The organism is Polynucleobacter sp. JS-JIR-5-A7 (assembly GCF_018687935.1).
In the GTDB taxonomy this organism is placed as follows: Bacteria; Pseudomonadota; Gammaproteobacteria; order Burkholderiales; family Burkholderiaceae; genus Polynucleobacter.
On record NZ_CP061308.1, the window covers coordinates 519559 to 1442304 of the forward strand.

At 45.4% G+C, this 922746-nt stretch carries 917 protein-coding genes, 23 tRNA genes, 2 other RNA genes, 4 pseudogenes and 3 riboswitches (2 of these 949 cut by a window edge); of the genes and pseudogenes, 485 read left to right on the top strand and 461 right to left on the bottom strand.

Annotated features, from left to right (window positions below):
- From gcl to AOC29_RS02760, 5 genes are all read left to right on the top strand, one after another.
- Positions 1 to 440 carry the final stretch of a glyoxylate carboligase gene (gene gcl, locus AOC29_RS02740; protein ID WP_215296519.1) on the top strand. 1351 nt of this gene lie to the left of the window's left edge, so 440 of the gene's 1791 nt are visible here — the last part of the coding sequence; the start codon falls outside the window, past its left edge; it ends in the stop codon at positions 438 to 440.
- 27 nt (positions 441 to 467) lie between these two features.
- Positions 468 to 1271, top strand: a complete 804-nt coding sequence (hyi, locus tag AOC29_RS02745) for a hydroxypyruvate isomerase (RefSeq protein ID WP_215296520.1) — start codon at positions 468 to 470, stop codon at positions 1269 to 1271.
- A gap of 274 nt (positions 1272 to 1545) precedes the next feature.
- Positions 1546 to 2673, top strand: coding sequence for an NAD(P)-dependent oxidoreductase (locus AOC29_RS02750; protein WP_215296521.1), 1128 nt, complete (start codon positions 1546 to 1548; stop codon positions 2671 to 2673).
- A gap of 27 nt (positions 2674 to 2700) precedes the next feature.
- Positions 2701 to 3588, top strand: coding sequence for a hypothetical protein (locus AOC29_RS02755; RefSeq protein WP_215296522.1), 888 nt, complete (start codon positions 2701 to 2703; stop codon positions 3586 to 3588).
- A complete protein-coding gene (locus AOC29_RS02760; protein WP_215296523.1) occupies positions 3575 to 4084 on the top strand; it encodes an NUDIX hydrolase in 510 nt (169 codons plus the stop codon). The genes AOC29_RS02755 and AOC29_RS02760 overlap by 14 nt, the downstream gene beginning before the upstream one ends.
- Here the strand turns inward: AOC29_RS02760 and AOC29_RS02765 are convergent.
- Positions 4073 to 6670 carry a [protein-PII] uridylyltransferase gene (locus tag AOC29_RS02765; protein WP_215296524.1) on the bottom strand — a complete coding sequence of 866 codons (2598 nt, stop codon included), beginning with the start codon at positions 6668 to 6670 and terminating at the stop codon, positions 4073 to 4075. The two genes, AOC29_RS02760 and AOC29_RS02765, sit on opposite strands and share 12 nt — an antisense overlap.
- 4 nt (positions 6671 to 6674) lie before the next feature.
- Positions 6675 to 7511, bottom strand: a complete 837-nt coding sequence (gene map / locus AOC29_RS02770) for a type I methionyl aminopeptidase (protein ID WP_215296525.1) — start codon at positions 7509 to 7511, stop codon at positions 6675 to 6677.
- Positions 7512 to 7779: 268 nt separating this feature from the next.
- Between map and rpsB the strand changes: the two genes are divergently transcribed.
- The 16 genes from rpsB to AOC29_RS02850 all read left to right on the top strand — a co-directional run bounded on the left by rpsB (position 7780) and on the right by AOC29_RS02850 (position 22759).
- Positions 7780 to 8529 carry a 30S ribosomal protein S2 gene (rpsB, locus tag AOC29_RS02775; protein WP_071467757.1) on the top strand — a complete coding sequence of 250 codons (750 nt, stop codon included), beginning with the start codon at positions 7780 to 7782 and terminating at the stop codon, positions 8527 to 8529.
- Positions 8529 to 9413, top strand: a complete 885-nt coding sequence (tsf, locus tag AOC29_RS02780) for a translation elongation factor Ts (protein WP_215296526.1) — start codon at positions 8529 to 8531, stop codon at positions 9411 to 9413. The genes rpsB and tsf overlap by 1 nt, the downstream gene beginning before the upstream one ends.
- A 186-nt stretch (positions 9414 to 9599) precedes the next feature.
- Positions 9600 to 10310 (top strand): UMP kinase, encoded by a 711-nt coding sequence (gene pyrH / locus AOC29_RS02785; RefSeq protein ID WP_215296527.1) that lies wholly within the window; start codon positions 9600 to 9602, stop codon positions 10308 to 10310.
- A gap of 11 nt (positions 10311 to 10321) precedes the next feature.
- Complete coding sequence (gene frr, locus AOC29_RS02790; RefSeq protein WP_215296528.1) at positions 10322 to 10882, top strand: ribosome recycling factor; 561 nt, start codon at positions 10322 to 10324, stop codon at positions 10880 to 10882.
- Between the two features lie 24 nt (positions 10883 to 10906).
- Positions 10907 to 11680: a polyprenyl diphosphate synthase gene (uppS, locus tag AOC29_RS02795; protein WP_215296529.1), complete on the top strand. Its 774-nt coding sequence runs from the start codon at positions 10907 to 10909 to the stop codon at positions 11678 to 11680.
- 18 nt (positions 11681 to 11698) lie between these two features.
- Positions 11699 to 12526 carry a phosphatidate cytidylyltransferase gene (locus tag AOC29_RS02800; protein WP_215296530.1) on the top strand — a complete coding sequence of 276 codons (828 nt, stop codon included), beginning with the start codon at positions 11699 to 11701 and terminating at the stop codon, positions 12524 to 12526.
- Complete coding sequence (ispC, locus tag AOC29_RS02805) at positions 12526 to 13713, top strand: 1-deoxy-D-xylulose-5-phosphate reductoisomerase (protein WP_215296531.1); 1188 nt, start codon at positions 12526 to 12528, stop codon at positions 13711 to 13713. Before AOC29_RS02800 ends, ispC begins: the two co-directional genes overlap by 1 nt.
- Positions 13714 to 13735: 22 nt before the next feature.
- On the top strand, positions 13736 to 14863 hold the full coding sequence (locus AOC29_RS02810) for an RIP metalloprotease (RefSeq protein WP_215296532.1): 1128 nt from the start codon (positions 13736 to 13738) through the stop codon (positions 14861 to 14863).
- Positions 14860 to 17208, top strand: a complete 2349-nt coding sequence (gene bamA / locus AOC29_RS02815; protein WP_215296533.1) for an outer membrane protein assembly factor BamA — start codon at positions 14860 to 14862, stop codon at positions 17206 to 17208. Before AOC29_RS02810 ends, bamA begins: the two co-directional genes overlap by 4 nt.
- An 18-nt stretch (positions 17209 to 17226) precedes the next feature.
- Positions 17227 to 17754, top strand: a complete 528-nt coding sequence (locus AOC29_RS02820; RefSeq protein ID WP_215296534.1) for an OmpH family outer membrane protein — start codon at positions 17227 to 17229, stop codon at positions 17752 to 17754.
- A gap of 5 nt (positions 17755 to 17759) precedes the next feature.
- Positions 17760 to 18827 carry a UDP-3-O-(3-hydroxymyristoyl)glucosamine N-acyltransferase gene (gene lpxD / locus AOC29_RS02825; RefSeq protein ID WP_215296535.1) on the top strand — a complete coding sequence of 356 codons (1068 nt, stop codon included), beginning with the start codon at positions 17760 to 17762 and terminating at the stop codon, positions 18825 to 18827.
- A 45-nt stretch (positions 18828 to 18872) separates the two neighbouring features.
- Positions 18873 to 19322 carry a 3-hydroxyacyl-ACP dehydratase FabZ gene (gene fabZ, locus AOC29_RS02830; RefSeq protein WP_215296536.1) on the top strand — a complete coding sequence of 150 codons (450 nt, stop codon included), beginning with the start codon at positions 18873 to 18875 and terminating at the stop codon, positions 19320 to 19322.
- Complete coding sequence (lpxA, locus tag AOC29_RS02835) at positions 19322 to 20119, top strand: acyl-ACP--UDP-N-acetylglucosamine O-acyltransferase (protein WP_215297311.1); 798 nt, start codon at positions 19322 to 19324, stop codon at positions 20117 to 20119. The genes fabZ and lpxA overlap by 1 nt, the downstream gene beginning before the upstream one ends.
- Positions 20079 to 21338 carry a lipid-A-disaccharide synthase gene (gene lpxB, locus AOC29_RS02840; protein WP_251370053.1) on the top strand — a complete coding sequence of 420 codons (1260 nt, stop codon included), beginning with the start codon at positions 20079 to 20081 and terminating at the stop codon, positions 21336 to 21338. The genes lpxA and lpxB overlap by 41 nt, the downstream gene beginning before the upstream one ends.
- The gene (gene rnhB, locus AOC29_RS02845; RefSeq protein ID WP_215296537.1) at positions 21335 to 21928 is read left to right on the top strand and encodes a ribonuclease HII; all 594 of its coding nucleotides are present in this window, start codon (positions 21335 to 21337) and stop codon (positions 21926 to 21928) included. The genes lpxB and rnhB overlap by 4 nt, the downstream gene beginning before the upstream one ends.
- A gap of 6 nt (positions 21929 to 21934) precedes the next feature.
- Positions 21935 to 22759 carry an RNA methyltransferase gene (locus AOC29_RS02850; protein WP_215296538.1) on the top strand — a complete coding sequence of 275 codons (825 nt, stop codon included), beginning with the start codon at positions 21935 to 21937 and terminating at the stop codon, positions 22757 to 22759.
- A gap of 11 nt (positions 22760 to 22770) precedes the next feature.
- Here the strand turns inward: AOC29_RS02850 and AOC29_RS02855 are convergent, their stop codons facing one another.
- Positions 22771 to 23598 carry a pyruvate, water dikinase regulatory protein gene (locus AOC29_RS02855; RefSeq protein WP_215296539.1) on the bottom strand — a complete coding sequence of 276 codons (828 nt, stop codon included), beginning with the start codon at positions 23596 to 23598 and terminating at the stop codon, positions 22771 to 22773.
- Between the two features lie 107 nt (positions 23599 to 23705).
- On the opposite strand from AOC29_RS02855, the gene ppsA reads away from it, so the two are divergent.
- The 4 genes from ppsA (at position 23706) to AOC29_RS02875 (ending at position 28807) form a co-directional block, all read left to right on the top strand.
- Positions 23706 to 26102, top strand: a complete 2397-nt coding sequence (gene ppsA / locus AOC29_RS02860) for a phosphoenolpyruvate synthase (RefSeq protein WP_251370054.1) — start codon at positions 23706 to 23708, stop codon at positions 26100 to 26102.
- A gap of 130 nt (positions 26103 to 26232) precedes the next feature.
- Positions 26233 to 27426, top strand: a complete 1194-nt coding sequence (locus AOC29_RS02865; RefSeq protein WP_215296540.1) for a CaiB/BaiF CoA-transferase family protein — start codon at positions 26233 to 26235, stop codon at positions 27424 to 27426.
- A gap of 36 nt (positions 27427 to 27462) precedes the next feature.
- On the top strand, positions 27463 to 28392 hold the full coding sequence (locus AOC29_RS02870; RefSeq protein WP_215296541.1) for a hydroxymethylglutaryl-CoA lyase: 930 nt from the start codon (positions 27463 to 27465) through the stop codon (positions 28390 to 28392).
- A 16-nt stretch (positions 28393 to 28408) separates the two neighbouring features.
- On the top strand, positions 28409 to 28807 hold the full coding sequence (locus tag AOC29_RS02875) for a VOC family protein (protein WP_215296542.1): 399 nt from the start codon (positions 28409 to 28411) through the stop codon (positions 28805 to 28807).
- A 10-nt stretch (positions 28808 to 28817) separates the two neighbouring features.
- Here AOC29_RS02875 and AOC29_RS02880 read toward each other — a convergent pair whose 3' ends face one another.
- The 5 genes from AOC29_RS02880 to smpB form a co-directional block, all read right to left on the bottom strand.
- Positions 28818 to 29705, bottom strand: coding sequence for a peptidase (locus AOC29_RS02880; RefSeq protein WP_215296543.1), 888 nt, complete (start codon positions 29703 to 29705; stop codon positions 28818 to 28820).
- Between the two features lie 56 nt (positions 29706 to 29761).
- Entirely contained in the window at positions 29762 to 30559 is a 798-nt protein-coding gene (locus AOC29_RS02885) for a transglutaminase family protein (RefSeq protein WP_215296544.1), read from the bottom strand.
- A gap of 17 nt (positions 30560 to 30576) precedes the next feature.
- Positions 30577 to 31554, bottom strand: coding sequence for an alpha-E domain-containing protein (locus AOC29_RS02890; protein WP_215296545.1), 978 nt, complete (start codon positions 31552 to 31554; stop codon positions 30577 to 30579).
- A gap of 15 nt (positions 31555 to 31569) precedes the next feature.
- Complete coding sequence (locus AOC29_RS02895) at positions 31570 to 32982, bottom strand: circularly permuted type 2 ATP-grasp protein (protein ID WP_215296546.1); 1413 nt, start codon at positions 32980 to 32982, stop codon at positions 31570 to 31572.
- Positions 32983 to 33114: 132 nt separating this feature from the next.
- Positions 33115 to 33567, bottom strand: a complete 453-nt coding sequence (gene smpB, locus AOC29_RS02900) for an SsrA-binding protein SmpB (RefSeq protein ID WP_071465370.1) — start codon at positions 33565 to 33567, stop codon at positions 33115 to 33117.
- Positions 33568 to 33592: 25 nt separating this feature from the next.
- Between smpB and AOC29_RS02905 the strand changes: the two genes are divergently transcribed.
- The 6 genes from AOC29_RS02905 (at position 33593) to AOC29_RS02930 (ending at position 38609) form a co-directional block, all read left to right on the top strand.
- Positions 33593 to 34024 (top strand): type II toxin-antitoxin system RatA family toxin, encoded by a 432-nt coding sequence (locus AOC29_RS02905; protein WP_215296547.1) that lies wholly within the window; start codon positions 33593 to 33595, stop codon positions 34022 to 34024.
- Positions 34017 to 34367: an RnfH family protein gene (locus tag AOC29_RS02910; RefSeq protein WP_215296548.1), complete on the top strand. Its 351-nt coding sequence runs from the start codon at positions 34017 to 34019 to the stop codon at positions 34365 to 34367. Before AOC29_RS02905 ends, AOC29_RS02910 begins: the two co-directional genes overlap by 8 nt.
- A 26-nt stretch (positions 34368 to 34393) precedes the next feature.
- On the top strand, positions 34394 to 35857 hold the full coding sequence (gene guaB / locus AOC29_RS02915) for an IMP dehydrogenase (protein ID WP_215296549.1): 1464 nt from the start codon (positions 34394 to 34396) through the stop codon (positions 35855 to 35857).
- 49 nt (positions 35858 to 35906) lie between these two features.
- Positions 35907 to 37514 (top strand): glutamine-hydrolyzing GMP synthase, encoded by a 1608-nt coding sequence (gene guaA / locus AOC29_RS02920; protein ID WP_215296550.1) that lies wholly within the window; start codon positions 35907 to 35909, stop codon positions 37512 to 37514.
- A 97-nt stretch (positions 37515 to 37611) separates the two neighbouring features.
- Positions 37612 to 38277 (top strand): AzlC family ABC transporter permease, encoded by a 666-nt coding sequence (locus tag AOC29_RS02925; protein WP_251370092.1) that lies wholly within the window; start codon positions 37612 to 37614, stop codon positions 38275 to 38277.
- Positions 38274 to 38609 (top strand): AzlD domain-containing protein, encoded by a 336-nt coding sequence (locus AOC29_RS02930; RefSeq protein ID WP_215296552.1) that lies wholly within the window; start codon positions 38274 to 38276, stop codon positions 38607 to 38609. The genes AOC29_RS02925 and AOC29_RS02930 overlap by 4 nt, the downstream gene beginning before the upstream one ends.
- Here AOC29_RS02930 and AOC29_RS02935 read toward each other — a convergent pair.
- Positions 38606 to 39223, bottom strand: a complete 618-nt coding sequence (locus tag AOC29_RS02935; RefSeq protein ID WP_215296553.1) for a response regulator transcription factor — start codon at positions 39221 to 39223, stop codon at positions 38606 to 38608. The two genes, AOC29_RS02930 and AOC29_RS02935, sit on opposite strands and share 4 nt — an antisense overlap.
- A gap of 186 nt (positions 39224 to 39409) precedes the next feature.
- Here AOC29_RS02935 and AOC29_RS02940 point away from each other — a divergent pair, with 186 nt between their 5' ends.
- The 18 genes from AOC29_RS02940 (at position 39410) to AOC29_RS03025 (ending at position 55945) form a co-directional block, all read left to right on the top strand.
- Entirely contained in the window at positions 39410 to 40858 is a 1449-nt protein-coding gene (locus AOC29_RS02940; protein ID WP_215296554.1) for a sensor histidine kinase, read from the top strand.
- Positions 40859 to 40925: 67 nt separating this feature from the next.
- On the top strand, positions 40926 to 41240 hold the full coding sequence (locus tag AOC29_RS02945; RefSeq protein WP_215296555.1) for a RodZ family helix-turn-helix domain-containing protein: 315 nt from the start codon (positions 40926 to 40928) through the stop codon (positions 41238 to 41240).
- Between the two features lie 726 nt (positions 41241 to 41966).
- The gene (locus AOC29_RS02950; RefSeq protein WP_215296556.1) at positions 41967 to 42950 is read left to right on the top strand and encodes a tripartite tricarboxylate transporter substrate binding protein; all 984 of its coding nucleotides are present in this window, start codon (positions 41967 to 41969) and stop codon (positions 42948 to 42950) included.
- 1 nt (position 42951) lies between these two features.
- The gene (gene mdcA, locus AOC29_RS02955) at positions 42952 to 44607 is read left to right on the top strand and encodes a malonate decarboxylase subunit alpha (protein ID WP_215296557.1); all 1656 of its coding nucleotides are present in this window, start codon (positions 42952 to 42954) and stop codon (positions 44605 to 44607) included.
- 2 nt (positions 44608 to 44609) lie between these two features.
- Positions 44610 to 44936 carry a malonate decarboxylase acyl carrier protein gene (gene mdcC, locus AOC29_RS02960; RefSeq protein WP_215296558.1) on the top strand — a complete coding sequence of 109 codons (327 nt, stop codon included), beginning with the start codon at positions 44610 to 44612 and terminating at the stop codon, positions 44934 to 44936.
- A complete protein-coding gene (locus tag AOC29_RS02965) occupies positions 44926 to 45822 on the top strand; it encodes a biotin-independent malonate decarboxylase subunit beta (RefSeq protein WP_215296559.1) in 897 nt (298 codons plus the stop codon). Before mdcC ends, AOC29_RS02965 begins: the two co-directional genes overlap by 11 nt.
- Positions 45815 to 46516, top strand: a complete 702-nt coding sequence (locus tag AOC29_RS02970; protein ID WP_215296560.1) for a biotin-independent malonate decarboxylase subunit gamma — start codon at positions 45815 to 45817, stop codon at positions 46514 to 46516. Before AOC29_RS02965 ends, AOC29_RS02970 begins: the two co-directional genes overlap by 8 nt.
- A 12-nt stretch (positions 46517 to 46528) precedes the next feature.
- Positions 46529 to 47206 carry a malonate decarboxylase holo-[acyl-carrier-protein] synthase gene (gene mdcG, locus AOC29_RS02975; protein ID WP_215296561.1) on the top strand — a complete coding sequence of 226 codons (678 nt, stop codon included), beginning with the start codon at positions 46529 to 46531 and terminating at the stop codon, positions 47204 to 47206.
- The gene (gene mdcB, locus AOC29_RS02980; RefSeq protein ID WP_215296562.1) at positions 47196 to 48074 is read left to right on the top strand and encodes a triphosphoribosyl-dephospho-CoA synthase MdcB; all 879 of its coding nucleotides are present in this window, start codon (positions 47196 to 47198) and stop codon (positions 48072 to 48074) included. Before mdcG ends, mdcB begins: the two co-directional genes overlap by 11 nt.
- Positions 48067 to 48993: an ACP S-malonyltransferase gene (locus tag AOC29_RS02985; protein ID WP_215296563.1), complete on the top strand. Its 927-nt coding sequence runs from the start codon at positions 48067 to 48069 to the stop codon at positions 48991 to 48993. Before mdcB ends, AOC29_RS02985 begins: the two co-directional genes overlap by 8 nt.
- 137 nt (positions 48994 to 49130) lie before the next feature.
- A complete protein-coding gene (locus tag AOC29_RS02990; RefSeq protein ID WP_215297316.1) occupies positions 49131 to 49946 on the top strand; it encodes a sterol desaturase family protein in 816 nt (271 codons plus the stop codon).
- Positions 49947 to 49966: 20 nt separating this feature from the next.
- On the top strand, positions 49967 to 50536 hold the full coding sequence (locus AOC29_RS02995) for an antibiotic biosynthesis monooxygenase (RefSeq protein WP_215296564.1): 570 nt from the start codon (positions 49967 to 49969) through the stop codon (positions 50534 to 50536).
- A gap of 5 nt (positions 50537 to 50541) precedes the next feature.
- Positions 50542 to 51231 carry a GntR family transcriptional regulator gene (locus AOC29_RS03000; protein WP_215296565.1) on the top strand — a complete coding sequence of 230 codons (690 nt, stop codon included), beginning with the start codon at positions 50542 to 50544 and terminating at the stop codon, positions 51229 to 51231.
- A 53-nt stretch (positions 51232 to 51284) separates the two neighbouring features.
- Positions 51285 to 52580, top strand: a complete 1296-nt coding sequence (locus tag AOC29_RS03005) for an ABC transporter substrate-binding protein (protein WP_215296566.1) — start codon at positions 51285 to 51287, stop codon at positions 52578 to 52580.
- A gap of 54 nt (positions 52581 to 52634) precedes the next feature.
- Entirely contained in the window at positions 52635 to 53519 is an 885-nt protein-coding gene (locus AOC29_RS03010) for a branched-chain amino acid ABC transporter permease (RefSeq protein ID WP_215296567.1), read from the top strand.
- On the top strand, positions 53516 to 54484 hold the full coding sequence (locus tag AOC29_RS03015; protein ID WP_215296568.1) for a branched-chain amino acid ABC transporter permease: 969 nt from the start codon (positions 53516 to 53518) through the stop codon (positions 54482 to 54484). Before AOC29_RS03010 ends, AOC29_RS03015 begins: the two co-directional genes overlap by 4 nt.
- Complete coding sequence (locus AOC29_RS03020) at positions 54481 to 55245, top strand: ABC transporter ATP-binding protein (protein WP_215296569.1); 765 nt, start codon at positions 54481 to 54483, stop codon at positions 55243 to 55245. The genes AOC29_RS03015 and AOC29_RS03020 overlap by 4 nt, the downstream gene beginning before the upstream one ends.
- A complete protein-coding gene (locus AOC29_RS03025) occupies positions 55238 to 55945 on the top strand; it encodes an ABC transporter ATP-binding protein (RefSeq protein WP_215296570.1) in 708 nt (235 codons plus the stop codon). The genes AOC29_RS03020 and AOC29_RS03025 overlap by 8 nt, the downstream gene beginning before the upstream one ends.
- On the opposite strand, the gene AOC29_RS03030 is transcribed toward AOC29_RS03025, so the two are convergent.
- A complete protein-coding gene (locus AOC29_RS03030; RefSeq protein WP_251370055.1) occupies positions 55942 to 56991 on the bottom strand; it encodes an alpha/beta fold hydrolase in 1050 nt (349 codons plus the stop codon). The genes AOC29_RS03025 and AOC29_RS03030 overlap by 4 nt on opposite strands.
- A 79-nt stretch (positions 56992 to 57070) precedes the next feature.
- Between AOC29_RS03030 and AOC29_RS03035 the strand changes: the two genes are divergently transcribed.
- On the top strand, positions 57071 to 57934 hold the full coding sequence (locus AOC29_RS03035) for a phytanoyl-CoA dioxygenase family protein (protein ID WP_215296572.1): 864 nt from the start codon (positions 57071 to 57073) through the stop codon (positions 57932 to 57934).
- Complete coding sequence (locus AOC29_RS03040) at positions 57931 to 59031, top strand: Zn-dependent alcohol dehydrogenase (RefSeq protein WP_215296573.1); 1101 nt, start codon at positions 57931 to 57933, stop codon at positions 59029 to 59031. Before AOC29_RS03035 ends, AOC29_RS03040 begins: the two co-directional genes overlap by 4 nt.
- On the opposite strand, the gene AOC29_RS03045 is transcribed toward AOC29_RS03040, so the two are convergent.
- Positions 59028 to 59645 (bottom strand): cysteine dioxygenase, encoded by a 618-nt coding sequence (locus AOC29_RS03045; protein WP_215296574.1) that lies wholly within the window; start codon positions 59643 to 59645, stop codon positions 59028 to 59030. The two genes, AOC29_RS03040 and AOC29_RS03045, sit on opposite strands and share 4 nt — an antisense overlap.
- Positions 59646 to 60005: 360 nt before the next feature.
- Here AOC29_RS03045 and AOC29_RS03050 point away from each other — a divergent pair, with 360 nt between their 5' ends.
- From AOC29_RS03050 to AOC29_RS03060, 3 genes are read left to right on the top strand one after another with little or no spacing between them, the layout of a single operon-like run.
- A complete protein-coding gene (locus AOC29_RS03050; protein ID WP_215296575.1) occupies positions 60006 to 60980 on the top strand; it encodes a tripartite tricarboxylate transporter substrate binding protein in 975 nt (324 codons plus the stop codon).
- A gap of 27 nt (positions 60981 to 61007) precedes the next feature.
- Positions 61008 to 62141, top strand: a complete 1134-nt coding sequence (locus AOC29_RS03055; protein WP_215296576.1) for a mandelate racemase/muconate lactonizing enzyme family protein — start codon at positions 61008 to 61010, stop codon at positions 62139 to 62141.
- A 12-nt stretch (positions 62142 to 62153) separates the two neighbouring features.
- The gene (locus tag AOC29_RS03060) at positions 62154 to 62873 is read left to right on the top strand and encodes a transporter substrate-binding domain-containing protein (protein ID WP_215296577.1); all 720 of its coding nucleotides are present in this window, start codon (positions 62154 to 62156) and stop codon (positions 62871 to 62873) included.
- Between the two features lie 43 nt (positions 62874 to 62916).
- Here the strand turns inward: AOC29_RS03060 and AOC29_RS03065 are convergent.
- From AOC29_RS03065 to tsaE, 3 genes are all read right to left on the bottom strand, one after another.
- Positions 62917 to 62992 (bottom strand) — tRNA-Lys (locus AOC29_RS03065).
- A gap of 87 nt (positions 62993 to 63079) precedes the next feature.
- Positions 63080 to 64423, bottom strand: coding sequence for an N-acetylmuramoyl-L-alanine amidase (locus AOC29_RS03070; RefSeq protein WP_215296578.1), 1344 nt, complete (start codon positions 64421 to 64423; stop codon positions 63080 to 63082).
- Positions 64424 to 64963, bottom strand: coding sequence for a tRNA (adenosine(37)-N6)-threonylcarbamoyltransferase complex ATPase subunit type 1 TsaE (gene tsaE / locus AOC29_RS03075; protein WP_215296579.1), 540 nt, complete (start codon positions 64961 to 64963; stop codon positions 64424 to 64426). It abuts the gene before it with no gap.
- 42 nt (positions 64964 to 65005) lie between these two features.
- Between tsaE and queG the strand changes: the two genes are divergently transcribed.
- From queG to AOC29_RS03090, 3 genes are read left to right on the top strand one after another with little or no spacing between them, the layout of a single operon-like run.
- Positions 65006 to 66106 carry a tRNA epoxyqueuosine(34) reductase QueG gene (queG, locus tag AOC29_RS03080; RefSeq protein WP_215296580.1) on the top strand — a complete coding sequence of 367 codons (1101 nt, stop codon included), beginning with the start codon at positions 65006 to 65008 and terminating at the stop codon, positions 66104 to 66106.
- 43 nt (positions 66107 to 66149) lie between these two features.
- Complete coding sequence (locus tag AOC29_RS03085) at positions 66150 to 66935, top strand: AzlC family ABC transporter permease (RefSeq protein WP_215296581.1); 786 nt, start codon at positions 66150 to 66152, stop codon at positions 66933 to 66935.
- Complete coding sequence (locus AOC29_RS03090) at positions 66935 to 67294, top strand: AzlD domain-containing protein (RefSeq protein ID WP_215296582.1); 360 nt, start codon at positions 66935 to 66937, stop codon at positions 67292 to 67294. The genes AOC29_RS03085 and AOC29_RS03090 overlap by 1 nt, the downstream gene beginning before the upstream one ends.
- Before the next feature lie 5 nt (positions 67295 to 67299).
- Here the strand turns inward: AOC29_RS03090 and AOC29_RS03095 are convergent, their stop codons facing one another.
- Complete coding sequence (locus AOC29_RS03095) at positions 67300 to 70371, bottom strand: FAD-binding and (Fe-S)-binding domain-containing protein (protein ID WP_215296583.1); 3072 nt, start codon at positions 70369 to 70371, stop codon at positions 67300 to 67302.
- Entirely contained in the window at positions 70368 to 71054 is a 687-nt protein-coding gene (locus tag AOC29_RS03100) for a GntR family transcriptional regulator (protein ID WP_215296584.1), read from the bottom strand. The genes AOC29_RS03095 and AOC29_RS03100 overlap by 4 nt, the downstream gene beginning before the upstream one ends.
- A gap of 221 nt (positions 71055 to 71275) precedes the next feature.
- On the opposite strand from AOC29_RS03100, the gene AOC29_RS03105 reads away from it, so the two are divergent.
- The 3 genes from AOC29_RS03105 to AOC29_RS03115 all read left to right on the top strand — a co-directional run bounded on the left by AOC29_RS03105 (position 71276) and on the right by AOC29_RS03115 (position 74482).
- On the top strand, positions 71276 to 72460 hold the full coding sequence (locus AOC29_RS03105; protein WP_215296585.1) for an alanine--glyoxylate aminotransferase family protein: 1185 nt from the start codon (positions 71276 to 71278) through the stop codon (positions 72458 to 72460).
- A gap of 177 nt (positions 72461 to 72637) precedes the next feature.
- The gene (locus AOC29_RS03110) at positions 72638 to 73042 is read left to right on the top strand and encodes a heme-binding protein (RefSeq protein ID WP_215297317.1); all 405 of its coding nucleotides are present in this window, start codon (positions 72638 to 72640) and stop codon (positions 73040 to 73042) included.
- Between the two features lie 6 nt (positions 73043 to 73048).
- Entirely contained in the window at positions 73049 to 74482 is a 1434-nt protein-coding gene (locus tag AOC29_RS03115) for a DEAD/DEAH box helicase (RefSeq protein WP_215296586.1), read from the top strand.
- On the opposite strand, the gene gluQRS is transcribed toward AOC29_RS03115, so the two are convergent.
- Complete coding sequence (gluQRS, locus tag AOC29_RS03120; protein ID WP_215296587.1) at positions 74483 to 75430, bottom strand: tRNA glutamyl-Q(34) synthetase GluQRS; 948 nt, start codon at positions 75428 to 75430, stop codon at positions 74483 to 74485.
- Positions 75431 to 75433: 3 nt separating this feature from the next.
- Here gluQRS and dnaE point away from each other — a divergent pair, with 3 nt between their 5' ends.
- Entirely contained in the window at positions 75434 to 79048 is a 3615-nt protein-coding gene (gene dnaE / locus AOC29_RS03125; protein ID WP_215296588.1) for a DNA polymerase III subunit alpha, read from the top strand.
- A 3-nt stretch (positions 79049 to 79051) separates the two neighbouring features.
- Here dnaE and AOC29_RS03130 read toward each other — a convergent pair whose 3' ends face one another.
- From AOC29_RS03130 to AOC29_RS03140, 3 genes are read right to left on the bottom strand one after another with little or no spacing between them, the layout of a single operon-like run.
- Positions 79052 to 80191 carry a glycosyltransferase family 9 protein gene (locus AOC29_RS03130; RefSeq protein WP_215296589.1) on the bottom strand — a complete coding sequence of 380 codons (1140 nt, stop codon included), beginning with the start codon at positions 80189 to 80191 and terminating at the stop codon, positions 79052 to 79054.
- Positions 80192 to 80202: 11 nt separating this feature from the next.
- Positions 80203 to 80982, bottom strand: a complete 780-nt coding sequence (locus tag AOC29_RS03135; protein WP_215296590.1) for a glycosyltransferase family 2 protein — start codon at positions 80980 to 80982, stop codon at positions 80203 to 80205.
- A complete protein-coding gene (locus AOC29_RS03140; protein ID WP_215296591.1) occupies positions 80979 to 81740 on the bottom strand; it encodes a glycosyltransferase family 2 protein in 762 nt (253 codons plus the stop codon). Before AOC29_RS03140 ends, AOC29_RS03135 begins: the two co-directional genes overlap by 4 nt.
- A gap of 10 nt (positions 81741 to 81750) precedes the next feature.
- Between AOC29_RS03140 and msbA the strand changes: the two genes are divergently transcribed.
- Positions 81751 to 83514 carry a lipid A export permease/ATP-binding protein MsbA gene (msbA, locus tag AOC29_RS03145; RefSeq protein WP_215296592.1) on the top strand — a complete coding sequence of 588 codons (1764 nt, stop codon included), beginning with the start codon at positions 81751 to 81753 and terminating at the stop codon, positions 83512 to 83514.
- A gap of 23 nt (positions 83515 to 83537) precedes the next feature.
- Here msbA and rng read toward each other — a convergent pair whose 3' ends face one another.
- The 8 genes and pseudogenes from rng to AOC29_RS03185 all read right to left on the bottom strand — a co-directional run bounded on the left by rng (position 83538) and on the right by AOC29_RS03185 (position 90182).
- A complete protein-coding gene (gene rng, locus AOC29_RS03150) occupies positions 83538 to 85001 on the bottom strand; it encodes a ribonuclease G (RefSeq protein WP_215296593.1) in 1464 nt (487 codons plus the stop codon).
- Complete coding sequence (locus tag AOC29_RS03155) at positions 84998 to 85633, bottom strand: nucleoside triphosphate pyrophosphatase (protein WP_371819549.1); 636 nt, start codon at positions 85631 to 85633, stop codon at positions 84998 to 85000. Before AOC29_RS03155 ends, rng begins: the two co-directional genes overlap by 4 nt.
- The gene (gene rlmH / locus AOC29_RS03160) at positions 85626 to 86069 is read right to left on the bottom strand and encodes a 23S rRNA (pseudouridine(1915)-N(3))-methyltransferase RlmH (RefSeq protein WP_215296595.1); all 444 of its coding nucleotides are present in this window, start codon (positions 86067 to 86069) and stop codon (positions 85626 to 85628) included. The genes AOC29_RS03155 and rlmH overlap by 8 nt, the downstream gene beginning before the upstream one ends.
- Positions 86070 to 86097: 28 nt before the next feature.
- Positions 86098 to 86484: pseudogene (rsfS, locus tag AOC29_RS03165) on the bottom strand (ribosome silencing factor); the annotation flags it as partial.
- Between the two features lie 46 nt (positions 86485 to 86530).
- Positions 86531 to 87220 (bottom strand): nicotinate-nucleotide adenylyltransferase, encoded by a 690-nt coding sequence (locus AOC29_RS03170; protein WP_215296597.1) that lies wholly within the window; start codon positions 87218 to 87220, stop codon positions 86531 to 86533.
- Positions 87217 to 88068: an oxygen-dependent coproporphyrinogen oxidase gene (gene hemF / locus AOC29_RS03175; RefSeq protein ID WP_251370094.1), complete on the bottom strand. Its 852-nt coding sequence runs from the start codon at positions 88066 to 88068 to the stop codon at positions 87217 to 87219. The genes AOC29_RS03170 and hemF overlap by 4 nt, the downstream gene beginning before the upstream one ends.
- A gap of 95 nt (positions 88069 to 88163) precedes the next feature.
- A complete protein-coding gene (gene purD, locus AOC29_RS03180; protein WP_215296599.1) occupies positions 88164 to 89441 on the bottom strand; it encodes a phosphoribosylamine--glycine ligase in 1278 nt (425 codons plus the stop codon).
- Between the two features lie 21 nt (positions 89442 to 89462).
- Entirely contained in the window at positions 89463 to 90182 is a 720-nt protein-coding gene (locus AOC29_RS03185; RefSeq protein ID WP_215296600.1) for a YebC/PmpR family DNA-binding transcriptional regulator, read from the bottom strand.
- Between the two features lie 152 nt (positions 90183 to 90334).
- Between AOC29_RS03185 and AOC29_RS03190 the strand changes: the two genes are divergently transcribed.
- Positions 90335 to 90419: transfer RNA gene (locus AOC29_RS03190), tRNA-Leu, on the top strand.
- Positions 90420 to 90456: 37 nt separating this feature from the next.
- On the opposite strand, the gene AOC29_RS03195 is transcribed toward AOC29_RS03190, so the two are convergent.
- From AOC29_RS03195 to lptF, 3 genes are all read right to left on the bottom strand, one after another.
- Positions 90457 to 91398 (bottom strand): CysB family HTH-type transcriptional regulator, encoded by a 942-nt coding sequence (locus AOC29_RS03195; RefSeq protein WP_215296601.1) that lies wholly within the window; start codon positions 91396 to 91398, stop codon positions 90457 to 90459.
- A gap of 63 nt (positions 91399 to 91461) precedes the next feature.
- A complete protein-coding gene (gene lptG, locus AOC29_RS03200) occupies positions 91462 to 92616 on the bottom strand; it encodes an LPS export ABC transporter permease LptG (protein WP_215296602.1) in 1155 nt (384 codons plus the stop codon).
- Positions 92613 to 93728 carry an LPS export ABC transporter permease LptF gene (lptF, locus tag AOC29_RS03205; RefSeq protein ID WP_215296603.1) on the bottom strand — a complete coding sequence of 372 codons (1116 nt, stop codon included), beginning with the start codon at positions 93726 to 93728 and terminating at the stop codon, positions 92613 to 92615. The genes lptG and lptF overlap by 4 nt, the downstream gene beginning before the upstream one ends.
- A gap of 174 nt (positions 93729 to 93902) precedes the next feature.
- On the opposite strand from lptF, the gene AOC29_RS03210 reads away from it, so the two are divergent.
- From AOC29_RS03210 to AOC29_RS03235, 6 genes are all read left to right on the top strand, one after another.
- The gene (locus tag AOC29_RS03210; RefSeq protein ID WP_371819550.1) at positions 93903 to 95507 is read left to right on the top strand and encodes a leucyl aminopeptidase; all 1605 of its coding nucleotides are present in this window, start codon (positions 93903 to 93905) and stop codon (positions 95505 to 95507) included.
- A 14-nt stretch (positions 95508 to 95521) separates the two neighbouring features.
- The gene (locus AOC29_RS03215; protein ID WP_215296604.1) at positions 95522 to 95986 is read left to right on the top strand and encodes a DNA polymerase III subunit chi; all 465 of its coding nucleotides are present in this window, start codon (positions 95522 to 95524) and stop codon (positions 95984 to 95986) included.
- A 12-nt stretch (positions 95987 to 95998) separates the two neighbouring features.
- Positions 95999 to 96790 (top strand): prolipoprotein diacylglyceryl transferase, encoded by a 792-nt coding sequence (gene lgt, locus AOC29_RS03220; RefSeq protein ID WP_215296605.1) that lies wholly within the window; start codon positions 95999 to 96001, stop codon positions 96788 to 96790.
- 137 nt (positions 96791 to 96927) lie between these two features.
- Positions 96928 to 98232: a malonyl-CoA decarboxylase domain-containing protein gene (locus AOC29_RS03225; protein WP_215296606.1), complete on the top strand. Its 1305-nt coding sequence runs from the start codon at positions 96928 to 96930 to the stop codon at positions 98230 to 98232.
- 174 nt (positions 98233 to 98406) lie between these two features.
- Positions 98407 to 99387 (top strand): tripartite tricarboxylate transporter substrate binding protein, encoded by a 981-nt coding sequence (locus tag AOC29_RS03230; RefSeq protein WP_215297321.1) that lies wholly within the window; start codon positions 98407 to 98409, stop codon positions 99385 to 99387.
- A 39-nt stretch (positions 99388 to 99426) separates the two neighbouring features.
- Positions 99427 to 100950, top strand: a complete 1524-nt coding sequence (locus AOC29_RS03235; protein WP_215296607.1) for a malonyl-CoA synthase — start codon at positions 99427 to 99429, stop codon at positions 100948 to 100950.
- Here the strand turns inward: AOC29_RS03235 and AOC29_RS03240 are convergent, their stop codons facing one another.
- From AOC29_RS03240 to AOC29_RS03260, 5 genes and pseudogenes are all read right to left on the bottom strand, one after another.
- On the bottom strand, positions 100951 to 101769 hold the full coding sequence (locus AOC29_RS03240) for a sulfite exporter TauE/SafE family protein (protein ID WP_215296608.1): 819 nt from the start codon (positions 101767 to 101769) through the stop codon (positions 100951 to 100953).
- A non-coding RNA gene (gene ssrS, locus AOC29_RS03245) (6S RNA) lies at positions 101770 to 101988 on the bottom strand.
- Positions 101989 to 102087: 99 nt separating this feature from the next.
- Positions 102088 to 102303 (bottom strand): annotated as a pseudogene (locus AOC29_RS11405) (cell division protein ZapA); the annotation flags it as partial.
- A complete protein-coding gene (locus AOC29_RS03255; protein WP_215296609.1) occupies positions 102284 to 102565 on the bottom strand; it encodes a hypothetical protein in 282 nt (93 codons plus the stop codon). The pseudogene AOC29_RS11405 and the gene AOC29_RS03255, both read right to left, overlap by 20 nt.
- A 121-nt stretch (positions 102566 to 102686) precedes the next feature.
- Positions 102687 to 104693, bottom strand: coding sequence for a TonB-dependent receptor domain-containing protein (locus tag AOC29_RS03260; protein WP_215296610.1), 2007 nt, complete (start codon positions 104691 to 104693; stop codon positions 102687 to 102689).
- A gap of 140 nt (positions 104694 to 104833) precedes the next feature.
- Positions 104834 to 105050, bottom strand: a riboswitch (cobalamin riboswitch).
- A gap of 82 nt (positions 105051 to 105132) precedes the next feature.
- Here AOC29_RS03260 and AOC29_RS03265 point away from each other — a divergent pair.
- The 6 genes from AOC29_RS03265 to AOC29_RS03290 all read left to right on the top strand — a co-directional run bounded on the left by AOC29_RS03265 (position 105133) and on the right by AOC29_RS03290 (position 111681).
- Positions 105133 to 105750: a Crp/Fnr family transcriptional regulator gene (locus AOC29_RS03265; RefSeq protein WP_215296611.1), complete on the top strand. Its 618-nt coding sequence runs from the start codon at positions 105133 to 105135 to the stop codon at positions 105748 to 105750.
- A 213-nt stretch (positions 105751 to 105963) separates the two neighbouring features.
- On the top strand, positions 105964 to 107673 hold the full coding sequence (gene oxc / locus AOC29_RS03270) for an oxalyl-CoA decarboxylase (RefSeq protein ID WP_215296612.1): 1710 nt from the start codon (positions 105964 to 105966) through the stop codon (positions 107671 to 107673).
- 91 nt (positions 107674 to 107764) lie between these two features.
- Complete coding sequence (frc, locus tag AOC29_RS03275; RefSeq protein ID WP_215296613.1) at positions 107765 to 109015, top strand: formyl-CoA transferase; 1251 nt, start codon at positions 107765 to 107767, stop codon at positions 109013 to 109015.
- Between the two features lie 239 nt (positions 109016 to 109254).
- Positions 109255 to 110502 (top strand): formyl-CoA transferase, encoded by a 1248-nt coding sequence (gene frc / locus AOC29_RS03280; protein WP_215296614.1) that lies wholly within the window; start codon positions 109255 to 109257, stop codon positions 110500 to 110502.
- 1 nt (position 110503) lies between these two features.
- Positions 110504 to 111436 carry a methionyl-tRNA formyltransferase gene (locus AOC29_RS03285; RefSeq protein ID WP_215296615.1) on the top strand — a complete coding sequence of 311 codons (933 nt, stop codon included), beginning with the start codon at positions 110504 to 110506 and terminating at the stop codon, positions 111434 to 111436.
- 32 nt (positions 111437 to 111468) lie between these two features.
- Entirely contained in the window at positions 111469 to 111681 is a 213-nt protein-coding gene (locus AOC29_RS03290; protein ID WP_215296616.1) for a hypothetical protein, read from the top strand.
- A gap of 20 nt (positions 111682 to 111701) precedes the next feature.
- On the opposite strand, the gene panC is transcribed toward AOC29_RS03290, so the two are convergent.
- The 4 genes from panC to metG all read right to left on the bottom strand — a co-directional run bounded on the left by panC (position 111702) and on the right by metG (position 115381).
- Positions 111702 to 112553 carry a pantoate--beta-alanine ligase gene (gene panC, locus AOC29_RS03295; RefSeq protein ID WP_215296617.1) on the bottom strand — a complete coding sequence of 284 codons (852 nt, stop codon included), beginning with the start codon at positions 112551 to 112553 and terminating at the stop codon, positions 111702 to 111704.
- Positions 112550 to 113425, bottom strand: a complete 876-nt coding sequence (locus AOC29_RS03300; RefSeq protein WP_215296618.1) for a ScpA family protein — start codon at positions 113423 to 113425, stop codon at positions 112550 to 112552. Before AOC29_RS03300 ends, panC begins: the two co-directional genes overlap by 4 nt.
- Entirely contained in the window at positions 113418 to 113606 is a 189-nt protein-coding gene (locus AOC29_RS03305) for a DUF3460 family protein (protein WP_215296619.1), read from the bottom strand. Before AOC29_RS03305 ends, AOC29_RS03300 begins: the two co-directional genes overlap by 8 nt.
- A gap of 104 nt (positions 113607 to 113710) precedes the next feature.
- Positions 113711 to 115381, bottom strand: coding sequence for a methionine--tRNA ligase (gene metG / locus AOC29_RS03310; protein WP_215296620.1), 1671 nt, complete (start codon positions 115379 to 115381; stop codon positions 113711 to 113713).
- 150 nt (positions 115382 to 115531) lie between these two features.
- On the opposite strand from metG, the gene AOC29_RS03315 reads away from it, so the two are divergent.
- Genes AOC29_RS03315 through AOC29_RS03325 form a run of 3 tightly spaced genes read left to right on the top strand, consistent with a single transcriptional unit; the run spans position 115532 to position 119301 of the window.
- Positions 115532 to 116383, top strand: coding sequence for a formate dehydrogenase accessory sulfurtransferase FdhD (locus tag AOC29_RS03315; protein WP_215296621.1), 852 nt, complete (start codon positions 115532 to 115534; stop codon positions 116381 to 116383).
- Between the two features lie 39 nt (positions 116384 to 116422).
- Positions 116423 to 116989 (top strand): dCTP deaminase, encoded by a 567-nt coding sequence (gene dcd, locus AOC29_RS03320; protein WP_215296622.1) that lies wholly within the window; start codon positions 116423 to 116425, stop codon positions 116987 to 116989.
- A gap of 44 nt (positions 116990 to 117033) precedes the next feature.
- Entirely contained in the window at positions 117034 to 119301 is a 2268-nt protein-coding gene (locus AOC29_RS03325) for an arginine/lysine/ornithine decarboxylase (RefSeq protein ID WP_215296623.1), read from the top strand.
- Positions 119302 to 119346: 45 nt separating this feature from the next.
- Here the strand turns inward: AOC29_RS03325 and AOC29_RS03330 are convergent, their stop codons facing one another.
- The 3 genes from AOC29_RS03330 to argH are packed head-to-tail and all read right to left on the bottom strand — an operon-like array spanning position 119347 to position 122848.
- Positions 119347 to 120876, bottom strand: a complete 1530-nt coding sequence (locus AOC29_RS03330) for a TRAP transporter large permease subunit (protein ID WP_215296624.1) — start codon at positions 120874 to 120876, stop codon at positions 119347 to 119349.
- Positions 120873 to 121424 carry a TRAP transporter small permease subunit gene (locus tag AOC29_RS03335; RefSeq protein ID WP_215296625.1) on the bottom strand — a complete coding sequence of 184 codons (552 nt, stop codon included), beginning with the start codon at positions 121422 to 121424 and terminating at the stop codon, positions 120873 to 120875. Before AOC29_RS03335 ends, AOC29_RS03330 begins: the two co-directional genes overlap by 4 nt.
- A gap of 5 nt (positions 121425 to 121429) precedes the next feature.
- Positions 121430 to 122848 (bottom strand): argininosuccinate lyase, encoded by a 1419-nt coding sequence (gene argH / locus AOC29_RS03340; protein ID WP_215296626.1) that lies wholly within the window; start codon positions 122846 to 122848, stop codon positions 121430 to 121432.
- A gap of 43 nt (positions 122849 to 122891) precedes the next feature.
- On the opposite strand from argH, the gene hemC reads away from it, so the two are divergent.
- Positions 122892 to 123869 (top strand): hydroxymethylbilane synthase, encoded by a 978-nt coding sequence (gene hemC / locus AOC29_RS03345; protein ID WP_251370057.1) that lies wholly within the window; start codon positions 122892 to 122894, stop codon positions 123867 to 123869.
- Positions 123870 to 123888: 19 nt separating this feature from the next.
- Complete coding sequence (locus tag AOC29_RS03350) at positions 123889 to 124716, top strand: uroporphyrinogen-III synthase (protein ID WP_215296627.1); 828 nt, start codon at positions 123889 to 123891, stop codon at positions 124714 to 124716.
- Here the strand turns inward: AOC29_RS03350 and AOC29_RS03355 are convergent.
- Positions 124703 to 125281, bottom strand: coding sequence for a chorismate lyase (locus tag AOC29_RS03355; RefSeq protein WP_215296628.1), 579 nt, complete (start codon positions 125279 to 125281; stop codon positions 124703 to 124705). The genes AOC29_RS03350 and AOC29_RS03355 overlap by 14 nt on opposite strands.
- A 2-nt stretch (positions 125282 to 125283) precedes the next feature.
- The gene (locus AOC29_RS03360; RefSeq protein WP_215296629.1) at positions 125284 to 126786 is read right to left on the bottom strand and encodes a DEAD/DEAH box helicase; all 1503 of its coding nucleotides are present in this window, start codon (positions 126784 to 126786) and stop codon (positions 125284 to 125286) included.
- A gap of 252 nt (positions 126787 to 127038) precedes the next feature.
- Between AOC29_RS03360 and leuE the strand changes: the two genes are divergently transcribed.
- On the top strand, positions 127039 to 127716 hold the full coding sequence (leuE, locus tag AOC29_RS03365; RefSeq protein ID WP_215296630.1) for a leucine efflux protein LeuE: 678 nt from the start codon (positions 127039 to 127041) through the stop codon (positions 127714 to 127716).
- On the opposite strand, the gene AOC29_RS03370 is transcribed toward leuE, so the two are convergent.
- Positions 127717 to 129114, bottom strand: coding sequence for an aldehyde dehydrogenase family protein (locus tag AOC29_RS03370; RefSeq protein WP_215296631.1), 1398 nt, complete (start codon positions 129112 to 129114; stop codon positions 127717 to 127719). It abuts the gene before it with no gap.
- A gap of 49 nt (positions 129115 to 129163) precedes the next feature.
- On the opposite strand from AOC29_RS03370, the gene msrA reads away from it, so the two are divergent.
- The gene (gene msrA, locus AOC29_RS03375) at positions 129164 to 129736 is read left to right on the top strand and encodes a peptide-methionine (S)-S-oxide reductase MsrA (protein WP_215296632.1); all 573 of its coding nucleotides are present in this window, start codon (positions 129164 to 129166) and stop codon (positions 129734 to 129736) included.
- Positions 129737 to 129748: 12 nt separating this feature from the next.
- On the opposite strand, the gene pdxH is transcribed toward msrA, so the two are convergent.
- Positions 129749 to 130384 carry a pyridoxamine 5'-phosphate oxidase gene (pdxH, locus tag AOC29_RS03380; RefSeq protein WP_215296633.1) on the bottom strand — a complete coding sequence of 212 codons (636 nt, stop codon included), beginning with the start codon at positions 130382 to 130384 and terminating at the stop codon, positions 129749 to 129751.
- Positions 130385 to 130406: 22 nt separating this feature from the next.
- Between pdxH and AOC29_RS03385 the strand changes: the two genes are divergently transcribed.
- From AOC29_RS03385 to pepN, 5 genes are all read left to right on the top strand, one after another.
- Entirely contained in the window at positions 130407 to 131174 is a 768-nt protein-coding gene (locus AOC29_RS03385; protein ID WP_215296634.1) for a ThiF family adenylyltransferase, read from the top strand.
- 317 nt (positions 131175 to 131491) lie between these two features.
- Positions 131492 to 132817, top strand: a complete 1326-nt coding sequence (locus AOC29_RS03390) for an amino acid permease (protein WP_305848924.1) — start codon at positions 131492 to 131494, stop codon at positions 132815 to 132817.
- A gap of 12 nt (positions 132818 to 132829) precedes the next feature.
- Positions 132830 to 133948: an alanine dehydrogenase gene (gene ald / locus AOC29_RS03395; protein WP_215296636.1), complete on the top strand. Its 1119-nt coding sequence runs from the start codon at positions 132830 to 132832 to the stop codon at positions 133946 to 133948.
- A 54-nt stretch (positions 133949 to 134002) separates the two neighbouring features.
- Positions 134003 to 134578, top strand: coding sequence for a TMEM165/GDT1 family protein (locus AOC29_RS03400; protein ID WP_215296637.1), 576 nt, complete (start codon positions 134003 to 134005; stop codon positions 134576 to 134578).
- 43 nt (positions 134579 to 134621) lie between these two features.
- Positions 134622 to 137231 carry an aminopeptidase N gene (gene pepN / locus AOC29_RS03405; RefSeq protein WP_215296638.1) on the top strand — a complete coding sequence of 870 codons (2610 nt, stop codon included), beginning with the start codon at positions 134622 to 134624 and terminating at the stop codon, positions 137229 to 137231.
- A 401-nt stretch (positions 137232 to 137632) separates the two neighbouring features.
- Here the strand turns inward: pepN and AOC29_RS03410 are convergent, their stop codons facing one another.
- Positions 137633 to 137836: a type II toxin-antitoxin system VapB family antitoxin gene (locus AOC29_RS03410; RefSeq protein ID WP_215296639.1), complete on the bottom strand. Its 204-nt coding sequence runs from the start codon at positions 137834 to 137836 to the stop codon at positions 137633 to 137635.
- Positions 137837 to 138012: 176 nt separating this feature from the next.
- Here AOC29_RS03410 and AOC29_RS03415 point away from each other — a divergent pair, with 176 nt between their 5' ends.
- Entirely contained in the window at positions 138013 to 139011 is a 999-nt protein-coding gene (locus tag AOC29_RS03415; protein WP_215296640.1) for a class 1 fructose-bisphosphatase, read from the top strand.
- A 14-nt stretch (positions 139012 to 139025) separates the two neighbouring features.
- On the opposite strand, the gene AOC29_RS03420 is transcribed toward AOC29_RS03415, so the two are convergent.
- The 4 genes and pseudogenes from AOC29_RS03420 to cphA (AOC29_RS03435) all read right to left on the bottom strand — a co-directional run.
- Positions 139026 to 139418, bottom strand: coding sequence for a type II toxin-antitoxin system VapC family toxin (locus tag AOC29_RS03420; RefSeq protein WP_251370058.1), 393 nt, complete (start codon positions 139416 to 139418; stop codon positions 139026 to 139028).
- Positions 139415 to 139648, bottom strand: coding sequence for an antitoxin (locus tag AOC29_RS03425; RefSeq protein ID WP_215296641.1), 234 nt, complete (start codon positions 139646 to 139648; stop codon positions 139415 to 139417). The genes AOC29_RS03420 and AOC29_RS03425 overlap by 4 nt, the downstream gene beginning before the upstream one ends.
- A gap of 152 nt (positions 139649 to 139800) precedes the next feature.
- Complete coding sequence (gene cphA / locus AOC29_RS03430; RefSeq protein ID WP_215296642.1) at positions 139801 to 142371, bottom strand: cyanophycin synthetase; 2571 nt, start codon at positions 142369 to 142371, stop codon at positions 139801 to 139803.
- Positions 142372 to 142383: 12 nt separating this feature from the next.
- Positions 142384 to 144564, bottom strand: a pseudogene (gene cphA, locus AOC29_RS03435) (cyanophycin synthetase); the annotation flags it as partial.
- A 204-nt stretch (positions 144565 to 144768) separates the two neighbouring features.
- On the opposite strand from cphA (AOC29_RS03435), the gene AOC29_RS03440 reads away from it, so the two are divergent.
- The 12 genes from AOC29_RS03440 (at position 144769) to AOC29_RS03495 (ending at position 156576) form a co-directional block, all read left to right on the top strand.
- Positions 144769 to 147138 (top strand): ABC transporter ATP-binding protein, encoded by a 2370-nt coding sequence (locus AOC29_RS03440; protein WP_215296644.1) that lies wholly within the window; start codon positions 144769 to 144771, stop codon positions 147136 to 147138.
- Positions 147135 to 147614, top strand: coding sequence for a DUF1854 domain-containing protein (locus tag AOC29_RS03445; RefSeq protein WP_215296645.1), 480 nt, complete (start codon positions 147135 to 147137; stop codon positions 147612 to 147614). The genes AOC29_RS03440 and AOC29_RS03445 overlap by 4 nt, the downstream gene beginning before the upstream one ends.
- Before the next feature lie 15 nt (positions 147615 to 147629).
- Positions 147630 to 147705 (top strand) — tRNA-Thr (locus AOC29_RS03450).
- 324 nt (positions 147706 to 148029) lie between these two features.
- On the top strand, positions 148030 to 149028 hold the full coding sequence (locus tag AOC29_RS03455) for a tripartite tricarboxylate transporter substrate binding protein (RefSeq protein WP_215297326.1): 999 nt from the start codon (positions 148030 to 148032) through the stop codon (positions 149026 to 149028).
- An 82-nt stretch (positions 149029 to 149110) separates the two neighbouring features.
- Positions 149111 to 149638 carry a tripartite tricarboxylate transporter TctB family protein gene (locus AOC29_RS03460; RefSeq protein ID WP_215296646.1) on the top strand — a complete coding sequence of 176 codons (528 nt, stop codon included), beginning with the start codon at positions 149111 to 149113 and terminating at the stop codon, positions 149636 to 149638.
- A gap of 44 nt (positions 149639 to 149682) precedes the next feature.
- Entirely contained in the window at positions 149683 to 151182 is a 1500-nt protein-coding gene (locus AOC29_RS03465) for a tripartite tricarboxylate transporter permease (protein WP_215296647.1), read from the top strand.
- Positions 151183 to 151277: 95 nt separating this feature from the next.
- On the top strand, positions 151278 to 151649 hold the full coding sequence (locus AOC29_RS03470; RefSeq protein ID WP_215296648.1) for a DUF2946 family protein: 372 nt from the start codon (positions 151278 to 151280) through the stop codon (positions 151647 to 151649).
- A gap of 120 nt (positions 151650 to 151769) precedes the next feature.
- Positions 151770 to 153878, top strand: a complete 2109-nt coding sequence (locus AOC29_RS03475; RefSeq protein ID WP_215296649.1) for a TonB-dependent receptor — start codon at positions 151770 to 151772, stop codon at positions 153876 to 153878.
- A complete protein-coding gene (locus tag AOC29_RS03480; protein WP_215296650.1) occupies positions 153878 to 155131 on the top strand; it encodes a sialidase family protein in 1254 nt (417 codons plus the stop codon). Before AOC29_RS03475 ends, AOC29_RS03480 begins: the two co-directional genes overlap by 1 nt.
- Positions 155128 to 155604 carry a thioredoxin-like domain-containing protein gene (locus AOC29_RS03485; RefSeq protein WP_215296651.1) on the top strand — a complete coding sequence of 159 codons (477 nt, stop codon included), beginning with the start codon at positions 155128 to 155130 and terminating at the stop codon, positions 155602 to 155604. The genes AOC29_RS03480 and AOC29_RS03485 overlap by 4 nt, the downstream gene beginning before the upstream one ends.
- Before the next feature lie 39 nt (positions 155605 to 155643).
- A complete protein-coding gene (locus tag AOC29_RS03490; RefSeq protein WP_215296652.1) occupies positions 155644 to 156078 on the top strand; it encodes a DUF2244 domain-containing protein in 435 nt (144 codons plus the stop codon).
- A 39-nt stretch (positions 156079 to 156117) separates the two neighbouring features.
- Positions 156118 to 156576 (top strand): copper chaperone PCu(A)C, encoded by a 459-nt coding sequence (locus AOC29_RS03495; RefSeq protein WP_215296653.1) that lies wholly within the window; start codon positions 156118 to 156120, stop codon positions 156574 to 156576.
- A 78-nt stretch (positions 156577 to 156654) separates the two neighbouring features.
- Here the strand turns inward: AOC29_RS03495 and ilvD are convergent, their stop codons facing one another.
- Positions 156655 to 158349, bottom strand: coding sequence for a dihydroxy-acid dehydratase (gene ilvD / locus AOC29_RS03500; protein WP_215296654.1), 1695 nt, complete (start codon positions 158347 to 158349; stop codon positions 156655 to 156657).
- 294 nt (positions 158350 to 158643) lie between these two features.
- Between ilvD and AOC29_RS03505 the strand changes: the two genes are divergently transcribed.
- Complete coding sequence (locus tag AOC29_RS03505; protein ID WP_215296655.1) at positions 158644 to 159639, top strand: RodZ family helix-turn-helix domain-containing protein; 996 nt, start codon at positions 158644 to 158646, stop codon at positions 159637 to 159639.
- A 44-nt stretch (positions 159640 to 159683) separates the two neighbouring features.
- On the opposite strand, the gene AOC29_RS03510 is transcribed toward AOC29_RS03505, so the two are convergent.
- From AOC29_RS03510 to ppa, 3 genes are all read right to left on the bottom strand, one after another.
- The gene (locus AOC29_RS03510; protein WP_215296656.1) at positions 159684 to 160022 is read right to left on the bottom strand and encodes a P-II family nitrogen regulator; all 339 of its coding nucleotides are present in this window, start codon (positions 160020 to 160022) and stop codon (positions 159684 to 159686) included.
- Positions 160023 to 160092: 70 nt separating this feature from the next.
- Complete coding sequence (locus AOC29_RS03515) at positions 160093 to 161712, bottom strand: NAD+ synthase (protein WP_215296657.1); 1620 nt, start codon at positions 161710 to 161712, stop codon at positions 160093 to 160095.
- A gap of 43 nt (positions 161713 to 161755) precedes the next feature.
- Positions 161756 to 162292 carry an inorganic diphosphatase gene (gene ppa / locus AOC29_RS03520; RefSeq protein WP_215296658.1) on the bottom strand — a complete coding sequence of 179 codons (537 nt, stop codon included), beginning with the start codon at positions 162290 to 162292 and terminating at the stop codon, positions 161756 to 161758.
- A gap of 171 nt (positions 162293 to 162463) precedes the next feature.
- Between ppa and AOC29_RS03525 the strand changes: the two genes are divergently transcribed.
- Positions 162464 to 164524, top strand: a complete 2061-nt coding sequence (locus tag AOC29_RS03525; RefSeq protein WP_215296659.1) for a sodium-translocating pyrophosphatase — start codon at positions 162464 to 162466, stop codon at positions 164522 to 164524.
- A 95-nt stretch (positions 164525 to 164619) separates the two neighbouring features.
- On the opposite strand, the gene trxB is transcribed toward AOC29_RS03525, so the two are convergent.
- Positions 164620 to 165576 carry a thioredoxin-disulfide reductase gene (gene trxB, locus AOC29_RS03530; protein ID WP_215296660.1) on the bottom strand — a complete coding sequence of 319 codons (957 nt, stop codon included), beginning with the start codon at positions 165574 to 165576 and terminating at the stop codon, positions 164620 to 164622.
- 39 nt (positions 165577 to 165615) lie between these two features.
- On the opposite strand from trxB, the gene AOC29_RS03535 reads away from it, so the two are divergent.
- From AOC29_RS03535 to serS, 3 genes are read left to right on the top strand one after another with little or no spacing between them, the layout of a single operon-like run.
- Entirely contained in the window at positions 165616 to 167919 is a 2304-nt protein-coding gene (locus tag AOC29_RS03535; protein WP_215296661.1) for a DNA translocase FtsK, read from the top strand.
- 9 nt (positions 167920 to 167928) lie between these two features.
- Positions 167929 to 168624: an outer membrane lipoprotein carrier protein LolA gene (locus AOC29_RS03540; RefSeq protein WP_215296662.1), complete on the top strand. Its 696-nt coding sequence runs from the start codon at positions 167929 to 167931 to the stop codon at positions 168622 to 168624.
- A gap of 40 nt (positions 168625 to 168664) precedes the next feature.
- Complete coding sequence (gene serS / locus AOC29_RS03545; protein WP_215296663.1) at positions 168665 to 169975, top strand: serine--tRNA ligase; 1311 nt, start codon at positions 168665 to 168667, stop codon at positions 169973 to 169975.
- Here serS and AOC29_RS03550 read toward each other — a convergent pair whose 3' ends face one another.
- The gene (locus AOC29_RS03550; protein WP_215296664.1) at positions 169976 to 170401 is read right to left on the bottom strand and encodes a type II toxin-antitoxin system VapC family toxin; all 426 of its coding nucleotides are present in this window, start codon (positions 170399 to 170401) and stop codon (positions 169976 to 169978) included.
- The gene (locus AOC29_RS03555; protein ID WP_215296665.1) at positions 170401 to 170646 is read right to left on the bottom strand and encodes an AbrB/MazE/SpoVT family DNA-binding domain-containing protein; all 246 of its coding nucleotides are present in this window, start codon (positions 170644 to 170646) and stop codon (positions 170401 to 170403) included. Before AOC29_RS03555 ends, AOC29_RS03550 begins: the two co-directional genes overlap by 1 nt.
- A 137-nt stretch (positions 170647 to 170783) precedes the next feature.
- Here AOC29_RS03555 and AOC29_RS03560 point away from each other — a divergent pair.
- From AOC29_RS03560 to AOC29_RS03570, 3 genes are all read left to right on the top strand, one after another.
- Positions 170784 to 170873, top strand: a tRNA-Ser gene (locus AOC29_RS03560).
- 82 nt (positions 170874 to 170955) lie between these two features.
- Positions 170956 to 172458 carry an amidohydrolase family protein gene (locus AOC29_RS03565; protein ID WP_215296666.1) on the top strand — a complete coding sequence of 501 codons (1503 nt, stop codon included), beginning with the start codon at positions 170956 to 170958 and terminating at the stop codon, positions 172456 to 172458.
- A 51-nt stretch (positions 172459 to 172509) separates the two neighbouring features.
- Positions 172510 to 172764 (top strand): hypothetical protein, encoded by a 255-nt coding sequence (locus AOC29_RS03570; RefSeq protein WP_251370060.1) that lies wholly within the window; start codon positions 172510 to 172512, stop codon positions 172762 to 172764.
- Between the two features lie 26 nt (positions 172765 to 172790).
- Here AOC29_RS03570 and AOC29_RS03575 read toward each other — a convergent pair whose 3' ends face one another.
- A complete protein-coding gene (locus AOC29_RS03575) occupies positions 172791 to 173618 on the bottom strand; it encodes a hypothetical protein (protein WP_215296667.1) in 828 nt (275 codons plus the stop codon).
- A gap of 225 nt (positions 173619 to 173843) precedes the next feature.
- Between AOC29_RS03575 and AOC29_RS03580 the strand changes: the two genes are divergently transcribed.
- Together AOC29_RS03580 and AOC29_RS03585 are read left to right on the top strand one after the other, a co-directional pair.
- The gene (locus tag AOC29_RS03580) at positions 173844 to 174062 is read left to right on the top strand and encodes a YdcH family protein (protein ID WP_215296668.1); all 219 of its coding nucleotides are present in this window, start codon (positions 173844 to 173846) and stop codon (positions 174060 to 174062) included.
- Between the two features lie 178 nt (positions 174063 to 174240).
- Complete coding sequence (locus tag AOC29_RS03585) at positions 174241 to 176073, top strand: AsmA family protein (RefSeq protein ID WP_215296669.1); 1833 nt, start codon at positions 174241 to 174243, stop codon at positions 176071 to 176073.
- Here the strand turns inward: AOC29_RS03585 and AOC29_RS03590 are convergent, their stop codons facing one another.
- Genes AOC29_RS03590 through AOC29_RS03600 form a run of 3 tightly spaced genes read right to left on the bottom strand, consistent with a single transcriptional unit; the run spans position 176074 to position 176913 of the window.
- Positions 176074 to 176424, bottom strand: coding sequence for a phage holin family protein (locus tag AOC29_RS03590; RefSeq protein WP_215297330.1), 351 nt, complete (start codon positions 176422 to 176424; stop codon positions 176074 to 176076).
- A gap of 56 nt (positions 176425 to 176480) precedes the next feature.
- The gene (locus AOC29_RS03595; protein ID WP_215296670.1) at positions 176481 to 176681 is read right to left on the bottom strand and encodes a SlyX family protein; all 201 of its coding nucleotides are present in this window, start codon (positions 176679 to 176681) and stop codon (positions 176481 to 176483) included.
- A 10-nt stretch (positions 176682 to 176691) separates the two neighbouring features.
- Positions 176692 to 176913 (bottom strand): hypothetical protein, encoded by a 222-nt coding sequence (locus AOC29_RS03600; protein WP_215296671.1) that lies wholly within the window; start codon positions 176911 to 176913, stop codon positions 176692 to 176694.
- A 29-nt stretch (positions 176914 to 176942) separates the two neighbouring features.
- Here AOC29_RS03600 and AOC29_RS03605 point away from each other — a divergent pair, with 29 nt between their 5' ends.
- Positions 176943 to 177941 carry an LLM class flavin-dependent oxidoreductase gene (locus tag AOC29_RS03605; protein ID WP_215296672.1) on the top strand — a complete coding sequence of 333 codons (999 nt, stop codon included), beginning with the start codon at positions 176943 to 176945 and terminating at the stop codon, positions 177939 to 177941.
- 5 nt (positions 177942 to 177946) lie between these two features.
- Here AOC29_RS03605 and AOC29_RS03610 read toward each other — a convergent pair whose 3' ends face one another.
- Positions 177947 to 178363: a putative toxin-antitoxin system toxin component, PIN family gene (locus AOC29_RS03610; protein ID WP_215296673.1), complete on the bottom strand. Its 417-nt coding sequence runs from the start codon at positions 178361 to 178363 to the stop codon at positions 177947 to 177949.
- 5 nt (positions 178364 to 178368) lie between these two features.
- Positions 178369 to 178917, bottom strand: coding sequence for a YaeQ family protein (locus AOC29_RS03615; RefSeq protein WP_215296674.1), 549 nt, complete (start codon positions 178915 to 178917; stop codon positions 178369 to 178371).
- 91 nt (positions 178918 to 179008) lie between these two features.
- Here AOC29_RS03615 and AOC29_RS03620 point away from each other — a divergent pair, with 91 nt between their 5' ends.
- Complete coding sequence (locus AOC29_RS03620) at positions 179009 to 180619, top strand: NAD(P)/FAD-dependent oxidoreductase (protein ID WP_215296675.1); 1611 nt, start codon at positions 179009 to 179011, stop codon at positions 180617 to 180619.
- A gap of 6 nt (positions 180620 to 180625) precedes the next feature.
- Here the strand turns inward: AOC29_RS03620 and AOC29_RS03625 are convergent, their stop codons facing one another.
- Positions 180626 to 181225: an ATP-binding protein gene (locus AOC29_RS03625; protein ID WP_215296676.1), complete on the bottom strand. Its 600-nt coding sequence runs from the start codon at positions 181223 to 181225 to the stop codon at positions 180626 to 180628.
- A gap of 76 nt (positions 181226 to 181301) precedes the next feature.
- On the opposite strand from AOC29_RS03625, the gene AOC29_RS03630 reads away from it, so the two are divergent.
- Positions 181302 to 183230 (top strand): ATP-binding cassette domain-containing protein, encoded by a 1929-nt coding sequence (locus tag AOC29_RS03630; protein WP_215296677.1) that lies wholly within the window; start codon positions 181302 to 181304, stop codon positions 183228 to 183230.
- Positions 183231 to 183242: 12 nt separating this feature from the next.
- Here AOC29_RS03630 and AOC29_RS03635 read toward each other — a convergent pair whose 3' ends face one another.
- From AOC29_RS03635 to AOC29_RS03650, 4 genes are read right to left on the bottom strand one after another with little or no spacing between them, the layout of a single operon-like run.
- Entirely contained in the window at positions 183243 to 183563 is a 321-nt protein-coding gene (locus AOC29_RS03635; protein WP_215296678.1) for a chaperone modulator CbpM, read from the bottom strand.
- Positions 183564 to 183567: 4 nt separating this feature from the next.
- Positions 183568 to 184557, bottom strand: a complete 990-nt coding sequence (locus tag AOC29_RS03640; protein WP_215296679.1) for a DnaJ C-terminal domain-containing protein — start codon at positions 184555 to 184557, stop codon at positions 183568 to 183570.
- Between the two features lie 48 nt (positions 184558 to 184605).
- Positions 184606 to 186153, bottom strand: coding sequence for a UxaA family hydrolase (locus AOC29_RS03645; protein WP_215296680.1), 1548 nt, complete (start codon positions 186151 to 186153; stop codon positions 184606 to 184608).
- 26 nt (positions 186154 to 186179) lie between these two features.
- Entirely contained in the window at positions 186180 to 187142 is a 963-nt protein-coding gene (locus AOC29_RS03650) for a tripartite tricarboxylate transporter substrate binding protein (RefSeq protein WP_215296681.1), read from the bottom strand.
- Between the two features lie 64 nt (positions 187143 to 187206).
- Between AOC29_RS03650 and AOC29_RS03655 the strand changes: the two genes are divergently transcribed.
- Positions 187207 to 188352 (top strand): mandelate racemase/muconate lactonizing enzyme family protein, encoded by a 1146-nt coding sequence (locus AOC29_RS03655; RefSeq protein ID WP_215296682.1) that lies wholly within the window; start codon positions 187207 to 187209, stop codon positions 188350 to 188352.
- Here AOC29_RS03655 and AOC29_RS03660 read toward each other — a convergent pair.
- Positions 188339 to 189274 carry a 3-hydroxyacyl-CoA dehydrogenase family protein gene (locus tag AOC29_RS03660; protein WP_215296683.1) on the bottom strand — a complete coding sequence of 312 codons (936 nt, stop codon included), beginning with the start codon at positions 189272 to 189274 and terminating at the stop codon, positions 188339 to 188341. The genes AOC29_RS03655 and AOC29_RS03660 overlap by 14 nt on opposite strands.
- Before the next feature lie 142 nt (positions 189275 to 189416).
- Here AOC29_RS03660 and AOC29_RS03665 point away from each other — a divergent pair, with 142 nt between their 5' ends.
- The 4 genes from AOC29_RS03665 to AOC29_RS03680 are packed head-to-tail and all read left to right on the top strand — an operon-like array spanning position 189417 to position 193143.
- Positions 189417 to 190349 (top strand): SMP-30/gluconolactonase/LRE family protein, encoded by a 933-nt coding sequence (locus tag AOC29_RS03665; protein WP_251370061.1) that lies wholly within the window; start codon positions 189417 to 189419, stop codon positions 190347 to 190349.
- Entirely contained in the window at positions 190350 to 191084 is a 735-nt protein-coding gene (locus AOC29_RS03670; protein WP_215296684.1) for a GntR family transcriptional regulator, read from the top strand.
- A 6-nt stretch (positions 191085 to 191090) separates the two neighbouring features.
- Complete coding sequence (locus tag AOC29_RS03675; RefSeq protein WP_215296685.1) at positions 191091 to 192140, top strand: Ldh family oxidoreductase; 1050 nt, start codon at positions 191091 to 191093, stop codon at positions 192138 to 192140.
- 19 nt (positions 192141 to 192159) lie between these two features.
- Positions 192160 to 193143, top strand: a complete 984-nt coding sequence (locus tag AOC29_RS03680; RefSeq protein WP_215296686.1) for a tripartite tricarboxylate transporter substrate binding protein — start codon at positions 192160 to 192162, stop codon at positions 193141 to 193143.
- Positions 193144 to 193165: 22 nt separating this feature from the next.
- On the opposite strand, the gene AOC29_RS03685 is transcribed toward AOC29_RS03680, so the two are convergent.
- Complete coding sequence (locus AOC29_RS03685; RefSeq protein WP_215296687.1) at positions 193166 to 193867, bottom strand: pirin family protein; 702 nt, start codon at positions 193865 to 193867, stop codon at positions 193166 to 193168.
- A gap of 79 nt (positions 193868 to 193946) precedes the next feature.
- Between AOC29_RS03685 and AOC29_RS03690 the strand changes: the two genes are divergently transcribed.
- Entirely contained in the window at positions 193947 to 195389 is a 1443-nt protein-coding gene (locus tag AOC29_RS03690; RefSeq protein ID WP_215296688.1) for a TAXI family TRAP transporter solute-binding subunit, read from the top strand.
- 1 nt (position 195390) lies between these two features.
- On the opposite strand, the gene AOC29_RS03695 is transcribed toward AOC29_RS03690, so the two are convergent.
- Genes AOC29_RS03695 through AOC29_RS03705 form a run of 3 tightly spaced genes read right to left on the bottom strand, consistent with a single transcriptional unit; the run spans position 195391 to position 197523 of the window.
- Complete coding sequence (locus AOC29_RS03695; protein WP_216860801.1) at positions 195391 to 195843, bottom strand: phosphate-starvation-inducible protein PsiE; 453 nt, start codon at positions 195841 to 195843, stop codon at positions 195391 to 195393.
- A 60-nt stretch (positions 195844 to 195903) separates the two neighbouring features.
- Entirely contained in the window at positions 195904 to 197178 is a 1275-nt protein-coding gene (locus tag AOC29_RS03700; protein ID WP_215296689.1) for an NAD(P)/FAD-dependent oxidoreductase, read from the bottom strand.
- Positions 197179 to 197190: 12 nt separating this feature from the next.
- Entirely contained in the window at positions 197191 to 197523 is a 333-nt protein-coding gene (locus AOC29_RS03705; protein WP_215296690.1) for a c-type cytochrome, read from the bottom strand.
- A 190-nt stretch (positions 197524 to 197713) separates the two neighbouring features.
- Here AOC29_RS03705 and AOC29_RS03710 point away from each other — a divergent pair, with 190 nt between their 5' ends.
- Genes AOC29_RS03710 through AOC29_RS03720 form a run of 3 tightly spaced genes read left to right on the top strand, consistent with a single transcriptional unit; the run spans position 197714 to position 201317 of the window.
- A complete protein-coding gene (locus AOC29_RS03710) occupies positions 197714 to 199435 on the top strand; it encodes a glycosyltransferase family 39 protein (RefSeq protein WP_215296691.1) in 1722 nt (573 codons plus the stop codon).
- The gene (locus AOC29_RS03715; protein ID WP_215296692.1) at positions 199432 to 200697 is read left to right on the top strand and encodes an exo-alpha-sialidase; all 1266 of its coding nucleotides are present in this window, start codon (positions 199432 to 199434) and stop codon (positions 200695 to 200697) included. The genes AOC29_RS03710 and AOC29_RS03715 overlap by 4 nt, the downstream gene beginning before the upstream one ends.
- Positions 200697 to 201317 (top strand): hypothetical protein, encoded by a 621-nt coding sequence (locus AOC29_RS03720; RefSeq protein ID WP_215296693.1) that lies wholly within the window; start codon positions 200697 to 200699, stop codon positions 201315 to 201317. The genes AOC29_RS03715 and AOC29_RS03720 overlap by 1 nt, the downstream gene beginning before the upstream one ends.
- A 55-nt stretch (positions 201318 to 201372) precedes the next feature.
- Here the strand turns inward: AOC29_RS03720 and AOC29_RS03725 are convergent, their stop codons facing one another.
- From AOC29_RS03725 to fabI, 6 genes are all read right to left on the bottom strand, one after another.
- Complete coding sequence (locus tag AOC29_RS03725; protein WP_215296694.1) at positions 201373 to 202362, bottom strand: tripartite tricarboxylate transporter substrate binding protein BugD; 990 nt, start codon at positions 202360 to 202362, stop codon at positions 201373 to 201375.
- Between the two features lie 96 nt (positions 202363 to 202458).
- Entirely contained in the window at positions 202459 to 203304 is an 846-nt protein-coding gene (locus AOC29_RS03730; protein WP_215296695.1) for a CoA ester lyase, read from the bottom strand.
- A 19-nt stretch (positions 203305 to 203323) separates the two neighbouring features.
- Positions 203324 to 204700 carry an MmgE/PrpD family protein gene (locus AOC29_RS03735; protein WP_215296696.1) on the bottom strand — a complete coding sequence of 459 codons (1377 nt, stop codon included), beginning with the start codon at positions 204698 to 204700 and terminating at the stop codon, positions 203324 to 203326.
- Between the two features lie 44 nt (positions 204701 to 204744).
- Positions 204745 to 205620: a MaoC family dehydratase N-terminal domain-containing protein gene (locus AOC29_RS03740; RefSeq protein WP_215296697.1), complete on the bottom strand. Its 876-nt coding sequence runs from the start codon at positions 205618 to 205620 to the stop codon at positions 204745 to 204747.
- 32 nt (positions 205621 to 205652) lie between these two features.
- Positions 205653 to 206984: a chromate efflux transporter gene (gene chrA, locus AOC29_RS03745; RefSeq protein WP_215296698.1), complete on the bottom strand. Its 1332-nt coding sequence runs from the start codon at positions 206982 to 206984 to the stop codon at positions 205653 to 205655.
- The gene (gene fabI, locus AOC29_RS03750) at positions 206981 to 207766 is read right to left on the bottom strand and encodes an enoyl-ACP reductase FabI (RefSeq protein WP_215296699.1); all 786 of its coding nucleotides are present in this window, start codon (positions 207764 to 207766) and stop codon (positions 206981 to 206983) included. The genes chrA and fabI overlap by 4 nt, the downstream gene beginning before the upstream one ends.
- Before the next feature lie 50 nt (positions 207767 to 207816).
- On the opposite strand from fabI, the gene AOC29_RS03755 reads away from it, so the two are divergent.
- The 5 genes from AOC29_RS03755 to AOC29_RS03775 all read left to right on the top strand — a co-directional run bounded on the left by AOC29_RS03755 (position 207817) and on the right by AOC29_RS03775 (position 214216).
- A complete protein-coding gene (locus AOC29_RS03755) occupies positions 207817 to 209685 on the top strand; it encodes an extracellular solute-binding protein (RefSeq protein ID WP_215296700.1) in 1869 nt (622 codons plus the stop codon).
- A gap of 11 nt (positions 209686 to 209696) precedes the next feature.
- Positions 209697 to 210761, top strand: coding sequence for a microcin C ABC transporter permease YejB (locus AOC29_RS03760; RefSeq protein WP_215297336.1), 1065 nt, complete (start codon positions 209697 to 209699; stop codon positions 210759 to 210761).
- On the top strand, positions 210758 to 211783 hold the full coding sequence (locus AOC29_RS03765) for an ABC transporter permease (protein ID WP_215296701.1): 1026 nt from the start codon (positions 210758 to 210760) through the stop codon (positions 211781 to 211783). The genes AOC29_RS03760 and AOC29_RS03765 overlap by 4 nt, the downstream gene beginning before the upstream one ends.
- Positions 211780 to 213414 carry an ABC transporter ATP-binding protein gene (locus tag AOC29_RS03770; RefSeq protein ID WP_215296702.1) on the top strand — a complete coding sequence of 545 codons (1635 nt, stop codon included), beginning with the start codon at positions 211780 to 211782 and terminating at the stop codon, positions 213412 to 213414. The genes AOC29_RS03765 and AOC29_RS03770 overlap by 4 nt, the downstream gene beginning before the upstream one ends.
- A gap of 148 nt (positions 213415 to 213562) precedes the next feature.
- On the top strand, positions 213563 to 214216 hold the full coding sequence (locus AOC29_RS03775) for a C40 family peptidase (RefSeq protein WP_215296703.1): 654 nt from the start codon (positions 213563 to 213565) through the stop codon (positions 214214 to 214216).
- Positions 214217 to 214243: 27 nt separating this feature from the next.
- Here AOC29_RS03775 and AOC29_RS03780 read toward each other — a convergent pair whose 3' ends face one another.
- Positions 214244 to 215146: a patatin-like phospholipase family protein gene (locus AOC29_RS03780; protein WP_215296704.1), complete on the bottom strand. Its 903-nt coding sequence runs from the start codon at positions 215144 to 215146 to the stop codon at positions 214244 to 214246.
- Between the two features lie 191 nt (positions 215147 to 215337).
- Here AOC29_RS03780 and scpB (AOC29_RS03785) point away from each other — a divergent pair, with 191 nt between their 5' ends.
- From scpB (AOC29_RS03785) to scpB (AOC29_RS03830), 10 genes are all read left to right on the top strand, one after another.
- On the top strand, positions 215338 to 216021 hold the full coding sequence (gene scpB / locus AOC29_RS03785) for an SMC-Scp complex subunit ScpB (RefSeq protein ID WP_215296705.1): 684 nt from the start codon (positions 215338 to 215340) through the stop codon (positions 216019 to 216021).
- Between the two features lie 6 nt (positions 216022 to 216027).
- Complete coding sequence (locus AOC29_RS03790) at positions 216028 to 217803, top strand: pseudouridine synthase (protein WP_215296706.1); 1776 nt, start codon at positions 216028 to 216030, stop codon at positions 217801 to 217803.
- Between the two features lie 173 nt (positions 217804 to 217976).
- Complete coding sequence (gene rimP / locus AOC29_RS03795) at positions 217977 to 218468, top strand: ribosome maturation factor RimP (RefSeq protein WP_215296707.1); 492 nt, start codon at positions 217977 to 217979, stop codon at positions 218466 to 218468.
- The gene (gene nusA, locus AOC29_RS03800; RefSeq protein WP_071465019.1) at positions 218465 to 219946 is read left to right on the top strand and encodes a transcription termination factor NusA; all 1482 of its coding nucleotides are present in this window, start codon (positions 218465 to 218467) and stop codon (positions 219944 to 219946) included. Before rimP ends, nusA begins: the two co-directional genes overlap by 4 nt.
- Positions 219947 to 219959: 13 nt before the next feature.
- Positions 219960 to 222698, top strand: a complete 2739-nt coding sequence (gene infB, locus AOC29_RS03805; RefSeq protein ID WP_215296708.1) for a translation initiation factor IF-2 — start codon at positions 219960 to 219962, stop codon at positions 222696 to 222698.
- A 10-nt stretch (positions 222699 to 222708) separates the two neighbouring features.
- Positions 222709 to 223077, top strand: a complete 369-nt coding sequence (gene rbfA / locus AOC29_RS03810; RefSeq protein ID WP_215296709.1) for a 30S ribosome-binding factor RbfA — start codon at positions 222709 to 222711, stop codon at positions 223075 to 223077.
- Between the two features lie 2 nt (positions 223078 to 223079).
- Positions 223080 to 223991, top strand: a complete 912-nt coding sequence (gene truB / locus AOC29_RS03815) for a tRNA pseudouridine(55) synthase TruB (protein WP_215296710.1) — start codon at positions 223080 to 223082, stop codon at positions 223989 to 223991.
- Between the two features lie 34 nt (positions 223992 to 224025).
- Positions 224026 to 225843 (top strand): translational GTPase TypA, encoded by a 1818-nt coding sequence (typA, locus tag AOC29_RS03820; protein WP_215296711.1) that lies wholly within the window; start codon positions 224026 to 224028, stop codon positions 225841 to 225843.
- A gap of 255 nt (positions 225844 to 226098) precedes the next feature.
- Positions 226099 to 226314, top strand: a complete 216-nt coding sequence (locus AOC29_RS03825) for a hypothetical protein (protein ID WP_215296712.1) — start codon at positions 226099 to 226101, stop codon at positions 226312 to 226314.
- Between the two features lie 26 nt (positions 226315 to 226340).
- Positions 226341 to 227129, top strand: a complete 789-nt coding sequence (scpB, locus tag AOC29_RS03830; protein WP_215296713.1) for a methylmalonyl-CoA decarboxylase — start codon at positions 226341 to 226343, stop codon at positions 227127 to 227129.
- A 22-nt stretch (positions 227130 to 227151) separates the two neighbouring features.
- Here the strand turns inward: scpB (AOC29_RS03830) and AOC29_RS03835 are convergent, their stop codons facing one another.
- The gene (locus AOC29_RS03835; protein WP_215296714.1) at positions 227152 to 228771 is read right to left on the bottom strand and encodes an FMN-binding glutamate synthase family protein; all 1620 of its coding nucleotides are present in this window, start codon (positions 228769 to 228771) and stop codon (positions 227152 to 227154) included.
- A gap of 114 nt (positions 228772 to 228885) precedes the next feature.
- Here AOC29_RS03835 and AOC29_RS03840 point away from each other — a divergent pair, with 114 nt between their 5' ends.
- The 3 genes from AOC29_RS03840 (at position 228886) to AOC29_RS03850 (ending at position 231350) form a co-directional block, all read left to right on the top strand.
- On the top strand, positions 228886 to 229800 hold the full coding sequence (locus tag AOC29_RS03840; RefSeq protein WP_215296715.1) for a pseudouridine synthase: 915 nt from the start codon (positions 228886 to 228888) through the stop codon (positions 229798 to 229800).
- A gap of 173 nt (positions 229801 to 229973) precedes the next feature.
- Complete coding sequence (locus tag AOC29_RS03845) at positions 229974 to 230876, top strand: AAA family ATPase (RefSeq protein ID WP_215296716.1); 903 nt, start codon at positions 229974 to 229976, stop codon at positions 230874 to 230876.
- 9 nt (positions 230877 to 230885) lie between these two features.
- Entirely contained in the window at positions 230886 to 231350 is a 465-nt protein-coding gene (locus tag AOC29_RS03850) for a polymer-forming cytoskeletal protein (protein WP_215296717.1), read from the top strand.
- Here AOC29_RS03850 and AOC29_RS03855 read toward each other — a convergent pair.
- Positions 231347 to 232318 carry a M23 family metallopeptidase gene (locus AOC29_RS03855; RefSeq protein WP_215296718.1) on the bottom strand — a complete coding sequence of 324 codons (972 nt, stop codon included), beginning with the start codon at positions 232316 to 232318 and terminating at the stop codon, positions 231347 to 231349. The genes AOC29_RS03850 and AOC29_RS03855 overlap by 4 nt on opposite strands.
- Before the next feature lie 12 nt (positions 232319 to 232330).
- A complete protein-coding gene (locus AOC29_RS03860; protein ID WP_215296719.1) occupies positions 232331 to 233149 on the bottom strand; it encodes an SPOR domain-containing protein in 819 nt (272 codons plus the stop codon).
- Between the two features lie 282 nt (positions 233150 to 233431).
- Between AOC29_RS03860 and AOC29_RS03865 the strand changes: the two genes are divergently transcribed.
- The 14 genes from AOC29_RS03865 (at position 233432) to AOC29_RS03930 (ending at position 244664) form a co-directional block, all read left to right on the top strand.
- Complete coding sequence (locus AOC29_RS03865) at positions 233432 to 234481, top strand: tetratricopeptide repeat protein (protein ID WP_215296720.1); 1050 nt, start codon at positions 233432 to 233434, stop codon at positions 234479 to 234481.
- The gene (locus tag AOC29_RS03870; RefSeq protein WP_215296721.1) at positions 234465 to 235535 is read left to right on the top strand and encodes a murein L,D-transpeptidase family protein; all 1071 of its coding nucleotides are present in this window, start codon (positions 234465 to 234467) and stop codon (positions 235533 to 235535) included. The genes AOC29_RS03865 and AOC29_RS03870 overlap by 17 nt, the downstream gene beginning before the upstream one ends.
- 341 nt (positions 235536 to 235876) lie before the next feature.
- A complete protein-coding gene (locus AOC29_RS03875; RefSeq protein ID WP_215296722.1) occupies positions 235877 to 236332 on the top strand; it encodes a CBS domain-containing protein in 456 nt (151 codons plus the stop codon).
- Positions 236333 to 236384: 52 nt separating this feature from the next.
- Complete coding sequence (locus AOC29_RS03880) at positions 236385 to 238001, top strand: EAL and HDOD domain-containing protein (protein ID WP_215296723.1); 1617 nt, start codon at positions 236385 to 236387, stop codon at positions 237999 to 238001.
- Between the two features lie 130 nt (positions 238002 to 238131).
- Complete coding sequence (locus tag AOC29_RS03885; RefSeq protein ID WP_251370062.1) at positions 238132 to 239178, top strand: fumarylacetoacetate hydrolase family protein; 1047 nt, start codon at positions 238132 to 238134, stop codon at positions 239176 to 239178.
- Positions 239179 to 239247: 69 nt separating this feature from the next.
- Entirely contained in the window at positions 239248 to 239598 is a 351-nt protein-coding gene (locus AOC29_RS03890) for a hypothetical protein (RefSeq protein ID WP_088524989.1), read from the top strand.
- A gap of 25 nt (positions 239599 to 239623) precedes the next feature.
- The gene (locus AOC29_RS03895; RefSeq protein WP_088524988.1) at positions 239624 to 239830 is read left to right on the top strand and encodes a hypothetical protein; all 207 of its coding nucleotides are present in this window, start codon (positions 239624 to 239626) and stop codon (positions 239828 to 239830) included.
- A gap of 183 nt (positions 239831 to 240013) precedes the next feature.
- Positions 240014 to 240400 carry a hypothetical protein gene (locus AOC29_RS03900; RefSeq protein WP_215296724.1) on the top strand — a complete coding sequence of 129 codons (387 nt, stop codon included), beginning with the start codon at positions 240014 to 240016 and terminating at the stop codon, positions 240398 to 240400.
- A 176-nt stretch (positions 240401 to 240576) separates the two neighbouring features.
- The gene (locus AOC29_RS03905; RefSeq protein WP_215296725.1) at positions 240577 to 241878 is read left to right on the top strand and encodes an EAL and HDOD domain-containing protein; all 1302 of its coding nucleotides are present in this window, start codon (positions 240577 to 240579) and stop codon (positions 241876 to 241878) included.
- 78 nt (positions 241879 to 241956) lie between these two features.
- On the top strand, positions 241957 to 242607 hold the full coding sequence (locus AOC29_RS03910) for a response regulator transcription factor (protein ID WP_215296726.1): 651 nt from the start codon (positions 241957 to 241959) through the stop codon (positions 242605 to 242607).
- Between the two features lie 172 nt (positions 242608 to 242779).
- Complete coding sequence (locus tag AOC29_RS03915; protein WP_215296727.1) at positions 242780 to 243079, top strand: flagellar protein FliT; 300 nt, start codon at positions 242780 to 242782, stop codon at positions 243077 to 243079.
- An 11-nt stretch (positions 243080 to 243090) separates the two neighbouring features.
- On the top strand, positions 243091 to 243996 hold the full coding sequence (locus AOC29_RS03920; protein ID WP_215296728.1) for a flagellar hook-length control protein FliK: 906 nt from the start codon (positions 243091 to 243093) through the stop codon (positions 243994 to 243996).
- Positions 243989 to 244255: an EscU/YscU/HrcU family type III secretion system export apparatus switch protein gene (locus tag AOC29_RS03925; protein ID WP_088524982.1), complete on the top strand. Its 267-nt coding sequence runs from the start codon at positions 243989 to 243991 to the stop codon at positions 244253 to 244255. The genes AOC29_RS03920 and AOC29_RS03925 overlap by 8 nt, the downstream gene beginning before the upstream one ends.
- Positions 244256 to 244349: 94 nt before the next feature.
- A complete protein-coding gene (locus AOC29_RS03930) occupies positions 244350 to 244664 on the top strand; it encodes a hypothetical protein (protein ID WP_088524981.1) in 315 nt (104 codons plus the stop codon).
- A gap of 28 nt (positions 244665 to 244692) precedes the next feature.
- Here the strand turns inward: AOC29_RS03930 and fliE are convergent, their stop codons facing one another.
- On the bottom strand, positions 244693 to 245073 hold the full coding sequence (fliE, locus tag AOC29_RS03935) for a flagellar hook-basal body complex protein FliE (protein ID WP_215296729.1): 381 nt from the start codon (positions 245071 to 245073) through the stop codon (positions 244693 to 244695).
- 252 nt (positions 245074 to 245325) lie between these two features.
- Here fliE and fliF point away from each other — a divergent pair, with 252 nt between their 5' ends.
- The 21 genes from fliF to AOC29_RS04040 all read left to right on the top strand — a co-directional run bounded on the left by fliF (position 245326) and on the right by AOC29_RS04040 (position 261089).
- Positions 245326 to 246948 (top strand): flagellar basal-body MS-ring/collar protein FliF, encoded by a 1623-nt coding sequence (fliF, locus tag AOC29_RS03940; RefSeq protein WP_215296730.1) that lies wholly within the window; start codon positions 245326 to 245328, stop codon positions 246946 to 246948.
- A complete protein-coding gene (gene fliG, locus AOC29_RS03945; protein WP_088524978.1) occupies positions 246948 to 247958 on the top strand; it encodes a flagellar motor switch protein FliG in 1011 nt (336 codons plus the stop codon). Before fliF ends, fliG begins: the two co-directional genes overlap by 1 nt.
- Position 247959: 1 nt before the next feature.
- The gene (locus AOC29_RS03950; RefSeq protein WP_215296731.1) at positions 247960 to 248607 is read left to right on the top strand and encodes a FliH/SctL family protein; all 648 of its coding nucleotides are present in this window, start codon (positions 247960 to 247962) and stop codon (positions 248605 to 248607) included.
- The gene (fliI, locus tag AOC29_RS03955; protein ID WP_215296732.1) at positions 248604 to 250061 is read left to right on the top strand and encodes a flagellar protein export ATPase FliI; all 1458 of its coding nucleotides are present in this window, start codon (positions 248604 to 248606) and stop codon (positions 250059 to 250061) included. The genes AOC29_RS03950 and fliI overlap by 4 nt, the downstream gene beginning before the upstream one ends.
- A gap of 2 nt (positions 250062 to 250063) precedes the next feature.
- Complete coding sequence (gene fliJ / locus AOC29_RS03960) at positions 250064 to 250525, top strand: flagellar export protein FliJ (protein WP_215296733.1); 462 nt, start codon at positions 250064 to 250066, stop codon at positions 250523 to 250525.
- A gap of 11 nt (positions 250526 to 250536) precedes the next feature.
- Entirely contained in the window at positions 250537 to 251697 is a 1161-nt protein-coding gene (locus tag AOC29_RS03965; RefSeq protein ID WP_215296734.1) for a flagellar hook-length control protein FliK, read from the top strand.
- Between the two features lie 5 nt (positions 251698 to 251702).
- Positions 251703 to 252053 carry a BLUF domain-containing protein gene (locus AOC29_RS03970; protein ID WP_088524973.1) on the top strand — a complete coding sequence of 117 codons (351 nt, stop codon included), beginning with the start codon at positions 251703 to 251705 and terminating at the stop codon, positions 252051 to 252053.
- 113 nt (positions 252054 to 252166) lie between these two features.
- Positions 252167 to 252589 carry a hypothetical protein gene (locus tag AOC29_RS03975; RefSeq protein WP_215296735.1) on the top strand — a complete coding sequence of 141 codons (423 nt, stop codon included), beginning with the start codon at positions 252167 to 252169 and terminating at the stop codon, positions 252587 to 252589.
- Between the two features lie 171 nt (positions 252590 to 252760).
- Positions 252761 to 253246 carry a flagellar basal body-associated protein FliL gene (gene fliL / locus AOC29_RS03980; protein WP_215296736.1) on the top strand — a complete coding sequence of 162 codons (486 nt, stop codon included), beginning with the start codon at positions 252761 to 252763 and terminating at the stop codon, positions 253244 to 253246.
- A gap of 13 nt (positions 253247 to 253259) precedes the next feature.
- Positions 253260 to 254279, top strand: a complete 1020-nt coding sequence (gene fliM / locus AOC29_RS03985) for a flagellar motor switch protein FliM (protein WP_215296737.1) — start codon at positions 253260 to 253262, stop codon at positions 254277 to 254279.
- On the top strand, positions 254266 to 254616 hold the full coding sequence (gene fliN, locus AOC29_RS03990; RefSeq protein WP_088524969.1) for a flagellar motor switch protein FliN: 351 nt from the start codon (positions 254266 to 254268) through the stop codon (positions 254614 to 254616). The genes fliM and fliN overlap by 14 nt, the downstream gene beginning before the upstream one ends.
- Positions 254617 to 254666: 50 nt before the next feature.
- Positions 254667 to 255284 (top strand): flagellar biosynthetic protein FliO, encoded by a 618-nt coding sequence (fliO, locus tag AOC29_RS03995; protein WP_215296738.1) that lies wholly within the window; start codon positions 254667 to 254669, stop codon positions 255282 to 255284.
- Between the two features lie 10 nt (positions 255285 to 255294).
- Positions 255295 to 256074, top strand: a complete 780-nt coding sequence (fliP, locus tag AOC29_RS04000) for a flagellar type III secretion system pore protein FliP (protein ID WP_215297340.1) — start codon at positions 255295 to 255297, stop codon at positions 256072 to 256074.
- 75 nt (positions 256075 to 256149) lie between these two features.
- Complete coding sequence (gene fliQ / locus AOC29_RS04005) at positions 256150 to 256419, top strand: flagellar biosynthesis protein FliQ (protein ID WP_088524967.1); 270 nt, start codon at positions 256150 to 256152, stop codon at positions 256417 to 256419.
- Between the two features lie 18 nt (positions 256420 to 256437).
- Entirely contained in the window at positions 256438 to 257214 is a 777-nt protein-coding gene (fliR, locus tag AOC29_RS04010; protein WP_215296739.1) for a flagellar biosynthetic protein FliR, read from the top strand.
- Between the two features lie 139 nt (positions 257215 to 257353).
- Positions 257354 to 257857, top strand: a complete 504-nt coding sequence (locus tag AOC29_RS04015; protein ID WP_215296740.1) for a DUF4423 domain-containing protein — start codon at positions 257354 to 257356, stop codon at positions 257855 to 257857.
- Positions 257850 to 258578, top strand: a complete 729-nt coding sequence (locus AOC29_RS04020; RefSeq protein WP_215296741.1) for a Fic family protein — start codon at positions 257850 to 257852, stop codon at positions 258576 to 258578. The genes AOC29_RS04015 and AOC29_RS04020 overlap by 8 nt, the downstream gene beginning before the upstream one ends.
- A gap of 28 nt (positions 258579 to 258606) precedes the next feature.
- Positions 258607 to 258798 (top strand): hypothetical protein, encoded by a 192-nt coding sequence (locus AOC29_RS04025; RefSeq protein WP_215296742.1) that lies wholly within the window; start codon positions 258607 to 258609, stop codon positions 258796 to 258798.
- Between the two features lie 10 nt (positions 258799 to 258808).
- Positions 258809 to 259189: a hypothetical protein gene (locus AOC29_RS04030; RefSeq protein WP_215296743.1), complete on the top strand. Its 381-nt coding sequence runs from the start codon at positions 258809 to 258811 to the stop codon at positions 259187 to 259189.
- Positions 259189 to 259464 (top strand): hypothetical protein, encoded by a 276-nt coding sequence (locus AOC29_RS04035; RefSeq protein ID WP_215296744.1) that lies wholly within the window; start codon positions 259189 to 259191, stop codon positions 259462 to 259464. Before AOC29_RS04030 ends, AOC29_RS04035 begins: the two co-directional genes overlap by 1 nt.
- 29 nt (positions 259465 to 259493) lie before the next feature.
- Positions 259494 to 261089: a tetratricopeptide repeat protein gene (locus AOC29_RS04040; protein ID WP_215296745.1), complete on the top strand. Its 1596-nt coding sequence runs from the start codon at positions 259494 to 259496 to the stop codon at positions 261087 to 261089.
- An 87-nt stretch (positions 261090 to 261176) separates the two neighbouring features.
- On the opposite strand, the gene AOC29_RS04045 is transcribed toward AOC29_RS04040, so the two are convergent.
- From AOC29_RS04045 to AOC29_RS04055, 3 genes are all read right to left on the bottom strand, one after another.
- Positions 261177 to 261590 carry a hypothetical protein gene (locus tag AOC29_RS04045; protein WP_088526022.1) on the bottom strand — a complete coding sequence of 138 codons (414 nt, stop codon included), beginning with the start codon at positions 261588 to 261590 and terminating at the stop codon, positions 261177 to 261179.
- Between the two features lie 126 nt (positions 261591 to 261716).
- Positions 261717 to 264047, bottom strand: a complete 2331-nt coding sequence (locus AOC29_RS04050; protein WP_215296746.1) for a flagellin — start codon at positions 264045 to 264047, stop codon at positions 261717 to 261719.
- Positions 264048 to 264237: 190 nt separating this feature from the next.
- A complete protein-coding gene (locus AOC29_RS04055) occupies positions 264238 to 265845 on the bottom strand; it encodes a hypothetical protein (protein ID WP_215296747.1) in 1608 nt (535 codons plus the stop codon).
- A 480-nt stretch (positions 265846 to 266325) separates the two neighbouring features.
- Between AOC29_RS04055 and AOC29_RS04060 the strand changes: the two genes are divergently transcribed.
- Complete coding sequence (locus AOC29_RS04060) at positions 266326 to 268719, top strand: tetratricopeptide repeat protein (RefSeq protein ID WP_371819551.1); 2394 nt, start codon at positions 266326 to 266328, stop codon at positions 268717 to 268719.
- A 151-nt stretch (positions 268720 to 268870) separates the two neighbouring features.
- Here the strand turns inward: AOC29_RS04060 and AOC29_RS04065 are convergent, their stop codons facing one another.
- From AOC29_RS04065 to flgA, 3 genes are all read right to left on the bottom strand, one after another.
- A complete protein-coding gene (locus AOC29_RS04065; protein WP_215296749.1) occupies positions 268871 to 269704 on the bottom strand; it encodes a hypothetical protein in 834 nt (277 codons plus the stop codon).
- Between the two features lie 87 nt (positions 269705 to 269791).
- A complete protein-coding gene (gene flgM, locus AOC29_RS04070) occupies positions 269792 to 270097 on the bottom strand; it encodes a flagellar biosynthesis anti-sigma factor FlgM (RefSeq protein ID WP_215296750.1) in 306 nt (101 codons plus the stop codon).
- Between the two features lie 192 nt (positions 270098 to 270289).
- A complete protein-coding gene (gene flgA / locus AOC29_RS04075; protein ID WP_215296751.1) occupies positions 270290 to 271138 on the bottom strand; it encodes a flagellar basal body P-ring formation chaperone FlgA in 849 nt (282 codons plus the stop codon).
- 216 nt (positions 271139 to 271354) lie between these two features.
- Here flgA and flgB point away from each other — a divergent pair, with 216 nt between their 5' ends.
- The 9 genes from flgB to flgJ all read left to right on the top strand — a co-directional run bounded on the left by flgB (position 271355) and on the right by flgJ (position 279124).
- Positions 271355 to 271795, top strand: coding sequence for a flagellar basal body rod protein FlgB (gene flgB, locus AOC29_RS04080; protein ID WP_215296752.1), 441 nt, complete (start codon positions 271355 to 271357; stop codon positions 271793 to 271795).
- A 27-nt stretch (positions 271796 to 271822) separates the two neighbouring features.
- Positions 271823 to 272233: a flagellar basal body rod protein FlgC gene (gene flgC, locus AOC29_RS04085; protein ID WP_088526015.1), complete on the top strand. Its 411-nt coding sequence runs from the start codon at positions 271823 to 271825 to the stop codon at positions 272231 to 272233.
- A gap of 12 nt (positions 272234 to 272245) precedes the next feature.
- Positions 272246 to 272962, top strand: a complete 717-nt coding sequence (locus AOC29_RS04090; protein WP_215296754.1) for a flagellar hook assembly protein FlgD — start codon at positions 272246 to 272248, stop codon at positions 272960 to 272962.
- Positions 272963 to 273015: 53 nt separating this feature from the next.
- A complete protein-coding gene (locus AOC29_RS04095; RefSeq protein ID WP_215296755.1) occupies positions 273016 to 274596 on the top strand; it encodes a flagellar hook-basal body complex protein in 1581 nt (526 codons plus the stop codon).
- Between the two features lie 46 nt (positions 274597 to 274642).
- A complete protein-coding gene (flgF, locus tag AOC29_RS04100; protein ID WP_215296757.1) occupies positions 274643 to 275383 on the top strand; it encodes a flagellar basal-body rod protein FlgF in 741 nt (246 codons plus the stop codon).
- Positions 275384 to 275424: 41 nt separating this feature from the next.
- On the top strand, positions 275425 to 276213 hold the full coding sequence (gene flgG / locus AOC29_RS04105) for a flagellar basal-body rod protein FlgG (protein WP_088526011.1): 789 nt from the start codon (positions 275425 to 275427) through the stop codon (positions 276211 to 276213).
- A 5-nt stretch (positions 276214 to 276218) separates the two neighbouring features.
- A complete protein-coding gene (locus AOC29_RS04110; protein ID WP_215296759.1) occupies positions 276219 to 276896 on the top strand; it encodes a flagellar basal body L-ring protein FlgH in 678 nt (225 codons plus the stop codon).
- Positions 276897 to 277016: 120 nt separating this feature from the next.
- Positions 277017 to 278093: a flagellar basal body P-ring protein FlgI gene (locus tag AOC29_RS04115; RefSeq protein WP_240553885.1), complete on the top strand. Its 1077-nt coding sequence runs from the start codon at positions 277017 to 277019 to the stop codon at positions 278091 to 278093.
- Positions 278094 to 278104: 11 nt separating this feature from the next.
- On the top strand, positions 278105 to 279124 hold the full coding sequence (gene flgJ, locus AOC29_RS04120; protein WP_215296761.1) for a flagellar assembly peptidoglycan hydrolase FlgJ: 1020 nt from the start codon (positions 278105 to 278107) through the stop codon (positions 279122 to 279124).
- Positions 279125 to 279156: 32 nt separating this feature from the next.
- Here flgJ and AOC29_RS04125 read toward each other — a convergent pair whose 3' ends face one another.
- On the bottom strand, positions 279157 to 279516 hold the full coding sequence (locus AOC29_RS04125; protein WP_215296763.1) for a hypothetical protein: 360 nt from the start codon (positions 279514 to 279516) through the stop codon (positions 279157 to 279159).
- A 107-nt stretch (positions 279517 to 279623) separates the two neighbouring features.
- Here AOC29_RS04125 and AOC29_RS04130 point away from each other — a divergent pair, with 107 nt between their 5' ends.
- The 3 genes from AOC29_RS04130 (at position 279624) to AOC29_RS04140 (ending at position 281774) form a co-directional block, all read left to right on the top strand.
- Positions 279624 to 279950 carry a hypothetical protein gene (locus AOC29_RS04130; RefSeq protein ID WP_215296765.1) on the top strand — a complete coding sequence of 109 codons (327 nt, stop codon included), beginning with the start codon at positions 279624 to 279626 and terminating at the stop codon, positions 279948 to 279950.
- Between the two features lie 276 nt (positions 279951 to 280226).
- The gene (locus AOC29_RS04135; protein WP_088526006.1) at positions 280227 to 280478 is read left to right on the top strand and encodes a helix-turn-helix transcriptional regulator; all 252 of its coding nucleotides are present in this window, start codon (positions 280227 to 280229) and stop codon (positions 280476 to 280478) included.
- Complete coding sequence (locus AOC29_RS04140) at positions 280479 to 281774, top strand: type II toxin-antitoxin system HipA family toxin (RefSeq protein ID WP_215296767.1); 1296 nt, start codon at positions 280479 to 280481, stop codon at positions 281772 to 281774. It begins immediately after the preceding gene.
- A 102-nt stretch (positions 281775 to 281876) separates the two neighbouring features.
- On the opposite strand, the gene AOC29_RS04145 is transcribed toward AOC29_RS04140, so the two are convergent.
- The 12 genes from AOC29_RS04145 to AOC29_RS04200 form a co-directional block, all read right to left on the bottom strand.
- Positions 281877 to 282167 carry a hypothetical protein gene (locus AOC29_RS04145; RefSeq protein WP_088526004.1) on the bottom strand — a complete coding sequence of 97 codons (291 nt, stop codon included), beginning with the start codon at positions 282165 to 282167 and terminating at the stop codon, positions 281877 to 281879.
- Between the two features lie 60 nt (positions 282168 to 282227).
- Positions 282228 to 283130, bottom strand: a complete 903-nt coding sequence (locus AOC29_RS04150; protein ID WP_215297341.1) for a flagellar motor protein MotB — start codon at positions 283128 to 283130, stop codon at positions 282228 to 282230.
- Positions 283114 to 283854, bottom strand: coding sequence for a flagellar motor protein (locus AOC29_RS04155; protein WP_088526002.1), 741 nt, complete (start codon positions 283852 to 283854; stop codon positions 283114 to 283116). Before AOC29_RS04155 ends, AOC29_RS04150 begins: the two co-directional genes overlap by 17 nt.
- Positions 283836 to 284570, bottom strand: coding sequence for an RNA polymerase sigma factor FliA (locus tag AOC29_RS04160; RefSeq protein ID WP_088526001.1), 735 nt, complete (start codon positions 284568 to 284570; stop codon positions 283836 to 283838). The genes AOC29_RS04155 and AOC29_RS04160 overlap by 19 nt, the downstream gene beginning before the upstream one ends.
- A 4-nt stretch (positions 284571 to 284574) precedes the next feature.
- Positions 284575 to 285111: a hypothetical protein gene (locus AOC29_RS04165; protein ID WP_215296768.1), complete on the bottom strand. Its 537-nt coding sequence runs from the start codon at positions 285109 to 285111 to the stop codon at positions 284575 to 284577.
- Positions 285104 to 286411 (bottom strand): flagellar biosynthesis protein FlhF, encoded by a 1308-nt coding sequence (gene flhF, locus AOC29_RS04170; protein ID WP_215296770.1) that lies wholly within the window; start codon positions 286409 to 286411, stop codon positions 285104 to 285106. Before flhF ends, AOC29_RS04165 begins: the two co-directional genes overlap by 8 nt.
- Positions 286408 to 288486 (bottom strand): flagellar biosynthesis protein FlhA, encoded by a 2079-nt coding sequence (gene flhA, locus AOC29_RS04175; protein WP_088525998.1) that lies wholly within the window; start codon positions 288484 to 288486, stop codon positions 286408 to 286410. The genes flhF and flhA overlap by 4 nt, the downstream gene beginning before the upstream one ends.
- Entirely contained in the window at positions 288483 to 289643 is a 1161-nt protein-coding gene (gene flhB, locus AOC29_RS04180) for a flagellar biosynthesis protein FlhB (protein WP_215296772.1), read from the bottom strand. The genes flhA and flhB overlap by 4 nt, the downstream gene beginning before the upstream one ends.
- A 189-nt stretch (positions 289644 to 289832) precedes the next feature.
- On the bottom strand, positions 289833 to 291752 hold the full coding sequence (locus AOC29_RS04185; RefSeq protein ID WP_215296774.1) for a Tar ligand binding domain-containing protein: 1920 nt from the start codon (positions 291750 to 291752) through the stop codon (positions 289833 to 289835).
- A 74-nt stretch (positions 291753 to 291826) separates the two neighbouring features.
- Positions 291827 to 292780 carry a flagellar motor protein MotB gene (motB, locus tag AOC29_RS04190; protein ID WP_215296776.1) on the bottom strand — a complete coding sequence of 318 codons (954 nt, stop codon included), beginning with the start codon at positions 292778 to 292780 and terminating at the stop codon, positions 291827 to 291829.
- Between the two features lie 3 nt (positions 292781 to 292783).
- A complete protein-coding gene (gene motA, locus AOC29_RS04195) occupies positions 292784 to 293647 on the bottom strand; it encodes a flagellar motor stator protein MotA (protein WP_215296778.1) in 864 nt (287 codons plus the stop codon).
- A gap of 94 nt (positions 293648 to 293741) precedes the next feature.
- Positions 293742 to 294554 carry a bifunctional 2-polyprenyl-6-hydroxyphenol methylase/3-demethylubiquinol 3-O-methyltransferase UbiG gene (locus tag AOC29_RS04200; RefSeq protein WP_215296780.1) on the bottom strand — a complete coding sequence of 271 codons (813 nt, stop codon included), beginning with the start codon at positions 294552 to 294554 and terminating at the stop codon, positions 293742 to 293744.
- Positions 294555 to 294729: 175 nt separating this feature from the next.
- Here AOC29_RS04200 and AOC29_RS04205 point away from each other — a divergent pair, with 175 nt between their 5' ends.
- The 3 genes from AOC29_RS04205 to AOC29_RS04215 are packed head-to-tail and all read left to right on the top strand — an operon-like array spanning position 294730 to position 296290.
- Positions 294730 to 294984 (top strand): hypothetical protein, encoded by a 255-nt coding sequence (locus AOC29_RS04205; protein WP_088525991.1) that lies wholly within the window; start codon positions 294730 to 294732, stop codon positions 294982 to 294984.
- Complete coding sequence (locus AOC29_RS04210; protein ID WP_215296781.1) at positions 294981 to 295640, top strand: FlgO family outer membrane protein; 660 nt, start codon at positions 294981 to 294983, stop codon at positions 295638 to 295640. The genes AOC29_RS04205 and AOC29_RS04210 overlap by 4 nt, the downstream gene beginning before the upstream one ends.
- A gap of 53 nt (positions 295641 to 295693) precedes the next feature.
- On the top strand, positions 295694 to 296290 hold the full coding sequence (locus tag AOC29_RS04215; RefSeq protein WP_215296782.1) for a FlgO family outer membrane protein: 597 nt from the start codon (positions 295694 to 295696) through the stop codon (positions 296288 to 296290).
- Positions 296291 to 296294: 4 nt separating this feature from the next.
- Here the strand turns inward: AOC29_RS04215 and AOC29_RS04220 are convergent, their stop codons facing one another.
- A complete protein-coding gene (locus AOC29_RS04220; RefSeq protein ID WP_088525988.1) occupies positions 296295 to 297554 on the bottom strand; it encodes a response regulator in 1260 nt (419 codons plus the stop codon).
- Between the two features lie 399 nt (positions 297555 to 297953).
- Here AOC29_RS04220 and flhD point away from each other — a divergent pair, with 399 nt between their 5' ends.
- The 3 genes from flhD to AOC29_RS04235 all read left to right on the top strand — a co-directional run bounded on the left by flhD (position 297954) and on the right by AOC29_RS04235 (position 303040).
- Positions 297954 to 298286 (top strand): flagellar transcriptional regulator FlhD, encoded by a 333-nt coding sequence (gene flhD / locus AOC29_RS04225; protein ID WP_088525987.1) that lies wholly within the window; start codon positions 297954 to 297956, stop codon positions 298284 to 298286.
- Between the two features lie 37 nt (positions 298287 to 298323).
- A complete protein-coding gene (gene flhC / locus AOC29_RS04230) occupies positions 298324 to 298887 on the top strand; it encodes a flagellar transcriptional regulator FlhC (protein ID WP_215296784.1) in 564 nt (187 codons plus the stop codon).
- 184 nt (positions 298888 to 299071) lie between these two features.
- Positions 299072 to 303040 (top strand): hypothetical protein, encoded by a 3969-nt coding sequence (locus AOC29_RS04235; protein WP_215296785.1) that lies wholly within the window; start codon positions 299072 to 299074, stop codon positions 303038 to 303040.
- A gap of 42 nt (positions 303041 to 303082) precedes the next feature.
- Here the strand turns inward: AOC29_RS04235 and AOC29_RS04240 are convergent, their stop codons facing one another.
- Positions 303083 to 303346, bottom strand: coding sequence for a hypothetical protein (locus AOC29_RS04240; protein WP_215296786.1), 264 nt, complete (start codon positions 303344 to 303346; stop codon positions 303083 to 303085).
- A 2-nt stretch (positions 303347 to 303348) separates the two neighbouring features.
- Complete coding sequence (locus AOC29_RS04245; protein WP_215296787.1) at positions 303349 to 303588, bottom strand: DUF1902 domain-containing protein; 240 nt, start codon at positions 303586 to 303588, stop codon at positions 303349 to 303351.
- A 130-nt stretch (positions 303589 to 303718) separates the two neighbouring features.
- Here AOC29_RS04245 and AOC29_RS04250 point away from each other — a divergent pair, with 130 nt between their 5' ends.
- The 5 genes from AOC29_RS04250 to AOC29_RS04270 all read left to right on the top strand — a co-directional run bounded on the left by AOC29_RS04250 (position 303719) and on the right by AOC29_RS04270 (position 309279).
- Complete coding sequence (locus AOC29_RS04250) at positions 303719 to 304828, top strand: response regulator (RefSeq protein ID WP_215296789.1); 1110 nt, start codon at positions 303719 to 303721, stop codon at positions 304826 to 304828.
- A gap of 35 nt (positions 304829 to 304863) precedes the next feature.
- Positions 304864 to 305358 (top strand): GAF domain-containing protein, encoded by a 495-nt coding sequence (locus tag AOC29_RS04255; protein WP_215296790.1) that lies wholly within the window; start codon positions 304864 to 304866, stop codon positions 305356 to 305358.
- An 11-nt stretch (positions 305359 to 305369) separates the two neighbouring features.
- Positions 305370 to 307250 (top strand): ATP-binding protein, encoded by a 1881-nt coding sequence (locus AOC29_RS04260; protein ID WP_215296791.1) that lies wholly within the window; start codon positions 305370 to 305372, stop codon positions 307248 to 307250.
- Positions 307247 to 307621, top strand: coding sequence for a response regulator (locus tag AOC29_RS04265; protein WP_215296792.1), 375 nt, complete (start codon positions 307247 to 307249; stop codon positions 307619 to 307621). Before AOC29_RS04260 ends, AOC29_RS04265 begins: the two co-directional genes overlap by 4 nt.
- A gap of 80 nt (positions 307622 to 307701) precedes the next feature.
- Complete coding sequence (locus tag AOC29_RS04270; protein ID WP_215296793.1) at positions 307702 to 309279, top strand: PAS domain-containing protein; 1578 nt, start codon at positions 307702 to 307704, stop codon at positions 309277 to 309279.
- Between the two features lie 25 nt (positions 309280 to 309304).
- Here AOC29_RS04270 and AOC29_RS04275 read toward each other — a convergent pair whose 3' ends face one another.
- Positions 309305 to 309694, bottom strand: a complete 390-nt coding sequence (locus AOC29_RS04275) for a surface-adhesin E family protein (protein WP_215296795.1) — start codon at positions 309692 to 309694, stop codon at positions 309305 to 309307.
- A 244-nt stretch (positions 309695 to 309938) separates the two neighbouring features.
- Here AOC29_RS04275 and AOC29_RS04280 point away from each other — a divergent pair, with 244 nt between their 5' ends.
- The 9 genes from AOC29_RS04280 (at position 309939) to AOC29_RS04320 (ending at position 317941) form a co-directional block, all read left to right on the top strand.
- Positions 309939 to 311546 (top strand): EAL and HDOD domain-containing protein, encoded by a 1608-nt coding sequence (locus AOC29_RS04280; RefSeq protein ID WP_215296796.1) that lies wholly within the window; start codon positions 309939 to 309941, stop codon positions 311544 to 311546.
- 252 nt (positions 311547 to 311798) lie between these two features.
- On the top strand, positions 311799 to 312329 hold the full coding sequence (locus AOC29_RS04285) for a helix-turn-helix domain-containing protein (protein WP_215296798.1): 531 nt from the start codon (positions 311799 to 311801) through the stop codon (positions 312327 to 312329).
- Positions 312330 to 312391: 62 nt separating this feature from the next.
- On the top strand, positions 312392 to 312784 hold the full coding sequence (locus AOC29_RS04290) for a surface-adhesin E family protein (protein ID WP_215296800.1): 393 nt from the start codon (positions 312392 to 312394) through the stop codon (positions 312782 to 312784).
- A gap of 86 nt (positions 312785 to 312870) precedes the next feature.
- Entirely contained in the window at positions 312871 to 314469 is a 1599-nt protein-coding gene (locus tag AOC29_RS04295) for a hypothetical protein (protein ID WP_215296802.1), read from the top strand.
- A gap of 41 nt (positions 314470 to 314510) precedes the next feature.
- Positions 314511 to 315350 (top strand): OmpA family protein, encoded by an 840-nt coding sequence (locus tag AOC29_RS04300; RefSeq protein ID WP_215296804.1) that lies wholly within the window; start codon positions 314511 to 314513, stop codon positions 315348 to 315350.
- A complete protein-coding gene (locus tag AOC29_RS04305) occupies positions 315347 to 316243 on the top strand; it encodes an EH signature domain-containing protein (protein WP_215296806.1) in 897 nt (298 codons plus the stop codon). The genes AOC29_RS04300 and AOC29_RS04305 overlap by 4 nt, the downstream gene beginning before the upstream one ends.
- Before the next feature lie 122 nt (positions 316244 to 316365).
- Positions 316366 to 316635: a hypothetical protein gene (locus tag AOC29_RS04310; protein ID WP_215296808.1), complete on the top strand. Its 270-nt coding sequence runs from the start codon at positions 316366 to 316368 to the stop codon at positions 316633 to 316635.
- 93 nt (positions 316636 to 316728) lie between these two features.
- A complete protein-coding gene (gene dusA / locus AOC29_RS04315) occupies positions 316729 to 317811 on the top strand; it encodes a tRNA dihydrouridine(20/20a) synthase DusA (protein ID WP_215296810.1) in 1083 nt (360 codons plus the stop codon).
- A 54-nt stretch (positions 317812 to 317865) separates the two neighbouring features.
- Positions 317866 to 317941: transfer RNA gene (locus AOC29_RS04320), tRNA-His, on the top strand.
- 139 nt (positions 317942 to 318080) lie between these two features.
- On the opposite strand, the gene AOC29_RS04325 is transcribed toward AOC29_RS04320, so the two are convergent.
- A complete protein-coding gene (locus AOC29_RS04325) occupies positions 318081 to 319142 on the bottom strand; it encodes a response regulator (RefSeq protein ID WP_215296812.1) in 1062 nt (353 codons plus the stop codon).
- Between the two features lie 31 nt (positions 319143 to 319173).
- The gene (locus tag AOC29_RS04330) at positions 319174 to 320103 is read right to left on the bottom strand and encodes a diguanylate cyclase (RefSeq protein WP_215296814.1); all 930 of its coding nucleotides are present in this window, start codon (positions 320101 to 320103) and stop codon (positions 319174 to 319176) included.
- A 297-nt stretch (positions 320104 to 320400) separates the two neighbouring features.
- Here AOC29_RS04330 and AOC29_RS04335 point away from each other — a divergent pair, with 297 nt between their 5' ends.
- The 3 genes from AOC29_RS04335 (at position 320401) to AOC29_RS04345 (ending at position 324093) form a co-directional block, all read left to right on the top strand.
- Complete coding sequence (locus AOC29_RS04335; RefSeq protein ID WP_251370065.1) at positions 320401 to 321702, top strand: glycosyltransferase family 2 protein; 1302 nt, start codon at positions 320401 to 320403, stop codon at positions 321700 to 321702.
- Positions 321699 to 322646 (top strand): hypothetical protein, encoded by a 948-nt coding sequence (locus tag AOC29_RS04340; RefSeq protein ID WP_215296816.1) that lies wholly within the window; start codon positions 321699 to 321701, stop codon positions 322644 to 322646. The genes AOC29_RS04335 and AOC29_RS04340 overlap by 4 nt, the downstream gene beginning before the upstream one ends.
- A gap of 220 nt (positions 322647 to 322866) precedes the next feature.
- Positions 322867 to 324093, top strand: a complete 1227-nt coding sequence (locus tag AOC29_RS04345; RefSeq protein ID WP_215296818.1) for an HD-GYP domain-containing protein — start codon at positions 322867 to 322869, stop codon at positions 324091 to 324093.
- Between the two features lie 82 nt (positions 324094 to 324175).
- On the opposite strand, the gene AOC29_RS04350 is transcribed toward AOC29_RS04345, so the two are convergent.
- From AOC29_RS04350 to AOC29_RS04365, 4 genes are all read right to left on the bottom strand, one after another.
- Positions 324176 to 325651: an RNB domain-containing ribonuclease gene (locus AOC29_RS04350; protein WP_215296820.1), complete on the bottom strand. Its 1476-nt coding sequence runs from the start codon at positions 325649 to 325651 to the stop codon at positions 324176 to 324178.
- 25 nt (positions 325652 to 325676) lie between these two features.
- Positions 325677 to 326501 carry a GGDEF domain-containing protein gene (locus AOC29_RS04355; RefSeq protein WP_215296822.1) on the bottom strand — a complete coding sequence of 275 codons (825 nt, stop codon included), beginning with the start codon at positions 326499 to 326501 and terminating at the stop codon, positions 325677 to 325679.
- A gap of 182 nt (positions 326502 to 326683) precedes the next feature.
- Positions 326684 to 327496 carry a Crp/Fnr family transcriptional regulator gene (locus AOC29_RS04360; protein ID WP_215296824.1) on the bottom strand — a complete coding sequence of 271 codons (813 nt, stop codon included), beginning with the start codon at positions 327494 to 327496 and terminating at the stop codon, positions 326684 to 326686.
- Positions 327497 to 327537: 41 nt separating this feature from the next.
- Entirely contained in the window at positions 327538 to 328734 is a 1197-nt protein-coding gene (locus AOC29_RS04365) for a diguanylate phosphodiesterase (protein ID WP_215296826.1), read from the bottom strand.
- A gap of 245 nt (positions 328735 to 328979) precedes the next feature.
- Here AOC29_RS04365 and AOC29_RS04370 point away from each other — a divergent pair, with 245 nt between their 5' ends.
- The 8 genes from AOC29_RS04370 to AOC29_RS04405 all read left to right on the top strand — a co-directional run bounded on the left by AOC29_RS04370 (position 328980) and on the right by AOC29_RS04405 (position 333268).
- Positions 328980 to 329366 (top strand): translational machinery protein, encoded by a 387-nt coding sequence (locus tag AOC29_RS04370; protein ID WP_215296828.1) that lies wholly within the window; start codon positions 328980 to 328982, stop codon positions 329364 to 329366.
- A gap of 13 nt (positions 329367 to 329379) precedes the next feature.
- Positions 329380 to 329601 carry a hypothetical protein gene (locus AOC29_RS04375; protein WP_215296830.1) on the top strand — a complete coding sequence of 74 codons (222 nt, stop codon included), beginning with the start codon at positions 329380 to 329382 and terminating at the stop codon, positions 329599 to 329601.
- Between the two features lie 51 nt (positions 329602 to 329652).
- A complete protein-coding gene (locus tag AOC29_RS04380) occupies positions 329653 to 330078 on the top strand; it encodes a universal stress protein (RefSeq protein WP_215296831.1) in 426 nt (141 codons plus the stop codon).
- A gap of 91 nt (positions 330079 to 330169) precedes the next feature.
- Entirely contained in the window at positions 330170 to 330352 is a 183-nt protein-coding gene (locus tag AOC29_RS04385) for a diguanylate cyclase domain-containing protein (RefSeq protein WP_215296832.1), read from the top strand.
- 117 nt (positions 330353 to 330469) lie between these two features.
- On the top strand, positions 330470 to 331252 hold the full coding sequence (locus AOC29_RS04390; protein WP_215296834.1) for an SUMF1/EgtB/PvdO family nonheme iron enzyme: 783 nt from the start codon (positions 330470 to 330472) through the stop codon (positions 331250 to 331252).
- A gap of 3 nt (positions 331253 to 331255) precedes the next feature.
- Positions 331256 to 332584, top strand: a complete 1329-nt coding sequence (locus tag AOC29_RS11400; protein ID WP_215296836.1) for an ATP-dependent RecD-like DNA helicase — start codon at positions 331256 to 331258, stop codon at positions 332582 to 332584.
- A gap of 55 nt (positions 332585 to 332639) precedes the next feature.
- Positions 332640 to 332942 (top strand): AbrB/MazE/SpoVT family DNA-binding domain-containing protein, encoded by a 303-nt coding sequence (locus AOC29_RS04400; protein WP_215296838.1) that lies wholly within the window; start codon positions 332640 to 332642, stop codon positions 332940 to 332942.
- A 5-nt stretch (positions 332943 to 332947) separates the two neighbouring features.
- Complete coding sequence (locus AOC29_RS04405) at positions 332948 to 333268, top strand: type II toxin-antitoxin system PemK/MazF family toxin (protein WP_215297345.1); 321 nt, start codon at positions 332948 to 332950, stop codon at positions 333266 to 333268.
- A gap of 7 nt (positions 333269 to 333275) precedes the next feature.
- Here the strand turns inward: AOC29_RS04405 and AOC29_RS04410 are convergent, their stop codons facing one another.
- On the bottom strand, positions 333276 to 334865 hold the full coding sequence (locus AOC29_RS04410) for a gamma-glutamyltransferase family protein (RefSeq protein WP_215296840.1): 1590 nt from the start codon (positions 334863 to 334865) through the stop codon (positions 333276 to 333278).
- A 24-nt stretch (positions 334866 to 334889) separates the two neighbouring features.
- Positions 334890 to 335870, bottom strand: a complete 981-nt coding sequence (locus tag AOC29_RS04415; protein ID WP_215296842.1) for a tripartite tricarboxylate transporter substrate binding protein — start codon at positions 335868 to 335870, stop codon at positions 334890 to 334892.
- A gap of 89 nt (positions 335871 to 335959) precedes the next feature.
- Between AOC29_RS04415 and AOC29_RS04420 the strand changes: the two genes are divergently transcribed.
- The 9 genes from AOC29_RS04420 to soxA (AOC29_RS04460) all read left to right on the top strand — a co-directional run bounded on the left by AOC29_RS04420 (position 335960) and on the right by soxA (AOC29_RS04460) (position 344239).
- Complete coding sequence (locus tag AOC29_RS04420; protein ID WP_215296844.1) at positions 335960 to 337312, top strand: aminotransferase class III-fold pyridoxal phosphate-dependent enzyme; 1353 nt, start codon at positions 335960 to 335962, stop codon at positions 337310 to 337312.
- A gap of 42 nt (positions 337313 to 337354) precedes the next feature.
- The gene (locus AOC29_RS04425; protein ID WP_215296845.1) at positions 337355 to 338230 is read left to right on the top strand and encodes an oxaloacetate decarboxylase; all 876 of its coding nucleotides are present in this window, start codon (positions 337355 to 337357) and stop codon (positions 338228 to 338230) included.
- 19 nt (positions 338231 to 338249) lie between these two features.
- Positions 338250 to 339227 carry a tripartite tricarboxylate transporter substrate binding protein gene (locus AOC29_RS04430; protein WP_215296847.1) on the top strand — a complete coding sequence of 326 codons (978 nt, stop codon included), beginning with the start codon at positions 338250 to 338252 and terminating at the stop codon, positions 339225 to 339227.
- 274 nt (positions 339228 to 339501) lie between these two features.
- Complete coding sequence (locus AOC29_RS04435; protein WP_215296849.1) at positions 339502 to 339951, top strand: (2Fe-2S)-binding protein; 450 nt, start codon at positions 339502 to 339504, stop codon at positions 339949 to 339951.
- A gap of 9 nt (positions 339952 to 339960) precedes the next feature.
- A complete protein-coding gene (locus AOC29_RS04440) occupies positions 339961 to 342177 on the top strand; it encodes a xanthine dehydrogenase family protein molybdopterin-binding subunit (RefSeq protein WP_215296851.1) in 2217 nt (738 codons plus the stop codon).
- A 48-nt stretch (positions 342178 to 342225) separates the two neighbouring features.
- Positions 342226 to 342645 (top strand): sulfur oxidation c-type cytochrome SoxX, encoded by a 420-nt coding sequence (gene soxX, locus AOC29_RS04445; protein WP_251370066.1) that lies wholly within the window; start codon positions 342226 to 342228, stop codon positions 342643 to 342645.
- A complete protein-coding gene (locus AOC29_RS04450; RefSeq protein ID WP_215296855.1) occupies positions 342642 to 343127 on the top strand; it encodes a SoxY-related AACIE arm protein in 486 nt (161 codons plus the stop codon). Before soxX (AOC29_RS04445) ends, AOC29_RS04450 begins: the two co-directional genes overlap by 4 nt.
- A 9-nt stretch (positions 343128 to 343136) precedes the next feature.
- Entirely contained in the window at positions 343137 to 343466 is a 330-nt protein-coding gene (locus tag AOC29_RS04455) for a thiosulfate oxidation carrier complex protein SoxZ (RefSeq protein WP_215296856.1), read from the top strand.
- Positions 343463 to 344239, top strand: coding sequence for a sulfur oxidation c-type cytochrome SoxA (gene soxA, locus AOC29_RS04460; protein ID WP_215296858.1), 777 nt, complete (start codon positions 343463 to 343465; stop codon positions 344237 to 344239). Before AOC29_RS04455 ends, soxA (AOC29_RS04460) begins: the two co-directional genes overlap by 4 nt.
- Here soxA (AOC29_RS04460) and purU read toward each other — a convergent pair whose 3' ends face one another.
- The 4 genes from purU to AOC29_RS04480 all read right to left on the bottom strand — a co-directional run bounded on the left by purU (position 344240) and on the right by AOC29_RS04480 (position 348472).
- Positions 344240 to 345094 (bottom strand): formyltetrahydrofolate deformylase, encoded by an 855-nt coding sequence (gene purU, locus AOC29_RS04465; protein ID WP_215296860.1) that lies wholly within the window; start codon positions 345092 to 345094, stop codon positions 344240 to 344242. It abuts the gene before it with no gap.
- Between the two features lie 70 nt (positions 345095 to 345164).
- Entirely contained in the window at positions 345165 to 345527 is a 363-nt protein-coding gene (locus AOC29_RS04470; protein WP_215296862.1) for a hypothetical protein, read from the bottom strand.
- 11 nt (positions 345528 to 345538) lie between these two features.
- Positions 345539 to 345946, bottom strand: coding sequence for a surface-adhesin E family protein (locus AOC29_RS04475; protein WP_215296864.1), 408 nt, complete (start codon positions 345944 to 345946; stop codon positions 345539 to 345541).
- 66 nt (positions 345947 to 346012) lie between these two features.
- Complete coding sequence (locus tag AOC29_RS04480) at positions 346013 to 348472, bottom strand: penicillin acylase family protein (protein ID WP_215296866.1); 2460 nt, start codon at positions 348470 to 348472, stop codon at positions 346013 to 346015.
- Positions 348473 to 348607: 135 nt separating this feature from the next.
- On the opposite strand from AOC29_RS04480, the gene AOC29_RS04485 reads away from it, so the two are divergent.
- Positions 348608 to 348696: transfer RNA gene (locus AOC29_RS04485), tRNA-Leu, on the top strand.
- Between the two features lie 38 nt (positions 348697 to 348734).
- A complete protein-coding gene (locus AOC29_RS04490; RefSeq protein ID WP_251370067.1) occupies positions 348735 to 349262 on the top strand; it encodes a hypothetical protein in 528 nt (175 codons plus the stop codon).
- A gap of 14 nt (positions 349263 to 349276) precedes the next feature.
- Here the strand turns inward: AOC29_RS04490 and AOC29_RS04495 are convergent, their stop codons facing one another.
- Genes AOC29_RS04495 through AOC29_RS04515 form a run of 5 tightly spaced genes read right to left on the bottom strand, consistent with a single transcriptional unit; the run spans position 349277 to position 353451 of the window.
- A complete protein-coding gene (locus AOC29_RS04495; protein WP_215296868.1) occupies positions 349277 to 349690 on the bottom strand; it encodes a biopolymer transporter ExbD in 414 nt (137 codons plus the stop codon).
- 2 nt (positions 349691 to 349692) lie between these two features.
- A complete protein-coding gene (locus tag AOC29_RS04500; protein ID WP_215296870.1) occupies positions 349693 to 350385 on the bottom strand; it encodes a MotA/TolQ/ExbB proton channel family protein in 693 nt (230 codons plus the stop codon).
- Between the two features lie 5 nt (positions 350386 to 350390).
- Positions 350391 to 351077: an energy transducer TonB gene (locus tag AOC29_RS04505; RefSeq protein WP_215296872.1), complete on the bottom strand. Its 687-nt coding sequence runs from the start codon at positions 351075 to 351077 to the stop codon at positions 350391 to 350393.
- The gene (murI, locus tag AOC29_RS04510; RefSeq protein ID WP_215296874.1) at positions 351074 to 351898 is read right to left on the bottom strand and encodes a glutamate racemase; all 825 of its coding nucleotides are present in this window, start codon (positions 351896 to 351898) and stop codon (positions 351074 to 351076) included. Before murI ends, AOC29_RS04505 begins: the two co-directional genes overlap by 4 nt.
- Positions 351899 to 351927: 29 nt before the next feature.
- A complete protein-coding gene (locus AOC29_RS04515; RefSeq protein WP_215296875.1) occupies positions 351928 to 353451 on the bottom strand; it encodes a fumarate hydratase in 1524 nt (507 codons plus the stop codon).
- A gap of 185 nt (positions 353452 to 353636) precedes the next feature.
- Here AOC29_RS04515 and acs point away from each other — a divergent pair, with 185 nt between their 5' ends.
- The 5 genes from acs to AOC29_RS04540 all read left to right on the top strand — a co-directional run bounded on the left by acs (position 353637) and on the right by AOC29_RS04540 (position 356937).
- On the top strand, positions 353637 to 355610 hold the full coding sequence (acs, locus tag AOC29_RS04520; RefSeq protein WP_215296877.1) for an acetate--CoA ligase: 1974 nt from the start codon (positions 353637 to 353639) through the stop codon (positions 355608 to 355610).
- A 59-nt stretch (positions 355611 to 355669) separates the two neighbouring features.
- Positions 355670 to 355760 (top strand) — tRNA-Ser (locus AOC29_RS04525).
- Between the two features lie 109 nt (positions 355761 to 355869).
- On the top strand, positions 355870 to 356172 hold the full coding sequence (locus tag AOC29_RS04530) for a YciI family protein (RefSeq protein WP_215296879.1): 303 nt from the start codon (positions 355870 to 355872) through the stop codon (positions 356170 to 356172).
- 64 nt (positions 356173 to 356236) lie between these two features.
- Positions 356237 to 356593: a DUF6516 family protein gene (locus AOC29_RS04535; RefSeq protein ID WP_215296881.1), complete on the top strand. Its 357-nt coding sequence runs from the start codon at positions 356237 to 356239 to the stop codon at positions 356591 to 356593.
- Positions 356590 to 356937 (top strand): winged helix DNA-binding protein, encoded by a 348-nt coding sequence (locus AOC29_RS04540; RefSeq protein WP_215296882.1) that lies wholly within the window; start codon positions 356590 to 356592, stop codon positions 356935 to 356937. Before AOC29_RS04535 ends, AOC29_RS04540 begins: the two co-directional genes overlap by 4 nt.
- A gap of 3 nt (positions 356938 to 356940) precedes the next feature.
- On the opposite strand, the gene AOC29_RS04545 is transcribed toward AOC29_RS04540, so the two are convergent.
- A complete protein-coding gene (locus tag AOC29_RS04545) occupies positions 356941 to 357534 on the bottom strand; it encodes a DUF1080 domain-containing protein (RefSeq protein ID WP_215296884.1) in 594 nt (197 codons plus the stop codon).
- Positions 357535 to 357690: 156 nt separating this feature from the next.
- On the opposite strand from AOC29_RS04545, the gene AOC29_RS04550 reads away from it, so the two are divergent.
- The 4 genes from AOC29_RS04550 to nadB all read left to right on the top strand — a co-directional run bounded on the left by AOC29_RS04550 (position 357691) and on the right by nadB (position 364535).
- A complete protein-coding gene (locus tag AOC29_RS04550; RefSeq protein WP_215296886.1) occupies positions 357691 to 357915 on the top strand; it encodes a hypothetical protein in 225 nt (74 codons plus the stop codon).
- 144 nt (positions 357916 to 358059) lie between these two features.
- Positions 358060 to 359862, top strand: coding sequence for an NAD(P)H-dependent oxidoreductase subunit E (locus tag AOC29_RS04555; protein ID WP_215296888.1), 1803 nt, complete (start codon positions 358060 to 358062; stop codon positions 359860 to 359862).
- A 21-nt stretch (positions 359863 to 359883) separates the two neighbouring features.
- On the top strand, positions 359884 to 362778 hold the full coding sequence (gene fdhF, locus AOC29_RS04560; protein WP_215296890.1) for a formate dehydrogenase subunit alpha: 2895 nt from the start codon (positions 359884 to 359886) through the stop codon (positions 362776 to 362778).
- Positions 362779 to 362879: 101 nt separating this feature from the next.
- Complete coding sequence (nadB, locus tag AOC29_RS04565) at positions 362880 to 364535, top strand: L-aspartate oxidase (protein WP_215296892.1); 1656 nt, start codon at positions 362880 to 362882, stop codon at positions 364533 to 364535.
- A gap of 5 nt (positions 364536 to 364540) precedes the next feature.
- Here nadB and AOC29_RS04570 read toward each other — a convergent pair whose 3' ends face one another.
- The 6 genes from AOC29_RS04570 to pgi form a co-directional block, all read right to left on the bottom strand.
- Positions 364541 to 364813 carry a BrnA antitoxin family protein gene (locus AOC29_RS04570; protein ID WP_215296894.1) on the bottom strand — a complete coding sequence of 91 codons (273 nt, stop codon included), beginning with the start codon at positions 364811 to 364813 and terminating at the stop codon, positions 364541 to 364543.
- Positions 364773 to 364985 carry a BrnT family toxin gene (locus tag AOC29_RS04575; protein ID WP_251370098.1) on the bottom strand — a complete coding sequence of 71 codons (213 nt, stop codon included), beginning with the start codon at positions 364983 to 364985 and terminating at the stop codon, positions 364773 to 364775. The genes AOC29_RS04570 and AOC29_RS04575 overlap by 41 nt, the downstream gene beginning before the upstream one ends.
- A gap of 226 nt (positions 364986 to 365211) precedes the next feature.
- Positions 365212 to 366066, bottom strand: a complete 855-nt coding sequence (gene nadC, locus AOC29_RS04580; RefSeq protein WP_215296898.1) for a carboxylating nicotinate-nucleotide diphosphorylase — start codon at positions 366064 to 366066, stop codon at positions 365212 to 365214.
- Between the two features lie 38 nt (positions 366067 to 366104).
- On the bottom strand, positions 366105 to 367232 hold the full coding sequence (gene nadA / locus AOC29_RS04585; RefSeq protein WP_215296900.1) for a quinolinate synthase NadA: 1128 nt from the start codon (positions 367230 to 367232) through the stop codon (positions 366105 to 366107).
- Positions 367233 to 367271: 39 nt separating this feature from the next.
- On the bottom strand, positions 367272 to 368669 hold the full coding sequence (locus AOC29_RS04590) for a phosphomannomutase/phosphoglucomutase (protein ID WP_215296902.1): 1398 nt from the start codon (positions 368667 to 368669) through the stop codon (positions 367272 to 367274).
- 50 nt (positions 368670 to 368719) lie between these two features.
- Positions 368720 to 370252: a glucose-6-phosphate isomerase gene (gene pgi, locus AOC29_RS04595; RefSeq protein ID WP_215296904.1), complete on the bottom strand. Its 1533-nt coding sequence runs from the start codon at positions 370250 to 370252 to the stop codon at positions 368720 to 368722.
- A 150-nt stretch (positions 370253 to 370402) separates the two neighbouring features.
- Between pgi and AOC29_RS04600 the strand changes: the two genes are divergently transcribed.
- Both AOC29_RS04600 and AOC29_RS04605 read left to right on the top strand, forming a co-directional pair.
- Positions 370403 to 371548, top strand: a complete 1146-nt coding sequence (locus AOC29_RS04600) for an NAD(P)/FAD-dependent oxidoreductase (RefSeq protein WP_215296906.1) — start codon at positions 370403 to 370405, stop codon at positions 371546 to 371548.
- 34 nt (positions 371549 to 371582) lie between these two features.
- A tRNA-Ser gene (locus AOC29_RS04605) sits at positions 371583 to 371672 on the top strand.
- Positions 371673 to 371712: 40 nt separating this feature from the next.
- Here the strand turns inward: AOC29_RS04605 and AOC29_RS04610 are convergent.
- Positions 371713 to 372651 carry a hypothetical protein gene (locus tag AOC29_RS04610; RefSeq protein ID WP_251370068.1) on the bottom strand — a complete coding sequence of 313 codons (939 nt, stop codon included), beginning with the start codon at positions 372649 to 372651 and terminating at the stop codon, positions 371713 to 371715.
- Positions 372652 to 372678: 27 nt separating this feature from the next.
- The gene (locus AOC29_RS04615) at positions 372679 to 373905 is read right to left on the bottom strand and encodes a CaiB/BaiF CoA-transferase family protein (RefSeq protein ID WP_215296908.1); all 1227 of its coding nucleotides are present in this window, start codon (positions 373903 to 373905) and stop codon (positions 372679 to 372681) included.
- Between the two features lie 75 nt (positions 373906 to 373980).
- On the opposite strand from AOC29_RS04615, the gene AOC29_RS04620 reads away from it, so the two are divergent.
- On the top strand, positions 373981 to 374964 hold the full coding sequence (locus AOC29_RS04620; RefSeq protein ID WP_215296910.1) for a tripartite tricarboxylate transporter substrate binding protein: 984 nt from the start codon (positions 373981 to 373983) through the stop codon (positions 374962 to 374964).
- A 9-nt stretch (positions 374965 to 374973) separates the two neighbouring features.
- Positions 374974 to 375771 carry an enoyl-CoA hydratase/isomerase family protein gene (locus tag AOC29_RS04625; RefSeq protein ID WP_215296911.1) on the top strand — a complete coding sequence of 266 codons (798 nt, stop codon included), beginning with the start codon at positions 374974 to 374976 and terminating at the stop codon, positions 375769 to 375771.
- A gap of 30 nt (positions 375772 to 375801) precedes the next feature.
- On the opposite strand, the gene hemW is transcribed toward AOC29_RS04625, so the two are convergent.
- From hemW to rph, 3 genes are read right to left on the bottom strand one after another with little or no spacing between them, the layout of a single operon-like run.
- Positions 375802 to 376992, bottom strand: coding sequence for a radical SAM family heme chaperone HemW (hemW, locus tag AOC29_RS04630; protein ID WP_215296913.1), 1191 nt, complete (start codon positions 376990 to 376992; stop codon positions 375802 to 375804).
- Positions 376985 to 377584, bottom strand: coding sequence for an RdgB/HAM1 family non-canonical purine NTP pyrophosphatase (gene rdgB, locus AOC29_RS04635; RefSeq protein WP_215297350.1), 600 nt, complete (start codon positions 377582 to 377584; stop codon positions 376985 to 376987). Before rdgB ends, hemW begins: the two co-directional genes overlap by 8 nt.
- A 20-nt stretch (positions 377585 to 377604) precedes the next feature.
- The gene (rph, locus tag AOC29_RS04640; protein WP_215296915.1) at positions 377605 to 378345 is read right to left on the bottom strand and encodes a ribonuclease PH; all 741 of its coding nucleotides are present in this window, start codon (positions 378343 to 378345) and stop codon (positions 377605 to 377607) included.
- A gap of 42 nt (positions 378346 to 378387) precedes the next feature.
- Between rph and AOC29_RS04645 the strand changes: the two genes are divergently transcribed.
- The 4 genes from AOC29_RS04645 (at position 378388) to AOC29_RS04660 (ending at position 382664) form a co-directional block, all read left to right on the top strand.
- A complete protein-coding gene (locus tag AOC29_RS04645) occupies positions 378388 to 379317 on the top strand; it encodes a YicC/YloC family endoribonuclease (protein WP_215296917.1) in 930 nt (309 codons plus the stop codon).
- A gap of 30 nt (positions 379318 to 379347) precedes the next feature.
- Positions 379348 to 379986, top strand: a complete 639-nt coding sequence (gene gmk / locus AOC29_RS04650) for a guanylate kinase (RefSeq protein ID WP_215296919.1) — start codon at positions 379348 to 379350, stop codon at positions 379984 to 379986.
- Positions 379987 to 380030: 44 nt separating this feature from the next.
- A complete protein-coding gene (gene rpoZ / locus AOC29_RS04655; protein ID WP_011902918.1) occupies positions 380031 to 380234 on the top strand; it encodes a DNA-directed RNA polymerase subunit omega in 204 nt (67 codons plus the stop codon).
- A gap of 126 nt (positions 380235 to 380360) precedes the next feature.
- On the top strand, positions 380361 to 382664 hold the full coding sequence (locus tag AOC29_RS04660) for a bifunctional (p)ppGpp synthetase/guanosine-3',5'-bis(diphosphate) 3'-pyrophosphohydrolase (protein ID WP_251370099.1): 2304 nt from the start codon (positions 380361 to 380363) through the stop codon (positions 382662 to 382664).
- Between the two features lie 9 nt (positions 382665 to 382673).
- Here the strand turns inward: AOC29_RS04660 and greB are convergent, their stop codons facing one another.
- Positions 382674 to 383174, bottom strand: a complete 501-nt coding sequence (greB, locus tag AOC29_RS04665) for a transcription elongation factor GreB (RefSeq protein ID WP_215296923.1) — start codon at positions 383172 to 383174, stop codon at positions 382674 to 382676.
- An 18-nt stretch (positions 383175 to 383192) separates the two neighbouring features.
- Between greB and AOC29_RS04670 the strand changes: the two genes are divergently transcribed.
- The 8 genes from AOC29_RS04670 (at position 383193) to AOC29_RS04705 (ending at position 391202) form a co-directional block, all read left to right on the top strand.
- A tRNA-Arg gene (locus tag AOC29_RS04670) sits at positions 383193 to 383269 on the top strand.
- Between the two features lie 90 nt (positions 383270 to 383359).
- Positions 383360 to 384550, top strand: a complete 1191-nt coding sequence (locus tag AOC29_RS04675; RefSeq protein WP_215296924.1) for an ABC transporter permease — start codon at positions 383360 to 383362, stop codon at positions 384548 to 384550.
- Entirely contained in the window at positions 384550 to 385335 is a 786-nt protein-coding gene (locus tag AOC29_RS04680) for an ABC transporter ATP-binding protein (RefSeq protein ID WP_215296926.1), read from the top strand. The genes AOC29_RS04675 and AOC29_RS04680 overlap by 1 nt, the downstream gene beginning before the upstream one ends.
- Positions 385332 to 386264, top strand: a complete 933-nt coding sequence (locus AOC29_RS04685; RefSeq protein WP_215296928.1) for an MlaD family protein — start codon at positions 385332 to 385334, stop codon at positions 386262 to 386264. Before AOC29_RS04680 ends, AOC29_RS04685 begins: the two co-directional genes overlap by 4 nt.
- Entirely contained in the window at positions 386261 to 386887 is a 627-nt protein-coding gene (locus tag AOC29_RS04690; protein ID WP_215296929.1) for a membrane integrity-associated transporter subunit PqiC, read from the top strand. The genes AOC29_RS04685 and AOC29_RS04690 overlap by 4 nt, the downstream gene beginning before the upstream one ends.
- A gap of 4 nt (positions 386888 to 386891) precedes the next feature.
- Positions 386892 to 387881, top strand: a complete 990-nt coding sequence (locus tag AOC29_RS04695) for a tripartite tricarboxylate transporter substrate binding protein BugE (RefSeq protein WP_251370069.1) — start codon at positions 386892 to 386894, stop codon at positions 387879 to 387881.
- 55 nt (positions 387882 to 387936) lie between these two features.
- The gene (locus AOC29_RS04700; protein ID WP_215296931.1) at positions 387937 to 388722 is read left to right on the top strand and encodes an SDR family oxidoreductase; all 786 of its coding nucleotides are present in this window, start codon (positions 387937 to 387939) and stop codon (positions 388720 to 388722) included.
- Between the two features lie 8 nt (positions 388723 to 388730).
- Complete coding sequence (locus AOC29_RS04705) at positions 388731 to 391202, top strand: ABC transporter permease (RefSeq protein ID WP_251370070.1); 2472 nt, start codon at positions 388731 to 388733, stop codon at positions 391200 to 391202.
- A gap of 6 nt (positions 391203 to 391208) precedes the next feature.
- Here AOC29_RS04705 and AOC29_RS04710 read toward each other — a convergent pair whose 3' ends face one another.
- The 4 genes from AOC29_RS04710 to AOC29_RS04725 are packed head-to-tail and all read right to left on the bottom strand — an operon-like array spanning position 391209 to position 393426.
- Entirely contained in the window at positions 391209 to 391745 is a 537-nt protein-coding gene (locus AOC29_RS04710; RefSeq protein WP_215296935.1) for an RDD family protein, read from the bottom strand.
- Positions 391746 to 391759: 14 nt separating this feature from the next.
- Complete coding sequence (locus AOC29_RS04715) at positions 391760 to 392374, bottom strand: DUF3106 domain-containing protein (RefSeq protein ID WP_215296937.1); 615 nt, start codon at positions 392372 to 392374, stop codon at positions 391760 to 391762.
- A 24-nt stretch (positions 392375 to 392398) separates the two neighbouring features.
- On the bottom strand, positions 392399 to 392860 hold the full coding sequence (locus tag AOC29_RS04720; RefSeq protein WP_215296939.1) for a DUF3619 family protein: 462 nt from the start codon (positions 392858 to 392860) through the stop codon (positions 392399 to 392401).
- On the bottom strand, positions 392857 to 393426 hold the full coding sequence (locus tag AOC29_RS04725; RefSeq protein WP_215296941.1) for an RNA polymerase sigma factor: 570 nt from the start codon (positions 393424 to 393426) through the stop codon (positions 392857 to 392859). The genes AOC29_RS04720 and AOC29_RS04725 overlap by 4 nt, the downstream gene beginning before the upstream one ends.
- A gap of 192 nt (positions 393427 to 393618) precedes the next feature.
- Between AOC29_RS04725 and AOC29_RS04730 the strand changes: the two genes are divergently transcribed.
- The 6 genes from AOC29_RS04730 to AOC29_RS04755 all read left to right on the top strand — a co-directional run bounded on the left by AOC29_RS04730 (position 393619) and on the right by AOC29_RS04755 (position 400336).
- The gene (locus AOC29_RS04730) at positions 393619 to 395406 is read left to right on the top strand and encodes an acetolactate synthase 3 catalytic subunit (protein WP_215296943.1); all 1788 of its coding nucleotides are present in this window, start codon (positions 393619 to 393621) and stop codon (positions 395404 to 395406) included.
- Complete coding sequence (gene ilvN, locus AOC29_RS04735; protein ID WP_215296945.1) at positions 395406 to 395897, top strand: acetolactate synthase small subunit; 492 nt, start codon at positions 395406 to 395408, stop codon at positions 395895 to 395897. Before AOC29_RS04730 ends, ilvN begins: the two co-directional genes overlap by 1 nt.
- Before the next feature lie 56 nt (positions 395898 to 395953).
- The gene (gene ilvC, locus AOC29_RS04740; RefSeq protein ID WP_215296947.1) at positions 395954 to 396970 is read left to right on the top strand and encodes a ketol-acid reductoisomerase; all 1017 of its coding nucleotides are present in this window, start codon (positions 395954 to 395956) and stop codon (positions 396968 to 396970) included.
- 53 nt (positions 396971 to 397023) lie between these two features.
- Positions 397024 to 397671 (top strand): phosphatidylserine decarboxylase, encoded by a 648-nt coding sequence (locus AOC29_RS04745; RefSeq protein WP_215296948.1) that lies wholly within the window; start codon positions 397024 to 397026, stop codon positions 397669 to 397671.
- A 25-nt stretch (positions 397672 to 397696) separates the two neighbouring features.
- Positions 397697 to 398557 (top strand): CDP-diacylglycerol--serine O-phosphatidyltransferase, encoded by an 861-nt coding sequence (gene pssA, locus AOC29_RS04750; protein ID WP_215296950.1) that lies wholly within the window; start codon positions 397697 to 397699, stop codon positions 398555 to 398557.
- Between the two features lie 231 nt (positions 398558 to 398788).
- Positions 398789 to 400336, top strand: coding sequence for a 2-isopropylmalate synthase (locus AOC29_RS04755; RefSeq protein WP_215296952.1), 1548 nt, complete (start codon positions 398789 to 398791; stop codon positions 400334 to 400336).
- A 21-nt stretch (positions 400337 to 400357) separates the two neighbouring features.
- On the opposite strand, the gene AOC29_RS04760 is transcribed toward AOC29_RS04755, so the two are convergent.
- From AOC29_RS04760 to AOC29_RS04775, 4 genes are read right to left on the bottom strand one after another with little or no spacing between them, the layout of a single operon-like run.
- Positions 400358 to 400948, bottom strand: coding sequence for a YSC84-related protein (locus tag AOC29_RS04760; protein WP_215296954.1), 591 nt, complete (start codon positions 400946 to 400948; stop codon positions 400358 to 400360).
- Between the two features lie 29 nt (positions 400949 to 400977).
- Complete coding sequence (locus tag AOC29_RS04765) at positions 400978 to 402366, bottom strand: efflux transporter outer membrane subunit (RefSeq protein WP_215296956.1); 1389 nt, start codon at positions 402364 to 402366, stop codon at positions 400978 to 400980.
- 23 nt (positions 402367 to 402389) lie between these two features.
- Positions 402390 to 403346: an HlyD family secretion protein gene (locus tag AOC29_RS04770; RefSeq protein ID WP_215296958.1), complete on the bottom strand. Its 957-nt coding sequence runs from the start codon at positions 403344 to 403346 to the stop codon at positions 402390 to 402392.
- A 2-nt stretch (positions 403347 to 403348) separates the two neighbouring features.
- Positions 403349 to 403738 carry a DUF3302 domain-containing protein gene (locus tag AOC29_RS04775; RefSeq protein WP_215296960.1) on the bottom strand — a complete coding sequence of 130 codons (390 nt, stop codon included), beginning with the start codon at positions 403736 to 403738 and terminating at the stop codon, positions 403349 to 403351.
- 283 nt (positions 403739 to 404021) lie between these two features.
- Here AOC29_RS04775 and rpsO point away from each other — a divergent pair, with 283 nt between their 5' ends.
- From rpsO to AOC29_RS04885, 22 genes are all read left to right on the top strand, one after another.
- A complete protein-coding gene (gene rpsO, locus AOC29_RS04780; RefSeq protein WP_068948469.1) occupies positions 404022 to 404291 on the top strand; it encodes a 30S ribosomal protein S15 in 270 nt (89 codons plus the stop codon).
- A gap of 267 nt (positions 404292 to 404558) precedes the next feature.
- Positions 404559 to 406715, top strand: coding sequence for a polyribonucleotide nucleotidyltransferase (gene pnp, locus AOC29_RS04785; protein WP_215296962.1), 2157 nt, complete (start codon positions 404559 to 404561; stop codon positions 406713 to 406715).
- Positions 406716 to 406738: 23 nt separating this feature from the next.
- Entirely contained in the window at positions 406739 to 407737 is a 999-nt protein-coding gene (locus AOC29_RS04790) for an NAD(P)H-quinone oxidoreductase (RefSeq protein WP_215296964.1), read from the top strand.
- 13 nt (positions 407738 to 407750) lie between these two features.
- Positions 407751 to 408509: a triose-phosphate isomerase gene (gene tpiA / locus AOC29_RS04795; RefSeq protein ID WP_215296966.1), complete on the top strand. Its 759-nt coding sequence runs from the start codon at positions 407751 to 407753 to the stop codon at positions 408507 to 408509.
- 22 nt (positions 408510 to 408531) lie between these two features.
- Positions 408532 to 408876 (top strand): preprotein translocase subunit SecG, encoded by a 345-nt coding sequence (gene secG / locus AOC29_RS04800; protein WP_215296968.1) that lies wholly within the window; start codon positions 408532 to 408534, stop codon positions 408874 to 408876.
- Positions 408877 to 408962: 86 nt separating this feature from the next.
- Positions 408963 to 409047, top strand: a tRNA-Leu gene (locus AOC29_RS04805).
- A 109-nt stretch (positions 409048 to 409156) separates the two neighbouring features.
- Positions 409157 to 409516, top strand: a complete 360-nt coding sequence (locus AOC29_RS04810) for an NADH-quinone oxidoreductase subunit A (protein ID WP_068948474.1) — start codon at positions 409157 to 409159, stop codon at positions 409514 to 409516.
- 5 nt (positions 409517 to 409521) lie between these two features.
- Complete coding sequence (locus AOC29_RS04815; protein WP_215296970.1) at positions 409522 to 410004, top strand: NADH-quinone oxidoreductase subunit B family protein; 483 nt, start codon at positions 409522 to 409524, stop codon at positions 410002 to 410004.
- 3 nt (positions 410005 to 410007) lie between these two features.
- Complete coding sequence (locus AOC29_RS04820; protein ID WP_215296972.1) at positions 410008 to 410607, top strand: NADH-quinone oxidoreductase subunit C; 600 nt, start codon at positions 410008 to 410010, stop codon at positions 410605 to 410607.
- 3 nt (positions 410608 to 410610) lie between these two features.
- Complete coding sequence (locus AOC29_RS04825) at positions 410611 to 411864, top strand: NADH-quinone oxidoreductase subunit D (RefSeq protein WP_215296974.1); 1254 nt, start codon at positions 410611 to 410613, stop codon at positions 411862 to 411864.
- 23 nt (positions 411865 to 411887) lie between these two features.
- The gene (gene nuoE / locus AOC29_RS04830) at positions 411888 to 412394 is read left to right on the top strand and encodes an NADH-quinone oxidoreductase subunit NuoE (protein WP_215296976.1); all 507 of its coding nucleotides are present in this window, start codon (positions 411888 to 411890) and stop codon (positions 412392 to 412394) included.
- The gene (nuoF, locus tag AOC29_RS04835; RefSeq protein WP_215296978.1) at positions 412391 to 413689 is read left to right on the top strand and encodes an NADH-quinone oxidoreductase subunit NuoF; all 1299 of its coding nucleotides are present in this window, start codon (positions 412391 to 412393) and stop codon (positions 413687 to 413689) included. Before nuoE ends, nuoF begins: the two co-directional genes overlap by 4 nt.
- Positions 413690 to 413720: 31 nt before the next feature.
- On the top strand, positions 413721 to 416036 hold the full coding sequence (gene nuoG, locus AOC29_RS04840) for an NADH-quinone oxidoreductase subunit NuoG (protein ID WP_215296980.1): 2316 nt from the start codon (positions 413721 to 413723) through the stop codon (positions 416034 to 416036).
- A 9-nt stretch (positions 416037 to 416045) separates the two neighbouring features.
- The gene (nuoH, locus tag AOC29_RS04845) at positions 416046 to 417119 is read left to right on the top strand and encodes an NADH-quinone oxidoreductase subunit NuoH (protein ID WP_215296982.1); all 1074 of its coding nucleotides are present in this window, start codon (positions 416046 to 416048) and stop codon (positions 417117 to 417119) included.
- An 11-nt stretch (positions 417120 to 417130) separates the two neighbouring features.
- Entirely contained in the window at positions 417131 to 417622 is a 492-nt protein-coding gene (nuoI, locus tag AOC29_RS04850; RefSeq protein ID WP_215296983.1) for an NADH-quinone oxidoreductase subunit NuoI, read from the top strand.
- A 21-nt stretch (positions 417623 to 417643) separates the two neighbouring features.
- Positions 417644 to 418288 carry an NADH-quinone oxidoreductase subunit J gene (locus AOC29_RS04855; protein WP_215296985.1) on the top strand — a complete coding sequence of 215 codons (645 nt, stop codon included), beginning with the start codon at positions 417644 to 417646 and terminating at the stop codon, positions 418286 to 418288.
- Complete coding sequence (nuoK, locus tag AOC29_RS04860) at positions 418288 to 418596, top strand: NADH-quinone oxidoreductase subunit NuoK (RefSeq protein WP_215291988.1); 309 nt, start codon at positions 418288 to 418290, stop codon at positions 418594 to 418596. The genes AOC29_RS04855 and nuoK overlap by 1 nt, the downstream gene beginning before the upstream one ends.
- 2 nt (positions 418597 to 418598) lie before the next feature.
- Positions 418599 to 420653, top strand: coding sequence for an NADH-quinone oxidoreductase subunit L (nuoL, locus tag AOC29_RS04865; protein ID WP_215296987.1), 2055 nt, complete (start codon positions 418599 to 418601; stop codon positions 420651 to 420653).
- Between the two features lie 24 nt (positions 420654 to 420677).
- The gene (locus tag AOC29_RS04870; RefSeq protein ID WP_215296989.1) at positions 420678 to 422144 is read left to right on the top strand and encodes an NADH-quinone oxidoreductase subunit M; all 1467 of its coding nucleotides are present in this window, start codon (positions 420678 to 420680) and stop codon (positions 422142 to 422144) included.
- Between the two features lie 10 nt (positions 422145 to 422154).
- The gene (nuoN, locus tag AOC29_RS04875; RefSeq protein WP_215296990.1) at positions 422155 to 423654 is read left to right on the top strand and encodes an NADH-quinone oxidoreductase subunit NuoN; all 1500 of its coding nucleotides are present in this window, start codon (positions 422155 to 422157) and stop codon (positions 423652 to 423654) included.
- A gap of 134 nt (positions 423655 to 423788) precedes the next feature.
- Positions 423789 to 424388, top strand: a complete 600-nt coding sequence (locus AOC29_RS04880; protein ID WP_215296992.1) for an NUDIX domain-containing protein — start codon at positions 423789 to 423791, stop codon at positions 424386 to 424388.
- Positions 424389 to 424454: 66 nt separating this feature from the next.
- Complete coding sequence (locus tag AOC29_RS04885; RefSeq protein ID WP_215296993.1) at positions 424455 to 424940, top strand: DUF1178 family protein; 486 nt, start codon at positions 424455 to 424457, stop codon at positions 424938 to 424940.
- 66 nt (positions 424941 to 425006) lie between these two features.
- On the opposite strand, the gene AOC29_RS04890 is transcribed toward AOC29_RS04885, so the two are convergent.
- On the bottom strand, positions 425007 to 426527 hold the full coding sequence (locus AOC29_RS04890) for a CoA-acylating methylmalonate-semialdehyde dehydrogenase (protein WP_215296995.1): 1521 nt from the start codon (positions 426525 to 426527) through the stop codon (positions 425007 to 425009).
- A gap of 161 nt (positions 426528 to 426688) precedes the next feature.
- Here AOC29_RS04890 and AOC29_RS04895 point away from each other — a divergent pair, with 161 nt between their 5' ends.
- The 4 genes from AOC29_RS04895 to AOC29_RS04910 all read left to right on the top strand — a co-directional run bounded on the left by AOC29_RS04895 (position 426689) and on the right by AOC29_RS04910 (position 430815).
- A complete protein-coding gene (locus tag AOC29_RS04895; protein WP_215296997.1) occupies positions 426689 to 427810 on the top strand; it encodes an NADH:flavin oxidoreductase/NADH oxidase in 1122 nt (373 codons plus the stop codon).
- 78 nt (positions 427811 to 427888) lie between these two features.
- On the top strand, positions 427889 to 428818 hold the full coding sequence (locus AOC29_RS04900) for a tripartite tricarboxylate transporter substrate binding protein (protein ID WP_251370100.1): 930 nt from the start codon (positions 427889 to 427891) through the stop codon (positions 428816 to 428818).
- A 167-nt stretch (positions 428819 to 428985) separates the two neighbouring features.
- Positions 428986 to 429648 (top strand): SprT family zinc-dependent metalloprotease, encoded by a 663-nt coding sequence (locus tag AOC29_RS04905; protein ID WP_215297001.1) that lies wholly within the window; start codon positions 428986 to 428988, stop codon positions 429646 to 429648.
- A gap of 75 nt (positions 429649 to 429723) precedes the next feature.
- Entirely contained in the window at positions 429724 to 430815 is a 1092-nt protein-coding gene (locus tag AOC29_RS04910) for a tartrate dehydrogenase (RefSeq protein ID WP_305848921.1), read from the top strand.
- Positions 430816 to 430822: 7 nt separating this feature from the next.
- On the opposite strand, the gene dnaQ is transcribed toward AOC29_RS04910, so the two are convergent.
- The 5 genes from dnaQ to AOC29_RS04935 form a co-directional block, all read right to left on the bottom strand.
- The gene (dnaQ, locus tag AOC29_RS04915) at positions 430823 to 431533 is read right to left on the bottom strand and encodes a DNA polymerase III subunit epsilon (protein ID WP_215297003.1); all 711 of its coding nucleotides are present in this window, start codon (positions 431531 to 431533) and stop codon (positions 430823 to 430825) included.
- Positions 431533 to 434631, bottom strand: coding sequence for an efflux RND transporter permease subunit (locus AOC29_RS04920; RefSeq protein ID WP_215297005.1), 3099 nt, complete (start codon positions 434629 to 434631; stop codon positions 431533 to 431535). The genes dnaQ and AOC29_RS04920 overlap by 1 nt, the downstream gene beginning before the upstream one ends.
- A complete protein-coding gene (locus tag AOC29_RS04925; protein WP_215297007.1) occupies positions 434628 to 435935 on the bottom strand; it encodes an efflux RND transporter periplasmic adaptor subunit in 1308 nt (435 codons plus the stop codon). Before AOC29_RS04925 ends, AOC29_RS04920 begins: the two co-directional genes overlap by 4 nt.
- A 111-nt stretch (positions 435936 to 436046) precedes the next feature.
- Entirely contained in the window at positions 436047 to 436511 is a 465-nt protein-coding gene (gene rnhA / locus AOC29_RS04930) for a ribonuclease HI (RefSeq protein ID WP_215297009.1), read from the bottom strand.
- 9 nt (positions 436512 to 436520) lie between these two features.
- Positions 436521 to 437339 (bottom strand): class I SAM-dependent methyltransferase, encoded by an 819-nt coding sequence (locus AOC29_RS04935; RefSeq protein WP_215297010.1) that lies wholly within the window; start codon positions 437337 to 437339, stop codon positions 436521 to 436523.
- A gap of 6 nt (positions 437340 to 437345) precedes the next feature.
- Here AOC29_RS04935 and gloB point away from each other — a divergent pair, with 6 nt between their 5' ends.
- From gloB to AOC29_RS04970, 7 genes are all read left to right on the top strand, one after another.
- On the top strand, positions 437346 to 438155 hold the full coding sequence (gene gloB / locus AOC29_RS04940) for a hydroxyacylglutathione hydrolase (RefSeq protein ID WP_215297012.1): 810 nt from the start codon (positions 437346 to 437348) through the stop codon (positions 438153 to 438155).
- Complete coding sequence (locus AOC29_RS04945; protein ID WP_215297013.1) at positions 438155 to 439588, top strand: transglycosylase SLT domain-containing protein; 1434 nt, start codon at positions 438155 to 438157, stop codon at positions 439586 to 439588. The genes gloB and AOC29_RS04945 overlap by 1 nt, the downstream gene beginning before the upstream one ends.
- A gap of 28 nt (positions 439589 to 439616) precedes the next feature.
- Positions 439617 to 441500: a propionate--CoA ligase gene (locus tag AOC29_RS04950; RefSeq protein WP_215297015.1), complete on the top strand. Its 1884-nt coding sequence runs from the start codon at positions 439617 to 439619 to the stop codon at positions 441498 to 441500.
- 250 nt (positions 441501 to 441750) lie between these two features.
- On the top strand, positions 441751 to 442938 hold the full coding sequence (gene carA / locus AOC29_RS04955) for a glutamine-hydrolyzing carbamoyl-phosphate synthase small subunit (protein WP_215297356.1): 1188 nt from the start codon (positions 441751 to 441753) through the stop codon (positions 442936 to 442938).
- Complete coding sequence (carB, locus tag AOC29_RS04960; RefSeq protein WP_215297017.1) at positions 442938 to 446201, top strand: carbamoyl-phosphate synthase large subunit; 3264 nt, start codon at positions 442938 to 442940, stop codon at positions 446199 to 446201. Before carA ends, carB begins: the two co-directional genes overlap by 1 nt.
- A gap of 56 nt (positions 446202 to 446257) precedes the next feature.
- On the top strand, positions 446258 to 446734 hold the full coding sequence (gene greA / locus AOC29_RS04965) for a transcription elongation factor GreA (protein WP_215297019.1): 477 nt from the start codon (positions 446258 to 446260) through the stop codon (positions 446732 to 446734).
- A gap of 8 nt (positions 446735 to 446742) precedes the next feature.
- Positions 446743 to 447234 carry a DUF4149 domain-containing protein gene (locus tag AOC29_RS04970; RefSeq protein WP_215297020.1) on the top strand — a complete coding sequence of 164 codons (492 nt, stop codon included), beginning with the start codon at positions 446743 to 446745 and terminating at the stop codon, positions 447232 to 447234.
- Between the two features lie 52 nt (positions 447235 to 447286).
- Here AOC29_RS04970 and AOC29_RS04975 read toward each other — a convergent pair whose 3' ends face one another.
- The gene (locus AOC29_RS04975; protein ID WP_215297021.1) at positions 447287 to 447913 is read right to left on the bottom strand and encodes a YhbY family RNA-binding protein; all 627 of its coding nucleotides are present in this window, start codon (positions 447911 to 447913) and stop codon (positions 447287 to 447289) included.
- Between the two features lie 126 nt (positions 447914 to 448039).
- On the opposite strand from AOC29_RS04975, the gene AOC29_RS04980 reads away from it, so the two are divergent.
- From AOC29_RS04980 to phoR, 11 genes are all read left to right on the top strand, one after another.
- Positions 448040 to 448714, top strand: a complete 675-nt coding sequence (locus tag AOC29_RS04980; protein WP_215297023.1) for an RlmE family RNA methyltransferase — start codon at positions 448040 to 448042, stop codon at positions 448712 to 448714.
- 158 nt (positions 448715 to 448872) lie between these two features.
- Positions 448873 to 450750, top strand: coding sequence for an ATP-dependent zinc metalloprotease FtsH (ftsH, locus tag AOC29_RS04985; RefSeq protein ID WP_215297025.1), 1878 nt, complete (start codon positions 448873 to 448875; stop codon positions 450748 to 450750).
- Between the two features lie 29 nt (positions 450751 to 450779).
- A complete protein-coding gene (folP, locus tag AOC29_RS04990; RefSeq protein WP_371819538.1) occupies positions 450780 to 451649 on the top strand; it encodes a dihydropteroate synthase in 870 nt (289 codons plus the stop codon).
- A 39-nt stretch (positions 451650 to 451688) separates the two neighbouring features.
- On the top strand, positions 451689 to 453032 hold the full coding sequence (glmM, locus tag AOC29_RS04995; RefSeq protein ID WP_215297027.1) for a phosphoglucosamine mutase: 1344 nt from the start codon (positions 451689 to 451691) through the stop codon (positions 453030 to 453032).
- Between the two features lie 161 nt (positions 453033 to 453193).
- On the top strand, positions 453194 to 454216 hold the full coding sequence (gene pstS / locus AOC29_RS05000) for a phosphate ABC transporter substrate-binding protein PstS (RefSeq protein ID WP_215297029.1): 1023 nt from the start codon (positions 453194 to 453196) through the stop codon (positions 454214 to 454216).
- Positions 454217 to 454305: 89 nt separating this feature from the next.
- Positions 454306 to 455292, top strand: a complete 987-nt coding sequence (pstC, locus tag AOC29_RS05005) for a phosphate ABC transporter permease subunit PstC (RefSeq protein WP_215297031.1) — start codon at positions 454306 to 454308, stop codon at positions 455290 to 455292.
- Positions 455289 to 456155, top strand: coding sequence for a phosphate ABC transporter permease PstA (gene pstA, locus AOC29_RS05010; protein ID WP_215297033.1), 867 nt, complete (start codon positions 455289 to 455291; stop codon positions 456153 to 456155). The genes pstC and pstA overlap by 4 nt, the downstream gene beginning before the upstream one ends.
- Before the next feature lie 8 nt (positions 456156 to 456163).
- A complete protein-coding gene (pstB, locus tag AOC29_RS05015) occupies positions 456164 to 457000 on the top strand; it encodes a phosphate ABC transporter ATP-binding protein PstB (RefSeq protein WP_251370071.1) in 837 nt (278 codons plus the stop codon).
- A 13-nt stretch (positions 457001 to 457013) separates the two neighbouring features.
- Positions 457014 to 457724, top strand: coding sequence for a phosphate signaling complex protein PhoU (gene phoU, locus AOC29_RS05020; protein WP_215297037.1), 711 nt, complete (start codon positions 457014 to 457016; stop codon positions 457722 to 457724).
- A gap of 17 nt (positions 457725 to 457741) precedes the next feature.
- Positions 457742 to 458455, top strand: coding sequence for a phosphate regulon transcriptional regulator PhoB (gene phoB, locus AOC29_RS05025; RefSeq protein WP_215297039.1), 714 nt, complete (start codon positions 457742 to 457744; stop codon positions 458453 to 458455).
- 64 nt (positions 458456 to 458519) lie between these two features.
- Entirely contained in the window at positions 458520 to 459818 is a 1299-nt protein-coding gene (phoR, locus tag AOC29_RS05030) for a phosphate regulon sensor histidine kinase PhoR (RefSeq protein ID WP_215297041.1), read from the top strand.
- A 16-nt stretch (positions 459819 to 459834) separates the two neighbouring features.
- Here phoR and AOC29_RS05035 read toward each other — a convergent pair whose 3' ends face one another.
- Together AOC29_RS05035 and AOC29_RS05040 are read right to left on the bottom strand one after the other, a co-directional pair.
- Positions 459835 to 460035 (bottom strand): hypothetical protein, encoded by a 201-nt coding sequence (locus tag AOC29_RS05035; RefSeq protein WP_215297043.1) that lies wholly within the window; start codon positions 460033 to 460035, stop codon positions 459835 to 459837.
- 84 nt (positions 460036 to 460119) lie between these two features.
- Positions 460120 to 460593 (bottom strand): MgtC/SapB family protein, encoded by a 474-nt coding sequence (locus tag AOC29_RS05040; RefSeq protein WP_251370072.1) that lies wholly within the window; start codon positions 460591 to 460593, stop codon positions 460120 to 460122.
- A gap of 149 nt (positions 460594 to 460742) precedes the next feature.
- Here AOC29_RS05040 and AOC29_RS05045 point away from each other — a divergent pair, with 149 nt between their 5' ends.
- The 4 genes from AOC29_RS05045 to ppx all read left to right on the top strand — a co-directional run bounded on the left by AOC29_RS05045 (position 460743) and on the right by ppx (position 466008).
- Entirely contained in the window at positions 460743 to 462185 is a 1443-nt protein-coding gene (locus tag AOC29_RS05045; RefSeq protein WP_215297046.1) for a DUF2252 domain-containing protein, read from the top strand.
- 82 nt (positions 462186 to 462267) lie between these two features.
- A complete protein-coding gene (locus AOC29_RS05050; protein WP_215297047.1) occupies positions 462268 to 464013 on the top strand; it encodes an alkaline phosphatase in 1746 nt (581 codons plus the stop codon).
- A gap of 107 nt (positions 464014 to 464120) precedes the next feature.
- On the top strand, positions 464121 to 464333 hold the full coding sequence (locus AOC29_RS05055; RefSeq protein WP_215297049.1) for a GDCCVxC domain-containing (seleno)protein: 213 nt from the start codon (positions 464121 to 464123) through the stop codon (positions 464331 to 464333).
- Between the two features lie 112 nt (positions 464334 to 464445).
- Positions 464446 to 466008 (top strand): exopolyphosphatase, encoded by a 1563-nt coding sequence (gene ppx, locus AOC29_RS05060; RefSeq protein ID WP_215297051.1) that lies wholly within the window; start codon positions 464446 to 464448, stop codon positions 466006 to 466008.
- Between the two features lie 70 nt (positions 466009 to 466078).
- Here the strand turns inward: ppx and AOC29_RS05065 are convergent, their stop codons facing one another.
- From AOC29_RS05065 to AOC29_RS05080, 4 genes are read right to left on the bottom strand one after another with little or no spacing between them, the layout of a single operon-like run.
- On the bottom strand, positions 466079 to 467005 hold the full coding sequence (locus tag AOC29_RS05065; protein WP_371819539.1) for a GNAT family N-acetyltransferase: 927 nt from the start codon (positions 467003 to 467005) through the stop codon (positions 466079 to 466081).
- Positions 467006 to 467048: 43 nt separating this feature from the next.
- Positions 467049 to 467453: a diacylglycerol kinase gene (locus AOC29_RS05070; RefSeq protein ID WP_215297053.1), complete on the bottom strand. Its 405-nt coding sequence runs from the start codon at positions 467451 to 467453 to the stop codon at positions 467049 to 467051.
- A gap of 12 nt (positions 467454 to 467465) precedes the next feature.
- Positions 467466 to 468494 carry a glycosyltransferase family 1 protein gene (locus AOC29_RS05075; RefSeq protein ID WP_215297055.1) on the bottom strand — a complete coding sequence of 343 codons (1029 nt, stop codon included), beginning with the start codon at positions 468492 to 468494 and terminating at the stop codon, positions 467466 to 467468.
- A complete protein-coding gene (locus AOC29_RS05080; RefSeq protein WP_371819540.1) occupies positions 468491 to 469300 on the bottom strand; it encodes a UDP-2,3-diacylglucosamine diphosphatase in 810 nt (269 codons plus the stop codon). The genes AOC29_RS05075 and AOC29_RS05080 overlap by 4 nt, the downstream gene beginning before the upstream one ends.
- Positions 469301 to 469393: 93 nt before the next feature.
- Between AOC29_RS05080 and AOC29_RS05085 the strand changes: the two genes are divergently transcribed.
- Genes AOC29_RS05085 through AOC29_RS05105 form a run of 5 tightly spaced genes read left to right on the top strand, consistent with a single transcriptional unit; the run spans position 469394 to position 473107 of the window.
- Entirely contained in the window at positions 469394 to 470185 is a 792-nt protein-coding gene (locus AOC29_RS05085; RefSeq protein ID WP_215297057.1) for a 1-acyl-sn-glycerol-3-phosphate acyltransferase, read from the top strand.
- 59 nt (positions 470186 to 470244) lie between these two features.
- Positions 470245 to 471150, top strand: coding sequence for a polyphosphate kinase 2 (gene ppk2 / locus AOC29_RS05090; protein WP_215297058.1), 906 nt, complete (start codon positions 470245 to 470247; stop codon positions 471148 to 471150).
- Between the two features lie 24 nt (positions 471151 to 471174).
- A complete protein-coding gene (locus AOC29_RS05095) occupies positions 471175 to 472023 on the top strand; it encodes a hypothetical protein (protein WP_215297060.1) in 849 nt (282 codons plus the stop codon).
- Positions 472020 to 472586 carry a chromate transporter gene (locus tag AOC29_RS05100; RefSeq protein ID WP_215297062.1) on the top strand — a complete coding sequence of 189 codons (567 nt, stop codon included), beginning with the start codon at positions 472020 to 472022 and terminating at the stop codon, positions 472584 to 472586. The genes AOC29_RS05095 and AOC29_RS05100 overlap by 4 nt, the downstream gene beginning before the upstream one ends.
- On the top strand, positions 472583 to 473107 hold the full coding sequence (locus tag AOC29_RS05105) for a chromate transporter (protein WP_215297064.1): 525 nt from the start codon (positions 472583 to 472585) through the stop codon (positions 473105 to 473107). Before AOC29_RS05100 ends, AOC29_RS05105 begins: the two co-directional genes overlap by 4 nt.
- Positions 473108 to 473113: 6 nt before the next feature.
- On the opposite strand, the gene AOC29_RS05110 is transcribed toward AOC29_RS05105, so the two are convergent.
- Together AOC29_RS05110 and AOC29_RS05115 are read right to left on the bottom strand one after the other, a co-directional pair.
- Positions 473114 to 475201, bottom strand: coding sequence for a TonB-dependent receptor (locus AOC29_RS05110; RefSeq protein WP_215297066.1), 2088 nt, complete (start codon positions 475199 to 475201; stop codon positions 473114 to 473116).
- Between the two features lie 74 nt (positions 475202 to 475275).
- The gene (locus AOC29_RS05115) at positions 475276 to 475644 is read right to left on the bottom strand and encodes a hypothetical protein (protein WP_215297068.1); all 369 of its coding nucleotides are present in this window, start codon (positions 475642 to 475644) and stop codon (positions 475276 to 475278) included.
- 60 nt (positions 475645 to 475704) lie between these two features.
- Here AOC29_RS05115 and AOC29_RS05120 point away from each other — a divergent pair.
- The 14 genes from AOC29_RS05120 (at position 475705) to AOC29_RS05185 (ending at position 486768) form a co-directional block, all read left to right on the top strand.
- Positions 475705 to 475781, top strand: a tRNA-Pro gene (locus tag AOC29_RS05120).
- A 36-nt stretch (positions 475782 to 475817) separates the two neighbouring features.
- Positions 475818 to 475894, top strand: a tRNA-Arg gene (locus AOC29_RS05125).
- Between the two features lie 287 nt (positions 475895 to 476181).
- On the top strand, positions 476182 to 476976 hold the full coding sequence (locus AOC29_RS05130) for a hypothetical protein (protein ID WP_215297070.1): 795 nt from the start codon (positions 476182 to 476184) through the stop codon (positions 476974 to 476976).
- A gap of 18 nt (positions 476977 to 476994) precedes the next feature.
- Complete coding sequence (locus tag AOC29_RS05135) at positions 476995 to 477825, top strand: hypothetical protein (RefSeq protein WP_215297071.1); 831 nt, start codon at positions 476995 to 476997, stop codon at positions 477823 to 477825.
- Between the two features lie 47 nt (positions 477826 to 477872).
- Positions 477873 to 478994 (top strand): choloylglycine hydrolase family protein, encoded by a 1122-nt coding sequence (locus AOC29_RS05140; protein WP_215297074.1) that lies wholly within the window; start codon positions 477873 to 477875, stop codon positions 478992 to 478994.
- Positions 478995 to 479093: 99 nt separating this feature from the next.
- A complete protein-coding gene (locus tag AOC29_RS05145; protein ID WP_215297083.1) occupies positions 479094 to 480782 on the top strand; it encodes an amidohydrolase in 1689 nt (562 codons plus the stop codon).
- A 453-nt stretch (positions 480783 to 481235) separates the two neighbouring features.
- A complete protein-coding gene (locus tag AOC29_RS05150) occupies positions 481236 to 482144 on the top strand; it encodes an amino acid ABC transporter substrate-binding protein (RefSeq protein WP_215297085.1) in 909 nt (302 codons plus the stop codon).
- A gap of 54 nt (positions 482145 to 482198) precedes the next feature.
- Positions 482199 to 482981 (top strand): amino acid ABC transporter permease, encoded by a 783-nt coding sequence (locus AOC29_RS05155; RefSeq protein WP_215297087.1) that lies wholly within the window; start codon positions 482199 to 482201, stop codon positions 482979 to 482981.
- 32 nt (positions 482982 to 483013) lie between these two features.
- Complete coding sequence (locus tag AOC29_RS05160; protein ID WP_215297089.1) at positions 483014 to 483682, top strand: amino acid ABC transporter permease; 669 nt, start codon at positions 483014 to 483016, stop codon at positions 483680 to 483682.
- A gap of 53 nt (positions 483683 to 483735) precedes the next feature.
- Positions 483736 to 484470, top strand: coding sequence for an amino acid ABC transporter ATP-binding protein (locus tag AOC29_RS05165; RefSeq protein ID WP_215297091.1), 735 nt, complete (start codon positions 483736 to 483738; stop codon positions 484468 to 484470).
- A gap of 17 nt (positions 484471 to 484487) precedes the next feature.
- Positions 484488 to 484883, top strand: a complete 396-nt coding sequence (locus AOC29_RS05170) for a hypothetical protein (RefSeq protein ID WP_251370073.1) — start codon at positions 484488 to 484490, stop codon at positions 484881 to 484883.
- 23 nt (positions 484884 to 484906) lie between these two features.
- Positions 484907 to 485590 carry a DUF3313 domain-containing protein gene (locus AOC29_RS05175; protein ID WP_215297092.1) on the top strand — a complete coding sequence of 228 codons (684 nt, stop codon included), beginning with the start codon at positions 484907 to 484909 and terminating at the stop codon, positions 485588 to 485590.
- Between the two features lie 9 nt (positions 485591 to 485599).
- Positions 485600 to 485860 carry an EF-hand domain-containing protein gene (locus AOC29_RS05180; RefSeq protein WP_215297094.1) on the top strand — a complete coding sequence of 87 codons (261 nt, stop codon included), beginning with the start codon at positions 485600 to 485602 and terminating at the stop codon, positions 485858 to 485860.
- Positions 485861 to 485871: 11 nt separating this feature from the next.
- The gene (locus AOC29_RS05185) at positions 485872 to 486768 is read left to right on the top strand and encodes an alpha/beta fold hydrolase (protein ID WP_215297096.1); all 897 of its coding nucleotides are present in this window, start codon (positions 485872 to 485874) and stop codon (positions 486766 to 486768) included.
- 51 nt (positions 486769 to 486819) lie between these two features.
- Here AOC29_RS05185 and ppk2 (AOC29_RS05190) read toward each other — a convergent pair whose 3' ends face one another.
- The gene (gene ppk2, locus AOC29_RS05190) at positions 486820 to 487590 is read right to left on the bottom strand and encodes a polyphosphate kinase 2 (protein ID WP_215297098.1); all 771 of its coding nucleotides are present in this window, start codon (positions 487588 to 487590) and stop codon (positions 486820 to 486822) included.
- A gap of 3 nt (positions 487591 to 487593) precedes the next feature.
- The gene (locus AOC29_RS05195) at positions 487594 to 487869 is read right to left on the bottom strand and encodes a serine/threonine protein kinase (RefSeq protein ID WP_215297100.1); all 276 of its coding nucleotides are present in this window, start codon (positions 487867 to 487869) and stop codon (positions 487594 to 487596) included.
- Between the two features lie 132 nt (positions 487870 to 488001).
- Here AOC29_RS05195 and AOC29_RS05200 point away from each other — a divergent pair, with 132 nt between their 5' ends.
- Complete coding sequence (locus tag AOC29_RS05200) at positions 488002 to 489183, top strand: MFS transporter (RefSeq protein ID WP_215297102.1); 1182 nt, start codon at positions 488002 to 488004, stop codon at positions 489181 to 489183.
- A 38-nt stretch (positions 489184 to 489221) separates the two neighbouring features.
- Here AOC29_RS05200 and AOC29_RS05205 read toward each other — a convergent pair whose 3' ends face one another.
- The 4 genes from AOC29_RS05205 to wrbA all read right to left on the bottom strand — a co-directional run bounded on the left by AOC29_RS05205 (position 489222) and on the right by wrbA (position 491911).
- Positions 489222 to 489407, bottom strand: a complete 186-nt coding sequence (locus AOC29_RS05205) for a hypothetical protein (RefSeq protein WP_215297104.1) — start codon at positions 489405 to 489407, stop codon at positions 489222 to 489224.
- 87 nt (positions 489408 to 489494) lie between these two features.
- Complete coding sequence (locus AOC29_RS05210; protein WP_215297106.1) at positions 489495 to 490910, bottom strand: FAD-binding oxidoreductase; 1416 nt, start codon at positions 490908 to 490910, stop codon at positions 489495 to 489497.
- Positions 490907 to 491305 (bottom strand): DUF2069 domain-containing protein, encoded by a 399-nt coding sequence (locus AOC29_RS05215; protein ID WP_251370074.1) that lies wholly within the window; start codon positions 491303 to 491305, stop codon positions 490907 to 490909. The genes AOC29_RS05210 and AOC29_RS05215 overlap by 4 nt, the downstream gene beginning before the upstream one ends.
- A 3-nt stretch (positions 491306 to 491308) precedes the next feature.
- The gene (wrbA, locus tag AOC29_RS05220; RefSeq protein WP_215297107.1) at positions 491309 to 491911 is read right to left on the bottom strand and encodes an NAD(P)H:quinone oxidoreductase; all 603 of its coding nucleotides are present in this window, start codon (positions 491909 to 491911) and stop codon (positions 491309 to 491311) included.
- Between the two features lie 19 nt (positions 491912 to 491930).
- Here wrbA and AOC29_RS05225 point away from each other — a divergent pair, with 19 nt between their 5' ends.
- From AOC29_RS05225 to AOC29_RS05240, 4 genes are all read left to right on the top strand, one after another.
- Entirely contained in the window at positions 491931 to 492779 is an 849-nt protein-coding gene (locus AOC29_RS05225; RefSeq protein ID WP_215297109.1) for a YhjD/YihY/BrkB family envelope integrity protein, read from the top strand.
- Between the two features lie 75 nt (positions 492780 to 492854).
- Positions 492855 to 493310: a CBS domain-containing protein gene (locus tag AOC29_RS05230; protein WP_215297111.1), complete on the top strand. Its 456-nt coding sequence runs from the start codon at positions 492855 to 492857 to the stop codon at positions 493308 to 493310.
- 43 nt (positions 493311 to 493353) lie between these two features.
- Positions 493354 to 494469 carry a chorismate synthase gene (gene aroC / locus AOC29_RS05235; RefSeq protein WP_215297113.1) on the top strand — a complete coding sequence of 372 codons (1116 nt, stop codon included), beginning with the start codon at positions 493354 to 493356 and terminating at the stop codon, positions 494467 to 494469.
- Positions 494470 to 494483: 14 nt separating this feature from the next.
- Positions 494484 to 495653 carry an MFS transporter gene (locus AOC29_RS05240; protein WP_215297115.1) on the top strand — a complete coding sequence of 390 codons (1170 nt, stop codon included), beginning with the start codon at positions 494484 to 494486 and terminating at the stop codon, positions 495651 to 495653.
- 28 nt (positions 495654 to 495681) lie between these two features.
- Here the strand turns inward: AOC29_RS05240 and AOC29_RS05245 are convergent, their stop codons facing one another.
- Genes AOC29_RS05245 through AOC29_RS05265 form a run of 5 tightly spaced genes read right to left on the bottom strand, consistent with a single transcriptional unit; the run spans position 495682 to position 499306 of the window.
- Entirely contained in the window at positions 495682 to 496473 is a 792-nt protein-coding gene (locus AOC29_RS05245; protein ID WP_215297116.1) for a peptidylprolyl isomerase, read from the bottom strand.
- Between the two features lie 46 nt (positions 496474 to 496519).
- Complete coding sequence (locus AOC29_RS05250) at positions 496520 to 496804, bottom strand: BolA family transcriptional regulator (protein ID WP_215297118.1); 285 nt, start codon at positions 496802 to 496804, stop codon at positions 496520 to 496522.
- The gene (locus AOC29_RS05255) at positions 496801 to 497349 is read right to left on the bottom strand and encodes a septation protein A (protein ID WP_215297120.1); all 549 of its coding nucleotides are present in this window, start codon (positions 497347 to 497349) and stop codon (positions 496801 to 496803) included. The genes AOC29_RS05250 and AOC29_RS05255 overlap by 4 nt, the downstream gene beginning before the upstream one ends.
- Positions 497350 to 497394: 45 nt before the next feature.
- Positions 497395 to 497805 (bottom strand): peptide-methionine (R)-S-oxide reductase MsrB, encoded by a 411-nt coding sequence (gene msrB, locus AOC29_RS05260; protein WP_215297121.1) that lies wholly within the window; start codon positions 497803 to 497805, stop codon positions 497395 to 497397.
- 34 nt (positions 497806 to 497839) lie between these two features.
- A complete protein-coding gene (locus AOC29_RS05265; protein WP_215297123.1) occupies positions 497840 to 499306 on the bottom strand; it encodes a YdiU family protein in 1467 nt (488 codons plus the stop codon).
- A 55-nt stretch (positions 499307 to 499361) separates the two neighbouring features.
- Here AOC29_RS05265 and AOC29_RS05270 point away from each other — a divergent pair, with 55 nt between their 5' ends.
- Positions 499362 to 499844: a PaaI family thioesterase gene (locus AOC29_RS05270; protein ID WP_215297125.1), complete on the top strand. Its 483-nt coding sequence runs from the start codon at positions 499362 to 499364 to the stop codon at positions 499842 to 499844.
- Positions 499845 to 499857: 13 nt separating this feature from the next.
- Here the strand turns inward: AOC29_RS05270 and AOC29_RS05275 are convergent, their stop codons facing one another.
- Together AOC29_RS05275 and AOC29_RS05280 are read right to left on the bottom strand one after the other, a co-directional pair.
- Positions 499858 to 500715, bottom strand: a complete 858-nt coding sequence (locus AOC29_RS05275) for an NRDE family protein (protein WP_215297127.1) — start codon at positions 500713 to 500715, stop codon at positions 499858 to 499860.
- Between the two features lie 18 nt (positions 500716 to 500733).
- Entirely contained in the window at positions 500734 to 501732 is a 999-nt protein-coding gene (locus AOC29_RS05280) for a folate-binding protein YgfZ (RefSeq protein ID WP_215297129.1), read from the bottom strand.
- A gap of 19 nt (positions 501733 to 501751) precedes the next feature.
- Here AOC29_RS05280 and mltG point away from each other — a divergent pair, with 19 nt between their 5' ends.
- The 6 genes from mltG to AOC29_RS05310 all read left to right on the top strand — a co-directional run bounded on the left by mltG (position 501752) and on the right by AOC29_RS05310 (position 506728).
- Complete coding sequence (gene mltG / locus AOC29_RS05285; protein WP_215297131.1) at positions 501752 to 502819, top strand: endolytic transglycosylase MltG; 1068 nt, start codon at positions 501752 to 501754, stop codon at positions 502817 to 502819.
- Between the two features lies 1 nt (position 502820).
- Positions 502821 to 503459: a dTMP kinase gene (tmk, locus tag AOC29_RS05290; protein WP_215297133.1), complete on the top strand. Its 639-nt coding sequence runs from the start codon at positions 502821 to 502823 to the stop codon at positions 503457 to 503459.
- Positions 503460 to 504605: a DNA polymerase III subunit delta' gene (locus AOC29_RS05295; protein ID WP_251370075.1), complete on the top strand. Its 1146-nt coding sequence runs from the start codon at positions 503460 to 503462 to the stop codon at positions 504603 to 504605. It begins immediately after the preceding gene.
- A gap of 27 nt (positions 504606 to 504632) precedes the next feature.
- Positions 504633 to 505424, top strand: a complete 792-nt coding sequence (locus AOC29_RS05300) for a TatD family hydrolase (RefSeq protein WP_215297135.1) — start codon at positions 504633 to 504635, stop codon at positions 505422 to 505424.
- A complete protein-coding gene (locus AOC29_RS05305) occupies positions 505424 to 506128 on the top strand; it encodes an ankyrin repeat domain-containing protein (RefSeq protein ID WP_215297137.1) in 705 nt (234 codons plus the stop codon). The genes AOC29_RS05300 and AOC29_RS05305 overlap by 1 nt, the downstream gene beginning before the upstream one ends.
- Positions 506129 to 506200: 72 nt before the next feature.
- Positions 506201 to 506728 (top strand): ion channel, encoded by a 528-nt coding sequence (locus AOC29_RS05310; protein WP_215297139.1) that lies wholly within the window; start codon positions 506201 to 506203, stop codon positions 506726 to 506728.
- On the opposite strand, the gene AOC29_RS05315 is transcribed toward AOC29_RS05310, so the two are convergent.
- From AOC29_RS05315 to hyi (AOC29_RS05335), 5 genes are all read right to left on the bottom strand, one after another.
- Positions 506725 to 507612 (bottom strand): DUF3108 domain-containing protein, encoded by an 888-nt coding sequence (locus tag AOC29_RS05315; RefSeq protein ID WP_215297141.1) that lies wholly within the window; start codon positions 507610 to 507612, stop codon positions 506725 to 506727. The two genes, AOC29_RS05310 and AOC29_RS05315, sit on opposite strands and share 4 nt — an antisense overlap.
- 113 nt (positions 507613 to 507725) lie before the next feature.
- Complete coding sequence (locus AOC29_RS05320; protein WP_371819542.1) at positions 507726 to 508295, bottom strand: HNH endonuclease; 570 nt, start codon at positions 508293 to 508295, stop codon at positions 507726 to 507728.
- Between the two features lie 85 nt (positions 508296 to 508380).
- A complete protein-coding gene (locus AOC29_RS05325; protein WP_215297143.1) occupies positions 508381 to 508971 on the bottom strand; it encodes a YqiA/YcfP family alpha/beta fold hydrolase in 591 nt (196 codons plus the stop codon).
- A gap of 5 nt (positions 508972 to 508976) precedes the next feature.
- Positions 508977 to 509876, bottom strand: a complete 900-nt coding sequence (gene glxR, locus AOC29_RS05330; protein WP_215297144.1) for a 2-hydroxy-3-oxopropionate reductase — start codon at positions 509874 to 509876, stop codon at positions 508977 to 508979.
- Between the two features lie 24 nt (positions 509877 to 509900).
- Positions 509901 to 510680, bottom strand: a complete 780-nt coding sequence (hyi, locus tag AOC29_RS05335) for a hydroxypyruvate isomerase (RefSeq protein ID WP_215297146.1) — start codon at positions 510678 to 510680, stop codon at positions 509901 to 509903.
- Between the two features lie 150 nt (positions 510681 to 510830).
- Here hyi (AOC29_RS05335) and AOC29_RS05340 point away from each other — a divergent pair, with 150 nt between their 5' ends.
- From AOC29_RS05340 to AOC29_RS05350, 3 genes are read left to right on the top strand one after another with little or no spacing between them, the layout of a single operon-like run.
- The gene (locus AOC29_RS05340; RefSeq protein ID WP_215297148.1) at positions 510831 to 511292 is read left to right on the top strand and encodes a hypothetical protein; all 462 of its coding nucleotides are present in this window, start codon (positions 510831 to 510833) and stop codon (positions 511290 to 511292) included.
- Positions 511293 to 511439 carry a hypothetical protein gene (locus AOC29_RS05345; RefSeq protein WP_215297150.1) on the top strand — a complete coding sequence of 49 codons (147 nt, stop codon included), beginning with the start codon at positions 511293 to 511295 and terminating at the stop codon, positions 511437 to 511439.
- A 9-nt stretch (positions 511440 to 511448) separates the two neighbouring features.
- Positions 511449 to 512279, top strand: a complete 831-nt coding sequence (locus AOC29_RS05350) for a M48 family metallopeptidase (RefSeq protein ID WP_215297151.1) — start codon at positions 511449 to 511451, stop codon at positions 512277 to 512279.
- A gap of 20 nt (positions 512280 to 512299) precedes the next feature.
- Here AOC29_RS05350 and AOC29_RS05355 read toward each other — a convergent pair whose 3' ends face one another.
- Positions 512300 to 512767, bottom strand: coding sequence for a DUF4118 domain-containing protein (locus AOC29_RS05355; RefSeq protein ID WP_215297153.1), 468 nt, complete (start codon positions 512765 to 512767; stop codon positions 512300 to 512302).
- A 95-nt stretch (positions 512768 to 512862) separates the two neighbouring features.
- Here AOC29_RS05355 and AOC29_RS05360 point away from each other — a divergent pair, with 95 nt between their 5' ends.
- The gene (locus AOC29_RS05360; RefSeq protein ID WP_215297155.1) at positions 512863 to 513687 is read left to right on the top strand and encodes a carboxylesterase; all 825 of its coding nucleotides are present in this window, start codon (positions 512863 to 512865) and stop codon (positions 513685 to 513687) included.
- A 46-nt stretch (positions 513688 to 513733) separates the two neighbouring features.
- Here AOC29_RS05360 and AOC29_RS05365 read toward each other — a convergent pair.
- The 4 genes from AOC29_RS05365 to gltX all read right to left on the bottom strand — a co-directional run bounded on the left by AOC29_RS05365 (position 513734) and on the right by gltX (position 515515).
- A tRNA-Asp gene (locus AOC29_RS05365) sits at positions 513734 to 513810 on the bottom strand.
- Positions 513811 to 513853: 43 nt separating this feature from the next.
- Positions 513854 to 513929: transfer RNA gene (locus AOC29_RS05370), tRNA-Glu, on the bottom strand.
- A gap of 34 nt (positions 513930 to 513963) precedes the next feature.
- A tRNA-Ala gene (locus AOC29_RS05375) sits at positions 513964 to 514039 on the bottom strand.
- Positions 514040 to 514117: 78 nt separating this feature from the next.
- Positions 514118 to 515515 carry a glutamate--tRNA ligase gene (gene gltX, locus AOC29_RS05380; RefSeq protein ID WP_215297157.1) on the bottom strand — a complete coding sequence of 466 codons (1398 nt, stop codon included), beginning with the start codon at positions 515513 to 515515 and terminating at the stop codon, positions 514118 to 514120.
- Between the two features lie 64 nt (positions 515516 to 515579).
- On the opposite strand from gltX, the gene AOC29_RS05385 reads away from it, so the two are divergent.
- Positions 515580 to 516545 carry an Hsp33 family molecular chaperone HslO gene (locus AOC29_RS05385; RefSeq protein ID WP_215297160.1) on the top strand — a complete coding sequence of 322 codons (966 nt, stop codon included), beginning with the start codon at positions 515580 to 515582 and terminating at the stop codon, positions 516543 to 516545.
- Between the two features lie 4 nt (positions 516546 to 516549).
- Here AOC29_RS05385 and ftsB read toward each other — a convergent pair whose 3' ends face one another.
- From ftsB to AOC29_RS05405, 4 genes are read right to left on the bottom strand one after another with little or no spacing between them, the layout of a single operon-like run.
- On the bottom strand, positions 516550 to 516855 hold the full coding sequence (gene ftsB / locus AOC29_RS05390; RefSeq protein ID WP_215297162.1) for a cell division protein FtsB: 306 nt from the start codon (positions 516853 to 516855) through the stop codon (positions 516550 to 516552).
- 13 nt (positions 516856 to 516868) lie between these two features.
- The gene (eno, locus tag AOC29_RS05395) at positions 516869 to 518155 is read right to left on the bottom strand and encodes a phosphopyruvate hydratase (RefSeq protein ID WP_215297164.1); all 1287 of its coding nucleotides are present in this window, start codon (positions 518153 to 518155) and stop codon (positions 516869 to 516871) included.
- 51 nt (positions 518156 to 518206) lie between these two features.
- Entirely contained in the window at positions 518207 to 519070 is an 864-nt protein-coding gene (gene kdsA, locus AOC29_RS05400) for a 3-deoxy-8-phosphooctulonate synthase (protein ID WP_215297165.1), read from the bottom strand.
- Positions 519071 to 519079: 9 nt separating this feature from the next.
- The gene (locus AOC29_RS05405; RefSeq protein WP_215297167.1) at positions 519080 to 520741 is read right to left on the bottom strand and encodes a CTP synthase; all 1662 of its coding nucleotides are present in this window, start codon (positions 520739 to 520741) and stop codon (positions 519080 to 519082) included.
- An 85-nt stretch (positions 520742 to 520826) separates the two neighbouring features.
- Here AOC29_RS05405 and AOC29_RS05410 point away from each other — a divergent pair, with 85 nt between their 5' ends.
- The 3 genes from AOC29_RS05410 (at position 520827) to AOC29_RS05420 (ending at position 524196) form a co-directional block, all read left to right on the top strand.
- A complete protein-coding gene (locus tag AOC29_RS05410; RefSeq protein WP_215297168.1) occupies positions 520827 to 521273 on the top strand; it encodes a DUF2147 domain-containing protein in 447 nt (148 codons plus the stop codon).
- A 29-nt stretch (positions 521274 to 521302) separates the two neighbouring features.
- Positions 521303 to 521467 carry a superinfection immunity protein gene (locus AOC29_RS05415; protein ID WP_251370103.1) on the top strand — a complete coding sequence of 55 codons (165 nt, stop codon included), beginning with the start codon at positions 521303 to 521305 and terminating at the stop codon, positions 521465 to 521467.
- 143 nt (positions 521468 to 521610) lie between these two features.
- The gene (locus AOC29_RS05420) at positions 521611 to 524196 is read left to right on the top strand and encodes a bifunctional aconitate hydratase 2/2-methylisocitrate dehydratase (RefSeq protein WP_215297172.1); all 2586 of its coding nucleotides are present in this window, start codon (positions 521611 to 521613) and stop codon (positions 524194 to 524196) included.
- Positions 524197 to 524279: 83 nt separating this feature from the next.
- Here the strand turns inward: AOC29_RS05420 and AOC29_RS05425 are convergent, their stop codons facing one another.
- The 3 genes from AOC29_RS05425 to AOC29_RS05435 are packed head-to-tail and all read right to left on the bottom strand — an operon-like array spanning position 524280 to position 529791.
- Positions 524280 to 525044: a spermidine synthase gene (locus AOC29_RS05425; RefSeq protein ID WP_251370076.1), complete on the bottom strand. Its 765-nt coding sequence runs from the start codon at positions 525042 to 525044 to the stop codon at positions 524280 to 524282.
- Positions 525045 to 525054: 10 nt separating this feature from the next.
- Positions 525055 to 529101 (bottom strand): phosphoribosylformylglycinamidine synthase, encoded by a 4047-nt coding sequence (purL, locus tag AOC29_RS05430; RefSeq protein ID WP_215297173.1) that lies wholly within the window; start codon positions 529099 to 529101, stop codon positions 525055 to 525057.
- Positions 529102 to 529122: 21 nt separating this feature from the next.
- Positions 529123 to 529791, bottom strand: coding sequence for an ABC transporter ATP-binding protein (locus AOC29_RS05435; protein WP_371819553.1), 669 nt, complete (start codon positions 529789 to 529791; stop codon positions 529123 to 529125).
- Positions 529792 to 529799: 8 nt separating this feature from the next.
- On the opposite strand from AOC29_RS05435, the gene AOC29_RS05440 reads away from it, so the two are divergent.
- Positions 529800 to 530459, top strand: a complete 660-nt coding sequence (locus AOC29_RS05440; RefSeq protein ID WP_215297177.1) for an arylesterase — start codon at positions 529800 to 529802, stop codon at positions 530457 to 530459.
- Positions 530460 to 530506: 47 nt separating this feature from the next.
- Here the strand turns inward: AOC29_RS05440 and AOC29_RS05445 are convergent, their stop codons facing one another.
- The 10 genes from AOC29_RS05445 to ispD all read right to left on the bottom strand — a co-directional run bounded on the left by AOC29_RS05445 (position 530507) and on the right by ispD (position 540436).
- Positions 530507 to 531970, bottom strand: coding sequence for a peptidylprolyl isomerase (locus AOC29_RS05445; RefSeq protein ID WP_215297179.1), 1464 nt, complete (start codon positions 531968 to 531970; stop codon positions 530507 to 530509).
- Between the two features lie 109 nt (positions 531971 to 532079).
- Positions 532080 to 532155: transfer RNA gene (locus AOC29_RS05450), tRNA-Val, on the bottom strand.
- Between the two features lie 115 nt (positions 532156 to 532270).
- Complete coding sequence (lon, locus tag AOC29_RS05455) at positions 532271 to 534703, bottom strand: endopeptidase La (RefSeq protein ID WP_215297181.1); 2433 nt, start codon at positions 534701 to 534703, stop codon at positions 532271 to 532273.
- 189 nt (positions 534704 to 534892) lie between these two features.
- Positions 534893 to 536254, bottom strand: coding sequence for an ATP-dependent Clp protease ATP-binding subunit ClpX (clpX, locus tag AOC29_RS05460; RefSeq protein ID WP_215297183.1), 1362 nt, complete (start codon positions 536252 to 536254; stop codon positions 534893 to 534895).
- A gap of 35 nt (positions 536255 to 536289) precedes the next feature.
- On the bottom strand, positions 536290 to 536919 hold the full coding sequence (clpP, locus tag AOC29_RS05465; RefSeq protein ID WP_215297184.1) for an ATP-dependent Clp endopeptidase proteolytic subunit ClpP: 630 nt from the start codon (positions 536917 to 536919) through the stop codon (positions 536290 to 536292).
- Between the two features lie 31 nt (positions 536920 to 536950).
- Positions 536951 to 538288: a trigger factor gene (tig, locus tag AOC29_RS05470; protein ID WP_215297186.1), complete on the bottom strand. Its 1338-nt coding sequence runs from the start codon at positions 538286 to 538288 to the stop codon at positions 536951 to 536953.
- Between the two features lie 57 nt (positions 538289 to 538345).
- Positions 538346 to 538432, bottom strand: a tRNA-Leu gene (locus tag AOC29_RS05475).
- 67 nt (positions 538433 to 538499) lie between these two features.
- Positions 538500 to 539090, bottom strand: a complete 591-nt coding sequence (locus AOC29_RS05480; RefSeq protein ID WP_215297188.1) for a malonic semialdehyde reductase — start codon at positions 539088 to 539090, stop codon at positions 538500 to 538502.
- A gap of 28 nt (positions 539091 to 539118) precedes the next feature.
- Positions 539119 to 539622 (bottom strand): 2-C-methyl-D-erythritol 2,4-cyclodiphosphate synthase, encoded by a 504-nt coding sequence (gene ispF, locus AOC29_RS05485; protein WP_215297190.1) that lies wholly within the window; start codon positions 539620 to 539622, stop codon positions 539119 to 539121.
- A gap of 10 nt (positions 539623 to 539632) precedes the next feature.
- A complete protein-coding gene (gene ispD, locus AOC29_RS05490) occupies positions 539633 to 540436 on the bottom strand; it encodes a 2-C-methyl-D-erythritol 4-phosphate cytidylyltransferase (RefSeq protein WP_251370077.1) in 804 nt (267 codons plus the stop codon).
- Between ispD and mfd the strand changes: the two genes are divergently transcribed.
- The gene (mfd, locus tag AOC29_RS05495) at positions 540424 to 543960 is read left to right on the top strand and encodes a transcription-repair coupling factor (RefSeq protein WP_215297193.1); all 3537 of its coding nucleotides are present in this window, start codon (positions 540424 to 540426) and stop codon (positions 543958 to 543960) included. The genes ispD and mfd overlap by 13 nt on opposite strands.
- 2 nt (positions 543961 to 543962) lie before the next feature.
- Positions 543963 to 544862 carry a phosphoserine phosphatase SerB gene (serB, locus tag AOC29_RS05500; RefSeq protein ID WP_251370078.1) on the top strand — a complete coding sequence of 300 codons (900 nt, stop codon included), beginning with the start codon at positions 543963 to 543965 and terminating at the stop codon, positions 544860 to 544862.
- A 15-nt stretch (positions 544863 to 544877) separates the two neighbouring features.
- Here the strand turns inward: serB and AOC29_RS05505 are convergent, their stop codons facing one another.
- The 7 genes from AOC29_RS05505 to AOC29_RS05535 all read right to left on the bottom strand — a co-directional run bounded on the left by AOC29_RS05505 (position 544878) and on the right by AOC29_RS05535 (position 552507).
- On the bottom strand, positions 544878 to 546062 hold the full coding sequence (locus tag AOC29_RS05505) for an acetyl-CoA C-acyltransferase family protein (protein WP_215297196.1): 1185 nt from the start codon (positions 546060 to 546062) through the stop codon (positions 544878 to 544880).
- A gap of 79 nt (positions 546063 to 546141) precedes the next feature.
- On the bottom strand, positions 546142 to 547500 hold the full coding sequence (gene rimO / locus AOC29_RS05510) for a 30S ribosomal protein S12 methylthiotransferase RimO (protein ID WP_215297198.1): 1359 nt from the start codon (positions 547498 to 547500) through the stop codon (positions 546142 to 546144).
- 2 nt (positions 547501 to 547502) lie between these two features.
- Positions 547503 to 548063: a polyhydroxyalkanoate synthesis repressor PhaR gene (gene phaR, locus AOC29_RS05515; protein ID WP_215297200.1), complete on the bottom strand. Its 561-nt coding sequence runs from the start codon at positions 548061 to 548063 to the stop codon at positions 547503 to 547505.
- 108 nt (positions 548064 to 548171) lie between these two features.
- A complete protein-coding gene (locus AOC29_RS05520; protein WP_215297202.1) occupies positions 548172 to 548912 on the bottom strand; it encodes a 3-ketoacyl-ACP reductase in 741 nt (246 codons plus the stop codon).
- A 49-nt stretch (positions 548913 to 548961) separates the two neighbouring features.
- A complete protein-coding gene (gene phaC, locus AOC29_RS05525; protein WP_215297204.1) occupies positions 548962 to 550584 on the bottom strand; it encodes a class I poly(R)-hydroxyalkanoic acid synthase in 1623 nt (540 codons plus the stop codon).
- 122 nt (positions 550585 to 550706) lie between these two features.
- Complete coding sequence (pgeF, locus tag AOC29_RS05530; RefSeq protein WP_215297206.1) at positions 550707 to 551471, bottom strand: peptidoglycan editing factor PgeF; 765 nt, start codon at positions 551469 to 551471, stop codon at positions 550707 to 550709.
- Entirely contained in the window at positions 551464 to 552507 is a 1044-nt protein-coding gene (locus AOC29_RS05535) for an RluA family pseudouridine synthase (protein WP_251370079.1), read from the bottom strand. Before AOC29_RS05535 ends, pgeF begins: the two co-directional genes overlap by 8 nt.
- Before the next feature lie 20 nt (positions 552508 to 552527).
- On the opposite strand from AOC29_RS05535, the gene AOC29_RS05540 reads away from it, so the two are divergent.
- On the top strand, positions 552528 to 553415 hold the full coding sequence (locus AOC29_RS05540; protein WP_215297207.1) for an outer membrane protein assembly factor BamD: 888 nt from the start codon (positions 552528 to 552530) through the stop codon (positions 553413 to 553415).
- 61 nt (positions 553416 to 553476) lie between these two features.
- Here AOC29_RS05540 and alr read toward each other — a convergent pair whose 3' ends face one another.
- Positions 553477 to 554577, bottom strand: coding sequence for an alanine racemase (gene alr / locus AOC29_RS05545; protein WP_215297380.1), 1101 nt, complete (start codon positions 554575 to 554577; stop codon positions 553477 to 553479).
- A gap of 74 nt (positions 554578 to 554651) precedes the next feature.
- On the opposite strand from alr, the gene lplT reads away from it, so the two are divergent.
- Positions 554652 to 555971 carry a lysophospholipid transporter LplT gene (lplT, locus tag AOC29_RS05550; protein WP_215297209.1) on the top strand — a complete coding sequence of 440 codons (1320 nt, stop codon included), beginning with the start codon at positions 554652 to 554654 and terminating at the stop codon, positions 555969 to 555971.
- Positions 555972 to 555983: 12 nt separating this feature from the next.
- Here the strand turns inward: lplT and AOC29_RS05555 are convergent, their stop codons facing one another.
- From AOC29_RS05555 to scpA, 8 genes are read right to left on the bottom strand one after another with little or no spacing between them, the layout of a single operon-like run.
- Positions 555984 to 556505 (bottom strand): DNA polymerase III subunit psi, encoded by a 522-nt coding sequence (locus tag AOC29_RS05555; RefSeq protein ID WP_215297211.1) that lies wholly within the window; start codon positions 556503 to 556505, stop codon positions 555984 to 555986.
- Entirely contained in the window at positions 556502 to 557029 is a 528-nt protein-coding gene (rimI, locus tag AOC29_RS05560; protein ID WP_215297213.1) for a ribosomal protein S18-alanine N-acetyltransferase, read from the bottom strand. The genes AOC29_RS05555 and rimI overlap by 4 nt, the downstream gene beginning before the upstream one ends.
- On the bottom strand, positions 557029 to 557760 hold the full coding sequence (gene tsaB, locus AOC29_RS05565) for a tRNA (adenosine(37)-N6)-threonylcarbamoyltransferase complex dimerization subunit type 1 TsaB (RefSeq protein WP_251370080.1): 732 nt from the start codon (positions 557758 to 557760) through the stop codon (positions 557029 to 557031). The genes rimI and tsaB overlap by 1 nt, the downstream gene beginning before the upstream one ends.
- Before the next feature lie 40 nt (positions 557761 to 557800).
- Positions 557801 to 558268: a VOC family protein gene (locus AOC29_RS05570; RefSeq protein ID WP_215297215.1), complete on the bottom strand. Its 468-nt coding sequence runs from the start codon at positions 558266 to 558268 to the stop codon at positions 557801 to 557803.
- Positions 558269 to 558283: 15 nt separating this feature from the next.
- Positions 558284 to 560308, bottom strand: a complete 2025-nt coding sequence (accC, locus tag AOC29_RS05575) for an acetyl-CoA carboxylase biotin carboxylase subunit (protein WP_215297384.1) — start codon at positions 560306 to 560308, stop codon at positions 558284 to 558286.
- 27 nt (positions 560309 to 560335) lie between these two features.
- Positions 560336 to 561868, bottom strand: coding sequence for an acyl-CoA carboxylase subunit beta (locus AOC29_RS05580; protein ID WP_215297217.1), 1533 nt, complete (start codon positions 561866 to 561868; stop codon positions 560336 to 560338).
- 11 nt (positions 561869 to 561879) lie between these two features.
- On the bottom strand, positions 561880 to 562905 hold the full coding sequence (gene meaB, locus AOC29_RS05585) for a methylmalonyl Co-A mutase-associated GTPase MeaB (protein ID WP_215294611.1): 1026 nt from the start codon (positions 562903 to 562905) through the stop codon (positions 561880 to 561882).
- Between the two features lie 24 nt (positions 562906 to 562929).
- Positions 562930 to 565056, bottom strand: a complete 2127-nt coding sequence (gene scpA, locus AOC29_RS05590; protein WP_371819554.1) for a methylmalonyl-CoA mutase — start codon at positions 565054 to 565056, stop codon at positions 562930 to 562932.
- 151 nt (positions 565057 to 565207) lie between these two features.
- Between scpA and AOC29_RS05595 the strand changes: the two genes are divergently transcribed.
- Complete coding sequence (locus AOC29_RS05595; protein ID WP_215294614.1) at positions 565208 to 565846, top strand: GntR family transcriptional regulator; 639 nt, start codon at positions 565208 to 565210, stop codon at positions 565844 to 565846.
- Positions 565847 to 565931: 85 nt separating this feature from the next.
- Here AOC29_RS05595 and AOC29_RS05600 read toward each other — a convergent pair whose 3' ends face one another.
- On the bottom strand, positions 565932 to 566285 hold the full coding sequence (locus AOC29_RS05600; protein ID WP_215294616.1) for a cytochrome c: 354 nt from the start codon (positions 566283 to 566285) through the stop codon (positions 565932 to 565934).
- Between the two features lie 13 nt (positions 566286 to 566298).
- On the bottom strand, positions 566299 to 566664 hold the full coding sequence (locus AOC29_RS05605; protein ID WP_215294618.1) for a cytochrome c: 366 nt from the start codon (positions 566662 to 566664) through the stop codon (positions 566299 to 566301).
- 173 nt (positions 566665 to 566837) lie between these two features.
- On the opposite strand from AOC29_RS05605, the gene AOC29_RS05610 reads away from it, so the two are divergent.
- Genes AOC29_RS05610 through AOC29_RS05620 form a run of 3 tightly spaced genes read left to right on the top strand, consistent with a single transcriptional unit; the run spans position 566838 to position 569422 of the window.
- A complete protein-coding gene (locus tag AOC29_RS05610; RefSeq protein ID WP_215294621.1) occupies positions 566838 to 567719 on the top strand; it encodes a MoxR family ATPase in 882 nt (293 codons plus the stop codon).
- Positions 567720 to 567738: 19 nt separating this feature from the next.
- Complete coding sequence (locus AOC29_RS05615) at positions 567739 to 568914, top strand: VWA domain-containing protein (RefSeq protein WP_215294622.1); 1176 nt, start codon at positions 567739 to 567741, stop codon at positions 568912 to 568914.
- A 52-nt stretch (positions 568915 to 568966) separates the two neighbouring features.
- Entirely contained in the window at positions 568967 to 569422 is a 456-nt protein-coding gene (locus AOC29_RS05620) for a RidA family protein (RefSeq protein ID WP_215294624.1), read from the top strand.
- Between the two features lie 7 nt (positions 569423 to 569429).
- Here AOC29_RS05620 and AOC29_RS05625 read toward each other — a convergent pair whose 3' ends face one another.
- Positions 569430 to 570071 (bottom strand): NTP transferase domain-containing protein, encoded by a 642-nt coding sequence (locus tag AOC29_RS05625; protein ID WP_251369928.1) that lies wholly within the window; start codon positions 570069 to 570071, stop codon positions 569430 to 569432.
- 46 nt (positions 570072 to 570117) lie between these two features.
- Here AOC29_RS05625 and AOC29_RS05630 point away from each other — a divergent pair, with 46 nt between their 5' ends.
- A complete protein-coding gene (locus tag AOC29_RS05630; RefSeq protein WP_215294626.1) occupies positions 570118 to 571077 on the top strand; it encodes an XdhC family protein in 960 nt (319 codons plus the stop codon).
- Positions 571078 to 571086: 9 nt separating this feature from the next.
- Here AOC29_RS05630 and parC read toward each other — a convergent pair whose 3' ends face one another.
- Both parC and AOC29_RS05640 read right to left on the bottom strand, forming a co-directional pair.
- Positions 571087 to 573381 (bottom strand): DNA topoisomerase IV subunit A, encoded by a 2295-nt coding sequence (gene parC, locus AOC29_RS05635; protein ID WP_215297388.1) that lies wholly within the window; start codon positions 573379 to 573381, stop codon positions 571087 to 571089.
- A gap of 164 nt (positions 573382 to 573545) precedes the next feature.
- Entirely contained in the window at positions 573546 to 575534 is a 1989-nt protein-coding gene (locus tag AOC29_RS05640; protein ID WP_215294628.1) for a DNA topoisomerase IV subunit B, read from the bottom strand.
- A gap of 79 nt (positions 575535 to 575613) precedes the next feature.
- Between AOC29_RS05640 and AOC29_RS05645 the strand changes: the two genes are divergently transcribed.
- From AOC29_RS05645 to AOC29_RS05685, 9 genes are all read left to right on the top strand, one after another.
- On the top strand, positions 575614 to 576834 hold the full coding sequence (locus AOC29_RS05645) for a CaiB/BaiF CoA-transferase family protein (RefSeq protein ID WP_215294630.1): 1221 nt from the start codon (positions 575614 to 575616) through the stop codon (positions 576832 to 576834).
- A gap of 8 nt (positions 576835 to 576842) precedes the next feature.
- Entirely contained in the window at positions 576843 to 578063 is a 1221-nt protein-coding gene (locus AOC29_RS05650) for an MFS transporter (RefSeq protein ID WP_371819555.1), read from the top strand.
- 232 nt (positions 578064 to 578295) lie between these two features.
- Positions 578296 to 578370: transfer RNA gene (locus AOC29_RS05655), tRNA-Arg, on the top strand.
- 216 nt (positions 578371 to 578586) lie between these two features.
- Positions 578587 to 579420, top strand: a complete 834-nt coding sequence (locus AOC29_RS05660; RefSeq protein WP_215294634.1) for an NUDIX hydrolase family protein — start codon at positions 578587 to 578589, stop codon at positions 579418 to 579420.
- A gap of 75 nt (positions 579421 to 579495) precedes the next feature.
- Positions 579496 to 579603, top strand: a riboswitch (TPP riboswitch).
- Positions 579604 to 579640: 37 nt separating this feature from the next.
- Complete coding sequence (thiC, locus tag AOC29_RS05665; RefSeq protein ID WP_251369929.1) at positions 579641 to 581581, top strand: phosphomethylpyrimidine synthase ThiC; 1941 nt, start codon at positions 579641 to 579643, stop codon at positions 581579 to 581581.
- Positions 581582 to 581586: 5 nt separating this feature from the next.
- Positions 581587 to 582732, top strand: coding sequence for an FAD-dependent oxidoreductase (locus tag AOC29_RS05670; protein ID WP_215294635.1), 1146 nt, complete (start codon positions 581587 to 581589; stop codon positions 582730 to 582732).
- Complete coding sequence (thiS, locus tag AOC29_RS05675) at positions 582723 to 582920, top strand: sulfur carrier protein ThiS (protein ID WP_215294637.1); 198 nt, start codon at positions 582723 to 582725, stop codon at positions 582918 to 582920. The genes AOC29_RS05670 and thiS overlap by 10 nt, the downstream gene beginning before the upstream one ends.
- 20 nt (positions 582921 to 582940) lie before the next feature.
- Positions 582941 to 583759, top strand: coding sequence for a thiazole synthase (locus tag AOC29_RS05680; protein WP_215294639.1), 819 nt, complete (start codon positions 582941 to 582943; stop codon positions 583757 to 583759).
- 10 nt (positions 583760 to 583769) lie between these two features.
- Entirely contained in the window at positions 583770 to 584696 is a 927-nt protein-coding gene (locus AOC29_RS05685) for a thiamine phosphate synthase (RefSeq protein ID WP_215294641.1), read from the top strand.
- Here the strand turns inward: AOC29_RS05685 and AOC29_RS05690 are convergent.
- From AOC29_RS05690 to thiD, 3 genes are all read right to left on the bottom strand, one after another.
- Entirely contained in the window at positions 584693 to 585022 is a 330-nt protein-coding gene (locus AOC29_RS05690) for a hypothetical protein (RefSeq protein ID WP_215294643.1), read from the bottom strand. The two genes, AOC29_RS05685 and AOC29_RS05690, sit on opposite strands and share 4 nt — an antisense overlap.
- Positions 585019 to 585336: a hypothetical protein gene (locus AOC29_RS05695; RefSeq protein ID WP_215294645.1), complete on the bottom strand. Its 318-nt coding sequence runs from the start codon at positions 585334 to 585336 to the stop codon at positions 585019 to 585021. The genes AOC29_RS05690 and AOC29_RS05695 overlap by 4 nt, the downstream gene beginning before the upstream one ends.
- A gap of 157 nt (positions 585337 to 585493) precedes the next feature.
- Positions 585494 to 586375: a bifunctional hydroxymethylpyrimidine kinase/phosphomethylpyrimidine kinase gene (gene thiD, locus AOC29_RS05700; protein WP_215294647.1), complete on the bottom strand. Its 882-nt coding sequence runs from the start codon at positions 586373 to 586375 to the stop codon at positions 585494 to 585496.
- A 21-nt stretch (positions 586376 to 586396) separates the two neighbouring features.
- Between thiD and AOC29_RS05705 the strand changes: the two genes are divergently transcribed.
- The 5 genes from AOC29_RS05705 to AOC29_RS05725 all read left to right on the top strand — a co-directional run bounded on the left by AOC29_RS05705 (position 586397) and on the right by AOC29_RS05725 (position 588826).
- Positions 586397 to 586472 (top strand) — tRNA-Asn (locus AOC29_RS05705).
- 82 nt (positions 586473 to 586554) lie between these two features.
- Positions 586555 to 587565: a site-specific integrase gene (locus tag AOC29_RS05710; RefSeq protein WP_215294649.1), complete on the top strand. Its 1011-nt coding sequence runs from the start codon at positions 586555 to 586557 to the stop codon at positions 587563 to 587565.
- On the top strand, positions 587562 to 588032 hold the full coding sequence (locus AOC29_RS05715) for a helix-turn-helix domain-containing protein (RefSeq protein ID WP_215294651.1): 471 nt from the start codon (positions 587562 to 587564) through the stop codon (positions 588030 to 588032). The genes AOC29_RS05710 and AOC29_RS05715 overlap by 4 nt, the downstream gene beginning before the upstream one ends.
- A gap of 112 nt (positions 588033 to 588144) precedes the next feature.
- Positions 588145 to 588390, top strand: coding sequence for a hypothetical protein (locus tag AOC29_RS05720; protein WP_215294653.1), 246 nt, complete (start codon positions 588145 to 588147; stop codon positions 588388 to 588390).
- A 1-nt stretch (position 588391) separates the two neighbouring features.
- The gene (locus tag AOC29_RS05725) at positions 588392 to 588826 is read left to right on the top strand and encodes a hypothetical protein (RefSeq protein WP_215294655.1); all 435 of its coding nucleotides are present in this window, start codon (positions 588392 to 588394) and stop codon (positions 588824 to 588826) included.
- A gap of 591 nt (positions 588827 to 589417) precedes the next feature.
- Here AOC29_RS05725 and AOC29_RS05730 read toward each other — a convergent pair.
- Positions 589418 to 590365 carry a hypothetical protein gene (locus AOC29_RS05730; RefSeq protein ID WP_215294657.1) on the bottom strand — a complete coding sequence of 316 codons (948 nt, stop codon included), beginning with the start codon at positions 590363 to 590365 and terminating at the stop codon, positions 589418 to 589420.
- 267 nt (positions 590366 to 590632) lie between these two features.
- Here AOC29_RS05730 and AOC29_RS05735 point away from each other — a divergent pair, with 267 nt between their 5' ends.
- A complete protein-coding gene (locus AOC29_RS05735) occupies positions 590633 to 591661 on the top strand; it encodes a tripartite tricarboxylate transporter substrate binding protein (RefSeq protein ID WP_251369930.1) in 1029 nt (342 codons plus the stop codon).
- 5 nt (positions 591662 to 591666) lie between these two features.
- Here the strand turns inward: AOC29_RS05735 and AOC29_RS05740 are convergent, their stop codons facing one another.
- Positions 591667 to 593325: a thiamine pyrophosphate-binding protein gene (locus tag AOC29_RS05740; RefSeq protein WP_215294659.1), complete on the bottom strand. Its 1659-nt coding sequence runs from the start codon at positions 593323 to 593325 to the stop codon at positions 591667 to 591669.
- A gap of 177 nt (positions 593326 to 593502) precedes the next feature.
- On the opposite strand from AOC29_RS05740, the gene AOC29_RS05745 reads away from it, so the two are divergent.
- The 5 genes from AOC29_RS05745 (at position 593503) to AOC29_RS05765 (ending at position 599072) form a co-directional block, all read left to right on the top strand.
- The gene (locus AOC29_RS05745; RefSeq protein ID WP_215294661.1) at positions 593503 to 594372 is read left to right on the top strand and encodes a fumarylacetoacetate hydrolase family protein; all 870 of its coding nucleotides are present in this window, start codon (positions 593503 to 593505) and stop codon (positions 594370 to 594372) included.
- A gap of 101 nt (positions 594373 to 594473) precedes the next feature.
- Positions 594474 to 595793 (top strand): U32 family peptidase, encoded by a 1320-nt coding sequence (locus AOC29_RS05750; RefSeq protein ID WP_215294663.1) that lies wholly within the window; start codon positions 594474 to 594476, stop codon positions 595791 to 595793.
- 23 nt (positions 595794 to 595816) lie between these two features.
- A complete protein-coding gene (locus tag AOC29_RS05755) occupies positions 595817 to 596356 on the top strand; it encodes a hypothetical protein (RefSeq protein WP_215294665.1) in 540 nt (179 codons plus the stop codon).
- A gap of 133 nt (positions 596357 to 596489) precedes the next feature.
- On the top strand, positions 596490 to 597257 hold the full coding sequence (locus tag AOC29_RS05760) for a transporter (RefSeq protein ID WP_215294667.1): 768 nt from the start codon (positions 596490 to 596492) through the stop codon (positions 597255 to 597257).
- Positions 597258 to 597323: 66 nt separating this feature from the next.
- Complete coding sequence (locus tag AOC29_RS05765) at positions 597324 to 599072, top strand: IlvD/Edd family dehydratase (protein ID WP_215294669.1); 1749 nt, start codon at positions 597324 to 597326, stop codon at positions 599070 to 599072.
- 6 nt (positions 599073 to 599078) lie between these two features.
- Here the strand turns inward: AOC29_RS05765 and AOC29_RS05770 are convergent, their stop codons facing one another.
- Positions 599079 to 600749 (bottom strand): AMP-binding protein, encoded by a 1671-nt coding sequence (locus AOC29_RS05770; RefSeq protein ID WP_215294671.1) that lies wholly within the window; start codon positions 600747 to 600749, stop codon positions 599079 to 599081.
- Positions 600750 to 600768: 19 nt separating this feature from the next.
- Entirely contained in the window at positions 600769 to 601335 is a 567-nt protein-coding gene (locus AOC29_RS05775) for a 5'-methylthioadenosine nucleosidase (RefSeq protein WP_371819519.1), read from the bottom strand.
- Positions 601336 to 601337: 2 nt separating this feature from the next.
- Here AOC29_RS05775 and AOC29_RS05780 point away from each other — a divergent pair, with 2 nt between their 5' ends.
- On the top strand, positions 601338 to 601856 hold the full coding sequence (locus tag AOC29_RS05780) for an adenine phosphoribosyltransferase (RefSeq protein ID WP_215294672.1): 519 nt from the start codon (positions 601338 to 601340) through the stop codon (positions 601854 to 601856).
- A gap of 8 nt (positions 601857 to 601864) precedes the next feature.
- Here AOC29_RS05780 and AOC29_RS05785 read toward each other — a convergent pair whose 3' ends face one another.
- Genes AOC29_RS05785 through AOC29_RS05800 form a run of 4 tightly spaced genes read right to left on the bottom strand, consistent with a single transcriptional unit; the run spans position 601865 to position 603354 of the window.
- Positions 601865 to 602146 (bottom strand): YqjK-like family protein, encoded by a 282-nt coding sequence (locus AOC29_RS05785; protein WP_215294674.1) that lies wholly within the window; start codon positions 602144 to 602146, stop codon positions 601865 to 601867.
- A 3-nt stretch (positions 602147 to 602149) separates the two neighbouring features.
- Entirely contained in the window at positions 602150 to 602518 is a 369-nt protein-coding gene (locus AOC29_RS05790) for a phage holin family protein (protein WP_215294676.1), read from the bottom strand.
- A gap of 6 nt (positions 602519 to 602524) precedes the next feature.
- Positions 602525 to 602866, bottom strand: coding sequence for a YqjD family protein (locus tag AOC29_RS05795; protein ID WP_215294678.1), 342 nt, complete (start codon positions 602864 to 602866; stop codon positions 602525 to 602527).
- Positions 602867 to 602892: 26 nt separating this feature from the next.
- Positions 602893 to 603354, bottom strand: a complete 462-nt coding sequence (locus AOC29_RS05800; protein ID WP_215294680.1) for a Smr/MutS family protein — start codon at positions 603352 to 603354, stop codon at positions 602893 to 602895.
- Positions 603355 to 603398: 44 nt separating this feature from the next.
- Between AOC29_RS05800 and AOC29_RS05805 the strand changes: the two genes are divergently transcribed.
- Positions 603399 to 604493: an alpha/beta fold hydrolase gene (locus tag AOC29_RS05805; protein ID WP_215294682.1), complete on the top strand. Its 1095-nt coding sequence runs from the start codon at positions 603399 to 603401 to the stop codon at positions 604491 to 604493.
- A 69-nt stretch (positions 604494 to 604562) separates the two neighbouring features.
- On the opposite strand, the gene AOC29_RS05810 is transcribed toward AOC29_RS05805, so the two are convergent.
- The gene (locus tag AOC29_RS05810; protein ID WP_215294684.1) at positions 604563 to 604859 is read right to left on the bottom strand and encodes a hypothetical protein; all 297 of its coding nucleotides are present in this window, start codon (positions 604857 to 604859) and stop codon (positions 604563 to 604565) included.
- Between the two features lie 380 nt (positions 604860 to 605239).
- Between AOC29_RS05810 and AOC29_RS05815 the strand changes: the two genes are divergently transcribed.
- Positions 605240 to 605776: a hypothetical protein gene (locus tag AOC29_RS05815; RefSeq protein WP_215294686.1), complete on the top strand. Its 537-nt coding sequence runs from the start codon at positions 605240 to 605242 to the stop codon at positions 605774 to 605776.
- Positions 605777 to 605875: 99 nt separating this feature from the next.
- On the opposite strand, the gene AOC29_RS05820 is transcribed toward AOC29_RS05815, so the two are convergent.
- From AOC29_RS05820 to cysS, 7 genes are all read right to left on the bottom strand, one after another.
- Positions 605876 to 606448, bottom strand: coding sequence for a phasin family protein (locus tag AOC29_RS05820; RefSeq protein WP_215294687.1), 573 nt, complete (start codon positions 606446 to 606448; stop codon positions 605876 to 605878).
- A 201-nt stretch (positions 606449 to 606649) separates the two neighbouring features.
- Positions 606650 to 606744 (bottom strand) — tRNA-Ser (locus AOC29_RS05825).
- Positions 606745 to 606832: 88 nt separating this feature from the next.
- Entirely contained in the window at positions 606833 to 608083 is a 1251-nt protein-coding gene (locus AOC29_RS05830; protein WP_215294689.1) for an aspartate kinase, read from the bottom strand.
- An 81-nt stretch (positions 608084 to 608164) separates the two neighbouring features.
- The gene (tilS, locus tag AOC29_RS05835) at positions 608165 to 609460 is read right to left on the bottom strand and encodes a tRNA lysidine(34) synthetase TilS (RefSeq protein ID WP_215294691.1); all 1296 of its coding nucleotides are present in this window, start codon (positions 609458 to 609460) and stop codon (positions 608165 to 608167) included.
- Positions 609426 to 610397 carry an acetyl-CoA carboxylase carboxyltransferase subunit alpha gene (locus tag AOC29_RS05840; protein ID WP_215294693.1) on the bottom strand — a complete coding sequence of 324 codons (972 nt, stop codon included), beginning with the start codon at positions 610395 to 610397 and terminating at the stop codon, positions 609426 to 609428. Before AOC29_RS05840 ends, tilS begins: the two co-directional genes overlap by 35 nt.
- A 9-nt stretch (positions 610398 to 610406) precedes the next feature.
- Positions 610407 to 611063: a DNA-3-methyladenine glycosylase gene (locus AOC29_RS05845; RefSeq protein ID WP_215294694.1), complete on the bottom strand. Its 657-nt coding sequence runs from the start codon at positions 611061 to 611063 to the stop codon at positions 610407 to 610409.
- On the bottom strand, positions 611063 to 612484 hold the full coding sequence (gene cysS / locus AOC29_RS05850) for a cysteine--tRNA ligase (protein WP_215294696.1): 1422 nt from the start codon (positions 612482 to 612484) through the stop codon (positions 611063 to 611065). The genes AOC29_RS05845 and cysS overlap by 1 nt, the downstream gene beginning before the upstream one ends.
- A gap of 60 nt (positions 612485 to 612544) precedes the next feature.
- Between cysS and AOC29_RS05855 the strand changes: the two genes are divergently transcribed.
- The 3 genes from AOC29_RS05855 to AOC29_RS05865 are packed head-to-tail and all read left to right on the top strand — an operon-like array spanning position 612545 to position 614689.
- The gene (locus AOC29_RS05855; RefSeq protein ID WP_251369931.1) at positions 612545 to 613396 is read left to right on the top strand and encodes a tetratricopeptide repeat protein; all 852 of its coding nucleotides are present in this window, start codon (positions 612545 to 612547) and stop codon (positions 613394 to 613396) included.
- Between the two features lie 4 nt (positions 613397 to 613400).
- On the top strand, positions 613401 to 613904 hold the full coding sequence (locus AOC29_RS05860; protein ID WP_215294698.1) for a peptidylprolyl isomerase: 504 nt from the start codon (positions 613401 to 613403) through the stop codon (positions 613902 to 613904).
- Positions 613901 to 614689: a UDP-2,3-diacylglucosamine diphosphatase gene (locus tag AOC29_RS05865; RefSeq protein ID WP_215294700.1), complete on the top strand. Its 789-nt coding sequence runs from the start codon at positions 613901 to 613903 to the stop codon at positions 614687 to 614689. Before AOC29_RS05860 ends, AOC29_RS05865 begins: the two co-directional genes overlap by 4 nt.
- Here AOC29_RS05865 and AOC29_RS05870 read toward each other — a convergent pair.
- Positions 614686 to 615474 (bottom strand): inositol monophosphatase family protein, encoded by a 789-nt coding sequence (locus AOC29_RS05870; protein WP_215294702.1) that lies wholly within the window; start codon positions 615472 to 615474, stop codon positions 614686 to 614688. The two genes, AOC29_RS05865 and AOC29_RS05870, sit on opposite strands and share 4 nt — an antisense overlap.
- Positions 615475 to 615605: 131 nt before the next feature.
- Here AOC29_RS05870 and AOC29_RS05875 point away from each other — a divergent pair, with 131 nt between their 5' ends.
- Both AOC29_RS05875 and cysE read left to right on the top strand, forming a co-directional pair.
- Positions 615606 to 616352: an RNA methyltransferase gene (locus tag AOC29_RS05875; protein ID WP_215294704.1), complete on the top strand. Its 747-nt coding sequence runs from the start codon at positions 615606 to 615608 to the stop codon at positions 616350 to 616352.
- Positions 616353 to 616375: 23 nt separating this feature from the next.
- Entirely contained in the window at positions 616376 to 617134 is a 759-nt protein-coding gene (cysE, locus tag AOC29_RS05880) for a serine O-acetyltransferase (RefSeq protein WP_215294706.1), read from the top strand.
- Between the two features lie 16 nt (positions 617135 to 617150).
- Here cysE and AOC29_RS05885 read toward each other — a convergent pair whose 3' ends face one another.
- Positions 617151 to 617771, bottom strand: coding sequence for a peptidylprolyl isomerase (locus tag AOC29_RS05885; RefSeq protein ID WP_215297397.1), 621 nt, complete (start codon positions 617769 to 617771; stop codon positions 617151 to 617153).
- 54 nt (positions 617772 to 617825) lie between these two features.
- Between AOC29_RS05885 and AOC29_RS05890 the strand changes: the two genes are divergently transcribed.
- Entirely contained in the window at positions 617826 to 619058 is a 1233-nt protein-coding gene (locus AOC29_RS05890) for a cupin domain-containing protein (RefSeq protein WP_215294708.1), read from the top strand.
- A 108-nt stretch (positions 619059 to 619166) separates the two neighbouring features.
- Positions 619167 to 619358, top strand: a complete 192-nt coding sequence (locus AOC29_RS05895; RefSeq protein WP_215294709.1) for a hypothetical protein — start codon at positions 619167 to 619169, stop codon at positions 619356 to 619358.
- An 87-nt stretch (positions 619359 to 619445) separates the two neighbouring features.
- Here AOC29_RS05895 and bamC read toward each other — a convergent pair whose 3' ends face one another.
- The 9 genes from bamC to AOC29_RS05940 all read right to left on the bottom strand — a co-directional run bounded on the left by bamC (position 619446) and on the right by AOC29_RS05940 (position 630849).
- Positions 619446 to 620591 (bottom strand): outer membrane protein assembly factor BamC, encoded by a 1146-nt coding sequence (gene bamC, locus AOC29_RS05900; protein ID WP_215294711.1) that lies wholly within the window; start codon positions 620589 to 620591, stop codon positions 619446 to 619448.
- A complete protein-coding gene (gene dapA / locus AOC29_RS05905; protein ID WP_215294713.1) occupies positions 620588 to 621460 on the bottom strand; it encodes a 4-hydroxy-tetrahydrodipicolinate synthase in 873 nt (290 codons plus the stop codon). The genes bamC and dapA overlap by 4 nt, the downstream gene beginning before the upstream one ends.
- A 110-nt stretch (positions 621461 to 621570) precedes the next feature.
- Positions 621571 to 622101, bottom strand: a complete 531-nt coding sequence (locus tag AOC29_RS05910) for a bifunctional 2-polyprenyl-6-hydroxyphenol methylase/3-demethylubiquinol 3-O-methyltransferase UbiG (protein ID WP_251369933.1) — start codon at positions 622099 to 622101, stop codon at positions 621571 to 621573.
- Positions 622102 to 622109: 8 nt separating this feature from the next.
- Positions 622110 to 623312 (bottom strand): tryptophan--tRNA ligase, encoded by a 1203-nt coding sequence (locus AOC29_RS05915; RefSeq protein ID WP_215294715.1) that lies wholly within the window; start codon positions 623310 to 623312, stop codon positions 622110 to 622112.
- Positions 623313 to 623343: 31 nt separating this feature from the next.
- A complete protein-coding gene (locus AOC29_RS05920) occupies positions 623344 to 624192 on the bottom strand; it encodes a 3',5'-nucleoside bisphosphate phosphatase (protein ID WP_215294716.1) in 849 nt (282 codons plus the stop codon).
- A gap of 9 nt (positions 624193 to 624201) precedes the next feature.
- Complete coding sequence (zapE, locus tag AOC29_RS05925; protein WP_215294718.1) at positions 624202 to 625305, bottom strand: cell division protein ZapE; 1104 nt, start codon at positions 625303 to 625305, stop codon at positions 624202 to 624204.
- Positions 625306 to 626742, bottom strand: a complete 1437-nt coding sequence (lpdA, locus tag AOC29_RS05930; protein ID WP_215294720.1) for a dihydrolipoyl dehydrogenase — start codon at positions 626740 to 626742, stop codon at positions 625306 to 625308.
- 12 nt (positions 626743 to 626754) lie between these two features.
- Positions 626755 to 627954 carry a 2-oxoglutarate dehydrogenase complex dihydrolipoyllysine-residue succinyltransferase gene (gene odhB, locus AOC29_RS05935; protein ID WP_215294722.1) on the bottom strand — a complete coding sequence of 400 codons (1200 nt, stop codon included), beginning with the start codon at positions 627952 to 627954 and terminating at the stop codon, positions 626755 to 626757.
- A 39-nt stretch (positions 627955 to 627993) separates the two neighbouring features.
- On the bottom strand, positions 627994 to 630849 hold the full coding sequence (locus AOC29_RS05940) for a 2-oxoglutarate dehydrogenase E1 component (RefSeq protein ID WP_215294724.1): 2856 nt from the start codon (positions 630847 to 630849) through the stop codon (positions 627994 to 627996).
- Positions 630850 to 631148: 299 nt separating this feature from the next.
- Here AOC29_RS05940 and AOC29_RS05945 point away from each other — a divergent pair, with 299 nt between their 5' ends.
- Positions 631149 to 631847 carry a helix-turn-helix domain-containing protein gene (locus tag AOC29_RS05945; RefSeq protein ID WP_215294725.1) on the top strand — a complete coding sequence of 233 codons (699 nt, stop codon included), beginning with the start codon at positions 631149 to 631151 and terminating at the stop codon, positions 631845 to 631847.
- Positions 631848 to 631923: 76 nt separating this feature from the next.
- Here the strand turns inward: AOC29_RS05945 and AOC29_RS05950 are convergent, their stop codons facing one another.
- The 16 genes from AOC29_RS05950 to AOC29_RS06025 all read right to left on the bottom strand — a co-directional run bounded on the left by AOC29_RS05950 (position 631924) and on the right by AOC29_RS06025 (position 646005).
- Complete coding sequence (locus AOC29_RS05950) at positions 631924 to 632208, bottom strand: H-NS family nucleoid-associated regulatory protein (protein ID WP_215294726.1); 285 nt, start codon at positions 632206 to 632208, stop codon at positions 631924 to 631926.
- Between the two features lie 200 nt (positions 632209 to 632408).
- Positions 632409 to 632774: a PaaI family thioesterase gene (locus tag AOC29_RS05955; protein ID WP_251369934.1), complete on the bottom strand. Its 366-nt coding sequence runs from the start codon at positions 632772 to 632774 to the stop codon at positions 632409 to 632411.
- A gap of 86 nt (positions 632775 to 632860) precedes the next feature.
- Positions 632861 to 632937: transfer RNA gene (locus AOC29_RS05960), tRNA-Pro, on the bottom strand.
- Between the two features lie 25 nt (positions 632938 to 632962).
- The gene (locus AOC29_RS05965) at positions 632963 to 633313 is read right to left on the bottom strand and encodes a MerR family transcriptional regulator (RefSeq protein ID WP_215294728.1); all 351 of its coding nucleotides are present in this window, start codon (positions 633311 to 633313) and stop codon (positions 632963 to 632965) included.
- Positions 633291 to 633614: an integration host factor subunit alpha gene (locus AOC29_RS05970; RefSeq protein ID WP_215294729.1), complete on the bottom strand. Its 324-nt coding sequence runs from the start codon at positions 633612 to 633614 to the stop codon at positions 633291 to 633293. Before AOC29_RS05970 ends, AOC29_RS05965 begins: the two co-directional genes overlap by 23 nt.
- 60 nt (positions 633615 to 633674) lie before the next feature.
- Complete coding sequence (gene pheT / locus AOC29_RS05975; protein WP_215294730.1) at positions 633675 to 636131, bottom strand: phenylalanine--tRNA ligase subunit beta; 2457 nt, start codon at positions 636129 to 636131, stop codon at positions 633675 to 633677.
- Positions 636132 to 636154: 23 nt separating this feature from the next.
- Complete coding sequence (pheS, locus tag AOC29_RS05980) at positions 636155 to 637201, bottom strand: phenylalanine--tRNA ligase subunit alpha (protein WP_215294731.1); 1047 nt, start codon at positions 637199 to 637201, stop codon at positions 636155 to 636157.
- Between the two features lie 27 nt (positions 637202 to 637228).
- Positions 637229 to 637594 carry a 50S ribosomal protein L20 gene (rplT, locus tag AOC29_RS05985; protein WP_215294733.1) on the bottom strand — a complete coding sequence of 122 codons (366 nt, stop codon included), beginning with the start codon at positions 637592 to 637594 and terminating at the stop codon, positions 637229 to 637231.
- Positions 637595 to 637619: 25 nt separating this feature from the next.
- Complete coding sequence (gene rpmI, locus AOC29_RS05990) at positions 637620 to 637817, bottom strand: 50S ribosomal protein L35 (RefSeq protein ID WP_011902674.1); 198 nt, start codon at positions 637815 to 637817, stop codon at positions 637620 to 637622.
- A gap of 138 nt (positions 637818 to 637955) precedes the next feature.
- Complete coding sequence (gene infC, locus AOC29_RS05995; RefSeq protein ID WP_191904683.1) at positions 637956 to 638480, bottom strand: translation initiation factor IF-3; 525 nt, start codon at positions 638478 to 638480, stop codon at positions 637956 to 637958.
- A 55-nt stretch (positions 638481 to 638535) separates the two neighbouring features.
- Positions 638536 to 640458: a threonine--tRNA ligase gene (gene thrS / locus AOC29_RS06000; RefSeq protein WP_215294735.1), complete on the bottom strand. Its 1923-nt coding sequence runs from the start codon at positions 640456 to 640458 to the stop codon at positions 638536 to 638538.
- Positions 640459 to 640558: 100 nt separating this feature from the next.
- Positions 640559 to 640635: transfer RNA gene (locus AOC29_RS06005), tRNA-Val, on the bottom strand.
- A gap of 18 nt (positions 640636 to 640653) precedes the next feature.
- Positions 640654 to 642690 (bottom strand): bifunctional (p)ppGpp synthetase/guanosine-3',5'-bis(diphosphate) 3'-pyrophosphohydrolase, encoded by a 2037-nt coding sequence (locus tag AOC29_RS06010; RefSeq protein WP_215294737.1) that lies wholly within the window; start codon positions 642688 to 642690, stop codon positions 640654 to 640656.
- Between the two features lie 24 nt (positions 642691 to 642714).
- Entirely contained in the window at positions 642715 to 644577 is a 1863-nt protein-coding gene (locus tag AOC29_RS11410) for an alpha/beta fold hydrolase (RefSeq protein ID WP_215294739.1), read from the bottom strand.
- A 35-nt stretch (positions 644578 to 644612) separates the two neighbouring features.
- The gene (locus tag AOC29_RS06020; RefSeq protein WP_215294741.1) at positions 644613 to 645263 is read right to left on the bottom strand and encodes a CoA transferase subunit B; all 651 of its coding nucleotides are present in this window, start codon (positions 645261 to 645263) and stop codon (positions 644613 to 644615) included.
- Between the two features lie 40 nt (positions 645264 to 645303).
- A complete protein-coding gene (locus tag AOC29_RS06025) occupies positions 645304 to 646005 on the bottom strand; it encodes a CoA transferase subunit A (RefSeq protein ID WP_215294743.1) in 702 nt (233 codons plus the stop codon).
- A 157-nt stretch (positions 646006 to 646162) separates the two neighbouring features.
- On the opposite strand from AOC29_RS06025, the gene AOC29_RS06030 reads away from it, so the two are divergent.
- From AOC29_RS06030 to AOC29_RS06045, 4 genes are read left to right on the top strand one after another with little or no spacing between them, the layout of a single operon-like run.
- The gene (locus tag AOC29_RS06030) at positions 646163 to 647833 is read left to right on the top strand and encodes an electron transfer flavoprotein-ubiquinone oxidoreductase (protein ID WP_215294745.1); all 1671 of its coding nucleotides are present in this window, start codon (positions 646163 to 646165) and stop codon (positions 647831 to 647833) included.
- 3 nt (positions 647834 to 647836) lie between these two features.
- The gene (gene gloA, locus AOC29_RS06035) at positions 647837 to 648223 is read left to right on the top strand and encodes a lactoylglutathione lyase (RefSeq protein WP_215294747.1); all 387 of its coding nucleotides are present in this window, start codon (positions 647837 to 647839) and stop codon (positions 648221 to 648223) included.
- A gap of 2 nt (positions 648224 to 648225) precedes the next feature.
- Positions 648226 to 649398: a GNAT family N-acetyltransferase gene (locus AOC29_RS06040; RefSeq protein ID WP_215294749.1), complete on the top strand. Its 1173-nt coding sequence runs from the start codon at positions 648226 to 648228 to the stop codon at positions 649396 to 649398.
- Positions 649395 to 649667, top strand: coding sequence for a DUF1289 domain-containing protein (locus tag AOC29_RS06045; protein WP_215294750.1), 273 nt, complete (start codon positions 649395 to 649397; stop codon positions 649665 to 649667). Before AOC29_RS06040 ends, AOC29_RS06045 begins: the two co-directional genes overlap by 4 nt.
- A gap of 48 nt (positions 649668 to 649715) precedes the next feature.
- On the opposite strand, the gene AOC29_RS06050 is transcribed toward AOC29_RS06045, so the two are convergent.
- Both AOC29_RS06050 and AOC29_RS06055 read right to left on the bottom strand, forming a co-directional pair.
- Positions 649716 to 651323 carry an ABC-F family ATPase gene (locus AOC29_RS06050; protein ID WP_215294752.1) on the bottom strand — a complete coding sequence of 536 codons (1608 nt, stop codon included), beginning with the start codon at positions 651321 to 651323 and terminating at the stop codon, positions 649716 to 649718.
- Positions 651324 to 651433: 110 nt separating this feature from the next.
- Positions 651434 to 652144: a queuosine precursor transporter gene (locus AOC29_RS06055; RefSeq protein ID WP_215294754.1), complete on the bottom strand. Its 711-nt coding sequence runs from the start codon at positions 652142 to 652144 to the stop codon at positions 651434 to 651436.
- Positions 652145 to 652239: 95 nt separating this feature from the next.
- On the opposite strand from AOC29_RS06055, the gene AOC29_RS06060 reads away from it, so the two are divergent.
- Entirely contained in the window at positions 652240 to 653418 is a 1179-nt protein-coding gene (locus tag AOC29_RS06060) for an acyl-CoA dehydrogenase (RefSeq protein ID WP_215294756.1), read from the top strand.
- Here the strand turns inward: AOC29_RS06060 and mnmH are convergent.
- The 17 genes from mnmH to AOC29_RS06145 form a co-directional block, all read right to left on the bottom strand.
- Entirely contained in the window at positions 653415 to 654491 is a 1077-nt protein-coding gene (gene mnmH, locus AOC29_RS06065; protein WP_215294758.1) for a tRNA 2-selenouridine(34) synthase MnmH, read from the bottom strand. The two genes, AOC29_RS06060 and mnmH, sit on opposite strands and share 4 nt — an antisense overlap.
- 9 nt (positions 654492 to 654500) lie before the next feature.
- On the bottom strand, positions 654501 to 654920 hold the full coding sequence (locus AOC29_RS06070) for a thioesterase family protein (RefSeq protein ID WP_215294760.1): 420 nt from the start codon (positions 654918 to 654920) through the stop codon (positions 654501 to 654503).
- A 20-nt stretch (positions 654921 to 654940) separates the two neighbouring features.
- A complete protein-coding gene (locus AOC29_RS06075) occupies positions 654941 to 655285 on the bottom strand; it encodes a TIGR01244 family sulfur transferase (protein WP_215294762.1) in 345 nt (114 codons plus the stop codon).
- A gap of 60 nt (positions 655286 to 655345) precedes the next feature.
- A complete protein-coding gene (locus AOC29_RS06080; protein ID WP_215294764.1) occupies positions 655346 to 655783 on the bottom strand; it encodes a DUF6691 family protein in 438 nt (145 codons plus the stop codon).
- 1 nt (position 655784) lies between these two features.
- Positions 655785 to 656222 (bottom strand): YeeE/YedE family protein, encoded by a 438-nt coding sequence (locus tag AOC29_RS06085; protein WP_215294766.1) that lies wholly within the window; start codon positions 656220 to 656222, stop codon positions 655785 to 655787.
- Between the two features lie 18 nt (positions 656223 to 656240).
- Complete coding sequence (locus AOC29_RS06090) at positions 656241 to 657362, bottom strand: YeeE/YedE family protein (RefSeq protein ID WP_215294768.1); 1122 nt, start codon at positions 657360 to 657362, stop codon at positions 656241 to 656243.
- Positions 657363 to 657379: 17 nt separating this feature from the next.
- Positions 657380 to 657697, bottom strand: coding sequence for a hypothetical protein (locus tag AOC29_RS06095; RefSeq protein WP_215294770.1), 318 nt, complete (start codon positions 657695 to 657697; stop codon positions 657380 to 657382).
- A gap of 58 nt (positions 657698 to 657755) precedes the next feature.
- Positions 657756 to 658733, bottom strand: a complete 978-nt coding sequence (locus tag AOC29_RS06100; RefSeq protein ID WP_215294771.1) for an MBL fold metallo-hydrolase — start codon at positions 658731 to 658733, stop codon at positions 657756 to 657758.
- A gap of 5 nt (positions 658734 to 658738) precedes the next feature.
- Complete coding sequence (locus tag AOC29_RS06105) at positions 658739 to 659176, bottom strand: DsrE family protein (RefSeq protein ID WP_215294773.1); 438 nt, start codon at positions 659174 to 659176, stop codon at positions 658739 to 658741.
- A 21-nt stretch (positions 659177 to 659197) separates the two neighbouring features.
- Positions 659198 to 660928, bottom strand: coding sequence for a thiosulfohydrolase SoxB (gene soxB, locus AOC29_RS06110; RefSeq protein ID WP_215294775.1), 1731 nt, complete (start codon positions 660926 to 660928; stop codon positions 659198 to 659200).
- Positions 660929 to 660984: 56 nt separating this feature from the next.
- On the bottom strand, positions 660985 to 661623 hold the full coding sequence (soxX, locus tag AOC29_RS06115; RefSeq protein WP_215294777.1) for a sulfur oxidation c-type cytochrome SoxX: 639 nt from the start codon (positions 661621 to 661623) through the stop codon (positions 660985 to 660987).
- A gap of 19 nt (positions 661624 to 661642) precedes the next feature.
- Entirely contained in the window at positions 661643 to 662455 is an 813-nt protein-coding gene (gene soxA, locus AOC29_RS06120; RefSeq protein ID WP_215294779.1) for a sulfur oxidation c-type cytochrome SoxA, read from the bottom strand.
- 44 nt (positions 662456 to 662499) lie between these two features.
- Positions 662500 to 662808, bottom strand: coding sequence for a thiosulfate oxidation carrier complex protein SoxZ (soxZ, locus tag AOC29_RS06125; protein WP_087909856.1), 309 nt, complete (start codon positions 662806 to 662808; stop codon positions 662500 to 662502).
- A gap of 68 nt (positions 662809 to 662876) precedes the next feature.
- On the bottom strand, positions 662877 to 663329 hold the full coding sequence (gene soxY / locus AOC29_RS06130) for a thiosulfate oxidation carrier protein SoxY (RefSeq protein WP_215294781.1): 453 nt from the start codon (positions 663327 to 663329) through the stop codon (positions 662877 to 662879).
- Between the two features lie 67 nt (positions 663330 to 663396).
- Complete coding sequence (locus tag AOC29_RS06135) at positions 663397 to 664485, bottom strand: c-type cytochrome (RefSeq protein WP_215294783.1); 1089 nt, start codon at positions 664483 to 664485, stop codon at positions 663397 to 663399.
- On the bottom strand, positions 664469 to 665824 hold the full coding sequence (soxC, locus tag AOC29_RS06140) for a sulfite dehydrogenase (protein ID WP_371819556.1): 1356 nt from the start codon (positions 665822 to 665824) through the stop codon (positions 664469 to 664471). The genes AOC29_RS06135 and soxC overlap by 17 nt, the downstream gene beginning before the upstream one ends.
- Before the next feature lie 62 nt (positions 665825 to 665886).
- Positions 665887 to 666222 carry a metalloregulator ArsR/SmtB family transcription factor gene (locus tag AOC29_RS06145; protein ID WP_215294787.1) on the bottom strand — a complete coding sequence of 112 codons (336 nt, stop codon included), beginning with the start codon at positions 666220 to 666222 and terminating at the stop codon, positions 665887 to 665889.
- A gap of 107 nt (positions 666223 to 666329) precedes the next feature.
- Between AOC29_RS06145 and modB the strand changes: the two genes are divergently transcribed.
- Together modB and AOC29_RS06155 are read left to right on the top strand one after the other, a co-directional pair.
- Positions 666330 to 666983 (top strand): molybdate ABC transporter permease subunit, encoded by a 654-nt coding sequence (modB, locus tag AOC29_RS06150; RefSeq protein ID WP_215294789.1) that lies wholly within the window; start codon positions 666330 to 666332, stop codon positions 666981 to 666983.
- Entirely contained in the window at positions 666983 to 668089 is a 1107-nt protein-coding gene (locus tag AOC29_RS06155; protein WP_215294791.1) for an ABC transporter ATP-binding protein, read from the top strand. Before modB ends, AOC29_RS06155 begins: the two co-directional genes overlap by 1 nt.
- 6 nt (positions 668090 to 668095) lie before the next feature.
- Here the strand turns inward: AOC29_RS06155 and AOC29_RS06160 are convergent, their stop codons facing one another.
- The 24 genes from AOC29_RS06160 to AOC29_RS06275 all read right to left on the bottom strand — a co-directional run bounded on the left by AOC29_RS06160 (position 668096) and on the right by AOC29_RS06275 (position 690567).
- Positions 668096 to 668719, bottom strand: a complete 624-nt coding sequence (locus AOC29_RS06160; RefSeq protein ID WP_215294793.1) for a bifunctional 2-polyprenyl-6-hydroxyphenol methylase/3-demethylubiquinol 3-O-methyltransferase UbiG — start codon at positions 668717 to 668719, stop codon at positions 668096 to 668098.
- A 14-nt stretch (positions 668720 to 668733) separates the two neighbouring features.
- Positions 668734 to 669942: an O-succinylhomoserine sulfhydrylase gene (locus AOC29_RS06165; RefSeq protein ID WP_215294795.1), complete on the bottom strand. Its 1209-nt coding sequence runs from the start codon at positions 669940 to 669942 to the stop codon at positions 668734 to 668736.
- Positions 669943 to 670001: 59 nt separating this feature from the next.
- Positions 670002 to 671540, bottom strand: a complete 1539-nt coding sequence (purF, locus tag AOC29_RS06170; protein WP_215294796.1) for an amidophosphoribosyltransferase — start codon at positions 671538 to 671540, stop codon at positions 670002 to 670004.
- Between the two features lie 4 nt (positions 671541 to 671544).
- Positions 671545 to 672111, bottom strand: coding sequence for a CvpA family protein (locus AOC29_RS06175; RefSeq protein ID WP_215294798.1), 567 nt, complete (start codon positions 672109 to 672111; stop codon positions 671545 to 671547).
- On the bottom strand, positions 672111 to 672923 hold the full coding sequence (locus tag AOC29_RS06180) for an SPOR domain-containing protein (RefSeq protein ID WP_215294800.1): 813 nt from the start codon (positions 672921 to 672923) through the stop codon (positions 672111 to 672113). The genes AOC29_RS06175 and AOC29_RS06180 overlap by 1 nt, the downstream gene beginning before the upstream one ends.
- A 3-nt stretch (positions 672924 to 672926) precedes the next feature.
- Positions 672927 to 674252, bottom strand: a complete 1326-nt coding sequence (gene folC, locus AOC29_RS06185) for a bifunctional tetrahydrofolate synthase/dihydrofolate synthase (RefSeq protein WP_215294802.1) — start codon at positions 674250 to 674252, stop codon at positions 672927 to 672929.
- Between the two features lie 4 nt (positions 674253 to 674256).
- Complete coding sequence (gene accD, locus AOC29_RS06190; RefSeq protein WP_215294804.1) at positions 674257 to 675144, bottom strand: acetyl-CoA carboxylase, carboxyltransferase subunit beta; 888 nt, start codon at positions 675142 to 675144, stop codon at positions 674257 to 674259.
- On the bottom strand, positions 675144 to 675947 hold the full coding sequence (gene trpA / locus AOC29_RS06195) for a tryptophan synthase subunit alpha (protein ID WP_215294805.1): 804 nt from the start codon (positions 675945 to 675947) through the stop codon (positions 675144 to 675146). The genes accD and trpA overlap by 1 nt, the downstream gene beginning before the upstream one ends.
- A 12-nt stretch (positions 675948 to 675959) precedes the next feature.
- Entirely contained in the window at positions 675960 to 677153 is a 1194-nt protein-coding gene (gene trpB, locus AOC29_RS06200) for a tryptophan synthase subunit beta (protein ID WP_215294807.1), read from the bottom strand.
- A gap of 30 nt (positions 677154 to 677183) precedes the next feature.
- Positions 677184 to 677861 (bottom strand): phosphoribosylanthranilate isomerase, encoded by a 678-nt coding sequence (locus tag AOC29_RS06205; protein ID WP_215294809.1) that lies wholly within the window; start codon positions 677859 to 677861, stop codon positions 677184 to 677186.
- 26 nt (positions 677862 to 677887) lie between these two features.
- Positions 677888 to 678715 (bottom strand): tRNA pseudouridine(38-40) synthase TruA, encoded by an 828-nt coding sequence (truA, locus tag AOC29_RS06210; RefSeq protein ID WP_215294811.1) that lies wholly within the window; start codon positions 678713 to 678715, stop codon positions 677888 to 677890.
- 9 nt (positions 678716 to 678724) lie between these two features.
- Positions 678725 to 680104, bottom strand: a complete 1380-nt coding sequence (locus tag AOC29_RS06215; protein ID WP_215294813.1) for a FimV/HubP family polar landmark protein — start codon at positions 680102 to 680104, stop codon at positions 678725 to 678727.
- A gap of 8 nt (positions 680105 to 680112) precedes the next feature.
- Positions 680113 to 681270: an aspartate-semialdehyde dehydrogenase gene (gene asd, locus AOC29_RS06220; protein ID WP_215294815.1), complete on the bottom strand. Its 1158-nt coding sequence runs from the start codon at positions 681268 to 681270 to the stop codon at positions 680113 to 680115.
- 32 nt (positions 681271 to 681302) lie between these two features.
- Positions 681303 to 682376: a 3-isopropylmalate dehydrogenase gene (gene leuB / locus AOC29_RS06225; protein ID WP_215294817.1), complete on the bottom strand. Its 1074-nt coding sequence runs from the start codon at positions 682374 to 682376 to the stop codon at positions 681303 to 681305.
- Between the two features lie 22 nt (positions 682377 to 682398).
- Positions 682399 to 683046, bottom strand: a complete 648-nt coding sequence (leuD, locus tag AOC29_RS06230; protein ID WP_215294819.1) for a 3-isopropylmalate dehydratase small subunit — start codon at positions 683044 to 683046, stop codon at positions 682399 to 682401.
- A gap of 27 nt (positions 683047 to 683073) precedes the next feature.
- Positions 683074 to 683283, bottom strand: a complete 210-nt coding sequence (locus AOC29_RS06235) for a hypothetical protein (protein WP_215294821.1) — start codon at positions 683281 to 683283, stop codon at positions 683074 to 683076.
- An 11-nt stretch (positions 683284 to 683294) separates the two neighbouring features.
- Positions 683295 to 684704: a 3-isopropylmalate dehydratase large subunit gene (gene leuC, locus AOC29_RS06240; protein WP_215294823.1), complete on the bottom strand. Its 1410-nt coding sequence runs from the start codon at positions 684702 to 684704 to the stop codon at positions 683295 to 683297.
- Positions 684705 to 684721: 17 nt separating this feature from the next.
- Positions 684722 to 686035 carry a citrate synthase gene (gene gltA, locus AOC29_RS06245; protein WP_215294825.1) on the bottom strand — a complete coding sequence of 438 codons (1314 nt, stop codon included), beginning with the start codon at positions 686033 to 686035 and terminating at the stop codon, positions 684722 to 684724.
- Positions 686036 to 686118: 83 nt separating this feature from the next.
- Entirely contained in the window at positions 686119 to 686388 is a 270-nt protein-coding gene (locus tag AOC29_RS06250; protein ID WP_215294827.1) for a succinate dehydrogenase assembly factor 2, read from the bottom strand.
- Positions 686385 to 687089, bottom strand: coding sequence for a succinate dehydrogenase iron-sulfur subunit (locus AOC29_RS06255; protein WP_215294049.1), 705 nt, complete (start codon positions 687087 to 687089; stop codon positions 686385 to 686387). The genes AOC29_RS06250 and AOC29_RS06255 overlap by 4 nt, the downstream gene beginning before the upstream one ends.
- 16 nt (positions 687090 to 687105) lie before the next feature.
- Positions 687106 to 688884: a succinate dehydrogenase flavoprotein subunit gene (sdhA, locus tag AOC29_RS06260; protein WP_215294829.1), complete on the bottom strand. Its 1779-nt coding sequence runs from the start codon at positions 688882 to 688884 to the stop codon at positions 687106 to 687108.
- Between the two features lie 4 nt (positions 688885 to 688888).
- Positions 688889 to 689254, bottom strand: a complete 366-nt coding sequence (gene sdhD, locus AOC29_RS06265; protein WP_215294831.1) for a succinate dehydrogenase, hydrophobic membrane anchor protein — start codon at positions 689252 to 689254, stop codon at positions 688889 to 688891.
- Between the two features lie 24 nt (positions 689255 to 689278).
- Positions 689279 to 689698, bottom strand: coding sequence for a succinate dehydrogenase, cytochrome b556 subunit (sdhC, locus tag AOC29_RS06270; RefSeq protein ID WP_215294833.1), 420 nt, complete (start codon positions 689696 to 689698; stop codon positions 689279 to 689281).
- Positions 689699 to 689829: 131 nt separating this feature from the next.
- On the bottom strand, positions 689830 to 690567 hold the full coding sequence (locus tag AOC29_RS06275) for a GntR family transcriptional regulator (protein ID WP_215294834.1): 738 nt from the start codon (positions 690565 to 690567) through the stop codon (positions 689830 to 689832).
- Positions 690568 to 690723: 156 nt separating this feature from the next.
- On the opposite strand from AOC29_RS06275, the gene AOC29_RS06280 reads away from it, so the two are divergent.
- The gene (locus tag AOC29_RS06280; protein ID WP_215294837.1) at positions 690724 to 691713 is read left to right on the top strand and encodes a malate dehydrogenase; all 990 of its coding nucleotides are present in this window, start codon (positions 690724 to 690726) and stop codon (positions 691711 to 691713) included.
- Positions 691714 to 691730: 17 nt separating this feature from the next.
- Positions 691731 to 692105, top strand: coding sequence for a hypothetical protein (locus AOC29_RS06285; protein ID WP_215294839.1), 375 nt, complete (start codon positions 691731 to 691733; stop codon positions 692103 to 692105).
- A 91-nt stretch (positions 692106 to 692196) separates the two neighbouring features.
- On the opposite strand, the gene AOC29_RS06290 is transcribed toward AOC29_RS06285, so the two are convergent.
- Entirely contained in the window at positions 692197 to 693408 is a 1212-nt protein-coding gene (locus AOC29_RS06290) for a DUF2863 family protein (RefSeq protein ID WP_215294840.1), read from the bottom strand.
- Positions 693408 to 694184 (bottom strand): peroxide stress protein YaaA, encoded by a 777-nt coding sequence (gene yaaA / locus AOC29_RS06295; protein WP_215294841.1) that lies wholly within the window; start codon positions 694182 to 694184, stop codon positions 693408 to 693410. The genes AOC29_RS06290 and yaaA overlap by 1 nt, the downstream gene beginning before the upstream one ends.
- A 98-nt stretch (positions 694185 to 694282) precedes the next feature.
- On the opposite strand from yaaA, the gene AOC29_RS06300 reads away from it, so the two are divergent.
- From AOC29_RS06300 to AOC29_RS06360, 13 genes are all read left to right on the top strand, one after another.
- Entirely contained in the window at positions 694283 to 695491 is a 1209-nt protein-coding gene (locus AOC29_RS06300) for a pyridoxal phosphate-dependent aminotransferase (RefSeq protein ID WP_215294842.1), read from the top strand.
- A gap of 17 nt (positions 695492 to 695508) precedes the next feature.
- Positions 695509 to 696249, top strand: coding sequence for a glutathione binding-like protein (locus tag AOC29_RS06305; protein ID WP_215294843.1), 741 nt, complete (start codon positions 695509 to 695511; stop codon positions 696247 to 696249).
- 1 nt (position 696250) lies between these two features.
- Complete coding sequence (locus AOC29_RS06310) at positions 696251 to 697105, top strand: 3-hydroxybutyryl-CoA dehydrogenase (RefSeq protein ID WP_215294844.1); 855 nt, start codon at positions 696251 to 696253, stop codon at positions 697103 to 697105.
- Positions 697106 to 697159: 54 nt separating this feature from the next.
- On the top strand, positions 697160 to 697651 hold the full coding sequence (locus AOC29_RS06315; RefSeq protein ID WP_251369936.1) for a DUF3429 domain-containing protein: 492 nt from the start codon (positions 697160 to 697162) through the stop codon (positions 697649 to 697651).
- Between the two features lie 4 nt (positions 697652 to 697655).
- Entirely contained in the window at positions 697656 to 698969 is a 1314-nt protein-coding gene (locus AOC29_RS06320) for a replication-associated recombination protein A (RefSeq protein ID WP_215294845.1), read from the top strand.
- Between the two features lie 21 nt (positions 698970 to 698990).
- Positions 698991 to 699620, top strand: a complete 630-nt coding sequence (locus AOC29_RS06325; RefSeq protein WP_215294847.1) for a 2-hydroxychromene-2-carboxylate isomerase — start codon at positions 698991 to 698993, stop codon at positions 699618 to 699620.
- A gap of 72 nt (positions 699621 to 699692) precedes the next feature.
- Entirely contained in the window at positions 699693 to 700268 is a 576-nt protein-coding gene (locus tag AOC29_RS06330) for a peptidylprolyl isomerase (RefSeq protein WP_215294848.1), read from the top strand.
- Between the two features lie 14 nt (positions 700269 to 700282).
- Positions 700283 to 702106 carry a bifunctional chorismate-binding protein/class IV aminotransferase gene (locus AOC29_RS06335; protein WP_215294850.1) on the top strand — a complete coding sequence of 608 codons (1824 nt, stop codon included), beginning with the start codon at positions 700283 to 700285 and terminating at the stop codon, positions 702104 to 702106.
- Positions 702107 to 702115: 9 nt separating this feature from the next.
- On the top strand, positions 702116 to 702670 hold the full coding sequence (locus AOC29_RS06340; RefSeq protein WP_215294852.1) for an NUDIX hydrolase: 555 nt from the start codon (positions 702116 to 702118) through the stop codon (positions 702668 to 702670).
- A 9-nt stretch (positions 702671 to 702679) separates the two neighbouring features.
- Entirely contained in the window at positions 702680 to 703417 is a 738-nt protein-coding gene (aat, locus tag AOC29_RS06345; RefSeq protein WP_215294854.1) for a leucyl/phenylalanyl-tRNA--protein transferase, read from the top strand.
- Positions 703414 to 704160 carry an arginyltransferase gene (locus tag AOC29_RS06350; protein ID WP_215294855.1) on the top strand — a complete coding sequence of 249 codons (747 nt, stop codon included), beginning with the start codon at positions 703414 to 703416 and terminating at the stop codon, positions 704158 to 704160. The genes aat and AOC29_RS06350 overlap by 4 nt, the downstream gene beginning before the upstream one ends.
- A gap of 9 nt (positions 704161 to 704169) precedes the next feature.
- A complete protein-coding gene (locus AOC29_RS06355; protein WP_215294856.1) occupies positions 704170 to 705204 on the top strand; it encodes a quinone-dependent dihydroorotate dehydrogenase in 1035 nt (344 codons plus the stop codon).
- A gap of 110 nt (positions 705205 to 705314) precedes the next feature.
- The gene (locus AOC29_RS06360; protein WP_215294857.1) at positions 705315 to 706139 is read left to right on the top strand and encodes an IclR family transcriptional regulator; all 825 of its coding nucleotides are present in this window, start codon (positions 705315 to 705317) and stop codon (positions 706137 to 706139) included.
- A gap of 10 nt (positions 706140 to 706149) precedes the next feature.
- Here the strand turns inward: AOC29_RS06360 and AOC29_RS06365 are convergent, their stop codons facing one another.
- Together AOC29_RS06365 and AOC29_RS06370 are read right to left on the bottom strand one after the other, a co-directional pair.
- Positions 706150 to 707196 carry a serine hydrolase gene (locus AOC29_RS06365; protein ID WP_251369937.1) on the bottom strand — a complete coding sequence of 349 codons (1047 nt, stop codon included), beginning with the start codon at positions 707194 to 707196 and terminating at the stop codon, positions 706150 to 706152.
- An 84-nt stretch (positions 707197 to 707280) separates the two neighbouring features.
- Positions 707281 to 708168: a DMT family transporter gene (locus AOC29_RS06370; RefSeq protein ID WP_215294858.1), complete on the bottom strand. Its 888-nt coding sequence runs from the start codon at positions 708166 to 708168 to the stop codon at positions 707281 to 707283.
- 208 nt (positions 708169 to 708376) lie between these two features.
- Between AOC29_RS06370 and AOC29_RS06375 the strand changes: the two genes are divergently transcribed.
- Positions 708377 to 708931 carry a phasin family protein gene (locus AOC29_RS06375; RefSeq protein WP_215294859.1) on the top strand — a complete coding sequence of 185 codons (555 nt, stop codon included), beginning with the start codon at positions 708377 to 708379 and terminating at the stop codon, positions 708929 to 708931.
- Positions 708932 to 708992: 61 nt separating this feature from the next.
- Here AOC29_RS06375 and AOC29_RS06380 read toward each other — a convergent pair whose 3' ends face one another.
- The 8 genes from AOC29_RS06380 to AOC29_RS06415 are packed head-to-tail and all read right to left on the bottom strand — an operon-like array spanning position 708993 to position 715941.
- On the bottom strand, positions 708993 to 709976 hold the full coding sequence (locus AOC29_RS06380; RefSeq protein ID WP_215294860.1) for a tripartite tricarboxylate transporter substrate binding protein: 984 nt from the start codon (positions 709974 to 709976) through the stop codon (positions 708993 to 708995).
- Between the two features lie 7 nt (positions 709977 to 709983).
- A complete protein-coding gene (locus tag AOC29_RS06385) occupies positions 709984 to 710658 on the bottom strand; it encodes an RraA family protein (RefSeq protein WP_215294862.1) in 675 nt (224 codons plus the stop codon).
- A gap of 8 nt (positions 710659 to 710666) precedes the next feature.
- A complete protein-coding gene (locus tag AOC29_RS06390; protein ID WP_215294864.1) occupies positions 710667 to 711686 on the bottom strand; it encodes an amidohydrolase family protein in 1020 nt (339 codons plus the stop codon).
- Positions 711687 to 711717: 31 nt separating this feature from the next.
- On the bottom strand, positions 711718 to 712497 hold the full coding sequence (locus AOC29_RS06395; RefSeq protein ID WP_215294866.1) for a transporter substrate-binding domain-containing protein: 780 nt from the start codon (positions 712495 to 712497) through the stop codon (positions 711718 to 711720).
- 14 nt (positions 712498 to 712511) lie between these two features.
- Complete coding sequence (locus AOC29_RS06400) at positions 712512 to 713477, bottom strand: tripartite tricarboxylate transporter substrate binding protein (RefSeq protein WP_251369938.1); 966 nt, start codon at positions 713475 to 713477, stop codon at positions 712512 to 712514.
- A 5-nt stretch (positions 713478 to 713482) separates the two neighbouring features.
- Positions 713483 to 714433: a tripartite tricarboxylate transporter substrate binding protein gene (locus AOC29_RS06405; RefSeq protein ID WP_215294870.1), complete on the bottom strand. Its 951-nt coding sequence runs from the start codon at positions 714431 to 714433 to the stop codon at positions 713483 to 713485.
- Complete coding sequence (locus tag AOC29_RS06410) at positions 714430 to 715095, bottom strand: RraA family protein (RefSeq protein ID WP_215294872.1); 666 nt, start codon at positions 715093 to 715095, stop codon at positions 714430 to 714432. The genes AOC29_RS06405 and AOC29_RS06410 overlap by 4 nt, the downstream gene beginning before the upstream one ends.
- Positions 715096 to 715116: 21 nt before the next feature.
- Positions 715117 to 715941, bottom strand: a complete 825-nt coding sequence (locus tag AOC29_RS06415) for a tripartite tricarboxylate transporter substrate binding protein (RefSeq protein ID WP_251370106.1) — start codon at positions 715939 to 715941, stop codon at positions 715117 to 715119.
- A gap of 264 nt (positions 715942 to 716205) precedes the next feature.
- Between AOC29_RS06415 and AOC29_RS06420 the strand changes: the two genes are divergently transcribed.
- Positions 716206 to 716580 (top strand): hypothetical protein, encoded by a 375-nt coding sequence (locus tag AOC29_RS06420; protein WP_251369939.1) that lies wholly within the window; start codon positions 716206 to 716208, stop codon positions 716578 to 716580.
- 84 nt (positions 716581 to 716664) lie between these two features.
- Here AOC29_RS06420 and lpdA (AOC29_RS06425) read toward each other — a convergent pair whose 3' ends face one another.
- Genes lpdA (AOC29_RS06425) through aceE form a run of 3 tightly spaced genes read right to left on the bottom strand, consistent with a single transcriptional unit; the run spans position 716665 to position 722795 of the window.
- Entirely contained in the window at positions 716665 to 718449 is a 1785-nt protein-coding gene (gene lpdA, locus AOC29_RS06425) for a dihydrolipoyl dehydrogenase (protein WP_215294875.1), read from the bottom strand.
- Positions 718450 to 718458: 9 nt separating this feature from the next.
- Positions 718459 to 720084, bottom strand: a complete 1626-nt coding sequence (gene aceF, locus AOC29_RS06430; RefSeq protein ID WP_215294877.1) for a dihydrolipoyllysine-residue acetyltransferase — start codon at positions 720082 to 720084, stop codon at positions 718459 to 718461.
- Positions 720085 to 720098: 14 nt separating this feature from the next.
- Positions 720099 to 722795, bottom strand: coding sequence for a pyruvate dehydrogenase (acetyl-transferring), homodimeric type (aceE, locus tag AOC29_RS06435; protein ID WP_215294879.1), 2697 nt, complete (start codon positions 722793 to 722795; stop codon positions 720099 to 720101).
- Positions 722796 to 723018: 223 nt separating this feature from the next.
- Here aceE and AOC29_RS06440 point away from each other — a divergent pair, with 223 nt between their 5' ends.
- The 4 genes from AOC29_RS06440 to AOC29_RS06455 are packed head-to-tail and all read left to right on the top strand — an operon-like array spanning position 723019 to position 729251.
- Positions 723019 to 725535, top strand: coding sequence for a PAS domain-containing sensor histidine kinase (locus tag AOC29_RS06440; protein WP_215294881.1), 2517 nt, complete (start codon positions 723019 to 723021; stop codon positions 725533 to 725535).
- A gap of 36 nt (positions 725536 to 725571) precedes the next feature.
- Positions 725572 to 726219, top strand: a complete 648-nt coding sequence (locus AOC29_RS06445; protein WP_215294883.1) for a response regulator transcription factor — start codon at positions 725572 to 725574, stop codon at positions 726217 to 726219.
- A gap of 32 nt (positions 726220 to 726251) precedes the next feature.
- Complete coding sequence (gene folD / locus AOC29_RS06450) at positions 726252 to 727106, top strand: bifunctional methylenetetrahydrofolate dehydrogenase/methenyltetrahydrofolate cyclohydrolase FolD (RefSeq protein ID WP_215294884.1); 855 nt, start codon at positions 726252 to 726254, stop codon at positions 727104 to 727106.
- Between the two features lie 18 nt (positions 727107 to 727124).
- Positions 727125 to 729251, top strand: coding sequence for a M3 family metallopeptidase (locus AOC29_RS06455; protein WP_215294886.1), 2127 nt, complete (start codon positions 727125 to 727127; stop codon positions 729249 to 729251).
- A gap of 76 nt (positions 729252 to 729327) precedes the next feature.
- On the opposite strand, the gene AOC29_RS06460 is transcribed toward AOC29_RS06455, so the two are convergent.
- The 12 genes from AOC29_RS06460 to hrpA all read right to left on the bottom strand — a co-directional run bounded on the left by AOC29_RS06460 (position 729328) and on the right by hrpA (position 745074).
- On the bottom strand, positions 729328 to 730635 hold the full coding sequence (locus tag AOC29_RS06460) for a lipase family protein (RefSeq protein ID WP_215294888.1): 1308 nt from the start codon (positions 730633 to 730635) through the stop codon (positions 729328 to 729330).
- A 71-nt stretch (positions 730636 to 730706) separates the two neighbouring features.
- Complete coding sequence (locus tag AOC29_RS06465) at positions 730707 to 731339, bottom strand: glutathione S-transferase (protein WP_215294890.1); 633 nt, start codon at positions 731337 to 731339, stop codon at positions 730707 to 730709.
- Positions 731340 to 731385: 46 nt separating this feature from the next.
- Positions 731386 to 732234, bottom strand: a complete 849-nt coding sequence (gene xth / locus AOC29_RS06470; RefSeq protein WP_251369941.1) for an exodeoxyribonuclease III — start codon at positions 732232 to 732234, stop codon at positions 731386 to 731388.
- Positions 732227 to 733678 (bottom strand): nitrogen regulation protein NR(I), encoded by a 1452-nt coding sequence (ntrC, locus tag AOC29_RS06475; RefSeq protein ID WP_215294892.1) that lies wholly within the window; start codon positions 733676 to 733678, stop codon positions 732227 to 732229. Before ntrC ends, xth begins: the two co-directional genes overlap by 8 nt.
- Positions 733675 to 734796 (bottom strand): nitrogen regulation protein NR(II), encoded by a 1122-nt coding sequence (gene glnL / locus AOC29_RS06480; RefSeq protein ID WP_370624045.1) that lies wholly within the window; start codon positions 734794 to 734796, stop codon positions 733675 to 733677. Before glnL ends, ntrC begins: the two co-directional genes overlap by 4 nt.
- A gap of 26 nt (positions 734797 to 734822) precedes the next feature.
- A complete protein-coding gene (gene glnA, locus AOC29_RS06485; RefSeq protein ID WP_215294896.1) occupies positions 734823 to 736238 on the bottom strand; it encodes a type I glutamate--ammonia ligase in 1416 nt (471 codons plus the stop codon).
- A gap of 205 nt (positions 736239 to 736443) precedes the next feature.
- Positions 736444 to 737301 (bottom strand): molybdopterin-binding protein, encoded by an 858-nt coding sequence (locus tag AOC29_RS06490; RefSeq protein ID WP_215294898.1) that lies wholly within the window; start codon positions 737299 to 737301, stop codon positions 736444 to 736446.
- A complete protein-coding gene (locus tag AOC29_RS06495) occupies positions 737294 to 738163 on the bottom strand; it encodes an EI24 domain-containing protein (RefSeq protein WP_215294900.1) in 870 nt (289 codons plus the stop codon). The genes AOC29_RS06490 and AOC29_RS06495 overlap by 8 nt, the downstream gene beginning before the upstream one ends.
- A 29-nt stretch (positions 738164 to 738192) precedes the next feature.
- Positions 738193 to 739164 (bottom strand): sterol desaturase family protein, encoded by a 972-nt coding sequence (locus AOC29_RS06500; protein ID WP_215294902.1) that lies wholly within the window; start codon positions 739162 to 739164, stop codon positions 738193 to 738195.
- 3 nt (positions 739165 to 739167) lie between these two features.
- Complete coding sequence (locus AOC29_RS06505) at positions 739168 to 739968, bottom strand: polysaccharide deacetylase family protein (RefSeq protein WP_215294904.1); 801 nt, start codon at positions 739966 to 739968, stop codon at positions 739168 to 739170.
- A 13-nt stretch (positions 739969 to 739981) separates the two neighbouring features.
- On the bottom strand, positions 739982 to 740926 hold the full coding sequence (locus AOC29_RS06510) for a cytochrome D1 domain-containing protein (RefSeq protein ID WP_251370108.1): 945 nt from the start codon (positions 740924 to 740926) through the stop codon (positions 739982 to 739984).
- Positions 740927 to 741072: 146 nt separating this feature from the next.
- The gene (gene hrpA / locus AOC29_RS06515; protein ID WP_215297408.1) at positions 741073 to 745074 is read right to left on the bottom strand and encodes an ATP-dependent RNA helicase HrpA; all 4002 of its coding nucleotides are present in this window, start codon (positions 745072 to 745074) and stop codon (positions 741073 to 741075) included.
- 65 nt (positions 745075 to 745139) lie between these two features.
- Between hrpA and argA the strand changes: the two genes are divergently transcribed.
- Positions 745140 to 746504, top strand: coding sequence for an amino-acid N-acetyltransferase (gene argA / locus AOC29_RS06520; protein ID WP_215294908.1), 1365 nt, complete (start codon positions 745140 to 745142; stop codon positions 746502 to 746504).
- 32 nt (positions 746505 to 746536) lie between these two features.
- Positions 746537 to 746809, top strand: coding sequence for an oxidative damage protection protein (locus AOC29_RS06525; RefSeq protein WP_215294910.1), 273 nt, complete (start codon positions 746537 to 746539; stop codon positions 746807 to 746809).
- 257 nt (positions 746810 to 747066) lie between these two features.
- Here the strand turns inward: AOC29_RS06525 and rpiA are convergent, their stop codons facing one another.
- Positions 747067 to 747777: a ribose-5-phosphate isomerase RpiA gene (gene rpiA, locus AOC29_RS06530; protein ID WP_215294912.1), complete on the bottom strand. Its 711-nt coding sequence runs from the start codon at positions 747775 to 747777 to the stop codon at positions 747067 to 747069.
- A gap of 105 nt (positions 747778 to 747882) precedes the next feature.
- Between rpiA and tal the strand changes: the two genes are divergently transcribed.
- Positions 747883 to 748860, top strand: a complete 978-nt coding sequence (tal, locus tag AOC29_RS06535; protein ID WP_215294913.1) for a transaldolase — start codon at positions 747883 to 747885, stop codon at positions 748858 to 748860.
- 31 nt (positions 748861 to 748891) lie between these two features.
- On the opposite strand, the gene AOC29_RS06540 is transcribed toward tal, so the two are convergent.
- The 3 genes from AOC29_RS06540 to rnr are packed head-to-tail and all read right to left on the bottom strand — an operon-like array spanning position 748892 to position 752284.
- Positions 748892 to 749077: a DUF2892 domain-containing protein gene (locus tag AOC29_RS06540; RefSeq protein WP_215294914.1), complete on the bottom strand. Its 186-nt coding sequence runs from the start codon at positions 749075 to 749077 to the stop codon at positions 748892 to 748894.
- A 28-nt stretch (positions 749078 to 749105) separates the two neighbouring features.
- Complete coding sequence (gene rlmB, locus AOC29_RS06545) at positions 749106 to 749873, bottom strand: 23S rRNA (guanosine(2251)-2'-O)-methyltransferase RlmB (protein WP_215294915.1); 768 nt, start codon at positions 749871 to 749873, stop codon at positions 749106 to 749108.
- Between the two features lie 26 nt (positions 749874 to 749899).
- Complete coding sequence (gene rnr / locus AOC29_RS06550; RefSeq protein ID WP_215294916.1) at positions 749900 to 752284, bottom strand: ribonuclease R; 2385 nt, start codon at positions 752282 to 752284, stop codon at positions 749900 to 749902.
- A 156-nt stretch (positions 752285 to 752440) separates the two neighbouring features.
- Between rnr and AOC29_RS06555 the strand changes: the two genes are divergently transcribed.
- Positions 752441 to 752527: transfer RNA gene (locus tag AOC29_RS06555), tRNA-Leu, on the top strand.
- Between the two features lie 62 nt (positions 752528 to 752589).
- Here AOC29_RS06555 and AOC29_RS06560 read toward each other — a convergent pair.
- Genes AOC29_RS06560 through AOC29_RS06570 form a run of 3 tightly spaced genes read right to left on the bottom strand, consistent with a single transcriptional unit; the run spans position 752590 to position 755084 of the window.
- Positions 752590 to 753087: a hypothetical protein gene (locus AOC29_RS06560; protein WP_215294917.1), complete on the bottom strand. Its 498-nt coding sequence runs from the start codon at positions 753085 to 753087 to the stop codon at positions 752590 to 752592.
- A 38-nt stretch (positions 753088 to 753125) separates the two neighbouring features.
- On the bottom strand, positions 753126 to 753809 hold the full coding sequence (locus AOC29_RS06565) for a dienelactone hydrolase family protein (protein WP_215294918.1): 684 nt from the start codon (positions 753807 to 753809) through the stop codon (positions 753126 to 753128).
- A gap of 36 nt (positions 753810 to 753845) precedes the next feature.
- The gene (locus AOC29_RS06570; RefSeq protein WP_215294919.1) at positions 753846 to 755084 is read right to left on the bottom strand and encodes an MFS transporter; all 1239 of its coding nucleotides are present in this window, start codon (positions 755082 to 755084) and stop codon (positions 753846 to 753848) included.
- An 80-nt stretch (positions 755085 to 755164) separates the two neighbouring features.
- Here AOC29_RS06570 and AOC29_RS06575 point away from each other — a divergent pair, with 80 nt between their 5' ends.
- A complete protein-coding gene (locus AOC29_RS06575) occupies positions 755165 to 755680 on the top strand; it encodes a hypothetical protein (RefSeq protein ID WP_215294921.1) in 516 nt (171 codons plus the stop codon).
- On the opposite strand, the gene AOC29_RS06580 is transcribed toward AOC29_RS06575, so the two are convergent.
- From AOC29_RS06580 to ndk, 15 genes are all read right to left on the bottom strand, one after another.
- Positions 755667 to 756170, bottom strand: coding sequence for a hypothetical protein (locus AOC29_RS06580; RefSeq protein WP_215294923.1), 504 nt, complete (start codon positions 756168 to 756170; stop codon positions 755667 to 755669). The genes AOC29_RS06575 and AOC29_RS06580 overlap by 14 nt on opposite strands.
- Before the next feature lie 77 nt (positions 756171 to 756247).
- The gene (locus tag AOC29_RS06585; RefSeq protein WP_215297410.1) at positions 756248 to 758464 is read right to left on the bottom strand and encodes a malate synthase G; all 2217 of its coding nucleotides are present in this window, start codon (positions 758462 to 758464) and stop codon (positions 756248 to 756250) included.
- Between the two features lie 101 nt (positions 758465 to 758565).
- A complete protein-coding gene (locus AOC29_RS06590; protein WP_215294925.1) occupies positions 758566 to 759906 on the bottom strand; it encodes an adenylosuccinate synthase in 1341 nt (446 codons plus the stop codon).
- 72 nt (positions 759907 to 759978) lie between these two features.
- Positions 759979 to 761139, bottom strand: coding sequence for an ATP phosphoribosyltransferase regulatory subunit (locus AOC29_RS06595; RefSeq protein ID WP_215294927.1), 1161 nt, complete (start codon positions 761137 to 761139; stop codon positions 759979 to 759981).
- Positions 761140 to 761159: 20 nt separating this feature from the next.
- Entirely contained in the window at positions 761160 to 762029 is an 870-nt protein-coding gene (hflC, locus tag AOC29_RS06600; RefSeq protein WP_215294929.1) for a protease modulator HflC, read from the bottom strand.
- Positions 762029 to 763528 (bottom strand): FtsH protease activity modulator HflK, encoded by a 1500-nt coding sequence (hflK, locus tag AOC29_RS06605; RefSeq protein WP_215294931.1) that lies wholly within the window; start codon positions 763526 to 763528, stop codon positions 762029 to 762031. Before hflK ends, hflC begins: the two co-directional genes overlap by 1 nt.
- Positions 763518 to 764759, bottom strand: coding sequence for a GTPase HflX (hflX, locus tag AOC29_RS06610; RefSeq protein ID WP_256441766.1), 1242 nt, complete (start codon positions 764757 to 764759; stop codon positions 763518 to 763520). Before hflX ends, hflK begins: the two co-directional genes overlap by 11 nt.
- Positions 764752 to 765003 carry an RNA chaperone Hfq gene (hfq, locus tag AOC29_RS06615; RefSeq protein WP_215294932.1) on the bottom strand — a complete coding sequence of 84 codons (252 nt, stop codon included), beginning with the start codon at positions 765001 to 765003 and terminating at the stop codon, positions 764752 to 764754. Before hfq ends, hflX begins: the two co-directional genes overlap by 8 nt.
- A gap of 168 nt (positions 765004 to 765171) precedes the next feature.
- Positions 765172 to 766536, bottom strand: a complete 1365-nt coding sequence (gene der, locus AOC29_RS06620; RefSeq protein ID WP_215294934.1) for a ribosome biogenesis GTPase Der — start codon at positions 766534 to 766536, stop codon at positions 765172 to 765174.
- The gene (bamB, locus tag AOC29_RS06625) at positions 766533 to 767699 is read right to left on the bottom strand and encodes an outer membrane protein assembly factor BamB (protein ID WP_251369943.1); all 1167 of its coding nucleotides are present in this window, start codon (positions 767697 to 767699) and stop codon (positions 766533 to 766535) included. The genes der and bamB overlap by 4 nt, the downstream gene beginning before the upstream one ends.
- Positions 767699 to 768358: a tetratricopeptide repeat protein gene (locus AOC29_RS06630; RefSeq protein ID WP_215294936.1), complete on the bottom strand. Its 660-nt coding sequence runs from the start codon at positions 768356 to 768358 to the stop codon at positions 767699 to 767701. Before AOC29_RS06630 ends, bamB begins: the two co-directional genes overlap by 1 nt.
- A gap of 72 nt (positions 768359 to 768430) precedes the next feature.
- Entirely contained in the window at positions 768431 to 769771 is a 1341-nt protein-coding gene (gene hisS / locus AOC29_RS06635) for a histidine--tRNA ligase (RefSeq protein WP_215294937.1), read from the bottom strand.
- 30 nt (positions 769772 to 769801) lie between these two features.
- Complete coding sequence (gene ispG, locus AOC29_RS06640) at positions 769802 to 771079, bottom strand: flavodoxin-dependent (E)-4-hydroxy-3-methylbut-2-enyl-diphosphate synthase (RefSeq protein WP_215294939.1); 1278 nt, start codon at positions 771077 to 771079, stop codon at positions 769802 to 769804.
- A 13-nt stretch (positions 771080 to 771092) separates the two neighbouring features.
- Positions 771093 to 772268: a 23S rRNA (adenine(2503)-C(2))-methyltransferase RlmN gene (rlmN, locus tag AOC29_RS06645; protein ID WP_251370109.1), complete on the bottom strand. Its 1176-nt coding sequence runs from the start codon at positions 772266 to 772268 to the stop codon at positions 771093 to 771095.
- Between the two features lie 75 nt (positions 772269 to 772343).
- Complete coding sequence (ndk, locus tag AOC29_RS06650; RefSeq protein WP_215294943.1) at positions 772344 to 772769, bottom strand: nucleoside-diphosphate kinase; 426 nt, start codon at positions 772767 to 772769, stop codon at positions 772344 to 772346.
- A gap of 283 nt (positions 772770 to 773052) precedes the next feature.
- Here ndk and AOC29_RS06655 point away from each other — a divergent pair, with 283 nt between their 5' ends.
- Positions 773053 to 773754, top strand: coding sequence for a Bax inhibitor-1 family protein (locus AOC29_RS06655; RefSeq protein WP_215294945.1), 702 nt, complete (start codon positions 773053 to 773055; stop codon positions 773752 to 773754).
- A 321-nt stretch (positions 773755 to 774075) separates the two neighbouring features.
- Here the strand turns inward: AOC29_RS06655 and rlmD are convergent, their stop codons facing one another.
- From rlmD to dnaX, 15 genes and pseudogenes are all read right to left on the bottom strand, one after another.
- Positions 774076 to 775512: a 23S rRNA (uracil(1939)-C(5))-methyltransferase RlmD gene (gene rlmD, locus AOC29_RS06660; RefSeq protein WP_215294947.1), complete on the bottom strand. Its 1437-nt coding sequence runs from the start codon at positions 775510 to 775512 to the stop codon at positions 774076 to 774078.
- On the bottom strand, positions 775505 to 776326 hold the full coding sequence (locus tag AOC29_RS06665) for a 3'-5' exonuclease (RefSeq protein ID WP_215294949.1): 822 nt from the start codon (positions 776324 to 776326) through the stop codon (positions 775505 to 775507). Before AOC29_RS06665 ends, rlmD begins: the two co-directional genes overlap by 8 nt.
- A gap of 25 nt (positions 776327 to 776351) precedes the next feature.
- On the bottom strand, positions 776352 to 777137 hold the full coding sequence (locus AOC29_RS06670) for a peptidoglycan DD-metalloendopeptidase family protein (RefSeq protein WP_215294951.1): 786 nt from the start codon (positions 777135 to 777137) through the stop codon (positions 776352 to 776354).
- Positions 777134 to 777757, bottom strand: a pseudogene (locus tag AOC29_RS06675) (protein-L-isoaspartate(D-aspartate) O-methyltransferase); the annotation flags it as partial. The gene AOC29_RS06670 and the pseudogene AOC29_RS06675, both read right to left, overlap by 4 nt.
- A 29-nt stretch (positions 777758 to 777786) precedes the next feature.
- A complete protein-coding gene (gene surE, locus AOC29_RS06680; RefSeq protein WP_215294957.1) occupies positions 777787 to 778575 on the bottom strand; it encodes a 5'/3'-nucleotidase SurE in 789 nt (262 codons plus the stop codon).
- Between the two features lie 41 nt (positions 778576 to 778616).
- Positions 778617 to 781694: an efflux RND transporter permease subunit gene (locus tag AOC29_RS06685; RefSeq protein ID WP_215294958.1), complete on the bottom strand. Its 3078-nt coding sequence runs from the start codon at positions 781692 to 781694 to the stop codon at positions 778617 to 778619.
- Complete coding sequence (locus AOC29_RS06690; RefSeq protein ID WP_215294960.1) at positions 781695 to 782966, bottom strand: efflux RND transporter periplasmic adaptor subunit; 1272 nt, start codon at positions 782964 to 782966, stop codon at positions 781695 to 781697.
- 9 nt (positions 782967 to 782975) lie between these two features.
- On the bottom strand, positions 782976 to 784544 hold the full coding sequence (locus tag AOC29_RS06695; protein ID WP_251369944.1) for a TolC family protein: 1569 nt from the start codon (positions 784542 to 784544) through the stop codon (positions 782976 to 782978).
- A 186-nt stretch (positions 784545 to 784730) separates the two neighbouring features.
- Positions 784731 to 786146, bottom strand: a complete 1416-nt coding sequence (locus AOC29_RS06700; RefSeq protein WP_215294962.1) for a carbohydrate porin — start codon at positions 786144 to 786146, stop codon at positions 784731 to 784733.
- A 186-nt stretch (positions 786147 to 786332) separates the two neighbouring features.
- Positions 786333 to 787316 (bottom strand): DUF6282 family protein, encoded by a 984-nt coding sequence (locus AOC29_RS06705; protein ID WP_215294964.1) that lies wholly within the window; start codon positions 787314 to 787316, stop codon positions 786333 to 786335.
- A 163-nt stretch (positions 787317 to 787479) separates the two neighbouring features.
- Positions 787480 to 787752 carry a type II toxin-antitoxin system RelE/ParE family toxin gene (locus AOC29_RS06710; RefSeq protein WP_215294966.1) on the bottom strand — a complete coding sequence of 91 codons (273 nt, stop codon included), beginning with the start codon at positions 787750 to 787752 and terminating at the stop codon, positions 787480 to 787482.
- Positions 787749 to 787967, bottom strand: coding sequence for a ParD-like family protein (locus AOC29_RS06715; protein WP_215294968.1), 219 nt, complete (start codon positions 787965 to 787967; stop codon positions 787749 to 787751). Before AOC29_RS06715 ends, AOC29_RS06710 begins: the two co-directional genes overlap by 4 nt.
- A gap of 90 nt (positions 787968 to 788057) precedes the next feature.
- Positions 788058 to 788672: a recombination mediator RecR gene (gene recR, locus AOC29_RS06720; RefSeq protein WP_215294970.1), complete on the bottom strand. Its 615-nt coding sequence runs from the start codon at positions 788670 to 788672 to the stop codon at positions 788058 to 788060.
- A gap of 37 nt (positions 788673 to 788709) precedes the next feature.
- On the bottom strand, positions 788710 to 789033 hold the full coding sequence (locus AOC29_RS06725) for a YbaB/EbfC family nucleoid-associated protein (protein WP_215294972.1): 324 nt from the start codon (positions 789031 to 789033) through the stop codon (positions 788710 to 788712).
- A 107-nt stretch (positions 789034 to 789140) separates the two neighbouring features.
- Positions 789141 to 790847: a DNA polymerase III subunit gamma/tau gene (dnaX, locus tag AOC29_RS06730; protein ID WP_215294974.1), complete on the bottom strand. Its 1707-nt coding sequence runs from the start codon at positions 790845 to 790847 to the stop codon at positions 789141 to 789143.
- A 32-nt stretch (positions 790848 to 790879) separates the two neighbouring features.
- Here dnaX and ffs point away from each other — a divergent pair.
- Positions 790880 to 790978, top strand: an RNA gene (gene ffs, locus AOC29_RS06735) — signal recognition particle sRNA small type.
- 45 nt (positions 790979 to 791023) lie between these two features.
- On the opposite strand, the gene AOC29_RS06740 is transcribed toward ffs, so the two are convergent.
- The 3 genes from AOC29_RS06740 to AOC29_RS06750 all read right to left on the bottom strand — a co-directional run bounded on the left by AOC29_RS06740 (position 791024) and on the right by AOC29_RS06750 (position 795401).
- Positions 791024 to 792157 (bottom strand): linear amide C-N hydrolase, encoded by a 1134-nt coding sequence (locus AOC29_RS06740; protein ID WP_215294975.1) that lies wholly within the window; start codon positions 792155 to 792157, stop codon positions 791024 to 791026.
- Between the two features lie 430 nt (positions 792158 to 792587).
- Positions 792588 to 794489, bottom strand: coding sequence for a molecular chaperone HtpG (gene htpG / locus AOC29_RS06745; RefSeq protein ID WP_215294977.1), 1902 nt, complete (start codon positions 794487 to 794489; stop codon positions 792588 to 792590).
- A gap of 78 nt (positions 794490 to 794567) precedes the next feature.
- Positions 794568 to 795401: a TauD/TfdA family dioxygenase gene (locus AOC29_RS06750; RefSeq protein ID WP_215294979.1), complete on the bottom strand. Its 834-nt coding sequence runs from the start codon at positions 795399 to 795401 to the stop codon at positions 794568 to 794570.
- Positions 795402 to 795528: 127 nt separating this feature from the next.
- On the opposite strand from AOC29_RS06750, the gene AOC29_RS06755 reads away from it, so the two are divergent.
- Complete coding sequence (locus AOC29_RS06755) at positions 795529 to 796509, top strand: tripartite tricarboxylate transporter substrate binding protein (RefSeq protein WP_215294981.1); 981 nt, start codon at positions 795529 to 795531, stop codon at positions 796507 to 796509.
- A gap of 25 nt (positions 796510 to 796534) precedes the next feature.
- Here AOC29_RS06755 and AOC29_RS06760 read toward each other — a convergent pair whose 3' ends face one another.
- Entirely contained in the window at positions 796535 to 796693 is a 159-nt protein-coding gene (locus AOC29_RS06760) for a hypothetical protein (RefSeq protein ID WP_215294983.1), read from the bottom strand.
- Positions 796694 to 796735: 42 nt separating this feature from the next.
- On the opposite strand from AOC29_RS06760, the gene AOC29_RS06765 reads away from it, so the two are divergent.
- Positions 796736 to 798043 carry a Rieske 2Fe-2S domain-containing protein gene (locus tag AOC29_RS06765; RefSeq protein ID WP_215294985.1) on the top strand — a complete coding sequence of 436 codons (1308 nt, stop codon included), beginning with the start codon at positions 796736 to 796738 and terminating at the stop codon, positions 798041 to 798043.
- On the top strand, positions 798027 to 799007 hold the full coding sequence (locus AOC29_RS06770; RefSeq protein ID WP_215294987.1) for a tripartite tricarboxylate transporter substrate binding protein: 981 nt from the start codon (positions 798027 to 798029) through the stop codon (positions 799005 to 799007). Before AOC29_RS06765 ends, AOC29_RS06770 begins: the two co-directional genes overlap by 17 nt.
- A gap of 13 nt (positions 799008 to 799020) precedes the next feature.
- Here the strand turns inward: AOC29_RS06770 and AOC29_RS06775 are convergent, their stop codons facing one another.
- The 3 genes from AOC29_RS06775 to AOC29_RS06785 are packed head-to-tail and all read right to left on the bottom strand — an operon-like array spanning position 799021 to position 801519.
- The gene (locus AOC29_RS06775) at positions 799021 to 800013 is read right to left on the bottom strand and encodes a tripartite tricarboxylate transporter substrate binding protein (RefSeq protein ID WP_215294989.1); all 993 of its coding nucleotides are present in this window, start codon (positions 800011 to 800013) and stop codon (positions 799021 to 799023) included.
- Between the two features lie 9 nt (positions 800014 to 800022).
- Positions 800023 to 800511, bottom strand: coding sequence for a heme-binding protein (locus AOC29_RS06780; protein WP_215294991.1), 489 nt, complete (start codon positions 800509 to 800511; stop codon positions 800023 to 800025).
- An 18-nt stretch (positions 800512 to 800529) separates the two neighbouring features.
- Positions 800530 to 801519: a sulfurtransferase gene (locus AOC29_RS06785; RefSeq protein ID WP_215294993.1), complete on the bottom strand. Its 990-nt coding sequence runs from the start codon at positions 801517 to 801519 to the stop codon at positions 800530 to 800532.
- A gap of 278 nt (positions 801520 to 801797) precedes the next feature.
- Here AOC29_RS06785 and AOC29_RS06790 point away from each other — a divergent pair, with 278 nt between their 5' ends.
- Positions 801798 to 802073 (top strand): type II toxin-antitoxin system RelE/ParE family toxin, encoded by a 276-nt coding sequence (locus AOC29_RS06790; RefSeq protein WP_215294995.1) that lies wholly within the window; start codon positions 801798 to 801800, stop codon positions 802071 to 802073.
- Between the two features lie 4 nt (positions 802074 to 802077).
- On the top strand, positions 802078 to 802380 hold the full coding sequence (locus AOC29_RS06795) for a HigA family addiction module antitoxin (RefSeq protein WP_215294997.1): 303 nt from the start codon (positions 802078 to 802080) through the stop codon (positions 802378 to 802380).
- Here the strand turns inward: AOC29_RS06795 and AOC29_RS06800 are convergent.
- The 11 genes from AOC29_RS06800 to araD form a co-directional block, all read right to left on the bottom strand.
- Complete coding sequence (locus AOC29_RS06800; protein WP_215294999.1) at positions 802358 to 802831, bottom strand: hypothetical protein; 474 nt, start codon at positions 802829 to 802831, stop codon at positions 802358 to 802360. The two genes, AOC29_RS06795 and AOC29_RS06800, sit on opposite strands and share 23 nt — an antisense overlap.
- Positions 802832 to 802877: 46 nt before the next feature.
- A complete protein-coding gene (locus tag AOC29_RS06805) occupies positions 802878 to 803240 on the bottom strand; it encodes a hypothetical protein (RefSeq protein ID WP_215295000.1) in 363 nt (120 codons plus the stop codon).
- A gap of 122 nt (positions 803241 to 803362) precedes the next feature.
- Positions 803363 to 803475, bottom strand: a riboswitch (SAM-I-IV-variant riboswitch).
- A gap of 38 nt (positions 803476 to 803513) precedes the next feature.
- Positions 803514 to 804020: an HPP family protein gene (locus AOC29_RS06810; RefSeq protein WP_215295002.1), complete on the bottom strand. Its 507-nt coding sequence runs from the start codon at positions 804018 to 804020 to the stop codon at positions 803514 to 803516.
- Positions 804021 to 804070: 50 nt separating this feature from the next.
- A complete protein-coding gene (locus AOC29_RS06815; protein ID WP_215295004.1) occupies positions 804071 to 805360 on the bottom strand; it encodes an amidase in 1290 nt (429 codons plus the stop codon).
- 2 nt (positions 805361 to 805362) lie between these two features.
- On the bottom strand, positions 805363 to 806508 hold the full coding sequence (locus AOC29_RS06820) for a M20 family metallopeptidase (RefSeq protein ID WP_215295006.1): 1146 nt from the start codon (positions 806506 to 806508) through the stop codon (positions 805363 to 805365).
- A gap of 36 nt (positions 806509 to 806544) precedes the next feature.
- Complete coding sequence (locus tag AOC29_RS06825) at positions 806545 to 807252, bottom strand: ABC transporter ATP-binding protein (RefSeq protein ID WP_215295008.1); 708 nt, start codon at positions 807250 to 807252, stop codon at positions 806545 to 806547.
- Positions 807253 to 807254: 2 nt separating this feature from the next.
- Entirely contained in the window at positions 807255 to 808046 is a 792-nt protein-coding gene (locus tag AOC29_RS06830; RefSeq protein ID WP_251369945.1) for an ABC transporter ATP-binding protein, read from the bottom strand.
- Positions 808043 to 809185, bottom strand: coding sequence for a branched-chain amino acid ABC transporter permease (locus AOC29_RS06835; RefSeq protein WP_215295010.1), 1143 nt, complete (start codon positions 809183 to 809185; stop codon positions 808043 to 808045). The genes AOC29_RS06830 and AOC29_RS06835 overlap by 4 nt, the downstream gene beginning before the upstream one ends.
- Positions 809186 to 809187: 2 nt before the next feature.
- A complete protein-coding gene (locus tag AOC29_RS06840; protein ID WP_215295012.1) occupies positions 809188 to 810120 on the bottom strand; it encodes a branched-chain amino acid ABC transporter permease in 933 nt (310 codons plus the stop codon).
- 42 nt (positions 810121 to 810162) lie between these two features.
- The gene (locus tag AOC29_RS06845; RefSeq protein WP_215295014.1) at positions 810163 to 811314 is read right to left on the bottom strand and encodes a branched-chain amino acid ABC transporter substrate-binding protein; all 1152 of its coding nucleotides are present in this window, start codon (positions 811312 to 811314) and stop codon (positions 810163 to 810165) included.
- Between the two features lie 213 nt (positions 811315 to 811527).
- Positions 811528 to 813267 (bottom strand): L-arabinonate dehydratase, encoded by a 1740-nt coding sequence (gene araD / locus AOC29_RS06850; protein WP_215295016.1) that lies wholly within the window; start codon positions 813265 to 813267, stop codon positions 811528 to 811530.
- Positions 813268 to 813407: 140 nt separating this feature from the next.
- Between araD and AOC29_RS06855 the strand changes: the two genes are divergently transcribed.
- Positions 813408 to 814445: a tripartite tricarboxylate transporter substrate binding protein gene (locus tag AOC29_RS06855; protein WP_251369946.1), complete on the top strand. Its 1038-nt coding sequence runs from the start codon at positions 813408 to 813410 to the stop codon at positions 814443 to 814445.
- 21 nt (positions 814446 to 814466) lie between these two features.
- On the opposite strand, the gene AOC29_RS06860 is transcribed toward AOC29_RS06855, so the two are convergent.
- From AOC29_RS06860 to AOC29_RS06875, 4 genes are read right to left on the bottom strand one after another with little or no spacing between them, the layout of a single operon-like run.
- On the bottom strand, positions 814467 to 815438 hold the full coding sequence (locus AOC29_RS06860) for a tripartite tricarboxylate transporter substrate binding protein (RefSeq protein WP_215295018.1): 972 nt from the start codon (positions 815436 to 815438) through the stop codon (positions 814467 to 814469).
- Between the two features lies 1 nt (position 815439).
- On the bottom strand, positions 815440 to 816168 hold the full coding sequence (locus AOC29_RS06865; protein ID WP_215295020.1) for a hypothetical protein: 729 nt from the start codon (positions 816166 to 816168) through the stop codon (positions 815440 to 815442).
- Positions 816169 to 816174: 6 nt separating this feature from the next.
- Positions 816175 to 817149, bottom strand: a complete 975-nt coding sequence (locus tag AOC29_RS06870; protein ID WP_215295022.1) for a tripartite tricarboxylate transporter substrate binding protein — start codon at positions 817147 to 817149, stop codon at positions 816175 to 816177.
- A gap of 27 nt (positions 817150 to 817176) precedes the next feature.
- Positions 817177 to 818037: an oxaloacetate decarboxylase gene (locus AOC29_RS06875; RefSeq protein WP_215297421.1), complete on the bottom strand. Its 861-nt coding sequence runs from the start codon at positions 818035 to 818037 to the stop codon at positions 817177 to 817179.
- A gap of 66 nt (positions 818038 to 818103) precedes the next feature.
- On the opposite strand from AOC29_RS06875, the gene AOC29_RS06880 reads away from it, so the two are divergent.
- Together AOC29_RS06880 and AOC29_RS06885 are read left to right on the top strand one after the other, a co-directional pair.
- A complete protein-coding gene (locus AOC29_RS06880) occupies positions 818104 to 818931 on the top strand; it encodes an amidohydrolase (RefSeq protein ID WP_215295024.1) in 828 nt (275 codons plus the stop codon).
- Between the two features lie 14 nt (positions 818932 to 818945).
- The gene (locus AOC29_RS06885) at positions 818946 to 819908 is read left to right on the top strand and encodes a tripartite tricarboxylate transporter substrate binding protein (protein ID WP_215295026.1); all 963 of its coding nucleotides are present in this window, start codon (positions 818946 to 818948) and stop codon (positions 819906 to 819908) included.
- Here the strand turns inward: AOC29_RS06885 and AOC29_RS06890 are convergent.
- A complete protein-coding gene (locus AOC29_RS06890) occupies positions 819905 to 820267 on the bottom strand; it encodes a YkgJ family cysteine cluster protein (protein ID WP_215295028.1) in 363 nt (120 codons plus the stop codon). The genes AOC29_RS06885 and AOC29_RS06890 overlap by 4 nt on opposite strands.
- 219 nt (positions 820268 to 820486) lie before the next feature.
- Between AOC29_RS06890 and AOC29_RS06895 the strand changes: the two genes are divergently transcribed.
- The 3 genes from AOC29_RS06895 (at position 820487) to AOC29_RS06905 (ending at position 821427) form a co-directional block, all read left to right on the top strand.
- Positions 820487 to 820657, top strand: a complete 171-nt coding sequence (locus tag AOC29_RS06895) for a hypothetical protein (protein ID WP_215295030.1) — start codon at positions 820487 to 820489, stop codon at positions 820655 to 820657.
- 138 nt (positions 820658 to 820795) lie between these two features.
- Complete coding sequence (locus tag AOC29_RS06900; RefSeq protein ID WP_215295032.1) at positions 820796 to 821143, top strand: type II toxin-antitoxin system RelE/ParE family toxin; 348 nt, start codon at positions 820796 to 820798, stop codon at positions 821141 to 821143.
- Positions 821140 to 821427, top strand: coding sequence for an XRE family transcriptional regulator (locus AOC29_RS06905; RefSeq protein WP_215295034.1), 288 nt, complete (start codon positions 821140 to 821142; stop codon positions 821425 to 821427). Before AOC29_RS06900 ends, AOC29_RS06905 begins: the two co-directional genes overlap by 4 nt.
- Before the next feature lie 66 nt (positions 821428 to 821493).
- Here AOC29_RS06905 and AOC29_RS06910 read toward each other — a convergent pair whose 3' ends face one another.
- From AOC29_RS06910 to AOC29_RS06920, 3 genes are all read right to left on the bottom strand, one after another.
- A complete protein-coding gene (locus AOC29_RS06910) occupies positions 821494 to 821637 on the bottom strand; it encodes a hypothetical protein (protein ID WP_215295036.1) in 144 nt (47 codons plus the stop codon).
- Between the two features lie 119 nt (positions 821638 to 821756).
- The gene (locus AOC29_RS06915) at positions 821757 to 823067 is read right to left on the bottom strand and encodes a Y-family DNA polymerase (protein ID WP_215295038.1); all 1311 of its coding nucleotides are present in this window, start codon (positions 823065 to 823067) and stop codon (positions 821757 to 821759) included.
- The gene (locus AOC29_RS06920; protein WP_251369948.1) at positions 823064 to 823567 is read right to left on the bottom strand and encodes a LexA family transcriptional regulator; all 504 of its coding nucleotides are present in this window, start codon (positions 823565 to 823567) and stop codon (positions 823064 to 823066) included. Before AOC29_RS06920 ends, AOC29_RS06915 begins: the two co-directional genes overlap by 4 nt.
- 205 nt (positions 823568 to 823772) lie before the next feature.
- Between AOC29_RS06920 and AOC29_RS06925 the strand changes: the two genes are divergently transcribed.
- Positions 823773 to 824840: a tartrate dehydrogenase gene (locus AOC29_RS06925; RefSeq protein ID WP_215295040.1), complete on the top strand. Its 1068-nt coding sequence runs from the start codon at positions 823773 to 823775 to the stop codon at positions 824838 to 824840.
- The gene (locus tag AOC29_RS06930; RefSeq protein WP_215295041.1) at positions 824837 to 825787 is read left to right on the top strand and encodes a tripartite tricarboxylate transporter substrate binding protein; all 951 of its coding nucleotides are present in this window, start codon (positions 824837 to 824839) and stop codon (positions 825785 to 825787) included. The genes AOC29_RS06925 and AOC29_RS06930 overlap by 4 nt, the downstream gene beginning before the upstream one ends.
- A 95-nt stretch (positions 825788 to 825882) precedes the next feature.
- On the opposite strand, the gene AOC29_RS06935 is transcribed toward AOC29_RS06930, so the two are convergent.
- Complete coding sequence (locus tag AOC29_RS06935; protein ID WP_215295043.1) at positions 825883 to 826704, bottom strand: M48 family metallopeptidase; 822 nt, start codon at positions 826702 to 826704, stop codon at positions 825883 to 825885.
- A 168-nt stretch (positions 826705 to 826872) separates the two neighbouring features.
- Here AOC29_RS06935 and AOC29_RS06940 point away from each other — a divergent pair, with 168 nt between their 5' ends.
- Complete coding sequence (locus AOC29_RS06940; RefSeq protein ID WP_215295045.1) at positions 826873 to 827196, top strand: type II toxin-antitoxin system RelE/ParE family toxin; 324 nt, start codon at positions 826873 to 826875, stop codon at positions 827194 to 827196.
- A complete protein-coding gene (locus AOC29_RS06945; RefSeq protein ID WP_215295047.1) occupies positions 827193 to 827501 on the top strand; it encodes a helix-turn-helix domain-containing protein in 309 nt (102 codons plus the stop codon). The genes AOC29_RS06940 and AOC29_RS06945 overlap by 4 nt, the downstream gene beginning before the upstream one ends.
- A gap of 194 nt (positions 827502 to 827695) precedes the next feature.
- Here AOC29_RS06945 and AOC29_RS06950 read toward each other — a convergent pair whose 3' ends face one another.
- Both AOC29_RS06950 and AOC29_RS06955 read right to left on the bottom strand, forming a co-directional pair.
- Entirely contained in the window at positions 827696 to 831259 is a 3564-nt protein-coding gene (locus AOC29_RS06950) for an exodeoxyribonuclease V subunit beta (protein ID WP_251369949.1), read from the bottom strand.
- Entirely contained in the window at positions 831256 to 834240 is a 2985-nt protein-coding gene (locus tag AOC29_RS06955; RefSeq protein ID WP_215295049.1) for a PD-(D/E)XK nuclease family protein, read from the bottom strand. Before AOC29_RS06955 ends, AOC29_RS06950 begins: the two co-directional genes overlap by 4 nt.
- A 122-nt stretch (positions 834241 to 834362) precedes the next feature.
- Here AOC29_RS06955 and trxA point away from each other — a divergent pair, with 122 nt between their 5' ends.
- From trxA to AOC29_RS06980, 5 genes are all read left to right on the top strand, one after another.
- Entirely contained in the window at positions 834363 to 834689 is a 327-nt protein-coding gene (trxA, locus tag AOC29_RS06960) for a thioredoxin TrxA (protein WP_068948270.1), read from the top strand.
- A 262-nt stretch (positions 834690 to 834951) separates the two neighbouring features.
- Positions 834952 to 836214 (top strand): transcription termination factor Rho, encoded by a 1263-nt coding sequence (gene rho, locus AOC29_RS06965; protein ID WP_011903147.1) that lies wholly within the window; start codon positions 834952 to 834954, stop codon positions 836212 to 836214.
- A gap of 176 nt (positions 836215 to 836390) precedes the next feature.
- Complete coding sequence (locus tag AOC29_RS06970) at positions 836391 to 836738, top strand: type B 50S ribosomal protein L31 (RefSeq protein WP_215295051.1); 348 nt, start codon at positions 836391 to 836393, stop codon at positions 836736 to 836738.
- Between the two features lie 102 nt (positions 836739 to 836840).
- On the top strand, positions 836841 to 838559 hold the full coding sequence (locus AOC29_RS06975; RefSeq protein ID WP_215295053.1) for a glycosyltransferase family 39 protein: 1719 nt from the start codon (positions 836841 to 836843) through the stop codon (positions 838557 to 838559).
- Positions 838560 to 838562: 3 nt separating this feature from the next.
- Positions 838563 to 839954 (top strand): MATE family efflux transporter, encoded by a 1392-nt coding sequence (locus tag AOC29_RS06980; protein WP_215295055.1) that lies wholly within the window; start codon positions 838563 to 838565, stop codon positions 839952 to 839954.
- A 14-nt stretch (positions 839955 to 839968) separates the two neighbouring features.
- Here the strand turns inward: AOC29_RS06980 and AOC29_RS06985 are convergent, their stop codons facing one another.
- The 8 genes from AOC29_RS06985 to AOC29_RS07020 form a co-directional block, all read right to left on the bottom strand.
- Positions 839969 to 840430, bottom strand: coding sequence for a glycine zipper family protein (locus AOC29_RS06985; protein ID WP_215295057.1), 462 nt, complete (start codon positions 840428 to 840430; stop codon positions 839969 to 839971).
- 44 nt (positions 840431 to 840474) lie between these two features.
- Positions 840475 to 840930, bottom strand: a complete 456-nt coding sequence (locus AOC29_RS06990; RefSeq protein ID WP_251369950.1) for a hypothetical protein — start codon at positions 840928 to 840930, stop codon at positions 840475 to 840477.
- A 161-nt stretch (positions 840931 to 841091) separates the two neighbouring features.
- Entirely contained in the window at positions 841092 to 842102 is a 1011-nt protein-coding gene (locus tag AOC29_RS06995; RefSeq protein ID WP_251369951.1) for a tripartite tricarboxylate transporter substrate binding protein, read from the bottom strand.
- A 30-nt stretch (positions 842103 to 842132) separates the two neighbouring features.
- Complete coding sequence (locus tag AOC29_RS07000; protein WP_215295059.1) at positions 842133 to 842696, bottom strand: disulfide bond formation protein B; 564 nt, start codon at positions 842694 to 842696, stop codon at positions 842133 to 842135.
- 5 nt (positions 842697 to 842701) lie between these two features.
- Positions 842702 to 842860 (bottom strand): DUF5993 family protein, encoded by a 159-nt coding sequence (locus AOC29_RS07005; RefSeq protein WP_215295061.1) that lies wholly within the window; start codon positions 842858 to 842860, stop codon positions 842702 to 842704.
- A gap of 124 nt (positions 842861 to 842984) precedes the next feature.
- Positions 842985 to 844043, bottom strand: a complete 1059-nt coding sequence (locus tag AOC29_RS07010) for an alpha/beta fold hydrolase (protein WP_215295063.1) — start codon at positions 844041 to 844043, stop codon at positions 842985 to 842987.
- A gap of 48 nt (positions 844044 to 844091) precedes the next feature.
- On the bottom strand, positions 844092 to 844784 hold the full coding sequence (locus tag AOC29_RS07015) for a fumarylacetoacetate hydrolase family protein (RefSeq protein ID WP_215295065.1): 693 nt from the start codon (positions 844782 to 844784) through the stop codon (positions 844092 to 844094).
- Positions 844785 to 844822: 38 nt separating this feature from the next.
- Positions 844823 to 845095 (bottom strand): SemiSWEET transporter, encoded by a 273-nt coding sequence (locus AOC29_RS07020; RefSeq protein WP_215295067.1) that lies wholly within the window; start codon positions 845093 to 845095, stop codon positions 844823 to 844825.
- Between the two features lie 106 nt (positions 845096 to 845201).
- Here AOC29_RS07020 and AOC29_RS07025 point away from each other — a divergent pair, with 106 nt between their 5' ends.
- Positions 845202 to 846200, top strand: coding sequence for a tripartite tricarboxylate transporter substrate binding protein (locus AOC29_RS07025; protein ID WP_215295069.1), 999 nt, complete (start codon positions 845202 to 845204; stop codon positions 846198 to 846200).
- 82 nt (positions 846201 to 846282) lie between these two features.
- Here AOC29_RS07025 and AOC29_RS07030 read toward each other — a convergent pair whose 3' ends face one another.
- The 4 genes from AOC29_RS07030 to AOC29_RS07045 all read right to left on the bottom strand — a co-directional run bounded on the left by AOC29_RS07030 (position 846283) and on the right by AOC29_RS07045 (position 849584).
- A complete protein-coding gene (locus AOC29_RS07030) occupies positions 846283 to 847272 on the bottom strand; it encodes a tripartite tricarboxylate transporter substrate binding protein (RefSeq protein ID WP_215295071.1) in 990 nt (329 codons plus the stop codon).
- Between the two features lie 70 nt (positions 847273 to 847342).
- A complete protein-coding gene (locus AOC29_RS07035) occupies positions 847343 to 847744 on the bottom strand; it encodes a cytochrome c5 family protein (RefSeq protein WP_215295072.1) in 402 nt (133 codons plus the stop codon).
- Positions 847745 to 847800: 56 nt separating this feature from the next.
- Entirely contained in the window at positions 847801 to 848598 is a 798-nt protein-coding gene (locus AOC29_RS07040) for a class II aldolase/adducin family protein (protein ID WP_215295074.1), read from the bottom strand.
- Positions 848598 to 849584 carry a tripartite tricarboxylate transporter substrate binding protein gene (locus AOC29_RS07045; protein ID WP_215295076.1) on the bottom strand — a complete coding sequence of 329 codons (987 nt, stop codon included), beginning with the start codon at positions 849582 to 849584 and terminating at the stop codon, positions 848598 to 848600. Before AOC29_RS07045 ends, AOC29_RS07040 begins: the two co-directional genes overlap by 1 nt.
- 111 nt (positions 849585 to 849695) lie before the next feature.
- On the opposite strand from AOC29_RS07045, the gene AOC29_RS07050 reads away from it, so the two are divergent.
- Entirely contained in the window at positions 849696 to 850583 is an 888-nt protein-coding gene (locus tag AOC29_RS07050) for a fumarylacetoacetate hydrolase family protein (RefSeq protein WP_215295078.1), read from the top strand.
- Positions 850584 to 850662: 79 nt separating this feature from the next.
- On the opposite strand, the gene AOC29_RS07055 is transcribed toward AOC29_RS07050, so the two are convergent.
- The 5 genes from AOC29_RS07055 to AOC29_RS07075 form a co-directional block, all read right to left on the bottom strand.
- Positions 850663 to 851706 (bottom strand): fumarylacetoacetate hydrolase family protein, encoded by a 1044-nt coding sequence (locus tag AOC29_RS07055; RefSeq protein ID WP_215295080.1) that lies wholly within the window; start codon positions 851704 to 851706, stop codon positions 850663 to 850665.
- A gap of 113 nt (positions 851707 to 851819) precedes the next feature.
- Positions 851820 to 853733, bottom strand: a complete 1914-nt coding sequence (locus AOC29_RS07060) for a ferrous iron transporter B (protein ID WP_215295082.1) — start codon at positions 853731 to 853733, stop codon at positions 851820 to 851822.
- Entirely contained in the window at positions 853726 to 853971 is a 246-nt protein-coding gene (locus AOC29_RS07065) for a FeoA family protein (RefSeq protein WP_215295084.1), read from the bottom strand. Before AOC29_RS07065 ends, AOC29_RS07060 begins: the two co-directional genes overlap by 8 nt.
- Positions 853972 to 854161: 190 nt before the next feature.
- The gene (modA, locus tag AOC29_RS07070; RefSeq protein WP_215295086.1) at positions 854162 to 854929 is read right to left on the bottom strand and encodes a molybdate ABC transporter substrate-binding protein; all 768 of its coding nucleotides are present in this window, start codon (positions 854927 to 854929) and stop codon (positions 854162 to 854164) included.
- A gap of 34 nt (positions 854930 to 854963) precedes the next feature.
- Complete coding sequence (locus AOC29_RS07075; protein ID WP_215295088.1) at positions 854964 to 855980, bottom strand: substrate-binding domain-containing protein; 1017 nt, start codon at positions 855978 to 855980, stop codon at positions 854964 to 854966.
- A 75-nt stretch (positions 855981 to 856055) separates the two neighbouring features.
- On the opposite strand from AOC29_RS07075, the gene AOC29_RS07080 reads away from it, so the two are divergent.
- A complete protein-coding gene (locus AOC29_RS07080) occupies positions 856056 to 856880 on the top strand; it encodes a substrate-binding domain-containing protein (RefSeq protein WP_215295090.1) in 825 nt (274 codons plus the stop codon).
- Positions 856881 to 856960: 80 nt separating this feature from the next.
- Here the strand turns inward: AOC29_RS07080 and AOC29_RS07085 are convergent, their stop codons facing one another.
- The 3 genes from AOC29_RS07085 to AOC29_RS07095 form a co-directional block, all read right to left on the bottom strand.
- Positions 856961 to 857410 (bottom strand): thioesterase family protein, encoded by a 450-nt coding sequence (locus tag AOC29_RS07085; protein WP_215295092.1) that lies wholly within the window; start codon positions 857408 to 857410, stop codon positions 856961 to 856963.
- The gene (locus AOC29_RS07090) at positions 857407 to 858555 is read right to left on the bottom strand and encodes an iron-containing alcohol dehydrogenase (protein WP_215295094.1); all 1149 of its coding nucleotides are present in this window, start codon (positions 858553 to 858555) and stop codon (positions 857407 to 857409) included. Before AOC29_RS07090 ends, AOC29_RS07085 begins: the two co-directional genes overlap by 4 nt.
- A 150-nt stretch (positions 858556 to 858705) precedes the next feature.
- Complete coding sequence (locus AOC29_RS07095) at positions 858706 to 859287, bottom strand: hypothetical protein (RefSeq protein WP_251369952.1); 582 nt, start codon at positions 859285 to 859287, stop codon at positions 858706 to 858708.
- Positions 859288 to 859432: 145 nt separating this feature from the next.
- Between AOC29_RS07095 and AOC29_RS07100 the strand changes: the two genes are divergently transcribed.
- From AOC29_RS07100 to selD, 5 genes are all read left to right on the top strand, one after another.
- The gene (locus AOC29_RS07100) at positions 859433 to 859873 is read left to right on the top strand and encodes a GNAT family N-acetyltransferase (protein WP_215295096.1); all 441 of its coding nucleotides are present in this window, start codon (positions 859433 to 859435) and stop codon (positions 859871 to 859873) included.
- Positions 859874 to 859894: 21 nt separating this feature from the next.
- Positions 859895 to 860317: a YbgC/FadM family acyl-CoA thioesterase gene (locus AOC29_RS07105; RefSeq protein WP_215295098.1), complete on the top strand. Its 423-nt coding sequence runs from the start codon at positions 859895 to 859897 to the stop codon at positions 860315 to 860317.
- Between the two features lie 10 nt (positions 860318 to 860327).
- Entirely contained in the window at positions 860328 to 860906 is a 579-nt protein-coding gene (locus tag AOC29_RS07110; RefSeq protein ID WP_215295100.1) for a hypothetical protein, read from the top strand.
- A gap of 142 nt (positions 860907 to 861048) precedes the next feature.
- The gene (locus AOC29_RS07115) at positions 861049 to 862329 is read left to right on the top strand and encodes a DEAD/DEAH box helicase (RefSeq protein ID WP_215295102.1); all 1281 of its coding nucleotides are present in this window, start codon (positions 861049 to 861051) and stop codon (positions 862327 to 862329) included.
- Between the two features lie 25 nt (positions 862330 to 862354).
- Positions 862355 to 863422: a selenide, water dikinase SelD gene (selD, locus tag AOC29_RS07120; RefSeq protein ID WP_215295103.1), complete on the top strand. Its 1068-nt coding sequence runs from the start codon at positions 862355 to 862357 to the stop codon at positions 863420 to 863422.
- A 7-nt stretch (positions 863423 to 863429) separates the two neighbouring features.
- Here selD and AOC29_RS07125 read toward each other — a convergent pair whose 3' ends face one another.
- A complete protein-coding gene (locus tag AOC29_RS07125; RefSeq protein WP_215295105.1) occupies positions 863430 to 863705 on the bottom strand; it encodes a cupin in 276 nt (91 codons plus the stop codon).
- A gap of 64 nt (positions 863706 to 863769) precedes the next feature.
- Between AOC29_RS07125 and AOC29_RS07130 the strand changes: the two genes are divergently transcribed.
- Entirely contained in the window at positions 863770 to 864063 is a 294-nt protein-coding gene (locus AOC29_RS07130; RefSeq protein WP_215295107.1) for a DUF1330 domain-containing protein, read from the top strand.
- Positions 864064 to 864116: 53 nt separating this feature from the next.
- Here AOC29_RS07130 and AOC29_RS07135 read toward each other — a convergent pair whose 3' ends face one another.
- Positions 864117 to 864305, bottom strand: a complete 189-nt coding sequence (locus AOC29_RS07135; protein ID WP_087909716.1) for a hypothetical protein — start codon at positions 864303 to 864305, stop codon at positions 864117 to 864119.
- 159 nt (positions 864306 to 864464) lie between these two features.
- Here AOC29_RS07135 and AOC29_RS07140 point away from each other — a divergent pair, with 159 nt between their 5' ends.
- Both AOC29_RS07140 and AOC29_RS07145 read left to right on the top strand, forming a co-directional pair.
- Positions 864465 to 865448 carry a tripartite tricarboxylate transporter substrate binding protein gene (locus tag AOC29_RS07140; RefSeq protein WP_215295109.1) on the top strand — a complete coding sequence of 328 codons (984 nt, stop codon included), beginning with the start codon at positions 864465 to 864467 and terminating at the stop codon, positions 865446 to 865448.
- Positions 865449 to 865467: 19 nt separating this feature from the next.
- On the top strand, positions 865468 to 867057 hold the full coding sequence (locus AOC29_RS07145) for a rhodanese homology domain-containing protein (protein ID WP_215295110.1): 1590 nt from the start codon (positions 865468 to 865470) through the stop codon (positions 867055 to 867057).
- A gap of 7 nt (positions 867058 to 867064) precedes the next feature.
- Here the strand turns inward: AOC29_RS07145 and AOC29_RS07150 are convergent, their stop codons facing one another.
- Positions 867065 to 867865, bottom strand: a complete 801-nt coding sequence (locus AOC29_RS07150) for a fumarylacetoacetate hydrolase family protein (RefSeq protein WP_251369953.1) — start codon at positions 867863 to 867865, stop codon at positions 867065 to 867067.
- Between the two features lie 85 nt (positions 867866 to 867950).
- Here AOC29_RS07150 and AOC29_RS07155 point away from each other — a divergent pair, with 85 nt between their 5' ends.
- Positions 867951 to 868262: a hypothetical protein gene (locus AOC29_RS07155; RefSeq protein ID WP_215295112.1), complete on the top strand. Its 312-nt coding sequence runs from the start codon at positions 867951 to 867953 to the stop codon at positions 868260 to 868262.
- Between the two features lie 12 nt (positions 868263 to 868274).
- The gene (locus tag AOC29_RS07160; protein WP_215295114.1) at positions 868275 to 868496 is read left to right on the top strand and encodes a TIGR02450 family Trp-rich protein; all 222 of its coding nucleotides are present in this window, start codon (positions 868275 to 868277) and stop codon (positions 868494 to 868496) included.
- 49 nt (positions 868497 to 868545) lie between these two features.
- Here AOC29_RS07160 and AOC29_RS07165 read toward each other — a convergent pair whose 3' ends face one another.
- Positions 868546 to 869073, bottom strand: a complete 528-nt coding sequence (locus tag AOC29_RS07165; RefSeq protein ID WP_215295116.1) for a hypothetical protein — start codon at positions 869071 to 869073, stop codon at positions 868546 to 868548.
- Positions 869074 to 869182: 109 nt separating this feature from the next.
- Between AOC29_RS07165 and AOC29_RS07170 the strand changes: the two genes are divergently transcribed.
- Positions 869183 to 869569, top strand: coding sequence for a group II truncated hemoglobin (locus AOC29_RS07170; RefSeq protein WP_215295118.1), 387 nt, complete (start codon positions 869183 to 869185; stop codon positions 869567 to 869569).
- Positions 869570 to 869575: 6 nt separating this feature from the next.
- Here the strand turns inward: AOC29_RS07170 and AOC29_RS07175 are convergent, their stop codons facing one another.
- Positions 869576 to 870553 carry a tripartite tricarboxylate transporter substrate binding protein gene (locus tag AOC29_RS07175; RefSeq protein ID WP_215295120.1) on the bottom strand — a complete coding sequence of 326 codons (978 nt, stop codon included), beginning with the start codon at positions 870551 to 870553 and terminating at the stop codon, positions 869576 to 869578.
- 63 nt (positions 870554 to 870616) lie between these two features.
- Here AOC29_RS07175 and AOC29_RS07180 point away from each other — a divergent pair, with 63 nt between their 5' ends.
- Positions 870617 to 871384 (top strand): TerC family protein, encoded by a 768-nt coding sequence (locus tag AOC29_RS07180; protein ID WP_215295122.1) that lies wholly within the window; start codon positions 870617 to 870619, stop codon positions 871382 to 871384.
- A gap of 12 nt (positions 871385 to 871396) precedes the next feature.
- Here AOC29_RS07180 and AOC29_RS07185 read toward each other — a convergent pair whose 3' ends face one another.
- The 3 genes from AOC29_RS07185 to AOC29_RS07195 are packed head-to-tail and all read right to left on the bottom strand — an operon-like array spanning position 871397 to position 874037.
- Positions 871397 to 872614, bottom strand: a complete 1218-nt coding sequence (locus AOC29_RS07185) for an NAD(P)/FAD-dependent oxidoreductase (RefSeq protein ID WP_215295123.1) — start codon at positions 872612 to 872614, stop codon at positions 871397 to 871399.
- 3 nt (positions 872615 to 872617) lie between these two features.
- Positions 872618 to 873130 carry a hypothetical protein gene (locus AOC29_RS07190; protein WP_215295125.1) on the bottom strand — a complete coding sequence of 171 codons (513 nt, stop codon included), beginning with the start codon at positions 873128 to 873130 and terminating at the stop codon, positions 872618 to 872620.
- A gap of 49 nt (positions 873131 to 873179) precedes the next feature.
- A complete protein-coding gene (locus tag AOC29_RS07195; protein WP_215295127.1) occupies positions 873180 to 874037 on the bottom strand; it encodes an LOG family protein in 858 nt (285 codons plus the stop codon).
- A 179-nt stretch (positions 874038 to 874216) separates the two neighbouring features.
- On the opposite strand from AOC29_RS07195, the gene AOC29_RS07200 reads away from it, so the two are divergent.
- The 4 genes from AOC29_RS07200 (at position 874217) to AOC29_RS07215 (ending at position 877245) form a co-directional block, all read left to right on the top strand.
- Positions 874217 to 874420, top strand: coding sequence for a hypothetical protein (locus tag AOC29_RS07200; protein ID WP_215295129.1), 204 nt, complete (start codon positions 874217 to 874219; stop codon positions 874418 to 874420).
- Between the two features lie 54 nt (positions 874421 to 874474).
- Entirely contained in the window at positions 874475 to 875296 is an 822-nt protein-coding gene (locus AOC29_RS07205; protein WP_251369954.1) for an ABC transporter substrate-binding protein, read from the top strand.
- Between the two features lie 62 nt (positions 875297 to 875358).
- Positions 875359 to 876261, top strand: a complete 903-nt coding sequence (locus AOC29_RS07210; protein WP_215295131.1) for an NAD(P)H-hydrate dehydratase — start codon at positions 875359 to 875361, stop codon at positions 876259 to 876261.
- A gap of 6 nt (positions 876262 to 876267) precedes the next feature.
- Entirely contained in the window at positions 876268 to 877245 is a 978-nt protein-coding gene (locus AOC29_RS07215) for a DMT family transporter (RefSeq protein ID WP_215295132.1), read from the top strand.
- Positions 877246 to 877259: 14 nt separating this feature from the next.
- Here the strand turns inward: AOC29_RS07215 and AOC29_RS07220 are convergent, their stop codons facing one another.
- The 4 genes from AOC29_RS07220 to AOC29_RS07235 all read right to left on the bottom strand — a co-directional run bounded on the left by AOC29_RS07220 (position 877260) and on the right by AOC29_RS07235 (position 880669).
- A complete protein-coding gene (locus tag AOC29_RS07220; protein WP_215295134.1) occupies positions 877260 to 877508 on the bottom strand; it encodes a protein tyrosine phosphatase in 249 nt (82 codons plus the stop codon).
- 74 nt (positions 877509 to 877582) lie between these two features.
- Positions 877583 to 878731: an aminotransferase class V-fold PLP-dependent enzyme gene (locus tag AOC29_RS07225; RefSeq protein WP_215295136.1), complete on the bottom strand. Its 1149-nt coding sequence runs from the start codon at positions 878729 to 878731 to the stop codon at positions 877583 to 877585.
- A 54-nt stretch (positions 878732 to 878785) separates the two neighbouring features.
- A complete protein-coding gene (locus tag AOC29_RS07230; protein WP_215295138.1) occupies positions 878786 to 879733 on the bottom strand; it encodes a tripartite tricarboxylate transporter substrate binding protein in 948 nt (315 codons plus the stop codon).
- 6 nt (positions 879734 to 879739) lie between these two features.
- On the bottom strand, positions 879740 to 880669 hold the full coding sequence (locus AOC29_RS07235) for a fumarylacetoacetate hydrolase family protein (RefSeq protein ID WP_215295140.1): 930 nt from the start codon (positions 880667 to 880669) through the stop codon (positions 879740 to 879742).
- Between the two features lie 82 nt (positions 880670 to 880751).
- On the opposite strand from AOC29_RS07235, the gene AOC29_RS07240 reads away from it, so the two are divergent.
- Positions 880752 to 881720: a tripartite tricarboxylate transporter substrate binding protein gene (locus AOC29_RS07240; RefSeq protein ID WP_215295142.1), complete on the top strand. Its 969-nt coding sequence runs from the start codon at positions 880752 to 880754 to the stop codon at positions 881718 to 881720.
- An 11-nt stretch (positions 881721 to 881731) separates the two neighbouring features.
- Here the strand turns inward: AOC29_RS07240 and AOC29_RS07245 are convergent, their stop codons facing one another.
- Genes AOC29_RS07245 through tcuA form a run of 3 tightly spaced genes read right to left on the bottom strand, consistent with a single transcriptional unit; the run spans position 881732 to position 885278 of the window.
- Entirely contained in the window at positions 881732 to 882706 is a 975-nt protein-coding gene (locus AOC29_RS07245) for a tripartite tricarboxylate transporter substrate binding protein (protein WP_215295144.1), read from the bottom strand.
- Between the two features lie 38 nt (positions 882707 to 882744).
- Entirely contained in the window at positions 882745 to 883887 is a 1143-nt protein-coding gene (tcuB, locus tag AOC29_RS07250; protein ID WP_215295146.1) for a tricarballylate utilization 4Fe-4S protein TcuB, read from the bottom strand.
- Positions 883875 to 885278, bottom strand: coding sequence for an FAD-dependent tricarballylate dehydrogenase TcuA (gene tcuA, locus AOC29_RS07255; protein ID WP_215295148.1), 1404 nt, complete (start codon positions 885276 to 885278; stop codon positions 883875 to 883877). Before tcuA ends, tcuB begins: the two co-directional genes overlap by 13 nt.
- 112 nt (positions 885279 to 885390) lie before the next feature.
- On the opposite strand from tcuA, the gene AOC29_RS07260 reads away from it, so the two are divergent.
- Positions 885391 to 886344, top strand: a complete 954-nt coding sequence (locus AOC29_RS07260; protein ID WP_215295150.1) for a dihydrodipicolinate synthase family protein — start codon at positions 885391 to 885393, stop codon at positions 886342 to 886344.
- On the opposite strand, the gene AOC29_RS07265 is transcribed toward AOC29_RS07260, so the two are convergent.
- Positions 886341 to 887261 carry a DMT family transporter gene (locus AOC29_RS07265; RefSeq protein WP_215295152.1) on the bottom strand — a complete coding sequence of 307 codons (921 nt, stop codon included), beginning with the start codon at positions 887259 to 887261 and terminating at the stop codon, positions 886341 to 886343. The two genes, AOC29_RS07260 and AOC29_RS07265, sit on opposite strands and share 4 nt — an antisense overlap.
- A gap of 141 nt (positions 887262 to 887402) precedes the next feature.
- On the opposite strand from AOC29_RS07265, the gene AOC29_RS07270 reads away from it, so the two are divergent.
- The 5 genes from AOC29_RS07270 (at position 887403) to AOC29_RS07290 (ending at position 890397) form a co-directional block, all read left to right on the top strand.
- Complete coding sequence (locus AOC29_RS07270) at positions 887403 to 888548, top strand: alpha-hydroxy acid oxidase (RefSeq protein ID WP_215295154.1); 1146 nt, start codon at positions 887403 to 887405, stop codon at positions 888546 to 888548.
- Between the two features lie 192 nt (positions 888549 to 888740).
- A complete protein-coding gene (locus tag AOC29_RS07275) occupies positions 888741 to 889349 on the top strand; it encodes a hypothetical protein (protein ID WP_251369955.1) in 609 nt (202 codons plus the stop codon).
- Positions 889350 to 889374: 25 nt separating this feature from the next.
- Positions 889375 to 889563: a hypothetical protein gene (locus AOC29_RS07280; protein ID WP_215295156.1), complete on the top strand. Its 189-nt coding sequence runs from the start codon at positions 889375 to 889377 to the stop codon at positions 889561 to 889563.
- A 102-nt stretch (positions 889564 to 889665) separates the two neighbouring features.
- Positions 889666 to 890208, top strand: coding sequence for a cytochrome b (locus AOC29_RS07285; RefSeq protein ID WP_215295158.1), 543 nt, complete (start codon positions 889666 to 889668; stop codon positions 890206 to 890208).
- A 12-nt stretch (positions 890209 to 890220) separates the two neighbouring features.
- Positions 890221 to 890397 (top strand): hypothetical protein, encoded by a 177-nt coding sequence (locus AOC29_RS07290; protein WP_215295160.1) that lies wholly within the window; start codon positions 890221 to 890223, stop codon positions 890395 to 890397.
- A gap of 57 nt (positions 890398 to 890454) precedes the next feature.
- On the opposite strand, the gene AOC29_RS07295 is transcribed toward AOC29_RS07290, so the two are convergent.
- On the bottom strand, positions 890455 to 891555 hold the full coding sequence (locus AOC29_RS07295) for an alkene reductase (RefSeq protein WP_215295162.1): 1101 nt from the start codon (positions 891553 to 891555) through the stop codon (positions 890455 to 890457).
- A 70-nt stretch (positions 891556 to 891625) separates the two neighbouring features.
- Entirely contained in the window at positions 891626 to 892546 is a 921-nt protein-coding gene (locus AOC29_RS07300) for a hydrogen peroxide-inducible genes activator (RefSeq protein WP_215295164.1), read from the bottom strand.
- A gap of 150 nt (positions 892547 to 892696) precedes the next feature.
- Between AOC29_RS07300 and AOC29_RS07305 the strand changes: the two genes are divergently transcribed.
- Positions 892697 to 892861: a rubredoxin gene (locus AOC29_RS07305; RefSeq protein WP_215295166.1), complete on the top strand. Its 165-nt coding sequence runs from the start codon at positions 892697 to 892699 to the stop codon at positions 892859 to 892861.
- 67 nt (positions 892862 to 892928) lie between these two features.
- A complete protein-coding gene (locus tag AOC29_RS07310) occupies positions 892929 to 894098 on the top strand; it encodes an NAD(P)/FAD-dependent oxidoreductase (protein ID WP_215295167.1) in 1170 nt (389 codons plus the stop codon).
- 77 nt (positions 894099 to 894175) lie between these two features.
- Here AOC29_RS07310 and AOC29_RS07315 read toward each other — a convergent pair whose 3' ends face one another.
- The gene (locus tag AOC29_RS07315; protein ID WP_215295169.1) at positions 894176 to 894769 is read right to left on the bottom strand and encodes a urate hydroxylase PuuD; all 594 of its coding nucleotides are present in this window, start codon (positions 894767 to 894769) and stop codon (positions 894176 to 894178) included.
- Between the two features lie 169 nt (positions 894770 to 894938).
- On the opposite strand from AOC29_RS07315, the gene AOC29_RS07320 reads away from it, so the two are divergent.
- Positions 894939 to 895919 carry a tripartite tricarboxylate transporter substrate binding protein gene (locus AOC29_RS07320; RefSeq protein ID WP_215295171.1) on the top strand — a complete coding sequence of 327 codons (981 nt, stop codon included), beginning with the start codon at positions 894939 to 894941 and terminating at the stop codon, positions 895917 to 895919.
- Between the two features lie 44 nt (positions 895920 to 895963).
- Here the strand turns inward: AOC29_RS07320 and AOC29_RS07325 are convergent, their stop codons facing one another.
- From AOC29_RS07325 to AOC29_RS07345, 5 genes are all read right to left on the bottom strand, one after another.
- The gene (locus tag AOC29_RS07325; protein WP_215295173.1) at positions 895964 to 896740 is read right to left on the bottom strand and encodes a 3-hydroxybutyrate dehydrogenase; all 777 of its coding nucleotides are present in this window, start codon (positions 896738 to 896740) and stop codon (positions 895964 to 895966) included.
- Between the two features lie 129 nt (positions 896741 to 896869).
- Positions 896870 to 899266, bottom strand: coding sequence for a xanthine dehydrogenase family protein molybdopterin-binding subunit (locus tag AOC29_RS07330; protein ID WP_215295175.1), 2397 nt, complete (start codon positions 899264 to 899266; stop codon positions 896870 to 896872).
- A 19-nt stretch (positions 899267 to 899285) separates the two neighbouring features.
- Entirely contained in the window at positions 899286 to 899795 is a 510-nt protein-coding gene (locus AOC29_RS07335) for a (2Fe-2S)-binding protein (protein ID WP_215295177.1), read from the bottom strand.
- Between the two features lie 27 nt (positions 899796 to 899822).
- Entirely contained in the window at positions 899823 to 900677 is an 855-nt protein-coding gene (locus tag AOC29_RS07340) for a xanthine dehydrogenase family protein subunit M (protein ID WP_215295179.1), read from the bottom strand.
- Between the two features lie 89 nt (positions 900678 to 900766).
- Positions 900767 to 901243, bottom strand: a complete 477-nt coding sequence (locus AOC29_RS07345) for a CoxG family protein (protein WP_215295181.1) — start codon at positions 901241 to 901243, stop codon at positions 900767 to 900769.
- Between the two features lie 112 nt (positions 901244 to 901355).
- Here AOC29_RS07345 and AOC29_RS07350 point away from each other — a divergent pair, with 112 nt between their 5' ends.
- The 8 genes from AOC29_RS07350 (at position 901356) to AOC29_RS07385 (ending at position 908497) form a co-directional block, all read left to right on the top strand.
- Positions 901356 to 902048 carry a TetR/AcrR family transcriptional regulator gene (locus AOC29_RS07350; protein WP_215295183.1) on the top strand — a complete coding sequence of 231 codons (693 nt, stop codon included), beginning with the start codon at positions 901356 to 901358 and terminating at the stop codon, positions 902046 to 902048.
- A gap of 14 nt (positions 902049 to 902062) precedes the next feature.
- Positions 902063 to 902521: a glyoxalase gene (locus AOC29_RS07355; protein ID WP_215295185.1), complete on the top strand. Its 459-nt coding sequence runs from the start codon at positions 902063 to 902065 to the stop codon at positions 902519 to 902521.
- Positions 902522 to 902531: 10 nt separating this feature from the next.
- Positions 902532 to 903773 (top strand): FAD binding domain-containing protein, encoded by a 1242-nt coding sequence (locus AOC29_RS07360; protein WP_215295187.1) that lies wholly within the window; start codon positions 902532 to 902534, stop codon positions 903771 to 903773.
- A 74-nt stretch (positions 903774 to 903847) separates the two neighbouring features.
- Entirely contained in the window at positions 903848 to 905083 is a 1236-nt protein-coding gene (locus AOC29_RS07365; RefSeq protein ID WP_251369956.1) for an ABC transporter substrate-binding protein, read from the top strand.
- 116 nt (positions 905084 to 905199) lie between these two features.
- Positions 905200 to 906054: a branched-chain amino acid ABC transporter permease gene (locus AOC29_RS07370; RefSeq protein WP_251369957.1), complete on the top strand. Its 855-nt coding sequence runs from the start codon at positions 905200 to 905202 to the stop codon at positions 906052 to 906054.
- 13 nt (positions 906055 to 906067) lie between these two features.
- The gene (locus AOC29_RS07375; RefSeq protein WP_215295189.1) at positions 906068 to 907027 is read left to right on the top strand and encodes a branched-chain amino acid ABC transporter permease; all 960 of its coding nucleotides are present in this window, start codon (positions 906068 to 906070) and stop codon (positions 907025 to 907027) included.
- Complete coding sequence (locus tag AOC29_RS07380) at positions 907027 to 907779, top strand: ABC transporter ATP-binding protein (RefSeq protein WP_215295190.1); 753 nt, start codon at positions 907027 to 907029, stop codon at positions 907777 to 907779. Before AOC29_RS07375 ends, AOC29_RS07380 begins: the two co-directional genes overlap by 1 nt.
- A gap of 13 nt (positions 907780 to 907792) precedes the next feature.
- Positions 907793 to 908497, top strand: a complete 705-nt coding sequence (locus tag AOC29_RS07385; protein ID WP_215295192.1) for an ABC transporter ATP-binding protein — start codon at positions 907793 to 907795, stop codon at positions 908495 to 908497.
- Between the two features lie 43 nt (positions 908498 to 908540).
- Here AOC29_RS07385 and AOC29_RS07390 read toward each other — a convergent pair whose 3' ends face one another.
- Positions 908541 to 909044, bottom strand: a complete 504-nt coding sequence (locus tag AOC29_RS07390) for a YqaA family protein (RefSeq protein WP_215295194.1) — start codon at positions 909042 to 909044, stop codon at positions 908541 to 908543.
- Between the two features lie 155 nt (positions 909045 to 909199).
- Here AOC29_RS07390 and AOC29_RS07395 point away from each other — a divergent pair, with 155 nt between their 5' ends.
- Positions 909200 to 910369, top strand: a complete 1170-nt coding sequence (locus AOC29_RS07395) for an acyl-CoA dehydrogenase family protein (protein ID WP_215295195.1) — start codon at positions 909200 to 909202, stop codon at positions 910367 to 910369.
- A gap of 21 nt (positions 910370 to 910390) precedes the next feature.
- Positions 910391 to 911575 carry a CaiB/BaiF CoA-transferase family protein gene (locus tag AOC29_RS07400; protein ID WP_215295197.1) on the top strand — a complete coding sequence of 395 codons (1185 nt, stop codon included), beginning with the start codon at positions 910391 to 910393 and terminating at the stop codon, positions 911573 to 911575.
- On the opposite strand, the gene cls is transcribed toward AOC29_RS07400, so the two are convergent.
- The 3 genes from cls to AOC29_RS07415 are packed head-to-tail and all read right to left on the bottom strand — an operon-like array spanning position 911572 to position 913999.
- Entirely contained in the window at positions 911572 to 913050 is a 1479-nt protein-coding gene (gene cls / locus AOC29_RS07405) for a cardiolipin synthase (protein WP_215295199.1), read from the bottom strand. The two genes, AOC29_RS07400 and cls, sit on opposite strands and share 4 nt — an antisense overlap.
- A complete protein-coding gene (locus tag AOC29_RS07410; RefSeq protein WP_215295201.1) occupies positions 913047 to 913799 on the bottom strand; it encodes an endonuclease/exonuclease/phosphatase family protein in 753 nt (250 codons plus the stop codon). Before AOC29_RS07410 ends, cls begins: the two co-directional genes overlap by 4 nt.
- The gene (locus tag AOC29_RS07415; RefSeq protein WP_215295203.1) at positions 913796 to 913999 is read right to left on the bottom strand and encodes a hypothetical protein; all 204 of its coding nucleotides are present in this window, start codon (positions 913997 to 913999) and stop codon (positions 913796 to 913798) included. The genes AOC29_RS07410 and AOC29_RS07415 overlap by 4 nt, the downstream gene beginning before the upstream one ends.
- Positions 914000 to 914066: 67 nt before the next feature.
- Between AOC29_RS07415 and AOC29_RS07420 the strand changes: the two genes are divergently transcribed.
- Positions 914067 to 914762, top strand: a complete 696-nt coding sequence (locus AOC29_RS07420; protein ID WP_215295205.1) for an ABC transporter permease — start codon at positions 914067 to 914069, stop codon at positions 914760 to 914762.
- Positions 914755 to 915462 carry an ATP-binding cassette domain-containing protein gene (locus tag AOC29_RS07425; RefSeq protein ID WP_215295207.1) on the top strand — a complete coding sequence of 236 codons (708 nt, stop codon included), beginning with the start codon at positions 914755 to 914757 and terminating at the stop codon, positions 915460 to 915462. The genes AOC29_RS07420 and AOC29_RS07425 overlap by 8 nt, the downstream gene beginning before the upstream one ends.
- Positions 915463 to 915473: 11 nt before the next feature.
- Here the strand turns inward: AOC29_RS07425 and AOC29_RS07430 are convergent, their stop codons facing one another.
- The 8 genes from AOC29_RS07430 to AOC29_RS07465 all read right to left on the bottom strand — a co-directional run.
- On the bottom strand, positions 915474 to 915764 hold the full coding sequence (locus AOC29_RS07430; protein WP_215295209.1) for a hypothetical protein: 291 nt from the start codon (positions 915762 to 915764) through the stop codon (positions 915474 to 915476).
- 10 nt (positions 915765 to 915774) lie between these two features.
- Positions 915775 to 916830: a formate dehydrogenase subunit gamma gene (locus AOC29_RS07435; RefSeq protein ID WP_215295211.1), complete on the bottom strand. Its 1056-nt coding sequence runs from the start codon at positions 916828 to 916830 to the stop codon at positions 915775 to 915777.
- A 47-nt stretch (positions 916831 to 916877) separates the two neighbouring features.
- Positions 916878 to 917114 carry a hypothetical protein gene (locus AOC29_RS07440; RefSeq protein ID WP_215295213.1) on the bottom strand — a complete coding sequence of 79 codons (237 nt, stop codon included), beginning with the start codon at positions 917112 to 917114 and terminating at the stop codon, positions 916878 to 916880.
- Complete coding sequence (fdh3B, locus tag AOC29_RS07445) at positions 917114 to 917770, bottom strand: formate dehydrogenase FDH3 subunit beta (protein ID WP_215295215.1); 657 nt, start codon at positions 917768 to 917770, stop codon at positions 917114 to 917116. The genes AOC29_RS07440 and fdh3B overlap by 1 nt, the downstream gene beginning before the upstream one ends.
- Before the next feature lie 27 nt (positions 917771 to 917797).
- Positions 917798 to 920776 carry a formate dehydrogenase subunit alpha gene (locus AOC29_RS07450; protein WP_215295217.1) on the bottom strand — a complete coding sequence of 993 codons (2979 nt, stop codon included), beginning with the start codon at positions 920774 to 920776 and terminating at the stop codon, positions 917798 to 917800.
- 65 nt (positions 920777 to 920841) lie between these two features.
- Positions 920842 to 921063: a hypothetical protein gene (locus tag AOC29_RS07455; protein ID WP_215295218.1), complete on the bottom strand. Its 222-nt coding sequence runs from the start codon at positions 921061 to 921063 to the stop codon at positions 920842 to 920844.
- Positions 921064 to 921179: 116 nt separating this feature from the next.
- A complete protein-coding gene (locus tag AOC29_RS07460; RefSeq protein ID WP_215295220.1) occupies positions 921180 to 921812 on the bottom strand; it encodes a molecular chaperone in 633 nt (210 codons plus the stop codon).
- Positions 921809 to 922746: the final stretch of a 4Fe-4S binding protein gene (locus AOC29_RS07465; protein WP_215295222.1), read on the bottom strand. The gene runs 1153 nt beyond the window's last position; the window shows 938 of its 2091 coding nt (coding positions 1154–2091); the start codon falls outside the window, past its right edge; it ends in the stop codon at positions 921809 to 921811. The genes AOC29_RS07460 and AOC29_RS07465 overlap by 4 nt, the downstream gene beginning before the upstream one ends.

The window sequence follows — 922746 nt, forward strand, 5'->3', positions numbered from 1 at the left end:
TCCAGTTCATGATTGAAGAGTTGGCTGTCGGCGCACAGTTTAAGTTGCCATTCATCCAAATTTTAGTTAACAACAGTTATCTTGGATTAATCCGACAAGCACAACGTGGCTTTGAGATGGATTACTGTGTGCAATTGGCTTTCGATAACGTCAATATTCCGGAAAGCGCTGGTATTGTGAAGGGCTATGGCGTCGATCACGTGAAGGTTGTTGAGGGACTTGGCTGTAAGGCCATCAGAGTAGAGCGTGAAGACCAATTGGCTCCTGCAATTGCTCAAGCCGAGGCATGGATTGCTGAATTTAGAGTACCAGTCGTAGTTGAAGTGATTCTAGAGCGAGTCACTAACATTGCGATGGGGACAGAAATCGATAGCGTTAATGAGTTTGAGCCTGTTGCTAAATCTATTGAAGATGCTCCAGTAGCAGTTCTTCAGTCCTAGTTTGTCATTCAGAAAAGAGAATATTCAATGCCTCGTTTTGCCGCCAATTTGTCCATGCTCTTTACAGAAGATGCATTCTTAAATCGCTTTGCGCTTGCTCGAGTTGGTGGTTTTAAGGCTGTAGAATTTTTATTTCCTTATGCATTTTCTAAGGATGAAATTAAGTCTTGTTTGGATACTTATGCGTTGAAATTGGTTTTGCATAACCTGCCTGCAGGCGATTGGGAGGCTGGCGAGCGAGGTATTGCTTGCAACCCTGATCGCGTTGCAGAGTTTCGTGCTGGGGTAGATAAAGCGATTGAATATGCCACTTTTTTAAATGTTAAGCAGTTAAATTGTTTAGCAGGCAAGGCGCCTGCCGGGGTTGATCCTAAAGTGCTACGCGATACTTTTGTTGGTAACTTAGGCTACGCAGCAGAGCAGTTAAGCAAAGCAAAACTCAATCTCTTAATTGAGCCTATCAATACTTATGATATTCCAGGGTTCTACTTATCAAGAACTCAGCAAGCGATTGAAATCATGGATGAGGTAGGTGCTGATAACTTGTATTTGCAATATGACATCTATCATGCTCAGCGCATGGAAGGTGAGTTAGCAAATACGATTCAAAAATATCTCCCTAGAATTGGGCATATTCAGTTAGCAGACAATCCTGGACGTAATGAGCCTGGTACTGGCGAAATTAACTATGACTTCTTATTTGGCTTCCTGGATAAGATTGGATATAAGGGCTGGATTGGTTGTGAATACAAGCCTCTCAAGAACACTGCTGCAGGCCTTGCATGGATGGAGAAGTATGAGCATTCTCATCATGAGTCTGCTTTTGCATAATAGCTTACTAGAATTTAAGCTAAATCCTTAACTCCTCAAGTGGTTTCATCCTAAGCAATGGATTCTGCTTAGGGCTAATCTGCTTTATTGCAGTTGAGGTACGGCATATACCTATTCGTAGCACAGCCCTCACTCCAGCCTCATACCCCCACTTTTAAAGTTAAGATATTCATCCAATTAAAAGCAATTTTTTAGATGTCAGTAATTTCTTACTAAAAAATCAGGTGGTGATTTTTAGAGGCTCTCGTTACGATTATCCGTTTGAGAGTCTTCTATGCAAAAATTTTCTGGATTTTTTGGCGCCATCATTGACCCCGCTAGATATAAAAACATAGATAGTGTTCTGGTTGTAATGCATGCAAATGTAGAGTTCGTTAATTTTCTAGCTGCATTGGGTAGCGTCATTAGAATAGCGGGAGTTATACCCAAAGCAAGCTCTAAAAAATTTGCAAATCTAAATGCCTTACAGCAGTGCTATCCAGTATTTGATATTGATCGAAGCTCGATATTAGCAAGCCCATCTGAATTTATTAAAAAAATTGATTGCCTAATAAAAAATGAGCGGTTCGCAATTATAGATATGGGAGGATATTTTTCTCATGTTGCATTGGATCTGGTTAAAAAATTTGATAATCAAATTATTGGGATTGTGGAGGATACAGAGAACGGTCATCAGCGATATGAGTCTCTACTTAGGCAAAAGGATTCTTCCGAGACTCTTGTCCCGGTAATTTCAGTCGCACGAAGCCCTCTTAAGGAGCCCGAAGATTCCTTAGTTGGACAAGCTATTGTTTTTTCCGCTGAGGCAATCATGCGCTCTCATGGATTGATTCTGCTTGGAAAGCGTGTTGGAGTCATTGGATTTGGGAAGATTGGAAGATCAATCGCTTTTTCTCTTTTATCGAGAGGCTCTAGAGTAGATGTTTTTGACTCAAACCCGATTCTTCTAGCTTCTGCTTTATCGCTTGGTTTTCATACATCTTCTAGACCTGAGTTTCTAAGATCGGCAGATATTTTATTTTGCGCTACTGGGAATAAGTCTCTATCGATTGCTGATGAGATTTATTTTAAAGACAGACTCCATATATTTTGTGCAACCTCGTCTGATGACGAGCTATCAGCATGTATCCGATATAAGATTGACTCTTCCCTTTTATCGACAAGAAAGCATACCTCCAAAATTTCTATGGGTGGTAAGTCTATTTATATACATAACGAAGGTAACTCAGTTAATTTTGTACATGGTGCAGTCGTTGATAGTTTTATTGAGTTGGTGCAGGGTGAAATTATTTATTCAATTGGAAGTCTGCAGGATGCGCCTCAAAACACAATTTCTTATCTTCCAGATTCTGATAAAAAATTTATTGCTGATAAATGGATATCGCATCATCAGCATGCGTAGAGGGGGTATTTAGTGGTACATGAGTCCTTGACAGTGTTGGCCTCTGTAATATCCTCATTTAGTCGCGCAGGACTTAATGTTGTTGATCGAAAGCAATTTCGACAAGAAGAAGTTTGCCCTTTGGTAATTGGCTATTGGAATAATCTTTTGCCAGTTTTATTCATATCCCCAATTATTTTCTTCACCCCAGCATCTAATTATTATCTTAGTGACCTTTTTTCTTTGGAAATTATTTTTCTTGCAGCCTTGATTCAGTGCGTAGCCTACTCTTTTTCTTTTGCATTTAAAAAACTAAGAGTTACGGATATAGCAGTTTTAACAAAAACTGCTGACATAACAGTTCCGCTAGCATTGGTATTTTTGGGCTTGTATTTGATTCCCTATAGCTTCTTTTTGCTACTGCCGATAATATCGATAATTTTTATTTACTCTGCTGGACTTAATATTGTTAAGAAGACCTACAAATCGTCATTAGTTCTAGTATTAGCACTTACTGCTCAAGGAGTATATGCATATGTTGTAGGTTCTACTGTGTATTTCAATAGAGGTTTTTGGAGTCTACTTTCTGTTGCATTTTCAGTGCTAGTTTGGAGATTTATATTTTCAGGTACTCTTATGCTTTATCGCCAGCGCATCTCTCGCCTCTATTATTTCCCTATACAATTTCTAACTAGGACTGGATTTTATATTCGAGGAATCTTAACTGTATTAACACAGGTGACATTTATCTTTGCAATTACAGCAAAGAATTTGCTGGTTGTTTGGCCAATACTAAATGCAACTGGTTTTTTAGGTGCAGTGTTTGCGTATTTCTTTCTTGGTGAAAAATTAGCCCCAAGAGATTTTTTATTTCTTTTATTTGCATTTTTAATCAGTGGGGTAGCAGTTTTTGCTCTTAATTATGAAAAGCTTTAATGTAAACGCCATTCCAAATTTTGATATTAGCAAATCAATTGCCCTGTTTGGCCGTCGCGTGCATTCAGTCTTGAATTATGAAAATCCATTCAGTAGGTCAAATCAGATTGGACATGTCACTGCAAGTGGTTTGTTAGTACATGAAAACAAAGCATTACTGATCTTTCATCCATATATTAAAGCTTGGTTTCAGCCTGGTGGCCATATTGATGATGGTGAATCACCTATTGAGGCGGCTATTCGCGAGGTATACGAAGAAACTGGCTTCATATGCGCATTGGAATCGGGAGGTCTTGAGCCAGTTGATGTTGATGTTCATGAAATTCCTGCAAATCCTCAGAAGGGTGAAGGGGTTCATTTGCATATTGACTTACTTTATAGGCTGAAAGTTTTAAGACAGGATAAATCGTCAGAAGATATTTTGTATGACTGGTTTTCTTTTGACCAAATTAAAAGTACTCGCATTCGCCGAGTTCTGTCCAACCTAAGTGCCTAAAGCCTCAAGTAACTCGGTCTCTAATTGAATCTGTAGCTTTGGATTTTTGCCCAAGTTGGCGGCATCCAGCAGTAATACGTCTTCTACTCGTTCACCAAGAGTATTGATACGCGCGGTATGAATCGATACTTGATGTTTAGCTAGCACTCTAGAGATGGTGTAGAGCAGTCCAGTCCGATCGCTTGCAGAGAGTGCAAGTGTGTAATAGCGCCCGCGATCATCTGGAGCCATATAAACCCGGGGCTTAATGGGGAAGGTGCGAGATTGTCTAGAGAGGCGACCCATGCTTGGAGTGGGTAAGGGATCTGCATTGCTTAATGCAGCAGTAAGCTCAAACTCTACCAGTTGAATGATGTCGCGGTAGCTACTGCCCTCATCTACTAGGGTGCTACCAGAAATTTGGAAAGTATCTAAAGCGTAACCATGGCGAGTGGTATGAATGCGCGCATCCCAGATAGAGAAACCATGCTTTTCAAAGTACGCGCAGATTCTGGCAAATAGATCTTCTTGATCTTTGATATACACCGCGACCTGCAAACCTTCGCCAATGGGCGACAACCTTGCGCGCACAATAGGCTGGTCGTTATTCACCTTGTTATAAAGATGACGCGTTAACCAAGCTATATCAGATGAGTCCTGGCGAAGGAAGAAGGCAACATCTAATTGTTTCCATAGTTCTTCATAAGCCTCGTCATTGATGCCATACAGGCGTAATTTAGCCTTGGACTCTTCTTGGTGTTGCGCCAATTCTGAAGAGGCATCTGGCTTGGCTCCACCTAAGACTCTGAGAGTGGCGCGATAGAGATCTTCAAGCAGTTTGCCTTTCCAGGCATTCCAGACTTTAGGGCTGGTGCCACGGACATCAGCTACGGTTAAGAGGTACAAAGCGGTGAGATGACGTTCATCACCCATCTTCTTGGCAAAAGCCCGTACTACATCTGGATCTGTGATGTCTTGCTTTTGAGCTACCTGGCTCATATTGAGATGTTCTGCAACTAACCAGATCAAGAGCTCAGTATCTTTTTTATCAAGACCATGGTCTTTGGCAAACTTGCGCATATCGGCTTTGCCAAGTTGCGAATGATCCCCGCCACGTCCTTTGGCAATGTCGTGGAAAAGTGCGGCAATCACTAGTAACCAGGGCTTTTCAAAATGGGCAATTAAGCTGCTACAAAATGGAAACTCATGGGTATGTTCAACGACCATGAAGCGGCGCACATTACGCAACACCATCAAAATGTGCTGATCAACGGTGTAGACATGAAACAAGTCATGCTGCATCTGCCCAACAATTTTTCTGAAGGCAGGCAGGTATCGACCGAGAACACTACTACGGTTCATTAAATGGAATGCTCGACTTACACCTTCGGGCTGCTTGAGAATCTCGATAAAGAGGGCTCGATTAATAGGGTTGGCTCGCCACTTAGCATCCATTTTTTGGCGGGCGTTATACAGTGCTCGAAAAATAGTTGCTGAAAGGCTTTTGACGTTAGCTGTTTGCGAAAATACCAGGAAGGTTCGCAAAATTTGTTCAGGATGATTCTGAAACAATTGTGGGTCAGTAATATCGAGTACACCTTGCCGCTCAATGAAATACTCATTACCTTCGCCTGGAATAGGGCGAGTGGTTTTAGATTCTTGCGGAAAGAGGAGTGCTTCAATGTTTTGTAAAAGAACATCGTTTAATTGCGTGACCGCTTTAGCAGCCCAGTAGTAGCGACGCATAATCGCTTCACTGGCTTGGCGTGAAGAATCGGTTTCAATGCCCATTGATTTCGCCAGTGGTGCCTGTAAGTCAAAAGCAATCACATCTTGGCGACGTCCTGCGAGCAGATGCAAATTGACCCTCAGGGTGTCCAGAAAGCGTTGATTACGATTCAGTTCCGTTAGCTCGCGCTGGGTGACTAAGCCGGCTTCATTTAAGTCTTTAAAGGTATTGCCCAATAATGCCGCCTTACTGACCCAAGAGATGACCTGCAGATCACGTAAGCCACCGGGACTCTCTTTACAGTTAGGCTCAAGCGAGTACGGTGTATTTTGATATTTGTAGTGACGTTGTATTTGCTCTGCTTGTTTAGCTTGAAAGAAGCTCTTTGGATCCATTGCACCTTCATAAGCGGCGGCAAATTCTTTAAAGAGTTGTTTTTTCCCGCAGATCAAGCGCGCTTCAAGAAGTGAAGTGCGAACCGTGATGTCCTGCTCTGACTCTGAAATGCACTCTGCAACGGTTCTTACTGAGGAGGCAATTTCAAGGCCAGTATCCCAACACCTTGCAACAAATTGCTCTACTTTTTTTGATACAGCATCAACCATAGTTGTGTTGGGTGGAAGCAATATCAGAATGTCAATATCAGAATAGGGGAAGAGGGCGCCTCTTCCATATCCGCCAACAGCCACCAGGGTTGCTTCGCTGTTCAAGTCATAGTCATTCCACAAGTGAGCGAGTAGTTGATCAGTCAGTTTGCTCAGTTGTTTAGTGAGCTTGCCGGCAGCCTGTGTTTTTTTAAACTCTGTATAAGCAACTTCACGAGCGACACGCAGACCTGCCGCATCAGTAATCTTATTGACTGTCTGCGACTTAGTCATGTGATTACGCGCTAGCTGTTAAAGGCCTGAATGCAAGACCTTTAACGCAGTCCGGCGGAGGATTGCTGCCCTCTGACCAGGTTAATACCTCAACGCCAGTTTGCGTCACCAAAAGTGTATGTTCCCACTGCGCAGACAAGCTACGATCTTTGGTTTTGACAGTCCACTGATCTGGCATGGTTCTAATTTCACGACGACCTGCGTTGATCATCGGCTCAATGGTGAAAGTCATGCCAGCTTCTAATTTCTCACCAGTGCCTGGGCGACCATAGTGAAGGATTTGCGGGTCTTGATGAAACACTTTACCGATGCCGTGCCCGCAGTACTCACGCACAACGGAATAGCCTGCTTTTTCAGCATGTGTTTGAATCACGTGACCAATGTCACCGAGTGATGCACCTGGTTTCACTTGAGCAATGCCCAGCCACATGCATTCAAAAGTAATTTGCGTCAGACGCTTGGCCAGCAGAGAAACTTCACCAACCATGAACATCCGACTGGTGTCACCGTAATAACCATCGGGAGTAATGACGGTGATATCTAAGTTAACCACATCACCAATTTTGAGAACTTTGTCCCCAGGAATGCCATGGCAAATCACATCATTGACCGAGGTGCAAATGGACGCCGGAAATGGTGGGTAACCTGGGGGTTGGTAGTTCAGTGGCGCAGGAATAGTTTTTTGCACGTCCCGCATGTACTCGTGGCAAATGCGATCGAGTTCGCCAGTGGTAACGCCAGCCTTAATATGGGGAGCTACATGATCCAAAACTTCACTCGCTAAGCGACCAGCCTCACGCATCCCAAGGATGTCTTTTTCTGCGGTAAATACACTATTCATTCCTTGATTATCAACGACTTGGACAGTCTTGGCTTACCAATACTGCCTAAAAAATAGGCGGTAACCCAGTTTTTAGGGTAGTTAGAGCCAGTTTTATCGCGCTGGGTCTTGGGGCAGACTTGGCTAAGACTAGCTAGAGCCTTGATAGTTAAGCTATAATTTTGGTCTCAGGTCTATTTTGGACTTGAAATCGCGAGTTGAGCCCTCCAGGGTGGCGTTTTTTAGCGCAGCTAGGACTCAACTTTAGAACTAACCCTTAGGAGATGTTATGTCAGTAACAATGCGTCAAATGCTGGAAGCCGGTTGCCATTTTGGTCACCAAACACGCTTCTGGTCCCCAAAGATGGCCCCATTTATTTTCGGTCATCGTAATAAGATCCACATCATCAACTTGGAAAAAACATTGCCAATGTTTCAGGACGCCCTGAAATTTGCAAAACAAGTTGCTGCTAATCGTGGCACGATTTTGTTTGTTGGTACTAAGCGTCAATCACGTGAGATCATTGCTGAAGAAGCTGCTCGTGCTGGTATGCCTTATATCGATAGCCGTTGGCTGGGTGGCACACTCACCAACTTCAAAACAGTTAAAGGTTCCCTCAAGCGCTTGAAGGACATGGAAGTTGCTAAAGAAGCTGGCGACTGGGAAAAGCTTTCCAAGAAAGAAGCTTTGACGAATGACCGTGATCTCGACAAACTACAAAAAGCCCTTGGCGGTATTAAAGATTTGAACGGCGTTCCTGATGCGATTTTCGTAGTGGACGTTGGTTATCACAAGATTGCGATTACTGAAGCGAACAAGCTCGGTATTCCAGTGATCGCTGTGGTGGATACTAACCACTCACCAGAAGGCGTTGATTACATCATCCCTGGTAACGATGACTCAAGCAAAGCTGTAACCCTCTATGCACGTGGTATTGCTGACGCAATCCTCGAAGGCAAAGCGAACTCTGTTCAAGAAATCTTGACAGCCGTTAAAGAAGGTGAAGAAGAGTTTGTTGAAGAAGGGAAAGCTGAATAATGGCCGCTATTACCGCTGCAATGGTTGGCGAATTACGCGCCAAAACTGATGCTCCGATGATGGAGTGCAAAAAAGCTTTGACAGAGGCTGATGGTGATATGGCTCGTGCAGAAGAAATACTGCGTGTAAAGCTGGGTAGCAAAGCTGGTAAAGCGGCTTCACGCGTTACTGCTGAAGGTATCGTGGCCGTTTCTATCAATGGCACTAACGGTGCTTTGTTAGAGGTGAATTGCGAAACTGACTTCGTTTCTAAGAATGATGACTTCTTGGCATTTGCAAATGACTGCGTCAAGTTGGTTGCTGAAAAGAACCCAGCTGATGTTGCTGCATTGCTCGCACTGCCTTTAAACGGATCTACGGTGGATACAGTGCGTAGCGCATTGATTGGCAAAATTGGTGAGAACATCATGCCACGTCGCTTCAAGCGTTTTACTGGTAGCAATAAGTTGGTTTCTTACCTCCATGGCACCCGCATTGGTGTTGTGGTTGAGTTTGAAGGCGACGACACTGCTGCTAAAGATGTTGCGATGCACGTTGCTGCCATGAAGCCAGTTGCTTTGTCTACGGCTGACGTTCCTGCTGAGTCGATTGCGATTGAGCGTAGCGTCGCGGTTCAAAAGGCTGCTGAATCTGGTAAACCACCTGAAATCGTTGAGAAGATGGTGGAAGGTTCCATTCAGAAGTACCTCAAAGAAGTTTCTTTACTGAATCAGACTTTTGTAAAGAACGATAAGCAAACCGTTGAGCAAATGCTCAAAGCTGCCAACACAAACGTCAAAGGTTTTACGATGTTTGTTGTGGGTGAAGGCATTGAGAAGCGTCAAGACGACTTTGCGGCTGAAGTGGCTGCTCAGGTAGCTGCCGCCTCTAAAGCTACTGCGTAATTAGCCAGCTCTGGGCTTGCCCCAGTAGGTCAGTAATACCCAAAAGGGCATAGAAACTCAGGTTTCTGTGCCCTTTTGTTTGATCTTTCCCAAGCCCTTTATAATTTGGCGGAGATATTAAAAAAGTACTTAAAGATCAATAAGCTAAGTATGCAAAGTACTTGGCAAATTACGGAAAATAAAATCATGCCAGGCTACAAACGCGTCCTCCTCAAATTATCTGGTGAAGCCCTGATGGGGGATGATGCTTTTGGCATCAATCCGATCACTATTGATTCCATGGTTTCTGAAATCGCCCAAGTGGTCAATAGTGGTGTTGAGCTCGCCATCGTCATTGGTGGGGGGAATATTTTCCGCGGCGTTGCTGGCGGCGCTGCTGGTATGGATCGTGCAACTGCTGACTATATGGGCATGTTGGCGACCATGATGAACTCTCTCGCATTACAAGATGCTTTGCGTCAAAAAGGGGTTGAAGCGCGCGTGCAATCCGCCCTGAGAATGGACCAAGTGGTTGAGCCTTACATACGCCCACGTGCCATTCGCGCGATGAGCGAAGGCAAAGTAGTGATCTTTGCAGCCGGTACAGGTAACCCGTTCTTTACAACCGATACTGCCGCCGCCTTGCGTGGCGCTGAAATGGGTGTGGAAGTGATGCTGAAAGCTACTAAGGTGGATGGCATCTATAGCGCCGATCCAGTCAAGGATCCTACTGCGACTCTTTATAAGACCATCACCTTTGATGAGGCATTAATTAAGAACTTACAAGTTATGGACGCTACTGCATTTGCATTGTGTCGTGACCGCAAATTACCAATCAAAGTATTTTCGATCCTCAAGCCAGGCGCATTAATGCGTGTAGTGCAGGGTGAATCTGAAGGTACTTTGGTGCACGTTTAATAGGAGGCCTGATGTCTGCAGCAGAAATTAAAACCAATACCAATCAAAAGATGGAAAAGTCTCTTGAGGCTTTGAAAACGAATTTGGCGAAGATTCGTTCTGGGCGTGCCAATCCAGGAATACTGGAACATATTCAAGTGGAGTATTACGGTAATCCAACACCACTAAGTCAAGTGGCGAGTTTGGGCCTAGCAGATGCTCGCACGATTAATGTTCAGCCATTTGAAAAGACCATGGTTGCTGCTGTGGAGAAGGCGATTCGAGATTCGGATTTGGGTTTGAATCCTGCCTCACAAGGTACTGTGATTCGCGTGCCAATGCCCGCATTGACTGAAGAGCGTCGTCGCGAGCTCACTAAAGTCGTCAAGAGCGAGGGTGAAGATACTAAGATTGCAGTGCGTAATTTACGTCGCGATGCCAATGAACATCTCAAGCGCTTAACTAAAGATAAAGAGATTTCTGAAGATGAAGAGCGTCGTGCCACTGATGAGATTCAGAAGATGACCGATAAAGCAGTTGTAGATATCGACAAGATCATTACTGAAAAAGAAAAAGAGATCATGACGGTTTAAGGCCGGATTGAGTTTGATTCTTTTATGACCCAACACCTCAGTTCTACTCAAGCCATTCCAGAGGTAAGCGCTATTCCTCGCCATGTTGCGATCATCATGGATGGTAATGGGCGTTGGGCGAGTAAACGTATGATGCCTCGAGTGACAGGCCATACTGAAGGCTTAGCTGCGGTTCGGAAAATCGTTCAAGAGTGCCGTCGTACCGGCGTTGAGTATTTGACGATATTTGCTTTTAGTTCTGAGAACTGGCGTCGCCCACCAGAAGAGGTGGGTTTCTTAATGAAGCTCTTTCTAAAATCGCTCAAGGCGGAAGTTTCTCGTCTTGCAGAAAATGATATTTGTTTGCGTGTGATTGGCGATCTCAGTCGCTTTGATAAGGCAATTCAGGAAATGGTTCATTTCTCAGCAGAAAAGACTGCTGGATGTAAGGCGCTGACAATTACTGTCGCTGCAAACTATGGCGGACGCTGGGATATCTTGCAGGCGATGAGTCGTTGCTTGGCTGCCAATCCAAATTTGAAGCCGGAAGACGTCAGTGAGGATTTATTGCAACCCCATTTTTCGATGGCTTATGCCCCAGAGCCAGATTTATTTATCCGCACTGGTGGTGAACAACGCATCAGTAACTTTTTATTATGGCAGTTAGCTTATACAGAGTTATATTTCACAGATGTTTTATGGCCAGACTTTGATGAAGCTGAGCTCCATAAGGCGTTTGATTGGTTTAGTCAGCGCGAACGTCGTTTCGGGCGAACCAGCGCTCAGCTTGCATCGCAAGTGATGAGTGATGCAGTTTAATTATCTAAACCACTCCACATGTTAAAAACCCGCGTGATTACTGCCCTTGTTTTACTGGCAGTTCTATTGCCAATCTTATTTTTACTGCCATCCGTGTATGTTGGCGCATTCTTTTTGGCGACTCTACTTGCTGCTGCTTGGGAGTGGAGTCGTTTGCTTGCGCCTGAAGCAGGGCGGGCAGCCTGGCTTTACGCTCTATTTTGCTTAATGATTATTTTATTTTTGCTAGGGATGAAAAACGTCGATTGGCAATTTGCTCTATTGCTCTTAGCAGTCTTCTTTTGGTTTTTTATCGCCCCATTGATGCTTGCTAAAGGCATGAATCTCTCTTTGCAAAAGTTGCGTCCTTTTTACGGAGTACTCGGACTCATTTTGCTGCCAGCAACTTGGTTCGCTTTGGTTTTCTTGCGAGAGTTAGGGCTCGTATTTTTGTTAACCACGATTGCTTTGGTGTGGGTAGCCGATATTGGCGCCTACTTTGTTGGTAAGGCGTTTGGAAAACACAAATTAGCCATCCAAATTAGCCCGGGGAAATCAGTTGAGGGTGCAATAGGCGGTCTGGCTCTCTGTTACACATACGCATTTTTGTGCGTGTTTTACTTACCCTTCGAAGCTACTTTATTTGGGGCATGGGCGATACGCTTTGGTTGGGTCGCCATGTTTCTGATGGTGACAGTATTAACAGCCTTCAGTATTTTTGGTGACCTCTTTGAGTCCCAATTAAAGCGTTTGGCTGGCGTGAAAGATAGCAGTCATTTTTTGCCAGGGCATGGTGGGGTATTGGATCGTGTTGATGCATTGATACCTACTATGCCAATTGCAGCTTTACTTGCGGGGCTGGTGTAATGAAGAGACTTATTACCGTTCTGGGCTCTACTGGCTCTATTGGTGTGAATACGTTGGATGTGATTCGGGCGCATCCTGATCGCTTTCAGGTGGCAGCACTTACTGCGGGTAAGCAAGTTGATCGCTTGGCAGAGCAGTGTATTGAATTTAAGCCTGCTATTGCTGTTGTCTCAGAAGCCAGCGATGCTGTGCGCTTAGAAAAATTATTGCTTGAGAGCAATATTAAGACTCAAGTGTTGTATGGTCCTCAAGCCTTAGTAACGGCGGTGACAGATTCTGGATGTGACACAGTGATGGCTGCCATTGTCGGAGCAGCGGGCTTAGTGCCAACCCTTGCGGCAGCCAAAGCTGGCAAACGTGTTCTGCTTGCAAATAAAGAAGCGCTGGTGATGTCTGGTAATTTGTTTATGCAAGCCATGAAAGATGGAGGCGGGGAATTACTTCCAATTGATAGTGAGCACAATGCCATTTTTCAATGCTTGCCAAATGAATTTACTAAAGCCCCACATTCTAATCATGGCGTGGAAGAATTGTGGCTTACTGCATCAGGTGGGCCTTTTAGAAATACGCCATTGGATCAATTAGCGAGTATTACTCCAGATCAGGCCTGTGCTCATCCGAATTGGGTCATGGGTAGAAAGATATCTGTGGATTCTGCAACCATGATGAATAAGGGGCTTGAAGTCATTGAGGCCTTCTGGTTATTTGGTTTGCCGCTTGAAAAAATTAAGGTGTTGATTCATCCTCAAAGCGTAGTGCATTCAATGGTGCGCTATCGTGATGGCTCAGTATTGGCACAGTTAGGTCAACCGGATATGCGCACCCCCATTGCTTATGGTTTGGCCTGGCCAGAGCGTATTGAGGCTGGAGTAGCGCCCTTAAACTTAACTCAACTGGCTAGTCTCCATTTTTCAGAGCCAGAGCTTGCTCGCTTCCCGTGTCTTGCTTTGGCTTTTGCTGCAGCCAAAGCAGGTGGTACAGCGCCTACAGTACTGAATGCTGCCAATGAAGTTGCTGTCGCTGCGTTTTTAGGCGCGGGCTTGCCTTATCTCCAAATCCCCGCAGTAGTGGAGAAGACCTTGAACGCTATTGCTCTGACTAATGCAGATTCATTGGAGGATATTTTGAGTATGGATGCACAGGCCAGAAAAGTGGCGCGTGAGTTTATCCAAGTTTTACAAAAGTAATTAAGGTGATTAAGGATTCTCTTTGCAAGCATTGATTACCCTTGGGGCATTTTTACTGACTCTTGGTGTATTGGTGAGCTTTCATGAGTTTGGCCATTTTTTAGCAGCTCGTGCATGCGGCGTAAAAGTCCTGCGCTTTGCAGTCGGTTTCGGAAAACCACTCTTCACTTATCACGCAAAAAACAAAACTGAATGGGTGCTTGCTTCAATACCTTTAGGTGGCTACGTCAAATTATTAGATGGTCGAGATCGTTCTCAAGATATTGCGGTGGAGGATGAGATGCAGGCTTTTGATCAAAAGCCTCTTTGGCAGCGCTCTATGATTGTGGCGGCAGGACCATTTGCAAATTTCTTCTTAGCGGTTGCACTATTTTCCGTCATCTATATTTCTGGTGTGCCACAACTTCCAGCTGTCTTACAAAGCCCCCCAGAAAATTCAGTTGCTGCAAAATTCGGTGTAAGTGCGGGAGACAGAGTAACTGGATGGCAGACTCTCGATTCAGGTGCTGCGCCCATTTCTGGGGAATTTGACTCCATTCCAAGTTGGAACGCTTTGCGCTGGAATCTCATGGATGCTCTAACCGGAGAGTCTGGGTTCGCGCTGGAGCTGCAGGATTCAAACGGTAGTCGTTTTATCAAAGCCTTTAAGGCTGATGATTTACCAAAAATTACTCCAGAAGGTGATCCCATGAAAAGTCTGGGTTTACTGCCTCAAGTAACCCCTTTGGCTCAATGGGATGAGCTCAAATTGAACCCCCTTCAGGCCTGGGGATTTGCAAGCCACCGAGTTTGGTTAATCAGCAAGGTATCTCTCAGGCTTATGGCGGGAATGTTTACCGGTCAAACCTCCATCAAGCAGTTGGGAGGCCCCTTAAGTATTGCTGACATGGCTGGTAAGTCTGCCCAGATTGGCTGGCAACCCTTTTTGGCATTTTTGGCATTAATTAGCATCAGTATTGGGCTCCTCAATTTACTCCCTTTTCCCATGCTTGACGGGGGTCAGCTCCTGTATGATGCATGGGAGTTGGTCGCTGGAAAACGGATTTCGATTTCGATGCAGGAACAGTTCCAAAAAGTGGGCTTTCTGTTGCTGATTTCGCTATCCCTACTGGCTTTGTTTAACGATTTACAACGCTATTTGTCACCTTGAATTTTCTAACACTACCCCATTCTCTTTTTGGTCGTTTTTTAGCGAGATTGCTACTGATTGTGGCTATTGGGCTTAGCTTTAATGTTTCTGCGGCAGATTCTTTCGTTGTGAAAGATATTCGGGTTGAAGGATTGCAGCGCGTAGAACCTGGCACAGTATTTAGTTATTTATCCGTTCAGGTGGGCGAAACATTTACTGAAGAAAAGGGCGCGGAAGCAATTAAGACCTTATATAGTACTGGATTTTTTAGAGATGTACAAATTCAGGCTCAGGGCGATGTTCTGATTGTGATTGTTGAGGAGCGCCCAACGATTTCTCGGATTGAATTTACGGGAATGAAAGAGTTTGATAATGAAATTGTTCGTAAATCCTTAAAGACTGTCGGTGTTGCTGAAGCGCGTTTTTACGATAAAGCTTTAATTGATAAAGCTGAGCAAGAATTAAAGCGTCAATATGTGGGTAAAGGGATGTTTGCAGCCGAAGTGGTTGCCACTGTTACTCCGGTTGAACGCAATCAAGTCGCTGTTTATTTCAATATCGATGAAGGCCCTGTTGCCAAAATCCAAGAGATTAATTTTATTGGTACTGAGGCTTTCAGCGAAAATACTCTAAAAGGTGAAATGCAACTCAAGACTGGTGGCTGGTTGTCTTGGTATAGTAAAGACAATCTCTACTCCAAGCAAAAGCTTACCGCTGATTTAGAGACCATTCGCTCCTACTATTTAAATCGTGGTTATCTCGAGTTTGTGATTGACTCCACTCAGGTTTCGATTACGCCCGATAAAAAAGGAATTTACTTAACCGTCAGCATTCGTGAGGGTAAGAAATTTACTGTCAAAGACGTGCGTTTGGCTGGTGAGTTGTTGGGTAAAGAGGATGAGTTTAAGCAGTTGATTGTCCTAAAGCCTGGCGATACTTTTTCATCCGCTCGCTTAACGGAGAGCACTAAGGCTATTGCAGAGGTATTGGGTTCTTATGGTTATGCGTTTGCAACCATTAATCCCCAGCCAGATATTCGCCGTGAATTATCTGAAGTTGACCTTACTTTGGTAATAGATCCGGGGCGTCGTATCTATGTTCGTAAAGTAGAAATTTCAGGTAATGCAAAAACTCGCGATATGGTGATTCGTCGCGAGATGCGTCAATTTGAAAGCTCTTGGTTTGATAGCGATAAAATTGATTTATCTAAAAAGCGCTTAGGTAGGCTGGGGTACTTCACTGAGACTGACATAACTACACAAGATGTGCCTGGATCGCCTGATCAGGTGGATGTCAATGTGAAGGTTACAGAAAAACCCACAGGAGCAGTTACGATTGGTGCTGGTTTTTCTTCTACTGAAAAACTGATCTTATCTGCTGGTATCAATCAGGATAATGCTTTTGGTACTGGAACTTCGGTTGGCTTGAATGCCTCTGTTGGTAAGATTAATCAAAGCTTGACGTTGTCAAATTATGACCCCTACTTTACAGAGGATGGCATTAGTCGCTACTCCGATTTGTACTATCGTTCATCTAGGCCTTTGTACTATGTAGGTGATCCTGATTACCAAATTAAATCAGTAGGCTCAAATATTAAATTTGGAGTCCCATATACCGAGGTTGATCGAGTATTTTTTGGAAGTGGTATTGAGGCCTTTCAGATAAAGACAACGGCTAACACTCCTATACCCTATTTAAATTATGCCCAGAGTTATGGCATTGCGGCCCCTGGTTACCCCGCAACTTTGACCACGTATAATGTGCCGTTGACTGTGGGCTGGTCGCGCGATGGCCGTGATAGTGCCTTAATACCTTCTGATGGTTCTTTGCAGCAACTCTCTGCCGAGGCAGGGACGCCTGTAGGAAATATGACTTTCTATCGATTGTTTGGTCAGTACCAAAAATATCATTCTTTCTCCAAGGGTAATATCCTATCGTTCAATGGCGAGGTGGGTTATGGGGATGCATATGGTAGCAATCCCTTTCCAATTACTAAGAATTATTATGTTGGTGGCATTGGTTCGGTCCGTGGCTATTCCCCTGGTTCTCTAGGACCACAGTACTACAACTCAACCTATGGCATTTATCAGCCTACTGGTGGACAGTCCAAGATTGTAAGTAATGTGGAATATACCGTTCCGGTCCCAGGCTCTGGCGTTGATAAGACCTTGCGAGTATTTACCTTCGTAGATGGTGGCAATGCTTTTGGACAGAATATTAACCTAGTCTTAAAATACTCGTATGGATTGGGTTTATCATGGATATCACCGCTTGGGCCGCTTAAGTTTAGCTACGGAATCCCATATAAAGCAGTGCCTACAGATAATGTACAGCGTTTACAGTTTCAAATGGGCACGGCTTTTTAACTGTTTAAGGAAAGTTTTATGAAGCATTATCAATTTTCTAAATATATTCAATTTGGCTTAGCCGCTGTAGCAATTGCTTTTGGAATTCAACTGTCATTTGCGCAAGATGCAGGAACACGTGTTGCGGTAGTGAACTCAGAAAAAGTATTTAACGAGTCTAATCTCGCAAAAGCGATGCAAACTCGCCTACAAAACGAATTCACTAAGCGTCAGAATGATTTGCGTGACAGCGCACAAAAAATTCAGACTGCTGCAGAGAAGTTGGACCGGGATGGTGCGGTAATGGCTGAGGCTGAACGAGTTCGTCGCCAACGTGAATTGGCCGATCAGGATCGCGAGTTGCAACGTAAACAACGTGAATTTACCGAAGATCTCAATCAGCGTACATTTGAAGAGCGTGCAAAAATTGCTGAAAAAGCAAACGCAGTTCTGCGTCAAATCGCCGAGCAAAGAAAATTAGATGTCATCGTTCAGGAAGCGGCTTTCGTTAGTCCAAAAGCTGATATCACCGATGATGTCATCAAGGCTTTAAATAGTCAGAAGTAAGTTTTATGCCTACCGCCATTGAGCTGGCCGATCAGTTTCAAGCAAGCTTGGTGGGGGAGGCCTCCAGCGAATTTATTGGCCTCGCTCCACTAGAGCTCGCCCAAAAAAATCAAATATCGTTTCTGTCAAACCCGCTCTATCGCAAACAGGCTTCTGATAGCAGGGCCGGCGCTCTCATTGTTAGTAAAGCAGATTTGGATTTTCTACAAGCAAATCCTGGCGAAAATACTCTACAGCGTGCGTACTTTGTTTCTAAGAGCCCCTATGCTACTTTTGCCAGAATGGCGCAATTTTTTGTAAAACAAAGTTCGTCAACTTATGCGATAGGGACTCACCCGAGTGCGGCGATAGATCCGACAGCCCATATTCCAAGCTCATGCCATATTGGACCTTTTGTCCAAATTGAGGCTGGCGTAAAACTGGGAGAACGCGTTTCTATCTTGGGCAATACAACGGTTGCTAGAAATAGTGTCATCAATAGCGATACTCTGATTTACCCGTCTGTATCTATTTATCAAGGTACTCAAATTGGGGAGCGTTGCATTATTCATAGCGGTGCCGTGATTGGTGCTGATGGTTTTGGATTTGCACCCGACTTCTCTGCGACCGGTGGGGAGTGGGTCAAAATTCCGCAAACGGGTAATGTGGTAATTGGTGATGATGTTGAAATTGGCGCCTCTACTACGATTGATCGCGGCGCGATGAGCGATACCGTAATTGGTTCGGGCACTAAGATTGATAACCAAGTGCAGATTGCTCACAATGTAGTTATAGGCAGTTGTTGCGTCGTTGCTGGTTGTGCTGCTATCTCGGGAAGTACAAAAATAGGTAATTTCTGCATCATTGGAGGAGCTGCAAATTTTGCTGGTCATCTCAACATCGCTGACAGGACAACAGTCTCTGGTAATACCTCGATTATTCGTTCAATTACTGAGCCAGGACAGCATTTCACGGGGGTTTACCCCTCGATGCTGCATAGCGCTTGGGAGAAAAACGCTGCAATCTTGCGTGGTCTAGATAAAATACGTCAACGCTTGCGTTTATTAGACAAAAATAAGAATTCTGAGTCTTAGGACTTTTTAGTAGATCAATTTCATTCACTTCTTAGTAGGTCATTTATGAGCACACCAATTGCGATCGATATCCATAAGATTCTCCAGTTGTTGCCACATCGCTATCCATTCTTACTGGTAGACCGTGTCTTGGAAATCACTCCACGCGAGACAATCACTGCATTGAAGAATGTGACCATGAATGAACCTTTCTTTCAAGGACACTTTCCGGACTTTCCGGTAATGCCTGGTGTACTGATCATTGAAGCTTTGGCGCAAACTGCGGCTTTACTGACCTTTTCTGAAGAGCGTGCTGAAGACGCAGTCTATTACTTTGCTGGCATTGATGGCGCTCGCTTTAAAAAGCCAGTATTACCAGGAGATCAACTCATTATGACTGCAAAGTTGGAGCGCGGTCGTGCTGGTATTTATAAGTTTGCAGTCCAGGCAACTGTAGATGGTGAGATAGCTGCTGAGGCCAATATCACCTGTGCGGTTCGTTCGAAAGGCGCATGATGACCCAGATTCATTCATCTGCTGTAGTGGACAGCAAAGCAGAGGTTGCCAGTGATGTCGAGATTGGTCCCTATTCTGTAATTGGTCCTCACGTCAAAATTGGCTCTGGCACTAAGATTGGATCGCATACTGTGATCGAGGGTCACACCACGATTGGCAAGGATAATAACTTTGCTCACTTTACTGCTATTGGTGGACCGCCCCAAGATATGAAATATCGTGGTGAGCCAACTCAACTCATGATTGGTGATCGTAATACGATTCGCGAGTTCACTACCATTCATACAGGCACTTCTCAGGATGAAGGTATTACCCGTATAGGTAATGACAACTGGATCATGGCTTATGTCCACATTGCGCATGATTGCCAAGTTGGTAATCACACCATTTTCTCAAGTAATGCGCAAATTGCAGGTCATGTGCATGTGCATGATTGGGCCATTATGGGTGGCATGTCTGGTGTTCATCAATTTGTGCGCATTGGGCAACATGCGATGTTGGGTGGTGCTTCAGCGCTGGTGCAGGATATTCCGCCATTTGTAATTGCAGCTGGTGATAAAGCCTCACCTCATGGTATTAACGTAGAAGGCTTAAAGCGTCGCGGTTTTTCTAGTGAAACGATTTCTGCATTGCGTCAGGCTTATAAGGTTCTCTACAAAGATGGTCTCAGTTTTGAAGATGCTAAAGTAGAAATTCAGAAAATGATTTCTGCAAGTGCGGCTGATGCAGCTACTGTAGAAAAGCTGACGGAGTTCCATGACTTTATTGCCGCCTCTACTCGCGGCATTATTCGGTAACGATAGGAATACTTTGCCAAAGTTAGCTTGTGTAGCTGGCGAACCCTCTGGCGATTTACTCGCTGCGCCAGTTCTGAGTGCATTAAATCAAATTCCGGATATGGCTGGTCTAGAGGTATATGGCATTGGTGGACCACGCATGCAAGCTGAAGGTATGCGCTCAGATTGGCCCATGGAAACCTTAAGTGTGCGTGGCTATGTTGAGGCTATCAAACAACTTCCGGCTATTCTGAAACTTCGCAAAGAACTGATTAATCATCTATTGGGCGTAGGTCGTCCCGACGTCTATTTAGGGATTGATGCTCCGGATTTCAACTTGGGGGTTGAACTGCAATTGCGTAAAGCTGGTATTCCGACGTTGCATCTAGTTTCCCCCTCTATTTGGGCATGGAGAGCTGGGCGCATTAAAAAGATTGCACAAGCAGTTGACCGAATGCTCTGCATTTTCCCTTTTGAAACTGAAATCTATGATCGTGCAGGTATAGCTTCTACCTATGTTGGGCATCCATTAGCCAGTGAAATTCCTTTGACTCCAGATGTTCCTCAGGCTCGCAAAAAAATCATTGAGACTTTAAAGCTGTCAACAACTGCACTGGATGGAATAGTCGTTGCAGTATTGCCTGGAAGTCGTGGCTCTGAAATTGAGCTGATTGCTCCCGTCTTTTTTGAAACGATGCAATTATTGACCGAGCGTTTCAAGGGTCAAAAAATTCATTTTTTAATTCCAGTGGCAACGCCGCGATTGCGTGATCCACTAGAGCAGCTATTGCTGAAAACTAAGAATATCAATCCCGACATTCAGATTCATTTACTTGATGGGATGGCAGATGAGGTATTGGAAGCCTCTGACGTAGTCCTCATAGCTAGTGGCACCGCTACCCTGCAGGCTGCCTTGTGGAAAAAGCCGATGGTGATTTCTTATAAGGTACCTTGGCTCACAGCCCAGATTATGAAGCGTCAGGGTTATCTGCCTTATGTAGGTTTACCTAATATTTTGTGCGGTGAATTTGTAGTGCCAGAGTTATTGCAAGATGATGCCACTCCTCAAAAGTTAGCTAATGCATTGCAAGAATGGCTAGATCATCCTAATCAGGTCGCAGAGTTAAAAGCACGCTTTGTGCAGATGCATGAAACACTGCGCCGACCAACGGGCTTGCTTGTTGCGCAAGCAGTTGTACAAACGATTACCAATAGTCGCAAGAGCCAGGTGGCCCAATGAGTATTGTGTGGATCTGTGGCGTAGATGAAGCAGGGCGAGGCCCGCTTGTTGGTGCTGTTGTTGCGGGTGCAGTCGTGCTAGATCCCTATAATTCTATTAATGGCCTTAAGGACTCAAAAAAACTGACTGCGGCACGCCGTGAGTTTTTGTATCAACAAATTATGGAAAAGGCTAAGGCCTGGGGAATAGGCGAAGCTAGCCCTGCAGAAATTGATGAGATCAACATTTTGCAAGCAACTATGTTGGCGATGCGACGGGCCGTTGAGGATTTGAGCTCACGTTTAGGGCAATGGCCTGATAAGGCTTTAATCGATGGCAATCGTTGTCCAGAGCTACCCATTGCTGCAGAAGCCATTATTAAAGGGGATGCTAAAGAGCCAGCAATATCAGCAGCCTCTATCTTGGCTAAAGTGACTCGTGACCGTCAAATGCAAATCTTGCATGAGCGTCACCCAGAATATGGTTTTGCTCAGCATATGGGTTATCCGACCGAGGCTCATTTTGCTGCGTTAAAGCAGTATGGCGCTTGTGAGCAGCACCGTAGAAGTTTTTCTCCAGTCAGAAAAGTACTTGAGATGAATGTAAGCTAACTCTATATGAATTTTGATCTCATCACTTCTAAAGAGAATCCGCTTTTCAAAGAGATTCGTCTTTTGCAGGCTGCTGGATCCAAAGGTCAGAAGGCTAGAATCGCCAGAGGTCAAGTCTTACTGGAAGGCATTCATTTAGTTCAGACTTGGGTGGGAGACTCATCCTTAAGGATCTTACTTACCTCGGAAGTGGGTTTTCAAAATCCCGAAATTTCTGAAGCGGTCTACTCTCATATTGAAATCTGTCCCGATACAAAAGTTTTCCAGTTGGATAGCGCTCTCTGGGATTTGCTGAGTGAGTTAGTCAATGCACCTCATATTGCAGGCTTGCTCGATCTTCCTCAATCTTGCTTAACGCCCCCACAGTCAATTAGCACATTAGCTGGCGATGTCCTGATATTAGATCGCATACAAGATGCTGGTAATGTTGGCTCGATCTTACGTACTGCAGCAGCAGCGGGCTTTACTCAGGTAATTACTTTATCGGGATGCGCCCATTTATGGTCAAGCAAAGTCTTGCGAGCGGGCATGGGGGCCCATCGCTTATTAGATCTTTATGAGGGTTGGTCCAATCAACAAGTATTGAGTGCTGTTACCGCCCCCATGTTTGCTGCTACAGCAGATGCAGAATACGAACTCTTTGCGCTACAAAAAGAATTACAGCATCCTGTTGCTTGGGTGATGGGTAGCGAAGGTCAGGGAGTGTCTGAAGATCTTTTAGCGCAAGCAAAAGGCGTTGCAATACCAATCGACCCGCGAGTAGAGTCCTTGAATGTTTCTACTGCCGCTGCCGTTTGCCTGTTTGAAACAATGCGCGTTAGGCGTAGTTAAGTTAAACCAATCTACCCTAAAATCGTCTTATCAGACTTCATGGCTTGCAAGACAGTGGTAGCTATCTCTTCGATAGATTTGCTAGTAGTCATCACCCATGGAATGGATTGCTTCTTCATCATCGCAGTCGCCTCGTTAATTTCATAACGACAATTTTCTAGTTTTGCGTAGTTACTACCGGGACGACGCTCATTGCGTATCTCTGAGAGGCGTTCAGCATCAATCATCAAGCCAAAAATCTTCTGGCGATAAGGTACTAAATCCTTTGGTAGTTGCCCCCGTTCAAAATCTTCCGGAATTAGAGGGTAATTGGCTGCCTTCAATCCATACTGCATGGCTAGATAGAGACTGGTTGGGGTTTTACCGACTCGGGAGATGCCAATCAAAATGACGTCGGCCTCGATCAAGTTCTGGTTTGACTGCCCGTCATCATGTGCTAACGAATAGTTAATGGCCTCAATACGGTTCTTATAGGCTTCAGTATCCGCATTGTGGTGCAAGCGGTTCATGGCATGCGTAGACTTCATGCCTAAGGCCGCTTCAAGTGGTGCCACGAAGGTCTGGAACATATCCAAAATGAGTCCATTGGCTTTGCTGACAATGCTATTGAGTTCAGCATTCACCAAGGTGGTGAAAACAATCGGCTGGACACCATATTTACTAGCTGCTTGATTGATGCTGTTGACTGCATCATGGGCCTTATCTACGCTGTCTACAAAAGGCACCCGAACCTGCTTAAAAGTGGCCTCAAATTGGGCCAAAATCGATTGGCTGAAGTTCTCGGCGGTGATGCCGGTTCCATCAGAAACAATAAAAACAATACGGGTTTCGGTAGACATGGATTTGGCCTAAAAGTGGGGGGTCAGCACTACAATAGCGTCATATTAGAGTAAGTCGCATTTTAGGCGACAGCTAGACCGCTTTCCTTATCTTTAGAGAGTATTTTATGTCCAACCAACAGCAGCAAAATAGCAGTATGGCAGATGCCTATGTCTTGCCTTTTGAGCAACTTCGCATGACAGATGTTGAGTCAGTCGGCGGTAAGAATGCCTCCTTAGGCGAAATGATTTCTCAATTGGCCTCAACTGGAGTGCGTGTTCCAACAGGTTTTGCTACTACTGCATTAGCATTCCGCGATTTTCTAAAACATAACAACCTCACCGAGCGTATTCAAAAGCGCTTAGAGAATCTCAATATTGATGATGTCCGCGCCTTAGCAGAAGCTGGCGCTGAAATCCGCAATTGGATTGAGACCGCGCCATTTCAGCCTAAGCTGGAAGAAGAGATTCGTAAAGCATTTGCAGTTCTCGATGACTCTGGCAAAGGTTCGTTTGCAGTGCGCTCTTCGGCTACTGCCGAAGACTTGCCGGATGCCTCTTTTGCAGGTCAGCAAGAAACTTTCTTGAACGTCGAGGGTATTGATGATGTTCTCAAAAAAATCCGCGAAGTATTTGCCTCTCTTTACAACGATCGTGCCATTTCTTACCGTGTACACAAAGGCTTTGCCCATGCAGAAGTAGCATTGTCTGCTGGTATTCAGCGGATGGTGCGCTCTGACCTAGGCGCTGCTGGTGTGATGTTTACCTTAGATACTGAGTCTGGTTTTGAGGATGTCGTCTTTATTACCTCTAGCTATGGTTTAGGAGAGACTGTAGTACAGGGTGCAGTAAATCCGGATGAGTTCTATGTATTTAAGACAACCTTGGCGCAGAACAAAAAAGCGATCATTCGTCGCTCCCTAGGCTCCAAGCTGATACAGATGCAATTTGCCCCTAAAGGTTCTGCTGAGAAGGTACAAACAGTAGACGTCACCCCAGAAAAACGCAATCGCTTTTCTTTGGAAGATACTGACATTACTGAGTTGGCAAAGTACGCCGTCATTATTGAAAAACACTACGGTCGTCCTATGGATATCGAGTGGGGCAAAGATGGACAAGATGGCCGTATCTATATTTTGCAAGCTCGCCCTGAGACCGTGAAGAGTCAAGCAGCTGGCCAGGTAGAGATGCGCTACAAGCTTAAAGGCAGCTCAAAGGTATTAGCAAAAGGCCGCGCCATTGGTCAGAAGATTGGTGCCGGTCCAGTGCGTATTATTCGTGACCCTAGCGAGATGGATCGGGTTCAGCCAGGCGATGTATTGGTTGCTGATATGACAGACCCTAACTGGGAGCCAGTCATGAAGCGTGCTGCTGCGATTGTGACCAATCGTGGTGGTCGTACCTGTCACGCTGCGATTATTGCGCGTGAGTTGGGTGTCCCTGCAGTAGTCGGTTGTGGTGATGCGACTGAGCTATTACAAGACGGCATGATGGTTACCGTCTCTTGCGCTGAGGGCGATGAAGGTCATATCTATGATGGCTTGATCGAAACGGAAGTCTCTGAAATTTCTCGTGGTGTATTACCAGAGATTCCGGTGAAGATCACTATGAACATTGGCAATCCTCAGTTGGCATTTGATTTCTGCCAAATTCCTAATGCAGGCGTTGGTCTTGCGCGTCTCGAGTTCATCATCAATAACTATATTGGCGTGCATCCCCGTGCAGTTCTTGAGTATCCTAATATCGATCCGGATCTCAAGCGTGCTGTAGAAAGTGTTGCTCGTGGTTATGCAAGTCCACGTCAGTTCTATGAGGATAAATTGGTTGAAGGTGTGGCAACCATTGCAGCCGCTTTCTATCCGAAACCCGTTATTGTGCGCTTATCTGATTTCAAGTCCAATGAGTACAAAAAGTTGATTGGCGGTTCACGCTATGAGCCTGATGAAGAAAATCCCATGCTCGGCTTCCGCGGCGCATCACGTTATGTCTCTGAAGACTTTGGTGAAGCATTTGCTCTAGAGTGCGCAGCAATGAAGCGCGTTCGTGAAGAGATGGGTCTTGATAACGTCGAGATCATGGTGCCATTTGTGCGTACCATTAATCAGGCTAAACGCGTGATCGATATGATGGAGAAGTTTGGTCTCAAAAGGGGAGTCAATGGTTTGCGCCTGATTATGATGTGTGAGATTCCATCCAATGCGATTCTGGCAGATCAATTCCTTGAATATTTTGATGGCTTCTCAATTGGTTCAAACGATATGACTCAGTTAACACTTGGGCTGGATCGTGACTCCGGTATGGAGCTGCTCGCGATTGACTTCGATGAGCGTGATCCAGCGGTGGAATTTATGATCGCCCGTTCAATCGATGCTTGTCGCAAGCAAAATAAATATGTTGGTATTTGCGGTCAAGGACCTTCAGACCATCCAGACTTTGCCCGTTGGCTGGTAGAAAAAGGTATCACCTCCATCTCACTGAACCCAGATAGCGTAGTAGAGACCTGGGAAATGTTGGGTAAGAAATAGGGGTAAATTTAGGCCCAAAACTACAATAAGGCGCAATTGAGTTGCGCCTTATTGTTTTGGTGAGTCTGAGAAGTTGATTGCATAATTAGGGTGCCTTGAGCTTATTTTTGGAGTTATAGAGGGTTGTCTTATGGAGCCGTTATCGGGTTTAAAAGTGATTGAGATGGGTCAGCTGATTGCTGGGCCATTTGCTGCTAAAACATTGGCTGACTTCGGCGCTGATGTAGTCAAGATTGAGCCACCCAAACTTGGGGATGCTTTGCGTAAGTGGCGTTTGTTAAAAGATGGCACCTCAATTTGGTGGCAAGTCCAATCTCGTAATAAGCGTTCTCTTTCCTTGGATTTAAAGCAGACAGAAGCGCAAGAGATTGTGAGAGCTCTGGTCAAAGAGTCCGATGTTCTCATCGAAAATTTTCGTCCTGGCACTTTAGAGGGCTGGGGCCTTGATCCGCAAGATTTGCTCAAAATTAATCCGCGCTTAATTGTTCTACGTATTAGTGGTTATGGCCAGACTGGTCCATATCGGGATAAGCCTGGCTTTGGTGTCGTTGCAGAAGCCATGGGTGGCTTACGTCATTTAACTGCTGAACCAGGTAGAGTCCCAGTGCGTGTTGGCATTAGCATTGGCGATACCTTGGCCTCTTTGCATGGTGTTATCGGAATTCTGTTAGCACTGCAAGAGCGCCATCAAAGTGGTGAAGGCCAAGTGATTGATATTGCTCTTTACGAGGCCGTCTTTAATTGTATGGAAAGCTTGCTGCCTGAATATAGTGCGTTTGGAGAGGTTAGGCAGGCTGCTGGTAGCGCATTGCCTGGGATTGCGCCCACTAACGCTTATCTTTGTGCGGACGGTGGTTATGTATTGGTTGCAGGCAATGGCGATAGTATCTTTAAAAGACTCATGAAGTTGATTGGTCGGGATGATTTAGGTAATGATCCGCAATTAGAAAATAATGAAGGTCGAGTTAAGCGGGTTGTAGAGCTTGACCAGGCGATTGGTGAATGGGCCAAAACCTTAACGACTGATAAAGCATTAGAAGCCCTAGATGCTGTAGCAGTGCCTGCCGGCAGAATTTATACCGTCGCCGATATTGCACAAGATCCACACTATAAAGCCCGTGGAAATATTGAAACTATTCAGATGCATGATGGTACTAAGGTTGACGTTCCAGGAGTCATTCCAAAGCTTTCTCGTACGCCAGGTTCTATCAGAACACTGGCACCAGATATCGGTCAAAATACCGATGAGATATTACAGGGCATTGGATTAAGTGATGCACAAATTGCTTCACTGAAAGAGCGTGGCGTCGCCTTCACTAAATAAATGCAAAACAAGCACAGAGAATAAATACAGATAACGATGACTAGAATTTACTTTAATGACGTAGTGACACGCGATGGCTTTCAGATAGAGCCCAACTTCATTCCGACTGATGACAAAGTTCGCTTAATCGATGAGCTTAGTCAATGTGGCTTTGCCAAAATCGAAGTGACTTCGTTTACTTCTCCTAAAGCGATTCCAATGCTCAGAGATGCCGAAGAGGTGATGGGTAGAATTAAGAGAGTTCCTAGTGTTGAGTACACAGTGCTCGTACCTAACCTTCGAGGTGCTGAGCGCGCCTTTGAATCAAAGGCTGACGAATTTAACCTAGTGATGTCTACCTCTGAGACCCATAACCTAGCCAATTTGCGTATGACACGCGAAAAGAGTTTTGCTGGCTTAGCTGAGGTGATCAAATATGTCGATGGTAGAACGCCGATCAACGTTTCTTTATCCACATCCTTTGGTTGCCCTATGGAGGGTGATGTGCCGCAGAAGGTTGTTGAAGGATTTGCGCAGCGCTTTGCTGATCTTGGCGTCCGTGGCCTCACGATTTGCGATACCACTGGTATGGCCAACCCTGCTCAAGTGATCAGTATGTCGGAGTCTATGCAAAAGTTATTCCCAGAGATGCAGGTCACGATGCATTTTCATAATACGAGAGGTATGGGCTTAGCCAATGTGCTGGCAGCAGTGCAATCAGGTATTACCAGATTTGATGGCTCGCTTGGTGGTCTTGGGGGTTGCCCATATGCACCTGGGGCTAGCGGCAATATATCAAGTGAAGATGCGATTCATATGCTAGATGCGATGGGTTATGACACCGGCATGAATATTCCAAACTTGTTAGCGATCGCTCGGGAGTTGCCTGCTATTGTTGGCCACACTGTTCCTGGACAAGTTGCTAAAGCAGGGCGTACTTGTGATTTGCATCAAGCGCCAGAGTATGTCAAAGAGCTGCGTCAGTAATAGATGTGGAGGGAAGATGATTGATCATTTAGACCATTTAGTTCTGACCACAGCAAATGAAACTGCTTGCATTGACTTCTATACCCGCGTGATGGGGATGACACTCGAATCTTTCATCGGCGGCACTCCGCCAGTTGAGCGTAAGGCTTTTAAATTCGGCAATCAAAAAATTAATTTGCACATCAAAGGCAAAGAGTTCGAGCCTAAAGCCAATATTCCAACTCCAGGAGCATTAGACCTTTGTTTTATTGCTGAGCGATCCTTAGGCGAGGTCATTGCAAAGCTTGAAAAAGAAGCTTGGCCCATTGTTGAAGGTCCTGTGATGCGTACGGGTGCCATTTCAAAAATCCATTCCATATATGTACGCGATCCCGATCTCAATCTCATTGAGATCAGTGAAATCTACTCAGGCTAAAGCTAAAGGATTACGACTTCTTCGTAGGCTTTCCTTTAGCGCTTGAAGTTTTCTTGGAGTTGCTCGTTGGTTTAGCTGAGGATTTCGCTAGTTTTGCTTTTGGTGGTTGATGATTGATAGGTACTGCACCCATTTTCTTGGCGGGCGCTGAGATAGCGCTCGATTTATGGGCACCGCTCCAACTGGGTTCTGATATCGAGTTGAAGGCAGCGCGTAATTTTTCGCCCCAGAGCTGATGAATCATTTGGAAGTAGGGGTTTGATTCATCCATCGTTACCAGTTTGCTGGCTTTGAGAGAGTTCTTCTCGTATACCAAAAGATCTAGAGGTAAACCAACAGAAATATTACTATTCAGAGTTGAGTCCATTGAAATTAAGGCGCACTTTGTTGCTAAATTAAGCGGAGTAGAAAAATTCAGGACTCTATCGAGAATGGGTTTACCGTATTTGGATTCGCCAATCTGGAAGTAGCAAGTTTCTGGGGTGGCTTCAATAAAATTACCAGCAGAATAAATATTAAAGAGACGCGGCCTCTCTCCTTTGACTTGACCGCCAAAAATGAGGTTGCAGTTGAAGTCAATGCCTGCTTTTTCAAGGGCTACATGATCACGTTCATACACCTGTTTGATGGCATCGCCAATCACTGCTGCTGCATCATGCGTATTTTCAGCAGTCCAAAGATTTTTGCCATTCAGCAGTTGACCTTGCAGGAGTATTTCTTTGACGGCTTGGGTAATTGCAAGATTGCCAGCACTCATTAAGGCAAAGAAACGATCATTGTCCTTTTGGAACAAAGTCATTTTCCTGAATGTACCAATTTGATCTACCCCAGCATTGGTGCGGGTGTCGGATAAAAAGACTAGACCATCTTTGAGGCAAAGCCCAACGCAATATGTCATATACCCATATCCTCTTAATAATTATCTAGGATTATCTCTTAAATATCGATCAGGATTTAGGGTAGCTGCTGAATCGAGATGTTTGCGCTGAGCTCCTCGCCGCCCCCACCGGTACGAACACCTTTGACTGGTGCTGCGGAATAATAGTCGCGACCAATCGCTAGGCGTATATGGCGCGCATCAATCAGGCAGGCGTGGGTAATATCGACACTAGTCCAGATCCCTTTTTCAATATCGCTGCAAAAATCGATCCAAGCATGGCTAGCCAAATTGGGGGATTCTTCGGCAAAGAAGTAGCCACTGACGTATCTCGCAGGAATCTGCGCAGCCCTGCATAGGCTCAGCATGACATGAGCATGATCTTGGCAAACGCCGGATTTTAGGGCAAAGGATTGGGCAGCAGTAGTGGCAAAGGTCGTTTGACCTGGAACATACCCAATTGCTTGTTGAACCGCAGTAGCCAATTTTAAAACCTCATCCACCGAATTTTTCTTGGGCAGACTTGATGCAAAGTAGCCCAGCATTTCATCTGTGGGTTCAGTGAGATTGGTTTGCTGCAGCAGATAATAAGGGGAGACCGCTCTTGCATCATCCTTAAACTCAAAGGCATCTTGGGTATGCACTTCACCCTCCGCTTCAATCATCATGGACGTATAAGGCGATTCCTGCACAAATACACTATAGAAGTTGCCAAAGGTATCGATGGAGCTTGATGCCTTAATGGGCGTACTGATTTTCCACTTATCGATTTGCTGGCCTGAAGTCGTCGGGGGTGTCAGACGCAGCTCTTGAATGGAATAGCGCACTGGTGTTTCATAGCGATACTCAGTGCGATGACGAATTTTCAGATGCATATATTCTTTACGAAGTCTTAGGCAACAGCCAATGGGATGAGATAAGCGTTGCTAAACTCATCGGCAATATGGTTGATGCGCTCAAGGAAGACTTCAATAAACTCTTCAAGACCTTGTTCAAAGACTTCATCAATGTCTGAGTAATCTAAGCTTGCTTTGAGTTTACCCAGTAAGCGTTCAATTTCTTTGGATTGTTGATTCTTCACTTCAGAAACTAAAGGAATTAATTCATTAACACAGCAAACTAATGAACGTGGCATTTGTTTATTAAAAATCAAGAGTTGAGCAACTTGCTTTGGAGTAACTTGATCAGAATAGATCTGACGGTAGATCTCAAATGCAGAGACTGAGCGCAGTAGAGCGGCCCAATGATAAAAATCAAAGAATGCACCATCTGAACTATCATCGGGATTCTTTTGAGTGCTCAATACTTTGAGGGTGGCCTGATCCTCATATTTGGTTTCTAGAATACGACCAGTATTATCAGCGCGCTCTAGCAGAGTGCCAACGTTAATAAAGTAGAAAGCTTCATTCTTGAGCATCGTGCCGTGCATCACGCCTCTAAAAAGGTGGCAGCGATGTTTTACCCACTCTAATAATCTGCTGGGGTCGGCTTGATGTCTTGCCTCTAAGATGCGTTGGAGCTCAAGCCAGGTAGTATTTTGGGTTTCCCAAACTTCAGAAGTAATTTTGCCGCGAATCACACGAGCATTTTCACGAGCAGCGTATAAACAAGAAACAATGCTAGAAGGATTGCTGGTTTCATAAATCATGAAATCCAAAACATTTTCACGATTGACGACATCATATTTACTTAAGAAAGCATCTTCTAGCTTAGAGATGGTGAGCAACTTCTTCCAACTTTGCTCTAGAAATTCTGCTGGCTGTGGCAGTAGAGAAGTTTGGTGATTCACATCCAACATGCGAGCAGTATTTTCTGCGCGCTCTGTATAACGCGCCATCCAATATAAGCAGTCTGCAGTACGACTTAACATTTTTTGCTATCCCTCTTATTCTTCTAAGACCCAGGTATCTTTAGTGCCACCACCTTGGGAGGAGTTCACTACCAAAGAACCTTCTTTGAGGGCGACCCTAGTGAGGCCGCCCGGGACCATCTTGATCGTCTTTCCAGAGAGTACAAAAGGGCGTAAATCAATATGTCTGGGAGCAACACCCGATTCCACAAAGGTGGGGCAAGTAGAAAGTGCCAGCGTAGGTTGAGCAATGTATTTATCTGGATTAGCGATGAGATGGGTTCTAAATGCTTCAATCTCTGCTTTGGTAGAAGCTGGGCCAACTAACATGCCATAGCCACCAGCACCATGAGTCAGTTTGACTACTAACTTTTCCAAGTTGGCTAAGGTATACGCTAAATCATCTGTCTTGCGGCACTGGAAGGTAGGCACGTTATTCAGAATAGGTTTTTCACCGAGATAAAACTCAATCATTTCTGGAACGTATGGATAAATTGATTTGTCATCGGCAATACCGGTACCAATAGCGTTAGCTAAAGTGACATTGCCAGCGCGGTACGCAGACAGTAATCCTGCAACCCCAAGGGTCGAATCTGAGCGGAAGGCTAATGGATCTAAGAAGTCATCATCAACGCGCCGATAGATCACATCTACCCGCTCAGGTCCTTGAGTGGTGCGCATGAAGACTTGCTCATTCTTCACAAACAGGTCCTTACCTTCGACGAGTTCTACCCCCATTTGTTGGGCGAGATAGCTATGCTCAAAGTAAGCAGAGTTATACATGCCAGGGGTTAGTAGCACGACATTTGGTTTCTTAACATCATCCGGCTTAACAGACTTGAGGCATTCCAATAAGAGGTCGGGGTAGTGCTCTACGGGAGCAATACGATATTTTTGGAATAGGTCCGGGAAAAGACGCATCATCATCTTGCGATCTTCAACCATATAAGAAACGCCAGAAGGCACGCGCAAGTTATCTTCTAAAACGTAGAACTCACCTTCGCCTGCGCGCACGATATCAATACCAGCAATTTGTGCATAGATATCCCGTGGCACACTGACGTTACGCATCTCTGGGCGATATTGCGCATTATTAAAAATTTGCTCAGCGGGAACGATGCCAGCTTTGATGATGTCTTCATCGTGATAGACGTCATAAATAAAGCGATTGAGCGCTTTGACGCGTTGACGTAAACCTGCCTCAAGCTGATGCCATTCTTTGGCAGTGAAAATTCGGGGGATTTGATCAAATGGAATGGTTCTTTCAGAACCTAGATCATCTCCGTAGACGGCGAATGTGATGCCCACGCGCCTAAAGATCAGGTCAGCTTCAGCACGCTTAAGACCCATGAGCGTGTCGCTCTGTTGCTTTAACCAGTTATGAAAAACTTGGTAGTGAGGCCGTGCTTTGCCTGCGGCATCCAGCATTTCGTCAAAAGGCAATTTCATAGTTACCAAACTAATGCCTTTAAGAGTTATAAGCTTTGGGGTTTGAAGCAGCTTGGTGCTGTATTGCACTATATAAGTGCATGAAAGCGCGGATATTTGCCTTGAGGCCGTTCTACCCCAGTTTTTGGGCTTTTAAGCGTTTAAATCGCCTCTCGCGATTCGGCCTTTTTGAACTTCCCACTCTCGTTCCTTGGTAGCAGCACGCTTGTCATGTTGCTTTTTACCCCTAGCCAGACCGATTTCGCACTTCACATTGCCTTTGGAAAAGTGCAGATTGAGTGGTACGAGGGTATAACCCTTTTGCTCAACCTTACCGATCAATTTGCGGATCTCAATGGCATTTAGCAGAAGCTTTCGGGTGCGGGTGCTGTCTGGAACGATATGGGTAGAGGCTGATAGCAGGGGGGTAATGTGGCAACCAATCAGAAAAAGCTCCGCCTTGCGAATGACGACATAGGCTTCTTTGACGTGCACGCGACCAGCTCGGATGGCTTTTACTTCCCAGCCCTCTAGCACTAGCCCTGCCTCAAAGCGCTCCTCGATAAAATAATCAAAGAAGGCTTTTTTGTTATCGACGATACTCATATTTATTTAGCTTCCAAGATCGATTATGGCAGACGTCTACAAGACCGTTTTAATTGGCCAATCAGCCGACCGAATGTATGGTTTGGTGACTGATGTAGCGCGTTACCCAGAGTTTTTACCTTGGTGTGGTGGGGTAGAAATTTTTGAGCAAACCGAAACTGTTTTGGATGCCAAAATCAATATCAATTTCAAGGGCATTAATCAGTACTTTCATACTCGCAATGTGAACCATCGCCCCGAGACCATTGATATGGTTTTTGTGGATGGGCCATTCAAACATTTTTCAGGACAGTGGAATTTCATTCCTTTGCGAGAAGATGCTTGTAAGGTGGAATTTAAGCTCCATTGGGAATTTAAGAGCGTGATTCTGGATAAGATCATTGGACCTGTGTTTGGACACATTGCAGGGACATTTGTGGATTGTTTTGTAAAGCGCGCAGAAGAGCTGTATGGCTAATCGCACGATGGAGATCTGGATTTGTGATGCTAGGCAAGGCAATCCGATACTCAGTCCTTTTCAACTGGTCCTCACCCCTACTGAAACCCCGACAGTGGGCTTGGCACTCCTAAAAGCTGGCTTAGTGGTGGATCAAGCAGACCCGGCTTTTGCTAGAAAGGGCTGTTACGGCGTTTTTGGAAAACGTAAGGAGTGGGATAGCCCAATTTATGCCGGAGATCGCTTAGAGCTCTACTCCCCCTTATTAATTGACCCTAAGGCGGTCCGGCGCAAAAAGGCAAACCAGAACCAGGACGCCAAATTCCAGGCAGCGGCAGCCAAAAGGAAGGCTAGGAGGCTATAATCTGTTTTTGTGACTAGGGGTTTTGCATGCGACTCATTCAAAAAGCACTCACTTTTGACGATGTGCTCCTCGTACCGGCCTATTCTGCGGTGCTCCCTCGAGATGCCAGCTTGGCAAGCAAGTTAACTCGGGATATTTCACTTAATACACCATTGGTGTCCGCTGCGATGGATACCGTCACAGAAGGTCGTTTAGCGATTGCCATGGCCAGTGAAGGTGGTATCGGCATTATTCATAAAAACCTCAAGCCTGCAGAACAGGCGCGTGAAGTGGCAAAAGTGAAGCGCTATGAATCTGGTGTTCTTCGGGATCCCATCACGATTGGTCCTGATGTCACTCTGCGTCAAGTGATTCAGCTTTCACGCGAACATGGTTTCTCTGGATTTCCTGTCTTGACCGGTAAAGAAGTGGTTGGAATCATTACCAACCGCGACTTACGGTTTGAAGAAGATTTGGATGCCCCTGTCAAAACCAAGATGACTCCGCGTGAGCGTTTGGTGACTGTTAAAGAAGGTTGCACACTCGAAGAAGCTAAGCGCTTGATGAGTCAGCATCGCCTAGAGCGTGTTTTAGTAGTCAATGATCAATTTGAATTACGCGGCTTGATCACAGTGAAAGATATTTTGAAAGCCACCGAGCATCCTAATGCGTGTAAGGATGGCGAGGGTAAGTTGCGGGTTGGTGCAGCCGTAGGGGTAGGTCCTGATAACGACGAGCGTATTGAGCTCTTAGTGCGCGCTGGTGTCGATGTCATTGTGGTGGATACTGCTCATGGCCATAGCCAAGGTGTTTTGGATCGTGTCAAATGGGTTAAGAAAAATTACCCCCATGTACAAGTAATCGGCGGCAATATTGCTACCGGTGAAGCTGCTAAAGCATTGGCCGATCATGGTGCTGATGGCGTGAAAGTTGGTATTGGTCCTGGCTCCATTTGTACGACACGGATTGTTGCGGGTGTAGGCGTTCCTCAAATTACAGCGATTGTGAATGTGGCTACTGCATTAAAAGGTACGGGCATTCCTTTGATTGCTGACGGCGGCGTCCGTTACTCTGGTGATGTGGCTAAAGCGTTAGCAGCTGGCGCCAGTTCTGTGATGATGGGCGGTATGTTTGCCGGTACTGAAGAAGCTCCTGGCGAAGTATTTCTGTACCAAGGACGTTCCTACAAGAGTTATCGTGGCATGGGTTCTTTGGGTGCAATGGCCGATGGCTCTGCTGATCGATACTTCCAGAGTGATATTGTTGCCAATGCTGAGAAGCTCGTACCTGAAGGTATTGAAGGCCAAGTGCCGTATAAGGGGAGTGTGCTTGCAATCTTGCATCAGCTCACTGGCGGTATTCGTTCTTCCATGGGTTACCTTGGGTGCAAGACGATTGCCGAGCTTCATGAAAAAGCCAATTTTGTGGAAATTACATCAGCTGGTGTGCGCGAGTCACACGTACATGATGTGAAGATCACCAAGGAAGCACCAAATTACCACATTGATTAATAACTAAATAAAAGCTGAAATTAAGGCTGAATTAAAGACTGATTCTTTCGTGCACGACAAAATACTGATTCTCGACTTTGGTTCACAAGTAACTCAATTAATTGCTAGGCGTGTGCGTGATGCCCGCGTGTATTCAGAGATTCACCCCTACGATTGCGATCCAGAATTCATTCGCAAATTTATTCAAGAGCAGGGTGGCAAAGGCATCATTCTCTCTGGCGGTCCTAGCTCAGTGACCGAAGATGGTAGTCCGCGTGCTCCACAAATCGTATTTGAATTAGGCGTTCCCGTTTTAGGGATTTGCTATGGCATGCAGACCATGGCAACCCAATTGGGAGGTGCAGTTGCTTCAGCTGAGTCATTGGGTAAGGCACGTGAGTTTGGTTACTCAGAAGTGCGCGCTCATGGCCACACTAACTTACTCAAGGGCATTCAGGATTTTTCTACCAGTGAAGGCCATGGCATTCTCAAGGTGTGGATGAGTCATGGTGATTCAGTAACCAACATGCCGCCATCTTTTCAATTGATGGCTTCCACTGAATCTTGCCCGATTGCGGGCATGGCTGATGAAGAGCGCCGCTTCTATGCATTTCAGTTTCACCCAGAAGTGACCCATACCATTCAAGGTGCCGCTATTCTTGAGCGCTTCGTGCATGAGATCTGCCAGTGCAAGCCTGATTGGGTCATGGGTGACTATATTGCCGAGGCGGTTGAGAATATTCGCAAGCAAGTGGGTAATGAAGAAGTTATCCTCGGTCTGTCTGGTGGTGTTGACTCGAGTGTTGCTGCCGCTTTAATCCATCGTGCTATTGGCGATCAACTGACTTGCGTGTTTGTTGATCACGGCCTGCTTCGTTTGAACGAAGGTGACATGGTCATGGAAATGTTTGCGCGTAACCTGGGTGTTAAAGTCATTCGTGTCGATGCAAAAAATACTTTTATGGCTAAGTTAGCAGGTGTTTCTGATCCAGAAGCGAAGCGAAAAATCATCGGTAAAGAATTCGTTGAAATCTTCCAGACTGAGTCCGGCAAGATCAAAAATGCTCAGTGGTTAGCTCAGGGAACTATTTATCCGGACGTGATTGAGTCTGCCGGTAAAGGTAAGAAGGGCGCGCATACGATTAAGAGTCACCATAACGTTGGCGGCCTGCCTGAAGATATGCATCTCAAATTACTAGAGCCATTGCGTGAGTTATTTAAAGATGAGGTACGAGAGCTGGGCGTTGCTTTAGGTCTGCCACGTGAGATGGTCTATCGTCACCCTTTCCCGGGACCAGGTTTGGGTGTGCGCATTTTGGGTGAAGTCAAAGCAGAGTTTGCAGACTTGCTGCAACGCGCTGATGCGATCTTCATAGAAGAATTGCGCAGCACGATTGATGAAGCTAGCCAGAAGTCCTGGTATGACCTGACCAGCCAGGCTTTCGCCGTCTTCTTGCCGGTGAAATCGGTTGGTGTCATGGGTGATGGCAGAACTTATGAATATGTTGTGGCACTTCGAGCAGTGCAAACGCAAGACTTTATGACGGCCCATTGGGCTCACTTGCCACATGAGTTACTAGGCAAAGTTTCCAATCGCATCATCAATGAAGTGCGTGGCATCAATCGCGTTGTCTACGATATCAGCGGCAAACCACCGGCAACGATTGAGTGGGAATAGAAACTCACGATTGAGTCACTATCCAATCCGCTAAATACAGTATTTAACTTCCTTGAAATTTTTCCAACGACCCCCTTTTGTTCAGGGTTTAAAAGTGATGCTCGAATCATCTCCGGGGATTATTGCTTGGTCCTTGGTCACGAGCATTAGTTTGCTGGGCGCGGGACTGAGCCCGGTAAATACATTTTGGTTCAACATCCTCGTCTATGCAGGATCTTCGCAATTGGCGGTGATGCCATTGATCGCTGGAGATTATCCCTTTTGGACTGTTTGGCTGACTGCATTGATTGTGATGTCGCGTTTTGTTATTTTTAGCGCAGTCCTTCAACCTCACTTTAAACATTATTCTTTCTGGCAAAGACTGGGTATTGGGAGCTTAAACACCGATATGAGTTTCGCAAAATTTGTAGAAAAGTTTCCTTCGCCAGATAACCTTCAAGGGAGCCAAGTTGAGCTGCTCTATTTCATGGGAATGGTCCTAGCGCATTGGTTTTTTTGGCAGATAGGTGCATTAATTGCCATTTTTTTTGGGTCTTATATTCCGATCTCTTGGGGCCTTGGCTTTGCTGGACCGCTAGCATTGCTAGCCTTGATCATTCCTGCCATTAAACATAAAACTGCTGTTATCTCAGCATTAGCAGCTGCTGGCACTTGTATCTTAACTATCAATCTGCCGTATCGCTTAACGATTGTTTGCTCAGTGATTGCTGGTGTGATGGCTGCGGTATTGGTAGACAAACAATCTCAAAAGAGGAATGTATGAATACAGTGGACTTATGGATTGCTTTTTTTGGCTTGATGCTAGTGAGCATACTGAGTAGGGGCTCTATTCTTTTAGTGGGCTCAAAATTTCCCATTCCCAGAAGTATTCATGAGTTTTTGCGCTATGCACCTACTGCAGCTCTCATTGCCATTGTTCTTCCAGATGTGCTATTTGCAAAAGATCCGGCAACCCAACTATTTGAATTAAACCTGTATTCACCCCAACTATTTGGTGCAATTGGCGGAGTGATTGGGTTTTTAGTAACCAACAGCATCTTGGCAACCATATTATTGGGAATGACTTTTTTTACTCTTGCCAGATTTTTTATCTAAGCATTAACTAAATCTGCCTCAAGATACATTCTCACTAGGGCTTGTATAGAGTCCGCATGCATTTTCTCCATCACTCTTGCCTTGTGCACTTTGATCGTGGCATCAACCGTGCCTAGCTCAACAGCAATTTCTTTGTTTAATAAGCCTCTAACCAATAAAGAGCAAACCTCTTTTTCCCTTGGCGTTAGAGTGAGAAAACATTGTTTGATATCTAACTCTTTGGATAATTGAACCAGTTGTTGCTTATCTAGCTCAAGCGCCTTGCTCAAGGCAATTAATAGATCTTCGAGTTTGACTGGTTTAAATAAAAAATCTATCGCACCATTTTTAAGACTAGAAACAATTTGATGGGGATGACTTTGTCCGCTAATAAAAATAATAGGTGTTCTGCGACCCAGGGCTAACAATTGCTGCTGCAGTTCAACTCCAGACATATCAGGCATTTGCATATCCAAAAGAATCACTGCTGGAGAGATTGGGAGAGATTCTTTTAAAAAATTGATGCCAGATTGGTAATGATCTACGGTGTAGCCTACCTCGCTCAACATTCTGGAGAGTGAAATGCGCATTGAGTCATCGTCATCGATTATGAAAATGTGGCCAGATTTAGTCATAAAGAGAGGGTTTATATTTAGCTAATTAGGTCAATTTAAATCAAAGTATAGGCTGAGGATATTAGCCCTATAGCTAATCAGATCTCATCTTCTATGCCTTTGTTACAACAGCCCTTCATTGCAAGGATCCTCAAGCGGGGCCCCTTTTTAAGCGACATTTCAGTCTGCTATCTGTAATATTCAGTGATGGAAGTCGCTAATCAAATCTTTTTTATTGTTTTTTCGCTCATTGGCCTGGGATTATTTTTAAGCGCCTTGTATCAATATCGTGCCAATGAAAAAGGTGATTTCAGCATCTATTGGCCAATGAGTGTCGGCCTTTTTTCACTCTCTTCCTTTTGTTTTGGAATTGCCTTGTGGTTTCATCAGTTTTTTCTCACAATTGCAAATAGCTCATTTATTGTTTCAGTTCTCCTCCTGATATTTTTATATCGTTCATGGAATAAACGGCCTTTTACTAAGTTTCAAGCTTTGCTTGTATCAATTATTTCGATCTTTATTTTCTTTTTCTATGATTACTTGCGGGTAATTCCAGATACCTTTAAGCATCGCGTTGCCTTAATTACTATTACTCAAGAGCTATTTTTAATCTGGCAAATATGGGAGTTGAGGGAGTATTACAAAAAAGACCGAACAGTGGTTGTAAAGTGGCTTATTTTTTTATCAGTATTAACCTTATTCGGAGAAATTGTCAGAACTCTTTGGGTATTAATTGGTAGTACTCATACCAATTTCTTTTTATATGCCCAAGATGCAGTGGCTTTAACGCTTTTATGGATTGGCTATGGCAGTACGATATTGGTATATGTGGCTCTAGGCAGTTTTTATTTAGAAAAACAAATCACAAAAGAAAATCAAATTGCTAATACGCTTGAGAAAACAAGAGAAGAAAACGAGAAAATCATCGAGCTCTTAAAAGAAAAAGAGCGTTTGATTTATGGGTTGATGAAAGCCAATAAAACGGCCGCTACTGGTGCCTTATCGGCATCAATTGCTCATGAACTCAATCAACCTCTTGCAGCATCTAATCTGAATATCCAGTTTCTCAAAATGAAATTAGAAAAAGGAGTCCTCAATCCGGAGTTGGGTAAAGAAATTTTAGATTCCTTGGAAGAGGATAACAAGCGAGCCGCTACGATTGTCAAATCTTTAAGGTCAATATTTACTGAGGGTGATTTGAATGCTCAGGATGTTCAATTAGGCGATTCCATTTCTAAGGTACTAGATATTGTGAGGCCAGAGCTAAAGTCAAAGAATATCCAAATTCAGTTAAAGGTAGATGATGACTTAGCAGTGAAGGTTAACCCAGCTGAAATTGAGCAAGTGATATTGAATCTTGTGAACAATGCCACGCAGGCTTTGGCTAATTCAGGAACACTCCAGCGTCGTATTGCTATAGAGGCCATGAGATCTGGCCATTCCGTCAAATTAAGCATTTCTGATAATGGCGGGGGCGTACCTACTGAATTTAAACCTCAACTATTTGAGCTGTTAAGTACCACCAAGCAGACTGGAATGGGTCTAGGCCTATGGCTTTGCAAGCACATTATCACTAGATATCGAGGTTCTATTCATTATGAGGATGCCTTTGGTAGCGGCGCACGATTCATTGTGGAGCTACCTCTCTCTCATTAGCCTCAGGGCTAATTGACTAGGACTACAGCGAGGGCGAACATAAGAGCCTACATTTGTATGGGTTTTTATGAACTTAGCAGAAATTCAATCCTTTAAGCAGATTGGCAGGCATCTTCGCAGTGTACGGGAGATACGGGGCCTGACATTGTCTGCAGCGGCCAGCACTTGTGGATTAAAAATTTTTGAGATCGTTCGCATAGAAAATGGAGAACTGTTGGGGTACCAGCAAGTGCCAGAGAATACCTTATCCAACGCCCAAATTTATGCTAAAGCCTTAGATATTGAATTGAGTGATTACAAGGAGCAACCTTGTGTTGAGCAAGCAAAAGTAAACGCCAATGTTTATGAAGGCGATATTCCCGTCTTTTTAAGAAAAAAATAATAATTCGGCATACCCGATCCTTACGGGTTTAACCACTTTGAGTGAAAACTTAAGGTGGTTTTTTATTTGAGCCACATTATTAATGATGGAAATAGTTATTGCTTATCTAAAATGCTAGCCCCGTGCCAAACAAGAGCTAAAAAGAGAAAGGCTTCAAAAGTATTTCGCCTTTAAAGCCCTCTACATCTTGGTGGGTCGGGCGATATTGACTGCGCCAAAAATTCGTTTTCAAACTCGCGCCTAACGGATTTAAAGACGTGAAATCGCTCTAAAACAGTAATTTAGACATTGGTCTAAACCTACCTAGAAAGTGACGTGAGATAAGTAGTAGAAAAACTCCTCTTTGGAAAGCTTAGCTAGTGAACCTAATATAACTTCAGTATGTTCACCAGCAATTGGTGAGGGCGAATCGTAATTACTAGGAGTGTTGCTAAATTTAATGGGAAATCCTGGAGCCGATGCGCTAACTGTGGATTTGGATAGCCGGTTGGTTAAGACTGAAATCATCTTTTGCTCTTGTAATTGTTTCCATTTTTGGCTCGTTTATTCTTTATGGGTTGAGTGATTGAGTGCCTCATAAATGGGGCTTTAATTGATGGTCCCTTTTAGATTGAGGGCTTATGGACATCCAAATTTTCTTCCTAAGAGGACTTGGCAAATAGACTGGTGGCCTGTCATTTTTCTTGTATATTAGAAACATATCAGATAAAAAATATGGAGATAGTAATGGCAATAAAAAGACGAGGTGCGCTTAAGCTTATATTGGGCTTTCTAGCAGGGTTTAGTTCTTTGCCATCTTGGAGTCAGGTTTGGCCGGATCGCTCAATAAAGTTTATTTTGGGGTATACGACTGGGGGCTCTAGCGATGCAACAGCTAGAATTATTGGCAGGCCGCTTGAGCAATTGATTAAGCAATCTGTCATTATTGATTACAAGCCTGGCGCAGGCGCATCAATTGGAGCGGAGTATGTTGCTAAAGCTTCACCGGATGGGTATACGATTGGATTGGAGGATACGGGTCCTCTTTGTATTGCGCCAAATTTACGTAAAGTCGCTTATGACCCACTAACTGATTTCACGCCCTTATCTTATGTTTGTACTACGGGCTTAGTATTAATTGTTAATCCAGACTTAGATGTGAAAAACGTTCAGGAACTCATTGTTTTAGCCAAAGCTAAGCCAGGTCAATTAAGCTATGCTAGCTCAGGGGTAGCCTCAGTACATCACCTTGCTGGCGAGCTATTTAAGTTTAAAGCTGGGATATCACTTTTGCATGTTCCATATAAAGGTGCTGGACCAGCAATGACTGACTTAATTGGCGGGCAGGTGCCGATTATGTTTGCGACGATTGGACCAGCATTGCAGATGATTGCTGCAGGAAAAGCGCGTCCATTGGGGGTTACTTCAATAACGCGTTCAGCATCAATACCAAATGTGCCAACAATTGCTGAGCAGGGCTTGAAAGGTTATGAGGCAGTACTCCGATTCATGGTAATGGGTCCCGCCAAGATGCCGCCTGCGATTACAAGCAAATTACAGGCAGACTATAAAACAGTCATTAGCGATTCAACTGTAGTCACCGAGCTGAAAAAACTTGGTAATGACGAAATTATGTACAAAACACCTACAGAAATTTTGACGCTCATTCAAGATGATTACCGCAAGTGGGGAGCATTGATTCGTGAAGCTAAGATAACGTTGGATAGCTAAAATGTCAGTAGAGGAGAAGTTATGGGACATACTCCTACGAAATAAGCGTAGTCGACTCGAACGCGCAAGTCATATTACCTCATCAAAAATTATTCCTCATGTTGACATAGTACGTTTATTTGAGGCCGTAATTGAGTCGGGAGATAAGATTTGCATTGAAGGGAATAATCAAAAGCATGCTGATTTTCTCTCTGAACAGCTTACTCTCATCGATCCAAAGAAGATCAATGGCTTACATATAGTGCAATCTAATATTGCACTATCTTCTCACTTGGATATTTTTGAAAAAGGAATAGCAAAAAAATTAGATTTTTGCTATTCAGGTGAGCAGGGTGTCCGACTTGGCAGACTTATCAAGGAGCATATCGTTGAGGTAGGTGCAATTCATACATATCTTGAGTTGTATAGCCGATATTTCGTAGACCTTACACCTAGGGTTTCAATGATTGCGGCACAAAGTGCTGATAAGCATGGCAATGTATACACTGGATTTAATACTGAGGATACGCCCCCTATTGTTGAAGCAACAGCTTTTAAAAATGGGCTAGTGATTGTTCAAGTAAATGAGCTAGTTGAAGAAGTTCCGAGGATTGATATTCCAAGTGATTGGATTTCTTTTGTTGTTAAGGCGCCTAGACCTCACTATATAGAACCAATATTCACCCGGGATCCTGCTTTGATTACCGAGGTTCAAATTCTGATGGCTATGATGGTTATCAAAGGCATCTATGAGCCCTATGGAATTAATCGCCTAAATCATGGCATTGGTTTTGATACTGCAGCAATTGAACTGATACTGCCAACTTATGGTGAATCACTTGGTCTTAGAGGTAAGATTTGTGAGTATATGAGCGTGAATCCTTGCCCCACCTTAATTCCGGCTATTGAGTCAGGATTCGTTAAGAATATACATTGTGCTGGCTCGGAATTGGGGATGGAAGATTACATTACAGCTCGTCCCGACATTTTCTTTAACGGTCCCGATGGTTCAATGCGATCGAACCGAGCTTTTTGTCAGCTGGCAGGTCACTATGCCGATTTATTTATTGGCTCAACCTTACAGATTGATGTAGAAGGTAATTCATCCACTGCAACATTGAATCGAATTGCTGGTTTTGGAGGCGCTCCTAATTTTGGCTCCGATTCAAGAGCAAGGCGACATTCTAGTAAAGCCTGGTTAATGGCCGGTAAAGAAAGTATGAAGCCAGAGAACTCAACGATGCCTCGTGGTAGGAAATTAGTAGTGCAAATCGTGGAGACATTCAAAGAAAAAATGCAACCTACTTTTGTAGAGCGACTAGATGCTTGGCAGCTCATGGATGATTTTCAATTAGACTTGCCGCCTGTTATGGTTTATGGTGATGACATTACACATCTCGTGACCGAGGAGGGTATTGCACATCTTCATAAGTGTAAAAATCTGCAAGAAAGAGAGCAGGCAATTCGGGGTGTCGCTGGATACACTCCAGTTGGTTTAAAGCGCAATGAAAGCCAAGTAGGGGCATTGATTGCCAGAGGCATTATTCAGCGCCCTCAAGAGTTAGGAATTGATCCACGCATGGCTACTCGAAATTTATTAGCTGCTCGTTCAATTAAAGATTTGGTGAATTGGTCTGACGGCCTCTATAGACCCCCTAAACGATTTAGGAATTGGTAAATATGGAACTATTAAATTATGAATTTGGCCCCTGGGAGATCGTTAGAACCCCAAAAAATAAGACCTCAATTATTGTTGGCGTTGTAGGGTCAGGCAACTTAGAGGTTTTATTGGAGGTTGCCGAAATCAATGGAAAAAGTAAGGTTTGTGTTGAAACCTCAGTCAATGGATTTTCTGAAACATGGCAAGCTGTCCTACGGGATTTTACAAATCAATATCAATTCTCCAATACTTTAATCACGATTAATGATGGTGGCGCAACACCGGCGGTAGTTCAGCTGAGATTGATGCAAGCAGCACAGCAGTGGAGAAGCCATTATGAAGATTGAAAATACTATTGGTATCAGGGAATCCACTGCTCGTCAGCGAGTACTTTCAATATTAGATAACGATACATTCAAAGAGTATTTACCTCCATCCGACAGGGTATTTAGTCCGCACTTAAAGAGTTTGGGTATGCCAGTTTCATTTGATGATGGAGTCATCATTGGAGAGGGGACTATTGGCGGTCAAACTATCTATATTGCCGCCCAAGAGCCAGGTTTTATGGGTGGTGCAGTGGGCGAAGTACATGGCGCCAAGTTAACGGGGTTGCTTGAGAGATCTGCAATTCGGAAGCCAGCTGCTGTTGTATTGCTATTTGATACAGGCGGCGTGCGTTTACATGAGGCGAATGCAGGATTGATAGCGATTTCTGAAATTCAAAGAGCGATGTTTAATGCTCGTAAAGCCGGAGTGCCCCTGATTGTTGTTTCAGCTGGAGCAAATGGTGTATACGGTGGCATTGGGATTATTTCTCGCTGTTGTGACTATATTGTGATAACCGAAGAGGGGCGTCTCTCTGTTTCTGGCCCTGAAGTGATTGAGTCGCAAAAAGGTGTGGAAGAGTTTGACGCTAGAGACCGTGCGCTAGTTTGGCGGACTATGGGTGGTAAACACCGCTATCTAATAGATGAGGCGCAAACTTTTGTAAAGGATAGTGTTGAGGATATTCGGAATGCTTTGTTGCCATATTTTAAGAAGCCTATTCCAATCAATCTTGACTCTGTGATAGATGAGCATCAACAGTTAGGTGAGCGCTTAAGAAAATATGGCAAGGCCAATGATGCCCTAGATATTTGGAAAGATATGGGTATCGCCAATCCTGCGAGTATTCCTTCTTTGGATTTTGATGCTTTTATGAAAATTGCAAATCAAGTGCGAGAAAATGGATAAGATCGATCAAGTTTGTAGCAAAGTATTTCCTTTGGGTTATAAGATCTCTATCCATGGCGACTTGGTATCGGGCAGAGCCAATACATCCAAGGAAGAGGTTGCACTCATTGGAACCTTAAATCAGGCGGCCATAGGGGTTGATTTAGCTTTTGAATTAGCAGGCAAAGTCTTGGATGTAGTTAAGCACCACCCCAGAATGCCCATCATTATTTTGGTAGATACTCAAGGGCAGAAATTGTCGCGACGCGATGAATTGCTTGGTAATGCTGGGTATCTTTCTCATCTTTCAAAATGTTTTGAGGTAGCAAGAGATCGCAGCCATAGAATCATTAGTATTATCTACAACGAGGCGGTTAGCGGGGGGTATCTTGCGCTAGGAATGATTGCTGATCAGTCCTTTGCACTCTCGGATGCTCAGATTCGGGTGATGGCGTTACCAGCAATGTCGCGGATTACGCAAATTCCTTTGGAGAGATTGGAGGAGTTGTGTAAAAGCTCCTCTATTTTTGGCCCTGGTGTTGAAAACTATGTTGCACTGGGAGCTCTTGAGAAGATTGACGATGCCCATTTGGCATCTTTAATTGAGGTTGCAATCAGCAATCAATCGAACTCTGATGACAGAGCTAAACTGGGGCATGAAAGAGGCGGAAGAAATAAGGCCTATACCGTGATTGAATCAATCATTCAGACTTGATGCTCGGTTGGAATGAATAAGCTCATACGCTGGCGGCATCGTCGAATTTGGGTTGAGCCTAGTAGCATCGGTTCAATCAGGGGTCTTAGTGAACTTCCTATCGATGAGCGTCAATTTCTTGAGAACTGGATCATATCTGGCAAGCCTTTAGTAGGAAGGGCTATAAACCCCTGTGATGAGACTGGTAAAAATCTCTTACCGCTGGGCTTAATGCTGCATCTTGCGGGATCATCAAAAAAGCGTCTTAATCTTCAGATAGATTCCTCATTGATTCTAAAAGTGGATGAACCCTTAAGCATTAAAACGGTAATGGAGGCCCTTCCATTAAATATCGCGGTAAAGGTAAATAGTATGCTTAGTGGGTTGGCAGACTACCCAATTCAGATTAAGGTATTTGGTTCTGTATTTTGGAGTTACGAAGGTAAGCAGAATTACATGACTGAAAATTCAGATATTGATCTCTTAATTTCATTTACTCAAAACTGTAATCTCTCTACATTATCAAAAACATTATGTCACCTATCTAATGAAATTGACTTACGTTTGGATGGTGAGTTCGAATTCATTAATGGAAATTCTGTAAGCTGGCGAGAGTTTGCGAGCAAGGCAACTGAGTTGCTTGTGAAAACAGACTCAGGTCCCAAACTCATGGCTAGACATCGGATGATGGAGGAATTCAATGTTCTCTAGTAATGTTGATAGTCTTATTGAAAGCAAACGGCTACCCTCAGAGCAGGATACTTTGCATTTTCTTAGAAGAATTCGTAACTGTGCAGTGAAATCACTATGGTATGAGCTGATTACTTATCCTAAACCTGGCCTTGTTAGTTTGGTGGATTCTGGTAGCCACCAAGATATGGATGCGAGTACTTTTTATTCGAGCATCGTGTCTTTACGCCATTATTTTTTCCATATCGCCAGCCTGGGTTTGGAGGGCGCCAATTTTGAATTACTGCGTTCATCTGGTTTGGCTGCTGAATCTAGGATGTTGGATGCAACTGGTGGAGTGAATACCCATCGCGGAGCAATCTTTAATTTAGGAATGCTGGCTGCAGCAGCTGCATATCGATATATGTATTCCGATACGTGCCGTAGCTTAGGTGAAATTACAGTGCAAACTTGGGGTAAGGAGCTTGCCTTGCATCATCGTAAGGCAGGTAGTCATGGGGACAGAGTGGCATCAATGTATCACGTTGGTGGTGCAATTGAGGAAGCGTTATCTGGCTACCCATCAGTCTATCAGTTAGGCCTGCCTGTATATCGCAATATTCTTGCGCAGACTTCAAGTCACGAACTAGCTTGCATACAAACTTTCTTTACGCTCCTTGCGAACGTGCAAGATACTAACCTACTTCATAGGGGTGGATGGGATGGCTTAAAAAAAGCCCAAGACTTATCTGAGGCCTTCTTGGATATCGGTGGTATCTATGCGAATGACTGGGATATGAGGGCATTGAGCGTCCATCAAAAATTGATAGAATTAAATTTAAGCCCAGGCGGTAGTGCAGATTTATTAAGTGCCTGCCTCTTTATTCATAACATTGAAGCCGATGAATAAGTTTGCCATCGTTTGCTCTGGCCAAGGTTCTTTAGATTCAGGAGTGTTTGCATTTTCTAGACAAGCTCCTCAGGTTGATGAGGTCATTGATGCCTTCTCTAATGAATTTCATTGGGACATGCTCTCTATAGAGGATGGCAAATTGAACTTAACATCGAATCAATTTTCACAACCTCTGACGATCGCTACAGCCTTGGCCAATTGGGAGGCAATTAGAGATGGTCTACCTAGGCCAAGTTATGTTGCCGGCTATAGTGCTGGAGAGGTAAGCGCCTTAGGTTGTTCCGGGGCAATTGATCTTAAGTCCGTAGCAAAGCTATGTAGATTACGTTGTGAAGCAATGCAAAACTTTGCTCCTGTTGATAGTGGAATGTTGGCTGTGAGAGGAATCTCAAAATTAGCATTGTTGAAGCATCTTAACAACTCAAATTCTTATATTGCAATTTATAACGAGGATGATCACTTTGTTATCGCTGGATCCTTTAAGGAGATGGAGTTCTATGAGAAATTGCTAGGAGAGTCTGGGGTCTGGGTTAAAAGGCTCCTTGTTTCAATACCTTCCCATACACCACACATGCTAAAAGCTACGGCGCAACTCCGGATGGAAGTAGCTGCTCTAAATTTGGGTGATCAAAAGATGAGTATTCCAGTGGTTCAAGGGATTAATGGTTTGATTACCAATGACTTGACCTCAGGAGTAGATTCTATGGCTAGAGCTGTTTCAGAACCTGTCCAGTGGCAGCAATGTATGCAGACCCTGGTAGATTCTGGGGTGTCTGTTGTACTGGAGTTGGGCCCTGGAGGTAGCCTGTCTAAGATGATTTCAGGGATTTATCCTGCGATTTCAGCACGCTCAGTCTTTGATTTTCGTACCCCCCAAGGTCTTCAAAGCTGGGTTTTTCGTGAACTCGAGGCTTGAGCGCTTGGAATTAGGGAAACCCCCATCATTTGCTCTCGATAAAGTCTGACATTTCTCTAGTATATTAGTGACATATATGTTTCACAAAGGCTTTATTTAAGCAGGAGATGGCTATGAGTATTGCATTCCAAGAAATGGTGATGACGGAGCGACAAAAGAAGTTTCGTAACAAATATGTTAACGAAATAAGCCCTTTTTATAATGGCCTTGTGCACATTGGTGTGATGTATGCGGTTGGAATTAGTCTCATTTATTATTGCGCTTCTAATCTACATGACGTTACTTGGGAGTGGATGGTAATCATTCCTGTAGCCATTGCTGGAAATTTTGTTGAGTGGGCGATGCATAAATATGTCATGCACCGTTTAATTGATGTCTTTGCGCTGCGCGCAATCTATGATCGCCATACACGCCAGCATCATCAATACTTCACCGATACTGACTACACGATTGATACCACCAAGGAATTTAGAATTGTTTTCTTCCCTTGGCGCGTACTGATTGTCTTAGGTGTATTTGGAACGCTCTTGGGTTATGTAGCCAGCCAAATCTTCAATCCTAATGTTGGGTATTTTGTATTTATGACCATGGTTGGGCACTACTTGATTTATGAAACCTTTCACTATTGCTGTCATATTAAAGAGAATTGGTTCGTTCGAAATATGCCATTTGTAAATACGATTAGACGTCACCATGCAGCACATCACAACCTTGGCATCATGATGCATAAAAATATGAATCTGAGCTTTCCGCTAGCAGATTGGGTTATGGGCACATCTGATTTAAAACGTGGCTTATTAGGAACCTTATTGAATGGATTTAATCAGGTACATGTAGACCCTGATTTAAAGCCTATTATTGAGAAGTTTAAGAACGGTAAGATACAAGAAGAAAAAGTCACTCTCGAAGGTCCAATTTTGACTTCTGAAGAAGCAAAAGCCTTAGAGAAATAATTGATAACACTACTTATCTCATGACCTACGCTGTTTTCTTTGATGTTCTGCCAAAAAAAGGTTTTACAGACGCCTATTTTGGAATGGCGGCTGGCTTAAAGCCTATTGTAGAAAAGAATCCTGGATTTATTTCAGTGGAGCGCTTTGAAAATTTAGGCCAAGCTGGCTGGTATCTATCCTATTCGCAGTGGGTGGATGAGAATGCGCTAGGCTCATGGCGCTGTCAACATGATCATCATGGCGCCCAAGTTTGTGGCAGAAATTTAGTCTTGGAAGATTATCGATTGAGGGTGGGTAGTGAGCAAAGTAGTAGCTCAGATAAATCTTGCATCCTAGCTTTAGTCGGTGATTTTTCTGCTGTACAGACAGCTACTGAGAGTGCCACAAAATCCTTTGTGAATGCTGCAAGATTATTTAAGGGTGTAATCAATCCAGCGCGAGGTATTGCTTTATTCGATTGTGATTTTGACAGTGCCTTAAAAGCAAAGGACTCTTTAGCTGTTCAGAAGTCATTTGATTTTGGTTTCTACGAAGTTCAGCGGGATTATGGAATGTTTGATCGAGCGCAAGCACCCAGCGTTTTTGCTTAAAGAACATGGCAACCAAAAAAACTACTAAAGCCTCAATCGTTGTTCCCGTTGAATTAGTATCCCTATCAGATAAAGCTTATGAGCAATTGGAAGAGCTTATCGTTACGATGAAGTTGGCTCCCGGTACCCCAGTCTCAGAAAGTCAACTCTCCACCATGCTTGGCATCGGTAGAACTCCTATAAGAGAAGCTATTCAGCGTTTGAGTCATGAACACCTTGTATCTGTCATGCCTAAACGGGGTATTTTTATTTCTGATCTCAATCCACAAAAACAACTCAAAGTATTAGAGACTCGTCGTGAGTTGGAGAGATTGATTTGCAAAAAGTCAGCAAAGAGATGCAATCTAGAAGAGCGCAAACAGTTTGAGAGAATGGCCAAAGACTTTAAAAAAGCTGCAAAAGAGAAAAATGAAAAGCTTTTTCTGAAGGTGGATAAAGAATTAAATGATTTAACCATCATCGCATCTAAAAATGAATATGCATCAAAGGCGCTATCAATGTTGCATGGTATGTCCAGAAGATTTTGGTTTGGTAATTTTCATCAGATCGGGGATATTACAGTTGCGGCTATGCTGCATGCTGATATAGCGGATGCTATTTGTGAAGGCAATGAAAAAGAAGCTGGTTTAGCGGTAGATAAGTTGCTTGATTACATAGAAGAATTTACCCGTAAGACAGTAATGTCAAATGAGTAATGGTGTTAGTTGTAGTTGATGTCTTGTTAAATTGAGATTTATAGGAGACTGAAATGAAAAAGCAGAAAATAAATAATCATGGTCGTCGTGAAGTAATTAAGGGAATAGGGGCCCTTTCAGCGCTAGCGGCCAGTGGCTGGGGATTCCCAGCGATTGCACAAAACACCCCAATTAAGATCGGCATCTTGGCGCCTCGAGCTGGTATTGCTGGCACGATCGGTGAATGCGGTCTGCGTGGCGCAATGTTTGCAGCTGATAAAATAAATAAGACGGGTGGTATCGGCGGTCGTAAAGTTGAACTAGTCATTGAAGAAGAGACTAATGCCAAAGATACAACTGAGCGTTATCGCAAGCTAGTTCTCCAGGACAAAGTAGATTGTGTTCAGGGCTTAGTATCCTCTGGCGTTTCCTTGGCTCTTGGACCTACAGTTGAAGAGATGCAAACAGTCACCATTTATTGGGACGGTACTACGCAAGATGGCGTGAAAGAAACAATTCCAAAGCCGAAATATCTTTTCCGCTCAACAGATAACGAGTGTGAAGCAGTGATGGCCTCACTGATTGCAATTAAGCAATACAAAGGTAAGTTTGCAACCATTGCCGGAATCAATCCAGACTATTCCTATGGTAGAAATAACTGGGCAGCATTCCAGGCGCTCTTAAAACGTTTCAATATTGAGCACAAAGTTGTTGCAGAGCAGTGGCCTAAAGTTGGCACTATGGAGCTATCAGGACAAATTGCTGCTTTAAAAGCCGCCAAACCTGATCTCATCTTCTCTTCGCTCTTGTTTGCTGATTTACCAGTGTTTATGCAGAACGCTAGTGCAGCTGGATTAGGTAATGGCGATGTGAAATTTGTTCTGCCAGCTGCCGGCTTTCAGCACACACTAATGAAGAAAGAGTTCACACCAGAGGGTATGGTATTTGGGCACAACACGATGTACTTTGATTTACCAAATGCTACTCCTTTGCAAAAAGAATTCGTAGCGCTCTACTACGATAAATATAAAGACTATCCAAACTGGGAAGCCGACAGAGCATACTTTGCAATGCAGGTCTATAAGGCTGGCATTGAAAAGGCACTTAAAGCCAATGGTGGTAAGTGGCCGGATAAAGATCAAATTGCTTCCGCCATGGAAGGCGTTCAAGTCCAATCATTGGGTGGTCCAGGCATGATGCGTAAAGATCATATTGCTGAGCAAACTTTCTATCAGGGTCTGACAACGCATAAGAATAAGTATGACTTTGTCACAATTAATCCAGTAGATAAAAAGTTTAGTGATCAACTCCAAAAACCTCCAGGAATGGATTTCTGGCAGTGGATTGACACAGCCAATATCACTCTTTAATAGTTAGTGCCGCTGAGCAGCCTTTGGGCTGCTCAGCTTTTTTGAATGTGAAAAATGACAGCATTTATTGACATTATTCTTAGCGGGCTTTTTCATGCTGCAGTTTTATTTTTACTAGCTGGCGGTTTGCAGCTTGTCTTTGGCGTTCAAAAAATTGTGAATTTAGCTTGCGGTGCTTTCTATGCCCTAGGTGCTTATTTCGGAATTACCCTCGTTTCATTAGCTATTAAATTTGGCATACCTGCCTATAGCTTGATTTTGGTACTCATTGTTGCAGGACTACTGATGGGTCTGGTCGGCCCGATCATTGAGCGCTTATTACGCTTGGTGTATGACCGCGAAGAGGGCTTTCAGCTTTTGCTTACCTTTGCCATTATGTTGCTCTTAGAGGATCTGATCAGAATGATCTGGGGTGCAACCCCAATGACTCTAGGTAATTTATCGATGACCTATGGTCAACTCAATTTCGCATCCACTTCGATCCCAACTTATAAGATTTTGGTGATTGGTGCGAGCATTATCTTGGCGCTTGGTTTGGGTTGGATGCTGCAAAAGACAGATTTTGGACGGATTGTTAGAGCTACTGCAGAAAACCGTCGCATGAGTGAGGCGATGGGTGTCAATGTGGTATGGATTAATGTAGCAATTTTTACTATGGGAACCATTTTGGGAACGATTGGCGGAGCCTTAGTTGTTCCAACTGCTGCGGCATCTTTGGAAATGATTTCCGAGGTGGTTGTTGAGGCTTTTGCGGTAGTGGTGATTGGTGGTCTCGGTAGTATGCGTGGCGCATTAGTTGGAGCGCTGATTGTTGGTATTATGCGAGCCTTTGCCGTTTCAATCTACGCAGAGATAGATCTTCTCTTAATTTATTTGATTGTGATTGCAATCTTAATCTTCAAGCCGGCTGGATTATTTGGTAAGGCGGTGGAGTCATGAATCTGCGTACCAAACTAACCCTACTGGTTTGCTTGGCCATCTTATGTGCTGCTCCATTCTTCCTGAGTCCTTATCACACGACTTTATTGCTACCAGCAATTGCCTATAGCATTATTTTGCTCGGGTTCAATCTTCTATTTGGCTATACGGGGCTGCTTTCATTTGGCCATGCATTGTTTGTGGCGGTTGGAGCCTATACAGTAGCTATTCTGACAAGTCGATTAGGTATTAAAAATATGGAAATCATATTTTTATGTGCTATTGCTGCAAGTGTTGTGGTTGCTGTACCGGTCGGCCTGATCTGCGTTCGATATGTACGCATTTTCTTTGGTATGTTAACCCTTGCATTTGGAATGCTGTTTCATTCCATCTTGTTTAAGTTTTATGATTTATCGGGCGGAGATTCTGGTATTCAGGTAGTAAGACCATTCTTATTTGGTCAAGACTTGAGTAGCATGGATAAAACGAGCTTTTTAGTTGGACCATTTTTCTATTACTCCATCATTATTTTGATTCTACTGGGAGCGCTGATGTGGCGAATTGTGCATTCTCCTATGGGCATGCACTTTCGTGCCATTCGTGACAATCCTAGAAAAGCTGAGTATCTCGGTATCCAGGTGCATCGCTTTCGTTTGATAGCATTTGTTATTTCTGCAGTCTATGGCGCCATTGGTGGAGCTCTATTAGTTGTGCCTGTGGGTCTTGCTGATCCAGAGCTTGCCTACTGGACGCATTCAGGAAATATTGTATTCATGACGATCTTGGGTGGCTTTAATAATTTCTTTGGCCCAATCGTAGGCGCCTTTGCTTTTATTGGCCTCAAAGATCAGCTCGTTGGCTTAACACAATATTGGCGCTTTGCGTTGGGCGTAGTCTTAGTCTTACTGGTCTTGTTATTACCTAATGGAATTATGGGCTTATTACAAGCTAGAAAAAGAATGGTTTCTCAGGAGAAAGCACAATGACCCCAATACTTGAGGCCAAAAATGTTTCTAAAAACTATGGTGTCTATCAAGCTTTAAAAAATGTGAGCTTGAAATTCTTCGAGGGAGAGACGATCTCTATCGTTGGACCAAATGGTGCTGGTAAGACTACTTTTGTTAATGTGCTTACTGGTTTATTAAAGCCTACTGATGGTGATGTCGATTTTTATGGTAAGTCTATTGCAGGAGTGGGTCCCGTTAAGCTTTCTCAGTACGGAATGGCCAGAGCTTTTCAGCTGGTACAAATTTTTCCGCTAATGACAGTACAAGAAACGATTATTTCTGCAGTCATTTCGCAAACTGGCTCTCAATATAATTTCTGGTCTAGTGCATCTGCACAAAAACGTTTAATAGATAAGGCTTATGAGGTTGCCAAAATATTTAATCTCGATAAAAAAATGTCCTGGCAAGCTTCATATCTTTCTCAAGGCGAAAAGAAGCTTCTCGATATTGCTAGTGCATTTGCACTAGATCCTAAGGTAATCTTGCTCGATGAGCCTACTAGCGGCATCTCTACCGCAGATAAGCGCGGCATTATGGATACCTTGATGGAGGCTGCAAAGATCTCAGGCATCAAGACTATCTTGCTAGTTGAGCACGATATGGAATTAGTGGCTGAGTATTCAACGCGCATTGTTGCGTTGGCTGAAGGGCAGTTATTGGCTGATTTACCGCCAAAAGAGTTCTTTGCCAATGCTGAACTAGAAGCGCAGATTATTGGAAAGCGGGTTTCTCATGCTTGAGATTAAATCTTTGGCAGTTGATATTCAGAATAGCCCGATATTGCGCAACATTAATATCGATGTGAACCCTGGTGAGTTGGTATGTCTTGTTGGTAGAAATGGCGCTGGCAAAACAACGACTTTAAAAAGTCTCATGGGGTATTTGAAACCTAAGGGTGGCGATATTCTGTGGAAAGGCAAGTCTTTAGTTGGTATGAAGACTTTCGATATTGCTAGAGCAGGTATTGGGTTCTCCCCAGAAGAGAGTGAAGTGTTTGGTGATCTAACTGTGGCTGAAAATATTGAGATGCCGACTTGGACCATTCAAACCAAACTATCCAAAGATGAGCGCATTGCGTTAGCTTACAAAATCTTTCCTAAGTTAGAGCGCTATCGAGATAGGGGCGGTCACCATTTATCTGGTGGTGAGCGCAAAATGCTCTCGATTGCTAGAGCACTTGCCTTAGATCCTGAGATGCTGATCTTAGATGAACCATTTGAAGGACTTTCTCCAGCTATTATTCCGGTGATTAGTGATGGCTTATCTTCGATACGAGGTCTCGGCAGAGCTATTTTGATGGCAGAGTCAAATGCCTTCCATATTCCAGACTATGCAGATCGGGTTTATATCATTGAGCGTGGAGAGATTATTTTTTCTGGCTCAGTTGAAGAAGCTAAGCGGGTTGCTCAATCCCAACTATCTATCGCCGCTAAGAATTAGAGTCCAGTCAAACTATCAATCGCCTTTGAAATGGCTTCAGTAGACGAGGCATCAAGAGCGCTAGTAGCCATATGCCCCCAGTTTGTATCTAGTTTCACCAATAAACAATTGGGAATCAAACTTGCTGAATGAATAGCCTGTTCAATTGGATTAAATAGGTCAAGACTGGGAACGCTGATGAGGCATTTAGCTCTAATGGATCTAAGAGCTTTTGCTAAGTCACCATTAAACGAAGCTGTCTGACTCACATCATGTGCATCGTATGCGATTGATTGGTAAATCCAGTCTAGGGGGTGGAAATTCATCCCCTTCCACCATTGCAGCCTTTGTTCATACCAGTCTTGTATTTGGGTAACATCTATAAATTGTTCATCACACTGATTGGGTGTACGCATTGCCAGCATCTGCATTATTGGCAACCATGCTAACCAAGCTTTATCAGGGTCATACGAGCCATTCATCTCGATATGGGAGGCTAGACACTCGCGAGCTGCCCTGGTCATTGATGATGCCCATGCAGTCGTTTTAGACATGGGTGTCAGTGCAATGATGTAGTCCATGAAGTCTGGGTAGGAGACAGCCCATTGCAGGGCTTGCATGCCACCCATAGAGGCCCCAATGATCGCATTGACATGAGTAATACCCAGTTGATCAAGCAACTTCTTCTGGCTTTCAACCATATCTCGAATTGTAAATTTAGGAAACTGAAAGTAAGGCTGTTCTTTTGAATTGGATGGAGAGCTGCTGAAACCATTCCCAAGTGCATCAATCGCAATGATGCGAGTATTTTTGATATCCAGTGTGTGAGATTGATTGATTAAAAAATCAAGACGATGATGAATGCTGCCAATGGCGCATAAGAAAATGACTAGTGGCTTTGAATGATCACCAAGTTCACCATGAACTACATAGCTGACTAGGCAATTTTTGATTTGCTCACCCAATTCGAGAGAAAGGTCCCCGATGCTCAATAAATGATGCGGCGCATCAATCCAATCGCCTTGTAGGGCTGGATGAGTATTTAGAGAGCTTATATCTATTGACACGGCGAGCATCCTTCAATAAAGTTTTCTGTAATGTACAACTTATATATTAGTTGATCAATCGAATGAAAGCGAGACAAAAATGCCTAAGTTTTTAACGGAAGCTCAGGTCCAGCAATTTAAGGATTTGGGCTATGTTTCCAAACTTAGGGTAATGAATGCTCAGCAGACGCAGGCTATTCGAGATCTATTAGAAGATTTTGAACGGCGCCAAGGGTCTCCTTTGCATGGTTCTCAAAGACATAAAACGCACTTATTATTTCCTTGGTTAAATGATTTAGTCCGAGATACCAAAATTGTGGATGCAATCGAAGATTTGTACGGTAACAATATTTTGTGTTGGACAAGTAATTTCTTTATTAAAGAAGCGCATGATCCTGGATTTGTATCGTGGCATCAGGATTCTACATACTGGGGCTTGTCATCACCTGATGTTGTGACTGCATGGATTGCCTTATCTTCTAGTAATACAAGTAATGGGGCTATGGCGGTGATTCCGGGTACCCATGCGATGGAGCAAATCCCACATCGAGATACTTACTCTAAAAATAATCTACTCACCCGCGGGCAAGAAGTTGCTGTTGAGGTTGATGAGAGTAAGGGTGTGACTTTAGAACTAGAGCCTGGTGAGATGTCTTTACATCATGTACGTATCATTCATGGATCACCTCCTAACAATTCAAATTCAAGACGGATTGGGTTTGCAATTCGTTACATCCCAACCCATGTAAAACAAATTGAGGGCGATGATTCCGCAACGCTAGTAAGAGGTGAGGATACATTTAAAACCTTTGCTCATGAACCCAGACCTAGTCAAGAGATGGAGCCTGATTTTGTGAAGCTGCATCAAGAGATCACAGAGAAAAGTGCAAAGATTCTTTATAAGGGTACTAAGGTTGAGAGTTACGACGCCTCATTAGCTGATCCAAGGGTGCGCTCTGCATGAATTTTTCCGGAGCGGTACTCAGAGAGCTTGGCCGCCCCTTGCAAATTGAGACTTTGTCTCTAAAGGGTCTATTGGCTAAAGATGTGGTTGTCAGAATTAAGGCCACTAGCCTGTGTCACACGGATCTTGAAGCGGTAGAGGGTGCCCTGGGAACGCCGGTTCCATTTATTCCTGGTCATGAAGCTGCTGGTATTGTTGAATCCATAGGCAAAGACGTTGCGCATCTCAAACCAGGGGATCATGTTGTTATCTCTTGGAACCCTTATTGTGGCACTTGTTACTTTTGCCAACGTAAACAAAGAATCATTTGTAGTCAGTATCGCGCCAACGCTACTAAGTCATTTCATTTTGATGGCGCACCTAGAATTTACGCAAAGGATAAGCCCGTTCATCAGTTGATGTATGCAGGGAGTTTTTCTGAGGTTGTTGTAGTGACCGAAGAGTGTGCAGTGAAAGTGCCCAAAGAATTGCCTTTTGAGGTTGCTTGCTTGATTGGCTGCGGGGTCATGACTGGGGTTGGAGCTGTTCTTAACATTGCCGAGCTAGAGCAAGGTGGAACCGTGGCAGTCATTGGATGTGGAGCAGTTGGACTATCTGCAATCCAAGGGGCTAAGCTGGCAAATGCCGGAAAGATCTTGGCGATTGATCGGGATCCGGTAAAGCTACAAATAGCCAAACAGTTTGGCGCTACTGATATCTTACTTGCCGATGAAAACGTAATTCAAGCTTGTATGCAGATGACCCATCAAATTGGATTTGACTGTGTTGTCGAATCTGCAGGTAATGAAGCAGCATTTCAGCTAAGTGTAGAGATCGTCAGGCCAGGTGGGAAAACAGTTTGGTTGGGCAAAGTACCGGTCAATCAAAAAGTCTCATTTCGTTGGGGCTCCCTCATGGGTGAAAAGCGCATTCATCGCTCTAGTTATGGCGGTACTAGACCAGAAATTGATTTCCCTTTTTTGGCGGAAGCCTATTTCTCAGGAAAATTACTGCTCGATCAGTACATTACCAGCAGAATAGGTTTGGCAGATGTGAATGAGGGGCTCGCTCGTCTAAAGCAAGGCAAAGAAATCCGCTCAGTGATCTTATTAGATTAAAGGCTTGCTCGAATTTCAGCAGAGCGATCCCATAGATTGGGAACTTGCTTTGAGGAGTAGCCAGAAACGAAATTCTTAGGACTGCCGGTGGCAGGATCATAGGTGTGACGTTTGACTGCACCAATATTAGCGCCATATACATGAATGCTGATCGATGTTTTATCAGCAACAGCATTACTCACTACATGAATATCGCCAATAGCAGGGCTAACCGCCTCAATATCGCCTTGGTGCAAAAGAGTTTCAGCACCATCAATCACTAATTCACCTGATGGTAATTGCTTGTAGCGCTGACCTTTTTCCATTCCTCTAAGCATGCCAATCAGACCCCAGATGCAGTGATCATGTATTGGTGTCTTTTGACCCGGACCCCATACAAAACTCACTACAGAAAATCTTCCCAATGGGTCCGCGTGTAGTAAATACTGCTGATAAAAATCAGGGTGGGGAACAGTACAAAATTCTGGAAGCCAAGCATCAGTTTGAATCAATAATTTGAGCAATTCAGAACCCTGGTTAATCAGCTTTTGCTCCTCATGCTCATGAGAAACCAAATTCGTCATGCTAACGACGAATTCTCGTAAGGGTGCAATGGTATCCAATTGATTACTCATATCCTAAGTCTCCACATGTATTAAAGAGTATCAAACTATCTAAAATTTTAGTAATGATAATAATGTTTTTCTTAACGATCGGGTGAGATAGGCGCTTACTCGTAACCAACGAATTAAAAAACGTGAAATTTCTCTAAAACAGTAATTTAGACATTGGTCTAAAACTACCCAGAAAGTGGCGTGAGATAAGCAGTAGATTCTGTGATGTCGATTGGGGTGAGGTGGATTTTGGGTCGTATCAACACTGTTTTGTTGGGTAAACCGACAAAACTATCCTGAGCCCGATGTTGACTTGTAAAGATTGAAATTTTCGATTTATGGCTCATAATCTAGAGCAATCATTTAGATACTGGAGCCTACATGTTACGACTATTATTGTGTGTCTCAACCTCATTGTTATTGAGTTTTAACGTTTACGCTCAATCAGCAAGTAGTTACCCTAACAAACAAGTTACCTTCATTTTGACCCAGGCTCCAGGCGGAGCTAACGATATCACTGGGAGGGCAATTGCGCAGAAATTGACCGATATGCTTAAGGTTCCCTTCATTGTTGACAACCGACCTGGCGCCGGCGGAAATATTGCAGCCCAATATGTTGCTAAGGCACCTAAAGACGGCTACACACTTTTGCTTGCTTTAGGAAATACCATCGTTATTAATCCATATCTTTATAAAAATACTGGATTTGATGCACAAAAAGATTTTGAGCCGGTAGCGCCCATAGTAAGGGCCCCATATGTTCTGGTTACCAATCCATTGTTCCCACCCAAAACAGTTAAAGAGTTAATTACCTATGCTCAGGCCAGACCTGGTGAGCTTTTTTATGGGTCAGCTGGAAATGGCACGCCTAACCATTTATTGTTTGACTTGTTTAAGTACCTCACCAAGACAAATATTGTTCATGTCCCTTACAAGGGGGCGGCTGCCTCAGCAATGGATACAGTATCGGGCCAAGTACCAATGAATTTTTCAAGTCTGCCGCTGGCATTACCCCTGATTAAGGATGGCAGATTACGCGCTCTTGGAATTACTTCTGTAACAAGATCTCCACTAGCTCCAGAAATTCCTCCTATTGCTGATACTGTGCCGGGGTTCAATCCTGATATGTGGGTTGGAATTTTGGCTCCAGCTGGAACGCCTAAAGATGTTATTACTAAGTTGCATAGCGACATTCAAAAGGCGCTCAATAGTAAAGATTTTCGTGACAATATGACTGAGAAAGGTCTGGACATTGCACCGACCGCATCACCTGCAGAATTTACCAAAATGATAGCCGCAGAATCTGTGCGCTGGAAAAAAATTATCGCCGAATCTGGCGCTTCTATTGATGAATAATGCTTCTCTTTAATTAAAAATTTGATTATGAAAATTACACGTCTTGAAGTCTTCACTCTTAAAGCCCCTCAATCAGGTAGACCGCATTGGGTAAGTCACTTTATCGTTCCAACTGCCAATGAAATCCTAGTGCGTATTTATACGGATGAGGGTATTGATGGCTTTGGGTTGGCTACAAGCTATACCCCCATTGATTTTGCCGTCAAAGCATTTAAGTCTGGTATTGGAGATTTAATTATTGGCGAAGATCCCTTAGCGCCCGAGCGTGTTTACAAAAAATTATTTTCTTTAACTACAAGCAGAATGGCAAGTGAAAAGGGCTGGTCTAGGGAGGCGGTCATCAGAATTTCCTCAGCAATTGATATTGCACTTTGGGATATTGTTGGCAAGACTGCGGGTTTGCCTTTGTATAGAATTTTTGGCGGCTTTCGTAGTGAAGTACCCGCCTATGTCACCTGTGGTTATTATCGCGATGGAAAAGATGATGCTGAGCTACGCGATGAGATACAAAAACTAGTTGAGCAGGGCCATACTGGGTTTAAGGCAAAGGTTGGTGGCTTGCCGCTAGAAAGAGACATTGAGCGTATGGCGCTCATTAGAGAGGTCATTGGAGATAAAAAAGACCTCATGATTGACGTAAATCGCGCCTGGGATTTAGAGACTGCAATTAAAGGCGCCCAATTACTGGAGCCTCTAAACCCTCGATGGCTAGAAGAGCCAGTGAGATGGGAAGATGATCGTAGGGCTCTGAAACTCCTATCCAATAAAACACGTATTCCCCTGTCTGGTGGGGAGAGTGAAGTCACTAGCTATGGTTGCCGTGCGATGATTGAAGAGCAAGCAATTCAGATACTACAATTTGATTGCACCATGTTTGGAGGCTTTACTGAAGGACGCAAAATGGCTGGTCTGTGCGAGTTAAATCATGTTCAAGTTGCACCACATCATGATTGCTTCATACATGCACATATTGTTGCGGGCAGTCCAGCAGGCTGCATCGTTGAAGCCTTTACTGATCCGGAGCGTGATCCATTACAGGCAGAGTTATTTGAAGAGCCGCCAGTGATTAAAAATGGCGTGATGCAATTAAAAGAGCAGCCTGGATTGGGTTTGACCCTATCTGAGGCTGCAATGAAAAAATTTAGTGAGCGAATTATCTGATTGATAGGCCACATGAATAACGAAGTCATTAACCAGCTTGCCCCCAATGGAGCCTTAAAAGCGGGTATTTATTTGGGTAATTTTTTACTTGTGACCAGTAAAGATAATCAGGGAAATCCAGAAGGCGTTTCACCTGACTTAGCGTATGCAATTGCTAAATCATTGAATGTGAAAATTCAATTGATACCTTTTGATACTCAAGGTGAGTTAGTCGAAGCAGTAGCAAAAGGAATTTGTGGGATTGGTTTAGTAGGATCTGATCCTGATCGCGCACAAAAGATTACTTTCGCACCAGCTTATGTTGAGATTGAGGCCACTTATTTGGTTCCGCCCAACTCGCCACTTAATGCAATTGAGGACGTTGATACACCTGGGGTCCGCATCGCCTCATTTAAGAAGAGCGCCTATGACCTGTGGCTCGTTCGTAATATTAAAAATGCATCCTTAGTTCATGCCGATACCCTAGAGGCAAGTGTAGATTTATTTTTTAATGAAAAGCTTGATGCGCTGGCAGGGCTTAAGACGGGTTTAATTAAGGATTCCAAAAGATTGCCTGGATCTGCAGTATTGGATGGGCAATTCATGGCCGTGCAACAAGGTGTAGCAACGGCCAAAGAAAATCTTCAGTCGATTGAGTTCTTATCTAGATTTGTGCAAGATGCTAAACAATCCGGCTTAATTGCCTCTTTCATTAAAAAGCATAAGGTCAACGGCTTATCAGTCGCTGCCTAAGTGGAAAATGAAAAAGCCCCGCAGAGCGAGGCATAGTAATGCTTGGTGGGTCGGGCGAGATTCGAACTCGCGACCAACGGATTAAAAGTCCGCTGCTCTACCGACTGAGCTACCGACCCAGTTAAGCCATAAATTATAGCAAGAAGTTTGTAGGCGATCCCTTGGTCTGCGGTGTCTGCCCGTAAGCCCTTGTAGTTACAAGTAGCTTATGAGTTCGCTCTTCTGGCGACTGGTGGATTTTTGGAAAAATAATCCTTAATCCCCTTCAGAATAGCCTCAGCAATGCGGTCCTGGTAGCCATCATCATTCAGTCTGACTTCTTCTTGAGGATTACTAATAAAGGCAGTTTCTACCAAGATAGAAGGGATGTCTGGTGCCTTTAAAACAGCAAAGCTGGCTTGCTCTACCTTTCCTTTATGTAAGGGCGCAAAACCACTAATTTGCTTCAGAATAGAGTTTCCAACCTGCAGCGAGTCTTTAATCTGAGCAGTGGTTGACATATCTAGGAGTAGATTAGCTACCTGTCGATCTTGGGTCTTGATATTGATGCCACCAATCAAGTCTGAAGCATTTTCTTTATTGGCCATCCAGCGTGCCATTGAGCTACTAGCACCCATTTGCGAAAGTGCAAATACGGAAGCACCTTTGGCGTGTGGCTGAATAAATGCATCCGCATGAATAGAAACAAAAAGATCCGCCTCAACTCGTCTGGCTTTTTGTACTCTCACATGCAGAGGTACAAAATAATCACCATCTCTAGTTAAAAAAGGGCGCATATAGGCTTCACCCTCTATCTTGTCTTTGAGTCGCTTTGCAATCGAGAGAGCTACATGCTTTTCTCTAGAACCTAATGAACCGATTGCACCCGGATCTTCGCCACCATGACCAGGATCAATGGCAATGGTGATCAGGCGTTTGTACTTAGCAGCTGCCGGAGCTTCTTTAGCCTCTGGTATGGCTTGTGCCACTGGCGACTTTGGCGCTTCCTTTTTAGTAGCAAACTGCGCAATAAAATCTACTTCTTCATTTGATTTAGCTAGAGCACTTTCTTTACGAGCGCTGCTTTTTACTAACTCCATCAAGGGATCAGGTGGAGTGGTAGGGTACAAATCAAAGACCATGCGGTAGTTGTATTCACCGACGGGGTCTAATGTGAAGAGTTGAGGTTTGATCGGTTCTTTTAAGTCGAATACCAAGCGCACTACTCCTGGCTGAAACTGACCTACTCTTACTTGCGCAATATAAGGATCATTAGGCTTGACCTTGGCTACTAAATCTCTCAAAGTGGGGTTGAGCTCCAAGCCTTGCACATCAACTACCAGGCGATCAGGATTGGTGAGGATCTGCTGGCTAATAGGCAATGGTGTATCGGATTCCAGAGTGATGCGGGTGTAGTCCTCTGATGGCCAGACACGTACACCCAATATCTTGGCGCCCCAAGCAATCTCCACTTCTGTAAAAAGCAGTGCAAAGCTCAAGAACTTGGCTGAAGTTTTGAGATGCTGCCTTCGCGCAAGATTCGTTTGTCGAATAGTTTTTTTAATACCCATTTACTTGCTTAAATTCTGTATTACATGATTCAGAACATGGTGGCCATCATTCAGGAGTGCTGTTATCGTCACTGATCTCTCATTCTCATCTACGCCCGGGAGTAATTCAATTTGTAGATCGAATGGTGGTAGAGTGCCTACAGCTTTTTCTGGCCACTCAATTAAACAAAAGCCAGGAATGTCAAAATATTCTCCAAAACCAGCTTCTTGCCATTCCAGAGGATCACGCATTCGGTAGAGGTCAAAATGATGCGCGGTAAATTCACCGCTATTGGTTTTGAGTGTGTAAGGCTCGCACAAGGTATAGGTTGGACTTTTGACCTTGCCCGCATAAGCCATTGATTGGATCAAATATCGTGCGAAGGTGGTCTTGCCTGCCCCTAAATTGCCAACTAGGGAGATATTGAGGTGTCCCTGTGGATTTTGTTCCATAAAACCAGTAATGCTGACGGCAAGTTGTCTGGCTAGGCTAGCGGTATCTGCTTCCTGCCTACAATGTTGCTTGATTATTGCTAATGGTGTTTCTGGGGTTTGAGCCATTGTTCTAGTTTATTCAATTATTGCGCTACATTCTCTATTCATATGCCTTTATCTGCCCATTCCTCTGCTCTAGACGAGTCTAAGTTACGTGCTTGGCTTGGAGAAAAGGCTATAGAGTTGGGATTCGATGGTTTGCGCATTACTGATACCCACCTGGGCTTGGCAAGCAAGCGTTTGCAGGAGTGGTTGGCAGATGGGCGTCATGGCCAGATGGAATACATGCAACGCCATGCGGATCTGCGTGCTGATCCACAGCGATTAGTGCCAGGTACTGTACGCGTCATTTGCGTCATCATGAACTATCTGCCACCCGATATCAATCTTGATACAGAGTGGCAACGCTTAGAGGATCCCTCTCAAGCAGTGGTCTCAATGTATGCCAGAGGTCGCGACTATCACAAGGTTTTGCGTCATCGCTTGCAAGAATTTGCCAACGCCATCGAAGAAAAAATTGGCACTTTTGGATATCGTGTATTTACGGATTCAGCCCCTTTAATGGAAGTTGAGCTTGCTCGTAAAGCAGGTTTAGGTTGGCGTGGAAAACATACGCTCTTACTCAATCGTGAATCTGGCTCTACCTTTTTCTTGGGTGAGATCTTGGTCGATGTACCACTCCCAATCGATGAAGCACAAGACGAACATTGTGGCACTTGTCAGTCGTGTATCGATGTTTGTCCAACACAAGCCATTACTGCGCCATATCAATTAGATGCACGCCGCTGTATCTCCTATCTCACCATTGAGAACCCTCAGGCGATTCCAATGGAGTTTCGCAGAGCAATGGGTAATCGCGTTTATGGTTGCGATGATTGTCAGTTGATTTGTCCATGGAATAAGTTTGCTAAGCGCACACAGTTGCCAGACTTTGCACAGCGTCATGGTTTGGGACAGGCTAGTCTTTTGCATTTGTGGTCATGGACTGAAGCAGAGTTTGAAGAGCGCCATGAAGGCAGTGCGATTCGACGCATTGGTTATAGCCGCTGGCGCCGTAATCTCGCGGTCGCAATGGGTAATGCCCTAGCCAATCCAGTAGTAGCTAATGCAGATAAGGAAGCCATTCAAAAAGCCTTGAGTGAAGGTCTCTCATCAGCAGATGCACTCGTTGCGGAACATATTGAGTGGGCTCTCAATCCCATTCCTTAGGCAAGCTTAGACAATAATGGAGCCTAGCTCTTACAATTAGCCTATGTCATCAGCCGACCAACCTTATATTGATCCTAGCGAAATTGCATTAGAGGGTTCGGCAGCGGAGCGCTTTAAAAGCCCTCGCGATGCATTCTGGGTGGGGATGCGTGATGCAGCTGGAGCGCCTGCCATGGTGCTCTTTGCTGGCATGGTGGGTTTTGGAGCCATGGGCAAAACCAATGGCTTTGATGTTTGGATCACGACCTCTACTACATTTTTTATGTTTGCCTTGCCAGGGCAGGTGGTCTTATTAGAAATGGCAATCACTGGTTCATCCGTCATCGCAATTGCTTTGGCAGTGACTTTAACCTCGACCCGCTTCATCACGATGACGTTGACACTCTTTCCGCAGTTTCATCAGAAGGATCGCAATCGGAGCTTATATGCTTCCGTTCATTTATTGGCCATGACGGCATGGGCAATTTCGATGCGTGAGTTTCATGCGATAGAGACCAAGCACCGCTTGGCCTATTTTGTAGGCCTTGGTTTACTCTGTTGGTTAATTTCGATTCCTGGAACGATCTTGGGTTTCTATTTGGCTGGCATGGTGCCGCCTGCTGTAACGCTGGGGCTGGTATTTATTAATCCACTCTTCTTCTTATTAACGTTTACTGAAGTCAAGCCTTGGGTTAATCGCATTGCTCTTTGCATGGGTTGTATTTTTGGCCCTATCTTCTTTCTAATTGATCGCGATACCAGCTTACTGACAGCAGGTCTTGTAGGTGGGACTCTGGCTTACTTTATTGATCGCAAGTTCTTGCGTAAGAAAGCCGGAGTGGTAGGGTAATGAGTCCAATGGATACGATGACAAACGCGCTCTCGGGATGGGGTTTGTGGATTGCTCTAGTAGGCGCCTGTATTGGTACTTATTTCTGCAGAGCGATTGGTGTCATGCTTTCTCAAAGCATTAATCAAGAAAGCGAAATCTTTCGTTGGTTAGCGGCGGTGACCTACACCATGGTTGCTGCCTTGACGATTCGCCTGATCGTCATGCCTTTGGGTTTAATGGCTACCGTGCCTTTGTGGATTCGGATTTTGATTTGTGCCTTAGCGATTGGCGTGATGGTTTCTAAACCTTCTAAGCGTTTGGTTCCAGCCTTATTGACTGGAACCTTGCTGATGGTGGGGTATGGCGTGATTCGCTAAGCTTTTCATTCAACTGAAAGATGTGCCGCTAATATTCTGGCGATATGTACCGCTTCACGTTGCGTGCCGTCAGCAATTTGATGACGGCAACTAGTGCCATCCGCTACTACCCAACTATCGGGTGATTTACGAATGCTCGGTAATAGGCTCGCTTCAGCCATTTGCTTAGATACCTCGATATGCTCGGCTTCATAGCCAAAGCTACCGGCCATGCCGCAGCAAGATGATTCAATTAACTGAGGCTCTGCGTTAGGAATGAGTTTAAGTAGTTCCATGGCGGGTGTCACAGCTGCAAAGGACTTCTGATGGCAATGTCCATGAAAAAGGACCGGCTTACTGGCGGCTTTGAGTTGCAGGTTGAGTTTGCCTGCTTTCGCTTTGCTGGCTAAAAACTCTTCTAAGAGTTGCGCTTGCTGCGATACGGTCACGGCCCGCTCACCAAAACCCATCACTAAAGCCTCATCTTTTAGGGTAAAGAGACAAGAGGGCTCAAGACCAATAATTGGAATATTCTTTTGCGCGTAGGGCGCGAGATGATCGATGAGTTCACCGAGTGTTTCCTTGGCTTTATCCACCATGCCAGCTGCAAGGTAAGTTCTGCCGCAGCAAAATTCTTTGGAGCAAGTGTTTTGTTCTTTATTTTTAGCCTTGTGCTGACTCTTGTGCGGAATATGAATACGATAGCCAGCAGCAGTAAGAACGGTTATTGCCGCCTGCAGATTTTCATCTTCGAAGTAAGCATTAAAGGTATCGGCTAATAGCACTACCCCTGGTTGATTTGATAAGGCCTCAGGACTAAATTGATAGGGTGCGATTGCTTTTGGCTTACTCCAGAAAGTATTACCTTTCCAAATTGGCAAACTTCTTTGGGCGGAGATACCCATGATCCATTCTTGTAGCTTGGCAATCGGTGCAATGTGATTGCGCAGATTGAGGATCACTGGCAAGAGTGGAATACTGCTAATCGTGCCGGCATACTTGGGAAGATACGCCACTGCTAGATCACGTAAAGAATGGCCAACCCGTTTCTTATAGGCTGATAGAAACTCAATTTTCATCTTGGCCATATCAACGCCAGTAGGACATTCACGCCGACAGGCTTTGCAACTCACACACAATTCCATCACCTCTTTAATGGCATCGCTGCCAAGTGGTGAAGTCTCGTCTTTGATATCGAGTTGATTGGAGAGTGCTAAGCGTAAGGTATTTGCTCTGCCGCGGGTCAGGTGTTTCTCATCCCGAGTCACACGATAACTGGGACACATCACCTCCGCATCAAACTTACGGCAGTGGCCATTGTTATTGCACATCTCTACCGCTTTAGCTAAGCCCATTGCAGGATCACCACCCGTGCCGGGCGCGGTAGTTTCTTCAGTAACAGGATTATTTTGTACGTTCCAGGCTGACCAATCTAATGCAGGCTGTAATGGAATCACTTGATAACTTGGCGAAAATCGAAAGTTACTCGCATCATCCATCTTTGGTGGATTAATAATCTTGCCTGGATTAAATAGTCCCTGAGGATCAAAGGCATGCTTGATTTCTGCAAGGGCTTCAGTGATCTTGGGGCCAAATTGCCATGAGATCCATTCACCACGACACAGGCCATCACCATGTTCACCACTGTAAGCACCTTTGTATTTACGTACCAAGGCAGATGCTTCTTCGGCAACAGCACGCATCTTTTGGGCGCCATCTCTGCGCATATCAAGAATGGGTCGGACATGCAAAGTACCAACTGAAGCATGGGCATACCAAGTGCCGCGTGAACCGTATTTAGAAAAGACATCCGTTAAGGCTTGGGTGTAATCTGCCAGACTCTCTAGCGGAACTGCGCAGTCCTCAATAAAGCTCACTGGCTTGCCATCACCTTTTAAGCTCATCATGATATTTAGCCCCGCTTTACGCACCTCCCATAAATTCTTTTGCAAGGAAGCGTCTGGCATAGATACCACTGAACCGGGTAAGCCTAAGTCACCCATGAGCTCTTGTAATGCCATGATTTTTTCAAGCAAGGGAGCATGCGCTTCCCCTGAAAACTCTACCAACAGAATCGCTTCTGGAGTTTGCGCAGTATGGTCAATCAGTGCAGTCTCAATCGTCTTCTTAAAACTGGGATTACTGCGTGCTAGATCAATCATGGTGCGATCGACTAACTCTACTGCAGTAGGTCCAAGTTTCACAATGTGTTGAGCACTATCCATGGCTTTGTAAAAGCTCGCAAAGTTCACAATGCCAAGCACCTTATGTTTCGGTAGTGGTGCAAGTTTGAGTTTGAGAGATTTAAAGTAAGCCAGCGTACCTTCGCTACCCACTAAAAGATGTGAGAGATTCACGCTGCCATCTTGCGTATAAGGTAGTTCACTTTGAGGGTGAAAGATATCGAGGTTGTAACCAGCGACTCGTCTGAGTACTTTCGGAAAGTGAGCTTCGATCTCTGGTTGAAGTGTGTTTGCTAAACCTTTTACAAAGTCACCTAACTGCTTAGCAACACCAGAGCTATTGGCGTAATTACCAAACTCGGCAATTTGACCATTCGCCAGCCAAGCATTGATACCCAAGACGTTATGCACCATATTGCCGTAAGCAATAGAGCGGCTTCCACAAGAGTTATTACCTGCCATGCCGCCAATCGTGGCCTGCCCAGCAGTGGATACATCTACTGGATACCAAAGACCATGTTGCTTGAGGGAGCCATTGAGATGGTCCAGCACAATACCTGGCTCAACTTCCACGTAGCCTTGATTGAGATTGAGATCAAGAACATTTCTGAAGTATTTGCTGTTATCAATCACTAGTGCAGCGCCAGTAGTCTGGCCACACTGACTGGTGCCACCACCCCTTGGTAATACTGGTACACCAAGCTCAGCCGCAATCTGAATGGCTGTAGCAATATCTTCTGCGGTCTTGGGGACAAACACTGCCACTGGCATGGCTTGATAAATAGAGGCATCGGTAGCGTAGCGACCACGACTTGCGCTATCGGTCATCACTTCGCCAGACGTTTCTTGGCGTAGGCGCTTTGCTAAGGTCGCTTGATCAATCATGACTTCTTTGAGGTCTAAGGGCTTATTCATTTAGCCATCTCCAGGCTGCTTGTTTCTGCTTTCAGAAGTTGCACGACAACATCGCGCTTGTTCTGTACGTGCTGAATCATGATCTTGCGCATTCTCTGGCTATCACGTGCTTTTAAGGCATCGAGCATCTCTTGATGTTCTTCAACTGCCTTTTCCCATTTGACGCCGTCTTGGTTGGAGCGAAAGCGTAGCGCCTCGATACGCGTATTTACTTGAGTAAAGAGGCGAGAGAGTACAGGGTTGTTCGCCGCTTGATTAATTAAATGATGGATACGTAGATTAAGTTTGTAATAACTCGATAAATCACGACGCGCATACGAAGCCATCATTTCATACTGGAGTGCCTCTAATTCAGAGAGGCTGGCATCATTAATATGATTTGCAGCCAGCTCTCCAGAGAGGCCCTCTAAGTCGGCAATCACATCAAAGGTGTGAATGACATCTTCCAAACTCAATTGCACAGCAATCGCTCCACGATTGGCGATCAACTCTACTAGGCCATCGGCAGCCAAGCGACGAATCGCTTCCCGAATCGGTGTGCGAGAAACGTTCAGGCTTTCAGCTAATTCACGCTCATTCAGTTTGCTGCCTGGTGCAATCTTTCCCTCTACTAAGAGTGATCTGAGTTTTTGGAAGATTGCCTCATGCAGATTCTGGGAATTTGGCTGCTCTGTGACCGTCATATTGAGAACCTATAATTTGTATACAAAAATATCAATAAGCCATGATAAAGCATAAATTATGGCTTTAAATGCTTAAATTAAGGTTTATTTTTAGATTAAATGAAAATAAATTGTATACAAAATGGAAAATTGCCAAAATTTGTCATACACTAGCGGCTGAAACGAGTTCCCAGAATTCACCCCCATTTAATTACCTAAACCCATCCATAGCGAGACAAAGCATGTTGAAACTTGATAACCACGCATCAGGACGCCATTTTTTACATATTCCTGGCCCAAGCCCAGTACCTCCTCGCGTATTACGCGCCATTAGTTATCAAACTATTGATCATCGTGGTCCTGAGTTTGGTGCGTTTGGCTTAAAGGTTTTGGATGGTATCAAGAAGATTTTCAAAACAGAGCAGCCGGTGATCATTTATTCCGCTTCCGGAACGGGATCATGGGAAGGCGCTTTAGTGAATGTGCTCAATCCTGGCGACACAGTCTTGTTTTATGAAACTGGTCAGTTCGCCAATTTATGGCGCGCACTTGGACAACGCCTCGGTCTGAAGGTCGAGGTCGTTGGTAAATCTGGACAAGATTCTTGGCGTTGGGGTGTAGATGCTGCAGTGATTGAAGAGCGTTTGCGTAAAGACACTCAGCATGAAATCAAAGCTGTATGCGTAGTGCATAACGAAACATCGACTGGCGTTACTTCAAACATCGCCGCAGTACGTAAAGCGATCGACTCCTTAAAGCACCCCGCTTTGTTGTTGGTTGATAGCGTCTCTGGCCTTGGATCTGCAGACTACGAGCATGACAAGTGGGGCGCGGACGTGACTATTTCTGGTTCGCAAAAAGGTTTGATGTTGCCTCCAGGTATTGGCTTTAATGCCTTGTCAGCAAGAGCCATTGAAGTGAGCAAGCAAAACAAAATGCATAAAGCGTATTGGGCATGGGATGAAATATTGGAGTCCAATAAAAATGGTTACTGGCCAACTACACCTAGCACGAATTTAATGTACGGTTTGCATGAAGCGATGGACATGATGATGGCTGAAGGTTTAGACACAATCTTTGCGCGTCATCAGCGTTTGGCTGCCGCTTGTCGTGAAGCTGTTCATGCTTGGGGGCTTGAAATTCAATGTCAGGATAAGGATTGCTACTCTCCAGTGTTAACTTGTATCGCTACACCTGAAGGTATGGATGCTGACAAATTACGCAAACATGCTTTGGAGAAATTCAATCTCTCCTTGGGAACGGGCCTTGGAAAAATTAAGGGCAAAGCATTCCGCATTGGTCATTTGGGTGACTGTAATGAGCTCAATTTGATGGCTGCTTTAAGTGGGGTTGAAATGAGCTTGGGTGCTATGGGCTTTACGCCTAGGGCTAGCGGTGTAGTAGCTGCTCAAGAATTCCTCAAATAATCACCATTTAGACCCTTTCGGTTGCGTATAGGGCAAAGGCAGGGTGCAGATCGTCCGGGGTCAGACTTAAAGGGCTGAGCCTGGCTGCAGCCTTTATAATTCAGGCACTTGTATTGATGGTACTTTCATCACATAAAACATATTCGAGACAATAGTATTTAAAAAGGATTCAACATGTTGGCAACTAAACCTTATTTAACTCAAGCGGATGCTCAAAAGATTCTGGATGCAGCCAACAAGCATGCCGCTGAAAATAATTGGGCAGTCACGATCGCTGTTTGTGATGATGGTGGACATGTACTAGGTTTGACCCGTCGTGACGGATGCGCACCAGTATCTGCTTACATTGCTCAAGAAAAAGCACGCACTGCTGCCATGGGTAAACGTGAAAGCCGCGTATATGAAGAAATTATTAATAATGGTCGCACCTCTTTTTTATCTGCCCCACATATTTCGGGCATGTTAGAGGGTGGGGTCAATATCGAGGTAAATGGGTTTACCATCGGCGCAGTCGGCGTTTCCGGCGTTAAATCGACCGAGGATGCCGAAACCGCTAAGGCCGGCATTGCGGCCATCCTGTAAGTTACCTTGATCAATACTGCTACTGAAATAAATTCACCTACAGGGCTTGGCGACTCAGTCGTTCCTAGCGCCGCCCCTAGTATCACCCCTCCAGCAACAATTACTTTTGCTGATTTTGGTTTAGACCCGCTGATTCAAAAAGCGGTTGCTGAACAAGGCTATAACACTCCTACTCCGATTCAAGCGCAATCAATTCCGCATGTTTTAGCAGGGAGCGATTTAATGGGTGCTGCACAAACTGGCACTGGTAAAACAGCAGCCTTTGTGTTGCCAATCATTCAAAAGATTTTGCGCCATGCTAGCAATAGCGCCTCACCCGCACGTCATCCGATTCGCGCCTTAGTCTTAACTCCAACCAGAGAGTTGGCGGTGCAGGTAGCTGAGAATGCAGCAAACTACTCGAAGCATACTGATCTGCGTGCTGCTGTGGTCTATGGTGGCGTGGATATGAAAGAGCAAGTTGCTATCTTGCGTAACGGTATTGAGATCTTGATTGCCACACCAGGTCGCTTACTTGATCACATTGGGTCTAAAGTAGCTAATTTGTCTCAGGTCGAGATTCTGGTGCTAGATGAAGCCGATCGTATGCTCGATATGGGTTTCTTACCTGATCTACAACGCATCATTAATTTGATTCCTGCGCAAAGACAGACCCTGTTGTTTTCGGCAACCTTCTCACCAGAGATTAAGAAGCTCGCGCAGAGTTATTTGCGTACACCGGTAACGGTAGAAGTAGCTCGTCAAAATGCTGCGGCCGACACGGTTAAGCAAGTCATTCATATGGTGTCAGCAAGCGATAAGCAGCGTGCAATTGTCCAAGTCTTAGAAAACCGTACGCGTCAAGGTTTATCGCGTCAGTGCATCATCTTCACCAATAGTCGTTTAGGTTGTGCCAAGTTAGCACGGGCCTTAGAGCGTGATGGTATTAAAGCAGGTGCGATTCATGGCGATAAGAGTCAGGGTGAGCGTACCTTAACTTTGGATGCATTCAAGTCTGGCGCGATTGAAGTGTTGGTGGCGACTGATGTGGCAGCGCGGGGTTTGGATATTCCAGATATGCCTTGCGTGATTAATCATGAGTTGCCTTATAACGCTGAAGACTTTATTCACCGCATCGGTCGAACAGGTCGTGCTGGTAGTACAGGGGATGCGATTGCTTTAGTAGATGCCAGTGAAAAGCGTTTATTAGACGATATTGAAAAGCTAATGAAGCGTAAGTTAGATATCCAGCCTTTGCCTGAGGGTACTCCTGCTTATGCCAAGCCATCTACTAGTAGTAGTGCCCCAGCAAAAATGTCAGACCCATTTTTCTATAAACCTTATGAGCCTAGCGCCGCACCACAGTCATCCGATGTAGTAAAGCCAGAAGTGAAAAAAGTGGGTATTGTGGCCGCTAAGCCAGCAGTTGGCGCCTTATTGGGCGGTTTCAAAAAGAAGTAATTAGCTCCAGGCATGAGTAGCTGCCAAGAGCCACTCTGCAATGGTGATCCTCTCACCATCAGGTAACCCAACCAATCCTAAATGTGTTGCAGCCTTGCGAAGCTCTGCAAGAGAATGTGTTTGATCTTGTGTATTAATTTGGGTTGCTAAGGTTTGCTTACTCAATTTTGCGCCGTGTTCATCTAATACCAAGGGGAGATGTTTGTAATGCGGCGTTGTGTATCCCAAAAGAGTTTGTAAATATATTTGCCTAGCGGTGTTGCTTAGCAAATCTTCGCCACGCACGATATGGGTAATACCTTGCTCTGCATCGTCTACAACTACGGCGAGTTGGTAAGTAAAGAGACCATCATTTCTGCGCAGGATAAAATCCCCGACTTGATGATTGAGATTCTGACTTTGAGTGCCGAGGGCTAAATCCTCAAAATCAATCTGGCAATTTGGGGATAGCGCAACTCGCCAAGCCGCCTTCAGGTCTGAAATTTCAGAACTTGTATGGCTCTCTAGTTGACTTGGTCTGCACGTTCCCGGATAAACCATCTCTTGATTGCGTGGCGTTTGAACTCCAAGCTCTGCTAGGGTGTTGGTAATTGTTTGCCGAGAACAGATGCAGGAATAGAGGCATTTAAGCTCATTGAGGCGTTCTAAAGCTTTTTGGTAGCGATCCTGATGTTTTGACTGAAAGGTGGGGGCTTCATCCCAGAAAAGGCCACATGCGAGCAATTGGGACTGAATGAGCTGATCAGCCCCAAGGATGCATCTAGGGGTATCCAAGTCTTCTATCCTGAGCAGCCATTTACCACCATTTTTACGGGCATCTAACCAGCTTCCTAGGGCCGCAACCAGCGATCCCGCATGGAGTGGTCCAGTAGGCGAGGGGGCAAATCGCCCGCGATAGCCGTCGGCTGGGGATGAAGGGTTTTTGAGCTTGGACACAGCTAAAATCATCTCATGGCTTTACCCCGTTTTGTACATCTCCGCATTCATTCCGAGTTTTCGATTACGGATGGAGTCGTGCGCATTGATGATGCAGTAGCTGCAGCTGCCAAAGATGAAATGGGTGCCTTGGCTCTCACCGATTTAAGTAATTTATTTGGCCTAGTGCGGTTTTATACAGCCGCTCGCTCTGGTGGTATTAAGCCGATTGCCGGCGCAGATGTTTGGGTGAGCAATTCCCAAGACCCCGATCAGCCTCATCGACTGTTATTGCTAGTACAAAACCATTCTGGCTACCTCAATCTTTGTGAGTTACTCAGTAGAGCCTCTTTGGATAATCAATCACGTGGTCGTGCTGAAGTCGATTCAGCTTGGTTTAGCGAGCCTGCTGCAAAAGCGGAAGATAAGAAAGCCAATAGAACACTCTCTTACGGATTAATTGCGCTGTCAGGTGCGCGTATGGGTGAGCTTGGTGCCGCATTGTTAGCAGGCCAAGAAGATCAAGCTCAAAGCGTGGCGAGACGTTATGAAAAACTCTTCCCCCAATCGTTTTACATTGAAGTGCAACGCGGTGGTCATCCGCAAGATGAAAAGCAGCTTCAGCTAGCATGTCATTTAGCTAGTGAGTTAGATCTACCAGTAGTAGCGACACACCCAGTGCAGTTTATGCAAAAGAGCGACTTTACGGCGCATGAGGCGCGCGTTTGTATTGCTGAGGGTGAACTGCTGGGTAACCCGCGGCGTCAAAAGAAATTTAACGATCAGCAGTATTTTTTGACGCAAGCAGAGATGGAAAAGCGCTTCGCAGATTTACCAGCAGCTTTGGCGAACTCAGTTGAGATTGCGAAGCGTTGCAACTTATCTCTGGTTCTAGGTCAGCCACGCTTGCCAGATTTTCCGACGCCACCAGGCATCACGTTGGATGAGTATCTTTTAGCGCAATCTGAAGTTGGTCTCAAGCGTCATATGGAGCGCAACTTTCCAGACCCAGAAGAGCGCACTAAGGAGATGTCTCGTTATCACGAGCGCTTAGTGTTTGAGGTCAAGACGATTTCTCAAATGGGCTTTCCTGGTTACTTCTTGATTGTTGCAGACTTTATTAACTGGGCTAAAAACAATGGCGTCCCTGTAGGTCCAGGTCGCGGCTCAGGTGCCGGTTCTTTAGTGGCTTACTCTCTCGGCATTACCGATCTCGATCCACTCCGTTACAACTTACTCTTTGAGCGTTTCTTGAACCCAGAGCGGGTATCGATGCCCGACTTTGATATCGACTTTTGTCAGCACGGTCGTGACCGTGTGATTCAGTACGTGAAAGATAAATACGGTAAGGATGCTGTCAGCCAAATTGCGACTTTTGGCACGATGGCTGCCAGAGCAGCGATTCGTGACGTGGGCCGGGTTTTAGAGCAGGGCTATAACTTTGTTGACGGGATTGCGAAGCTTGTTCCCAATAAGCCAGGTCAATACATGACCATTGAAATAGCGAAAAAGGAAGAGAAGCAATTAGCCGAGCGTGAAAAGAATGAAGACGAGGTCCGTCAATTACTCTCATTGGCGCAGCAACTCGAGGGTATGACGCGTAACGTTGGCATGCATGCTGGTGGTGTTTTGATTGCCCCAGGTCGACTGACAGATTTTTGTCCGCTCTATACCCAAGAGAGCAAAGATCAAGATAGTAGCTCTGTGATTAGCCAATTTGATAAAGACGATGTTGAGGCCATTGGCTTGGTGAAGTTTGACTTCTTAGGTCTTACGACGCTCACTATCTTGGCAGCAGCAGAGCGCTGGATTAAAGCGCTGCATGCTGATCGTAAGGATTGGAGTATTAGCGATATTCAACTCGATGATGAGCGAGCTTTCGACGTATTGAAGCGGGCAAATACGGTTGCCGTATTCCAGCTAGAAAGTCGCGGCATGCAAGGCATGCTGCGCGATGCTAAGCCTGACCGCTTTGAAGACATTATCGCGCTAGTGGCCCTATATCGTCCTGGTCCGATGGATTTGATTCCAGACTTTATTGAGCGTAAGCACGGTCGTCAAAAAGTAGAGTATCCAGATCCGCGTATTGAACCCGTTCTGCGTGAAACCTACGGCATCATGGTGTATCAAGAGCAGGTGATGCAGATGGCACAGATGATCGGCGGCTACTCACTTGGTGGTGCCGATATGCTTCGCCGTGCCATGGGCAAGAAAAAGCCAGAAGAAATGGCACAGCATCGCAAAATTTTTAGTGATGGTGCAAAAGCAGGCGGTATCTCCGAGGGAAAGGCCAACGAGATCTATGACTTGATGGAGCGTTTTGCAGGGTATGGATTTAATAAATCTCATGCTGCTGCCTATGCTCTCTTAGCTTATCAAACTGCTTGGCTCAAAGCCTATTACCCTGCTGAATTCATGGCGGCCAACTTATCGCTCGCGATGGATGACACCGATAAGGTGAAGATTTTGTATGACGATTGTTTGGCAAACCAAATTCGGGTGTTCTCGCCCGATATCAATACGGGTGTCTATGAGTTCACGCCCTTGCGAGCACCCGATGCTGAGCCTGATGCGCCGATCAGTCATATTCGTTATGGCTTAGGAGCGGTTAGGGGTACTGGTGAGGCAGCGATTGAAGCCATTGTCAAAGCACGCGAATCCGATGGACCATTCAAGGACCTGTTTGATTTCTGCGCTCGCGTAGATCGCAGACAAGTGAATCGGCGTGCCATAGAAGCACTGATGCGTGCAGGTGCGTTTGATAGCCTCTATAAGGACTCCCAAGCAGCTGGCGGCAATCTCTATGATGTTCGCTCTACCTTGTTGGCTTCTTTGGCAAGAGCGATTGAAGCGGCTGAACAGGCAGAAGCTTCGATTCATCAGGTAAGCTTATTTGAGGTTGCTGGTGAGGATCATCAACATCAGCCTGAGCTGGTACGCGAGCCTATTTGGTCTGAGAAAAAACGTCTCCAAGAAGAAAAAACGGCTTTAGGACTGTGTTTGACTGGTCATATGTTTGATGCCTACCGCGAAGAGACCTCTCATTTCATTCGCCAACCATTAGCGAAAATTACCGAAGGCAAAGATCAACTGATTGCCGGCATTGTGACATCAGCACGCATGTTGACAGGTCAACGCGGCCGCATGATGATTGCGACGATTGATGATGGTACTGCCGCGCTAGAGGTCACTTTGTATAGCGAGGTCTATGAGCCCAATCGTTCCTGGCTAAAAGAAGATGAGCTCCTGATTGCTAAAGTAAATGTGACGCCAGATAAGTTCTCTGGTGGCATGCGAATTGTGTCTGAGGCGGTCATGGATATTACTGGGGCGCGGATGCGCTTTGCGCGCAATGTGCATGTATACCTGGATTCAGCGGTAGACATCAGAATGCTGCGTAGTCAAATTGGACCTTACCTCATGGCCAATCGCACCCGAGACCCGAAGCTTGGTGCGCCTGTGCCAAGCCCCAATACAAATGATGGAGTAAAAGGTTTGATGTTGACGGCAGCTGTGACTACAAGTGGCGGTGCTTGCTTAATGCAGTTCCCAGAAGAGATGCGCATTTATCCGGATGACGCCTGCTTGCATAGTCTCAATCAATTGCTGACTTCAAAACAAAAAGATCCTGTGCAAGTTCAGTACCACTAGCCTTTATTTTCTTTCTAAGATCTTTTCTACTGCCTCAATGACTTGAGCGGGTTCTAGTAGGTCCAAGCATTCGCTATTGCTATCTGCTCTATCTAAACAACCAGCCTTACGACAGGGTACGCATTCCCCGGGACCTTGCAAGATAGTGATGTTGCCAACCGTTTGTGTGCGAGCACGTAATTGATAAGGTTGCGCACCAATAAAACCATTTGGCCATGGTCCAAAATTGGTGGGCGGTGTAGCGCCAAATAAAGCAATGGTTGGCGTATTACAGGCTGCTGCTAAATGGGTGATGGAAGTATCTACTCCAATATACAAACTAGCTGCACGCAATAAAGATCCTGCTTGAGGGATAGATAGCTTGCCCGCAGTATCAATCACCTTTTGGCGAACCTTGGGTTCTAACAAGGATAGGATGTCATGGTTTAGTTGTAAGTCTTGTTTTGCTGGTGAAGCGCTTAGCACCACCTGAAAGCCGCGATTAACTATATAAGTAATGAGCTTCTGCCAATGGCCAAGAGGCCAGCGTTTGTAGGCTGTCAGAGGGCCTGGATGAATCACGACATAAGCATGAGTCAGTTCGCTGGCAATGACTGGTGTCAAAGGCTCGCCAATAGGTGGTGTGACATTAATCGGGTTTGCAAATAAATCGCTAGGGTTTCTGAAGAATACTTCCAGAAGGCGCAGTTTTTCAGTAATGACATGCTGTGTAAAGTAATCTACCTCAACGGTATGCATTGAAATGAATTTTTTCCAAGCATTTTGCTTATTTGCATTACTTTGCTTGCCTTGAGGATGTCCACCCAAAACGCCTACTCTATGAAATGCAGCAACCAAGCCATATAAGTAAGCACGATCGCTTGGCTGAGTCACAAAGGCGAGGTCATAGCGTTGAAAGAGTTGGTTAAATAATGAGAGGTATTCGCCAAACCCAGGTCGGTCAGAGGTTTCAATAATCTGGTCAATATCTGGATTACCCTTGAGCATATCGAGCTTGCCCTTGTATCCCAGAAAATGAAATTCAGCATCGGGCCACAGTTCACGTGCTTTGCTAATTAAAGGTGTTGTGACCAGTACATCGCCAATTTGCCGAGTCGCAATGAATAATACTTTTTTGGGCTTTAGGGTGGAGAAGTTGGTCATATGTGGATCGCTTACATTGCCTTTGCCAAAATCTTTTCACGCACACGCCGCGCATTTTCAGCAGCATTGCTCTGATCATGAATTTGATGAAAGAGATGCAATACTTCGGTAGACCATGATCCTGATTTGCGCTTGATATGATGCCGCTGTAAACGAAAGACAAAGTCAGCATCCTCGTGACCCCAGCCGGTCATGGTCTCGTCAAAGCCATCAATTGCTTGCGCATCGGTTTTCCAGCAAGCCATGTTGCAACCCTTAATACGCCGCCAAACAAATTTTTTATAGTCGCGCCAAGAACCATTGCCGAGTTTGATTTTGAGTGGCCAGTATTTATTGATGCCACCATTGAGGCGGTACTCCAAAAGCTTGGAGATAAATAGCTTAAAGTCCCAGCGGGAAGTGGCTAGCAACTCTTGTGTTAGTTTTTCATTGAGTAGGACTCGGCTGCCAGTAACGAGAAAGCCCTTTTGTGCAAGCTCGCGATGGCGAGCAACAAAATCCGGCTGAACCAGGCAGTCTCCGTCTAAAAAGATGAGGTAATCACCTTTAGCTGCTTCAATTGCTTGGTTGAGAATTTTGGTTTTTCGGAAACCTTGATCTTCTTGCCAAAGGTGCGTTATTGAAAGTGAATGTGTTGATTGAAAGGCACCAATGATTTGTTTAGTGCTCTCAGTAGACCCATCATCGGCGATGATGATTTCAAAATGATGGTCTGTTTGGGTAGCTAGCGATTCCAGGCAGAGCTTCAGGGCTTGCGGCCAGTTATATGTAGCCAGCAAAATCGAAATCATTTACGCGCTTCCTGATGGAGATGCCAGAGCTTGATGTAGCGGTAATATGTTCCCTGACCATTGGAGATGGCTAAGGCAAATCCTTGACCCCCATCCAAAAATCCAGCGCGAATAATATAAGTGCGTATAAATGCCCAGACACCATGCAAAACTGCTTTTAAGGGGCTACTTGTTTTGCCTTGGGCAAACGCTTGCTCAGCAGAGGCTGTGGAATAACGATCCAGTTTTTGCAGCACCTGAGAGTAGTTCATGAAACTGTAGTGCAGCATGGGGTTTTCTAGCTTTGCGACAGCGCCATTGGGAATGAGTCGCTCATGAACTAAATCATCTGAGAAGCGGGCAGTGCCTCGCTTAAAGAGCCGGTCTACGTAATCTGGGCTCCACCCAGAGTGGCGAATGAAGCGGCCGCAGTACCAAGACAGTCTGGGAATGGCAAAACAATTGATCTGGGGGCTATGGTGAACTGCTGTCACAATTTCTGACCTGAGTGCAGGGGTGAGTCTTTCATCGGCGTCTAGGGATAAAACCCAGTCACCCGAGGCCAAGTCCAAAGCGTGGTTCTTTTGGGGGCCAAAACCGGGCCAATCTGAGGGTTGAGCAATCGTCGCGCCATACTTTTGGGCGATTTCTAGGGTGCGGTCAGCGCTGTTGGTGTCGACCACCACAATCTGCTGGGCAATGCCTTCCAGAGAGGCCAGACAGTCGTCTAAATTGGCCTCTTCATTGCGGGTGATGAGTATGACTGATAAGGTGGGCATAATTCATTATATGAATGCTCAAGACCGGACCGCTCTAAATCGCTTAATTACCTATCTTAAGCCCCATATTGGGCTGATTATTGGTTCTTTAGTCGCCATGGCCTTTGTGGCTGCAGCGGAGACCTCGATTCCTGCTTTGATGAAGCCTTTATTGGACCGCGGCTTTACTGGTGGGCTTAATGACAAGCTATGGCAGATACCCGTCTTTTTGGTTGGATTGGCGCTAGTACGTAGCCTAGCTCAGTTTCTATCGAATTATTTGCTTACTCGAGTCATCAATGCAGTCCTTCTCAAACTGCGTGAGCAAATGTTCCAAACCTTATTGCATGCAAGTACTGCTTTCTTTCAAAAAAACTCAGCCTCCAATTTAATTAATGCCGTTGTTTTTGAGGTGAATAATGTGCTGTCAATTATGGGCGGCATGCTCATTAGCCTGGTGCGCGACTCACTAACTGTGCTGGGATTGATGGGCTACTTGATTTATCTCAATTGGAAACTCACCTTAGTTGTACTCATCATTTTCCCGGTCATTGCTTTGATCATGAGCAAAATTAATCGACGCTTGAGGTCGCTTAATCGCGAGCAACAAAACTTGACGAGTGAGTTGGCCTACATTGTTGAGGAATCTGCTGCCGGCTACAAGATTGTGAAGGTGCATGGTGCCCAAGAATATGAAATGAATCGCTTTTTGCAAAAAGCAGAGCGTTTACGCCAATTTGCTTTGAAGTCGGCCGTAGCGGGTGGTTTAAATCAACCCATTACACAGTTAATTGCTTCAATGGCGCTATCGATTGTGCTGGTGATTGCATTGATGCAGTCTTCTACTGAAGGCACTACAGTAGGCGGTTTTGCGGCGTTTATTACCGCAATGATGTTAGTGATTTCTCCTTTAAAGCATTTAGCTGATATCAATCAGCCTTTACAACGCGGTCTCACTGCGGCAGAAATGATTTTTGGCTTAATGGACCAGCCTTTTGAAGAGGCTGAAGATCGCAAACAGAACATGAAGCCTTTGGATAAAGCCAAAGGTGCAATCCGATTTGAGAAGGTGGGTTTCTCATACCAGCAAGAGGCGGGGCGTAAAGATGCATTGACCAATATTGATCTCACGATCAAGCCTGGCGAAATTGTTGCGTTTGTTGGACCTTCTGGTGGTGGCAAGTCAACCTTAGTCAACTTACTGCCCCGGTTCTTTAAGCCAACCAGTGGCCATATTTACTTAGACGACTTGCCCTTAGAAGATATTGTGCTGGCGGATGTTCGCAAGCAACTTGCCTTTGTAAGTCAGGATGTCATTTTATTTAATGACACGATTGCTGCCAACGTAGCGTATGGCGCGGCCAGTGAAGAGGGTATTGATCGTGGTCGGGTGATCGAGGCTTTAGAGGCGGCCAACTTGAGTGCCATGATTCGTGAGCTTCCCGAGGGGATTGATTCGATGGTGGGTGATAACGGCAACCGCTTATCTGGCGGCCAACGTCAGCGTTTGGCAATTGCTCGAGCTATCTATAAAAATGCGCCGATTCTGATTTTGGACGAGGCTACTTCCGCCTTGGATTCTGAATCAGAGCGTCAAGTGCAAGATGCTTTAGAAAGATTAATGGCTGGCAGAACTACCTTGGTGATTGCGCATCGTCTCTCCACGATTGAACATGCAGACCGAATTGTCGTTTTAGAGCACGGCAAGATTGTGGAAAACGGCTCACATGAAGAGTTGATCAAGCAAGATGGCCTGTATGCCAACTTACATCGCATTCAATTCTCTAATGCGTAATCTTGCTTAAATAGTCTGGATCCTTAGCTCAGAACGATATCGTATTGTTCTTGGCGGAAGCTACCTTCTGCCTGGAGCGTAATCGGTTTGCCAATGAAATCGCCCAACTGCGCCAAGAATTGATTTTCTTCCTCAAGAAAGAGGTCAATCACGTCTGGTGCCGCTACGATCCGAAATTCTCGCGGATTAAATTGACGATGCTCACGCACAATCTCACGCAAGATCTCATAGCAAATCGTTTGTGCCGTTTTGATTTCACCTTTACCCATACAGGTAGTACATGGCTCACAAGTAATATGAGCCAGCGATTCACGAGTGCGCTTGCGAGTCATTTCTACCAAGCCTAATGCTGAAAATTCACTTACAGATGTACGAGCGTGATCACGCTCCAAATTCCGCTTCAGTTCATGCAATACTGATTCTTGATGATCTTTGCCTATCATGTCGATAAAATCAATAATGATGATGCCGCCTAGGTTGCGTAAGCGCAGTTGCCGAGCAATGGCCTGAGCTGCCTCAAGATTAGTTTTAAATACCGTGTCATCCAAATTACGGGCGCCTACATAGCTACCAGTGTTGACATCAATCGTTGTCATTGACTCTGTTTGGTCGATCATCAGGTAGCCACCGGATTTCAGATCAACACGTCGACCTAAGGCTTTATTAATTTCGGCATCGACATCAAATAAATCAAATAGGGCACGTTCGCCACGATGCAAAGTGAGCTTGCCTAATAAGTTAGGCATATATAGATTGGCGAAGCCTTTGAGCTTCTCAAAATTCTCTGCCGAGTCGACCCGAATTTGAATTGTTTCTTCGCCAGCAACATCGCGCAATACTCGCTCAGCCAAGCTCAGGTCTTGGTAAAGTAGGCTAGGCGCAGCTTTGTGCTTCATTGCTTCACGAATACTTTCCCAAGTCGTTCTGAGATAGCGCATGTCATGTTGCAATTCGGTATCTGAAGCATCTTGGGCGCTGGTACGCACGATGATGCCGCCTTTTTCATCTTCAGCCATGAGTCCAGCCAGACGAGTTTTAATTGCTTCACGCTCTTCTGGTTGATCAATTCGTTGGGAGACGCCGATATATTTTTCGGTAGCGGTATCGGTTCCTGCGGGAGGTAAGTAAACTAAGTTACGCCCTGCAATACTGAGTTGGGTCGTCAGACGTGCGCCCTTAGTGCCTAAGGGGTCCTTCAAGACTTGGACTAATAAAGTCTGACCTTCAAATAGTAATTTTTCAATCTGGGGCTGCGGATTGCTTTGGGTGATGTCAGCAACGTGCATAAACGCAGTACGCTCCAAACCAATTTCAATGAAAGCAGACTGCATACCCGGTAATACGCGCACAACTTTTGCAAGGTAGATATTTCCAACAATTCCACGTTGACGAGTTCTCTCAATTTGCAGTTCCTGAACCGCACCTTGCTGTATTAAAGCAACCCGCGTCTCTTGCGGAGTGATATTGATGAGTATCTCTTCATTCATATACAGTTAATTTGAGCGCGTTTGAGTAGTTGAGCAGTTTCATAAAGGGGAAGTCCCATGATACCGCTATAGCTACCCTTGATCGAGGGGATAAAGGCGCTTCCGCCACCTTGAATACCGTAGGCGCCAGCCTTACCAAAAGGTTCTCCGCTTCCAATATAGGCGTTGATTTGTGATTCCGACAGGACGGCAAACTGAACCTCAGATACTTGCAATAAAAATACCGGTGATTCTTCAGGCGTGATCGTCAGTGCCACCCCAGTGAATACCTCATGAGTTTTACCACTCAACATTCCCAGAATACGAGTAGCATCGGCAACATCAGAGGGTTTTCCGAGAATTTCACCATCGGGATGATTGGGAAGACTAACCGTGGTGTCTGCACACAAAATTGGCGCCCAAGGTAAGCCACTCTTTTTCCAGCGCTCTAGTGCAACAGCGCTTTTCGCTAAGGTCACTCGCTCTACATAAGCAAGTGCTTTTTCATGGGGGAGGGGTATTTCAATGCTTTCAACATCTTCACCCACTTGAGGAAGGAGCATTTCAAAGTGCACCCCTATTTGTTTTAAGAGCTCTTGACGGCGTGGACTTTGAGAGGCGAGATAAACAAAAGAATACACAGCATTACTCACGGTGATAGGGATGACCTTGAAGAATAGTCCAGGCGCGATAGAGTTGCTCAACCAGTAACACTCTAGCCATCGCATGTGGCATTGTGAGGCTAGAGAGACGCCACATCGCTTGTGCATGCGTTTTGAGCTTGGCATCTAGACCATCGGCTCCACCAATTAAAAAGGTAATGTCAAAACCTTCTTGACGCCAGCTTGCTAGCTGAGTAGCTAGATTCTGGGTGGTTTGATCTTTACCGCGCTCATCTAGGGCAATGACGCGTGAGCCCTTTGGAATAGCTGCCAGGATTTTGACTGCTTCTTTTGCTGGAGTGAGATCAGGCTTGATTTCTTTAATCTCAATACTGCAATCCGCTGGCATGCGTTTGATGTAGTCTTGAGTTGCTGTTACAACCCAATCGGGCATCTTGTGACCAACTGAAACAATGGTTAAGCGCATCGGCTAAATGGCGTGAATAAAAAAATTACTCGTCGTCTTCAGATTCGCTTGCTTTAGCTAGGCCTTTGGCACCAGCCAATTTGACGCGCACCGGTTTGGCACCCCACATACCTTCCAGTTGATAGTAAGAGCGCAACATCGGCTGCAAAATATGAACCACAATATCACCGCAGTCTACGAGCACCCATTCACCAGTCTCTAAGCCTTCGATAGAGATCACTTCACCACCTTTGGCATTGACCTCTTCTTTGACAGACATGGCTAAAGACCGTGTTTGGCGATTGCTGGACCCTGTAGCAATAATCACGCGATCGAATAACTCGCTGAGTTTGGTGGTGTCATAAACGCGAATATCCTGCGCCTTAACATCTTCTAGGGCATCAATAATGACGCGTTGTAATTTACGTAAGTCCATGGTGTCTATGCAATATCTTTTAGTGTTGAGCTTGATCTTAGCTTGATTACTGGTACAAGCCCAGATTTGTAATGATTTCTAGTGTTTGTGATGGAATTTGCTCAGACTCAATAGAGCTTCGAGCAGGTGACTGAAGGCGACTTCTGAGGTCGGTAGAGGAGAGGTCTACTGCAAGACCTTCATCAATGTAGATGAGGCCAGCCGCTTGATTTTCAAGAGCTGCTGGATCAAAAGTTTGGCGGGTATCGAGTAATTCTTGAATTTCAGGGCTCATCTCAGCCATGAGATCATAGTTTGGTCGGCTGGCTACTGCGAAATGCATGTACTGAAACAACTCGCGCCAAGCAACCCAAGTTGGTAGGTGAATCAACGAGTCCACTCCAGTCAACCAAATTAAGCTAGCTTGGGAGCCAAAGCGTTCACGTAAGGATTTAGCAGTATCAATACTGTAACTCGGACCAGCACGCTCAATCTCTATGCGATCAATACCGACTTGTGTGGGTATCTTTAGATATGAAAGTGCCCTGGCTAAATCAATACCGGCAGCCTCAGTGAGTTGATAACGAATTTCAGCGGCTGTAATGTTCGAGCCCTTCTGCCATGGTTCACCACTGGGTATGAGAAGTAGCTCATCTAAGTGCAACTTGTTTGCAAAATGACTCGCTAATCTGAGATGTCCTATATGGGGCGGATCAAAGGTACCACCCAGGATGCCAATTTTTTTACGAGCGCTCAAGCTAACCAATCACGTGGTTTGAGATAATAGTCATACAGCTTAGCTTCTGGTGTCCCGGGCTTGGGCTGATAGTTGTACCACCACTGCACTACTGGGGGCATGGACATCAAGATGGATTCGGTGCGACCACCCGAGTGCAAGCCAAAGATCGTACCGCGATCAAAGATGAGGTTGTATTCCACATAGCGACCACGTCGGTACTCTTGGAATGCTTTTTCTTCAGCGGTAAAGGTATCTTGATAGCGGCGTTCAACGATTGGCAGGTAAGCATTAATAAAGGCATCACCTACTGCACGGGTCATTGCAAAACTTTTCTCAAAGCCCAGTTCGTTGAAATCATCAAAGAAAACGCCACCAATGCCACGGGGTTCTTCACGATGCTTCAAGTAAAAATACTCGTCACACCACTTTTTAAGGCGAGGGTAGAGCTCTGCTCCGAATGGATCAAGAGCATCTTTTGCAGTTTGATGAAAGTGTTTGCAATCCTCATCAACGCCGTAGTAGGGTGTGAGATCAAAGCCGCCGCCAAACCACCAGACGGGTTCTTGATCTGGGGCTTGCGCAATAAAGCAGCGCACATTCATATGGGTAGTCGGAACTTTGGGATTATTAGGGTGGAAGACTACTGATACTCCCATCGCTTCAAAGCTACGACCGGCTACTTCGGGACGGTGATGCGAAGCTGAGGGTGGCATTTGATCACCTCGAACATGAGAGAAGCCAACCCCACCCTTTTCGAGGATATTGCCACCATCTAGAGTGCAGGTGCGACCATAACCTTTGAGCTTGCTATCTTCAGGTTTATGCCATTCGTCTGCAGCGAAGGCTTTGCCATCTAATGCACTCATGGCATTGGTGATGCGATCTTGTAGCCCTAAGAAATAATCTTTTAAGACTGCGATATCAATTTGAGTATGTTGAGTTGACAAAGGTGCTCTTACTTTCATTTAAGTGCGCGATAGCCAATATCTTTGCGATATTGCATGCCATCAAATTCGATTTGATTAATTGCATCGTAAGCTTTTTGTTGGGCGCCGCGAACAGTATCTGCCAAGCCGACCACGCAGAGTACCCGTCCACCAGAAGTCACTACTTTGCCATCTTGTAGTTTGGTGCCAGCGTGGAACGTGATTTGATCTTCGGTGTCAACCGGAATACCGGTAATGACATCGCCGTTACGAGGCGTGTCTGGATAGTTATGGGCAGCAAGCACTACCCCTAAAGCAGTGCGACGATCCCACTCAAGTTCGATTTCATTCAACTTGCCATCTACTGCGTGATCAAGAGCATTTACGAGATTACTACGTAAGCGCGCCATGATGGGTTGAGTTTCTGGATCACCCATGCGGCAATTGAATTCCAGTGTTTTGATTTTGCCATCTGGAGTAATCATCAGGCCTGCATAAAGAAAGCCTGTGTAAGGCAAGCCATCCGCCTCCATACCTTTAACAGTAGGCATGATCACTTCACGCAATGCCCGTGCATGAATTTCTGGGGTCACAACAGGCGCAGGAGAGTAAGCACCCATGCCGCCAGTATTGGGGCCTTGGTCACCATCTAATAAGCGCTTGTGATCTTGACTGGTTGCCAGCGCAAGAACATGTTTACCATCTACGAGAACGATAAAGCTGGCTTCTTCACCGGTGAGGAATTCTTCAATGACAACGCGGGCACCAGCATTGCCGAGTTTGTTATCGGCGAGCATCATCTCCACTGCAGCATGAGCCTCTTCTAAGCTCATGGCTACTACAACACCTTTGCCAGCAGCCAAGCCATCAGCTTTAATCACAATCGGTGCACCCTTAGCGTCAATGTAAGCATGAGCTTCTAGAGTGCTAGAAAATGTTTGGTAATCAGCCGTGGGAATGCCGTGACGTTTCATGAATGCTTTAGAAAAGTCTTTAGAGGATTCCAATTGAGCGGCCAGTTGAGTTGGTCCAAAAATACGTAAGCCATGATTGCGGAAGACATCCACAATTCCTGCGGCTAATGGGGCTTCAGGGCCAACAACCGTCAGGTGAATCTTTTCACGTTTCGCAAAATCAGCCAGCTCTTCTAATCCGGTAATCGGTAAATTCTCAATGCCAACAGCGGTTTGCTTGGCGGTTGCAGTACCACCATTACCTGGCGCCACATACACTTTTTGCACTCGAGGAGATTGCGCCAGTTTCCAGGCTAAGGCGTGTTCGCGTCCACCAGATCCAACGAGAAGAATTTTCATAATAGAAGAGTTAGTAAGAGTTTAAAGAGCAGCGTTGGTAAAGACTTCTTGTACGTCATCTAAGTTTTCAAGTGCATCCAGCAATTTTTGCATGCTCTCCGCTTGATCACCTTCAAGCGCAATCTCTGTTTCTGGTCTCATGGCAACAGTCGCTAATTCGGCTTTTAATCCTGCTTGAGAAAGTGCATCTTGCACTTTAGGAAAATCTGGCACGGGAGTTAATACCTCAAGTGATCCATCATCGTGAGTGATCACATCATCAGCACCCGCATCTAAGGCAACTTCCATCAGTTGATCTTCGCTAGTGCCGGGGGCGAATAACATTTGACCGCAGTGCTTAAATAGAAAGGCAACTGAACCTTCAGTTCCCATATTGCCGCCATTTTTATTGAAAGCATGGCGCACTTCAGCAACGGTGCGAGTACGGTTATCGGTGAGGCAATCAACAATCACTGCTGCGCCGTTCATGCCGTAACCCTCATAACGAATCTCTTCGTAGCTCACTCCCTCTAAAGAGCCGGTGCCGCGCTGAATAGCTCGTTGCACATTGTCATTCGGCATGTTGGAATCTTTAGCCTTGTCGATCGCTAAACGTAAGCGAGGGTTAGCTGTCAGATCGCCGCCGCCTAATTTGGCAGCAACAGTAATTTCCTTAATGAGTTTGGTCCAAATCTTGCCGCGTTTTTCGTCTTGACGACCTTTGCGGTGCTGAATATTGGCCCACTTCGAGTGGCCGGCCATACGGGTAATTCCTTTTAATAATTTGGCTATAAGTCTCTATTTTAAGGGGTTCTATACCCAAGGTAGGCGGCAACTAGGCAATTTTTGTTACACTCTCATGTCTTAGCAGTAACAAAGCATCAAATTGCGCAGAATTTCCACTGCAAACACCTGCCTCGGTGATGGAATTGGTAGACGTGCCGGACTCAAAATCCGGTGCCGCAAGGCGTGGCGGTTCGAGTCCGCCCCGAGGCACCATTTAACGGTCAATCAAGCCGTCAAATTTCTCCAAATACTATATTTCGTAAGTTTCGGCTTTCTCGCTCATTGCTTGCTCAACAATTTTCTTGGTGAGCGTGGGCGAGAAGAGTTCAATGAAGGTGTACACAAAAGATCTTAGGTATGCGCCTTGTTTAACTCCAATGTGCGTGACGTTGTTGCCAAACAAATGACCTACGGGAATCACTTTGAGGTTGCGATCTCTTTCAGAGTCGTAGGCATGACCAGCAACAATGCCAATACCCATACCGGCTTCAACATAAGTTTTAATCACGTCAGCATCAATTGCTTCTAAGATGATGTCGGGTGTAATACTGCGTTGAGCAAAGGCCGCATCAATTTTGCTGCGACCTGCAAATGCTTTGTCGTAAGTAATGATCGGATATTTCGCAATCTCTTCTAAAGTGACTGTTGCTTGATTTAGTAGCGGGTGACTCAATGGCACCATAACGACGTGCTGCCATTGGTAACCCGGTAGAGCGAGGACGCCAGGTGTATTGGCTATTCCTTCAGTAGCAATGGCGATATCAGCACGGTCATGACTTAGTAGCTCCGCAATCTGCCCAGGGCTACCTTGTTGAATACTGACGCGTACTTTTGGAAAGCGCTTAGTAAATTCAGTCAGCACTTTAGGGAGTGCATAACGAGCCTGGGTATGGGTGGTGGCAATCACAAAGTTACCTTGGTCTTGACTGGCAAAATCCTCGCCAACTCGCTTTAGTGTTTCAACTTCATCGAGGATTCGTTCTACCGAGCTTAGAATACGCTTGCCAGGCTCAGTTAGTGAGCGAATACGCTTGCCGTGGCGACGAAAGATCTCCACACCCAATTCATCTTCTAGTTCGATGATGGCCTTCGATACGCCAGGCTGAGAAGTGAAGAGTGCTTTGGCAGCAGTGGTGAGATTGAAGTTTTGCCTAACCGCTTCGCGGACAAAACGAAATTGATGAAGGTTCATATAAGACTCCTATCTATATATCTAAAGAGATATAGGAATCTGATTCTATATGAATTTTTGGTCTTAGGCTTTAGAAACCCAACCTAAAGCAAGGAGCGCTAAAAGAAAGTAGAACATCGGTGGGACTAAGGCCGTCAAGAAGGTCGGCCATGCGCTTAACAAACCGACGTTGGAGAAAAGAGAATTAAATAACTGGAAGCTCATCCCCAGCATGATTCCACCAAACACTTTAATACCAACGCTGCCTGCACGTACTTTTAAGTAAGCAAACGGGAGGGCTAGAGCCAGCATCACAAAAATGGTGAATGGGTAAACCACTTTTTTCCAAAAGGCAATGGCGTGACGTTGTATATCTTGTTTGTTATCTTGCAGATGAATAATGAAACGACCTAAACTGACAATCGACATTTTTTCAGGGCTGATCAAGAGTACGTTCAAAATTTGTGGCGTGACTTCAGACTCTAAGGTCAGAGTAGGATGGGTAAATGTCCTCGAGGAAAAAACGGGGTTGAGTGGATCGGTCTGTTTGATTTCTTTGAAGCGTGTTTCGGTCACATCTTTTAATACCCAAATTCCAGCTTCATCGAAATGACCCGATGGGGCGCTCCGAATCGATAGCAGATTGTAGTTATCGTTAAATTCATACATTCGAATATCACGAATCTCATTGTCTTTATCGACCTTACCCACATTCACATAGCGTACACCTGGTCGAACGGGACCGCTACCGTCCTCATCTCTGAGGCGATCTTTCACCCAAACGCCAGTCTTAAATTGCGCTGAGTAGCTAGTGCCTAAGGCCTTCATGCGAATTTGTTCTGACTTGCTTTCTGCATAAGGGCCGGCCCACTCACTCATGATGAGGGTTAGGAGCACCAGGGGTAATGAAATTTTGGTAAGCGTAATGAGGCCACGCTTGACATCAAGTCCTGCGATACGCAAGATGGTGAACTCAGATTGACTGGCTAGCATGGCAAATACATAAATACTGCCAATCAAACCTGCAATTGGAATAATTTCAGAAATGCGGCTCGGCGCCTTCAGCAATACATGGAGCAATGCGATTGGTAGGGTATAGCCACCTTGCACTGAGCCTAGCTCGCTCAAGATGTCAAAGAATAAGAAGAGGGCAACTAAGGCAAACAAGATAAAGCCAAAGGCCGCATAGATCTGCTTAGCTAAATAACGCTCATAAATATACGGAAAGAGCAGTTTCATTTGTGAGAAAAGGATGCGGGAAGTTGACGACGCCACCACCGAATGGATGGATTGATGCGATTACGTATCAGTACATATGCAATCAAAAATGCTAAAAGATGAATAGGCCAAATTCCGACAAACACACTGAACTTCCCTTGGGCAACAAAGTTTTGCGTGAGATTCAGTAGGTTGCTATAAATCAAATAAATAAGGACCGCATAAAACATCGCAGTGTAATTGCCTAAGCGGGGATTGACATACGCTAGTGGGATGGCAATCAGAACCAAGCCCAGAGCCATCAGTGGCAAACCTAGGCGCCAAAGGAGCTCTGCGCGATTGGCATTAAATGCTGTTGGATTATTGTCGTTCAGTAACTCGGAAACCGTTTTTTCTCGATCACGTGGGGCTGGCGCCAATGCTTCTTTGCTTCGGATCTTAGTGGTGTAATCATTGAACTCTAGGATTCTAAAATCTGGTGCAGTAGGCTGCCCTTCATAGCGCCGCCCATTATGTAAAACAATGGATTTTTCTCCGCCTTCGGCGTTTTGAATATAGCCAGTGGAAGCGACTGCAATACTGAGGCGCCCATTTTTATGGTCAGCTACGAATATATTTTTCACTTCACTTTTATCAACATCAAGCTCTTCAATAAAAAAGACGCGTTCTGCTCTGGCAGATTCTTTAAATTGGCCAGAAGTCACCATCGATACATCATCACGTTGCTGAAAGCGCTGGCTAATAAGGGTGGTTTCTCGATTAGCCCAAGGCCACACAAAAAGAGCCAGCAAGGCAATAATGATGATGAGTGGAGTAGCAAATTGCAAAATAGGGCGGATCAAGTTACTGATGCTTAATCCACTAGCAAACCAAACGATCATTTCAGAATCTTTGTACCAGCGCACCAAAACAATCAGTATGGCAACAAAGAGTGATACGGTTAATAAAACGGCAAGATAGCCTAGGGTAGCCAAAGAAATGAGAACGATGGCATCTTCAGGATTAACGGAACCATTGGCTGCATATCCCAAAATTCGAATCACCAAAGTGGTGACCATGATGGTGACCAAGACCAAAAAGACTCCGCCTGTAGTAAAGCTAAGTTCGCGGCGAAGGGCTTCTTTAAAAATCATGAATGGTGATGGATGGGTCTGAACGTAGTTCTGGGGGTATATGAAAAGCCAAAAGGACTTATTTTGATGTGGGAAAAATAGGTTAATCTCATGTCGGAGGATAATGGATAAACATCCTAGATTTCTATCTTTCGCCCTTGAATCGACCTAAAAATACTGCAATAGATTATGACAATTCAATTTAGCACCAAAATTTTCCCCCAAGCTGACCTGCAGAGTGCAAAACTGCTCAAACCGAGCCTCAAAACAATGCTGGCTCAAACTACAGATTGCCTCGTTTTGGGTTATTCCAAAGCTGACTTTGAAAGATTTGCGGGTAGTAAAGGTGCCAAGACTAAGGCCGGCGTTTTGGCGGAGTTAGATCTGCTCTTGGGCGGTTCAGTAAGTCACGCCAACGTTTTGGGTGATTTAGATAGCAAACAAGCCTCAGTTTGTTTATTGAGAGCGGATAAATCTTGGTCTGCGAATGCAGTCAAAGCTAAGCGGGTGCTATTACTCAGCATGGGTGATCTGCGCTTAACCGCCGATCAAAGTTTGACGGCTTATTCCAAAGTGGCACGTGCAGGATTAAAGGCATTGAGCGGTGGCTCAATTGAAAATGCAATTTGGTTTGCTCCGAGTTTTACGCTATCTAAAACATCTGAGAAGATTGCGCAAGAAGTGCGGCTCACTATTCAATATGCTGGCGATCAGGCTTATCGTTTTGGTGTGCGTCAACCGGCGATGAAATTTAAGGCGAAAGATAAGGCTGATACTTTTAAGCATTTGATCTTTGCAGGCAACAATGCTTGCGCCAAAGAATTAAAACTAGCGATTGAGCAGGGTGGTGCGATGGTTGAGGGGATGAATCTCGCCAAGGACTTGGGCAACCTTCCTCCTAATATTTGCACCCCAACTTATTTAGGTAAGACTGCACAGGGCTTGGCTAAAAAGACCGCCCTGAAGGTTGAAGTGTTAGGACTCAAACAAATTGAAGCTTTGGGCATGGGTTCATTTTTATCTGTTGCTAAGGGTTCTGAAACCCCGCCGCAATTTATCGTGATGCGTCACCAAGGAGGCAAAACTGGAGAGGCTCCAATTGTCTTGGTTGGTAAAGGCATTACCTTTGATACGGGCGGCATTTCTCTGAAGCCTGGCGAAGCGATGGATGAGATGAAGTACGACATGTGTGGTGCCGCATCGGTTATTGGCACCTTGTATTCCGCCGCACTGATGAAGCTCAAGAAGAATGTGATTGGCGTAGTGCCTACCTGTGAAAATATGCCATCCGGTAGAGCAACACGTCCAGGAGATATTGTGAAGAGCATGTCAGGTCAAACCATTGAGATTCTCAATACTGATGCTGAAGGCCGTTTGATATTGTGTGATGCACTAACTTATGTGGAGCGTTTTAAACCTAAGGCTGTAATTGATGTAGCAACCTTAACAGGCGCCTGCGTCATTGCGTTGGGACATGTGCATAGCGGCGTGTTTTCTGATGATGAAGTCTTGGTAGATGCTCTGACTAAAGCGGGTAAAGATTCCTTAGATACGGTATGGCGCTTACCTTTAGATGCTGCTTATCATGAGCAACTCAAATCCAATTTTGCGGATGTTGCTAATATTGGTGGACGCCCTGCAGGAAGTGTCACCGCAGCCTGCTTCTTATCGCGCTTTACTGAGAAGTACAAATGGGCTCACTTGGATATCGCTGGAACCGCATGGAAGAGTGGTGCTGCCAAAGGTTCAACCGGTCGTCCAGTTCCTCTCTTGGTGAATTTCTTGCTTGAGCAAAAGTAAGTTAGCCAATTTATATGGCGCGCATTGATTTTCATAGCAATGTAAGTGACAAGCTGGAATATGCCTGTCGCTTGACCCGCAAAATCTGGAGCGCCACACCAGAGGGCCAGCCGGTTCGACAGATTGTGATTGTCGGTGAAAAAGGGGATCTACAGAAGTTGGATGATTTGCTTTGGACTTTCAGTAGTACTGACTTTATGCCGCATTGTTATATTGACGATGAAGCTGCGGCAGAGACACCCATCATTCTCACAGATAACTTTGCTTCACCTTATCTAAGCACTATTCCCCATGCTGACGTGATGATTCATTTGGGTATGCGCATGCCGCAAGATGTGCCGGCTTTAGTAGAGCGCTTTCCGCGGATTGTGGAAGTCGTAACAGTGAATGAAGCGGAGCGCTTAGCAGGGCGCGAGCGCTTCAAGGCCTATCGTGAATTAGGTCATGAGCTCCATAACTTTGATCAATCCAAGAGTTAATTTCCATTTTTCATGTTGATCCATCCACAGTTTGATCCGGCAGCACTGCGTATTGGATCCTTTGCGATTCACTGGTATGGCTTGATGTATCTCATGGCCTTTGCGCAATTTCTGTTGCTAGGTCGTTTACGCATTCGTACTCCTCGTTATCAGGCTTTGGGCTGGACCTATAAAGACCTAGAAGATTTATTATTTGCAGGTGTATTGGGTGTAGTGCTTGGAGGTCGCTTGGGTTATACCCTTTTTTACATGCCGAGCTTTTACCTTGCCAACCCATTGAGTATTTTGAAAATCTGGGAAGGTGGCATGTCTTTCCATGGCGGTCTCTTGGGTGTTCTGGTGGCCCTATGGTGGTTTGCAAAGAAACGCCAGACGACTTTTTTTGTAGTGAGTGATTTGGTGGCGCCTTTGGTTCCCTTTGGATTGGCATTTGGGCGCTTAGGTAATTTTATTAATGGCGAGTTGTGGGGTAGGCCAACCGATCTTCCTTGGGCAATGGTTTTCCCCCTAGTGGATTCCATTCCACGTCATCCATCACAAATTTATCAATTGCTGGGTGAAGGTGTTTTACTCGGAATCATTCTTTGGATGTATGCAAGTAAGCCTCGCCGGATTGGACAGATATCCGGATTATTTTTACTAGGCTATGGAGTCTGTCGTTTCTTGGCTGAGTATGCTCGTGAGCCCGATGCTTTCTTGGGGCTCTTGGGCCTTGGCCTATCGATGGGTCAGTGGCTCTGCATACCAATGATGATCTTCGGCACCTACTTGCTGCGCCGTCATTCGGCCCCCCTTATTTCTTAAAGGCTTCATCATATTAAGAATCCCTTTATCATTATTAGAAATTTAATGAAAATGCAGTTGATTTAATTGATTCATCCAGTAAGTAGTACTACATGGTTTATTGGATTTATTCACTGTTTTAATAGAGATAGGCTCCCATGCTAGAAAAGTTAGCAAAAGCGCGTTATTTTTCGCGTGTCACTGGCGCAGTAAACCGCCTCATTTCTGAGAGAGGCGAGTCTAATGCTGTAAGCATGGCGGATGATGTCATCAATAACTATCGAAAGCTTTCCAAAGATCAGCATTTGAAGTTTTTCACTTTCTTATTTGAAAAACTCAACCCAGATCCTGCTGCGGTGATGAGTGCAGCGCAAAACTTTTCTGCTGAAGCTAGCGCGCGTAATTACATCAAACTGCAGCGTGTTACTGAGCCTCCAAGGCAAGAATTATTTCGTCGCCTCAATCGCGCAAGCAATGGCACTGCAGCATTGGTAGGCATGCGGCGTGATTTATTGCAGCTACTAGAAAAGCAACCTGAACTCACAGCAGTTGATTTCGATTTACGCCACTTACTGTCTTCCTGGTTCAATCCTGGCTTTTTGAAGATGCATCGAGTGGATTGGAAATCACCTGCTGAAGTCTTGGAGAAATTAATTCAACATGAAGCAGTGCATGCCATTGATGGTTGGGATGATCTACGTAGACGTTTGCAGCCTGATCGCCGTTGCTTTGCCTTTTTTCATCCGCAATTACCTAATGAGCCGCTGATTTTTGTTGAAGTAGCTTTGCTGCCTGAGATTCCCGCAGTGATTACTCCCCTAGTTGATAAGAAGGCGGAGACTGTTCATCAAAACTCCCAATACAAAGTCGCTGCGTTTTATTCTATTAGTAACTGCGAGCCTGGCCTGCGTGGCGTTTCGATGGGTAACTTTTTGATCAAGCGTGTTGCTGAGCAGCTGCATGCAGAGTTTCCTGGTCTGAAGACTTTTGTGACTCTCTCTCCCATTCCTGGATTTATTGATTGGGTTGCTGCAGGTGCAGATATCGGTGGCGACAAAACAGGAGTGCAATTAAAGCCAGCTATTCGTACTGCTCGGGAGCAAGCCCTGAATACGATGGGTCTTGCTAATCAGTCTTGGACTGAACGACTAGGTGCGGGATGGCATCCCGATAATGCGAGTGAAAAAGAAAAATCAGCCTTGCTTTGTCTGGCAAGTATTTATCTTGGCCTAGGGTCTGCTGGCAGAAATGGTAACCCAGTAGCCAAGTTTCATTTGGGAAATGGTGCGAAGTTGCATCAAATTAACTGGGCAGCTGATCTTTCTCGTAAGGGATTACGACAGTCAGCAGCCCTGATGGTGAATTATTTGTACGATTTATCCTCAGTTGAGGAGAATCATGAGCGATTTACGCAGGGTGAGATTGATTACTCCCGTGCAGTAGGTCGTTTAATGCAGCCTTAGATAGTGATAAATGCAGGATTTTGGAGTAGAAGCTCTAAAGCAGAATTTAGCGAGCATTCCCTTTAGAATGGGAAGAAACTGGACAGTAGTAAGGCTCAGCAAAGCATTCAGTAGTGAATAAATGACGTAAATAACTTACAAACAATAGCCAAATAGGCTTGTGGAGGAGACATGATGATTCAGCAAACATTAAAGGGTTTTTTCAGAAAAGCTCTATTTGTCGTTTGTTTTGCACCATTAGCTGTAATGGCTCAAGAGTGGCCTAATAAACCCATTACATTTGTGGTTCCATTTCCAGCCGGCGGTGGAACAGATGCATTTGCAAGACCTTTGGCTGCTCAGCTTACTAAGCAGTTGGGCAAGCAAATCGTGATTGATAACCGTGGTGGCGCAGGTGGTACATTGGGCGCATCCATTGCAGCAAAAGCGGCACCAGATGGCTACACATTTTTTATGGGCGCTGCTCATCACGCCATCGCTCCAGCAATGTATCCCAACCTAGACTACGACATTGAAAAGAGCTTTATTCCAGTAGCGATGGTTGCAAATCCACCACAAGTGATTGTGGTGAACCCAAAGAACGTGCAAGTGAAAGATCTTAAAGAGTTCATTGCGCTTCTTAAAAAGAATCCTGGCAAGTTTAACTATGCGAGTGCTGGTAATGGCTCTTCACACCACCTTGCTGGCGAGCAATTCAAAATGCTAACCAAGACTTTTATTACCCATATTCCTTATCGTGGTGCTGGACCAGCAATGCAAGACCTGATTGCCGGTCAAGTGGATGTTGAATTTGATGGACTGGGTTCTTCTGCTGCACAGATCAAGAATGGTTCGATTGTGGCTTTAGCGGTAGCATCACAAAAGCGCGCACCTGGCTTTCCAACCATCCCTACGGCAGCTGAAGCTGGCTTGGTGGGTTATGAGGTTTCTACTTGGTATGGTTTGTTTGCTCCCAAGGGAACGCCACAGCCTATCGTTGACAAAATGATTGCAGAAGTACAAAAGGCTATTAATACACCGGACATGAAGACGATCTGGACTAATAATGGTTCTGATACGCCTAATTTATCCGGCGATACTTTTGGAAAATTTGTTAATGCCGATATAAAGCGTTGGGCAGCTGTTGCTAAAGCTTCTGGCGCTAAATTGGATTAAGACTGCTTCCCTAAAATGTTTGTTTGATCAGAGGTTCTAATGAATTTGTATTCAGTATTGGAAAAAGGTTTTCCAAAAGATAAAAAAGCCTGCGCTATCGAAACGCATGATGGCCTTTACTACTCTTGGGGAGACCTAGAGCGCGCTACTGCGAAGATGGCTAATCTGCTGAAGAGTTTGCAGTTACCAGCCGGTTCGCGCATAGCAGTTCAGGTTGAAAAATCTCCTGAAGCACTTTTTCTATATTTGGCTACGATTCGTGCCGGTTATGTGTATTTGCCTCTGAATACAGCTTATCAAGCTGCTGAGATGCAGTACTTCATTGAGAATGCTGAGCCTGCAGTAGTGGTTTGCAGCGGAAAAAATTTCTCTTGGGTATCTCAGGTTGCTTTTAAGGCTGGAACCAAACAAGTATTTACTTTAAATGAAGATCGTTCTGGAACATTGTTGGAGCGTGCTGGTAGCTTAAGCGACACCTTCAAGACGGTTGCCACGAAAGATGATGATTTGGCTGCAATCTTGTATACCTCCGGTACTACTGGTCGTAGTAAGGGCGCGATGCTAACCCATCAGAATTTATATAGCAATGCACAGGTCTTGCAAAAGTTTTGGGGTTGGGTAAAAGGCGACGTACTCTTGCACGCATTACCCATCTTCCATGTGCACGGTTTGTTTGTAGCAGCTCATGGCGCATTAATTAATGGCAGCAAGATGATTTGGTTGCCGCGTTTGGATGTTACACAGCTCATTCATCATATGCCTCAATCGACTGTGATGATGGGCGTACCGACTTTCTATGTACGCTTGCTTGCTGATAAAGGCTTCACCAAGAAAGTGGCGCGCAATATGCGCTTATTTATTTCTGGTTCCGCCCCATTGCTTACGGAGACATTTAATACCTTCAAGGATGTCATTGGCCAGCCTATCTTGGAGCGCTATGGCATGAGTGAGACCGTGATGTTGGTTTCCAATCCATATAAAGGTGCCCGCGTAGGGGGTTCTGTTGGTTTGCCATTGCCTGGCGTTAAAGTACGTGTGGTAAATGAAGACAATAAATCTTGTGGTGTTGATGAGATCGGTAGCATTCAAGTTAAAGGTCCGAATGTATTTAAGGGTTACTGGCGCATGCCTGAGAAAACTGCCGAAGAATTTACTAAGGATGGCTGGTTCAAAACTGGTGACGTTGGTCGTTGGGGTGGTGATGCCAATGGCGGTAAAGCACCTAAGGATTACTTATGTATTGTTGGCCGCAGCAAAGATTTGATTATTTCCGGTGGCTATAACGTTTATCCAAAAGAGATCGAAAGTTTTATAGATGATATGGATGGCGTTGATGAGAGCGCAGTGATTGGTATTCCGCATCCTGACTTTGGTGAAGCTGTCATGGCTGTGGTGGTAGCCAAGCCTGGAGCTAAGTTAAATGCTGAAGCGATGATTGCCACCTTGAAAACCCAAATTGCTAATTTCAAGATACCAAAGCGTTTAGAAATTGTTTCTGACTTGCCACGTAACGCTATGGGTAAAGTGCAAAAGAATATTCTGCGTCAGCAATACACTGCATAATTAAAAGCCAAATGCCTTGCGGCTTTCATTAAACATGAAGACTGCAAGCATTAATAGCATCACACCAAAGATGCGTTTGAGTTGAGCAACATTCAACTTACGCGCCATCTTTGCTCCAAGTGGAGCAGTGAAAATACTGATCGCCACAATACAGGCCACTGCTGGGACATATACAAAACCCAGAGATCCTGAGGGCAGGTTAGGGTGATCCCAGCTGCCATACATATAGCCAATAGTGGCGGCTGCAGCGATTGGAAATCCTAAGCCAGAAGAGGTGGCCATAGCGGTGTGGGGTTTAACATTGCACCACAGCATAAATGGCACGGTGATAAATGCACCTCCTGCACCAACTAAGCTGGCTAAGCTACCCGCAAATGCCCCAAAAGAAAATAAACCTAGACTGCCTGGCAACTCTCGTCCTGCGCTTGGTTTTTTATTCAGAATCATCTGAATAGAGCTATACACAATAAAGATGGCAAAGAAGAGTGATAACCAAGAGGTGTTGAGTGCTTCAAAGATTTCACTGCCGCCAATCAAACTGCCAATCACTAAACCTGGGCTCAAGGCGGCAACAAGTTTCCAGTCAATCGAACCGTGTTTGTGATGCGCCCAAATAGCTGATGTGGTGGTAAATAGAATGGTCGCCATGCCAGTGGCGATGGCCATGTGCACAATCACTTCTTGGTTAAAGCCTAGGTGATTAAAAACTAAGATCATGAACGGCACCAAAATCATGCCGCCACCAATTCCGAGAAGTCCTGCTAAAAATCCAGAGATACTGCCACACAGTATCAGCATCAGGATATCGCTTAGTAACATGAATTCCCCGCCTTGGCCGCTAGGCCGTCATCCTGAACCCAAAGGTTCAAGGTGGAACGGCTACTCTGCTTCGGGTGCATTAAGAGGTTCAGGGAGTGACCAAGTCTGAGTTGGCACTGTGAACTTGCAAAACGCTCACGCCCACAAGGTAAAGATCGTTCCGGATGCTTGCGCATCGGTTCAAGGAACTATTGGCCTTGGCGAACCAGGCAGGGAAAGGGTTTGCAACAAAGTGTCTACTTGTTCTTCAAGTCCGCGAATTTCCGCTTGAAGACGAGCTACTTCATGAGAGCTCACATTTGAAGAAGAGCTTTGTTGTGATTGATTTTTCTGCAATGTAATGAAGTCACCTGCAATCTTGAGTGCGGCCATCATGCTGGCTCGTTCAATGCTGCGGTTACCACCACTAATGGCCAGTTGAATTTGTTCATCGACCAAAACGCAGGCGGCACGAAGCAGTGGTTCGTGTTCAGTGCTGGTTGCTAGAGTGATCTTTTGACCGGCAAGAGTTACTTCAATGCGTTGTTGGCTCACTGTCGTCCTCTGGATTGGTTGGTGGAATTGCTTCGCCAAGTAAGTTTAGTTGACGACCATCACTTTGTTCTGGCAAGCGACTCAAAATGCGCTGTACCCGTTTTTGAGCATCCTCGATTTTGCCCTCAAGCAGCACATGACTTTGATTGAGATTGCGCACAGCTTCTTGAATTAGTGAAATCTTCTCAGACAGGCGCTGAATGGATGCGCTCAGGGCACCCAGATTTGCATCGCCAGTGAAATGAGAGATAGGCTCGTTCATATTGGCATTGTAGCCTCGACTTAGATCAAAAGCCCAACACCTTATTTTTAGGCCATTTGGTCGCTAAGGAGGGTAACCCTTTCCGCTAAGTCAATAATTACTTCTTTAATATTTAATATTTCTAACGGTACGAGTAGCTAACTCCGGCAAAAATATTCGACCCCATATTGTTATATCCATAAACAGTCTGATATTGAACGTTTGTTACGTTATTCCATCTTGCAAAAGCTTTCCAGTGCAGATCTATTTCATAGCTTCCATATAAGCTAAGCAAAGTGTATGGGCTGTTTGTGTACAAAGAAGAATTATAGAGAGTGTCATATGTCTGACCAGTGTAGGTCACATTTGTTCCTAGATTTACTTTTCCCATGCGATATTCAAGGGCCAGGTTAGAAGTTAATTTTGCCCGTCTTGGCAAGTAAAGATCAGTGTTTTGATCTACCGCATGCAAATAGTCTACTGTGCCTCTTAATATCAAGTTACCGATGTAATTAGTTGAGCCCCCTGATAAGCCCTTGATCATTGCGGACCCAATATTGATTGGCATGCAGGAGCTTAATGTACACGGATTAGCGGGATTGCTTAAATTGGGTTCTATATAGTTAGTAATCTTATTTTGGTAAGCAACAATTTTGTTGCTGCTCGTTTTTGTTTCATAAGTTAAGCCAACTTCTGCATTCTGACTTGTCTCGGGAACTAAGTTGGGATTTGCTTGTCCTGGATAGTACATATCGTTGAAGGTCGGTACTCGATAACCAGTGCTGTAGTTCAAATTGCCACGCCACTGAGGTGTAAAAAAGTATCCATAAGCTGCGCCACCAGTAGTCTTCGGATTGAAGCCAGTGATGCTATCGTTACGCAGAGAAAAGGTTGCCAAATGATTGCCACGCTTTAGATCGTATGATCCAGCGATCGAATTGGTAAAGCGTTTTTGATTGACTATGCAATTGGTGGTGGAGCTGTCGCAGCCAGTTATGTTATAGGAGTTGCTTGAATATACATACTGATTTCGACGTTCAACTAGGATCTGCAGCGTGTCTGCTCCAACCTTAATATTGTTTTGCCATAGAAAATCATATTCAGGCATATCTATTTTGTCATTTGCAGAATTTGGGCCAACGTTAGACCACAGCACTTGCTGAGAATTAGAAATAGCACTCATCTGAAAATTGCTTTCCCAAATTTCATTTATTTTATTTTTGCTATAGCCAGTGATAGTTGAGAAGCGATTTACTTGTTGTCCATAGAAGGGCTCATAACCAGCGCCAATATATTGCTGGTATGTAGATTGAGATGTGCTGTTAGGGTATTGATAATTATTTGATGTTGCAAAAACTTTGATGCCAAGCTCTTGTCCAGGTTGCCACTCTTGTGAGAGTTGCGCTGTAGTGCCTAGGCGGGTATAACCAGTTGCACTAATTGGAAACAGACACCCCCATACTTGATTTTGAGAGGAGCATGGATTATTGCTGGCAACAGTATTAAATCCAGCGGAATGCTCCTGACTAAATCCAAGGGAATATTTTGTCTTATTGGCATCCCCAAGCGAGCCTGTAATCGCAGCATTGTTGATGCTGGTCCCGTAAGAGCCATAACCAGAGGAAGCGGTAAATTGGGTGGGGCCACCACCATTTTTGGTAAACACTTGAATAACACCACCAATCGCATTTGCGCCATAAAGCGTGCTTTGGGCGCCAAAAACAATTTCGATGTGATCAATTAAGGCCAGAGGAATTTGATTGAGTATTGGTCCTCCTGCAGCTGATGAATCTACGCGCACCCCATCTATCAGCAATAAACTTTGGCTATTGCTCGTTCCACGAAGATTGATATTGGTTAAATTACCATTGCCACCATAGCCTGAGATTTGAATACCTCTTTGTTGTTGTAATAAGTCAGCCAGACTCGTTTGGGCTGCTTGCGCAATTTCTTCAGGCCCAATGTAAACAAAGTCTGCTAGAACGTCTTCAGCTTTTGTGGGCGTTCTTGTGGCTGTAACAATGATCGGATTTAATGTCGAGGGCGTTGCGTTAACTGAAACATTATCTTGTGAAAATGCGTTAGGGCTAATAAAAATAGCCAGACCACAAAGTAGGGCCGCTTTTTTTCTACTGAACTGCTGTGTCATTTTTGACTTTCTGTTATCAACTGCCTAGCTCACTTCCCCGTAAGCTGGGTCGAACAGAATTTCTCGTGCAGGAGATTGGCGTCAATTTGGCGGCAGGGTTGGACCGAGCGCTGTCATCGGCGCGCGAAGGTCCCCGTCCGCGAAATTCCACCTGTCTTGGCCGGTATCCGGGCTAGTAAATCTCAGAATCTGGCCTTCCCATGCGATTGACGCGCACAGTGGCGTATTTCAGATTCCTGACCTCCAAAATGATTATTTCGGAGACATTTACTTACCGTTGCGGGGGCAGCACACGTTTAGTGTTTCCCGTTTAACTCTATTGCATTGCAACAAAGCACCACGACTGTTCAATTCTAGCCTACTTAGATGCTGGGTTAGGGTTTTTATCTAGTTATTGGGATAAAAAAGCCTACAATATGAGACCCAGGATGAAGGAATCATGACCGTATTAGATAAGCACCCCGAAAAAAACTTGATTCGGCTTCAGCTGAGGCAAAACTCAGTTCTCAAAAGCCTCAATGAAACTGTGATGGCCGAATTAGAGCGCCATTTAGAGGTCTCTGATCTCAAAAAATCAGAAATACTCTTGCATCAAGGCGATCACCAGATGGAGCAGTATTTTGTTCTGGATGGCATTCTCAAGCGGATTGTTTCCAGTGCAGATGCTAAGGAAATGATTTTGCGTTTTGCGATTGAAAAAGATATTGAAACGAGCTATGCAGCATGGCGCCTAAAGACCGCAGCCCCCTACAGTATTGCCTGTGTAACCAAGGCTCGTGTGGCTCGGATGCCCCTTAAAAAGTGGGCTGAGTTTCTAGATGAACATAAGTCGCTGAAGGAAAGTTTTGAATTTGAGGTCATGCGCTTGATGAGTGAGATCATGGCTCATACCATTACCTTGCATATGCTCGATGCCCCTGGCCGAGTAGAGCGCTTTTTACGCAAATATGAAGATCTCTTTGAGCTTCTCCCCAAAAAAGAGCTGGCCGCCTACCTGAATCTCTCCCCGGAGACTTTGAGTCGCCTCAAAACTAAGCATAAAGAGCTTTTTATATAAGCCTTCTGAAGCCTCACATCTCTTCGGATATTGAGGATTTAGGGGGAAATTGACCGAAGTCAATGATGAACCCCCGCCCCAAGCCTAATATTCACCTCAGCCTAAGCGGGGGCAATACCCGTGGTGCGATTAATAACTTTATTGGAGACAGTAGCGCAAGCTAGATTGCATTAGCTCTCATTCGGGGCTATCCGTAATTCACATAAAAATTCTATGACAACAGATAACCAAAACACCCAATTAACTGATGGCTTTCACCTCGTGATCGATGCACTGAAAGCAAACGACCTCGATACGATTTTTGGTCTTGTTGGTATTCCAATTACTGACTTATGTCGTTTGGCTCAAGCTGAAGGTTTACGTTTTATTGGCTTCCGTCATGAGCAACATGCTGGTAATGCTGCAGCGATTGCAGGTTACATGACGCAAAAGCCGGGTATCTGCATGACTGTTTCTGCGCCAGGTTTCTTGAACGGTTTAACAGCATTGGCTAACGCTACTGTGAACTGCTTCCCAATGATTCTGATTTCTGGTTCAAGCGAACGTGAAATCGTTGACTTGCAACAAGGCGATTACGAAGAGATGGATCAGCTCAATGCTGCTAAGCCTTATTGCAAGGCTGCTTATCGTATTAATCACATTGAAGATATCGGCATCGGTTTTGCTCGCGCGATTCGTGCAGCAGTTTCTGGTCGTCCAGGTGGCGTGTATTTAGATTTGCCAGCTCAGTTGCTTGCTCAAACCATGCCGGTTGAAGAAGCTAAAAAATCGATCTTCAAAGTAATCGATCCAGTTCCACGTCAGATCCCAGCTGCTGATGCAGTTGCGCGCGCATTAGATGTTCTTAAAGGTGCCAAGCGTCCATTGATTCTCTTGGGCAAAGGCGCTGCATATGCACAAGCTGACAAAGAAATTCGTGACTTAATCGAAAAATCGGGCATCCCTTATTTGCCAATGTCCATGGCGAAAGGCTTGTTACCAGATAACCATCCACAATCAGCATCTGCAGCACGTTCATTTGTGTTGGCTGAAGCTGATGCAGTAATGTTGGTTGGTGCACGCTTGAACTGGTTGCTTGCCCACGGTAAAGGCAAGACATGGGGTAAAGATCCTAAGAAATTTATTCAAATCGATATTCAGGCGAACGAAGTGGATAGCAATGTACAAATCGCTGCGCCATTAATTGGTGATATTGGTTCGTGCGTCAGTGAACTTTTGAAGGGTATTGCTTCAGTACCTAAGCCAAGTGCTGAGTGGATCAATGCCATCAATGAGAAAAAAGATAAGAACATGGCAAAGATGGCTGAAACTTTGGCCAAAGAAGCTACGCCGATGAACTTCCACGGCGCATTGCGAGTGATTCGTGATGTGATCAAGAAGAATCCAGATGTGAACTTGGTAAACGAAGGTGCCAACACACTCGACTATTGCCGCGCGATTGTGGATATGTATAAACCTCGTAAACGTTTTGACTCTGGTACTTGGGGCATTATGGGTATTGGCATGGGCTATGCGATTGGCGCTGCAGTTACTAGTGGTTTGCCAACGGTTGCAATTGAAGGTGATAGCGCGTTTGGTTTTAGCGGTATGGAATTGGAAACGGTTTGCCGTTACAACCTGCCAATCACAACGGTTGTATTTAATAACAACGGTGTTTACCGTGGTACTGATGTAAACCCAACAGGCGGAGCTGATGTGGCGCCAACTGTGTTCGTGAAAGATGCCCGTTACGACAAGATGATTGAAGCATTTGGTGGCGTTGGTTACTACGTCACCACCCCAGCAGAATTAGAAGCAGCGTTAACGGAAGCGATTGCTGCCGGTAAACCAGCCCTCATCAATGCTGTTATTGATGAAACTGCAGGTACTGAGAGTGGACGTTTAACGAACTTGAACCCATCCACAGCAAGTGCTAAGAAATAAGCTTCGATTGGGAATTCAACACGGTAATAAAAAGTTAATATTTCGAGATTAAATTTAGAAGTAAACAAGAAACATTTAAGGAGAAACAAACATGACTAAACCATTAGACGGTATTCGCATCATTGACTTCACCCACGTTCAAGCGGGTCCTGCATGTACTCAGCTGTTGGCTTGGTATGGTGCAGACGTTATCAAAGTAGAGCGTCCAGGCTCTGGTGACGTAACGCGTAGCCAATTACGTGACATTCCAGGTGCAGATGCTTTGTACTTCACGATGCTCAACGGTAACAAGCGTTCTTTGACGCTCGACACGAAGACCCAAGAGGGTAAAGAAGTGTTGGAAAAAATGATCAAGACTTCTGATGTGATGGTTGAGAACTTCGGTCCCGGTGCTTTGGATCGTATGGGATTTTCTTGGAAGCGTATTCAAGAATTAAACCCAAAGATGATCATGGCTTCTGTAAAAGGCTTTAGCGATGGCCATTCATACGAAGACTTAAAAGTGTATGAGAACGTTGCTCAGTGTGCTGGTGGCGCTGCTTCTACTACTGGTTTCTGGGATGGTCCTCCTACAGTTTCTGCAGCAGCATTAGGTGACTCTAATACTGGTATGCACTTGGCAATTGGTATTTTGACTGCTTTGATGCAACGTGAAAAAACAGGCCGTGGTCAAAAAGTTTCTTGCTCAATGCAAGACGCTGTATTGAACTTATGCCGCGTGAAGTTGCGCGATCAACAGCGTTTAGACAAAGTGGGTTACTTGGAAGAGTATCCACAGTACCCACACGGCTCATTCACTGACGTAGTGCCACGTGGCGGTAACGCTGGTGGTGGCGGTCAGCCAGGTTGGGTGTTGAAGTGTAAGGGCTGGGAGACTGATCCAAACGCATACATCTACTTCACCATTCAAGGTCATGCTTGGGAGCCAATTACTAAAGCTTTGGGCAAACCAGAGTGGGCAACTGATCCTGCATACATGACTGCCGAAGCTCGTCAAGACAAGATTTTTGATATCTTTGCAACCATTGAAGATTGGCTCAAAGACAAGACTAAGTACGAAGCTGTGGATATCCTCCGCAAGTTCGATATTCCATGTGCTCCAGTGCTTTCCATGAAAGAATTGGCTGCATCACCAGACTTGCGTAAGAGCGGTTCGATCGTTGAAGTTGACCACAAAGTACGTGGTAAATATTTGACTATCGGCAGCCCAATCAAGTTCTCTGATTTGGAAATTGAAGTGAAGCCATCTCCTGTGTTGGGTGAGCACACTGATGAAGTGTTATCTGACCTTGGTTACAGTACGGATGACATCGCTAAGTTGCACGCAGCTAAAGCGGTTTAATAACAATCACAATTGCTGTTCATTTGAAGGCGCTCCTCGTGAGCGCCTTTTTTATTCCCTAGGCAGGATCTGTTAAAGCGCCTTTTGAGCTTGAAAACTCACTGCCATGGCTCCATATGCCCCTAATAAAGGCTTGGTCGTGCTATTTGCTTAAAAATTAGGCATCTATTATTCATCCTGATTTCTCGCTGGTAAAATTGAGTCAATTCAAAATTTTCATTCTTATTAGGACTTAAATCATGGCAAAAGCACTAGAAGGGGTCAAAATCCTCGACTTTACGCACGTTCAATCGGGCCCAACTTGCACTCAGCTGCTGGCTTGGTTTGGTGCAGATGTAATCAAGGTAGAAAAATCAGGCGAAGGGGATGCTACTCGCGGTCAGCTACGTGATATTCCGGATGCGGATAGCTTGTATTTCACAATGCTCAACCACAATAAGCGTTCGATCACTGTCAATACAAAAACCCTAAAGGGCAAAGAAATTCTTGAACGCCTCATTAAAGAGTGTGACGTATTAGTTGAGAACTTTGCCCCAGGTGCACTCGACCGCATGGGCTTTTCTTGGGAGCGTATTCAAGAGCTCAATCCAATGATGATCATGGCTTCTGTAAAAGGCTTTGGTCCTGGTCCATACGAAGATTGCAAGGTCTATGAAAACGTGGCGCAATGTGCTGGCGGTTCTGCATCGACAACCGGTTTTGATGATGGCCCTCCTATGGTGACTGGCGCACAAATTGGTGACAGCGGAACGGGTTTGCATTTAGCTTTAGGTATTGTGACTGCCCTTTATCAGCGCACTCACTCTGGCCGTGGTCAAAAAGTATTGGCAGCGATGCAAGATGCGGTGTTGAATCTGTGCCGCGTGAAGTTGCGTGATCAACAGCGCCTCGAGCGAGTGGGTTTAATGCAAGAGTATCCACAATTCCCGAACGGTGAGTTTGGCGATGCTGTACCTCGCGCTGGTAATGCCTCTGGTGGTGGTCAGCCAGGCTGGATTGTGAAATGTAAAGGTTGGGAAACTGATCCCAATGCTTACATGTACGTTATAGTGCAAGCCCCAGTTTGGGAGGCGGTCTGTAAAGTCATTGGTCGCGAAGATTGGATTACCGATGTGAGATTTGCTTCGCCAATGGCACGCTTGCCCCATTTGATGGAGATCTTTGGTGAGATTGAAAAGTGGACCATGACTATGACCAAATTTGAAGTCATGGATGTATTGAATCAATACGACATCCCATGCGGTCCAATCTTGTCTATGAAAGAAATCGCTGAAGAGCCTGCACTACGTGCTACTGGTACTGTGGTTGAAGTTGATCATCCTATTCGTGGCAAATACCTCACGGTTGGTAACCCAATTAAGATGTCGGACAGTCCAACTGAAGTTACACGTTCACCTTTATTGGGCGAGCATACCGATGAGATTCTGAGTGAATTAGGTTATTCCACTGATGAATTAATTTCATTACGCCACGATAAGGTGATCTAAGATGCGGGTTGCGTTAATTGGGAGTGCCGATTTTGGTAAAGCTGCCTTAGAGGCTTTTTTAGATCGTGGCGATGAGGTTGTTGCCGTTTTTTGTCCGCCCGACAATCCCAAGTCAACTAAACCAGAGGTACTTAAAGAGGCTGCCTTAGCAAGAGGTTTGAGCCCCCTGCAATTCGCCTCTCTCAAAGGTCCCGAGGCTGCTCAAGCCATGATTGATAGTCAAGCTGATATCTGTGTCATGGCTTATGTATTACAGTTTGTGCCGCAAGAACTTTGCAAGATTCCGAAGCACGGCACGATTCAATACCACCCCTCACTTCTACCAAAATATCGTGGACCAAGCGCTATTAACTGGGCAATTGCTTTGGGCGAAGAAAAAACTGGTCTAACCATTTTCCGTCCATCCGATGGTTTAGATGAAGGTGAAGTCATTCTGCAAAAAGAGGTACCTATCGGCCCTGATGACACATTAGGTAAGATCTACTTTGACCATCTTTTCCCGATTGGTGTGAAGGCATTGCTAGAGACGGCTGATTTGGTAGTTGCAGGCAAACATCAAGAGTTGGTCCAAGATGAATCGCACGCTAACTACGAAGGTTGGTTTGATGCCAATGCTGCCCAAATTCATTGGGCGACACATATTAGTCAAATCTATAACTTGATTCGGGCATGCAATCCAGCCCCTGGCGCATGGACCAAGTTTGGTGAGCAAAAGGTACAGCTCTACGATTGCCACAAGCATGTCGCGGCTACTTTTAGTGCCGTCAAAGGAAAACCTGGCGAAGTAACGCAAATCACTTTAGATTCTTTCTTCGTCGCCTGTCATGGCGGACAAATTGAAGTGCTCAAAGCTAAGGGTGCGGCAGGGAAAGTCACTGGTGCCGAGTTGGCTAAAGAGTTAAATTTACAAGTAGGGCAGTTCTTTACGCTTTAAATCTTTTTCTTGAGCGCTTGCTTAATCAAGTTATGACCAAAGAATCAACAATAGAGTCTGCAGCAGAGGTAAGCCCTCAAATTTCTCCCTCTAAGTCAGGGGTGATTAAGCAAGAGCAAGGTGAGAATCTTGCTGACCATGAACATTCGACCTATCAGAGATCTGCTAATGCAAGAAGGGCAGGTCTTAGTAAGCGTGAAATCATGGAAGAGTTATCTCGCGAAAGATTCCCCTGGGATGAGTAAATCACGGACAAGTCTAGAGATTAAACCTCTAGATTATCAATCAAGCGGGTTTTACCAAGCTTAGCAGCCGTGAGAATCACGAGTGGCTCACCAGCTTGCAAACTTTCATTGGAGGCGGGTGCTAAATCACTTTGTTGGCGGATGGCGATGTAATCTGGTTTCCAGCCGCGCCCCGTAAGAGTGGCAACAGCTTTCATTTCAATTTCGGAGAGTGAATGGGTGTTCTGTTCTTTCGATTGAAGTACTTGCTCGCGAACTTCTTTGAGTACTCTTTGTAATTCAGGCGCTTCTGCACGTTCTTCTTTGGAGAGGAAGCTATTACGAGAGGAGAGAGCAAGACCATCATCAGCACGAATGGTCTCCCCTGCAACAATTTCAACTGGTAAAGCAAATTGCCTTGCCATTTGCCGAATAATCATCAGTTGCTGATAATCTTTTTTTCCAAACACGGCTACTTTAGGTTGCACACAGGAAAAGAGTTTGAGTACGACCGTACAAACACCCTTAAAAAATCCAGGACGGAACTCGCCTTCGAGGATGTCGCCGAGTTGTTGAGGTGGATCAACACGGTACTCTTGGGGTTGCGGGTAGAGGTCACGCTCAGTCGGTGCAAATAGGATGTACACACCTTCTTTTTCAAGCTTTTCGATATCCGCTTGCATCGTGCGTGGATAGCTATCGAAATCCTCATTCGGCCCAAACTGCAAGCGATTTACAAAGATACTGGCAACTACTGGATCCCCATGTTGCCTAGCTAAGCGCATAAGCGAGAGGTGGCCTTCATGCAGGTTACCCATGGTTGGTACGAAAGAAGCACGATTTTGTCCGCGCAGGTGATCGCGCAGCTCTTGAATGTCACTAATAATTTTCATGCAACAGGCGTATAGGCGAGGCGCACATAGATTGGCGCGTATGGCTCAGCTTGGGTAATTTCAATTAAGGCTTCACGAGAGAGTTCCAGCATGGCAATAAAGTTCACAATCACTATTGGAATGCCATTGCCAGATTTGATAGCGTCTTCAAATAATTCACCAAACTCAACAAATTTCGTATTTTGTAAGCGACGTAAAATGCGAGTCATGAAGTCGCGAACAGAGAGTTCTTCACGAGTAATCGTGTGATGCTGATTAAGTTTTGCGCGGTGTAGAACATCACGCCAAGCCATTTGTAAATCTTCTAAATTCACTTCTGGCCATGTGATGGCAACAGTAGTGTCAACAAAGCCATGGGCTACTTGGAAGTCACGACCTTGCTGGGGAATCTGATCTAGTTCTTGTGCAGCCAGTTTCATGCGCTCGTATTCTAAGAGGCGGCGTACTAGTTCTGCGCGGGGATCATCTACCTCTTCTTCGCTATCTGCTTTCTTCATTGGCAGCAACATGCGGGATTTAATTTCAATCAACATCGCCGCCATTAACAAATACTCAGCAGCAAGTTCAAGATTATGGTGACGAATTTGGTCTATATAACTCAGGTACTGTTGAGTAACCTGCGCCATCGGAATATCGAGAACGTTGAAGTTCTGTTTACGAATTAAATACAGCAAAAGGTCGAGTGGCCCTTCAAATGCCTCTAGAAATACTTCAAGTGCATCTGGCGGAATATAAAGATCAGTAGGGAGCTTAAATAGAGGCTCGCCATAAAGCTTGGCGAATGCTTCTGACATTCCATCGGTTACTGATGGAGTGCTATCTAGTAAATCGGATATTGGCTGAGTACTTGGCTCATTGCCTGCATTAGTCATTCGAGTAAACGTAGGCGCGTTGTTTTAATTTGGCGACTTTAGCGCGACGCTGATCTTCAACGGAAAGTGGCTCTTTGTCCCACAAGAGGGCGCGTCCAGCTTGCTGATCTGCCTCGAGGTGTGGTTTCTCAGTTTTGAGTTCACTTAAGAACTGGGTGAATTCAGATTGATATCTTGCCATCGTATTTCCTAAAATACTCAATAAATTCAATAACTTATGGTATTTAATTCCAAAAGTTATCTGGGGACTACGACCACCATTATAGGTGCTTTTTAGCCCCCGTTTTACAAGTTTGCTGCCAGCAAAGCCTCAATTTGAGGGGCTTCAACTCGAGTCATGAGGTGCTTATAGGTCTTGATTGGGTTCTTGCTGGAAAGCGGGGTATTGATATCGCTCCAGGATTGCGGAGCTAGAGAGAGAAATTCTTCTACTCCAATAGCTACCTGCGGAATGACAGGTTTGAGATAAAGACTCAGCATGCGGAAGGCTTCCAGGGTCACACTACAAACACGCTGTAAATCTGCTTCACGCTCTGGAGCTTTAGCGATTTCCCATGGTTTATTTTCATCCACGAAACCGTTGACCTTATCTGCGAGCTCCATGATTGTGCGTAAGGCTTTTGCATATTCGCGTGCTTCATAAAGCGCAGCAATTTTTTCACTGGCCGCAGCAATTTCTTTCAGTAATGGGTTGCTCATGGCTTCATCAGAAACGATGCCACCAAATCGTTTTACTAAGAAGCCGGCACTGCGACTTGCAATATTGATGTACTTGCCTAACAAATCGCTGTTCACACGTGCAACGAAATCTTGAAGATTTAAATCCAAATCTTCCATGCTGTCATTTAATTTAGTAGCAAAGTAATAGCGGAACCACTCAGGATTGAAGCCACACTCGATCACACTGCTTGCAGAAATCAATGTGCCGCGTGACTTACTCATCTTCTCGCCATCAACGGTTAAGAAGCCGTGAGCAAATACATTGGTTGGCGTGCGATAGCCTGCAAATTGCAAAGTAGCTGGCCAAAATAAAGTGTGGAAATACAGAATATCTTTGCCGATGAAATGGTATTGCTCTGTCGTTGTGTCTGGCTTCACCCATTCATCAAAATTGAGACCTTTAGCTTGGCAGTAATTGAGGAAGCTGGCGTAGTAGCCAATGGGGGCATCCAACCAGACATAGAAGTATTTGCCAGGCGCATCAGGGATTTCAAAGCCGAAATACGGGGCGTCTCTGGAGATATCCCAGTCACCCAACTTGTTATCTCCAGGCTCACCCACCCATTCCTTCATCTTGTTGCGAGCTTCAGTTTGGAGCGGAGTTTTAACTTGGGTCCACTCGCGTAAGAATGCTTCGCAACGTGGATCAGATAACTTAAAGAAGTAGTGATCGGAAATCTTTTTGATTGGGGTTGCACCACTCACTACTGAGAACGGATTTTTTAAATCCGTTGGTGAATAGGTGGCACCACATTTTTCACAGTTGTCACCATACTGATCTTTGGCGCCGCACTTGGGGCACTCACCTTTAATAAAGCGATCTGGTAAAAACATCTCTTTCACAGGATCGTAAGCTTGCTCAATGGCGCGCTTTTCAATGAAGCCTGCATCGCGTAACTTGAGATAAATGCTTTGCGCTAACTTTTCATTCTCAGGGCTATCAGTGGTGTAGTAGTTGTCGAATGAAATTAAAAAGTCATCGAAATCACGCTTATGTTCTTTCCAAACATTGGCGATGAGTTCTTTTGGCGTGATACCTTCTTTTTCAGCGCGCAACATGATCGGGGTGCCGTGGGTATCATCGGCCCCTACGTAATGAACCTCGTGACCACGCATCCGTTGAAAGCGAACCCAGATATCAGTCTGTATATATTCCACCAAATGGCCGATATGGATCTGACCATTGGCATACGGTAAGGCGGAAGTGACAAGAAGGCGACGCTGGGGGCTGCTCATGTAAAGCGGTCTTAAATAAGAAGTAACAAGGTTAAATTAGGGCTTAATCCACAATTATGCGGGCTTGAGCAGTAATTTTAGTCTGCGGTTAAAGTAAAACCCCGATTAGTCTCGATAAAATACGTTTGTACCCTATTTAGAAGGCGCCCAATGTCAGTAGTAGCAGCAAAACCGAACATTCAGATGTCTAATGCCTCCGTGCCTTTGGTGCACGAGGTAGAGATCATGGATGAGGCGGGGCGGGCTAAGCTTGCTCATATCCCTGGGGAGCGCCCACTGACTATCTACTTAGATAAACGCGAGGTGGTCACCTTGATGACCTTGGGTAGCGCCCCTGAGGCTCTAGTTTTAGGTTATCTAAGAAACCAGCGCCTAGTGGAGTCACCTGATGACATCGAAAGCATCCAAGTTGATTGGGAGACAGACTCTGCTGCAGTCAAGACACGCCGAAGCACGGTGGATATTGATGCTCTCACCAGCAAGCGCGTAGTGACCACGGGTTGTGGCCAGGGCACTATGTTTGGCGGTCTTATGGAGGAGATGTCAGAGATTCGCTTGCCCGATGGACCCAACTTGTCCCAAGAAGCAATTGTTACATTGGTGGATCACATCCGAGTACATGATTCCATCTATAAAAAATCAGGTTCAGTCCATGCCTGCGCCGTGTTTGAGAGGGCGGAAGATGGAGGCGTCAAACTCCTCCACTTTATTGAGGATGTTGGTCGTCACAATGCGGTCGACTCCATTTCTGGCTTAATGTGGTTGGCCAATAAACCTGGCAAAGATTTGATCTTCTTTACAACGGGACGCCTCACCTCAGAAATGGTGATTAAAGGCGCTCAAATGGGCGTTCCTTTCTTGCTCACAAGGTCGGGGGTCACCCTCATGGGCTTAGAGCTGGCCCGCAAAACCAATCTGACCATCCTATCCCGCTGTTCCGGTAAACACTTCGAGATCTACAACGCCCCAGAGCGGGTGGTTTTTACCCAAAAACCCCAATAAATTGCTGGGCGGGTGAGGTGAAGGTTTTACAATTCGCCCATGACTATTAAATCTGACCACTGGATCCGCCGCATGGGCGAGCAAGGCATGATCAGCCCATTTGAACCTGGGCAGATCCGCCAAGACGCTGCAGGCAACAAAATCGTTAGTTATGGCACATCAAGTTATGGCTATGACATTCGTTGCGCAGACGAATTTAAGATCTTTACTAACATCAACAGCACGATTGTTGATCCCAAAAATTTCGATGAGCAATCGTTCGTAGATTTCAAGGGTGAGGTTTGCATCATTCCTCCCAATTCATTTGCTTTGGCAAGAACGGTGGAGTACTTCAAGATCCCGCGTAGCGTCTTAACAGTTTGCGTAGGTAAGAGCACCTATGCACGTTGCGGCATCATCGTGAACGTCACACCATTTGAACCTGAGTGGGAAGGTTATGTCACTTTAGAGTTTTCAAATACCACACCATTACCTGCCAAAATTTATGCAGGCGAAGGTTGTGCACAAGTGCTCTTCTTTGAGAGTGATGAAGTGTGTGGCACATCTTATAAAGATCGCGGTGGTAAGTATCAAGGTCAGCGGGGCGTGACCCTGCCTAAGACTTAAATTTTTCTGTCATAAATTCGAGTTCGTAAACCTAAAGGGTTGCCATGAAATTTCGTTTCCCAATCATCATTATTGATGAGGATTTTCGTTCCGAAAATATTTCGGGTTCTGGTATTCGCGATCTTGCTGAGGCAATCGAAAGCGAAGGCATGGAGGTTATTGGCTTAACCAGTTATGGTGACCTAACTTCATTTGCTCAGCAAGCCTCCCGCGCTTCTTCATTTATCGTCTCGATCGATGATGAAGAGTTTGTTTCTGATTCTGAAGACCATGATCTTCCAGCGCTCAATAATCTCCGCGCATTTATTACTGAGGTCCGTAAACGTAACGAAGATATTCCGATCTTCTTATATGGCGAGACTCGTACCTCACGCCATATGCCTAACGATATTCTGCGTGAGCTTCATGGTTTCATTCATATGAATGAAGACACCCCAGAATTCGTGGCGCGTCACATTATTCGTGAAGCTAAGGTTTATCTTGATTCTTTAGCGCCCCCTTTCTTTCGCGCGCTCACGAACTACGCTTCAGAAGGCTCTTACTCCTGGCATTGCCCAGGGCACTCAGGTGGCGTAGCTTTCCTTAAGAGCCCAGTAGGCCGGATGTTTCATCAATTCTTTGGTGAGAACATGCTGCGTGCTGACGTTTGCAATGCCGTAGAAGAATTAGGTCAGCTCTTAGACCATACCGGACCAGTCTTGCAGAGTGAGCGCAATGCAGCCCGCATTTTCAATGCTGACCATTTGTTCTTTGTCACTAATGGCACCTCTACATCTAACAAGATTGTTTGGCATTCGACAGTAGCTCCTGGCGATGTCGTCTTAGTAGACCGTAACTGCCATAAGTCTGTGATTCACTCCATCACGATGATGGGTGCAATCCCAATTTTCTTAATGCCAACGCGCAATCATTTAGGCATTATTGGACCGATTCCAAAAGAAGAATTTGAGTGGACCAATATCAAGAAAAAAATTGATGCCAATCCATTCATTAAGAATAAGAATGTTGTCCCTCGTGTGATGACGCTTACTCAGAGCACCTATGATGGCATTGTCTATAACGTCGAGATGATCAAAGAGATGCTTGACGGTAAAGTCGATTCACTGCACTTTGATGAAGCTTGGTTGCCGCATGCTGCCTTCCATCCCTTCTATAAGGATATGCATGCGATTGGCTCTGATCGAAAGCGCACCAAGAAGAGTTTGATGTTTGCCACCCAATCAACCCATAAGTTATTGGCTGGTCTCTCACAGGCCTCGCAAGTCTTGGTCCAAGATGCAGAAGATACGAAGTTAGACCGTGATTGCTTCAACGAAGCCTACTTGATGCACACCTCCACTAGTCCACAGTATGCGATTATTGCGTCTTGTGACGTATCTGCTGCCATGATGGAATCTCCAGGTGGCACTACCTTGGTTGAGGAATCGATTGCAGAAGCCATGGACTTCCGTCGCGCGATGCGTGAAGTGGATGATAAATTTGGCGCTGATTGGTGGTTTAAGGTTTGGGGCCCAGATCATTTGGCGGAAGAGGGTATTGGCGAGCGCTCTGACTGGGTATTGGAGCCCAATGCAAGCTGGCATGACTTTGGCAAACTCGCTAAAGGCTTCAATATGCTTGATCCCATTAAGGCTACTGTTGTGACCCCTGGCTTGGATATCGAAGGTAACTTTGGTTCTATGGGCATTCCAGCGAGCATCGTGACTAAATATCTTGCAGAGCATGGTGTGATCGTGGAGAAGTGTGGCCTTTACTCCTTCTTCATTATGTTTACCATCGGCATCACTAAAGGGCGTTGGAATACGCTTGTAACCGAATTGCAGCAGTTCAAAGATCATTTTGATAAAAATGCACCTCTCTGGAAAGTCTTGCCTGAGTTTGTAGCAAAACACCCACGCTATGAGCGCGTTGGTCTAAAAGATATCTGCCAACAGATTCATGAGTTCTATAAGAGTCGCAATGTAGCGCGTATGACGACAGAGATGTATACCTCTGATATGGAGCCAGCGATGATGCCTTCAGAAGCTTGGGCCAAGATGGCGCATAAAGAAGTGGATCGTGTACCACTGGATAAATTAGATGGTCGTGTCACAGCGATGTTAGTTACTCCATATCCGCCAGGCATTCCCCTCTTGATTCCAGGTGAGCGCTTTAACAAACGAATCGTGGACTATCTCTACTTTGCGCGTGACTTTAATGAAAAGTTCCCAGGCTTTGAGACTGATATCCATGGCTTAGTGAAAGCTGATCTAGATGGACGCAGTGAATACTACGTGGATTGCGTCAGGCAAGAGCGCGATATCACGCTTTAAGTCTGCTTGAGGATAAGGGCCATGCCCTGCTTCTGTGAGATCTTCTTATTTAACTGACTTATCTAGCTGGAAGCTTACTGGCGCATCTTCATCGACTTTGCTCGTCGAGTTATCTGATTTATTTTCTTCGCCAGTGAAATTGAAATCCTGACTTTGTACGATTGCGGCAGGTTTATCTAAGAGAGTAGTGACTAGCGCTGGGAAAGCCATCACTACGACAACCATCATGAGTTGCAGTCCCACCCATGGCAATGCACCCCAATAAATATCACTACTTTTTACCTCTTTTGGTGCTACACCTCTGAGATAGAAGAGCGCAAAGCCAAAAGGAGGGTGCATAAAAGAAGTTTGCATATTCACGCACAGCATCACACCAAACCAAACTAGAGCTGCACTTGCTGCGGCTTGTGGATTCCCATTCATTGAGTCGAGCAATACGGGTGAGAGCAACTTGACTGCTACCGGGGCAAGCAAGGGCACCACAATAAAGGCGATTTCGAAGAAGTCTAGGAAGAACGCTAAGAAAAACACAAAAAGGTTTACAACAATCAGAAAGCCAATCCAGCCACCGGGCAGACTTGAAAAAAGTTCCTCAACCCAGCGACCCCCATCGACCCCTTGAAAGACTACTGAGAAACAAGTCGAGCCAATCAAAATGAAGACCACCATCGCTGTAATCCGCATGGTGTTTTGATAGGCCTCTTGAATGAGCCCTTTGAGATTGGGAATATTTGCGCGTCGTATCCAGGCGAGTAACAATGCACCCATCGCACCCATAGCGCCTGATTCTGTAGGAGTAGCAATCCCAGTCATGATGGTGCCAAGCACCAAGAAGATGAGTACTGCTGAAGGAATGATGCCCAAGAGGCATTTTTTCCAGAGAGACCAGCCCTTAAGCGTCAACTCACCCTCAGGGGCGGGTGGCAAATCACCTGGACGAATGCGTGCCAAGAAAAAAGTGTAAAGAGCAAATAAGGCAATTTGTAAAAGCGAAGGCCCCCATGCACCTAGATACATACTGCCCACATCTGCACTACCGCTTTGGGTTTTGAGTTGATCGGCTAAAACAATCAGAACTAGCGACGGGGGAACAAGTTGGGTAATCGTTCCAGAAGCCGCTAAAACACCCGTAGCGTAGCGCATGTTGTATCCGTAACGCATCATCACTGGCAAAGAGATCATCGCCATAGCGATCACCTGAGCCGCTACAGTGCCCGTAATTGCTCCCAAAATAAAGCCGACAATGATCACGGAATATCCTAGGCCTCCACGTACTCTGCCAAAGAGCTGCCCCATCGAGTCCAGCATTTCTTCGGCGAGGCCACAGCGTTCAAGGATCGCACCCATAAAGGTAAAGAAGGGGATTGCTAGAAGAAGATCATTGGCTAGAACACTGCCGAAGATACGCTGAGGAATAGCTTGTAAAAAAGCCATACCAAAAAAGCCTTCGCTCATGGCGATGAGGGAGAAGAATAAACCAGCCGCCATTAATGAGAATGCCACCGGAAAGCCAATCAACATAAAGATGACTAGACCGCCAAACATCAAGGGAGGCATCCATTCTAGGGAGATCATTGCATGGGCTTGTCGTAATGGAGATCTTCAACTGGCAAGATCATCTTCCCCCTGAGTGCACCGATGCGTTTGATCATTTCAGATAAGCCTTGCAGGCTCAACATAAAAAAACCAAAGGGCACAATCAATTTAATGGGGTAACGCGCAAGACCACCGGAGTTCATCGAATGTTCCATCACTAACCAGGATGGATAGAAGAGGGTAGTCCACGAGAGCCAAGTAAATAGCAGGCAGGCAGGCATTAAAAAAAACGTCAAACCAAAAAGATCTACCCAGAGTCGACCCCGATCTGAGAGTTGGGAGTAAATCAGATCAACCCGGACATGCTCATTACGCTTCAAGGTGTATGAAGTACCCAACATGACTGCAGCAGCAAACAAGTACCACTGTAATTCGAGTGGCCAGTTATTGCTGATATCAAGACCATAGCGGAGTAATGCGTTTGCCGCGGAGACTACACAAGACAATAGAATCATGATGCTAGCGGCCTTGCCTAGCAATTGATTAACGCGATCAATACCCGAAGAGAGTTTGGACCAAAACCCCATGTGATCTAGAGATCTGCACGGCCTCGCTTAATGGCAGCGAGTACTTGTGTGGGTGCCGTACCACCAGCATGCTGGCGAGATTGCACAGAGCCATCAACAGTGAGCAATGCAAAGACATCATCGCCAATGAGCTCTGGGCGATTATCTAAGCCACAAGCAAAGCGCAGTTCAGACAAGCTCAGATCAGTCAGCATGCAGTTTCTGCCAACGCAAGCTTTCACGGCGTGTGCAACAGCTTCATGGGCATCGCGGAAGGCTAAGCCTTTCTTCACCAAGTAGTCAGCTAAGTCGGTAGCAGTTGCAAAACCTTCTTCAGCAGCAGCTTTCATCACATCAGCCTTGACTTCAATATGGGGAACCATATCAGCAAAGATGCGTAAGGTATCTTGCACAGTGTCAACTGCATCAAATAAAGGCTCTTTGTCTTCCTGATTGTCTTTGTTATATGCCAAAGGCTGACTCTTCATTAGCGTCAATAAAGAAATCAAGTCACCATAGACGCGACCCGTTTTACCCCGTGCTAATTCTGGAACATCAGGGTTTTTCTTTTGCGGCATGATTGAGCTTCCTGTGCAGAAGCGATCTGGTAAATCGATAAAGCCAAAGCGTGGGCTCAGCCAAAGCACAAGCTCCTCTGATAGGCGAGAAACATGCATCATTAAAATAGATGCAAAAGCACAGAACTCAATCGCAAAGTCACGATCTGACACCGCATCTAAAGAGTTATTGCAGATACCGTCAAAACCGAGAGTCTTGGCAACTTGCTCGCGATCAATCGGATAGGTAGTGCCAGCTAATGCAGCGGCACCGAGAGGTAAGCGGTTAAAGCGAGCGCGTAAATCTGCCAGGCGACTTGCATCACGACTAAACATTTCGTAATAAGCCATCAAGTGATGACCAAAGGTAATGGGCTGGGCTACTTGAAGATGAGTATGACCCGGCATGATGGTGCCAGCATGCTTTTCTGCAAGATCCAATAGGGCGGTACGCAAGGTTTTTAAAGTGGCAGCAATCTCATCTACACTGCCACGCAACCACAAGCGCAAATCAGTAGCTACTTGATCGTTCCGCGAGCGACCGGTATGCAGGCGCTTACCTGCATCACCGACAAGCTCCGTTAGGCGGGCTTCAATATTAAGGTGGACATCTTCTAGGGCCAATTGCCAGTGAAATTCACCGGCCTCAATCTCACTTTTAATCTGAGCCATCCCTTTTTGAATGTCAGCTAAATCCTGGGCGCTGATGATCTTTTGGGCTGCTAGCATTTGGGCGTGAGCCAAGGAACCTGCGATATCGACCATCGCAAAGCGTTGATCAAAGCCAATAGAGGCTGTATAACGTTGAACAAGTTCGTCAACCGGTTCAGCAAAACGGGCCGACCAAGCTTGGGCTTTGTTGGCTAGGGAATTTTTGGATGAGCTCATAAACACAGTATATTGGTGTAGGTCTTTAATTATTTTAAATGTTATGTCCCAAAACTTAAATTCTGTATCCCCTTCAAGTGCTCTGGAAGCCCCAAAGCGTCTAGTTATCGCCTCCCGTGAAAGTCGTCTGGCTATGTGGCAAGCCGAACACGTGCGAGATTGCCTCAAAAAGCTCTATCCTGGCTGCGACGTGCAGATTCTGGGGATGACCACTCGGGGAGACCAAATTTTGGATCGAGCCCTCTCTAAAGTGGGTGGCAAGGGCCTTTTCGTCAAAGAATTAGAAACTGCCCTCGAAGATGGAAGAGCAGATTTAGCGGTACATTCCCTCAAAGATGTACCGATGGTGATGCCTGAGGGATTCGATCTATCTTGTGTGATGGCTAGAGAAGATGCCCGTGATGCCTTCGTATCGAATGATTATGCAAGCCTGGAAGATCTTCCAAAAGGTGCTGTTGTAGGCACCTCGAGTTTACGTCGCGAATCCGTACTCCGCGCTAAATTTCCTGATTTAGAAATTCAACCTTTACGTGGCAACTTAGATACGCGTATGAGTAAGTTGGATCGTGGCGAGTATCAAGCCATTATTTTGGCTGCAGCAGGATTAAAGCGCTTAGGTCTAGAAAATCGTATTCGTGCTTGTCTTCCGTACGATCCCTACACACCAGCCGCTGGGCAAGGTGCTTTAGGAATTGAGACGCTAAGTAGTCATCCTAATATCAAGCAATGGTTGTCGCCACTCAATGACCTGCCAACCCTATATGCTGTCTCAGCAGAACGCATGGTCTCGCGTCAGTTAGGCGGTTCTTGTGAAGTACCCTTGGCAGCGCATGCCGTATGGGATCAGAACCAAATGCAAATTCGGTCTTTTGTCGCCAGCACCGATGGCAAAGCAATTTGTTTGGCCAATGGCAATGCATCGGTTCAGTCAGTGGAAGATGCCGAAGCTTTGGGGCTTGCGGTTGCAAAAGATTTACTCGCTCAGGGCGCTGCTGATTTAATTCCAAACATCCCAAAATAAAATTCGATCAATAGTTGCGATGAGCACAAAAACGATTGTGATCACCAGGCCGAGCGGTCAAGCTCGCCAGTTGATCGAAGTGCTCACCCAAACTATCGAGAAGAGCGGGATTGCTAAGCGAAGTCTGCCAGAAATCGTTGCACTTCCTTTGTTAACGATTGTTCCTAAGGATGATGAGCAGCTTGCTGACCACATCGCTAGCACCTTAAAAGATGCTGACTTGGCAATCTTTGTTAGCCCTAATGCCGTTGAATCTGTCATGCGTTTGCTTGAGCGGGACTGGCAAGACTTTTCTAAGAAGATTATTCCGATTGGCGTCATGGGTGGAAGTAGTGCTTTAGCCCTCAGGAACCATGGCATTGGGTCAGAAGCAAATCCGACCCCTGTGTTGATGCCGAAAAATAATGAGCAATGGGATTCAGAAGGATTGTGGCAAGAACTGCAAGGGCTGCAGTGGGATTGGTCCAACAAGAAGGTTGTGATTTTTAAGGGTGAGGGTGGCCGCGATTGGCTGGCAGAGACCCTCAAAAAGTCTGGCGCAAGAGTAGAAGCCATCTCTACATACACTCGTGTGCCCTTGGATACTCATAATCCCGCATGGCACGCCATACAGCAAATGGACGTTTCTAAATCTCTTTGGCTGTTAACCTCATCTGAGGCAGTACGTTATCTTGGCCAAGTGATGAAGGATCAATTGGTGCAGGGCTTGCAAAGTGCTAGCGCCTTATGTCCGCATCACAATATCGCTGATGCAGCCAAAGCCATTGGCTTTGGTGAAGTGTTAACTACCGAGTCAGGCGATGAAGCCTTAATTAAGGCCACATTAGCATGGATCACGATTTCGTAGTTGAGTAGTTGAGCAGGGCTGGTAAGAAAATTTCGTTCACCAAAATTGGGTGACCCTTTAAACGATAAAGGGTACGCCGTGCCCACAACGGTGAGCTCAGACCAACATGACTCTTCGAGCATTTTTTCCATAGAGCACTGCTTTTATCTAAGCGAGCAATATCGCGAGCAGGCTTTACTTTCGAGTGCATGCGCGTTTTCGCAAAGAGCACTGCACCTAATGGCTTTGTTCCTAAGCGCAATACTGCATGATTGCTACCACTCGCACTGAAAGTAGGGATGATGCTATGCGCCATGACGAGAGGAATATTATTCACGCAGAGTAAAACCTCACGAACGCGACAGCGTCTGATTTTGAAATGAAAATAGCGACTCTCATCGCTATTTAAGGTTTGAGGACAATCACGCAAAACCTGAACTTGCAGTTTTTGACCAATCGCATCCTCAATTTTTTGGGTTAGAGACCCAGTGTCCCTTAGCCATGGTTGCCACTTTCGTGGCGCCCGATGAATTTGACCGGAACCGACTCGATTCCATGCAGAACGGAGACGATTGCGGTCAGTCATATTTAGCTACCGCTAAAGTTACGACGTTGGCCGCCAGACTTTGGTTTGGCAAAGCGTGGGCCGGCCGGACGTGCAGGACGGGAATCCGCAGCACGTGCAGGACGTGAATCCGCTGGGCGAGCTGGACGGGAGTCACCTGAGCGGCTTCCACTTGTATTACCGCCGCCACCGCCACCAAAGCGTGACTCAGAACGAGCGCCGGAGCCATAGCGACCACCGCCGCCTGAGCGATTACCGCCAAAGCCGCCGCCTGAGCGATTACCACCAGGGCGGCCACCGCCACCACCAAAGCTAGGCTTGGCTTGTGGCTCAAGACCTGCGATGACTGAAGCAACAATATCTTGTTGAGTAAAGCGTTCGATATTACGAATCTTGGCGCGATCGCGATGTTCAACCAAAGTGATTGCAACGCCATTACGACCAGCGCGACCTGTACGACCAATGCGGTGTGTATAGTCTTCAGGCTTCATTGGCAGACCAAAGTTAATTACGTGACTAATGCGTGGCACATCAATACCACGAGCCGCTACGTCGGTTGCTACCAAAATCTTGGTATGACCTTTACGAAGTGATTCGAGACGACGCATCCGCACAGCTTGAGGCATTGCACCGTGCAGGGCTGTAGCTTCGTAGCCATTAGCGCGCAAGGTATCAGCGATCTTTTCACTTTCTACTTGAGTGCTTGCAAACACAACCGCTTGATCCAAAGAGGCGTCAGCTAAAATATGCTCAAGGAGTTTGTGCTTGTGCGACATGCTGTCAGCCCAGTGCAACTTCTGCTCAATGTTGGCGTGCTTTTCACCGGCGTGAGCAAGTTCGATACGCTTAGCATCTGTAGTCAACTCGTTTGCTAAAGACATAATCTTAGGCGCAAAAGTTGCAGAGAACATCAAGGTTTGGTTGCGACCAGCACAACGTTTATCAATCGCTTCTAGATCATCAGCAAATCCCATGTCGAGCATGCGATCAGCTTCGTCAATCACGAGCTGCTTAACATCATCTAAACGAATTGCTTTGCTATCGCACAAGTCGAGCAAACGACCTGGGGTTGCAACAACTAGCAATGCACCTTTTAATGCTTGGATTTGTTTGCCGTAAGGCATACCACCCATGACAGTAGCGATGCGGATGCCTTTCATGCCACGAACTAAGTTCACTGCATCGGCGGCAACCTGTTGCGCTAACTCACGAGTAGGGCAGAGCACTAATACTTTAGGTTGTGCACGACCGGGTACAGGTGAATTATTTGGGTTGCTTTCAATCAGTTGATTAATTAAAGGCAATAAAAAGGCTGCGGTTTTACCGCTACCGGTTTGGCTGCTGACCAATAAGTCACCACCGGCTAAAGCAGCAGGGATAACCTGAGCTTGCACAGCAGTAGCTTGGGTGAAACCCAGTTCAGCAACGTTTTTAAGAAGTGGCGCCGCTAAGGCGAAATTCTGGAATTCAGTTCCAGTGCTCTTTGAGTCATTCGACTCAGGTTTAGTTTCTTTAGAAAAAGTCATGCTATTACACATCCCCTTAAAGGGATGTCTCCGTATGTTGCACCCATGGTTTTTTATAGGGTGCGATGGTCAAAGGCATCGACCATCAGACAAGCGGCAGCGCGTTTTTTTAACTTCGGTGTTTATAACTTCTAAACGATACGCTGAAATAGAGCTGGGGGGCGATGAATCATATTGCTTGAAAAAGCCTCTCATTATGGCAGTTTGAGACTGTGATTACAAGGGTTTTCCCGAATTAATTATGATGTTGTGATGGAATGGTTCGCATTAAGCCTCTTATCACCCTCAAATGCAGGAATCGTGGACTTCTCAAGTTATTTGCTTGGGACACTGCTCATCATCTTGCTACCTGGCCCTAATTCGCTTTATGTATTAACGATTGCAACGCAAAAGGGTTGGCGTGCTGGCGCTTGGGGTGCGCTTGGAATATTCATCGGCGATTTGGTGTTGATGAGCGCTGTGGCGCTAGGAGCCGCCTCACTCTTGATGTCTTCACCTTTACTGTTTCAGTGTGTACGCATCATCGGGGCAATCTATTTGGTTTGGTTGGGAATAGGTTTGCTACGAAGCGGGCAACAGCGCTGGACGACGCAATCGCATTCAAAAGTATTTGAGATTCAAGCGCGCTTAATGCAATTACATCCACTACTCGCTGCACTCTCACTTTCTTTAACAAACCCTAAAGCAATCTTTTTCTTTATCGCTTTCTTCTCGCAATTTATTCGGCCAGATTTTGCACATCCAGCCCTGACTTTTATTTACCTTGCAACGGTTCTGCAGATGATGAGCATGACCCATCTAACAGGGCTGATCTTTATTGGGCAATTTTTCTCAAAGTATTTCAAGCATCACTACCGCTTTACTGCGGCAGTATGGATGCTTGCAGGCATCCTATTTATTGGATTTGCAATTCGTTTAATGGTTGACTGACTACTTTAAGCGACGCAACAACTGCTCCACTTTTTTTCCATGAGGCGGACGCACAGCTTGAGTACCTTTTAAGAGGCTTGTGCCAAACAGCCCACGCACTTGAAGAATTGGTTTTTGGTGACTAAAGGTATCAAAGCCTGCTTTACCGTGATAGCTGCCCATGCCGCTAGCCCCCACGCCTCCAAAAGGTAAGGAATCAACGGTGGCATGCAAGAAGACATCGTTAATAGTGATGCCACCAGAGCGCGTATTCTCTATCATTTGCTGCAAATGCTTTTTGTTTTTACCAAACCAGTACAAGGCTAAAGGGTTCGGTGTGCTATTGACATAAGCGATAGCTGCTACAGTATCGGCTACAGTGATGATTGGCAAAATCGGGCCAAAAATTTCTTCGTGCAGTACCCGAGCATCATGAGGAACATCAATTAAAGCAAGGGGTTCAAAGCGTCTTCCACCTGCAGCGGGATTATTTAATAGCGGGATGACTTTTGCGCCACGCTCCACGGCATCACTAACAAGGTGCTGCCAACGCTCTAGCTGGGCATCATCAATCGGGCCAGTCAGCTCTTCTGGGTTACTAAATTGAGTCTGTGCTGCTGCTTGCAGTTCTTGAATGAACTCAGCCTGACTGCTACTTTCAATGAGAACATAGTCGGGCGCAATACAAGTTTGACCGCTATTGAGCAACTTGCCATAAGCAATCGCTGCAGCAGTGTCCTTAAGTTTTGCAGAGGTATCAACAATGGCAGGAGTCTTGCCGCCAAGTTCTAGTGTCACTGGTGTTAGGTTTTCTGCAGCTGCGCGCATCACTTTTTTGCCTATAGCCTCTGATCCGGTAAACAATAAATGGGCAAATGGTAGAGCGGCAAATGGTTCCGCTACATCAGAACCGCCAGTGCTGACGCAAAATTCACTAGGGTGAAAGTATTCTTGAATTAAGCCTGCCAAAAATCCAGAGGTACGTGAGCTCCGTTCGGAGGGCTTTAGCCAAACGCGATTACCAGCAGCTAATGCAGCAATAGCGGGAAGAAGAGCTAACTGTATTGGGTAGTTCCAAGGGCTCATAATGCCAACAACGCCAATCGATTGGTTTTCTAGCCAAGCCTCTGAAGAGCCCATATACCAGGGTGTTTCCATGGGTACTGGTCTCATCCAGTGTTTTAGATGCTTGCGACTGTATTTACAGGCTTGATACACCATCTGAAATTCAGCTAGGCGAGTTTCGATCGGATGGCGAACGCCAAAATCAGCGATCAAGGCCTTGCATAGCTTTTCTTCATTGGCCGCAATCATTTTTTCAATTCGACCAATGCGCTCGAGCCTCACTTCTAGGGTGGGGTTAGGTTCAGCTGCGTAGGCTGCTTTGATTTCATCAAACTGGATAGTGAAGCGATTCATAGCGGATTAATAGTTGGCAAACATGTAAATAAGGTATTAGGATAAAGCCATGACTGAAATTACTGATAAAAACCCACCTTCCTTAGAGCGAGCAACCCTGGGCGGAGGATGTTTTTGGTGTCTTGAGGCTGTTTACCAGCAGATTCAAGGCGTGAACAGTGTCGTCTCGGGCTACGCTGGGGGCGCTAGACCCAACCCCTCTTATGAATCCATTTGCACAGGTGTCACAGGCCATGCAGAAATTGTTGATATTCAATTTGATCCCCAGGTAATCTCTTTCAGAGATCTACTGGAAATCTTCTTTGTGATTCACGACCCTACCACCTTGAACTATCAAGGTAATGATCGTGGGACGCAATATCGTTCGGTGATTTTTACCCATAGTGACGAGCAGACCAAGATTTCTCATGAGGTCGTGCAAGAGTTGGAGAATTCTAAAGTTTATGCGGATCCGGTCGTGACGCAAATTGATGATGCGCCAACAATTTACCCGGCTGAAGATTATCACCAGAACTATTTCCAGCAACATCCCCATCAAGGGTATTGTGCTGCTGTGGTTGCACCAAAGTTGGCGAAATTTAGAGCGAAATTTAAATCACTGATTGCGCCAAAGTATGCTTAATCGCTAAGGTGCTTAAGGCGCAAGGCGATTGATTTTCCAATTGCTGCCATCGCGCTTGTAATGAATGCGATCGTGCAGCCTAGAAGGACGCCCTTGCCAAAATTCAATCTCGGTTGGGTTTAGGCGATAACCACCCCAGTGCTCAGGGCGTGGAGGTTTATCACCAAATTCAGACTTGAAGCGTTTTTCAGCTTCTTCTAAAAACTCTCGGTTTGGAATAGCGGTGCTTTGGGGGGAAGCCCAGGCACCAATCCGAGATGCTGGAGGGCGAGAATGGAAATACTGATCACTTTCCTCTGGGCTAACGCGCTCGACAACTCCCTGAATGCGGACTTGGCGTTCTAACTCATGCCAATGAAAGAGGAGTGCGGCTTGAGGGCGTACAGCAAGCTCTTTACCCTTTTGGCTTTCATAATTAGTAAAAAAGGTAAAGCCATTTTCGTCGGCACCTTTTAGTAAGACAATACGGGCAGAGGGATTTCCGGCTTTATCGGCGGTAGCTAAGGTCATGGAATTGGGTTCAGGACACTCTGCTGTGATGGCCTGGTTAAACCAAAGCTGAAACAGCGGCAAAGGATTGCGTGGAACCTCAGATTCTGAAAGCTGACCAAAGGTGTAGTTTTTACGGAGTTGAGCAATAGAGTCCATTTATTCAGTATAAAGAGAAGCTATGGCAGAAGACAAGATTGAAAACGTGGATGAAGGTAGTGTTGAAGAGCGCCGCTTCGGAGGGGTTTCTAGACTCTATGGATCTGAGTTGCGTGTCCGCTTTCAGAATGCCACTGTTGTAGTAGCGGGCCTTGGTGGCGTGGGATCTTGGGCCGCAGAAGCGCTGGCACGAACTGGCATTGGCCATTTAGTACTGGTCGATTTTGATCATATTGCAGAGAGTAATACCAATCGTCAGTTACATGCATTCGATGGTCAGTATGGCAAGGCTAAAGTCGAAGCAATGACCCAACGTATTTTGCAAATCAATCCTGAAATTCAACTAACTGCCTGTGATGAATTTTTAGAGCCAGAGAATCTCGACCGCATTATTCCTTTGAATGCTTATGTTTTGGATGCTACTGATTCAGTGCAAACCAAAATTGCACTCTCAGTTTGGGCTCGAAAAAATCAGCGCGCTTTAGTCATGTGTGGTGCAGCAGGCGGCAAAACTGATCCTACTTCGGTACGCTGTGATGATTTATCCCGCACTGAACAAGATGCTTTGCTAGCCAAAGTACGCCAAGGCTTACGGCAGGACCATGGTTTCTCTAGAAACCTAAAACACCAGATTGGTATTCGAGCCATCTACTCTCATGAACCTCGTGCTGGTGCTAGTACCGGCGGATTGGCTTGTTCTGGTTACGGCTCAACTGTCATGGTTACGGCCGCTTGCGGTTTAGCTGCCGCTGCAGAGATCCTAAATCTGATCGGTCAACATCAAAATTAATGGCATTGACCAGTTAGTTCAGAAAAATTCCTATAAATCCTTAAGGGGATTCCCTGTAGGAAATTACTGATTCTGTTGCAGTCATATCCAGCAAACGAATCTGATGCCTCATGATTTAAAAGCAATTTATATTTGCTGAGTATTTACTTTTGATCATTTAGTCACTTTAGTTATTTTTATCCCCTAGTGCAGATGACAAGTCCTCCCTAGACTTTGCTTCGTTGGTAAACCGCCAACGACAAATCGAAAGGAGGTCTCTTTTGCAGACTGAACAAACCGGCTTGAAACGCCACCTTAAAGTAAGGCACATTCGTTTAATGGCCTTGGGTTCAACGATTGGCGTTGGATTATTTCTGGGATCTGCGAGTGCAATACAAATCGCTGGACCCTCCATTCTCTTGGGATATCTACTTGCCGGAATCGTGGCATTCATCGTATTGCGCACTCTGGGTGAGATGGCGGTGCATGAACCTGTGGCAGGCTCTTTTGCTGCTTACGCCAATAACTATGTTGGACCACTAGCGGGGTATATGGTGGGTTGGGGTTATTGGACCTACTGGATTGTGGTCGGAATCGCCGAGGTCACAGCAGTTGGGATCTATATGGGGATCTGGTTTCCAGAGATACCTCAATGGGTTTGGGCGTTATCGTCGATCGTCATGATGGGTCTGATCAATCTCATTGCCGTAAAAATATTTGGTGAGTTTGAGTTTTGGTTTGCGCTCATTAAGGTGGTAGCCATTGTGGCGATGATCACATTGGGTGGATCAGTCATTCTCTTTGGCTTTACGAATGATTGGCAGCCAATCGGCCTGAGTAATCTTTGGCAGCATGGTGGTTTCTTCCCTAATGGCATTAGCGGTATGCTGCTCTCTTTGCAAATGGTCTTATTTGCATACGTTGGCATCGAGATGATTGGTCTTTCTGCTGGAGAGGCGGAGAATCCGAAGAAAACGATACCCATGGCGATTGACTCTTTAGCTTGGCGCATCCTCATTTTCTATATGGGTGCGATCTTGGTTATCTTAGCGATCTTTCCATGGAATGAGGTAGGTCAGCAGGGCAGTCCATTTGTGGTGATGTTTGAGCGGATCGGCTTACGCGAGGCAGCCGGATTGATCAACTTCGTAGTGATCACTGCGGCTCTCTCATCATGCAATGCTGGCATCTTCAGCGGTGGTCGCCTTTTGTATGCTTTGTCTTCAAACGGCTATGCCCCAGCGTCTTTTGCCAAGCTCTCAAAGTATGGTGTGCCGCATCGTGCGGTGATAGTAACTGTGGCAGTTTGTATGTCAGGCGTAGTACTGAACTACTTTGTGCCTGATAAGGCCTTCCAATACATCATGGCAGCGGTCACCTTTGTGGGCTTGATGGTATGGATTGCCATCTTGTTTACCCAAATGAAGTTCCGTCGCTCTTTAAGCAAAGCGCAAGTAGCTGAATTGGGTTACCGCGCACCTTGGTGGCCTTATTCCTCATGGTTTGCTCTGGCATTTATTTTCTTAGTAGTAGTGCTGATGGGCTTTCATGAAGATGCGCGCATGGCCTTGATATTAGGTCCATGTCTATTAGGGGTGTATCTCGCGATGTTTTACATCGTTGGCTTGCACCGTAAAACAAAAAATAGTCGTCAATTTAAATAACAGGAGATAACAATGATTATTGGCGTTCCACAAGAAGTAAAAAATAATGAATTTAGGGTGGGCCTCACACCAGGTAATGTCAGTGGCTTATGTAAGCAAGGGCATTCGGTATTGATTCAAAGAGGTGCTGGGATGCAAATTGGTTTGAGTGATGAGTCCTATCGTATTGCAGGTGCTACTTTGATCAACAGTGCAGCAGAAGTATTTCAGAAGGCAGAGATGATTGTGAAGGTGAAAGAGCCCCAGCCACAAGAATGTGCCATGCTGCGTGAGGATCAAATTTTATTTACCTATTTACATCTCGCGCCAGATCCAGCCCAAACCAAAGCCTTATTAGCATCCGGCGCGACATGTATTGCTTATGAGACGGTTACCGCCATGAATGGTGCTTTGCCTTTACTTGCTCCCATGAGTGAAGTAGCAGGACGAATGTCGATTCAGGCTGCAGCTTCCCATTTAGAAAAAACCCATGGTGGTTTGGGAGTATTGATGGCAGGTGTACCTGGTGTCTCGCCGGCTAAGATTGTGATTTTGGGTGGTGGAGTAGTCGGTCGCAATGCTTTACAAATGGCAGTAGGTATGGGCGCAGATGTCTGCATCTTCGATCGCGATATTGATCGCCTGCGTCAGATTGATATGTTCTATGGCAATCGCGTACGCACTTTTTATTCTGATAGTTTGTTAATTGAACAAGAAGTGTGTGAGGCTGATGTGGTGATTGGCGCCGTTCTTTTGCCAGGTGCTGCTGCACCTAAACTGGTGACACGAGAGATGGTCAAGAAAATGAAAGCAGGTGCGGTGATTGTGGATGTTGCGATTGACCAGGGCGGTTGCTTTGAAACATCGAAACCGACCACTCATGCAGATCCGACCTTCCTGGTGGATGGAGTACTGCATTACTGCGTAGCCAATATGCCAGGTGCAGTCGCAAGGACATCTACCTTTGCATTAACCAATGCAACCTATCCTTTTGTAGAGGCGTTAGCTAATCGTGGGGTGGTGAAGGCATTATCGATTGACCATCACCTACGCAATGGCTTGAGTGTTCATAAAGGTGTTTTGACTTCTCAGCCTGTCGCACAGGCTCAGGGTCTTGACTTTGCTCTTGCGGAGGAGCTCTTTGTAGTCTAGTCACCTGAAGGATTTACACTGGCTAGATACTTACTCATTAAAGCCACAAGATCCATGGATGTTTCAGCCTTAACCCTCTCCGCTGGTGTAGTTGCATTAGCGGAGATGGGTGACAAAACCCAATTACTTTCTTTAATGCTTGCTGCTCGCTACCCTAGGCAAGCACTAGCCATCATTGCAGGTATTTGTATTGCCACGATTGCAAACCATGCCTGTGCTGCCTTACTTGGACACTGGCTGATGACTCTGGTTTCTCCAGATGTGATGCGTTGGATTTTGGGCGCCAGTTTTTTAGGGATTGGTTTATGGCTTTTGGTTCCCGATCATATTGATGATGCGGCAGATTCTAAAGTGGCCGATCGTGCGCTTCAGGTATTGATGCTGACGGTTGTCCTATTCTTCTTGGCTGAGATGGGAGATAAGACGCAAATTGCAACTATTGCTTTGGGTGCTCGATATGAGGATGTGGTTTCGGTAACGATCGGCACTACATTGGGGATGATGTTGGCTAATGCCCCAGCGGTATGGATTGGTCAGAAATTTACCCAACGTATGCCAATCAAATGGGTGCATGCTGTTGCAGCAATCACGTTTATTGCTATTGGTGTGGCCACTCTGGCATGGAGTTAAGCTAATCCTCTACATTGGGGGCCTCTCGACTTAAAATAGTCAGATGAAAACTGATCTGTCTCAGAGCTTTCGTCGGCTCGAATATCTTCCCCCCGTATATACCTTTGACCAAGTTGAGTTGGATATTGCTTTAGATCCCGCCCGCACGATCGTGAAAAGCAAAATCGAAGTATTACCAGGCAAAAGTTTTGAACCTGGCGTACCTTTAGTGTTGGTTGGTCAGGAGTTGGAGTTTGTGAGTTTGCGGATCAATGGCACAGCGCATCGCCATTTTGAACTCACCCCAGAAACTTTGAGCATTCATTCTTTGCCAAATGAAGGTAAAGATAAATTCATTGTTGAAATTATTTCAGTGTGTGTTCCCAATAAGAACACCAGCCTCATGGGACTATATGTTTCGAATGGGAACTTCTTTACGCAATGTGAAGCAGAAGGCTTTCGGAAGATTACTTATTTCTTAGATCGCCCTGATGTGATGGCGCGTTATCGTGTGACTCTGCGAGCGCGTGAAGCTGAATGCCCTGTACTCCTTTCAAATGGCAATTTATTAAAAGAAGAGAAGTTACCCAACGGTTGGCATAGCGCAAGCTGGGAAGATCCATTTCCAAAACCCTCTTATTTATTTGCCTTAGTTGCTGGCAAGTTGGAGTGCATCGAAGAAACCATCACTACTAGCAGTGGTGCCAGAAAGTTATTACAGATCTGGGTTGAACCGCATGATCTGAAGAAGACCCGTCATGCAATGGATTCATTGATTGCCTCGATTCATTGGGATGAAAAGCGCTTTGGTTTGGAGTTAGATCTTGAGCGTTTCATGATTGTTGCAGTAGGTGACTTCAATATGGGTGCGATGGAGAACAAGGGCTTGAATATCTTCAATACCAAGTTTGTTCTAGCTCAAGCTGAAACTGCAACAGACGCTGACTTTGCCAATATTGAAAGCGTTGTAGCCCATGAGTATTTTCATAACTGGACCGGTAATCGGGTGACCTGCCAAGACTGGTTTCAACTTTCCCTCAAAGAAGGCTTAACTGTCTTTAGAGATCAAGAGTTCTCGGCAGATCAAATGGGTACTGAGTCTGGTAGGGCGGTTAAACGTATCGAAGACGTGAGATTGCTACGTCAATTGCAATTTCCAGAGGATGCGGGTCCGATGGCTCATCCCATTCGCCCAGACGAGTATCAGGAGATTAATAACTTCTATACCGTTACCGTATATGAAAAGGGTTCAGAGGTTGTCCGAATGTATCAGACCTTGCTGGGCAGAGAAGGTTTTCGCAAGGGTATGGATTTGTATTTCAAGCGCCATGATGGACAGGCGGTCACTTGTGATGATTTCTTAGCGGCGATGGCTGATGCTAACGGCAAAGACCTCACTCAGTTCAGAAACTGGTATAGCCAAGCAGGTACGCCACGGGTGAAAGTGGCAGAGCACTATGATGCGGTCAATCATCAGTATCAACTCACTCTGACGCAAAGCTGTGCTCCAAGCCCTGGTCAGAATGAGAAAAAGCCATTTCATATTCCACTAAAGATCCGCTTGATTAATGCTGCCAATGATCAAACAGAGCAATTACTAGAGCTTACTGAACCAACTCAGTCGTGGACCTTTGACAATCTCACTGAGCGTCCCGTTCTATCTATTAATCGTAATTTCTCTGCGCCAATTAACATCGATTTTGAGCAAAGCGAGGTAGATCTCTTAACCTTATTCTCTGGCGATGATGATCCTTTTAATCGCTGGGAGGCGGGTCAAAAACTAGCCATGCAAATGATTTTGAACAAGCGCTTGCCTGATGCTGGTCTGATTGATGCTTACCGCAATCTATTGCTCGATCCCAATTTAGATCCTGCATTTAAAGAGCTTGCTTTGACCCTGCCTGCAGAGTCTTATTTATATGAACAGTGCGCTAGTGTAGATCCCCAAAAAATCTTTACTGCACGTCGTGCATTCCGAAGAGAAATTGCTAAGCAGTTGCAACTAGAGTGGGCTGCACTTTATCAGCAGAACCAAACGCCTGGATCATTTAAGTCTGATGCTCTTGATTCAGGAAAGCGTGCGCTCAAAAATCTCGCTCTCACTATGTTGCTTGAGGCCGATCCAAAGATTTGGGCGCCAATGGCAGCAAATCAATATCAAATTGCTGACAATATGACTGATCGTTATGCCGCATTGGCGACATTAGTCATTCATGGTGCTACGCCTGCCAATGATTGTTTGCATGATTTCTTTAGTCGCTTTGTAAACGATGCTCTGGTAATTGATAAGTGGTTTGCATTGCAATCGAGCCGTCCACCGGTTGATGGACTTGAGCAAACTCTTACTGATGTCAAACGTTTGCGTGAGCACCCAGCATTCAAGCTGAACAATCCAAATCGTGCACGTAGTGTGATTCATGCTTTTTGTGCCAACAATCCAGCAAGCTTTCATCAAGCCGATGGCAGTGGCTACGCTTTTTGGGTTGAAAGTGTCTTAGCTCTAGATCCCATCAATCCACAAGTTGCTGCGCGCCTCGCTAGAGCATTGGATCGCTGGCGCTTGTTTGCAGAGCCTTATCAAGGCAAGATGAAGACTGCCTTAGAGCGGGTGGCTGCATGCCCAACCCTCTCGCCAGATGTGCGCGAGGTCATTGGTAAGGCTTTGGGGGACTGATTTCTTATGACTTCGTTAGTGAAGTTGTTGGTTATAAGAAATACCAAGTTGGATCGCTAGTGACTCAAGGTGTTTATCAAGAGTCCAAATGAGTGCATTTTCTGATAGAAGAGTGGAGGCAAGCAGAGAGATGTCAATTGCACCGCATCCGGATTCATGAAGTTTATGCGTTTCAATAAACTGTAATATTTCTTCGGTAGTGGCTACAGTAGCTTGCTGCAGTTTTTTTAAATAATCTAGAGTTCTAGAGCGTGGCGACGGAGGAGATCCGCATGAAAGCTCAATCAAAATTAGAGGGTGGCATAGAATTCGATCATTTACTAACAAAGACGTAAATGATGGATTCAATTTTCTGAAGTGAGATACCCACACTGAGGTATCCGCTAAAACCATCGTCATGTTTATTGAGCACCATTGGATTTGCGCCGAGGAATGTTTTTCATTTGGGGCGCCTTACCCCCTAACGCAGCAAGTCGTTTAGCGATTTGTACCCGTACAAATACATTCATGGCTTCACGGAAAAGGTCTGCCTTATCCATGCCAGGATCAGCAAGATCTAGCCCGCTTTGATATAGGTCGTCATCAATGGTTACTGTAGTTCTCATGATTATTCTCATCAAATTTGATGTAAAACAACATCAATTTAGTCATCATATACGATGATTTTAGTCTTGAAAAGAGGAAAATTAGATCGAAAGCAAATAAGAACCTTCTTTTAGGTAAAACTTTCATTACAGGGCAAAATAGACCCTAATCTCAATAGCACCTTGGAGAAATCGCTTTGTCTTCCAGTACCCATACAAATTTCAAGCAATATCTAGCAACAACTAAATCTCAGGGCGTAGCAATTCCCGTTGGACTACAAGATTTGCTGGTTGCTGTTGTTAATACTTGTTCTACCTTAAGTCATGAAGTCGCTCAAGGAGCTTTAATTGGTTTATTAGGATCCGCAGGCACTGGTAATGTGCAAGGTGAAGTTCAGCAAAAGCTAGACATCATTGCCAACGATTTATTAATTGAGGGCGTTAAAGCTTGTAAGTCACTTGCTGGGCTGGCGTCTGAAGAAATGGAATTACCAGTGCCAGTGCAAGGTACCGGCGACTATCTTTTATTGTTTGATCCATTAGATGGCTCTTCCAACATCGATGTGAATGTGTCTATCGGCACGATCTTTTCAATTCTTAAAAAGCAAGATCCACAAGCGCCATTACAAACTACTGACTTTCTATTATCGGGTCGTCACCAAGTAGCGGCGGGTTATGTGGTGTATGGCCCTCAAACAACGATGGCTTTAACTTTGGGTGATGGCGTAGTGATGTTTACCTTAAATAAAGTGACCGGTGAGTTCTTGTTGATTAAAGATGCTGTCACGATTTCGCACTCTACTAAAGAATTTGCTATCAATATGTCTAATATGCGCCATTGGGCTGACCCAGTGCGCCGCTATGTAGAAGAGTGTTTAGCTGGTGTAGGTGGTGCGCGTGAAAAAGATTTTAATATGCGCTGGATTGCATCGATGGTGGCTGATGTGCATCGTGTTTTATCCCGTGGCGGTGTTTTTATGTACCCTTGGGATCAACGTGAGCCCCATAAACCTGGAAAATTGCGCTTAATGTATGAAGCTAATCCAATGAGCTTCTTGGTTGAACAAGCAGGTGGTGCGTCTACAAATGGTAAAGATCTGATTATGGATTTACAACCTACTGATTTGCATGAGCGTGTCTCCGTCATGCTGGGGTCTAAAGAAGAGATTGATCGCTTACAGCATTACCATGCATAAAGTGAATTAAAAAATCAAACCCAGTTTTCTAGCTTTAAGCCAGAAACTCTTGAAAACTCTTTGAGATTATTAGTGACTAGCGGTAAGTCTAATGCTAGCGCTTGTGCTGCAATCATCGTATCTAGCGAACCAATGGGCTGCCCTTGTTTCTCTAACTGAGCGCGCAATGTAGCATAGGTCCAAATGCAGTTGGTATCAAAAGGAACAATAGTCATTGGTGCTAGAAATAAATTGAGTGCCTGTTTATTTCTGATTGAATTTGTTTTTTCTACACCATAAGCGAGCTCCGCAGCGACAATGGTGGATACGCCAATCTCGCCAGACTGAAATGATTTGAAACGCTCTAGAACGCTAGGTGGTTTTTGATTGATGATGTAGATACAAATATTGGTGTCTAGCAAAATCAAGGGGCAATCTCCACCCGATCTTGTTGCTCTGGTTGGTCACGAGTTAATTGCAGTCCTGGCTCAAAACTGTCTAAAGATGCGCAAATTGCTGTAAATAAACCATTTTTTGGCAAGAGGAGGACGCCGCCAGCAAAGTGCTGCACAGTGACTTCGGAATCTGTAAAACGATATTCCTTGGGAAGTCGCACCGCTTGGCTACGACCGGTTTTGAAGATTTGGGCTATGTCCATGATTTCCCCTCTTTTGATATGTATCAGTGATATATACTTTAATGAGATTCAATCTTTTTAGCAAGCCTATTTTTCAGTAGGATTGAGAATGCAAAAGGCCCAATCATAAGACTGGGCCTTTTGAATAGGGTTTACCATTTTTACTTCATTGATTATGGCTTTACCTTTTCCTTTAGGTAGGCCAAAGACTCTTCTACTTGGTCAATCAGAATCAAGCAAACATCGCCTTCAGCAACTTCATTCAAGGCAGTATCAATTGCTTTGAATTCTCCATGGATCTCTTTCACTTGTTTGGCTTTCGTAGTGCCAACTAAGCCCTCTTGTAAAAGCTTTAAGACTTCGCCATCTTCACGACCACGTTGGCAAGCATCTTGATAGAGGATGACGTTATCAAAAGCGTTGCCCAAGATGCGCGTGAGATCCCGAATGTCTTCATCGCGACGATCTCCGGCACCACTAATAACCACGTGACTTTTCTTGGGCTTCATAGATTCAACGGCACTTGCTAAAGCACGCATCGCATCAGGGTTGTGACCATAGTCAGCAATTACCGTAGCTCCCTTGTGTTTGAATTGATTAAAGCGCCCTGGTACAGCGTTGGCAGTACTCTCAAAGCTATTTAAGCCACGCGCAATCTTCTCAGCATCAAGGCCTAAGGCCCAAGCAGCGCCTATGGCTGCCATAGCATTTTCAATCTGAAAACCAAGTACGCCATTTTGGGTGAGGGGGATTTCGCTTACAGGGAAGCGATACATTACGCGCGATCCTTTGGAGGCAACAATGTAAGTGCCATCAAAGAAGATAACTTTCTTATTCTTGGCGCGATGCGCAGTGATGACGGGGTGATGTTGATTTTGGGCAAAGAAGATGACCCGTCCAGAGCACTTATCACCCATCTTGGCAACCATAGGATCTGCTCCATTGAGAACAGCCGCACCAGTTGGCGCTACGTTTTGCACAATCACCCGTTTTAGGATCGCTAAATCTTCTACGCTAGAGATATAGTTCAATCCTAAGTGGTCGCCTTCACCAATATTGGTTACTACGGCGACTTCACAACGATCAAAGCCCAAGCCCTCACGCAATAAACCGCCGCGAGCAGTTTCTAGAACAGCAGCATCGACATCGGGATGCATTAATACGTTGCGCGCACTTTTAGGACCACTGCAATCACCGGTATCAATCAGGCGATGATTGATATATACGCCATCAGTGCCAGTCATGCCGACCCTCAGACCAGTTTCGGTGAGGAGGTGGGATATTAAACGGACTGTGGTTGTTTTGCCGTTAGTTCCCGTCACAGCAACTACTGGAATGCGACCGTCTTCGCCTGGTGGGAACATCGTATTAATAATGTCTTCTCCTACAGGGCGGCCTTTGCCGTAGGAGGGCTTTAAATGCATGCGCAATCCTGGGGCAGCATTGACTTCAACAATGCCGCCACCTTGTTGTTCTAAAGGTTTGTAAATGGATTCGCAAAGGATATCTACGCCGGCGATATCTAAACCAATCATCTGGGCGGCCGCTATAGCACTAGCAGCGACGTCAGGATGAACATCATCGGTAACATCGGTAGCAGTGCCGCCGGTACTGAGGTTGGCATTATTGCGTAATAACACGCGCTCACCAGTTTTAGGAACGTATTGTGGTGTGAGTCCAGAGCTTGCTAGATGAGCTAATGCAATATCGTCAAAGCGAATCTTGGTTAATGCTGTTGCATGTCCATCGCCCCGCAATGGATTTTGATTTTCTTTTTCAACCAGCTCTGCAACAGTGTGTTTGCCATCGCCAACTACTTGAGCAGGCTCACGACGGGCTGCAGCAGACAAACGATTGCCAACGACGAGTAAGCGATAGTCAGCACCAGGAAGATAACGCTCTACGATCGTCTCGCGTCCAAAGCCTTGGGTAACTTCAAAGCCTGCACGGACTTCTTCTTCGGTTTGGATATTGGCAACTACGCCTTTTCCTTGATTGCCATCTTTTGGTTTGAGCACAATCGGGCCACCAATCTTTTGGGCAGCACGCCATGCATCATCTACATTAGTCACAACTTCACCAATCGGCACAGATACTCCAGCCGCAGCCAAGAGATTTTTGGTAAGTTCCTTATCTTGTGCAATGGCTTCAGCAATAGCGCTGGTGTCACTGGTCTCTGCTGCCTGAATTCGTTTTTGTTTGCTGCCCCAGCCAAATTGCACCATGCTGCCTTCGGTCATACGGCGGAAGGGAATGTTACGCTGAAGTGCTGCATCAACGATTGAGCCAGTGCTTGGTCCAAGGCGGACATCTTCGTACAAAGCTTCTAACTCTGAGAGAGCCGCAGCTAAATCAAAAGGAGCATCGTTTAGGGTTGCTTGAATCAATGCAAAACCAAAATCAAAGGCCATGCGGCCAACAACTTCTTCGATGTATTCCACGACTACTTGATATACGCCGTCATCTATTGTTTGAACAGTACGACTGAAAGTCACAGGACAACCTGCTTGAGCTTGTAATCCCAGAGCAGCATGTTCTAGCGCATGCGCTAATGAGAGGGGCTCAGTTAAACCACCACGACGCATGCTTCCTAGTTGTGGAAAGCGTTCACGAATCTTCGTTTCAAATTGGGGAATAGCATCAATCGAGCGCTCAGAAGGATCGCAAGTAACGATGGCTTCTAGGGCAGTGTGGCGGCTCCATAAATTGGGGCCACGTAGCATGCGAATACGGGTGATTTCCAATTAAGCCCCTATTGCAGTTGTAGCATCTGGTATATAAGTTTCTGCACCAGCTTCAATCACGTTAAACGGAATGTCTAATGCCCAAGCAGCAGCAATCGCAGCGCCGAGATTCATAGTCTTCCATGGCACGGCGCTATTAGATTCAGAGTGGCGCGGCACGGGGATTGATTTTTGATCCAGCTTTCCAGACTTCAAGGTAATTTGTTGTTTGCCAACTAGTACGACGCGACCACCATTGAGTAGATGGTTTTTAATCACTTCTGAATCTGAATGCTCGCTAAAGAAAATCACCTCACCATCACATAGCTCAGCCATCTGCAGACACATTGGATCATCGGCGTTTAGAACCCCCACACCGGTTGGTAGAACTACATCAATTTGAGTGCGCACAATACTAAAGACCTGATCTTCATCATAGATAGCGTACTGTGGGAAGTTGGCTTTAGGATCAACATTGAGTACGACGCCAACTTGGCAGCGATCATAGGCCAATCCTTCGATCAGCATAGATAGGTGGTTATTTTCAATCACCGCTGCTTCTACGGCACGATTCAGGAGGGTGCGACGTGCGTTTTCCCAATTGGATGCATTGGTATTTGGAATCGAGCGACTGCCAAAAAATAAACCTTTACTACAAGACAAGCCAACATAGACGTTTGTGAGGCGCAGGAAATGAGCAATCATTTCAGCAACGGGTGTTTTGCCACTCTCACCACAAATACCTACCAATGGAATGCGGAAATCTGTGCCCTGAGGAAATAAGTGGTTTGCAATCTCTTTACCAACGGGTTGAGGTTTGCCGCTAGCAGGCTTGAGATGCATTAAGAGACCTGGGCCAGCATTGACTTCTACGATGGCAGCGTTTTGCTCAGCAAGCGGGCGGCTAATATCTTGGGCTACCAAATCAACGCCTGCAATTTCTAAACCAACCACACGTGCTGCTAGGGCTACTTGACTAGCAACATCAGGATGAACTAAATCGGTGACATCAAATGCTACATTGCCGTTACTCTGAATCAATACCTTTTGGTCTGTTGCTGGAATGCTAGTGCCAGTTAATTGTTGGCGAGCAAGTTCGAGTTCTACTGCAGAATCAATACGTACTGGATTGAGTGGATGTTCTTCTGCGGTGCCGCGACGGGGATCAGAATTAATCTGAATCTGAATCAGTTCTTGAACAGTATGTTTGCCATCGCCAGTGACCCATACAGTTTCCCCTTTTGCCGCAGCGACAACTTTGTTACCAACTACGAGTAAGCGATGTTCATCGCCAACAATATGACGCTCCACCAATACTTCGCTACCCTCATCAATGGCTACTGCGTAAGCAGCTTCAATTTCTTGTTGGGTATACAGATTAATAAACACACCTCGACCATGATTACCGTCGATGGGTTTGACAACCACTGGCAATCCAATATCCTGTGCGGCCTCCCAGGCATCATCAGGACTAGTAACAGTTCGGCCTTCTGGGGTTGGTACGCCAGCGCTGCGTAGCAAACTCTTCGTTAAATCTTTATCACGGGAAATTGTTTCAGCGATTGCGCTAGTTTGATCTGTTTCAGCAGTCCAGATGCGCCGCTGTTTTGCGCCGTAACCCAATTGAACTAAATTGCCTGCCGATAGACGGATAGAAGGAATGCCACGCTCTTCAGCCGCATTAACGATGCAAGCAGTGCTAGGTCCTAGTAATAAATCATCACCAATGTCACGCAGACTCTCAATAATATTTTGAACTTCAGCAACACAATCTTTATTGTCTTGCGCAAGAGCAAGAAAGAGGTCGCGTGCGTACTTGAGGGCAGTGAGGGTGACTTCCTCATTGATCGCGCTTACCATCACTTTGTAGACACCACGGCGATCACCGTCACGCGCTTTACCAAAGCCACCTGGAATACCTGCTAGGTTTTGCAACTCGAGCGTCAGGTGCTCCATGATGTGAGCAGGCCAAGTGCCTTCTTCGACGCGCTTGAGAAAGCCACCGGTTTCTCCGTAGCTGCAACGATGTTCAACTAAGCTGGGCAGTGCTTGAACCAGGCGGTCATAAAAGCCAGGAATCAGATTAGAGGGATAGTCTTCAAGATCCCCGATATCAATCCAAACCTCAATCACGGGATGGTAAGTCCACATATTGGGGCCACGGAGATGCTTAACACTCAGGATCTCGATGGATTTATTTAGTAATTGGGGCATGTATGGTGTTGCAAAAGGATTGGCGCCTGGATTTAGCAGGTGGCGCTGTTCACTGTCTCTCTGTTTATAGTTTTATTGAAAATCTACAAAAATAGCAAAAATACATAAAAAGGACTACTTGCCTAATTTAACGGTTTTCTACCCCCGAAAGTTGACAGGACCGATAAATCTAAAAAATCTAGCTCCACTATACTTTTAGGGTTAATGAAGCCAGAAATCCTTCCTTTTGCCCCTGTGCTACCAAGTGATTGGCTGAGCGTTCTTGAGGGTGAGAATTCCCCCATTCAAAGCCTAGAGGCAGCACTGGCTTGGGTCGAGCTTGATTTGGGTGCTGACTTGCACTTTGAAAGAAGTCTACTTTTGCTCACTGAAGAAGGCTTATTTTGGACCGATGGTGCAAAGTTTGAATCTTGGCCCGCTAGCTCAAGAGAGCATCTCGTTCATGGCGATCATGCTGGTGTGGGTCATTTAAAGCTCGAAACAGCGGATGCGCTGCAAAGAATTTGGTATTTCACCTTGGCAGTCAATCCTCAGGTTTTGCGTTTGCAGTCCAGCTTCAGAAAACTGACCCATGGCGCTGAGCAGGGTCGGGACGATGTGAGTGAGTATGACAGGCAGGTTTGTCCTGTTTGCTTGAGCCCTAAACCGGCTAACTCTGATGGTTGTCCAACTTGCGATCCTGAAGATGACAAACCGCCATCAACTTGGACCTTGTTCAAATTATGGCGTTTTGCTAAGCCTTATAAAAATCAACTGTTACTCGGTTTTGTGCTGACACTGCTATCAACTGGCGCAACTCTGATTCCACCGTATTTAACGATGCCCCTGATGGATCATGTCTTGATTCCTTATGAGCGTGGTAATCCCATTGATTTTCAGTTAGCAAGCATGTATTTGTTTGCGCTATTTGGTGCGGCCATCATTGCTTGGGGATTGGGTTGGTGGAAAACTTATCTACTGGCTTTAGTAAGTGAACGTATTGGCGCAGATTTACGTAATACGACTTTCGAGCACTTACTCAAACTCTCGCTTGAGTACTTCGGTGGTAAGCGCACTGGTGACTTGATTGCACGTATTGGCGCAGAGACTGATCGCATCTGCGTCTTCTTGTCGCTATATGCATTGGACTTTGCGACTGATGTCCTCATGATTACGATGACCGCCGCTATCTTGTTCTCGATTGATCCTTTGCTGGCGCTAGTGACCTTAGCGCCATTGCCATTCATTGTGTGGATGATTCATGTTGTGCGCGATCGTTTGCGTTTTGGCTTTGAGAAGATTGATCGTATCTGGTCTGAAGTCACAAACATTTTGGCAGATACGATCCCAGGCATTCGGGTAGTCAAAGCGTTTGCGCAAGAAGATCGCGAGTTAAAGCGTTTTGTAGATTCTAATAAACACAATCTTCAAATTAACGATCGTGTAAATCGTGTTTGGGGTTTGTTCTCGCCAACCGTCACGCTCTTAACCGAGACTGGTTTATTAGTGGTGTGGGGTTTCGGTATCTGGCAAGTGGCACATCAGAAAGTCACCGTTGGTGTCTTGATTGCGTTTCTTGCATACATCGGCCGTTTTTATGTACGACTTGATTCAATGAGTCGTATTGTGTCGCACACCCAAAAAGCAGCTGCGGGTGCCAAGCGTATCTTTGATATTTTGGATCATGTCTCGAGCGTTCCTGAACCGATTAATCCCGCACCTCTGGGGCCTGTCAGTGGACGCATCTCGATGCGCGGCGTGGGTTTTCGCTATGGCAATCGTGCGGTAACTAAAGGTATTGATTTAGATATTGCTCCAGGTGAGATGATTGGTTTAGTAGGTCATAGCGGTTCAGGCAAGAGTACCTTGGTCAATTTGATTTGCCGTTTCTATGACGTGAGCTCTGGCTCTATATCCTTAGATGGGCGCGATATTCGTAGCATTGGTATTGCCGATTATCGCAAGTGTATTGGCCTGGTATTGCAAGAGCCATTCCTATTCTTTGGCACGATTGCAGAGAACATTGCTTACGGCAAGCCTGATGCTACTCGTGAAGAAATCATTGAAGCGGCACGTGCTGCCCATGCCCATGAATTTATTCTGCGCTTACCACTAGGCTATGACTCACTAGTGGGTGAGCGCGGTCAATCTTTATCTGGTGGTGAGCGTCAACGCATCTCGATTGCCCGTGCGCTCCTGATTAATCCAAGCATCTTGATTTTGGATGAGGCAACTTCATCCGTTGACACCACTACAGAAAAAGAAATTCAGCGCGCTTTAGATAACCTTGTTAAAGGTCGCACAACCATTGCGATTGCACATCGCTTATCAACACTCAGAAAGGCAGATCGCCTCGTGGTATTAGATAAGGGTGAGATTGTGGAGATCGGATCACACGAACATCTAATGGAAGCCCAAGGGGCTTACTACACTTTGTATCAAGCGCAGTTGCGTCATGCTGCAGAGTTAGTCGAGGGCGGCGCCATTGGAGAGAGTTTGGAAGAAAGCTCAGAAGAGAGTAAACGAGATAAGCAGGAAGAAAAACGAGAAGAGAAACTACAAGAGATTGCGAAAAATATTGGGGGCGGGGTATGACGCAAGCCAATCAATCTGCACATCAACTAAAGCGGGATTCTCTGGGTCGTATGATCTTCGTAGATGCTAAGGGCAATACGCATATTGGCGTGCATCCTGTAAGAGCATTTCCAATCACTGCTCCAGGTGCTGGAGTAGGCATCATGGATCAGTCTGGTAAAGAAGTATTTTGGTATCCCGATGTTGCTGCCATTCCAAGGGATGAGCTTGCTGTGATTGAAGGAGAATTGGCTGCGCGCGAATTTATGCCAGTGATTGAGAGAATTACCAAAGTCTCTACTTTTGCTACGCCCAGTATTTGGGATATTGATACAGACCGAGGCCCAACTCGCATTCGCCTGAAGGGTGAAGAAGATATTCGCAGAATTGCTGGTAATACTTTGTTAATTGCAGACTCCAATGGCCTGCAGTTTTTAATCAAAGACTCTACCCAGCTAGACAAGCTTAGCAAAAAGCTTTTAGACCGTTTCCGCTAGAATTTATTTCGGTAAGCCGCTTTAGCTCAGTTGGTAGAGCAGTTCATTCGTAATGAAAAGGTCGCCAGTTCGATTCCGGCAAGCGGCACCAATCCTCATTTAATTTAGGGTAAACCCTATAAGACTCACCAAGCCCATATTGCAATTCCCGCTGCAATCAATAGACTTATTTTTTGTACGTTTTTTGTGCATTAAATGCCATTAGTAACATGCAGTGTAAGTACACTAAGCCTAGCCTTTGGCTTTATTTATCAGGGTTTCCACTATGTTAAGGTTGCCCATGTGTAAGGATTTTGAAATTATTGATGGTAGTCAAGTTCAACATGCACATCTTGTTTAAAAATCACACACAAATTAAATAAGTAAATAAGCCAAATTAAATTGGTAAACATTTTTGGAGACATACTTAATGAAGATGAAGTTTAAGAGAGCATTGATTTCCACCACCTTAGCCCTCGGTGTAGTTGGTGTTTCACCTGCATTTGCAGCATGGGAGCCAAACAAGCCAGTTGAATTCATTATTCCTGCTGGTCCTGGTGGTGGTGCTGACCAAATGGCTCGCATGATCCAAGGAATCATCACCAAAAATAATTTAATGAAGCAAGCAGTGATTCCAGTGAATAAGGGTGCTGGTGCTGGTGCTGAAGGTTTCTTGGCAATGAAAGAAGCCAAAGGTGATCCCAATAAGATTGTGATCACACTTTCTAATTTATTTACAACGCCATTAGCAACCGGTGTTCCATTTAATTGGCAAGACATTACTCCGGTAGCAATGTTGGCGTTAGATCAGTTTGTGTTGTGGGACAACGCAGAAAAGCCTTATAAGACAGCCAAAGAATACATTGACGCTGCTAAAGCTGCTGGTCCGGGTAAATTCAAAATGGGCGGAACCGGTTCTAAGCAAGAAGATCAAATCATTACCGTAGCCATTGAAAAAGCAACAGGCGCTAAATTTACCTACATTCCTTTCAAAGGGGGTGGCGATGTTGCTGTTCAGCTGGTTGGTAACCACGTTGATTCATCCGTGAACAACCCAATCGAGGCGGTAGCGCAGTGGCGTGCTAACAAATTACGTGCATTGTGCGTATTTGATGACACCCGCATGCCATACAAAGAAAAAATTACCGATACTCAATCATGGTACGACGTGCCGACTTGTAAAGAGGCAGGTGTAACAACTGACTACACCATGTTACGCGGTATTTTCATGGCTCCAGGTGTCACTCAAGAGCAGGTTGATTTTTATATCGATTTATTTAAAAAGGTACGTGCTACACCAGAGTGGAAAAAGTTCATGGCTGATGGGGCATTTAATCAGACATTTATGACGGGTAAAGAGTTTAGAAACTGGCTGACATTAAACGAAGCATTGCATAAGCAATTAATGACTGAAGCTGGCTTCTTGGCTAAGTAATTTGTGGAAATCTGATAGGGCCTCCATTGGGGGTCCTATTTTTTGAGTAAGTGCATTAATTAACCTTAATAAAAATATAAAAATGTCCGAACATACAAATAATACAAATCAAGACTCAGTTATTAGCATAAGAGCAATGGATGTGATTACCTCTATCTTGTTTCTTGCTGTAGGCTTGACAGTGATGATTGGCAGCCTTAAGTTGGGTGCTAGTTGGGGCGCTGATGGCCCGGAGGCTGGTTACTTTCCTTTCTATATCAGCTTGATCATCATGCTTTCTAGCACGGTTACTTTGTATCAAGCCGCCATCGTGAATAAGAAAAAGAAAACAGAAACGTTTGTTGAAAAAGAGCCGTTCAAGCAAGTCATGGCGGTGTTACTACCAGCGATTGTTTTTGTTCTAGGTGTGCAATTGATTGGTATCTATGTTTCTTCCGCTATCTATATTGCAATCTTTATGGTGTGGTTAGGAAAATACCCAATTTGGAAGGCGGTTGCTGTATCGATTGGAGTAAGTGCAGCCCTTTACCTCATGTTTGAATTCTGGTTCCAAGTTCCATTGCCACATGGCTCCTGGATTAATCCACTCGAGTTCGTAGGCGTGCAATAAAAAAGAATAACTATTAAAAAAGATTAGAAAAGAAGGAGTCCAAGTTGGAAGAAATTAATGCTCTATTCAACGGCTTTGCCGTTGCAATGACGCCCTTTAACTTATTGTTGATGCTCGTTGGCGTAACGCTCGGTGTGATCATCGGTGTGTTGCCAGGTTTGGGTGGCGCAAACGGAATTGCGATTCTGTTGCCATTGACTTTCACTATGCCGCCAACCTCTGCAATCATCATGCTTTCCTGTATTTATTGGGGCGCATTATTCGGCGGTGCAATTACATCGGTTCTATTTAATATTCCTGGCGAACCATGGTCGGTTGCGACAACCTTTGATGGTTATCCAATGGCTCGTAATGGTAAAGCTGGCGAGGCGCTGACTGCTGCATTCACATCTTCATTTGTAGGCGCTTTCTTTGCAATTGTGATGATTACTTTCTTGGCGCCGTTGGTAGCGAAGTTTGCGCTCCAATTTGGTCCGCCAGAATTCTTCTCGGTCTATCTGCTCACCTTCTGTAGTTTCGTAGGCATGAACAAAGGTTCGCCGTTTAAGACTATTTCTGCCATGATGCTCGGCTTCGCTCTGGCAACTGTTGGTATGGATACCGTTACCGGTCAATTGCGTTTGACGTTCGGTAATCCTGAGTTGATGCGTGGCTTTGACTTCTTGATCGCGGTGATTGGTTTGTTTGGTATTGGTGAGATTCTCCTCTCCATGGAAGAGGGCTTAGCATTCCAAGGTGCTGCAGCGAAGATTCGTGGCAAGGTTGTGCTCGAGACATGGAAGCAATTGCCTAAGTACTGGGCTACTTCATTACGCAGCTGTCTGATTGGTTGCTGGATGGGCATTACTCCAGGCGGCGCTACTCCTGCATCCTTCATGGCTTACGGCGTAGCCAAGCGCGTATCTAAAGACGGTGATAAGTTTGGTACTGGCAAGATGGAAGGTATTGTTGCGCCAGAAACAGCAGCTCACGCTGCAGGAACAGCAGCGCTCCTCCCAATGTTGTCCTTAGGCATTCCAGGTTCACCAACCGCAGCAGTGTTGCTTGGTGGTCTATTGATCTGGGGTCTACAACCTGGTCCATTACTCTTCGTTGAGAAACCAGACTTTGTTTGGGGATTGATAGCCAGTATGTACTTAGGTAACTTGGCTGGCTTGTTTGTGGTGTTAACTTGTGTGCCTTTGTTTGCCTCTATCTTGAGAATTCCATTCTCCATCATTGCACCAGTCATTATTGTGATTTGTGCGGTAGGTGCCTACACTGTTCACAATGCAATGTTTGACGTTTGGTTGATGCTCGGCTTTGGTGTGGTTGGTTATGTCTTTAAGAAATTAGACTACCCAATGGCGCCAATGGTTTTGGCCTTGGTATTGGGTGATCGCGCAGAAGACTCTTTCCGTCAGTCGATGTTGTTCTCACAGGGAAGCTTAGATATTTTCTTCTCTAACGCATTGGTGGGCGGCATTACATCCCTTGCATTAGTGCTTCTCTTCTGGCCATTGATTGGCAAGGTGATTGGCAAGAAAAAGGCTGCAGCAGCTTAAGAAGAAATACGCTAGAAAAAGCGATTTCCAGTAGAAAAGGGGCGCAAGCCCCTTTTTTCATGCAAAAGTCATAAATCCGATAAAATCCTACCAACATGAATTTCCGCAAAAACCACCTCATTCACTGGATTGCTGCAAGCGCAATCGCGATGAGTGCACTTGCCCCAGCCGTTTCACAAGCAGTATCGCTGGCAAAGCATGGTCAAGGTCTTACGATGGAGATTTGCTCTACTAGTGGCGCCAAGATGGAAATCAAGGTGCAGACAGATGACCAAGAGGTCGCTGATCAAGCGCAGCCCTGTCCATATTGTGTATCTCAGAACAGCATCGCCCCAGCTTTTAATACCAGCCTCACATTTGCAGCGCCAACATCAGTTGCGTTGCTTCCTCAGCTTTTCTATCAATCACCTAAGCCACTCGCAGTTTGGGTAACGCCTCCCTCAGCAGCACCTCCAGTACAAGCCTAAATACTTTTTAGGGCATAGCCTAGCTATGTAGTTGGCAACATAGTCGTAACTAAGTTGCCGTCATATTGTGTGGAGAAGTAAACCTTGTTGTACACAAAGAAAATCAGTGCATGCATTGTCATGTTATGGGCTTCAATCGTCATTAGTGCCCAGGCACAAGCACAGTTTGCTCCGCCGCCTAACTATGATCAAAAGTTGGCTGATATGGTTGTTACTGCAACAAAATCAGGAACCCTTCTGCGTGATATGACTCAGAACACCACAGTTTTGACTAAGGAAGAGTTAGAGATTTCACCCGATCAAACCATTGACCAAGTATTAAAGAACCAATCAAGCGTATTTTTGAATGATCAACCTTTTTATGAAAAGGATCCTACTGGTCAAAGTATTAACGTTCGTGGATTGGGAAATGCTAGAACATTGGTTTTGATTGACGGCGTTCCTGCCAATGATGCTATGTATGGAACTGTGCAATGGAATTTAGTTCCCATGTCAGCCATTCAAGATGTTGAATTTATCCGTGGCGGCGTTTCTAGTTTGTATGGAAATATGGGTATGGGTGGCGTGATTAATATTACAACCAAGCCTATTAGCGAAAATAAGGGGGAGATATCGGGAAGTATTGGTTCTTATGCCACTGGAACTGTAGCAGTGTCAAAAGAGTTGGCAATGAGTGACTCATTTAAATTGCGAGCTTCAGCTGATTATTTCAGTACCGAGGGATATCAGAATATTGCAACCATTTCTCCTTCTTCGCGGAGTGCGTTAAAGACGGGCATGGGTAATGAAAGTGCTGAAAATGCAAATTACAGATTGCAAGGGTCAGCAAAGCTCAGTCCAGATACAGATAGCTTTTTTAATCTTGGTCTGCATTCAATGTCAAACCTACCAACGGGCGGTTATAGTTTTGCAAGAAAATCCACTAACGAGATGACGCTTTCTGGAGGCTCAACCACAAGACTAAATTCTAGCGAGCAGGTTCAAGTAAATGCCTATTATGAGAACACCACATTGCAACAGCAAAATGTGAGCTCAAGCAATCCTTATATTAATGCTACGTTTCATAATCCCTATTATCAAGTTGGTGGATCGGGTCAATATACAAAAAATCTTCAGGATCAGGCAATTGATCAAGTGATTATGAGTGTGGATGCGAAGCAGTTATCGGCATCTAATTTTCAGAATAACTATGCCTCACCTGGTGCCGCAAATTACCAAACCAGTAAATTAGGGGCGCTGACCTCGCAGGTTGTTGCACAGGGCACCCAAAATTTTGCAGGTCTTTTAGGTCAAGTGAAATCAAATCTCAATACCATTCCTCTGCAGGCAACTTTATCGGCTAGGGTAGATAACTGGACTAGTCAGATCCCGACGAACTATACGCAAGCTGTTGGTGGCGCACAAGTCAGCACTGCTGTACCCAATCAATCCAAAACAAAACTAAGCCCAAATCTGGGTTTGTTATACCGCGTATCTAAGGAGTTGGATTTTAGGGCTGCAGCTTATCAGGCATTTCATGCTCCTGGTCTCAATAACTCTATCCGAAGTTATGGATCGGGCTCGAGCTATGTTGGTAATAATCCGTTCTTAACTCCAGAAAATATGACTGGATATGAGCTTGGATCTGACTATCGATGGAAGTCAGGATTTATTCAAGTTACTGGGTTTAATGCAAATGTTACTAATGCAATTGCTACCTACACCCTTTCAAGCAGTCAAATTGCTAGTACCTGTTCTCCAGTATGTAGTAGTGGCGCTAAATCGTATAGCAATGATCAATCACTTCGTAGTACTGGATTGGAGATGCAGGCACATTGGGATGTCAGCTCAAAATGGGCTACCGATCTTAGCTATACCTTAACCAAGGCAGTTTTAACTTCTACTTATGGAGCAATTGATACAGTCTTAAATCCTACGGGCGTGCAGATCGCTGGTACGCCTAGAAATATGGCAAGTGCAAATATCACTTACTATCCTATTTCAAAAACAAGCTTGACGACTTCAGTGCGCTATATTGGAAATTCTTGGTATGACACAGCCCATACTCTGCCAATTCCGGCGTATGCAGTATTGGGAGCGAGGGTGAACCATGAGTTGACTCCCAATACATCAGTTTATTTAAGTGCGGTAAATCTGTTGAATCGTAATTACATTACCTTTGGCTCTGGTTCTCAATATATTGCTGGTCAGCCTCAGACAATTACCGTTGGCGCACGTATCATCTTTTAATGATGAAATCCTATTTTTTTCTTTCGGCATGGTTAACTACATTAAGAGCCTTCTTAATAGGAGTGCTTTGTGTATGTGGTCGAGCAGAGGCCCAAATCGATCATTCATCTCCTATGGCGGCAGCAAAGATAAGCAATACTTGCCAAGGAGTTGGTTTGGAGTGCGCCAATGCAGCCACTCCATTTTTCGCTCTTGATGGCAAATTACTCCTGGCGTGGACTGCAAATGGAGTTGTATCAGTAGGGCAGTCATCTGATCTCGGAAAAACATGGATAGCGACTGTCAAAATTGTAGAGCATGGTAAGTCATTAGATACTGGTAGCGATGCCCGCCCCCAAATAGTGGCTGATAAACAGGACAATATATTTTTAGCCTATGCTTTTTTCAAAGACTCCCATTGGAATGCACAAATTAATACGGCTAGATCTACTGATGGCGGTAAATCTTTTACTGTTCCGGTATCCTTGGTTCAGGATAGTTCTAGTCAACGTTTCCCATCGGTATTGATCAGGCCGGATGACTCTATTTTTATTTCTTGGATAGATAAGCGCCTAGTAGTATCTGCCAAGCAGGGTGGTTCTAAACGTTTAGGCGGTTCAATTGCTTATTCATTTTCAAGTGATAGCGGAAAAACATTTAAAGCTGAGCAATTTGCGAATGAGAGTAGTTGTGAATGTTGTCGCATTGGTAGCGGTCTAGATCCACAAAACCAACCCGTGATTGTGTATCGAGCTATATTCCCAGGGGGTATTCGGGATCAAGCAAGCCAAGTTATTGCTACCAAAGGTGCTGAGCCAATTCGTCGAGTCGCAGATGATGATTGGAAGACCGATGCTTGTCCGCATCACGGTCCATCGATTGCAGTTTCTGGATCTGGCAAATTGCATGTCGCTTGGTATACCCAGGGAAATAAGCGCTCTGGTGTTTTTTATGCCAACTCTAGCAATCAAGGATTGAGTTATTCTGCGCCCGTCAGAATTGGAGCAGAAGGAGCGAACGTTTCTAGGCCTTATCTCTTAGCTTTGGGGCAACAGGTATGGTTAGTATGGAAAGAATTTGATGGAACCCACGCTTTGGTTTACATGAAACAATCTACTGATGATGGTAAAACGTGGAGTACTCCACAGATGATTTCTAAAACAAATGGGTATAGCGACCACCCCTTATTGATCAATCAAGGAGATACGGTATTTTTATCTTGGCTGACAAGAGTCGACGGGTATCAATTGATTCAGCTTGGACAAAAACAATGAGAAGATATTTATTCGCCTTAATCATTACTATTGGGTCGATAAACCTTGCCTTTGCTGATAAGGCAACCCTGAAGCCTTATCAAAGTGGTGAATGGTCTAATTTAGTGAAGAGTGCTAATGGCGCACCCATCGCCATTCATTTTTGGGGGGTTACCTGCCCGTCTTGTGTCAAGGAGATGCCGCAGTGGGGGCTGTTCGTGAAGAGTCATCCGAATGCAAAAATAATTTTTATTCAGGTTGATGATGTTTCACAAGACGCAATGAAAAAAATGCTGAGCAAAGCGGGCTTGGATAAAGTGAATAATTATTATGTCGCTGCGCCTTTTGATGAGCGCTTGCGTTATGAGATCGATCCTAAGTGGCATGGCGAGACGCCAACAACAATCTTGATAGATAAAAATGGGAAGGCTTCCCGTAAAACAGGTTTGATTAATTTTCAGCAACTACAGTCCAAGCTGGTTACTGGCGACTAGAACAATCAATTAACCGATAGAAATTAGGCTTCAGCAAATATGCGTACCTGGTTAATGAAACGAAATTGCTCATTGACACCCAAACAAGTGGGGTGGTTCTATGCGTCTATCTGCGCTTTTTCTTTCTTAATTGCAGGATTCTTTTTGGCTCTTGGTATTTGGATGGTAGTCATTTTTACCTCCCTAGATATCTTGGCTTTAACATTCGCTCTTTATATCTACACCCGTCATGCGCTAGATTATGAAAAAATTTCTATTGACGACAAAGTCTTGGTTGTTGAGCAAAGTTGGGGTGGCAAATTAAAAACCCATGTATTTAATACCTTGTGGACTCGGTTAGAACGCGAGGGCTTTAAGGGCAGGCGTTTGGCATTAAAAAGCTCAGATCATTCTCTGCCCATTGGACTATTTGTCCGTCAAGACCAGTTTGAGGTCTTTGAGCAGGAGTTGAAAGCGCATTTAGGTAATCGTTAGAAAAAATTTAAAACTGTTTTAAAGAAGAGGGATGTCAATATGAAATCAAAATTACTCGTAACCATGTGTGCGGCAATGGGAATTGCTTTAAGCGGTACTGCTATTGCGCAAAACGCTTCAGTGGGCTCTATTAAGATTGAGAATGGCTATACCCGCGCTACTGCCCCTGGGCAACAAGTTGCTGGCGGCTTTCTGAAGATTGAAAATAAAGGGGCTGCTGATCAATTGATATCGGCTAGCTCACCGGCTGCAGGTGAAGTACAGTTACATGAAATGGCCATGGATGGCAATGTGATGAGGATGCGTCAAGTAAAGGATATCGCTTTACCCGCTAATGGCGCTGTTGAGCTAAAACCCGGTGGCCTGCATTTAATGTTCATGAACATCAAAGCACCTTTGACTGCAGGTGAAGCTGTTCCAGTCAAACTGAAGTTTGCCAAAGCAGGTGAAGTCGAAGTGAAGCTACCAGTCAATGCTACAGCTCCAATGAAGCATTGATAGTAGCTGAGCAGTAGAAATTAAAAGGTCCCTGAATCAAATCAGGGGCTTTTTTACTAGACTGCTGATTCAGTTTGCTTAAGTAAGATCTAAATCCAAATCTGTCACCGCACCTTTGCTAGCACTGCTAGCAAGGCTTGCATACTTTGCCAAGAGGCCGCGGGTATAGCGTGGCTTAGGTTGTTTCCAAGCTGCGCGGCGTTTAGCAATCTCTTCATCACTCACATTGAGTTGAATGAGGAGCTTGTGAGCGTCGATGGTTACAGAGTCACCTTCATGGATGAGGGCAATGACGCCCCCCACATAAGCTTCTGGAGCTACGTGACCAACGACCATGCCCCAAGTTCCACCAGAGAATCGACCATCAGTAATAAGGCCTACAGACTCACCTAAGCCTTGACCTACTAAGGCAGAGGTCGGGGAAAGCATCTCGCGCATTCCGGGGCCACCTTTGGGGCCCTCATAGCGAATGATCACGATGTCACCATCTTTGATCTTTTGCGCCATGATGGCTGCCATAGCATCGTCTTCAGAATCAAATACACGCGCTGGGCCAGTAATCGATGGGTTCTTAAGACCCGTAATCTTGGCTACGCAACCCTCTGGAGAGATATTGCCCTTCAGAATGGCTAAGTGGCCTTGTTTGTACAAAGGATTGTCTAAAGTGCGAATCACTTTTTGATCAGCACGCGGCACTGAAGGGATATCTTTCAACACTTCTGCAATCGTTTTGCCAGTAATGGTCATGCAATCGCCATGTAGCAAGCCACCATCAAGCAAAATTTTCATTACTTGTGGAATGCCGCCAGCCTGGTGCAAGTCGGTTGCCAAATAAGTGCCGGATGGTTTCATATCCACAATGACAGGAACGCGCTTACGAATACGTTCAAAGTCATCAATCGTCCAATCGATTTCAGCCGCACTAGTAATGGCGAGGAAATGCAATACCGCATTGGTAGACCCGCCGACTGCCATGATGACGCTGACTGCGTTCTCAATCGATTTCTTGGTAATGATGTCGCGTGGACGTAGATTGTTCTTGATAGCTTCTACTAAAACGCGGGCAGATTCAGCGGCGCTTGCGACTTTTTCCGCATCTTCGTTGGCCATCGTAGAAGAGTAGGGCAGACTCATACCGAGGGCTTCAAAGGAGGAGCTCATCGTATTGGCTGTGTACATACCGCCACAAGAGCCGCTTCCTGGACAGGCATGTTGTTCCACACCCTTCAGATCTTCTTCGTTCATGCGGCCGGAAGTAAATTCACCAACAGCTTCAAATGCAGAAACGATATTCAGGTCTTTGCCTTTGTAGTGACCTGGCTTAATCGTCCCACCGTATACATAAATGGCAGGAACATTGGTGCGGGCAATAGCCATCATGCCGCCGGGCATATTCTTATCGCAACCCCCGATCACTACTACACCGTCTTGCCATAAACCATTGACACAAGTTTCAATACTGTCAGCAATGACTTCGCGAGACACGAGCGAGTATTTCATGCCTTCAGTGCCCATGCCAATCCCATCAGAAACCGTGGGCGTACCAAATGTTTGTGCTTTTGCGCCTGCTTCTTCAAGTGCAGTTACAGCCGCATCAGTTAATTTTTGCAGACCACTATTACAAGGAGTAATCGTCGAGTGGCCATTCGCAACGCCAACCATTGGCTTGGAGAAATCCTTTTCTTGATAACCCATGGCGTAATACATCGAGCGATTAGGTGCGCGAGCGACTCCCTCGGTGACCATACGTGAGCGTTCGTTGAGGCGTTTCATGCTTATTACTCCAGAAAAGGTTTGTTTTGAAAGGCTCTATTGTGCCGTGAGATGGGCTAAAGGGTGTGCTGCACGAAGGGGTAATGCATACCCATCTTAATGTTGCACTGCAATACTAAAAAAAACGAGCCTCGTTCTCTCAGGTAAGTTTGACTAGAAAAGCCGCTTCCTTCGGATTTTCAGGGGCTGAAAAATGTCGTGCTGATATTTCTGCGTAAGGCCAATGTTCAATAAAGTATTATATTTATCAATGCATTAGAATTACTACGATAAAAATAGTGAGACAGTTCCGCCATGGACAATCCTGCAAAACTTCCGGAGATACGAAAAGAGGCTTTTTCTAAGGCCAGGGAGAGTCTTGGTTTAAGCGCTAAGGATTTATCGGTTATGGCCTGTCTTTCTGTTCGCCAAATTGAGCAAATTGAAAATGGCGAATCCAGTTCTTTCTATGGTCTTCAAATTAAGGTCACTGCAGCAAAAAAAGTTGCCGCATTATTAAAACTCAATTTAGAAGATGCTTTTGACTTTGGTGAGGCGCCGATGGCGAAGAAAGCTGAAGTTGAAAAGGTAGCAGAAGAAAAGAAAGAAATTCCTGCTGTAATCACTCCACCGGTAGAAAAAAAAGTATCACCTGTAAAGCCTGAAACAGCTAAGCCGCTAGAGAAAATAAAAGAACTCGTCACTATTTCATCGAATTCATCAGGCCAAGAAAAAAATCCTCAGAAAAAATTATTGATTCTTCTAGGCATCGCGGTAACTTTAATCTTTGCAGTTGTAAATCTACGCCCACTATTTTTCCCAGAGCCAGTTAAGCAAGAGATTGTGATTTTGGAAGAAGTTGCTCCAGCAAATCCACCTGCAGAGCCGGTAGCTGAAGCCAAGCCAGAGGAAAAGCCTGTTGCGACTGTGCTTGCTGTTGCTCCTCCTGCACCAGCGCCCGCTCCAGCAATTTCCTTGGAGTGCCCGCCTGCAGATTCGTCAGTAGTGAGCTACAAAACGGATGCGCCCAAAAAGTCTGGGGATGTTGTATTTTTTCAATCTAAAACTGCGCAAACAGTCTGTGTTGTTGACGCTAGTGGCAAGACGCAAAACAAAACTCTAGAGCCTGGAGTGGGAGCTAGTATTTTGGGAAAACCACCTTTAAAGGTTTTAACTTCTGGCTTAGCTCAAGTAGATATGTATTACCAAGGAATGAAAGTTCGTCTTTCCAATCCCACTGCCAAGACTATTATTTTGGAGCAGGCTGAAATTATTCAGCCTTCCGCTCCATTAGATTCTCAGTTACGTTAACGTTGTTGAGTGGTTAAGCTGAGCCTGTCAATCGACAGTCTTGATTAAACCGCCGATTCGTTTGTTTCGCCTGTACGAATACGAATCACTTGCTCAACCGCGGTAACGAAAATTTTCCCATCACCAATTTTCCCTGTGCGCGCAGCTTTGGTGATTGCCTCAAGTGCTACCTCAACGCGATCACTGGCAACCACAGCCTCAACCTTTACTTTAGGCAAAAAGTCGACCACATACTCAGCGCCACGATAGAGTTCGGTATGACCCTTTTGACGGCCAAAGCCTTTTACTTCAGTCACAGTTAAGCCAGTAACTCCTACTTCGGCCAATGCTTCACGAACTTCATCGAGTTTGAACGGTTTAATGATTGATGTAATGAGTTTCATGTATTCCCCCTAATGCAGTAATCATACCTAGAACTGGAAAAAAGTGCCAAATTCGGACTTTCCTGACAGACTAGGCTCTAAATTGAGAAGTAATCGGATAGCGCCAATCGCGGCCAAAGGCACGCGTTGTCACGCGCACCCCTGGAGGAGCCTGGCGGCGCTTGTACTCGTTTAATTTGATCAGGCGCGTTACTTTTTCAACACTCTCTGGATCAAAGCCGGCAGCAATGATTTGCTCAATGGATTGGTTTTGCTCCATATACCGCTCAACGATGCCATCTAAAACCTCGTAGGTTGGCAGGCTGTCTTGGTCTTTTTGATCTGGGCGCAATTCAGCAGAAGGAGCGCGCGTCAAAATGCGCTCCGGAATGACGGGAGCGATGCTATTGCGATAAGCGCATAAACGATAGACCAAAGTTTTAGCAATATCTTTAATCACTGCAAAGCCACCAGCCATGTCGCCATACAAAGTGCAATAACCCACTGCCATTTCACTCTTATTACCGGTAGTCAGAACGAGTCGCCCCGTTTTATTCGAGAGCGCCATCAACATCGTGCCACGCACACGCGCTTGAATGTTTTCTTCTGTGGCATCAACCTGCATGCCTTTGAACTGCTCAGCTAAGGCTTGCTCGAGAGCGTCAACGGGACCACTAATTGGGATCTCATCGTATTGAACATTCAGATTCTGGGCTAATTCACGGGCATCAATCCAAGAGATATCAGCGGTATAGCGTGATGCCATCATCACAGCACGTACTTTGTCTGCACCAAGGGCATCGACTGCAATCGCCAACACAAGAGCGGAATCTACGCCGCCTGATAAGCCAATAATCACACCAGGAAAGCGGTTCTTGTTCACATAGTCGCGCACACCCAGTACTAAGGCTTGATAAGCCTGAGCCTCAACACTTTGGGGTGGGGAGATTGAGCCTTTTTCGAGCTCACCTCCGGAACTGACATTTACAACACCTAGTCCAGTTTCAAACTGGGGCATAGACATAACCACTTCGCCATGGCTATTTAATGCAAAAGACCCGCCGTCAAACACCAATTCATCTTGACCACCAACGGCGTTGACATAGACTAAAGGCATTTTGGTTTGCTCAATGTGAGCACGCAATACATCGATACGCAGCGCCTCTTTTTTCAGGTGATAGGGCGATGCATTCGGGACGAGTAAAACGTGTGCGCCAGCCGCATGGACTTGTTTCGCTGGCCCTGGATGCCATGCATCTTCACAGAGAATCAGGCCATACTGAATGCCTGCGCAGTCAAATACACAAGCTTGCTTACCGGGCACAAAGTAACGCACCTCATCAAAGACTTCGTGATTAGGTAGCTCTTGTTTGGCATAGCCTGCAATGACCTTGCCATTCCGTAAAACGGAAGCATAGTTTTGTAGACCTGCTGACGTTAATTTTGGGTGACCTACTACGACCGTCAGATCTGGATATTGGGATAGATCTTGTACCAAAGAATCAAGCTGCTTTTGCGCAGCCTCAATGAAGGCAGGCCGGAGCAATAAATCTTCTGGGGGGTAGCCGGTCAGAGAAAGCTCAGGAGTAACAACAAGCTTGGCGCCTTGAGAAAAGGCCTCTTGAGCTGCTTTGTGAATCAGTTGCGCGTTACCAGCCAGATCACCCAGCAGCGGGTTCATTTGGGCTAAGGCAATTTTCTGTGCGCTCACTCCGAATCACAAAGCCTTTACTATCAATTGAATCAACACTAAGTTAAGCGTGCTCTTTGTTGTAACGATCGATGCCCTCAAGAATCTCTGTATGAGCATCGGCAACGCCACCCCAGCCTTTTACTTTCACCCACTTGCCTGGCTCGAGATCTTTATAGTGCTCGAAGAAGTGCTGAATTTGGTTTAAGCGCAATGGGTTGATATCTTCTGGTTTTTGCCAGTGTGTGTAGATTGGCAAAATCTTATCTTCTGGGACGGCCAACAATTTAGCGTCTTGCCCACCTTCATCTTCCATTTGCAAAACACCAAGTGCGCGGCAAGCAACCACGACACCCGGAATCAGTGGAAATGGAGTAATCACGAGAACGTCAACAGGGTCACCATCGCCAGCAATGGTTTTATTGATGTAGCCATAATTGCAGGGATAGTGCATGGCAGTACCCATAAAACGGTCTACGAAAATGGCGCCACTTTCCTTGTCAACTTCATATTTGATTGGATCCGCATTCATGGGGATTTCAATGATGACGTTGAAGCTTTCAGGGATCTTTTTACCTGGCTTGACGTTGTCGAGACTCATAAATACTCCGAATAATGATTAGTAAATACCCTGATCCTGTGGAGGGGGCGCAGGGGTGATTCTGTTACATACTGTTACGGCTTAAAGACATAGTTTAAAGCTTTCAGAAACCGGGTCGACCTAAGCGCAAGTAGCAAAAAACAATAAAGATTAAATTTAGGGAGTTCAAGCATGAGTAATGTCACTTTAGGCTTGTATTTTGCCTTGGTATGCGGAGTCATAGCCGTGATTTACGGTTTTGTGATGCGTAGCTGGATTTTGAAGCAAAGTACGGGCAACGCCAAAATGCAAGAGATTGCGGAAGCGATCCAGCAGGGTGCGGCGGCCTACTTATCACGCCAATATAAAACGATTGCGATCGTTGGAGTGATTCTCACCATTCTGATGGCGCTCTTTTTGGATTTTGCGACAGCGATTGGCTTTGTCGTGGGCGCGGTTCTCTCAGGCGCATGTGGTTTCATTGGTATGAATGTGTCAGTCCGCGCAAACGTGCGCACCGCTGAGGCTGCAACCAAGGGTATGAATGAAGCTCTCAACGTTGCCTTTAAGGGTGGCGCGATTACCGGTATGTTGGTAGTGGGTCTTGGACTCTTGGGTGTTGGTCTGTTCTTTATGTTCCTCGTTTCCATTGGCGCAGGACAAGACCTCTCCGCAGTATTGCATCCCCTCATTGGCTTGGCATTTGGCTCTTCATTGATTTCGATCTTTGCACGTTTAGGTGGCGGTATCTTTACTAAAGGTGCAGACGTTGGTGCTGACTTAGTAGGTAAAGTGGAAGCAGGCATTCCGGAAGATGATCCACGCAATCCAGCAGTGATTGCCGATAACGTCGGTGATAACGTTGGCGACTGCGCTGGTATGGCAGCTGACTTGTTTGAAACGTATGCTGTGACATTGATTGCAACCATGGTGCTGGGTTCATTGATGGTCGCTGGTGCTCCCGTAGCAGCCATCATCTATCCATTGGTGCTAGGTGGCGTATCGATTATTGCTTCGATCGTTGGCTGTTCATTTGTTAAAGCAACCCCTGGTATGAAGAATGTGATGCCTGCTTTGTATAAAGGTCTGATCATTGCGGGCGGCTTATCACTGGTTGCCTTTTACTTTGTCACCAACTTCATCATGCCTGATGATGCGCTGGGTATTCCGGGTAGTCAGTGGCGTTTATTTGGCGCAACTATTGTTGGCCTCTTGCTTACTGCTGCTTTGGTATGGATTACCGAGTACTACACTGGTACTCAGTTCAAGCCAGTACAGCATATTGCTGAAGCATCAACTAAAGGTCATGGCACAAACATCATTGCTGGCTTAGGCATCTCAATGAAGTCAACTGCTTATCCAGTCTTGTTTGTTTGCGCAGCGATTTATGCAGCATATTGGTTGGCTGGTTTATATGGCATTGCGATTGCCGCTACCTCGATGTTGTCGATGGCCGGTATCGTTGTGGCTCTAGACGCATACGGACCGATTACCGATAACGCAGGTGGTATTGCGGAGATGGCAGGTTTGCCACAAGCAGTGCGTGATATTACTGATCCATTGGATGCAGTGGGCAATACAACTAAAGCAGTTACTAAGGGTTACGCCATCGGTTCTGCTGGTTTGGCTTCATTAGTCCTCTTTGCCGATTACACCCATGCTTTAGAAGGTATCGGCCAGCAAGTCTCCTTTGATCTGTCAAACCACATGGTGATCATTGGTCTCTTTATTGGGGGCATGATTCCTTACTTGTTTGGGGCGATGGCGATGGAAGCAGTAGGCCGTTGTGCTGGTGCAGTTGTTGAGGAAGTGCGTCGTCAGTTCCGCGATATTCCAGGGATCATGGAAGGTACCGCTAAGCCTGAGTACGGTAAAGCGGTAGACATGCTCACTTCTGCGGCGATTAAAGAGATGATCGTTCCTTCATTGTTGCCAGTGGTTGCTCCAATCGTAGTTGGTCTCTTGCTAGGACCTGCTGCATTGGGGGGTTTGCTCATGGGCACAATCGTGACAGGTTTGTTCGTGGCAATCTCGATGTGTACTGGTGGCGGCGCTTGGGACAATGCCAAGAAATATATCGAGGAAGGTAACTTCGGTGGCAAAGGTTCTGAGGCGCACAAAGCTGCTGTGACTGGTGACACTGTAGGCGACCCCTACAAAGACACTGCAGGTCCTGCAGTCAACCCACTGATTAAGATCATCAACATTGTGGCATTGCTCATCGTGCCACTTTTGCCAGTGATCTCACGCTAAGTAATGCTTAGTAAGTAATATGCATTAGTAGCCAAAGTATCAAATAAAAAACGCCTAGCATTGCTAGGCGTTTTTTATTATTCAGCCTCTAAAAACTAATCTAAAGTTTCTAAGTAACGTTGCGCATCTAGAGCGGCCATACAACCGGTGCCGGCACTAGTAATCGCTTGACGGTAGATGTGGTCCTGAACATCGCCAGCAGCAAACACGCCCGGAATATTGGTAGCTGTCGCATTGCCCTCCAATCCTGAGTGAGTTTTGATGTAGCCATTATTCATTTCTAGCTGACCAATAAAGAGCTCGGTATTGGGTTTGTGACCAATCGCGATAAATGCACCAGTAACGGCGATATCTTCCGTGCCGCCATCTTGTTTCTTGATGCGCACACCAGTCACACCTTTTTCATCACCGAGCACTTCATCTAATGTGGCATTCAATTTCAGCTCTACCTTGCCTTCGGCAACTTTGGCCATCAAGCGATCATTCAAAATAGGTTCGGCACGGAATTTATCGCGACGGTGAATCACGGTCACTTTTTTGGCAATACCTGTGAGATAGAGCGCTTCTTCCACCGCAGTATTGCCACCACCTACCACGCATACATCTTGATTGCGATAGAAAAACCCATCGCAAGTTGCACAACCAGATACGCCGCGCCCCATAAACGCTTCTTCACTTGGAAGGCCAATGTATTGAGCGGAAGCACCGGTGCTAATAATCAAAGCATCACAGGTATAGGTTCCAGAGTCACCCACTAAGCGAATCGGCTTCTCTTTGAGAGCCGCTGTATGAATGTGGTCAAAAATGATCTCGGTATTGAAATGCTCCGCATGCTTCAAAAAGCGGTCCATGAGCTCTGGGCCTTGCACGCCTTCTGGGTCGGCGGGCCAGTTTTCAACGTCAGTGGTGGTCATTAATTGACCCCCTTGAGCCAAGCCAGTAATGAGGGTAGGCTGTAAATTGGCTCGGGCGGCATAGACTGCAGCGGTATAGCCGGCAGGACCAGATCCGAGGATGAGAACTTTTGAGTGTTTTGGGGTATTTGTAGTCATACCCAAATTATAGGTTTGCTTGTTTACAATCGGTAGAACATGGCGAGAACCGTATACCCGAAATCCCAATTGCCCCAGTCCCCAGAAAAAGGCGGGCCGGATCGGATGCCCCGCCTGCTCCTAGAGGCCCGTTGGTTTATTTCCCTAGGCTTATGCCTTGGACTATTTGCCATTTTGATTACCTATTCCAAGGCTGACCCAGCCTGGTCACATGCCAGTTTTCAGGCTCCCAAGAACCTAGGTGGCCGTTTTGGGGCTTATTTAGCGGATTTGATGCTCTACATCTTTGGGATTTCTGCTTTTTGGTGGGTTGTGCTATTCGGGCGTCGGGTTCTAAATGGCTGGAGGGAGCTTTGGAGTATCCCTTTGCCCCCAGATCCAGAAGCTAAACCCGACTCTCTCTTAATGCGTTGGTTGGGCTTTGGCTTAACTTTGGCGTGCAGTATGGGGCTGGAGTCTATTCGTTTGCATACTCTGTCCTGGCAGCTTCCTAGACCTCCTGGTGGTATTTTGGGAGAGTTAATCGGCGACCCTTTGCAAATGTCCTTGGGTTTTACAGGTGCAACCTTAGTACTTCTATTTGGACTTTGTGCCGGCCTTTCTTTATTCCTGCATTTCTCTTGGCTAGATATTGCTGAAAAAGTAGGGCGAATTTTGGAAGTATCTTTTCATCGCATACGCGAGCGTCGCGATAGTGAAGAAGATCGTAAGCTAGGTGAAGCTGCTGCTGAAGAGCGAGAAGAGTTTGTGGAAGAGATTCGGGGGCGTGTTGAAGTGGCAGCGCCAGTACAGATTGTGCGTGCACCCATAGAGATCGCAAAGAGCGCTCGTGTAGAGCGTGAAAAACAACAACCACTATTCGTTGATATCCCTGATTCTGAATTGCCACCACTGGCATTGTTAGATCCAGTTCCTGAAGTAAAAGAAACCATCTCCGCTGATGTCTTGGAATTTACGTCTCGTTTAATTGAGCGGAAGTTAGCTGAGTTCAATGTTCAGGTTACCGTGATTGCCGCTTACCCTGGTCCCGTAGTAACGCGTTACGAGATTGATCCGGCGATCGGCGTGAAGGGTAGTCAGATCGTTAATCTCTCCCGTGACTTAGCACGCTCACTGGGTGTTGTCAGTATGCGTGTAGTAGAAACCATTCCAGGTAAAACTTGTATGGCTTTGGAGTTGCCAAACCCAAGGCGCCAATCGGTTTACTTGTCTGAGATTCTGACTTCACAGGTATATAACGACAATCATTCTTTATTGACTCTCGCTTTAGGTAAGGATATTTCAGGCAGTCCCATGGTGGCTGACTTAGCGAAGATGCCGCACTGTTTGGTAGCGGGTACAACGGGTGCCGGTAAGTCGGTTGGTATCAATGCCATGATTCTTTCGCTGCTCTTTAAAGCGAAGCCGGATGAAGTGCGGCTGATCATGATTGATCCAAAGATGCTTGAGATGGCAATGTACGACAAGATCCCACATCTGCTTTGCCCAGTAGTGACTGATATGAAGCAAGCGTACAACGCATTGAACTGGGCGGTAAACGAGATGGAGCGTCGTTACAAGCTCATGAGTAAGTTTGGCGTGCGTAACTTAGCTGGCTTTAATAAGAAGATTCTAGAGGCTGAGGAAAAGGGTGAGAAGCTCACTAATCCATTTAGCTTGACGCCAGAAGATCCAGAGCCAATCTACAAGGCACCAGTTATTGTGATCGTCATTGATGAGTTAGCTGACTTGATGATGGTCTCTGGCAAGAAGATTGAAGAACTCATTGCCCGTATTGCGCAAAAAGCGCGTGCTGCAGGGATTCACTTGGTATTGGCAACACAGCGCCCTAGCGTAGATGTGATTACGGGCTTAATCAAAGCGAACGTGCCAACCCGTATCTCTTTTCAAGTCAGCAGCAAGATCGATAGCCGCACGATTTTGGATCAGCAAGGTGCTGAGGCACTTCTCGGTATGGGTGACATGCTATATATGGCCCCAGGTACTGGCCTGCCGGTTCGGGTACATGGCGCATTCGTATCAGATGATGAAGTACATCGTGTGGTGGAATGGCTTAAAGAGAAGGGCGAAGCTAACTACATTGATGGTGTACTCGAAGGCGCAGATGAATCCAACATCGATGCCTTAACAGGTGAGAGCGGTGGCGAGTCTGATCCACTGTACGATCAAGCAGTCGCGATTGTTCTAGAAAACAAACGCCCATCCATCTCATTAGTGCAACGTCATCTACGTATTGGCTACAACCGTGCTGCTCGCCTCTTAGAAGATATGGAAAAAGCCGGTCTTGTATCCAAGATGGGCAATGGCGGCAATCGCGAGATTTTGCATCGTTCCTCCGAGTAAGGTTTGATTTTGCAAAGATTCTTATCCGCATTGGCGATTCAAATCTCCATCGGTATTGCGACGATTCTTTTTTCAGGTGTAGCGATCTCGCAAAGTGAGAGCGGCTCAGACCAATTACGCCAGTTTGTGCGTAATTCCAAAACGGCAGAAGGTGATTTTGTACAACAGCAGTTGCGCGCGCCGAAAGCGAATGAGCCGCAAGACAAAGGTCTCAAAGTCGTACGTCAGACGCAAGGCCATTTTGTCTTTCAGCGCCCGGGTCGTTTTGTGTGGGATACCCAAAAACCATATGAGCAAAAACTGATTGCAAATGGCAATCAACTCATCTTATGGGATAAGGATTTAAATCAAGCCACTTTTCGTCCAGCAGGACAAGCGTTGGCATCAACACCAGCAGCTATTTTGTTTGGTGAAAACTCATTAGATCAACATTTTGAATTGATCGAAGGTGAAGAGCGCTTGGGAATGAAATGGGTTACCTTGGTTCCTAAAAGTGACCCCAATGCTAAGAAACAAGGTGACCTACCATATACCAAGATCTCGATTGGTATGGTTAATGGACTGCCCAAAGCGCTGGAGTTAATGGATGGCCTGGGAAGTGTGGTTTTAGTCACCCTCGATAAAATCCAACTCAATGTCAATTTGTCTGCCAACCGGTTTAATTTCATGCCTCCTGCAGGAGCTGAAGTCTTACGCTTAAACTAGAGTCTAAATAAACAAGCACACCTAATCTATAGAGCATTAAATGATTGATCCGCAATTACTCCGCAAAGATATCGCCGCTGTTGCAGCGCGTTTAGCTACTCGCAAATTCCAGCTAGATGTTGAGAGGTTCATCATCCTTGAGTCTGAGCGTAAGTCTTTACAAACCAGCACTGAAGAATTACAAGCCAAACGCAATCAGTTATCTAAAGCGATCGGCATGAAGAAAGGCAAAGGCGAGGATGCCTCTGCTGAGATGGCTGAAGTTGCTCAAGTAAATACTGATATGGAAGCCGGCGCATCCAGATTAAGTACGCTACAAGTCGAGATTTCTGATTTCTTGATGGGTATTCCCAATCTGCCAGATGATTCTGTGCCAATAGGTAAAGACGAAACTGAAAATAAAGAAATCAAGCGGTGGGGTACAGAACCTATATTTGATTTTGAGATCAAAGATCACGTAGATCTAGGCGGTCCATTAGGATTGGATTTTGAAGTAGCTGCCAAGATTAGCGGTTCTCGCTTCGTGGTTCTCAAAGGGCCGATTGCAAGATTACATCGTGCCTTAGCGCAATTCATGATCGATACCCATGCAAGTAATCATGGTTACCAAGAAGTCTATGCACCTTATATGGTGAACGCTGCCTCAATGCGTGGTACTGGCCAATTACCGAAGTTTGAAGAAGACCTCTTTAAGGTTCCTCGTCAAATGGGTGGGGAGGATGGTAACGGAGAGTCAAAAACGGAAAACTTCTACCTCATTCCAACGGCTGAAGTTCCGGTAACTAATTTAGTAAGAGATGAGATCGTTAGTGCCGATAATCTCCCCCTAAAGTTTGTTGCTCATACCCCATGCTTTCGCTCTGAAGCCGGTAGTTATGGTCGTGATGTCCGCGGCATGATTCGTCAACATCAGTTTGACAAAGTCGAGTTAGTACAAATCACTAAACCAGAAAACTCCATGCAAGCCCTCGAAGATTTAACGGGTCATGCTGAGAAGATTTTAGAGTTGCTCGAATTGCCATATAGAAAAGTATTACTCTGCACTGGTGATATGGGATTTGGTAGCACCAAGACTTACGACTTAGAGGTATGGGTGCCTTCACAAAAGGCATACAGAGAAATTAGTTCTTGCTCCAGCATGGGTGACTTCCAAGCAAGACGAATGCAGGCTAGATTTAAGGAGGGGCAAGGCAAGCCAGAACTCCTACATACATTAAATGGTTCTGGACTTGCAGTGGGCAGGACATTGGTCGCGTTAATTGAAAACAAGCAACAAGTAGACGGCAGCATTGCGATTCCAAAAGCGTTGCAACTCTATTTGGGTGGCTTAGAAGTGCTCAAGCCAATCTAACTAAAGCGTCAAAGTTTTAATCTTCAGTCGAGTAGCATTCTCCTCAAGTATCTTGTCGAGTGTAACGAGTAGCTTTACTTTAAAATGTTTAGCAGCCGCAAGATGAAGTGCATCCCCGGAACGCAATTTAGAAGAACTATCTAGTACTAAAAGCCCTGCTGAATAAAAGACTTTATTATCAATTGGTAGCAATTCAATATCGTTATTGCATATAGCTTCAAAAATCTTCCAAGCGCTCTTGCTCTCCTTTGAAGTAATTTGCCCTGTTCTTTCTTTTATACCTAAGGCACTCGCAAACTCTGTAAAAGTCCAAGCCGAAGAAATTAATTTTGACTGTTTTACGCCGTCATACCATTTCTCAATAGCTTTACTTTTTGCTTCTTCTGTACACATAGCTACTAATACACATGAATCTACATATACCATTAATAGGGACCTTCAGAGCGTACTTCATCCATGACTGATTTGCCCATTTTCATTGAACTCCTTAACTCTTTAGCCATCTTCGCTAAGGTTTTACGATCTAGCTTTTTCGGTTTAATAATCAGGGATCCATCGAGAGACAGGGTTGCCTCAACTTTGTCACCCTCTTTAAGGTGAATTTGTTTGATGAGTGATGCCGGAATACGCATTGCAAGACTGTTGCCCCACTTTGAAATTTGAATATTCATGCTATTTCTCCTCACAATGGATATACATTAATGTATATCCATAGTAACGTAATTAATTTATCCATGCAAACAATTTTCAATAACCAACATTGAGCAAGTGACTTTATTACACGATGGCTATAATTGCCCTTCGGTTCGGAGAGGTGGCAGAGTGGTCGAATGTACCTGACTCGAAATCAGGCGTACTGTCAAAGGTACCGAGGGTTCGAATCCCTCCCTCTCCGCCAAATTGTCAAAAAAGTGCTTAAATCTATCAACGATATTATTTTTAGTGAGTAAGATCTCGAACGGTTAAAGGAAGCTCATGTCATGATGACGCCCAATGAGATAGAAAAATTAATACCTGCAGAAACTGCTAAATTTCGCTCACCCATTCCTACTCAAGCGATATCAAGCGATGAGTTTATGCCGTCTATACAAACTCCTAAGCAAAAAGAGCTAGAGAAGCGTATTAAAGAACTTGGCTCAAGACTTGCAAAGCATCAAGGAGTCTCTCGCCGGAGATTCTTTCAAGGTGCCGCAGGAATGGCAGCAGCCTTTGTTGCCATGAATGAAACCTTTGGCCCGCTTTATGGGGTTAGTCACGCTGAAGCAGCAACACCAGAACTGGCAAACGAACGCGCTGCATCCCTCAAAAGTCAATTCATCATGGATATGCATACTCACTATCTGCGAGATGACACTCGTTTAGAGGGATTTGTCAGATCACGCGAGGCAGTGGGGAAGGCAGCTTGGAATCCCGCCCTTGCAGGCAAGCCACAAACTTTAGATGATTTGAAATTTGCAAATTATTTCAAAGAGGTCTTCTTAGATAGTGATACTAAAGTCGCCTTAATTTCTGGATCAGGCTCTGAAGATCCGCGGGATTGGTTTTTAACCAATGAAATGAAGGCGCAGGCCCGTAAAACAGTAAACCAAGAGGCTGGTACTAAGCGCATGTTCTCACATGCAATTTTCATGCCCGGAACGCCTGGATGGCTAGAAAAAGCAGAAGCGGATTATGAAAACCTCAAGCCAGATTCATTTAAAGGCTACACCATTGGCGATAACACCAATAAACAACTTTCTACACATCCTTGGCGGCTTGATGATGAGAAGTTGCTGTATCCCTTTTATGAAAAGCTGGCAAAGTGGAGTAAGACGCAGCCAAGTCTTGCGAACGTTTGTGTACATAAAGGTTTATATCCACCGTCTGTAACACAGCAGTACCCACATCTATTACCCTATGCAAAAGTTGATGACGTCGCCAAGGCAGCAAAAGATTGGCCACAATTAAATTTCGTAATTTATCACTCCGCCTTTCGCTATACAGGTGGCACTTGGGATGAGGGTTGGCAGCAGTTCAGGCGCACAGGCCGAATAGACTGGGTAACTGACTTGGCACAGATTCCTCAAAAAGCCGGTGTCAATAATGTCTATGGTGATTTAGGGCAAATCTTTGCTCAGAGTACTATTGCTGAACCAAGACTCTGTGCTGCGATGTTAGGTCAGCTTATTCAGGGCCTTGGTTCTGATCACGTTGTCTGGGGAACCGATGCCATCTGGACAGGATCACCGCAATGGCAGATTGAAGCCTTACGCCGTCTTGAGATCCCAGAGGATATGCAAAAGAAGTATGGTTTTAGCCCTTTAGGTTCTGCTGATGGACCAGTCAAACGCGCTATCTTTGGCGATAACTCAGCGCGACTCTATCACTTTACTCAAGCACAACGCAGTGCGCTTGCAGGGGATAAGGTGGCTCTGGCTAAATTTAGTTATGACGAGTTTGGTGATGGTAGAACCAATCTGCGATATGGCTATATGCAAGCATAGATTGGGGTAATTTAATTGCAAGGTAAAAACATGGCTAGTTTTACAGCTGTATTGAGTCGGCTTTTCTTGGTATGTATGGGCGTCGTCTTGCTTGCCTGCTCAACACCACCGAGCAGATTTGGTGTTTATCAGCAGTCTGATGGAACTATTGGCGTGCATTCTCCAAAGGATGCCAAGGAAGAAGAAGCTCAGGAAATGGCGGTAGCAGAGTGCAAGAAGCTCGGAAAACGAACTGCGACGATTGTCGATAGTCGGAAAACGGTCAATGACCGCTTTCCGATGACGTACAACTATTTGTGTAGATGAATCTTAAATTAAGTGAGATGAAGTGCTTAGCTAAGCAACCATTTCTTAATAGACTTATTGACACACATAGCATCTAAGGCAAGACCAAAGAACTCAGAGCCATTCGTGACCATGCTTTCAATGGCTTCTACTTTGCCTGACTTGATGCCGCGTAGATAAGTCGCTGCACGATAACGCAGGAAGTGCTCAGTTTCACCTTCTTCATTCTCCGTTGAGCAAAGTTCTAGATTGCCATAGCGGGTTTCAGGATTGATATTGAGGATGGATAAGCTTAATGCACCAACTAATTTCTCTGGTACTGGGATTGGTACATAGGAGTAAAGCGAAATCAACATCTCTTCTTCATCTACTTCAATGATGTGATCAATATCCAAAACATCTTGTTCAGTTAACTCAGTCTCACCTGAATCGCCACCACCAAAAGTAGACTCAAACTGCAACATTGCCGTATTGCTGCCTTTGGAGATTTCGATCATGTCAGGGTAGCCAAGCAAACCTTTCCACCAATACATGAGAGAGAAAGTGCAGGGCTTTACCTCTACCAACCCTTTGTTAGTCGATTTAGCGAAGTAGAGACCATAAAACTCATCATCTTTTTCTAGACCATATTGATCAACCTTAGATGATTTGGCAACAGGTTTAGTGCTAGCCTTTTTGCTAACTTTCTTCGCTGCTGGTTTCTTAGTGGGCTTCTTAGCTGCCGCTTTTTTAGCAGCAGGTTTCATTACCTTTTTTACCGTCTTTTTAGAGGCTACTTTTTTAGCAGCTACCTTCTTAACAGCTTTCTTTGTAGGGGCTTTTTTTACCACCTTGGTCGCTACTTTCTTTTTTGCTGGTGACTTTTTTGTAGCCATGGTCTATTACCCTTCATTTTTGGTAGTTAATGTGCATCAGCACTGGTAGATATTACTGCAAATTAATTGCAATAAATACTAAGCCTATATGGGGTTTTTCCTGCTAAATATATTACGTGGGGCAGAATAAAAATATTGCCTAGCTTATTGTTCTCTTGGGTAGGCATTGATACACTGAAACTACGCATTATGAATAAACCCAGTCACTTTTGAATGAGGGAATCTATGTTTCCAGAATATCGCGAATTAATCACCAAGCTAAAGACAACAGACCGTCACTTTTCCCATCTGTTTGATAAACACAATAACCTGGATACCAAGATTCTGCGGATGGAAGACCATAAAGAGCCGAGTACGCCAGAGGAAATTGAAACTCTAAAGAAAGAAAAGTTGCTGCTAAAAGACCAGATTTACGCAGTGCTTAAGAAAGCCAGCGCCCAATAGAAGGGTAATCTTTCTTGAGGAGGCAGGCTTTGAGCAACTGATTGCCTGCTTCTGTTGTGCGCCCACCTCATGGCTACATTGGCCACAAACATCGTTATCCGCATCAAAGTAGCTAACCTCTTCTTGACAGGCGTGGCATTTAGATAAGTTATCTGCGCCCATTTAAAATGAAGATGTAATGAACAAATCTCTCAAACTCTTCTTACTCTTTTTGGCATCTATTGTTGCTATCGCCACTTTAGGCATTTGGTATGCAGCATCGTCGATCAACCCAGCTCAGTTAACGCAATTGCTGAGTTCCTCCGTGAAATCCGCCACCGGCCGTGATTTGAAGATTGCTGGACCTGTTAGCCTGAAATTATTTCCCTCACTAGGGATTGTTGCGCAGAAAGTTTCATTGAGTAATGCATCGTGGGCTGGTAACACTGATATGTTGACGGTCAAGCATGTGGAGTTAGATATCGAATTACTCCCCTTGTTAAGAAAAGAGGTTGCATTCAATGCGATTAATCTGAATGGTGTAGAGGCACAATTACAGACCAATAAAGCCGGCGACGGTAACTGGGATTTCTCGCCACCAGTTTCATCTGGAGTTAAGGTGAGCAATGCGACTCAGTCACCCTCGAATAGTTCTGTAGCTGCATCAAGTTCGACCTCAGACCAAGTCGACCCTGTCAGGATTAAAAATTTCAGCATTACAGATGCACATTTGAGTTATGAAGGTTTTGGCGCTGAACCTAAATCTATTCTGCTGTCTAAGTTATCGCTAGTGGGTAGTAGCAATAAAACAGAGATAGTGGGTCAAGCGCAGTACGCCAACTATCAATTACTGATTAAAGGCAGGACTAGTAATTTGCATGATGCTTTAGACAACTGGGATCTGAGCCCCGTCAAACTGCCCTTGGATTTTGATCTCACAGTGAATGGTAAAACCTTGGCCATCAATGGCGAAGTAGATAAAAAGCCTAAGAGCTTGCCAAACTTTAATATTAATCTGAGCTCTAAAGCTTTTGAGTTTGCTCCCTTAGCTGGCTCAGTAGTCCTCGCTGGTGCTAGTGGTGCTAAAAGTTCTCCCTCTTCAAAACCACGTGGAAAGTTTTTCTTTAGTGATGAAGCCTTGCCATTCGATATGCTGCCCTATGCTAGTGGAAAGCTTGCTATCAATATTCAAGAGCTGAGTATTCCAGGTCATGTGCCGCTGACGGATTTAAAAGGAATCTTTGTTTTTAATGGCCCTAAGATCGATGTCAATGATCTCTCTTTTGGTCTTGGTAAAGGTGTTGCTCAAGTGCGCGCTAGCCTTGCTGAATTTCAAGGTCCTAATCCGCTCATTTCAATGAAAGGTATGGCAAAGGGATTTACTCTAGAGCAGCTGATGGATGCAGTTGATTCCAATACCAAGGTCAAGGGTGGAGATACAGAGCTTGCCTTTAATCTTCGCAGTACTGGAATTTCGATGCATCAATTAGCGAGTCGGGCAAATGGCGCAGCGCAAGTTTCAATTGGTAAAGGTAGCCTAGATTCTCGCTTTATCGATGGTGGTGGTGATCTCCTCATCACGATTGTGAATGCCGTGAATCCAATGCGTAAGCAAACTGATCAAACCCTGTTAGAGTGCGCAGTTGTCTATCTACCAGTCGGTAATGGCCAGGTCACCTTGAATGATTCTATTGGGGTGGTAACAGATCGTTTGGATATGGTGCTATCTGGCTCAGTAGATTTAAAAACAGAGGCTTTAAATATCAAGATTGATCCTAGAGAAAAATCTGGACTGACAACGGGTGTCAATTTAGCGGGCTTAGTGAAGCTTCAGGGAACCTTGCTCAATCCTCAGGCAGGCGTCAATAAAGAAGGCGTAGTGAATAGCGCTATATCGATTGGCTTAGGAATTCTGACGGGTGGGGCAACGATCTTGGCTGAGAACGCTAAATCTATCGCTACCAAGAATGCGGTCCAGCCTTGTAAAGCAGCGCTACATTCTTGGTCAGATATTTATCCAGGTGCTAACTAGTTAAAAAACTAAGCCGCTCACAAATAGGCTAAACAAAGAAATAAAGATGCTGGCAAAGAATGCGGTCCAGAAGCTAGAGATCGTAAAGCCACTCACTACTGCTGATACCAGCATTAACACCAAGGCATTCACTACCAATAAGAAGAGACCCAAGGTCAACACGGTCAATGGCAATGTTAGCAATATCAGCAGAGGCTTCACGATGGCATTAGCAAAGCCGAGAAGCAGGGCGGCGATTAATAGCGAGCCGCCATCAGCAAATCGCAGTCCGCTAAAGATATAACTAGCCACCCATAGAGACAAGGAAGTTAAGCCCCATTGAATTAGAAATGGCATTAAGTTGCCCATAATTTATCCCTTTAATTATTTTTAATAATTGGTCTAGCGTTTATATAGTATCAGCCGATCTAATAATGCGGCGGAATATCATCTTTTAAGCTACCACTACTTGCACCACCACTGCTAGCTTGCTCTTTAATGGCTTTGAGTTCGCGATACAGAAATTCAATTTGCTGTTGTTGTTTATAGACAGTCTCATTGAGTTTCTCAATAAGGTCCTCAGTAAAACTGAGTTTGATTTCGAGGTTGGTAATTCTGTCATCAGTCATTGGCGGCGCCTTATTTAGTAACAAGCTCAAATCGACCATCTTCCATTTCAGCTTTGGGTCTAATCCAAAAATCGTGCGATTGGAGTGATTCATAGACATAAGCTGGCTCTAGAGTGGCTTCAATATTTGCTAGAAAAGCGACCTTATAAAATCCACCGGTCTTTACATGTCTCAACTTTGCTCCAGGTTTAAAAAGTCCATCATCAGGATCAGCCATTTTGGGTTTACTCATAAAACGCACTTTCTAGGTATGATTTGGTGATGGCAAATTCCATCCCCTACTCCATTCTAGATATATCTCCCATTCCACAGGGGTTTACTGCCGCCGATGCGCTGCGAAACTCCTTGGATGTGGCGCAGCATGCTGAGAGGTGGGGCTATACCCGCTATTGGGTAGCAGAGCATCACAATATGACTGGTAATGCTAGCTCTGCAACGGCTGTATTGCTTGGATACTTGGCAGCGGGTACGTCTCATATCAAAGTAGGCTCTGGTGGCGTGATGCTCCCCAATCATGCCCCTCTAGTGATTGCAGAACAATTTGGCACTCTAGAATCTCTATATCCTGGCCGTATTGAGTTGGGCTTAGGCCGAGCACCTGGAACCGATCAAATGACAGCGCGTGCATTGCGTCGTGATTTACTAGGCAGTGATGATCGCTTCCCCCAAGACGTGCGCGAACTACAGCATTACTTTGGACCTATTCAGGAGGGGCAGTCTGTAAAAGCGATTCCAGGAGCCGATACTAATGTGCCGATTTGGATCTTAGGCTCTAGTCTCTATGGCGCTCAATTGGCCGCTCATTTTGGTTTACCGTATGCCTTTGCATCTCATTTTGCGCCTGAGCAGCTATTAGAGGCGATGTCGATTTATCGTGAACTCTTTAAACCATCTGCGCAACAAGCGACACCTTATTCTGCATTTGTCATGAATGTGGTAGCTGCCGATACCGATGAAGAGGCGCAGTATCTGTTTACAAGCTTGCAACAAAATGTAGTGCGCATGCGTCGCAATACTCGTGGTCAACTACCCCCGCCAATTGCTGATCTGGATGGGTTTTGTGAACCCCATGAAAAAGCAGCGGCAGCACACACTTTGCAATGTTCTTTGGTGGGTTCAATCGAGACGATTAAAAAAGGAATACGTACTTGGTTAGATCGCACCGGTGCAAATGAAATCTTATTTACTGGCCAGATCTTTGATCATCAAGCGCGTCTCAAATCATTTGAGATAGCGGCGAAGGCTACTCAAAGTCTATAAAGCGTTCACTCCAAAATAGCGTTGTAGTCAGAGGTGATGTAAACACCTTCCTTTGTGGCTTTATTCGCTAGCCTGAGGACTTCATTGTCTTTGCTGATCAACATACAGGGCTTTGCCGTATAAGCAATGTTTAAAAAGACTTGATCATCTGGATCACGACATTGCCATGGTGCGTTAATCAAGATTTCATCATCTATGGTTCTAGCTAAACTGCGCCACTCAGTAAGTATATTTTCTTGATGAATTTGTTCAAGACAGAAGAGGGGGCGACTAACAACATCAGCAAGCTCTTCAAAAGTTTTTGGGCTTGCTAAAGCATGAATCTGCCCATTAATAAGTGCCTGCTTGAGATGAATTGCTCTGAAGTCATTAAATACAAAGATATCTAATAAGACATTGGTATCAAAGACAACGGACTTCATTTAGTCTAGCTTTGATTGGAGCGCCAGATTTCTGGGGTGATGGTCACCTGGCCTTGATCGGACGAAATATAGGCTTCACCATCTTGAATATTGACGTGGATGACCATGCTGCGCTCAACCAGCTTATTGAGCTCTTTAGCCTGTTCTGCGGGAATGGAAATGACTTGTAGATTGCGAGCACGATTTAGTTTGTTGGCAATGCCATCCCACCAGATTTTGCTAGTATGTCCACCATAGCAATACACAACGACTTCGTCTGCCCTTCCACAAGCTTTGAGAATGCGCCGTTCATCGGGTTGACCAATTTCAATCCAGAGCTTAATAGCATCTGTCAGATCTTTAATCCATAAATCAGGTTCATCGGTATCGCTCAAGCCTTTAGTGAAGACGAGGTCTTCATGGGCCTGTAATGCAAAAGCGATGATTCTGACCATCATTCGTTCCTCAGTTTCAGAGGGGTGCTTTGCGATGGTTAGAGAATGACTACCATAGTAGTGGCGGTCTGAATCTGCGACATGAAGGTCGACTTTATGAATAGTTGCGCGGAGAGCCATACGGCATTATCGCCTTTTATGCCCAAGTGAACCCTGACAACCAGTATTATTTGTCTCAAGATCCCCAAATGACTATGTACCGTAGAGCCCCATGATCCGTATCACCGAACTGCGTTTACCCATTGCTAATGCTCCAGATGATCTTGAGCTGGCGATTCTGAAGCGTCTGAATTTATCGTCAAAAGATTTAATTTCTTTTGCAATCTTTAAGCGTAGCTATGATGCGCGTAAGAATGTTGCTCTAGCCTTCATTTATACAGTAGATCTTTCAGTCAGAAATGAAGCAGCGGTACTCAAGCAGTTTGCTAACGACACTCATGTCAGACCATCGCCGGACACTAGTTACCATTTCGTAGCTAAAGCACCTGAAACTATAAGCGCTGGCAAAGTATTGCGACCTGTAGTGATTGGCTTTGGCCCTTGTGGCATCTTTGCTGCTTTGACCTTGGCACAAATGGGATTTAAGCCCATCGTGCTTGAGCGCGGCAAGCGAGTTCGAGAGCGCACTCAAGATACTTGGGGTTTGTGGCGCAAAAATATTTTGAATCCTGAGTCTAATGTCCAGTTTGGTGAGGGTGGTGCTGGAACGTTTTCCGATGGCAAGCTCTATAGTCAAATTAAAGATCCGAAATTCTATGGACGTAAGGTGATTAAGGAGTTTGTTAAAGCAGGTGCACCAGCAGAAATTCAATACGTGGCAAAACCCCATATTGGCACTTTCCGTCTAGTTGGCGTAGTTGAAAAAATGCGTCAAGAAATTATTGATCTGGGTGGTGAAATTCGTTTTTCTCAAAAAGTGATTGGCTTTGATATTGAGAACGAGCAAATTACTGGAGTCAAAATCGAAGGGCAGCCTGATTTGCAGACTAAGCACGTAGTGTTGGCTTTGGGACATAGTGCACGTGATACTTTTAAGGCTCTGCATGATGCAGGCGTGTTCATGGAAGCCAAGCCCTTCTCGGTGGGATTTCGTATTGAGCATCCTCAATCCTTGATTGATAAGGCGCGTTTAGGACCCCATGCAGGTAATGAATTAATTGGCGCTGCAGATTACAAGTTAGTACACCACGCCAAGAACGGACGAGCCGTTTATAGTTTTTGTATGTGCCCCGGTGGAACCGTAGTCGCTGCAACCTCAGAACCCAATCGCGTTGTTACTAATGGGATGAGTCAATATTCTCGTAACGAGCGCAATGCAAATGCTGGCATCGTTGTTGGCATTACTCCAGAAGACTATCCAGGCGGACCGCTTGCTGGACTTGAGTTTCAGCGTCAACTGGAGTCAAAAGCATTTGAGCTTGGTGGCGGTACATATGAGGCTCCAGGGCAATTAGTGGGAGATTTTTTAGAGGGCAAGGCTTCAACTGAGTTTCGAAGCGTATTGCCATCCTATAAGCCAGGTGTTCATTTGACTGACTTGGCACAAGCCTTGCCTGCTTATGCGATTGAAGCTATTCGTGAGGCCTTGCCTGAATTTGAAAAGCAAATCAAAGGTTTTTCAATGAAGGATGCTGTTCTCACGGGCGTTGAGACTAGAACTTCATCACCTTTGCGCATTACTCGAGGATCAAACTTTCAGAGCTTGAATATTAAAGGTCTCTACCCAGCAGGTGAGGGGGCTGGATATGCCGGTGGCATCTTATCTGCTGGAGTAGATGGGATTAAAGTGGCAGAAGCAGTAGCGCTGGACTATTTTTCTTGAGCCACTTTATTGCTTGATTAATTTGCCAATCAGTTTTTCAAAGTTGGCTTCATCGAAGTGGAGATTATCAAAGCGCATGATCGAAAGATGCTGAGGCGGATCAATTCTACGTTGGGCATATTGATCCCAGTGTGCTAACTTCCATTTATCTCTAGCGTCACCACGCTTTTGCATACGAACCTTTGCTTCATTCTCATCGAGATCAATCCACGCAATGGATATGCTGGTCTGGAGTGGAATTCCCAATGCTTCTGGATTCAGCATCCTGCCGCTGTGTATTTCTTTCGAAAAGGGACCCACCAAAATCACGTTTACTCCAAGTAATAAGTTTTCTCTGGCGATATCTAGTAAGCCTTGATATTCCCAGTCACGCAGATTCTCAAGATAGTAGGGGCTATCGCGATCATTGGGGTTCTGGGTGGTAAGTTGCATCACATGGGCGCTATAAGCTCCATAGACCGTATCTTTATCCAAGAAGAAAAAGTCCTCCCCTGTTTTCTCAATAATGAGGGGAAGTGCCTTTTTGGCTAAAGTGGACTTGCCAGTCCCTGCGTGCCCTGCAAAGAGGATCAGGCGGGGTGCGTTAGGGGTGAGTTTGCAGATCATTTGTTACTAGTCTCGCAGAAATGAGGGGTAAGAGTGGAAATATCTCCTATTTTTCTGAAGTGACGATAATGTCGTCATGGCTTTAATCGTACTGACTGATGCAAAACTGGCTTTTGGCCATGTTGACCTCCTCGCAAATACCGCTTTTTCACTCGAATCTGGTGAACGTGTTGGCCTCATTGGCCGCAATGGCACAGGTAAATCGTCTTTATTGAAGATTTTGGCTGGTATTGAAAAAATGGATGATGGCTTGTTGCAATATCAACAAGGCTTGCGAATTTCTTACGTACCTCAAGAGCCGATCTTTGATGCTGAAGAAACCGTGTTTGAAGCAGTTTCAAAGGGTGTAGCTGAGGCTAAAGCCCTGCGCGAAGAGTACGAAGCCCTGAGCGTGGGCGAGTGGGATGACGCCGCTCACCATCGTTTAGACGAGGTGCAATCTAAGCTTGAGGCTTTGAGTGGCTGGAACTGGGAGCAGCGTGTTCATGAAACCTTAGACCGCTTGCATTTAGATGCCGAAGTCAAGATCAGCACTCTTTCTGGTGGCACAAAGAAGCGGGTGGCTCTAGCGCGTGCTTTAGTAGAGGTGCCTGATGTGCTGTTATTGGATGAGCCCACCAACCACTTGGATTTAGATTCGATTGCCTGGCTAGAAGAGCTCCTGAAAGAATATCAAGGCTCTGTCATTTTGATTACCCATGATCGTGCTTTCTTGGATAACGTTTGCACTCAAATTGTTGAGCTTGATCGCGGTATTTTAAGGAGCTACCCTGGTAATTTCACGCAATACGAAGTTCTTAAGGATCAAGAGCTAAATGCAGAATCCCTCGCTAATGCTCGTGCAGATAAATTACTAGCTCAAGAAGAAGTCTGGATTCGGAAAGGGGTCGAGGCGCGCCGCACACGCAGTGTGGCCCGAATCGCTCGCTTAGAAAAGTTACGCTCTAGTCGTGCGGAGCGCAGAGATGCGATCGGTCAAGTCAAGCTTGCAGTATCTGCTGGAGATCGCAGCGGCAAGATCGTTGCAGAACTAGAAAACGTGAGTAAATCTTACGGCAGACCGATTGTGAAAGATTTCACGGCAACCATCTTGCGTGGTGATAAGGTTGGATTACTTGGACCTAATGGCGCAGGCAAAACCACTTTGCTAAAACTCATTTTGGGCACGATTGCACCCGATTCTGGAACGGCAACGATGGGTACTCGTATTGAAGTGGCTTATTTTGACCAGATGCGGGAAGGTCTTGATCTCAATGCTTCTCTAGAGGATTACATTAGTCCGGGGAGCGAGTGGATTGAAATTAACGGCAATAAAAAACATGTCAAGAGTTATTTGAGCGATTTCTTATTCGCACCTGAGAGAACCAATTCCCCTGTCAGCACCTTATCTGGTGGTGAGCGTAACCGTCTTTTACTCGCACGTTTGTTTGCTCGCCCAGCCAACGTCTTGGTCTTGGATGAACCAACCAATGACTTAGATATCGATACCCTTGATTTGCTGGAGCAATTGTTACAAGACTATAAGGGTACGGTTTTCTTGGTGAGTCATGATCGTTATTTCTTGGATAACGTAGTGACCAGCATTATTGCTAATGAGGGTGATGGCTTCTGGCGTGAGTATGAAGGTGGCTATGAAGACTGGAAAATTCAAAAGGCGCGCTCTGACAAAATTCGTGCTGCAAACTCTAATCAAAAGTCTACCCCGAAGGCAGAAGTCAAGTCTGAGCCTATAGTAGAAGTAAAGTCAGTGGCTAAGCCAGCAGCCAAGAGTGGGGTGCAAAAACTCAATGGCAAAGAGCGTCAAGAGCTAGAGACCTTGCCTTTGGAAATTGAGCAATTCGAAATAGAGCAAGCCGATATTGGCATTGCCATGAGCAATCCTGATTTATATAAGAATGAACCAGAGTTAGCCGCCAGTATGCAAGCGCGCTTAAGTGAAATTACTGAGCAGTTAGAGCAAAAGTTACAGCGTTGGGAGCAACTCTTAAGTCGCTCTGAGTCCTAATTGCTGATGGGATCAATCGCCCCGTTTCAGGCGAGCCCGTAACTCAGCAATTTCATCAAGAAGATTCAAAGCCAGAGCAACGCCAGGAACATTGAGTTCTAAGTCATGACTCAGGTGCGCTGCGGTCTTAGCTCTTCTCAAAGAGTCACCACCAAAACGCCAATCCTCCGGGGAAGAGCCGGTAGGACTTAAAACTCCTTCTGTGACCCACGACATGATCATGTCCTCAGGTGTACGTGAAGCGTGTGAGAGCTCCACAATGCTCATATGTACTTCGTTTTCAACCACGCTACCTTCAATCCAAGTGATATTTGTAGTGTTTATTTGCGTCATCGCATCATCCCTTCAAATGGGTTCTGGGGTTGAAATCAAAAGCCTTTTCAAAAGCTTGATAAGCCTCTTTGTGGGCGTCACTATCTGCAGGTGGTAGTGCAATGGTTGGGACAACAAACAGATCACCCGGTTCAGCACTTGGAATACCTTTACCTTTAAGGCGCATCTTGCGGCCAGCCACAGTGCCTGCAGGAATCTTCAGTTCTAAGGTAGAGCCTGCAGGAGTGGGGATATTCACTGTTGTGCCTAAGGCGGCTTCCCATGGTGCTAAAGGAATATCGATGAATACATCTTTTCCATCCACGCGATAGATCGGGCTTTGGTGGAATTCAATTTCGAGATAGAGATCACCCGCTGGCCCTTCGCCAATTCCAGGTCCACCTTGGCCGGAGAGCCTGAGGTTTTGCCCAGCTTTAATTCCCTTCGGAATGCTGACATCGAGTTTGCGTTCTTGCGTAGTGACATGCCCACTCGCATCTTGGGTCGGCATGTGTAAGGCAATCGTCCGCTTGGCGCCGTTATAGGCGTCAGCAAGATCAATCAAAATTTTGGCGTGATGATCTTGACCTTTGAAATTCATGCCTTGGCGTGGATTACCGCTGTTACTGCCTCGTCCACCTTGGCGATGCTTGCCTCTACCAAAAAGAGATTCAAAGAATTCACTTTGATCACCCTCGAAGCCGCCACCATAGCCAGGGTGACCGCCACCATAGTCGGTATCAGAATATTCAAAGCCTTCATTCCAATTTGGGGGAGGCGTGAAGTCTTGACCGTTTTTCCAGTTAGCACCAAAGCGATCATAGGCAGCACGCTTCTCGGTATCTTTTAAGACTGCGTAAGCTTCGCCAATTTCTTTGAACTGCTCTTCAGCACCAGCCTCTTTATTCACATCTGGGTGATATTTGCGAGCTAACTTTCGGTAAGCTGTTTTGATTTCTGCCTCGGTGGCCGTCCGTGCAACACCGAGGGTTTCGTAGTAATCCCTAAATTTCATAAGCCAGTATTAATCCTAAATACGTAGTGGATTAATTCTACAGGCGTATTAGCTCATGACACCAATTTGCCAGGGGACAAACTCATAATCTCCTAAGCCTAAAAGCTCGCTCTTGGAGGGTTCGCCTGAGGCAGTTCTGAGGAACAATTCAAAAATGCGTTGACCCATCTCCTGAACCGAGACCGTGCCATCCAATATTTCCCCGCAATTAATGTCCATGTCTTCGGTAAGTCGCTGATACATTGGGGTATTCGTAGCCAGTTTGATACAAGGAGCGGGCTTAGAACCGAACATCGATCCACGACCAGTCGTGAAAGCGATGAGATTAGCGCCGCCGGCAATTTGTCCGGTAGCAGAAACTGGATCAAATCCAGGAGTATCCATAAAGACAAACCCCTTAGTCGTAACTGGTTCTGCGTATCGGTAGACTTCCATGAGTGGGCCAGTGCCACCCTTCATAGAGGAACCTAGAGACTTCTCAAAAATATTGGCGAGACCACCAATTTGATTGCCTGGGCTCACTTGACCATTAATTTGTACATCGCGACCTACTGAGTACTCATCTTTCCACCAACGAATCCGTTTGATGAGTTTTTCGCCAACCGATTGATTTGCTGCGCGGCGGGTGAGGGTATGTTCAACACCATAGATCTCTGGCGTCTCAGACAAAATTCCAGTACCTCCATGACGAGACAAAATATCAATCGCTGCTCCTAATGCTGGATTGGCAGTAATCGAAGAAAAGCCATCGGAACCGCCGCATTGCAAGCCAACAGTCAGATGACTGGCGGAAACAGTTTCTCGTTTGGCTTTATTGGCTTCTGGTAATAGAGCCTTCACTGCCTCGATACCCGCTTCAATTGTTTTGCGAGTGCCACCAGACTCTTGCATGATGAAGGTATGTAAGTTTGTTCCTGCCTTGAGGTCTTCCTGTTCCATCAAGCCTTTGAGTTGATTGCGCTCACAACCTAAACCGACGATGAGTGCAGCAGCGAGGTTAGGGTGGCGTGCATAACCAGCAATCGTGCGGCGTAGCAATTGCATGGGCTCACCACTCATTTCCATACCGCAACCGATATCATGGCTAAATGCCACCACACCATCTACATTCGGAAACTCTTTTAATCTTTCGGGTGTAAACCAATCCGCAATTTTGTTCACAACCGTTGCAGAGCAGTTTACGGTTGACAGGATGCCTATGAAATTGCGGGTGCCTACTTGACCATTCGGTCTGACGTAGCCTTGGAAAGTGGCACGCTCTGACTCAGGCAACATTTGTGTAGGCTTGAATTCGCTTGCATAGGCATAGTCACGATCAAATTCACGGAACTCTGTATTGTGGCTATGAACCATGGTGCCAGGTTCAATATCGACGTTAGCGAAACCTACAGTGACGTTGTATTTCAGAATGGGCTCGCCCTTGAGAATCTTTTTGGCAGCTATCTTGTAACCTGCAGGCACTTGGCTACGACTTGTAAAGCCCTCGCTCGGCACTTCAGCACCAATGCCGATGTCAATTCGTGCCACGACTATGTTGTCGTTTGGGTGTAAGCGAATGATCGGGCCGATCAGGCGTTTTTCGGAAATTTCAATCATGGATTTCTTTCAATGAGATAGTTTGATTATTCAGCAGTCGCGCCAGATTTCTTCACAATCGGACCCCACTTAGCAACCTCAGACTTAATGTATTCGCCTAATTGATTGGGTGTGCTGGTGATGATTTCAAATCCTTTGCCATTGATTTGGCCTTTGATTTCTGGATTATTCAGAACGCTAATGAGTTGAGAGTTGAGTTTGTCAACTACTGATTTTGGTGTATTTGCTGGTGCTACGATTGCATACACGAGCTCTACTTCAAATTTTGGTAAGTATTCTGAAATCGCTGGAATCTCAGGAGCGCTAGGGGAGCGTTTTAGGCTCGTAATGCCTAGAGGAATTAATTTTCCAGAGCGAACATAGGGGAGTGCAGCTGGAGTACCTACCAGCGCAGTCTCAATTTGACCGCCAAGCACATCTGTTAATGCCGGTGCAGCACCTTTGTAAGGCACGTGCAGAATATCAGTGCCTGCCTGAGTATTAAAGAGCTCGCCACCAAGGTGAAGCGGTGTGCCAGCTCCCGATGAACCAAAGCTCACCTTATTTGGGTTAGCTTTAGCGTAAGTAATCAATTCAGGAATAGTCTTGAAAGGTGCGGAAGGGTTTGCTACAAATAGTAAAGATGAAGAAGCGACTAGGCTTACTGGTGCAAAGTCTTTAATCAGGTTGTAATTTAACTTTTTGTATAAAGTTTCGTTAATCGCTTGTGTACCTACCATCATGAGAAAGAGGGTGTATCCATCTGGTTTGGCGTTAGCAACATATTCGGCTGCTAGGTTAGCGCCAGCACCTGGTTTGTTTTCAATAATGATGGGCTGACCAAGATTGTCACCCAGCTTAGGTGCAAAACCTCTTGCCAAAACATCTGAAGGACCGCCAGCAGCAAATGGAATGATCAATTTGATGGGTTGAGTAGGGTAGCTCTGTGCCTGTGAGCTTATGGCAAAGCTCATAGTGACCAGCGACAATGCTAAAAAGATTTTTCTCATGTAATGTTCTCCGTGTTCTTAATGTGTATTCTTATTCAATCTTGATTTAAATGCATTGTAAAAAATGAAAATTACTCAGGCGACAATCTTTCCGCTGTCAATACCGCTGATAGAGCCCATCAAAATGGCCAAAGAGCTGATTGTGGATGCCAAAACCGTATTAATTTGTTTAACGGATGATGAGGGGCGCCAAGGCTGGGGTGAGGCTTCTGTTGCACCACTCATGACTGGGGAGACTCTCGATAGTCTATTGGCTAGCGTCAAGTATCTGGTAGAAAGCGCCCGCGCTATCGACTGGAGTGACCCAGCGCTGTTCTCCACATCTTGTGATGCGATCCTGTATGGCAATCCATCTGCCAAGTCTTGTCTAGAGATGGCATTACTTGATCTATATACACAAAAGAAATCTATTTCTTTATGGAAATATTTGCACACATTAAATAGTGATGCTCTTACATCGGCGCCGGCCGATCTTCCATTGCTTCGGATGCTAGGCGGTTCGCTAGAAAAAGAGATGGCTGATGCCAAATCATTTCGCGAAGCTGGATTTAAGCATTGGAAAATTAAGATAGGCTCGCTATCACTTGAAGAAGACTTACATCGCGTAAAGCTACTCTCTGAGCTACTCGAAGGTGATGTTATCTCGGTAGATGCTAACGGTGCTATGTCCTTAGATAATGCAATTCGTTTTTGTGAATCCACGCAAGCAAGCAAATTATCTTTTGCAGAACAGCTCATCCATGCAGATTCTCCCTTGGCAGATTTTGTATTGCTCAAGCAGCGCTCGCCAATTCCAATTGGCCTAGATGAGTCTATCCATGGCTCTAATGAAATTGAGGAATTCAGGAAGGCGAATGCGCTTGATGGCGCAAGCCTCAAGTTAATTAAGACGGGCGGAGTATTAGAGGCATGGAAATGCGCGCAGCTCTTGCGAAGCAATAATCTCAAGCTCAATCTTGCCTGCAAAGTAGCCGAAACATCCTTATCAGGTGCTGCAACGGCAGCTGTTGGTTTTGCGATCGGTGAAGCGCCTTGGGGATTTAGCATGTCAAATCAATATCTACGTTTTGATATTTGCGATCAAGCATTAATAGCAAAGCATGGTCATCTTGATGTTCATCAACTGAACAGTACAGGAGTTGGAATTACTCCCAACCTGGATCGCGTTAAAGATACTGTAGCCCAAGCCTATTCCATCATTCAATATTAAGAACATCAAAAGCAGCTTTTAATCTCTTGGAGTAGGAGTCTGAAACGGTTTTAATTTCTTCTGGGGTCCACTTCCTAAAGCCTTCGCCTGCTTTCATGCCCGTTTTTCCATCGGCCATGAGTTGAACAACTTTAGGTGGCAAGGTGGTGATATTAGAAAGTGATGGGTAAATCTCTTTAGCGGCATTAGCCATGCCATCCCAACCTGAAATTTCTTTTTGTGTCATGGGTCCAACGGCAGCATAGCGGAAACCAAAGCTATATCTCACTGCATCATCAATATCTTCCGGTGTCGCGATACCCTCCTGAACTAGCGAGAGGGCCTCTCTCATTAATGCATGTTGAATACGATTGGCTAAAAATCCGGGGATATCTTTTTTGACCAAGACAGGCTTCTTGCCTATGGCCTTATAAAGCTCGCAAGCTTGCTCCGCAAATTGGATGGCAGTCTTTTGTCCCATGACGATTTCAACTAAAGGTACGACTTCTGCTGGCATGAAATAGTGAGCACCCATCATGCGCTTGGCAGTCTTGAGTCCCTCTGCAATTTTGCTGATGGGGAAGCCAGAGCTATTGCTACCAATCGGAATATTTTCTGGCACCACTTGATCAAGATATTGGAATATCTGTTGCTTGAGTTCTAAGTTCTCAGCCACGGTCTCAATCACCCAAGAAAAGTTGCCCCAATCTTGCCATTCCTCTAAGACTCCAACGAATTGCTGCTTCTTCATGTCAGCTTCATCTTTGGTGGCATTGTCTCCATCCACGCCAATTTTTTTTGCCAGAGCGATGGCTTTATCCAAGCAAGCATCAGCCTTGTCTTTTGATCTACCTAAAATAACCACTGGGATATTTTTGGCAATAAAGCCGGCTGCAATGCCAGCACCCATTATTCCGGTTCCGATAACAGCTACAGATTTCATAGTTTTAAACCTATACGGTTAAGTAATAAATGATTGCTGATCACTTCAGATCAATAAGTGCTTAAGGTTATCATTAATTATGGTTTAATAGTTCAATAATAAAACTTACTTGTCCGTATAACTTATCTAAGGAGCCTCCTTCATGACGATGCATAACCCCTTCCAGCCGGTTGAGAAGATCAAAACAGAAGTTTTTTCTACGATGCCTGAGAAATTCAGAAAGAAATCACGCACAGGTTGGTCCGATCCAAATCGTCAAGGCGCTGAAGTAGAGTGCTTTTTAGAGGGGCCCTCCTTTGATCGTGAAGGCAATTTATGGTTTGTCGATATTCCTTTCGGTCGCGTTTTCCGCATCGATACCAAGGGTGAATGGGAGCTTATTACTCAATACGACGGATGGCCTAATGGCTTGAAGTTTCATAAAGACGGACGCGCATTTATTTGCGACTACAAAGCAGGCTTGCTTGCACTTGATCCAAAGACTGGGAAAATCGAAACAATCTTGGGTTCGATGTACAGCGAAAACTTCAAAGGTTTAAATGATTTGCATTTTGCCTCCAATGGCGATTTATATTTCACTGATCAAGGGCAGACAGGTATTGCTGATCCAACAGGGCGCGTATTTAGATTGCGCGCCAATGGTCAATTAGATCGCTTAGCGCTCAACGTACCAAGTCCTAACGGCATCACTTTGAATACACAAGAAAAGCATGTATTCGTAGCTGCTACTAGGTCCCAGCAAATCTGGAGACTACCTTTGATGGCTGACGGCTCTGTGTCTAAAACAGGCGTGGCAGTTCAACTTACTGGCGGCGTAGCAGGTCCTGACGGGATTGAGATGGATTCAGAAAATGGCTTGTTGGTATGTCATCTTGGGATTGGTATCTGGAGATTTGATAACAATATGTTGCCAACTCACTTGATCTATTCTGAGAACCCACATCACCATCATTTGGCCAATATGTGTTTTGGTGGTGCGGATGGTAAAGATCTCTACATCACCGAGTCTTTATCTGGCGACATTCTGAAAGCACGCGTACCAGTTGCTGGTAAAAAAATGTTTGGGCTTTCTTAATTGGCTGAGCGATTACCGTTATATAAGTCTCTAGCAAATACGCTAGAGCAGCGTATTTATAACGGTGATTGGTCTGTGGGATCTGTCTTGCCTGCCGAGGCGGACCTCTGTCGCGATTTTCAATCCAGTCGGCACACCTTGCGGCATGCCCTGCAAATTCTGGAAACGAATGGCTTGATTTATCGTCATCAGGGCGCCCCTACTAAAGTGGTATCACGGCAGCGCTTACGGCGCTTTACACAAAGCTTTAATTCTCCAATCGATATCTTGAGTTATTCACGAGATACTTATCGTGAGAATCTAGTTGAAGAATATATCGAGCTCAATGAGCGCCTCAGTCAAATTGTTGGGGCGCCGCTGGGATCATCTTGGTACCACATTGGCGGGATTCGTAAACGTCAACAAGCCGAAGAAGTTATTGCTTGGACTGATATTTATATCTTGCCTCGGTTTGCCTCGCTGACAAAAGATCCCGAACATACTCAGGTGATGGTTTATGAGCAGATCGAGAAAAAGTATGGTGCTCGAATTGAGCGGGCTGAAGTCGATGTGTACGCCGCTTTGGCGCCACCTGAGGTTGCAGTAAAGCTCAACATCAAGCCTAACACCTCATGCTTGGTCATTATTCGTCGCTACTTCGACGATCAAGATAAGTTGTTTGAGGTAACAGTAACGCATCACCCAGAAAATAAGTATGTCTACAGCATGGAATTTAAAGCGAGCTCAGAGGTTTAGGTCACGATGAAATATTTAGCTATCGCTGACGCTGAAGCATTCATTTCAAAAGCACTGCAGTCGCAAAAAGTTCCTGCGGCTGATGCCGATACGATTGCAAATCTCATGGTGCAGTCTGATCTGGTTGGGGCTGATGGTCATGGCATTTTTCGTTTACCCGCTTATCTCAAAAGAATTCAGGCTGGGGGCGTGAATCTCAAGCCGAACATTTATATAGAGCGTGAGCAGGGTGCTACAGCGCTGATTAATGGTGATAACGCTTTAGGTCATTTAGTGATGGACAAAGCCGTTCAACTTGCCATTGAAAAGGTAAAGCAACATAGTGTCTGCTGGATTGGTAGTCATTACGGCAATCATTCAGGCGCCGCCTCAGTCTATGTTCGCAAGATAGCAGAGCAAGGCTATATTGGAATTTATATGGCAGTTGGTAATGCAAACCATATGGCGCCCTGGGGAGGAATTGACTTATTACTCTCTACTAACCCTATCGCTATTGCAGTGCCAGCGGGTGATGGCCCTATGGTACTGCTGGATATTGCGACGACTGTAGCGGCTTATGGCAAGGTGAAAGTCGCGGCACAAAAAGGCGAGACTATTCCGGATGATTGGATGATTGACCGTCAAGGTAAGCCCATTACAGATCCTAAAAAATCGGCTGAGGGTTCACTATTGCCCATTGGTGGCTATAAGGGCTATGGCTTAGCAGTGATGATTGGCTTGCTTGCGGGCGCCCTGAATAATGCGGCAGTTGGTAAAGGTACGATTGATTTCAATGCACATCACGACTTAGTAACCAACACTGGGCAAACGATTATTGCAGTTGATCCAAGCGCTTTTGGAGATCAGGAAGCTTTTATTGGTAGAGTGATTGCATTGGTAGAGGACTTAAAAAATTCTGCCACACTACCTGGTGTTAAAGCAGTTCGTGTTCCAGGTGAAGGCTCAGCCAAGACTATGGCCGAGAGAAATCGAATGGGTATCCCGGTTTCCCCGGAGCTGCTCGATGCATTAAACACTTGCGCTCAGGAGTGCGGTATTACAGCTTTAGATTTATAACATGACTGGAGGAGACAATATGTTCAAAAAATTTATTAAAAACATAGTAATCAGTGCAGCAGTGATACCAGCAGTTGTTCCAGTCCTGATGGGTTCAGCGTTTGCTGCTTACCCAGATAAACCGATCAAGATGATGATCGGCTATGCTCCCGGAAGCTCTACTGACATTGTTGGCAGGATGATTGCCAATGATCTCAGTCTTGCTTTAAAGCAGCCCATCATTGTAGAAAATCGTGGCGGGGCTGCTGGTAGCTTAGCTGCAGACGCAGTTGCAAAAAGTAGCTCAGATGGCTACACCATTTTATTTGCGCAAAATGGTTTAGCAATTAATGTAGCAGCCAATCCAAAGCTACCATTTAATGGACAAAAAGATTTACTTCCAGTGGTCGGTGTTGCAGCGACTCCTCATATTTTGATCGTCAATAACAATTCTCCAGCTAAGACAGTGGCCGATTTAATTGGGATGCTCAAAGCCGATCCCGGTAAGTTAAGTTTTGGTTCTTCTGGAATCGGTAATTCAGATCATATGGCAGGCGAATTATTTTTAGCTACTACTGGATTGCAAGCGATTCATATTCCGTACAAAGGTGGGTCACCTGCCGCAACTGATTTAGTTGGTGGTCAAATTGATTTTTACTTTGCTGGCATGCCAGTTGGTCTACCTCTATATAAGGGCGATAAGGTCAAGGCCTTGGCAGTGACTAGTAAGAATCGCTTTAGTGGCGCTCCAGAATTGGTTACTATTCAAGAGGCGGGTGTGAAGGGTTATGAAATGGCTTTGTGGCAGGGTATGTTTGTGCCAGCTGGCACGTCACCAGCCATTATTAAAGAGCTGAACAATTCTGTTTTGAAGATTTTAGAAACACCTGAAATGAAAGATCGCTTTCAAAAGGCCGGTGTACAAATTTCGCCAATGAATACACAGCAATTTTCAGACCTTTATTTCTCCGATATTGCTCGGTGGAAAGTCGTCATAGAGAAAGCCAAGATCAAGCTAGATTAGCTCTTCATTTCTCTAAACATCATTAAGCGCTGAGGTCGAATACTAAGACTTCAGCGCTTTTTCCATGAGAGATAGCCAATTGATTTTCATCCTGAATCATGAGGGCGTCTCCACCATGCAACACTTGACCGTTCACCTGCAGTGAGCCACGAATCAGGTGAACGTAGGCTTTGCGGCTCGGGTCCAATGTAAGCGAAGTGGATTGATCGTCATTAAATAGGCCCGCGTACATCTTCGCATCCGCAGAAATCGATACCGAGCCATCTTGAGCATCTGGTGATGCGACCAAGCGGAGAGTGCCTTCTTTGCTTGCTGGTGGAATGGTCTTCTGCTCATAGCCAGGTGCAATTTCTAAAACATTAGGCTCAATCCAGATTTGTAGGAAATGAGTCGTTTGATCTTTTGCGTGATTAAACTCGCTATGGGTGACACCGCTACCTGCGCTCATGCGTTGGATATCTCCCGGAGGAATACCTTTGACGTTTCCCATACTGTCTTGATGTGCCAATTCACCGGATAGTACATAGCTGATGATTTCCATATTGCGATGACCGTGCTTACCAAAGCCCATTCCTGGCGCAACGCGGTCTTCATTAATGACTCTGAGATTCCCCCAACCCATAAACTTCGGGTCCTGGTATCCCGCAAAGGAAAATGAGTGGAAGCTTTTGAGCCAGCCATGATCTGCATAGCCCCTATCTTCAGATTTTCTGAGAAATAACATGTTGACCGCCGTTTATTTTGATGAAATTGGGATAAGGACATTATCATTAGCTTTTAGAATATTTGCTGATCGGTAGCGTATGGCAAGCTTTAAAGACAATACTAAGGAAACCTTTTTAGGTCTCATTGAGAGCGCTCAGGAATGGTGGGCAGACTTTACTCAATTCTTGCAAGAGACTTGGCCGCTTTTGATATTGCTCCTAGCTATTCTCATGGGTATCTGGTGGTACGCAGATCCACCTCCACCTCGCCATGTATTAATGGCAACCGGATCTCCCGGTAGTTCTAATGAGCTTTTAGGCAAACGTTACGCTGAATTTTTTGCTAAAAAAGGAATTACTCTAGAGCTAGTGGCTACCAATGGCGCACAGGAAAATATTGATCGCTTAGCAGACCGTAAAGATGATCTCCAAGCTGCTTTTGTTCAGGCAGGCGTTGTCCATACATCAGGAGTGACTGGTGTCGAGTCCTTAGGCGTCATTGCTTATGACCCTGTTTGGTTTTTCTATCGGGGCTCAGAACTGAAGGAGAAAGATTTTCAAGGTTTTGATAGCAAGTTTCAGTATTTCTTAAGCAAAAAAATCTCCATTGGCATAGAGGGTAGCGGTACTTACGCACAGGCCACGAAAATTCTCAAACTTTCAGGCTATGAGCCAGGACCCAGTTTTCTAAAACTTCCACCAGATCAGGCTATTCAGGCAATTCAAAAAGGAGAGATTGATGGAGTTTTTATTGTAGATACCTATTACTCTCCAAATGTACAAGCCTTATTGAATGATCCTAATTTACAAATTGGTACGTTTAGAAGGGCGGAGGCCTATGTCAAACTGATTCCATATCTGCGCATACTGAATGTACCCGAAGGTGCATTTGATTTAAAACGTAATTTCCCCAGTAGTGATATGAAACTTCTTGCCACTACTACCAATCTGCTGATTGATGATCGCATGCATCCGGCAATACAATTTTTATTTCTAGAAGCCGCAAAAGAAATTAATGGCAAGGCATCTTTTTTTGCTGCTAGAGGTGAGTTCCCCTCATTTAAAAATACGATGCTTCCAGAAAGCTCAGTTGCGATTCATTACGAAAAGAATAGCTATCCATTTTTAGTGGCCTATTTACCATTCTGGCTTGCAGAATTAGTCAATCGACTGGTTTTTATTTTGCTGCCATTCCTGGTGATTTCTTATCCCTTGTTGCAAGCACTGCCTGGCTATAGAACAAGACGGATGCAAAACAAAATTAATCGCTTGTATTCGGACTTAAAAGGTTTTGAGCAAGAGTTGTTGACTAATTTTGATTTAAGTCTTCGGGATGAGTACCTGAAAAGATTAGACGTCCTCGAATATCAAGCGCTCACCATTCAGGTTTCTAGGCGTCTAGCAAGCGATTGCTATGCTTTGCGCACTAGCATTGACTATGTGCGTAACTGTCTCAATCGAGGGGTTCAACCTTATCAGATTAACGAGACATCAGTCGCACTTGCAACACAAGTAATTAATAAGATGGAGCCACCTGTATAACTTATTCACTTTCCCCGGATCTGCTGGGGAATTTAAAGGAAGCGTAACGCACAATCGCATTTGCGATGGCCAAGATGAGAATAGTTAACCCCATGAGAAGAATTGCCATATCTGCTTCATGCTTGGTGTTGACTAAATCAATAATGAGGCGAGTGACCGCAGTAATGGCAACATAGATCAAGAAGCGCACGGGCATATGGTTGGTCTTGAAATAAATACCAACCATCGCGCCAATTTCTAAGTAGATAAATAGAAGTAGCAAGTCTTCAATCGATGCAACCCCTTTACCTACCATTCCCATGAAGGCGACTGCTGCAGACCAAACAGTAGCAGCACCAATGCCAAACAAGGCAATGCGATGAAAGAGCGAGACAAATAGATTGCCAATAGGCACTGTCCATTTTTCTACGATAGCCTCAATCTTGTTCGCGTCTTTTGGGGAAGTCGGGGTCATATTTATAAGGCCTCTATCGTTTTATCAATGAGTTTCTGTGTATTTCTCAAATGGGCAAAATTAACCAAGGGTGTCAGCCCAGATATTGTGAGCCCAGCCCCAGGCATAAACACCTTCTAGGGTGGTTGGGCCAGGTGAGACTCCTCCAGAACCAGGGACTGGCTTAAAGGTCTTTTCAGCGGTGATGTATTGATGAACGCTCGCTACGTGTACCACTTCTTTGGCATTGACAAAGCTGTAGCAAGTATTGGTCAACACAGGGGCGGGATTCATTTCCCAGCCGCTGAGTTCGGCCACAATGGCTGCGGCTGCAACTTTAGCGTGCTGGTTAGCCATGTGTCCGGATTTAGGCATAGCAAAGGCCACTTGAATCGAATCGCCCAATACGTGGATATCTTTTTGAGCAGTCGATTCAAAATTGATGAAGTTCACATTCACCCAGCGTCCATTCGAATTCGCAAGTCCAGTTTTGACAGCGATGTCACCAGCGCTCATGGCTGGCAATAAGTTCAAAACATCCGCTTTGAGATCATCTTGTATTTCAAACTTAATCGTTTTAGTTTTAGCATCTACAGCAGTCACATTATGTTTTGGCAGATACTCGATCATGCCGGCGTATTGTTCAGCCCATACCTTCTTAAATAAGGCACCCTTAGAAGTGACATCTTGATTAGCGTCGAGGATGAGCACCTTTGACTTTGGCTTGTTCTGTTTGAAGTAGCTCGCTACTTGGCAGGCGCGTTCATAAGGACCAGGAGGGCAACGATAAGGGGCTTCTGGAATGCTCAGGGCATAAGTCCCACCATCGCGCATGGAGGCGAGTTGTTTATGGAGTGCAACAGTCTCAGCTCCAGCCTTCCATGCTTGGAGGGTGACGCCCGCTTTGTTGGCTTGCGCAAGCCCTTCAATGCTATTCATCATTAAGGAAACACCGGGCGAAACAATGACTTTGTCATAAGGAAGTGTTTTTCCGGATACAAGCTTCGCAGTCTTCTTATCTGGGTCGATACTCGCCACGCTGTCCTGAATAATCTTGATGCCATGACGTTTGCTCAAATTGTCATATGGACTAGTAAGCTCTGCTAGCTTACGTGAGCCGCCAATCACTAAATTCGAGAGTGGGCAAGAAACAAACGAAGCATTGGGCTCAATTAAGGTTACCTTAGCGGTGTTGTTTGAAAAGAGGCGCAGATACTTAGCGGCGGTAGCACCACCATAGCCGCCACCAATAACGAGGATTTCTGCTTTTTGTAAGTTTGCGCGTGCTTGACCAGAGAAGCCAGCAAGTAATCCCAGTGTTGCTGCACTGTGGCCAATAAAGTGACGACGATCCATGATGTGCTCCTATTATTTCTTGCCGAGTTGAATGGCGATGATTTCGAGTTGCTCGTCAGAGTAGCCTTTGGCTAACTGCGGCATGATGGTGCCTTCACGCGCTCCAGATTTAAATGCCTTGAGTTGGGTCAGCATTTGCTCGCTGCTCAATTGATTGATGAGTGGCATGCCACCATCAACCACACCCTTACCATCAGTTCCATGGCAGTTAGCGCAAGTCGCAGCTAATCCACGGTGATATAACTTAGTAGCGTCGGCACTTTGTGCATGGCTGATACCAGTCAATGCATAAAAGTGAACAAGGGCGCCCATCAATAGGGCAGACTTTATTTGTTTCGCTTGCATAGGAAGCAATCTCCGTTCTGATGAATATGCGCCAAAAGTAAGCGGTCGCATAAAAGTTTCTAGCCCTATCTTAAACAAGAAATCCCTGATTAGGGGTATATGACTCATAGGGATTTTTCATAAGCTCATTCAATAAAGTGTATATGTCAGCTTTTCATTGGCAAGGGGCTTAAGCCTATAAACTATAGGTATGCGTGGTTCCTTTCCCCTTCGATATGCACTCCTTACCCTCGTTTTAGTGGTAATTACCTATCTTTATGGCTTGGACAGTCGCTTTGCCCCTAAAAATGGGGACGAGTATCCCTATATGCATATTGTTCGGATGACAGCTGATACTGGTCATTGGTTGCCACTCCAATCTCAAATGGACGGGATTAAAAATACCAAGCCCCCATTGATTTTTTGGCAAGGCATTGTGAGTACCAGTTGGGCAAGTCAATGGAGTCTCGAAAACTTACGTTTGCCTAGCGTTCTCTATACAGGGCTCACTGCTTTTTTTCTCTTTTTAGCAGTACGTCGATTTACCGGTAATACCCAAACTGGATTCTTGGCAGCCTTCGTTTGGTTATCTTTTTTTGCAACTTATCGTTATGGGCGCCCATTTCTCACGGACTCTCCAGAAGTGCTGTGGCTAAGCTTGCCATTCTTGGCGCTTTTATATTGGGGGAAGAGCGCCTTTGAGTCCAAACTCTTATTCCCACTATTGGCAGGCCTGAGTTTTGGTTTAGCACTCTTTGCAAAATCATTTGCGTATATTGTTCCTGCTTCCTTAGCGCTCGGCTTGTATTACTGGTACTGGCGAAAATGGAATATTTCTCAAACACTCATTCGAGATCTCTATAAATTAATCCTCATTGGCCTGTTGGCCTTGGGCGTTTTCGGTTTATGGTTTGCTCTTGATCCTCAGCCAGATGCAGTTTGGAAAGAATTTGTGCTGGGTGAGAATGCCGGTAAGTTTGCCGCACGTAGCTCTAACTACTTGCTAGATTTGGTTCGCGGTGGCGATAGCATCTGGATGTTAATCGTCACGACGATCGCTAATGCTGGCTTATTTACATTTGTACTTCTATCTACATTAATTCAATGTTGGCGTGAACGTCGTCTTTTGTCGACAGAAGAAATTTTATTGTTCTTGCTAATTGCTACATTCTTGCTGGTGTTCAGCTTACCAAGTCAACGCTCTGGTCGTTATCTCTTGCCCGTGATGCCTGCTTTTGCAGTACTGATTGCTTTGCGCTGGGAACATTTGCCTTTATGGGGCTTTCGCATTAGCTTGGTATTGCAGGGTATGGTGCTAGCGACTTTGTTCTGGCTTGGGTTCCATTTACAAGGCTCTCACTTTGCTGGTAGTTCAGAGTCGTGGATGTATCATCCGCTGCACTGGCTATTGATGGGCACCTCTTTCATCATTGTTTTACTTGGCCTGATCAAGAGAGGTCAATGTAAGACTTTGGCACTCATCGGATGCTTTTTCATTTACTGTGCACTTACGAGTAGTCTTAGTCCATTAGAGGGGCATTTGGGTCGCTTTTCTGCAGCGACGATTGCACAAGTCAATGGTAAAGATGTTTGGATTCCCTGTGACTATCGGGCAAAGGATGAGGAATATCGCTTGCTATTACCGGGTGCTCAATTGCATGGTTATCTTGCGAAAGAGGCAGGTAATGTTGAGGGTCTTATCAAAACCTATCCTTTAGTTGTGGTGCAGTCTCCATTGGGCCTTGCGCCTAGCATTTGTAGCTCATGTCAGATCATTGGCCAAAGAATGGAAATGAGGGCGCGTCACTCTGATGAAGAGATTAAAGCCATGTTACTTGGCAAGGTTGGCGAACATCTTTTTGTTACTGAGTACTTAATAGCAACCCCGGTCTCTAATGCAGAGTTGTTGAATGTAAAGGATGTTTGTAGATGAGTCGTGTGATCGCCCTTTGTTTTTTGTTGCTAGCTGCTGTCATTGGATTTCTCCATATTGATAGTCGCCCTGCTTGGGCGCCATTTTCAGGAAATGAAGTGATTGCACAAGAAGCAGATGAAACAAATCAAGCGCAGCCAGAAGGTAAAGTAACCGCCAAGACAAAAGTACCTTCACAACCTTCTATCGCTAGCCCGCGTACTGATTGGCTGCCCGATACCGGTGCACCGTCTGTGCATGCTGCTTCACTGATTGCATTAAAAGATGGTGCTATCAGAGCGTTTTGGTTTGCAGGTAGCCGCGAAGGCGCTCCTGATGTGGTGATTAATACAGCCGTATTCGATCCCAAAACAAACGCTTGGGCGGCGCCTACAGTGGTGATCGATCGAGTGGGTGCCGAAAAAGGCTTATCACGCTATATCGCCAAATTAGGCAACCCCGTTCCTGCGCGTTTGCCAGATGGCCGCTTGCAATTATTTTTTGTGACGGTCTCGATTGGGGGCTGGGCTGGAAGTTCAATCTCTACCATGTTGTCGGATGATGATGGTTTGACTTGGGGTCGTCCTCAACGTTTAATCACTTCTCCATTCATTAATCTAAGCACCTTAGTGAAGTCGCCTGCAGTGCAAATGACCGATGGACGCTTGGGACTGCCGGCTTATCATGAATGGATCGGCCGCTTTGGTGAGTTTTTGAGGTTAGATACAACTCAAGTCATTGATAAGCGGCGTATGAGTTCGGGTCGTAGCGCAATTCAGCCGGCTGTGTTTGTGAATGAAGCCCAAGATGCTACTGCATATTTCAGACAAACTAGAAGCGCTGGGCAAGCAAAGCGCATTCCGGTGAGTCTCACGCGAAATGCGGGCCAATCATGGCAATCTGCTACCGATCTGGAAATTGAGAATCCTAATTCTGCGGTAGCCGGATTAACTCTGAAGAACGGCGCCCATCTATTAGTGCTGAATAATATTGAGGCAGGGCGCTATCGCTTGGTATTGATGATGAGCAATCCCAAGTCGGGACAATGGCAAGTTGTTGAGGTGCTAGAAAATGATGAAGCGTTACCAGACCAAGAGCGCAAAGAGTTTTCTTATCCCTACCTAATTAGCGCCAGTGGTAGCGATGCGCACTTAGTCTATACCTGGGACCGTAAAAAGATTCGGCATCTGTATTTCTCCAGCGCATGGCTTGAGCGTGCTTATAGTCAGTTGCAGGTGCAGAGCAATGCGGGATCGAGTATCGAAGTGAAGGAGGCACAATAATGAATGATCTGATACAAACCTTTGCTTTGATAGAGATGTCTATCACTTGCTCTTTAGTCCTCATGTTAGGAATTCAAAAGTTCTCTCAACTGAAATTTCCATTAGCAGCAAAACTCCTCTTGTTATTCGTACTGACCAACCTCTTTTTTTGGCGACTAGGGATGTTTATGGAGCTTCCATTAGCGGCTTATGTGCGTGGGGTGGTCGGTGATTTAAGTATCGTGAGCACTTTGCTGTTATGGAGCACCTTGCTGCCTAGTCATAAGGGTGCGCCCCTAGCATTTAAGTGGAGTATTGCCATCATTGCACTCTGTTTTTATCCTTTTGCATTAGGTCTGAGCATGATTGATCCTTATGCATGGGGTTACGGCTCGAATATTTTCTTGCTTGCCGTACTTCTATCGGCTGTCATTTGTGCGCTTGCCAATTGGACTAAGGGAACTTGGATCATTGGCCTAGCTATCATTGCTTGGGTCATTCATTGGCATGAGTCTGCTAATCTTTGGGATTACCTATTGGATCCACTCTTGGTAATCTGGTCAATCTTTGCGCTAGTGAGTTTGTTTCTTCAAAAGCGCAAAGAGAAGTTCCGCTCTGGTTATTTATTTAGACCGGGTTGAGATCAAAAATAAAGCCAGCGTGTAGCTGGCTTTATTCATAGACAGAGTGAACTGCTTAGTCTGCGTAAGCTCCAGCCTTACGAATCACAGGACCCCATTTATTGATTTCAGCATCGAGATGATCTTGCAATCCTTTTGGAGTTCTCTTTGCTGGTGAAACGATTTCAATGTTGGACTCCGCTAAGCGGGCTTTGACTTCTGGATCGTTCAGAGCAACGTTCAGTGCCTTGTTAATCTTATTAACAACCGCAGGAGGCGTGCCCTTGGAGACATACATACCATGCCAAACTTTTACTTCGAACCCTTTAAGGCCCTGTTCATCCAAAGTAGGGATGTTCGACAGAGCTGGCAGACGCTTTGGTGTTGTCACACCATAAGCTTTAACCAAGCCATCTTTAATGTAAGGAACAGTCTGTGTAGTCTGATCACAAAGGAGGTCTACTTGCCCACCCAGTAAATCTGTTAGAGCAGGACCAGTTCCCTTGTAAGGTACGGTGGTTAATTCAACACCTTCACGTGACATGAATAAGAGGCCGCATAACTGAGACACTGCACCAGGACCGGCATTTGCCAAAGTGACTTTATCTTTATTAGCCTTAATGTAAGCCTCTAACTCTTTAAAGTTATTCGGTGGGAAATTCTTACGACCTAAGAGCACCATGGGTACATCTACTACTTGGCCGATGTATTCAAAATCCTTCATTGGATCAAAGTTTAATTTTTTGTACAAAGCTGGTGCGGTTGCCATACCCATGTGGTGAATAAACACGGTGTAACCATCTGGAGCAGAACGTGCCACCCGGGTTGCAGCAATCGTGCCGCCAGCACCAACGGTATTTTCAACAATGACCGTTTGTCCCAATTCTTTGCCCATTGGTACGGCAATCAGACGCGCAACGGCGTCAGTTGGACCACCAGCAGAAAAGGGTACAACAAGCGTAATCGGTTTATTTGGGTAAACATCTGCACTCAATGCATTGCCAGCGAGTAGTGCTGAAGCAGCCATTGCGCAGAAACCAGTGAAAAGTGATTTACGTAATTTCATAGTTAGTCTCTAGTGTTAGTGATTAAAACGTTGGGGTGCAGATTTGTTAAAAGCTATTTTGCCAGTTTTTTTGATAAAAATGAGTTTTGCTGGGGATTAGTGTTTACCAGCAAGCGCCAGCGTTCTTTGGGCCAATAGGACCACTGGGCGATCAATCATTCTGCCATCCAGCTTTACAGCACCCCCTTTTGAGGCATGATCTGCTTCGATCACTCTCTGGGCCCATCGAATTTCTTCTTCAGTGGGCATAAACGCAGTCTGAACAATAGCCACTTGCTTAGGATGGATACACAGTTTTGCGCCAAAGCCCATGCGTTTCGCTCTTTCAGCATCGTCAGTGATACGAGGTAGATCATCGGTTGAGGGTGTCACCCCATCAATTGGAGGGGCAATTTGGGCCAAGCGGGAAGCTAAAACGATTTGATAGCGAGCCGTTTGCAGTTCGGTTTCTTGGGGATCACAGATCATGCCCAAGTCAGCCTGTAAATCAAGATTGCCTAGGGCAAGACGGAGCACTTGATTGGCGGTGGATATTTCTTGGAGTCGGTCTAAGCCAATCGCTGTTTCAATCATGGGAATGATGGCGGTGTTCGGTAGTACTAGGGCTGCACCGTTGATTTGATCAACGGACTCGCTCTTGGGAATCAGTAAGCAGGCTACTTGTAATTCTTGGGCCAGAATCAAATCAGCGGAATAAAACTTGGTTCCCGGAGAGTTGGTGCGAATCACAAGACGCTTCTTTTGTTCAGCTGAAAACTGCGGCCAAGCAGTGCGGATTGCATTACGAGCCGTCTCTTTATCTTCTTCTGCTACAGCATCTTCTAGATCCAAGATAACCCCATGAGCACCGCTATCCAGGGCTTTGATAAAGCGCTCGGGGCGAGTGCCTGGCACAAATAAAAAGTCACAGCTAAAGCCTAGCGGGGTATCAAGTGGATTCATGAAAGTCTAAATTGAGGATTTAATTGTTAGGAAGTAAAGAACCCATCTTGGCCTGTTTGCGGATATTCCACAAGAGATCAATCGCTTTACTCATCTCAGTTGGATGAGCTCCACCACTAAAGGCAGCTAAGCGCATTGCCTTATCGGTGATTTCAGCGCGTGAAAGGGTATTGCCAGGATCGCCCTTGGGTTCATCAACGCGACCATCAAGAACTTGACCATTATTTAAGTGGACTTTGACTTTGCCAATCCAACGTTGGGGATAAGCGCTATCCACTTCGGGATCGAGCGTCATCGTGACGCGATCTCTAAACAAGCAAATCGCTTCATCATGGAAGTGTTCATCGAATTCTTGTAAGCCAGCAAACTGATAGTGTGCAATGAGTGCTAATACAGTGCCCATAGAAAACTTTGATTGATGCACTGTTGCAGGATCGGTCACTGGACCCAAGACATCAATTGCACCTTGGTGTACTAAAGTTTCCACTTTAGCGATATCACTAGGTTTGAGTTTGTTGGCAAGCATGACTTGCAGAAGAGCATCAGCAGCAGGATGGGTATGGCGACAAGAGGCATGATATTTAAAACTCGTTTCTGCTAAAGTCCAACGACTACCTAAGCGGTCCACTAATTTACTAGGGTCTGCATCGCTAGACATGCCAGCGGCTAAACCTTGCTTGCCTTCTAGGATATGCTGTGCGCCAGTAAAACCAGCTTGTGCAATATAGGCCGACATTAAGCCAGTGGCGGCAGCGTGTGCCGTGTGCAATTGCTTAGAGTCTGCGGCATCGCGTAAAAATTCCCAAAGACCTGCCGATTGAGTGCCTGCAGAACCAAAAGCATTAAGCATTTTTTCAGGGTTGAGTTGGAGTAAACGACCGACAGTAGCAGCTGCTGCAAGCGTACCTGCAGTACCTGTAGTGTGAAAAACTTTGTAGTGTGAGCGGCCTAAAAATTCTCCAACCCGAATGCCTACTTCATATCCTGCTACTGCGGCAACCAGCATATCTTCACCAGAGGCCCCAATCGCTTGCGCACAGGCTAAGGCTGGAGGAAAAACTACGGTAGCCGGATGAAAGACTGAGCCATTGTGAACATCATCTTGCTCTGCTACATGTGAGGCCGCAGCATTCGCCATCGCTGCTAAGAATGGGCTCGAGGTTTTACGATTGATCAGGATTTCAGAAGGGCCAGTATGAGTAGCATCAAAACCACCCATATTTTGGGCGAACTGGGTAAGCGTTTCTACAGGGCGCGAACCCTTACCCGCAATTGCAGATCCAAACCAGTCTACTAAAAGATCCTCTGCGCGACTAATCACATCGTTAGGAATATCAGCAATTTTTAGATTGCTAGCAAAGCTTGCTAATTCACGAGATAAATGTTCATTACTCATCGGGGTGCGGCCTCTAATTTTTCTTTTTTTAAACCACTGACTGATTACTTAAGAACAGCGGTAGCTTGCATCGTGAGCCAGCCTTCGTGGTCTTGCGCCCATATTGCAAGTGTTTTGCCAGAAGGATCTTTTTCTAGATCAGGCTTAGCGCTAACTTTAAAGAGATTGATATCAAAGGTAGGGCGTATCGCGCGGAACTCAAAGCTCTTTAACTTGCAACCAGGAATACTCTGACGCACAAGATCAACCAAGAGTGTCGCAATCAACGGGCCATGAACGATCAAGCCTGGATAGCCTTCCACTTCAGTAACGTATTGACGGTCGTAATGAATACGGTGCCCATTAAAAGTTAATGCTGAGTAACGAAATAAGAGAACATCATCGGGAGTAATCGTTTTGCTCCACTTGGCATCGGTAGGCGCTGGTGTTGGTGCCACCGGTTTGTCATCAGGACCAGGCGCATCACGATAGACGATGTCATGTTCTTCAATGATGGCTAAGCCTTGTTGATTTGAGACTTCATGTTTCACCAAAACAAAAATTAAATCACCAGTGCGACCTGCTTTATGGGTAACGGATTCAATTTTCGAAATGCGCTGAATCTCATCACCGACGCTAATAGGCTCTAGCCATTGAATACGACTACCAGCCCACATCCGACGTGGCAGAGGAACGGGTGGTAAGAAGCCGCCACGCTTGGGGTGGCCATCAGGACCAATTTCAGACTGTCGTGCATGAGGTAAAAAATAGAGCCAATGCCATAGTTCAGGTAGGAAACTGCCCTTACTGGGTTCGGGATCAGGCCTGTCTAGGGTTGCTGATAAAGCGCGCACTGGCGCGGCAGTGACGGTGTCAGAGAGAGACTCCGTTTTACCGAGCCACTCTTGAAGATGGGTGATGGTTTGATGTTCGATTCGCATAACTTCTATTATGCCAATCTTAGGAAAGAATCTTAGTGGATCAAAATAGCGGAAAAGTGGATCAAAAGGCCCGCTAAGGCCGAGCCACCCAATACGGTCATCACCCCTTTTTGGAATTTAAACAGGGCTATCGCTGCCAAGCCACAAATTAGCATAGAGATCCAGGAAATGGCGCCACCTAGACCATGGGGTAAAAATACGTGATAAGCAAAAAAGAGACCAAGATTGACGATCACGCCAACCACTGCTGCTGTAATCGCCGTGAGAGGTGCTGTAAAGCTCATCTTGCCATGGGTTGATTCCACCAAGGGTCCACCAACCAAGATGAAGAAGAAGGATGGCAAGAAGGTAAACCAAGTAGCCACAACTGCCCCTAATGCACCAAACCAAAATGGACTGCTATTGCCAATGAGGTACTGAATATGTCCAGCGAGGTAACCAACAAAAGCAACGACCATGATCAGTGGTCCCGGCGTCGTTTCACCAAGAGCCAAACCATCAATCATTTGGTTGGCACTTAACCAATGAAATTGATCTACTGCACCTTGGTAGACATATGGCAACACGGCATAAGCGCCACCAAAAGTCAGAAAGGCTGCCTTTGTAAAGAACCAAGCAAGATTGGGAAAGAGCGTTTTCCAATCAAAGATAGCTATTAAGACGCTCATCGGAAGTATCCAGCAAGCAAAGGCAATGGCGCTATGAACTAAAGTTTTTTGATAATGAAATTGAGCATGCGCTGGGGTAGGGGTGTCATCATCAATGATGGCCTTGCCGTAGCTTTTCACTGCTTTGTTGTTATGACCGCTTTGCTGAAAGTATTCTGGGTAACGCTTGCCGCCCCAGTAACCAATAGCGGCAGCAAGCAAAACAATGATAGGGAACGATAAGTTCAAAATAAAGATTGCTAAGAATGAACCCAATGCAATCCATTGCAACGCTTGATTGTGAATCGTACGTTTGCCAATACGCACTGCTGCATGCAAAACAATAGCAGTGACCGCCGGTTTGATGCCAAAGAAAATCGCAGCGATCCAAGGCACTTGTCCATAGGTGAGATATACCCAAGACAGACCAATCAAAATCAATAGTGAGGGCAATACAAATAGGGTGCCAGCCAGAATGCCGCCCCAACTACGATGCATTAACCACCCAATATAGGTAACTAGTTGCTGGGCTTCGGGGCCAGGTAAGACCATGCAATAATTCAGCGCATGTAAAAAGCGCCGCTCAGAAATCCAGCGACGTTTCTCTACTAACTCTTGATGTAGGACAGCGATTTGTCCTGCGGGCCCTCCAAAACTAATAAAGCCTAACTTAGCCCAGAATTTGAGGGCTTCGCCTAATGAAACCGAACTACTCAAGCGTCTTCCATTCCACCAACGACTTGGCTAAAGCCGTTATCAACATAGATGATTTCAGCGGTAATGCCGTTGGCTAAATCCGATAACAAGAAAGCAGCAGTATTGCCAACATCATCAATCGTGACGTTGCGACGCAGTGGTGCAGTTTGTTCAACCGCTTCTAAAATTTTGCTGAAACCTTTAATGCCAGAAGCAGCCAAGGTTTTGATCGGGCCAGCAGAAATACCATTCGCACGGATACCCTTAGGACCAACGGAGCCAGCGAGGTAACGCACGGAAGCTTCGAGGGATGCTTTGGCTAAACCCATGGTGTTGTAGTTGGGAACATTCTTCATTGACCCAAGGTAGGTCAATGTTAGCAATGAAGATTTATCGCGCAGCATTGGCAATGCTTCCTTAGCCATTGCTGGGAAACTGTAAGCAGAAATATCATGAGCAATCTTGAAGCCCTCGCGCGAGAGGCCCTCCAAAAAGTCACCAGCAATCGCTTCACGTGGGGCAAAGCCAATCGCATGGACAAAGCCATCAAATTGAGGCCAGGATTTGGCTAGATCTTTAAAGAGGGCAGAAATTTGCGCATCGCTACCAACATCACAGTCAAAAATGAGTTCGGTATTGAATTCTTTTGCAAAATCGACAATTCGGTCCTTAAAGCGCTCACCCACGTAAGTCAGGGCAAGTTCAGCGCCTTCGCGATGGCAGGCCTTGGCAATACCATAGGCAATAGAGCGGTTGGAGAGGAGGCCGGTAATGAGGATTTTTTTGCCGGAGAGAAAGCCCATGATGTGTCCTTTACTTCAAATATGATTTGCTATCTACAATTGTTGCATATATGTCAGCTCAAACCCCTTTTCGCCAAATTGCTCATTTCTTGCTGTTAGCCCTGCTAGTTGGGGTTGGCAGCAATATTGCGCAAGCGGCGCAAGGTATAGCGCAGTACGGTAAGCCGAAGTACGCAGATGGATTTGCCCATTTTGACTATGTCAATCCCAATGCCCCCAGAGGCGGCACTCTGACTTTGCCAAATCCTGGGCAAAGAACCAGTTTTGATAAGTTCAATCCATTCACCTTGCGGGGTGTCACGGCCCCAGGAATAGATTTGATGTTTGAATCCCTCGCCGAGGGTAGTGCGGATGAGGTATCTAGTATTTACGGCCTACTTGCTGATGATATTGAGATAGCTAAGGATCGTCAGTCAGTCACGTTTCGTATTCGTCCAGAAGCCAAATTTTCAGATGGCAGTCCAGTATTAGCGGCAGATGTAAAACATAGTTTTGACACCTTGATGAGTGGCCTTGCACATCCTCGCTATAAAACGACGTTTGCTGATGTGAAACAAGCAGTCGTCATCTCAGATCGAGTAGTACGGTTTGACTTTAAGAACAACAATACTGAATTGCCGATTATGGTAGGAACGCTGCCCATTTTTTCTCGTAACTGGGGAAGGCGTCCTGATGGCAGCATGATTGCTTTTGATAAGCTAGCCTTTGACGCACCGATTGGCAGTGGCCCCTATCTGATTGAGTCCTTTAAGGCGGGGAAATCAATTGTCTTTAAAAGAAACCCGCAGTATTGGGCTGATCAACTTGCAAAGCCATTAAATGTGCGGGTGGGTTTCTATAACTTTGATCGCGTGCTCTACAAACTTTATAGTGACGATGCTGTGCGACTCGAGGCATTCAAAGCAGGGGAGTTTGATGCTTTAGTGGAATATCGCGCCAAGATTTGGGCGAAGGGTTATGTCGGTTCTAAATTTGACAATGGCACACTCTTAAAGAAGGCCTTCATTAACCATAATGGCGCAGGTATGCAGGGCTTTGCCATGAATGTACGTAAACCGATTTTTCAAGATCCTCGCGTGCGGCAAGCATTAGGCTTAGCTTTGGATTTCGAGTGGTTGAATCGCCAAATATTTTTTGATCAGTACGGTCGTATTAATAGCTTCTTCACTAATAGTGATTTAAGCGCAAACTTCGATGGGCCCCGTAAACCCACAGAAGCAGAACTCAAATTACTCAAACCGCTCAAGGCGAAATATCCACAATGGGTGCCAGATGCGGTGTTTGGTCCGATGCCATTACCACCATCAACCAAGTCACCGGGTAGTCTTCGTCAAAATCTGCGTCAAGCTCGTGAATTACTCATGCACGCTGGCTGGCAGTATCGTGACGGTGCTTTGCGCAATGAAAAGGGTGAACCGTTTCGTATGGAGATGGTGGAGAACGGCGGTTTTTTCTTGAGAATCCTCTCTGCTTATGGTCGCAACTTAGAAAAGTTGGGTATTCAGCTTGATATTCGTACGAGCGATTTTGCCTTGTATCAAAAACGCATGAATGAATATGACTTCGATGTGACAACCACTCGCTTCCCAGATTCTCAGAATCCTGGTAATGAATTGTGGGATCGTTTTGGTAGCCAGGCTGCCAAAGAAAAGGGTTCAGACAATATCATCGGCGTTCAATCGCCAGTCGTAGACGCTTTAATCGAAGAAATTACTAAGGCGCAGAATCGCGAAGAGTTGCGTGCTGCTTGCAGAGCGCTCGATCGTATACTGTGGAATAGCTATTACGTGATACCGCAATGGTACAACCCCACTCACCGAGTTGCCTTCCGCAATGAGATGCGCTACCCAGAGCCTCCTTTGTATTACCAGGCAGAACCTTGGATCATGCAAAACTGGTGGAAAGAGGGGGCTAAATAATGCAAGGACAAATGCGCGCCTATATTTTTAAGCGTTTGTTACTCATGATTCCAACTTTGTTGGGTGTCTTGACCTTAACCTTTGCAGTGGTTCAGTTTGTGCCGGGTGGTCCAGTTGAGCAAATGGTGTTGGAGCTCAAGGGCAAAGGTGATGCAGCGGTTGGGGGTACAGAATCTTCTGGTGCTGGAGCGACCTATCGCGGACGTCAAGGCATTGATGCGCAACGCTTAGAAGAAGTCAAAGCCTTATATGGTTTTGATAAGCCACCACTCGAGCGTTACTTCATGATGTTGGGTCGCTTTGCTAGATTTGATTTAGGCGACAGTTATTATCAACATGAGAGTGTTTGGCGTTTAGTAATTTCTAAGTTGCCCGTATCAATCAGCATTGGTTTGTGGACATTCTTTATTACCTATTTAGTTTCTATTCCATTGGGAATAGCCAAAGCAGTGCGTGATGGTTCTCGTTTTGATGCGGTGACTAGTACCATGATCTTAGTAGGCTATGCCATTCCAGGTTTTGTCTTAGGCGTTCTATTATTGGTGATCTTTGGTGGCGGTAGTTTTCTGCAAATCTTTCCCTTACGAGGGCTGACCTCCGATAACTGGAGTGATCTGAGCTTGATTGGTAAGGTGATGGATTATTTGTGGCACCTAGTGTTACCAATTACCGCTTCGGTATTGGGTAGCTTTGCAGTAGTGACGATGTTGACCAAGAACTCTTTTTTGGAAGAAATTCGTAAACAGTATGTATTGACCGCAAGAGCCAAAGGCCTCACGGAAAAGCAAGTGCTTTGGAAACATGTGTTTCGCAATGCGATGTTGCCCTTAGTCACCGGTTTTCCAGCAGCCTTCATTGGCGCCTTCTTTACGGGATCCCTCTTGATCGAAACCTTGTTCTCGCTAGATGGTCTTGGTTTGCTCTCTTATGAATCCGTGATGCGCCGTGATTATCCAGTGGTCTTTGGCACTTTGTATCTCTTTACCTTGATTGGCTTATTTACGAAGTTGATCTCTGATCTTTGCTACGTCTATGTTGATCCTCGCATTCAATTTGGTGCTGGAGGCGGGTCATGAGCCGTTGGCAGCGTTTTAGAAGTAACCGCAGAGGTTATGCCAGCCTGTGGATCTTTCTAGTTCTCTTTGGTCTTTCTCTGGGTGCCGAGCTCATTGCGAATGACAAGCCTCTATTAGTGCGTTATGACGGCCACTTTTATTTTCCAATAGCAAAGAATCAGGCTGAGACTGTCTTTGGTGGAGACTTTGCGACGCCAACGGATTTCTTGGATCCTGATATTCGTCGCAATATTACAAGTGATGGCAATTGGGCGATCTATCCACCGATTACTTATAGCTACGAGACGCTGAATTATTTTTCTCAAGTTCCTAACCCAGCGCCACCGTCTTGGCAAAACTGGTTAGGCACCGATGATCGTGGACGCGATGTACTCTCACGTCTCATTTATGGTTTCCGACTATCAATTCTGTTTGGTTTAGCACTCACGATTGTGGGCGTGAGCGTCGGCATCATTACTGGTTCTCTAATGGGTTTTTTCGGCGGTAAGTTTGACTTAATATCCCAGCGTTTGATTGAGATTTGGTCGGCAATGCCTGAGTTATATCTGCTGATCATCTTCGCCTCAATCTTTAATCCCAGCGTTTCGCTACTCATCATTTTGTTAGCGGCATTTGGTTGGATGGGCTTATCTGATTACGTCCGTGCAGAGTTCTTTCGTAATCGAGCCCTAGAGTATGTGCGGGCTGCGCGGGCATTGGGCCTCACGAATCTACAAATTATGTGGCGCCATATTCTGCCCAATAGTTTGACACCGGTGATCACCTTTTTGCCATTCCGAATGAGTGCCGCCATTTTGTCGCTGACGAGTTTAGATTTTCTTGGTCTGGGTGTTCCTCCGGGAACGCCTAGCTTGGGTGAGTTACTGTCACAGGGCAAGGGTAATTTGGATGCATGGTGGATTTCGCTCTCCACTTTTATTGTCTTGGTGGCGACATTACTGTTGCTGACCTTTATGGGTGAAGCGCTGCGTGATGCGTATGACTCTCGCAAAGCTGGCCTGATGAGTGGAGGCCGCTCATGAGTTTGCTGCGCTATGAAGACCTTTGTATTTCTTTTGGCGCTGGGCGCCGTGAAAAGTTTGCCGTTAATCATCTCAACTTAGAAATTGGCATTGGTGAGAGAGTAGCCTTAGTGGGCGAGTCTGGCTCAGGAAAAACCTTAACTGCGCTTGCCCCTTTGCGGCTAGAGCCTGAGGGCGCTAAAGTCTCTGGAAAAATTCTGTGGAATCAAAAAGACGAAGGGATAGTCGATTTGTTGTCCTTGCCCATAGAAGATATTCGTGAGATCCGTGGTCGTGAAATTGCCATGGTGTTTCAGGAGCCGATGACGGCACTGAATCCTTTATTTACCATCGGCAATCAAATTATTGAAGCAGTACAGATTGATCAGCCCCTCATTTCTAAGTCTGACTGCATAGATGCAGCAATTGATCTCCTTAAAAAGACGGGCATCCCGGAACCCGAGCGCCGCTTTCATTCCTACCCACATCAACTATCTGGCGGTCAACGTCAACGTGCCATGATTGCGATGGCATTGGCTTGTAAGCCACGCCTGTTGATTGCAGACGAACCAACTACTGCGTTAGATGTCAGTTTGCGTTTGCAAATTTTAGATTTGCTGAAAGAGTTGCAAGAAGAATCTAAAGAAGATGGTGGCATGGGAATTTTATTGATTACCCATGACCTCAATCTTGTAAAGCACTTTGCTGGACGTGTGGCCGTCTTGAATCAAGGCAACTTGATGGAGTCTGGGCCAACTAAACAAGTGTTTAATCATCCGACCGATCCTTACACGCGCGCTTTAGTGAATAGCGAGCCTGTTCGCGAACTCGCACCGGTGATGCCATTGGCGCCCGTACTATTAAAGACAGAAGAGTTATCTGTCGCATACCCAAGTTCAGAGTCGACGTCTTGGTTTAAAAAAGCACCTCCCCATAAGGTCTTGAAAAAAGTCAGCTTTCATTTGAAGCAAGGCCAGACCATTGGCGTCATTGGTGAGTCGGGTTCAGGTAAGACTACTTTAGGTATGGCTGTGCTTGGTCTCTTAGGAGATTCTGCAGCGCAAGTAACAGGTGATGTCGATGTGCTTGGTAAAGATTGGCAAACACTGAAGCCGGTAGATCGACGTGCGATGCGTTCTAGCCTGCAAGTGATATTTCAAGATCCCTTTGGTTCGCTTTCACCGCGGATGAATGTGATGCAAATTATTGCGGAGGGTTTGGATGTTCACCATCCGAACTTATCGCCAGCCGAGCGTGAATCTCGTGTGGTCGATATGCTCAAAGAAGTGGGCTTGGATCGCTCAGCGTTAACTCGCTATCCGCATGAGTTCTCTGGAGGTCAACGGCAGCGTATTGCGATTGCCCGCGCTTTGATTTTGCGGCCGCAGATATTGGTCTTGGATGAACCTACATCCGCATTAGATGTTTCGATTCAGAAACAAGTGCTCGCCTTGCTTTCAGAATTGCAGAAGAAGTACAACTTGGCTTATTTGATGATTAGTCATGACTTAGCAGTCATCCGCGCCATGTCTCATGAGGTGATCGTGCTCAAAGAGGGTAAGGTGGTTGATTTTGGCGACACTGAGACCTTGATCAAGCACCCCAAACAGGTTTACACCAGAGAATTATTTGCGGCTGCCGAACTGACTTAGTTAGAGCCTAAAACCCTATTCTATGGGCTATTTTGGTGCATTAGATCCGCATTCATGCACCAAGTTCTGAAAAATCACCCATGTAAACAAAGACTTAAGACTATAGTCAAGACTTGGTTAAATAAGGGTTCTTTGTTAAACTGGTTCGATGTCACTAAAAAAAGCGCTGCTTTCACAAATCTTGGGTCTAGCCCTGGGTTTGACTATCTCTGTATCTGCAAATGCCGCAGATACCGTGGTGGTAGCTGACGCACCAACTGAAGCAGTTGTTCCAAAAGAAAGTATGTTTCAAGCTGGTAGGGCTTATATCTCTCGAGTGTCTGACCGATTAGCGGATACCGTGACTGGAAAATCTGAAGAGATGATTAATCGCGCCATGGAAGTGATTGGTGTGCGTTATCGCTGGGATGCTGAATTACCTCAGTCTGGTTTGGACGGTAGTAGTTTTGTTGGTTATGTATTCAAAGACAAGTTGGGCTTCTTGTTGCCACGCAAGTCAACGCAAATGAGTCGGGTTGGTAAACCGATTAGTCGCGATGAGCTGCAACCAGGCGACCTTGTATTTTTCAACACGATGCGTTTAACTTTTTCTCATGTGGGTATTTATGTTGGTGACAATAAATTTATTCACTCACCATCCAAAGGCACCAGTGTTCGTGTCGACGATCTAGGTAGCCTGTATTGGGATAAACGTTTTGATGGCGCCCGTCGTCTAGATGGCAGTGATAACCTCAATGATGCCGAGCGTCAAGAGTTGTTAAACGAAGTCAAGAATCTCAAGCGTAAGTCACGCAGTCTCTAAAGTCCTCCCTTTCGGGGCTTTACCTACTTAGCCTTTCAGCTTTTCCTTGATCAAAGCCATTTGTTCTTGGCTTGCGACTTCGCCAGCCAAGATGGCTGCATTTCTGGACTTGAAATCGCCACTACTCATTTGCTTCAGTTGCGGAGTAATCACGATATCAGCACTCTTGAGTTCATATTGATTAATGCTTCTTTGCATAATCGAAATGGTTTGTTGTAACACTCCAAAGGTGCCACTGGCATCTTGATGGACTGGCTCTGAAGAGATGTTCACTGCAATCACTAGAGTAGCTCCCATTTGTCGGGCATAACTTACGGGCACGGGGGCTACCAGACCGCCATCCAGATATTCCTTGCCGCCAATCAGAGTGGGTTGGAAGACGCCAGGTACGCTGCACGATGCGCGCACTGCTTGGCCAGTATTGCCTGTACGAAATAAAACACCTTTGCCTGATTGCAATTCAGTGGCGACAATTCCTAATGGAATACGCATCTGTTCAATGGCCTTGTTTTGTACTTCTCGATTTACCATGTTTTGCAGGGCATCACCTTTAATCAGTCCGCCAAAACGTCCCGCAAATGGTAGCCCCCAGTCTGCAATCGTGGCTTCATCGAGATTGAGGGCTAGGCGATTGAGATCATTACCGGTAGCGCCAGAGGCAAGCAGGGCAGCAATGACGCTACCGGCACTGCTACCGACCACAATATCGGGGCGGATGCCTTGAGCCTCTAGGGCCTTAATTACCCCAATGTGGGCAAATCCTCTTGCTGCACCGGCACCTAAAGCCAAGCCAACTACTGGCTTTCTTGTTCCCATGAGGCCGCACGAGCTGAGGGCTCCAGCACTGAATAGGGCGCCCATACTGATGCCAAGGCCCAATAAGTGTCGTCGTTCAGGAGAAACTAGGCGTTTTGATGAAATATTGTGCATATGGCTATTGTATTGAGCCTACCTTATAATAGGTTCACGGTGAACGAAAAGGACTTCGTTGCAGCGCGGGCATATTCCCTAACTAGAAATTATGAGATGGATTGTCCGTAGTCGCTAGAAAACACCAAAACCCATTACTGAAATACATTTTTTAAAGCCCACTCAGGATTACTCCTGACAGCCCGACTTTTATGGACGATCACAACAAGCGCGTTATTGAAACAGCCCTCCTGTGCGCGCAGGAGCCACTCACGGTTGCTGACCTGTCTCGTCTATTTGTCGAGGACATCACCACTGCTGATATTGATGAGACATTGCTTGAGTTGCAGCGCGCTTGGGACAATAAAGGCATGGAGCTGGTGCATATTGCAACTGGCTGGCGCTTCCAGAGTCGTTTATCGATGCGTGAGTATCTTGATCGCTTAACGCCTGAGAAGCCACCGAAGTACTCCCGTGCAGTGATGGAGACCTTGGCAATTATTGCCTATCGTCAACCAGTCACTCGTGGTGAGATTGAAGAAATTCGTGGTGTTGCTGTGAGTAGCAACGTGATGAAGCAATTAGAAGACCGTGGTTGGGTGGAAGTGATTGGCCATAAAGATACGATTGGCCGCCCTGGTTTGTATGCCACCACTAAACAATTTTTAGACGACTTGAGTCTGACTAATCTTCAAAGCCTGCCTATGTTGGAAGATGCAGCGCCGATGGCTGCTGCTGAACAATTAGGTCAGGTTGTCATGGAATTTGATCCTACTGCCACAGTAGAAACCGTTGTGATTGAAGAGTCTGAAGAAGTGGTAGTTGAAGAAAGCTCCGAAATCATCGCTGAAGAAGTTACCCCCGAGTCTGAAAACCCATCAGACGAAACAAAATAATTATTAATGACAAGTTCTAACGAAAACGATTCAACTCCAGTAGTACCTGCAGCAACGCCATCACATACTGATACAGGTTCTTCTCATGCAGAAGGCTCTCAGGGTGAGGGAGGTGAACGCCCGACACGAGATGATCGTGGCCCACGTCATCCCCGTCGCGCTGGAACAGGTAAGCACCCTTTTAATAAGAAGCGCCCCTTTAATAAGGACAAGCCTCGTCGTGAAGGTGAGACCTCGCAAGGTCCGCGTGAAGGTGGTGGCAATCATGCGGCTAAGTTAGCCCCAAATCCTGCAGACGTTGAAGCATTGTTTGCTTCGGTGGTGTCTGGTGAGTTTGATGCAGCCCTTGATGCGCCAGAAGCATTAGAGGTTAAAAATTCAGATGGCTTCAATGAGAATGAAATCTCTCATCAAACAGGTGCCGAGCGTCGCGCACAACGCGCACATGGTGCTCGCGAGGATGAAGATCCAGATGCGCCTACTGAAGAAGAGATGAGCAGTTTGCAGTTTACAAACATCGATGAATTGCCTCTCAGTTTGCGTGATGAAGTATGGTCTGACCTCGATGGTTTAGATGATGATGCTGATGACGAAGATACCGTCAAGCTCCATAAAGTGTTAGCAGATGCTGGCATGGGCTCACGCCGTGACATGGAAGATTTGATTGTGCAAGGGCGCGTATCAGTTAATAGTTTGCCTGCACATATCGGCCAACGTATTGGACCTACAGATCAGGTGCGCATTAATGGCAAGCAAGTGCATCGTAAGATTCAGACTAAGCCACCACGCGTCATTTTGTATCACAAGCCTGCTGGCGAAATCGTAAGCCAATCTGATCCAGAGGGTCGTCCAACCGTATTTGATCGCCTGCCAAAGCCTCGTCAAGGTCGCTGGATCGCAGTTGGTCGCTTGGACTTTAATACTGAAGGCTTGTTATTGTTCACCACCTCTGGTGAATTGGCTAATCGTTTAATGCATCCGCGTTATGGTGTGGAGCGAGAATACGCAGTGCGTATTTTGGGTGAGCTAAGTCAAGACAACACTGCACAATTAAAGAGTGGTATCAAGCTCGATGATGGTCAAGCACGTTTTTTACGGTTATCAATGGGTGGTGGCGATGGTGCAAACCGTTGGTATCACGTTGCTTTAACAGAAGGTCGTAATCGTGAAGTGCGTCGCATGTTTGAAGCAGTAGGTCACACGGTTTCTCGTTTGATTCGGACACGTTATGGCATGTTCCTTTTACCTCCACGTTTAAGGCGGGGAAAATGGGAGGAAGTTGAGGCCGGTGGCATCTATAACTTGATGAAGTCTGCTGGCTTAAAAATGCCACAGCCGCAAGATAAGAGTCGCAATCCAAATGCTGGTGGACAAAGTTGTAATCCTGCTAGCGCAGATTTCCAACCCGATCCAATGCAAACCTCGGTTTCTTATTGGGGCTCACGCGATGCTTTAACCCTAGCGAGTGGTCATAACGGTTTGACTCACCAAGGTAGGGGCGGCAAACCTGGCGGCAGTGGGTCTGGCGAAGGACGCGGTCCTTTCCGGGGTCGCACCCAAGGCGGTCGACCTGGTCAAGGCGGTGGTCAAGGCGGCCAAGGTGGCCAGGGTGGAAATGGCCAAGGCCGCAATAAAGGTAAAAAAGTACACCATGGTCAATCTGCATTTGTGACCGCCAACCCCCAAAGCCCTGGAAATGGGCCTAAGCGCGGCGCACCAAAAGGCCGAAAACCTTTTAATAAGGGCCCTAGAAAGCCCCGAAATCCTGGCGAAAGCTTCTGATTTCTAACAGTTTTCTCTAAAAATAAGCTATAATTTTGGTCTTGCAGCACAAACATGCTGCAAGTGTTGTTACCGACTGATGTTGCGATCAACGTAAGTCGGCCTGTTCTGAATTTCGAGAATATGGGCTTTGAAGCCCATTTTTTTTTGCCGTTTTGGTTTGAAGGGAAGTTGTGAGGGATCAGAAGATCATCTCTGCAGAGTTGGAGAACTTGGGCTACACGCTAGTCGATATTGAGCGTGAAGCTGGAGGATTACTGCGCGTCACAATTGAAAACCCGGATTACGAGCGTTTGATTACTGTTTTGGATTGCGAGAAGGTAAGTCATCAATTGAGTTACACCTTGCCGGTAGAAAACATTCCTTACGAGCGTTTGGAAATTTCTTCCCCAGGCCTGGATCGTCCCGTTAAGACAGCAGTTGATTTTGAGCGCTTCACTGGAATGGAAGTAGATTTGAAGTTGCGTGTTGCTGTTGGTAGTCGTAAGAATTTTCGTGGTGTATTGCAAGGTTTGCTGAGTGGTGAATTGAATTCACTGGATGCGAAATTTGGTTTGGTATTTGAGGGTGCTGATGGTCAGCCCTCTCAATTGGAGTTTTCTTTGGCCGAGGTCGATAAGACTCGGTTGGTCCCTGTTATTGATTTCAAAGGAAGAAAGTCATGAGCCGAGAAGTTCTCATGTTGGCAGACGCCCTAGCGCGTGAAAAGAACGTTGATCAAGCCATTGTGTTTGAGGCGCTTGAAATGGCGTTGGCATCAGCCACTAAGAAGCGTTACGCAACTGAAGATGTGGATATTCGTGTATCTATCGACCGTGAGTCTGGTGAATACGAAACCTTCCGCCGTTGGTTGGTGGTTCCTGATGAAGCCGGTTTGCAAGAGCCAGATAAAGAGATATTGCAATTTGAAGCCAAAGAGCAAATTCCAGATATGGAAGTAGGCGACTATATTGAAGAGCAAATCGAATCTTTAGCTTTCGGTCGTATCGGTGCACAGGCTGCTAAGCAAGTCATCTTGCAACGTATTCGTGATGCTGAGCGTGAACAGATTTTGAATGATTACCTCGAGCGTGGCGAAAAAGTCATGACGGGTACCGTTAAGCGTGCTGACAAGAATGGTTTGATTATTGAATCTGGCCGTGTTGAGGCATTGCTGCGTCGTGATCAAATGATTCCTAAAGAGAATTTGCGTTCTGGTGATCGCGTACGTGCATACATCCTCAAAGTGGATCGTGAAGCCCGTGGCCCACAGATCGAACTATCCCGTACTTGCCCAGACTTCTTGATCAAGTTGTTTGAGAACGAAGTTCCAGAGATGGAGCAGGGCTTGCTAGAGATTAAGGGTGCCGCCCGTGATCCTGGCATCCGCGCAAAGATTGCGGTGGTGACTTATGACAAGCGTATTGACCCAATCGGAACATGCGTTGGTGTGCGTGGCACACGCGTTACTGCAGTGCGTAATGAAGTGGCTGGCGAAGCGGTTGATATCGTATTGTGGTCGGAAGACCCAGCGCAGTTTGTGATTGGTGCTTTGGCACCAGCACAAGTATCTTCAATCGTGGTGGACGAAGAGCGTCACGCCATGGACGTGGTGGTGGATGAAGAGAACTTGGCAATCGCCATTGGCCGTAGCGGACAAAACGTTCGTTTGGCAAGTGATTTGACTGGTTGGCAAATCAACATCATGACTCCTGAAGAGTCTGCTGAGAAAACTGAAAAAGAGGCTTCTTCCGTACGCCAATTGTTTATGGACAAATTGGACGTAGACCAAGAGGTGGCTGATATTTTGATTGAGGAAGGTTTCAATACATTGGAAGAAGTGGCTTATGTGCCATTGTCTGAAATGTTAGAAATTGATTCATTCGATGAAGATACTGTGAATGAGTTGCGTACCCGCGCACGTGATTCCTTGTTGACGATGGAGTTAGCAAAAGAGGAGCGTATTGGCGAGGTGTCACAAGACCTACGTTCCCTAGAAGGAATGACCACAGAATTGATTGCCAAGCTTGCTGACAATCAAGTACATACCCGTGACGACCTTGCTGAACTGGCTGTTGATGAGCTAGTTGAGGCGACACAAATTGACGAAGAAACTGCGAAAACGCTCATCATGAAAGCGCGCGAACATTGGTTTACTTCATGAGAGGAAGTAGTGCATGGCAACAACAACAGTAAAAGTACTCGCTAAGGAACTGAAAAGAACTGCGGCTGACCTCTTGGATCAATTGAAGGCAGCCGGGATCGATAAAGGTTCTGAGGATGACAGCATTACCGATAAGGACAAAACTGCCTTGCTCGAGTATTTGCAAAAAGCACATGGCAATACTGAAGCAGGGGCTCGTAAGAAGATCACTTTGATCAAGCGCGAGAACTCTGAGATTCGTCAAGCAGACTCTGCTGGACGTACTCGTACTGTGCAGGTTGAAGTTCGTAAAAAACGTGTGCTAGTAAAAGCAGGAGATAAAGCACCTGTAGCTGAGGAAGCTCCAGCAAAATCAGCTAAAGCAGCTTCGCCAACTAAACCAATTTTGTCAGAAGAGGAATTGGAAAAACGCGCCGCTGAAGCCACACGTCAAGCCGAGCTATTAGCTCGTCAAGAAGCAGAGATGAAGGCGGCTGAAGAAGCGCGTCAAAAAGAAGCTGCTGCTCCTGCTGAGGATGACAGCAAAGCTTCTGACGCTGCAGCTGTTGAGAAAAAAGCAAAGGCAGATAAAGCTGCAAAAGAATTAGCTGCCAGCAAAGAAAAAGAGTTGGCGGATATTCGTTCACGTCGTGCAACTGCTGAGGCAGAAGCCTTAGCCATTCGTGACATGATGAGTGCGCCTGCTCGTGTCCTGAAGGCTCCAAGCGAGATTGCTGCTGAAGATGCGAAAAAAGGGACTTTACATAAGCCTGCTAAAGCTGAAGGTGCTGAAGATAAGAAAAAATCACCCGCTAAAGTTGGTGGCAAAACGATTAAGTCTTCCGAGACTTCATCTACTTGGCAAGAAGAGGGCGCTAAAAAACCAGGCGGTCTGAAGACCCGTGGCGATACCTCTGGTGGTGTGGGTGGTTGGCGTTCAGGTGGCGGTCGTAAGAAGCAGCGTCAAATCGCTGAAGCGAACGTCGATACCAACTTCCAAGTGCCAACTGAGCCAGTAGTGCGTGATGTGCATGTTCCAGAAACGATTACCGTGGCTGAGCTTGCTCACGCTATGGCAGTCAAGAGCGCAGAAGTCATTAAGTTATTGATGGGTATGGGCCAAATGGTTACCATCAATCAAGTGCTGGACCAAGATACCGCGATGATCATTGTTGAAGAGATGGGTCATAAAGCCCACGCTGCAAAATTAGATGATCCGGATTTAGATATCGGTACTGACGGTCATGATGCTGAATTGTTGCCGCGCCCTCCAGTGGTGACTGTGATGGGTCACGTTGACCACGGTAAAACTTCTTTGCTCGACAAGATTCGCTTAGCAAAAGTCGCCTCTGGTGAAGCTGGTGGTATTACTCAGCATATCGGCGCATACCACGTAGAAACTCCGCGCGGCATGATTACTTTCCTAGATACTCCGGGTCACGAAGCGTTTACCGCAATGCGTGCACGTGGTGCTAAGGCAACTGATATTGTGATCTTGGTAGTAGCTGCAGATGACGGTGTCATGCCGCAAACTAAGGAAGCGATTCACCATGCGATTGCTGCTGGCGTACCTTTAGTGGTTGCCATCAACAAGATCGATAAACCAGAAGCCAATTCAGAGCGTGTGAAGACTGAGTTAGTGGCTGAACAAGTGGTTCCTGAGGAATACGGTGGCGATGTGCCATTTATTCCGGTATCTGCCAAAACGGGCGAAGGTATTGATGCCTTGTTAGAAAACGTTCTTTTACAAGCCGAAATCTTGGAACTCAAGGCGCCTAAAGATGCTCCTGCACAAGGCCTTGTCATTGAAGCGCGTTTGGATAAAGGTAAAGGTCCGGTTGCAACGGTATTGGTTCAATCGGGCACACTTAAGCGTGGTGATATGTTGTTAGCGGGTTCTACCTTTGGTCGTGTGCGTGCCATGTTGGATGAAAACGGCAAACCCTGTAATGAAGCTGGCCCCTCTATTCCAGTGGAGATTCAAGGTTTATCCGAAGTTCCAGCTGCTGGCGAGTCAGTTCAAGTGGTTCCTGATGAACGTAAGGCGCGCGAAATTGCACTCTTCCGTCAAGGTAAGTTCCGTGATGTGAAGTTAGCTAAACAACAAGCATTCAAGCTCGAAACCATGATGGAAAACATGGAAGAGGGCGCGATTGAGGCGAAGTTGTTGCCATTGATCATCAAAGCTGACGTACAAGGCTCTCAAGAAGCTTTGTCACAGTCCTTAATGAAACTTTCTACACCAGAAGTCAAGGTACAAATCGTCCATGCTGCTGTGGGTGGTATTACTGAAACTGATGTGAACTTAGCGGTTGCCTCTAAAGCGGTCATCATTGGCTTTAACTCCCGTGCCGATGCAGCAGCCCGTAAGCTAGCTGAGAATAATGGTGTCGATATTCGTTATCACAACATTATTTATGATGCAGTGGATGAAGTAAAACTCGCCTTGAGCGGTATGTTGACTCCAGATAAGAAAGAAGAAATCACTGGCTTAGTTGAAATTCGTCAGGTCTTCTTGGTATCTAAGGTTGGCGCTATTGCAGGTTGCTTAGTTGTTGACGGTATCGTTAAACGTACATCAAGTGTGCGCCTCTTGCGTGAGAATGTCGTGATCTGGTCTGGCGAATTAGATTCGCTCAAACGCTTTAAAGATGACGCAAAAGAAGTTCGTGCTGGTGTTGAGTGTGGCTTGTCATTAAAAGGCTATAACGACATTAAAGAAGGCGATCAACTAGAAGTATTTGAAGTGACTGAAGTCGCTCGTTCACTCTAATTGATTCACTATGCATAAGACGAGCCCGCATCGTAACCAGCGTCTTGCTGATCAGATTCAGCGAGACCTGGCCGAGTTAATTCCTCGCGAGTTACGCAGCCCAAGTCTAGGTTTAATTACTTTGCAAAGTATTGAACTCTCGCCTGATTTGGCACATGCCAAAGTCTTCTTCACAGTGTTAGGTGCAGAACCAGAACATGCTCTGAAGGCTTTGCAAGAAAAAGCGGGTTACTTACATTCTTTATTGTTTAAGCGTTTGCATATTCACACTGTGCCAACTTTGCACTTTCACTATGACAGCTCAGTAGAGCATGGCATAGAAATGTCTCGATTGATCGACCAAGCTCTAGAGAGCGATCATCAAGACGAGAATAAATAAACATGTCCACGCGTATCGACGGCGTTGTATTGCTAGATAAACCCGCAGGCATGAGCTCTCAGGGTGCGGTAACCGCCGTCAAACGCGCATTCAACGCAGAGAAAGCAGGTCATACCGGTACCTTAGATCCCATGGCTACCGGATTGCTACCGATTTGCTTGGGTGAAGCCACCAAATATTCTCAAGACTTACTGGAAGCAGACAAAACATATATCGCTCAAGTGAAGTTCGGTTCTCGCACCGACACCGGTGATGCTGAAGGCTTAGTCATAGAAGAATTGCCATTACCTACTTTTGAAAATGAAGCGGCGATTCAAAACACATTAGATGGATTGCTAGCAAAATTTACTGGCCTCATCACACAAATACCGCCGATGTATTCTGCGTTAAAACGTGATGGTAAGCCTTTATATGAATATGCTCGTGCTGGTGTTGAGCTAGAGCGCACTGCGCGTGAGATTACGATTCACAAGATTCGCTGGACTAATATTCAATGGCCGGAAGCTACTTTAGAGGTCTCTTGCAGCAAGGGTACTTATATTCGTGTGCTCGCTGAAGATCTTGGTAACACTTTAGGTTGTGGCGCTCATTTAGTAGGGCTACGCAGAACGGAAGTAGGTCACTTAAGTCTTGAGCAATCCTTTACGATTGAATCTATTCAACAGGCTTTGCACGATAGCTCTAACTACATCCTCCCAGTGGATGCGCTCTTGCAGACTTTGCCCCATCTGACGGTAGATGAGCAACAAGCTAAACGTTTAGAAATGGGCCAGCGGGTTCCATTAAACCTGGCTTCCATTGAAGCTTTAGTTCGTATTTATCGCACTACAGCTGCACCCCATAACTTTATTGGCACTGCTGATTGGCGCTCTGGAGTATTGCATCCTAAGCGTTTGATTTCGCAGGCAACTTAACCTTTTTACTGATCTTTAACCTTAGAAGCTTCACATGACTAAACGCGCACTTCGTAACATTGCCATCATCGCCCACGTTGACCACGGTAAAACTACTTTGGTTGACCAACTCTTGCGTCAATCTGGCACATTCCGCTCTAATGAAAAAATGACCGAACGCGTCATGGATTCAAATGATCTTGAAAAAGAGCGCGGCATTACTATTTTGTCCAAGAACTGTGCAGTTGAATATGACGGCACACATATCAACATCGTCGATACCCCTGGACACGCAGACTTTGGTGGTGAAGTTGAGCGCGTACTCTCGATGGTGGATGGCGTGTTACTCTTGGTGGATGCGGTTGAAGGTCCAATGCCACAAACCCGTTTTGTCACCAAGAAAGCCTTGGCTTTGGGATTAAAGCCTATCGTGGTGATCAACAAGGTTGACCGCCCAGGCGCACGTTGTGATTATGTTATCAACGCAACCTTTGAGTTGTTTGACAAATTAGGCGCAACTGAAGAGCAGCTGGACTTCCCAGTCGTATTTGCATCTGGTTTGAATGGTTATGCCGGTTTGACTGATGATGTCCGCGAAGGGGATATGCGCCCATTATTCGATACCGTACTCAAACATGTTCCAGTGCGCGATGACAATCCTGAAGGTCCTTTGCAACTACAAATCACCTCTATTGAATACAGTACTTACGTCGGTAAGATCGGTGTGGGTCGTGTAAACCGTGGAACAGTGAAGCCATTGATGGACGTAGTCTTTATGGATGGCCCTGATGGCACTCAGCGTAAGGGGCGCATCAATCAAGTATTGAAGTTCCGTGGCTTAGAGCGTGAATTAGTAGATGAAGCGCAAGCGGGCGATATCGTATTGGTTAATGGTATCGAAGACTTGGCTATTGGTACAACCATTTGCGCACCAGACGTGCCAGAAGCGTTGCCAATGCTCAAGATTGACGAGCCTACCCTGACCATGAACTTCATGGTCAACACTAGCCCATTAGCTGGTCGTGAAGGCAAGTTTGTAACAAGCCGTCAGATTCGTGAGCGTTTAGACCGCGAATTAAAATCCAACATGGCATTGCGTGTTAAAGATACTGATGATGACACGGTATTTGAAGTGTCTGGTCGCGGTGAATTGCACCTCACCATCTTGGTAGAGACGATGCGCCGTGAAGGTTACGAGTTGGCTGTTTCCCGTCCTCGCGTGGTGTTCCATGAAGAAGACGGCGTCAAGATGGAACCATACGAAAACTTAACAGTCGACCTTGAAGACACCACACAAGGTGCTGTCATGGAAGACTTAGGTAAGCGTAAAGGTGAATTACTCGATATGGTGAGTGATGGCAAAGGTCGTACTCGTCTTGAGTACCGTATTCCTGCACGGGGCTTGATTGGCTTCCAAGGCGACTTCATGACCATGACCCGTGGTAACGGTTTGATGAGCCACACTTTTGACTCTTATGCTCCGGCAAAAGAAGGTATCTTGGGTGAGCGCCATAACGGCGTATTGATTAGTCAAGATGACGGCGAAGCCGTTGCTTATGCTTTGTGGAAGTTGCAAGACCGCGGCCGTATGTTTGTGAGCCCTGGCGATCCTTTATATGAAGGTATGGTGATTGGTATTCATAGCCGTGATAATGATTTGGTTGTGAATCCCATCAAAGGCAAGCAATTAACTAACGTTCGCGCCTCTGGTACCGACGAAGCAGTGCGCTTAGTTACTCCAATTGCTATGAACTTAGAGTACGCAGTAGAGTTTATCGATGATGATGAATTGGTTGAAGTCACGCCTAAGAGTATTCGGATTCGTAAGCGCTACCTCAAGGAGCATGAGCGTAAAAAAGCATCACGCGAATAAGCTCGCTCAAATGAAGTAACAAAAGCCACCTGCGGGTGGCTTTTTTCATTAACTTAGAACTTCTCTCAAAGGTAGATTATTGCCCCGCACAAGATTAGTGCGTCAGTAGTAGCTATGCCCAAAATTGGGTTAAAGTCGTCAAAAAGAGGGCATTCTTAATATTTCACCTTAATCAAAAGGAATAATTTGGAGTTGTAGGCTATCTGAAAGTAGATTCACCTGGGCTAAATATCCTGAATCAATCAAGGAGTAATTATGGTCGTTTACATCACTCGCAATATTGTCGCCAGAAAGCGTCGCAACGATGGTACGGATCAAGGTTGCTTTCCACTACATCCCGGCAAGTATGAGGCCAATAAAACCAATGATGGCGCCCTCGAAATTCTTCAAGATGCAGGTGAGCCAGTTTATTTACTGCCATTTATCTGGTGGGAGAAGATGGGGCTTGGGGATATCTTGATTGCGGCATAAGTAACCAAAGAAAGAAGAGAATTTAAATGAATTATCAGTACATCAAGACCGAGCAGGCGGATTTAATCGCTACCATTCGTTTCAATCATTACAGCAAGCGTAATGCTTTAAGTGAATGCTTGATTGAAGAAATGCACCATGCCCTTGATGTATTTGGTAAAGAAGATGTGCGTGTTTTGGTACTGAGATCTGACCAGAAGAATAAGGTATGGTCTGCAGGGCACGATGTGATGGAGCTGCCGAGATCTGAACGTGATCCCTTGCCAGCAGATGATCCTGTCATGGTGTTACTCAAGTCCATCCGCGCATTTAGAGCGCCAGTCATTGCAATGGTTGATGGCTCTGTTTGGGGTGCATCTACGGACCTAATTATGAGTTGCGATATTGCGATTGGGGATCATGACTCTACTTTTGCGATTACTCCTGCAAAGTTAGGTCTTCCGTATACTGCCAGCGGTATCTTGCATTTCATGTCCCGTATGCCACTAAATGTCGTAAAAGAAATGTTCCTAACTGCGGATCCGATTGGTGCAGATCGCGCCTTACAAATCGGTATTCTGAACCATCTTTATGTCTCTGGAGAATTAGAGGCAAAGACTTATCAAATGGCTAGAACGATTGCCTCACGTTCACCACAAGCTAACTCCGTTCTTAAAGCCCAGGCACAAATGCTCTCTGATGCAGCTGTGTTGAATCCTGCCGTATTCGAGCATCTTCAATCCCTTCGCAGGAATGTCTACATGGGTAGCGACTACCGAGAAGGTATTACTGCATTTTTAGAGAGGCGTGATCCAATCTTTGGTCAGGCCAAGTAAAAGCTGTAGTGCACTAGACTGTTTAATGCTGTTTAGCGGCAAAGCTATCTGCTTGCGCAATATCCCAGTAGAGCTGAAATACTTTTGGCAAAGTACTACCTTCCTCATTGGATAACAAGCTGCCTGCAGCAACGTCTGGTAAGAGGTCTTCAAGCAGCCGCACCTCATTTGCACTCACCCGTCGCACGATATGACGTGTGTTAATTTCAACTGGATGATGAAGGCCTGCTGCTTCCACAATTTCCTTGAGAGCCTTGAGTGTTTCTTTATGAAAGTGATACACACGTTCTGATTTATCAGTGACTACTAATGCTTTTTGTCGACTTGGGTCTTGTGTGGTGACGCCAGTGGGACAGAAGCCGGTATCACAAACTTGAGCTTGTATACAGCCGACTGAGAACATAAAGCCGCGAGCGCTGTTACACCAATCAGCCCCCAAGGCAAAGACAACCGCCATGTCAAAAGCGCTGATGATTTTTCCAGAGCAGCCAATTTTAATTTGGTCGCGTAAATTGGCTCCAACCAAAGTATTGTGTACTAGGCGCAAACCTTCTTGTAATGGAGTGCCAACATGGTTGCTAAACTCAACAGGAGATGCTCCAGTCCCGCCCTCAGTGCCATCTACCACGATGAAGTCTGGATAAATTTTTGATTTCAGCATCGCCTTCACAATCGCAAACCATTCCCAAGGATGGCCAATGCATAATTTAAAGCCTACTGGTTTGCCGCCAGAAAGTTCACGTAAGCGCTGAGTAAACGCCATCATTTCTAATGGGGTAGAGAAGGCGCTGTGCGAAGATGGCGAGACACAAGCTTCACCCACCTTGACACCACGTGCCTCAGCAATTTCTGGGGTGACCTTAGGTCCTGGCAAGATGCCACCATGACCTGGCTTTGCCCCTTGACTGAGTTTGATTTCAATCATTTTGACTTGGGGGTCTAGGGCATTCTCCGCATATTTTTTGGGATCAAATTGACCATCCTCTGTGCGGCAACCAAAATACCCCGAGCCAATCTCCCAAATGAGATCGCCGCCATGCAAACGGTGGTAACGAGAAATTGAGCCCTCGCCAGTATCGTGCGCAAAATTTCCTTTTTTCGCACCTAAGTTGAGTGCCATGACTGCGTTGGCACTTAAAGCGCCAAAGCTCATGGCTGAGATATTAAAGATGCTAGCTGAATATTTTTGGGAGCAATCTTTGCCGCCAATCTCAATTCTAAAGTTATAGTCAGAAAGATGAGTGGGAGCGAGCGACTGATTAATCCATTGATAACCGGGTGCCATGACATCAAGCGTGGTGCCAAATGGACGTTTATCTGAAACTGCCTTAGAGCGTGAGTAAACCAAGGTGCGCTGGCTTCTGGAGAAAGGTGTTTTGTCGTTATCACCCTCAATAAAATATTGCCGAATCTCTGGTCGAATAAATTCCAATAAGAAACGCATATGACCCAAAATGGGGTAGTTGCGTAACACAGCATGCCTCGTTTGGAGGCGATCATGAATTCCGACGAATGTCAGAAAGCCAAAAATAGCCAATGGGTACCATGCCGCAGCATTTACTAAAAGACCAAAGATGCTGATCAGGGTTCCAGTAATACAAATTACAAAAGTGCTAAGGCGTATTGGTAGGATGGGGCTCATTTTGCGCACTCACTTATGTCTGTTTGATAGCTAAGTATAAGCATGCAATAGAATCAATAGGTGACAGTCTCTCTACAATTTCATCAATATCGCTACTGACAGCCTATCCAATTTATGAAAGTTAATGCTGAAGGAGTCTCTTCATCACGCGTTTATTTGCCGGCTGATCAAAAATACCAAGATTTATTGGCTTTCTTTATTCACACCTTTCCCCATATTGAGTCTGGAGAATGGCAGACCCGTTTTGCTGAAGGTTTAGTCATGACCATGGATGGCGAGCCAGTGCATGGTGACGATCCTTATCAAGCGAATACCCATTTAATGTATTTCAGGCGATTGGCACGTGAACCTGAAATTCCTTTTGCAGAAGAAATCCTTTATCAGGATGAACATATCGTGGTTGCAGATAAGCCCCATTTTTTACCAGTGACACCCAGTGGCCTTTATTTGCATCAAACCTTATTGAATCGGCTTAAGAAGCGAACTGGTATTCAAACCTTGAGCCCGATTCATCGCATTGATCGTGATACTGCAGGCTTGGCGATCTTTTCAGTTAGACCAGCAGAAAGAGCGCAGTACCAAAATCTATTTAGAGATCGAGCAGTTAAGAAGGTATATGAAGCGATTGCTCCCTACCATGATGAGCAAGCCCTCAGATTGCCTATGACTTATCAAAGCAGACTAGTAGAGTCCGAACATTTTTTGCAGATGAAAGAAGAGCAGGGCGAGCCGAACACAGATACTTATATAGAGTTAATCGAAGTCGATAAGCCCTGGGCTCGGTATCGCTTAACTCCTGGTAGCGGTAAGAAGCATCAATTGCGTAGTCATTTAAATGCTCTAGGTATACCCATTCGGAATGATCAAATTTATCCACACCTGACGCCCTATCAAGAGTACGACCTAGATTTTTCCAAACCTTTGCAGCTCTTGGCGAAAGCAATTTATTTTGTAGACCCCATTAGCAAGCAAGAGAAATCATTTGTCAGCAAACGAGAGTTAAACCCACTTTCTTCTTCTACAAAATAGAGTCCGCATTGATCAGGCAATCCAGTGCCTTAATCATGTACCTCTGTAAGGAAAATACTGACTTTTACATGCTCTTGCGCTTGACTGCGTGTTTTTAAGTTGAAGTTTGATCTGCAATTCCTTAATTTTTATGAGAAATTTGTTGCAAATTGTGATGCATAGCAATAGGATAAATGTCCTATTTCAGTAAAGCAGAGCGAGTGATTGTCATGGAAACGATAAAAGTGCTGGTAACAAATCGCAAGGGTGGGGTTGGCAAAAGTACGATTGCCGCCAATCTTGCTGCGTACCTAGCTCTTCAAAAAGGCTTAAAGATTTCATTGATTGACTACGATGAGCAGAGCTCATCCTCTGCTTGGATTAAAAAAGCTCCCAATATTGGTATTGAGACCTATCGCGCTGAAATGTCTTATCAAAGCGCAGGCATGACTCTTTTGAGTGCTAGATCCTCTTTGCGTAAATTTTCAACAGGTTTTGATGTCAGTATTTCTGACCTCACTTGGACGCCAAATATGGCTGAAAATTTTATGCATGATTTCGATATTGTTTTGGTTCCTACTTCAACCTCTAAGTTTGAATTAGCGAGTACTGAAATTTTTATCTTGGAATATGTATTACGTAATTCGCCTTTGATTTCTAAAAATAAACAAATCATCATGGCAGTGCCTAGTAGAGTCGAGACCAATTTTGCAGAAACTAGCATCTCCACCAATCTTGCCTCTTTAGGTATGTGCTATATAACCCCGCCAGTACTGCGGGCCAATGAAATTGATAACTTCGTCTATGAAGATTTTTTCTGCGTCTCCAGTAATGCCACTATCTCAACTTACTTCTGCCGCTTCGGCGAGTTTGTAGCGCAACAGATTTTGGATAAGAAGCGTGAGCGCGAAGCGCCTACTTCTAAATTGGGCGCTATTTATTCTGGTCTGGGCAAAGGTATTTTGATCTTAGATCGCTACCGTCAGAATAAAAAGATATCTGGCATGCAGGCTCGTTCTCAAATGCAAGCATTTAAAGCGAGTGAACAGAGCCCTACTGATACTGCTATTCCGGCTTTTCTCAGCAAGCAAAACTAAAGAGGTGTGATGATGTTCGGTAAAAAAAATAATGAACATAAGTTCTCTGAACCTCAGATTGAATCTTTCGGGACGATTGTTGGCGCTGCTACTGAATTTCATGGCGCCTTGATGGTTTCTGAGAGCGTGCGAGTAGATGGCAAGATATTTGGCAATATCGAAGAGCGTGCTGGCCAAAGAATTACGATAGCGATTGGCAAGGGTGGTGAGGTACATGGCGATATTTATGCGTTTCGTGTTCTCATTGCGGGCATGGTGAATGGCAATACTTACGCACATGAGAGAGTAGAGCTGCACACAACTGCCAATGTCCATGGAGATGTGACTTACGACACGATTGGAATTGAGCCTGGTGCAACCCTCAATGGCCAGATGATTTCTAAAAGAGCAGAGCCGAACACAGCACCTGATTCAGCGACGCAGCTGCAAGATACGATCAATAAGATCAAGCAGGACGCCGGTATTTCTTCTTAGTTTTCCTTGTTTGCTGCTGGCTTAGTAAAAGCCAGCACATCCATAGGATTGAGTAGAGCGCCATTCTTATAAACGCTGAAATGCAAGTGTGGTCCTGTCGAGCGGCCAGTATTGCCGACCTCTCCAATTAATTGACCGCGACTAACAGTGTCTCCTTGGCTTACTAATAGTTTCTGACAATGCGCATAGAGGCTAGTGAAGCCTTCGCTATGTTTGATCTCAATGACGTTTCCTAATTCTGCATCGTACTTTGCCTTGGTGACAACGCCATTACCTGCAGCTAATACCTGCGTGCCGGGCTTGGCATTGAAATCAATACCAGGATGAAAGGCAGGACTATTAGTAATGGGGTCTACGCGTGCACCAAAGTTGCTACTTAAACCATAGCCAGCGGCCAGAGGTGGTTTTGTGGGCAATGGAATCAAGCGCTCGTATTTCTCAAGCCATATTTCTTTGAGGGACTGCATTTTTTTACTCAGACCTTCTGAAGACTCTAGCGTTTGGTTAATGCTTACTCGTAGACTGGGATTTTCTTCGGAGCGAATTTGATAAGGAAAGAGTGGTAAATAAGGACCGCCCTTACCAGTGCTGGCTTCGCTCTCTTTCTCTCTGTCTTTGCGCTTTTCTTTCATCGGCAGTGGTGTTGCCAGTGCAGCATATTGCTCGTTTATCTTGCTGAGCACATCTATTTTTTGGTCCATCGCCTTTAAAGAGCCTTGGAGCTTGCTGAGTTTTTCGCGATATTCTTCTTCAAGATGGAACAGCTCTTCTGAGGTAATCACGCCTCCCATATCACGTGCCATACCTGGATCAAATTTAATCGCAACCCTAAAGCCCATGAAATAGATGGCGCTACCAATCATGATGAACAACAGACCAAGTGCAGCAGCAAAACGCGTTAGTTGAGTTTTGGTGATATTAAATTTTCTGTAGTGGGAGGTTGCCCCAGAAATCCAGATGATTTGCATAATGTGACTCGATTAGTTCTTAGAGCTTGCTTGTGAGGCTTCAATGATGGAGTTTGTAATGCCTTGGCTGGCCAATTTTTTGGATAGCGCTTCTGCACTTTGTTGTGTTGCTAAGGGTCCAATTCGAACGCGATAGATATTGCTGCCATTAATTTTCGCGGGATCAACAAAGCTGGTGTAGCCTTTTTGATTAAATGCAGTCACCTGATCGTTGGCAATTTCTTTGGTAAAAAAAGCACCTGTTTGAATATAGTATTTTGAGTCACCACTTGCAGTATTTGCAGAGGCTTTCTCTGGGGCGACATTAGAAGGAGTTTGCGCTGGTGCTGCAGCTACCGCCGGTGGGCTGGATATTGCTGGTGCTTTCTCAGCAGGCTTGACATTGACTTTAGGTGCTGCTGCTTTTGGAGCTGGTTCAGTTTTATCAGTATTTTTGATCTCAGCCTGAGGGTTGCTCTTTGCAGAGTCTTTAGGGGTCTCGCTGGTCCCAAAATGCACTACCTTACGCACTACGCTAACGGAGTATTCGGTCTTGGTTTGAGAATTTTCCAACTTGATTTCAGCAGTGCTACCAACTTTGCCACGTAGCACATTTTTAATATTGGCTGGATCCATCCCTTTAAGGGGTGATCCATCGATGCTAATCATGATGTCATTGACCTGAATGCCTGCCTGAGAAGCCGGGGACTTGTCCTCGACATGCTTAACCACAATCATCCCCTCCGCATTTTTGGTGTAGCGGATCCCGATAACGCCTTGCTTGTCGCCCTCTATATTTTGAGCAAAAACCAGTTGCGTGGATAAAAGGAGAAGCGCGAGGAGGTATTTCACGGGTTTGTGGGCCTTAGAAGCTGGGTCGTATTGCGAGATTGCCGATCAAGGCTATTTTAATGTAGTTGTCAGTTCATGATGCTTGACTTGAAGTCTTTTGAAAAGACAGATAAATGCTCACAAAAAATGGGTAAAAAATAGGTATAAAACCCTTTTTAGGAGTTATTTTGATCAAGCTTTTTAAAGGGGGCAATTGGGCTATAAATGCTCTAAAGGGCTATCAGCATTGATAATTTCTATGAAAATGCTAAAATCGATTGGATTTAATGCCCCTTTTTCCTAATGCCATCCATTTTTACTGCAGTCCATCCCTTGAGAGCTAGAAAGTTGTGCCTATCGCACAAACTATTGCAATGCCTCTACGGTGCTTTATTACTGTCATTGATTAGTATTAGCCCTGCGTCTGCTTATGTGTCATCCCAAGGAATAGAAGATCTCTTATTAAAAGGGGACTCCAAAGCGGCGCTTGCCCAGGCCGAGTCACTCAAAAAAGATCTATCGCCCATTGACTATGCCAATACCAAAGCTTCTGCTTTATTAATGTTGGGTCAGTGGCAAGAGGCTGCTAATCTCTTAGAGCCTTTCTATTCAAAGGATAGCTCTAATCTCCTCGTGGCTAATAACTATGCAGTTGCCTTATGGGGAATGGATAAAAAAGACCAGGCAAGGAAGGTTTTAGAAAAAGCCTTAAATACTGCCTCTCCAGCTTTCAGAAGTTTGCGCAAAATTTATTCAGCACAGGCAGCAGAGGCCTATGCAAAAGCGCTCAATGAAAAGAATTCAGCTCCCCCACCCGTGCTCTTAGCTGCTGCTGGTAATGGCTCTGATTTAGTCGATAAGCCTGTAATAGTGGCACAAGCCCCAAAGGCAGCTGCCCCAGCACCAACTGCTGCCCCGAGCGCTCAGGCACCCAAGACTAGTCCTGTAGCCACCCCAGTGGTAGAGACTCCAGCCCAAGTTGCGGTAGCTGAGAAAGATGCGGCGCCAACTCCTCAAGAGCTTGAAGTGATCACTGCCAATATGGAAAATTGGGTCAAGGCGTGGTCGAGCAAAAACGTCAAGTCTTATTTGGCTTTTTACTCACCAAGTTTCTCGCCTGATAAGGGATTGTCTTATACAGATTGGTTGGAGCAGAGGAAGCAGAGGGTTGCCAAGCCGGGTGCGATTAATGTTGAAATCAGCATTATGAAAGTCGTTAAATCAAAGGGCAAAATTGTTGTAACCTTCAGGCAGAAGTACAACTCTGCAAACGTCAATACGAACTCTGTGAAGCTTTTGGAATGGGTTAATGACAAGGGCACTTGGTTAATTGCGCGTGAATTCAATAAATAACTCACCTCTCGATAGCGGAGCGCTGAAATTGCGTTGTAAGCTTTTATTGATTGCTTGCATCTGTATAACTCCCGTTGTTAGTTTGGCCAATGGGGACACTACAGTTCGGCAGGCTACGCATGAATTGGTGCGCAATGGCAATCTAGATAAAGCCATGGACATCTTAAATAAGTCTGAAGTCGAACACCCCAATTTCCGTTTAGCAACATTTATGCGCGCTGAATTGTTAACTGCGCTGACTGGCGGAGCTATTGCGAATAAGTCCAAGAGTGAAGTGCGTGATGGGGAAGCGCCACAGAATCTATTGTCCGAATTGCAGTTAAGAAACTCAGTCATTCCCAATTTAACTGATCTACGCCCAGCTCAAGTCTTAAAGATGCCTAAAAATGCAGATGTCATTTTGGTTGATGCATCACTCTCTCGCGCCTATCTCTTGCGCAATAAAGACGGCGACCCAGTCTGGGAAAAAGATTATTACGTCACTATTGGAAAGTTAGGCGTGGGTAAACAAAAAGAGGGAGATCTTAAATCACCTCTGGGTGTGTACTCCGTCACCATGCAAATTCCGAAGCAACAATTGAGATCTATTTTTGGCGCTGGAGCATTGGAGTTAAGTTTCCCGAATGCACTTGATAAGAAGTTGGATATTAGTGGCTCTGGAATTTGGTTGCACGGTGTACCTAAAGATACTTACAGCAGGGCTCCTAAAGCCTCTGATGGTTGTCTCGCTTTTGCTAACGATGATGTTCGAGAAATTATTGAGTTAGCGAGCAAGCGCCAAATTAATGTAACCGTAGTGCCCTCCGTTCAATGGCTCAAGAAAGCTGATTGGAGTGCACGCGCCACTAAGGTTAGCAATGAAATTGCCGCATATCGATCAGAGGGTCTTAAAAAGAAAATTGTTCGTCCACCCGAGGCTATCTACGCTACTGAGTCGACATCCACCTTGGTGATTGACCAGCCGATTGGTCAGGGCGAAGGCTCTGCAGTCTACCGAGAGTATTGGGATAAAAACGGTAATGGCTGGAACTTGAAGTTTAAGAGCCGCACCTAATTCCTGGGCTATGAGCCAGCCCCTCCGGCATTGGCATTTAAAGCGCCAGTTTTTGAACTAAGCAAACACTTTGCTTGAGACATTTGGGGCTGGTTTTGAGCTTCTTTGCCTTTCTTCCTAAGTTACAGAACCCGATTTAAGCCCCTTTTTTTAGGATTTTCCCTAGGATTGCACAAAAAACAGGCCAATCAGGATAGGATATACGCATAAGTTGGCATGACTTTTGTTTTTGTTTGGATCAGCCTATGGCTTGGATAGAATCGATGAATGACCAATGTATGTTGCTAGCTGGATTTTCCGGCGCTGATATTGCTCTGAAGATATAAAAGGATAAGCGTCGTATGCCAATGGTAAAAAACTGTTTAGCCAACAAATCGAATACACTGATTTCAGTGAGTTCCTCTGACTATGTTGTCAAAGTATTAGAGCTGATGCGCGATAATTTAGTGCGCTCCGTATTGGTGATTGATTCCGATCAATTAGTAGGAATTGTTTCCCAGGGTGATTGCGCTATTAAAGTGCTGCTTCCAGGTTTGAGTGCCAAAGAAGTATTAGTCAAAGCGGTCATGACCCCAAACCCCATCTCAGTAGCTTATGAAGATGATTTGCGAGACTGCATGCAAATCATGATTTCCAAAAGAATTCGCCACTTGCCTGTAGTGGATGAGGGCAAAGTCAGAGGTGTGATTTCTGTTGGAGATGTGGTGAAAGATACTTTGGAACACAGAACAGGTCAGATTCAATTTTTAGAGCGTTATATAAAAGAGTGGGATAGCTCTAAAAAAAATGATTCATAACTTTTTTAAAATCGTATTCATTCAAAAGGAAATCTTCTTAGTAAGAAAATAAATGGCACTATTTGGTAAAAAAACGCAGTCCGCTCCCGTACAGGCTCCTAAGGGACCTGAAAAAGTTGCGCCTGAAAATTCATACTTAGGACGTGAACCTATCATCGATCGCGATCAAGCGATCATTGGGTATGAACTTTTTTTTCGCCCGGGAACTACTCTGAAGGCAAAGCGGGTCAATGAACGTAATGAGGTGTTGGCGCAAATTGCTAAACGCCTAGCAGCAGATCCGAAGGCAGAAGTCACTTATCCTGATGAAATTACAGATGCTAATTTACGGGATGATGAGGGTAATGAAGTCAAAGAAGTCACTCTTAGTGAAATGCTCTACGCACTCAAGACTAAGGGTGTGGCTCAGTCACTTGGCTTGCATCTGGGTTTTATCAAAATTCATCCCCATCAATTAGGAGATGAGTTGCGCGGCATTCCTGCCATGAAGTTTCCTTTACAAATTGATTTGGCTGAGATCTTGGAGGCGATTAAAACTGAAGCCCCTCCGGATGAAACTGTGAAAGATAGTAAGAAGGATGCCAAAAATCCCGATGATCCAGATGCGCCTAAGGTGCCTGAGATTCTGGAAAAGCTCGAGAAGATGTCGAACATCGGTTACAAGTTTGTGCTGACGGGTTTGACAGAAGTATTTGATGGTCTCGAAGATATCTTGCCGAAGTTTCGCTATGTCAAGCTTGATATTCACCAGGTAGAGAATGCAGCCAGCTTGATCGAATTATGTAAAGCCACGCCTTTACCAAGAGATACCAAGTCGCCTGCGAAAAAAGGCGCAAAAGCCGGTAGTGATGGTGCTGTGATGCAGATGATTGCAACACATGTAGAAACTCCTGAAGATTTTCATAAGGCTCGCGACTTGGGTTTTGATGCTTATGAGGGCTTCTATTTCATTAAGCCTGATCCAGATCTGTCCTTACATCGTGGTGATGACTACCGCAAGATATTAAAGCTACTGACTTTGCTGCTTTCGTCGCCTGAACTCCACGAGCTGGTTGATGAAATTGAGATCAATCCAGTAGTGGCAAAACACTTAATGGTGATCGCAGAAGTCGATGCTGGCAGGAAGCGTGCAAAGCCAGAAAATGTTCGAGACGCTGCAGTGATTTCTGGAGTTAAGCGGATTACCCGTTGGACTCAACTCTTGCTCTATGCAGATAGCAAGGCTAAAGTTTCTTTGGAATCTACCCCCTTACTACAATTGGTTTGCGTCAGAGCATTCTTTATGGAATTAGCATCGGCTAAATTGCCAGCTGGGGCTGGATTGGGCTCGAGTGATTTGGCTTTCTTGGTTGGCGGATTATCCTTAATTGATAACCTCTTTGATGAGTCTAGTCGAGAGATCTTGTCTAAATTCAATTTGCCTGGAGTCGTTGTCGATGCGATTGCAGATCGCAGTGGCGTTTTAGGTAAATTACTCACCCTGGCTGAGGCTGCTGAGATTGGTAACTTAGAAAAATGTCAGCAGCTATGCGCTGGTGAACTGGGGTCATTGACTTTGGATGATGTTGCTCAAGATTCTCTGTTGGCTATTAAAACCTTCGTTGCGCAAACCCAGTTGGCTCCAGATGAGGACGTTTGGGAGCAAGCCGAAGTGACAGAGGAAGAGTAATTCAGTTAATAACGGAGTTTTAACCTGCTTATTAGCTGAGTTGTTAAATGCGTGATGAGCTTATAGTGACTCAATTAGTGGCTTATTTAGCCGTTAAACTATCTAACTCAATCACCACGCTGGAGCAATCATGAGCGCACGTCGCCGCTTTATTAAGACCTTTTCCCTGTCTGGAATGGGTATTGTGGCCGCCTCAACTCTAGGTTTTTCTTCGGATGCTGCTGCGCGTAGATTTAAATTTACCAAAGAGCAAGAGGCCTATAGTGGTCCTCACATCATGGTCAAAAATGCCAAGATCCTATCCATTAAGAATAGTGATGGTACAGAGACTATGGGAGTCATTAGTACGAAAGGAGTGATTGACGTTCGTGCTGTTGCGAAGAAACTCAATATCGCGGCTCCATACACTCTGGATCAATTGCTACAAGAGGGTAACGCCACCGCGTTTAATAAGGTGGTTGCTGGCGCAGAAAAGTCTGGCGTGCCTTATTTGTCGGAATCGAAAATTCGCTATGGCAGACTTTTCAAGAATCCAGGCAAAATTATTTGTGTTGGCATTAATTACCGTCAGCATGCAGAAGAGGTGGGTGTCGCTAAGCCAGCGGTTCCAGCCTTGTTTAATAAGTATGACAATAGCTTAGCTGCTCATAATTCTGTATTAGAGATTCCTGCACCCGATGTTTCTTATAAGCTTGACTATGAAACAGAGCTCCTTGTAGTAGTGGGCAAAAAAGGGCGCAATATCCCTGAATCAGAAGCGCTCAATTATGTTGCTGGCTATTGCACTGCAAATGATTTCACCTCACGCGATTTGCAACTCGATCTTCCTGGTGGTCAATGGATGATTGGTAAAACCTTAGATCAATATGCGCCTATCGGGCCAAACTTTGTGACCGCTGATTTAGTGGGCGATCCCAATCAGTTGCAAATTCAGACCTTTGTGAATGGTGAGATGCGACAGAACTCGAATACTTCTGACTTTATTCATAATGTTCAAAGATTGCTCGCCTATATCAGTACTTACTGGACGCTCGAACCTGGCGATATTATTTTCACCGGTACCCCACAGGGCGTGATCGCCAATATGCCCAAGGATCAGCAAGTTTGGTTGAAAAAGGGCGATGTGGTCACCAGCGTTGTAGAAAAGTTGGGAGAGCTCAAATTTACTTTGGGCTAGGGACTATAGCTAGATTCAAGAGTAGGATAGAGTCATAGGGTATCAAAAGCTTAAAAGGGAAAAAAGCTAATGAAGCACAAGCCATTCATCATCCTCGCTGCTCTCATGATTTCTTCATCCGCCTATGCCCAAAGAGAGGGTGGGGGACGAGATATTGGGCATGGCAATAACGGTAACAACGGCTACGGTAACAATAACAACTATGTTGTGGTGCCCTATGACGCTGGTAATGTACCTGGAGCTCCCAATAGCAACCAGCCCGTGACCGTAATGAATGGTCCAAACGGCTCTACTCAAACCCAGGTCGGCACTACCACCTACTATTCCCCTGGCGGAAGTTCTGTGACGAACGGCAATCGCACCATTTATTCCAACGGCAGCAATTGCGTTGTGCAGGGCAATAAAAAGACCTGTAACTAGTTTTGCCGTCAAAAATAGATACGCAATGGATCAAAGAACCGAAATAGAGACTCTGTTGCATGATTTGGGTCAGCCATTGCTTGCTATTCGCTTAAATGCTGAGTTATTAATGCACTCTCTTGGTGAATCGGGCTCTGATCCCATTAAGAAGAAAATCCAGGCTATTTTGCAAGCTAGCCAAGAATCGATGGATATTGCAGCCCAAATTGCCGCTCTAGATAATAATAAATAATCAATTAAATCAATATCTTAAGAAACATTAGCCATAATAATTAGAAATTTCTAGTCATTGAGCTTAAGTTTTGAGTTTATGGGTCGTAAAAGATGGTGAGGGCTTGTAAGTTATGTAGGCTCGGGTTGGATTTTAAGGTTTCATTGCACGATTTGAAAGGATAGCAAGGTTAGAGGAGGTTATATGAATATGCAAATAACACCTTCGGCTGCTGTTTCTAGTTATTCATCAGCCAGCGAATCACAAGCACGCCAAGGGTACTTGGGCGCGTTGGCTGCTGCTTTGCGCAATGGTGATGTAGTTGCTGCTCAACAGGCTTTGATTGAGTTGCGTGGTGTTGGCGGTGGCGTTAGTCCAGATGCTCTGTTTGAAAAGATCGATAACTCCATCAAGTCAAGCCGTACGGATGAAATTAAGTCAGCCTCTTTGGCTCTTGATGAGTACAGAAAATCGGGCCAAGTTGACCCGTATCACAATAGTGAAAAGATGCCTGGTGCTCAAAAAGCACCTTTGCCAGTTCAGTTAATGGCTGCCTCCGGTACAGGCACCCTGGTCAATATCAAGGTTTAATAGCCAATTATCAGGCTCAGTTTCAGGTTAAACCTGGAATCTTGAGAATAAGCCCGAAAAAGTGGCCTTATTCTTCGAATTGAAAATCCCCTCTTTCCTCTACATTGGTAGCTTATTTATCAGGATAGCCAAAGTCCGTCCATTAGCTGGCTGGGGCACCTTTCAACAAGGATCATATGATTGCGACTACTGAGTCTTCTGTGGATTTAAGCACCTCCGAAATCTTTCTTGCGCGCAATTCCGTGTTTGATAGCTCGGGCAGGGTGATGGCCTATGAAATGCTTTTCCGTTCCCGTGAAAGCGTAGATGAAGGGCGACCTGATGATTTAGCAACAAGTACCCAAGTGATTGTCAATTCGATGAGCCACTTTGGTTTAGAAGGCGTGCTCGGTTCAGCCGATGGTTTTATTCATGTCACTGAGAAGTTACTCAAGAGTAATACCCTGGAGATTCTGCCTGCGCAGCGCATCATTTTAGAAATCTTGCCAGACGTTTCTCTCAATGCAGAAATGCTCAAGCGCTTACAAGACCTAAAAACTGCTGGATTTCGGATTGCGCTTGTAGATACTAGCTTGAGCGATGCAACTCCAGCAAAGGGCGTAGTAGAGAATATCGACGCTATTTTGCCTTTGATTGACATTGTTAAGGTAAACCTACAAAACACTTCACCTGAAAATACTGCTGATTTGATGAGCCGGGTTCGTCAATTAGCAAACCCGATTTTTTGGGCAACACTAGTTAAGACTGGTGAAGATTTAGCAGCTTGTAAGGCACAGGGTTTTAGTTTATTTAGCGGACCTTATTTTTCCCAGCCTCTAGTGATGCGCAGTAAAAAACCGCAAGCATTGCAAGTCAGCCTAATGAAAATTGTCGGACTCCTATTTAAGGATGAGGGCATTGCGACTTTAGAGCCTCTGTTTAAGGCCAACCCCGATCTCACATTGGGACTGTTTCGCTTAGTCAATTCTGTTGGTGTAGCAGGGCATTTACAAATTAGTTCGGTACGTCAGGCTTTGGTTACCTTGGGCCAAAAGCAACTATTGCAGTGGATGTTGCTCCTCATCTACACAGAAGCAGGGAATGCCGCTACTTCAGAACTCCAGCGTCGTGTCGTGAACCGTGCCCGTTTAATTGAACTACTCTCACAGCATGAAGATATTACTCAGCCAGGATTAAGTGATCAGGCTTTTGTAGTGGGCCTCCTTTCTTTGGCGCACAAGGTCACCGGTCAAACTTTGGAAGAAGTGCTCAAGCATATTCACCTAGCTGAGCATTTACAAAACGCTCTCTTGCATCATGAAGGTATTTTGGGTCAATTACTCGTCTTAACGGATGCGATTGAGGCAGCTGACTTTGGTCGCATGGAAGCCTCTAGGAGTCACTTGGGAATTTCAGCACAATCTCTCACGGATTTGCAGCTTCAGGCAATCCATTGGACTAATGAGCTTGATCGGCAGATGAGTGCGGTGAAGGGCTGATGTACTGGTAATTTTGTCATTTTCGGCAATTCTGTAGATTTCGTTAGAATGTCATAAAACTAAATTGAGACGGCCTTTATGACATTAATGAAGCACCTACGTATTGCCCTTGCAGATGATCATGCAATCATTCGTGAGGGTCTAGTCCAGGTGCTCAATACACATCCTGGTATCGTGGTTGTGGCCGAGGCTAAGTCAGGCAAAGAGGCTATTAAATTAGCCGATAATCTAGAATTGGATTGTTTGGTGCTCGATATTGATTTGCAGGACCGCAATGGTATTGAGGTCATTAAATCGATTCGTCGCAATAATCAAAAGCTACCGATTCTGGTGCTCTCAATGCATCCACCTTCTCAGTATGCGGCTCGGGTTTTATCTGCGGGTGCCTTGGGCTATATCACGAAGAGTGAACCCACTCAGGAGTTAGTCTTAGCGATTCGTCGCGTCGCAACCGGTGCAAAATATATCAGCCCTGTCGTTGCAGAAATTTTAGCGGAACGCTTTGGGGATGCCCAAACTGCTGCAGACCCGCATCAATGTCTATCTGACCGCGAGCATCAATTTATGATGATGGTGGCTACTGGATTGACCGTTAATGCAATTGCTGAAAAGCTCAGCCTTTCGCCGAAAACGGTCAGCATGTACCGCACTCGTACGCTGAAAAAGATGGGTATGAAAACGAATGCAGAATTAGTGCATTACGCAATTAAAAACAATTTATTGGCTTAATTCGGGTCTTTGCAGTATAAAAGTTGCTATTGGTGTCCCTAATTAATCTAGTTAAACCGCTTTTACAGGTCTTATATTGGAATTGTCTAGACTCAAAGTTTTGTAGTATCTATATTGGATAAACAAGGTTTTCTTACGATCATCGCAATCGCTTTTACAAGTCAAAAATTTAATGCCCAATAGCGATATGCTCTCCCTCTATGAAGCTGTGACTGAAATCAGTCAGCAGATGTTGCAAGCTGCTCGTCAAAAAGATTGGGATGGCTACGGTAAATTAGAGATTTTGTGTCAGGGCTATATTCATCAAATTCCGGTGCACGGTGAGCAAGCTCCGCTTACTCCTGAAGCTCTTGAGCGAAAAATTGCTTGCCTTAAAACTATCTTATCTAACGACAAAGAAATTATGGATTTAATGCAGCCGTGGATGTTGCGCTTGACTGACATCATGAATGGCCAGTCTTTCAAGAAATAAGTAGATCATTCATGGCTATCAATCCGATTGGTGGTATCAATCCAGCAATCGCGCCAACGGCAATCGGGCAGTCTAGCCAGCCTGCCCTCAAGGTAGGTCTAGAGTACGTCGGAAAAATTGTTTCTTTTGATCCTACTGGAACGGCTGAGGTACAAATTGGTGAACAAGTATTCGGCATGAAGCTGGGCAGTAATTTTGTAGTAGGGGATGTACTGCATTTTCGCTTTCTCGGCAGCGATCCAAACCCTACCTTTCTATTATTAAGTACTGGTGCTAATCAATCTGCTTTTGAGAATGTGATTTTGAGCGGCACTAGCTTGCTGATTACACAATTGCAAGAAGAAGCTCAGTTACAAGGGCAGCTTTCGAAGGTAGAGAGTTTGCTGCCCCCTTTAATGCAAAGCCCCCTGAACTCGCAACTCACGGCAGCCCAATTACAAAACGCCATCATCATGAGCGGGCTCTTTTATGAATCCCATCTGGCGAATTTTGCTAAAGGGAAGTGGCCTTTAAATGCATTGATGAAAGAGCCTCAAAATCGCCCTAACTTCAATGCGTCACAAGTTGTGAATAAACAGTTAGATGCTTTGGAGAATCAGACGATTCGCTGGAGCGGCAATATTTGGCCAGGGCAGCCAATGGATTGGCAATTGACTTATGAGGAAGAGCAGTCACCCCGAACGGTCTCAGAGGAAGGTGTCGCTCAAACCATTGTGAGTGTGATTGAGTTAGATTTACCCAACTTAGGTAAAGTGCAGGCTCGTCTGACCTTGCGGGATAAGGCCTTAAGTGTGCAACTTCAAGCAGAGAAGTCGCAGACTGAAAATCTCTTCAAACAAGAATTATCAGATCTCAAGAATACCTTTAATGCTAATGGTCAGGAGCTTAAAGCGATGGAGGTCATCGCACATGGATAAGGCTAAGAATCTACAGCAGGCGGTAGCTTTGACTTATGAGCATGGTGAATTTGCCCCTAAGGTATTGGCAAGCGGGAAGGGCTTAGTGGCCGAGCAAATCATTGCCAAGGCGAAAGAACATCAGATTTATATTCATGAATCAAAGGATCTGGTGGGCTTGCTCATGCAGGTCGATCTTGATGAGAATATACCGCCGGCTTTATATCAGGCGGTAGCAGAAATTCTGGCGTGGCTATATCAGCTCGAAAAGCAGGCTTAGGGAATTACCTGATAGAGTAATGCAATGGATTGCTAAAATATCAGTAGTCAGCATAGTCATTGAGTTTCAAACCTATATTGCATGAATTGAGAATATGTCTGTATCCATTGAGAGCACCCTAATTTTGCAAATGAGCGCTGCTTATAACGCCCATTTTATGCAAAATGCAAATGCCGGAGAAGCCCTAGTGCATATGATGGAGATGTGCAATTCGCTACATCCCAAGCTGAGATCAGTAAACCCTAAAGAGGTATTGGCATTATTCTCGATGGGCAAAACCTTTACCAGCAGAGCGCAGTTACGAAACTTTGCAGTGGATGTGATCGTCTATCTAGTCGGTGATGTTGTGGGTTCTCATTACTCGCGTGCTGAGTTGACTGAGGCTACCCAACAAAAGATAACGAGCTAATTGTCACTATTACACTGGTGACAGGGTATTACACCTGCATATTCATGATGTCGTGATAGGCGGAAACGAGCTTATTACGAACCTGAACAGTTGCTTGAAATGACAGACTGGCCTTTTGTGTTGCTACCATGACATCGGAGAGATTGACGCTATCGTCACCGAGAGCAAAGTTTTTACCTAGCTCAACTGCCTTAGTTTGGCTTTGGTTTACTTGATCAAGAGATGACCTCAGTGCGGTAGCAAAATCAATCGATGGGGCAGACTTTGGGCCATCCCCGTTGTTAATACCCTTAATACTATCTAGGCCCTGAATTGGGGCAGCCAGGTTTGCAGGGGCGGCAGAAGACGCAGCCTTTAATTGGGCCAACATTGCTTGAATACGCCCTGAATCAATAGCGCCGACACTCATGATGGAACTCCTCACTGAAACTTTTCAATGGAAGTAATGTAGCAGTAAAGAATGGCGGCAGTTTTGGCAATAAGAAGGAAAAAAAGGCCTTATTCCTTCAATTGAAATGAAATTTCCCTATTCATAATGACGTCTAAACATCATATTTATTTAGGGCGTATTGGACAAATCATGCAAAAAACAGATCTTATCAGTTTCCAGAATGATCTTCAATCTGCCTTTTCATATCACTAGTAGGTCGGGAAAATTGTTATGGAAAGCTTGTTAGCGCGCTTAAATTTGCAGGGCACTAGTAAAAAAGTGCTGCTGTCCGCGGGTATTGCTGCGGTGATTGCAATCATGGCCGTCTTTTGGATCTGGAGTCAGGGACCTAAATATAAGGTCGTGTTCTCTAATTTCAACGATAAAGATGGCGGTGCCATCGTGTCTGTTTTAGAACAGCAAAACATTCCTTATAAATTAGCGGATGGTGGCTCTTCCATTCTGGTGCCAGCCGAATTGGTGTACCAGACCCGTTTGAAACTAGCAGCTATGGGTTTGCCTAGAGGCGGCAATGTTGGCTTTGAGCTTCTGGAAAACCAAAAGTTTGGAGTTTCTCAATTTGTAGAACAGGTCAACTTTCAACGTGCCTTAGAGGGTGAATTAGAGCGTAGTATTCAATCCATCTCTGGGGTTGAGGGTGCTCGAGTCCATTTAGCCATCCCTAAAACGTCCGTGTTCGTGCGTGATGCCCAAAAACCAACGGCATCCGTTTTAGTGAAGTTAATGCAAGGTCGTACCCTAGACCAAAATCAGGTCAGTGCAATAGCCCATTTAATTTCTAGTAGCGTCCCAAATTTAAGTCTAGCTAGCGTTGATATCGTTGATCAGACTGGTAGCTTGCTTTCTGATGCCAAAAAGGGTGGTTCAAAAACTCTAGATGCAAACCAACTCAAATATGTTGAAGACTTGCAAAAAAATATTGTGTCGCGAGTACAAGCGATTATTACTCCGATTGTGGGCGAGAAAAATGTGCGGGCTGAGGCGAATGTCGAAATTGATTTTTCAAATACCGAAGAGGCTAATGAAATTTACAAGCCAAATCAAAAGCCTGAGGTTGCCGTTATACGTAGCTTGCAGACTAATGAATCGATTGTGCCTTCAGGATCGACCAATGGTGGCGTACCAGGTGCTTTAAGTAATCAGCCTCCCGCAAATGCAACTGCTCCTCTGAACACCACTAATAATGCAGCTCCTGGCGGCGCTGCTGCTGGTGCCGGCGCCGGAGCCAATAATGCTGCTGCTCAAAATCCGATGAGCACGCAAAGAAATTCGATTACGAATTATGAAATTGATAAAACGATCTCGTTTACCCAAAAATCCATGGGCGGGGTGAAGCGTTTATCAGTAGGTATCGTTGTTAATAACAAGGCTGATGTTGATGCTGAAGGCAAGCCTACTACACGCCCTTTAAATGATGCTGAAAAGCAGCAGATTATCGATTTGGCCAAACAAGCAATGGGCTTTAATGAAACGAGAGGCGATACTTTAAGCGTGGTGAACACCCCATTTACCCCTGCTAAAGAGGCTGATGTATCTGAATTACCTGTCTGGAAAGATCCTGTGTATATCGAAATGGCCAAAAATATTGGTCAAATTCTGGTCGGCTTAATCGTGCTATTCATTATGTATCGCAAAGCAATTAAACCGATGCTAGCCAATTTATTGGCGCCAGATGAGGCCCCGACTACGCTTGATGATAGTCTTGACGAAAATGGCAGACCCATACCAAAATTGACGCCATATCAAAAAGACCTCAAGACCATTCAAGCTTTGGCTAAGGAAAATCCAAAAGTAGTAGCTGATGTGGTTGCGGGTTGGGTAGGAAATAGCTAATGGCAACAAATCCAAACGAAAGTAGCGTTCTTAAAGCTGCTATTTTGATGTTAGCTCTCGGCGAAGAGGGCGCATCACAGGTGATGAAGCACGTCTCTCCACGAGATGTGCAAAAGTTGAGTGCCGTCATGACTACCCTACGCAGGGTTGAGCAGGCTACGGTAGCTGATACGCTACGGGATTTTTTTAGCTATGCTGGTGAAGGTGCCTCTCTTAATATTGACACCGATTCGTTTACCCGCAATGTCTTAACCCAGGCATTGGGGCAAGAAACTGCCTCAGGTCTATTTGAGCGCATTCTAGAAAATAAAGATTCAGAGGGTATTGATAACCTCAAGTGGATGGATGCAACAGCTGTCGCTGATCTTATCCGTTATGAGCATCCTCAAATTATTGCCACGATTTTGGTGCATCTTGAGCCTGAGCAGGCTTCTCAAATTCTGACTTTATTTAATGAGGATTTACGCAAAGATACGATGTTGCGTATTGCTACTTTGGAAGAAGTGAAACCACAAGCACTCAAAGAGTTAAATGTGGTACTGGCCCGTTTATTGAGTGGAGCTCAGACTTCCACTAAAAAACAAATTGGTGGCATTCGTGCGGCTGCAGATATCATGAACTATATTGGCCAAGCTCCACAGCAAGTGCTGATGGATCGTATTAAAGAATACGATATTGAAATTGCAGAAAAGATTAATGATGAAATGTTTACCTTTGACGACATCATCAACATTGATGATCGTGGTATTCAGACCATCTTGCGTGACGTTCAATCTGATGCCTTGGTAACTGCTCTCAAAGGCGCTAGTGCTGAGTTGCGTGAAAAGATCTTCAAGAATATGTCATCTCGTGCAGCTGATATGATGCGCGACGACTTAGAAAACAAAGGCCCTGTCAAACTTTCTGAAGTGGAAGCACAGCAAAAAGAAATTCTGATTGTTGTCAGGGGCTTGATCGAAGATGGCTCAGTGATGTTGCCAGGTGCCGGAGGCGGTGAGGATTACCTCTAATATGGAAACTTCTCGCGCCTGGCCTAAAGCAATAGGCGAATCCTTTTTTACTGATCTGATCCCAACTAAGCCGGCTGTTAAGCCCGAACCTAGTCCTGCTCAATCGATGAGTTTTTCTCCTGAGAAAATCAAGGAGATTTTGGATAAAGCCTATTTGGATGGCTATGACCGTGGCATGAAAAGCGGTCACGAAGCCGGTATGAATATGGCGAATGAAAAATTGGCAGTTGAACAAGCCGATTTGAAGAATCTGATGAATGGATTTTCGAATACCGCCAAAGAGAAAAGTAAGGTCTTGTGTGAAGATGTATTAGCTTTATCTCTAGATATTGCTAAAGCAATGCTCAAAGAGCATCTCAAGATTAATCAAGAAGCCATCTTACCCATATTGCGACAAGCTACCAATAGCCTGATTGATAGCGAAGGACCACTCCATCTCAAGTTAAACCCTGAAGATGTACAGATTGTGCAGAAATACTTGCAAGCTGAATTAAGTAATTGGCAGATAGAAGAAGATATTCGGATTGAGCGTGGCGCTTGCATCATTGAAACATCAGGCAACACCGTAGATGCTACGCATGAAAATCGCTGGCGCTTAATTTGTGATGCCTTAGGTCAGAACCATGATTGGCTGGTGGAGAAATCATGAGCATCGCGAACCCCTTAGATTCAATCGGCAGTGATCATCCTCACCTGAATCTAGATGGGCTTCTCAGTAATTATTTACGTCATTGCTCTAGCGCAGTATCGACTGTCGATAATGTTGAAGTGGCTGGACGTGTCACGAAGGTGACTGGTTTAGTGATTGAAGCGGGCGGCATATTTTTACCGATTGGTAGTGTTTGCGTGATTCCAATGGGTGATGGACAGCAGGTTGAAGCCGAAGTCGTTGGCTTTGATCATGGACGCTTATTTTTGATGCCTCAAAGCAATATCGAAGGTATTGCTCCATCCGCTAAAGTGATCTTGAAGTCTATGCCAGTGCGTACTTCACAATTTCATAAGCCCTTTGATCTCAATGACGATTCTAATCAGAGTGAAACTCGTGTAACCCGCTTGCCAGTGGGCGATCATCTCTTGGGTCGTGTACTTGATGCCGCAGGCGTGCCTTTAGATGGCTTAGGCCCTCTACAGGCGGATCATTTTGCTCCTTTGCAGTCAGAGCCGATTAATCCTTTAAAGCGTGCTCCGATTGACACTATTTTAGATGTTGGTGTGAAGGCAATTAATAGTCTGCTGACAGTAGGACGTGGTCAGCGGATGGGCCTATTTGCAGGCTCCGGCGTTGGTAAAAGTGTGCTGCTTGGCATGATGGCCCGCTATACCGATGCTGATGTCATCGTCGTCGGCTTGATTGGTGAGCGTGGCCGCGAAGTAAAAGAATTCATTGAGCATATTTTGGGTGAGGTTGGTTTGGCACGCTCCGTGGTGATTGCAGCGCCTGCGGACGCTTCACCCCTCATGCGTTTGCAAGGCGCAAATTATTCAGCCACGATTGCAGAACATTTCCGTAGTCAAGGTAAACATGTATTGCTGATCATGGATTCATTAACCCGCTTTGCCATGGCGCAACGTGAAATCGCTTTGGCTCTCGGTGAGCCGCCTGCAACTAAGGGTTATCCGCCTTCGGTATTTGCAAAACTCCCTAAGCTGGTTGAGCGTGCTGGCAATAGTGATGTTGGTGGTGGTTCGATTACTGCTTTTTATACTGTCTTGACAGAAGGTGATGACCAACAAGATCCGATTGCCGATTCAGCACGAGCGATTTTAGATGGCCATATTGTCTTGGATAGAACTTTAGCCGAAGCAGGGCACTATCCAGCCATTGATATTGAGCAGTCGATTAGTCGCGTCATGCATAGTATTGTGGATACACAACATCAACAATCGGCTCGTAAGCTCAAACAGCTCAGCTCGAAATATAGTCGTAATCAAGATCTGATCAATGTGGGTGCTTATGTACCTGGAGCGGATGCCGTTTTGGATGAAGCGATTCAGAAACGCATAATGATTGAAAGCTTCTTGCAGCAAGATTTTGCGACACAGTGCAACACCCAAGAAAGTATTGAACAGCTTAATCAGATTATTACGCAGCAAGGCTAAGCATGGCGAATACTTTGAATGGCATGAATACCCTCTTAGAGCTTTCTAAGCGAAATCTGGATAAGGCAGCCGAAAGATTAGCTAAAGCGAATCGTGATGTTGCGCAGGCACGTGAACAAGAAACTCGCTTGCAAACCTATCGCGATGAATATATCGCTCAGCGTAATGCTTTATCACTTGAAGGGGTTAGCGCTACTGATCTGCAAAATTACATGCTCTTCTTGAAGAATTTGGATCAGGCCATCGTTAGTCAGGGCGGTGCTATTCATCAATACGAAGAAATCGTCAAACACCATTTAGCGTACTGGCAAAAATGTCAGGCTAAAAAAAGATCATACGAAGTCATCATTGAAAGAAATCAATTGCAGATGCAAAAGTTAGCGAATAGGCGCGAGCAGAAGCAAATGGATGAGTTCAGTAGCAATCAACGCCGCTTTTTATCGGCCAATCACTCTGGTGCATAAAAAAGATCGCCATGAATATTGACCTCAAAGCGCAAACCCAATCCTTGCTCAACAATAGTGTTGGGCAGGAGGCTGGCGGATCGTCTAATGCCAAAGCGGGTGCAGCGACTTTGCCCATCTTTAGTCAATTGCTTTCTTCTCAAGTCAAAGTATTTCAAGATCTGGATGCTAAAAACACGGTGAATACCGCGCAATTACTTTCACCTAATGTCGTGCAGGCTAGCAAATTACAAGCTAAAGACAATCCTCACCAGGAAGAGGTGAGGGCTGCTGTGAGTAGGCAAGCCGATGCCTTTATCAACATTGCTAAGGCAGGCGAGATCCATTCTGTGCAGACAAGCACAGCGCAAAATCCTCAGAGTACGCAGCCTCGTAATGAGTTCCCTTTTGCCAAGCTAGCTGAAATGCAAGCGCAAGCCAAAAATATGCGGGTGATTTCGAGAGAGCCGGGGTTGAATACTGATGCTGAGATTCTGCAAGCGCAGGCTAGACGCCAAGGTCCCACCCAAGCGCTATCCAAAAATGCGACGTTTGAGATGCCAGAGAAAGATCAGTTGGCAGCTAAAAAGAGTACAAATCTAGCAACCGAGGCGATTACTGCCATGGGAATCTCTGCATCAGAAAATCAGGGGCAAGGCAGTCAAGCGGATACTGGTGGTGAATCAGAGTTTGGTAATGCACCTATTCAAGCCAATACGGTGCATGGTCAAGTGCATGCCCAGTTTGGTTCTTTACAGTGGAGCGAGGAGATCTCACAGAGAATGATTTTGATGGTTGGTGCTAATATGCATTTAGCTGTTTTAAATCTCAATCCTGACAATCTTGGACTTCTAAAAATTGTGATTACCGTTAAAGATCATCAGGTGAATGCGACTTTTGTATCGAACAATGCCGATGTACGCCAAGCCTTGCAAGACGGCTTAGAGCATTTGCGTAGCTCGATGAGTCAAGCAGATCTCGTTTTGGAGCAGGCGGATGTCCGCTCTGGGCTTAGTTATGAAGAGAGTCAAGCGAGCGCTCTAGCTTCTCAGGTCGAGTCTGGCGCCAATTTTGACCTTTCATCAGAACATCAAAATGCTTTGAGCCAAGTGCTCAATGATCAAGCACCCAAGGGTAGCAAAGCTCAGGGCCTGCCGATGCAGTACGATGGCACTGTTAGCGTATTCGTCTAATTTTTATGGCTATTTATCAACTCATCTACGTCAGCTCTGCTACAGAGACTTTTACTCGAGAAAAGTTTCTGGATATGGCTTTTGTGATGAGCAGTGAAAATACCAAGGTGGGTATCACTGGTATGTTGGTATTTAAGGATGGTAATTTCATGGAAGTCCTCGAAGGTGAGGAGTTGGCTGTGAAAGGACTTTTTGGCAAAATTGAGCAAGATTCTCGTCACACCCTAGTAAGCGTGATCCAGGAGGGTGAAATTAGCACCCGTGAGTATCCTAGTTGGGCAATGACTTTTTATAACCCTCAGACTGAGGAATATGAGCATGTTGGCTCGCCGATTCAGTGGCAGGACAAACTTTGAAACTGGTCATGAATAGTCAAAACATCCGTCTAGAGCCTGCCCAAAATTCAGAATTGAGGGCAAAAACCCCCTTTATTCTCCGATTTGAATCCTGCCCATCCCCCTAAAATAAGATGATGACTAATTTAGGCAACCTACCTAGCTCTTTTGGTAATTCACTGAACTCCGGCTTTCTAGCTAAAGGGGTTTCCGCTGAATTTCATGGCGCACCCACAAATAGCAAATCTTCTGTGGGCGAGCCTTCATCCAGTTTTATGGATGGATTAGGTAGCTTTTTAGGTAAAACACTATCGGGTGGTTTAGCAGTTGCCTCCGTTGCCATGCCTGGCGCCTCTTTGGGTATTTCTAAATTGGGTGATGCAGCAGCCAGTACTTTATTACATGGTTTACTGAGCTCGCAAACTTCGAGTGCTCCTAAAAATGAGATGTCTGCGTTAGCTGGTATGGCTGCTTCTGCTGGTCAAATGATGCCACGTCACCCTTATCAAGCTCAGCCTACTGCTTTCCCAGGGGCTAGTTTCATTACTTCGGCCTAAGTTTCACTGAATACTCCCTTTTAAGGGAATTTAGTCTCCAGTAATCCTCTTAAGAAGCTTCAAAAATAGCCTCTAAACGCTTTTATAAGGGGTGTTTCTCCCTCTTTTCTAAGTATCTAGTGTCATCAATTCCATTGATAATAAGGAATAATTTTCACAATGGAGCGGTAAATGGCAGAGAACGAACAACCGGTTAAGCCCAAATCTAAAAAGATGTTATTCATCATCCTAGGTGTGGTGCTCGCATTGGCCATCGGTGGCGGGGCGGCTTACTATTTCTTGGTCATGAGAGCCGATTCTAAGTCGGCAGAATCCTCCAAGCCAAAGGTTCCAGAACTCCAGATTTTTGTACCTTTGGAAGTGTTCACAGTGAACTTGCGCCCTGAGAGTACAGAGCCGCAACAATACCTACAAACTACTTTGAACTTACAAGTGCCTTCTGAAGAGATGAGCGCCAGTTTGAAAGCGCGTATGCCAGAGTTGAGAAGTCGTATTTTGTTAATTCTCACCAATAAAAAAGCTTCAGAAATCACTTCAGTTGAAGGTAAGAATGCCTTGATGACTGAAATTATTGAGCAACTTCAAAAACCATTTAGCGGCAGTGAGACAGAGCAAAAGATCACTGGCGTCTATTTTACTTCTTTTATTATTCAGTAAGTAAGAGCCCATCATGGCAGATGAGAATCTCACCGAAGGTGAACTTGACGAGCTGTTAAAAGACGTTGAGCTCACTGAAGAGCAAAAAAATGCTCAAATGCAGGAACAAAGCCTGCAGGGTGCACCAGCGAAGACTTTTAATTTAGGCACCCAAGAGCGCCTAGTTCGTGGCCGTATGCCCACGATTGAAACGGTTCATGAACGTTTTATTCGTTTGCTGAGAATTACCGCCTCTAACTTATTTGGCACGCTAATAGAAGTAAAGACCTCAGCAACAACAACCTGTAAGTATGGTGAGCTACTATCCAAACATAGTCAACCAAGCAATATTAATTTGATCAAACTCAAACCACTGCGTGGTACTGGTTTGTTGATCATCGATCCCAATTTGGTGTTGTACACCGTTGACAATCTTTTTGGTGGCGGAGCCCGTTTCCCAGTGTCCATCGAGGGTCGCGAGTTCACGGCTACTGAGATGCGGATTGTGGGTACCTTATTAAAGACTTTCTTTGCTTCATATCAAGAAGCATGGGCCCCGGCCTACGAGATCGAATGTGATCACGTGAGCTCAGAAATGAATTTGTCATTTGTGAATATCGCTATGGCAAGTGAATTGATGTCAACCACTACATTTACACTGGTGATTGGTGAAGCCAGCTACGAGATTGACTTATGCATCCCCTATATGATGCTCGAGCCAATCATGGATATTCTGACATCCCAGACTCAGGGCATGGTTGCTGAGCATGATCATGTTTGGGAAGAGACCTTACTTCAACAAGTAGAAGCAGTTGAAGTAGAGGTGGTTGCTAATTTAGGCAATAAAACCATGCTGATGGAAGAAATCATTGCCTTAAAGAGCGGCGACGTGATTCCCTTCCCTTATTCAGCAGAAATACCGGTAACGGTAGATAACGTGCCTGTCTTATCTTGCCGTTATGGCATTTATAACAATCAATACGCATTGCGAGTTGAAAAACTCTTGAAACCTGACGCATCTGAATATATTAAAGGAGCCAATGATGGCAAATGAAATTGAATCCGGCAATCAAACGGGTGCCGAAGTGTTTAACGAGTTGGAAGGGGCCGACAAGTCCCTGCCACAGGAAAAGGATTTGGAATTCATTAAAGATATTCCGGTTCAATTCTCGGTAGAAATCGGCCGCACCAAAATTCCAATTAAGTCACTTTTGCAACTCACACAGGGCTCTATTGTTGAATTAGATGCTGCCTCTGGCGATTTGATGGATATCCTCGTCAATGGCACGATGATTGCTAAAGGCGAAGTGGTCGTGATTAATGAAAAGTTTGGTATTCGCCTGACTGAAATCATTACCCCAATTGAGCGTATTCGCAAGCTTAATAAATAAATCAATTAATCATCAAACCATACAAGCCCTATAAGCCAGAAAACAGCACGATGACCATCTTGAAAACTCGCAACTGGGCAATACTCGCAAGCTTCTTCTTTGCTGAAGTAGCGCTAGCTCAGGTTACTCGTGTTCCAGAGTCTGACGGTGGACCATTTCGTGTGATTCTGGGTTTGTTATTGGTATTAGCCTTAATCGCTGGTTTAGCGTGGGCGATGAAAAAACTTAATCATGCCAAGATTGGCAATCAATCGGTTGCCAAAATTGTCGGTGGCGTGAGTGTCGGTCCGCGTGAGCGTGTGGTAGTCGTTGAAATTGGTGGCAATTGGGTGGTTGTTGGCGTGGCTTCAGGTCAAGTCAATAGCTTGGCCAACTTTAAGATGGCAGATCTTGACTTTAGTGATGGCTACGATGAAGCGCCATTCTATGAAGATGAGTCAACACCAACTGCTAAGCAGGGTGGTCGTGAGCAACGCCAACCCGAGCCCCGTTTTCAATTCAGATCTGAATTTGATGAAGAGCAGTCACCTCCTTCGTCTAAGTTTCAAGAAGAGCCGCGCAATATGCAAAGTAGTTTTAAACCTCAAACCAATTCTGCCAAGTTTCATAAAGAAAATGTGAAGCGTTTTTTACGCAAGGTCCTCAAAGTAGGTGATGGCAATGAATGATCTTAATGAAATGAAGCCCATCCATCTCAATGCCAAGACTGTATTTTGGGCGCTGTGCTTGGGCTTTGCCTTGGCTTGTATTTTCTACACGATTCCCAGTTATGCAGCGAATAATTCATCATTGAATGTTTTATCCAGCTCCGCTGGACCTGGTGGCAGTCAAAACTACAGCTTGAGTCTGCAGACTCTGATTCTGCTGACCTCTTTATCTTTTTTGCCAACCGTTTTATTAATGATGACCAGCTTTACCCGCATCATTATTGTGCTTTCACTCTTGCGTCAGGCGATTGGTGCGCAAGCAACCCCACCAAACCAAATCTTATTAGGCTTAGCGCTATTCTTAACCTTCTTTGTGATGGGCCCGGTGTTTGATCGAGTCTATAACGAGGCGTATCAGCCGCTCAATGAAAACAAGATTACGATGCAGCAGGCTTTAGAAAAAGGTTCAGTCCCGATTAGAGAGTTCATGCTCAAACAAACCCGCGAAACCGATCTGGCTTTATTCTTAAATATGTCTGGCAAGAAAGTCGCCTCACCTGAAGATATTCCGATGAGTGTTTTGGTCCCTAGCTTTATGACTAGTGAGTTAAAAACCGGCTTTCAGATTGGCTTTAGTATTTTTATTCCTTTTTTGATTATTGATATGGTGGTCGCCAGTGTGCTGATGGCCATGGGCATGATGATGGTCTCGCCGGCGATTATTTCCTTGCCCTTTAAGCTGATGCTATTCGTGTTGGTAGATGGTTGGCAGCTACTATTAGGCTCCTTAGCAGCTAGCTTTGCATCCTAAGTGGTGGCAGCAAAAACTAAATAATCAAACAGATAAAAAATAGAAAAAATAAATAATAGGACCAGGACAAAAGTCATGACACCAGAATCAGTAATGAATATCGGGCGCCTTGCAATGGAGACCACCTTACTGGTCGGCGCACCTTTGCTCTTAGTTTCTCTGCTAGTCGGTTTGATTATTTCGGTATTTCAAGCAGCCACTCAAATTAACGAAGCGACTTTGTCTTTTATTCCAAAGCTGCTGGGTATCTTGCTGACACTCCTCATCGCAGGGCCTTGGATGATCTCAGTATTAGTGACCTATATGCGGGGTATGTTTAGTAATTTCTCGCTCTTGATGGGCTAACACCATTCATTCTTACCCATGCTGACGCTCAATAGCGAACTCATCCAAGCTTGGGTTGTCACGATCTTAATACCGCTCACGCGGATTCTGGGCTTCGTAGCCATTGCACCGTTTTTTGGTAATCAAGCAGTCTCACCGCAAATTAAAGTGGCTATGGGCATTTTGCTCGCCATGGTGATTGCGCCTGCAGCACCAGTAATGCCAGACATTGACTTACTCTCCTTGAGTGGTGTTTTGATTGTTGCCGAGCAATTGATCATAGGCTTGGCAATCGGTTTTATGGCGCAGATTATCTTTAGTGCGATTGAGTTTGCCGGGCAGGTGAGTGGTATGACTATGGGCTTTGGTTTTGCAACCAATTACGATCCTCAGTCAGGCGGCACAACCGTGGTGATTAGTCAGCTCATGGGTATCTTGGCACTCTTAGTTTTCCTAAGCATGAATGGCCACTTGATCATGATTTCTGCATTGCTGCAGAGCTTTTATGACTTCCCCGTCACAGCACAAGCCCATATGGTGGATGGCATGATGATTGCACTGTGGGGCGCTAAGCTATTCAGTATCGCTTTGCAACTCTCACTACCCATTGTGGCGACTTTACTCATCACTAACCTAGCTTTAGGTATTTTGACAAGATCATCACCGCAGCTCAATATTTTTGGTATCGGCTTTCCACTAACCCTATTGGTTGGATTCTTGGTAATCATGTTGATGCTACCCACGCTAGCTGCCCCTTATCAAATCGTGATCGAGCAGGGGATTGAGGCGAGTAAAAATATGCTGAAGTTGAGGTGATGTTTGGATGTGGAAAAATAGCTAGCCTTATGCGGCATTGAACACTATCCCCCCAATATATGGATCTATAAACCGGCATATAGTAAGTCTTTAAGTTATTGATATTGCTTTATATTTACATCTAAATTACAATAACCATATGGACATTAAAGGCCGCATCTTGCAATCCCTTCGCCCGCGTCGAGATGGGCTTTTGTTGCGCTTAGACACCAAGTCTCTTGGCAGCCCTAGTCAAGTGTCTTATGCCCTGCGTTCTTTGGTTGATAGTGGCCTCATTGAAAAGCTAGATCGAGGTGTTTACGCTAAGCCTTCTAAGGTGTTGGAATTGGGTAAGGAAGCGTTGCTAGCAAGTGCTTCTTTGAGAGTAAAAAACTTGCGCGATCAATTCATACGCCTCAGTAAGCGAACTCGTTTGACGCCAACTGCTCGGTATGTCAAGAGTTTGGCAAAAAGTGAGGGCGTTAGATTTAATCCCATCTATGCAGATCGTTGGGCGAGTTCAGTTACTAAGTTAGCCGGCGATGAAGTAATGAGTGACGCAACCGATGATTTACTAGTCGCTCTTACACGCTCAGGAAAAATGACCCCCAAAGATATGGTGGCACTGGTAATCAAACACCATAAAGACCTCAAGCGTGTTTGATCCATTTGGAGATTATGCTTCACGTGGTTATCTGCGCAACACCGCTGGCGAAAAAGATATAGAAATCATTAAAATTGCGGAGCACGAACTATTTCGTGCTCAGTTACCAATTGCTTTGGATTTTTTAGCACAATGCAAAAGAATTGAGTACTCTGATTTTTTGGAGGTTCACCGCATTCTATTTTTAGGTCTTTATCCTTGGGCTGGTGAAGATCGAAATACGCTTTTGCCAGATAGGTCCATCAGCAAAGGTGAGGTGTACTTTTGCCACCCAAAAGATTGTCAGCGTGCGATTGAGGAGGGGCTTTCATCCGCTCAAGACAAACAACAAATGGCAGTAAGGCCAGGATTTATTATGGGCATGTTTGCATTTGGTCACCCATTTCTAGATGGCAATGGACGTGCCATGCTCCTTGTTCATGCTGAGTTATGTTTTCGTGCGAATATGTCGATTGATTGGATTGCTACTGACAAGACTGCTTATCTAGAGGCATTAACTCGTGAAATTGAATATCTCCATTCTGGTGCTTTAGATCAATATTTGCGCCCATTCATTGGTGAGAAAATTCACCGAGATAAGTGGTTGGAATGTATATCAATCTTGCCAGGCCTTGATGGGGTCAATGCAGGGGTAGATTCTTCAGCGCAATATCCGGATCCGCAAGTGGCTGAGAGTTACCAAGCTTTCGAACGTCGGCGTGACTATAAGCTTGCAAGCTAGATAACCAGCCAGCTATTCAAAACAGCCTATGAATACAACCTTCCAAAAAGCCTTCACCCTTCACCAGCAAGGCGAAGTAGAGCAAGCAAAATTACTTTACGAAGATATTTTCCAAAATGATCCCAATCATTTTGACGCTCTGCATAAGCTCGGAGTGGCAGTTACCGATGAAGATCCTTCAAGAGCAGTGCAGTGTACCCGGGCTACTTGTGCAAATTGACGCGCAATGAATGCCACTATTTGAACTCTCCATGTTAGGCATTGATTTTTACCCAACCAACAGCCTTGCCAGCATAAATAATATTCTATACAATACTATTGATAGTGTTATTAATGGGGTGATAATGGGTACCGTCGTAGCAAATAATTTAAAAACTAAGGGCATAAAAGCCATTGAGGAAGCTTTACTAGATCAACTAGAAGCGCCTGTATCTGTGCGTGGACAGGTGAAGTATGTGGTGATGAGCCAGGAGCAATATCAGTATTTACGTGAATGCGAACTGGAGGCTGCACTAGCTGAATCCAGGGCTGATTTGGCGGGTGGACGCTTTGTTAAAGAAACCGTGGCTCAGCATATTAAACGTCTTAAGCAAATCAACAAGTCAGCCTAATGAGTTGGCAGTTAATCTTTACTGAGCAATACAACCGGCGTGCTGCAAAGTTTCTAAAGCGTCATCCTGATGTGGAAACACAGTATGCCAAAGCATTAGAACTGTTAGAGCTCAATCCCCATCATCCTTCTCTGCGTCTTCATAGTTTGTCTGGAAGGCTTGATGGCTTACAAAGCATTTCGATCAATCTGAAATACCGAGTCACTATTGAAATGATTATTACTGAACATGAGATTGTTTTGATCAATGTTGGTGATCATGAAGCGGTTTATTAAACTAGCTACTGAGTGATTCAATAAAGCACATGAGTACATCCTTCGAAAAAGCCTTCATATTTCACCAGCAAGGTGAAATAGAGCAAGCAAAATTACTTTACGAAGATATTCTTCAAAATGATCCCAATCATTTTGATGCTCTGCATATGCTCGGAGTGGCAGTTACCGATGAAGATCCTTCAAGAGCAGTGCAATTACTCTCCAAAGCGCTTGAGATCAATTCAACGATGCCAGAGTGCTTTAATAATGCAGCCCATGCGCTGATGAAGCTGGGGCAGCATGCTTTAGCACTAGAGTGCTGCCGTCATTCCATCGCACTTGAAGCTGGAAATTGGACCACATACGCGAATGCTGCAGAGGCGTTACGTAATCTCCAGCGCCAAGAGGATGCCTTGGTGTCGATTAATGCCGCTATTAGTATTGCGCCAACCATGGCTAAGCTCTATTCCAACCGAGGCAATCTCTTTAAAGAGCTGGGGCAGTATGAACAAGCATTACTAGAGTATCAAACAGCGATTGAGCTAGACCCAGGAGACGCTACTTTCTACGTCAATCGAGGGTTGGCATATCAAGATTTAAACCTGATTTATCCTGCGATTGAGAGTCAAGAAAAGGCGATTGCTCTAGACCCTCAGTTAGGAGCGGCACACGATAACCTGGCAAAGCTGTACTTACTCAATGGTAATTTGCAATCGGGTTGGGGTATGTATCACTGGCGCTGGAAAGGCCTTAGCCTGACAATCCAGCCCTTAAAAACTAGCAAGCCAAAGTGGCGAAACGGTAGCACAGCCAAAAAACTATTAGTTTGGGCAGAGCAGGGCGCAAGTGAGCATATCCTCTTTGGCAGCTTACTCTTAGAGATGCAGCGATTAGTGCCAAATCTATTGGTGCAGATTGATCCGCGTTTAATGCCGATTTTTGAACGCTCGATGCCAGAAATTACCTTTTATTCTGCAACAGAAATCGTAGATGAATCGCTCTACGATGCTCATATCGCCTTAGGGGATCTACCGGGACTTTTTAGAAATCAAATCGATGATTTTCTGAATGTCAAACTTCAGTATCTCAAGCCAAAATTTGAGCAAAGAAACCTCATTAAAGAAACGGTAGCCAAGCAAGATGAGTTGCTCATTGGCATTTCTTGGAAAGAAGAAGATTACTCAGCCAATAAATCAAGCAATTCCAACAAAACAAACAACATAGAGCTTACTCAATTAGTCTCTTCTTTAAACATGCCTGGCATTAAATTCGTGAATTTACAACAGGGTATTAGTAATCAAGAGCTTGCAGATCTTCAGTCCAAACTGATGATCCAGGTTTATGGATATGAGCAGCTTAGTAGTTCATTGGGTTTTGATGACTTAGCAGCACTAGTTAGCGCATGTGACATCATCATCTCAGTAGATAATGAAGTAGCTCACTTGGCAGGTGCTATGAATATCCCTTGTTGGGTCTTATTACCCAAGGCGCCTCATTGGCGTTGGCTATCAGGAGTGACTTTAAGTCCTTGGTATCCAAGCTTAAGGCTTTACCGACAAGAGCAGCAGGGCGTTTGGGATGCGCCTCTAGATAAAATCCGCCATGATCTGGTACCGCTATTAAAGCAGTCTACTCAATACAACTGAGCAAGGTAATTAATGCATAGCACAAAGCAATACACCTAAGCTACTGCTTAGGTGTATTGAATATCAATCGAATTGAGAATTACAGAATTAAGCAGTGTGCTTCATTGGTTCTGCAGCCTCAGCTGGTGCTGCTATGGTTCCAGCTGTTCCCTTGTTGTAAGGGCCTAAGATAACTTCCATTGATGCAATGACCAGGGGAAGATACTCAAAATTCTGTGACTGAATGGCGCCATTGAGAATCTGAATGTTAGTGCTGTAGATTGTCTTGAGCATGGTGCGGTGTTGAGAATGTAATTTCTCATTGAGGTTCTCTTGCACCCACTGTAAGCCTTCAGCGATTTCTAATAATCTTTTGTGATTAGTTACAGGATCAAATTCACCAGCCATGATACGTTTGACCATGCTGATGACAGATTCAAACCAGCGTTTTTCAAAGCTTGCACCAGTCAGATTATTATCAACTGACACATAAGCATTAATGGCGTTTTTGCTATTAAACATGATGGTCTCTCGTTATCCGTTATTTTGTGTTCTTAGTTAAAAGTATTCTATCTGAAACCCCTTTGATTTGTATGAACTAATGGTGAAATGATCATTAGCGCAAATCAAAGGGTATCAGGGTTCAAATTAACGGAATATTGACAAAATTGCAGCCGCTGCGGTGTTCATTTGACTCACCAAATAGTAGTCAACGCTTTGCTGAGTATTCAATTGTTGTAGATTAGCCTGCAAAGCAGTCGGATCAATATTGGCAATCTTATCAATTGTCTTTTGCATGCCATTTCCAATATTAGTGGCATTTTTCAATTGAGCTTCTAGGCCAGCCATTGCGGCTGAGAGAGAGGCTTGCGCTGTAGATACCGTATCAATTTGTCCGGTAATAATCTGACTTGCTCTGTTTGCATTAGCAATTGCAGAGTTCTGGGTATTCCAAGTCATTACTGGTTTTTCAGATGCAGAAGAGGAGACATTGTCTAAAGCTAAGACGCCGCCACCTAAGTCAAATGCGGTGAAAAGTGAATGGATTTCTGAAATTTTGCCAGCCACAGTACCGCCATTGGCATCGCTATTGGAGAAAACACCATATACGTTGCCTGTATCGCCAGAGTTAATGGCATTTTTAAAGGCATCCAGGACTTGTTGGTTGGTAGTAGTTTGACTTGCAGTAAAAGTAAGGCCATTAATGGTCACGCTATCACCAGGAAACAAGTTTGCATTACCAGCTAACAAGCTTGAGTTTGTAAAGGTGAGTGTGTTTCTGTAGGTAGTATTACTTGTAGAGCTTACCAGTGAAAGACTTCCAGCAGTAGCAGGGGTAGTTCCTGTCGTTAAAGGATCGGCCGTTGTCAAACTAAAGGTGTTAGCAGAAAGAACGCTTGCGCTTATGCCTGCAGCTGAGCCACCAGTGAGTTTTGTGCCAGTATTGGCATTGACACCTGCTCTTAAGATTGAAGTAGTTACTGAGCTTGCGCTGCCAGTACCATTGTTCAGAGTCTGAATAGTGTAGCTAGCATTTACCAGTGAAGTAGGGATGGCGCCTAAGCCTGCAGCAACTGAAGGATCATAGCTTAAGGTAAGGCTAGTTGTGGAGCCACCACAATTGACTGGATTATTTTTGATGCCAGATGTTAATGAGCCCGTAAAAGCTCCATAACTTGGGTTAGGAGTCGATGCATTCGTGATTTTTGCTAGGAATGCAGCGGTTACTTGCTCAGCAGTAACGTTTGTATTTGCAGTAAATGTTAATCCGCCAGCAGTAAAAGTATCTGTATTTTTTAAGCCAACAAAAGTTAATTTTTCTTGCTGTACTACTGCGTCGATATTATTTGTAAATGTACCAATACTAGGATCAGGTATCACTCCACTATTAACATAGGCAACGATTGCAGCAGTGACTTGTTGTGGAGATATTCCTCCCGCACTATTTCCTGGTCCAGGGCCAGCAGTGAAGGTTAAATTGCCAATCCTAATGGAATTGCCTTGGGCCATATTGGCAGTAGACAGTGCTATGGTTTGTGTTTGAGTGCCTGACACTTTACTCAAAACTAGTTGCGCCACAACCCCATCGCCACCACTATTGGTGCAAGTAAGCACGGCATTGCTAGCACTTGTTCCTACAGCTCTTGTAATGGTACCAGACCAATTTCCGTAGGTAGTTGTTGCCGAGCTACTAGTCATCTTAGCAGCAAAAGCAGTTGCCAGTTGCGAACCAGTCATATCGCTGGTCAATTGTAAAGTTAGACCGTTAGCAGTAAAGCTAGCACCAGCATTGAGATTGGGGAAGGTGATTGTTTCTACTTGAGTAGCTGAACTAGTTCCCGTTGTAGTAATTGTAGTAGTGGGTGTTGTTGCTGTCGGCGGATTACCAGAGTTGGAAGTAATCGTACTGACCGGTGTTGTTAGATTGCTTACTGGAAAGTGTAGGTCATCAATTTGTAAACCAGTAATGAGCAAATCTTTTAAGTTGTCTACTAAGGTTTTAACGTTAGTTGCAGATACTTGGGTCTGGGAATCAGCAGTACCATCAATACCAGTCGTAATTTGTAGACCAAAGTCCGTATTTAGCAGATTTGCGCCATTCACACTTGCGCTAGTAACTAACTGATCTATTTGGTTAATCAAATTTTGAAAAGTTTGATTCAGGCTATCTCGATCGCTGGATGCAAAGCCTGCGCTTGAAGCCTGGGTTGCTAAGCCTTTTAATTGAGACAGAATATCTGAGACTGAACTTAATGCTGATTGAGCAACATTAATTGCGCTGCCAGCATCGGTTAAATTTTTGCCAACCGACTTATAGCCCTCTACCTGAGCAGTCAGGCGGCTAACAACGCCACTCTCCGCTGCATTGAGGGTAGCTTTGCCAGAGGCGAGCTGTTCTTGGGTTTCAACGATACCCTTTTGAACCTCATTCACGGCCTGTGTCAGAGTTGAAGCTAGCGAAGTAATTGTATTGCTCATGATATTTTTCCTTAAATATCCAATCTTTTTATGTAAAATCCAGGTAGCAATTCTTAAAAAACCTGGCCCTATACACGACAAAAATCAATAATTAGGGAAACTATAAGGGTTTATCAATACTTTGAATCCATTAAAAAAGCCGGGAATTACCCGGCTTTTCTAAGCTTAAACAGCTAAAACACTAGTTAAATCAACGGAAAATCGACAAAATCGCAGCTGCTTCGGTATTCATTTGGCTAACCAAATAATAATCGATGGATTGTTGATTGTTCAATTGCTGTAACTTGGCTTGCATCGCAGTAGCATCAATGTTTTGGATTGTGTCTACTGTATTTTGCAAACCAGACTTAAGGGCTTGAGTAGCACTTAAGGTTGCGACCAAACCTGCTTTTGAAGCACTCAGTCCTGCTTGACCAGTTGATACAGTGTTGATTAATGTAGTCAAGGAGGAGATTGCATTTCTAGCATTTTCTACTGAACTACCAGTAGTAGCGGAAAGTACTGTTGAGCCAGTATTTCGTGCCTTGATATACAAATACGAGCTGGTAGGAGTCGCAGTTCCGTTATAAGTATTACCTACGGTATAAAGACTATTCATCGTTGCATAGGTATTGCCTGTGAAAGTACCAACGCTAGTTGCAGGTTGTGTTCCATTGGTCATAAAGTTATAAAATGCTGTGGCAATGGCTGAATCAGCGGCGCCAGATGCTCCAGCAGTAAAGGTTAGGCCACCAACGGTAATACTTTGACCATTCGTTAAGGTGCTAAAAGTGACTTTATCAATAGCTGCTGTTCCTGCTGAATAGGCTGCACCTGCTTGGGTATTAGTAACTACGCTTGCGGTAGATGTAGAGCCAGTTGCCACTAAACCAGATGTGGCTTGTCTTGTAGAGCCAGCTTTTTGAGTAAACGTTAAGACTCCAGAGCTTGAAGTTACATCAAATCTGGCTGCCATAGCAGATTGAGCACTAGAGTTATCTGATATGGTGTAGTCGATAAGGTTACCTACGCCACCGGCATTGGTGCCGTATGTAATAAAAGCTGCTAAAGCATCTGCAAGTTCAGCCGCAGTTGCACTAGTAGCTGAACCACCTGTAATTTGAACATATCCAGTACCAGTACTAATCTTAACTGTTGAAGCAGTGCTAGCTGTAAGATGCGCAGCTGTGCCAACGTTAAATGTATCAACCGAGGCAGTGCCTGCAGTAGCATCCACACCTGCAACAACGTTATCAGTACCAGCAGCAGTTTTGGCTACCAATGATGTACCTGTGTTGCCCTGTGTAATGCTCAGTGCAGCAGCAGTAGTCGCAATAGTTGCAACGTTAACACCAGCCACAGTGGTTTGTGATGCGGATGCACCATCAATGCCAGTAGTTACAGCAATTCCAGTTGAATTTGCCAGCAAATTATTACCATTAACTGAGGCTCCTGTTCCTAAATTAGCAACCTGAGTAGCTAAAGCAGCAAAAGTTTGATTCAGACTTGAAGTATCATCTGTCGTAAGACCAGCGCTGGTTGCTTGAGTAGCTAAGGACTTCATCTGAGTCAAAATATCAGCAATTGATTGAAGTGCAGTTTGTGCTACGCCGATTACATTATTGGCATTCGAAATGTTGTTTTCTACTTTGCCATAAGCATCTGCTTGAGCAGAAAGGCGAGTTACTACACCATTTTCTGCAGGGTTTAAAGTTTTTTGACCTGAAGCAAGTTGTGACTGAACATCAACGATTTGATTTTGTATATCTTTAACTGACTGTGAAAGAGTTAAAGCTAAACCTGATAATGGCATTGGCATGATTCTTTTCCTTTAGTATAGATTTATGCATCCAAAATGGATTGCAATAAACAGTCTGGTTACGCGAAGTGCATAACAACAAACCAACTTACGAAAAAGCATCAGTGCGCAGTGCTTAGACTACATCAACAGAGCTTGGCGCCAATAGTGACATTAGCTTGTTTGAAAACCTCCGAAGAAGCTTTCTTATATTCTCATTAACGGTAGGAGGTTCACTAACTTGAGTCTTTTAGATAGAAATACATTAAAAAAGCTGGAAATTACCCTGTTTTTTTAAGCTTGAATAGTCAAAAAACCAGTTAAATTAAATTATGCCTAAAATGCCCTGGAAAGCAAACTTAAGAGCTTGAATGGAGCCAACGTTGTTATCGAACATCATATAACCTTTATATTAACTAAATGCCACGTCCGCCTAATATTCCTAAACGCCAACTACCTGCCGCAAATAAATTGCATCTAAAACAAGCGGAATTGGTGAACATGTTGCAATCAGGTTTGAAACTTATTAGTAGTGGTAGCTTTATGGAAGCAAAATCTATCTTTGAGGAAGTATTAAAAAATCAGCCTAATCATTTTGATGCACTGCAGCTGTTAGGCGCCTTAATGACACAACTTCAAGAATATCCTCAAGCAATAGAGTTGCTTTCTGCGGCCATTAAAATCAATCCAAATTACCCCAATCCTTACTCCAGTCTGGGTACTGCCTTGCGGGGATTGAAGCGCTTTGATGAGGCCTTAACTAGTTATGACCAAGCGATCAATATCAAACCAGACTATCTAGAGGCTCACTACAATCGCGCAAATACTTTAGTAGACTTGGGGCGCTTAGATGAAGCCTTATTTAACTATGATCAGGCTATCTTAATTGAGCCGGCCTTCGCAGATTGTCATCACAATCGCGCAAATGTTTTCAAAGAATTGGGGCGCTTAGATGAAGCCTTAGCTGGTTATGATCAAACTATTTTAATTAAGCAAGACCATTCTGATGCACATTTTAATCGCGCAAATACTTTGGTGAATTTAGATCGTTTGGATGAAGCCTTGACTAGTTATTGTCAAGCCATTCTAATTAAGCCGGACAATGTGTCGGCATATAATAATTTTGCGAATATTTTGCAAAAATTAGGGTACTTGAATGAAGCTATCGCTAACTTTGACAAAGCCCTCAGCATCAAGCCGGACCTCCTAGAGGCTCACTACAATCGCGGTAATACTTTGCAGGCACTTAAACGTTCTGAAGAAGCCTTAGCTAGCTATAACCAAGCTCTCAGTATCAAAACAGACTATGTAGAGGCTTTGCTTAATCGCGGTAATACTTTGCAGGCACTTAAGCGTTTTGAAGAAGCCATAGCCTCATATGACCAAACGATTATCCATAATCCGGAGTGTGCTGAAGCTTATAGCAATAGAGGAAACGCCTTGCGAGATATAGGTCGTATGGATGAAGCCTTAGTTAGCTTTAAGCGGGCTCTAATGCTTAACCCAGAGTATCCATTTCTAAAGGGGGGTGTGCAACATGCCAAAATGTTTATATGTGATTGGAGTAACTTTTTTGACCATATTGAGTTGCTTTCTCAAAAAATTGCCACTAATGAACAAGTTGTCTTACCGTTCATAAATCTTTGCTTGATGGATGATCCTGAGTTACACCTAAAAGTCTCAAAGACCTATGAAAAAAAAAGTTTTCAGAAGATTCGCGATCTAGGCCCTATTCTTAAAAGATCAGCTAGAAGTAAGATTCGGCTGGGTTATTTTTCCCCTGATCTTTATAGTCACCCAGTATCAATTTGGCTTGCTGAGCAGCTGGAAAATCATGATAAATCTCAATTTGAGTTATTCGCTTTTTCATTTAACCAAGTAAAAGATCCTATGCGAGATCGGCTTGAGAAGGTCTTTGATCACTTTATTGAAATAGACCAAATGTCTGATCCGGAGGTTGTGCAACTTACTCGTGAACTCGGGATAGATATTGCCTTTGATCTTTGCGTTCATACATCCGGCGCTCGCCCAAGTATTTTTGCGATGCGCGCAGCACCAATTCAGGTAAGTCATTTAGGATACCCTGGTACATCGGGATCTGAATGTATTGACTATATTATTAGTGACCCCTTCGGCATACCCGAGAACTTCAAAACCCTCTATACTGAAAGAATTGCTTATGTACCATGCCCATATACCTATGATACTGAGCGCCAAATTAACGCTGAGTTACTAAGCCGAGTGCAATTTGGCTTGCCTGAGAATAGTTTTGTGTTTACCTGTCAAAATGGTCACCAAAAGATTACTCCTGAAACTTTTGGTATTTGGATGGATATTTTAAAAGCCGTTCCTGATAGCGTGCTGTGGTTGCTAGAGCCTAATGCAAGTGCCAAGAATAATTTAATAAAAGAAGCAATTGTGAGGGGCGTTCAGGGTCATAGATTAATTTTCTCCAAGAGAGAATTCGCATTACCAGAGCAGGAAAAAGAACGAATTGGTCGTTATTTGGCAAGCTACAGGTTAGCTGATTTGTTTCTAGATACTTGGCCCTACAATGCAGGCACTACCGGAGTTGATGCTCTTTTTGCCGGATTACCAATATTGACAAAGGAAGGTAAAAGCATGGTATCGCGTATGGTTACTAGTGCCTTGCATGGAATTGAGATGCCTGAGTTAATTACAAGCTCTGTAACTGAGTATCAGTCATTAGCTATTGATCTAGCAACCAATCCTCAGTATCTGCAGGCACTAAAAGAAAAGCTTATCAGAAATAAATCGCAAACTCTTTTATTTGATGCGCCTACCAACACTCGGTACTTAGAGGCTGCATACAGGAAGATGTATGAGCGTTACCAAGGAGATATAGAGCCAGATCACATTTATATAACAACCTAAATTTCTAGAGTTAATAATAATAATTAGATATTATTGTTTCTGGTGAATTGGCTATGTTATTGCTCTATTGGTGCATTTGAATTTTATTTGTATGTGTGTAGTGTAAAAAATCTCTTCACTTAAATAAATTTGTTAATGCAAATGCTATTTGCTATGAAGTAGATGCGCTAGCTTTTTCATTGGCGACAACAAGCTTCTTGTAAGCTGTAGGGTCCAGCTGGCTAATCAATTGGTAGTCAATATTTTGCCGGCTTTGCAATTGAGCTAGCTGCGCCTTGAGCTTGACTGGGTCAATATTCTGTATTGCACTAACTGAATCTTGGGCAGTCTTTGCTTGACCAGTAAGTTTGTCAGCCTGGGCTGCAAGTCGTGTCGACGTCATCTTGAGCAAGGCTTGACCATTATTGATCTGGGCTAGCGCGCTATTGAGAGCATTCATTGCTGCTTGGGCATTTTCTGGTGTATCGAGCTTGATATTACTCATCAGGCCGGTAGTCATCATGCCGTAGATATTGACGCTGTTAATGAATGATCTTGAGGCAGGCGTTTTATCTGTGCCGATGATGACATTCATACCAGCAGTGCCGGAGAGTAGGTTGGTGCCATTTAAGCCTGCTTTAGTAGCTAGCTTACCAATCTCAGTGACGAGTTGTTGAAATCTAAAGTTGAGGTTAATGCTGTCAGAAAAACCCAGGGTGGGGTTGCTAGCTTGAGCTGCCAGCTGTTGCATCTGCGGCATCAGTTTTAAGATGGAAGTAATTGCAGTTTGCGCAACCCCAATCGTCTTCTGCGCATTCGCAATACTGTCTTGCGGTGTTGCATAACTTTTTGCCGCTGTAGAAAGTTTGGTAACTTCGTCTTGCTGCGCAGTTGTTAGCGTGGCCTTGCCATTCTTTAACTGCGTATTAATGGAATTTATTTTTGTCTGAAAATCTTTTACATAGTTTGTAAAAGTATCAACTAAGGTAGTTTTGGCAATGCTCATAATGATCTTTGATCTTGCCTAGTTTCTGTGTGTTGTTGCTTTGCTTACTGTAGTTAGGTTTATTACGTATTTACGTAACGCGTCTAATTATTTTTTGAGCAGAGCAACAGCATCATTAATCATGCCATCGGCTACTTTTCCAGAGTCAACAGTGAACTGACCGCTTTCAATTTCACTGCGGATCATATCTACTTTTTTTGAATCAAATACAGGGCTATTTGCAATCGTTGCTTGCAATGCTTGTAGTTGACTAGAAAGTTTAGTGATATCAGCAGCAGGTGGCTTTACTGAATTAGCGCTAGGCCCAATCGTTGAAGTAGGGTTGCTCTCACTCGCAGCGGGTTTTTCCACTACGGTGTTGAGCGCGGTCTTCAAAGAATCATTAATTTTCATGGGAACACTTTAGCCTAATTTAGGTACTGCTCGTTTCTCAGTTTTTTGAGTCAAACTATCAAAACACTATACAACCTACTGCCACATCACCTGAACTACTTCTACATCTTCTCTAACGGCTTTATCTAGCCTAACTTTAGCTAAATCCGGCTTTCCTTGGCGCGTTAGAAGAATATAAATTATCGGTTTAGCCTACTTGCTCTGGCCGCCTACCTCAACTACGCCATTTTCTTTAGCAATTCCGGTCACAACACTGCCATTACTGACCTTGACTTTGACTAGTTCACCTTCTGAGGCTTCATTTAAGGCCTGGCCGTCGGTACTGATCGAGAATCCCTTGCCGCCACTAGAAACCCTCACAGATTGCCCTTTTTGCACAATCAGGGGCATTTTGAGCATTTCTTTTTTGAGGACGGTGCCTGCTACTAGCGACATTCTGGCGGTTTGACCGATCACTCGGTTAAATTCCGTAAAAATACCAGCTGGCAGGGTAGTGAGATCGCCTTTTTGGAGTTGTAATTCATTGGCGGAGATGGTTTGACCCTGGCCGATCGGGGCTCCGGCGACGACATAGTTCGCAATGATGCTCACATTCGCTTGGACATACACGGTCCATGGTTTTGGTTGGCCACAGCGCACACCCACGGTTGTTCTGCCCCAAGCAGCACTATTTGGAGGAAAAAAGGGCTCTGGAGAAGGGCAATAGGTCAATTGCGTGCCTTCTTCCATCGGAGTAACGGTAATTTCTGGTTTGCCAGGGGAGCCGGCGCTTTGGGTGGTCAAAAAGTCTTTCACTTTTTGATTAATGATGCGCAGATTCTGGAAAGCAGGCGGGCTACCGGCATTGGTGGCTGGATTCTGGCCTGAAGCTGGGGGTGGAACTTGGGCCCAGCTGATTTTGGGATAAAGCACCAAAAAGGAGATCAACACATTGGCAATCATGCCAATGATTAAGGTCTCAAAACCATGGAAAAAAGACCCAAAAAGAGGCTTGTCAGCACTTTTCTTGAATTCTAAGGGCGTTTCGTATGAGGAATGCATGCTTAATTCCAGTCCAAAAGGATGGCGAAAACATGATTTTAGGATTTTGGGGGCCAGTCAATGCCTCAATTAGCCGAACTATTACCCCTTTTATTGGCAAATCAAGGAAGGGGTGGGCAAATTACATTAGTGAAAATGCCATAAATAGGTATCTGTAATGCTACACAACCTATTACGGCTGACTTGAGGATTTCTTTAGGGAAATTGGAGAAATAAATGGATAAATTAGACGCGCTCTTTGATTTTAATGCAACCGCCCTGCGGGTGAGGGCTCAACGCCAGGAAATTTTAGCGGCCAATATCGCCAACGCGGATACCCCGAACTATAAAGCACGGGATATCGACTTTGCCGCCTCACTCAAAAAAGCCCTAGAAGCCAATGTGGCTAGTGCCGCCAATAATGCGTCGGTGAGCTCTAACGGCAATATGTCGCTCGCGACTACTCATGGCAAACATATTCCCGGGGGTACTGGCGGCGTTAATGAAGCTGACTTACTCTATCGCCCCTTGATTCAGGGCAGCGTAGACGGCAACTCGGTTGATGGTGAGGTGGAAAGAACAGCCTTCGTGGATAACGCGATTCATTACGAAGCCAATATCACGATGCTCAATGCCCAGATTAAAGACATGACTGCAGCACTCAGTCCTACTTCCTAATTCTTTTCGATAGAACGGTAAATTCAAATGGCCTCCTTACAAAACGTTTTTAATATTTCTAGTTCAGCGATGAGCGCACAGTCGCAGCGCTTAAATACGGTCGCCAGTAACTTAGCAAACGTAGATAGCGCTACTAGCTCAAACGGTCAACCTTACAAAGCCAAGCAAGTTGTTTTTGAAGCAACACCAGTGGGTAGCTCTGGTCACCAGGGTGTCAAAGTCAACAAGGTAATTGAAGATCAGTTGCCACCACGCATGGTGCACGATCCAGCAAATCCATTAGCAGATAAAGATGGCTTTGTGGCGATGCCAAACGTGAATGCAACACAAGAGATGGTGAACATGATTTCGACATCACGCTCTTATCAAAACAACGTTGAGACGATGAACGCTGCAAAAACAATGTTACAAAGAACATTAACGATTGGTCAAAACTAATAGGGACTAAAGATGAGTGCGATTCAAAACAATACAGTCAGTAACAGTGCAAGCAATAGCGCAAGTAATGGCATCAACACTAAATCCATCGGCGGTAGTGCTACTGCAGCCTTGAACGCATCTGCTAGTTCTGCAGCGCAGATCCAGGATCAGTTTATGACCTTGTTAGTTGCGCAAATGAAATATCAAGATCCTACTGATCCAATGAAGAGTGCGGAGATGACCAGTCAAATGGCTCAGATCTCTACAGTAGAAGGCGTCAATAAGCTTAATAGCTCCATGAACTCTCTCTTGTCGCAAATGCAATCGAGTCAGGCATTTCAAGCTTCAGGCCTGGTTGGTAAAAGTGTGCTGGTTCCTGGTAATACATTAAACCTCACAAAAGGACAGGCGACTTTTGGCGTACAACTAGATTCTCCCGCATCTTCCTTGAAGGTTAATATTTTGAACGGCGCAGGTCAGTCAGTCGATGTGATGACATTGGGCCCACAACCTGCCGGCACTGTACCCTTAGCTTGGGATGGTAAAGATATCAATGGCAATCAGTTACCAGATGGCCCATATAGATTTCAACTAGCAGCTAACGTAGCTGGTAAGAATGTGAATCCAACTGGCTTAGCAACGGCTAATGTCACTGGCATTCTCAATCCTACCGCGAATACCAGCGCACAGATCATGTTGGATAACAACACGACCACCAATATTTCAAATGTGGCGCAGATTCGCTAATTTGTCAGTCAAACACTAATAACCAAAACACTGTTAATCATTAAAGGATTCATATGTCATTTGTCGAAGGATTGAGCGGTTTAAATGCAGCCTCAGAACATTTGAGCGTGTTGGGCAATAACATTGCCAACAGTGCAACGGTCGGCTTTAAAGCCTCACATGTTGACTTTACCAATGTGCTGGCCCGACAACTCAATGCCGCTAATTCTGGATCACCAGTACAAACTGGGGGTGGGGTACTGGCATCAAATGTGATGCAATCGTTTACCCAAGGTCCGATTAATACAACAACCGTACCACTCAATGCGGCCATTAATGGTCAAGGCATGTTTGCACTACAAGACCCGGTTTTAGGTCAAACAGTCTATACCCGCAATGGTCAATTCACTCAGAACGTCGAAGGTTTCTTGGTCAATGGTTCTGGCTTTCAGGTACTCGATATTGCAGGTGCACCTATTGAGTTACCAGTAGCACCAAATGATATTCGTCCTGGTTCTGCTAATGCTAATCAAGTAGATGCGGTTGGCTTTAATTCACCGCTATCACCTTATGGCACTGTTACTTTTGGTGGCTTAAGCTATACCAATACCGATGGCAAAGTATTAACTGCGGCGCAAGTAGCCTCTTTATTTAGTGGTCTGCAAGCAGGTGATACACCGGCAACGATTGCAGCTCGCTTTAGTAATTCAAGTACAAATAATTACCCGTTATTTACTCCTGCAAACAATACAGTGAGTTTTAATAATCTGGCTGCTAACGAAAGCGTTACCGTTGCAGGCCTGACCTTTACCGCTAGTGCATCAGGTGCAACGTCAGCGAATGTGGCAGCAGCATTTACTGGTTTAGCTGATGGCACTGTGAAAAATAGTGTGAGCGTGACTAATGGTGTTCTCAATGGCACATTGGCTGGTGTACAAACAACGAGTGCGCAAGCAAGCAATGGCGCATTAGCGTTTACCAATAGCAATAACACGTTAAATACACAGCTGTCTATCAGCGCTTCGAATGGAAATACTCCAATCGTTGCCAATACAGCACCAGTCATGACGGGTATGTTTGGTGGAGTGTTGAGTAACTACAACACCTTAGCTGCAATACCAGCCAATATTCCAACAACATACTTAGGTCAAAACATCACACCAGCTCAGCAAGCAAATACCAGCTGGGTACAGGCTACTTTTACTGGATTTGGTGAACAGCCTGCGATTAATGTGACTGCATCTGGTTTCTTGACGGGTTCTATTCCAATGGTGGCGACTAAAACTCCCGGTACCGCTATTGCACATCTAAATACGATGGCGATTAACGAAACGGGCACCATCATTGGTACTTATAGCGATGGCCTTACTAGTGAACTTGCGCAAATTGGTGTGGCAAGCATCCCAAGCTATACCGGCTTAAAAGCAGTGGGTAACGATACCTGGGTAGAAACCTCTAAATCAGGTGTGCCTTTATTAGGTAGCGTGCAACTGGTCGGCAGCAAGATTCAGGGTTCTGCATTAGAAGGCTCGAACGTGAATCAAACGCAAGATATGGTGGCTTTGTTGGCAGCTCAGCAGGCTTATCAAGCTAGTGCTCAAGTGGTCAAAATTGAAAATCAAATCTATCAAACCCTCATCGGAATGAATGGCTAAGGCAGCTATTAATACCTTGAACGCCAGAGAAAGCTAAGGAGAAACCATGGATCGTGTAATTTATACCGCAATGACTGGAGCCCAGCATATCTTGGACCAGCAAGCGACGAACTCCAATAATTTGGCTAACGTATCGACTACTGGCTTTAAGGCGCAGATTGATTCTTTTCTATCTGTACCGATTCAAGGTGGCAGCTTGGATACACGCTCTTTTGTAGTCAATGCCTCAGGCGGTACAGATTTTTCTCCTGGTGCTATTAAGCAAACAGGACGTACTCTGGATGTGGCAATCGAAGGTAAGGGTTGGTTCAGTGTGCAACGCCCTGATGGTACAGAAGGTTTGACCCGTAATGGCTCATTCAAAATTAGTGAGAATGGTATTTTGCAAACCGCTGGTGGCCGTAATGTGCTTGGTGGTGGCGGTCCGATTACGATTCCTCCGAACGTCAATATCTCGATTGGTGCCGATGGCACGATCTCCAGTGTGGATCCTGCTGTGAGTGGTGGTCCTTCTACTCCGATTGATGTCATCAAGCTCTCTAATCCTGATGAAAAAAGCTTAGTTCGCGGTGACGATGGGTTATTTAAATCTGCTGGTGGTGCTGGTTTTGTAGCGGATCCTACGGTCAAGGTAGTGAATGGAGCCTTAGAAGACAGCAACGTGAGTGTGATTCATAGCATGGTCAACATGATTTCGTTAGCCCGCAGCTTTGATATTCAAATGCAGCTCATGAAGAATGCTGAGAATAGCGACCAACATGCCGCTCAGCTCTTCAATTTAAGTTAAGACTTTATGTGTCAAGATGCACCTAAATTAAAGGAAATAAGATGATACGCTCGCTCTGGATTTCAAAAACTGGCCTAGAAGCACAACAAACTCAAATGGACGTAATCTCCAATAACTTGGCGAACGTGAGTACTTCTGGCTTTAAAAAATCACGTGCGGTGTTTGAGGATTTACTCTATCAAACTCTACGTCAGCCTGGTGCGCAGTCATCACAACAAACCCAACTCCCTTCTGGTATGCAAATTGGTACTGGTGTAAAGCCTGTGGCAACTGAGCGCATCTTTACGCAAGGTAACCTACAGCAAACCAGTAACAATACTGATATCGCGATTAACGGAAGTGGCTTTTACCAAGTATTGATGCCTGATGGCACAACTCAATATACCCGCGACGGTAGTTTTCAGATTAATAGCACGGGCCAGTTAGTAACTTCTAGTGGTTATACCGTTCAGCCACCGATTACGATTCCAGCAAATGCTCAAACCGTTACGGTTGCAGCCGATGGTGTCGTTTCCGTCACTTTGCCAAATACCGTTGCACAGACCCAGGTTGGTCAAATTCAGTTGGCAACCTTTATTAACCCAGCTGGCTTGAGTGCTAAAGGTGAGAACCTCTACGCCGAAACTGCTGCTTCTGGTACACCAAACCCATCGAACCCTGGTGCAAACGGTACTGGTGTTTTAGTGCAAGGCTTTATTGAAACCTCTAACGTGAATGTGGTTGAGGAGATGGTCAATATGATCCAAACCCAACGCGCTTATGAAATCAATAGTAAAGCGATTACGACATCTGATCAGATGTTGCAACGCTTAGCTCAATTAGGCGGCTAATCCAAATGCGTTTAATGTTTAATTCTTGCAACTCCGCTATCAAGCTTGTTAGCGCTGTCTCGGCACTATCCATCTTAGGGGCTTGTGCCGTGACGCCTTCGACCATTACCCAAAACCCTGGTCCCGGTACCGCACGTCAATTCAATATGCAGAATGCTCCTGGAACGATCTATAGCACTGCAAGTTACCGTCCCATCTTTGAGGGTAATCGTGCCCGTGCTGTAGGGGATATCGTGACTGTGGTTGTTGCTGAAAGCACCACATCTAAAACGACTTTAAATAATTTATCTTCTAAAACCTCTTCATCTACTGCTACTGCAAAAGATCAGTTTGGCAATACGATTAGTCCAACTTGGAGTTGGGCTAACGATCTTTCTAATGAGAATAAAGGTGGAGGCCAGCAAGATAACACCTTTACAGGAAGTATTGCTGCGACTGTACTTGAAGTGTCACCAACAGGTTACTTAACCATAGCGGGCGAGAAACAAATTGGCTTTGATGAAGGCGCTCAGTTCATTCGTTTTTCTGGAACCGTAAATCCAAAAATGATTACTGTTAACAATACAGTGGATTCCAATACAGTAGCTGATGCTCGTATCGAATATCGTACCAATAACACCATGGATAGTTCTTACATGGCGAGTTCGATCACCCGTTTTTTCAAAACTATGATGCCTTTCTAATTACTTATGTTATTGCCAACCAGAACCCACCGTTTTTCATTATTTAGAGCAGATAAAACTCCGCAATGGCAAAAAAGCCTAGCAGCGTTTTTAGTGGTCTGCGCTGGTGTTTTGGCAAGCATGGTGATTGTTCCTGCAGCGCAAGCAGAGCGCATTAAAGATTTGGCTAATATTCAAGGCGTTCGTAGTAACCAATTAATTGGTTATGGTTTGGTGGTGGGCTTAGATGGTACAGGTGACCAAACTACCCAAACGCCATTTACTCTTCAGACTACTTTGAATATGTTGCAGTCATTAGGCGTCACACTGCCGCCAGGTACCTATTCACAAATTCAGTTGAAGAACGTTGCTGCAGTTATTGTGACTGCCAACTTGCCACCATTTGCGCAAATTGGTCAGAACTTAGACGTGACTGTTTCCGCTATGGGTAATGCCAAAACACTGCGAGGTGGCACACTCTTATTGACCCCTTTAAAGGGTGCTGACGGACAGGTCTATGCAATGTCTCAGGGCAACGTGGTGATTGGGGGCGCAAGCGCATCTGCTAACGGCAGCTCTGCAACGATTAACCAACTCAATGCCGGCCGTATTTCAGCAGGAGCAACGGTTGAAAGAACTATTCCGAGTAATTTGTTGGGTATGGAAATGGTCAGTCTTGAGTTAAGAAGCTCAGACTTTTCTACCGCCAGCATTGTGACTGCGGCCATTAATAAGCGTTTTGGCAAGCCCATTGCTTTTGCTCAAGACTCTAGAGTGATTCAGATTGATCCGAATACTGTCGAGAACGGTAATAGAGTGCAATTCTTAGCTGCCTTAGAAAGTATCGACGTCATTCCTGCCAAGGGTGAGGCGAAGGTTATTCTCAATGCGCGTACTGGTTCAATTGTGCTAAATCAAACGGTTGAGCTAGAGAACTGCGCAGTAGCGCACGGTAACTTGACTGTTGTCATTAGCACGACGCCGGTGATAAGCCAGCCAAGCGCATTCTCGAATACGGGCAATACGGTTGAGGCGAAGGTATCTCAAGTGAGCTTGAACCAAGACCCAGGTAATGTGATTCAGTTAGCTGGTGGTGCATCATTATCTGATGTGGTTCGTGGACTCAATGCTGTTGGTGCCACACCACAAGACCTGGTCGCCATCTTGCAGGCCATCAAAGCCGCTGGTTCGCTACGTGCTGAGCTTGAGATTATTTAAGCAATACCACAATGGCATTACCTAGTAACTCTATATCAGCGTCTGATGTCAGCAATCAACTGGCATTAGACACTAATAGCCTATCTAGTCTCAAAAAATCTGCTAAAGAAAATTCTCCTGAAGCTATAAAGGGAGTCGCAAAGCAATTTGAGGCGATCTTTATCAATATGATGCTGAAAAGTATGCGAGAGGCTAGTCCACAGGATGGTGTCTTTAATACTGAGCAAAATAAACTCTACACCTCAATGTTTGACCAGCAGTTGAGCCAAAAGCTCTCGTCAGGCAAAGGGATTGGCTTAGCCGACGTCTTGGTTAAGCAGCTCAGTAAAGCCGCAGGTATACAGACCGATGCGATCAAGCCAGGGGATGAACCCATTAGCTCAAAAGCACTAGGTCTAAATCGATTTGACCCCAATATCAGTTCTAAGGTATCTGCCTACACCTCGGTAGCATCCATGTATGGCAGCACTAAGCCTACTCCCTCATTTATGGATAAGGTCTCCAAACTCTTTAGTTCGCTCGAAGATGCAGGTGACGCAATGGCTTCTTCAGTAGGCAATGCTGTTAAAGAAACCGTTAGCTCATTTACGAACAAAATGTCTAGTTATGCGCAGCAAGCCAGTAATGCTACCGGACTACCAGCACAGTTTATGTTGGGTCAAGCTGCACTAGAAACGGGTTGGGGTAAAAAAGAAATCAAAGGGGCTGATGGCACCCAAAGTAATAATTTATTTGGCATTAAGGCAGGCGGCAGCTGGACGGGCAAGACTGTTTCTGCAGTCACGACTGAATTTATCAATGGTGAGAAGCAGACCAGAGTTGAAAAATTTAGAGCCTACGACTCTTATGCAGACTCATTTAAAGATTTTGCAAACTTGATTTCAAGTAACCCGCGTTACCAAAATGTCTTAAACAATCTGAGTAACGTCAACAGTTATGCCGATGCAATGGCAAAAGCAGGGTATGCTACCGATCCTGATTACGCCAAGAAGTTGGCTAGCGTGATCAAACGGGTAGGCAATCCCTCTTAGGAAATACTTCTGAATAAGTCGGTTTACTGACTTTATTGCACCCACTCTTTGAGTGGCAGCACTTGCTCATCAATAAACGCTTCCAATATAAAACGGTCTGCGCCACCGAGATTGGGGTTGATATGCTTATACAAAAGAAAAGTAATCATTTGGATGGCATTTTTACGAAACTCATTCGGAAACATGACATTGACTTGCAGATTCGAGGCTGCCAAGACGCTTTTGGAGTCCAGGGACCTGAGCTCCGGAATCAGCGATTTTTGACCATCCATCATCTTTACCAAAGCAGCCTTGTATTCAGCCCCACTGCGCATCGCATCATTAAAAGCCTGGCATAAGAGGCGGGCAGCTCGTTTGTCGGCTACCCTGATTTTGGAGGCACTGGTTTTCATGGGATTTGGGCTATAAAGTCCTGAGATACCGCTTCATTTTAGAAGATGTCATAATGCCATGACTACTGAGATGTAATGCATCTAAAACTATTAAAACTGGACCCTGTATGGCTGCTTTAACCGAATCCGAGCTCATTGAAAGATTATGCAGAACCTTTAACACCCAGTTTTCTGGTAACCGTAATGCCATGCAATCTCTGGCAACGACTATTGAACTCTCAGAAAGTTTGCACCCTGGATTACGGGGTCTAAATGGCAAGAATTTTCTATCCTCATTCACAGATCGTATGAATGTTTGGCACCCAGATGAGGTGAGAGCACTCGTGATTGATATGTTGATTCATTTGGTCAAAGAAAAAATCACTACGGATTCATCAAAACAAGCTCTCAGCAGAGAGATTGACGGCTACTTATTGCCTATCAAATTTTGGTGATGTGAACAGGCTCATTGCAGTTATTCAGGATGAGACTGGAAATGACCTCTTCATGAGACGCAAGATTGAGGGCTAGACTCTCAACGAACTGCATCTTGATAGCCATTATTAAATTGGTGGGTTATTCACTATTAGTTAGTGGTGATATACAGTAATATTTCCCGATCGGGAATATATGCCTATAATTTGAGCAAATAATCTATAAATTTCCCGATCAGGAAATTATGTTGAAAAAATAGGCATATTTGATTAAAATTTCCCGAACAGGAAATATTTATGAGCACATCCATTCAAAATTCAACAGATTTAGGTAGTCTGATCCGTGAAACTCGTAGGCGTTTGAAATTGACTCAACCACAATTGGCGCTCGCCGCTAACGTGGGGGTAAGGTTCATCGTTGAACTGGAGGCGGGTAAACCCACGCTTAGATTGGAAAATATTCTCAGGGTGTTGCAAGCCTTGGGTGGTGTATTAAGCGTAGAGGGCATGGACCCATTTATTGTAAACAAGCAAGAGGGTGCGCGCTAAATGGTTCGAGAACTAAACGTCTGGTTTTTTGGTGAGTGCGTTGGTGTGCTAACTCAAGACGAGGGTTATCTGTCTTTTCGATATTTACCTCAATGGCTAGAATCAAAAAATGCTAAGCCTCTTTCGCACTCTTTGCCTTTAATTCCCGAATCATTTGGCGACAAGATTACAAAACCTTTTTTTGCTGGCTTATTGCCAGAGGGTGAGAAGCGTGCTGCAGTAGCCAGCATCTTAAAAGTATCCAGTAAAAATGATTTTGCATTATTGGATGGTATTGGGGGTGAGTGTGCAGGTGCATTGATTTTATTGGAGCCTGGTCAAATACCTCCTCTAGAAGCGCATGCAAGTGAATCGATAGAGTGGCTTAAGGAAGATCAATTACTTGGAGTCCTAGAGAAGCTGCCGAAGCGACCATTGCTTGCTGGAGAGTCCGGATTAAGACTTTCTCTTGCAGGAGCCCAAGAGAAGTTACCGGTAGTTGTTAGAGAGGTGCAGAGTGAGGTTGCTCGAGGTAATTATTTTGAAATTGGCCTACCAAAAAATAATATTCCCAGCTCGTACATACTTAAGCCAGAGATATCGGATGTGGATGGAAGTGTTTATAACGAAGCCTTTTGCCTTGCCTTGGCTAAGGAGCTAAAGCTAAGTGCAGCTACCGCTCAGATTGGCTGCACAAAAGGTAAAACGTATTTGTTGGTAGAACGATATGACCGTTTTTGTGACAGCAATGGACTATTAACAAGATTGCACCAAGAAGATTTTTGTCAGGCATTGAGTGTGGGTCCAGAGTTTAAATACCAAAATGAGGGTGGGCCATCTATTGTCGATGGATTTGCATTGGTACGTAAGGTCACCACACCGAGTGCCCCTAATCTTTTGAGGCTACTGGACTACATCATCTTTAATTGCTTGGTTGGTAACAACGATGCCCACGCAAAGAACTTTTCATTACTATATGGTCGAAATGGAATTCAATTAGCGCCACTCTATGACGTGTTATCAACAGCGGTCTATCCAGGTCTTACCGATAGTATGGCCATGAAGATTGGCAGCAAATACCGCTTCGATGAATTGCATGCACGCCATTGGGTACAGATGGCCGAATCTGCCCAGTTAGGTGCACCTCAATTAAAGAGGAGAGTACTTGAGATCGCTGATGTATTGCCAGGACTTGCGCAGAGTCTTCACACTCAATTCAAAGCCAATGACTTGGATCACCCAATTCTTGGTCAAATTACTTCATTGATTGAGGGGCGCTGTAAAACAACAATCAAGCGCTTTGCTATCAGCGAGTAAATACATGATAACTGGCGGAGATCAATTTTTGAAGTGAGCAATTTTCTCTTGATTAAGCTAGTCGCCGATCAATTAGAAAGGCGAAGAACTTATAGCTCAGTTTTATTTTTTAATCGCCATTTCTTTCATTTTGTCCCGCATACCCTTTAGTTCAAACTCGACACTTTCTACGCGGGTGCTGACACTGACCACTTTTTCGCGGGTTGATTCAAAGGCATCAATGGCATTGCGGGCTTCAGCCTGATTTTCCTCAATAATTCTAAATATAGTTTTGATTACTTTTTCTTGCTTATCAATCGCATCACTCAGCTTGACCACAAAAGCAGCAATACCGATCACCATGATGATCAAAATGACAAAGAGGAGGGGGCCGAGTAGATCGAGGAATGACATAGGGTGAGATTATAGCGTCAGTGTGTTTCTGCAGTTACAGATGATTCTTGCATCACTATTTTATTGACTCTTGGTTTCCATGTGCTGAGTCTGAGGCAGTGTCGCTGGTTGGGCTAATGGTTGGGCTAACTTAGCAGGAGTAATATCTGAGCCTGGTTGTTGACCAGAATCACTTAATAACAAAATAGAGACCCTTCTATTTTTTGCTTTACCTGCTGCAGTGTCATTGGACTCTATCGGTCTGGATGAGCCAAATCCGGTTGCACTCAAGCGTGCCTCACTAATGCCTTTTTGATTCAAGATATTGAGAACAGTAGTCGCCCTGATGGCGGAGAGCTCCCAGTTAGAGTTGAAGGCTTTGGTATTGATGGGTTGGTTATCAGTGTGACCTTCAATATCAATCGCTTGATCACTTTTAGCCAGAATAGGGGCAATTTGCGCTAGCGTATTGAGCGCCGCAGGGCTAGTGACGCTGGCTGATCCAGGGCTAAATAAATAGCTATCAATGATGTCAATGCGCACGCCTTTAGAGGTTTGCATGACGCCAATCTTGCCATCTTCAATCAGCGGTTTTAAAGCCGTAGTCAGGTCTTTTTCAACCCGATTCATCTTCTCCCGCTTGATAAAAGCCATGTCACGTTTGAGTCTAATGAGGCCCAGGGGGTCAATCAAGATAGGGCTTGATTCAGTTTGAGTCCCTGCGATCTCTCCACTAGGCTTAAGCTTGACATCGAGCTTGCTATCGCCCTCAGTCGTTTGTACTGGCGCAAAAGCCGATATCAGGGAATTGGACAAGGCATCGTACTTTTTCTCATTAATGCTTGAGCTAGCGTACATCACCACAAAAAAGGCAAAGAGCAGGGTGATGAAATCGGCGTAGGATACCAACCAGCGATCATGGTGTTCGTGATCTTCTGGGCGTTTACGTCGCTTTAAGGGAGGATTTTTAAAGGAGGTATCCAGACAAACGGTCCTCTATCACCTTGGTATGTTCGCCATAAGCAATCGATGCTAAGGACTCAACTAACATCTCGTATTTTGAGACCTCAAGTTGCAATAGGGTTTTGAGTTTATTAGCAATCGGAATGAACACCAGGTTAGCTAAGCCCACACCGTAAATCGTTGATACGAAGGCGATTGCAATGCCGCTACCCAGCAATGTCGGATCAGATAGGTTTTCCATCACATGGATCAAGCCCATCACTGCTGCCAAAATACCAATTGTGGGAGCATAACCACCCGCAGAATCCCAAATCTTGATCGCATTACGCTCATGTAGTTCATATTGATAAATATCATTGGCGCCAATTTCTTTAATGGTTTGCGGTGGCGCGCCATCAATGGCTAAACGGAGAATCTTTTTCACAAAAGGATCAGGCGTCTCGACCATGAAGTTTTCTAACTTTAAGACACCTTCTTTTCTGACTACCATGCTCCAGTGAGAAATTTCCATTGCCAAAGCAGTGCGCTGATCAATGGGCTCTACAAAGACATATTTGAGTTTGGCAATACCACTACGAAAATTAACGGGGCGACTTTGCAGTAAGACCGCACCAAAAGTGCCAAAGGTCACAATAAAAAAGGCTGAAGGCTGGAGTAGTGATCCAATTCTGCCGCCATCAATCGATTGACCAATCAAAATACCAATGAGTGCAAGTGCAATACCGCCTAGGCTGGCCCAGTCCATAATTTCTCTTTTAAGGTTGCGCGTATCCGAGCGACTGCTTGGCTATGCATTTGGGAAACACGGGATTCAGTGACGCTCATGACAGCGCCAATTTCTTTTAAGTTGAGTTCTTGTTCGTAATACAAGCCCATCAACATTTTTTCTCGTTCTGGCAAGGCGTCAATCGACTGCTTCAGGGCTTCTTTAAAGTCTTTGGACAGTAAGCCATTAATGACATCACTTTTATTATTCTGAATAAAGCGATCTAAGAAGTGATCTTCTTCTTCGCCCTTATGGACATCTTCAAAATAAATGAGTTGATGACCACTACAGTCAGTCAACATCTGAAAGTAATCGGCAATATCGAGTTTGAGCTTTTTGGCAACTTCACTTTCTGAAGGAGCTCTGCCAAGACTTTGTTGCAAGCTAGCAATCGCTTTTTCAACATCGCGCATTTGTTTGCGAACATTGCGAGGCAACCAGTCCGCATTACGTAGTTCATCCATGATTGCCCCATGAATGCGCTGGGTCGCATAGGTCTTGAACTGGGCACCTTGATTATCTTGGTATTTGCCGGCAGCATCTAGGAGGCCCATCATGCCCGCTTGGATCAAATCATCTGCTTCCACGCTGGCCGGCAACTTGGCCTTGATCTGATAAGCCATCTTCTTGACCAGGTCGGCGTATTGATGGACCAGAGTTTCTTTCTGGTCTGTTTTTCCGTCGGCCTTGTACATGATCTTATTGAGTAGGGGCTATACCAAATTGGGTAGTAAAAATAGGGTCTCTAGTAATCATGCGTGTCACAACAAGGGGTGAGTCCATGACGACTGGGCTTACCCAACTGTTGCTTAGTGTACTAAAACCCATGATTTCCAGTTGAATCTGTGAAAAAGCCCGGCTGGCATGCTTGAGGTTGCGAAAGACGGTCTTCGCAGTCTCAGGATTTTGGGCGCTCACGATGATCCCAAAGACCCGGTTTTCAGGGCTTTTCGCCAATAATTTGATGATCCCAAAGGCACGCTTAATAGACTCTGAGCTTTGCGCCAACTTGAGTACGATTTCATGCTGGTTCAAGAGGGCTAGGGGCAGCTCTTGGGTGTGATCCAGACTCATATCGATAAAGTGGATATTGTTCCTATCGATTTCCTTGACCAAATCGGGCAATAGGTAACCTTTACCTTGAGCTAGCCTCGCACCCAAGCTTTTGATAGCACAAGCCTTGGTGGGCATCAAAATTCGTCTGAGGCCCTCTGCTTGATCGCGTGGATTAAGCATATTGTGCTTGCCCTAATGTCATTACGCTAGATTTGCTGAAAAAAGCGGGCAAGTCTTCTGGTCTGACAATCGAGAGGTGATCGCTAGAGTCTTCTTGTTTGAAGGCTTCTTCAATCAAAGCGATTTTATCTACTAGAGCAATGTCTTCTGGAACGCGCTGACCATTAGTGAGATAGAGTACTTTGAGCTTGTTTTGCAAGATAACATTGATTACGCTTCCCAAACCAATGGCTTCATCTGCCTTAGTGATGATGCAACCATCTAAACCTCTGCCAGCAAAAGCCTTGCTAACATTATTGAGGGTATCTAAGGTACCGCTAGCATTTAAGCAAATGATTTTTTTGATATCGCGTGATGCCTCGCAGAGCATATCGAGTTGGCTGCTGACCATCTTATCTTTTTGGCTCAAACCGGCCATATCGATCAGAACGAGTTTTTTGTCTTGCAACTTCTCTAAAGTTTGTTGTAATTCTTGAGCATCTTTAGCGGCAAACACTTCCACACCCAAAATCTTGCCATAAATGCGTAATTGCTCATGGCCGCCAATACGGTAGGTGTCGGTGCTCACTAAGGCAATGTCTTGGTTGCCATGTTTGAGAACAAAGCGAGAGGCAATTTTGGCGATCGTCGTAGTCTTGCCAACGCCAGTAGGTCCAAGTAGGGCATAGATACCATGTTGATTCATGATCTCCGCTTCATTTTCTAGAACTTGCATATTCTTGGCGAGTAAGTTCATTGCCCAAGGTTTAGCTTCTTTAGCTGAAAAATCGGACGGTAATTTGCTAATAACGCGCTTAGCTAAATCTAAATTAAAGCCAGCAGATAAAAATTGGCTCATCAAATCACGCTTATTCGGGCTGAACTCGAGGGTGCTATTAGATAGGGTTTCTAACTGTGCCTGAAACTGGTTGCGCATCTCGCGCATCTCCTTGAGCATTCCTTGAATCTGTGGATGGTTGATAATCTCTACAGGCTGCTCTTTAGGTGCCATGACTTCTTCATGAGAAGTAGTCAACTCCACAGGAGGGGAGGTCACCTTAGAGGTAGATCTACCATTAAGTAAATCAACGGTCTCTTGTACCTTTTTAGCTTGCAAGGCTTTTTCTGCCTTTTCCTTAGCACTGCTGACGCTGTCGAGTAGCTTGGAGCCTGGAAGGGTGATCGATTCACTGCGTGCCAAAATTTCGGTCCAGCCGTTAATCGAACGATTAGAAATAATGGTAGCATCTTCACCAAGCTCTTCTTTGACTTGCATCAAAGCCTGACGAGTCGTTTTGGCTAGAAATTTTTTCATGGTCATACTGAACCTCCAATTAAGTTGGCAACACGGATAGTTTTAGAATCAGGTAATTCTTCATGAGACAGCACACGTAAGTTAGGCGTGACTCTCTTCAAAAATTTGGCTAAGGTAGCGCGTAAGGGTGAAGCAACGAGCAATACCGGAGAATGTCCGTTTCTCTCTTGCTCTTTAGCAGCTTCATTCGCCTCATTGGCAAGGGTTTTGGCAATACCTGGCTCAATCGAGCTATTGTCACCAGAACCCGTGACTGCTTGCATCAATAAACGCTCAAGATTGTTCTCTAATGAAATCACTGACATCTCATTACTGTTAGGGAAGAGTTGCTGCGTAATCGCGCGACCCAATTTCACTCTGACTTTGGCAGTCAGATCAGCGGGATCTTGAGTGTGGGGTGCGTATTCAATCAGCGTTTCCATAATGGTGCGCATATCGCGGATCGTGACACCTTCAGCCAAGAGGTTTTGCAGTACTTTTTGCACTACTGAGATGGTGAGTAATTTTGGAATCAGGTCTTCAACCAATTTAGGCGACTCTTTGCCGAGTAAGGTCACTAATTGTTGAACCTCTTGATGACCTAATAGCTCTGAAGCATGCATGCCCACCACATGATTTAGGTGAGTAGCAATTACGGTGCTGGCGTCTACAACGGTATAGCCTTTACTTTGTGCTTCTTCGCGTAGTGAGTGATCAATCCAAGTAGCTGGTAAATCGAAAGCAGGGTCTGAAGTGACGGGACCAGGTAATTCACCGGTGACATTGCCAGGGTTGATCGCTAAGAACTGACCGTAGTGAGATTCGCCTTTAGCAATTTCAACGCCCTTGAGTTTGATGACATAGGCGGAAGGCTTGAGATCTAGGTTGTCACAAATATGCACAGGCGGGGTTAAGAAACCCACATCTTGAGCAAACTTTTTACGCAAGGCCTTGATCCGTTTAATCAAATCGCCACCATGGCGTGCATCGACTAGTGGCACTAAGCGGAAGCCGACCTCAAGACCCAAAGCATCAACTGGCATAACATCATCCCAAGTCGCATCGATAGACTCTTGCGCCACTTCTTCGCTGGCTTTTGTCTCTGACTCCAGCAGTTTTTTGGTTTGACTTTTCAATGAGTAAGCAATACCGCCAAGGGTGGCTGCAAGCAATAGGAATGCCAAATTGGGCATACCAGGAATGAGACCCATGCCGCCAATAATGATGGCAGTGATATTGAGAACCTTAGGATTGGTAAAGAGTTGCTTGGTCAACTGCGTACCAATATCTTGATTATTGGCTACGCGAGATACCACAATACCAGCAGCAACAGAAATAATGAGCGATGGAATTTGCGCGACTAAGCCATCACCAATAGCTAGCAGAGTGTAATTTTTTACCGCATCACTAAAGCTCAAATCATGCTGGAGCATGCCGACAATCAGGCCGCCCAAAATATTAATGACGATGACGAGGATGCCCGCAATCGCATCACCACGCACATATTTAGAGGCACCATCCATAGCACCATAAAACTCTGCTTCTTGACCAATTTCAGCGCGGCGACTGCGGGCTTCATCTTGGCCAATTAAGCCTGCGTTGAGATCAGCATCAATCGCCATTTGCTTACCTGGCATTGCATCTAAAGTAAAACGAGCACCCACTTCAGCAATACGACCAGCACCTTTGGTAACCACCGTAAAGTTAATGATGGTCAAAATAATGAAGACCACGATACCGACAGCGTAGTTACCACCAATTAGGAAGTGGCCAAAAGCTTCGATCACCTTACCAGCCGCTGCGGGACCGGTATGACCTTCTGTTAATACTAAGCGTGTAGAGGCCACGTTCAAGCTCAGGCGCAACATGGTGGTGACTAAGAGTACTGTTGGAAAGGCTAAAAAATCCAAAGGCTTGGAAGTTTGCAGTCCAATCATCAATACTAAAATAGACAAGGCAATGTTGAAGGTGAATAACAGATCTAAGCCAATTGCCGGTATCGGCAAAATCATCATGGCTAGCAACAGCACAATGATGATAGGACCCGCAACCGTCTTGCTGTTGAGGCTTTTAAGAGAGTCTAAAAATTGTGTGAAGTTCATGATGCAAGCTCAAGTTGCTTACTGCTAGATAAAGGATCTAATTCATCGGGCACAACAATGTTGTGCGGTTGAGTTGGGTAAGCACCGCTGCGACCATTGAAGTTCTTGACCTGGAATACAAAGGCCAAAATCTCAGCAACCGCGAGGTATAAGGATTCTGGAATTTCAGCATCAAGCTCGGTATTGGCGTAAATCGCACGCGCAAGCTTAGGTGATTCCAGGATCAAAATTTCATGTTCTTTGGCTATCTCCCGAATGCGTAGCGCTAAGGTGTCGGTACCCTTTGCTAACAGCATTGGTGCTCGCATATCACCTTCTTTGTATTGAATAGCAACCGAGTAGTGCGTAGGGTTGGTGATAATCACATCTGCTTTTTGCACATTAGACATCATGCGGCGGCGTGACATCTCTCTTTGTTGTTGACGAATCTTGGCTTTGATTTCGGGGTTGCCGTTACCTTCTTTAGATTCTTGTTTTAATTCTTGACGGCTCATCTTGTGTTTTTCAGCGTAGCTATACAACTGATACGGCACGTCAACCAAAGCAATGGCTACCAAGGCACCCACAATAAAAATAAATGACTGCACCAGAAATAAACCGGTCTTTGCTAAACCGACCTCTACTGGAATGAGTGAGAGGGTGATCAGCTCTGCAAAATCAGCAGCAATAACGTAATAGGCCACTATGCCAATGAGCGTTGCCTTGGCGATGGATTTAAACAGTTCTACTAAAGAATTTTTTGAAAAGAGATTACCCATACCTTTGATGGGATCCAGTCTTTCAAAGTTAGGAACTAATAAGTTGGTACTGAAGTTCCAGCCGCCCACCAATACTGGTGCTGCTAAAGCGGCAATGGTTAAAGCAAAGCCTAATGGAGCAAAGGCAATCAATAAGTCGATGATTTGATCAGATAAGCGCCCAAGACCTGCTTCAGTGTTAAACGCTAGTCTGCTATCAAAGGTTAAGCCATTACTTAAGAGATCTTTGAGGGAAGCATTTAGGTGAGATCCTAAGCCCCAGATAGATAGTCCGGCGGTAAACAGCAAGACGCAAGTCGCCAATTCCCTTGAGCGAGGAACGTCACCCTCTTCGTACGCTTTTTCTAGTCGCGTCGACGAGGCCTGTTCTGATTTTTCTAAATCGCTTTCTTCTGCCACCGCTACACCTTAAAAAGGATTAATTTGCTGATAAATGATTTTCAGCGAGCGGGTTGTAAATGAATTGCTGGAAAAGGGGGGTGAACCCCCCTTAATTCAAGCTTCTAAAACTGGGATTATTAGCAATAGATAGCTAAAAACACCGGTTTTAGTCAGATTTTTGGGTAAAAAACTTACCCAAATTTGGGCTTAAAACAGCTTCCAGTCAGGGTCTTTTTCAGCTGGGTTTGCTGGGGGAATTTCAGCTTCTGGACTCTTTGGAGTATCAGGCGAAACGGTATTCAAAGGGGCATTTTGAGGCTCTGAAACCGTTAATTGACCAAAAGTTTGGGCTAGGGTGTTTGCGTGTTGCAAGAGCGCCTCGCCACTATGGACCGTATCTTTCATGGTTTCTACATTTTTCTGGGCAATTTTTTCGACCTGAGATACGGCGCTGTTCACTTCATAGAGGTTCAAGCTCTGATCTAAAGAGGCGGTAGTGATGTTGGCGCTCATATCGGCGACATATTGTGTGGAGCTAGCAATACGCTCGACCACCTTATGAATACTATCCATTTTTTCAGCAGGAATTCCTGACTGAGCTACTTCAGCAGTGAGGGTATTCGCCATCTCAGAGGTAGAAACTGCCATGAGACGAGCCTGTTTGGCGTTTTCAGCGTTTTGTTTTGTGCTATCACCCAAGCTTTGCATCTTGAGATTAGAGCTTTGCAAGACCTGAGCTTGCTCTTCGGCGCCCTTGATGAGGCTTGTATGGTAAAGCGTTAACTCTTTAGCCAACTTTTGAATCTCAACCCCTTGACCTTTAGCAAAGCTACTGAGTTCTTCCATCTTATCTAGGAGTTGATTCATGGTTTTATTGAGTAAATTGACTTCTTCCAGTTCGCTATCAACCGCAAGACGTTTGCTCAAATCATGATTTTGTAGTGCAGCAGGAATAGCTTGAGCTTGTGTTAAGGCTTTTTGGAGAGCTTGTTGCACACTACGTTGCGCAGACTCAGAGACTTGACCCTTTTGCATTGCCAGGTCAATAGTGGTGTTGAGCTCTTGCGCAAATTCATAAAAAGCACCACGATGCTGATCAGCATCTCGGCGACCCAATAACTTTCCATCTTGCATGGCGGCATTCAAAATGCTGGTATCGAGCATGAACTGCTTCCATTCACCCTGAATCGCTTTAATGGCTGCCATCGCACTGCTATGGTCACCTGCGCTCAATGTAATGCGGTAATCCAATTGACCACTAGCGATATAGCCTGCAGCCTTAGTTAATTCTTCAGGGCTAGCGCCTAAGCTGTGTTTCAGAGTTCTTGAGATTAGGAGGGCCAAGCTGAGCATGATCAGCATGCCAACAGTAATGATCATGAGCTTATCAGTAGGCATGCCATTAACAGAGGATGGCGCATTTGACTTAACTGAAGAGGCTTCACTTGACGTATTTGATGTTTCAACTACCGGAACTGAAGGTGCTGACGGTGCAACTTCTGTCACACTTTTCTTTTGTAAGGCAATGAGTTTTGTACTCGCTTGGGCTTTGATGAGCGCATCTACATCAGCCATTACTTGTGTTTGCATGCCTTGGGTGCGGGCGAGCAGGGCGCTGGCTTGCGATAAGTAGTTCACTTGCAAAAGGTCCACAGTCGGCTTGATCGATTGGTTAACCAGTTTATCAAAATCGCTTGTAAATTGTGTTGCTAATGTTTTTTCTTCAGCGCTTAAAGGACTCGCTAAATAAGATTGCCAAATAGCATTCATATCGGCGAGATCTTGAGTAACACGATCCGCTAAATTACGCACTTCTTCTGAGACAGGATCAGGTGCTTTTTTCTCTGCATAAGCAGTATTTAAAAAGATGCGATTTTGTGCAATTAACTCTTTGAGCTTATTTAAATCGACAGGTGCCGGAGCCTCATCTTTTGGTGAGTCAGGAGTTGTGTTTTTAGCGGAAGTAGAGCTTGCAGACTTGCCAGAGATTTTGAACTCCGGTGCCCAGCTTTGGGTATTGAGTAAAAGTAGACCTGCCATCAAGAGCGCGGTCAATAGCATGCCGATTAAGCCAACTTTAACTGGCAAGTAAGGGAGCTTAGGAAGACCGGTCTTTAGTGTCATCATGATCTACATTATTACAAATAAGCGAAAGGGTAAATACTTTTGATGAATGAATAGAGTAGGGTCGAAGGATTTACTTAGGGCTTAACGGCAGGCTTAGTGTCTGCTGGCTTGACTGCGGCTGCCTTTGCATCAGGAGCCCCTGCTTGAATGCCTTTTTGAACACCTTCAGCATTACCAGCTTCAATGGACATATTTTTCTCTATGCGTTCTTGGGCTTTTTTATTCATCACAATAATCGAGATGCGACGATTGATTGGGTTTAATGGGTCTGCCTTGTCATATAAAACGGCAGAAGATAGACCGATAACCTGCAATAGTTTGGTTTCATCCATGCCGCCATTCACTAACTCTCGTCTCGCAGCATTGGCGCGGTCTGCAGATAGCTCCCAGTTGCTATAAGACTTTTCTTTATTTGGGAAAGGGTGTGCATCGGTATGGCCAGATAGGGTGAGTTTATTTTCAACACCATTCAATGACTTGCCAATGGCCTTCATAATGTCGCGCGCATATGATTGAAGTTCATCATCAGATAAGGCAAACATCGGTCTTTTGAGGTTATCTACAATCTGAATTCGCAGGCCATCGTCAGTAATATCTATTAATACTTGTTGTTTATAGCTTTTAAGTTGAGGATTATCTTGAATGACAGATTCAACTTTAGTCTTCAGTTGCTTCAGACCTTCTTCGTCCAGCATTTTTTGCGGAGATTTATCGCTGTTGTCATCCGCTTTAGAAACTTCACCATCTTTACGCGTGAGATCTTTACCACCGCCAACAAAAATACCGCTTGATCCTGTAGTACTAGGTCCAGTGGAGACAATTTTTTCAATTGGCATCTTAAAGTATTCAGAGATACCTTTTAAATCTTCTTTAGAGACTGAGGCTAAAAGCCACATCAGCAAGAAGAAGGCCATCATGGCCGTTACGAAGTCTGCATAAGCAATCTTCCATGCTCCTCCGTGATGTCCACCAGCAACTTTTTTAATACGTTTTACAACAATGAGAGGCTTATCTTCTTTCGTAGCCATGCATTAACGCGTTTTGGCGCCTTTAATGTACTCTTCGAGTTCAATAAATTCAGGTCGCTCAGTCGAATTTAATACCTTACGTCCAAACTCTACGGCAATTGTTGGTGCGTAACCATTTAAGCTCGCTAGTAAAATCGTCTTAGCAGTTTGGAGCATCTTGGTAGATTCATTGAGCTTCTGTTCCAGGATGGTGGCCAGTGGTCCAACAAAGCCATAGCAGAGCAAAATGCCTAAGAAGGTTCCCACGAGAGCGTGTGCAATCATGACGCCTAGTTCATTGTTAGATACTTGACCAACAGATGACATGGTGTGAACCACGCCCATCACCGCAGCAACAATACCAAACGCTGGCATACCGTCAGCCATTTTCGCGATCGCATGGCACACTGCATGACCTTCATTGTGGTGAGTCTCAATATCCACATCCATCAGGTTTTCAATTTGGAAGGGCTCCATATTGCCGGAGAGCATCATCCGCAAGTAATCGCATAAAAAGTCCATCAAATGATGGTCTTTCATAATTTTTGGGTACTTGGTGAAGATGGCGCTGTTTTCTGGATTTTCTACATCTTTTTCGATGGCCATCATGCCGTCTTTACGAATCTTGGTCAAAAACTCAAACATCATGGCTAGCAAATCTAAATAGAGCGCTTTACTGTAACCAGACGGAGCAAGCACAGTCGGTAGGGCTGCAACCGTTGCTTTAATGGTTTTCATGTCATTACCGACTAAAAAGGCACCAAATGCAGCACCTCCAATCATCAATAACTCGATCGGTTGAAGCAGGGCCGCAAGGTGACCGCCGGCCATCATGAATCCGCCGAAGACTGAGAAAATAACGACTACGTAACCAATGATGACAAACACAAGAAGCCCCTTTTTGTCTGAATAACAGAAGAATACATGTGATTACGACATTTAATTGCCTGAATAAAGCAAGATTATGGTGCCTGTCTTCCCGTTAAGCGGGGCGATATTGGCCGATCTTATAGACATAGCACTCCCGTTGATCTGAGCTAAAGATCATTTTCTGGGATTCATGAATGTTGGGCACGGGGAATTCATGACTCAGTAAGAGGCTTTCACCACCCATCTCTAGAAGGGCTTTTTGCCATAGATCGGGCATAGCGGCTGGTGAAAGGTAGGCAAAAATCAGGTCATAGTTGGCAAAATCAACCTTTTGATAGTTACCAAGACGAAAACGAGTGGGTGATCTGAGGAATTTGGACTGAATAACGCTCATCATCCAGGGTAAAGGGGCTATTTCAATGCCTTCAACGCAAGATTCTGGTCGTAACTGGGCCATACGAATTGCAAAATTACCTAGGCCACTGCCAATTTCCAAAATTCTGAGCTTTTTACCAGGCAAAAGCTCAGAAACTGCATTCCAAACCTCGGGCTTGGAGGGGTAAAAGGGCACTTGAGTGATAAAAACCGACCAAAAAAGGGCTGCGGTGAGTAGAAAGCCAATTAAAAAATAGCTGGTCGGAATATCCAGTGCCAGCGCAACCCAAATAGCCAAGGGAAAAAGCAGGTGAATATACCGCCACCAATGGGCCATTCGAAAGGTAATGCTTAAAAAATAGGCAATTATTCCTTGCGCTATTAAAAGAACTACCAGATTGGGAAAGGCGCTAGGTAAAAAGCCTGGGAAATGAAAGTCTAGTTGTATCGCAAGCCAACATAAGGCAGCCGCCAGAACAAAAGCGCAGCCTTGGACGATCAGGGCAATCAGCGCAGGCGGAACCTTGCCAAATAAAAAATGCTTTGCCATTAAATCGGTGACTTCTGAAAATTCATTTCACTAAATCCTCATCAATCGCAATTTTGAGCCGTAAAGGGAATATAGGAATCCACACAAGCGCGCCATATTAAGCAGTGCGGTGTCAAAACGTTTGTTGGTATTGAAGTATTCAAATGAAGCAGTGTCGAAGTTTTAGGCTAAGGATATGTTGCGTTTAAATTATCTTTCATTATTGATTGCGAGTCTTCTGATTTGTTCAGGATGCACTTCTGCGAGCTCGCCCTATGCAGTCAATTGTGATAATTGCAACTCACAGCCTTACTATTCAGTCATGATTATTCAGCCAGGAATGTCCAGTGATTTTCCGGTGAGTTATCGCGTTCGACTGCCTGATAGCGATACCAAGGTCAATAAGATGATGCCAACTGAGACCGTAAGTTCTAGATCGGTTGCGCAATGAAACTATTATTAAACATGCTCTCCGCCATGGGGCGTGGCACCTTTGCCTGTACTTTATTGACTGCATTCACTTGCCTCACTTCTGCTCATGCACAGACCCAGCCAGGTCAAGAAAAGACAGTTTCACCTTATCCGTTTCGCTATGAGCCCATTTCTTTAGTACCAAGCACTTCATCAACCGGGGCACTCAATACTGCTTCGATGTTTATTGCTGAGCAGCTTGAGCGCAATCTTTCTCCAGAGATGAGAAGCCGTGCCTTAGTAGTTACTGATTTTGTTGCTCTGAATACCTTGAATGAGACTTCTCAGTTGGGCCGTCTCTTAGCGCAAAACTTAATGCATGAAATGCAATTAAGAAATTGGTCCGTCACAGATATCACCTTCAGAAAAAATATTCTGATTGAAGCTAGCGGTGAGTTTTCTTTGAGTAGAGATGTCAAGCAACTCAAGCCACCAGTACAAACTGGCAGCATCATCACTGGTACTTATGTGAATACTGCTGAAGGTTTGATTTTGAACGTCAGAATGATTCAGGTGATCAGTGGCGCGGTAGTGTCTACAGCCCAAGTGAAGTTGCCTGCTGATCGTCTGATCTCGCATTTGTTGGATGGTCCTCCAAGACCGCCAACCATGACAGTCTTAAATCTCACTAATTAATCCCACTAGCATCCACTAGTAGAATACGACTTTTATTGATATTCTGAATCGATATGTCTATTCGTCCTGCCTCTCGCTTTACTTTCCTCCCTCTCGTCATTGTTTTGCTCGGCGCGCTATTGGGTCTGACAGCTTGCGCCACTACCAGTCGCAGTGATGCGCAATGCCTCACGTTTGAAGATAAGCTGCAAGCAACCGATTTGACTGCGCTGGTATCTGGTATGGCAACCGAACTGAATACGGCATTACCTAAGTTTGATCCTAATGGCCCAGATGAATACGGCGTATTGCTCGTTGCCGATTTTGTGAATGTCAATACACTCAAAGCAGAGCCGAATGTCTTGGTGATGAGCGAGATGATGCGTACTTATCTAGCGCGCATACCAGGCAAGAGAGTTGTGCAAGTTGAGTTTGGTAAAGATATTCGCATCAGTGATACCGGTATTGTGTCTTTGACTCGTAAGATTGGTCAGACTGGCAATACCAAGGTTGGCGCTAGCCAGGTGATTGTTGGCACTTATCTCAACATGCCCAATAAGCTGGTGATTAATGTCAAAGCCATTGACCCAAGCAATCAAATTATTAGTGCAGCGATTGTGCGCGAGTTGAACTACACGTGCAGCGGTGGCAAATTAAGACTAGATAAATAAGTCTCTAGTTCATCCAAAGAGCGAGTTGCTTGACTAGCTCTTGAGGGTCAACTGTTTTAGCAATACAGCCATTCATTCCGTGATCAAGGCATTGCTGAGAGGTATCAGCGCATACTCTGGCACTCAGCCCAATAATTGGTAAATGCTGAAGATGTTCTTGTTGTCGAATGAGTTTGCATGCTTGCAAGCCATCCAATACAGGCATGTGAATATCCATCAACACCGCGTCGTATTGCTTGGTCTTGAGTAGCTCTAAAGCATCTTGACCATTGCTGGCCACGTCAATGCTCGCCCCAAAGATTTCTAAAAATTCTTTGAGAGCCTCTTGTGCTGTCACATTATCTTCAGTGAGAAGAATGATGCGATCTTGCAGTAGCTTATCTTGGAGATCTTGCTTGACAGTACTGCGCTCTGAGCGCGCTTCCGATTGATCAAGATATTGTTTTACTTTGATCCTTGTGGTCGTGAGCATCTCTAAAAAATGGTGGTAGTTCTCTGTTTGGAGTTGACCCAGCCTTAAATCTGCCTCCAGAAATTCAGCGGCAGCAAAAACTGCTTCAGCACCAATCGTGGCTGCAGATCCTTTAAATCCATGAATACGACTTTGTGCAGATTGGTAATCATTCATGGCAATTTCATTTTGAAGACCCACACTGCAATCGCGACAATCTAATGCAAAGAGATTTAGAAGTTTATGGGTCAAAGAGATATCAGCCATGAAGAGGGCTAGTTTTTTGAAGTTAAATCCAGACAGTTCCCCTAGGGGGCTGTCGGCAAGATCTTGATCGGGCGCCATGCTTGGATAGGAAGTATGCAAATCAGTATCGGAAACCTTCAATTGCGAAATCCAACTCACCAATGTTTGATATAGCTTGTCTGGGTCGATGGGTTTGCTAATAAAGTCATTCATCCCATGGTCAAAGCATTGCTGAACCTCATCTGCAAATACCCCCGCACTGAGTCCAATGATGGGTAAAGACTTCAGATGTTCTTGCTCTCGAATTTGTTTGCATGCTTGCAAGCCATCGAGCACGGGCATCTGAATATCCATTAAGACTGCGTCGTAATGCTTGGTCTTTAGTAGTGCTAAAGCATCTTGGCCATTGCTAGCAATATCAATACGAGCACCCGCGCGAATTAAAAATTGCTTTATGACGGTTTGATTGATGAGGTTGTCCTCAACAATCAGGACTTGAGACCTTGCTAACACCAAATGGTGGTGATTTTTTAAATCCTCAGCAGATGTGGTGTTGTTTATAGTCACAACTTCACGCTTTATTTGCTGTGAATTGAGTGCGGTAAATCTGCTGATCTTGATTTAGAGACTGCAGAGCAGGGCAGTAGGGCAATGTACCCAAGCCATTGTTGGCGGCTAAGTTTTGAATGCTTTGCGGCGTATACAAAATCTAGTCTCCATGTGTGCTCTAGCTTGATGGCTCGGGCTTCTGCTGGCTATTTGAATAGCCATTCTTTTATCCATTTTCTGAGATCAAATGCACGACATTGCCGCTCATTAATCCCTACTCAAACTGGATTTTATACATATTTGTAAGTATTTTCCTTACTAAATTTGTAGCATTTATCTCATTTAGAAAAAAAATGGGTCGGGCAAACTACATCCATCGCGAAAGTACTAAATCGCATAAATTAAGTGAGATAGAACATGCAACTGATTGATAAATCACAAGAAAGCATTATGACAGAAATTCGTGAAGCGAATCTGAATTATTTAATGCTGGCTCAACAGATGATTCAAGCAGACAAGGAGCAGGCTGTTTTCCGCCTTGGCGTGAGCATGGATATCGCTGATTTAATTGGGGATTTAAGCAATTCTCAGTTGATTAAGTTGGCCAGCTCCAACATGATGCTGATGCGCTTCCGCTTTGACGATGCTGCTATGTTGGGTATGCTGACCAAAAATACTAAGGGTTTATCCCAATCTATCGTCCACAGCTCTATTTTGATGGCCGGCCAAAAAGCCGAAGCCATTGCCTAAGTTCTGCAATATTCATAACGAAAGCGGAATTTAGATCATGAAAGTCAAAAGCATTGTTGGTGAAACTGAGCAGCTGCAATTAGCGATTCAGTTAATTAATTTGGGTGCGCGTCTACAGTTGCTGGAGTCACACACCTCCTTATCACGCGAGCGTTTGACTAAGCTTTATAAAGAATTAAAAGGAATCTCACCTCCCAAAGGTATGTTGCCGTTTTCAACCGATTGGTTCTTGACCTGGCAGCCGAATATCCATTCTTCTTTATTTCTCAATATTTACAATTTCTTAAAAGAAAATACTTATGTTACCGGTATTCAGGCACTCATTAAGTCATATCAGCTCTATCTTGAGCAATATCACATCATTGAGCAGGCTGATGACCATCCGATCAGCGATGAGCCAGTCATTAGTTTGATTCGCGCATGGACACTGATTCGTTTTGTGGAGCAAAAACTTCTGAAAACTGAAACTTGTTCATGTTGTAAAGGCAAGTTTGTGGTTGATGTGTATGACCTCCACGAAGAGTACGAGTGCAATCTATGCAATGTGCCCTCCAGAGCAGGCAAGTACCAGAAGAACAAGAAGTATCTGTTGGCTGCTTAACTGAATAAGACAAGCTAATTCAATAGGCTTTACCCAGCTGTAAAGCCCCATCAAAGCAGCATTTCTCAAAGAGTTTAGGAATTAAGGCTATTAAGTGCCTTTTTTCTAACCATTAAAAAAACAGTTATTAATTAATATGGCTTAGTTACCTAAGCCATTAATTTTATTGTGTTTTTTAGTTCGTATGAATAATTCGATCACAACCTTAGCATCAAGCCTGCAAAGTGCAGTCAATGATGTTCAGGCACGTCTTGAAGCTACGCATACGCAGATTGCTGATGGCAAGCAGCCACTATCTAAGCAACAAGCTAGTGTCGTTGCTAGATTATCTAATCAGGCCACTAGCCAAGACGCTGTTCAAGGCAATATCACTAACGCCAACAACATCATCGATATTACGCAAACAGGCTTAAGTTCAATTTCATCGATTCTGGCGCAAATGCAGAGTTTGGCTACTCAAGTATCTAATGGCTTATTTAACTCAGTTGATCAGACCAATTTGTTTACTCAATTTGCTAGCCTCAATAGACAAATTGGGCAAATTGCTGCTACGACCAGTTTGAACGGCAATAATTTACTCACTGGTAATCAGACTTTATCGGTAGTCAGCGGCACCGATGGTGTGAATAACCAAACCACTTTAATTCAGGGCATTGATATCACCCGTTTGCAAACAGCTCTAAATGCGATTACTTTTGCAGTTGCTTCTCAAAATTTAACTCCCACTACGGTAGTAGATGGCGTACCTACTGTCAGCAATCCTACAAGTGCACAACAAACCATTAGCTTTAATGGCTTAGCTAATGGCGATAGTGCAGCCATTGGTGGCTTAACATTTACTGCCAATAGGGACTTAACAGCAGCACAAGTGGCAACCGTTTTTGCTCAAAAAGTAAATACCCCTGGTGGTACCTCTGCATACGGTACTTTTACAAATAGCTTCACAGGCAGCTTTACTGCATCTGATAATGGCAGTGGCACGGTGATCTTCACTGGATCTATCACTGGACCACAATCTATTTCTGTTAGCGGCAACATTACCAGCGCTACATCCCCAATCACCAGCAGCAATATCACTAGCAACATCTCTGGGGTGACTTACGTAGCACCTACCAATGCGCAGCAAACTATCAGCTTTAATGGTTTAGCGAGAGGTGATAGTGCAACTGTAGGCGGTTTAACATTCACTGCCACTAGTGATTTAAGTGCAGCGCAAGTGGCAGCAGCCTTTGCGCAAAAGATCAATACCCCTAGTAGCACTCCAACAGGCGGCAATTTCGCGAATAGTTTTATAGGTGGCTTTGACGCTACTGATCTTACCAATGGTTCAGTGAGATTTACGAGTAATCCTCTAGGCTATCGAGCCCCAGTATCTGTTAGCGGTAACATTACCAGCGCTACATCCCCAATCACCAGCAGCAATATTACTAGCAACATCTCTGGGGTGACTTATGTAGCACCTACCAATGCGCAGCAAACTATCAGCTTTAATGACTTAGCGAGAGGTGATAGTGCAACTGTAGGTGGGTTAACTTTTACTGCAAATAGTGATTTAACAGCGTCTCAGGTTGCCAGTATTTTTTATCAAAAGATTACAAATAGTAGCAATAGCGCTGCTGGCAACTTTACTAATAGCTTTCAAGGTGGTTATAACTTAGCGAGCCCCGGTTCTAGTAATGCAGTGATCTTTACTGCAACAGCAACTGGGCCAAACTCGATTTCGGTTAGCGGCAATATTGCAAGTACAACTACCGCAATCACCTCTGCGAATGTAGCTAGCACCCGAACAGGGGTGACCTATGTAGCACCTTCTTATGCCCAACAAACCATTAGCTTGAATGCTATGGCGCCTGGAGATACTGCTACTCTTGGTGGTTTAAGATTTACTGCCAATACTGGTTTGACGACAGCCGAAGTAGCAGCAGTCTTTGCGCAAAAAATTAATAACCCTAGTAGTTCTCCTACAGGAGGCTATTTTAATAATAGCTTCATAGGTGGTTTTAGCGCCGTTGACAATAGTAATGGTACTGTGACTTTGAATGGAAACGCAGTAGGGCCGATGAGTGCAATTGTCGTAAGTTCTACCTTGTCTTCCGCTATTAGGCCCGCATTGAGTGCTAGTGACATAACCATTATTGCTCCCGGAGGTCCTTCTTCAGCTGCCCAGTTTTCTGTTGTATTGCATTCCCTTGCAGCAGGTGAAACTGCTACGGTTGGAGGCCTGACATTTACAGCGAGCTCTAATGTAACGGCAACTCAAGTTGCTGATCTTTTTGCAGCTAAAATTAATTCAAATACAAATAGTTCTTCAGGTACATTTTTGAATGCGTTCTCGGGTGGGTTTACTGCAACATCATCTGGCATGGGAAATCTATCTCTAAATGGAACTTCATTTGGTACGAGAACAATGGAGGTTAGTGGTAGAACTGTAAGTGCAACCATTACTCAGTCCTCAGATGTCTCTATTTCTGTAACAGGTAACTACTCAAGCTCAGGCAACTATGCCCAGCAGTTGATTCAGATGCGAGCCTTGTCTGCTGGCGAGACTGAAACTTTAGGGGGTCTCACTCTTACCGCAAATTCAAGTATGACGGCAAGAGATGTGGCGATTGCATTTTTAAATAAACAGCAATACAACTCAGATCCGCCTTCAAGTGCTGGCTCCTTTAGCGGTACTAGTTTTACTTATGGCTCGCAATTCTCTTTAAATAACTACAACGTAACCCTTGGACAACTTTCTGCAAATGCTTCTAGTCCAGGCCCTAGGGATTTATTACCCGCATCTGGAACTGTATCCGGAGGTAGTGGAAATACTGCTTTAAGCGCGTCTGATGTAACGACCATTTCCGTTGGAACTGATAGCCAAGCCGGGGCCTATGCTCAACAAACTGTGCAGTTTCATGATCTGTTTTCTAGCGAGAGCGTTACTGTTGGTGGCCTTACCTTTCATGCCAATACGTTTGTAAATGCAGCTACCGTAGCAAATAATTTCTCTGCGCGAATGAGTAGCAATACTAGCTCACCTACAGGCGGATATTTCAGCGGTTCATTTTCAGCTTCCTTTACCCCAGGGTCTATATCAAGCGGTGCTTTATCAATTACTGGTTCTTATTACGGGCCACAGAGTGCAATATCAGCTAGTGGAAGTTCGAGCAGTATCCCGTCTAATAACGCTTACTTATCATCCTCTAACGTTACAACTGTAGTTACTGGTTTTGCTGGAACCTCTGGTGTCTACGCACAGCAAACAGTGAGCCTGAATGCATTAAACACTGGCGATGTTGCAACTATTGGCGGGTTGACATTTACTGCTGCTAAAGATTTGACTGCAACAGAAGTTGCGCAAATGTTTGCAGATAAGACTGCTGCTTCAAGTCCCCATGATCCCCTGAATGGCGAAGGATCTTTTACGGGTTCATTGACAGGTTTTAATGGCACCAGCTCAAGCAATGCATTGACATTAACAGGTACCTCTTATGGCCCAATGAGTACGGTGAGCGTGAGTGGTAGTGTGACTGCTAGAGTTGCCTTAACTTCTTCAAATGTCACTACGCAAGCTGCTGGTTCTAATGGCGTATTAGGTGTTCGTGCCGTTCAGACGGTCACCTTGTATGATCTCAATGCGGGTGATAGTGCAACAATTGGTGGTCTGACGCTGACTGCTAATACAAACTTAACGCCCTCTGAAGTCGCTTCATTATTTGCTAGCAAAATTACTGCGGGTAGAGAGCCAGGCTCAAATCTTGGAGCCTTCAGTGGCACATTCGTAGGTGGTTTTACTGGAGTCAGTACCGGAAGTACTTTGACCTTAACGGGAACCTCCTATGGACCAATGGCAACCGTGACTGCCAGTCAGATGGTTTCTGGGCAAGCCAATGCACCCAAAGCAATCGCCTTGATCAATCAATTTATTTCACAAATCTCTTCTACCCAAGCATCTTTGTCGGCTGCTAGTACAGATCTCAATAGCGCACTAGATAAGAGTGCTAAATTGGTCACCAGTTCACAGAAAACAGTGGATGATATTCAGAATATTGATTTGACTGCCTTGCAAGCTAGTTTGCAGGCTTTAAGCACGCAACAAAGTCTAGATTTTCAGGTGATCTCGCAGATGAATAACGCGGCATCCTCCTTGCTAGCGATTTTTAGATAATTTGCATCCAAAATTTTTGATGCACAAGAACTATTGATTTAGTTACTCAGTCTTATCTTCAACATCTTCATCTTGATGGGCCTCAAATTGTTCGGGCAGGCCAGCAATCTTCAAAACCGCATTAGCAGTATGGTGCGAGAGTATTTTGCTATCTAAGGGGAAGTAGACACTGGTTACTGGTGAAAACCAAATATCGTGATTCCCTCTGTGAGCTGGCGCATGATAGTGGCAGCCAGCCTCTTTGAGTATTGCAACTAAATCTGTAGAAAAAGAGTTTCCCCGATAGGATCCGATGACTTTAGCCATGATTACGCCTCAGTTGGAATGTAAGCCGTAGCACATTTACGGGCCAGCACTTCATACACAATTTCAGCTTGATCCGTCAGTTTATTTAAGAGCATTAATTCTGGAAGCATGGAAGAGAGCTTATTAAAAAGGACTTCAATTGAATCAGCTTCGGTTGCTAATCCCACCACATCATCGGAGGTGGCCGACCAAATGCTGGCATCGCTGTCCCATTCTGCGCGGATGGTAAATACTTTTTGCATGTGATCTCCAGTAACTTGCATAGGGCAGCCTCAAAACGGCATCAAGGCAATGTAAAGATAATATAATAGATTGGCGCAGAAAATGAGCCCTCACACCATCTAAATACCTATATAAATCAGTCACTAAGCTATGAAACCTACCAATATTCTAATTGTTGATGATACCGCTGAAAATATTGATTTACTAAAGGCTGTATTGGAGAGTCGTGACTATGCTGTCAAAACAGCCTCTAGTGGTGCAGAGGCTCTCAAGTTAATAGAAGAATCCATTCCCGACCTCGTGGTACTCGATGTCATGATGCCAGAGATGTCCGGATATGAAGTGTGCCAAGCTATTCGTAACAAACCACAAACTGCATTGTTGCCAGTGGTGATGCTGACAGCGCTTGATCCCACAACAGAGAAAGTCAAAGGTTTGGAGGCAGGTGCCGATGACTTTTTAAGTAAGCCCATCAATCAAGCAGAATTGTTAGCCCGTGTAGATTCATTGTTACGGATCGCTGGCTTACAAAAAGAGATCGCCGATAAAAATAGAGAACTGCTGCAACTGAATCAAGATTTAGAAAAAAAGGTTGCACAACAAGTTCAAGAAATTGAAAGCCTCAATAAGCTGAAGCGATCTTTACCTACTGATGTCGCTACCAAAATAGTTTCTGACAAGCAAGAGGATCTGCTGCAGCCCCATCGCAAAGAAATTACTATTGCCTTTTTTGAGTTGCGTGGCTTTGGTAACTTAGTAATGGATAGAGAGCCAGAGGAAGTGATGATTATTTTGAGTGAGTTTCATCAAATCCTAGGTAAGCTCATTAGTCAATTTAATGGCACCGTACAGCGTTTTTCCTGCGATGAAATCGTCATCTTTTTCAACGATCCCATTCCAGTTGATAACGCTCCGATGCAGGCTATCAATCTCGCTAAACGCTTTCAAACCGCTTTTGCTAACCTCAAAGTACGATGGGGCCAAAAGGGCTATAACCCAGCCTTATCACTGGGAGTTGGTGTTGCTACTGGTTTTGCAACTTTGGGTATGATGGGTTTTGAGGGTCGTGAAGACTATACCGCGATTGGGGCTGTCACTGAAATCGTTTCTCGCTTGTGTCGCGAAGCCAAGGCTGGTGAAATCCTCTTGGATATGCGCACCCAGTCCCGCTTAAATGCAGATTCTGGTGCTAAACCCCGCGGATCTATTATGTTTAAAGATATTGATAAGTCTATTGAAGCGTTCAAAATTTCTCAGTAGCCATCTTTTGCAATTTATCTCATTAGGAGTAATTGGTGCAGACACCTGAAAATCCAAAAAATGAGTCAGAAAGACTGGCTGGATTGCGTCAGCTTGAAATTTTGGATACTGAACCTGAAGAGCGTTTTGACCGAGTTACTAAATTAGCGCGCTCAGTATTTAATGTGCCTATCGCACTGGTTTCATTGGTTGATAAAGATCGGCAGTGGTTTAAGTCTAGCTGCGGCTTGGATGCCTCAGAAACTCCACGGGATATTTCCTTTTGTGGCCATGCAATTTTAGGTGAGGGTATTTTTCTCATTCCTAACGCGCTAGAGGATAGTCGTTTTAAAGATAATCCATTGGTCGTTGGCAAGCCATTTATTCGTTTCTACGCTGGTATCCCGCTTTATCTTCCTGGCGGTCTTGCTGCTGGCACGCTTTGCATTATTGATACTGAGCCGAGAACCTTTTCCGAAAAAGAGCAAGAGCATCTCAAAGATCTTGCGCTGGTAGTAGAGCAAGAACTCATAGCCTATTTTGGCAATTAGTGCGCTAGAGCTTGAGAATATTTCCCCAGATTGCAGCCGCCCAATTGAAAAATAACCGTTCAGTCATTATTGCCTCTGGCGTTGCGTTAGGCCTATTGGTTATTGCAATAGCGATTGCTGCTAGTTTTTATCTGAAGTTCAATGCTGAATCTGATTGGAAGCAGCAGACCGATAATATCTCTCTCACCTTGTCTGAGCATGCTGCGCAAACGTTTATTTCTGCAGAAGTCGCTCTCAATAGTATTTACAGTGCCTTACCGCAAAGTAGCTTTTCCAATGAAGCAACATTTAAGCAATATGCTGCACAGAAATCGGTTCATTTACTGCTTTCTGAAAAGATTGGCTCCAATCCCTTAATTGATGTGGCGTCTATTGCGCTCGATGATGGTCGTTTAGTGAACTTCTCGAGATCTTATCCGCCCCCTCCGATTAATTTATCTGAGCGTGATTATTTTCAGGAGCAAAGAGATCATACCGCAGGGAAAATTTACTTCAGTCTACCTGTCAAAAATAAAGGCACTGGTAAGTGGGTGTTTTATCTTGCTAAAAGATTGCAAACCCCTAGCGGTGATTTTTTAGGCACCTTGCAGGTTGGCGTGTCAGCCGAAAACTTTTCTGAATTTTACAAAAAGGTGATTAGCAATCTAGGCGATGGCGCTTCTGTTTCATTGTATCGGGATGATTTTTCCTTAATGACGGCATATCCATTCAAGGATGATTTAATCGGTAAAAAGATTTTGACTGGCAGTACTTATAAACTACTGTCGGATCCGAAAATTGATCATGCAGTTGCAGAAGTAAATTCTCCAAGAGCCATTCAGGAAAATCTTTCAGATACACGCATCGTAGCTCCAAGACGAGTGGCTAATTTCCCCTTCATCGTTACTCCAGTAGTTGCTGACAATATTTTTCTGAAGACTTGGCTGAGAGCACTTTCTGCAATTTGGTTCATTGCTATTCTCAATTTAGTCTTGCTATTCATTTTCATCAAAATGATTCTGAATCGCAATGAGCAAATTCATAATGAGTTACTACAAATTAGTAAGGCTGAAAGTGCCTTGAGAGAGTCCAATGAAATTATTGAGAAGCAGAATCGGGATTTAGATCACAAAGTACGTGAGCGTACTCAAGAGCTCGAGGATAAACAAATTCGCTTACAAGAAAGCAATCTTTTATTAGATAGTGCCAATCGGCATAAGTCTGAATTCTTAGCCAATATGTCGCATGAACTTAGAACACCTCTGAATTCTATTATTGGTTTCTCAGAACTTCTGAAAGAAAAGATTTTTGGTGAACTCAATACCAAGCAGTCAGAATATGTAAAGAATATTTTTAATTCCGGCAAACATCTGCTCGATTTAATTAACGATATTCTCGACTTATCTAAAATTGAATCCGGTGAAGTAGAAGTGTTTCGAGAGATCTTCTCGCTCAATAAAACGATTCAATCTTGCGTGGCTATAGTCTCAGAGCGAGTAAAGAAGAACAAGTTAAAGCTAAATGTCTTCATTAGCGAGGGTGAAAATCTTGTTTATGCAGATGAGCGCAAGATGAAGCAAATCTTGCTCAACTTACTGACCAATGCTGTCAAATTTACGCCTGAGGGTGGCGACATTACTGTACGAGCTGAATCTACTGATGCCGGCATCAAGATTGTTGTCAAGGACTCAGGTATTGGTATTGATCCTAAGGACCAGGAAAAGATCTTCGAAGAATTTAAGCAGGTTGAAAATGACTACACCAGAAAGATGGAAGGTACCGGTCTTGGCTTAGCGATCGTGAAGCGTCTCATTCATCTCCAAAATGGTTGGCTCAAGCTGGACTCTGTATTAGGAGAAGGTGCAAGCTTTACCTTCTTCATCCCCAAGGTAGAGTCGGGAGTTTCTGAATGAAGCATGTATTGATTGTGGATGATAGCCCTCTCAATTTAACCTTGGCCAAAGATATTTTGCAGTCCTCTGGATATGAGACTAGTGAAATTGAGTGTGGCGAGGACCTGCAAGCACAGCTTGAAAAGCAGCGCCCAGATTTGGTGTTGATGGATATCCAACTACCAGGTATGAGTGGTTTTGATTGTTTGAAATGGATGCGTGCTGATGCTCGTTATGCCGCTATCCCCGTTGTTGCTTTTACAGCTTCAGTGATGCAAGATGACAAGCAGGCAATCATCGATTCTGGTTTTAATAGCCTGATTGAAAAACCTATCGGATTTAAAGAGTTTCTCAATACTATTTCATCTACGCTGCAAAATTCGCTTGCTTAAGTTATACATTTCATTTGCCAGAATTTCTGCTCTAGAATAAGGTTTTGCCAAATCGGTGGGTAAATCTATAATTCGACCTTATGACTAGCTCCAATCATTCTCCCGATATTAGCAATCAAGCGGCGAAGTTACTCGAGGATCCCTCTTTTTCTATTGTTGATCGCGAGGAATTTGTCAGGTTGGCTGGCGTCGTGATTGCGAATACGAATGATATTGTCGTGATTACAGATATTCCCACTGACGATCAAGAGCCGCGCATTGTGTATGTGAATGAAGCTTTTGTACGCGAAACAGGTTATGCGCCACACGAAGTGTTAGGAAAAAATCCTCGCATGCTTCAAGGGCCAAGATCTGACCCGGAGACCAAAAACAGAATTTTTAAAGCTCTGGGAGAGTGGAAGCATATTCGTGAAGAAATCTTAAATTACAGAAAAAATGGTGAAGAGTTCTGGCAAGAGCTCAATATTTTTCCGATTGCTAATGAATCCGGTTGGTTTACCCATTGGGTTTCGATTCAGCGTGATATCACAGAGCGCAAAGTATCCGAAAAGATTATTTTTGAAACCAAGAATCGCTTAGAGCTAGCAGCTCGTGCGGGTGGTGTCGGTATTTGGGATTACGACTTCTTTAATAATCGCTTGGTTTGGGACGGGCAAATGCTCAAGCTCTACGGCATTACTCGGGATCAGTTTACGGGTACTTATGCTGATTGGGCTGAAAGGCTTCACCGGGATGATAGGGAGAGTGCGGAGTCGGCAATTACCAAAGCTCTTGAAGGGGCTAGTGAATTTAATACTCAATTTAGAACGATTTGGCCCAACGGTAGCATCCACTTTATTCGTGGTTTAGCACTTGTAGAAAGAGATGCTGATAATAAACCCCTGCGAATGGTCGGCACTAATTGGGAAATTACTGAGCTAGTGCAGGCAAAGACCGACGCTGAGTCTGCACTCAATATCAAAACCCAGTTTTTAATGAACATGTCTCATGAGATTCGCACTCCTATGACGGGGATTATTGGCTTATCTGCTTTGGCCTTGTATGAGCCCTTAAGCCCGGTAGTTCGAGAGTATTTGCAAGGCATTGAATCTTCAGCCAAGTTACTCCTTGAGATTGTGAACGACATTCTGGATTTCTCTAAATTAGAAGCTGATAAGGCGCATATTAATACTGCGCCATTCACCATTGAAGACCTCTTTACTAGGGTGCGTGCTTTATTTTTAGAAAGTGCAAAGGCTAAGGGCTTGCAATTGAATCTTATTTGCAACTTAGAACCTAAAACACAATTGATTGGTGATTTTTTTAATCTCAGTCTTGTAGTTAATAATCTGGTTGGTAACGCAATCAAGTTTACTGAGCAAGGTTCAGTAGATCTATCGATTCAGACGCTTAAGCTAGAGAATTCCACATTGACTTTGCGCTTTACCGTCAAAGATAGCGGGATTGGTATTTCACAAGAGGCTCAACAAAAAGTACTTGAGCCATTTGCTCAAGCCGACGGATCAATCTCTCGGCGCTTTGGAGGTACGGGCTTGGGCTTGACGATTGGCAATCGTATTTTGGAGCTGATGGGTAGTAAGCTCAATATCCACAGTATTGAAGGGCAGGGATCAAGCTTTAGTTTTGACCTGGTATTGGTCCAAGAGCGTCGTAAATAAAGAATGTCTAAACAAACTTGCTAGCTTATTTAGGTCTGCACAAATAAGTAAACGCTTTGAAATTTAATACATTGGGTGGAATGCTGATCCAATTTTCTGGTTTGTTAGATGAAAAGATGCGATCACCTTCCCCATTCTTTTCGGTATAGGCATATTTTTCTAGAAAACGGGCTTTATTTTCTGTGCAGTCATATTCGTAAAGCGCTACCCCAGAATAAAAATCTCTATCGCCTTCAAAGATTTGTTGTGGTTTCTTAAGGTCGTATAAAACCCAAGCTTGAATGGAGTAGGGGTTACGTTTAATCGTGCTGGTATCGATCTTGATCACGGCGGTATCGTTGCTACCCAGTTCTAACCAATTAGCCATAGCTACAGAACTAAAACAACACAGCATGATGATGACTAATTTTTTCATTGAGGCGCTCTCATTCAATTGAAGAATTGGATACTTCAAAATATTTTATTCTGTATTTTATGATCAATGTAGTCCTCATCTTTGATTTGGGTCCAAGCCATTCCCTGGAAGAGGGTATCAAGCCAATCTGGATATGACCTCAAAGAGGAAAAGGGTTCGGATTTAGTGCAGATAAACGGCTAAATTATGAGCCAATTGTGGTAAAAATGAGGTTAATGCTTTACTCGTTTTTATTACTTTAGTTATGGCACTCTTCAAGAAAAAAGCGCAATCTGAACCGATTCAGGCTCCTAAAGGGCCGGAGAAAATTGTGCCTGAAAATCCTTATCTTGGACGCGAACCTATTATCAGCAGGGAACAAGCGATTATTGGGTATGAGCTTTTCTTTCGACCAGGCACTACACTCAAGGCTAAACGGCTGAATGATCGTAATGAGATATTGGCACAAATTGCTAAACGCTTAGCTGAGGACCCCAAAGCCGAAGTAAGTTACCCAGAAGAGGTGACTGACGCCAACCTGAGAGATGACGATGGCAAAGAGGTGACCCAGGTCACTCTCCCCGAAATCTTTTATTCCCTCAAGACTAAGGGTGTCACCCAATCTCTAGGTCAGCATTTAGGTTTTATTGATATTCGCGTCGATCAACTAGGTGATGAACTCAGAGGTTTTCCGGCGATTAAGTTTCCGCTGCAAATTCATCTTGCAGAGATCTTAGAGGCAATCAAGACAGAAGCAAGTCAGGCTGCAGAAGCTGTAGAAGATCCTGAGGCCAAGAAAGATCTTGATGATTCTGGCGAGCCCCCCGTTCCTGAAATTTTGCAAAAGCTTGAGCGACTGAGAAGTGCTGGCTATAAATTCGTATTAACGGGACTGACCGAAGTCTTTGATGGCCTTGATGACATATTGCCCAAATTTCGTTATATCAAATTGGATCTACAAAAAGTCGCTAAGCCATCCAGTCTGATTGATTACTGCAAAGGCATTCCACTGCCGCGCGATGAAAAGTCCAAGGGTGCTACCAATGTATTACAAATTATTGCAGTGAACGTTCATGAGCCAGAAGAATTTCATCAGGCGCGTGATGTAGGTTGTGATGCATTCGAAGGTTTCTACTTCGTTAAGCCCGATCCCGAGCTTTCTTTGCATCGAGGTGAGGAGTATCGCAAGTTATTACAGCTGTTGACCTTGTTGCTTTCTTCTCCAGAGTTAAAAGACTTGGTGACTGCAATTGAGGCTAACCCAGTTGTTTCTAAGCATCTGATGGTAATTGCTGAGATTGACTCGCGTCGTAAGCGCGATAAGCCTGAAAATATCCGAGACGCTGCTGTGATCTCTGGCGTCAAGCGGATTACTCGCTGGACGCAGCTTTTGCTTTATGCGGATGCTAAAGCCAAGGTAGCTTTGGATGCTACGCCTTTGTTGCAACTGGTTTGTGTGCGAGCTTTCTTTATGGAATCTCTATCGACTAAGTTGGGAGCAGGTGGCGGTTTAGGTTCTAGCGATTTAGCCTTCTTGGTAGGTGGCTTATCCTTAATTGATAACCTGTTTGATGAGTCAGCCCGTGAGTTGCTATCGCACTTCAATCTTCCCGGTGTGGTCGTAGACGCCATTGTTGATCGCTCGGGTATTTTGGGTCAATTGCTCTCTCTAGCTGAAGCGGCAGAAGTGGGTGATCTGGAAAAATGTCGCCACCTATGCGCCGATGAGTTAAAGACGGTGACCTTGGATGATGTTGCCCAAGATTCATTATTGGCAATTAAGAACTTCGTCTCCCAAACCCAGTTTGCACCTGAAGAGGATGTTTGGGAAAACGCCAATTCGGTGCTTGAGGAATCAAGCCAAGAGCTGTGAGGCTCTTGAGCGCCCGATCACTCATGCTAAGCCTAAAAATTGTCATCTAATTGAAATACTTGCATTGTGACAATTAGTGTATACACTATCCTAAGTTCATGATTGTTATGGGCAATGTGCAGCAGGATCCGGTTTTCCATATCCACTATTGATGGTCATGATTGCTAAAAATATGTTTCGACATCAGTTGATTTAGCGATGGCGTTGTTGGGCAAGCAATCGATGATTTGCTAACCCTTTAAGGAGATTTTGTTGTCCGACAAGCAGAAAAATCCATTGCCCAAAATCCTGGGAGAGCGTTTTAAGGATGCTAGAGAAACGCTGGGCTTGTCGGTCGAGGAGTTAGCAAAAAAAGCCATTCTGTCGAATAGTCAAATTCGTCAAATTGAAGGTAAAGAGCAGGGCGCATTTTATTCACCGCTCATCAAGTATTCGAGCGCTCAAAAGGTTGCCAAAATTCTGGGGCTACCTGAAGATCAAGCATTTGATGCAAGCCAAGCAGTGCTAGAAGATGAACAAACACTCCAAGAGCAAAAAGATCTTAAAGAGATTGAAGCTATGTTGGCTCAAAAAATGATCAATGAGCTTAAATTTGAAAAACCTAGCTTGATTCAAAAGATCATTGGCAAGCAAACCTCTGCGCAATTGCCAATCCAAGGCATTGAGGTGCCCAAAACTACTCCATCTAAATCATTTTTTAAGATCGCCGTCTTTACATTACTGTTGATTGCGGCGCTGGGATTTGGATATTGGTTTCTCAATCCCTACTTGAATATCTCTTAAGTAAAAAATCATGCTAAGTATCCTCAATACATTAGAGAGTCTTTTCTGCGAAGGGTTGGCACGTGATTAAACGATTTTTGTTGCTTGTATTGATGATGTCTACTGGCCTAGCCTACGCTGACTGGACTAAGGTGACCGCCAATCAAGATATTTCTGTTTACATTGATGCTCAGGCTATTCAAAGAAATAAAGGCCTAGTCAAGGTCAAAGTATTAGTCAATGAAGCTAAGGAATTAGTTGTCGATAAAGACAAGTATTCCTATCAATCTTTTAGAACTTACATTGAGTACAACTGCAAAAAAGACCTCCAAAGAGCGCTTTCGACTAAATGGTTTTCTGAGTCAATGGGGGAGGGCAATATGGTTTATCAAGATAAGCACCCATATCCGTTTGCGCCCGTAGCCGAAGGCACCCTTGGTCTGGTTGTAATGAAGCGTGTTTGCAAGGGAAGTTGATGCGCAATCCCTTGCCATTTGAGCCCCAGACTGCCCCGATATTTAATCCATTAACATCTTCTGATTCTTTTTATTTCTGCTAAAACATGCAAACACCAGTCAATCTATACCTCCCCATTGGCATTGCAATTGGAATTCTTCTCATCGCTGCCTTTTTGTATTGGTCTTGGTCAAAGGTTATTTCTCAATCTAGCGCTGAAATTAAAGATCTTGCTGGTGGGCTTAATGGCAAGGATGCCACCGGCGGGGATATTTTCACAACAGCTATTGGGTCGACAAGCAATACGCGCATCATCGATTTACTCCAAGAGAGCCAAAGAAATCTCATTACGATTCGGGGGGATTTGGGGCCTAAGCAATACTGCCTGAAACCCTACTCAGATATTTGGACGGCCAGAAACATCCTAGCGGGAAAAATTAATCTCTCGCTCTATGAAACCATGCCCAATATTTTGATTGGTGTGGGCTTGATGTTTACCTTCATATTCCTGGCATTAGCATTAAATGATGCAGGTCAGGCAATGACAGGCAATCAAGAATCTCGTGATGCAGCGCTCAAGGGCTTGATTGCCACAGCTGGTGGAAAATTCATTACCTCGATTGCCGGCTTGCTGTCTTCCTTAGTCTGGAACTGGGCTGCCAAGCTCATGCTGGAAAAGTTAGAAGCGTCCATTGATGATTTGCAAACTCAGCTTAGAACAATCGTTCCTGATAATGCCCCGCAAGCAGTCATTCAAGCACAGCTAGGCATGTTCCATGAAATGCTGCAGCAAAACCGTGAACAAGTAAATCAATTAAAACGTTTTGAAACAGATTTTGCACTCTCGATCTCCAAGGCAATCGGTAATGCACTCGAGCCTTTATTTAACGATCTCAGTGTCAAGCTAATTGACGCATTTGATAACTTAACGGAGCGGATTAGTCGCATTAATGAAGAAGCTCTGAAAAATATTATGGAGAAATTCTTAGAGGCGATTAAGGGTGACTCTGCAAAAGAGATGGAGCAGTTCAGAAAAACCCTGGTTGAAGTGACTGAAAAACTCAATACTGCTGGGGTAGGCGCTGGAGTCTCCCTTGCCCAGGCTGGCGATTCTTTTGGAAGCGCCATTAATGCCCTCGAAAAAACGGTTACCAAGACCAATGAAACCATGCTTGGCTTAGAGTCTGGTTTGCAAAGAGCAAAAGAGTTCACCAGTGAAGGGGCTACCAAATTAGAGTTTGTCTTGGGTGGATTAATCGGTTCGGTAAACGGTATTGATAAAGTCATTGTAAATGTTGACTCTTTTGTGAAAAAAATTCAGTCGAGCACAGAGTCTCTTGGTTTAATAGCCCGCAGTTTAGATGGCACAGTGGCCTCGCAAGAAGTCATTAGTAAAGAGTTTGGGGTGGGTATTCCTGCGATGTCGAGCGCCTTAAAAGATGCTGTTAATGAAATTAAACTAGGCACTGACGCTTCTCGTGCAGCGCTCAGTTCTTTGCGCACCGAGTTTGAGGCGACTAAGAGTTCGATTGATCAAACCGTCAATCATTTAACTAGCGGAGTATCAGATTATTCCAATAAGGTAGTGCAGCTGCACTTTAAGTTAGATGAAAAATTAGCCCAAGCTATTACATCGATCCACACCACCATTACGACCTTAGAGCAAACGATGGACGATTTTGTTGAATCTTTGCCCAAAACCTAATCAAATCCAAAATAAAGTCAAAGTAAAGTTAGAGTATCGCAATGATCTTTTTGCCATCTAGTCATAATAAGCAAGCTGAACGGGTTGAAGAGGCGGGTTATCTCGCCTCTGCGAGTGATTTGATGATCGGTCTATTGTTTGTGTTCATCATCATGGTAGTGATGCTCTCTCAAAGAGTAGATTCCATTCAAAGAGGTGAGAGTGTGAATGATCCGCTGGCTAGTGCTGTGCTGATCATTGGGCAAAAGTTTAAAGAAGCAGGTTTGAATGTGGTGATTGATCCGCAATCAGGCGTTATTGGTCTACCAGCAGATGCCTTGTTTGGATTTAATAGTGCTGTCCTGAATGACAATTCAACTCAAACCTTAAAAAAGGCTAGAGAGTCCCTCATTAAGATTCTGCCTTGCTATGTTCATTCTGAAAGAGCGGCTAGACCACTAGACTGCCCACCAAATGATGAACAAGCCGAAATTGAAACTATCTTCATTGAAGGGCACACTGACTCTAAGCCACTTCAACAGGGCAATTACACCAATTGGCACTTAGGCCTAGATCGTGCGCGCGCAGTATATGAGGTTCTTACTGAAGGTAAGCCTCAGTCCTATCAAAATGAACGTAAGTTAGATGTCTTTGGTATTAGCTCTTATGCCGATAAGCGGGTAGTCAAAAGCTTTGGTTTAGAAGATGCAGAAAAAAGCCGGCGGGTAGAGTTGCGCTTTATCTTGGCGTTCAAACCCGATTCTAAAAAAGGCAAAGCGGCGAGAGATGCTTTGGATGCTGCTAGCAGTTCATCGGCTCCTCTAATTCAAACAGCGCCCATCATGCCCGCAGCTACTGTTACTCCTGGCTCCAATACCAAGCCTATTGCTTTACCAAAATGAACTTAGCGGCGTTACCAGAAGATTTTCCTCTGCTAGCTAGCGCTGCTCAAAGTATTGCTTCACAAAAAATATCAATTGAAAGAATTGGTCTGCCACCCGATATTTTTGCAGTGGGTGAACGCACTTTTATTCGTTTTTCCTTGGCGCAGCTCTCAGGCCATCAAGTCGATCAACGCTATTGGCGTTATTTTCCCTATGCGATTTGGCTGGAGCCAGAGCGCAGCTTATCCACCCGAGCTGATTATTTAAACGAATACTTCGAGATGCATCTTCCTCGTTCTCTGAAGATTGCCAAAAGAGCGATGAAATGGGCTGAGCCCCTATTCTATGTTTATCTCTATCACTTTAAGCTAAATGATCCCGTGTTTGAAAAGCTGGCTCAAACAGCGCAGCTTTTTTTTACCAGCGGCGCCATTAAATCTGGCTCTCCACTGAAATCCTTAGCGCATGAGTTAAATTGTTTTAATACTGCTGATGGTCCTCGTTTGGTAGCTGAGTCGATCCTCAAAACCAAAAGAGGATTAATGGGTTGGATCAATCAATTTGATCTCTGGCCCGGATTTACAACCACTCCCTTTGCTAAAAGTGCCTTCATTGAATTGCTGAAATTTCCTAAAGAAAAAAGACGGCAAACAGACTATATCCATTTGGCATTTGATTGGGGCATTGATGCACAAAATCAATTTCGCTATCCTGAAGTGAAAGCACTCTTTACTGATGCCTTGCTATTAGCTTGGAAGGGAGTTAAGCCGCCAGAGGATTTGAAGATAGCTATGAGTGCAAAACTGACCAGTGTGATTAGTGACCCCAGGGTTGATCAAGAAGCCTGGCTTGGTACCAGTAACGAGGCAGTGCAGGTACTCGTGGACTGGCTGAATACGAAAACAAGCTAAGAATCTTCAGTAAGTAGTCAAAATTGAATCATGATGATGATTTAAATCAAACGCTGACATGATTTCTCCGCATACTAGAGGTATGCTGAGCTAGTTACTTTTTATCAATTGTGGAGAGCGTTATGACAAAAGCATCAAAATCGGAATCAAAATCAGAGTTAGGCCCTGATGGCCTGCCAGGTCACGATTATTTCCTAGATGCCGTCAATCATATTGATGAAGCAGTAGCCAACCAGTCGATTGCAATTGGTGCGGCAAAGGGCATTGTCTTTAGTCTAGTGGAAACATTGGGTGCCATGGTTGGAGACCCTGATTTACCAGCTCACCTCAAGTCTGGTTACATGGGAGCTCTTGATTTGGCCGTTGAGTTAGAGGCAAAACTTTCTAAATAAGTTGTAACTAATCTGCAAGGATTTTAGAGTTAGGGCAGCTTCGGCTGCCCTGATACATTTAAAATCGAGAATATAGCCATTTAATTAAAGTTAATGATCAACATTCCAAAACGCCTAGCAGTTGCTCCCATGATGGAGTGGACTGATCGTCACTGCCGATCTTTTCATCGGACGCTCACTCAAGAGGCAGTTTTATATACCGAAATGGTCACAACAGGAGCGCTGATGCATGGCGATGTGCCACGTCACTTGGATTATTCACAGGATCAACATCCAGTGGTACTTCAGTTAGGTGGCTCAGAGCCTAATGATTTAGCAAGGTCAGCTGAGTTGGCACAGCAGTGGGGCTATGATGAGATTGATCTCAATTGCGGTTGTCCCTCAGAGCGAGTGCAACGCGGAGCTTTTGGTGCTTGCTTGATGGCTGAGCCTAATTTAGTGGCTGAGTGCGTTAAAGCAATGAAGAACGCGGTGGATATTCCGATCTCAGTAAAGCATCGTTTAGGTTTGGATTCGATGGATGCAGCAAGTTCACAAAAAGATTACCAATTTGCCTCAGATTTTATATTGGCAGTAGCTGACGCAGGTGCGAGTCAAGTCACCATTCATGCACGTAATGCGGTACTCAAGGGACTTTCACCCAAAGAGAATCGCAGCAAACCACCACTACATTATGAAGTGGCTGCCAAACTCAGATTGGATGCTCAAAAACAATTTCCTGATCTTAAAGTCTTGCTGAATGGCGGTCTAGAAACCAATGAACAGATTGCCGGACATTGGGATGACTTTGATGGCTTCATGGTGGGTAGGGCGGCGTATCACTTCCCGGCAATGTTGTTGGGTTGGGATGATCTGATAAATACGAATGGAGACGCCGCTGGTTATCTCTTTAGTGAAACTGAATGGCATAGAATTCAGATTGCACTGGTAAGGCAAGTACAGTCATGGTTTGAGGAATGCCAAGCAAAACAAAAACCGTTTTATATAGGCGCATTCACAAGACATATTTTGGGTTTAGCTCACGGCAGAGCGGGGTCGCGCTACTGGCGTCAACGCCTCTCGGATCATCATGCTTTAGCTAAAGTGCAGAGCAAAGCAGCCATTGCAGATTTCTTTCTAGATGCCAGCTTATGCCTTGGCGATTGGGCTGCTTTTGAGTTAGAAACAGCAGATTAGGGCTGTTTTAGCGGTATTTCCCCTAAAAAGGATATAATTTCTTCTTCTACAACGGCGGACGTAGCTCAGTTGGTAGAGTCCCAGATTGTGATTCTGGTTGTCGCGGGTTCGAGCCCCGTCGTTCGCCCCAAAAAATTCCCTGAGAGCCTCCATGAGGGGTTTTAATCAAAAGGGTGACCTTATCAGTATTGGCTAGCCTTACGTTTTTCTGGCATCAATAGTCGATTCGTTCATGTGCAAGTCGTTGGCAAGAACAGAACATTTGATTTTTAAATTTTGAATGCATCCACGATTTTTTGGCTACCATCTAAAAAAACTGAGCGTTGACGAACAGGCGCTAAATCTATTTTTAATTTGGATGCGGTACGGGCATCGATCAGAACTTCTCCTGCTTCTGCCTCATGGCATAACTTCAAAGCAAATTCTCTGACATCTCCAAGTACGGTATAAAACTCTTTATCATGAATTTTTGTCATCTTTAGCGTGGCATAACCTGTGGCTATACCTATGCTCAAAAATAAAGGCTCACTATAGCCCTTTTGAGCCCAGCGCATTTTGAGATTGGTGAATGCAGTATTAAACCGTTTGGCTAAACTTGCTGCATTTAACATGGGGTTATCGATGGGGGTAGGATCATTAAAAAGGATCACGAATTCATCGCATGAGAAGCGTTGAACTTTACCAAAAAACTGACCAATCAGTTTACCGAGAACTTGATGCACCTCACTTAAAATGATTGCCACTTCTTCGGTTTGCCTACCTGTTACAAACTGACCGAAGTTGTGTAACTCAATGACAACCATCGTCACCTCACTCCGATGCGATTCCTCGGTATTTACTTGGTTTTCATCAACCATGATATCTGAGATTTCGGGTGACAAAGATAGCTTGAGGTTATTCAAATTTTCAATTTCATTTCCCTGTAGTACAACTTTTTGCTCTAATTCTTTGCGGATATTAGAAATTCTCAGTAAGGAGTCAATCCTGGCAAATAATTCAGCTTGGTTTAGGGGCTTACCTAAAAAATCATCTGCTCCAGCCTCTAAACCTTTGACTTTTTCAAGGGCTGGATCGAGCGCTGATAGCATGACTACCGGCAGTAACATCGTCGTTGGGTCTTGTCGAATGGCTTGGCATACCTCATAGCCAGACATCTCCGGCATCATCACATCGAGCACTACCAAATCAGGAATCGATTCTTTAATGGATGCAAGTGCTTTGAGGCCGCTGGAGGCTGTTTTGATTTCATAGCTGTGACTTTCCAATACCGCTTTTAGTAAATCGATATTTTCAGGTGTGTCATCGACTATTAAAATAGTGCCAAGCTTCATGCCGTATCCGTTCTTTGTTTAAAAATTAAAATTAGGCAGCAATTTGATTGCGACCATTTTGTTTCGCTGCATACATGGACATATCAGCCTGATTAACTAGATCACTAAGTAGAACATCTTGAGCTGTATTTAGATGATGATTTGGATTGAGCATTGCTAATCCAATACTCATCGTAATTTGCATTGGTATGGATAAGCTTGTTTTAAATGTTGCTTTAGCGACATCAGATCTAAGGCGCTCAGCAATTTCTATTGCACCCTCAATATTGGTTTCTGGCAAAAGAATGAGAAACTCTTCTCCACCAATACGGCCCATGGAATCAGTAGAGCGCAGGGTTGCGTGGATATGTCTCACGAGGCTAACTAAAACTTCGTCTCCTACTTGATGTCCATATTGATCATTTATATTTTTAAAGTAATCAATATCCATGACCATTAAAGATAAATAGTGTTTATTTCTTTGTGAGCGATCAATCTCAATAGAGAGTTGATGAAGGATTTCGGTGCGACTGAAGGATTTTGTTAATGGATCGTATTTGGTCAGGGTTTCCAAAAGATTTAGATTTTTTTCGGATTCTTTATGGATGTTGGCAATTCTGAGTAAGGAATTAATCTTGGCGAACAATTCCGCTTGACGAATTGGTTTACTTAAAAAGTCATCTGCGCCAGCCTCTAAGCCCTTGACCTTTTCAAGGTCTGGATCTAGCGCTGATAGCATGACCACTGGCAATAACATTGTCTTTGGGTCTTGCCGAATGGCTTGGCATACCTCGTAGCCTGACATTTCTGGCATCATCACATCGAGCACTACCAAATCTGGTATCGAGTCTTTAATTGCTGCAAGAGCTTGAGCACCACTAGAGGCTGTTATGACTTTATAGTGACGACTTTCCAGCAGGGCTTTTAATAATTCAAGATTTGCAGGGGCATCATCGACTATCAGAATTGAAGTGTTTTGCATATATTTAACACCGCTTCTCAATACATATACTTACTAGATTGATACTAGCTTATATATGTATTAAATAGTTTTATATTTTTGTAATACTGGCTTATTTTTTGCGTAGGCAATCGATAACCCTTTGTTTTAGGCTTTAAAGAGCATTTAAACCATCTTTAGGGAATTTTTGTTCGGCTTTAGGACGGTTTGCTATCAAATCCCAAGCAGCTTAATCAGGCTGAGGTTTATTGTTTAAAACGACAAAACAAGATCATAAAGTAGTATTCTCGATGATTATAAATTTTGGGTGGAATACTTTTGTATTTTTCAGTTAAGAGCAAGTTTTTCTTAGCCCTCATTTTTGCCCTATCTTGGATGGGTTTTTCCTTTTGGTATTCCCAGCCCTGGTATTCGGATCTTAGTAATGAAATAGGTAGCATATCTGCTTATTTCCTGATTACTTTTATTGCCATCATTCCTGGATTTATGAATGCCTTTGTATCGATTGCCTTATTCTTGGATAAAAGACCAAAAGTCATTGATCAGCAAAAGTATCCACCTGTAACGGTATTGATCGCTGCGTATAACGAAGAAAAATCAATTGCCTCAACCTTATCAGGAATTTTTTTACAGGATTATCCAGAGAGTATTCGCATTATTGTTATTAATGATGGCTCAAGTGATAAAACCGTTGATTCTGTTCGCAATCTTCAGGCTTCGCATCAAAATTTAGAATTGATTGATTTAGGTCACAATGGGGGTAAGGCTTCTGCACTCAATCATGGTTTAAGAGAATGCAAAACAGACATCATTATATCTATTGATGCAGATAGCTATATTCTGCAAGATGGAGTGAGGAATCTGGTTGGTCGCTATCTTTCTGATCCTGTGAATACCAAAGCAGTTGCTGGCGAGATCTTAATAAGAAACTCTCGAGAAAATTGGATTACCAAGGCGCAGGAGTGGGATTATTTTTTGGGGATTGCTACGATCAAGCGAATTCAGTCCTTATTTCAGGGGACCTTGGTGGCCCAAGGCGCATTTTCTTTGTATGACCGAGAAACAGTGATGGACTTGGGTGGGTGGCCTGAAATGGTTGGTGAGGATATTGTGCTTACCTGGAAAATCCTTGCTGCTGGCTATAGGGTAGGGCATGCCGAGAATGCCCTAGCATTTACGGATTGCCCAGATACCTTAAGTAAATTTATTCATCAACGGCGCCGTTGGTCTAGAGGCTTAATTGAAGCTTTCAAAGAAAATCCATCTATCTTATTTAAGCCAAGATATTCAACTCTTTACGTGTGGTGGAACACCTTATTTCCATTGATGGATATTGCCTTTACCTTTGGATTTATACCCGGAATTATATTGGCTTGTTTTGGTGTTTACTGGATTGTTGGCCCGATGACTTTGTCTCTCTTGCCGATGGCATTTCTTCTTAACTGGCAAATGTATTTGAAGGGAAAGACAATGTTCAACGAACAGAACCTTAAAGTGAGGGCTAATATTTTAGGTTTTATGTTCTATGTATTAGCCTACGGCTTAATTTTGCAGCCTGCATGTGTGTACGGCTATTTTTCTGAAATTTTTAAGCTGCGTAAATCTTGGGGAACCAAATGAAATCTTTTGTAATGGTTGCCCAGTCATCTTTAAGTATCTTATTAATCATCTCTGTTGCTAATGCTGAAGGGTTGCCTTCAGCTAAGATGGCAATATCAGCTCCTAATACTTATATTGCCTCAGATAGTGAAGGCTTCTCTACCTATAAATACAATGCTGGTTTACTACCGCTTTATGAGCATGGTGAAAAATATACTGGGATTAGCTACCAACATAATTACTTTACGCAAGGTGGCTGGGATTCTTCAGCAGAGGTGTACACCATACTCACTAAAGCGATTAACCCAAGAACGGGACTTGGTTATAACGTTAATCTTGGCTACAACCTAGAGAATGGCCATAAACTCATTACCACTGATAGTAATTACGGATTTAGGGTGACTGATTCTACCAAGACAGAACTAATAATTAACCGAGATCGCGTTGAGACACAGAATTCTCTCAATAATGGCATCTACTACACTATGGGTGCTGTTAGTGTCGAGCAGCAAGTAATTGAGCGTGTCACAGCGACTGCGATGGTTGGTAATATGTATTTCTCAGACACCAATACAAGACCTATGGTTCGTGCCAAGCTCATCTATGATTTAGTGCCGGATTACGGCTTAACTGCACAATTGCGCTATAGGCAATATCGGGATAGCAACACAACAGTGCCGAATAACTATTTCAATCCAGATCATTACAGTGAAACTATGGTAGCTTTTGGCGCAAGAAAAAGAATCTCTGGCTGGATGCTGAGTGGTACAGCAGGGGTTGGTCGGCAAAAGGTGAGTCAAGATTCCAGTACTACTACTCAGCTATATGAGTTAGCAGCAACTAGTCCTGTAGCTTCAAATAACTTCTACTTTAAGACTAGGGCGGGTTATGGAAAATCGGCTGGCTTTTTAGGGCCCAACTATTTTTATCGCTACTTCATGGAAGAGTTAATTTTTCCGTTCTAAGCCGATTTAACTTCTGAAATAGCAAATCTTTTTTCTGCGAACAGCTTAAATAGACAACTACTAACTTTGTATCATAGAGCGTGCCATGATGCTGTTTGATTTTAGTAACAGCAGTATCAATCACATCTGAGAAAGTAATAATTATTGATATAAGTCAAAATTCTCATGAGAATAAGATATACACTTAAATAATAACTGCCACCCTATGATTAAGCTTCAAATGAAAAAAATAGTAACGACTGATGATGAGATAGCACATAGGGCTGCTGATCTGGTTATTGCCAATAAAGAGCTACTTTTCCAAAACGAAGAGAAGGCTAAACGTGTAGCTGAATTGGTTCTTGCCAATATCGAAAAGGCTAAGCGTGTGGCGGAGCTTGTGATTGCGAATAGTGATAAAGCGAAAAGAGCTGCAGAATTAGTCATTGCCAACGAAGAGCTCGCCTTTCAAAGTAAAGAAAAAGCTAAACGAGTAGCAGAGCTAATTATTGCCAATGAAGAGAAGGCTAAACGTGCAGCAGAGTTAGTCATTGCTAACGAAGAGTTAGTATATCAAGGTTCAGAGAAAACAAAGCGGATTGATGAGCTCAAAATTGCTAACGAAGAGAAAGCGCAGCGAGCCGCAGAACTAGTCATCGCTAACGAAGAGCTTGCTTTTCAAAATGATGAGAAGGCTAAGCGAGTATCTGAACTGGTCATCGCTAATAAAGAAAAAGCCAAGAGGGCTGATGAGCTTGTGATTGCTAATAAAGAAAAAGCCAGGAGAGCAGCTGAGTTAGTAGTCATTATGGATGCTAAGGCCAAAATTGTTACTGAATTAGTAATCTCTAAACTTGAAGCTATCCACAATGAAAAGCTACAACTGTCTTTAATGGAAACCATAGACATCACAAGACAGTTAGTGGAATTACGAGATCCCTATACTGCTGGACACGAAAAGCATGTAGGTGATTTGGCTAAAGCTATTGCTCAGGAGATGGGTTTAGATAGCATTCATCAAGAGGGTCTCATGGTGGCTGGTTACTTGCATGATCTTGGCAAGATTATTGTTCCTGTTGAGATCCTATGTAAGCCTACCAAGATTTCGCCAGAAGAATATAATTTGGTGAAAAATCATGTTCAAGCGGGCTATGACTTACTGAAAAATGTAACTTTCCCTTGGCCTATTGCTCACTCTGTATTGGAGCATCACGAAAGGCTTGATGGTAGTGGTTATCCCAATGGATTGAAGGGAGATCAAATCAGTATAGAAGGCCGCATCTTAGCTGTATCTGATGTCATGGACGCAATGTCCTGCAACCGTCCTTACCGTACTTCGCCTGGAATTGAAGAGGCATTGGCCGAAATTGAAGGGGGTAGTGGCAGAATCTATGACGAGAGGGTCGTCCATGCTTGCCTGACCTTGTTTCGCGAGAAGGGTTACAAAATTCCGACTGCTTTAGCTTAACCTTTTAATTAGAGTCAGACATTCTGATTTCTGGTTGATTCCATCAAGGCCCGCTAGGAATCACGATACTTGCATTACAGTGTTAGTAAGCGGTCTTCATAAAATTAATATGACCCAATTCCACATCGGTCGATACCAGCTTCACGCGTAACTTGTTCCCGATCGAGGCATCTCGTGGAAGCTTTAATAACATGCCTTCTGCTGGCGGATTAAAAATTCTGACCCAGCCATAATTGGGAGTAATCCCAGTTATCACGCCATCAAAATCTTTGCCAATATAGGGTTCCAGAAAGAGAGCTGCCTCAGATTTTCGAACTCTGCGCTCGACTTTGCGGATAGCATCTTCTTGGGTCGTGCAGTGAAGTGCTAAGGAATACAGTTCCTGATGATCATAAGGGCTGGGGCGATTGGCAATAGCATGCTTGAGCATACGCAAAGTAATCAGGTCAGGATAGCGGCGATTTGGAGCGGTGGAGTGCATGTAGTCTTGCACTGCGAGTCCAAAATGACCTATCGGTTCGGTACCAGGGTTCTCAAGAACATATTCACCAGGACCCATGAGTTTGACTACGATTAATGAAAGATCAGGAAAGCGTAGGGGGTCAGCAAGATGCCGCTTCGCTAAAAACTCAGAGAGGGCCTTAGAGTCTGGATCGTTTGGGAGCGCCTCTCCATATTGCTTCGCAAGCTCAACAATTCTGAGCCAACGATCTGGGCTACGGACAATTCTGCGCAGGGATGGAATCCCCTTTTTTTGCAGAAAATGAGCAGTCGATTCATTCGTGGCAATCATGAATTCTTCAATCAGTTGTCTGCCACGGTTATGTTCTTGCTCTGCGATGCCAATAATTCTTTCACCTTCAAAAATGGCCTTAGGTTGAAATATTTCCAATTGCAATGATCCCGCTTGATGTCGCTTGACTCTCAGTTTTTGCGCAATCTGGTCTTGGTTTTTGATCTGGATATCCATACCTGGCACAGAGGTGATGCCTAGGGGTGCAGGTGCGTTTCCGATAATCCAACTAGAGACAGCATCATAGGCCAACTTCGCTTTGTTCAATACTTTGGCGCGATAAATGGTAGAACCCTGTACATCACCATCATTACCAATCACTATCTCTGTAACCAGGGCTAAGCGAGGCTCATTAAAATTCAGTGAAGTTAAATTGGTTGACAGCTTTTCCGGAAGCATCGGGAAAATACGTGCTGATGTATAGACTGATGCGGTATTAAATCGCGCATGCTCATCGATGGGCGTATTCTTCTTAATGAGCACATCGACATCAGCGATTGCGATGAATATTTTATAAGAGCCATTACCGATTTCAGTACAGGTGGTCAGCTGGTCTAGATCTCGAGAGTCATCGTTATCCAGGGAGCACCATAGCAGGTGAGTCAGATCTTGTATCTTCGGGTCATCATCAACGCCAGGTGCATTGATAGTGCTTAATTGAGCATGTACTTCTTTTGAAAAATCAGGCTCAAGACCTTTCTCTTTCATCACAATGACAGAAATTCTGGATAAATCAGAGCGTGTATATTGTTTTTGCTGATGCATCTCTTATGAGTATATTAATGATGTGTTATAGGACACAGCTGCAATTTCTACCAGAGTCCTTTGCCAGATACATAGCTTGATCTGCTTTGTGAACTAATTCTTTTAAGAGTTCTTGCTTATTGCTGCCAATACAAGCAGAAATTTTAAAGCTAGTAATACCAATACTCACCGTGATTTGTATGGGCTCGCTCCAGCTGGTGTGATGTGAGATGCTAGCTATATGGGCACGAATGCGTTCGGCTACCTGTAGAGCTTCAATTTCTTTCGTTTCAGGCAGTAAGATTAAGAATTCTTCCCCCCCAATTCTGCCCAGAATATCCAGATCACGCAATGATTCTTGAATATGCTTGACTAGGCTAATTAGTATCTCATCGCCAACTTGATGGCCAAACTGATCATTCACTTTTTTAAAATAATCAATATCAATCTCCAGGATTGAAAAAGTATTACCCGTTCTAAGAGTGCGCTCAATCTCATTGGCAATTTTTGAAAATATTTCCGTACGAGAAAGACAATTCGTCAGGGGATCTAAAGCAGACAGTAATGAAAGGACTTCATTTTTATTTTTTTCTGTTTCAACTAGCTTAGTGATGCCATATATACCACCAGATATGCATATAGAGATTGCTAACGCAAAAATTGCATCTATTAGCTTGAAGTTCCCGCTTGTATATATTTCAATCGCAGGAAATATCCTTCTGGATAGCATCAAGGTCAGCCCAATCGTAAGGCAGACCCATGCCCAGCGAAACGCCCCAGCAATCTTAAAGGTGAGGATAATGCAGATATAAACCGCAACTATTTGAAACAGAAAGGACAGTGCGTAGCATAAAAATGCCAATAATTGCATTAGCCCCCCCTTTTTTTTACCTGACAGTGATTGATCATGTTGCGTAAGTTTTATTTATATCACTGGGTTTATTGAATTTACATGCTCACTTATAAATATTGAAATCAGTTTGATATAGATCAAAAAAGATTAGATAGCACTTGAAATTTCTGAAGCTAGGCTTTGTGTTCCGGACAAAAAGATTATGCTTTTCTTTTTTCAAAGCCCTCAGGATAGGTAGGTGCTGCCCCCTTTTTAGAATTATGCTTTTCTCTTAGGAAGGCAGAATCTAAAAACTCAAATATCGGTTTTCTGGAGACGAATTCAATATGACGATTAGTGGATTTGATGGCACCCACTTTTTCTAATTGGGTAATGGAGCGACTCAGAGTTTCAATTTTGACACCCAGGTAACTTGCTAAATCAACCCGATTCATTGGTAAGGTGAAATTATCGCGATCAAAGCCAACGGTGCTAATTCGGTTGGCATATTCGATTAAAAAATCAGCCAATTTTTCTGTGGCATTCAGATTCACTAGATCAAAAATATGAACATTGGCGGAATTGAGCAGGGCGCTTAAAGAATTCTCGAGATTATTCATCAGCGCTGGAAATTCACTAGTTAATTTTTTCAAGTTGGTATACGTTATTGAACACACTTCACTATTACTAATGCTCACTGTATCTACTTGATGCTTACCATTGGCAATCCCATCTAGTCCAAGAAGCTCACCAGGTAATGAAAAATGGGTGACTTGTCTCATGCCATTGGACATAATCATTTCGCTCTTCAGCGACCCAAATCTCAAGTTGTAAACATGAGTGAGGGGTTCTCCTTTGCGATAGAGAAATTGTCCCTCCAGTAAGGTTGAGCGGATAATAAAATTTGCTGGCAGACTATTGACTTCCTCTGTAGTCAATTTGCCATTCAGACACTGGCTTCGAGTGCTGCAGTTCACGCACACCGCCTTTGGGTGTTGGGAGACTTTAGAGAGACCATTGAGTTCATAGTTCATAGTTCATTATAGTTTTTAAATTAAATAATCTTTAATTATTTTTACCACTGGTGTGCTATATAGGAATTTAGTTTTGGGGTATGAAATAAATGGCCCTGGAACTGTGAAATACCGATGCTGGTCAAATATTGAAAGTCATTTTCATGTTCAACGCCTTCGGCTATTACCGAAATCGCTAAACTATCAGCGCAGTCATGTATGGCCCTGACAATAGACTGCTTAGGACCGCTTGATGAGATTGATCCGATCAGACCACTATCGATTTTAAGTATGTCTGGCTGAAATTGAGCTAAAAGTGAGAGACCCGCATAACCGGCGCCAAAATCATCGACAGCTAATTCAACACCACTGGCCCTTAATTTTGCAATGATATTTGGAGCTAGATGATGATTTCCAATGAAGTCTGACTCAGTAATCTCAACTACCAATTGATTAGGATTAAACCCATACCGCTCAAGCATCGCTCCTAGCTTATCTACGGTATCAATCGATTGAAAGATGGTATTTGGGCTAAAGTTCACTGAGAGTTTCTCAATGCCAAGTTGCGCGGCAAGACTGATGGCATCTTCGGTTGAGTGCATGTCATAGTGTGCGAATTCAGCCTGACTCATGCTAGAGAGATACTCTTTAGCGCCCTGTCCATCGGGCCCTCTAGCAAGTGCTTCTACGAATACTGTTTTTCTTTGACGGCAGTCGATCACTGACTGGAAGGCAAATGCATAGCCATTTGGAGGCTCTGCTATAGAGTTTGAATGTTCTTGTATAACGGGATAAGAAAATTGTTTCAATCCGTTAGCGATTGCATGACGCAGATTGCTTTTGTATTTGTACTCTATGAACTGGCAAATAAATTTCTCAATTTTAGAATCAAAATTATTATTTGCTGGATTCAAATGATTTTTCTCGCGATATTCTGCTAACGACAAATCGATACTTTTTATCTTCTCGATATCCAGGAAATGCATTCCCAGGTTCGGATATTGACGTGCTTTAATCGTCTCATCTACTAGTAATACCACATTGCTGTGTCTTGGGTCTTGCAAGATATTCTTGTACAAGGCTTTGATGGATTCTTGAGGGCCTTCAAGCACCTGAAAGAAAAAAGGCGCATCAAAAAAAAGCAGACCCGAAATCTCCCGCTTTTTATTGCGATGATTAGCATTTTCAACCACTTCCAAAATCATCTCTTTATCTACATTCTCGATAATTTGGCTGCGGTATATCAAGCTAGCTAGCATGTTTTTCCTGATCTTTTGAATTTAGTCGTTGATTGGTAAATGCTGGCGTTAATACTGTTTAATGCTCGTTAATGCTCACTGTCTAAGGATGCATTTTCTAACGAGAAATAGACCCGTTTTTGATTTAAATCAAAAAAGGTTCAGTAATTACCAATAGACTGCACTGGTGTGATGAAGGAGGGTTGTATCAACCCATCATGAATCACTGTATATCAGAGCATTGCTATTTATTTTGGAGTGAAGTTATGCATACAAACCATGCAGTCATCTGGGTTGATCATCATGAAGCCCATGTCTTATTTTATGATCCAGAGCACAATCAGATCATTCGTAGTAATGCCAAGCAAGCGCACTTACACCATAAAGCCAATGTTATAGGCAGCGGTAATGCGCCCGAGGATCGTCATTTTTTCGACGAAATCCTTGCTCAAGTCGCTGATGTTAGTGAAATCTTGCTTGTGGGGCCTGGGTTTGCGAAGGGCGAGCTACAAAAATATGCTACTGAACATCATGCTGCGATAGCTAAAAAAATCATTGGCGTTAAAACGGTTGATCATCCAACCGATGGCCAGGTATTAGCCTATGCTAAGGAATGCTTTCAGCGCTTTGAGCAACTCAAAGGCTATACATAATAGCTGGGATGACATGATGAAACTGCGCATTACTCAAGGGACCTTATCCCGCAAACATGGAGCAGATGGTCAAGACCTTGGCTTCATGGTGCTATTTGCTGGAGAGTACCCTGCATCCATAGACGATTCTGGAGAGCTAGAGATCAAGATTGGCGAAGAGCAGCGTGCCTATCTTTCCTTGCGCAAGATGGAAGAGAAGATTGAGCAAGGTGAGTTGGTTGTGATTGAAGCTTAATGACTCTTGATCTCCATGATTAGTAACTAAACAATAGAATAGGAAAATATTATGAAAATACTTGTAGCTGTGGATGGTTCATCGAATTCTTTAAGGGCTGTGAAGTTTGCAGTCAATTTAGTTAAAGATTTACGCTCTAAATCCTCTATTACCTTGATTAATGTGCATGACGATGATCCGCTGGGTATGGTAAAGCGCTATGTCGGCAGTCAAGTAGTGAAAGATTATTTAATTGAGATGAGTCAAAAGGAATTGAAGTCTGCACTTAAAATTCTAGATAAATCTCAAGTTAAGCATAGCTGCATCATCGAATTAGGGCATGTTCCCACGATGATTTGTAACATCGCCAAAGCTGAAAAGTCTGACATGATTATTATGGGCGCCAAAGGCCGTTCCAGCGTTAGTGATATCGTCCTTGGTTCTGTTTCTCAAAGAGTCTCTGTTTTAGCCAAGCAAGCAGTGCTACTGGTCAAATAAATGCGCGCTAAAAAATACTGGTGTTGTCATTGAGCGTGTAATGGGCCTTCATCGGTATTAACCTTCATTAAATTAACCTAACTAGTGCGTTTTGGAAGGCTTAACTACTTCCTACAACTTAAATGGTTATTTCGCAAAGGTTTCGGCGAGCATTGGGGTCACTATTTATCCGGTAGATAATGTCAGCTCTGCCTATGAATTAATTGCCCATGCAGATGAGGCGATGTATAAGGCTAAAGAATTGGGTAAAAATCGCTCTTATTTTTATTGCTAAACATTGAGCTAACGCGTTGGAATACCGGCGCACAAGCTATTTTCTTTGATGATCACTTGATGTGCTAACGAGATTCTTTCATTAGAATAGTTTCTTTGCCCTAGCTCACATCCCTATATGAAAAAGTTTGATATTTACCAAATCCTTTTTGGGCTATTGCTCACAGTCATTGCTCTGTATTTCATGCTGCGTCCCTCTAGTGGTCAAAGTACTCCTGCATCCTCTATTCCTACTGTGCAAATTGGTAATCTCATTTGGGATCAAACCGAGATGAATATCGCTGATGTCAAAGTCTTTGCTGCTACCGGATTTGTGAGTGCTGCCGAGAAGAATGGTGGGGGTCTTACTTATGAAGGTGGCTTTGTGCAAAAGCCAGGTTGGACGTGGAAGACACCTTATGGTGTTCCTGCAGGGGATTTTGAGCCTGCAGTGCATCTCAATCAAAAAGAAGCAGAGTCAATTTGTCGTTACTACGGCAAACGTTTGCCAACAGAGGCTGAGTGGATTTCAGCGGCATTCCTAGAGCAAAGAGCGAATCCGCCTGCTGGATATACCAAAGGACAGCGTTACCCATTTCCAGGTGGCAGTACACCAGCAGTTTCTCATTGCCTAAGCGGCTGTGGTGACTATAAGGGTTTAGCTCCTGCTGGGGCTCTGAATCGCGGTACAGGGCATGTCACCACTAAAACGACTAACCCTGGTGTCAATGGTATGTATGACATGGGCGGTAACGTTTGGGAGTGGACTGCTACTGAGCGTAACGGTGGATACATCACCCGCGGTGCTTCATGGTGGTATGGCCCAGAAAGACAGCAAGAGTCTGATATCGAATCTAAATCAGGTGATATTGCCGTGGTGTATATCGGATTTCGGTGTGTAGCCGATGCCGTGAAACAATAGGGGATGACTAGTCCTGTAGTAGATTCATCCGAGATTGAAGTTACCCCTGATTACGAGGCGGTAATAGAGGCCATTGAGCGTCATGATCCTTATATCTTTGTCAGCGGTAAAGCCGGCACTGGTAAGACAACTCTGATTGGTTACCTCCGAGAAACGATTTCTGGCAACGTTGTCGTGGTGGCGCCAACAGGCGTTGCAGCACTCCAGGTAAAAGGAGTGACGATCCATTCCTTCTTTCGTTTACCACCCCGTTTAATTTTTCCGGAAGAAGATATCAAGCCATTGCGTGATAAGCGTCTTTATAAAGATATCCGCTTACTCATTATTGATGAGATTTCAATGGTACGCGCCGATGTGGTCGATGCGATGGACTTGTTCTTACGTGAGAACGGTCCACAAAAAGGCAAACCTTTTGGTGGTATTCAGGTGATGTTTGTCGGGGACTTATTTCAACTACCGCCAGTCGTATCGAGCGGTGATATGCAAGTCCTGGCTGATCGTGGCTACGAGGGGCCTTATTTCTTTTGCGCAATGGCTCTGCATCGTAAAGAAGTCACTATGGTGGAATTGTCTAAGATCTTTCGTCAAAAAGATGAGCACTTTGCCAGCCTTCTGAATCGCATCCGTATTAATCAAGATGTCGATGAAGCTATTGATACGCTCAATGCTCAGTGTTATCGAGCAAATCAAGCAGTAGATGAAGAAACGATTACACTGACCACCACCAATGCAAGAGCAGATCAAATCAATGGAGCAGGATTGCGTGCCATTGATTCAGATATCAAGGTGTATGCCGGCAAAACGACCGGTAAGTTTAATGTTGATGAGCGTAACTTACCCTCAGCAAATAACCTAGCGCTAAAGGTTGGTGCCAAGGTGATGTTTACTGCAACCGATCCAGGTTTTCCGAAGCGTTGGGTGAATGGCACGATTGGGGTTGTTAGAGAATTGCTTGCCGATAAAGTCAAGGTGATGGTTAAAAACGGTCCATATTCCAATACGGTTGAAGTTACTGGTCATCAATGGGAATCATATCGCTACGATCATGACATGATGTCTGGCAAGATCTCTCCCAGCATTATTGGTACCTATGTACAGATTCCTTTAATGCTCGCTTGGGCAGTCACTATTCATAAAAGCCAGGGCAAGACGCTTGATAAGGTGAAGGTGGACTTATCTTCTGGCGCCTTTGCATCAGGGCAGGTCTACGTAGCACTCAGTCGCTGTAAAACGATTGAAGGGATTTCTCTGCAAAGACCGATTGAGCCCAGAGACGTCAGCTGCGATCAAGAGATCAAACGGTTTTATATGAACTGCTTGCCCTCTAAATAGGGGTATTCGCTCTTATTTGACCTCTTTCGGTTTATGTAATAACATTGTTATTACTATGAATAAAAGCTATAAATCTAATGTTGCAACCAGAGTACCACTACAGGTGGCTATTAGGGCTATTGGCAACTCTAAAGGCGTGGTCATTCCAAAGATTATTCTTGAGCAATCTGGAATACAGGAGCTCGTTGAGATGTCGGTCGATGGAGAAAAAATCATTCTAAGCAAGCCAAAAAATACCGTGAGAGAAAATTGGTCTCAGGATGCGCAAAGTCTTGCAAAATCTGGCGAGGATAAATTAGTGCTTGGAGATTTTTCTAAAGATGAAGATGAAGATGAAGATGGAGATTGGGTTTGGTAAGAAGTATTGTTTCTCGTGGAGAAATTTGGCTTATCAATTTAGACCCAACAATTGGGAGTGAAATTAAAAAAACATGCCCATGTATCGTGGTGTCACCCCAAGAGTTAAATGACCATTTGCGAACAGTCATTATTGCTCCCATAACGAGCAAGGGCAGGGCGGCAGGATTTCGAGTGCCTATTACGCATGATGGCAAGAAGGGTCTTATTCTTTTGGATCAAATTAGAGCTGTTGATAAAGCACGCTTAGTCAAAAAGGTGGGGAAGGCTAATCCCAAAACCTTAACAGCTAGTCTTGGCGTACTGCAAGAGGCTTTTGCGATTTAGCGAGAACTTAAAACCCAGCTGCCAATCCATCTCGGCGGTGGTCGCTACCAGCAATATAGACAGAGTCAGTCTCTTCACTTAACTTCGCAATCGCTTGAGCGCTCCCAAAGTCCAAACTATTAGCGGGCTGTATAGCAACTTCATGACCCATTGCGATTAGTCCATCTACTATGCTTTGAGGCATGGATGCTTCAACAGTGAGTTTTCCTAAGTCATCTATACGCCATCGTGGAGCATCAGAACAAGCTTGGGGATTGAGATATTCATCGACAAAGCGCATGACAAATTGAATATGACCTTGTGGTTGCATATTGCCACCCATCACCCCAAATGCCATGCTAGGTTTACCAGCCTTGGTGAGGAATGCGGGCAAGATCGTATGGAAAGGGCGCTTACCAGGTGCCACTTGATTGGGGTGACCAGCAACCAAGCTAAAGTTCATACCGCGATTATGAAAGGCAATGCCACCAGGAGCAACTACACCAGAACCAAAGCCTTTGAAGTTCGACTGAATATAAGAAATCATCATGCCTGATTCATCAGCAGCGCAAAGATAGACGGTGCCTCCAGAATGCGGGTCACCAGCACCATAACTACCAGCTTTGCTGTGATCAATCATGGCGGCACGGCTTGCGAGGTAATCTCTATCTAATAGACTAGATACCGGCACCTCCATTGAGCGTGCATCTGATACATAGGCATAAGCATCGGCAAATGCCAGGCGCATAGCTTCAATCTGTAGATGAATGCGTTGCGCTGAATTAGCAGGATATTGCTTGACATTGGCAGCTTGCAAAATTCCTAAAGCCATTTGTGCGGCAATGCCAGAACCATTTGGGGGAATTTCTAAGAGCGTGTAGTCGCCATAATCAAAGGCGAGAGGCTCAACCCATTCTGGCTGGTTATCAGCAAAGTCTTGCATGGAAAAGCATCCGCCGGTTGCCTTAGCAAAGTCGACCATGCTTTGGGCGAGAGGGCCTTTATAAAAAGATTCACCTTCGGTTGCGGCAATGTCTTTTAAGGTTTTTGCTTGAGCGGGGTATTTCCAAATTTGTCCTGCTGCAGGTGCTTTACCATCGATTAAAAATGATTCACTAAATCCCGGTTGATTTTTCAGAATCGGAATGGCTTCGCGCCATTGACGCGCGATTACTGGAGAAACCGGAAAACCATTTTCTGCGTAATTAATGGCGCGCTTAAATAATTGTGCAAAGGGAAGCTTGCCAAATTTTCTGGAGAGTTCAATCCAGCCAGCGACCATGCCTGGCACAGTGACCGTATTCCAGCCAATGAGATCCATCGCAGTCTTACCTGCAAAATATTCTGGAGTCCATGCTGCAGGAGCACGACCTGAAGCATTGAGGCCATGAATTTTTATGCCATCCCACAAAATTGCGAAGCTGTCACCACCAAGACCGTTCATAGTAGGCTCAACAACGGTCAGCGTAATAGCAGTTGCTAGAGCGGCATCAACGGCGTTGCCGCCATTTTGTAGCGCCTCAATACCTGCTTGAGTGGCTAAGGGCTGAGAGCTTGCAACAGTATTTCTGGCGAGAATAGGGGCGCGACCGCCACCAAAAGGAGGAGAAATAAGCATGGATTTAGTAGTCAGAATAAAAGGTCAATCAACTTTGATATTGGCTGACTTTACTACTTTCCCCCACTTATTCGCTTCGTTGGCGGTAATTTCAGCGAGCTTTTCTGAGTTAGCAAACTCTGGATGAATACCTTGTGCCGCCATACGCGCCTTAAAGTCAGGGTTAGTCAGAATCTTGCGAATCTCTCTTTCTAACTTGGCAACAATGGCTGGGGACGTTCCTTTCGGAACATAAACAGCATAGAAATTTTCCACGTCAAATTGCTTCATACCGTCTTGCCCTAGTGTTGGGACATTGGGCATCAATGGTGAGCGCTCTGCAGCAGCAATGGCAATGGGGCGCAGTTTGCCACTCTGAATATGGGGCAAAGAAGCCGTGACACTGTCAAACATCATGAGTGTGTTACCAGCAATCAAGTCGGGCAGAGCAAAGCTGCTGCCTTTATATGGAATATGGGTACCCGTAGCACCAATGCGTTGCATAAACAAAGTGGACTCTAAATGGGAAAGGCTTCCATTACCTTGCGAGGCGTAATTGAAGTCACCCTTCTTAGATTTAATGTAGGCAATTAACTCAGGCAGATTTTTTGCAGGAACACTTGGATTGATCACAATTAAGTGAGGCACCGTTCCAATCAAAGCTACTGGTACAAAATCCTTTTGTAAATCAGCGGGCGGGTTTTTAAATAGCGCCGAAGAAATCGATTGGTTGGTGAGAGCGCTAATATGAATCGTGTAGCCATCTGGCACTGCTTTCGAGGCGGCTTGTAAGCCAATCATGCCACCAGCACCAGGTTTGTTTTCTACTACGATAGATTGGCCAAGCGCTTCAGCTAAGGGGGCGGTTACGCTGCGTGCAAAGATGTCTGTAGAGCCGCCAGCTGGAAAAGCGAGGATAGCGACGATCGGTTTTTTAGGCCAATCGGTCTCTGGAGCCGCGAAAGCAGAGCTGAGAAAGCCAAGCAGGGTACAACTGATCAACAGAAGAGATTTAAAGATAGTCATTTCATGGTCCGTAAGGAGTCTATGGTGTTAATGGGTAATATAGTATGGGATATTCAAATAATGTTTCAACCAGACTCTAAGAGACGCTCATGACAGCAGCAAATCAAACTGTAAATGGTGTAGATATGTCAGCTTACTGGCTGCCATTTACACCAAATCGCTATTTTCATCAGCATCCCAAGATCATGCAGTCTGCCAAGGGAGCTTACTACTATGACGACCATGGGCGGAAGCTGTTTGATGGCCTTTCTGGGTTGTGGTGCTCCCCCTTGGGGCATGCTGATCCACGTATTGGTGCAGCGATCTCCAAACAATATGAAACTATGGATTATTGCCCAGCTTTTCAGATGGCAAGTGAGGCTACTTTCAGTCTGGCCACTCGCATTGCCAAAATGGCACCGGCCGGCTTAGATAAAGTCTTTTTTACGAACTCCGGTTCTGAGGCAGTAGATACTGCACTCAAAATTGCGATCGGCTATCACCGGGTGATGGGAAATGCCTCACGCATTCGGATGATCGGTCGTGATCGTGCCTATCACGGTGTTGGTATCGGTGGCATCTCTGTGGGTGGGATGGTATCGAATCGCAAAATGTTTGCGAGCATGATGATGCCCGGTGTCGATCATTTGCCACACACCCTCAATCTCTCACAAATGGCTTTTTCAAAAGGTCAGCCCACTTGGGGTGCACACCTCGCAGATGAATTAGAAAAGATCGTAGCTTTGCAGGATGCCAATACGATTGCTGCCGTCATTCTTGAGCCGGTGCAAGGATCTACTGGTGTGATCGTTCCGCCAGAAGGCTACTTACAAAAAATCCGTGAGATCTGTACTAAGCATGGCATCTTGTTGATCTTTGATGAGGTCATTACTGGCTTTGGCCGTCTAGGTGCGAATTTTGGCGCTGATCGATTTGGTGTAGTCCCTGACATGATTACCTTTGCCAAAGCCATTACGAATGGTGTGATTCCATTGGGTGGTGTGATCGTCCGCGGTGATATCTATGACAGCATTATTGCCGCTGGTGGACAAGATCAAGCGATTGAATTTTTCCATGGCTATACCTATTCAGGGCACCCCATTCCAACTGCTGCTGGTCATGCAGTGCTGGATATTTTTGAATCAGATGATTTAGTCAATCGCGCAAAAGCATTGGAACCCATTTTAGAAAATGGCCTACATGCTATGAAAGGCAAAACAGGGTTGCTCGATATTCGTAACTTTGGTTTATCTGGTGCAGTAGAGCTAGACCCCATCCCAGGTAAGCCTGGACTGCGCGCTCTTAAAGTCCTGGAAGCCTGTATCGAAAGAGGTGCCTTAGTGCGAGTTGCAGGAGACGTTATTGCAGTTGGCCCCCCATTCATATCAGAGCCTAAAGAAGTGGAGTTCTTATGTAGCGTATTGGGTGATGCAGTTGATGCTGCCATGAAGATCAATGCTTAACAATTAATTGGCAATGAGATCAATATAGCAATAGGGAGACACATGACTACGCAAAGAGCTTTATTTAATGAGCGATTAAGCAAACCAGGCTTAATTGTTGCACCTGGAGTTTATGAGATGGTTTCATTGCGGCTTGCTGATCGCATGAACTTTGACGCTCTCTACATGACAGGTTATGGCACCGTTGCCTCATTATTGGGTTTGCCAGATGCTGGCTTGGCAACCTACACCGAGATGGTTGGTCGAGTCACTGCAATGGCTGGTATGGCAAAGACTCCCTTAATCGCGGATGGCGATACTGGTTACGGTGGATTACTCAATGTGCGTCACACCATTCGTGGATATGAAGCTGCGGGCGCAGTTGCTATTCAACTTGAAGATCAAGAGTTCCCTAAGAAATGTGGACATACGCCTGGTCGTCGAGTAATTCCGTTAGAGGACATGGTAAAGAAGATCGAGGTTGCAGTCGCAACGCGCACTGACCCTCATTTCAAAATTATTGCCAGGACAGACGCAAGAACTACCCTCGGATTGGATGAGGCGCTAAGACGTGGCGAGGCTTATGCACGTGCTGGTGCTGATATCTTATTTATTGAGTCTCCTGAGACCCAAGAAGAAATGCAACAGATAGGGAAAACTTTCCCTAACCATCCTTTGATTGCGAATATGGTGGAAAAGGGTAGAACACCCGTCTTGTCTAAAGCGGAATTAGAGCAATTAGGCTACAAGATTGCTATCTTTCCAGTCACTGCTTTGCTCGCTTCTGTGCAAGCAATGACCCAGGTTTATGAGCACTTTAAAGACTCAGGATCATCTATCAATAATCCAGTAGATTTATATGACTTTGGAGATTTATCAAAGTTAATGGGCTTTGAGGACGTTTGGGAATTCGAAAAACGTTTTGTAGAAACGAAGTAAAACTCAATAAAGGGTCAGCATGAAATTGCATCGTTACCTATCATCAGCTATTTTTTTACTTACAGTACTTGTTTCGACTGCTAGCTTTGCTCAATTGAATTACCCCAATCGCCCGATACGCTTAATTATTCCCTTTACTCCAGGTGGTGTCACCGATACCTCGGGCCGTTTTATTGCTGAGCAACTTTCATTAAAGCTAGGCCAGCAAGTAATTGCGGATAACAAGCCAGGCGCCTCTGGAAATATCGGCTCACAAATGGTTGCATCCGCCGAGCCTGATGGTTATACCTTGTTATTGGGATATGCCGGTACGTTGTCGATTAATCCCTCGCTCTTTGATAAGGTCCCTTTTGATAGCGTCAAAGACTTTGCGCCAATTGGAAAAATTGGTGATGCTATTTTGATCGTGGTCGCTAACAATGATTTCCAAGGCAAAACTTTGGCCGATGTCATTGCCATCTCTAAAAAGGACCCCAACGGCCTTTCCTATGGAACCTCAGGATCAGGCGGTACACCCCATATTGCTGGCGAGCTATTTAAGCAAAAGACTGGTGCCAATTTAGTTCATGTCCCTTACAAAGGGGGAGGTCAAGCTTTATTAGATTTATTGGGTGGCAATATTCCTTTGGTCTACACAGCAGTTGCGGGAGCAAATCAATATGTTGCGACAGGGCGCATTAAAGCGATTGCAGTCTCTAGCGCAAAGAGAAGTCCCAGCATGCCCGACGTGCCTACTTTTATCGAGAGTGGCGTGAAAGACTTTGTGATTGATGATTGGGTCGGCTTACTGGCTCCAGCAAAAACGCCTAAGCCAATCATTGCCAAATTGAACCAAGCATTAAATGAGATATTGAATTCACCAGAAGGTAAAGCCAAGCTTCTATCGATGGGCATCTTTCCATCTCCAGGTACTCCCGAGAAATTTGGTGAGCAAATTAAGGGTGATTTAATTCGCTTTGCACCAATTGTGAAGGCTGCTCAGATCAAGTCTGAGTGATTAACCGCTGTTGCTATCTATGCATATATAGCGTTGCACTGTTGCAGGTAGGGCAGCTAGCTAGAACTTGGAGACCAGCTCGTCAAGGTCTTGAAATAGCTTGATCTGGACAAGTCCTTAAGTCACCCTCATCTTCAGTCTTGATTTTTATGTTGCATCGCAATATATCGATTCTTGTTTAATATAAGCACAACATAAGTAGGGTATAAAAAAACAGAGGACTTATTCTGAGAAGAAAAAATTCCTGCGATCTAAAACTAATAGGAGACCGCTCATGGCTGAGTTAAATGTCAATGGTAAGAAGTACAAAGTAGATGTAGATCCAGATACCCCATTGCTGTGGGTCATCCGTGAGCAAGTTGGACTCACTGGCACTAAGTATGGATGCGGTATCGGTGTTTGCGGCGCTTGTACTGTCCTATTTGAAGGTCAAGCTTTGCGTAGTTGCTCACTCCCTGTTTCTGCAGCCTTTGGCAAAAAAATTGAGACCATTGAGAGCCTAGAAAAGAGTGGTCAGCTTTCAAAAGTACAAAAAGCATGGGTTGATAACCAAGTGCCACAGTGTGGCTACTGCCAGTCCGGCATGGTCATGGCAACTACTGCTTTGTTACGTAACAACCCCAAGCCAACGGATGCGCAAATCGATGAGTCGATTACCAATATCTGCCGTTGTGGCACATTCCAACAAGTGCGTGCAGCGATTCATGCTGCTAGCAAGGCTTAAGGAGGCATCATGACTACTACTATTAATACCTCCCGCCGCCACTTTGTGGTTGGCTCCAGTGCAATTGCAACAGGTCTTGCAATTGGTTTTGATCTGACATTGATGTCTTCGGCTAATGCTGCTGTAGGAACAGGTACTACTGCTATGGCACCGCTGGCCAACCCTGAGATTGGTGTTTGGGTTGTGGTGAAGCCGAACGATGATGTGATCGTCCGTATTGTTCGCTCAGAAATGGGTCAGGGCACGATTACTGGTTTGGCACAAATGGTTGCTGAAGAACTCGAGTGCGATTGGAAAAAAGTGTCATATGACTACCCATCTCCAGCTGAGAATCTAAAACGAAACAAAGTATGGGGTAGTTACTCCACCGGTGGTAGCCGCGGTATTCGCACCTCTGAACAGTACGTTCGTAAAGGCGGTGCAGCGGCACGCATGATGCTGATTCAGGCGGCGGCCAATCAGTGGAATGTGCCAGTAACAGAGTGCGTAGCAGCCAATAGCGTGATTACGCATACTCCTTCTGGCCGTAAGACCACTTTCGGTAAAGTTTCTGTTGCGGCATCGCAATTACCTGTACCTACTGAAGTTCCATTGAAAGATCCTAAAGAGTGGAAGCTCATTGGCAAATCAGTTAATCGTATTGATGGAACAGCTGATAAGGTGACTGGCCGTCAGGTCTATGCCATTGACTTGAAGATGCCTGGCATGTTGGTTGCCAACATTAAAGAATCACCTGTGTTTGGTGGTAAGGTCAAAAGCTACGACGCCGCTAAAGCACAGAGTATGAAGGGTGTTAAAAAAGTGGTTCAGGTTGGTGACTCTGCTGTTGCGGTTGTAGCAGAAACTTTCTGGCAGGCTAAGACTGCCTTAGATCAAGTGAATATCGTTTGGGATAACGGCGCTAATGGTAATGTTTCAAGTGCCTCCATTAAGAAGATGCTTGAAGACGGTCTGAATGCAGATGACGCATTTGTTCACAACAGCAATGGTGATGTCAACACAGCTTTTTCTAGCGCATCTAAAAAAATCGAAGCCACTTATTTCTATCCGTTCTTGAATCATGCCACTCTAGAGCCACAAACGGCTACTGCTAAGTGGACTGCAGACTCTTGCGAAGCATGGGTACCCACTCAAGACGGTGAGGCATCATTAGCGGCAGTTATTGCAGCCTCTGGTTTACCTAGCGAGAAATGCAATGTGTACAAGGTGAACTTAGGTGGCGGCTTTGGTCGTCGCGGTGCTTTCCAGGATTACACCACTCAGGCTGTCAATATTGCCAAGCAAATGCCTGGCACACCTATTAAATTGATTTGGACCCGCGACGAGGACATGACGCAAGGTCGTTACCATCCTGTGATGATGTGCAAGATGTCCGCAGCTATTGATGATAAGAAAAATGTCACCGGCTTGAATATGCGTTTATCTGGTCAGTCGATTTTGGCTGCAGTACGTCCTGCGGTGGTGGCTGCAAATAAAGGTAAAGATCCTTTGGCATTCCAAGGTGTTGAGCCTACTGGTGAGCATGGCATTACGTATAGCTTCCCTAATCTCAATATTGATCACGCTATGCGGAATACGCATGTGCCTCCAGGATTTTGGCGTGGTGTGAACGTTAACCAAAATGCTGTCTTTATTGAAACATTTATGGATGAGTTAGCTGAAGCTACTGGCATGGATGCTGTAGAGTTCCGCCGTAAGCATATGAAAGAGTTCCCGCGCGCGGTGGCTGTACTAAATGCGGTTGCAGATGGCATTGGCTGGACTAAGCCTGCTGCACCTGGCGTATATCGTGGGGTTGCGCAGATGCGCTCCTTCGGTAGTTATGTTGCTGCTGCGTGCGAACTCTCTGTAAAAAATGGTAACGAGGTGAAGATTCATCGCATTGTTGCTGCTACCGATCCAGGCTATATTGTTAATCCTGCTCAGGTAAGTCGTCAGGTTTCTGGTTCATTTGTATATGGCCTTTCTGCCTTGTTCGAAGAAGAGATCACGATTGAAAAAGGTGCAGTAGTGCAGAAGAACTTTGATACCTTTGGTTCTATCCGTCTTGCGCAAATGCCCCCTGTTGAAACCATTGTCATTCAAGGTGGTGGTAAGGACTGGGGTGGAGTGGGTGAGCCTACGATTGCCGTTGCAGCACCAGCAGTACTCAATGCGTTCTACCGCGCTACCGGCAAACGTTTGCGCACTGTGCCATTGAAAAACAGCGGTATTAAGTTGGTCTAATTTGAGTTCAGTGACTCGACGTTTATGAGAAAGAGGTGCGCACTAGCAATGCTGTTGCTAGTCGCCCTCAATTCCCATTGGGTAGTAGCGCAAACGATTGTGAATGGCGTCATTGCTGAGCCACTCACTTCAACACCAGGGGATTCGATGCGGGGACGCGCTATTGTGGCGAGTCGTCAATCGGGTTTGTGCCTCTTATGTCATAGTGGGCCGTTTCCAGAGGAGCGCTTTCAGGGTAATTTAGCCCCTGAGCTCGGTAGCAGCGTTGCTCGATATACAGCACCTCAACTGAGAGCCAGAATTGTGGATGCAAGTTACTTTAATTCCAAGACCATCATGCCAGCGTATTACCGTACCGATCATTTAAATCGAGTAGCTCCGAAATTTACGGGTCAGACTATCCTCAATGGACAAGAGATTGAGGATGTTGTGGCCTTTTTACTGACCTTAAATACCACTGTCCAATGATGCGTAAAGATTTCATCGTTCAAAAGAGTCGGCGTGCTTGGCTTAAGAAAATCCAAAAGCTTGCTTTTTTAACTCTCGGCGCTTGGTTTAGTCCCTTCACTGTATTTGCTAAACCTGAAGATGCAACGAAGGCGATTACAGAGATTACGGGTGGCAAGCCAGTAATCAATGGAAAAGTGAACTTGGTTATTCCCCCGCTCGTTGAGAACGGTAACTTGGTGGTACTCAAGGTGAGTGTTGAGAGCCCCATGACGCCCAATGATTACGTAAAGGCAATTCATGTCATCGCTGAAGGTAATCCACTGCCCAATATCTTCACTGTCTACTTAACACCCCGTTCAGGTTCTGCCAATATTACGACTCGTGTGCGTCTAGCAGATAGTCAAATTGTCAGAGCGATTGCGCAGATGAGTAATGGAAGTTTTTATCAAGGGCAAGCTGAGACCTTAGTTACTCTCTCTGCATGTACTGAAATGGTGTGAGGAAAGATTATGAGTAAAACTTCCCGTACCTCCATCTCTATGCCATCGAGCGCTAAGAAAGGCTCAATCATCGAGATCCGTGCGATTGCCCAGCATGACATGGAATCAGGCTTTCGTTATACAGAAGGTGGTAAATTAATTCCACGTGACATCATTCGTGTCTTTACCTGCACCTATAACAATGTCGAAGTCTTCAAAGCAGATTTTTATTCTGGCATCGGCGCTAACCCATTAATTATTTTCACTACGCTTGCTACGGAAACAGGCACTCTAGAATTTAAGTGGACTGGTGATGATGGATATGAGGCGGTAAATCAAGCGAATCTCACTGTTACATGAAGCAGTGGCAGCTTCTATTCATTGGCTGTTTAATCTTTAGTGCACCGATTGTTTTGGCAGCAACGGATGCTGGAAAGCAAAAACTACAGTCAAGCTATGAGCTCATGTCTGCTGAAAATAAGGCTATGCAGGATGATCCCAGTCTAAACCCAGCGATGTTTTGGGTGGGTGATGGCGAAACTCTGTGGAATAAACCTTCTGCTCAAAACAACAAATCTTGTGCTAGTTGTCATGGGAATGTTCAGAAGTCAATGCGTGGCGTTGTAACAGCATTCCCGAAAATGATCAAAGGACGGTTGCAGACGCTCGAGGGTCAAATCAATCAATGTAGAGTTGGTGCGCAGGGTGCTCCAGCACTTCCCTATGACAGTAAGGAGCTTCTATCGCTAACAGCCGTGATTGCAAATCAATCCAAAGGAATGCCAATTGCGATTAAAGAAACACCTGAAAATAAAGCAGCCATGCAAAAAGGGCGCCAATCTTTTTACGAGAGAATGGGTCAGTTAAATTTGTCCTGCGCCCAATGTCATGAAGAGAGAGCTGGCTTGAAATTGGGCGGTAGTTTTATTCCCCAAGGTCATCCGAACGCTTATCCCATCTATCGCCTGGAGTGGCAAACCTTGGGTTCACTTCAGCGTCGCTTACGAAACTGCATGAGCGGTGTGAGGGCGCAGCAATACGAATATGGCTCGCCAGAAATGGCTCAACTTGAATTATTTCTGATGTGGCGCGCGCGCGGTCTCCCTATGGAGTCCCCAGGGGTTAGACCTTAATTAGTCAGAGAAAACGACAGAAGTAGTGCCGTTAATTAAAACCCGATCGTGCAAGTAATAGCGCAGAGCGCGTGAGAGAACTGTGCGCTCTAAATCACGTCCTTTGCGTACTAAATCATCTGGCGTATCGCCATGAGTAACGCGAGTCACGTCTTGTTCAATAATAGGACCCTCATCTAAATCGCTCGTAACAAAATGTGAGGTCGCCCCAATTAACTTAATACCGCGGGCATGGGCTTGATGATAGGGCTTAGCACCTTTAAAGCTAGGCAGGAAAGAGTGGTGTACGTTAATGCAACGCCCTGATAATTTGGTAGACAAGTCATCCGACAAGATTTGCATATAGCGCGCCAAAATGACCATATCTACTTTAGAGTCAGCCATGATTTGTAAAAGCTTGGCTTCTTGCGCTGGCTTAGTTTCTGGCGTTACTGGCAAGTGATAAAAAGGAATGTCTGCAAAATCAATGCTGGCATAAACCTCTTGAGGATGATTAGAGACAATGCCGCAGATGATCATTGGTAATTCACCAATCCGCCAGCGATACAGCAGATCAACTAGGCAGTGATCCAATTTAGAGGCCATGATCAATACCCGCTTCAAGTCTTTCACCGCGCGCAGATTCCAGGTGAGCTCAAAACGTTTTGCAATCTCCGAAAAACCAAAGCGCAAGGTATTGCCATCAGTCGGGCAGCTAAAGCTCACGCGCATGAAAAATCGTTTGGAAGCCTTATCGTCAAATTGCTGGGCTTCCTCAATATCACCGCCTGTCTGAAATATATAAGTTGAAACTGCAGCTACGATGCCAGGTTTATTAGGACAGGTAAGGGTGAGGTAATAGTTTTCTATAGTCATTACTTAAATCATTCATATTGCTGGTAATCCACCATTTTAGTCTGTGATGGCCGGTATTTAGATAATGCGATTACTGTTTGGCAGTCTCTTTAATCTTTTCTTGGGGACCTAGTAGCGGACTACTGTTATCAATAATCTTGGGCAGAACTACCTCTTCACAGATGGGCTTAGGTCCTACTATATTCATAAAGTTACATTCTTTTTTAGTGGCTGCAGAGGCAGCATGTTCTAAAGGGGATTTACCGGTAGTGGCGGTAGAGGCAATACTGGTTGCCGTTACTGGGTTTGCTACTGCAGCACTTGTTACTGCACCACCTGCTGAACTAGCTGCGGCAGTTCCGGTGCTACCGAGAGCAGCTAAGGGAGCCGCACATCCTTGCAGTAAAGCAAGGTTAAGAGATAAACAAATCCAAATCCAGGGCTGTGATGACATTCAAGAGGGAGTTACTTTGCCTTGCACACAGAATTAAATACGCCTGCCGTCCAAGTTTCACTTAATACGGGCTCAAACTTGCTATCGGGCGTATTGTTATCGGATACCACTTTACCCGTCCCTTTGCTACCAGAAAATTCTTTAAAAGCGATTGGGCGATAACTCACCGTAGGACAGTCATATTCATTCAGACCAATGATGGAACTGACGGGTTGCTTATTGTTTGGATTAACGCCAGGCTTCTTGAAATCTAACATCGACAGGATTTGTGTTTTTTCACCCTGAGTCTGAACAGTTTCCAGATCTACATACACCACCATTAATTCATTTGCACCCAATTCTTTCCAAGCAGCATTGGCATTGCTATGAGCACATAGGAGGGTTGAAGCGGTGATGCTAGCAAGTAGAATTTTTTTCATTGGATGTCTTTCAAAAAGAGCTTTCAGGTGCTTTGGAATATTTTATACGCCTCATGACTTATGCAATCACTTATTGTTGAGCTCCAGCGTACGTTTACTGGTTTCAGGTTTCATTTGCAAAGGGAGGTATTCATTCTTAGCCCACAGCGGGTTCATATTGCGATACAGCTTGCTCTGGACCCATCCAGATTGGCCTGCCTGATAGATAAATAGCGATTTTTCAAGATCAGAAAAGTCGTAAATGGCTCGCAGGCTTGGAGCTTGCAAGGTTTGATAGGGATTGTTTGAGCGTAATAATTCTAATCTGCCGACGTTAATTGAATTACTGTCCCCTGGAAATGGTGTTTCTATATTAAATAACTTACCAAGAACGGGAATTTTGCTCAAGGGTCGATGCTCTGAGATAGCAATATGCGCTTTGCCCCATGACCATTTTTTGAGATCATTGCCATATTGATTGCTGAGATAGTCAAGTGCTTTGTTAAAGGCGTCATTGGAAGACTCAAGGCAGGTTTCGATCACGTCTGTTTTTAGATTGTCACACCATGGGCTATTGGGGTTCTGAACTTGGGAAATTAAGGCGCCTCGATAATTGCGCTCACCATAATTTTCAGAGAATAAATAGCTCAATCGAGAAAAGAGATTGCGTGTTAATTGATCAGCCCAGGCATTGAATATGAGTGCGGCAGCACTATCTACTCGCATGTCACCATGAAAGTCTTTTGAGATCTCCAATGCTTGTGCTGCCAATGGATGAGTTGGCGCGCTAGATTTAAATAGCTCTAAGAGTGGTGTGGCACCCAAAGAAACAGTATCCGTCTGCATTGTTTTCATGTAATCAGCATCATGCAAATTGCGTGCTTTAATTAAATCTACAATGCGGTCATAACGTGCCGATAAATCCCAATCAGCTGTTAAGGGGTTTGGATCATTGGCGGCAATGATCCGTTGATTGGCTGTCGCTATCCAACCTTGTTCTGGATTATTGCTGGCGGGTAACTGTTCAAAAGGTACGTAGCCATTCCAGTCATGCTGTTTTTCCCATCCCGGGGCTGGAGCAACGCCATATAGACCTTGATGTAATAGGCGCTTTGGAGCAATGCCAGCCGCTTGGTAGGCAATATTGCCATCGCTATCCGCCATCACTACGTTTTGCATGGGCGCATAATTTTTACGTAGTGCTTGCTTAAAAGCATCTATATCTTTAGCGCGATTTATTTCCAATAAACCAGCGACCGATTGATTTTCAATGTCGAGAGCAGTCCAACGTAATGCCAGGGCATAGCGACTGGTATCAATGGCGCGTTTAGCCCGTGCATATGAATCAGAAATCACTGGACCATGACGGGTCTCTTTCACAATGAAATGGAGGGGTGGCGCACCTTTGATATCAATAATCTCTTGACGAACTTTAAATGGTAGCAAGCCATCAGGTCCGCGATACATGCCAGGATTTTTTTCATCGATCTGCTCAATATACAAATCTTGTACGTCGGGATTAGTGTTTGTAAAACTCCAAGCAAATTTATCGGTCCTCCCTAAAACTACCGCCGGAATTCCAGGCAGGGTTGCGCCCAGGACATTTAAGCCGGGGGCGTCTAAATGGGCAAAGTACCAAATGGCAGGTGCTGATAAGCCTAAATGGGGGTCATTTGCTAATAATGGTTTGCCACTGGCAGTGAGTTTGCCGCTAAGAGCCCAGTTGTTTGAGCCAACACCATCTTTCCCTCCCATTAGGTCAACATGACTTAACTCTGTTGCTGGAAGATTTTTAGATCTACTGTTGATGGGTCCAGCCTTGGGGTTAAAGACCTTAAGGTCCTGATAGATCTTGGCAAAATCCATATTGGTCACAGGCTCACCAACTTCAAATGGTGGCATGACCTCCCAAATCTGTTTAGTCGTCAAAAATTGAGATAGCTCGAGCCTTTGTAATTCTTTATGCCAGTTGCCTCCAAGATCGTAGGCCATCATCAGCATCCAGGCGACACTATCGGTCGGAGACCAGTGACCTGGCTTAGAACCAGTTAAGTAGTACTCCACTGGCAGTACCCAGCCAAGTTGTGTATTGCCAGCATTGACACCATCAGCATAGGCTTGCAGTAAGCGCTTTGCGGTGACTGGGTATTTATCGAATTGCTGTTCAGCAGCGTGCTTGACTCCAAGTGTGCGAATGAATCGATCAATGCTGACAGTTTCGCTACCTAAGATTTCAGAGAGGCGCCCACTGGCGATGCGACGATTCATTTCCATTTGCCACGACCGCTCGGTAGCATGTAAATATCCTAGAGCAAATAGCGCATCGGATTGACTATTGGCTTTGATATGAGGAATATCCGCCTCATCAAAAGTGATCACCACGCCATCCCCAAGACTCTTAATGACACGTTTACCCGATGGATTCGATTGTGCGAGATAAAGGTAACTGAGCGTGATGGCTAAAACGATCAGTAGGACGGTTCCAAGCGTCCACAGAATAGGGCGCAAGAATCGACGTGGTCCGGTTGAATTACCAATGGGCTTCATTTAGATATTTTAGTATTTTTGGGGTGGGCTGCCCTTAGTCTTCAGCGATATGGGCTTCCCAAGGGCATTTAGGGTGTACATGCTAAAATTTCGTTTGTCTTGATTTATATAGCGCGGCAGTGACTGCTAGTGCGAGCCCGAGTGGTGAAATCGGTAGACACAGCAGATTTAAAATCTGCCGACTCAAAAAAGTCGTGCCGGTTCGATTCCGGCCTCGGGCACCAATCGTCTTCAGTTCTTATTTCAAAGGGCAATCACTATTTTGCTTCGCACGCCTAAATTTGATCAAGATGTTGGCTTTGTACCCATAGATAGCATCAACATGAATTTACTCAAACTCCTACTGTGCTTTTGCCTGACTTTTTCATCTTTCACTGCATGGGGTGTTGATGTTCTGGAATTTCATTGCAAACGTTCAGAAAAAGGATATACAGAAGAGTATGAGATGAAGATCACTCTTGCATCCGGTGCTCAAAAAGCAAGAGTATTTCTAGATGATCGTGACCTAGATCAGTCGGACGCGTATGGCAAGCAAGTGGTAAAGAGTGTGACTCTAGCTCGCCCCAATATTTTTATATTGATCGAAGCCAATTTCGAGCCAGAAAATCTGATGGGCGTAGCTTACTCTGCTGGAACGGTCTCTACACACATGACGCTTGACCCAGTCACTGGCAAGTTAAAGAAGGTGGAGAAAATTCAGGGTGGGATCTTGGGTGAGACGATGGGCGATGGCACTTACATTACCGAAGAAACATGCTTGCCTTCTAAGATGCCCTATAAGTCAAAATAGAATCGCAATAAAGTTTAATCAGGCTCAGTCACAAATCCTAGCTTAGTCAGGCCAGCGCGACGCGAAGCCGCCAGGACTTGAGCAACATATTCATATTTCACGGATTTATCAGCCCGCAAATTAATCTCTGGTTGGGGATTTTTCTGTGCTGCCTTCTCGGCATAGCCATCAAATGTCTTTAAATCAATCGGTGTGCTATTCCAGAAGATTTGACCCTTGGCATCAATGCTGAGCTGAACGGACTCAGGTTTGATTTCATTGCGAACACTATTGGCTTTGGGTAATTCAACTTTGACTGCTTGCTGAATCACGGGCAGGGTGATGATAAAAATAATCAGTAACACCAACATGACGTCTACCATCGGCGTCATGTTGATTTCCGCCATGATGGCGTCTTCGTTCTGATCGTCTGACATATGGAAAGACATACTTATTCTCCAGACTTCACACGTGCACCAGTCACAAAATAGGCAAGCAAGTCATTACCAAAGCGATTGAGCTCTGCAACCAGTAATTTATTAGCGCGATTAATCGCGTTAAATCCGAGTACCGCAGGGATAGCCACTGCAAGGCCTAAGGCAGTCATGATCAAGGCTTCCCCGATTGGTCCTGCTACTTGATCGATTTGCGCGCTCCCTGAGCTGCTAATGGAGATCAGTGCATGATAGATGCCCCAGACGGTACCGAATAAACCAATAAAAGGGGCAACTGCTCCAGTTGATCCTAAAAAAGTGAGACCTTTCTGAAGACTGGCAGCTATATTATCAATGCCATTCTTAATGCTTCTAGCCATCCACTCTGAATAATTCAAAGTTTGCAAAAGCTCACGGCGATCACTCGATTGACTCTGATGGTGAATGGAAGCATCAGTAGCTGATTTAGCAATCTGATAGTAAGGGTTCATGCTCGGATTGCTAAAGGATTGCAGTCCTTGTTCATAGGAGCTTGCATGCCAGAACTGATCAAGCTCAGGTCTCAATTTGCGCAGGTTGCGCAGTTCCCAAAAGCGGGTGAGCAAGATCACCCAAGTCACGATTGAGCAAGTGAGCAACACAATCGCCACAAAGCGAGTGATGGCATCGCCCTCAAGCCATAGATTTGCAATTCCAAATGGTGTATTCATAGTCCTTAATTCTTGAGATTAAATTTAATTAAAAGATTAGTAGAAATTCTTTGGGGTGAGCCATTGACTAAAAAAGGTTTAAACCGGTAACGTCTGCCAATATCGGTTGCCGCACGGTCCAGTCTGGGAAAAGCGCTTGATTGCAATATAGCAACATCTTCTACTTCTCCCGCCTCAGAAATAATTAATCGGACAACTACGGTACCTTGTTCACCAGATCGTTTGGAGAACGAAGGGTAATAAGCATCAGCATCAGGTTGATATACAACGACCAGTTTACCAATGTCCGTCTGTATGGGCGTGCCGCTAGCACCCCCTGTCGTAGAAGGGGCAACAGCCGCATTTTGCATCTGGGCTTCACTCTTGGTTTGCTGCTGAGTTTGTTGGCTAGTGTTCTGAGTCTGTGGAGGCGTTGGTTTTTGTGATGATTTATCCTCCACAGTTTTTTTCTTAGGCTCTTCCTTGGGTTTGGGTGGCGGTGTAGCAGGAGCTTGCTGACTTTTATTGGCAGCGGTATCAGGGCTGACTAAATTAGCCATGACCCGTGCATCATCCATTTTGGGCGGACGTGATGAAAAATGTAAAAACTCTAAAGCCGGCAGGGCATGCAATAGCAGCACGATGCCAATAATGATGCGTTCCGTTTTTGTAAACGGAAGACGTGCATCGATCTTCTCCAAAAAAGTGCTCATTGAATGCTACCCAATAAACTTGAGCTGACATCGTGAGAATCGAGATCACTCTGCATTAAATCTTGCGCCATCTTGAGTAAGGTAAGCTCATCTTTGCTGCTCACAAAGTGCACTGCCCCATGATCTCTTAAGGATGCACCTTTCGTTAATTTACTAGCGGAGTCTATTTGCTCTAATTGACGCTTTAATTGTCGAACGACGGCTTCGCTCGTATCGATTAGGGTGATCGTGTCACCTAATAATTTACGAATCGCGTTTCTCAAGAATGGATAATGAGTGCAACCTAAAACCAAAGTATCTGAACCTGCATCTTGAATGGGCTCCAGATGCTTTGCAAGCAGCTCCAAGGTTTCTTCACTATCCGCTTTGCCAGCTTCAATCAATGGCACTAGTCCAGCGCCAGCTTGTTTGATGAAACGACAATGATTGGGGAGTGTGGCTAATAATGCATTGAATTTATCGCTCTTGAGAGTGGCTTCAGTTGCCAAGACACCCACAATGCCATTTCCAGATTGCATAGCAGCAGGCTTGATGCCTGGTTCAACACCGATGACGGGCACTAGCACTTCAGCTCGAATATGTTTGATGGCTTCAGCAGTAGCAGTATTACAAGCAACCACAATGGCATCACATCCGGCATCGGCTAAATATTTGCAAAGACTTAAGCTACGCGCAGAAATCCATTCACTAGATTTTTCACCATATGGTGCGTTTGCAGAATCTGCTAAATAAATATAGTCATGTTGCGGAAGCTGACGTAGGGCTTCATCCAAAATGGATAAGCCACCCACGCCAGAATCAAAAACGCCTATAAGCGACAATTCGGTGCCAATTCAAAAGCCAACATGTATTACGCAATCGTGACTGGAATATTGCCAATCTTCGCTTGCCATTCTTTCGGGCCAGTCTCATGCATTGAGATACCTTCGGAGTTCACGGCAACGGTTACCGGCATATCTTTGACATCAAACTCATAAATTGCTTCCATGCCGAGATCAGCAAAGCCAACTACTTTTGAAGTTTGTATTGCCTTAGATACTAAGTAAGCAGCACCTCCTACAGCCATGAGATAAGCAGATTTGTGTTTCTTGATCGCTTCAATTGCTGCAGGACCACGCTCAGCTTTTCCAATCATGGAAATCAAGCCCGTTTTAGCTAACATCATTTCAGTGAACTTATCCATGCGGGTGGAAGTGGTGGGACCTGCTGGACCAACTACTTCATTGCCAACTGGATCAACTGGGCCAACATAGTAGATCACGCGATTCTTAAAGCTGACTGGCAATTCTTCGCCTTTAGCCAACATATCCTGAATGCGTTTATGAGCGGCATCGCGTCCCGTCAAGATTTTGCCGTTTAACAATAGTGTCTGTCCCGGTTTCCAGCTCGCTACTTCCTCGGCGGTCAAAGTATCTAAATTGATGCGTTTGGATTTTTGTACATCAGGTGTCCAGGTAACATCTGGCCAATCTGACAGAGAAGGGATCTCTAATTTTGCTGGACCATCGCCGTGTAAATGAAAATGCACGTGACGAGTTGCCGCACAGTTAGGAATCATGGCGACGGGCAAGGAAGCCGCGTGGGTTGGGTAGTCCAAGATCTTAATATCAAGCACAGTAGCTAAGCCACCTAAACCTTGCGCACCGATACCTAATTTATTGACCTTCTCGTAAATCTCGAGACGCAATTCTTCTACGCGATTTTTTGCTCCACGCACAATCAGCTCTTGAATGTCGACTGGACCCATCAGAGCTTCTTTAGCCATCAACATCGCTTTTTCAGGAGTACCCCCAATACCAATACCGAGGATGCCGGGAGGGCACCAACCGGCGCCCATCGTCGGAACAGTCTTCACTACCCAGTCAACGATAGAGTCGGAAGGATTAAGCATGACCATCTTGGCTTTGTTTTCTGAACCACCACCTTTAGCGGCGCATATCACTTCAACATCATCGCCCGGAACGATTTCATAATGAATCACTGCTGGGGTGTTATCGCCAGTATTTTTGCGTTTGCCTGCAGGGTCAGCTAACACTGAAGCACGCAAAGTGTTTTCTGGATTGAGGTAGGCACGACGAACACCTTCGTTCACCATGTCAGTGACGCTCATCGTGGCATCTGACCACTGTACATTCATACCAATTTTGAGGAAGACCACAGCAATACCGGTATCTTGGCAAAGTGGGCGATGACCTTCAGCGCACATCCGGCTATTGGTCAAAATTTGAGCAATCGCATCCTTGGCAGCTTCGCCTTTTTCAAGGGAGTAAGCCTTGCCCATCGCATCAATGAAATCTTTGGGGTGGTAGTAAGAAATGAACTGGAATGCGTCTGCAACGCTTTGAATGAGATCGTTTTGTTTGATATTTGTCATGGCTTTCTAGCTTATTTCCACATTAATAGTAAGGTTTGGCCTATTTTAAGGGTTTGCCATAGAGCAAATCCCGAGTGTTTTCACTTATCTTTGAAGGTTCTGAAGGTCTAAACCCGCCATTTTGCGACATTTTGCGCATTTTGAGATGTAAAGGCCATTGATTGTTAGATAGAGGGCTTTGAAGCATGGAACCATTAAAGCAAGAAAACCGCGTATTTCACCCACCTGCAGATTTTGTAAAGGGTGCGGCAATTCCAGGTATGGATGCCTATACCAAGCTTTGTGCTGAAGCGGAAAAAGATTATGACGGTTTCTGGGGGCGTCTTGCAAAAGAAAATATTTACTGGAAAAAGCCGTTTACCAAAGTTTTAGATGAATCTAAAGCGCCTTTCTATAAATGGTTTGAAGATGGCACAACAAACGCTTCTTATAACTGCTTAGATCGTCAAGTCGAAGCCGGCTTAGGCGATAAAACTGCCATCATTTTTGAGTCTGATGACGGTAGCGTTACTAAGGTCACTTACAAAGAGTTGCTTGAGCGCGTGTGCAAAATGGCAAACGCACTGCGCAAAATGGGCGTCAAGTCTGGTGACAGTGTCATTATTTATATGGCAATGACTATCGAGGGCATTGTAGCCATGCAAGCGTGTGCTCGTATCGGTGCAATTCACTCTGTAGTGTTTGGTGGATTCTCGGCGCAAGCCTTGCGCGATCGCATTATGGACGTTGGTGCAGTTGCAGTGATTACTGCTGATGGCCAGTTCCGTGGGGGCAAAGCATTGCCTTTGAAGGCAATTTGCGATGAAGCCCTTTCCACTGGCGAATGTCCTAAGGTAAAGCACGTGATTGTGAGCAAGCGAACTGGTGCTGATATCGCCATGACGGCAGGGCGTGATGTTTGGATGCAAGACATCATGGCTCAGGAAGCGACGACTTGTGAGCCGGAGTGGGTCAGTGCTGAGCACCCATTGTTTATTCTGTACACATCAGGCTCTACTGGTAAACCTAAGGGTGTGCAACACTCCACAGGGGGCTACCTCTTGTGGGCGATTCTTACTATGAAGTGGACCTTTGATATCAAACCTAGCGATGTGTTCTGGTGTACCGCTGACATTGGTTGGGTAACAGGACACTCTTATATTACTTATGGTCCACTCGCAGTGGGTGCCACCGAGATTGTGTTTGAAGGTGTGCCAACCTATCCTAATGCGGGTCGCTTCTGGGACATGATTCAAAAGCACAATGCTACTATTTTTTACACAGCACCAACTGCAATTCGGTCTTTGATCAAAGCGTCGAGCAATGATGAGGCCGTTCATCCAAAGAGCTACAACTTAACTTCCTTACGCCTCTTGGGTTCTGTTGGTGAACCAATCAATCCAGAAGCGTGGATCTGGTACTACGAGAATGTGGGTGGTTCACGTTGTCCAATCGCAGATACGTTCTGGCAAACCGAAACTGGTGGTCATATGATTTCTCCATTGCCAGGTGCAACGCCAATGGTTCCAGGTTCATGTACCTTGCCATTGCCAGGCATTCAAGCAGCTATTGTGGATGAAGCGGGTGTAGACGTGCCTAATGGTCAAGGCGGTATTTTGGTTGTGAAGCGTCCATGGCCTTCCATGATCCGCAACATTTGGGGTGATCCAGATCGCTTTGTGAAGTCTTACTTCCCTGAAGAGTTGGGCGGCACTTTATATCTCGCTGGTGACGGTGCTATTCGTAATAAAGATACTGGTTACTTCACCATTACTGGCCGTATTGATGACGTCTTGAACGTTTCTGGTCACCGCATGGGAACTATGGAAATCGAATCTTGCTTGGTGGCTAATCCATTAGTTGCTGAAGCCGCAGTGGTTGGTCGTCCAGATGAGCTCACTGGTGAAGCGATTTGTGTATTCGTCGTTCTCAAAGGCGGTCGCCCAACAGGTGATGAGGCTAAAAAGCTTGCAACGGAATTGCGTAATTGGGTTGGTAAAGAGATTGGCCCAATTGCTAAGCCAAAAGATGTACGTTTTGGTGATAACTTACCTAAGACCCGTTCGGGCAAGATCATGCGCCGTCTATTGCGTGTAATCGCGAAGGGCGAGGAAGTCACTCAAGATACCTCTACGCTAGAAAACCCAGCGATTTTGGATCAACTCAAAGAGTCTCTCTAAGCTGTCTTCATGGGGGTTTGAGGCGAACCCCTTTCGGCAATCGTATAATCAACGGTTCCGGAAGGGTGGATGAGCGGTTTAAGTCACACGCCTGGAAAGCGTGCGTAGGTTAATAGCCTACCGCGGGTTCGAATCCCGCCCCTTCCGCCATTTATCACGAAAACCACCTGCGGGTGGTTTTTGCTTGATGGTTTACCGTAATATCTGAGCGACTAAGGTAAATAAAGTTAATAAGCTTAATAAAATATTTGGAGGCAATATGATTTTTGCAATTCTATTAATGGATCGTCCTGGTACATCAGAGCTGCGAGTACAAATACGTCCAGAGCATCGTGCTTACTTGGCACAACAAGCGGAGCGCATGGCTTTTGCTGGACCCCTCACTTCTGAAGATGGCAATATCGTAGTGGGTAGTTTGCTGGCAATGGATTTTCCAAATAGGGCAGCTGTGGATGCATGGTTGAAAGATGAGCCTTTCACTAAAGCAGGCGTATATGAAAAACCGGTAATTCATGTGTTTAATAACATGTGGGCACAGAAGGCTGGATTTCCACCTGCATAAAAAGATCCCTATATTGAGGATGGGTTGTTACTTTTGGTATATCATTAGTTGATATAGTTTGGAGATGAAGAATGTCGGCATCTCCACATTACTAGACCTGCATCAACAGGTGATAGATCAAGAGGTTGGTTACTGGGTGAAGATTGAGGCTTGGCAGGTTGAGGTTACAACTGCAATTCCACATGGTGTCCGGTATTCATTGACACTCCATGATCCTAAGGGCTTGAGGATCATGGGCTATGACAATGCCCATGCTCTAAAGACTAGATCTGGTTATGCTGGAAGAAAATTACCATATGACCATAAGCATCGAAGTTCTCGTGATCAAGGGGTTCACTATGTATTTAAAGATGCATATCAGCTACTAGGCGATTTCTTCCTTGATGTTGATAGAGCATTAAAGGCGGCTAAAGGGAAATGAAAGTTATCAAAATTGGCATTGCATCACAAGAAGAAATTCGAAAACGCATACTTGCAATTGCAAGAGGCGATTTGAAGGCTAAGTCGAGTGATCCTAAAATATGGTTTACCTCTATGCGCTCTTTAGCGCAGGTTTTAAGTGATGAAAACCGGGCCCTGTTGGAAGTCATTCGATCATCTAAGCCCGTGTCGATCTCTGAGTTAGCAGACCTCACTGGTCGTAAGCAAGGTAATTTATCTAGAACACTAAAAACGATGTCGAATTACGGGCTTGTAAAAATGAAAAAGCAGGATAGGGCATTAAAACCCATAGCCTGCGGCGATCGTATTGAGATTTTTGTATAAATCTTAAATTGGCTTGATCTGAACTTTCCTGAACTTGATCGTTCCGCCTGCAGATTGCAGTGCAATAGGGCCTTCAGCAAAGCGACTGTCTTGCGCATCGGCTACAGTAACAACCCCATTCATCGTCACTTTGAAATGCGATCCATTAGCAACGATCTCCATCGTGTTCCAACGTCCACCAGCTTTATGAATCGGATCCACTTTTGCGACATCCACAATTGCGCCGGTAGCATAAGCTTGTTCCGGGCGAGTGTCCCAGATATTGATTTCATAAGAGTTATTTGCAGAGACTTTATTGGGGTCTTGGCAGCGAATAAAGATGCCACTATTAGTATTGGATTCGGCCCAAAATTCTGCTTTGATAACAAAGTTCTTATAAGTTTTGGTGCTTACCAAAAAACCGCTGGGCTTATTACCTTCAACAATTCCATTGCCAATGACCCAACTCGCGTTACCCACAATATTCCAGCCGTTGAGGCTCACCCCATCAATCATGTCTACAAAACCATCTTGATTTTGTGCATGAGCAACGCTGCTAAAAAGAATGGTTTGAGCACAAAGAAAGAGTGCGGCTAGGAATTTCAAGGTTGATTTCATGGGAGGTCTCCACTGAAGTTATATTATTTATTTGGAACCCATTGATTGTTGCTGATAATGGTGGAGTAGTGCAAGTAGCGGCTTTCCCTGAAAGTTGTCAGACAAAAGTTGATCTACTACGTCTATATTGACCTCAGAATCAAGTAGACTTGCATTATGAATTTGTCAAAATCGCGCCTTCTCCTCATTTTTACTATTTTTGCTGCTTTAAACCTTACAGCCTGTGGCTCGATTGAGTCTGCCGCTCAGGATGACTGCACCTCCATTGGTTGGCAAATCGGTAGTAAAGGCTATCAAGATTGCTATAAGGCACGTCTTTATGAACGGAAGCTAGACTACTCTCTGCCCCCAGGCGATAAGCCATCTCCATCCTTTCTCTAATATCAGGGTTTACCCTGATTTCAATCCCTTGAGCGCCGTCAAGGACTTAGGGGGTGAAATAACCCAAAATCAAGCGTTATTTTGCGTTTTAGCTAGTTTTGAGTAGCGCAAATGGATGCATTAAAACGATAAAGATTAGAGAATATGAATCACCCAAAGCCTTCCCAAGAAGTTAAAGCAGTTGCAGTAGCTACTGCAGATGATTTGAGGGAGACCATTCGCCGTAAAAGTAAATTAAAAGGTCGTCAAGCAGATGACGCATCTTTGGCAGAGGTTCGACAGCTGATTGGTGAGGCAGCCCATCGTCGCGACTTGCTGATTGAAAATCTTCATAAGCTGAATGATGAATATCGTGCATTACATGATCGACATTTGGTTGCTCTGGCAAAAGAAATGAATTTGCCGATGGCTGAGGTTTATGAAGTCGCCACTTTCTATCATCACTTTGAGGTAGTGCGCGGCAACGATCCTGTGGCAGATATCACTGTGCGCGTATGTGATGGAATTGCTTGTGAATTAGCTGGTGCACAAAACCTATTGACCAAACTTCCTACGATTTTAGGAAATCCCAAGGTCAAAGTAATAGCAGCTCCTTGTGTGGGTCGTTGCGAGCAAGCGCCTGTAGCGGTAGTGCATCAATATCCAGTGCTATTTGCTACAGCAGAAAAAGTTAAGGCTGCGGTCAGCAACCAATTAACTACCCAGCCAATGGCAAAAGATGATGCCAGCTTTGATCCGGCGGCGTTAGCAGAGCATGGTGTATCTACGCAAGGCGAGAACCAAGCAGTTTCACCTGACTATGTTGGCTATGAGGCTTACCGTGCTCAAGGTGGTTACACATTAGCTAGAGAAATTCATGAAGGTAAGAGAGACGCTGAGAGTGTAATCAAGGCGATGGAGAGTTCTGGCCTGCGTGGCTTGGGTGGCGCAGGTTTTCCAGCAGGTCGCAAGTGGCGCATCGTGAAAGATCAAACAGCACCTAAGCTCATGGCTGTCAATATTGACGAAGGTGAGCCTGGCACTTTTAAAGATCGAACCTATTTAGAGCGTGATCCCCATCGCTTCCTTGAGGGCTTATTCATTGCAGCAAATGTCGTTGGGATTGATACTTGCTACATTTACTTGCGTGATGAGTATCACGGCTGCCGTGAATTGCTCGAAAAAGAATTAGCAAAGCTCAAAGCAAATCCACCATTTCCGATTCCTAATATTGAATTGCGTCGCGGTGCAGGGGCCTATATCTGCGGTGAAGAATCTGCCATGATTGAAAGTATTGAAGGTAAGCGTGGTGAACCCCGGATGCGTCCGCCATACATTGCACAAGTGGGTTTATTTGGTAGACCAACTCTTGAGCACAACTTTGAAACTCTGTATTGGGTGCGTGACATTGTTCAACGCGGTCCAGAGTGGTTTAGTTCTTTCGGTCGTCATGATCGTAAAGGCTTGCGGAGTTTTAGTGTAAGTGGGCGCGTGAAAATGCCAGGTGTGAAGTTGGCACCAGCTGGTATCACGATTCAAGAATTGATTGATGAGTACTGTGGTGGCATGCAAGATGGTCATCAGTTCTATGGTTATTTACCGGGTGGCGCATCGGGTGGTATTTTGCCGGCGACCATGAATGATATTCCGCTGGACTTTGATACCCTGCAACCGTACGGCTGTTTCATTGGTTCTGCTGCAGTGATGGTGTTTAGTGACAAAGATAAAGCACGTGATATGGCTTTAAATGTGATGCACTTCTTTGAGCACGAGAGTTGTGGTCAGTGCACTCCATGCCGAGTTGGTACCGGTAAAGCTGCGAAATTAATGCAAGCGAAATCTTGGGATCAAGAAACCCTCGAAGATTTGGCTACTGTCATGGTAGATGCGTCGATTTGTGGCTTAGGTCAAGCCGCACCAAATCCGATTCGTTGTATTCATAAATATTTCCCACAAGAAATCGTATAAAAAGGGAAGAACGAGACACCTATGAACGCACCAACTAATCCAAAAGAACTCGAACTCCAAACTGTTGAGTTCAAGCTCGACGGCAAGACGATAGTTTCTTATGAAGGCGAAACGATTCTCAAGGCTGCAAAACGTCATGGGATTGATATTCCCCATCTCTGTTTCAAAGATGGCTATCGTCCTGACGGTAACTGCCGTGCTTGCGTTGTGGAAATCAATGGTGAACGTACCTTGGCTCCTAGTTGCTGCAGAAGCGCTACGCCAGGCATGGAAGTTAAAGCCAATAGCGAGCGCGCTATAAAAAGTCAAAAACTGGTACTGGAGATGTTGCTCTCCGATATGCCTGATGAAGGTTTTAAGTGGGTTGGTGATAGCAAAGCAGAAGAACAAAAGCATCAACATGGTGAGCTCAGTACTTGGGCTGCGCGGATGGATGTCACAGTGCGCCCAGAGCTGAAAGCCTTACGGCGTGAAAAAGTTGCTCACGATATTTCCCATCCAGCAATGGCAGTTAATCTGGATGCCTGTATTCAATGTAATCGTTGCGTGCGTGCATGCCGTGAAGAGCAGGTCAATGATGTCATTGGCTATGCGATGCGTGGGGCTCACAGCGAGATTGTGTTTGATCTCAATGATCCAATGGGTGATAGCACTTGCGTTGCCTGTGGCGAGTGTGTACAAGCATGTCCTACTGGTGCATTGATGCCAAAAGGTTTAATTGGCTCACAAATAGTAGATCGCAAAGTGGATTCTGTATGTCCATTTTGTGGCGTGGGTTGCCAGATAACTTACAACGTCAAAGATGAAAAGATTGTGAGTGTTGAGGGTCGCGATGGCCCAGCCAACCATAATCGTTTATGCGTCAAGGGCCGCTTCGGCATGGATTACATCCATAATCCACAGCGCTTAACAAAACCACTCATTCGCAAACCAGGCGTTCCTAAAGATGAATCCATTCTAGAAGGCAAGCAAGACTGGTCAGATATCTTCCGTGAAGCGACTTGGGAAGAAGCTTTAGATTTTGCTGGCGGCAAGCTCAAAGAGTTAAAAGATAAGCACGGCCTTAAAGTCTTGGCTGGCTTCGGCTCTGCTAAAGGCAGTAATGAAGAGGCGTATTTATTTCAGAAATTGGTTCGTACTGGATTTGGTAGTAACAATGTTGATCACTGCACTCGTCTTTGCCATGCCTCATCTGTTGCGGCGTTATTGGAAGGTGTTGGTTCGGGCGCTGTTAGTAACCAAGTCAATGATGTTGAGCACTCCAGCTTGATTTTCTTGATTGGATCAAACCCAACAGCCAATCATCCTGTCGCTGCAACTTGGTTTAAGAATGCGGCTAAACGCGGTGCCAAGATTGTGCTGTGCGATCCTCGTATGACCGAGATCAGTAAACATGCTTGGCGCACCATGCAGTTCAAGCCAGATACCGATGTGGCAATGCTCAATGCCATGATCTATACGATTATTGAAGAAGGCTTGGCGGACAAAGACTTCATTACGAATCGTGCCAATAATTATGAAGCGCTAAAAGACAATATCAAGGGCTATAGCCCTGAAGCTATGGCGCCGATCTGCGGTATTCCACCCGAAACTCTGCGTGAAGTGGCTAGAGAGTTTGCCACTACAAAATCAGCGATGATTTTGTGGGGTATGGGTATTAGCCAGCACGTTCATGGCACAGATAATGCACGTTGCTTAATCGCCTTGGTGAGTATCACCGGCCAAATTGGTAAGCCTGGCTCAGGACTGCATCCACTGCGCGGTCAAAATAACGTGCAGGGTGCTAGTGATGCTGGTTTGATTCCGATGATGTTCCCTAACTATCAACGAGTTGATAATCCAGAAGCGCATGCTTGGTTTGAAAAATTCTGGGGAACGCCTCTTGATAAGAAGCCTGGCTATACCGTGGTAGAGATCATGCATAAGATTACTGCGCCTGATAGTGATCCAGATAAAATTCGCGGTATGTATGTCGAGGGTGAAAACCCAGCAATGAGCGACCCCGATCTTAATCATGCTCGCCATGCACTAGCCTCTCTAGAGCATTTGGTAGTGCAGGATATCTTTATGACTGAAACCGCATTGCTCGCTGACGTTGTTTTACCTGCAAGTGCTTGGCCTGAGAAGGTCGGTACTGCAAGCAATACGGACCGTATGGTGCAGATGGGTAAAAAAGCAATCAATCCTCCTGGCGAAGCTAAGCCTGATCTGTGGATCATCCAAGAGATTGCTAAGCGTATGGGCCTCAATTGGAATTACCCAGGTCCTGATGCTGGAGTTGCAGCAGTCTATGAAGAAATGCGTCAAGCAATGCATGGCGCGATTAAAGGCATTACTTGGGAGCGACTTGAAAAAGAATCGAGTGTCACTTATCCTTGTTTATCACTTGAAGATCCTGGTCGTCCAATTGTCTTTGATGATTCTTTTGATACTCCTGACGGCAAAGTCAAACTCGTTCCTGCGGATATCATTCCTGCAAATGAACGTCCCAATACTGAATATCCATTTGTACTGATTACTGGTCGTCAGTTGGAGCATTGGCATACCGGTAGTATGACGCGCCGTGCAACCATACTGGATGCAATCGAGCCCATGGCAACTGTCTCAATGCATGGGGAAGATATGACCCAGTTAGGCGTTTCTGCTGGTGATGTCATTACTGTGCAATCACGTCGTGGCGAAGTTGGTATCCATGTACGTAGAGATGATGGTACGCCAAGGGGTGTGATCTTCATACCATTTGCTTACTATGAAGCTGCGGCAAATTTGATTACCAATTCTGCATTAGATCCATTTGGCAAAATCCCAGAATTTAAATATTGTGCAGTCAAGCTCTCTAAGGGCGGTGAAGTTGCCAAGATTATGGGCTACGGCACTAATGCACCAAATGGACCAGAGTTAACCGTCAATATCTAAGCGTCTATCTGTTCAGATTTATTGCAGTAAAAAGGCTCCAAAAATGGAGCCTTTTTACCTAGAGCTCACGAATTTGATTTGCCCTTTAGAATGATCCCTCTATGGCAAGTTCATCACCATCACCCTCCCAAAACCAAGCTGAGTTACCAGTTCTCATTATTGGGGCAGGATTAGCCGGATTAACCGTTGCTCTGCATATGGCTGAGAACCAGCCAGTCATCTTGATGGCCAAACGGGGCTTGAGTGAAGCTGCTACTGCTTGGGCCCAAGGTGGCATTGTTGGCGTGGTGGATAAAGAGCATGACAGTATTGACTCTCATGTGGCCGACACTATAGATGCCGGTGCTGGACTGGTAGTGGAGTCAACTGCTCGCTACATCGCCGAAGAGAGTGCTGAAGCCATTAAATGGTTAGTGGAGCAAGGCGTTCCCTTTACCGAAGATAAGTCTGGTCCCATGGGTTTGCATCTCACTCGTGAAGGTGGCCATAGTCATCGCCGGATCGCGCATGCTGCTGATGCAACTGGAAAGGCAATTCATGAAGTGTTGCTGGATAAAGCAAGAGCCCATAAAAATATCCGAATTTTGGAACATTGGATTGCACTCGATCTCATTACCAATCGTCAACTAGATGCTAAGACACAGCGTAGCAAGCCAAATCGGTGTTATGGCGTATATGCCTTAGATATTCAAAAGAATCGTGTTGAAACAATTGAAGCCAAGTCAGTAGTCTTAGCTACCGGTGGTGTTGGCAAAGTCTATCGCTACACTAGTAATCCTGATACTGCCACTGGCGATGGTATTGCCATGGCTTGGCGTGCAGGTTGCCGTGTTGGCAATATGGAATTTATTCAATTTCATCCTACCTGTTTGTATCACCCCAGTGATCGTACCTTCCTCATTACTGAAGCAATGCGTGGTGAGGGTGGCTTATTGAAACTGCCCGATGGCACTCGTTTTATGCCAGCCCATGATGAGCGCAATGAATTAGCTCCCCGCGATATCGTAGCGCGTGCCATCGACTTTGAAATGAAGAAGCATGGTCTTGATTATGTTCATTTAGATGCGACTCATCTTGGCGAAGCATTTATTAAAGAGCATTTCCCAATGATTTACGCGCGTTGCTTAAGTCTTGGCTTGGATATCACCAAAAAGCCAATACCGGTTGTACCTGCAGCGCATTACACCTGTGGTGGCGTCGTAACCGATCTTAAGGGCCGCACTGATTTACCAGGCCTATATGCAGTTGGTGAAGCAACTTATACTGGTTTACATGGTGCTAATCGCTTAGCAAGTAACTCACTTCTCGAGTGCGTGGTGATTGGTAAAGCTGCAGCAGAGGATATCTCGAATCTAAAGACTCCAGTAATGCCACATCTTCCTCTTTGGGATGAGAGTCAGGTAGAAGATGCTGATGAGCAGGTGGTGATCGCCCATAACTGGGATGAATTACGTTCTTTGATGTGGAACTACGTTGGCATTGTGAGAACCAATCGCCGATTAGAGCGCGCGCTCCACCGAATTAAACTTCTCAGATATGAAGTGCAAGAGTATTACGCCAACTTTAAAGTGACGCGAGATCTGATTGAATTGCGGAACTTACTGGAGTGTGCTGAACTCATTGTCAGATCAGCACTCATGCGCAGAGAAAGTAGGGGATTGCATTACAGCCGCGATTACCCAGGTACTTGGGCGGTCTCATATCCAACGATTTTGACCCCTCAAGCTGAGGGTAGCTCAGAAAATTCTGAGACCTAAGCGATTCATAGAGCGCCCTTTAGAACGGCCTCTTTAATATGTTTACTCAAGCGGGTTTGCCAGCCTTTGCCGCTCGCACGTAATTTTTCTAAGATATCTGAATCTAATCTGAGACTTAGCATTTCCTTTGCATTCTGAATTGGAGGGCGACCAACCCCTCGCTTAATTAAAGTATCGCCAACATAAACATGTGCATCTCGAAACCACTGCTCATCCAGTTCGGGCGCGTCATCCGGATCAACCCAATCTTTCGATATATTTTTTAATTTCACGTTCATTTGCTCTCCTTAAGCTGATGATCCTTCTGGTGTTACCTCTATACGTCCAAACCAACACAACTGGAAGGTGATCTAAATAGCCAAAAGTGATCATCCTTGTTTCCCCATAATTCTTTCTATCGTCTAGCTGGTCCATATGGGACAAAGCAAAGACTTCGTTTGCTCTCGCCATATCTAACCCCCTTACAAAAAGGGTAATTTCACGCTTCACATCATCAAACTCGATCACGTATCCACCCAATTAATGTATATACAAAAATAATTAATGTCAATACAAAAATTGAGAAAGAGACGGCGGGCCCAATTAATGCAAGGACAATAGTCTAGAAATGAAAAACCCCACTGCATATCAGTAGGGTTTGAAGAGTTTGTCAGTCAAAGACTGATGAAGAGAGGTGCTACAAAATTCTCATCGAGAAATCTATGGCATTCACATCCTTGGTTAGCTTGCCTAGTGAGATGCGATCCACACCAGTAGCAGCAATCGCGCGCATCTGATCTAAATTAATCCCACCAGAAGCCTCTAGTAAGGCGCGACCATCCGTTAAAGCGACAGCTTGTTTCATTTGATCGGTATTGAAGTTATCAATCAAGATACTCTTGGCACCAGCAGCCAAAGCTTCTTCCAATTCGGCCAAGTTTTCTACTTCAATCTGAATCTCGACTCCAGCATTGAGTGCTTGGGCATTCTTTAAGGCTGCAGTAATACTACCTGCAGCAGCGATGTGATTCTCTTTAATGAGGATGCCGTGCCATAGTGCGAGTCGTTGATTTTGGCCCCCGCCTAAACGAACCGCATACTTCTGCGCCTGACGTAAACCAGGAATTGTTTTGCGGGTATCCAATACAGTACAGCCTTTTGGATTAGGGCTGGCCCCGGCAATCGCATCAACGTGTTGACGAGTAATACTGGCAGTCCAAGATAAGGTTTGCAAGAAGTTAATGCAAGTACGCTCAGCAGACAGAAGGGCTTGAGAATCAGCTTCTATATCGCATACCTTAGTATCAGGCTTCATCAAGTCCCCTTCGATATAATGCCAAGTTACCTTTGCATTGGGATCGAGTTTCTTGAGCGTGCCTTCAAACCAATCTACACCGCAGAGCACTGCTTCTTGGCGAACAATTAGTTGTGCCTGCACTGTTTTATTGGGAACTAACTTGGCAGTCCAATCGCCCTTGCCAATATCTTCCATGAGCGCATCCTGAATATTGCGTTGGCGAGCTTGCTCTAAGGTTTCGTTGGTATCAAACATGAAAGAATTATTAATATATAAAACTAAAAGTAAAAAAGCTAAGCAGCGCCAATATTCTTGACAAAGCCATGCTGTGCTTTGGCTAAAAGATCAGGGTGGTTTTTAGTAAAGTCCAGCATGCGCTCAATACAAACCAAAGCTTTTGTTCGAGTAGGTTCTTCAACAAAGATTTCGCCGGAAGTATTTTCCAGGCAATCTAAAATACCTTGAAGACCATTCATCGCCATCCAAGGACAGTGAGCGCAACTCTTACAGGTGGCGCTATTACCGGCAGTGGGAGCCTCAATCAATTTTTTGTTAGGGGCTAACTGGCGCATGCGATGCAAGATACCCTTATCCGTGGCCACAATGTATTCGCTTGCAGTACCTTCAACCACTGCTTTGATCATGGCTGAGGTTGAGCCAACAACATCAGCCAAATCAACCACAGCTTGGGGTGACTCGGGATGCACCAAGATCATGGCATTGGGATGGGCGGCTTTGAGAATTTCTAATTCAGCCGCTTTAAATTCATCATGCACGATACAGGCACCATTCCATAACAACATATCAGCACCAGTCTGTTCTTGAATATACCTACCGAGATGTCGATCCGGTGCCCATAATATTTTTTTACCTTCAACTTTAAGTTGATGCACGATTGCTAAGGCGCAAGAGCTAGTGACCATCCAATCCGCTTGTGCTTTAACTGCAGCACTCGTATTGGCATACACCACCACAACTCGATCAGGATGGTCTGCACGAAATTTGGCAAAGTCATTGGCATCACAACCAAGATCTAAGGAGCAGGTTGCATCTAAGTCTGGCATAAAGACACGTTTTTCAGGGCTGAGAATCTTTGCTGACTCACCCATAAAACGAACGCCGGCAACAATGAGATTCTTGGCAGGATGGTTCATACCAAACCGTGCCATTTCTAGAGAGTCAGCTACAAAGCCACCAGTCTCCAAAGCCAAGTCTTGAATATCGCCATCAACATAGTAGTGAGCAATCAGAGCAGCATCTTTTTCAATCAAGAGCTGCTTGATACGGGCAATGACAGTTGCTTTTTCAGGGGCTGCTAAATAAGGCGGGACCTTTGCCCATGCTTGGGCAGTACAGGTAACCCCAGCAGCATCTTGCTGAGGGTAGTCAAAGGCAATCGGGGCGTTAACAGTTGAATTCATACGAAATCTTAATCCACTCCCGATATTTTTGCGTCACTACTAAAATGGCAACTTCGCATCTGGCTTGGCAGCCAACAGAACAGCTTTAAACTCTGCCTGAATACGCTTAATCGCTTCTTCACTATCTGCTTCAAAGCGCATCACGACCACTGGGGTGGTATTTGAAGGCCTTGCTAAGCCAAAGCCATCGGCATATTCCACGCGTACACCATCGATCGTATTAATCGATTGAGAGGTAGGGAACTTAGCATTGGCCTTAATACTGTCTAGCAAAGCAAATGGCTCGCCCTCTGCGCAAGCAAGCTGTAGTTCTGGGGTGCAGATGGCATTAGGCAGTTCATTGAGCGTCTTGCTAGGATCTTTTTCTTTAGAGAGGATTTCTAAAAGACGAGCAGCTGTATAGAGACCATCATCAAAACCAAACCAACGGTCCTTAAAGAAGATGTGGCCCGACATCTCGCCCGCTAGTGGTGCGCCAGTTTCTTTAAGCTTTGCTTTGACTAAGGAGTGACCCGTTTTCCACATCAAGGGCTCGCCACCATGCTGCTTAACCCAGGTGGCTAAGTTACGGGTACATTTCACGTCATAAATAATCTGACCGCCAGGATTCCTAGAGAGAACATCCTTAGCAAAAAGCATCATTTGACGATCTGGAAAAATCACTTGACCATCTTTAGTCACAACACCTAAACGATCGGCATCACCATCAAAGGCAAGACCTAATTCATTATCCGTGGTTTGCAAATTTTTAATCAGGTCCTGAAGATTCTCAAGATGTGCCGGGTCAGGATGATGATTGGGGAAATGACCATCGACTTCACAAAACAGCTCTTGTACTTCGCAACCTAGAGCCCTTAAGAGTTTGCCAGCAAACGCACCGCCTACGCCATTACCGCAATCGACGGCAATTTTCATCGGGCGTGAAATTTTGACATCACCTACGATGTACTTGAGATACATCGGGAAGATGTCAAAGCTACTGCGAGTGCCGAGTTTATTGGATTCGCCAGCAGCAAATTGTTTGGCTTCAATACGTTTACGCAAGGCCTGAATCTGATCTCCATAAATCGCAGCACCACCCAAAACCATTTTGAAGCCGTTGTAGTTTGGTGGATTATGGCTACCGGTAATCATGATGCCGGACTTGGGCTGTTTACCATCAAGGATTTGATTCGCACCGAAGTAGACCATTGGGGTAGCAACCATACCCAGATCAATTACGTTAATGCCAGTGGAGAGTAGACCTTCAGTTAAGGCTTCAATCAGGCTCGGTCCAGATAAGCGACCATCACGACCAATCACAATTTCCGTCTCGCCAAGCTCGCGCATCTCAGTACCAAAGGCTTGACCAATGAGTTTGGCAATCGATGGATCTAGGGTTTCATTGATGATGCCGCGAATGTCATAAGCCTTAAAGATAGATGGAGAGAGTTGCATGAAACACCCTTAAATGAAAGGAAGCGCTGGGCGCAAAATAAATAAAAAAATTAAGAATTTGAATTCAGGAAATTAATGCGCTCGGCAGTGATAGCATCCACACTCTCATTGGCAACAACTTGGTCTGAGCCACTCGCTAATGCTTTTTCAATTGGTTTTGCCAACACCTTCCCATACTCAACACCAGGTTGATCAAAGCTATTGATATTCCAGAGCGCACCCAAAGTACCAGCACGGTTCTCGTACAAGGCTAGTAATGCACCTAAATAGAAAGCATTGAGTTCAGGCAATAGCAATAAGTTGCTTGGGCGCTTACCTGGATAAACATTATTTGGATTGCTATCAGTCTTGCCGTGCGCTAAAGCCTGGGCCTGCGCTAGGCAGTTCGATAACAAAATACGATGATGCGCTAAGGACTCAGGTCGAGCGCTCATGGGTTTGCGCACAGCAATAAAATCAATCGGAATGATTTCAGGGCCTTGGTGGAATAGCTGGAAGTAGGAGTGTTGCGCATTGCTGCCCGCACTACCAAATACTACTGGTGAAGAATATTTCACTGGCTTACCGTCTTTACCAACACTCTTGCCATTGCTTTCCATGTCCAGTTGTTGCAACCATTTCGGAAACCAATCTAAAGCATCTGCATAGGGAATGGCGGCATACGCTTTAATACCATGCTTTTCTTGTTGATACAGTAAAGCTAGCGCCATGATGACGGGTAGATTATTTTCTAGTGGTGCATTCTTAAAATGCAAATCCATTGCATGGGCACCAGCCAAAAATTCCTCAAAGGTCTTAAAGCCATATTGCAAGGCAATGGGTAAGCCTACTGCTGACCAAACAGAGTAACGGCCGCCAACCCAATCCCAGAATGGAAAGATATGATCATCCGCTATGCCAAACTCTTTGGCAGCTGGTACATTAGCAGTTACCGCAAATAAGGCTTTAGCAATCTGACCTTTCGTGCAGTTGTTATCTTTCAACCAAGCGACTACTGCCTTGGCATTCATGGTGGTCTCTAGGGTCGTAAAGGACTTTGAAACAATAATCACGCGAGTGCTATTGGGTTGTGCGCGATCCAGAATTCGGGCTAATTCAGCGGTATCAATATTGGCTAGAAAATGCATCCGCATGCCACGACTCTCAATGTCGGGCACATGGGCTAGTGCTTCAATGGCCAAGCGTGGTCCAAAGTCTGAACCACCAATACCAATGTGAATAACATCGGTAACACCAACCCATTTATTGCAGAGCGCTTCAATCCTTCGCCAAACATCCGTCACGGCAGGCATGACATCTTGTCCGTCTAAGATAACTGGCGATTTTGAAAGGTTGCGCAGTGCTGAATGCAGAGCGGGGCGATCTTCGCTTTGGTTGATATGCTTGCCAGCGAACATATCAGCGATAAATTCTGGAAGCTCAGACTTACGCGCTAGCTTAAATAGATCAGACCAATTATTAGAATCAATCCCTTGATAGGCCGTATCTAAAACAACATCGACTGCAGTGTGCGCTCCATTCGGTATGCTGCCGTGGAGGTTTTGAGCACTGTGCACGTTGTTCGAATCTGGCTTTGAAGACATATCTTGATTTTATCAATAAGGGGGTCAAGAACCCCTAAAACACTGAAAATGTTAGGATTTCGGTATATTGTGTGTCATCAAATAGTCATAAATAGAGATAAATAGATCAGCAAGTAAGTAAATAGACAAAACGAATATAGGCGGGGATGGATGGAGCAGGTTGATTGTGTTGTAGTGGGTGCTGGTGTTGTCGGACTCGCTGTCGCCCGTGAAATGGCACTTCAAGGTCGAGAGACCATCTTGCTTGAGCGCGAAAGTGCTTTTGGCACTATCAGCAGCGCCCGAAATAGCGAGGTGATTCATGCTGGCATCTACTATCCCAAGGGCTCACTCAAAGCCAAACTTTGTGTAGAAGGGAATCGCCAGCTCTATGACTATTGCCGCAGTCATCAAGTAGCCACTCAGCCCTACGGCAAGCTCATTGTCGCTGCTGATGAAACACAGATTGATGACTTGCAAGCGATTCTCTACAAAGCCCAAAATAATGGCGTACCAGAGATCAAAATGATTTCAGGTAACGAGGCAATAGCGCTAGAGCCCAAGCTCAGATGTGTGGCAGCGATTTTGTCTGCAACTACGGGTATTGTCGATAGCCATGGTTATATGCTCTCGCTGCTGGGTGGCTTTGAAGATGCGGGTGGCATGGTCGCTTATCAATCACCATTAATAAGCGTTAAGCCTGTTGGCAAAAATGCGGAAGGTGGATATGAATTACTTGTTGGTGCTGCCGATGGCGCTGATAGTATGAGAATTCAGACAAAGTTACTCATCAATTGTGCCGGCATGAGTGCGCCAGCAGTAGCTCACAAAATTGAAGGACTCAAGCAAGAGCAAATACCTAAAGCCTATTTTGCAAAAGGTAACTACTTTTCTTTATCTGGTAAATCGCCATTCACGCATTTGATTTATCCCATCCCGGAGCCTGGAGGTTTAGGAGTTCATCTGACTTTAGATATGGCTGGCCAAGCTAAGTTTGGGCCTGATGTGGAATGGTTGGATATTGATGCTGAAGAGCAAATTGATTACACCGTTAACCCAAAGCGAGGAGAAGGCTTCTATGAGGCTGTGAGACGCTATTGGCCAGACCTTAAAGATGGTTCCTTGCAACCTGATTACTCTGGGGTCAGAGCCAAAATTGTTCCTGCCAATACTCCAGCAGGAGACTTTTGCTTCAATAGTCCACAAGACCATGGCCTGCATGGGCTCTACAACCTATATGGCTTTGAGTCCCCAGGGCTCACTTCTAGCCTTGCTATTGCGAAACATTTAGAAGGGCAAATCAAAAAGTCTTTATAATCTAGGGCTTGAATTAGATCTGATTCCAGCGAATGGAAGAGTGGCAGAGCGGTTGAATGCACCAGTCTTGAAAACTGGCGAGGATGAAAGTCCTCCGTGAGTTCGAATCTCACCTCTTCCGCCAAAATATCAAATGAAAAGGGGCTCAGTTGCCCTTTTTTAATTTAGAAACTGGCTGCCAAGCCAATTGAAGTGCCTCTCACATTCAGGCCGAACTGGTAGCGGAATACAAGACGTATCCTGCTGAATATGGGATCTGATGCACTTCGATCCAGCTCAATACCAGTTCCGAGAGACGACAGCGAGCTAAATCCGAGTGTTCCACGTAAATCGCCTAAAAATTGAGTATTGGCTACTTCAAAAACTGCTCTGAGCGGTCTGTCTAGTGCCATAAAAGGCGTGGGAATTCTGCTGCGTGCCCAAAACGATAGACTTTGTGAATCGGCGGATCCTTGAACTGCGGTGGAGCTATCAAAAGTTTGGATGCCAATATTGGTGTAACGCAATTCGATATCAATTTCTTGATCAGGTTTGTAGTTCTCATAATCAAGCATTACCGATCCTCCTAGTCCATAGGAGTTCATCCGACCACTATTAATAAACTGTAAATTGATGTCACGATTATTATTGATATAACGTGTGGCAATAGAAGCATCACTTTCTAAATGTCCAAGCATGACATTAGCTATGGGCCTAAAACGTAATTGATCTGTAATAGGGAAGTCCCAGCCGATACCGCCTGTTCCAGTGATGCTATTCCAATACATGGGTATGTTCACAGAGCTATTGCCAACCCCGTCAGTAAATGTTGGGTTATAGCGATTGAATGCTATTGTTCCTTCTATATAGAGTGGGAAATTGGCGCTAATACGATCTCCGCCGCCTAGCGAAGTCATTTGTAAGTCAGATCTACCACTGCTGCTTGAATTGATTTTTAGATTTCCTGTGGTGACATCTGGTGTCAGCGAGTATCCAGTGATCGTCATCAAAGCATCTGCACGCTTTTTTAAATAGTTGGTGCCCGCATCCTGAAGGGGTGTCTGAGCATTCACGGGATGCGTGATGCACAAAAGATATAGGGCTAATAAATATAAATGTTTCACTGATGGGTAAATATAAAACACCACAATCTATGGTTTAAATGCCCCGCCAGCTTCGAGCACCTTGAGTTCATCACCAGTAATACCCAGCTCTGCTAATAATTCACTAGTATGTTCACCCAATAAAGGGGGATGCTTATGAACTTGTTGCGGCGTACCCATCAGCTTGACTGCAAAACCAATATTTGGAACCTTGCCTTCAATTGGGTGATCAATTTCCATGCGCATATTACGATGGCGACCATGCTTGCTATTAAAGGCCTGCGGATAAGTATTGATCGGACCCGCTGGAATGCCTGCAGCTAATAAAGCATCCACCCATTCATCACTCTTTTTACTGACAAACGTTTTTTCAAGTTCAGCAGCCAACTCAAGACGATTTGCTAAGCGTAAAGGATTGGTTTTAAAGCGCTCATCCTCAAAGAGTTCCGAACGTCCAATCTTTTCACAAAGAAGCTTCCAAAGTTTTTGATTAGTGGCACCCATCACGAAGTAGCCATCAGAGGCTTTCATAGCTTGGTAAGGAGCGCTCATATGATTGGCTGTGCCCAATTTATAGGGCTCAACACCCGTTCCCCAGTATTGCGCCGTATCCCAAATAGAAAACGCTAATGCAGAATCGAATAGGGAGGCGTCAATAAATTGCCCCTCACCCGATTTGGTTTTGCCAATATAAGCAGACAAAATTCCATAAACCGCAAACAGAGCGCAACCGATATCAGCTACTGGCACGCCCGCCTTAACCGGCGGACCATCTGGGTAGCCGGTAACACTCATTACGCCAGACATGGCTTGCGCCATCAAATCAAAACCAGGACGATCTGCCCAGGGTCCTGTTTGTCCAAAGCCAGAGATGCTGGCATAGACCAAGCCGGGATTCATCTTTTGCAGCGTGGGGTAGTCAATCCCGAGTTTTTTCATCACGCCGGGGCGATAGTTCTCTACTAAGATGTCGGCAGTTTTAACAAGCTCAAAGAATACTTTTTTCCCTGCTTCTGTTTTGAGATTGAGGGTAAGACTGCGTTTATTACGATTCATATTCAGAAAGCCCATGCTATCTGAGCCTTTCATCTTAAATCCCATGGCAGCTCGAGTTTGATCACCAGTGCCCGGTGGTTCAATCTTGATGACATCAGCGCCCAAGTCAGCCAAGAGCATGCAGCAGTAGGGACCAGCCATTACTTGGCTCACATCCAGCACTCTCACTCCAGAAAGGGGAAGGGGTTTAGTACCTGCTTTCGTAGGTGTTTTCGTCATTGTCTCGATGGTTTATATATGTTTAGAATGAAGTTCTAATAGTATCAAACACATTAAAACAATATTGGAGGCATTATGTTCCTGAAACCCTGGGCGCTTCGTAGCTTAGTGGCATTAGCGCTAGGAGCTTATTCATGGCTCGCTCTTGCACAAGCATCCTTTCCAACAAAACCGATTCGCCTGATTGTCGGTTTTGCTCCTGGTGGCGGCACTGATATTGTCGCTCGTGCCATTGCCCCAAAAATGAGTGAGATCCTTGGTCAGAGTGTGATTGTGGAAAACAAATCAGGTGCTGCGGGAACGATTGCTGCAGACCAGATAGCTAAATCTACTCCGGATGGCTATACCTTGTTAGTGGGGCATTCCAATTCCAATGCAATCGCACCATTTGTATTGACTAATGTGCCATACAACCCAGCGACAGATTTCACGCCAATTACCTATCTCGGTTATGTACCAAACGTTTTAGTCGTAAAGTCTTCATTACCGGTGAACTCAGTAGCGCAGCTCATCTCATTAGCTAAAGCTAACCCAGGTCAAATGACTTACGGCTCCTCTGGTATTGGCAGTACTCAGCACTTAGCTGGTGCTTTGTTTGGAAAGATTGCAGGTATTCAGATTAATCATGTGCCATACAAAGGCAGTGGCCAAGCCATTATTGATTTACTCGGCGGTCAAATCACGATGAACTTTGACACTTTACCGCCGAACTTACAGCAAATTAAAGACGGTAGCCTAAAAGCCTTGGCAATCTCAACACCCAAGCGTTTATCGTTTCTTCCCAATGTTCCAACTTTCAACGAGGTTGGCATCACTGGTTTTGATGTGACTAACTGGTATTCCATTATGGGGCCAAAAGGAATGGATCCAGTAGTTGTGAATAAGATTGACCAGGCTGTTAAAGCGGCGATGGCTGATCCTCAAATTAAGAAGACATTGGATTCACAAGGCTTGCAACCTGAAGGCCCAGTAACACCGGCAGCATTTAGCCTCTTTTTAACAGCTGAGCTTGCTAAGTACCAACGTTTGGTCAAGAGCCTGAACATCAAGGCTGAATAAGTTTCACGCATGACACAAAAAGAGCTGGACGCTGAGGTCGCACAAGTCACTATCGAGTTGCGCGACAAGATTGCGTACATTACCTTTGATCATGTCGCTGCGCGCAATGCGATGACGGTTGAGATGTACCAAAGTCTCAAAACAATCTGTGAGGATCTTGCCAAGAATCCAAGCATTCGTGTTGCTATCTTTCGGGGTGCAGGTGGCAAGTCTTTTGTCTCGGGTAGTGACATCGCTCAATTCACTAGCTTTAAAGATGGGGAAGATGGTATTCGATATGAAGAGGCAATACATGACTATCTCAACCCCTTAGCGTCACTTCCGATCCCAACCATTGCTGTAATTGATGGCATGGCAGTCGGCGGTGGCCTAGCAATTGCGACTTGCTGTGATTTTAGGATCTCCACGCCAGATGCCAAGTTTGGTGTTCCCATTGCTAGAACTCTTGGTAATTGTCTTTATCCCGGCAATATCGCCTGGTTAGCCGCTCATATGGGTATGAATATTGTTAGGCGCATGCTTCTCTTGGCTGAGATGGTTTCGGCTAGGGAGTTGCATGCTCAGGGTTACTTGCTGGCTACGCATGATGCTGATCGGCTTGGCAATGAAGCAGACATTTTAGCTGAGCGCCTATCTAAACTCGCTCCGATTACGCAAAAAGCCAGCAAGCTCGCGATGGCCAGGATTATTGCCAATCAACTTCCAGACTGCCAAGACCTGATTCGTGAAACTTACGGCAGCGATGATTTCAAAAACGGCGTCGCTTCGTTTTTAAAGGGTGAGCCACCAATTTGGGTTGGCAAGTAATTAGAATGTAAGTCAGATGAGTAAATCAACTCAATCTAAAAATACCTCTTGCAGATTATTTAAGTAGCGCAAGCCTAATGCTGTGGCTTTAAGCTTGCTGGGGTTCTCATCCAACAAGCCTTTTTTGCTTGCTTCGGCTAAGCCTTTGCTAATGACGCTTAAAGGCAGACCAGTGCGCTCACTAAAGGTATTGGTGTCAACACCATCGGTCAAGCGCAGGGTGTTGAGCATAAATTCAAAAGGTAGATCTTTAGTCTCAATCTCCTTGGATTCAATCAAGGCATTGCCTTTGCCTTCCATAGCAGACATATAGGTATCTGGATGACGCTCTCTTACTTGACGGGTAACTTTATCTGGGAAAGAAATTTTTCCATGGGCACCAGCACCAATGCCAATGTAGTCACCAAAGCGCCAATAATTAAGATTGTGTTTGCACTCTTGATCCTTCTTGGCATAAGCAGAAACTTCGTAGCGCTTGTAGCCAGCCTTCGTTAGTAGGTCGAGATTCTGTTCAAAGATGGCATCAATTTCATCATCATTGGGTAGCTTTGGCGGAAAGCTGGCGAAGTAAGTATTAGGCTCTAGTGTGAGATTGTAAAAAGACAAATGAGGTGTCTTGAAGGACAAGGCAGTTTCAACGTCAGCTTTTGCAGCCTCGAGACTTTGATTGGGTAAGCCATACATCAGGTCTAGGTTGACCGATTTGAAGTTATCTAAAGCAATCTGAATAGCCCGTTTAGCTTCTTCGCCATTGTGAATACGTCCCAAAGCCTTTAGTTGCTCATCTTGAAAACTTTGTATACCTATAGATACTCGGTTGATGCCACACTTCGCAAAAGCGGCAAACTTATTAGCCTCAATTGATCCAGGATTGGCCTCCATCGTGATCTCAGCATCTGCATCTAAATTGATGCGAGCACGAATGGCAGAGAGTAATTCATCCATACTTTCGGGTGATAAGAGGCTGGGTGTACCACCACCAATAAAAATACTGTGCACTTGTCGACCCCATATATTGGGAAGCTCAGTTTCTAGATCGGCAATCAATGCTTTGATGTAGCGCTGCTCATCAAAGCCAGACTTATTGCTGGTCCCTTCTTTAATCTGATGGGAGTTGAAATCACAATAAGGACACTTCTTTTCACACCAAGGGAAGTGGATATAGAGGGATAAAGGAGGAAGTGCTGTTAGCGAAACAGCATTGGCTTGCAACTTAGGCACGGCTAGATCGAGTCTGCAATTGAATAATCAGCTCACGCAGGGCTTGACCACGATGGCTAATGGCATTCTTCTTCTCGGGTTTCAACTCTGCGGCTGTAAGGCCTAATTCTGGCAGAAAGAAATACGGATCATAGCCAAAGCCATTAGTACCTTTTGGATCATCAATTAATGTTCCATACCACCGCGTTTGTACGATCATGGGTTCCGGATCATCAGCGCTGTTGACAAATACTAAAGCGCAAACATAATGTGCGCCGCGATTGATTTGCCCCTTTAATTCCTGAATTAACTTTTGATTATTAGCAGCATCATTCGCTGGCTCTCCAGCGAAACGCGCTGATAAAACGCCAGGTTGACCATTTAATACATGTGCGCAAATGCCAGAGTCATCAGCCAATGCCGGCAGACCGCTAGCTGCGCTAGCATGACGTGCTTTAGCAAGCGCATTCTCTATAAAAGTGTGATGAGGTTCTTCTGCAGAGGGGATACCCAATTCGCCTTGGGGAATGACTTGGAAATTTAAGGGTGCAAGAAGTGCCTGAAACTCCCGTACCTTGCCAGTGTTATTGGACGCGAGAACCAGCTTTTGGATCATGCTTGTTTATTCTCTATTCATTTCAATGCATCAATCTGTAATTGAGTCAGCTCTTGAATGCCGTGCTCCGCTAAATCTAATAGGGCAGTCAGCTCACTTCTAGAGAATGCTGCGCCCTCTGCAGTACCTTGTACCTCAATCATGCCGCCTTTACCGGTCATGACCACATTCATATCGGTATCGCAAGAAGAATCCTCTGGGTAATCTAAATCCAAAACGGGAACGCCTTGATAGATGCCAACGGAAATTGCGGCTACGCTATCGATGATGGGATCTTGAGTGAGCGCACCACTTTTGAGTAATTGATTGACCGCATCACGCGCAGCTACATAAGCGCCAGTGATAGAAGCGGTACGAGTACCACCATCGGCTTGCAAAACATCGCAATCTAAATGGATGGTACGTTCACCCAAGATTTCTAAATTAAAGATGCTGCGCATAGCGCGACCAATGAGACGCTGGATTTCTTGAGTACGACCCGATTGTTTGCCACGAGCTGCTTCACGATCGCTGCGAGTATGAGTGGATCGAGGCAGCATGCCGTACTCCGCAGTGACCCAGCCTTCACCTGAGCCACGTTTGTGGGGCGGCACTTTATCGAGAATGCTGGCAGTACACAAAACCTTGGTATCACCAAAGGTAATCAGCACAGAACCTTCAGCATGCTTGGTAAAGCTTCTAGAGATCGTGACAGGGCGCAAGTCTTTGGGCTTACGACCGCTGGGACGAGAGATATTGGCTGAATTTGGGCTGCTCATGGGTTTGTCCTAAAGTGGCTATAAAGAATCTACAATGTCCATATGATATCGAGCATGACTGGTTATGGCAGCGCTTCTCGCCAAGTCTCCCTAGGGGCTGGCGTTGTAGCTGATCTGCAGGTGGAATGTCGGGCTGTAAACAGCCGCTTTCTGGATTTAGGCTTTCGTCTTCCGGATGAGTGCCGAGGAGCTGAACCTGCCTTACGTGAAATGGCGACCCATAGTCTTTCTCGGGGCAAGGTAGAGTTTCGGGCAGCATGGCGAGTCAATAGCGGTGCTGCTGGTGCGGCTAAGAGTAATCCTCATGCGCTAGGGGCGCTTCAGCAAGATCGCCTGGATGCACTCTACACCCTCCAAGAGAAAGCCCAGGAAGCATTTCCGAAAGCCCAAGAGCTTAGTATTGCCGAAGTCCTGCGTTGGCCAGGCATTGTTTCAGAGCCACGAGGTGAAGAAGAAGGTTGGATTGCTGCAACGGTGGAGGCGGGTCGTGCTGCCATAGAGGCGCTGATAGAAAGTCGCAACTCTGAAGGTAAAGCGCTGGTTGGTGTGCTAACCAATATCACTAGCAAGATGCGCGAGATCGTGAAGGTAATCGAACCCAAGGTTCCAGAATACGTTTCTCAGTATCAAAAAAAGCTAACCGAACGCCTATCTGAAGCATTAGCTGCCCAAGAACAAGCTAAGTCTGGTACTGAGCTCATGGAGCGTATTCGACAAGAGGTCGTTCTCTATGCGGTGCGAATTGATATTGCTGAAGAGTTTGCAAGAATCAAGACTCATCTGCAAGCAGTTGATACTGCTTTGGCTGGTAAAGGTCCGGTTGGTAAGCGTTTGGATTTTCTGATGCAAGAACTTAATCGTGAGGCCAATACCTTAAGTTCTAAGTCTGTTTCGGAGGAATGTACCCAAGCTGCTTTAGAGCTCAAACTGTTGATTGAGCAAATGCGCGAGCAAGTGCAAAACCTAGAATAGTGAATAATTCGTAATCTACTCCATTGATTGATGACTAATTCTATTTTGACCCCTTCTTATCAAGGCAGCATGCTGATGATTGTTGCGCCCTCTGGCGCAGGCAAGTCATCTTTAGTGAATGCCTTACTAAAAGAAGATGCAGGTCTCAAGCTTTCTTTATCCACTACAACCCGCGCACCAAGGCCTGGTGAAGTCGACGGTAAAGATTATAGATTTGCTACTAAAGAAGAGTTCATTGCTGAAAGAGATCAAGGTCACTTTTTAGAATGGGCAGAAGTGCATGGCCATTTTTATGGAACTTCAAAACCTTGGATTGAATCTCAAATGCAAGCTGGTAGCGATGTCATGCTGGAGATTGATTGGCAGGGGGCGCAACAGATTCGGAAACTGATTCCCTCTGTACAGTGGATCTTTATTTTTCCGCCCTCGATAGAAGCTTTAGAAGAGCGTTTACGCAAAAGAGGGCAAGATGATGAAGCGACGATTCAGAGGCGTTTAGCAGCAGCGCATATAGAGCTAATACATGCCCACGAGGCAGATTACATTGTGGTGAATGATTCTTTTGACCAGGCCCTGATGGACCTAAAACATATTTTGGCCTCCAGTCGCCTTCGTTCTGGGCCCAGTATGGCTCGAAATCCAGCTCTTTTAAGGCGCCTTGGGGTCTAATCAGTTATCCTATAGGTATTGAAGCTAAATTAAGTGAGTTCAGCATGGCCCGTATTACTGTAGAAGATTGCCTTAAAACCATTCCTAATCGTTTTGAACTGGTATTGGCTGCGACTTATCGCGCACGTCAATTAGTTCAAGGTCACTCCCCACGTGTTGAGTCCAGAGATAAAGCTACGGTTGTTGCTTTGCGTGAAGTAGCCGCTGGTGTAACTGACCGTGACATGTTGACCAAAGTTCCTTTGTAATAAAGGAGTTCCGGTGTGGAGCTCCCTTTAGGAACGACCAAGACATCGGAATTAGTAGGAGGGGTCTCGCCCAATGAGGTCTCCTTAGGGGTAGTGCAAACTGATCTTCCTGTAGATCTTTTAAGTATCCCATTAGATACACCCATTATTGCCAGCAATCAAAACGGTAAGAAGTCCGTTATAGCGAGTTTATTGGCGCAATCTAGCCGCCATTTATTCGGGCCTACTTCGGCACCGAGCCTTCCTCTAAAGCATCAAGTTGTATCGATTGATGGTCTGCTCTCTAAGTTGAGTTATCTCAAGCCTGAAGAAATCACTCATGTTAAAAAAGCTTTTCAGTTTTCTGATGCGGCTCACTTAGGTCAATACCGTCATAGTGGTGAGCCATACATTACTCATCCAGTAGCGGTAGCAGAGCTTTGTGCTACATGGCGTTTAGATGCGCCCTCGATCATGGCTGCGCTCTTGCATGATGTGATTGAAGATACGGGTAGTACTAAAGCAGATCTGGTGGAAAAGTTTGGCACCAAAGTTGCAGAGCTGGTTGAAGGTCTTACCAAACTCGATAAGCTCGAGTTCCAGAGTCATGCAGAAGCGCAAGCGGAGAGCTTCCGTAAAATGTTCATGGCGATGGCGCGCGATGTCCGTGTGATTTTGGTGAAGTTGGCCGACCGCACCCACAATATGCGCACCCTAGACGCTGTACCGATGGAAAAGCGCCGTAGGGTAGCCGCTGAGACCATTGAGATTTATGCGCCGATTGCTCACCGTCTTGGTTTAAATATTATCTATCGAGATTTGCAAGATCTTAGCTTTCGTTATTCCATGCCGATGCGCTTTCGTGTCATTGAGGGTGCTGTTAAACGTGCCCGAGGTAACCGTAAAGAAATGGTTGAGAAGATTTTGCAGACTTCACGTATGGCTTTTGCAAAAGCAAACTTAGAAGTTGATCTTCGAGGCCGTGAGAAGACTTTATATAGTATCTATAACAAGATGCGTAGTAAGCATGTGAGCTTCTCGCAAGTTTTAGATGTCTATGCATTCCGTGTCACTGTGAGCAGTATTGACGAGTGTTATCGCGCGCTCGGAATCCTACATTCGCTATATAAGCCCATGCCTGGCAAATTCAAGGATTACATTGCGATTCCAAAATTGAATGGCTATCAATCTTTGCATACCACCTTGCTCGGCCCATCTGGTGTACCGGTAGAGTTTCAGATACGTACAACCGATATGCATGCTGTAGCAGAAGCAGGTGTCGCGGCTCACTGGGCTTATAAAGACGGCTCTCCCGATATGAGCGAGGTACAAAATCGCGCTCACCAATGGTTACAGTCCCTGATTGATATTCAGGATAGTAGCGGCGACTCTCAAGAATTCTTAGAACACGTCAAGATTGATTTATTCCCTGATGCAGTTTATGTATTCACACCAAAAGGGCAAATTCGTGCGCTCCCGCGGGGTGCAACTGCCTTAGACTTTGCTTACTCTATTCATAGCGATTTAGGCAATACTTGTGTAGCAGTCAAAATCAATGGCTTGCAATTACCACTACGAAGTGAACTTAAGAATGGCGACATCATTGAGGTGGTGACCTCAGCCAATTCTCAACCTAATCCAGGTTGGTTAGCATTTGTTCGTACCGGTAAAGCGCGTGCTTCGATTCGCCATTCACTCAAAACTAAGCACTACTCAGAATCTCTCCAGTTGGGCGAAAGATTGCTTGCAAATAGTTTGCGTCAACAAGGAGTAGATGCTGGATTGCTGAGTCCTGAGGTTTGGGAGAAGCTCATGCATTGGACGGGCGATAAAACACGTGAGGAAGCCTGCGTCAATATTGCTTTGGGTCGTCGCTCACCCCAAGAGCTGGCGATTCGTCTCAAAATCTTAGTGGATGACGAAGGCGGCGGCGAGCAGATGCGTCTTGGTGCGGTAGATTGGGTGGCCCCCCATCAAGAAACACACCATCATCAGCTTCAAGCAATCCTAGTCGATGGTCGCGAAGGTAACTCGATTAGTTTTCAATCCTGCTGCCATCCTATTCCTGGCGACAATATTATTGGTTACCTTGGCAAAGGCGAAGGTTTGCAAGTGCATATTAATGACTGTCCTATTGCCTTACGGATGCTATCTAAAGACGGTGATAAGTGGGTGGAAGTCGAGTGGAGTAAAGAACTCAATCGGGAGTTTGAGGTTGACTTAGCAATTGATACGCGCCAAGGTAAGGGGGTATTGGCCCGGGTGGCTAGTAGCGTGACTTCTGCAGATTCCAACATCATGAATGTATCTATGGATGATCGCTTCAAGGAAGACTCGGTCACCATTCGCTTTACGATCCAAGTATATGATCGACTGCACTTATCTAAAGTCATGCGCAGTTTACGGGCTAATCCTGATGTCATGCGCGTTACCCGTACTCGCGCACTTTAAAAAGTTCACCTAAAGATATTGCACCTCTAGGATTTCTATTTCAGTAGGACCATTAGGTGTTTGAATCGAGACACAGTCACCAAGCCTGGATTTAATTAGAGCCTTAGCTATCGGCGAAACCCAACTGACATGATTTTTCTCTAAATCAACTTCATCAACACCAACGATGGTGATCGTAGTTTCTTTGCCGACATCTTTACCTTCCAGAGGTGAGTAGGTCACGCTTGCTCCAAAGAAAATCTGTTCGGCATCCGCATCACCGGATTTTCGAGCAGAATTGTCGACTACTACGGCAAATTCAAGTCGTTTATTTAAGAAACGAATCCGCCGATCGATCTCCCGTAGTCGCTTTTTTCCATAGATATAGTCCCCGTTTTCTGAGCGGTCGCCGTTACTTGCTGCCCAGTGGACCACCTTAACAACCTCCGGCCTATCAAGGTTTAAGAGCTGCAATAGCTCGGCTTTGATCCGCTCATGACCGGCTGGGGTAATGTAGTTCTTCTCTTCCATGGCATAATTATGGCTGTTGCGGCTGTAGCTCAGCTGGATAGAGTACTTGGCTACGAACCAAGGGGTCGTGGGTTCAATTCCTGCCAGCCGCACCACCTCATATAGGGGCCTAGTTGAAAAACTGGGCCCTTTTTCATTTTGGCGCAATTCATAAAGCTTTCCTCTAGATACCTTATAGTCTCTAAATGAACGTTTCTGACACTATATCCACTGTTTCTATAGCATCCAGCACTCCAGTGGCAGTCTGGTCACAAATTGATTCTTCTCGTGCCAAGATTGCGCTTAGTGGCATAGTCAATGCCTATAGTTTAGGTGGCGTGTGGACTCAGATGCGCTCGGCACAAAACGCTTGGTTAGCGCAAATCTCCCCAGCCAATATCAAAACGGCAACATTGACCTTTGATGCATCACAAGTCACTTCCTTAGATGGTGCGGGCATTGCTTTTTTGATTGGAATTGAAGAGGCGCAACAAAAAGCCGGTGCACAGTTTGATTTAGTCGGATTAGACTCTCGTTACCAACCCCTGCTCAATGAGTTTGATCCGATCTCTCATTTATTTCCAGTTCCAGTAGTTAAGCCAAAACGAAGTTTCATTGTTAGTACTGGTATCGCTGCACAAAATATTATTGATGATGCACGTGGGCTCATCACTTTTACTGGTCACCTTGCTGCTGATTTGGTTTGGTCCATACGTCATATCAAACAAGTGCGCTGGGGCGATTTTGTAAATGCTGCTGTTGAGGCGGGTGTTGCTGCGCTACCTATTGTGGGGCTGGTGGCCTTCCTGATTGGTGTCATCCTTTCTTTTCAGGCTGCGATTGGCATGGAACAGTTTGGCGCTACCTCTTTTGTAGGTCCCTTGGCGGCATTGGGAATCGTCCGTGAAATGGGTCCTTTAATCACCGCAATCTTGTTAGCAGGTCGATCCTCTGCAGCATTTGCTGCTGAGATTGGCACGATGACAGTCAATAGCGAAGTCGATGCTTTGGTATCGGGTGGACTCAGTCCAATTCGTTTCTTGGTAGTTCCAAGAGTACTCGCTGGTATTTTAGTTGCGCCGATATTGACACTCTTTGCCGATATTGTGAGCATCTTTGCGTCGATGTTAACGATGTTGATATATGGCATCCCCTTTATTAATTTTTATAACGGCATGTTGAGTGCCATTGATGTAGAAGATATTCTTTCAGGACTGATTAAGGCTACTTTATTTGGTGTGGTAGTCTCTGCGATGGGAAGTCTGAGAGGCATGCAAACAGGCACTGGTGCAGCAGCAGTTGGTATCTCAGCCACGCGCGCGGTGGTGAGTAGTATCGTGATGATTGTCTTGGTTGACGGTATTTTTGCTTTTATCTCGTATAAGACAGGTTTCTGATGAACGCACCAGCGACCACTTCAAAGAGCTCTTATGCTATTGATGTCCAAAACCTGACCGTCGGCTATGGCTCTAACGTATTAATGAAAGATCTCAACTTCACCGTGAATAACGGCGAGATTTTTGTGATTTTGGGCGGCTCCGGCTGCGGCAAATCTAGTCTTCTTAAGAATCTCTTTGGTTTATATCAGCCCTTGTCAGGTGACGTGTTGATTGAAGGGCAAAATATCACTGCAGCGCAGGGTGCTGATCGCCAAAAAATCATGACGAGCTTTGGGGTGATGTATCAACAAGGCGCTTTATTTGGTTCGATGAACCTGCTTGATAACGTCACATTATTCATGCAGGAATATACCCAATTAACGCAAGACCAAATGAATCTTTTGGCGCGGTGTAAATTAGATTTGGTTGGATTACTGCCTTATGAGGCTTACATGCCTAGTGAGATTAGTGGCGGCATGCAAAAGCGAGCAGCGATCGCACGAGCTATGGCACTCGACCCTAAGATACTTTTTTTGGATGAGCCCTCAGCCGGTCTCGATCCAATTACTTCGGCGGACTTAGATCAAACTATTATGGATCTATCTAAAAACCTTGGCATTACCTTTGTTATCGTATCGCATGAATTGGCTAGTATTTATGCCATTGCAGATAAGGTGATCATGCTGGATAAAGCCGCGAAAGGCATCATTGCCGAAGGTGACCCAAAAGTATTACGTGATACCAGCACCGATCCTCGCGTGCATCAATTCTTTAATCGCATTACGACTAAGGACGCAGCATGAGTAATAACTCCAATCCTAATTATTTCCGCTTAGGCGTTTTTGTGCTTGGCGCCATCGGCGTGCTCCTCACCGTAATTTTGATTTTTGGTTCAGGCCAAATTTTCAAAAAGTCTTTCACCATTGAGACTTATATTAAACAGTCGGTAACAGGTCTGGATACTGGTGCTCCAGTGAGATTTAGAGGGGTTAAGATCGGCCAGGTTACTTTTATTGGTTTATCTGGAGATCTTTATGAAAAGGAAGTGCCTTTTCATGATCGCCTGCAATATGTCGTCGTCCGCATGCAGATCTTTGGTGAAATGGTCAACGAGGATCTGATTAAGGAGTTTGTCAAAAACAGTTTACGTGCCCAGGTAAAGTCGCAAGGCATTACTGGTGTGAACTACATTGAATTTAATTTCACACCAAACGTAGACACATTCCCGCCTTTGCCTTACAAATGGAAGCCAGAGTATCCTGTGATTCCTTCCTTGCCTAACCAGGCAGATCAAATCATTGGCGGTATTCAAAAGCTGATTGATGCCATGAACCAGATCAATATTGACGGCACACAACAAAAATTTGACGCGCTGTTAGGTAATCTCAATACATTAATGGCGGGTGATGGTAAAGACAATCAAGGATTAGTTCGTTCTGTGAAAGAGATGAACGTGATCCTTGAGCGGATTGCTAAGGTGACCGATAAGGATGAGCTTAATATCCTCATGCGTGAGTTAGTGGGAACCATAGTTGCCTTACGCCAAACAGTTACCAGCATGCAGGGTGATACACAATTGACTATTGAGAATCTCAAGCAGACTAGTGAACAGCTAAATGAGTTTTCTCGCATTGCCAGTCAATCACCGTCAAGCTTGATATGGGGCGAGCCTCCCGCAAAAATTTCCTTACCCATGAATGGGGCACAAGGCCAGTCTGGAGTTCAAAAATGATGAAGCGCATTTTTCTGATTGCTGTTGCCCTTAGCCTAACTGCTTGTTCTTTACCAAGTAGGGCTCCTGTCACTCCCACTAGCTGGATGGTTTCGCCCGAGAGAACTGGGTTACCACGTCAGGCTAGAACAGATTTTTGGCTAAAAGTAGGGGCAGTCTCTGTTGCTGCACCATATGATGGCAAGTCTTTGGTTTATCGCTTGGGTGATCAGCGTTATGAGAAGGATTTTTACAATATTTACTCAACCATTCCATCGGAGATGATTGGTAATGCCGAACGTCAATGGCTTAACAATGCCAATATTTTTGCTGCAGCAGTAGGACAGGGCAATAGTTTTTTCCCGTACTACACATTACAAACGAGTGTGAACGAGTTTTATGGCGACTATCGTGTAAGACCTGAAGCAGTAGTTAGCGTGGAATTCTTTTTGACTGTAATCAATGGCAGTAAAACCAATCCCTTGATTGGTGCAAATCGCTACACCAAGCGCATTCCTCTCAAAGACAATACTCCTGAAGCGCTTGTATTGGGTCAGCAACAAGCCCTTGCTGAAATTTTCAAACAGTACGAAGAACAGCTCTATCAATATGCTGGCAAACTACCGAAACCGATAGGACAGTAAGTTAATGAAATTCACTCCTTTGAGAGTCATACTGCAAAACGTCTTTGCAGCTTTATTTTTTAGCTTGTGCTTATTTTCAGGTGCCCAAGCACAGACTTTCCCTAATAAGCCAATACGCCTGATAGTTCCTTTTGCTCCAGGTGGCAGTACCGACATCATTGCGCGTGCGGTCGGTGATGCGCTGGGTCGTCAATTAGGTCAGCCGGTGATTGTCGAGAACAAAGCCGGTGGCGGAGGATCTGTGGGCGCGCTTGAAGTCATGCGCGCACCCAAGGATGGTTATACCATCGGCATGGCAACGGTATCTACTACTGCAGCTAATCCTGCGATTAATTCTAGGATTGGTTACGACCCCATTACCGATTTCACCGCTATAAGTAATATTGCAGCGACACCGAACATCATTGCCGTGAATCCAGCTTTTCCTGCTAAAGACTTCAAGACTTTTATGGAGGTCTTAAAAGCAAACCCTGGTAAGTATTCTTATTCGAGTTCTGGTACGGGCGGGATTGGTCATCTGCAAACAGAATTATTTAAAAGCTTAACGGGCGTGTTTATTGTTCACATCCCTTATCGTGGGGCAGGTCCCGCATTAGCAGACACCGTGGGTGGTCAAGTCTCCATGATTTTTGATAACTTACCATCCTCTTTGCCTTTCATTAAGGATGGCAAGCTAGTGCCAATTGTGATTGCTGCTCCAAAGCGCTTGGCGCAATTACCTCATGTGCCAACGTTCTCTGAAGTAGGTTTGGCGCCAGTAAACCGCATGGCATATTACGGATTGTTGGGTCCGGCAGGCATTTCGAAGGATGTGGTGGATAAGTATTACGCTGCCCTTAAAGTGGTCACTGCCGATCCAGCAGTTAAAAAGCGTATTGAGGATACTGGCTCTATCATTAACGTTAATGGGCCGGAAGCTTTTGCCAAAGAAATGAAGGCGGAATACACCGTATACAAAGAAGTAGTTGCAAAACAAAAACTGACTTTAGACTAAGATTTGAATTAACGCATTAAATAGAACTTTATAGAACAAAATAGGTGGGGACAGTATGGATTTAGGGATCAAAGGTAAGGTTGCTTTAGTCATGGCTTCAAGCCGCGGACTGGGTCAAGCGATGGCAGTTTCACTTGCGCGCGAAGGTGTGAAGGTTGCTGTGACAGGCCGCAGTCCGGAGGGATTGCAAAAGTCCGTTGAGCTGATTGAGGCAGCTGGTGGCATTGCTCTAGCACTCCATTGGGACTTGTCAGACTCTTCTGTGATTGATAGATTGGTCACTAGGGTTGAGAAGGAACTTGGCCCGATTGATATCTTAATTAATAACACTGGCGGACCTCCACCTACGCCCGCTGCTGGACAAGACCCAGCACTGTGGCAAAAGAGTTTTAACGATATGGTGCTGTCATTAATTGCTATTACTGATCGTGTTTTGCCTGGCATGCGTGAGCGTAAATGGGGTCGCATTATCACGAGTACTACCTCTGGGGCAATTGCCCCCATTAAAAACCTCGCAATCTCAAACACCTTAAGAGCTGCCTTATTGGCATGGTCTAAAACCTTGGCCGCTGAAGTAGCCAATGAGGGCATCACCGTCAATGTCATCATGCCTGGACGAGTTGCAACAGATCGTTTGCGTCAATTAGATGAGGCTAGAGCAAAACGTGAAGGTATTGCTTATGAAGAAGTTGTCAAAGCGAGTTTGCGCCAAATTCCGATGGGTCGTTATGGTGATCCAAAAGAGTACGGAGACGCCGCAGCGTTTTTAGCTAGCGAAAATGCTTCCTTTATTACTGGCACTGTCATGCGGATTGATGGCGGCCAGATTCAGGCAGTTTGATTTATTTTTTGACTAGCTTCTTACGGGGCATTCGACAAGACCTTCGCTCAAAAGAGCTGAAGTGGTTATTAGTAGCGCTCATTATTTCTGTGAGCGCTTTAACCAGCGTTAGCTTTTTAGCAGATCGGATGCATCGCGCATTCGAATTTGATGCACGCCAGCTCTTAGCCTCTGACTTGCTGATTGCTGCTGATCAGCCTTTGCCGCCACAATTGATTGAAGAGGCGCAAAGTTGGCAACTGCGCATTGCTCAGACAGTAGTATTCCCAAGCATGGCAACTGCCGGTGAGCATAGTAAGTTAGCCTCTCTCAAAGCAGTCAGTCCAGAATATCCATTGCGTGGTTCCTTGCAAGTGGAGCAAGTCAATTCTCAAGCTCCGACTTTAAGTCCAGTAAGCGGCACTGTTTTTGTAGAGCCAGCGTTATTAACGAATCTACATACCAAAGTGGGTGATTCACTGCGCTTAGGTGATCGTCAGTTTCTGATTTCCGGAGTGTTAACGCGAGAATTGGATCGCGGTGCAGCGTTTATGAATTTTGCACCACGCGTGATGATGAGTTTGGATGACCTTAAGTCAACCGGTTTAATTAGTCTAGGTAGTCGAGTGACTTATCGATTGTTGTTAGCCGGATCCGATAATCAAATCGCCGCTTACCAACAGTGGGCTAATCGATATATCGAAACACAAAATTTTCGCGGTCTGAGAATTGAGACTTTAGAAAACGCGCAACCTACCATGCGCAAAACTCTAGAGAAAGCCGAGCAATTTTTATCTTTAATTGCTTTACTAACCGCCATGATTGCAGCTGTCGCCATTGGATTATCAGCAAGGCGTTATATGGTCGGTCAGGCAGATGCTTGTGCCGCTTTAAAGTGCTTTGGTGCAACTAGGGCTGCCATCCTTAAAAAACAAATCAAGACTCTGCTAACGCTGGGTGTGGTTGCGGCAATTGTGGGCTCTACGCTCGGTTATCTTGTGCAAGAAGTACTTACCGGTTTATTGGGTAATTTGCTTTTGGGTAATTTGCCGTCGATTTCAATCGGACCCATTTTATGGAGCATCCTATTTACTTGGGTTCTATTATTTGGGTTTGCGGGGCCGCCATTGCTGGGTCTAGCGAATGTCTCGCCCATGCGATTGATCCGAAAAGAGTTTGAGCTAGCCACGCTAGCTACCGCTTGGGTCGCTTTATTAGCGATTACCACCTGCGCTTTTTTAATTTGGGTTGCTGCACGAGATTGGAAGTTGGCACTTTGGGTTGGACTGAGTTTTGCGGGAGCAGTTGTGATTTTCTCTGCTGCTGCTCGCGGAGTACTTTGGCTTTTATCCATAGTCAACCCGCAAAACTTCGCACTGCGATTCACGATCACAGCTATGGGACGTAGAGCGGGATTTGCAGTGATGCAGATTACCGCCTTGGGTATCGCTATGATGGCCATTCTCATGATTCTCTTGTTGCGGCAGGATTTATTAAATGCTTGGCAAGGCAATATCCCAGTCGATGCGCCAAACCGATTTATGATCAATATTCAGGGTGATCAAAAGGAAGACATTACCCAGACACTTGAATCAGGCGGAGTATCTAAACCGGATTTTTCTCCGATGGTGAGAGGGCGCTTAGTTGAGCTCAATGGCCGAGATATTTCTTCGGCAGATTATTCGGAAGAAAATGCCAAGCGCTTGATTGATCGTGAATTTAATCTTTCATATACGGAGCAATTGCCTCTAGGTAATCGAATCGTCTCTGGCAAATGGATTTCAGGAGATAGTCCACAAGTATCGATAGAGACCGGCATTGCAAAGACTCTCAAGCTAAAGCTAGGTGATCAAATGACCTTTGAAGTAGCTGGTGAAAAGATCAGCGCCCCCATTACCTCCTTGCGTAAACTCGATTGGGGATCAATGCGAGTGAACTTCTTTGTGATCATGCCGTCTTCTCAACTCAGTGCTTTGCCACAATCTTGGATTACTTCGTATTATCAAAATCCCAATAAAGAGACGCTTGATTTTCAATTGAGTCAGGCTTATCCGAATTTGACCCTGGTGGATGTATCAGCTTCATTGAAGCAGATACAAGATGTGCTCAATAAATTATCTGCTGCCTTAGGTTTATTATTTGCTTTCACCATCGTTGCCGCTATTTTGGTTTTGATTGCCGCGATTGCAGCAACGCAAGATGAACGCTATCGAAATGCCGCATTACTGAAGGCCATGGGCGCATCACGTGCAGTGCTGACACAGATCGCCAGAATTGAATTACTGGTGATTGGTTTTACTGCTGGTCTTTTAGCTGGTATTGCCTCAGGACTGGCTGCTTGGTCACTAGGACGCTTTGTTATGGAAATTGAATTTAATGCATTTGCTCAAGCGATCCTGATGGGCGTGGCCTTTGGCGTAATAGCCTCTATGGCTGCGGGCTATCGCTTTCAGAATCGTATTCAAGGCGCTACTGCGATCGAGTGTCTGCGAGAAGCCTAGTAGTCTTTAGGTCAGAGTTACCAAGTTCTTTGGAAGCTCTACCAGTTTTGAGCCTGCAAGCCGATCCGGAAAGCTTTGGCGCAGACTAGGTTCACGGCGATCAACATAAATGCTGAGTGGCCATATAAAAAGAGCGACGGTAAACAGCATTTCAATAATTTGCCATTTCTCTAGATGAAACATCCATTGCAATACGACACAAGGAATAAGCCAGAGCGAGCCATAAATGTAGCGCCATAATGCTTGCCGCTTCGTCAAAGCAAAGCCGCCGTTACCGATCATCCGGATACGCCAGGTTTGCATCGCCAGAGTTTGGCCAGTCTTAGTCCAATACCAAACAAAATAGATTCCAAGAACGGCATACAGGTATAGAAATGTTAGCCAACTTGGTAAGGAAACGCCAAACATGATTCCTAGACCCAAGTTAGGTAATAGAAAGGTCAGAGCAATCACACCCAGTAATACGAGTTGCTCATAGAGGCAACAAGAAACGCGCCGCCAAAAATGAGGCGAGGGTAAAACATTTAATTCTGCAGGTGTCATACAGCCGTAATCAGTTATTGGGGCTCTGTGCCAGCAGGCGCAGAAATCTCTTCAGTGGGAATAGCTGCTCTGGGCTTTGCTGCTGGGGGAGGAGGCGTGGTGTCTTGCTTGATGGTGTGTTGCTGAAGGGTAGGAGCATTAATAAGTCTCGGTTTTTTCTTGGTCTCCATTTCAGCCAATTTTTTCTTCTGTTCGTCACTCAGCTTTTGATAGGCACTCCATGCCTCTGCTTTTTTCTCAGCTGGAAACTTCAGGCTAGCCAAATAGTTTTCACGTGCTATGCGCCGATCCTTTTGCGATAAGTTTGACCAGCTAGTCATCCGAGACTGGAGTCGCTCTTGGTCCTGCGCGCTCATTTTGGGATAAATGTTAGAAACATAAATCCATTTCTTACGGCTATCGGGAAGCATGTAATCCCAATCGCTTTCGAGTGGCGCTAGGATTTTTTGCTGGGTGGGATTTAATCCATCCCATGTGCCATCAGGCTTTTTAGCTTGTATAGCTGTCGTTTTGCCATGAGGCGCGCCGCTAGAGGTTTGGGCAAAGGTTGTAGATGTGCTGAGAAGCAGACCGAAGGCTGCAAGAACCACCAAGGCGTTGCCAGTAATTGACTTCAATGGATGACGCATCGAGCGTAACTAATGAGCGACGAGTTATTTACTTGAAGATAATTGAGAGGCACTGTCTTCAGAATCGGACAATGGTCCATTCTTGAGGAAAGCTAAAAAGCCACTATCAGCGTAAGCGTCTGGTGGAACATCATCCGTCAGCAGTGCCGCATCTACTTCAGCAATATCAGTAATCCGGGAATCGTTTTGCCATTGGGCAATGCCGATCAGACCAAAGATGAGGACCAGCATCGGGGCAGTCCAACTCACGGTATCCCACATGCCATTGGAGCTGGATGAGAAGTTGCCAGTAATACCGGCGAATACCGGTTTTTGAACACGAACCTTTTCAGCCTTGCGCATAGACAAGGCTTTCATGCGAGCTGCATGAAGACGATCTTTAATGCCAGCAGGCAGGCTTTGAGCCCCTTGGGTTAAAAGGGCAGCACTGGCCCGGCCAAATTGGTCGGCTTGGGTCTGGTTTAGGGCTTCGTCAAGGTGTTTCACAGGGTAATTCCTTTTAATTTCAATGCTTTAGCTAAGGTTTGTGTTGCTCTAGAACAATGCGTTTTGACGCTGCCTTCGCTACAACTCATCGCTTTGGCAGTTTCAGTAATACTTAGCTCATCCCAATAACGCATCAGGAAGGCTTCTCGTTGACGTACAGGTAATTTAGCAATTTCTGACTCCAAAGCCTGTAAAAGCTGACTTTGTTCTAGTTTTTGAGCCCCATCTTGGTGAATTTCGCTGTCATCAGGAGCAGAAAGCGACTCTAAAGGGTCAAAATCATCGTTTTCATCTGTTTTTTTGCCCATATTGGAAAACAGGGTGACCCAGGTATTGCGAACCTTTTGGCGTCGAAACCAGTCATGAATCCGATTTTGCAAGATTCTAGTAAAAACCAGCGGTAGTTCTGCAGCAGGTCTATCACCATATTTTTCAGCTAGCTTGATCATGGCATCCTGAACAATATCTAAAGCGGCATCGTCATCACGCACGGCATATACCGCTTGCTTGAAGGCGCGCTGTTCGATGCTACTTAGAAAGTCAGATAGTTCTTGGGCTGATGCCATGCAATCGATTACACCTGAATCGGTAAGAATTGAGCCATTTTAGGGGATTGCTATAGAATATAGGGCTTACTACCTAGATTCTCATTCAAGAAGTGGTTATTCCGGTAGCAGCGCCGTTCGAACTCAGGCCATAAGCAGGAGACAGAACAGACCAAACAATTTTTTGCCGAAAATTGCAAAGGACGAAAGAAAATGAATACAAGCAGCGCCGAATTTTTAGCTACGAAAGCTAATAAAGACTCAATCAATACAAATCCCGTAGTAGCGCCTCCAGAAATGATTGGTGCTGAAATGCTCGTGCAAGCACTGCACAAAGAGGGCGTTGAATACGTTTGGGGTTACCCAGGCGGTTCTGTTCTCTTCATCTACGATGAAATTTTTAAACAAGATAAGTTTGAGCACATCTTGGTTCGTCATGAACAAGCAGCTATTCATGCAGCCGATGGCTATGCTCGCGCAACCGGTAAGGTTGGTGTTGCCTTAGTCACTTCCGGTCCAGGTGTGACGAATGCGGTGACAGGTATCGCAACTGCGTACACTGATTCGATCCCGATGGTGATCATCAGCGGTAACGTGCCAACTTACGCCATTGGTGAAGACGCTTTCCAAGAGGCGGATACGGTTGGCATTACTCGTCCAATCGTTAAACATAACTTCCTCGTGAAGGATGTAAAAGATTTGCCGCTCGTATTAAAGAAGGCATTTCACATTGCACAAACGGGTCGCCCAGGTCCTGTCTTGATCGATATTCCTAAGGATGTATCAGCAGCCAAAGGCCCCTTTACCTATCCAGAAACTTTGGAGATGCGTTCTTACAACCCTGTGGTCAAAGGGCATAGCGGACAAATCCGCAAAGCAATTGCACTCTTGCAAGAAGCCGAGCGCCCTTACATCTATACCGGTGGCGGCATCATTTTGGCTGACGCAGCCCCTGAACTGAAAGAGTTTGCTGACTTATTAGGCTACCCCGTAACCAATACCTTGATGGGCCTTGGCGGCTTTCCTGGTACTAGCCCACAATTTGTTGGCATGCTCGGTATGCATGGAACTTACGAAGCCAATATGGCGATGCAACACAGCGATGTGTTGATTGCGATTGGTGCGCGATTTGACGACCGAGTGATTGGTAACACGCAACACTTTGCTAGTCACCCACGCAAAATTATTCACATCGATATCGATCCTTCCGTCATTTCTAAGCGCGTAAAAGTGGATGTGCCGATTGTTGGCAATCTCAAAGAAGTATTAGTAGAGATGACTGCGCAATTAAAAGTTTCTGGTCCACGCAAGAACGGCGACAAAGTTGCTGCTTGGTGGGAGCAAATTAACGAATGGCGCAAAAAAGACTGCTTGAAGTACGACGAAGCCTCGCAAATTGTGAAACCTCAGTATGTAGTTCAAAAACTTTGGGAGCTCACTGGTGGGGATGCGTTCATTACCTCTGACGTTGGTCAGCATCAAATGTGGGCCGCTCAGTTTTATAAGTTTGATCAGCCACGTCGTTGGATTAACTCAGGTGGATTAGGCACTATGGGTGTAGGCTTGCCTTATGCCATGGGGATCAAGAAGGCATTTCCTGAGAAGGATGTCTTTGCCATTACTGGCGAGGGTTCCATTCAGATGTGTATTCAGGAGCTTTCAACCTGCAAGCAATACAACACGCCAGTGAAGATAGTGTCCTTGAACAATCGTTATTTAGGTATGGTGCGTCAGTGGCAAGAGCTTACCTATAACAAGCGCTATTCGAGCTCATATATGGATTCTTTGCCTGACTTTGTGAAATTGGCTGAGGCTTATGGTCACATTGGTATGCGGATTGAGAAGAAATCTGATGTTGAGGGCGCGCTAAAAGAAGCCATTCGTTTAAAGGATCGCACTGTGTTTATGGATTTCCAGACTGACCCAGAAGAAAACGTTTGGCCAATGGTTCAGGCGGGCAAGGGTATTACTGAAATGCTCTTGGGTAGTGAGGAACTCTAATGCGCCACATTATTTCTATCTTGATTGAGAATGAGCCGGGTGCATTGTCACGGGTTGTAGGTTTGTTTTCTGCGCGTGGTTACAACATTGACTCCTTAAGTGTTGCGCCAACAGAAGATCCATCGCTTTCACGCATGACGATTGTGACCTTTGGTTCTGATGATGTCATTGAGCAAATCACCAAACACTTAAACCGTTTGGTTGAGGTAGTGAAGGTGTTTGATTTAAGCGAAGGCCCTCATATTGAGCGTGAACTTATGATGATTAAAGTTCGCGCAGTTGGTAAAGAGCGCGAAGAGCTTAAGCGCACTACGGACATCTTCCGGGGACGCATCATTGATGTCACCGATAAGAGCTACACCATTGAGCTCACTGGTGATAGTGCTAAGTTGGATGCATTTATTGACTCGATCGATCGTGTTTCAATTTTGGAAACAGTTCGCTCTGGCGGATCCGGAATTGGTCGCGGTGAGCGCATCTTGAAGGTTTAATTTTTTTTAACTGATTTATTAATCTAATAACGATATTTTCAACACAAGGAAAGAGCATGAAAGTTTTTTACGATAAAGACGCAGATTTGTCCCTCATTAAGGGCAAAAAAGTCACCATCATTGGCTACGGTTCACAGGGCCACGCACATGCATTGAATCTCAAAGACTCTGGTGTGAACGTGACTGTTGGTTTGCGTAAGAACGGTGCCTCATGGAGCAAAGCTGCAAACGCAGGTTTGACTGTTAAAGAAGTTGCCGATGCTGTAAAAGATGCTGATGTAGTAATGATGTTGTTGCCTGATGAGCAAATTGCTGATGTTTACAGTAAAGAGGTGCACGGCAATATTAAGCAGGGCGCTGCTCTTGCTTTTGCACACGGCTTTAACGTGCACTACGGTCAAGTTCAGCCACGCGCTGACTTGGATGTGATCATGATTGCTCCTAAAGCCCCGGGTCATACAGTACGTGGTACCTATTCACAAGGCGGTGGTGTTCCCCATTTGATCGCTGTTTATCAAGATAAATCTGGTTCTGCTCGCGATGTTGCTTTGTCCTATGCAACTGCAAACGGTGGTGGTCGTGCTGGCATCATTGAAACTAATTTCCGTGAAGAAACAGAAACCGACTTATTCGGTGAGCAAGCTGTTCTCTGTGGCGGCGCTGTGGAGTTGATCAAGGCAGGATATGAAACCTTGGTTGAAGCTGGCTATGCACCTGAGATGGCTTACTTTGAGTGCTTACATGAGCTCAAGTTGATTGTGGACTTAATCTACGAGGGTGGTATCGCCAATATGAACTACTCCATCTCTAACAATGCTGAGTATGGTGAGTACGTTACTGGTCCACGCGTTGTGACTGAGGATACGAAGAATGCCATGCGTCAGTGCTTGAAAGATATTCAGACTGGTGAATATGCAAAGAGCTTCATCCTTGAAAACAAGGCGGGTGCTCCAACATTAATCTCACGTCGTCGTTTGAATGCAGAGCATGAGATCGAAGTAGTTGGTGCAAAACTGCGTGCCATGATGCCTTGGATTGCAAAGAACAAATTAGTTGATCAAACTAAAAACTAATAAAGCGCTAAGCATTTCATTTATAGCGTTAACCTAAAAGGCTCAGAATAAAGATGATGTATCCACACCCCATTATTGCAAAAGAAGGTTGGCCCTATTTGGCGCTAGTGGGGATAGTGACTTTGTTGGTCCACCACTTTGGTGGCATTGCATGGTCCTGGCCTTTATGGATCATTTTTGTTTTTGTTCTGCAGTTTTTTCGTGACCCGCAGCGTATTCCTGCTTTAGGGCGCGATCTCGTTTTATCTCCAGCTGATGGGCGTATCGTTGTGGTTGAAACTGCAAACGATCCTTATGCTGGTCGCGAAGCCCTCAAAATCAGTGTCTTCATGAATGTGTTTAATGTGCACTCGAACCGCAGCGCTGTCAGTGGCACAGTAAAAGAAATTCAATATTTCCCAGGCAAATTTGTCAATGCAGATTTAGATAAAGCCTCTACGGAGAATGAGCGTAATGCAGTTGTGATTGATGCCAATGGTCAAACTATTACATTGGTTCAGGTTGCTGGCCTCATTGCGCGCCGTATTCTTTGCTACATCCATGTGGGCGATCGCTTAAAAGCGGGTGAGCGTTATGGCTTTATTCGTTTTGGATCTCGTGTAGACGTGTATTTACCCTTAACGGCAGAACCTTTAGTGTCTGTTGGTGATAAAGTCTTTGCAACCAACACTGCTTTGGCACGTGTGCCAGGCTTAGATTGATTCGCATCTTTTACCAGGATATTCTTTGAGTACATTTCGCCGTCGTGGTCGCATTGATCGCAGTCGCCTCTCTAATAAACGTACAGATTCCACTCCAGAAGAGTGGGTTGATACTTTAGAAGATGGGGTTGATTATGAAGTAGAGGAATTACACGAAAAGCCTCGCCCTCGCGGTAAGGGCATCTATTTACTGCCGAATGCCTTCACTACGGCGGCTTTATTTAGTGGTTTCTTCGCAATTGTGAATGCGATGAACGATCAGTTTCAGGTTGCAGCGATCGCCATATTTGCTTCCCTCGTATTGGATGGTATGGATGGTCGCGTAGCACGCATGACCAATACCCAAAGCGCATTCGGTGAACAATATGATTCCCTCGCAGACATGGTGTCCTTCGGCGTTGCGCCTGCCTTGGTTGCATATGAGTGGGCTCTGAAAGATTTAGGTAAGTGGGGTTGGTTAGCGGCGTTTACCTATTGTGCAGGCGCAGCCTTGCGTTTGGCTCGCTTCAATGTCAACACTGCAGTAGTTGATAAGAAGTTTTTTCAAGGCTTACCAAGTCCTGCGGCCGGTTCTCTGATTGCTGGCTTTATTTGGCTCGCTGACGATAACAAGATTCCGGTACGCGACACTGCAATTCCTTGGATTACCTTTTTGATCGCGGTTTATGCAGGCTTAACGATGGTCTCTAATGCCCGCTTCTATAGCGGTAAGGCCTTAGATGTGCGCTATCGCGTGCCCTTTGGCGTCATGGTTCTGATGATCTTGACCTTCGTATTGATCTCTTCCAACCCGCCTTTGACCCTATTTGGTTTATTTGTGGTGTATTCCATTTCGGGATATGTCATTTGGGCCTGGGAACGTCTTAGCGGCAAGCGTTTTAGCTAATTCCCTATTTTTGGGGTATATTAATTCCATGTTGATGAAATTCTCACCTTTAACCAGCCTTTTACTACAAGCACTGAGCCTAAAGCTTGGGGCGGGTAAGGCCTGAGTTGATGAGATAGAAAAATCCATTAACCACCAATACCAGCCCCAGCAAATTGCTGGGGTTTTTGTTTTTGAAACTGCAATACAGAATATTTTAAAAATTAGTTAAATCCAAACCGGAGAGTAGTGATGAGCGACAAAGTAATCATTTTTGACACCACCTTACGTGATGGCGAACAATCCCCTGGCGCATCGATGACTAAAGACGAGAAGGTTCGTATTGCTCGTCAGCTTGAGCGTCTCAAGGTGGATGTGATTGAAGCAGGATTCGCCGCGAGCTCTGAGGGCGACTTCCAAGCCATCTCTGCTGTTGCCGCTGCCATTAAGGATTCTATTGTATGTTCCTTGGCGAGAGCAAACGATAAGGACATCACACGCGCCTCAGATGCTTTAAAGGCTGCGAATGCGAAACGTATTCATGCTTTCTTGGCTACTAGTCCATTGCACATGGCCGTGAAGTTGCGCATGTCTCCAGAAGAAGTATTGGAGCAAGCAAAACGCTCCATTCGCTTTGCGAGGAACTTGGCTGCTGATATTGAATTCTCAGCAGAAGATGGCTATCGCTCAGAGATGGACTTCTTATGTAGAGTAGTCGAAGCGGTGATTAATGAGGGTGCCTCTACGATCAATATTCCAGATACTGTCGGTTATGCAACCCCTGAGTTATATGGTGAGTTCATTAAGACCTTGCGTACCCGCGTGCCTAACTCTGATAAAGCTGTTTGGTCAGTGCATTGTCATAATGACTTAGGTATGGCTGTTGCGAATTCTTTGGCTGGCGTGAAGATCGGTGGAGCGCGTCAAATTGAGTGCACTATCAACGGCTTGGGTGAGCGAGCTGGCAATACTGCTTTAGAAGAAATCGTGATGTCCTTACGTACCCGTAAAGATTACTTTGATATGGTTTGCGGTATCGATGCGACACAAATTGTGCCAGCCTCTAAATTGGTTTCTCAAATTACTGGCTTTGTAGTTCAGCCCAATAAAGCCGTTGTTGGTGCTAATGCCTTTGCCCATGCCTCTGGTATTCACCAAGATGGTATCTTGAAAAATCGCGAGACCTATGAAATCATGCGCGCAGAAGATGTGGGCTGGTCAACCAATAAAATTGTGTTGGGTAAATTATCTGGCCGCAATGCATTTAAACAACGCTTGCATGAATTAGGCATCACTGTCGAAGCAGAGGCTGATGTGAATGAGGCTTTTGCACGATTCAAAGCCTTGGCGGATCAAAAAGCAGAAATATTTGATGAGGACATCATTGCAATCATGTCAGATTCAGCAGCTGCTGAAGAGGGCGAGCACTACCACTTCCTCTCCTTGAGTCAACATTCTGAAACTGGCGAACGCCCTAAATCCCGTGTGACTTTCCGCATGGGTGATAAGGAGGTGAGTGCTGAGGCCGAAGGTAATGGCCCGGTAGATGCCAGCTTAAATGCTATTGAAGAAATGGCCAAGAGTGGCGCTGAACAATTACTCTACTCAGTCAACGCTATTACTTCGGGCACCCAATCTCAGGGTGAAGTCACAGTACGCTTGGCAAAAGGTGGTCGAATTGTGAATGGTGTGGGAACTGATCCCGACATCATCGCTGCTTCTGCTAAAGCCTATTTATCTGCATTAAATAAACTTCATGATCCTAGCCAAGTGAAGCTCAATGCGCAGATGACACCCTGAACTCGACATCATCTTTTAAGCTTATTTATTCAAGTCGGTATTTTTATAGTACTTAGTGCCTTTGCCCGTGATTTCTGCAGCAATACCTGAGTCTGTTAGTTGGTACATCAAGACGCCAGGAGCAACGACGGTGGCGTCTTGATAGGCTCCACCATCCTTGTCATATTTGGCCGCGGCAGTAACTTGACCTCCAAAAGTCCAGCCTGAATTGACAAAGTCATTGAGTGCTGCTTCAGTCTGGAAGATAAAAATATTTTGAAATGACTTAATGCCAAGACCAATTCCTGCTTGAACTTCAGCCATATCCATGTAAATCGTTTTTTTGGATGCCTTATTAATAACAACACCAGTTCCTGTTCCGCCTCCAGCAATCAATATCTTCATACCAAAGTTACTAAACGTAGCATAACCACTCGATTGCTCGATGAGATATTTTGCTTTTGGCTGCGCCCGGTAAAGATCACTCAAGATCTCTTCATTCTTCTTTAGAATCTCTTGCTTTTGCTGAGCCACTGTTTTGCTGGGTCCAAAAACAGAAGAAAATTGAGCATAAGAATGCATTGGTAATAAAAGTACGGCACCGCATATAAGAAGGGAAAGTAATTTATTCATAGTGATGTATTGGTTAATGAAGATGAGTATTAATCAGCCGAGCCACCTAAGGCTAGGTAGAGATTAATTCGTTGGGCTAGGGCATCTACTTGGCCTTGGCGCCAGCTAATATCTGTAGTATTGGTTTTAATGCGTTGTTGCTGAATTTGGCGTTGATCAACTCTGCCAATCTGAAATTCAGATTCAGTGTTTTTCATGACTTGTTTTTGTTGTATCAATTGAGTTTGTAATTGCAAACTACGCTCACGCCAGGTTGCCTCGCCATTGAGCGCATTCTCCACATCATTAAAGGCTGCAAGAACGACTTTGCCGTAATTGGCTAAAGCTGCTTGCGCTTCAGCATTTTGATAAGCAATTTGGGCTTCAATTGCGCCACCTTGGAACAGAGGGAGCGCTACATTGGCACCAACGCCAAAACTGGTGCTGGCACCGTTCACCAGTGTAAAGATTTGGCTATTGATGTACCCATAACCCGCAGTCAAACTAATTTTAGGAAGCCGTGCGAGTCGTTTTTCATCAGCAAGATAGAAGGCGCTATTAACACGTGCTTCAGCGGCAATCAGATCCGGTCTGCGTTCTAATAAATCTGCTGGTAGTCCTGGCTCAACCGGTTTTGGAAGCGCTGGTAATGCAGTCGATTTCAAGGGCTCAGCCTTTGGATAGCGTCCCACCAGTGTCTCTACAGCGCGCAGTGCTTGGTCGCGGGCTAAGGCGCTATTGAGTGCCAGCTCCTGTGCTTGAGCCGCATTAATTTTGCTACTTGCCACATCATTAAAAGAAGATGCACCAATTTTTTCTCGAACTTGTGTCAAGTCGGATATTTTTTGAGATGCGTCAGCATTCTCTTTGGCTAACTGTGCTTGTTCTTGTAGGCTGCGCGCAAGCCACACTGATTTAGCTAAGGTCGCAATCAAAGACAGGCGGGCAGCATCTTGATCGGCATTAATAGCCTTAGAATTTTGTTCTGCGCCTGCAACGGATGTACGTACGCGACCCCATAGATCCAGTTCCCAGTTGGCGCCGATGTAAAAACCAGTTAGACCAGTTCCACTAGAGCCTACTTTGCTACCGCTATTGCCGATGGCATTAATACCGGGGTACTGTGACCCGCCAGCAGCACTAATGAGGGCCTCAGACTGAGTTCTGCGTGCTGCGATGATACGAATGCTGGGATTGTTCTGTAATGCTTCGGCTACTAAGGCATTTAATTCAGGATCATTAAATTGTTTGAGCCATGCGTCATCTACTGTCACAGCATCTTGCTTGCTAGCTTGATTAGTCTGAAATTGCCTGGGAACGCTAGCATTAGGAATGGATTGATCAACCAGTTCCTGGTTGCTCTTAAGTGGGCTAATGGTGCAAGCACCCAATGCTACTGCCCCTAGCAAATAGAGTGAAGCTTTATGAAACGAGTTCATATGAAATTTATACATCTCTATTTTTAATGTAGTTTTGGAATGATGTAATTGAGCTTAGTGCTAATCCGCAACATCACCTTACGAATGATGTGTAAGAACGCAAGATGATCGGTGTAGACCGCACCATCTCCAACGGCCCCAGCAGGGAGTAATAACTCTGCATGTCGATCATCCATTAGTAACTTCACGGCAAATCGATTGACCGGAATTTCTCTCAAGCCTGTAGTAGGTAGATTGCCGCTCACACTGATTTGACCTTGACCTTCCGCTAGGATGATGGACTCAACCTTTGCCTTGAGGATCTTGCCCGGAAAACTAGGAATGTAAAACTCAGCCTCATTACCAACTTCAATTTGATGTAACTCATTTTGATTAAACAAGGCATAGATTTGCGGTGTGTCTTCCATGAAAGTCATGACTGAAGCTATCGGAAAGGCTGCGACAAAAGCTCCAGGGCGCAACTGCACGTTGACGACAGTACCATCACTTGGTGCTCGAACAACGGTTTGCTCTAGATCATATTCAGAATGAATAGTTTGTTCGCTAAGTTCTGCTAAATCCGCTTGGGCTTTTTCTAAATCAAAGCGGTTACCCGAACCGCTCTTCACAAGCGCTTCATTTTCTTTTGCGCGCAACTTCGCTAGTTTCAGTTTGGCTTTGAGCGCATTCACTGAAGCTTGATATTGAGTGGGGTCGATCTTGAAGAGGACATCTCCTTTTTTGACGCGTTGATTAACTGTTACAGGCACTTCAGTGACACGACCTTTTACTTGACTCACAATGCCAACAGAATTTCTGACAACGACTACATTGCTAGAGGAGGGTGAAAAGATATTCAGTAGCAAGATCAGCGTAATCATTCCCACAACAGGAATCGTAAAAACGATTACTTTTGCTACCGCATTCCAGGGGAGTAATTTGTATTTAAAAAAGATTAACCAAACAATGCCGGCATAGATGCCAAGAATCAGTGCTTCCATGCTTATTTCACCTCAGTATTCTGGTCTTCCTGATGCTCTTTATCTATGGGCATGTATTTATCGGTTCCATAGGCAAGCTTGTACATCGTGGGGCGGGTGTACGCCCAAAGATAAGCAAAAGGCCAGAGGAGGCCTCCAAAAAAGAAGGAGAGCAGACACAGGGCATGAATCGCATCTCGCTGGGGGTGCTCTCTGCGCTTAGCAATGGTATCGGGCAGGATATGGACATACCAAAAGCCAGCAATAAAGCCGACGGGCAGAATGATGAGCACTACCCAAGAGACGATATTGGCAAATCCATCAATCATTTCTGGTGGCAAAAAGGAGGCGTATGAGAGTGATGGCAGCAATAAAAAGGCTAAAACAGGACTGATAATGAGGGTCTTTTTCATGATTTTGGGCATAAATGGCTAGATATGGGTTCAAAATGCTGCTTGAGGGTCTAAATTGCTGATTTCTAAGTAATTTATCACGCATTTTTAAAAATGCTTATTAGCCCTGTAAGCAATAAATTTGCTTCCAAAAGGTCCAGGGTCGCAATCCTTCCTCAAAAAAGAGGCAATCTGTTACAATTCGAGGGCTTTGATTTGTAAAGCTTTTTTGTTTTATTTTGTTAATAACGCACGACACAAATTGGGTGAAAGCTCAAGTGTTCGCAAGTAAGGAGTATTAAAAATGGCAGTTGCTGATATTAAAACGGCGGAAATCGTCAAAGAAAACGCGCGTAGCGCAAACGATACGGGTAGTCCTGAAGTGCAAGTTTCATTGCTTACAGCCCGCATCAATGAATTAACCCCCCATTTCAAGGCTAACGCTAAAGACCATCACAGCCGTCGCGGTTTGTTGAAGATGGTTTCACGTCGCCGTCGCCTCTTAGATTACCTCAAAGGCAAAGATTTGGATCGCTATCGCGCATTGATCGACAAATTAGGTCTCCGTAAGTAATTCTTATCAGTATTGCAATGCCATCTCACTTAGGGTTGTTTCTTTCCAGAATCAGTCTTAAGAAGGTGGCATGTTTTTTGAGCGCTTTTAGATTATTTGTGTAGGGGATCGTGTCATTCCAATGAGTTTCTGAATGTGATCAGAGTCTCCCTGGAATGGCATCCCTTGTGATCCGAAATCGCTCCAGTGTTGTCGTGACACTGCTTTATCCCACGACAAGCGTAATGCTCATGTGAGAATTGCGTGAACAATTTGGAGAAGATCAGAATGACAATGTTTAAAAAAGTAGTAAAAAGTTTTCAATGGGGCAATCATCAAGTAACGATGGAAACTGGTGAGATTGCTCGCCAATCTGGTGGTGCCGTAATCGTCAACGTAGATGACACTGTAGTTATGGGTACGGTAGTTGCTTCAAAGTCTGCAAAGCCAGGCCAATCCTTTTTCCCATTGACAGTGGATTATTTAGAAAAAACTTACGCAGCAGGTAAGATCCCTGGTGGTTTCTTCCGTCGCGAAGGTCGTCCATCTGAAGGTGAGACATTGATTTCCCGCTTGATCGACCGCCCACTGCGTCCACTATTTCCTGAGGGTTTCTTGAATGAAGTTCAGGTTGTAGTGCATGTGTTGTCTATCAACCCAGACGTTCCTGCTGATATTCCTGCTTTGATTGCTGCTTCTGCAGCCTTAGCCGTTTCAGGCATTCCATTTGCTGGCCCAGTTGGCGCAGCACGTGTTGGTTACGCTAACGGTCAATACCTTTTGAATCCAACTCGTACAGAACAAGCTACCAGCGAACTCGATTTGATTGTTGCTGGTACTCAAGCAGCTGTATTGATGGTGGAATCTGAAGCAAACCAATTATCTGAAGATGTGATGTTAGGTGCAGTGGTTTATGGCCATGACCAAATGCAAACCGCGATTAACGCTATCAATGATTTGGTACGTGAAGCTGGCAAGCCAGAATGGGATTGGACTGCCGCCCCTAAAGATGAGCCATTTATTGCTAAGGTCACTGCCTTGGCTGAAGCCCCATTGCGCGAGGCCTATCAGATTCGTCAAAAGGGTGCTCGTTCAGACAAGCTCAAAGAGATTTCTAAAGAAGTTTTGGCGAAGTTATCTGAAGAAGGTGATGTTGATGCCGTTGCTGTTAGCGACATCATGTTTGAAATTGAAGCGAAGATTGTCCGTAGCCAGATTTTGAACGGCGAGCCACGTATTGATGGTCGCGATACACGTACTGTGCGTCCGATTGAAATTCGTAACGGCGTATTGCCGCGTACCCACGGTTCTGCATTGTTTACGCGTGGTGAAACACAGGCTTTGGTTATTGCCACCTTAGGTACTGCACGTGATGAGCAAATCATTGATGCGCTCGAAGGTGAATACCGAGATCGCTTCATGTTCCACTACAACATGCCTCCGTTTGCTACTGGCGAAACTGGTCGTGTAGGTAGCCCAAAGCGTCGTGAAATTGGTCACGGTCGTTTGGCTAAGCGTGCATTGATACCAGTATTACCTAGCCCAGAGGATTTTGCATACAGCATCCGTGTTGTTTCAGAAATCACAGAGTCCAATGGTTCTTCATCTATGGCTTCCGTCTGCGGTGGCTGTTTGGCAATGATGGACGCTGGTGTTCCAGTAAAAGCTCATGTTGCTGGTGTAGCAATGGGCTTGATTTTGGATGGCAATCGTTTTGCCGTGTTGACCGATATCTTGGGTGACGAAGATCACTTAGGCGATATGGACTTCAAGGTAGCAGGTACTGCAAACGGTATTACTGCGCTCCAGATGGATATTAAGGTTCAAGGTATTACGAAAGAAATTATGCAAGTTGCTTTGGCACAAGCGAAAGAAGGTCGTTTGCACATTTTGAGCAAAATGCAAGAAGCCATGGGTTCAGTTCGCACAGAATTGTCTGCTCATGCTCCACGCATGGTGTCATTCAAGATTCATCCAGACAAGATTCGTGAAGTGATTGGCAAGGGTGGCGCAACGATTCAGGCTTTGACTAAAGAAACTGGTTGCAGCATCGATATCAAAGATGACGGAACAGTCACGATTGCTTCCACTAGTGCTGAAGGCATGGCTGAAGCGAAAGCCCGTATCGAAGGTATCACTGCTGAAGCTGAAGTTGGCAAGATCTATGAAGGTCCAGTAGTGAAGTTGCTTGAGTTCGGTGCTTTGGTCAACATTCTTCCTGGTAAAGACGGACTCTTGCATATCTCTGAAATCTCCAATGAGCGTGTAAAAGAAGTTAAAGATTACTTAGCAGAAGGCCAAGTGGTTCGCGTGAAGTTGTTAGCCGCTGATGAGCGTGGTCGTTTGCGCTTATCTCTCAAGGCTGCAATGGCTGATGAAGGTGGTTCGATTGCTCCTTTGGCTGGTGTTGCAACTGAAGCTGCTCCAACTGACGAAACTGCTTAAGTTAATTTCAGTCGGAGTTTTCAATGCGCGTAATTGAGATCAAAGAATTTGGCACGCCAGAAATGCTGGTGCCTAGTACTCGCCCAGACCCAGCGGTTCCGACTGCTGGAACTGGCGAGGTTTTGATTAAGGTACTCGCAGCAGGAATTAATCGCCCTGACGTTTTACAGCGTAAGGGTCATTACCCAGTTCCTGCTGGTGCATCCGATATTCCTGGTCTTGAAGTTGCTGGTGAAATTATTGGTGGTGATTTAGTTCACGCAGATAATGCTTTCGGCCTCAAGGTAGGTGACAAGGTTTGCGCCTTAGTTCAAGGCGGTGGTTATGCAGACCTTTGTATTGCACCGATTGCCCAGTGCTTACCTTATCCAACCGGATTTACTGATCAAGAAGCGGCAGCATTGCCTGAAACTTTTTACACCGTCTGGAGCAATGTCTTCATGCGCGGTGAATTGTCAGCAGGTGAAACTCTCTTAGTCCAAGGCGGTTCAAGCGGTATTGGCGTTACCGCTATTTTGCTTGCTAAAGCTATGGGACATAAAGTGTTTGTTACTGCTGGTACCAATGAAAAGTGTGCCGCATGCATGAAGTTGGGCGCTGATCTCGCTATTAACTACAAGACACAAGATTTTGTAGAAGAAGTGAAGAAGGCTACTGACGGTAAAGGCGTTAATGTCATCCTCGATATGGTGACTGGCGCTTATGTGCAGCGTGAAATCGATTGCTTGGCTGATGATGGTCGTATTGTGATCATTGCAATTCAGGGTGGATCGAAAGCTGAAGTGAGTACCAATCAAATTCTACGACGTCGTTTGACGATTACTGGTTCAACCTTGCGTCCACGTCCAGTATCATTCAAAAAACACATTACCAAACAGTTGCATGATCATGTTTGGCCTTTACTTAATGCAGGTAAGTTAAAGCCGGCAATCTATAAAACCTTTACGCTGGATCAAGCGGCAGATGCACATCGATTGATGGAGTCCTCTGAGCATGTTGGCAAAATAGTTCTCACGGTTTAATTCAATAAAACTTATGCGTCCACTCATCGTCATCGGTAACTGGAAAATGAATGGTAGTCTTGCAAGTAATCAAGATTGGGTTAAAACCGTTTCCCGGGGTATGGAAAGCGGCATGCCTGCTGGTCGCAAGTTTGCTGTATGCCCACCGTCTCCTTATTTAGCTCAGTGCGCTCACTTAATTAAAGAACATTCTTTGGCGTTTTTAAGCTTAGGCGCTCAAGATGTCTCGGCTCAAACTTCTGGTGCTTATACAGGAGAGACAAGCGCCGCTATGCTCAAAGAGCTCGGCTGTCAGTATGTCATTGTTGGCCACTCTGAGCGTCGTCAAATGCATCATGAGGTGGATGAGATTGTTGCAGCAAAGGCACTTCAAGTATTAGATAGCGGTATGACTCCCGTGATCTGTGTTGGTGAGACTGCTGATGAGCGCAATTCTGGCAGAGCTGAAGAGATTGTTTGTGGTCAGATAGCCAAGCAAGTCTCAGTGCTTCAGGATCGCTTGGCTGATTGTCTCATCGCTTATGAACCAGTGTGGGCGATTGGTACTGGCAAGGTTGCCAGTGCGCAGCTTGCTCAAGATATGCATCGTCATATTCGTTTGCAATTGGCTGAGTTTGATGAGGATGTCGCATCACATGTAGGAATTTTGTATGGTGGCAGCATCAAGCCTGACAATGCTGTTGAATTGTTTGCCATGCCCGATATTGATGGTGGATTGGTGGGGGGTGCTGCGCTAGATCCTCAAGATTTTCTTGCAATCTGTCAGGCATAGATTTTTTATTTGGAGAGAAGCTGTGGAATGGTTTAAGACTTTATTAATCGTGTTGCAGGCAATTTCAGCTTTGGCTGTGATTTTGCTAGTGCTATTACAGCAAGGCAAGGGCGCTGATATGGGCGCTGCTTTTGGCTCTGGTTCCTCAGGGAGCTTATTTGGCGCTAGCGGTTCGGCCAATTTTTTATCCCATACAACAGCCGTCTTTGCTGCAGTCTTTTTTATCAGTACTTTGGGGATTACTTGGCTTGGTAACAAGAAGGAAGTCAGTCCTGGGGTTCTCTCTGGAACCGTCGCTCCTGCAGTAACGCCAGCTGCTCCGACCGCTCCTGCTCAAGATCCAAGCAAACCAGCAGTTCCTAAGTAAAAAAGTAGGTTTTTACTGATTTTTCTGCCCGATATTTAGGGTGGTTTAGTTGTGCAATGCAGTAGAATTGACAGGTTTTGCAAGATGCCGACGTGGTGAAATTGGTAGACACGCTATCTTGAGGGGGTAGTGGCTTAGGCTGTGCGAGTTCGAGTCTCGCCGTCGGCACCAAGAAATGATGTTTAGCTAGAGTTTTGCTCTAAATCAATAGATTTAGATGTGGATTATTTGATAATTTGTTTTTTTTGAAGAAGCGCTAGAAGAACGACTCAGGACCATTTTGAATCTCGCTAATTACTTTCCTGTTCTGCTTTTTATCCTTGTAGGTATTGGGGTGGGATTAGTCCCCATGTTCCTCGGAAAAATTTTGGCTCCCTCGAAGCCTGATGCCGAAAAACTCTCCCCATATGAGTGCGGTTTTGAAGCCTTCGAAGATGCCCGTATGAAGTTTGACGTGCGCTATTACCTGATTGCTATTCTCTTTATTTTGTTTGATCTTGAAACCGCATTCCTCTTTCCTTGGGGTGTTGCGTTACGTGATCTCGGCTGGTTTGGCTACGCCTCCATGGTGATTTTCCTGTTGGAATTCATAGTGGGATTTGTGTATATCTGGAAAAAGGGCGCTCTCGACTGGGAGTGATCGATATGGCATTAGAAGGCGTTCTCAAAGAAGGATTTGTTACCACTACTGCAGACCAGTTAATTAACTGGACTCGCAACGGCTCTTTATGGCCCATGACCTTTGGTTTGGCCTGTTGCGCAGTGGAAATGATGCACGCTGGCGCATCCCGCTATGACTTAGATCGCTTTGGTGTCGTTTTCCGCCCCTCTCCACGTCAATCTGACTTGATGATTGTTGCTGGTACCTTATGTAACAAGATGGCCCCAGCTTTGCGCAAGGTGTATGACCAAATGCCAGAGCCACGTTGGGTAATCTCTATGGGATCCTGCGCAAATGGTGGTGGTTATTACCATAACTCCTATTCTGTAGTGCGCGGTTGCGACCGCATTGTGCCAGTCGATATTTATGTTCCCGGTTGTCCTCCAACAGCAGAAGCTTTGATTTACGGTGTTATTCAGTTGCAATCCAAGATCGCTCGCACCAGCACGATCGCGCGGAAAGCCTAAGCCATGTCAGATCGTTTAGTTCAGCTAGCCGCTAATCTCGAAAAGGTTCTTGGTAAACGCATTCAATCCGTTGAGCTTGCCTTGGGTGAAGTGACTGTCGTTCTTAATGCGGAGACCTATTTTGAATCTGCGATGTTGCTGCGGGATGATGCATCATTAGCGTTCGAGCAATTGATCGATTTATGTGGCGTTGACTACCAAGACTTCCGTGACGGTGCCTGGGGTGGGCAGCGTTTTGGTGCAGTAAGCCATTTACTGTCTATCAAACATAACTGGCGTCTAAGGGTACGGGCTTTCGCTCCTGATGATAGTTATCCACTGCTAGCCTCTATCACCCCAGTTTGGAATTCAGCGAATTGGTATGAGCGCGAAGCATTCGATCTCTACGGCATTATCTTTGAAGGTCATGAAGACCTGCGTCGCATCTTGACTGACTATGGCTTTATTGGCCATCCATTTAGAAAAGACTTCCCAATCAGTGGCAATGTAGAAATGCGCTATGACCCAGAGTTAAAGCGAGTTGTTTATCAGCCAGTCACGATTGAAGCGCGTGAAATTACTCCCCGGATCGTTCGCGAAGAACAGTACGGAGGCCCGGTTTAAGCCATGGCGCAAATTAAGAATTACACCCTCAATTTTGGTCCTCAACATCCTGCGGCGCATGGCGTATTACGTTTAGTGCTTGAGTTAGATGGTGAAGTGATTCAGCGTGCTGATCCGCATATCGGTCTATTGCATCGTGCAACTGAGAAATTAGCAGAGACTCGTACTTGGATTCAGAATGTTCCTTATATGGATCGTTTGGACTATGTGTCCATGATGGCCAATGAGCATGCCTATGTATTAGCCATTGAGAAGTTATTGCAAGTAGACGTTCCATTACGTGCGCAATACATTCGTGTCATGTATGACGAGTTAACCCGTCTGCTAAATCATTTACTTTGGATCGGCTGTCATGGTCTAGACGTTGGTGCAATGGCGGTATTCTTGTATGCCTTCCGTGATCGCGAAGATATTTTCGATATGTACGAAGCTGTATCTGGTGCTCGTATGCATGCTGCTTACTATCGTCCGGGTGGCGTATATCGCGATTTGCCAGATCAAATGGCTCAATACGATAAGTCTAAGATTCGGAGCACATCTGCTGTAAAACGCTTGAATGAAAACCGTAGCGGCACCTTGCTTGACTTTATTGAGCAATTTGCTAGCGGCTTTGATGCCAATGTAGATGAGTATTGCAATCTATTAACTGACAACCGCATTTGGAAACAGCGTTTAGTGAATATTGGTGTTGTCACTCCTGAGCGTGCATTGCAACTGGGCTTTACTGGCCCAATGTTGCGTGGTTCTGGTATTGAGTGGGACTTGCGTAAAAAGCAGCCATATGAAGTGTATGACCGCCTTTATTTTGATATCCCAGTGGGCGTTAATGGCGATTCATACGACCGTTATTTAGTGCGTATGGAAGAGATGCGTCAATCTAACCGCATCATTAAACAATGCGTAGCTTGGTTAAAAGCAAATCCAGGTCCCGTGATGAGCGATAACCATAAGGTTTCTCCACCGAAACGCGTGGATATGAAAACCAATATGGAAGAATTGATTCACCATTTCAAACTCTTTACTGAAGGTATCCATGTACCTAATGGGGAAGCTTACTCTGCGGTTGAGCATCCAAAAGGTGAGTTTGGAATTTACTTGATTTCTGATGGTGCTAATAAGCCATATCGTATGAAGATTCGTGCTCCAGGATTTGTACATCTTTCAGCGATGGATGAGATGTCACGTGGTCACATGTTGGCGGATGCTGTAACCATTATTGGTACGCAGGATATTGTGTTTGGGGAGATTGACCGCTAATTAAGCGTGCCAAGGATGAATTAATGACAACAACCCTTCAACTATCCGACAAAACGCTGGCAGATATTGCCCGTAACGTTGCTAAATATCCGCCAGAGCAAAAGCAGTCTGCCGTGATGGCTTCCTTGATCGCCGCTCAAACTGAAGTCGGCTGGGTCTCGCCAGAGGTGATTGCCACCGTTGCACAAATCCTAGAAATGCCGACGATTGCTGTAGAAGAAGTGGCCACTTTTTACAATATGTACAACACTAAGCCTATTGGTAAATATAAGCTGGTGATTTGTACGAATTTGCCTTGTCAATTAACCCATGGTGAAACTTCAGCCAATTACTTAAAAGAAACTTTGGGTATTGGCTTTAATGAAACGACAACTTGTGGCACCTTCACATTAAAAGAGGGTGAGTGCATGGGTGCCTGCGGCGATTCACCGGTCATGCTCGTCAATGACAAGCGCATGTGCAGTTTGATGAGTAAAGAGAAGATTGATACTCTTTTAAGTGAACTCCGTGCAGAAGGGAAAGCAGCATGACTAGCTTGCACGATCGTCACATTAAGCCCTTAATCCTTGCAGGATTGAATGGTGATAACTGGCGCTTAAGGGATTACGAGAGTCGTGGTGGCTACCAGCAGTTACGTCGATTAATTAATGATAAGGTTGCACCTGATGCAATCATTGCTGAATTAAAAGCATCCTCATTGCGTGGTCGTGGTGGTGCAGGCTTTCCAACTGGCTTGAAGTGGAGTTTTATGCCACGTCAATTTCCAGGACAAAAATATTTAGTTTGTAATAGTGACGAAGGTGAGCCGGGGACTTTTAAAGACCGTGACATCATGCGTTACAACCCACATGCCTTGATTGAGGGCATGATTATTGGTGCATACACCATGGGGATTTCAACAGGTTATAACTATATCCACGGCGAAATTTGGGAAGTGTATTCACGTTTCGAAGAGGCTTTAGAAGAGGCGCGTGATGCTGGTTACTTAGGCGACAAAATTCTAGATAGTGATTTCTCATTTCAATTGCATGCCACGCCAGGTTGGGGTGCTTATATTTGTGGTGAAGAAACCGCTTTGCTTGAATCCTTAGAGGGTAAAAAAGGCCAACCGCGCTTTAAGCCACCATTCCCAGCTAGCTTTGGCTTGTATGGCAAGCCAACTACTATTAACAACACTGAAACATTTGCTGCTGTGCCATTCATTTTGGCTATCGGCGGCCAAGCTTATTTGGATCTTGGTAAACCTAATAACGGTGGAACAAAGATTTTTTCTGTATCGGGTGACGTAGTGCATCCTGGTAACTATGAAATTCCATTGGGCACACCATTTGCAGAGCTCTTAAAGCTTGCTGGCGGTATGCGTGAAGGTAATGCTTTGAAATCTGTCATTCCTGGTGGATCATCTGCACCGGTAATACCTGGCACGCAGATGATGGATCTGACGATGGATTACGACAGTATTGCGAAAGCAGGATCTATGCTGGGTTCTGGTGCTGTCATTGTGATGAATGAAACCCGTTGTATGGTTCGTGCTTTAGAGCGCCTTTCTTATTTTTATCACGAGGAATCTTGTGGTCAGTGCACACCATGTCGTGAAGGTACCGGATGGCTATGGCGAATTGTGCACCGGATTGAACACGGCCAAGGTCGCCCCGAAGATTTAGATTTATTAAATGATGTTGCTGCCAACATTCAAGGCCGTACGATTTGCGCTTTGGGTGATGCAGCTGCAATGCCAGTGCGTGGCATGTTGAAGCATTACATGGATGAATTTACGTATCACGTAGAACATAAGCGCTGCTTAGATTCTGTAAAACCTTTATAAGTTATTGAGCACGGGACATCTTAAAGTGAGCATGGTAGAAATTGAATTAGATGGTAAGACAGTAGAAGTTCCGCAAGGTTCGATGGTGATGCACGCCGCGAATAAGCTGGGTAGCTACGTCCCGCATTTCTGCTATCACAAGAAGTTATCCATTGCTGCTAACTGCCGTATGTGCTTAGTGGAAGTTGAGAAAGCACCAAAACCATTACCTGCTTGCGCTACACCAGTAACCCAAGGCATGAAGGTGTTTACCCATTCTGCAAAGGCAGTAGAAGCACAGCGCTCAGTGATGGAGTTCTTGCTGATTAACCACCCACTCGATTGCCCCATTTGCGATCAAGGTGGTGAGTGCCAATTACAAGACTTGGCAGTGGGCTACGGTAAATCGAACTCACGTTATGACGAAGAGAAGCGGGTTGTATTTCATAAAAATGTTGGCCCCTTGATCTCGATGCAAGAGATGAGTCGTTGTATTCACTGCACCCGTTGCGTGCGCTTTGGGCAAGAAGTTGCTGGCGTCATGGAATTGGGCATGATTAACCGTGGCGAGCATTCTGAGATCTCGACATTCCTTGGGCAAACAGTAGATTCAGAGTTATCTGGAAACATGATTGATTTGTGCCCAGTAGGCGCACTCACTAGCAAACCATTCCGTTATGAAGCCCGAACTTGGGAACTGGGTCGCAAGCGTTCAGTGAGTCCACACGATAGTCTGGGTGCTAATACAACAGTGCAAACCAAAGCTAACAAAGTCATGCGAGTGGTTGCTTTGGAGAATGAGGCGATTAATGAATGCTGGATTAGCGACCGTGACCGCTTTTCCTATGAAGGCTTAAATAGCCAAGATCGTATCACTACACCCATGGTCAAGCAGGGTGGTCAGTGGTTAGAAACTGATTGGCAATCTGCTTTGGATTACGTTGCCCATTCTTTGAAGACGATTTCTGCTGAAAGTGGTGCTCAGTCTATTGGCGCATTAGCCCATCCAATCTCCAGCGCAGAAGAATTGCATCTCTTGCAAAAGATTGTGCGCGGCCTCGGCTCCGATCAAATTGAAACCCGTTTACGTCAGACTGATATTCATGGTGCAGCATCTGCTCCTTGGTTGGGTATGCCGGTTGCTCACTTAAGCGAACTTGATCGCGCTTTGGTCATTGGCAGCTTCTTAAGAAAAGATCAACCAGTACTTGCTGCGCGTTTGCGCACTGCATCTAAGCGTGGACTGCAGTTATCTCGGATTGACTCTGGTGGTGATGATTGGCTCATTTCAGCTACCAGCATTGCTGCTGCGCCAAGCGCATGGCTAAATACATTAAGTGAAGTAGCTTTGGCAGTTGCTAAAGCCAAGTCAGTCACCGCTCCAGATGGCACTCCAAATGTTCCAGTTTCAGCTCATGCACAAAAGATTGCTGATAGCTTGCTATCTGGTGCTAAAGCAGCGGTATTGATTGGATCAGCCGCTATTGCCCATCCTCAAGCTTCTGATTTGCATGTCTTGTCACAATTTATTGCTCAGCAAACTGGCGCAACCCTTGGTTTCTTGACGGTTGGCGGAAATGCGGTTGGCGCATCTTTAGTTAACGCCAATGGTGCAGGTGTTGAATCTGTATTGTCAGGCGATCGTCGTGCCATGATCTTGATGAATCTCGAGCCGGACTTTGATTTGCCTAATCCCGAACAGGCTAGAGTAGCTTTGGCTAAAGCCAATACCGTGATTGCCATGACTGCCTACAAATCAGCAGATTTATTAGAATTAGCTGATGTCATTCTGCCAATTACTCCATATACAGAGACCGTTTCTACATTTGTTAATGCAGAAGGTAGAGCTCAGACTGTTCAACCATCTGTTAAACCTTTAGGTGACTCCCGTCCAGCATGGAAGGTCTTGCGTGTACTTGGCGGTCTCTTGAGTTTAGATGGCTTCCTCTTTAATTTGCCAGAGGAAGTTTTAGGAGAGGCATTAGGTGATCACTATTGCACCCGTTTGAGCAATCAAAATACTATCAATACAGTAGTTAATGGCAGCTTACCACCATCCAATGGTCTTGAGCGTGTAACAGATATCAATATCTATGCTGGCGATCAAATTGTGCGTCGTTCATCTGCACTGCAATTAACCCGTGATGCAAAACGTGCCAATCAAGTTGGTTTAGGGCAAGCACTCTTCTCAGAATTCAGCCTGAAAGAGGGGGATGTTGTTCGCGTCACTCAGGGTAGCCAATCCATTGATTTGCCAGCGACACTAGAATTGAATTTAGCCCCTGGTGCCGTCAGAATTTCTGCAGGCACCGTGGCGAGCACACGATTGGGATCCATGTTCGGTCCTTTAACAGTTAGTAAGGTGTAGAGGGTCGAGATGAATGATTTCTTGAACCTCATTACCACCCAAGGGGAAGCTATTTTTGGTTCCTTGTGGCCACTCATTTGGGCCTTGGTCCGAATTGTGATTATCGTTTTGCCCATGTTTGCTTGCGTCGCTTACTTGACGCTTTGGGAACGTAAGTTAATTGGTTGGATGCATATTCGTATTGGACCTAACCGGGTTGGACCTTTAGGTTTGTTACAGCCAATCGCTGATGCATTAAAACTCTTGATGAAGGAGATTATTGCTCCTGCACAAGCTAGTAAGGTGCTGTATTTCATTGCGCCAATTATGGTGATCATGCCGGCGTTTGCTGCCTGGGCAGTGATTCCATTTCAAGCCAAGATGGTCTTAGCCGACGTCAATGCTGGCTTGCTTTACATTATGGCAATCTCATCGATTGGTGTTTATGGTGTGATTCTGGCTGGTTGGTCTTCAAACTCCAAGTATCCATTCCTTGGTGCCATGCGCGCATCTGCGCAAATGATTTCATATGAAATCGCCATGGGCTTTGCCTTAGTGACAGTATTGCTAACTTCAGGCTCTTTGAACTTGAGCACTATCGTAGCTTCGCAAGAGCAGGGCTATTTTGCGAGCCTAGGCTTGAATTTTCTCTCTTGGAACTGGTTGCCATTGTTGCCCATGTTCTTGATCTACTTTATCTCTGGCGTTGCTGAAACAAATCGTCATCCGTTTGACGTGGTTGAAGGGGAGTCTGAGATCGTTGCTGGACATATGGTTGAGTATTCCGGTATGTCATTTGCCATGTTCTTCTTGGCTGAATATGCCAATATGATTTTGATTGCAGCAGTAGCATCCATTATGTTTTTAGGTGGTTGGTTGCCAATCGTTGATTTGCCTATCTTGCGTGATATCCCAGGATTCTTCTGGTTGTTCGGCAAAACTTTCTTCTTGCTGTCTTGCGTTATTTGGTTGCGTGCGACATTACCTCGCTATCGTTATGACCAGATTATGCGTTTGGGCTGGAAGATCTTTATTCCCATCTCAGTATTTTGGGTGGTTGTTATCGGCGCGTGGGTTGTATCCCCATGGAATATTTGGAAATAAGTTGATCAATCATGTTTAAGAAAATTTCCCAATTCCTTGACAGCTTGATGCTCAAAGACATCTTGACTGGCATGTCAATTACTGGTCGTTATCTCTTTAAGCCCAAAATTACTATTCAATACCCAGAAGAAAAGACGCCTTTATCACCGCGTTTCCGTGGCTTACACGCATTGCGTCGTTATGAAAATGGAGAAGAGCGTTGTATCGGTTGCAAACTCTGTGAAGCAGTATGCCCGGCATACGCCATCACTATTGAGACAGCAGAGCGTGATGACGGTACTCGTCGTACTTCTCGTTATGACATCGATTTAACGAAATGTATTTTCTGCGGCTTCTGTGAAGAGGCTTGCCCTGTAGATGCTATTGTCGAAACCAATATCTTTGAATATTTCGGTGACAAACGGGGTGATCTGTATTTCACGAAAGAAATGCTCTTGGCTGTGGGCGATAAGTATGAAAAAGACATTGCCGCTAACCGCGCTATTGACGCACCCTATCGCTAATCGAATCGAGCACCTATCACTATGACATTCGATCCCTCCACTTTATTTGCTGTTTTCTTCTATGGCTTTGCAGGCCTATTGGTTATTTCTGCATTGCGCGTGATTACAGCGCGTAACCCAGTGCATGCCGCTCTGTTTTTAGTATTGGCCTTCTTCTGTGCTTCTGGTCTTTGGATGTTGCTCAAAGCTGAATTCTTAAGCTTGGCTTTGATCTTGGTCTATGTTGGGGCGGTGATGGTCTTGTTCCTGTTCGTAGTGATGATGCTCGACCTTGATCTGGAGCATTTACGCCGTGACTTTAAGAAATATCTGCCGGTCGCTTTCTTAATGGGTGCAGTGATTGTGCTTGAGTTATCAATCGTCATTATTCGCAGCTTCATTGGCACTAATGCACCTGTGCAGCCAATGCCTGAAGAAGTGATGGCCAATAATACCCAAGCATTGGGTATGCTGATCTTTGGTGACTATGTCTACGCCTTCGAAGTTGCCGGTGTGATCTTGTTGGTAGCCATTATTGCGGCAGTTGCATTGACTCTCCGTAATCGTAAAGACTCCAAGTCGCAGAATATTCATGAGCAAGTGAATGTGGTTGCTGCAGATCGCATGCGCATTGTCAAAATGGGTTCAGACATGGCAGCAAAACAAGACGTTAGAGGAGGGAAGTAATGAATATCACTCTAGCGCACTACTTGGTACTGGGTGCGATCTTATTCGCAACTAGTGTTATTGGAATTTTCCTGAACCGCAAGAACGTGATCGTGCTGTTGATGGCTATTGAATTGATGTTGCTTGCGGTCAACATGAACTTTGTTGCCTTCTCGCATTATTTGGGTGATATGGCAGGTCAAGTATTCGTATTCTTTATTCTGACTGTAGCAGCTGCTGAAGCAGCTATTGGTTTGGCAATTCTGGTTGTGCTCTTCCGTAAGGTTGACACCATTAATGCCGAAGACCTTGACCACCTCAAAGGCTAGTCATGCAATTGACCCTAAATATTCCCGTTCTCTGCGCAATTCCATTGGCTCCTTTAGTGGGTTCAATCATTGCCGGCTTCTTTGGCACCAAGTTAGGCGGTAATCGCATTGGTCACGGCGCAAGTCAGTTCGTCACTATCTTAGGCGTAACGATTGCTTTCATTCTGTCATGTAATGTTTTGTCGCAAGTCATGGATGGTTTCTACTTCAACGGCACCGTCTATCGTTGGATGCAATTAGGTGAACTCAATTTAGATATTGGCTTTCTAATCGATCCTTTGACAGCAACCATGATGTGCGTGGTGACCTTTGTGTCCTTAATGGTCCATATCTACACCATTGGCTATATGCAAGGCGAAGAGGGCTACAACCGCTTCTTCTCTTACATTTCCTTGTTTACTTTTGCCATGTTGATGTTGGTAATGAGTAATAACCTCTTGCAACTCTTCTTTGGTTGGGAGGCCGTAGGTGTTGTGTCTTATCTTTTAATTGGCTTCTATTTTGAGCGTCAATCAGCGGTATTTGCCAACATGAAGGCTTTCTTGGTGAATCGCGTAGGCGACTTTGGTTTTATTCTTGGCATTGGGCTATTACTAGCGAGCACAGGCTCAATGCAATATGACGTGATCTTCGCGCAAAATACTGCCCTAGCTGCGCAAACATTGCCTGGCACTGGCTGGAATCTGTTAACAGTTGCTTGTATTTGCTTATTCATCGGCGCTATGGGTAAATCAGCCCAGTTCCCATTGCATGTTTGGTTGCCTGACTCCATGGAAGGTCCAACCCCAATTTCTGCTTTGATTCACGCTGCAACCATGGTAACTGCTGGCATCTTCATGGTCTCACGCATGTCACCATTATTTGAGCTCTCTGACGTTGCCTTGAGCTTCATTTTGGTTATCGGCTCTATTACCGCGCTTTTTATGGGTTTCTTGGGGATTGTGCAAAACGATATCAAGCGCGTTGTGGCGTATTCCACATTGTCGCAATTGGGTTACATGACGGTAGCTTTAGGTGTATCTGCATATCCAGTTGCTATCTTCCACTTAATGACGCATGCTTTTTTTAAAGCCCTGTTGTTCCTTGCTGCTGGTAGCGTTATCTTGGGCATGCACCATGAGCAAGATATGCGCAAGATGGGCGGTCTTTGGAAATATATGCCTGTTACTTGCCTGATGATGCTATTGGGTAATTTGGCTTTAATCGGCACACCATTCTTCTCTGGTTTCTACTCTAAAGATTCCATCATTGAAGCGGTTGCTGCTAGCCATATTCCTGGTTCAGGATTTGCTTACTTTGCAGTTATGGCAAGTGTATTCGTCACGGCTTTATATTCCTTCCGTTTGTATTTCTGGGTTTTCCATGGCAAAGCACGTTGGGGTCATGCCGATTCACATGATCATCATCACGATCATGCAGAGCAGGGTGATGATCACGCTCACCACGGATTATCCCCAGGTGAGAAGCCGCATGAATCTTCTTTAGTAGTGACCTTGCCTTTGATTCTGTTGGCAATTCCATCCGTGATTATTGGTTTCTACACTATTAGCCCATTATTGTTTGGCACCTTTTTTGGCGATTCCATCTTCATTGATTTGGCTCGCCACCCAGTAATGAAAGAACTTGAAGATGAATTCCATGGCCCAATCGCCATGGCAATACATGCATTTACTTCGCCTGTATTAGGTCTAGTGGTGCTTGGCGTTTTAACGGCTGCTATTGGTTATCTCTGGGCTCCGAAGTTGCCTGCAGTTGTTGCGCAAATATTTGCCCCACTCAAAAAATTATTTGATAACAAATACTATTTAGATGATTTAAACCAAGCTGTATTTGCTAAAGGTCTGATTTGGATTGGTGGTGTCTTGTGGCATCGCGGCGATCAAAAGGTTATAGATGGCTTTTTTGTGAACGGCAGCGCCTATACAGTAGGACGCTTTGCTGGCGTGATTCGTCATTTGCAATCCGGTTATGTTTACCACTATGCGTTTGCAATGATTGCAGGCCTTGCGGTATTGCTAGCTTGGGTTTTGTATGCTTACCTGCCTTTTGTTCGATAGGCCTTTGTTACTTAAGTAGCCACTATGATTCTTTCTTACGCCATTTGGACCCCAATTATTTTTGGACTCATTATTTTGTTTTATGGGTCTGAGAAGCCGTCTGCTGGAGTGCGGTGGTTAGCTCTCATCGGTTCTATTGTTGGATTTATTGCAACTCTTCCCTTGATTATTAATTTTGATATTGCCAATCCAGGGATACAGTTTGTAGAGAAGATCAGCTGGATTCCGCGCTACGATATTAATTATTTCCTTGGTATCGATGGTATTTCCGTTTGGTTCATCGTACTGACTGCTTTCGTCAATATTTTTGTCGTGATCGCTGCTTGGGAGGTTATTGATACTAAGGTTTCACAGTACATGGCTTCGTTCATGATCCTATCTGGATTGATGATTGGTGTTTTCTGTGCGCTTGATGCCTTATTGTTTTATGTCTTCTTTGAAGCAACCTTGATTCCGATGTACATCATCATTGGTGTGTGGGGTGGTCAGAACCGGATCTATGCGGCTTTCAAGTTTTTCTTATACACCTTGCTTGGCTCCTTATTGACCTTAGTAGCCATGCTTTATCTTTATAACGTCACCAATAGCTTTGATATTTTGGTTTGGCAAAATGCTCGGCTCGATATCGTTGAGCAAATCCTACTGTTCTTTGCATTCTTCATGGCCTTTGCAGTGAAAGTACCCATGTGGCCACTGCATACCTGGTTACCAGACGTTCACGTGGAGGCACCTACGGGTGGTTCTGTGGTGTTGGCTGCAATCATGCTGAAACTCGGGGCTTATGGCTTCCTTCGTTTCTCACTGCCAATAGCGCCAGATGCAAGTCAATATCTTGGCCCCTTTGTGATATTCCTCTCCTTGGTAGCTGTGATTTATGTCGGCGCAGTAGCCTTAGTTCAAAAAGATATGAAAAAGCTAGTTGCTTATTCATCTGTGGCTCATATGGGATTTGTTACTCTTGGCTTCTTCCTCTTTAGCCCATTAGGTATTGAGGGTGGCATCGTACAAATGATTTCACACGGTTTTGTGGCTGGTGCGATGTTCCTGTCTATCGGTGTTTTATATGACCGCATGCATACCCGTCAAATTGCAGATTACGGCGGCGTAGTACATCGTATGCCGGCTTTTACTGCCTTTGCAGTTTTGATGGCCATGGCTAACTGCGGATTACCAGCTACATCAGGCTTCGTTGGTGAATTCATGGTGATATTGGCTGCAGTTGATTACGATTTTGTGATCGGTGTCTTAGCAGCAACTGCATTGATCCTTGGAGCTGCCTATTCATTGTGGATGGTCAAACGCGTATTTTTTGGCGCTATCAACAATGCACATGTTGAGGAGCTCAAAGATCTCAATGCCCGTGAATATTTCATGATGACTTTATTGACGATCTGTGTGATTGGAATGGGTGTATATCCAAAACCATTTACCGACATCATTCATCCAGCCGTAATCAATCTGCTGCAGCATGTTGCTGTTAGCAAACTCTGAGTAAAAGCAAATGCAAGCATTCGACCTATACGCTATCCTGCCGGAACTCGTTTTACTAATTGCTACCTGCATATTGCTGGTAGCCAGTGTTTATGTTCGCGAAACAGTCACTTCAACCCCTGGAGTTGAGCAAGATATTTTCCATACACCGCGTGGTGTAGGTTTTGTTTATTTCTTCTCTTTAATTCTGTTGATTTATTTGATTTTTGCTTTTGTGGGTCGTTTGGGTGACGTGTCTTTAGTGGCAATGAACGGCTTGTTTCAGTCTGACCCTTTGTCAAACCTACTCAAAGCATGTTCTTGTGCTGCGGTATTAGTGAGCTTGATTTATTCCAAGCAATATTTATCGGATCGCGCTTTATTCCGTCCAGACTTTATTGTGCTGGTGCTATTGGCTCTATTGGGTCAACTGGTATTAATCTCAGGCGCGAATCTCTTAACCCTTTATCTTGGTCTCGAGCTCATGGCTTTGCCGATGTACGCCTTGGTCGCGATGCGCCATACTAGTGAGAAGAGTGTAGAGGCTGGTACTAAGTATTTTATCCTAGGAGCTCTTGCTTCAGGCTTTCTACTGTACGGTATGTCCATGCTGTATGGCGTGACGGGTTCTCTAGATTTAATTGAGATTTTCAAAACGGTTGCCGACCCTCGCGTTAACCATTTAGTCATGGCTTTTGGTCTGGTATTTATTGTTTCTGGTTTGGCATTCAAGTTGGGCGTTGTACCTTTCCACATGTGGGTTCCTGATGTTTATCAAGGTGCGCCTACTGCAGTTACCCTCATGATTGCTGCGGCCCCTAAGTTAGCGGCATTTGCATTGTTATTCCGTTTATTGATTAATACCTTATTGCCGTTGATGGGCGACTGGCAGCCAATGTTAGTGCTGTTGGCTGTTCTATCCTTAGTTGTTGGCAATGTGACTGCGATTGCTCAGACTAACGTGAAACGCATGCTGGCTTACTCAGCGATTGCGCAGATGGGTTTTGTACTGCTTGGCATGTTGTCGGTGTTTGATGATCATGCCTTTAGTGCATCGATGTTTTACGCCATTACGTATGTATTGACTACCTTGGGTACCTTCGGTCTCTTGATGGCGCTCTCGCGCAAAGGCTATGACTGTGAGACCTTAGAAGGGCTCAAAGGTTTAAATAAGCAACACCCTTGGTTTGCCTTTATTGGCCTGGTAATGATGTTCTCATTGGCAGGCATTCCGCCTACAGTTGGTTTTGCAGCTAAATTGGGCATACTAGAAGCCTTGGTGGATGCGGAGCATACCTTCTTAGCTGTCATTGCCGTAATGGCCTCTTTGATCGGTGCTTTCTATTACTTGAGAGTGGTAAAAGTCATGTACTTTGATGAACCATCTCACGAAGTTACAGTCTCAGGCTCTGCATTTGCCATGGGATTATTGAGTCTGAACACGATCTTGGTTTTATTAATCGGTATTATTCCTGCCGGATTGATGAGTGTTTGCTTAGATGCAATGCGCCGAACTTTATTGGGCTCATAATTTCATTGGCTGGATGAATTAAAGGCTCCCATGGGGGCCTTTCTTGTTTTAGGTAGCTGGTATGACATTTGAATGACATAAGGCCTTTGTACCATTGCTTAATTATTGATTGAACCCATATTGAAAGATTCTCCATGACCGAAAAATCATTCAAAGACCTACCTGTAGGTGATGAGCATTTGCGCGAAGATCGAATTTCTGGCGAAGATATCTATGGCGGCATCTTTTTAAATATGAAACGAGACCAAGTGCGTTTACCAGATGGTGAGTTAGCAGCTCGAGAGTATTTAACGCATCCTGGTGCAGTGGCAGTCCTTGCATTATTAGAGGATGGTAGGGTTCTGCTTGAGCGCCAGTACCGGTACCCTATTGCAAAAGCTTGTATTGAAATCCCAGCTGGAAAATTGGAAATTGGTGAGGATCATCTCTTGTGCGCAAAACGAGAGTTAGAAGAAGAGACTGGCTATACCGCTAGAAAATGGAGTTACATTCGCCGCATTCATCCAGTCATTTCGTATTCAACAGAATTCATTGATATCTATTTAGCGGAAGACTTAGTTCCCGGTAAGAGCAAATTAGATGATGAAGAGTTTTTAGACGTCTTTGCGGCGCCTTTAGAGCAATTACTTGCTTGGGTGGAAGAGGGCGAGATTACAGACGTTAAAACCACGATTTCGACCTATTGGCTGGATCGTTATCGCCGTGGCTTGATTAGCCCTAGGCCTATTGAATAGGTCATTTTTAAATCCTATTAAAATAAGATCTATTGATTTTGGTAATTTTGCCCCTATATAGGTCTTATGAAAGTCTACAACCTCGCTTGCCCCTTGGATCATCGCTTTGAGGGATGGTTTGCCTCAGAGGACGATTGTCTTGCTCAGCAGGATAAAGGTATGCTCGCCTGTCCAGTGTGTGATAGCCCTGAAATCACGCGTATGCCTTCTGCACCTCACATTGCAAGGACTGCCTCTACAGCGCTAACTACTCCCAATGAGAATATTGGCTCTACTAGCGGTGATGTGGTTGCCTTGACTGGAAATGATCATTCCCATTTGGAAGCCCAGGTTCAGGCTGCCTTTTTGAAGGGAATGCGTGATTTGATGGGTAAATCTGAAGATGTTGGTACTTCGTTTGCTGAAGAAGCTAGGAAGATCCACTACAAAGAGTCACCGGAGCGGAGCATTCGTGGACAAACTACCCTAGATGAGGCTGAGTCTTTAAGGGAAGAGGGTATTGAGGTCTTAGCCGTTCCTTTAATGCCGGCTTTCAAAAATACCCTGCAGTAATTTCTTGGCTGCAATATAAAAAATAGCGATCCGAAGATCGCTATTTTTATTTGGATTGATGAGTGCTTATTTTGAGGTCGGCATGACAAACTCTGCACCCTTGGCAATACTTTCAGGCCAGCGCTGCATGACACTCTTTTGCTTGGTGTAAAAGCGAACACCTTCTTTGCCATAGGCATGCATATCGCCAAACAGAGATTTTTTCCAGCCACCAAAACCGTGCCAAGCCATGGGTACAGGAATAGGCACATTGATACCAACCATGCCAACTTGCACGCGTCGAGCAAATTCACGGGCGATATTGCCATCGCTAGTGAAACAAGCAACACCGTTACCAAATTCACAAGAATTGACGAGGTTTAGCGCCTCAGTGAAATTGGCCACACGCAAGCAAGAGAGAACTGGCCCAAAGATTTCCTCGAGATAGATCTTCATATCAGGGGTCACGTTATCAAACAAGGTGCCACCCAAGAAGAAGCCATTTTCATTGCCGGGAACTTTGAGCCCACGACCGTCTACAAGCAGTTTGGCTCCAGATGCAACGCCACTATCAATATAACCAGTGATGCGCTCTAAAGCGGCTTTAGTAACGATAGGGCCCATCTCAGCATCAAGCTCCATACCATTTTTCACTTTGAGTGTCTTGGTGCGCTCAATTAGCTTAGGCATAATCTTCTCAGCAGCATCACCAACTAAAACAGCAACAGAGATTGCCATGCAGCGTTCACCAGCGGATCCGTATGCTGCGCCTACCAAAGCATCAATGGCTTTATCAATATCAGCATCAGACATGATCACCATATGGTTCTTGGCGCCACCTAATGCTTGTGAACGTTTGCCAAAGTGGGCGCAACGCTCATAAATATAGTTCGCAATGGGTGTCGAGCCAACAAAACTGATGGCTTGTACGTCAGGATTTTCGATCAAGGCATCAACCGCTTCCTTGTCACCCTGAATCACGTTAAATACACCATCAGGAAGACCTGCTTCTTTTAGTAACTTCGCCATGAGCAAAGATGCGGAAGGGTCTGTTGGGCTTGGCTTGAGGATGAAGGTATTGCCGCAAGCAATCGCAACCGGGAACATCCACATCGGAACCATGACTGGGAAGTTGAATGGTGTGATGCCAGCAACAACTCCTAAAGGTTGGCGCATGACCCAGTTATCGATATCTGTAGAAACCTGTTCGGTGTATTCACCTTTGAGGAGTTCTGGAATCCCAGTAGCAAATTCCACGATCTCAATCCCACGGGTGACTTCACCTTGAGCATCTGTGAATACTTTGCCGTGTTCAGCAGTAATGATGGCTGCTAATTCATCGCGGTGAGTGTTGAGCAGATCAAGATACTTAAAAAGGATGCGAGCGCGACGCAGTGGGCTAGTTTGACTCCATGAAACAAAAGCCTTTTGGGCAACGGCAACGGCAGCGTCTACCTCCTTACGACTAGCTAATGCAACCTTGCGAGCAACTGAACCCTTTGCTGGGTTATAGACATCCGCAAAACGACCATCTTTAGGATTAACAATAGAGCCGCCAACAAAGTGGCCGATATCTTCTTTAGATTCAAAGGCTTGGGGTGCATTCATAGTATTTTTTGCTTAGTTTGGATAGTTTTTCGGGGTAGAAAAGCCGGATGCTAGGTAAGCCTGCGCGACTTTGCTGTCTCGTATATTCTGGTTTTTAGTATTCTATCGCTTTAAGGCATTTTTAGTATTTTGACCCATTTTTCGACCTTTAAGACACCTTTATGAGCCTGCTGTTTTCAAGCTATACCCTTCATTCTCCGCGTGGACCCTTAGCGCTGGCCAATCGCATTGTTGTCGCCCCAATGTGCCAATACTCAGCCTCTAATGGCGAGGCAACAGATTGGCACTTAATGCATTGGGGCAACCTGCTCAATAGTGGGGCAGCATTATTTATTATTGAAGCAACAGCGGTTACCCCAGAAGCTAGGATTACCCCGGCCTGTTTGGGATTGTGGGATGACCGCACTGAAGCAGCTCTAAAAGACAAGCTGAGCCGTGCACGTCAATTGGCCCCAGCAACCCCAGTGTTTATTCAGTTAGCTCATGCTGGCCGCAAAGCCTCGAGTGCAACACCTTGGGATGGTGGTCAGCTATTGGGAGTTGGTCAGGGTGGCTGGGAAATGGTAGCTCCTTCAGCAATCCCTCAGCTAGAGGGCGAGCGTTTGCCGCACGAACTCTCAAAAACAGAGCTTAAAAAATTAATTGATGCATTTGTGGTTGCGGCTAAACGCGCAGATCGCATAGGCCTTGATGGGATTGAGCTCCATGGCGCCCATGGTTATTTGCTCCATCAATTTTTATCGCCGATTGCGAATCAACGAACCGATGAATACGGTGGCTCTTTTGAGAATCGCATCCGTTTTCCCTTGGAATTGTTTGCAGCAGTAAGAGCTGCCTATTCAGGTATATTGGGTATTCGTATTTCAGCCAGTGACTGGGTGGAGGGCGGCTGGACTCCTCAAGAGACTGCGAACTTTGCAAAGCAACTCAAACCTTTGGGTTGTGACTTTGTTCATATTTCTTCAGGTGGAATTTCGCCTAAACAAAAAATTGCCTTAGGACCAAACTATCAAGTGCCTTTTGCAAAGATCGTCAAAGATCAATCTGGTTTACCAACCATGACGGTTGGTCTAATCACTGACCCTCATCAAGCCGAAGCTATTTTGCAAGCTGGTGATGCTGATTTTATTGCCTTGGCTCGGGCTTTTTTATACAAACCGCGATGGGGCTGGGAAGCTGCAGCAGCTCTAGAAGGCACAGTGAATGCGAATGAGCGTTATTGGCGTTGTTTACCACGAGAGGCTCAAGCAGTTTTTGGTAACGTTAAGGTAGGCCAGAGATAAGCTTATTCAAGAAATGATCAGGAGATAGACATGAACACATACACTCTTACAAAAAAAGTATTGGCAATATTCAGTTTTATGACGGCCACTAGTATTGCTAGCGCGCAATCCTATCCCGATAGGGCAATCACCTTGGTCGTACCAAATCCTCCAGGTGGTTTGGTTGATACCTCTGCCCGCTTACTTAGTGAGCCGCTTACAAGAGTGATTGGTCAAACTGTTGTAGTAGACAATAAACCAGGTGCCAGTGGAAACATTGCCTATCAATACGTGGCTAATGCAAAACCAGATGGCTACACATTATTAATTTCATACTCTGGTTATCACGTTGGTAATCCAGCCTTGATGGATAAATTGCCCTGGGATCCTGTTAAGGATTTTTCACCAATTGCTTTACTGACTGTGTCGACCAATGTGATCGCAGTTCACCCTTCAGTACCAGTCAATAATTTGAAAGAATTCATTGCCTACGCAAAAGCCAATCCAGGTAAGCTCAATTACGCCTCACAAGGTAACGGTTCTGTTTCTCATATTGGCACCGAAATGTTTAAGCAAACTACTGGTATTGATATGGTTCACGTTCCCTATAAGGGCTCTGGTCCAGCGATTCAGGATGTATTAGCAGGTCAGGTGCAGGTATTTATCTCTACGCCACCGTCAGTCATGCAACACGTTCAGAGCGGCAAATTGAAGGGCTTAGCGGTTACTGGTAAGAATCGTCATCCTGGTATGCCCAATGTTCCAACGACTGCCGAAGCTGGTTTACCGTCATTTCAGTTGGAATCATGGGTTGCATTATTTGCCCCTGCTGGAACTCCTGCTCCAATCGTGACAAAGCTCACTGATTCTGTCAAAAAAAGCTTAGCACTGCCTGAAGTGAAAGAGCGTGCGGATGCAGCAGGTGTGGAATTACGTTATCTCACTCCAGCTCAAACTGAAGCTTTGGTAAAGAAAGAATTGCCTTATTGGAGCAAAGTCATTAAGTCAGCGAATATCACCTTAGACTAAATCTTCAATAAATGAAGCCTGATCTCGAGCTTAGGATCCGGGATCAGGTAATGAAGAGGATTGGGCAACTTGAGATGTGCTTACCCTTTTCAGATCTTCCGCCCATTCTATTTTTGGTGGCGCATAATCGCCGTTTACCTTTTTTCTTAATCTAAATCTTTATATAAATGAAGCAACATTCTTTTCGTGAAGCATGGCTGGAAGATGCCGTGAGACATCTTGAGCCAGTATTTTCTAAAGCCGGTTATGCTATTCCTCCTGTCAGAGTTTCTTGTGGTTTTCCTGCATCTAGTAGCCCCAGAACGACTTTAGGGCAATGTTGGCCGCGTGAGCGATCTGGTGGAGGTGTAAATGAGATTTTTATTTCCCCTAAAATTGATGATCCAGTTCAACTGCTTGATACCTTGGTGCATGAACTTTGTCATGCGGTAGACGATTGTTTCAGTGGACATGGAGAAGATTTCAAGGGCATTGCCCAAACCGTTGGCCTTGAGGGTCCTGCCAGAATGGCGCATGCCACTGAAGAACTCACCGTCAAACTCATGATGATTAGCCAGGAGCTCGGTCCGTATCCTCATCAGGCCATCGTTTTCCCACCACCAAGGCCTAGCAATGCCAGTCGTAGCAAAGCGAAATGTGGTCAATGCGGTTACGAGGTCACATTATTAAAAAAATGGGCCAGTTATGGTGCGCCTATCTGCCCAAAAGACAATATTCGGATGCTAGAGGATGCTCCTGAAACAATTGAAAATACCAGTGATTACGACAGTGACTCTGTCGGCAAGGGTGGCAAAGCCCCGCCTGATGAGATCCGCCGCGCTATTAGCTAGCGATAGATAAGTAGGTAAAATTAAGGTTTTATGCCAATAATTTGGCTAACAATCATTACTTGAGACTATTAACAAATGAACGCCAAAAAAATATTTAAGAATCCTAAAATAGCAGTAATCCCGGGTGATGGAATTGGTAAAGAGGTTATTCCGGAGGGTGTGCGTGCGCTGGAGGCTGCCAATCGTAAATTTGGTATTGGTATGCAGTTCGATCACTTTGATTTTGCAAGCTGCGATTACTACCTCAAGCACGGCAAGATGATGCCGGATGATTGGTTTGATACCTTAATGAAGTATGACGCTATTTTCTTTGGCGCAGTGGGTATGCCTGATATTTTGCCGGACCATGTTTCATTATGGGGTAGTTTGATACAGTTCCGTCGCGGTTTCGATCAATACGTCAATTTACGTCCAGTGCGTTTATTGCCAGGAGTACCTTGCCCGCTCGCAAATCGTAAACCTGGGGATATTGATTTCTTCGTAGTACGTGAGAATACAGAAGGAGAGTATTCCAGCGTTGGTGGAAAAATGTTTCCAGATACTGACCGCGAGTTTGTGATTCAAGAATCGGTCTTTACAAGACAGGGCGTCGATCGTATTTTGCAATATGCCTATGATTTAGCCCAGAGTCGTCCTAAGAAACACCTCACTTCAGCTACCAAATCAAATGGTATTGCGATTACGATGCCTTATTGGGATGAGCGAGTGGAGGCGATGTCTAAAAAGTTTTCTGATGTAAGAACGGATAAGTACCATATCGATATCTTGGCAGCACATTTTGTGATGAATCCTGATCGTTTTGATGTAGTTGTTGCTAGTAATTTATTCGGAGACATCTTGTCAGATTTAGGCCCTGCGTGTACTGGCACTATTGCGGTAGCTCCATCGGGAAGCATTAATCCAGAAGGCAAGTTTCCATCATTATTTGAGCCGGTACATGGTTCAGCCCCCGATATTTACGGGAAGATGATTGCCAACCCTATTGGGCAAATTTGGAGTGGTGCAATGATGCTGGATCACTTGGGATATCCAGAGGCAGGTATAGCGATTTTTAACGCCATTGAAAAAGTCTTATCAGCAGGCCCAGGACATGCACCATTAACCCCTGATCTTGGTGGTACTGCTAAAACGGATGATCTTGGTAAAGCGATTGCTGCAGCAATTTAATTGGCTTTTAAGTTACGGCATTTAAAGGGCTCCAAACGGGGTCTTTTTTGCTTGATTTAGCGATGTCAGCCAAAATCTTTTCATGCTGCTCTAAGTCTTCACTACTAGCTAGCATTAATTTTAAGCTTGTTGGCAGTGCTTTTGTATGGCCGTTTGAGTCAGCGCCTACTGTGTAATCGATTAAGTCAATGGAGAGGTCTTCCTGACCTCGAGTCATTGCGATATAGACTTCAGCTAGCAGCTGAGCATCTAATAACGCTCCGTGCAGAGTGCGATGTTCGTTACTGATTGAGAAGCGATCACACAAGGCATCTAGAGAGTTTCGTTTGCCCGGAAACATTTGCCGTGCATCTAGCAAAGTATCAATAATCTTAGACGCTAGGCCACGGAAAGGAGGCCGCTTGAGAAGTGCAAATTCATTGTCCAGAAATCCCAAGTCAAAGGCTGCGTTATGAATCACAATCTCAGCACCATCTACAAATTCAATCAACTGTTCAACAATACTGCCAAATAATGGCTTGTCAGATAGAAATTCCCTAGAGAGGCCGTGAACGGCAAAAGCTCCCGCATCAATATCTCGCTCAGGGTTGACGTAATAATGGAAGGTGCGATCCGTCAAGCGACGGTCGATAACTTCAACGCAGCCAATTTCAATAATGCGATCACCAGTTGCTGGATTTAAACCAGTAGTTTCAGTGTCTAAAATCACTTGACGCATTAAGTACCCTCAAGAACTGATGGTGGAATTTCCATAGGACCATTGCCTGCATATTTATCTAGATAGAGATAAATCACGGGTGTAATGATCAGAGTCACAAATTGAGAGAAGATGAGTCCACCTGCCACGCTAATGCCTAAAGGTTGTCGTAACTCTGCACCTGCACCAATACCAAAGGCAATCGGAAGAGCACCCATTAATGCTGCAATCGTAGTCATCATGATAGGGCGAAAGCGCAAGATACAGGCTTCACGAATCGCTTTTTCGGGCGTCATGCCTTGATTACGTTGTGCATCCAAAGCAAAGTCAATCATCAAGATCGCATTTTTCTTCACAATACCAATGAGCAGCAAGATGCCGATCGAAGCAACAACGGTTAGCTCAAATCCGAAGATGCGTAGGGACAAAATTGCACCAATCGCTGCAGAAGGTAGGCCCGCCAGAATGGTGAGGGGGTGAATATAGCTCTCATACAGAACACCAAGCAAGATATAAATAACGCCTAGTGCAGCCAATAGCAAAATAACCTGACCCGATTGATTGTCTTTAAATACGGCTGCATCACCACCATAACTCGTGATGATGGAAGACGGTAAATCAACCGCCTTAACAAAGCCATCTATTGCCTTAGTTGCATCCCCCAAGAAAACATCTGGAGCAAGGTTAAAAGAAATTGTTACTGCTGGAATCTGACCCTGATGGTTTACTGCAGTGGGTCCCACGGTTCTGACAAAGCTTGCCAGGCTGGATAGCGGAATCAATTTATCTGTCGCTCTACCCCGAACGAAGACCTTGTTCAAGTCGGTTTCAAATTGACGATCATTCTCTGCTGTTTCCAAAATAACGTAATAGGTATTGACAGGGGTATAGATGGTGGATACCTGCCTCTCACCGAAAGAAGAGTAGAGGGCTGTACGTATATCGGCGATAGATACTCCCGCACTGGCGGCTTTTTCTCGATCAATTTCAATCTTGACGTTCAAACCTTTTAATTGAGAGTCACTAGTGACATCCTTAAAAATGGGATCAGCGCGCATTTTTTGTAACAATTTCTCAGCCCATTCATTGACGCCTTCAAAGCCAACGCTTTGTAGGGTGAATTGATAGCGACTTTTACTGCTGCGACCGCCTAGCTGTAAATTTTGTACTGGACTCATGTAGACCTGAATACCAGGAATTTCTTTGAACTTGGATCTAAGACCCTCCATTACCTTGCTCATTTTTTGGCGCTCATCCTTGGGCTTCAAAATGATGAAGAATCTTCCGGTATTGCGACCTGAACTTTGGCCGCCACCAAGAATAGAGATTGAGGTTGCAACATTGGGGTCGCTATCAACTACTTTCGCAGCCTGATCTTGTAGAGCCATCATTGTGCTAAAGGAAGTGTCCTCAGAGGCTTCTACAGTCACGCGTAACTGACCAATATCTTCTTCCGGAAAAAATCCTTTAGGGCTATAAACAAAGAGAGCAATAGTAATGACAAAGCTGGCTAATGCCCCAAATAACACTCTCCTTCTGTTTGCCAAGGCTAAATCTAAAAAGTGAATATATTTCTTTAATGTCCATTCATAAGCGCGATCGAACTGCTTTGTAATTTCATATTCCTTGGGATGCTCACCAGGTTTAGGCAAAAAGCGGCTGCATAACATAGGTACTACTGTTAATGAGACAACCGCTGAGACCAATATAGACAGTGTTACCACAACGGCAAATTCTCTAAAGAGAAGGCCGATTGGACCTGCCATGAAAAATAGCGGAATAAATACAGCAACCAAGGAAATAGAAATGGAGATGATGGTGAAGCCAACCTCTTTGCTACCTTTTAACGCCGCTTTTAAGGGGTCCATACCTTCTTCAACATAACGCATGATGTTTTCTAGTACTACGATTGCGTCATCTACCACTAAGCCAACAGCAAGAGTGATGCCCAGTAAGGAAATGTTATTCAGGCTGTAGCCTAAAAAGTAGAAAACAAAGAACGCGCCGATCAGAGAAATCGGTAAGCTAATGGATGGAATGACAGTTGCTGATAAATGCTTTAGGAATAGGAAAATGACCAAGACAACCAGTGCGATAGTGAGAAGCAATGTCAGATTGACATCATGAATTGACTCAATAATCGAAAGGGAGCGGTCATTAACCAGTGTTAACTGAATAGATTCCGGCATTTGCGCTTTGAGAGAGGGCAACAGTTTTTTGATTGAGTCAACAACTTCAACCGTATTGGCGTTTGGTTGGCGCAGTACGGCAATTGCTATTGATCGTTCACCATTTGCTGAGGCAAAAGTCTTTACATCTTCAAAGCTTTCTTGAACATCGGCAACATCTTTGAGATAAATTGGAAGACCATTGCGCTGTGCAACGATCAAGTTGCCAAATTCCTCAGCTGTCACTAACTGTGGATTAGCATAGATGGTGATCAGTTGGCGGGGTCCGTCGAGGGTTCCAATGGGGCTATTGGTATTGGCTTTATTGACCGCAGCAGCCACCTCATCCATGGTGATATTGCGATTGCCTAAGGCATCTGGTCTCACACTTACTCGGACTGCATACCGCTTTGCTCCATACACCAATACTTGTGACACCCCAGTGATAGTGGATAAGTTTGGAGACATCAGATTCTCTGCATAAGCATTCATTTCAGAGAGACTGATTGACGGGGAGCTCATGCGCACAATTAATACGGGCGTATCGGCAGGATTGATCTTTCGGTATGAAGGAGGCACCGTCATTTCAATTGGTAAGCGGCGTTGCGCCCGTAAGAGGGCCGCCTGAACATCAACAGCTGCTTTATCAATATCACGATCGCTTGTAAATTCAAGAGTAACGCTCGTTGAACCAAGTGAATTCGTAGAGCTGATGACTTTGATGCCATCAATCGTTGAAAATTCTTTTTCAAGCGGAAGCGCAACAGCCGAAGCCATGATCTCAGGTGATGCCCCAGGTAAGGTGGCCGTTACAGAAATCACTGGTGTATTGAAGCTAGGAAGTGCGGCTACCGGAATCTTAAAATAGGCAACCCCTCCAGCAACGACAGTTGCAATAGACAGCAATACCGTCATTACGGGGCGTCTAATGCATAGCTCAGAAAGCGTCATTTTGGTTCAGCGGGAGTGGTTTTACTAGCAGGGGGCTGCTCTGATTTGGAGGATTTTGCTTCACGCACTTTGCTGCCAGTACGTAAATTTTGCTTACCTTCAACCACAATGCGATCACCAGCATTAATTCCAGTAATTACTGAAGTGCCAAGGTATTCATAGGTCGCCTTTACCGGTTTTGCAGTGACCTTGTCATCCTTGTCAACAACATACACTAGGCGCCCATTGGGGCCAATGACAATGGCCTGAGTAGGCACAGCAATCACATCTTTTAGGGTGTTGGCGTTCAATGAAACACGAGCAAATTGCCCAGGAAGCACTTCTAACTTATCGTTCGGAATTTGTGCCTTAACACGAACAGCGGCAATCAGAGGGTCTACTTGATTGTCGATCACCAGAACCTGACCCTCATAAGTATTTTTTCCAGTATCACCAATAGTGACTTTTACAGTTAAAGGTGCATCACCCTTCTTATTTTCTAGGATGATGGGAATATCCTTTTCTGGAATAACAAACTGAACATTAATTGGATTGAGTTGCGTAATTGTCACCATCGAACCTACGCTCGAGGTGGCAGTAGAGCTTGTTGCAGTAGATACTATATTGCTTGCTTGGACTAGAGAGCCAGGGAACACATTAATAATTCCCGCTCTTCCATTAATGGGCGAGCGTATAGAATCAAAGGAGAGTTGCACCTCCGCAGAGCGAGCAGCAGCTTGTGCAGACTTGGCATTAGCTAAGGATGTCTCCAAGCCAGCCCTAGATATAAAGTTTTTCTCTACCAACTCTTTTGCACGTTGATATTGTTTCTGAGCATCATCAGCCAATGCTTTAAGCCGTTCGTAATTAGCCTTGTCATTGCGATCATCAAGAGTAAAAAGAAGCTGTCCCTCTTTAACTTCTTCGCCATCCTTAATATGAATTTTAGAGACTGTATTGGTTACCATTGGACGGATATCTACAATGCTGTTAGAAACCGTCGTGCCGGTAGCTTCAATAACTAGAGGGATATCTTTCTTCTGTACGACTACGCTAGTAATAACTTGCGGACCTCCAGCTTTTTTTCCTGCTGGGAAAAAGTAATCAAAAGCCTTAGATCCTGCGTACAAAATGATAATAACTATTAGGATGCGCCATTTGTATCGAATCGCAAAGGATTTGACAGTAGCAAAATCGAGCAGCTTTAACTTATCAGTAATGGGCGATAGTTTTTGCCAAAGTGCACACATACGGGCTTTGCCAACATTTTTAAGCTGGCCTAACTTGGCGACTAACTGATCGAGAGAAGATTCTATTTTTGACACAGTCTCGTTTTTCTAAGTTTTTTGTAGTTTAAATGCGGTTTCAGGCTAAATAAAGCTTGCCCATTCTCTCATAAGCGGGCTTTAATCGCGCTGGGCGAGGGCTAATCTAACCTAGGGTAAAAACTCTTCAACACCCTTATTAGCAAGCTGATCAGCCAGCTCGTTTCCGGGGTGACCGTTGTGACCCCTGACCCAGTGCCAAGAAATATCGTGGTCAGGGAGCAAGGCGTCCAATTCTTGCCATAAATCAGCGTTTTTGACTGGATCTTTGCTGGCGGTCTTCCATCCACGCTTTTTCCAGCCCTCAAGCCATTCAGTGACCCCTTTTTGGACATATTGGGAATCCGTCCAAAGCTCAACGGAACTTCGTTGTTTCAAGGCGCGAAGGGCAAAGATCACGGCACAGATTTCCATGCGATTGTTGGTGGTGAGTTTTTCACCGCCATGGATATGTTTCTCATGATTACCTGAACGCAGGACCGCCCCCCATCCTCCTGGCCCGGGGTTACCTTTGCAGGCACCATCGGTATAGATGACGATATGAGGAGGGTGATGTGCTGGTTTGGTATGAGGCATATTGCTAATTTAATTGACCTCAGTCTTGTTCAAGGAATCGCATAATTGATTACGTTCGGCAGCAGGGGCTAACTGGTTGATTGCTGGAAGGCGAACAGATGCCACTTGTCCTATCAGCCTCATGCCTTTGTGACGCTTGATTGCCGAGACGATGAACACTGCACCAAAGATAGGCCACCAACGGTTGCCCATCGGTTCGAGAAAGTCCATGCGGTTCATGGCAGGTTCGCTATGCAAAGGAAATTTGTAACACCCGAAGTGACCACGGTCGAGTGAATAATTCAATAGTTGCAGCCAATCTTTAATACGTAAGAGGCCAATAAATTGGCCATCCCGCGGTAGATAAGGATTGCCAACCAGCCTACTGAGATATTGTCTTGCGCCCCATAAGCTGGCAGGATTAAAACCAGAAATGACCAAGCGACCCTCAGGGAGCAATACTCGATCGACTTCACGCAAAATTTGATGAGGATCGGCAGCAAACTCTAGGACATGAGGCAAAACAATGAGGTCAATACTTTCATTGGCAAAGGGGAGTTCATTCGGGTGACCTTCTATGACACGCCAACTAAAACGGTGAGCATCTTTTCGACTATCTTGTGAGTTCACCAAGAGGGCATGCAAAGGCATGCGGTTTTCGCTCAGGGCGTTAATTTGGGGTAGGCCAATTTGGACGGCATGAAAGCCAAAAACATCCGCAACAATGTGATCAAAGCACTTTTGCTCCCAGCCGAGCACATACTGCCCAGGAGGCGACTGGAGCCACTTCTCCCATGAACTCCAAGGGGGTGCTGGCATCTGCGAAGGAATAGGTGGGGTTGGTATCATCGGTTTATGGATAAGAATACTTTATTGCAAGTTTGGCCGATCCCGGCCTTTGATGACAACTACATCTGGTGCATCCATGATGGAAAGTCAGCCTTGGTGGTTGATCCGGGCGATTCTGGTCCTGTTCTGGATTACCTCTCAAAGTCTGAGCTGACGCTAAAAGGCATTCTGATTACCCATCATCATGCGGACCATACTGGTGGCATTCTCAACTTATTGAATGCATTGGGTCCCCAGATACCGGTATATGGCCCTGCAGGTAACGATATTCCTGGGCGAACTCAAGTGGCAAAAGAGGGCGATCAGTTTGAGATCGATTCCCCGCGTATTAGTCTAAAAGTTTATGAGGTGCCAGGCCATACCCTAAGTCACATCGCTTATTTTGCGGATATGCAATCTAACCTTGTCGAGCCTATGTTGTTTTGTGGCGATACCCTATTTGCTTCTGGGTGCGGACGCTTGTTTGAGGGTACACCAACTCAGATGACAGAGTCTTTAGCCAAGTTTGCTGCACTCCCTAAAAATACATTGGTGTACTGCACCCATGAATACACTTTATCCAATATTCGATTTGCACTTGCAGTCGAGCCAAATAATGCGAACTTAATCTCTTGGTCAGAGCGTGCGCAGAAACTTCGTCAACAAGGTTTGCCAACGCTACCGACAACAATTGGACAAGAGCTACAAGTAAATCCGTTTATGCGCAGTGATCAGGCGGTGGTGATTGCGTCTGCCAAAGCGGCTTCTCATCAAGCAGATCTTCCGAGTCCAGCGCATGTGCTAGCAGTGATTCGTGCTTGGAAAGATCGATTCTGATGCGTTTGATCTTTGCGGCAATCGCGTTTGCCGTTTTTTTATCAGGCTGTGCCAGCACGGGTGTTTGGTCATCGGATACGCCAGCTAAAACAGGGTCTAAAGCATCCAAGGCTACCTCCGTTAATCTGAAGAATCAGTCTGTTAGTAAGGTGTATGCACCTTCTGATAATTTATGGATACGCATTCGGGATGGCTTTCAAATGGAGCCGATGAATACCCCATTAGAGATTGAGCAAGTTCGCTGGTTAAGTGCTCGACCTGATTATGTTAACCGCTCTATGACACGTTCATCGCGTTATCTTTTTTATATTGTGCAAGAAGTCAATGCGCGCAATATGCCAACCGAAATAGCCTTGCTTCCCTTTGTGGAGAGTGCATTTGTTACCCATGCTAAATCGAGTGCAAAAGCGGTTGGCCTGTGGCAATTTATGCCAGCAACTGGAAAAGATTTTCAATTAACGCAAAACGTCTTTCGCGATGAGCGTAGAGACGTCTTGCAATCCACCGATGCTGCTTTGGATTATTTACAGCGTCTCTATAATCAATTTGGTAGTTGGGAGTTGGCTCTCGCAGCTTATAACTGGGGTGCCGGCAATGTTGCTAAAGCCCAAAAACGCAATCTCGCTGCAGGCCTATCAACGGATTATGAGAGTTTGAACATGCCTCGCGAAACCCGCATGTATGTTCCTAAATTGATGGCCTATCGACAGATTGTTTTAGATCCATCGGCTTATGGCATCGTCTTACCAGAATTAGAAAACCACCCTTACTTTGTTGCGCTAGATGTTGGTAATGATATTGATGTTGCCTTGGCGATTAAGTTGGCGGAAATTCCAGAGGATGAATTTCATAGTCTGAACCCCTCATTTAATAAGCCTGTAATTCTGAGTAATGCTAACCAACAAATTTTATTGCCGTTTGGCCACGCAGAAATCTTTCAAGAAAATCTCAAGAAGTACACGAAACCCCTGTCTTCTTGGACCGCAGTGAGGATTAGCAAAACTGAAAGCGTTGATCAAGCTGCCAAAACATTGGGCGTCAGTCCAGAGGCCCTAAGACAGGTGAATGCCATTCCGAGTGGTATGCGTATCAAGGCGGGATCTACCGTGATCATTCCTAAGGTTGGTAATCGTTCAGGAGATGTTTCTTCGGCGATGGCAGACAATGCCAGCCTGAGTCTAGTCAAGCCACCGCCACCCACACCAAATTGCCCCAAACCCGCTAAAGGGGCAAAGAATGCCAAAGCAGTGAAATGCGCCCCAGTCAAGCCAAACAAAGGCGTTGAAACAGTCGCTAAGGCTAAATCTGCGCAAAAAAATGCTGCATCTCAGCATAAATCCGCATCGACAGGACTTGCAAAATCTGCGAAAAATGTTACTTCAGCGTCCTCAAGCGGTAACCCTAGTGCCAAGGGGGCGAGCAAAAACCCGTAATTTCAGAAACTTTTAGATTAGGTTGACCATGTCTTATAAAGCACATCACGAACGCTCGATCAAAGACCCAGACGGATTTTGGGCTGAGCAGGCTAATTTGATTCACTGGGAAAAGCCCTTCGATCAGGTTCTGAACTACGACAACCCGCCATTTACAAAATGGTTTGAAGGTGGCCTAACGAATCTATGCTACAACGCTGTGGATCGTCACTACCAAGTCAACCCAAATCAAATTGCATTAGTAGCGGTTTCTACAGAAACCGATCAAGAGAAGGCGTACACATTCAAAGAGCTCTACGAAGAAGTGAATCGTATGGCTGCTATTTATAAAGCCAATGGCATTAAAAAAGGTGATCGTGTACTGATTTATATGCCGATGATTGCCCAAGCCTGCTTCGCAATGTTGGCTTGTGCCCGTATTGGGGCGATTCACTCTGTAGTATTTGGTGGCTTTGCTTCCCATAGCCTTGCTTCTCGCATTGATGATGCAAAACCAAAAATGGTGGTGACTTCTGAAGCAGGTATGCGTGGTGGTAAAGCCGTGCCTTATAAGCCATTATTGGATGAGGCAATTACTCTCGCCAGCTACAAACCAGAAAAAGTATTGATCGTAAATCGTGGGCTGTCTGAGTTCACTACTGTGGCTGGAAGAGACTTGGACTATGCGTCTGAGCGTCAACAACACCTCAACGATATTGTTCCAATTGAATGGGTAGATGCAACGCATCCTTCCTACATTCTGTATACCTCAGGAACGACCGGTAAACCTAAGGGTGTTCAACGTGACACCGGTGGTTATGCAGTGGCATTGATGTCCACCATGAACCATATTTTCTGTGGCAAAGCTGGTGAAACGATGTTCACCACCTCAGACATTGGTTGGGTAGTGGGGCATAGCTACATTATTTATGGCCCATTGCTCAATGGCATGGCAACCATCATGTATGAAGGCACGCCATTACGTCCTGATGCTGGCATTTGGTGGGAGTTGGTTGCCAGATACAAAGTATCGGTGATGTTCTCTGCACCTACTGCGGTGCGTGTTCTCAAAAAACAAGATCCTGCATTCTTAACCAAGCATGATCTTTCCACATTACGTGCTTTATTCTTGGCTGGTGAGCCACTCGATGAACCAACAGCAAGTTGGATTCATGATGCGATTAAAAAACCAATTGTCGATAATTACTGGCAGACTGAAACTGGTTGGCCAATGTTGGCTATTCAACGTGGCGTAGAAGTGATGCCCCATAAGTTCGGTTCACCAGGCGTGCCATCCTTCGGTTACAACATGAAACTTCTAGATGATGCTAGCTCCGCCGAGTTAGGCCCTGATCAAAAGGGTGTCATCGCGATTGAAGGTCCGCTACCTCCAGGTTGTATGCAAACTGTTTGGGGAGATGACAAACGTTTCGTGAGCACCTATTGGGAAACGATTCCTGGGAAGTTAATTTATTCCACCTTCGACTGGGGTATTAAAGATAAAGATGGTTACTTCTTTATCTTGGGTCGTACTGATGATGTGATTAACGTTGCTGGCCACCGTCTTGGTACACGGGAAATTGAAGAAAGCATCTCTAGTCATCCCAATATTTCTGAAGTTGCGGTGGTTGGTATTGAAGACAAGCTAAAAGGTCAGGCAGCCATTGCCTTTGTGATTCCTAAAGATTCATCCAAAGCGGAGAATTTAGAAAAAGAGTGCATGAAGACGGTAGATAGCCAGCTAGGAGCGATTGCTCGTCCTGGTCGTGTTTATGTCGTGACCGCATTACCGAAAACCCGTTCTGGTAAGATCGTGCGCCGCGCATTGCAAGCGGTTGCTGAAGGGCGCGATCCGGGTGATATCAGCACTATGGAAGACCAGACTGTGTTGGCTCAGATTAAGACCATTATTGAGCAAGGTGCAGCAGCTTAAACTTCAGCAGCAAAAAACACTTTTGTGAATCTCCCCAGATTTCGGATTTGGGGAGGAGCAGCCTCTAAAGCCCATTAGGCTGGGGATTCAAGGGTTTATGGACCAAAACTGGTATGATTGTAAGGTTCGAAACTTATTAAATACCCTAGCGCTTAAAGACACTCACCTCCCGCATAAATAAGCCTCGGGTTAGTCTTTTTAGGGGTTTTGAGCGTCGGATGGAGCAGGGACTGGAGATGGTTTGTCACCCTTGCTTCCCTCTTTTCCTCCCGCCGTGTTGGCTCTAGCCGATGGCACTATATTCCCCGGTTTTAGTATTGGCGCTCCTGGCGAAACTACCGGTGAAGTTGTTTTCAATACCGCCTTAACGGGTTATCAAGAGATCATTACCGATCCAAGTTATTCACGCCAAATCGTGACCTTGACCTACCCTCATATTGGGAATGTCGGCGTAAATCCACAAGATGCTGAATCAGATCAAATTCATGCTGCTGGTCTCGTGATTAAAGATCTACCAAAACGGGTTTCTAATTTCCGCTCTGAGGGGAGTTTAGATAACTACCTCACTAAAGCCGGAGTTGTTGGGATCTCTGGAATCGATACCCGTAAACTTACCCGTATCTTGCGTGATCAAGGCGCCCAATCTGGCGCTATTGTGGCGGGTAAGTTGGGCGAGGATTACGAGGTCTTGTCTAAAAAGGCGCTTGAGCTAGCTAAAGCCTTTCCTGGAATGTCTGGACTGGACTTAGCCAAAGTAGTGACAACTCCAAAAGCGTATGAATGGCGTGAAGCTGAGTGGGAATTACATGGTCCTGATGACAAACCAGTTTATAGAACTCTGGATAAAACCAAACCCACCAAAAAAGTGGTTGCTTATGACTTTGGCGTGAAGCGCAATATTTTGCGCATGCTCACTGAACGTGGATGCGAGTTGACAGTGGTACCTGCACAAACTTCTGCTGCTGAAGTTTTAGCAATGAATCCCGACGGCGTATTTTTCTCAAACGGTCCTGGAGATCCTGGTCCTTGTGATTACGCAATCGCTGCTGCAAAAGAAATCATTGAAAAAGGCGTACCCACTTTTGGTATCTGCTTAGGCCATCAAATCATGGGCTTGGCAGCAGGCGCTAAAACCCTGAAGATGAAGTTCGGTCATCATGGTGCAAATCATCCAGTGAAGGATTTGGATACTGGCCGTGTTGCTATTACTTCTCAGAATCATGGCTTTGCTGTGGATGCCAATACCTTGCCAGACAATATTCGCGTGACACACGTTTCCTTATTTGATGGATCGTTGCAAGGTTTGGCTTGGAAAGATAAGCCAGCGCTTTGTTTCCAGGGTCACCCTGAAGCATCACCTGGACCGCATGACATCGCCTATTTATTTGATCGATTTGTGGAGCTTATGAATGCTGCCAGCAAGAAGGAGGGCAAATAATGCCTAAGCGTAGCGACATTCAGAGCATCTTGATTATTGGTGCTGGTCCGATTGTGATCGGACAGGCGTGTGAATTTGACTACTCCGGTGCACAAGCTTGTAAAGCACTACGAGATGAAGGTTACAAAGTCATTCTAGTAAACAGTAATCCTGCAACTATCATGACCGACCCTGAGATGGCTGATGTAACTTATATTGAGCCAATCACTTGGGAGGTAGTAGAGCGCATCATTGCAACCGAAAAACCAGATGCCATCTTGCCAACCATGGGCGGTCAAACTGCTTTGAACTGCGCATTAGATTTGCATCGCCATGGTGTATTAGAAAAATATGGCTGTGAATTAATTGGTGCTTCACCAGAAGCTATTGATAAAGCAGAAGATCGTCAGAAATTTAAAGATGCAATGACCAAGATTGGTCTTGGCTCTGCAAAATCTGGTATTGCTCACTCCATGGATGAAGCATTAGATGTCCAGCAGCGGATTCAACAGGAAACTGGCAGTTCTGGTTTCCCGGTAGTAATACGTCCTTCTTTCACCATGGGCGGTTCAGGTGGCGGTATTGCATATAACCGTGAAGAGTTCGAAGAGATATGCAAACGTGGCCTTGATTTATCCCCAACTCGTGAACTCTTAATTGAAGAGTCGCTGCTTGGTTGGAAAGAGTTTGAGATGGAAGTGGTGCGTGACCGTAACGATAACTGCATCATTGTTTGCTCAATTGAAAACTTAGATCCAATGGGTGTCCACACGGGTGACTCCATTACTGTTGCGCCCGCCCAAACATTGACCGATAAAGAATATCAAATCATGCGCAATGCATCGATTGCGGTTCTCCGTGAAATCGGTGTGGATACTGGTGGCTCAAACGTTCAGTTCTCGATCAATCCAGTGGATGGACGCATGATCGTGATTGAGATGAACCCTCGAGTTTCCCGTTCATCAGCTTTAGCTTCCAAAGCCACTGGCTTCCCGATTGCCAAGATCGCTGCCAAATTAGCAGTGGGTTACACACTGGATGAGCTGAAGAACGACATTACTGGTGGCGCTACTCCAGCATCATTCGAGCCATCGATTGACTACGTAGTCACCAAGATTCCCCGTTTTGCGTTTGAAAAATTCCCGCAGGCCGATTCCCGTTTGACAACCCAAATGAAGTCGGTTGGAGAAGTAATGGCTATTGGCCGCACTTTCCAAGAGTCTTTTCAAAAAGCCTTACGTGGCTTAGAGGTTGGTGTGGATGGTTTAGATGAGTTTTCGACAGATCTAGATGACATCATCAATGAAATCAATGAGCCCGGACCTGACCGTATTTGGTACCTTGCTGATGCCTTCCGCATGGGCATGGGTTTAGATGAAATCTATAACGAAACCAAAGTAGACCCTTGGTTCTTAGAACAAATTGAAGAGCTCATTACGATTGAGACTGAACTAAGGCAACGCAAGATTGATAGTCTCTCAGCTGCAGAACTGCGTTTTGTAAAACAAAAAGGCTTCTCTGATCGTCGCTTGGCAAAGTTACTGGGAGTTGATGCGTCTTCCGTGCGCGCTGCACGTCATCGCTTAAAAGTAGTACCAGTCTATAAGCGGGTAGATACCTGTGCCGCTGAGTTCTCAACCAATACAGCGTATATGTATTCGACATATGAGGCTGAGCATGGTGAATGCGAATCTCGTCCCACAAGTAAAGAGAAAATTATGGTCTTGGGCGGCGGCCCTAACCGTATTGGTCAAGGTATCGAATTTGACTATTGCTGTGTGCACGCTGCCTTAGCGATGCGGGATGATGGTTATGAAACCATTATGGTCAACTGCAATCCAGAAACTGTTTCTACTGACTACGATACTTCGGACCGCTTGTATTTTGAGCCCCTCACGCTTGAAGACGTATTAGAAATTGTTGCGAAAGAAAAACCCAAAGGGGTGATCGTACAATACGGTGGCCAAACGCCTCTGAAACTCGCCCTGGACCTAGAGCGCAATGGTGTACCGATTATTGGCACATCGCCCGACATGATTGACGCAGCAGAAGATCGCGAGCGCTTCCAAAAGCTCTTGCAAGACCTAGGTTTGCGTCAGCCGCCTAACCGGACTGCACGGGCTGAAGATGAGGCATTGAAACTTGCCGAAGAAATCGGCTATCCCTTGGTAGTGCGTCCCTCCTATGTATTAGGCGGTCGCGCCATGGAAATCGTTCACGATGGTCGTGATCTTGAGCGATACATGCGTGAAGCAGTCAAAGTCTCTCATGACTCTCCAGTTTTACTTGATCGCTTCCTCAATGATGCAATAGAGTGCGATGTGGATTGCATCAGCGATGGTCAGAAGGTTTTTATTGGTGGCGTGATGGAGCACATTGAGCAGGCCGGTGTTCACTCAGGTGACTCAGCATGTTCATTACCTCCTTACTCACTATCCGATGAAACAGTTCAAGAGATCAAGCGTCAAACTGCAGCGATGGCTAAAGGTCTCAATGTTATTGGTCTCATGAATGTTCAGTTTGCGATTCAGAACGTAGATGGTAAAGATGTGATTTACGTTTTGGAAGTAAACCCACGGGCATCTCGCACCGTACCGTTTGTCTCTAAGGCAACGGGTTTACAGCTAGCGAAGATTGCTGCTCGTTGCATGGTGGGTCAATCTTTGGAGCAGCAAGGTATCAAGTCTGAAGTAAAGCCTCCATACTTCTCGGTCAAAGAGGCAGTATTTCCATTTAACAAGTTCCCGGGCATTGATCCTATTCTGGGACCGGAAATGCGTTCGACTGGTGAAGTGATGGGTGTGGGTAAAACCTTTGGTGAAGCACTCTTCAAATCTCAATTGGGTGCTGGCATTAAATTGCCGAAGAGCGGTACTGTGCTCCTGACAGTGAAAGATAGTGATAAGCCCAAGGCAGTTGAGGTGGCTAAGTTATTGCACCAGCTCGGTTTCCCAATGGTGGCTACCAAAGGAACGGCTGCTGCCATTGAGGCTGCTGGTTTTCCAGTACGTGTCGTAAATAAAGTCAAAGACGGTCGTCCTCATATTGTGGATTTCATTAAAAATGGTGAAATCTCCTTGGTGTTTACTACGGTGGATGAGACCCGGACTGCCATTGCTGACTCTAGGTCTATTCGAACTAGTGCTCAAGCAAATGGCGTGACCTACTACACCACCATTAGTGCAGCTCGTGCAGTTATGGATGGATTGCTGGCATCCCAAAACGGCAGCAAAGAGTCCCTCGAGGTGTATTCTTTACAAAACTTACACCGGACGCTCATTTAATCTAAAATCCAATTTATAGGCGCGTTTTGCGCCTGTTTTTAGGTTAGGTTAGTAGCATGAGCACAATTCCCATTACTAAGCGTGGTGCAGAACTCCTGAAAGAGGAGTTGCACCGCCTCAAGCATGTCGAACGCCCAGCAGTGATTAATGCCATTTCTGAGGCGCGCGCTCAAGGTGATCTATCAGAAAATGCTGAGTACGATGCCGCTAAAGAAAAGCAAGGTTTTATTGAGGGTCGCATTCAAGAACTAGAGGGCAAACTCTCTGCTGCTCAAATTATCGATCCTGCAGCATTAGATGTTTCTGGCCGGGTCGTTTTTGGTGCCACAGTTGATCTTGAGGATCTCGAAGACGGCACAAAGTTCACTTATCAAATCGTAGGTGATGATGAAGCAGATATTGCATCAAACAAAATCTCTATTAGCTCTCCGATTGCCCGTGCCTTAATCAGTAAAGAAGAGGGTGATGTGGTTGCTGTGCAAGCTCCTGGCGGCAATCGCGAAGTTGAGATCTTGTCAGTACGCTATATCTAATTAACATCATGAGCGCTGCTCACTATTTTGGAGCGCAAAGACTTTTTACGCTAATAGCATCATTTTGGGTAGGTAGCCTTCTAACCGTTGGCTATTTAGTGGCACCAGCTATCTTTAGTACTTTGACAGATCGTCATGTTGCCGGAATGGTAGCGGGAGCCATTTTTAGAATTGAAGCGTACTTGAGCATTACCATTTCCATTGCATTATTGGTACTGGCCAATCTCTTGGTTAGACGTGGCCTGAATGCTTATCGCTTGGCTCGTTGGCTTTTGCTAGCAATGTTGCTGTGTTCTTTGCTGGGTGTGCTGGTCTTGATGCCTTGGATGAATACTCTTCGCGATCAAGCTTTAATGCAAGGTATGCCGGTAATGCTTTCGCCCTCTGCCGAACTCTTTGGCAAACTCCATGGAGCCTCTAGTGCGTTGTACTTAATACAGAGCGCGCTTGGCATCTATTTAGTCTGGCGCTTAATCGGTTCATATACCAAGCAGCATTAGATTGCTAATAAAAAACGCCGACTAGCGGCGCTCTTTAAGAAAAAATTAAGCTCTAGGAGCCAAGAGATTTTTTCTTATTGCTACTCATGCGAACCTTGCGTCTCTTAATCGGGGCAGGTGCTGCAGCTGCCTTGCGATAGCCAGGTGAAGACCAGCCAATCTTAGACTCAGCAGCTTCTGAGCGAAGAGCGCGCTTCTTAGGTGTTGAAGATTTGACGGCCGCCGCACGTTCAAATGGCGATTTATTAGACGCAGAACGACGATCTGATCTTTCAGAGCTGCTGGTGCGAACACCCGATTTTGCTGGTGCACGATTAGGTTGACGTTTGGTGCGGGGTGCTTGCAAAGTTTTTTTAGTTTGTTTGCTGGATCGACCTAAATTGGCATAAGCCTCATCAACGATATCTTTTGGTTTCCAAAGCACCAGTAATTTGCCAATGTGCTGCACTGGTGCGGCATCTAATTGCTCGCATAGCTCTTCATAGATTGCGATGCGAGCTTCACGATCATCACCAAATACGCGGACCTTAATTAAGCCATGATGATTGATGGCTAGCTTTGCTTCCTTAATGACTGCTGGGGTAAGGCCGTCCCCGCCAATCATCACCACAGGACTTAAATCGTGTGCATCAGCTTTGAGGGATTTGCGTTGGGCAGGGGTAATAGTCAGTGCTGTCATGGACTTGATGATAGAGCATTGATTGGTAAAAGCGCCTATTTAGACTGGATTTGCTTGGTTTTCAGTCGATTCCTTTTGCTTTAGGGGGCAGAAACTAGGAAAATGTAGGGCGAAAGTGGGTAAGTTGTGGCGAAGAATAAATTTAATAAAAGTTGGTTGCAGGATCATCTGACTGATCCTTATGTGAAGATGGCTCAAAAAGAGGGCTATCGCGCAAGAGCGGTTTATAAGCTCAGTGAAATCGATGAGCAAGATCACCTGATTAAGGCAGGGATGACGATTGTTGACTTGGGTAGCGCCCCTGGCAGCTGGTCTCAATATGCCCGTAACCGTTTGACTGAATTGGGCAAAAGTAATCCTAAGATTGAGTCAGGTAAACCCGATGGCCAAATTATTGCGATTGATATCTTGCCAATGGAAGATATTGCTGATGTGAGCTTTATCCAGGGCGATTTTCGTGAGGAAGAGGGTCTAGCAGCGCTAGAAGCTTTATTGCCAAAAAATGCAGAAGGCAAGGTTGATCTTGTTCTCTCGGATATGGCCCCCAATCTTTCGGGGGTCGGCGTGGCTGATGCTGCCCGCATGGCCTTTTTGGCAGAGATAGCACTCGACTTTGCAGTTGATCACCTTAAGCCTGAGGGTGCCCTACTGATTAAATGCTTCAATGGCAGCGGCTATAGCCAGATCGTGGAATCATTCAAAAAGGTCTTCAAAACCGTTGCCTCTAGAAAGCCCAAGGCGTCTAGGGCCAAGTCTTCAGAGATCTTTCTCTTGGGAAGAAACCTGAAATCTCCTAAATAAGGGAGCAATTCGTCCTAGAATAGTCCAATAACCCCCTGAAATGCATGGGTTTATCAAATAAACATCCTATTAGCTCTTGAAAAAGGCTGGTAGTAGAATCAAATACTTATGTAGCGATTCGCTTTAACTCCTGGTTCACTCCAGAAAAGGACTCAATTTTGAACAGCAATATGTTCCAAAAAATCGGTGTGTGGCTCATTGTGGGCTTGGTGCTTTTTACTGTTTTTAAACAGTTTGATAAGCCTAAGGACCAGAATCAGGTTACCTATTCCCAATTTATGGATGACGCCAAATCCGGCAAGGTGAAGCGCGTTGATGTACAAGGTCGCACATTGCAGGTAACTCCTGCGGATGGTAATAAATATTCCATCATCTCTCCAGGTGATATTTGGATGGTGGGTGACTTAATGAAGTATGGCGTACAAGTGACTGGTAAAGCAGAAGATGAACCGAATATGCTGGTTTCTGCTTTGTACTATCTTGGACCTACTTTATTAATTATTGGTTTCTGGTTTTTCATGATGCGCCAAATGCAAGGTGGCGGTAAAGGCGGTGCATTCTCCTTCGGTAAGTCGAAGGCTCGTCTCATTGATGAGAACAGCAACACCGTTACCTTCGCCGATGTTGCGGGTTGCGATGAAGCAAAAGAAGAAGTATTTGAGTTGGTCGACTTCTTAAAAGATCCGCAGAAATTCCAAAAGCTTGGTGGACGTATTCCCCATGGCGTCTTGCTTGTAGGCCCTCCCGGTACTGGTAAGACCTTATTAGCGCGAGCGATTGCGGGTGAAGCGAAAGTTCCTTTTTTCTCAATTTCAGGATCTGATTTCGTAGAAATGTTTGTGGGCGTTGGTGCATCTCGCGTGCGTGATATGTTTGAAAACGCCAAGAAGAATTCTCCATGCATCATCTTTATTGACGAGATCGATGCAGTAGGTCGTCATCGTGGTGCTGGTATGGGCGGTGGTAATGACGAGCGCGAACAAACCTTGAATCAAATGCTGGTTGAGATGGATGGCTTCGAAAGCAATAGCGGCGTGATCGTGGTTGCCGCAACTAACCGTTCAGACGTGTTAGATAAAGCCTTATTGCGTCCAGGTCGTTTTGACCGCCAAGTGCATGTTGGCTTGCCAGATATACGTGGTCGCGAGCAGATCTTGCAAGTACATATGCGTAAGGTTCCGATTGACCCAGATGTGAATGCAGCAGTATTGGCCCGTGGCACTCCCGGCTTCTCTGGTGCTGACTTGGCGAATCTAGTAAACGAAGCTGCTTTATTTGCTGCACGCCGTAATAAGCGTTCAGTCGATATGAAAGATTTTGAAGACGCTAAAGACAAGATCTACATGGGTCCTGAGCGTAAGTCTGCTGTGATGCGCGAAGAAGAGCGTCGCAATACGGCGTATCACGAGTCTGGTCATGCGGTAGTTGCTAAAGTGCTGCCTAAGGCTGACCCTGTGCATAAAGTGACCATCATGCCGCGTGGTATGGCATTAGGCGTGACCTGGCAGTTACCTGAATTTGACCGTGTAAATCTTTATAAAGATCGCATGTTGGAAGAGTTGGCAATTTTGTTCGGTGGTCGTGCTGCTGAAGAGATCTTTTTGCATTCTATGAGTACTGGTGCTTCTAATGACTTTGAGCGTGCCACCAAAATGGCCCGCGATATGGTTACTCGTTACGGCATGAGTGATAGCCTCGGTACGATGGTGTATGTCGATACTGAATCAGAAAGTATTTTTGGTCGCAACAGTACTAAAACGGTTTCTGAGTTGACACAGCAAAAAGTGGATGCAGAAATTCGGATGCTGATTGATAGCCAATATGCTTTAGCAAGATCAATCCTCGAGCAAAACCGCGATAAAGTTGAAGCGATGGTAGCCGCATTGCTAGAATGGGAAACCATTGATGCTGAACAAATCAACGACATCATGGAAGGTCGTCCACCACGGACGCCTAAGCCACCACCTGCAACCCAGTTCGGTAACTCGGCTGGTACACCAGGTCCAGCAACGGGTAGTGCCCCAGCAACAGCATAAATATCAGTCTTAGTTAACAGGCTGTCTTTATGGACAAACAAGGCATGCAGTTAATGCCCACAACATGGCGTTGTGGGCGTTTTCTTTTTAACTTTCATCAACGCAAGCGTCCCCTCGTGATGGGGATTCTGAATACCACACCGGATTCGTTTTCTGATGGTGGCAAATTTAGAACAGCAAAAGATGCATTGGCCCAAGCAGAGCTAATGATCACAAATGGCGTTGATCTGATTGATATTGGTGGTGAGTCGACTAGACCAGGTGCTGAACCTGTTTCTCTTCAAGAGGAATTAGATCGCGTATTGCCTGTTATCGAGGGTTTAAAGGATTGCGGCGTGCCGCTATCAATTGATACCTACAAAGCTGAAACGATGCGTCAAGCGTTAAAAGCTGGCGTAGATTGCGTCAATGATATTTGGGCATTGAGGCAAGAAGGTGCAATAGATGCCGTGCTAGAGCATGCTAATTGCGGCATGGTCTTAATGCATATGCAACGTGACCCCCTCACAATGCAATTTAATCCGGAATATCAAGATGTGATTGCAGAGGTGAAGCAATTTCTTCAAGAACGGGCTGAATTATTACAAGCAAATGGTGTCGAGCGAAACAGAATAGCTATAGACCCAGGCTTTGGATTTGGTAAAAGTCTTGAACATAATCTGCATATGCTTTCTCAATTTCAAGTATTCTCAACACTGGGCTATCCCGTCCTTGCGGGGATATCCCGCAAATCAATGATTGGCAAAATTACTGGTAAAGATGCAAACGATCGGGTTGCCCCTAGTATTGCAGCAGCGATCACGGCTGCTGATCGAGGCGCCAATATTATTCGTGTGCACGACGTTGCCGAAACGGTTGACGCCTTAAAGCTTTGGGAGGCCATAAACACCCAGACTTAGATCTAAAAATCTAAAGTTCTGAGTTTTATAATGATATTTATGAAAAAACAATACTTTGGCACTGATGGTATTCGCGGCGAAGTAGGCACCTTTCCGATAGTTCCAGAATTCATGACCCGCCTAGGCTATGCCGCTGGCATGGTATTGAATCAGGATGTCAAAGCAGGTGAGCGTTGCAAAGTGCTGATCGGCAAAGATACCCGCGTATCGGGTTACTTGCTTGAAGCGGCCCTAGAGGCTGGCTTTGCTGCTGCAGGTGTTGACGTTCTGTTATGCGGCCCCATTCCAACTCCGGGCGTTGCCTATCTCACGAAAGCTTTGCGTCTTTCTGCAGGCATTGTGATCTCTGCATCACACAATCCCTATCAAGATAATGGGATTAAATTCTTTTCCGCTAATGGCGATAAGTTATCGGATGAGTTTGAACTATTAATTGAGGCTGAGCTAAAAAAAACCATGGGGTGCGTAAACTCCAAAGAATTGGGAAAAGCCTATCGCTTGGACGATGCAGCAGGGCGCTATATTGAGTTTTGCAAGTCTACCTTTCCAGGCGAATTAAATCTTAAAGGTTTGAAGCTGGTAGTGGACTGCGCCAATGGCGCTGCGTATCACACTGCACCTCATGTATTTCATGAGCTTGGTGCCGAAGTCATCTCTATTGGCGTTAACCCAGATGGACGCAATATTAATGATGGATGTGGAGCTACAGCACCAGCAGCCTTGATTGCTAAAGTTAAAGAAGTTAATGCTGATATCGGTATCGCCCTTGATGGTGATGCAGATCGCTTGCAAATGGTAGACGCTACCGGTCGCCTCTTCAATGGCGATGAGTTGCTCTATGTCTTGGCAAAAGATCGCCTAGATCGTGGCCAAAAGCTGGGCGGGGCAGTAGGCACCCTCATGACGAATTTAGCCGTTGAGAATGCTATTAAAGGACTTGGCATTCACTTTGAGCGTGCCAATGTTGGCGATCGTTATGTTTTGGAATTACTCAAGCAAAGAGGCTGGATCATTGGCGGTGAGGGATCTGGACACTTACTTTGCTTAGATCAACACTCTACAGGTGATGGCACGATCGCAGCATTGCAAGTCCTAGCGGCCATGAGTCAGAACAAGAAGAGTCTTGCCCAACTGCTGGAAACAGTGAAGATTTTCCCGCAAGTACTCTTGAATGTGAAATTCAAACCAGGGTACAACTGGAAGTCGGATGAATCTCTACAGCAGCAGATTGCTAAAGTAGAAAATGATCTCAAAGATACTGGCAGGGTATTGATTCGGGCATCTGGCACTGAGCCTCTCTTGAGGGTCATGGTTGAAACCATAGATGCTGATGTTGCTATGAGTGCTGCAAAGAGTATTGCAGATCTAGTGCCAACCAAATAAATCTAAAACTGGCATTTCCATCGAATGCCTCATAAATTCATTCTATGTTATTGAATTTATTGACTATTATTATCTGTGACATCGCTGTCATCAAAGCGTCATAGTCCAATCGTATTGTCTTCTTATCGCAATGTTGCGTTTTCTATATTGGGACTAATCACATGAAATCTTTTTTGAAAAAAGCTCTAATTATTAGCGCTATTTCACTTGCTCCAACAGCTTTTGCTGTGGATATGACAGGTGCAGGCGCAACATTTCCATATCCAATTTACGCCAAATGGGCAGAAGCCTTTAAAGCCAAAACGGGTTCTAACTTGAACTATCAATCTATTGGTTCTTCTGGTGGCATCAAGCAAATCAAAGCAAAAACAGTTGATTTCGGCGCTACTGACAATCCAGTGAAATTTGATGAACTCGAAAAAGACGGTATGGTTCAGTTCCCAGCTATTATTGGCGGTGTTGTTCCAGTGATTAACGTGGATGGTGTGAAGCCAGGCGAGATTAAATTAGACGGCCCAACATTGGCAGACATTTTCCAAGGCCTTATTTCTGATTGGGGTGATAAGCGTATCGCCATCATGAACCCAGGCGTTAAGATTCCTTCTGGTCCAATCACGGTAGTGACCCGTGCAGACGGTTCTGGTACTACTGCAATTTTCACTGACTACTTAGCTAAGACCAGCACCTTGTTCAAGGATTCAGTTGGCTCTGGCGCTAACGTGAAGTGGCCTGCAGCCTCTACAGTTGGTGGCAAAGGCAATGAAGGTGTTGCTGCAAACGTGACCCGCGTGAAGAACTCGATTGGTTATGTTGAGTACGCTTATGCCAAGAAAAACAAAATGACCTTTATTTCCATAAAAAATAAAGATGGTAATTTTGTTGCCCCTGATGATCTCACTTTTGCTGCTGCTGCAGCGGGTACTGACTGGTCAACTATTCCAGGCATGGGAACATTCATCACCAATGCTCCCGGTGCTAAATCATGGCCAATTACCGGCGCATCTTTCATCCTGCTTTACAAGAATCCTGAAAACAAGGCAAACGCTGCTGAGGTTATCAAGTTCTTCGACTTTGCTTTCAAAGATGGCAAAAAAATGGCAGAAGAGTTAGATTACGTTCCGATGCCGGATAAAACAACTGAATTTATTCGTAAGAATGTATTCACAAAGGTAGTTGTAAAGTAAGGTCTAAAGATTATTTCTTTAATCCATCCTTAATGATACGGCTCCACATCATAGTGGGGCTGTTTCATTATTTAAATAAGCCAATCTAAATGGATATTACCCAGTCTCACTCGGCCCCTACGCCACAAGCTCTGAAAATTGCGAAGTTACAGCGAGTACAGGATTTCTTATTTCATGCAATTACACAATTCTTTGCGCTAGGTGTCTTAATTGCTTTGTTGGGGATTTTAATTTCTCTGGTGATGAATGCTTGGCCGGCTTTGCATACTTTTGGTCCAGGCTTCTTCTTTTCACAAGAGTGGGATGTTGTTAATGGCGAATTTGGTGGATTAATTGCTATCTATGGCACCATCATCACTTCATTGATTGCACTATTAATAGCTGTTCCTTTGAGTTTCGGCATTGCTGTCTTCTTAACAGAGTTATGTCCAGGTCCACTACGCAGACCATTGGGTACTGCAGTTGAACTATTGGCTGCTGTGCCATCGATCATCTACGGTATGTTTGGTTTGTTTATTTTTGCCCCTTTATTTGCTAAATATATTCAACCAGTATTAGCTGGCACCTTAGGACAAGTTCCTGGTTTTGGAATCTTATTCTCTGGTGCCTTTAATGGCATTGGCATTCTTTGTGCAGGTTTGATCTTGGCAATGATGATTCTGCCTTTTATTGCCTCTGTCATGCGCGATGTGTTTGAAATCGTGCCACCAGTTCTCAAAGAATCAGCGTATGGCATTGGTTGTACTACTTGGGAAGTGGTTAAGAATGTTGTGTTGCCCTATACCAAGGCTGGCGTGATCGGTGGCGTGATGTTGGGATTAGGTAGGGCACTTGGCGAAACGATGGCTGTTACCTTCGTCATCGGTAATGCACATCGCTTATCAGCTTCTTTATTCTCCCCAGGCACTTCGATTGCTTCAACTCTGGCTAATGAATTTGGCGAGGCTGAAGCTGGTAACCATTTATCTTCTTTGTTTGCCCTAGGCTTGGCACTGTTCATTATTACCTTCGTTGTTTTAGCGTGCGCAAAGTGGATGCTAAATAATATGGAGAAGAAGCAGGGCTTGAAAACATGAACAATTCTTCCAACATCGACAAAAGCATCTTTGCTAAACGTAAAAGAGCCAATAAGATTGGCCTTACCTTGTCTATGGGTGCCATGCTCCTAGGAATGATCTTCCTTTTTTGGATTCTGGGTGTTTTGTTATTTAAGGGCTTTTCAGCCATTGATTTGAGTCTGTTCACTCATAGCACGCCAGCGCCTGGTTCAGAAGGTGGTGGACTAGCTAATGCAATCGTCGGCAGTCTTCTATTGGTTGGAACTTGTACCTTGATTAGCACTCCCATTGGCGTTCTTGCGGGTCTTTATTTATCTGAATATGGTGATCGCAGTCGTGTAGCTGCTGTAACGCGTTTTGTAACCGACATTATGTTATCTGCACCATCAATTGTTATTGGCCTGTTTGTCTATGCATTTGTGGTTGCGCAGGCTAGACACTTCTCTGGATGGGCTGGAACGATTGCATTATCTTTGATTGCGATTCCGGTAGTCGTACGAACTACTGAGAATATGTTGCGCTTAGTGCCTGGAAGTTTGCGTGAGGCAGCCTATGCTTTGGGTACACCCAAGTGGAAGGTAGCTTTTATGATTACTTTGCGGGCAGCGCAAAGTGGTGTTATGACTGGTATCTTGCTGGCCTTAGCACGTGTAAGTGGTGAAACAGCCCCATTGCTCTTCACAGCACTGAATAATCAATTTTTCTCAACCAATATGAATGCACCTATGGCCAATTTGCCAGTGGTGATTTTCCAATTTGCCATGAGTCCTTATGACAACTGGGTTGAGCTTGCCTGGGGTGGTGCCTTGCTGATCACGTTTGCCGTTCTTGGCTTAAATATTTTGGCACGCGTTGTATTCCGTGAGAAGGTCCAAGGATGATGAGTAATATGAAATCAATGTTTGACTTAAATAAGATTGATAGTCAAGGGGGTAGTGTGGAAACCGCAAATCAACAATCAAACCAAGCTGCCATTAATGCGCTTGAAGTTCGAAATCTTAATTTCTTTTATGGGTCCTTTCAAGGTCTCAAAGATATTAATCTTGATATCGAGCAAGGTAAGGTTACTGCCTTTATTGGCCCATCAGGTTGCGGTAAATCCACTCTGTTGCGCACGCTAAATCGTATGTATGACCTCTATCCAGGTCAACGTGCAGAGGGTGAAATTAACTTCTATGGTCAAAATATTCTTGAGCCAGGCCAAGATTTGAATTTATTACGTTCACGTATTGGCATGGTATTCCAAAAACCAACGCCATTTCCAATGTCTATTTATGAAAACATTGCCTTTGGTGTTCGCTTATATGAAAAACTCTCACGCTCTGAAATGGATGAGCGGGTAGAGTGGGCGCTCAATAAGGCTGCATTATGGACTGAAGCAAAAGATAAATTGAATCAAAGTGGTTTATCTTTATCTGGTGGTCAGCAACAGCGTTTGTGTATCGCCCGTGGCGTTGCCGTGAAGCCCTCCGTCATCTTGCTTGATGAACCTACTTCTGCTTTAGATCCAATCTCTACTGGAAAAATTGAAGAGCTCATCAATGAGCTTAAGCACGAATACACCATTGCGATTGTTACCCACAACATGCAACAGGCTGCCCGTGTTTCGGATTACACAGCTTATATGTACCTTGGTAGTTTGGTGGAGTATGGTAAAACAGATGAAATCTTTATCAAGCCTAAGCGTAAAGAAACAGAAGACTATATTACCGGTCGCTTCGGTTAATTGGAGACATTAAATGCCAGATAAACATCTTTCATCACAATTTGATGCAGACCTCAATTCGCTTTCAAGCCGTTTGCTTGAAATGGGCGGATTGGTCGAGTCTCAAATTGCTACCGCTATGCGTGCTTTTACGCAAATGGATCTTGATACTTGCAATATCGTTATTGAGAATGAAAAGCTTGTTAACGACCTAGAAATTCAAATCGATTTAGCCTGCACTGAGCTGATTGCACGTCGTCAGCCTACTGCGCGAGATCTTCGTTTGGTGATGGCTGTATCAAAGGCCATAACTAACTTAGAGAGAGCGGGTGATGAAGCAGAGCGTGTAGCTAAAAGAACTAAGCGCTTAATTGAGTCTACAGCTCCACACAACATTAACGTTGCTGAAATTCGATTATCAGGACAGATGGCCATTAACTTATTGCGCCGTAGCTTAGATGCATTTGCAAGACTAGATACTGTAGCTGCTGCAGAAGTGGTTGCTGAAGATCGTCAGATTGATGAAGAATTTAGAGGCTTCGTTCGTAAGTTAATCTCATATATGTCTGAAGATCCTCATACTATTTCTACTGGATTGGATATGCTGACCATTGCCAAAGCAATTGAGCGTATTGGCGATCATGCTAAGAATATCGCTGAGTTTGTGATTTATATCGCAAAGGGCTCTGATGTACGCCATATTCCGCATGAAGATTTAGTACGCGAAGCAAATAAAAGCGAATAAGCACTTAAATTATCTGTATGACTCACCGCATACTAGTTATTGAAGATGAGCCATCAATTGCAGAATTGATTGCAATCAATTTGTCGCATGCTGGTTATGAAGTAGAGAAGGCGATGCAAACTGATATTGCTCAAGGTCTCATAAAAGAGCAATTGCCAAGCCTCATCATCCTGGATTGGATGCTTCCTGGTAAATCAGGCGTGCAGTTTGCCAAAGAGTTGAGAGCAAATGAGCGCACGAGAGGTCTGCCAATTTTGATGCTCACTGCCAAAAGCGAAGAGGCAGATAAGATCTTAGGGTTGGACTCTGGTGCAGATGATTATGTAACCAAGCCCTTCTCTCCTAAAGAGCTGATTGCAAGGGTAAGGGCACTTCTGCGCAGACAAACCCCGATTGAAGATACCGGACCTCTTGCTGTGGGCCCCTTAAAGCTAGATCCAAGCTCCCATCGTGTTTTAGCTATTTGGCCCAATTCTGATCCAAGACCGATTTCTTTAGGGCCCACTGAATATCGACTTCTACAGTTTTTTATGGCTAATCCTGAGCGCGTGCATTCACGCGCCAATTTGCTGGATAAAGTGTGGGGTAATGAGGTCTATATTGAAGAACGCACTGTAGATGTACACATTAAACGATTAAGAGCAGCATTAAACCCTGTAGATTGCGATCGTTTTATAGAGACTGTTCGAGGTAGTGGATACCGCATTACCAAAACTCCAACCGAAACCTAAGGCCTATTTTTAAGGGTTTTTGGTCTATTTCATTATTCCTGCAGAGATAGTCTAAGATTGCAGCATGATTGCCGCATTGTCTCGCTTTATTTTCCTAGTTTGCCTTGCATCGGCAGCTGCATTTATTGCCCTTTACAACTGGGGTCCTGAATGGGCGATTTTCTCTGGTATTTCAGTACTATCGATGCCCCTTGTTTACTCATACGTTAACTTGGCTCGTCTAAGGAGGTATGTTCAATCAGATACTGTTGAAAATATGCCCTTGCCCAGTGGTTTTTGGGAGGAGGTATTTTTTAGATTGCAGCGCCTGGTAAAAAGCTTGAAGCAAAGAATGCGTAACATTGAGCAGCAGCATGAAAATTTTATCGAGGCTTTCCAGGCGTCGCCCAACGGGATAGTGATGCTAGATGAAAACGATCAGATTGAATGGTGTAACTCAATCTCAGAACGTTTCTTTGGCTTGAACTATAAGCGCGATGTTATGCAGAGGATTAATTTTCTCATCCGGCGCCCTGAGTTTATTCAGTATTTAACTAGGCGTAGTTTTGATGAGCCTTTGCTCTTAGAGCGCATGGGTACCGATGGCAGTCTCAGTCTAATGTTGCAAGCATTTCCATTTGGAAATCAACGTCATTTACTGTTAGTGCAAAACGTCACCGATCTACAAAAAGCAGATGCAATGCGACGTGACTTCGTTGCCAACGTTTCGCACGAGATGAGAACGCCAATTACTGTATTAATGGGATTTCTAGAGACAGTTCAAGCATTAGATCTTGAGAAGAGTCAAAGGGATCAGTACTTCGAAATGATGATGTCTCAAGCGCAGCGCATGAAAAGCTTGGTTGAAGATCTTTTAACCCTAGCTAACTTGGAGGCGAATTCATTGCCTGCTGCGACAAATAAGCTCAATGCTGAAACATTGATATCGTTGCTTAGGAATGATGCAGAAGCATTATCTCAAGGTAAGCATAGTTTTAATTTTGAAGTAGCCAGTTCAGAAAATTTATTGGGTGACGAACGAGAAATACTCTCCGCATTTAGTAATTTAGTTTCAAATGCCATTCGATATACGCCAGATGCAGGCTCCATTCATGTGAAGTGGAGCGTAAACCAGGATGGTCAAGGTGAATTTTCTGTTACAGATACCGGCCCTGGAATTGCATCAGAACATCTTTCAAGACTTACAGAGCGTTTTTATCGAGTTGACCGGAGCCGATCTCGTGATACTGGAGGAACTGGCTTAGGTTTAGCTATCGTTAAGCATATTGCTAGCAGGCATCAAGCACAGTTAATGATTGAGAGTACGCCAGGTAAGGGCAGCACTTTTACCTTGCGGTTTCCAAAAGAGCGCTTAACAGCGTAAGCGTTCTTAGTTCAAACTAATCTTTCTTTTTCTTTTTCTTTTTCTTTGATTCTTTAGGTAATTTATCTGCCTTACCGCTTGCGTATAGGCACCACACCTTGATTTCCTCGAACAACTCAACTAAATCCTCATGTGGAAGGCTTTTTAAGTCAACCAGCCCAATAGCACCGGTTTCTTGCAGTTGTTTCACGGCATCTTCGTATCGATAATCGCTCATGGCATTAACTTGTCTTTGTTTGGATAATTGATCCTACCAAACTAATATGACAAAACCTCTCTTTTGACTGTTTTAATGGGTTTTTTAGTCCGGATCGTCAGAAACTTCAGACTCTCTTTTTACCCCAGTAAACTCTGCCATCAGCCTTTCAAGAGGGCCACCAATGATCAGAGTTAGTAAAATTGCCCCCAAAGACAATCCTCCTAGAGCAAATTGCCCAGCCCCAAAAGACGCGCCAATCAGAGCGCATGCCCAAAGACTGGCTGCCGTAGTCAGGCCATGGACTTTTTGGGAGCGTTGCTCACGAATGATAACTCCAGCACCTAAAAATCCTAGACCAGTGATCAGTCCTTGGAGTACGCGACTGACAGCCTGTGCATCATCTTGGACAAAGTCACTAATCAGCATAACCGCTGTTGCAGAGCCAATAGCTACTAAGGAATGAGTCCGAATGCCAGCAGATTTGTGATGAAGCCAACGGTTAAGGCCGAGTATTGCGCCAACTAATAAAGCTAAAGCTAGTCTCAAAGCAATAGTGCTGTAAAGGCTCCAATCCATGATCTGAATTCCTTAATTAGTTAATACCAAATCAGTGTATCCCAGTAAGAAAGTATTCAGAAAAAGCTGATTTACCTCAATTCTTAATCAACCCTCCTTATTTGTATAAGCATTAAGATGTGCAGGTAAGTTCATTGCCTAGGTAGCCCATGTCTTCTGAGAAGAAACCCCTATTTGCCGTTCTGAGGTCAGTAGAGTCCTTTAAAAATCCTCGCCCAAGTATCAAAAAGCGAATGGCCGATGGCAAGGCCTTACGCAAGCAGGTGAGCATTGCCGAGCAAGGGGTATATACAGCGCCAAAAAGCCGCATTGATCCTGTCACGATCTTGGAAGAGCAGGCCAAGCAACGCATTCAATCTTTAATTCCGATTCGCTATGAACGGATGCTGCAGTCTCCCTTCGCTTTTTACCGTGGTGGCGCTGCCATCATGGCACAAGATTTAGCCAATCAACCCACAACTAATATCATTGTCCAGCTCTGTGGAGATATGCATGTTTCCAACTTTGGTTTATTTGGAACAGCGGAACATCGATTGGTATTTGGTATCAATGATTTTGATGAAACGCTACCTGGCAGCTGGGAGTGGGATATCAAACGTTTAGTTTCTAGTGCTCTGATCGCATCAGAGAGTTTGGGTGGCGATAAGGCCTTGGGTAAAAAGTTGGTTTACCACATTGCATCAGAGTATCAAAAGCGGATTGAGCAATACGCCAAAATGCCTTATTTGGATTTGGCGCAAGAATTTATTGGTGAGAAAGATATTCGCAAGCACTTTAGTAAGGAGCATCAGAAAAAATTAGATGCCTACCTGAAGGAGACCAAGGGGCAGGGTAATATTCAGGTGCTGCAAAGTTTGACAACACTGGTGGGCAAGAATCGACGCATTATCAATAGACCTCCATTAATTGAACATTTTAAGAAAGATGCCTATGGCGTCTCCTTAGAATCCATGATTGATAAAGCCTTGTTGAATTACTCCAGCACATTATTGGTAGATCGACAAATCTTGTTTCAGCGTTACTCACTCAAAGATTTCGCCAGAAAAGTAGTCGGTGTTGGTAGCGTTGGAACCAATTGCATGGTCTTATATTTCGAGGGTGATAGCGAAAACGATCCCTTATTTCTGCAATACAAGGAAGCGCAAAAATCGGTCTTAACGCCCTATCTTGGTGAATCTATTTATCGCGATATGGGTCACCGTGTTGTAGCTGGCCAGAGATTGCTTCAGGGTGCCCCCGATATCTTCTTAAATTATGGCGCCGTTCAATACGATATCCATAGGAGTCAGGGTTTCTATTTGCGTCAATTGCGTGATATGAAAGGCGGTATTGGAGTTGGTACTGGTGGAGTGACTTTAAAAAACTTTCCTGATTATGCAAAGTTATTCGGTTGGGCCTTAGCCTTAGGTCATGCACGTTCGGGTGATGCTGCCATGATTGCGGGATACTGCGGTCAATCAGCAGAGCTCAATGAAGCGCTGTATTCTTTTGCAAAGTCTTATTCAAAGCAAAATATGAAGGACTATGAGCAATTCTGTAAGGCGGTTAAATCTGGAAAATTACAGACGGCAAAGAAAAAAATCGCCCTTTGAGACATATTACCGTTTAGTCATCAGACTGTCATTTTCTGGGTGGATATTGTAGTTTCCCCAAACTTTTTTCTTGCTTCATTCTATGAAAATATCCTATCTCATTAAAGCCGTACTCCCGATTTTGTTTACTTCCTTTGCGGGATTCATTGAGGCGGCTGCAATCTATCCAATTGATCAAGCTAGTATTTTGGCCAGCTCTAAATTCGATATCAAAGTAGAGTTCAATCAAGTAATTGATCCCAGCAATCTCTCCCTCACTATTAACGGAGCACCTGTCAATCAACTGATCACTAGCAAATCAGAATTTATCTCTGACGAAAACGGTAAGGGTAGCTCAGTGATCTATCGGGATGTGCAACTGCCTAAGGCAGGAAAATATGAGTTAGTAGCTCGTACACCACAAGAAAAGTTACAAGTGACTTGGGATGTTTATGCAAGCGGTCCACGTAAAGTAAAAAATGTCATTTTGTTCGTGGGTGATGGCATGACCATTGCCAACCGAACTGCTGCCCGTGTTTTATCCAAAGGCATCACAGAGGGTAAATATCAAGGTAGGCTGGCATTCGATGACATGCCTAGTACGGCGATGATTGGAACTTCGGGCTCTGATTCTTTGATTACCGATTCTGCCAATTCCATGAGTGCTTACACAACAGGGCACAAGACTGCTGTTAATGCCATGGGCGTTTATGTTTCTCGTGCCAGTGATAATTTATCTCACCCTAAGGTAGAGACGATCACTGAGTTGCTCAAGCGCAAGACCAAGATGTCAGTAGGCATTGTGTCTGATGCTGAATTACAAGATGCCACGCCAGGAGCTATGGTGGCCCATACAAGACGTCGCGCTGATAAGCAATATATTGCTGATCAATTATTAGCCAGTGGCGCCGAGGTTATTTTGGGCGGTGGTGCTGCTTACTTTTATCCTCAATCGGCAAAAGCATCTAAGCGTAAGGATGAAAAAAATCTCATTGAAGCATTTAAAACCGATGGCTATCAACTGGCATTTACTAAACAAGAGTTAATGTCTGCTGCGGATAATAAAAACACGAAAAAATTATTTGGCGTGTTTCATCCAGACAATATGGACGGCTCTTTAGATCGCCTTTTTCTCAAAAAGAATACTGTTGCCCAATACCCGAATCAACCTGATCTCACAGAGATGACTCAGTCGGCGATAGAGGTCTTATCTAGAAATCCAAATGGATTCTTTTTGATGGTAGAGGCTGCGTTAATTGACAAGTTCAACCACCCATTAGATTGGGAGAGAGCGGCTTTTGACACCATCATGCTGAGTAATGCTGTGCAAATCGCTAAAGATTTTGCCAAAAAGAATCCGGACACACTGATTATTGTGACGCCTGATCATACCCATAGTGGTTCGATCAGTGGCGTAGTTCATGACGATATACCGGGCCCACTGCGCGAGAAGGTGGGCACCTATGCATCGGCAGGATTCCCTAATTATCCTAAGGCAGATGTGCAGGGTTATCCCAATCAAATTGATGTGACTAAACGTCTGGCATTCTTCTACGGCAATTACCCAGATCATTATGAAACCATGCATCCGAAGCTAGATGGGACTTTTGTCCCAGCGGTCAAGAATGATTCTGGAAAATTTGTAGCTAATCCGAAATATATTCAGCTACAAGAAGATGCCATCCATGTGGGTGGCAATTTACCATCTCATCAGGATGTTGGTGTGCATACTGCAGACGATGCCTTGCTCAATGCAATGGGCCCAGGTTCTGAGAAATTCAAAGGCTTTATGGATAACACAGAGGTATTTAAAGTTATGGTTCAGTCTTTGGGTCTTGGCTCAAAATAAATTCCCTGCTTATGAGGTTTGTTACTCATATTAATTAGCTGTCATTGACTGAAACTGCAATCAGTCAATGACACAATACTGAAACATTCCTGGTTCAGTATTGCGCTGTGAATATTAAATCTGAACTTCTAGAATCAATCCTTACCTGTCCTCATTGCCAAGCCTCTGAGGTCATCAGCATTGAAGTGGGTAGCTCTTACCACCTCTATCGTTGCCATTCTTGCAGCACGATTCTGAAGCCCAAGTCAGGTGATTGCTGCATTTTGTGTAGTTTTGCTAATCGCGATTGCTCAAGCTCTGAGCAAAACTTGGCTGCCTAAACGAGTCCTGCCAAGCCCAGCCCATTAGGGCTGCTGTCATTTTCATCAATGTGTCACGGTTTTTACATAAAATAGACATATTTGATACAGCATTCCATTTTTGGGGAATATTTTGGCAAGTCATCCCGTAGATCCTTTATCTAATCCTGCAGACCTTATTGCTGCGGTGGATTTGGGATCTAATAGTTTCCGGATGCTCATTGCACAGGCAGTCAATACACCCTCTGGCACTCAACTAAGACCTATAGATACCTTGCGTGAGTCGGTGCGTCTTGCTGCCGGGCTTACAGAGAATAAATTACTTGGTAATGATGCTTACCAAAGAGGCTTAACCGCTATTCGCCGCTTTGGCGAGCGTATTAGAGGCTTTGATCCTGCCAACGTGCGCGCGGTTGCGACAAATACCCTACGGGTTGCAAAAAATGCACAGCAATTTGTAGATGACGCTCAAATAGCTTTAGGCTTTCCAATCGAAGTGATTGCAGGGGTTGAAGAGGCGCGTTTAATCTATATTGGTGCCGCCCATGAAGTCCAAGCCGTGCAAGGCAATCGTTTGGTGGTTGATATCGGCGGTGGCTCGACAGAATTTATCATCGGCAAAGGCTATGAACCCAAGCTCTTGGAAAGTCTCTACATAGGCTGCGTTTCTCATAGTATGCGTTTTTTCCCCAAGGGAAATATCGATGCACATGAATTTAAAGAGGCGGAGTTAGCTGCGAGACGGGAAATTCAAGTCATTGCTGGGGCTTATCTCAATTCTGGCTGGAAACAGGCAATTGGGTCTTCAGGTACGGCGAGAGCTCTGGCGGAGCTGATTTCCGCAAATGATCTCAATGGTCACGGGGATGGCCTGAGCATGGGTCGCGCGAATCCCAGCAGCGGTCTGATTACGCGTGAAGGCTTAAAAGCCCTTAAGAAACATTTGCTTAAATATGAGAATGTCAATCAAGTTGAGTTGGTAGGTCTTAAGGATGACAGAAGGTCTGTTTGGCCTGGTGGCTTAGCCATCATGCTGGCGGTGTTTGATGAGTTGGGCATTGAAGAGATGGAAGTCACTGATGCTGCTTTACGAAGTGGCGTCTTATACGATTTACTGGGGCGCTCACAACATCATGACATGCGCTACGTAACAGTTGAGCAGTTCATGCAGCGTTATGCGGCAGATCGTGAGCAGGCTAATCGGGTTGGCAAACTGGCGGTTGATTTTTTACAGCAGCTACCAAAGCCTGAGGCAGAGAATAGAGCAGATAATGTGGCTTTGTTGAAGTGGGCGGCTAATTTGCATGAAATCGGCCTTTCAATTTCCCATAATGGTTATCACAAGCATTCAGCCTATATCGCAGCGAATGCCGATATGCCTGGTTTTTCGAAGAATGATCAAGCTAGATTGGCGGCCTTATTGATTGGCCATACTGGCAAGCTTGGAAAGCTTGCAAACAACCATAGCTTCTATGATTGGCGCATGTTGTTTTGCTTGCGCTTAGCTCAAGTGCTGTGCCGTGGTCGTAATGACACCAATTTACCGCGTATTAAAGTTTCTGAACACGATGGATCTTATCTAGTGAGTCTTTCTAAAGAGTGGGCCGCTGAACACCCTCTAACAGAATTTAGTCTGATTAAAGAGGCGGCTGAATGGGAAAGAGTAGGTCGGTCTTACCAAGTCAGTCTGAAGTAATACTGCTGCAGAATAAAAAAAGCCGCTTCACGTGGAAGCGGCCAATTCACCTGAAAATATTTTCTTAGAATTACATCCCCAAGAAATGCTTTGCATAACGTGGATTGATATCTGACAAACGCAGCATGGTCAGTAAGTCTGCAGTATTGAAGTCAGGATCCCATGCTGGAGCGCTACAAATCTTGGCACCCAATTTAAGGTAACCCTTAATCAATGGAGGAGCGTCAACTTCTAGACCGCCATTGAGCTTATCTAAGGGCAATGGCAAGCGAGGGAAAGCATGAAATTCAGTTGGCGCCATCTGTTCGCTGCCAAGGGAGTTATAGAGACTGGCTGCAAAGTGACCACCGTCTGCCATCGGAATGCTTGCACAACCGAGCATGATTTCATAGCCATTTTTCAGCATGTACTGGGCTAAACCACTCCAGAGAGCCATGATGACAGCACCAGAGCGATAGTCCTGGTGAACACACGATCTGCCAAGCTCGACTAATTTAGGGCGCAAGTGATCTAAACGGGTGAGGTCAAACTCAGAGTCAGAATACAAGCGACCAATTTCCTTAGCCTTGTGTGGTGGCAGAACGCGATAGGTGCCAACCACCTTAAGTGTGTCTTGATCGCGAATTAATAGGTGGTCACAATAAGCATCAAACTCATCGACATCTAAACCCTCTGGGTTTTGAGAGAGATTTGCGCCCATTTCTTCTGCGAAGACTTTATAACGTAAACGTTGTGCTTCTTTGACCTCACTTGCGCTACTAGCCCATTGAATCTGAAAAGCAGGGCGTTTTGCTTTTGCTGCCTGAGGTACAACGGCAACTGCTTCAGCTGCCGCTAATTCAGCGCGGGCTTTGGTAGCAAATTTTTTCCCAAATAGCTTCTTGGCCAGCTTTTTAGAGAGCTTTTTAATGGGATTTAACTTTGATTGGCTTGGATCCTTTTTCTTCCTAGGAGAAAAGATCTCAAAGGCGCCAATTGGGTTTGGTATATCAGACATAGTTAGCCTTGTGTATGGTTTGTATGATCGTAGAGCGCATTTATTACGGTTTTAAGACAATCGGAATACAGACGGCAGACCACATCAGAACGGCAATAAACAGGGCTAACATGACCGCAGCAGAGCCAAAATCCTTGGCGCGCTTAGAGAGGTCGTGATGTTCAAAGGAGATGCGATCTATGGCCGCTTCAACGCTGGAATTGAGCAACTCAACGACCAATACCATGAGCAAAGAGGCAACTAGTAAAGCCTTTTCCAAATAACTAATTGGCAAAAGGAAGGCGACTGGCGTTAATAAAACGAATAGCGTTAATTCTTGTCTAAAAGCACTTTCTTCTTGAAAGGCATAAACCAAGCCACACCAAGAATTCTTAGCTGCATGCCATGCTCTAGCAAGTCCACGATTCCCTTTGTGGGGGTTTTGATCTATGTGATAGGGGGAGGTCAAAACAAGCCCTTATTAAGCAATGGCAGTAACATGCACATCAGTCGTTGGTACCGGCTTGAGATGTTTTGCAAACTCTTCAGAAGCGGCTCTCCATGAAAATTTCTCAGCGTGCGCACGGGCAACTTCACGAGGAATTTTTAATGCTTCGATACAGGCCACACGTAAATCTTCATTCATGGCGCCCGCTTTGGAATTCCCGAGAACATCAATGGGGCCGGTAACGGGATAAGCCGCCACAGGAGTACCGCAAGCCATGGCTTCTAGTAAAACAAGTCCAAACGTATCAGTCTTACTAGGAAACACGAATACATCAGCTGCTGCATAGACTTTGGCAAGCTCATGCTGTTGCAGAACACCAAGATAGTTCACTTCAGGATATTTTTCTTTAATGCCCGCCATCGCTGGACCATCGCCAACTACCCATTTAGACCCTGGTAAATCGATCTCTAAAAATGCATTGATGTTCTTTTCAATCGCCACTCGGCCAACATACAAAAATATGGGGTGTGCAGTATTAAGAGTCTTGGATTCTTGCATTTTGAAAATATCCAAATCAACACCGCGTGACCATAGAACCACATTATTCAGACCATATTTCTCAAGGTCATCTTTCACAACAATCGTTGGCGCCATCACTGCCATTGAAGGGCCATGGAACCAGCGAATAAAGGCATAAGTGATTGCCAGCGGAATACCAGTACGTGCTTTTACATACTCTGGGAAACGGGTGTGATAGGCAGTAGAGAAGGGTAGATTGTTCTTAACAGCGTATGAGCGGGCAGATAAACCTAAAGGACCTTCTGTAGCAATATGCATGGCATCGGGTGCAAACTCTTTGATACGACGGGCTACTTCTTTGCCTGGAAATAAGGAGAGCGCGATATCTGGATAAGTCGGGCAAGGGATGGATTTAAATCCATTGGGCGTAATCATTTCAACCTCATGACCCATCGCAGTCAATTCAGCACGGGTTTGCTTGAGGGTGCGAACAACGCCATTTACCTGTGGATCCCATGCGTCAGTGATGATCATAATTTTCATAGCACAGCCTCTTTCAGAAGTGATTCAACAGCAGGTTGGAAGGTAATTTCAGGAGTTTCAACAGGTTCACCTTTGATATAGGGCCAGTGAACAATTTTTAGCTCACCCGTATGGGTTTCAACTAAGGCGGTTAAACTTTCGACCCAGTCGCCATCGTTGCAGTAGAGCAAACCATCAATCTCACGGATTTCTGCTTTATGGATGTGGCCACAGACAACTCCGTCGCATCCGCGCAGACGGGCTTCTCTAGCCATAATATGTTCGAAGTCAGCGATGTAACTCACTGCATTCTTGACTTGATGCTTTAAGTATTGAGAGAGTGACCAATACTGCAAGCCCATTTTGACTCGCAGCATATTGAAGTAACGATTAATGTAGAGAATGAAGGAGTAGAGCGTATCACCAACATAGGCAAGCCATTTGGCGTACTGCATCACTCCATCAAAAAGATCGCCATGGGTAACCCAGAGCTTCTTGCCATCTAAGGTAGTGTGAATTACCTCCTCAACAACCTTCACATCACCGAACGAGAGTCCAAAAAATTGACGGGCACTTTCATCATGGTTGCCGGGTACGTAAATCACTTCAGCTCCCTTACGAGCCTTACGTAATAGTTTTTGTACGACGTCGTTATGAGCCTGTGGCCAATAGAATGACTTCTTTAAACGCCAGCCATCAATGATGTCACCAACGAGATAAAACTTATCGGCTTCGTTATGCTTTAAAAAATCGAGGAGGTAGTTTGCCTGACACCCTGATGTTCCTAGGTGTACGTCTGAAATCCAGATGGCTCTGTAATGCATCATGAAACCGTATTAAGCCAAGCCACTATGTAAGCATCATGACATTTTTAAGTCAGTTTGATGACGCAAGGTATTTGCTTTATATTGAAGCCGAATATGAGTATTCCTCCAGCATTCATTGAGAAAGAAACCCCTTTTATTACCCGTTTTGGTCTATGGATGGCCATTTGGGCTCATGTTCTTTCTGGGGCAGCAACCCTCTTCATGGTGTTTCCATTCGCTAATCTGAAAACCAGACACTTTCATATTCAGCAGTGGTCAATAAAGCTGCTGAAGATTTTTGGCATTCAATTGCGGGTGATGAACCCAGGTATTCTGCCGAGCAATTCCTATTTACTCGCGTCCAATCATATTTCCTGGCTAGATATTCATGCTATCAACGCCTTCAAACCCATTCGGTTTGTGGCTAAGTCTGAGGTAGAAAAGTGGCCCATATTTGGATGGATGGCAAAACAGTTAGGTACGGTTTTTATCAAACGGGATAGCTCAAGACATGCCCATGTAGTGGTGGGGGAGATGAGTGCCGTACTGAAATCCGAGTCAGTCTGTATTTTTCCCGAGGGCACATCCACCATCGGTGAAACCGTGCGTCCTTTTAAGCCAAACTTATTCGAGGCTGCTGTGATGGCAGATTTGCCGGTCTACACCCTAGCAATTCGCTATTTGTCCAAGGCATCTAGTCAACGCTCAGATGTGCCTGCTTTTGTAGGAGATATGGGGCTTTTGGAGTCAATGAGCAAGATTCTCAAAAACCGGAATTTGATTGCGGAGCTCACCTTTTTTCCACCCCCTGCCGCAACGCCTGAGCAGCCAAGTGATCGAAAATGGCTGGCTCTGCATAGCCATGAGCAAATTGCCAAGTACCTAAGCTCGTCAAATACCTTGTAGTCTGTAACAATAATGTCATAAGTTAGGGCGTAAACTTCACAATATTCAGTGGAAATAAGATGACTTCAAAGCATACAGAGATGGCAGAGTGGTATCAACGTGCTCAAGAAGAGATTCTTGATAGCATGGATGAAGAGCTCGAAATGGAGCTTGATGACGATCGTCTCTCGCCTGATGGTGAAGCTGGTTCCCAAGTCCCTCGCAATGTTTACTTTAAAGAGCTCTTCAGATTGCAGGGAGAACTTGTAAAGCTCCAAGATTGGGTCGTTGCGAATAATGTAAAAGTAGCTGTGCTGTTTGAAGGACGTGACTCAGCCGGTAAGGGTGGGGCGATCAAGCGAATTACCCAGCGCCTGAATCCGCGCGTTTGTAAAGTGGTGGCTTTGCCTGCGCCAAATGAACGTGAAAAGACGCAGTGGTATTTCCAAAGATATATTTCTCACCTGCCAGCTGGCGGTGAAATAGTGTTGTTCGATCGCAGTTGGTATAACCGTGCTGGCGTTGAAAAAGTGATGGGCTTTTGTACTGACGCAGAGTATGAAGAGTTCTTGAGAACTGTTCCTGATTTAGAGCGCATGATGATTCGCTCTGGAGTGATCTTGATTAAATACTGGTTCTCAATCTCTGATGATGAGCAGTACAACCGTTTCATGATGCGTATTCACGATCCATTGAAGCAATGGAAACTCAGCCCAATGGACTTAGAGGCTCGTCGCTTATGGGAGCAATACACCAAAGCAAAGGAAACGATGCTGGAGCGTACTCATATTCCGGAAGCCCCTTGGTGGGTAGTAGCGGCCAATGATAAGAAAAAAGCCCGCTTAAATTGCATTACGCATTTGCTAAACCAGATCCCTTATAAAGAGATCGATCACCCTGTGATTACGCTACCGGCCCGCGTTCACAACCCTGATTACCTCCGTGGACCGGTGCCACCAGAGATGTACGTCCCTCAAGTCTATTAATCCTCGCGGTATAGTGATAATCTCTTGCAAACAGAGGTTATTGTGAAAAAACTCCACCCGTCGATTACCAATAGAGAATTTAAGTTGCTTATCAAGCCCAAAGGCTTAGATCGTCGCAGCAAAATCACCGCCCTTAGCGAACAGCTGATCAAGTTTTGCAAGAAAAACAAGGTTGATTTTTTTCATCTTGATAATGCCAATACTGGTTTGCGTAACATTTATTTTTATGACACACCGGGCGAAGATTTTCGCCTGAACAATATTATTTTACGTGTCAGAGAATCACGCCAAAATATTTGGGTGGATGATTACGCGGAGGTCACGCTGAAATGTCGTGCGCATAAGATGGATCATGCCTCAAACTTTGACCCGACACCGCAGAAAAAGATCAAATCGCGGATTCGCTTCAAAGAAGAAATTCTCCGTGGGGATGGACTTGGTACACAACGTCAAATATATTCAAATAATGCTATCTTAGATGCTGTTCCGATTGATGATCTTTTTGATAGAACGCTCAGCAGCGCTAATAAATTCTTTCCTGGTCTTGCTAAACTCGCCATTGATAAAAAATCACCGCTACGTATTGTGGGCGGATCAACCAATAAAATATTAGAGGCCTGCTTGCCATTGGGTAATCTCGTCTTTGGTGATGGCGTTCAGGCACATTGTGATATTGCTATTTGGATGAAAAGTGCGGGAGACCCTATTGTTGGAGAGCTGGCTTTTTCATATCGAGTCAACGATGAAAACCGAGCACAAGCTAAAGCCCATAAGCGAGCAGATAAATTCTTCAAACAACTTCAAATTGAGCTTGCCGATTCGCTAGAAATAGGGAGTACTAAAACTGCCTTGATCTATGGAAAGCCTGAATGAGCCTTGAAAACCCTAGTGGGGATAAAGTCAAGGTCACTCTGAGTGATTTATTTATACAGTTTTTGATTATTGGTGCAGTGAGTTTTGGTGGTGGAATCATTGCTTACGAGCGGATTCTTCTCATTGAAAAACGAAAATGGCTCAGCGCTGATGAATTCATGGGTTACTTGGTTATTAGTCAAACCATGCCTGGTTTAAATTCAGTGAACTTAGCAGTGCTCGCTGGCGATCATTTGCGGGGAATCTGGGGTGCAGTGATTGCTGCATTAGGATTAATTCTTCCGGGATCTCTTTTTGTCTTAATCATTGGCATTGCTTATACCAATAACAATAATCATCCACTCGCAAATCTGCTTTTAACTGGCATTGCCGCTGGCGCATGCGGTTTATTGGCTGCGATTACATATCGTATTGGCGATGAGCACTGGAAGCATTTGAAATCCGTCATCATCATTGCATGTACCTTCGGACTCATGAGCATTGCAAAACTCTCTTTGCCTTTAGTTCTGTTAATCATGGCGCCGATTTCTATCTATCTTTATAGACCAAAACTACAGTCATGAGTTTGCTAGTTCAACTCGCACTCACCTTTAGTCTTTTATCGATCCTGGCTGTTGGAGGAGGTACTGCTGTCTTGCCAGAGATGCAAACTCTTTTGGCTCATCAATTTGATATTACTCATGCACAATTTGTTCATATCTATAGTATTGGGCAGGTAGCGCCTGGCCCCAATATGTTGATGGTGCTTATTATTGGTTTCAAAGTCGCAGGAATAGTGGGTGCGGGTATTGTGCTGCTGGCCTTTTTTCTACCTTCTAGTTTTTTGTGTTTTTATGCAGGTCGCCTATGGAGTCATTTTGCTCATAATCCCTGGCGACGCACTATTCAGAGTGCTTTAGAGCCTATCTCTATTGGATTGATGGCATCTGGCGTGTATGCCGTTGCTAAGGCATCAATCGTCAGTCCAGTGACTCTGATCTTGGCGTTGTTTACGCTTTACTTGATTCTGAGAACCAAGATCAATCCCGTTTTTGTGATCTTAGGATCAGGCATGCTGGGTTTTATTTATCTGCGATTTTTTTAAGTTAGTTCAAAACGCTGCTCTGACTCCAAGCATTAAGCTTCTTCCTGGTTGAGGCGCGTAGAGTCTTACTGCCATAGGTGATGTTGCATAGCGAATTTCCTCATTGAGAAGATTCTTCAGTGCCATATATCCAGTCCAATTGACTTTACCAATTCGCTCTGTGTAGGAGAGATTGGCATTTAAGAGCTTATAATTCGGGGTAGGACCAATTTCCCAGCTTGCTAGCCTGTTCTGTTGATAGCTGTAAATATAGGTAGCACTGGTAAGCCAACCATCACGTTGATAAGCGAGCTCACTACCGAGTCTGGGTGCTGGCTGTAATGGTAAATTGCCACCAGCATTGAAGCTTCCTTGCGAAACATCACCAAATAGCCGCCCACCAATACCTGTTTGATTCCAGTTATAGGTCAACTCTCCTTCGGCACCACGGATATTGGCATTTGCTTGGGAAGCTTGTACCACTGAGAAGTTGTCATTCGTACTGCTATAAGAGCCTGTATAAAAACCATAGATGTAATTACTAAATTGATTGCGATAGACGCTCACCTTGCTCCGCATGAGCCCTAAAGTTTTCTGAAAACTCAATTCAAGATTATGTGACGTTTCTGTACCTAAATTGGAATTACCGATGTCAAAAGTAGCAGTGGAATCATGCGGACCATAGGAGTAAAGCTCTTGTGGTGTTGGTGCCCTCTGTGAAACGGTATAGGCCAATCCCATACCATAACCGCGAGCTACATCAAGCATGCCACCAGCAGAGTAAGACATCAGATTGAACTGTCGGTTTTGAATGGTTGGTGGTCCATAGGTATTTGGAGTAAATCCTTGTGAACTCGTACTCGGAAATTGCGTGGCTGAATTGGGATTTTGGGCAGCATAGTTATAGCGCGCTCCTAGGCTGCTCTTCAGGGGTCCGTAACGACCTTCCTCAACCCAAAATAGTGCGGTGGAGTTCGATTTTGTTTGCGGCACGATGGCATAGTTATTGGTATTTAAATCCATCGCATTCAGAGTAGCTCCGATTACTTGTGCGCCAATCACTCCTTTCGACCCTAGCAGTTCTTTGTGAGTAAGCTCTAAACGCGCTTCCGATGCAGTGTTATTCCACTGCGTTGATGCCACACCATTGTTAGTAAATTCAGTATGTTGATAATTGGTGTTAGCTGCACTAATCTTGATCGATGAAAAACCGTCAAAGGGATCGTTGGCTTGATGGGCAAAGTCATAACGATTTTGTGACTGCTGAATAAATCCACCCTCAGCAGTGGGTATGCCGTAGTTATGATTCATACGTTCTAAGGAGACACCGGTATAACCGTCTGATCTTAAATAGGATGCGCCTAATCCCAAACTATTTTGATTGCTAAATGAGAATGGAAGCTTTCCACTATAGGGTACGTTCACGGTTTGCCCAGGATTGATTGACCAATTGGCATTGGGACCCCCTTGTTCAGCAAACCCCGGAATACGGTAATTATTTGAGTTGCTAATTGTCGAATCAAAATGTAATGCTAATGGGCCAGCAGGCGCATCTAATTCAATATTTGCGGTTTTACCTTGGTTGACTGTTTCATAGCTGGTATTCATGGCTCCAGACAGGGCATCTGGCATTGAGGTGACGATGCGATCATTCACCACATTCACTAGACCACCACTAGAACCCGATCCATATAGAAGGGCAGATGCACCCCGCAAGATTTCAATTTGATGCGTGTTTTGCATCGGATTAGCTACTGCGTGATCAGCGGAGATGCTTGATACATCACCAACGGATAAACCATTTTGCAAAATCTGTACTCGAGCACCTTCAAGTCCTCGTATTACCGGTCTAGATGCACCCGAACCATAACCCGTTGCTGAAACACCTAGCTCATTTGCCAGAGTTGCTCCAAGCGTGCCACTCAGTTTGTTTTGTAAATCATCACCTGAAAGCACCTTGTTAGGCGATAAAAACCCTTGACCATCATCACGCACGCCGCTGACATTGAGTTGCAATGATGGTTCGGCATTACCTTGCGGCCATGCCGAAAAGCTAGCAATCGAAGTAGCTAGTAATAATGCATATCGAAATGTGGAGTAATGCCTGTAATTCATATTTCATCCAAAATCACCAAAAAGTGGTGATGATTAAAACGGGAGGTATCCAACCTTATTAGTTGGTACGAGTTTTAAAGGATGTCAGTAGGGGGAGCGCGCGATTGGTAAGCCGATAGGGCAGCTTGCGCAAAGTGAAATTCTAGGGGGCTGGCTAGAACGAAGCTAGTAGTTTGAGGTAGCAGCGCTCCGATGAATGCTTCTGGTATGAAACCAGCTAAAGTTAAGGCATCAAGAAGATGGCAAATATCTGAACTGTGAACCGATGTGGGAGCAAATTCATCTGCGGATGATGGGCTAATACTTTGTTGCTGAATACTTGCGTGGCTAATACTGTGAGCAAAGCCAATCCAATGGGTTCCCATCATGCAAGCCATAAGCAAAGCCACTGCGAGAACAGCGTGAACTTGCTTTGTTAATTTGCTGGAAAAATAGGCAACCATGCTCCGAATCTTACAGGATTTGCCTGTAATAGCCCTGTCGGTGTAGAATGTTGGTTCCGTCGGAGTGTAGCGCAGCCTGGTAGCGCACCTGCTTTGGGAGCAGGGGGTCCAAGGTTCGAATCCTTGTACTCCGACCACTTTCCTGATTGTTCTAGATACAGACCCAGCATATTCTGCCCATAGCTCAGCTGGATAGAGCAACGCCCTTCTAAGGCGTAGGTCGCACGTTCGAATCGTGCTGGGCAGGCCAAAGGCTTGACTAGCCGATGAGATTTAATCACAAAACCTGATTTTATTGTGGTCTGTTGACCAAATTTTGACCCGGCTCGCCCAACCTCTGGAACGCCGTAATAGAGCGTAGGTTGATCAGTAAATGTGTCGGGAAAACCGACACATTTTGAATTGGAAAGTACTTAAATCCCATATTCTTACGGCTTATTCATTAGGGTAACTACGCCCCATATGACTCGTAAATCTATTCGTCTATAAGGATAATTATTCTAATTAATACATATATTTAAATGAGTGGGGGCTTGAATGTTCTTTAAAAGTTTTTTGATTGTAGTTTTGCCTATCTTAATCGTCACTTCACCAGCGTTTGCTCAAGAGAGTAATACTTCAAATCCACTACCAAAAGACTCGCAAGAATGGCGCTTTGAAATTACTCCCTATATATGGGTGCCTGGAATTAAGGGCACTATAAATTTTGACAATAGCCTTGCAAAATCTGCTGATTTTTCTTCAAGCAATATATTAAGCAATCTTAAGTCTGGTGCCATGATGTCTGCCGAAGCGCACAAAGGGAATTGGGGCATTATGGGCGATCTTGTTTCAGCAACTTTACAAAATTCAGGATCAATTCCCATATATGGCGGCGCTGCCACTGTAGCAGACAAAATTACGCTGCAGCAAACGGTTTTAACTGGTGCTGCGACTTATACGCTTGCTAATACTCGGGACATATATGTTGACGGCTTGCTAGGTGCTCGGGCAATTGATATCACGGCTACCTTAAACGGCAATTTAGTTGGCACTGCTGAAAAAGAAACGATTTCAAAGAAAACTTCGACGGTTGATCCTATCATCGGTGCTAAGGGTCGCTACCGTATCGCAGACTCTAGTTGGTATCTACCTGCCTATGCCGATATCGGCAGTGGTGGTGGCACTACGAATTTGACATGGCAGGTGATGGCCGGCATTGGTAAATCATTTGGTAGCTTGATTGATGCGTCATTGACCTATCGCGCGCTGTATTACGACATGAAGGCTGGTGGTGTTTTGCAAAAGACCACGATGCAGGGCCCGCAAATTGCCATTACTTTTAAATTTTGATTCTGAACGATTGGTCCTATGAAAACATTCAAACGTATTCTTGTCGTTATCGCAGCGACTGCATTGTCCAGTCAAGTATATGCTCAAAGCAGTGGTGTTCCTGATGGTGATGTGGATAAGGTTGGTATTGCAAAAAAACTAGCTAACCCGATTGCCAATATGATTTCGGTGCCACTGCAATACGAATTTAGTCGAGGCGTTGGTAAAAACCAAGGTGGCTCTGAACAAACTCTACTCTTTCAACCAGTAATGCCATTTAATTTGGGTGGTGGAGATACTTTCATTGTTCGCCCGATTGTTGCCGGTGTAAGAGAGGTCAGTGTTCAGGCTGCGAATAGCCAAAGCTTTTCAGGTTATGGCATTGCTAGCGTTACGGTGGAATCGTTTTATGCGCCCAACACCAATTCATCTTGGATCTGGGGGGTAGGTCCCTATGCCGTATCTCCCTCGGGCAATAGCGGCAAGTTTGGCTCACAACAAACAGGTGCTGGCGTGACGGGTGTAGTTCTCAATCGTCATGGTCCCTGGACGTATGGATTGCTAGGTTATCAGTCTTGGAGTGTAGGTGGCAATCCAACCTTTGGCACGCAAAACAATTTATATGGCCAACCGTTTGTCGCTTTCACCAACAAAGACGCATTTACTTATACCGTTAATATGGAGGCGCAATATAACTACGATACGCATCGCACATCCAACCCCCTGTATGCCGGCGTATCGAAATTGATGGTATTTGATGGCGTACCTTTGCAGTTTGCTGCTGGCCCTATGTATTACATCAGTAATACCCCAGGTGGCCCATCAGGATGGGGCGCTCGCGCCACGGCAACATTGGTCATTTTGAAATAAATCAAAGTACTTGAAAACGCCAATACCAAACTTTTACAAGGATTCATATGAAACAAAGCATCACTCATAAAATTGTTGCTACATCAGTCTCGCTAATCTTAGCATTTGCTCCTTTATTGAGTGAAGCATGTACTGCTGTAAATATCGCTGCAAAAGATGGCTCTGTTGTTGCGGGTAGAACAATGGAGTGGGCTTTTGATATGAAGTGGCAGTTAACCGTCAATCCCAAAGGTACAGCTATCGCGTTAACTGCGCCTAGTTCAATGAAATTACCGGCAAGCAGTTTGTCGAGCAAATATGGATTTGCAGGTATTTCACCAGCCATCTTACCAGGACCGCCTGCCTACCTAGAAGGTCAGAATGAAGCTGGTCTTGCTATTAGTGGGAATTTTTTGCCAGGCTTTACTGAGTACCAGACAGTCAGCTCACAAGATAAGAACTACGTTTCGATTCTCAATTTGGGCGGTTTTATTTTGGGAATGTTTGGCACAGTCAAAGAACTACGTAATGAGTTGCCTAAATATAAGGTGTGGTTTGATCCAAGTGAAGTCAAGGGTTTACCAACACCACCTTGGCTACATTTTGTTTTAACTGATCGAAGTGGCGATAGCATTGTGATCGAGTTTGTAAAAGGCCAGATGGTCATTCACAATAATCTAGCAGGCGTCTTAACTAATGCCCCAACCTATGACTGGCATCTGAATAACGTGCGCAATTATTTATCGCTTACAGCAACTGCTACTCCTTCTGTGGCTGTTGGTAAGGTCAATGTGACTGAGTTAGGTCAGGGCGGCGGTTTGATTGGCTTGCCAGCGGATTACACGCCACCATCGCGTTTTGTCAGGGCTACTTATCTCAGACAGTTCGCCTATCAGCCTAGCAATAGCGTTGATGCTATTGCCTTAGTAGGGCATATTTTGGATAACGTGGATATCCCTATGGGGGTTGCAAGATCCACTGATGGCAAGCAGGTAGTTTCTGATTACACGCAGTGGGTTAATCTGAAGGATTTAAAAAATAATAAGATGAAGATTGCTAATTATGCAAGTCGTACCAACTTTATCGAGATTGATTTGAACCAAATGTTTAAATCTGGAAAAACGAAAAGCTGGTTAGTGGACAAATTACCCTATCCACAAAACGATATGACAGCAGAGCTCTTAAAATAAATTAACAAATAAACCTCCTTGGAGTGGTTTATTTTTCAGAGCATCAAACCAGATTGATTGGTTAATTAAAACTTCAAATCCTTAATACCTCAGCCATTTATGAAAATCCTCAAAATCATTTTCTCTATAGTCCTTCTTTCGCTAGCCACCCAAGTCTTTGCTGATAATGCAGAGATTTATTTCAATGGTGACATCCTGACGATGGAGGGTGATAAGCCACAGTATGTTGAAGCAGTTGTAGTGAAGGGCAAGAAGATTGCTTATGTCGGTAATTTGCGAGATGCTTTAAATGGAGCCGGCGCTAATCCAGTAATGCAGGATTTAAAAGGACGCACTTTATTGCCAGGCTTTATAGATGCCTGGGGTCACTTTACCTTGATTGCTCAAAATACTCTGAGTGTCAATCTCGGGTATTTTTCAGAGAAACCTCCACATACCACGCACGAGCTCATTGGTCGCTTGAAGGCTGAAGCTCAACCGTTTAATGGTTGGATCATTGGTTCGGAGTATGCGGATGCCTTTCTGACCGATGGCCCTTTAACGATTGCGCAATTAGATCAAGCGTTTCCCAATCAACCAGTATTTTTAAATAACATTTCTACTTTGACTGGGATTGTGAATACTGCGGGACTAAAGAAGCTTGGCTTTAGCAAAAATACCAAAGTGACACAAGGCATGCTTCCAGTTGATCCAAAAACCGGCAAGCTTACTGGTGAATTGATTGGTGGTCCTAATTTCGAGGCAACAGCAAAGGTATTCGGCAAGTATTCTCAAGATTTAATGATGGAAACTTATCGCAAAGCCGAACAGATTTATGCCTCAAATGGCTTTACTACTGCTCAAAGTTATCAAACTACCATCCAAGATATTAGCAATATGCGCCAGGCAGTGGATCGCAATGTGATTAGCTTAGATCTGATTGCGCTGCCCACCTATGACGTGGTTGATCAATTACTTGCAACTAATAAAAATTATCCTTTTGGAGTCTATACCAAGGGTGATGGCGGCTTTAAGGTTGCTGGAATATTGGTTTCTACAGATGGCGCGCCACAATTGCGTTTGGCCTATTTCACCAAGCCTTATAACGACACCACAGGATTACCAAAAGAATGGCGCGGGATGGCTGTTGCTTCCCAGGATTTGGTTAATAAGTACGCAAAGTTAGCTTATGAAAAAAATATCCAGTACTTCGGCTATTCCAATGGCGATGCTGGTATTGATATGGCGCTTTCTGGAATTTCTAAAGCAATAAAAGAAACGGGCGTTACTGAAGATCGTAGATCAGTGATCTCCCATTCCTTCTTTGTTCGTGATGATCAATTGGACCAATACAAAACCCATAAAATTCTGCCTCAATTTATGCCTAACCATATTTGGATGTATGGCGATGTATATAGAAAGATTCTGGGGGATGAGAGGGCTAACAATATGGTTCCACTTAATTTGGCTAAGACAAAAGGAATGCAATTTGGCCTTCACAATGACACGCCGTCATCAGGGCCAAGCGCATTGTTTACGATTTGGACCGCGGTTAATCGCAAAACCTATGGAGGCAGTACTTTGGGCTCTGGTCAACGCCTTGATCCTTATACAGCGCTACGTGGCTTTACTTCTGTGCCTGCATATCAGTACAAAGAAGAAGCATCAAAGGGTACTATTACTTCTGGAAAACTTGCGGATATGGTGATTCTTGATCGCAATCCATTGAAAGTGGATTCAATGGAAATTAGGGATATTCAGATTGTGAAGACGATTAAGAATGGTAAGGATTTATTTATTAGCCCATAGTTAGACAATATTACTTTTTTTGAAGTTAACTAACTTTCCGGTTATTAATTTCTTTGCAATCAACAACAGTTCATCGCGTCCTTGACACTGTGGTGTCGGTTAAACCGACTCCACATCTGCCAATGCCAAACTCTAACCAGCGAATTCCACTTCGAGCCACAGATCTCGGTGCCGATCGAACACCTGATCTTGCCAGGCTTATGTCATTGTCTAAGCTATTGATTTATATCATTTTTAAAGCTTCTAAGGCGTAGGTCGCACGTTCGAATCGTGCTGGGCAGACCAAATTCTCCAATACCCTTAGTTTTATCTCTGCTCGCTTCACAAGGTAACAAAAAGTCTCAAAAGTAGGCCTGATTCAGCATAAGACACTCATAAATTTGCTATAAATACAGATATAGCTATTTATTGATAAACACTGATCGCTAATATAAGTAAAAACTGGAGAAAACGATGAAGAACAAGTCTTTAATTAAAGCGGGTCTGATTGCTGGGTTATTCATTAGCACCATGAGCGCTCATGCTGCAAGTGCGACGATGGACAAAATTAAATCTACTGGCGCTGTCACCATGGGTGTGCGCGAATCCTCAATCCCAATGTCCTACACGACTGGCGACAGCCGCTTTGATGGTTACCATGTGGAAGTGTGCCGCATGATTTTGGGTGACATCAAAGATAAGCTTGGCTTGAGCACTTTACGCATTAATTATCAGCCAGTGACTTCCCAAAACCGTGTGCCTTTAGTGCAAAACGGCACTGTTGATATTGAGTGTGGCTCAACCACTAATAATACTAATCGCGCTAAGGATGTGGGCTTTGCGAACACTTTATATATAGAAGAAGTCAGGATTGCTGTAAAAGCAAATTCTGGCATTACTTCTATTTCTCAATTGGCTAACAAGAAGGTAGCTACTACTACCGGTACAACCTCTGTTCAGTTGCTCCGCAAGCATGAAAAAGCCAATGGCGTGAACTTTGATGAGGTGTTCGGTAAAGACCATGCGGATAGCTTCTTATTGCTTGAGTCTGGCCGCGCTGATGCATTCGTGATGGATGGTTCAATTTTGGCCGGCAACATTGCTAACTCGAAGAATCCTAAAGATTACAAGATCGTTGGCGAAGTATTGAGTACAGAGCCTATCGCCATCATGGTTCGTAAAGATGATCCAGAATTTAAGGCCGCTGTAAACGCAGCAATTGCAAAGATTGTTGCAAACGGCAAAATGCCTGGCTTATGGAACAAGTGGTTCTTGTCGCCAATTCCACCGAAAAATATCGTAGTAGGTCTTGAGCTGTCCCCAGCAACCAAGAATGCTTGGACAAACTTGAACGACAAACCGGCAGAAGATTACAACAAATAATTGAGATCGCAAGTTAATTAATCTGAATGCTTTAATGTTTACGCGATCGGATTTATGGATCTAGGAATCTTTTGTAAAAGTACCTTAGACGGAGAAGTAGTTGATCACTGCTTCTCCGCTTTATTAGGTATTGGTCAAAACGCTGATCCCAGTTATTTAGACTGGCTCATGAAGGCTTGGGGCTGGACACTGGCTGTCGCCGCTCTTAGTCTAATCATCGCTATGTCACTTGGTGCTGTCATGGGCACCTTACGTACCTTACCCACAGAAACGACATTGAACCGTTTCTTGATACGCTTTTCTACCGCATGGGTAGAGCTCTTTAGAAACATTCCGATTTTGGTTCAAGTATTTCTTTGGTATCACGTGATACCAGCCTTCTTTCAGCCTTTAAAAGCATTTCCATCTTATCTATTAGTCAGCATTGCTTTAGGCTTCTTTACTTCTGCACGGATTGCAGAGCAGGTAAGGGCAGGTATTCAGTCACTTCCCTCCGGTCAGAAAGCAGCAGCAACTGCTTTGGGTTTAACTACCTTTCAAAGCTATCGCTACATTATTTTGCCAATGGCGTTGCGCATAGTGATTCCACCTCTTACTTCTGAGAGCATGAATCTCATCAAAAACTCTTCAGTAGCGTTTGCAGTTTCGGTACCTGAACTCACACTATTCGCTATGCAGGCTCAAGAAGAAACTTCGCATGGAGTCGAAATCTATTTAGCCGTAACCTTGCTTTATGCTTTATCGGCATTCGCAGTAAATCGTGTGATGACCTATATTGAAAAGCGCTCTCGCATTCCTGGCTTCATTATTGCTAATACAGAAGTGGCAGCACATTAAATGAATGCTATGAATCATTTCATGGTGGTTTTATGCTCAGTCTAGACCTCAGTTTTTATAACTGGGAACTCTTCACGAATTACATCCTGAAAGGCATGCTGTTTAGTGTGCAACTGACAGTCATTGCGACCGTTGGCGGGATTGTCTTTGGTACCTTCTTAGCTTTGATGCGCTTATCTGGTAGACCTAGCTTAGTCTACCCAGCAACTATTTATGTGAATACCATGCGCTCCATTCCGTTGGTGATGGTGATCTTGTGGTTCTTTTTATTGATACCCATGTTGATTGGCAGGCCCATCGGTGCTGACTTATCCGCCACCATCACTTTTATTGCTTTTGAGGGAGCATTTTTCTCTGAAATTGTGCGCGCTGGTATTCAGTCGGTACCCAAGGGTCAAGGATATGCTGCGGAAGCCTTAGGCATGACCTATGGTCAAAATATGCGTTTTATCGTATTGCCGCAAGCCTTCAGAAACATGATTCCCGTCTTCATGACGCAGACCATCATTCTGTTTCAGGATACTTCCTTGGTTTATGCCATCGGTGCTTATGATTTATTAAAGGGCTTTGAGATTGCCGGCAAGAACTATGGCCGTCCTATGGAGACCTATCTCTTGGCTGCCTTTACCTATTTCATTATTTGTTTCTCGCTATCGAAGATCGTCAGAGCAGTTCACTCCAAAGTAGCGATTATTCGTTAATACATTTGTAATTTATCCCTTATTTATTTAATACTGACTATTCCTAAATCCTCATGATAGAACTGCAAAACGTTTCGAAGTGGTACGGAGACTTTCAAGTCCTGACCGATTGCACTACCAATATTCAAAAAGGGGAAGTAGTTGTGATTTGCGGACCCTCAGGCTCAGGTAAATCGACCTTGATTAAAACCATCAATGCTCTAGAGCCTTTTCAGGCTGGTGAGATTACTGTGGATGGGGTGCGCTTGCATGATCCTAAAACAAATCTACCAAAGTTACGGGCCAGAGTGGGAATGGTGTTTCAGCACTTTGAGCTGTTTCCGCACCTGAGCATTACCGAGAACTTAACGCTTGCGCAAATGAAAGTGCTTGGTCGTTCTGCTGACGAGGCTAATGCGCATGGCTTAAAGTATCTCGAGCGTGTTGGCTTAACTGCTCAGAAAGATAAGTTTCCTGGGCAACTTTCAGGCGGTCAACAACAGCGTGTTGCCATTGCGCGTGCCTTGAGCATGGATCCGATTGTGATGCTTTTTGATGAACCAACCTCGGCCCTAGATCCTGAAATGGTTGGTGAGGTCTTAGATGTTATGGTGAAGCTTGCAAATGAAGGAATGACCATGTGCTGCGTTACCCATGAGATGGGTTTTGCTCGTAAAGTCAGTAATCGCGTGATCTTTATGGATCAAGGGCGTATTCTGGAGGATTGCAGCAAAGATGAATTTTTCGGCAACCCAGATGCGAGATCCCATCGTGCAAAAGACTTCCTCTCAAAAATATTAGATCACTAAAGAAAACACTATTATTAATGAATGATTCATTTACCAAGTTATGCATCGCCACAACGCTTGGTATGTTGATGCTCTCAGCTTGTACTGTAGCCAAATTAGAGTCTAGGCTTGAGGCGAATCCTCAGTGTAAAGATGTCATTAATCCAAAGACTGGTGCTGTCATGCCGTGCCCAGGTACGGATAAATCTTTCTATCGCTCTGTTGGTCTGGAGCCACCTAGAGCCACGACAACTAGTTCAACTACAGCCGTTGCTGCTCCACCAACCATTTCTAATGCTGGTACAGCAGCAATACCAATCGTAACTACCACAACAAAGTCGACCCCTACAGTTCAGGTAACACCGCAAGTCGATTGCAAACCACAGCTTCATAAAAAAACTGGCGGTATGTTACCGTGTCCATCTCCGGACTAATCTGTATCTAAAAAGAAAGCATCATGCGTAAATTGAATGTCGTTATTGCCTCAGCACTTGTTGCTATTGGTTTGCTTGCTTGTAGCAATACTCCAAAACTGGCTTCTGAACCGATGCCTAGATCAGGTTTTTTACCCAATTACTCCCTGCTCGAGCCAATGGCTACCAGCCAATCAGATACTCGGATTTGGCGATACCGGATTGCAGGCGTTAATCCTGCTAGCTATACCGCGGTTATTTTGGATCCCATTTACTTGAATCAAAGCGCTACGAAAGAGGTGAGTGCTGAGGCCATTTCTCAAGCGCAGGTTACCCTGCAAGACTCGATGGTGGCCGCTATTAATTCTCGTGGGAATATTCGCATTGTCAGTAGCCCTGGGCCGGGTGTTGCCCGAATTACCGTTGGTATTACAGGCGCAGAAAATTCAGCCGATAGTCTACAACCTTGGAATTTCACTCCCATTGGCTTGGCGGTGAATGCCGCTGCCTATGCTGGTGGTGTGAACTCCAAAACTCCTGCCTTACTGGTAGAAAGTAAGATAACCGATAGTCTGTCTAAGCAGTTATTAGGCGAAGGCTTGGTTACCATCCAGGGCGAGTCATTTAGAACTGGTTCGGGTTCGGTTGACTCCTTTATTGAAATGGCTAAGAAGGTAGTGCGTGTTGCCATGGAAACCTCTGCCAATCCAACCCCAACTGGGAAGTAAGACTTTTCTATGAAACGTTCTTATGTCTCCAGATTTTCTTGTATTGCCGCCTTGGCTGTCATTCCTGCATTGAGTTATGCAGATGATGCATCCCGCAATCAAAAAATTGCGCAGCGGTTTGCTAAGTGTGACATCAATCATGATGGCAAATTGACTCAGATTGAGGCAAAAGGTTGTATGCCACGTATCTATGATCACTTTAACTATCTTGATTCTGGCAATAAAGGCTACTTAACTGTTGCTGAGATTCAGGCAGCAGCAGATCGATAAGTATCTACACTATGAGCGTCACATTCCCAGCATTCGACCAAAAGATTATGACTGTTCCATCAGATGATGGTCCGATTGAGATTGCTTACTTAGTTGGTGGCAGTGGTCCGGCGCTATTGTTATTGCATGGCTTTCCACAAACCAAGGCAATTTGGCAGCAAGTTGCTCCTGCACTTGCTAAACATTACACAGTCATTGCCTCAGATTTGCGAGGTTATGGTGGGTCATCTGCACCAGACGGCAAGTCAGACCACTCCACATATTCAAAACGCTCCATGGCAGCGGATCAGCATGCCTTGATGAAGGCTTTAGGTCACGAGCAGTTTTATTTGTTGGGGCATGATCGTGGCGGAAGAGTATCGCATCGCATGGCTATGGACTATCCCAGCAGTATTCAGAAGCTAATGGTCTTGGATATTTCCCCAACACTAACCATGTATGAAAACACCACTATGGAATTTGCCAAAGGGTATTGGCATTGGTTCTTCCTCATTCAACCAGAACCCGTGCCAGAAACCATGATTGGCGCAAACCCCGAGTATTGGTTAAAAAATCACATGGGTCGCCATGCAGGTACTGGAATTTTTAGTCCAGACCGTTGGGCGGAATATTTGGCAGGAACCAGCAACCCCCAAAGTATGCATGCCATGTGTGAAGACTATCGGGCTGCTGCCACTATTGATCTCGTTCATGATCAAGCAGACCGCGAGTCGGGCAAGAAATTACAAATGCCGATCCATGTCTTATGGGGCGAGCATGGTCTCGTAAATAAATGCTTTAAGCCTCTAGAGGATTGGCAAGAGGTCGCTTATGAAGTCTCAGGGAGAGCCTTAACTTCTGGACATTACATCCCAGAAGAATTGCCTGATGAATTAATAGTCGAAGCGAAAAAATTCTTTAAAGAGTAAGGTAACTCTAGCTGTAACTAAGCTTGTAGTTAAATAAGTTACTCTAACGAATTAATAGGCTAATTTTGGTGCCTTAGTACCTAATGGTGGGCAGGGCATCACTATTTCTGGATTCACTGATAATAATTTTGCGTCTTTGCCGTGGTAATGCATTCGAGACAGAAGATCGGCAATCAGATTCAGGTGAGTTTCTTTTTTGCTATTAGCATTCACCACAGTCCAAGGCGCATCTTTCGAGCTGGTTTGCTCTAACATGAGATCTCTGGCAATGCTATAAGCCTCCCATTTCTTTTGAGCTTGCTCATCAATAGGACTGACCTTCCATTGCTTCAGTGGATCAGTCTTACGACTTTCTAAACGATCGGCCTGTTCTTTTTTATCAATATCTAAATAGTACTTCATGATTTGAATGTTAGAGCCCGTCAATAAAGACTCAAAATCATTCACTGAGCCCATAAAGTGTTTGTACTGCGCTTCAGTACAGAATCCCATGACTTTTTCAACGCCGGCACGGTTGTACCAACTACGATTAAAGATCGCAAATTCACCAGCAGAAGGTAGCTCTGCTACATAACGCTGGAAATACCATTCGCCTTCCTCGCGAGAGGAGGGTTTTCCAAGAGCAACAACGTGGGTTTCGCGAGGACTCAGATTTTCTGTGAGCCGTTTGATCGTGCCATCTTTTCCAGCGGTATCGCGACCTTCAAGAATGACTAAAAGTTTCAAACCACCTGCAATGATCTCTCGCTGAAGTTTGACTAATTCAATCTGTAAAAGTCGATAGTAACCATGATGATCACTATTGTTATCGTCCTTGCTCACCCTTTAAGCTGCAGAACTCGGTGAGGCCGGCGGAGAAGCTGAACTCTTTTTAGCTGGCGCTTTTCGTGCAGTCGTTTTCTTGGCGACGGCTTTTTTAACGGGCGCTTTCTTGACAGGGGTTTTCTTGACGGCAGTCTTTTTTACAGGGGGTTTTTTGGTGACCTCTTTCTTTTCCAATTTATCGAGTGCTTTAGCCAACTTATCAATCAATTTTTCACGATCAGATTCGAGCTTATCGAGCTTTTTCATCAGCTGTTTTACTAATTTTTTTTGACTCATGATGTTTCCTATTAGGTGTGATTTTCACAAATGCATCACTCATCCTACGTCTTATTAGGCTCAGTTTCAAGCAATTGTGACGCTATTGGAAATAATTTCTAAAGCTATTGAATAGTGCTACATTGGCTAGATATGTTCAAAACCCTGTCTACATTACCCAAGACTGTTTGGTTAATAGGCCTCATTAGTTTTGTGAATGACTCGGCCAGTGAAATGCTCTATCCCTTGATGCCTTTGTATTTAGCTTCGGTCCTAATGGCAGGGCCTAAAGCGATTGGCATTATTGAAGGTATTGCTGAGGCCACTTCAAGCTTATTCAAACTGGTATCTGGAGTCATCGTAGACAGAACCAAGAAAACAAAACCTTGGATTGTGTTTGGCTATCTTCTCGCTGGCATTGGAAGGCCGCTCATTGCTTTTGCTAATTCATGGCTAGTGGTCCTGATGATTCGATTTACTGACCGTCTGGGTAAGGGGCTCAGAAGCTCTCCCCGGGATGCGCTTCTAGCGGAAAGTGTTCCCGCTAATCAGAGAGGCATTACCTTTGGCTTGCATCGCTCTATGGATAATGCTGGTGCGGTCGTTGGCCCGATCTTGGCAGCCTTCTTGCTTGCGCAACATGTACCACTGCGTGAGATCTTTTTCTGGGCCATTATTCCCGGGGTCATTACCGTAATGCTTGCGTTGTGCTTAAAAGAGCCTCCGAGGGTTGCTGGCGATGCCCCCTTGAAATTTACCTGGTCTATGGCAGGTCTACCCCCTGAATTTAAGCGCTATATATTGGTAGTTGGCCTTTTTGCATTGAGCAATTCTTCAGACATGTTCTTACTATTAAGGGCTAGAGAGCTTGGAGTGCCTCAAGAGCAAATACCCTTGCTTTGGGCGACGATTTCCCTGATAACGACTGTTTTTGGAACTCCGCTTTCTGCTCTATCGGATCGATTTAGTCGTCGATATTTCATAGCCATCGCTTGGGCTGCATATGCCCTGATTTATGCTGGAATGAGCTACTCCAGCCTGACAGTTGGCTGGCTTTTTGGTTTATTCGCGCTTTATGGCCTATTTAAGGCAGCAACCGAAGGGGTAGAGAAGGCTCTTGTGGCAGATTTAGCACCTAGCGGATTAACTGGGACAGCCTTTGGTTGGTTCAATTTGAGTTCTGGAATCATGCTACTTCCAGCTTCTTTGATCTTTGGTTGGCTGTATGAGTCTAGTAGCCCAACTACCGCATTCCTTTTTTCAGGAGCCTGCTCAGCTTTCGCAGTGCTCCTATTAATCTTCTGGGTATATAGACCTATAAAAGAAAAAACCTAAATACATCAAGTATTTAGGTTTATTTCTTAAGGTGTTACTTATTCTGGATGGAAGTTATTGCTAGCCATGAAGCTGATAGTACGTTCAAAGCCAAGAATTCGGATATAACGCCATGCAATATCGCGATATTTGCTGTCTAAGTAGCCAATAGCCACTTCAGGCGTTCTTTTGGATACATCATTTTGCTGAATAGCGCGGGCCCAACGTTTGAGTCTTGTTGACATATTTGTCACCTCCATGGCCATACAACGCATCAGAAAGAAGTCTAGATGACAGAAAATACAAAAAATTCCTAAAAAATCAGAAATTTCTTAAATAGACACGACTTTATGTGGATTGAGGATGTTTTGAGGGTCCAAAGCCCGTTTTAAGGTCTTCATCAGGTCATGGGCAACTTCACCCTTGTGAGCCCGCAAACCATCTAATTTAAGCTGGCCAACCCCATGTTCAGCAGAAATAGAGCCCTGGCAGCGCTCAACTTGAGCATAGATCAGCTCATGAATCGGCTTTTCATTGACCAAATTGAATGCCTTTGGGTCCACTCCAAATGGGGGAGCAATGTTGTAGTGAAGGTTGCCATCACCTAAGTGGCCAAAATTGATAATTCTGACCCCCGGGTATTTCAAGCGCATCAAAGTATCTGTTTCCTGAATAAAGCTTTCCAAGGCTGAAAGCGGAATGGTGATGTCATGTTTGAGGTTGGCGCCTTCTTGAGCCTGAGCGAGGGTGATGTGCTCTCGCATCTGCCAGAAGGTATTGGCCTGAGCTAGACTATTTGCAATCACGGCATCGGCAATCAATCCTGCCTCAAATGCCTCTTCCAGGATCGTTTCTAGCAGTTGTCTCACATGGGCTTCACTTTCATGATCTGATAATTCAATCAAGACGGTGTAGGGTGGATTTCCCTTTAGGGGATTTGCCATTTGCGGAAAATGCTTTTCATTGAGGGCCAAGGATTCTTGGGTCATCATCTCAAAACCGGTCAAAAGGGAAGTGGCATGCTTTTGAAATAAATTTAATAGAGCGATGGTGGAGGCAACGCTATTGGCTGCCACTAAGGTTGTCCATTGAGAGATTGGCATCGGGTATAACTTCATAACTGCGGCGGTAATAATGCCTAAAGTACCCTCAGAGCCAATAAAAAGGTCTCGTAAATCGTATCCAGTATTGTCTTTGCGTAAACCTTTTAAGCCATTCCAGATTTCACCTTGCGCGGTTACTACCTCGAGACCAAGGCACAGATCGCGGGTATTGCCATAACGCAGCACGTTAGTGCCACCAGCATTGGTAGCTAAATTACCCCCAATCATGCAGCTGCCTTCTGCCCCTAAGCTCAAAGGAAATAAGAAGTCTTGCTCGGCAGCTTTTTCCTGAACCGCTTGCAAAATACAACCTGCTTCAAGAGTAATCGTTTGGTTAGCAACATCAATTTCTCGAATGGTATTCATACGCTTTAAGTTGAGCACAATCTGTTTACCAGAGTCATCTGGTGTAGCGCCCCCACAAAATCCAGTATGACCACCTTGGGGAACCACAGCAATTTGGTTGGCTGCACACAGTTGCACAATCTTGGCTACTTCTTGGGCTGTTTTAGGTAAGACCACGGCCAAGGCTTTGCCCGTGTAACGCTTGCGCCAATCAGTGAGATAAGGTGCCTTATCCTGATCTGCGGTCAGAATAAATTTCTGCTCTAGAATTTGATGGAGCTCACCAAGGATCTGTTTCATTTTTGCGCTGCTTGTAACTTTTGTTTAGCCAAGTTCTTCGCTTCTTTTTTAATGGGCTTTAAATACATTAACAGGCAAACAAAACCAATTGTTGCTAATAGAGTTTCTAAGACAGCCATCCAAAAATTGGCACCAGTTTCGAGGATGCGAACTAAGCCTTCGGTGATGTAGAGCAAAATCAACATGGAAGCCCATTGCATGGTGTAAACCTGACCTTTCCAGAGGCCTGGAATAGCAAATAGCAATGGGATGCCTTTCAGAATCAGCCAAGAGCCACCAAGTCGCAGAGGCGAGATAAACCACTCCCAAGCAACACACAAAATGAACAAATCAATAAATGCAGCGGTAGCAATTAATTGATAGGGATTTTTATCCAGAATTTTCTTAGCCATCATGCATTAAGTCTTGATCAGCTTCAGTGCGGTTTGAGCGAGACGTTTACCTTGCGCTTTTGCTAAGCGTTGTTCTTCAGGACTAATCGGAGCATTCCCATCGGCATGGGCAAGATGAGTTACGCCATAAGGGCTTCCGCCTGTGGCAGAGGACATTAAATCGGATTCGCTGTAAGGCAAACCGAGGATCATCATGCCGTGATGAAGCAGGGGAATCATCATCGTTAACAGAGTACTTTCTTGTCCGCCGTGCATGCTGCCGGTGCTGGTAAAGACGCAAGCTGGTTTACCGATGAGTGCACCACTTAACCATTGGGAAGAGCTGCCATCCCAAAAGTATTTCATGGGAGCTGCCATATTGCCAAAACGGGTAGGCGAACCGAGTGCCAATCCAATACATTCTTGTAAATCAGAATACTCAACATAGGGGGCGCCTTCAGTTGGGACCGCAGGTTCGCTAGACTCGCAAACGGTGGAAACCGGAGGAACCGTTCTGAGACGAGCATTGACCCCAGGAACGCTTTCAATACCCTCGGCAATGAGTCGCGCTAAATCTCTGGTTGCCCCATAGCGGGAGTAGTACAAAACTAAAATATCGTGTTGGTTCATATTCTCTTATGATACGGCGATGCGCCTTTTTCGTAACCCCCAATTATGGCTCTCTCTTGCTAAAGAGATCTGGGAGGGTAATCGAGACCAAAAACTGAACCAAATCGCAGCCAGCTTAGCCTACACAACGATTCTCTCCTTGGTTCCTATGGTCACGATTGCAACCATGCTGATTGGCTATTTACCCAAGGTGATTCAGATTAAAAATGCCTTTAAGACTTGGCTATTAGATACTTATATGCCGGGCGGGATTAATCAACAGTTCTTTATTTACTTGGATCAGTTTTCTGCGCAAGCCAGGGGCTTAACTCTTTTGGGTTTAGCTGGCTTATTTATTACTGCCATCATGACTTTGTCAGTCATTGAAGGGGCATTTAATCAAATCTTCAAGGTACAAAGAAATCGCCCGCTTCATAAAAAGATTGTGATTTATGGGGCTGCGACAGTTTTGGGACCCATATTATTAGGACTAGGTATCTACTTAAGTGGCGTCTTATTCAGCGCTTCTCAGGGCTGGACGGAGGCAGTCTCCATTGGTTTTCGTCTCATCGCTACCGTGACACCACTATTTTTGGCTGTCTTGGTTTATACGGTTGTTTACAAGATCCTGCCGTATTCTCAAATTTTTTGGAAAGATGCCATCTTTGGCGCCTTCTTTGCCGCCCTCAGCTTTGAAATCATGAAGTTTGGATTTGCAGTCTTTTTAACCCATACCGCTTTTTATAAAACGGTCTATGGGGCCTTTGCTATCTTCCCGCTAGCCTTGCTTTGGATCTACTTGACTTGGTGGATTACCTTGGCTGGAGCCGTCCTAGTAGCGAATCTACCGAGCATTCGAAGTGGCGTCATTAGGGTTATTCGTTACTAAAATAAACAATAAATCTTGATTCGGTGCTTGCTTGGGTCTATATTGAACTGAGATATTCATTGTTTTGGAGACGACATGAAAGTTCATGACATTCTGCGTGTGAAGGGCGGCACTTTATTTACCGTTGCTCCCGAGACTGCGTTGCAAACGGCAGTGCTGATCATGAGCGAGCATGACATTGGCTCTTTGGTTGTGATGGAGTATGACAAGCTAGTTGGGATCCTCACTTTTCGTGAAGTGATTGCAGCATTAGCAAGCCATCATGGCAAATTAGATGATTTGCAAGTCAATGCAGTGATGAATCAGAAGCCTTTGACCTGCAATATGGAAACTGAAATCGACGAAGTGCGTCGCATGATGTTAGTTGATCATGCTCGTTACCTGCCGGTAGTTGATCAAAAGATGTTGATGGGTGTGATCTCTTTTTATGATGTAGCAAAATCCGTTGTAGAGGCTCAAGACTTCGAGAACTCGATGCTCAAGGCCTATATTCGCGACTGGCCAGAAGATACTGAAAAGGCCGCTAATTAAGGATTTCTAGTCGAATATTCAGGACAAATGACATAATGTGGGTATGTCAGGAAATACTTTAGGCCTTCTTTTTACTGTTACCACTTTTGGTGAATCACATGGTCCCGCAATCGGGGCTGTGGTTGATGGCTGCCCTCCTGGCATGCTTTTGAGTGAGGCTGATCTACAAACAGACCTAGATCGTCGTAGGCCTGGCACCTCTCGTCACGTCACTCAACGCAAAGAAGAAGATAGGGTTGAGATTTTGTCGGGTGTTTTTGAAGGCAAAACGACCGGTGCGCCCATTGGTCTATTGATACGCAATACCGACCAACGGAGCCAAGACTACGGCGATATATTGCAAACATTTCGACCTGGTCATGCCGACTATGCCTATCACCATAAATATGGACTACGTGATCCACGGGGCGGCGGCCGTTCTTCAGCTCGCCTCACAGCACCTGTAGTGGCAGCTGCAGCTATTGCAAAAAAATGGCTGCAGCAACAATACGGCACAGAGTTTTACGGCTATATGAGCCAACTCGGCGACATCGAAATTCCGTTCGAGGATGTTGCACAGATTGAACAAAATCCTTTTTTTGCTGCGAATGCCAAGATCATTCCGCAATTAGAGACTTATATGGATGAACTGCGCAAAGCAGGAGATTCTTGTGGGGCTCGAATTGAGGTGCGTGCTCGTAATGTACCTATCGGTCTTGGAGAGCCCTTGTTTGATAAGCTTGATGCAGATATTGCCCATGCCATGATGGGGATCAATGCTGTAAAAGGAGTTGAAATTGGTTCTGGCTTTCAGTCAGTGGCTCAGCGCGGCAGTGAACATGGTGATGAATTATTTCCTAATGGCTTTGCTAGCAATCATGCCGGCGGTACATTGGGTGGCATCAGCACTAGTCAAGACCTGCGAGTATCGATTGCGATCAAACCAACTTCAAGCATCATGAGCCCTAAACAATCCATTGATCTCCATGGCAAGCCAATGACTGTTCAAACTAAGGGACGTCATGATCCTTGTGTTGGTATACGAGCAACCCCAATCGCTGAAGCGATGCTAGCTTTAGTCCTCATGGATCATGCATTGCGTCATCGCGCTCAGTGCGCTGATGTCAAGCTTGAGGTATCGCCTATTCCTGCGGCACGACCTGGCTCCAAAAGCGATTAGTAAATCCCACTAAGATGACGCCTTCGCTTCGCTGGGCCTTCGGGTCCTTTTTCTTTTTATATTTTGCTTATGTTGGCTTGGTTTCACCGTATGCCAGCCTTTTCTTCTTAGATCATGGTTTTAATGTCATCGAGATTGCTGTACTGATGTCGATGCTACAAGTTACCCGTATCGTTGGTCCATTTAGTTGGGGCTGGCTTTCAGATTACCTCTCTAATCGCATCGGCATCATTCGTGTTTGTGCTTGTTTGGCCGCCTTAGTCTTCGTATGCATCTTTTTTTTACATAGCTACTTCAGCTTCTTTATTTGGATGTTTGTATTACATACGATCTTGAGTAGTCAAATGCCTTTGGGCGAGACGGCAACTATTCATGCTTTATACAAAGACAATTCGTTTGATCAGCGTTATGGACGCCTGCGCTTATGGGGTTCAATCGGGTTCATCACCATGGTTTTATTTGCAGGTGAATTATTTCAGCGTAAAGGTATTGAGTTATATCCAATAGTTGGTGTCATTGTGTTATTTGCTTTGGCGCTCATTACTTTTTTCTTGCACGAGCCCAAGATGGAGCGTCGCAAAATGGTGAAAGGCGAGTTACTTATTGTGCTTATTAATCCAGACGTAAGGTGGTTTTTGATCTCTGGCTTTTTCATGATCTTCGCCCATGCTGCTTTATACGTTTTCTATTCACTATATTTGGCAGACCTTGGTTACGACAAATTTCAAATCGGCTTGTTTTGGGCTTTAGGAGTTGCCGCAGAAGTAATCTTCTTTTACTTCCAAAATAAATTGCTGAGCCGATTGGATGCTGAGGTGATATTACAAGGCGCATTTGGAATTGGTGTGATCCGCTTCATTCTGATTGCCTTTTTACCAATCACTTCTGTATTGATTGTTGCGCAGTTGATGCATGCTGCTACTTTTGCAGCTCACCACAGCGCTGCCACAAAATTACTGCAGCGCTGGTTTACCGGTCCCTTACAAGCAAGGGGGCAAGCTATTATGGCTACCGTTTCTTACGGTTTAGGTGGCACTATTGGTGGACTATGTGCCGGTTGGATTTGGGATCTTTCTCAACCTCGAGATGTCTTTGTGATGTCCGCTTTTGCTTGTGGAATAGCGGGGATGGCAATTCAGAAAATGAGACCTCATCACCATCCAACTGAAAAGATTAGTAACTAAGAAGCCAAGAGCCCTTACTCAGCAATTCTTACTGAACTTTTGCCTTCGCACGAAGTTTTTGCATCATCTCGGTAAATTTAGCTTTCTGCCAATTTTGATCAGAAGCAATCATCTGTTTCAACTCTGCCTTGAGTTCGTCAAAGCTAGGCGCCTTCATATCTCGAGAGTCAACTGTCTTAATGATGTGCCAGCCAAACTGTGATTTCACTGGTTTATCAGTCATTTGACCGTTCTTTAGTTGCACCATTGCCTTAGAGAACTCTGGAACAAGTGCTTTGTCATTTACCCAGCCAAGGTCGCCGCCGTTCGTCGCTGAACCCGGATCCTTTGACTTGGCTTTAGCAATCTCTCCAAAGTTGCCGCCGGCTTTGATTTGAGCAATGATGGCTTTTGCATCAGTCTCTTTCTCAACCAAAATATGCTCGATATGGTATTCCTTGCCGGTATATTGCGTCTTAACCGATTCATAAGCAGCATTGAGTTCTGCCACAGTGACACCTTCTTTTTCGATATAGTCTTCAAAAACAGCAGCAACTAAGATGCCTACGCGTGATTGCTCTAACTGTTCGCGCACAGATTCTTTTTGAATCACGCCACGCTTATCAGCCTCTTGCAGAATTAATTCTTTAGTCACCAGCATTTCACGTGCTTGATCGCGTACCTGAGGGTTATCTCCTTGCCCTGACTTTTGCACCAATTTATCTAGCTGAGCTTTAGGGATGGACTTGCCATTCACGATGGCTGCATTTTGCGCAAAGGTTGGTGCTGAAATCAGGAGTGCGGCTAGGCTAAAAGAGATCAGGTGACGGGTATTTAACATGGTGACTATCAAGTAAAAGTAATGAATTGCAAGAGTGTAAAGCAGGCTAGATATTGGCTTCCTGTGGAGTCTGGGCAGTAATCGTTAAGGCATGGATTTCGCTAGGAATATGGCGATGCAAAGCGGCATAAATTGCCCGATGACGGGCGACCAGAGTTAATCCCTGAAATTCTGGGGCAACGATGGTGACCTTAAAGTGTCCACCGCCTGAGGCTGCGCCCGCATGCCCCGCATGCAGATGACTCTCGTCTTCGATCTGTAGCCGTTGAATATCAAAAGCCTTATTTAAATCTTCTTCAAACAGGGTAATGCGTTTTTGGTTAAGGGTCATTGTTCTGGATGCTCCATATGGCGTGATAGCCAAACACCTTGGATGATGACAAAGGCTACCAGCAGTCCAGTACTGCCAAAGAGTTTGAAATTGACCCAGGTTTCCTCAGAATATTCAAATGCAATATATAAGTTGAGGGCACCCATGAAGAAAAAGAAGGCTGACCATGCCAGATTGAGTCGATGCCATACAGAGTGGGAACTCTCAGGTTTGAGGCTTACCTGCTTGCCCATTAATACTTCAATCCAATTCTTATTAAAGAACATTGCACTGATAAGCAAAGCGCCTGAAAAGAGCCAATAGAGGGCGGTTGGCTTCAATTGAATAAAGGTCTTATCGTGCAAGAAAATGGTTAGGCTTCCAAAGACAATAATCATCACCAGGCTGACCCATTGCATCGCATCGATTTTGCGATGACGATAATAGACCCAGAGAATCTGTCCGATGGTGGCAACCATGGCTACGATAGTCGCCGTATAGATATCACCAAATTTAAAGGCGATAAAGAACAGAATAATGGGGAAGAGGTCAAATAAAAATTTCATAGGTAGGATTATCCCGCTATTTAGCTCACAAGCCTTTTTACGGCCTTAGTCTTTTTTACTTGCTTGGGCATTCTCACTGGGATCAAAGCTCAAAGAGGCAGAGTTGATGCAGTAACGTAGACCAGTAGGCATGGGGCCATCATCAAAGACATGCCCTAAATGGGCATCACAGTTGGCGCAACGTACTTCGGTACGAATCATGCCGTGAGTTGTGTCACGTACTTCCTTGATAGATGATGTCTCTTGAGGGGCGTTATAGCTTGGCCATCCGCAACCAGCATCAAATTTGGTATCAGACAAGAAGAGGGGGGTGCCACAGCACACACAAGTGTATTTTCCTTGAGCCCAATGATCCCAATACTTGCCACTAAAAGGCCTCTCAGTTGCCGCTTCACGAGTAACTCGATACTCAATATCGCTGAGGATTTTTTTATATTCTTGATCCGTTTTTTTCATCTATGCTCCGATAAGTATTATCTATTCCAAACTCTTAAGAAGAGCAACTCACAGCAACTCTTTCTAAATCTGCAGGTGGTGGCGCTGCATACTCTTCATGCTCAGGCTGCTCATCATAGGGCTTGCTGAGGATATTCATTAATAGCGTGACTTCTGAAAAGTCATGTAGTTGTGCTTTATCAATAGCCGCTTGTGCTAAATGATTGCGCAAAATATATTTAGGATTTACTAGGTTCATCGCCTGGATTCTTGCAGCATCTTGACTAGATTCTGATATGAGGCGCTGAAGATAATCTGTAAACCACTGGTCTATTGCCACACGATCCACGAATTGATCTCTTAGCGTGATTTTCTCAATGGCTTGCTCTAATTTAACTTGGCTAAGTTGTCTAAAGAAGCTGGTGAAATCCACGCTTGAATCATGCATTGCCTGCAATAAGCGCTCTATCAGTTGGATGTCGCTATCTTGAGAGGTTTGTAACCCTAATTTTTGTCTGAATGTAGATTGCCATGCTTGTGCATAGGCTACAGGAAATTCTTCTAAGGCTTCGCGTAATATTGATTGGGCTTGGCTTTCATCGTGAGTAAGCTCAAGGAGTGGTAAGAAGGCGCTGGCTAAGCAGGCCATATTCCAATGCATGATTTGAGGTTGGCGATGGTATGCGTATCTACCTCCGTGATCACTATGGTTGCAAATATGATCTATTTCAAAATGATCTAAGAACCCAAATGGTCCGTAGTCCATCGTCAGGCCAAGTGCGCTGATATTGTCACTATTTAAGACCCCATGGCAGAAACCAACAGACTGCCATTGCGCCACTAACTTGGCATTACGCACGCTGATGTGTTTGAATAGCTCGAGATAAGGTTCAACATTGTTTTTGCATTCAGGGTAATGATCCTGAATTAATAAATCGGCTAGCTCTTTGAGCCGCACGATGCTTTGTGTAGAAGCGAAGTGCTCAAAATGACCAATCCGAATAAAGCTAGGTGCTAAGCGCGCACAAACAGCAGCAGTCTCCATCGTTTCGCGGAAAACTGGTAATGCTGAACCAACAACTGAAAGCGCTCTAGTTGTTGGGATGCCGAGTGCATTCATGGCCTCGCTACATAAAAATTCTCGAATAGAAGATCTGAGGACGGCTCGTCCATCACCCATACGGGAATACAGAGTTTTGCCAGCACCTTTGAGTTGAATTTCTTGGCCATTAGCCTCGCCAAGCAAAATTGCTCTGCCATCACCCAATTGACCAGCCCAGACCCCAAACTGATGACCGCTATAGACTGTTGAAATTGGCTTAGCAAAATCATGCTTGCCATTACTTAAGGAGTTTCCCGCTAGAAGCTCTAGCCATGCGGGATCAGAAGGCAGGCCATCCTGAGAAACCGAGAGCTGAATAAGATTGGCCGCAGAAGGTGAAAATGCTACCCAATAAGGATCTGGAATTGGGCTCGGAAAGGTGATCTGGCAGACGTCATCGCCGCTTAAAGTAAAGGCCATCAAGCTATTCTAGGTGTATTCCCAAAATGGTGCTCAAGCCTCTAAAATTGCCAGTATGACTAAACAAGTACAAATTAATCCCCAAACTCAACTCGCCAATTTAGGTGAGGAGTTAAATGTTCCTTTTTTAAAACTATTGGGCGTTCGCTTTCTCAGCGCTGAGATGGGAAAGGGAGAAATCCTGTTGGCCCTAAAGCCAGAGCATACCAATACCTGGGCAGTGGCTCATGGCGGGGTGTTATTAACCTTGATGGATGTCGCGATGGCTGTTGCTGCTAGATCTGGTGATCCGAGTGATCGTAGTGTAGTCACCATTGAGCTCAAGAATAATTTTATGCAAGCTGCTAATGGAGTCTTGCGAGTGAAAGCAGATACAGTTCGTAGAACAGCGACTATGGCATTTTGTGAAGCAAAGCTCTACAACGATCAAGGGGAAGTCTGTTGCATGGCAACGGGAACATTCCAATACATTAAGCGTCTGCCAGCACGCGATAGCAGCGGTGAGCGGGTAGTGAACGAAGACCTTCGTTCAAAATAAAATGAACGTGTTTTTAAACTGATAGATTTGAGCCAGGCGCGGTACTTAATGCGCCGGTGACGACATCATGGCCAACAGTACCGCTAGCATCAAAGCGACGTTCCACCATCTCAAATTGCCCATCTTTACGGACTCTTAAAACAGTGCTGGAACGTGTTCCATACGAAGGTGTTTTGATGAAGGCGGGGGATAGTGCTTTTTCCCACTCTCTGCTAACGCCGGTGCTGGGTAATTCATGATCGCTAGCATGGTGGGTATCAGCTAATAGCTTGAGATATCGATCAGCACTTTTGAGCTGACCGTGATCCATTGCCAACACTTGGGCAAAAGCGGCTACCCGATGATTGACTTTAGGCCAAGGAGTATCCAGCATCGCATTAGATAAACCATACACGCCAGGGTTAAGCGGTTGATACGGAAAGACTTTGCGAGGGCGGATATTTTGACCTACCAACATGCGATTACTGACCCAATGCATTTCTGCATTTTGCGGATCGCTTAAATCTGCCATCAATAAATTAAAGCCGTTGTATTGATTAAAGCGTTTCGAGTTTTCTCCCATGAACTCGGCCGGCTTATCTTTACTGGTGAGATACATCAAGGAAAGCTCACCACGTGTTCTAGCATCTGGATTCTTTTCGCTAGGCGCGCGCACATTCGTTAAGGCGGCAAACTTTCCCGTTTTCGTAAAGCCCAGCCAAGTACCAGGACTACCCAAGACATCGGCACGATCTCTACCCGCTAATACATGGGGGTGTTCTTGCCAATAGGCGATGCCTTCAGTGTCGCGCTCATAAAACTCATCACGATTCGCCGCAACTACTAAAGAGTAGTCAGGATGTGAGTTCCAGGCAAAAAGAATCAGGCACATGAAATGGGTTATAAAAAATTAGATTTCGATTAAGGGATAGGGTAATGAGTCTATTTTTAACACAGGTCCCTGGGGGCTTCCTAGATGAATTTCCCCATGTTCGAGCGCTTCTAATTTGCACTCCACCTGAAGATCGGTTCTGCCAGGGTCTAAGGGGCTAGGGGCTGATAGAACCACCATCCCCGCTGGCTGACTGGGGTCCTGACTATGAAATAACTCAGTACCAGGCTGAGTTGAGTCTATTGGTAGGTCTTTTTCTAAAATATGTGCCAAAAATAGACGTCTTTTGATGGCGCCCCGATATTGGCTACGGGCCACTATTTCTTGTCCTGGATAGCAACCTTTTTTGAAGTCGACCCCAGCAACCGATTCAAAATTAATCATTTGTGGGACAAACTGTTCTTGCGTCGCCAATACGATACGGGGAATAGCACTTAAAACTTCTAAATCATTCCACATATCAAGTGCAGCCTGATCGCATAACTCATTGACCTTCTCTTGAGCAATCAATACACGACCATAGGATTGATTGCTGGCGAGCACATCAGGCAAGCGCAATCCAATTTGAGAGTCATTAATTGCGAAAGATGGGATCGCATCACTCAAGTCAAAGTATCCAGAAATATTCCAGAGCGCCGACACATCAGTTACCTTGACCTTAGAGCGCAATACAAACATTGCCAACCGTTTGGCAGTACTGGCAGCGTTATCCTTAGAAATAAAGAGCGCGAATCGGTCATCAGCGCTTGCATCTCTAGGCATTAACGCACCCCATGCGCTGGCAAGTAATCTGCCTTTAGGGCTGCAGTATCCCAACAGTCTTGCTGATGGATAGGAATAAGCAATTTGAGGCGATATAGTGCGGTTTAGACCTAAAACAGAATTCGTGAGCTGATTTTGCAGAAAACTGGCAGCATCTGGACCCTCAACAAAGATGAGGCCCCATTTCGAGAGTGGAGTGAGCCCAAAAGAGGGGACTTGTGCTTGAATTTGCGTGTTTTGATTAGTCTGTGTCATCTCCTTTTATCATAGCCTGATGCGCAGAAAAATTCAGGGAAGATCCTTTTTTAGCCAGAAAAAGACTTGGGGTCGTCGCTTACGATCCTACCTGCTGGTATTAATAGGTGCTCTGGTATTTATTTATGGTGGGATTTTTTTATGGCCTGTTGTGCCAAGCCAGACCAATACTCAAGAGGCATTGCTTTATAAAGTCAAAATTTCTCCGCAATCTAGCTTGGGCAGTATTGCTCAACAATTGCAAGAGCAGGGTCTATCAACCCCTATGCTGCCGTTTCAAGTCAGTGCCCGCGCATTATTTGTTGGTTCAAAATTAAAGCCAGGTACTTATTTATTACCGACAGAAGCGAGCCTCGGAAAAATATTGTTACAGATTGCGCGCGGTGATCGAGTGCGTGAAAGTATCGCCATTATTCCTGGCATGACTATATGGCAACTTCGCGCTCTAGTTGATTCTCACCCAGCATTGATACATCAAACCAAAGGCATTAGCTCAAAAGCTTTATTGCAAAGCCTGAATCTTACTTATCCTGGCGATGAAGGCATCTTCTTTCCGGATACGTATGTATTTGATCCCGATGAACCCGATATCAATATCTACCGGCGCGCTTCTGTGGCAATGCAAAAACAACTTTTACAAGCTTGGGATCAAAAAGATCCCAGCTCCCCTCTCAAAACGCCTTATGAACTCTTGATTTTGTCCTCGATTATTGAGAAAGAAACAGGCCGATCTAGTGACCGAGGCTTAGTAGCGGCAGTGTTTCTGAATCGACTCAATCAAGGCATGAAGCTGCAGACCGACCCTACAGTGATTTATGGCATTGGCAAAGGATTCGATGGCAACTTACGTAAGGCAGACCTGCGCAAAGATAGTCCCTACAATACCTATATGAACAAAGGATTGCCGCCTACGCCTATCGCTATGCCCAGCAAAGAATCGTTGATAGCAGCTGTTCGACCTGCTCAAAGCAAGGCCCTATATTTTGTGGCCAAGGGGGATGGAACGAGTCATTTTTCACAAACCTTAGGCGAACATGAATCTGCCGTTGATCGCTATCAGCGCAAACTCGCCCCCAAATCAAAATAATATGACTGCAAATTCTCCTGGATATTTCATTAGCTTTGAAGGTATTGATGGTGCTGGCAAGAGTACTCATATCGATGCATTATGCAAGCTGATGCAAGAGTACTACCCAAATCATGAAGTGGTGGTGACTCGTGAGCCAGGTGGAACCCCCTTAGGCGAGCAATTGCGTGGACTCCTATTAGATGCGCCGATGAATCTAGAAACTGAGGCGCTCTTAATGTTTGCAGCCCGCCGAGAGCATTTAGCGCAAGTGATTGAGCCGGCACTAGCGGCCGGAAAGATTGTGATTTCAGATCGCTTCACCGATGCAAGTTTTGCTTATCAAGGCGGCGGCCGAGGTCTTAGCATCGCGAAATTAAATGACCTGGAACGATGGGTACAAGGTCGTGAAGACGGTGCATTACTTCAACCCAATTTAACCATCTTGTTTGATTTACCTGGCGAAGTGGCAGAGGCGCGTCGCTCTAAAGTAAGGGCGCCGGATAAGTTTGAAAAAATGGATCTGAATTTCTTTGAAAAAGTACGCCAAGAATATCTGCGACGGGCTAAAGAAGATCCTCAGCGCTTTCACTTAGTTGATGCGACCCAAACGCCAGAGGCTATTTGGAATGGCTTACAAGCTCTCAAGATCAACTTCTAAATGAATGACTTGATGTTTCCGGCGAAGCAACATAGTAAGGTTGCACCATGGCTGCAACCCTTATGGGAAGGATTAGACTTTCAGCAATTTCCCAATGCGATTTTGTTACATGGTCAATCAGGTATTGGTAAATTTGCTTTTGCAGTTGAATTAGCAAAAGCTTTGCTGTGCGAATCCAGTCCAGGATCGAGCAAGCCCTGTAATCAATGTGAAGCATGTCATTGGTTTAATACTGGCAACCACCCTGACTTTATTGCTTTGGTACCGGAAACCCACCGCAAACTTTTGCCGCAAGCTGATTATGAGGCAGATGAAGTAACAAAAAAAGGCAAAGTTGCTCGCGATGATTCTGATAGTGAACCAGCCGAGAAAAAAGAAAAGAAAAATATCTCGATTGAAGAAACCCGCAGTGCGATCGAAAGTCTTTCAATAGGTTCGCATCGGGGTGGTAATCGCATCATCTTAATTTACCCACTTGAAATGCTGCGCTCTGATTCAGCTAATACTCTATTGAAATCACTAGAAGAGCCTCCGGCCAATACTATTTTTATCTTATTAGCAGATCGTGTTGATCGAGTCTTACCAACCATACGATCACGCTGTCGATTATTGACAGCACCTCGCCCAAATCGCAGCGAGGGCTTGGCATGGCTAAAAGATCAGCTACCACAGATCGCAGGGTTTAAAGTCATTGATGGGGATATCGAAACGATCTATGACGAGCAGGGCGGGGCACCCTATTCTGTGTTGGATTCCTTAATCGCTCGTCATCATCAAGACGATAAAGATGAGCTAACTATCGCCATTGCGGCTTCTCGTCTTTTATTGCAATCGATGACACAGGGCGGTCGGATTGCCTGGCTAGAAACAGCTGAAAAGATTCATAAAGCGCAATATTCATTTTTACTAGCTACTATGCAACGTTGGGTTTCAGATCTCCAGTTGGTTTCACAGGGTGGAAGTCCTCGTTATTACCCCAAACATCTTGTAACTCTGAAGAGTCTGGCGCAAAGCGCCAGAAGCCTCAAACTCCATCAGTTTTGGAAATCGCTAGTGCAAGCTCGTCGTTCAGAAAATCATCCTCTCGCCAGCCGTATTCAACTAGAAGCATTACTTTCTCAATATCAGCAAGTCTTTGAAGGCTAGGGCGCTCAGGCAGACTAAAATGTAGGTATGTTTATCGACTCACACTGCCATCTGGATTTCCCGGAGTTTCAAGCCCGCTTGCCGGAAGTCTTAGCAAATATGAAGGCAGCTAAAGTCAGTCATGCGCTCTGTGTTTCAGTTGATTTGCCAGATTTTCCGAATGTTTTGAAGCTTGCTCAGGATCACCCGCATTTATATGCTTCCGTCGGTGTTCATCCCGACTATGAGGATACCCCCGAACCAAGCGTTGAGTTTTTGGTTGAAACAGCTAAACAGCAAGCCAAAATAATTGCCATTGGTGAAACTGGTTTGGATTACTACCGCATGGGTGAGCGTAGCTATGAATCGATGGAGTGGCAAAGAAAGCGCTTCAGAACCCACATTAGGGCCGCACTTTTAGCCAAGAAACCGTTGATTATTCATACACGTTCGGCCTCCGAAGACACCATCAATATTCTGAAGGAAGAGGGTGCTGATGGGATTGGCGGGGTGATGCATTGTTTCACCGAAAGCTTAGAGGTGGCCCGTAAAGCGATGGATATGGGCTTTTATATCTCCTTCTCGGGCATTGTCACCTTTAAGAGTGCTAAAGACCTGCAAGAGACTTGTAAACAGGTTCCTTTAGAGCGCATGCTCATAGAAACAGACTCGCCTTATTTAGCTCCAATTCCTTATCGTGGCAAGACTAATGAACCTGCTTGGGTATCTAAAGTTGGTGAATTTATTGCCACCCTCAAGGGCGTCCCCATAGAGAAGCTTGCTAGTAGTACAAGTGATAATTTTTATCAATGTTTTCAAATAGATAGAATGGCTAATTAATGTCGAAGTTTACTTTTAAATCATTAGCTTTATTAGCTATTTTGGGTGTATCAATCAGCTCTTATGGACAAAGTGAAGCGCAAATTGCCAATTTCACTAAAGCAGCCAAATTTGATGACATCTCAGAGGTGAAAGCACTCATTGCGGCTGGTGTGAGTCCAAATGCAGTCGATTCTAAAGGCGATCCAATGCTCGTCATCGCAATTCGAGATAAATCCGCAAAAGTGATTGATTTTTTACTCAAAGATAAGAAAACAGATGTAGATCTATCCAATTCTTTTGGTGAAACGCCCCTAATGCTGGCCTCTATAGAGGGTGATTTACCAGTAGTTAAGACTTTGGTGCTGCAAAACAAGGCCAAAATTGATCATATTGGCTGGACACCGTTGCACTATGCTTGTGCAAAGGGTCAATTGAATGTGGCTCAATTTTTAATCGCCAATGGAGCAATGATTGATTCTAGAGCTCCGAATGGCACCACACCATTGATGATGGCCACTCAAGCAGGCAATGAGGAGCTAATAAAATTGCTGCTTGATAAAGGCGCTGACTTACGCATGCGTAATTTGAATGGTTTTTCGGCCATCGATATTGCGGAGATATACCAGAAGCCTTGGATAGCGGATGGGCTCAAATCACGCTGGCAGCGCCTCTATAAAGAGTCATATCCAGGGCCCGCTAAAGTTCGGTCAGCCGCTTCTTGATATATCATTTTTGCGTATAATCATTATTATGTCAAATAAGATATTTCTGTAGGAAATTCAAACTAAACCAACATGATCAATCTATTTAACAATACCGACCTACCCAGCTTTACAACTCTTTTTGGCGAGATCAATGCTGATATGGGCAATGGTCAAATTTGGATTATGGTTGTATCTGCCTGTTTGATGCTGGCTATTCATGCAGTAGCTGTTCTCGGCATTGCTGGAGCGTTTCACTGGATTGATGATGTCATGACAAAACGCAGAATCTTTGGCGCCAGCTTTTTATCTTATTTCATAGCCATATTATTGGTCATTGCCATTCATCTGAGCGAAATCGTAGTTTGGGCTTATATCTGTGTAGCCTTAAAGGTATTCCCGACCAATCCCCAGACCTTTTACTTTGCAGGTGAAATGTATACAACCGTCGGTTATGGAGATTACAAATTATCTGAGCAATGGCGCATATTGCCTATCATCATCTCTTTCTCAGGGATCTTTGCCGTATCCATGTCAGGGGCAGCTTTGTACACGATGATGGGTGCCTTATTGGGACACAACGGCCAAAATCAGAGTGCAAAGCCAGGATCTAGCGATTAGAGTACTTTACCTTCTGAAATCGGGTTCTTTTGCTTAAATACCAGCTCTAATACTCGGCCATTGGCTTCCAGTGAGCGAATTCTGCCGGGGAGCCACTCCAAGTCCTTTGCCAGCCATATATCTACCTGACGCTTGTAAGGGTCTTTTTCTCGTTGCATCAAGCCGTAACGCCGATTGACTGTATTTCCAAGGCTAGGGATATCAGCATTGAGAGCCTCTCCATAGCTCTTAAATTGCCAATTTTCTAGCGTGTTGTAATCAATCACAGGTATGGAGCGAATGCTACCAGTTTCATCTATCTTGCTATCGCCATTTAAAAGTGAAGCTAATTGAAACATCAGGCTAAAACGATCTTGGGTGCCAGGAACAATAGTAGGGGTAAATTCAGGCTTTTCTGAGAAGTACATTTGCCCCCCTCCCTTTTCATCACGATCAAAGCGTGAATAACGTGGTGGCTTGGTTCCCCGCTGCGTCCAATAAATCGCGGGCGCAATCCCATACGCATCGACCGAACCTCTAGATTCAAAAACAAAGGGGCCAACAAAGGCATAAGGAATATTGATATAGAGTCGATAGGAGTTACCTTCCACAATCCAATCAATTTCTGCTGTTTGATATTGCTGACCATCCACATAAGCGTCGTAGTAGAGAATGCCTGATCCTGGCAATTTGAAAGCAACGCCCGTTTGATTAGAGCTTCCACCCTGCTCTCCTGCATCTGCACTGTTGCTATCGAGCGGGCTCATTGAAGAGTTATCTTTAGTAACCTTCTTCTTCGGCGCCTTAACCATTTGAATTTTTTTGGGAGGTTCAAGCTTAAGCTCGGTATTAATGATGAGATCTTCAGCAATCTCTGGGGGGTTTCCGAATGAAATAAACGGCATACCGAAAAAAAGCAATAGATGCCCTATTAAGGAAAGCAGAATCGCAAAGAAAATAATCCGCAACGAGTGTGTGCGGATTTTTGGGCTAAAACTTTGTGACACTAAACCATGTCTCAGGAGAAGCCCTCAAGCAAGCGGCTATTTTTAGGGAGATTAGCTGCAAGAAAGTCCATTTGATCAGCCAAAATATTACGGCCTTTAAGGATCATGTCCTCATAGAGACTAGGCATATAGGGGGTATAAAGCAGACCCATGCCCGCTTGTTCTGGCGTACGGTTACCTTTGCGTTGGTTACAAGGGCGACAGGATATGACTAAATTCATCCAAGAATATTTACCACCCCGACTATTGGGAATGATGTGCTCTGCCTCAGCGTGATTCTCATGAATTGAATCACCACAATAGGCGCATAAGCCTCGATCACGCTTGAATAATTTGTGCTTAGTAATCACTGGAACAACATCAAATAAATTAATCTTTGATGTTCCTTTGATGGCGATGATGGAGTGAAGTTCTATCACTGACTGCAAGCCGCTTGCGCGAGAAATGCCACCGCGCATTCTCATAATGGGATCACCGAGGGTCCATAAGACACTACTGTCGGCGTAATGCTTTGTTGCCTCCTCAGCGTTAACCCAACCCTGGGGAATTCCACCTGCGTCCAATTTCAAGATGCTCAGCACAAACTCTCCTTTCTAGGTCGCAGCAAGTAGCTACGATCGTTTAGATCATCTTACAGAAGAAGCTGCAAGCAATCAATAAAAGGGCTTATTTGGTGGAAATGAACTGAAGAACTTTGGGCAGGTGATCGGCATAGTCTGCAATTCCATGATCGCTACCCTCCAAAACAAGTTGCTGGGCACCTGGATAGAAGTCGACCATTTCATGCCAGTCTAAAAGCTCGTCGCCCTTAGCCGCTATTAAAAAATAACGGGATGGATCAGAAATTTTCTCAACCTGCAGCGCCTTGAGTTCGTCGATATATTCTGGACGAAAATCAAAAGGTTCATCGCTATCATATGCAGTCATCATCCCTACATGTGGTGCAAGGTCACGTGCTGCATGTACCGCAGGATTCAAGGCGATCGCTTTGCAGCCATACTTCTCTGCAAGATAGTTGGCGTAAAAACCGCCCAGAGATGAACCAATCACAACAACACGATCAGCCATAGATTGATCAATGTGGGAAAGCACCATCTCCATGCTTTCCTTCGGAGAGGCCAGCAACTGAGGGCAATACCATTCATATGGATTTGCTTTAGTGGCTAGAGCCCTCACAGCTTCGCCCGTCATCACCGCCTTACTAGATCGAGGAGAAGAGCGAAATCCGTGAAGGTAAACCAGCAGGGTTGAAGACATGCAAATTAAGACTTTTGCCCTACTTCAAAGTTTGCTAATTTCTCTAAGGCTTTGACCATCGCTGAGTGATCCCAGGCTTTGCCACCATGAGCTGCACAAGCATTGAATAATTCTTGCGCAGTCGCGGTATTAGGTAAAGAAACTCCAAGGGCGCGAGCACTATTGAGCGCTAGGTTTAAATCTTTTTGATGTAACTCGATTCTGAATCCAGGGTCAAAAGTACGCTTGACCATACGTTCGCCGTGCACTTCAAGAATCTTTGAACTCGCAAAGCCGCCCATCAATGCTTGGCGAACTTTAGCGGGATCAGCACCTGCTTTAGATGCAAACAATAGTGCCTCAGCAACAGCTTCAATATTGAGGGCAACAATGATTTGATTAGCCACCTTAGCAGTTTGACCGTCACCATTAGCGCCAACTAAGTTAATGTTCTTGCCCATTAAATCCATAATCGGCTTTACCTTGTTAAATACAGACTCATCACCACCAACCATGATGGATAAAGTGGCATTCTTAGCGCCAACCTCGCCACCAGATACCGGGGCATCCAGGTAGTCACAACCCAAGGCATTAATCTTTTTAGCAAACTCTTTCGTTGCGATTGGCGAAATAGAGCTCATATCGACAACAACTTTGCCTTTGGATAATCCAGAGGCGATTCCGTTCTCACCAAATAAGACTTTCTCAACATCTGGAGTGTCGGGAACCATCGTAAAGATGATATCTGCACTCTCAGCAACCTCTTTCGGGCTTTTGCACTGAATGGCTTTAGAGCTAGCAAGATCGGCAGGAACCTTGGTGCGAGTATTAATAAATACCTGATGTCCTGCATTCACAAGATGCCCAGCCATAGGGGCACCCATAATACCTAAACCAACAAATCCTAATTTCATTTGATTGCTCATAGAGTCTCCGTTATAAATCGTTTTTTATGAATTGAGATGCTTCATCCAGCCAAGACCCGCTTCAGTATTGGTGGCAGGTTTGTATTCACAACCTATCCAACCATGATAGCCAATTCGGTCAAGGAACTTGAACAAGTATGGGTAATTGATTTCTCCAGTGCCAGGCTCATTGCGACCAGGATTGTCAGCTAGTTGAATATGGCCAATTTTGGAGAGATTCTTTTCAATGGTATTTGCTAGCTCACCTTCCATGCGCTGTGCATGATAGATATCGTATTGAATGAAGAGATTATCGGCAGCAACTTCAGCCAAAATATCTGCAGCCTGTTTGGTAGTATTTAAAAAGAATCCAGGAATATCAAAGGTATTAATTGGTTCAATCAATAAACGAAGATTTGCTTTTTTGAGCTCCGCTGCAGCATAGCGAAGATTTTCTACTAAGGTTGCATGAAGAAGTTTTGGATCGACTCCCACAGGGGTCTTCCCAGCTAAACAATTCAGTTGTTGAACTCCTAATACTCTGGCGTATTCAATGGCTCTAGCAACACCCTGGCGGAATTCTTCTACGCGATCAGGATGACATGCAATGCCTCGCTCTCCTGCATCCCAATCTCCAGCTGGCAGGTTATGCAGCACTAATGTCAGTTGGTGTTGATCTAATTGTTGTTTGATCTCTGCAGCAGAATAGGCGTAAGGGAAAAGGAACTCAACCGCATTAAATCCGGCTTTACTGGCTCTTTCGAAGCGCTCTAAAAATGGTGCCTCATTAAATAGCATGGTTAAGTTAGCAGCAAATTGTGGCATCGCAAACCTTTAGAAGAATGAAGAATTGATAACGAATCTTAACAAAGAAGCCAATTTTCTTCCCGAAATGCAATAGGGCTCGATTAGTGCTTAATAGGCAATGAAAGTAGGCTAATATTGAAAAAACGCTTTTATCCCATAAGGAAAACAATGAATACTCAATTTATCCAAATCTCCCTGGCTCTTGCAGTCGGCCTTGCAGGCTTAGGCACTGCTTTTGCTCAAGCCGGTAGTTCTCCTTCATCTGCTAATCAGCCCATGGTAATCGATGCCGCAGTAGTGGATAACAGCTACCTACTCTATGAAGGTAATGTTTTAAAAGTAGACAAAAAGACGCGCACTATCACCTTCAAAAATAAAGAAGGAGAATCAAAATTTGTTGCCGGCTCTGAAATCACCAATTTTGATCAAATTAAAAAAGGGGATCGTCTCAGCGTTACATATCAATTAGCAGTTGCTATCGAATTGATTAAAACCAAGAGTGATGGCGTTCGTAGCAAAGTTGAAACTAATACAGTAACAACCTCTAAAGGTAATGAAAAGCCAACCGAAACCATTTCCAACAAAACAACCATCATTGCCGATATAGTCGAAGTCAATCGTGATAAGTAATTGGTTTCTGTTAAGGGCCCTAGCGGCAAGATCACTACCGTGATGGTCAAGAACCCCGCTCTTTTAGCTGATGTGAATGTTGGCGAGCAAGTTAAAGTCATTTATTACGATGCCATGGCTGCCTCAATTACCTCTCCAAAAAAATAAGACCTGTAGATGCAACTAACGGCAGTTTGTTTCAAGGTACTTACTACTCTTGCGCTTACCTCACTCCTCTTGGCCTGCGCTAATACCACCAGGTCAGGAGCGGTAGGTGTAAACCGATCTCAGTTCTTAGTAGTATCCGCTTCTGAAGTGGATCGTTTGTCTGCTGTTAGTTACAACGAGCAGAATCAAAAAGCCAAAGAAAAAAATATTCTGCTTACATCCGGTCCTGAATACGATAGGCTCAAGGCAATCTCCAACCGATTAATTTCTCAAACGGGAGTCTTTCGTGACGATACCCGCCAGTGGAATTGGCAATTGGTTTTAATCAATGCGCCGATTCTGAATGCTACTTGCGCACCGGGCGGAAAGATCACCTTTTATTCGGGCTTAATTGAACAACTGAATCTGACTGATGATGAGATTGCGGCCATCATGGGTCATGAAATTGCCCATGCCTTGCGTGAACATGGTCGAGAACGTTTATCACAGGCCATGGCTCAGAGCGCTGTTACTAATATTGCTATGGCTGCGGCAGGAGCTTATGGTTCAGCGATTAGCGCAGCCAATCAAGCGGCTCAATATATTTTGGTATTACCTAACTCTAGACAAAACGAATCAGAGGCGGATGCAATTGGACTGGAACTGGCTGCTAGAGCTGGCTTTAAACCACAAGCTGCCATTAGTGTTTGGCAAAAGATGAATAAGGCAACTCAAGGGAAAGGCCCACCAGAGTTTTTGTCCACCCACCCTTCTGGTGAAACCAGAATTGAGCAACTCTCAGAACTCATGCCTGCAGTAGAGCCGCTTTATCTATCTGCTCCAAAAGTGACATCTAAGTAAAGAAATTAATAAAAAGCTAGTTAATTAGCCTGGGGGGGGGGGGAATTTTTCACAAGCTCCCGAATTTTGGCATCACCCTCCACCATCATTTTATAGCGAGACTCGCTTACTAAAATAGCCATTTTGGCGTTGTATTGTTCGCGTCGCAGCCACTCGATTAAAAGGCCGACTAATATTGTGTAGGACGCATAAGCAATCAGTACTGATATATCCCTAGAATCAATCACAGTAAATTCGTAATATGGCGCCATAAAAAAATAGGAAATTAATGGGATGCTAATTGCTAAGGTTAATAGAGCTGGGCCCATTCCAAAAAAGAATGCAATCACAATCGTATTAATCTGAAAAAAGAATAGTGGCAGCGCTTCCTCAATATAGGGCTGAAGACCAAGCCGAATGCAGAAAGCGAAAAAAACCCCGATGCAAGCGTTTAAATACCCTGCACTCTTATTGGGGCACCATCTAAAGGCGTTAAGGTTATTTTTCATGGATTTCTGAGTCGGTGTATGCTTAGAGCTTATTTACCATTAGATACCAAAATTAAGTCACCGTGTGAATGCCCTATAGAAATACAACAGAAAACTTGAAACAGAGCATTACTATTCTGCTGCCAGGATTAAATGGAGGCGGTTTAGAGCTCGGCCAATTACCTAATTTTTTAAATGCAAATGGGTTTGAAACGCTCACACCAGAAATTAAAGGCTACTTATACGGATCCCCTCCCGATATTTATCAAACTTGGATTAGCCAGCTGCACCACACAATTGATGAACTGAAGGGTCAATATAAAACTATTAATCTAGCCGGCATTAGTATGGGCTCAACCTTGGCCCTTGCCCTTGCTAGTCAAAGAACGGATATCTCATCCATTGCCTTGCTCTCCCCCGTATTGCGTTATGACGGCTGGTCTGTTCCTTGGTACAGGTTTCTTTTGGATATTGCCTATAAATTGGGTGTCCGAGATTGGAAATATTCAGAACGCGAGCCATTTGGGATTAAAAATCCTGATTTACGTAGACGAGTTCGCGATAAATTTAAAGCCAATGAGTTATCTGAAGTGGGGGCACCGCACATAACAGCAAGACATTTGCATGAAGCACAAGGCTTAATGTCTTATGTCACCAAAAATTTAGAATCAATCATTTCTAGACTGCTTATTGTTCAATCGGTCGAGGACGATACTTGCACTGTTTGGTCTGCAGAGAAGATCCTAGCAAATACAAAATCAGATTTGCGAAGAATGATTTGGCTGGGCAATAGTTACCACATTGTCACCATTGATAATGAGCGTGAAGTTGTCTTGAATGAAGTATTGCGTTTCCTTGCAAGAGCTGCTGGCGGTAATCTAGGCATTGAAAGTTATTACTCGGATATGAGCTCTAAACCACTCCGCAATCGAGTTGCATAATTTATAAATAAAAAGCCTCCAGTTGGAGGCTTTTTATTTTGTAATTTGGCGGAACGGACGGGACTCGAACCCGCGACCCTCTGCGTGACAGGCAGATATTCTAACCAACTGAACTACCGCTCCAAATTGCTACAAGTGAATCAAAAAAACTACTACCAAAAAGATCTGGCGTCCCCAGGGGGATTCGAACCCCCGTACTCACCGTGAAAGGGTGATGTCCTAGGCCTCTAGACGATGGGGACCTGGACTACTGCAAACTACAAATGTCTTAATTTTTGGTGGAGATAAGCGGGATCGAACCGCTGACCTCTTGCATGCCATGCAAGCGCTCTCCCAGCTGAGCTATACCCCCGAAATCTCGCAATAAAACCACAAGACAATCAAAACAATCCAAGATTTTAGCCTATTTTTACGCAAGCACGCAAATTGCCTACAGGACGACCTTCGAGAGCCTATTTACCGCCTCCTCTTTACCCAAAACGACTAATACAGAATCAATGGCTGGTGTCTGAGTAGTTGCAAATAATGCATAACGAACAGGCATTGCTAAGGCTGGCATTTTGAGTTGGTGCTTTGCTAGGACTTGTTTGAATGCAGCGCTATAAGCTTCTTTACTTGGCTCTGCATTTTGAATAGCTTCAATCAAATCTTTTAATGCAGGAACTACAGCTTGAGGAATATTCTCTGCAATTTGTTGCGCATTGATTTGCGGCGCTGGCAGATAAAATAACTTTGATCCTTCCGCAATCTCAATCAAGGTATTGGCGCGATCCTTTAATAAAGCAACCACTTGAATAAAGTTCGGACCACTTTCAGTATTAATACCTAGTGCATGAGCAAAAGGCTTGGTTGCTTGTGCCAAGTTAGCTGGATCTGCATTTTGAATATATTGATGGTTAAGCCAAAGGAGCTTTTCAGGGTTATGTTGAGCTGGTGAGCGACCCAGACTATCAAGATCAAACCAATTGACAAATTGCTCCTTAGTAAATACCTCTGCATCACCATGTGACCAGCCCAAACGCGCCAAGTAGTTCAAGATAGCGTCCGGCAGATACCCTGCTTTTTGATAATCCCGCACACTCATGGCGCCATTGCGTTTGCTCATCTTTTCACCAGAGTCGTTTAAGACGGTGGGTAAATGGGCATAGACAGGCGGAGTCCCGCCGAGAGCTTTCATGATATTGATTTGGCGTGGCGTATTGTTCACATGATCATCACCGCGTATGACGTGAGTAATCTTCATATCCAAGTCATCCACCACTACGCAGAAGTTATAGGTGGGAGTACCATCCGGCCTCGCAATGACTAGGTCATCCAACTCATCATTCGAAATTTCAATTTGACCTTTGACGGCATCATCCCACATCACAGATCCACCAAGCGGGTTTTTAAAACGAATCACCGGTAGAACACCTTCCGGAATGGCCGGCAAAGTTTTGCCTGGCTCTGGCCGCCACAATCCGTTATAACGCGGCTTTTCTTTATTAGCCATCTGCTGGTCACGGAGTTTGTTGAGTTCATCCTCACTCATATAGCAGGGATATGCCAATCCAGATGCCACCATTTGCTTGATCACTTCACGATAGCGATCAATACGCTGCATTTGATAGATGGGACCTTCGTCGATATCCATGCCTAACCACGCCATACCTTCAATGATGACGTCTACGGCCTCTTGCGTGGAACGCTCAACATCCGTATCTTCAATGCGAAGAATGAAATCGCCTTGATTATGGCGTGCAAAAGCCCAGGGATAGAGTGCGCTGCGAAGATTTCCCAAATGAATGAAGCCCGTGGGACTGGGGGCGAATCGTGTACGAATATGCATAGTGAGTATTATCTCAGGTCGGCCAAATGGGCACCCAAATCAAAAAACATGGATACTTTGAGCTATGAATGAATTGCTTGTATTTATGTGTGACGGTGCCCCAGTTCGCGGGGAAATTGTCTCTATCGGGACTGCCTGGCAGGCAGTTTTGGAGCGTCGTAACGACCCTCCAGCGGTACGTCGCATCCTCGGAGACTTCGTTGGTGCTGCAACACTCCTGAGTGCCAGTTTAAAGTTTGATGGCACCCTCATCATCCAGGCTCAAAGTAAGGGCCCTATTCAGTTGCTCGTGGTCGAATGTAAATCCGACCTCTCAATGCGTGCCACTGTCAAACTATCAGTTGATCCCTCCGAAATATCGGAAGGCGCAAGCTTAGGAGAGCTACTAGATGCCGGTAATTCAGGCAGGCTTGTGATTACTCTAGATCCTGCAGACCGTGAACCTGGCCAAGCGCCTTATCAAGGCATAGTCGCACTTCAAGAGTATCAGGGTGAGGTGCTTCAGCCTGTTGCTAGCGCAGCTGAGGCAATAGCGCTATACATGCAAAATTCTGAACAGTTAGATACCCGTATTTGGCTGGCCTCGAATGAAAGTCATATTGGCGGACTTTTATTACAACGTCTTCCAAACTCTGGAGGCCATATTCACTTAGATCCTCAGGTCGCTGCAGAAGGCTGGTCACGCATCCAAACTTTAGGTGAAACAATTACTGATGAAGAGCTATTGACTCTTCCTCCAGAAACCATCTTGAGACGCTTATTCCTTGAAGAGTCTGCAGAGAATGGTGTGAGGAGCTTCCCCGCACGCCCTATCCGCTTTGCGTGCCGTTGCTCTCGTACAAAAGTGGCTGATATCTTGAGAATGTTGGGTGAAGAGGAAGTGCAAAGCATCTTGGCAGAACAAGGCTCTGTAGAAACCATCTGTGACTTCTGTGCAAAACCTTACCGTTTTGATGCAGTAGATTGTCTGCAAGTATTTAAAACAGATTTGTTGAGTGACGCCACCAGACCGCCCTCAAGCGGCCACTGATATCTTATTGCTTGGTAACTTGAGTACCTGAAGACTTATCAGCAGGCAGGATTTGTACAAAAAACTCACCGTCTTTAATAAGACCATGCTCAACCCGAGCGCGCTCCTCAATGGCACGGGTTCCGTCTTTTAAATCTTTGACATCGCCTGCAAGCTTTGCATTACGCAAAGCCAAGAGGCTATTTTTAGCCTCTTGAAGCTCTACTTGCTTTTCCATCTCGTAAACCTTTAACCATCCACCCTTTCCCAACCAAAGTGGGTACTGAATTGCAATCAGCAATACCAGCATCGAGTAGATAACAATGCGCATAAAAACTGAATGCTTAGCGTTTCAAGTTGTAGAACACAGACTTCCCAGGGTAGCTTGCTACATCACCCAAATCTTCTTCAATGCGCAAAAGTTGGTTGTACTTAGCAATCCGGTCTGAGCGTGATAAGGAACCCGTCTTAATCTGTCCAGCATTAGTACCAACAGCAATATCGGCAATCGTACTGTCTTCGGTCTCACCTGAGCGATGAGAAATCACAGCGGTGTAATTAGCGCGCTTAGCCATCTCAATAGCAGCGAAGGTCTCAGTCAAGGTGCCAATTTGATTAATTTTGATCAAAATCGAATTAGCGATTCCCTTTTCAATACCTTCTTTGAGGATGCGGGTGTTGGTTACAAAGAGATCATCGCCTACTAACTGAATCTTTTTGCCCAACTTCTGGGTAATATCAGCCCAGCCATCCCAATCACTCTCATGCATGCCATCTTCAATGGAGACAATTGGGAACTGATCCGCTAAATTGCCTAGGTAGTCTGAGAACTCGCTTGAGCTCAGTTGCAGGCCCTCACCAGATAAAAGATATTTACCGTCTTTATAAAACTCACTAGCGGCGCAATCCAAAGCCAAGAGAACATCTTCACCAGCTTGGTAGCCGGCGCCCTCAATAGCCTTCATGATGGTTTGCAAGCACTCTTGATTGCTCCTGAAATTCGGTGCAAAGCCCCCTTCATCGCCAACTGTTGTCGGCATGCCTTGAGCGCCAATAATCTTTTTAAGCTCATGGAAAATTTCAGCGCCGCAGCGTAGGGCATCACGGAAGTTTTCTGCGCCTACCGGCATCACCATAAATTCTTGGATGTCTAAGCTGTTATTGGCGTGTGCACCTCCATTCACAATGTTCATCATCGGCACGGGTAATTGCATACCACCAGAGCCACCAAAATAACGATATAAAGGTAAACCTGCTTCTTCAGCGGCAGCTCTAGCTACTGCCATAGAAACAGCCAGCGTTGCATTAGCACCGAGCCGAGCTTTGTTATGGGTGCCATCTAAATCAATGAGGGTGTGATCTAGGAAGGCTTGTTCACTAGCATCTAAACCAAGAATAGTTTCAGCAATCTCAACATTGATATTTTGAACGGCCTTAAGAACACCTTTACCTAGGTAACGTGACATATCGCCATCACGTAGCTCAATAGCTTCACGTGAACCCGTGGATGCTCCGGATGGAACTGCTGCACGACCCATTACACCAGACTCGAGCAATACATCGCACTCTACTGTTGGGTTACCGCGTGAATCCAGAACTTCTCTACCGATGATGTCAACAATGGCGCTCATGCACCTTCTCCTTAAAACAATATGAAATGGGGTGTATAAAAAATTACTTAATTACTGAAAACTGTTCTCTAAAAAAGAGCCGCTAGATTTAACCACTGTATCGATTGCCACTAGTGACTCTAATAATTCTTTCATACGATTCAGTGGCACAGCATTAGGCCCATCAGATAATGCCTTTGCAGGATCTGGATGGGTTTCCATGAACAGACCGCTAATGCCAACGGCTATGGCGGCACGTGCCAACACGGGAACAAATTCACGCTGACCACCACTAGAGTTTCCTTGGCCACCTGGTAACTGCACCGAGTGAGTCGCATCAAATACCACGGGCGCATGGGACTCGCGCAGGATGGCAAGGCTACGCATATCGGAAACTAGATTGTTATAACCAAAAGAAGCGCCGCGTTCACAGACCATAAATTGATCCGGCAGATTACTCTCAGCTGCCGCCGCTCTGGCTTTTTCAATGACATTGAGCATCTCATGGGGAGAAAGAAATTGCCCTTTTTTGAAATTCACTGGCTTACCACTTTGGGCGCAAGCGCGAATAAAGTCAGTCTGTCTGCACAGGAATGCTGGTGTTTGCAAGACATCGACCACTTGAGCTACCGCTGCAATTTCACTAATATCGTGCACATCTGTTAGTACCGGAACGCCAATTTCCTTTTTTACCTTTGCCAATATCTCAAGACCCTTTTCCATACCTAGGCCACGGAATGAAGTTCCTGATGAGCGATTGGCTTTATCAAAGGAAGACTTGTAAATAAATGGGATCTTTAAAGTAGCGGTAATTTCTTTTAATTGACCAGCGATATCGATGGCCGATTGTTCAGACTCAATGACACAAGGGCCTGCGATCAGAAAGAATCGATGCTCTAGACCAGCATCGAAACCACAAAGCTTGAATTTGCTCATCGTTTCCTCTTAGGCAACTTGTTTTAATGCAGCATCTTGATGCGCTAGCGCGGCATTGATGAACGCTGAGAACAATGGGTGACCATCCCGCGGCGTCGAGGTGAATTCTGGGTGAAATTGCACACCAAAAAACCAGGGATGCATGGATTCTGGAAGCTCCATCATTTCTGGCAGAGACTCGTTTGGAGTACGCGCAGAAATAATCAAACCCGACTGCTCAAGTTTTGGTACATAGATATTGTTTACTTCATAACGATGGCGATGACGCTCATTGACCTCGGCACCATAGATGCGATGCGCTAAGGTATCCGCTTTTACTGGACAACGTTGTGAACCAAGACGCATGGAACCACCAAGATCAGAATCGTTGGTGCGCTTCTCAACACGCCCCTCTCTATCCAGCCACTCAGTAATGAGAGCAACAACAGGACTATCCGTGTCGGGGTCAAATTCAGTACTGTTTGCTTTCGTAATGTTTGCCACGTGTCGGGCAAACTCAATCACGGCCAATTGCATACCCAAGCAAATACCTAAATAAGGGACATGGTTTTCTCGGGCATAACGGATTGCAGCGATTTTTCCTTCTGTACCACGCTTACCGAAGCCACCTGGAACCAAAATTGCATCAAGCTTTTTAAGGCAGTCAACACCATCTTTTTCAATTACTTCGGAGTCGATGTAATTGATGTTCACGCGAGTATGCGTATGAATACCTGCATGGCGTAAAGCCTCAATGAGAGATTTATAGGATTCAGTTAGCTCTACATATTTACCAACCATGCCGATAGTCACTTCATGCTTGGGATTAGCCAACTCATAAACCAATTTAGCCCACACAGCCAAATTAGCTGGTTTAGCATCAATTTGTAACTCACGACAAATCAAATCATCCATACCTTGGGCATGAAGCATTTCTGGAATCTTATAAATCGTGTCGACATCCCATACCGAGATCACCGCTTCTTCGCGCACATTCGAAAATAAAGAAATCTTGGCACGCTCATCATCTGGAATAGGTCGATCAGCACGGCAAAGTAATACTGTTGGCATGATGCCTATCTCACGTAATTTTTGAACCGAGTGTTGAGTGGGCTTGGTTTTTAACTCACCTGCACTACTAATGTAGGGCACTAAAGTTAAATGCACAAATGCGCAACTATGAGTGGGCAAACGCAGGCTCATCTGCCGCGCAGCCTCTAAAAAAGGGAGTGATTCAATATCACCCACAGTGCCGCCAATTTCACAAATCGCAATATCCGCTTTGCCATCATGACTTGCTTTAGCGCCACGCTCTACAAAAGCTTGAATTTCATTTGTAATGTGTGGAATAACCTGAACTGTTTTACCAAGGTATTCACCGCGACGCTCTTTGCTGATCACTGACTCATAAATCTGACCAGTAGTGAAATTATTGCTTTTACGCATCTTTGCCGACACGAAACGCTCATAGTGACCCAAATCCAAATCAGTCTCTGCGCCATCTTCAGTCACAAAAACCTCACCGTGCTGGAGAGGACTCATCGTGCCAGGATCAACGTTGATATAAGGGTCTAATTTTAGGAGGGTGACTTTCAGGCCGCGGGATTCAAGAATCGCGGCAAGCGAGGCAGCTGCGATTCCTTTCCCTAGAGAAGAAACCACACCACCAGTGACAAAAACGTATTTAGTCATCGCTTAAGCTCTGTTGGAAAAAGTAATTATAACGATAGCAATCCTCTTTTACAGAAATCTAAAGAAGGTTATATTGAAAAAATCTATGAAAAAACCTCTAATTTTCCTCTTTGCCGCGAGTATTTTGAGTCTAGGGGTCAATGTCATCTCATCTCAGACAACAGACTCGATTGCAGGGTCTTGGAAGACTTTTGACGATGACACCAATCAGCCGGCAGCTATTGTCCTCATCACTGAGAAGAATGGCCTATTTTCAGGGGTGGTTACCAAATTACTAGATCCAAGTGCGCTCCCTACCTGCGAAAAATGCAGTGATTACCGTAAAGGCAAGGCAGTCATTGGGATGGAAATTCTATCTGGCCTAAAAAAGACGGGGGATTCCTATTCTGGCGGTCATATATTGGACCCAGACGATGGTGAAATTTACCGCGCTGAGATGAAGCTTAAGGAACAAGGGGCCAAATTAGATCTGCGCGCATACATTGGAATTCCCTTGCTGGGCAGAACCCAGACTTGGATTCGTGAAAGATAAGCGCCATGCGTCTTCTATTTTCGGTCCTAATGACTCTGATATCCCTTTTTTACTTTTTGCCTTTTGCCATCGCTTTTAATAAGAAACGGGCCAACACAGGGGCCATATTTGCCTTAAACCTGTTTTTAGGATGGTCACTCATTGGTTGGGTAGTTTCTCTAGTTTGGGCTCTGAAAGAAGAGCAAGTGATCTAGTTTTGGTCAAAACGGTCGGTTTTGATGATCAATAGGGTTTAAACTCTTATATAAGACTTGAATTAGTCACTATAATTGAAAGATTCGGGTGAAAATGCCCTTTTGGCCTTTCTATTGATTACTTTTACCTCATAGGAAACACAATGTTAGAAGCCTATAACGCACAAGTTGCTGAAAGAGCAGCTCTTGGGATTCCAGCTCTTCCCCTGACCAAGGATCAAACTGCTGAATTAGTAAAGTTACTCAAAAGTCCTCCTGCCGGTAAGGAAGCTGAACTATTAGAGCTTATTACCAATCGCGTTCCAGCAGGGGTTGATGATGCCGCCAAGGTCAAAGCAGAATTTTTAGATACCGTTGCTAAAGGAACAGAAAAATCTCCTTTGATTTCGCGTGTCAAAGCAACTGAATTATTGGGTACCATGCTTGGTGGCTACAACATCAAACCATTGGTTGAGCTGTTGACGGATGCCGAATGCGGTACAGCTGCCGCCCAAGCCCTCAAGAAAACACTTTTGATGTTTGATTATTTCAATGACGTGCATGAGCTAGCTGAAAAAGGTAACGCTAACGCTAAAGCAGTAATGAAAAGCTGGGCTGATGCAGAGTGGTTTACGAGGCGCCCTGCTGTTCCAGAAAGCCTGAAGCTCACAGTATTCAAAGTCACTGGTGAGACCAATACTGACGATCTCTCTCCTGCGCCTGATGCATGGAGTCGTCCAGATATCCCCTTGCATGCAACGATCATGCTAAAGAACCCACGTCCAGGTATCGAGCCTGATGAATCTGGTGTTCGCGGCCCGATGAAGCAAATCGCCACCCTCCAGAAAAAAGGCAATCAAATTGCTTATGTTGGTGATGTGGTGGGTACTGGCTCATCACGTAAGTCTGCAACTAACTCTGTTCTTTGGTGGACTGGTCAGGATATTCCATTCGTACCAAACAAGCGCTTTGGTGGCGTTTGTTTGGGTGGCAACATTGCTCCAATCTTCTTTAATACCATGGAAGATTCTGGCGCACTCCCAATCGAATTGGATGTATCGCAAATGAATATGGGTGATGAGATTGAACTCCGCCCTTACGAAGGCAAAGTATTTAAGAACGGTCAAGAGATTACTACTTTCGCCCTCAAATCCCCAGTGATTTTGGATGAAGTCCGTGCGGGTGGACGTATTCCTTTGATCGTAGGTAGAGGCTTGACGGCTAAAGCTCGCGCGGCATTGGGTTTACCAGCTTCCACTGAATTCCGCCTCCCAGTAAGTCCGCCTGATAACAACAAAGGTTTCAGCTTGGCCCAGAAGATGGTGGGTCGTGCCTGTGGCTTACCAGAAGGTCAAGGCGTCCGTCCTGGAACCTATTGCGAACCACGTATGACCACTGTTGGCTCACAAGACACCACCGGTCCGATGACGCGTGATGAATTAAAAGACTTGGCTTGCTTGGGTTTCTCTTCTGACTTGGTCATGCAGTCTTTTTGTCACACCTCCGCTTATCCAAAGCCAGTGGATATTCGTACACAACACGAATTACCACCATTCATGACAAATCGTGGCGGCGTTGCATTACGCCCAGGTGACGGTGTGATTCACAGTTGGTTAAACCGTTTACTTCTTCCCGATACTTGCGGTACTGGTGGCGATAGCCACACCCGTTTCCCAATCGGCATTTCCTTTCCTGCTGGATCAGGCTTAGTTGCCTTTGCAGCTGCTACTGGCGTCATGCCATTAGATATGCCTGAGTCTGTATTGGTGCGTTTTAAAGGCAAGATGCAGCCTGGCATTACCTTGCGTGACTTAGTAAATGCAATCCCTTTGTACGCAATCAAAAAGGGTTTGCTGACAGTTGAGAAGCAAGGTAAGAAGAATATTTTCTCTGGTCGCATTTTAGAAATCGAAGGCTTACCTGATCTGAAAGTTGAGCAAGCCTTTGAATTGTCTGATGCTTCTGCTGAACGCTCTGCTGGCGGCTGCACCGTTCACCTGAATAAAGAACCTATCATTGAGTACATGCAGTCCAACATCACTTTGATGAAGTGGATGATTGCCAATGGTTATGAAGACAAGCGTACTCTTGGACGTCGTATTAAAGCCATGGAAGCTTGGATTGCAAATCCTCAATTACTCAAAGCTGATGCGAATGCAGACTATGCCGAGATCATCGAAATCAATATCGATGAAATCAAAGAGCCTATTCTTGCCTGCCCTAACGACCCAGATGATGTGAAAATATTGTCTGAAGTTGCTGGCGATAAGATTGATGAAGTCTTCATTGGCTCATGCATGACAAACATTGGCCACTTCCGCGCTGCTGGACAAGTATTACAAGGCAAGAAAGATATGCCAACCCGTTTATGGGTAGCACCTCCTACCAAGATGGATGCGATGATCTTGATGGAAGAAGGCTATTACGGCATGCTGGGCGCGGCTGGTGCACGCATGGAGAGCCCAGGTTGTTCATTGTGCATGGGCAATCAAGCGCAGATTCGTAAGGGTTCTACAGCGGTATCAACTTCTACCCGCAACTTCCCTAATCGCTTAGGTATTGATACCCGTGTGTATTTGGCATCTGCCGAATTAGCGTCTGTAGCTGCCCTCTTGGGTCGCTTACCTACTCCTGCTGAATATTTGGAACAAGTAAAAGCGCTTGATGCTAAGGCTGGCGATGTTTATAAATATATGAGCTTCGACAAGATTAAGTCATTTAGCGACGTTGCTGATACAGTAGCGGTGTAATACTCAACATCCCAAGCTAGCAAGAAGTTGGAAAATAGAAAAGGCGATTAAGTGATCGCCTTTTTCTTTTAGATCCCGAACGATTAAATCGAGAGTTTATTTTCTTGGTGTGCATTTTCGCGACTGATACCAGTTACCCACTTATTGGTAGGTAAGCCCGTCTTTTCCATAATGAGCTTTGCACGTTTTGAAACATCCTGCCATTCAGCTTCTAACTGAGGACCTTTGAATGCGATTGCGACAACATTGCAATCATGCGATTCTGGAAACAATAAAACACGGTTATCAAAAGCCTCACAGATATTCTGAAGATTGATATCAAAACTTTGATGACGTGAGAACAAGTTCACCGTCATAACGCCAGGACTATTTAGAATATCAAAGCAACCTTGATAAAACTCCAGTGAGCTTGCGGCAGGTCCATCACATATGGCGTCATACAGGTCAACCTGAACTGCGTCAAATTGATTCTTATATCGGTTCAATTGAACAAACGTCTTAGCATCAGCCTGCAGTGTCTCCAGCCTACGATCATCATTCGCCATAAAAAACATAGATCGAGCAGCCACTATGACCGCAGGATTGAGTTCAACTACCGTTGTTTTTACTGCCGGACAGTGACGATGTTGAAACTTTGCCAATGCACCCGTACCCAAACCTAATTGCGCCACCTTCATACCAGGTTTGGTCTCTAAAAATAGTAACCAAGCCATCATTTGCTGGTTATATTCAAGATAGATTTCATCAGGATCTCGAATACGCATTGCCCCTTGAATGAGTTCAGTTCCAAAATGCAGATAGCGTACTCCCCCACTTTCTGAAAAGGTCACTGGCTCCATCAACATCATCTAATGGGTCTTAATTAGCCCAGCGACGTGCATTACGGAACAAACGCAACCAAGGGCTAGCGCCATCTGGCGTATCCAACCACTCTGGTGGGCACCAACTCATTTGTACTGCTCTGAATACCCGCTCGGGATGAGGCATCATCACTGTAAAGCGACCATCAGCGGTAGTGACTCCAGTTAAGCCCCCAGGTGATCCATTGGGATTCATTGGATAGATCTCCGTTGGATTGCCTTGGTGATCAACAAAGCGTAATGCTGCTAAGCCCTGCTGGGTAATCTGATCTAAGCTTCCCTGTTGACTGAAATTGGCAAATCCTTCGCCGTGTGCAATTGCGATTGGGAGTTGGCTACCTTCCATGCCTTGAGTAAAGATGGAAGGCGATGCGAGCACTTTTGCCATGACTAAACGGGCTTCATATTGCTCAGACTGGTTGCGGGTGAACTTCGGCCAAGCCTCAGCACCAGGAATAATCCCTGCCAGATTGCTCATCATTTGGCAGCCATTGCAAACGCCTAAGGCAAAACTATCTTGGCGATTAAAGAAGCTGGAGAATTGATCTCGTAGTTTTTGATTGAATAAAATGGTTTTTGCCCAACCTTCACCGGCACCTAAAACATCACCGTAACTAAATCCCCCACACGCGATAAGACCACGGAAATCATCCAGCTTCGCCTTACCACTGAGTAGGTCTGACATATGAACGTCGTAACTATCAAATCCAGCCCAATTGACGGCATAAGCCATTTCTACATGGGAGTTAACGCCTTGCTCACGCAAAATGGCTACTTTTGGTCTCGCATTTTTTGCGATGAATGGTGCGGCAATATTTTCTGCAGCATCAAACGTAAGCTTTGGCGACATGCCAGGATCAGATAAGTTATCCAAGAGTGCAAATTCAGAGTCCGCACAGGCTGGGTTATCGCGTAAACGGGCTATTTGATGGCTCGTATTGCTCCACATCTTGTGCAATACCTCACGCGGTTCTGCAAAGATATTCTTAGCATCGCGCCAAATCTCAATCCGCCCATTGGTATTAGGTTTGCCAATCACATGGCTATAAGCACTCAGACTTAATTGACGCAAAATTGCAAAGACTTCATCGCGATTTTCCCTACGAATTTGAATAACAGCGCCGAGCTCTTCATTAAATAGAGCGCGAATGGTTTGTTCATGTCGACGACCAGATACTTGCTGCGACCAGTTTTTTGCATCACCGTAATCTGGCTCTTGACCTGCATCAACTGCAATCATATCGACATTGATAGAAACACCCGTATGCGATGCAAATGCCATCTCGGCTACACAAGCCAGCAAGCCACCATCAGAACGATCGTGATAGGCAAGCAATTTATTTTCTTTGCGCAACTCAATTATTGCTTTAGCCAATGACTTGAGATCTTCTGGATGGTCTAGATCGGGCGCTGACTTACCAGATTGATTGAGTACTTGTGCCAAGATACTGCCAGCCATACGATTCTGACCGCGACCTAAGTCAATCAGAATTAACTCAGTTTCTAATACTGACCCATCTTGATTTTTTAATTGCAATAATGGTGTTGCTGTTTTGCGAACGTCTTGAACAGCAGCAAATGCAGAAATAATGAGAGAAACTGGAGCGACCACTTTCTTAGCCCCGCTACCATCACGCCATTCGGTTGCCATAGACAATGAATCTTTTCCTACTGGAATAGAGATACCCAAGGCGGGACACAATTCCATACCAACGGCTTTAACAGAGTCATATAACTTCGCGTCTTCGCCTGGAGCACCGCAAGCAGCCATCCAGTTAGCAGATAGTTTGACATCTTCAAGACGACGAATATCTGCTGCCAATAAATTGGTCAACGCCTCACCAACTGCCATACGCGCTGCTGCTGGGGCATCAATAACTGCCAATGGGGATCTTTCACCCATAGACATCACTTCGCCACGGTAGCCCTTATGGTCCATCAAAGTGACAGCACAGTCTGCAACAGGTACTTGCCATGGACCTACAAATTGATCGCGCGCATTTAAACCACCAACGGTTCTATCGCCAATAGTGATTAAGAACGATTTACTTGCAACAGTAGGTTGCTGTAGCACCCAAGCAATGCATTGCGCTAGATCTGTATCAGTAACATCAAGTTCTGTAAATTCTTGGTGAACACGTTTCACATCACGATGCATACGGGGAGGCTTACCCAGCAACACTTCCATCGGCATGTTGATCGGTAATGCAGCATCTGTACCTGACGGATGTTTCGAATCGACTAATTGCAATTGACGCTCGGTAGTTGCTTCACCAACTACGGCAAATGGGCAGCGTTCACGCTCGCAAAAAGATTTAAATAAATCGAGGTCTTTGGCCTCTATCGCTAGTACATAACGCTCTTGAGACTCATTACACCAAATCTCAGCAGGGCTCATACCGCTCTCTTCAAGCGGAACGCTGCGCAGCTTGAAGGTAGCACCTAAACCCGCACCATCAGCAAGTTCAGGGAAGGCATTAGATAGGCCGCCTGCGCCAACGTCATGAATAGACACAATCGGGTTATTCTCACCCAATGCTCGGCAGGCGTTAATCACTTCTTGTGCACGTCGCTCCATTTCTGGATTACCGCGCTGTACTGAATCAAAATCTAAATCTGCTGTATTGGTGCCAGTAGCTACTGAGCTACCAGTTGCGCCACCCATGCCAATCCGCATGCCTGGACCACCCAATTGAATTAACAAGTGTCCAGATTGAATTGCTTTTTTTGCAGTATGTATGGCATCAATACTGCCAATACCACCTGCAATCATGATGGGCTTGTGATAGCCGCGACGCTTACCGTCTAAGGTTTGCTCAAAAACCCGGAAGTAGCCACCCAAAATTGGACGACCAAATTCATTATTGAATGCAGCACCGCCCAGTGGGCCATCAATCATAATTTGCAAAGGTGTGGCAATCCGTTCAGGCTTGCCGTATTGCTCGCTCTCCCAAGGAAGATCAGTTCCAGGAATATTGAGGTTTGACACTGAGAAGCCAGTTAATCCTGCCTTAGGACGACCGCCTACGCCAGTGGCACCCTCATCCCGAATCTCCCCGCCAGCACCAGTAGAGGCACCAGGGAAAGGCGCTATTGCTGTTGGATGATTGTGAGTTTCTACCTTCATCAAGGTATGAACTAAGCGCGTATCTTTTTCGTAGCAATGATCAGCGCCTTGAGGACTCCAAGTTTCAGATTCACAACCTGCCATGACTGCTGAATTATCAGAATAGGCAACAATCGTCCCTTCTGGTTGGAGTTGATGTGTATTGCGGATCATGGCAAACAAAGACCGCTCTTGATCATCACCATCAATTGTCCAAGTGGAATTGAAGATCTTATGACGGCAATGCTCACTATTGGCTTGCGCAAACATGATGAGCTCTACATCGCTAGGATTACGCTCAAGGCGTATAAAGTTCTCTGTTAAATAGGCAACTTCATCATCCGATAAGGCTAAGCCCAATTCTTGATTGGCTTGATCTAGAGCCGAACGACCCTCGGTCAGAACTGGAATGCGGCTTAATGGACGATCATCCAAAGTTTGATAAAGATCATTTGCAGCCTCAACAGCATCAATCACTGTTTCTGTCATGCGATCGTGCACTGCAGTCAAAACAGATTGCAACTGTTCTCGGTTTAATCCTTTTTTACTCTTCCAGGAAAATTGAACTCCGCGTTCGATTCGTAATATAGGCAAGCCGCATTGCTGTGCAATATCCGTTGCCTTACTTGCCCAAGGAGAAACCGTGCCTAAACGGGGAATCACAATTGCGCTGTGCTCACCACTGGGCCCACTATTGGCCAGACCAAACCAAGATTTGCCTTCACCGATTTTCGAACTAAAGGGTTGGCCATAGGTCAATAAACTTGCAAGGACTTCTTGATTTTGACTGCTCAGTTGCGCTTCAGACCAAATGAAGTGAAGAAACTGGGCTTCAATAGACTCCAGCTCAATTCCTTGGGCTGCTATTGAGGCTAAAAGTCGTTGTTGACGAAACGGGGAAAGCGCATCAGCGCCAGGCAAAAAGTGGTAAAAAGACATCCCTAGATTATAAGGTTTTGCCTACACTAGGCGACCACCCTGCAGGTGTAGCTGGCGCTGGCACCGATTGGCCAAGGCGGGATCATGTGTGACCAATATGAGGGTAGATTTGCTGGCTTGATTGAGCTCAAACAGTAACTGAATCACCCTCTCTCCGCTGGCCTCATCTAGGCTGCCAGTCGGCTCATCAGCGAAAAGAATGTCAGGCTGGACAATAAAGGCTCTAGCAAGGGCTACCCGTTGCTGCTCACCGCCAGACAAGGTTTTGGGGAAATGATTGAGACGGTCTTGCAAACCCACCTTTTCAAGCCAAGCCACCGCTTCAGCCTTAGCATCCTTGCGACCGCTCATCTGTGCTGGTAATAAGACATTTTCTAAGGCAGTTAAATGAGATAACAACTGAAAGGACTGAAATACAAAGCTCACATGGGAAGCGCGTAGCTTTGCCCGTCCATCTTCATCCAGAGTATTGAGGTCTTGACCCATCAGGTAAACGTTTCCAGAGCTTGGCAGATCCAGTCCAGCCAGCAAGCCTAACAAGGTACTTTTACCGGATCCTGAGGCTCCAGTAATGGCGACACTTTCTCCCTGTGTAATATCAAAACAAATGTCGTGCAAAATGGTCAATGAGCCATCGCTAGATGACACTTGTTTTCCGAGATGGTTTGCGCTCAATACTTTTGTTGGAATGCTCATAAATGATTCAAAGTTGGTGGACCTGCAAAAAACAGCAATTGCTATCAATAGGCTTATTTTGCCTGTTAATCCCCATTGCCACAGCGATTCACGCCAATCCTGTGATCTTGGTCGTGGGCGATAGCCTTTCAGCTGAATATGGCTTACCCAAAGGGTCAGGCTGGGTCAAGCTTCTTGAAGGGCAATTACAAAAACAATCTAGTCCTTGGACAGTCTTTAATGCCAGCATTAGCGGAGAAACTACTTCGGGGGGTCACAATCGCCTACCTGCACTCCTAGAGTCTAAAAAACCAGGAATGGTTTTGTTAGAGCTCGGCGCAAACGACGCATTACGCGGACTATCAATTGAGCAAACTCAAAATAACCTTCGAAGAATGATTGTATTGAGCAAAAAAACTGGTGCAAAGGTTTTACTATTAGGGATGCAAATACCGCCCAATTATGGGCAACATTACACCAAACAATTCAAAGAACTCTATTCAACACTCGCAGTCCAAGAAGGGGTTGAATTATTACCCTTCTTTTTAAATGGCGTTGCAGCCAATAAAGAACTATTTCAAGCGGATAACATTCACCCCAATGTTGCGGCACAAGCCATCCTCTTTAAAAACGTATGGGGCGCTATGGCCCCATATCAAAAACTTCTCCAACCATCACAGTAAAGACCAGTCCAACGTTCTGGATCTACTTTCAGAGCTAGCTATTAGAACTAACTACCAGCACCAGTTGATGGCGGCTTCAATGGGTTGATCACTTTTACAACAGCCGCATTACGCCAGTAAGCCATAAAACCAGCAAACTCAGATTGAGATGCTAAAGCCTGGATTTGCTGTGCTTGTGCTTTATGAATCTTAGCATCTAAGCCTGTAGGCTGTCGCGCCTGATCTACCCGATATAAGGTTGCACCAATACCCGGAATGCTGACAGAAACCACTTTAGGAAATTGATCAGGATGAATAGACATGACGTCATCTAATGCTGGTCCTACTAGATTAGCGGACTTATTACGTGAAACCCAAAATGGGCTGGCAAAGCCACTGGAATTCTTTGGGTCTTTTTGTAAAGTGCCAAATTTTTCTGCGGCAGCAGCCACCGCTAATTTTTCTGCAGCACGCTGACTAACCTGACGCTTCACTTCAGCGGCAACATCTTGATAAGGCAAAATTTGTGCAGGATGAAATGTGACTACCCGAGCAGAAACAAAAACACCAGGGGTAGTTTGTACCGCTTCAGTATTACGTTTGTTCTTCAATGCCTCATCACCAAACAATGACTGGACCACTTTTAGATTTGCTAGTGGATGTTCTCTAGAAACACCAGTGACGCCAGAGCGGGTCAATCCCTTTTGCGTCTGAATCGATAATTTCAATTTATCAGCAGCAGGTTTCAGGCTATCAGATTGGTCATAAGTCATATTGGCAAATTGGTCTGCCTTTTCGCTAAATGCTTTGGCATCTTCTTTGGGATCAGCCTTCAGAACGATATATTCCACGTCAATAAACTCAGGGCTTTCAAATAACTTAGCATTCGCGTTATAGAAAGCCTGTAGTTCGTCTTGACTGGGATTCACTTTACTCAAATAGTCTTTAGCAGTAAACGACAGGGTTTGAACTTGACGCTCTGTTTCATAGAGCGTAGAAACAATTTCAGATAGTTTCGGCGTGCCGATCTCAGTCCGTGCAACAGAGTTAACCAATTGCCCAATCTTTAAATCAAAAGCCTGACTTGCGTAAAACTGCTCTTCATTTAAACCATTGCTAGCCAGTAGTTGCTTGAAGCGAACATCATCAAAACTGCCATCTTGACGATAGAGGGCACGAATTTGAGGAATACCTTGCAGACTCTTAATCAAAGCCTCTTTACCAACTTGCAGACGAAGATCAACTACAGCAAAACCGAGAATGCGTTGTTGCAACAATTCATTCAAGATGGCCTGTTTAAATGGCAAGCTTTGGGCAATTTGCAAATTACCGCCAACACGTTCAGCCTGTCGCTTAGCAGCGTTATCGACTTCTTGCGCAGTAATCGGTTTGCCATTGACTTTGACCAAATCCGTCTCTTTGTCCATGAAGCTGGAATAGCTCGAAATACCAAAAAAGACGAATGACGGAACAATGAACAACATCAGCACTAGCTGAAGTAATTTCTGGTGCTTACGGATGGTATCAAACATGAATAAGATCGCTAGTAAAGATTAGAAATAAAGCAGGGATACTAAGAGTTTACTAGGCACAGGAGATATAAATCAGAAAGCCGAGAAAAGGCTATAGATGGTGAATATTTGGTGGGCGCTGAGAGGCTCGAACTCCCGACATTCTGCGTGTAAGGCAGACGCTCTACCAACTGAGCTAAGCGCCCCAAAATATTACTGGTGAGATTGTAACCTAAGCGTGGGTTTTCGCATGAAACCCATCAAAACCACCCTCAAGTGCTGGGTGGCTTTGATGATAACCGGGCTTCTGCCTAACTTAGTTTAGTGCTTAAGAATATCTCCGGAAGAGACACTTTCACTGGCTTTACTTGCCTCAGTGACTTTCTTAGCCAACTCTTCAGGAGTAGGATCAGGCAGTGCTTCTGGCATGCGCTCTAAAGCAAGCTCAAGAACCTTATCAATCCAGCGAACTGGCACAATCTCGATCGCATTCTTAACGTTGTCTGGAATATCAATCAGATCTTTGACGTTTTCTTCAGGGATCAAGGCCAACTTAATACCACCACGATGAGCAGCCAATAGTTTCTCTTTCAAACCGCCAATCGGAAGCACTTCACCACGCAAAGTAATTTCACCAGTCATGGCCACATCAGATCGAATGGGAATTCCTGTAAATACGGATACCAACGCAGTAGTGATCGCGATACCAGCTGAAGGGCCATCTTTAGGAGTTGCGCCATCAGGGAAGTGAATATGGATATCTTTCTTCTCAAATGCCTCATCTGTGATACCCAGACGTTTTGCTCTAGAGCGAACCACAGTACGTGCAGCCTCGACTGACTCCTTCATGACATCGCCAATCGAGCCGGTACGAGTAATAACACTTTTACCGGGCATCGTTGCAGCCTCAATTGTCAGAAGATCGCCGCCTACTTCTGTCCACGCCAAACCAGTTACTTGACCAACTTGATTCTCTTTACCAGCCAAACCGAAGTCATACATGCGGACAGATAAGAACTTCTCTAAATTATCTGCATTGACAACAATTGGCGCAGCTTCTTTTTTCAAGAGCAAAAGCTTAACTACTTTACGGCAGATCTTGCTAATTTCTCTTTCAAGGGAACGCACACCAGCTTCACGGGTGTAGTAGCGAATCATATTGCGTACAGCGCTCTCTTCAATCTTTAATTCATCCTTTTTCAAACCATTGTTCTTGATTTGCTTTGGAATTAAATAATTCACAGCAATACTGGTCTTTTCATCCTCGGTATAGCCAGCCAAACGAATGATTTCTAAACGATCAAGCAATGGGCCGGGAATATTTAATGAATTAGAGGTGGCAACGAACATCACATCTGAGAGATCAAAATCAACCTCGACATAATGATCTTGGAACGTATGGTTTTGTTCGGGATCCAAAACCTCCAATAAGGCGCTAGCAGGATCGCCACGGAAATCCATACCCATCTTGTCTACTTCATCCAAAAGGAATAACGGATTGCGCACGCCTACCTTGGTTAAGCTAGTCAAGATCTTGCCCGGCATAGAACCAATATAGGTACGGCGGTGACCACGAATCTCAGACTCATCACGCACACCACCCAATGCCATACGCACGAACTTTCGATTAGTTGCACGAGCAATCGATTGACCTAGAGATGTTTTACCAACACCAGGAGGGCCAACTAAACAAAGAATCGGCGCTTTGACACGATCAACGCGTTGTTGGACTGCGAGATATTCCAGAATGCGTTCTTTTACTTTATCCAAGCCATAGTGATCTTCATCCAATACTTTTTCAGCATTGGTGAGATCGTTATTGATCTTGGTCTTTTTCTTCCAAGGAAGATTGACCAGGATATCAATGAAGTTACGAATCACGGTAGCTTCAGCAGACATAGGCGACATCAACTTGAGCTTCTTCAATTCTGATTCTGCTTTTTTCAAAGCCTCTTTAGGCATACGAGCCGCTTTAATGCGCTTCTCGAGCTCTTCGAGATCAGCACCCTCTTCACCCTCGCCTAATTCTTTCTGAATCGCTTTGACTTGCTCATTCAAGTAGTACTCGCGCTGACTCTTTTCCATTTGGCGCTTCACGCGTCCACGAATACGCTTTTCCACTTGCAGAATATCGATCTCACTTTCAAGATCAGCCAAGAGGCTTTCGAGACGCTGAACAACATCAGTCATCTCCAGTAAGCGTTGCTTCTGCTCCAGTTTGACTGGTAAATGTGCGCAAATCGTGTCGGCAAGACGGCTTGGGTCATCAATGCCACCAAGCGATGACAAGATTTCTTGCGGAACTTTTTTATTCAGTTTTACGTATTGATCAAACTGAGCCATGATGGCGCGGCGCAAGGCTTCAGTTTCATGGGCATCAATGGCATTTAAAGCCGTTGGCGTAGCTTCGCAATTGAAGTAACCAAGGCTGTCTTCAATTTGGCTCACTTCAGCACGTTGCACTCCCTCAACGAGCACCTTCACGGTGCCATCAGGTAATTTAAGCATTTGCAAAATATTGGCAATGCAACCGACCTCATAGAGATCCTCAATAACAGGCTCATCCTTAGCAGCAGTCTTTTGCGCTACTAAAAGGACATTTTTACCCGTTTCCATCGCGGCCTCTAGAGCTTTAATGGACTTTGGGCGACCCACAAAGAGGGGGATCACCATATGGGGGAAGACAACTACGTCCCGTAAGGGCAGTAACGGTAGTTGAATCGGTTCAGAGGTTAGTAATAAGTGGCCAGGCATTAGGCAATTCCTCCAAAGTAATCAATTCTCAAGGGTCTACTTCTAGTGTTATAAGATTTAATAGCCACTAAATACAGACGATATTTTGAATAGCATACTACCTATATGGGTAGCACTTACTGAAATTCAAGGGGAAAAGGCGCAGAAAAGAGGCAAATAGGCCAAATAAATGGCAAAAACACTGAAAATTTAGGCTTTTTTGCTTAAATCGGATTGTTCGAGATCTTGTTTATAGACTAATAAGGGTTTCCCGCCCTCAGCAATGCTCGATTCGTCAATCACGACCTTTTGAACATTCTTTAAGGATGGCAAGTCGTACATCACATCCATCAAAGAGCCTTCCAGGATAGATCTCAGGCCACGTGCACCGGTTTTGCGGGCGATAGCCTTCTTAGCAATAGCCGAAAGCGCTTCTAGGCGGACTTCAAGCTCGGAGCCCTCCATGGTCAGTAAGGCTTGATATTGCTTTACCAGTGCATTTTTGGGTTCAGTCAGAATTTGAATTAAAGCCTCTTCATCAAGCTGAGCCAATGTAGCCACGACAGGCAAGCGACCAATCAATTCGGGAATCAAACCAAATTTAATCAGATCTTCTGGTTCAACTTCAACCAGCAAATCACTGACACCGCGATCGTCTTTACCAGGAACGACAGCATTGAAGCCAATACCGGTTTTAGCGGTACGTTGCTGAATCACTTTTTCTAAACCGTCAAAGGCACCGCCGCAGATAAACAAAATATTAGTGGTATCAACTTGAAGAAAATCTTGGTTTGGATGCTTGCGTCCACCTTGTGGTGGCACAGAGGCCATCGTACCCTCAACCAGCTTTAATAAAGCTTGTTGAACGCCCTCACCAGATACATCACGCGTAATCGATGGGTTATCTGACTTACGAGAAATCTTATCGATCTCATCAATGTACACAATACCGCGCTGCGCTTTTTCAACGTTGTAATCGCACGCTTGTAAAAGTTTTTGAATAATATTCTCTACGTCTTCACCAACGTAGCCAGCTTCAGTCAATGTGGTTGCATCAGCCATCACAAAAGGTACATCGAGCATACGAGCCAATGTTTGCGCTAACAATGTTTTGCCGGAACCAGTTGGTCCGATCAGCAAAATATTACTCTTTGCCAACTCAACTCCATCTACAATCGCCTTAGCAGCAAGCTTGGGTTCTTTTTTGTCAAGCGCCTCAACGGGTTTGCCGTCCTTATCTAACTTTACTTTTTTAGGCTTAGGGAGATATTGCAAACGCTTGTAATGGTTGTAAACAGCTACAGCCAAAGTCTTCTTAGCGTGTTCTTGACCAATCACATACTGATCAAGGTTTTCACGAATCTGGTGTGGGGTTGGCAGAGAACCATCACCCTCTTCTTTAGGAAGTTTGGCAATCTCTTCTTGAATAATATCGGTGCAAAGATCGATGCACTCATCACAGATGAATACAGAAGGGCCAGCAATCAGCTTTTTGACTTCGTGCTGACTCTTGCCACAAAAGGAGCAATACAAAACTTTATCAGTTGAATTGGTGCTCGTTGTATCGCTCAAAGTATTCGCTCAATCAGTGTAGTTAGGTATAGCGCTTAAGGGCGCTTTTCAATCACTTTATCGATCAGACCGTAATCACGCGCTTGTTCAGCAGACATGAAGTTGTCACGATCAGTATCTTTTGCAATCGTTTCGATTGATTGGCCAGTGCGATCAGCCAAGATCTTATTAAGACGCTCACGTAAATACAGAATCTCACGTGCTTGAATTTCAATATCTGAGGCCTGTCCGCGTGCGCCACCCAAAGGCTGATGGATCATGACGCGAGAGTTTGGCAATGCGTAGCGCTTCTCTTTTTCGCCGGCACATAATAAGAATGCACCCATACTGGCTGCCATACCCATGCACAAGGTGCTGACATTTGGTTTGATAAATTGCATCGTATCGTATATCGCCAAACCAGCAGATACCGATCCACCTGGTGAGTTGATATATAAAGAAATGTCTTTATCTGGGTTTTCGCTTTCCAAGAATAGTAACTGCGCTATTACCAAATTAGCCGTTTGATCATTCACTTCACCGACTAAGAACACGACGCGCTCTTTTAGGAGGCGCGAATAAATGTCGTATGCACGCTCACCTCGACCCGAGGTCTCGATAACCATCGGAACCAAACCCAATCCTTTCGGTTCTAAATCTTCAGATTGAAATTGATTCTGGATCATATTGAGGCCTTTTTATTAAATAAATGACAACTTAGTTTAGCTTGCTTAACTCTTCAAAGCTAATCGCCTTATCGTTCACCTTAGCTAAAGATGTGAAATATTTAATCACATTGTCTTCTAACACCAGATTTTCAATGTCTTTTAGGCGGCTTGGGTTGCTATAGAACCAACGAACTACTTCTTTAGGATCTTCGTAAGTAGCTGCCTGTTCATCAATTTCAGTCTTGATTTGGTCGGCAGTAGCTGCCAGGTTATTTTGCTTTACCAAGTCGCCTAAGATCAAACCAAGGCGCACCCGCTTGAGTGCCTGCTCAGCAAAAATCTCTGGAGGGATTGGGGCATCCTTAGCGTTTGGCACGCCGCGTTGAATGAGGTCTTCACGCGCACCTTGAACTAAGCGTTCCTGTTCAGACGCAACTAATGATTTAGGAACATCGAGTTCACATAATTCATTCACTTTGTCCATGACTTCACTTTTTAATAAGGAAGTAATGCGACGCTTTACTTCGCGATCTAAATTTTGTTTTACTTCTTCGCGCATTTTCGCAACGCCACCTTCGGTTACACCTAAGGAAAGTGCAAACGCATCATCTACTACAGGCAAGTGTGCCCAGTTAACAGACTTCACAGTAATGGTGAACTCTGCAGTTTTACCGGCTACATCTTTGCCATGGTAATCCGCCGGGAAGCTTAATGGAAATGACTTACTCTCGCCAACCTGTAATCCTAAGGTTGCCGCTTCAAACTCAGGAAGCATGCGCCCTTCACCTAAGACATATTCGAAGTCTTCTGCTTTTCCGCCAGTAAATTCAACGCCATCAATCTTGCCAACAAAGTCGATGATCACTTGGTCACCGTTTTGCGCGGCAGTATTAGCGCCACCATCACCATGGGGGCCAGCTTCGCCTCGGGGGTGGTAATGCACTTGTTGTTTACGCAATACGTCAAGTGCACGATCTATTTCTGCGTCACCAATCTCAGTGGTGTACTTAGTTACTTCCGCTTTACTGAAATCACCGACCTTGACTTCAGGCAGTACTTCAAAGAAAGCATCAAACACAATCGTGTCAGCATCGAGTTCGCTCTTTGGTTCTAGACGAGGCTGTCCAGCCAGCTTAACGCCCTCTTTTTGACTTTGCTCGTAAAAGAGTTCAGAAGCTTTATCAAACTGGAGTTCGAAATCCACTTGCATGCCATATTGCTTTTCAACAATATTCTTAGGCACCTTGCCTGGACGGAAGCCGGCCATTTTCATGGTCTTACCAACTTTAGCCAAACGAGCTTCGCGTGCTTTTGTCAAATCAGCACGAGCGAATTCCAAAGTCATTTTGCGGTCTAACGAACCTAAATTTTCTATCTGCACAGCCATTCTCGTCTCTTAATTGAAGATCTGGAAATGTGAAGTCCAAGCCAAGTAGCAATCTTGTGGTGCGAGGAGGGGGACTCGAACCCCCACACCATTTCTGGCGTCAGGACCTAAACCTGGTGCGTCTACCAATTTCGCCATCCTCGCGATATCCGCAAACACTGCCGAGCTTAAACTTCACTCTAAAGACCGTAATTCTACAATGCTTGAGGGTCTATAGGATCCTGCAGGCCTCATCAAAGGATGGGCGGGGAAGACGTGGCATCAAGCTAGAGGCATCTCCATAGCCAATATTGAGCAAAAAGTTCGCTTTTAACCTGCCGCCAGGGAAAAACTCAGCGTTCACCTTATCAGCATCAAAGCCACTCATAGCGCCACAATCTAGGCCTAGGGCTCTAACAGCCAAGATCAAATAAGCGCCTTGCAAGCTAGAGTTTCTGAAAGCCGTTGACTGAATATAGTCATCTTTCCCGATAAACCAACTTTTCGCATCTACATGGGGGAAAAGCTTAGGTAGCTGTTCATAAAAATCCAGATCCATACCAATAATGGCAGTTACTGGTGCACTTCTGGTTTTATCCACATTACTTGGATTAACGCAGGCTACTAAACGCTCTTTTTCCGCCGAGCTTTTGACAAAAAGAATGTGGGCTGGATTGCTGTTTACGGATGTGGGTGCAAATTTATAGAGCTCGTAAATTTGCTTCAGTTGCTCATCGCTGACGGATTTTGGTTGCCATGCATTATGCGTGCGTGCATCTATAAATAATTGCTTTAGTGCTACTTGATCAATGGAATGACCCATGAACTGCTCCAATGAGATTGAGAAAATATTATGACTTGTAAAGTAATGCCACGGCGTGCACTGCAATACCCTCGCCTCTACCAAGATGTCCAAGAGATTCATTTGTCTTGGCTTTGAGATTGACATGACTTGGTGTAACGGCAAGATCATGGGCAATATTACGAACCATCTCTGGTAAGAATTCAGCTAACTTGGGTTTTTGGCAGATGATGGTGGCATCCACATTGCCCACATGATATCCAGCAGCTTGAATCTTTTGTAATGCTGATCTAATTAAAATGCGGCTATCCATATCTTTGAATTGTGGATCAGTATCAGGAAACAGCTGACCAATATCATTCAAGCCTGCAGCACCTAGCAAAGCATCTGTCAGTGAATGTAATAACGCATCAGCATCTGAATGCCCTAACAAGCCCTTCTCATAAGGGACATGCACTCCGCCAAGAATAAGCTTGCGATCTGCCACTAAAGCATGCACGTCATAGCCTTGACCAATACGGAACTGAGGAATGTGAGGAGTAGTTTGTGTCATAGCTAGATCTTTATGAATGACTAGAGTTCAAAAGCAATTGCATTAATTCCCAATCGGCTGGATGAGTCACTTTGAAATTGCGAGTGGCACCCTCGATGAGTAGTGGTTTAACGCCTGATAACTCCATTGCACTGGCTTCATCAGTGACATCTGCTTCTTGTCTAATGGCATCTTGCAGCGCATCGTGTAATTTTTTTATACCAAACATTTGTGGCGTTTGAGCTTGCCAAAGATGTTTGCGAGGAATCGTTTTCTCTGTATGTGGCATATTGCCAGCAACCACAGAATCAAGATCGGCTTGCTTCAAAGTATCTGCTAATGGGATGGCCAATAAGCCTCCTGATGATGATTTCACGACAGAGGTGATGAGCTTATCGATTAAGGCTGGAGTAATGCCAGGACGGGCAGCGTCATGAACTAATACCCAATCATCAGCAGAGATGCCTGATTTCAACAATGCGCTCAAGGTATTGCGAACGGTTTCTTGGCGAGTGGGTCCACCGGTTGGTAAAAAGTGAATGGGCTTACCGTTCTCGCCGCTATTCATGCCATCGGCAAGAGTCTTGAGAATGGGGTTATCAATAAAACCAGGGGCAACACCGATCCATATAGACTCGATTTGGGGGGAATGCATGAAAGCTTCAAGGGCATAAGCCAACATCGGCTTTCCTGCCAACTGCTGAAACTGCTTAGGAAGCTCACCGCCTAGGCGAGAACCAGACCCTGCGGTTGGCAAGAGTGCGTGGCATTTCACTGTAGATTGATTTCCTAAGCCCATGCCTGATTCTATAATGAGCGCAGATGTCTGATGCATTAAATCTAGTACCCCCCATACCTGCGCCGCGGGCTGGGCAGCGCTTTACCTTCTCGGGGCTAGTAGGATCAGCTGATGCGGCTTTGCTTGCCCAATCTGCCCTGCGCTACCGCAACGATTTCTCCGTCATGGTGATTTTCTGTGCCCATGCCCAAGAAGCCCAAAGACTGGTTGAAGAGATTCCTGCTTTTGCTCCGAAACTCAAGGTCCGCTTATTGCCAGATTGGGAAATCCTCCCCTACGATCTCTTCTCGCCACACCAAGATTTAGTTTCGGAGCGACTCGCCACCCTCTATGAGTTACTCAATGGAAGTTGTGACATTGTTTTAGTTCCAGTGACTACTGCGCTCCAGCGTCTAGGTCCCCCGCAATTTTTATCAGGTCACACGTTTTTCTTCAGACAAGGCGATAAGCTCAATGAATCAGCCTTAAGACTGCAATTGCAACAAGCGGGTTACGACCCTGTCAGCGCTGTGATGCGACCAGGTGAATATAGTATTCGTGGTGGCCTCATCGACTTATTTCCCATGGGCTCCAGCTTGCCCTATCGTCTCGATTTGTTTGGTGATGAGATTGAGCAGATCCGCTCTTTTGATCCTGATACACAACGCAGCTTGTATCCTGTAAAAGAGGTTCGATTACTACCGGGTCACGAGTTTCCCTTTAATGATGAAGCACGCACTGCCTTTAGAGGCCGTTGGCGCGAGGTATTTGAAGGTGACCCAACCCGTTGCACCATCTACAAGGATGCCAACCTAGGTATACCCAGTGCTGGCATCGAATCCTACTTACCTTTATTTTTTGAAGAGCAGTCCAGTCTATTTGATTACTTCCCTAGATCGGGTGATCCCGTTTGGCTAGTCAACATTGGTAATGCAGAAGAATCTATTCGCAGTTTTTGGAAAGACACTCTCTCTCGCTATGAATTTCTCAAACATGACTTAGATCGCCCAATTCTTCCGCCAAAAGAATTATTTCTCGATGTGGATGAATTCTTCACCACCACTAAGCCCTATGCCCGCTTAGTTTTAGACAATGAAGAGAATGAGGCCAAGCAATTTTTACCCGTTCCTGATGTTGCTGTTCATCGCCGCGATACTGATCCGATAGCGCGCTTGCGCCAGCTTGTTGCTCAAGAGAAACTCCGCATCCTGATGTGTAGTGATAGTGCGGGACGTAAAGAATCTATTCGGCAATTGCTTGAGGAAAGTAATTCTGTAACTGGTCAACATGGTAAGCCGCTTTTCCAGCTCAAGCCTAAAGGCTTTGAAAGCATCGCTGATTTCATGAAAAGTGATGCTCTGTTTGGCTTAGTGACTGCCTCACTTTTTAATGGCTTTCTTTGGCAAGCAGAAAATGTACTGGTTATTACAGAGGCAGAATTATTTACCTCAACAGCAAGACAAAGACGTAAGAGTAAAGGTTCAGAAAATGCTGATCCCGATATGCTCTTTAAGGATTTGTCTGAGCTCAAGATTGGCGACCCGGTAGTACATGCAGAACATGGGATCGGTCGATACCAAGGATTAGTTCTACTTAATCTTGTCCCATCTAAAGAAGCGCCCATTTTTGAAGAGTTCTTGCACTTGCAATACGCGGGGCAAGCAACACTGTATGTACCCGTTCAGCAATTACAGATGGTGACCCGTTACGCGGGCTCTGACCCTGATTCGGCACCCTTGCATCAACTGGGCTCTGGTCAGTGGGATAAAGCCAAAAGAAAAGCTGCTCAACAAATTCGCGATACGGCTGCAGAACTCTTAGGCCTTTATGCAGCCAGAGCCATTCGTAAAGGACATGCGTTTGAATTCTCAGCCCATGACTATGCAGCATTTGCTGAAAGTTTTGGCTTTGAAGAAACACCCGATCAGGCCAACGCCATTGCAGCAGTGATAGGCGATATGACTAGCGGCACTCCAATGGATCGCTTAGTGTGCGGTGATGTTGGCTTTGGCAAAACAGAAGTTGCTCTACGCGCAAGCTTTGTCGCCGTAATGGGTGGCAAACAGGTTGCCATTTTGGCTCCAACCACCTTACTTGCCGAACAACATGTCGCCACTTGGAAAGATCGCTTTGCTGATTGGCCGGTGAAAATTGTTGAGCTATCTCGCTTTAAGACCACGAAAGAAATTAATGCAGCGCTTGAAGCGATCGCCAAAGGAGAAGCCGACATCATTATCGGCACCCATAAATTGCTCTCTAAAGAAACGCAATTTGCTAATCTGGGTTTAGTCATCGTGGATGAAGAGCATCGGTTTGGAGTGCGTCAAAAGGATGCGCTCAAAGCCTTACGTGCAGAAGTTGATATTCTGACTTTGACGGCTACACCCATCCCAAGAACATTGGGGATGGCAATGGAAGGACTGCGCGAGTTCTCCATTATAGCAACGGCACCACAAAAACGCTTAGCAATTAAGACCTTTGTTCGTCGTGAAGGAGATGGCGTCATTCGTGAAGCTGTCCTACGTGAGATTAAGCGTGGTGGTCAGGTCTACTTCTTGCACAATGAAGTAGAAACGATTCAAAATCGTAAACACGCTTTGCAGGAGCTGATTCCTGAGGCGAGCATCAGCGTGGCTCACGGGCAAATGCATGAAAGAGAGCTTGAATCTGTCATGCGTGAGTTTGTCACTCAACGCACCAATATTCTGCTGTGTACTACCATTATTGAGACCGGCATCGATGTACCTACAGCTAACACCATCATCATGCATCGTGCGGATAAGTTTGGCTTGGCGCAGTTACATCAACTGCGTGGTCGTGTTGGGCGCTCTCACCATCAGGCTTATGCATACCTATTGGTACCTGATCCTGAGGCCCTCAGTAAACAAGCCCAATTGCGTTTGAATGCTATTCAAGCCATGGAAGAGCTTGGCTCTGGCTTCTACTTAGCGATGCACGATTTAGAGATACGCGGTGCTGGGGAAGTCTTAGGGGATAAACAGTCGGGCGAAATTCATGAAATTGGCTTTCAGCTATATACCGAGATGCTTAATCGCGCGGTGAAGTCTCTGCGTAGTGGTAAGGAGCCAGACCTGCTCTCTCCTTTGCAAGCCACTACCGATGTCAATTTAGGTGTGCCCGCCCTGTTCCCTGAAGACTATTGCCCTGACGTACATGAGCGCCTCTCTTTATATAAGCGCTTTGCTGGTTGTAATGATTTTTCCGAATTAATGGGTCTACGTGAAGAGTTGGTAGATCGCTTTGGCGATTTACCAGACCAAGCCAAATCTTTTTATGAAACCCACCGCCTGCGTTTAGAAATGGTTGGTTTTGGTATTAAGAAAATAGATGCCAGCACAGCTTCTATCCAAATTCAATTTATTCCAAACCCACCGATTGACCCAATGAAGATTATTCAGCTGATTCAGTCATCAAAACACATTCAGCTGAATGGCCAAGATAAGTTAAAAGTACTGCCCCAAAAAGACCGAGAGTTTGAGAAGCTTGAGCAGCGCTTGGATGTCATTCGACAAGTTTTGCGCCGCTTAAACGAGTCAGCCGTTCTAAGCACTATCATTTAGCTATGCCTAAGCACCAACCGCACCAAACTCTTGTCGCTCTTTCTCGGGAACCCATTTCTGAAAAGCTCATTTTTGAACTGAAGGATCGGGCTTTGCAGTTTGGCGCCACTTTGCACAGTCTTGGCGGTCAAAGATCGAACGGCCCATACCATTCAGATCGTTGGGATTGCAATCAGCACCTAGACATCACTCAGAGAGAATCTTTACGGTCTATTGCAAATATCCATCGGGTAGACCTATGCTTTCTGCAATCAAATTTAATGGTACAAGATATTCGTGTTCTTGCCATGGATATGGACTCTACCCTCATCAATATTGAATGCATCGATGAGATTGCAGACTTTACGGGCAAAAAATCAGCCGTTGCCCAAATTACTGAAGCCACAATGCGCGGTGAGATTAAAGATTTTAAAGAAAGTTTGCGCAGACGCGTAGCGCTTTTAGAGGGTGTACACGCTGATGCTTTGGAATCAGTCTATCGTGAACGCTTACGCCCAAATCCTGGTGCCATTGAGCTTCTTGCAGGCGCCCATCAACGTGGACTCTATACCCTGCTCGTCTCTGGAGGCTTTACCTTCTTCACAGAAAAATTACGGCAACAATTGGGATTCAAGCAATCCCAAGCTAATACGCTCGAGATCATTGATGGCAGGCTCACTGGCAAGGTGCTCGGCGATATTGTTGATGGCGCCGCGAAAGCGGCTCATTTAGATGACGCCTGCCGCAACTTAGGTTGCAGCAAAGCCAACGCAATCACGATGGGTGATGGTGCAAACGATCTGATCATGATGAATGGCTCAGGTATTAGTGTTGCCTATCAAGCAAAACCCATCGTTAAAGAAAAAGCCGACGCGGCTTTTGACCACGTCGGCTTGGATGCTGCTTTGCTGCTGATTACTTAAGATTACTTAGGCGATTTACATACGCTCAAAAATAGTCGCAATACCTTGACCGCCACCGATACACATGGTGACCAAAGCATATTTGCCTTGTACACGCTGTAATTCATGAAGCGCTTTAGTTGCAATCGCTGCACCAGAGCAGCCAATAGGGTGACCTAAAGCAATCGCTCCACCATTCACGTTCGTCTTAGCAGGATCTAAACCGAGGCCTTTCGTAACTGCCAAAGCTTGCGCTGCAAACGCTTCGTTAGACTCGATCACATCGATTTGATCTAATTTCAGGCCAGCGCGCTCCAGAGCAAGTTTGGTCGCAGGGATTGGGCCTTCGCCCATAATGTGGTTTGGAACGCCAGCTACTGCGTATGACACTAAACGTGCGATAGGTTTATGCCCAGCCTTCTTAGCAGTTTCAGCATCAGCCAATACAAAAAACGCTGCGCCGTCATTAATACCAGATGCATTGCCAGCAGTCACTGAGCCGCCTTCTTTTTTAAACACGGCCTTCATCTTGGCAAGTGTTTCCATAGTGGTATCAGGCTTGCAATGCTCATCGGTATCAAACACGATGTCGCCCTTGCGAGTTTTGATCGTGATTGGAACGATTTGTGATTTAAAGCGGCCTTCTTTAATGGCATTTGCTGCACGACGGTGTGACTCCACTGCCAATGCATCTTGCTCTTCACGGGTGAGCTTCCATTTTTCAACCAGGTTTTCTGCTGTAACGCCCATATGGCCAACACCAAATGGATCAGTTAGAACAGCCACCATTAAATCGAGCATTTTGGTATCACCCATACGAGCGCCACTGCGCATCGCTGGTGAACCATACATACCGCGCGACATTACTTCAACACCACCACCAATACCGTAATCACAATCACCCAACATAATTTGCTGAGCAGTGGTCACAATCGCTTGCAAACCAGAACTGCACAAACGGTTCAGCGCCATTGCGACAGAATCCATAGGCAAACCTGCCTGAATCGAAGCAACCCGTGCAACGTAAGCGTAACGACTATCAGTTGGAATCGTGTTGCCAACCGTCACGTAATTAATCAAAGCGGGATCTACACCAGAGCGAGTTACTGCTTCTTTCATGACGATTCCACCAAGCTCTGAAGGCTCAAAGCTGCTCAAAGAACCATTGAAGGTACCGATTGCTGAACGAACAGCACTTAAGACAACGACATCACGACTCATATCAATCCCCTTAGCTATGCCCAAAAATGGGCTGAATTTCCACTTACTTCATTAAACAAATAATATATTTAAAAAATCTTCAAGTTTCGGCTATTAGATCATGCCCTTGGGAGCTAATGACAGTAGCGCGGATGATTTCTCCGGCTCGGTACCGCTTAGAAGGCTTACTGGGAGGCAAAACCCTGACTAAACCATCGATTTCAGGGGCATCACCAATGCTGCGGCCAATTCCACCAGATTCGTCTACCCGATCAATCATGACTTGGATTCGCTTGCCGACTTTCTTGGTAAGCCGCTGAATAGAAATTTCTTCGGCTTTAGCCATAAATCTGGCTTTGCGTTCATCACGAATAGCCTCGGGCACTGGGTTATCTAACTGATTGGCAGTTGCGCCATCCACAGGGGAATAAGCAAAACATCCAGCACGGTCAATTTGGGCTTCATCAAAAAAGTTGAGCAAGTGCTCAAATTCCTCTTCAGTCTCGCCAGGGAAGCCTGCAATAAAAGTACTGCGAATCACTAACTCAGGACAAGCTTGGCGCCAAGCCAGAATGCGCTCTATATTTTTTTCACCACTAGCAGGACGCTTCATACGCTTAAGGACATCTGGGTGGGCATGCTGTAAAGGAATATCGAGATAGGGCAAAACACCATAACCGTACTCTGAGAACTCCGCCATTAAAGGCAATATGTCATCCACATGAGGATATGGGTAAACGTAATGGAGCCTTACCCAGGCTTGATGTTCGCGTGCGATTTGATTTAGGGCATTCACCAGATCAAACATTCTGGTTTTGACTGGCTTGCCATCCCAAAAGCCAGTGCGATATTGAATGTCAACACCGTAAGCACTAGTGTCTTGTGATACGACCAACAGTTCTTTAACGCCCGACTCAAAGAGACGCTTAGCCTCTTGCAACACTTCGCCAATGGGGCGAGAAACTAAGTCTCCGCGCATGCTAGGAATAATGCAGAACGTGCAGCGATGATTGCAGCCTTCAGAAATCTTGAGGTACGCATAATGCTTTGGCGTAAGCTTCACACCAATCGGCGGAACTAAATCAGTGAAGGGATCATGTGGTTTAGGCAGATGCAAGTGGATTGCCTGCATCACCTCAGCAGTCGCATGTGGGCCGGTAACGGCGAGAACTTTCGGGTGAATGCTTTGGATCAGATCGCTACCATCTGCATTTTTTCTGGCACCTAAGCAACCAGTAACAATCACTTTGCCATTTTCTGCGAGCGCCTCACCGATGGCAGACAGACTCTCCTCCACAGCGGAGTCAATAAATCCACAAGTATTAACAACGACGAGATCAGCGCCAGAATAATCTTTAGCAGTCTCATAACCCTCTGCACTCAGTTGCGTGAGGATCAGCTCAGAATCTACTAAAGCCTTGGGGCAACCCAAGGATACAAAACCAATTTTTCCAGCCACAACTATTCTTTTTCGGTTTTATTAGGCTGTGGTGAAAATGGAAAGCTACTGAACATATTGTGAGAGCCTTGCATCTGCTCCTGCATCTTGACGAACAAGTCTTTACTCTGTTCCATGTAGTTCCCCATCAAACCCTGCATGAGGGGGTTCTGGAGGTTTAGCATTTGTGACCAGGCCTCAGGAGTACTGCTAGCACCCAAGCCTCTAGTTTGATCACCTAACTTGTTGTGAATATCTACAAAAGATTGCATGGTCTTTTCGAGATAATTGCCCATCAAACCTTGCATCGAGTTTCCATAGAAACGAATGATTTGGGAAAGCATTTGGGATGAGAATACGGGTGCGCCACCAGCCTCTTCTTCCAAAATAATTTGCAACAGAATATTGCGCGTCAGATCTTCATCTGTTTTGGCATCAACGACCTTAAAACTTTCACTAGTCATGACCAGGCCTTTGATGTCAGCTAAGGTGACATAAGTACTGGTCTGGGTGTCATAGAGACGACGATTGGGATACTTCTTAATCAGCCGATCTTCACCAACTCTTTTGGTACGGGTAGCCATTTTTTTCCTTACGGTTTACTGCAACGCAACATCGGCATAGTTTATCCCTAGTTTAAGCAAAAGGAAAATAAGCCATGTTGCGCTACAACAAAATACTTTTTACCTACATTAACCAGTGTGAATACCGCCATTGAGGGAGAAGTCTGCCCCAGTCGCATAGCCACCATCTTCAGATGCAATCCAGCAGCATATAGAAGCAATCTCATCCGGGGTTCCTAAGCGCTTTACAGGAATCCCAGCAACAATCTTCTCCAAGACATCCTCGCGAATAGCCTTAACCATATCGGTGCCGATATAACCGGGCGAAACCGTATTCACAGTAACGCCTTTGGTAGCTACTTCTTGTGCCAAAGCCATAGTGAAGCCATGCAGACCTGCTTTTGCAGTGGAATAGTTGCATTGACCAAACTGACCTTTTTGGCCATTCACAGAGGAAATATTAATAATTCTTCCCCAGTTGTTATCCACCATACCGTCAATCACTTGCTTGGTGACATTAAACAAGGAATTCAGATTGGTATCAATCACCGCTTTCCAAGCATCAGGAGTCATCTTGCGGAAAACGCTATCGCGTGTGATACCTGCGTTATTAACTAAAACATCAACCCGACCAACCTCTGCTTTGACCTTTTCAAAGGCGGCAACCGTGCTATCCCAGTCCGATACGTTACCCTCTGAGGCAATGAAGTCATAGCCTAAGGCTTTTTGCTCACCAATCCAACGGTCCTTACGTGGTGAATTTGGGCCACAGCCTGCAATCACCTTAAATCCATCTTTTGCCAAACGTTGGCAAATAGCGGTACCAATGCCACCCATACCACCAGTTACGTATGCGACTTTTTGAGACATCACTTTCCCCTTAAAAAAACCTTCGTTAATGATTTATCTTGCAATCGGACTATGCTGCTTTTTCTTTCACATAAATGCCCGGAGCAGCTTCCATCTTTTGATATTTCGTATTACCAAATGTTTTGCTAGCCGGCTTTTGTTCGCCACCAAATGGTTCAAGCCATTTAGTGTAGTTGGGCCACCAACTTCCAGGAATCTGCTTAGCGCCTTCAACCCACTTTTCTGCCGTAGATGCAATCTTGTTATTTTCAAAGTAGTAGCGCTTATTTTTAGCGGGCGGATTAATGACGCCAGCAATGTGCCCAGAGGCACCTAACACAAAACGATTTTTTCCCTTCAAAATATGGGTAGACTGATAAGCAGATTGCCAAGGAACAATGTGATCTTCTTGTGAGGCATAGACATATGCAGGACATTTGATCTTGCCCAAATCAACCTTCTCACCGCAAATCTTCACCTTGCCAGGTTTAATCAGATCATTTTGCAAGTAGGTATGACGCAAATACCAACAATACATATTGCCCGGTAAGTTCGTGGAATCACCGTTCCAGTACAACAAATCAAATGGTGGCGGAGAATTTCCCTTCAGGTAATTCTCGACAACATAATTCCAGACTAAATCGTTTGGACGCAAGAATGAGAAGGTATTGCCTAGATCAAGACCGGACATCATGCCGTATTTGCCACCCTTACCGCCAATGGTATTCTCGCGCATCTCGACCATGCCTTCATCAATGAAGACATCCAAGATGCCAGTGTTCGTAAAGTCAAGCAAAGTCGTAAATAGCGTCAAGCTAGCCGCTGGATGTTCATCACGCGCAGCTAAGACGGCAAGCGCTGAAGTTGTTAAGGTTCCACCAACGCAAAAGCCTAGGATATTGATCTGCTTTGATTCACTAATATTTTGAGCGACTTCAATCGCCTTAATAACGCCTTTACCCACATAGTCATTCCAACTCACCTCTGCCATCGAGGCATCTGGATTCTTCCAAGAAACTAGAAAGACAGTATGCCCTTGCGAAACCATATGACGGACTACCGAGTTATCAGGTTGCAAATCCAGAATGTAGTACTTATTAATACAAGGGGGCACCATTAAGTATGGGCGCTCGAAAACCGTTTCCGTTAATGGCGTGTATTGAATCAGCTCAAATAACTCATTACGAAACACCACATGACCTTCTGTAGTAGCAATATTTTTTCCAACCTCAAAAGCACTTTCATCGGTGATCGAGACTTTGCCCTTTTTCATATCCCCAAGGAGATTCACAATTCCTTTTTGAATGGATTGACCTTGAGTGCTAATAATATTTTCCAAAACCTCTGGATTAGTGGCAATGAAATTCGATGGTGAGAGTGCGTCAATCATTTGTTCGGTCGTGAACAAAATTTTCTGACGAGTCTTTTCATCCGTCTCTACTGCTTGCGCCAAAGATATTAAATGTTTGGAGTTCAATAAATAAGTGGCAGCAATCACTTTGCTCCATGAGGAATGCCAAGCCTTGCCAGCAAAGCGACGGTCTTTGACTTCTATCGCCTCAGGATTGGTAGCAATATGCGCAAGCTCTGCAAAATATTCTTTTTGAATTTCAGTTAAACGCTCTTGTGGAATCAGCGCCATATGGTGCGGCGCCAAAGAAGGCGTTGCACCCGGATTCATACCTGCAAACATAGTGATCTCTTTAAATTAGTAAAGCCATTCTCCATCCATAAGGCATATAGAGTTATACGCAATAACCCTAGCTAAATTCTGAATCTAGTAGTAACCCTCACATGGGGGAAAACATAGAGGGGTTACTTAGCGTCAGATATCCAGATGAGACTTGCAAACCTACCAGTTTCTCCATCACGGCGATAGGAGAAAAATTGATCTGCCTGCGTGACTGTGCAATATTGACCACCAAAAATCTGATCAACGCCTACGGACTCAAGTCTGCTACGTGCCAATAAGTAAATGTCAGCTAAATACTTTCCTGGTTTTTCAGCAATTGGTGAAAAAGCGGATTGGGGATATGAAATCCCAAAATCCTGAAATGCATTAAGCACGTCTTGCCCTACTTCAAAAGCCTGAGGCCCAATCGCGGGTCCAAGCCAAGCGATGATGTTTTTATCTGCATCCTGACTGATAAGCTTTGTCATTTCAGTGACCGTATTTTCCAAAACGCCTGCACATAAGCCTCTCCAGCCAGCATGGGCTGCACCAATCACCGTACCGCTCTGATTTGTGAATAACACAGGCAAACAATCGGCGGTCATGATGGCCAAGACTTCATTGGGGATGTTAGTCACGACTGCATCAGCTTCTAGCAATCGTGTGCTAGGTGTGCTTACTTTGACACCATGGATTTGCTTTAACCAAATAGGGTCAGCTGGCAGATAAGTTCTCAAAAGCGCCCGATTGGCTAATACGTTCTCAGGCAAATCACCCACATGATCCCCAAGATTGAACGAATCAAAAGGCGCTAGACTAACTCCACCAGTTCTTTTAGTGACTAGAGTCTGGATTGATAAGGGCGCATCCCACTCTGGTTTTAAGAATCCATTAGTCAGACTAGTCATGAGTGCGTTCGTTATGAATAGAAGCTAATACAGTTGCCTCTTGAGGAAGATCCGCTTCCGACATGCCAACCTGGGGCAACAACTGCATTAAATCCAGTGGTGGCAAACGAAACCAGCTAACCAGCTCTTGCGTTACAGGGTGCTGCAGACTCAGCGCAAAGGCATGTAATGCTTGACGCTCAAATGACAGACTTTTTGCTACGCCCGGAGTTTTCTTGCGATAGACCGGGTCCCCAAGCAATGGAAATCCGAGTGATTCGAGATGCACCCGAATCTGATGAGTACGCCCCGTCTCTAAACGACATTCCAATAAAGCAAGGGGTGATTCTAAAAATGTTGATTTCGCTAAGCGTCTAAATAATGTTGCTGCTGGTTTACCTTGTGGACTGCCTGCCGCCATCTTTAAACGATCACGTTGATCTCGACCAACCGATGCCAACACCTTGCCTTGACTAGGAGCCCCTCCCCAAACCCAGGCTAAATATCTTCGGCCTACGGTTCTATCTTGCAGTTGTCTGACGAGAGAGGTTTGAGCTTGAGCGGTTCTCGCAACCACCATCAAGCCAGAGGTATCTTTATCTAGTCGATGCACAATACCTGCCCGCGGTAAAGATTTGAGTTCTGGGTATTTAAATAGCAGCCCATTTAACAAAGTTCCCGACCAATTACCCGCTGCGGGATGCACTACTAGACCTGGGGGTTTATTGATCACAATGATGGCATCGTCCTCGTAAACCACTTCCAAAGGGATGTTTTCTGGACTAAAGGCAAATTGCTCCGGCATTTCTTGCGGAAATACCTTAATGCTCTCGCCACCTCTCAGTAAATAACGGGCTTTGGTGACCTTGCCGTCAACCATCACAGCACCCGTTTCTACCCAGGTCTTTAGCCGATTCCGTGAATAATCTGGCAAAGAGCCCGCTAGTACCTTGTCGAGGCGTTCACCAGCCATCTCCGGGGGAATTTCCAGGGAGATGAAATCCTCTTCATCGATATAATCAACAGGATTCGAATCAGGAGTTTGCGGCAATGCCACGCTTAAAGAGCCTTTCAGTTATGTCCGACGTAATATCAGACCCCAGTTTAAGGCTTGCTGGGTCACCTGCCCCTCAAAAAATCATTCCCCGTTCAAGCATGGGTTTACTCACCCTGCTTTTGACTTGCATGTGTGCTTTATTGGTTTTAAGTGGCTGTGCTGGTAGTGATGGGCAAAAGGATGACACTGATATTTGGTCAGAATCTAAACTCTACTCAGAAGCAACCGATAAATTAAATGATGGTGACTTTGCGAAGTGCGGCAAATATTTTGACAAATTAGAGGCCCGTTTTCCTTTTGGACCGTATTCACAGCAAGCCCAAATTAATGCCGCCTATTGTTATTGGAAAGCGCAAGAGCAAACTCAAGCACTGGTAGCGATCGATCGTTTCATCAAATTACATCAAGGTAGCCCTACCTTGGACTACGCCTACTATCTCAAAGGTCTCATTACCTTTAACGATGATTTAGGATGGCTTGGTAAATTTACAGGGCAAGATTTAAGTGAACGCGATCCGAAGGCTGCTAAAGAAGCATTTGAATCCTTCAAAACAGTTGTTGAGCGCTTCCCCAATAGCAAATATGCGCCAGACTCATTGGATCGCATGCGCTATATCGTGAACTCACTGGCTGAGGCAGACGTGATCGTTGCCCGTTTCTACTATCAACGGGGCGCCTATCTGGCTTCTGCAAACCGCGCGCAACTGGTGATCCGTGATTACGACCGTGCTCCAGCCGTAGAAGAGGCTCTGTATCTCTTGACGAAGTCCTACGAAAAATTGGGTATGACTCAATTAAGTAATGACACTGCGCGTGTTTTTAAACTGAACTTCCCAGACAGTCAAATGCTAGAAACTGGACAACGTGTTCAAAAAGAACGCAAATGGTGGCAGATCTGGAATAAGTAATCTAGCGTTTGCAATAACGTTATAAAGGATCCTCTTCAATAGAGGATTTTTTATTGAAAGTCTATTTAATCGCGACTGGCACTCTTGGCGCTACCGCACAAAGCAGCTCGTAGCCAATAGTGTCACTCATGCGTGCCACCTCATCTACTGGAACCTGGTCACCCCAGAGCTCTACGACACTGCCGATCTTGGCGTTTGGTGCATTTCGTAAATCTACACTCAACATATCCATAGATACCCGCCCAACGATCGGACAAATAATGCCGCCACCTGCTTTACTATCATCACCGACCCAAACCGGTGTGCCATCCTTTGCCTGACGTGGATAACCATCCGCATAACCGCAAGCCACTATGCCAATCCGCATGTTCTCAGAAGCTTCATAACGACCGCCATATCCTATGCGATCACCTGCTTGAAGATCTTGAATATCAATAATCTCACTCTGCAGCTGCATCACCGCTTTGAGATGAGCATGCTCAATGTCCGAATATAGGCCTGTAGGAGATGCGCCATAGAGCATGATGCCAGGACGCACCCAGTCGCCGAGAGCATTGCGATGCCATAGAATTGCTGCGGAGTTTGCTAAAGAGGTAGGTGCCTCAAGGCCTTCAATAGTTTGATTGAATAGCTCTAACTGACTATCGACTGTAGGCTGACGATCAATTTGATCTGCATTAGCAAAATGCGTCATGTGATGCATGCGGTAAGCTGCGGCATGAAGACGATGAAAGGCCGTTCTATAGGCGGCTGGTTTTAAACCCAGACGATTCATGCCCGTGTTCATTTTCAGAAAAACACTAATGGGCTTGTGGACTTTATCTGCATAACGTTCGAGCCACTCGATTTGCGCTTCACAGTGGACCACCAAATCACAATGCAATTCCTGGCTTAGGCCCATTTCACTCTCATGAAATAAGCCTTCTAACAGCAAAATTCGCCCTTGCCAGCCATTTTCTCTTAACCAAACCGCATCCTGTATATCTAATAATGCAAACCCGTCAGTTGATTCAAGGCCCTTGAGCGCCGCCTCAAAACAATGCCCATATGCCCTAGCCTTAATAACGGACCAAATTTTTGACTCCGGGGCAAGCTCCCGAACACGGTTTAAGTTATGCTGAAAGGCATGTGAATGAATAGATGCCAAAATTGGTCTATTGATTAAGCTATTAACCGAAGCGCTCATATCCACCCCTCCTTTCATGTTTTAATTGTATTAATGACTAGATTGTACGAATGAACCGTAGTTTTTACATCATTATGGCGGCGCAATTTTTTTCGTCGCTTGCTGATAACGCATTGCTGATTGCAGCAATTGCCCTCTTGGCCCAGCTTAGCGCTCCGGCCTGGATGACTCCTTTGCTTAAATTGTTCTTCGTTTTATCGTATGTTGTGCTGGCTGCCTTTGTTGGTGCGTTTGCTGATTCTCGCCCCAAAGGTAATGTCATGTTCATTACTAACACGATTAAATTCGTTGGTTGTGTGGCAATGCTCTTTGGTGGGCACCCTTTATTGTCTTACGCTATTGTTGGTCTCGGTGCTGCAGCCTACTCTCCTGCAAAGTATGGCATCTTGACGGAATTGCTTCCTCCTGAAAAGTTGGTTGCCGCCAATGGTTGGATTGAGGGATTGACAGTAGGCTCTATCATTTTGGGTACGGTATTAGGGGGTGTTTTAATTAGTAGCACCGTCTCGCAAAGCCTGCTTTCCTTGGATATGCCGAGCATTGATACCGGCATAGATACACCCGCAGAATCAGCAATCCTCATCATCATGATGATTTATGTCATCGCCGCATTAATCAATCTGAAGATTCCAGATACCGGCGCACGCTATGTGGCCCAGAAAACCAATCCCATAGAATTAATTAAAGATTTCTCCGTCTGCTTTAAGACGCTTTGGGATGATCGCCTGGGTCAAATCTCTTTGGCGGTGACTACCTTGTTCTGGGGTGCTGGCGCCACCTTGCAGTTCATTGTGATTAAGTGGGCACAGGTAGCGCTGCATATGAATCTCTCACAAGGCGCTATTTTGCAAGCCATTTCCGCGGTTGGCGTTGCTGGCGGAGCGGTCTGGGCGGCTTGGCGCGTACCTTTGCGCAATTCACTCAATGTACTTCCCTATGGAATCGCCATGGGGCTGGTTGTTTGCGTATTAGCGATTTACAACTCCGATATGTTGCCAAATACGCCATTGCTGACAATAGGCAAAATGCAAGTTACCTTAAATCTATTGCCGGCTTATTTCTTACTCATTTTGGTGGGCTGGTTAGCGGGATATTTTGTGGTGCCCATGAATGCGCTATTGCAACATCGTGGTCATGTACTGATGTCAGCTGGACATTCCATCGCAGTGCAAAACTTCAATGAAAATATTTCGGTATTGGGAATGCTGGCGATGTACTCATTATTAATCTGGCTTGATCTACCGGTTCAATACGTCATCATTGGATTTGGCTTAGTGGTGAGTCTCATCATGTGGCTAGTGATTCGGCGTCATGCCCGCAACCAAGCTGAATATGACTCTATGCACCTTATCGGTGAACACAAGCACTAAGACAGCACTAGATTAAGTATTTTGTAGGATAGATTTAGCCAGCAAGAGGTCTTGCCAAAGCAGGGTCTTATCTTTTGACTTTGTTGCTAATTGAGCCAAATCGAAAGTGGCAACCACCGGAATCTCATCATCATTTCCGGTGTTCAGAGCCAAGATCGTCTCGCGCAACTGCGGCAATGGATCACGCTCACCCGTAATTTTTTGTGCTGTCGGGCCGCCAAAGGCGATAGCAACTAGCGGGACAGCATTTTCTGACGCATGCATTTTAGAAAGATTGTCATTTGGGCTTTTCCACGACCATTCATTACTCGCTAAGCCTAAAACACGAATGACATTCTGAAACAATATCTGGGCATCACCCTGGGGTTGGCTTCCAAAAAACCACCAATGTGCCTTGGGGGCACTTTCAGTTGATACCGCTACATTTACTACAAGCTGTGACTGCGTGACATTGGCAACTTCAGCCGAACCATCCCGCGCAGTCCACTCTGTAATGCCCATTTCTTTTAAGAAGCTTGAATGCGTGTTGGTCATGACTCTAGCTTAATCGATTTAGCCATCACGATGGCATCTTCTCGATTACCAGGCCCTTCGCTGGCAGGATAATAATTTTTGCGCACCCCGATTTGTTCATACCCAAGCTTTTGATACAGGGCGACAGCAGACTCATTGGAAGGCCTTACCTCAAGAATAATGCGTGGCATGTTCTGCTGTGAAGCGACGCCTTCAATGGTTGCCATCATGCGCGTTCCTAGCCCTAGTTGGCGTAACTTAGGGGCAACAGTGATATTTAAAAGATGTAACTCATCTACCGCTGGATACAGAATGCAATAAGCCCACAGGACTTGCGGATCAAGATAGCTCCCTGGCATTGCATTCGCTTGATCAAGCTGTGGTCTGATGCAATAAGCCCAATGACCTGCAGCCAAGGAATCGGAAAAATTACCTCTAGTCCATGGATGAATATGAGAAATCGATTCGATTGCCAGGACATCATCTAGATCAGCCACCTGCATCGGCATAAAGGTTAGCTCAGCGCCATCATCCTGCATAGTCATTACCGCGTACCTTTTTTGAAGGCAATTTCACGTTCATTCGTCGTGAAAGCAACTTTATTGCGCACATAGAGTGGCTCTAGCTGATTGACCGAGATTTGCTGTCCAGCCTTAAACATCTGTTGAGCTAGCTCTAAGATGCCCAATGCGGAAATGGAGATTTCTGGATCAAGCGCTTCACTGGGAAAAGAATGATTTACAAATAAGCGCTCGCCAAATTCTTTAATCGCGCTACCAGCAAGGTATTGGATATTCCTTAAATCAATCTCTTCAGGCTTTGAAAGTTGGATATTGCCAATACGTAAAGGAAGGGATGTGGAGTCATTGAATTCATACTTCGCCCAATAGATCTCGCCCATACGAGCATCAACAGCAATCACAAATTGAGTTGGCTTGATCTTGGCAAAATGAGGTGTTTTGCTCAGTTGCGCCGCAATGGCATCCAAGCTAGCAACTGGCAGGACGGGTAGATTTGCCGCTATCGCAAGACCTTGAACTGCTGCAAGGCCTAAACGCACCCCAGTAAATGCGCCCGGGCCAATACCTATCGCAATCGCATCAAGTTGAGAAAGTTGCTGATTTGCTTGGGCCAGTAAATTTTCAATCCAAGGCAATAAGCATTGGCTAGCGCCCGCCGACACCAATTCGTGTCGGAGCTGAGGTGCTGAATCACCTAAAGATAAAGCCACCGAACACCAAGCTGAGGAAGTGTCGATGGCCAATAATCGCGTCAATTCAAGTTCGCTTTATGGTTGTGATTATCTAAAGACTAAATTATGAACGCAATCCCGCGATGACTTCAGGAGGAGCTTGAACCAACTCAATGAGGACGCCCTCTCCACTGATCGGAAATTCATCGTTACCCTTGGGATGGACAAAGGTGATGTCGTAGCCCGCAGCGCCCTTGCGAATACCTCCAGGAGCAAAACGTAAGCCATTAGCGGAGAGCCATTCAACCGCCTTAGGAAGGTCATCCACCCACAATCCGATGTGATTGAGGGGTGTTTGATGTACGGCAGGCTTTTTCTCAATATCCAATGGTTGCATCAGATCTACTTCTATCTCATGGGCACCGTTTCCAATCGCACAAATATCTTCATCCACGTTTTCACGCTCCGAGACAAAGGTAGTTTTGTACTCAAAGCCGAGCATCTCTACCCAAAGTTTTTTGAGGCGATCTTTGCTTGTGCCGCCAATAGCGATTTGTTGAATACCGAGAATTTTGAACGGTTTAGCTGTCATGGATGATGGTCCTGCTTATTCAAAACGAATGATGAGTTGATCTACCGCCAAGCTTTCACCTTCTTTGGCGCAGATTTCTGAAACAATCCCATCCTGTGCTGCAGAGATTGTGTTCTCCATCTTCATCGCTTCAATTGAAGCTAATTTTTGACCCGCTGTGACGGCTTCACCCACCTTAACAGCAAGTTTCGTGAGCAAACCTGGCATGGGAGACATCACCAACTTCGAGGTATCTGGTGGAAGCTTTACTGGCATGCGACGCTGGAGTTCGGCCCCTAATGGACTCAACACCATACATTCGTAATGCGCGCCATCAAGTACTAAGTAGAGCCGAACACCCTTGCGCTCTACTTGTGCCGTAATCTTGCTGGTACGGTTAATCGTGGCATGTAAAGCCAGCTGACCTGGACGCCAATCACTCTCAATGTCATAACGGCTAACACCATCTGCATCATCAATATATACAGAATAGATGCCATCTTTTAATTCAATGCGCACTGCCTCTTCATACGGATCAATCATTGATCCTGTTTTCTTACCAGTGACCACGACAAACTTCTTGGCAATCACCATTTCGTGACCAGCCAATTGACCATCAATCATCTTGATATGCTCAAGATAGCGATAGCGCATAAAGGCAGCTAGGGCTGCAAGGCGTTTTGGGTCTGCAGGCTGCACAGAATCCTTCTTAAAGCCTTCTGGATATTCTTCAGCGATAAAGCCCGTTGTGAAATCGCCATTCACGAAACGGGGATGTTGCAGTAAAGCAGCCTGAAACGGTATATTCGAATGAATACCGCGAATGACAAAATCATTCAAGGCAGCACGCATCTTTTCAATTGCCTCAGCACGATCTTTGCCGTGCACGATTAACTTCGCAATCATAGAGTCGTAGTACATCGGAATTTCACCGCCTTCGTATACACCGGTATCTACTCGTACTCCATTAATGGACTCCGGTGGACGATATTTCACAAGACGGCCTGTGGATGGTAGGAAGTTGCGAAATGGATCATCTGCATTAATGCGACACTCCATTGACCAACCATCCAACTTCACATCCGCTTGTTTAAATGCTAACTTTTCCCCAGCCGCTACCCGAATCATCTGCTCAACCAAGTCAAGACCAGTAATGCTTTCCGTTACGGGATGTTCCACCTGCAAGCGCGTATTCATCTCTAAGAAGTAGAAAGACTTATCTTTGCCTACCACGAACTCCACAGTGCCAGCAGACTGGTAGTTCACAGCTTTAGCAAGGGCAACGGCTTGCTCACCCATCGCTTTACGGGTAACAGGATCAATAAATGGAGATGGCGCCTCTTCGATCACCTTTTGGTGACGACGCTGAATTGAGCAATCGCGTTCATTCAGATAGACTACGTTGCCATGTGAATCACCCAAGACCTGAATCTCAATATGACGCGGACCTTCCACAAACTTCTCAATAAAGATCCGATCATCGCCAAAACTATTCATCGCTTCGGTTTTGCAGGCAGCAAAACCTTCGGCTGCTTCGTGATCATTCGAGGCAACACGTAAACCTTTACCCCCACCGCCAGCAGAAGCCTTTATCATGACTGGGTAGCCAATACCTTGCGCAATTTTTACCGCCTCATCTGTTGTGGCAATTGCCTCGTTGTGGCCAGGGATCGTGTTGACCTTGGCTTCTGATGCCAGCTTTTTGGAGGCAATTTTGTCGCCCATTGCTGCAATCGATTCATGCTTCGGACCAATAAAGACAATGCCCTCTTCTTCACATCGGTTAGCAAATTGCTCATTCTCGGATAAGAAACCATATCCTGGATGGACTGCTTCAGCACCAGTATCTTTGCAGGCTTGAATAATACGATCCATTACAAGATAGGATTCACGGGAAGGCGCCGGTCCAATACAGATGGCTTCATCCGCCATCTGAACGTGACGCGCCTCTTTATCTGCCTCAGAATAAACAGCCACTGTCTTGATGCCCATTTTTTTGGCGGTTTTCATGACACGGCAAGCAATCTCTCCGCGATTAGCAATCAAAATTTTCTTAAACATTTTCGTAGTCATCATCTATCAGCGCCTTTACAGAGGGATATTGCCGTGTTTACGCGCAGGATTTTTTAAATCCTTATCTTTGAGCATTGCGAGCGAACGGGCAATCCGTTTGCGAGTCTCATGCGGGAGGATGACATCGTCAATATAGCCACGACGCCCTGCAACAAAGGGGTTTGCAAACTTGGCTTTGTACTCTGCTTCACGGGCAGCGATCTTTATTGGCTCAGATTTTTCTTCACGAAATATAATCTCGACCGCACCCTTAGGGCCCATCACCGCAATCTCTGCTGAAGGCCAAGCAAAATTCACGTCGCCACGCAAGTGCTTAGAGGCCATCACGTCATAAGCGCCACCATAGGCTTTACGAGTAATCAAGGTCACTTTAGGTACAGTGCAATCTGCATAGGCATAGAGTAACTTCGCACCGTGTTTAATAATGCCGCCATATTCTTGGGCGGTACCTGGCATAAAGCCTGGCACATCAACTAAAGTCACTACCGGAATATTGAAGGCATCACAGAAACGGACAAAACGCGCTGCCTTGATAGATGCCTTGATATCTAAGCAACCAGCCAAGACTAATGGTTGGTTCGCAACAATACCAATAGAGCGACCTTCCATGCGAGCAAAGCCAATCACGATGTTCTTAGCATAGTCGGGTTGAAGTTCAAAGAACACGCCATCATCCACAATCTTTTCAATCAACTCTTTCATGTCATAAGGTTGATTTGGATTAGATGGCACTAAGGTATCGAGAGAAAAATCAGGCTCTTCTGTGCGGTTTGCCCCTTTGATCAAGGGCGGTTTTTCACGGTTAGAAAGCGGCAAGTAGTTAAAGAAGCGACGCAACATCATGATGGCATCCACATCATTGTCAAAGGCCAAGTCGCAAACACCAGAAACGGTTGAGTGCGTTACTGCCCCACCCAACTCCTCAGAAGTCACGTCCTCATGAGTCACGGTCTTAACCACTTCCGGACCAGTAACAAACATATAAGAGCTGTCTTTCACCATGAAGATGAAATCCGTCAACGCCGGCGAATACACGGCTCCACCAGCAGACGGGCCCATGATTAAGGAGATTTGTGGAATCACTCCTGAGGCTGTGACGTTACGCTGGAAAATCTCTGCATAGCCACCTAATGAAGCTACGCCCTCTTGGATACGCGCACCACCTGAGTCATTCAAACCAATCACGGGAGCACCGACTTTGAGCGCTTGGTCCATGATCTTGCAAATCTTCTCAGCATGGGCTTCTGATAATGAGCCGCCAAGAACCGTAAAGTCTTGTGAGAACACAAATACCAAACGACCATTGATCATTCCATAACCAGTCACAACGCCATCACCTGGCACTGTTTGATCGGCCATGCCAAAGTCGTGGCAACGATGCTCTACGAACATATCCCACTCTTCAAAAGTGCCAGCATCGAGTAAGAGCTCGATACGCTCACGAGCAGTTAACTTGCCCTTAGCGTGCTGAGCCTGAATACGCTTTTGGCCACCGCCTAAGCGTGCTAGCTCGCGCTTTGCTTCCAGTTGTTGAATGATGTCTTGCATTGCCCGACTCCTTAGAAAAATTCGTGTCCCATGGACTCCAATAGGCGTCTTGCTGCTACTGAAGGCGCCATGGTTCCCTGGTTTACTTGTGCCACTAAGCTTGGTAGAAGCGCTTGAACCGCTTCATTACTACGAAATGCATTCTTTAAGCCAGCATCAATACGATCCCACATCCAGGCACCAGCCTGTTGCTGACGACGTGAATCAAACTTACCATTGGCTTGCTGCAGTTTTTGAAAATGCGTGACCTTATCCCACAACTCAGGAACACCTTTGCCCTCTAAAGCGCTTAATGTCATGACAGTGGGATGCCAAAAGTCTTCATCGTGCGAAGCATGGTCAGGATTTCCCTGGAAGCCCAAGAGACGTAATGAACTGGTGATAAAAAGTTGCGCGCGCATTGCCGCAGCTGGATCTAGATCAACCTTATTGATCACAATCAGATCTGCGATCTCCATGACGCCTTTTTTAATCGCTTGCAAATCATCGCCAGCATTGGGTAATTGAAGTAGCAAGAACATATCCGTCATGCCTGCGACTGCAATCTCACTTTGACCAACACCGACTGTTTCAACGATGATGATGTCAAAGCCAGCAGCCTCTGCCACCAGCATGGCCTCACGGGTTTTTTCAGCAACACCTCCGAGCGTCAATGACGATGGGCTGGGGCGAATGAAGGCATTCTCTAGAACGGATAAACGCTCCATACGCGTTTTATCCCCCAGAATGGAGCCGCCTGACAAACTAGAGGAAGGATCGATTGCAAGTACGGCAACACGATGTCCCTTTTCAATTAAATACAGACCAAGCGTTTCAATGAGCGTTGATTTACCAACCCCTGGAACTCCCGAAATACCTAAGCGAAAGGACTTGCCTGTTTTAGGTAAAAGCGCATTAAGGACATCATCAGCGCGCTTGCGATGATCTAAGCGAGTGGATTCCAACAAGGTAATGACCTTTGCCAATGCACGTCGCTGTTTAAGCGAGGGTGCGCCAGTAAGATCGGCTATTAGCGCTAGGTCGGCAACTTCAAGCATGCTCGTAAATAAGTTAGTTTTGTATCAAACAGGTTTTACAGATTGACGAATTTGCTCAAGCACATCCTTTGCTGAAGCTGGAATTGGGGTGCCTGGACCATAAATTCCTTTGACGCCCGCTTCATAAAGAAAATCGTAGTCTTGTCTTGGGATTACACCGCCGACAAAGACAATAATGTCATCAGAACCTTGTTTCTTCAATTCAGCAATGATGGCTGGTACTAGAGTTTTATGACCTGCCGCTAAAGTCGATACACCTAGAGCATGAACGTCATTCTCAATCGCCTGACGGGCGCATTCTTCAGGTGTTTGAAATAAGGGTCCGATATCCACATCGAAGCCCAAATCCGCATAGGCAGTTGCTACGACTTTAGCCCCACGGTCATGCCCATCTTGGCCTAGTTTGGCAATCATCACGCGAGGGCGACGACCAAACTCTTTAGCAAAGTCAGCGATTTCAGTTTGTAATTTTGCCCAGCCCTCGGCTGAGTCATAAGCAGCTGCATACACTCCGGTCACCTTTTGAGTATCGGCGCGATGGCGCCCGTAAACTTTCTCTAACGCATCAGACACTTCACCAACGGTCGCACGCAAACGAATTGCATTAACAGATAACTCCAACAAATTACCGGAGTGATCTTCTGCAGCCTTAGTTAAAGCCTCTAATGCAGCCTCTACTTTTTTACTGTCGCGCTTGGCTTTGATTTGGTTCAAACGCGCGACTTGACCTTCACGAACCTTGTCGTTATCGATCATTAATACATCCACAAGATCTTCCTTGCCCAGCTTATATTTATTGACGCCAACAATCACGTCAGTGCCTGAATCGATCTTGGCTTGTTTTTCAGCTGCTGCTGCCTCAATCTTGAGCTTAGCCCAACCACTTTCAACTGCCTTTGTCATGCCGCCCATCGCATCAACCTCTTGAATAATGTCCCAAGCTTTATCGGCCATCTCTTGAGTGAGGCTCTCCATCATGTAAGAACCAGCCCAGGGATCGATCACGCTAGTAATGTGGGTTTCTTCCTGAAGTATCAACTGCGTATTACGGGCAATGCGGCTTGAAAACTCAGAAGGCAAAGCGATTGCCTCGTCTAGGGAATTGGTATGCAAGGATTGAGTGCCCCCAAAGACAGCAGCCATTGCTTCAACCGTAGTTCTCACGACATTGTTATAGGGGTCTTGTTCTGTCAATGACCAGCCCGAAGTTTGACAATGCGTCCGCAACATCAAAGACTTTGGATTCTGTGGTTCAAATGATTTCATAATGCGCCACCACAGCAAGCGTGCCGCACGTAATTTAGCAACTTCCAAGTAGAAGTTCATGCCGATTGCAAAGAAGAATGAAAGACGCCCAGCAAAGTCATCAACATCCAAACCTTTAGCAAGCGCTGTTTTGACATATTCCTTACCGTCAGCCAAGGTGAATGCCAATTCCAATACTTGGTTTGCTCCAGCTTCTTGCATGTGATAACCCGATATCGAGATCGAGTTAAATTTCGGCATGTGTTGCGCGGTGTACTCAATGATGTCGCCAATAATGCGCATCGAAGGTTCTGGCGGGTAAATATAGGTATTACGCACCATGAACTCTTTCAGAATATCGTTCTGAATGGTGCCTGATAGCAGTTCTTGCTTAACACCTTGCTCTTCGCCAGCAACAATATAGCCCGCTAACACTGGCAATACAGCACCATTCATCGTCATCGATACAGACACTTTGTCCAGCGGAATACCATCGAACAAAATCTTCATATCTTCTACAGAGTCAATGGCGACGCCTGCCTTACCAACGTCACCCGTAACGCGTGGATGATCAGAGTCATAACCTCGATGTGTTGCCAAGTCGAATGCAACAGAGACACCTTGCCCACCCGCATCTAATGCTTTGCGATAAAAGGCATTCGATTCTTCTGCAGTGGAGAATCCTGCGTACTGACGAATCGTCCATGGCCTCACGGAATACATCGTTGCTTGTGGTCCGCGCACATAAGGCTCGAAACCAGGCAAAGTATCGGTGTAATTTAAGTTCTCTGTGTCTAATGAGGTGTAAAGCGCTTTTAACTGAATACCATCAGGAGTATTCCAGCCCAGCTTATCCACATCGCCATTTGGTGCTGATTTTTGGGCAGACTTTTTCCAAGTCTCTATATTGACTTCTGGAAATGATGGCCATGCACTAGCTGGACTTTTCTTTTCTGAACTCACAAAGCACTCCCGTTTGATATGTTGCATTGCATCTAAGATTTTGTAATTCTGCTTGACTATTTGGAATTTGTCTAGATATCATGTATTCATAATTATGGATACAAAACTGAATAATCGACCTCTATACGAAGATGTAGCCGATCGCCTCCGGGAGCAAATATTTGCTAAGGAACTAGCTCCTGGAAGTTGGCTAGATGAACAACGCTTAGCAGAACAATTTGGAATCAGTCGAACCCCGATGCGCGAAGCTATTAAAGTACTGGCCTCTGAGGGGCTAGTGACAATCAAAATGCGCCGTGGAGCCTATGTCACTGAGGTCACCAGAAAAGATTTAGAGCAAATTTTTACCATCCTCTCACTGCTGGAAGGTGAAGCAGCCAGGGAAACCGCTGCTAAAGCAAGCGAAGATGAGTTAAATCAATTGGACTATTGGCATCACCGTCTTGAAAAGGCAGCCGCAGATCGAGATATTGAGCAATTTTTCGAGATTAATGGCAAATTTCATGAATTAATCCAAGAAATCGCCGGAAATCGCTGGATGAATGGGGTCATTGCAGATCTTCGTAAGGTGCTTAAATTACATCGGAAGGATTCTCTAACCAGTACAGGAAGACTACAAAACTCTCTAGTGGAGCATCGTGACATCCTCAACGCCCTATTGAAAAGAGACCAAACTGGGGCTGAAACTGCTATGCGCAAACACTTTGCGAGAGGCTTAGAAGCTTTGAGATAAAAGTTTTTACTATAAATAACAAAGGCTTAGAAGATTATTCTAAGCCTTTGTATTGAATACCCAATGAAGAGCTGCTGAAACGGATTTACTTCTTAATAACGAAGTTTCCAGACAAAGAGGCAACATAAGCTGCAATGTCCTGCATGTCAGCATCAGAGAATGCCTGAACTTGCGAGCCCATCACAGCATTATTACGTCCATATTGAGCATTTCCATTGCCTACTTTGTAAGCTTTCAAGGCGTAATAAATGTAATCAGGATATTGACCAGCCAATTTTGGGTAGGCAGGCAGGATCGGTGCATTTAAACCAGCACCATGGCAAGAAGCGCAATTGGCTTTCTCAACTAAAGCTTGACCTTTTTCAACGCTGGCAGCGTTAGCAACATGAACCAAGCCAATACTGGAAAGCAAAACTGCTATAACTAGTGCAAATTTCATAAACGTGTCTCTATCACTTCAATGGGTTGTTAGGTGAGCTGGCAGTTTGCGCAGCATAGTATTCGCCAATATCAGCCATATCTTGGTCAGACAAGCTAGCGGCGATAGCTCGCATAGATGGATGCTTTCTGTTGCCCTTCTTGTATTCAGCTAAGGAGGAAGCAATGTAAGCGGCATTTTGGCCGCCCAACATAGGCACTCTGTAAACCAACGGATAGTCAGCACGGTAATCAGGGATGGAATGGCAGCCAACACAAAGCCAAACCTTGCCGTTGCCCGCAGCCGCATTGCCTTTAACTGCATCAGCCTGAGCGGCAAATCCAGTTAATGCTATACCAGCACAAACAAGCAATCGAGTAAGAATGGAGAGTTTTTTCATAGAAATCTATATTTATCAGTTTGATTTAAATCAACCACCGTGAGTATAGCGGAGAGATGCTCTCCCAACCACGATTTCCCCATTTCTGATCTCTAAATCAAGAGAAATACTGAAGATTGGGCACTATTTCCCTATACTTAATCATCCGATAAAAGACCTCTAGATTGCCTCTCATGACCCACCCACTCAACACATCCTCTGCCCAAAATTCAAAGCGCTTTGACGGTAGTCAAAGCTATGTTGCGACCGATGACCTCAAACTGGCAGTGAATGCAGCGATAGCGCTTCAGCGCCCCCTGTTAATCAAAGGTGAGCCAGGTACAGGCAAAACCATGCTGGCTGAAGAAGTCGCAGCCGCTCTCAAAATGCCACTCTTGCAGTGGCATATCAAGTCCACTACCAAAGCACAGCAAGGTTTATATGAATACGACGCTGTCAGTCGTTTACGCGATTCTCAACTGGGCGATGAAAAGGTTAAAGATATTCGCAACTACATAGTCAAAGGTGTTTTATGGCAAGCCTTTGAAGCAAACGAACCCACTGTTTTGCTCATCGATGAAATTGATAAGGCAGACATTGAATTTCCGAATGACCTTTTGCGTGAAATTGATCGCATGGAATTCTATGTCTATGAAACCCGCGAGCTGATTAAGGCAAAGCATCGCCCTCTCGTCATCATTACCTCCAATAATGAAAAAGAATTACCAGATGCCTTTTTGCGCCGCTGCTTCTTTCATTACATCACTTTCCCTGATGCTAAAACTATGCAAAGTATCGTGGATGTGCATCACCCCAGTATCAAACAAGATCTCCTAGAGGCGGCCCTCAAAGCCTTTTACCAAATACGCTCGCTGCCAGGCCTGAAGAAGAAGCCCTCTACCTCTGAACTCATTGACTGGCTCAAGCTTTTATTGGCAGAAGACATTCCTCCAGATGCACTCTATAGTCAAGATGACAAGATCGTTGTTCCTCCACTGCACGGCGCTTTATTAAAGAATGAACAAGATGTTCATTTATTTGAGCGCTTAGTGATGATGAATCGTAACCATCGCTAATTGCTCTTAGGCTCATGCGATGTTAATTCAATTCTTTCTCAATCTGAAAGAGGTTAAGGTACCGGTTTCAGTAAGAGAGTTTTTGACTCTCTTAGAGGCATTAAAGTCAGGGGTCATCAACCCGTCGATCGATGAGTTTTACCAACTCTCGCGAATGACGCTCGTGAAAGACGAGCAACACTTTGATCGCTTTGACCAGGTATTTGGCTCGTACTTTAAAGGTGTTGAGCAAATCATCGCCCTCGCTCCCGATATTCCAATGGAGTGGCTAGAAAAGAAACTACAACGCGTTTTAACCGATGAAGAAAAAGTGGCACTCCAAAAACTGGGCGGTCCAGAAGCGCTTAAGAAACGTCTTGAAGAATTACTGAAAGAGCAAAAAGATTGGCATGGTGGTGGCAATAAATGGATTGGGGCTGGCGGCTCCTCGCCTTTTGGGCATAGTGGCTATCACCCAGAGGGCATTCGAATTGGCGGGGAAAGCGCAGGCAATCGCACTGCCATCAAAGTATGGGAGGCTCGAGAATTTAAGGATTACGACAGTGATCTTGCCTTGGGCACCCGCAATATCAAAGTTGCATTACGGCGTCTTCGTCGCTTTGCTCGAGAGGGTTCAGTGTTAGAGCTCGATTTAGATAAGACCATACATTCGACTGCTGCGAATGCTGGCATGCTCGATATTCAGATGCGACCTGAGCGACATAATCAAGTCAAAGTATTGCTTCTCATGGATGTCGGCGGCTCGATGGATGACCACATCAAGCAGATAGGAGAATTATTCTCCGCTGCCAAAGCAGAGTTTAAGCATCTGGAGTATTACTATTTTCATAATTGCGTTTATGAAAATCTCTGGCAAAGTAATCGTCGTCGCAGAGATCAAGTCACTTCTACGCAAGACATCATCAATAAATATGGTCCTGACTACAAACTGATTTTTGTAGGTGATGCCACCATGTCACCTTATGAAATCTTGAGCCCAAATGGCTCAGTTGAATATAACAATCAAGAGGCTGGCGCCGTTTGGATTAACCGCCTCTTAGATCACTTCCCTCACTTTGCCTGGCTTAATCCAGAGCCAGAATCCATTTGGGAGTATCGACAATCCATCGACATCATGAAAAACCTTATGAAGGATCATATGTATCCAGTGACCTTAAATGGTCTCGAGAGCGCAATGCGTCAGCTCTCGAAATAATTAAGCAGTAAGATTCTTTCATTAAATATCTTTTAAAGATTTAAATAACACTATGAGCAAGATTAGCGATCGCCTGAAAACCCTTAGCATTGATTTGCCTCCACCTGGACCACCAGCAGCTGCTTATGTGATGGCGGCAACAACTGGTAATACGGTATTTTTATCTGGCCATATTGCCAAGCACGATGGCAAACCTTGGGTTGGCAAGTTAGGTCAGGATATGAACACTGAGACTGGCAAAGCAGCCGCTCGCTCAATCGCAATTGATTTGATTTCTACATTACAGAATCATCTTGGCTCGCTCGATAAAGTCAAACGGATTGTCAAAGTAATGGGCTTAGTGAACTCTACAAACGAATACACAGAACAGCACCTTGTTGTTAACGGCTGCTCAGAACTCTTATTCGAAGTCTTTGGCGATGCTGGCAAACATGCTCGTAGCGCTTTTGGCGTAGCGCAAATCCCATTAGGTGCTTGCGTTGAGATTGAACTGATCGCAGAGATTTAAATAATCTCTAAGAACGTGTGATCCCTAGTTTCTGGATATCAGCTTCGGTGTCAACATCGAGGATGAAAGCTGCATGATCTGTTTCGTAAATTTTGACTAAGTCTGGGTGTTGATCCATATAAGGTCGACACACCATATTCGGCATTGACAAAATTGCCTCTACTGCCTTTCTAGAGAACAATACTGGGTTACCACGTTGTCCATTGACTTGTGGCATCACTATTTCTTCTATATCTTTTCGGTCTACAAACTGCTCCAATAAAACCATCAACTCTTGATCGGTAATGTGAGGCTGGTCGCTCAGACACACCGCAAGTACATCAAATTGACTTTGTAGACTCTCTAGAGCCAGTCGCACCGATGAGCCCTGACCCTGAGCAGACTTCAAATTATGAATGACGGTGATTGCTGCATTGGTCGTTTTACCTACGCGTTTTAATTCGGCTTCAATAGCTTGCGCATGAAATCCAGTCACGACCAAAAACTCCACTGGATTGAGCATATCAACAGAGGTACAGAAGGTTTCTAACAAGCTTTTTCCATCTTGACGAAGCAAGGCTTTTGGAATCGAGCCCATGCGACTTCCTTCACCAGCAGCCAATAGGACAATGGCCAGCTTCAGATTGGTAGATTTACCCGATAGACTCATTAGAGTGATAATAAATAAGAATCTAAAAAAAATAAAAAGACATTACATGAACAGTACTGATTTAAGCGTCCTCAAATCTGCAGTGAGCTGGTTAACAGCGGGTCACCCTGTGGCTATTGCTACCGTAGTCCAAACTTGGGGCTCAGCACCCCGCCCTGTGGGCTCTTGGCTAGCGATTCGACAAGATGGTCAAGTAGCAGGCTCCGTATCGGGTGGATGTGTCGAAGATGACTTGATTAGCCGCGTCCAAACTGAAATTCTGACGCGCGATACCCCTGAAATGGTGATCTATGGTGTGAGTCAAGAAGAAGCGGCGCGCTTTGGGCTTCCCTGTGGCGGCACTTTACGTCTCTTGGTAGAGCCTAGACCCGAATTAGCAGTGCTTGAGAAATTACTTGAGTCCATCACTTCACACCAAGTTACAAGACGCAGTGTCAATATCGCTAGCGGTCAATCAACTTTGCAGGCCGGAAATCGGAATGATGAATTTACTTGCACGGCTACTGAGATGTGCACCACTTATGGACCCCGTTGGCGCATGGTAATCATTGGTGCTGGTCAGTTATCTTTGTACACCGCAGACTTTGCCTTAGCCTCTGACTTTGAGGTCATTGTGATTGATCCACGAGAAGAATATGCCGAAGGTCTTAATCGTGATGACGTGACTTTTATCAAAGGTATGCCAGATGATGTTTTACTCGAGATTGGTGTCGACCCCCATACTGCTGTTGTGGCCCTAACACACGATCCTAAGCTTGATGACATGGCGCTGATGGAAGCCTTAAAGTCCCCCGCCTTTTATGTGGGTGCTTTAGGTAGTCGTAATAACACTCAAAAACGCAAAGAGCGTTTACTCGATTTTGATGTCAGCAAAGAGGAGGTGGAGCGCTTGCATGGGCCAGTGGGCCTCTACATCGGAGCACTCACCCCACCAGAAATCGCAGTATCGATTCTGGCGGAAGTGATCGCCGTTAAATACGGTGTTGCGATTCCGAAGAAAGTTTAATTTTTCGGCTTAGTTAGCCTTCAGCTTGCCCTCTTTGAGGCGTGGCTCTACGAAATGACCTTTGCGTGCGCGGTTGCCAGCAAACGACTTTAGGGTTTTTGCATCCAAACTCAGTTCAGTAGGCTTACCGGCTCGTCCTGCCCCTGAATAGGTAGCGCCATTTGGTCCCACCGCAATGGCAGAAGCCATAAACTCTTTGTCATCCAAGCCCATCAAGATCACGCCTTTGCCACCAGTTGGCAGACGCTTGAGCTCATCTAACGGGAATACAAGCAACTTAGAAGCTTCTGATAAGCAGGCAACTTGCTTCATGCCAACTTGTACCTGAGTGGCCCCTAAAGGCGCATCACCCGGCACTTTAGCATCAACAGTAATAAAAGATTTGCCAGCCTTATTGCGTGTAGTCATATCCGACACATTAGCCAAGAAACCATAACCTGCTTTAGTAGAAAGTAATACCAAATCATCGGACTGACCAGCGTAATAAGCGACCATTTGCGAGCCTGCCGCTAAGTTTACAAAGCTGGTCAATGGAGAGCCATCACCGCGTGCACCAGGTAGCTCGCTCACAGGCACTGTATAGACACGGCCATCACTACCGAAGCCCTGAATAACATCTACCGTTCGCACCTCGAAGGTTGCATAGAGCGCATCACCAGCCTTAAAGCTAAATTGTGTAGCGTCATGCTCATGGCCTTGTCGCACCCTGACCCAGCCTTTTTGAGAAACGATCACTGTGACTGGCTCATCAATCACCTTCGTTTCTGCAACAGCACGCTTATCTTCCTGAATCAAAGTGCGACGATCGTCACCAAAGTCTTTGATATCAGATTCGATTTCTTTAATGATGCGTTTACGTAAAACAGTATCACTTTGTAACAAACCCTCTAAATCATCACGCTCGGATTTAAGCTCTTTAAGCTCTTGCTCAATCTTGATGCCCTCTAAGCGCGCCAATTGCCGCAAGCGAATATCAAGAATGTCTTCAGCTTGACGATCCGTAAGTTTGAACTCTTTCATCAGATCAGCTTTGGGCTCATCGCTATTGCGAATGATCTTGATAACCTTATCAATATTGAGAAGAACCGTTAAGCGCCCTTCCAAAATATGCATGCGGTCTTTAACTTTGCCTAAGCGGAACTGAGTACGACGTGTGACTGTTGCCACTCTGAACGCTATCCACTCAGAAATAATCTCTTTTAAGCCTTTTTGACGTGGTCGACCATCATTACCAATCATCACCAAATTCATCGGTGCATTAGATTCCAAGGAGGTATGCGCCAATAGCAGATTTACGAACTCATTGACATCAATATTCTTGCTCTTTGGCTCAAACACCAGGCGCACTGCAGCATCCTTACTAGACTCATCGCGCACTCCATCGAGCACGTTCAAGATCGTAGATTTGAGATTATTTTGTTCAGGAGTTAGGGTCTTCTTGCCAACCTTCACTTTAGGATTGGTGATCTCTTCGATTTCTTGCAAGACACGTTGCGATGAAGCAGATGGTGGTAATTCATTAACAACGACCTGCCATTGACCACGGGCCAACTCTTCTACAGACCAACGGGCACGCACTTTAACGCTGCCACGGCCAGTTTCATAGATCTGCGCAATTTCAGCTGTAGAAGAAATAATCTGACCACCACCTGGATAATCTGGGCCAGGCATGATCTCTAATAAATCAGCTGTTGAGAGCTTGGGTGACTTCATTAAAGCGATTGCTGCAGAAGCAACCTCTCGCAAGTTATGCGAAGGAATTTCAGTAGCCATACCTACTGCAATCCCAGAGGCACCGTTTAATAAAACAAATGGTAAGCGTGCTGGTAATAGCTTCGGTTCTTGAAATGAGCCGTCATAGTTTGGTGCAAAGTCGACAGTACCCTCATCGATTTCACTGAGTAATAAGCCAGCAATTTTGGTTAAGCGGGCTTCGGTATAACGCATCGCTGCTGCACCGTCGCCATCGCGCGAACCGAAATTACCTTGCCCATCGATTAATGGATAGCGCAATGAAAAGCTCTGGGCTAGGCGAACTAAAGCGTCATAAGCTGATTGGTCGCCATGCGGATGAAATTTACCTAATACATCACCCACAACACGAGCACTCTTCACGGGCTTAGCATCGGCGCGCAAACCCATTTCGCTCATCGAGAACAAGATACGGCGCTGGACAGGCTTTTGACCATCAGATACATCTGGTAATGCACGACCTTTGACAACGCTAATGGCGTAATCCAAATAGGCACGCTCAGCATAGACGGCTAGCGTCAAACTGTCTTTATTGTCTTCATTGAGATTCATGGTTTTAGGATCGTGTGGATCCTTGGGGCCATTCGGAGTTGAGGATTGTCCTTTTGATGCAGTAGCCTGATCAAGCTCAACAATTTCCGTCTCTTCGATAGAGGATGAAAATAGATCTGCCTGCTCAACTGCTGGCTTCTTGCCTGGAGTCTTTTTCGTAACCATTAAATATCTGCCTCCACTTCATTGCCACGCTCTTCTAACCAATCACGACGTGCACCAGACTCTGATTTACCCATCAACATATCCATGGTTTTAAAGGTCTCATCTTCAGTCCAGGTGCCTAAAGTAACCGGTAACAAACGCCGCGTATCTGGGTTGAGGGTGGTATCCCACAATTGCTCAGCACTCATCTCACCCAAGCCTTTAAAGCGAGAGATCTGCCAGGCAGACTCTTTGACGCCATCCTTGCGCAACTTATCTTCAATGGCTTGCAACTCGCTCGCATCGAGCGCATAAATTTTTTGTGCTGGTTTTTTACCACGCGCAGGTGCATCTACTCTAAAGAGCGGTGGTCTAGAAATATGGACATGGCCTAACTCAATGAGTTTTGGAAAATGTTTGTAAAACAAGGTGAGCAGCAATACTTGAATATGCGCGCCATCAACATCCGCATCAGACAAGATACAAACCTTGCCGTAACGCAAGTTAGAGAGATCCGGATTGTCATTCGGACCGTGTGGGTCGACACCAATCGCTACCGCAATATCGTGGACTTCATTATTTGCAAATAGGCGATCACGCTCTGCTTCCCAAGTATTCAAAACCTTACCGCGCAAGGGCAAGATGGCCTGATATTCCTTATTACGACCCATTTTGGCTGAGCCACCTGCTGAATCACCCTCCACCAAGAAGATCTCGTTTTGGGCAATATCCTCACTCTCGCAATCCGTCAATTTTCCAGGAAGTACCGCGACGCCAGAAGACTTTTTCTTTTCGACTTTTTGACCGGCACGTGTTCTAGCCTGTGCTTGTTTAATGACCAAGTCTGCGAGCTTGCGGCCATAGTCAACATGTTGATTGAGCCAAAGCTCTAGAGCTGATTTTGCGTATCCAGAAACCAAACGCACTGCATCTCGCGAATTTAAGCGCTCTTTAATCTGACCTTGAAATTGTGGATCTAATACTTTGGCAGACAAAATAAAGGAGGCACGTGCGAACACGTCTTCAGGCATGAGCTTCACACCCTTTGGTTGCAAGGCATGCATCTCAATAAAACCTTTGACTGCATTAAAGAGACCTTCGCGCAAACCACTTTCATGTGTTCCACCGGCAGGTGTTGGAATCAAGTTCACATAACTTTCACGGACCGGTGCACCATCTTCGGTCCAGCTCACTACCCAGGCTGCGCCCTCGCCTTCGGCAAAGGAATCATCTTCACCAGTGCCAGTAGCGTATTGCTCACCTTCAAAAGCTGGGATCACTTCCGGACCATGCCCAGCTTGGGTAATCGCCTCATTGAGGTAGCCACGTAAGCCTTGGGCATACTGCCATGTTTGACTGTCGCCAGACTTCTCTTGAATCAATGTGACTTTGACGCCTGGCAAAAGAACCGCTTTGGATCTGAGCAAGCGAATCAGATCTGCCATCGGAATCGCGGAGCTATCAAAATATTTACCGTCGGGCCATGCACGCACACGCGTGCCATGTGACTTATCGTCTTTAGTGGATGATTTGGATTTGAGTTTCTCAATCACTTTGCCATCAGCAAAGGTCAAGGTAGAAACTTGACCATCACGCCAAACAGTGACCTCTAATCGTTTAGACAGTGCATTGGTTACAGAGACACCGACACCATGCAAGCCGCCAGAGAAAGCGTAAGCACCGCCAGTACCTTTTTCAAATTTACCGCCAGCATGAAGCTGTGTGAAGACGATTTCGACGACAGGCAACTTTTCTGTAGGATGCATACCAACTGGAATACCGCGACCATCATCTTCCACGCTTACGCTGCCGTCTGTATGCAAAGTAACCATGATTTGCTTACCAAATCCGCCCAGAGCTTCATCGGAAGCGTTATCTAAGACCTCTTGAATGATATGCAAAGGATTGTCAGTGCGGGTGTACATCCCAGGACGCTGACGGACTGGTTCTAGTCCTTTGAGGACCTGAATCGACGATTCGCTGTATTCGGAAGTTTTACGGGTAGCCATGCGCGCAAATTGTAGTCATGTCTGAGTCTAAGTCGGAACTTTTCCCGAATTCCCCTGTCATCCATGCCAAAATTGGGGCATGGGAGCCTTAAGTCATATTCGTGTTTTAGACCTCAGCCGGGTGCTTGCGGGTCCCTGGTGCGCTCAAAATCTCGCAGATTTAGGTGCGGACGTTATTAAAGTTGAGCGCCCAGGCGCTGGAGACGATACCCGCCACTGGGGCCCTCCCTTTGCCAAAGACGCTCATGGTCAAGAAACTGACGAGTCTGCCTACTTTATTTGCATCAATCGCAATAAACGCTCGATTACGGTTGATATCAGCAAACCGGAAGGCCAAGCGATTATTCGTGAGCTGACTGCCGAATCCGATGTGCTGATCGAAAATTACAAAGTGGGCGACCTCGCCAAATATGGCTTGGACTACGAGAGCCTAAAAAAGTTTAAGCCAGATTTAATCTATTGCTCTATTACGGGTTTTGGTCAGACCGGCCCTTATGCACATCGACCTGGTTATGACTTCATTATTCAAGGCATTGGTGGATTCATGAGTGTGACTGGTGAAGCAGATGACTTTGAAGGGGCCAGCCCACAAAAATCGGGAGTTGCGATTGCCGACATCTTTACCGGCATGTATGCCTCAACGGCAATCCTGGCTGCAGTAGTACATCGTGATCACACTGGTGAAGGTCAGTACATTGACATGTCTTTACTCGATACACAAATCGCTGTGATGGCCAATGTCTCCAGCGCCTATTTAACCTCAGGTGAGGTTCCTCGTCGCTGGGGTAATGCTTCTCCGATCATTGTTCCCTACCAAACCTTCCCCACCTCAGATGGTTGGATGATCGTAGCAGCAGGTAATGATGGCCAGTATCGGCATTTTGTTAACGCAGGGGGCGAAGCTCATCTAGCAGACAATCCACTTTTTTTAACCAACCCCCTACGTGTACAACATCGCAAACAACTGATTCCATTATTAGAGGCAATGACACGCAAGAAGACTAAGGGCGATTGGATTGCTCTGCTAGAGCAAGCCAATGTGCCTTGCGGTCCGATTAATAATTTCAAAGAAGTATTTGAAAATGAACAAGTGATTGCGCGCAATGTGCAAATCAATGTGCCGCATCCAACGGTAGGCAATATGAAATTAGTCGCTAGCCCTATGAAACTATCCAAAACACCTACTGAAGTCCGTATGGCTCCGCCCACTCTCGGGCAACATACTCAAGAAGTACTTCAAGAGCGACTCCATATGGATGACAAATCAATCGCCGCACTTCGCAACAAGGGAATCATTTAATGACCGCTATCTCCAAACCCTCTCTCACCATGAAACAAGTCCTTATTTTTGGTGGGCTTATGGTCACACTCTCCATGGGCATTCGTCATGGTTTTGGCTTATTCAATTTGCCCATCACCATGGCCAATGGTTGGGGTCGTGAAACTTTTGCCTTAACGATTGCCCTACAAAATCTCATTTGGGGCGCTGTACAACCAATCACAGGGGCACTAGCAGATCGCTACGGATCATTCAAAATCATGATTGCTGGTGGCTTACTTTATGCGCTCGGTTTAGCAGGCATGGCTGTTTCCACTGATGCACTTAATTTCACCATTGCGGGCGGTTTACTCATTGGTTTAGCACAAACTGCAACCACCTACAGCGTAGTCTATGGCATCTTAGGTCGTAACGTGCCTGCCGATAAACGAGTTTGGGCAATGGGCATTGCAGCAGCAGCAGGTTCGTTTGGTCAATTCCTGATGATCCCCGCAGAACAAGGATTGCTAAGCGCATTCGGTGCGCAAGACGCGCTCTTAATGTTGGGCTTAATGGCCAGCCTGATGATTCCGACGGCGTTTATGTTGCGTGAGAAGAATTTTGTTCACAGCCATAACTTAGGCGATCAAACCATTAAAGAAGCTTTAAAAGAGGCCATCAATAATCCAAGCTTTCAATTATTGACCCTAGGTTATTTTGTTTGTGGATTTCAAGTGGTCTTTATTGCAGTTCATTTAGCACCCTACCTTAAAGATTTATCTTCTATTTATCCTGCCGTAGGCGCACCTGCAGTTGCCACTACTGCACTTGCCTTAATTGGACTATTTAATATCTTTGGTACCTATGGCTCTGGATATTTTGGGCAACGCTTTCCAAAGCGTTATCTGCTCTCAGGAATCTATTTAGGTCGTGCGTTTGCAATCACTGCATTTTTATTGATCCCACCAAGTCCTATGAGCACTTATGTGTTTGCTGCCATCATGGGTTTCTTGTGGCTTTCGACAATTCCATTAACCAACGGCATTGTGGCGCAAATCTTTGGTGTTAAATACCTGACAATGCTTTCAGGTTTAGTATTTTTCTCTCATCAATTGGGTAGTTTTTGTGGTGCTTTCTTAGGGGGATATTTGTTTGATCGCACAGGCTCTTACTTGATTGTTTGGCAGATTGCGATTGCATTAGGAGTATTTGCGTTCTTAGTCAATTTACCAGTGAAAGAGCGTGCCATTGCCAGAGTCGCCAATGCTTAAGCAGCCTAAGCTAGCTTTAAGGAAGTGGATTTTTTATGGCTTCGCATTGCTTGTATTACTCATCATTTTTTCTGCATACTATGCACCCGATATGATGATCGCCATTAGCAATCAAGTTTGGGCTTTATGCGGTTGGTAGTGAAGTTCGCAGTTAAGCAATCATTGGCAAATATGAATGTAGTCAAATTTTCCTCAGCATCATTCTTTAATCCTCAGGGAAAAAGTTTTACTACTCGCCGTAGCACAATGGATAGTGCACATGCCTCCTAAGCGTGGGATACAGGTTCGATTCCTGTCGGCGGGACCAACAATGTATTCAGAGTTATCCACAGGCAATGTGGATAAATCGGCAAAAGTTTTCGTAAGTCGCAGATTTATATAGACCGACCTAGCTTGCTTAAATTATCAGCATGTCTTCTTCTGCAAATTTTTGCGATGCGTATTCCTATTGCTTCTCAGTTTTGTGTTAGGAAGTCTTGAGAAATTGCGGCAGAGCAAGTCAAGTTCCCTTACACTTCAACGAATGACTGCCTTATCTACTAGCACCATCGCCGCCCTTGAGGAAATGCTCCAGAATACGGCGCGCTCTGCTCCTGCTGATTACTTACCAATTTATTTTGCTCGTGGCGCTAGTGAGGAGCAGGCTATTGGCTACCTTAATCCTGAATTTATTCCATACCTGCAAGAGTTTCTCAAGAAACAAGCTGTTCCACTGATTTCGATGGGCAATGATCGCTTAAGTATTCACTTAGGCAAGCCTAAAGATGTATCAATGAGCTTAAATCAGCTAGCGAACCACCTGCGCTTGGGTGGCTTTATCCCTGGATGGCGAAACGAAGAGTTTGCTTGGGTCGATCAAAACGGTCATCAATACTTTAGTCTGGAGCGAGCTGCTTTTCGTACTTTTGGATTTCGTAGTATGGCAACCCATATCAATGGTTACACCAAGAGCCAGACAATTTGGTTGGGCAGGCGCAGTGAAAATAAGGCTACCGATCCAGGCAGGTTAGACAACATGGCTGCCGGCGGAATCTCTGCTGATGAAACTCCTTGGGTCTGTGCGCGACGTGAACTCTGGGAAGAAGCCGGAGTGCCCGCGCAAATTGCCGATGAGATTGAGCCCGTAACTCGCATTCATATGCGTAGACCGCTTACAGGATGGGGTTTTCATGATGAGCAACTCTATGTGTATGACCTGGTGCTAGCCGATAATTTCATTCCTACTAATCATGACGGTGAAGTGAGTGGCTTTATTAACGTTTCTTTTGCGGAAGCCGCTGCCCGCATTCTTGCTGATGAATTCACGAGCGATGCTGCTTTTGTGACTGCCGATTTCCTTTTGCGGCGCAATAAATAGCCTTTTAAACACTTCATTGCCCTTCTTGGACGGCATCCTGCAGCAAAGCGGCTTTTCGTGGTTAAATCTTCCTTAAGGATGAAACAGGGGTGCCCTTAGAGCAGATTTTGCTCACAGGCGCTGAGAAAGACCCTAGAACCCGATCCAGGTAATGCTGGCGTGGGGAGTTACATCAGACCGACACCCGGTTTCGTCCATCTAAAACAGTTAGGAGATGGACATGAGTACAGCTAGCCCCAAAACCACCAAACATGAAATTCCGAGCCTCAAGAGCTTAGAACGCGACTTCGGTCAAAAATTTGCATATCCTGCATCTACCAAAATCTATTTACAAGGTTCACGTGCAGATATCAAAGCACCGATACGCATGATTGAGCAATTACCAACTCGGGTTGGTGAAGAACTGGTTGCCAATCCACCTGTTCCTGTTTACGACACTTCAGGCCCATACAGCGATCCAGAAATCGTTATCAATCTGGAAAAAGGTCTGCCAAGATTGCGTGAGACTTGGATTAAAGAACGCAATGACACTGAACAACTCTCTGGACCCAGCTCTGAGTATGGTGTTGCGCGTTCCCAAGATGAGGCAACTCAAAACTTACGCTTTGCGCATATAAGTGCGCCACGGGTTGCTAAGACAGGCAATAACGTCAGTCAAATGTATTACGCCCGCAAAGGCATTATTACTCCAGAAATGGAATACGTTGCCTTACGTGAATCCATGGGCCTAGAACAACTTCGTAAAGATCCTGCATATAAGCAATTACTCAAACAACATCCCGGTAAAGGCTATGGCGCCAATCTGCCTGACATCGTCACCGGTGAATTTGTGCGCTCTGAGATTGCTGCTGGTCGCGCCATTATTCCAGCCAACATTAATCACCCAGAATTAGAGCCAATGATTATTGGTCGTAACTTCCGTGTGAAAATCAATGGCAACTTAGGTAACTCTGCTGTGACTTCTTCAATCAATGAAGAAGTAGAGAAAATGGTTTGGTCGATTCGTTGGGGTGCTGACACCATCATGGATCTATCTACTGGTAAACATATTCATGAAACCCGTGAGTGGATTATTCGTAACTCACCAGTTCCAATTGGTACAGTACCGATTTACCAAGCTTTAGATAAAACTGGTGGTATCGCAGAAGATCTCACTTGGGAAATGTTCCGCGATACCTTAATTGAGCAAGCTGAACAAGGTGTGGACTACTTCACAATTCACGCTGGTGTATTACTGCGTTACGTACCGCTGACAGCTGACCGAATCACTGGCATCGTTTCCCGTGGCGGATCCATCATGGCTAAATGGTGTTTGGCTCATCACAAAGAGAACTTCCTCTACACCAAGTTTGATGAGATTTGCGAAATCATGAAGGCCTATGACGTCTCCTTTAGCTTAGGTGATGGCCTACGCCCTGGTTGCATCGCTGACTCAAACGACGCAGCCCAGTTTGGTGAGCTCCATACCCTCGGCGAACTGACTGCCAAGGCTTGGAAAAATGATGTGCAGGTGATGATTGAAGGTCCGGGTCACGTTCCGATGCAGCGCATTGAAGAGAATATGACTGAAGAGCTCAAGCATTGCTTAGAAGCACCCTTCTATACCCTCGGACCATTGATCACCGATATCGCCCCTGGTTATGACCATATTACTAGCGGCATCGGTGCAGCACAAATTGGTTGGTATGGTACTGCGATGCTTTGCTATGTCACACCAAAAGAGCATTTAGGTTTGCCAGACAAAGAAGATGTGCGCGAAGGCATCATCACCTACAAGATTGCAGCGCATGGTGCTGACCTTGCAAAAGGTTTACCTGGCGCTCAAGTACGTGATAACGCCTTATCGAAAGCCCGTTTTGAGTTCCGCTGGGAAGACCAATTTAATCTCGGCTTAGATCCTGAACGTGCCCGTGAATATCACGATGCTACTTTACCTGCTGAGGGCGCCAAGATTGCGCATTTCTGCTCGATGTGTGGTCCGAAGTTCTGCTCGATGAAGATCACACAAGAAGTGCGTGACTATGCTGCTACATTAGACGCTGATGGCAACCCCAAGCAAGGCTCTAAAGTCATTCCGATTGCAGAAGTGACCGACGCCGCTAAGGGTATGGAAGAAATGTCTGCAGAGTTCCGCAAGCGCGGTAGCGAGATTTATCAGTAATCACGATGAATCAAGCTTTATCCATGCCCAGCAAATACGCTATCGTCGGCGCCGGCCTCATGGGTCGGCTCCTGGCGGTAGCGCTTGCTCAGCGTGGAGCGCAAGTTGATTTATTTGATCAAGGCGGTTCTGATGCAAGCGGTGCAGCTGCTCGTATTGCTGCTGCCATGCTGGCACCATTGGCTGAGTCTGCTATTACCGAGGATTCGGTGGTACGCATGGGTATTCATAGCTTGCCACGCTGGAAACAGCTCATTAGTGAACTCTCTAATTCAGTCTATTTTCAGCAAGATGGCACTTTAATTTTGTGGCATCGACAAGATGCTAATGAAGCCGAGCGCTTTACCAATCATCTTGAAAAGAATTGTCGTCACAATCCTCAATTAACGCTGCCGCAAAAACTCAATAGTGCAGAGTTACGCAAGCTTGAGCCTGGTGTCGCAGATCGATTTATACAAGGCTTATATTTACCTGGTGAAGGTCAACTCGATAATCGTCAATTACTGAATGCTCTATTACAAGAATTAATCATTCTGAAAGTCAATTGTCTTTGGAATACTGCGGTAGATCCGGAGCAATTGCGTAATGATAGTCAATATCAATGCGTAATTGATTGCCGTGGTAATGGCGCCAAAGATGCTTGGACCTCACCTGGCAAGAGCTTACGAGGAGTACGCGGTGAAGTGGTGCGTCTCTTTGCCCCAGAGGTCAAATTACGCAGACCTACTCGCTTGATTCATCCTCGTTACCCCATTTATATCGCCCCTAAAGAGAATGACGTCTATGTAGTTGGTGCAACAGAGATTGAGTCTGATGATCTTTCGGAGATGAGTGTGCGCTCTGCGATGGAGTTACTCAGTGCGGTGTATACCGTGCATAGCGGCTTTGCTGAAGCCCGCATCTTAGAGATGGCAACCCAATGTCGCCCTACTTTGAAAAATAACTTGCCAGAAATTCGGGTGCAGAAAGATAAAGGCTTATCAGATTTGATCATGATCAATGGTCTCTATCGCCATGGATTTATGATATCTCCAGCAGTCCTAGATTCCACATTAGAGCTCTTAGAAGTCGGTCAAAGTAATACTGCACTGGAATTGGGTTTGAGCATTACCAGTAACACTAGCAGTCATGAGGCAAGTGTATGCGTGTAATCGTCAACCAGATTGAATATGAGCTTCCGAGTCAAAGCATGATCTCAGATGCGCTGTCCTTGATTAATGCAAAACCGCCTTATGCAGTTGCGGTGAATTTGAACTTTGTACCCAAAACGAAATATGATCAATTTCCCCTCAATGAAAATGATCAGATTGAAGTCATTGCCCCAGTCACTGGCGGCTAACCCCCCCCTATTCACTATTTATGACTGCCCCATTACCCAACAATCTGAATAGCGCTGATGCCCTCGTTTTATACGGCGAGAGCTTTGCCAGCCGTTTACTATTAGGCACCTCACGCTATCCTTCTCCAAAGGTACTCGAGAATGCAGTAGAGACGGCCAATCCAGCGATGATTACCGTAAGCTTGCGTCGCCAGGGTACTAGCACTACTGAAGCCCATAGCGGCTTTTGGGATCTGCTCAAGAAAATGTCAGTCCCCGTTCTACCAAATACGGCAGGCTGCCATAGTCCGCAAGAGGTCATTACTACTGCCCAGATGGCGCGCGAAGTGTTTGAGAATGATTGGATTAAGTTAGAGCTCATCGGCGATGACTACACTTTGCAACCCGATACGTTGCGCCTTGTGCAAACTGCAGAAACCTTAATTAAAGATGGTTTTAAGGTGTTACCGTACTGCACTGAAGATTTGATTTTGTGCCAACGTTTGGTGGATGTAGGTTGCCAAGCAGTGATGCCTTGGGCTGCGCCTATTGGTACTGGTCAAGGCCCACTGAATCCATATGCCATGAAGTTATTGCGTGACCGCATCAAGGTACCACTGATTGTGGATGCCGGATTAGGACTTCCTTCCCATGCTTGCACGGTAATGGAATGGGGTTTTGATGGCGTGCTGCTAAATACCGCTGTAGCCCTTGCGAATGATCCTGCGGCTATGGCTAAATCCTTTGCGATGGCTGTGGATGCAGGTCGAACTGCTTACCTGTCAGGCGCCATGAAACCACAAGAGTCTGCCCAAGCAAGTACCCCTTTAGTTGGCACACCCTTTTGGCATCAAGCCTAGAGACTAATCCATGAGTCTAGTACGTGACCTTGCCGATCAGATTATTCAAGCGCATAAAGGCGATGAATTGTGTATTCCATTGCCACAATTTTCCATGTGCTCACCTCCTCCACGCATTGATAATGAGGCTGCAACTGATCATTACGAACTTGCTGGCGCACTTGCTGCTATTGAAATGGGCTTTATTGAATCGGATGCCAAAGTCTTAGGGAAAGCATGGTCACGCATGACCTTGCATGATGGTGGTTTTAATCCGTTTAAGTGGCCCAGCAGACCAGAGCAGTTCGACTTATTGCCTTGGACGCGCAATATGAATCCAAATGCTTTTAAAGAATGTCCGAAGCGCTTGGGACTTTATGGTGTCATGCCCGATGCTGATTGGGTAAAGCGTATGGTTGAAGCTGAACTGCCGACTGTGCAATTGCGCTTTAAATCTGAAGATCGCTACAAAATCAGAAAACAAATTAAGGAATCTGTCAAAGCGGTTGAGGGCAGCAAGACCTTACTCTTTATCAATGACTTCTGGGAAGAGGCTATAGATGCACAGGCTTATGGAGTGCATCTCGGACAAGAGGATTTAGAGACTGCTGATTTGGAAAAAATTCGGGCGGCAGGTTTAAGGCTGGGCCTAAGCACTCATGGTTATGCTGAGTTAGCTCATGCAGACCGTTTTTGTCCTAGCTATATTGCGATGGGCGCAGTCTTCGCGACTAACCTTAAGAAAATGCCCACGGCACCACAAGGACTAGGCAGACTATATCAATACGCGAAATTGATGAGTCACTATCCATTAGTTGCCATTGGTGGCATCGATCAAGAAAGCATTCATGTGGTTGCCAAGAGTGGCGTAGGTTCTGTTGCGGTGGTGAGGGCTATCACACAAGCCAAAGATCCTAAGGCTGCCGTCAAACACCTGCAAGCATTAATGCAAACTTAGTTTTTAGAAATTGATAAAGCTTTATTGCCAATCACCAATTTACCCGCAGCAGGACAGATTAAAACATCTTTGTAGCGAACCGGAACATACTCATATTGTCCTCCTGATGCGACTTTCCAAGTAGAGTTGTCATAGAGGGTAAATACATCTCCCGGATTGCCATAGAAAGTAAATGGCTCTTTAATGACATCCTTGTAGCAAGTGATAGCTTCGCCTTTAGATGTTTGCGAAATTACAACTTGCGAAGACGCCACAAACGCAGGAAATAAAACCAATAAAGCTACAGACTTTCGAACGAATAATCTGTTGAATTTTTTTCCGCTCATCGATTCTGAGAAGCAACTAATAATTCGTCTTTATCTTTGAGCCAGGACAAGCCGTGTTTAGTGGGCAATACGTACTTACGTCTTGCATCACGCTTACAAGTCTCGGTCTTTATCATCTTCTTTAAGATCAAAGTCTTCATAATGGAATGAAGGGTGGCTTGTGAGGCAATATCTCCAAGCAAGATAAGATCTAAAACCGAAAATTCCACACCATCAGAATAAGCCCCTAATACAGCCTCTAGGACCAGAAGCTCTTTGCAATCATTGATCTTGTAGCGCTTATTGATCTTGCGGGTAGACTTCGAAAATTCCAAAAAGGGGGACGAGGAAAATAACATGCTCGCTATCGTATTACCTCTATGGCTAATATCCTAGAAGTATCGAAAATAACTTTTATATTTAATTTTTATAAAAGGTCTACGCTCAGCAATACGAATCAGTCAGCGAAAATCTCAATAGCAGCTATTGGGCTTAACTACTTTCTTCATTTGGCAAAGCAGTTGGATAAAAATCGTGCATATGCCAAAGCGGGCCAGGACCCTCCCCAATACTCAAGAAGCGGCCCGCTTCTAGTCCTGCCTCAACATAAGCAATCGCTTTAGCAACCGCATGACTTAAATCATGACCATCCGCTAAATAAGTCGCAATCGCCGCAGCAAGAGAACAGCCGGTACCGTGAGTATTTGCAGTGTTCACACGATAGTGTTTGAACTCTTTTGACTGAACCACTTCAAGACTATCTTCAATCGTGCGCCACATTAAATAGTCAGTAATTTGAGTATGGCTTGCATCAAGATGACCGCCCTTAATCAGAACTGCTTGCGGACCCATCTCGAGTAATTTTTGTGCTGCGAATTGAAATTCATTTGGGCCAGCAATATCGTGACCCAATAGTAAAGATGCTTCATCTAAATTTGGAGTGATCAGTGTTGCCATTGGAAATAACTCTTGCATCATTGCCTGAGCAGTATCGTCACCACCCAAACTTGCGCCTGAGGTTGCGCGCAATACAGGGTCTAAGATAATTCTGCTGACACCATGCTTACGAAGTGTTTTGGCCACAGTGCGAACAATTTCTGGGCTAGCTAACATACCGATCTTGACGATATCAGCGCCAATATCTAATAAAACGGCATCGATTTGAGCCTCCACGACATCTAAGTCGACATCCTGAATACGCGTAACCCCTAAAGTGTTTTGAGCTGTAATTGCTGTGATCACAGACATCCCATAGCCACCGAGGGCAGTGATTACTTTGAGGTCGGCCTGAAGTCCTGCTCCACCGCCGCTATCCGAGCCAGCAATAGTCAGTACCCTGGGGATACGGATAGAAGTGGGAAGAAGTGATTTCATCTTGCTATAATATCGGCTTATTCCTCGATAGCTCAGTCGGTAGAGCGCCGGACTGTTAATCCGTAGGTCCCTGGTTCGAGCCCAGGTCGAGGAGCCAAATACCTTGTAGTAACGGGGCTTTTAAGACTCCCACTTTAGTCCGCTGGTGAAAAAAGCGGTCACCTAAATTGGAGTTAAATATGAATCGTTACAAGTCTTTAGAAGTACCGTTTGACAGCTTGTCAGTGATTTCCGGCACTACAAGTATCCAAACAGCCCTTACCGCCTTTCCCGAGCGTAACGGCAATGTCACCATCTCCCAAGCAATTGATGCCTACATGGCCTGCTATCAAGGCAAAGATGAGTCACGTGCTCAGCGTATGGTTTGGTGGCAAGTCAAACTTGGGGGCCTCACCTTAAATGAGGTTGATGAGGATCACATCTTCTTTGCAATTGAAGAACTTTCTAATAAGCATGCTCGTTACTATGCCGGTAAGGATGCAGATGGTAAATCCATCTTTAAATCCAAAAATAAACCGTATGCCCCAGCCACAATAAATCGATACTCAGCAGCAATAGGGGCACTATTTACATGGTGTATCAAAAAACGCATCACACCCAAACGCTGGGAGCACCCCTGCAAGGCCATTGAGCGTATGCCTGAAAATAATGAAGTAACTCGCTATTTGAGTAATGATGAGCGGATTGCACTCCTAGCATCATGCAGAGAGTCAAAGTGGCCAAAGCTGTACTTGCTTGTGCTTCTAGGCATTACAACTGGTGCTCGTAAGGGTGAACTTAAAAGATTGAGATGGTCAGACATTGACCTAGAAAGAGCCGAAGCATATGCAGGGGTTACTAAAAATGGTGATCGCAAAACCCTGCCACTACTCCCAGTGATCGTTGAGGAAATGATGAAATTTGAACGGTCAACAAACCAGCATATTTTTGCCTCCACAAGAATTCCCAGCCAGCCCTACAATCATGAAGATATGTGGCGGCAGGCTCTAAAAAAAGCCAAAGTTAAAGATTTTCGCTTCCATGATTTACGTCATAGCTGTGCATCGTACCTAGCCCAAAATAATGCTACGCTATTGGAAATAGCGGATGTTTTGGGGCATCGCAATATGGCAATGACCAAACGCTATGCCCACCTTGCCACCAAACACAAGTCCGACCTAGTGAACCGCATTATGGGGGACTTTCGATGAAAAATTCAGATTACTCCGCATCACTGCAAGTTATTGTTCAAGAGATTATTGACGAAGGTAAAACATCGCCAAGACAAGGCGTGGAGCTTCGTATGATTCAATCAACTTTAGACTATCTATTGGCGATTGAAGCGACTATTGAATCAGGAAAAAGCGAACGACTCGATCGCTTATTGAAGAGTCAAGTGCCAATTCATGCAAAATTATTGCCTGCAATATCTGATTGCCTCAAAACAATTCAGCATGGCACACAAGTTGGTAGGCCATCGGCCTTTACTCCCACTCAAGAGGAAATAATTTACGAAATATTGGGTCGCAATAAATCGGTTCCGAAATCAACCATCACAGAAGAAATTGCTGCACTAGCATTTGAGCTGGATGTTAGCGAAAGTACTGTTAAGCGAATATGGGATCGATTTCAAAAGCAACGAAAAGAACAAAAAGTTCAAAAACCCCCTAGTTTTTGACTTTGAAATAACACTCCATAAATCACAAACTCTTACCAAGATCTTAAATTTTTTAGATCTTGGGGTCGGAAAGCCTCGTTACTACAGGGTAATTTTTGATAAAGGGGTTGTGATGCAAATGATTACACAAAATAACTTAATAGCACTCTCAAATTTAAACGACTATAGGCGAGCTGGTCGTGAACATATATTTCCGAGTGAAGCCAGTCTGCTATGGTTTATTCGTAAAAACAAAATAGTGCTAGCCAAAGCAGGTGCAATACTTAAACCTGCTGGACGATTAATGATTAATCAAGATAAGTTTGATAATGCCGTCCTAAATATTGGCATTCTTGATAATCATCTAGTCGAGAACTGAAATGAGTCCAAGCAAAAATGAAATCCTTAATTTCCTAAATAGTATCGGCCCGTTTGATTGGGCTGTAACAATAAATCTAAAAAAACGTCACCCAATTTATCACACGTATTTAACACCGCAAATATTTGAACAAACTGGTCGACACTATCTATCGCTAGTAAATAAAGGCTTATTTAAACGGCAGTACCGCTATGGTCATGCCATGTTGAATGGTATTTTTTGCATGGAGCGTGGTGGAATAGAAAAACGTCCTCACCTTCACTTTGCCATTGGAAGTAATAACAAGCTGGATAAAGAAGAGTTATTAAGTCAGCTTAATAAAGCGTATAAAAAGATGGATTGGGTTAAAGGTGATATTAATATTGCACCCTATAAAGATGTTGGGTGGCTCGACTACCTGACAAAGACAGGTTTTGACAGCGTTATTTTGTATTAGAAGGGCCAATGCCATTGGCCTGATAGGTCGTGTCATGTTTTTTGAAAGAAGACTTTGATAGTCTTCAATCACCTCCCACAACCATATCCAGCACAACAACTCTGCACAATAAATTGACCGCTTATGCATACAGATACTGAAGTTCGTGATGACACCACCCCTCGTATCAATCTATCAACATCTGAAGACATCAGGCGTGAAATGGCAAAGGTATACCGTGAAACAAGGTGCAACAAAATATTGCCTAGCAACGGCACTAAGCTGGTCTATATGCTCATTAACATCCTCAAAGCATATGAGGCACCGAAATAGAGAAAAAGCTCACAGACCTCGAATTAGCCGATTTAGATGGTGGTAAATGACCTTTAAAAGCCGACTACAAAAGCTAGTCAACAAGCTACAGCCCGAAGCAACCAAAATTTACTATATGGGTTGGGCTGACTGCACTTGGAGCCAATCAGAGGGCCTGATTAGGCAGGATGGTGAATCTAAAGAAGATTTCTGTAACAGGGTCCATCAAATCACTAGAAAACAGTTCTTGTGGTTTGAATGACGCTGAAATCATCATCGGAGTATTCATCCGAATAAATTCTACTTTTTCAGAGCTTTAACCTGCGTCATATAGCCACCATGGTCACCACAGATTCTATTGAAGGCAACCCCTGATAGCGATGACGGTTCGCCAATTTTCCTCATGCCAATACTTTGCTGACCGTTCCGAATGAGGACGTCTGTACCGTCATTGCAATTGGCTCGGTAAGTGTAATCAGAATCATGATCGCCTCTCTTATCTAAAACATATGCAGCTATTCGCATTTCACGGATAGTATTTTTAGCATCAACCACAATATATTCATTGTTGATGACCTCAAATGACCTAGCTAAAGTTTGCTGATCAGCATGTTTGAAATCAGATGGTCGATTTATATTCTTTTTATCCGCTGATGGAAATCGCCCAGTTTGATACAAAAAATAATTTGTGCTTTCATCCATCACAAATCTCCTACCGCATACCCTGGTCTTAATGTAAGCCATTGCTGTTTGAGGCTTTATGAAGTGCCAACATTCACTCGCTCCAGGAAGTATCGTTCCAGTGGCTGGATTTGGACCCAAATCACAACTTTGATTTATCAAGCTCTCAGATAATTGAGTATTGGTAAAGCAATTTACCTTTTGAAGATACGGCCCAATTGCCTTCCTATCGAATAATCCATCATCATCGTTTGGAATGCTTACAGTATCAAGCTCATCCTTAGTGGCAGATGCCTTCTTTGCAGACTCAACGTCAATAGAACGTTTTCTCTGGTTTGGGGCCCAATATGACCAATAGCTAATCGTATTGTCCTCGTCCATCGTCAATGACTCAGGATCATAAAACCAGTCAATATTTAAAGACTCAGCCAAAATAATCCAATTGCCATGCAAATATGAATTTAAGTCTCGGTAAGGTTCGATAACTTTTGCAGGCGGGGGCTTAACAATAGTAGTGCACCCCACCATTCCAACAATCAGAACTAAAAATAAAGACTTTATATTCATAGCTCAAATGATAGTTTAAGTTGGATGTTGGTGGCCATAAGTTGAAAATAAGAGAGATTCTGCGTATATTTAGACGGATTGGAGTCTAAAAGGTGTCTGTTAATCCGTAGGTCCCTGGTTCGAGCCCAGGTCGAGGAGCCAAATAAGTGAAGGGTCTAGAGAAATCTAGGCCCTTTTTCATTTTGATCCCCTCAGTTTGCTCTGTTATGCTTAAATTAAGCAATTAAAAATCATCATCAGAATGATTTTCATCAACAGGAGATGGCAATGATTCAAAGTAGCCCTTTTAACGCGTTTGGCCGTGCAATGCAGTGCTGCATCATCATTGCTACCTTCTTTGCAGGGTCGCAAACGTCTTTTGCGCAATCTGATTACCCCAATAAGCCAATCCGTTTTATTGTTCCGTTCCCGGCTGGTGGCGCAACTGACAATATTGCTCGGCCACTCCAAAATGAACTGTTAAGTACTGCTAAGTGGAATGTCATCATCGACAATAAGCCCGGTGCTGGCGGCAATATCGGCGCTGAGATTGTTTCTAAATCTGCTCCTGATGGTTACACCTGGCTCATGGCATCAGTAGGTACACATGGCATCAACCTGCCGCTCTACACACAAGGTGGCGGCAAATTACCATTTGATCCAATTAAGGATTTCACACCGATTACCTTGGTCGCCGAGTTGCCTAACGTATTGGTGCTCAATCCAGAATTTGCGTCTAAGAACAACATCAATAGCGTGAATGATCTGATTGCTTACGCCAAAGCCAATCCAGGCAAGGTCAATATGGCATCGAGCGGTAACGGCACCTCCATCCATATGGCTGGCGAGCTGTTTAAGTCAATGACTAAAACCTATATGGTTCACCTCCCCTACAAAGGAAGCCCGCCAGCAGTGACTGATCTCATGGCTGGCAACGTTGACATCATGTTTGATAACTTACCGTCTTCGATTAACTATATTCGAGCTGGACGTTTAAAAGCATTAGCAGTGACGAGCGCTAAACGGTCTCCTGCATTCCCAGATTTGCCAACCATTGCTGAAGCAGCAAACCTCCCAGGTTATGAAGCTACCTCTTGGTTTGGAGTAGTGGGCCCTGCAAATATGCCTGCCGATATTTTAAATAAAGATAGTTCTGTATTGATGGCTGCTATCAATAGTGCCGCAGTCAAAGAGAAATACTTAGCCATGGGTGCACAACCGGTTGGCAATACACCAGCCCAATTTTCAAACTTCATTAAAAATGAAATTGCGAAGTGGACTAAGGTTGTAAAAGATTCTGGAGCGAAGGTAGATTGACCCTGCTACTTTCCTAATTGGGAAAGTAGCTTGCTTGGCGAGATCACTTCTTGGTCGAGCACCAATTCTATTAATGCGCCCTTCTTGCTTGCTAACGCTTTTGCAAATGCGGGCGCAAACTCTGCCGTTTTAGTCACTCTAAATCCTGGCATACCAAAGCTATCGGCAAACTTCACAAAATCTGGATTAGTTAAGCCTGTGGCAATCACGCGAGAGGTAAATTCTCGCTCTTGATGCATGCGGATTGTTCCGAGCATATTGTTATTCACCACAAAAATGATTGGAAAGGCGTCATACCGTGCTGCCGTTGCCAGCTCTTGGCAATTCATCATGAAATCACCGTCACCGCAAACTGCAATCGCCACCTTTTCAGGATTGGTTATTTTGGCAGCAATTGCTGCTGGCAGGCCATAACCCATGGATCCATTGGCTGGAGCTAATTGTGTTTTATAAGGGCCATAGGGATAAAAACGATGCACCCAAGTAGCAAAGTTACCGGCGCCATTAGTCATGATTGAGTCACGTGGAATAGAGCTTGGTAATGAAGCCATAATCTGCGCCAACTGCAGATCACCAGGAACGGTTACCGGGCTTGAGAATGTTAAATACTCAGCATGCGCCGTCTTCATGACTGCTGAGTCATGATTCTTAGCCATCTTTACCGTCTTGAGTGCTGCACAAAAATTTTCTGGGCTGCAATTAAGGGCAAAGTCTGGGCGATAAACGCGACCCAACTCTTCGGGTCCTGAGAGGACGTGAATTAATGTTGCTTTAGTTTGCGGAACAGACAATAAGCTGTATCCCGCCGTTGTCATTTCTCCTAAACGCTCACCAATCACCAAAAGAACATCAGCCTCTTGAATCCGCTTCACTAAGGCCGGATTGGCACCGATACCTAAATCACCTGCAAACGCTGGATCTAGATTATCAATGACATCTTGTGAGCGAAAGCTGGTCGCCACCGGTACACCTTCTCTATTGACCCAGCTTCTCAAGTCCTCACAGGCAGCACTATTCCAATTGCCCCCACCGGCAATGACCATAGGCTTGGTGGCTGATGCAAAAGCTTGCATTGCCTGTTGAAAAACATTCCCATCTAAGCCTGGCTGAACGATATGTGCAGGCTTCACAGGGTTTTCTTGGCCAGTCATATACAACACATCTTCTGGCAAAGCTAACACTACAGGTCCTTTGCGCCCTGCCTGTGCTACGTGGAATGCATGCGAAACAAATTCGTCAATGCGATCAACGCGATCAATACTACCAATCCACTTTGCACATTCTGAATACATGCGGCGATAGTCGATTTCTTGAAAGGCTTCACGCTCAACCATATCAGTGCCAACTTGCCCTACCAATAAAACCATGGGCGTTGAATCTTGATAAGCCGTATGCATGCCAATCATGGCATTTGATGCGCCTGGTCCACGCGTGACCATCAATACACCTGGCTGACCGGATAACTTTGCATAGGCCTCTGCCATATAAGCAGCACCACCTTCTTGTCGGCAAGTAATAAATCGAAACTTGGGATGATCAACCAGCCCATTTAATAAGGGAAGAAAACTCTCACCTGGCACACCAAAGGCAATATCCACCCCTTGCCTTACCAAGGCATTTGCCAGGATCTGGCCACCATTGAGCAGCGTGCTTGGTGTATCCATGATGTTTTTATGCTTTCTTATAATTAATAATATTCATGCGTATGACTGAAAAGTTATCATACTTTAATAGGCTAGGAGGCCTTTAAATGGGTGAATAGTCGGCCTTTTAATGCATGAAGGCTGTCCTATACTGCATGACTAAGATAGAAATCAAACAATGAAATTGGAGATATTGATATGAGGCTATTTGGCTTTAGAGGTCCAAATGGATATGAGAGTGTTGGCGCCCTCTCAAAAGGTAGTCACGATACCTATATTGATCTGTGCGCCACAGATCCACTCATTCGGAATAACTTACAAGAAATCATTCAATCTCCAGAGCAATTGGAGCGAGCAGACTTGGCACTTAAAAACTCCAAAGCAATCGGCGGCAACCTCAAAGAGATTTCTTTTAAGGTTCCCATTGAAAGACCGGGGAAAATTGTTTGCATGGGCTTGAACTATGCTGACCACGCAAAAGAAGGTGGTAACGCGAGACCTGAATACCCCAGCTTTTTTATGCGCGGCCCAAGTTCCATGACAGCGCATTTAAGTCCGATAATTCGACCAAAGGTGTCTGACAAACTCGATTACGAGGCTGAGCTGGCTTTTATTGTTGGCAAGAAAGCGCGTCACCTAACACTAGACAATTCCTTAGATTGCGTTGCTGGCTATAGCATCTTCAACGATGGCAGCATTCGTGATTACCAACGTAAAACTACTCAGTGGACAATTGGTAAAAACTTTGATCAAACGGGTGCATTCGGTCCATGGTTAGTGACGCCGGAAGAACTTCCCCTAGGATGTGATGGTCTCAACATTCAATCACGTTTAAATGGTCAAGTGATGCAAAAAGCCAATACTAAAGATTTCCTTTGGGGTGTTGCAGAAACTATTGTGTTGATTTCTGAATGTATGACTTTAGAGCCAGGAGATGTTGTGATCACAGGTACTCCTGCTGGCGTAGGTTACGCAAGAACACCTCCTGTCTTTATGAAGCCAGGCGATATCTGTGAGATTGAAATTGAATCTATTGGCGTCTTACGTAACACCATCGCAGACGAATAAACTGCTGAGCGTCTGAATTACCCCCTAAATGAGGCCTTTTAAGCACATTTAGGGCACTTTCTCACCAAGCAAATGGGCTAAGCAGGCATTAAAATAGCCCCATGATGAAAACGCCAGAACTACTAGCCCCCGCGGGCAGCCTCCAAATGCTCGAAACTGCTTTTGATTTTGGAGCAGATGCTATTTATGCAGGTCAGCCACGCTATTCCTTACGCGTTCGTAATAATGACTTCGGAAAGATTGAAGTTCTTAAACAAGGTATCGATACTGCCCACGAATTAGGAAAAAAGTTTTATCTCGTTTCTAATTTATTACCTCATGGTGGAAAGACGCGGACTTACATTCGAGATATGTCGCCAGTTGTAGCGCTGAAACCGGATGCTCTCATCATGTCAGACCCTGGTTTGATCATGATGGCTAGAGAAGCCTGGCCAGATATGCCAATTCATTTGTCTGTGCAAGCGAATACGGTAAATGGTGCCTCTGCAAAATTTTGGCGTTCAGTTGGCATTAGTCGTGTCATTTTGTCTCGCGAACTCTCTTTTGATGAGATTGAAGAGGTTCGTCAAGACTGTCCAGAAATGGAACTAGAAGTTTTTGTACATGGTGCTTTATGCATTGCCTACTCTGGACGGTGCTTACTCTCAGGTTACATGTCACATCGTGATTCGAATCAGGGTGCCTGCACTAATGCTTGCCGTTGGGACTATAAAGTAAAACCAGGGCAACAAAATCAAAGTGGTGATGTTGTATTGCTCCAAGAAGCCAGAAGGCCGGATGAATTGATGCCCATGGAAGAGGATGAGCATGGTACTTACATCATGAACTCCAAAGACTTGCGAGCGGTTGAACATATTGAACGGCTCACTAAGATGGGTGTAGATTCTTTTAAGATTGAAGGTCGCACCAAGTCTCCTTATTACGTTTCTCGCACTTGCCAAGCTTATCGCTCAGCGATTGATGACGCTATTGCAGGCAGACCATTCAACACAACATTGCTTGGTAATCTTGAAGGCTTAGCCAACCGTGGGTATACCGATGGGTTCTATGAACGCCACCACGATAAAGAGTATCAACTCTATATGCGAGGTTATTCGCTCTCAGGCAGAAGCTTATATGTTGGTGAAACTCTCGATATAGATCAGTCTAATGGTCGCGTGAAGATCGACGTCAAGAATCGTTTTTCTGTTGGCGACAAACTCGAAATCATCGAACCTCAAGGCAATCAAGATATAGTATTAGATGCGATGTGGAATATGCAGGGCGAGCCCATTACTGTTGCACCTGGCTCAGGACACTTTGTATGGATCAAGCTGGCCTTAAAAGATAAGAAGGCCTATATTGCTCGCTATACCAATGAACCTGCACCCGTTGAGGTGAGCTCTGCATGCTCAAGTGGCGAATCTTGTTGTAATGCTTAATCGCAGTCCTATTGATTGCCCTCATGACCAATACACCAGCTACAACAGATCCTAAACGTAGCCTGCTGCAAGGATTGATAGGTGAGGCTGAAAAGGCATTAGCCCTGTCCATTTATTTTGGTATTTGGTTTTGCTCTCTCACGTTTTTGGGCGTCACCTCACTACATGAGCGCCCTATTTCGCTGACTATTTTTGGCCTAGCACTGATCAAGGCCGGGCTTTCGGCAAAATTTATGTTGATTGGCCAAGCGATTTTCCCGATCAAAGTGAATAAGACTTATGGCATTCTGAAATCACTTTTTGTTGAATCCTTCATTTATCTGGCGATTGTTTTATCTCTAAACTATCTCGAAGCTGGGATTGATGGCGCCATTCATGGCAAAAACTTTCTAGCTTCCATGGCTGCTTTTGGACAAGCTGACCCCTTACACGTTATTGCAATGGCTTTGGTCTATTGGTTGATAGTGTGGCCCTATCTCATTTTTACTGCTATGCAAATGATGATGGGCAAAGAAAATGTACTGAGCTTATTTTTCGGCAGCCGCATTTCAGAAAGTAAATAATTTGTATTTAAGGCAGTTATCTTTGCGAGCGCTGGCTGCCCGCCTTTGCTTGATCTGTATTTTATTTTTTTTTATCGCTCATGTTCAAGCCCAAGAAATAGAGGCCCGCGCATACTCTAATGCGCCTATTGGCATGAACTTTGTCACCGGCGGTATTGCGCAGGCCAAAAGTGGCTCTTACACCCTCCATACTCAAGCAGTTAGTCTGACTCACGTGATTGATGTCGCCGGACAATCTGGCAGACTTACCTTGGCGCTGCCTTATGGGGAGCTATCGGGTACAGGTCATGTTGGTGGCCAAGCGATAAATGCCTCAGCGGAAGGACTCTCAGATCCCATGATCAAAGCCTCTGTCAATCTCTATGGCGCGCCTGCACTATCCAACAGTCAGTTCAGAGACTATCAACAGAACTTAATCATTGGGGCGAGTATCGCTGCCACTATTCCCTGGGGTGAGTACAACAGCAATCAGATGATTAATGTTGGTGCCAATCGCTCCCTGATTCAGCCAGCCATGGGACTTTCCCAAGCACTAGGACCTTGGAGGCTAGAGTTAGCTAGCATGGCAACCATTTACACCAGCAATACTAATTATTTAGGTAATAACACCCTTTCACAAAGCCCAATCTACTCTGGTGAAACCCATGTGATTTATTACTTCCCCAATACGGCATGGGTCTCTGCTGATGCCACCTATTTCACTGGCGGTCAAACTTATGTCAATGGGATTCCCGTTAACGGTACACAAGAAAATTGGCGCTTTGGTAGCACCCTCTCCTATCCAATTGATAAGCAAAACTCAATTCGACTCACTGGTAGCAAGGGAGTCTACTCACGCACTGATACGAGCTACAACGCTGTTGGTGTCTCCTGGCAATACCGTTGGGGCGGCAACCCCTAGGCCATATGCGGCCAAATAGCTACAATGAGCAAAACAGCCTTTTAATTATCAACCTTTGAGACAAGCATGAGCTCTAAACCAAAAGACAACAAAACACCATCGGAAACAGGACTGCGCAAAGGTCTAACGAGTTATGGCGATAAAGGCTTCTCATTATTTTTACGCAAAGCATTTATTAAAGGGGCTGGTTACACCAATAGCGCTTTAGATCGACCAGTCATTGGCATCATTAATACCGGTAGCGCCTACAACCCCTGCCACGGCAATATGCCGCAATTACTCGAGGCCGTAAAACGTGGTGTGATGTTGGCTGGTGGTTTGCCCATGGAATTTCCGACGATATCCATTCACGAAAGTTTTGCGGCTCCAACCAGTATGTATCTACGTAACTTAATGTCGATGGATACCGAGGAGATGCTGCGAGCACAACCGATGGATGCCGTTGTGATGATTGGCGGCTGCGATAAAACTGTTCCCGCCCAAATGATGGGCGCAGCTTCAGCAGGTTTACCTGCTATTCAACTGATTACTGGGTCTATGCTCACGGGCTCTCATCGGAGTGAACGGGTTGGCGCTTGCACTGACTGTCGCCGCTACTGGGGTAAATTCCGCGCCGGCGAGATTGATGAAGTTGAAAAAGATGAAGTGAACGATCAACTGGTCGCCAGCGTCGGCACTTGTTCTGTGATGGGTACCGCTAGCACCATGGCGTGTATCTCCGAAGCACTTGGCATGACAGTGCCTGGGGGTGCCACACCTCCTGCTGTGACTGCAGACCGTATTCGGGTTGCTGAAGAAACTGGTGCCTGCGCAGTACAGATGGCCAAAGATGGTTTAACGATTGATCAGATTTTGACAGCGGATGCCTTTGAAAATGCGATGCGGGTATTGCTGGCGATTGGTGGCTCTACGAATGGCATTGTTCATTTAGCAGCTATTGCTGGACGCATGGGTCTAGAAATTGATCTTGATGCGCTCGACAAAATGGGTAATGAGACCCCGGTCTTGGTTGACTTAAAACCATCCGGTGACCATTACATGGAAAATTTTCATGATGCAGGTGGCATGACGACGCTTTTACGTGAACTGAAACCACTCTTAAAACTGGGTACGATGACTGTAACGGGAAGAACCTTGGGCGAGGAAATCGATGCGGGCCCGCCAAGCTTCAAGCAAGATGTCGTTCGAAAAATGAGTAATCCGATTTATCCCCGCGGCAGCATTGCCGTTCTGCATGGCAACCTTGCTCCCGGTGGCGCCATTATTAAGCAATCTGCTGCAGATGAAAAACTCATGGAGCATGAAGGTCGAGCCGTAGTCTTTGAAAACTCAGAAGACCTAGCCAATCGCATCGATAGTCCAGATTTGGATGTCACTGCTGACGATATTATTGTTCTAAAAAATATTGGCCCTAAAGGCGCACCTGGAATGCCCGAAGCTGGCTATATTCCGATTCCGATGAAGTTGGCTCGTGCTGGCGTTAAAGATATTGTGCGTATCTCGGATGGCCGTATGAGTGGCACTGCTTTTGGCACGATTGTGCTGCACGTCACCCCTGAGTCTGCGATTGGCGGCCCCTTAGCCCATGTCCGTAATGGTGATCGCATTCGTCTCAGCGTCAAAAACCGGGAGATTAGCCTCTTGATTTCTGAAGCAGAATTAGAAAAACGCGTCAAAGAAAATCCAGTCGTCTCGCCAACCGCAGAGCGTGGCTACAAGAAGCTATTCCTCGACACTGTTACTCAAGCAGATAAAGGTGTGGACTTTGACTTCTTAAGAGCTGCCAAGATGGTGGGCAAAACTCCTAGCAAGTAATTTTCCTCAAATATTTCTGAGTTCGCGCCTGAGAATTTTCCCAACATTGGATTTTGGGAGCTCGTGAATGAATACTGCTTTTCTTGGTCTCTTGTAGCTAGTGAGATGCTCTTTGCAATATTGCAAAACGTCTGCTTCAGTAATGTGATGATCTGATTTGACGATATAAGCTTTGACAATCTCACCAAGCTTGCGGTGAGGAACGCCAATCACTGCGCATTCTTTAATGCCAGGCATTTGAGATAAGACATCTTCCACATCATTTGGGAAAACCTTAAAGCCGGCAACCACGATCATGTCTTTTTTGCGATCAACAATTTGAATATGGCCATCCTCAGTAATCAGGCCAATATCACCAGATTTAAAGTAGCCGTCAGCCGTCATGCAGTGCGCAGTTTCTTCTGGTTTATTCCAGTAGCCCGCCATCAGCTGTGGCCCTTTAATGCAAATCTCACCGGGAGTGCCCTGGGGTAGTTCTACTTCATCATCATCCAGAATCACAAGGTCTGTACTGGGCATGGGCACACCAATATGTCCTGTAAAGTGTTTCTCTAAAGGGCTATTGACGCAAACTACGGGTGATGTTTCAGATAAGCCATAGCCTTGGGCAATGGGCGAACCTGTCAGGGCCTGCCAATGATCGGCAGTTTTCTTATGCACTGCCATACCGCCACCAATAGTGACCAATAAATGGGGTAGCTTGACATTCTTAAACTCGGGACGATGTATCAATGCATGAAAGAGCGTATTGACGCCTGGAAAAATATTGATCTTGGGATGTTTGATCAGCAACTTAATAAAGCCATCAATATCTCTTGGGTTTGCTACCAGGACTAACAAGGCCCCTTTAGCTATTCCCAAAAGAGCGCAAGCTGTGAGGGCAAAGATATGAGTCATGGGTAACGCACATAAAAAACTCAGCTGTTGATCTGGTTTATGTTTGAGACCCGGATTTAACCAAGACTCAATTTGCATCAAATTAGAAAGAATATTGCGGTGGAGTAAAACTGCCCCTTTGGAGGTTCCAGTAGTGCCGCCGGTATATTGCAAGAAGGCAATATCATCCAGGCCAATCTCAGGTCGATGATATGGATGTCGACTACCTATGGTCAGGGCGTCTTTAAAGTTGGTGTGTGCAACATTCCATGCTGGCACGATCTTTTTGATATTCCGGGCTACCCAATTGACGATATGTCCTTTTAAACCCAAGAGCTCCCCGGGACTACTGATAATGACTTGTTTTAAAGTCAGCCGTTCTGCTATTTGCTGATATGTATTAGCAAAGTTTTCCATCAGCACCAATACGCTAGCTCCGCTATCTTGCAATTGAGCCTCAAGCTCTCGTGAGGTATAGAGTGGATTAATGTTGACGACTGTATAGCCAGCACGCAGTGTTCCAAGCATCGCAATCGCATACTCAATCACGTTGGGGTACATCAAGGCTACCCGTGCTCCCCGATCTAATTCCAGGTTTTGAAGATAGGAAGCAAAGTCTTTTGATAATCGATCAATTTGACCATACGTGAAAAACTTGCCCATGGACTCCACTGCCTTGCGATTACTAAAGCGATCAAAGCATTCTTCTAAGAATTCGGTTAAGGATGCATGAGAAGGGTCGCCAATTTCCTGCGGGACTCCTGCAGGATAGTTTTTTAGCCAAGGTTTTGGAGTATTCATACAAATCCTATTGATAGGCTTAACTCATTATTTGCTTGAGTTTATCAATGAATAGCTCTTGCCCGTGATTTACTTTTTCTTGCCAATCATTACCAGAATTTTCATTAGCATCATCAGTAATATATTTGAATGACCGCCATACAATCTGATGCTGATGCGCTACCGCTGCGAGTGCAAACAATTCCATATCGACAACATCAACCCCTTGGCTATTGAGCCAAGGATCCTGCGCAGTCACAAAGCTATCGCCAGTACCACATAGAAATTTTCCAGATGAGAGATATTCTGATGGCTTATTACAAAACGGGGTTTGGCCTCGAGGAGCAAGCGGCTCTGTATCCATATCACGCTGAATGACCTTGCCGATATCTATTAAGCCATGAATTTGAGGGTTCACCTTCCCAGCGGTCCCAAAATTAATAATCTGATTAGGCGTATATTGATGCATTGCTTTGACACAGGCGATCGTTGCGTTTATTTTGCCAATCCCAGAGTAGATAATCTCAACGCCTGACGGGAGTGCCTCGCGCTTGAGCTCACTCTCTAATGCGGTAATAATGAGGTAATTCGTTTTCATGTCTGCCATATATGAATTTATTAGATTATCTACCCGGTGTACCCGATTTTCCGAAGCCTGGAATTCTGTTTAGAGATATTTCCCCTTTATTAGCAGACCCAGCAGCCTTCAAAGAAGCGATTGCGAAGCTCAATGAATTAGCCCAATCATTTGACTATACCCATATTTTAGGGATTGAATCGCGAGGCTTTATTTTTGGCTCCGCCCTTGCACATCATGCCCATAAAGGCCTAGCCCTCGCCAGAAAGCCCAATAAACTTCCCTTAGTGACCCATCGAGAGTTTTATGGCTTGGAATACGGCTCAGACTCCTTGGAAATTCAGCAGTCGACCCTGCCAAAAGATGCTCGGGTCTTGATGATTGATGATGTACTGGCAACTGGAGGTACTTTAATAGCTGCTGATAAGCTGATTCGCAATGCTGGCTTTACTGTCTGTGGTGCGATTACGCTGCTTGAAATAGGCGCACTCAATGGCAGTGCTATTCTGAATCAACATGGAATACTGAATAAATCTGTATTGATTAGCTAAATCTTGACCTAGACTAAGCGCTTGACACTCTTGAGCAACTTCATAGCACCCCAACCAACAGCCAAAACCTTGCTAGCCAATTTAGGTCTGTAATGAGCCAGGGCCGCAAAGGCACTCGTCCATAGTAATGGGTTGTCTTTGAGAAAGTGAAAGGCATCAACACCCTTATCAGCCCATGAGAGTGGCTTCTCCCAAGGCTCAAAGTGCTGAGAAAATTCAAGGCGCTCATGGCTGGATCTTTTTTGAAGCTCTTGACGACGAGCCTCCAGGGCTTTGAGTCTATTGCTCATACCTTAGCGCGAAAGCTCTTCCCTGTCTTTAGCGAATTCTGTAATCGATGCTTCGAATAACTTAGGCATATTGCGTAGCGCTTGCATAATCACAAGCGCCAAAATTAAGCCGATAGAGATAAATGCGGTAGTGAGCAAGCCTAGAACTAGCATCCGATCAGATTCCCAACTATAGATGACGATGAGTAAAGCCAACATTACCAAGCCAAAGAATAAAAAGAATAAGGCACTCACAATCATTACCAGCAGCCTGATCAATTTGTTTCTGGCAATTTGCACATCAACCGATAAAAGCTCTAAACGAGTTTGCGCAATAGATGCACCCGTTGAGGCAAGGTTTTTAATGGAGGAGAGTAAATTTTCTTGAGACATGCAAACCTAGCGACGACGGATCAAAAGACCAATTAATAAGCCTAAGCCAGCAGCAACACCAACTGCCTCCCACGGATTACGATGCACGAAATCATCCGCACCTTCAGCAACTACCTTAGCTTTTTCGGTCAAAGTCCCCTCAAGATTTGATAGACTTTCCTTAGCACCGGAGATAGTTTCAAGCGCCTTATGGCGAATAGCGCTAATTGTCTCACTGGGATGATCTTCAGCAGCCTGAATTAAAGCCTCAGCATCGGCCATTAGAGATTTAAATTCACCGATTAATTGATCTGCGCTAGAAGCTGATGCTTCTTGAGGAATGGCGTGTTGTGATTTCTGAGTAGTCATAAGAGTTTCCTAGATTCCTGTCTATTCTAAGTACTTCTAGGGGCAGAACCTAGCAATAAAACTGTCATACCTGCATTGCCAGCCTTGAAGTGCCTTAAATACCGTTTTAATCCTGGGCACTTTTTCAATAAATCCCGACAAGCTGGGCTTGCATAGGGAACATTCTCCCCATAGAAATACTCCTCAACCCGATCAGCAAACCGATTATTTTCGAGCGCCTCATGGATCGCCCATTTAATACGACCACCCTCACCAGATGAGCCATAGCCGTGTACTAAAACGATCGCCTTCAGACCAAGCTCATAAGCAGCTCTCAGATATACAGTTAAATGGTCCAAGGCCTCTTCAACATTTGGAAAGCCCTGCTTAATATTGAATTCGGTGACATCTACAAACATGCTGGGCAGCTCTGCGCTCCCACAATGCTGACAGGAGCCCATTAAAAATCTAGGATTACCGCACTCTGCACACTCAAATGCCTGGGTCATCAGAAAATCCTGCTATAAATAAATAATAATAAAAGGAGACAAGTATGTATTTAGCCATTATGAAGGGCGTTGCGCTCGCCCTCACAATTACCTCACTCAATGCACTAGCCCATAAGCCGACTGAACCGGCTCATCAACTCTATTCTGAGGGCAACTTTCAACTAGAGAATGGCTCCATCATTCAAGATTTTAATTTGTCCTATACGACACAAGGCACCCTGAATGCCGATAAGAGTAACGCCATTTTGATGGTGACAGCCATTGGCGGAAATCATCATCGCATTGATTACCTGATTGGTCCCGGTAAAGCATTAGATACTGACAAGTACTTTGTCATCTGCACTGATGCTATTGGTAATGGCTTGAGTACCTCGCCATCCAATAGCAAGGCACAAGCTAATGTTAGCTTTCCAGAATTTAATATACGGGATATGGTCAACACACAACATCAGTTGGTTGTAGATCACTTTGGTATTAAAAAATTAGTTGCGGTAATCGGAGCCTCTATGGGTGGTATGCAAGCCTTACAGTGGGCCGTCTCCTACCCAAATGCCATGCAAGCAATCATCCCGATTATTCCTTTAGCCAAAACCCCAGCATGGACTACCGGCGTACTAGAGATGCTCCGTCAAAGCATCATGACTGACCCTGGCTACCAAGGCGGCAAATACGATAAACCGGTGGAGCAAGGCATGCGTCTATGGTCTGGCTGGTTAAGTGGAGTAATCGTCAGAACACCCGCTTATCAGGAACAATTAAATCCAACGCCTGCAGCAGAAATTGAATACCTTAAAAAGGTGCAAGATGCTGGTTGGAAAAGAATGGATGCTAATGACTGGATCTGGCAATCACGTGCCTATGACCGTCATGACGTAGGACAAACTAAAGGCTTCGACAATAATACGGCAGCGGCACTGAAATCTATTAAAGCTAAAACATTAATATTGGCAGGTACCGGTGACTTGCTTAATCCAGAGTCAGATGCCAAGTCTTCAGCAAAACTCATTCCTGGAGCCAAGTACATGCCAATCAATGATCGTCTGCCAATGGGTCACTTGTCTGGGGCTGGCGCAACTCCAGATGAAAATGCTTTTCAGAATAAAGTAATTAAAGACTTTTTATCCACTCTCAAGAATTAACTTGATAAAAATTGTATCAACTATTTACACCCCGCCTAGCGCGGGGTTTTTTAACCGCCCTGTCCAGAATTAGGAGCAGTACTTCACTTCAAGAACGCTGGCGTCAGTAGATTTGTCGTCAACCATCAAGCTCAACTTCTTATGAGCGCTCTCTCTATTTTCCTGAGTCTTCAAATGACGATCAATCAAACTGGCAACATCTTTACGGATTGAAGTATTGCCGTATTGCAGGCCTTTCAATGTAGATACCGCTTCCGCAGAAATCTTGCACTGCTGAGTTACTAATGCAGAGGAATCGGATGCGGTATTTGCGTATGCAAAGGCAGCGACTGAAATAGTAACAACAACCAATAGAGTCTTTTTCAACTTAGTTCCTTATTTTGTGACCACATGTTGGGCAACAACCCATATCTTTTGCCTTCGTTTTTCTGAGGGCGGCATACACACTGGACTCTGAAATCTCCATCTTTCGAGCGGCCTGAGCTGCGCTCATGCCCTTCCCTATCCACTCCAAGGCTTGATGTGTTTTCGGTATTTGTCTCTTCATTTCCTCTCCCAGTCATCAAACTATAACACAACTTCATAAGTTGTGAAGTTGTGAAGTGTAGTAAATTAATCATGACAAACCCTAGGTTTTGAACTAAAACGCTGAAGTTGATAAAACGAAGGTCTTCAACCTGATTTGAAGAGAATGGTCAGGGAAGCTGGCAGACGATAGTATGATTTGGGGATCTAAGGAGCTAAATATGTACCGTTTTGCATTATTACTAGCAATCAGCTGTGGGCTAATCGCCTGTGCCAATAACGATAAAAAGATTAGTGCTTGGGAGGTCAATGATGTCTATCAATCTACGATAGTCACCCCTAATACCTCTGGTGGAAAGACCTATGTAGGGCCATCGATCAATACGATGGATGAATTCAATACCTATGAAATGTTTAACTTGCGTAGCGAGAAAACCCAGCAAGGAGTGAAGTCCTATGAACTCCAGGTTCACTTGACCTATTTCACACAAATGCGCAATTACGATTCTGCAACCCTGCTCAATGGACCAGTTACCACTTTTAAGGCGATCTCTAAAGAGGCTGGTCTGTGTGAGGCCAGAGGATGCATCTTCAAGGAATTAGTGTCGATTAATCTGACTGATGCTTTTTTAAAGGAGCGCGTGAAGGACGGTTTTCAACTGACCCTCTCCTCAAAGGCTGGTATCAGTACGGTGATATATGTTCCACCGCAATATTTAAAAGGCTACCTAAAAGCGGTTGACGGTATCAACTATTAGAGCCTGCTATGCATTGCTGCATATAGCTTTGCAGCTTATTGCAGAGAAATAAAAAACCGCCCGAAGGCGGTTTTTTATTGAAGCAAGTAAGTCTACGAATTAAGCAGCTTTACGTGCTTTTGCAGCTGGCTTAGCTACAGCGTATTGACCTTGAATGTTAGCCAATGCAGCGTCAACACTTTTCTCAAAGCTTGCGAATGCATCAGTTGCAGTTGCGCGAACTTGGTCAAACTGTTGAACTGAAGCTTCAAATGCAGTTTTGAATGCAGCAACAAATGCCTCAGAACCAGCAGGAGCTGTCTTAGTAGCTTCTTTAACAAAGTTAACCATATCGTCACGTGCATCATCGATTGAAGCGTCAATCACTTGAGCAACTTCTTTGTTACCGTTACGAACAACTTTGCTAACTTTAGCTTGATATGCAGTTGCATACTTAACAGCTTCTTGAGCAGTTTCAGGTTGAGCTAATTTAGCCAATTGTTGTGGATCCTTGATTGCCAACAATTGTGAGCTTGTATCTTGTGCAGCAGCTAATGCATCTTTAGCAGCAGCTTGGTTGATTTCTGCTAATTCTTGCGCACTTTCAACAGCAACTTGTGCCAAATGTTTAGCGTTTTCAACAGCTTTAGCTTGAGCTTGAGCGATTTGATCGTTTAATTGATTCTGGAACATGGTTAATCCTTTTTTTAGTAGATGGTTGTATAACTTGTTGCGATGCACCATTGTAAGAAATATTTTGTTGTGTTGCAACATTTATTTGGTGCGAAGCAACATAATTTGTAAAAAACTGTTGGATTTGTGATAATTTAAGGAATTAATGAAAACAAAAAACCCAGTAACTCATTGAATTTACTGGGTTTATTTGAAAAGTACTGGCGGAGACGAGAGGATTCGAACCTCCGATCAGAGTTTTAGCCCCGATGCTCCCTTAGCAGGGGAGTGCCTTCGACCAGCTCGGCCACGTCTCCGTACTTTTTACAGCTCTTTTGATACCACAACGCCACACAGTTTAACGGATAACCGCTTCTGAGGGGCTTTAATGCCCTTTTGATTGGTTTACTTCTGGTCGAGCTCAAATGCCTTATGCAAGGCGCGTACTGCTAGCTCCATGTACTTCTCGTCAATCACTACTGAAATTTTGATTTCACTTGTGGAGATCATCAAGATATTGATGCCCTCTTCTGACAAGGTGCGGAACATTTTGCTAGCGATGCCTACATGGGAACGCATGCCAACGCCCACAACTGAAACTTTGGAAACCTTAGGATCACCTGAGATTTCTTTTGCTTCGATATGTGCTTGAACTGTGTTCTTCAAAATATCCAAAGCCTTCTGATAATCAGCTCTTGGAACTGTGAAGGTGAAGTCAGTCTTACCATCTACAGATTGATTTTGAATGATGATGTCCACATCAATATTTGCATCAGCGATTGGACCCAGAATTTGATAGGCGATACCTGGACGATCAGGAACTCCTAACACGGTAATCTTCGCTTCATCACGCGCAAAGGCGATGCCGGAAATAACTGCGGCTTCCATAGTGCTGTCCTCTTCAAATGTAATCAAGGTGCCCGACTTCATCTCTTGGTCTAAGGGCATCAATGGATCTGTCAACGATGACAGAACACGGGTTTTAACTTTGTACTTACCGGCAAACTCGACTGAACGAATTTGCAATACCTTAGAACCGAGGCTAGCCATTTCTAGCATCTCTTCGAAGGTAATCTTATCCAAGCGACGCGCATCCTCACAGACGCGTGGGTCAGTGGTGTATACGCCATCGACGTCGGTATAGATCAAGCACTCATCGGCTTTGAGTGCAGCAGCCATCGCTACCGCGGAAGTATCAGAACCACCGCGACCTAAAGTAGTGATATTTCCTTCTGAATCCACCCCCTGGAATCCAGTGACCACTACTGCACGACCTGTATTGAGATCATTCAGAATCTTTTTATCATCAATGCTCTTAATGCGGGCTTTGGTAAAAGCAGAATCCGTATGCACAGTAACTTGCCAACCAGCGTAGCTCACTGCATCAATACCTTCGCGCATCAACGCTAAGGCAAGCAAACCAGAGCTGACCTGCTCACCCGTTGAGGCAATTTGATCCAACTCGCGGGGATTTGCTTCAGGATTAATTTCTTTTGCTAAACCGAGCAAGCGATTGGTTTCACCTGACATGGCCGAAGGTACTACGACCACCTGGTGGCCAGCACGCATCCATTTGGCAACGCGTTTAGCGACATTCGCAATGCGCTCAACCGAGCCCATTGAGGTGCCACCGTATTTATGAACGATAAGAGCCATAAAACCGTCTATTCAATTCTCTGTAAGCGGGAGATAACTACCCGAGGATCTAAAAAGGGCTTATTTTACAGCGTTTTGAACCTACAAAGCCTTCTCTTGCCACTCGGGCAAAACGCGTGATCCAGAATCTACTAAGTGTGGATGACTAACGCCTACGCCAGCAACCGCAATCAGTTGATTGTCAATATACAGCAGAGGCGCATTGCGTTGCCAAGGTGGTATGTCGCCTTCCTGGAAGAGATTTTTCAAGGTTTTTCGCGGAGCATTGGGTTTAATTTGTAGCTTTTCAGAACCCGACCTGGTTTTGGTATGAATACGCCCTTCTTTTTGAGCACTTTTTACCCAGGCAGCCGGCAAGCCCAGATTTTTACTTCTAGATGCAATGGGTTTAAAAACCCACAGCCCTGAGCTAGGGCTAGACACTTGCAATTGATCGCGCCACAGCCGAATGGCTTTGCCATCATGAGCCCACTCAAGCTGAGCATTACTTTTCACTGAACGCAGATCACGCCACCAAGCGTCAAGCCGCTCTTGGGATGGCATAGCTAATTCATTCAGCCTTAGCCAATAGCGCAGAATATTGTTTGCTGCCGCTTGATCTAACTTAGCCAAACTCAACAGTGGTTTTGTTTTCAGGGAGTCTTTTAAAAGAATATCTTTGCTATCTTGAATTGCTAGGCGATCTAACAATGTTTGTGCATCACTCAGTAGATTTGCACTGCGTGCCAAATTCATAATCGCTTCAGGCTGAATCTTTAGCAGCCTTGGAATGATATCTTTGCGAATCGCGTTACGTCTGAATTGACGATTTTGATTACTAGGATCTTCTATCCATTGAAGCTTATTTTCTTTAGCGTAGGTTTCTAATTCCGCTCTACTTTGATTCAGCAGTGGACGCCAGAGGGTGACAGTATTGCTGCCTACCTTGATCTCCCTAATAGCGGGCATGCCCGATAGACCAGCCACCCCGGCACCCCGTAAGAGTTGCAACAAAACAGTTTCTGCCTGATCGTTCAGATGATGCGCTAGCAGTAAATCTTCAATGCCATATTCTTCACAGAGATCCGCTAGAGCCTCATAACGCCCTGCTCTTGCTCTAGCTTCGATATTGCCTTCTTCTTGACTTAGATGAAGTAAGCGAAAGTCAAAATGAACTTTGTATTTCTGAGCGAGCTTCTCACAAAAGATAAGCCAGTCATCGGCAGGTTTTTGTAAACCATGATGAATATGGAAAACAAAAATTTCGGTATTTTTATTTTTTGCTTGCGCTTTGCAAACGGTGTCGAGTAATACAACCGAATCGAGGCCACCACTTAAGGCGACCGCAATTCGATTTGTAGACTTAAGACTTGGCTGTGATTTCCTTGAACTTGCCATAACTCATCAGACGCGCATGACGACGTTCAAGTAATGCGTCTGCCTTCATGCCATCAAAAGTTTTGATCGATTCGGCAAGGGCTTTGCTCATGTTACTCATCATGACATCGTAATCCCGATGAGCCCCACCAACTGGCTCAGCCACAATCTTGTCGATTAAGCCCAGGGCTTTCAAGCGTTGCGCAGTTAAGCCCAACTGTTCAGCAGCCTCAGAGGCTTTATCAGCAGTCTTCCAAAGAATAGAGGCACATCCTTCTGGAGAAATGACAGAATAAGTAGAGTTCTGCAACATCAAGACAACATCACCCATGGCAATTGCCAGAGCGCCGCCCGAACCACCTTCACCAATGATCGTAGCGATGATCGGTACTTCAAGCTCAGCTTGCACATAGAGGTTACGACCAATCGCTTCAGATTGGTTGCGCTCCTCTGCATCGATGCCGGGGAATGCACCTGGTGTATCTACGAAAGTAAATACAGGAATACCAAACTTTTCTGCAAGGCGCATAAGGCGCATGGCTTTGCGATACCCCTCAGGGCGACTCATACCGAAATTACGCAAGGCACGCTCTTTAGTATCGCGACCTTTTTGATGACCAATCACCATGCACGGCTGATGATCAAAACGCGCTAGACCGCCAATGATCGATTGGTCGTCTGCAAACGTACGATCACCGTGGAGTTCATGAAAGTCAGTGAATAAGGCATCGACATAATCCAAGGTGTACGGACGTTGTGGGTGACGCGCAACTTGCGATACCTGCCAAGGCGTTAAGTTGGCATAAACATCCTTGGTGAGTTGCAGGCTTTTTTCAGAAAGCGTTTTGATCTCATCGGAGATATCTACCGATGATTCATCTTGCACAAAACGCAGCTCTTCAATCTTTGACTCTAATTCGGCGATTTGCTGCTCAAAATCTAGGAAAGTCGTTTTCATAGTCTGATTTTAATATTCAACCGGGATGGGATCGATACTTCTCCACATATACCAGGTAGCAACCGTACGCCATGGGGCCCAATTAGCCGCCACTTCCCTTGCCTCATGGCGGCTAACAGGCTCACCACTGAAGTAATTGAGGGAAATTGCCTTAATGAGGCCAACATCATCTAGCGGCAGAATATTAGGGCGAACCAGATTAAAAATCAGGAACATTTCTGCGGTCCAGCGTCCAATTCCCCGAATTGCGCTCAATTCTTTAATCACGCTCTCATCTTCCATATCTTTCCACTGATTGGCATGGAGACGACCAGAGTCAAAGTGATCGGCCAAGTCGCGGATGTACTCGACCTTACGACCTGATAAGCCAGCTGTCCTTAAATCCTCTACCGTGAGCGCCAAGATATTTTTTGGGTTCACTTTTTTCTTGCTAGCGATAAGCACCCTATCCCACACTGCTTGGGCAGCAGCTACGGAGATTTGTTGTCCAACAATCGCGCGAGCAAGCGTTGTAAATGCATCGCCCCGAGTGACTAAAAAACCAGATCCATATTTGGGAATCAATTTCTTCATAATGCGATCATGCTTCATCAGTTCACGACAAGCCTGCTCCCAATAATCAGGCGCAACCTCTTTCAGGATTGACTCCTCTTTAACAGGCGCCATTAAGCCCTCCGCCATTCTGTGAGACCGCCAGGCTTATCTTCCAAGACAACGCCCTGTTCTAATAAAGTTTTACGAATAAGGTCGGCTTTAGCAAAATCTTTTGCTTGCTTAGCCGCAACCCGAGCAGCAATTTGTTCTTCGATTTGCTCCGGACTGAAGCCGCCTTCGTCTTTAGTGCCCGATTGCAGGAATGCGGTTGGATCGCGTTGCAAGAAATTCAATACTCCACCTAAAGATTTAAGAGTGCTTGCGAGCGTCTGTCTTTCATAGCCTTGCGCTCGATTGACTTCACTTGCCAAATCAAACAATACCGCAATCGCATCTGATGTATTGAAGTCGTCATTCATGGCTTCGGCAAAGCGCTTTGACCAGGAGTTATTGGGATCAAGCGCGACGTTTACTAGGCTGGGTACCTGTGCTATGGCGGTATATAAGCGCACCAAGCCAGCACGCGCCTCTTCTAATTGCGCATCACTGTAATTGATGGGGCTGCGGTAATGGGCTTTCAGCATGAAGAATCGCAAGACTTCGGGATCAAAACTTTTTAAGACATCACGGATTAAGAAGAAGTTACCCAAAGACTTAGACATCTTCTCTTGGTTCACTCGAATATGACCGTTATGCATCCAATAGTTCACAAAAGGGGCATCATCCTCTTTTCGATTTTGCCCGTACAAAGCCCCTTCGCTTTGGGCGATTTCATTTTCATGATGCGGAAACTGCAAATCAGCGCCACCACCATGAATATCAAAGTGTTCGCCAAGTAAGTCGCATGACATGGCTGAGCACTCGATATGCCAACCTGGTCGGCCCTCGCCCCAAGGGGATTTCCAACGGGTATCCGCAGGCTCTTCTGGCTTGGCGCTCTTCCACAACACAAAATCCAATGGATCGCGTTTACCTCCTCCTACTGCAACGCGCTCACCTGCATTGAGTTCATCGAGAGATTTTCCAGACAGCTGACCGTAACGGGGCAGTAAACGAACTGCAAAATTGACATCGCCGTCTTCTGCTTGATACGCCAATTCATTTTCAATGAGCTTGCCGATCATGCCTTGCATTTGTTTGATGTAATCCGTAGCACGCGGCTCCTGATCTGGATGCATTAAACCTAACTCATCAGAGTCAGAATGCATGGCAGCAATGAAGCGATTGGTTAAGCTTGTAATCGGCTCGCCATTTTCTAGAGCACGCTTAATGATTTTGTCATCAATATCGGTGATATTGCGAACATAGAGAACCTGGTAGCCACTGGCTCTGAGCCAGCGAACAACCATATCAAAGACGATCATGACCCTGGCGTGACCAATATGGCAAAAATCATAGACCGTCATGCCGCAGACATAGATCTTCACCTTACCCGGTTCGATGGGCTTAAAAACCTGTTTAGAGCGGCTTAGGGTGTTATAGATTTGCAGCATAGGGCTATAAAGGTGAGGCAAGTAGCGCCAATTTGTTAGACTGAGCGCTGAGTATATCGAATGAGCCAGTTTTTCACCCCTTCCCTTATGTTTGCAACCCTCAAAGCACCGATCGTCACCACTTTTCTAGCAATTGCTATTGCCCTGAGCTTTTTATTACTGACTGGGTGCAGTACCCCTGCCCAACAACAGGCAAATGCTGAAATCGCCGCCGTCAATAGGCAAGAAGCAACTTCTCCACAAGCTAAAACTCAAGCCTACCTGGGCGGCTATGGGCCCAGTGATCCTCCCAGACTCTCCACGGATGCTCCATACGATCCATTAAATCCAGAGCTCTCTGAAACCGTTGGTGTGCCTTTTTTATCTTTCTTGATTATTGAGCCAGATCCGGTGACTAAAAATGCAGTGCCATCGGATATAGAAAAATTAGTGAAGGCGAGAAAGTATCAAGATGCGATAGATTTAATTAATACTCGCCTCAAAAAGACTCCTCGTAATGTCCAACTACGCTATATCAAGGCCCGCTTGCAACTTGAGCTGCGTGATTTTGATGGGGCCAAGAAAACCTTAATTGAAATTACTCAACAATTTCCAGAGCTGCCAGAGCCCTATAACAATCTTGCAGCGATCGTCGCGAATCAAGATAAATGGATTGAAGCACGCGACTATTTAGAGCTCGCACTGAAGCTGCGTCCTAGTTACAGCACTGCTGCAGCGAACTTAGGTGAAGTCTATGTGCGCTTGGGTGCTAAGGCTTACGAAGATGCTGCCGCCAATACTCAACTTAATCAGCGTCTGTATGCCAATCGCGCTAAATATCTACTCAATTTATTAAAACCTCAGACCAGGGGTTCTGCAAACCCCAACTCTTCTTCAAGCAACCCATCCACTAACTCTCCAGAAAGTAAATAAAACAATGGCGAAGATTCTCCTTAAAACCAATCAGGGCGATATCACCCTCACTCTTGACGCAGCTAAAGCACCCATAAGCGTTGCAAATTTTTTGCATTATGTAAAGAGCGGTCACTACGATGGCACAATTTTTCATCGGGTGATTAATAACTTCATGATTCAGGGTGGCGGCATGACTGCTGGCATGAAGCAAAAGCCGACTGGTGCAGAAATTGAGAATGAGGCTAATAATGGTCTCAAGAATGAACTTGGTACCGTTGCGATGGCTCGCACGAGCGATCCACATTCAGCTACTGCGCAGTTTTTCATCAACGTGAATGACAATGAATTTCTAAACCATACCGCTCAAAATGCGCAAGGCTGGGGTTATGCTGTCTTTGGCAAAGTCACTGAGGGTATGGATGTAGTTGATACGATTCGCAAAGTGAAGACTGGTAATACTGGCTTTCATCAAGATGTGCCAGCAGAAGATGTTGTGATTGAGAAAGCCTCTGTTCTCGAGGAATGATCTCGCAATACGCGAGCGCACTGCTCATCTCAGATCTACACTTGACGCCGTCAATGCCTTTGACGGCTCAACGCTTTTTTGACTTTTGTGAAAAAGATGCTTCTCAGGTAGAAGCTGTTTTTATTCTGGGCGATCTTTTTGAATACTGGATTGGCGATGATGCTTCAGCGCATTCGCCCTTTCAACAAGAAGTAAAACGCGCCCTCGCGAATCTTTCTGCCAAAACCAAAACGTATTACATTCATGGCAACCGTGACTTTCTAGTGGGTCCTGCCTTCTTGAAAAAAACTGGCATGACTGCATTATCAGATCCCTCGCTGGTGGAACTTGCCGGTCAAAAATACCTGCTCTCACATGGGGATGCTCTATGTACCGCAGATGTGGGCTATCAGATATTTCGTAACTGGACTAGAAAACCTTGGTTGCAAAAAGGATTCCTCTGTCTCCCCTTGGCCTGGCGCCGTTCCGTTGCGAATCATTTACGGGGTAATAGTCATGCGCAATATCAACGCAATGCGAGAGCTTCCCATCAGAAGAATCAGATGAAAACGAATGTCACTCAAGAAGCTTGTGCCGCAATACTACGCAGTCATTCAGGCGATAAGCTGATACATGGACACACCCATTTACCCGCTCATCATCAAGAGCAATTAGGCGAACAATCTTGGCAACGCTGGGTTTTGTCTGATTGGGACTTAGATCATCCGGAAGGTGCTCGCCCAAGAGCGAGTGCACTCATGATTAATGCTCAAGGCGTGCGCGCTATTGACTTGATTAAATCTTAAGAAGCAGAATATTTAGAAAGCGTTTGCACCATTTGCGCGTAGATACGTGGATTTGCAGCCATCACTTCGCCGCTCTTTAAAAATCCCTCTTCACCGCGGTAATTACCAATCAAGCCACCGGCTTCAGTAATCAACAGAGCGCCTGCAGCCATATCCCAAGGCTTGAGATCACTCTCAAAGAAACCATCGTAACGACCCGCAGCAACATAAGCTAAATCTAATGAAGCTGCACCAGGACGACGTAAGCCTGCGCACTGACGAGACATCTCTGCAAATATGTTGAGATATTTTTCGAGGTCTTGATCTTCTCGATAGGGAAAGCCAGTGCCAATCAAAGAATTCGCTAAACGATCTTGTGCACCAACCCGTAAACGCCGGCGATCCAAATAAGCGCCCGCTCCTCGAGTTGCAGTAAATAGTTCATCGCGAGTTGGATCGTAGACAACAGCCTGTTGAATTACGCCATTGACTGCTAAAGCAATTGACACCGCATACTGCGGAAAGCCGTGAATGAAGTTAGTTGTGCCATCCAATGGATCAATGATCCATACGTTCTCTGCATCGGCATTGTGTTCACCCGTCTCTTCAGCCAAAAATCCATGTGTTGGATAGGCCTCGCTCAGGGTTTCGATGATGGCCGCTTCTGCGGCCTTGTCCACCTCAGTTACAAAGTCATTGTGCTGTTTACGATCGACTTGGAGGCGCTCTAAATTGAGAGAGGCGCGATTAATCACGGTTCCAGCACGACGGGCAGCCTTTACGGCCACATTTAACATGGGATGCATAGTATTGATGGACAAATTAAATAAGAACGAGCCTGTCACATTGCCAAAACTGCACGACAATACGAAGCTAATACGCTGATTCTAAACGATTTGCAATTTACCCTCCTCCTGACTAAACAGCTAAGAAACTCATGGAAATCGACCAAGCCCACCTGATACGCTGGGTTCTCGTAGAAACAAGCCACCCTGGCAATGTGGGTTCGGCAGCAAGAGCCCTGAAAACCATGGGCTTTCAAGATCTTCATCTGATTAAGCCAAAAATTCCAGGTATTGCTAATCAGGCTGAGGCAATTGCCTTGGCTAGCGGCGCTGCTGACCTACTCGAATCTTCACAAGAGTCAGATTCTCTTGATAGCGCTGTGCAGGGTTGCTCACTTGTTCTGGGTCTTACTAGCCGTGAACGTGAGTTTGGCCCTCCCGCCATAGATTGGGAAACCGCTCGAGGCCTGATTACCGAAACAGTTCGCAATGAGGGGCAAGTCGCTCTTGTCTTTGGTCCCGAAAGAACGGGTTTAGAAAACCATTATCTTTCCTTATGTACTCATCGCGTCTGGTTGGAAGCCAACCCCGATTACCCATCCTTAAATCTTGCGCAAGCGCTGATGGTCTGCGCCTACACGCTGAGAGAAGCGTTTTTAGCAGGCATCTCGCAGGACTCAAGCAATAGTCGGGATTTGTCGGACTATGCTGATCCAGCTGCGGTGGCTGCTATGTTGGAGCATTGGCGTCAGGGCCTAGAGGCTATTGGCTATCTTGATCCTGCCAATCCTAAGAAGCTGATGCCCCGCTTGGAGGCCTTATTTGCTCGTAGCCGCCTCCATCAGGAAGAAATCGATCTCTTACGCGGAATTGCCAAACAGATGCTCCTGAGAAAATAAGCCAGCCCCGTTAAAATCTAGCCATGTTTAATTCACTCTTCGACCAAGTCGACTCCATCATCCTCCGAGACCCTGCTGCAAGAAACCGTCTCGAGGTGATCACCTGCTATCAAGGCTTACATGCAGTTTGGCTGCACCGTATCTCTCATTTTTTATGGAACCTAGGTCTGAAGTGGATTGCACGGGTTCTATCGATGCTGTCACGTTTTATCACCGGCATTGAAATTCATCCGGGCGCCAAGATTGGTCGTCGCGTCTTTTTAGATCATGGTCTTGGCATTGTGATTGGCGAGACTACAGAAATTGGTGATGACTGCACCATTTATCAAGGCGTGACTTTAGGTGGCACCTCTCTCTATAAAGGGGTGAAACGTCACCCCACCCTGGGTAAAGGTGTAGTTGTGAGTGCTGGTGCAAAAGTACTCGGTGGATTTACTGTGGGCGATGGTGCACGCGTTGGATCAAACGCCGTCGTCTTAAAAGAAATTCCTCCAGGAGCTACTGCAGTGGGCATCCCTGCACGCATCTTGCATCCTGATCTGCCTCAAAGCGCAGATAGCAAAACGAAAGAGTATTTTTCTGCTTATGGTGTCACGCCCAATGTAGACGACCCAGTATCGATGGCGCTCAAGGGTTTAATTGATGCCACGATCGAACAAGAGGCCAAAATTGCTCAGCTTGAAAAGGCGCTCGCCAAGTTAAGCAATCTTCCGACAGATTCTCCTGCCAACAGCGATACCAAGCGCGATCTGGATGCCATCAAGGAATGGCTTAAAGAGTAATGTTCTATCTTGCGGATTAATGCAAGGTGCGAGGTGCCTGAGTTTTTAAGCTCAGCGCTTTCTCAAGAAAATCTTCCTCATCTGCGTCCTCATTGGGCATACCAAAGGTGAAGTTCTCACTTCCTTCGGGATAGCGATTTTGAATTTCATCATCAGTCGCTGCGCGCACATCCTCTACCTGCACCCAGAAGCGAAGAGCCATCCCTGCCAGGGGATGATTACCATCTAGAACAACTTGGTTATCAGCCACATCAGTCACGGTATAGATCAAAGGTTCATCGTCAGTTTCGTCTGCATCATCAGCAGATGCAGAGATATCTTCAGACTCTTCATCTGCATCAGAATCTGGAACGCCTTCAAATTGCATGCCTACTTCTAATGGCTCTGGGAAGCGCGTACGTGGTTCTATCTTCAGTAGCTCTGGGTCATATTCGCCAAAAGCCTCATTAGGCTCTAATTGAATAGTGGCTTCATAGCCAATGTCTTGACCGTCCAACATCGATTCAATTTTGGGGAAAGTGCCTTCATAGCCACCGTGCAGGTATACCATCGGAGCATCTGGCTCCTCGATGACATTATTTTGAGCATCGGTTAATTTATATCGAAGGGATACGATAGTATTTTTTTCAATCTTCATGCGCAATTTGTCGTACATTCGTTTTTTTAATGATTTAACACTAGCCTTTACTTTATGAGTTCATTTTACTTGAGCAAGCCTTATCAGCCGCCCCAAGCACCCCAAAAGCTCCCTTTAAACGAGTCCTGGGCCCTATTTGGCGGAATGAGCCCTGAGCAGTTCATGAAACGGTTTTGGCATAAAAAGCCCTTGCTTGTTCGGGGAGCCATTCCAGCTTTTGCGCTTTGCTCTCAAAACGAGGAGTCGCTAGAAAGCCCGATTTCTTATGAACAATTAGTTCACTTTGCCGCTCAAGAGGAAGTAGAGTCTCGCCTCATTCAATCTAAGCCTTGGCGCTTTGATCAGGGACCCTTCCAGAAAAAATCCTTACCCAAGCTCGATATGCGGGACTGGACGCTTTTGCTCCAAGGTATGGAAGCGCATCATCCCGCAGCCGCAAAAGTGCTTTCCTGGTTTCGCTTTATACCTGATGCTCGCTTAGATGACCTGATGATCAGTATTGCTGGCATTGGCGGAGGCGTGGGACCCCATTTTGATTCCTATGATGTTTTTCTCATCCAAATGTCGGGAAGAAGACAGTGGCGCATCTCTCAACAGAAAGACTTGAGCCTCGATACTAAGTTACCGCTGAAGATTCTGCAGAATTTTCAATGCGAACAAGAGTGGGTGCTTGAGCCCGGCGATATGCTGTATCTCCCGCCCCATGTGGCTCATGATGGGATCGCTTTAGATGCTGGCTGTCAAACCTGGTCTGTAGGGTTTCGCTCTCCTAGCTTTAAAGAGTTGCTTCAAGAGGGTTTATGGCGACTCGCCGAATCCTTGGAAGACATTCCCGATTTAGATCGTAAATTTGCTGACCCAAAACAGGGGTCAACCGCCAGCCCTGAGCAACTTCCACAAGAACTCATCAAACAATTACGTGAACAGTTGGCTAGCCTGAACTTGAACCAAATTGATCGATTTTTACCTGGCATCACCGCATACCTATCCGAACCCAAACAGCAGGCATTTTTTGATGGCCCCATGCAGCCCTTAAGCCCGAGCCAATTCCTCAAGAAGCTAGCTAATACATCACTCCTTCCAAGCCCCCAAAGCCGTATTTTGAGCCTTGGCAAGCAGGTATTTTGCAATGGGGACAATGTCACAAAAGATCAAACCATCGAGATCATATCTGCCTGGAACGAGCTATCGTCCGCCAAAAGACTGCAAACTAACCGGCTTAAAAATAGCAGCAAAACAAGTCTTTATGAAGCCTACCTCGCTGGTTGGCTGATTTTCGAAGATTAATCCGGTATGGCTATAATAAATACAGGAAACTACCTAGGGATTTGCCCTTGGTATCTCCCACAACAATTATCGATAATTGGTGTTTAATTTTTTTAGAGGAAATTACAAATGAAGAAGTCACTCGTATTTGCTGCAATGTTAGCTATCGCTTTGGCCGCTTGCGGCAAAAAAGAAGAAGCAAAACCTGCTGAAGCTCCTGCTGCTGCAGCTCCTGCCGCTCCTGCTGCTGAAGCTCCTGCTGCTGCCGCTCCTGCAGCCCCTGCTGCTCCAGCCGCTCCTGCTGCTGACGCTAAGAAGTAATCTTCTTCATGAAGAAAAAAAGCCGCTGAAAAGCGGCTTTTTTATTGAGTCAAAAATGAACTGTAGTTATCAAAAAGCGTGCGCTTCCTATTTAGCTAATTGCTCGGTCAGCAGTGTCAATAACTGGAAGCCAGCGGGTGTATTTTCAGGCTTGCCATCAGCGTCTTGCACGTAGACGTTAGAAGAATTCTCACCAGTAGTCTTCACGATCACTTGGTATTTTTTAGCCTGCAGTTTTGAATCATCTTTGCTGCTGAAGAGATTCGAGAAGAAACCTTTGGAATCGCCCACATCCTTAGCGTTCACATAGCGAACAAAATACACGCCTTGTGAGCGGTTACGATCTTCAACGGTGAAGTTGGAGCGGTCAAGTGCCAAACCAATATCGCGCCATGAGCGATCAAAACCAGCGCTCAACTCAATATAACCCTTGTTATTACCTTCTTGTACAAACTTCGCCTTGGGCGTCTTAGGACCTAATGGAGCAGCAACCATGGCCTTAGCCTGCTCCTGAGTCATCCCTAGGCGTTCCATCAAACGCGCCAAGAAGACCGCTTCAAGCTCTGGATCATTTGGGCGAGGAGTCCAAATAGTAGAAAGGCAGGCGCCAGTGGTATCAGTGGTACATTTTTCTATCGCACCACGTTGAGTAATATAAATTTCTGTTTCACCTGGCTTGGTGACCTCTAAACGGGTTTTATATTTATCACGCTCACCAGTGTCATAGATTGAATCTAGCGCACCACCAATGGTCGAACGAATCCAATCCTGCGCAATCTTTGCACGATTTTCAGCCCAATCGGTTTCCATAATGCCGGTCGAAGGCGAATCCACTACTAGTAAGAAGCCATTCTCTTGCCAGAAATCTTTTACTTGTGGATACAGTTCAGGCGCAGGTTTTTCTACCACCAGCCACCTGCGCTCGCCATCTTTCGCAATGCGCATGCCTGGAATGCCCGTCATCACATTGGTTCGCATTTGTGCTGATTTTTTAACAGCTGCGTTGTACTCAGACATGGTGGCCGTACCATCTTGAACAATATAACGGCGGTCAGCCTGGGCGGTAATCAAATCTGGTGGGTAGGACAAATTAGGACCACGAACGGCTCCAGAACTCTTATAGTCAACCGTATCGTTACTAGTAACCGACTTGCAAGAAATTAATGCGAGAGCAGACAACGGCAAAACCAATAAAGGCAACCATCGGCGAGAGAGCAAAAGCAAATTCATCATAGTAAGTTAGCCTGTTTTAATGCTGCCTTTAATGGCTCTCTTAGTGAGGTACTCAAAGGGGTTAAGGGCAAGCGAATACCCGCGGTAATCTTACCCATTTCATGAAGCGCCCATTTCACTGGAATTGGGTTGGCCTCGGTAAACATGGCTTTATGCACAGCAATTAATTGATATTGAATCTCACGCGTTCTTTGAACATCATCCAACATCGCAGCAACACACAACTCATGCATGAGACGAGGTGCCACATTAGCAGTGACGGAGATATTGCCTTTACCACCCATCAAAATCAACATCGCAGCCGTTAAGTCATCGCCGGAGAATACCGAGAAATCACCATGACCTGCTCGCTTGAGATCATTGATCAATAAGGTGCCACGCTCTAGACTACCGGTTGCATCTTTAATGCCAATGATGCCTGGCACAGCCGCCAAACGGACCACAGTATCACCAGATAAATCAGCTACAGTACGTCCAGGTACGTTATACAAAATCACTGGCAAATCTACAGCCTCAGAAATCTTTTTGAAGTGGGCATACATGCCCTCTTGCGTAGGCTTGTTGTAGTAAGGAACTACTTGGAGGCTGGCATCAGCACCAACCTTTTTAGCAAATTTCGTTAATTCAATTGCTTCAGCTGTGGAATTACCACCAGTACCAGCGATCACCGGAATACGTCCTGCGATATGTTCTACCGTTACTCGAATTAATTCGCAATGTTCTTCTACAGAGACGGTCGGCGACTCACCACTAGTGCCAACAATGACGATTCCATCAGTTCCTTCGGCAACATGCCAATCAAGCAAAGATTTGAGGCTAGCAAAGTCCAAACTGCCGTCGTCAAACATCGGCGTAACAATAGCGGGCATGCTGCCTGAAATGGTCTTTTTACTAGTTTTGGAATGAACTGGATTTGTCACCGAATGTTTACCGATTGATAACTGTCTTAAGCTTGAAATTGTAACGGAATGTGCCCTTTTCACCCTTCTTTTAGAGCACAAAGGCGCTGAACCATGGCTGGTTTGGGTTCATCTATATAAATATCCTCGTAGGCAATGACTTTTAGGCCATGGCGAGCTGCTAAAGCTAGTAATTCCCCAGTTTTTAAAAGGAAATTTGGATTGGATGGTTTACCAAATTGGGCGTTGCCAAGGGCAAAGGTTTCATAGATCAAAACACCGCCATTGGCTAACATTGGGGCTAGACGATCCCAATGAGGTCTGTAGAGGTAATTAGTCACCACAATACCGCTAAATTCGTGATCCTCTAAGGGCCACTCCTCCAACTCCAAATTGAAAGCTTTACTTGTAATTAGGGGGTGCTTTTTTTGCTTAATCAAAGCGATATCTTGATCAACAGCGAACACGGAGTAGCCCATGTCAGCTAAGAAAGTAGCGTGGCGACCTGCACCGCATGCCAGATCTAATACCAAACCCTCTTTAGGAATGTGTGAGGCAAAGCGCCTCACCCAAGGGGAGGCATTTAGCTGAGCATCATGCTGCGCTGTCAAGCAAAATCTCAATCGTACGCAAGACCCATTGCTTCGCGGACCTCACGCATAGTTTCTTGGGCGACTTTTCGCGCTTTATCGCAACCATCAGCAATGATCGAACGCAAAAGACTTGGATCGTCCAAATACTTTTGGGCACGCTCAAACATCGGTTGCTGTTCATCCAAAATTGCATCGATGACCGGTTGCTTACATTCAAGACAGCCAATCCCAGCAGACTTACAACCCTGATCTACCCATTGCTTAGTTTCTTCAGTTGAATAGACGGTATGCAATTGCCATACAGGACAACGTGCCGGATCTCCAGCATCTGTTCTGCGGACTCGAGCAGGATCTGTAGGCATGGTTCTAATTTTCTTAACCACCTCTTCGGGCAGCTCGCGAATGCTAATGGTGTTGCCATAAGATTTGGACATTTTTTGACCATCTATACCAGGCATACGGGAAGCAGAAGTTAATAAAGCTTGTGGTTCTGGGAGAATGATTTTGCGTGCACCCTCTAAGAATCCAAAGAGTCTTTCGCGGTCAGCCATCGACAAACTTTGCGCCTCTTGCAGTAGTGCCTTAGCCTGTTCTAGGGCCTCATCATCACCGCGCTCTTGATATGCAATGCGTAACTCTAAATACATCTTGGCGCGCTTACTACCTAATTTCTTCACCGCTTCGAGTGCTTTTTCTTCAAAGCCAGGCTCACGACCATAAAGATAATTAAAACGACGTGCAACTTCACGAGTCATTTCTACGTGAGGAACCTGATCTTCCCCCACGGGTACATGCTGAGCCCGATAAATCAGAATATCGGCGGCTTGGAGTAAGGGGTAGCCCAAGAAACCATAGGTTTGCAGGTCTTTTTCTTTGAGCTTTTCGATCTGATCTTTATAAGTCGGCACCCGCTCTAACCAGCCCAAAGGAGTTCCCATCGAGAGCAATAAGAACAATTCAGCATGCTCGGGCACCTTGCTCTGAATAAATAAAGTGGCTTGATTGGGATCTACACCAGCAGCCAACCAATCGATCACCATATCCCAAACGGATTGCTCAATGACATCGGGAGTTTCGTAATGAGTAGTGAGGGCATGCCAATCCGCAACAAAGAAAAAGCAGGGATATTCTGATTGCAAGCGCACCCAATTTTTTAATACGCCGTGGTAATGGCCAAGATGTAAATTGCCCGTAGGCCTCATACCGGATAAAACACGTTCAGCAAACATCGTTTTTCTTTATCTTTATTGTGAAGTTGTATTAGTGAAACACTGACCAAACTGGCGTCAAGTGCTCAGGCAAATGGGGCAAGGTGCCTAAATCAATATGACTTTCGTCGGGGTCATGAAAATCTGATCCACGTGAGGCCAGAAATCCATATTGCTGGGCTATCTTGCCGAAGGTCAGATATTGATCTGGGCTATGACTGCCAGTGATCACCTCGATACCAAGACCACCAATATCTTTAAAGTGTTTATATAACTCGTCCATTTGCATGGCATTAAAGTTATAGCGACCAGGATGCGCAATCACTGCCACACCACCGGCAGCCTTAATCCATGCTACTGCATCATCTAGCTTGGCCCACATATGCGGCACATAGCCAGGTTTATCTTCAACCAAATAATTTTTAAAGACGTGCTCTGTATCTTTACAAACACCCTGCTCAACTAAAAAGCGAGCAAAGTGGGTTCGAGAGATGAGTTCATGATTACCAGCGTAATGTAATGCACCTTCGTATGCGCCCGGTATACCCACTTTGAGCAATTGCTCGCCCATTAACTTCGCGCGATTGCCACGACCATCACGAGTACGACGCAAACCTTCAATGATGCCCACATGGTCCGCATCAATCCCAAGGCCAACGATATGGATGGTTTGCCCCATCCAGGTCACTGAAATTTCGACGCCAGCTAAATAATCCAGACTGAGAGCACTAGCCGCTGCTTTGGCACGCTGCTGACCACCCAACTCATCATGATCGGTCAGCGCCCATAAGTTCACTCCGTTGGCTTTGGCACGTTCTGCCAATATTTCAGGAGTTAAAGTGCCATCAGAAATTACTGAGTGGCAGTGCAAATCGGCATTTAAGGTAGAAAAGCTACTCATGACCCTATTTTAGGTCAAGCTGGTGTCAATGAGCCGACGAGGCGCATCCAAGTAGTCACGAGACTGCATCTCGATCAAACGGGACACGGTTCTGGAGAATTCAGCGGTAATTTGACCCTCTGTGTATAAATCTGGCGCTGGGACTTCAGCAGACATGATAAGCTTGATTTTATGGTCATATAAGACATCAATCAGCCAAATAAAGCGTCGTGCCTCATTGGTCATTCTGGGTGGCATATAAGGCACTCCAGACAAAATCACCGTATGAAACTGCTTGGCGATCTCAAGATAGTCATTTTGAGAACGGGGACCACAACAGAGAACTTGAAAATCAAACCACACTACGCCGTTAGCCATATGGAGCGGTCGTAACTCACGAGACTCGATATATAAGACAGGGTTACGTGTCTCTTTTTGGTTACCAATCAGGGTTTGAAACATTTGACCCAGGGTAACCTGAGTTTGCGCATTAACAGGTGTTAAGTACGCTTCAACTTGAGCCATTTGCACGCGGCGGTAATCATTACCCGCATCGACATTCAGAACATCCAACTTCTCTTCTAACAGTTTGATTGCGGGCAGCAAGCGATCACGGTGAAGGCCGTTTGGATACAGTTGATCTGGCCGATAATTCGATGTCATGATAAATTGCACGCGATCCACAAAGAGCGCATTGAGTAAGCGGTACAAAATCATGGCATCAGCAATGTCATTGATATGAAACTCATCAAAGCAAATTAAGCGATAGCGATTGGAAATACGCCTTGCTAGCTCATCAAGCGGATCTGCCAATCCTGAGAGCTCATGCAATTCTCGATGCACCTCTCGCATGAACTCATGAAAGTGAATACGAATCTTTTTCTCTATTGGGGAAGCTGCATAAAAGCAGTCCATGAGAAAAGATTTACCACGTCCAACGCCACCCCAGAGATAAAGCCCTTGAGGCAAGGCAGGCTTAAACAGCGCTTTTTTGAGATTGTTACTGCGGATCTCTTTATAGGCAATCCATTCATCTTCGCACTGCTGTAAACGCTCTACAGCGCGAAGCTGCGCGGGATCGCTATGATACCCGCGGGCTTTTAACTCTTGATGGTAATACTCAATGGTTTTCAATTACATATTGAGTGCACGTTGATCTGTCGCTAATGCTGCTTCGCGCATCACCTCTGACAAACTTGGATGCGGATGACAGATGCGAGCAATATCTTCTGCTGCCGCTTTGAATTCCATGGCAACCGCAGCTTCAGCAATTAAGTCGGAAGCGTTTGGTCCAATGATGTGTACTCCAAGAATCTCATCGGTTTTAGTATCAGCCAATATTTTCACGAAACCATCAGCACGACCCATACCTAATGCACGACCGTTCGCTGCAAATGGAAATTGACCCGCTTTATAAGCAATGCCAGCCTCTTTGAGAGCTTGCTCTGTTTTACCAACCCAAGCAATTTCAGGATCTGTGTAAATTACCCACGGAATACAGTTGTAATCAATGTGTGGTTTTTGGCCAGCAATGATTTCAGCAGCCAGGACACCTTCGTCTTCTGCTTTATGGGCCAACATGGGTCCACGAACAACATCACCCACAGCGTAAACGCCAGGCGCTGCTGTAGCGCAGGTGTGGTCATCAATTGGTATAAAACCGCGCTCGTCTACTTTGAGGCCAATCTTGTCCAAACCTAATTTATCGGTATTCGGTATGCGACCAACAGAAACAATCAAGCGATCGCATTCCAATTTTTCAGCTTTACCAGCGCTATCAGTGTAGTTAACGACAACACCCTTTTTATCGACCTTCACATCACCGATCTTCACACCCATATTGATGTTCAGACCCTGCTTCACAAACAGTTTTTGCGCTTCTTTAGCAATACCGGTATCGCAAGCAGCTAAGAATGAAGGCAATGCTTCTAGCACAGTGACTTCGGAGCCCAACCGGCGCCATACAGAGCCGAGCTCTAAACCAATCACACCGGCACCAATCACACCTAATTTCTTAGGCACAGAATCAAACTTCAATGCACCTTCGTTGTCGCAGATCAATACATTATCTACAGGCAAACCAGGCAGATGACGTGCTTTAGATCCAGTAGCAATGATCACGTTCTTGGCAGAAACCGTTTCTTTGTCCTTGCCATCAATTTTCACTTGATAACCGTCGGCACCCTTACTCTCAAAAGAAGCATGGCCCTTGAGCAAGGTGATCTTGTTCTTGCGGAATAAATACTGAATACCGCCAGTCATCTTAGTAACGATCTCATCTTTACGAGAAATCATCTTTTTAGAATCAATACTGACAGAGCCCACTTTGATGCCATGATCAGCAGCATGGTGACTGATCTTCTCAAACTCTTCAGAAGAAGCCAGCAAGGCTTTGGAAGGGATACAGCCGACATTCAAACAAGTACCGCCTAAACGGGGCTCACCCTTAGGATCATCAAAGGCATTTGACTCAGCACAGGCTACTTTAAAACCCAGTTGCGCTGCACGAATTGCGGCGATATAGCCACCCGGGCCACCACCGATTACAAGGACATCAAAAGCTTGGCTCATGATCTTCCCTTCTTATAAATCAAGGAGAAGACGTGAGGGATCTTCTAAAGCATCCTTCATGGCAACCAAACCAAGTACAGCCTCGCGACCATCAATGATGCGATGGTCATAAGACAGAGCTAAATAGTTAATGGGGCGAACCACCACTTGACCATTCTCAACTACAGCACGATCTTTAGTCGCATGAATACCCAAAATGGCAGATTGTGGAGGGTTGATGATTGGGGTGGAAAGCATAGAACCAAACACACCGCCGTTAGAGATGGAGAAGGTGCCACCAGTCAACTCTTCAATCGACAACTTGCCTTCGCGAGCCTTGGTGCCGAACTCTGCAATTTTCTTCTCGATGTCGGCCAAATTCATTTGGTCAACGTCGCGCAAAATAGGCACTACCAAGCCGCGGGGCGAACTCACTGCGATACCAATATCAAAGTAGCCGTGGTAAACAATATCGTTGCCATCAACAGAAGCATTCAGCAATGGGAATTTCTTCAAAGCATGCGTAGCTGCCTTTACAAAGAAAGACATAAAGCCTAACTTCACGCCATGAACTTTCTCAAACTGGTCTTTATATTTATTGCGCATGGCAATCACGGGGGCCATATTGACTTCGTTGAAGGTGGTCAAGATGGCATTGTTGGCCTGTGACTCCAGTAAACGCTCAGCAATGCGAGCACGCAAGCGACTCATCGGTACGCGCTCTTCTGGACGATCGCCAGTTGGAATGGATACATTCGGCAAGGCAGCAGACTTTGTTCCGCCTGCAGTGGCATTCAAAGCATCGCCCTTGGTAATACGGCCATCACGACCAGAGCCAGCTACTTGCGCAGCGCTGACATTTTTTTCGGCGAGGATCTTTGCCGCTGAAGGAGCAGCTGCTGCGCCAGCAGATTTAGCAGGTGCAGCAGCTTTCGCAGGAGCGGCAGCAGGTGTAGCTGGAGCTGGAGCTGCAGCAGGAGCAGAGGCTACAGCAGTGCTGTCAATCTTTGCTAGCAATTGTTCAGCAACAACAGTGCCGCCATCGGCAACAATGATTTCTGTCAAAACACCTGCGGAAGGTGATGGCACTTCAAGTACGACTTTATCGGTTTCAATTTCAATCAAGATCTCGTCTTGACCCACTGCGTCGCCGACTTTCTTTTTCCACTGCAATAAAGTTGCTTCAGCAACTGACTCGGAGAGTTGGGGAACTTTAACTTCAAAAATAGCCATGATTAATCCTGTTTATATGTATATGAGTAATGAAGACGATTATTTCGTAATCACATAACCTTTTAATTTGGCAAATGCCGTATTGAGAAGAGACTTCTGTTGTTCTTGATGCAGATGAGCATATCCACAAGCCGGCGAAGCAGATGCAGGACGGCCCGCATATGCTAGCTTCATACCATCAGACATGTTCTCTAAGATGTTGTGTTGTACAAAGAACCAGGCGCCCTGGTTTTGTGGTTCATCTTGACACCAGACTACCTCTTCCAATTTTGGATATTTCTTCAACTCAGCAGTTAATGCTTTGTGCGGGAATGGATATAACTGCTCCAAACGAATGATCGCTGCATCAGCAATCTTTCTTTCAGCCCGCTGCTTCACTAAGTCGTAGTAGACCTTACCAGAGCACATAATTAAACGAGTTACTTGTTTAGCGTCAATCGTGTCATCACGCTCACCCAAAACCGTTTGAAATCCACCCTTAGTAAATTCAGATAAAGGTGACGCAGCCTCTTTATTGCGCAGCAATGATTTAGGCGTCATCAAGATCAGCGGTTTGCGGAACTGACGAATCATTTGGCGACGCAATACATGGAAAATCTGTGATGCTGTGGTTGGCTGAATGACCTGCATATTGGTATCTGCACATAACTGCATAAAACGTTCAAGACGCGCAGAAGAATGCTCTGGACCTTGGCCCTCATAACCATGCGGCAACATCATGACCAAGCCATTGGCACGACCCCACTTCACTTCGCCAGAGGCGATGAACTGATCAATCACCACTTGAGCGCCATTAGCAAAGTCACCAAACTGTGCTTCCCAAATCGTCAGCGTATTCGGCTCGGCGGAAGCATACCCATATTCAAATCCAAGCACGGCCTCTTCAGACAGGATGGAGTCAATCACGAGAAATGGTGCTTGATCTTTTGCAATATGGCGCAAGGGAATATAAACACCGGTATCCCACTTCTCACGATTTTGATTATGTAAAACTGCATGGCGATGCGTAAAGGTACCACGACCACTATCCTCACCAGATAAACGCACTGGATAACCGCTGGCCACTAGGGATGCGAAGGCCATATGCTCACCCATACCCCAGTCGACATTCGTTTCACCGCGACCCATTGCAGCGCGATCATTTAATACCTTTTCAACCAAGGGATGTACTTTAAAACCTTCGCGGGCAGTTGAAACACGTTCTGCCAAGCGCTTCCACTCCGTTAGCGGTATCGCTGTGTCAGCCTCATCGGTCCATTTCTTATTCAAAAATGGCGACCAATCCACTGAGAACTTGCCTTTGTAATTACTCAGAACTGGGTCAGAAGTCTGTTTACCAGCATCCATCGCAGCTCGGTAGTCCTTGACCATCTGATCTCCCGTGCCAACGGGTAGCGTTCCTTCCGCCTCTAGCTTATCGCCGTATAGCTTGCGTGTACCAGGATGCGCAGCAATAATTTTATACATCAAGGGCTGAGTCATCGAGGGTGTATCTTGCTCGTTATGACCCAGTTTTCTGAAGCAAACAATGTCGATTGCCACATCTTTATGAAATTGTGTACGGAACTCGATAGCCAGCTGAGTTGCTAATACGACTGCCTCAGGATCATCGCCATTCACATGCAATACCGGCGCATCAATAATTTTCATGATGTCCGTACAGTACAAGCTAGAGCGCAAATCTCGCGGATCTGAAGTCGTGAAACCAATTTGGTTATTAATCACAATGTGAACTGTGCCGCCAGTCGAGTATCCACGCACTTCAGCCATCGCTAAAGTTTCTTGCATCACGCCCTGACCAGCAATGGCAGCATCACCATGCACTAGGACAGGAAGTACTTGCTGCCCTAATACGTCCCCGCGACGATCCATGCGAGCACGAGCTGAACCCTCCACTACAGGATTCACAATCTCTAAGTGAGAGGGATTAAAAGACAAAGAAACGTGCACTGGACCGGTTGGTGTCGAGATATCACTTGAAAAACCTTGGTGATACTTCACATCACCAGCCGGTAAGGTTTCAGGACCTTTATGCTCAAACTCAGCAAACAAGTCTTTAGGCATTTTTCCTAAAGTATTTATCAAAACATTCAGACGACCGCGATGAGCCATGCCAATCACAATCTCTTGAACACCTTTGGCACCAGCCTCATGAATCAATTCATCCATACAGGCAATAAAACTTTCACCCCCCTCAAGAGAGAAGCGTTTTTGACCAACATACTTCGCCTGAAGATAACGTTCCAAGCCCTCAGCAGCAGTAATGCGATCTAAAATCTGACGCTTTTTATCAACGTTAAATGAGGGCTTTGAGCGAATCGATTCCAGCTTCTCTTGCCACCACTTTTTAATCTTTTGATCAGTGATGAACATATATTCAGCACCAATCGTGCCGCAATAGGTCTCACGCAATGCTTGCAGTAAATCACGCAAGCTCATTTCAGCTCTTCCGAAGAATGTATTGCTGGTATTGAAGACGATATCCATATCGCCATCAGTAAAGCCATAGAAAGCTGGATCAAGCTCAGGAATATCCTGGCGCTCTGTCCGCTTTAAGGGATCAGTGTTGGCCCAGCGGTTACCGACGTTACGATACGCCGCAATTAACTGTTGGACTGCAACCCGCTTACGACCCATTTCCGAGTCAGCTGAATCAGAAATTGTTCTAATAGGACCTTGTTTAGCCCGTTCAGCAAATGACGCAACAATCGGTCCGTGCGCAATGTCGGTTCGAGATGAACCATCCACAGCCGGGACTTGTTTCACGTTATCAAAATAATCTCGCCAATGATCAGCAACAGAAGCTGGATCGTGCAAGTAGGATTCGTAGAGTTCTTCTACATAGGGGGCGTTTCCGCCGAAGAGATAGGAATTATCCCTTTGGTCCTGCATCATGATGCTCACCTTTCATCGGGTTTCCCGATTAAAAACTGTGGTTATAACCTTCCGTTACGCGGCTCTACCGTTTCACGAATTGCTCTGTGCATATACAGACACTACAGCAGTAATTTAACACGATTGCCCATTGCTGGATAAAGGACTTTCCCTGATGAGGAGGATTTCGGGATTCCCCCCCATAAATCAGAAATGAATAAGAACTTTCCTACTTAGCTTTCAATAACTACGGACAGATAGAATTCGAATTGATTTTTATTCTCTAAATCTTCAAGTGAATTAATGAAATTAAGGGGAATATGAAAGCAATTAAGCCAGAAATGGAATATCTCAGTACTAGGCAAAGCGCCAAAGTCCTACAGATCTCTTTAGGAACTGTTCAAAAAATGGTGGAATTAGGCGAATTAATCGCCTGGAAGACCCGTGGCGGCCATCGCCGCATTCTCGCTAGCTCACTTGAGCAGCAACTTCAGAGAAGAAAACGGGCTATGCGGCAGAAAACTACCCAAAACTGCATCGCTATGGGTATTTTTAGGAGAACTGAGAATAGTGAGGAGTTATTGCAATCCATTCAAGATTGGCACCTCAAAGTCCATATGGAGGTGGCGGTAGATAGTTTAGAAGGCTTAATGAAGGCGGTTTCCATAGCACCGGATTTAATCTTCCTGGACGCGCTAATCCCGCCAGTTGAGCAAGTTCATTTAATCCATTATCTTAGTAAAAACAAGGACACACAGCGCATTCCTATACTAGTAGATGAAGGTTTTATTAAGCTTCACCCTGGCGTAGTTGCCTTAGCGGACGAAAACCACGGAAACAGGTCACCACTCTCAGAATCCATTAAAGAAGAGCTTGAAAATGGCTTGATAGACCTAAACCCCCTGATTATTGGCTACCCAGCCACAAATCCTGACCTAGAAGCCTCATTAGCCCAGAGCAGTCGCCATGAGCTGTTGGAACCGCTCTTTCTGGAGGCTTTAGCTAGGAAATGTGCCTAGTAATACAAAAATACAAAAGGCCGCTGAAGCGGCCTTTTTTTAATCATTTCAGTAGCTTACTGACTTACCAAGCCACTTAAATGAGGTAATTACTGCGATCTCTACCCTCAATCCACTTGGGAGCCTTACCGCGTCCTGTCCAAGTTTCACCGGTAGATGGGTTGCGATACTTAGGGGCCACCTTGCCGCCAGCACTTTTACCACCTGATTTACGACTAAATAGGTCTGAGGCAGTTAGGTGATATTGCTCAATAATGAGCTTCGCTTTTGCAATTCCGTCGGCTTTTTCACGGTTAATTGCTTCTTTAATTTGCTTATCTAATTGCTCGCGTTGAGCTAAAAGTTCTTTATAAGAAGACATCTATTGATTACTCCAATAATAGGTTATTAGAAATATCTTATTGATAATGTATTTCGTGTCCTTATTATATAGATAAACTTCTTAATGGAGAAATATAAATGGATTATGAATATAGACCCATATTTATCAAGGGTTTATAGTAATAATAGTTATTAATTAAACACAATCATTATAAATACTATTATTAATTATGGTGAATATTACCTTCTCAACATAAAAGTCCCGCTAGCCTTCGCGGTGATCTCTCCAGCCTCATTCAGAGCAACAGCCTCACAGTAGTTAATAGACTTGCCGGCTTTCAAAAGGCTGCCTTCAACGATGATTTTTCCTAAGCTAGGCCTTAAGAAACTGGTAGTCATGTCAATGGTAATTGCACCTAACTCATGATTTGAAGCGGTTCGCGCGGCAGCCCCCATCGCAAAATCCAAAAGAGTCATGATGAGGCCGCCTTGAGCAACATGAAAGCTATTGGTATGTTCTGGCTTCACGGTATAGCTAATTCGTACTTTGCCTGCTTCTGCATATTCAGGCACTACACCCAAATGATCCAAAAAGGGTATGTCCAAGCCAAAGTAAATTATTCTATTGTGATTTTGCGAGCTGGGGTTTGATGGATTCATATTGGAATACATTAAAAGACTAAAAAAATAAATGGTCGGGGCGAGAGGATTTGAACCTCCGACCACATGCACCCCATGCATGTACGCTACCAGGCTGCGCTACGCCCCGACGAAAGACAAAATTGTATCAGTATCTATTTAGACAGAATTTGCAGAACGGCTTGCAATTCATCACGCAAACGGAGTTCTCCGCGCGCTTCTTCAAGGCGATTTCGAGCGCCGCTTATAGTAAAGCCCTCTTCGTACAACAAGGCACGAATTTTACGAATTAAGACCACTTCATGGTGCTGATAGTAGCGACGATTACCACGACGCTTCTGCGGGCTCAGCTGAGAGAATTCTTGTTCCCAGTAACGTAGAACGTGTGAACGCACGCCGCAGAGGTCAGCTACCTCACCAATAGTGAAGTAGCGCTTGGCTGGAATGGGGGGGAGTTGAGAGCTCGGGAGTGCCGAGCTAGCATCAAACTCGGTTTTCTCGAGCATGCGACTCCACTACATCTTTAAGCTTTTGACTTGCGTGAAAGGTGACTACACGTCTAGCAGCAATTGGAATCATTTGACCTGTCTTTGGATTTCGGCCAGGACGAGCCGATTTATTGCGCAACTGAAAATTACCGAAGCCAGAAATCTTTACTTCAGTACCAGCCTCAAGTGATTTACCAATACGATCAAAGAACGCGTCGATCATATCTTTTGCTTCACGTTTGTTTAAGCCCACTTGATCGAAGAGCGCTTCTGAAAGTTCGTTTTTGGTAACGGTATCGCTGGCAAGTAATTCGTTCATTGATAGTCTCTTATGTAGCTTTGTATCTTGATATTTCTCTTGATAACTGTAATAGTAAACCTAGCGCAGACGAGCTGTGCATTTTTTTTCTACTGCACCCAATAATGCAGCCATAACAGCATCAATTTGAGGGTCTTGCAATGTTTCCTGAGGGTTAAGTAAAGTCACTCGAAATGCCAAACTCTTTTCATCATCCGCCATACTACTTGAGCCTGCTTTTGGCTTAAATTCATCAAAGAGTTCAATAGAGCGGACAAAATTCTGTTTTGTGGAAGTCATTGCATCCAATAAGGACTGAGCAGAAACACTTTGCTTCACTACTAGCGCTAAATCTCGTTGCACTGCGGGAAATTTACTCAACTCCTCTGGTACAGGCAAACCAAGTTCACGTATAGACTCTAAATCTAGTTCAAATAGCACAGGTGCTTGAGGAAGTTCATACGCCTGCTGTAAACCTGGATGTAACTCACCAATCCAGCCAACTTCAATCGTGTTTTTGCCGATATTAATCAATACTTTTGCACTGCGCCCCGGATGTAAGGCAGGATGTTGGGCTGATTCAGTTACAAAATGCAATGGGTCTAAAACACGCTCTAGGTCGCCCTTGACATCGAAAAAATCAACCGCTCTCGTCATGCTCGCCCACTGCTCTGGAACGGATGACCCATAAGCTAAACCACCAATTTTCTGGGGCTGATGAAAGCCTGCTACTTTGCCAGAGGCTTCTTGAACCTTGGAATCTCGCTTAAATACACGACCCGTCTCGAACAGGCGCACTCGCCCTGCCCCCCGATTTAAATTAGATTTGAGGTTAGACAGTAAACCACCCCAAAGATTGCTTCGCATCACGCCATACTGATTAGCAATGGGATTGAGAACCTGAATCACATCTTCCTCTTGCGCGCCAGCTAGGCGCTGCTCGCTTTCGAAATCAGTAAAGCCAAAATTGACTGCTTCTTGATAACCTTGCAAAGCTAAGCGCTGACGTAATAAATGAATGCCACGCTTTGCTTCAGCTTTAGCGCTCATCTTGAGTGAAGCTATCGGTGGCTGATCAGGGATATTTTCAAAGCCGTACATCCGAGCAACTTCTTCAATCAAATCTTCTTCAATTTCAATATCAAAGCGATAGCTAGGAGGCGTAACTTCAAATACATCCCCTTCTTGCTTAAATTCAAAACCAAGCCGATGGAATACATCTGCAACTACTTCTTTAGTGAGGGGGATGCCAATCACTTTTTCTGCTCGTGCCAAACGCATTTTGACTGGCTTACGTTCTGGTACGTTCAGGACTTGATCATCTACAGGGCCAACTTGGCCACCACAGACTTCCAGAATTAAGGATGAGAGATATTCAAGGCAATAGACGGTATTTTGCGGGTCTACGCCACGTTCAAAACGATGAGCAGCATCAGTGCTGAAATTGAAGCGACGGGCACGCCCTTGAATGGCTGAAGGCAACCAATATGCTGCCTCTACATAAATGTTTTTGGTGTCATCGCTTACAGCGCAATGATTACCACCCATGATTCCAGCTAAGGCTACTGGACCTTTTTGATCAGCGACCACCCCTGCTTCTTGTAGCTTACCTGCAGAGTCGGGGCCAACGAGGGTTACTGTTTGACCGTTGAGGAGTTCAAGTGTTTCGCCAGCTTTAGCCCAGCGCACAGTAATGTCACCTTCTAACTTATCGATATCAAATACGTGTGTAGGTTGACCCATCTCTAACATCACGTAGTTAGAGAGATCAACCAATGCAGAAATACTTCTTTGGCCGGCACGTGATAAACGCTGCACAATCCAATCAGGTGTTTTAGCCTGAGGATTGACGCCACGAATCACGCGACCAGCAAAACGTCCGCAGAGCTCTTTGCTCTCTACAGTAACCTTACGCTTGTCAACAATTGATACTGCTGGCGCATTCCATTTAGGCACACAAAGGGGGGCACCAGTAATCGCAGAGACCTCTCTTGCCATACCCATTAAGGAGAGGCAATCCGCTTTATTTGGGGTTAACTTAATGACGAAGACTTGATCGTCTAAGTCAAGATACTTGCGAATATCTTCACCAATTGGTGCATCTGCTGGCAACTCCAAAATACCTTCGTGATCATCGCCAAGACCAAGCTCACGACCTGAGCACAGCATGCCTTGACTCTCTACGCCACGCAGCTTGCCGACTTTAATCATAAAAGGCTTACCACCTGCTTCTGCTGGAGGTAATTCAGCGCCAACTAAAGCGCATGGAATTTTGATGCCAGCGCGCGCATTCGGCGCCCCACAAACAATTTGTAACTCTTGGCCCGTACCAGCATCTACCTTACAAACACGTAAACGATCAGCATCGGGATGTTGCTCGGCAGACAAAATCTGCGCAACCACAATCTTCGTAAATGCAGGCGCTACTGAATGTTGCTCTTCAACCTCTAAACCTGCCATCGTCATAGCATGACCCAAAGCATCGCTATCAAGCGCTGGATTCACATACTGTCGGAGCCAAGATTCAGAAAATTGCATATGTATTTATAGGGATTATTTTTTTATGCAGGAAATTGCGCTAAAAAACGTAAATCGTTTTCAAAGAAGAGGCGTAAGTCATCTATACCGTAACGCAACATAGTTAAACGCTCTAAACCAGAACCAAAGGCAAAGCCGGTGTAACGCTCTGGATCAATGCCCATATTGCGCAACACATTCGGATGAACCTGCCCTGCACCAGAAATCTCTAACCAACGGCCGGCAAGCTTGCCACTGCCAAAGGCCATATCAATTTCTGCAGAAGGCTCCGTGAATGGGAAATACGACGGGCGAAAGCGCACTTGTAATTCGTTTGCTTCAAAGAAGGTTCTCAAGAAGTCGGTATAAACGCCCTTAAGATCTGCAAATGAAACACTTTCAGCAATCCACAAACCTTCAACCTGATGAAACATGGGTGAGTGGGTTGCATCACTATCCACTCGATAGGTTCTACCAGGGGCAATCACTTTAATCGGTGGCATCACATCAGCGTTGGCATATTTCTTGACATGCTCACTTGCATAGCGCACTTGAATTGGACTGGTGTGGGTACGCAATAGCAAAGGCTTCTCATGAGCATCTTTGCCATCGATATAAAAGGTATCCTGCATTGAACGCGCAGGATGATTTTCTGGGCTATTGAGTGCTGTGAAGTTAAACCAATCAGTTTCAATTTCAGGACCATCAGCCACATCAAAACCAATGGAGCGAAAGATCTCCTCAACACGCTCCCAAGTCCGCATGACGGGATGTAAGCTACCCACTGTCTGACCGCGCCCTGGTAAGGAGACGTCAATCGATTCAGCAGCTAAACGTTGGAGCAATACGGCATCCGCCAAAGCTTGACGGCGCTCTTGTAATGCAGTCTCTACTTGAGTTTTGATTTGATTAATTTGGGCGCCAGCACTCTTGCGCTCTTCAGGCGACATTCCACCAAGCGCTTTGAGACGCTCGGTGAGAACACCTGATTTACCGAGATACTTGGCTTTCGCGTCCTCAAGAGCCGCCGAATCGGCAGCTCCAGAGAAATCACGTTTAGCATCCTCGACAATTTGGTCGAGAGAAACCATTGCAGCTTAGTTTTTAGAAACTAAGAATTAAGCTGCAGCGCTTACTACGGATTTGATCCGAGTAACCAAAGCAGCGAAAGCAGCTTTGTCAGCAATGGCCATATCAGAAAGCACCTTGCGGTCAAGTTCGATCGCAGCCTTCTTCATGCCATTCATGAATACGCTATAGGTCATGTCATGCTCACGTACTGCCGCATTGATACGAGCAATCCACAAAGCGCGGAATACACGTTTCTTGTTGCGACGGTCACGATAGGCATATTGACCAGCACGCATAACCGCTTGCTTAGCAATCCGGAATACGTTTTTACGACGACCGCGGTAACCTGTTGCGGCATCGGTAATTTTCTTATGACGGGCTCTTGCTGTAACCCCACGTTTGACTCTTGGCATTGAATTCTCCTAATCTAGTCTGAGGTTAAGCGTAAGGAAGCATGGAGCGAATTGACTTAACGTCAGCTTTCGCAACTTCTGTGGAACCACGCAAATGACGCTTGTTCTTTGTGGTCTTCTTGGTGAGGATGTGGCGTTTGAAAGCCTGACCTCGTTTGATCGTTCCGCCTGCGCGAACCGTGAAGCGCTTCTTCGCGCTACTCTTGCTCTTCATCTTGGGCATAAAGCACCCCTTCTTCTGCTTGTGCAACATAGGTGGTAACCGACGGTTACTCTTCCTGTACCCAGAAGCACTTCTCACTACCAGCACCTTCAGTAATTACAAAAGTGCCTCGCTACATCAGAACCAGGTAGAACCTAGTTACTTAGCCTTACGAATGGGGGCTAATACCATCACCATCTGGCGACCCTCCATTTTTGGAAACTGTTCAACTTGACCAAACTCTTGTAAGTCCAACTTCAAACGTTCCAACATTCTTGCTCCGATTTCTTGGTGGGCCATTTCACGACCCCGAAAGCGCAGCGTAATCTTTGTTTTATCCCCATCTTCCAAAAAGCGGATTAAATTGCGTAGCTTCACACCGTAGTCACCATCATCAGTGCCGGGACGGAATTTAACTTCCTTCACCTGAATCACTTTTTGCTTCAGCTTAGCTTCGTGCATCCGCTTCGCTTCTTGGTACTTGAATTTGCCAAAGTCCATAATCCGGACTACAGGTGGTACAGCTGTTGGAGCAATTTCAACCAAATCGGTCTCTTTCTCTTCTGCTGCTGCCAAGGCTTCACTCAACTTAACTACACCGATGGGCTCTCCATCAATTCCAATCAAACGCACTTCAGGAGCAGTAATTTCCCGGTTAATGCGCTGCAATTTTTCAGTAGCGATCTTCTTTATTCCTTTAAAAATTCAATAACAAACCGTACAAATATCCACCTGAGCCCTAGCTAGGCTCGGGTCCGACTTTTTGGGATATATCCTGCTGGAGTCGGGCAACGAAGGCATCAATAGGCATTACACCCAAATCCACTCCGCCACGGGCACGAACGGCCACCGTATTACTTTCAGACTCTTTATCACCAACAACCAGCAAAAATGGGATCTTCTGTAATGCGTGCTCGCGTATTTTATACGTAATCTTCTCGTTCCGCAAATCAGATTCCACTCTAAACCCTTGTTTTTTCAGCAATTGCTGCACTTGTTGTGCATATGCAGCAGAATTTCCGGAGATATTGAGGACTACAGCCTGGGTCGGAGCAAGCCAAACCGGCATGTTTCCAGCGTGGTTTTCGATCAAAATACCGATAAAACGCTCTAAAGAACCCACAATTGCCCTATGGAGCATCACTGGGGTCTTGCGGCTATTGTCTTCGGCCACATATTCAGCCCCAAGACGGGCTGGCATTGAAAAATCCACCTGAATCGTGCCGCATTGCCAAGTTCGGCCAATCGAGTCTTTGAGGTGATATTCGATCTTTGGACCATAAAAAGCACCCTCGCCAGGCAATTCTTCCCATTCTTGACCGGAAGCCTTCAAGGCGCCACGCAAAGCTTCTTCCGCTTTATCCCAGATCGCATCTTCACCAACTCGCTTGGCAGGACGCAAGGCCAACTTCACCGCTACTTCGGTAAAGCCGAAATCTTGGTACACAGCACGCACTGCCTTATCAAAATTAGCCACTTCAGACTGAATCTGATCTTCGGTACAGAAAATATGACCGTCATCTTGCGTAAAACCCCGCACCCGCATCAAACCATGCAAGGCACCAGATGGTTCATTACGATGACATTGCCCAAACTCACCAAAACGTAATGGCAACTCGCGATAGCTATGCAAGCCAGAGTTATAAATTTGAACGTGACCAGGACAGTTCATCGGCTTTAAGGCATAAGCGCGATTCTCTGACTCCGTCGTGAACATATTCTCTTTGTAGTTTTCCCAGTGACCGGATTTTTCCCAAAGGGTGCGGTCTAGGATTTGCGGGGCTTTGACTTCTTGATAGCCCTCGTTCTGATACACGCGACGCATGTATTGCTCAACCTCTTGCCAAATAGACCAGCCTTTTGGGTGCCAGAAAATTAAACCGGGCGCTTCTTCTTGAAAATGGAATAAATCCAGTTGTTTACCGAGACGACGATGATCACGTTTCTCAGACTCTTCCAACATATGTAAATAGGCATCTTGATCTTCTTTGCGTAACCAAGCAGTACCGTAAATACGCTGCAACATCTCATTCTTACTATCGCCACGCCAATAAGCACCAGCAAGCTTCATCAGCTTAAATACCTTCAACTTACCAGTGGATGGTACGTGTGGTCCACGACATAAATCAGTGAACTTGCCTTCAGCATAGAGAGATACATCTTCATTTTGCGGAATGCTGGCAATAATTTCAGCTTTGTAATGTTCGCCTTGATCTTTGAAGAATTTCACCGCTTCATCGCGCGGCAGAACACTGCGCACTACTGGCTCATCTTTTTTAGCGAGCTCAGTCATTTTCTTTTCAAGTGCCGCTAGGTCATCTGGAGTAAACGGGCGGCGATAAGAGAAATCGTAATAGAAGCCGTTATCAACTACTGGGCCAATCGTCACTTGCGCTTCAGGAAAGAGTTCTTTAACAGCATAGGCCAACAAATGAGCCGTAGAGTGACGAACGATTTCTAATGCCTCTGGACTTTTATCCGTGATGATGGCGAGCTGACTATCTTGATTGATCATAAAGCTGGTATCAACCATCTTGCCATCGACGATGCCACCCAGAGCAGCTTTGGCAAGGCCACTACCAATGCTTTGGGCAACATCCGCTACACGAACGGGAGCATCAAACTCACGTTTTGATCCATCGGGCAGAGTAACTACTGGCATGACAGCTCCATCTTATTAACTGAACTTCAGCTTCACTACATCATCTTAAAAAGAAAGCGCGGTAGCTTATGGGCAACCGCGCCTCTGGGTCATTATTCGTTGGTAGGCTCGATTGGACTCGAACCAACGACCCCCACCATGTCAAGGTGGTGCTCTAACCAGCTGAGCTACGAGCCTATACAGCCTGAGAGTTTATCACCGGCGACGCACTTGGGTGACCCCTTTAACCTCTTCTAAGCTATTTTGAACTCCCCTCAAGACTTCAGAATCCTTGACTTCAACGGTTAAAAGGATCTGTGCCAAGCCCTTTTTGGCTGATTTGCGTAAATCAATCACATGAACACCTTGGCGAGTCAGGATCTCAAACAACTCTCTCATGAGCTCAGGTCGATCCAAGCCGCTCACTACTAAATCTGCTGGGAAGACGCGCTTTTGCTCAGAATTCAACACAGGGTCGGCAGCTGATGCAGTCCAAGCCGTCTGAATCACTCTCTCAGGCGCTCGCTCTAAAAGCCCTCGAAACGTTTTGCAGGAACGTCGATGAATCGACACCCCTCTTCCTTGGGTCACAAATCCTGCAATCAAGTCTGGTGGTACGGGCCTACAGCAACGCGCTAATTGCGTTAATAAAGAATCAACCCCCACCACTAAAACATCACCACTCTGCCCTGTTTTACGACTACTGCTCCGCAGAATAATTTCTGGAGCAGCAGATTTCGGATCAATGGCGATATCAGACTTACTATCGGGAGCTTTTACAATCTGACCGGCCTCTTCATCATCGAGTGCATTAAACCAAGCGCGTACGCGTTGACGCGCTCTTTGAGACCGTATGTAGTGTTTATCTGGACTAATCCAATCGCGCGATGGGCCACCATGCTTGACTGCAATGATTTCAACAGTCTGTCCGTTTTGTAATGCAGTTTCCAGGGGAACCATGGCACCATCAACACGTGCTCCGCGACAACGATGACCTAAATTGGTATGAACCGCGTAAGCAAAATCAATAGGGGTTGAGCCCTTCTCTAAAGAAATAACTTTACCTAAGGGCGTGAGTACATAAATATGATCATCAATCTCGTGATGCTTGAGCTGATCCCAAGCATCTTCTTTCCAAGAGATCAGCTGCCTAGCCCAGGCAATCTGTCTTTCATAGGCTACCTCTGCACTATGGGTACCCAGTTGATGATGGGTGCTGGGTTTGTTAGGCTTCGCAAGATTGGGTGGCGTAGCCATACCAACATAAGCGCCCTCTTTGTAACGCCAGTGAGCAGCTAGACCATACTCTGCCTGTTGATGCATCTCATGGGTGCGCACCTGAATTTCAAATGCAGTGCCGTCTTCATTCATCACTACGGTATGCAGCGATTGATAGCCGTTAGGCTTAGGTCTTGCAATGTAGTCATCAAACTCGCGTGGCACAGGTTGCCAGACGTTATGCAGAATGCCTAAAACGGCATAACAGGTTTTGACATCATCTACTAAAACTCTAAATGCCCTGACGTCATACAGATTAGCAAAGTCAAGAGACTTGCCTTGCATCTTTTTCCAAATACTGTAGATGTGTTTTGGCCTGCCCAAGACTTCGCCCTGTATATGGGCAGCCTTTAACTCTTCCCTAATTTCACGCACAATGCGTTCAATAAAAGCCTGTCGTTCTATGCGTTTTGCATCCAGCATCTTGGCAATATCGCGGTAGACCAACGGCGATAGAACGCGGAAGGCCAGATCTTCCATCTCCCACTTCATTTGCCAAATACCCAAACGATTTGCCAAAGATGCATCAATACTGAGAATCTCTTGGGCCCAAGCGCCTGGCATTTCCAGTTGTTCTTGTGTAACCCAACGGAGAGTTTGCAAACGCGAGGCGAGATAAATCAGTACTACACGTAAGTCATCACCAAATGCTAAGAGCATCTTGCGTAACATTTCTTCTTGACCAGAGACACTCAGACCGCCATCTTCGCGAACCAGTTTTGCTTGTGCATGTCGCAAACCGCGATAGCCAATCAGGAGTTTGGCCGACTCCTCACCAATCAGTTTGATGAGGGCCTCTTTACCATGAGTGCGAGCAATATTATTTGCTGCAATTAAAGTGGCTTCGTCTAAATTTAGGGACTGCAGAATTTGTGAAACGCCTTCTGCGTGTGACTCTGCAGGTTCACCAAACCAGGCATCCTGAAATAGAGCCACTTTTTCGGTTTTAACTAGAGAGGCAGGAAGATTTGCCATAGGCAAAAAATGAACTAAAAAAGATTAACTGAAAAATTCTTTTGCTAAAGCAATCTGCTCTGGCTTCACAAATGCGGGGGCATGACCAACATTGGGAATTTCAATACTACGCGCATGTGGATTCACTTTACACATTTCAGCAACCGTTGCTGCAGATAGCAAATCAGAATCGCCACCCCGCACAATCAGCATCGGAATATGAATCTGCTTAAAGGCATGCCACATCGCCATCTCGCCAGCCTTCGCCATGATGGGGTTTACAGCAGCAAATGGCACCGAGATATTCGGGTCATAGTGCATAATCCACACGCCATCGCGCTGAATCAACATGGGTCCGTTATAAATCTCCCACTCTTCAGGGCTATGAACGCCAAAAGAAGCGCAGATCTGATTCAAACGAGTCAGCGCATCAGCACGATTAGCAAAAGCAAATGGCTGACCGACATAAGAGCCTAAACGCTTGATGGCTTCAGGCTCAATTTTGGGTCCGACATCATTAATCAACATTCTCCGAATAGGAGACTGCGGCATCGCGGCATAGACCATACCGATCAAGCCGCCCATTGAAGTACCAAACCAATCGACCTGTGATACACCTAGTTTTTTAACAAGCTCGGTAATATCTGCAACATATTGTGGAATGGCGTACAGCATCGGATTACTTAATCGATCTGAATCGCCGCGACCAACGACGTCAGGACAAACTACGTAATAGTCTTTGCACATCGCTTGCGCAAGGGTTTTAAAGTCGCTCCCGCGCCGAGTTAAGCCATGAACACAAAGCAATACCTTAGGGTTATTGGGGTCGCCCCATGCGTGATATGCCATACGATGCTGCGCATCACCACTGGAGCACTGCACAAAGAAGGTATCACCATCATGTAAGACGTTTGCACTCTGGGGTGATTGATGGGATTCAGAAGCGTCGTCATGATCATGTAAGTCACCCACCTCTTCGGGTTGCAAGGTGACATGATCGATCCCATGCTTATCTAAGAGCATGGTGTTAATTCTGACCATAATCTCTGGCCACTCGCGAATATTTGCTATCTCAATATGGCCTATCAGCGCAGGAAAGCTAGGTGTCATTTCCCATACGTGTAAATCATGTACAGCCAATACACCAGGAACATTCTTTAAATCTTTACCTACTTCTAAATAATCAATATGCAGTGGCACACCTTCCATTAAGAAGTGATAGGACTCATGCAAAATCGAAATCGTTGACTTGAGGATGAGTAATGAGACCAAGATAGAGAGAATCGCATCAATAGGCATCCAACCGGTGAGCTGAATCACGACACCAGCAATCAGTGCGGCTACAGAACCCAATAAGTCACCCATGACATGGACTAATGCTGCACGAGTGTTCACACTCTTCTTATCACGTGAGAGAACCCAAGCTACTACGATATTCATGACAAGGCCAATGCCAGCCACAATGGTAACCGTTAGTCCATCCACCTTGTGGGGATCATAGAAGCGACTAATGGCTTCAAACACAATCCAAGCCACTAAGGCCAGCATCACAATGCTGTTCACAAATGCTGCTAAGGCTTCTGCTCTACCGAAACCAAAGGAATGTTTTGGGGAGGGAGGCCTGCGAGAAATAATTTGCGCCAAGAGTGCCAAACCCAAGGCGGCTGCATCGGTCACCATATGACCCGCATCTGAGATCAATGCTAAGGAATTTGCAAAGTAAGCCGCTGCACCTTCAACCCCAGAAAAACCTAAGGTCAGAATTAAGGCAATGAAGAGGAGATTTTGATTGGAGACTTCTTTGCTATGAGAATGCTTAGCATCCCCTTTTTTATGCGCATGCAGAGAAGTGTCTGCCCCAGATAAATTCTGCGGTTTTGAGTGGCTGGAATGATGGGAACCCGACATGGTGAACCCATTATTCCATTAAATGATGACGGTAGTTAGAAACCCGTTGTATCAACAGGGGCACCTGTTTTGGCGATCACTTCCTCTTTTGTAACGCCAGGAGCCAATTCGATTAACTTCAAACCCTGAGGGGTGATGTCAAGAACACAAAGATCTGTGATGATCTGACTAATGACGCCTACACCTGTCAAAGGCAAGGTGCACTTAGGCAAAATTTTAAGCTCTTCAGTGCCATCTTTTTTCTTGGCTACATGCTCCATGAGTACTACGACATGTTTCACGCCAGCGACCAAATCCATGGCACCGCCCATACCCTTCACCATTTTTCCTGGAATCATCCAATTCGCAATATCGCCATGCTCACTCACTTGCATGGCACCTAAAAAAGCGATATTGATTTTGCCGCCACGAATCATGCCAAAGGCATCAGCCGATGAAAAAATCGATGAGCCCGGTAAGGTCGTAATAGTCTGCTTGCCCGCATTAATTAAATCAGCATCAATCTGATCTTCTGTTGGAAACGGTCCAATACCTAACAAACCATTTTCAGACTGTAGCCAAACTTCCATGCCCTCTGGCACATGGTTAGCCACTAGAGTGGGAATACCAATTCCCAAGTTCACGTAAAAACCATCTTTTAATTGTTTAGCGGCTCTTGCCGCCATCTCATCTCTATTCCAAGGCATATTGATCTTCCTAAATTCTTTTGATTGTTCTTTTAGATAACTAGCGAGTCGCTGAAAGTGTGCGCTGTTCTATACGCTTTTCAGGGGTGCTATTGATAACCAAGCGATGCACATAGATGCTTGGAGTATGAATCTCAGCAGGATCCAAGACACCGTTCTCAACAATCTCTTCTACCTCTGCAACCGTGATCTTTCCTGCCATCGCAACTACTGGATTGAAATTACGAGCGGTATGGCGATAGACCAAATTTCCTGAGCGGTCCGCTTTCCAAGCCTTCACCAAGGAAATATCAGAAACGATAGAGCGCTCCATAATGTATTTTTCGCCATCAAATTCTTTTACCTCTTTGCCTTCAGCAACTAAGGTGCCAACACCTGTCTTGGTGTAGAAGGCAGGAATGCCGCATCCACCAGCGCGCAATTTTTCGGCCAAAGTTCCTTGTGGCGTGAACTCCAGTTCTAACTCACCAGCTAGAAATTGACGTTCAAATTCTTTGTTTTCACCAACGTAGGATGCAACCATCTTTTTTACTTGACGTGAATTCAGCAGTATTCCAAGACCAAAACCATCCACCCCTGCATTATTCGATACGGCAGTCAAATTTTGGGCTCCGAGATCTTTCACCGCCTGGATCAGAGCCTCCGGGATTCCGCAAAGACCAAAACCACCAACCGCTAGCTTTTGTCCATCCTTCAAGATATCCCGCAGGGCATCTACCGCCGATGGGTAAGTTTTATTCATAACTTTTGTCCTAATATTGCCAAAAAGGGTAAAAAAGTAATCATAACGCCTCGGGCTTTAAGCATTGATAGTCCTGGCACTAAATTGGTTTTTAGCACTTAGAACTAAACTATCTGGGCTGAAATACCCTATTTTTAAGAAATCTCGGAGAAATTGCATGAACCAGGTGGAGCTACTAGAACAATTCGGGCCCAGAGAATCCATGGATTACGACCTGGTTATTGTTGGAGGTGGTCCAGCCGGTCTTTCAGCAGCAATTAAAGCCAAGCAGCTTGCGAATGCTTCTGGCAATGACATCAGCGTTTGCGTTTTAGAAAAAGGCTCTGAAATCGGCGCTCATATTTTGTCTGGCGCTGTCATGGACCCTAAAGCGTTAAACGAACTCTTTCCCAACTGGAAAGAATTAGGGGCGCCACTCACTACGGAAGTCACGCAAGATCAATTTCTATTTTTAAGTGCAGATCACTCATATCAAGTTCCCAACTGGATCTTGCCCGAATGCTTTAAAAATGAGGGTAACTATATTGTGAGCTTGGCTAACGTAACCCGTTGGCTAGGTGAACAAGCTGAGGCACTTGGTGTAGAAATTTTCCCAGGCTTTCCAGCAGCAGATATCTTGTACAACGAACAAGGTGCAGTCAGCGGCGTGATCACTGGCTCGATGGGTTTAGATAAAGAAGGTAAGCCTACCGATCAATTTCAGCTAGGTATGGAATTGCGTGGCAAATACACCCTATTCGCTGAAGGTGCTCGGGGCCACCTTGGTAAACAGTTAATTGCTAAGTTCGCCTTAGATAAAGATTCTGATCCTCAAAGTTATGGCATCGGCATTAAAGAACTCTGGGAGGTTGAGCCTTCCAAGAGCAAGCCTGGATTGGTAGTGCATACCGCTGGTTGGCCATTAGAAAGTGACACCTATGGTGGCTCCTTTCTCTATCACTTAGGGGATAACAAGGTTGCAGTTGGTTTGGTAGTTGGCCTCTCCTATAAGAACCCTTACCTCTCACCCTTTGAAGAATTCCAACGCTATAAATTACATCCGAAGATTCGAGACACATTTGAAGGTGGTAAACGAATTGCTTATGGTGCACGGGCGCTTACTGCCGGCGGCTTGAATAGTCTTCCTAAAACCGTATTTCCGGGTGGCGCACTGATTGGTTGCGTTGCTGGCTTCTTAAATGCCTCACGCATTAAAGGTAGCCACGCTGCAATTAAGACAGGCATGCTGGCTGCAGAAGCTGCAGTTGCAGCACTTCATGACAATCGTTCTGCCGATATTTTGGCAGGCTATCCAGCTGCTTTCCAAAATAGCTGGTTACATACTGAGCTCAATCAAGCGCGCAACTTCAAAGCTTGGATGTCGAAAGGACTCTACCTAGGAACGCTGATGGTTGGTCTTGAGCAAAAAGTGCTGGGTGGCAATATGCCTTGGACTGTGCATCTCAAACATGCTGATCATGAGTGCTTAGAGCCAGCAGCGCAGCACAAGCCTATAGATTATCCAAAACCTGATGGCAAAATCAGCTTTGATCGTCTCTCCTCAGTATTTATTTCTAATACGAACCATGCTGAGAATCAACCGATACACCTCACCTTAAAAGATGCGACGATTCCAGTCAGCCTCAATCTCAAAACCTATGCGGGTCCAGAGCAACGCTACTGCCCTGCTGGCGTTTATGAATACATTGAAGCAGATGGTCAACCTCGCTTACAGATTAATTCACAAAACTGCGTCCACTGCAAAACCTGCGATATTAAAGACCCAAGTCAGAACATTGTTTGGATTACCCCCGAAGGTGGTGGCGGCCCTAACTACGGAGCGATGTAAATCATGATGATGCTACACACGATGTTACGCGTTGGCGACCTCCAGCGCTCAATTGATTTTTACACTAAAGTACTCGGCATGAATTTATTGCGCACTACCGAGCGTCCAGAGCAAAAGTACTCCTTGGCATTTGTGGGCTTTGGTAAAGGCAATGCCGATGGGCAGGCTGAGATTGAGTTGACCTTCAACTATGGGGTTCATTCTTATGACTTGGGTACAGCCTATGGTCATATTGCCATCGGTGTTCCTAACGCCTACGCTACTTGCGACAAGATTAAAGCGGCAGGTGGTAACGTCACCCGTGAAGCTGGACCCGTTGCGGGCGGAGATACCATCATTGCTTTTGTGACAGATCCTGATGGTTACAAAATTGAATTCATTCAACGCTAACAGTGTCAGGCTCTGAACAATACTCTTTAGAAATACTAGATCATCTATCTGATGTATCTGTCGCAGATTGGAATTCCCTCCTCGGTGTCGATGCTGGCCCTTTTCTGAGATATGAATTCTTAAGCGCCCTCGAAGAGACCGGTTGCGTTGGCGGCATTACGGGATGGCAAGTAGCCCATCTTGTTTTAAAACAAGCAAGTAAATTAGTTGGTGCAATGCCGCTCTACTTAAAGCGGCATTCCTATGGTGAGTTTGTCTTCGATTGGTCATGGGCGCAGGCTTACGAGCAACAGGGCCTGAACTATTATCCAAAGGTACTTTGCGCCATTCCCTTCACCCCTGTACAGGGCTCACGTATCTTATGTAGAGCTGACTCAAGCGCTACCGAAATTCGGAAGGTATTGATTGCTGGTCTCAAGTCTTTGTTGACAGACAATGATCTTTCATCGGCGCATATTCTATTCCCAATGCCTAATGAGGTAGCCCATCTAAAAGAGCAAGGCTTCTTATTACGAGATTCAGTACAGTTTCACTGGCATAACCAAGATTTTCAGAACTTTGATCAATTTCTATCAGTGCTCACTATGAAACGCCGTAAAAATATTCGTCGTGAACGTGAGCAAGTCGCAAAAGAGGCTATTACGTTTAGGCATGTGCCCGGAAAAGATTCAAGCGATCTAGATTGGGAATTCTTTTTTGAGTGCTATCAAAATACCTATTTAGAACACCACTCGAGTCCCTACTTAAGCGAATCATTCTTCAAGCTCTGGGTAAAGCAGATGCCAGAGAACTTGCACCTCATACTGGCTGAGCGCAATGGAATTGCGATAGCTGCGTCATTGCTAGTGGTTGATCAACAATCTTCCAAAGCTTATGGCAGATATTGGGGTGCACTAGAACGCATCCCTTGTTTGCACTTTGAGACTGCTTATTACCAGGCGATTGAATACTGCATTAAAGAAGGGATTCAGACATTTGAGGGGGGTGCACAAGGGGAGCACAAAATGGCACGCGGATTTTTACCCACCACCCTGCAATCTGCCCACTTTATTAAAGACCCAAGATTTGCAAAGGCTATTGGACATTTCCTAGATCGTGAGCACCAAGGCATTGGTGCCTATGTCGATGAGCTTGCCGAGCATAGTCCGCTGAAATCGACTAAAGTACTTCAATGAATTCTGGAAGTAACGAACCTAAATCTCCCCAAGTGCAAGATGGATCGCACTCCTTATCAACTGGAGATGATGAATCAGATTCACCTTGTATTGGAGTCTGTACGACTCTCTACGATGAGATTTGCCAAGGCTGCGGCCGAACCTTGCATGAGGTGAGTAATTGGGTCTTTTTCTCTGATGCAGAAAAAGCCTCTGTGTGGAAGCGCATCCGTGAGGATGGTACTGCTACCCGCTTTCAGCGACAGGCCAAAGAAAATAAGCCTGCGTAATCTTCGCAGGCTTATTATTTTTTAAATCTCCATTACTGACTTAGCAGCTTAACCAGTTAACTCCTGGCTACGTAAATATTCTTCGTAAGTACCCGAGTAATCGACAACCGTACCGTCCATCTTCACTTCCAAAATACGGTTAGCCAAAGCAGAAACAAATTCACGGTCATGAGAAACAAAGATTAAAGTACCATCAAATTTTTCAAGCGCAATTTGCAAACTTTCAATCGATTCCATATCCATGTGATTGGTTGGCTCATCCATTGCTAGCACGTTATATTTTTGGAGCATGAGTTTGCCCCAAATCATCCTGCCCTTTTCACCACCAGAAAGGACTTTTACTGACTTACCAATATCGTCACCGGAAAATAAGAGGCGCCCCAAAGTGCCACGAATGACTTGATCATCGTCACCAGTGTTGCGCCACTCATTCATCCAATCCATGAGCAACTCATCTTTAGCAAACATATCCGTATTATCTTGCGGCATTACGCCGACGTTCGCATTCTCTGCCCACTTCACATCTCCACTATCCGCACTGATACCATCGAAGCGCTTGCTGAGAATAGTTTTTAGAAGTGTTGTCTTACCTGCTCCGTTTTGACCAATGATGGCAATTTTTTCGCCAGCACGCACACCTAACTTAAAGTTCTTGAAGATTACGCGGTCATAGGCCTTAGTGAGTGCATTGCACTCGACGGCCATGTTATGCAGCTTTTTCTCAGTATCAAAACGAATGAATGGGTTTTGACGCGAGGATGGCTTTACTTCAACAACTTCAATCTTCTCCAACTGACGTTGGCGTGAAGTTGCCTGACGTGCTTTAGAAGCATTTGCTGAGAAGCGGGCTACGAAAGCTGCTAATTCGGCAATTTTTTCTTTAGCTTTCACGTTATTGCTTAACTGTTGTGTTCGTGCCTGAACCGATGCCAGCATGTAGGAGTCGTAGTTTCCTGGATAGACCTTCAAGGTTCCATAGTCCATATCGGCCATATGCGTACAAACTTCATTAAGGAAGTGGCGATCATGGGAAATGATGATGATCGTGCTTTTGATCTCATTCAAAATATCTTCTAACCAATGAATGGAGTGAATATCCAAGTTATTGGTTGGCTCATCTAAGAGCAAGACATCTGGATCTGAGAACAAAGCTTGAGCAAGCAAGACACGCAATTTCCAACCCGGAGCAACGTTGCTCATGGGGCCATCATGTTGCTCAATCGGAATACCAATACCCAATAACAACTCACCCGCTTTTGCTTCCGCGGTATAGCCACCATACTCAGCGTACTTCCCCTCGAGCTCAGCAGCCTTCATGTAGTCTTCGTCAGTAGCCTCTGGGTTGGCGTAGATGGCATCACGCTCAGCGGCAGCTTTCCACATCTCCTCATGACCCATCATCACTACATCGAGTACCCGCACGTCTTCATAAGCAAACTGATCTTGACGCAATTTACCTAAACGAATGCCGGGGTCTAAGCTCACATTACCGCTAGTTGGCTCTAACTCGCCACCCAGAATTTTCATGAAGGTAGACTTACCGCAACCGTTGGCACCAATGAGGCCATAACGATTACCACCGCCAAACTTCACGGAAATATTTTCAAACAAGGGCTTCGCCCCGAACTGCATGGTGATATTAGATGCGGACAACACGGATGTTTTCTAGCTTTCTGAAATTCAATTCAATAGATACTCCCAGTATTGGGAGCAAAGAACGATATTTTAACGGTTTAGAGCCAGGAAAGCCTTAAATCAAGTGCTGATTAGACTTTGACCCTAAATGGGGTGAAATTCGTGTGGATATCGTAATAATCCTCATTCTCTTTGCGCTTAAGGAAATTGACGATCCAATAGGTGAAAGGTGTCGCCAAAACCTCCCAAGCCGTTTTCAGAGCATATTGAGCTAAGGCTACTTGGATAATTTCGTGGGTTGGCCAGATGCCATAAAAAGCCAACATATAAAAGAATGAAGAATCAACCATCTCCCCTACTGCAGTCGAACCAATCGTGCGCATCCATAAAAAACGCCCTTGGGTCCAAATTTTCATCTTGGCTAATACAAAGCTATTGGCAAAACTACCGCACCAAAATGAGAACATGGAAGCCAGGGCAATGCGCCAAGAGTTGCCAAAGACGGTTTCTAAACCATGCTGATAGTTGGCCATGTAAGTGCCGGGTGCCACTGGTAACGCAATCACGATCTGTGCCATGATGGCTGCAAATGCTAAGGCAGCAAATCCCGCCCAAGCAGCTCGACGGTCATAAGCGTAACCATAAACTTCCGTGAGGATGTCACCAAAGAAATAGGCGATCGGGAAAAACAAAATACCGCCGCCAAAGGTCAATTCACCAAAATACGGCAAGTTCACCACTGCCGCTTTACCAGCACCAATAAAGTTCGAGCACAGTAGCACGACCACAAAGGCAGCCAAAATCAGGTCGTAATAGCGATGGTGTCGTCTCGGCGAGTCCATAAGTCAAGAAAAATGGATAATAGAATGAAGAATATCCGCATTCCTGAACTTACGCAGGAGGCGGTCAGAAAACAATCTATAGGACAACTAGAAACATGAGCAAAGCCAGCTTTAATTGGGAAGACCCCCTCTTACTTGATACCCAGTTAACTGAAGAAGAGCGCATGATCCGTGATGCTGCCGCTGAATACGCTCAAGGGCGTCTCATGCCCCGCATTTTGGATGCCTATCGCAACGAGACTACTGACCCTTCTATCTTTCGTGAGATGGGTGAGCTCGGTCTATTAGGTATCACCATTCCGGAACAATACGGCGGCGCCAATTTAAATTACGTCTCTTACGGATTGATCGCTCGTGAAATCGAGCGGGTCGATTCTGGTTACCGCTCCATGATGAGCGTGCAATCTTCATTGGTGATGGTGCCTATCAATGAGTTTGGTAGTGAAGCACAAAAGCAAAAGTACTTACCTAAATTAGCCACGGGCGAATGGATTGGCTGCTTTGGCTTAACTGAACCAAACTATGGGTCAGATGCTGGCGGCATGATTACTCGCGCTAAGAAAGTACCCGGTGGATTTTCTTTGACGGGTTCCAAGATGTGGATCTCCAACTCCCCAATCGCTGATGTATTTGTAGTGTGGGCTAAAAATGATGAAGGCGTTATTCGCGGCTACATCTTAGAAAAGGGGATGAAGGGCTTAAGTGCTCCAAAGATCAGTGGCAAGATGGGTCTTCGCGCTTCTGTTACCGGTGAAATTGTGATGGATGAAGTGTTTGTGCCCGCTGAAAATGAATTCCCAGAAGTTACTGGCCTGAAAGGACCCTTCACCTGCTTAAACTCTGCACGTTACGGTATTTCTTGGGGCTCATTAGGTGCAGCTGAATGGTGCTGGCATGCAGCGCGTCAATACACCTTAGATCGCAAGCAGTTTGGCAAACCCTTGGCTGCCAATCAACTGATTCAAAAGAAATTAGCGGATATGCAAACCGAGATTGCACTCGGATTGCAAGGTTGCTTGCGTTTAGGTCGCATGAAAGACGAAGGTATCGCTGCTCCTGAAATTACCTCCATTATGAAACGCAACTCTTGCGGCAAGTCTCTAGAGATTGCTCGTATGGCACGTGATATGCATGGTGGTAACGGCATCTCGGATGAGTATGGCGTGGTGCGTCACATGATGAACTTGGAGGTTGTGAATACCTACGAAGGTACACATGACATTCACGCTCTCATTTTGGGTCGTGCTCAAACCGGCATTCAAGCTTTTAGCTAATTTAGGTTTAGCTTCGCCACGATGGCCTTTGCTGCTTTAGCAAAGGCCTCATCACTGTCATTCTCAAGTTGTACAAAATTCTCAATCTTATATCGAGGAAAGTTGCGCACGATCGAGGATTGATAGGAAGGGTCATAGTGCATAACCAACAACTCTTCAACTAAAGATTGAAACTGCATTGCGTCAATTGCTTCATTCCATTGAGCAATTTGCACTTTTCCATAATGTGCTGTGAGCAGTGCTAATTTACGCTTGAAATTATCGGTATCACTTAAAAAATGATGGTATTCACGAATTAACCATGACACCCGTGTTTGGGTGCTTGATCTCAATTCAATGCAGGCGCCATTACGAATCTTTTCCATCAAGGCATCGGGGATGTGAACACCGCCTACCTTTTTACTTTCTGATTCTGCGAGTACGGGCTTAGTTGGGTCCAGTGAGCGCAGTGCATTCCAAAGCGCAGTTTCAAAACCTTTTTGTGAAGGCTGCTCGATATTGGGCTCATTGCCTAAAACCGAGCCACGATGAATCGCGAGGTCTTCTAAATCTAGGATCTGAGCACCATACTGCTGCGCTTCTTGGAGCACTCTCGTTTTACCACTACCCGTCATGCCACAAATTACTTGAAAAGAGAATTGCTTTGCTGCAGCCTCTAATCCATCAATCACAGTTCTTCTGAACCCTTGATAACCACCTTCTAACTGCATCGCTTTCCAGCCGATGCGATTAAGGATGTGGGTAAACGCCCCGCTACGCTCACCACCGCGCCAGCAATAAATCAATGGTCGCCATTCACGGGGCATTTCCAATAAATAGTCTTCTAGATGATGAGCAATATTGCGAGAAACTAAAGCGGCACCCAGCTTCTTTGCTGCAAAAGGAGAAACTTGCTTATACAAAGTACCAATCTTGGCGCGTTCTTCATTATCTAAAACGGGGTAGTTGACAGCGCCTGGAATGTGATCGAGAGCAAACTCAGCGGGGGATCTGACATCAATAATGAGATCAAAACGATCTAACTCTGTCAGAAATTGATCTAACTTTAAAATATGCGGATTGCTAGGTTGCATATCGCAGCGTTAGCTAATCTTCTGCAAAATGTGTTCAGGCCAAGGCGCTGATTTATTGGTAGTGAGATCTACCCAAACCATCGTAGCACCACCAATCGCAGCCTCTTCTTCAGGCGAAGTGGTTAAAGACATGCTGGTATAGACATCCATACTGGTTCTACCGATAGCACCAATCGATGTTTTGAGGATCAATTCACCTGGGTAAGAAAGTTGTTTATAGAAGTTACAAAAACCGTTCATCATCAACATCGACTCACGCCCAGGAGCTACCTGATAACCCATTGAAGTAATCCATTCAACACGCGCTTGCTCCATATACCGAAAGTACACAGTGTTGTTAACATGTCCATAAGTATCCATGTCACCCCAACGAATGGGCATGATCATTTCATGAACAAGCTTTCGCTCCTCTGGGATGGCGATGCGCATTGTGATGCAGTACTATGGATTTATTTCACTTGCAATGCAAGTTGATATAAATTGGTTGATCGAGCACCTGATCGGCAAAATGCAAGAACTGGACTAGGCATCGTGTTTAACAAACGTGCCATCTCTCTCACTTGCTCAACAGTCATCGCGCTAGGCACCACTGGCAAGTAGGCATAGTGCAAGCCTAATTTTTCTGCTTCAGCTTGAATATCAGCATTCTTTGGCTGATCAGGACCGCCTTCACCGTCAGGGCGATTATTGATGACGCTTTTATAGCCTTGCTGAGCAATTTCAGCAAGATGGCTTGGATCAATTTGACCAAGTGTGCCGAATTGATCGTTATGACAAGTAATAGGAAGACTCATGACACCCTCTTCAATTAAGAATTAACACTATGAATAGGAGTGATTCTAAATCAGGCCGAACTAGACCGCCTGTTTATGGGCGCCAAAGAACCGGTCGCAAAGCGCCATTCCAGCCAACATCGCAAGCACAAATACCAGCGCCTTCAAGTGGCCAGCACCAAGAGCAACGATGGCTGGGCCTGGGCAAAATCCAGCAATCCCCCAGCCTGCCCCAAATATCAGGCTACCAATGATGAGGGGTTTGCTGATGTCTCGTCTTTGGGGGATATGCAAGGCACCGCCAAAGAAGGCTTCCGTTCTTTTGCTGACGACGTAAAAGCCGCCGAGACCCACAATCACTGCACCCGCCATGACAAATATTAAGGATGGATCCCACATTCCTGCTAAATCCAGAAATCCTAAAATTTTCTGTGGATTGCTCATGCCAGAAATAATCAAGCCCACCCCAAAGAGGACGCCAATGAGATATTGACTCAACAAACCGAAGTGCCTTTTCACATCAGCCTCCGATCACATGACGCAGAACAAAAACAATCAAAAAGCCAGCAGTCATAAACGAGACCGTAGCCACTAAAGAACGGGGTGATAAACGCGAGAGTCCACAAATACCATGGCCACTGGTGCAACCAGAGCCATATTGAGTGCCTAAGCCCACCAAAAGACCGGCAATAACTACCGCAAGCCAATCAGCCTCTACCTCAACAATGGGACGTATTTCAAAAAATAATGCTGCCAATAATGGAGCAGTGAGTAATCCTAAAATCAAAGCCATGCGCCATGCGCGATCGCCTGACTTGGGACACAAGAGACCAGAAATAATTCCGCTGATACCTAAAATTCGACCATGAAACAATACATAAAGGGCTGCTGCAACACCCAGAATTATTCCCCCTAACAAAGAAGGAATGGGTGTGAATGAGAGCCAATCAATTTGCATGTATTTTGTCTAGTCTGATTAAGCGCAAGGGTTAGGAGCATGGCGCATTTTGAGATAGCAGAGTGCTAAGTAGGCACCAAAGATAAAACCTGGTAGAGCTAACAGAGAGCCGACTGCAAGGGTAGAGATGCCACTTAAACCCTGACCTACAGTGCAGCCTAAGGCAGTAACTCCACCAAACCCCATCAATGCAGCACCCACTAAATGATTGCCAGTATCTTCGGCATCCCGAAAGGATTCAAAGCGAAAAGATTTTGTGGCTAATGAGATAAATGCTGAGCCCAAGATCATCCCCACCACTGCAACAATGCCAACCGTCAATACTTTAGAGGTATCGCTATACATCATGAGCCAGTCTAGAGAATATGCGTATGGCGCTACAAAAGATAAGCTCTCCATGCGACCAGAGTTGGTGACTAAGAATACTTCCTCAAGCGTATTGGGATCCTCAGCAACATATCCTAGATTGCCAGATACCCACCAGACTGCACAGATAGCAAGACCTACCGCTACCCCAGCAAATAAATTATTAGCAGTCCAAAATGCTTTGCTAGCAAGCGCATAAGCAATGAATGCAAAGCCGATCATGAAACCCAAAGCCAGATGAAGATGTGAGCGTGCCATTCCCAATGGAGCACTCAGAAGACTCGGCAAATCTTGTGGCGTATTAAATGCAATGAAGATGGTATCCAAAGTATTAATCCGGATGACACCCAAAAAGCCACGCATCGTCATATAGGCAGTTAAACCTAAGACCATAAAGACGACTACAGACTTCAAATTACCGCCACCAATACGCACTAGAGTCTTACTACCGCAACCAGACGCTAAGACCATCCCAAAGCCAAACAAAATACTGCCTACTATCGTAGAGAGCCATAAAAACTTATTGCCGGTATAAAAACTCTTCAGAGGATCAACTAGGCCCAGATAAGACATTAAGGCAAAACCAATCATAGCTACACCAATGGCTAAAAACCACTGCCTTAAGCGCTCCCAGCTAGACATGATGAATACATCAGATACTGCACCCATGCTGCAAAAGCCAGTCTTTTGCATCACTGCACCAAGCAAAAAAGTAATAGCAAAAGTCGCCCAAAGGACTGACTTGCTTAATGAATTGATATCGACAACATCCATAGCGACTATATAAAAAGTTAAGGTTTGAATTTATAAAACTGTTGATTGAGATAGGCAACAACATCAGCCTCATCTTCAGGAAAAAGATCTAGGCGAAGCTCGGTATTACAAAGGCCCACCATCTTCTTCAAATTGGCCATCGACTTCACCTTGCCATCGCTGCGCGTATAAATCATGTCGCCATTACTAAAACCGGATTTCTTGGCATGACAGGCATAGCATTTTTGCTGATCAATGGTTTTACCGTTTGCCAAATCGGGTGCAGCAAATACTGGTGCACTCACTAGTGCACTCAGAGCTACTACTGAGAGGGTTTGGATAAAAATCAATTTCATTACAAATCAAGGATTTAGAATTAATCCTCTATTTTAAGGCCCAATAGCCAAAATTGCCCTACTCCGCCTGGATCGACAGATAAACGTTATAGGCATTCATGCGGTTGGCAGCTCTATATAAGGGCATTCCTTCATATTCTGACCAATCCGTCTGTTGATACGCCTCCTCAAAAGGATCCATATTGATAGCGGCCTTAGCCATTGAGTCCCGCAGATACTTCAAATAGTTTTTTGTAAAAGCAATGTCTTCCTTGGGCTTAACTGAAAAGCCGCCATGGCCTGGAATCACAACATTGGGATTGAGTTTAGCAATCTCATCTAAGGCAATTAACCAACCTTTGCTATCGGCATTGCCCACAAATGGAATACGGCCCCGAAAGACGAGATCGCCAGTAAAGAGGACTTTTTCTGAGGGAACATACACCATCAAATCCTCTGGGGCATGCGCCGGACCGACTCGACTAATCAAGAATTCCACCCCACCAATGTTCAATTTAGATTTTTTATCAATCCAAACATCTGCCGATATCAACTGAGTATTTGCATTCACCCAAGGTGCAAAGTCAATCCTGGAGGCAATCAAACGCTGCTTCGCTGTCTCAGAAGAAAGATAGTTTCTGCCCTCACCTTGGGCATAGATCTTGGCGCCAATCTTTTTAAATTCTTGCAAGCCATAAATATGGTCGGCATGGTAGTGACTCACAATCACTACCACCACTTTTTGCTTGGTCACTTTCCTAATCTCAGCAATGAGCTTTTGCGCCAAGATCGGCGAGCCCAATGTATCCATCACTACTACACCGCCTGGCGTGACCACAAAGCCCGCATTAGAAATAAAGTTCTGATTGGCACTACTGCCCATTTCCGCAAAACCCTGCACAAAATAAGTATGGGGAGCCACTTGCACCGGCTTCAGTTGGATTGCATCAACAGGCTTAGTTGCTTGTGCATAAGCGACACTACTAAAGACGAGAGATCCTATTAGGATCCCTATCAAATGACTTACAAACCGAATATAGCTATTGAAGCTATTCATGATGCTTAAGGCTTGATGTAGGCAAAGCCATCTTTATATTGAAGATCTGCAACCCGCACGACACCGGATGGTGTGAAATCGGCATCCAAAGTAAATTGATCTTTCTTCAGGTCACGATTTTTCAGGGTAATTTCACAAACTTCAAATTTCACACCGCGAGATTTCAATGCACCAACCAATGGGGCATATTCTGTGCCATTCTTTTTATCTTTGGCACCTTCCATCAACAAGTCAACGCCATTGGCATGAGTCACAACGATGATGATGGTATTGGGGGAAGTATCCAAATGGTTACGAATGTTGCGCAGACCTTTTAGACCTTGAGTCTCAGCGTCATCAATGTGATACACCACTTTAGTATTGCCCATAGGTTGAGCTAAGGCAGTGGAGCAAAACCCTAAAGCAAGGACCAGAGCAGTAAGAAAGGAAAGTAGTTTTTTCATATGACTATTCGATGAAGTTAATTAGATTGGAGCCATACCGGGGTTATTCGAAACACCCTTAATGACAGGTTCATTGAGCTTCACTGCTTTGACAACTTTCACGTCACGTAAATGACGTTCCATGACATCCCAAATTGGTTCGCCACCAGTATTTTTTGCTTCTTCGCTTACCGGCGCCCAACCAGCAACTTTGTAGGTCTTATTAGCTTCGATGGGTTTGCCATGAAGACGCATATCGGTAATACGCTTACCTGCACTTTGAGCAGGATCAATCGTGTATTGCATGCCGCCAACCCGCACCATATCGCCACCTTGTTGGTAATACGGGTCAGGATTAAATAAATTATCCGCAACATCTTCGAGAATGGTTTTTATAGTCTCACCAGTCATATTAGTGACAGTAGTGTATGGATAAGTAATGGCTGTTTGATCAAGCAAGTTCTCGCGGGTGATCGGCTGGCCTGGCAACAGACTGGTACCCCAACGGAAGCCTGGTGAGAAAGCAATCTCTGCATTCTTCTGCGCCATGAGGCCATCCAAAATTAGCTGGTCAAAGCTACCGTTGAAATTACCGCGACGATACAAAAGACCTTCAGTGGTGGCTAACTTTTCACCTAACTTCGCTTCGTATGGAGCTCTCACTTTAGCGATTAACTTATTCATGGCTGGATCAGCTGGAATCATATTGGAGAAGATAGGCAGCAGCTTGTAACGGAAATCAACTGGCTTGCCACCCTTCACATCAAAATCTAAGACACCCAAGAATTTGCTATTTGAGCCAGCGTTAGTCACTAGAGTGATGCCGCCAGCATTCTTCACCATGACTGGAATAGGAACGCCATCATGGGTATGACCACCTAAAATGGCATCTAAGCCCCGCACCCGGGATGCCATCTTCAGATCCACATCCATACCATTATGGGATAGAAGAACCACAACCTTGGCGCCTTTTGATCTCACTTCATCAATCGTCTTTTGCATATTCTCTTCTTGAATACCAAAGGTCCAATCAGGAGTAAAGTAGCGAGGGTTCGCAATTGGTGTATATGGGAACGCTTGGCCAATGATGGCAACTTGTATTCCATTCTGTACTTTCATGACATAGGGATTAAATACTATGTCGCCGAAGTCCGCTGTCTTGATGTTTTGTGCAATGAAAGAGACCTTACCTTTGAAGTCACCATTGACAATTTCCATCACACGCTTCTCACCTAAGGTCATCTCCCAATGCGGCGTCATCACATCAACACCCAAGGCAAGAGCAGCATCCACCATATCCTGACCATTCGTCCAAAGTGCAGTGCCAGAGCCTTGCCAAGTATCCCCACCATCGAGCAGTAGCGCTCCTGGGCGACTTGCTTTCATTTGTTTGATCAAGCTAGCCATATGAGCAAAGCCACCCATCTTGCCGTAGTTTTGCGCAGCAGCCACATAATCTAAATAGGTGAACGCATAAGCATCACGAGTACCTGGGGCAATACCATTCGCTTTTAAGAAGTATTCCCCAACTAAATGTGGAGTCTTGCCTTCTTGAGTGCCAATACCAAGATTCACATTGGGTTCACGGAAATAGACTGGCAACAACTGCGCATGGCAATCTGTGAAATGCAGAAAATGGACATTACCAAATTTAGGTAGATCGTAAAATTTTTGGGCAGCGGTTTGTGCATTCACAAAATTGGATTGCAAACTCATCCCACCAGCAGATGCAATCGCCAAAGCTTGCAAAAAATCGCGACGACTTAAAGACATAAAGTTCCCCTTGCAAAAACAGGCCTGTCGGCCTGTTCTTTATTTTTTCTATTGACTTACTGATTGACTGGAGAGGCAGGATCCAGCAGTAAAGCCATCACATCCTGAATTTGCTGCTCATTTAAGAGCTTGAAGTGGGCGAAACGCGGCATATTGCTGCATGCGTTATAGGCCTTAGAGTTATTGATGCGATTCCAGGTATAGGTCACCACTTCAGGTGAGTAGCCACGGAGCTTGCCGTAGTTCCAGAGAGTGGGTCCAATCGTTCCATAAGAAATCTCTTTCTTATCGATCTGGTGACAGTTATAACAACCACCGCCGACTGGGGTATCTGCTTTGTCAGTCCAGGTTGCACCGCGACCGCTCTGTGCAATCGCTTCACCCTTCTTCCAATCGCCAATATATTTACCGTCAGAAGGCTGCTTGATTGAATCCATATTCATCTTCTGAATCTTCTCGCGCATTTTTTCGCCTTGCTTGCTGGTCGAGAAAACAGGATCAGAACAGAACTTTTGGGTTGCATCTTGATCAATGCGATCCAAGCCAGCGATACCATCTGCTCTAAAGCCATCCTTCATCATCTTATTGAATTTAGGATCATTCGCTTGCTGAGCGATTGCAAAGTCTTGCATGCTGAATGCTGCTACTGCAAAAGTAGTAATAGCTAAGAGGGATTTGATGTTCTTCATATTCATATTCTCTGTCCCTTATCCATTAACGCTTCAAACCAGGAGTTTCAACTGTTCCACCATTGGCGTTCTTTGCCATATACATCGACAAAGCTACAGTCAAATCAGAGCCATAAATCGGGAATGGGAAACGCTGCTGACGATAGCAATCGTTCAAACGCTGCTGCATGGTCCAAAACTGTCCGCTTGAGACACGATAAGCTGGCCAATATCCCCAACCCAAAGCAGCACCCTTTTGTGTAGTGATGTTAGGCAGGTCTTGCAAGCGAATCCGCTTACCATCCTCACCGTGACAAGACGCGCAGGAAAAATCCATGGGACCACCTTGGAAATAGAATGCACGCTTCCCAAGCTCATACATTTCTTTTTCTTTAGGATGATTCGTGCTCACTTTAATCTTGTCACCCTTAGATAAAGTGACTACGTAAGCCACAATCGCCTCCATATCCTTCTTAGGCCCCTTTTGAAAGGGGGCATCAACTATTTCTTGCAGGTCACGACCCTGTAGCTTTTGCATACACGTCATCAAGCGTGACTCAAGATCTTGAACTTTATTAGTATCTTTGAAGTAGCGTGGCAGTTGTGCTGCTGCACCTTTCACAACTCCAGGCCCTAGACCTAAATCACACTTCTCAAGTGTGGCGTTTTTAGGACCGGCTGGTTTTTTCCATAACTCTTCACCCGCAGCTTCATACAGCTCGGAAGGATTTCCATCTGCAATCATCTCGCGATACTTTGCAATATCGTCTGTTGCATTTTGCGCATACGACGAAGATGAAATTGACAAGATTGTTGCCAATACTCCTGAGGCTAAGCCTAAGGTGAATTTACGCTGCATTTATTACCCTTTCAAAACTATAAAGGTGGCAAAGATGTTTGGCATTAAGAAGCAGTTGCTTCATCGGTGCGCTTGTCACCTTTGCTATCGACCCAACTCACCACAATCTTGTCGCCTTTGGCGCCTTTGTATTTGAAGTTCAAAAATGGATCCTTAGAAACTGCTGGACCAAATTGACCATTCAATACATCTTTACCATTTGCCTTGACATTGATTGTGCTAATGAACCATGCAGGAATCGTTTTACCGGCAGCATCTTTACGCTGACCAGATTCCATATCGTGCTTCATCAAAATTTTTACATCCACAATTCCACCGTTCTCAGCAGCTCTAACGCGCATTGGATCAGCCATGTTTTCCTCTTGTATCTAGTGATTCGTTAATAGTATTGATTGGGGTTTAGAGTAATTAAGCGCGGCAATTAACCGCCGCAACCACCTAATGTGACTTTCACTTCCTTAACGGCCATGCTCCACTTGCCATCCGCTTTTACCAAAGCATAAACATTGGAGGTTTGACCCATTTTGATACGAGTAGTTACAAACGGCTCAGTACCAGCAGGAATGAAGAATTGTGCAGCCAAGGAGCTTGGGTTTTTTTCAACCAAGATAGCCATTTGCTCTGCCTTGAGAGTAGTTGTAATGCCAACGGGAACTACTGCGCCATTTTCTGCAATATCAGGAGCATTCAAAGTGACGGCAGCAGATTTATCTGGGCTACCTGCGCCTAAGATTTTGAATACATCATCTAAGCTCTTGCCTTCAAAAGCGGCTTTATTCCACTCTTGCGCTTGGGCTACGCTAATAAGACCCGCAGAAGCCATCAAGCCAAAAACAGCTGAATATTTCAATAAACTGCGTCGCTGCTGATTCATAAAAACTCCTTAAATAATCTACTCTTAGTATCAAATATAGCGGTATTTCAAAAAACCCTCTGCAAAACTATTGTCCCGTAAGTACCCAGCGCACAAGTATTGCCCTGTCTTCATTGGATAACTGAGGCTGTGGCGGCATCGGAATTGCTCCCCACACGCCTGAACCGCCATTTTTGACTTTAGCCATTAGCTTCTCCTGAGCCCCGTTCTGGTCTTTATATTTTGCTGCAATATCGGCAATCGATGGACCTACTAACTTCGCGTTTGGCGCATGGCAAGCAGAGCAGTTTTCATTCTTAAATAATGCTGCTGGCCCTTTTGTAGATGCAGCATGGGTATCAGCGGCATGGGCCAAGCCCTCACCCGCAGAACCGGGTAACTTGTCCATTGACGGCTTGGTTGTGTCTGCACCTCGGTATGGACCATAGAGGCGATTTTGCTCTGCAATGTTGCCATGGGCATTTCTGGCAAAGTCAGGGAGCGTAGACCCGATTTGCACAAACTTGATGCAATTGCTCATACATGAAGAACCATTCACATCTGGCTTACCATTGACGCTCCAAAAGCCGTGATTTCGAGTCATGCCATTTCGGTTCGGCATCTTTTTCTGCACTTCAGCGATATTGGCATTACTCAAGACGAAATCATCCGGAACAATTTCACCCAAGCTCAAAATAAATGCAACAAGAGCATAGGTTTCATCCGGCGTTAAAGATCTGGGTGCATTCCAAGGCATGGCGCGATAGATGTAATCCCACAAAGTAGAAACGGTGGGAACTTTCATCAAGGTAGTACGCTGTGGTTGCTTACGATCCGACAAGGACGCAACCCTGCCAGTTTTGATGTCATCTACTGTCGTTCCGCCAGCGATTGGGGTGAAGATCTCATTAGATTCCCCGAAGACGCCATGACAGCTAGCACATTTAGATTCCCAAATTGCCTGCCCTTGTTCTACAGAGCCAGATCCCTTCGGCAAACCCTTAAAGTCAGAACGAACATCAATATCCCATGCAATCACTTCTGCCGGTGTGGCATTACGGCCGATGCCTGAATACTGAGTAGCGCCTTGTGAACTTTGCGCATAGGCAAGCTGAGAAGAAAATACCGCAAGGGCTAATAGCGCTAGACGAGCAAATAATTTATCCAACTTGGACATTGCTCACCTCGCCATTGGAGTCTAATTTCCAGGACTGAATTGCATTGTTGTGATAAATCGAGCGATTACCACGTAAATCACGCAGTACTTTTATCGAAGGCTGAATATAGCCAGTATCATCCACCGCTCTAGATTGCAAGATTGCGGGCGATCCATCCCAAACCCAGTCGATATTGAAGCGGGTAATAGATTTTGTGAGGACTGGTGTTTCTAGGCGTGCGGTACGCCAGTTATTACCGCCATCAAATGACACATCAACGCGTTTAATTTTTCCTCGTCCGGACCAAGCCATACCGCTGATGTTGTAAAAACCTTTGTCGAGTAACTGCTGACCGCCAGATGGAGTGGTAATCACAGACTTGCATTCCTGAATTGAGGCATATTGGCGATGCATACCATTTGGCATCAATTCAATATAGTGAACCGCTTCATCTTTGGTATTCCAGGGCATGTCCCCTACTTCTAAACGGCGTAACCACTTCACCCAGCTAACGCCCTGCACACCCGGTACCACTAGACGCAATGGGAAGCCATTTTCTGGGCGCAACATTTCGCCATTCATGCTCCAGGCTACGATCGTATCTTCCAAACAGCTCTCTAGATTAATCGTGCGAGTCATGCCAGATCCGTCACCTCCCTCAGCAAGCAGGAACTTTCCTTTTTTCAGATCTGCCCCACATTCCTCAAGCAATACCTTGAGTGGCACACCCGTAAATTCGCAACAAGAAAGCATGCCATGGGTGTACTGCACTGTTGGCACAGCGACGTTGCCCCACTCAAGGCCGGTATTAGCGCCGCACTCAATAAAGTGGGTACGGGAGACTGATGGCAGTCTCATTAAATCATTCATGGTGAACACGCGCGCATTTTTGACCATGCCATTCACCATCAAGCGATGGGTTTCTGGATTCAGGTTGTACCAACCCTGGTGATGGCGCTCAAAGTGCAAACCATTGGGAGTAATGGTTCCAAACAAACCTTGCAGCGGAGTAAATGCTACTGAGGAAGCTGCTACTCGCGTCAAACCAGGTGACTCACGTCGTATTAAATTAGCTTCATAGATTGAAGGCACACCGTAAGGCATGGTGGCGACATTTTTTCCCAAGGTGGTTTGCCACTCTTGCTTTTCCAAAATGGCAGGATCACCTTCGCCGACTGCAAAAGCCATTGGTGCGGTCAAGCCTGCTGCTGCCCCACCGACAGCCGATAGAAAGCCTTTGCGTAAAAAGCCACGACGGGTTTCATCAATACCATTGGCATTGATATCAGCAATTAAGTCCTGAGAGACAAAGTGTTCTGGCGCTTTGACTAAACGAGCTCGATGGGCAGACTTCTCCACTGCAGAGATATCTTCAGGACGCAGTTCAATTTGCTTGTTTGATATAGCATCTTTTTCTGTCATTAATGAATACCTTCAGCAATCTTGGCACACACTGATTGGCACATATCTACGGTTGCGTTATCTGCTATTGAGTAATAGACGGTTACGCCTTCTTTACGCCGGAGCAAAATGCCTGCTTTGTGTAATGACAAAAGATGTCTTGAAACATTGGCCTGACTTGAACCGCACAATTCGATCACTTCAGAGACCGATTTTTCCCCGCTACAAACTGCATACATGATCCGCAGGCGAGAAGGCTCTGATAGCACGTTGAAATAAGCGGCTACCTTTAAAAATACCGCCTCCATTTGCTTTGGAGTTAGGTTCTTTGTCGCTTTTTGAGCTCTGGCTTTCATGCGGTCTATTAATATGAATATATGCGTATAAAAGCATATTTAACGCTTATATCCACCCTATTTATATAGTGAGATACCCTAAGAGCGTCTGACGATACAATCCAGCGATGGACATGGAAGCTCTCATCCTCTCATTAAAGCTAGCTATTTGGACTTTGGTCCTCATTCTTCCTTTTGGAGTTTGGGTAGCACATCATCTGCAAAGTATGGGCAAGGCCAGGTCATGGATTGAGGCCGCTCTAGCTCTTCCTCTGGTTCTGCCGCCAACCGTTTTAGGCTACTACCTTCTAGTTGGCCTGGGTGGCAAAAGTATCTTGGGTATTCCTCTGGTGTTTTCATTCACTGGAATTTTGATTGCCTCACTGATTGTTAACTTGCCTTTTGCCATTCAACCAATCCAGCGCGCGTTTGAGGCAATTAATCCAGAAATTCGGGAAGCAGCTCAAGTGAGCGGTCTCTCTCAGTGGCAAATCTTTCGCCTCATTGAATTACCTTTAGCTTGGCGCGGCATTACCAGTGCAGCTGTTCTGACTTTTGCCCATACCCTTGGTGAATTCGGTGTCATTCTGATGGTCGGTGGCGCCATTCCAGGAGAAACTAAAACTGTTTCGATTGCCATTTACGACAAAGTCCAAAGTTTCGATACCGTTGGCGCTAGCGCACTCTCATTCATCTTGCTAGCCACTTCGCTAATTGCCATTGCCATTTCATATGGCGTGTTTGGTCGTCACCCCTCGCCTACTAAAGAGTGGAGAAGCTGATGTTCAAAATTAAGCTCTCTCAGACCACGCCTAACCCTTTGCAACTCAGTCTCGAATGCGTCCCCGGAGAACTCCATGCCTTGGTCGGACCATCGGGTAGCGGCAAGACAACCGCCTTAAGAACTATTGCTGGCCTTAATAATGCTGAAACGGGAAAAATCGAATGTGGCGGCGAAATCTGGTTTGAAGCCAATGAAGTGAAGGGCATTACTACCTCACTCAGCCCTGCCCAACGCTCTTGCGGATTCTTATTCCAGCAGTACGCCCTCTTTCCACATTTATCTGCGCTCGAGAATGTCTGCATACCACTATATAACTCGGTGGCTGATCTTACGGAGCGTAAAGCACAAGCACAACGATGGCTGAACCGCATGGGTATTGGTGATTTAGCCATTCGCATGCCCAATCAACTCTCTGGCGGTCAGCAACAACGGGTGGCATTAGCAAGAGCCTTGGCAAGATCACCCAAGATCTTATTATTGGATGAACCTTTTTCTGCGGTAGATGCGCCAACACGCCAAGGTCTCTATAAAACCTTAGCTGAACTGCGTAAAGATTTAAATATTCCGATTCTGTTGGTGACTCATGATCTTCGCGAAGCCGATTTATTAGCAGATCGTATTACTGTCATCGACCAAGGTGTTGGACTGCAGACTGCTTCACCCCAGGTTCTTTTTGAAAGACCTAGAAATTCTCGCGTTGCAGAGCTAGTAGGCATCAATAATAAGTTTGAAGGCGTATTTACTGAAGGCAAACTGACTTGGAGTGGATGTAATCAGATATTTAATGTGGTTGATAAAGGCAAGATCCCCCCGCATACTCCCGTTGCTTGGGTCATCCCTTCAGATGGCATCAGCCTTGATGCAACACCCAGTAAAACAGCAATTGAAGCCGAAGTGGAACATATCAGTTCATTAGGTCAGATTGCCGTCATTCAACTACGCACACTCGCAGGTAATCATGTCATTACTTGGGAAGCATCTGCTGCTGAGGTAAAACGCTTATCTTTGGAGGCTGGCAATAAGTCTTATATTGAAATTGATGGAGGCAAGATTCACATCATGCCACTGCGCCCAATCAACGACCCAAGGCGCTTCAGTAATTAGTCATTACTAAATGGGCTTCTGAGCCACCAAACCGAGTATGGCAGACATACCAGTATGTCTTGGACCTTCTGATAATGCTTTTTCGTAAGAATGAAGCTCCAGGATATTAAAGTCTTGAGCTAAATCGCGAATCAGCTCTTCTGTATAGAGATGTTCTATCAATGATGGGCCACCCGTTTTATATTCCAACTGCTTAGGTGTGTAACCCTGCAGAATAAAGAGGCTACCTGGCTTCAGAGTCTCGTAAGTCTTTTGAAAGATCCGCTTACGCATTGCCGGATCAGCAAACTGAATAAAGATTCCGATGACAGCATCATAAGTATTAGCATGCCATATAAAGCTATCAGTATCGGAGAATGAATATTCAACTTCTACCTGATTATCTTTAGCAAACTGTTTTGCTTTAGCTAGCGCAATATCCGATGCATCAAAGCCAACCACCTGCATACCTTGCTTTGCCAGCCAGACACCATTGCGACCCTCGCCATCAGCAATACAAAGCACCTTGTCACCAGTCTTGAGATACTGATTTGCCTTTTCAACAAGGTACTCATTCGGCTCTTTTCCAAAGATGAACTCTTCTTTATCAAAGCGCTCATTCCAGAACTGGGTTGCGTCAGCAAAGCTCATAAGAATCGAATGCCTTACTTCTTCAAGCCGCCAACAAGATCGCTTTTAAGATCGTTGATATTCTCAAGGCCTACTGCAATACGTACTAAGCCATCTGTAATTCCTGCAACTTTGCGAGCCTCTGGCGTTACACGGCAATGCGTTGTCGTCGCTGGATGAGTAATCGTGGTACGGGTATCGCCTAAGTTAGCTGTAATAGAGCAAAGCTTGGTTTGATTGATTAGGTTGAAAGCCGCTTTTTTTCCGCCCTTGAGAACAAAGGAGAGAATAGCCCCACCCGTTTTTTGTTGGCGCATTGCCAAAGCATGTTGCGGATGTGATTTAAGGCCTGGATGGTAGACGCGCTCAACACCAGGCTGTTTCTCGAGCCATTGCGCTAATGCAAGGGCATTCTCGCTCTGCTGCTTCATACGAAGCTCAAGTGTCTCCAGACCTTTGAGAAACACCCAAGCATTAAAAGCAGACAGTGTTGGTCCTGCGGTTCGAACGTATGGGAATACCTTACCCATAACAAAATCTTTGCTGCCCACAATCGCACCGCCAACCACTCTACCCTGACCATCTAAATACTTGGTTGCTGAATGAATCACGACATCAGCACCTAAAGCCAATGGCTTTTGGAGAGCTGGTGTGCAAAAACAGTTATCTACCGCAAATAAGGCTTTTGCTTTCTTGGCAATCTTAGAAATCGCTTTGATATCGGCAATCTCAGTCAAAGGATTTGATGGGGTCTCAAGATAAAACAGTTTGGTGTTTGGCTGGACAGCAGCTTGCCATGACTTGGTATCTGCCAAATCAACATATGTAGTGGTAATTCCAAAGCGACTGAGGATGTTAGTGAACAACTGAATCGTTGCACCAAAGACAGAACGTGAGCAAACTACATGATCGCCCGCTTGCAAATGCGCCATCGCCATCGTCAAAATGGCAGACATACCAGAAGCAGTTGCAATGCAAGCTTCACCACCTTCTAAAGCGGCCAAGCGATCTTGGAACATACTGACAGTTGGATTGGTAAAGCGTGAATAGATAAAACCTTGGTCCGCATGGGCAAAGCCATCAGCCGCTAACTCAGCACTATCAAAACAGAAACTGGAAGTCAGAAACATAGCCTCTGAATGCTCTTGATATTCAGCCGTGCGACGAGTGCCAGCGCGGACCGCTAAGGTCTCGAGCGCTAGCTTGGAAAAATCAGGTTTTTTGCGGGTAGGTTTACTCTTCATAATGCTATTTTGACACCGAATTGCAGAATTGCCTCGAGTGAGGCAATTCTTGTCGCTTTTTAGTCTTCGGTAGCCAAATGTAGGTGGAGCTGGGAGCGAGCAAAGTCGCTTGAATCACGCTGACGGTCTGCCTGTGCAGCAGAAGAATTACGCTGCGCTTCCAAGGCATCCAAATACGATTCATTAATGTCGCCGGTAATGTAATGCCCGTCAAAACAAGAAGCTTCGAAATTATGAAGATTGGGATTGATATCCCTTACCGCCTGTTTCATATCTTCAACGCTTTGATAGATAAGTTGGTCGGCGCCAATCATCTTGTTAATTTCTTCATCAGTGCGACCATAGGCAACTAACTCGCTACGCGTTGGCATATCAATACCGTAGACGTTCGGGAAGCGCACTGGAGGTGCAGCAGAGGCAAAGATCACTTTCTTAGCGCCAGACTCGCGTGCCATTTGCACAATCTCAAATGAGGTAGTGCCACGGACAATAGAATCATCCACGATCAAGACAGTCTTATCTTTAAACTCAATCCGCATGGCATTGAGTTTCTGACGAACAGACTTTTTACGCACAGCCTGTCCCGGCATGATGAAGGTACGACCGATATAACGATTCTTAAAGAAGCCTTCACGATAATCCACGCCTAATTTCTTAGCCACTTGCATTGCTGCAGGACGACTAGAATCCGGAATCGGCATAACTACATCAATTTCATCGACATTAGTCTCTTTGCGAATCTTCTCTGCCAAGTAATCACCCATGCGCATACGCACGTTATAGACCGTGACTCCATCGATAGTGGAGTCTGGACGAGCCATATAGACGTATTCAAAAATACAAGGCGTCAGAACAGCATTCAGCACACATTGACGCGCATAGAAGTTGCCGTCTAAATCAATATAGATGGCTTCACCAGGATTAACATCCCGCACAAAGGTAAATCCGAGACCTTCCAGTGCAACGGATTCAGAGGCTACCATCCATTCTGGGCCTTGCGGCGTATCAATCCGCCCAATACAAAGAGGACGAATACCAAATGGATCGCGGAATGCTAGCAAGCCATAGCCAGCAATCAAAGAGACTACGGCGTATGAACCCTTAACGCGACTTGTTACGCCGGTGACAGCATTAAACATCGCGCCCTCATCCAAGGCAGCACTATTTGTTTCTTTTTGGAGTTCATCTGCTAAGACGTTTAGCAATACTTCGGTATCTGAGCTGGTGTTAATGTGACGACGATCTCGATAAGCCATCTCTACACGTAAGCTTGGAGCATTGGTGAGGTTGCCGTTGTGAGCCAAAATAATGCCGTAAGGGGCACTGACATAAAACGGTTGCGCTTCTTCTTCGCTACTTGCTGAACCAGCGGTGGGATAACGTACTTGGCCAATACCAGCATTACCCACTAAGCTGCGCATATTGCGAGTTCTAAACACGTCTCGTACTAAGCCATTGGCTTTATGCATCGTGAACGAATTACCGTTCATCGTCGCAATGCCGGCAGCATCTTGTCCGCGATGCTGCAAGAGCAACAAAGCATCATAGAGAAGTTGGTTGACTGGGGAGTGGGAAACAGTTCCGACGACGCCGCACATATCTCTAATTTCCTATTGTTAATGTAGGAGTAATGGTTGGGGTGATTTTAGGCATTGTATTACTCAATTGCTTTGCCCAATCGGCTGGTAACCAACCTTTAATTAATCCAGTAGCCATATCAACGGTCGGCCTGGTAAGCGCGTTTTTCCATGCCACACTCTGTGGAATAGGAGTCAAGGCCGCCAAGGTGGCAAGTACCACCACAATCAAGCCACCGCGTAATAAACCAAACGCCAAGCCTAAAAAACGGTCCGTCAAACTTAAGCCTGCTGACAAAATAATCTTTTGCACTAAGCCACCGAACAATCCACAGATAATCAAAGTCAATACAAACAGAATGATCCAACTCAAACCAAGGCTGAGCAATTCGTCTAGATGAAAGGTTGAAAGCCATTCAGTAGAAAGATAGTTACTGTAGTGATAAGCCACCCAAGCAGCGACGAACCAAGAAGCAAGCGCCAGAACTTCTTTAAATAATCCGCGTGAGATACCCACTAGGGCAGACACCAAAAGTACCACTAGGGTGAAATAATCCACCGATGTTAGCTTTAAGGTGGATAAGTATTCCATTACTGCTTACCAGTCTCAACAAGTCTTGGTGAAAGACCCATTGCCTTGGTTTTCTTTTCTGCTGCTTCTGCAGAATCTTTATCTGTGAATGGACCAGCTCGCAAAACATAGAGCTTAGTCCCATCACTACCTGTTTTATTAAACACGTAGTTTGGAATCTTTTGATCTTTCAGTTTAGCCACCCAACCTTTAGTGCGATCTTCAGATGCAAATGCGCCAAGCTGAATGATGAACTTGCCAGAGCCACTTGCCGCACTCGCACCATTAGCACTACTGACATTGTCTTTGGTCGCATCATCCGTCTTCGCTTTAGCATTAGAAGCAGAAACTACCTCTTCTCCTGTTGCCAATCCTAGACCAGAAGCCTTGCTAGGAGCAGGCTTTGTTTCTGACTTAGGTTCTGTCCTTGCTTCAGACTTTACTTCGGGAGCAGGTGTGGATTCTTTAGCAGACTCCACTAGGGCGTCTACTTTTACTCTTTCTTCAGTTCTGGCTTCCGGCTTTGCTTCTATACCAGGGATTGGCAAACTCGTGACGATATTGACTGCAATATCGTTAGGCGCAGACTTTGGCCGACTATCGAGAATGCGAGGTAAACCAACAACGGCAATCAGAACCAATACTGCCGCGCCAATCAATCGATGGCGCGCTCTTTGTTGTTCTGGATCTTCGGTGAGGGCAAGCTCTTCAGCTTCAAGAGCCCGCTGGAAACTACGGGGAGCGGTCCGCTGAGCAGAACGACGCCTTGCTGAACCCAATTCAAGGTCATCAGCCTGAGTTTTTCGCTTAAAAAAGCTCGGTAAACGAATCATGGATCAATGCGCCTGGTTGTTTCGATAAGCCATTACGCCTGCAACAGTATAGAAGGATCCGAAGGTCACAATTCTATCACCCTCACCAGCCTGAGATAGCGCTTTTTGATACGCTGAAGCTGGATTTTCGAAGATTTCGATACCGCCATCAGCCCCATTTTTTGGCTTTACTCCCAGAGCCTCAAGTTGCTGGGCTAAGGTTTTTGCCAACGCTGCCCGAGGGGTTGGCAAATCCGTACAAAACCAGAAATCCACGATGTCCAGCAAAGGCTTTATCACGCCTTCGATATCTTTATCAGCCATAGCGCCAAAAATGGCATAGGTATAAGGGTGATAGCCCATTTTGTCTAGGCCCTGAGCTAGAGTAGCGGCAGCATGGGGGTTATGAGCAACATCCAAGACCACCGTCGGTTGACCTGGTAGAACCTGAAAACGACCCGGTAACTCGACCATGGCAAAACCATTGCGAATATCCTGCGCGCTGACTAGCAAACGTTGATGCAAAGCCATTAAGGCAGCAATCACAGCAGAAGCATTCAGAATCTGATTGGCACCGCGCAGTGCTGGGTAACCAAGACCACTAAAGCGTTTATTCCGGCCGGCCCAACCCCACTGCTGTTTATCACCCTGGAAGTTATAGTCCCGACCCTGCAACCAAAGATCACAACCCAACTTTTCTGCATAATCAATTAAAGATTGTGGCGGCACGGGGTCACCGCAGACAGCAATGTGGCCAGGTCGAAAGATCCCGGCTTTTTCCAAAGCAATTGCCTCACGTGTATCACCCAAAAAATCCGCATGATCAATATCAATACTTGTCACGATGGCGCAATCTGCATCCACAATATTGACGGCATCTAAACGACCACCCATGCCCACCTCAAGTACCACGGCATCTAAATTTGCTTTAGCAAACAAATGCATGATCGCCAGAGTGGTGAACTCAAAATAGGTCAGCGTTGGTGCATCGACCAGACTCACACGGGCTTGTTCGACCGCTACAAAGTGTTCTAACAAAAGAGCATCTTTCACTTCTTCGCCGTTAAGGCGAGCCCGCTCATTAAAACTGAGTAAATGGGGTGAAGTGTGACAACCCACTCGATAGCCAGAAGCCAGCAGGATACTTTCTAGATAGGCACAGGTAGAACCTTTGCCGTTCGTACCGCCGACAGTAATGACTGGACAATCAAAGTGAAGGTCTAGTGCAGCTTTAACACGATTAATACGCTCAAGACCCATATCGATACCAAGGGGATGAGCGGTTTCGAGGTGACTCAGCCAAGCCTCGAGGCTGGTAAAAAGAATTGGGGCTTGGTGTGCTGTGCTCAAGCGCTTAGACAGCTGCGCTACCCGCGATCGCAGGCTCAGGAAGTTTCTGCAAGAGTGCTAAGAGTCGCGCAATCTCACCACGCATTTGACGGCGATCCACAATCATGTCGATGCCCCCTTTTTGCATTAAGAACTCAGAGCGCTGGAAACCTTCTGGCAATTTTTCCCGAACGGTTTGCTCAATCACGCGCGGGCCAGCAAAACCAATCAGGGCTTTTGGCTCCGCCATCACCACATCACCCATAAAAGCAAAACTAGCGGAGATGCCACCCATGGTTGGGTCGGTCAATACGCTGATATAAGGCAAACCTTTTTTAGACAACAAGGTCAACATCGAATTAGTCTTCGCCATCTGAAACAAGGACAGCAAGCTCTCTTGCATACGAGCGCCGCCAGTAGCGGTTACGCAAATGAAGGCACATTTTTTATTGATGGCTTCTTGCACACCGCGTGCAAAACGCTCACCCACCACGGAGCCCATAGAGCCACCCATGTATTGGAATTCAAAACAAGCTGCGACTACTGGAATGGTTTCAATTTTTCCACCCATCACAATCAGAGCTTCCGTTTCGCCAGAAGCGTCATTTGCTTCTTTAATGCGATCTGGATACTTTTTAGAATCTTTAAATTTCAGGGGATCAGTTGGATAGATATCTGCACCGATTTCGTAACGACCTTTTGGATCGAGTAAATTATCTAGACGCTGACGTGCGCCGATACGCATATGATGACTACATTTTGGACAGACCGAAAGATTGGCTTCGATATCCGTGCTGTAGAGAACCGTTTCGCAACTAGGGCACTTTACCCACAATCCCTCTGGTACTGATTTGCGATTCGCAGGATCAGTATGTTGAATTTGGGGAGGGAGTAATTTATCTATCCAGCTCATTAGTTTTGACTATCCAATGCGTCTCGAATCTCACGAATGAAGGTTTCCAGTGATTGTACCGCCTGCCCTGGGGGCGCATCCTCCAAAAGACGAATAATCCGACTACCAATGACCACCGCATCAGCGCTAGCAGATACTGCCTTAGCGCTCGCAGCATCGCTAATTCCAAAGCCCACCGCAATGGGAATATCAGTCTCTTCGCGGATTTTAGGAATGATGCTAGCGACATCTTGGGTATTCAGATGTGAGGCCCCAGTTACTCCGCGCATAGATACATAGTAAATGTATCCAGAGGCGATCTTGGCAGCATCTTTAATACGTTCATGTGATGAAGTTGGTGCCAATAGGAAAATGGGATCTATTCCCGCAACGCGCATACGTGCTGCAAAGTCAACGCACTCTTCTGGCGGGTAATCCACCACCAAGACACCATCCACACCCGCTGCTTTAGCTTCGGTTGCAAAACGCTCTGTACCCATTTGCTCAACAGGATTGGCATAGCCCATGAGTACCACTGGAGTAGTCGCATCTTTTTTACGGAACTCTTTGACCATCTCTAAACAAGAATGCAAAGTGACGCCATGCGTTAATGCACGCTCAGATGATCTTTGAATGACAGGGCCATCAGCCATTGGATCAGAGAATGGCACACCCAATTCAATGACGCTGGAACCACCGCGCACTAATGCGTGCATGAGTTCTACCGTCATTCCAGGATCGGGATCACCAGCCGTAATAAACGGAATCAAGCCTTTTTTACCAGTTGCTTTTAACTCTTTAAAGAGTGCAGTAATTTTTGACATGCTATTTTTTAATTAACCTTCTGATCCTGTTGCTTGTGCAACCGTGTGCATGTCCTTGTCGCCACGGCCTGAGAGATTGACCAAGATGGTTTTATCTTTTGGCAAAGTCTTAGCAAGCTTGCAGGCATAAGCAATCGCATGGGAAGACTCTAGCGCAGGAATGATGCCCTCAATTTGGCAACAGTCATGGAAAGCCTTGAGTGCTTCTTCATCCGTAATAGCCACATAGTCAGCACGACCAGAATCTTTCAACCAAGCATGCTCAGGACCAACACCTGGATAGTCCATGCCAGCAGAAACAGAATGCGTTTCCGAGATCTGACCATTCTCATCCTGAAGCAAGTAAGTGCGATTACCGTGCAATACACCTGGCTTACCAACACACAGTGCTGCTGAATGTAAACCACTACCCAGACCATGGCCTGCAGCCTCTACACCAACCAATTTCACTTCTGGAAAATCAATATAGGGATAGAAAATACCCATAGCATTTGAGCCACCGCCAATGCAAGCTAATACAAAGTCTGGTTGACGACCAGTCATCTCTGGCATTTGTACTTTGCACTCTTCACCAATCACGCTTTGGAAATCACGCACCATCATCGGATAAGGATGCGGACCTGCAACGGTACCGATGATGTAAAAAGTGTTATCTACATTGGTCACCCAATCGCGCATCGCTTCATTCAGTGCATCTTTTAAGGTTTTGGTTCCAGACTCAACGGGAACTACCTTGGCGCCTAGTAACTTCATCCGAAATACATTTTGTGCTTGACGTGCTACATCTACAGAACCTTGATACACAGTACAGTCCAGACCAAAGCGCGCGCAGATCGTGGCAGTAGCAACACCGTGTTGCCCTGCTCCTGTCTCGGCGATGATGCGTGGCTTACCCATGCGCTTGGCGAGCATCGCTTGACCAATGACATTATTAATCTTATGGGCACCAGTGTGGTTTAAGTCTTCACGCTTGAGATAGATCTGTGCGCCGCCGAGCATTTCGCTCCAACGCTTCGCATGATAGACCGGTGAAGGCCTACCGACAAAGTGTTTCAGTTCGTAGTGGAACTCTTCAATGAACTCAGGATCATGTTGATATTTTGCATAGGCTTCTTTGAGCTCATCTAATGCATACATCAATGTCTCAGAAACAAACACACCGCCGTAAGGACCGAAGTGTCCTCGTGCATCTGGCTTGTCGTACATAGCTACCTCTTTTGATTTATTTACAGCAAATTATTGGGATGATGCTTTCGCATCTGCTGCGCGCACTGCTTTTACAAACTCAGCCATGAGCGCAGGATCTTTGACACCCCTGCTGCTTTCTACGCCACTAGAGACGTCAACTGCGCAAGGATGCAGGCGTGCAATTGCCTCGCCCACGTTGCGCGTGTTCAATCCACCACTCAAAACGACCCGAGGCGCGTTTTCGCTTACCCATGTTTGTGGAATTCCTTGCCAATCAAAAGGAACGCCTCCGCCACCATAACCCTCAACGAGAGCATCCAGCAGAAAAGCGTTTGCATCCCTGTATTGTAGGGAAAAATCATCAAAAGCGAACTGGGCTCCTACACGCGCCGCCTTTATCCAATGCTGGCCTTGTGCCAACTGCACGCATCTTTGCGGGGTCTCATCCCCATGAAACTGCCATAAAGTGATCGCAGCCGCAGCGCGGATAGCGGCAAACTCCTCATCTGAAGCATTGACTACCAATCCAACCGCGTCTACCCCCGCTGGGAGCCTTGAAATCAGTTGGGCGGCAATATTAGGGCTTACGGCTCGCACACTGGGAGGGTAAAAGACAAATCCAACGGCATCGACTCCAGCTGAAACGGCGGCATCAATATCCGCTGAGGTCTTTAAACCACAGATTTTGACCCGGGTTCGCCCCGGCGAGTATGTCAATAAGCCCATAGATCAATGATAAGGCTTTCGGGAGCCTATTTTCCGGTGACCTGATCTGGCAACCAAGAGTTTTTTAGCCAAGGGGCAGGAATCTCAAATTCCGGCGGATAAGCAATTTTGCTTAAATACAGGCCATCCGGCATAAAGGTAGGCGCAGCAAGGTGGCGGTCCTTTGCAGCCAATAGTTGCGCCATCCATTCTGGCTTTTGCCTACCCCGCCCTATTTGCAAAAAACTACCAACCAGATTGCGTACCATGTGATGCAAAAATGCATTGCCTCGAATCACAAAATACAACCAAGGTTCTGCAGAAATGATGTCAATCGCATACATCCTTTTGACTGGGGTCTTGCTTTGACACTCGGAAGATCTAAATGATGTGAAGTCATGTTCACCAATGAGACATTGGGCTGCTTCTTTCATGGCATCTAGATCGAACCATTGATTCGGTGGCAACATCACATAACCTGCACGCGCATCGATCATGGGTGAACGGCAAGGGCCTGCATGCAATGCATAAATATAGGTTCGCTCAAATGCAGAGAAGCGGGCACTAAATTCTTCAGGGACGACCTTAGCCCAGTTCACCACAATGGATCCGGGCAAAAAAGAATTCACCCCTCTCACCCAAGAAAAATCTTCACGCTCAACCTGAGTATCAAAATGAACTACCTGTCCGAGAGCATGAACTCCAGCATCTGTTCTACCGGCAGTAATGGTTTGTACCGGAAAGCCTTTGACCTCTTCACCAATAAAAGCCGTAATTGCTTTTTCTAGTTCTGCTTGTACGGTATTTTGATTGTGCTGAACTTGCCATCCAGCATAAGGACTACCATCATATTGGAGACCGAGCGCTATACGCATCGCTCACACCTAAGTCTGACGATGTGAAAGCTCTGACAATAAGCCTTGCGCTTCAATCGTAATGGCTGGATCTACCGAGCTGCTAGAACGAATAATGTCCTCTAAAGACTTCTTCGCTGCCGAGAAATCTTCAATCGTGATGTAAGCGCGAGCCAGATTCAGTTTGACACGCAAGGTATCCGCCAAAGGATTATTGTCTGGTGCAACTTCGGGAGGCGACTCTTTCGGTGGCTTAGAAAGATCAAGATCGATTCCTGAAAATAATGTCTTGGCACGCTCAGGCATTTCAAAATGGGGTGCAGGGGTAGGCTTCTGGGGGTCTAGATCTTTCTCCTCAAATGAAGCCGATTCTGAGCTACGGGCGTTACGCGCCAAAACCCAAAGTAAAAGTCCCGTGAATGCAATTAAGCCAATCGCCAAAGCGGCTGGCCCAAAACCACCCAAGCCATAATTATTTTCAGATGATTTTTTACCTTTGGATTTTTCCAAGAGGCGCTGTAAGTCAGCAATATTCTTTTGCAGTTCTGCAACACGTGCTTTAGCTTGCTCTAGTTCTTTTTCTTGAGCGACTAAGTCTTCTGTGTAACGACGCTCCTCAGCACTGCCTTCTGCACTGGAGCCAATTTTCAAGCGATCTTTTGCAGCATTCTCAGCAGCTTTATTTTTTCCACCCTTACTAGAACCATCTACACCTTTATCGCCTTTACCACCCCTCTCAGAGCGCCACTGCTCATTAGCATCAGCCACGAACTGATTGGCCTCAACAGGACTAATGGAGCGCAAGAGTGCTTGACTTGGTTTATTAAGCTCGGCTCCAGAAATTAATCTATTCACACTACCGCTGGCAAACGCATCAGGATTTGCTTTATATAAAGCCAGCATGGTCTGATCTAAGCTAGCACCCTCTAGGCGTGGCGCCATGATGGTGGCAATTTCAGAAAGACTTTGACCAGGTTTTACAGTCACCTTCTGCGTATCACCTAAGAGGAAGGTATATGTTTTAGTGAGACTTCCACTTGACCAATTCATCTTCACTAAGACATCTAGGAATGGATCATCAGTGATTGGTACAGGATTTACGGTTTCTACTAAAACCATCAACTGCTCTTGACGATTTCGATAAATCATTACTTGCGGATTCAAATCCAGAATTTTTTGCGAGATCCCCAGTTTTTCGAAGGCCGTCTTACCTGGAAGTTCAACAGTAAGGGATGGCAATGCATCCTTTTCGTCCACCCCACTTCTAATGGGAATTTCTACGCGTAAGGGCTCACCAGGTACTGACTGTAATTTAGGAACGCCCAAATGAATCGCGCTGACCGCACAGGACCAAGTGAGCAAAGCAAAGCAAATTACTTTGAGCAATCTCGATTGGTCAAGACCTAGCATCTATGTAATTACCTCTCCAGTAAGATTCTGAGCATGCGGCGCAAGGGCTCAGCTGCTCCCCATAATAGCTGATCGCCGACGGTAAATGCACCTAAATACTCTGGACCCATCGCCAATTTATGCAAACGTCCAATAGGTACTGTCAAGGTGCCGCTCACTGCTGCTGGCGATAAATCACGCTCAGTTATTTCACGATCATTAGGCACGACTTTTACCCACTGACTATCGTTTGCCAAGATCGTTTCAATCTCCTGGAGGGGAACATCTTTCTTCAGCTTCACTGTCAAGCCCTGGGAATGGCAGCGCATCGCTCCAACCCGCACACATATCCCATCAACTGGAATACTGCCAGCAGTCCGGAATGCAGGGCGACCTAAGATCTTATTGAACTCAGCGCCACCCTTCCACTCTTCTTTGGTTTGCCCATGCTCGAGAGGTACGTCGATCCACGGAATTAAACTTCCAGCTAAAGCAGTATTACGAAAATTCTGTTTCGGAAAATCGGGTGAACGTAAGGTTTCAGTCACTTTGCGATCAATATCCAAAATCCACGAAGATGGGTCTGCCAATTCTGCAGCCACGCTGTCACGCAAAGCGCCCATTTGCAATAGTAACTCGCGCATGTTTTGAGCGCCTGCACCAGAAGCTGCTTGATAAGTCATGGCACTAATCCACTCAACCATGTCAGCCTTCACTAAACCACCCATAGCCATCATCATTAAACTGACTGTGCAGTTGCTACCAATCCAATTTTTTCCACCCGCAGCTAATGCCTTATCAATCACAGGGCGATTGACTGGATCGAGAATCAATACAGCATCATCTTTCATGCGCAATGCGCTAGCAGCATCAATCCAGTGACCACTCCAACCAGCCGCACGCAGCTTGGGGAAGATCTCATTGGTGTAGTCGCCACCCTGGCAAGTCAGAATGATGTCGCAACGGGACAATGCCTTGATGTCATTGGCATCTTGCAAAGTACTTTCACTCTTGGTGACTTTTTTACCATTGAGCAGGGGAACTTCGCCGCCTACTTGGCTCGTGCTAAAGAAAACCGGCTCGATCAAATCAAAATCTTTCTCGGCGAGCATGCGCTCCATCAGAACACTGCCAACCATTCCGCGCCAGCCAACTAAACCTACCAACGGTGTTTTTGTATTTGCCATGATTTAACTACCTAGTGAAAATATTGACTTATTTATCCAGCGAGTGCCGCAACTACTGCATCACCCATTTGTACAGTAGATACCTTTTGGGTGTCTTCTGTATAAATATCAGCAGTACGTAAGCCTTGTGCCAACACTTTTTGTACTGCTTTTTCGATCCGGTCAGCTTCTGCAGGCATACCCAAGGAATAACGTAACATCATGGCTGCAGACAAAATCGTTGCCAGAGGATTAGCAATCCCTTGACCAGCAATATCAGGCGCAGAGCCGTGGCTTGGCTCATACAAGCCTTTGTTGTTCTTATCCAATGACGCAGAAGGCAACATGCCAATCGAGCCTGTGAGCATCGCAGCTTCGTCCGACAGAATGTCACCGAACAGATTGCCGGTCACGACTACATCAAATGCTTTAGGCGCCTTCACCAATTGCATTGCTGCATTATCGACATACATGTGGGATAACTCAACATCAGGATAGTCTTTAGAAACCCGAATCATGACTTCACGCCACAACTGTGAAGTCTCTAATACGTTCGCTTTATCCACGCTGCACACTTTTTTACCGCGCTTGCGTGCCGCTTCAAATGCAACGCGACCAATCCGCTCTACTTCTGGCTCGCTGTAATGCATGGTGTCATAACCTTCACGAGCACCTTTAAATAATGGCAACTCTGAGCTACGAATACCGCGTGGTTGACCAAAGTAAATATCGCCATTGAGTTCACGCACAATCAAAATATCCAAGCCACCAATAATTTCTGGTTTGAGGCTGGATGCTGCTGTGAGTTCTGGATAGCAAATCGCTGGCCTAAAGTTAGCAAACAATTCTAAGTGTTTACGTAATCCTAAGATGGCCTGCTCTGGGCGAAGTTCACGAGCAAGCGTGTCGTATTTCCAATCACCGACTGCGCCAAACAAAATAGCGTCAGCTTTTTTTGCCAACTCTAAAGTCGCTGGCGGCAAAGGATGTCCAGCCACGTCATAGGCAGCGCCACCCACAGGAGCTTCCTCTAGATCAAACTTTGGGCCTAACGCTTGAAGAACGCGAACGGCTTGAGCAACAATTTCCGGGCCGATCCCATCGCCCGGGAGAACTGCAATTTTCATGAAAGGCCTTTAAATCAACGAATTACGGCAATTGTGTCGCAAGCCAAGGCATCTTGAGGATGCGCTCAGCTTCATAAGCCTTGATTTTATCTGCATGACGCAGAGTTAAGCCAATATCGTCCAAACCGTTGAGGAGGCAATACTTCCTAAAGGGGGCTACCTCAAAGCTATAGGCGCTGCCGTCAGGGGCGATAACCTGTTGAGCGTCTAGGTCAATTGTCAGTTGATAACCACTAAAAGCCATCGTCTCGTTAAAGAGGTGATCTACCTGCATTTCGGTCAAAACGATGGGTAAAACACCATTTTTGAAGCAGTTGTTATAGAAAATATCGGCAAAGCTAGGGGCAATCACGGCCCTGAAGCCAAATTGGTCTAAAGCCCATGGCGCATGTTCACGTGAACTACCGCAACCAAAGTTCTTGCGAGCCAAGAGAATGCCGGCGCCTTTGTAGCGCGGCTGATTGAGCACAAAGTCAGGGTTAATTGGACGAGTACTGCAATCTTGACCAGGTTCGCCATGGTCTAAATAACGCCATTCATCGAATAGGTTCTGACCAAAGCCCGTTTTCTTGATGGACTTTAAAAACTGCTTCGGAATGATGGCATCGGTATCCACGTTCTCACGATTCAGTGGAGCAACTAAACCTTTGTATACCGTAAATTTTTCCATGACTCTGACTCTATCTATATTTTTTGTTTACTTCACAGGGGTAATGACAACGTCCTTACCCTTAGTTTGAGATTGATTCTGCTGAGTAGAATTTGCACCGGATCCGCCCATGGCACTACCCATGGTTTGCAAATCTTTGCCCATGCCTTCCATGGTATTACTGCAAGCAGAGATGATCACACCTGCAATGCCAACGATGGCTAATCGAGAAATCAATGAGACTGAAGGAAATTTCATCTGGATTACCTTTATGAAATCTTACGAACATCAACAAAATGGCCCTCAATCGCCGCAGCAGCCGCCATTGCCGGACTGACCAAATGGGTGCGACCGCCATTACCTTGACGACCTTCGAAGTTACGATTCGATGTAGAGGCACATCGCTCACCAGGCTCTAAGCGATCAGCATTCATGGCTAAACACATAGAGCAACCGGGCTCGCGCCATTCAAAGCCAGCAGCTTTAAAAATGCGATCTAAGCCTTCCCGCTCTGCTTGGGCTTTCACCAGACCAGAGCCAGGAACTACCAATGCCAGCTTCACATTCGCAGCCACTTTCTTGCCAATGCGATCCACCACTTTTGCAGCAGCCCGAATATCTTCAATGCGGCTATTAGTGCAGGAACCAATAAATACTTTATCCACAGAAATACTGCTCAGTGGCGTATTCGGAGTGAGATTCATATATTCCAAAGCACGCTCCATCGCAGAGCGCTTGTTTGGATCACGCTCTTTTTCCGGATCAGGAACACGGTCGCTGATAGCAAGCACCATCTCAGGAGAGGTACCCCAAGTGACTTGTGGAGCGATTTCTTCTGCACGCAATTCCACTACAGCATCAAACTGGGCATCTGCATCCGAATGCAATGTTCTCCAATACTGCATTGCTTGCAATAGGGCTTGACCTTGAGGAGCATAAGGGCGACCTTGAATGTATTCAATCGTAGTTTCATCCACAGCAACCAAACCAGATCTTGCGCCACCTTCAATCGCCATATTGCAGAGGGTCATACGACCTTCCATAGACAAATTCCGAATCGCTTCACCAGCAAACTCGATACAGTAACCAGTGCCACCCGCAGTACCAATCTTGCCGATCACCGCCAAGACGATATCTTTAGCTGTAGAACCGGGTTGCAAACGGCCATCTACCCGCACCAACATGTTCTTACTCTTTTTCATGAGCAAGGTTTGAGTGGCCAAGACGTGCTCCACTTCCGATGTACCAATACCAAATGCCAAGGCACCAAATGCGCCATGCGTGCTGGTATGTGAATCACCGCAGACAACAGTCATGCCAGGTAAGGTTGCACCCTGTTCTGGTCCAATCACGTGAACAATCCCTTGGCGAGCATCATTCATCTTGTATTGGGTAATACCAAATGCATCACAGTTTTGATCTAAGGTGTCGACTTGCAGCTTAGATATAGGATCTGCAATTCCTGCTGAGCGGTCTGTGGTTGGAACGTTGTGATCCGAAACAGCCAAGTTGGCGGAGATGCGCCATACCGGACGACCAGCCAGATTCAAGCCTTCAAATGCCTGAGGGCTGGTTACCTCATGGAGCAACTGACGGTCAATATAGATCGTGGCTGTGCCATCTTCTTCCGAGTAAACAACGTGGTCATCCCACAATTTGTCATAAAGCGTACGAGACATGAGTGCCCTTAAAACCTTTATTTACGAACGGAAATGTTAGGAACCTTACGCGAAGTTTCACCAACATATAACTGACGTGGACGTCCAATCTTGTACTCGGAATCCGTAATCATTTCTTCCCACTGAGCAATCCAGCCAACTGTTCTTGCTAACGCAAAAATACAAGTGAACATATCCGTTGGGATACCCAGTGCGCGCTGCACAATACCTGAGTAGAAGTCCACGTTTGGATAGAGCTTGCGGCTCACAAAATACTCGTCTTCCAAGGCAATCTTCTCCAGGGTCATCGCTAGCTTGAACAATGGATCATCTTGCAGGCCGAGTTCATTCAAAACTTCATAGCAAGTCTCACGCATTAATTTAGCGCGTGGATCGAAGTTTTTGTAAACGCGGTGACCAAAGCCCATCAAACGTACGCTCGAGTTCTTGTCTTTCACCTGGGCGATGAACTCATGAATCTTATCCACGCCGCCTTGTGCTTGAATATCATTCAACATTTGCAAGCAAGCTTCGTTAGCACCACCGTGGGCTGGACCCCAAAGACAAGCAATACCGGCAGAAATGGCAGCAAAAGGGTTCGTACCTGAAGAACCGCACAAACGAACGGTTGAGGTGGAGGCATTTTGCTCATGATCTGCATGCAAGATAAAGATGCGATCCAAAGCGCGTACTAAAACTGGATTTACTTTGTACTCTTCACACGGCGTAGCAAACATCATGCGCATGAAGTTTGCGGTGTATGACAAAGAGTTATCTGGATAGATAAAAGGTTGTCCTACGGAGTACTTGTACGACATTGCCACTAAGGTTGGCATCTTCGCAATCAAACGAATCTGCGCCACTTCACGTGCATAGGAATCGCTGTAATCAATCTCATCATGGTAGAACGCAGCCATGGCACCAACCAAACCAGTTAACACAGACATGGGATGGGCATCACGACGGAAACCGCGCAAGAAGAATTGCATTTGCTCGTGGACCATGGTGTGGTGAATCACCATTTGATCGAAATCTTTTTTCTCGGTCGCGTTGGGCAATTGGCCATTAATCAAAAGGTAGCAAACCTCTAAGAAGTCGCAGTTCGCAGCCAAATCATCAATCGGGTAACCACGATAGAGCAACTCGCCTTTGTCACCATCGATGTAGGTAATTTTGCTATTGCAGGATGCAGTAGATAGAAAGCCTGAGTCGTAAGTGAACTTACCAGTTTGACCATAGAGCTTGCGAATATCGATGACATCAGGACCAACCGTGCCTTTATAAATTGGCAGATCAATATCTGGTGTTCCATCCGAAAACGAGAGTTTTGCCTTGATGTCCGATTCAATCATTTCTAATCCTTAGTCATTCAAAATTATGATTAATACACTATTCGATCACACGCTTGCACTACTACTTGCACCAAAAGACTGAATTACTTCTCTCTCAGCTTTTGTAAAACTGTTTTAAAGGAGTCAGACTGCATCTCCTGCTCCAGTCCAGCCATCGAATCTTTACGACCGATTAATAAATCCATCAGGTCATTGTCATCTAAGGCCAATAACTGGCTCAATACTTTGCCATCTTCCACGCTTAACTGAGTGCCGTAACGCTCAAAGAAACGCTGCAGAATTAAATCGTTCTCTAGCAAGCCCCTGCGAGCATCACTTTTTAAGCGATATAACTCTGCATTACCGAGGGTCATACTGCCCTACGAACCATCAACTCCTTGATCTTACCAATCGCCTTGGTTGGATTCAAATGCTTAGGACATACATCCACGCAATTCATAATAGTGTGGCAACGGAATAGGCGGTATGGATCTTCCAAGTTATCCAAGCGCTGACTAGTCTCTTCATCCCGACTATCAGCAATAAAGCGATAGGCCTGCAACAAACCTGCTGGACCCACAAACTTATCAGGATTCCACCAGAAAGAGGGGCATGAGGTTGAGCAAGATGCGCACAGAATGCACTCATACAAGCCGTTCAACTCTTCACGCTCTTCAGGGCTCTGCAAACGCTCTTTCTCTGGTGGTGGATTGTCGTTTACCAAATAAGGCTTGATAGACAAATACTGTTTGAAGAACAAAGTCATGTCGACGATCAAATCACGTACGACTGGCAAGCCAGGTAATGGACGCAATGTGATGACCTTAGGCAAAGTCAACATATTGGTCAAGCAAGCCAAACCATTTTTACCGTTGATGTTCATTGCATCTGAACCGCATACACCCTCACGGCATGAGCGGCGATACGAGATAGTTTCATCTTGTTTCTTCAAAGAGATCAAGGCGTCCAACAACATACGCTCACCAGTAAGCTCTAACTCATAGCGCTGCATGCGTGGTGCTGCATCGACATCTGGATCGTAGCGGTAAATTTCAAATATACGGATATCACTCATCTTCTATCTCTCTTACTTAGAAAGTACGTTCTTTTGGAGGAACTGAATCAACAGTCAATGGTTTCAATTGGACTGGCTTATAGTCCAAGCGATTGCCTTCGCTATACCAAAGAGTGTGTTTCATCCAGTTGTCATCATCGCGATGCTGGTGATCGTCATGTGAGTGTGCGCCACGGCTTTCTTTGCGAGCCGCCGCAGAAATCATGGTTGCGTTTGCTGTCTCAACCAAGTTAGCCACTTCCAAAGCTTCAATACGGGCGGTATTAAAAATCTCAGACTTGTCTTTAACCCACAAGTTTTTTGCACGCTCGGTGAGTTTCGCCATTTGGCGAACACCTTCATCCATCAGCTCTTGGTTACGGAATACACCGGCGTATTTCTGCATCGTTTTACGAATATCGTTAGCGACATCTTGTGCATACTCGCCAGAATGAGAGTTATCCAACTTCGCAATACGCTCCAAGGTTTGCTGACCCGCATTCGCAGGTAATTTCTTGAACTCACGATTCTTAAGATTCAAACTAACGATGTGGTTACCTGCTGCACGACCGAATACCAAGAGGTCGAGTAATGAATTAGTACCTAAGCGGTTTGCGCCGTGCACAGAAACGCATGAGCACTCGCCAATGGCATACAAACCATGAACGACTTCATTGTGTTTGCCATTTGCTGGAACAACCACTTGACCATTGATATTGGTTGGAATACCACCCATCTGGTAATGAATCGTTGGCACAACAGGGATTGGCTCTTTAGTGACGTCAACGTTTGCGAAGTTCATACCGATTTCATAAACCGAAGGTAAACGCTTCATGATGGTCTCGGCACCAATGTGCGTCAAATCCAGCACAACATAGTCACCATTAGGGCCGCAACCGCGCCCCTCTTTGATTTCTTGATCCATACACCGAGATACGAAATCGCGTGGAGCCAAATCCTTATAGGTTGGCGCATAACGTTCCATGAAACGCTCGCCATCTTTATTACGCAAGATGCCACCTTCACCGCGGCAACCTTCAGTTAACAATACACCTGCCCCAGCTACACCTGTTGGGTGGAATTGCCAGAACTCCATATCTTCCAATGGGATACCTGCGCGAGCTGCAAGTCCCATACCGTCACCGGTATTAATAAAGGCATTAGTTGATGCATCCCAAATACGACCTGCACCACCAGTAGCCAACATCACAATCTTGGCTTCCAAGATGTATACCTGACCTGTTTCCATTTCAAGGGCAGTAACACCAACCACATCACCCTCGTCATCACGGATCAAGTCGAGCGCTAACCACTCTACGAAGAAGTTCGTTTTAGCGCGGACGTTACGTTGATACAAGGTATGCAACATGGCGTGACCAGTGCGGTCAGCGGCAGCACAAGCACGTTGTACTGGTTTCTCGCCGTAGTTTGCGGTGTGACCGCCAAATGGACGCTGATAAATCGTGCCGTCTGGATTGCGATCGAAAGGCATACCGAAATGCTCTAACTCATAAACCACTTTTGGAGCTTCACGGCACATGAACTCGATCACGTCCTGGTCACCTAACCAGTCAGATCCTTTGATGGTGTCATAAAAGTGATAGTGCCAATTGTCTTCACTCATGTTACCCAATGAAGCACCAATACCACCTTGCGCAGCTACTGTATGTGAACGGGTTGGGAAGACTTTAGTTAATACCGCCACATTGAGGCCAGCTTCCGCTAACTGTAATGAAGCACGCATACCCGAGCCACCCGCCCCAATAATGACCGCATCAAAACGGCGGCGTGGCAATGATTTTTGAATCGCAGTCATCGAATTACACTTTCCACAAAATTTGAACGGCATAAGCCGCACAGGCTACGAGATACAGAACGGTCAACACTTGCAGTGTCAAACGAATACTGACGGGCTTGATGTAATCCATCCAGATGTCACGCACGCCAATCCAAGCGTGATAGAACAAGCTAAAGAAAGCCAAAAAAGTCAGCAACTTCATGAACTGATTACTAAACAGACCAGCCCAACCCTCGTAGCTAGCACTACCAGTTAAGCAGTAGTCGACTAGCAAGACAACCGTAAATACCACCATCACAATCGCAGTGACGCGTTGGATGATCCATTCTTTAAGTCCGTAATGAGCACCAACTACTAAGCGCTTTGGTCCAATTTGATAAATAGGCATGAAATTTCCTTAAATAATGAGCGCTTAGTACAAGTCAAATAATTTGAGACCCACTACAGCAGTGAGAGCGATACCAAGCACCAACACGATGATGGCGGAACGATTGGACTCAGACTTCTCTACGCCGATTTCTAAATCGAGCAAGAGGTAGCGAATACCAGCACAGAAATGATGTAAGAAAGACCAGATCAAACCGAGGCAAATGATTTTTACCAAGATGTTGCTGGTGAATGCTTGAAATTTCTGATAGCTCACCTCAGAAGCCAGACTTTGGTCGAAGAGGTACAAAATGAATGGCAACAAGAGGAATAAGGCTGCCCCACTAATACGGTGAAGGATGGAGACTTTTCCGGCCCAAGGCAGGCGATATTTAATCAACTGGGCCAGACCAATATTGCGATAAACCTGTCGATCTTTTTTTACATTTTGCTGTGCTTCAACCATGGGTAATCTCTATCTTTAGGTGGAGGTTCAGTTTGATTTTGTTGTGTCGCAACATATTCTATTGGAAACCTTGAGGCTATTGGGGGTTTTTAAGGGTTTATAGGGGTTTAAAGGGGGTTTTACGGATAAGTTCAGTTCAATTTGTTTTCGTAATGTTGCTCAGCGGTGTCGTATCTTGCGTGTCTAATTTCTACTGGTTTACTGCCATATGTGAACGCCACCCGCTCTACCGAAAGCAATGGGGCGCCTACTGCCAATTGGAGGTGCTTAGCCAGAGTCTCATCGGCCGCAATTGCTTTGATTTTTTCCTCAGCGCGCACCATGTGAGTAGCGTACTGGCTCTCATATAGAGCGTAGACTGGCCCATGCCATTCATTCAGAGTATCCAGATTTAAATCTTTAAAGCGCGCTCCAGGCAGCCAAATCTCTTCATAAACAATGGCTTGCCCAGCAAAACTCTGAACACGATCAATGTAAATGACGGTGTCACCTGCCTTTAATTTCAGCAAACTGGCGACGTAGGCGCTTGCCTTAGTCTGCTGGCAAACCAAGAATCGGCTAGTGAGATGAAATTTCTCGCCAGAATCAGGCGCCAAGCGTAAGAATCGATATTGCCAATCGTCTTCTTGGTGGGTGGCTACATAAGTGCCCTTACCCTGACGTCTCACCAATAAATTTTGTGCAGCCAGCTCATCAATCGCCTTGCGAACCGTGCCCTGACTGACGGCATAGCGGGCCGCTAACTCCATTTCACTGGGAATAACCTCCCCCGGCAGCCACTCAGAGGCTTGCAAGCTAGCCAAAATCATTGCCTTTATCTGTTCGTACAGAGGGCTAAAAGAGGCAATCGGCAAATTTACTTCTGACAAATCGGCTCCAGCAGAAAGCAATTGGATAAAATTAAGTGTAATTCTAGTCTTGTATAAGACATCTTTGACAGTGTAAAGCGAAAGTTCCTACACTTGAATGGATAATAGAAAAGTTTCCTTAATTAACCTCTTAACCATCCTCTGGAGTTATTAGTAATGGCAAAAGCCCCAATGCGTGTCGCCGTAACCGGTGCAGCCGGTCAAATCGGATATTCCCTTTTATTCCGCATCGCCAATGGCGACCTTTTGGGCAAGGATCAGCCCGTCATTCTGCAATTACTTGAAATTCCAGACGAAAAAGCGCAAAAAGCATTGGGTGGCGTGATCATGGAGCTCGAAGATTGTGCATTCCCACTCTTGGCTGGCGTTACCGCTCACTCTGACCCCTTGACCGCATTTAAAGAGATTGATGTCGCCCTATTGGTTGGCGCACGTCCCCGCGGTCCCGGCATGGAACGCAAAGATCTGCTCTCCGCTAACGCACAGATCTTCACTGCCCAAGGTAAAGCACTCAATGCAGTTGCCAAAAAGACTGTCAAGGTATTGGTGGTTGGCAACCCAGCAAACACGAACGCTTACATCGCCATGAAATCTGCACCAGATATTCCTGCGAAAAACTTTACCGCGATGTTGCGCCTTGATCACAACCGCGCGCTCTCGCAATTGGCGACTAAATTAAATAAACCCGTTGCTGGCATTGAGAAGCTAGTCGTTTGGGGTAATCACAGCCCAACCATGTACCCTGACTATCGCTTTGCAACGGTTGACGGCAAGTCAGTGAAGGACTCCATCAACGATGCAGCATGGAATAAAGATGTCTTTATTCCTACTGTGGGTAAGCGTGGTGCGGCGATTATTGATGCACGCGGTCTCTCTTCTGCAGCTTCCGCAGCCAATGCGGCAATTGACCACGTTCATGATTGGGTGCTCGGAACCAATGGCAAATGGGTCACCATGGGAATTGCCTCTAAAGGTGAATACGGCATCCCAGCTGAAGTGATTTATGGCTTCCCAGTGACATGTGAAAACGGCGAGTACAAAATGGTCGAAGGTTTAGAGATCGATGAGTTCTCACGCGAGCGCATGAATCACACCTTAAATGAATTGCTTGAAGAGCAAGCAGGCGTTAAGCACTTGCTTTCTTAATCCTCTTAGGAAAATACATGAACAAATCTCTTCTGTCCTTAAGCTTTGTATTTGCCGCCCTCATTGGCGTTACAAATGTGAGCGCTAGTGAAGAAGTATTTACGTGGACTTGCAGCGAGAGTAAGCAATTCAAAACAACTGGCACTCTCGAGAAAGTTCGTCTGACTTGGGAAGCCAAGACTTACGACTTGAATCGTCAAACCTCATTGCCAGGTAGCTTGCGTTACAAGAACACTGACACTGGTCATGACCTGGTAGTGCTTGGCAATAAAGCCATGTTATTTAATATCAAGACGGGTAATCGCTTAGCTGATTTCTGCCAAACAGCAGAAATGAAATCTGGCAAATTGCCCCATTTGTTTGCTGGTGCAGAGCCTTTTGTTCAGAACTAAGTTTTAATAGCATCAAATAAAAAAACCGAGAGATCCTCGGCTTTTTTCTTTTTTATTACTCGGTTGATATCTTCGAGTTTGTTGTAACTGCTTAATGAAAGAGTGGTTGCTGTGTTGGCGTATCTTCCGGCATCTCTGCATGCACGGCTTCACCAGATCGATCTGGAAAAAGAGGCGCGCCGCAATCGTCGCAGAGCTCTGGGTCAAATAGCATCGCATGACGAAATACATCTTCTACTCCTGCATCATGCAAGGCATCACAGATTTTTTTAATCGGGCTCTCGTCATCCGATAAATCATTTAAGGCATCACTCGCCACACTCTCACGATCATATAAAGGCCAAATCACACCATACATAATTTCGGAAGAACCCTTGACGCTAAAAGAGATACGGTATTCATCGGCTTGCTCTTCACCAAAGGCACCAACCACGCAAGATAAGCCAGCAGGCAAGATGCCTAGCGTGCTTTCGAGGAAATTAACGCCTGCACGAATACTTAATGGCCGCACATGTTTATCTGCCAAACGGCAGTTAGTAAAGTAAGCCTCCGGTAACAAGAGCTCAAACTCACATCCAGGCAGCATTGCTGCGAGTGGCTCTTGCATCGCGTTTTGCCAGCCAATGAGACTGACACCACGCTCCTGTCTTGCCGGCGATTCTTCTTGCCATTTAAAAATGGGTGATCCGCTAGGCGCACTCAGTGCAGCAATAATGAAACGCGGATCAGCCAGAACTGCAATCGTCTCCGACATATCGCGCAACTCGAGTTTGACATCCTTGCCAGAGATGGCCGCAGTCGCCAATGCTTCTGTTAACACACGTGTTTGGCAATGAGAATGTGGCATTTGATCAATGCTGTAGAGCCAAGGAACAATTGCTAAACGCGTATCGGTAGCAGCGATTGAGGCGTTTAATGCGCCAGCAGTCGCTTCAATAATGCTCGATGGCAAAGGACCCGAAGGAATTTGATAGCGGGTATGCGCAACGATGGGCATAGCCAATAACAACACATCCCACTCCTGGCCTTCGTGCTCCATCTTGAGGGACTCAGCAAGCGTTTCAGCGATATCCGCTAGGACTTCAAACGCTACGGTATTGATACGAAAGGTTTGATCCAAGGCGGCATCAATCACATTTTGGTTTTGACTTTTAAGCAAACGCATCAAGCGCACATTCAAGCGCTCCTCCCAAAAACGATCTTCAATCTGACTGCCTGAAGCGGCTAGAGAAATAGCATCGGCCACCAGCTTTTCTACTTCTGGTGAACTGCGTTGAGAAGGTTTAGTGCGATGTACGGCCATTATTTTTTCTCTGCCCGTCTAAAAATGGGTTTATCTAGCTTAGATTCTGCAGCATAGTATTTATAACCATCCAAATTGAAACCTTTTAAATCTGCCGGATCGGTAATACGATTCTCCACCACATACCTAGCCATTAAGCCGCGAGCACGCTTCGCATAAAAAGAAATAATCTTGTACTTACCGTCTTTGCCATCCTGAAAGACGGGGGCTATCACCTGGCAACCCAACTCTTTGGGCTGCAAGACCTTGAAGTACTCTTCAGAAGCCAAGTTCAGTAAAACGGGCTTCTTTTGCTGATCCAAAATCTGCTTTAGAGAATCTGTCACCCTGCTGCCCCAAAAGGCATACAGATCTTTTCCCCTGGCATTCTTAAAAGCGGTGCCCATTTCCAGGCGGTAGGCTTGCATCAAGTCAAGCGGCCTTAAGGCGCCATACAAGCCAGACAAAATACGAATGTGGTCTTGGGCAAAATCGACCGCCTTGGCGTTCAGCGTTTTGACATCAAAACCATCATAAACATCGCCATCGAATGCATAGATCGCTGGCTTGCTATTTTCAGCCGTGAATTTTTTAGACCAATCTCGATAGCGCCCCACATTTAAGGTAGCCAGTTGGTCAGACAAACCCATCAGTTTGGCGACGTCCTGAGGGGCTAACTTCTGGAGTTCGGCAATCAACTTAGCAGAATCTGAGACAAACTCAGGCAAGGTGGGCGCCTTGACCTTGACAGGGGTCTTGTAATCTAAGGATTTAGCGGGAGAAAGTACGATCAACATGGCACAATTTGTATATGTATTTCTACCATTCTAGCGATTACCGGATTTATGAGCACAAAAGCGCTTTCGCGATCACCTAACCACTCTCTATTGACTATATGAGCTCGCAAGACATTACCCCTTCCACCCCATCGTTTCCAAGCCGACTTCCGAATGTTGGTACAACGATTTTTACGGTGATGTCTGCGCTTGCCACCAAACATCAGGCTATTAATTTAGGTCAAGGCTTTCCGGACTTTCCCTGCGATCGCAATTTAATTGCCAAAGTGAATGGGGCGATGCTGGCTGATCATAATCAATATCCACCCATGATTGGGATTCCAGATTTACGCAATGGTATCCAACAGAAGATTCAAAACTTATATGGCCATCGATATGATGCTGAATCTGAAATCACTATCACTGCTGGTGGCACACAAGGAATTCTGACAAGCATTCTGGCTTGCGTGAGCCCTGGTGATGAAGTCGTCATCATCGAGCCTGCTTACGATAGCTATAGGCCTTCGATTGAATTAGCCGGTGGCAAAACGATTGCGGTTTCTCTAGAGGCAGTACGTGATGCTAATGGACAGGTTGCTTCATACAACATCCCATGGGATGCACTGCAAAAAGCAATCAATCCTCAGACTCGACTGCTGATGATCAATTCGCCGCATAACCCCACTGGCATGGTGTGGCAGAAGGCTGATTTAGATCGTCTAGCAAGCTTGTTACAGAACACCTCAACTCTTGTCTTGAGTGATGAAGTCTATGAACACATGGTCTACGATGGCGCTCACCATCATAGTGTTGCCTCCCATCCTGAATTAGCTGCACGAAGTTTTTTAATCTCCAGTTTTGGTAAGACCTATCACGTCACTGGCTGGAAGGTAGGCTATGTCGCAGCACCCGCCCCACTGACAGCAGAGTTTCGCAAGGTTCATCAGTTCAATGTCTTCACTGTGAACACACCCATGCAATACGGTTTAGCTTCATACCTCTCCGAGGCATCGCATTACTTGAACCTTCCTGCTTTTTATCAAGCCAAGCGAGATTTTTTCAAAGCAGGACTAGAGAAAACAAAATTCAAGTTACTACCAACACCGGGGACTTACTTTCAATGCGTTGATTACACGGCACTGAATATCCCTGAAGCTAAATTACCAGAAGCTGAATTTTGCAAATGGTTAACTACTGAAGTTGGTGTTGCTGCCATTCCAGTTTCGGCATTTTATGAACAGCCTACGGAGTCAGGCGTCATTCGTTTTTGCTTTGCTAAGCAAGAGCAAACCTTATCTACTGCCTTAGAACGTTTACAAGCCTTATAAAAATCAAGGGAAGATCCATGACAATCAAGAAATCAAACGCCGCAAAAAAGGTAATTGATGTATACAGTTGGCCAACTCCCAATGGCCATAAAGTGCACATCATGCTAGAGGAATGTGGCTATCGCTTAGGTCGTGATTGGATTGCGCACCCAATTGATATTGGCGCTGGCGATCAATTTACCCCTGATTTTTTAAAAATCAGCCCTAACAATAAAATCCCTGCATTAGTTGATCCCTACGGTCCAGATGGCAAGCCCATCAGCATCTTTGAGTCCGGCGCCATCTTGCTTTACCTAGCCAGTAAGACTGGCAAGTTCTTACCCAAGACCATTCGTGGCAAATACGATGTCTTGCAATGGCTCATGTTCCAGATGGGTGGTCTAGGCCCTATGCTTGGCCAAAACCACCACTTTCGCTTGTATGCCCCTGAGAAAATTGAATATGCCATCAATCGCTATACCAATGAGGCAAAGCGTCTTTATGGGGTGCTAGATACTCAACTGAAAGATAATCCCTATATTGCCGGTAAAACGTATTCAATTGCTGATATCGCAATTTATCCTTGGACACGCAATTGGAAAAATCAGGGGATCGAGATCAACGATTACCCCAATTTCAAACGCTGGTTTGAGATGATTGGTAAACGGCCTGCTGTACAGCGCGGGTGTGAAGTACTCACTGCATTACGCAAACCTTTGCATGATGACAAGGCGAGAGAGCAGCTCTTTGGATCAACCCAGTATCAAAGAAGGAAATAAGATGAAGATTCAGTCGGTTGGTGTAATTGGTGCAGGGACCATGGGCAATGGCATTGCGCAAGTTTGCGCTGTTGCTGGTCTAAAGGTCGTCATGGTAGACATCAATGATGCTGCTGTTCAACGTGGCCTAGATCACATCAGCAAAAGTTTAGATCGGCTCATTAAAAAAGAAATGTTGACTGCAGATGCCAAAGAGGCTGCACTCAAAGGGATTCAAGGCAGCACCTCTTACGCTGACTTCAAAGGTCTTAGTCTCGTGATTGAAGCTGCTACTGAGAATCAAGCGATTAAAGAAAAAATTCTTAAGCAAGTCGACGAGATAGTGAGCAAGGACACCATCATTGCCACCAACACTTCATCGCTCTCTATCACTAAGCTGGCAGCCTTAGATTCCAACCCAACACGCTTTATCGGCATGCACTTCTTTAACCCGCCACCTTTGATGGCGTTAGTTGAGGTAATTCGTGGTCTGCAAACTAGCGACCAAACTCATGCCGCCATTATTGAAATGGCAAAACGCATTGGCAAAGAGCCTATAACCGTCAAGAACTCACCCGGCTTTGTCGTCAATCGCATCTTATTGCCAATGATTAACGAAGCGTTCTTCGTGCTGTCAGAGGGTTTAGCGAGTCCTGAAGATATAGATGCCGGCATGAAACTGGGCTGCAACCAACCGATAGGCCCACTGGCTTTAGCAGACTTGATTGGTTTGGATACTTGCCTCGCAGTCATGGAGGTGTATTTTGAAAACTTTAGTGATTCTAAATATCGCCCTTGCCCACTACTACGTGAGATGGTTGCCGCTGGTTATCTTGGTCGCAAAACCGGTCGCGGCGTTTACACCTACGATCAATAATTTTGATTGATTTATTTTTCATATCTTCATTTCTCTTAGCCTAAGCAAACTCCCGTGAACCCTTCTGCCAATCCTATTCCACCGCTCGTACTCAAACTTGGCTACGCGGGCTTGATTCCTTTTGTGGGTCTAGCACTATTAGTACAGCTGGCTCCAACTCCTTTGAATTATTTGAGTGCAGAGTCGCTGGCAGGCTATGGCGCAGTCATTACTTCCTTTATGGGTGCATTACATTGGGGCGCTAGTTTGCATACCTTAGGCAAGGCGCCTTCTGGTGACCGCTGGATAGACCGCAACGCTTGGGTTTGGGGTGTGATCCCTGCATTAGTAGCTTGGGTAGCCTTGCATATTTATATTCCGGTTGGCTTATTGATCATGGCATCAACCTTGGTCATTCAACGTAATATCGATCAGAATACTTACAACTACTATTTTTCAGATGAAGCAGCTCGTATGGCGTTCATGGCGATGCGCAATCGCTTAACGTATGTTGCTGCTGCTTGCCTAACTTGGGCAGCTATTGTGATTCTTTTCATCCAAGCCTAATGGAATGAGCGGTCTTTTTGATAGCACGCCACCTCCTCCTTTAGCGGAAGCACTCCGTCCAAAATCGATTGATGAGGTCATTGGACAGACTCATTTATTAACTGCGGGCAAACCACTTAACTTAGCCTTTGCCTCTGGTAAACCTCACTCCATGATTCTATGGGGGCCGCCTGGTGTTGGTAAAACAACGCTGGCCCGTTTATCTGCAAAAGCATTTGACCGTGAGTTCATTGCTATCTCCGCTGTATTGGCTGGCGTGAAGGAGATTCGTGAAGCAATTGAGCAAGCTCAACACAGTATGGCGCAATACGGCAAGCAAACGATTCTGTTCGTCGATGAGATTCATCGCTTTAATAAGAGCCAACAAGATGCGCTTTTGCCTCATGTTGAATCTGGTTTATTCACCTTCATTGGCGCCACTACCGAGAACCCCTCCTTTGAAGTGAACTCAGCACTGCTCTCTAGAGCGCAGGTTTATGTTCTGCAATCCTTAAGTGCTGATGAGCTTAAGAAACTATTTGAGCGCGCACATCAACATGCAATGCCTGATATTGAGTTTGATGCCACAGCAATTGATGCACTCATTCATAACGCCGATGGCGATGCCCGTCGCCTCCTCAACTTAGTCGAGCAAGTCCGCAATGCCGTGCTGACACCAGATTCCGATGTGAAGCTTGTTGATCAAGTCTTTATTGAAAACGCCTTGACTATGCAAGCGCGTCGCTTTGATAAGGGTGGTGATCAGTTTTACGACCAGATCTCTGCTCTGCATAAATCTGTCAGAGGCTCCGACCCTGATGCTGCGCTATATTGGTTCTGCCGTATGCTCGATGGTGGTGCTGATCCACGGTATTTAGCGCGGCGCATTATTCGTATGGCTTGGGAAGATATTGGCTTGGCTGATCCTCGTGCGATGCAACTGGCCAATGATGCCGCTCTCACCTTTGAAAGACTAGGATCGCCAGAGGGTGAACTCGCCCTAGGCCAAGCTGTGGTGTATTTGGCGGTAGCCTCTAAAAGTAATGCAAGCTATAAAGCATTTAATGCTGCGCGCGCCTACGTTGCTAATGACCAATCCAAATCTGTGCCCAATCATTTACGCAACGCACCCACCAAGCTGATGAAAGAACTCGGCCATGGTAAAGAGTACCGCTATGCGCATGATGAGCCACATGGCTATGCTGCCGGTGAATCCTACTTGCCCGAAGGCATGACACAACCCCATTGGTATGAACCGGTTGAGCGTGGCTTGGAAAGTCAAATTAAAGAAAAGATGGCTTTTTTACGTCAACTCGATGCTGAGCATCAAAAGAAGTAACTCTCGAGAGCGAAGACACAAATGAGCACTAAGATCCCCGCAACTTTTTACTATGACATTATTTCTCCATTTGCCTATTTGTATGTCAAACAAAGGCATCGTCTCGAGGATCAGCTCAATATCACCCCAGTACCCGTTTTACTCGGCGGCCTACTAAGAGCAACTGAGAACATAGGTCCAGGAGAAGTTGCTGCTAAGCGACCTCACACATATCAGTTTTGCATCTGGCAAGCAGAGCGACTCGGAATTCCTTTGCGCTTTCCAGAGCACCACCCTTTTCTGACTGTGGCACCGCAGCGCCTACTTTTACAAAAGCAAGCCGATTGGCAGATGGTAGAGCGGGCATTTGATTATGTTTGGATTGAAGGTAAAGATCCCAACCTTTCTTGGTCGGAATTTTGCCTTTACCTAGGCTTACCAGCAGATACTGAAAAACCCAACAGCCCTGAAATCAAAGCGCAATTAATGAGTAATGGTCTGCAAGCAAAAGCAGATGGTGCTTTTGGAGTTCCTACCTTAGTTGTGAATCAACATTGTTTTTGGGGTATTGATACGATTGACTGGGTACTTGACTACCTGAAAAGACCCGGCATGTTTGAGGAAGCCTCTTACGCCTATGCTGGAACCATCCCTAATGGCTTGCTTTCCTAGTGCAATCCCCCTGTAGTATTTGATTGCACAATACAATCAGCTTTATCAACCTGAACGAATTAAGGAGTCAATATGCGTCAATTATTTGCTAGTCTCATTCTCATCGCCAGTTGTTTTACAAGTCAAGCGGCAATTGCTGGGCCAAAGGTTGAATTTAAAACTACGCTAGGAAATTTTGTGGTGGAACTGGACGATGCCAAGGCGCCTAAGACTACTGCTAACTTTTTAAATTATGTGAAGAGTGGTTTTTATAACGGCACCATTTTTCATCGAGTCATTGATGGCTTCATGATTCAAGGTGGCGGCTTTACTCCTGACCTTGTACAAAAGCCAACCGATGCACCAGTAGCATCAGAGGCAAATAATGGCCTGAAAAATAATACTTACACCATTGCTATGGCTCGCACTTCAGATCCGGATTCTGCTACTGCACAGTTTTTTATTAATGTGAAAGATAATGAAAGCCTCAACTTCCCGAATGCGATGGGTAACGGTTATACCGTCTTTGGCAAGGTGATTTCTGGAACACAAACCATTGATGCCATTCGTAAAGTGCCAACTATGGTTGCGCCTGCACCACGCATGGGCAGAATGGCTGATGTCCCGACCAAAACAGTCGTGATTGAATCTGCCACCATTCTGAAATAAACAAACCAGTCGCCATGATTTTGCTCGATGATGCGCAAAGCACGGCGACTAATCCCACTAGTCGGTTTTATGAGGCTGCATCGCAATATTGGTGCGTATTCCCTAGTGAGAATCAAGCCGATGATCACAAGGCTATTGAAAATTGTTTAAGTGAAATATCCCATGCACTTAGCAAAGGAGAGTATGTGGTTGCTGCCTTTGCTTATGAGATGGGCAGGCTGATCCACAAATTACCCTATCGAAAGACTACGGGTGACCCTCACCCCCTGATTGAAGCTTGGTCTTTTCAAGATTTCAAAAAACTGTCTAAAGAGCATATTGATCAAGTCATTTCTCAAAAATTAAGTCAGCTGCAAGAGTCTGCAAGAATGGCTGGAGTCTTAGATATTCAGGAATCCATCACTGAAAAACAATTTTCTACGGATCTTGCAAAGATTCAGGAATACATCCGTGATGGCGATACCTATCAAATTAATCATACCTACCGCATTACCGGGAAAACTTATGGGGCACCGCTAGCGCTCTACAGTTGCTTACGTGAGCGCCAGCCTGGGAGATTTGGTGCCTATATTGAACAAGGCTCACATTACCTTTTGTCACAGTCACCTGAGCTCTTTATTGAGCGCAAAGGTGACATACTCAAAGCGATGCCCATGAAAGGGACTGCAAGCGCACTATCGCAAGCTGCTAGTGCTTTGTCAGATGATCCTAAAAATCAGGCAGAGAATGTGATGATTGTTGATCTCTTGCGCAATGATCTCAGTCGCCTCTCTCTACCAAACACAGTGACAGTTCCCAACTTATTTGCAGTAGCAAGGCACGGCGATGTATTGCAGATGACCTCTACTGTGCAAGGTCAAGTAAAGCCCGCTATCGGGCTGAGCGATATATTGCATGCCATCTTTCCGTGTGGATCAGTCACAGGCGCACCTAAAAAACGTAGCATGGAAATTATTCAAGAGCTTGAGCCCGAAGATCGTGGTTATTACTGTGGCGCCTTAGGCTGGCTAGATCCAAGTGGTGACTTTGCCTTTAGTGTGCCTATTAGAACTGTAGAGATTGAAGAAGATCATCTATCTCATGCCGCTACTTTTACTTTGGGAGTGGGCGCGGGCATCACGATTGATTCTGAGGCTCAACAAGAATGGCAAGAATGCCGTATCAAGTCTGCTTTCTTAATGAATCTTCCAAGCGCTACGGGATTATTTGAAACGATTGCTATAGCACAGGGTAAGCCAAAACGATTAGAGCAACATTTAGATCGTATGCAAGCCTCAGCTTCTGCTTTGGGCATTCCCTTCAAGAGAGGCAATGCAACAGAAACAGTTTTAAATGCCTGTGCATCTCTTGATCAGCATTCTCTTTTGAGATTACGACTCGATCTCGCCGCCAATGGCGCACTCTCTATTACTTCTGCTGCGCTTGATGCGCTAGAAGGGCCAGTCAAAATTTTCTGGGCTCAAGATATCCTATCCTCAGAATGCACCATGTTCTCCGGGAATGCCTTATTACGCCACAAGATCAGCCATCGCATTCTTTACGATGCTGCTTGGCAAACGGCAGTCAAACTCGGTGGCTTTGATGCCTTATTTGTAAATGAACAGGGCTTTGTTACTGAAGGCGGCAGAACGAGCATTTTTATTAAACCCAAAGATCATTCAGAGTGGCTCACTCCTCCAGTATCTGCAGGACTATTGCCCGGAGTAATGCGTGCCGCCCTGCTGGACAATCCTCAAATTAATGCCCGTGAAGCCAACCTGACTATTAAAGATGTTTCAATGGCTGATGAGATTATGCTTAGCAATGCCTTGCGAGGCACTCTCAAGGCCCACTTTTAGAAAGTCTGCATGAAGTATTGTTCCAACTGCGCTGCGACCCTGACGGTCAAAATTCCGGCGGATGATTCTCGTGAGCGTCATGTATGCGAAGCCTGCGGGAGCATACATTATCAGAACCCCAGAAATGTCGTGGGTAGCATTCCGGTTTATGGCAAGCAAGTATTGCTATGCCGTCGTGCGATTGAACCACGCCATGGCTTCTGGACCCTTCCCGCTGGCTTTATGGAATTAGGCGAAAGTACGAGCCATGGCGCCATCAGAGAGACTCTTGAAGAGGCTGGCGCTGTGGTTGAAGTGGGCCCACTGTATTCTTTACTCAATGTGCCACATGCCGAACAAGTCCATTTGTTTTATCTTGCCACCATGACTTCACCAGAATTTTCTGCTGGCGAAGAAAGTCTTGAAGTGGCACTCTTTCATGAACATGAAATTCCGTGGAGTGAGTTAGCCTTCCCAACAGTGAAACAAACCTTAGAGTGGTTTTTTGCTGATCGCGCTGCTGGCATATTGAATGGTGAGTTTCATGTGCGCAGTCGTGATGTGTTGCCTTCAGAGAGAATTTGATTACGCCACATGAGTCAAATTACTTGGCTAGGACCACACAACTCCTTTCCAAACCCGCTACTAACGCCAGATCCTGACCCGAGCGTTCCGGGGCTCATTGCAGTGAGTGAGCGTATTTATCCAGATCAATTACTGCAAGCTTATCAACTCGGTATTTTTCCTTGGTACTCCGATGAGCAACCCGTCTTATGGTGGTCACCTGATCCGCGGATGGTTTTAAAGCCTGGCCATTTCAAGTGCAGCGAGTCTTTAAGAAAAAGTATTCGCCTATTTTGTCAGAATACGCATAGTCAATTATTGGTGGATGCCGATTTTGGTGCTGTGATTCGGGCTTGTGCCACTAGCTCTCGAAAAGACCAGGATGGCACTTGGATCACCCATGAAATCATGGATGCATACACTACCATTCATGAGCAAGGTCATGCCCATAGCATTGCCCTAGTCGAACAAGGTGAGTTGGTTGGCGGCTTGTATTGCGTAGCTTTAGGCGGGATGGTGTTTGGCGAGTCGATGTTTAGTCGTAAAGCCAACGCCTCCAAAATAGCATTGGCTGCCTTAAGCGCTTGGTGCATCCAAAATGAAGTAGCCATGATTGACTGCCAACAAGAAACCACCCACTTAAGCTCTTTGGGGGCTGCGCCAATATCCAGGGCTGTATTCTTAGGACAACTGCAAATATCTTTAAATCAAACTAATATTGATAAACCTTGGACCTTTGATAAAAACATCCTAACTCACTGGCTATGACCCGGCTCAAAGAACTTCCCCTCACCGCCCTCCAGTTTTATGCAACTGCACCTTATCCATGCAGCTATCTGCCTAATAAAACTGCGCGCTCCCAAGTAGCCACGCCCTCACACCTGATTCATGCAGATGTCTATAACGAACTATTAAATGCAGGCTTTCGTCGCAGCGGCTTATATACCTATCGCCCTTATTGCGATGAATGCAAAGCCTGTATCGCCACCCGTATCTTAGTGAATCCATTTACGCCAACACGCAGTCAACGGCGTGCCTGGAAAAAGCATGCAGGTCTACAAGCGTTTGTTTTGAACCTAGGTTATCAAGAGGAACATTACCAACTCTATCAACGCTATCAAAATGAACGCCATGCTGGTGGTGATATGGATAACGATGACCAAGATCAATACATGCAATTTTTATTGCAAAGTCGAGTTAACTCTCGCATCGTTGAATTTAGAGATGGTCCTCACGATCCACACCCCGGACGTCTGCGCATGGTGAGCATGATTGACATCTTGGAACAAGGCATCTCCTCGGTATATACCTTCTACGATACTGCCGATAGCTCTGCTAGCTTTGGTAATTACAGCATTCTGTGGCAAATCGAACAGGCTCGGATACTCAACCTACCTTATCTTTATCTTGGCTACTACATTCACGATAGCGAGAAGATGTCCTATAAGGCGAAATACCAACCCATGGAAGGCTTAATTGACGATCATTGGCAAGCCCTGACTGGTTCATAATATCTATTTATGATCGATCGCTATTCATTCTTGCGCCCCTGGCTCTTTTGCCTTGATCCAGAACAAGCCCACAATCTCACGTTGACGAATTTAGACCGTGCTCAACGCTGGGGTCTGCTAGAAAAGTTTCTGACTCAACCGCTTGCAGATCAACGTACATTGTGCGGTATTACCTTTCCCAATCCAGTGGGACTTGCTGCAGGCTTAGATAAAGATGGTAAGCATATTGATGCACTCGCTGCCCTGGGTTTTGGTTTTCTGGAGATCGGCACAGTGACTCCCCGCCCTCAGCCAGGAAATCCAAAACCGCGCATGTTTCGCTTGACGCAAGCTCAGGCCATTATTAATCGTATGGGCTTTAACAATGATGGTGTTGAGGCTTGCGTAGCAAGAGTTCGTCGCTCACGCTTTTGGCAAAGCGGTGGCGTTTTAGGTTTGAACATTGGCAAGAATGCCAGTACACCGATTGAAGATGCAGCTAGCGACTACGTATTAGCGATGGATGCTGTTTATGAAATTGCTACCTACATCACCGTGAATATCTCTTCGCCAAACACGCAAAATCTGCGTGCCCTGCAAGGCGAAGAAATGTTACGCGCCTTACTTGGCAGTTTGGATGAGGCTCGCAAGCGCTTGAGTGATCGCTTTGGTGTGCGTAAGCCACTCTTTTTGAAAATCGCACCCGATCTGGATCATGGCGATATCAATCTCATTGCTGACCTCTTAATAGAGTTTGGTATAGATGCCGTTATTGCTACCAACACCACCATTGCTCGCGATGCTGTGCAAGGAATGGAGCATGGTCAAGAAATGGGTGGCTTATCCGGTGCACCAGTTCGCATGGCATCCAACCTCGTCATCAAAGCACTCAAGGCAAGACTGGGCAATCAAGTGCCCATCATTGGCGTTGGCGGCATTTTGAGTGGTGCCGATGCTAAGGAAAAGATAGCGGCTGGGGCTAGTTTGGTTCAGGTCTATAGCGGCTTGATTTATCGTGGTCCAGACCTCGTCAATGAGTGCGCAAAAGCTTTAAGAAACCACTAAGCAGTCTTAGATGAATCATGGCTACCCCACATAGGGGTTATCGCCTTGATCCTTCGTATAATCTCATTTCATAATATGCAATATGGCATGAAATCGCTACAATCATTCCTATGAGCACAAGTAAAACTGTCAAAACCTCTAAAAATACCGGGGAAGTTGCTAAAACAGCGATCCAGGTGGTGGAGCGCATGATGAATTTGCTCGATGCCCTAGCGGTTCATGAAGAATCTAGCAGCCTTAAAAACTTGGCTGCGGAAACGGGCTTACACCCCTCCACAGCCCACCGCATCTTAAATGACATGGTTGCCTGCCGATTGGTTGAGCGTGGCGATGGTGGCACCTATCGCCTTGGCTTAAAGCTCTTGGAGCTGGGTAATCTAGTGAAAGCAAGATTATCGGTTCGTGAAGCTGCTCAAGTACCGATGCGCACCCTACACAAACTCACCGGCGAAACAGTCAATCTCTCGGTTCGCCAAGGCGATGAGATTGTTTATATTGATCGTGCCTACAGCGAGCGTTCAGGCATGCAGGTGGTTCGTGCCATTGGTGGACGCGCCCCTCTCCATCTCACCTCTGTTGGCAAACTATTCCTAGCCAGTGATGACGCCAATCAAGTACGGGCCTACGTTACTCGCACGGGTCTCTCAGGTCACACTCGCAACAGCATTACGGATTTAGCTAAACTCGAGTCCGAACTCAATCACGTTCGCAGAGTGGGTAGTGCAAGGGATGATGAAGAATTAGAGCTTGGTGTGAGCTGTCTTGCTGCTGCCATCCTGGATGACACTGGTAAATTGGTTGCCGGTTTATCACTCAGCGCCCCAACCGATCGTATTCAAGCAGATTGGCTCAGATCATTACAGGACACTGCTCTACAAATCTCCAAGGGCATGGGCTTTAAGCCTAAGTCTGCCGAGCCAGGCTCCTCCGCCTAGTCAGCCCAACTTACATTAAGCGACGAATGGGTTGCGTGCCAGAAGGCATGCGCTCATACCAGTCACGCACACGCACTGCATCAGCAAAACGGGATTGTGTTCCTACAGAATCCAGGAACACCAATAATAGCGGGGTGTTGTTCACACGCGCTTGCATCACTAAACATTTTCCAGCGGCATTAATGAAACCTGTTTTTTGCAAACCAATATCCATGTCGCCAGAACGCACTAGTCGATTCGTATTTAAGAACTTTTGGGGGCGCTTTGCGATCACCATCGTTAAATCTGGCCAAGTGGAATATTCACGAATTAACTTATATTGATATGCTGCATTGAGCATGCGAGTTAAATCTTCAGCAGTCGCCACGTTCTCACTAAGTAAGCCTGTGGGATCGGCAAAATAAGAATGCTCCATACCCAGTTCTCTAGACTTCCGATTCATGGCATCCACAAAGGCTGTGATACCGCCTGGGTAATTTCTACCCAAGGTATAGGCAGCGCGGTTTTCAGAGGACATCAACGCTAACAACAAGGCTTCTTGACGCGTCAGAACGGTGCCTGCAGCTAGACGTGAAGTGCGATAGATATGCACATCATCTGCATTAATCACCAGGGTTTCATCAAGAGGTAACTTGGAGTCGAGTACCACCATGGCGGTCATCAACTTCGTGATGGATGCAATTGGCAAGCTCACGGTAGGATTCTTTTCGAAGTAAACCTCTTTGGTATCTTGATTGACTACCATAGCTACGCTGGACTTCAGGCTGAGATCATCATGCTGACCACGCAAACCTAGCGCAGTAGCCAGTGATGGGGGTCCAGCAACTGCTGGTGCAGTAGAACGCGTCACAGTAACGCGAACAGTCTTAGGCCTCTTAGGAGACTTCACCACTACTTTAGTAGTTTTGGTTTGGGCTTGAGTTTGCTTTTCTTTGTCTTTACTGGCGGCAATAGCTGGCGCAACACCAAGTGCCCCATAACCGAAAATCAAGGCTAAGACAAAGAGCCAAAAACGATTTAAATGCATCCCAAAAATACCTTCCAAAACTTTAAACATACGGAATGATAATTAATTTCCAAAAGGGAGTCGGATTTCTGCGCCCCATCTTGGTTAACCCCCCAATCTACCCCTCTTGAGCCCCTACTCTGCAATAGTCGCTACCGTGTTCGCCTGACGCTGATTCACCAGCACTACGCCAGTCATTGTCAAACAGAGGCCCAGAGCCATCAGGAGTGTGAATGGCTCATCAAACAAGAGCCACGCCATCAATGCAGTTGTCGGGGGGGTTAGATAGAGCAAACTCGTGACTTTGGTTGCCGCCCCTTTACGGATCATCATGAATAACAAGCTAATGGAGCCAATCGATAAAGGAAAGATAGCCCATAACAAAGCAGCCACTACAGAGGCATTCCAAACCATGACGCCTGTTTCAAAGAAATACATGCAAAAGAAACACAGCACAGCTGAAACACCAAACTGAATAGAAGATCCAGCGCGAAGATCAAATACTGGGCAGTATTTTTTCTGATAAAGAGTTCCAAAGGTGATCGAGAGTAATGCTGTAAACGCCAGCAGATAGCTAGCCAAAGGGATATGGGCAAAGCCAATCTTTTCAGCCACGACTAAGGCAACGCCTGCAAAACCAAAGCAGAGGCCAATCCATTGACGTGGCGTCACTGTCTCTGAAATCCAAGCAGCAAACCAGGCGGTCAAAATCGGTTGCAGACCAACGATGATTGCCGCCAAACCTGCAGTCATTCCAAGGCGGACTGCAAACCAGACTCCTAATAGATAGCCAAACTGTAAAAGTATTCCTGCGATAGCGATATGCTTGATTTGCGACCGGCTAGGCCAAGAGATGCGCCACAGAAGGCTCAAAGCAGTCATTGCGGCAATCACACCCACAAAGCGCCAAAATAGGAAGGTGGCAGGCTCTACATAAGGCATAGCCAAACGTGCAATCACAAACCCCGTACTCCAAATTAATACAAAAATGGGTGCAATGACGTTGTCTATACCGAGCTTCATGGATAACTTACTGAAAATATTGAGATTTTTGTCTAATCCACGATTTTAGGCTTTTTCTAAAAGCCATCAGCGGTTCTCAAGGAGGCTAAAACCTTGGGTTATGATGCTTTTCACTATTTAAGCCATTTAATTAAGCAAAAATCAGCTATTGACCCTTCAGGTCAGCAAGATCATAGTAGTAAGAGTGCACCCAAAGAAAGAGGCAAAGATGAACTTAACGCCAGAACAAATCGCAGCGGCACAAAAAGCCAATTTAGAAACCTTGACTGGCCTCACAAATCAAGCCCTCCAAAGTATCGAGAAATTAGTTGAGCTCAATTTAGCCATTGCTAAACAAAGCTTGAGTGATAGCGTGAACAATGCCAAGAAAGCATTAGAAGTAAAAGATATTCAGCAACTGCTTGCCCATCAAGCTGAAACCGTTCAGCCGATCGCAGAAAAAATTATTTCTTATAGTCACCATTTGTATAAATTGGCTCATGAAACTCAAGATAACTTTACCAAGTCTGCGGAAAAAGAATTTTCTGCTGGCCAAAAGAGAATGGATGCCTTAGTTGAAGAGTGGGCTAAAAATACACCCGCAGGTTCTGATACTGCCGTTCAAACAATCAAACAAGCCATTGCTTCTGCAAATCAGGTTTTTGAAACTAGTCATAAAGCGGTAAAGCATGCTGTTGATGTTGCACAAGCCAATCTCAATACCGCTGCCGATACCGTAACAAAAACTGTAAGTTCTGCTGGTAAGACATCGAAGAAAAAATAATTACTGTTTCACTCTTGTAATCAAAAAGCCCCAAATGATAGGGGCTTTTTTATGATGATCTTTATTCAGCAGTAGCCCCAGACTGCTTAACCAGAAGCTCCCAGTAAGGAATTTCCTTCTTAATGAATGCGGCAAATTGCTCGGGAGATTGCTCACCGTTTAAAGAGCCCATTTTAGAAAGGCTTTCCGCCACCTCTGCTGAAGCTAATACTTTATTGATTTCTTTATTCAGAGTATTGACTAAGGGAGTTGGCGTTTTTGTTGGGACAAATATGCCGTACCAATTCTCAACAACAAATTTAGGGTACCCAAGCTCCTTCATTGTAGGTACGTCTGGTAAGTTTTTCGCCCTGACCGCTCCAGTCGTTGCAAGCGCCCTAACCTTGCCACTATTAAGATGAGGAACCATGGCTCCCGTTGACTCAAATGCCATTGGCACCTGTCCAGCCAAGACGTCGGCAATGGCCGGTCCGGATCCTCTATAGGGAATGTGCGTCATATCCAGCTTTTGCTCAAGCTTAAGTAACTCACCTAAGAGATGGTGAGTACTCCCACTACCAGGAGATGCAAAGCTGTATTTACCCGGTTCCTTTTTAATCAAAGCAATCAGCTCAGAAACTGAATTAGCAGACACAGAAGAATTGATATACAAAACCATAGGCACGGCAGCTACCTCGGCTACAGGTCTTAAGCTCACAATCGGGTCATTACGCAGTTTATATAAATTCCGATTAATGACAACACCAGTGCTATTTCCCAGTAATAGAGTACAGCCATCGCCAGTAGCACTACTCACAAACTCAGTGCCAATGTTGCCGCTAGCACCAGTTTTATTTTCCACAATCACACTGACGTTTAATTGTTTAGATAGTCCAGGAACTAACATTCTTGCGAGAACGTCACTGGCTCCTCCTGGCGGATAAGGAGAAATGATTTTGATCACAGGGCATGGATACTGGGCATAGGTTAAAGGGGCGCTGAATCCAAAGCAGATCAAGCCAACAATTTGTATTAAGTTTCTTTTAGCAATATATATAGTGTTCATATGGGGCCTAACTTTTTAACATCTGCTCATAATTAAATTGCTGATCAACTTCAATAATCGACTGCCCTGATCTTAGTGCTTCGACCATTGCCAACTCTTTCATGGCAATAGCATCCGCCTCATCCAATACCGTATTGATCTTAGCTGCAGGGATTGCTACGAGGCCATTGACATCCGCCACAATCACGTCACCCGGTAAAACAGATATGTTTCCAACTCTAATGGGGATATTCCAAGCCTCTTGAACAATGCGACCTCGGGCAGTAATCGGAACCGTACCTCGGGCATGAACCGGAAATCCAAATTCTTCACACGTATCGACATCACGGACTGCACCATCAACTACTACACCAGAGATCTTTTTTTGCAGCGCTCCCATTGAGAGAATCTCACCCCAGCAGTTGTTGTTCAGATCCCCACGGTTGTCAATCACAATGACATCCCCAGGCGATGCCGAAAAGATGGCATCAACCCCGAGATGCGCCTTACTTTGTGCAGCACCTGCAGAAATCATACGGATCGTAATTGCCCTACCAATTACTTTGGTCTTACCCCATTGAGGAACAATGCCAATTACCGCAGCTGCAATTCCCAACTTATCCATTGCATCACTTAAATTTGAGGTTGCTAATTTTTCTAGCCGTCCTCTGTATAGCCGATCAAACTCCTCGGATGTCATCATATCCTCACTTATTTTGGAATTCTGTTATTGATTCTGGAAAATACCTGACGTGCATTACCTTCAAAAATCATTTCCTTCTCTTGATTGCTCAAGCCATCAACCGCATTGAGGTAACGACGGGTATCGTCAAAATAAAATCCGGTATCTGGATCAATATCTTTCACGGCTCCAAATGTTTCGGATGCAAATAGAATATTTTTGACTGGGATGACTTCAGTCAGCAGGTTGATCCCTGGCTGGTGATACACACAAGTATCAAAATAAATATTATTTAGCAGTTTTTGATTGATGTCAGGGATATCCATATCTTTCGCCAGCCCTCGAAAGCGTCCCCAGTGATAGGGAACCGCTCCACCTCCATGGGGAATTAAGAAACGCAACTGCGGAAACTGTGCGAACAAATCTGAAGTCAGACATTGCATAAAAGCGGTTGTATCAGCATTCAAGTAATGTGCACCAGTGGTATGAAAGCAATCGTTACAACTGGTGCTGACATGAATCATTGCTGGTACATCTAGGGCAATCATTTCTTGATAGATTGGATACCAATAGGGGTGACTTAAGGGCGGATCTCGCCAATGACCACCAGAAGGATCGGGGTTGAGATTAATACCCACAAATCCATATTCATTAACGCACTTGCGCATCTCCGGCAAGCAAGTACTGATATCCACTCCTGGCGACTGCGGCAACATTGCGGCACCTACAAAGTGCTTCGGGAAAAGCTGCGTCACTCGATAACAAAGTTCATTACAAAGGGCTGCCCATGTTGCCGAGGTATTAAAGTCACCAATATGGTGAGTCATAAAGCTCGCTTGGGGTGAGAAGATCGTGACATCAATGCCCCGCTCTCGCATTCGAGCGAGTTGATTTTCTTCGATAGACTCCCTAATTTCATCATCACTTATTTTTAAATCAGATACCTTGGGACCCAAATGCGGTGTACTTAAATTAGCGACTTGGGCATCTCGCCAAGCCTTTAATGCTTTTGGTGCCGTAGTGTAGTGGCCATGACAATCAATAATCATTTATTGCTTCCCTTTATAGAGTAACGGGTCGTTAATTCGGAGCCAAGCCTTGAATACCTGACCGTTGAATAAATAAATTGAGCCTACCAGTAGAGCTCATTTGATCTATAAAGTGATTCAAGTATTGAGCAGTTTCTTGACGTGCCAATGGTGTGCCCAAGGCCAGGTTTTCATATCCGATAACATCGGGCAATACTCTTGACCCCGGAACAGAGGAAGCTATTTCAAATAGAATTGCTTTATTGGTAGAGAAACCATCAATCTTCCCGCTTTTTAACCATTCAATTGCCTGTGTAGTTGAGCTTGTCTGTACCAAACTGGCATTAGGAATCAGCGATGGAAGCTCCGCTTGAGAATTGCTTCCCACACTGAAGCCAATATTGATATTCGAGCGATTGATATCTGCTAGAGAGCGGATACTACTGTGGGGACTCACCAAATACCCTTTCTCAATCCGAATGACTGTTTTGGAAAACTGAATATATTTAGCACGATCTTGGCTAGCATTCGTGAAGACTAAATCTAGCTCATTATTTTTTACAGCCAAAAGAACATCCGCATTCTTCTCAAACACCACAGGGGTGTAATTGACACCTAATTGAGTAGCGAGACTCTGCCCCAACTCATAGCCAATACCTCGGACCTGATTCGAACTATTGGCTGGCAGAATCGAGGTTGGCGAGCCTTTATATAAGCCCATTCGCAGACTTCCCTGCGGCGCAAGAATGTCCTTAGGCGATGAAGCGCAAGCAAGCAGCACCAAGCAAAACAGTGATGAGAGAATCAGCCTGCAACTTCGCCCAAATTTCATTATTTGACCCTGAATTAATCTGGCTGAATATTAGCTTCACGTACCAATTTTTCGTATCGCTTTCGTTCTGAATTTAAATATGCAATCAATTGAGCAGTGGTTCCTGGGCTGACCTCTCCTCCAACAGAACCCAATCGCTCTGTCATCTCTTTAGATTGCAATGCTTTTTCCACTTGGATATGGAGCGTCTTCACAATACTGGCTGGAGTCTTAGCGGGCGCAATTAAGCTGTACCAAACGGAAGCTTCAAAACCTGGGAAACCCGATTCTGCCACCGTAGGTATCTCCGGAAATAATGGGGAACGCTTTGCGCTCATGACAGCAACAATCTTGAGTTTGCCACTTTTGACATGAGGAGCCACTTCCAACATATTGACTGCAACCAAATCCAATTGACCCCCAATCAAATCAGTAATCGCAGGAGCGCCGCCTTTATAGGGCACGTGCTTTAAAGAAATCCCAGCAGCTTGCTCGAAAAATTTCATGGCCATATGAGGTGTTGCGCCATTACCTGGTGTTCCGTACGTAATGAAATCTGGATTCGCTTTTGCAGCCTTAATCAAATCAGATATTTTTTGATACTTACTATCAGCAGAAGTGGCAATGACTACGGGCACACGTCCGATCATGGCAATTGGCGTAATGTCTTTATCGATATCAAAGGGTTGTGGCTTATACAAGGACATGTTAGCTGCCAAAGCATTGGCAGCAACCATCAAGGTATAGCCATCAGCTGGGCTATCAATCAATTGCTTAACAGCGATATTGGTGCCAGCACCAGGTTTATTTTCGATAACGATCGATTGCCCCATTGAAGCTGACAAATTTTGTCCTAGAGTTCTAGCAACTAAATCAACGGCACCTCCAGGAGCATATCCAACTAAAACCTTGATGGGCTTATTGGGGTAGTCCTGAGCCAGCAGATTACTAGCAAACAGTAGATTGCTTACAGCGAAAAAGATGAGAATGATTTTTCTCATAGACATTACTCTTTAGGAGCCCCCGACATTTTCACAATTCCTTCGTAACGCTTAATCTCAGACTGTGAGAACTTTGTAAATTCTGCTACTGAGCCACCATCTACCTGGGCACCAATTCCTTGAAGACTTTTCCGCACTTCAGGATCTTTTAAGACTTTATTAAATGCTGCATTGAGTTTTTCTGTAACATCTTTAGGTGCGCCAGCAGGCAACATTACGCCATACCAAGCATTGGCAACCATCGGTACCCCAGCCTCTTTCATGGTGGGTACATTCGGCAATTCAGGGATGCGTTTATCAGCAGCAACACCAAGGGCTTTTAACTTGCCAGCTTTGATGTTATTCAATGAACCTGTATCAAGCATCATATCGATATGTCCAGCCATCAAATCTATCGCAGCTGGACCGCTACCTTTATAGGGGACATGGCGTATATCTAAACCAGTGACCGTTTTAAATTGTGCACCCGCTAAATGTTGAGACGCGCCAATACCGGCAGAGCCATAAGTAAACTTCCCCGGGTTTTGCTTAGCATCAGAGATGAGGTCTTTCATGCTATTCCAAGGAGATGCTTCAGGTACAACCATGATATTGGGAATGGTGCACACCAATACTACTGGAGTGAAGTCTTTAGCAGCGTCAAATCCTTGATTAGAAAATAAGTGAGGGCCTGCAGCATTCGTTGAGCTTGTTGCCATCAACATCGAGTAGCCATCAGCTTTATCTTGTAGAAAAGCTTGAGTTCCTATATTGCCACCTGCCCCACCTTTATTCTCAACAAATACTGAAACACCGAGCTCCTTGGTCAGAGGTAATGCAAGAATGCGCGCAACTTGATCAGTTGCACCACCCGGCGGCCAAGGCACGAGAAATTTAATCGATTTATCGGGATATGCGGCTAGCGAATTGAGCGCCACTACAGTTAATAGACTTGCAAAAATAAAGCGAAGCTTCATAAGACGCCTTTTTGTTTTAAGCTGGCATCCACCCAAGCATCATCATATTTGCCATCATGAATCGATTGGATTGTTTTACGCTCAATAGTCTCTTTTTCCTTACCCAAGCGAGCGGCCTCAAGCACCAACTCAGGAGCTAAGGCAATAATTCCATCGCCATCACCCAAAATCACATCACCAGGATGAACAACCATCCCCCCGATCGACACTGGGACGTTGATACTGCCGGGACCATCCTTGTAAGGGCCCCGCATATTGACACCACGTGCCCAACATGGAAAATGATGTTTCTCAAAGGCTTCCACATCCCGAATCGCAGCATCAAAGACTACACCAATAGCCCCTCTTGATTTGGCAACCGTCATCATGATTTCACCAAACAAAGCGCGGGAGACATCGCCACCCCCATCAACCACCAATACATCACTAGGTTGAAGTATTTGTAAGGCTTTGTGAATCATCAAGTTATCACCAGACCGCACACTTACTGTGACAGCATTGCCACATACAGAAACTGGCGACTTGTTTACAGGCAATATATTGACTGCGCCAATCGTCCTACCCAATACATCACTAACAACAGAAGTTGCCAATCCTGTTAGGGCTACGATCCCCTCTTTAAAGGCTTCTTTTCTAGGGCGAATTTCATAACCATTATTCATGTTGCATTCCTTGTAAAGTGTTTAATCGACTGTTGCGCCTGTGCGCTTCACCAAAGACTCCCAGTAAGGAATCTCTCTGTTAATAAATTGTGTAAATTGTTCTGGCGTACCCGCCACATCACTAGAACCCATCTTATTAAGACTGGCTGCTACTTCCGGCTCTTTCATTGTCGCGTTAATTGCTTTATTCAGTCTTGAAATTAAAACGGATGGCGTTTTGGCTGCCACAAACACACCGTACCAATTTTCAATCACAAAGCTGCTGTAGCCAAGCTCTTTCATGGTGGGTACGTTAGGAAAGTTCTTTGGCCTAACAGCTCCCGTTGTTGCCAATACCCGGATGCGCCCGGATGATATCTGTGCAGCAATCGTGGTGGTTGTCTCAAAGGCAATCGGCACTTGTCCAGCAAGTACATCAGCCATTGCTGGCCCCTGCCCTCTGTAGGGTATGTGCGTCAAATCCAATTGTTTTTCAAGTTTGAGCATTTCTGCCATCAAATGTTGTGGACTACCGCTCCCACCAGATGCATAGCTGTATTTACCTGGATTATTTTTAATCAGCTCCACCAGTTCACCAAGAGTATTTGCAGGTACCGAAGCATTCACATAGAGAACCAAAGGTACTGATGCTACTTCTGCAACTGCTGCCAAATCCTTGGAAGGATTGATCCTTAACTTATATAAATTCTGATTAATGACTACCCCAGTATTATTTCCAAGCAATAAAGTACAACCATCTGAGGCTGAATTCGCCACATACTCTGTTCCAATATTGCTACTAGCTCCACCTTTGTTTTCGACTATGACATTTGTCCCGAGCTGTTTAGCAATTCCTGGCGCAAGCATTCTTGCCAAGATGTCAGTTGTCCCCCCGGGTGGATATGGCGAGACAAATTTAATGGTTGGGCACGGATATGAACTCTGAGCTTTTACATTGAGCACTGATAGCAATAAGCAAAGGCTAATCCCCAGAAATAACTGTCTCTTCATTTTTTTATATTCCCTCTTTCTTTGCCTAGCTAAATAAGGCATAGGCTAAGATCTATTCTTTAGTAAAAATATACCTTACATACCCCTCACTCAGCGCATTTCTATATAAAAAGCCTTGAAATGACCAAAAGCCTCAATCGAGAAGAATTATTATTCATTGCCCAGAGTTTTGATCCTGGGGATAAATGTTCTGACTGTCAGTCGCTCAACTGCCAAGGCTGGGAAAGCATCCCGGGTGGATTCATCACCAATTCTCTAGAGTGCATAGGGACCCTGAGGATCGAGAATGCACCAGAGTGCTGGGAGGAAGATCATCCCAAAGGAACCACGATCTGGTCTAAAGATGCCCCCATCTCCATCTCCTTTCATCCTTACAACAAGTCTGACGTTTACGAATGTAAGCATTGTCGATCTAAATATCTTCGATATACGGAATGTGGCGGCTACTATGTGGATGAGCGCATTCGAGAACTCAGAGCAGAACTCATTTCATAAGATTCCTGTTCGCTGGTGTCACAAATGTAAAAGCCCCGATCTCTCGGGGCTTTTTTGGATACTGCTTCAGAGTAGCTACTATTTTTAAGCTTTCTTCTTCACTGGGGGTAGGTCCGTGCAATGACCATGCGCCGCCTCAGCAGCCAAGCCTACTGACTCGCCCAGGGTTGGGTGTGGATGAATGGTTTTACCAATATCTACAGCATCAGCGCCCATCTCAATGGCAAGACAAACTTCACCAATCAAATCACCGGCATGAGTGCCTACAATACCGCCACCAATAATGCGATGCGTATTAGCGTCAAAGATGAGCTTCGTAAAACCTTCATCACGACCGTTAGCAATCGCACGGCCACTAGCTGCCCATGGGAATAAACCTTTCTCATAGGCGATGCCCTGTGCCTTACATTGTTCTTCAGTCAAACCAGCCCAAGCTACTTCAGGATCGGTGTAAGCAACCGATGGAATTTGTTTAGCATCAAAGTAAGACTTCTCACCTGCTGCAGCTTCTGCGGCAACGTGTCCTTCATGCACTGCCTTGTGAGCTAACATCGGCTGACCCACTAAGTCACCAATCGCAAAAATATTGGCGACATTGGTGCGCATTTGTTTATCGACCGGAATAAAGCCTCGCTCATCCACTTGAACGCCTGCCTTATCTGCAGCAATCTTCTTACCGTTTGGCGTACGTCCCACGGCAACGAGCACTAAGTCATAAGTCTGTGGCTGCGCAGGTGCATTCTCACCCTCGAAGCTCACTTGAATTCCATCGGGCCTCACTTCAGCTTTAGCAGCGCGGGTCTTGAGCATGATCTTTTCAAAACGTCCGGCATTGAACTTCTCCCAGACCTTCTCCAAATCACGGTCAGCTCCAGCCATCAGGCCATCCATCATTTCTGCAATATCGATGCGTGAGCCCAGAGTACTATAAACAGTCGCCATCTCTAAACCGATAATGCCACCACCAATTACCAACATTCTTTTTGGAATACTAGTCAGTAACAGCGCACCCGTACTATCGACAATGCGCGGGTCCTCTGGCAAGAAAGGCAACTTCACTGGCTGACTACCTGCAGCGATGATCGCCTTCTGAAAACGCACGACTTCCTTTTGACCAGTGAGGTCTTGGCCAGCACCATTTGTTAACTCCACTTCAACATGGTTTGCATCCAAGAAACGGCCTAAACCACGCACTACTTTTACTTTGCGAGCCTTAGCCATACCAGCTAATCCACCAGTCAACTTTGCGATGACAGATTCTTTATAACCACGTAATTGATCAATCTCAATCTTAGGCGCACCAAATGTGATGCCATGCTTTGCCATGGTTTTTACTTCATCCATCACGGAGGTTGTATGGAGTAATGCTTTAGACGGAATACAGCCTACGTTTAAGCACACACCACCTAAAGTAGCGTAACGCTCAATCAATAGAGTGTTCATACCCAGGTCCGCACTTCGAAATGCCGCACTGTAACCACCAGGCCCGGCACCGAGCACTAGCACCTCACATTCGTGATCAACCTTGCCGTTGTATTGACCCGCTTTTGGGGCAGGAGCAATGGCTGCTGTTGCCGCAGCAGGTGCTGGTGCCAAAGGAGTTGGTTTTGCAGCAGGCGCTGTCGTTGCAGCACTTGCTTCAATCTCAGCAATTACAGTGCCTTTGCTCACTTTATCGCCCAGCTTCACTGAGATACTAGTCACCATTCCAGCAGCGTCTGCAGGCACTTCCATAGTTGCTTTATCAGATTCAAGTACAAGTAATGGCTGCTCTTTCTCAATCACATCACCCACTTTTACCAATACTTCGATCACCGGCACATCTGAGTAATCACCAATATCCGGAACGAGGATCATTTGCTTAGCCATAGATCCTCCTTACAGCGTAGCGCGACGGAAGTCGGCTAGTAGTTGAGCGATATAGACAGTAAAGCGCGTTGCCAATGCTCCATCGATCACGCGATGATCTGCAGAAAGTGACAAGGGGCAAATAAGACGTGGCACAAACTGCTTACCATCCCATACTGGTTTCATTGCTGCTTTACTCACGCCCAAAATCGCCACTTCAGGAGCATTCACAATAGGTGAGAAAGAAGTTCCGCCGATGCCGCCTAAGGAGGAAATCGTAAAACTAGCTCCTTGCATTTGATCTGGCTTCAACTTCCCTTCACGGGCAAGTGCTGCTAATTCAGAAGTTTCTTTGGCAAGCTCAAAGATTCCTTTCTTATCAGCGTCTTTGATGACTGGCACCACCAAACCCGTTGGGGTATCTGCAGCAAAACCAATATTGAAATACTTTTTGAGGATCAAATCATCGCCATCGAGCGAGCTATTGAACTCAGGATGTTTTTTCAACGCAGCGACCGCAGCCTTCATTAAGAAAGCCAGCATGGTGATCTTGACGCCCTTCTTCTCATTGTCTTTATTGGTCATGACACGGAAGGCTTCTAGATCAGTGATATCTGCGTCCTCGTGATAAGTCACAGCAGGAATCATGACCCAGTTACGTGCCAAATTAGCTGCAGTGAGTTTCTTAATACGATTGAGTGGTTGACGTTCAATCTCACCAAATTTTGTGAAATCTACTTTCGGCCATGGAATCAAATTCAGACCACCCAAGCTTCCACCACTTGAGGCTGCAGCTGCACTAGAACTTCCAGCACCACCGCTCATTGCCGCTTTGACAAAAGCTTGAACGTCTTCTTGTGTGATGCGTCCTTTGGGGCCGGAACCTTTTACCTGAGTAATCGTTACGCCAAGCTCACGTGCAAACTTACGCACTGAAGGGCTAGCGTGACTCATAGCTCCATCCACAGGGGGCGGCGGATTGCTCTTTGGAGGAGGCGCTGGCGCTCTTGCAATCGGTGGTTCAACCGCTTTTATAGCTGGTGCTGCTGGTGCAGATACTGCAGCTACAGGTGCCGTAACAGCTCCTGATCCGCCTTCCAGAATAAGCACCACTGAGCCTTCAGAGAGGTTATCACCTACCTTGACCTTCACTTCTTTAACAATACCGGCGTGTGACGATGGCACATCCATTGTCGCTTTATCAGACTCAAGCACAACAATAGATTGTTCTTTCTCAATCCGATCGCCTGCCTTCACTAACACTTCGATGACAGGCACGTCTTTATAGTCACCAATGTCAGGTACTTTGATTTCAATTGGAGCACTACTTCCACTGCTACTTGCGCTTACTGGTGCAGACGCAGTTTTACTAGCTGCTGCAGGAGCAGGAGTAGAAGCGGGTACCGAGACCGCTGCACCCTCTTCCAAGGTCATGACGATTGCGCCCTCAGAGAGGCTATCACCCACTTTGACCTTCACCTCTTTCACTACACCAGAGTGAGACGATGGCACATCCATCGTGGCTTTATCAGACTCAAGCACAACAATAGATTGTTCTTTCTCAATCTTGTCACCTGCTTTAACCAGGACCTCGATGACCGGCACATCCTTGTAATCACCAATGTCCGGCACTTTGATTTCAATAATTTGACTCATGAATTAATCTCGTATTAAACCGTCATTGGGTTTGGTTTAGCAGTGTCAATGCCGTATTTTTTGATGGCCTCAGCTAATTTTTGACGATCAAGCTGACCAGCATCAACCAAAGATCGTAAAGCAGTGATCACCACCCAGCGACGATCGACCTCAAAGAAGTCACGGAGTTTTTCACGGGTATCTGAGCGACCAAAACCGTCTGTACCCAATACTTCATAACGGCGATCCATATGCTGAATGGCCGGACGAATTTGCTCAGCAAACATACGCACATAGTCTGTAGCAGCAATGACGGGCCCCGTGGTATCTTTTAAACACTTCTCAACGTGTGAGAGTGCTGGTGCTGCGGTCGGGTTCAAGAGATTGGCACGGTGAACTGTATTCCAATCGCGACCTAATTCCGTAAAGCTTGGGCAACCCCACAAGTCAGATGACACTCCCCAATCTTTGTGCAAGATTTCAGCTGCTTCAATCACTTCACGGAAGATGGTTCCTGAACCGAGCAGTTGCACACGTAATTTTGCCTTAGCGTCACCAACCGACTTGAGCTTATACATGCCCTTAATGATGTCTTTTTCTGCACCTATTGGCATTGCTGGGTGAGTGTAGTTCTCATTCATCAAGGTGACGTAGTAATAGACGTCCTCCTGAACCTCGAGCATACGACGCATGCCATCTTGAATCACTACTGCTAACTCAAACGCAAAAGTTGGGTCATAGCTAATGCAATTTGGAACTGCAGCACTCCACAGATGACTATGACCATCTTCGTGTTGCAAGCCTTCGCCATTCAAGGTGGTTCTCCCTGCAGTGCCACCGAGCAAGAAGCCCCGGCTGCGCATATCACCTGCAGCCCATGCTAAGTCGCCAATCCGCTGGAAACCAAACATGGAATAGAAAATATAAAACGGCAACATGGGAACGCCATGGGTAGAGTAAGAAGTTGCGGCGGCAATCCAATCGCACATACCGCCTGCTTCATTAATACCCTCTTGCAAGATCTGGCCAGTCTTATCCTCTTTATAGAACATCAATTGATCATGATCTTCTGGCGTATATAGCTGACCCAGTTGATTCCAAATACCCAATTGACGGAACATACCCTCCATACCAAAAGTCCGTGACTCATCGGGAACGATAGGCACAACGCGCTTGCCAATCGTCTTATCCCGCACCACCGTATTGAGCATCCGAACAAAAGCCATCGTGGTAGAAATCTCACGGCCTTCAGCGGTTGCTTCTAGTAAGGGTGTAAATGCATCCAATTTAGGTACCGGCAAGCTTTCGGCTTTCGCACGACGTTGCGGCAAATAACCACCCAACTCTTGGCGACGGGCTTTCATATACTCGAGCTCAGGGCTACCTTCAGCAAACTTGACCAAGGGCATCTCGTCGAGTTGCTCATCCTTCACCGGGATCTCAAAGCGATCACGGAAGCGACGCACATCGTCATCGTTCATTTTCTTGGCTTGGTGTGCAATGTTCATCGCCTCACCGGAGCCGCCCATACCGTAGCCTTTAATGGTGTGAGCCAAAATGACCGTTGGCTGATCTTTATGATTTACCGCTGCATGAAATGCTGCATACACTTTATGGGGATCATGGCCGCCACGATTCAGTTGCCAGATCTCATCATCACTCCAGTCGCTGACTAGCGCTTTGAGTTCTGGAGTATTAAATACGATCTCACGGACATAAGCACCATTCTTGGCCTTCATCGTTTGATATTGGCCGTCAACGATCTCGCCGAGACGTTGCATCAAAATACCCTTCTTATCACGGGCAAATAAAGCATCCCACTGACCACCCCACACGACTTTAATGACATTCCAGCCAGAGCCGCGGAATTCACTCTCGAGTTCTTGAATAATTTTTCCGTTACCACGCACTGGTCCATCTAAGCGCTGCAAGTTACAGTTCACTACAAAAATCAAGTTATCTAACTTCTCACGACCAGCCATACCGATGGCGCCTAAAGATTCTGGTTCATCCGTTTCACCATCACCTAAGAAAGCCCAAACCTTACGACCTTGCTCTTGAATAAAGCCACGGTCTCTTAAATATTTCATGAAGCGTGCTTGATATATCGCCATGATTGGACCAAGACCCATCGACACCGTTGGGAACTGCCAAAAGTCTGGCATCAACCATGGGTGCGGGTAACTAGAGATCCCTTTACCGCCAACCTCTTGACGGAAGTTATCCAGTTGACCGTCTGATAAACGACCCAACATATAAGCACGGGCATAAACGCCAGGGGCGGAGTGTCCCTGGACAAAGATCAGATCGCCACCATGCTCTGGTGATGGGGCATGCCAGAAATGGTTGTATCCAACGTCATACAAAGTAGCGGCAGACTGGAAGGAAGAAATATGTCCACCGACATTGGTGTCTTTATTTGCGCGCAGCACCATGGCCATCGCATTCCAACGGGTATAGGAACGAATCCGGTGTTCAACATTTTGATCGCCAGGCAAACGGGCTTGATTCTCAACGGGAATCGTATTGATGTAAGGCGTCTCTGCATGGAAGGGTTGATCTACACCATTGACTCGTGCATGAGAAATTTGTTGATCGATGAGATAAGCAGCACGCTGCGGACCTTCGTTATGGATGACACCATCTAAGGCCTGCAACCACTCTTGTGTCTCGCCAGGATCAGCATCCTGAAGATTTTGTTTGCCTAACACTTGCTCAGGAACTGCGGCCATAACTTATCTCCAATAGTTATTTCGTTTAATTCATTCAAATCAACAATAGTTATTTACTTTATAGACAACATTTTAGGAAGGTATATGGGTGTAAACAAGCAATTTTCCACATAATGATAATATTTCTCATAATATGAGATTTTATTGCATCGCAAATAGAATCACAAAGGATCGGCTAAATTCCTGTTTAGGCATCCTCATAGGGCAAAATGGGTTAATTCCTATGAAATATCCTGCTTTTCTAAGATTGCTCCTCGCCCCTGTTAACTGGTTACGCAAAATCCGGGGATTTAGGCTCGTTTACACCCCCCTGCTAGCAATCGTGCTGTTTACCGCAGTCATGGGCATTATTTTGGGTACGCTCCATTTGCAGGAAAAAGGACAACAAGAATCTGCCCTATTTAGAGAGCTCTCTTTTGCCAAACAACGTATTCAATTACGCTTTGTAAACAATGCTGACTCTTTAAATACGATTAATCGTGAAATTGCTGCGAGTAGCGAAGATGCAAAGTTAAAACAACTAGTGCGCGAGCAATCCGATGATTTAGTGCTCAATAATCATGAGATTATCAAAATCATTTGGCTTAATGCTGATAACTCTTATCAATGGACCGCCCCAGCAAATAACCCTAAAACAGACTGGATTAGCAAAACACAAAATGAGCGGGCAGTAAATGAGGGTCTCACAAATGCAATAGAGCTTAGCCGAGTGACGAGCAGGACTGCTTTTAGTCAGTTCATTTCACTTAACTTACCGAGCGAGGAATCTCTCGCCAAGGATAGAAGAACCGTCTTCTGGCAAGTGGCTCCTAATATTGTTGGTGGTCAAGCCATCGGTTTCTTAGCCGCACTGTATACCACCCAAGGCATCTTAGATGTCATCCCCAATGAGCTCAAAGCACACTATCGTTTCACCTTACTGACTGATAACGACAGGGTCTTATCCATCTCCTCCGATCGAGATACACCCAAAAGAGCTTTTAGCAATCAAACGAGTTTAGACATCGGCGTATTAAGTCCAAACCTAGTCTTACGAATTGACACCTATCCTCCACCGACCAATCTGACTTTCCGAATGTTAATCGGTGTGGTCTTAGGTCTTTCTGCTTTCGTTATTTGGAGTTTGTGGTCTGTCCTTAAGCAGATGCAAGTGCGTCAAGAAGCTGAGGCTAATTTACGGACTGAAACCAGCTTTCGTAATGCCATGGAAAATTCCACACCAGTCGGCATCCGTGCGCACGATATGGAAAAGCGCATCACCTATGTGAACCGAGCCTTTTGTGAGATGACTGGCTGGTCGTCAAAAGAACTGATTGGCCTGATGCCGCCCTTCCCCTTCTGGCCCGAATCTAGGCGCGATGAGCTCGTAGAAAAAATGAATCGCGCCCTGAAAATGGAATCGGGGATGAAAACTGGTATTGAGGGAGTCGTTTTGCACCGTGATGGCTCTCTGATTGAGACTCGCACTTTTATTGCTCCCCTCATTAATGAAAAAGGAACGCAAACGGGTTGGGTTACTTCCTTAATTGATATTTCCGAACCGAAGAAGATCCGAGAAGAGTTGGCTGCATCGCAGGAACGCTTTGTTACTGTGCTTGAGGGTTTGGATGCTGCCGTTTCTGTGGTTGACCTTGAAAACGATCATCTCTTATTTGCCAATCGCTTCTACCGAGAAAATTTTGGAGATGACTCAAAGGGTCACTTTCAGTTAGCAGGTAATGCGAATAACCTGGAGACCTTGCATGATGTTGCGGAAGATTTACAAGACTCTCCTCCAGGTATCCCGACCTCCTTTTTATATCAAGAGTCTGAGTCGGAAGAAATTCAATTAAGTGACGGCAGTAATAAATGGTACGAAGTCAGAAGGCGCTTTATTCCCTGGGTTGATGGGCGCCTTGCGCAACTCTTGATTGCTACCGATATTACGATGCGTAAAGAGGCAGATGATTTAGCACGCCAGCAAGAAGAGCGTATGCAGTTTACGAGCCGCTTAACTACGATGGGTGAGATGGCATCCTCTCTCGCGCATGAGTTAAACCAACCACTCTCAGCGATCTCTAACTATTGCATGGGGGTCGCTAAACGTTTAGAAGGTAATCTAGATCCCGTACTCACCAAAGATATCCTGCCAGCGCTTGAGAAAGCATCTGAACAGGCTCATCGTGCAGGCACTATCATTCAGCGCATTCGAGGATTTGTAAAACGCAGCGAGCCGCAAAGTAAATTGACTGCCATTAGCGAAATTATTAACGATGCTGTTGGGCTAGTCGAAATTGAGGCGCATCGCCATCGCCTAACCATCATTTCTCAAATCAGTGAAAACCTTCCTGCGGTAGATGTTGATCCCGTCTTAATCCTGCAGGTTTTAGTCAACCTACTGAAAAATGGCCTAGATAGCACGAGGGAGGCTTATCCCCTTTCTTCTCGTTGGTCCGCTGCTCCCGTCAAAATCAGCGCTGATCTGGATACCAGTATTTTTCCAGCCATGCTGCGTATTCAGGTGAGTGATGGCGGGGCTGGAATCCCCGAATCAGTCTCCCAACGCATGTTTGAGCCCTTTTTTAGCACTAAATCCGATGGCATGGGCATGGGTCTCAATATTTGCCGCTCTATTATTGAATCCCATCATGGCAGGCTTTGGGCGGTCAATATCATGGATGCGGAACATACCAAGCTGGCTGGCTGCACCTTTACAATACTTCTACCCCTGGAATCTCCTGAAACTTCGGGTAATGTTTAATCATTGCACTAATTGAATCACCTTGCGAGACCCGATATGAACCTTAGTACCAGCACCAAACCAACCCAGGCAGAAGTTGTCTACGTTGTCGACGATGATGAAGCAGTGCGTGATTCTCTGACCTGGCTTCTGGAAAGCAATGGTTATATAGTGCGTTGTCACGCCAGTGCTGAACGTTTCTTGCAATCGTTACAGAGTACTGATAAGTCCACTATCTCCTGCGCTATTTTGGATGTGCGCATGCCCGGTATGTCTGGCCTTGAATTACAAGAGCGTCTCATTAGTGAAAATTTACCGATGCCAGTTGCCTTCATCACAGGTCATGGCGATGTCTCTATGGCGGTCTCGACTATGAAACGTGGTGCAGTAGATTTTATTGAAAAGCCATTTAAAGAAAATGATCTCTGCAGCTTAGTCGATCGCATGCTCGCTAAGGCACGCGTGGATTACTCACAAGCAAGTCAGCGCAAGATTACCCAAAGTTTACTTAGCAAGCTGACTGGGCGTGAGCGTCAAGTGTTAGAGCGTATTGTTGCTGGACGCCTGAATAAGCAGATTGCAGATGACCTCGGTATCTCCATTAAGACTGTTGAGGCACACCGCGCCAACATTATGGAAAAGCTCAACGTCAATACAGTTGCCGACCTATTACGCCTTGCCTTGTCCGACCCACAACCGAATTAATGTATTCATCCTTACTTTAATATTCACCTGTAATGCCTGCTCAATTACTCGACGGAAACGCTCTCTCTAAGAAACTGCGCGCAGAAATTGCTGCCCGTGGTGCGATCGTTACTGCCAAAGGTGTTCGCCCTGGTTTAGCCGTGATCGTCGTAGGTGACAATCCAGCTAGCCAAGTCTATGTCCGTAATAAAGTGAAGGCCTGTGAAGATGTAGGTTTTCATTCTGTATTAGAGCGCTACTCCGCCGAATTAGGCGAAGAAGAATTACTGGCTCGTATTGCTACCTTAAATGCTGACCCTGCGATTCATGGCATCTTGGTGCAACTACCACTACCGGAACACATTGCCTCTGAGCGTGTACTAGAAGCTATTGCTCCAGAAAAAGATGTGGACGGCTTCCATGTAGCCAATGCTGGTGCTTTAATGGTTGGCCAACCTGCATTCAAACCCTGTACTCCTTATGGTTGCATGAAGATTCTGGAGAGTATTGATTACCCTATTCGGGGGGCACGGGCAGTGATCGTTGGCGCCTCCAATATCGTCGGCAAACCCATGGCGATGTTGTTATTACAAGCCGGGGCAACCGTGACTATTTGTAATAGCAAAACACGGGATTTAGCTCATCACACTAAAGATGCCGACATCCTGGTAGTAGCTACCGGAAAACCCAAAATGGTTTCTGGAGATATGGTCAAAACCGGTGCCGTAGTAATTGACGTTGGCATCAATCGCCTACCCGACGGGAAGCTTTGCGGCGACGTGGATTTCGATGCGGCCAAATATATCGCCGGCTGGATTACCCCCGTTCCTGGTGGCGTTGGCCCTATGACAATCACCATGCTCTTAATGAACACTTTAGAGGCGGCTGAAAAAGCAGCCAAGCCCTAGATCCATTAAGCTAGAGGGATGAATACATCCCTCTCTGCATCTCTGCCCCCTGCATTACAAAATAATCCGCTCCTGACTTTTGGTCGGGGTATTGCCGCTTACTCTGAAATTAAGCCTGAACACATCACGCCAGCGATTGAGTTTCTACTTAAACATGCTCAAGATGCAGTGGATCTTGCTACTAATCCCAATACACCTTCAACCTGGGATGATCTTGCTGAACCATTAGAGGATGCAACAGAATCTTTGGGAAGATCTTGGAGCGTGATCTCTCACCTCAATAGTGTGGCGGATACTCCTGAGTTAAGATCTGCCTACGGAGCAATGCTTCCAGACGTGACTGCATTTTTTTCTAGCCTCGGACAGAACTTAGCGCTGTATCAAAAATTTAAAGAGCTCAGCAAAGGTCCTGAGTTTACTAAGCTCAATCGCGCGCAAAAGAAAGTGATTGAGAACTCTTTAAGAGACTTTCGGCTTGGTGGCGCCGAACTCAATGATGCCGATAAACCCCGCTTTGCTCAAATCCAAGACGAGCAAGCTATTTTGGGCAAAGCGTTTTCAGATCATGTCTTAGATGCAACCGATGGTTTCGTTCATCTTGTCAGCAATGCATCTGATCTCATCGGTTTACCAGAAGATGTTAAAGCAGCAGCGGCCGATACCGCCCAACAAAAGGGCTTAAAGGGTTGGGCTTTTACCCTGCACTTCCCCTCCTATTACCCAATCATGCAGTACTCCGAAAATCGAGAACTACGCCGCCTAATGTATGAAGCTTATGTCACCCGCTCTTCTGAGCTAGGTCCGCAATACGCCCAGGGCAATATTGCTTGGGACAATACTCAGAATATGCTTGATCAATTGCGCCTACGTGATGAAGAAGCGCGCATGCTCGGCTTTGCTAATTTCGCAGCGCTGAGCTTAGCTCCCAAAATGGCTAATACGGTTGATGAAGTAGATCTCTTCTTAACAAACTTTGCCAATAAATCAAAACCGTATGCCCAACGGGATTGGGATGAGCTTTGTGCATTTGCGAAAACTGAACTGGGTCTCATTGATGGTGTTCAGCCTTGGGATACGGCATTTGCAGCTGAACGCTTGAAACAAGAGCGCTATTCGTTTTCTGAAAATGAGCTTAAACAATACTTCCCACTGCCTAAAGTATTGGATGGATTATTTGGCGTGATTCAAACGCTCTTCGGTGTCAAGATTGAGGCGGCTGACTTGCCAACCTGGCATGTAGATGTCGAGTCATTCTCCGTGAAGAATGCCAAAGGCAATATCGTGGCTTATTTTTACCTTGATCCTTATGCACGCTCTGGTAAACGTGGTGGCGCCTGGATGGATGATGCCCGCGGCCGCAGAGAACTACCCAATGGTGAAATTCAAATACCGGTTGCGTATTTAGTGTGCAACTTTGCACCGCCAGTGAAGGTCGATGGCGTATTGCGTCAACCCACGATTACCCATGATGATGTGATTACCCTATTCCACGAGAGTGGTCATGGTCTACACCATCTGTTAACTCAAGTGAGCGCTCTAGGCGTCTCAGGAATCAATGGTGTTGAATGGGATGCTGTGGAATTGCCTAGTCAATTTATGGAGAACTTCTGTTGGGAATGGGAAGTCCTAGAGAAAATGACTGCGCATGTTGAAACAGGTAAACCATTGCCCCGTGAATTATTTGAAAAGATTTTAGCTGCCAAGAATTTTCAAAATGGCTTAATGACCTTACGTCAAATTGTGATGTCATTAACCGATTGGCGCTTACATTCTCACTTTGATACAAAGAGTGCGCAGGGACAGGCTGTGCTTGAACTCTCTCGCAAGATTGCCGCTGACTTTAATGTGATCCCACAGCCTGAGATCTCTCGGTGGATTAATACTTTCAGCCATATCTTTGCTGGTGGCTATGCAGCTGGCTACTACAGCTATAAATGGGCTGAGGTTCTATCTGCTGATGCCTACTCTGCTTTTGAAGAGGCGGCCAAACTCACGGGCTCCGTACTTGATCCTAAGACAGGGTCACGTTATCGCGAAGAAATTTTAGAAGTCGGCGGCAGCCGTCCTGCAGCTGAATCCTTCAAAGCCTTTCGCGGACGTGAGCCAAGTATCGATGCCTTATTGCGTCATGGTGGTTTAGCTTAATGACAAGGCAAGCACTAGGTAAATGAAAAACACCTAAGGGTGGTTTGAATAGGTAAGCTTATAGGAGCTGAAATTATTACTTTTGACTTAGTTGCGGGCATGCATTTTCTAATGGCTTACCTGCAATGCGGTCCTTCACCCAAGCAAGATACATTGGCGCTGAAACACCGGGAGTTGTAAAGTGAGATTGCTCGCCAGGTAACTGGTTTCTTCCTACATTTGCACCCATGGCGCACATCTGCTTTTGATAGAGCTCATGCATGATAGGTGGAACAGCGGTATCTTTTGTGCCCCAATAAATCACCACTGGTGCTACCGGCTTCACGGGCTTCACACTTCCATCAATAAATGCTTTTATCCATGCCAAGGAGTTACTAGCCGTAGGCTTCAAGAGGGACTTGTATTGATCTCCATAAGCAAAGTTGAAGGTATCAGCCATCACATGAACACATTTATTGCTGGCCAACCGATTAACTACTTTTGCACCTTCATCAGTCAAAATATCTGTTAATTTCAGATTAGGATTGGCGGCTTGGGCACCCCACAAGCCCATTACATAGTGCGCAAATAAAAACACATTCGGAATATTGGCCTGAGTAAATTCATTCATCAGCTTATTAGCACTCGACTCATCAGCCGGCAATTTTGGAAGCATTACTGCTATATCATCTGGCGCCAATGCAACAAACCCAAGGTATTGCAAATTATCTGCAGCAGTACCCTTCAGAGCCTGATAGTCCGGCAGACTTGCAGCCGCAATTGTTGCTCCACCGCCTTGTGACCAGCCATAAATAATCGTCTTCTTACCAGCGCCAACTTCTTTCATAGAGCTAGCCGCTCTTGCAGAGTTGATGGCATCTCTACCATTAGTTCCAGCAACAGCGTACTGGTGTTTACCGCCACCACCTTGACCTTGATAGTCGGTAGCAACTATGACGTAGCCTTCTTTAATAAATTCCTCTACGTTTGGAATACCATAATCAGTCCATGAGTTCCCATCCATTAAGAAATACTCATTCAAAGGAGAGGTGGGATTGGTAATTTGTGATGGGCCACAATTTTGAGCTGACCCTGTTGTGCCGTGAGCCCACGCCAAGATCGGCCTTCCCTCTTTGGGAGCTTGACCAATAGGGGCTACTATCAAACCCGTTGCGATCGTCTTACGTTCTGCAATATCAGAGGAAATATAGGCAATCCTCCAAGCGTGCGCACCCTTCACCGATGTTTTGATCTTTTCCCTCTTCAGGATTTGTCCCAGCTTGCCCTGAGGACTCATTTTGATCACTTCCTCATAAAACGGGGGAACAGGAGGATCAGCGTATACGCTTAAAGATAGCAATCCCAACAAGGTAGCAAGGACTAAAGAGGTGATTGATGTTTTCATAAATACCTTATCACTACATTTATTAATAGGATGAATGCCTGTAACTATACTAAAACCTTCGCTTGATTAAGCTAAGTCTTCTTGATCTCTGAATCTGAATCAATCCAAGCTGGATGCTTGTCCATCACAGCATTAAATAAGTCTGATTGAGTGTGATCGTGTAACCATTTTTTAGTATTGGGAAATGGCATTTCCTCAAAGCTTTTTGGGTTGACCATAGAAAACTGTCTGATAAACGGAAAAATAGCTATATCCACCCAAGTCATTCGGTTGCCTAACAAGTATTGATCTGACTGTAGTGCATCCTCCATAGGTTTTAACATTAAGTCTAATGCTTCACTAAGAACTTCTCCTTGATCAAGCTCAGGATATCGATTCGGATATTTATATTGGTCCAATCGTTTTTTAAAGGGGCCATCATTTTTCTCAATCCAAGATTGCGCAGCCTGCTCATCCACAGTCTTCCAGCCATCTGGATCTGACTGATCCAAGGCCCATCGCATGATATCCAAGCTTTGATCAATCACTAAGTCTTCTACACAAAAAACGGGTACGGTAGCTTTAGGCGATAACAGTAGCATTGATTTGGGCTTATCTCTTAAAACAATCTCTCTGTGCTCAAACTGAATGCCAGAGTATTTCAAGGCCATACGTGCCCTCATAGCATAAGGACATCGTCGATAAGAATACAAAATAGGCATCATGGGTTCATCACCATTCAACTTGCTTTGGATACGATGAATTCAGCTCTTACGCTTTTTTGATCTCAGCAATCACTGGGGCATGGTCTGATGGCTGCTCCCAGGTTCTAGGCTCTTTATCAACGACGCTGGCACTACACTTTTCTTTGAGAGCATCGCTTAGCAAAATATGATCTATACGCATGCCGGCATTTCTTCTAAAGCCCATCATGCGATAGTCCCACCAGCTAAATGTTTTAGGCGCTTGTTCAAACATTCTGAAGGAATCGCTCATACCGAGCTTCAAGAGCTCCTGAAAAGCATAACGCTCTGGAGGGGACACCAGATTCTGCCCTTCCCATGCTTTAGGGTCATGAACATCTTCATCTGCTGGAGCGATATTGAAGTCACCTAAGAGAGCCAAACGCGTATTCTTTTGCAGCTCCTGAGTAAGCCAGGTCTGTAATGAGTGCAGCCAACTCAATTTGTAGGCAAACTTATCGCTATCTGGCGACTGTCCGTTTGGAAAGTAAGCTGAGATCAGTCTGATAGGCTGCATTCCTGCAAATGGAATGGTTGCAGCTAAGATGCGCTGTTGCTCATCTTCATAATCAGGAATATTTCTGGTGGGCTTTAAAAACGTAGTGACTGCATCAGAAGCAATCGAGGCCAAAGCAGCCTTGCGCACAATAATGGCAACACCGTTGTAAGTCTTTTGACCGGCAGCGAGACTCAGATAGCCCGCTGCCGCTAGCTCTTGATGGGGATACTTATCATCCGTGAGTTTGAGCTCTTGCAAACACAAGCCATCTATCGGCTGTTTCTTTTTTTCCTGATCTTGTAACCAACGAAGTACGTGTGGCAGGCGAACTTTTAAGGAATTCACATTCCACGCCGCAATTCGGATTGAATCAGTCATCTATCCCCAGTTCCTGCAATTTTCTGGTAATGGTATTACGTCCAATGCCCAGACGCTGCGCGGCTTCAACCCGACGACCCCGCGTGACCTCCAAGGCAGCCATCAACACCGCTTTCTCAAAACGTGAGCATAGTGCATCGTAAACCTCTTTATCACCATCCTGTAGCATTTTGACCGCCAAGCGACCAAGAGCACTCTCCCAATCACCAGAACTAGATTTAGCTGTTGCAGGACTGCTTGGCGACGATTCACCATGCAAGACCAGAGGCTGCTCGCTAGCCTGGGCAACAATATCTGCAGGAAGATCACCTACACCAATGACGCTGGCTGGGGTCATCACAGTTAACCAGTGACAGAGATTCTCAAGCTGACGCACATTGCCTGGAAAAGGCATCGCACTCATTTCTTTCAGAACTTCATCTGACAGTTTTTTAGGCTCGACTCCTAAAGACTTTGCACAAGTGAGCATGAAGTGTCTTGCCAAAATCGGAATATCTTCACTACGCTCACGTAAGGATGGCATACGCAAACGAATGACATTAAGACGATGCATCAAATCTTCGCGAAAGAATCCTGCTGCAACTCGCTGCTCAAGATTCTGATGGGTAGATGCAATGATGCGAACATTCGCTTTAATCGGATCTTGGCCACCGAGGCGATAGAAATGACCATCGGTCAAAACACGCAAGAGTCTGGTTTGTAAGTCGAACGGTAGATCTCCAATCTCGCCTAAGAACAATGTGCCACCGTCTGCTTGCTCGAAGCGACCCCGACGCAAGGTCTGCGCCCCTGGGAAAGCGCCACGCTCATGACCAAATAACTCTGATTCAAGCAGGTCTTTTGGAACAGCAGAAGTACTTAAGGATATAAAAGGACCTTTTGCTCTAGGGCTGTGCTTATGCAAAGCGTGGGCTACCAGCTCTTTACCTGCACCAGACTCACCGGTGATTAAGACCGTTGCATGGGATTGCGCCAAACGACCAATCGCACGGAAGATCTCTTGCATTGCAGGTGCTTGACCAATAATCTCGGTGGATTCTTGTCTCCAAGCGCCAAGTTCCTTGTTGCCTGACTCACTGCGAATGCCCTGCTCTACTGCACGATGAATCAGCTCGACTGCTTTCTCGATATCAAACGGTTTGGTGAGATATTCAAATGCACCGCCTTGGAATGAAGATACCGCAGAATCTAAATCCGAGTAAGCCGTCATAATGATGACGGGCAAGTTTGGATGGCTCGCTTTGACATGTTGCAATAAATCCAAGCCATTACCGCGCGGCATGCGAATGTCAGAAATCAATACCTGCGGGGTCTCTTTTTCCAAAGCATTTAGCACATCATTTGGGTTAGAGAAGCTCTTATGCGGAATGTTTTCTCGCGCTAAGGCTTTTTCTAAAACCCAACGAATTGATTGGTCATCGTCGACGATCCAAATTGGTTTCATGATGTTTTCTCCTGCCTACGGTATGGAATTTGAATATGAAAATCGGTACGTCCAGGGCGACTTTCGCAAGCGATAAAGCCCCGGTGTTGTTGAACAAAGGTTTGCGCTAAAGTTAAACCTAAACCACTACCCCCTTCTCGCCCAGAAACTAATGGGAAGAAGATGCGTTCAATGATTTCTTCTGGAATGCCAGGGCCGTTATCAATCACATGCAGATCCATCGCTAACTTATAGCGTTGCTTCGCAATCGTGACGGAACGAGCGACCCGGGTTTTTAATTCGATTTGTGCAACACCCTGGGTGATTTCTTCAGAAAGGGCTTGGGCTGCGTTGTGCACAATATTGAGTACTGCTTGTATCAGTTGTTCACGATCCCCCATAACATCAGGCAAGCTAGTGTCATAGTTACGAATAATCCTTAAGCCCTTGGGGAACTCTGCCAACACCAAACTCCGCACCCGCTCCAGTGCTTCGTGGACATTAAAGGCCTCCATAACATGAGCCTTACGGTGTGGTGCTAAAAGACGATCTACCAAAGTTTGTAGACGATCAGACTCTTTGATGATGACCTGCGTGTATTCATGCAAACCTTTTTCAGACAACTCAAACTCCAAGAGCTGAGCTGCCCCACGAATACCACCTAATGGGTTTTTAATCTCATGTGCCAAATTGCGCATGAGCTGTTTATTAGCTTCGACTTGCTGCGTCACACGCTCATCGCGTTCACTACGCAGCTGTTGATCAATGGGGAACCATTCCATCATGATCAAAACAGGGTCTTCCAAAGCTGCTATCACTACGTGAGCCGGAATAGAATCTTGGTGAATACTTCCTGGCAAGGAATGCAAGACCATCTCTTGGCGTTGAGCCGATACATGGCCGAGCTTCACTTCGGTAATCATGCTATTCAGAGCCGTGTTATCGCCAAATAGGTCGAACACAGATTGACCCTCAAGTGATTTACGCGAGAGATCCAAAGCTGACTCGGCAGCCGGATTCACATAAACCAATTGTTGGTTCTCCGCCTCAAAAACCACGATGGCATTGGGCATCTGATCGAGCAATGTCGGAAAAAAAGGAGCAGCCGAAGCTGCTCCCTTGAACGAATTGCGCAACAAACCTGCGCTCAAGTTCTTTCCTTCGCTTACAGGGAGTAATACATATCAAATTCGATTGGATGGGTAGTCATACGGAAACGTGTGACATCTTCCATCTTCAAATTGATATAGGCATCAATCATAGACTCTGTAAATACACCACCGCGGGTCAAGAACTCATGATCTTTTTCGAGTGCTGCCAAAGCTTCTTCCAAGCTTGCGCAAACGGTTGGGATCTTTGCATCTTCTTCTGGTGGCAAGTCATACAAGTTCTTGTCAGCAGCTTCACCTGGGTGAATCTTATTCTGGACGCCGTCCAAACCAGCCATCAACAAGGCTGAGAATGCCAAGTATGGGTTTGCCAATGGATCTGGGAAACGGGTTTCGATACGACGACCCTTAGGACTTGGAACGTGTGGAATACGAATAGAAGCAGAACGGTTGCGTGCTGAGTATGCCAACTTTACGGGGGCTTCAAAGCCTGGAACCAAACGCTTGTATGAGTTTGTACCTGGGTTGGTAATAGCGTTCAATGCTTTAGCGTGCTTAATAATGCCGCCGATGTAGTAGAGTGCAAACTCTGACAAACCTGCGTAACCATTACCAGCAAACAAGTTTTCGCCATTCTTCCAAACAGATTGGTGCACGTGCATACCAGAACCGTTATCGCCCACTACTGGCTTAGGCATGAAGGTTGCAGTCTTGCCATAAGCATGCGCAACATTTTGTACTACATACTTTTGCCAGATAGTCCAGTCAGCGCGTTGAGTCAATGTGCTGAACTTGGTACCCAATTCGTTTTGACCTTGACCAGCAACTTCATGGTGGTGAACTTCAACCGGTATGCCCAATGATTCGAGAATCAAACACATTTCAGAACGCATATCTTGGAATGTATCTACTGGAGCAACTGGGAAGTAGCCGCCTTTTTTACCTGGACGGTGACCAGTGTTACCACCTTCAACTTCAAGGCCTGATGACCATGGCGCTTCTTCAGAATCAATCTTCACGAAGCAGCCCTGCATGTCAGCGCCCCAACGCACGCCATCAAAAATAAAGAACTCTGGCTCTGGACCAAAGTAAGCTGCATCACCTAAACCAGAGCTCTTCAAATAGGCTTCAGCACGCTTTGCAATAGAACGTGGATCACGGTCATAGCCTTTACCATCTGATGGCTCGATCACATCACATGTGATTACCAAGGTAGGCTCTTCATAGAATGGGTCGATATAGCAAGCAGTTGGGTCTGGCATCAACAACATATCGGAAGCTTCAATACCCTTCCAACCAGCGATAGAGGAGCCGTCAAATGCATGACCACTCTCAAATTTATCTTCGTTAAAAGCAGAGATAGGAACACTCGTATGTTGCTCTTTACCCTTTGTATCTACAAAGCGGAAATCAACGAAAGTACATTCTTTCTCTTTAACTAACTTCATCACATCAGCGACGGTCTTCGTCATGCAAATCTCCTCTATAAACAAAACTCGGAATTCAAACTTAAGGCATACACCCTTGTTCATTCCAGGCATCAACATGCCTATTGGATGTATCTAATTTACTGAAGCAAACAACGGGGAATCCTCATTATTGCACTAATTAAGTGCCTGATTAGCTCTTTGATCGCCTCTAAAAAGGATATTTGCACTACTTTAGTGCAAAATTGACCTAAGAAATTTCATGAATCTCATAGCCAAGCTCTTGGGTGCCCGCTCTTAGGGCAATCCACGCATTTTCTAATAAATTGGCATTGCCCTTGATACCCAATTCAATATGCCGCTGGGCATACACACCGCCCTTAGTAGCATCACCCACAGACGGCAGGCTAAAGACCTTCACGCCTGGGAAGTTAGCTTCTATGCGTTCCATCAGCGGGGTTAAGGTGGACTCAATACCCTTGGGCACAATGAAACTTTGTTCTGCCCAGTTTTCTTGATGAAAGAGATCTTGGTAATGGGTATCTAGACACCAAGCCATCATGGGGGCGGCCATCACCGGAAAGCCCGGAACAAAATGATGTTCCCGAATCCGAAAGCCAGGGATCTGGTTATAGGGATTTGGGATGATGTCACTACCCAGTGGAAACTCACCCATCTTGAAGCGGTGTTGATTTTCTGGAGTATTCAAATCGGCTTTGATTGGATCACCCTCTGCCATAGACTGAATGCGACCAGCAATGAGCTCTTGCGCCTTCGGATGCAATGCGGTTTTTGTACCTAGTGCTAAGGCAGCACATTGGCGCGTATGATCGTCTGGAGTCGCACCAATACCGCCCGTACTAAACACCACATCGCCGCTGGCAAAACTTTGCTTGAGGGTTGCTGTAATTTGCTCTGGATCATCGGCAACATACTTTGCCCACGAAAGACTCAAGCCCCGTTCATTGAGGAGTTCAATGAGCTTACTCATGTGCTTATCTTGACGACGACCTGACAAGATCTCGTCGCCGATCACGATTAAGCCAAATCGTCTTGTGACCCCCTCTGTCGAGGCATCCACTGCTACTGTTTTGATGACATCATCCATGGTATGGAAGTTCCGAATCTACTAAGCGGGTTTCTACTGTTAATGATTTTTCTAACTCTTCTTGTCTCAGCGTTTGCAGCGCATCTAATAGAAAATGGCTAAACCATAAAGCAGCAAACACAAAAATGAGAGAGTACACCCAAAGGGCTACAAAACTCACTACTGGAAACAATACCAAGGCTAACGCAGAAGTAGCCCAGAAGAATGTGGGTACAGCGCCGAGCATGCCCGAGATCACACCCATAGTGAGTAATGACCATCGATATTTTTCTATTAGAAGATCGCGCTCTTCGGTGCTGGCATGCTTAGCTAAGACATCATATGACATGAGGCGCATTGTCAACCAACCCCATAAGAGCGGTGGTAACACAGCTACGAGCGGAGGAACCCACCACACTGGCAAGGTCAGCATCACTAACACTAAACAGATCAGCGCAGACCATAAGGTATACATCAAGCTACCAAAGAGTCCGCCGCCACGCTTTGCTTCCAAACCATGATACGCAGATTGTCGAGCTACGATCCTAACAATTGCTGGCACGGTTGAGAAGGCGATAAACACTAAGAGGCTGATCGTGATCAGAGGAATGATCAACATAACAAAAAATAGTGGGGCGATCCAAGCTCTGGCATTTTCAAAGCCAGCCCAAATCAGACCTTCTTGGATCCAGCTCGTGAAAATGGAAGCCGTGAGGAAAATACTCAATGCTTCCAGCGCTGGGGTCCAAGCAAGCCAAATGAGACTACCCCATACAACGGAAACAATCAGAAATGGTCGCAGACTGAGCCACAGCATGCGTGGATGCATCGTTCCCACCAGTGCAAGTCCAAACGATTTAAATACTTGCTGCAATCCAACCATAAAACTCCTATGACATACCTTGGGTATGTTTACTTTGGTAATAACTCTCTGAATGCGTGTACCAAACCCTGCCACTGCTGAGTAATGACATTTTGCGAAACCGTTAAGTTTCGCACGCCTGTGGGATAAACCGTCTTAGGAAAAATCGCCGTCCTAAACAACATATCCCACCAGGGAAAAAGAATGCCAAAGTTACAGCCGCCCAGTACTCCAGGCTTACCAATGGCCTCATGACCATAGCCCACGGCATGATGCATGCGGTGATACATCGGTGAAATCAAGAGATAGCGCGCAGGTCCTAAGTGAATCTTGATATTGGCATGCTGCCAACTTTGAATAAATTGGCTCAGGGCCACGAGTGCAATAAATTGACCAGGAGATACTCCAAACAAGAGTGCAAAAAATGCCATAAATACTGCACGCATGATGTCGTCTAACAGATGATTACGATTATCAGACCAAGCCGTCATTACTGTTTGACTGTGATGCAAGGCATGCAACTGCCACCACCAGTTAAACGAGTGGGCTGCACGATGGTAAAGATAATCGACAAAGTCAAGCAAGATCAGATAAAGCAGAAAGCTCACCACTGGTATCGAGGTAACTCCAGGCCACCAAGACTCTACATTGAAACGATCAAACCGAAAATCGTGCAAGATCGAATCGACCTCAAAGAAAAATCCAGATAAGGTAATGAAGATCAAGCCATGAAAAATCCCCAGCCGATGAAACAAGGTGTAGAAAACATCCGCCTTGCTTGCAATAGCAAAGCGATCTTGCGCTTCTGCAGGATGAAAGCGTTCCCAAGTGCGGAGCACAACCATGATAAGAAAGATTTGAATACAGCCAAACAGAAACCAATCCATGCCATCAAATACATCCTCGGCCCACGACATCAGATCAAATTGATACAACAATGGCCCTACCAGGGTCGAAAAAATCCACTCTTGTAGACTGCCATAGGCGTTTGAGATTGCAGAGGTGATAAAGTTTAAATCCATGCTTTATTTTGACTGATCTGCAGATTTTTTGTGCGCCGCAGGCAATAGACCAAAACAAAAGCCGCGTTGCTTGAGATTGATGATCAATTGCTCTAGTACTGCGGGTACCCAGGGGTCTTTTCTGGACCAAATACCAAGGTGCGCCATAGTGATGTCGCCATCCTGAATATCACGACTCGCCTTCTGCAAGAGCCCAGCGTTAGGGTACTTATCAGAAGGGAGCTCATCCCCCAAGAAACCAGCGGGGGCCCAGCCAATGTGTTGATAGCCACACATCTCCCCCATCCGAATCAAAGTTGGTGAGGTTTTACCTCCAGGAGCACGCCAGATTTTTTGCAATGGTTGATTCGTCATCTCTTGGAAGCGTTGATCTACTCTGCGAATTTCCTTGCACATCGCGGCTTCGTTATAAAGCACCGTCATGCCAGCTTTAGGTCCAAATTGTGACTTTTCAAAAACCTCACCTTTGGGGCCGTCTTTGACAAAATATAGATGGTCGTATGTGTGACTACCAAAGTGATGACCTTCTTTGGCCAGTTCTTGCCAGAAGGGTTTCCAGGCATCGTCTAATGCAAAATCACCACGATAGGTTTTTTCATTCGCCAGAAAAAAAGTGGCTTTGATATTTTGACGCTTCAAAATCTCATCAACCTGATGCGCAACTGACATATTGCCAGTATCAAATGTTAAATAGACTGTCTTGTTGCAACTGGATGTCTGTGCGCTAGAGCCGAATGAAAAACAGCCGAGCAAGAGCGCGGCTGTTAGATAAACGATGCGGTAAACGATGTGATTACGTTTCATCAAAGAACTCCCCTTACTCCCATGGAGCCCTAGGGTAGAAAAATACACCGTGAGGAGATCTTCCCACTGGGATGACGCTCACCAACTTCATCGTGGGTATATCAATTACCCCCGCTTTTTTTGCAAAACGGAAAGTCACCCACAAGCTTTTGCCGTCAGGAGTAATTTCCATATCATCTGGACCAGACGGAAGACCAGTAATATCACTCTCCTTCTCGAGAGTTTGCATATTGATCAAGCTGATCGTAGAAGCAATGCGGTTGCTTACAAAGACATACTTTTTATCCCCTAAAGGACGGAAGTTATGTGCACCCTTGCCGGTATAGATTCGCTTAACTTCCTTGCGAGCTTTCCAGTCAATCACTTGTACGAAATCTTCGCCGGTAATACCAACCAAAAGATATTGGTCGCCAGGTGTCATCCACAAACCTGCAGGCACTTTGCCAGTAGGCATCACCCACAATACATTTTGAGTTTCAAGATCAATCGCTGCCAGTTCATTAGAGTCTTGCAATGTGATGAAGGCAATTTTGCTATCGGCAGTGAACGCAATATGACTTGGAGTCTTTCCCAACTTTACGGTCTTGGATAATTTCAGATCAGCGCCATTCGCTGCATATATATCAACGCGATCTAATCGATTGCCATTGGCTACAAACCATTTGTGGTTTGGAGAGTAGCCAATTTGGTATGGGTCAATAATATTGAGCATACGCCCAGTGATCTCACCGCTTACAGGATTCATCAACACGACATCGTTACCTGCGGCATTGGCAACCAATAAAGTTTTTTGATCAGGCGTCATCATCAAGTGATGCGGCTCTTTGCCAATATAGGTGGTTTTAATAACACGGCGACTTGGCATATCTATCAAACTCACCGTAGCTTCACCTGAATTGAGCACCACTGCTAGTTTAGGTTGTGCCGGTAATGCTGGCACCACTCCAGTTGCGGACATTTCAGCGAATACTGGATAGGGTATTGAAGCAAAGGCAACTGAAACGGCAATAGTGCGAAAAGCTCTAATCTTGATAAATTTATGCATAAACCACATTGTAAGCAATGGAGAGAGTCAAAAGACCCCTAATAAGCAGTGGAATTGATCTAGCGCAAGCTCGCCAAAACTTTTTCCAAGCGCTTTAGGGACATTGGGGTCGGTGTTTTGAGCTCCTGGGCATATAAGGCCACCCTGAGCTCCTCTAATTGCCAACGAAAATCAGCTAAAGCCTGATCTTCACTCATAGCATATGCAGCTGCACCTTTACTTCCCTGAAGGAGTTTTTGCCATGGTCTTGCCACTGATTCCCAGTCTTTTTGACATTGAGCATCCCTAGAGGGATTGGCACGCATCTTATCAATGCGCATTGCAATCGCTTTTAAATATCGTGGCAAATGGACTAATTGCGCATAGGGAATGTCAGCTACAAATTTGGGAAAGATGAGAGCCTGTACTTGTGACTGAATATCAGCATAAGCACTGGATGATGCTGCTTTGGCTTGCGCCATCTTCTTTTGCAAATCTGCATAAGCTTGCAAAGCTGCCAAAGCATGACGAGAAATCTCTTGGGCAATCAGTGCCAGTCTGGGTTTACCTGCTTGCATTCGGTCGGCAAACTGTTCAGCATTATTTGGCAGAGGCTCAGTCATGAACGCGCGCTCAATCGCCAGATTAAGTATCTGATCGATCAATCCTTCAACTGATCCAACATTGATAAACAGCAATCCGAGCTCGCGAATACCGGGCAACTGTTTTTGCAATGCTTTCAGCGTATCTTTATTACCCAGGGCAAATAGACGACGTAATCCTTGTATATGTTGCTTTCGAGCCTCCAGCAAATCATCGAATACCTCGAGATCGCAGTATTCGCCACGATCAATCAGCGCCGGATATCCAAATAAAGTTTTATTGCCTTTTTGAATTTCTAAGGTTTCAGGCAACTCTCCAAACTCCCAGCTACGATAGCCACTCTGCTCGACCTTCCTAGCTCCATCTGGTGGATTGCTTGCTTTGGGCTTAGCGCTGGCTTGGGACGATGGCTCAATCCCCAGTTCTGCTTGAGCTACTTCCTGAGCAACTGCCTGAAAGGCATCGCGGGCAGTCTGTCCATATTCTGATCGTAAGCGCGCTAAGTTACGCTCTACTTCTAACTGACGTCCATGCTCATCAATTAAACGAAAGTTCATCGATGAATGTAGTGGTAAGGCCTCGGGTCTGAAATCAGTTCTTTTGATTTCTAGACCACGCTCTTTGCGAATGTCATCGATGAGTTGATCGAGAAAATCACCCACTCCAAATTGCTGTGCCTCAAGCTTTCGCTCTAAATACGATTTTGCATAGTCTGGTAATGGCACACAATGACGCCGAATTTTTTGTGGCAAGGTTTTTAGTAAGAGCAGAATTTTTTCCTCGCACATACCGGGCACTAACCATTCACAACGACGACCATCCACTTGGTTGAGTTGTGCCAAGGGAACTACTAAGGTCACTCCATCTTTGGGGCTACCGGGCTCAAAGTGATAAGTTAAATTGAGCTCTGCTCCACCGACCTTCATCACTTTGGGATAGCGGTCTACGGTAATCCCTACTGCTTCATGGCGCATGAGGTCAGCTTTTTCTAAGCGAAGCTGTGTATCGAGGTCAGGAGTCTTTTTGAGATAGGCCCTGAGGTCTTCTCGATTGCAAATGCCTTTAGGGATGCGGGATTCATAAAAGGCAAAGAGCAAATCGTCATCTACCAAAACATCGGGGCGACGTGAGCGGTGCTCAAGCGCTTCGATTTCTCTAATCAGACGCCGGTTATGCCAAAAAAACCCAAACGTACCAGGATATTTTTTCTTAGCGTCTGCTTCAGTCTCGCGTTGCAGTGCTGGCGTATCCATGCGCCCAAACATTTCTTCTTGGACAAGCGCTTGGAGAATAAATAATTCACGGGCTTCTGCAAAATTATGTGGCTCATAGCGTACCCGGCGTCCGTGATAAATCGGCAAGCCATACAAGGTGCCACGCTCAAATGCCAATACCTCACCTTGGCGGTTATCCCAAAAGGGGTCACTCAAGGATTTAATGAGTCGATGAGCCGCCACTTTTTCCACCCATTGCGGCTCTATCTTGGCAATGGTGCGAGCATACATGCGAGTGGTCTCTTGCAACTCACCAGCTAAGATCCAAGCACCGGCTTTTTTACCAATGGTCGAACCAGGCCAAATGAAGGGACGAATACCTCTAGCCCCAACATAACCACCTGTCTTACTATTACGGTCTTGTGATTTTTCATCTTCCTCTTTTTTAGCCACATAGCCTAATAAGCCAGTAAGTAAAGAGAGATGAACTTGTTCATAGGTTGCAGCGAGGCTATTGTCTTTCCAGCCCTTTTCGCCGAGCATGGTATGCAACTGACCATGAACATCACGCCATTCACGCAAGCGACGAGGCGATAGAAATTTACTGCGACACAGATTTTCTAGCTGTCGATTGCTATGTTTATGCTGTAAGGCGTCCTGATACCAATCCCAGAGTTTCACAAAACTCAAAAACTCAGAGCGTTCATCTGCAAACTGCAAGTGCGCCTGATCTGCTGCGGCCCCTTGATCCATAGGGCGTTCACGTGGATCTTGTGTAGCCAAGGCAGAGGCAATGATGGTGACTTCTCTCAACGCATTCCGCTCTTTAGCAGCCAAGAGCATTCTGCCAATACGAGGATCTAGCGGCAAATCAGCTAACTGTTTACCAATCTGCGTTAGCTTAAAACTATGATTGACATCCTTACCATCGCCAACTTGAGCATCATCAAACTCTATTGCGCCGAGCTCATCTAGAAGTTGTACGCCATCAGCAATCGCTCTACCCAATGGCTTATCAATGAATGGAAAGTGTTGAATTTTGGATAAGCGTAGTGAGCTCATCCGCAGCAATACTGCAGCTAGTGAACTGCGTAAAATTTCAGGATCAGTAAATTTGGGACGACTTTGATAATCCTGCTCGCTATAGAGGCGTACACAGATACCATCTGATACACGACCACAACGCCCCGCTCTCTGATTAGCCGCCGCTTGTGAAATGGGCTCAATCTGCAACTGCTCTACTTTATTACGATAGGAATAGCGCTTCACTCTTGCTAAACCACTATCAATCACGTAACGAATGTTAGGAACAGTCAGAGAAGTCTCAGCAACGTTGGTTGTCAAAATAATGCGACGACCATTTCCAGGGCTAAAGACTCTCTCTTGCTCGGCCACAGATTGACGTGCAAACAAGCTCAGCACTTCTGGATGAAAGCGTTGCTGCAAGACATGGTCTTTACGCAGTGTTTCAGCACAATCTCGTATCTCACGCTCGCCTGGCAAAAAAACTAAAACGTCTCCTGCGCCTGCAGCACCCTCTCGCCAGACCTTGGTAATTTCTTCGGCGACTGCATCTGGAATTTCTTTTGCGGTCTTGGATTCTTTCTTGCCATCAGGTTTTGAATCTGGTTCGAGCGGTGAATATCTTTGCTCTACCGGAAACAACCTGCCGCTCACCTCAATCACCGGTGCTACTTTGCCATTGGTGGCAAAGTGCTCAGAAAATCGCTGGGCATCAATCGTGGCTGAGGTAATGATGAGTTTAAGATCGGGCCGCTTGGGCAATAACTGCCGTAAATAGCCTAACAAGAAATCAATATTTAAGCTACGTTCATGTGCCTCATCGATGATGAGCGTGTCATAAGCTTTGAGTTGTGGGTCGCGCTGCGTCTCGGCCAACAAGATGCCATCTGTCATCAGCTTAATGGAAGCGGTGTTGCTGGTCTTATCAGCAAAGCGCACTTGGTAACCCACATCTTGACCAATGGGCGAAGCAAGCTCTTGGGCGATCCGCTTGGCAGTAGCAGTGGCAGCAATCCGGCGTGGCTGGGTATGGCCAATGAGTTTGCCACCGTTGATCGTGCCACGCCCTAGGTCTAAGCAGATCTTTGGTAGCTGGGTGGTCTTGCCTGAGCCTGTCTCGCCGCACACAATGACCACCTGATGGCTTTGCAAGGCATCCTTGATGATCTGACGTTGACCAGAGACCGGCAATTCTTCCGGAAAGCGGATCTCGAGCTTGCGTCCGGTGTTGGAAGCAGGCACAGGCTTGGAGCTGGGTTTGGGTTTTTGTTGGTTTATAGGCTCTTGCACCCTATAATTTTCTCACTATGCCGACAAATGCACCAAACCAGGCCTCAACCGCCGAAGAATCTACCTCCAACTTCCCCTTCGTAGGGTGGTTGCGCGATGTTGCACCCTACATTCACAGCTTCCGCGAAAAGACCTTTGTGATCGCCTTCGCTGGCGAGCTTGTTCAAGAAATTGGTCTTGAGAATCTCATCGAAGATATTGCGATGTTGCATGCCATGGGTATGCGAATCGTTTTGGTTCACGGCATTCGCCCACAAATTGAAGAGCAGCTCATGCTGCGCAAGATTAAGAGTAAGTTTGGCAAGAGCGCCATGAATAGCTACCGAATTACTGATGCCGCTGCTCTAGAGTGCGTGAAAGAAGCTGCCGGAGAATTGCGTCTCGATATTGAAGCGGCATTTAGCCGTGGTTTACCAAACACTCCGATGGCAGGCTCTCGTATCTCTGTTATCTCTGGTAACTTTATTACAGCGATGCCAGTGGGCGTTGTCGAAGGGGTTGATTACATCCATACCGGCTTAGTGCGTAAAGTGGATTCCACTTCAATTAAGTTATCACTCGATAGCAACAAGATTGTGTTGCTCTCTCCGTTAGGCTTCTCACCTACAGGTCAAGCCTTTAACTTAGCTTACGAAGATGTAGCAGCTTCTACTGCTGCAGCGCTCAAAGCGGATAAGTTGATTTTCTTAAGTCCATATGAAGGTCTACACGATGCTGAAGGTGATCTGATTACAGAACTCTCCTTGCCTCAGTTGCAAGACTATATGGTAGAGAACAAAAATCTCGACGTTGGCATGAAGAGTTTGCTCAATATCTCTGGTAGAGCGATTCGTGCCGGGGTGAGTCGGGTTCACTTCTTGCCCTGCAACCAGGATGGCGCCTTATTGGAAGAGCTCTTTACCCACGACGGTATTGGCATGATGCTGGCCTCTTCTGATATTGAGAATTTACGCGAAGCCAATCAAGATGATGTCGGTGGTATCTTGCAACTCACTATGCCGCTAGAAGAAGAAGGGATCTTGGCTGCCCGCGGTCAAGACGTGATTGAGCGTGACATTCAGCGCTTCTCAGTGATTGAGCATGACCGCGTACTCTTCGGCTGTGCTGCCCTGTTCCCATTCCCCAATGGTGTTGGTGAATTAGCCTGTCTTGCAGTAGATCCTGATGTGCAAGGCTCCGGTGATGGCGAGCGTTTGCTAAAACGGGTTGAGATGCGTGCTAAACAAGAAGGCATTAAAAAATTATTTGTTCTGACGACGAGAACAGAGCATTGGTTTCTGAAGCGGGGCTTTAAAAGGGCCACAGTGGATGACCTGCCAGAAGAAAGAAAACAAATTTATAACTGGGACCGTAAGTCCATGGTTTTAACTAAAGATCTATAAGAACAAAGAGATACATAAGAAAGGCACTACAGATGGCACGGATGGTTGAATGCATCAAACTCAATAAAGAGGCAGAAGGCTTGGATTTCGCTCCACTTCCTGGTGACTTAGGTAAAAAGATTTGGAATCAAGTTTCTAAAGAAGCTTGGGCTGCTTGGTTAAAGCATCAAACTATGCTCATTAATGAAAATCGTCTCAATATGGCAGATCCACGTGCACGCCAGTACCTTTTAAAGCAAGTAGAAAAATACTTCTTTGAAGGTGGTGCAGATATGGCACAAGGCTATGTACCGCCTGCCGAATAGGTATTGCAATACAGCAAAAATAAATTTCTATAAATGCAGTTTCTGTTGTTGACACAGTAAAAGTACAGGCATAGGATGTAATCGTAGTGAGGCAGATATAGTGCCTTGCTGCATTGGCGAAAGCCACTTCAAAATGAGCGCATCTATGCGCTCATAGGCTAAGGAACTAAATACCTTCCGAGTGCCTGCGCCATGCAAACCATGGCAAACAACCCGATGGGGATGCCCCGTCGGGTTTTTTATTTTCTCTTTACGGATTAGAGTGCGATGCGGCTAACACCAGACGCGTTGCTGACCAGCAAGACATTGGCTTTCTCTTTAGCAAATAAGCCGACCGTAATCACGCCAGCAATTTGATTGATCTGAGACTCCATAGTGATGGGATCAGCAATGTGCAAACCAGCGACATCCAAAATCCAAGCGCTGTTATCGGTCACAAAGGGCTTGCTTGGAGTTTGATTGAGGTCAGAGCGAGTATGTTTAGCTAAGCGCAAAGTCACCTTGCCGCCAAGCTTTTCCAGCTCTCTACTGACAATACCTTTGGCTAGCGGAATGATTTCGACTGGGAGAGCAAAATTACCAAGTACCGGAACCTGTTTAGAAGAGTCGCAAATGCAAATAAATTGCTTTGCCATGGAGGCAATAATTTTTTCGCGAGTCAGCGCACCACCCCCACCTTTAATCATATGGCCAGCAGGATCAATTTCATCGGCACCATCGACATAGGCTGGCAGACTGAGTACATCATTAGGGTCGAGTACCTTAAAACCATGCTTTAGCAATCGCTCAGTCGTAGCATTGGAGCTAGAAACAGTTCCGGAAAAATGATCCTTATGTGGAGCTAAGGCATCAATAAAGCAATTAGCGGTCGAACCTGTTCCTACACCCAAGATTTGTCCAGCGGGTAGCTTTAGTACCTCGTCTCGAGCAGCTTCGCCCACCATTTGCTTGAGTTGATCCTGATTCATATATCCACCAAACACCTTTACTAGAACTGAGTGATTAATCCATCTATCATATGATATTCACAAGAAACGAACCAAAGCAGACCCCTTAAATAGAGCCATCCAGCCATGAATAGCGCCTCTTCCGCTCCCAGCCAACTCGAGCAACTCAAAAAATTCACTACTGTCGTGGCCGATACGGGCGATTTTGAGCGTATGCAAGTGTTTCAACCTCAAGATGCCACTACTAACCCCTCCCTCATTCTGAAGGCAGCCCAGCAAAGTAATTACCAGTCTTTGGTGAGTGCGGTGAAGGCAGCTCACCCAAGCTTAAGCGTTACTGATTTGGTGGATAACATCTTGGTTGCCTTTGGCTTGGAGATTTTAAAAATTGTGCCTGGTCGTGTCTCAACCGAAGTGGATGCGCGTTTATCGTTTGATACCAAGGCCACAGTTGCTAAAGCAAAACACTTAATTGCCCTATATGAATCTCAGGGCGTTAATCGCAAGCGCATTCTGATCAAGCTCGCTGGAACTTGGGAGAGTATTGCTGCTGCTAAACAATTAGAGGCAGATGGCATTCATTGCAATATGACTCTACTCTTCTCGCTGATTCAGGCGGCGGCCTGTGGCGCAGCCAATGCAAAACTGATTTCACCGTTTGTTGGTCGCATTACGGATTGGCATAAGGCAAAACTCGGAAGCAATTGGAGTGATGCCCACAATGGTGGTGCCAATGATCCCGGTGTGACTTCAGTAAAGCGGATTTTTCATTATTACAAGCACTTTGGTATTCCAACCGAGATTATGGGTGCTAGCTTTCGCAATACCAGTCAAATCCTGGAGCTTGCCGGCTGCGATCTTTTAACGATTAGCCCTGAGTTATTGGCTGAGTTGCGTGCAGGTACTGCCACAGTAAGTAAGAAATTAGATGGTGCCAATGCTCACGCTGCATTAAGTGCTGAGAATATAAAGCCTCTCAAACTAGATGAATCTAGCTTTAGGCTGCAATTGAATAATGATGCGATGGCAACAGAAAAACTTGCAGAAGGTATACGCAATTTCTGTATCGATACTGAAAAGCTGGAAGCACTGCTAGCAAAATAATTCGCTAGCAGTAGCTTTACATATGTTTAATTTACTTCTTAGCCGTATTGATACCGACCAAGGTATAAGCCCCGCAATAACCAAAGATCCCTGTTAGCAAGGGGATGATTCCAATCCAAGCCCACGGGCCAGTGATACCAAAACCTGCTAAACCCATGAGGGTGACGCCAACAGTCATACGCAAAACACGGTCAGTGTGACCAATATTGCATTTCATATAAGCCCCTTTGTTATTGAATAAACAACTATTTGGCAGCTTTGTTATTTAATTTGGCAAGGCGCTGTCTTAATGCCTCATACAAGCATACGCCACTTGCTACCGAAACATTCAAACTGGAGACCACACCCTGCATTGGGATACGGACGAGCTCATCGCAGGTTTCTTTTGTAAGACGGCGCATGCCCTCACCTTCAGCACCCATCACGATAGCAATAGAGCCAGTAAGGTCGATGTCATAGATCGACTTTTGAGCTTCATCATCCGTACCAATCAACCAAACGCCCGCTTCCTGCATCTCTTTCATACTGCGAACCAGGTTGGTGACAGTAATCACTGGCATGACTTCAGAGGCACCGCTTGATACCTTGCTCACGGTAGCATTTATCGAAGCCGAACGATCTTTCGGAATGACTACCGCATCTACCCCTGCACCATCAGCAACACGTAAACAGGCGCCAAAGTTATGGGGATCTGTCACGCCATCGAGCACTAAAAACAATGGTTTAGCTTGGGTGCCCTCGACATCTTCAATCACTTCGGTAATGGTGCGCGCTATGGTCATTTTTTCAGCTAAAGCAACCACACCCTGATGACGGTCGTGGCCAGTCAACTTTTGAAGACGCTCAGCATCTGCTGCATGCAATCGTTCGCCCAAAATCTCTTCAGCTTGCTTCAAAAAATCTCCCATGCGTCGGTCGCGACGACTAGGATCGAAGTACACCGACTTTAGGCTATCGGGGTCAACACGCAAACGCGCTTGCACCGCATGAAATCCTACTAATATTTGTTTCATCTCTGTGCTTGTTCTTTATATGCTGATTATTTACGTCTGGCTTTGGTATTGCGTACTGGTGGTTTTGTGCCTGCAGGCTTGCCGACGGATCTACCGGGTTTACTTGCCTTACCGTTTTTACGACTCGCTTTACTTTTGGACTGCGTTGCGCCCAAGGTACCAGCGGATTTTGCAGCATTAACGTTGATCCCACTGGGCTTTTGAGGCGTTTTATGAGCAGGTCTACTCTTATTAGGTGCCGCCTTTTTATTAGGTCGACCAGTATCAGCAGCCAATAATAATTGACGGCGATTAGAAGATCCACCACCTTCAGCACCGGAGCTCTTAACGAGACTGAATTCAATCTTGCGAGCATCTAAGTCAACACGGCTCACCAATACATGTAAACGATCACCTAAGCGATAACGAATGCCTGTCCGTTCACCACGCAATTCTTGACGGGCTTCATCGTATTGGAAGTAATCGCCACCCAGTTCAGTAACGTGAACCATACCTTCAACGAAAAGATTCTCCAGCTGAATAAATAATCCAAAGTTAGCAACCCCGGTTACCGTACCCGCATACTCTTGACCAAGATGATCTCGCATGTAATAACACTTGAGCCATGCCTCAACGTCACGCGAGGCTTCATCAGCGCGGCGCTCATTAGAGGAGCAGTGAACCCCTAGCTGACCCCAAATTGGTAATGCTGCGTTAGCCCCTTTTGGCGCTCTAGCGCCTCTCGCTGCAATATCTTTCGCATCGCTTTGGGATTTTTTGGCATTGACTGCATTCTCTCTTCCCTTACCCTTACGCGGTAAGGTCAAATTGAGTGGTACTTTTGGAGGCAAAACAGGCGTGTATGGCTTCTTCTGCAAAATTGACTTAATAACTCGATGGGTCAATAAGTCTGGGTAGCGACGAATCGGGCTGGTGAAGTGCGAGTAGGCTGGATATGCCAAACCAAAGTGGCCTTCGTTATCTGGTTGATACATCGCTTGCTGCATTGATCGCAATACAACTGACTGCAGCATATTGGCATCAGGTCGATCTTTAATCTCCCGCATCAACTTTGCATAATCACGAGGTTTTGGTTTTTCACCACCATCCAAAGATAGCCCTGAAGTTCTTAATACCTGACGCAAGGTCATCAACTTCTCTTCAGAAGGTTCGCCGTGAACACGGTACAAGCTGAGATGTTTATTTTTATCAATGAAGTCTGCGGCACACACGTTAGCAGTCAACATACACTCTTCGATTAATCGATGAGCATCATTACGCAGGCGCGGCTCGATTCGCAAAATCTTACCAAGTTCATTGCTAATGATTTGCGTTTCTGTAGTTTCAAATTCGATTGCGCCACGCTTCTCACGGGCTGATAACAGAATCTTAAATAAAGAGTAGAGATTGCTTAAGAGCGGGCGAAACTGGGTAAAGCGTGCTGCTTCCGGACCTTTGCTATTGGACAGAATTTCCCAAACAATGTCATAGGTAAAACGTTGTGCAGAATGCATGACTGCTGGGTAAAACTGGTAGGCTAATACAATGCCATTGTTATCCACCACCGAGTCACACACCATACAGAGGCGATCAACATTGGGGTTGAGTGAGCAAAGACCATTCGAGATCTTCTCTGGCAACATCGGAATGACCCGTCTTGGGAAGTACACAGAGGTTGCCCGCAGCAAGCCTTCGTCATCCAAGGGGTGTCCCGGTTTGACGTAATGCGAAACGTCAGCAATCGCGACGATGAGACGCCAAGCTTTAGTCTTGCCGTACATTACTGGCTCGCAATAAACAGCATCGTCAAAGTCTCTGGCATCAGCACCATCAATGGTGACCAATGGCACATCACGTAAATCGACGCGACCTTCTAAATCTTCTTGCTGAACTGCATCAGGTAATGCAGCGGCTTCTTTCATGGCAGCGGCGGAGAACTCATGGGGTACGCCGTACTTACGCACCGCAATTTCGATTTCCATACCAGGATCATCAATCTCACCTAGAACCTCAACAACCCGGCCTACTGCTTGACGATAGCTATCTGGATAATCAATAATTTCAACACTAACGACTTGACCTAACTTGGCCTGTCCTTGACCCTTGGGTGGAATCAAAATGTCATGACCGATACGCTTATCTTCAGGCGCAACAATCAAAACACCATTTTCATTTAAGAGGCGGCCGATTACGACCTTATTGGCATGCAGAACGACTTCAACAATCTGTCCTTCTGGGCGACCACGACGATCCGTTCCCAATACTCTGACATTGACTCTATCGCCGTGCATGACACGGGACATCTCTCTTTCGGAGAGGAAAATATCTTCACCACCATCATCGGGAATAACAAATCCAAATCCATCTCGATGCCCTTGAACTGTCCCTAAACGATCAGCCTCGCGGGGCACCAAGTCTTTTGCTTTACGCATTTAATTCCTTCGGCAATACATGCCCTATCTATATATCTACTGATATCTATTTTTGTTATGAATAAGGCTACTGTATCAAACCATCAAGTCTGAAGGGAAAAAGCCAAAATGGGGTTGAAATAGCCCAAAACACCCATCCCTCTATAATAGAGGCATGCCCAGGTGGCGAAATTGGTAGACGCACCAGCTTCAGGTGCTGGCGATCGTAAGGTTGTGGGGGTTCGAGTCCCTTCCTGGGCACCAAACACTCCTTCTAGTCCTGATAGCTCTTATATGGGGACGAATCAGCCTAAATTCAATAGCGCTTAGATTCCCATGTTTCTATGGAGAATCTTCCCCTTCATTTCTTCCCAAAGACTTTCAAAATCGTCTGTTTTTTCCTCGGAGAGTTTTACAGGATCGTAGAGCTGGCCAAAGACAATGGATTTCCTTTTCACTAGGGTCTTCTCAAACTCTGTCAAAGCAATGGGCTTATCTTCCATGTCGCGGGTGAGTTCTGCAGAGCAAACAATCGCTTCTTCATCATCCTTATCCACTACGGCAAATTCGATGAATTGCTGGGTCTTATCCACGATGACTAAGGTACCGCGAGCATAAGTCACTGCATCATGTTGCTGGACGATATACGCCAGGAATTGATCTTCCTCTGCTCTTTCCATTTGTAGGTCGTCGATGAAGAATAGATATTGATCACCATCGCTATTGACTAAGGTAAAGACTTTAGGCGTAACGCCATGACCTAAAACTAGGTTACGGTAATAAGTGGAGACTTCTACTGCCAGGTTTTCTGAAAAGAGGTGCATGACAAATTCATTAAAGTTTTTAAGTCGAGGTTTTTAAATTAAGCCAAGTTCTTTTTTAAGAATGCCATGGTTCTTTCCCAAGCTAAGTTTGCTGCAGCCTCGTTATATTGCAATGGTGGCATACCGCGACTATCCGCCTTTGGATTAGCAAAGGCATGCTTAGCATCGTAGCGATAGAACTCATGCTGGATATTCGCCTCAGTTAACTTTGTATCTAGTTGATCAACGCCCGAGATGGCAAAGAAATCATCATGGCTAGCCCAGTGCGCCATCATTGGCTTTGTGATCGCTTTGGCATCTACATATTCCAGCGGAGGGTAACCATGCCAGACCACCGTGCCATCAAGCTCAGGAACATGACAGGCGGATAGTACGGTTAATGCACCGCCCATACAAAAGCCAGTGACTGCTACTTTTTTGCTACCAGTAGCCTTGAGATACTGAACGGCACCACGAATATCTTGACCCGCTGCATCACCAAAGTTCAGATCTCCCATAAGGTGCTCTGCTTCTTTAGCTTCTAGAGCGAGTTTGCCACGATATAAATCAGGCACTAGTGCACGATACCCTGCCTTAGCCAAGCGATCAGCTACAGCCTTCACCTCACTATCAAGCCCCCACCACTCCTGAATAACGACCACCCCTGGAGCATGAGATTGATCTGCTGGCTCTGCCAAGTATCCATTGACTAATTGCCCATCGGGTCTTTTGTATTCGATCATGTGTGCTCCTTTATTTATTACTGACTATTGGATTCATTACGCGTTCTTCGTTTTGGTATCCGAATGAATATATCCTACCAGCCAGAACGTGAGCAAGCCACAGGCTACCGCCCCATATCCAACCAGGTTGTAGTGCTCCATCTTACCGTCAGCCGTGATGGTTACCACTACTCCAGCCAGTACTGAGGCAATACCTGAGGCAAGCATCTGAACCGAACCTACCAGGCTCATAAAAGTTCCCCGAATCTTGGGCTCGACTAACTGACTCACCATTGCCATGGCTGGAATCATGCGCCCAGAGATGAGAATAAAGAAAGATGTGGAATTAATTAACACCACCCATAAAGGGACGGGGACTAAATTGGTCGTCACGATCAGCGGTATCAAACTGACTATTGCTAGGATTCTGAATACGCGTACTTTGCCATACTTATCTGCCATATGGCCAATCAAGCGGGAGCTCATTAAGGTTGCCACCCCACCGCATAAATAGATCAGAGAAATATAGGACTCAGCCACACCCACATTGGCAGTGAGATATAGCGCGATATACGGAATCACTGAGAATCCCGTCAACATGATTAAGCCCATGAACACAAAAGCACGCAAGTGGTGATGGGCAATCAAGATGTCATAGATTTGTCTAAAACGACTTCCCTCATGAACATGATGAAGATGCCCTGAAATCTTGGGAATATTACGATAACCAATATACAAAACGAGAGTGGAGATCAAACCAATAAACATAAATGGCACACGCCAACCTAAAGAGTCGATGTGATTGGCTAAAAATAAACTCAAGGGAACGCCGGCAACGGTCGAGACCGAAAATGCGGCCATCACAGTACCCAAGGCTTTGCCACGACGTTCAAACGGAATAGAGTCAGCCACGATAGTTTGAACAAGTGAGCCCAAGATCCCACCGAAGGCCCCTGCACAAGCACGCGCAATAAATAGTAAATGGTAGTTCGGTGCAAAACCACAGGCTATTGTTGCAATGATGAAGCAAACATATAAACGTAGGAGTAACCGCCGTCTCTCAAAGCGGTCGACATAGTAAGTTGCAAATATTCCCGCAATTGCTGCCGCAAAAGTATAGGAAGATAACAATAAGCCAAACTGATGAGTATTGATTGAAAATGCTTTAATGAACTGAGGCCCTAAAGGCATCATGATCATAAAATCCAAGATATGCGTGAACTGAATTCCGGCTAATGCAAAGAGAAAAAAACGCTCTCGCTTAGGGGATTCAAAAAGATTAGATGGCTGGTTCAAGGTCTGCTTTACACGCGCTGGTCAATATGCCATTATCCCCCTTGAATCCCAATCCTGCCGACCCCTTACCTGCCTAGATCATGACTACATTTGCCGAACCAGTTCTACAAACAGCCGTACTAGGCATCCCCGTGATACCGCTTATCACGGATGTTTTCTTTGGAGTCTTGGGCCTGATTGCGATTCTGGTCTTTCATGGTAGCTGCATTAATCACATCATCATGCGCTTTGATAGAAGGACCGAAAAGAATCAAAGTCAGGGGCAATATAACCGAGTGTTTATACACTTTTATGCCTCATTTATTTTGATTGCCTGCGTGCACATTTGTGAAATTGTGATTTGGTCTGTTTACTTAATTGCACTCAATTTGATTCCGAATGGAATCGAGGCTTTGATATTTGCAGGTAGTTGCTATACCACCGTAGGATTTGCCGCAGATTCCTTGCCTGCAGGTTGGAAAAGTTTGGCTTTCTTTATTGCATTTTCCGGTCTCTTTTCAATCGCCTGGACCACCTCGGTCATGATCGGCATGACTGATGCCTACAAAAAAGCCTGGGGACAAAAGTACAGCCGGAGTCGCATTAAATCTTTTTGATGTAATACCCATATACACAACGATTGCCACCTCTAGATGGGTTATGAGTATCGAAAATCACGCCATTAATCACAGTCGTGAGGTGCTTGGAGACCTTAACGATCAAAGTACCCAATGGTAGCTCTTCGGGCCTGAGGTGAACCTGGCAACCAGCTCCTACTTTCATGGTGGGAACCCATTCAAAGCCATGACTCAAAACGTAATCATGAAACACATTGCGATGATTACCATTCCGCGGTGATGAACCCCTGCGGACAAGATGTCTTGATAGCTTATTATCTCGCTCGTTAGCATATCGCTCATTAGCCTCACCAAGATCTTGATAGACTTTTAGATAAGGAAGATTCGCTGCAATCGCAATCGATCTTACAACGCAGTCGCCAGCGCTACCTTTAAAGCCAGCTTCACCTCTACCACCATCATGATATTGAAATGGAAAGGCTTGGCTTGAGCGTTTGAGAAGAGAGAAAGGATTTAAGAAACTAAACATACTTATTTATGCAATTGGTAAATAAAAAATGGACTTGCCTTGCGACAAATCCATTTCTTTTTACGGGCAAATGCGAATTACTTCGCTTGCGCCTGCTTTACTTTCAAACGCCATGCATGCAAGAGTGGCTCAGTGTAGCCATTAGGCTGCTCTAGACCTTTGAAGATCAAATCACTAGCAGCTTTAAAGGCATAAGAGTCTTTGTAGTTTGGCATCATTGGCCTGTACAAAGGGTCGCCAGCATTTTGCATATCAACAATGCTAGCCATGCGTTGCATTGCTTCCTCTACTTCCGCCTTAGTGACGTATTTGTGTAGCAACCAATTGGCAATGTGCTGACTAGAAATACGCAAAGTTGCACGATCTTCCATTAAGCCTACGTTATAAATATCAGGCACCTTAGAGCAACCTACGCCTTGGTCAATCCAGCGCACTACATAACCTAAGATACCTTGGCAATTATTATTGAGAGCTTCGCGAATCTCCTCTTTAGTCCAATCAGGATAGAGCGCAATTGGCACAGTCAAGAGATCGTCAGTTAAAGCCTCATACTCAGCTGCAGTATCTTCTTTCTCCATCTCTTCTTGAATTTTGGCCACATTCACTTGGTGATAGTGCATGGCATGCAAAGTGGCAGCGGTAGGCGATGGTACCCAAGCCGTATTGGCTCCGGCTAGAGGATGCGCCCCTTTTTGTTCTACCATCTCCTTCATCAGATCTGGCGCAGGCCACATACCCTTACCAATCTGTGCACGGCCACGTAGACCACAATCCAATCCTGCTAATACGTTACGGCGCTCATACGCTCCGAACCATTTAGCAATCTTCATTCTGCCTTTGCGAACCATGGCACCACCATACATACCGGTATGCATTTCATCACCGGTGCGATCTAAGAACCCAGTATTAATAAACGCAACGCGAGCACCAGCTGCAGCAATAGCAGCTTTAATATTGACGCTCATACGGCGCTCTTCATCCATGATGCCTAATTTGACAGTGTTCTCGGGTAAACCCAGTAATTTCTCAACACGGCCGAAGAGCTCGCTAGCAAACGCCACTTCTTCTGCGCTGTGCATTTTTGGCTTCACAATGTAGACAGAGCCCTTGCGTGTATTGCCAATGGCCTGAGTTGCTGGGCGATTGATGTCATACAAAGCAATTAATACGGTGACTACGGCATCTAAGATACCTTCGTAGATTTCCTTACCTTCGCTAGTAATGATGGCTGGGTTAGTCATCAAGTGACCAACGTTGCGAAGGAATAAGAGTGAGCGGCCATGCAGCGTCACAATGCCATCTTTTGCGTTGGTTGCGCCTATACCTGCTTTATATTGACGATCTGGGTTCAGTTTACGGGTAAATGTTTTACCACCCTTACTGACTTCTTCAACCAAGGTACCTTTGAGAATACCCAACCAGTTCTCATAAGCAAGTACTTTGTCATCGCCATCAACTACAGCTACTGAGTCTTCTAAGTCCAAGATGGTTGAGAGTGCTGCCTCGAGCACCACATCATTGACTCCGGCTGGATCAGCAGCACCAATAGTTTTAGTCCTGTCGATTTCGATATCAATATGAATACCATGATTGCGCAACAAAATGGATGATGGTGCAGAAGCATCGCCCTGATAGCCCACGAACTGTTTTTCATCAACCAAGCTAGTAGTGCTACCGTCTTTTAATTTAACGGACAGTTTTTTATCTACAACGCTATAGGCTACTACATCGCGATATAAAGCCCCAGCCAAAGGAGCGGATTCATCTAAAAACTGACGGGCAAAGGCAACTACCTTTGCACCTCGAATCGGGTTGTAAGCACCATCCTTAGTGGCACCTTCTGCTTCAGAGATCACGTCTGTGCCATATAAAGCATCATACAAAGATCCCCAACGGGCATTAGCAGCATTCAAGGCATAGCGCGCATTGAGAACTGGAACAACAAGCTGAGGGCCAGCTTGGAGAGCTAGCTCATCATCCACATTCTGAGTGGTAGCCTTAATCGTGGCAGGAACATCCTCGATATAACCAATTTCTTTTAAATATTTGCGATACGCAGGCATATCTTTAATTGAGCCTGGATTGGCTTTGTGCCATTTATCTAGATCAAGCTGTAAACGATCGCGCTTTGCCAGTAAAGCTTCATTTTTTGGAGTTAAGTCTGTAACGATTTCATCAAAACCCTTCCAAAAATCAGCACTCTTAATGCCAGTTCCAGGAAGCACTTTGTCTTCAATAAAACGATACAAGGGGGTTGCTACTTGAAGGCCATTACAGGTAGTACGCGCAGTCATGTGATTCATTTCTTATGCAAAAGTTAAAATTAGGTTTACTCAGTTTCTTACTTCGTTTTTTACTTCGTTTTTTACTTCCTTACTGAATCAAATATTTTCCATCAATCCTGAAAGGGATGTTGGAGAAGAATGGTTTCATCACGCTCTGGTCCTGTAGAAACCATTGCGATTGGCTTACCAGCCACTTCTTCAATACGGCGCAGGAAATTTTGCGCCTCTACAGGTAGCTTATCCCACTCGCGAATCCCAAAAGTGGTGCCTTTCCAGCCTGGGAAATCTTCATAGATTGGCTCACATCGAGCTACTGACTCTGCGCCCCGCGGCAATACATCTAACTTCTTGCCATCGAGCTTGTAGCCCACGCACAAGCGAATGGTTTCGAGGCCATCGAGCACATCCAGCTTGGTAATGCACAGACCTGATAAACCATTGATCTGAATCGAGCGCTTCAAAGCAGCAGCATCTAACCAGCCAGTGCGACGGGGACGACCGGTAACAGAACCAAATTCCTTGCCAACTTCAGCAAGACGAATACCAATAGGATCTTGTCTTGCTGGATTGTCATGATCATAGAGCTCGCTTGGGAATGGGCCCGCACCAACACGCGTGCAATAGGCTTTCGTAATACCCAAGATATATTGAAGTGAATCAGGACCAACACCAGAACCCGCCGCTGCATTGCCCGCTACGCAGTTACTAGAAGTCACATATGGATAAGTACCATGATCGATATCGAGCAAGGTACCTTGCGCACCTTCAAATAAGAGGTTTTGACCCGCTTGCTCAGCAGCATATAAAGCGCTAGAGACATCGACTACCATTGGCTTGATGCGCTCTGCATAAGACATCGCTTCAGCAAGCGTCTTCTCATAGTTGACAGGCTCAGCGCCGTAATAGTTGATAAGCATAAAGTTGTGATACTCCAAGTTCTCACGCAATTGCGCTGCAAACTTTTCCGGATAGAACAAATCTTGTACGCGCAAAGCACGACGTGCTACTTTATCCTCATAAGCCGGGCCAATGCCACGCCCGGTTGTACCGATCTTGGCTTCCCCACGCTTTTTCTCACGGGCATGATCAATTGCTACGTGGTACGGGAGAATCAAAGTAGTGGCTTCGGAGATTTTTAGACGGGATTGGACATCTAAACCGGCATCTTCAAGCTCGCCGATTTCTTTAAAGAGCGCCTCTGGTGACAGCACCACACCATTGCCGATGTAACAGATCACCTCTTTATGCATGATTCCAGAAGGAATCAAACGCAAAATCGTTTTCTTACCACCAATGATTAAGGTATGACCAGCATTGTGACCACCCTGAAAGCGCACAACTGCTCGAGCGTGATCAGTTAACCAATCAACTACCTTACCTTTGCCTTCATCACCCCACTGGGTGCCAATGACAACGACGTTACGACCTTTTGCTTGCTGCTTTGAAGACATATTGAAATCCAAAAAGATAATGACAAATTAGGTTAAGTGATTACTTGATTAATCAATCGATTGCTACTGACTTTAGTTCTTCTTTACTTCCCAAGAGTTACCCTGCTTCACCAATGCTCGATCACATTCATATTCAGCTGCCTCAACGGATTCTCCGGCGAGAACCTGAATCACTACTTCACCACGATTGCGCAATTCAGTGATGGCATTTTCTAAGACCACATCCTGAACCCAAGGTGCAAGGATAGCGAATTTACGAACCTGTAAAGGTGACAAGCTAGCCAATGTAAGTAGATCCAAGGAAAATCCAGTAGCAGGCCGGGAGCGACCAAAGGCCTGACCCACCTGGTCATAGCGCCCGCCTCTAGCTATCGGTTGCGGCAAGCCATCTACATAAGCTGCAAACATCACACCGCTGTGATATTGATAGCCACGCAGATCAGCTAGGTCAATGCTGAGCTCTATACCTACATTAGCATTTGCTGCAGAAACTATCCGCTCTAAGTCTGCTAATGCCTGATCAATAGCAGCATGCTTCGGTAGCACCTGCTTTGCCTGAGCTAGCACTTCAGCGCACGGACCATTTAATTCTGTCAATGCAAGCAAAGCGTCAGCAATCTTGGCAGGCAAACAGGTTGCCCATTGTTGTAAACGAGGGCGATCCTTGGTCTGCAAAAGGCCATATAAAGTTTCAATGGTTTCTTTAGCGAGCTTTTGATCAGCCAAAATACCAGTCAAGATGCCAGCGTGTGACAAATCTAAATACACCTTTTTGAGACCAGCTACATCCAGAGTCTTGAGCAATAAGGTAATAGCTTCAAAGTCCGCTTCCCAATTGGCGCAGCCATAGATCTCTGCACCCAATTGCAATTGTTCGCGTGATGAGCTACCTACGGGGGTGCGTGCATGCGCAACCGAGCCCGCATAGCAAAGCCGAGTAACACCTACCCGATTTAATAAGTGCGCATCGATACGCGCGACTTGTGGAGTGATATCCGCACGCAAGCCCAAGGTGCGACCTGATAATTGATCAACCAATTTGAAAGTTTGCAAATTGAGATCAGAACCCGTGCCAGTTAAGAGTGAATCCAAGAACTCCAAAATTGGAGGAGCCACTAGTTCATAGCCATAGGATTGATAAAGATCCAAGATGGCACGACGCAAAGACTCTACCTTGCGAGCCTCAGCTGGCAAAACGTCTGCAATATCTTCAGGAAGTAACCAACGATTCATGATCTAAATGATTCGCTTTCTTATTTTTTATGCAGAAACTTGAAGAACTCACCATTCGGCTCCACCACCATCACATCTTTCTTATCCTTGAAAGAGTTACGGTAGGCCTCCAAGCTCTGATAGAACTGCGCAAACTGTGGATCACGTCCAAATGCTTCGGCATAGAGTGAGGTAGCCTTAGCATCTCCCGCCCCTTTGATCTTTTGAGCATCACGATAGGCTTCAGCCAAAATCGTATCGCGTTGACGCTCTGCATTAGCGCGAATTTTGTCAGACTCTGCTGCACCAGTAGAGCGCAACTCATTGGCTACACGCTTACGCTCAGCCTCCATCCGGCGATAGACTGAATCACTAATCTCAGCCAAGAGGTCAACACGTTTTAAGCGGACATCCACAATTTCTACGCCAATATCAGATGCATCAACCGCGACCTTCTTGCGAATACCTTGCATCACTTCTTCACGCTGATCAGAAATCAATTCACGGACTGTGCGCTTGGTGAACTCTTCATTTAATGCGGATCGCACTAGTTGCGTTAAGCGATCTTGCGCCAGGCGCTCATCACCTTTGAAGCTAATGAAGAATTTACGAGGATCAACAATGCGCCACTTCACATAAGAATCTACGAGCAGATTTTTCTTCTCAGCAGTAATGAAGCGCTCTGCCTCTGGATTATCAATTGTCAAAATACGACGGTCGAAGAAACGCACACTCTCAAATGGACCTGGATACTTCACCTGCAGACCCGGTTTCTCAATCACGCGCACGATCTGACCAAAAGAGAACACAACGGCGAACTTGCGTTGATCCACAACAAAGATACTGGAAGACAGTACATAGACGAGCGCAATAAATGCAACCGCAGCGACGATCAGACGATTAGCATTCATTAACGGCTCTCCCGATCACGACTACGCAAACCATCGCGCTTATCCGCTGACCTATCATTACTAGAGCTTGGGCTTACTACAGGCGCTGCAGTAGTTGGCGCAGGATTATTAAGCCCTGTTGCTCCACCCACTGTGACAGAACCAGTTGGGGTGCTAGAAGAAGTTGTGTTGCCTTGATTAAGAGGAGCGCCAGTAGCTTGTGCGGTCTCTGCGCTGACCTGCGCAACAATCTTATCGAGCGGCAAATACAACAAACTATTACTCTTGGTCGTATCAACCAAAATCTTAGTCACATTGTTATACATTTCGCGCATCGTATCGATATACATGCGATCACGAGTCACTTGTGGCGCCTTAGAATATTCCACCAAGATTTGCTTAAAGCGAGTTGCGTCACCCTCTGCAGTAGCTACTACACGAGCCTTATAGCCCTCTGCCTCTTGAATTAAGCGAGCTGCAGTACCCTTAGCGCGCGGGATGATGTCATTGGCATAAGCCTGGCCTTCACTCTTTAAGCGTTCTTGATCTTGACCAGCCTTCACCGCATCGTCAAATGCAGCTTGCACTTGTTCTGGTGGTTGTACGTTTTGTACCGTAACGCTCGTGACATAAATGCCTGTCTTATAGCTATCTAAAATCTTTTGAATCGAATTGGCAAGATCAATACCAATCTTCTCGCGCCCTTCGTATAAAACAGTATCCATCTTGCTACGAGCGACAATCTCGCGCACGGCTGTCTCAGCAGCTTGGATGACTGCAGCATCAGGATCACGATTGTTAAATAAATAATCAGTTGGGTCTTTTAAGCGGTATTGCACAGCAAAACGCACATCAATAATATTTTCATCTTCAGTCAACATCGAAGAGTCTTTTTGATTAGTCGCTTTAATCAATACCGGACGGCCCACTTCAACGGAGCGCACGCCCGAGAGATTGACTGTTTCAGCAGACTGGAGTGGCCATGGGAAATGCCAATTAATACCAGGCTTAGCGGTGTAGTCGTATTTACCAAAACTCAGAACAACTCCCGCCTGACCTTCTTGGATAATGAAAAAACCACTGCACACCCAAGAGAAGAGGAAGATCGCCAGCGCTACTAGCGGACCACTCTTGGAGCTAAAGGGGTTTGTAAAATTAAAGTTTGGTCCAGCAGAACCGCCACCGTTACCACCACGCTGTGATGGCGGAGGAATATCGCCACTGTTGGGTTTTTTAGCGGAAGCGCCTGAATTCGTACCTGGCTTTTTCTTACCGCCAAAGATACCGGCAATCTTGTCATTGAAATCGCGCCACAACTCATCCAAATCTGGTGGACCATCTGGCTTGGTTGGCTGCTTATTTGGCTGACCTGTTGGTGGATTTTGATCAGGCTCTACTTTTGGAGCTTGCTCATTGGCCTGCCCTTCTTTGGCATCCTTGGAATCTTTGGATCCGTTGTTGTGGCTATTGCCCCAACCTGGATCATTGACCGAAAAAAGGTCTAAAAATTTACGCATCATTAGAAAAGTAGCTTCGGTTAGGAATCGGATTAAATTCGGATGACTCTGGTCGTTCAGGTAAAGGTGCTAAAAACTCGTCCGGGGCCAGCTGGGTCTTAGCACGGTTGTGTTCACTCCTCATTTTATCAGTCATTTGGGAGCATTCCGCCAAGGCTGACCTCATTAAATCAAGGCCTAAGCCTGTTTGGGCTGAGAGGAAAACTTCGCTCGGAAAACCTTGGTTATCCCGCTCTAAAACCGCCCCGCGGGTGAAGGTTTGGGGCATTAAATCGATCTTATTCATCACCTCAATGCGCGGGATGTCGTCAGCCCCGATTTCTTGTAAAACCGCCTCAACTTCCGCTTTTTGCTCCCTAGCAACTGGGCTGCAGGCGTCAATTACATGCAATATCAGGTCGGCATGGATCGTTTCATCCAAAGTAGCCCTAAAGGCCTCGACCAATTGGTGTGGCAAATCGCGGATAAATCCGACGGTATCTGACACCACAATCGAGCCTACCCCCTCTAAATGGACTCTTCTAGAAGTGGTATCTAAGGTGGCAAAGAGCTGATCAGCAGCATAAGTGCCCGCCTTGGTCAACGCATTGAACAACGTTGATTTACCAGCATTGGTATATCCCACTAAGGAAACGGAGAACACATCCTGACGATTGCGCGCCCTTCTTTGGGTTCTTTGCTGACGCTGTAGTTTTTCTAATTCATTTTCAAGGCGCTTAGCTTTGGTCGCCAACATCCGGCGGTCTAACTCCATCTGGGTTTCACCCGGTCCACCGCGGACACCAATACCACCCCGCTGACGCTCTAAGTGACTCCAAGCGCGCACGAGGCGAGACATGCGATAACGCACTTGCGCTAGTTCGACTTGGGTCTTACCGATGTGGCTTTGCGCGCGTTGACTAAAGATATCCAAAATCAAACCCGTGCGATCCATCACATGATGACCAATATGACGCTCTAAGTTCCGCTGCTGCGTCGGGGATAAAGGATGATTGAAGATAGCTAATTCAGCGTCATGCTCTTCCATCACGCGCTTTAACTCATTCGCCTTTCCAGAACCAATGAATAAAGCGGGATCGGTTCTACCCTTTCGCGCAATGACACTCGCTGCGGGTATAGAACCAGCGCTATCAGCCAAGAGGCTGAGTTCAGCCATACTGTCTGCAAAATCTTCGCGTCCGGTATCTACACCAACCAGAACGGCGCGTGCTGCATCTACACCAGTTTTATACAGAGCTAGCTTCTTCTACACGGAAATCAATCGCACGAGCAGGAACGATCGTGGAGATTGCATGTTTATAAACCATCTGCGTTACGGTGTTGCGCAGTAGTACAACGTATTGATCGAATGACTCGATATTGCCTTGCAATTTAATACCATTCACAAGATAGATTGAAACAGGAATGTGCTCTTTACGTAGTGCATTTAGAAACGGATCCTGCAACAATTGGATTTTGTTGGGGTTGTTATTACTCATACTGCTCCTTATTTATTTTTGACTTGCTTTATTTTGGGAGTCTTGCTTTTTGCTGATTATTTTTTTACTGAATACCTCTAAAACTGTTGTTACCTAGCTATCTATATTGGGCTTAATTACATAAAAATCAAGGCTTGATTACTTCCAAGATGAAAAGCTTATCCCAAACTAGCGCTTTTTGCCCTTTTTACCTTTATCTGCATCGACGTAGGGGTTTTTGGCGGTATTCATCTGAATCCGTAAGGGCGTACCGCGCAGCTTAAAGACATCCCTAAAGCGACCTTCTAGATAGCGTTTATAGCTATCGGTCACGCCACTCAATGATGTTCCATGGATCACAACGATCGGAGGATTCATGCCCCCTTGGTGTGCATAACGCAATTTAGGGCGACCCATGCCAACCCGTTTTGGCTGTTGGTGTTCCACTGCCTCTTGCAGAATGCGGGTCAAACGTGGGGTTGGCAATTTCGCCATGGCCGCTGCATAAGCAGCATCCACATCTTTAAAGAGCTCTTTTAAGCCAGTCCCTTTTTTCGCAGAAATCGGATGGACGTTAGCAAAGTCTAGAAAGCGCAACTTTTGCGCAATCTCTAAACGGGCACGTTCTTTGACGTATGAATCGATGCCATCCCATTTGTTGACGGCAACAACCAGTGCACGCCCTGCTTCCACAATAAATCCTGCGATATGCGCGTCTTGCTCAGAAATATCTTGCTGAGCATCGAGCATCAGAATCACCACATTGCAATCAGCAATCGCTTGCAAGGTTTTAACCACAGAGAACTTCTCAATCGCTTCAAAGACTTTTCCACGGCGACGCAAGCCTGCCGTATCCACCAAGATATACGGCTTGCCATTCCGCTCAAACGGAACTTCAATCGCATCACGGGTGGTTCCTGGCATATCGAATGCAATGACGCGCTCCTCACCAATCAATTTATTGATCAAGGTCGACTTACCCACATTAGGACGACCTACTACTGCAATCTTCATCGGACGATTTGGATCGCTCGCTAATTCTGCTTCGTCTGGCTCGGGGATGCCTAATGAATCAAGTGCATCGTCAATCAGGCCACGAACACCATCCCCATGCGTAGAAGAGATCGGGAACGGCTCACCCAAACCAAGCTCATGAAAGTCTGCAGTGACAACCCCTGCTTGCATACCTTCGGTTTTGTTCACCGCCAGAATGATGGGCCTACCAGTCTTACGCAAGAAGTCGGCAATCACGCGGTCTTGTGGCGCCATACCCAAGCGGCCATCTACCAAGAAAATCACAATGTCAGATTCAGCGACCGCTTGTTTCGTTTGCTTGGCCATCTCGGCAACAATGCCGGTCTTTGCAACCGGCTCAAAACCACCGGTATCCACGCAAATAAATGCACGCTCGCCAATACGGCCTTTGCCATAGTGACGATCTCTCGTTAAACCAGAAAAGTCTGCAACTAAGGCATCACGTGAACGCGTTAAGCGATTAAAAAGTGTCGACTTCCCAACGTTGGGGCGACCGACAATAGTGATGACTGGATTCATTTTGGACTGTACGCTGCAATTTTTCCACCCTGAGATTGAATCAAGATGAGGCCACCCACGGCAATAGGTGCGGCTGAGATTGGACTACTATCGTGACGAATACGTGCGACCATCTCGCCATTCGCCTGAGAAAATGCATGCACATAACCTTGCGCGTCACCCATGAGCAATACTCTGCCCACTGCCAAAGGCTCACCGACATCACGGAAAGTCAGCTGGGTGTTTTCCCAAGCCTGAGTACCGTCCTTAGCGACAAAAGCAGTGACATACGATTTTTCATTGGCAGAGAAGACTAATTCAGTACCTTGAGCAGTACCGGTGTAGCTCGAGTAATCTTTAAACCACAAGAGATTGCCAGTGCGGGCTTGACCACAACCAATGCGGCCTTGATAGGAGACAGCGCAAATAATATCGCCTTGCATGCTCGGCTTGGCAGTCACATCATTCAAACGCTCGATCTCAGAGAAGCCTTTTGGAAAGGACACTGGGGTTTCCCAAACTAAACCGCCGTTAGCCATTGCAATCATGCCAAAGCGTCCACCAGCAAAACCGGTCACGATCACTTCATTATTGATTGGCAACATGCCATAGCCAACACGCAAGGACAATGCTGATTGTTGGCGTTGATAGATCCACTTACGCACGCCAGTTTGGGTATCCAAACCAATAAAGCGGTTGTCCAGCGCACGAATGACTACCACGCCACCGGCAACTACCGGCTCACTCAATACTTCGCTACCGACATTGACATTCCATAAAGCCTTACCGCTATCGTCATAGGCATACACATTGCCCTTAATACTCACAGCAACGGTAACCCGGCCATCTGAACCAGGGCCAATCGCCAAACGTTCAGGAACCGAAGCTTCCCAGACTTTATTGCCGGTTGCCAACTCAATTTTGGCTAGGTTGCCACGATGTGAGGCTGCATAGACTGCATCACCCGCTACGACCGGATGAAAGTTAAAGGTTTCTGATGAGCCAACGCTCGTAGACCAAACCGGCTGCAAATCGAATTGGTTAGTGACTGGTACCAGTTCTGCTGGCTTGCGCACGCGTGAACCGCCTGAACACGCGACCAAAGCGGTGGCAACCACCCCAATCAGCAGGGCGCTGCTAATGCGTTTTACTGCACGCTTCACTGAAACCTTCATTGCGACCATCACTGAGCAATTCCTCCAACAGCATCTAACTTCACCTTCAGGAGGCGACGCGCCTCTTCAGGAAATTCTTTTGCTTGATCTAATGCTTTCCAAGCGTCTTGATAGCTGGCTTTTGCTTCTGCATTTTTCTTCTGCGCCAAATACCAATCACCCCGTCGCTCAAGCCATAAGGCTTCAAAACCAGCTACCGGCTTATCTTTGAGTATTTGATCGGCTTCAGCAAAATCCTTTTCACTGCCCTGCTCAATCAATTGCGACACCAAACGCAACTTAGCTAAAGCGAGATAGCCATCATTAGAAGCATTCTTAGCAGCCCAGCGTAAATAATCTAGCGCTTTAGCATGGTCACCAGCATCCGCTGCGATGCGCGCCGCAATTAAACTCGACATCGGTGCATAGGGGGTGCGAGCATAGTCTTTTTGCAAATCATCCGCAGCACGCAAGGTTTGATCTTTATCGCCCTTAGTAATCGCGCCCACCATGGTCTCGTATAACTTCGAAGCTTCGAGAGCCTGGCTATTACGCCACCACTGATAACCGCTATAGGCAGCATAAGCAAATAAAGCTACAGTCACCACACCCGTTATCAGGTTGCGATACTTTTGCCAAAATGCTTTGAGTTGGTCTAACTGTTCTTGTTCTTCTAGATCTAAAGGCATGTCAATCCGAGCTGATTTCGTGGTTAATTTCGTTCTTCATTTCTTGATGAATGTAATGACTACTAAGCCATTCTATTCGGAGGCGCCTACCAGAGCGTCAATTACTGCTTCCAGTACACCTTCTAGGGGAATAGACTGCTGTTCACCTGTGCCCCGTAAGTCTTTGAGTTGAGCCTCATTTTTGGCTAATTCATCAGGGCCAATAATGACGGCAAAGGCAGCACCACTGGCGTCAGCCTTCTTCATTTGAGACTTAAAGCTAGCAGACTGACCATCTGGGGGACAGAAAAGGATAGTGTCAATACCAGCGCTCCGTAAACGCTCGGCAATGATCATGGCGGTAGTTAAAGTCTCGCCACCTTGATGTAAAACAAAGACATCGCATTGGGCTTGGGCTTCAGGCAAGGAGCCAGACACCTTCATCAATTCCAGAACACGCTCCATACCCATAGCCCATCCACAAGCTGGCGCTGCTTTACCACCCATGCGCTCGATCAAAGGATCATAACGACCACCACCCGCAATCGTGCCCTGCGCACCCAACTCATCGGTAATCCACTCAAATACGGTGAGGTTGTAGTAATCCAAGCCACGAACTAGACGCGGATTAATCTTGCAAGGGATATTGTTCGCTTTAATTAAGGCTTGCACTGCATTGAAATGCGCCAGCGATGCCTCACCCAAGAAATCCAATAACTTGGGGGCATCTTCAATCAAGGCTTGCATCTCTGGATTTTTAGAATCCAAAATACGCAAAGGGTTGGTGAGTAAACGACGCTGTGAATCTTCATCTAACTGAGATTGATTTTTCTCAAAGTAAGTCACTAAGGCGGCACGATGCTCAGCGCGCTCATTGGCTTGACCTAAAGAGTTGATCTCCAGGCGAACACCCTTCAGACCTAACTCATCCCACAGACGTTGACCCATGAGAATGATTTCAGCATCGATATCGGGACCAGCAAAGCCCAGCGCCTCAATCCCAAACTGGTGGAACTGACGATAGCGACCACGCTGTGGACGCTCATGACGGAACATCGGGCCGGTATACCAAAGACGCTTAGGTCCTTCGTAGAGCAAATTATTTTCAATCACCGAGCGCACAAGTGCCGCAGTACCTTCAGGACGCAAAGTGAGTTGCTCGCCATTGAGACGATCCTCAAAGGAATACATTTCTTTTTCAACGATGTCGGTCACTTCACCAATACCTCGCTGAAATACCGCAGTCGCCTCCACAATCGGCGTTCTCAAAAACTCATAACCATAGGCGCGCGTTAAATCCCGCAAGACGTGCTCAAGATGAGCCCACGGCGCAGCATCAGCTGGCAGCAAATCATTCATGCCACGTACACCATTCATCTTCTGAACTTTGGTTTGCGCTGCTTGGGCTTTTGCGTCTTTGCTTTGGTCAGTCATTCTTCTTATTCTTCTACTTATTTAGCTTGATTAATTCTTGGTAGCGTAGTTTTGTTTGACATAGTCGTCGACGATGACCTGAAAATCTTGGGCAATGTTTTCACCACGCAAGGTCTTGACTTTAACGCCATCCACAAACACCGGAGCTGCTGGCGTCTCGCCTGTTCCTGGTAAGGAAATCCCAATATTGGCATGTTTGCTCTCACCTGGGCCATTGACGATGCAACCCATCACTGCCACATTCATATTCTCCACGCCAGGGTGAGATTTCTTCCAAATCGGCATCTGTTGGCGCAAATAGGATTGAATATCGGCGGCCAACTCTTGGAAAGTCGTACTCGTGGTTCTACCGCAACCAGGACAAGCAATCACCATGGGTGTGAAATTACGCAAGCCCATGGTTTGCAAAATCTCTTGTGCAACGATCACTTCGTTTTCACGAGGAGCACCAGGATCAGGTGTTAATGAAACCCGAATCGTATCGCCAATACCCTCTTGCAACAAAATGCCCATTGCTGCAGTTGAAGACACAATGCCTTTACTGCCCATCCCGGCTTCAGTTAAACCCAAGTGCAATGGGTAGTCAGAGCGACGCGCAAGATCACGATATACCGCCACCAAGTCTTGCACATTACTCACTTTGCATGACAATAAAATTTGATTGGGGTTCATGCCAAGCTCAACGGCTTTTTCTGCAGACTGCAAAGCAGATTGAATCAAGGCTTCAATCATCACCTCTTGCGCTGTCTTCGGGTTGGCTAAGGCCGCATTGCTATCCATGATGGAAGCCAATAGGTCTTGATCTAAGCTCCCCCAGTTCACACCAATCCGAATGGGCTTATCGTATTTACACGCTGCTTCAATCATTTGCGCAAACTGTGGGTCACGCTTTGCGCCCTTACCCACATTACCTGGATTAATGCGGTACTTCGAGAGCGCTTTAGCGCACTCTGGGTAATCATTCAATAACGTATGGCCGTTGTAATGAAAGTCACCAATCAATGGCACCAAGACATCCATCTTGTCCAACTGCTCCCGAATATAAGGAACTGCTGCTGCTGCCTCCGGAGTATTCACCGTGATACGCACCATCTCCGAACCAGCACGTGCTAACTCTTTCACCTGAATCGCTGTACCCACTGCATCAGCAGTATCCGTATTGGTCATCGATTGCACGCGCACTGGCGCATCACCACCGACAGTAATGATGTTGGTTTTCCAAGCAACGCTTGCTTGACGGGTCGCCCGTTTAGGCGCTGGACCTAAAGGTAAATTCGGTAGTGGTGACAAAGAACTATCAGAACTCATGAGGATCCAATCTTTAATTTAACTTTTTAAGCCATTCTATTGGCTGCGTATTGGAGTGCGCAGCGGGCTCTTCATCAGACTCTACTTCAGTAAGCTCAATCTCAGTCTTATGCACAGCCCGTTCGCGCACTCGTGTGCGGTCGACTACATCACCAGCTAACTGACCACAGGCGGCAGCAATGTCATCACCCCGAGTCTTGCGGACTGTTGCCACCATACCGGCATCCAACAGAATGCTAGCAAAGGCATTCACGCGCTGGGCCGAGGAACGTTTGAGACCAGACTCTGGAAATGGATTGAAAGGAATCAGATTAATTTTGCACTTGATATTTTTGAGTAAACGCACCAATTCTTTTGCCTGGATGTCAGAATCGTTTACACCATCGAGCATGCAGTATTCAAAGGTCAGGAAATCCCTGGGCGCAAATGGTAAGTAACGCTCACAAGCATCGAGCAATTCGCGTAAGGGATATTTTTGGTTCAGCGGCACCAATTGATCACGTAAGGCATCGTTCGGCGCATGCAATGACACTGCTAATGCCACTGGACAATCTTGTGCCAAACGATCAATCATGGGCACAACGCCTGAGGTCGACACGGTAACGCGACGACGCGATAAGCCATATGCTCTGTCATCGAGCATTAAACGCAGTGCAGAGACTACATTGTCATAGTTCAGCAATGGCTCGCCCATACCCATCATCACTACATTAGAGATCACACGACCCGTGTGTTCCCAACCCGGGGTTGGATATTTTTCAATTCTGCGCACAGCCTCTGGATCATTGCGCAAGAGATGCTCAGCAAACCAAAGTTGGCCAATGATTTCACCGGAAGTCAGATTGCGAGAAAAGCCTTGACGTCCAGTGGAGCAAAAGCGGCAGTTGACTGCACAACCTGCCTGAGAAGAGATGCACAGCGTGCCGCGATCATCTTCAGGAATAAAAACAGACTCGACCGCATTACCCGCACCCACATCTAACAGCCACTTACGGGTGCCATCGTGCGCGTGCTCATCTTTAATCACGGGAAGCGAGAGGACTTCGGCTTTATCGAGCAATGTCGCTCTAAAGCTTTTTGCTAAATCACTCATGTCATTGATGTCGGATATACCGCGTTGGTGAATCCACTGCATGAGTTGCTTCGCCCGAAAGGGCTTTTCATTTAACCCCGCGACATACGCTGCCATTTGGTCAGCGTCAAAATCTAAGAGATTTACGCGCGGGGAGGTCAATGCGCCTACTTATGAATCAATAGGTGTTGATTAACGATTGAAAACATTCATGCCTGGGAAGAAGAATGCAACTTCCACAGCAGCTGTTTCAGGAGCGTCAGAACCATGAACAGCGTTGGCATCGATGCTGTCAGCAAAGTCAGCACGGATAGTGCCTTTGTCTGCTTTCTTTGGATCAGTGGCACCCATCAAATCACGATTCTTTGCAATCGCGCCTTCGCCTTGCAATACCTGAATCATGACTGGACCAGAAATCATGAAGCTCACCAAATCTTTGAAGAAAGGACGATCTTTGTGAACGCCGTAGAACTGCTCAGCTTCGGTTTGTGACAAATGCGCCATTCTGGAAGCAACGATCTTCAAACCAGCGGATTCGAAACGGTCATAGATTTTGCCGATGACGTTTTTAGCGACAGCATCAGGTTTGATAATAGAAAGGGTGCGTTCAATTGCCATTCAAGACTCCAGTAGTAATTTCAAAGGTATTTTGTTGGATAGGGCTGATTTAGGCTTAAATTCCACTTAAAAAGCTTCTCTACCTCAACGACCCCCGAATTATACATTGCCTGACCGTATTTACCCCTATATCTGTAGGGCTAAGCCCTTGAATTTACAAGACATAAGCCCTTAATTAGTAGGTCTTTTCCTGGGGGGCTTGAAATTGGGGCATTTTGTCTATACTTACTGTCAACAGCCCTTAATGGGCTCTTGTTACAACTATGAAAATGAAGGAGTCAATATGAGTGATCTGAACTCTTACGGCTTTGGCCAGACCGGCTCAATTAGCAACGTCCAGATACGCAACCGCGTACTGCGCAATACCTATGCCCTGTTGGCCCTGTCAATGGTTCCAACTGTGATTGGCGCATGGCTAGGCGTAGCGATGGGTCTTAACCTGTTCTCTGACAGCCCTTTCTTAGGTTTTATCGTATTTATGGCAGTGGCTTTTGGATTCTTCTGGGCCATTGAAAAGAATAAAGAAACTGGCGTGGGTGTACTCCTACTGCTAGGCTTTACCTTCTTCATGGGCATCATGATGTCCCGCCTGATTGGTTTCACCCTCAATAGCTACAGCAACGGTGCGACCCTCATCATGTTGTCCTTTGGCGGTACAGCAGCTATCTTCGCCACCATGGCAACTATTGCTACTGTTAGCAAGAGTGATTTTGCTGGCATGGGTAAGTGGTTAATGGTGGGTGTATTGCTCCTGATCGTGGCTTCACTCGCTAACATCTGGTTGCAATTGCCTGCTTTGATGTTGACTGTGATGGTGCTGGCTATCGCAATCTTCTCCGCCTTCATCCTCGTTGACGTACAGCGAGTGATTAACGGCGGTGAAACTAACTACATCATGGCTACCTTGGCTATTTACTTAGATGTGTACAACGTCTTTACCAACTTGCTAGCCCTCTTGGGTATTGTTGGTGGCGATCGCGACTAAAAACTTTAGTGTGATGTCCTCTTAAGGCGCCTGCGGGCGCCTTTTTTATTCACTGCTTTTCTACTGATTTGTCAGTAGAAATTAGCTAGCTACAAACATACTCACCGCAAAAGCGAGTGCAATCAAAATCAATAGGATTGCAAAACTGTCTGAGGTTTTCATGATGCGCTCCAGGGATCTTCAGTCGTTAACAGCAATATTTCACTGCACGATTTCAATCTACGCTCCTGAAAGGCAACGCTTTCACTGCACTGCACCGCATCTATGCGCAATGCACTACATTGGCGCTGGAATAGCTAAAAAAGTCTCTAAATCAGGGATTTAGAGAACCTTTGAGCGCTCAAAGACAGCGATTGACTCGACATGCGAGGTGTGTGGAAACATATTGACGATACCCGCCCCCTTGAGGGTGTAGCCGGCTTGATGACACAAGATGTCTGCATCTCTGGCTAAAGTTTTAGGGTTGCAAGAGACATACACAATGCGCTCTGGCAGCAAATCACTTTTCTGCAGTTGCAATTGGGTGAGCGCTTTACTCATTTCCATCGCACCTTCACGCGGCGGATCCATTAACCAGCGCTCTGCTTTGCCCCAGGATGAAATGGTTTCGGTGGTGACTTCAAACAAATCACTTTGCATAAATCGGACCTTGCTTGCTAAGCCATTATGTTCGGCATTAGCCTTAGCGCGAGTCGTTAATGTTTCTAGACCCTCAATCCCTAAAACCTGTTTTGCTTTACGCGCTAGCGGCAAGGTAAAGTTACCAATCCCGCAAAATAAGTCGAGCACACGATCGGTTTCTTTGACTTCCAACAAGCGAATCGCTCTACTCACTAAAGTGCGATTCATCATGTGATTAACCTGCGTAAAGTCGGTAGGTTTAAATGGCATCTCGATTTCAAATTCGGGTAGACGATAGCAAAGCTTGCCGGTCTCCGGGTAAAACGGCGCAACCGTCTCAATCCCTTTGGGTTGTAGCCAGATCCAAACCTGATGTTCATCTGCAAACGCTCGCAGAAGTTGCTCATCTGCTGTTGTTAAAGGCTGCAAGTTCCGAAAGACTAAAGCAGTAACGGGCTTGTTTTGCTTAGGGTCATCAGAATGGGGATCTGCTGGTTCGCCGACAGCAATTTCAATTTGCGGCATGCGATCAACAATCGATAAGCCCATGACCAATTTACGCAACTCAGGCAAGAGATCAGATACGTGCTGAGGCAAGATCTCACAAGCGAGCATGTCAGCAACATAGCTACTTTTTCCCTCATGAAATCCAATGAGTACAGTCCCTTTTTTAATTGAGCGATTGACTGCACTGAGTCGGGCACGATGGCGATATTCCCAAGTAGGACCACCCATCGGGCGAAAAATTTCTTCAGGCTGTACTTTAGCGATGTGGCGCAAATCATCTTCGAGCACACGTTGCTTTATGGCGACTTGCGCACGAATATCTAAGTGCTGCATTGTGCAGCCCCCACACACACCAAAGGCTGCGCACTTGGGTTCTGTTCGAAAGACTGCAGGCTTGAGAATGTCGCGTACCTTGGCTTTACTAAAGCGGGCTTTATCGCTAGTGATGGTGTAGGTGACGAGCTCAGTAGGGAGTGCGCCTTGAATGAAGATGACTTTACCGCTCTGCCCTTGTTCTATTTCTGCTTCATTGGGTGTTAAACGGGCTATCCCTTGGGCATCTAAATCAAGTGCTTCAACTCTTACTGGCTCAGTCACTTCAAGATTGACTGGCTTCTCTCCTCTACGCATCCGGCGCGAAACCTTGGAGATATTCTTGCCACTGACTACCGTTTGGCTCTCGAGCTTCTTTTTCTAGATAAGCTTTCACAAAATCAATCTCTTCTTGGTATTCCTCAAGAGAAAATCCGCCACGTAGTAATTGAAAGCGGCAATACATGAGATAGGTATTTACAACATCGGTCTCGCAATAGCGCCGAATGTCATTGATCTTGCCTTCTTGATAAGCAGGCCACACTTGACTGCCATCCATACCCATCTTTCCTGGAAAGCCGCAGAGCTTTGCCAAGCCATCTAATGGCGCATTGGCTCTGCCATTAAATTTAGCCAAAAGATCCATCATGTCAAGGTGACGCATGTGATAGCGACTGATGTAGTTGTTCCATTTAAAGTCACGACTATCAGCCTCTTGACTCTCACCCATTTCCCAATAGCGTGGCGCCTGAATGTGATTTGCAAGCGCGCGATAGTGCAAGACGGGTAAATCAAAACCACTACCATTCCAAGAGACCAGTTGCGGCGTGTACTTCTCAATTAAGTCAAAAAAGGCTTGTACTAACACCTTCTCATCATCTTGGGGCGTGCCTAAGGTGCCCACTTTAATTTGCGGTGTACCCTCTTTGGTCGTTCTCCGAATCACGCAAGAGATCGCAACAATTTTTTGTAAAAACAGGGGCAGAAACTCACTACCAGTTTTAGCGGCGCGCTCAGCCATGGCTTTAGCAGCAACCTCGGCATCACTCATCGAATCTGAATAATCTTCCAGACGACGCAAACCTGCTACATCAGGAATGGTTTCAATATCAAAGACAAGAACGGTGGCCATAGCCTATTGCCCTATCGCCGCAGGCTTACTGCAAGTACGGCGTTGGATTGACTGGCTTGCCGTTGACGCGTAATTCAAAATGGAGCTTAGGAGAATTGGTATCGGTATCCCCCATCTCGGCAATCTTCTGACCCTTGCGCACGCTATCGCCTTCTTTCACTAAGAGTTTGCTATTGTGTGCGTAAGCCGTGAGATAAGTGTTGTCATGCTTCACAATAACTAAGTTGCCATAACCACGCAAACTGTTACCGGCATAAACGACTTTGCCATCTGAGGCTGCCAATATAGGCTCGCCCACTTTGCCAGCAATGTCGATCCCTTTATTGGTTTCATTAAATTCGCTCGTCACTTTACCTTTGGCGGGTGAAGATAAACGAATGCCAGGCTCTGCCACCACTTCGGGTTTAGCGGGCTCTGCTGAAGCAGGGGCATCTACAGATTTTTTCTCAAGAGGTGCAGCGGGCTTAGCACTGGCTGGCGCTTTAACCAAAACCAGATCGCCCACTTCAATCACATTGGGATTAAAGCCTGGATTGGCAGCAGTATTCCACTGCGCTACATCTCGTGGAGCCTGACCGTGATCTAAAGCAATACGCGCTAAGGTGTCACCCTTTTTGACGCGATAGTAACCAGGAGGTGCTGGTTCATACGCAACAGACCCCCCAGAGCGATCAGTCACATTCGCAGGTTTAGTGCGAGGAGTAGAGCATCCTGCGATCAGCACTGCGGATGCCAACAGGATTGTGATCAGAAAGCTGCTAGATACATTAGTCATGGAATGAGAGATAGGATTAACGAGTCGCGATTTCATACTACCCCTGATTGTAAGGGGACAAAAAAGACCCCGTCCAGCACAGTTCTTTGATAGCGCTGGGAGCTCATTCTCTCCACCATCACCAGTTGTTGCTCTTTTTCATTTTTGGCAACCGGAGCCACCAAGCGTCCACCGATAGCTAATTGATCCAGCAAGGCATCAGGAATCCCTAAACCTGCCGCTGCCAAAATAATCCCGTCAAAGGGGGCAGCTTGTGGCAAACCTAAAATACCGTCGCCATAAATCAGGCGTAAATTATTAATCCGAAATGGGCGCAGTTTTGCCCTAGCCAGATCGTGCAGCGAACGAATGCGCTCAATGGAATAAACCTCATCGGCCAATAAGCTCAGCACCGCTGCTTGATAACCACAACCCGTACCAATTTCTAGGACTTTGCCCAGGGGGTGTTTGGGTTTATGCAGCAACTCAATCATGCGCGCCACAACCGATGGCTTAGAAATCGTTTGCTCGTGCCCAATGGGTAATGCCGTATCTTCATAAGCTTGCGCGTGCAAACCCGCGTCCATAAATGCATGACGTGGAACAGTGGCAATAGCCTCTAATGTTTTGCCATGTTTTACACCGGCAGCATGTACTTTTGCTGCTAGTGCTTGCCGATAGGCGGCAAATCGCTCGGTGGGTGCCTTCAAGCGCGATCCCAGCCATTCGCTCGCATCGCCGCTAAACGCGCGTGATGCGTTAAATCCAATTGCATAGGGGTAATCGAAATACAACCATCAGCAATCGCATGAAAATCGGTCCCTTCAGAACCTTCCTTTACTTCGCCTGCCGCACCAATCCAATAAATCTTCTCACCGCGCGGGCTGTCTTGCACGACAACTGGCTGAGAGTGGTGGCGATTGCCCAAACGGGTCACACGCCAGCGATTCAGATTTGCATAAGGACGATTCGGAATATTGACGTTAAGTAAAGTTGCAGTGCCATCGTTGTGTGAGAGCTTGGATGCCAACATCTGCACTACGACATCATGCGCTGCTTTAGCGGCATCTTCAATACGATTCCAGCCCCGATCAATTTGGGAGAAGGCAATGCCAGGCACACCAAACATCACTCCCTCAATTGCCGCAGCTACCGTACCGGAATACAGCACATCTTCACCCATGTTCTCGCCTTGATTAATCCCCGAGATCACTAGATCAGGTTTCTCATCCAAGAAACCAGTCATCGCCACGTGGACACAATCAGTCGGGGTGCCGTTAATAAAGAAGAAACCGTCACGTTCACCGCCAGCCACACGATGAATCGAGAGCGGTCTTGAAAGTGTGAGTGAATTCGAAGCACCGCTATGGTTTTGCTCTGGAGCAATCACGGTAATACGACCTAAAGGGCGCACCGCATTGACTAAAGCCAATAAACCAGGAGCCAAATAGCCATCGTCATTCGATACCAGAATATGAGGTTGACGATCACTCATAAATAATGGCTTCCCCGTTTATTCAATTTTCTCAATCACTTTTAAACGCTACTTGCTTGATTTAAAGCACGACCCCTAAACCAGCCATAAATCACTGGCAAGACTAAGAGTGTCAAGACGGTTGTCGTGACCATGCCACCGACAATCACCAAGGCTAATGGGCGTTGTGCTTCTGAACCAATCGAGTGAGACAAAGCGGCTGGCAAGAGGCCTAAACCGGACAACGCTGCAGTCATCAATACAGGGCGCACACGTAGTGACGCCCCTTCAACCATGACATCTTTCATTTCACCGTGTTCGGTAGCAGCCGTTTTATTAATAAAGGAGATCAAAATCACGCCGTCTTGAATCGCAATACCAAAGAGCGATAAGAAACCGAAAAATGCCGAGATACTCAAAGTCTCCCCTGCTAGGTGCAACGCAATCACACCCCCAATGGCGGCAAATGGCACATTAATCATGACGATGAAGGCATCACGGAAATTACCGAAAGCGCTCACTAAAAGTAAGAAGATGCCCATCAGCGCCAAGGGCACAATCACCATCAACTTCTTTTGCGCTTGCTTCATCTGATTGAACTGACCATCCCAACTAATCGAATAGTTCGGTGGCAAGGTAATATTTTTCTCAACCAAGAATTGCGCATCTTCTACCGCACTACCTAAGTCACGATTACGAACGCTGAACTTAATCGCGATATAGCGCTTACCCGCCTCACGGTAAATAAAGAATGGACCGTCCGTCAGCTGAATTGAAGCAACCAATGCGAGTGGAATTTTTGTTCCATCAGGAGAATCTACCAATAGCTGCCGAATATCGGCAACATCATTACGACTGCCTTCATTTAAGCGTATCGCAATACCAAAGGTTTTTTCATCTTCCAGCAAATTAGTGACGGCAGCGCCACCAACGGCATTTGCCACCACCGTCTGAATGTCATTCATATTGATACCGTAGCGTGCTGCACGCTCACGATCAATTTGAATATTCAACGTTGGCTGACCTAACTCTTTGAGAATGCCTTCGTCTGCAACACCCCGGACTTTTTTGAGCTGATCAATCACTTCGTGAGCCTTTTGATCAAGCACTTCGAGATCGGTACCGTAAATCTTGACGGAGTTCTCCCCCTTAACGCCTGATAGCGCCTCGTTCACGTTGTCTTGAATGTACTGCGAGAAGCTGTAGGTAACGCCTGGAATCTTATCAAGCTCAGCTTCTAAATGGGCAATCAAATCTTTCTTACTAGATCCAGCGGGCATCTTGTCTGGACTCTTCAGATAAAGACCGTACTCTTGGTTAAACACACCTGTAGAGTCAGTGCCATCATCGGGGCGACCAATCTGTGCAGCAACCTTATCAATCTCTGGTTGCGCCATAAAGGTTTCGCGTAATTGATTGGCGACCTTGACGGAGTAGTCTAAATCTACCGTGTTGGGCAAAGTCACACGCAACCAAATATTATTCTCTTCTAGAGTTGGCAAGAATGCCGTACCCAAACGGGTCATACTCAAGAGCGTTAAACCGAGCACAAAGACTGCAACTGAGAAAACGGTTAATGGACGATCCATCCATTTTCTGAGCAAAGGTTTGTAGCCTTCCAAAATCTTGGTGATAAATGATGGTGGTTTGTGATGCAAGTTTTCACCAAACACCAAGGAAATCATCGCTGGTAAGAACGTGAGACTCAAGACCATTGCGGCGATCAAGGCAAAGCCCATGGTAAATGCCATCGGCTTGAAGATGATGCCTTCAACACCACCCATAAAGAATAATGGTGAGTAAGCCACAATGATGATGCCCGTGGAGTAAATCATGGCACGCTGCACTTCGCTAGTGGCCATAATGATGCTTTGGTTAAGGCGCTTACCACCCTCCTCTAAGTGACGCATGACGTTCTCCGTCAGAATCACTGCCGAGTCAACGATCACACCAAAGTCAATTGCCCCTAAAGAAATCAAGTTTGCCGGTACGCTCCACAAGTGCATCTGAATAAAGGAGACGCACAATGCCAAAGGAATCACGGCAGCCACCACCGCAGCAGCGCGAATGTTGCCTAAGAAAAAGAACAACACCGCTAACACTAACGAGATACCAAAGAACAAAGTGTGTTTTACGGTACCGATAGTGATGTCGAGCAGGACTTGGCGGTCATAAAAAGGCTTTACCTCAATACCTGGCGGCAAGACGTGACGATTGATGTTGTCAACCGTATTACGCACGCGTGCTAAAACTTCAGTGGCATTTTCACCGCGACGTAAATAAATAATGCCTTCGACTGAATCTGGGTTGTCATTAAATTGGAACATCCCCAAACGCGGTGCATTACCAATCTCTACTCTGGCTACGTCTCCAATCCGGATCGGTACACCATTGTTCGTGGTGATGATGACTTGTTTGATATCAGCAATATCTTTAAGTAGACCAACACCGCGGACCACAAACTGTTGCTCACCCGCAGGCAATAAGCCACCACCCGTATTGCTATTGGCATTGGTCAAAGCCAAAATCAACTGATTAATAGAGATGCCCTTAGCTTGCAAGCTTTCGGGACTCACAATTACTTGATATTGACGAACCTTGCCGCCAAAGGAAGACACGTCTGCAACACCTGGAGTCTGTTTCAGTTCTTTGTAGATCTCATAGTTTTGCAAAGTCTTGAGCAAGGTAGAGCTAGCATATTCAGAACGTACTTCATAACGCATGATCTCGCCCGTTGCGTCAGAGTCTGGGCTAACACTGGAAGTCACGCCCGGTGGAAAGCTGACGTTGGATAAATTGGAGATAAATACTTGACGCGCTTTAAATGGATCTGCAGTGTCATTGAACTTGAGCGTCACAACGGACAAGCCAAAGAGTGATACGGAACGAAATGCTTGCAGCCCAGGAATACCTGCCAAAGCATTCTCTACTGGAATCGTAACTTGCTGCTCTACTTCAGTTGTACTTCTTCCCGGCCATTGAGAAATCGCCTGAATCGTTAAGGGCGCAACGCCTGGGTATGGCTGAATCGGCAATTTGCTCAGACTGACCATGCCAAGCCCTAATAGCACGATCGAAGCAAAAATGACTAATACGCGCTTCTCAATAACCCCTCGAATGAAGGAGGTGAAAACGCTCACTTAGTCCTCCTGCTTTGCAAAACGATCATTCAATAACACAGCGCCTTCTGCCAGCAATTGCCAGCCTTGCTCCACCCCTTCGGTGATGGCAAAGCTCTTACTATTTAAGTCATAACCTTTCACTGGAACGCGTCGGAAGGTTTCAGGACCTACTTTAATAATGGCGTAGCGGTTCTCACGGACTCGCACAATCGCTGACTGCGGCACCACGACAGCATCAGCCATGCCAGTGGTCAGCAAGCCGGTTGCATACATATCGGGGCGCAACAGATCATCTGTGTTTTCTACATCAGCACGAATCAATAAAGCGCGGGTCTGTGGATCAATGCCTGGCGCAATGTAATTGGCATAAGCAACAAACTCTTTATCGGGATAGGCCTCAAGCCGCAGGATCATTTTTTGACCCTGCTTGATCAGACGAAAATCTTGCTCAAATACATTACCCAAAAACCAGAGGTGTTTTGGATCAGCCAAGGTCGTAATCACATCACCTGAACTCACAGCAGAACCAGGCTCTACATTGCGCTTCACAACAACCCCTTTTAAGGGTGAGCGCATGATCAAATTACTTGTAGTCTTGCCGCTGGTTTCAATATTCTTAATATCGCTATCACCTGCCCCGAGATTTCTCATGCGATTGGCAGCAGCCTGTTGGGTAATCCGCGCATCACCAAGCAAATCACTCATGGTTTTGCTGCCTTCTAATACTTTGGCAGTTTGAGAAGATAGTAAATATTCTTGTTGGGCCGAGAGGAAATCTGGGCTATAGAGCTCGACAATCGGCGAGCCCATGTCAACCAAAGCGCCATCAAAGGCGTAGATGCGCTCTACCCTACCAGGAGCACGAGCGGAGAGTACTTTAGACTTTTCGGCATTAAAGGCTAAACGTCCGGGCACCTTGATGTTCACAGGTACTTGCACTTTCTCTGCCGTCTGAAATAGATAAATCTCAGGATTGAGTTTGACGCCTGGCAATTTCAATTCCAGGGCGCCGGTCTTCTCTACTTTGAGCGCCTTATCAGAGGTTTCTATTTTGACAGTGCGATTGACGTAAGTAACACGCCCCACCACAATGCCGACTGAAAGAATCGCAAAAGCATAAGCCGCTAAACGCACACGGTGGCGATTTTCTGCAGACAAATTCCAATACATGCCAGCCAAGCCGGCAGCCGCCGCTTTTGCATGGTGTGCACCCTGCTCGGCAGCTTGATGCAATATCGGTTTTGCCTTCTCGGACAACCGTTTCAGAAACGACAGAATTTTGTCTATCAAAACTACTCCTTAAAAAGGCTCTTTGCCCGCTGAAACCATCAATACTGCTTGCGCTTGCAATAAATTACTCTCTGCCTGCGCTAACGCAATCTCTAAGTTACGCAATTGGGTCTGCGCAGTCAACAAATCATTAAATCCTTGACCATTATTGGAATATTGGGTCAGGCCGACCTTATAGGCAGCATCCGCTTGGGGAACCTGACGCTCCTTTAAGAACTGGGTCTGGTTCTTGGCTTGCTCATAAGCGGCATAAGCTGTATTGACCGCCAAGACAATTTGCTGACGATTGGAGATATTGCCCGCTTCTGCTGCCGCTTGGTTGCGTTGCGCCTGCTCTACGCCGTACTTCTCTTTGGTAAAGAAATACAGCGGAATAATCAAATCTAATTCAAGCTGGTAAAACAGCGCGCCATTGTTTGCAGTAAATGGGCCACGGGGTGTGTATGAAGAACCAATCACCTGAAAGTCTGGTAAGTAGGCTTTCTTAGCCAGATCTACACCCTTACGCGCAGCGTCGAGCTGTAAGGCTGAACTCTTTAATGCAGGGTGGCTGCTTTCTGCATAGTCTTCCAATTCAATGAGGGTTGGCACACCAGTGAGTGCACGGCGTACATCACCACGCAGAACTAACCTCTCGCGAGAGTGACGACCGACCAAGGTATTGATATTGTTCAGCGCCACTTGCAATTGACGCTCGACATTGAACTGATCTGCTTGCGCTGCACTTTGCGCTACTTGTGCATTGAGATACTCAACATAGGCAGCTGCGTTATTGGCATAACGTGCTTTGGCAACGTTCTTAATCATCTCCAAACGAACGACTGACTCTTTTAATACCTGCAATTGCTTTTGCGATGCCAAAGCGTTGTAGTACAGAGTCGATAGCTGAGCGCCTAACTGTAAGTAAGTTGATTCAGAGCTAGCTAAGAGCGCTTCTGCATTAGTATCGGCAATATCGGCAGCCAAACTTTTTTTGCCTGGGAACTGAAAGGGTTGCGCTACCGAAATCGAGTTATTACTACTAATGCCACCTGGGTACTGCTGCGATGGTGCGTTAGCGCCCCCCAAAGCAAATGGAGAGTTGACTGGCATACCAGACCAGACTAAACCAACCTGTGGATTGGCTGGTGCTGCAATCTGTGGCACGGTTGCCTTGGCAGACAAATATGATTCACGCAAAGAAGATAATTGCGGATTATTTATCTTGAGTTCATTCCAAAGCTGACGCAGATCCATTTCAGCAGGACCACTTGCAATCGGCTTGGTATAAATTTTGGGTGTATTGGCTTTCGTTACCGGAGCAAATAATTCAGCAGCTTTAGAACCCGGCGCACTATTTTTATCTTGCGCACTGAGTTGCGCACTAATGGCAGCAACATTTGGGGGTGTTGTTAATGCCGCATCACCAGACTGAATCGTCACGCTTGCAGGCGTGTTATCAGTTGTAGTGGCAGACGCTTGCGCAAAAGCAGTTGTTGAAAAAGAAGCAAGGCTAATAGCAAAAGCAATCATTGCAGATGGTGCAATGCTTTTGAGTAGATTAACTACGTTCGTTTTACGTGTGCCGTGGATGAACAAATGCGGCCGCCTCTAAATCAATAAAAATGCTGTTTTTCTAGCCCCTAATGCAGATTTAGATCTTGTCTAAGCCCATTTCAGGGGATTTTAACGATTATATGGGACAAAAGCGAAATGTCGAATAATCGGCGATCTCTAAACTATTGATTCTAAAGATAATAATCAATCTCTAGCTTGTGCAAACCCTTAAAACTCAGCATGAATCCTGAATGAGACGATATTTACAGGGCCGCGGGCAGAGTTATAGGCAGGATTTTGAATATGCTGAAAGTTCACGCCGCCAAGAACATTTTTCACAAGCAGGGCGTTGTAGTACACCTCGCCGATACGCTCTGGGCGATAAGAAATAGTCTGCGATGCGCTCGCATAGTCACCAATAAAGTAAGACACGCCGCCTGCTTGTAGATAGCCTCTTCTGTAACTCGATAGGCCGTTTTGCATCATCGAGATTCCGATGCTATCGCTTGGACGACTCCAAGAAGTGCCATTCATACCCATACCCACTGAGACGGAGTTATCGGCTTCAGTGAACGACATCGTTTCTGTATGACCATCGGATGTGAATGCGCGGCCATAGATACCCAAGTCATGAGTCAGCGCTTGCTCCCCATGAATACCAACACCCGTTTTGTATTGGTAGTTATTGCGTACGTTGTTAATCGCTTGCGTGCCTTGCGCATTATTGGCAATCACATAATTGGTTGCATCCTGAAAGCGCGCCAAAATCATTCTGTTGCGATAAGCTAAGACGCTCACCTTACCTGGCAGATCAGCAATATGGTGCTGACGCTCTACTTCCACCTGGTCACCGTAGGTGTTAAAGATTTGCCAGTTCAGATCACGACCATTGGGGTTTTTTGGTGCCAACATGCGTGAGGCGCGCAAAACCCAGTTACTCAGATACCACTCACCCGCTAAACCAGTGCTGTAGCCACGGGCATCAGCAGCATAGTCATACGCCAGATAAGTCATATTGCCCCAGTTCATGAACTGGATGCGAGGATCTTTTGCGTAACGACTATCGTCAAAAATATCTAAAGTAGAAAATTGACCGGCAGTAATCACTACGCGATTACTGCTGACGGTTTGCGTAATTTGATTCGCATCATCCTCAAGCACCACCTTATCGCCCTCTTGGTTGATGGTATGACGCAAGAATGCGCGTGCAGAATAAAACTTGGCTTGAGCGCCACCCGCTTTGGTAGCCTCACCGTTTGTAAAGCCGCCAAGACCCGTTAGGCCAGAGAATGGCACACCAGAAACCACTTCTGGGTTGAAATAAAAATCGGTGTCAGGTGCCAAGCGCGCACCAACGAATAAAGTACCAGACCAGGTATAGCTCATTGACTTTAGAGCACTCATACTATTAAGACCTGAATAGCTGGAGGTGAAATTGTTATAACGCTGATTGATATAAGTGCTTTGACCGTGAATATTGACGGGCAGACCAAAAATCTCACCTTCAGTTGGTAACCAAGAAAGGTCGTTAGCAAAACTGGCAATTTGGTCAGCGCCTGACCCTGCCCTCTGCGCAAACGCAGAAGCTCCAAGAAAAGTGCACAAAATGCTCAACAGGAGAAGGAAATAAAACTTGCGGATCATTCGCGATGTCTTTGGGTGCCAGTGCATCAAAACACTGGCTACATACCGGTAGAGAAAACTAGACCTTCACACCGAAGATTAAAACCCCAGTGTGGCGTAGCCCAAATTATCCCCAAAAATGAGGAATTTACCTAGTTTTTATGTCTCAGGCATGACAAAAGTGTCATGCCTGGCGGGGGATGCGCTTTAGTCTTTGAGACCCAATAGTTTTGCTGGGTTCTTTTTCATCATCTTATCGATGTCTGCTTGTGACACACCTGCAGCTTTAACTGCTGCAATTTCATTCTCAACACCATCTGGTGGAGTCATCATGCCTTGCTGACCTAAGTCAGTTGAAAGTACTAAATGGTCTGCACCAATTTCTTTGACCGCTTTAGCAACCACGGTGGCATCAACCTTTTCCCAATGCGTCATCCATTTGTACTGCGCTGTAGGACCGGTCATAAATTGCAGGTAGCAAATTTCAATATAGGCGCCCATGGAAGTAACTTGCTTAGCTTGCTCCCAAGACAGGCCTGGGATATTGGTTAGGCCATGGGTAATTAAAATATTTTTCACGCCCAATTCTTTTGCGCGCTTGACTACTGCCACTACTTCTTCAGCAGAGATGTGACCTGTCGCCAGAATCAAATCCTCACGAGCAATGATTTTTAATACTTCTTCAAGCTCTGGTGTGACTTGGCCATTGGGCGCAACCACGATGCCAGATTGGTTCTTATCAACTAAGGTCTTGACATGCTTATCAGAGTCAAAGGTAGGTAGCCATACCACTTTGCCGCGACCACCAGACATCCGGTGCATCCACTCAACGGCAGAAGGATTCACACCACCAACGGATTTATTTAGAACAATACCGCCCCACACTTCAATGCCGGGGACTTGTTGCATCACCAAAGCAGCGCGATCATTGGTAGTGACCACATGGTTTTTAATCACAATACCGCGCATGCCTTTGCGACGAGCAATGGTGGCTAACTCGTAATCAGTTAAGGATCTGCCAAATACATCTGGATCAGGATGCACGTGCATATCAATCACACCTGCTGCAGGACTCACTTTTGGTGGCGGTGGCGGAAAGCCTACTTGTGCCTGAGTCATATTCGAGGTCAATATCAAACCAGCACTTATTAAGCTGGCTACTAAGACCTTGGTGGACTGAAATTTACGCATGAGTCATCTCCCTGATTAAACTACTTTTTTGTAATCAGTTGACTCTAATGCATCTATGCCAAAGGGTATTTAAGTAGTTCCCCTAGGCGATGGGCTCAGAGAGTGATAGAGGGGCGATACAGCTGCGAACTTATTCGTACCGGAACAACGCTTGCTTTAATGCTTATCGCTTCAAATCACGATAGAAGTTTTCGTGAACCCCATACCCCATCAGCACAAGCTTAGATCCATCAAGACTGACGGAATAAGCTAACAACATCTGCTGCGTTAGATGTCTAAATTTAAATACCTGGATACCTGTTAAATCGCCTTTTTTCATCTCACCCTGAGATGGGTCAGCAACTATGCTCTTGACGGTATCATCAAGAGTCTTTTTCTCAGCAGGTGATATCTTCTTAATAGCCCTATCAAATCTAGGTGTCGTAAATACAATCATCCGAATTTGTAGGGATTTAGATTGCCAACCTTCACCTCTTCGATGCTGACTAACATATCCTGCAACATATGAACTGGTAAGTCAGGATTCTCCTCTGCGACTTTACCTAAACGAGCCCAATACTCAATCTGCTTAGGAACGGAGCGATGCATTGCCTGTGCATAAGGCTTTGCATCCTCTACTAAAAGATCAGATAACTTGATAGCTATAGCCATAATTACCCCTCAATAAATATAGATGTAATTTAACACAAAAGGTTGCAATTTGCAACCTTTTAGCATTTGAGGAATTTAGGAAATAAAAGACTAACGACGATCCATGAGAGCCCTGGCCAAGGTACCTGCATCCACATACTCGAGCTCCCCACCCACCGGAATACCGCGTGCAATACGCGTGACTTTAATACCTTTAGCTTTGAGTACTTCACCAATGTAATGGGCTGTTGCTTCGCCCTCACTCGTAAAGTTCGTTGCTAGCACCACTTCTCGAATCGGCACACAAGTATCTGGGTTCTCTATACGAGTGAGTAAGCGATCAAAATGAATTTCATTGGGGCCCATACCATCGAGTGGTGAAATGCGGCCCATCAGGACAAAGTAGTTGCCCTTAAAACTCAAGGTCTGCTCTACCATCACTTGGTCAGCAGGCGTTTCTACAATACACAGCAGTGATGGGTCACGACGACCATCAGAGCAAGTGCTACAGATTTGTGTTTCGGAAAAAGTATTACAACGGGCACAGTGACCAACGGTCTCGACTGCTTCGCCTAATGATTGAGCAAGCACTGCTGCGCCATTGCGATCATGCTGTAATAAATAAAAGGCCATGCGCTGAGCAGACTTAGGGCCTACTCCAGGCAATACCCGCAATGCCTCAATCAAGCGACCGAGTGCATCTTGAGGTGCTTCTATGCGCGCCATCTATTTAGGTAGTGAAGAAAGAAACTAACAAGGTCAATTAGAACGGCAACTTAAAGCCCGGAGGCATTGGCATGCCAGCAGTAGCGCCTGACATCAATTGCCCGCTAGCCGCTTCTACTTGCTTAAATGCATCTGTATAAGCAGTAACGATTAAGTCTTCTAACATCTCACGGTCATCCATTGCGCCTGGATCAATCTGCACCCGTTTGATCTCGTACTTACCAGAGACGGTCACCTTGACTAAGCCACCAGCCGCTTGACCAGTGACTTCTAGCGCAGCCAATTGCTCTTGCGCCACTTTCATCTTCTCTTGCATCTGCTGAGCCTGTTTCATGAGACCAGCAAGTCCACCTTTCATCATCGCTTTATTCCTCAGTACTTATGTTGATTGCTTATGTTGATACTTATTTTGCTTACTTATGTTGCTTACTATGATTGATACTTATGAATGAATTTAAAGAGGCCAGATTACAGTGGCTTGACTGAGCCACCAACGACTTTAGCGCCAAACTCTTTTTCTAATTGTTGAATAAAAGGATCGGCAGCAATCAATTGCTCAGCGTTCATTCTTTTCTCTTGATGAATCTGTGCATCTACTTTGGCAACGGTCTTACCTTCTACTTCACCTTTTTCAATCACGATCTTGACTGTCTTACCAAAGTGCGCAGTCAGTGCATCAGCTAGGCGGGCGATAGAAGCCTCGGAAGCTAACTGCGGCATTGGAGTCAGAATGCTTGCTTTCACAGCCACAGGTGAATCTGCCCAATCTTGTAACTCTGTCTGAAATGCCAATTGCTGCACTAAACCTTTGACTGGTAACTGACGCATCAAGCTATGCCAATCGGGACGCTCGGCAGGGTTGCCAACTGCGCTAGCGGCAACAGCGACCGGGGCAGCTGCAGCAACAGGAGCAGAAGCAGGAGCAGAGGCAGAGGCAACCGACTTAGCACTTGCAGATGCTGGCGCTACTTTAGCGGCAGGCGCAGAAGCTACAGAGGATGAACGGGCAGTATTAACTGGTGGGGCCGATGGTGCTGAAGGTGTGGGCGCAGAACCTCCTCCACCACTATTACTACTTCCAGGACGAAACGCCAACATGCGCAAAAGTGTCATAGCAAAACCAGTTTGCTCATCGGGTGCGAGCGATAGGTCAGGACGGCTTGTAATCGTAATTTGATAGAAGAGTTGTGCTTCCTCTTTGGTGAGTTGTCCTGCTAAGCGACGAATCTCACCTGCTTCTGGCCAATCCTCTAAGACAGACTCTGGCACGACTTGGGCTGCTGCAATTTTTTGCAACAAGCTAGATAAGTCTTGCAATGCTAATGAGAATGACATGCTGCGCTCACCCATTTCATTAGCAACTGCCAAAAGGCTTGCGCCATCTTTGGCAATGATGCAATCTAAAATCCGAATGAGATACGCGTCATCTAATGTGCCGAGCATGCCGCGCACCGATTCTTCGGTGACCTTACCAGCAGCATAAGCAATTGCTTGATCTGTGAGTGATAAAGCATCGCGCATCGAACCTTGCGCTGCTTTTGCTAAAACACGTAGCGCATTAACTTCATAGGTCACTTTTTCTGCAGCGAGTACTCTCTCTAAGTGCTCAACGATGAGTGGTACTGGCATTTGCTTGAGATTGAACTGCAAGCAACGCGACAAAATGGTCACAGGGATCTTTTGTGGATCCGTAGTGGCTAGAATAAATTTAACGTGCTCTGGCGGCTCTTCTAATGTTTTGAGCATGGCATTAAAGGCATGATTGGTGAGCATATGCACCTCGTCAATCATGTAAACCTTATAGCGACCATTACTCGGTGCGTAGGCTGCTTTCTCCAGAAGTGCAGCAATATCATCTACACCGCGATTACTCGCTGCATCCATCTCGATGTAGTCAACAAAGCGACCTTCATTAATCTCTAAGCACGATGGACATTTGCCGCAAGGCTCTGAAGTCATCTTGCCCGATCCATCCGATCCTGTGCAATTGAGCGCTTTAGCCATAATGCGCGCAATCGTGGTCTTACCGACTCCACGAGTGCCCGTAAAGAGCCACGCATGATGCAAGCGACCCTGATCTAAAGCATGGGTTAAGGCTTTCACCACATGGTCTTGCCCCACCAATTCGGAGAATGTTTTAGGGCGCCACGAACGGGCTAATGCCAGTGCTGTCATGTCCTACATTCTAACAAGCTAAAATGGAAGAGGATGGGCCTCCCCGCATGGTGGGTTGGATAACCTGGTCAGGTCGGGAACGAAGCAGCCAAACCCAATTTCTGCCAGTGCCGGGGGTTTGGCTCATCCACCCCCAGCCTGCCATTACTGCCATTACGAAGTGAGATCAAACATCCCTAATTGATGGGAATATAGGTCTGAGGTTTATTGAGATCGTAAAACTGCACCTCTTTGGCATTGGGATCAATCTTCTTAAAGTCAAACGCCAACACATTGGTGCTTTCAAACATCTTGACGTAATACATCCGATTTTTATTATCAGCAACCACAGACCATTCTGTAATCTCAATACCACCTGCCCCCCCACCATAAGCATTGCTTGCAGGCAAACTAATCGCACCAGGAGGAATATCAAAGCTACCCAAAATATGCCAAGCGGTATTGGTATGCTGCGCAGTCGAGTAAGTGGTTGGTACGGACTTGGTTAAAAATAGCGCACGAATAAAGCGACTTGGACTGAGGTAGTCTCCTGGTAGGCCATGCAAACCGCTACCGGAACTTGGTGGAACAAAACTAGCGCCATTAATCACCAAAGCATTGCGCTCTACATTAGTCAGATTTGCGTAGTTACCAATATTGTTGAGTTGCTCACGAAAGGCAGGATCATTGGTCATCACCCCAGTTGGGTTATCGGTCATCACTAACTCGCCTTTGAGATACTCAATGACTAGGCTCTTACCCAGCGCATCATGCAAGGTCATGCGGACAGGTGCTGATTGATTATGAAATGCCGGTATGATGGAGCGATTCACCAAAATCTTTGGAAAGCCGGCTTTGACTTCATCAATCGTTGCATAGTTAGTCAAGGCATAAGTGAGCATCTGCACTGACGCAATACTCTTAGCGGAATCGGCTGCTGGCACCGCCTGAAATACCGCGGTATTGGGAGCATTGAGTAAGCCACCGACCAAACCTTTTTCATTCATACCATCAACGAGTACTGGCAAACCCAAACCATTCATACCAGCGGCGGTATATTTAGCCGTCCAATTAAGACCGGTACCGGGTTTGCTATCAACGCCCACACCTTGCATAGCAGTATTTTTAGGAATGAGGGTGAGTTGCGACTTGAGCGCTAAACCAAACTCCATCGTTCTGCCATACACGTAACCGTTGTCATTGCCTTTGAGCAAAAAGCTTGTACAAGCATTGCTGATGAGAGGAGTCAATGCCAAAGAAGCGCACACGCTAGTGGCGACGATTTTCTTGGTGAGTTGATTCTTCCAATTTTGTTTAACTTGATTTTGCACAGCTACCCCTTTTGTTGAAATGAGATAAGCAGCTTATTTTGCTGCCATTAAAAACATTCTAACTGAGGGGCGGACTAAAAAATCCAGAAATCTAGAAGATCTTCAAAATCCTAAATATTCCCCAAATCATCCAAATAATGGCTAAAACTAGAACAGTTCGGATATCTAGCTGGATCTTAAACAGACGCAATGTCTTATGGGTGCACTCAACAGAAACTTGCAAACTGAACCCTCCTCTACATAGAAAGATTTAGCGTAGAGGCTTGGGAAGACAATAGAAAGGGATCGCGGATGGTTCGGGTGTAGGAAAGAGAGGAATCTGGTCCCAACTAGTTGCTTTAAGCTAGATAGATACCAAGTCAAGCCGAGTTTCTTTGGTGGCTCCCAACCAATTATTACCCCCATCATCGCTGATGGGGGTGTGATTGATTTAATTTAACAGCAGTTGATTCATGCGCTTTACAAAACTCGCTGGATCATTGAGTTGACCGCCTTCTGCCAATAAGGCTTGATCAAACAAGAGATTGGTCCAATCATCAAAATGCTGATCATCGCTTTTAAGTTTTGCTAGCAATGGATGCTCCGGATTAATTTCCAATATGGGCTTCATATCAGGAGCATTTTGCCCTGCTGCTTTGAGCATCCGTAGCAAGTTGCCAGATAGCTCATTTTCATCGGCAATCAAACACGCTGGGGAATCTGTTAAGCGGAAGGTCACACGAACATCTTTAACCTTCTCTTCTAACACTTTTTTCATGCGCTCAACCAAGTCTTTGAACTGCTTCTCAGTCTCCTCATGCTCTTTCTTTTCTTTTTCATCACTCAGGCTTCCTAAATCGAGGCCGCCCTTGGCAACGGATGCCAATTGCTTGCCATCAAACTCAGTGATGAAAGAAAGCATCCACTCATCGACACGATCCGATAACACGAGCACTTCAACGCCTTTTTTGCGGAAGATCTCTAGATGAGGGCTGTTTTTAGCTGCGTTAAAAGTTTCGCCAGTGACAAAGTAAATCTTATCTTGGCCTTCTTTCATACGAGAGACGTACTCCGCTAGAGATACGGTCTGCTCAGCAGAATCCGTCTGGGTGCTTGCAAAGCGAAGTAACTTGAGAATGCGCTCTTGGTTTGCTTGATCTTCGCCGACCCCTTCTTTGAGTACTTGACCAAACTGGGTCCAGAAAGTGCGATATTTCTCTTTCTTAGCCTCATCGTCGCTATTAGCCAATTCTTCGAGCATGCTTAGTACTCGCTTGGTAGCACTTTCACGAATGACTTTAATGTCACGAGACTCTTGCAAGATTTCACGAGAAACGTTTAGCGGCAAATCAACCGAATCAATCACACCCGTGACAAAACGCAGATACATCGGCATGAGCTTTTCAGCGTCATCCATAATGAAGATGCGTTTGACATACAGCTTAATGCCGCCGCGCTTATTGCGATCCCATAAATCAAATGGTGCACGAGCTGGTACAAAAAGCAGTTGGGTAAATTCACTTCTACCTTCTACGCGATTTAAGGAGTAGCACAGCGGATTCTCATAATCATGTGAGAGATGCTTATAAAACTCGTTGTACTGCTCTTCAGTAATGTCTGACTTATTACGAGCCCAAAGCGCGGAAGATTGGTTAATATTTTCAAGCTCATCTTTGATGACTTGCTCTTTTTTATCCTCATCCCACTCTTCTTTGCGCATTTGAATGGGCAAAGAGATATGGTCTGAATACTTGCGAATAATGGACTTGAGCTGATAACTATTGAGGAAATCATCTTCGCCTTCGCGCAGATGTAAGGTAATTTTGGTGCCACGTTGTGGCAGATCAATTTGCTCAATCGTAAATTCACCAGAACCATCCGATTCCCAACGCACACCATCAGCAGCAGGCAATCCTGCACGACGGGTATCAACCGTGATGCGGTCGGCAACGATAAAGGCCGAATAAAAGCCCACACCAAACTGACCAATTAAGGCAGCATCTTTTTGCTGATCTCCGGAGAGCTTGGAAAAGAATTCTTTCGTGCCAGAACGAGCAATCGTGCCCAGGTTACTAATCACCTCTTCACGACTCATGCCAATACCATTATCGGTAATGGTGAGGGTTCTAGCAGTCTTATCAAATTCCACTTTGATCTTGAGTTCTGGATCATCGCCATACCAATCAGGGTGAGCAATGCCTTCAAAGCGCAATTTATCGGCAGCATCGGAGGCGTTCGATATAAGCTCGCGCAGGAAAATTTCCTTATTGGAATATAAGGAGTGGATCATCAACTGCAGAAGCTGCTTTACTTCTGCCTGAAATCCTAAGGTTTCTTTAGTAGCAACAGTCATTTTTAGAATCCCATAAAAATATGAACTTTTAGGTATTTGGGGATGATTTTGCCAATTTCAAGGGCATTGCAAGATCACTTAGGCCGGCTGGTCACCTTGCAAGGTAATTCTGAGCATTAACCTTTCAAAGCCGTGATAGTCGTTAATTGGGTTGTGCAATACACAGCGGTTATCCCAAAGCGCAATGGCATTTTTAGTCCAAGAAAACCGGCAGGTAAATTCAGGCTTGATTTGGCGCTCAAAGAGAAAGTTCAGTAAAGGCTGGCTTTCTTCTGGGCTCATCCCCTTGATGCCAATAGTATGAGCAATATTAATAAATAGGGATTTCTTACCAGTTTCAGGATGGGTTCTGACAATAGGATGCTCGGCTAGTAGCACTTCATTCGCTTTTGCGCTGCCATCATTCTTGATGCGATCTTCTCGAGTTTTAGAAACATCTGCCTTAGCTGAGCTGCTAATACCAATCAGACCATCGAGCAATTGTTTCATCGTGCTAGATAAGGACTCATAAGCCAAATACTGATTGGCAAACATAGTGTCGCCTCCGTAAGGCGGTATTTTTTGAGATAGCAGCATGGAAGCCTTGGGGGGAACCTTGAGATAGGTAGTGTCCGAGTGCCAAATACCGCCAAAATTAACTTTCTCATGTTTTAATTTTTTCACTTCAATAATCATGGGGAATTCATTGAGCCCTTTTACAAAAGGATACTTAATGGGCTTACCTATTAAGCGAGCAAAATTGAGAAAATGTTTTGCGTCAATATCTTGATTACGTAAAAAAATTACTTGGTGATCTAAGAAAGCTTGTTTAATCGAATGAATTTCTTCTGAAGAAAGTTTCTGTTTCAAATCAATGCCACTAATCTCTGCACCTAAAGCACCAGAAATTTTTTTGATCGTTATATTAGCCATTTAGGGACTCCATCATCACTGCATAGAATTCGAATAAAGGAGTGATTTCCCCATTCTTTATTTCTCAATTACTTTGAGTATACTGATTCAAATCAACCAGTTAAGCACCTGCTAAAGGAAATACTACATGAGATTAGGAATACTAAAAAAGGTCGTTTTCTCTGTGCTACCTTTCCTTTTTATTGGTGGACCTATCTCAGAGCTGCGGGCAGATGAGTTCCCTAGCAAGCCCGTGAAGATTTTGGTTCCGCAAACACCTGGCGGCGCCTCAGATGCCTTAGCAAGAATTGTGGCTCAGAAATTAGGTGAAAAGTGGCAACAATCGGTAGTGGTTGAAAATCGCCCAGGCGCTGGCGGTAATGTAGGAATGGAGTTTGTCGCTCTCGCACCCGCAGATGGCTATACCTTGCTCATGAGTTACGCAGGTTCTCACGCTATTAATGGCGCCCTTTATAAAAATTTACCGTTCAATGTGGAACGGGACTTTACCCCCGTCGCCACACTTGCAGTTTTACCTTTTGTCCTCACCAGCAAACCCAACGCGCCTTTTAAATCAGCCAAAGAATTAGCGGAAATGGGTAAAACAAAGATCTTTACTTTTGGTTCTGCCGGTAATGGATCAGTCAATCATTTGCTGGGCGTGATGTTCAATACCACTGCTGGAATTAAGATGGAGCACATTCCTTATAAAGGCGCTGCTCCTGCCATGCAAGATTTGATGGGTGGACAAATTGATATCGTATTTACTAGCCTACCCTCGGTTGCAGGATCAATTAAGTCCGGAACCCTGCAAGCAGTTGCAGTGACTAGTGGTGTGCGATCCAAAAACTTTCCTACCATTCCAACTATTGCAGAATCGGGCTTTAAAGATTTTGATGTCACTCCCTGGTTTGGCTTATTTGCCCCGGCAAAAACGCCGCCCAATATCATTCGCAAAATCAATCAAGATGTAGCGGAGGTTCTGCGAAATCCTGAAGTCATTGAGAAATTTAATTCGCAGGGTGCCGATCCTTTTATCACGCAACCCAACGAATTTGCCTTAATCGTTAAAAAAGATATTCAGAAATGGGGAGAAGTTGTCAGAACCTCAAAGGCACAGATTGATTAATAAGCGAGGTTCAGATGAGTGGTTTTTATTTTTTATGACCTCTTCTAGCTAAGTCATTTGATTTTGTATTTCCGCCCTCTTGGATTACCAAGCATGCAACAATCGGCATCGCATGAATTAAGGTATGTTTTGCTTTACTCTGCAGCACAAAGGCATCAAAACTAATTTTTTGTATTAAGATCATTCGAACGATAAGCTTTGAACCATAAGCTGAAGATGAGGGTATATGCTTTCCGCGCAAGATAATGCATTTCTGGTCACTAGTGAACCCAATACGCCGATGGGTAATTATTTACGCTGCCATTGGCATCCGGTAGCTCTTTCAGAAGAAGTAGCAGCGCCGGATTGCCCTCCTATTCGCGTCAAAGTCATGGGTGAAGACCTATTACTGTTTCGGGATACCAATGGCAAAACCGGTTTAATCGAACCATTTTGCGCACACCGTGGCGCAGATCTTTTCTTTGGTAGAAATGAAGAGTGTGGCATTCGCTGTATCTATCATGGCTGGAAATACGACATTCACGGTAACTGTATTGATATGCCCAATGTCCCTAAAGATGCTGCCTATCATGGGAAGATCAAAATTAAAGCGTATCCCACGCAAGAGTTTGCTGACATGGTTTGGGCTTATATGGGTCCTGCAGACCTACAACCCAAAGACGTTCCCCAACTTGAAGTTGGCCTTGTTCCCCCTAATCAACGCTATGTCACTAAACGCTTAATCGAGTGCAATTGGGTGCATTCGATGGAGGGCGCATTAGATACTGCGCATTTCTCGTTTTTACATATGCCAGCCCCAGCATTTCTTAAAGACGACACTACGAATATTGCTGCTGATGAGAAACGCATCCGCTGGTTGCGCAATGACCCAGCCCCCCGTTTTAAGATCATTGAACATGCCGTGGGCTTTCTGATTGGTGGCGCTAGAAATGCTGATCCAGGAGACCACTATTGGCGCCTTACTCAATACATGTTGCCAACCCATTCCATCACTCCTTCAGCAATGCCCAATGAAACCTACTATGGTTACTCTTGGACGCCCATCGATGATCATCATTGTTGGATGTATGTCTATGCTTGGCATCCAGAACATCCCATTCCTGATGAAGAACGCAAAAAATATATCCAAGGTGGTTATGGGCAATTTGCAAAACTAGGCCCAGGCTATGTCCCTCTGCGCAACCGCAGCAATCAATATCTGATGAGTCGTGAAGAGCAAAAAACAATTACATTTACCGGAATTTCAGGAATTGCTGAGCAAGACCAGATGGCTCAAGAAAGTCAGGGCTATATTGTTGACCGCACCAAAGAAAATCTATCACCTACTGATGTTGGCATCATTCGTTTTAGAAAAATCTTATTAGAAGATGCGAAGGCTTATGCCAATGGCAAGAAACCGAAGTCTCCTCACCTGCCTGATGAATATTGTCTACGCGGCGGTGGAGCACATACGAAAGCCAGTTTGTCCTTAGAAGAAGTAATGCAAGAGCGCTTTGACTCCACCACGGGAAAGGTTCATGATGCCAAGCACTAATATTTTTACTGCACTTTTTTTTAGTCTGATTACCTGCTTCTTCAGCGCAAGTAGCTTTGCCCAAAATTATCCCAATAAACCCGTGACAGTAATCGTGCCTTTTTCTGCTGGCAGTGCTAGTGATGTGGTAACTCGTGTATTACTAGATAAGGTGAGTAACAATACTGGCACCCGTTTTGTATTTGATAATCGCCCGGCAGCAGGCGGTAATGTTGGAACTGCAGCGCTGGTGCGAGCCGAACCAGACGGCTATACGATTGGAATTAGCACCTCTGGCCCCCTGGCGATTAATAAAATCTTAAATCCGGATCTGGGTTACGACCCTGAAAAAGAGATTCAAGGCATCGCTGTGTTTGCAGTGTTGCCAAATGTGATTGTGGTGAGCTCAACCCTCAATATCAATACTCTTGGTCAGTTAAATGACTATGTACGAAAAAATCCTGACGTAGGTTATGGTTCTGTTGGTAACGGCAGCTCTCAGCACTTAGCCGGCGCCTACTACGAACAACTTGTTGGCGCCAAAATGTTGCATGTGCCCTATCGTGTTACCGCCAATATGGTGACCGATCTGGTAGCTGGTCGCGTTCCAACGAGTTTTCAGTTATTTCCCAATGTCGTTGGACAAATTAATAGTGGCAACGTCAAAGCACTAGCGGTTGCCTCTAATAAACGCTTAGCCGCTATTCCCGATGTGCCCACCGCCGCTGAAGCGGGCCTCAAAGGCTATGAATCTGCTGCTTGGTTTGCGCTCATTGCACCCAAAAACACCCCAAAATCTATTTTAGATAAGCTCAATAAGGATGTGAACCAAGCCTTGTCTGACCCCACAGTGCGTGCGAAGTTTTCAGAGCTTGGGGCAGAACCGATGATTGGCCCACCAGAAGATCTCAATAATTTGATGGCATCTGATATTAAGAAGTGGACTGCGATTATTAAAAAGGGTGGCATTACTTTAGAAAAATAATCTGCAGGCGGGATTATTCTTTTTTAAGTCCAGCCGACTGCACTACTGGTCGCAAACTAACGAGTTCTTTGGCAATAAATCCAGTGGCTGCAACGCCCGTGAGATTGGTAATAGGCTGAATGGATATTGAGTTTAATTTTTCTAATAACTCTGGGTTTTTGAGAGCCTTAGTTGTCGCCAATATCAAGGTATTAGTCACTTGAGGCGACAGACCCTCAGGTGCTGAGACAATATTCCATAAAGCCGCTTGGAAATCTTTTAAGCCCGTTACCTCATTTACGGTCGGCACATCAGGAATCAAAGGAGATCGCTTGGAGGCCGCAATTGCAACAATTCTTAACTTTTCAGCACGATGTTGTTGAATTAATGAACCCAATGTGTCAACCGTCATATTGACTTGATTACCAATCAAAGCAGGGATTGCTTGCGCGCTTCCTCTAAAAGGAATGTGCTGGATATCTAGCCCGCCTAATTCATACTTCAAACGCTCTCCGACAATATGCAAATACGTTCCCTCTCCTGCTGACCCATATTGCAACTTGCCTGGGTTGATACGTGCATATTCAATGAACTCTTTCAAGCCCCCTTTGGTTGTTGGGCTTACTGCAAACACAATAGGCGCATCCCCAACCACGGCAATTTCTGTAAAGTCTTTGATCGAATCATACTGAGGCTTTGGATTAATTAAGCTGTACAGCACATGAGTAGAAGCAGTTCCAAATAACAAGGTATATCCATCTGGGGCGCTGTTTTTCACTTCTAAACTTCCAATTGCGCCACTGGCTCCGCTTTTATTATCGACAACTACAGGTTTTCCCAATTGAGTCGACAAAGCCTGTGCGTACTGTCTTGCAAATTGATCGGTAGGACCACCTGCTGGAAACGGCACTACTAAACGAATTGGTTTAACGGGGTATGCAGCAGATGGGCCTGAGGTCTGAGCAAAGCTCGCTGAGACAGCCAAATAAGATACCAACACCCATAGTAGCGATTGCATCACTTTCATTACGATCTCTTATAGTTTTCCGTCATTCCAATTTTCTGCTGGCATCGGCGGCTCCGCAATAAAGCCAGCCGATTTAATGGACTCAATAGCGCAGTATTCATCTTTATCTGATGCATCACCACTAATTCCAACAGCGCCAATTGCTACTCTGTCTTGATTCACAATCAACACACCGCCTGGGGTAGGAATAAATCTGCCATCAGATGCAGCTGATAAAGCCGCTTGAAAGCTAGGCCGATCAGATAATCTATCTCGGATAGTTCTAGTTGGCATTCCCATCCCAAGAGATGCCCAAGCTTTACCAATGGCAATATCGTGACGCAAGATGCCACAACCATCTTCTCTTTTAAAAGAGACTACATGCCCACCAGAATCTAATACCACCACTGCCAATGGCAAAAGTTGATGTTGTGAACGCAATCTTAGAGCCTCATCAATGATCCGGTCAGCATCAGCTAAAGTAAGACTTGAATGATTTGCTATGAGCTTTTCAGCCATGGTTTTTGCTCCGGTTCACTAATTACTTTTATTTTTCAAAGCTTCTTCTAGCTGGGTAATTTTATTTTGCATTGCAGCCATCTTGGCATTGAGAGCGCCCACATTTAAGAAGGTTTCATCCGCTACAGGTGCTTTGAGGTTATTACCCCAACCTAGCCAAGCTGAGTCGTATACCTTAACCTTCTTAAAGCCCAAAGTCTTTAATACCACTGCCGTTTCAGCGGCGCGCACCCCGCTTTGGCAATACACGACCGTCTCTTTATCAGGATCGAGATTGGCATAGAGTTTTTTAAGATCTGTTTGATTTTTCAGCGCCATACCGGAGTTATCAGCAACCTGTTTTTTACCTAACTTAATCGCGGTTGCCGGATCTTGCCAGTTATCCTCAAAAGGAATGTTGATGGAATTGGGAATATGACCACCGCGAATGGCTCTGACATCTTTGCCCGAAAATTCATCGGGAGTTCTAGCATCAATAATTTGTACTGACTTTGATTGAGCAATCTTGAGCATCTCCTCATTGCTAACTACTAACTGAGGCTGAGCTACTAGTGCGACGGATACCGGTGGTAAGGCTTGGCGCTCTTTTTGCATTGGTAAACCCGCTTGCTTCCAGCCATCAATGCCATCGTGATAAATCTGCGCATTTTTTCCACCAAAGTAATTAATAGTGTACAAACCAAAATAGGCATAGGGATTGCCCCGCGCACCATAAACTACAACATCTTTATTCACATCTAATCCGGCACTGTTAAAGAGCTTCTGGATTTGTTCTGTAGGAATGTAGTCTTCCTTATTTGGATCGCGAAGTGTGCCACCGACTTCACCAATATTGATTGCGCCTGGGATGTGGCCCTCTAAATAACTCTTTTCATCACGCACGTCCCAAATGATCGCACCGCGCGCAACTGCCTGCTGCATCTGATCGGTTTGGATGATGGCTATTTTTTGCTGAGCAAAAGCCAGGGAAAAAATAGATGCTAATACGATTGCTAAGATTGTCTTCACAGGAATTCCTTTGGGTTAATGGGGTTAACAATACACCAAGACATCAATTTCTAGAATAGTGCCATCTATTTATATGTTGCTAGTGTTGGACACTCACATTCAGATGATATCTAAGCACAATAAAAGTGCGAGGTGAAAGTGCGAAGCGGTAATTTTTACGGCTCTATCGGCGCGGTAATTCACATATTCACGTAATTGGATGATATTAGTTACTTATTAAGCCTTTACAAGTGTAAGGCTTTGCTTTACACTTTGCTTTAAATCTTTAAAATAGATGGATGATTGAATCGTTTATACACAAAGGTTTAAAAGAGTTATTTGAAGACGGAAAAAGCATCAAGATTCAGAAAGCATTAGCAAACAGAATCATTCGACGTTTAGACGCCATTGACTCTGCTAAATCGCTAGATGATCTCAAGGTGCCGGGTTTTAATTTTCATGGCTTAGAAGGAGTTCCAAAACGCTATAGCATTCATATAAATGGCCCCTGGTGTCTCACCTTTGAATGGCGCGATGAGAATGCTTATCGACTTAACCTAGAAAACTATCACTAATATCATGCGAAAAAGATTACCTACCCACCCTGGCGCCATCTTAAGAGAGGATGTCTTTCCAACTCTTGGCATATCCGTCACAGAGTTTGCAAAGCATCTTGGCATCTCTAGGCAGACCCTTCATGCTGTTTTGGCGGAAAAAAGCTCGATCACTCCTGAGCTTGCTTTACGCATTGGCGCTTTCTTAGGTAATGGCCCACAACTCTGGATTGAGATGCAGTCTAAATATGATTTGTGGCAGGCAGAGCTTAAGTTGAAAAAAGTATTGCCCAAAATTACCTTATTCAAGCATTTGTTAGCTGCCTAGCTTTGCACTCATCACAGTAGTATTTGCCATTTTTCTCCCAAGCTTGAATACCGAGCTTCTTAGTGCACCAGTAGCAATATAGATTTGTTGAGGGAATAAATTTCCTACTTGCTAAATCTGGCAACTCAGAATTGACTGCATATTGCGATAAATGAACTTCAACTGCCTTGGGCTTTAACAGCGCAATCATCCATCTCCAAGTCTTGGGGATGAGTCGGTAATGAAAGATTGCGTAGATGCAAAATATCCCCAATAAAATAAAAACAACTGATAGTGGGTTTTGCGCCATCCACTCCAAGATGGCTATTGCCGCTAGGTAAGCAATATAAAGACCAACGATTGCCATGAGATACGGCCAGATGGCAGCCAATATCAATATCGAAATGATGGTGCCAATGATCGAGCCACCACTTCCGCCAGAATCATTATTACCATCATCATAATCAGACATGAGTTCTTCCCTTTAAGCGATTAGACCAATGCCAAACTTGGTTCGCTTAATGGAGCACTGCCTCCGATACCTCAGGCTTTCCCTCAGGGTTCTTCTTTTGGTTTGACACCAAGAACTCTTTCGTTTCTAGCGCGACCGTAAGATAAGCGTCGGTAGCATTTCTAAATGCCTCATGCGCATCTTCTTTGCTAAAAATATAGGTTAGGCTAAAGATCAGATTGTCTGCATCTTCACCATCAACTGTGACAGTATTGCCGGCATCGTTATCAACTACCCGCAAGCCCCTGCAGAACTCTGGTTTCTCGCCATCCACCCAACTCATATCGAGGCGATCTATATCAAACCGCAGGCTACGAAATAAGTTATTGATAGTAAAACGGGTACCATTTAAGTATGTGTAATCACGCATAAGACCTCCAATATCAATTGATTAATCTCTACTACTCAATTATCAAGATTGGGAGGTTCAAATAATGAGCTTGTGATCTCTTTTTGATCCATTTGCCCAATAAAAAACCCACCAAATGGTGGGTTTGTCGCTTTGGATTACCCATCACCATTGTTGGTATTGGGTCTCATCTTTTTAGCACCTTACTAGCGTTAGCAGGTTGCTGTGGCGACAAAGCCATCTCTTGATGTAGATTTAATTATGCAGACTTTGGAACATTTTTGTCAATCAATTTTATTGGTCCCAGATGCTCCAATTTAAGGAAGGTGGCGATGGCTGGGTCCAAGAGATTGGATACTTTCTGACTCCCACACCTAGTCGGCTCCAGATGTAAGCAACTACAAAAATAATAGTGACACCGAGTAATACCGTGACGCCAAGATGAATAAAACTCGCATGGGCCTGAATCATAATGAGCGGGTTTGCACCTGCGGGCGGATGCACACATCTCACCACCAATAAGATGCCGATCGTTACTACTAAAGCAATAATGTAGACCCAAAAGGCATCGCCAAATAATTGATAAGCCAAGATGCCTACTAGGCTACTGATGAGGTGCGCGCCAAAGACTGCCCTGGGCTGCGCAGCCGGGGCAGTAGTCAGAGCAAATAAAAAAAGTGTGGTGCCGCCCAATGAGGCTAACAATAGTGGGGAGTTGGTTTTTGTCACCCACAAGGCAAGAGAAATCGCGACAGAAGATCCGAGCAATACCCAAAGCAAGCGAAGCAAACGTGTTTTCATTGCCTCATCATAATAAGCGCTTGATCAAAGATAGCATAAAGCGCTTTTGCTCAACGAGAGCCAATAGCCTCTTCAGTGAACTTGGCCACTTTCAAGAAAGCCTCATCTGCTTTGTAATTGCCCATCAGCTGAATACCTAAGGGCAACCCATTGGCAGACTTACCTACTGGAATATTGATTGCCGGAATGCCTAAAAGACTGCCTAGGGCGCAGAATGAAGGATCACCGGTCCAGCTCAAGCCTTTGGGGGCTTCACCAGTTGCCGGAGCTAAGAGAAGAGCATCAACGTCTTTGAATAACTCACCAACAGAGTGACGTAATTTACTTTGCACTGCTAAGGCCGCTTCATATTGTGCCTGGGAATATTCTGCTCCCTTGGTGGCGGTCTCTTTAATATTTTCACAAAGAAGTTCTTGATTGTTTTCCATGTGTTTTTGATGAATGTGCGCAACATCATAGCCCATGATCGTTGGCATTTGATCAATGCCCTCCCAGTATTGCGCTGGGATCTCCATTGTTTTTACGCTCACGCCAGCCTGCTCTAACTTTTCAACTGCAAACTGTAGCGTTTGCTGTTGCTCGGCGCTCATTAAGTGATCAAACGGTGTTTTAAGTAACGCTATTTTGGGCGCATGCGCTAACTTCAAATCGGGTATGGCAATTTGGGCTGTTTTGGTGCTGCCATCTTTGAGCAATTGAAACGCAAAAGCGGCGTCCTCAACAGAGCGAGTAAAAAATCCAATGTGATCTAAAGAGTAAGCAAACGGGTGGACACCTTCCTTGATAATCGATCCAAAGCTAGGCTTAAAGCCCACCACGCCACAAAACGCCGCCGGACGCACAATCGAACCTACTGTCTGAGAGCCGATGGCAAGCGGCAGAATACCGGCAGCTACTGAAGCGGCAGATCCACTAGAAGAGCCTCCTGGGGTATGTTCCGAATTCCAAGGGTTCACTGTTGGCCCTGGGGTTCTCCATGCAAATTGGGTCGTCACGGTCTTACCAAAAATCAGGCCGCCTAATGCCCGAATTCTTTGCACAATCGGCGCATCTTCCTGGGGGCGATGATTAGCGTAAATTGGTGAACCATTGGTGGTGATTAAATCTTGGGTATTAATAATGTCTTTAATTCCAATCGGAATACCTGACAAAGGTCCAGGCGCAATCGCCTTTTTTAAATCCTCTAAAGTGTTTCTGGAAACAAAGGCTTTTAAGTTAGGCTCTAATTGATTGGCTAGCTCAAATGATTGCGTTAACAAAGCTTGTGGGTCAAGTTTGCCTTCGCTGATCTGCTTGACCGCTGCAATTAAACCAAGGGGTTTGCCCTGTTGCTCACTCATATTCATTTCCTAATGTTTTGCCAATCCATGATCAGATCTTCAAAGAGCTGGGTGGCGTCAGTAATGTTGTCGACATAGCAAAACTCATCGGTCTGGTGCGCCATCTCGGGTTGACCAGGGCCTAGAATCACTGTCGGGGGGTCGCCGATGACCGGCTTTAAGGCTGAAGCATCAGTAAAGTACGAAACCGTTTTTTCAACAGGTCGCACGCCATTGATCTTTTCGCAGCGATCAAATACGGTTGCCATCCAAGGATCACTCGCAGGGGTATAGACCCCTTCGATATCAATAATAGTATCGAGACGCACAATCGGCCCCAATGCTTTGCAAAGACAACCGTAGATATGGGCATGACTTTGCCCTGCCACTGTCCGGATATCTAAAGTCATTTCAGCAGCATCAGGCACAGAGTTAATATTTAAACCTGCTTTCGCAGTACCTACGTTTAAGGTGCCCTGACCCATCAAGGGATGCGCTGGTGTATCAAAGGTAAATTTCTCTAAAGTTAATGCCGCATTGGCTAACTTATAAAAAGCATTCTCACCACGCTCTGGCATCGATCCGTGCGCGGTAACGCCTTCGGTTGAGGCCTTGAGCCAATAAGCCCCTTTATGACCTATGAGTGGCTCGTTGGCAGTAGGCTCAGCTACTACAAAAGAGCCTGCTGGTCCTAAAAACTCGAGGATCTCTTGACTGGCCGCTAAATGAAAGGCGCCTTCACAACCTGTCTCTTCGCCCGCGGTAATAATCAAACTCACACCGCTACCTGCTTTAGCAGCCTGGGCAGTCTTCATCGCTGCCACCACAAATGCGGCAACACCGCTTTTCATATCACTAGAGCCGCGACCAAATAATTTGCCATCTTCAATCAGGCCGGCAAATGGCTCATGCTTCCATGAGCGGGCGCCCAAGGGAACAACATCCACATGACCAGTAAAGCAGATACTAGGATTGTCATCGCTGCAAGATCCAATTTTGGCAACCAGACTCATACGCCGCGGAGCAAACTCAATTTTGCGACATTCAAAACTGGCAGACTCTAAGATCGATGCGAGGTAATTACAGACTTGGTCTTCATTACCCGGGGGATTGACTGTATTAAAACGAATTAACTCTTGAGTTAACGCAATCGGATCAGGAATAGTCATTATCTGTTTTACTCAAACTGAAGTGGTTAAGGGTGTTTAGCCAAAATAAGCCGCTTGGACTTCTGCATTTTCAGCCAGCTCAGTAGCGCTTCCTTGAGCAACCACCTGCCCTTTAGCAATCACATAACCCCGATGGGCAATTGCTAGGGTTTGGCGCACGTTTTGCTCAACGAGTAACACGGTAGTGCCCATTTGATTAATCTCTTTGATGATCTTGAAATTCTCTTTTACAAACAAAGGAGAGAGTCCCAAAGAGGGTTCATCAAAAATGAGTAGTTCGGGAGAACTCATTAAACTGCGCCCAATCGCTATCATCGCCTGCTCACCACCAGACATAGTTCCCGCTAATTGATTAGCGCGTTCTGCCAGGCGTGGAAATAAAGTCTTCACCCGCTCGCGGCGCTCTTGTATGACTTTTTGATCGCTCACGAGATACGCACCTGCCGAGAGGTTTTCATCAACGGTCATTCGTGGAAATACTCGGCGACCCTCAGGTACACAAGCGATACCTTGTTCAATAATGCGATGGGTGGGCAGATGGGTGATATCGGCGTCATTAAAAATAATCTTGCCACGATTGGCTGGCGTTAAACCCAAAATAGAACGAATCAGGGTGGATTTACCAGCGCCATTGGCACCCAAGATACACGTGATCTGTCCGCGCTCGACCTTGATCGACACGTCCTCTAAGACGTCAATGCGATCGTAGGCTGTATAGATGTGATCGATGTCTAATAAGGCCATGATTATTCCTGCCCCAGATAGGCAACCTGAACTTCGCGGTTACTCACAATTTCTTCATAAGTGCCTTCGGCAATTTTCTTGCCGTAGTTGAGCACAATGCAGCGCTCAGTCATACGCTGAATCAAGCTCATTTCGTGCTCAATCAAAATAATCGTAAATGGTTTAATTTTGCTGCGGACCTGCAAAATATCATTCATGACCTCTGCAGTCTCATCATGGGTCATACCCGCTGATGGCTCATCTAATAACAAGAGATCAGGCTCACTGATTAAGGCTCGGCAAATTTCAATACGACGCCGATCAATCATTGGCAAACTAGCTACAGGCTCAAATATTTTGGCTGCTAGTTTGGGGTTAAACGTTAATAGCAAAGCGCTGACTTGCTCGACAACGCGGTCATACTCTTTTTCAAATCGATCGCGGGCAAACAAGTTAAAGATCAGTCCGGTATTTAGCCTGCGGTTATCACCAATCGCGATGTTGTCAAATACCGTCAAAGGTAATGACAAACGGGAGCGCTGAAACGTTCTCGTGATCGCGTGCAGATAGACTTCTTGCGCAGTCGCATCGGTGATATTCTCGCCCCGAAAACTCACGCCTCCAGAGCTCGCGCGATATAGGCCCGTGATAACGTTAAAAAAGGTGGTCTTGCCTGAACCGTTTGGGCCTAATAGACCTAAGACTTCACCTTCATTGACATGCATGGTTAGGTCATCTAGCGCAGTAACCCCACCAAATCGCATAGTCAGGTTGTTGGCTTCTAAAATTTTGGCAGCATTCATCGTAGCGCTCATTCTGACTCTCCCACCTTCTTGCCTGGGAAGTAGTTCCGAATTCTTCTAGGAAGCAGGCCATCTGGGCGAAAGAGCAAAATCAAAATCACCACAATGGCATATAACAAGAAACGGTATTCCTGAATAAATTGCAGCTTCTCTGGGAGGATGACCACAATGGCTGCCGCTGGAATAATGCCCCAAGGATTTCCAATGCCGCCCAAAATCACAATCGAGACCAAAATGAGCGAATCTGCAAAAGTAAAGTTATTGGGCGCGACATAAGCTGTCATCATTCCGTATAGGGCGCCTGCAAGGCCGGCCAGTAAATTGCCAAGAGTAAAGGCGACGATTTTCCAATGCGCAATATTGACCCCAAAAGTTGAGGCCGCAATCTCATCGGTACGCACCATATCCATACTCAAGCCTATCCAGGAGCGCTCTAAATTTCTGGTGATACGAAAAGCGACAATGAGCAAAATCAAAGCGATGAGCAAGTACGGAATATAGAAGGAGAGTTCAATTCCTCCAATCTGAATACCTTCAGAAAGATTCCAACCAAAGATTGTCAGTGGCGGAATTTTTAAGCCTTGCGGTCCGCCCAAGGTATCGTTCACCTCTAAAAAATTCCTGAACAAGATTCCAAAAGCAATCGTCACTAAAGCGGCGTAATGACCGCGTGTTCTCAGCACAGGGTAAATCAAGATTGAACCAATTAAGGCAGAGACTGCCGCCGCAATAAACAAGACTAGTAAATGAGGCACTGCTGTATGCGTGGCTAAGACTGCAGCGGTATAGCTGCCAATGCCAAAGAAGGCAGCACCCGCAAAATTAACAATCCCCACATAGCCAAACTGAATGTTTAAGCCCAAACACACTATGGAATAAATCAAGACCGTTGCCAACATCAACAGTGCAAAGTGGGAGTTATAAAACACCACCATCGTAATCAAGACACCAGCCACAGAGGCTACTGCCGGAAAATGAGGATGTTGACTCACTGCATTAGCAAGGCGATCCATCAAGCCCATCTTCTTGCCCACTACGCTTGCGATAAAAGCGACGGCCACCAAAATACCTACTTCTAACTGGTTTTCAGCACCTAACAATAAGAGGCTATAAATGAGGAAAACAATAAAACTAGAGATCAATAACTTCATACTTACACCCGCTCACTTGATTTTTCAGAAATCAAGCCGGTTGGCTTTAATCCCATGATGATGATGATCACCGTAAATGCAAATACATCTTTATAGGCACTAGGTACGCTAGGCAAAATCGCGGGCAACATAACCGCCCCAACCGTTTGAAGCGCAGCAAATAAGAAGCCGCCCACAATAGCTCCATAAAAATTACCTAAACCGCCAACAACTGCAGCGGAAAAGCCAATCACCCCGAGCAGCAAACCCATACCGAAGTTCACTTCGTTGTAATACAGACCATTCATAAGGCCTGCCAAAGCAGCTAGCGCTGAACCGAGCATAAAAGTAATCAGCACAATCTGGTGAAAATTAATTCCCATAATGCGTGCTGTCTCACTATCTTGTGCAACCGCCCGGATCGCTAAACCAATTTTGCTTTTGGTAATGAGTCTTTGAACCGCGATGATGGTAATGATCCCCGTTATTAAGAGAATCAAACTATCAGAGCGCAAAGTGAAATCCCCTAAAGCGATACCATCGGTTGGCAGCAATCGAGGGAAAGGTTTTGGATTAGAGCCATTGGGATAGAACAGGCGAACCATTTCACGCAATGCCAGACCTAACATTAAGGTCACGAGCAGAGTATTAATCGGGGGGGCCTTTTGCAAAGGCAAGATGAGATAGCGGGCAATAACAGCGCCCAAAAATGCTGCTACTGAGAGGCTGACTAAAACTAGTATCAGCAGTTGTAACCAGGGAGACTCAAAAGTTCCCGCGATACCGATATAGGTGGTGAGGCCAGCAAAGGCCCCCACCATCAAAATATCGCCATGCGAAAACTTAATGACATCGAGTACACCAAAGTAGAGGGTAAAACCCACCGCCACAATTGCATAAATCACACCTAACATCAAACCATTGAGTAGGTACTGCAAAAAAATATCAAATGACATGCAAGCTTACCCTCTTTGACTTCTGTAAAAAATCAAAAGAGCTTATTGACCTAATTTACGTTGCCCCTTAGCGTACTGACTGTCTTCCCACACGACCCACTTACCATCCTGGGCAACATATTTAGAGATCAGAGGAACGATGTTTTGACGGTGATCATCAAAGCTAACCTTACCGATCACAGTCTCAACGTTTTGAGTTTTATTTAATACTGCCATCACTTTTTTACGATCAGGACCTGCTTTTTCAATTGCAGCCATGATGAGGTTTGCAGCAGTGTAGGCAAATGGACCATAAGCCTCAGGTGCATCTGGGTATTTTTGTTGGTTGTACTTAGCAATGAATTCAAGACCGCCTGGTAATTTTTCCCAAGGAGCGCCTTCGATAAAAGAGAGAGAACCTTCAGAGAGTTTGCCCAAGCCTTCAATATAGGCGTCAGATTTAATACCAGAGGTACCTTCAAAGACCGCCTTAATTCCTAAGCGATCCATTTGTGTACGAATACGAATACCAATCGGTGTCAGGCCGCCAAAGTAAACCACTTCTGGTTTTAACTCTTTAATCTTGGTGAGCTCTGCAGTGAAGTCCTGCTGATCAGCTGTCACTCCGAATGTACCGAGGATTTGTCCACCATTTTTATTGAGGTACTGGCTGAAATACTTGTTATGTCCTTTGCCGTAATCAGTAGTGTCATGAATAATCACCCACTTTTTATAACCGAGACCAGTTAAAAACTTGGCAGCAACTTCGTTTTGATTAATCATCGTACCGTTCACGCGATGAATTTCTTTGTAGTCATTGCCATAGGTGATTTCTGGAAGCACCGCGCCCCACACCATGACTGGCAAACCAAACTTGTGATAAACGTCCACGGTACTCATCGCTACTGCTGAGCAATAGTGAGTCACGCCCGCGATAATGGAGTTATCCGAAGCAATCTTGGTAGCCACTTGTACGCCTACGTTCGGCTTACATTCATCATCAGCTGACACCAATTCATATTTGTATTTCGCATTAGGGTCTTGGTTTTTGAGTCGAACCGCTAAGTCAGCAGAGTTTCGTCCACCAATACCATTGGCTGAAACGCCCCCAGTTAAAGGCCCAATATAGGCAATCTTGACAGTATCTTTTGCAGATACATTGGCAGAAAGGCCAATGACTAATGCTGCCAGCAATGTAGAAATGCGTGATTTCATGCTTAATCTCCTTAGTTTTGGTAGTACTTTTTTCCAGTGTAGCAAAGCTTTGCAAATGACATGCATTGCTGGGTATCTTCGATTCTATAAAGGTGATTGCTTGGATTTTCAGGAAATTGACTGTATTAGTGCATGAAATGCTTAGATAGGTGCATACACCCTAATAAGCTCTCAAATAAATAGGACGCCTCAATGAAGGCATCTTCTGCCATACTAGAATATATCTGGCTCAGGAACCGGCTTCCCAAAGCCAGTTTCCAGGAAGTCAAAATCACACCCGTCTTCTGCTTGCAAGATGTGTTGGCTAAACATCCAACCATAACCACGTTCATATTGAGGTACTGGTGGTGTCCATTTGGCTTTTCTGTGAGCCAGCTCCTCATCACTAATCTCTAAATGAATTTTGCGATTAGGCACATCGACAGTGATAAGGTCACCCGTTTTAATGAGAGCCAATGGACCGCCGATATAAGACTCTGGTGAGGCATGCAATATGCAGGCACCATAACTAGTGCCACTCATACGCGCATCCGATAAACGCAACATGTCGCGCACGCCTTGCTTTACCAACTTCACCGGGATCGGTAACATGCCCCACTCTGGCATACCTGGTCCACCTTTTGGTCCGGCGTTTCTGAGAACGAGAATATGGTTTTCAGTGACGTCGAGATTTTCATCTTCAATGGCTTTTTTCATTTCAGGATAGCTATCAAATACTAAGGCTGGGCCAGTATGTTTTAAGAACTTCTCAGCACAGGCGCTGGGTTTAATCACTGCGCCACCCGGAGCGATATTACCTTTGAGTACAGCGAGCGCGCCCTCTTGATAGATTGCATTACTCAGCGGTCTAATAACGTCTTCGTTATGCACCTCTGCGTTTTGAATATTCTCACCAATCGTCTTGCCGGTGACCGTCATCGCGCTGAGGTTGAGATGAGAGCCCATTTGTTTGAGCAATGCAGGCATGCCACCAGCGTAATAAAAGTCTTCCATCAGATATTGATCGCCACTAGGACGGATATTGGCTATCACTGGAACTTTTCTGCTGGCCAAATCAAAATCTTCTAAGCTCACGGTGCATTCTGTACCGGCACGCCGCGACATCGCAATTAAATGAATGATGGCGTTTGTACTGCAACCCATCGCCATCGCTGCATTAATGGCATTAAGAAAGCTTGTCTTGTTTAAGATTTTTGCAGGAGTGAGGTCTTCCCACACCATCTCGACAATTCTTCTGCCACAAGCTGCAGCCATACGTGGGTGACTGGCATCCGCTGCCGGAATACTAGATGCACCAGGTAATGTGAGACCTAATGCTTCAGCAATACCCATCATCGTTGCAGCAGTGCCCATTGTCATACAAGTTCCATGACTGCGAGCAATGCCGCCTTCAACTTCGAGCCACTGCGCTTCAGAGATATTACCAGCGCGGCGTTCATCCCAATACTTCCAGGCATCAGAACCCGAACCTAACACTTTGCCTTTCCAATTGCCGCGCAGCATCGGACCAGCAGGCAAGTAAACAAATGGTAGTCCAGCAGATAATGCGCCCATTACTAAACCGGGAGTAGTTTTGTCACAGCCACCCATCAGCACTGCACCATCGATTGGATGAGAGCGAATCAGCTCTTCGGTTTCCATCGCGAGCATATTACGATAGAGCATGGTGGTCGGTTTGACGTATGTCTCTGAAAGCGAAATTGCTGGCAGTTCAATTGGAAGCCCACCGGCTTGCAAAATACCACGCTTGACATCTTCCACGCGTTGCTTGAAATGCGTGTGGCAAGGATTGATGTCTGACCAAGTATTCACAATGGCAATCACGGGCTTGCCAGACCAATCCTCAGGACCGTAGCCCATTTGCATAGCACGCGAGCGGTGTCCAAATGAGCGCAAATCATCGGGCTCAAACCAACGGGCACTGCGCAGGGATTCTTTGGTCTTTTTGGACATTGTTTTAGGCACTCGTTTGAATAGCCCTATATTAATGCCTGATATGAAGGAAAGGGTATACCTGCACTTGTTTTCTGGCAGCCAATTAATTACCCTAGCTTTCAACACTAATAGAGATATTTATTCACAAGGATCTATCAATGACTGGGCATTCCTTCTTTACTATGTTCACTAAGCTAAATAAGGCATTTCTGATTGGCGCCCTCTTATGCGCCAGTCATCTTCCAGTATTCGCTCAGTCCGAATATCCAAGCAAGCCCGTCAAAATTATTGTGCCCTTTCCGCCTGGTGGGACTACTGATCTGATGGCACGAATTTCTGCAGAACAATTAACCAAGATATTGAAGCAAGCCTTTGTAATTGAGAACATCGGTGGTGGTGGTGGCGTCATTGGTGCTGAGAGAGCTGCTGGCGCTCCAGCCGATGGCTATACCTTAGTCATGACTGGCGTGGGTCAAAACGCGGTTGCCCATGGCTTGGATCCCAATCTCAAATATGACTCTATAAAAGACTTTGCCCATATTTCTTTAATTGATTTAGGCCCTAATGTGTTGGTCGTCAACCCAGATCGTCCATTTAAGACACTTAAAGATATTGTTGATTTTGCACGCAAGAATCCTGGCAAGCTGGACTATGGCTACACCTACGCTTCGTCAGGTCACATGGCAATGGAGCTACTGCGTCAAGCAACTAACACCTGCGCTGATGTAAAGAACAAAACAAACTGCAATCCACTACCGATCGTTGGCATTCCGTATCGTGGTGGTGGCCCACTTATGAACGCCATCCTCGCCAATGAAATCCCGATGATCTTTATTAATCAAGATGCGGCTTTGCCTTATGTTGCCTCAGGTAAATTGCGCCCGATTGCGGTGAGCAGTTTGCAACGCAATGCGCTCTATCCTACTGTGCCTACCGTGGCAGAAAGTGGTTACCCAGGATTTCAGGCACTCTCATGGGCTGGGATTAGTGCTCCCAAAGGAACACCTAAACCTGTCTTAGATAAGTTAGAGGCCGCCATGATCCAGGCTTTGCAAACCCCTGAAGTCAAACAACGCATTGAGTCAGTGGGCTTTGTGATTCCACCCTTGGGTGTGAATGCTTATAACAATTTCTTAAAGTCTGAAATTGAGCTTTGGACTACATTGATTAAGAAGTCAGGGATCAAGCCAGAGTAGTAACTTATTTACTCTACTGATCTATTCTGCTTTCTCAATCGTAATTCCGGCATCTTTAGCAGTCTTACCCCAGCGCTCATATTCAGTGTGCATGAGCTTAGTAGCTTGCGCCATAGATCCCGGGCTAGGTTCAATACCAATCTTGATTAATGCGTCTTTAGTGGTTTGAGTTTCGAGCGCTTTGTTAAGACTTTGATTTAGCTTTTGCAATACTGCTGGGCTCGTTTTCTTGGGCGCCACAATTAAGTGCCAGCCACTCATCACTACCGAATAACCCTGTTCTTGAAAGGTCTGAATATCAGGGGCACTAGCAAACCGTTGACTAGTAGTAATACCCAAGATTTTGACTTTGCCACCTGCTGCCTGCGGTAAGGCAACTGAAAGCGGGACCATCATCGCTTGCACTTCATCTGCCGCAATAGCAGTAATCGCTGGGGCTGCACCCTGAAATGGAATATGGACGAGATCAATACCAGCCACCTGATTGAACTTTTCAAAGGTAATTTGCGACGTACTACCTACACCCCATGATGAATAATTCATTTTTCCAGGTGCACTTTTTGCCAGAGCAACAAACTCTTTGATATTTTTGGCAGGTAACTTTGGATTGACTACTAATGCAAATGGAAAATTGCCTACCAAGCCCACAGGAGTAAAGTCTTTAAGTGGTTCATAGTTAATCTTTTTATAAACATGGGGATTAATTGCCAGACTCTCAGGTGTGCCTAATAACAAGGTATAGCCATCTGGATTAGCGCGTGCCACAAACTCAGCGCCAATAAGAGTATTGGCACCAGGCTTATTTTCTACGATTACACCTTGACCCAATTGTTCAGTCAATCCCTGTCCAATAGTACGAGCAGAGTTATCAACATTACCTCCTGCAGTAAAAGGAACAATCAAGCGAACTGGTTTATCTGGAAATGGCGCGCCATAAGATATAGAAGCGACCGTGATTACTAATGCAGCTAATGAATATTTGAATATTTTCACTTTAGTACCTTCCAGCAAGTAAACCGCCAAAGTTTTTAATACTGCTTTTTGCCTTTGCAACTTGGAGTGCATTCCACATCGTAGCCGCAATACTCGAAATTATCGGCTTACCTGTCTCAGCCTCGCCTTGCCCCAGAATATCTATCGTCGGCATTCCGACACCGCTAACAAAAATAGCGTCCGCGTCAGGGCTATTGACTTGATGCACTAGTTGGAGCGCACGCTCAGTAGTTTCATCATAAATATTTTTAACACCAGGCAAGTTGCCGAAATTCACTACTTCAAAGCCATAAGCCTCTAATAGATTTTTGCAACGCAAGGTATTCTGCTCGCTATAAGGCGTTCCAAAGGCAATTCTTTTTGCTTTGATCTGATACAGTGCTTTCACAACACTACCAAAGGCGGTAATGAAAGGTACTTGGTATTGATCCTCTAGCTTTTGAATTAATTCAGCTTCGCCTGTTTTACCAAGGGTGTAACTACTAGCGGTATGCGCCATCGCTACTACCGCAGGTTTTACGAGTTTGAGAAGCTCAATGTTTTCAGGCAAATGATCGATTTGTGCTTGATTGCGTTCATCTTGCCCCTCAAGACTGCCTGTTTCACCATGAGCCACCATGCGCGTAAAGTGAATGGAATACTCAGAACCAGCCATCTTGATGACTTCACCTTCAGTATTAGGGTTGCCAGGTGGAATCAAAAAACCTAAACGAGGCAATACTTTATTCATGACGACTTACTCGTCTTTCATATTGGCGTTCTTCACTATCGGCTGCAGACGCTTGCGCTCTTCCATTAAGAATTTAATGAAATCTGCTTGTGAGCCCGGGGCTGGCTCAATACCTTGTGGAATGAGTCTAGCTTTCAGCGCATTGGTATCTAATGCGGCCTGAATCGCTTGGTTCATTTTAGTGATGACTTCAGCTGGCGTGCCTTTCGGTGCAAAGATGCCGGACCAGTGACCAATAAAGATATTGGGATAACCCAGCTCTTTGGTAGTCGGTACATTGGGTAAACGGGTAATGCGCTTATTCCAAGTGGACGCCAGCGGTTTGAGTTTGCCACCCTCAATTTGTGGCAATACCACAACGCTAGCCTCTGATGTAGCATCAACTTGTTTAGACACTATCGAAAAGACTGCCTCTGATCCGCTCTTATAAGGCACGATTTCATAAGTACCGCCCCCAGCAAATAGCTTGAGCATCTCTGCAACAAAGTGCGGTGTACTGCCTGTACCTGCAGTCGCAAAAGTCAAACCAGGTTTATTACTTGCTTTAGCCAATAACTCTTTAAAGTTCTGAATCGGTGATTCGCTATTAACCACAATAATGGATGGGCTTACTGCCATCATGCCTACGGGCACTAAATCTTCTTGCTTATAGGGCATATTGCTACGGAGCATCGGAATGGTAACTACTCCACCGGCAGCGCCAGCATAAAAGGTATAACCATCTGGTGCACTCTTAGCCACATAGTCACCGCCCACAACAGATCCAGCACCTGGCTTGTTCTCCACAATCACAGGCTGACCTAATTGCTTGCTTACCCCTTCTGCTACTGCCCGTGCTACCAAATCATTTGCGCCACCTGGACCAAAGCCCACCACAAACTTAATTGGGCGATTTGGCCAAGGGTCAGCAGCCAATACTGATGTGCCTATTAGTGCGAGTGTTAGCGAAATGAGAGATGCTAGGATTTTGCTTAGTGTCATATTTAATTTAGATTAATGTTTTTTGCTTTACGAGAACTTCTTTTCTAATGCATCGAAGTCTTCTTTTTTCACAACGCTTTGGCGCTCTGCAAAAGTGGCTACTAATGCAGAGTCTTCTTTGAGCTCACCAGTTTTCTTGAGATGCTCTAAGGCATTACTCATACCGCGGACCGCACCCTGCAAAGTAGCGTTAGCGTAAAGCACGATTCCAAAACCCATTGCAGCGAGGTCTTTGGCTGGCAATGATGGTGTTTTACCACCAATGACAATATTAATCAGCTGTGGGCAATATGTTTGTGCTGCGATGAGTTTCATTTCTTCTACGCTCTCTGGGGCTTCAATGAATGTCATATCTGCACCAGCTTGCGCATAGCTTTGCGCTCGTTCGAGTGCATCTTCAAATCCATAAACAGATCTAGCATCGGTTCTGGCGATGATTAAAAAATCATCATGGGTGCGCGCATCGACTGCAGCTTTAATCTTGCCGCACATCTCTTCTTTGCTAATGATCGTTTTACCTGCAAAGTGGCCGCAACGCTTAGGCATGGCTTGATCTTCGATTTGCACCGCATTGGCACCTGCACGCTCGAGTACTTTAATGGTGTGATGAACATTGACCGCATTACCAAAGCCAACATCAATATCTACAATCAGAGGAAGTCGAATCACATCTCGAATGGCAGCCGTGTGCGCCGCAACATCATTCAAGCCAATAAAGCCCAGATCCGGAATACCATAGAACTGATTAGTGAGACCTGCCCCACTGAGATAGACTGCCTCAAAGCCAGCATCTTCAATCACTCTAGCAGCTAGGGCATTGCCCGCTCCTGGCACTAGCAAGCCTCTTCTCTCATTAATTAGCTTACGCAACCTCGTACCTAAGTGCATTGGGCCATCTTGCTGCGGCATGGTAGTCTCCTTTTTACAGAATTATAAGGATGAACCGAGAGACAGATGCAAGAAAAACAGGTCGTCACTGGAATTGATTGCCACGCTCACATCATGGCGGTGGACCTTCCTTTGGCTCCTGAAATCCATTCTCGCCCGATGCGCGATGTCAGCGCTGAAGAATATCTTTCTGTTTTGGGTGCGCATGGCATTTCTCATGGGGTACTAACAGCGCCCAGTTTTTATGGTCCTAACAACGCTCTCTTATTAGAAGCACTCCGTCGCTACCCCAATACACTCCGTGGTACGATCATCGCCGATCCAAGTTTGCCTAAATCTGATTTAGAGCGCCAATTGCTATCGATGCGAGAGCTTGGTGTTGTAGGTATTCGTCTTAACTGGATTAAAAAGAAATCTATTCCTGATATCGATAGCCCTGAATATCGAACCTTACTTGGTTTAGCAAAAGACCTTGGTCTGCATATCGAGTTATTTTTAGAGGATCACCTGCAGGAATATATCGTTCCTCAAATTTTGGCAAGCGGCGCTACTGTGGTTCTGGATCACTTTGGCAATCCCGATCCAAAACTCGGTATTCATAGTCTTTCCTTTCAGAATACTTTGCGAGGTCTTGATGCTGGCAAGGTATGGGTCAAGCTTTCTGCGCCATATCGCTTAGGCCATTTAAATGGCGTTAGCATTAAGCCCTACATCGATGCTTTGATCGCAGCAAATCCAAAACAATTGGTCTGGGCTAGCGATTGGCCCTGGCTTAGCCATGAAAATTTATTTACTTATACTGATTGCATCGACTGGATTCAGTCAGCAGTTGACGATCCGGCAATTTGGGAAGATATTTTCATCAACAACCCTAAAACACTTTTTCATTTTTAGACTAGGACACTCCTATGGGCCACTCTCTCCTTCAAAAAATTGCTAAATGTCTATTTGGTCTGAGCGCTATCAGTTTATTGCAAAGCCCATTATCTGCACAAACAGTGACTAAATTGATTGTGCCTACTGCACCTGGCGGTGGTACTGATGCACTCTTTAGAGTAGTGTCAAAAGATGCACAGCGTTTTATTGGTGGACCAATCAGTATTCAGAACGTTCCTGGGGCAGGCGGCACGATTGGTCTTGCCCAAGTAGTGAACTCTGCGCCTGATGGCTATACGCTTGCTGGCGTGTGGCCTTCACCGGTGACAGTAGTTCCACAGACCAGTAAAGTACCCTATACCCCAAGTGACTATATTCCGGTGATTCAGCTCTCTACTGCGCCCTATATCTTTTGTGTACGCCCTGACTTTCCGGCAAATGATGGCAAATCCTTGATGGAAGAGCTGCGTAAGAATCCTAAAAAATATACCTACGGTACTGATGGCTTAGGTGGCCCAGCACAGCTAGCTGCTGAGCGCATTTTTAGACCACAGAATATTGAAGCGGTTGATGTTCCCTACAAAGGCGCTGGTGAAACTATTATTGGTTTCTTATCCAATCAGATTGATATTTATGTGGGTTCTATTCCACCGGTAATACAACATGCCAATATTGGCAAGGCGAAATGTCTCTTAGTTTCCTCTGTGAACAGAAATGCACAGTTTCCTAACGCAAGCTCATTAAAAGATATTGGTCTTGCAAAAGAAGAGACTTTGCTTTGGCGCATTATCTTAGCCCCTAAAGGCACTAAACCTGAACGCATCAATCAAATTGTTCAGGCTTATAGCAAGGCAATGAAAGAGCCTGACACATTGCGCTACTTAGATGAAGTTGGTGAGTCCTCTGCAATCTTAACTGGCAAAGAACTACAAGATAAACTCAATCAAGAGTACGCCGCATTTAGCCAGATCGCGAAGACCTTGAATATGCGTTAAGGTAATTCTTGGCGTCGCTGTTTCGCGACCTCTTGTAGTCTTAAGCAATCAGGGTTAGGTGTTCCATCCTCGTTGAGGATATTAAATTCTCGGCAAGGACTGGGACGCTGTTCATAAATAGAGCAACGCCAGCCTTCTGCTTGGGTATGCCGTAGCGCGACACAAGGCGCTCCACCTTTTTCAGTGCCCTTCATACAGGCTAAGTGGTCTGTAAGCTTTGTTGTCAGCTCTCCTGGAACGACACCCGCACCATTACCGGCAATTTCTCCATGGTAAAAACTCACTCGAAAATGCTGACAGCATTGGCCACATTCAAAGCAGGGATTGGCATCCGTAGACAGTTGGTTCTCAAGAGTCATAGTCACCTACCAACTACTTTCACTTTGATCGCTGTCGTTTTTTGGCAATGATTTAGAGTTTTATACAAAATATTCTACCTTTTGATAGACATGTCATCACAGTTTACTCAGACTTCGCACAAGCATTAGATCTGCGGAGCGAAATACTGATTTGTTTACCGCTTGTTTTTAAATTGCTCCTCAGTCTTTGGGTCAAAAACCTAACAACGCTAGGAGGTAATGATGCGGATTCACCACTATCACTCTGAAGATGACGACTACTTTAATGAGTACGCCGACACCATTAAATATGACGCTTTAAAAGACCGGCTGCATTGGCAACATAAGACGCGTAAAGACATCCTATTAGATTATCGTTTTTACGATGATGATTGTGACTTTAATTACTAATGCAGTCATTATGCAAAGTCTAAAAAGAATTAGGGAATAAAGAGTCCGTGTTTGCATTAACTCATCAATCATTTATTCCTACATGCAAATCAGTAATTTCTGATGTAATATATGTATCATTATTGGTACGCTATTGGGATGAAAACTCCAATTCTAGATGTGTACTTTTTTGCTTCCGATACAAGTAATGAACCAGTTAGGGAGTGGTTAAAAGCACTATCTACTAAAGATAAGAAATTAATGGGCGAAGATCTTAAAACTGTTCAATTTGGTTGGCCTCTTGGCATGCCTCTAGTGCGATATGTTGATAACGACATTTGGGAGGTTCGAAGCAAGTTGAGTAGTGGTATTGCCAGAGTGTTATTTGTTTTGGATGGTAACGCCATGGTTTTGATCCATGCATTTATAAAAAAGCAACGGAAGACTCCAAAACCAGATTTAGATCTAGCAAAGTCCAGAGTTAAGCAGTTAAGGAAACGTTTATGAAGAAAAAAAATATTGGCAGTAAGTTTGACGATTTCCTAAGGGAGGAGTCTCTCCTTGAGGAGTCGACTGCTATTGCAGTGAAACGCGTTATAGCCTGGCAAATAGAGCGAGAAATGGAAAAACAAAATCTCACTAAAACATCCATGGCTAAGAAAATGCATACTAGCCGTGCAGCCCTAAATCGTCTACTTGATGAGAGCGATACCAGCCTGACACTCATTACGCTTGCTAGTGCGGCGGCTGCCCTGGGAAAGATTATTAAATTTGAACTGAAGGCTGCTTAAAAGAGCAAGGGAATAAGGAATCCGTGATTTCCTTATTCCCCTTCTACCTACTGCATTTACTATCTTTTACTGATATCTGCGATTAAATACTCGCTTTGTTTCACCCTCATGACGCTTGGTGTTTTTCAACACAGCGCAATAAGACAGAATCATGATCACGGCCAATGAGATGCCATTAAAGTTGTTCATTAGATTGCTCAATGTTTCCATTTGTTTTCTCCTTGTTTGCTATTTAATTTGCTGCTATGTATTCAGATTAGTGGTTCAAAAGCTCACGAAATGAGCTAGTAATCAATACTTAGTTTTACTGTTGTTTTTCATCTTTTTTCTTACCGAGCTACTGGTAATTCATCCCACTGGGTGGTGTAGTTTGGTGACTTGTTTCCTGAGCGCATTTGCCATACTTGCTTGCTACCGTTTGTACCGGCAGCTGCAGATCTGACTACCGCATTACCAAAACGAGTATTGATCTGGTCCATAGCTTTCATCAGGTGTGCAGACTTACCTTTACTTTCTATATCTTCAAAGAGGGATTGCTGAATCGTTGGCTTATCGCTAATCAGATTAAGAATGACGCCCGCCTTCTTGTAGCGAAAGTTCGGCTGATAAATTTGCTGAAGGCCTGCTAGTGCTGCATTGGTTAACGTCAGCGTGTTATCTGTTGCATCTGATAGTGGAATCGTGACACTTTGATGATGCTGTGGCTCATGTTGCTTAAACGGATTTGTCTGAATAAATACCGTAAGCGCCCCCGTCACGCTGTCTTGGCTTCTTAACTTCTCTGCTGCCCGCGCTGCATGGGTGGCGACGGATTGGGCCAGCTCTGCCTGACTCGTGACCAACTTACCAAAGCTGCGGGAAGCAATGATTTGCTGTTTGGCTGGCGCCACTTCTTCTAGCTTGAGACAAGAGACACCTCGCAGTTCATAACAAAGGCGCTCCATCACCACACCAAACTGCTGACGCATTGCCTGTGGTGAAGCTTGCAAGAGATCGAACACGCTATGAATATGTTGTGCCTTGAGTTTCTTGGCAATTTGCCTGCCGATACCCCACACCTCACCTACCTCAGTCTCACTCATCCACTGATAGAGCTCTTCTTTATTCATGGCATTGACATCACACACACCGGAAAACTGTTTGTGTTTTTTAGCCAAGTGATTAGCCAGCTTAGCCAGTGTCTTACTCGCGCCAATCCCAACACATACTGGCAAGCCAGTGGTGTCTTTGACCTGCTGTTTAATCTTTTGACCTAACTCAATCGTGTCTTGATATGGTTTTAAGACAGTCTCAATTTGTAAGAAACTCTCATCGATACTGTAAACCTCAAGATGAGGTGTAAAGCTGCGTAATACTTGCACTACGCGGTTACTCATATCACCGTATAAAGTGTAATTTGATGAGTAAGCTTGAATGCCATGCTTTTTTGCCAGATCTTGCATCTGAAACCAAGGTGTTCCCGTCTTTACACCTAAGGCCTTGACTTCGGCACTACGCGCTACCGCGCAACCATCATTGTTTGAGAGCACCACCATCGGCACTTCTTCTAACTTAGGCTGAAACACCCGTTCGCAAGAAACATAGAAGTTATTCACATCGACTAAGGCGAATAAGGAGTTTGATGGTGAATAGATACTCATTGCTTGCTCCCTTTGCTATATCTTGTGCTGGCATTGCTGTATTTACGGACGACGCCAACGACGACACCCCAGATTTGCAACTCACTACCTTCACTAAAGGTGATAGGTTGATAGTTGGGGTTTTCAGGTTGTAGCTCAATGCGGCCACGTAATTGATAGAGGCGCTTGATGGTGTATTCACCATCTACCACTGCTACCACGATGTCTTTGTGTTTTGGTTTGAGGGCTTTATCCACAACTACCTTATCGCCATCGCAAATCCCCGCGCCCAGCATCGAATCCCCCTTCACAGTGAACATGAAGGTGGCTGGTTTGTTTTGTACTAGGTAATGATTGAGATCTAAGCCATCCTCAGCGTAATCTGCCGCTGGACTGGGGAACCCAGCAGAAATCCGATGACTCAGGAGCTTGAACTCATAGGCGGCAAAATGACCAGCTAAGGCTTGTGGGGCCTGGCTAAGGGTTACTTTTGGGGAGGTCATTTGTTGCGTCATAGTCATTAATATACTGTATGTTTATACAGTATATGTAAAAACCGTAAAAATGAGGTCGTTTTTGTTGTTTTGGGGCTATGGGCGCCATTTCACCCCTCTTTTTATGGGCATACCCGAGTTCACCCTAAGGAAACTTGGGGACAAGCGATTGCATAATGGCTCTAGAAGTTACTGCTGAAGTAGCTTATATAAAAAGAACAGTAGGAGACACATGAAGACGTACAAAATTGCATCCATTCCAGGCGATGGAATTGGCAAAGAAGTTATTCCTGAATGCGAAAAGGTTTTAAACGCTTTAAGCAAAAAACATCCTGAAGTCGCTTTTGAATTTGAGCACTTCGATTGGGGTGGTGACTACTACCGTAAGCACGGCATCATGATGCCCGAGGATGGTCTTGATCCTTTACGCTCCAAAGATGCCATCTTGTTTGGCTCAGCTGGCGACCCAAAGATTCCGGATCACATTACGCTGTGGGGATTGCGTTTAAAAATTTGCCAAGGCTTTGATCAATATGCGAACGTGCGCCCTACTCGCATTCTGCCTGGTATTGAAACTCCGCTACGCAATTGCAAACCGGATCAACTCGATTGGGTGATCGTGCGTGAGAACTCCGAAGGCGAATACTCTGGCTTAGGTGGCAGAGCACACCAAGGCCATCCGATTGAAGTGGCTTCCGATATGAGCATCCTCACCCGTGTTGGAGTTGAGCGTGTGCAACGTTATGCTTTTAAGTTAGCCCAGTCACGCCCTCGCAAGCATCTCACGGTGATTACTAAATCGAATGCGCAGCGCCACGGCATGGTGATGTGGGATGAGATCGCTAATATCGTGGCTAAAGATTTTCCAGACGTCACTTGGGATAAAGAATTAGTCGACGCTGCTACCGCACGCATGGTCAATCGCCCTGAGTCTTTAGACACCATTGTGGCGACTAACCTGCATGCTGATGTACTCAGTGACTTAGCTGCTGCACTTGCAGGCAGCTTAGGCATTGCACCCACCGGCAATATTGATCCAGAGCGTCGCTACCCTTCAATGTTTGAACCGATTCATGGTTCTGCCTTTGACATCATGGGTAAAGGTCTTGCTAATCCCATTGGCACCTTCTGGTCTGCCGTGATGATGCTCGACTTCTTGGGTGAAAAAACTTTAGGCGCCAAGTTAATGGCCGCCATTGAAAAGGTGACCGCCAATCCAAAGTTACATACTCGTGATTTAGGTGGCACCGCCATGATGAGTGATGTGACGAATGCTGTTATCGAGGAGATCTCTAAATGAAGTTGATTAAATTCATGAGTGCTTGTTTTATTTCGCTTGGATTGCTGTCGGGAGCAGGCGCCCAACCCTTCCCAGACAAAACGATTCAGTACATCATTCCCTTCCCACCTGCTGGGGAGTCTGACTTAGTAGCACGCTACCAAGCTGAAATCTCTGCCAAAAAATTTAAGCAGCCGATGGTGGTGATTAACCGTGCTGGTGCTGGTGGCGCTCTAGTATGGAGTGCTCTGAATACTTATCCTGCTGACGGCACTACGGTAGTGGGTGTCAATATTCCCCATACGATCTTGCAACCTCTACAAGAAGGTATTCAGTACAAGACCGAAGATATTAATGCTATCTACTACTATCACTTCACGCCCGATGCCTTAATGGTTTCTGCAGATAGTCCCTACAAAACTTATCAAGAATTTATTGCGGCAGCTAAAAAAGAGCCGGGCAAGATGTCTTTAGCAGGCTCAGCCCAGTTCTCAGCGAACCACATGGCAGTGGAGCGTTTGAACAAACTGGCGGGTGTCAAAATCAATTACGTTCCTTTTAAAGGTACCGGTGATTTGATTACCGCTTTAATTGGGATGCACGTCGATGGCGCGATGGGTTACCTGCCATTAGCGATTCAGCAAAAAGGCAAAGTACGTACTCTTGCGATCGCCACTGAAAAACGCAACCCTGCGCTACCAGATGTGCCTACCTTTAAAGAACTGGGTCTGAACTGGGTTGACGGTGCTTATCGCGGCGTTGCTTTGCCAAAAGCCACGCCACTCGTCTTACAGCAAAAGATGTCTGACTACTTTGCGCAACTCAATGCCGATCCTGAGACCAAAAAGAAACTGGAAGAGTCTGGATTTGTATTGGTAGATGTACCGTTAGCCAAGATGCCTGCTTTCATAAAAGAGAAAACGGCTCAAGCTATGGAAGATGCTAAGAACGCAGGCATGATTAAGTAAGCCTTGTTAGATATTGATTGCTGTTGCTTCTAATAAAAAACCACCGAGATTCGGTGGTTTTTTATTAGGCGCTTACTATTGTCATACTCCCATAATCAGACATCACTCATAAAGTCGCCACCACCGTCATCCCACGAACTAGAACCTCCATCATCCCAAGAGCTGGCGTCATTCACACCAAAGTTAGGATCTAAAGATGCGGGGCCACCAACTTGAGTAAGGTTCGGATTCGAGTTTGCACTGGAATGGCCGCCATCGTGACCGCCCATGAGATTGTTTGCTAAGGCTTGACCAGCAACCATGCCAGCACCTAAAGCAGCGCCAGTAGCCAAGCTACCCATCAAGCCACTTCCCATGCCACCTGCAGCTGGAGCTCCAGGGTAGCCAGGACCACCTGGATAACCAGCAGGAGGACCACCTGGAGTGCCAGGGTAACCAGCGCTAGGTGCGTTGTAGACCTGCACAGCCTCAGCCTTACGACGTCTCATCACAATAATGATGCCTACTACCAAGATCGCAATCAAACCCCAAAAGATTGGATTGCTAAAAATTGAGCCTTGAGCAGCGGCAGAGCCTGCTGCACCACTAGCGAGTTGCACTTGGAGTTTTTGTACAGACTCCGGTTGAGCAAATGGCAATCCTGGCGCAAGATTTTCTGCTTTGACAAAGTGATTGCGTGCGGCATCGAGCTTACCTTCTTTGAGATAAAGCTCAGCAGCTACATAGTGCGCTTTGGCACTATTAGGATGGTTCTGCAAAACCTCTTTCATCATGGCATCGGCTTTAGCCAACTGCCCAGATTGCACAGCTTGATATATCTCTGGCAAAGATGCCTCAGCGAATACGGGATTGCTAGCAAGCAATACCGCAGCGGCAAATAAACCAGCAAGTACATTAATTAGATTACGCATTTTCATGATGACTCCTTATAGGATGTTTCTTGCGAATTTCATTATCCCTAGTTTCGGGATTTTTGCTATTCCCCTCCTATATGGGGGCTTTTGGGTGTAATTCAAGATGCATAACCCTTTCATTTTCAAGTGCTTTCCTGATACAATGTTAACAAATTTGTTATCATCAGTGCGATGACATATTCCATTATTTATATCAGTCAGGAGGTTCAAGAAGACATCATGGATCTACCCTGCACACTAAAAGCACGCTACATTTGCTTAACTGAACGAATGATCGAATATGGGCCTAATTTGGGTTTACCGCACACCAATGCATTTGGTGGCGGCTTATTTGAATTGCGACTAAAAGGAGCCGAAGGCATTGCAAGGGTTTTTTTCTGCACGCTCATTAAACGAGAGATTGTGATGCTGCATAGCTTCATTAAAAAGACTCAAAAGACGCCGGAGACTGAAATAAAAATTGCTAAGCAGCGCATGAAGGAGTTGAATAAATGACAATCAAAAAAACTAAACTCTTAAGCCATAAACAAATGGTTAGCAAGATGCTAAAGGATCCTGCTATCAAAGCAGCGGTTGCTAAACTGAATCGCGAAGAATTTGCGATTCTAGATGAGATACTCGCCGCCAGAAAAAAAGCGGGGCTCTCCCAAGCAGAAATTGCTAAACGCATGGGAACTCAAGCCCCTGCAATTGCAAGATTAGAAAGCTCATTGGCTAGTGGCAAACACTCCCCAAGTCTAAATACCCTCAGGAAGTATGCGGCTGCTCTAGGTAAAAGAATTGAACTTCATTTGGTGTAATCTTCAAGGCAATATGAAGAAGAAAATTATTAGGCACAGCGCAGAAGAGGATGAGGTAATTACAAAGGCGGCTATGTCTGATCCAGACCCTCTTCCCCTCGCAGAAGAAGAGTGGAATGAAATCAAACACAGAACAATTCATGGTTGAGGAATACCTCTGGGGCGTAGCTCTGAAAAAAAGAGTGCGAAAAGCTTTAAAGCTCCTTGATCTCACCCAAGGAAGATATTAAATAAGCCTTATTAGGCTTGTCCTTGCGGATACGACTTAACTCAGCCCGGTAGTTTTGGAGTTGCTCGCGATATTTTTCATACTTCTCAGTTCCTACTGCTGGAATGGTGAGCTTGTAATCGATGATGGCGATGTAGTCATCTAACTCAATCAAGCGATCCATGCGATAGCTCTTACCTTCTTTACTTGCAATATCTAACTCATTCCATGCGGCAATCCATTGACCTGAGGTTAGATACTTGCTGAGCTCTGGCGCTTCCAATACTGTCTGGGCGCGCTCGATCACTTTCAGGGCATGGGCTTCATCTACACCAAGCCAATTTATCACCTCTTGCTCGCTTGGCATCTGTGTTGCTTGTGCTTTAGTCGAGTCGGCAGTGACAAACTCCAGCAGTTTATGAAAATGTGTACCTTCCTCTAAGATCTCTGGATCAGGTTCTGATGTTTGCTCACCTGCACCAGCAAATACTTCTACCGTGATGCCATCCTGAATATCACGAAGCAATTGAGCATGACTTTCTTGGGCCGGATTCCACTCCAAGACAAAATCTTCAACGGCACTTTCTGGAGCGCTCTTTGGTTTAACTGTTACATCTTTAGGCTTATCAACCCGATCCTGGTTAACTTGATAAATCGTTAACTCAGCACTATTGGCCTTGCCATACCAAGACGTTTTATCTAAACCATCGGGATTATTCTTAGTGGGTTTCTGGGCATCGCCACTAATCCATAAACCTTGGCGAGCACGGGTCATCGCCACATAAAGTAAGTTCCAGTTTTCATTTTCGCCAATACGCTTTTCTTCTTCGTTGATCTCAGCGCGAGGGCTAGTTAATGTTTTGGAAGTAAAGAGGGATAGATGGGAAGGACTCTCTTCTTCTGGCGCCCAATCAATCAATACCCCGCTGTAGTCCACATTAGTATCGGTGTTATTGGTATCTAACATGATCACAAAAGGAGATTCCAATCCTTTTGCTCCATGAATCGTCATCAAGCGCACACGCTTATGGCGATCTTCTTCTGACATCTCACTTTCTTCATCAATGTCGACTAAATTGTCATCACTTGCCGCATCAACATCACCCTCATCAGGTGTTTCATCATCATCGCCACGACGCTTGGCATTAATTTCTTGAATAAAACGACTCAGGCTTGGGTATTGACCGCCATCTTGATTCAGCGCCACTTCCAAAAAGGCATCTAAGTTTGCCAATACCTGTGGACGATCAAGATCCTGACAGACGGCGGCGTATTTGAGGCGCACATCACCCTCTTGGTAAATACGATCTAATAAGTCATGCACTGGTAGACGCTCACCGAGTAAATGCCAGTGCTGGAGATAACGCGCTGCAAACTGTAATTTTGCATCCTGACTATCTTGCAGAGCATCCCACCAGGAACGATATTGACCTGATGTCATGGCAACGGCCAACTGCTGCATTTGCTTTTCAGTAAAGCCAAAGATAGGACAGCGCAATACTTGGGCTAATGGCAAATCATGACGCGGGGTCACTAGCACAGTTAATAAAGCAATCAGGTCATCGATCTCAAGTGTATTTAACAAACCACCTAAGCGCGAGCTCTCATACGCAAGGTCTGCTTCACGCAGCGCCCGCTCATATTGAGGTAAAAACTTACGGCGCTTGACCAATAAGAGGAAATCACTTGCTCTTGCCTCTCTCCAAAACTCTTTACCCCCCTCTTTGTCTACCACTTTACGGGTGGCGATAATTTCTTTAATGAGACGAGCAACCAATGCACCTTCTTGTTGACGCTGAACCACTGCAACCGTCTCGCTAGAGTCTGCAATCGCTTTATCAAAAGCACTGCCCTCTCGTACTGCTTCAACTTTTTCTGCATAGGGTATTAAAGGAAGTAAATAAATCTCACCCTCTTTGGCATAAGTCTCTGTGGGCTGATGGTCTGTTGGGCTAGACCACAGAGTTTCTTGTTTGGTATATGGATATTCTGGGGGAATCTGCTCACTCTGGAAGATCATATTGACCGCTGTATTAATTTGATCTGCATTACGACGTGTTTTATCTTGCTCTATGTAAGCTGCGCCTAAGTTTTGATGCAAAAACGCTCTTGCACTCACAAATAATCTTGGGTCCGCACGACGAAAACGATAAATCGATTGCTTAGGGTCGCCCACAATAAACACTTTAGGCTTCTCATCACCTTCGCTATAGCCTGCTAACCATGCTCGCAAAATTTGCCATTGCAATGGGTTGGTATCCTGAAACTCATCCACTAGGATTTGTTTATATTTAGCATCTAAGCGTGACTGTAGATAAGCAGCGTTAGCGGAATCATCCATTAGCATGCTCACGCCAATCTCTAAGTCATCGAAGTCACGCACGCGCATATTTTCTTTTGCAGCATTAGCGTGCGCCATCATCGATTGATTGAGCGCAAACCAGGCCTCGTTCATGGCAAAGACATCCTGCTCTGCCTGCCAGAGGAGATATTCCTCAAAAGTGTGACCCCAAGACTGCTTAAAGCTGATGTGTTCACTAACTCGGTCGGACATCCCTTCATTATTTAAAAAGGTTTGTAATGCGCTCAAAGCGCTATCGTTGCCTGCTCGGTACTTTACTGGCTCTTTTGTTAAGAAGACACTTTGCAGGGTGGCAGCAATATCCATCACATTGCCACCACGCTGCTTACATACAATGGCCGGCAATAGATTGGGCAGTAGTTTTTGATCATTTGCACTGCTATTCCTCAGGCAATGCGCTAAAAACTCCAGATCAGCTAATGCGCTTGGCGCATCCCACTGCGCAATTAATGGGTTAGGTAAATTGAGTTTGGGTAGCGTTTGCTTTAAACGCTCTATTGAACTATTACCGGTTTGTTTGCAATCCTTCGCAAAAAAAGTCCATGCTCCCCTCTGTTTAAAGAGGCTACTTCTTCCCATTAAAAGCTTTTGTGTCTCGTGTGAGCCAAGATGGTTCAGCAAGATGTCATAATGCGCCTTGAGTTCTGGTGTGAGATCACCCCACCAATCATCAAGACACTCTTCTTGCAGGCGCTTGGCGTCTTCACGCAACTTAAATCCTGGCTGAATCCCCAAGGACACCGGCGCTGCACCGAGTAATCTGCCAAACCAACCATGAAAGGTATCAATCACAATTGGCTGTGGGTTTGCTAGCACTTGCTCATAAAGTGCTTTAGCCTTCGCTAAAGATTGCTCCGCTTGCTCTAGCTCCATACCTCTAGCGATGAGCTCCTTTGTTAAAGAGGTGTCATCACTTTTTGAGAACTGCTCTAGCAATCCATATAAGCGATCACGCATCTCTTGTGCCGCTTTGCGTGTAAATGTTAATGCAAGAATCTCTTGAGGTTTCACACCATCAAGCAAGAGTCGCACCATTCTTGCTACGAGTAACCATGTCTTACCACTGCCGGCGCAAGCAGAAACAATGACTGAACGCTGGGGGTCACAGGCGAGCTTTTCTGAATAAGCTTGCTTCTCAGGAAGTATGTTCATCTGCGCATTGAGCTGCGTATTTAGCGGATCACTCACCAGATCCCCTTTCTGCAAATGCCCCGCGCTTCACAGTATTGACACACCCCTTCAGGCGCAAATGCTTGCATGGGCTTTTTAGCCCACAGCTGCTCTATATCTTCTGTGATTTGCTCAGAAAACTGCTGCATCATGGCTGGCATATCGACTACCTCTTGACCTCGTAATGCTTTGTGGTCACACTTGGAAAGATCAGCTTTTAGCGCCACCCACTCTGCCTGCTGAACTACATGACCCGTGAGCTTATGATTTTCTTGCTCTTCGTTAGCAGCACGGGCATAGATCAATAATTGCGGGTCATCTAAAAGATGCTCCGCGCGTACTTTGACTCTCTCAAAGCGTTGATTTTTGTAATCAATCACTGAGGCCAGTGCGCTATCACCGACCTGTACGTCATAGCGATCTGCAAAACCCTCAATACGAATCGTTTTAGGAGCGCCTTCGGTATCTTTAAACGGTAGATCAAAGCCAACTTTGACTTCGCCGTCAAAGTATTGCCAGCCCGCTTGCTCGCGTTGCAATTGCCAATCAATAAAACTTGGGATTTGTTTTTGCCAATCTCGCAATGTACCCATCACTCTGGCATCGCCCTCAATCAAAGTAGCAAACTCTTGTTCCGAATGAATGGTAAGACTCTTTTCCATCCAGGCGCGTCTTTGATCTTGATCTGTCTTGATGGCCGGATTGGTGTGTTCTTGAGTTTTCAGTGCTTGATAAAAACGCTTGAGTAATTTGTGTAAGGTCTGCCCTGCTAAGGAAGCATCAAAGCCCTCATCAAAACCTTTGTTCTTTCTTAAACCCAATAAGCTACGCACGTAATAGCGATATGGACAATCGCGAAGAGCCTTATAGGCACTCGGACTGATCGATAAGGGCATGGGCAATGCTTCTTCAAAATGCGCAACTGCCATATCCATCGGACTAGATTGAAAGGCTCGCTTTTTGAGCTGTATGGGAATAGCCTGCCATCCAAGCTGATTTTGTAAGCGCTGCAGCCATGCCGCTGGTCTCAGCGGCTCTCCGTTATTACTCTTACTTTGCCAAAGCAAATCAACCTTGGGGCATGACACTAACAGTTGAGAAAGATCTCTCGCCTGCTGCACAAACTGCATTGCAACGGTAGAAGTCTTTAAGAGTTGATTGAGCGCATCTGAAAAAAATAAGGGCGGCTCTGAGTACGCTGGCAGCTGCTGTTCATCGCAACCTGCCACTACGACTGCTTCAAAGTCACGCAGACGCGTTGAGCTCAGTGGCAAGATGCTGAGAGTTGCCTTGGCTTCCTTGCCAACTTCTTGATAGCTTGCACCTTCAATCACGGTTTTGAGCAAACTCAGCCACTCGCTTAAACGAATAGGTGCTGCTTGATACTGCGTCTTACTTAAATCAAATGTCTTGAGCACCTCTAATAGTTGCTTACCAGCAGAGTCTTGATGAAGGCTTTGCGCCATACCTGTATCTTGAAGATTGGTTTGCAACAGCCTATAAGCCTGATTGCAATCAACCTTGAGCGTCAGCCATTCATGATGTCGCTCTCTAACAAACTGCAATAACTCCAATAAAGCAGCGCTTGGCAATTTGCTTGAAGTTTTGGCCGCATTATCTTGCGCGCCTTCAATAGCTAGGTGGAAAGTTTTCCAACCAGACTCGGCCTTGCTTGCCACCAAGATATCTTCTAATTCTGCAATGAGTCCAGTACAGGCTTCTGGATCTCGGTTGAGAACTTTTCCAAGATCCAGAAAGGGATTTTGCAAAAACTCGAGTAATGCTTTTGCACTTGGTCCATCCTTAGGCGCTTTGATGAGCTCCAACCAACTATTTAAGGCTGCCGCTGCACGCGTTGTCGATAACTTCCAACCAGTCTCATCACGAATATTCAGTGCGGGACCCAATCTTGCCAGCAGTGCTCGCGCCCTTCTCGCCACTAAACGATCTTGCGCAACGAGTGCTAGCTTGGTCTTACCATCGATAAGATGTTGCTCAATAGTTTTAGCAGCGGCCCAAGCCAGTTCTTCGAAGCGTTTCGCTGAGATCAGACGCCACGCTTTGCTTTGTGTCCGTTTGGCATTGCTTAATGCCTGGGCCTTTGCCTGCAGGTCATCTTCAATGCAAATCGCTTCTGACCACAAGCCCACATCGCGCCAAACCATCTTGACCTCTACAACGGGCGCATATTGGGCATATTCACTCAGTAAGTTGCTAATAATCTCTTGGTCAATTGGCGTGGGATCGGCAGTCTCTACCCAAATGAGAGGTCTTGCTTGATTTACTTCTTGAGCGGCTGCGATAGCTTCAAGGTGTGCCACCATTGCAAACTGATTCCGAAATACTGGATCGCTCATGCTCGCGGTATAGCGCCAGAAGGTGAGCAAGACTTTGGTTTCTTGATCAACCACTTTTCGCGCCATCCCGGAATAGACTTTGGCGACGGTCATATCCAATAATGCTTGCGCTTGATCACCCCAGACTTCACCAATATTGCTCTGCTTAGCTTGATCCTCTTGCATCAACGCATGGAATTGTTTTTGTAATTGTGGGCACACTGCTTTGGACAAGGTGTCGCACGCTTCCACAATCGCTTGCGCTAACCCCCATGCGCCAGTTTCACTCTCTGCTTTAAAGCACGCTTGCAATTCTGGATGTTTACGCAAAGTGGTGTAGACACCCAACCATCGCTCTAAATCCGTTTGTTTTTTTGGAAATTTCCATGCGCCTGGCGCTGCTTCCAACCAATCGGCAAAACTAATCACTTGCGGCAAGAATGCAATCTTGGGATTGAGATTTTGCGGTCGATATTTTTCAAGTGCTGCCCTCACCCCGATGAGGGGGCCTGCAGTGCTGAGTACCACTAAGGGGCGCTGCTGGGTTTGCGCCGCACCATCCCAAATACCCCTTGCCAACTGTTCCAGCGCAGTAGCATCAGGCGTGATGGCCCATGGCTGCACTTGCTTTTGATCGGAAATTGTCGGGAATGGGTGAAGCATGAATGGAGTAATTTATCTATTTTGAGCAGAATGTTTCGCTTATTGCTAATATAAGCTCTGTAACGCCACAATTAACCAACTCGCTAAATGCGTAGCTAAATAAGCCTAAATAAGGAATTTTCATGAGTGCCGGCATTAAATATGTAACTGACGCCTCTTTCGAACAAGACGTCCTCAAGTCCGATAAACCTGTACTGCTCGACTTCTGGGCTGAATGGTGTGGTCCTTGCAAAATGATTGGTCCCATCCTGGAGGAACTCTCCGGTGAGTATGGCGACAAGCTGCAAATCGCAAAAATGAACGTGGATGAGAACCAAGGTGTCCCTGCCCAGTTCAATATTCGTGGCATTCCGACCTTGATCTTATTCAAAAATGGCACTGTAGCTGCTCAAAAAGTAGGCGCTTTGGCCAAATCTCAGTTGACTGCATTTATTGATAGTCATCTGTAAATCATCTCAGACCACAGGTTCACCCGTTGAGCTTGTGGTATTTACCTATTTCTAACTCTTGCCAGACCCGTTTTTTAGTGTAGTATTGCATTTAACAGTAGTTCAGCGCCTTCTTGAGAGCGCCCCTTTCCAGTAATTTACCTCCCCCTTCTTTTAGCAAACTCCAAAATTCTGTCTTCCCATCTCTGCGTGATCTCCATCAACGCGGCGATACCCCAAAACAAATTTCCCTTATTCATTTTTATCAACACCCGAGAACCACATGCAATTAACTGAACTCAAAGTCCTCCACGTATCTGCCCTGCTCGAAATGGCAGCTAGCTTGGAGATTGAAAACACGCAACGGATGCGCAAACAAGAATTGATGTTTGCGATTCTGAAGAAACGCGCTAAAGCTGGTGAAACCGTTTTCGGTGATGGCACTTTGGAAGTCTTGCCGGATGGCTTTGGCTTCTTGCGCTCTCCAGAAGCCTCTTATATGGCTTCTCCAGACGATATTTATATCTCTCCAGCACAGATTCGCCGCTTCAACTTACACACTGGTGACAGCGTAGAGGGTGAAGTGCGCACCCCTAAAGATGGTGAGCGTTACTTTGCTTTGGTAAAGGTCGACAAGATCAACGGTTTGGCTCCAGAAGCCCTCAAGAACCGCATCATGTTCGAGAACTTAACCCCTTTGCACCCAAACCGGGTAATCAGTCTTGAGCGCGATATCAAGGCAGAAGAAAACTTGACTGGCCGCATTATCGACATGATCTCCCCCATTGGTTACGGCCAACGTGGTCTGATCGTAGCATCACCAAAGTCTGGTAAGACCGTGATGATGCAACACATTGCACACGCTATTGCCGCAAATAATCCTGAAGCGATTCTCATCGTCTTGCTCGTTGACGAGCGCCCTGAAGAGGTGACTGAGATGCAACGCTCGGTGCGCGGTGAAGTGGTTGCCTCCACTTTCGATGAGCCAGCGGTCCGTCACGTTCAAGTTGCCGAGATGGTGATTGAAAAAGCAAAACGTTTAGTAGAGATGGGTAAAGATGTGATCATCTTGCTTGACTCGATTACTCGCTTAGCACGCGCCTACAACACCGTAGTGCCTTCATCAGGCAAAGTACTTTCTGGTGGTGTGGATGCCAACGCATTACAACGTCCAAAACGCTTCTTCGGTGCAGCGCGTAATATTGAAGAAGGCGGTTCATTAACCATCATCGCTACTGCCCTGATTGAAACCGGTAGCCGGATGGATGACCTCATCTATGAAGAGTTCAAAGGTACCGGCAATATGGAAGTTCATCTTGAGCGTCGTCTAGCTGAGCGTCGTGTTTACCCATCGATTAACCTCAATAAGTCTGGCACCCGTCGGGAGGAGCTCTTGGTGAAAGCTGAAAACCTCCAGAAGATCTGGGTATTGCGTAAATTGCTGGCTGATATGGATGACATTGAGGCGATGAACTTCATCGTCGATAAGCTCAAATCGACTAAAAACAACGGCGAATTCTTCGACCTGATGCGTCGCGGAGGCTAATTTAGGGGTCTAGGGGGTGATTTAGCCCCTTTTGGACTCCAAAAGCGCGCTTTGTTATTGATTTCATGGCATAATTTCGCCTTTGTTGCACCAATCACTGCTTTTAACTTGGGAAAGTATTTAAGTTGCCATCATCAAACGGCGACATAAACGGCTCCCCGCTCATAGGACTCAAAATGAAACCTGGCATTCACCCCGAATATCGTGAAATCGTATTTGTAGACGTTTCCAATAACTTCAGCTTCAAGACTCGCTCCACTATGTCTACTAAAGAGACAATCAAGTGGGAAGATGGCAAGGAATATCCTTTGGCCAAGATCGAGACTTCATCTGAATCACACCCTTTCTACACTGGTACCCAAAAAATCATGGATACCGCTGGTCGTGTTGAGAAATTCCGTCAGAAATTCGGTACCAAAGCGGTTGCTAAGGCTGCCGGTGATGGCGCTGCTAAAACGGCTGAGAAAAAAGCGGCTGCTGCAGAAGCTAAAGCTGCTGAAAAGTCAGCTAAGAAGAAGGCTTAATACACTTCATATTCGCAGGGTATGGCAATGCCCTTCTCTGCGAGATAATCAAGGCAGCGTTTGCTGCCTTTTTTATTGCTTGTTTTTGTTTAAATAAAGTTCATGGTCAAACTCACTGCCGCTGCTACTAAATCGATTCCGCGCATCATTATTTTTGCGTTGACTTTGATTTATGGTTTTGCAGGTCTCTTCTTCCGTGATCCTTGGAAGAATGAAGATGCAATTGGTTTTGGGGGCATGTGGACTTTGTTTCGCGGCAACTCGATCGATTGGCTCGTGCCTCACTTAGCAGGTCGTGATGTTTCATTAGGTACACCATTGCCTTACTGGATGGGCGCCACTCTCATTAAATTATTTGGCGGCTTCATTGGCGCTGCTAATGCAGCGCGCTTATATTCCGCGATTTGCTTTTTTGCTGCTGCACTGGCAATTTGGTATGCCACGTATTTATTAGGTCGTCGCCGTGAAGTGCAGCCGATGGCTTTTGCAGTGGGTGGACAGCCTGACCTGAAAAGTTATGGCATGACGCTTGCCGATGGCGCATTGTTGATCTTCTTAGCTTGCGTCGGTCTTGCTCAGCGTGCTCATGAAACAACGCCGATGATGGCGCAACTAATGGGTATTAGTATCGTGCTCTATGGCACTGTACGTGGATTAGACAAACCATGGCAAGGGGGATTATGGACCGGCCTTGGTATTGCGATCGTAGCGCTATCTAGCAATCTCACTTTAAGTCTGATCGTTGTCACCTCGACCATCATTGCGGTGATCGCTAGTAATGCTAAGTTACGCTTTCGTTGGACTTTGACCAGTACTGTTTTAGGTCTCATTGGTTTTGCGATTTGGCCAGCGCTTTGGTACCTAGCTGACCTACCAGCTGGCTGGCGCCACATTGCTCAAGAAGGCTGGCGCAATATGCCGGAGATGCGTTCTACTCCATCGCTTGAATCCTTAAGTTTTTTGAGTGTGAACTTCTGGGCTTATGCCTGGCCGGTATGGCCATTAGCATTGATCTCTTTAGGGCACTGGGGTCGCGTTAAAGAAGCAGGGTCTTGGCGCGCTCCCCACCTTTGTATTCCGCTGAGCTTATTTATTGGTACCTTGATTTACGTCCTATTCCGCCTTGAGGCAAATGAACATGATCTGATGATCATGATTCCTAGTCTGTCGATCATCGCTGCTTTTAGCTTACCGATTCTCAAGCGCAGCATCATCAGCTTTATTGATTGGTTTGCGATGTTCAGCTTTACGCTAATTGCCTTAGCCATTTGGATTATCTGGCTCGCAAAAGTTACCGGCTATCCAGAATCTACCGCTGCCAATATTGCACGCTTACTTCCCGGTTTTGAAGGTCAATTGAATTGGCTTGCGTTTATCGTCGCACTTGCGATTACTGGCGTCTGGCTCTCGGTGGTGCGCTGGAGAACATCGCGCGCCCCTAAAGAAATCTGGCGCTGCTTGATTATCTCGGCATCAGGTACTACCTTGATGTGGGTATTACTCATGACTCTATGGCTACCTACTATTAACTTTGCTAAAACCTATCGTCCGGTATCTGCTCGTCTGGCACAAGTAGTTCCTACAGGCGGCGGATGCATTAACACCAGCAATATTGGTTCGGCCCAGTTAGCCTCATTTGACTACTTTACTAAACTGACTTTACGTGATGATCCAGATTGTCCTTGGATGCTGACGCATAACCAATCTGAAGCAAAAGCCTACGCGCAACTTAATAACAAAAAACTTCGCCTTCTCTGGGAAGATCGTCGCGCCGCTGACCGCGATGAGCGTTTGCGTCTATACGAAGTGATTCCGGAATAAGGCGTGCTGCACTTTAAGCTATCACGCCTACGTGAGGACGTTCCCGCTCTACTAAAACTCGCCGGTCCTCTGCTCATTGGTCAACTCGCAGTGATTACCTTTGGGGTTTTAGATACTGCAATGACGGCACGTTACTCTGCCGATGATCTAGCAGCATTAGCCATGGCTTCAGCCATCTTCATTAGTATCTATGTTGGTCTCACTGGCGTCGTGTCTGCTCTCGCTCCAATCGCTGGGCAACTTTTTGGCGCAAAACGCTATAGCGAGATTGGCGAAGAAGTTCGTCAAGCAACTTGGCTTGCTTTAGGTTTATCTATTCTCGGTTGTTTTATCTTACTCAATGCAGATCATTTATTGGCGATCTCGCAAATCAGTTCTGATATTGAAGATAAGGCAAGGCTATATCTCAGTATCTTGGCGCTTGGCTTACCAGCAAGTATGGGTATGCGCATCCTCATGGGATTACATAACGCCGTCTCCCGCCCTACAGTCATTACCGTGGTGCAATTAATTGGATTAGGTCTGAAGATTCCCTTAAATCTTCTGTTTATTTATGGCGGCTTAGGCATTGAAGGGATGGGTGGCCCAGGCTGTGCAGTAGCTACTGTCATCATCAACTGGTCTTGGCTGTTAATGACTCTAGGCTTTGTACTGTTTGATCGCTTTTATCTACCCTTCAAGATATTCGAGCGCTTTAGCCTACCTGATTGGCCTCGCATTTGGACTTTGTTAAAGCTAGGTACGCCGATTGGCTTTAGCTATCTGATTGAAGTCACCTCCTTTACCTTCATGTCCTTGTTTATTGCGCGTTTAGGCACTACTGCTCTAGCGGGGCATCAAATTGTGGCCAATATGGGAACCGTAATTTATATGGTGCCACTCTCACTCTCGATTGCCACGATGACTTTAGTATCTCAATCGATTGGTGCTAACAAGCCAGAGCGCGCTGAAGAAATTGGTTGGTCCTCGGTTTTCTTTACAACCACTTTGTGCATCATGATTGGTATTGCTGTCTGGGTGTTCCGCATTCAGCTATTAGATTTATATGATCCACCAGAGGAAGTGAAAGCATTTTCCATACCCCTCTTTTTGTTTATTGCTTTTTATCAAATCTTTGATGCCTTGCAAGTGACTGCCGCATTTATTTTGCGAGCATATCGGATCGCCTTTTGGCCTATGCTCATTTATGCAGGCTCACTCTGGGGTGTAGGTCTTGGTGGCGGTTACTTGATGGGCTTTAATGTATTAGGTAATACGCCCATATTCTTGCAAGGTGCCAATGGCTTTTGGGCTGGCAACAGCATTAGCCTGGGATTAGCTGGCTGCTTACTACTCTACTTATTTAGAAGAACGGCGGAGCGCTATGAGAAAACGCATCCGCCAGTCGAGCTGTAAAACTACTGCGGAACTTAGCGGTAGCTCGGTCCTGAGGCAGGTGCCGCATAACTAGGAACCTGATTACCTTTAGAGTACATACATTGTTGGTAGGCAATGTTGTATTGAGTTTGCGCTTGGTTTTGTTTGCCAGCTGAGTTCATAGCACCCATCGCAGCGCCACCCAATAAACCAACACCTGCGCCAGTACCAATGTTCGGACTACTACCACCCTGAATCACTGCGCCAGCAGCGGCGCCTAAGGCGGCACCAATAGCTGCACTGGTAGCACCTTCTTTTAAGGCAGCATTACTGGTATCTTTGACAGCATTGTCAGCAAACTCACGGCACTGCTTATCTTCTTGTTGAAACACCTCAAACGGTTTACCTTCGCGCGGCATGATCGCAATCGTAGGTCCAGTTGGCGCAGATACGCATCCAGCTAGTGAAGTGCATACAGAAACAGTCAATACTGCGATACGAGCAAATCGTTTCATAAAAAACCTTTAAATATTCTGAAATAAGCTGGATAAATACAGCATCAATACTGTGGACGTCTTGGTTGAGTGTTGCTCGTAGGTGGCGTTGCTGCTTGTATCTGCCAACCTGTTGGACACTCTTGTGCGTATGGGAAATACTTGCCGCTAGCTTCACAGTAATACCAAACTGCCGGCTGAGGCTGAGCTGCCAATACCATTGGTTGCTGAGGCGGCATGTAGACTACAGGCGGAGCATAAACTACGGGAGGTGAGTAGTAGTTAGCATATGGGCCGTAATACCCGCCACCATAAGCCCAATTACCACGCCAACCTGGTCCGTAACCATGGCCCCAACCAGGACCGTAGGCGGCAGGACGCCAACCACCACCGTAACCGCCATGGCCACCGCCAACTGAGACATTCCAACCCACATTGCCTGCTTGAGCAGCTACAGGAGCAAATGCCAGTAGAGCAGCTAAGGCGACTCCTAAGATACTGAATTGATTGATCTGTTTCATGATTGACCCCCCATTTGGTCCTACGTGGTCTTCTATTTCTTGATACTGATATTCTAGTTTTTACTGGTTTTACTATCAATGTCTTACTATTACTAACGCCTCAAATTCACTCAAGCTGACAAGAAAATAACTTATTTATTAGCACTGTTATTAGTGCCACCCTACTGATCTAATTTTGCTCCAGATTGCTTTACTACCCTACTCCATTTAGCAGACTCCTGGGTAATCAATTTAGAAAGCTCATTGGGGCTTCCCGGGGCGGGATCTAAGCCCCCTGCCAAAAGACGAGTTCTAACTTCAGGATTATTCAGCGTTTTTCTAGTTAACTGATTGAGACGCTTTTGAACGGCAGGCGGTAAGTTCGCTGGCGCCATTAAAGAAAACCAAGAAACTGCCTCAAATCCAGGCAAGCCCTGTTCTGCCAATGTGGGAATGTCGGGGGCAGCTTGAGAACGCTTGAGGGTAGTGACACCTAAAGCCTGCACTTCACCAGTTTTAATTAAAGGCAGTGAAGATGACAAGTTATCAAAGAGCATGGAGATACGACCACTGACTAAATCTGGTAAGGACTGTGCGCGCCCCTTATACGGAATATGCCGAATTTGTACGCCAGCCATCTCTTTAAATAATTCACCGGACATATGCAATGAAGTACCTACGCCTGAAGAACCAAAGGTCAGTTGATTGGGTTTGGCTTTTGCAAGTTCAATGAGCTCTTGCAAGTTATTCACGCCCAGTTGTTTATTAACAATGAGTACATTAGGAGTGCTAGCCAAGAAGCTAATAGGCGTAAAGTCTTTAACGGGGTCAAAGGACATCTTGTCATAAAGTGCACTATTGATCGCATGGATGCCTACCGTGCCAATCAGGAGCGTGTAACCATCAGGCTCACTCTTGGCTACGAGATCAGCACCGATGTTGCCACCGTAGCCGGGACGGTTTTCAACTAAGACCGGTACACCCAAACTTTGTTGCCAACTTTCTGCTAACACGCGCGCCAAAATATCAGGTGCCCCACCAGGAGTAAAGGTCACCACAATTCGAATAGATTGTTTTGGCCAGTGGGTACTTTTTTGAAGATCTGCTTGAGCTTGAGCTTGCACTAAGAGCGTCACTGCACTGAAGCATATGAATAGAAGCAGGCTCTTAGCTGCCTTAGAGAATCGCATCATCTTAAAGCCCAACCTAGTGGGCATCATCACTTAAAAACCAAATCGGGAGCGCAACCACAGCCAACCCTCATACTTGACTGGATCATCAGCACAAGCGCCAATGCCGCATTCGAGTAGAGTTGAAACGAGATTAGCTATAACAATCAAAATAAACAGAATGACTAGTGTATTGGCAAACCAAGAACGTGAACGTACTTCACGATTTGGCAGCATTAACAAAATGGCAAAGCCCGCTAATAAGCCAAGATAACCAACGAAAGCCCAAGTATAAAAATGGAGCTCTAAGAAGGTTGCACCAAAGCCTTTGTCGCCCGGCAGAATGTGGAGCAATACTTGACGCAGAGAAACCATCATCCCCACTAAGCCACCCATCATGCCCCAGCCATAATGCGCTGAGTGCGCACCACAGCGAATATTGAGCACCAAAGCAAATCCAATAATCACAAAGCCCATCCTTTGCATTAAGCAAAGCGGGCAAGGCAACTCACCAAAATACAGTTGATCAACAAAGGCATAAGACAAGGTGCCAATCACTGCCAACAAAGCCAGTTGGTTACCTAAGGCCGCTAAAGAAGAAAAGGATTGTCTGCTCACAATACTTACAGACTGATATTGAGATGATTCGTTGCATGAAAGCGAAACCAAACCATCAAAATGAGTACGGTGATCGCCAACATTAATAAACCTGCAAAGCGCTTCTCAAACCAGACTAAGAAGAGTCCGATCAACGCTGTCAGAAAAGGCAGGAACATATACATAGGAGAATTCTAGCGCAGGAGACTCTAGAACTCGGTAAATCAGCAATTCAGAGTCTAGAAAATGGTCTTTAGGAATAGCCATTTTCTAAATGCGCAAAACCCAAAACAGTGATGTAACTAGTTCTTAATTCTTGCTAGATTGATTGAAGAACTGCACGACTGTTGTAACAAAGAGATCGGGAACCTCTACGTGCGGGACGTGACCAACATTCTCAATCGGCACCAACTTTGCATTCGGAATCACTGCCTGAGCTTTTTTACCCAACTCCGGAAAGTTACCTAAAGTTTTTACTGCCTCAGGGGGTGCAAACCGTCTACCAAATACGGTACGATCTTTTTGACCAATCACTAGCAATACCGGCATCTTGAGCTGCGGCAAATCACCGACAACGGGTTTTTCAGCAATCATCTGATACGTGAGCACCGATGTCATTGCATAGGCAGGATAGTCTGGGCCTTTTTGGACGCGAACATAGACTTCAATAAACTTTTCATAAGCAGGCTGCCAAGTCGGAAAATACGTTTGCAAGAAGCGACGATAACTCGTCTCCGTTTGGGCCATCTCTAACTTGAGTAAATTGTCGTTTTGCTGAGGCGGGATATCTTTGCTGTAATCCTCTAGACCTAGAGGATTCTCCAGGACTAACTTTTGTACTGTCTGTGGATAGAGGCGCGCAAAGCGCACACCAACCATGCCGCCCATCGAATTTGCAATCACCGAGACTTGCTTGATACCCAGTGATTTGAGCAAGGCTTTGGTATTGGCAGCTAAATCATCAAAGTGATATGCGACATTTGGCTTAGAAGATTTACCAAAACCAATCTGATCTGGGGCAATCACGCGATACCCTGCTTGCGTTAAGCCTGCAATCGTAGGGACCCAATAATCGCTCGAGAAGTTCTTGCCATGAAAGAGCAACACTGCACCCTTTTGTTTACCTACCGCCGGCACATCCATATAGACCATGCTGGCGGGAACGCCTTGCAAGCTCGTTTTAAATTCTTTGGTTGGATATGGGTATGGCCACGCACTTAAACGTAAATCTAAAGGAGCCGCATTGGTATACAAGCTTGCGGGTGTAGTAGTGCTTGCTAGGCTAGGCGCACTGGATTCATTACTCGCGCAAGCTGCTAACAATAAAGACAGGGTAGAAACTACTGCAAGGGTTCTCAAGGTATTCATGTTTTTAGATTTGGCAGTTGTGCGTTCAGCAAGGCGTTTAATACGTTCTTAAGCGATTTTAGTTTTAAGATTCTTTAATCCCGCAACACTGCCCTCGAGTACATCCCCTTTTTTCACAGGGCCTACGCCTGCGGGTGTACCGGAGAAAATAAGATCGCCTGGCTCCAATGTAAACAGCGTTGAGAGGTATGCAATGGTGTCAGGTACATTCCAGATCAGTTGATTGAGATCGCCCAACTGACGCTCTTCACCATTTACTAATAATGTAACTGCGCCCTGGCTAGGATGACCACATTGACTGACCGGCGTAATTTCGCCACAAGGAGCAGATTGGTCAAAAGCTTTACCAGTATCCCATGGACGGCCCATCTTTTTTGCCTCACCTTGTAAGTCGCGTCTTGTCATATCCAAGCCAACGCCATATCCATAGACATGATCCAAGGCTTTATCGGCAGTAATATTAGAGCCCCCCTTACCGATAGCAACGACCATTTCAATTTCATGATGGACGTCTTTCGATAAATTGGGGTAAGCCATATCTTTGCCATCCGTCACGATCGAGTTTGCTGGCTTCATAAAAAAGAATGGTGGCTCACGATCTGGATCATGACCCATCTCACGCGCATGATCTGCATAGTTACGACCGACGCAATAAATACGATTGACTGCAAAGCGACGGGTGTCACCTGTCACTGGCAAAGAAATCTGTACTGGAGGATCGATAACAAAAGCTGAACTCATGACTTACCTTTCTAAAGGGGGGATTTTTATTGTTTCAGTTATTTAGAAGTATGACGCAATTTCAATAACAAAATACTGAGGGCGAGAGTAAAAGTGAGGGCATTGGCTAATATCAAGGGCCACTTTTCAATAATCAGACCGTAGACCAGCCACAAACCCACTCCTGCAGTAAATAAGGAATACATTCCCAAGGAGATTCCAGAAAGATCTTTGGTGCGCCAAGACTGAATTGCTTGGGGTAAAAACGCAACCGTGGTTAAGAATGCAGCGCAATATCCAATGATCTCAATTTGATGGGGCTCTAGGGTCATGCATTCATTGTAATTAGAGAATGGCTTCAATCCTGAATCTAGTGCAGAAAACCAAATTCTGTAGATAATGGAAACTTGCAGTTCAACCCATTACTAATAATACAAAATGAGACAAAAACTGACCTATTGGATTAGCGCAGCCCTATGCGCTAGCTTCATCGCATCCCCAGTGCTCGCTCAAGGCGATGCTGCACTGAAAAACTATCCGGATAAGTCAATCCGACTAGTAATCCCTTTCCCTCCAGGTGGGGCGACTGATGTGATTGGCCGCATCATGGCACAAGAGCTGTCTAAGACATTGAATCAGCAAGTAGTGCCAGACAACCGCGCTGGAGATAGCGGCAATATTGGCGCTGACTTAGTCGCCAAATCGCCAGCCGATGGCTACACCTTATTGATGGGCGCCCTCACCTCCCATGCCATCAATACAAACTTAGACAAAGACAAGATTAAATACAACCTGGAAAAAGATTTCACTCCAGTGGCCATTGTGGGTGTCGTACCTCTCGTCTTTGTGGTGAACCCATCAGTACCTGTAAAGAATATGAAAGAATTCATCGCCTATGCGAAAGCCAATCCAGGCAAGCTCACTTTTGCCTCTTCTGGCGCTGGCGCTCCACAGCGTCTCGCGATGGAAATGTTCCGTTACCAACTCGGACTAGATATGCTGCATATCCCATATAAAGGGAGCGGCCCTGCTATGACTGACTTGGTTGGAGGGCAAGTACTTAGCATGTCTGAAACCGTTCCAGCCGCTTTGCAATTTATCCAAGCGGGTCAGTTAAGGGCATTGGCAGTGACTACTGCTAAACGCATCAGTCAGTTGCCTGATGTACCGACTGTCACCGAAGCAACCGGCTTACCAAACTTTGACGTGGTGAGTATGTTTGGTATTGAAGCACCAGTAGGAACACCACCAGCCATAGTGAATAAATTGAGCGCAGATATCAAAACCATTTTGCAGCGCCCCGATGTTCAAGAACGTATGCTAGCTGCTGGCGTTTATGTAAATTATCTTTCTCCAGCAGACTCAAGTAAACGTATTCATCGTGAACTCAATATGTGGAGCAAGGTCATTAAGGATGCCAACGTCAAGGCAGACTAAATTACCCATCACGTAGAAAGAATCAAGGGGATCTCGATGAGATCCCCTTTTTGTAATTCAATGCTCTGTAGTTATACCAAGATTACTCGGCCTCGATTTTGGCTTGCTGAGCAACCAACTCCCACTTCTTCTTCTCTGCGGCAATAAAGAGCTTGGTGTTAGCAGGCGTGTCACCTACAGCCCAGCCGCCCAAATCTTTCCAGCGCTGTTTAATTTCTGGGGAGTCTAGTGCTTTCTTTACAGCAATATAGAGTTTGTCGATAACAGGTTTTGGTGTTCCAGCAGGAACGAATAAACCAAACCACGCAGTGACTTCAAAGTTAGGATAACCCGCTTGAATCATCGTTGGTACATCAGGCAATTCTGCAACTCTGTTCTTGCTGGTCACTGCGAGAGCACGTAATTTTCCAGCCTTGATGTATTGCATCGAGCTCGGCAAGTTATCGACCATCATGCTCGTCTGGCCAGCCAATAGATCAGCCAATGCTGGTCCAGCACCTTTATAGGGTACGTGAATAATGTCGATACCAGCTTGTGTTTTAAATAACTCGCCAGACATATGGATTGATTGACCACGGCCAGAAGATGCAAAGGAATATTTACCCGGATTGGCTTTTGCCAAAGCAACCAGCTCAGCAACCGTCTTTGCAGGCACCTCGGGATTGACTACTAGTACGTTTGGGTTAGCAATCACAACAGTGATGGGCTCCATGTCTTCCATCTTATAAGGAAGACTTTTATAAAGGCTGTAGTTAATTGCATTCGGGCCAATATTGCCCATGGCCATGGTGTAACCATCAGCAGGGGCTGCAAGCAAAGCTTGAATACCAATGATGCCTGCGCCACCGGCTTTGTTTTCAATGATCACACTTTGTCCAAGCTCTTTACCCAAAATCTCTGACAGAGCACGCGATGAAATATCAGTTGTACCACCTGGCGCTGCTGTGACAATAATTTTGACGGGTTTATTAGGGAAAGGCTGAGCAAACACCAAGGGGGCGCAAAAAACTGAGGCCGTTATGGCAGCACAAACAAAAGCGCATTGCTTACGCAAAAATTGAAAGTGAATCATATTGTCTCCGAGTAATCTCTATTGATCGTTTTATTCAATCCATTTAAACTTCTACATCTTTACAGCCACATCATTGCTTCTTATTCAATCCTGCTTTACGAGATTCCACTTCTTTATTAATAGCAGCAATCATCTTTGCATCCGGTGATTTCCAGTTACCGCCTGAATTGTTGACCATATAGACCAGCGCATCTGAAAATGCCTCAATACTCAAATTCGGGTTTCCTCCCTTTGGCGGCATAGCTCTCACCCCAACATAAGCATGTGCAGTCAAAGTTGGCTGCCCTTCTGCGATCAATGGTGCCCACTTAGCTTTATCTCCAAACTTCGGCGCATTCAGAACACCAGCGCCATGACAGCTAGCGCATACTTGTTTGTAAGTGCTTTCGCCTGATTGTGCATGCACCAATCCGGAAGCACTAAGTAGCGCTAAGGCAAAACCAAAAATATGGATCTCTTTTTTCAAACTCATTATTACCTTTCAGTGCAATCATTAATACATTCATTGCCATGCTAATGGATAATGACTTATTGTGTTTTCTTAACTCTTTCGGTCCAAAGCTGCCAAGGTCGACCAATGGTCTTCTCGATCGTTTCTTGGGCGATCGAGGCTTCACCTGGGGTGAGATATTGAACCTGCCCCATCTTCATTGCTTCCCCTTGAATGCTGGCATTCTGAATCGCATAGACTGCTCTAAAGACAGCCTTTTTGATGGAGTCTGCTCCAGCAGCATAACCGTGGCCACGCATCAGAACAAAATATTGCAAACCCATTGATTGGGATAAGGCATTACCCAACTCCACATTACTGACAAACATATCGGTATCTGGATTAGGTTTTGCAAAATTACGAATTTCAAATATCGGTGCGCCCTCGCCCAAAAAAGAACTCATGTGATACACCGGTTTTAAGGGGGTTCCAGTCAAACCATAAGGCAAGATCGGTGGTGCATGTCCATGAATCACTGAATTGATATCGGGACGATTTTTTAGAATGCCACTATGAATAAATCGTTCGCCATATGCAACCCGAGTGTCGCCATTGAGCGCCTTACCATTCATATCGAACTCCATGATGTCCTCGACCTTTACAGTCGACGGCGCAACACTTCTCGCTAGAAAGAAAGTATTGGGATTGGCAGGATTGCGAACGCTAATATGGCCATAGCCATCAACTGCATTTTGGTCGTACAAAATATGATTAGCAATCACCAATTCTTCAATGGCTACTTTGACCTTGGGATCTTGCTCCATCTGCTCTTGCACAGAGGCAGCATGAGCCTGCGCAATACCGAGTAATATCAATGAAATCAGAATTCTTTTCATTATTCCACCTTGCCGATCTTTCTGACGATCTCACCCATCTGCGCAGATTCTTTATCCCAGTAGACTTTAAATTCGGGAGCATCCAGATATTGGATGGGGCTTCCTGCGCCATTAATCACAGAGCGTACTCTCTCATCCGTTGAGGCTTGCTTAGCAGCTTCACGTAGCTTATTGGTGATGTAGTCAGGAGTAGCACTAGGCACAAATAATCCAGCCCACTGTGAAAACTCTATCTTCACACCCATTTCTTTAAAGCTGGGTACCTCTGGCATGCTAGCCAATCTGCCATCACCCCAATGGGCTAAAGCACGTACCTTGCCTGCTTTAATTTGCTGAACAATCGAGGATGGCCCAGTAGCAATCGCATCCACCTGTCCTCCCAATAAGCCCACAATCGCTGGCCCAGCTCCCGTATAAGGAATATGCACCATGTAGAACTTTTCAGAAGACTTGAGCATCTCCATCGGCACGTGCATAGTTCCATAGTTTCCTGAAGAACCAAAGTTGTATTTACCAGGATTAGCGCGCATTGCGGCTACAAAAGCTTTGTAATCTTTCCATGGGCTATCTGCGCGCACCACTAATACGGTCGGATCAGCAGTAAAACGGGCAATCGGTTTAAGTTGATTCAACTGAAAAGATTGCTCGCGCCCGACTACTTTGTCAGCCTCGGGAATAATTGAAATGGAAGATAAAGCCATCAAGATGGTGTAACCATCTGGTTTTGATTTAGCCACTGACGCCATACCAATACCACCACCTGCACCCGCCTTATTTTCCACAATCACCGGTTGGCCCAAGATGCGGGACAGCGCTTCAGCCACCGGTCTACCTACGGCATCGGCTACACCACCCGGAGGAAATGGCACGACCATGGTGATCGACTTGGTGGGCCAAGGCTCTAGGGTCTGGGCAAACGCAGAAATTGCCCAACAAGATAATGCGATACAGCCCAACAAACGGCGAACTTGGTATTTTTGTCTCATTTTGTCTCTGAACCGTAATTTCGTTATTATTTATGCTCTTTATCCTACTACAAGAATCATCACAATCAACTAGGGTTAGTCTAGACATAACCCCCACTGGAGATAGTAATCATGAGATACGCAGCATTTTCTTTAAGCAAAGAGCCTTCCAAGACTCGGGTGGGAATCGTAGCAGCTGACGGCAAGACTGTACAAGAGCTCGATTTAGGGGTTGATGTAAGTGAAGACGGCATTGTGGCCATCCTTAAATCAGATCTGGCTGGCAAATTACCCCAGCCCATTGCGACGCATGCCTTGAGTGATATTCGTTTACTCGCCCCTGTTCCAAGACCTCGTAGAAATATTTTCTGTGTTGGCAAAAATTATCATGAGCATGCTAAAGAATTTTCTAATAGCGGATTTGATGGCAGCGCTAAACCAGGCGAGGATATTCCAAGCCATGCCATTTTCTTTACCAAGCCGCCAGAGTCTGTCACAGGCCCAAATACTAATGTCATTATTCCGACTGCAGTATCTACCTGCATCGACTACGAAGCCGAGTTAACGATTGTGATTGGTAAGGGTGGTAAGGGCATCAGCGAGGCCGATGCCATGAAACATGTCTGGGGTTACACCGCTATTAATGATGTGACAGCCCGCGATTGGCAACAACGTCATAAGCAATGGTTCCTTGGCAAGAGTTTTGATACCTTCTGTCCAATGGGCCCCTGGGTTGTGACCGCAGATGAAGTCAATGCCGAAGATATTTCTGTGAAATGCTGGGTCAATGGTGAGTTACGCCAAAACTCCAATACCAAAGATCTGATCTTTGATATTCCGAACATGATTGCCACTGTCTCAGCCGGTATTACGCTTTACCCTGGCGATCTGATTGCCACCGGGACACCTGTGGGAGTTGGCATCGGGTTTAAGCCGCCAAAGTATTTAGTCAATGGCGATGTCGTAGTGGTTGAGATGGGCGGCATTGGCAAGCTTGAAAATACCTTTGTTGCCGTCTAAGTAAGTCAACTGATATTGACTTAAAAAGAAAGCCACCCTAGGGTGGCTTTTCTAATGTACGGCTTAGTTTTAAGTTAGCTTATGCCAAGGTAAATTTGAGTTCACCAAGATTTCCTACTGAACTGACTACCTTATCGCCCTTCTTTAGCCAGACTTGTTTGTCTTTCGGCATCCCTGCTATTACGCCTTCCGGAGTTCCCGTAAAGATAATATCGCCAGGCTCTAGAGTCCAATAGGTACTGATATAGGAGATCATCTTTTGGGTGTTATGAATAAAGTCTGAGGTATTTGAGTTTTGACGTAACTCACCATTGACCCAAGTTTTGACCGTCAAGTTGTTAGGGTCACCCACTAAATCAGCCGTCACAAAATAAGGGCCAATTGGTGCGTACTGATCTAAGGTCTTACCTACCATCCACTGACCATTCGGTAGATCCAGCTGCAAGTCACGTGAGGAGAAGTCATTAGAGGTGCAATACCCGCCAATATAATCGAGCGCCGCAGATTCAGGGATGTTACGTCCTTGCTTGCCCACCACAATCAACAGCTCAGTCTCATAGTCAAGCTTGTAAGACACTGATGGCGGAGGAATCTGCAATAAGCTGTTATGCGCAGTCAGAGTGTTATTGTATTTATTAAACAATGGTGGAACGCGTGGGTAACCACGACCAACCTCATCGGCATGGGCACGAAAATTTAAGCCAACACAGATAATCTTGCCTGGATTTTTAAATAGACGTCCAAAAGTAATGTCAGATTCTTTTAAGTAAGGAACGCCAGATTTATCTGCGCTAGCCACTACTTTATTAAATCCTACAGCATTACCTTCTTGCAACAACTGATCTAGCGTAGTTGGAGCGGCAATCTTCATCTTCTTGGCTACAGCGCGGACATCAATTACGCCCTTTGGAGTCACAACCCCTAACGTCTCTGTACCGTCAGAATTCATGATGGAGAGGATCTTGCTGTTCTTCACCATTTCACGAGGACCCTTGTATGGCTCACCACCCCATACTGAAGTTTGATGTGCAGAAGCTTCTTGCATTACACCCATAGTGGAAGCTGCTACTAAACCAGCACCTGCTGCTGATGCGGTTTTCATAAATTGACGGCGTGAACTCATCCATTTCTCCTTTTGTTTTAATAAATTATTTCAATTGCCAATTAATCACTACAAAAGGAATATTACTGCAGCAAAATATGCGGTGGTGCAGCAAATAGAATGAAAGCGGACGACTAAGCTAAGCCGAAGAAAGTCGCAATGCGGTAGGTAATGAATGAAGCAATGTAAGCTAGTCCGAACAAGTAGCTCAGCATAATGATTGGAATCTTCCAACCGCCCGTTTCGCGCTTAACCGCAGCAATGGTTGAGAGGCACTGCGGCGCAAACACAAACCATGCCAGCAAAGAAAGAGCCGTCGCCAACGACCAACCACTAGAGATCAATGGAATCAATGCTTCTGCTGCATCAGCACTAGAGCTTGATAAGGCGTAAACCGTTGCAAGTGAACTCACGACTACCTCGCGCGCAGCCATGCCAGGCACTAAGGCAATGCTGATCTGCCAGTTAAAACCAATTGGCGAGAAGACATGCGCTAGGGCCTGTCCGATGACACCAGCAAAACTATATTGAATTGGAGATCCAGTTGCGCCTTCTGGTGGCTGCGGAAAGCTCGATAAAACCCATAGGCCAATGGTCATGATCAAAATAATGCCACCCACACGACGCAAGAAAATTTCTGCGCGTTGCCATAGACTGATGGCTAAATTGCCTAAGCGTGGCAAGTGATAACTCGGCAACTCCATCATGAGGGCGTTCATTCTGAACTGCTCACTAGTAAATCGTTTCAGCACCCAGGCTACAGCCATGGCCCCCAAGATACCGGCCAAGTACAACAAGAACAGCACTAAGCCTTGCAAATCAATGCCGGCCCATAATTTCTGTTCCGGAATAAATGCAGAGATTAATAAAGCGTACACCGGCAGACGCGCTGAACAAGTCATCATCGGTGCGATCAAGATGGTGACTAAACGATCGCGCGCATTAGAGATACTACGCGTTGCCATGATGCCAGGAATAGCGCAGGCAAAACTAGATAGAAGGGGAATGAATGAGCGCCCCGATAAACCAACGGAGCCCATCACACGATCTAAGAGATAAGCCGCTCTGGGCAAATAACCAGACTCTTCTAGCAACAAAATAAAGAAGAACAAAATCAAGATCTGCGGCAGAAAGATCACAACCCCACCTAATCCAGCCAAGATGCCATTAATCAACAAGCTACGTAACCAGGTGTCTGGCAGAACCTCACTCATTTGTGTGCCAAGATATTCAATCGAGGTCTTAATCAATTCCATCGGCATGGTTGCCCAAGTAAAGACGGCTTGGAAAATGCAAAAGAGTAAGACAACCAAAATCATCGGACCAACTATTGGGTGTAGCAATACTGCATCCAAGCGATCACTCAGTTGATCGGGAATAATTTGGTCAAGACCCAAGTTCTGCAATATGCGCTGTACCTGCACGTTGTCAGATTCTGTATGGGCAATATGCGAAGCAACATTTTCTAAGGTGGCATCACTAGTGCCGGTGCGCAAGGCATTGAGATTGCGCCAATCTAATTCTGATAAGAACTGCTTGATACCATCTGCGCCATCTGACTGTATGCCAACACTCGTAATCACCGGTAGCCCCAGTTCCTGAGAGAGTGCAGCTGTATCAATCTGCAAGCCTTGGCGTTTAGCGATGTCGAGCATATTGAGTACTACAACGCATGGCAATCCCAAGCGCTTCGCAGCTAATACTAGGCGTAGATTGCGACGCAAGTTCATAGCACTCAAAATGCACAAAACTAAGTCGGGACGTTTCTCCCCTTCTGCTCTGCCCAAGAGGACATTACAAGTCACCCGCTCATCAAGTGATCGGGGATAAAGGCTATAGGCCCCCGGTAAATCTAGGATACGAATATTTTTTCCAGACCCAAGTGCTAGTCGACCTTCTTTACGCTCAACCGTCACACCAGAATAATTGGCAACTTTCTGGCGACTGCCAGTGAGTAAATTAAATAAAGCTGTTTTTCCACAATTGGGATTACCCAATAAAGCGACGATTGGTTCGCTGGGGAAAAAATGGACGGTGGATTCAGACATGAGGAATTAACTCAACCTCAATCATCCGAGCTTCTGATTGACGCAAGGCAAATGTAGAAGTACCAACTCGAACTAGATAAGGCCCTTTTTTCAGCAGACCTTTGCGCAGCAAAGTGACCTGCTCACCGGGAAGAAAACCAATATCTTCCAACTGCCCCTTAATTTGAGGGGCGCCTTTGGGGGCATTCACTTCACTCACCCGATAGAGGTTGCCAAGGTCGACCTGATCTAAATTCATTCAATATGCTTTTTAGCTAGCTGAGAAGGGATTATAGCTTTAAATGAGAATGAATATCATTCATTCAAAAGCGAAATTATTCCTTTAATAATGTGGCATCCTAAGCCTTTAGGATTTGATCCAAAGCAAAAGTAATAGGCTTAATCCAGACTCATTTGAATTGATTGAGAAGAGACGCAAATACCTGAAATCAATTCAGTGCAGTGGGTGTTGTGAAGCCGTATTTACGCAGAATCGATTTAGCCTGCGGGCCCTGCATAAATTGATATAGATCTTGCGCCTCTTGTGGAGCATCTTTGATCAACACCATTCTTTGTTGAATGGGGGAATAGAGTTTGCTATCGACCAATATGAAGTTGGTCTCTTTTGCGACCCCTGATGACTTCACTAATGACAAAGCAGTAAAGCCAATATCTGCCGCACCACTCACTACGTATGTTGTAGCCACGCCAATGTTATCGGCATAGACCAGTTTATTTTTCGCCAGATCCCATAAGCCCTCTGCTTTGAGATATTCCATCGCCGCTTTTCCATAAGGCGCTAACTCAGGTTTTGCGATAGCAATCTTGTTTGCCTTCATGATGGCTCTACTGACCTCCGCCTTACTGTTAACTAGCTGAATGCCAGCAGAGGTTTTGGCGATCAAGGCAAGCTTGCCAATGGCGTAGACAACTCCTTCATTGATCGTCTTGCCATTTTTATAAAGCTCAAGAGGAAAATACTCATCAGCGGCGATCAAGAGATTGAATGGCGCACCATTCATAATTTGAGCTGTGAAATTACCAGAGGAGCCATAGACTATTCTCAACTCTGATTTACCATTAGCCTTGAACGCACCGGCAATCTCACTAAAGGCATCTTTCATATTGGCAGCAACAGCAACCGTTGCACCCTGAGCAAAAGCAAAGTTTGCAAACAGCAGGAGTGATGCGAATAGCGATAGTAGGCGCAAAGACATATTCAAAGAGATTGTAGCCTTCGATCAAACTCGCTCAAAGCCAGTCTTTTACCTGTCTATTAAGGCTAACTGCCTTATAGCCTGGTGTATTTCCAGAATAGCTGCGAATTTTACGAATCAACTTTGAAGATTCAGGCTGAGACACCATCTCCTTGTGCATGGCAATGAAGAAAATTTCATCTTGCAAAGGCACAAAGCCAAGACCATTTTCAAGTGCAATATTTTTTACTCCGATTCCAACGTCAGCCTTATCAGCCAGAATCGCATTAGCTACTGCAGAGTGCGTGAACTCTTCTTGTAGGTAACCATTAATCTCAAAGGGATCAATTCCCTCATTAATCAATAAGGTGTCGAGCATTAATCTAGTGCCTGAACCTATTTGACGGTTGATGAAGCGAATTTTTTGATTGAGCAAGTCCTCAATTGATCGAATGTGTCGTGGGTTCCCCTTTTTAACGATCAGACCCTGCGTTCGCTTCATTACTGGATATATTTGAATATCGCTTTTGGATAAACGCTGATAAATGGCCTTTGAGCTCTGCTCATTCGATACATGGTAGCCAGCAATATCAGCCTCATTATTGAGAAGCCTTTCTAGAGACTCTCCAGAGCCAGCAATTTTCAGATTAAAGCCTTTTACTTCTCTGACAGCCTGCTGAATAATCGAATCGCTACTCGACAAAAACTTCCAGCGAGCGCTTTCTGATTTTTGTACGCGATTCATTTCTTTCATCAAGGCTTCTTGATAGGCGTTGCCGTACTTCAAGTGCCCAGCCTGCATGTCATCAATAAATTTAAAGAGAAAAGATCCAAACTCCGTTAACTTAGATCCATGTCCTTTAGTACGAACAATCAGAGGCATTCCCAAAGTAGCTTCAACCTCATTCAATTTGCCCCAAGCACCCCGATAGGAGGTGCCCGCCCTTTTGCTGGCTACCACTAAGGAGCTGCCACTCTCAATGTCCTTAAGGAGTTGAGATAGCCAAATGAGATCCACAGAGTTTTTGCCCTGGCTTTGCACGACAAGAGATGGACGAACTTCAATTTGCATATGTAATTTTTTGCATATTCATTAAGTATTAATGTATGAGATGATATCCGCCTAGTCAACTCTTTGGTATGTTTTATGAAAAAACTGATTCCTAATCTCTTCTTTAGCTTACTAATCGCTTTTTCTTTCAATGCCCCACAAGCACTCGCACAAGAAAAGAGCGTTGTGGTTTCCTCAACTACCTCAACCGAACAATCTGGTCTATTTGGTTTCATCTTGCCAATCTTCAAGATGAAGACTGGGATAGATGTCAAAGTGGTTGCCGTTGGTACTGGCCAAGCGTTAGATATCGGTCGTCGTGGCGATGCAGATGTTGTCTTCGTTCATGACAAACCAGCAGAAGAGCTATTTGTCCAAGAAGGCTATTCCACCAAACGCAATGAAGTGATGTACAACGACTTTGTATTGATTGGGCCAAAATCTGATCCCGCAAAAGTTGGCGGTGGCAAAGATATCCAAGCGGCATTCCAAAAAATTGCATCTGCCCAAGCACTCTTTGTTTCTCGTGGTGATAAGAGTGGCACACATGCTGCAGAGCTTCGCTACTGGAAAGGTGCTGGCATTCCCGTTTCACCAAGTCAGAGTTGGTACAAAGAAACTGGCTCCGGTATGGGCCCTGCCCTCAATACCGCCTCAGCAATGAATGGCTATATCTTGGCAGACCGCGCAACCTGGTTAAGCTTTAAGAATCGTGGTGACCTCACTATATTGGCTCAAGGCGACCCCAAGCTCTTTAATCAATATGGCGTGATGCTAGTCAATCCAGCCAAGTACCCGTCAGTGAAAAAGGCTGAGGGCCAAGCATTTATCGACTGGCTCATTTCCAAGAATGGTCAAGACGTGATTGCTAGCTATCAAATTGGTGGCGAACAACTCTTCTTTCCTAATGCTAAGAAATAGACTTATTGGGAAAAAATCTTAATGCCTCTATGCGCGCTTTGCCAACCATGTCTATCTGCATACTTCGGTTGAGAATGTATTCATTCAGCTACTTTTACAAGTTTCCGTAACACCTCGCGAACATCCTGTGGAATTGGTGTTGGTTTATTAGTCTTCCGATCAACATAAACATGGACAAAATATCCCATCGCTGAGGCAAGGTCATCCTCATTCTTAAAAATGGCGACTTCATATTTGACGCTACTATTTCCTAAATGTGCCACTTTCAATCCAACATGAATCATGTCGGGATAGGCAATTGGTGAAAAATATTGGCATTGGGTCTCAATCACCAAGCCGATAGCGCTGCTTTCAAGTACATCCAAAACATTTTGCTCAATGAGATAACGATTTACTGCTGTATCAAAAAAAGAGTAGTACACCACGTTATTAATGTGCCCATAAACATCATTATCCATCCATCTAGAATGAACCTCTTCAAATGCTACAAAATCAGCGCGAACTGGTGGACTAGCTTTTTTATCGCTCATAAAGCCTCTCTATATAGCGCTGCAGCGTCATTCAAAGTAATTTCACGAGGACTATTTTGTAATAAGCGTGTTTGCAGCATTGCATCTGCAGCCAACTGATCAATATCCTCTGCGGTGATACCAACCTCAATTAATTGTTTTGGCAACCCCAACTCACCAGCAAGACCGCCAAGATAGTTGGCCAGTTGAGTAGCCTGTTCAATGGATGAGCCTTGTAAGCCAGGCTTGATAATTTGACCCAACTCGGCATACATACTGTGCGCAGCTTCTAAATTAAAGCGCATCACAGGCCCCAGCATTAATGCATTTGATAGACCATGCGGCACATGAAATCTTGCACCAATTGGATAAGCTAATGCGTGTACACCCGCTACAGGGGCATTCGTAAATGCCATTCCCGCGAGACAAGCACCTAATAGCATGTTTTCACGTGCATCAATATCGCTACCGATCCTAACCACTTTATGAAGATTGTCAGCCAATAAACGCAAAGCCTCTTTGGCTAAACAATCAGAAACAGGATTTTTTAAGCGCTTAGTTGTAAAGGCTTCAATAGCATGAACCATGGCATCAATACCAGTTGCAGCAGTGACATGGGCTGGTAGTCCCAACGTTAACTCAGCATCAAGCAATGCAAGGTCTGGGAGCAATTGAGGGGAAACGACGCCCTTCTTTTCACTCTCGCTAACAGTAACAATAGAAATGGTGGTTACCTCAGAACCAGTACCTGCTGTTGTAGGAACCAAGATCAGGGGTAAGCGCGGCCCTTTCGCCATGCCTACACCATAGACATCTGCTAACTTTTCTTTACCGGGGGCTAATAGGGCAACTAATTTGGCTACGTCCATTGAGCTTCCACCACCAAAACCAACGATGTAATCCGCTTTGGCATCTTGAGCTGCTTTTACAGCAGCATCAATCACTGATACGGGCGGATCAGCCTGCACATCAGAAAATATTTGCACTGGCAAACCAATTTCTTTGAACTGAGGTAAGGCTTTCTCAAGCAAGCCAGCGGATAGAACTCCTGGATCAGTAATGATTAGTACAGATTTTCCACCCCGCTCGGCAATTCTCTTAGCAAGATGATGAGTGCCGCCTCTTTCTACCAAGATGGAGCGGGTTGAGTGAAAGTCAAATTGCATATTTGCCTCTTACTAATTTTCTAAATTACTTCTTTTAATTTAAAACGCTTTATTTTTCAGAGTCTGTTCTCGACATCTCTTTCGCCACATGAACATCTGCATGAAGAAAGATAAGGATGGGTCCCAGGTCTTGAACCTGGGGCCAAAGGATTACTTCTTAGGTGTTACGAAACCAATCGCTGTGTCGTCAACAAACTCAACGATCACATCATCACCAGCTTTAAATTTCTCAAGACCTAACACTGCTGGATCTACTTTCACTTTTTGCTTCTCGCCGCTAGGCATTGTGAAAGTGACGATACGGGTCTTTTGATCGATCGTAGAAATCTTCACAGTTGCATAGATAGTGTCTGTTGTTTCTTCGAATGGCTTAGCAGAACCTTTGCCAGCGATCGTTACAGAACGCACACCAGAAACACCTGGCTTAGCATCTTTAGCAGCAGCAGTTAATCCAACCGCAACCGCTTGTGCATGCTCAACCAAGAATACGTCACCTTTTTTGACTTTATCCAAGTCATTGATTGCTTTAGATACATTCATCTGTGCCAAGTTACCATTTGCATCTTTCAAGATAACAATACGTTTTTTAACATCTACAGAATCCACGGTTGCGCTAAGCACAATCACTTCAGCAGCTAAGGGCAACATTTTTGCAGGCGTTTGCGCAAAAACAGAAGTTGCACAAGTAATACCAACGGTAGCGAATAAACCAGCAAGTAAAGATTTCTTCAAGATAACTCCTAATTGAGGGGGTTCGATGGAACTAGATTCGGGCTTGATATGCCACTAGTGCATTGTAACCACGGCATGTTTAATTAAAGTTTCTTATTTGGTAAATTAAACCTATCTACACATTGCATTTCATATTGCCAAACCATTGAAAACTATAGAAATCTTCCTTTTGCCCTGGGAGCGCGCCTCAGAAGCCGCTTACGCCATCCGCAAGCAGGTGTTTATTGAAGAGCAAGGGGTTCCAGAAGAGCTTGAGCTTGATGAGTGCGATCCCTCAGCAATGCATGTTCTGGCTCACCAAGACGGACAATATGTTGGCACCGCAAGACTAGTCGATTTGGGTAATGGGCAAGCCCAGATTGGGCGTATGGCTGTCTTGGCAAACTTTCGAGGCCAAAACATCGGCAGAGAGATACTAGTAAAGCTATTACTGACTGCCAAATCAAAAGACTTCTCTTCTCTGATCTTGCACTCTCAATTAACAGCAATGCCTTTCTATGAAAAACTGGGTTTTGTAGCTACCGGTCAAACCTACAATGAGGCGGGCATTCCCCATCGTAATATGATGCTTATATTATCTAAATAAATTAAAAACCAATCGCTAATAATGAGTTTGCCAAGCACTTTTATCTACACTCATCGGGTCTGCTATGCCGATACTGATGCTGCAGGATTTATCTATCATGCGCGCTACCTTGATATCTTCGAACGTAGTCGGGCTGAATGGTTAGCTCAAAAAAATCTCAGCCCCAGCAAGCTGATTACTGAATTCAAAATTCTGATGCCCGTTCGTGAGCTTCAGATGGAATTTCATAAACCAGGTCGCCTCGATGATATGTTGCATATCGATCAAGTCATTGAACGCCGAAGTAGAGCTCAGGTTAGCGTTCGACAAACCGCAAAACGAGCCACTTTAAAGACTGCTATGGAACTGGAATTAATTGCCAGCGCTTTAATTAATATCGTCTGCCTGGATGTTGATACCTTGAAACCCAAAGCCTTTCCTGATTTTCTATTTGCTGCTGAATAAAAGGTATCCCATGTCTGATGGAACATTACTCACCTTCGTTAAAGAACTCAGCCTATTGCTTGAGCAAAAACCAAGTGAAGCAGTGATTTTCACTAAAGGCAAAAAGCTCTTAGAGAATCTTATTGCTGTCGACGATTGGCTACCAGTCGAATTTACTAAACCACATCCTCAGTATTACCAACAATATCTTCTCTATGCAGATCCATTGGATCGCTTTTCGGTTGTGAGTTTTGTCTGGGGCCCAGGTCAAAAAACACCCTTACATAACCATACCGTCTGGGGCATGGTCGGCCAATTACGTGGGGAAGAAAAAGGGACTCCTTACCATCGTCAAGCAGAGGGTGGCTTTAGAGCTGGTAAAGCTTGTATTTGTCCTCCGGGTTACGTGGATACCGTCTCACCGAATACGCATGACATCCATGTTGTTGAAAACAATCATCTCCATCAAACGTCCATCAGCATTCATGTGTACGGTGGCAATATCGGCAGAATTCAGCGCTCGGTATTTGACCCAGTGACTGGCGCAGAAAAATCGTTTGTCTCTGGTTATGCCAATACCGTTGTTCCTAACCTCTGGAATCCGGCTTAATTCAATAAAGTGAGTTCTTTGAGGTCAATGACTTAAAATAGAAGCTCTTACTGCAAACGCGCTTGCGTGGCAGCTCACCCCATTGACCGGGATAGTCGATTTTTAAATACGTTGAATACGGGTCAATACTTTATTGGCCCCTATGTTATTTACAGATCTTGGTTTATCAGAACCCATTCTTCGCGCTATTGCAGAAGAGGGCTATACCAGCCCTACCCCTATTCAAGCGAAATCTATCCCCGCAGTTCTGAAGGGTGGAGATCTTTTAGCAGCAGCGCAAACTGGCACTGGCAAGACTGCTGGCTTCACACTGCCTATCTTGCAACGCCTCAGCAGCACTCCCAAAGCGAGTGGCAAAAGACTGTTACGGGTATTAATTTTGACCCCTACTCGCGAATTAGCCGCGCAAGTTCAAGAGTCTGTGCTGACTTACGGCAAGTACACGGGCCTAAAGTCAACTGTCATCTTTGGCGGTGTTGGCGCCAATCCCCAAATTAAAGCGATTGCTGGTGGCCTTGATATTTTGGTTGCTACGCCAGGTCGCTTGTTGGATTTGATGTCGCAAAAATGCGTCTCACTCAACGATATTGAAATTCTAGTGTTGGATGAAGCTGATCGCATGCTCGACATGGGCTTCTTACGCGATATCAAAAAGATCTTGGCTGCCTTACCCAAGAAACGTCAGAACCTACTCTTCTCGGCAACCTTCTCAACTGAGATTAAACAATTAGCCGATGGCTTACTCAACTCACCAGAGTTGATCGAAGTCGCCCGTAGCAATAGTGCGAATGAAGCCATTGCGCAGTTAATCCATCCCGTTGATAGAACCAAAAAGCATCCGCTCTTAGCGCATCTTATTAAGAGCAATGACTGGAAACAGGTTCTAGTATTTACACGTACCAAGCATGGCGCCAATAAGCTCGTCACCCAATTAGAAAAAGATGGCATCACCAGCATGGCCATTCATGGGAATAAAAGTCAAACTGCGCGCACCAAAGCGCTAGCTGATTTTAAGGCGGGTAAATTAACAGCATTAGTAGCCACTGATATTGCTGCGCGGGGCATTGATATTGATCAGTTACCTCATGTGGTGAACTATGACTTGCCAAATGTGTCCGAAGATTACGTCCATCGTATTGGTCGTACTGGTCGTGCTGGCTCTAATGGGGTTGCCGTTTCTTTAGTTTGCGTTGATGAGCACCAGATGCTGCGGGATATTGAAAAACTCATCAAACAAAAACTTCCTCAAGAAGTGATTGCGGGATTTGAGCCAGATCCAAACGCAGTAGCCCAACCCATACAACTGCGTAGCCAACAACACCAACAATCCAGAAAGCCCCGTGGTGGTGGCTCAGGAAGCGCTCCAGCTCGTCAGGCGCCAGCTAAGCGTAGCAGCCCACCGAAAAGAAGCTTCAATCGCTAACATTCTTACGGATTAAAATGTTTGTATGACACAAACAACCATTGCCGAAACACTTGAACCACGCTTAACCTCCCTCTCTCATGGTGGTGGCTGTGGCTGCAAGATTGCACCAGGGGTGCTAGCAGAGATTTTGAAGAATGTTCCTCAGTTGCCCTTCCCTAAGGAATTACTGATCGGCATTGAAACCTCGGATGATGCTGCGGTTTATCAAATTAATGAGTCGCAAGCCATTGTTGCAACGACTGACTTCTTCATGCCCATCGTGGATGATCCATTTGATTTTGGCAAGATTGCAGCAACCAATGCAATTAGCGATATCTATGCAATGGGTGGCACTCCATTATTTGCACTTGCTTTAGTTGGCATGCCGATCAAAGTCTTATCCAATAAAACCATTGCGCGCATTTTGGAGGGTGGCGCTGAAGCGTGTCGTAGTGCCGGTATTCCGGTTGCTGGTGGCCATACGATTGATTCAGTGGAGCCAATTTATGGCTTGGTTGCAATTGGCATTGTTGATCCTCAGCGCGTAAAGAGTAATGCGAGCGCTAAGCCCGGTGATGTATTGATTTTAGGAAAACCCCTTGGCGTCGGTATTTTGTCGGCAGCCTTGAAAAAGGATTTGCTTGGCCCAGACGGCTATCGAGAAATGATTTCGAACACAACCAAACTCAATGCTGCAGGTCCTGATTTAGCAAAGCTTGCTGGGGTACATGCCCTGACCGATGTTACAGGCTTTGGCTTAGCAGGCCATATGCTGGAGTTAGCACGGGGCTCTGGTTGCACCGCTCATATTGACTGGAGTCAAGTGCCACTCCTCTCAAACGTACAACATCTTGCCGATGAGGGAATTATCACAGGCGCATCTGATCGCAATTGGCAAAGCTATGGTGACGAAGTGGGTATTCCAGCAGATTTCACCTTAGCACAGCGTGCCTTGTTAACCGATCCGCAAACTAGCGGTGGCTTACTCGTCTCTTGCAGCCCAGATTGCGTTAAAGCAGTATTGGATATCTTTAACCAACATCAATTCTTAGGCGCTAGAGTGATTGGCCAAATGAGCAAACGCCAAGGCAAGCCCTTAGTTGTTTCTTAGTTGCTTCTTAGTTGACCGTTTGGCGAGACGCTAAATACTTTACGCCTTGTGGCCCATAGCGCTCTGCATGTTCTTGTTCAAAGGCTAGCTGAAAGACATCGCCTACTTCGTATTTTTTTGTCTCACCTGCGATATCAATCTCGATATACCCATCTAAGATCAATGCTTGTACCGAAAATGGATGGGTGTGATTGCCTAGTTGACCATTAGGAGGTTGTTGTACTTCCATTGGCGTGGGATACCCCGCCTTTTTGAGTTGCTGTAAAAATTGGGCTTGGTTCATGCTTTTACTATAGCGCGGATATACACTGCTGACATCAGTCATTTAAAGCAAAAAACGAGGATATATGGCAGTCAAAGTCATCGGATTAATGGAGCTCAGTGATCAAACTGCCTTTGAGCAATACCGCAGTCAGGTAGGTAAAACCGTGGAGCAGTACAAAGGCAGTATTGAGCACCGTGGCGAGATCACCGAAGTGTTTTGGAATGAATTATCCATTCAAGCCTTTAGCGCATTTGTAGAGTTGCATTTCCCCAGCAAGGAAGATGCGCATACCTGGGCTAATAGCCCTGAATACCAATCTCTTGTCGCTATTCGCAAGCAAGCAATGCGACTTACCCTCTTTGGTGTGGCGATCTAAAAGAAAAAGCCTAGTGGATTAGACTAGGCTTTTAGATCAATTGGGGGTAAGAATTACTTCTTAGCTTCCATTGCTTCTTTTGTAGCGGTAATTTCTTTACGACGCTCCTTACAAGCACCAGCGATTTCTTGCAAGGCTTTACGAGCGCGAGCTGCAGATGCCTTAATACCTTTTTCAATAAATTTTTCGTTCTCAGCTTTGTATGTTTCGAAAGCAGCTAACAATGTATCGTGTTGTGACATCTTGTCTCCCATTCATCAAATAAATATTCATACCAACAACGAAGTCAGTATATCCCCATAAAAAGCACTAAAAATGGCGATTTTTATCAGGGATAACTCTTAGAGGCAGTCATTCAGCCAAAATGCTTTAATCAGACAAAATATCCTGGAGACATCAAAATGCTCAGAAAAATCCTAGTTTTAGCAACTGCCAGCCTGCTCTCCCTTGTCACCTTGATGGCAAGTGCTCAAAACACCTCCTGGCCCGCCCCAAACAAGCCCATCACCTTTATTAACCCCTTCCCCCCAGGCGGCGCTGTAGATGCCTTTGGGCGCCCTTTGGCCAAACAGCTTTCTACCCAGCTCAATGATTCCATCGTGGTAGATAACCGCGGCGGGGCAGGCGGCACCCTGGGTGCTGGCGTTGCAGCAAAAATGGCTCCTGATGGATATACCTGGCTTCTTGGTGCAGTGCATCACTCGATTGCACCCAGCATGTACCCCAACCTGCCTTATGACATTACCAAAGACTTTGAGCCCATTGCCATCATCGGCAGCGTTCCCCATGTGGTCGTCGTCAACCCTAGTAAGTTTCCAAAAAATGATTTGAAATCCATCATTGAAGAAATTCGTAAGCATCCTGGCAAATACAACTATGCATCGACAGGCAACGGCACATCACAACACTTAGCTGGTGAGCTGTTTAAGATGCAAAACAAATTATTCATCACCCACATTCCCTATCGTGGCACTGGTCCAGCATTACAAGATTTAGTTGCCGGTCAAGTCGATATGATGTTTGACACCCTAGCAGGTGCAGCACCGTTTATTAAAAGCGGTCAACTTATTGCTGTCGCGGTTGCAAGTAATCAACGCAACCCTGCTTTTCCAAATGTACCTACCGCACAAGAATTGGGTATCAATAATTTTGTAGTCTCGAGCTGGTATGCCATGTGGGCAATTAAAGGCACGCCCAAAGAGATTGTCGATAAGATGAGTGCAGAAGTGCAAAGCGCGCTTGCCTCACCTGAGATTAAAGAGCGCTGGGCTGGTATGGGCGCTACCGTACCAAAAATGAGCCGCCCTGAATTAGCCAATTACATCAACCAAGAGATTGTGCGCTGGAGCGAAGTAGTTAAAAAGTCCGGCGCTAAATTAGATTAATCAAAACAGTAGAGACAATATGAGCATTCCAGTAAAACATTATTCCTTTGTACGCAATAAGCTTTTAAACAAAGAGGAAATTGCTTTTTTAGATGTCCGTGAAGAAGACCCACATGCACGCGAGCATCCTTTATTCGCTGCCAACTTACCACTCTCTCGTATTGAGATAGATGCTTACGGAAAACTACCAAACACAAATATTCCGATTGTGACGCTCGATGATGGCGAGGGCTATGCAGAGTTGGCTGCACAACGCTTACTGTCATTAGGTTTTAGCGATGTATCTGTATTTGAGGGTGGTGTGCAAGCTTGGAAAGCTGCAGATGGCGAAGTCTTTAAGGATGTAAACGTACCCAGTAAATCTTTTGGTGAGTTGGTAGAATCAAAGCGCCATACCCCATCCCTCTCTGCCCAAGAAGTAAAACAGCTCATCGACAATCAAGCAGATGTCGTCGTAGTAGACGTGCGTCGCTTTGATGAATACAACACCATGAGTATCCCTACTGGCATCAGCGTACCAGGCGCTGAGTTGGTTCTTCGTTTACCAGAGTTAGCACCCAATCCCAAAACCAAGATCATCGTCAACTGCGCCGGCAGAACTCGCAGCATCATCGGCACACAATCACTCATCAATGCGGGCATCCCCAATGAAGTCAATGCACTACGCAATGGTACGATTGGCTGGACTCTAGCGGGACAAGAACTGGACAAGGGTCAAACTCGCAAATTTAAAGATGTGAGCCAAGGCACTACCAGCGAAGCAGCGCAGCGGGCACGCAGGGTGGCTGATCGCGCTGGTGTGAAACGCGCCACTCTAGCTGATGTAGATCAGTGGAAATCTCAGAGTGAGCGGACAACTTATTTCTTTGATACTCGCACCCCAGAAGAATATGAATCTGGCCACCTTCCAGGATTTCGCTCGGTACCTGGTGGGCAACTTGTTCAAGAAACAGAAATGATTGCTCCAGTGCGCGGCGCACGCATTGTCTTAGTAGACCCTAGCGGTGGCAGCGTTCGAGCCAATATGCCTGCCTCTTGGTTAGCACAAATGGCTTGGGAGGTTTATGTTCTCGATGATGTCAGCACTGCCGCCCTCACTGAGAAAGGTCCATGGCAGCCACCTTTACCAAACCTTCCTCAAGTGAAGATGGTTGATGCAATCACTTTAGCGAACTGGCTGAAAGCAGATAGCAATACGATTGCGGTAGATTTCAGTACACACGCCAATTATGTCAAGGGTCACATCCCTGGTAGCTGGTATGCCCTGCGCTCTCAATTGGCGGATGCGATGCAAAAGATTCCCAAAGCCAATCGTTATGTTCTTACCAGCGCACCTGCAGAGTTAAGTCTATTTGTTGCTCAAGAATTTCAGGTGCTGACTAGCGCAGAAGTATTCGCTCTAGAAGGTGGCAATGCCGCATGGATTAGCGCTGGCTTAGAGCTAGAGAAAGGTCCCAGCCATCTAGCTTCCCCACCACTAGATCGCTACAAACGTCCGTATGAAGGAACGAGCGTAGATCCTGCAGCAATGCAGGCCTACCTCAATTGGGAGTTTGGTTTAGTGGAACAACTGGGCAAAGATGGAACCCATCACTTCTGGGTTCTTTAGCAATGAATCAAACTACCTTGATCACCAAATCGGGTAGTCGATCAATCGTGCAGCGGATCACATCCCCTTTGACTACTGGACCTACATTTTCTGGGGTTCCTGAATAAATAATATCCCCAGGAAAGATCTCATTCGCTTCAGATAACTTGGCGATCTGCTCTGCTACTGACCAAATCATTTGATTGAGGTCTGCACTTTGCTTGGTTACGCCGTTGACCGATAGGGTAATTTTCCCACTCTGAAAATGCCCCACTTGCGCCACAGGAAAGATCGGGCCAATAGGAGCAGAATAGTCAAAAGACTTACCAATTTCCCAAGGCTTTTTTTGATCCCCCATAAAACGCTGTAGATCTCTTCGAGTCATATCCAGACCCAAGGCATATCCATATACATGCTCTAGCGCTTTTTCTACTGGAATATTCTTGCCACCCTTGCTGATTGCAGCGACTAACTCAACTTCATAGTGATAGTTTTTAGTCAAGCTTGGGTAGGGATGATCGACGATTTTATTGGGAGCCACAAATTGAATGGCATCAGTTGGTTTTTGAAAAAAGAATGGCGGCTCTCGAGTGGGGTCAGAACCCATTTCTCTAGCATGAGCGGCATAATTTCGACCAATACAATAAATACGTCTGACAGGAAACTCTTCTGCACTGCCAGCGATGGGAACATAAGTTTGCCCAACGATAAATGGAGTTTTGATAGAAGCCGCCTGGGTCTGACCTGAGACTGCCGCCGTTGTGAAGGCAGCAGCACCAAGGCTTATTTTGAGGGCACTACGACGACTCATATTTTTATTGATACTCATGTTGTCTCCACTATCAAATAGATTGCACAATCTTAATACTAATTTAAAGAGTGAATGAAGTCATAAATCAGGGTAAGCTAGCGCCATGAACTCTGCTAAAAAAGTACTTCATGCCCAGCTGCTCATTGTGATATTGGCCTTACTTAGTGGGTGCGACAGAGAAACCTATACGACTTGGACTTGTCATTCCGCCAGCGAAACCAAAATCCCCATGGTGCTTCGTAAAGCACAAATGGAGTTTAAAGGGGGCAAGCTTGATTACTGTGGCAGCCTAGGTAATCTCAGCTATTTTGCTCAACAATGTCCCGCTCAAATTGAGCAATCAGGAACATTATTTACACCCTCCACTGGCCTACTTATTATGAATGGTCAAGAGTATCAATGCTCAGCTCTCTAGGTAGCATTTCAGATGAATAAACTGAGTCCCAAGAAACTGCTACTCACTAAGTGGACTGCAGTAAAGCCGATTGCCAAACAAAAGCATTTTCTAGTGAGCAAGGTCATTCTTCCCGAACCCCCTAATGAAAAAATAGAGTTCGTCGAGATTGAGGCCGTCTATAGCAAGAAGACGACACAGATTGCTTGGCGTGACCTCACTAATAGTGAGCTATGGGTACAAGGCTGGAAATAAAAAAACCGCCTCAACAATTGAGGCGGCTCTTTGGCTAATATACGGAGAATTAGTCAGACTTTTTCTTCGATGATGGTGTTTTCTTAACCAATTCATCAATATTTTTTTCTGCAGCATCCGCAACTTCATTCACAATACGGCGCCCTTCTTTAAACATATTCTGACCAGTAGTAGACATTTCGTGAACCACTTTAGATAACTTGTCGGCATGTGCTGGCATTTTATTTTCAGCATCTTCAAGCCAAGTTACCAGTGATGCGCGTACTTTTTCAAGATGCTTCTCTGTTTCATCAGCAGCACCCTCACTCAAGTCTTTCAAGACAGCTTTCACTTTCTTTTGGTAAGCGTTCGCCCGTTTAGCAGCTTCTTTTGTTGCTTCATCTTGCAAATCCTTCAACTTCGCCAAATCATTTTTAGCGGCAGATTTTGCACTATCTAAAGCATTCTTCATGCCCCACTCAATCTCAGCTAAGTGATGTTCACTCAATTTTTTTGCAGCCTCTAGCAAAGTATGTGAATAATCAAATAATTCTTTGGCTTTTTCACGTTGCCATTTTTGCAGTTCTTGTGCATCCATTTTTTAACTCCTATCAATATGGGGTTTATCAAATCTCTCATATCCACTCTATACCGAAATTGGCAGACTGCCAATTCCTTCTAATTTATGGCATTAAAATGACAATACCATGGAAAAACACAGTATTTATGAGGCCATTGGGGGCATCGATAAGGTAGATGAATTGGTCGATCGTTTCTATGATCTCATGGCACTAGAACCCCAGTTTGCCGAGCTTCAGGCTATCCATCCACCAGATTCAACCAGCTCTCGAGAAAAGCTTAAGTTCTTCCTCACAGGCTGGATGGGCGGACCTGACATTTATTCACCCAAATATGGGCACCCTATGCTGCGTGCTCGTCATCTGCATTTTAAGATTGGCATCCTAGAGCGCAACCAATGGCTAGCATGTATGTATCGTGCGCTTGAAGAGTGTGGCATTGACGGTAATATTGCCAAGCAACTAGAAGAATCCCTCTTCAATACTGCCGATTGGATGAGAAATCAGCCCAACTAGTTAGACTCAATCTAATTTTGCACCTGCTTGTTTTACTGCTTTTGCCCAACGCGGCATTTCAGCAGCAAGGAACTTTGTAAATTGATCGGCATTGAGATAAGCAGGATCTGCGCCTTGTTCAATCATTTTTTTCTGAATATCTGGAGACTCTAAAGTCTCTTTAAATGCTTGACTCAATTTATTAGTGATATCGAGCGACGTTCCTTTAGGAGCAAGAATTCCATAAAAGCCCACCACCTCCAAATTGGCAACGCCCGTTTCCAATACAGTCGGCGTATTCGGTAGAGCAGGATTGCGTTTAGCACTTGTAACTGCTAATGCTTTAACCTTGCCTTGCTTCGCATAGTTGGCTGCTTGAGGTACAGACTCTGCCATAAATTGCACGTGTCCTGCTATCAAGTCTGTAAAAGCCGGGGCGCTGCCCTTAAAAGGAATGTGCACCATAAAAATACCCGTCTCACTTTTCAGCATTTCGGGTACTAAATGAGAAATTCCACCATTGCCAGCTGAACCATAGTTGAGCTTTCCGGGATTGGCTTTGGCATAAGCTATAAATTCTTTTAAGGTATTTGCACTCACCTCTTTATTCACAATCAATGCAAGCGGTTGCTGCGCTGTTCTCGCAATAGGCTGAAAATCTTTTAAGGTGTCATATGGTGACTTTGTATAAATTGCTGGATTAATCACCATCGTTCCAGTGTTTGCTAGCAATACGGTATAGCCATCAGCAGGAGACTGCATGACAAATTGTGCGCCAACCGCACCACCGGCGCCCGCTTTGTAATCGACAATCACCGGCTGGCCTAATACGGATTGCAACTTATCGCTGAGCAATCGAATATGGGCATCTAAAGGGCCTCCCGCTGGAAAGCCAATAATGATCTTGATGGGTTTATCGGGATATGCTGCGTACGCCACCCCACTAGACAATCCTAGGGCAATACTCAACAACAATATCCTGATAATTAGTATGGGCTTAGGCATTAATGGGTACTTTTCTTTGACTTCGATACACTTTACCTTAAAGTCAATTTAGAGAAATAAGCAATGATCGAAAGCGCCCTGCAATTATTAAGTGACCCCAATGCTTGGATCGCTTTTTTAACACTCTCCGCCCTGGAAATTGTTCTGGGGATAGACAACATTATTTTTATTAGCGTCATTGCCAATAGACTGCCAATAGAAATTCGGGAAAAAGTACGTCGCTTTGGCCTGTTCTTTGCTTTAGCCACCCGCATCTTATTATTACTCAGCCTGACTTGGGTAATGAGTCTTACCACCCCACTCTTCACATTGTTAGATCATTCTATTAGCGGTCGTGATCTCATCCTATTGCTGGGTGGATTCTTTTTAATCTGGAAAGCATCGAAAGAAATCTACGTTGAAGTAGAAGTGGGCGAACACGATGCACAAATTGAAAATGTCGATAGCGCTACGGTCAAAAAGTCGATTCCCGCTCTATTTCTTAGCTCTGTATTACAGATCGGCTTACTCGATATTATCTTCTCGCTCGACAGTGTGATTACGGCAGTAGGTATGGTCGATGAAATCAGCGTCATGATTGCGGCCGTGATTGCTTCGATTCTCATTATGCTGATTGCTGCCAAGCCAATTGGCGACTTTGTACAACGTCACCCTTCTATCAAGGTCTTAGCCCTCTCCTTCTTGACGGTGGTTGGCGTGGTACTGATTGCAGAAGGTATGGGTATGCATATTCCTAAGGGCTATGTATATGTTGCGATGGGATTCTCCCTCACCGTTGAGTTATTGAATATTCGCTCGCGTGAGAAGAAAAAACTCAAGAAAAGTCATTAGTACTGGGGCTACCTAAAGGGCTTGAGCACAAGCATGGCCACTTGCCCAGGCCCACTGAAAATTGTGACCCCCTAAGTGCCCGGTGACATCAACACATTCACCAATGAAATATAAACCTGGATGTTGGCGCGACATCATCGTTTGCCCATCTAAGTCTTTTGTATCTACACCGCCTAGCATGACCTCAGCCTTTTTCCAACCCAAAGTTCCGGCCGGCTTCACAGCCCAATTGGTGATGAGCTCTTTGAGGGCCTGACGATCTTTCTTGGATACCTCGGCCCACTTACGCCCCAGCAGATTTCTTTGCTCTGCAAAAGCTTTGGCGAGCCTTTGGGGTAAAACAGAAGCCAAAATGGTTTCTGTCAGCTTAAGACGATTGTCTTCATTGTTAAATAAGGTATCGCAGTTAAAGCCACCTGGTCGCTCAATGGCACCTAACCAATCAATATGGATAGGCTCACCCTCAAGCCAATAACTACTGGCTTGTAGTACCGCAGGTCCAGATAAACCTTTGTGGGTCAGCAACACATCTTCATTAAAGCGACATGCGCCATAACGATAGCCTTTAGAGCCAGATGCGATCCGGACTGGAACACTCAGACCAGCAAGCTCATTCAGATTACCAAAGGTCTCTGCAGTAAATGAGAGCGGCACTAATGCCGGCCTAGGATCAACCACCTCAAGACCAAACTGTTTTGCAATATCAAGAGAGTAAGCAGTTGCGCCAATTGCGGGAACAGGCAAGCCGCCCGTCGCCATGACTACAGAATGGGTTTTCTCTACACCCTCGCTGGTATGAATGAGCCAATGCTCACCCTCTTTTGTAACAGCTGCTACTACTACGGGATTACGGATTACGACTTTTCCTGTGGCACATTCAGCGAACAACATCTCGATAATCTGCTTGGCAGAATCGTCGCAAAATAATTGCCCTTGATGTTTCTCATGGTAGTGAATGCCATGAGCAGTCACGAGTTTGATGAATTCTTTTGAGGGATATTTTGCTAAGGCACTCTTTACAAAATGAGGATTGAGCGAGAGAAAATTAGCAGGGCTGCTATGGACATTAGTAAAGTTGCAACGCCCTCCACCGCTAATACGGATCTTTTCACCTAAAACTGGTGCATGATCTAAAACGAGTACTTTTTTGCCAAGCTGACCAGCTACACCAGCACAAAACAGACCAGCTGCACCGCCACCGATAACGATGGCATCCCAAGCCTTCGTCATGATTTATTCAAAGCGATCAATGATCTCAGAAGAGATATTGAGTTTTTTCATGTGTAGCTTGGTATAGGCCTGACGAAAATTCTTGGTCATTGAAATCATGACAGAGGCAGTCCATGCAAAAGAAAACATCCCCGAGAAGGCAATGATGACTGCCAGCATTTTCCAGCCATCTGGCAGAATATCTTCCATGAAACCCATCGCGGTATAGGTGCTGCCACTAAATAAAATGCTTTGCCCTAAAGTAGGCACCAATTTAAATACAAACAGCGCGATACCCCAAATAAAAATTTCTGTAATGTGGGTGAGGAATAAACAAAATACACTAATGTAAAAGCAGGCAGCAACCGTAGAATATTTTTTCTCAGCTAAATACAGAAAAGTTTTGACTTCATAGCGCTTAGCAATCTGCAGTAACAAAACACCATGAAATACCATCACCACCAATAACATGACTCCACCTAAGAGGTAGCCGGGTAGGTCTAAATTGCTAGCAATGCTAGTTTGTGCAGGGTTCATAAATGGATTCGATTGTCTTTAGGCTATTTTACTTTGGCCGACAATGCCTTTAGGCCAATTGATACCAGTCTTGAATGATCTTCCAAGCTTCTTGGGCAGTCTCGACAAAATGGATCGCTTTCATATCCTCTTGATCAATCACCCCAAACTGCACCATTCCCTCAAAGTTCACCATCTCATTCCAAAAAGCTTTGCCTACTAATATGACTGGGATGCTAACTACCTTTTTAGTCTGCATCAAAGTTAACACCTCAAATAGCTCATCAAAAGACCCAAAGCCACCAGGATAAGCAACGATGGCCCTAGCTCGCAACATGAAATGCATCTTACGTAAAGCAAAGTAATGAAAGCGGAAACTTAAGCCTGGACTGATATAAGGATTCGGGTGCTGCTCTCTTGGCAAACTAATATTAAAACCAATCGTTTGATCACCCGCTTCAAATGCACCACGATTAGCCGCCTCCATAATTCCCGGGCCACCGCCAGTACAAATGTGTAACTTGTTAGAACTCAGTTGTTGAGTCGCGTTGTAATGCGCTACTAAAGCCCCGAAGTCTCTAGCAGATTCGTAATACTGACTATGAAGTAATGCTTTCTTGGCAGACTCCAACTCTGTAGGCGTCTTGGCATCCTTGATGAATACTTCTGCATGCTCTCGACTGACAAAACGGGTAGAACCAAATACTGTAATCGTATGGTCTATGCCATGTTCTTTTAGCAGTATCTCAGGCTTGAGTAATTCCAATTCAAAGCGAATACCGATCGTTTCCCTGCGAGACAAAAATGCTTCATCGTCAAAAGCAAACTTATAAGAATCAACGGAATCTTGTTCAGACGTCTGACTCTTGTGAAGATTTAAAAACTCAGTAATGGTTTGAGCATTATTAATGGGAAGCTTTGGACTCATATTGCTACCTTAAAACATCTATGTGAAATCATCTTATCCTTTGTGCTTCCCCACTCAATATTCTCAGTATTAATACCTAGTTTAACCAGGAGAATCAGCCACCAGGGCTTGCGAGGATTTACTGAGGCTCTAAGTAGAGTTAATATTGACAGAATTTAAACCAAACCGAGGGAAAATCCATGAGCAACCGTTCAATCATCATTATGGTACTTGTATTAGTTGGTGCCACAGCCTACTTACTCCTCAAGGGCGATGGCAATATTGATATGGGCGGTGAAAAGCATGGTGCTGAAGCAGTTCATATTGAAGATGCTAAAAAAGATGCTCCTCCAGCAGCTCCGGCGGCACCAGCAGCAGCCCCTGCAGCTGACGCGAAGAAGTAATTCTTCAATAGCAAATGAAACCGCGGTTCGCCGCGGTTTTTTTATACTTACTGAATGAACAAAGTTCTTTTCTTCCTCGCAATACTGTGGATTTCACAATCTAGCTATAGCCAACCCTCTGGCCAGTCCTATCGCCCCATGAAAACTATTGATCCCTCCATGATTTCCTCGTTTGCGCCTACAGGCACTCTACGTGTTGGCATTAACTTAGGTAATCCCATTTTGGCCAATGAAAATCCTGTGAGCCACCAAGCCCAGGGAGTGACGGTTGATATCGCCCAAGAAATCGGGAAGCGTATTGGCCTACCAGTCAAACTCATTCCATTCAAAACAGCAGGCAATACAGTGGATGCCGTGAAGACTGGGGAGATTGATTTAGTGTTCGTAGCAATTGATCCCGTCAGAGGCGCTGATATTAGCTATACGCCAGCCTATATCCAGATTGAAGGTGCTTATATGGTCAAAGCTAGCTCACCCATTAAGATAAATGAACAAGTTGACGTAGCTGGTAATGAAATCGTAGTTGGCAAGGGGAGCGCCTATGACCTCTACCTCACACGAGAAATCAAACATGCCACTCTTCTCCGAGCTGCAAGCTCACAAGCAGTCGTGGATGACTTTATGTCAGGTAAAGGTAATGTGGCAGCAGGCGTAAAACAGCAGCTAGAGAGTGATGCCAAGCGCTATGAGGGATTGCGGATGTTGCCAGGTCGCTTTATGGCAATCAATCAAGCCATTGGTATTCCGAAGGCAAGGCCCCAATACGAACTGACCACTGCATATTTAAGCGATGTGATTACTCAGCTCAAGCAATCCGGCTTTGTGGCACAAGCATTGCAACGCCATCAGATTGAAGGCGCTAAGGTAGCGGACTAAGCTTACCCAATAAAGTAGCTCAATTAGCTAAATTCCAATGCATTCAGAGCGATACTACTGGCATGACCTTAGCACCTAGCAAGCTCGATATCCTCCAAGCGCTGAGTCCACTCGGCCCACTCATGCGCCTCAAGCGTGAGCCTGCTGAGCATAAGGGTCACGCTGGTAAAGCCGTCTTGATCGGTGGTGCACCTGGAATGGCAGGCGCCCTCCTCCTTGCCGGAAATGCTTGCCTTCATCTTGGTGCTGGCTGGACCATATTAGAAATGCTTGATCCTGCGTCTGCACGCGCTGATAGCAATCAACCTGAACTCATGATTCGCCTGGCTAACAATGAACCTAGCGAGGTATTAAATCAAAACCAACCTGATGTCATTGCGATCGGACCTGGGCTTGGTAATTCTGCATTAGCGATTAAATGGCTCAAGGCTTGCCTGGCTTATCCCAAGGTTCCGTTGATTATTGATGCAGATGCACTCAATCTGATTGCAGACTCAACTGAGATACTCAGTGCACTTCAACTACGCAATCAACAATTTCCAGGTCAAAGTATTCTGACTCCTCATCCAGGTGAAGCGGCCCAGTTATTAAAATCTTCATCCGCAGAAATTCAAGTAGATCGCTTCAGCTCGCTTCATCAATTAGTTCAGTTAACTCAGTCTATGGTTGTTCTCAAAGGTCAACACACCTTAATTGCGGGACCCCAACACTCTGCAGTTCAATGTGAAGCCGGTAATCCCGGTATGGGCACCGGTGGCATGGGTGATGTATTGACCGGCAGCATTACAGCAATCGCTGCTCAAGGGGTGCATCACCATCTGAATCTTTGGGACTCTAGCTGCATCGCTGTTCAGCTCCATGCTTGCGCTGCCGATAGCCTAGTACAAAAAGGGGTTGGCCCAATAGGGTTAACTCCTTCTGAAGTAATTGCAGAGATGAGAAGCCTCCTGAATAAACTGTTATAAAACCGTATGCAATCCACTAGCGCTGAACATCACCACCGACGTTACCTCTATGGCATTTTGATGGCCGGAGTGGGCTCCATGCTCTTTTCCGGTAAAGCTGTATTGGTAAAGCTGGCTTTTGGTTATGGGGCCAATGCAGAAACTTTATTAGCATTACGTATGCTGATGGCACTTCCAATGTTTTGGAGCGTCTACTGGTGGGAGTCTCGCAGAAAACCAATGAGTCCGATTACTTGGCAAGACCGTGGCAAATTATTTTTCCTCGGTTTCTTAGGATACTTTTTATCTAGCTATATTGATTTCTTGGGACTGCAATATATCTCCGTTGGATTGGAGCGCATTGTTCTCTACCTGACACCAACGATTGTTTTACTCATTTCCTACTTTGCTTTAAATAAGCACATTTCAAGAATGCAGTGGTATGCCCTTGTGGTGGGATACCTTGGGGTATTTGTCGTCTTTATTCAAGATGCGAGCTCGACAGGCATTCATGCATGGCTAGGGATGATATTAGTCTTTGGTAGCGCGTGTAGTTATGCCATCTATATGATCGGCTCTGGCGAAATGGTCAAGCGCATTGGTAGTGTGCGCCTAGTAGTCTACGCAAGCACGGCGTCTGCAGTATTTAGCGTGATTCAATCCTCACTGTATAACCCTAGCGCTGTGTTTGAACAGGCTGCACAGATTTACTGGCTCAGTCTTCTCAATGCAGGATTGTGCACAGTGATTCCCATGTTCCTCGTGATGATTGCGATCAATCGCATAGGCTCACCACTCGTTGCACAGGCCGGCATCCTCGGTCCTGTCTCCACTATTTTCTTGGGTTACTTTATTTTGTCTGAGCCAATTACTTTGATGCAGATTGGCGGAATGGTGCTGGTGATTGCTGCTATGTGGTTGTTAGTACGTAACGATGCCCCAAGAAAAAAGTCATCTGACTCTAAAACATCCGATGACTTTAATGAAGTGGAACCCCTCAACTAAGAGACTAGAAACTACTAAGCTGCTGGTTCTGTAGCTTTAGCTCTTTTCTTAGACTTCTTCTTGGTTTTTTTCTCGGCTTTCTTTTCTTTTTTAGTCTTCTTTGCGACCGCTTTATCCGTTGGTGCTACATCTGGAGCAGCAGTAGGCGCTGAAGTAGGAGCAGCAGCCGTGGAAGAATCGGCAGCCATCGCGGAGATGGAAGATAACCCAATCGCTGCTGAAACAAGGGTGGCCAAACTAAAGCGAGCGATACGAGAAATCATGCGATTCTCCAAGAAGGTTATCAATCATTTAAAAAGGCCATCATCAGACGGCCTTTTTGTTTTACTAAATCGCCTTATGCAGGCTGCGCTTCTGCCTCAGTAATTTTTTCTAGGGCGGCAGCTAAGTGACCAACAGTACGGTCAACATGAGCCAGCTTTTCTAAACCAAATAAACCTAGACGGAATGTACGGAAATCTGATCTTTCATCACACTGAAGTGGCACACCTGCAGCAGTTTGCATGCCTAGCGCAATAAATTTCTTGCCAGACTGAATATCTGGATCCTTGGTGTAGCTCACGACTACGCAAGGGGCTTGGAAGCCTTTCGCAGAAACTGAGTGATAGCCTTTGGATACGAGTAATTCACGAACTTTGGTACCAAGCTCTACTTGTTTTGTTTTTAAAGCAGCAAAGCCAAGAGATTGTGTTTCTTTCATGACACCGCGCAAGATCTTGAGTGCATCGGTAGGCATAGTGGTGTGATACACATGGCCGCCCTTTTCATAGGCTTCCATGATTTGTAACCACTTTTTCAAGTCCATTGAAAAACTACTGCTTTGAGTAGTATCAATACGCTCACGGGCTCTTTCGCCTAATGCAATTAAGGCGCAGCATGGTGAGCTGCTCCAACCTTTTTGTGGCGCTGTAATTAAGACGTCCACATTACAAGCTCTCATATCAACCCACATTGCACCAGAGGCAATGCAATCTAATACAAACAAACCATTTACAGAGCGCACTGCCTCACCAACTGCTTTGAGGTAATCATCTGGCAAGATGATGCCGGCAGAAGTTTCAACGTGAGGAGCAAATACCACGGCTGGCTTTTCTTTCTTAATAAAAGCCACTACTTCCTCAATCGGTGCAGGGGCAAATACACCCTGTGCAGAATCTTCTAATTGACGACCTTTGATAACAGATACATTGTCAGCGATATGGTCCAAGTCAAAAATTTGGGTCCAACGATAGCTAAACCAGCCATTGCGCAACACTAAACACTTCTGTTTATTGGCAAATTGACGAGCAACTGCTTCCATGCCGAAAGTACCGCTACCAGGAACGATCACTGCAGAGCTGGCGTTATAAGCATCCTTGAGGACACTAGAAATATCGACCATCACACGTTTAAATTCTTCAGACATGTGATTTAAAGAGCGATCGGTGTAAACAACCGAAAACTCTAACAATCCATCTGGATCAACATTGGGAAGTAAGCCTGGCATAGTAATTTCCTAGGGATTTCTGTAATTAGCCCTAAATGATACCGATTTAAGCATTTATTGCACTGCAATCTTGTTTTCTTTGATCAATTTGGCCCATTTTGACTGGTCTAGACGTAAAAACGCAGCAAATTCCTCGGCACTGCCACTGGCAGGGTCACTTCCCCGCTCCAACATAGCCTTCCGAATTCTCTCCTGAGCTAAAACAAACATCACGGTTTGGTTGATCTTTTGCACCACCGATTTTGGTGTATTGGCAGGCGCGAACAATCCAAACCAACCTACTGCGCTATAGCCTGGTAGACCAGATTCGGCAACAGTGGGAATATTCGGCAAGGCTTCCGATCGCTTTGCACCCGTTTGCGCTAAAGCTAGTAACTTTCCAGATTCAATTTGTGGCATCACAGTTTGTGCAGGCGCAAACATTAAATCAATATGCCCTGCTAATAAATCCGTTAAAGCCTGCCCAGTTCCTTTGTATGGAACATGTAGTAATGTCACGCCAGCCATTGAAGCAAATAACTCACCTGCTAGGTGCGATGCCGAACCTGGTCCTGAAGAGCCATAACGAACTTTTCCAGGATTGGATTTTGCATAGGCAATTAAAGCCTTGATTGAAGTCACATTCAATCCAGAGTTAGTAGTAACAACATAGGGCGAAGCCGATACAAGCGCTACTGGAGAAAACTGTGCAATATTTTTTTCTGTGACGGCAGCAGTTGAGCCCATCAATAAGGTGTAGCCATCTGCTGGAGACTGGGCAACCAAGTCAGCACCAATGAAGCCGCTTGCACCTGGACGATTTTCAATCACGATAGATTGCTTCCATAATTCTCCGACTGTGGGAGCAATCAAACGAATTAATGTATCTGCGCCGCCGCCAGGTGGAAACGGCACGATGACTTTAATTGACTTCGAGGGATAAACATCGGCTGCGCTAACAAATGATGACACAAGAGTAGTACAACACAAAAGTACCAACATCAGAGGCAATGCTCGCTTCATAATGCTCTATTCAATAATCGTTGTGCGTAACGTAGAAATACCATCGATGGCGCACTCTACTACGTCACCGGGCTTTAAATAGAGATCTTCTGCATTTTCTTTGCCAACAGCAACACCGCCAGGTGCGCCCGTAGAAAACATGTCCCCTGCTTCAATGGGAATAAAGCGCGAGAAGTGCTCCAAAATATCTGAGATCTTCCAAATCTGATCCACTGTATTGACGCGCATCCGCTCTTGTCCATTAACCGAACAGGTCATCCACAAGTTATAAACATCGGGAATCTCATCGATCGTGACAATTTCTGGCCCAAGAGGACCAAAGCCTGGAATATTCTTACCTGTCCAAAAACGCGAACCAGATGCTACTTCACGTAATTGCAAATCGCGGCAAGTCAAATCATTCAAGATGGTGACACCCGCTACGTAATCCATAGCCTCAGCTTTTTTTGCCCCTAGGGCTCTTTTGCCAATCACAAAGACTAACTCAGGCTCGTAATCCAAGCGAGTAATTCCCTTTGGGCGCACTACTCTGGCTTCATGACCAGATAAACAGGAATTAAGCTTAATAAATGAAGTGGGCTCTTGAGGAATTTCTTTAATCAAGTTAGTGCGCTTGAGCTCTTCTAAGTGTGTGCGATAGTTTTTACCAACACAGAGAAACTTTTCTGCATCGGTAATCGGGGGTAGGTAAGTAATTGTTTTTGGATTAATGAAAAGGGATGAGTAATCACTTGCAGCAACTACCCAAGACTTAGCCTGCTCCATCACCTTGCTACCAGCCTGCAAGAAGGCTTTCATATCGCCTGGGAAATCCGCAATTCCTAACTTTTTAGCAACATCGACAAATGGCAGAATTTGATCGCCAGAGGGATTTGGCAAGCGAGCACCGATTTCAGGATGATTTGAACCAGCGCGAGTAAAGGTAATGAGTCTCATGTTGTCTTTAAATTAAATTATTTAGAAGGGGGTATTAATGGTTAAAGTTGATACCATACTATAAAAATCATCGGAGACAAGCATGAAGATTCAGCAGTGTTTTTGTGGCGTCATTGCCTTTCTAGCGTTGTACTGTTCAATAGGTATGGCACAAGAATACCCAAATAAACCAATCAAGGTTGTGATTCCTTATGCTCCAGGCGGCCCGTCTGATATTTTCGGTAGGCTGCTCTTCCAAAAAATTACTGAAAATACTGGTTACACATTCTTTATCGAAAATAAGCCTGGAGCAAGTGCCAACATTGGCATTCAATATGTTGCCAAGTCCAATCCTGATGGCTACACACTTCTTCTTAGCAGTAGTGCATTTGTGATTAACCCTTCTCTTATTGCAAATTCTGGATATGATGCAAGTCGTGACTTTGCGGCAGTTTCATTGCCAGCAAGCTCACCTAATATCATCGTTGTCAATCCCACATTTCCCGCCAAAAATTTCAAGGAATTTTTGGCCTTAATCAAACAAAACCCAGGCAAATATGACTATTCATCGCCTGGGGCTGGCACAAGTCCACAACTGACAGCTGAGTTGCTAAAGCTAAAGGCCAATTTGGACATTAAACACATTGCTTATAACGGTGGTGGGCCAGCGCTTCAAGCAGTCTTAAGCAATGATGTACCCATTGGTTTTGCTGTGTTACCGCCAACTGTCCAGCAAATTTCAGGAGGCAAGGTGCTTGGCTTAGCAGTAACCAGTTCCGCAAGATATCCTTCCCTACCAGATATCCCTACAGTTGCAGAATCTGGACTACCCGAATTTGAAGGGGAAACCATTCAGTTTTTGATGGCGCCTGCAGGAACCCCAAAATCGATCATTCAAAAACTTCATCAGGAAATTACCAAGGTCCTTGGCAATCAAGAGATGCGCAATAAACTATCCGGCATGGGCTTTATTGTCAGCCTCAGAACTCCAGAGCAATCCGAACAAAAGATTAAGCTTGAAGTTGAAAAATGGGCGCAGGTCATTAAGGCAAATAAAATTCAAGCAGACTAATGAAAGCATGATTAATTGGCTGTAATTCCTGCAGCCTTCACTACTAACTCATTCTTTTTTAACTCACTAGCCATAAAGTTTTTAAATTGCTCGGGGGTGCCCCCTATGATCACCGTACCCTCAGCAGAGAATATTTCGACAACTTCTTTATTGGCTAATCCGACATTCACCGCTTGATTTAATTGCTGAATAATTTTTTGCCCAGTACCAGCAGGGGCGAGGATTCCATACCAAGTACCAGCATCTACTCCACTTACCCCAGCCTGCACGAGGGTTGGAACTTCTGGCAATAGCGCAGATCTATTTTTAGAGCTTACCGCTAGTGCTCTTAGCTTGCCAGACTTAATAAATGGTGCAGATGTGCTCACCGTATCAAACAAGACATCAATCTCCCCGCCAAGCAAGGCAGTTAATGCAGGATTGGTTCCCTTAAATGGGATATGCGTCATATCTATTTTCGTCGCCATCTTAAAGGACTCGCCGGCAAGATGCGCTGCGCTGCCATTCCCAAAGGATCCATAATTCATTCTGCCCTTGGCATCCGATCCGGCCCTCAATAAATCAGCAACAGAATATATTTTTGAATCTGCATTAACTACCAACACTAAGGGTTGAGCAGATATCAGTATCACTGGCTCAAAACCTTTTACTGGGTCATACGGCAAATTAGGGTAAGTAAATGGGCTAACCGTTAAGGGCCCAGCTGCACTAAACAATAAGGTGTAGCCATCTGGCGAAGCTTTGGAGACAAAGTCCTGACCGATCGTGCCACCAGCACCCGCTTTATTCTCAACAAGAACAGGTTGATTCAGGCTTGAGGAAAGTATCTTGGCAATCAGCCTCGCCGTAATATCAGTGCCACCGCCAGGCGCGTACGGAACCACTAGCTTAATTGGTCTATTGGGGTAGGGTTGAGCCCATGTTGAGCTAATCCCAAGAACCATTAAGGTCAGTAGAAAAACAGAATGCAGAAATTTTTTCTTCATAACAGTTCTCGCCTTCTTTGTGGAGTTAGAAATACATACTAGTCAGAGCCTAACTTCAATGTACTTGGCTGACGTTTCTCAACTGCATTTTTTAATAAGGCTGCCATACGATAAATGCCGTGTGCAAATTTTCCATAGGGCATAGTTAAAAATAGGCCCATCACAAACCCCAAATGAATGATCAGCAAATAAGACATCAAGGCACTTTCTCGAAGTACCAGTAAGAATAGGCCAGATAAGCTAATCAAAAACAGTAGCAAAATAAAAGCTCTGTCCATCGGCTTTTGGCGTGCATCACCATGAAGGGGATTGCGACGTAGATTTAAAAAGAGTAGTCCAATTGGGCCAATCAAAAGACCCAGTCCGCCAACCGTACCAAGAATCACTGGCAGACTATTAAACGCATAAGGAGCATCTAGTTTCAGAACATAGTGGTATAGCGTTGCAACACTAGTAGATGCAAAACAGAGCATGAAGCCATAAAAGGTAAAGTGGTGAAAACGCTTTCGCCAAAGCGTGAAACCATCATCCTCATTATTACAACCCTCCCCGTGTCCGCCATCCAGGTATTTCATTGTCAAGGCGTCATGAGCTGATTCACCAATAGCAGCAATTGAAGCACCAGTCTTAGAAATATTGCGCCAGAAGTTATAAAAACCAATCCCTAGCGCAAGTATAGAAAAGGAAAATACGGCACCAAAGATTAAAACCAATACATTGTGAGGAAAGACGGCATAAAAGTTTCCATCTAAGGTTACGTTTGAATTTTCTCTGAGCGCTGTTGATAGCCACAAAAAGAAAGCCAAAGCTAAGGAACAGGCAAGCGCAACAATGACACCATTATTTTTATAAAGCCTACCGAATGATTTGGGCCAAGCATATTCAACATAGGTTTCTTGGCGAACAGCTGCCATAGCCTGCGGGACATTTACGGCAAATTCATTCGGAGGAGCATATTGGCATGAATGCAGGCAAGCACCACAGTTATGACAAAGATTTGCCAAATAATTAATATCTGCCTTATTAAATTGCAAACGCCTTGTCATAGCGGGAAACACTGCACAGAAACCCTCGCAATACCTACAAGCATTACAGATTGTCATGATGCGATCAACTTCACCCTCCTGATCGCTCATGCCAGTTAGCCTGGCCTCCTGAATTAAGTCATTTAACTGTTGCATCTTGATTCATTCCCTGCTGCAAAGGCGGCATTTCTACCAGCTATTCGACCAAAAGCAGTCCCTATGGCCATCCCAATACCAGCCGTGTAACCTTTGCCTAAAATATTTCCTGCCATCATTTCTCCAGCCACAAATAAATTGTTGCTGCGAGTGCCATTCAAAAATATCGCGGATGTCTCATCGGTTTTGAGACCAAGATAGGTAAACGTAACACCGGGTCGCAAAGGGTAACCATAAAATGGGGGCACTTCAATCGTGGTAGCCCAATGTGTTTTTTCAGGGGCTATACCTTCGGTATGGCAATTATCTAAAGTCGTATGGTCAAACTCGCCGGGTTTACAAGCCGCGTTAAATTCTTGTACCGTATTTTTTAACACCTCAGCGTCCAAACCAAGCTTAGAAGCTAACTCATCCAGACTATTAGATTCATTGCCGGAAAATACTGGGGGCATAAAGCGACCAATCGATTTCGAGTCAATAATCGAATAAGCAATTTGATCAGGCTGTTGGGCTACTAACCTGCCCCAAATTGCATAACGCTTAGGCCAAAAATCTTCACCCTCGTCATAAAAACGCTTGGCATGCTTGTTTACAACGATACCAAGAGAAACACAATCAATGCGGGTGCAAATACCGCCATCATAAAGTGGCGACCGCGCATCAATTGCTGCCATATGTGCCTGAGTGGGATCTCCAACCTGATCCGCGCCAGCGGCAATCATGTGTTTTAGAAGAACCCCTTTATTGAAGGTGGTTCCGCGGATTAAAAAATTATCCGCCGGACTTACGCCATGCTCGTCAATGCCCCATGCCTCTCGCTGCCATTCAATATTAGATTCAAAACCTCCTGCAGCAAGTACGCAACTTTTTGCTGCAATTCTTCGACCGTCCTTAAGATGGGCTGCAACAAATTGTTTATCTGAAAGCTCAATTGAAGTAACCTCAGAGTCATATTGAATATCAATACCAGCCTTTTCAGCGCTTCGGTAGTAGGCGTTTACCAATGCCTTGCCACCACCCATAAAAAATGCGTTAGTTCTAGATAAGTGCAAAGTACCAGAAAGAGGAGCCTGAAAATGCACTCCATATTTTTGCATCCAAGTACGACAAGTTGCAGATTCACGAATGGCAATCCTCGCTAGAGGCTCATTGGTTAAGCCACCAGTTACTTTGAGCAAATCCTGCCAATATTCATCTTCAGGATAGGATTCCAATAAAACATCTTGAGGCTCTTCATGCATACAACGGATGTTTCGAGTGTGTGAAGAGTTGCCACCACGCCATTCCTTGGGGGCAGACTCAAGCAATGTCACAGACGCCCCAGACTCTCTTGCCATTAACGCTGCACATAAGGCAGCATTACCTCCGCCAATTACTAGTACGTCGGTCAAAATAAACCTTTTTATTTACTGTTGGTGTACGAAAAGTAACTTTACTATAGAATTTGCTACAACATCATCGAGCCCTAAAAGCACTCTCCTATTTAAAACCTAAAGGTCTGCAATGCCTGAAAATCAAAAATCCCTTGTGCTTCGCGGCCTTTACCCTGCAACGATTACACCCTTCAAAGCCGACCTGAGCGTAGACTATGAAGCCTTAGCCCGCCACCTTAAAGAGACCGCTCATACACCTGGGGTCAAGGGGCTTGCAGTAAATGCTGGGCTCGCAGAAATCCTACAACTTTCAGATGATGAGAAAAGGAAAGTACTGCATTTAGCTCGAGAAATTTTGCTCCCCGGACAAATATTGATTAGCGGAATTGAAGGAAGAGGACCTGCAGCCGTTAAAGATGGTCTTCTAGCAAAAGAAGCTGGGGCAGATGCACTATTAGTACTCAATCCATTTGATGCGCGCCCATATCGTAGACTGGCTCAAAACCCTGCATCAGCTTATCAATTCTTCAAAATGTTGGATGAGCAGGTTGATTTGCCAATGATTGTTTTTCAATACCCCGATCCATCTGGCTGCGCTTACTCACTAGAATCTTTGGTCAAAATTTCTACCATTCGAAATGTGGTTGCAGTGAAAGCCGCCTGCGGAACAGTGACTCGTTATGTGCAAATTTGGGAAGCATTGCACGACAAACTCACTGTCTTAGCCGCACTTGATTCACCTCCACTGCTAGGAATGCTGCTGCATGGCGTTCATGGAGCGTTAATTGGTATCAGCGTTATAGACACGCCAAAGTGGGTTGAGTTAATTAATGCCGCAATGAATGGCGACGCCGTTAAAGCACAAAAAATTCACCGTGATTTTTGTATTCCAATCATGGATGGAGTCTTTGAAAACCAAGAGCCAAGCTCTCCCACCAGTGAAGTGGCTTGCGTTAAAGAAGCTTTAGTACAGCTTGGGCAAATTCCTAACTCTCTCGTGAGACCGCCAGCAGTAGATGTCACTGAGAGTCACCGCGCGCATGTTAAGCGCGGTTTAATTGCTTCCGGCTTATTAAAAGGCTAAGCAGCATTTCCTTTTGGGCTGGTGGTTTTAGAGGAAACCCAAATCCCAGCCACAATCAAGGCAAACGCCAAGCCATGAAATAACTGTGGGGGCTCACCTAACATGGCTGCAGATAAGATGGCAGTAAACAATGGAATAAAGTTTGCAAAGAAAGCGGCTACGGTAGGACCCGCTCCACTGACACCCATACCCCAGCAACGGTAAGCAATGAGTGAGGGTCCAACGGCGACAAACAGAATCAAAGAGCCAGTCCATAGATTGAGATCAAGATAAGCATGCCCAGTGGCAATCTCAAAGCCATCAAACAGTCCAGTCCATAGCAAGCCCACCAAAACTTGCGCCATCAAGAAATCTGCCCAAGGCCATTGACGTTCCGAGCTTGAACCAGGCTTACTAAGCATCCAGCTATAAGTAGCCCATAAGAAGGTAGCTAGCATAATGAAGAGATCGCCGATAACCAATTGCATCCCCAGCAAGGTGGATGGCTCACCTCTCGTTAATACAATCGCTACCCCAAGTAAAGAAACGATGGCGCCAATCAATTGCAGTAGATTTGGCTTCACTTGGTAAAACACAGCACCAATAAACAACATCCAAATTGGCATACTGGCACCAATTAAGGTGACATTGATTGCGGTAGAAGTTTGTAACGCTAGATATAAAAGAACGTTATAGCTACCTACCCCAAAGAGACCTAAGAGCACAAAACGCTTCTTGTTCTGCCATAAATCACTTCCCGGTTTAAAGACACGCCAACCCAAAGGTAGTAAGAGTAAAGCGGCTAGACCCCAACGCACCGTACTCAAGGTAATCGGCGAAACACTGCCCACCAATAAGCGCCCAGCTATCGCATTTCCAGCCCATAAGGCTGTCGCGATCAACAGATAAGTAGCAGTAGCAAAGGTCAGTTTAGGCATGCAATCGTGAGGGATGGATAGCCATTAAAGGCGCTCTGAATAGGTATACCCTAGCATTGTAGAAACAAATCCTCTGTATTGCTAAGATAGAGCTTAATTAGATAAATGCTAATCCAAAAGAGCAATCAATAAGGGTTCACAGTGCCAATCATTACCAATATCGAAGACTTACGGGTTCTTCACCAAAAACGTACCCCCAAGATGTTTTATGACTATGCAGATTCAGGGTCTTGGACAGAGTCTACCTATCGTGCGAATGAATCTGATTTTCAGAAAATCAAATTACGTCAACGTGTCGCAGTCAATATGACCAATCGCACCACCAAAACAACGATGGTGGGTGAAGAGGTGGCAATGCCAGTAGCGCTGGCACCCACTGGTTTAACTGGTATGCAACATGCAGATGGCGAAATTCTGGCAGCAAGAGCTGCTGAAAAGTTTGGTGTGCCCTTCTGCTTGTCAACGATGAGTATCTGCTCGATCGAAGATGTGGCAGAACGTACTACCAAACCCTTTTGGTTTCAGCTTTACGTCATGAAAGATCGCGGCTTTATTGAGCGCCTCATTGAGCGCGCAAAAGCAGCGAAGTGCTCCGCCCTAGTCTTAACACTCGATTTGCAAATCTTAGGTCAACGTCATAAAGATTTAAAGAACGGCTTGTCTGCCCCTCCAAAGCTAACGATCGCCAATATGATGAATATGGCCACAAAGCCACGCTGGTGCTTAGGAATGGCGATGACTCCGCGCAGAACATTCCGCAACATCGTCGGTCACGCTACCGGTGTAGGCAATATGTCTTCACTCTCCTCTTGGACTGCGGAGCAATTCGATCCAGGTTTGAACTGGGGCGATGTTGAATGGATCAAAAAACTCTGGGGTGGCAAGCTCATCATCAAAGGCATCTTGGATGAAGAAGATGCGCGCCTCGCAGCAAACTCAGGCGCTGATGCATTGATCGTCTCAAACCATGGCGGTCGCCAACTCGATGGTGCTATTTCAAGTATCCAAGCGCTACCGGGCATTGTGAACGCCGTGGGCAAAGATATTGAAGTCTGGATGGATGGTGGCATTCGCTCTGGCCAAGATGTTTTAAAAGCATGGGCATTGGGTGCGCGCGGTACGATGATTGGGCGCCCCTTTCTCTATGGCCTAGGCGCCATGGGTGAGGCTGGCGTGACTAAATGCCTCGAACTCATCCACAATGAGCTAGATATCACCATGGCATTTACAGGTCATCGTGATATTCAGGATGTGACTAAAGACATTTTGTATCCAGGAACTTTCTAAATTTCTTATCTCCTTAACCACCCTGCTTTAGTCTTTGGGATTGCATTTCTGTGCTTCGCTTTATCTGTTCTTTTTGGTAATGCAGTACTGAGTCGCTTTCGCACGAAAGACACCGAAACCTCAGAAGACCTCGGTGTCATTCAAACGGCAACCCTGACCTTACTGGCACTCATTATTGGCTTTACTTTCTCAATGGCGATTGACCGGCATGACAATCGAGAGACCCTCGAAGAAGGTGAGGCCAATGCCATTGGTACTGAATATCTCAGGGCGGATCTTCTACCGAGCAAGGCTTCCGCTAGAACCAAGGACCTCCTCAATCAATACCTTGATCAGCGCATTCTCTTCTACTCAAGACAAAGTAAAGATAAAGTTCAGGAGATACAGCAAAAGACCGATGCACTTCAGAATGCCCTCTGGGTTGAAGTGCTAGAGGTCGCTCGTTCACAGCCAAGCCCCACTATAGCCCTGGTCATTTCAGGCATGAATGATGTTTTAAATTCTCAAGGATATGTACAAGCCGCCTGGTGGAATCGAATCCCCTATCCTGCCTGGGCCCTCATGTCAGCAATTGCCATATGTGCAAACATGTTGGTTGGCTTTGGCGCCCGCAATTTTAGAAAAAATGTAGGGCTTTTCATGATCTTCCCTTTTGTGACATCGATATCTTTCTTTTTAATAGCAGATATTGATAGTCCGAGAGGTGGCGTGATCCGCATTGAACCACGCAATCTCATGACTCTGAAACAAAACTTAAATCCCAAGATGGTCATCACCAATCCATCTTCAACCAACCATTAAGCTAAACCCCAAATAGGCGGTAATCATGAAACGTGTTGTTGATGTATATAAGAACCGCGGCCGCGAGTTGGTATGGACTTACGTTATTCACCTGCAAAATGATGATGAGTTTCATCCTGGCCAACTCGATTTTGAGGTCGAAGCGCTACGCCTATCTCTACTGGACAAAAGAGGCCTGCTGAGCGAGCTCAGCGCCAAAGTGAGGCTAAATTAGTCCTGGGATACCCAGAAATAGGGGAAATTACCCATAGTCTTGTTATTGCTAATGAGAGTCATTATCATTTATGATGAATCATTACTTCAATAACGCCTTACTATGTCTAAATCACAATATCACCCTGCCTCTATCTTTCTTCACTGGTTTGTATTCCTTCTCGTCATCGCAGCATTTATTGCTATTGAATTAAAAGGTCAGTTTCCTAAAGGGAGTGAGCCCCGTGAGCTTTGTAAAACAGTTCACGGTGTGATTGGGCAGCTCATTTTTTTAGCCATGGCCCTTCGCCTCATGGTTCGCTTGGTTTATGGCGTTCCTAAGCCCACTAACCCCAAACCGATATTGACTTCTTTTGCCCAAGCAATGCATTGGCTCATGTATGCCCTGCTATTGATATCGCCCATCTTTGGCATGCTTTATTTCCAATACGGTGGCAAAGAAATCCATTTCTTTGGATTGGTATGGCCTCAGCTACTAACCCCTAACCCGGAGATGAAAAAACTCGTTGAAGGAATCCATGAGTTTTTAGGAAATTCACTTTACTTCCTGATTGGCATTCATGCTTTAGCTGGCTTGTGGCAACATTACATTATTAAGGACGACACCCTACGTCGTATGCTCAATAAGATCAAAGCCCCCGCTTAAGGACTTTTAAAGATGAAACCGCTTTCTAAAAAAGCCAAGATGGCTGTTGGATGGACGATTTTGATGACCGTAGTAGGCACCGCTATGCTGCATCAATGGCAATTCTTTGCAATGGGTTGTGCCTCGCTTGCTTTATTACTAGTAGCTAATCACTACGACCTTCTCAAAGACCCCGAAGACAAAAAATAAACCCCACCGATAAGAGTGGGGTTTATTCAGTAGCTTCATGCGCTTACTGTCATTGCTCTAGAGCGTTGGGTAATCGGTATAACCCGCCTCTTGACCGCCATAGAAGGTAGCGCGGTTATAGGGATTCAGAGAAGCATTACTTTGGAAGCGCTCAACTAAATCTGGATTAGAGATGTAGAGACGACCGTAAGCTACTGCATCAGCCAAACCTGCTTCTAATACTTTTTCGCCCATTGCCTGATCGTAGCCACCAGCAGTGATAAATTGCCCCTGATAGGCTTTACGGAAAAGCTCTGAAGTCACTGGCGCTTCCTCATTTACCTGATCTCCGCCACCAGCACTGGTAGCGCGTGGCTCAATCATATGGACATAAGCCAAGTTGTAAGTATTTAACTTCTGGATTGCTGCAGTAAATAGCGCCACTGGATCGCTATCAGCCATGTCATTAAAGGTGCCATAAGGTGAAAGACGAACGCCAACCTTATCACTGGGAAATACTTTACTGACTGCATCAATCACTTCGCCTAATAAACGCAAACGATTGTCGATTGAGCCGCCATATTGATCAGATCGTTGATTGGTTTTATCTTGCAAGAACTGATCCAATAAATAACCATTGGCAGAATGAATTTCAACCCCGTCAAAGCCTGCAAGCTTTGCATTCTGAGCGGCCGCTGTGTACTCTTTCAAAAGACGCGCAATATCATCTAAGCTCATTGCCTTGGGAGTTTCGTAGTCGTGCAACTTCCAATCAGCGCCATAAGTTTGCCCTGATGCAGCAATGGCCGAAGGAGCCTCCGGTACGCCCTGCTCTGGGTGTAATGAAGAATGAGAAATGCGTCCCACATGCCACAACTGCGCAACGATAGTGCCACCTTTGGCATGCACAGCGTCAACAATTTCTTTCCAGGCAGCCGTTTGCTCTGGCGAGTAAATACCCGGCGTTGCTGGATAACCCATTCCCAAAGGGGAAATTTGCGTTGCTTCTGTAATGATGAGGCCAGCACTCGCACGCTGCGCATAGTAAGTCTTTGCCAGTGGATTTGGTACGTCACCTGCTACTGCGCGCATCCTTGTCAGCGGCGCCATGACCAGGCGATTCTTTAATTGAATAGAACCCAGTTGTACTGGGGTAAACATAATTTCTTTTCCGGACATTAAATACTTTCTTTATGAATAATGAAACAACAGGGGTGACTCTAATAATATTTACTATTTCGTGCAGGGCTTACTTTGACTTTTGAAGATTGATACCAAAGCGCTCCCGAATACAAGCCGATAGCGCAGTAAACTCTGCGAGGTGGGCAGTAGACGATCTTGCAACCAAAGCAATGATCCGTTTTGGCGCAGGTGCAGCCATGGCTTTGGCAACCAAATCGCTGTTATTGAGCAGACTACTTTTCACTGCCATCTCTGGCAGCAAAGCAATCCCAAAACCAGATTCAACCATTTGCAACAAGGTCAACAAGCTAGTCGCTTCCATGCCCTCATCCTTCCGAATGTCTGCTTTTTTGCATGCTTGCAAGCTATGTTCGCGCAAACAATGCCCCTCTTCTAAGAGCAATAGTCGCTCCGCCATTTTGGCAGGCAAAGTAACCTCTTTGCCTTTGAGCGCTGGATCACCCTCGCGAGCTACCAACCAAAAGTGATCATCGAATAATTCTTCTACTAGCAGACCGCTGACATCATAAGGCAAGGCGATTAAGGCGAAATCCAATTTATGCTCAGCCAACCTAGATAACAAGTTCGCTGTTAAATCTTCTCGCAAAGTAATTTTAAGATCTGGAAATCGTTTACGGACTTCCGGTAAGACTGTGGGCAATAGGAATGGCGCAATCGTTGGAATCACCCCTAACCGAATGGTTGCTGTCATGGGCTTACCCGAAGCACCCGCATACTCCACTAAATCTTCAGAGGCCGTCAAAATTAATTTAGCGCGCTCAAGCACCTCTACACCCGCAGGAGTAATAGAAACATTTTGGCGATCACGCTCAACTAGCTTTATCCCCAAACCATCTTCTAATTCTTTTAAGCCAGCACTGAGAGTAGATTGCCCGACAAAACAGGTCTCAGCGGCACGAGTGAAATTCAGCTCTTTAGCTAAAGCCACCAAATAATTCAGCTGTCTTAATGACGGTAAATACGCCATGACGCCTCCTTATCGATTAATTTGATTAATAATAGCATATTCATTCATTGGAATGATATCAAGATACCCTCTGCAATAGGCTGTTGAGGCTCAGCAAGAAATAAAGCGGAATTAAATTTAAACTCATCCTTCAACATTAAAGGAACCAACATGAATTCTTGGCAATGTATCGTATGTGGCTTTATCTATGATGAAGCAAAAGGCCTTCCAGAAGATGGGATTGCCCCCGGTACCGCTTGGGCGGATGTACCAGATAACTGGGAGTGTCCAGATTGTGGAGTATCAAAATCTGACTTTGAAATGGTGCAGATTTAATCATCGAATCTATTTCGATATCTACATTGCATCACCACAATTAACGCATTACTAGGGAGTCCAGAGCTTGGATCAAAATAATTCGAAATCCTCATCTGCTATTGTCATTGTTGGTAGCGGATTGGCTGGATATACCGTCATACGCGAAATCCGAAAACTCGATAAAGAGATTCCTATTACGCTTGTGACAAAAGAGCCGGGATATTTTTACTCCAAACCGATGCTCTCAACTGCGCTAGCTGGGAAAAAAGAGGCAGCTCAATTAATTTCTACTCCAGCAGAGGCTATGGCAAGCCAATTAGGACTCAACATCTTATCTGAAACAGATGTGTATGCAATCGATAGCGCCAAGCAAATCATCATTACGAGTAAAGGTGAGATCACTTACCGTCAACTCGTCTTGGCTCTGGGCGCAGATCAGATTCGCCTCCCACTCCAAGGCAATGCCGCTCATGAAGTATTGACTGTCAATGATCTTGAAGATTATGCAAAGTTTCGCAATGCTATTTCAGGCAAAAAGAAAGTTGCCATTTTGGGTGCGGGACTGATTGGCTGCGAGTTTGCCAATGACTTAGTGCTAGGCAACTACGAAGTCGATGTTATTGACTTGGCACCTCAAGCTCTTGGACGCTTGATACCAGAGATGACAGCAAACGATTTGCAAAGTAAACTAAGTGCTGCTGGAGTACGTTGGCATTTCAACACCACTGTGCAATCCATCGATCGTAATAGCAATGAACTCAATATCACTTTAGCTAATGGCACTCTGATTGCTAGCGATGTAGTGCTGTCAGCTGTGGGACTAAAACCTCGCATTGATCTTGCTAAAGCAGCTGGCATAGCTACCGGCATTGGCATTCAAGTCGACCGAGAATTAGAAACCAATGCACCCCATGTATATGCACTAGGTGATTGTGCTGAAGTAGAAGGTCTGGTGCTGCCTTATGTGATGCCGATCATGCAAGCAGCTCGAGCATTGGCAGTGACGCTGACTGGTCAACGTACTGCCCTCACCTATCCTGCAATGCCCGTGATGGTGAAAACACCGGCATTGGCTACGATCGTTTCGCCCCCAGCCAAAGGTGTCGCTGGGCAGTGGAAAACCAATCCTGTTGAAGGCGGACTAGAAGCGCGCTTTGAGTCTGATGATGGCAAGCTTTTGGGATTTGTACTGATGGGCACAGCGACTGCACAACGTGGTGCCCTCACTAAGGAGTTGCCCGCTATTCTGGCCTAGCGTTTTTACGCTCACCCTTTAGGGAATAAAAAAGGCCCGCATCGCGGGCCTTTTTTATTAATGCGAACTCAGAGTGATTATGAAACGATCACGAACCAAGTAGTGTTATGTGATTGTGCAGACATCAAGAACAACATTGGCACTGAGAGCACTGTGTTCAAGCGGGATGTCAACATCGCAACCCGGGCAGATTTTGCTTTGACATCAGCTTCAACAGTTACGATGCCAAGAGCACGTTTCTGATTAGGCCAAATGATGAACCATACGTTGAAAGCCATTATCAAGGCAATCCACATGCCCAAGCCAATTGCACGGAATGGTGCTTGTAATGTAAACGCTTGATGGAGATAGCCATTCAAAGCAGCAACAATCAAACCAGTCACCACTGTGAAGAGTGCTGCGTAACGAAACCAAAACAATGCTGTTGGAGCAATCACTTTACCAATAGCTGGCTTTTGCTCATCTGGGATTTTTGGCATAGATGGAATTTGCACAAAGTTGAAGTACCAGAGCAAACCAATCCACATCACACCAAACATCACGTGCAACCAACGGAATATGAATGGCAATTCAGCAGAGCTAAAGTTACCGCCCAAAGCGAGAATAATTAAAACGAGGAGCACAAAACCAGCTAATACTGTGCGTCCCAATGAGGTCAAAATTGAAGCCATAAAAGGATCTCCTAGATATAAGAATGCGCTGTAACTATAAACGATTCTGCTGATTTTGTTCGGGTAGCCAAAATTCCATCATTCTTACCCAAAATTGTCACTTCGATAGTGACTTCGCCCAGTTTGGGGCGCAAAATAAGCAAAAAATAGCAACCGAACGAGACGATATATGCCTGCCCCATCTTTTTTCAAAACACTGATTTACCTCACGCTCACAGCATTTACTTACATCTCTAGCGTCTACGCTCAGGAATTTCCACCTAAGAAGACCATCACGATTGTGGTTGGCTTTGCAGCCGGCGGATCTGCTGACAGTGCAGCTCGTGTGATTGCCAAAAAATTAAGTGAAGATCTTGGACAAAATGTGATTGTGGACAATAAGCCCGGTGCTGGTGGCAACATTGCGCATGCTTATACCGCTACTGCACCAACTGATGGATCGGTCATCCTCTTTGGCTCCATCGGACCACTGTCTATCGCACCGCATCTGATGAAGTTACCCTATGATCCCCAAAAAGATTTAGCCCCCTTAACGATGGGGGTTACCTTCCCGAATGTCTTGGTGGTAATTCCAGAGCTGGGTGTCAAGAACTTTAAAGAATATATAGCGCTAGCCAAAAAGAATCCTGGCAAGATTACTTTTGCCTCTACAGGTAGTGGCTCTGCATCTCACTTACAGGGCGAACTCTTAAATGTACGTGCTGATATTGATACCGTTCATGTCCCCTATAAAGGTGGCAGCCCAGCGATGGTCGATCTTCTAGGTGGCCGAGTCTCTTCTTATTACTCTGCTCTAGCGACTGCTGATCCCTATATCAAAAATGGCAAGCTCATTCCGATTGCGACCACTGGATTAAAACGCGCACCCACCCTTCCCAATGTTCCAACGATTGCAGAGTCAGGCTATCCAGGATTTGATGCCAGTAACTGGTATGCATTTGTAGCACCAGGAAAAACGCCTGACATTATTTTAGAGAAGTGGAATAAAGCGCTAGTAGCAGCGCTGAAAGATAAGGTCACTAGTACGCAATTAGCCGAGCATGGCTTAACGCCCAATCCAGGTAGCAGGGAAGACTTACAAAAATACATTGCGAGTCAATCTGCGATGTGGGGCAAGATCATCGCAGATAAAAAGATCACTGATGAGTAAGCTCTGCAGAGTTACTCAAAGCTAGGGCTATAGGTAACAAATATTTACTGAGCAGCCCAACCGCCATCCATATTCCAAGCTACGCCACGAACTTCCGAGGCGTCAGGACCACAGAGAAATACCGCAAGCGCAGCTAACTGCTCTGGAGTTACAAACTCTCCAGACGGTTGCTTCTCCGATACCAAGGCAGTCTTAGCGGCGTCATTAGAAATACCTTCACGCTCAGCGCGGGCATCTACCTGCTTTTGTACCAATGGTGTCAATACCCAACCTGGGCAAATCGCATTACAAGTAATGCCAGTGCGGGCATTTTCAAGTGCAGTGACTTTGGTTAAACCAATGATGCCATGCTTAGCAGCGACATAAGCTGCCTTCTGCGTCGACGCAACCAAGCCATGAACAGAGGCAATATTAATAATACGGCCCCAGTTACGCTGTTTCATTCCCGGCAGCGCATGATGTGTCGTATGGAAGGCAGAACTTAAATTAATGGCAATGATGGCATCCCATTTATCTGTTGGGAATTCTTCAATATTGGCGGTGTACTGAATGCCAGCGTTATTCACCAAAATATCCAATGAGCCAAAACGTTTTTCCGTTTGCGCAATGAGATCTTTAATCTCGGCAGGCTTACTCATATCTGCGCCGTGGTAATCCACTTCGACCCCACAGGCCTTGATCTTGGCAATTGCTTCCTCTTTTTCGCCAAAGCCATTGACCATGATATTGGCACCTTGTTTTGCTAAAGCAATAGCCATACCCAAACCAATACCGCTAGTAGATCCTGTCACTAGGGCTGTTTTACCTTTTAATGAAGACATATCGATTTTTACCGTATCAAGTTAACCCAAAGACTAGCCCAAAAAGGGTTTGCCTAAAAACTTGATGTTACAGGATGTGCAAACCCCCATTCGGGGTTATGCACCAAGGTCAGGAGAAGCCTTGAAAAATTAGATTTTCTTGAGCACCCGCAGGATCTTCTCACAGGTAATTGGCTGATCAAACACTGCAGTATTAAACGGCAGCAAAGCATCGTTGATAGCATTTTGGACTGCGCCAGGAGCACCAGCAGTTCCGGCTTCACCAGCCCCTTTGGCACCCAGCTTAGAAGATTGGGTTGGGGTTTCTACGTGAGCCACCTCAATATCTGGCATCTCGTTTGCCATCGGCACAAGGTAGTCAGCCATACTGCCATTACGCAGCAAACCACTCTCATCGTAGAGGCACTCTTCAAAGAGCACACCACCGATACCCTGAACAATCGCGCCGCGAACTTGCTCATCGACCAACATCGGATTAAGTACACGACCACAGTCTTCTACCGCCCAATGTTTGAGGAGCTTCACAAAGCCGGTATCAGGATCTACTTCCACATACGAGGCTTGTACACCGTTAGTAAAGATGAATGGATAATCTTTTTGGGTGTAATGGCGAGTCACCATTAAGTCTGCAGAAAAGCCCGCTGGCAGAGTATCGGTCCGGAAATAGCCAATGCGGCCGATTTCACTAAAAGGCAATAACTGTTCACCAGTTGCTTTATCCAAAACATGACTGCGATGCACGCTTAACTCAGCAACCGGACGATTCAAAATCGCACCCGCCAGTTTCAAAATATTTTCTTGCAATGCTTGGCAGGCCAGCAATACTGCTTCGCCGCCAACGCCAGCCCCACGGGAAGCCCAAGTACCGCCGCCGTAAGGGGTGACATCGGTATCGCCAGTAACAATACGTACTTGATTAATAGATACACCTACAGCATCTGCAGCAATCTGCGCATAGATACCTTCTGTGCCTTGACCTTGTTCACCAACACCTACTAACACGGAAACTACGCCACTAGGATCTAAACGCACTGAAGCGCCATCTTGAGACGCAATACGCGCACCACCTACTCCATAGAAAGCAGGACTTGGGTTAGTGAGCTCAATTAAGGTTGCAAAGCCAATGCCACGATAAATACCCTTCTTACGTAACTCTGCTTGCTCTTTGCGTAAAGCTGGGTAATTCATCATCTTTTCAATCGTACGCAAACATTGTTCGTGTGAGAGTACTTCTAATTTGATGCCCGAGATTCCAGAACAGGGATAAGCATCGTCAGGGATCACATTGCGCTTACGAAACTCTAGCGGATCCATCTGCAACTTTTGAGCAGCCAAATCTACCAAGCCCTCGGTCACCGCACACGCAATCGGATGACCGACTCCACGGTATTGGCAAGTGGGAGTTTTATTCTGAAACACCACATCTAAATGCGCACGATAGTGTTGGTGCTTATAAGGACCACCAACCAAGTTCACTACTTGGTTACCCTCAATTGCACTGGTCCTGGGGAACATGGAATAAGGTCCAATACCCGTTAGGTCATGAATCTCAAAGGCTAAGATATCGCCTGCTTTATTAGCCGCAATCCGCCCTTTAATGCGGTGCTCACGAGCATGAATATCGCTCGTAAAAGATTCCAAGCGATCGGCCACAAACTTCACCGGGCGCTCCAGCATCATAGCCAAACCGACGGTCGCAAAATCATCAGGATAGGCGTGCACCTTGATACCAAAAGATCCGCCAACGTCTTTACAAATTACATGCACATCGGATTCAGATAAACCAAACTGACGGCAATACAAGTCTTGCATCATATGCGGCGCTTGTTGCGAGTGATACACGGTCAGACGACGCTCACCGGGGTTGTAATCCGCAATTTGGCAACGCGGCTCTAGAGTTACGCCAGTGTGGCGCCCAAAACCAAAAGTAGCTTCAGCGACAACATCTGCAGTCGCAAAGGCTTCATCAACATTCCCGACATCTAAGCTACGGGTGAAGCACAAGTTGTCACCCAATTCTGGATGAATCAATGGCGTCTTCGGATCTAAGGCAGACTCCATAGAAATCACAGCAGGCAATTCTTCCCACTCCACATCAACGAGTTGCAGGGCATCTTCTGCCTGCGCCCTTGTCTCTGCGACCACAGCAACTACCGGCTCACCTTGCCAGCAAGCCCTATCAATTGCAAGAGCATGCTGAGGTGCGGATTTCATACCTGCTAAGTGACCCAAGGTAGCAACCCAAGGCTTACAAATTTTTGCCATCTGAACGCCATCAACGATCGCCAGAACACCTGGCATCTTGCTCGCTTGCTCAGTATGAATTTTGCCGATCTTCATATGGGCCACTGGTGAACGCCAGAAGACCACGTGACCCATGCGCGGCAATTGAATGTCATCAATATAAGTACCTTGACCTTCCAGCAAGCGACGCGCGCTATGTCTTGGTTCGCTATTACCGATGTAGCGTTGATCGTTAGTAACGGGATCGAGAACGAGTCCCTTTAAATCGCTTGGCTTATTCATAATACGTTTCCTAAATCCCTTAGGCGTGAGCAACGACAGGTTTAATTTTTTGACCCTTAGCACGAGCCTCTAAAACATCGACGATCGCATCAACGATAGAGTGATAACCAGTGCAACGACAATAATTTCCAGAGATCCATTCGCGGACCTCCTCACGACTAGCCTTAGGCTGCTTTTCAATCAGTTCAGCAGCCGCCAGCAACATACCCGAAGAGCAGAAGCCGCATTGCATAGCGTTATGGCGCATAAACGATTCTTGAAGATGAGCCAGAGCACCGCTTTTTGTTAGACCTTCAATCGTTTCAACTACGCAGCCATCAGCTTGCACTGCCAAATATAAGCAACCGCGGATGATTTGACCATCCACCTTGACGGTGCAAGCGCCGCAAGCGCCCTGCTCGCAACCGAGATGTGGGCCTTTAAGATGTAAATCCTCGCGGAGAAAATCAACCAAATGACGACGCGGCTCAATCTCTGCATTGACGGCAACACCATTCACCGTCATCGATACTTTTTTCTTCAAGCTCATTTTCAAATCTCCGAACAATCTGAGTAATTAGGCAAGCATGTGCTTGAGACCACGCTCAAGCAATACACCAATTAAATGGGTCTTCGCTTCTGCACTATTGGTAATATCTGCAATCGCATCAATTTCTTCGCGCGCACTTGCTACCGCCTGGGCAATCAACTGATCATTTAAAGACTGCCCATTGATCAAATCTTGCGCAGCACTTGCCATTACAGGTGTAGCACTTACTGAGAAGAAGGTAAATGCGCAGTGACTTAATACGCCCCCTTGTTTCTCAGCCACCGCTGCCAAACCAGCAACCGCGTAATCGCCATGACGCCTTGCTAGTTCGTGGAAGTAAAAAACTTGATTGCTAGTAGCCAGTGGAATTTCAGTAGCGACCAGAATTTCATCTGGCTCTAACGAAGTGGTGTACAGATCAATAAAGAAATCTTTAGCAGCAATTTTGCGCTCGCCACTAGGCCCATGAATCACCACAGTGGCTTGTAAAGTCAAACTGCAAGCAGGCCATTCCGCCGCAGGATCGCCATAAGCGAGTGAGCCGCCCCATGTTCCTAGGTTACGAATCGCTCGATGCGCAATATGAGGCGCCGCAGCTTTTAAAAGTGGTGCGTGTTTTGCAACTAAAGCAGAATCTTCGATTTCGGTATGAGTAACGAGCGCACCAATCCGCAGTTTGTCGCCTACAACAGAAATCCCCTTGAGCTCGGCAACATCGGTAATATCAATCAAGATGCTTGGCTCTGACAGTCGCATATTGAGCGTAGCCAGAAGTGTTTGTCCGCCAGCAATTAATCTCGCGTCATCACCGCCTTGCTCCAGCAAAGACAAAGCATCACTTAAAGCCTTTGGCTTTACATAGTCAAATGCTGCTGCTTTCATTCTGTCTCCTCCACTGCTAATTGAAGTAAGCCTTTGTGGCTCTTTTGATTTCTACTTTTAACTACTATTTTATTTTTTGAACTACTTTTTTATTCACTACCAGCGCCAGACTCCAGCGCCACTGTCTCCCCGCCTAATTCTTTTGCAAACTTTTGAAAAAAGTCATCTGCAATCTTTTTTGCGGAAGCGCTAATTAAGCGCCCGCCAATCTGACCTAACTTTCCACCAATGGAAGCTTCAGTTGTATAGGAAATTAAGGTGCCACCTTCGGCAGCTTTGAGCTCGACGCGTGAGCGTCCTTTTGCAAAACCGGCAGCGCCTCCTGAACCTTCGAATGCCATAGAGCAGGATTGGTCTGGAATCACATCACTGAGCAGCAACTTGCCCGAGAAGCGGGCTCTGACAGGCCCAATCTTGAACATCACCTTGGCATGGACTTCTTCTGGCGATATACGGCTAATCTCTTCGCAACCAGGAATGGATTTGGCAAGCACATCAACATCGTTCAATCCTCTCCAGACATCAGGGATCGATGCGGCTATGAGTTGTTCGCCATTGAGTTCCATTTAACTTCCTTGGGGTTTGTACGGATAGAGTGTTATCTACCAATTGTTCAACAATGTACCATTATTTAACTTTTGGTCAATAAGTCCAAATTCGGATAAACCCTGAGAATCCATGCGTTTTACTGAAGATAGCGTTTCCAGCCCAGAGCAAGCCGAAAATTCGGCAGAAATACTCATACCGGCACGTCGCAGAATGAATACCGCCGATCGAAAGCGCCAAATTTTGGATCGAGCGATTCAGTTTTTTGCTAAATACGGTATTGAAGCTCAACTTCGTAATCTCACCAAAGAATTGGGCGTTACCCATACCCTGCTCTATCACTACTTCCCCACTAAAGAAGCCTTAATTCAGGAAGTCTACAAAGAGGTTTTCGAATCCCGCTGGAAACCCGAATGGGAAGCATTGTTAGACGATCACAATCTGACGCCAGAAGAAAAGTTCAATGCCTTTTATTTGGATTACACCAAGACAGTGCTCACTTATGACTTTGTACGGATCCTAATCTTTTCAGGATTAAGCGATCAGTCAATTAGTGACCGCTTCTTTGAGCTCTTGCGCTCACGCTTGTTGCCCCGACTGATTCGTGAAACACGCAAATACTGCAATCGACCAATAGAGCCAAAACCAACCGAGCGCGAGCTTGAATTCTTGATGGGCCTGCATGGCGGTATTTTCTATATTGGCATGCGCCGCTGGATCTATGGCCAAGCCATCTATGCCCCGAGCATTCCAAATTCTGAACAGGAAATCATTCGCGACCGCGTTGAGTCCTACTTACATTCCGCTAAAACTTTATTTGCTTAATTAAAAAGGTCATTATGTCCAATCTAAGCCTCAATCACTTCTCGATCCGTAGTCTAGAGATTGAAAAAACAACAGAATTTTTCAGTAAGCTGCTGGGCTTAACCATAGGCCCAAGACCAGAGTTTCCTTTTCCTGGTGTATGGCTCTACAACGGCGACGATAGCAGCTGGGCAAACGCAGTACTGCATTTGATTGCGATTGATAAGAATGATCCAGATGGTTTAAAAAAATATCTAGGTGATCGTGATACCAGCTCACTTCATGGGTCAGGTGCGGTTGATCACATCGCCTTTTTTGCAACTGGCCTAGAAGAAAAAATTACCTTGTTGAAGCAACTCAAGATTCCTTATCGCGAGCGCACGGTTCCTGTCTTAAAACTTCACCAAATCTTTTTGGATGATCCTAACGGTGTGGTGATTGAGCTCAATTACCCTGCCGAAGAAAAAACAGCCTTAGACGCGAAGGCTGCATAAGGAATTAGCCATGGCAAAAATACTAGTGGTTGGCGGATCCTTAGGCGGTTTATTTGTAGCAAACATCTTGCTACGCCAAGGTCATGACGTCACCCTTCTAGAAAAAGCGACTGGCTCCCTTGATGGTCGAGGCGCAGGCATTGTGACGCACGATGCCCTTGCCCAAGCTTTACGTGCCGCTGGTGTAAGCGTTGATCACACACTAGGGGTACCAGTAACTCAACGCGTTACCCTAGGTTCAGATGGTCAAAGTCTAGGTGAGATGGAGTTGCCACAAATACTCACATCTTGGAGTCGTCTGTATCACATGCTGAAGGAAGCATTTCCAGTAGAGCGCTACTTGCAAGGCAAGACTGTCAAAACAGTAATGCAAGATGCCAATGCAGTAGAGGTGCATTGCGAAGATGGCAGTCAATACAAGGCAGAATTATTAATTGCGTCTGATGGCATTCGTTCAGGTGTTAGAGCACAAGTTGCCCCAGATATTCAACCTGAATATGCTGGCTATATTGCTTGGCGCGGTGTCTGTGATGAGGCCTGCCTCTCGCAATACACGCTAGAGACGCTATTTAATCGTTTTGGTTTTTGCCTTCCTAATGGAGAGCAGATGCTCGGTTATCCCGTAGCCGGATCTGGCAACGATACCCGCCCAGGCAAACGTCGCTATAACTTTGTTTGGTATCGACCCGCTTCTGAGCAGGAAGAGTTAGTTAGCTTACTCACCGATGATGATGGTCATTACTACCCTACTGGCATTCCCCCATTAAAAGTTTCCTGGAAACACATTGCCCATATGCGCAAAGTTGCTCGTGACATTTTGGCGCCACAGTATGCAGAAATTTTAGAAAAAACGGCGTCTCCTTTTTTGCAAGCTATTTACGACGTGCGCTCTGAGCAAATTGTATTCGGCAGAATTGCCTTGATGGGTGATGCGGCATTTGTAGGTAGACCCCACGTTGGTATGGGTGTTACCAAGGCAGGTGATGAGGCTATCGTGATTGCAAAACAGATTGAAACCCTGGGCGTCACCCCGGAAGCTTTGCAAGCCTATAGCGCTGAGCGCCTCAAATTAGGCCAACAAGTAGTAGCGCGAGCCCAGTATTTAGGGCGTTATATGCAGTCTCAGGGTAGCAAAGGAACAAGGGATGCCGATAATCTCAAACGGAATGCCGGTACGGTCATGGCAGAAACTGCCATCGACATTAGCGATTTATTAGCCCAAGGGAAAGCAGTACCTGAATCTGCCCATTAAAAGGCGCATTCAGTTAAGATTTGATAAACAAAAAGTATTCTTATTTAAACAAGTTTTATATGGAGGAGACAACCATGAAACAAAAAGTAACGAATCAAACTAGAAGAAAGATGTTGATTGGCGGCGCTGCTGCTGCAAGCACCCCACTTTGGCTCAACGTTGCCAATGCCCAAGCCGAAACTATCAAGATTGGTTTTCCAACTCCATTGACTGGGCCATTCTCTGCTGAAGCGCAAGACCAAGTCAAAGCTGCTGAACTGGCTATTAAAGAATTCAATGATGCTGGTGGATTTAATGGTCGTAAAGCAGAACTTCTAGTACGCGACGACAAACTTAATCCTGGTGAAGCCGCTACTCGTACACTCGAATTGATTGAAAAAGATAAAGTGAATTACGTGGTTGGCTCTCTTTCTGCCGCTACCCAACTCTCCATCAATGCCGTATGTAAAGAGCGCAAAGTTCTCTTTAACTCCATCAGCCAATCTGATGCGATTAACGAAGTAAAAGATTGGAGTGTCTATACATTCCATGAAGCTTTGAACCCAACCATGACAGCGGGTGCAGTAGCGCGCTACTCCATTCCCCGTTTCGGCAAGAAGATTGTGTTCCTCACTGCTGACTATGCGTACGGACATGAGATGGTGCGTGCGTTTGAGCGCGCTGGTAAGGAAATGGGTGCCACTACCTTGGCTGATATTCGTCATCCATTGGGTGCATCGGATTACTCAGCATTCTTACCACGCATTAAAGCCTTGAACCCTGATATTTTGGTGCTCTGTAACTTCGGACGGGATTTGGTAAATGCTGCCAAACAATGTACTGACTTTGGTCTGAAATCGAGTATGAAGATCGTGACACCAGTCTTGTTGTACACCTCACGTTTAGCAGGTGGTCCAGAGGCGTTTGAAGGCATCATCGGTGGCACCTCTTACTACTGGGGTCTAGAAGATCGTATTCCAACAGCCAAAACATTTAACGATGCTTTCCGCAAGATGTATAACGGCTCTGTTCCATCCGATTACGGTGCATTAGGTTACGCTGGCGTGAAGAGCGTATTGGCATCGGTCAAGATTGCTAAGTCCACCGACACTATGAAAGTAGTGAGTGCGATGGAGAACCTCAAGTACGACTGGTACAAAGGTCCTGAGTACTATCGCAAGTGCGATCACCAAGCAGTTCAAACCGTCATCATCGTAGAGTCTAAATCTAAGAATATGAAAGACAAATATGATGTCTTCAATATTTTGACAATTGAGCCTACTACTGAGAAGAACATGCGCTCCTGCGCAGAGTTAGGTCACAAAGCCTAATAGCAAAATCAGGGAGGATCAGTTGATCTTCCCCGAACCACTCCCCTTGAACCTGATGGTCTTGGGGAGTTTTTCTGAGTACATTTATGACTGGTCTGACGTTTGAACTTTTATGCATGCAACTGCTTACGGGAATTGCCCTAGGCAGTATCTATGCGCTTTTAGCGCTGGGTTTATGCCTCATTTTTGGCATGCTCAACGTAGTGAACTTTGCCCATGGCGCTTTTTTTATGGTCGGCGCTTTCTTGGGCGTGTATTTCTTAGGTGTCACTGGCAACTTCTGGTTTAGTTTAATCCTCACACCTTTGCTCACTGGATGTCTTGGCTTGGTAACGGAACGCTTCTTAGTAAGACCGCTTTATGGTCGCGGACTAGACTACCCGCTGCTGCTCACTTTTGGTCTGTCATATGTATTGATTGAAGTTATGCGCGTGACATTTGGTATCGAAGGCTTACCCTCCATCACTCCTGATGGCTTAACTGGCACCATGAACGTTGGCATTGGTTACTTCCCCAAATACAGACTCTTTTTGATTGGTGCAACAGCGCTCATTATTTTTGGCGTTTGGTTCTTGATTCAAAAGACACGCTATGGCCTCATTATTAAAGCAGGCGCGGCTGATCAAGAGATTGTTAAAGTACTCGGGGTCGATATCGCCAAAGTATGGCTCTTAGTGTTTGGTCTGGGCTGTGCTATTGCTGGCCTGTCAGGCATCCTGGCTTCACCAACCCGCTCCGTCAACCCAGAGATGGGTATTCCAATTTTGGCGGAGTCATTTGTGGTGACTGTAGTTGGCGGCATGGGCTCACCCGTTGGCGCTGTGGTTGCGGGCTTATTGGTTGGCGTGGTTTACAGCATGACCTCCCTCTTCTTTCCTGACCTGTCCGAATTATCTATTTTTGTATTAATGGCTGTTGTCTTATTAATTCGACCACAAGGCCTCTTTGGCAAAGCGGGGGCGATGGGCTAAGGCTCCGTATTTTATGAATTCATTTTTCCAACTCATCGCTCGTCATCGCGTTTTAGCGAGCACCCTATTCTTAGCGATCTTCCCGTTCATCATGCCGTATGAGGCGCTGGCAATTAATATCCTCATCTTTGGTTTATTTGCCATGGGCTTTAACCTGCTGTTTGGCTACATGGGCTTGCTCTCATTTGGACACGGAGCCTTTTTGGGTATTGGCAGCTACCTTACTGGTATCAGCATCGTTCACTATGGCTTAGGATGGGCTACTGCCATCTTGGTAGGCGTGATTGGTGCTGCAATTGGCGGACTCATCATGGGCTTTTTAGCGATCCGCACTCGGGGAATTTATTTCTCGATGGTGACATTAGCGCTTGGCCAAATTGTCTATTACATCTTCTACAAAGCAGAAAGTCTGACTGGGGGTGAAAATGGTTTACGTGGTGTCCGCGTCGACTCATTCAACATCTTTGGCATCCCAGTTGACTTCCTCAACCCCATGGTGAAGTACTACATCATTCTCTTCTTCGTAGTCATTGCGATTTGGTTGATCTCCCGTATTTTGAACTCACCGCTAGGTGCAGTCATGGAAGCCATTCGTGAAAATGAAAAACGCGCAGCAGCCTGTGGCTTTGATGTCGCTAGAACTAAATTGCTCGTATTTGTATTGTCAGCTGCCATTTGTGGATTAGCTGGATCATTACGAGCCCTACACCTTTCCATTGTTCCGATTGATTCCTTGCATTATCTGCAATCTGGTCAAGCGGTGATGATGAGTATCTTGGGCGGTATGGGCACCTTCTTTGGTCCATTTGTAGGTGCCGCAGTAATGCTCTACCTTGAAGACGTTGTTACCACCTTTACAAAACATTGGATGGCGGTGGTTGGCCTAGTATTTATGTTCTTTGTGCTGTTCTTCCCTAAAGGTATCTGGGGAACCATTCTGAGCAAGCTGCAAGTTAATCGGGATTTAAAATAATGAATAGCGTAAGCACTCCTATTCTTGAAGCGCGCAATGTCAGCAAGAGCTTTGGTAAATTCAAAGCCCTACAAAATGTTTCTACCAGCTTTATGCCTGGAACATTAACCGCGATCATTGGCCCTAACGGCGCAGGGAAGAGCACTTTCTTTAACGTCTTAAGTGGCGCATTCCCTCCGACTAGCGGAGAAATCCTCTTTAACGGCAAAGATATTACCGGCATGCAGCAACATGAGTTTGCACGTATTGGTATTTCTAAAAGCTTTCAGATCACGAATGTTTTTAAGCAACTGACCGTTCATGAAAATGTTCGCGTAGCTGCACAAATGGAAACGGCCCGCTATAACTTTCTGCGAAATGCCCAAAGCTATCCAGGTCCGATTGAACTCGCAGAGCAACTTCTACACCGCGTGAACTTAGAGCATCTGCGCAATAAGAAAACGGGTGATCTTGCTCATGGTCAACAACGGGCTCTAGAAATTGCGATGGCTTTAGCTTGCAACCCCAGCCTCCTCCTTTTGGATGAGCCTACTGCAGGCATGTCCCCCGAAGAGACCTTAGTCATGATGGAACTCATTCGTACTTTGGCTAGCGAGCGCACCGTCATTTTGGTAGAACACAAGATGAAACTCATTATGGGCTTATGCAAGCGCATCATCGTGTTACATCATGGTGAATTTTTAGCTGAGGGCACTCCCGAAGAAATCCAAAATAATGCTGAGGTGCGTCGGGTGTACCTCGGTCATGGTTAATTGAAGGTTCCTTATGTTGCGCATTGAAAACTTAAACGCTTGGTATGACCGCAGTCACGTCTTGCAAGGCATCTCACTTGAAGTAAATAAAGGAGAAATTGTGACCTTAATGGGTCGCAATGGTGCCGGTAAGACCACTACCCTGCGCTCACTCATGGGCTTGCTCTCTAAACGTCAAGGCAAAGCCTCAATCGATGGCACATCCTTTTTAGATCTGCCTGCACATGAGCGCTTTCACTTAGGTCTGGCTTATGTACCAGAAGACCGCCGCATTGTTCCAGGTTTGACTGTTAAAGAAAATCTGGAGTTGGGTGTGATTGCCCAAAAGAGTCGTGGTGATATGAGCGCTTTAGTAGATGAAATTGCTGAGACCTTTCCTAGGTTGAAAGAGCGTCTTCAACAGGATGGCACTTCCATGTCGGGTGGAGAACAACAAATGCTCGCCATTGCTCGCGCCATGATTGCTAAACCAAAAGTCATTTTGCTCGATGAACCCTCTGAGGGCATCATGCCAGTCTTAGTAGAAGAAATGTTTGAGCTCTTTGCAAAACTGAAGCAGCAAGGTTTAACGATTCTGTTAGTTGAGCAAAATGTCCAGCAAGCTTTGAGGATCTCTGACCGCGCTTATATCTTGGATCAGGGAGAAATTGTGTTTCAGGACACTGCTCAGAATCTTCTCAACAACGACGAGATCCAGCAGAAGTATTGCGCTGTTTAGTTCGCTGCTTAGTTAGCTTTTGAGTTAGCCACTTGGTTGATAATTAAATCAAGTGCAACCAATGGCCTAACTGGTGCCAAAAGCTCTCAGGCACCAAGGACAACAACCAAGTTAATATTAAGTAGCGCAGCATCTTGCCGAAAAACATATACATCAGGCATGATTTCCAAGGCAGTCTTAACCACCCAGCTGCAACACACAAGGGGTCACCAAAACCGGGTAACCAAGAAAGCAGCAGCATCTTTGGTCCCCACTCTCCAAGCCAAGCTTTTAGACGACTATCTGTAGTTTCAGCAATGGATTTAATGCGACTGCGAGCGAGCAATCCCAGCCACCAATCAAGCATGCCTCCCAAGGTATTGCCAACCGTAGCCACCAGTATTGCCACCCAATACAAATGGGGATTGAGAGAAATGTAACCAAAGAGAATGGGCTCAGAGCCAACAGGAAGTAGGGTTGCTGAAACAAAGGCGCTAATAAACACTGCTGGAAGACCCACCGAGGGCATGCCAAACCATCCAAAAAAATGCGTGAGTGCGTGCTCCATGAAACGCATACCCCTTTGAGTAACTTTTTTGGGATTGATTTAATCCCATCTAGGCTATTTTGCCCTGTTTTGTGGATTCTCCATGATTTCCAAATCTTGCTTAAACTAATGCCTTTACAGCAAAAGCAGCACCCATCTTATAAAACGAGAGATTCATGAATCACCCCATTCCCAAGCCTGATCAATATCAAGATATGCGCGAAGCCTTACGCGACCTCTGTAATCGCTTTGATTCGGCTTACTGGCAAAAGATTGATCACGAACGTGGCTATCCAGAGGCATTTGTAACAGCGATGACTGAGGCGGGTTGGTTGGCCGCACTGATTCCAGAGGAATATGGTGGTTCCGGATTGGGCTTGGCAGAAGCTTCTGTCATCATGGAGGAAATTAATTTTTCTGGTGGCAACTCTGGTTCATGCCATGGTCAGATGTACAACATGGGTACGCTACTTCGCCATGGTAGTGAAGCTCAGAAAAAAATGTATCTACCGAAGATTGCCAGTGGTGAGTTGCGCTTACAAAGCATGGCGGTGACTGAACCAACAACAGGTACCGACACCACTAAGCTTAAAACAACTGCAGTCAAAAAAGGTGACAAGTATGTCGTGAATGGTCAGAAGGTTTGGATTTCTCGTATCCAACACTCAGACCTCATGATTCTCTTGGCGCGCACCACCCCTATTAATGAAGTACAACGTAAATCTGAAGGGATGTCGATTTTTATCGTTAATCTCAAAGATGCCATTGGTAAAGGTATGGAAGTCAGACCTATCGCCAATATGGTGAACCATGAAACCAACGAAGTCTTTTTCGATAACCTAGAAATTCCTGCAGAAAATCTCATCGGCACTGAAGGTCAAGGATTCAAATACATATTAGATGGCCTCAATGCAGAACGTGTGCTCATTGCTGCTGAATGTATTGGTGATGCCTACTGGTTTATCGATCGTGCACGTCGCTATGCCAATGATCGCGTAGTATTCGATCGCCCGATCGGCAAAAACCAAGGTATTCAATTTCCGATTGCTGATAGCTATATCGAAACAGAGGCAGCCAACTTAATGCGCTTTAAGGCTTGCGAACTCTTTGATAGTCATCAGCCCTGTGGTCCTGAAGCTAATATGTCAAAGTACCTCGCTGCCAAAGCCTCTTGGGAAGCAGCAAATGTTTGCCTCCAAACCCATGGTGGCTTTGGTTTTGCAAATGAATACGATGTAGAGCGTAAATTTAGAGAAACGCGCCTCTATCAAGTAGCTCCGATTTCAACAAACTTGATCTACTCTTATATTGCTGAGCACGTTCTTGGCCTACCAAGATCTTTCTGATTCTGCTAATAGGCCTTTGAGATGAGCGTTCGCCCCTTAGACGGAATTACTGTTGTTGCGCTAGAGCATGTGATTGCGGCACCATTCTGCACGCGTCAGCTAGCCGATTTAGGAGCGCGCATCATTAAGATTGAACGCCCTGGTGATGGCGACTTTGCCAGAGGGTATGACAGACAAGTCGAGGGACTGTCATCTCACTTTGTATGGGTCAATCGCTCAAAGGAGAGTTTGACGCTCGATCTCAAACAAGAATCAGCAATTGCCGTATTGAAGAATTTATTAAAGACTGCTGATGTCTTCATTCAAAATTTGGCACCTGGTGCAGCAGCCCGCATGGGACTGACTGCAGAAGCCTTGCAAAAAGATAACCCCGGTTTGATTTTGTGCGCCATCTCTGGCTACGGTAACGATGGTCCTTATCGCGATAAAAAAGCCTACGACCTCTTAATTCAGAGTGAGGCTGGCTTTCTATCGATTACTGGTACGCCTGAGACGCCGAGCAAAGCCGGTAACTCCATCGCAGATATTGCTGCCGGCATGTATGCCTACACTAATATTTTGGCCGCGCTATTGCAACGAGGTAAGACAGGTAAAGGTACTGTCATTGATATCTCGATGCTAGAAGCTCTAAGCGAATGGATGAGCTTCCCAATGTATTACGCCTACAAGGGGGCAAATCCACCCTCTAGAAATGGCGCATCGCATGCCACGATTTATCCATACGGCCCCTTCAAAGCGGGTGATGGGAAGACCGTCATGCTGGGTCTTCAAAATGAACGCGAGTGGGCGAAGTTCTGCGAGACCGTACTCGAAAATCCTGCGCTTGCCAAAGATGAGCGCTTCGATAAAAACTTCAAACGTAATGAAAAGCGTGCTGAATTACTAGAAATCATTAATACCTGTTTTAGCAAACTCAGCTCTGAACAGTTAATTGCTCGCTTAGAGCAGGCGCAGATTGCTAATGCCCATCTAAATGACATGGAAGGCTTGTGGAAGCACAAGCAATTAAAGGCACGCCATCGTTGGACAGAAGTAAACACTCCCAATGGTCAAATCCCCGCACTGCTGCCACCGGGCTTAAATGACAGCTACGAATATCGAATGGACCCCGTGCCATCGGTAGGGCAACATACTGACGCCATCCTCAAAGAGCTGGGTATAGCGGAATCTGAAATCGCTAATATGCGTGCAAGCGGAGCAATTTAAAGTAGCGGCGATGTGAGGTGGGCGGCATTCTCGAGATAGTGATGCCAACGTGGTCGCTTCGCCCAAGTCGTCATATCTATGAAATCCGATTCGTTTAAATAAGACTGCACTAGTTGGTTCAGCTTGGCGCAGAAATCTTTGTCATAGGCAATCAAGCTAATCTCGAAGTTCAAACGCAAACTGCGTTGGTCAAAATTCACTGATCCAAAGACAGCAATTCTGCTATCCACTAATAAGCTCTTGGTATGTAGCAATCCCCCGCGAAACTCTGCAATCCGCACCCCCGATCGCAATAAATCAGCGTAGTAGCTTTTACTACTCCAGGCAACCAAGGTCGAGTCATTCAACTTGGGAACAATCAGGGTCACTTTCACACCTCGTCTTGCAGAGGCCATGAGGGCCTGCAAGAGACCATCGTCTGGACCAAAGTAAGGAGTCGTAATGGTTAATTCTTCACGGGCATCAATAATGGCCGAGAGCAACACTTGATACAAAATATCATCCCGATATACGGGGCCTGATGCAAGCTCTTGCGCAATGGCAGCCCCCTCAAACGGCGCTACGGGAGGATTTCTATCATTGAAGTGCGTAATCTTAGGGTTATCAACGCTCCAGTCAAATGAGAAAGTCAGTTCAAACTGCGCTGCTACTGGACCTTCCACTCGAACCATGGCATCAACCCACTCACCCACCCCTGAGTCTTGCTTGAAAGTGCGTGGATCCACCATATTCATACTACCCGTCCACACGATGGAGCCATCAACGACAAATATTTTTCGGTGTAACCGCAGATCTGCCCGTCGAAACTGAAAGCGACCCACCTGAATCGGTAATGCTTCGGTTACTTGAATACCAGCATTGCGAAAACGCGCTGGCCATTTAGATTTAAACCAAGCAGAGCTACCTAAAGAATCTAATAGCACTTTACATGACACGCCACGTTTGGCAGCAGCGATTAAAGCCTCTCCAACACGGTCTGCATCTCCACCTAAAGCCCAAATATAAAACTCGAGGTGAAGACTTTTCTTAGCTGCATTGATCTCGTCAATAAAGCATTGCAAAATTTCGAGAGAGTTTGTATGCAGCTCAAGCTTGTTCCCAGCGATAACCGGAGAGCCATTCTTGGCCTCTGCCAACAGGCTTAAAGCTCTATCCTCTAAAGGCATCCCCAGCCTATCCTTAGCGTATTGCTGACGCATGTTCTCAGTGATCTTTTCATATTCACGATTCATGCGGGTAATTTTTCGCGTTAATTTTCGACCTACCGGGCGCTCACCAATCAGAACATATAAACCGATTCCTAACACTGGAAAAGTCATCACAATAAAGATCCAGGCAAAGGCAACGCCAACTGGCCTTCTCACCGCAATAATGACCCCAATAAAGTAAGTGACTAAGAAAAAATGGGCGAAGAGTAGCCAATTTAAGTTCAGCTCAAATGTATGTTTTAGAAATAAGCTTAGTAGGTCATTCATATCAGTTCCAGTTCTGCTGCAATGCCCAAATGATCAGACAATTTCATCCATTCATGCAAAATTTCTGCTGAATGGATCTTGAGTCCACGAACATAAATGCGATCCATGGGTAATAAGGGCTTCACGCTAGGGAAAGTCTTCGCTGGTGTGCCCGTTAAGACTTCAAACACCTCTTCAAACCCTGCAAGCCGCATAGGGGCACTGACACGGTTACGCCAGTCATTGAAGTCGCCAGCAACAATCGTTGGCGCGTCATTCGTCAATTCTCCAATATAACGAATAATCTCTTCTAATTGACGTTCCCTACCCCGTTCAAACAAAGCCAGGTGCACACAAAAACAATGGATCTCTGGGCTTCCATTACCCAACTGAATCACGCTATGCAATAGTCCACGCCTCTCAAAACGATAGGCAGAGATATCGTAATTTTTACCCTTGTGCAAAGGGTGTTTTGACAATATCGCGTTACCGTGATGACCATCTGGATATTCCACATTTTTACCGTAGTGCCAGTCATGCCAAAAATCTTCAGAGAGAAAATGGGTTAACTCAGTTAGGGGCCATTGACCAAATCGCCGAATTCTACCGCGATGCTCTTGCTGCAGTTCTTGAAGAAACAATAAATCCGGATGATGACTTCGCATCTTTTGACGCAACTGATAAATAGTGGAATGGCGATGCAGAGGTGATAGACCTTTATGCACATTCATACTCATCACCGTAAAACGACTAACTTTGATTTGGGTCATTCACTCTGCCCTGCTGCGCGCTGGCGACGTGCGCGAGCTAAATAGATCTCACCTTCCACCAGCTCTTGGCACTGCATACATTTATTACAAATAGATGCTTGGTCCCTCAACTCATCAATCGAGTCGATAGGATGGGTGTCTAGGTATTCGCGCAGGTCAATATCCAAGACCTCGTTGCAGAGGCAGACTACTTCAGCCATAAGTCACAAATTAGGGGTATGAGTCTCATTAAACTCATTTTGCCATTGCCTTGATAGAATCGAACGCATGTTGAATGCTTTTTCAGATGCCTTTGCACTTCTTGCCCACCTAGACGGCGGAGTGCTAGGGATCGTCCTAGTCTCCCTACAGGTCAGTTTGACTGCCCTCTTCTTTGGAGTTCTGTTTGGACTTCCAATCGGCGCCCTTTTAGCGACCGAAGAATTTACTGGCAAGAAAACCGTGATCGTGACCCTCAATACCCTCATGGGTGTACCCACGGTCATTATTGGGGTGATTGTTTACCTGCTTCTCTCTCGTACAGGGCCTTTAGGGACGTGGGGATGGCTTTTCACACCCAAGGGCATGATTGTGGCCCAAACACTGCTAACAACACCCTTAATTGCAGCCTTAAGCCGGCAAATTCTGGAAGATTCCTGGAAGATTCATCGAGATTCATTTATGAGCTTACGTCTGCCACTACTATCTCGCTATCAGTGGCTCATCTGGGACTGCCGCTTTTCGCTCACCATTGCCGTGCTAGCTGGTCTTGCCAGAGCCATTTCCGAGGTAGGGGCGGTCATGATTGTGGGTGGCAATATTCAAAACTCGACCCGAACCATGACTACTGCAATTGCACTAGAAACCAGCAAAGGCGACTTACCATTGGCACTTGCTTTAGGCATCGTGTTGCTGGGAATCGTGTTGATTGCAAACCTATTTACTTTTATTGTTCGTCAAATGGTGGAGCGTCGCTATGGCTGATTTGACAGAGCAATTTGAAAAGTACATTGAACTGAAAGACATTACTGTCCTTAGTAATGGTCGAACGATTCTCAACATACCTCATGCCATCATTCCGGCCGATCGGATTACAGCATGCATAGGGCCAAATGGGGCTGGTAAAACTACGCTCTTAAAACTACTCGATGGCCTAATCAAGCCTGATACCGGAACGGTGAACTATTCCTTTAGAAATAAGACAGCATTGGTTTTACATCACACACCCATGATTAAAGCCTCAGCTAGAACCAATATCAGCCTGGTGAGAGATGCAGATTCTGCAATCACTTTGAGTGAGATTGATCAAGTGATTGAGCGGGTGGGGCTCAAGAATTTAAGCGCTAGCCCAGCACACAAGTTATCGGCTGGCGAAATACAGAAACTGTGCCTTGGCAGAGCTATTTTGCAAAAACCGAATTTGGTGTTGCTGGATGAACCCACTGCAAACCTCGATCCTAGCGCCACCGAGCAAGTTGAAGACATCATTCGAGAATTTAATCAACAAGGATCTGATGTGATTTTTTCATCACACCAACTCGCGCAAGTGCAAAGGCTTGCGCAGTACATCCTCTTTATTGATCAAGGTGAGATAAAAGAAAAGGGACCCGTAGGCCCCTTCTTTTCAAATCCTCAAACATCAGCAGCGAAGCGTTACTTACATCAAGAATTGCTAGCTGATTAGAGGCTAATCAATTACTTTGCTGCAGGTGCGGCGGGCGCAGGTGCAGCCGCTGCAGCAACTGGCGCCACAAACGGTGGCGGCGCTACACAAGCTGCAGGTGCAGCAGTTCCTGATACTTTATAGCGTTCAGCCACTCGATTTTGAGCTTGGCAGAGTTGAAATGCACCCACTCTGTCACCGTAAGCAGTTTTAGCTTTCGCCAAAGTGGCGGCTTCTTGTGCCTCAGGAGTTAATGGTGGCAATGTTGCCATCACCGATGCACTAGTTAGCGCGCAGAATGTAAAAGCAATGATCTTTTTCATGGCTTTGTCCTTATTTATTAACCTTGTTGTACCAAAGCTCATGATGCTCCTTAGCCCAAGTAGCATCAACGTAGCCAGACATCATGCCGTCTGAGGAGCCTTGCATACCAATTGAACCAATATAAATATGACCCATGGCCATCGTAGTCATCAGAACTGCCGCACCGCCGTGAATAATGTTGGCAATCTGCATCGTGCCGCGAATGTATTCAACTTGCATAAATGGCACGATCATGTCTAGCACAAGACCAGATGCAGAGATCACTAAGCCCAAGAAAGTCATACCAAACCAGAACCAAATTTTCTCGCCAAAGTTAAAGAAACCTGCGGGAGGATGTTTTCCACCAAGCATTCCGCCAAATGACATGAGCCAGTTAAGATCACCTTCGCCAGGAATATTTCTAGTAGCAAACAACAGGAAGAAAATAATGATGCTCAGCGTAAATAGCGGGCCAGAATAATTATGGATATTCTTGCAAACCATCAAGAATGACCCAAATGCAGCGCCACCCATTAAAGGCATTGCGAAATACTTTCCGTACAAAATCAACATGCCAGTGAAAGCAAGTCCAACAAAGCTAATCGCCATCACCCAGTGAGTGAAGCGCTCGAAGCCATTAAAACGCTTGATTTTTTGCCCGGATAACGGCGCATGCAATTTGATTGGGCCTTTGATAATAAAGACAGCTGCAATGCCAAAGAAAGCAATCGCCAATAGCCAGCCACCGAAGACGGTAATCACTCCATTGCGAATCACGCGCCACTGCTCACCAGAGCGCTGAATTAGGACGCTAGCTTCTTTGTCTGGAATGCTGACATAGTTATATGGGTCGCTATTCGCAGAAGTAAAAATGGATGGGTTAGCTGGCTGAGCTTGCGCTTGCGTACCATTAGCCAAGCTATTCGGATTTGCTGGCACAGACGCAGGTGGAACATCCACTCCGCTAGGCGAAGGCAAGGGTGCCATTGGCCCACGCTCAGCAAAGCTCATGCCGCTCGCCAGAGTAAGTGACAAGCCTGCAGCCACCACCAAAGTGCGTAGAACTTTAGAAAATGATCGTTTCATACACATATCCTTAAACGTTTTCGTTTTATTTATTGTTGTTTAGTTGATCACTTAACGCGACTGTATTCGTTTTGACCTTGAGTACGCTTATCAACCGACTCAGTCCAACTGGCTTGATTTTTTGGGGTCCAGTTTTTGGTCATGAAGCCATTGTCCGCACCCATGTATGGTGCAACATCAGGTCGCTTAGCAGCTTTTGCTGCAATTTCTGGGGGCTCAGAACAAGCAGCCAACAGCGCTGCTGCTGCAAAACACAAACCGAGAGTTTTGAAATTGAATTTCATTATTTCGCTCCTGGAATTTTTGCAGCAGGCGTTGGAGTTGGCGCTGGAGTGTCTGGTCCACCATAAGCAGTAGTCCAACCAAAAGCCTTAGAGCCGGCATACTTGCCATTCTTCTCACGAGTGGCAACACGATTATTGAAGATGCCAGAAATAATATCGCTATCGCCACCAATCAAAGCCTTGGTAGAGCACATTTCAGCGCAAAGAGGTAATTTACCTTCTGCCAAGCGATTACGGCCATATTTCTCAAATTCAGCAACGCTACCGTTTTCTTCAGGACCACCGCTACAGAATGTGCACTTGTCCATCTTGCTACGAGAGCCAAAGGCACCCTTACTCAAAAACTGTGGGGCGCCAAATGGGCATGCAAAGGAGCAATAACCGCAACCAATACAAATGTCTTTGTCATGAAGCACGACACCTTCATCGGTACGGTAGAAGCAATCGACTGGGCACACAGCCATACAAGGAGCATCAGTACAGTGCATACAGGCCACTGAAATTGATTTCTCTTGACCGACAATGCCATCGTTCACCGTAACAACACGGCGACGATTTACGCCCCAAGGTACTTCGTTATCGTTTTTACAAGCAGTGACACAACCGTTGCATTCGATGCATCGTTCTGTGTCGCAGATAAATTTCATTCTTGCCATTGTGTTCTCCTGACTTTATTTTTTAACTTAGGCAAATTTTTCGATTTGACACATGGTGGTTTTGGTTTCTTGCATCATCGTCACCTGGTCATAACCATATGTAGTCGCAGTATTGACCGCTTCACCTTGAACTACTGGTGCTGCGCCCTCTGGATAGTACTTACGAATGTCTTCGCCCTGCCACCAGCCAGCAAAGTGGAATGGTACGAAAGCAGTTCCCTGATCAACACGCTCGGTAACCATTGCACGTACTTTGATCTTGGCGCCGGTTGGCGACTTTACCCAAACGTAATCCCAGTTCTTAATGCCACGATCTGCTGCAGCCTTAGGATTAATTTCCACAAAGTTTTCTTGTTGGAGCTCTGCTAACCATGGGTTAGAACGGGTCTCATCACCACCACCTTCGTACTCAACCAAGCGACCAGAAGTCAAAATGATTGGGAACTTCTCATATAACTTCTCATTCAAGTTTTGATCTTGAACGGTCTTATAGAGTGTTGGTAAGCGCCAGAAATTCTTCTTATCTGCAGAAGTTGGATACTTGCGCATCATCGGTGCATTGGTACTGTAAAGCGCTTCACGGTGAATTGGAACTGGGTCTGGGAAGTTCCAAACAACTGCCCGTGCTTTGGCATTTCCAAATGGATGGCAACCGTTCTTCATCACAACGCGTTGGATACCACCAGACAAATCGGTCTTCCAGTTTTTACCTTCAGCGAGTTTTTTCTCGTCTTCGGTTAACTGATCCCACCAACCTAATTTCTTCACAAAGACGTGATCAAACTCTGGGTAGCCAGTTGTAATAGCAGCACCCTTGGAATGAGATCCATCTCCGGCCAACAAACTCACTCCTTCACGCTCAACACCGAAGTTCGCGCGGAAGTTACCGCCACCCTCCATCACAGTCTTGCTGGTGTCATAGAGGTTTGGTGAACCTGGATGTTTGATTGCGGCTGTGCCGTAGCAAGGCCAAGGCAAGCCATAGTAGTCACCTGTTGTGTCGTACCCAGTCACAGGATCAACTCCACCACGAGACTTCAAGGTCTTCGGATCGAATGTTGCAACCATTCTCATATGCGCTTTGAGACGCTCAGGCGTTTGACCGGTGTAACCAATCGTCCAGACGGAACGATTAATTTCACGCAAGATATCTTCAATTTGCGGCTCTTTCCATTGCTTACCAGCAAATTTAGAGTTGAGCATCTTGTAGTTCTTGGATAGCTCTTGACCAAAACCTAAGCGATCAGCAAAAGCTTGCATGATCACATGGTCAGGAACAGATTCAAATAATGGATCGATCACTTTCTCGCGCCACTGCAATGAGCGGTTTGATGCAGTAGCAGTGCCACAAGTCTCAAACTGGGTTGCTGCTGGCAACAAATAGACATTGCGATTCTTGTTGATTGTCTGTCCTTCTGCTGGTGGCATTGCAGCCATCGCAGCGGTTGCACTTGGATAAGGATCCACTACCACCAAGAGATCCAACTTATCCATCGCACGCTTCATATCTAAGCCGCGAGTTTGTGAGTTTGGAGCATGACCCCAGAAGAACAAACCTTTCACGTTAGTCTGCTGATCAATCATGTCGTTCTTTTCAAGAACAGCATCCACCCAACGAGAAACAGTAGTACCTGACTTCTCCATCATGTCTGGTGCATAGCGACCTTTAATCCAGTCGTAATCAACGCCCCACACTGCTGCGAAGTGCTTCCATGAACCCGCTGCCAAGCCATAGTAACCAGGCAATGAATCTGGGTTAGGACCTACGTCAGTTGCGCCTTGTACGTTATCGTGACCGCGGAAAATATTAGTACCGCCACCAGACTTACCAACGTTACCGAGAGCCAACTGCAAGATGCAGGAGGCACGCACCATTGCATTACCAATGGTGTGCTGGGTTTGACCCATACACCAAACAACTGTACTCGGACGATTTGTCGCCATAGTCTTGGCCACTTGATAAACCTGTGCCTCTGGAACACCGCAAGCCTCTTCAACTGCAGCAGGCGTCCACTTTTCCATCACTTCCTTGCGGATCTCATCCATACCGTATACGCGGTCGTTGATGTACTTCTTATCTTCCCAGCCGTTTTTGAAGATGTGATACAGAACGCCGAACAAGAAAGGAATGTCGCTACCTGAACGAATACGAACGAACTGATCCGACTTAGCAGCGGTACGGGTGTAACGTGGATCAACCACAATCACTTTGCAGCCGTTTTCCTTAGCGTGCAACAACATCAACATTGAAACTGGGTGAGCTTCAGCAGCGTTGGAGCCAATATACATGGCTGCCTTGGCATTCATCATGTCGTTATAGCTATTGGTCATCGCGCCATAACCCCAGGTATTGGCTACCCCGGCAACTGTGGTCGAGTGACAGATACGCGCCTGATGGTCTGTATTGTTGGTACCAAAGAAAGAGACCCACTTACGCAGTAAGTAGGCCTGTTCATTGTTGTGCTTTGATGATCCAATAAAGAACATCGCATCTGGAGAATACTTCTCACGAATACCCTTCATCTGAGCGGTAATTTCAGTAAGCGCCTGATCCCAAGAAATACGCTGATACTTACCATCCACCAGCTTCATTGGGTAACGTAAACGATAGTCGCCATGACCGTGCTCACGCAAAGCAGCACCTTTGGCACAGTGCGCGCCCATATTGATGGGGGAGTCAAACACTGCGTCTTGACGAACCCAAACACCATTCTCAACTGTGGCATCTACCGCACAGCCTACTGAACAGTGAGTACAAATCGATCTCTTGACTTCAATCTTGCCCTTGCCGTCCAGCATGGCTTTGCTTGGCTCAGCTACAGCTTTTTGCACCAAGCTCAATTGGCTAGCAGCAATACCAGCACCGACACCGACGCCTGAACGCTTTAGGAATGTTCGACGATCCATCGTCGGCACCGCTGCTTTTAAGCCACGCGATAAGCTGCCGATGAGGCGTGATGAAGCACGACTGCTTTGTGGGGTATTTGATTTACGAGTCAGACTCATATGATGTCCCTGGGAAAGTTTTTTTATTTATTAATGATTAAATCAATTCAACTGAAACCAACTCTTTAGAGCATGGTGCTTTCGTAATACTTACGCATGTGCGCAGTAATCGTTTGGCCTTTGCTCTGATCTTTTACGGTGCTACCAATTTCTTGAATAACAGCCTTACCAATAGAGGTTTGGGAGGCTACGGCAACCGCACCTACTGCAGCGCCTGCACCAATAAAGAAGTTGCGGCGAGATGGCTTATTTTCTTCGCTAGATACAACTTTGGATTTCGTGCTCATGGCATGCTCCTATTTGGTTATTCTTGATATTCGTCAAGTGTAATTCGTATTTGCATTTTTGACACTTATATGACTTGTAGGGCTAACTAGGACTTTCCCTTTATTGCAATGCAACATTAAATCATGTCAAAACTTTGCCCCTCAATCGCTAGGAATTCTCGGGTTAGCGCGGCGATTGGACGATACAAATGCATCTCGGGAATGTCTTCAATCGCATCACATAAGTCCTCAAACCAAGGGCGAATATGCGCATTGAAAAAAACCCTTTGATTTGTAAGGTTTGATACCTCTACATCGTCACCCGCAATCAGATATCGCATCACCTCGCAAAGTGCAGAGATATGGTCCTCGGTTTCAGTAACTTCTTCAGCCGACTCAAGGCCAAATTCCTCTAATGCCTTACGAATATTGACTAAGGGTCTTTCATTTAAATGACCAGCCATATAGAAAGAGCCATTAAGAACCACATTAGGCTTGCCCACACTAATAAAGTTCAGATCAAACTCATCATGCCAAGCTTTGGCTGGATTGTTCTTGGCTACCTCAACAACATCCATCCAGGCTTTGGCCAAAGGCGCCTCATCGCTTGCATCCTGCTGGTCTGCAGTAGCCGCAATTTGATCAAGCAACTCTTGATCTGGTGGCAAATGAAAAAATCTGGCGATCAGACCATAAAGATCCGCTCTCGCCAAATCCTCTGGCAGGCCTACATCACCTACTTCAGTTGATGCATTCTCTTTTTCGCTCATGTTTCTTTTTTCACCATATCCACTACTCGACAATCACCACACATCTTTAATCTATCCATTGCCGCTCCAGCAAAGGCGCCATGAGCACCAAGCTTAGTCAGCATCAGATCAACCATCTTCGCAGTACCGAAGGGCTTTCCACAACTGATGCAGTGAAACGCTTGTGTTTCATTCAGCACTACCTTCTGTTTCCGTTGCTCAACTGTTTGTAGGCGTGGCATTAAGGTGAGAGCATGCTCGGGACAAGTTTGCGCACAAATGCCACATTGCACACAATGCTTCTCAATAAACGACAATATGGGTTCATCAGGATTATCGAGCAGCGCGCCCTCCGGACAGCTGCTGACACAAGACATGCATAAAGTGCAAGCGTCTTTGTTAATTGCCAGACCACCTAATAAAGAATTGTTTGGCAAAGCCGCGCCCAACTCAGGCAATGGTGTCTTTGCTTGCTTTTGTAAATGCTCTAGCGCAGCTTCTAAGGTTTCACGCTTTTGATTGGAGAGGCCATAACTGGCGGGGGTGCACATGACATCCAGAGCGCCCCGTTGACGCAGCGTACCCATGGCTTTCGATACACCTTGAAGATCGTCTACAGAATCAGCCATTACCAATTGGACGCGCGCTTCAAAGCCATAGGCATGCAAAATGGCATTCGCTAATTGAGCCTGCTCTTCAAGAGCGGCACGATAAGCCGGATCTTCATCACCACTTAATAGCATGATGACTTCAGCAAAGCCGTAAGTTAAAGCCCCCAACCAGAGATCTAAGCCAGTAGAGGCAATATGTTCTATACCATAAGGAATAACAAATGATGGCAGTCCTTCATATTGTTTTGGCATCACATGCGCAGAGCGGCCCAAGCCATCAATCATGCGAGTGCCAGCCTTCAAGGTATGTAAGAGCAAGCTTGGGGCGACTGATTGATTGAGCT

Coding starts and splice junctions, on each gene's coding strand:
- hflK (WP_215294931.1), bottom strand. CDS start 763,528: ATGATGCGTAAATTTTTAGACCTTTTTTCGGTCAATGATCCAGGTTGG.
- scpB (WP_215296705.1), top strand. CDS start 215,338: ATGGACGATCACAACAAGCGCGTTATTGAAACAGCCCTCCTGTGCGCG.
- kdsA (WP_215297165.1), bottom strand. CDS start 519,070: ATGAGCAAATTCAAGCTTTGTGGTTTCGATGCTGGTCTAGAGCATCGA.
- AOC29_RS06915 (WP_215295038.1), bottom strand. CDS start 823,067: ATGAGTATCTATTCACCATCAAACTCCTTATTCGCCTTAGTCGATGTG.
- pyrH (WP_215296527.1), top strand. CDS start 9,600: ATGCCAGGCTACAAACGCGTCCTCCTCAAATTATCTGGTGAAGCCCTG.
- AOC29_RS03315 (WP_215296621.1), top strand. CDS start 115,532: ATGTCAGTAGTAGCAGCAAAACCGAACATTCAGATGTCTAATGCCTCC.
- AOC29_RS06710 (WP_215294966.1), bottom strand. CDS start 787,752: ATGATTGTATTTACGACACCTAGATTTGATAGGGCTATTAAGAAGATA.
- AOC29_RS04340 (WP_215296816.1), top strand. CDS start 321,699: ATGAAATCTTTTGTAATGGTTGCCCAGTCATCTTTAAGTATCTTATTA.
- AOC29_RS05760 (WP_215294667.1), top strand. CDS start 596,490: ATGAACTTTGTCACCGGCGGTATTGCGCAGGCCAAAAGTGGCTCTTAC.
- fliM (WP_215296737.1), top strand. CDS start 253,260: ATGGCAGATGAGAATCTCACCGAAGGTGAACTTGACGAGCTGTTAAAA.
- AOC29_RS06285 (WP_215294839.1), top strand. CDS start 691,731: ATGAACAAATCTCTTCTGTCCTTAAGCTTTGTATTTGCCGCCCTCATT.
- AOC29_RS05150 (WP_215297085.1), top strand. CDS start 481,236: ATGAAGAACAAGTCTTTAATTAAAGCGGGTCTGATTGCTGGGTTATTC.
- AOC29_RS05310 (WP_215297139.1), top strand. CDS start 506,201: ATGATCAATCTATTTAACAATACCGACCTACCCAGCTTTACAACTCTT.
- lpxA (WP_215297311.1), top strand. CDS start 19,322: ATGACCCAGATTCATTCATCTGCTGTAGTGGACAGCAAAGCAGAGGTT.
- AOC29_RS06455 (WP_215294886.1), top strand. CDS start 727,125: ATGAATACATCCCTCTCTGCATCTCTGCCCCCTGCATTACAAAATAAT.
- argH (WP_215296626.1), bottom strand. CDS start 122,848: ATGAGCTCATCCAAAAATTCCCTAGCCAACAAAGCCCAAGCTTGGTCG.
- AOC29_RS04825 (WP_215296974.1), top strand. CDS start 410,611: ATGGCGCAAATTAAGAATTACACCCTCAATTTTGGTCCTCAACATCCT.
- purU (WP_215296860.1), bottom strand. CDS start 345,094: ATGACTATAGAAAACTATTACCTCACCCTTACCTGTCCTAATAAACCT.
- acs (WP_215296877.1), top strand. CDS start 353,637: ATGGAACCATTAAAGCAAGAAAACCGCGTATTTCACCCACCTGCAGAT.
- tilS (WP_215294691.1), bottom strand. CDS start 609,460: ATGGCAAGTTCAAGGAAATCACAGCCAAGTCTTAAGTCTACAAATCGA.
- AOC29_RS06755 (WP_215294981.1), top strand. CDS start 795,529: ATGAGATTAGGAATACTAAAAAAGGTCGTTTTCTCTGTGCTACCTTTC.
- AOC29_RS04210 (WP_215296781.1), top strand. CDS start 294,981: ATGAAACTATTATTAAACATGCTCTCCGCCATGGGGCGTGGCACCTTT.
- phoU (WP_215297037.1), top strand. CDS start 457,014: ATGCCAGATAAACATCTTTCATCACAATTTGATGCAGACCTCAATTCG.
- AOC29_RS07210 (WP_215295131.1), top strand. CDS start 875,359: ATGACCTTAGCACCTAGCAAGCTCGATATCCTCCAAGCGCTGAGTCCA.
- AOC29_RS04410 (WP_215296840.1), bottom strand. CDS start 334,865: ATGCTTATTTCTCCTCCTTTTGGTGGCGGTCGCGCCCCTATTCTCGCC.
- AOC29_RS05045 (WP_215297046.1), top strand. CDS start 460,743: ATGTCTTCTGAGAAGAAACCCCTATTTGCCGTTCTGAGGTCAGTAGAG.
- AOC29_RS07175 (WP_215295120.1), bottom strand. CDS start 870,553: ATGCCTAAGCCCATACTAATTATCAGGATATTGTTGTTGAGTATTGCC.
- AOC29_RS06765 (WP_215294985.1), top strand. CDS start 796,736: ATGCTTTCCGCGCAAGATAATGCATTTCTGGTCACTAGTGAACCCAAT.
- AOC29_RS06360 (WP_215294857.1), top strand. CDS start 705,315: ATGAGCACAAGTAAAACTGTCAAAACCTCTAAAAATACCGGGGAAGTT.
- AOC29_RS04295 (WP_215296802.1), top strand. CDS start 312,871: ATGCAAACACCAGTCAATCTATACCTCCCCATTGGCATTGCAATTGGA.
- AOC29_RS07045 (WP_215295076.1), bottom strand. CDS start 849,584: ATGAGACAAAAATACCAAGTTCGCCGTTTGTTGGGCTGTATCGCATTA.
- AOC29_RS07245 (WP_215295144.1), bottom strand. CDS start 882,706: ATGAAGAAAAAATTTCTGCATTCTGTTTTTCTACTGACCTTAATGGTT.
- AOC29_RS05920 (WP_215294716.1), bottom strand. CDS start 624,192: ATGAGTAGCTTTTCTACCTTAAATGCCGATTTGCACTGCCACTCAGTA.
- tal (WP_215294913.1), top strand. CDS start 747,883: ATGAATAGCGCCTCTTCCGCTCCCAGCCAACTCGAGCAACTCAAAAAA.
- AOC29_RS06175 (WP_215294798.1), bottom strand. CDS start 672,111: ATGGAATACTTATCCACCTTAAAGCTAACATCGGTGGATTATTTCACC.
- AOC29_RS03875 (WP_215296722.1), top strand. CDS start 235,877: ATGCCAATGGTAAAAAACTGTTTAGCCAACAAATCGAATACACTGATT.
- glnA (WP_215294896.1), bottom strand. CDS start 736,238: ATGACGAAGACCGTCGCTGATGTGATGAAGTTAGTTAAAGAGAAAGAA.
- AOC29_RS05305 (WP_215297137.1), top strand. CDS start 505,424: ATGTCGAAGTTTACTTTTAAATCATTAGCTTTATTAGCTATTTTGGGT.
- lpxD (WP_215296535.1), top strand. CDS start 17,760: ATGCCTACCGCCATTGAGCTGGCCGATCAGTTTCAAGCAAGCTTGGTG.
- AOC29_RS05185 (WP_215297096.1), top strand. CDS start 485,872: ATGAGCGTCACATTCCCAGCATTCGACCAAAAGATTATGACTGTTCCA.
- AOC29_RS06830 (WP_251369945.1), bottom strand. CDS start 808,046: ATGAGCGCTACGATGAATGCTGCCAAAATTTTAGAAGCCAACAACCTG.
- AOC29_RS07430 (WP_215295209.1), bottom strand. CDS start 915,764: ATGAAAAAGATCATTGCTTTTACATTCTGCGCGCTAACTAGTGCATCG.
- AOC29_RS06410 (WP_215294872.1), bottom strand. CDS start 715,095: ATGAATAATGGTTATGAAATTCGCCCTAGAAAAGAAGCCTTTAAAGAG.
- dnaE (WP_215296588.1), top strand. CDS start 75,434: ATGGCTTTACCCCGTTTTGTACATCTCCGCATTCATTCCGAGTTTTCG.
- AOC29_RS03930 (WP_088524981.1), top strand. CDS start 244,350: ATGTCTGTATCCATTGAGAGCACCCTAATTTTGCAAATGAGCGCTGCT.
- AOC29_RS05570 (WP_215297215.1), bottom strand. CDS start 558,268: ATGACAGCTAAACCGTTCAAAATTCTCGGTATTCAACAAATCGCTATT.
- AOC29_RS03070 (WP_215296578.1), bottom strand. CDS start 64,423: ATGGGTATTAAAAAAACTATTCGACAAACGAATCTTGCGCGAAGGCAG.
- AOC29_RS06330 (WP_215294848.1), top strand. CDS start 699,693: ATGCGTCAATTATTTGCTAGTCTCATTCTCATCGCCAGTTGTTTTACA.
- AOC29_RS03790 (WP_215296706.1), top strand. CDS start 216,028: ATGACAAGTTCTAACGAAAACGATTCAACTCCAGTAGTACCTGCAGCA.
- AOC29_RS03765 (WP_215296701.1), top strand. CDS start 210,758: ATGAGCCGTTGGCAGCGTTTTAGAAGTAACCGCAGAGGTTATGCCAGC.
- AOC29_RS05625 (WP_251369928.1), bottom strand. CDS start 570,071: ATGAGTCTATCGGGTAAATCTACCAATCTGAAGCTGGCCATTGTCCTA.
- AOC29_RS03215 (WP_215296604.1), top strand. CDS start 95,522: ATGGCGCGCATTGATTTTCATAGCAATGTAAGTGACAAGCTGGAATAT.
- lon (WP_215297181.1), bottom strand. CDS start 534,703: ATGCCTGGCCACTTATTACTAACCTCTGAACCGATTCAACTACCGTTA.
- AOC29_RS03330 (WP_215296624.1), bottom strand. CDS start 120,876: ATGATCTCCCTAGAATGGATGCCTCCCTTGATGTTTGGCGGTCTAGTC.
- nuoF (WP_215296978.1), top strand. CDS start 412,391: ATGACTAGCTTGCACGATCGTCACATTAAGCCCTTAATCCTTGCAGGA.
- AOC29_RS04430 (WP_215296847.1), top strand. CDS start 338,250: ATGAAATTGCATCGTTACCTATCATCAGCTATTTTTTTACTTACAGTA.
- AOC29_RS04970 (WP_215297020.1), top strand. CDS start 446,743: ATGAGCGCTGCTCACTATTTTGGAGCGCAAAGACTTTTTACGCTAATA.
- AOC29_RS06020 (WP_215294741.1), bottom strand. CDS start 645,263: ATGCCTTGGAATAGAGATGAGATGGCGGCAAGAGCCGCTAAACAATTA.
- flgB (WP_215296752.1), top strand. CDS start 271,355: ATGGATAAATTAGACGCGCTCTTTGATTTTAATGCAACCGCCCTGCGG.
- AOC29_RS04675 (WP_215296924.1), top strand. CDS start 383,360: ATGAACGTTTCTGACACTATATCCACTGTTTCTATAGCATCCAGCACT.
- AOC29_RS07435 (WP_215295211.1), bottom strand. CDS start 916,830: ATGAAACGATCATTTTCTAAAGTTCTACGCACTTTGGTGGTGGCTGCA.
- AOC29_RS03685 (WP_215296687.1), bottom strand. CDS start 193,867: ATGTTATTTCTCAGAAAATCTGAAGATAGGGGCTATGCAGATCATGGC.
- AOC29_RS04885 (WP_215296993.1), top strand. CDS start 424,455: ATGAAAGTCTACAACCTCGCTTGCCCCTTGGATCATCGCTTTGAGGGA.
- rng (WP_215296593.1), bottom strand. CDS start 85,001: ATGAATGAAGAGATACTCATCAATATCACTCCGCAAGAGACGCGGGTT.
- AOC29_RS03440 (WP_215296644.1), top strand. CDS start 144,769: ATGAAGCCAGAAATCCTTCCTTTTGCCCCTGTGCTACCAAGTGATTGG.
- AOC29_RS05300 (WP_215297135.1), top strand. CDS start 504,633: ATGTTTATCGACTCACACTGCCATCTGGATTTCCCGGAGTTTCAAGCC.
- AOC29_RS04330 (WP_215296814.1), bottom strand. CDS start 320,103: ATGCAAAACACTTCAATTCTGATAGTCGATGATGCCCCTGCAAATCTT.
- rlmN (WP_251370109.1), bottom strand. CDS start 772,268: ATGGCAGCGTATGTCGCGGGGTTAAATGAAAAGCCCTTTCGGGCGAAG.
- AOC29_RS04625 (WP_215296911.1), top strand. CDS start 374,974: ATGACACAAAAAGAGCTGGACGCTGAGGTCGCACAAGTCACTATCGAG.
- AOC29_RS03615 (WP_215296674.1), bottom strand. CDS start 178,917: ATGGCTCTCCGCGCAACTATTCATAAAGTCGACCTTCATGTCGCAGAT.
- AOC29_RS05885 (WP_215297397.1), bottom strand. CDS start 617,771: ATGAAGATTGAAAAAAATACTATCGTATCCCTTCGATATAAATTAACC.
- phaC (WP_215297204.1), bottom strand. CDS start 550,584: ATGTTTGCAGGTATGAATCCGGGTGCAACGCCTTCTTTGGCGCCGCAC.
- araD (WP_215295016.1), bottom strand. CDS start 813,267: ATGTCCAAAAAGACCAAAGAATCCCTGCGCAGTGCCCGTTGGTTTGAG.
- cysE (WP_215294706.1), top strand. CDS start 616,376: ATGTTTAATTCACTCTTCGACCAAGTCGACTCCATCATCCTCCGAGAC.
- AOC29_RS04110 (WP_215296759.1), top strand. CDS start 276,219: ATGCGTTTAATGTTTAATTCTTGCAACTCCGCTATCAAGCTTGTTAGC.
- rnhA (WP_215297009.1), bottom strand. CDS start 436,511: ATGCCTCATACCAAACCAGCACATCACCCTCCTCATATCGTCATCTAT.
- AOC29_RS04300 (WP_215296804.1), top strand. CDS start 314,511: ATGATCTTTTTGCCATCTAGTCATAATAAGCAAGCTGAACGGGTTGAA.
- gmk (WP_215296919.1), top strand. CDS start 379,348: ATGACTAATTCTATTTTGACCCCTTCTTATCAAGGCAGCATGCTGATG.
- fdhF (WP_215296890.1), top strand. CDS start 359,884: ATGAACGCACCAACTAATCCAAAAGAACTCGAACTCCAAACTGTTGAG.
- fliO (WP_215296738.1), top strand. CDS start 254,667: ATGACCATCTTGAAAACTCGCAACTGGGCAATACTCGCAAGCTTCTTC.
- ispC (WP_215296531.1), top strand. CDS start 12,526: ATGAAGAGACTTATTACCGTTCTGGGCTCTACTGGCTCTATTGGTGTG.
- thrS (WP_215294735.1), bottom strand. CDS start 640,458: ATGCCAGTAGTTACTCTGCCCGATGGATCAAAACGTGAGTTTGATGCT.
- AOC29_RS05315 (WP_215297141.1), bottom strand. CDS start 507,612: ATGCCGTTTATTTCATTCGGAAACCCCCCAGAGATTGCTGAAGATCTC.
- AOC29_RS06490 (WP_215294898.1), bottom strand. CDS start 737,301: ATGGATGATGTCATCAAAACAGTAGCAGTGGATGCCTCGACAGAGGGG.
- AOC29_RS03055 (WP_215296576.1), top strand. CDS start 61,008: ATGAAAATTACACGTCTTGAAGTCTTCACTCTTAAAGCCCCTCAATCA.
- AOC29_RS02750 (WP_215296521.1), top strand. CDS start 1,546: ATGCAAAAATTTTCTGGATTTTTTGGCGCCATCATTGACCCCGCTAGA.
- AOC29_RS03060 (WP_215296577.1), top strand. CDS start 62,154: ATGAATAACGAAGTCATTAACCAGCTTGCCCCCAATGGAGCCTTAAAA.
- AOC29_RS03695 (WP_216860801.1), bottom strand. CDS start 195,843: ATGACCCCGACTTCCCCAAAAGACGCGAACAAGATTGAGGCTATCGTA.
- AOC29_RS06320 (WP_215294845.1), top strand. CDS start 697,656: ATGAGCGGTCTTTTTGATAGCACGCCACCTCCTCCTTTAGCGGAAGCA.
- AOC29_RS05105 (WP_215297064.1), top strand. CDS start 472,583: ATGAGTTTGCTAGTTCAACTCGCACTCACCTTTAGTCTTTTATCGATC.
- AOC29_RS06890 (WP_215295028.1), bottom strand. CDS start 820,267: ATGACTCTTGAGAACCAACTGTCTACGGATGCCAATCCCTGCTTTGAA.
- AOC29_RS03910 (WP_215296726.1), top strand. CDS start 241,957: ATGACATTAATGAAGCACCTACGTATTGCCCTTGCAGATGATCATGCA.
- argA (WP_215294908.1), top strand. CDS start 745,140: ATGCCGACAAATGCACCAAACCAGGCCTCAACCGCCGAAGAATCTACC.
- asd (WP_215294815.1), bottom strand. CDS start 681,270: ATGGCAAATACAAAAACACCGTTGGTAGGTTTAGTTGGCTGGCGCGGA.
- AOC29_RS07355 (WP_215295185.1), top strand. CDS start 902,063: ATGTCCAATCTAAGCCTCAATCACTTCTCGATCCGTAGTCTAGAGATT.
- AOC29_RS06995 (WP_251369951.1), bottom strand. CDS start 842,102: ATGATGCGATTCTCTAAGGCAGCTAAGAGCCTGCTTCTATTCATATGC.
- pgi (WP_215296904.1), bottom strand. CDS start 370,252: ATGTCTTCAAAGCCAGATTCGAACAACGTGCACAGTGCTCAAAACCTC.
- AOC29_RS04475 (WP_215296864.1), bottom strand. CDS start 345,946: ATGAAAAAAATTCTACTTGCTAGCATCACCGCTTCAACCCTCCTATGT.
- AOC29_RS04370 (WP_215296828.1), top strand. CDS start 328,980: ATGCATACAAACCATGCAGTCATCTGGGTTGATCATCATGAAGCCCAT.
- AOC29_RS06955 (WP_215295049.1), bottom strand. CDS start 834,240: ATGCTTCACCCATTCCCGACAATTTCCGATCAAAAGCAAGTGCAGCCA.
- AOC29_RS04725 (WP_215296941.1), bottom strand. CDS start 393,426: ATGGCATCAGCCCAAGAACTATCTGACTTTCTAAGTAGCATCGAACAG.
- AOC29_RS06835 (WP_215295010.1), bottom strand. CDS start 809,185: ATGAAGTTATTGATCTCTAGTTTTATTGTTTTCCTCATTTATAGCCTC.
- AOC29_RS04935 (WP_215297010.1), bottom strand. CDS start 437,339: ATGATACCAACCCCACCTATTCCTTCGCAGATGCCAGCACCCCCTTGG.
- AOC29_RS03660 (WP_215296683.1), bottom strand. CDS start 189,274: ATGAAATCTGTAGCTGTTATCGGAACCGGAATAATGGGTGCTGGCATT.
- AOC29_RS04435 (WP_215296849.1), top strand. CDS start 339,502: ATGGCTGAGTTAAATGTCAATGGTAAGAAGTACAAAGTAGATGTAGAT.
- nadB (WP_215296892.1), top strand. CDS start 362,880: ATGGCAAGTTCATCACCATCACCCTCCCAAAACCAAGCTGAGTTACCA.
- recR (WP_215294970.1), bottom strand. CDS start 788,672: ATGGCGCGCATAGAAGCACCTCAAGATGCACTCGGTCGCTTGATTGAG.
- pgeF (WP_215297206.1), bottom strand. CDS start 551,471: ATGACTAGTCTGACTAATGGATTCTTAAAACCAGAGTGGGATGCGCCC.
- queG (WP_215296580.1), top strand. CDS start 65,006: ATGCCTTTATCTGCCCATTCCTCTGCTCTAGACGAGTCTAAGTTACGT.
- AOC29_RS03460 (WP_215296646.1), top strand. CDS start 149,111: ATGTCCGAACATACAAATAATACAAATCAAGACTCAGTTATTAGCATA.
- AOC29_RS03680 (WP_215296686.1), top strand. CDS start 192,160: ATGTTCAAAAAATTTATTAAAAACATAGTAATCAGTGCAGCAGTGATA.
- pepN (WP_215296638.1), top strand. CDS start 134,622: ATGAAAACTGATCTGTCTCAGAGCTTTCGTCGGCTCGAATATCTTCCC.
- AOC29_RS04400 (WP_215296838.1), top strand. CDS start 332,640: ATGAATAAAAGCTATAAATCTAATGTTGCAACCAGAGTACCACTACAG.
- AOC29_RS06580 (WP_215294923.1), bottom strand. CDS start 756,170: ATGTTTAGTTTCTTAAATCCTTTCTCTCTTCTCAAACGCTCAAGCCAA.
- nadC (WP_215296898.1), bottom strand. CDS start 366,066: ATGTTTGATACCAACGAAACCTTAGAGCAAGCTCGCCAACGCAATATT.
- rpsO (WP_068948469.1), top strand. CDS start 404,022: ATGGCAGTTGCTGATATTAAAACGGCGGAAATCGTCAAAGAAAACGCG.
- AOC29_RS07190 (WP_215295125.1), bottom strand. CDS start 873,130: ATGAACCCTGCACAAACTAGCATTGCTAGCAATTTAGACCTACCCGGC.
- AOC29_RS06165 (WP_215294795.1), bottom strand. CDS start 669,942: ATGAAGAGTAAACCTACCCGCAAAAAACCTGATTTTTCCAAGCTAGCG.
- pnp (WP_215296962.1), top strand. CDS start 404,559: ATGACAATGTTTAAAAAAGTAGTAAAAAGTTTTCAATGGGGCAATCAT.
- AOC29_RS04090 (WP_215296754.1), top strand. CDS start 272,246: ATGAGTGCGATTCAAAACAATACAGTCAGTAACAGTGCAAGCAATAGC.
- AOC29_RS06665 (WP_215294949.1), bottom strand. CDS start 776,326: ATGGCCACCGTTCTTGTCTTTGATATTGAAACCATTCCTGATGTAGCA.
- AOC29_RS05355 (WP_215297153.1), bottom strand. CDS start 512,767: ATGAAAAATAACCTTAACGCCTTTAGATGGTGCCCCAATAAGAGTGCA.
- AOC29_RS02950 (WP_215296556.1), top strand. CDS start 41,967: ATGGCAATAAAAAGACGAGGTGCGCTTAAGCTTATATTGGGCTTTCTA.
- AOC29_RS07340 (WP_215295179.1), bottom strand. CDS start 900,677: ATGAAAGCAGCAGCATTTGACTATGTAAAGCCAAAGGCTTTAAGTGAT.
- AOC29_RS06510 (WP_251370108.1), bottom strand. CDS start 740,926: ATGTCCGCAACTGGAGTGGTGCCAGCATTACCGGCACAACCTAAACTA.
- AOC29_RS03360 (WP_215296629.1), bottom strand. CDS start 126,786: ATGACTTTTTCTAAAGAAACTAAACCTGAGTCGAATGACTCAAAGAGC.
- AOC29_RS06825 (WP_215295008.1), bottom strand. CDS start 807,252: ATGGCCTTATTAGACATCGATCACATCTATACAGCCTACGATCGCATT.
- smpB (WP_071465370.1), bottom strand. CDS start 33,567: ATGAGTATCGTCGATAACAAAAAAGCCTTCTTTGATTATTTTATCGAG.
- AOC29_RS06630 (WP_215294936.1), bottom strand. CDS start 768,358: ATGCCTTTAGATCTAGAAGAACAAGAACAGTTAGACCAACTCAAAGCA.
- AOC29_RS06780 (WP_215294991.1), bottom strand. CDS start 800,511: ATGGCTGAAAAGCTCATAGCAAATCATTCAAGTCTTACTTTAGCTGAT.
- AOC29_RS03455 (WP_215297326.1), top strand. CDS start 148,030: ATGAAGTTTAAGAGAGCATTGATTTCCACCACCTTAGCCCTCGGTGTA.
- AOC29_RS04025 (WP_215296742.1), top strand. CDS start 258,607: ATGAATACAACCTTCCAAAAAGCCTTCACCCTTCACCAGCAAGGCGAA.
- AOC29_RS06595 (WP_215294927.1), bottom strand. CDS start 761,139: ATGAATCGTTGGTTACTTCCTGAAGATATTGCAGACGTTTTGCCAGCT.
- AOC29_RS06975 (WP_215295053.1), top strand. CDS start 836,841: ATGGTCAAACTCACTGCCGCTGCTACTAAATCGATTCCGCGCATCATT.
- AOC29_RS04975 (WP_215297021.1), bottom strand. CDS start 447,913: ATGACAGCACTGACTATTACCCCTGCCCAACGCAAATCCCTCAAAGCT.
- AOC29_RS06820 (WP_215295006.1), bottom strand. CDS start 806,508: ATGACTATTCCTGATCCGATTGCGTTAACTCAAGAGTTAATTCGTTTT.
- AOC29_RS06385 (WP_215294862.1), bottom strand. CDS start 710,658: ATGATGACATCCGAGGAGTTTGATCGGCTATACAGAGGACGGCTAGAA.
- AOC29_RS04900 (WP_251370100.1), top strand. CDS start 427,889: ATGACGGCCACTAGTATTGCTAGCGCGCAATCCTATCCCGATAGGGCA.
- AOC29_RS03090 (WP_215296582.1), top strand. CDS start 66,935: ATGAGTCCAATGGATACGATGACAAACGCGCTCTCGGGATGGGGTTTG.
- AOC29_RS06440 (WP_215294881.1), top strand. CDS start 723,019: ATGAAATATCCTGCTTTTCTAAGATTGCTCCTCGCCCCTGTTAACTGG.
- AOC29_RS05170 (WP_251370073.1), top strand. CDS start 484,488: ATGAATGATTCATTTACCAAGTTATGCATCGCCACAACGCTTGGTATG.
- flgC (WP_088526015.1), top strand. CDS start 271,823: ATGGCCTCCTTACAAAACGTTTTTAATATTTCTAGTTCAGCGATGAGC.
- AOC29_RS04275 (WP_215296795.1), bottom strand. CDS start 309,694: ATGAAAAAATTAGTCATCATCATGCTGTGTTGTTTTAGTTCTGTAGCT.
- aroC (WP_215297113.1), top strand. CDS start 493,354: ATGTCAGGAAATACTTTAGGCCTTCTTTTTACTGTTACCACTTTTGGT.
- AOC29_RS03095 (WP_215296583.1), bottom strand. CDS start 70,371: ATGAATAAGCCCTTAGACCTCAAAGAAGTCATGATTGATCAAGCGACC.
- AOC29_RS04200 (WP_215296780.1), bottom strand. CDS start 294,554: ATGGCAAAGCATTTTTTATTTGGCAAGGTTCCGCCTGCGCTGATTGCC.
- AOC29_RS04130 (WP_215296765.1), top strand. CDS start 279,624: ATGGCTGCTTTAACCGAATCCGAGCTCATTGAAAGATTATGCAGAACC.
- rph (WP_215296915.1), bottom strand. CDS start 378,345: ATGAGCAGCCCAAATTCAGCCAATATCTCTCGTCCCAGCGGTCGTAAG.
- AOC29_RS03135 (WP_215296590.1), bottom strand. CDS start 80,982: ATGATTTCGATTTTGCTGGCTACATATAACTGGCCGCAAGCCCTGAAG.
- AOC29_RS04760 (WP_215296954.1), bottom strand. CDS start 400,948: ATGAATAAATTACTTTCCCTTCTTATATGCGGTGCCGTACTTTTATTA.
- AOC29_RS07275 (WP_251369955.1), top strand. CDS start 888,741: ATGGCGATTGACCGGCATGACAATCGAGAGACCCTCGAAGAAGGTGAG.
- AOC29_RS07215 (WP_215295132.1), top strand. CDS start 876,268: ATGCAATCCACTAGCGCTGAACATCACCACCGACGTTACCTCTATGGC.
- fliR (WP_215296739.1), top strand. CDS start 256,438: ATGCTGACGCTCAATAGCGAACTCATCCAAGCTTGGGTTGTCACGATC.
- ilvD (WP_215296654.1), bottom strand. CDS start 158,349: ATGAAACGCCTCAACGAACGCTCACGTATGGTCACCGAGGGAGTCGCT.
- rpmI (WP_011902674.1), bottom strand. CDS start 637,817: ATGCCCAAGATGAAGAGCAAGAGTAGCGCGAAGAAGCGCTTCACGGTT.
- AOC29_RS02820 (WP_215296534.1), top strand. CDS start 17,227: ATGAAGCATTATCAATTTTCTAAATATATTCAATTTGGCTTAGCCGCT.
- meaB (WP_215294611.1), bottom strand. CDS start 562,905: ATGCTTGAAGTTGCCGACCTAGCGCTAATAGCCGATCTTACTGGCGCA.
- AOC29_RS07125 (WP_215295105.1), bottom strand. CDS start 863,705: ATGAACCAAGCCCAATTTTTACAGCAACTCAAAAAGGCGGGGTATCCC.
- soxA (WP_215294779.1), bottom strand. CDS start 662,455: ATGCAGCGTAAATTCACCTTAGGCTTAGCCTCAGGAGTATTGGCAACA.
- AOC29_RS06365 (WP_251369937.1), bottom strand. CDS start 707,196: ATGTTTAAAGTTTTGGAAGGTATTTTTGGGATGCATTTAAATCGTTTT.
- AOC29_RS07155 (WP_215295112.1), top strand. CDS start 867,951: ATGAACTCTGCTAAAAAAGTACTTCATGCCCAGCTGCTCATTGTGATA.
- AOC29_RS07345 (WP_215295181.1), bottom strand. CDS start 901,243: ATGGAACTCAATGGCGAACAACTCATAGCCGCATCGATCCCTGATGTC.
- AOC29_RS04765 (WP_215296956.1), bottom strand. CDS start 402,366: ATGAACTCGTTTCATAAAGCTTCACTCTATTTGCTAGGGGCAGTAGCA.
- AOC29_RS05205 (WP_215297104.1), bottom strand. CDS start 489,407: ATGTCAACAAGACTCAAACGTTGGGCCCGCGCTATTCAGCAAAATGAT.
- AOC29_RS04365 (WP_215296826.1), bottom strand. CDS start 328,734: ATGCTAGCTAGCTTGATATACCGCAGCCAAATTATCGAGAATGTAGAT.
- AOC29_RS07080 (WP_215295090.1), top strand. CDS start 856,056: ATGAAAAAACTGATTCCTAATCTCTTCTTTAGCTTACTAATCGCTTTT.
- AOC29_RS07040 (WP_215295074.1), bottom strand. CDS start 848,598: ATGAAAAGAATTCTGATTTCATTGATATTACTCGGTATTGCGCAGGCT.
- AOC29_RS04140 (WP_215296767.1), top strand. CDS start 280,479: ATGGTTCGAGAACTAAACGTCTGGTTTTTTGGTGAGTGCGTTGGTGTG.
- AOC29_RS07280 (WP_215295156.1), top strand. CDS start 889,375: ATGAAACGTGTTGTTGATGTATATAAGAACCGCGGCCGCGAGTTGGTA.
- AOC29_RS03040 (WP_215296573.1), top strand. CDS start 57,931: ATGAATTTTTCCGGAGCGGTACTCAGAGAGCTTGGCCGCCCCTTGCAA.
- mdcC (WP_215296558.1), top strand. CDS start 44,610: ATGGAACTATTAAATTATGAATTTGGCCCCTGGGAGATCGTTAGAACC.
- AOC29_RS03760 (WP_215297336.1), top strand. CDS start 209,697: ATGCGCGCCTATATTTTTAAGCGTTTGTTACTCATGATTCCAACTTTG.
- AOC29_RS03705 (WP_215296690.1), bottom strand. CDS start 197,523: ATGCAAGCGAAACAAATAAAGTCTGCCCTATTGATGGGCGCCCTTGTT.
- AOC29_RS04950 (WP_215297015.1), top strand. CDS start 439,617: ATGTCTTATAAAGCACATCACGAACGCTCGATCAAAGACCCAGACGGA.
- AOC29_RS04690 (WP_215296929.1), top strand. CDS start 386,261: ATGATGAAGCGCATTTTTCTGATTGCTGTTGCCCTTAGCCTAACTGCT.
- AOC29_RS04745 (WP_215296948.1), top strand. CDS start 397,024: ATGATGTATCCACACCCCATTATTGCAAAAGAAGGTTGGCCCTATTTG.
- AOC29_RS06760 (WP_215294983.1), bottom strand. CDS start 796,693: ATGATCTTAATACAAAAAATTAGTTTTGATGCCTTTGTGCTGCAGAGT.
- AOC29_RS06930 (WP_215295041.1), top strand. CDS start 824,837: ATGAAGTTGATTAAATTCATGAGTGCTTGTTTTATTTCGCTTGGATTG.
- msrA (WP_215296632.1), top strand. CDS start 129,164: ATGACTGAAATTACTGATAAAAACCCACCTTCCTTAGAGCGAGCAACC.
- AOC29_RS04305 (WP_215296806.1), top strand. CDS start 315,347: ATGAACTTAGCGGCGTTACCAGAAGATTTTCCTCTGCTAGCTAGCGCT.
- AOC29_RS05065 (WP_371819539.1), bottom strand. CDS start 467,005: ATGTCTGATATACCAAACCCAATTGGCGCCTTTGAGATCTTTTCTCCT.
- AOC29_RS06460 (WP_215294888.1), bottom strand. CDS start 730,635: ATGAAAACATCAATCACCTCTTTAGTCCTTGCTACCTTGTTGGGATTG.
- lgt (WP_215296605.1), top strand. CDS start 95,999: ATGTTGATCCATCCACAGTTTGATCCGGCAGCACTGCGTATTGGATCC.
- fliQ (WP_088524967.1), top strand. CDS start 256,150: ATGACACCAGAATCAGTAATGAATATCGGGCGCCTTGCAATGGAGACC.
- rpiA (WP_215294912.1), bottom strand. CDS start 747,777: ATGAATCAGGATCAACTCAAGCAAATGGTGGGCGAAGCTGCTCGAGAC.
- AOC29_RS04615 (WP_215296908.1), bottom strand. CDS start 373,905: ATGACGAAAACACCTACGAAAGCAGGTACTAAACCCCTTCCCCTTTCT.
- AOC29_RS06325 (WP_215294847.1), top strand. CDS start 698,991: ATGAGCACTAAGATCCCCGCAACTTTTTACTATGACATTATTTCTCCA.
- AOC29_RS05410 (WP_215297168.1), top strand. CDS start 520,827: ATGAAAAAACCTCTAATTTTCCTCTTTGCCGCGAGTATTTTGAGTCTA.
- AOC29_RS07025 (WP_215295069.1), top strand. CDS start 845,202: ATGAGACAAAAACTGACCTATTGGATTAGCGCAGCCCTATGCGCTAGC.
- AOC29_RS07140 (WP_215295109.1), top strand. CDS start 864,465: ATGCTCAGAAAAATCCTAGTTTTAGCAACTGCCAGCCTGCTCTCCCTT.
- AOC29_RS03425 (WP_215296641.1), bottom strand. CDS start 139,648: ATGGACATAGCCCAAATCTTCAAAACCGGTCGTAGCCAAGCGGTGCGA.
- AOC29_RS03690 (WP_215296688.1), top strand. CDS start 193,947: ATGGCAAGCTTTAAAGACAATACTAAGGAAACCTTTTTAGGTCTCATT.
- phoR (WP_215297041.1), top strand. CDS start 458,520: ATGATTGCCGCATTGTCTCGCTTTATTTTCCTAGTTTGCCTTGCATCG.
- der (WP_215294934.1), bottom strand. CDS start 766,536: ATGAATCCAGTCATCACTATTGTCGGTCGCCCCAACGTTGGGAAGTCG.
- AOC29_RS04165 (WP_215296768.1), bottom strand. CDS start 285,111: ATGCTTAATCCACGCGATCAAGCAGAGGGCCTCAGACGAATTTTGATG.
- AOC29_RS03640 (WP_215296679.1), bottom strand. CDS start 184,557: ATGAAATTTAGGGATTACTACGAAACCCTCGGTGTTGCACGGACGGCC.
- AOC29_RS05860 (WP_215294698.1), top strand. CDS start 613,401: ATGGCGAAGATTCTCCTTAAAACCAATCAGGGCGATATCACCCTCACT.
- greB (WP_215296923.1), bottom strand. CDS start 383,174: ATGGAAGAGAAGAACTACATTACCCCAGCCGGTCATGAGCGGATCAAA.
- dusA (WP_215296810.1), top strand. CDS start 316,729: ATGATCAACATTCCAAAACGCCTAGCAGTTGCTCCCATGATGGAGTGG.
- AOC29_RS07130 (WP_215295107.1), top strand. CDS start 863,770: ATGGCAGTCAAAGTCATCGGATTAATGGAGCTCAGTGATCAAACTGCC.
- AOC29_RS05160 (WP_215297089.1), top strand. CDS start 483,014: ATGCTCAGTCTAGACCTCAGTTTTTATAACTGGGAACTCTTCACGAAT.
- AOC29_RS05660 (WP_215294634.1), top strand. CDS start 578,587: ATGACTGCCTTATCTACTAGCACCATCGCCGCCCTTGAGGAAATGCTC.
- ppsA (WP_251370054.1), top strand. CDS start 23,706: ATGTCCAACCAACAGCAGCAAAATAGCAGTATGGCAGATGCCTATGTC.
- AOC29_RS02965 (WP_215296559.1), top strand. CDS start 44,926: ATGAAGATTGAAAATACTATTGGTATCAGGGAATCCACTGCTCGTCAG.
- AOC29_RS06045 (WP_215294750.1), top strand. CDS start 649,395: ATGAATTCTGGAAGTAACGAACCTAAATCTCCCCAAGTGCAAGATGGA.
- AOC29_RS05540 (WP_215297207.1), top strand. CDS start 552,528: ATGTCCGACGTAATATCAGACCCCAGTTTAAGGCTTGCTGGGTCACCT.
- AOC29_RS05790 (WP_215294676.1), bottom strand. CDS start 602,518: ATGTCTCAAGAAAATTTACTCTCCTCCATTAAAAACCTTGCCTCAACG.
- AOC29_RS05805 (WP_215294682.1), top strand. CDS start 603,399: ATGTATTTAGCCATTATGAAGGGCGTTGCGCTCGCCCTCACAATTACC.
- AOC29_RS04270 (WP_215296793.1), top strand. CDS start 307,702: ATGACTAGCTCCAATCATTCTCCCGATATTAGCAATCAAGCGGCGAAG.
- wrbA (WP_215297107.1), bottom strand. CDS start 491,911: ATGAACCAACACGATATTTTAGTTTTGTACTACTCCCGCTATGGGGCA.
- AOC29_RS06145 (WP_215294787.1), bottom strand. CDS start 666,222: ATGAAAGCCAGAGCTCAAAAAGCGACAAAGAACCTAACTCCAAAGCAA.
- flgF (WP_215296757.1), top strand. CDS start 274,643: ATGGATCGTGTAATTTATACCGCAATGACTGGAGCCCAGCATATCTTG.
- tcuB (WP_215295146.1), bottom strand. CDS start 883,887: ATGCAACAGTTAAATGACTTAATTCAGGAGGCCAGGCTAACTGGCATG.
- AOC29_RS03550 (WP_215296664.1), bottom strand. CDS start 170,401: ATGGTATATGTAGATTCATGTGTATTAGTAGCTATGTGTACAGAAGAA.
- fliE (WP_215296729.1), bottom strand. CDS start 245,073: ATGAGTGTCGGCGCTATTGATTCAGGGCGTATTCAAGCAATGTTGGCC.
- mfd (WP_215297193.1), top strand. CDS start 540,424: ATGTCTGATGCATTAAATCTAGTACCCCCCATACCTGCGCCGCGGGCT.
- AOC29_RS05480 (WP_215297188.1), bottom strand. CDS start 539,090: ATGGGTCATTCCATTGATCAAGTAGCACTAAAGCAATTATTTATAGAT.
- AOC29_RS03925 (WP_088524982.1), top strand. CDS start 243,989: ATGGATAAGGCTAAGAATCTACAGCAGGCGGTAGCTTTGACTTATGAG.
- AOC29_RS07105 (WP_215295098.1), top strand. CDS start 859,895: ATGAGTTTGCCAAGCACTTTTATCTACACTCATCGGGTCTGCTATGCC.
- AOC29_RS05870 (WP_215294702.1), bottom strand. CDS start 615,474: ATGCATCCCATGTTAAATGTGGCCGTAAAGGCTGCCCGTCGTGCTGGA.
- AOC29_RS05200 (WP_215297102.1), top strand. CDS start 488,002: ATGTTCAAAACCCTGTCTACATTACCCAAGACTGTTTGGTTAATAGGC.
- AOC29_RS03105 (WP_215296585.1), top strand. CDS start 71,276: ATGTTGAAACTTGATAACCACGCATCAGGACGCCATTTTTTACATATT.
- AOC29_RS03010 (WP_215296567.1), top strand. CDS start 52,635: ATGACAGCATTTATTGACATTATTCTTAGCGGGCTTTTTCATGCTGCA.
- AOC29_RS05350 (WP_215297151.1), top strand. CDS start 511,449: ATGCAACTAACGGCAGTTTGTTTCAAGGTACTTACTACTCTTGCGCTT.
- AOC29_RS04600 (WP_215296906.1), top strand. CDS start 370,403: ATGGAGCAGGTTGATTGTGTTGTAGTGGGTGCTGGTGTTGTCGGACTC.
- AOC29_RS04815 (WP_215296970.1), top strand. CDS start 409,522: ATGGCATTAGAAGGCGTTCTCAAAGAAGGATTTGTTACCACTACTGCA.
- AOC29_RS05875 (WP_215294704.1), top strand. CDS start 615,606: ATGGAAATCGACCAAGCCCACCTGATACGCTGGGTTCTCGTAGAAACA.
- AOC29_RS04375 (WP_215296830.1), top strand. CDS start 329,380: ATGATGAAACTGCGCATTACTCAAGGGACCTTATCCCGCAAACATGGA.
- serS (WP_215296663.1), top strand. CDS start 168,665: ATGATTGATCCGCAATTACTCCGCAAAGATATCGCCGCTGTTGCAGCG.
- AOC29_RS07370 (WP_251369957.1), top strand. CDS start 905,200: ATGCAACTGCTTACGGGAATTGCCCTAGGCAGTATCTATGCGCTTTTA.
- frc (WP_215296613.1), top strand. CDS start 107,765: ATGACTAAACCATTAGACGGTATTCGCATCATTGACTTCACCCACGTT.
- AOC29_RS03710 (WP_215296691.1), top strand. CDS start 197,714: ATGCGTGGTTCCTTTCCCCTTCGATATGCACTCCTTACCCTCGTTTTA.
- AOC29_RS06985 (WP_215295057.1), bottom strand. CDS start 840,430: ATGAAACGATTTGCTCGTATCGCAGTATTGACTGTTTCTGTATGCACT.
- AOC29_RS03410 (WP_215296639.1), bottom strand. CDS start 137,836: ATGAGAACTACAGTAACCATTGATGACGACCTATATCAAAGCGGGCTA.
- AOC29_RS04645 (WP_215296917.1), top strand. CDS start 378,388: ATGATATCGAGCATGACTGGTTATGGCAGCGCTTCTCGCCAAGTCTCC.
- dapA (WP_215294713.1), bottom strand. CDS start 621,460: ATGCCCGCTATTGTTACGCCGATGTTTGACGACGGCAGTTTGGACTTT.
- AOC29_RS05140 (WP_215297074.1), top strand. CDS start 477,873: ATGAAACAAAGCATCACTCATAAAATTGTTGCTACATCAGTCTCGCTA.
- AOC29_RS03265 (WP_215296611.1), top strand. CDS start 105,133: ATGACCGTATTAGATAAGCACCCCGAAAAAAACTTGATTCGGCTTCAG.
- AOC29_RS06290 (WP_215294840.1), bottom strand. CDS start 693,408: ATGGCCGTACATCGCACTAAACCTTCTCAACGCAGTTCACCAGAAGTA.
- AOC29_RS05685 (WP_215294641.1), top strand. CDS start 583,770: ATGAGTCTAGTACGTGACCTTGCCGATCAGATTATTCAAGCGCATAAA.
- AOC29_RS03490 (WP_215296652.1), top strand. CDS start 155,644: ATGCGTACCTGGTTAATGAAACGAAATTGCTCATTGACACCCAAACAA.
- AOC29_RS07235 (WP_215295140.1), bottom strand. CDS start 880,669: ATGAGACTCATTACCTTTACTCGCGCTGGTTCAAATCATCCTGAAATC.
- AOC29_RS03445 (WP_215296645.1), top strand. CDS start 147,135: ATGACGCAAGCCAATCAATCTGCACATCAACTAAAGCGGGATTCTCTG.
- AOC29_RS05785 (WP_215294674.1), bottom strand. CDS start 602,146: ATGAGCAATAGACTCAAAGCCCTGGAGGCTCGTCGTCAAGAGCTTCAA.
- soxB (WP_215294775.1), bottom strand. CDS start 660,928: ATGTCTTTAAGTCGTCGCGATTTTTTGCAAGCTTTGGCGATTGCATCT.
- AOC29_RS04265 (WP_215296792.1), top strand. CDS start 307,247: ATGAAGCATGTATTGATTGTGGATGATAGCCCTCTCAATTTAACCTTG.
- lpdA (WP_215294875.1), bottom strand. CDS start 718,449: ATGGCTAAGCAAATGATCCTCGTTCCGGATATTGGTGATTACTCAGAT.
- gloB (WP_215297012.1), top strand. CDS start 437,346: ATGGATAAGAATACTTTATTGCAAGTTTGGCCGATCCCGGCCTTTGAT.
- AOC29_RS05225 (WP_215297109.1), top strand. CDS start 491,931: ATGCGCCTTTTTCGTAACCCCCAATTATGGCTCTCTCTTGCTAAAGAG.
- AOC29_RS06400 (WP_251369938.1), bottom strand. CDS start 713,477: ATGAGAAAAATCATTCTCATCTTTTTCGCTGTAAGCAATCTACTGTTT.
- serB (WP_251370078.1), top strand. CDS start 543,963: ATGCCTAAGCACCAACCGCACCAAACTCTTGTCGCTCTTTCTCGGGAA.
- accC (WP_215297384.1), bottom strand. CDS start 560,308: ATGTTTAAGAAAATTTTGATTGCTAATCGCGGAGAGATTGCTTGCCGT.
- AOC29_RS03000 (WP_215296565.1), top strand. CDS start 50,542: ATGGCAACCAAAAAAACTACTAAAGCCTCAATCGTTGTTCCCGTTGAA.
- AOC29_RS03350 (WP_215296627.1), top strand. CDS start 123,889: ATGAGCACAAAAACGATTGTGATCACCAGGCCGAGCGGTCAAGCTCGC.
- AOC29_RS02850 (WP_215296538.1), top strand. CDS start 21,935: ATGAATTTTGATCTCATCACTTCTAAAGAGAATCCGCTTTTCAAAGAG.
- AOC29_RS02890 (WP_215296545.1), bottom strand. CDS start 31,554: ATGTTAAGTCGTACTGCAGACTGCTTATATTGGATGGCGCGTTATACA.
- surE (WP_215294957.1), bottom strand. CDS start 778,575: ATGAGTGATCGTCAACCTCATATTCTGGTATCGAATGACGATGGCTAT.
- AOC29_RS04920 (WP_215297005.1), bottom strand. CDS start 434,631: ATGACGCTTTCTGAGCTATGCATTAGACGCCCCGTAATGACGGTATTG.
- AOC29_RS06840 (WP_215295012.1), bottom strand. CDS start 810,120: ATGTCATTTGATATTTTTTTGCAGTACCTACTCAATGGTTTGATGTTA.
- glxR (WP_215297144.1), bottom strand. CDS start 509,876: ATGAGCAATCAAATGAAATTAGGATTTGTTGGTTTAGGTATTATGGGT.
- AOC29_RS05845 (WP_215294694.1), bottom strand. CDS start 611,063: ATGGCGCCTGTTAAAGAGGAGTCAATCCTGAAAGAGGTTGCGCCTGAT.
- AOC29_RS05915 (WP_215294715.1), bottom strand. CDS start 623,312: ATGTTTGCTGAACGTGTTTTATCCGGTATGAGGCCTACGGGCAATTTA.
- AOC29_RS07180 (WP_215295122.1), top strand. CDS start 870,617: ATGATCGAAAGCGCCCTGCAATTATTAAGTGACCCCAATGCTTGGATC.
- AOC29_RS07160 (WP_215295114.1), top strand. CDS start 868,275: ATGAATAAACTGAGTCCCAAGAAACTGCTACTCACTAAGTGGACTGCA.
- AOC29_RS04870 (WP_215296989.1), top strand. CDS start 420,678: ATGATTCTTTCTTACGCCATTTGGACCCCAATTATTTTTGGACTCATT.
- AOC29_RS05195 (WP_215297100.1), bottom strand. CDS start 487,869: ATGAGTCAAAAAAAATTAGTAAAACAGCTGATGAAAAAGCTCGATAAG.
- AOC29_RS02940 (WP_215296554.1), top strand. CDS start 39,410: ATGGAAGTCGCTAATCAAATCTTTTTTATTGTTTTTTCGCTCATTGGC.
- AOC29_RS07440 (WP_215295213.1), bottom strand. CDS start 917,114: ATGAAATTCAATTTCAAAACTCTCGGTTTGTGTTTTGCAGCAGCAGCG.
- AOC29_RS05720 (WP_215294653.1), top strand. CDS start 588,145: ATGCAAATGATTACACAAAATAACTTAATAGCACTCTCAAATTTAAAC.
- AOC29_RS06370 (WP_215294858.1), bottom strand. CDS start 708,168: ATGAAGCTCGGTATAGACAACGTCATTGCACCCATTTTTGTATTAATT.
- AOC29_RS04355 (WP_215296822.1), bottom strand. CDS start 326,501: ATGCAATTATTGGCATTTTTATGCTACGCACTGTCCTTTCTGTTTCAA.
- AOC29_RS05640 (WP_215294628.1), bottom strand. CDS start 575,534: ATGGCTACCCGTAAAACTTCCGAATACAGCGAATCGTCGATTCAGGTC.
- AOC29_RS05245 (WP_215297116.1), bottom strand. CDS start 496,473: ATGTTAAATACCCGTCACCTGATCTCTTTTAGCCTAGCCGCACTCCTG.
- AOC29_RS04515 (WP_215296875.1), bottom strand. CDS start 353,451: ATGACAAATATCAAACAAAACGATCTCATTCAAAGCGTTGCAGACGCA.
- AOC29_RS07385 (WP_215295192.1), top strand. CDS start 907,793: ATGTTGCGCATTGAAAACTTAAACGCTTGGTATGACCGCAGTCACGTC.
- AOC29_RS06310 (WP_215294844.1), top strand. CDS start 696,251: ATGAAGATTCAGTCGGTTGGTGTAATTGGTGCAGGGACCATGGGCAAT.
- AOC29_RS03045 (WP_215296574.1), bottom strand. CDS start 59,645: ATGAGTAATCAATTGGATACCATTGCACCCTTACGAGAATTCGTCGTT.
- AOC29_RS03725 (WP_215296694.1), bottom strand. CDS start 202,362: ATGAAATTACGTAAATCACTTTTCACTGGTTTCTGCGCAATGGCTGCT.
- AOC29_RS07380 (WP_215295190.1), top strand. CDS start 907,027: ATGAATAGCGTAAGCACTCCTATTCTTGAAGCGCGCAATGTCAGCAAG.
- motB (WP_215296776.1), bottom strand. CDS start 292,780: ATGGCTACGAAAGAAGATAAGCCTCTCATTGTTGTAAAACGTATTAAA.
- AOC29_RS03335 (WP_215296625.1), bottom strand. CDS start 121,424: ATGGGGTTTTGGTCCAAACTCTCTTCGGGTATTGATCGCGTTAATCAA.
- AOC29_RS05080 (WP_371819540.1), bottom strand. CDS start 469,300: ATGATGCATTACAGAGCCATCTGGATTTCAGACGTACACCTAGGAACA.
- AOC29_RS03140 (WP_215296591.1), bottom strand. CDS start 81,740: ATGCCCACCTTATCAGTCATACTCATCACCCGCAATGAAGAGGCCAAT.
- htpG (WP_215294977.1), bottom strand. CDS start 794,489: ATGACTGTTGCTACTAAAGAAACCTTAGGATTTCAGGCAGAAGTAAAG.
- AOC29_RS04185 (WP_215296774.1), bottom strand. CDS start 291,752: ATGATGACACTAAAGACCGGTCTTCCTAAGCTCCCTTACTTGCCAGTT.
- AOC29_RS03880 (WP_215296723.1), top strand. CDS start 236,385: ATGGCACTATTTGGTAAAAAAACGCAGTCCGCTCCCGTACAGGCTCCT.
- AOC29_RS03400 (WP_215296637.1), top strand. CDS start 134,003: ATGGATGTTTCAGCCTTAACCCTCTCCGCTGGTGTAGTTGCATTAGCG.
- AOC29_RS05580 (WP_215297217.1), bottom strand. CDS start 561,868: ATGCAAGACATCATTCAACAACTGGAAGCAAAGCGCGAGCTAGCACGC.
- AOC29_RS04680 (WP_215296926.1), top strand. CDS start 384,550: ATGAACGCACCAGCGACCACTTCAAAGAGCTCTTATGCTATTGATGTC.
- AOC29_RS06090 (WP_215294768.1), bottom strand. CDS start 657,362: ATGGATGTTGTCGATATCAATTCATTAAGCAAGTCAGTCCTTTGGGCG.
- AOC29_RS03565 (WP_215296666.1), top strand. CDS start 170,956: ATGATGACGCCCAATGAGATAGAAAAATTAATACCTGCAGAAACTGCT.
- soxZ (WP_087909856.1), bottom strand. CDS start 662,808: ATGGCTGATCCAATGCGCGTTAGAGCTGCTGAGAACGGTGGAATTGTG.
- AOC29_RS03715 (WP_215296692.1), top strand. CDS start 199,432: ATGAGTCGTGTGATCGCCCTTTGTTTTTTGTTGCTAGCTGCTGTCATT.
- AOC29_RS03825 (WP_215296712.1), top strand. CDS start 226,099: ATGGTCGTTTACATCACTCGCAATATTGTCGCCAGAAAGCGTCGCAAC.
- AOC29_RS07365 (WP_251369956.1), top strand. CDS start 903,848: ATGAAACAAAAAGTAACGAATCAAACTAGAAGAAAGATGTTGATTGGC.
- yaaA (WP_215294841.1), bottom strand. CDS start 694,184: ATGTTGATCGTACTTTCTCCCGCTAAATCCTTAGATTACAAGACCCCT.
- panC (WP_215296617.1), bottom strand. CDS start 112,553: ATGAAAATTATTAGTGACATTCAAGAGCTGCGCGATCACCTGCGCGGA.
- AOC29_RS05645 (WP_215294630.1), top strand. CDS start 575,614: ATGGGAGCCTTAAGTCATATTCGTGTTTTAGACCTCAGCCGGGTGCTT.
- AOC29_RS07375 (WP_215295189.1), top strand. CDS start 906,068: ATGAATTCATTTTTCCAACTCATCGCTCGTCATCGCGTTTTAGCGAGC.
- AOC29_RS07410 (WP_215295201.1), bottom strand. CDS start 913,799: ATGACCCAAATCAAAGTTAGTCGTTTTACGGTGATGAGTATGAATGTG.
- rimI (WP_215297213.1), bottom strand. CDS start 557,029: ATGACTATGCAGGATGATGGCGCTGAGCTAACCTTTATGCCGATGCAG.
- AOC29_RS06795 (WP_215294997.1), top strand. CDS start 802,078: ATGCGAAAAAGATTACCTACCCACCCTGGCGCCATCTTAAGAGAGGAT.
- AOC29_RS06095 (WP_215294770.1), bottom strand. CDS start 657,697: ATGAAATTGATTTTTATCCAAACCCTCTCAGTAGTAGCTCTGAGTGCA.
- AOC29_RS04420 (WP_215296844.1), top strand. CDS start 335,960: ATGACAGCAGCAAATCAAACTGTAAATGGTGTAGATATGTCAGCTTAC.
- AOC29_RS06870 (WP_215295022.1), bottom strand. CDS start 817,149: ATGACACTAAGCAAAATCCTAGCATCTCTCATTTCGCTAACACTCGCA.
- AOC29_RS05890 (WP_215294708.1), top strand. CDS start 617,826: ATGAGTTCATTTTACTTGAGCAAGCCTTATCAGCCGCCCCAAGCACCC.
- lpdA (WP_215294720.1), bottom strand. CDS start 626,742: ATGAGCCAAGCTTTTGATGTCCTTGTAATCGGTGGTGGCCCGGGTGGC.
- AOC29_RS04905 (WP_215297001.1), top strand. CDS start 428,986: ATGAAGCAACATTCTTTTCGTGAAGCATGGCTGGAAGATGCCGTGAGA.
- AOC29_RS05940 (WP_215294724.1), bottom strand. CDS start 630,849: ATGATGCAGGACCAAAGGGATAATTCCTATCTCTTCGGCGGAAACGCC.
- clpP (WP_215297184.1), bottom strand. CDS start 536,919: ATGATCCAGAATCAATTTCAATCTGAAGATTTAGAACCGAAAGGATTG.
- AOC29_RS06560 (WP_215294917.1), bottom strand. CDS start 753,087: ATGCACCTCTTTTCAGAAAACCTGGCAGTAGAAGTCTCCACTTATTAC.
- AOC29_RS07015 (WP_215295065.1), bottom strand. CDS start 844,784: ATGAGTTCAGCTTTTGTTATCGATCCTCCAGTACAGATTTCTTTGCCA.
- AOC29_RS04415 (WP_215296842.1), bottom strand. CDS start 335,870: ATGACTATCTTTAAATCTCTTCTGTTGATCAGTTGTACCCTGCTTGGC.
- AOC29_RS06250 (WP_215294827.1), bottom strand. CDS start 686,388: ATGACCCTCGGTAATGCAGAGTTATATCGCTTAAAAAGTGATGCTCGC.
- ispG (WP_215294939.1), bottom strand. CDS start 771,079: ATGAGTTCTGATAGTTCTTTGTCACCACTACCGAATTTACCTTTAGGT.
- cls (WP_215295199.1), bottom strand. CDS start 913,050: ATGAATGACCTACTAAGCTTATTTCTAAAACATACATTTGAGCTGAAC.
- AOC29_RS05620 (WP_215294624.1), top strand. CDS start 568,967: ATGAGCAAGATTAGCGATCGCCTGAAAACCCTTAGCATTGATTTGCCT.
- AOC29_RS07165 (WP_215295116.1), bottom strand. CDS start 869,073: ATGGATGCACAAGAACTGCAAAAATGGCAACGTGAAAAAGCCAAAGAA.
- AOC29_RS02800 (WP_215296530.1), top strand. CDS start 11,699: ATGTTAAAAACCCGCGTGATTACTGCCCTTGTTTTACTGGCAGTTCTA.
- soxX (WP_251370066.1), top strand. CDS start 342,226: ATGCTGTTGCTAGTCGCCCTCAATTCCCATTGGGTAGTAGCGCAAACG.
- AOC29_RS05840 (WP_215294693.1), bottom strand. CDS start 610,397: ATGAAAACGACTTTCCTAGATTTTGAGCAGCAAATCGCCGAATTAGAG.
- AOC29_RS03610 (WP_215296673.1), bottom strand. CDS start 178,363: ATGAAGTCCGTTGTCTTTGATACCAATGTCTTATTAGATATCTTTGTA.
- AOC29_RS04325 (WP_215296812.1), bottom strand. CDS start 319,142: ATGAAGCTTGGCACTATTTTAATAGTCGATGACACACCTGAAAATATC.
- pheS (WP_215294731.1), bottom strand. CDS start 637,201: ATGGTTTCTCTCGACCAAATTGTCGAGGATGCTAAACGTGATTTCTCT.
- AOC29_RS06135 (WP_215294783.1), bottom strand. CDS start 664,485: ATGTCCAAGTTGGATAAATTATTTGCTCGTCTAGCGCTATTAGCCCTT.
- AOC29_RS05085 (WP_215297057.1), top strand. CDS start 469,394: ATGAGTATTCCTCCAGCATTCATTGAGAAAGAAACCCCTTTTATTACC.
- AOC29_RS04035 (WP_215296744.1), top strand. CDS start 259,189: ATGAGTTGGCAGTTAATCTTTACTGAGCAATACAACCGGCGTGCTGCA.
- leuB (WP_215294817.1), bottom strand. CDS start 682,376: ATGAAAATTGCAGTTCTCCCGGGCGATGGGATCGGCCCGGAAATTGTT.
- AOC29_RS03130 (WP_215296589.1), bottom strand. CDS start 80,191: ATGACCAACTTCTCCACCCTAAAGCCCAAAAAAGTATTATTCATTGCG.
- AOC29_RS05595 (WP_215294614.1), top strand. CDS start 565,208: ATGGATACAAAACTGAATAATCGACCTCTATACGAAGATGTAGCCGAT.
- AOC29_RS07460 (WP_215295220.1), bottom strand. CDS start 921,812: ATGAGCGAAAAAGAGAATGCATCAACTGAAGTAGGTGATGTAGGCCTG.
- AOC29_RS04040 (WP_215296745.1), top strand. CDS start 259,494: ATGAGTACATCCTTCGAAAAAGCCTTCATATTTCACCAGCAAGGTGAA.
- guaB (WP_215296549.1), top strand. CDS start 34,394: ATGCGACTCATTCAAAAAGCACTCACTTTTGACGATGTGCTCCTCGTA.
- AOC29_RS03675 (WP_215296685.1), top strand. CDS start 191,091: ATGAAATATTTAGCTATCGCTGACGCTGAAGCATTCATTTCAAAAGCA.
- AOC29_RS04455 (WP_215296856.1), top strand. CDS start 343,137: ATGAGTAAAACTTCCCGTACCTCCATCTCTATGCCATCGAGCGCTAAG.
- msbA (WP_215296592.1), top strand. CDS start 81,751: ATGAATGCTCAAGACCGGACCGCTCTAAATCGCTTAATTACCTATCTT.
- glmM (WP_215297027.1), top strand. CDS start 451,689: ATGAAAAAACAATACTTTGGCACTGATGGTATTCGCGGCGAAGTAGGC.
- AOC29_RS03700 (WP_215296689.1), bottom strand. CDS start 197,178: ATGGATCGTCGTCACTTTATTGGCCACAGTGCAGCAACACTGGGATTA.
- AOC29_RS03485 (WP_215296651.1), top strand. CDS start 155,128: ATGAGAAGATATTTATTCGCCTTAATCATTACTATTGGGTCGATAAAC.
- AOC29_RS03845 (WP_215296716.1), top strand. CDS start 229,974: ATGTCCTATTTCAGTAAAGCAGAGCGAGTGATTGTCATGGAAACGATA.
- AOC29_RS04280 (WP_215296796.1), top strand. CDS start 309,939: ATGGCACTCTTCAAGAAAAAAGCGCAATCTGAACCGATTCAGGCTCCT.
- fliG (WP_088524978.1), top strand. CDS start 246,948: ATGGCAACAAATCCAAACGAAAGTAGCGTTCTTAAAGCTGCTATTTTG.
- AOC29_RS05830 (WP_215294689.1), bottom strand. CDS start 608,083: ATGGCTCTTATCGTTCATAAATACGGTGGCACCTCAATGGGCTCGGTT.
- fliP (WP_215297340.1), top strand. CDS start 255,295: ATGAAGCCCATCCATCTCAATGCCAAGACTGTATTTTGGGCGCTGTGC.
- AOC29_RS05280 (WP_215297129.1), bottom strand. CDS start 501,732: ATGACACAGACTAATCAAAACACGCAAATTCAAGCACAAGTCCCCTCT.
- AOC29_RS06920 (WP_251369948.1), bottom strand. CDS start 823,567: ATGACTATGACGCAACAAATGACCTCCCCAAAAGTAACCCTTAGCCAG.
- AOC29_RS04545 (WP_215296884.1), bottom strand. CDS start 357,534: ATGAAATCAACCTTGAAATTCCTAGCCGCACTCTTTCTTTGTGCTCAA.
- AOC29_RS07205 (WP_251369954.1), top strand. CDS start 874,475: ATGAACAAAGTTCTTTTCTTCCTCGCAATACTGTGGATTTCACAATCT.
- AOC29_RS03780 (WP_215296704.1), bottom strand. CDS start 215,146: ATGCACAATATTTCATCAAAACGCCTAGTTTCTCCTGAACGACGACAC.
- AOC29_RS06105 (WP_215294773.1), bottom strand. CDS start 659,176: ATGAAAAAACTACTTTCCTTTCTTACTGCTCTGGTCCTTGCTTTAGGG.
- AOC29_RS03300 (WP_215296618.1), bottom strand. CDS start 113,425: ATGACTAATGCAGGCAATGAGCCAAGTACTCAGCCAATATCCGATTTA.
- AOC29_RS03850 (WP_215296717.1), top strand. CDS start 230,886: ATGATGTTCGGTAAAAAAAATAATGAACATAAGTTCTCTGAACCTCAG.
- AOC29_RS04540 (WP_215296882.1), top strand. CDS start 356,590: ATGAAAGTTATCAAAATTGGCATTGCATCACAAGAAGAAATTCGAAAA.
- folP (WP_371819538.1), top strand. CDS start 450,780: ATGGACAAACAAGGCATGCAGTTAATGCCCACAACATGGCGTTGTGGG.
- thiS (WP_215294637.1), top strand. CDS start 582,723: ATGCGTGTAATCGTCAACCAGATTGAATATGAGCTTCCGAGTCAAAGC.
- AOC29_RS03865 (WP_215296720.1), top strand. CDS start 233,432: ATGCCATCCATTTTTACTGCAGTCCATCCCTTGAGAGCTAGAAAGTTG.
- AOC29_RS05110 (WP_215297066.1), bottom strand. CDS start 475,201: ATGAATTACAGGCATTACTCCACATTTCGATATGCATTATTACTAGCT.
- AOC29_RS06770 (WP_215294987.1), top strand. CDS start 798,027: ATGATGCCAAGCACTAATATTTTTACTGCACTTTTTTTTAGTCTGATT.
- AOC29_RS06895 (WP_215295030.1), top strand. CDS start 820,487: ATGATGCGGATTCACCACTATCACTCTGAAGATGACGACTACTTTAAT.
- AOC29_RS05765 (WP_215294669.1), top strand. CDS start 597,324: ATGAGCTCTAAACCAAAAGACAACAAAACACCATCGGAAACAGGACTG.
- AOC29_RS04030 (WP_215296743.1), top strand. CDS start 258,809: ATGCCACTATTTGAACTCTCCATGTTAGGCATTGATTTTTACCCAACC.
- AOC29_RS06355 (WP_215294856.1), top strand. CDS start 704,170: ATGATCGATCGCTATTCATTCTTGCGCCCCTGGCTCTTTTGCCTTGAT.
- ispD (WP_251370077.1), bottom strand. CDS start 540,436: ATGCATCAGACATCTGCGCTCATTATAGAATCAGGCATGGGCTTAGGA.
- AOC29_RS03620 (WP_215296675.1), top strand. CDS start 179,009: ATGATCCGTATCACCGAACTGCGTTTACCCATTGCTAATGCTCCAGAT.
- nuoL (WP_215296987.1), top strand. CDS start 418,599: ATGCAATTGACCCTAAATATTCCCGTTCTCTGCGCAATTCCATTGGCT.
- AOC29_RS06790 (WP_215294995.1), top strand. CDS start 801,798: ATGATTGAATCGTTTATACACAAAGGTTTAAAAGAGTTATTTGAAGAC.
- AOC29_RS05800 (WP_215294680.1), bottom strand. CDS start 603,354: ATGACCCAGGCATTTGAGTGTGCAGAGTGCGGTAATCCTAGATTTTTA.
- AOC29_RS07225 (WP_215295136.1), bottom strand. CDS start 878,731: ATGCCAGGCTTACTTCCCAATGTTGATCCAGATGGATTGTTAGAGTTT.
- AOC29_RS04240 (WP_215296786.1), bottom strand. CDS start 303,346: ATGGCTAAAGTCATCGGATCCTATCGGGGAAACTCTTTTTCTACAGAT.
- pdxH (WP_215296633.1), bottom strand. CDS start 130,384: ATGGACTCTATTGCTCAACTCCGTAAAAACTACACCTTTGGTCAGCTT.
- sdhD (WP_215294831.1), bottom strand. CDS start 689,254: ATGCCTATTTATCAAATTGGACCAAAGCGCTTAGTAGTTGGTGCTCAT.
- AOC29_RS03730 (WP_215296695.1), bottom strand. CDS start 203,304: ATGAATCCACTTGATACCCCGCTAGGCTTTAGCTGTGACTTTTTATTT.
- AOC29_RS05745 (WP_215294661.1), top strand. CDS start 593,503: ATGAGGCTATTTGGCTTTAGAGGTCCAAATGGATATGAGAGTGTTGGC.
- AOC29_RS06060 (WP_215294756.1), top strand. CDS start 652,240: ATGAGCAAAGCCAGCTTTAATTGGGAAGACCCCCTCTTACTTGATACC.
- AOC29_RS03900 (WP_215296724.1), top strand. CDS start 240,014: ATGAATATGCAAATAACACCTTCGGCTGCTGTTTCTAGTTATTCATCA.
- AOC29_RS03905 (WP_215296725.1), top strand. CDS start 240,577: ATGATTGCGACTACTGAGTCTTCTGTGGATTTAAGCACCTCCGAAATC.
- AOC29_RS06235 (WP_215294821.1), bottom strand. CDS start 683,283: ATGAAATTTCCTTCAGTCTCATTGATTTCTCGATTAGCCATCGTTGGC.
- AOC29_RS03185 (WP_215296600.1), bottom strand. CDS start 90,182: ATGGCCGGCCACTCGAAGTGGGCCAATATTCAGCACCGCAAAGGTCGT.
- thiD (WP_215294647.1), bottom strand. CDS start 586,375: ATGAAATCACTTCTTCCCACTTCTATCCGTATCCCCAGGGTACTGACT.
- metG (WP_215296620.1), bottom strand. CDS start 115,381: ATGAGCAGCCCCCAGCGTCGCCTTCTTGTCACTTCCGCCTTACCGTAT.
- AOC29_RS06855 (WP_251369946.1), top strand. CDS start 813,408: ATGACTGGGCATTCCTTCTTTACTATGTTCACTAAGCTAAATAAGGCA.
- flgG (WP_088526011.1), top strand. CDS start 275,425: ATGATACGCTCGCTCTGGATTTCAAAAACTGGCCTAGAAGCACAACAA.
- flgM (WP_215296750.1), bottom strand. CDS start 270,097: ATGAAAATTAATGATTCTTTGAAGACCGCGCTCAACACCGTAGTGGAA.
- typA (WP_215296711.1), top strand. CDS start 224,026: ATGACTAAACGCGCACTTCGTAACATTGCCATCATCGCCCACGTTGAC.
- AOC29_RS04345 (WP_215296818.1), top strand. CDS start 322,867: ATGAAAAAAATAGTAACGACTGATGATGAGATAGCACATAGGGCTGCT.
- pstA (WP_215297033.1), top strand. CDS start 455,289: ATGAACAATTCTTCCAACATCGACAAAAGCATCTTTGCTAAACGTAAA.
- AOC29_RS07170 (WP_215295118.1), top strand. CDS start 869,183: ATGGAAAAACACAGTATTTATGAGGCCATTGGGGGCATCGATAAGGTA.
- AOC29_RS06905 (WP_215295034.1), top strand. CDS start 821,140: ATGAAGAAAAAAAATATTGGCAGTAAGTTTGACGATTTCCTAAGGGAG.
- ndk (WP_215294943.1), bottom strand. CDS start 772,769: ATGGCAATTGAACGCACCCTTTCTATTATCAAACCTGATGCTGTCGCT.
- dnaX (WP_215294974.1), bottom strand. CDS start 790,847: ATGACAGCACTGGCATTAGCCCGTTCGTGGCGCCCTAAAACATTCTCC.
- AOC29_RS06055 (WP_215294754.1), bottom strand. CDS start 652,144: ATGGACTCGCCGAGACGACACCATCGCTATTACGACCTGATTTTGGCT.
- AOC29_RS04145 (WP_088526004.1), bottom strand. CDS start 282,167: ATGTCATTCCTCGATCTACTCGGCCCCCTCCTCTTTGTCATTTTGATC.
- dcd (WP_215296622.1), top strand. CDS start 116,423: ATGACTATTAAATCTGACCACTGGATCCGCCGCATGGGCGAGCAAGGC.
- trpA (WP_215294805.1), bottom strand. CDS start 675,947: ATGTCAAAAATTACTGCACTCTTTAAAGAGTTAAAAGCAACTGGTAAA.
- uppS (WP_215296529.1), top strand. CDS start 10,907: ATGACCCAACACCTCAGTTCTACTCAAGCCATTCCAGAGGTAAGCGCT.
- AOC29_RS03025 (WP_215296570.1), top strand. CDS start 55,238: ATGCTTGAGATTAAATCTTTGGCAGTTGATATTCAGAATAGCCCGATA.
- AOC29_RS04620 (WP_215296910.1), top strand. CDS start 373,981: ATGTTCCTGAAACCCTGGGCGCTTCGTAGCTTAGTGGCATTAGCGCTA.
- rho (WP_011903147.1), top strand. CDS start 834,952: ATGCAATTAACTGAACTCAAAGTCCTCCACGTATCTGCCCTGCTCGAA.
- AOC29_RS03555 (WP_215296665.1), bottom strand. CDS start 170,646: ATGAATATTCAAATTTCAAAGTGGGGCAACAGTCTTGCAATGCGTATT.
- AOC29_RS03020 (WP_215296569.1), top strand. CDS start 54,481: ATGACCCCAATACTTGAGGCCAAAAATGTTTCTAAAAACTATGGTGTC.
- AOC29_RS06305 (WP_215294843.1), top strand. CDS start 695,509: ATGACAATCAAGAAATCAAACGCCGCAAAAAAGGTAATTGATGTATAC.
- AOC29_RS03535 (WP_215296661.1), top strand. CDS start 165,616: ATGGCGAGAACCGTATACCCGAAATCCCAATTGCCCCAGTCCCCAGAA.
- AOC29_RS03370 (WP_215296631.1), bottom strand. CDS start 129,114: ATGAATCGCTTCACTATCCAGTTTGATGAAATCAAAGCAGCCTACGCA.
- AOC29_RS06025 (WP_215294743.1), bottom strand. CDS start 646,005: ATGAATAAAACTTACCCATCGGCGGTAGATGCCCTGCGGGATATCTTG.
- AOC29_RS03480 (WP_215296650.1), top strand. CDS start 153,878: ATGATGAAATCCTATTTTTTTCTTTCGGCATGGTTAACTACATTAAGA.
- AOC29_RS07050 (WP_215295078.1), top strand. CDS start 849,696: ATGAGATACGCAGCATTTTCTTTAAGCAAAGAGCCTTCCAAGACTCGG.
- AOC29_RS04015 (WP_215296740.1), top strand. CDS start 257,354: ATGGACATTAAAGGCCGCATCTTGCAATCCCTTCGCCCGCGTCGAGAT.
- nuoN (WP_215296990.1), top strand. CDS start 422,155: ATGCAAGCATTCGACCTATACGCTATCCTGCCGGAACTCGTTTTACTA.
- AOC29_RS05600 (WP_215294616.1), bottom strand. CDS start 566,285: ATGAAATTTGCACTAGTTATAGCAGTTTTGCTTTCCAGTATTGGCTTG.
- AOC29_RS05130 (WP_215297070.1), top strand. CDS start 476,182: ATGTTCTTTAAAAGTTTTTTGATTGTAGTTTTGCCTATCTTAATCGTC.
- nuoK (WP_215291988.1), top strand. CDS start 418,288: ATGAATATCACTCTAGCGCACTACTTGGTACTGGGTGCGATCTTATTC.
- AOC29_RS06160 (WP_215294793.1), bottom strand. CDS start 668,719: ATGAGCTTTGCTGACGCAACCCAGTTCTGGAATGAGCGCTTTGATAAA.
- AOC29_RS02935 (WP_215296553.1), bottom strand. CDS start 39,223: ATGACTAAATCTGGCCACATTTTCATAATCGATGACGATGACTCAATG.
- lptF (WP_215296603.1), bottom strand. CDS start 93,728: ATGATTTTTAAAGAAGCCCTTCGCCGCGAACTTAGCTTTACTACAGGC.
- AOC29_RS03855 (WP_215296718.1), bottom strand. CDS start 232,318: ATGCAAATCATCTGGATTTCTGGGGCAACCTCCCACTACAGAAAATTT.
- AOC29_RS05255 (WP_215297120.1), bottom strand. CDS start 497,349: ATGAAATTTTTATTTGACCTCTTCCCCATTATTCTGTTCTTTATCGCC.
- AOC29_RS03635 (WP_215296678.1), bottom strand. CDS start 183,563: ATGACGCAAATAAACACTACAAATATCACTTGGATTGAAGGTAGCGTG.
- AOC29_RS06880 (WP_215295024.1), top strand. CDS start 818,104: ATGCAAGAAAAACAGGTCGTCACTGGAATTGATTGCCACGCTCACATC.
- gluQRS (WP_215296587.1), bottom strand. CDS start 75,430: ATGATTTTAGCTGTGTCCAAGCTCAAAAACCCTTCATCCCCAGCCGAC.
- AOC29_RS05690 (WP_215294643.1), bottom strand. CDS start 585,022: ATGAGCGGAAAAAAATTCAACAGATTATTCGTTCGAAAGTCTGTAGCT.
- AOC29_RS07055 (WP_215295080.1), bottom strand. CDS start 851,706: ATGAGTTCACGCCGTCAATTTATGAAAACCGCATCAGCAGCAGGTGCT.
- AOC29_RS07315 (WP_215295169.1), bottom strand. CDS start 894,769: ATGGCTTCAATTTTGACCTCATTGGGACGCACAGTATTAGCTGGTTTT.
- AOC29_RS04945 (WP_215297013.1), top strand. CDS start 438,155: ATGCGTTTGATCTTTGCGGCAATCGCGTTTGCCGTTTTTTTATCAGGC.
- AOC29_RS07085 (WP_215295092.1), bottom strand. CDS start 857,410: ATGAGCGATAAAAAAGCTAGTCCACCAGTTCGCGCTGATTTTGTAGCA.
- AOC29_RS05155 (WP_215297087.1), top strand. CDS start 482,199: ATGGATCTAGGAATCTTTTGTAAAAGTACCTTAGACGGAGAAGTAGTT.
- AOC29_RS06155 (WP_215294791.1), top strand. CDS start 666,983: ATGTTCAAAATTAAGCTCTCTCAGACCACGCCTAACCCTTTGCAACTC.
- AOC29_RS06590 (WP_215294925.1), bottom strand. CDS start 759,906: ATGTCTTCAAAGCAGCAAGCAAAAGGTCGTAACGTCGTTGTCATTGGC.
- aat (WP_215294854.1), top strand. CDS start 702,680: ATGAGTCAAATTACTTGGCTAGGACCACACAACTCCTTTCCAAACCCG.
- AOC29_RS07195 (WP_215295127.1), bottom strand. CDS start 874,037: ATGAGTCCAAAGCTTCCCATTAATAATGCTCAAACCATTACTGAGTTT.
- AOC29_RS07450 (WP_215295217.1), bottom strand. CDS start 920,776: ATGAGTCTGACTCGTAAATCAAATACCCCACAAAGCAGTCGTGCTTCA.
- AOC29_RS02925 (WP_251370092.1), top strand. CDS start 37,612: ATGCTCGAATCATCTCCGGGGATTATTGCTTGGTCCTTGGTCACGAGC.
- AOC29_RS04380 (WP_215296831.1), top strand. CDS start 329,653: ATGAAAATACTTGTAGCTGTGGATGGTTCATCGAATTCTTTAAGGGCT.
- AOC29_RS03625 (WP_215296676.1), bottom strand. CDS start 181,225: ATGATCTGCAAACTCACCCCTAACGCACCCCGCCTGATCCTCTTTGCA.
- gloA (WP_215294747.1), top strand. CDS start 647,837: ATGATGATGCTACACACGATGTTACGCGTTGGCGACCTCCAGCGCTCA.
- AOC29_RS05520 (WP_215297202.1), bottom strand. CDS start 548,912: ATGTCTCAAAAAGTCGCATACGTAACTGGTGGTATGGGTGGCATTGGT.
- rnr (WP_215294916.1), bottom strand. CDS start 752,284: ATGCGTAAAGCAAAAGACTTGGTGCCCCGCGAGGCTGATCGTTTAGGG.
- AOC29_RS04530 (WP_215296879.1), top strand. CDS start 355,870: ATGATTTTTGCAATTCTATTAATGGATCGTCCTGGTACATCAGAGCTG.
- AOC29_RS04095 (WP_215296755.1), top strand. CDS start 273,016: ATGTCATTTGTCGAAGGATTGAGCGGTTTAAATGCAGCCTCAGAACAT.
- AOC29_RS07330 (WP_215295175.1), bottom strand. CDS start 899,266: ATGAATAAGCCAAGCGATTTAAAGGGACTCGTTCTCGATCCCGTTACT.
- AOC29_RS05970 (WP_215294729.1), bottom strand. CDS start 633,614: ATGAACGAATTACTTGCCAGCGATACCGTTACCAAAAACGAACTTTCA.
- AOC29_RS03770 (WP_215296702.1), top strand. CDS start 211,780: ATGAGTTTGCTGCGCTATGAAGACCTTTGTATTTCTTTTGGCGCTGGG.
- leuD (WP_215294819.1), bottom strand. CDS start 683,046: ATGGAAAAATTTACGGTATACAAAGGTTTAGTTGCTCCACTGAATCGT.
- AOC29_RS05035 (WP_215297043.1), bottom strand. CDS start 460,035: ATGAGCGATTATCGATACGAAGATGCCGTGAAACAACTGCAAGAAACC.
- AOC29_RS04050 (WP_215296746.1), bottom strand. CDS start 264,047: ATGAGCAATACAATTACTTCGCTAGCTTCAACTCTGACACAGGCCGTG.
- AOC29_RS07395 (WP_215295195.1), top strand. CDS start 909,200: ATGAATCACCCCATTCCCAAGCCTGATCAATATCAAGATATGCGCGAA.
- AOC29_RS04715 (WP_215296937.1), bottom strand. CDS start 392,374: ATGCGTCATCCATTGAAGTCAATTACTGGCAACGCCTTGGTGGTTCTT.
- AOC29_RS04890 (WP_215296995.1), bottom strand. CDS start 426,527: ATGAATGCACCCCAAGCCTTTGAATCTAAAGAAGATATCGGCCACTTT.
- AOC29_RS05615 (WP_215294622.1), top strand. CDS start 567,739: ATGTTAATTCAATTCTTTCTCAATCTGAAAGAGGTTAAGGTACCGGTT.
- AOC29_RS06375 (WP_215294859.1), top strand. CDS start 708,377: ATGAACTTAACGCCAGAACAAATCGCAGCGGCACAAAAAGCCAATTTA.
- AOC29_RS07230 (WP_215295138.1), bottom strand. CDS start 879,733: ATGAAGCGAGCATTGCCTCTGATGTTGGTACTTTTGTGTTGTACTACT.
- AOC29_RS03085 (WP_215296581.1), top strand. CDS start 66,150: ATGTCATCAGCCGACCAACCTTATATTGATCCTAGCGAAATTGCATTA.
- mnmH (WP_215294758.1), bottom strand. CDS start 654,491: ATGCAACCTAGCAATCCGCATATTTTAAAGTTAGATCAATTTCTGACA.
- AOC29_RS06750 (WP_215294979.1), bottom strand. CDS start 795,401: ATGGCTAATATAACGATCAAAAAAATTTCTGGTGCTTTAGGTGCAGAG.
- AOC29_RS05230 (WP_215297111.1), top strand. CDS start 492,855: ATGAAAGTTCATGACATTCTGCGTGTGAAGGGCGGCACTTTATTTACC.
- AOC29_RS04160 (WP_088526001.1), bottom strand. CDS start 284,570: ATGTACAAGGCCGACGGAAAAACAGACCAGAAAGAAACTCTGGTCCAT.
- aceE (WP_215294879.1), bottom strand. CDS start 722,795: ATGGCCGCAGTTCCTGAGCAAGTGTTAGGCAAACAAAATCTTCAGGAT.
- AOC29_RS04790 (WP_215296964.1), top strand. CDS start 406,739: ATGCGCGTAATTGAGATCAAAGAATTTGGCACGCCAGAAATGCTGGTG.
- pheT (WP_215294730.1), bottom strand. CDS start 636,131: ATGCAATTTTCTGAATCTTGGCTCCGACAGTATGTGAATCCAGCGCTT.
- tsf (WP_215296526.1), top strand. CDS start 8,529: ATGGCCGCTATTACCGCTGCAATGGTTGGCGAATTACGCGCCAAAACT.
- AOC29_RS02885 (WP_215296544.1), bottom strand. CDS start 30,559: ATGCATCTGAAAATTCGTCATCGCACTGAGTATCGCTATGAAACACCA.
- AOC29_RS02855 (WP_215296539.1), bottom strand. CDS start 23,598: ATGTCTACCGAAACCCGTATTGTTTTTATTGTTTCTGATGGAACCGGC.
- AOC29_RS06445 (WP_215294883.1), top strand. CDS start 725,572: ATGAACCTTAGTACCAGCACCAAACCAACCCAGGCAGAAGTTGTCTAC.
- AOC29_RS04895 (WP_215296997.1), top strand. CDS start 426,689: ATGAGCCTGCTGTTTTCAAGCTATACCCTTCATTCTCCGCGTGGACCC.
- ilvC (WP_215296947.1), top strand. CDS start 395,954: ATGAAAGTTTTTTACGATAAAGACGCAGATTTGTCCCTCATTAAGGGC.
- AOC29_RS03385 (WP_215296634.1), top strand. CDS start 130,407: ATGGCAGAAGACAAGATTGAAAACGTGGATGAAGGTAGTGTTGAAGAG.
- AOC29_RS07290 (WP_215295160.1), top strand. CDS start 890,221: ATGAAACCGCTTTCTAAAAAAGCCAAGATGGCTGTTGGATGGACGATT.
- AOC29_RS06255 (WP_215294049.1), bottom strand. CDS start 687,089: ATGAGTGATATCCGTATATTTGAAATTTACCGCTACGATCCAGATGTC.
- AOC29_RS07265 (WP_215295152.1), bottom strand. CDS start 887,261: ATGCCTAAACTGACCTTTGCTACTGCTACTTATCTGTTGATCGCGACA.
- AOC29_RS07285 (WP_215295158.1), top strand. CDS start 889,666: ATGTCTAAATCACAATATCACCCTGCCTCTATCTTTCTTCACTGGTTT.
- infB (WP_215296708.1), top strand. CDS start 219,960: ATGGCAACAACAACAGTAAAAGTACTCGCTAAGGAACTGAAAAGAACT.
- AOC29_RS02870 (WP_215296541.1), top strand. CDS start 27,463: ATGACTAGAATTTACTTTAATGACGTAGTGACACGCGATGGCTTTCAG.
- flgJ (WP_215296761.1), top strand. CDS start 278,105: ATGGCATTACCTAGTAACTCTATATCAGCGTCTGATGTCAGCAATCAA.
- AOC29_RS07415 (WP_215295203.1), bottom strand. CDS start 913,999: ATGGCTGAAGTAGTCTGCCTCTGCAACGAGGTCTTGGATATTGACCTG.
- AOC29_RS05385 (WP_215297160.1), top strand. CDS start 515,580: ATGAATGAATTGCTTGTATTTATGTGTGACGGTGCCCCAGTTCGCGGG.
- AOC29_RS07300 (WP_215295164.1), bottom strand. CDS start 892,546: ATGGCGTATTTACCGTCATTAAGACAGCTGAATTATTTGGTGGCTTTA.
- AOC29_RS04350 (WP_215296820.1), bottom strand. CDS start 325,651: ATGCATCAGCAAAAACAATATACACGCTCTGATTTATCCAGAATTTCT.
- oxc (WP_215296612.1), top strand. CDS start 105,964: ATGACAACAGATAACCAAAACACCCAATTAACTGATGGCTTTCACCTC.
- AOC29_RS07060 (WP_215295082.1), bottom strand. CDS start 853,733: ATGTCTGAATCCACCGTCCATTTTTTCCCCAGCGAACCAATCGTCGCT.
- AOC29_RS03235 (WP_215296607.1), top strand. CDS start 99,427: ATGAATTTGTATTCAGTATTGGAAAAAGGTTTTCCAAAAGATAAAAAA.
- AOC29_RS07005 (WP_215295061.1), bottom strand. CDS start 842,860: ATGTATATGTTCCTGCCTTTTCTGACAGCGTTGATCGGACTCTTCTTA.
- hemF (WP_251370094.1), bottom strand. CDS start 88,068: ATGAGTGCATTAGATGGCAAAGCCTTCGCTGCAGACGAATGGCATAAA.
- AOC29_RS05265 (WP_215297123.1), bottom strand. CDS start 499,306: ATGGCCTTTACTTTAAGCGGCGATGACGTCTGCCAGATCACCTTTCCG.
- tsaE (WP_215296579.1), bottom strand. CDS start 64,963: ATGGCTCAAACCCCAGAAACACCATTAGCAATAATCAAGCAACATTGT.
- nuoH (WP_215296982.1), top strand. CDS start 416,046: ATGAATGATTTCTTGAACCTCATTACCACCCAAGGGGAAGCTATTTTT.
- AOC29_RS03895 (WP_088524988.1), top strand. CDS start 239,624: ATGGATCAAAGAACCGAAATAGAGACTCTGTTGCATGATTTGGGTCAG.
- AOC29_RS03890 (WP_088524989.1), top strand. CDS start 239,248: ATGAAGCACAAGCCATTCATCATCCTCGCTGCTCTCATGATTTCTTCA.
- AOC29_RS05505 (WP_215297196.1), bottom strand. CDS start 546,062: ATGAGTCGTGATGTCGTTGTCTTAAGTGCTGTTCGTTCAGCAATCGGT.
- flhC (WP_215296784.1), top strand. CDS start 298,324: ATGAAAGTCAAAAGCATTGTTGGTGAAACTGAGCAGCTGCAATTAGCG.
- fliN (WP_088524969.1), top strand. CDS start 254,266: ATGATGGCAAATGAAATTGAATCCGGCAATCAAACGGGTGCCGAAGTG.
- gltX (WP_215297157.1), bottom strand. CDS start 515,515: ATGCATATTCGTACACGATTCGCCCCCAGTCCCACGGGCTTCATTCAT.
- AOC29_RS06395 (WP_215294866.1), bottom strand. CDS start 712,497: ATGAAATTTGGGCGAAGTTGCAGGCTGATTCTCTCATCACTGTTTTGC.
- AOC29_RS05780 (WP_215294672.1), top strand. CDS start 601,338: ATGAATTTATTAGATTATCTACCCGGTGTACCCGATTTTCCGAAGCCT.
- AOC29_RS07305 (WP_215295166.1), top strand. CDS start 892,697: ATGAATTCTTGGCAATGTATCGTATGTGGCTTTATCTATGATGAAGCA.
- hyi (WP_215296520.1), top strand. CDS start 468: ATGCCTCGTTTTGCCGCCAATTTGTCCATGCTCTTTACAGAAGATGCA.
- AOC29_RS04135 (WP_088526006.1), top strand. CDS start 280,227: ATGAGCACATCCATTCAAAATTCAACAGATTTAGGTAGTCTGATCCGT.
- AOC29_RS05555 (WP_215297211.1), bottom strand. CDS start 556,505: ATGACCAACACGCATTCAAGCTTCTTAAAAGAAATGGGCATTACAGAG.
- AOC29_RS07185 (WP_215295123.1), bottom strand. CDS start 872,614: ATGACGAAGGCTTGGGATGCCATCGTTATCGGTGGCGGTGCAGCTGGT.
- AOC29_RS04425 (WP_215296845.1), top strand. CDS start 337,355: ATGACTACGCAAAGAGCTTTATTTAATGAGCGATTAAGCAAACCAGGC.
- AOC29_RS05740 (WP_215294659.1), bottom strand. CDS start 593,325: ATGGATACACCAAGCACGCTGCTCAATGGTGGCCAGATCCTGGCAAAT.
- flgA (WP_215296751.1), bottom strand. CDS start 271,138: ATGCATTCCTCATACGAAACGCCCTTAGAATTCAAGAAAAGTGCTGAC.
- xth (WP_251369941.1), bottom strand. CDS start 732,234: ATGACTGATTCAATCCGAATTGCGGCGTGGAATGTGAATTCCTTAAAA.
- AOC29_RS05950 (WP_215294726.1), bottom strand. CDS start 632,208: ATGTCTTCTTATAAAGAACTTTTAGCTCAACGCGAGCAATTAGATAAG.
- AOC29_RS07115 (WP_215295102.1), top strand. CDS start 861,049: ATGTTATTTACAGATCTTGGTTTATCAGAACCCATTCTTCGCGCTATT.
- AOC29_RS05405 (WP_215297167.1), bottom strand. CDS start 520,741: ATGACTAAATACGTTTTTGTCACTGGTGGTGTGGTTTCTTCTCTAGGG.
- AOC29_RS04065 (WP_215296749.1), bottom strand. CDS start 269,704: ATGAGCATTGCCAAAACTACCTTAGTTGATACTTTTACAAACTATGTA.
- AOC29_RS05250 (WP_215297118.1), bottom strand. CDS start 496,804: ATGACCCTTAACCAAAAACGCATTACCCTGTTTGAAGAAGATTTAAAT.
- ftsB (WP_215297162.1), bottom strand. CDS start 516,855: ATGCGCATTGTTATCTACTCGATGCTGGTATTGCTGATTGCAATTCAG.
- fliI (WP_215296732.1), top strand. CDS start 248,604: ATGAGCATCGCGAACCCCTTAGATTCAATCGGCAGTGATCATCCTCAC.
- AOC29_RS05610 (WP_215294621.1), top strand. CDS start 566,838: ATGACCCACCCACTCAACACATCCTCTGCCCAAAATTCAAAGCGCTTT.
- trxA (WP_068948270.1), top strand. CDS start 834,363: ATGAGTGCCGGCATTAAATATGTAACTGACGCCTCTTTCGAACAAGAC.
- AOC29_RS07145 (WP_215295110.1), top strand. CDS start 865,468: ATGAGCATTCCAGTAAAACATTATTCCTTTGTACGCAATAAGCTTTTA.
- AOC29_RS05670 (WP_215294635.1), top strand. CDS start 581,587: ATGAATCAAGCTTTATCCATGCCCAGCAAATACGCTATCGTCGGCGCC.
- AOC29_RS05295 (WP_251370075.1), top strand. CDS start 503,460: ATGAATGACTTGATGTTTCCGGCGAAGCAACATAGTAAGGTTGCACCA.
- flhD (WP_088525987.1), top strand. CDS start 297,954: ATGCAACTGATTGATAAATCACAAGAAAGCATTATGACAGAAATTCGT.
- AOC29_RS05270 (WP_215297125.1), top strand. CDS start 499,362: ATGACTAAACAAGTACAAATTAATCCCCAAACTCAACTCGCCAATTTA.
- AOC29_RS04820 (WP_215296972.1), top strand. CDS start 410,008: ATGTCAGATCGTTTAGTTCAGCTAGCCGCTAATCTCGAAAAGGTTCTT.
- AOC29_RS03650 (WP_215296681.1), bottom strand. CDS start 187,142: ATGAGAAAAATCTTTTTAGCATTGTCGCTGGTCACTATGAGCTTTGCC.
- AOC29_RS04710 (WP_215296935.1), bottom strand. CDS start 391,745: ATGACACCTGCAGAATTAAATGTTTTACCCTCGCCTCATTTTTGGCGG.
- AOC29_RS02945 (WP_215296555.1), top strand. CDS start 40,926: ATGAACTTAGCAGAAATTCAATCCTTTAAGCAGATTGGCAGGCATCTT.
- AOC29_RS05115 (WP_215297068.1), bottom strand. CDS start 475,644: ATGGTTGCCTATTTTTCCAGCAAATTAACAAAGCAAGTTCACGCTGTT.
- AOC29_RS11400 (WP_215296836.1), top strand. CDS start 331,256: ATGACTAGTCCTGTAGTAGATTCATCCGAGATTGAAGTTACCCCTGAT.
- AOC29_RS06575 (WP_215294921.1), top strand. CDS start 755,165: ATGACTACATTTGCCGAACCAGTTCTACAAACAGCCGTACTAGGCATC.
- AOC29_RS03260 (WP_215296610.1), bottom strand. CDS start 104,693: ATGACACAGCAGTTCAGTAGAAAAAAAGCGGCCCTACTTTGTGGTCTG.
- sdhA (WP_215294829.1), bottom strand. CDS start 688,884: ATGACTGCGATTCAAAAATCATTGCCACGCCGCCGTTTTGATGCGGTC.
- AOC29_RS03645 (WP_215296680.1), bottom strand. CDS start 186,153: ATGATTGAAATTTCCGAAAAACGCCTGATCGGCCCGATCATTCGCTTA.
- AOC29_RS05895 (WP_215294709.1), top strand. CDS start 619,167: ATGAAGAAGTCACTCGTATTTGCTGCAATGTTAGCTATCGCTTTGGCC.
- modA (WP_215295086.1), bottom strand. CDS start 854,929: ATGTCTTTGCGCCTACTATCGCTATTCGCATCACTCCTGCTGTTTGCA.
- AOC29_RS06505 (WP_215294904.1), bottom strand. CDS start 739,968: ATGAAACGTAATCACATCGTTTACCGCATCGTTTATCTAACAGCCGCG.
- mltG (WP_215297131.1), top strand. CDS start 501,752: ATGCGCAGAAAAATTCAGGGAAGATCCTTTTTTAGCCAGAAAAAGACT.
- leuC (WP_215294823.1), bottom strand. CDS start 684,704: ATGTCTCGTACGCTTTATGACAAATTGTGGGATGACCACGTTGTTTAC.
- flhA (WP_088525998.1), bottom strand. CDS start 288,486: ATGAACTTCACACAATTTTTAGACTCTCTTAAAAGCCTCAACAGCAAG.
- frr (WP_215296528.1), top strand. CDS start 10,322: ATGTCTGCAGCAGAAATTAAAACCAATACCAATCAAAAGATGGAAAAG.
- soxX (WP_215294777.1), bottom strand. CDS start 661,623: ATGAATATGAAGAACATCAAATCCCTCTTAGCTATTACTACTTTTGCA.
- AOC29_RS03390 (WP_305848924.1), top strand. CDS start 131,492: ATGGCCTTGGGTTCAACGATTGGCGTTGGATTATTTCTGGGATCTGCG.
- AOC29_RS06800 (WP_215294999.1), bottom strand. CDS start 802,831: ATGTCTGATTATGATGATGGTAATAATGATTCTGGCGGAAGTGGTGGC.
- AOC29_RS06670 (WP_215294951.1), bottom strand. CDS start 777,137: ATGAAATCGCGACTCGTTAATCCTATCTCTCATTCCATGACTAATGTA.
- rplT (WP_215294733.1), bottom strand. CDS start 637,594: ATGCCAAGAGTCAAACGTGGGGTTACAGCAAGAGCCCGTCATAAGAAA.
- AOC29_RS06945 (WP_215295047.1), top strand. CDS start 827,193: ATGACAATCAAAAAAACTAAACTCTTAAGCCATAAACAAATGGTTAGC.
- fliJ (WP_215296733.1), top strand. CDS start 250,064: ATGGCGAATACTTTGAATGGCATGAATACCCTCTTAGAGCTTTCTAAG.
- AOC29_RS05075 (WP_215297055.1), bottom strand. CDS start 468,494: ATGAAAATTATGATCATCACTGACGCATGGGATCCACAGGTAAATGGC.
- AOC29_RS05855 (WP_251369931.1), top strand. CDS start 612,545: ATGAGCCAGTTTTTCACCCCTTCCCTTATGTTTGCAACCCTCAAAGCA.
- dnaQ (WP_215297003.1), bottom strand. CDS start 431,533: ATGCGTCAAGTGATTTTAGACACTGAAACTACTGGTTTAAATCCAGCA.
- AOC29_RS05815 (WP_215294686.1), top strand. CDS start 605,240: ATGTACCGTTTTGCATTATTACTAGCAATCAGCTGTGGGCTAATCGCC.
- soxA (WP_215296858.1), top strand. CDS start 343,463: ATGAAGCAGTGGCAGCTTCTATTCATTGGCTGTTTAATCTTTAGTGCA.
- AOC29_RS06900 (WP_215295032.1), top strand. CDS start 820,796: ATGAAAACTCCAATTCTAGATGTGTACTTTTTTGCTTCCGATACAAGT.
- AOC29_RS04245 (WP_215296787.1), bottom strand. CDS start 303,588: ATGCAAAAAGTATTTACCATCCGCGCAGAATGGGACAGCGATGCCAGC.
- AOC29_RS06335 (WP_215294850.1), top strand. CDS start 700,283: ATGATTTTGCTCGATGATGCGCAAAGCACGGCGACTAATCCCACTAGT.
- AOC29_RS06420 (WP_251369939.1), top strand. CDS start 716,206: ATGACCAAAAGCCTCAATCGAGAAGAATTATTATTCATTGCCCAGAGT.
- AOC29_RS05135 (WP_215297071.1), top strand. CDS start 476,995: ATGAAAACATTCAAACGTATTCTTGTCGTTATCGCAGCGACTGCATTG.
- AOC29_RS05755 (WP_215294665.1), top strand. CDS start 595,817: ATGACCAATACACCAGCTACAACAGATCCTAAACGTAGCCTGCTGCAA.
- AOC29_RS06205 (WP_215294809.1), bottom strand. CDS start 677,861: ATGGGCTTATTGACATACTCGCCGGGGCGAACCCGGGTCAAAATCTGT.
- AOC29_RS05775 (WP_371819519.1), bottom strand. CDS start 601,335: ATGGCAGACATGAAAACGAATTACCTCATTATTACCGCATTAGAGAGT.
- fliF (WP_215296730.1), top strand. CDS start 245,326: ATGGAAAGCTTGTTAGCGCGCTTAAATTTGCAGGGCACTAGTAAAAAA.
- AOC29_RS06585 (WP_215297410.1), bottom strand. CDS start 758,464: ATGACTGCGCGTACTACCTGTAATGGCCTTCAAGTAGCAACCCCCTTG.
- rlmH (WP_215296595.1), bottom strand. CDS start 86,069: ATGCGCTTAACCATTGTTTCAGTTGGTCACAAGATGCCCGATTGGGTT.
- AOC29_RS03505 (WP_215296655.1), top strand. CDS start 158,644: ATGGACAATCCTGCAAAACTTCCGGAGATACGAAAAGAGGCTTTTTCT.
- AOC29_RS03050 (WP_215296575.1), top strand. CDS start 60,006: ATGTTACGACTATTATTGTGTGTCTCAACCTCATTGTTATTGAGTTTT.
- AOC29_RS06885 (WP_215295026.1), top strand. CDS start 818,946: ATGGGCCACTCTCTCCTTCAAAAAATTGCTAAATGTCTATTTGGTCTG.
- AOC29_RS06805 (WP_215295000.1), bottom strand. CDS start 803,240: ATGCGTGATTACACATACTTAAATGGTACCCGTTTTACTATCAATAAC.
- AOC29_RS06775 (WP_215294989.1), bottom strand. CDS start 800,013: ATGAAAGTGATGCAATCGCTACTATGGGTGTTGGTATCTTATTTGGCT.
- AOC29_RS04205 (WP_088525991.1), top strand. CDS start 294,730: ATGTTGCGTTTAAATTATCTTTCATTATTGATTGCGAGTCTTCTGATT.
- AOC29_RS03605 (WP_215296672.1), top strand. CDS start 176,943: ATGGCAAATTCCATCCCCTACTCCATTCTAGATATATCTCCCATTCCA.
- AOC29_RS03325 (WP_215296623.1), top strand. CDS start 117,034: ATGAAATTTCGTTTCCCAATCATCATTATTGATGAGGATTTTCGTTCC.
- AOC29_RS03285 (WP_215296615.1), top strand. CDS start 110,504: ATGCGGGTTGCGTTAATTGGGAGTGCCGATTTTGGTAAAGCTGCCTTA.
- AOC29_RS02880 (WP_215296543.1), bottom strand. CDS start 29,705: ATGACATATTGCGTTGGGCTTTGCCTCAAAGATGGTCTAGTCTTTTTA.
- AOC29_RS04495 (WP_215296868.1), bottom strand. CDS start 349,690: ATGTCTTTCCATATGTCAGACGATCAGAACGAAGACGCCATCATGGCG.
- AOC29_RS05715 (WP_215294651.1), top strand. CDS start 587,562: ATGAAAAATTCAGATTACTCCGCATCACTGCAAGTTATTGTTCAAGAG.
- msrB (WP_215297121.1), bottom strand. CDS start 497,805: ATGAAAAAAACGGATCAAGAATATAAAAAAATCCTCAGCGATATTGAG.
- ald (WP_215296636.1), top strand. CDS start 132,830: ATGATTATTGGCGTTCCACAAGAAGTAAAAAATAATGAATTTAGGGTG.
- AOC29_RS07090 (WP_215295094.1), bottom strand. CDS start 858,555: ATGCAATTTGACTTTCACTCAACCCGCTCCATCTTGGTAGAAAGAGGC.
- AOC29_RS06540 (WP_215294914.1), bottom strand. CDS start 749,077: ATGAAATGCAATATTGGTCACACTGACCGTGTTTTGCGTATGACTGTT.
- AOC29_RS05710 (WP_215294649.1), top strand. CDS start 586,555: ATGAATCGTTACAAGTCTTTAGAAGTACCGTTTGACAGCTTGTCAGTG.
- nuoI (WP_215296983.1), top strand. CDS start 417,131: ATGTTTAAGAAAATTTCCCAATTCCTTGACAGCTTGATGCTCAAAGAC.
- lptG (WP_215296602.1), bottom strand. CDS start 92,616: ATGAAACTGCTCTTTCCGTATATTTATGAGCGTTATTTAGCTAAGCAG.
- AOC29_RS04115 (WP_240553885.1), top strand. CDS start 277,017: ATGGTGATTGTTCCTGCAGCGCAAGCAGAGCGCATTAAAGATTTGGCT.
- AOC29_RS07110 (WP_215295100.1), top strand. CDS start 860,328: ATGTCTGATGGAACATTACTCACCTTCGTTAAAGAACTCAGCCTATTG.
- rbfA (WP_215296709.1), top strand. CDS start 222,709: ATGCATAAGACGAGCCCGCATCGTAACCAGCGTCTTGCTGATCAGATT.
- AOC29_RS03195 (WP_215296601.1), bottom strand. CDS start 91,398: ATGAACCTTCATCAATTTCGTTTTGTCCGCGAAGCGGTTAGGCAAAAC.
- mdcG (WP_215296561.1), top strand. CDS start 46,529: ATGAATAAGCTCATACGCTGGCGGCATCGTCGAATTTGGGTTGAGCCT.
- AOC29_RS06390 (WP_215294864.1), bottom strand. CDS start 711,686: ATGATTATTGATTGTCATGGCCACTACACTACGGCACCAAAAGCATTA.
- AOC29_RS03495 (WP_215296653.1), top strand. CDS start 156,118: ATGAAATCAAAATTACTCGTAACCATGTGTGCGGCAATGGGAATTGCT.
- AOC29_RS06875 (WP_215297421.1), bottom strand. CDS start 818,037: ATGCACTTAGGTACGAGGTTGCGTAAGCTAATTAATGAGAGAAGAGGC.
- lpxB (WP_251370053.1), top strand. CDS start 20,079: ATGACTTTATTGCCGCCTCTACTCGCGGCATTATTCGGTAACGATAGG.
- AOC29_RS03835 (WP_215296714.1), bottom strand. CDS start 228,771: ATGAGCCCCATCCTACCAATACGCCTTAGCACTTTTGTAATTTGTATT.
- AOC29_RS06350 (WP_215294855.1), top strand. CDS start 703,414: ATGACCCGGCTCAAAGAACTTCCCCTCACCGCCCTCCAGTTTTATGCA.
- AOC29_RS03035 (WP_215296572.1), top strand. CDS start 57,071: ATGCCTAAGTTTTTAACGGAAGCTCAGGTCCAGCAATTTAAGGATTTG.
- AOC29_RS03840 (WP_215296715.1), top strand. CDS start 228,886: ATGAAAGTTAATGCTGAAGGAGTCTCTTCATCACGCGTTTATTTGCCG.
- AOC29_RS02985 (WP_215296563.1), top strand. CDS start 48,067: ATGAATAAGTTTGCCATCGTTTGCTCTGGCCAAGGTTCTTTAGATTCA.
- AOC29_RS06075 (WP_215294762.1), bottom strand. CDS start 655,285: ATGAGTCTTCCTATTACTTGTCATAACGATCAATTCGGCACACTTGGT.
- AOC29_RS05865 (WP_215294700.1), top strand. CDS start 613,901: ATGATCTCGCAATACGCGAGCGCACTGCTCATCTCAGATCTACACTTG.
- aceF (WP_215294877.1), bottom strand. CDS start 720,084: ATGAGTCAAATTATTGAAATCAAAGTGCCGGACATTGGTGATTACAAG.
- AOC29_RS06500 (WP_215294902.1), bottom strand. CDS start 739,164: ATGGATTTAAACTTTATCACCTCTGCAATCTCAAACGCCTATGGCAGT.
- AOC29_RS06655 (WP_215294945.1), top strand. CDS start 773,053: ATGAGTGATCTGAACTCTTACGGCTTTGGCCAGACCGGCTCAATTAGC.
- AOC29_RS06010 (WP_215294737.1), bottom strand. CDS start 642,690: ATGGCAAATCTTCCTGCCTCTCTAGTTAAAACCGAAAAAGTGGCTCTA.
- AOC29_RS05440 (WP_215297177.1), top strand. CDS start 529,800: ATGATTCAAAGTTGGTGGACCTGCAAAAAACAGCAATTGCTATCAATA.
- AOC29_RS07425 (WP_215295207.1), top strand. CDS start 914,755: ATGGCTGATTTGACAGAGCAATTTGAAAAGTACATTGAACTGAAAGAC.
- nusA (WP_071465019.1), top strand. CDS start 218,465: ATGAGCCGAGAAGTTCTCATGTTGGCAGACGCCCTAGCGCGTGAAAAG.
- AOC29_RS05145 (WP_215297083.1), top strand. CDS start 479,094: ATGAAAATCCTCAAAATCATTTTCTCTATAGTCCTTCTTTCGCTAGCC.
- AOC29_RS03525 (WP_215296659.1), top strand. CDS start 162,464: ATGAGTAATGTCACTTTAGGCTTGTATTTTGCCTTGGTATGCGGAGTC.
- AOC29_RS05445 (WP_215297179.1), bottom strand. CDS start 531,970: ATGTTTGATACCATCCGTAAGCACCAGAAATTACTTCAGCTAGTGCTG.
- ppk2 (WP_215297058.1), top strand. CDS start 470,245: ATGACTTCAAAGCATACAGAGATGGCAGAGTGGTATCAACGTGCTCAA.
- AOC29_RS06070 (WP_215294760.1), bottom strand. CDS start 654,920: ATGCGCATCGCCATCCCAGAGGAGCGAAAGCTTGTTCATGAAATGATC.
- AOC29_RS04505 (WP_215296872.1), bottom strand. CDS start 351,077: ATGAGCACTTTTTTGGAGAAGATCGATGCACGTCTTCCGTTTACAAAA.
- nadA (WP_215296900.1), bottom strand. CDS start 367,232: ATGAATTCAACTGTTAACGCCCCGATTGCCTTTGACTACCCTCAGCAA.
- AOC29_RS04440 (WP_215296851.1), top strand. CDS start 339,961: ATGACTACTACTATTAATACCTCCCGCCGCCACTTTGTGGTTGGCTCC.
- AOC29_RS04550 (WP_215296886.1), top strand. CDS start 357,691: ATGAATTTGTCAAAATCGCGCCTTCTCCTCATTTTTACTATTTTTGCT.
- AOC29_RS04590 (WP_215296902.1), bottom strand. CDS start 368,669: ATGCAACTCTCTCCATCTATCTTTAAGGCTTATGACATTCGCGGCATC.
- AOC29_RS04695 (WP_251370069.1), top strand. CDS start 386,892: ATGAAATTCACTCCTTTGAGAGTCATACTGCAAAACGTCTTTGCAGCT.
- pstC (WP_215297031.1), top strand. CDS start 454,306: ATGGATATTACCCAGTCTCACTCGGCCCCTACGCCACAAGCTCTGAAA.
- AOC29_RS07010 (WP_215295063.1), bottom strand. CDS start 844,043: ATGAATACCTTGAGAACCCTTGCAGTAGTTTCTACCCTGTCTTTATTG.
- gltA (WP_215294825.1), bottom strand. CDS start 686,035: ATGATTGAATCGGACATCAAGGCAAAACTCTCGTTTTCGGATGGAACA.
- rlmD (WP_215294947.1), bottom strand. CDS start 775,512: ATGCGTAGAGGAGAGAAGCCAGTCAATCTTGAAGTGACTGAGCCAGTA.
- greA (WP_215297019.1), top strand. CDS start 446,258: ATGAGCACAATTCCCATTACTAAGCGTGGTGCAGAACTCCTGAAAGAG.
- AOC29_RS03775 (WP_215296703.1), top strand. CDS start 213,563: ATGTCACTAAAAAAAGCGCTGCTTTCACAAATCTTGGGTCTAGCCCTG.
- AOC29_RS04575 (WP_251370098.1), bottom strand. CDS start 364,985: ATGGCGAGAGCAAACGAAGTCTTTGCTTTGTCCCATATGGACCAGCTA.
- pstB (WP_251370071.1), top strand. CDS start 456,164: ATGAAATCAATGTTTGACTTAAATAAGATTGATAGTCAAGGGGGTAGT.
- AOC29_RS05725 (WP_215294655.1), top strand. CDS start 588,392: ATGAGTCCAAGCAAAAATGAAATCCTTAATTTCCTAAATAGTATCGGC.
- AOC29_RS03305 (WP_215296619.1), bottom strand. CDS start 113,606: ATGGCAAGATATCAATCTGAATTCACCCAGTTCTTAAGTGAACTCAAA.
- AOC29_RS04310 (WP_215296808.1), top strand. CDS start 316,366: ATGACAAAAGCATCAAAATCGGAATCAAAATCAGAGTTAGGCCCTGAT.
- AOC29_RS07020 (WP_215295067.1), bottom strand. CDS start 845,095: ATGACCCTAGAGCCCCATCAAATTGAGATCATTGGATATTGCGCTGCA.
- bamC (WP_215294711.1), bottom strand. CDS start 620,591: ATGATGAATTTGCTTTTGCTCTCTCGCCGATGGTTGCCTTTATTGGTT.
- lplT (WP_215297209.1), top strand. CDS start 554,652: ATGAACCGTAGTTTTTACATCATTATGGCGGCGCAATTTTTTTCGTCG.
- AOC29_RS06465 (WP_215294890.1), bottom strand. CDS start 731,339: ATGATGCCTATTTTGTATTCTTATCGACGATGTCCTTATGCTATGAGG.
- AOC29_RS03915 (WP_215296727.1), top strand. CDS start 242,780: ATGCCCAATAGCGATATGCTCTCCCTCTATGAAGCTGTGACTGAAATC.
- AOC29_RS03585 (WP_215296669.1), top strand. CDS start 174,241: ATGAACAAATCTCTCAAACTCTTCTTACTCTTTTTGGCATCTATTGTT.
- AOC29_RS06715 (WP_215294968.1), bottom strand. CDS start 787,967: ATGGCTATAGCTATCAAGTTATCTGATCTTTTAGTAGAGGATGCAAAG.
- AOC29_RS07035 (WP_215295072.1), bottom strand. CDS start 847,744: ATGAGTTTGAAAAAAGAGATCCATATTTTTGGTTTTGCCTTAGCGCTA.
- AOC29_RS03510 (WP_215296656.1), bottom strand. CDS start 160,022: ATGAAACTCATTACATCAATCATTAAACCGTTCAAACTCGATGAAGTT.
- AOC29_RS03575 (WP_215296667.1), bottom strand. CDS start 173,618: ATGGCTACAAAAAAGTCACCAGCAAAAAAGAAAGTAGCGACCAAGGTG.
- AOC29_RS07360 (WP_215295187.1), top strand. CDS start 902,532: ATGGCAAAAATACTAGTGGTTGGCGGATCCTTAGGCGGTTTATTTGTA.
- AOC29_RS06380 (WP_215294860.1), bottom strand. CDS start 709,976: ATGAACACTATATATATTGCTAAAAGAAACTTAATACAAATTGTTGGC.
- AOC29_RS03970 (WP_088524973.1), top strand. CDS start 251,703: ATGGCTATTTATCAACTCATCTACGTCAGCTCTGCTACAGAGACTTTT.
- AOC29_RS03975 (WP_215296735.1), top strand. CDS start 252,167: ATGATGACTAATTTAGGCAACCTACCTAGCTCTTTTGGTAATTCACTG.
- AOC29_RS03255 (WP_215296609.1), bottom strand. CDS start 102,565: ATGAACGAGCCTATCTCTCATTTCACTGGCGATGCAAATCTGGGTGCC.
- fabI (WP_215296699.1), bottom strand. CDS start 207,766: ATGGGCTTTCTCTCCGGCAAAAAAATCCTCATTACCGGCCTCCTCTCC.
- AOC29_RS04685 (WP_215296928.1), top strand. CDS start 385,332: ATGAGTAATAACTCCAATCCTAATTATTTCCGCTTAGGCGTTTTTGTG.
- AOC29_RS06100 (WP_215294771.1), bottom strand. CDS start 658,733: ATGAATAGCTTCAATAGCTATATTCGGTTTGTAAGTCATTTGATAGGG.
- AOC29_RS07420 (WP_215295205.1), top strand. CDS start 914,067: ATGTTGAATGCTTTTTCAGATGCCTTTGCACTTCTTGCCCACCTAGAC.
- thiC (WP_251369929.1), top strand. CDS start 579,641: ATGAGTACAGCTAGCCCCAAAACCACCAAACATGAAATTCCGAGCCTC.
- truA (WP_215294811.1), bottom strand. CDS start 678,715: ATGCGTATAGCGCTCGGTCTCCAATATGATGGTAGTCCTTATGCTGGA.
- odhB (WP_215294722.1), bottom strand. CDS start 627,954: ATGGCTATTTTTGAAGTTAAAGTTCCCCAACTCTCCGAGTCAGTTGCT.
- AOC29_RS06935 (WP_215295043.1), bottom strand. CDS start 826,704: ATGAAAATGCGTAATCTAATTAATGTACTTGCTGGTTTATTTGCCGCT.
- AOC29_RS04770 (WP_215296958.1), bottom strand. CDS start 403,346: ATGGAAGCACTGATTCTTGGCATCTATGCCGGCATTGTTTGGTTAATC.
- AOC29_RS04880 (WP_215296992.1), top strand. CDS start 423,789: ATGACCGAAAAATCATTCAAAGACCTACCTGTAGGTGATGAGCATTTG.
- truB (WP_215296710.1), top strand. CDS start 223,080: ATGTCCACGCGTATCGACGGCGTTGTATTGCTAGATAAACCCGCAGGC.
- carB (WP_215297017.1), top strand. CDS start 442,938: ATGCCTAAGCGTAGCGACATTCAGAGCATCTTGATTATTGGTGCTGGT.
- AOC29_RS04555 (WP_215296888.1), top strand. CDS start 358,060: ATGAATCACCCAAAGCCTTCCCAAGAAGTTAAAGCAGTTGCAGTAGCT.
- AOC29_RS04060 (WP_371819551.1), top strand. CDS start 266,326: ATGTTGCAATCAGGTTTGAAACTTATTAGTAGTGGTAGCTTTATGGAA.
- folD (WP_215294884.1), top strand. CDS start 726,252: ATGCCTGCTCAATTACTCGACGGAAACGCTCTCTCTAAGAAACTGCGC.
- AOC29_RS04775 (WP_215296960.1), bottom strand. CDS start 403,738: ATGAAAAAGACCCTCATTATCAGTCCTGTTTTAGCCTTTTTATTGCTG.
- AOC29_RS07335 (WP_215295177.1), bottom strand. CDS start 899,795: ATGAGCTTGAAGAAAAAAGTATCGATGACGGTGAATGGTGTTGCCGTC.
- parC (WP_215297388.1), bottom strand. CDS start 573,381: ATGAATCTCAATGAAGACAATAAAGACAGTTTGACGCTAGCCGTCTAT.
- AOC29_RS03595 (WP_215296670.1), bottom strand. CDS start 176,681: ATGACTGATGACAGAATTACCAACCTCGAAATCAAACTCAGTTTTACT.
- AOC29_RS03475 (WP_215296649.1), top strand. CDS start 151,770: ATGTTATGGGCTTCAATCGTCATTAGTGCCCAGGCACAAGCACAGTTT.
- AOC29_RS06700 (WP_215294962.1), bottom strand. CDS start 786,146: ATGATCCGCAAGTTTTATTTCCTTCTCCTGTTGAGCATTTTGTGCACT.
- rlmB (WP_215294915.1), bottom strand. CDS start 749,873: ATGAAACAAATATTAGTAGGATTTCATGCGGTGCAAGCGCGTTTGCGT.
- AOC29_RS05680 (WP_215294639.1), top strand. CDS start 582,941: ATGACTGCCCCATTACCCAACAATCTGAATAGCGCTGATGCCCTCGTT.
- AOC29_RS06970 (WP_215295051.1), top strand. CDS start 836,391: ATGAAACCTGGCATTCACCCCGAATATCGTGAAATCGTATTTGTAGAC.
- AOC29_RS03005 (WP_215296566.1), top strand. CDS start 51,285: ATGAAAAAGCAGAAAATAAATAATCATGGTCGTCGTGAAGTAATTAAG.
- AOC29_RS05945 (WP_215294725.1), top strand. CDS start 631,149: ATGAAAGCAATTAAGCCAGAAATGGAATATCTCAGTACTAGGCAAAGC.
- AOC29_RS07390 (WP_215295194.1), bottom strand. CDS start 909,044: ATGGAGCACGCACTCACGCATTTTTTTGGATGGTTTGGCATGCCCTCG.
- AOC29_RS02970 (WP_215296560.1), top strand. CDS start 45,815: ATGGATAAGATCGATCAAGTTTGTAGCAAAGTATTTCCTTTGGGTTAT.
- pstS (WP_215297029.1), top strand. CDS start 453,194: ATGAAATCTTTTTTGAAAAAAGCTCTAATTATTAGCGCTATTTCACTT.
- AOC29_RS06990 (WP_251369950.1), bottom strand. CDS start 840,930: ATGAAACAGATCAATCAATTCAGTATCTTAGGAGTCGCCTTAGCTGCT.
- AOC29_RS03655 (WP_215296682.1), top strand. CDS start 187,207: ATGAAAATTACTCAGGCGACAATCTTTCCGCTGTCAATACCGCTGATA.
- AOC29_RS06280 (WP_215294837.1), top strand. CDS start 690,724: ATGGCAAAAGCCCCAATGCGTGTCGCCGTAACCGGTGCAGCCGGTCAA.
- cysS (WP_215294696.1), bottom strand. CDS start 612,484: ATGCTGCAAATCTATAACACCCTAAGCCGCTCTAAACAGGTTTTTAAG.
- AOC29_RS05325 (WP_215297143.1), bottom strand. CDS start 508,971: ATGTCTTCAACCCTGCTGGTTTACCTTCACGGATTTCGCTCTTCTCCT.
- AOC29_RS04045 (WP_088526022.1), bottom strand. CDS start 261,590: ATGTTTAATAGCAAAAACGCCATTAATGCTTATGTGTCAGTTGATAAT.
- ppa (WP_215296658.1), bottom strand. CDS start 162,292: ATGAGTCTCGACAACGTCAAGCCAGGTAAAAAGATCCCTGAAAGCTTC.
- AOC29_RS04390 (WP_215296834.1), top strand. CDS start 330,470: ATGAAAAAGTTTGATATTTACCAAATCCTTTTTGGGCTATTGCTCACA.
- AOC29_RS07030 (WP_215295071.1), bottom strand. CDS start 847,272: ATGATTCACTTTCAATTTTTGCGTAAGCAATGCGCTTTTGTTTGTGCT.
- AOC29_RS04470 (WP_215296862.1), bottom strand. CDS start 345,527: ATGTCATCACAGCCCTGGATTTGGATTTGTTTATCTCTTAACCTTGCT.
- AOC29_RS04730 (WP_215296943.1), top strand. CDS start 393,619: ATGAATACAAGCAGCGCCGAATTTTTAGCTACGAAAGCTAATAAAGAC.
- AOC29_RS05730 (WP_215294657.1), bottom strand. CDS start 590,365: ATGAATATAAAGTCTTTATTTTTAGTTCTGATTGTTGGAATGGTGGGG.
- AOC29_RS04450 (WP_215296855.1), top strand. CDS start 342,642: ATGATGCGTAAAGATTTCATCGTTCAAAAGAGTCGGCGTGCTTGGCTT.
- AOC29_RS02765 (WP_215296524.1), bottom strand. CDS start 6,670: ATGACTAAGTCGCAGACAGTCAATAAGATTACTGATGCGGCAGGTCTG.
- AOC29_RS07065 (WP_215295084.1), bottom strand. CDS start 853,971: ATGAATTTAGATCAGGTCGACCTTGGCAACCTCTATCGGGTGAGTGAA.
- AOC29_RS04910 (WP_305848921.1), top strand. CDS start 429,724: ATGAACGCCAAAAAAATATTTAAGAATCCTAAAATAGCAGTAATCCCG.
- AOC29_RS07220 (WP_215295134.1), bottom strand. CDS start 877,508: ATGATTTCTCGTATCGCTCGCTTTAGTTTGGCCACCCTTGTTTCAGCA.
- AOC29_RS04250 (WP_215296789.1), top strand. CDS start 303,719: ATGAAACCTACCAATATTCTAATTGTTGATGATACCGCTGAAAATATT.
- AOC29_RS05735 (WP_251369930.1), top strand. CDS start 590,633: ATGATTCAAAGTAGCCCTTTTAACGCGTTTGGCCGTGCAATGCAGTGC.
- fliL (WP_215296736.1), top strand. CDS start 252,761: ATGGCAGAGAACGAACAACCGGTTAAGCCCAAATCTAAAAAGATGTTA.
- AOC29_RS07350 (WP_215295183.1), top strand. CDS start 901,356: ATGCGTTTTACTGAAGATAGCGTTTCCAGCCCAGAGCAAGCCGAAAAT.
- hemC (WP_251370057.1), top strand. CDS start 122,892: ATGTCCCAAAACTTAAATTCTGTATCCCCTTCAAGTGCTCTGGAAGCC.
- sdhC (WP_215294833.1), bottom strand. CDS start 689,698: ATGGTTGAAGCACAGCAAAATGTAAAAAAAGATCGACAGGTTTATCGC.
- AOC29_RS03630 (WP_215296677.1), top strand. CDS start 181,302: ATGGCTTTAATCGTACTGACTGATGCAAAACTGGCTTTTGGCCATGTT.
- AOC29_RS04755 (WP_215296952.1), top strand. CDS start 398,789: ATGAGCGACAAAGTAATCATTTTTGACACCACCTTACGTGATGGCGAA.
- leuE (WP_215296630.1), top strand. CDS start 127,039: ATGGAATGGTTCGCATTAAGCCTCTTATCACCCTCAAATGCAGGAATC.
- AOC29_RS06180 (WP_215294800.1), bottom strand. CDS start 672,923: ATGATTCGTTTACCGAGCTTTTTTAAGCGAAAAACTCAGGCTGATGAC.
- AOC29_RS05210 (WP_215297106.1), bottom strand. CDS start 490,910: ATGAAACAGATCCTTGGTGAGCTCCATCAAATTCTAGAGCAGAAATTT.
- AOC29_RS03240 (WP_215296608.1), bottom strand. CDS start 101,769: ATGTTACTAAGCGATATCCTGATGCTGATACTGTGTGGCAGTATCTCT.
- AOC29_RS04235 (WP_215296785.1), top strand. CDS start 299,072: ATGAATAATTCGATCACAACCTTAGCATCAAGCCTGCAAAGTGCAGTC.
- AOC29_RS05165 (WP_215297091.1), top strand. CDS start 483,736: ATGATAGAACTGCAAAACGTTTCGAAGTGGTACGGAGACTTTCAAGTC.
- AOC29_RS04360 (WP_215296824.1), bottom strand. CDS start 327,496: ATGAACTATGAACTCAATGGTCTCTCTAAAGTCTCCCAACACCCAAAG.
- AOC29_RS05820 (WP_215294687.1), bottom strand. CDS start 606,448: ATGTTCCAGAATCAATTAAACGATCAAATCGCTCAAGCTCAAGCTAAA.
- tmk (WP_215297133.1), top strand. CDS start 502,821: ATGACTGCAAATTCTCCTGGATATTTCATTAGCTTTGAAGGTATTGAT.
- AOC29_RS02910 (WP_215296548.1), top strand. CDS start 34,017: ATGGCTAATCGCACGATGGAGATCTGGATTTGTGATGCTAGGCAAGGC.
- AOC29_RS06300 (WP_215294842.1), top strand. CDS start 694,283: ATGAGCTCGCAAGACATTACCCCTTCCACCCCATCGTTTCCAAGCCGA.
- ntrC (WP_215294892.1), bottom strand. CDS start 733,678: ATGAAACCAATTTGGATCGTCGACGATGACCAATCAATTCGTTGGGTT.
- AOC29_RS02865 (WP_215296540.1), top strand. CDS start 26,233: ATGGAGCCGTTATCGGGTTTAAAAGTGATTGAGATGGGTCAGCTGATT.
- ispF (WP_215297190.1), bottom strand. CDS start 539,622: ATGACACAAACTACTCCTCACATTCCTCAGTTCCGTATTGGTCAAGGC.
- AOC29_RS04535 (WP_215296881.1), top strand. CDS start 356,237: ATGAAGAATGTCGGCATCTCCACATTACTAGACCTGCATCAACAGGTG.
- AOC29_RS05415 (WP_251370103.1), top strand. CDS start 521,303: ATGACTCTGATATCCCTTTTTTACTTTTTGCCTTTTGCCATCGCTTTT.
- phoB (WP_215297039.1), top strand. CDS start 457,742: ATGACTCACCGCATACTAGTTATTGAAGATGAGCCATCAATTGCAGAA.
- tig (WP_215297186.1), bottom strand. CDS start 538,288: ATGGCTGTGCAGATAGAAAATTTAGGTTCGTTAGACCGCAAAATGACT.
- AOC29_RS03740 (WP_215296697.1), bottom strand. CDS start 205,620: ATGCGAATCGAACATCAAACCATCACCCATCTTCAAGAGTGGCTCGGT.
- AOC29_RS05050 (WP_215297047.1), top strand. CDS start 462,268: ATGAAAATATCCTATCTCATTAAAGCCGTACTCCCGATTTTGTTTACT.
- AOC29_RS05240 (WP_215297115.1), top strand. CDS start 494,484: ATGACGCCTTCGCTTCGCTGGGCCTTCGGGTCCTTTTTCTTTTTATAT.
- AOC29_RS06810 (WP_215295002.1), bottom strand. CDS start 804,020: ATGAAAACACGTTTGCTTCGCTTGCTTTGGGTATTGCTCGGATCTTCT.
- AOC29_RS03600 (WP_215296671.1), bottom strand. CDS start 176,913: ATGAGTAAACCCAAAATGGCTGATCCTGATGATGGACTTTTTAAACCT.
- AOC29_RS03755 (WP_215296700.1), top strand. CDS start 207,817: ATGTCAGCTCAAACCCCTTTTCGCCAAATTGCTCATTTCTTGCTGTTA.
- AOC29_RS02930 (WP_215296552.1), top strand. CDS start 38,274: ATGAATACAGTGGACTTATGGATTGCTTTTTTTGGCTTGATGCTAGTG.
- rnhB (WP_215296537.1), top strand. CDS start 21,335: ATGAGTATTGTGTGGATCTGTGGCGTAGATGAAGCAGGGCGAGGCCCG.
- tpiA (WP_215296966.1), top strand. CDS start 407,751: ATGCGTCCACTCATCGTCATCGGTAACTGGAAAATGAATGGTAGTCTT.
- AOC29_RS03100 (WP_215296584.1), bottom strand. CDS start 71,054: ATGACGGTCACAGAGCAGCCAAATTCCCAGAATCTGCATGAGGCAATC.
- AOC29_RS07260 (WP_215295150.1), top strand. CDS start 885,391: ATGCCTGAAAATCAAAAATCCCTTGTGCTTCGCGGCCTTTACCCTGCA.
- soxY (WP_215294781.1), bottom strand. CDS start 663,329: ATGAATCAGCAGCGACGCAGTTTATTGAAATATTCAGCTGTTTTTGGC.
- AOC29_RS06030 (WP_215294745.1), top strand. CDS start 646,163: ATGAACCAGGTGGAGCTACTAGAACAATTCGGGCCCAGAGAATCCATG.
- AOC29_RS03015 (WP_215296568.1), top strand. CDS start 53,516: ATGAATCTGCGTACCAAACTAACCCTACTGGTTTGCTTGGCCATCTTA.
- scpB (WP_215296713.1), top strand. CDS start 226,341: ATGAATTATCAGTACATCAAGACCGAGCAGGCGGATTTAATCGCTACC.
- AOC29_RS03885 (WP_251370062.1), top strand. CDS start 238,132: ATGAGCGCACGTCGCCGCTTTATTAAGACCTTTTCCCTGTCTGGAATG.
- AOC29_RS07240 (WP_215295142.1), top strand. CDS start 880,752: ATGAAGATTCAGCAGTGTTTTTGTGGCGTCATTGCCTTTCTAGCGTTG.
- AOC29_RS03225 (WP_215296606.1), top strand. CDS start 96,928: ATGCTAGAAAAGTTAGCAAAAGCGCGTTATTTTTCGCGTGTCACTGGC.
- AOC29_RS05215 (WP_251370074.1), bottom strand. CDS start 491,305: ATGATGGCTAAGAAAATTCTGGATAAAAATCCCTATCAATTAATTGCT.
- AOC29_RS05340 (WP_215297148.1), top strand. CDS start 510,831: ATGAATACTCAATTTATCCAAATCTCCCTGGCTCTTGCAGTCGGCCTT.
- hyi (WP_215297146.1), bottom strand. CDS start 510,680: ATGCCACAATTTGCTGCTAACTTAACCATGCTATTTAATGAGGCACCA.
- AOC29_RS05420 (WP_215297172.1), top strand. CDS start 521,611: ATGTTAGAAGCCTATAACGCACAAGTTGCTGAAAGAGCAGCTCTTGGG.
- hisS (WP_215294937.1), bottom strand. CDS start 769,771: ATGACTGACCAAAGCAAAGACGCAAAAGCCCAAGCAGCGCAAACCAAA.
- AOC29_RS04570 (WP_215296894.1), bottom strand. CDS start 364,813: ATGAACGTGAAATTAAAAAATATATCGAAAGATTGGGTTGATCCGGAT.
- fdh3B (WP_215295215.1), bottom strand. CDS start 917,770: ATGGCAAGAATGAAATTTATCTGCGACACAGAACGATGCATCGAATGC.
- AOC29_RS06815 (WP_215295004.1), bottom strand. CDS start 805,360: ATGAGTGAGCAACAGGGCAAACCCCTTGGTTTAATTGCAGCGGTCAAG.
- AOC29_RS05605 (WP_215294618.1), bottom strand. CDS start 566,664: ATGAAAAAACTCTCCATTCTTACTCGATTGCTTGTTTGTGCTGGTATA.
- AOC29_RS06405 (WP_215294870.1), bottom strand. CDS start 714,433: ATGAAGCTTCGCTTTATTTTTGCAAGTCTATTAACTGTAGTGGCGCTC.
- AOC29_RS06525 (WP_215294910.1), top strand. CDS start 746,537: ATGGCACGGATGGTTGAATGCATCAAACTCAATAAAGAGGCAGAAGGC.
- AOC29_RS06940 (WP_215295045.1), top strand. CDS start 826,873: ATGACATATTCCATTATTTATATCAGTCAGGAGGTTCAAGAAGACATC.
- AOC29_RS05040 (WP_251370072.1), bottom strand. CDS start 460,593: ATGGATTGGAGCCTTTACAGCACTATTGCTTTGAGACTAGCTTTAGCT.
- trpB (WP_215294807.1), bottom strand. CDS start 677,153: ATGTACGACAAGCCAGATGCACGAGGACACTTCGGTCCTTACGGCGGT.
- AOC29_RS04500 (WP_215296870.1), bottom strand. CDS start 350,385: ATGAATACACCATTTGGAATTGCAAATCTATGGCTTGAGGGCGATGCC.
- hfq (WP_215294932.1), bottom strand. CDS start 765,003: ATGAGTAATAACAACCCCAACAAAATCCAATTGTTGCAGGATCCGTTT.
- AOC29_RS06340 (WP_215294852.1), top strand. CDS start 702,116: ATGAAGTATTGTTCCAACTGCGCTGCGACCCTGACGGTCAAAATTCCG.
- AOC29_RS04700 (WP_215296931.1), top strand. CDS start 387,937: ATGGATTTAGGGATCAAAGGTAAGGTTGCTTTAGTCATGGCTTCAAGC.
- bamB (WP_251369943.1), bottom strand. CDS start 767,699: ATGGTCGCAATGAAGGTTTCAGTGAAGCGTGCAGTAAAACGCATTAGC.
- frc (WP_215296614.1), top strand. CDS start 109,255: ATGGCAAAAGCACTAGAAGGGGTCAAAATCCTCGACTTTACGCACGTT.
- AOC29_RS02760 (WP_215296523.1), top strand. CDS start 3,575: ATGAAAAGCTTTAATGTAAACGCCATTCCAAATTTTGATATTAGCAAA.
- AOC29_RS07200 (WP_215295129.1), top strand. CDS start 874,217: ATGAGCAACCGTTCAATCATCATTATGGTACTTGTATTAGTTGGTGCC.
- AOC29_RS07135 (WP_087909716.1), bottom strand. CDS start 864,305: ATGTCACAACACGATACATTGTTAGCTGCTTTCGAAACATACAAAGCT.
- AOC29_RS03720 (WP_215296693.1), top strand. CDS start 200,697: ATGAATGATCTGATACAAACCTTTGCTTTGATAGAGATGTCTATCACT.
- AOC29_RS03290 (WP_215296616.1), top strand. CDS start 111,469: ATGACCAAAGAATCAACAATAGAGTCTGCAGCAGAGGTAAGCCCTCAA.
- AOC29_RS05425 (WP_251370076.1), bottom strand. CDS start 525,044: ATGATGTTGATGGAGCCAGTGACCTTTTCAGAAAGTGGGGGAGTACGC.
- fabZ (WP_215296536.1), top strand. CDS start 18,873: ATGAGCACACCAATTGCGATCGATATCCATAAGATTCTCCAGTTGTTG.
- purL (WP_215297173.1), bottom strand. CDS start 529,101: ATGTCTTTTTACCACTTTTTGCCTGGCGCTGATGCGCTTTCCCCGTTT.
- AOC29_RS02875 (WP_215296542.1), top strand. CDS start 28,409: ATGATTGATCATTTAGACCATTTAGTTCTGACCACAGCAAATGAAACT.
- AOC29_RS03735 (WP_215296696.1), bottom strand. CDS start 204,700: ATGAGTAATGAACATTTATCTCGTGAATTAGCAAGCTTTGCTAGCAAT.
- AOC29_RS05100 (WP_215297062.1), top strand. CDS start 472,020: ATGAGCCTTGAAAACCCTAGTGGGGATAAAGTCAAGGTCACTCTGAGT.
- AOC29_RS03470 (WP_215296648.1), top strand. CDS start 151,278: ATGAATTTCCGCAAAAACCACCTCATTCACTGGATTGCTGCAAGCGCA.
- AOC29_RS06925 (WP_215295040.1), top strand. CDS start 823,773: ATGAAGACGTACAAAATTGCATCCATTCCAGGCGATGGAATTGGCAAA.
- AOC29_RS05180 (WP_215297094.1), top strand. CDS start 485,600: ATGAAACGTTCTTATGTCTCCAGATTTTCTTGTATTGCCGCCTTGGCT.
- rpsB (WP_071467757.1), top strand. CDS start 7,780: ATGTCAGTAACAATGCGTCAAATGCTGGAAGCCGGTTGCCATTTTGGT.
- AOC29_RS11410 (WP_215294739.1), bottom strand. CDS start 644,577: ATGTCGGGTTCCCATCATTCCAGCCACTCAAAACCGCAGAATTTATCT.
- AOC29_RS07455 (WP_215295218.1), bottom strand. CDS start 921,063: ATGAGCACGAAATCCAAAGTTGTATCTAGCGAAGAAAATAAGCCATCT.
- AOC29_RS06565 (WP_215294918.1), bottom strand. CDS start 753,809: ATGATCGAATACAAAAGACCCGATGGGCAATTAGTCAATGGATACTTG.
- AOC29_RS06415 (WP_251370106.1), bottom strand. CDS start 715,941: ATGCTTGCGCCAGGAATTGCTAAACAGCTCGGGACAAATGTCATAGTC.
- mdcA (WP_215296557.1), top strand. CDS start 42,952: ATGTCAGTAGAGGAGAAGTTATGGGACATACTCCTACGAAATAAGCGT.
- AOC29_RS06495 (WP_215294900.1), bottom strand. CDS start 738,163: ATGGTTGGATTGCAGCAAGTATTTAAATCGTTTGGACTTGCACTGGTG.
- trxB (WP_215296660.1), bottom strand. CDS start 165,576: ATGACTACAAATACCCCAAAACACTCAAAAGTTCTCATCCTCGGATCT.
- flhF (WP_215296770.1), bottom strand. CDS start 286,411: ATGACCATGAAAAAATTTCTAGCCAAAACGACTCGTCAGGCTTTGATG.
- AOC29_RS04125 (WP_215296763.1), bottom strand. CDS start 279,516: ATGAAAACCAGTGCCTCCAAAATCAGGGTAGCCGACAAACGAGCTGCC.
- nuoG (WP_215296980.1), top strand. CDS start 413,721: ATGGTAGAAATTGAATTAGATGGTAAGACAGTAGAAGTTCCGCAAGGT.
- AOC29_RS03920 (WP_215296728.1), top strand. CDS start 243,091: ATGGCTATCAATCCGATTGGTGGTATCAATCCAGCAATCGCGCCAACG.
- AOC29_RS04155 (WP_088526002.1), bottom strand. CDS start 283,854: ATGGACTGGGCCAGCCTAGGCGGTATTGCACTTGCACTCATTGGTATT.
- rpoZ (WP_011902918.1), top strand. CDS start 380,031: ATGGCCCGTATTACTGTAGAAGATTGCCTTAAAACCATTCCTAATCGT.
- AOC29_RS06705 (WP_215294964.1), bottom strand. CDS start 787,316: ATGCGTAAATTTCAGTCCACCAAGGTCTTAGTAGCCAGCTTAATAAGT.
- AOC29_RS05175 (WP_215297092.1), top strand. CDS start 484,907: ATGCGTAAATTGAATGTCGTTATTGCCTCAGCACTTGTTGCTATTGGT.
- AOC29_RS03965 (WP_215296734.1), top strand. CDS start 250,537: ATGAATATTGACCTCAAAGCGCAAACCCAATCCTTGCTCAACAATAGT.
- accD (WP_215294804.1), bottom strand. CDS start 675,144: ATGAGCTGGATAGATAAATTACTCCCTCCCCAAATTCAACATACTGAT.
- map (WP_215296525.1), bottom strand. CDS start 7,511: ATGAATAGTGTATTTACCGCAGAAAAAGACATCCTTGGGATGCGTGAG.
- eno (WP_215297164.1), bottom strand. CDS start 518,155: ATGAGCGCCATTGTTGACATCATCGGTAGAGAAGTTCTGGATTCACGC.
- AOC29_RS07295 (WP_215295162.1), bottom strand. CDS start 891,555: ATGTCCGGAAAAGAAATTATGTTTACCCCAGTACAACTGGGTTCTATT.
- purF (WP_215294796.1), bottom strand. CDS start 671,540: ATGTGCGGCGTCGTCGGAACTGTTTCCCACTCCCCAGTCAACCAACTT.
- AOC29_RS02995 (WP_215296564.1), top strand. CDS start 49,967: ATGACCTACGCTGTTTTCTTTGATGTTCTGCCAAAAAAAGGTTTTACA.
- AOC29_RS06215 (WP_215294813.1), bottom strand. CDS start 680,104: ATGCTAGGTCTTGACCAATCGAGATTGCTCAAAGTAATTTGCTTTGCT.
- AOC29_RS07320 (WP_215295171.1), top strand. CDS start 894,939: ATGCCTGCCCCATCTTTTTTCAAAACACTGATTTACCTCACGCTCACA.
- AOC29_RS02905 (WP_215296547.1), top strand. CDS start 33,593: ATGGCAGACGTCTACAAGACCGTTTTAATTGGCCAATCAGCCGACCGA.
- AOC29_RS07150 (WP_251369953.1), bottom strand. CDS start 867,865: ATGAGTATCAATAAAAATATGAGTCGTCGTAGTGCCCTCAAAATAAGC.
- AOC29_RS05770 (WP_215294671.1), bottom strand. CDS start 600,749: ATGAATACTCCAAAACCTTGGCTAAAAAACTATCCTGCAGGAGTCCCG.
- AOC29_RS05750 (WP_215294663.1), top strand. CDS start 594,474: ATGATGAAAACGCCAGAACTACTAGCCCCCGCGGGCAGCCTCCAAATG.
- AOC29_RS06845 (WP_215295014.1), bottom strand. CDS start 811,314: ATGAAATCACGCATTTCTACATTGCTGGCAGCATTAGTCATTGGCCTT.
- AOC29_RS05630 (WP_215294626.1), top strand. CDS start 570,118: ATGAACAGTACTGATTTAAGCGTCCTCAAATCTGCAGTGAGCTGGTTA.
- AOC29_RS07400 (WP_215295197.1), top strand. CDS start 910,391: ATGAGCGTTCGCCCCTTAGACGGAATTACTGTTGTTGCGCTAGAGCAT.
- AOC29_RS05275 (WP_215297127.1), bottom strand. CDS start 500,715: ATGTGCCTGATTCTTTTTGCCTGGAACTCACATCCTGACTACTCTTTA.
- AOC29_RS07075 (WP_215295088.1), bottom strand. CDS start 855,980: ATGCAAATTGAAGTTCGTCCATCTCTTGTCGTGCAAAGCCAGGGCAAA.
- nuoE (WP_215296976.1), top strand. CDS start 411,888: ATGACAACAACCCTTCAACTATCCGACAAAACGCTGGCAGATATTGCC.
- AOC29_RS03950 (WP_215296731.1), top strand. CDS start 247,960: ATGGAAACTTCTCGCGCCTGGCCTAAAGCAATAGGCGAATCCTTTTTT.
- purD (WP_215296599.1), bottom strand. CDS start 89,441: ATGAAAATTCTTCTCGTTGGATCTGGTGGACGCGAACACGCCTTAGCC.
- hflC (WP_215294929.1), bottom strand. CDS start 762,029: ATGAATGCTAATCGTCTGATCGTCGCTGCGGTTGCATTTATTGCGCTC.
- AOC29_RS06865 (WP_215295020.1), bottom strand. CDS start 816,168: ATGAATAAAGTATTGCCTCGTTTAGGTTTTTTGATTCCACCTGGCAAC.
- AOC29_RS03580 (WP_215296668.1), top strand. CDS start 173,844: ATGTTTCCAGAATATCGCGAATTAATCACCAAGCTAAAGACAACAGAC.
- AOC29_RS04480 (WP_215296866.1), bottom strand. CDS start 348,472: ATGAAGCCCATTGGTAATTCAACCGGACCACGTCGATTCTTGCGCCCT.
- ilvN (WP_215296945.1), top strand. CDS start 395,406: ATGCGCCACATTATTTCTATCTTGATTGAGAATGAGCCGGGTGCATTG.
- AOC29_RS06910 (WP_215295036.1), bottom strand. CDS start 821,637: ATGGAAACATTGAGCAATCTAATGAACAACTTTAATGGCATCTCATTG.
- AOC29_RS03665 (WP_251370061.1), top strand. CDS start 189,417: ATGACGATGCATAACCCCTTCCAGCCGGTTGAGAAGATCAAAACAGAA.
- AOC29_RS04215 (WP_215296782.1), top strand. CDS start 295,694: ATGTCTATTCGTCCTGCCTCTCGCTTTACTTTCCTCCCTCTCGTCATT.
- AOC29_RS04855 (WP_215296985.1), top strand. CDS start 417,644: ATGACATTCGATCCCTCCACTTTATTTGCTGTTTTCTTCTATGGCTTT.
- AOC29_RS02895 (WP_215296546.1), bottom strand. CDS start 32,982: ATGAAATTGCCTTTTGACGAAATGCTGGATGCCGCAGGCAAAGCACGG.
- AOC29_RS06725 (WP_215294972.1), bottom strand. CDS start 789,033: ATGATGAAAGGTGGACTTGCTGGTCTCATGAAACAGGCTCAGCAGATG.
- AOC29_RS05965 (WP_215294728.1), bottom strand. CDS start 633,313: ATGCTCGAGAAAACCGAGTTTGATGCTAGCTCGGCACTCCCGAGCTCT.
- AOC29_RS06085 (WP_215294766.1), bottom strand. CDS start 656,222: ATGCAAATTGATTGGCTCTCATTCACACCCATTCCTTCTTTGTTAGGG.
- AOC29_RS03230 (WP_215297321.1), top strand. CDS start 98,407: ATGATTCAGCAAACATTAAAGGGTTTTTTCAGAAAAGCTCTATTTGTC.
- AOC29_RS07325 (WP_215295173.1), bottom strand. CDS start 896,740: ATGTCTTCATTAAAAGGTAAAACAGCCCTAGTGACAGGATCTACTAGC.
- selD (WP_215295103.1), top strand. CDS start 862,355: ATGACACAAACAACCATTGCCGAAACACTTGAACCACGCTTAACCTCC.
- AOC29_RS04055 (WP_215296747.1), bottom strand. CDS start 265,845: ATGCCAATGCCATTATCAGGTTTAGCTTTAACTCTTTCACAGTCAGTT.
- phaR (WP_215297200.1), bottom strand. CDS start 548,063: ATGGCTACCCGTACCAAAAGAGTTGGTGAAGATCGGCTGATTAAGAAG.
- modB (WP_215294789.1), top strand. CDS start 666,330: ATGGACATGGAAGCTCTCATCCTCTCATTAAAGCTAGCTATTTGGACT.
- mdcB (WP_215296562.1), top strand. CDS start 47,196: ATGTTCTCTAGTAATGTTGATAGTCTTATTGAAAGCAAACGGCTACCC.
- AOC29_RS03355 (WP_215296628.1), bottom strand. CDS start 125,281: ATGACTGACCGCAATCGTCTCCGTTCTGCATGGAATCGAGTCGGTTCC.
- AOC29_RS05795 (WP_215294678.1), bottom strand. CDS start 602,866: ATGACTACTCAGAAATCACAACACGCCATTCCTCAAGAAGCATCAGCT.